This window comes from Paenibacillus sp. NPDC058367 (assembly GCF_042723305.1).
GTDB lineage: Bacteria > Bacillota > Bacilli > Paenibacillales > Paenibacillaceae > Paenibacillus_AQ.
In genome coordinates this window covers 519044-1289196 of sequence record NZ_JBHXIZ010000002.1, presented here as the reverse complement: position 1 = coordinate 1289196, position 770153 = coordinate 519044, and the positions used below count along the sequence as shown (strand labels likewise).

The window sequence follows — 770153 nt, the reverse complement described above, 5'->3', positions numbered from 1 at the left end:
TGAGCGGATTAATAACAATATAAATATAATGATGTTCCTCTAGGAACTGAACAACGGGACTTTGATAATGACCGGTTGCTTCTAGAATAAGCAAAGGACGTTGTTGAGATGCAAATTCAACTTCTGTTAAAACTTGAAGGAAATTTGCTAAACCATCTCGAGTGTGCTCGAAGTGGAATGTCCCTTGGAATGGCTTTCCGCGCTCTAGAAAGGCTTGTCCATGGCTTTCTTCTTTAGAAATATCTAGACCGATAACTGGATTCATTTTATCTCTCCCTATAAGTTTAGATTCACCGGCATCCCCTAAGGTTCTTCTTGTCGCTCCATAGCATCGCTTGTTATACGGGATCTTACGTCCCAACCAGCCTCAATCATGGTCATGACAAGTAGGGGTGAACATTATAGCTCTCGGGATCAAGTCCCACGGGCAGGTACGTTCGACCAGGCTACCTTAATCCTCTATGCAAATGAAAAAAGGATCAACCAGAAAGAACTGGTTGATCTCATAATACGAACGGGCAGGATAGTCACAATGAGACTTTGAGACTTGGTTTGATTCCGGATAAATAAAAGTTGCAAAAAGGAAAAATATTGCTATACTAAGTTTAAACGTTATTTTAAATGCTATTTAAAATGTTGTTTAAATCAGGGTAAATATACTTGGAGGTTGCCTATGGAGACAGACAAAAAGTTGGAAACAAAAGAGAAGATTATGCGTGCCACACTGGAGTTGACCAAACAAGAAGGCTTTGAAAGGATCACTATAAAAAAAATTGCAGAAGCCTCAAGCACGAATGTCGCTCTAGTTAACTATTACTTTGGGTCCAAAGAAAACTTGTTTAGCGAGTCCATCAAATTGATATTGAACAGCTTTCAGCATACCTTTGCCATACTTGACGATTTCTCTATATCCTCACGGGATAGATTGAGGCGATTTTTATTAGATTATTTGCAAGTGATCCGTCAATATCCCGAATTGCTCTCCAGAATCATCCTGATGGGCAATACCGTTTTCTCCTCCCAGCATGAATATGGATCATTTTTGAATCTATTGGGGTTTCCTAAGATACAAAATACTTTAAGAGAGTTAACCGATGAACAGCAGCCAGAGCACCTGATGACCATGACGATGCAGATTTTTGGAGCGCTTTTTCTACCAGCACTTATGAGTCCTATTCTAGAAACAGGAGCTTCCGTGAAGATTGCACCTATAGAGGAACAGATTGACTTGCTCTTTGCAAGATACTTTCATTAATAAACTCAGATTGAGGTGATTAAATGAATTTTTTGAGAAAATATTGGCAGGATATAGGACTATTCATTGGCATTGTTATATGCATTTATCTTCTAATGAACTGGGAAACAATACCGCGGATAAACAGCATATTATGGTTAAGCTTTGTGGCGATCCTTCTTCATCAGTTTGAGGAATACCGCTGGCCAGGGTACTTTCCAGGCATATTCAATATAGCCCTTTTTAAAAGTGAATCCCCTGACAACTATCCGTTAAATAAACAGTCGGCAATGATTATTAATGTGGTCATCGCCTATGTGTTCTACTTGCTCCCTGTATTCTTCCCGTCAGTAGTATGGCTGGGGATGGCACCTGTTTTAATGGGCTTTTTCCAAATCATTTTCCATGGAGTCGTCATTAATATAAGAGCAAAAAGCATGTATAATCCAGGATTAGTCTCCGCAATTATTGTACATTTTCCGGTGGGGATCTGGTACATCAACTACTTATATGAGCATCATTTAATAACCCTCTCAGACTGGATTTGGAGCGCAATTTATTTTGCCATAGCTGTTTATATTTTAATAGTGAAAGGAAATACATGGATGAAAAACAAAAACTCCATTCACAAATTTTCGCAAAAACAATTATGGTCTTTTCGTAAGTAGGTCCTCATAACCCACCAGAAGGTCCAGTTGTTATAACTCTTGATGTAAAATTAGACGGGGTTAATGTAACTAAAATTGAAGGATGATTATTTTCTCAACTAACGGGAAACGTTAGTTCAATAACACACAATGATGAGTAGGTGCTTCGTATCCTGCTCTTTTTTATTAAACTAACGGGCAGGATTGCGTGGTGGTAGACTGATACCTCCGCATGAATATTGAGCAGTAAAGAACGGTTTAAATTCAAACCAACCTTCCATTTATTAGGATTATATTGCATAATCATTAGCACAATAGAAGTTTGAACTGAAGGTGGGGGGAAGACAGATGAATACTTTTACATTAAGCGCTGCTAATGAATATGCTCTGGCCAATGATATTGAAACGTGGGTTCATCTTTTTTTAAATGGAGAAGGCGACAATATAGTCATGTCAGAAGACTTAAAAAAGAAAAAACGATATTGGCTAGGACCTATTGAAATTGACATAAAATATCTAGAAAGAGTAGTTGGACCAGAAGAACATTTGGAATATGTAGAGGAAATTAAATGGTGGAACTATAACATTGATCAAATTTGCAGTAGATTAGAATCTGGATGGGACATGCCTCCGTTGATTGCAGAAAATGGAAATGGGAGTTTTAGATTACATGACGGTAATCATCGACTCGGTGCATTACAGAAATTAAATAGGGAAAAATATTATCTTATTATTTGGGACGATCATTCATATGAAGACATAATAAATCATTTGAAAAATTGTGGTATTAATATGAAATGATAGACTTTATTTGAATGCTATTTGAAAAGTTACGAACTTCATTCACGCTTCGAAGCCTGACGACTCCTTTGTTCGCCCGAAGAGGTAGGAATTAAACTTACGAGACACTATAGTGGAAAAGCGGTTGCTTCGGCAGTCGTTTTTTATTTGTTCAACTAACGGGCAGATTAGCGCGAAGGCAAGCCAAACGAAATAGAGTATAATAGGATTAAAAATTGAGCCCAAAAGGTGTGTTCTCATGCCCGAATATTCTCAAATCCAAACTTATATAAAGTGTGATCATCTCAATTTCCAGGATGTTATCAGGCTCTTTTCAGAAGTAATAAACTCGCTAGAACTTGATTCTAAATACTTCAACGATGAGCTGGAATGGAAAGTCTCGGAAAATGGTTTCATGTACGTTGGTGGCGGCGCTGCGCCTCAATTGTATGACAATAACGGGTTCCAACTCCATTTACGGCCATTTGTAGTAGGTTTAACACCTGAAGTTATTGAGGAATTAAAAGAATCATATCTGGAAATTAGTATCTTGCTTTGGACGGAAGAGATAGAACTCGATTGGAGAACAGGACTATTACGAAGCCAGCATCAATCCTTGATTTGGAGGATTATGACAAAGTTCTCTGAGGAGTTTAAACAAACTGGAGTATTTTTCACAAATGAAGTTATGGATGGAGTTCCTTGGGAGGCAATAGTGTCAGGCAATAAAGAGGGACTTTGGGCATTTGATGCTGCTATTTTACCTGTGCACCTGTTTGATTTATATAAGGATTTTCCAGAAAATATTTTTATTTATAAGGATGAAAAGGTAATGTATGTTGCCAAAAAATCCGTATGGGGGACAGAACCTTGGCATATCCAACGATTGAACTAACGGGGGAACTATAGTTGAACGAAACAAGGAACAGTTTGCCTCGACAGTGTTCCTTGTTTTTATTAAGCTAAAGGGCAGGAAAGCATGGAGTTCCATTAAAAGAAAATATTTACAAATAGGAACAATTGTTCTATTGTGAAAGAGTGAACTTATTACATAGGGGGCTCATGGAAATGATAAATCGAATTTCAACGCCGTTTAGCTATTCGTCTGCTGTTGAGGCTGGAGATTATGTATTTCTAGGATTACATAGAGGTTTTGGAGTAACCTTTACCGAGCAGATTCACAATACTTTTTCACACTTAAAAGACACACTCAATCAACTCGATGTACCACTTGAAAACGTTGTGAAAGTTAATGTTTACCTCAAAAATATTAAGGACTTACCCGAAATGGAACAAGTTTTTTGCGAGTATTTTGAGAAGGACAAATTCCCTGCAAGAATGACATCCACAACAGAGTTCATTGATTCAGATTGTCTTATGATGATTGACGGAATAGCGTACAAAGGATTGAACTAACGGGGAACGTTAGTTCAATAAACTAGCGGCTGTCTAAATAGTTCCGGGATTCTGCCGTTTACAAGGAAGCATCGTTATTAGACGATAAAAGAGAGGGTGTATTCATGAATACACCCATCAGGGTGGTAACGCGAAATCAACTCCGTCCCTTAAGGGAGGAGTTTTTGCGTTCTTATAAATGATTTTAAGAAGGATTAATTATGTTCCAAAAAATCTATGCATTCGATCGAATTCTGAGCCAGAATATGTTTAATGCTGTAAGGACTTCTTGCCGAAAGAAGGGGTATTCAGGTGCACTGGTATTGGAGTTAAGTTTTCTTCTTTTTGGGAAGATTGCTTGTTGATATCAAGTTATCAAGTTTAATAGTATTTCACATATTTCATAAGCTCAGCGATCCCTAAAAACTGCTTCATTAATTGACTGTTTAATTTTTGTAACGCAAGCTCGAATGTCAATTCTACTTTTTTATAGTTTTGTGTCTCTATTTCATTCAGGAGTTGTTTCATGTTCTCGATATAATACACGGTTTTCCTTAAACTGCTGATCAGTATAATCTTTCTTAATTCCGTTATAGTATAGACCCTATAGCCGTTGTCTTTGTTTCTGTTAGAAGTAATAAGGCCTTCTTGTTCCCAAGTCGAATGGCTGAAGGCTTAACGCCTGCCATTTGTGCAACTTCACCAATAGTCATTGCATTTGTGACCTCTAAATCGTTGTATTTTGATAAATCTGCATTTCGGAACATGCGTAACACATCCTCTAACCTATGCTTTTCCGTTTGTGTATTATGCTGTTCCTGATTGATTGACCAAAGTGCATCCTCAATTTGCCGAGCTTTAATCTTTCTCATCACATCGTACACAACTGGAATCTCATATCCTTGTAAAAGTTCCCGAATCGTAATAAAAGCTTGGACATGAATGTCTGTATAACACCGGCGATTGCTAGGAGTCCTTGGGACTTCGGGAACTAAGCCTTGATCTTCATATCTTCTTAATGTAGTGGTACTTACATTTAATTTCTTAGCTATCATTGTTGGTGTATAATTATCTCTCATAATCGTCATCGCCCCAGAACATTAAAGTTAAACCTTCAAGTGCTACAACAACATTAAATCTAATTTAATTAGATATATCAAGGCTTAGTATGGGATAAACTGAAAGATTGCATGAATGTTATATGATATTTTTATAAAACAGTAAGGAGAGGATTGTTTGAAAAAAATCATACGATTAACCAACCATTCAGCAATAGAAGTAGGATTGACAGGAGGATCAGATCGTCCAACCATTATGTTACCTATCGCTAAAAAATCCGTGTACAATCAGGAGGCAGAAAATCTAAAGCTATGGGGCGTAGATCCTGAATTAGGTAAACATTTTGTTGAAGGTCTCGCGGATACGTTTCAAGTGCTTTATTTTGATTATGAAGGTCATCTCTTTCAACATCCAGTGGACAACTTAACCGTAGACCATATTGTGAAGGATCTGCTCCTCATTGCTGATGAAATGAACGTTAAGAGCTTTAGCTACTACGGTTATTCCTGGCTAGCTTTAATTGGACTACAATTGGCTATCAGAACAAATCGTCTGGAAAGCTTGGTCATGGGAGGTTTTCCGCCATATAATGGTCCCTATCAAGAGATGCTGAATGTAACTCAAAAAACACATACCCAAGCTTTGAATAATCAAAATGAGGTAGCTGAAAAAAGCTCCATTGAAACAGAGAATCCTAATCAGATAGACTGGGACAACATCAAAGTATCAATGGATACCCGTGTAACAGCTCAATTTGTTGCCTTATACGAGAGCCTCACTGCTTTTGATGATCGTAGTATTCACCAATTGCTTAGTCTTCCAAAATTAGCTTTTGCAGGAGAAAATGATACTATCGTATATGGTGAGAATTTTGGAAATGTTACCGTTGATATTGCTGGGATATTAAAGATGAATTCGACGAAGCTGTGTGATTTAGGCTGGGATGTTGAAGTGCTAACGGGAAGCCAAATGGATCATACAAAAGCTATGCAACCAGCCGTGGTAATACCATTAATTAAGCCCTGGTTTATAAAACAATTATGAATACAGACTGGACTGTAATTCGGGAGTAGTTGTACCCAGCTGTAAATGAAAGTGAGAGGGTTACAATTAACAAGCTTATTTTGCAAGTAGCATCATCGGTTTTAGCATTTAGTTTACTCGTTGCCTGTAACCATCAACAAATCAACTCATCTACTCAGGAACAAAAACCATCAGTGGTTAGCTTATTTCCAAAAAACGATCTCATGGATTCTATTGTAATTGACGCAGTAAATGAGGATAAGTCAATTCGGGCGGAACAGCAAACGGAAAAGGGAACATTATTGATGATAGCCAAAGGTAGAGAAGAACTTGGGCATTTGGTCGTATCGAGCACGATGGGACAAGAGGGTGATCAGACGTTTCAGAGTAATTACTCTATTATCTACAGACAGGGAGATCAGGACAAAGTCTTAATGGAACTACCCAATTACTTGTTTTTCCGACCATCCAGCAAAAAAATATCTTTTGAGAAGCTGAGTTTTAAAGAAGCTGAGGTTTACATCCTTACTCCTCAATATCAAACAGGTCATGGCGTGGAAGGATATATTTTCGCGATTGATAAGCAAAATGAAGATGTATTCCCATTAGAAATCGTAAAGAAGGATCAAGTCTCGAAAACACTTCTTTATTCAGAAGCTGAGCCTTTACCAAGTGTCGAAAATAATATCTTAGTAGTCCATCCACCAGTTGGAGCAGGTACACAAGAAGCAGATGCAAAAGATATCTTTTACAAATTGGATTTAAACAATAAACGGTTTGTGGCTGAATAGCATGATTTGAACAAAAAAAAGGTCAGTTCACGAAATCGCGGAGCGTCTATGCTTCTATCATGAAGCTGCAGCAATTCCTCTATAGTTTCTACTTTTAATATATTGGCCGGTGTTGCCCATTATAGGGTACACCGGCTTTTTTCATAGGAATCAAAAGGATAAGATCACACGTCATATTATTGGCATTGAATGTCGAAGCTTATGAAGACATAAAATGATTTCCCGCACTAGTACATAAGAAAAAAACTTTTTTGCAACCAAAACCCTTCTTTTCTTACTTTATAAGTGAGGCCTTAATCAAACTGAACGGAAGTGATGGAGTGGACGATAGTGAAATCATACAGCTGTACTTTGCCCGCAATGAAACAGCAATAGAAGAAACATCCAAAAAATATAGAAATTATTGTACCAAGATTGCTCATAACATTCTGTCTAATTTTGAAGATTCGGAAGAATGCGTGAACGATACCTTTCTAGGAGCGTGGGAAACGATACCGCCGAAGACGCCTGCTAAGCTCTCATCTTTTTTGGGGAGAATCACACGAAATATCGCGTTAAATAAACACGATTATTACATGGCCAAAAAGCGGAATAAAACATTCGATACGATTCTTGATGAATTAAATGATTGTTTATCCTCTCCAGACAATGTCGAAAGTCAATATGAGGAAGAACAAATCGCTGAATCCATAAGCAATTTCCTGCTGAAGATTAATGAAGATCATCGGAATATTTTTCTGAGACGTTACTGGTATTCCGATTCTTTGGCTGATATCGCAACTCGATTCTCAATAAGTGAAAGTAAAACGAAATCGATTCTTTTTAGAACACGAAAAAAACTCCAATTATACCTTATGAAAGAGGGCTATATCCTATGAATAATAAAGATCTATTTAAGACTATTGGTTATGTAGACGGCAATCTGGTGGAAAAGGCCAACACAGCGAGGCGTACTAATAAGAGAACATATGCGAAGTGGGGAACCATGGCTGCTTGTGCTGCACTTGTGTTAGGAGTGGCCATTTATACATCTCCTCTAAAGACATCATTAACGAATTCACCACAAATCTCGAAGCAAACGCCAGTTTCAGCTCCTACCGGAGTTCGGAAAATTTTAAATTACAACGGATTTCGTTATGCATTTGTAAGTGATGGTGCTCAGTTTAAGTTCACAGGAATGAAGCCTGAAAAATCACTTGGAACCATAGATTTTGATATTAACCAAGAGATCGGGAAGAACAATGGAGGAGAAGTTGTAGAAAAGGATTTCTCGTCTACGTTCGCTGTTGGAGGTAAGTTATATGAAATTCCGACGTACCCATCCCAATTCCGCATCGCTGTTAAAGTTGAGGAGCATTATTATTTGGCAGAAATCGTGGCGAAGACTAACGATTCTACGATGGCCGCTAAGGAATATCTGGATATGTCTAATCTAAAAGAGCATGCAAAAGATATCCATGTTCTTAATCATGTGGGAAATGACGTGTTAAAGAAAATGACAGATCATGCTTCTGTGGAGTCTATCATTGATGGGCTGTACAGCGCAAAAACAGCTGATTTAAGTAATAAAGAATACGAGGCTATTGCAGAGGCGCAATCCCAAGGAAAATCGTATCAGTTAAAGTTCAACCTCAAGGATGGAACCTATATGGGCATGTATATCATTCCTGAACTAAAAGTCGTATCTATGGGAGATGCTTACTATCATTTGCCTGACACCTTTTTTGAACAATCTGGAGAACTTTTTTCAGGGCTTAAACAAGAAGTGTTGCCGCTTTATTGAGTAAAAATGTAATGAGTTGAATTGACGTGGTAATTGAAAGGCAAGGACTAAGGTGATAAACCTTGTTCCTGCCTTTTTGTTTTAGAACTAGGAGTATGAACATGGTTCCTTCAATTACTAGTATATTTACATAGGATAAAACTGAGAATAAAAGGAAATGATATCAAAAACGAACTGGAGGATTGCTACATCATGATCGAAGCTTTTCAACTAATTAAGAAGCAGCTTTTTTCCTCAAGTGATATGAAGGAGGAAATCGTCCGAATTCAGGATATCGAGTTGGAGATCCTCTACTTGGACAGCGTTTGCGATGAAAAGAAAATTAAGGATGATCTGATCATCTCCATACTAAAATGCCCAGGAAAAGAGGAATTCAACGATTATCTTACTTCTCTTCTTGACATCAGCAAACCGGAGAAGGACGAAGACATTTTACAGAAGTTGATGATTGGTCATGCCTGTATTCAAATGGAAAATGAGCTTTTCTTGTTCAGTGCGAAAAAAGTGATCAATAATCAGCTTGGGGATGCAAGCTCGGAAACAGCGATATATGGCTCGCAACGTTCATTCAGCGATGTGATTGATACAAATCTCAATTTGATTCGGAATCGTTATCCCTCCCCAAATCTTGTTTATGAGAAAAGAGAGGTTAGTGGATTACTACAGACAGAAGTCGGTTTAATTTATGACAGTCTACTAGTTGATAAGGGAGTATTGAGCGAACTTCAAACGCAGCTAGCTTCGGTCAAACCAGATGTCATTCTTTCGGCGGCACACCTTCAAAGATTACTTACTAGTCGAAAATACTCGCTTTTTCCTATATTGATGATTACGGAAAGACCAGATCGCGTCGCGTTAAATCTGAAACAAGGCAAAATCGTTATACTTGTGGAAGGTAGCCCATTCGTTCTAATCGCTCCGGCTACTTTTTATGATTTCATTTCCTCAATGGATGATACTTTTGAGCAGTTATGGGTCGGTTTTAGTCTTGTGGTACTTCGTTATATCGGCATTTTCATTACTGTGTTACTTCCTGGCATTTATATTTCTCTGGTCTCTTTCAACCCTGAGTTGTTTCAAGCCCAGCTCGCTTTCTCTATTGCCGGTAGTCGTGCGGGTATCCCTTATCCGTCGTACATTGAAGTGCTCATTATGATGTTCTTAATCGATACCTTAATCGAAGCTAGTATACGGCTTCCCAAGTCGATCAGCGCAGCGGCAACGACAGTTGGTGGACTAATTCTAGGACAAGCTGCGCAGCAGGCAAATCTGGTTAGCAATATCATGATTATCGTAACTTCCGCCATTGGCATTGCCAATTTTGTCGTGCCGATCAATGCTATGAGTTTCGCATTACGGATTGTCAAATATCCTTTCATCTTGTTAGCTAGTTTATTTGGATATGTAGGTCTAATCGCAGGACTATTTTGTTTGATCCTTTACTTGAACGATTTAAAAAGCTTTGGGAAACCTTATTTAAAAGTGTTTATCGGAGAACAAGAAAAATTCGGGAAATTATAAAGGAAAGGAGGATATTTTTCCTTGAATCGATATGTTTTTTATGTTTTATGGTGTGATGGGATCACCATCACAGGTCTTTTATTATATACCCTTTTATTGAATGAACGGTTTAATGGAAGCATGCTGGCTATTGTGATAAGTGCGGTTAGCGGCATGATATTTCTTGTAACAATGACCAAGTCACTTGGTTATTTTCCAAGGAAGGGTTTGCCTGAAATCTTTCGGATGTTTTTGCCGGCAGGAGCAAGAATATCATTATTAATATTCTTTTCAATTATGACTATAACAAAAGGATGCATCATGATAGGGTACGCATCAACCTTTTTTAATTTATATCTAACAGATGTAAACACAATTACTATTATGGTATTTATTTTTCTTGCAGTATCTTGGGGAGCTACAAGGTCAAGCAAAACAATATTAAGTACGCTTGAGATCGTTCTTTTTATTTGCATTCCTTTAATATACTATGCATTTACAAAAGCCATCTTTAGTCAAGGAATAGAGTGGAATTCCATTAAAGCAATGGCAGATTATGCATTCATTTGGCCGAAATGGGGAACGATTACGGCTGCAAATAGTGTTTTCTCCGGATTTGTTGGCTTAATCGTATTTAATCGAGTTGTTCCCAGCAAAATCAAATGGAAATACACTCCCATTGTCCTTATTGTTAATTTGCATATATTAGTCACTGGTTTGATTATTTCCATTGGAATTCATGGCACATACGGGGTGGGGAATTATATAGCCCCCACGTATTCTGCATTAGATTCAATTGGTATGATGTCAGGGTTATTCTCACGTACGATTATGCCTTATTTTCTCATCGTCCTTTTTTTGCTCTTAGTGTATGCGTCTGTAACCATTCATGTTGGAATTGAGCTGTTGAAAGGATGCTTCTCTATGAAATTTCAAAATAATCTTCGAAAGGAACAACTATTATCTTGGGCAATTTGTTGCCTATTTACCATTGTTACAGTAATCTACTTCAGTACATTCACTTTAAAACAAACCATAAACCATACAGTCAATTGGCTAGAGTTGCGATTTTATACCGAATTTCTGATGGTCGCGCTTGTTGCGTTGTTTGCTGTAATGAAATGGAAGCGTAAAGTATGAGAAACATTATCCTATTGGTTCTCTGCTTTACAGTGGTTATACAATCGGGTTGTGCATTCAAGGATATCGACAAACGAATATTCGTAATCGCCATCGGAGTAGATCAATCAGATGATGTAAAAAATCCATATCGCGTGACATTGAAATTAGCTTTACCTGCTCAAAAATTTGATCCTTCTGTGAATAATATTCAAATTATAAGCGAAAATTCCGAAACGATATCAGGCGCGATCGGACGAATAAGGTCAAAATCATCGAAAGATCTTAATTTTGGTCTTTTAGAAATATGTATTTTGGGTGAATCATTAGCCCATGAGAGTATCAACGAGCCACTTAATTGGCTGTCAAGAAGATTCGATATTCCGATGGAGGGGATGGTGGCATTAGGGAAGCCCAACGCGGAGACTGTTCTTAAAATGAAACCAAAATCAGAAAATTTTTCAGGTAATGCATTGTTATTAAGTCTGTCCGAATCGGGATCAATCTCATCGTTCACGGTTCCCGAACACCTTTATGATTTCTATCGTCGAACGACGGAAAAGGGCATGGACCCCTACTTGCCTATTATCGAGACCGAAAAAGAGGTATACAAAATTGATATGGTTGCTCTTTTAGACAAACATAAAATAAAAACGATTTTGACAACAGATGAAACGCGCGTCTTTAAAGAACTTCTTCATAGCTATCCTCATTTCGAAATCACCACAAAAATGGTAAGTCAACCTTTTGTCTTGGCAATTGAACAGTTGAAGAGACGTTATACGATTGATACAAACAATAAGAATAAACCAGTTATTCGTGTATCTATTCAAATGCGTGGAGTTGTAGAAGAATTCGTAAATCAGGTGTATGAAGAAAATTGGACTAAATTTGAAAAGCATGTTGAACAGGAAGAAAAGACGAAGATATCAAGTTTGCTGAAAAAGCTGCAAAAAAACGGGATAGATCCGTTCGGTTTTGGATTACTCTATAGAGCTACCCGGCATGAAGGGGATAAGGAATGGGAGCAATGGCAGTCTATTTATCCCGAAGCTGTTTTTGATGTAAATGTTAAAGTTTCTATACAGGGAACGGGAGCAATAAAATAACAAGGCACCGATATTTACGCCTTATTCCATTGAAAGATCAAATATTAAAATTTTAAGGACCTTGACACGACACCATTTGGTGTCCTATAATCAATATGACACTAAATGGTGTCCAATTGGGTGCTGATGAAGTATAATCGGTTACACTACAGGTAATATTACGGAAAAGGTGGGGGTGGTTTTGAACGATAATAGTCAAGTGAGGGATGTATATGACGCTGTTGCAGATCCAACAAGGCGAAAATTACTTCAAATCCTGGCTGATGTTGATGAATTACCCCTACATGAAATCACGGTTCATTTTGATATGGGCCGTACAGCAGTATCTAAGCACTTGTCTATTCTTAAAGAGGCTGATCTTGTAGTTGCTCGAAAGGTTGGTAGAGAAACGAGGTATCGTTTGAATGCCAATCCATTGAAAGAAATTCGGGATTGGGTATCTTTTTACGAAGGCTTCTGGAAAGAAAGAATCGATAAACTAAAACTTTTATTGGAGGAAGAATAATGAAACCAGATGTATCCTTAGATTATCAATTTACAAGCTCCATCGAGAAGGTATGGAACGCTTTAACGGATTCAGATACACTAGCGAAATGGATTTGGAGCAATGACTTTAAACCAGTCGTAGGGCATAAATTTCAATTTCGTGCAGAGCCAAATGAATGGTGGGATGGTATTGTAGATTGCGAGGTTCTCATAGTAGATGAGCCACATACATTATCCTATACTTGGCATAGTGCCGGAGAAGGTACAACAGTTACTTGGACTTTGAGCAAAGAGGAAGATGGTAAGGTTCATCTGCATCTTGCTCAATCTGGATTTAGTGAGGAGACCAAAGCTCGCCAAGGCGCTATTGAAGGAGCTAAATATGCTTGGGCGAATATGGGCAGTCAGCTTGAAAAAGTATTAGCAGAACTGTAATTTCAAGAATAGGGCGCTTTTCTGAAAATGGAAAGTGCCCTTTTTAATGGAATAAATGATGGCAATACTAAATGAAGAGAATGGAGATGAGATGATACCACTATGAAAATCAACCGATTGATTGCGAACAATATTAATAAGTTAGATGCAGTACTTCCAGTTGACCAATCCCTAGGGATTGCTGGTTTATCCGGATCCGGTAAAACCACCTTTTGTCAAACCATCGGAGAAGAATCCAAGAAACGTCTCGTTTCTTTATTGCCAAAGGCAGAATATCAGTATTTATTCCCTAACATTATGGAGACTAATTTCAGTGCGATTCAGATGGAAGAAATGCCACTCGTACTTTTTCTAGGGAGATCATCTATTTCTTCCAATCCTCGTTCAACCATTGGCACACATACGGGCGTGTTCACAGAGATTCGAGTTGCGATTGCTGAACAATATAACCTATCGCCAGAGGTTTTTTCATTTAATAACGAATTAGGCTGGTGCCCAGATTGTAAAGGTCGCGGCACTACTAAAAATGTCGAATGTAAAAAGTGTAAGGGTAAGCGATATAATCACGAAGCTGAACAATACAAAATGGAGTTATTAGGTCAGGGCAAAAGTATCTCCGATATTAATGACTTAAGCATTGAAACCATTTTTTCTCTAGCAGAAGTTCTAAACATTAGTGAAGGTAAACAAAACATTCTAAAGAACATAATCCATATGAATATTGGTTATCTAACCTTAAATCGTATAATGGGTACCTTGTCAGGCGGAGAGTTAACACGACTTTACTTGGCAGAATTCATGGCAACCAGTGAAAATACAGTAATTATCATTGACGAAATCTCTGTGGGTCTGGATCACCAAACCCTTTTAAAAATATTAGAGCAGATAAAACAACTAGGATTTAAGAATCAAATTTGGCTTATTGATCATTCGGATACCGTATTAGACATAACGGACGAGCAATTGTTCTTTGGACCAGGAAGTGGTAAATATGGCGGGAAAATTGTTGAAGAATCGCCACGTCCGGCGCCCATCAATGGAGAAATAAATCAGACAGCTCCAACTGAATATTATCATTTTCATGATCTTTACTGTCGTAATATTCAAATCGCCGAAATTCAGATTCCCCGTAATAGACTTGTAACGTTCACTGGGGAATCTGGCTGCGGTAAATCTACATTGGTCAATGAGTGTATGTCCAAGGATTTTGTGAAGCGATATCCCAAGGATAAGCTGGTGATTGTGGGGCAGGATCGAAATCAATCGATTACCAGCCGGTCTACGGTTGCGACTTTTCTTGATATTAAGAGAAAGCTCACAAAATATAGCGAAGAGATTGAAGATATTTTTCAGCGCTCAATTGAAGATATTATTGATGAACTGCCAAATGAAGACATCGCTCATAAACGTTTAAGTTTATTAATCAAGCTTGGGCTGGGTTATTTAACGTTGGAAAGAAAAACACAGTCTTTATCCACAGGTGAATTTCAATGTGTTCATTTAGTCTCCGAGCTATTTTCAGGTTCAAGAAACCCCAAAACACTTTTCATTTTTGACGAGCCTTCCAAAGGGTTATCACAAAATATTCTAAATCAATTCATTGATAGCATCAGAGTCATTCTTCAGGACGAATCGGTCTCCATAATGATGATTGAACATAACTCGTATATGCTGGAAAACTCTGATTTTATCGTTGATTTTGGTAAAAGACAGCTTGAACCTGTTGAGTATCTAGATGTTGTCGGTCATCAAAATTATTATCTCGAGCAAAACAGTGAAGATCATGTCGCACCATTGCAGATTTCTTCAACACTGCGGCAACAAAATGGCATTAACTATTTAAAAGAAAATCAAATTGCCTACTTTAAAAATGCGGAAAACGTTTATAAAGGTGGCATCTTAAAAAGCTTATCCTCTATGGCGCGTTTGATATATGGTGAATATGAATCAGATACCATTGCACCTGTCATCGCCATTGATCTGGAAAGACACTTATATAGTCAATATACTTTTCTATATGAAATTGGTGGCTTGATCAACCAAATTGTAACTGCACATCCAACTAATAAAGATACAAATAGCTTCGATTTCTATAATCAAGACAATCATTGTCCATGCTGCAAGGGACGTCGAGTCATTGAAAAATTTGATTTTGAAGTTGTTCTTCAGGATAAAAATGTGCCATTTTGGGATGGCTTATTACATCCAGATGCAATGGATATTCTGAAATTCTATCAATTCCCCAAAATAAAATTCATCTTTGATGAGATTAAGAATGAACTCGGACAAGATATCAGTAAGAGCTATAATGAGATGACGGATGCAGAAAAGCATACATTTTGGTACGGATATTGGGAAAAGTCATTTTATGATAAAGCAAGCAAGGCAACGAGAACTTGGGAAGGCTTTAATTACATCATTGGGAACTACATGGTGATATCGAAAGCGATTATTAAAGAGCATATTAAACAATCCAAAATACTGATTACCTGTCCAATCTGTGAAGGAACCGTACTAAATCATCATAAGAAGCTAAAGTTTGGCGACACAGATATTCGTGAGATCATTGGACTACCTCTTGATCAAGTGATCAGTACCGTTGGCAAATTACCGGTGCTTGAAAAAATGAAAGCTATTGTCGGCGGTGATATGGTTCTAGCAGAGGATGTCTCTCTATTGCCTAGGAAAATACAAGTTGCTCTAAAAATGCTTGAACTTGAAGTAGCGAGCTTTGCGCACTATGAAATGGTATTACAAAATGCACTGCCATTCTGGGGCGATATTAGCGGCAGTATTGAATCTATTAGCTTGAATAATCAGATTACGATTTGTGATTTTGAGAATATCACCGAAACCAGAGAATACATCATTGATAAGTATTTCACGAATGGAAAATACAAAAAGCTGACTTATGTCTACGAAGCGTTTGGTTACAAAAAACTGGTCACTCTAATTAATAAGATAAAAGCTAGTCAGCCATGTCCATTCTGTAAAGGAAAGAAAGTCATATCCGAAGATGGACTTCATGATGGCGTTTATAAGTTAACGATTCCATGTGTTAGTTGTTACGCAAGTGGCATTAATGATGAAGGGCGTAAAGAAATTGTCGAAGGCATTGACGTCCAGACTTGGCTTACAGGTAACGTTAGTGATGTCGTGACTGAAAGCTCAAATATTGATGCTGTAGCAGATATTCCAATTTTCAATCGTATTCGGGAGTTAAATAAACAAGAAATGATGGCCGTTTATCAATACCTTGAAAATAATTAGTTAACCTAATGAAACCGCGCTATGCGCGGTTTTTTATTATGTGGACACACTTTTGGGATAGCAAACGATGTGATATAACTCACAATTTAGACACATCTTATTAATAGGGATAGCTACATTGAGCTATAGGCATGCAACTTCCTTTTCTTTACAATTAGGCAAATGATAGATTAGAGAATGAATTGCTGATAGGGGGTGAACAATGGTTATACGCAAAAGTTTCTGTCACCTCAGAGTAATGCTAATGATGTTCTTCAGCCTTTTCTTAATAATCACGGCCTACAGTGGGAGTGCCAGTGCAAATACTACTTCGAAAGCGATTCCACTCCAGCCGATTATTAATGCGGCCCAAATCGGAGATTCGATTACTTTAGCTCCAGGTACTTACCAGGGTCCGGTTCAAATTGATAAAAGGCTTACGATTAGCGGGGAAGGAAGGGCAACACTATTAAATTCATCTCCCGATGCTGAGGTTGCAGTTATGATTCAGGCTGATGGGGTAAAGCTTCAAGGACTTAATATACAGCAGCATAACGGGGGAGAAGCAGCAGCGATTCGGGTGGAAGCCGATCAGGTAACTTTGAAAGATTTAGTCATACATACATTTGGCTTTGGCATTATGCTACGTGAGGCTGATAGTGGAGTTATAGTAAACAATAAAATCCGTTGGTTTATACCTAAAGGTGCTGCTTCGGGAAAAAGAGGTAATGGCATCGATCTCTATAACTCTCATGGTTCAGATATTAGAGAAAATGAAATCTCTTATCTCCGAGATGGCATTTATTTAGAGAAGAGTCGCAATACAAAGGTTGATCACAATCGGCTCTATCATTTGCGATACGGTGTTCACTGTATGTATATCAATGGATCATATGTAACGAACAATATTGGAGAATACAACATTACTGGCGCGATGGTGATGGGAGTGAGCGACGTTATCGTATCAGGAAACTCTTTCCGTAAACAAAATCAGAATGTTCATTCTCAAGGAATCCTGCTCTTTGACGTTCGTACCTCTCAGATTGTAAATAACGTCGTGGAAGGAAATCGGGTAGGAATCTATATGCAACAATCCTCCGACAACACTCTCCAGAATAATATGGTGCTCCGAAATTATATCGGGATTCAATTTGAGGGCTCTGAAGGCAACCGCTTTCAGAAGAATGCTTTTATTGCAAATGTGATTGAAGCAGAGGCAACGGATTCCAAGAATAATAAGATGACGGGAAATTTTTGGGATTCATTCGAAGGGCTGGATGTATCGGGTGATGGCGTAAGTGATCTGCCATATGCTATTAATCCATTTTATCAGCAATTAGTTACAGAAAATGCTGCATATCAGCTCTTTTTTCAATCACCGGGCATGACATTTTTAAGCGATCTGTATACGAATGATAAAGAACAATGGTCCACTGATCCAGAGCCACTTATGCAATTGGATTCAGTTCATGCAAATGCTGGACAAGTAAGTGAGGGGCAAGGGTCAGTAATGGTAGTGGGTTGGCTGCTTTTGTTCTTCGCTGTGATCACAATACTATATATGGGGGTATTAAGGTTATGAAAAAATGGAGTTTAGTACTGATGATGATGATGGGTTTGTTAATTCTGGCGGCTTGTGGCCCCAAAAAGTTTGAACCTTTGGCGATAAATGAAAAAGTTGATATTTGCGCGATTTGCAATATGCAGGTTAAGGACGATGCTTTTGCTACACAACTAACAACAAAAGACGGGAAGAATTATAAGTTTGATGATATTGGTTGTATGAATGAATGGAAGAGCAAGAATGGAACCAAAAACATCGGAATGGACTATGTCCGGGACTATAACGACAAAGAATGGGTAGAATTCAGTAAGGCCAGCTTTGTATATGATGAGACTCTACGCACGCCTATGGCTTATGGAGTTATCAGCTTCAAAGACACTGCTTCAGCCGAAGCTTTTGTGAAGGAACAAGGTGTTGGCAGCGTTCTGTCAGCAAGTGATCTGTCCAAGCATGAATGGAAACAAAATACGGATATGATGCAAATGGACATGAATGGCGGAGAAGGACATATGGACGAGCATAAGTCAGAGGAAATGGAAGGTATGACATCGGATAAAGAGATGGATATGTAATGGTTGATATCCTGCAAGTCGCACGCAGAGAGATTAAAATGGGGTTTCGAAATCCATGGGCTTATTCTTTTTTGGCATTATTTTGTGCGTTTAGTCTTGGCTTACTGCTGATTAATGCACAAAATGAGATTCAACTCTACACCGCAGTTACAGGTTCCATGCTAAGTCTAATTTTGTATCAGCTGCCGCTTATGACATTATTTCTAGGCTCTTTTTCACTGACTTCAGAAAAGGAAGAGGGTAGCTGGCAGCTTTTATCTACTTATCCAATAGGAACGTTGTCATTTATTCTTGGCAAGTATGTGGGGCTGGCTGTCGTATTACTTACGGTTGTGGCTTTCGGCTATGGTTTAATGGGAATGATTAGTGGATTCTTGGGCATGGCCTATGATTCTACTACTTACTTTCTATTTTTGTTATTTTCCGCAGGACTTGTTTTACTATTCTTGACCATCGCCTTGTTTATCGGTTCATTATCAAGAAACCGCTGGCAGGCTCTGACTGTTTCTGTTGCTGTGTGGTTTTTCACAGTAATAGGGTGGCCGACCTTTTTGATCGCCTTTTTAGGTTTAATGCCGTATCTCTGGATTAAGCCCTTGCTGGTCGTATTCACAATACTCAACCCAGCAGAGCTTGTTCGGTTATTCGTTGTAATTAAGCTGGGCGGAGGTTCAGTGCTGGGACCTGAATATTACCAATGGGTAGAATGGATAAATGGTTCGAAGGGTAGCTTGTTGTTTATGGGAGTCTGTCTAGTTTGGATGTTGAGCTCGATCCTGTTTGTAAATTGGATATGGGAAAGGGGGCGCTCTCGTGGATAACCCCTTAGTGAATGTAAGAGGAATCTCTAAAGTTATTAAAAAGCAAACAATAGTTGAAGAGATTAGCTTTCAAATCCCCACTGGGAGCATACTTGCACTATGTGGCGGTAACGGGGCTGGCAAAAGTACCGTTTTGCGAATGGTTGCCGGTATTATTCAGCCTTCGGTGGGCGAAATCTCAGTGGGTGGTTTATACTGGCACAAATCACGCAAACAATTCTCGGAACAAATTGGTTATATGCCAGATGATTATCAATTCAATCAGGGGCTGTCGGCAGAGGAAGCTCTGACTTTTTGGGCCGCTCTCCGTAGGGTACCCAATCGCAAAGCGAGAGTAAACGAAGTCCTTGGCTTAGTAGGCCTACAGGATAAACGAAATCGTCTGGTCAACACCTTTTCAAAGGGAATGCGTCAGCGTATCTTATTTGCTCAGGCATTGTTGGCCAAGCCTTCGTTGCTAATTATGGACGAACCCACAAACGGTCTTGACCCTTTTTGGATGAATGAATTCGTAGATCTACTCCAAAGAATCAAGGAAGAAGGGCATACCGTTATTTTCTCCACACACCAGTTAGAAATCGCTGATAAAATCGCTGATCAGATTGTCTTTTTAAGTCATGGAAGAAATGTTGGTTCAGGTCCGACCAAAGAATTTCATGCGAAATTTGGTTCTCTGTATACAGCCTTTAATCATAGTCTGGGTCTGAAATGAGCATGCGTCGAATCATTGCTTTGCTAGTGATTATCGCAGCTGTCACGACTGTTGTATGGGTATTTAGCCATAATGAAACAAGAGATTCATCTGAGAGGATTGCAGTGGGCTCTATCGCTCCCGAATTTGAAGCTACTTCTATAGAAGGTAAAAAGGTTCGACTAAGCGATTTTCAGGGACAGATTGTGGTGCTTAACTTTTGGGCCTCCTGGTGCACGTCATGTGTGCGAGAAATGCCCCTTCTGAATGACATTCACAAATCCACTAGTTCTCAAATTGAAACCTTGTTTATTAATGTTGGTGAGTCTAAAGGGACTGTATCAGAATATCTTAAGAATCATAGTTTTTCTTTTCCAGTTGTCATCGATGTTACCGGAAAAATATCTACTTCATTCGGAGTTAGTGCGCTTCCTGCTACGTTTATTATAAACGGAAAGGGAAAGATCAAAGAGGCTATATTAGGCGAAATCACAGATTTCCCCTTAATGCAACTAATCAATTCATATACATATTCCGGTATACAGCTGGAGTGAGATTCTCGAACCGTTTGAATGTTTTAATAAAATAACCAGTATCACAAAATCCTAAATCATCGCTCACTTGATTAATAGGTGCGTCTGTGGTTTCCAGCAACTGCTTGGCCCATTCAATTTTGAGCCTGGCAACGAAGAGGGAGAAGTTCTCGCCTGTTTCTTTTGTAAATATGCGACTGAAATAACTGGGGCTGATATGACAAAGCTTGGCCATTTCTTTTAGGCTGAAATTTTCATTTTTGTGCGCATAGATGTAATCGAACGCAGGCTGAAGCACTGCATTTGAAGAGACGAACTTTTGTGCTCCATTTTTCAATTTGGTCTCAATAAGCGCTCCTGACAACTCTTGCTGCAGAGACTGAATTTTGCGATAAGTAAGGTCTGTCTCCTCGAAAGATTCTGCTGAAGCAGATATATCGATATCTGTGGTCAGTACTCTTTTGTACAAATCAACAGTAGTACGCTTTTGAATGGCTTCTTCCACGATGTAAGTACTTAACTGTAGAAGTAGGTCCACGCATTTGGTTACTTCATCGTAGGATAGGACAGGAAGTGCTTCGTAATCCTCTTTGAGCGCTTGAAACTTCATGTTCGACTCAACATTAGGTGGCCTAGATACTATCTGCTCCAGCTGCGACACATCAGGTTCACGAAGCTTAAGCTGTCCAGCCATAATTGCACCCAAATATTGATCGTCAATAATAATTGGAATCGCGATATCGATAATGTTGAAATGGCATAAATAAATATAAGGCTTGTTCTGGCGTACAGCTTCAATGCCGGCACGAGCATCACATTTTTGACAATAAGGAGAGAGATTAGAATCTTGGCGAACGCCTTGGCAGAAAGGCTGACAGAAGCTGTGCTTAGTCACGGGAACGCCTTTATAATCTACGGTAAGAATCGCCATTTTAGTCACGAGTGATAAAGAATCCTGCAGTTTCTCCCATTTCTTCAAATCAATTATTTCTTCTAAATTAAATCGAGATTTGGACATCACGATATTCTCCTAGGTAAGTTATAGAAACATATTGAACATTATAGCGAATTTTTGCGCAAAAGGACAAGATAATACAATTTCTTAATAAGAAGACAAAAAAACTCGATAAGAAAACGCTTTATTCTGATCTTATTGTTTCATGCATACCGAAATAGAGCAATCTATAATAATAACTATATACAACCTAGGAGGAATGAAAATGAGAAGAGCGTTTATCAGTCCGACGAAATATGTGCAAGGTGAGAATGAACTTTTGAATTTAGGCTATTTTGTAAAAACATTCGGTGATTCCGCACTGCTCATTGCACATCCAGATGATGTTACACGTGTGAAAGATAAATTGGAGTCAACTAAACAGAAATTTAATATAACGCTTGTTGAAAGTGGCTTCCATGGGGAATGCTCAAGACAAGAAGTCGCAAGATTACAGGCTCTGGCTAAGGAACATCAATGTGCATGTACGATTGGGTTGGGTGGAGGTAAGGCGATTGATACGGCAAAATGCGTAGCAGAAGGTGAAGCATTGATTATCGTTCCAACGATAGCAGCAACTGATGCACCAACAAGCCACTCCGCGGTACTCTATACCCCAGAAGGTGAGTTTGATGATTATGCTTATTTCAAGCAAAGCCCAAGTGTAGTTATGATCGATACAACAGTCATTGCCAAAGCGCCAACAAGATTTCTTGTTGCAGGGATGGGTGATGCACTCTCCACTTATTTCGAAGCAAGAGCTACAGCAAATTCTTATTCCAATGTGAATGCGGGATTGCCTTGCGGGGTTCGTGAAGGTGTTTGTGGGGAAGCTAAAGGAACGATAACCGCACTAGGTCTTGCCAAACTGTGTTATGACACTTTACTTGAAAATGGGTTCAAGGCGAAGCAGGCCTGCGATCTGAATATCGTAACTCCAGCCTTGGAGAATATCATTGAAACCAATATTTTGTTATCGGGACTAGGCTTTGAAAGTGGAGGTTTGGCTGCGATTCATGCGATCCATAATGGTTTAACAGCTTTAGAAGGAACACATCATTATTATCATGGTGAGAAGGTAGCCTTCAGTACAATTGCTCAATTGGTGCTTGAAAATGCAGACCGTACCGAATTAAGAGAAGTATTGGATTTCTGCCTGTCTATTGGGCTTCCGGTGTGCTTAGAAGATATCGGAGTCGAGCAAGTAACTTACGAAGAACTTCTTGAGGTTGCTAAAAAAGCTTGTATTGCTGAGGAATCGATTCATTCGATGCCGTTCCCAATTACAGAAGAAGCCGTAGCATCGGCGATTATGGCTGCTGACCAATTAGGCCGTCAATACAAATTAAGTAAGGAGCTTTAAGATGAAGAAAATTATGAATAAGCCGGAAACGCTAGTCCGGGAAATGTGTAATGGACTTGTCTTAGCGCATCCTGAGCTGGATTTCAACGATAAATTCAAAGTGATTTCTAAAAAAGAGATCAACACCAATAAAGTTACACTAATAAGCGGTGGCGGAAGTGGGCATGAACCAGCCCATGCCGGGTTTGTAGGCAGCGGTATGCTGGATGCAGCCGTGTGCGGTGATGTGTTCGCTTCTCCATCCCAGATTCAGGTCTACCAAGCGATCCGTAGCTCTGCAAGTAAAAAGGGAACGCTGCTTATTATTAAGAACTACAGCGGTGACATCATGAACTTTAAAAATGCGGCTCATCTTGCAAGTGAAGATGGCATACAAGTGGAATATGTCAAAGTAGACGATGACATTGCCGTTGAAGATAGTCTCTATACCGTAGGGAAACGAGGGGTGGCCGGAACTGTTCTCGTTCATAAAGTAGCCGGGGCTGCGGCAGAAGCCGGACTGTCCCTGACGGAAGTAAAAGAAGCGGCGCAACATGCAATTGACCATGTTCGCACCATCGGCTTCGCCTTTACATCTTGCACCGTTCCTGCCAAAGGAACCCCGACGTTTCATATCGAAGAGGATGAGATGGAATACGGTGTTGGAATTCACGGTGAACCTGGAATTCGCAGAGAAAAAGCCGTGTCAGCGGATGAACTCGCGCAGCGAATGGTTACGTCCTTGCTGAGCAACTTGCAAATGAACGATGAGTCGCAGCACGAAGTTGCTGTTTTGATCAATGGATTTGGTGGAACACCACTGCAAGAGCTTTATTTGTTGAATAATTCTGTGATCCGTGAATTGTCGGCGAAGAATAAGCAAGTATTTAAAGTATTTGTCGGCAATTATATGACCAGCATCGATATGGCTGGCGCATCAGTGTCGATTATGAAGCTGGATGAGACGCTGAAGAAATGGTTGTCTGCTCCGTGTGATACTCCGGCATTGTCGGTTAAAGGTTCATTTGAGCCTGTAAAATATACGGAAGTCATCAAAGAAGAGAAAGCAGACAGCACAGTATCCTTCAAGAATAATACGGATGCTGAAGCAGCGATAATTAAGAACAACCAGTTTTCCTTACAAAATATCGTATTTTTGATCGATCAAATGAGTGAGGTCATTATCGAGAATGAGGTACCGTTCTGCGAGCTAGACGCCCACGCCGGAGATGGTGATTTTGGGATGAGCGTAGCCAAGGGCTTTAAGCAGTTGAAAGTAGAATGGGAAGATATTCTAGCTAATCATCACAGCGATATCGGTGACTTCCTTGATGCTTGTTCATTGATCATTATGGAGCATTGTGGAGGAGCTTCCGGGCCGATCTGGGGATCGGGCTTCCGCGCTGCGAGCAAGACTGCGCTGCAGAAGCAGGAGTTATCCATTCAGGAATTTGCCAATATGATGCAAGCGGTCGTCAAAGGAATTCAAGATACGGGCGAAAGGTCTTTCGGAAGAGGTGCTGTCGTTGGAGACAAGACTTTAATTGATGCGCTTGTACCTTTTGCGGATGCCTGGACACAAAGCGCAGAACAAGGCGAAGATATAAAGCTGGCAGCTATCAAAGCTGCTGAGGCGGCAGTTCTCGGTGCCCGGAAGACTTCCGATATCGTCGCCCGTATGGGAAGAGCAGGCACGGTAGGTGAACGCAGCATTGGTTATCCGGATGCAGGAGCTTACGCGCTTGGAGTTATTTTCACAGAGCTAGCTAAATCGATGAGATAAGAGATAATATAAACTGAATCCGGATCTGAATAATGCTACGAAAGTTAAAAGCTGATTAACAGAAATCGACACCCCCTTATCCATTAGGATGAGGGGGTGTTTGTATTTGGAATCATACGCTAACACTCCTCATAAACTGTTCGTTGCAGTTTAGCTAATGTCTCGGATATAATGATCTAAATGATAATCGTTATCATTTAATACATGAATAAAGGTGATCTCCTCATGATAAAACACTACATTGGGGTTACAGCATACTACAGATCTGCTGAGGGTATGAATTAATGACAAGAAAATCAATTCATAACATCTATAACGGGTATTTCAATGCATTGTTTGAGACTCCGGCTATAAGGGACACCACAGAGCGAATGCATTTCTCACAACCTAGTGACCATGGATACGTCGATAGGGTTATCACATCTTCCGGGATCGAAATTGTAGATAGTGATTACCGTTTCACTGAGGATCGTTTAATCCGAGTTCAATCCGAAGCAGCTATGATTGAGCTAAGCTTTTGTCTACAGGGCAGCGGAGAAGTTCAGGTAACAGGCAATAGTCACGAGTTGGTGCCCGACAGTTGTTCATTGCAGCTCATGCGAGATTTCCAAGCCGAATTTCACTATCGCAGTGCTGAACCCATCCGTTTACTGTCCATTGGTGTACCGGTAACACTGTTCGATTCATGGATGGTAGAGCAAGGATCTCTACATACTTGCAGTTTATCCGGGCTGTTAGATACACAATCATTTCGTATGTTCCGTATGCCTATTCTTCCAGAAACCTCCCGAATATTGGTTCAATTGAGAGATTGCCCATATCATACCTCAATGCGCAGGTTATACGCAGAGGGTAAGGCATTAGAACTCCTTTCCGCATATTTGGGCGCTTTTCTTTTTGAGCAGAATCATACTAAACGTAGCTTGCATTTATCTCGCACTGACCGGGAAAGCATTCGGAGAGCCAGGGAAATCATACTCGAGAAAATGGCAAACCCTCCATCACTCATAGAGCTTTCCAAGCTGGCGGGTATTAACGAATACAAATTAAAAGTTGGTTTTAAGGAAGAGTATGGTACGACTGTATTTGCCTATTTACGGAACAAACGTTTAGAAAAAGCATGGGAAATCATACGTTCCGGGGAGAGTAGTGTTAGTCAAACAGCGACGATGGTAGGTTACAACAACTTTAGTCATTTTGCGGAGGCGTTTCGGAAGCAATATGGAATAAATCCTTCTGAAATAATAAAAAAACGTTAGACAACAAATAAATATCCGCTAAACCGTTATTCAATCCCTCTATCGGTAGTTCAGCCCTATCAGCAGAGTGTATGATCGGACTTGCTAGTAGTGAGAATGATTATCAATAGATTGGAGAGGGTTGGAAAAAATGTTCAGTTTAAAACGTATCTCTTATATTGGAATCGCCTTATTCATGATGGTGATGTTGTACGGATGTGGGAATTCAGGGCAGGAGGCTCAAGGGGAGAACTCCCCACCTGCGGTGAAATCTGAACCCGTCGCTACGAATTCCTCCGAAACACGTACCATTAAGGACGCCAAGGGAGATGTTGAAATACCGGTAAACCCGGTTAGAATTGCCGATGTATCTGGCTCAACTGAAGAACTTTTAGTGCTTGGATATAAACCTGTGATTACCGGGAATACAGACATGGCTAATTCACTGGAAATCACACCTATTCTAAAAAAAGAACTGCCTAATGTAACGCCCGTTGGATGGTTTCAAACGGAAGTTAACTTGGAAGCGATTAGTGCAGCAAGTCCTGATTTGATACTGGCAGGGCCTACGCAAGAGAAAATCTATGATCAACTAAATATGATTGCTCCAACAGTGAGGGTTCCTTATGGCTTTAATGCTTTTAGAGAGCGGTTTGCCTTTGTTGCAGAGGTACTTGATAAGAAAACAGAAATGGATGAGTGGCTGAAGGCCTATGATCAACGTGCTCAACAACTGCATGATCAAATCACAAAGATAACTAAAGAAGAAACGTTTGCGGTAATCGAAGCTACAGAGAAAGAAATCCGGATCTATTCCCGCACAGGTATTGCAGATATGATTTTTAATGATCTTGGATTACTCATCGCGCCAGGTACACCGGAACCAGACCCATGGGGAGGAAAAGTAACAAGTCTAGAAGCACTGTCTACCTTTAATCCAGACCACATCATTTTATTATCTGATAATGACCGGAATGTTCTAGACCAAAGTAAGGTCTGGAGCAGCCTAAAAGCTGTAAAATCGAAAAATATATATCGCATGACAAGCAGACAAAATTACAATGAAGCATTCTTTGCATTGGGGAAAGAGGCATTGCTGGAACAAATCGCTGAACAAATCAAGGAACATATCAACAAGTAAAGCTATTCTGTTTAAAATAAAATGTGTAGCTAAAAAACACTGATCCTAATCTGGATCAGTGTTTTTTTAGTTCGAGATTCTTCCAACTTTATGAATCTAATCAATACATTCAATTTTCCTATGTAGGTTTTTTCATGAAAATCAAAGAATTTGTATATGCTGCATGATTCGCTGTATGTCAGAACTTGGAATCTGATTGTCGTAAATTTGATTTTTGGTGTAATGTTGATTAATCTGATAGGTGCGCCTATCATGGCATTGATTACGAATACTTCCATTTGGGCTAGATTAACAAGTGTGGTGATCTTTCTTCCAGGTGATATCATTAAAGCGGTTATTGCAGCCATCATTGCGATATAGCTTAGAATAATCCCAGGTTTTACATAATTATAAATCAAGAGGAGATTTGATAGGATTATGAATGGTAATTATCTGGATAAGATATAAAAAACAGCACCAAGTAAACAACAATAAAATTTTGAAAAGAAGAGGGAAGTTTTATGCAAAGGATTCAAAATTCTAAAATGTACTTTATATTTATTCACATATTTTTGTTGATCTTATTATGTACCTCAATGTATGCCTATTCTCCATGGATTCGTACTAAAGTGAAGGAAATTCTCGAGCCTGCGGACAAAGTCTATACCATTGCTCATCGTGGCGCTTCGGGATATGCTCCTGAGAATACTATACCTGCATTCGAACTAGCCATTGATATGGATACCGATTATATCGAGTTAGACATTCAGTTAACTAAGGATCGTGTTCCTGTTGTTATTCACGATGAAACTATTAATCGTACGACAAATGGAACGGGGTATGTTAAGAATTATACTTTAGAGCAGCTTTCGAAATTAGACGCTGGCTCTTGGTTTAACGAACAATATCCCATGTTTGCTAGGGAACAATATGCTGGATTACGTATTCCGACGTTAGAAGAGGTATTTGAAAGGTTTGGAAAAGAAGTGGACTATATGATTGAGATTAAAGATCCTGCTTTGTATCCGAATATCGAAACCATATTAAACGAACAAATTGAAAAATATAATCTGTCTGATCATGTTTCCGTACATTCATTTAGTGAGGCGAGTTTACGTAAGCTTCATTCGATTAACCCAGAGATCCCGCTTTATCAAATTGTTTGGTATAATATTCCGGTTTACAAAGTACCAGAGTCTTTTATCAATCGGGTGAAAACTTATGCAGTTGGTATTAGCCCTAACTTTCAAAGAATAAATTCCTCCTATGTCGCACAGGTGAAAAATTCGGGTCTAAAGGTATTTCCGTACACAGTGAATTATCAAGTGAATATGGACAAAGCCGTGGTTTGGGGCGTAGACGGGGTACATACCAACTTTCCTGACCGTTTTAATGAAGTGATTAAGAATAATAAGAAGTGAGGAAGTACGGAAACGGGAATTCAACTATCGGAAATTCATATGCCGAATACATCGATTTCAGAGACAGGATACCATGTTTTTGAATTTACGTCTTTAAAAAACACTTGAATAGTATAGGTGCCTTTTGTATTAAACGAATAAGTAAATTCGTTAGTTTTGAACCAAAAGTTTTCTTCACTTTTCTTAATTTGTTGATTATCGATAGTTTCTGTTTTATCTGCGGGATCAGTGATCGTAAGTTTTATATCTGAAATTTCTGTTTTTAAATGATCTACTTGTAATAAGGTTGAAAAGGCAAACCGAGCAGGGCTTTTTACCTTACCGAAAATCTCTCCATTGTTATCAAGCAATACCATGTTCACATTTGGCTTGTAGATTCGAACCGTTTTACTTGTTTCATCTAAAGCGATTAAAGCAAACAAATTTTTAGAGAGCTGTTCAACAGGTAAGAGAATTTCCCCCTCGGATATTACTGCTGCCTGTTTTTGTACCACATTATTGAAATATAATGAAACTTCTGATTGGTTCGATGCGGCATAAATCATTGTTCCCGGTAGAATCATTATGCAAAGTGCTAATATAGTCAGTTTAATTATTTTTCTCAATGAAATCTCCTCCTATATTTTTGTTATGTTAATTATACCCATAAGATGGAAGATAGTTTCTTTTATGCAATTAATAAAATAAAAAAAGGTCAGTAGAGGGGATTACCCTTTCCTGACCTTTTTGATGTTAAAATTAAGGAGCGATAGCAAGTAGAAGACTGCTTCCTTTGTTCACCCTAACTAGAACCCTCTCACACTGCTTGGGGGTACTTTTCTATGTTTTTTGAAAGTCCGGCTGAAATAGTAGATATCACTGAAGCCAGTTGTGGTAGCGATTTCAGAAATCGTTAACTGGGTATGCCTTAGCAAATAATCTGCACGGTCTAAACGGACAGCATTTATATATTCCGATATCGTATGACCAGTTAATTCCTTGAAGAGACGACTGAAATGGAAGCGGCTTAGCCCTGTTAGAGCCGCAAGTTCGTCAACTTGAATGGGCTCCTGGTAATGGGTATCGATATAACGCAAAACAGGTGCGAAGCGTTCAACGGTTTGAATACGTCTTTCTTGCTCAGCCTGTGAGAGTACGGTGACGATATGTCTGCGCAATAGCAACGTTAGCAGGCGGTATAGCTCGGACTTCACGGCCAGCTCATATCCAAATTCGCGAAGTTCCAGTTCCCGAATAATCGCCAGCGCACAGTCTGTAATGTGCTGATCCCCCCGGATATGATTACGTAACAGCAGCTGGTTCTGCTGAATCGGGGCGATGAACTTGGTCTCGGCAGCGTCGCTTACCGCACTATGCAGCAAAGAAGTATCTGCAATGATCGCATAATACAATAAATCAGAAGAAGCGCTCACCCCATAATGCAGCTCGTTGCTGTTCACAGCAACTAAATCACCAGCCCGTACGTTGATCGGTGTTCGTCCGCATTCAAAAACAGCCTCACCGCTTTCGATAAACAGAAACTCAAGATGCTCATGCCAATGATGTGGGAACAACAAAACTCCCTCTTGGTTGAAGCGCTGGGTATGTACTTTAATCGGAAACTCGGGATCCGGCATGTCCATGGGTTCCTGTAGATGTTTATCATAGTCCAACATTTATTGACTGCACCTCCTATAGCACAATTGTACAAATGAAACCGCAAGGTTCTGCATGGTGTTTAGGGTTGAAATCATTATAATACGAATCATAACCTATGCAAAATAAAGGAGAGAGTATTTATGGATATGATCAAAATTGGCGTAATAGGAACCGGCTCTATCTCCAGCATGCACTTAAGTGCTTATCGGAATAATCCGCAGACAATCATATATGCGGTTTGTGACCTGAATGAAGAGCGTGCACGAGCTGTTGCTGCTGAGTATAACGTGGAGAACGTATACACGGATTATCGTGAATTGCTGGCTAATTCCGAAATAGATGCAGTCAGCATCTGCACATGGAACAACTCTCATGCTGAGATTAGCATCGCGGCACTTGAGGCAGGCAAACATGTACTTGTGGAAAAGCCCCTTTGCCGCACGGTTGAAGAAGCACTTCAGGTTCAGCAGGCAGTGGAAAAGAGAGGTAAAATTTTACAAGTAGGCTTTGTACGACGTTATGACTCTAATGCCCAGCTTCTTCAGACATTGGTGGAACAAGGAGAATTCGGTGAAATCTACTATGCGAAGGCAACGACGTTCCGGAGACTTGGTAATCCCGGCGGCTGGTTCAGTGATATTGAACGCTCCGGCGGCGGACCATTGATTGATATCGGCGTCCATGTGATCGATCTATGCTGGTATTTGATGGGCCGTCCGAATCCAGTATCAGTAAGTGCCAATACTTACCGGAAGCTCGGCAATCGTTCCAATATCAAGAACCTTTCTTTCTATAAAGCCGCTGATTACGACGCAGCGAACAATACGGTGGAAGATTTAGCAAATGCACTAATTCGTTTTGAGAATGGAGCTTCGCTGATGGTTGATGTTAGCTTTACATTGCATGCCAAAGAAGACGAGCGCTCGGTCCGCCTGTACGGTGACAAGGGTGGGTTTGAAATTGATCCTGAGATAGTCCTCGTCAAAGAACAGTCGGATACGATCGTCAATATCTATCCGCAGACCGATCATAAGGGGTTTGAGTTCAACAGTGCATTTCAAAATGAGATTAATCACTTTGCGAACAACATCAGCAACGGCTCTACACCGATTAGTCCTGTGCAGGACGGTGTTACAATCATGAAGATTCTCGGCGCGATCTATGAATCCGCTGCCAAAGGCGAAGAGGTGAAACTATGAAGCTAGGAATCAGTACCTACAGTTTGCATTCAGCTTTTTCAACGGGTGAGCTTACGCTTGAAGGAGTCATTGAGACGATCGCCGATCTGGGCGCGGAGCATGCGGAGATTGTACCCTTGGGCATCAATTTGGTTGAGAATCCTGAGCTAATTGATCAGATTGTACGTACGGCAGCAGGTCGTGGACTAGAGTTGTCTAATTATGCTATCGGGGCGAATTTTGCCGGTCTGGCGACAGCGGAAAGACAGCGTGAAGTCGAACGGGTAAAGCGGGAAGTAGACGTCTGCGCGGCATTAGGCATTCAGCGGATGCGGCATGATGTAGCCTCGTCAAATGATCTATCTATTGCGCACTTTCTGGAAGAGCTTCCACATTTAGCTGAAGCCTGTCGAGAAATTGCCGATTATGCCGCAGGTTTGGGCATCACGACCAGTGTGGAGAATCATGGATACTTTATTCAGCACAGCGATCGTGTACAGGCGTTGGTTCACGCAGTAGGAAGAGATAACTTCCGTACAACACTCGACATTGGTAACTTCCTGTGCGCAGATGAGAATCCGCTTATTGCTGTGACTAACAATATTAAGCTTGCTTCGATGGTACATTTCAAAGATTTCTATATTCGTCCGCAGGATCGCCAGCCTGGCGAAGGCTGGTTCCAGTCTACTGGTGGGAACTGGTTGAGGGGTGCCATCGTTGGTCAAGGAGACATCGATATGCCGAGTGTCATTCGAACCGTTAAGGAAAGTGGCTACGATGGATATATCTCTGTAGAATTTGAGGGAATGGAAGAGTGCCGTAAGGGGACAAGACTTGGGTTAGAATACATCAAGCGGGTTTGGAACCAAATCTAATTCATTTTAAAGGAGGATTATTACCATGGTTAAACCAATTATCACTAACAAAATCGGCGTTATCGTAGACAGTTTTCAGGTCGGAGTAAAAGAGGGGTTGCGCAAGGCAAAAGAAGCAGGGGCTGATGGAGTTCAGATTTATGCGGTACAAGGTGAATTTGATCCCGCTAACCTTTCTCCTTCAGCCCGCCGTGAATGGAAGGAATACATCGCTTCACTGGGCCTCGAAATCTCTGCCCTCGTTGGAGATTTAGGCGGACATGGATTTCAGGACCCTGCACAGAATCGTGCCAAAATCGAAAAGTCCAAACGCATTATGGAGCTGGCCAAGGAGCTAGGTACAGATATCGTAACTACACATATCGGTATTGTTCCCTCTGACCACACCAGTGAAATTTATGAAACCATGCACATCGCCTGTGAGGAACTAAGCAGATACGCGCATGAGATGAATTCTTACTTTGCGATTGAGACTGGGCCAGAACCCGCTGCGCGTCTGAAGACGTTCCTCGACGGTTTGGGTTCCAAAGGGGTTTCTGTTAATTTTGACCCGGCCAACATGGTGATGGTGACTGGTGATGATCCCGTGCAAGGTGTTCATACACTAAAAGACTACATTGTACACACCCATGCTAAAGATGGTCTCAAACTTGCCGATATCGATCCACGCGATGTTTACGGTCAATATGGTTATGAAGCACCCGCATTAGACCATGAGAAGATGGCTGAAATGGCCGAGACCGGCTCGGCGTTCCGTGAAGTTCCACTTGGAGCAGGTTCTGTCGACTGGAACAATTATCTGCAAGCGCTGAACGACATCGGTTATACAGGTTTCCTGACCATAGAACGGGAAGTTGGCACTAATCCAGAGGAAGATATCCGCCAGGCTGTGAATTTTTTAAAGGCTTTTCGGGTCTGAGCATGGTAGTAATAATGATTAAATAGTTCATCCAACCTTTGGGATAAAAGAGAAGCTGCCTTACAGGAGAACAGGCCTGTACGGTGGCTTTTTTTATTGCTACAAACAATTTTACATAGTTCAGGATAAGAATCTGATCCAATTGCTAATCTCATTTATTGCAACTTTATCCTCTATTTGGCGTTAAAGAAGAGAGAATACGAAGGGGGAGCCTATATGAAAAAGATAAATCTACTAGCCCTTTTAGCAGTCATTTCAGTAATCATTGTTGGATGTTTCAATACAGGGAATAAGGATAAAGTGAATGAAACCCTGATCGATCTGAGCTCTGTTAATTCCATAACAATCCAGAACGATAGCGGTGAATCCATGACCATAACGGACAATAATTTAATAGAACAATTCAATGAAGCCATACATACTGCTGAGTATGACAGCGCCAAGCTTGATATTGCAGCACCTGATTATGAAGCTACTGTTGAAATGAAGAATAATGAAAACGAAAAGTTCTCATTCTGGATTAAGGGCGAGAATAGTGGTCTTTTCACCAAATCAGGACAAAATGGACATTACAAGCTGCCGGAAACAAAAAAAGTAGTTTTACTTGATTTATTTCAACCCAATGAGCAACAAGTAGAAGCCGATAATCTAAAAATTGACGAGGAAATTAAGCGAATCACAGTAGCGAAATCTCTAGCACATGGTTCAGTGAATGCTAACATAAAGGCTGAATACATAGATCATGAAAGCATAGAAACTTTCGTCCGAGCCATCCGTACCGCTGTACAAATACCAGGAAATTTAAATACCGCAACGCCTAACTATGATATTGTTCTAATTTCAAATAATAATAAATATGCCTTTCATCTATGGATTAACGAAACAAGCGAGCAAGGCATGTTAATGAATGTGAACGAAACAAGCACAGGCTACACACTTACTAAGGAATCAACTATCGAGTTAAAAAAGCTTATATTCTTGGAAGCAAACTTTAAGGGGCTGGAGTTTAATGCAGTACGGAGCTCAAATGGAGAACTGGTGGCTAAACCAATTGGCATAACCGAAAATAACTATCTATTAAACGGTGGGGCAGTGGTTGAATTACAAGGAATCTTATATCATACCATTCATTTTTTCTATGGCGACCATAATGCAGTTAACGCTTTACTAGCCCATGATCCTGCTACGAATGAGGTGATGGTGAAATGGAGCGATGAGCTGATCGATACCGATAACCGTTGGAACAATGCATTTATGAACAACTATAATATGCTAATCAAGTTGGACGAGGATCATCTATTATTTCTGGAATCGGATCTGACGAAAGAAGCTGGGAAATATCATTTGTCCTCTTATAATGTTGTTACAGGAGATATTGAGCGACTTCGGGAAGACTTTTGGCCGCTTTCTGATGATTCTGACTACATCTATAAATTCCAGTGGAATGCGGATGAACAAATATTATTTATGCAAAGTTACCTCGGCAATGTATGGTTGTTTGATCTGAGGAAAGGAAAGGACGATGTGCATCTTCTAAAATATCCGGTAATCCCTCACTCGACGACCGGTGCGCCATCCCTGTTTCTTTCACCAACCTTTAAGAGATTTGTACATGATGATGAGAGCGGCCAATTAACCTTTTACGATAATAAAGGAGCTTCGCTACGCACTGTAGCTTTACCACAAGAGCAATATGTACCTTCTGAGAAAATAAAGTGGAACCCGGCGGGCACGATTGCCTGGATGGATACAGCAGAGATGAACCAAAACCGAATCCATGACATCGATATCGATTATTTGAAAATCGTTCCCCAAAAAATTGATTTTTATAATCAGGATGGGCTTCCCATCGGCTCCATTAAGACTGAAAGCGACCAAGAAGATGCAGCGGTTGAAGTTGTAGGATGGATGGACGCTAATGTAGCTGTGATAAAATCCTATTCCGTAGAACTTTTGTACAAGGATACTATAGGACTGAAGGTTAAGAATGTTTCTTATTATCTCTATGATGTAAAGAAGAAGCAGGAGGGGGCTAGCTTTTCGTCCATCCCCGCCAAAGCAACTGTAATTTTAGATCATCACCTGGATGATGCTGATAATGAAGGCAATATCACTGTGAGTTTTAAAGAAATTACCTATAAAAAAGGAAATTAAATGAGCCTCGGAAGTTCGCCGCAATGATCACATAAGATCATTGGGAAGCTTCCCGAGGCTTCTTTTTTATAATTTCAAGACAATGCTTAAGAATGCGTTATATTCATCGAGTTAGTCTGTACTTGAATTTTATAATTATCCTGCTGAAGTACGGACGGAAGTCTGTAGGTCTAGTTGGAAGCCCTGTACCAGGGTTTCCCCGTTCATAAGATCGGTCTCATACGCCCGTTTGAAGCCTAAGCGATAGTAGAGCTTGATTGCTGAAGCCATCATTTCTGAGGTATGCAGATTTAAAGTGGTGGCACCCAACTCGCTAGATCTCCTAGCAGCTTCATGAATTAGATGGGTTGCAACGCCGAGGCCGCGAGCGGATGGGGATACGGCAAGCAAGCGTAGGATAGGGGAGTGAATGCCTAGCTCTGGTTTACCGTAAGCCGTTTCCGAGGAGCTAAACAAGAGCGCGCTACCAATGATTTTCTTGTCGATTTCAGCGATGATCCGCACGATCGGGGCATCGCCATGGACAGATTTAAGAAGTGATTTCCGGTACGCTAGCCACAACGGCTCGGGCATGATTTCCGAATATTGGTGGTAAGCGTCCAGTATCACTTCAGCGATGGCATCACGGTCATTATTCTCAGCTTCACGGATAATAATCTTTTGTGACATAATCTCGCGATCCCCTTTCAGTTAATGTAGAGTTCATACGAATGAAGTCATTATAAACGATAATTCCGAGTTATATAAGGGGTATTTGATTATTTTGATAAATGAATAGAAAAGCTCTATATGAAATAAACACAACAGTCGATTATAAAGGGATTCACTATAGCTTCTGTAGTTTCGAATTTTAAATTATTTATCATTTATGAATGAAATTTTGTGGAAATCCGATTATTTTACACGGAATTTAAGTTGACAAAAAATAGGGGGGTGCATAAGATATAAACAAAATCTATAGGAAAGCATCGTTCTATTTCATTGTTTTTTCATCGGAATAGTAAAATTAATATTAGTTTAGGGGGAGTAGGGATGAACATTGAAAATATTGAGGCTTTTGTCTACATTAACCATTATGGAAGCTTCAATAAAGCGGCCGAAGTCCTATATATCTCTCAGCCGACAGTTACGGCACGGATTCAATCGCTCGAAAGGGAATTGGATTGCAGAGTGTTTGATCGGTTAGGTAAGCAGATTAGCCTAACGGATAAAGGTAAGCAATTTCTTCCCTATGCCCAGCAGATTCTCCAGATCTATCAGAACGGTAAATATCAGGTTCAGGCCAAGGGGCTTATTCCAAATGAACTGAGGATCGGCAGTACTGTCTCGGTATCCAATTATTTAATGCCGCATCTGATGCTTCATTTGAAGCGCAGGTATCCGCATATCACGATCAAGCTGACGACAGCTTCTACGGAAGTATTGATTGATAAGCTGAAATCGAAAGAGCTAGATCTGGCTTTTATCCGTAAGGTCGTAAATCCAGCCATTCAAGCCTTTCCTTTCTGCGAAGACCCCATTTCGCTGTATGTAGAGAAGGGGCATCGCTTAGCTAAGGCACAACGTACATCGCTGGAAGATATTCGCCAGGAGACGTTAGTCTTTTTTGAATGCGGGTCTTTGGATTGGATGCGACTGCACCGAGTATTTGAAAGCATGGAACAGCCGCCGAAAATTGAATATCAGGTGGATAACCTGGAGACAGCCAAGAAGTTGGTGTTGAAAAAAGCAGGTATCTGTTTCCTTCCGGCACTTAGTGTGCAAGAGGAAGTAGCGGCTGGGACGTTAGTACGGGTGGATATTGCGGAGACGGAAGGCATCTCCTTACGAACCAGCCTGATTTCACTAAATGGGGAGAACGCTGAATTCATAGAAACCCTGCTTGAACTCGGTATTGGTAAAACGGGAGATCGACTAATTGTATAGATGTATTAAAAAACTCTATTAGCGCATGGACACATGCAGTGATAAAGTTAATTGCATATAATGACGACTATTTCGATAGGAATTATAAATTTAATTTCGGAAGGATGGAGGGCTTGCGATGAGTGAGACATACAGACTGGCAGAACTGAAAGATGCGGAGATTTTGCTTGAGGTTACATATCGTGCGTATGAGCTGATTCGTGAGCTCGGGCTGCATTGGCCGGCGGCTACAGCTGACTTGGCACTTATTGAAGACAATATTGCTACGAATGAGTGTTATGTGCTTGAAGTTGATGGAACGATAGTTGCGACGATAACACTTTCAAAAGAAGAAGAGATTAAGAAGATTAGCCCACTGCCTTTTATTAAATGGTTTGCTGCTCATCCGGATTACAGTAACAGAGGTTATGGTGGAAAGCTTCTGGATTGGGTGGAAGAGCACATTATTGCTGGACAATTGGGTTCGGCTGCGGTCACGCTGGCAACGGCGAAGAAGCACCCATGGTTAGTTCAAATGTATGAACGCCGGGGGTATGAACGGTTTCTGGAACTGGATCAGCAGAATGGTGACGGCATTATGTATCTGATGAAAAAAACACTTTTAGATAAACCACAAATCATTCAAAGGGGATAGAACAATGAAAAAGTCCATTTCATTAGTAATTGCATCGTTATTGACACTGGCGATAGCAGGTTGCGGAAATAACAGCACGAACAGTAGTCAGAATGGAAATGCAGCCGAAGCTTCGGCAACGGTAAATGGTTCGACAAAGGTAACTAAGATCATCGTAGGCACGGGTACTGCTTTTCCGAAGGTCTGCTTCATAGATGAGAACGGCAAGCTTACAGGCTTCGATGTGGAACTGCTCAAAGAAATCGATAAGCAGCTGCCTGAATATGAATTTGAGTTTCAAACCATGGATTTCAGCAATTTACTGCTGAGTCTGGAAACTAAAAAAATCGACCTGGTTGCCCATGTCATGGAGAAAAATCCGGAGCGGGAGTTGAAATATTCTTTTAACAAAGAAGCCTATGCCCACTGGAGAAACCGCATCGTAGTGGCGAAGGATAATGATTCGATCCAATCACTGGATGATCTTAAAGGAAAAAAGGTATTAGTCGGTGCGACAAGCGCACAAGCGCAAATTCTGGAGAACTACAATAAAGAGCACGACAATGCGATTAATATCGTGTATCAGAACGGTGCAGCGAATGATACCGTCGCACAGATTAGTACTGGGCGTGTGGACGCTACGCTGGCTGCAGATTTTGTCCTGCCGATCATTGATCCGCAGAGTCAGCTAAAAGCTACGGGCGACGAGCTGTCCTCCGCGGACATTCTCTATGTTTTCCGTAAGGATGATGCCGATTCACAAAAGCTGTCAGATGCGATTGACAGTGCGATTAAAGAGCTGAAGACGGACGGAACACTGGGTAAGCTGAGCACGGAATGGCTGGGTGCGGATGTTACAGCGGATTCGGTTAAATGATTGAGCCGGTGAGCACGGGAAGGGAGGGAATATATGGGCGCACAGTTTGATATCAGTTTTGTATTTTCGTTTTTGCCTAAGTTACTAGGGACTTTAAGCACCACGCTTCTGATTGTCGCCTGTTCTCTACTGACAGGAATTATTGTCGGCTTTCTCGTAGCTCTGCCAAGACTTTATAAAGTGCCTGTGTTAAAGACCCTCTCCGAAATCTATATTTCTTTTTTTCGGGGAACTCCGATTCTTATCCAGCTCTTCTTGTTTTATTATGGTCTGCCTGAAATCATGAAGCTGGTCCATGTGGATATGACCCGAACTCCAGTACTTGTCTTTGTTATTCTAACCTACGGTCTGCATACGGGAGCATACATGTCTGAAATGATTAGGGCTTCTGTGATGGCGGTGGATAAGGGGCAGGTGGAGGCTGCATATGCTGCGGGGATGACGGGGTTTCAAGCTTTTACACGAATCGTGCTGCCCCAAGCGCTAGGTATAGCAGTTCCTGTATTCTCTAATCTAGTAATTGCACTACTGAAAGATACATCATTAGCTTTTACCCTCGGGGTGATGGAAATGTCAGGTAAAGCTCAGACGCTTGGCAGCTTAACACAGCATTTTATTGAAACCTATATCGCGCTTGCGCTTATCTATCTGGTTATCAGCTTTACGATTGAGAAGCTGCTGCTTGTAGCAGAACACCATCTGCTACGGCATGAAAGACGAAATACGCCTGAGAAAAAATTGTTTAAAATCAACAAAAGCTGGTCCTACCGACGCATCATTGCAGAACTGGGACCGGGCAAAGGAGGCACCGGATTATGAAACTGGACCCCTCGTTTATATGGACTGCTCTGGTACAAATTCTGAGTGCAATTCCTACGACCTTATATATTACAGTTGTCTCTGTATTGATTGGTTTTGTGATTGGAGTGGCTGTAGCCTTGATCCGGCTATACAGAGTTCCACTTCTGCATCCGCTGGCCGTCGGTTATGTTACGTTCATCCGCGGGACACCGATGCTGACGCATCTGCTGCTTATATATTTTGGGCTTCCTGAGCTGATTGATGGTCTGGCGGTGCATTTCGGCTGGAGCTTTAGGTCGGTTTCGATTCCGATGATCGGTTTTGCTTATATTTCGTTCTCGATTACTGCTGGAGCTTATATGTCCGAGGTCGTCCGTTCCGGTCTGCTCGCTGTGGATCGTGGTCAGCTAGAAGCGGCCCACTCTATCGGTATGACTACGCCCCAAGCACTAAAGCGGATTGTTTTTCCTCAAGCGCTGGCGGCAAGTCTGCCTAATCTTTCGAATTCAGTAATCGGTATGCTGCACGGATCTACCCTTGCTTTTACGGTTTCGGTGGTGGATATCAATGCTAAGGCACAGATTGTGGCTTCAACGAACTGGAAGTTTTTCGAGGCATATCTGGCGGCAGCACTGATCTTCTGGGCACTAACATTTCTGATCGAACGCGTGACATCGGTCATTGAGAAAAGGATTAATCTGTACAATCGAGGTGGAGTAGCATGATCAAACTTGCGCAAATTTCGAAGTCATTCGGTCGGAATCAGGTGTTAAACAATATAGATTTAACGGTGACGAAGGGAGAGGTTGTCGTCATTCTCGGCCCCAGTGGCTCCGGCAAAACGACTCTCTTACGTTGCGTGAATTATCTGGAGAAGCCAAGCAGCGGAGAGATCGCCATTGGCGATTTCAAAGTGAACTGCAAACATGCCCGCAAAAAGGAGATTCATCAGCTTAGGCAAAAAACGGCAATGGTATTTCAGCAGTACAATTTGTTCCGTCATAAAACCGCGCTGGAGAACGTGATGGAAGGCCTGTTAATTGTCAAAAAGCTTCCGAGGGACGAAGCGAGAAAGCGGAGCATAGCACTGCTTGAAAAGGTTGGTCTTGCCAGCAAGCTGGATGCTTACCCGAGTCAGCTGTCCGGAGGTCAGCAGCAGCGTGTAGGGATTGCCCGAGCCTTGGCGCTTGAGCCAGAGGTTATATTGTTCGACGAACCAACATCGGCGCTGGACCCTGAGCTAGTGGGTGAGGTGCTGGCTGTTATCCGAAAAATTGCCAAGGAAGGCATCACAATGATTGTAGTCACCCATGAAATGGGGTTTGCTCGTGATGTGGCGAATCATGTGGTTTTTATGGACGGAGGCGTCATTGTTGAAGAAGGAACGCCGACAGAGCTGTTTAATCATCCGCGCGAAGAAAGAACGAAGCAGTTCCTGAAGCGAATCACACCTGAATTTAACTATTCCATATAGGAGGAAAAACAATGGCTATTACAATCAGCGTACTTGATCAAAGTCCGATCTATCCGGGAGAAACGCCAGAGGAAGCATTCCAGCATACCATTAAGCTGGCACAACTGTCTGAAGAGCTTGGATTTCATCGATTCTGGGTTTCCGAGCATCATGACTCTGAGCAGGTAGCCGGTTCTTCTCCAGAAGTACTCATCTCACATCTGCTGGCCAAAACAGAGCGCATCCGCATTGGCTCCGGTGGCATCATGCTCCAGCATTACAGTCCGTACAAGGTGGCGGAGAACTTCAATGTGCTGTCTACACTGGCTCCTGGCCGAGTGGATCTCGGAGTGGGACGCGCTCCCGGTGGACTCCCGCGCAGCACACAAGCGCTTCAGCAGGAAAGAACCGAATCCCCTAGCTTAACGGACAAAATCATCGAGTTGGAGAAATATGTGCATAACCGGCTCGAAGAAAACCACCCGCTGGCTGGTTTGAAGGCAGGTCCCCTTCCTGGTATTCCGCCTGAGCTGTATGTGCTTGGCGCGAGTGTAGGCAGTGCAGAGATTGCTGCTGAACTTGGATTACCTTATGTGTTCTCCCTATTTATTAATAGCGATAAGACAGTAGCGCTAGATGCTATTCGTGCTTACCGAAGCGGTTTTGTTTCTTCACAGGGCAGACAACCGCAAGCAATTATCGCTTTAGCACTAGTGGTGGCTGAGACCGAAGAGGAAGCGAAAGAACTGGCGGGCGCACATAAGTTGATTCGGATTCAGCTGGCAAGCGGGAAGAAGCTAACCGTTGGAACCCGGGAACAGGCGGAGGAGTTTGCCCGCCAGAGCAATGAAGCATACACGATTGAAGAGTTGGAACCAGAGATTACCAAAGGAACAAAGAACTCTGTACGTGAACAGCTGTTGGCACTTTCAGAGGCATCCGGTGTTGAGGAGTTCATCATAACTACGAATGTGCAGCCTTTTGACAAAAGGTACCGCTCCTTTGAGCTCCTGAGCGAAGCAATCGCTGAAGTGCCGGCAGAGGCATAAGCGGGCGGATCAGGATCACACAACAAATCGTTTAAAGGAGGGTGACTGTATATGACTAGTAAAGCTAAAGAGCTGAGTGCGGAAGCGCTTGGAGAAGAATTAATCGGGATACGCCGTCATCTGCATCGGCACCCGGAACTGTCGAACGAAGAATATGAGACAACAAAATATATTATTTCCCTGCTGGAGGGGGCAGGAGTCAGGGTCGTAGATTACGGTCTGTCTACCGGAGTGATCGCAGAAATTGGGGGCAAGCAGCCCGGTCCGGTCATCGCGCTGCGCGCAGATATCGATGCCTTGCCAATCCAGGAGGAAACTGGAGCAGCTTATGCTTCGTTGTATCCCGGCAAAATGCATGCCTGCGGACATGATTTCCATACGGCTGCCTTGATCGGTGCCGCCTATCAATTGAAGCAGCGAGAGGGTCAGTTACTAGGAACGGTACGCCTGTTGTTTCAACCGGCTGAAGAGAAGGCGCAAGGGGCACAGCGGATCATTGCTAGCGGGGCGCTAGAAGAAGTCCGGGCAGTAATCGGGCTGCATAACAAGCCGGAACTGCCAGTCGGAACGATCGGTATTACGGCGGGCCCTTTAATGGCAGCGGCTGACGGGTTTGTGATTGAAGTTCAGGGTGGCAGTTCTCATGCTGCCGTTCCAGAAGCTGGGATAGACCCGATTGTAGCTGTTTCGCATATCGTGACTGCATTTCAATCCATTGTAAGTCGCAATGTCAGTCCCCTACAAAGTGCGGTGGTCAGTGTGACGCAGATTCACAGCGGAAATTCATGGAATATCATCCCCGAAAAAGCCGTGCTTGAGGGTACAATCCGTACCTTTGATGAAACGGTGCGCAGCAAAGTACTTGACCGCTTTCGGGAAGTGGCGACTGGTGTGGCAGCTGCTCTTGGAGCAAAAGCCACTGTCCGCTGGATCGAAGGGCCGCCTCCGGTTATCAACGACGCCGCCTTAGCGGCGTTAGGGGTAGAGTCGGCTGAAGCTCTTGGCTACCGAGCAGTCAAACCAGAGCTTTCACTGGCCGGAGAGGATTTTGCCTTCTATCAGCGCGTGGTACCGGGATTGTTCGTCTTTATAGGTACTGAAGGAAGCCAAGAATGGCATCATCCAGCCTTCAATCTGGATGAACAGGCACTGCCTGCGGCAGCACGTTTCCTTGCGGATGCGGCTGTACGTTCCCTTGAGTACTACGATTCCGGTGGAGGTGCAGAATTATAGCTGAACATAAGAGTTACGATGTAATTATCGTAGGCGCAGGCTCGATGGGCATGAGCGCTGGTTACAATCTTGCGAGGCGCGGAGTGAAGACGCTACTAGTGGATGCATTCGATCCTCCACATACACAGGGCAGCCATCACGGGGAATCCCGGCTGATCCGGCATGCTTACAGCGGTGACCCCGCCTACACTGATTTAGCTTTACGGGCAGATACACTATGGAAAGAAGCGGAACTGTTGAGCGGAACAGAACTCCTTGTCCGCTCAGGTGTCTTGAATCTCGCGGATAGCGCAGTGTATTCCTTCAACGGTCGTCTCGAAGAAGCGAAGAAACGGAAGGTGCAGGTCCATCATCTGGATGCCGAAGAGATCCGGCGGCGCTGGCCGGCATTGAACATACCAGAATCATTCGCGGCAATGTATGAACCAGATGCCGGATATTTGTACAGCGAACGCTGTATTTCCGCCTACCGTCAGCTTGCCCTTGGACATGGTGCGGAACTGTTGACGAACACTCCAGTAGTGAATGTCACCGCTCGCGAAGGCAGCGTTACGGTTCATACGACACATGGCGATTATCACGGAGCGGCAGCTATTCTTAGTGCCGGAGCTTGGTTTGGCAAATTGGCACCTTTTGTACATTTGCCGATTAAAGCAATCCGCAAAGTTGTGGGCTGGTTTGAGAGCTCCCCTGCTTTTACTGCTGGTAATTTCCCTGGCTTTACGTTAGGAGCAGAGGAAGGTGGCTATTACGGATTTCCCAGCATAGATGGAGCTGGCCTAAAGATCGGCCGGCATGATACAGGGCTGGAATGGAAGCCGGGTACACAGCTTGCCCCGTTCGGAAGTGAAGCCAGCGATGAGGGTGACCTCCGCAAGGTACTGGAGTCTTACATGCCCGGTGCAGCTGGTCGATTGCTAAAAGGTTCTGCATGTAAATATGAGCATACGCCTGATGAAGATTTCATTATAGACTGCCATCCGCTCCATTCCAATGTGCTGATAGCGGGAGGGTTTTCGGGGCATGGTTTTAAATTTTCTAGTGTTGTGGGTGAAATACTGGCTGACATAGCGATCGGTGGAGTTACAACTCATAACATCCAGCCTTTTTCGTTATCTCGTTTCGCACCACAGGATCATTCGCGAACAAGTCATATATTGGAGGGGATTTAATGAGCAGAGTTCAAATCAGTGATTATCTAAGGACGTATCATCAATTAGTAAAGTCGACCGCCGGGTTAACGGAGGAACAACTGAAATGGAAGGCAGAACCCGCCAGTTGGAGTGTGACTGAGGTACTGACTCATCTGGCTGATCACAGCATCGTAGTTTCGTTCCGCATTCGTGATATTCTCGCTGCTACGACTGCACAGCTTCCAGTCTTCAATCAGGATGCTTGGGTCAGCGGTCAGTACGCCAACAGCGGCAATGCTTCCGACAATCTGGAGCTGTTCCGCAGCCTGCTTTACTATAACAGCCTTTTGTTTGAACGGCTTAGCGAAGAAGATTGGGAGAAAAGCGGAATTAATTTCAAAGGGGAGACCGTGAAAATTTCCGATATCGTGCACGGCTTCACTGGACATGTGGAGAGACATCTTGGTCAGATCGAGCGAATCAAACAGGGCGCAGCTAATGCATCGTTTGTGCAATGATTGCTTCCGAAGTCAGTTTTGCATGAAGTGAAATCAAGGAAGCTTATGCTCACAAAACTTTTAGGAGGAATGAACATGACCAAACCAAGACAACTGAAGCTGGGTGCACTGCTGCATGGGGTAGGGGGCAGCACGTCGATGTGGCGCCATCCAGATGCCAAACCAGATGCCAGTGTAAACTTTGAATTATACAAAGAGTGGGTACAGAAGGCAGAAGAAGGCAAGTTGGATCTGATCTTCATCGCAGACGGTCTGTACATTAATGAAAAGTCCATTCCTCATTTCCTTAACCGGTTTGAGCCGCTGACTATTCTTAGCGCACTCGCAGCCGTCAGCACTAACATCGGTTTAGTTGGTACCTTGTCTACCTCGTACAGTGAACCATTTACCGTAGCGCGTCAATTCGGCTCACTGGATGTAATCAGCGGCGGCCGGGCCGGCTGGAATGTGGTGACTTCACCTCTGGAAGGTTCTGCGTCAAATTACAGCAAAAAAGAGCATCCTGACCATGGCAAGCGCTACCGCATTGCCACCGAATATTTGCAGGTGACACGCGGACTATGGGATTCTTGGGAGGATGATGCGTTTGTACGAGACAAGGAATCAGGTGTATTCTTTGATCCGCAAAAAATGCATACCCTGGACCATCAAGGAGAGTTCTTCTCTGTGAAGGGGCCGCTGAATATTGCTCGTTCGAAACAGGGGCAGCCAGTTGTATTTCAGGCAGGATCCTCGGAAGTCGGTAAGAATTACGCCTCCAAGGAAGCAGATGCTATCTTCACTGGACACGAAACGCTAGAAGATGCCCAAGCATTCTATAACGATGTTAAGACACGGGTAGCTTCGTTTGACCGGAATCCGGATGAAGTGCTGATCTTCCCTGGAATTGCTCCAATCATCGGTGACACGCCTGAGGAGGCAGAGCGCAAGTACCAGGAGGTTGCTGGCCTTGTAACGATTGAGAATGCACTGAACTACTTAGGCAGATTCTTCGAGCATCATGATTTCTCGCAATATCCACTGGATGAGCCGTTCCCTGAGCTTGGTGAGTTGGGGCGCAATAGCTTTCAGAGCGGCACGGATAAAATCAAAAAGGATGCGAAGGAGAAAGGCTTGACGCTTCGACAGGTTGCCTTACAATCGGCTACCCCACGCAGCAGCTTCATTGGCACACCGGAGCAAGTAGCTGATCAGATTCAATCTTGGTTTGAGAGTGGTGGGGCAGATGGATTTATGATCGCGGCTGCCGTCCCTAACGGACTAGAGGAATTCATCGATCGGGTGGTGCCGATTCTGCAGGAGCGGGGTTTGTTCCGCACTGAATACGAAAGTGACACGCTGCGTGGAAACCTCGGCATACCGTTGCCGGAGAACCGTTATTCCAAAGCTTCTCAACCAGCAGGGCAAATTTGACGGTTGATCCAGTATTCGCAATCCACCAAAACTCGAATATTGCGGAGATGATGCATTACGTCGGCCAGCTGCAGGATGAAATGATTGAATACCGTCGTGATTTGCATGCCCATCCGGAGCTACTGTATGATGTCGTCCGCACTTCTAATAAAGTAGCAGAATTGTTAGAGGAGTGGGGGATCACAGTACGGAGAAATGTCGGCAAACATTTCGGAATGGGAGTGGTCGGCCTCCTGCAAGGCTTAGCAGACAATGGCAATAGTGGGCCTACTCTTCTTCTAAGGGCTGATATGGATGCCCTGCCGATACAAGAGTGCAATGAGTTACCTTACAAGTCAGTCAATGACGGCATCATGCACGCCTGTGGCCATGATGCCCATACCGCTATGCTGTTGGGGGCTGCCCGAACCTTGGCAGCCTTCCGGGAACGATTGATGGGTACGATCATTTTCGTCTTCCAGCCAGCTGAGGAAGGCGCGGTCAAGAGTCCGCTTGATGGAAGATTACTCTCAGGCGGCCGCGATCTCATTGAGGATAACGTGCTGGAAGGTGTCGACTATGCCTACGCGCTACATGTCATGCCAGAGCTTCTGGTAGGAACGCTTGGTATTCACCCTCATGATGCCATGGCAGCGTCAAGCCATTTTAAGGTGGAATTTCAGGGAACATCCGGTCATCATAGTGCTCCGCACAGAGCTGTAGATGCGATCCAGATGGCGGCACGATATATAGGAGAGATTAACGGAATGATGGCTAATCGAATCGATCCGCAGGAGGCGGCGGTGTTGGCCTTCGGAACGTTGCAGGCTGGTACTGCTGTTAATGTGATCGCTGAACACAGTGAACTGACAGGAACATTCAGAGCGTTTACCAAGACGACGGTAGCTGCAATTACAAATGGTTTACAGCGCCATGCTGCAGCTATAGCTGAGTCTTACGGAGGGAAATACAAGCTGGAGCTGCGTGAAGGAATTGCAGTAGTGAACAACGCGGAAGCGGTTCAGCAGGTGCTTCACGCAGCCCGTGCAGTTCTAGGAGAGGACCAGGTAATACTGCTGGAGCAGCCAAGTCTGGCTGGTGAGGATTTTGGTTGGTATCTTGATAAAGTTCCTGGTGCCTTCGCCTTTATTGGTTGCGGTAATAAGGAGAAGGGAATAGTCCATGCTATCCATCAGCCACAGTTTAATATCGATGAAGCGATGCTAGGTCATGGTGCGAGGATACTGGTTAGACTCGCAATACAGCATAATGGATCGGCCAGCGGCAAACAAAAGTAAAAGGTACCCCAATGGGATACCTTTTACTTTTGTTTAGGCTTGTCAACTCACCAGAAATACGTTCCGAATGTGTAACCGTTTTTCCCAAAGAATGTTATCTCCCCGCTTGTCACGCCCTCAGGAATGTCAAAAAACATGCCTTGTTTACCCGAGATATCATAGGTGTGAGTTACTCTCTTATCATGAACTTTGTAACTTACCTCGAAATGACTGAATTGCTTCTTAAGACCTTGATCGAACATACCGACACTAACGAGTTGTCCGCTCCTCTTCACTTGGACGTCGTCTCCATCATCCCCCATGCCTAAATCCATACTCCAGTCCAAACTCCCGTTTTTTAAACGATCGACGTATTTCAACGTAAGCGATTCTACGCCATCTTCCTCTTCGATATGTAAGAGTACAGCTGTATATTTATCAATAATCCGAGAATCCAGAACTGGGAGTCCGCTCAAAATAGCAAATTCAGTTAACTCCTGCTCTGTTATTGCCTCTCCTGAGGGGTCATCCAGCTCGATAGGCTTCATTCCTAGCCAATCATCCCACTCCTCAGGAGATTCGAGTTCAGCACGAAAGTCATCATCTGTGGTAATGATCGCTGTTCTAGTTGCTACATCCCAATCAACAGAGATTCCGATTCGTTCGGCAATAGCGCGCAATGGAACCATAATATCACTGCCGGAGAGATAAGGTGTAGGACTCTTCCAATCGATCCAGACATCAGAATCCTCTATCTCTTCGTTGTAATCGCTAAACATATAATCACTTTTATCCGGATAAATAGAAAGTGCTCCATTAAAATGTGAAATAAACACATGTGGATAAGAGTTATCTATAAACTTCGTAATATCGGCTTGAATGTCGGGATGCTCAAAAATGTGGGTTGGAACGAAGGTTTTTCCCTCTATTAACGTAGGCAACTCATCTTGAAAGGAAAAGTTTATGCCATTAATTGTGACGGAGGGTTGGATTACAGAACGTTTGATAGAATCGGATAACTTCGGTACAACCGAAGCCGATGCAAAGATCGGAGTCGAATTGGAAGCCGATAAGAAAAGAATAAGTAATACGTTCATGAAGCGGCGGTTGTGCATGAATACAATTCTCCTTTTTTTGTTTATCACTTTAATAATCAAATCAATATCCTAAATATACCATGTGGAGATTAGTATAGGGGATTCTTAGCACAAGGCTTAAATCGAGTAGTTTTTTCTTAACAGGATCATTAGTTTGACATTATGCAAGCACTTCACTATACTTATTATAGTGACTTACTTAATTATATTTAATCGACAAATCATAAATGAATTCTTACTTCTTAAAGAAAAGAGGATAATCATGGAACAATATCGGATCAATGCAGACAACGGCTTAGAGTTTGGACTTTATACATTAGGTGATCATCTAGCGAACCCTGAAACTGGGAGCCGAATATCTGCCAAACAACGCATACGTGAAATTATTGACTTGGCTCAATTAGCGGAGCAAGCAGGAATTGATTTTTTTAGTGTAGGAGAGAGTCATCAAGAGTATTTTGCTACTCAGGCGCATACCGTTGTGCTGTCAGCTATTGCACAGGCTACTAAGAAAATGAAAATAGGTAGCTCATCTACGATTATAAGCACCTCTGATCCGGTTAGGGTGTACGAAGATTTCGCTACAATTGATTTGATCTCAAATGGTCGAGCTGAAATAATAGCTGGCCGTGCCTCTAGAGTGGGGTTATATGAACTATTGGGCTATGATCTTAATGATTATGAGGAATTATTTGAAGAAAAATTCGACTTGTTATTAAAGATAAATGAAACCAAAGTTATGAATTGGAAGGGAGAATTTCGTAACCCTCTCAAAAATGCAAGAATCCTCCCCCGTCCTGAAGAGGGAAACTTACCGATATGGAGAGCTGTAGGGGGGACTTCTGCCAGTGCGATCAAAGCAGGAATTGCAGGTGTTCCTATGTTTTTGGCCCATTTAGGGGGTCCCGCAGTCTTGTTTAAAAGATCCATTGATGCTTATCGTGAAGCTGCAAGTCAGAACGGATTCGATCCGTCGAAGCTGCCTGTAGCGACTGCTGGATTCTTTTACGCGGATGAAACGACACAGAAGGCACAAAGAGCCTATTATCCATATATAAACGAAGGAATGAAATTAACCAATGGACGTGGTTTTCCTAAACAGGCGTTTGCTCAAGGAGCCGATCCCCGCGATGTTATGAATATTGGTAGCCCACAGGAAATCATTGAAAAAATTCTATATCAACATGAACTTTTCGGCCATCAACGATATATCGCACAAATGGATTTTGGTGGCGTACCTTTTGGAAATTTAATGAAAAACATAGATTTAATTGGTTCTGAAATTCTACCAGCTATTAAAAAATATACGGCAAAAAAATAAACTCCAGGAGGTCAGAATTATGAAAATCGTAGCATTATCAGGGTCAAAGATAGGATCGAAAACCAGAATCGCTATGAATTACACAATAAATTCGTTTCATGAAAAATACAAAGATGCAGAAGTTACGCTTCTAGATCTGGCGGAGTATGATGTTCAATTCAGCGATGGTCGCAATTATCTGGAATACGAAGGGGACACCAAGTACGTAATTCAAACGATCATGGAAGCAGATGTTATCGTAATCGGAACGCCTATATTTCAAGCTTCCATCCCAGCAACACTAAAGAATATATTCGATTTAGCACCCGAAAAAGCATTTCAACACAAGGTTGTAAGTATGCTCGTCACGGCAGGTTCTGCACGTCACTATCTGGTAGCTGAGCAGCAATTGAAACCGATATTGGCCTATATGAAAGCACAAATTGTTCAAACGTATGTATTTATAGAAGAGAAGGATTTTTATCGAAAAGAAATAGTAAATGATGATGTGCTATTCCGTATAGACCGCTTAGTGGAAGATACCTATGTACTTTCTGAGACCTATGCCAAAATTCGAGAGGCTGAAGAAGCTAAATATGGTTTCTAAGAAAGATCGAAATAGGCTAACATTTCGCAAACTAGTTACTATTTTCCAAGTCACCCTTCATCCTTTAGGATGAGGGGTTATTTGTACAATTTCGTTCCAATAAGGCTCCCAGCTGTTCTGCTAATACTTGATAGGTTACTGGTCTTTCGTTCGTAAACCACCATTCAACTACACCTACATACGAAGAAGCTACAAATTGTACGACTAGATCCTTATTTAATCCTTCGTTTTTACCCTTTGTGATATCCACTTCGTCTTTGAACTCTTCTATAAGAAATTCCAGAAAACGACTCCGGAAGAAAGGGGCTCCTTTACTAGCCAACATCATAGAGAAAAAGGCATAGTTACTCTCAAAGTATTCCGTCCAAATCACGGACCCCGTTACAAAATCCAAATCAGAGGCTGCTTCACATCTTTCACGAAGTTCATTGATATGCTTCTCGATAAGCTTATCAAGAAGATCATATTTATCCATATAGTGAAGGTAAATAGTACCACGGCTTACGTTTGCTTTATCTGAGAGTTCCTGAATGGTTATATCATCAAAATTTTTCACAGTCATTAGTTCAATGACTGCTGTCTTCACGGCTTCCTGTGTTTTTAAGATTCTTCGATCGACTTTAGACAATTTGCTCACCGAACTTTCTTTATTCATCAACAAAAGAGTAAGAATTCATTATATAACATACTATAACGGGCTCATCAATGGGACATCTGTTTATAAATTTATATAAAAGAATCGCGAATACGCAGTAGGAAATAAACAATTTCGATGGTTTTGTTTATTAATGTACAAATCGCATCAAATTAACAATTGGCACCAAATTTAATCCGATTATAATAATAGACATGTGATCATTATTGTAATTATGCGTATTAAATATTGGTTACAACTACTCATGTGCTAAGTATTCCAGCAGCAAAATCGGAATAAGAAGTTTAGGAGGAGATGATTATGAACAATCGCACATGGCTTATCACCGGTGTGAGCAGTGGTTTTGGTTATGAGATGACGAAACAGCTTCTTCAGAAGGGCAATAAGGTTATCGGTACTGTTCGTAACAAAAGCAAGGTCGCTGACCTCATTGAGAAGTATCCCGAAACCTTCAGTTGCGAGATTCTAGATGTGACCGATTTTCCAGCCATTCGAAATCTTGTCGATAGATCTTTTGAAAAGTTTGGACGTATCGACGTTATCATAAGCAATGCTGGTTATGGCCTTTTTGGGGCTGCAGAAGAACTCTCTGACGACGAGGTTAATCATATCATTGCCACGAATTTAACGGGGTCCATCCAGCTTCTTCGTTCAGCTATCCCGCATTTGCGCACTCAGGGTGGTGGACGCATTATTCAGATCTCCTCCTATGGCGGGCAGGTCGCCTTCCCAGGAAATTCGATGTACCATGCGACCAAGTTTGGGATAGAGGGCTTTTGTGAGTCCGTTGCTCAGGAGGTTGAAGCTTTCAACATCGGTATTACATTGGTGGAGCCGGGAGGAGCCCGTACCGAGTTCCGTTATGGGAGCGCACAGGTAGCGAAACTCATGACAGAATACGAAGGCAACCCAGCACATAACTTTTTGAACATGCTGGACGCTTCTAAGAGTTTAGCTCCTGGAGATCCTGTGCGGATGGCTGCCCGAATCATAGAAAGTGTTGAATTAGAACCGGCACCGATACGAATGATACTTGGATCTCATGCACTGGCAAGCACGATTTCGACCCTCAAAGCTCGTGTTGCCGACTATGAGAAGCAGACTGAACTGGCAGCTTCTACTGATTTTCCAGCGGGAGAGTAAGAGGATCGCAGTGCACTAATAATCATTAACTATAGGAAGAAAGTAGGAATCAACGATGAAAAATGAACAACTTAGTAGCAGCACTATTTTTCCTTTAGGGGAAAAGGTTAAAGCAAACTTTACGGGTGACGCTTATTTGCAAATGGTGTTTACAGATCCGAAGCCGCTTAATACCGCAATTGGTAATGTAACCTTTGCTCCAGGCGCACGCAATAACTGGCATGCTCATAAGGTTGGACAAGTTCTGTTAGTCACTGGTGGAAATGGCTGGTATCAGGAAGAAGGAGAACCTGCTCAATTGCTCGAAATAGGTGATGTGGTCAACATTCCAGCTAATGTGAGACATTGGCATGGCGCGACAAAGGATAGTTGGTTCGTTCATTTGGCTATGACTCCAGGCGAAACAGAATGGTTTGAAGCTGTCGAGGATGAATGGTTTGAAGCACTGTAAGAACTAAAACTCTTTTAAACATAGAAATGGAGGCTTGCTTTATGGAATATATCAAATTTGGAAATACGGGAATGGACGTCTCTCGGATTTGCCTTGGTTGTATGAGCTTTGGAAAAGTGCTGCCTGGAGGGCACCAATGGGTGCTCGATGAGGAGAACAGTCGTCCTATCATTAAAAGAGCGCTTGAGCTTGGCATCAATTTTTTTGATACAGCTAATATTTACGCAAGTGGTTCCAGTGAAGAGATTATCGGACGTGCGCTTAAGGACTATGCGAATCGGGATGAAATTGTACTTGCCACGAAGGTCTGGGGCCAGATGCGTCCAGGTCCTAATGGTGGTGGGCTTTCTCGAAAAGCTATTATGAGCGAAATAGATAACAGTTTGAAGAGACTTGGGACCGATTATGTGGATCTCTATATCATTCACCGCTGGGATTATAACACACCCATTGAAGAAACCATGGAGGCCTTGTATGATGTAGTGAAGTCTGGAAAGGCTAGATATATCGGTGCGTCTGCTATGTATGCTTGGCAATTCCAAAAAGCATTACATGTGGCCGAGAAAAATAGCTGGACTCGCTTTGTATCCATGCAAAATCACCTTAATCTCATCTACCGAGAAGAGGAAAGGGAAATGATGCCGCTTTGTCAGGATCAAAAAATTGCAGTAACTCCTTATAGTCCTCTGGCATCAGGAAGATTGATTCGCGATTGGTCGGAAACAACACGCAGATCCGAAACCGATCTCATTCAAAAATCAAAGTATGATTCAACCGCTGATGTAGATCGATTAATTGTTGAGCGAGTAGCATCGTTAGCAGAGAAACGAGGCGTACCACGTACTCATATCGCACTTGCATGGCTGTTGCAAAAAGCTTCTGTAGCTGCTCCAATTGTGGGCGCGACGAAAATTGCTCAGCTCGAAGATTCAGTAGATGCTCTAGCGGTGAAATTATCACCTGAAGAAATTTCATTCCTTGAAGAGTTGTATGTTCCACATCCAATAGTTGGAGCTCAGTAATGAAGACTGGTTAAGCTTGTCACTTAAACGTAGACCTTTTCGCCGTCTTTGTGCATTCGAATATTAAAATAAAGCCGATGATCTAAACCAAAAGATCATCGGTTTTTTGTTTGCTTAATAAGATAACGGACCATGTATCTCTTAACGTAATTCACTTGGAGTCCGTTGTTTAATCTGTTTAAATACTCTGTTAAAGGTACGGATATTAGTGAAACCGCATTCCAGTGCGATATCTAAAATGGATTTGTCTGTGGTCAGCAGCAGCTGTTCTGCTTGGTTGACTCGGATGTTGCTAAGGTATGCAATATAGCTCATACCCGAAAGACTCTTGAAGAAGCGGGAGAAATAAAAGAGGCTCATATTGGCTTGCCTTGCGGCGTCAGCAAGTGTGATGGGATGCATGTAGTTGACGTCGAGGTATTCAAGAACCCCTTGCATAATCTTCATGTTAGTGATGCGCCTTTTATCTTTCTGTGGATTAATCTTATCCAAGGGAACATGCCGTAAAATGAGTCCGCTCCACTCGTGCAAAAGGCCAATGATTACCTGTTCATGATATTCCAGCTTCTGATTATATTCGTCCATAAGTTCCTGCAGGATCTGAGAAAGACGGTTGTTGATACGCACTTCTTCTTCTCGTATAGCTCGTTTCTCCATAAATGGGGAAGTCAGCCTCACATTCAAAGGCCATCCACCAGGAAAGCCGATTAATGAAGGATTGAATATTACCATCATTATCTTGGAGCTGCTGTCTTTACTGTCATAGTAGTGGATGTCTCCGCTGCTGCATATAGCCATATCTCCCGCTTTCAAGATCCTCGTTTCGGAGTTAATTCCCATCCGAATTGAACCTTCAAATACATAGACTATCTCAAGATCGTTATGCCAGTGGGCTAGAAAATCAATATCATTAGACATTATTACAGTGAAGGGGAAAGTCGAATGGTAAGTTCTATTTTCGTGAAAGGCTTTCATGAGATCTCCTGTTCATGTGGTTTGAATTTTAGGTTCACCTCTAAAACTTAGCAAAAAATGACCATTCCTACAAGTGAAATGGCGAGCACACCTCTCTGATCTGGATTACAATTTCATCAGATGGACGAAAGGTTGATTACATATATAAAGGAAAAGGAGATTGCAGGATGACGAAGAAAGCATTGATTGTAAAAGGTGGATGGGATGGGCATGAACCAAATGAAGTAGCCGCAATTTTTGCTGGTATTCTAGAGGCTGAAGGCTTTGAAGTTGAAGTGTCTGATACGCTGGATAGCTTCAACAGTGTAGATAAGCTTACGGATTTAAGCCTTATTGTACCAGTATGGACCATGGGAGAAATCAGTAATGATCAGGTATCCTCAGTTCTGAAGGCAGTAGCTTCTGGAGTAGGAATTGCCGGTTGTCATGGAGGGATGTGCGACTCTTTCCGTAACAATACAGAGTGGCAATTTTTGACCGGGTCACAATGGGTAGCACATCCATTTAACGATGGGGTAGAGTACGAAGTTAATATCGTACATTCTGGCTCCAGTCCCATTGTGGAGGGTATCCAAGACTTCAAGGTGAAATCGGAACAATATTATTTACATGTAGATCCTGCAGTGGATGTCTTGGCAACAACTACGTTTGTAATGAGTGAGGGTGAGCATTCAGCAAATGGTGTCATCACGATGCCCGTTGTATATACGAAGAAATGGGGAAAAGGGAAGGTTTTCTATAATTCACTTGGCCATCATGCAGACGTTTTCGATATACCGGAAGCCAAGGAACTGATGCGAAAAGGCTTTTTGTGGGCGGCTAACTAAAACTGAGATAAGGTGGGAATGATCTTGCGCAAAGTGAAGGTAGGTATAGTCGGCTGCGGAAACATCAGCAGCATTTATTTTGAAAATTTGAACGGGACTTTCGTTAATACTGAGGTTTATGCTTGTTCCGACTTGGATAAAGGTCGTGCAGAGCATGCGGCGGAGAAATATGGCGTTCCTCATGTATGGACGACAGAACAATTACTTGCTTCGGAAGAGATTGAAATAATCGTTAATCTAACAACGCCTAATTTTCATTTTGACGTGTGCAAGCAAGCCTTGCTAGCTGGCAAGCATGTGTATGTGGAGAAGCCCTTATCCCTTTCCCTTGAAAATGGCACTGAGCTAGTTCGTCTGGCGAAGGAAAAGAACCTGTTCCTTGGCTGCGCACCAGATACTTTCCTTGGAGGCGGTCTGCAAACCTGCAGTAAGCTGATTGCGGATGGTTATATCGGGGAGCCGGTGGCAGCAACTGCCTTTATGCTTTGTCATGGACATGAAAGCTGGCATCCTGATCCGGAATTTTATTATAAAGCCGGTGGAGGACCCATGTTTGACATGGGACCCTACTATCTAACTGCGTTAGTATCTTTGCTAGGCCCAGCTAAAACAGTATGCGGCATCACTAAAACCTCCTTTGCTCATAGAACGATCACGAGCGACAAAAAGTTTGGCAAAGTCATTGATGTAGAGGTGCCCACACATGTTGCTGGAACGATTGAGTTTGACAGTGGCGCTGTGGCAACCATGATTACCAGCTTTGATGTTTGGCACAGTACTTTACCGAGGATCGAAATCTACGGATCGCAAGGAACCTTGATCGTACCGGACCCTAACAACTTTGGAGGGCCGATCCTTTTACGCCCGGCACACAGCTCGGAATTCCAAGAGATCCCACTTATCTACAATTATGCAGATAATAGTAGAGGCATAGGAGTAGCAGATATGGCACACTGCATCGACACGGGGGAGACTCCTCGTGCAAACGGAGAACTCGCCAATCACGTACTTGAGATCATGCATGCATTCCATACAAGTTCCGACTCTAAGCAATATGCTCAACTGGTAACCAGCTGCGAGCAGCCCAAGCCATTGCCGCTGGGCTTAGTCAAAGGGTATTTAGAGTAGTAATTTCCCAGAACAAATACTAAATGTATGCTGCAGATAATCAGCTTTCAAAAAGGGTAGAAGACAGATCTTTAAGTCTTCTACCCTTTTTGGTTTGATGAATCGCAGCATACACCAAATCTTCACCATACACTTACCAGACAGGTCTTGATCTCATAGTAGATTTATCTTCATTTGCTTTATATACAAGTGTTGTTAAATCATCTTTGAGCATCTGCAGTCGTTCAGCACCTATGATTTCAATCCAACGTTGCTCAATCTCAGTTAGTATTTCTTCTTTTGCTTTCACTGCTAACCAACCTCGCTCAGTCAAAACAATGATTTTTCCTCTCTTGTCAGTGGGATGATTTTCGCGAATTACATAACCACTTTTCTCAAGATAATCTACCATTTTACTTACGGCTTGCTTCGTAATTCCTAAATATTCGGCTAATTCTATACCTGTTGCTCCGTTTGGAGCAATACACTTAAACATAAAACCATGTACAGGTCTAATATCTGCAAATCCTAATTCACGCAATCTATCATGTAGTTCATTAATTGATGTACTAAAGGATAATGATAAAAGTGTTGTCAGATCCAATTCACTAAAGACTTCCTGAGTCATACATAAAACCTCCTTAAATAAAGTCAACTTAAGTCAACTTAGTTGACTTTGTACGAAATACATTGTACTATGCGAAAAGTAGTCAATCAAGTTGACTATATTTTCTGTTGTGAAAGAAACAGGAATCACTGAAACAGAATTAATAAATTATGGAGGGTTCTCATGACTAATATTGTTAAAGTTAGAGCAAGTGTATTTATTCCAACACCGTGGACTGATCCTAGGAAGGATGAAGAAACAGGAAACGTAATCCATTTTGAAGGTGACTCACGTGAATTCACCCCCTATGCTGTCAACGCTATGCGCTCCAGAGTGGAACAAGAAGTAGTTGTAGATTTTTACAAAAAAGATATTTTCACATATGCAAATACTGGTATTACAACAGAAAGAGTCACTACTCCAGATGGTTCTGTTAATAAAAAAACAGGAAAAGCTACTACAGAAGGTATTTTGTGCACTGATATTGTGTGGGGCTCTGAAGACGTTAGGTTTCAAATGAGTGCAAGTGCTAGCAATCCATTAAATGCATTTGCACCTCCAGTTGACTATCTTTTAATAGTTCATATTCAAAAGGATGGTACTGTCAATATGCAAGGAGCACATGATGGATTTCCTTGTTTTGAATTTTATAAACAAGTGAACTTTGGAACGTTCGAACAAATTTATACACATGATTACAGAGTAACTGGTGATACACCAGAAGCTATGGCTGGAGAAATGGAGTATAGCTTCAAAAAAATATTATAAACAACATAAGAGTGCACATCAGGAGGAACAAGGAATGACAACCGTTTTATTTGTAAAAGCAAACAATCGACCAGCAGATCAGTCGGTAAGTGTTAGATTATTTGAGGCTTTTTTAGCGAGCTATAAAGAATCACATCCAAATGACACTGTAGTAGAACTGGATTTATACAATGAGGAATTGCCTTACGTAGGTGCAGATATGATTAACGGAACATTTAAGTCTAGTAGAGGATTAGATTTAACAGTAGAAGAAGCAAAAGCAGTAGCTGTTGCTGATAAGTATTTAGATCCATTCCTTGCAGCGGATAAAGTCGTATTTGGGTTCCCTTTATGGAATTTAACCATCCCAGCTGTACTACACACATATATTGATTACTTAAACCGTGCAGGCAAAACATATAAATATACGCCAGAAGGTCCAGTAGGGCTTATTGGAAATAAAAAAATAGTGTTATTAAACGCAAGTGGTGGTGTGTATTCTGAGGGACCAAAAGTTGATTTAGAGATGGCTGTTAAATATGTAACAAGTATGATGAACTTCTTTGGTGTGGAAAATATAGAGACTATTATCATTGAAGGGCACAGCCAATTCCCTGATAAGGCAGAAGAGATTATTGTCGCAGGGCTTGAAAAAGCTGTTAAAGTATCAAGGACGTTCTAAATAACCAAGCGTGTATCAGTCTATATAGGGCAGTACCAACACTTTTATAGCGGTGGTGCTGCTTTTTTATTCGCCTATTTCACTATTTTTGGAGATTACATAAAGTCGATAGAAAGAAGGATTACATTACAATGGAACGTTTATGGACAAAAAACTATATCATGCTGACCCTTACAGCTTTATTACTATTTAGTGGATTTTATTTACTAATGCCAACATTGCCTATGTTTATCAAACAACTAGGTGGAAGTGAATCTCAAGTTGGATCAATAATTGGAGTGTTTACAATATCGGCAGTAATTTTTCGTCCTATTATTGGAGGATTAATGGATCGGTTTGGTCGACGTGCATTTATAATAAGCGGATTACTATTTTTTGCTATAACCATGTATTTTTATGATTGGGTGACAGGCATTATATTTTTAGTAATATTACGTATCCTTCATGGAGTCAGCTGGGCAGTTGCTACAACTTCGATAGGAACGGCTGTGACTGATGTTATTCCACAATCTCGTCGTGGAGAAGGAATGGGATGGTATGGACTAGCAATGACATTAGGTATGGCGTTAGGACCAATCATTGGTCTTTGGGTAACAAAATCTTATTCATTTCATTACCTATTTCTTCTATGTACAGCATTAGCTTTGATTGCATTCATACTTGGATTTGGTGCAAAAATTCCAACAGTACAAAACACATCAAAAAAAACAATATCATTTTATGAAAAAACAGTTTTACCTATCGCTATCGTTACATTTTTCTTATCATTTACTTTTGGTGGTATTACAACTTTTTTACCACTGTTTGCGGCAAATATTGAAGTTAACACGGGTACTTTTTTCTTAGTGTATGCAGTCACACTTACAGTAATTAGACCACTTACAGGGAAGATATCCGATAAGTATGGGGAAGGGGTCATTATTGTACCTGCTCTTTTCATATTGATAGTCGCACTATTCGTCTTAACAATGACTAAAGGAATTGTTGGAGTGGTTATTACAGCTATTTTGTACGGAATTGGATTCGGATCAGCTCAACCAGCGCTTCAAGTAGCGATGATTCGATTAGCTCCACCAGCGAAAAGAGGTGTAGCGAACGCTACATTCTTTACTGCTTTTGATTTAGGAATTGGTTTGGGAGCTATACTACTTGGATTTGTTTCACAGCTTATGGGATATCAGATGGTATTTATTACTTGTGCTATATCTGGGTTTATTAGTCTGGTGCTTTTTATATTGATTGTAAAAAAGACACTAAAAACAACCTGAACCTTCGTTATCAATAAGACAGTAAACTTGATTTCATGGGTTTATATGATAGGATTTTGGATGAGGCAAGGCTCTATTAAGATTAAGAATAGGAGGTTGGGTATGCAAGAAAATACATTGATAGCCTCGGATTTCAGGTTTTCAATTAATCTCCCTGAAGACGCTATCGCTTCCTGGCATCAAGAACTTGAGGTAATGTACATCTTGCAGGGAACTGGGGTACTACAGTTGGATGACAATCAGTTTACCTATGAAGTTCAGCAGGATGACATTATTGTATTGAATAGCTACCAACTGCACGCTTTAAATATGAAAGGTTCGGGCAAGGCGCTATCGCTGTTTATCTCGCCGGCATTTTTGGCAGCTTTTTGTCCTGAGATTGAAAGTATAATTATAGAGTGTAAGTCTTTTCTATACCCTAAGGACGAACAAGTTCGCTTTAATGTAATCCGAAGTGAGTTCGCCAGTGTATTCCAGGCCTATTACAAAAACGAATCTCGTTTACCTATACTAATGCGTAGTCGTGTAGGTGTACTGCTGAACAGTCTAGTGCATACTTTTCTTGAGCAGAACAAACAGAAGGATCCCTCCAAATCCTCAAGTAAGGAAAGATTGCGCAAAGCAACCGACTATCTCCACCGACATTATCGTGAAAATATTACTCTGAGTGGACTAGCCTCTATTATCTATTTAAGTAGCTCCTACCTGTCACATTTATTTCAGAAACAGCTTGGCCTTACTTTTACTGCCTACCTTACAAATGTCAGACTGAGTCAGGCAGTGGCACTTCTTCGTAGTGAAAGAACGATCACGGACATCGCCTCAGAAGTTGGGTTTCCAAGTACCAACGCTTTGATCGACGCCTTCAAACGGCGCTTTGGTGTTACACCAGGGCAATACCGTCTAGTAAATGAGCATGATGCGACAGATCCACAGGAGAACAGAATGGTCACAGCGGGATTTTCGACCGATTTCACTTCACTAATGCGGCATTTGCATCACAACGAGCACTCCATTGTCCAACCTCAGGTCAATGAGGGATATGATCTTCATGTGGACACTGGCCGTAAGATTCGGACGCTGAGTCATAACTGGCGGACGTTGATTAATGCAGGTTACGCCAAGGATCTGTTGAATGGCGCGGTACAGGCGCAAATACGAAAGCTGCAAAAGGAGATTGGCTTTCGCTATATGCGCTGCAAAGGTCTGTTAGACGATGACATGATGCTGTATGTCAGGAAAATGTCTGGTAGCGCAGATTATAACTTTGTTTATGTAGATGAGGTACTGGACTTCATGCTTTCAGTGGAGTTAAAGCCTTATGTTGAATTTAGTTATATGCCTTCTGCATTAGCGAGGGAAGCCGTGTTTCCATTTAAGAGGCCAAGCATCCTTTCTATGCCTGAGCATCTTGACAAATGGCTCGACCTTGTGACTACCCTTGTTAGGCATTTCATTGATCGGTATGGGATTGAGTCCGTGCGGGAATGGAGGTTTGCTCCTTTCGTGAGTCCAGAGTTCTCAGGATATGGTGTGTTTACCATGGAAGAATACTGGGTGCTTTACCGTGAAACCAGCCACGCCATCCGTGCTATCGATCCGCAGCTACATATTGTTGGTCCAGGAAGCAACATTGATTCTAGTAATTTTATCAGCGAATTCCTAGTGTCTTGCAGTAAGGGGAATTGTTTGCCCGACTCTCTGGCTCTACGTGCTTATCACAGCATCTTACCGGGTCAGGAAGACACTGGTCTTCAGCTCATGGCAGAGGATGAAGCTTTTCCACTTGCGGTAAGCGGCGATGAACAGTTTATGAAACACGCGTTACATAAGGTCAAAAAGCTGTTGCGTCAACGTGGTTTCGCTAATCTGCCTGTGATTCTTGAAGAGTGGAGTAATAACATATGGCAGCGTGATTTGTGTAATGATACCTCCTACAAATCTGCTTTTCTTTTCAAAAATATTCTGGAGAATTACGACCACTTTGAGGCTATGGGATACTGGTCGCTCAGTGACCATATGGAGGAAATTGTTCCTTCGTCGGATCTTTTTCATGGCGGGTTTGGTTTATTCACTCGCGGAGGTTTGCCCAAAAGCTGTTATCGGGCGCTGCAATTGTTGCGTTATGCAGGAAGCGGTCTGATAGCTGAAGGTGATGGGTATTTTATAACTTCCTCGAAAGGTGAAATACAGATATTTCTATATAATTATTGTCATTATGATACTCTATATCGCTACCGTCATACCACTCACTTGACTCAAACCGAACGTTACAACGTGTTCAATATACGCAATACCCGTCAGTATCACATTCGTCTAGACGGCTTAACGCCGGGTGTTTATACAGAGCGAAGGTATTCAGTAGGTCCGGCTGGGGGAAGCGCCTTTGATGAATGGTTGAATATGGGGGCACCTAAGGACATGCGTCCAGAAGAATGGTCTTATCTTGAAGGTCGGTCCCTGCCGTTATTTCAAATACGTTCGCTGCAAGTGACAGCAAATTTTGTGGTAAATGCTGTTGTACAACCACATGAGGTACAAGTGATTAGATTAACACGTTAAATAGAGAATAGTATAACAAGGATGACTTTAGTGTTGTCCTTTTTTGTTTTTTATATTGTATTTTTGCTCTCGACATCATTTTTGAAATCGCTTTCAATAATAATGATAAAAGAAGGATATAACAAAAGAAATAATGCGATATTTTTTCTGCAAACCCAAACCTATAATTGAGTTATGGCAACCAATACAAATCGCCGCAAATCATTTTACCATACAACATTTGAAAAGGAGTAATCATCATGGAACGTAAATATTCGCAACAGCTTCTTACATCGATGCTAGAAAGGCAACATGTAATTAATGAAAATGGACTTGATATCCTGATTAAGCCTATTCCTGAAACCGATGAGCCTGGTGTGCTGGATCCTCGCTTTTATCAAAGTATGGAGTCAATCTTAAAAGGCTTCAAGGGAATGCTGGTTAAGATGATGTTGAAAGGCGGCCGAAAGAAAAATATCCAAAAAAGTGCAGCTCAAATGCGCAAGATGATGAATGGCGTGAACAGCATTCCGATTACTGAAGGTGTTGATGTGAGGCATGCTACCGTTCAAAACGGTGATGTTGCTGTCCCGGTGCGAATTTATACTTCGCAGAAGAAGAGTGGAGAGTTGCAGCCAGTGTTCTATTACATCCACGGAGGCGGTTTCGTAGCAGGAGGACCCGAAGTAGTAGAGGAGATGTGCAAGCTTGTGGTTGCAAATACGGGCTGTGTATCGATTCAGGTTGATTACCGCTTAGCTCCGGAGAACCCATACCCCGCTGGGCTCGACGACTGTTATACCGTGTTGAAATGGATATATGCTCACGCCGAAGAATTTAATGGTGATCCGAATCGCATCTGTATTTCCGGTGATTCTGCAGGTGGGAATCTAGCCACGGTATGCGCAATGAAAGATCGGGATGAAGGAACGCAGATGGTAAAGGCACAGGCACTACTATATCCAAGCGTGGACGCAGCAGGTATGCAGGAACATATGCAGCGCAGAGATGTTTATGAAATATCCCCTTCTCAGGAAAAAGAAATTAGATCTATATTGGATCTGTTGAGCGGTGGTTTAGGAACTGTCGGCTTAGGTGAATATCTGGGCGTGCCCGATGATACAATCCCTTATGTGAGCCCGCTGCGAGGAGATCTGAAAGGGATGCCGCCTGTCATTATTTTGTTTGGCGAATATGACTTTCTGCGGATTGAGGATGATGCATATGCCTTAAAGCTGAAGGAGTCGGGCGTCCAAGTGAAAACGGTACGGTACAAAGGACTTTCTCACGGCTTTGCCGATCAGGTGGGGGTCACACCGCAAGCGGAAGATAGTTTGATTGAAATTGGGAATTTCATGCTGGAGAATGTGTAATAAATAATATTTAAAAGCCGCTCATTGCGGCTTTTTTTATTGTTCTGAAATCACTATTAAATCTTGTCATCAGGCACATTCATGTTCCGGCTATATTGTAAGATTAGACCTGTCGTCATTCAAATGAGTGTTAACCACTCTACTGAATTATCTGGCTTAATATGCTAAGCTTTATATAGTAGAGCATTATACTGCTAGTGATCAGTGATTACCATAATAGGAGTGATATTTTGCAGACAAAGATCAACCTAGAAGGCGAATGGAAGTTGCAATTGGATGAGACAAAACAGGGACTAACCTTACCTTTTACAGATGTTATCACACTGCCGGGAACAACGTCATACGCACGTAAAGGACTAAAGAACGAGGAAGTTTTAGTAAGCGCTCTAACCGATGAATATTTGTTTGAAGGGCAAGTCTGGTTCGCAAGAGAGGTATTTATTCCGGATGAGCTGGCCGGTAAGGCCTGCTATCTATTTTTGGAACGGACGAGACTTACGACGCTTTGGCTGGACAATACGGAGATCGGTAGCCGTAACAGTCTGAACACCCCGCATATATATGAATTGCCGAAGCTACAAGCTGGAATTCATACAATCACCGTCCGTGTGGACAATACCGATTACCCAACCAAAGGCGGACATTTGACTTCACAGGATACCCAGACCAACTGGAATGGAATTACCGGTCGTATGGAGCTTCAGTTCTATGGGGAATCGCAGCTTACAAATATCCGACTGGAGTCGAATCTGGCTGCACGTACGGTTCGTATTACAGCAATTTTGGACAGCAACAGTGAAACTACGCTTGCGGTGTCTGCCCAAAGCTTCAATAGTGAAGAGACACACGGGGTGGACGAGCGTGAGTTTCCTGTTTCACCGGGGCTTTTTTCCGTCGATTATGTGCTAGGGCAAAACGCGTTGCTCTGGAGTGAAGGCGCTCCCAATCTTTATAATATAACCCTTGTTTTGAAAGACAGGGATGGACATATTACTGACCAACAGGAGCTCATCTTTGGTTTGAAGGAATTCCGAGCGGAGGGCGACAAGTTTACAATCAACGGAGAGAAAACCTTTCTCCGCGGCAAACATGACGGCCTGATCTTCCCGCTCACCGGCTATGCCCCTACTGATGTCGAGGAATGGGTAAGAATTCTTGGCATTTCCAAGTCCTACGGTATCAATCATTATCGCTTCCATACCTGCTGTCCACCGGAGGCTGCTTTTACCGCTGCGGATATGCTTGGGATCTATATGCAACCAGAACTTCCATTCTGGGGTACAATTACGGAAAAAACCGATGATGGCCATAATCAAGCAGAGCAGGATTATCTGATCAGTGAGGGTTATGCCATTCTCCAGGCCTTCGGCAATCATCCCTCCTTCGTGATGATGTCCCTTGGTAATGAGTTATGGGGCAGTAAAGCTAAAATTGATTCTTTCCTGAAGGACTATAAAGCGTTCGATAAACGGATTCTCTATACACAGGGCTCCAATAACCACCAATGGGTACCGGAAATTCTGGAACATGACGATTTCTTCAGTGGGGTACGCTTTTCCAGAGACCGACTGTTCAGAGGTTCTTATGCCATGTGTGATGCACCACTAGGACATGTACAGACTGCCTTGCCGAGTACATTGAAGGATTATGATGATCAGATCGTACCTTTGGATCTCTTGAATGGAGAGAAGATGGAAGATACAGCTGGCGGTGAGATCCAGATTCAGTATGGTACCGAAGCCAAGACCGTGAAAGCAGATGAGGCTTCCGGAGAATGGATACCGCACATTCCTGTTGTTTCGCATGAGATTGGACAATACGCAACCTATCCAAATTTTGAAGAGATCGAAAAATACAACGGACCACTCAAGGCCGAGAATTTCAAAATTTTCCGTGAACGCTTGGAAAGTAAGGGACTGGGGCATTTAGCCGCTAAATACTTTGAATGTTCAGGGCAGCTGGCCGTAGCCTGTTACAAAGAGGAACTCGAGGCGGCATTCCGCTCCCGGCGGCTTGCCGGCTTCCAGCTCCTCGATCTCCAGGATTTCAGCGGTCAGGGAACAGCATTAGTAGGTGTCCTCGACGCCTTTATGGATTCCAAAGGAATGATTAGCCCTGAGGAATGGCGAACCTTCTGTAATGATGCCGTTCTGCTGGCGAGATTTCCTAAGTATAACTATGTCTCCGGTGAACCGTTCGATGCTCATGTAGAGCTAAGCTGCTTCCGCAGCGGTTTGCCAGATACACTTGAATTACGTTGGGAACTGACTGTGGATAATGGTATTTTGGCAGAAGGTACAAGCGAGGTGAACGTTCCTGCAGGAACGAATTACATCGATATCTGCGATTTGGAAATAACGCTGCCTGTAGTTGACCGGATGAGTACAATCGTATTGTCTCTCTCGATACAGGGGACAGATATTCGTAAGAGCTACGATCTATGGATTTACCCAGAAAAGAGCGGCAATATGCTGGAAGGCATCCATGTATTCGACAAGCTGTCTAGTGATGCGCTTGCACTGCTGGAGCAAGGCGAGAACGTGTTGCTGATGCCGAAACCGGAAACTCTCCAAAATGCTGTCGAGGGTTATTACTGCACAGATTTCTGGTGTTACCCAATGTTCCGCTCTATCTCAGAGAGCATGAACCGGCCAGTTCCTGTGGGTACCATGGGGCTGTTAATTGATAACAGCCATCCTGTATTCCACGAGTTCCCTAGCGAGGAGTATTCAACCTATCCATGGTGGAATATCGTTCAGCACTCAAAATCCATTATCATGGATGAAGCTGATCGCAGTTGGAATCCCGTGGTGCAGACCATCGACAATTTTGAAAGAAATCATGAGCTTAGTTTCCTCGTGGAATGCAGCGTAGGAGCAGGCAACTTACTAGTGTGCGCTTTAGATGCAGACAAGGTAAGCGATACGCCTGAAGGAAGACAGTTCTTATCAAGCCTTGCGGGTTACATGAAATCCGCAGCGTTCAAACCACAATACAAAGCAACTGTTAACGAGCTTCTTGAGTTAATCAAGTAGGGGTTTGCTAAGGCTCTTCATTGTATTTCATATGGATGAACAGAACACAGGGACAGTGCTTCTTTATATACGATGGACCGTTTAACAGCAGAGCAGCGATTCTCTAAGTCACGAGAGAACCGCTGCTCTTTTTGTGCTAGTAAGGAGGCAGACTTCAACTTCAACAGTGTAATCATCCTCTAGCTTGTGAGAGTTTCGGACTCCAGTGAACCTATTGCTCAGAGAGAGGCTCATTTACAGAGTTTTTTATGCGAATAGCGACTATAGGGTCCGTTAGCATTCCAAAAGTGTAATAATACTGCGCTTAGGGTCATCTCAGTCCGATAGGTGCTACGTCGTTGCAGGAGTTCTTGAATCTCAAACCAAACAAAAGCAAAGGAGATCCCCAGTGGCCTTTCACAGCTTGAGGGAACTCCTTTTTCGCGTTCTACAAACGGCTTGGTTCTAGAATAGTTGTTTGTATTTATCTGCAACTGCGCAGATTAACAAACGATTTCACAGGGTTAGGGGCCTTCGGAAATGATAACCCGATGCTATCATTGGTAATGAAGCTGGATGAATAGAATTGTAAGCGCATTAACCGATGGCGCCAGAGCCGTTCTTAGTCATGAACAGCGCCAAATTAAGCAGGATTTGGGGGAACGGGAGAAGACATGAAACAAATTTTATTGAACGATCTAAAGTGGGAAGTCAAAGGGTACTGGCCTTGGGTGCCGTTAAAGGGCACCAGCATGGAGCTGGGGCAGGAATTGATGGGAGTTACAGACTGGATGCCAGCTACTGTGCCGGGTGGAGTTCATTATGATCTCTACAGACAGGGCTGGATTAGCAATCCTTATGAAGAGTTGAATAGCTTAAGCTGTGAATGGGTAGAGAACCGTTGGTGGGTTTACCGCACGACTTTGAAACATCCTGAGCTGAAGGCATCCCGAGTTGAACTGGTCTTTCAGGGGCTAGACTATGAAGCAGCTGTTTACGCCGACAATATCCTGTTGGGTGAACATAAGGGAATGTTCGAGCCGGCTGTATTCGATGTTACAGATCTCCTCTCGGAGCGGGAGGGTCTGGAAATCTCAGTCCTACTGAAGCAGGCACCGGATGAAATGGGGCAAATCGGCAAAACTTCGGCCACCTTTACGCAGAAGAGCCGTTTTAATTATAAATGGGATTTCTCCACCAGGTTAGTTAACGTCGGAATCTGGGATGATGTGGTACTGAGGGTTCACCGGGATTGCTCTTGGCAAGACGTGTCGATCACTACAGATGCGGAGCTTGGTGAAAATGACGGGCAGGTGTCTGGTCGAATTTCTATACAGGCAAGCATCAAACAGATGGCTGGTCCTGAACATACAGGGAGGCTGACAGCGAGCATTACTTGTTCTGATCCGAAGGGGAATCCGCTGCTGGTTCAGACGTACTCTGTTCTTGCGGGAGAAGTTGTGAACACGGAGCTCGAAATACCTGAACCTCAGCTATGGTATCCAAACGGTTACGGAGAACAACCGCTCTACAGCCTTGAGCTGAAGCTGCTGGACGAAGAGGATATGGTGCTGGATACCCGGAGGTTACAGACAGGTATCCGCAAACTTAATTATATCCTTAATGAAGGAAGCCCCGACAACGCGCTACCTTATACGGTTGTGATCAACGGGTGCAAGATTTATATAAAAGGGGTAAATATGACACCCTTGGATCATCTCTACGGAAATGTGACGGTCGAACAGTATCAGCAGATGATCCATCTGATGAAAGCGGCACATATCAACCTCGTTCGGGTATGGGGCGGTGGAATCATTGAGAAGAAAGCGTTTTACGACTTATGTGATGTAAACGGCATTATGGTCTGGCAGGAGTTCATCCAATCGAGTTCTGGCATTGATAATATTCCATCCAAGCAGCCAGAGTTCCTGGAACTGCTGCGTAAGACGGCTTGCACCGCACTCTGCGACAAACGCAATCATGTATCACTAACGGTATGGAGCGGTGGAAATGAATTAATGAGTGAACCAAACAAGCCTTCAGACCTCAGTGATTCCAATCTGGCGATGCTAAAGGGGCTGGTAGAGCAGCATGATCCGCAGCGGCTCTTTCTGCCGACCTCGGCATCTGGTCCGGTGGAGTATATTACGGAAGCCAAGGGCCAGGGGCATGATGTTCATGGCTACTGGAAGTATATGGGCAACCCCTATCACTACGAATTATATGGCAGTAACGATAATCTGCTGCATAGCGAATTTGGTGTGGACGGTCTGAGTTCTCTCAAAAGCCTAGAAAAATTTCTGAATGAAGCCAACCAGCAGCCTGTCTCGATGGAGAACAGCGCCGTATGGAGACATCACGGGGAGTGGTGGGATACGCTAAGCCGTGAAGAAGAAATGTTCGGTAGCATGAATGATTTGAAGCAGTTCTCTGCTTGCAGCCAATGGATGCAGGCAGAAGGAATCCGCTTCGTGCTTGAGGCTAACCGTCGCCGCAAATTCCGGAACAGCGGCAGCATTGTCTGGCAGTTCAACGAGCCATGGCCGAATGTGTCTTGCACCAATCTTGTAGATTATTATGGTGAAACTAAAATGGCCTACCACTGGGTGAAACAAGCCTTCCGTCCGCAGCATGCTTCGCTAGATTATCGCAGCCTACTTTTAACGCCTGGTACTAGATTTCATGGAAATGTATTCGTGCATGGTGTGGATGGAGGCAAGGTAAAGGTTGATGCAGAAGTGCTAGATGCAACGGGCAGAAGCCTATATCGGCAAACCTTCGAGGCAGAAGGAGACAAAGATCGTGCTGTCTGTGTTGGGGAGTTGAATTTCAGCGTGCCTGAGCCTGAGGATCTATTATATTTTGTCAGATTGTCATTCCGGAACATTGAAGAAGAATCGCAGCAAAATTTATATGTGTTCTCTACCGCTAACCAACATCTTTATGCCCCAGCACTTGATCTTACAGGTGGCAATCTTCAGGTGCGGCAGGAAAGCTTATGGCAACCTACTGGTGTAGGAAAGATAAGTCACCAAGCTCACTTCACTCTCCATAATACTGGTAGTGAAGTACTGTTACATGTACATGCAGAGGAGAAGGGGGACCGCTACTGGATGGAAGCAGAAGAACAGTTCCTCACCCTTTTTCCAGGAGAAAAAAGGACGGTGACGGTTACTTGCACACCAAAACTGTCGGGAGGATTTCTGGCTGGGGAGAATTACTGTAGTACCGACGGTCTGCCAGAAATTAAATTTTGCTCGTTTCTGACAGCACATGGCGATACGATACCAGATGAAGGAGAAGGAATTTATGAGTAAATCATTGTGTTTTGTACCGGGGAAATACGTTCCGCTAAGTCGTTTTATTCTGAGTGGTGGATCTGAACCCATTGCTCTACCCGTTACTAGGGCTGTGGCCGATTACTTAAAAATGCACGATGCAGAACTACTACTGGCCTGCTTGCGGAGCGGTGAAGTAACTTATCACAAAGCCGGTTGGTCAACCCTGCGAGAGGATACAGTCGAGGCTGAAAACGCGGAAGGAACCCAGAATTCAGAGGAAGGAGTGTTCGTATTGGTCAGTCCGTTACTGATCAATACGCTTCCAGTAGTGTCACACTGGGATAACAGTGCTGCTGAGGGGAAAGGCGGCTTCCGTTATGGTGGGACCGACGGCATCGGGAGCCTGCGGATGGACGAAGCTGGAGAGAAGGTTGTAGCTGAGCATGTACGGCTCTATAATAACGATCCAGATAGCCCTTATTTATACAATACCGAAGATTATCAGTTGTTCGGCAGTAACGAAGGGGATAAAGAACTTAAAATCCCGCAATTTGAACGCTATATTGGTGACCGCTACAGTCTCTATGCAGTAGATGATTTAGTTGCCATCTCCTTGAGCGACCGTATCCTGAAGACCTTCGGGTATCCGGTGGTCTACCGTAATGAATCCGCTGACGATGGGGCTCTTTTAAGCAATGCGCCTGTGTTTCAGCTCATCAGCGGCAGTCTGTTAGTTACGAAGAACGGTCAGCATAGCCTTGCGTCCTATATTTTGCCGCCCAATTGGAGTGCGAAAAGTGTTAAGGGCTATCCGCTGTTATTCAACGGTTATTATGATGCCAATGAAAATACCTTCAGCACTGTAGGTCCCTCATTTCTGGAAATCATCGGAAAGACTCTGGCCAGCACAGGCAAAGGTGTTGTTGGTGTTCTCTGGAACGGTGGAGGTTACATCGGCAGCCGCTCCTTGCAAAGTTCCATTTACGCCGGCATTGGGGCGGCAATTGCCAGAGGCCAAGATAGCTATGGTGGTGATGCGGAGCAGGTTGTGGCCGTGGGTGGGTCACGCGGTGGGCTGACCGCGTTGCTGGCGGGAGGCAATCCTCTAAGGCTGCCGTACCGGGTGCGGTACACATTGTGTTATGCACCTCCGCTAATTCTGAATGGGCTTACCCGTGAATTTGCGGAAGGGGCATGCCCGTTGATCTGGCACGTGGCAGAGGTGGACACCGGGTACCGGGATATCTGGAAGAAGGACTGGCGGCATCCTCAGACCAGAAGATCAGGTATCGAGACTCTGCTACAGACACTTACGGGAGCCGGTGACTCTGCAAGTCTGCGGGAAACGACCGGACTGGAATCCGATTTCTTCCTAGACGGCCTTAAAGCGAGCGGCACTAAGCTACTGATAAACCACGGCACGCATGATGCCTTTACCCTCAGCCGATTCAGCTTTACCTTCGCGGCCTTGGTCCGGAGTCGCGGTATTCCACTTCGCCATGAGATAGGCTACCGCTTCGGGCATAACAACTGCACGGACCTTTACGAGCAGGCTGCTCTGTGTCTAAGAGCTATACTACAGGAACAGGAGCTTGAATTCACGGGGACGGTGCATTATCGCAGAAGCAGTCCAGAAGCGGGCGAGTGGGAGCAGACGGAACGTTTTGTTCCGGTTCATCAGCCAGTTTTTCTGGAGGCACCGAAGTTCGTAGCGGTGGGTAGTCCAGTGGCTTGGACTCTTTATGGAGAGCCGGGAATGGAATACCGCCTAGAGCTGGGAATCCTAGATCAGCAGGCTTGGGAACAGAAGCAGCAGGTAGTCCGTAATGAGTGCATTACCCTCGCGTCCGGTGTTTTACCTGACAAACAGCATTCTCTTGAACTCTGCTCGTGGCAGGATGGGGTAAGTCAACTCGCTGACGGGCAGCATGCGGGTTATTATCTCTATGAGTTATCTTACAGGCTCAAGGGTGAACAGGACTGGAACGTAGTATCTCCATCCCGTGTGCCGCAGCCCGGCGTGGAGCCGCAGGCGGTACTCCGCATTTTGGAGGAGCAGCCCAATCCGGCGAGCGAAGCATTTCGAGCGGAAGCAGCCGTCCTATGCATTAGCTCAGGGCTAAGTGAGGCCTAAACAAAACGTCATACCATGAACATAAGCGGTGTACGACCATTCCGGTGCGTACATCGCTTTTTTTTTGAAATATAAGAAAGTATAAGGTTCATACCATACACAATCTTTTATATTTCTCGCATGATTGCTTGCCAGCAAAATAAGTAGCTTTACAAACGCTTTCGCAGGGTTACCGGATTTCGAGGTTTTGTAGGAAGCGCTATCATTTAAATATAACAACTATACAACGCCTGACCGGAGTGAATTCTTGGCTTCGGGAGGAAGGAAGGACAGGAGCATGATTGGAAAAACCACTGAACTAAATCCTTTAATGACTAAGAAAAAGAAAGGTTATCCTGTGCGGCGTCTATTTAGAGATTGGTCATCTTGGATATTAATTGTCCCTACGCTGTTTGCCTTTTTCTTTTTTTCCTGGCAGCCGCTGGTCAAGGGCATTGTGCTCTCATTTTTCAATACAGAGGGTTATAATGCCGTAAGCTTTGCCGGACTCCAGAATTACAAGGATGTGATACAGAACTCAGCATTTCAGCAGACACTGACCAACTCTTTCGTGTATGTGTTCTGGTCGCTGCTGATCGGTTTTGCTGTACCCATTATAGTCGCAGTTGTGATCAATGAGCTCAGGCATGGGAAATCGTTTTTCCGCTTTTCGGTCTTTTTTCCGAGCATGGTTCCCGGCATTGCTGCCTCGATGTTATGGATGTTTCTGTTTGAGCCTGGGAAGGGCGGCGTGCTGAATATTATGCTGAGCGCTCTGGGATTCCCGGTGCAGCAGTGGCTTCAGGACCCGGACATGACGATTATGCTGATTATTTTCACGATTACCTGGCGGAATTTCGGGGGAACGGTGCTGCTCTATCTAGCCAGTCTGCAAAGCATTAATCATGATCTGTACGAAGCGGCTTCCATCGACGGTGCGAATGTATGGCGGAGATTTAAAAGCATCACCATTCCGCAAATTTCCAGCATGATCGGATTGATGATGATTTTGCAGATCAGCGGTGTATTCCAGATTTTCAACGAGCCTCTGGTTATGACCGAAGGTGGGCCGAACAACGCCTCTATGACGTTAATGCTCCAAAGCTATTACTATGCGTTCCGGAGTTTTGAAGCAGGCCATTCCATGGCGCTGGGGGTTATTACTTTTCTTGTTCTGATGGTGCTAACTATTATTTATTTCCGGCTGGATAAGAAATTGAACAGGGAGTAGAAGCTATGAAAACAAAAGAAGCATTTGGTATTATCGGCAATATAGAATATAGATCACCTTGGGTGCGCGTGCTGTACTGGTGCATGTTCATTCTGATGATTGTGCTTGCCGCCGTCTGTATTCTGCCTCCGGTCTGGATTATGGTTTCGAGTCTTAAAGACATCAAAGAGTTCTATGCGATCCCGCCCACCCTGATCCCTCGCTCATTCAATGTTGGCAAGCTATGGGAGACCTGGCAGGAATTTAACTTCTTCAGTTATTATCTGAATACGGCTTACTTAGCCGTCGGTTCTGTACTGTTCTGTCTTACGTTTAACGGGCTGGCAGGATATTTTTTTTCCAAGCTGAAGCCTCGAGGGAGTGCACTGCTGTTTGCTCTGATCGTGTGGACCATGATGGTTCCGAATACAGTCGGTATGGTGCCGCTGTTCAAAAACCTGATTGATTTTCCACTGCTGCACTTGAATCTGACCAATACCTACTGGCCGATGTGGTTTATGGCTGCCGTGAATCCAGTGGTAATTCTGATCTTCAAGAACTTTTTTGATACCATCCCACTGGCGCTGCTGGAAGCGGCCAAAATTGACGGAGCGAGCACCATCGGCATTTTTATCAGGATAATCCTCCCGCTTAGCGGACCAGTTATGGCCACAATTACAATACTAACGATGAACAGTGTCTGGCAGGACTTCTTCTGGCCTTTTATGGTGCTGAAGGATAAATCGACCTGGTCGGTCATTGTGGCCATCTATAATCTGAAAGCGACTTTGCCGCAGGACATTCAGTTTATTGCGCTGACGTTTGCGATTCTGCCGCCGATTATTCTGTTTGTTTTTTTCCAAAAGTACATTATGAACGGACAATCCATGGGCGGCAGCATTAAAGGGTAACATCACCCGATCACAAACCATTTCACAGTTTTGCCCCGTAGGGTGCTGTAGAAGGTGCGTGGTAAGATGATTTCAGATTTAAAAGAAAGCGCTTTACATGTTGTGAAGAATGCTTTAACAATAAGACTAGGGGGAATTACATTGAGAATCGAACACACCAAAAAAATTACAGCTACACTGGCGCTAACGCTGCTTCTTACGGCCGGTCTGGCTGGCTGCGGAGGCTCCAAAGAAGAGAACGCCGGAGGGAATGCGGAGGAAGCGAGCAACAAACAGGTGACGATCAAGGTCAGCAACTGGCCGAAGCCGAATGAGGAAGCCAAAATTGCTCAGTATGAGCAGCTCATGGCGAAGATGAAAGCTAATTATCCAGATATCATTGTGGACAAGGATGAATGGGGTTATGATGTCAGCTCTTTCTTGCCTAAAGCGGCTAGCGGTCAGCTTCCTACGGTGTACGAAACCTTTTTTACAGAAACTAGCAAAATCATTAAGGCAAATTACGCGGCAGATATCACGGATACGATGAAAAAATATGGCTATGACAAAGCGATCAATCCAGATCTGCTGAAGATGGTGACCAAGGACGGCAAATATTACGGGATTCCGAAGGACGGCTACGTGATGGGGATGCTGTACAATATGAATCTCTTCAAGGAAGCTGGACTGCTGGACGATAAGGGCATACCAAAGTTCCCTAAAACATATGAAGAGCTGGCACAAACTGCGCAGATCATCAAGCAAAAGACCGGTAAGGCGGGAATATTCCTGCCAACCAAAAGCGGCCAGGGCGGCTGGATGTTCATGAACATTGCTTGGGCTTACGGCGCGGAATTCGAGAAACAGGTGGATGGAAAATGGCAAGCGGTGTTCAATTCTCCAGAGGCAGCGGCGGCCCTGCAATATGTGAAGGACTTGAAATGGAAATATGATGTCCTGCCGGACAATAATCTGGTGGATGTTACGAATGACATGTTCCGCATGTTCGGAACCGATCAAGTCGCTATGAGCTTCGGCATGAATGACTGGCCTCCAGTCATCCAGCAGCAGACCAAAATGTCTAAAGATAATGTAGCAATGTCCGCCCTTCCAGTTGGACCGATCGGGAAACCTGTAACTCTGCTCGGCGGTGGTCTATATATGTTCTCGCCTAATGTAACCCCTGAGCAGATTGATGCTGGATTCAAATGGCTAAAAACCTACGGCTTCACACCGGAGTCCTCAGAAGAGGCATTAACTGGTTGGGATATCGAGAAAAAGACACTGAGTGATCAGGGGCTGATCGTAGGCCCTTACGGCCTGCGGATTTGGACAGATGAGAAACGGATTGGTGAAGAACAGAAGATTCTCGACAAATACAACAATGTAAACTTGGATTTGTTCCGTGATTATATGGACAACGGCAGCAAAGGCATGCGGGCAGAAGAGCCGGTCAACGCTCAGGAATTGTACCAGAAGCTGGATATTGTACTGCAAACCGTCCTAACAGACAAAAACGCAGATCCACTGGAGATTTTGACTAAGGCTGCTGAAGAATTCCAACGTGATTATCTAGACAAGGTGAAATAAACACAGTCAAACGGCGGCGTCGTCCTTCTGAAGGGCGGCGATGCCGTTTCTGCGTAGATTGACAAATCTACTCTAAGGGATAAAGGAGAGGTGCATTATATGGCAGCAAAAGAATGGGGAGGCTGGAGCGCGCGATGGATCTGGCCTTTGGATGAGGAAGGGACAGAAAGTTGGGAGCAGCAACACGAGCGAGTGTATTTTCGCAAAATGTTTGAGCTGCCAGCTGGAGCCGGGAGGGCCTACAGTCTGAATTTGGCCATTACTGCTGACAGTCGCTACAGACTCTTTGTTAACGGGCAGCGTTTATGGGCCGGTCCTTGCAAGGGTCATGGTCATGTACACTATTATGAGGAGTTCAATTTGGACGACGTTTTGCAACCAGGTATAAATGTGATTGCTGTTATGGTAGTTCATTATGCAGGGACATCTCCCTTTGAGCTGGGGGAAGACGGACCTCTATCCATCTGGCGTTCGCAAAAAGGCGGCTTGCTTGTAGAATCGGAAGTTATGAACAATGGGCAGCTTGTGCAGGAACTGAATACAGATACCTCATGGAAAAGCATTAGGGACCACAGCTACCGGCTTCAGCCGTTTCCGATTATGCGCTGGATGGGCGGATTGGAAGAGGTGGAGGGGGACGTAGCGCTGCTGGATTGGACGCTGCCGGAATATGACGACAGCGCCTGGTTAGCCGCAAGGATTGTACAGCCGGTGCGGGATGATTATGGCCAATTGGCCCCATGGCAACTGGACAAACGTCCGATTCCGCTGCTGTATGAGCGGGAGCAGCTCTTCCTGAAGCTGATGCGGAGCAGCAGTGGTGAAGGAGATGCCCTATTTGAAAAAGGGCATTGTCTGGAGCTGCGGAATGAAGCTAGTGAGGTTGCCCTGCCATTAGCAGGAATACACGTGGAAGCGGGACAGCAACTCTGGCTGGAGTTGGATGCAGGTGAGCTAATCACAGCTTATCCGCAGCTTAAGCTTCTTGGGGGGGAAGGTAGCCGGATCACCCTCCTGTACGCCGAGTGCTACGAAGAAGAGACTGGGGATGACGAGATCCGCCGCAAAGCTGTCCGCGATGATATGCAGGAGCATGTGTTAAGAGGCGGTTATGACAGCTACTATCCAGCCGGTTATGGCACCTCGGTGCAGATGGAATGCTATGAGCCATTCTGGTTTCGTACTTTCCGGTATGTCCGGCTGGAGGTGAATACTGGAGCTGAGCCTTTGACGATATCCGGCTTCAGTTATCGGGAGACCGGATATCCTTTGCTGCCGGAAGGAAGCTTTCATTGCAACGATGAACGATATAACCAGCTCTGGGAGCTGAGTGTCCGAACACTACAACGCTGCATGCATGAGACCTACGAGGATACGCCGTATTATGAACAGTTGCAATATACCATGGATACCAAACTGATGATGGAATTTACGTACCTGTTATCAGGAGACGACCAATTGGCACGGAGGGCAATGGAAGATTATAGGGCTTCGCAGCTGCCAAACGGCATGTTGCAAAGCCGCTACCCCTCCGTGCTGCCACAGGTCATCCCCTCCTTCTCTTTATATTGGATCGGGATGATTCATGACCACTACAGATCCTTCGGAGATCTGGCTATCATAAATCGGTACCGACTGCCACTGTTATCCGTATTGGACTGGTTCGATCAGCGACTGACACCGCAAGGTCTGGTGGACAGAACGCCTCGCCAATATTGGAATTATTTTGACTGGGTAGAAGAATGGCCACTTGGTGCACCAGACTGTACGGATGATGCACCTGCAACCGTGCTTAGCTTGATGTATGCAGCCGCGTTGGAGCAAGCGGCTGAATTACTTGCCGCCAGCGGGTGGACGCAGATTGCATCTGAGTTGCGCCAGCGCAAAGCCGCGGTCAACGCTGTGGTACTGGATTGCTGTCGCCAATCGAACAGCTTGATGTTCCGCGACAGTCCGGCGGCAACAGCGGAAACGCAGCTTAGCCAGCATACGCAGGTCTGGGCGATTTTAGCTGGCACGGTGGACATTGTAGAGGGGGCAGCACTACTAGAGGCTACAATGGCTGACACATCACTGGCTAAACTTTCGCTGCCGATGAGCTATTATCTTTTTCGCGCGTTGGAACATTGCGGTTTGTATGACCGCTCCTTCGGACTATGGGCTCGTTGGATGAAACAGCTGGATTTGAACCTCACTACACTCCCAGAAATGGACTCTGTCGGAACCAGAAGTGACTGTCACGCCTGGAGCGCGCTGCCGATCACTGAGTTCACCAGAGGGATATTGGGTGTCCGGCAAGGGATAGAGGGAATAACCGTAAAGCCACATTGCGGAGAACTGCAACAGGCCAGTGGAACCGTAAGCACAAGTCTGGGTCCAATACATGTAAAATGGAAAATTCATTCAGAAGCGGGACATAAAAACTTCCATTTTGAAGCTAACTGGCCAGCCGGTTCGGCGATTACAATTATCCTGCCGAATACTGAAGTGCTTTTGACAGATGCAGGTTCTTTTTATAAGGAGATCGACATTAGTCACTTTAGCTGATAGTCTGATTTCAATTGATTTTCGTTTTTGTTGATTCATACACCGGAGGGGGATGGGGGAGTTATATGTTCAGATCATTCGGCCGCAACATCCGCCTTGTCCTGGTGCTGTTTATTACCGTTTACATTGCTGCTTCAAGTTTCATTTTGTACCGTACTATGGAGCATAGAAGCTTGGATATGTTGCGGCAGTTATCTGTTCAATACACTGGCCAGCAGCATAAGAATACTCTTTTGTTCATGAACTGGCTGGAGGAGACCTCCAAGCTTATCTCCAACAATCAGGTGGTACAGAATGCGTTGAAAAAACCAGCGTACGACGGAGCGATTTCTCCTATACTTGAGGGCATTCGCTCCTCTAGCAGTGACATTCTCGGCATTTATATTTGGGGTGAAGCAGGGGGGACGTACTCCTCGAGCAATGTATCCGGGCTTCTCCCCTTTACAGAGATCAAGAAAGTTCCGGGGATGGAACAATTTCTGGATAATCGGGAACAGGTTTTGCGCTGGACGGTGCTGAACCGGGAACATCTGATGAACGCGCCTTCTGATCTGCGCGACCGTCTGCTGCTTGAGGTAAAAATTCAGAATACGGAGGGGCAAATTTTAGGTCTGCTCTCGCTCGAAATTGAGATTGACAAGCTGTACAGCTTCTACCTGTCAGGCAAGAATACGATCTACGGCGAGAATGAAGTTTATCTGCTGACAAGTAACGGAAAGCTGCTGAATGCGGCGGATGTGCCCATGAAGCGACTGCAAGAAGTTAGAACAGCGCTGGCCACACCAGAGAAGGATAATCCAGCTATGCCGGAAGAACAAGATAGTTCAAGTAGCGGTTCTATGGATTTGTTGGAGCGTGAAACGGCCGACGGCTTGATTTTGCTCTATCCGCTGCCCGAATCGGATGAGCGGATTGTCACCTACATCTCTGCAGACGGGATGAATGCAGAGCTGCGGACATTTAAGTATTTAATGATCGTTTTAAACATCGTCGTTTTCATAGTGTTCTGGTTGCTGATCTCAATGCTTAGTGGCAGTATTGTTAATCCGCTGAAACAGTTGTACTTGAAAATTAACTCCACGATGAAAGACTAAGATTGGCATGCTGAATGGCAGACAGAATCTATGAAGCAGATTTCAGACTACCCGCTAAAATCTGCAAAAGGTCACTGGCTAGCAGTGCTTATATCTACTCAGACAAAGAGGTGTCCCCAAAAGCAATGAATTGGTTGCTTGTGCTTGGGACGTCTTTTGGTGTTTTTAATAGAGTAGAGAAGGCGATGCACAGACTAACCTATGCTTCACAACATATCTCGCTCTGGCAGATTAAACTGTGTGCCTTACAATTTGTGGCGATATAGCATTCTATCATTAGAATCAGATTATGGAATGATTTTCTGATATTCATGAATTGGAACAATGTGGTGAAATGTAATATTTGTGAGAAGAGTAATCAACAAAAATAGAGGATGGAACAAATATTTCATAGGTAACGACTTATACAGAAAACTTGGTGCATCCTTTCTAATTTCCGCTGGAGTAATCTATGTTATCGAACGTGTGGGCTCTTTGAAGGCTCGCAGCCATGAAATTGTAGCGTTATACAAAGCAAAAACGTTTGAGGCTCTACCTGAAACTCATATTACAGGCTTCTTCGATAATATCTTTGTGCCAATCCTTTCGTTCCTTGGTATGATACTTTTCGTATATGGGTTCCCAAAAAAAATAAAATGAGACTTTTTTGTTTTGCAGCTAGGGCAAAAAAACCAATTTCCATGATACTTAATTAATTGACAGAGGAGGTGCTTAAATGGCGGAAGGAAGATGTGGTATTGTCAAATGGTTCAAAGAAGATAAAGGTGGAAGGTAACCATGTTTTTGTTCACTTTAGCGAGATACTACCAGACCCTATTAAGTTACCGAAAGGCTTTCGGTCTTAAAAAGGGTCAAAAAGTTGCATTCGACCTATTCGAGTTCCCTAGTATAGCTGATTCTCAGAGCAGGAGAGCTAAGAATGTGCAAATTTTAGAGGATTGAAGGAATAGAGACGTACTTCATGAATGTATGGACTTTCGGGACTCATAATTAAGTTAACGGGGACTATAGTGGAATTGCGGTTGCTCCGGCAGCCGTTTTTATTTGCTTAACTAACGGGCAGGATAGTGGAATAAAGATTTGGGTTGTATAATCAAAAATAGTATAAGCATTCTTATAAAATGGATAAATAAGGAGAAAAATGAACATCGAAGATTACAAAGGTAATGATGATTTACAACTGTATGATTCAGTCATAAAGAAACTCATAATTGACCACCAAAACAAGACCGTTGAGTTTTACTTTCTTAAGGTAATTGAGCGAGTAGACAGAAGTGAGCACAGCTTCACCTATAAAGTAAGGGAAGCAAGGCTAAAATTTTCAGGTGTGGTATATGCGAAACTACCATATTGGATGGAATTTGATGAATGGAGTGAATTTTACCGCTCCGCAGTTATCAAAACTTCAAGTATTCTACAAAGAGTTCCCGAACGAGCACAAAAACACAAAGAACTCCAACATATCTATTTGGGTATAGACAATGGTAATGAATATGTAGAACAAGATATAATCTGCGAAAGCTTTGCCATGGAAATGGAACCAGAAGAGTACATTTTACATAATGATTTCGACTGGTTATATGAAGAATAATACTGATATGCATTCAACTAAAGGGAAACAATAGTTCAATAGCCAAACATGACCACTCCAACGATGGTGGGCTCAGCTTAGATATTGCTATAAAATAATAATTTATGAAATGCGCTTCAAATCCTTTAAATATATCTATGATTGTTTATAACTAACAAAACGAATTGTGTAGGCTTCTGCTGTACCTCTATTAGTAATAATATTTATGTTTTCGTAATTGTATTGCGCTCTGTTTGTCCTGTTGTACGAACCGTTAATTACAGTATTTATATCGATCACACAAAATTACTGAATAATGGTGGTCATGTTGGTTATGGAATACGTCTATCAGAAAGGCAAAAAGGGTACGGTACACGGCTATTGGCTCAATCCTTAGAAAAGCTGAAGGAATTGGGTACAAAAAAAGCACTTATTGTATGTGATGAAGGTATGATAGTGATTGTTCATTAAATCGTAATTAAACAAACCACTGTTATTAGATACATCACGGTGACTGGTACAGCGGAATGTAGAGTTGCCAATAGAAGCAGCAATGCTAAAAGTGACAGTAGGTACATAGATCACAGCGCTCCACATGTGTGGAGTGCTGTGTGTCGCTAGCTAGTTAGAAAGTATTATTTAGAGCCACATTTACCTACCTATTCTTAGCTCAGGCGGTAGTTGCGCTTGGGCTTTTTAATTATTAAGAGTCAGGACATCTCAATGCAACTTGCATCTGGTGATATTCACCTTAAAAGCTGACATACAACAAACTTGTTCCTTGGGAGCTTTTTCTGAATATTCCAGCACCAAAGAGTCATCTGGATAATGAGTCAGTGCCACCGTGTCAATGACATGAGCATTCAATTAGATGATGGCTCTCAGTCAATCAATTCAACTATTGTTTCCTAGTAACTTAATAAAATGTTAATTTTTTGTATCTCATAAAATATGATGTTTCCAATCATCTCTTCATTTGAACCGAGAAGGGTAAATTATTCTCATTAGTCTATTTTTAAGTCTGTTTTTTTTCTTCAGAATTTCAAATGGACGCATCATCTCGTAATCTTCATGTTCGAGCATGTGACAATGCCATACAAAAAGTCCAGCGAAAGGATCAAAACTACCGATAAAAGAGGTAACGTAACCAGAGGGAGCACGAATGGTATCTTTAAACCCTCTTTCGTTTGGTTCAGGAGGAGCCGCAGGTCCTGTAAATTTAAGTTTTCCTGTAGCTTGGAAATGAGCAACGTCAAAGGGCTGGCGCTCTAGAATTTGCATGTCAACGACATGTAGATGAATGGGGTGGTCATCCGCAGACAGATTAATTAACCGCCAGATCTCAACAGTTCCTAAGTCCATTTTCTCGGATATAGGATCATTCCACATTTTACTGTCAAGTAAATTTAATGATCTTCCATATTTATCCTCCACTCTGACGAGTGTGAGATCTCTAGTCCTTGTTGCCATCTCTCTAGATAGGAAATTAATTTTCGTCAAATGATCTGGTAGGGAACTGGTATCTTTACCTTTTAACGGTGTGGTTACTCTAAACTGTATCACATCAGTTGTCTCTGTGGAGGCACCCTTAAAGCCATTTTTAAGAATGATCGTCTTACCATAAGATCGAGAAAAATCGACGATCACATCCGCTCGCTCAGTTGTTAGAAGGAGGATCTCATTCATTTTCACTGGTTTCTCCAGCAATCCACGATCGACTCCAATTTGATAAAATGGCTGTCCAGAGTCCAGCTTGAGTGTAATAGCTCGACTATTACAGTAATTTAATATGCGAAATCGGTATTTTCTCGGTTCTACTTCAAGATAAGGGGAAACTTTGCCATTTACTAAAATGTAATCTGCGTCAAAAGGAGTAACAATCGAGGGATAAGGAAGACGAGGATTGTTTTTATCCGGTGTATCGGGGTAAAAGAGCGAGCCATCTGGGTTGAATGAACGATCCTGAATCATAAGAGGGATTTCATATGTTCCCGTCGGTAGATTCAGAGATTGTTCATGCTGATCACGAATGATATAAAAGCCTCCAAGTCCCGCATAATTGTTTAATCTCGTAATACCCATTGTGTGGTCATGATAAAATAACGTAGTGGCTTCAAGGTTTGGGTACTCAGATACTTTTCTTTTAAACATAGGTCCTGTTTGTTCAAAATTTTTCGTAAACCAAGCTTCAGGGTAGCCATCACTATGGTCAAGTTGTTTTCCTCCGTGTAAATGAACCACGGTTCTAACCTGTGGAAGTGTTTTTTCTGCACCATGAATGGTGGTATCGATGGGAAGAAAATGCTTTTTGGGCAGATCATTCATCCATTTGACATATGTCGTTTCATCCTTCATCACGTCGAAAGTCGGTCCCGGGTACATTCCGTTGTAGCCCCATAAGCGGGTAGGCCCTAAATCACGATGTAGTTTTTGGGTAAATTCCCTCATGGTCACTTCATAATACGAACCTTTCTTGTCTCGCTTGATCGGGGAAATGGTTTTGGGAATCGGCAGTTTATCGACGAATTTTTGAAGTTTTACTTTTGGGGGCATATAAGTGGAGACCTCCTCACGGTTAATACCTTATAAAAACATATGAACGAAAGATGTCCCATTATGTTTATTTGTGAACTTCTGTTGGAAGCTTTGGACTGTCAACACTAAATTAATCAATTTTTATAAGGCGCTAAATTTCTAAATGACGCCGCGTCCCATCTTTGATTATCCGGGGTATGTTGGCAGCTGTAAGCTGAAAGGGAAGGTCGCGATCATTACAGGGGGCGACAGCGGATTTGGACGTGCTATTGCAGCAGCATATGCCAAAGAAGGCGCTGATCTGGCAATTGTATATTTAAATGAGCATATCGATGCGGCAGAAACCAAAGAATATGTTGAGCAATTTGGCACTCGTTGTCTGCTCTTGCCTCGAGACCTTCGTGATCCCACCAGTTCGCCTGATATTATAGCTGAAACGCTCCGTTATTTTAATAGACTGGATATCTTAATTAATAACGCTGCCGTTCAACCTTTCACAGGCAGTATTATGGACATATCCAATGAACAGCTCGAAAATACGTTTCGAACCAATATATTTCCCATGTTTTATTTGACAAAAGCAGCTTTGCCTTATCTGGATAGAGGTAGCGCTATCATCAACACAACCTCACGGGTTGCCTACGAGGGAGACAAGAATGTCATTGATTACTCTACAACAAAGGGAGCTATTGTAAGCTTTACTCGCAGCATGGCGTTGTCTTTAGCTGAACAATGTATTAGGGTAAATGCGGTCGCGCCTGGACCGTCATGGACGCCTCTAAATGTTAGTACCTATTCCAAGGAGTATGTAGCTACTCTGGGAACCGATAGTCCGTTTGGACGTGCCGGACAACCGTTTGAGATTGCACCAGCCTACGTATACCTTGCATCTAGTGAATCTATGTATGTCACAGGCCAAGTGATCCATGTTAATGGAGGATTGATTCGTTACTCGTAATTTGTTTGTTTGATATTAGCTAGTGAAATAAGCTGGATACGGGAGAGCGTTTGCATCTCATGCAAGATGTCAGCGGTTCGATCCTGCTAATCTCCACCAAACTTATAGGGTTCTTAGCTCAGTTGGTAGAGTAGTTGACTCTTAATCATCTGGTCGAGGGTTCGAATCCCGCAGAACCCACGAGTTCTCACACACAAACGACAGTGATGTCGGCGTGGAGCACCGTAACCAGTGGGTGGCAACTGTGGGCGGTGTCCAATATTACAACAATTCAATCGGTTCCAGCCCCGCTCGCACCGTCGCCACACTTCACGCTCATGAGGGCCGAGTGTTGCGATCGCCGGCGGGCGAGATAAGAAAGTACCGTTCGACGAGATGGCTAGACTACTGCCTGATCATGTTAAAGAGTTGCTGTTGATTGGCGAAGCGGCAAGTCAAATCGAGACTGCGGCGCGTAGAGTGGCGGGCTGTCCGCCTATTATCTACTGCGAAGGCCTGGCCGAGGCAGTGGCGCAGGCGCACAAGCTAGCCTCACCGGGGGACACTGTGCTGCTGAGTCCTGTATGCACTGCGTTTGACCAGTACCGTAACTTTGAAGAGCGCGGGCGTCACTTTGTAGAACTGGTTGGGACGCTGCGTCGGTCGGAGGGGAAGGATTGAATAAGACAAGGGCATTTTCCGGGAAAACCTTATTACCCTTATGTGTGGCAAACGGGAAACGATAGTTAAACATAAAAGGTTCCACATATTAGTCATGTACAATATGTAGGACCTTTATTTTATCTGACTTTTTTATATTTAACTCTCGATAAACTGAGAAAATAAAGCACTAGACTGACGAGGATATTTAACTAACGGAAGTTTAGTGTCACAAGAGGAAATAGTAGGTTAATGTCGAATGAGTTTGTCTGGATAGTTAGAATATTAATATTTCGATGATATATATTAGGAGAGTGCTCTATAATGAAGACTCTGTTCCAATACAACTGGCAGGTTCGTAATGACTGGTTCTCTTGGTCTGAAGATGTACCTTAAGATGAATTGCTTAAAGCTCGAATTGGCGGTGTTGGAGGAATCTTAGAAACACTGTTTCACATCGTTTATTGGGAATATAGTTGGATTCACAGTGTATTGCAGGGAAAGGCAGAATTTGAACAAAAGCTCTTCGAGGCTTAATGAAGTCTGAAGCAGGTGCGAGATTTATCAATACAGTTTCATGCAGAAGTGGAGCAATTTGTTACGTCATGGACACTAGAGATGGAACGTAAAGAGCTGACACTTCTACGTGATAATGGTGAATGGATAACATATAAGCATGGAGAAATCATGTGGCACGTCATCGCTCACGAAATACATCACATTGGTCAGTTGTCTGTATGGGTGAGAGAAATTGGGCGAGAACCGATCATAGCGAATCTATTCGTAGGTGATTGTTCAGCTAAAGTAAAATTCCATGTCACTAACGGGACACGATAGCGGAACAGAATACCGTGGCAGCTGCTCCTTTTGTTATTCAACTATTGGGCAGGATAACGCTATGGTAAGATAATGCAATAGAACATATGGGGTGCAAAAATGAGAATGTATGCTCTTCTTACAGAACCAATAGGGGATATAAGTAAGGTAATGATTTATGAATCAAAGTATCGTGTTTATGTATTTCTATTTGAAACTCATGAAAATAAGGGTGCAAATGCTGACTATTGTTATGAAACATTAGGAGAAGCAATGGAGTTCTGCAATGAGGAACTAAACATAGTTGAGGAACAGTGGGTTGTTATTAACGATCCCAAAGAAGGGGAACAACACGATATTATTTACTAAACCAGTATCCACAGCATTAAGTTAACGGGATACGTTACTTAATGAAATAGCGACAGTCTGGACTTTATTTTATAGTCCTTTGATGTCGCTGTTTCAAGTTCTAGGGGCAGTCTAAAACTTATATTATAGATTCTGATGTATGCAATTAAATTAATAATGATGAATACGAATTTTTTAAAAAGAGGGATTACAATGGTTTCAATTGTTCAAATGATACTTTATGATTCTTATAAAATTCGTGACATCGATCGTTCGGAAACAATAGAATTGACGTACAAATTAAAGCACGGGGTACTTGAAGAAATAAGAACAGCACATGAAAGTCCCAGATGGACAGAAGATATCTATCTAGAGATAATATCTCGATATGAATATGAACTCACCAATGGTGGTATGGCTTTTGGAGCATTTAACGGAGATAAACTGGTCGGGTTTGGTGTCTTAGCTCATAAGTTCAGGGGTTATGATAATGATAGGCTTCAGATTGACCTTATGTATGTGACACGTGAATATCGAAGAAGAGGAATCGGTAGTCTTATTATGGAATCACTGAGTACAGCAGCAGTTGAAAAAGGGGCGAAGTACTTATATATTTCGTCTACCGAGACTGAATCTGCGGTGAAGTTTTATACTAGTCATGATTCAGCCATTACATCAGAGATTGATTTGGAATTATTTGAAAAAGAACCTAATGACATTCACATGCTAAAGAAATTATAATCACCAGAATAGAGTTGGATTTTAACTAAACGGGCAGGATAGTTGAATTAATCAAGGGCATAATATTCCCAAAAAATTTGGAGGAATCGCCCTTGTTTAAATGGATTATTTCATTGATTTTAATCTTTACGCTGTCTGCTGGAATCGCATCAGCTAAGCCTACGCTTGCTTTTTCAAATGTGGGGTTGGATAAGCTGAAGAAAATTGCGGAATTCAAACTACTAGTACCGTCTCACTCTTTTAAAGGTTATAAGTTAGAAATTAAGGAACCATATCCGCTTGTTCTTGGTCAATCAGTTTCAAAAGTTAGACTTCATTTTTTTGATGAATCAGGAAAGACATATTTATTTGGAATTGAAGAACATAAGGCGGTTGGTTATAAAATAAACCGAGTTGTCACTAATTTAGATGTTCGTAACCAAACATGTACAACAAGAACTATAGTCGAGGATTTTAAATTTAATGAACGTGGAGAGAAAATTAACATAAACGGAATCGAAGGGCGATTTGAACCATGGGCTAATCATACACCAGGAGGATACCTACGTTGGGTACAAGATGGTACTTTCATTGAATTCAACAGTGGAGATTTGACTAAAGTGGAAATGGTCGCGTTAGCAAAATCAATGAAATGATTAATTGGTTGAACTAACGGTTTATGATTTCTGAGGAGCTTGCCATGGCAATGCTCCTCTTTTATTTGTTGAAGTAATGAATGGACACCCTTCCTTAGGAGATGAATTAATCAGAGGGCTTAATTCACTTTGAGAAAAGACAGAATAACTATTTACACTACTCACACGATAAAAAAGAAATCGCTCTTTATGAGAAAAGTGGAAGTACCGCCTACCTCTCAAAAAGGAACGATTTCTTTGTAGTGTCCTCATTCATTAACAATCTTAGTTAATTGGGCAGCTCCTTCTTCAAGCTAATCGTAACCGTGGTGCCTTGCCCCGGAGTGCTGGAGATGCTTAGCCCATATTGAGGACCGTATTCCAGCTTGATCCGTTCGTCCACATTTCGCAACCCATATCCGCTCTGGAACAGCACATCTTCCTTAGCTTGGCTAAGTGTCGCGCCGTTGGCAAAGCCGACTCCATCATCCGTCACTGTAAAGCGAATCTCATCCTCCAGCAGCTCGCCTTTAATCCAGATTCTGCCCATGCCACGTTTCTCGCTGATGCCGTGCTTGATCGCATTCTCTGCGATTGGCTGAAGAATCAGCTTTAGAATGCGGACTTTGCGTAGCGATTCCTCAATATCGTATTCAATCTCGAATTTATTTGGGAAACGCATTTGCTCGACCGTCACAAAACTCTCCACCAAACGGATTTCTTCGTCGACAGTAACGAATTTATCGCCTTTATGCAGGCTAATCCGAAAAAAGGTCGCCAGAGAAGAAATCAGCCGCTCAATGTCGGGCTGCTTCTTCAGCCGGGCAATCCAGGCAATCGCATCCAACGTATTATAGAGAAAATGGGGATTGATCTGCGACTGCAACGCAGTCAGCTCCGCCTTGCGCTGCTTCTCTTTTTCCTCATCTTTTTCAAGCATTAATTGGCTGATCCGTTCTACCATCTGATAGTAGCTGTTCTCTAGCTGGAAAATCTCATCGACCTGTGCCCGCTGCTCATAGACAGCTGCTAGGTCTTTTTTGCCAAACAGACTCAGCTTCTTCTTCAAGTTCAGTAGTGGTCGGGTGATTTTGGCCGCCAGATAAAAGGAAAGAATCAGTAGCACAATGAAGGTAACACTGGCGAAAAGAAGGGCATTTCGGTTACCCTTGGCAATTCCCTCCAGCAACTTATGGCTAGAAATCACACTGGTGAACTCCCAGCTAACGCCAAGCGTTTCCAACCTAGGATTCAAAGGATAAGTAGCAATGATATAGGAATTCCCGTTATCTGACCAGGTGCGGTAGCCTTCTTTCTGACCCGGACGAAGAGGGGCGTTCTCCTCCAAAAAATTGCCCAAGAGCCGCTTGTCGGGGTGAGATATAATCCTGTCGCTGGAAGTCAGGAAGGAGTAGCCAATGCCAGTGAAACTGGAGGAATAAAGATCTGCCAAGGCAGCTTCTCTGACATAGATGATGACGACCCCGATATTTTGCCCCGTATTGAAGTTCCGGAATTGCTGTCCGAAGGGGATATAGGCATTACCGTCGCCATCTCGTTTGATTTCACCGACAACAGGCATGCTGCTCTCCTGTATACGTTTAATGAACAGGGCTTCGGGAACCTCGAGCATCTGTTCCTTGGACTGATAAGAGTAAAGCATATTATCATTGGTATTGATGATTACATTGCCCACCAGATCATTCTGTGCAAGCATACCGTCGATGATAGCTCCAATCCGTGATTCCTTGTCTGCTGCCGGCAGGGAATCGTTATTAATGATCTGGTAAATGTCGCTGTTCACCAGAAATCGCAGGAACAACATCTGAATGTCATCGACCATCAACTCAACACTGAGCCCAATTTGGCGCTGAGTCTGGACCACATGGCGATACAGATCCTTTTGCAGATAGGTATAGGAATAGAAGTTAAAAATAACTAGCATCAGCACCAGATGCAGAGACAATCCCACTAACAGGACAACAACAATCCGACTTTTGATCTTGAACCTCCGCATCCAAGAATCCATCCGGTTGGCCATCGTTAGCTTAACCATAGGTTTTTGCATATTCGCTCGGCGGGATGCCCGTCATCTTTTTGAAAATCTGGCTAAAGTATTTGGAGTCGGTGAAACCAACCTGATTGCCTACCTCATAGACCCGATACATCGGATTGCGCAGCATACGTTTGGCTTCTTCAATCCGATATTCCGTCAGACATTCATAGAAAGTCTTGTTCAAATCTTTGCGGAATAGATGCATTAAATGGGTTGGACTGACGAACACCGCAGCAGCAACCATCTCCACGGTAATGTTCCCAGCATAATGCTCCCGAATAAAAGCGAGGGCGTCTCTGATTTCACGCCGGCATCGAGCTCCGGCCTCTTCCTCAGCGTACAACACGCGTTCAATACCAGACAAGGCACGCTGCGCAGCAAGCACAGCCTGTTTGTATGAATCTACGATTCCGTTCCATTTTTCAGTTGGTTTGCCGATGCCAACGCTAAGAGCCTGGCCGAAGTGCTGCTGGCTCCATTCCGATAGCTGCTTACCTAATCTGCGGGCAGAATCACCGGCAAGCTCAGGTTCATCGGTTCGGAGAATCATAACCCACTCCAGATGACTATCGCGGAATAGACAGAGCTGTTCAAAAGAATACGCTTCCAGAATAACCGCTGCTTCGTCCTCCAACGCTTTGCCTACATCAGTTCCTTGAAGACCATTATCAGCAGGGAAGGCTATGGACAGCGGCAGCATAGCTTTTCCTGGTTCCAATTGCAGCTCCAGCAGCTTTATTTTGCTGGTAATGAATTCCTCACTATGCAGCTGGCCATGCAGTAAATCCTGCCAGAATTGTTTGGATATCGCGGCAATTTCCTCATTAAGCTGTGAATATCGCTTGGAGAGTTGCTTTTTCCCCAGGATTTCATCGCCAACGCTTCGTACTGTATCTGCGAGTTGTTCTATATTAATGGGCTTCAGCAAATAGGTGGAGGCACCATAACGTAATGCAGCCTGCGCATATTGAAATTCGTCATAACCGCTAAGTACGACAATGCCTACGAGCATGTCCTGCTCCCGTATTTTCTCGATAAGTTCAAGACCGTTCATATACGGCATACGGATATCGGTAATAATCACATCCGGGCGGTGCTGTAGTGCAAGCTCCAAACCCTCCTCGCCATTGCTGGCTTCTCCTATGATCTCGACGTTGTATTCTGCCCAGTCTATGGTTTGGGTGATGCCCATACGGACGAGATATTCATCATCTACTATAAGCGCTTTCAACATTGGCCTCACCTCGAAGTAGTTTCTAATATGTCTTACAGTCATTATAAACATGAAACCTCTTTTAGAGGAGCGGTAATTTCTCAGTTGTCAGGATCACAAACGATTTCGCAGTATGTTCACCGGTGGCTAAGTACAAAAATGTCCGCATAGCCGAAGTTCTAAACATTTCAACAGCTTAACAAACCGTTTCATAGGATTCCATCCTAACTTTTGCAAAATGTACTGTGATAGACTTTAACCGTAAAAGAGCGGTAAGCGCTTTTATAAATACATGACATCGAAATTGAACGCTGTAGGAGGAGTACCTTTGATACAAAATTCATTTATTCCATTCGGGTTTCAATATTACCGTTCCCCAACCCCATTCCGGGATCAATGGGAGAAAGACCTGAGCAATATTGCCGGGCAGGGCTTCAATTGTGTGAAGTATTGGGTGCAGTGGCGCGCCAGCGTGTCCAAAGAAGGGATATACCAGTTCGATGATATTCAGGAGCTGATGGATATTGCTCAACAGAATGGCTTAAAGGTCATTTTGAACGTGATTTTCGATGTGGCGCCAGCCTGGTTTTATAAAAAACATCCTGATTCCAAAATGATCACAGCAGACGGTTCCGTTCTGGAACCAAGGGCAATTAACTGCCGCCAGATTGGCGGAGCTCCTGGACCTTGTTATCACCATGCAGCTGCAGCCACGGAGAAGGCGAAATTTCTGGCGGAAACAGTGAAGACTTTCAAAGATCATCCTGCACTCTGGGTGTGGGATTTATGGAATGAGCCTGAGCTGACAACAGGGATTAAGCGCAAGCTGTCATTTGACAACCAGGTATGTTATTGCGAGCACTCAGTGCTGGCATTCCAAGAATGGCTGAAAAATAAATATATTACTCTGGAAGCTCTGAACGAATCATGGCAGCGGACTTACAGAAACTGGGAGGAAGTAGAGGCACCGCGTGGGCAAGGCGTATTCAATGATTTGGTGGACTGGCGGCTGTTCATGTCCGATACTTTGACAGTTGAGCTGCGGAACCGGGTAGATACTGTGAAGTCACTGGATCTGCTGCATCCTGTTATGGCACATACTGTGCCAGCTCCTATTTTTAATATGATTACAGCAGGATCAGACGACTTTAAGCTGGCTGAGCCCTGTGACCTGACAGGCAATAGCCTAGGGTCCTCAGCTTGGTCGGCTGATCTACTGATCTCTGCCGCCAAAGGCAAACCGATCATCAACTCAGAGATTCATGCGCTGCCTGGCAATACGGCGATGAAACCGCGCAGGCCGGAGCTGCGAGAAATGAAGCGGCATATTCTGACCCCGCTCGCCCGTGGCATCACGGGGTATCTGTTCTGGCAGTATAGACCAGAGGTATTAGGACAGGAGGCTCCGGCTTGGGGTAGTGTGTATTTGGACGGCAGTCCAACCCCATGGTACAAGGATATGGCCCAACTAAATAAGCTTGTGCAAGACAATAAGCATGAGCTTTTACAGGCAAAACGGCGTGGGGACGGGATTGCTATTCTATTCAGCCCACAGAACCAAATCGCAAACTTTGCTGCCCATGATCATTTGGACACCTATAACGATTCCCTTCAAGGCGTCCATAAACTGCTACATGATCTTAATTATAAAGTGGAATTTCTGCATGAGTCGGATGTTACGGAAAAGACATTGGAGCAATACCGCTGCCTGTGGATGCCTTATCCACTGTATCTGAACCGTAAACTGTGTGACCTCCTGCGTGAGTGGGTAGAAAAGGGAGGCATATTGATTTCGGAATGCTCCTTCGGCGCGCTTCAGGCAGAGAATGGCTGTCACAGCTATACAGTTCCTGGTTACGGATTTGATGAAGTCTTTGGGGTTCGGGAGACTTGGATTCATTCTGCCGAGAATCTGGATCATAGCTATCATCAGGTAGCATTCGAATCACGGACGGCGATCCCACTCCTTAATGTAATGGAGCACAGCAAGGAAGGGGAAGCAGCCGCAGATGATAAGGCACATGGCTCCTATTACAAATCAGATATTGCGCTGCAAAGTCATGTGAAGGTCCTAGCCGAATTTGCCGAGGACAACATGCCTGTGTTGACGGCCGCCGCTTATGGCAATGGGCGTGCTGTGTGGTTCGGTACCTTACTTGCGGCTGCCTACTGGCAGGATGGACATACCGGAACGCTCCAGTTGGTGCGCGATCTTTTACAGCAGGAATTGAAGCTACAGCCGAATGTGCAAGTAAGCGGAGGTGTCCGCGCTGATCTTTCCGAGTGGGAAGTTGAAGAAGACAGAGGTGCGTTCCTCTATGTGCATAATGAAGGGAAGACGTTGGCAGAAGCCAAAGTTACGCTGCCTGCCAATTATACTTCAGCAGAGCCATGGTTTGACGATGGGAATGCCAAAATTCAGCCAATAAATCCGTTTGAACCTTCAACAACTCACCTGTCTATACGGGTAGAAGCTGGAGATGTTCAAGTATTTCGATTATCTTAGCCGGCAGCAGTTAAGGTCGGAGATTATAGAGCTGGTGTAAGCCAGCCAAAGGAGTGTATCCATTTGGGTTTGTTAGATTATGTTAATCCATTACAGGGGACTAAGTCGGATTTCCGCTACTCACACGGCAATACGCTGCCGCTTACAGCGATGCCATTTGGCATGGCGGCTTGGAGCCCGCAAACCCACGAAGCAGGGGGGACCTGGTTCTTCCATCCGCACCATCGCCACCTGGAGGGCATACGACTAACTCACCAGCCCAGTCCTTGGATCGGAGATTATGGACATCTAACACTGTTGCCGCAGACTGGACCGTTATTGCTCAGTCCTGATTCGCGCTCATCTTCCTTTAAACCGGAAGAGATGCAAGTGTCCCCACACTACTTCGGTGTGTCTCTTCAACGATATCGTACCCGACTGGAGCTGACCCCTACAGAGCGCTGTGCGGTGATTAGAATAACATACGCTAAGGGGCAGCAGAACAGGCTCATAATAGCACCGCTTAAAGGCGAGTCTCAACTCACCTTTCAACCGGAGAAACGCAGGATCATCGGCTTTACAAGAGGCCATACCGCCGGGGTACCCGATAATTTCGCGATGTATTTCGTCTTCCAATTCGACACAGACATTCTCATGGAGGATTCGGGAATCTTTGACGGGGAGTACCAACCTTTAGGGACGTATGAAGGAACCGGCGATAAGCTGGGTGCATACGTAGAATTAAACATACCGGAATCCGGTGTAATAGAAGTGAAATGCGGCACTTCCTTTATTAGTGGGGAGCAAGCGCAATTGAATCTCAATCGGGAGGTTGGTGGGAACAGCTTCGGAGAGATCTTGAGCAAAGCAGAGGCAGGCTGGGAAGAACGGCTGAGCCGCATCGTTGTCGAAAGCGCGGATGAAGAGAACCTCAGTACCTTTTACAGCTGTATGTACCGGATCTGCCTGTTTCCTAGAACATGGCATGAATATAACGAGCAGGACGAGCAAATTCATTACAGTCCTTTTAACGGCAGCATTTGCCGGGGTCCAATGTATTCAGATATCGGACTGTGGGATGTATACCGGACTAGCTTCCCGTTATACAGTATCCTGTTTCCATCCTTGCTCGGTGAGATCATGCAGGCTTGGACATTAGCTTACGGTGAAAGCGGCTGGCTACCAAAATGGCTTTCACCAGGCGAACGCAGTGCCATGCCCGGCACACTTATCGATGCGGCAGCTGCGGATGCCGTGGTTAAGGGCATTGGCGGCTTCGACGTAGAGCTAATATATGAAGGTTTGCTGAAACATGCAGATCGTCCGGCTACAGACGAGAAGCTGGGTAGACGGGGGCTAGAATTGTATTTGCAGCACGGCTATCTGCCACATGATCGTTTTCATGAAAGTGTAAGTAACACGCTGGATTATATATACGGGGACTTCTGTATAGCCCAAATTGCTAAAGCACTCGGCAAAATGGATGATTATGAGCGTTTTATGTACCGGGCACAGAATTACAAACTGCTGTTTGATCCAGAGGTTGGTTTTATGAGAGGCCGTAACGAGGACGGTACTTGGCAGGAAGGATTTGATTCTTTGGCGTGGGGTGATCCGTTCTGTGAAGGTGGAGCTTGGCAAGGGAGCTGGGCGGTTCCCCATGACTTCCCGGGATTAGCCAGTCTGATGGGTGGCGAGGAAGCTTTTGTTCGGCGTCTGGACCAGTTGATGGCCGAGGAACCGATATTCAAAGTGGGATCTTATGGCTTGGAAATTCATGAAATGTCGGAAATGGCTGCGGCCGATCTAGGGCAGTTTGCCATCAGCAATCAGCCCAGCTTCCATATACCTTATATTTTCGCCCGACTCGGGGCGTTGTCCAAAACACAGTACTGGGTTCGCAAAACCATGGCTAAACTGTTCAACAGTGGAATGGAGGGGTTACCCGGCGACGAGGATAATGGCAGCATGGGTGCCTGGTATATTTGGAGCGCCATCGGACTGTATCCGTTAAGTCCCGGGATTCCCGAATATGTGCTAGGCAGCCCTCTATTTGATAAAGTAACGATCCAACTTGAAAATGGGCGGCAGTGGGTCATTGAAGCGCAAAACAACAGCCCTGCCAATGTGTACAGTAAATCAATTCACTGGAACCATACGCTTTGGGAGCACCACTCTTTGCCTCATGAAGAGATTATTAAAGGCGGCGTCCTGAACTTCAGTATGTGTCCGGGGGTAGTCCCGTCCTAAAAGCAATGCAAGGCAGTCCGGAATATTTCGGGCTGTTTTTGTTTTTTGGATGGAACGAAATTGCTCTTTTTGGTCAAATCGTGAAATGGCAAACCATTTCGCAGCATTCCCGCCTGTTTTTTCAAGGGTAACATGTCTAATATCGAAGAGAATGAAAGCGCTTAATAAGAATGCGGAGAGGAGGAAGCAACTTATGACTTTAAGGCTTTATTCCAAAAGAAATCGACTTATCACTATTCTATTCGCCCTGATTGCGGGAAGCCTGCTGCTGATTGGCGCGATGAATGTGCAGGCTCCACAAGCAGAAGCACCACTTCTGACCCTTAACGGACAGGAGGTCACTGCAGCGGAGTTCAACTGGCATCTTCAAATGAATCGGGCACTGACTGCTGATTACTTCAAACAGACCTACGATGCCAACTACTCAGAGAAATTCTGGTCTACCGACTATTCCGGCGAAAAACCAATCCACAGGTGGATAAAAGAATCCCAGACGCAGCTACTGACGAAGCGGATGGAGTTGCAGCTTGCTCAAGAAGCAGGTGTGATATCGGATATCAGCTATGAAGGTTTTCTAAAAGGAATGGGGCGTGAGAATCAACGGCGGAGTCAGGCGGTAGCGAATAAGGAAGTGGTGTATGGTCCTCTTCATCTGGAAGCGCAGGCCTATTACAGTTATTACATGAGCAACCTTGAGGATACCACGATTGAAGCAATGCGCAGCAACGGAGGCATCGTGATTTCAGATGAACAGGTAAGGCTGGAATATGAAGCAAAGCAAGCTGCTAAATATTCTCGGCCGGGAGCTATACATCTTGAATGGGCATCACTGCCCTTTGGTCCGGAAACAGAATACAAGGATCAGCAGGAGGCCATGGAGAAAATGGAATTGCTCCGGGCAGCAGCAACAGCAGAAATAAGATCAGACGCAGGCATCCATCAGCAGGCAAAAGAGCTGGGTATAAACGTGGGCGAAGTCAAAATAACAAGTGCTTCCCGGCGAACAGCAGCGCTGGAAAATCCTAAGGTATTGCTTGCTGCAGATCAGCTTGCACCTGGACAGATTAGTGGCTTGTTTGCTGAAAATGGGGCCATCCATCTACTTTACTGTCTATCGGTAGAGGATGCAGGAGTTATACCTTTCGATCAAGTGAAGGATGCTATCACACTTCATTTGGCGCAACAGAAGTTTAGATCCTTGGTGGACGATAAGCTATCCAAAGCTGTCCCAGAATGGAATTACCCAATGGCTGAAAGACTCGCAAACCAAGCCATTCAATAAATGTTCAAGGGGGAATAGCACAACAATGTTAAAAAAACTCGCAAAATCACTGCTAATGATGGTTCTGATCTTTACGACAGTGTTCCCAGTAATGGGTGCTTCTGCCCATGCTGAAGAGACGTATGCCGATGATTTCACTGCTTTGCCAGCAGCGGAGCTGAGTTCGGAGAATTGGTTGATTGACAGCAGCAATCCTCAATTCTTCGGCGGAGATGCTACGCGGTTGGTCAGGACATCCACGGATACCGGTTATGCCGTTTATTCATTAACAGGAATTCAGTCGTTTACGCTTCAAGCCTATTATTTCTCTGGCTCAACAGCCGTAATCAAGTTCTACGAATCGGGTGATGCGACAGCGTGGACGGAGCTTCCAGTCATTAATGACAGTCCCACAGCAACCGGTTCTGGTTGGTATGGAACAGTATACACGCCCGCCGGTGCACTTCCGAATGATGTCAATTATCTCAAAATCGAGATCAGCGGCGACCTCGACAGCTGGCTGATGCAGCTTGGACACCTTACGCTCTCCAATGTATCACTTGCACCCCAAACGATTAATGATGAGCTTGATGATGTTTCACAGCTGTATGCATTTAGTACAAATTGGTCTTTAGATACAAGCAATCCCACTTTTTTTGGTGGAGATCATTCTCGTGCAGTGAGAACAGCAGATTCGGCAGAATCACTTGTGTACCATTTGCATAATTTGCAGCATTTCATCGTCCGTCTGCATTCCTTTGCCGGGTCTAGCGGAAGCATAAAGTTCTATGGATCGGCGGATGCATCCACCTGGACAGAGATTTCAGCAATACATGAAGCTCCACAATCTACAGGAGATGCAGCTTGGACCGGGACGAATTATACCCCAGCACAAGGGATTCCTTCAGGCATTCATTATTTAAAAATCGAGCTCAGCGGCGATTCCGCCCCTTGGCTGATGCAGCTAGGATCGGTCTCCTTGTCCAATCGCTTGCCTGGAGATGGAGGGAACAGCGGTGGAGACGGAGATTATTACGTCGATTCATTTGCAGGCAGCGACAGCAATGATGGAAAAACACCTGAGACAGCCTGGAAGACCTTCTCTGTAGTGAACGAGACCACCTTTGAGGCTGGAGACCGAATTTTGTTAAAGAAGGGTGGAATCTGGAACGAACAATTATATCCTAAGGGTAGCGGAACAGACGATAAACCGATAACAATCACTGCCTATGGCAGCGGAAGTAAACCGACTATCAATGGTGGAGGCATGGCCGGAGCAGCTGTATACCTGCGCAACGCCTCAAACTGGAGCATCCGGGATCTGGAGGTCACAAACTATGTTTCCGAGAGAGGAACCATTTACCGGGAAGGCATAATGGTGGAGAACGCAAACGGAGGAACTTTAAGAAATATCCGCATCCAGGATAACTATATACATGATGTATCAAGCAGCTTCCGTTATCCGACAGTTTCCGGTGCAGAAGGGGGTCCACATGCGTTCGGTGGAATCTCCGTATATGTGGGTGGAACGACGGGAACGGACAAATTTGATGGGGTATGGATCGAAGGCAACACGGTCGAACGAATTGGACGGACAGGAATTGTGGTATGGGATCAGCGTTTCAACGGAGCCGACTATGCTACGGTCAATGTTACGATCCGCGGAAATTATGTCAAACAAGCAGACAGCGACGGCATCCTCACCTTCGGTGCGGACGGAGCGTTAATTGAGCATAACATAGCAGAAGAAGGTGGGAACTACTCCGAAGAAGGCGAGTTTAACGGCTCAGCCGCAATCTGGCCGACCCGGGGCAAGAATAATATCGTGCAGTTTAATGAGTCCTTTAACACAAATAAACCAGAGGGAGATGGACAGGGCTTCAATCTGGATATCGATACTAAGGACAGTGTAGTTCAATATAATTACAGCCATGGAAATAAGGGCGGATTCATGCTTTTTGTCGATGCCCGTTTAACTCCAGGAGTGCTTATCGGCTCCTCTAACAATGTAGTCAGATACAACATCAGCCAGAATGATCTGACGCATACGTTTAATTTTGCAGGCGGGGTTACGCCGGATACGCAAATCTATAACAATACGATCTATATCGGCACTGGGCAAAACACCAAAATAATCGACCATGAATGGGACGACGCGGGAAATATCAACGCTCCCTATACGTTCAGGAACAATCTGGTCTACAACCTTGGACAGGGAGGTTATAATCTGCCCGGGGAAAATGGCAGCTTCGACCACAACCTGTTGTATGGAAATCATCCAGTAAGCGAGCCGGAAAATACGAATTCCGTCACAGCGAATCCGCTCTTGGTTGCTCAGGGCAGCGGTGGAATTGGCTGGAATACAGTGGACGGTTACAAACTGAGAGAAGGTTCTCCTGCACTTGGTGCTGGTGCTATTATTGCAGATAATGGCGGTCGGGACTATTGGGGAAATGCTGTTTCAGCAGAAAATCCACCGAATATCGGAGCCTATAATGGACCCGGACTTGATCCTGCCACACTGCCTGAAGCACCTGTAGATGATCTGCGATTATATTTTCAAGGCTTAAAAATTGCTCCTCATATTACAGATGGTAGAAACGGAGGCATATCCCTTCAACTTCAGTTTACAAACAGTTCTGGAGTAGACCCTCTGAAAATTAACAAAATTTCCTGGAAAATAGGGGAAGGAAGTGGCCAACTCAGCGGTAGCGAGTCGCAACTAGCAGAAATCGCTCCGAATAACAAATTTACTTATCCAATACCCTTGCCGGGATTCTCTGAAGGTGTCAAATATCCTCTTGACTTGACCGTTGACCTTGAAGGCTATGAGACAATTCACCTCAAGCAAAACATAGATATTAACCGGATGAAGCATCAGTCAGACACAGGAACTCCCGCGCTGATTGATCTTGCAGACGGAACCCCTTTGTTGAGCGGGTATAACGGTGCGGATGATCTTAGCGGAACAGCACAACTACGCTGGGACAAGGATAACATTTATTTGACTGCCGACATCCGTGATGATGTATTCAGCCATAACGCTTCCGGGATTAATATTTGGCAAAATGACAGTATTCAATTCAGCCTCGCTCCCGGTGTACCGGGCGATAGCCAATCCTGGTATGAATACGGAATTTCACAGACGCCGGAGGGGCCGCAAATATACCGCTGGCTGTCCATGAAAGGTGCTGCTACTGGAGTGTTGACCAAAGGAACTCTAAGTGTAACCCGAGATGAAGCGACTAAGATTACCTCATATGCACTGGCACTACCTTGGAGTGAAGTAAGTCCAATTCGAGGAGCGGGAGGCAATGTCTTGAGCTTCTCGATGTTGGTTAACGATAATGATGGTGCGGGCCGAAAAGGGTATATTGAGTGGGGATCAGGCATAGGCGCTGCGAAGGATCCGGCACTTTTCCGCACCTTCCAGTTTATGAATGTCGAAGATGAGGAGGAGACACAACCGAGTGATAATGCTGATTTGAGCTTTTTGAGTATGGAGGGTACAGATATTCCCGGGTTTGACCGTAATACATTGACCTATACAATAAATGTACCCTTTTCTAAAACAGCCGTGACTGTTACAGGGATACCTTTAGATCCGAAAGCCAAATTAACAGTAACTGGCGGAAGTGAACTAAAAGTAGGAGAAAATAGCGTCAGCATCAAAGTTACCGCCGCAAATGGAACAACAACAAAGACCTACACTTTGAAAGTGGTACGGAGTGAAGACCGCGGGGGAACAGAAACGCCTGGCAGTTCGTCCGGCAGCAATAATGGCAGTAACAATAGTAACAGTGGAGGGAAAATAGTTAATCCAGTGAATATAATCTCAGCCGGCCGTATTCAGATTCAGGCTTCACCTGATGCTGAAGGAATGCGCCTTGCACAGCTTCCTACTGGAGAAATTCAAAAAGCGATGAAGAGTGTGCAAGATGGTGCATTGGCACTTGAGCTTACTAAATTAGATGCCACAGCTAAGGGAGTAACCTTTCAATTGCCCGTTACCGAACTGAAAGATAATGTTATCTCTCTTACAATAAAAGCAGGTGAAACCACCGTGACGTTCCCAATTGACAAGATGGGTAGCAATATTCCGGAAGGTTCCAAGCAGTTGGAGCTGTCCATTCATTTTGTTGATCCTTCAACCCTTTCTGTTTCATTAAAAGAGAAATGGAAAACGCATGCCGTGTACCGGATCTCCTTGATGGTAGACGGAAAGCAAATAGAAACATTAAGTCAAACTGCGGCAATGAAGGTATCGTTTGGATATAAATTGAATCCTAGTGAAGCGCCGAATCAAGCCATCGTCTATTCTATTACCCGCGAGGGGCTGGCGGAAGTGGTCAAGAACTCCAAATACGTTTCAGGTACAGAAAGCATCACCTTCACAACACGGAAGTTTGGATTATACGCTGCAGCGAATGGAGATATACACTTCTCTGATGTCAATTCGGTCTTCGGTGCTATCCTTGAAGCGTTGGCATCTCGTGATTTGGTTCACGGAACAGGCGATGGCAAATATGAGCCTGCCCGCCAAATCACCAGAGCAGAGTTTGTTCAACTGCTGGTATCGGCACTGGACCTTCAGCCTGAGAACAGCAGTACTTTCGAAGATGTGAGTCCAGACGCTTGGTATTACCAAGCTGTCTCAACAGCTCAGGCGCTAAAGATTGTTAACGGACGCAGCGAAGGCTTATTTGGCGCAAAAGAACCGATTACTCGCCAAGAAATGGCTGTTATTTTGTTTCGCGCTCGGAGTTTAGCAGCTCTTCAGCCGGATTACTCCAGCAAAACCGTAGTATTTGCTGATCAGAAGCAAATCGGAGCTTATGCCAGGGAAGCAGTTGAGTACCTGCAGCAGTCAGGGATAATCAATGGTTATTCCGACGGAACCTTCAGACCACTGAATCTGACCACCCGTGCGGAGGCTGCTGCTTTGATTTATAGAATTATGGGATTGTAATCATCACAAAAGAGCTGGAGCCAAGTGTATTTGGCTCCAGCTTTTTTTCTTGCAAGTATAATAAATTATTCCTTCAGGCTGGCCACACAACATATCTCATGTCCGCGACGTTCGCCTTGCCATTTGGCCAATAATGCCATTCGCTCTACAAATGGAGTATTCGGCCCATAGTGAGGATGTGCATCGATCAATACATCCGAAACAGAGACCAGCTGCCGCGTGAATATCGAAATGATCTCAAATCCAGCCTGATTGAGTAATTCACGCACATTAGCGTCCGTGTAATGATACAGGTGATCGGGTTCAATAAATAACGGTGACTCAGGTCCGTAGACTTCGTTGGTTAATGAATGGCTGTTGGGAATACTGAAATAAATTTTCCCTTGCGTTGTCAAAAGATTACGAATATCCTTCAAAAATGCAAATGGATCGGAAATATGCTCAAGCACATGCCAGAACACTACCGCATCATAACGAGGAAGATCAGGATTTTCAGCCGAGTCATCGTCTTGGGTGCTTTTCCATTCATCTTTAACCAGATCCACACCGTATTTATATTTGGCATAGGCTCGAGACATTTGTGAGGGTTCAATGCCAACCGCTCTCCAGCCGCCATTTCCAGCAGCATGTAAAAATTCACCTGTTCCAGAGCCAATCTCTAGCAATGCTCCTTTTTCTGGACTGAACATTTCCAGCAGCATTAAATTAAACAGAGCATGGTCGGAATAGGTAGCTTGAGCATATTTTTCACGCATTGCAATCCATTCTGTATTATAAATATCTGCGATTAAGCCGGTTGTATCAACCTCCGCAATATTCGCTCTAAAGATAAGTCCACAGTTGCTACACCGCATTAACGTAAACGAATGATACTCATGGAATACGGTGATAGCTGGGGCAGGGCCACACAAAATACATTGCATTTAAAATACACCTCCGTTATTCGTTTCACTTATTCCTTCCAGGTCACTAGCTGGGGTTAGAGCATCATAGTTCAGTTGAAGGGCTTGGAGTGGGTTTCATTTCTTTCATACTATTATCAATCTGGATAGAATATGCTCGTCTCACTGATCCTAAACAAGGTCAAACTTTAATAGATTTATAGTATAGCTTTCTAGGACTTTATATTAGGTGAAGCGGAAATTGGGAATCCTTCTGTTGTTGCATGATTATAAAGGATGAAGAAGCAAGCACATTGTTACAATCCATGATTACGCCAAAAGATTGTTGGCTTCGAAAATGCCTGTTAATATTGGAAATAGAATCATCTTTTAGATTGGAGAGTCAATGATATGAAGGTCATTATTTTTGGAGCTACAGGTATGGTTGGTCAAAGCGCGTTACGTGAATGTTTGATGGATGATAGAGTTCAAGAAATACTTACGATTGGGCGTAAAAAGACAGAGCAGCAACATACAAAACTAAGACAAATTCAACTTTCCAATGTAGCTGAATTATCAAGTATAGAACATGAAATCACAGGTTATGATGCATGCTTTTTCTGCCTTGGGGTTTCCTCTGCTGGTATGAAGGAAGAGGAATATAAAAGAGTAACATATGATATCGCGCTATCCGCCGGAACAACATTAGCAAGATTGAACCCTCAAATGACCTTTATATATGTTTCTGGAAGTGGGACGGATAGTTCGGAAAAGGACGCTCTATGTGGGCGAGAGTGAAAGGGAAGACAGAAAACGATCTGTTGAAGCTACCTTTTAAGGACGCATATATGTTCAGACCAGGTGTGATTCTACCCCTATATGGCGTACAATCCAAAACAAAAGTGTATCAGATTTTTTATGATGTGATGAAGCCACTTTATCCCTTGCTAAAGAAGTTAAACAGTGTCATTACATCGGAACAATTGGGACGAGCTATGATTCAGGTAACTATTAACGGTTATCCAAGACCCAGAATAGAAAGCAATGAGCTCAAATCCATGATCAGGAGATTAAATCAATGAACATTATCATTAGACAAGAAAAAGCTCAAGATATTAACAAACTCTACCATGTAGTCCAAAAATCATTTGAAAATGCGGAACATTCAGATCATGATGAGCACAATTTGGTAAATAGACTAAGGAGCTCGACAAAGTTTATTCCGGAGTTATCTCTTGTAGCTGAATATGAGAATAAGATCGTCGGTCATATCCTTTTTTCAGAAATTCTAGTGGGTGATCAAACTCTGGTTGCGCTTGCACCTGTTGCAGTACTACCAGAAATGCAAAGCAAGGGTATAGGGAAGCTACTGATTACTGAAGGCCACAAAATCGCAACACAGCTTGGATATAAAGGCTCTGTCGTTTTGGGTCATGATAAGTATTATCCGAAGTTTGGTTATAAAAAAGCTAGTCAATTTGGTATAGAAGCACCTTTCGAAGTTTCAGACGATAATTTTATGGCCGTTGAGCTTATAGATGACGGTCTCTCAGATGTCCATGGCGTTGTCGAATACGCTAAAGAATTTTTTGAAATTAGATAAACGTAAAAAAGTGGAGCAAATGCTACGGCAGTTGCTCCACTTTTTTATTTGTTTACAGAATCAATTAACACCTTTAAAAAAAGGATTGTGGAATATCGAGACTGAAAACGGCTTGACGAACGACACTATCCTGTATAAAATGAAGCAGTGATTTAGTAAATTAGTAAATGAGTAAATTAGTAAATAGGAGTGGTGCAATGAAAATACCAACAACGTTTAAACATAATCATGTTGTCATGTTGGAGAGTTTTGAGAAGGTGTAAAAAATAGTAAAGGATATGGGGAATTAAAATGTTTTCTAATCGTTATGTTCGAACAATTATCCTCTCCCGTGTGTTATTGCAGCTCGGAATATGGATCCGGAATTATGCCGTCCTTCTTTATGTATCTGAATTGACGAATAATAATCCGGTAGATGTATCTCTGATATCGGTTGCCGAATTTGCACCGATCTTTCTTTTTGGTCTTATTGGTGGGACCTTTGCCGACCGATGGCGGCCGAAGAGAACCATGGTATGGAGCGATTTGTTATCTGGCTTGTCCGTCGGGGTGGTGCTGATTGCGGTCATGAATGGCGAATGGATTGCGCTTCTTATCGGATCTTTTGTATCTGCCAGCTTATCTCAATTTTCTCAGCCTTCGGCGATGAAACTGTACAAGAGACATGTGCCAGCTGAACAGCTGCAAGGCGTTATGGCGATGTCCCAAACCCTTGTCGCTGTCTTTACGGTTTTGGGACCCGTTATTGGTACGTTTATTTTTATTAAGTTTGGAATTCACGTATCTCTGATCCTGACAGCCGTTATGTTTCTGGGCTCTTCGCTTATATTGTCTTCCCTTCCTCGGGATGAAGAAGAACCCAAGTCAGGTAAAGCCAGCGGCTTCATCAAAGAGTTAACGGCTGGCTTGCGATACATCGGATCGAGTAAACCCTTAAGAACACTTAGTTTAACTTTCTCGGCGGTGGGTTTGGCATCAGGACTAACTCAGCCGCTTCAGATTTTTCTTGTCATCGAGAACTTAGGTAAGGACAAACAATTTCTTCAGTGGCTTGTGATGGCTAGTGGGGCAGCCATGTTAGTAGGCGGAGCTGCAATAATCGGGATAGCCAAAAAAGTAAGGCCACAGCTATTGCTTTTGATAGGCTTACTCGTCAATGCCGTCTGTACGGTTGGAATGGGAGCTTCTAAGCAAATTTGGCTGACGATTATTTTCTTGGTGATCAGTGGTTTGTTTTACCCTTGCATTCAAGGAGGGATTCAGACACTTCTTGTGCGAAATACCGAAGGGGCCTTTATTGGCCGAGTTTCAGGAGCAATCATGCCTATTTTTATGGGAATGATGGTGGTTGGCATGTTCATTTCCGGCTACCTTAAGGATACGTTCTCCTTGATGGGCGTATTTATGGCGAGTGGTGTATTTGTGATTATCGGTGCGCTTTTTCTGCTTCCTATTGTGGTTAAGATAAGAAGTAATGTGGAGCTGGAATCGCTGGGAAAATGAAAATCCAACTACAATTTCCATGAATTTATTATCTAAGATAAGGAGAGAAAGATATGGATATGAATAAACGCAAAGAGCTGATCGAGGAGTACAAACAGATTAAGATTTATATGGGTGTTGCTCAAATCAAAAACCAAATCAACGGCAAAATATTTATCGACAGCTATCCTAATTTGAAAAACAAATGGCTTACCCTGCAAATGCAGTTGGATTCAGGGAGATTTGCAAATGCCCAGCTCCAGAAGGATTGGAAAGAATTCGGTACGGATGCGTTCACTTATGAGGTACTAGAACAGAAGGAGATAGATAAGGTAACTGATATGCGCTGGGAACGGAAGAAAATCTTAAAGCCATGGTTAGAGAAGTTACAGCCCTACGGAGATAAAGGTTATAACAAACCACGAATTGACTAACGATGAAATCCAAGATAAGATGAAACCGTCGTTTAGTAAATTAGTAAAATAGTAACTGGAAGGAAGAAAAAAAACATGAAAATACCTACAACTTTAAAACATAAGCCTGTTGTCGTATCGGAGAATTATGAGAAGGTTGACGGCCGAATGGCTGGAAACACAGATGCGAAAGGTCTTTCCTTAGGATTGGCGCAGTGGAATGATCGAGGAAAGGTCGATATTTCTGCTAAGGTATGGAGATATACCGGGGAAAAATGGTCCAGACAATCAGAAGAACTGCCTCTTCATCGCGTGCTTGATTTGTCCATTCTAATTTGCCGGTCGTTAGAACATTTCCGCGAAGCGTATCGATATGAGAATTTATATGACCCGGAGCAGCCCGTCATCGACAGAGTTGGCTTGCAAGGGGATGCGATGACTGTAGCGGTATGTACAGATAATGAGCGAATTAATGAAGATATTAAGCTATTTAATCAAGCTCTTAGCGATGACGATGAAATGATCGGTGAGCGTCTGAGCACGTTATCCAAAATATTAAAGGATATGGGATATTAAACAGTGAGTGGTAGTCAAACAGGGCAAAAGAAGCCTTCGTGACTGCCACTTTTTTTTATATAGTTTAAAACAATTCCGGCCCCCGTCCAGGAGTATCTATTGGCAAAGTATCTTGGATTTTGATTTCATTTCTTAATTTCCGGAAATCTTTAGGTGTTCTTGTTTGATGTTTTTTAAAGGACTGAATGAAGTTGTTAACATGATTAAAACCAACTCTATGGGCAATTTCAGTTACTGTATAATCAGTTGAAATTAATAGCTCCATACTTTTCTTAATCCGGTACTTTATTAAATATTCATACGGTGTGATATGAAGGGTCTTTTTGAAACTACGGGTACATTCTGAAACACTTAAATGAGCAGCATCAGAAATATCTTGCAAAGTTATATTAGTTGCGTAGTGCTGATGGATGAAAGAAAGCATGAGTTGAAGTCGTTCTTGCTGCCTTTTTACGTATTTAGCTGTGTCCTCAAAGGAGAGAGAAATATTAGATATCAAGGTTAACCAGAGTTGTACGGTTCTGATAGAAACCTCATATTCCCATCCCCATTTCTTTGGCATATCAAATCTATTCTTCAGCTCCAAAAGCATGTTTAGTACATCTCTTTGCCATTCAGCATCTCCTTTAATTACTAGAGACAGTAAGGAAGAGTTCGTATAAGGTGATACATAATTTTTTTCCATAGCACTATCTGCATAAAAGACCAACAGCTTTTCAGGAAAATTGAAACTCACATACTGACCGTCAGGAGTCAGGTGCGTCGTAACATGAAGGGCACCTTTATTGATGAAAATGGCTTGGCCATTTTTCAATTCATAATCAATACCATTCACTTGTATAACTAGTTTACCTTGAGTAACCAAAGTGATCTGAAGTTCTTCGTGCCAATGTAAGTCATTAAATCCTCGTCCTTCAGGGATAATTTTCCGAGAGTTAGCTGTGTACATAACGTATGGAAATGAAGCATCAGGAAAAAGAATGTTCTCGTGCAGCAGTTTTGACATCTAATGACGTCCCTTCTAAAATGATGATATTTATATATAATACAACGATATAATGACACAATTTAAACAATGATGATGATATTATTATATCCAATCTTGATTTTATCACTCTGTGCACAGGAAGTAGATAGAACATTTTGGAGGATTATATGTGAAATCAAATAAACCGTCATATCCGTACATTTTGCTTTTTATTAGTATTTTATCTATTTCGATCTCTTCCATCATGATAAAATTTTCAAATACTCCCACCTCTGTAGCCGGCATGTATAGATTGTTTGCTTCTGTAATTTTATTGCTTCCTTTTGTATCATGGAAAAAGCTTCGCTGTCTGGAGATGAGTAAAAAAGACTGGAGTATTGTTTTCTTAGCGGGTCTCTTTCTTGGATTACACTTCTTATTTTGGATGGAGTCTTTAGTTTATACTTCAGTTGCAAGCTCTATGGTGATATTATCATTGCAGCCTTTATTTGTAATGATTGGTTCATACTTCATCTTCAGAGAACAGGTAAATGTGGTAAACATTCTTTGTTTAGTGATTGCACTTCTGGGTTCAATAGTTATCGCTTGGGGAGACTTTGGAGTTTCTAAAGTGGCGTTAATAGGGGATGGCTTATCATTATTAGGAACCGTTTTTGTATCAGCGTATATGCTGGCAGGACAAAAAGTAAGTCATAAAATAGGAGCAAGTTTATACAGTGTTATTGTTTTTTTCCTTGGCGGAAGCGTCTTGTTAATCTACAATTTGTCAAACCATTTCTCTTTGATAGATTATAACTCTTCGGACTGGATCTATTTCTTTTTACTCGCATTAATCCCAACTATTTTGGGACAATCTATTATTAATATGTTATTGAAATCTTTAGGTGCAACTACTATTTCTGTAGGGATTATTGGTGAGCCTGTTCTCGCCATAATACTAGCTTATCTATTCTTGGGAGAAACAATCACTAGCTTTCAATTTATAGGAGGGATGATGACTCTACTCGGCATGGGGATGTATTTCTGGGTAAAAGCCTTCAATTACACTACTGTTAAATATCAGAATCAAAGTAGATAAGCAAATAAATTAAGAAAATATCATTTAAAGGGAGAATGCTATATGGCTATTATTGATGATTTTTTGAAATTGGATATTCGTGTTGGAACAATAATTAAATCTGAATTCTTCGCCGAAGCAAAAGTTCCTGCGATCAAGCTTGAGATTGATTTTGGAGATGAGATCGGAATAAAGAAATCTAGTGCACAAATTACTAGAAGATATGTGGCTGAAGATATCATGGGAGAACAAGTAATTGCGGTAGTCAATTTTCCTCCTCGACGAATTGCAGGCTTTAATTCAGAGGTATTAGTCCTTGGAGGTGTACCTGAAAAGGGTGACGTAATTCTATTGAAGCCAGATATGAAACTGCCTAATGGAACACCCATAGGATGATTTTCCAGAAATATAATTAAGTCTAATACTTAACTAGTTGGTCCCCTAAAAATGTCCCCTCTGTTCAATAATGCTCAGTTGCGGATAATTCAATTATAATTGTTTTTACTATCCAGTTTATCAATACTATCTGGTAAGCTGTACGTAAATTGATCGTATTAGGAAACGAAAGGCTAAGAAAATTTTGAAGTAGTCCTCAAAGGATACAGATCTGAGACTATTCGATTTATAGGAGTTGAAGCAATGGTGATGTATGAGAAACCGAAATTGGCCATAAGTGAAATTGAAAAAGTATTAGAAAATCATCTTGGGCCTGGTTCAACTGAGATTAAACCGCTTTCTGGCGGCAACATAAGTAATGTGTTTTCATTCAACCACGAAGGGAAGGGGTATGTTGTGAAATTCAGTGATCTGGAAGGAGCATATGAAACGGAACACTATGTATCCAATTTGCTCTCAGGTCAAAACATCCCTTTCCCCAAATGTTTGGCGTTAGGGAGAATTAACCAGTTAACCTATATAATCATGGAACGAATGGAAGGACGGAATCTATCCGATTTCACAGCAGAGGAACAAACTCATCAGTTGCCTGAGATTATTAGTATTTTGAAAAAAATGGCTGAAGCAGATATTGGGTCAACTAACGGCTATGGGTGGATCGCTGCTGACGGCAACGGATCCTATGTATCATGGAAAGACTTCGTCGTTGCCGTAAATGCAGAGGATCAAAGGGGAACATTCTGGGAGAACTGGCATGATCTCTTCCGTACTTCTTGCTTGGAGAGAGATGTATATGAAGAAATATACGGTCGGTTGATGGACTACGTACCCTATAATGAATCGTACAGAAGCTTTATACACGGAGATTTTCAACAGTGGAATATTTTGTCCGATGGAACACGAATTACCGGCATCATCGATGGGAATTGCATGTACGGTGATTCTCTCATAGACCTTGCGATTCTCGATCGGCATATGCCGTGGAGTGATGTCATTAAGACATATCAAATCAATCAAGAGAAAGCCAGCATAAAGATACCTTATTTTAAAGAGCGGCTAATGGGAGCTTATTATTTCAAGGGGCTCGACGGACTACGCTTCTATGCTAAAATGGGATGGAACGATGCTTATCAGAACACACGGCAATTTCTTTTAAATCTGAATGCTTAACGTCAGGATACATAACTTGAAATCCCAAACAAGTCCAGTATTGATTCTAAATGACATAAAAAGATTGAGAGCCCCCATTTGTTTAAATGAGGGCTCTTTTATTTATGGAGTGCTGTCTGATACTAGCTTCAGACTTACAATCTGTAATATTTGCACCTGGACTTGTCATTAATCCACTATCTAGAGCTTTGTCCAACTTGATAAAATGTAAGCGCAATCATAAAATAATCGATTGGAGGAGTACGGCATGAAAAAGATTGGTGCAGGTTTTATATTCTTATTTGTGATGTGCGTAGCATTATCCACTACTGCGTTCGCTAAACAGCCTTATTCATCCTACTGGTTTCCAGAGCAATTGCTTCAGTGGAGTCCTGCATCCGACCCGGATGCGGTATTCAACCGAAGTACAATTCCTCTGCAAGACCGCTTTGTGACAGATGGAGTCAATGCTCATGCGACAAAAGCGCCAAAAGTTATGGCTTTATCAGCACTGAACTCGGGAACAAGTGGTGTGCCATCACAGGGATCAGACAAATTTGGAGCTAATACGTTTACTTATTGGCAATATGTTGACAAGCTGGTCTATTGGGGCGGATCTGCCGGTGAAGGAATTATCGTACCACCAAGCGCTGATACGATCGACGCAGCACATAAAAATGGGGTACCGATCGTCGGAACGGTGTTCTTCCCGCCAACTGTTTATGGAGGGAAATATGAATGGGTGAAGCAAATGCTTCAGCAGAACAGCGACGGTTCCTTTCCTGCCGCAGATAAGCTGATCCAGGTTGCGAAGTATTACGGATTTGACGGCTGGTTTATTAACCAGGAGACTGAAGGTGGAACACCAGCTGATGCCCAGAAAATGAAAGCTTTCTTAAGTTATCTAGAATCGCACAAATCTGCAACTATGCAAATCGTATGGTACGACTCCATGACCAAGGAGGGCAGTATCAGTTGGCAAAATGCGCTAAATGACAAGAATGCAATGTTCCTGCAAGACAATAATAAGAAAATAACAGACAATATGTTCCTGAACTTCTGGTGGAAAGATCTTAAAAGCTCGGCAGAGAAGGCCAAAAGTTTAGATAGAAGTCCGTATGACCTGTATGCAGGGATAGATGTTGAAGCCAAGGGCTACGATACGAATGTGAACTGGAATCTGCTGTTTCCGGATGGTCAACCTGCCGTCACTTCCCTTGGTATCTACCGTCCAGACTGGTCTTTCAACAGCGCAGAAAGCATGGAGGATTTCTTCGCACGCGAGAACAAATTCTGGGTGGGGCCAAACGGGAATCCGGGTAACACCGTGAGCGATCAGGCCTGGAAAGGAATCGCGAACAATGTGGCAGAATCATCCCCTGTAAATAAGCTACCTTTCATCACCAATTTCAATACAGGAAGCGGGCAGAAATATTATGTCCGAGGGCAGCAGGTACGAGATAAGGGATGGAATAACCGGAGCCTGCAGGATATCCTGCCAACATGGCGCTGGATCGCAGACAGCAAAGGAACTTCACTTACTCCAGAGCTCGATTGGTCAGATGCGTATTACGGTGGCAGTTCGCTGAAGATTTCAGGTGATCTGAGCCATAACAATGCAACGCATCTGAAGCTATACAAGACAGACCTTAAAATCGAAGCAAGCACAAAGCTATCGGTTACTTATAAAACGCTGAACAAGCCTAGCTTGAAGGTAGGTCTTGCTTTTGCAGACCAACCAGACCAATTTATCTTTCTTAATGTGAAGGATAAGACAGCACCAGGCTGGACTACCGAAACTTTGAATTTGACCCCATACAAAGGGAAACGAATCGTAGCAGTATCACTTTATTTTGATTCCAAGGATACGATTAGTAATTATAGTATTCAAATTGGCCAGCTCTCCATCCAAAATGCCAACGACCCGATCAAAACGCTGCCGGCGGTTCGCGATCTGAAGGTTACTCAATCCGATTTCCGCGATGGAATTTATGGAGATGCTAGATTGGAGTGGAAAGCACTTGATCAGCAGGTGAAGCAATACGAAATCTATAGAGTACTTCCAGATGGTAGTGAGGTTTTATTGGGCGCAACGCCAAATCATGTGTTTTACGTTCCTGAGATGAGAAGAATAGACAAAGAAACACTAACAGCATTAAAGGTCGTTGCAATCAATGGAAGATACGAGCAAGGTCAGGCCTCCAGCGCGAAGATCAGCTGGCCAGCTTATCCGAAGCCGATTGCAGAGTTCAAGGCAGATCGGACCTTGGTAGCTCCAGGTGAGAGCGTAAACTTCACCGACCTGTCGACCGAAGTGACAGAAGAATGGTCATGGAGCTTCGAAAGCGGTAGCCCAGCTGTCAGCACATCGAAGAACCCGGTTGTAATGTTCAATCAGGAGGGCATATATAACGTATCACTAACTGCAACCAACAGTTCGGGCCAAGACACAATTATGAAAAAGGCGCTCATTACAGTGAGTAAGGAAGCTGGTGCGGTGAAGAATTTAGCACTTGGAAAACCTGCAACAGCCGATCATGCATGCGGAGACAAGGAAGGCGCGCCAAACGCAGTTGACGGTAAAGTGACGGATAATAGCAAGTGGTGTGCACTTGGAAATCTGCCTCATTGGCTACAAGTCGATCTAGGAGCCGAACATCAAATCAGCACTTTTATCATCAAGCATGCTCAGAGTGGAGGAGAATGGTCCGGGTTTAATACAAGCGATTATACCATTCAGGTGAGTAACGACGGAACGAACTGGACGGATGTTGTAAACGTGCAAGGAAACTCGGCAGCTGAGTCGACAGACGCGATTGCTTTGGTGAAAGCTCGCTATGTAAAATTAATAACTCTTAAGCCAACCCAAGGAGCCGATACAGCAGCACGAATTTATGAGTTTGAAGTCTATGGGTTGTAGTTCGGTTCGAACCATGGTTTTTGAATAACAAATAATAGCGGGAAACACAAAAAAAGAACCTGAATAGCTTTCAGGTTCTTTTATATTGCATATAAAAAGACACGATGATATAATCGGATCACGACTTTTAAAAATATAAAGGCATAGATAATGCATCTTATATTTATAATATACCATGCAGCTAAACTCTTGTCAAATTTTTTCTCATTTTAATGGTTAGGAGAGATTTTGTATGCATTCATTGGTTCTTGGTTTTCAGGAAATAGAAACCACACAGCTTTTGCTCGTGGGCGGAAAAGGGTTGAATTTAGGGCGATTATCAACTATCGAAGGAATAAAAGTACCAGAAGGATTTTGTGTTACAACAGTGGGCTACCAAAAAGCCATCGAAAAGAACGAAAAGTATCATATTTTATTGGATCAACTATCCATATTAAACGTAGACGATCGAGAGCAAATTGGTGAAATCAGTAAGAAGCTTCGACAACTCCTCATGGAAGTAGAAATTCCTTCCGATGTTGTGACAGCAGTTACTCACTATCTCTCACAACTTGGTGAAGAACAGGCTTATGCAGTACGCTCTAGTGCAACTGCTGAAGATTTACCACATGCCTCATTTGCCGGTCAACAGGACACCTATTTAAATATCATCGGAAGAGAAGCAATCATGCAGCACATCAGCAAATGCTGGGCATCTCTATTTACGGATCGCGCGGTAATCTACCGCATGCAAAATGGATTTAATCACAGACAGGTATATTTATCTGTTATCGTGCAAAAGATGGTTTCCCCTCAGGCTTCAGGGATTTTATTCACTGCTGATCCGATGACTTCTAATCGAAAGCTGCTATCTATTAATGCCAGTTTTGGGCTCGGCGAAGCTCTGGTCTCTGGCTTGGTATCTGCCGATTGTTATAAAGTACAGGAAGAGGAAATCGTCGATATGATGATAGCAACCAAAAAATTGGCTATCTATGGATTAAAAGAAGGTGGAACAGAGACCCTGAAAATCGATCTCGATCAGCAAAAGACTCAAACCCTTTCCGAACAACAAATTTTACAACTGGCACGTTTAGGTAGAGAGATTGAAGCTTATTTTGGTTGTCCACAAGATATCGAATGGTGTTTGGATCATGATACTTTTTATATTGTTCAGAGTCGGCCAATCACTACTTTATACCCGATCCCTGAAGTAAATGATCAAGAAAATCACGTTTACGTATCTGTCGGTCATCAACAAATGATGACGGATCCCATGAAACCACTAGGATTGTCTTTTTACCTGTTAATCACTCCTGCACCCATGCGTAAGGCCGGTGGAAGGTTGTTTGTTGATGTTACACATATGCTGGCTTCACCTGTCAGCAGAGAAAATTTCATAAATACCCTTGGGAAATCCGATCCGCTCATAAAAGACGCATTTATGACCCTAATAGAACGAGAATATATAAAATCGTTACCAGATGATAGAAAAGAACAGAGTCCCGTTAATAGCAGTAAAGATAGTTCGTCAGAAGGTTTTCAAGCATTAATCGAAAATGATCCGGCAATCGTTTCTGATTTGATTAAGAACAGTCAAACGTCGATAGAAGAATTAAGACAAAACATCCGAACGAAATCAGGAGCAGATCTATTTGATTTTATTCTTGAAGATCTCCAGGAATTAAAGAAGTTCTTATCTGACCCACAAAGTACAAAGGTTTTTATGACTGCTATGAACGCTTCGTCATGGATTAATGAAAAAATGTACGAGTGGTTAGGTGAAAAAAACGCAGCAGATATGCTTTCTCAATCTGTACCAAACAACATTACCTCAGAAATGGGTCTGGCGCTTTTGGATGTTGCAGATGTGATTCGTCCTTACCCGGAAATAGTTGATTATTTACAACATGTAAAAGATGATGTTTTTTTGGATAAACTGGTTAAGTTTGATGGTGGACAAGCAACTCAAGACGCATTCTATGCTTATCTCAACAAATTCGGAATGCGATGTGCCGGTGAAATCGATATTTCGAGAACTCGTTGGAGTGAAAAACCGATTACACTTGTCCCCATGATTCTCAGTAATATCAAAAACTTTGAGCCTAATGCTGGAAATCGAAAATTTGAGCAAGGCCGACAGGAGGCTTTAGAAAAAGAACAAGAGTTATTAGATCGATTGAAGCAATTACCGGATGGAGAACTAAAAGCTGAAGAGACAAAACGAGTAATCAGTTTTATCCGGAATTATATCGGTTACCGTGAATATCCAAAATACGGAATGATTAACCGCTACTTCATTTATAAGCAAGCTTTACTGAAAGAAGCCGAACAACTCGTAAAAGCTAGCGTTATTCATAAAAAAGAAGATATATTCTATCTCACTTTTGAAGAACTTCACGAAGTCGTACGCACAAATAAACTAGATGAACAGATCATCAGCAAACGAAAAGACGATTACAATTTTTTTGAAAAACTTACTCCGCCACGTGTAATCACATCTGATGGTGAAATTATTACAGGTGAATACAAACGAGAAAATCTGCCAGACAAAGCGATTATAGGTCTCCCTGTTTCTACCGGAGTAATAGAGGGACGAGCTCGTGTCATCTTAAACATGGAAGAGGCAGATCTGGAAGATGGCGATATATTAGTCACCGCCTTTACTGACCCTGGCTGGACATCATTGTTTGTATCTATTAAAGGCCTGGTCACCGAAGTTGGCGGACTGATGACCCATGGAGCCGTTATCGCTCGTGAATATGGCTTGCCAGCAGTTGTCGGAGTGGAAAATGCCACCAAGCTGATAAAAGACGGGCAACGAATTCGTGTGAATGGAACAGAAGGTTATATTGAAATATTGTAGAGGTATTTAAAAATAAAAATAATTATCGATGTTCTCTTTCGCTGGTCTGAAATTCGGTTTAATGTAGGAAAAGAAAGTAAATAATATGGGGATATGGACAACCTCCGGAAACAAAGCCAACTTATATTTGCAAAAGGGGAGTTCGAATTAATATTCCTTGACGTGAATATTCTTCATGAGGTATATTGTAAAAGCAATAAATTATCCCGACTAAGAAGGAGAGTATAACTTATGATTAATAAAATTGGACAAATTATGTTATATGTAAATAACCAAGAGGAATCCAAAAAATTCTGGACAGAAAAGCTAGGATTTGAGGTGATTTTAGACGAAACAAATGGCCCTATGAGATTTATCGAGCTTGCTCCGAAAGGTGCAGCGACTAGTATTGTTCTTCATAATAAAGAGTTGGTTGCCCAAATGAATCCTGAAATGAATCTCGGAACACCTTCTTTAATGTTCTTTTCGGATAATTTTGATCAATTGAATCGAGAGTTGAAGGACAAAAATGTTACGGTTGGAGATATTGTAGAAATTCCCGGTGGAAGAGTATTCAATTTCGCAGACGGTGAAAATAACTACTTTGCGGTAATGGAAAAAGGGCAATAAAATTGAGTGAACATGCAATAAGGGGATAGTTAAATAAATTACGTCAGCAGCTAATCAAAATGATTAGCTGCTTTTTTATTCCCATTATGACCGTTATAAACTTCAAAATCTTACTTGTTAAGTAAAGAATATCATGTTATTCTGCAAAAAGAGGAGATGATCAGATGTTTGAAAAGGGGTCGTTCCAACCCGTTCAAGCCACTAAGTTAGTGGACGATGTTGTTAATCAAATACAACAAAAAATTTCAACAGGAACAATCCTGCCAGGAGACAAATTACCTCCAGAACCTGAATTAATGAAATTATTTAATGTAGGGCGATCAACGATAAGAGAAGCAGTCCGTGTGTTAGTTCATGCTGGTCTATTGGAGAAAAAGCAGGGTTTTGGAACTTACTTAAAATCCAGTCCTATTATTCAAGAACCACTTACCCATCGTTTACTTCGTGCAGAATTGATTGAGGTCTTTGAAGCTCGAAAAATGATTGAATTAGAAATCGCAAGATTAGCAGCTCTACGGCATGATGACACTGACTTATTCAACATGCGAAAACATTTGGATACAAGAGATATGGCTCTAAAGCAGAATGATCGTGAACTGTATGCCAAATCGGATATTGAATTCCACATGGCTGTAGCAATGGCAAGTAAAAACGCTGTAATCATTGACTTATATAGAACGTTTACTCATATTTTGTCAGATGCAATGAGTAAATTAAACCGTAATTATAGTTCCCATGATCCTCAATCCGATTACCATGAACAAGTATATGAATCTATTAAAAATGGGGATTCAGATCAAGCAGTACAATCGACGCTCAAAATTTTAAATGGAACACTTTCTGAGCTTTAAGTTCAATATAGACATTCATGTAGAGGAGGAATTTGGGCATGATTATATCACTCAAAAATGTATCATGGCAACGTGATACAACAATGATCTTACGCGATATGAATTGGGAAGTGAAACAAGGGCAACACTGGTGTATCGTCGGACTAAACGGTTCAGGCAAGACGACGATGCTGAACGTAGTAAACGGCTATATATGGCCGACGACTGGGCAAGTCGAAGTGCTAGACCACCGCTTTGGCGATGTGGATCTTAGAGAGTTACGGAAGCGAATCGGTTGGGTCAGCACCTCGCTGCAACAGAAGCTATACGGCCATCAGACTGCGCTGACCATCGTCCTCAGCGGAAAATTCGCAACTATCGGTTTATATGACAAGACGAATGAAGAGGATCAAAAGCAAGCCGAGGAGCTGATGGAATTTCTAGACTGCTCTTCCTTAGCCGCTCGTACATACGATACCTTGTCGCAAGGTCAGCGTCAGAAGGTCCTCATTGCACGCGCACTTATGGCCAATCCAGATCTATTGATCCTTGATGAGCCTTGCACAGGACTCGATATTTTTGCCCGAGAACAGCTGTTACAAATGATTGAGAAGATTACGAAGCAACCGAACGGACCAACTTTGCTGTATGTAACGCATCATATCGAGGAGATAACATCATGCTTTACACATACTTTGCTGGTGAAGAACGGAGAAATCTACAAAGGGGATGAGACAGAAAACTGCTTGCAGTCGGATGTGTTGAGCGATTTCTTTGATACCCCCGTTGAAGTTCAGGAGCATCACAATCGCAAGTGGCTTACACTTGCCGGTGATAAGTAGGAAAAGCTGCCTAGCAATTGCTAGGCAGCTTTTGTTATCTTGAATGTTAGAAGCTAGTGTTCACTTCGAATAGAATTACTATATTGTCGGGGACTCATTCCTATCTTTTTTTTAAATATTTGGTGAAAAAATTTGAGATCAGCATATCCAACTGCAGCGGCAATTTCACTTACACTTCTATGACCTCCTGAAAGCATACGACATGCAGCATCCATTCGAATACTTTGCGTATAATCTGTAAAGCTCATTCCAGTCTGATGCTGAAAAAGGCGACTGAATTGCCGTTCGCTAAGGTTCGCTTTACTGGCGAGATCACTAAGTTTAAGCCCATTGGCATAGTTGTAATTTATAAATGCAATCGCATCATCCACTGCCATCCATTGCGGCTTATCCCCTGATGGCGCAACAATCTGCAATCGATGTCTAAACAAGCCTGTTAATATTTGTACGACTAGAGCATCGAGTACAGCTAGATATCCTGGCGGTTTTGCCGAGAATTCACGAAACAGTTCACGAAACATTATATGGTATGCGCCATTGACATCTTTCATAGAGTACCATAGCAATTGCATGTCTGTGAAAAATTCACAAATATCTGTAGCGTGAGGAAAGGTAGCCTGAAGTTCTGATAAATACTCTACTGGAAATAAACAGTTATAAACGATGAGCGGGCGGTCTTTCATCGGGGTCTTAGGTCGAAATACATGACTGCGTCCAATGGGGATAAAAAATAACGTACCGTGCTCGACAGGAACAGCCTCATCGTCAATGTAGTGAACGCCTGCTCCTTCACTGATATAAGTAATTTCGATAAACTCATGGGAATGCGCATTCAATTCGAACGTTTCGCAAGCCCTGTTCACATAAATTGGCACACCAGGCTCGAAAAAGCTATCTCCAGACATGACAAAAGTGCTGCGTCTGATACTCATAATCGTGGCCCCTTTCAAATTGCTAAGGCTAGACATATCGTACGAAACTAATGAATGAATGTCTAGATCCACCTATAAAAATGTCTGAAATACCCCCAATTCTAAATTCTCTCAACTCATACAATAGAAATAGCTGCCGGATCAAAGATCTATGAATACAGTTCAAAGTGTTCCGGCAGGTTACTGGATGAATATAGGAGGTTGATACAAATGTCCAATTTTGAAGTTACAAATCTTAAAGTGAACTATAGAAAGAATCCGTTGGGGATTGATGATTTACATCCGCGGCTTAGTTGGTGGATCAGCACAGAAATACGGGGATTTATCCAATCAGCCTATCAAGTTCAAGTCGCAAATGATCACAATTTCTTTTCAAAAATCATATGGGATTCTGAAAAGGTAGAGTCGGATAGCAATGTGCATATTGAATACGAAGGTCCCGCCTTACAATCCCGCACCCGGTATTACTTTAGGGTTCGAGCTTGGGACGATCATGGGATAGTTTCAGAATGGAGTGAACCTGCGCACTGGGAAACGGCATTGTTATCGGTAGATGAGTGGCAGGCAAAATGGATAGCAGCACCTCCGAATCACCAAGAGAATGGGGCTGATCCTTGCGACTATATTCGTACGGAATTTTCAATCCCTGATAATGTTGTATCAGCGCGTGTGTATGCAACGTCTCTTGGGATGTACCGCTTATATATAAACGGTAAACCAGCAGATAACACGTTATTTAACCCTGGCTGGACCAGTTATAATAAACGGCTTCAATATCAGACCTATGACGTGACTTCTTTGATTGCTGCTGGCAATAACGCTCTTAGTTGCATGGTGGGAAACGGGTGGTATAAAGGATATTTAGCTTGGGAAGGAAAGAAAGACATCTTTGGTGAGGATCGTGCTGTGCTTATCCAGCTACACGTCACATTATCTGATGGTTCGGAACAAATCTTTGTATCGGATGACAACTGGCGTACTTCTACAGGTCCACTCTTGATGTCAGAATTGTATCATGGCGAAACGTATGATGCGAGGCTCGAGGTAGAAGGTTGGTCTTCTCCCGGTTTTGAGGATGTAAAGTGGCAAAAGACTATTCTCAAGGACCGTCCAGAGACTTCATTGGTTGCTCAGGAAAACGAACCGACCAGGGTTATAGAAACCATCAAGCCTATTGCAGTCATTACTACACCTAAAGGCGAACACGTGCTGGATATGGGACAAAATATGGTTGGATGGGTAAGATTTACGGTTCATGCTGAAGCTGGAACAATAATTACTTTAGAACATGCTGAGGTGTTGGACCGCGAGGGGAATTTCTACATCGGAAATTTACGATCTGCAAAACAAACTGTTACTTATATATGCCATGGCGGGGAGGTAGAAACGTTTGAGCCCTATTTATCCTTCCAAGGATTCCGTTATGTAAAAGTGACTGGCATACCGCTAGATCAATTATTGGAACAATTCATCGGCTGCGTCATCCATACGGACTTGGAGCAAACGGGAAACTTCAACTGTTCAGATGTACTCTTGAATCAGCTTCAGCACAACATCTTATGGGGACAAAAGGGGAATTTTCTAGATATCCCGACAGATTGCCCTCAACGAGACGAAAGATTGGGATGGACGGGGGATGCTCAAGTTTTTATTCGCACATCTGCCTACAACATGAATGTAGTTCCGTTCTTTGAAAAGTGGCTAAAGGATTTGGCCGCAGATCAAGAAGAAGACGGAAGAGTTCCGCATGTTATTCCCGATGTGCCAACGGCAGGATACGGCTCTGCTGCTTGGGGAGACGCCGCGGTGATTTGTCCTTGGACGCTTTATCAATGTTATGGGGACATTCGTGTGCTGAAAACGCAATATCCAAGTATGAAAGCATGGGTCGAGTATATTCGGGCGCAAGGTGAAGACGAATATCTATGGAATACAGGTTTTCACTTCGGAGATTGGTTAGGTCTGGATGCCAAAGAAAACAGCTACGTCGGAGCAACACCAAAAGAGTTGATCGCTACCGCGTTCTATGCTTATTCAACGGAATTGCTAGCTAAGACAGCGGCTGTCATTGGAAAACCCGAAGATGCCTTAAAATATGAAGCATTGCATGAGAAGATTGTTCTGGCATTCCGTCAAGAGTTCGTAACGCCAAATGGTAGGGTGGCCTCACCGACACAAACTGCGTATACACTTGCCCTTATGTTTGACTTATTAGAGGAAAAGGATCGTCATCGGACGGCCAAGATGCTAGCCGACCATATCGAAGAAAATGGAGTGCACCTAACGACCGGCTTTGTGGGAACTCCCTATCTGTGTCTAGTCCTCTCTAGATTCGGTTATACGGATGTAGCCTACCAATTGGTACTGCAGAAAGAGTATCCTTCCTGGTTATATTCTGTAATCCAAGGGGCTACAACCATTTGGGAACATTGGGATGGAATAAAACAGGACGGTTCGTTCTGGAGCGATGATATGAACTCCTATAACCATTATGCTTACGGTGCTATTGGAGATTGGCTCTATCGCACTGCCGGTGGCATCGAACTATTAGAACCAGGCTATAAAAAAATACGGATCCAGCCGCAGATCGGGGAACATTTGACGTGGGTTGATGCTTCGCTTGAATCTGTCCATGGAACGATCAAGGTAACTTGGAAAAAACAGAACGAAGATTCAGTAGAAATGCAAGTGCTGATTCCATCCAATACAACAGCTGAGATTATTATTCCAACGATGAATCAGGACAGTATCTTGGAGTCTGGGACACCAATAGAACAAGTCATAGGTCTATCCAGTGTGGAACAAATGTCAGAAGGCCTTAAACTACTAGTTGGGTCTGGTGACTATTACTTCAAGTTTCCGATGACTTAAACGTTAATAAGGAATGATCCGCCAAAGAGAAAATAAGTTGAGCCAATTCATCGCTTGATATAATGAAATTTTCTAATATCCATTCCTGTATAATTGCTAAGCTTCCATTAACCAAATAAGCGTAAGTAAAACGCTTCATATTTTCGGGAACGTCAAGCTGAAGGAAAGTGTCAATATTCATCAGTACTTCATTAAGCAAACGTTTTGAAAACAACTCGTTATCATTTGATTTGAGTAGCATGATGGCAAATAAATCATCATTCTTTTTGATGTAGTCTAAGAAGGTCAATATATAAGTGATGCCATTGTCATTAGCTTCGATTTTTTCTAGATATGCATTTGTGTTATCAATAATCTCCTGCTCAACATGTTCAAGCAGATCGTATGCATTTGCATAATGCAAATAAAAGGTAGAGCGATTGATGCCTGCTGAAGCGCATAATTCTTTTACGCTGATTTGGCTTATATTTTTTTCTTTGAGCAGACGAATCAAGCTTTGCTTCAGCAGCAATTTGGTTAACCGTTCACGTTGATTCATTGTTGATTCACCCCCTATAAAAATTTTTTTAAACTAATCGACAGAATATCTTCGACTGTCTATATTACATCAGTTTGATAATCAACTGGTGGTTGTGAAATAGACACTGTGTCTGTATTCTGAAGGGAGACGAATGACTTGTCAATAATCTTATAATGCAGGTGAAGAATATGGTAAAGAAAAAACGAGTCATGATAACAGGTGCAGCGGGCAATATGGGTGGCGAAACATTGAAATTTCTTAGAAACGATTTAGCGAAATGCGAGCTGTTACTCTTTGATTTAGACAATTCAACCAGTCGCCAAAAGCTGAAAGAATATGAGAGACTAAGTGGTGTTAAAGTAGTCTATGGCGATTTACTAGACTGCGACCTTGTCTATGAATGTGTGAAAGATGCCGACATTGTGCTCCATATAGCAGCCTTTGTATCTCCTGCTGCAGATGAGTTTCCCGAACGAACGATGCAGATTAATTATGGTTCAGCGAAGAACATCGTCGAGTCCATCAAGAAAAGTGGTCGTGCCCATGTAACGCGTTTCGTAAATATCGGTACAATTGCGGAAACGGGTGACCGTATGCCGCCAATCCATTGGGGACGTGTGGGCGACCCTCTCAAACCAAGTGTTTATGACTACTATGCCGTTTCGAAAATTGCCGCCGAGCGTATGGTAATTGAATCAGGACTAAGCTATTGGGTGAGCCTCCGCCAAACAGGTATTATGGGGCCAGCGATGAGCAAGATAGAAGACCCTATTATGTTCCATAACTGCCTAGAAAATGTGCTTGAATACGTATCAGATCGGGATTCAGGACGTTTAATGCGAAACCTCTGCATCTCGGATATAGACGGAGAACTAAATGAAGGATTTTGGCAACATATTTACAACATTGGCGGGGGCGAGAGCTGTCGAGTCAGCACGCTTGAGATGTATCAGGTGCTTTATGGTAAGTTAGGTTTAACAAATCTTGATTATGTGATAGATCCTAAATGGTATGCAACACGGAATTTTCACGGACAATATTATCTGGACTCTGATAAGCTGGAGGACTATTTTCACTTTCGCCGAGATTCAATAGATTATTTCTATCAAAGCTACCTCGATAATCTAGGCGCACTTGTGCCTGTTGCGAAAGTCATCACTAAATTGCCCGGAGGTCAAAAATTGATGGGTGCGATGATTAAGCGGACGATGAAAAAGCAAGCAGTAAAAGAGCGAGGAACGATACGTTTTATCGAGGAAAATGACATTGAGAAAATAGACGCTTATTGGGGCAGCAAGAACAACTGGGAGGCGATTCCTGCAAAGGTGTCTGAAATGAAGAAATTCGCGGATTGGGATAAAGTCATCAAACTTGACCACGGGTATGATGAGAATAAGCCAACATCGCAATTAAATCTTGAAGATATCAAGGGTGCTGCGAAATTTCGTGGTGGTGAATGTCTTTCAACAGATATGGAAACGGGGAATTGGGCAGGCAAACTTGATTTCAAATGTGCGTTCGACCATACCTTTACGGCTAGCCCCAAGCTTATGCTAGAAGGTGGACATTTCTGCCCGCAGTGTGAGCTCGAAAGCTGGAATTACAAAGAACGTGCGAAGCGTGAACCGTTCTTTGCTCAGGTTTGGAACCCTATTCAAAGTAAGGCAGACGGACGCGAGTATATGAAATCGTATCAGAATTAGATGGTATTACCTCACTTCTGATATGTTAATACTTAATACAAAGGTTGATCTTTTTGAAGATCAGCTTTTTTGATTTCATAAAGAGGGAGAGAATAAAAGCGTATTTGTTGACAAATAGTCTAATTAGACTAATAATATAAACAGTCTAATTAGACTATTGAAGAGAGGATGAGAATAATGATCAAATCATTTCTAATGATTGGACAGTCAAATATGGCTGGACGAGGATTTATACATGAAGTACCCCCAATTTATAACGAGAGAATCCAAATGCTACGTAATGGCAGATGGCAAATGATGGCTGAACCTATTAATTATGACCGTCCTGTTTCTGGAATAAGTCTGGCAGGATCATTTTCGGATGCATGGTGTCGTGAAAATGAAGAAGACATCATTGGCTTAATTCCTTGTGCTGAGGGTGGGAGCACCATTGATGAATGGGCTGTAGATGGGGCACTTTTTAAACATGCATTACAAGAAACTAAATTTGCTATGCAAAATAGTGAATTATCGGGGATTTTATGGCATCAAGGAGAAAGTGATAGTAGTAATGGCAACTATAAAGTCTATTATCAGAAATTACTTATAATGGTTACGACGCTTAGAAAAGAGTTAGATGCTACAAATATTCCATTTATAATTGGTGGTTTAGGGGATTTTTTAGGCAAAGAAGGATTTGGGAAACATTGCACTGAATACGAGTTGATGAATCAAGAGTTACAAAAATTTGCTTTTGAACAAGATGATTGTTACTTTGTTACAGCTTCAGGTTTAACTTCTAATCCGGATGGTATTCATATCGATGCAATATCTCAAAGAAAATTTGGGTTGCGATATTTTGAAGCTTTTATTAATAAGCAACATGTACTTGAGCCGCTAATTAATGAACAGGAGTTGTTAAGTCTCCATAATGCAAGAACACACACTAAAGCGGAAAAAATGTATATATTGAGTATGGATTTTGCTTTAGGAAAAATATCATTTGACGAATTTCAAGCCAAGTTTATACAAATCAACAATGATTAAACCTAGTAGCATTTTGACGGAGGCGTTGAGTTGATAATATTACTGATTTTAGGATTATTAAAACAAAATCCAGGGGCTCACGGTTATGAATTGTTATCCTTAATGGAAGAAAAACACTATAAATATATAGTGAATTTCACCAAAGGGTCCTTTTATTATAATCTTGGGCAATTAGTAGAGAAAAAGTATATTGTAAAAGTTGACCAAAGAGACAGCACCAGAGAGACACATAATTATAACATCACGGAATTAGGGGAAAAAGAGTTTGAAAAGTTGATGTTCAAATATGGGTCTAAGACAGACTATATAAACCTATCTTTTTATGTAGCAATGTTATTTTCAGATGAATATAAAAAAGAAGAGCTAACTAAATTAATAGAAATACAAATCGAACAAACTAAAAATAAGATTTCTTTAATACAGCTATCTCTTGAGAACGATGAAAATATCACTGCTTATTTTAAAAAAATGTTAGAAAATTCACTTTCCCACCATATAGTAAATATTCAATGGTTTGAAGGTTTGCTTGAAGATATAAAAAAAGAAAACTGATCAAAGCTCAACGGTTATTCTAGTAACCTATTTGAACATACGTTTTTCTAGTTCATATAGATAAAGATCATGAATTTCTTTGTTTTCAATATCTTGACCTACAAAAAAAACTAAAGTTGGGTCACTCACGGGATATGCATAAGTAAGGTATGTTCTGTGCATAAAATCATAGTCCATCTTTTTTAACTTGAAGTCAATTTGATACTTATCTTCTAAATAGACTTCGAATTGTTTTTTATGAGTTATGGACTTCCATGGTAATCCGAAGAATAAAAAGTATATTCCTATAAGGAATATCAAAAAAATTATTAGAATGAGCGATTTTTTACTTAGAATAGGGTGTTTCATATATTAATACCCCTCCTTGTAAAATAAGACAAAAGCGAGCCTCTAAAATCACTTTTAGGCTCGTTTTGCGTTTCGTGAATTGTATTTACTTATTTTAGAATCCTGCCCACTACTAGTATATATTTTAAATAGTCGCCATAATTGCCTGCTGTAAACTCCGTTTTCTGCTGAAATACTTGATCTTTTATGAGGGCTGGACGAGGACGTAGTTGTTCTGTTGTTGGGTTAAGATCAGCTTCCATTTGAAAGGTATTATTAAATATAACAATAACATGTAGATCTTCTTTACCTTTAGGTATAGAAATTCCACTAATATTTTTTGCGCTTAAATTGATATTTCCCTGCTGAAGCTTATTTTCAATTAGTTCACTCAGCGTCAAATCAAAAGTGGTTGGTAAAATTCCATTCTGATTAGCAATTCTATCAGGAGGAATGTCCGATTCCTTAATAGACTTTACAATATTAAATCCGTTGATCGCTTCATCTTCCAAGTGCAAAATACCCGTTTGGCTATCGTGAGTTCCCCTTAAATTCATATTATCCAACAGTACACGAATAGGTAACATAAAAGATTGTTTGTATACTACTGGAACAGTATCCATTGTTTTCACTACACCATCTACTATTATCTTATTCGAATTCTCTGTTAAAATAATTTTCTTACCATTCTTTTCAATTATTGCTTGTTTTAATTCGGCATTATACGACACTGAAGCTCCTAGTAGTTCACTTACTGCACGAAGGGGAACTATTAATCTTTGTTTGCTATCAATATAAGGTTGCTTTGGATAAGTGTAGAGAATATTGTACTCATTGATTTGCAATAGAACTGGGGAGTTTATTGTAGTAGACGCTGCAAAAGATGGATACGAAGGACCAAATAATAGGGTACTCGCTAAAGTAACAGCTAAACTGAGCTGTAATAATTTCAATCAAGTCACCTCCAGATATTTTTAAAACAAACCCGAATAAGTGTTACTGTTATAAACACCAATTATAATAGCGTGCAAGCGAACTTACAGTAATTATATGATAAAAAATGTAATAAGGATGTAAGTAATTTTGTCCGCTACATTGTCCCGATAACAATTAACAACATACTAACGGTACCTGTAAAAAACATTTTGACATGTCTAACAGGTACCGTTATAATAAAAACCAACAGGTACCGTCAAAAAGATTAACAGGTACCATACAAACTTTATGGAGGATTCAATATGGACATGAATACTGAATTATACGAAAAACTCGCGAAACTGCAATGGCTGCTGCAACGACAACACTTAAAAACACACGCTGCTGTTGGCCCTATGGCCGACACATCCCGCGGGCAAGGAAGGATACTGGCATTTCTCCGGATGAAAGATGGTATCAGCACCAAAGATTTATCCTATATGCTGGACATCCGTGTATCATCCCTCAATGAATTGCTTGCAAAATTGGAAAAAGCCGAATATATCACCCGTAAGCCATCAGAAACAGACAAACGTATCATGTTGATTTACTTAACCCAAAAAGGACAAGAGGAAGAGGGGCATGAGATAGACAGCGTCAACATATTTTCTAGCCTATCTTCAGAAGAGCAGATTGCTTTCGGGGATTACTTAACCCGCGTTATTATGGCTTTAGAAGAAGAGCTTGGAACGGACGGAGAACGTGATGTAATGGCTATGTGGATGGAGGCTGCAAAGGAGCGTATGGGAACAGAGGAATTCGAAAAACTAATGGCCATGCGTGGACAAATGCAAAAAATGTGGGGGAATTCTAGGGACGAACGCTTTAGCGGAAGGTTCCCTGGTTTTGGCGGGGAAGGGCATCGTGATATGCGCGGATTCGGCTGGCCTTCCAGAGATGGAAGAAATTCGTCACCAGACCAGTCACATGATCCGGACGATAAGTAAGCAAAGTCTTTTCGTCAAACAGTAGCAGTGGCGTGCCTTTTACAAAGGAAAGCTGAACGGCAAAGGCGGCGCAATGACGTACTTTCTTGGAAACTGAAGAACAGTTAATTTCGCACACCAACCCCGTAAAGTCGATGTTACGGTACGGGGTTGGTTGTTGCTGCGTCATGGTTCATATTCAATAAATAGTTAGAATTCTAAGTAATTTGAATACTAAATAGATGAAGGAAGTGGTGACCCACATGGATGCAGAAAACCTCCATTACTTTGAAAAAGCACCCATCTCAAAAGCCGTAGCTCACTTCGGTATACCGATGATGTTAGGCATGTCAATGAGTGTCATATATTCCATCTTGAATGCCTATTTCCTTGGCACACTGGGCAATACGGCTATGTTAACCGCACTTGCACTAACCTTGCCGTTATTCGCGATCATTATGGCGCTAGGAAATTTGATTGGCATGGGCAGTGGTACATTCATCTCCCGCTTGCTAGGGGAGAAAAAATATGATGATGTTAAGCATGTATCTTCATTCGCTTTTTACAGCAGTTTAGTTATCGGTCTTATCGTGATGGCTGTTGGCCTCCCGTTGATTGATCCAATTGTTCATGGTCTGGGAGCGACGCCCGACTCCTTCGGATTTACTAAGGACTATGTAACGATTATGTTTATCGGCTCACCATTCGTTGTATTATGCTTCACATTGGAGAATATCGTGCGCTCGGAAGGTTCAGCAATCACATCGATGATCGGGATGATTCTAAGTGTTGTCGTGAATATTATTCTCGATGCGCTAGTTATCTTCGTCTTCCATTGGGACGTGATTGGCGTTGCGACTGCTACGGTCATCTCTAACTTGGTTGCGAGTGCATTCTACGCCTACCATTTGGGTTATAAAAGCCAATTCTTAACTGTCTCTTTTAAATGGTTCAAAGCTACCAAGGATATACTAAGCAATGTATTCAAAATTGGAATCCCTGTCTTTATTATGAGCATCTTCTTGGGTGCAATGTCACTCGTGTTGAACCATTTTCTTGTCGAATATGGAGATCAAGCCATAGCGGGGTTCGGAATTTCATCACGTTTATTACAATTACCTGAGTGTATTCTGATGGGATTATGCGAAGGTGTCGTGCCGCTCATTGCCTTCTCTTTTACAGCAAATAAATTACGCATGAAGCATACTATCGGATTCACGATCAAAGCGATAATAGCTTTAGCTGTCGTGTTCGGCGTTATCGTCTATCTGATTTCCGACCACTTAATTGGCTTATTTACGAATGACCCGCAATTAATTGAAATGGGCAGCTACATTCTGCATGTGACATTCTTATCCTTGTTCATTACAGGAATGACTTCGTTGTTTACCGGGATCTTCCAAGCTACAGCGCAAGGAACTGCTGCATTTATAATGTCAATTATTCAAGGAGTTACTCTGATTCCTGTGTTGTATATAGCCAATCGAATGAATGGTTTCCATGGTGTGGTCTGGTCGCTCGTCATTTCGGATGCCGTTGCGTTCCTTGTTGGTGCCATCATGCTGTATGTTCTGCGGAACAAGATGCAGCCGGATTTAAATGCTTTAGCACAGTAGAATACAGAGTCTTAAGTTGATATATTAAGTTCATCTTCTAATATAAATTTTACAGTATAAAGGTGGAGCCTAGAGTATGGTTGATTTTGAATGGTATAGAAGCTTTTGCACAATATATAAGTATCAATCGATTTCTGAAGCCGCAAAAATCCGCATGATGACGCAGCCAGCCATGAGTCAGCACTTAGCCGCCTTGGAGGCGGAGGTGGGAGAAACTTTATTTATTCGGTCGACTAGAAAAATCACCCCAACAGAGCGGGGAAAGGAGTTATATTCCCAGCTCGCTCCACTTATAGAATCATTAGAGAATACGACAATGAGCTTTAAATCGGCTTCTTTGCCTACTCTGAGTGTGATCAAGCTGGGAGCTGCGCATGAGTTTTTTAGTGAAAAAATACTGCCACAACTTACTGATTTTAATACTTGCACCATTTCGCATTTTGGAACCTCCGAGCAATTGCTAGAGCTCCTGAAGGAAGACAAGCTAGACATTCTCATTATGTCAAAAAGGTTCCAAACTCCCGGTATTGAGTATTTGAAATTAATGGATGAAGAGTTTGTTATAGTAGCTCCAAGCAATTATGAAATCCTTGAATTTGATAATCTGAAGCTTGAAGAGCAATGGCTCTCTGAACAGAAATGGATCAGCTATGGCTTGGAATTACCGATAATAAGAAGAATTTGGAGAGAACATTTTAAGAAACGTCCTGAAATTAGACCTATTCATATCATTCCTAATTTACACATGATCCTGAAGGCAGTTGAGCTCGGGGTGGGCTTGAGTGTCATACCTACATACCTCTTGCGAAACTCGTTAAAAGAAGGCAAATCAAAAGTTATTTTTAAGCATTTAAAAGTAAAAAACGAGTTATATATCGCTTATCAGTTAAAGAATAAGCATTTGCCTCTGATTCATGAGATCATATCTATCCTAAGAGAAAAGAAGATGGATTAGCTAGTATTATTTATAAAATAATTTATGAATAAATGGTTATTTCATAATTTGTTTTATTTATGTTTTGGAGCTTACAATAAAGAAGCAGCAAAATTAATAAATAATTGAGACTGGCACCACACTTTGTCGAATGGACAAGCATCAACAGCATAGATGAGGAGGAAATATTATTATGAAAGTGTTTATCACAGGAGCTTCAGGCTATATCGGCGGGTCGGTGGCTAAAGGTTTAATTGATGCCGGGCATACTGTCTTCGGTCTGATTCGCAATCCCGATAAGGTGGAAGCATTAAGGGATATTGGTATAGAGCCTATACTCGGCACGTTGGAAGATACGGATACGCTAACGAAATATGCTAAGCTCAGCGATGCAGTAATTCACACAGCCGATTCAGATCATTTGCTGGCAGTTGAAACTTTTATAGCTGCTCTACGTGGAAGTGGAAAACCATTTTTGCATACATCGGGTTCAAGTGTGGTAGGGGATGATGCCCGTGGCGAAACGGCGAGCGAACAAATTTTTGACGAGGAAACACCATTTGTGCCTATGGATATTAGAGAAAACCGCGTAGCGATCAACAACCTCGTACGCAAGGCTGGAATTGAGGATTGGGTGAGAAGTATCGTGATAGTCCCATCTATGATTTATGGTGATGCACTAGCGTTGCCTGTGGAAAGCGATCAATTGCCGCAAATTATTCGCAAGTCGAGAGAGCTACAGGCAGGCGTTCACGTAGGTAAAGGCGTAAATCGCTGGTCTAATGTCCACATCAAAGATTTGGTACAACTGTATGTATTGGCACTCGAAAAAGCACCGTCTGCATCGTATTTCTTTGCCGAAAATGGGGAGGAATCTTATGGGGACATCGCCAAATCTGTCAGCGAGGCGTTAGGCTTTGGGGGCAAGACCATAAGCTGGCCCGCAGACGAAGCGATAGCAGAACTTGGAGACTGGGCGCGTTTTGCTATCGCCTCGAACAGCCGTGTGCGTGCCACCCATGCAAGAAATCTACTTGCTTGGGCTCCGAAGGAAGAGTCGCTGCTTAGCTGGATAAAAAATAATTTGCAATAATAAACCACTGAAAAATGATTTCTCCATGTTTAAATTTGAAGATTACCATGAATAACATATACGCAAAAGAAGCCGCCTACTAGGTGGCTTCTTTTGCGAAAAACGTCATAAGCTAGCCTATCTTAAAAAGAACAATAGCTAAATTTTAACGCTGACTTCTCCATTTGAAAGATATTCCTCGTCACCATTTTCATATCTGACTTTCAGATGGCAATCGTTATCGATATCAATGGCTGTTGCCTTAAGCTGTTCATTATTCTTTATCACTGTTACGGGTTTACCAAGTGAAATTAACCGTTTTCTATATTCGGAAAGAAACAATCTGTCCGTTAATTGCTCATAATATCCCATGAAATTGTTCAGTACTTCTGCTACCAGTCGGTTGCGGAGATCACCATAAGAACTGTTTTCAGAAATTACAGTTGTTGCAATCTCAGTAAGGTCGTTAGGAAAGCCGTCGGAAGGTAGCGCTACATTGATACCAATACCAAGAGCGGCATAATCAAGCCAGCCGTTTTCCAGCGACACGGATGCTTCGGTAAGGATCCCGCATACCTTTTTTCCCTCCATAAAAACATCATTCACCCATTTAATCTGCGTTTCTTTACCGGATACGCTCTCGATGGAAAGGGCGACTGCAACAGCGGCGCAAGTAGTCAGCAGAGCGGAATCTGTTGCTGACAGCTTGGGACGCAGCAGGATACTCATATAGATACCCGTTCCTGGTGGAGAAAAGAATTTTCGGCCCATTCTCCCGCGTCCAGCGGTCTGTTCTTCGGAAAGGATCACCTTACCCTCAGCTTCTCCATTTGAGGCAAGACTTTTTACTGCTTCATTCGTTGAAGATAGTGTCTTAAAGACTTCTAAACGTAACTTTTGCCCCTGGGTATCCAGATATTTTGAAATTGCACTTGCAGATAGGATATCTGTTTGAGGTGACATGGAATATCCTTTATTAGTTACAGCTTGTATGGAATATCCGTCAGTCTGTAACGATTTTATGGCTTTCCAGACAGCGCTGCGCGTCACGGATAACTGAACGGCTATTTCCTCGCCAGAAAAGTATTCACCCTTATTACTGTCGAGCAAGGCAAGAATATGTTCTTTTACTGTCATGAACTTAAACCTCCAAAAGTATAACTCTCCGACCAAAACCCATTGAATATAATAACATCCAACGATTGCGACTGAATACTCTAATTCTATATAACAATTGGAAAAACTCAAGCTTGGTATTTCATTCTATTGTGAACTATAAATTAATTTTTGGTTTACAATCATGAATATCTCCATTATAATTCAGCTTACTGGACGTATTTACTAACCAGAATACAATTATTTATATCCAATGGAGGTCAATTTTTTGAAGACAAAAGAACTTATTTATGCTGCATTATTCGCAGCACTTATCGCGGTGCTGGGCATGATTCCACCCATCCCCCTCGGCTTCATCCCCGTTCCGATCACTGCCCAGACGCTTGGCGTCATGTTAGCTGGATGTTTTCTGGGGAAACGGATGGGCGCCCTCAGTCTAGTCATTTTCATCGTTCTGGTAGCCATTGGACTGCCTGTACTGACTGGTGGCCGCGGCGGAATCGCAGTGCTCATTGGTCCTTCTGCAGGATACATATTTAGCTTCCCTATCGCGGCCGGCCTTATCGGCTGGTATTCTGAAAAAATCTGGCCGAAGGTCCGAACTTGGAAGCTGATAGCGATCAACATAATCTTTGGTGTATTACTAGTGAGTCTGATTGGTGCACCAGTCATGGCATTAATAACCAATACGTCGATCTGGGCTGGACTTGTCGGAGCGTTAGCCTTTCTTCCGGGGGACATCATCAAAGCCGTTATAGCAGCCGTCATAACGATGCAGCTGAAAGCAATTAGCCCTATTGAAGAAAAAACACAAATATAAAGTGATTTAAAACTCGGGTAAATGAAACCCGAGTTTTTTTATTGAAAAATAATATGGTTATAGATGTGAATTTGTTTATACTATAAAAATTAAAATGAAATTGAAATAGGGTGGATAACAATGGATAAGGGATTTAATTTAGCTAGCCAACTATTAACGCTGCTTGATACAGAACAAAGATGGTTTACCTTAGCCGAAGTAGAAAAAAGTTTAGGGATCTCAGATAAGACAATACGGAAGATGGTGGAGGAAATCAGTAAGCAACTACCCTCTACTGTAACCATTGAAGTTTCTAGAGGTAAGGGAATCGTTCTTCTACGTGATGGGCAAAGTACGATAAGTGAAGTGATTTCTTCTATGTTCAGACAAACCATTTTTTATCGGCTGATGCATTTATTGTTTACGAATGCTGGTCAAATGTCTGTGGAGGAGCTTTCTGAAGCCATGTTTATGAGTACCTCGTCTTTGAAGAAGCTAATTGTAGAATTAAATAATAATGATCTAAAAGCGTATAAGTTACGCATTAGTTACTCTACACCTGTGATCAAAGGGAATGAAATGAATATTCGATATTTTTATTGGAATTTATATTGTGATGCGTATGAGTTTACAGGATGGCCCTTTGCGAATATCGATTTTGCTTATATAAATCAGTTGATCACAAATATAGAGATTGAGAATAACATTGTATATTTTATCAATTCCAAAAGGAAATTGTCCTTTTTGTTGGCAATTGTAATAGAAAGAGCTGGGAAAGGAAATTGTGTAACCATCGACGAAAATGCATACCCCTGGGAAAAGGGAATGTTTTATATACCAGTGAGAGCCATAGCAGAGCGTCTTGAAGAAAAGCTGTCCATCGAATTTCCAAAGAGTGAAATATTCTTTATGCAATCCATGGTTAGTCTCAGCCAATATCATTATTATGAAGGGTCAGAGATCACTCCGATTAAAGAAGTCGAATTACACAAGAATAAAGAAGAATATCAAATGGGGAATCTGCTTCTAATGTTGTTGGCAAAGGTATACCCGAACTTGGATATGCATGAACGATTTATCTTGGAGATTTACGGGTTCTTTGACAAGTTATTAATCGAAAATGCCATTCCGGAATGGATGATGATTTCGAAAAGTCATTTAACAACATATGTAGAGCAGGAGTGCCAGCAGATTTATCAAGAAATGCAAACCTGTATGCAAACGTGGAATAAAACTTACCCTTCCGTTCTCTTCAATAATTTTCATTTAACAAAACTAACCTTAATTGTCCGCTCGAGTTTACGTTATAAGAGTAAGAGGGCTTTCTTAGTGATCGGGGAGGAATTTTCAATTCGTCATTACATAGCAGATTTGATAAAGAAGGAAATAGGGGATCAGTTGATCCTTAATACCTCCATTATGAAAGGGCTAACCGACGAGATCATGCAGCAAAATAATATTGATCTTGTCATTAGTAATATCCCGGTTGCACTAAAGACCGTGCCTGTTGTTATTATTTCTACGATCCCTTCTAAAAGAGATTTGGACAATATCCGTAAAGAATTGCTTTTATAATTTGACCAATTATTTTCCGTTACCTACGTAAGTTTTTGGTCTAGTTTGTAATGTTAAAAAACCTTATGCTCAATCTAGTTTCGAAACTGATTTTACTTGAGGCCAAGTGGAAAGCGATTTCGGTAAACCTCAGTTTACTATTAAAAGTTGGAGGAAGAACTATGAGTAGGCATTTAGGTGCAAATAAGGGAGAAATAGCAGAGCGCGTTTTGCTCCCAGGAGATCCTTTACGTGCAAAATTTGTAGCAGAACACTTTTTAGAGGGGGCTAATTGTTATAACGAAGTAAGAGGGATGTATGGATACACTGGATTATATAAGGGTGTACCGGTGTCGGTTCAGGGGACAGGGATGGGAAATCCATCGATGAGTATCTATGCTACAGAATTGATCGTCGATTATGAAGTTAAGAAATTGATTCGCATTGGTACATGTGGTGCGATGCAAAGTGAAATTAATATCCGCGATATTATAATAGCCCAAGCGGTGTCTTCAGACAGTAATATGACGGAGAAGATCTTTCATGGTTGTAATTTTGCACCTACAGCAGATTTTTCATTGTTAATGAAAGCGTATCAACAAGCACAAGCTAAAAATGCAAATGTTTTTGTTGGTAACATTTATAATTCTGATGAATTTTATCGTGAAAATTTAGATCGACTTCACAAGTTTATGGATTTTGGTGTATTAGCAGTAGAAATGGAAAGTACAGCCCTATACACTTTAGCCGCTAAATATGGTGTAAAAGCGTTATCGATTTTAACAGTCGGCAGTCAATTGCTAAGACAGGAACACCTGACTCATAAAGAAAGTGAACAATCTTTTTATGAAATGGTCGAAATAGCCCTTAACACAGTCATTGATGGCTGATTTATGGATAAGAGCAGTGTTGTTAGAAAAGAGAGTGAGAAAGAAATGAAGGTAATACTGTCAGGATTGCAGTGGATGATTTTTATGATCGCTGGTGCAATTGCTGCACCCATTGCTATCGCAGATTTATATAACTTAACACCCATAGAGACTTCCGGGCTTATCCAGAGCACAATGATTACTTTAGGGATAGCTGGATTTTTACAAGACCTGATGGGTCATAAATTCCCTATCCATGAAGGTCCGGCAGGGTTATGGTGGAGCATTTTTACGATTTACGCAAGTTTAGTGGGGGGGCTTTATTCTTCTAACAATGGTGCTTTACAAGCTTTAAGTGGGGCAATGATCATTAGCGGTGTGTTATTTATCCTAATTTCAGCATTTAAGCTAATGGATAAAATCGCTCGTCTATTTACTCCCACCATCACTTTTATTTATTTACTTTTATTGATCTTTCAATTAAGTGGATCTTTTATGAAAGGGATGATGGGGATTACCATAGCCCACACCACGTTAGATGTTAAAGTATTCATCCTTAGTGTGATTGTGGTTTGCATTACCTTTTGGTTAGGAAAAAGTCGCTTTGTAGTACTCAGCCAGTTTTCAATCATTTTCAGTATATTGATAGGCTGCCTATTATTTATTATCTGCGGTAATATACCAGTGTTTTCTCATGCGGATACTCTATTTAAGCTTCCGAAAATATTCCCATTTGGCAGACCTCAATTCGATGCTGGGACAATCACTACTGCATTTTTATTAACGCTGTTATTAATAACCAATGCAGTTGCGTCGATCCGTTTGATGGAGACCGTTATGAAACAAAAGCAAGTGGATCATCATCGTTATTTGCGCGCCGGGTTTACTTCTGGAATTACGCATCTTATTAGTGGCGGTTTAGGAGCGGTCGGTTCTGTCCCTATCTCGGGAGCGGCGGGATATGTTGAACAAACAGGGATGAAGGAGCGCAGATCATTTTTAATTGGATGTTGCTTTGTGATCTCAATATCCTTATTTCCGCCAATGATGAATGTTATATCAGCGATTCCAGCTCCCATAGGCTATTCCGTTACCTTCGTCATTTTTGTGAAGATGGTCGGACTAGCGCTAAAGGAATTGAAGAAGGTCATTCATGAAGAACGAACATTTATCGTTAGTGGAATTTCCCTTTTAGTGGGTGTGGGATTAATGTTTATCCCTTCATCAGCTACGGCCCATTTATCTCCGATCGTGATAGCCATTTTAAATAATGGATTAATATGCGGAAGTCTGTTGGCGATTATTTTGGAACAAGGGTTAATGTGGAAAGATGCATTTCGATATGAGGATTCCAAGAAAATTAACCGATAATTTGGAGGGCTAAAAATGCATTATCTAATTTCTATTGCTGGTTTGGTTATTGTTCTATTACTGGCATGGCTAGGAAGTAACAATAAGAAAAAGATTAAATATCGACCAATCATTGTAATGATTGCTATTCAGATCGGTTTGGGATTAATTATACTAAAAACAAGTATAGGTGAATTCTTAATTAAAGGGTTTGCCGATAGTTTTGCAAAATTACTTGGATACGCCAATGAAGGGACTGACTTTGTTTTTGGTGGGATTGCAAATGAAGGGGCCCATACATTTTTCCTTTATGTTTTGATGCCAATAGTTTTTATGTCGGCATTAATTGGGATATTGCAGCATTACAAAATTCTCCCGTTCATTATCAAGTATATTGGTTTGGTACTAAGTAAAATTAATGGCATGGGCAAATTGGAGTCTTATAATGCAGTTGCAGCCGCAATTGTAGGACAAAATGAAGTGTTTATTTCGGTGAAAAACCAGCTTGGATTATTACCAAAACATCGCTTATATACATTATGTGCGTCTGCAATGTCGACGGTATCCATGTCAATTGTTGGTTCATATATGACGATGCTAGAACCTCGGTATGTTGTAGCTGCATTGATATTAAACCTATTTGGCGGATTCATCATTTCATCCATCATTAATCCGTATGAAGTTACACCTGAAGAAGATATTGTTGAAGTTCAGGTAGAAGAAAAACAAACGTTTTTTGAAATGCTAGGCGAATATATTATGGATGGCTTTAAAGTAGCCATAGTAGTTGGTGTAATGTTGGTTGGTTTCGTTGGGATCATTGCATTAATTAACGGGGTCTTCAGCGGAGTATTCGGTATCTCGTTTCAAGGAATTTTAGGGTATGTCTTTGCACCCATTGCCTTTCTTATCGGTGTCCCATGGCATGAAGCTGTTGATGCAGGCAGTATCATGGCGACAAAGCTTGTTGCGAATGAATTCGTTGCTATGCTTGACTTTGTTAAGATCCAAGATGGTTTAAGTGGGCGTACTACAGCCATTGTCTCGGTTTTTCTAATCTCATTTGCTAACTTTGGGTCCATTGGTACCATTGTGGGTGCAGTGAAAGGCTTAAATGAAAAACAAGGGAATATTGTGGCTCGATTTGGATTGAAACTGTTATTTGGCGCCACACTTGTAAGCGTTTTATCCGCTCTGATCATCGGTATCATTTTTTAGTTAAACTTAGCGGATTTTCGTCATCGTTATGAATTCTGCACAAGACATCTTTGTATATAAAAAGCCGCTTACTTAGCGGCTTTTTTTGTTGTGATTATAGAACAATTATTAAGATAGGAAATAGTAATAAGAATAATTGATTATCAAATGGGTTAATTAAAGAAGAACCGCCAGTGTTTATTCTTTTTCCGAGTCAGATAGCAAAAGTATTGACAACCTGTATATACAGGTTTAAACTGTGTGAAGTGTTTGAACTTGTATATACAGGTTTAATATTTGACATAAAGTAATTCTTTTGGAGGTGTTCAACTTGAGTCAGTCCCAGTATTCGGAGTGGTGGCGCCGGTCCACGGTGTATCAGGTGTACCCGAAGAGCTTTAAGGACACTACAGGCAACGGAACAGGAGATATTAAAGGACTTATTGAAAAATTAGATTATTTGCAGCAGCTTGGAATTGATATTGTCTGGTTACAGCCGGTCTATGTCTCGCCACAACATGATAACGGTTACGATGTTGCGGATTATGAAAATATCAACCCGGATTTTGGTACGATGGAGGATTTCGAAGAGTTAGTACAGGAACTGCACAGACGTGAAATGAAGCTAATGATCGATATCGTGGTTAACCATACTTCAACAGAACATGAGTGGTTCAAACAGTCCATTTCAAGCAGGAACAATTCCTATCGTGATTACTACATCTGGAAGGACCCGGCTCCGGACGGTGGCTTACCCAACAATTGGCAGTCGAAGTTCGGAGGTCCTGCCTGGCAGTTTGATGAAGCTTCGGGACAATATTTTCTTACTCTCTTCGATAAAACCCAGGCCGATCTGAATTGGGAGAACGAGAAGGTACGTAGAGCAGTGAATGATATGATGCTATTCTGGGCTAAAAAGGGTGTCGACGGCTTCCGCATGGATGTAATTAATTTAATCTCCAAGGATCAACGCTTCCCTAACGATGACGGGAGTGTTCCACCGGGGGATGGACGCAAGTTCTATACTGACGGTCCACGGGTTCATGAATACATCAAAGCGATGTACGAAGAGGTATTTGGTCCGTATGAGATGGTGACGGTCGGAGAGATGTCCTCAACTACATTGGAGCATTGCATCCGATACTCGAGTCCTAAAGAGCGAGAATTTTCTATGACTTTCAATTTTCATCATTTAAAAGTTGATTATCCGAATGGACAGAAGTGGGAGCTAATGCCCTATGATTTTGAGGCGATGAAAGGCTTGTTCACAGAGTGGCAGACCGGAATGCAGAAAGGTCGGGGCTGGAACGCATTATTTTTTAACAATCACGATCAACCGCGTGCCCTCTCCAGATTCACTGATGATAAGGTCTACCGTATAGAGAGTGCCAAGCTGCTTGCAACAACTCTGCATGGCCTTCAGGGAACACCTTATGTGTATCAGGGGGAAGAAATCGGGATGCCAAATCCGGTATGGAAGAGCATCGATGAGTTCCGTGACATTGAGTCACTGAATATGTACCGTATTTTGTGTGAACAAGGGAAAAGCCCTGAGACTGCCCTGAGTATTCTTCAGGAACGTTCACGGGACAATTCCCGTACGCCGATGCAGTGGGATGACAGCCGAAATGCCGGATTCACCACAGGTACTCCATGGCTGAAAGTTGATGAGCGGTATTCGGACATCAATGTGCAGAAGGAGCTAGCCAATCCCGATTCCATCTTCCATCATTACCGCAAGCTGATTGCACTACGCAAGGAGTATGGGATATTCATTGAAGGTGTATTCAAGAGACTCGATGATGGTCATCCTGAAGTGTTCGCTTACGCCAGAACAGGTGATGGAGAGGCGCTTGTAGTGGTCTCGAACTTCAGCAGTAAAGAGATTACCTTCCGCTTTGAAGATAGTCACTGGGCAGAGTTATCATCAAGTGGTAAAGACGAGCTTCTGATTGGAAATACAACAGAAACACCTGAATTAACACAAGAGCTTCAGCTTAGTCCTTATGCTTCCTACATGTGGTTAATCCGCTAACGAGGTGTACTTGAGAAGGAGCACAAATCAATTATGTAAGGAGTGAAAATATGGCTATAGACCGCAAAAATGTTGAGGATATTGTACGGGCAGTTGGGGGCAAGGAGAATATAGAGGTTGCGACACATTGTGTAACCCGGCTGAGATTCTCGCTGTATGATGAGAGCAAGGTGGATTCGGAAGCCTTGGACCGCAACGAACTAGTAAAGGGACAATTTTCTAGCCAGGGGCAGTTTCAGATCGTTATCGGACCGGGAACTGTAGATAAAGTATACGATGAAATGATTCAGATCACTGGCGGTTCTCGTTCTTCCAAAGATGAAGTGAAATCCGCTGCTGCCCGAAAACATAATCCGCTGCAGCGTGCGATCAAGACGCTGGCTGATATATTTATTCCTATTCTTCCGGCTATCGTAACCGCAGGTTTGCTGCTTGGGATCAATAATATTTTGACCGGGCCTGGTATCTTCTTTGATAATCAGTCGCTGGTGGATGTCTATCCCGCATGGAAAGACATTGCTGCGATTATTAATACGATTGCCAGCACAGCTTTTACCTTTTTACCAGCACTTATCGGTTGGGCAGCTGTTACACGTTTCGGCGGCAGTCCTCTGCTCGGGATCGTTTTGGGTCTCATTCTCGTGCACCCAGATCTATTAAGTGCCTATAACTATGCAAGTGCTTCCACTGAGGGTACTGTTCCAACCTGGAATTTGTTCGGCTGGCATTTGGAGAAGATCGGTTATCAGGGACAAGTATTGCCAGTGCTGGTTTCGGCCTACATTCTAGCGAGGCTGGAGAAGTTCCTCAACCGCCGGGTGCATGATTCCATTAAACTGCTGGTTGTTGCGCCAGTGACTCTACTGATTACCGGTTTTCTGGCCTTCACCATTATCGGTCCGGTTACGTTTGGCATTGCCAATGCCATCACCTCCGGCCTGATCTTTGTATTTGATCATTTTGCGCTTCTTGGTGGCTTGATTTACGGCGGATTCTATGCGCTTCTGGTCATCACCGGTATGCATCATACCTTCTTGGCGGTTGATGTGCAGCTCATCGGCAGCGAGGGCGGCACTTTCCTCTGGCCGATGTTAGCGTTATCCAATATTGCACAAGGTGCCGCGGCACTGGCAATGATGTTCGTAGTCAGAGAACAGAAGGCAAAAGGCTTGGCGGCTACATCTTCCGTCTCTGCATTCCTCGGTGTGACGGAGCCGGCGATCTTCGGAGTGAATATCCGCTATCGTTATCCTTTCATCTTCGGGATGATCGGCTCAGGGATTGCCGGTATGCTTCTTACCGTTAATCAGGTTCGCGCTTCTTCCATTGGCGTAGGCGGGATTCCCGGCTTCCTTTCGATATTCCCGAACCAGTGGGGCGTGTTCTTCATTGGTATGCTTATTGTTCTCATTGTGCCATTTGTCGCCACTGTACTCTACGGCCGTTCTGTGGTTGGGCGTTCCGAAAAGAACTCAGCTACAAATGCTACTAGTACTGTGAGCGAGACAGACAATTTGAACAGCCGCCCTACATTTCAAGAGTCACAGGACTCCGTGAATATTCTGGAGCTTATCTCTCCGCTCAGTGGAACTGCAGTATCTCTAGAACAGGTGCCTGATCCTGCCTTTGCAGAGAAGCAGATGGGCGAAGGCATTGCAATCGAACCTTCTGAGGGTAAAGTATATGCACCCTTTGATGCTACAGTAGCTCATGTGATCAAGAGCAAACATGCGCTTATATTGGAGCATGCCAGTGGTGTACAAGTACTCATCCACGTTGGGATTAATACGGTGTCGCTTAAAGGCAGTGGTTTTACCACCCATAAGAATATTGGCGACAAGGTGCAGGCAGGCGAGCTTCTGCTAGAATTTGATATGGAAGCTATCCGCGCAGCAGGTTACCCTTTGATTACTCCTATCATCATTCCTGCAGGTCAGGATATGGTGGAGAAGATTGAGGAGAAGACTGGACCAGCTGCAGCTAGACAATCTAGCATCTTGACTATTCATCTCAAGGGTTGATACAGGCTATATTGGCAAAGACTTTATATTACAGAAAGACAGCCCCTGGGGGCTGTTTTTCTGTAAATATAAGAATTCATATGTCCACGCTATAAATTTCCCTCCAATTGAATCGATGCTTCCATAGGCATGACGTGATACAATAAAGGGCGGTGATCAAAATTGAGAGAAAATAAATATTTGCAAATTTATAATGAGTACAGCAACCAAATTCTTTCTGGACAACTGCTGCCGGGAACCAAACTGCCCTCTGAAAGTGAACTTGCTGAAGCTTACAGCACTTCACGAGAGACCGTTCGCAAAGCGCTGAACCTGCTGTTCCGTGAAGGATACATTCACAAAATTAAGGGCAGAGGCTCCTTTGTGCTTGATATGACGAGAATGGATTTCCCCGTTACCGGTCTGATTTCATTTAAAGAGATGGCCGATACATTGGGTACTGCCTCGCGGACACTGGTAGAGCGGACGATAAGTGAGCCGGCAGGCTCCGCGCTCGCCAGACACCTACAGATTCCGCCTGAAACCCTGGTTTGGAAAGTTATTCGTGCCAGAGAGATTGAAGGCGATCGGATCATTTTGGATAAGGATTATTTCCGGGCGGATATTGTTCCATTCCTAAGCGAGGAAATCGCGGAAGGCTCACTCTATGATTATCTGGAGCAGGAGTTGGGTCTTAAAATTAGTTATGCGAAGAAGCTGATATCCGTTGAGCCTTCTACTGAGGAGGATCATAGACTGCTTGATTTGAAGAGTTACACGCATATTGTAGTAGTACGAAACTATGTTTATTTGGAGAACACGGTGCTTTTCCAATATACCGAGTCCAGGCATCGACTGGATAAATTTCAGTTCGTTGATTTTGCTCGAAGAGTGAAACGTTAAGCTAAGCTTAAAGAGGGGTGTCCCAGTTTGGGATACTCCTTTTTTTCGCGTCAGATGGTGTTATTGGTGTGAATTATTGAAATTTGAATAGTTGAGCGTGTCAAAGTTGACTGGAAATCTGTGCACTGCATTCCTTCAATATTTTACTTACCGCACGGTCTCTCTTTCGGTTCAATCGTGCAGCAGGGCCGGATATAGCCAATGCAGCGATCACTTTACTATTATAAAATATAGGTGCAGCAACGCAGCGTAAACCCACTTCTGTTTCTTCATCATCAATGGCGTATCCTTGTTGACGGATTACATTAAGATGCTCTTTTAATAAATGGTTGTCGTCAAAAGTTTGCTTTGTTGCTTTGTACTGGGTAAGATGTGTAAGCATTTCTTTTAGTTGTTCATCACTTAGATGCGCCAGGATTACTTTTCCAAAGGCACTGAGATGGGCATAAGCAGAATCACCTACGTGTGTATGGCTACGGATGGCATGATTGCTCTCCACCACTTGTACTGTCATGACTTTCATACCATCTAAAATCCCAATATATGCGGTTTCGCCAAGTTCATTCGCTAATTGATGCAGGGATGGAACAACTAACCAATTAAGTCGAGTGTTAGCAGATGATGAATGGTGCCCCTTTAATTCAGAAGCTTTGTACGTGTGACCTTCTTTTTGAATAAAACCTGTCAATTCCAGCGTATAAAGCAGACGAAAAGTTGTTGACTTATTAAGGTTAAACCGGTGCATAATCTCAGTCAATCTCATGGGTTCACCTTGCTGCAGAGCGTCTAGAATGAGTAGACCTTTTTTTAGGGTTGCAACCTCATATTGATCCATTGATTCACCTCAAAACTATAATTGAATTATTGGCATACAAATAAAAACATTTAATTCCATTTTAGCTTATATAAAGTAACATTATACTGGTTAGTTCTTTCGCCAGAGAACCTCAACGCATTTCAATGAATTAGTCTGTTCTACAAAGGGGTTATTTGGGAAACACAAAGATTACATCGAAAATGGCTCTTGATGAACTATTATGAATGAAAATGAGAGGGGTTGAGCTTTACGCCTAACCCTCTCATTTATATTAAAGTAGTTATGGTCATGACCATAACTATGACACTTATTCGCCTTTTAAAAACAGGTGAATGCCCTCAACTGCATAAGCATGATCTAACTCGCCGGTCAAACCCCCGACTGTTACGGACCCGACAACGCCAACACCTTTGACACGGATGGGAATAGAACCACCCACTGCTTGATACTCTGACGTGGAAAGCAGGGAGTGTTCTGTGTGAGAAGCACCACTTTGGATAAAGCGTTGCTCAATGTAGGCAGAACTTCGGTTATAATGATCAACGATCCGTTTTTTGCGAAATAACCATTCGTAGTTTTCTTCCGAAGTACCATCCATTAGATGCGTAAACACGGGAACTCGGTTACGTTCAATATGCACGGCTACCGCTACTTTGTTATCTTGGGCACACTGCACAATTCGGTTGCCAATAGCGAGTGCATCTTGATGGCTAAAACTTGTGAATTCCAATTCCTTCTCTAATAGGTCTAATGCTTTTAAATCCATTTATCCTCTCTCCTCAACATAAAGATTCTGTTTCTTATCCATTTTGTAGTTTATAGCTGCGAGTAAAAAAGCCAATCCAGCCATAATTGAACCGATCCAGGCCGTATCCATAATATACAAATGGTCTACTGCAAGCCCACCTAGTGTAGAACCAGCAGCTATCCCAATATTAAATGCAGAGATGTTTAATGCAGAGGCGACATCCTTAGCAGAAGGTACCAGCTTTTCTGCAAGCATTAGAATGTAAGCCTGTACGCCGGAAGACATCATAAAAGCGAAGAAGCCCATTAATATAAGGGATAAAATGGTGAACGTCTTGTTGGGTAGCAGCCATATTTGCAACAGCAGAGCAATGCCCTGAAACAGGAATACAAATCGGAGCGACTTTACAGGATGTCCATTTGCTAATTTCCCTCCAATAATATTCCCAAATGCCACAGCAACTCCGTAAACCAACAGCAGCCATGAAATAGACGAGGCTGAGTATCCGCTAATCTCTTTAAGGATAGGAGAGATATACGTAAATAAGGCGAAGGTTCCGCCGAAACCCAGTACTGTCATTAGCAGTGCAGCGATGATACGTGGGTTGGCAATCAGACTACCAACATCTCTAAGGCTCGGTGAGTGAATTGAACGCGGAATTTTTTCCACGGCAATAATAGTGACAAACAAAGCTATTAGTCCTAATACAGCAACCACCGCAAATGACATCCGCCATCCAAATTCCTGACCGATATATGTCCCAAGGGGAACACCTAGAATGGTAGCGACGGTTAACCCGGTGAACATGATGGAGATGGCGGTGCCTTTTTTGTTAGTAGGGACCATATCTGCGGCCACTGTAGCTGCAACAGCGAAAAACACACCATGTGCAACAGCTGTAATTATCCTTGCTAAGAGCAAAATGGAATAGGTAGAAGCTAATGCTGCCAGAGCGTTCCCTGCAGTGAATACGATCATGAGGAACAGTAGATATCCTTTTTTAGGAAATTTACCTGTAATAACAACGATAATCGGGGTTCCAATAGCAAGGGCAATTGCATACCCAGACACCAGAGTCCCAGCTTGTGTAACCGATATGCCAAGATCTGAAGCTACCTCTTGCAGAATACCAACAATAACAAATTCTGTTGTTCCAATGGCAAAAGCACTTAGTGCAAGTGACATTAGTGCTATTAGGATTTTTGAATTCATACTTTCACCTCCTTTATGTAGGTCAATATTAAGAGAGAACTTGAATAAGCTCAAATAAAGAGAGAAAGTTTCTATAAAAGAAACTTTCTCTCGGTGGATACAATGATATTACCAATTAGAGTATCGAATGGTGGTCTTTTTATTGAATGGAGCAATTATAAAAATGTCATCGACCTACAATGTCTAGAGTTATTTATGTGGTAAAATTAGGATAAGTGAATCTTGGGAGGCGAGTAAATTGAGTCTCGATCTTGTGATGATCATTTTTCTACTGTTCTTAAATATTCCAGTATATAAAGTATTGTTTCGCGTGTTCTTTGTGGATGATGATGATTATAACGAAACGATTAGACATACTTTTACACCTAACATCGTTTCATTATTCCGAGGAGAGTATTGGAAGGATAGAATGAATACGGCAAGACTTCAGTTTTTTATTATTCTTTGCGTTGGGATCATTGTTTTAGAATACCTTGTTTTGAATAAAGTATTTGAAATTCTTGCATAAGCACCGCTCTATTATGGAAAACTTCTGTAGTGCGAATAAACTGCATGATTCCATTTTGGGAGGATAGCATTATGACAAATCAGGATCCGCAGGAGCTTCTTAAGAGTAAACACAAGCTAGATGAGCAAAAAAGGCAGTTCACAAATTTTGCCCGAAGTGTTTCCGGTCATGGTGAAGTAGAAGCAGGCCAGGAATTCAGTAATGATCGAGTGCCTGACGATCAAAACCGCATGAAATCTGTTGAGAACAGACAAGATTGACGTTAAAAAAGCTATTAAATAAGCCGATCCTTTTCTGGATCGGCTTATTTAATAATTATTACGTTGTAAGGTGTTGTTTCAATAGGTATCGGATGCTAGAGTTTTCTTGCTTTAATTTCAGAAGTTACAGGAAGTATTTTTGTTTTTTTTGAAAAATCGCTTTTATCGTCCCGCGACTACATAAGTTATCATCAGATTGCTCAATCATTTGCTCAATGACAAATCCCACTTTAGTGAGTGCATTCACATAGGCTGATAATTTACTATCGGATCCGATTATGTTAGCGTACTTTCGTCAAGAGATACTGAATACCAAGATTCATCGAAATAACAATTTTTAAAAACTAGAATTTCATTTTCTGTATAGACACACAGGCTCCGTTAAACGCATTTATGTTTCCAATTTCAATAGCAATGATGTTTCTGTGATCAACGGAGTAACAGGTGCGGTGATAGTAGTCATCCCTGTAGGCGCGAATCCTCCGGGGTAGCCATAAACCCGTTAACCAATCGTATTTATGTTGCTAATTTGAACAGCAACAACGTATCCGTTATGGACGGAGCGGTCAATACCTCTACCAATGCTATCTATGTTGCCAACTTTAATGATAATACTGTTACTATCATTGACGGATTAACAAACACTGTGGTGACTACCATTATTCCCGCCGGCGGTTCTCCTTTTCCAACGGAGATAGGTGTGAATTCCTTAAACAATTCTATTTATGTAGCTGAATTCAACTCGGATATTGTTACCGTCATTGACGGGGTTACGAATATGGTTACCCAGGCTGTGATTAGTGTTATTCCTGTAGGTGCACGTCCGTTCTTAATCGGTGTAAATCCGTAGGAGGCAAGGACAAAGAATTTAGTACACTCTAAATTCTGTTCTTCATATTACCGCAGGGGGTGAATTATACGATGGAAATAACATCGGCAGAAGAAATCATGATCCTGTTGTCGAGCATGGGTCGTGATTGCTGATTATACACCTTATTCCTGGGATTGGGGTATGGTATACTTCAAGATCTCGATAGTGAACATTACCATTTTGTTAGCTGAATTAGGCATCTTCTTTTTACTTTTTAAGAAGCGTGAGAAGTTACCTTTGTATGTAATCGTGCGATGGTGGCATTACTAACTATGTGTATAGGGGGAGATAGGCTGTGAGCTTGTAGATTTTCAAGGTAGTGGGAATGGACTAGTGTATTCGATAATCTGAAAAAATGAGATACTTCCCATAAATCTCATAGGCGGCTGGTTCTTTCATCCGTCGCACCGCCAGTTTTAAGATCGACGGACAAGAACATAGTCCCTTTAAAAGTCGCTAAAACAGCAGCTTATTTTGCCTAACCGTATATACACAGTTTCTTCCTCCCGCTAAAATGTACTCCCCCCGTTCAATATGAACATTATTTCCTAGAACAGTTTTAAATAGATGTAACTCATTCTTGCATAACCCGGTACACACAGCAGCAGCTTCACAGATCGGGCAATGTTTCTCAATGAATAAAAGACTGCCATCATCCTGCTCCTTAACCTCGGCCATATAACCTTCATTTGTTCGAATCTCAGCCAGTTTCTCCAGTTTCTCTCTAACGTCTGTTGTATCACCAAGATGCTGAAGATATTGTTCTTGCATATTCTTATTTCGAACAGCCAGCAGCTTGTCCAGCCCCTCATTTCCGAAAGCTTCTTTCATGGAATTGATCAAACTGACGGATAAATCCGAATATCCGCTTGGAAAAAACCGATCGGCCGCGGGAGTTAAGATCCATAGCTTGGTGGGTCGACCCATGGGACGGGACTCTTCTTTGTTAGTTACCAACCCTTCTTCTTTCAGCGCATTCAAATGTTGACGAATAGCCATTCCAGATAGCGAAAACTGGGAGGAGAGTGCCATAACATCCATTCCCCCTTGCTGCTTTAACAGATCAATGATCGCTCTTCGGGTCTTGGTTGAGACATCCTTTTTGGTATGATTTCGGCTCAAGGTGCACCTCCTTTTGAAGCAACTAAATCTACATCACAGACTACATTTTAAACAAAAATGTTGACAAAGTCAAAGCTGAACTGTAGCTTAGACATTATAAACAAAAATGTTTACTAAGTGTCGGATACGATGTATACATACCAATTTTCTTGGAGGTCACATTTCATGCCTTCTAATCATCAAAGCATTTTCAGCCCACGTTATTTTGTACTATCCATAGGACGTATATCAAGATAGGAAAGGGTATCCAATCTTTAGGTTTGAAAAACAAATAACCGAAGGAGGAGTTTACAATGATCATCGAGGTCAGTGATAAGGCATCAGAAAAAATCGCCGAAATCTTATTAAGTGCGAATATCCGAAATCCATTCCTTAGAGTGGGTGTTGATGAAGGGGGATGCAGTGGATTATCCTACACCCTAGTCGTAGATGAACAGCAGGCAGAAGAGGACATTGTATTAAATAAAAAGGATTTTAGTATATTGGTTCACCCGAATAGTATCCCATATATTGACGGTCTTGAAATTGACTATGAAGAGAGTGGAATGGTAGGCGGATTCACTATGAATAACCCTAATGCAAAAGCTTCATGTGGATGCGGAGCCAGTTTCAGAATGGCCAATTATCGTGGCGAAATAAAAAAATGTGATTAAACAGCAGAAAGGAGAGAAGAGGAATGATATCATTTGCAGTATCCGAAAAAGCATTGGATTCATTTAAGAATGAATGGGATTTGGAAGAGGGCCAATATGTAAGAATTTATGCAAAATATTCCGGTGGAGGCTCAGATGCCTTCACTGTTGGAATTAATGCAAGTGCTACACCGATAGATCCAGCATGGGTTCAATCCATTGGTGGATTTAATTTCTTTGTTGAAAACACTGATGTTTGGATTTTACAGGATGAACTTCTTCAAATTGATTGTAATGAAGACGGCATATTTTCAACCAAAATCTCCTGAGCATCTTCTTGGGTGCAATGTACATTAGAATATCTACTACACTTCTAGCAATTTTGCACACTATTGTCTATACTATTTTAAATAAATATCAGAATTCGATCTGATTTTAAAAGAAGCATGGTGGTAGGAAGCAGGTGCAGAACATTGATAAATTTGGACAAATTAGCAAAGGCATTTACTAAAGGTGTCTATGATATAGAAGATAGAAGCAGATTAGTCATCCAGCCCAAAAGTTTATTAAGTGAATTTACCACCGTTAAGCATGGATTTCTGTTTATCATTCGCGGGGGAGCCAGAATACGTGTGAATGGAACGGTATATGAATTACGGCCAGGGTCAGTTTTTCATGCGGCTCCAGGCATGCAGATGGATTCGCAGGTTATAGGACAATCAGAGCTTGAGTATTACTCCCTTTTTTATAAATTGGATATGCCAGAAGAAATGAATTGTACTACCGAATTTGACTCTCATTTCAAGCTGGAGCCAGGAGCCAATCTAAAAATTATTGAATTACTAATCATGCTTCATCAGAATACTCATCCATCCGGAGAGATTGGAAAGCTGCGTATCAAAGAGCTGTTCTTAAGCCTAATGCATCAGGTTCTGATTGCTTGCAGTTACAGAGAGAACGACAGTTCACCGAATCAAAGGATGGTAGACGAAGCTCTTACATACATTAAACTCCATTATATGAATTCACTTACACTCGGTGAGTTAGCGGAACGGCATGCAATGAGTACGAACCGCTTCTCTTACTTCTTTCACAAATACACGGGGCTGCGCCCAATCGACTATGTCGTTAATTATCGTATGGAACGAGCTTGTGACTTACTCAAAGCAGGCAATTTTCCTATCCACGAGATTGCAGACCGTGTCGGTTATGACAATCCGCTGTATTTCAGCCGATTATTTAAAAAGAAATTCGGTGTTTCTCCCTCTACCTATAGATAATTAGATAATATACATATTGAGTTTCTTATACTTGAATTAAGTCTGCAGCTACTGGTGATGAACCAGAAGTGCAGACTTTTTTATTTAGATTAAATAATGATGCATGTAGAATTTAAGATTTGTACATTTGAATTCATTTAAATTTTTGATAAACTCACCCTTGTAACTGAGAATCATTATCAGTAAATTGATTATAAATGAAAGGCTGGTAGATATGACAGGAAACAGACAATTATGTATTGGGTTGTCCTTAAATGCAACCTGGATGAAAGGAGACGGCTGGCGGCACCCGGATAGCGGAGTCGAAAAGATGGGGTCTATCGAATATTATATTGATTTGGCAAAAATGGCGGAGAATTCTAAGCTCGATTTTCTATTCAGGGCTGATTATCTGTATGTTAGCCCGCAGATGTTAGGGGATTCCTCTAATTTCGGCAGCCCGGACCCTGCATTGTTTTTTGCAGCGATAGCCCGTGAAACCGAGCGGATCGGACTAGTGACGACGATTTCTACCACTTTTAATCCGCCTTATGTTGTAGCAAGACAGCTTCAGTCTTTACACTGGCTGAGCAATGGACGTGCTGGCTGGAATATTGTCACATCTATTGAAGGCGCCGATAATTTCAGCGATTCACCTATGCCTTCACCGGAAGAGAGATATGCCAAGGCAAAAGAGTTCACGGATGTTGTATGCAAGCTGTGGGAGAGTTTTCCGAATGAAGCGATTGTTATCGACCGTCAGTCGGGTATGTTCTCGGATAAGGATAAAGTAACTGCTATAAATCATTCCGGTGAATTTTTCAGTGTAAAAGGACCACTTACTTTGCCTGCTCACAGGTCAGGAACGCCTCCGCTATTTCAAGCAGGCGCTTCGGATATTGGGCGGAATTTCGCTTCTTCCGTTGCAGATGCTATTTTTGCAGCAATGCCGGATATCGAATCAGGAGTGGAGCTAAGGAATGATCTGAGAAAAAGAGCGGCAGAGCAGGGACGTGATCCGGATGCCATCAGAGTTTTGCCGGGCTTATATTTTTTCCTGGCTGATACGCGCGAAGAAGCGCTTGAATTACATAAGACCGCACATGCGAATTTAAGTCTTGAGCGCAGACATGCTTCGCTTAAATCGGTGTTAGGTCTTGATTTAACCGGTTATTCCATAGATAGGCGCGTAACTGCCGATATGTTACCCGATCCAAATCAGGCTGTCCGCAGTCGGACACATGCCGAACTATTGCGGCGGTATATTATCAAAAACCAGCCTACAGTGAAAGAGATCCTGGACAGGCCGGAGGTTGTCGGATCTGCTCATTGGGTATCTGTCGGGACAGTCGAGGATGTACTGAACGATATTATTGAGCGGTTTGAAGCGGGGGCTATGGATGGCTTCATCGCCTTGCCGGGCGGTTCAGAACAATCTATGGAACTGTTTTTTGAGAAGCTGGTACCGAAGCTGGTTGAGAGAGGCTTGTTTCGAAGTGAATATACGGGGTGCACTTTTCGTGAGCATCTAGGGATATAAAAAAAAGAGAGTTGAGGCGATTGAACGATGCATGAAGAGGAAATGTTTGATGTTACGATTATTGGCGGCGGTCCGGCCGGATTATTTGCAGCATTTTATAGTGGGCTCCGCGAAATGAAGACCAAAATCATTGAATTTCAGCCTGTACTTGGCGGTAAGGTGCATGTCTATCCGGAAAAGATGATATGGGATGTGGGAGGCTTACAACCTATTCTTGGCTCGCAGCTTATTGAACAAATGGTTGCGCAAGGGATGACGTTCCAGCCGGATGTTGCTTTTAATGAAAAGGTCACATCCATCTCGAAAGATGAAGCAGGTTACTTTATATTGCACACGGCCGCAAACCGGAAGCATTTCACTAGAACTGTAATATTGGCCATTGGAGGAGGCATTCTGAAGCCGATCAAGCTTGAAATCGAGGGTGCCGAAAGATTTGAAATCACAAATTTGCATTATACGGTGAAGTCACTTGCCTGCTTCAAAGAGAAGTCTATTCTAATATCGGGTGGCGGACATTCTGCTGTTGACTGGGCGAACGAACTGGCCCCGATTGCCAAAAAGGTGTATTTAACGTACCGGAAAGAGAACTTAAAGGGGCATGAAGCCGATATTTCACGCTTGGCGAACAATGGCGTAGTGTGCTTATTAAATACTTCAATCGAAAAATTGATTGCCACACCGGATCACGAAAGAATAGGGACAGTACTGCTAAAAAGCAATGACAACGGAGAAGCATTTGAGCTGTCCGTTGATGAGGTCATCATTAATCACGGCTATGAACGCGACAAGAAACTACTGGTGAACAGTGAAATTAAAATTGATCTGTGGGAACATCGGATTTCAGGATCAGCAATGAGCGGGACATCCGTGCCGGGCATTTATGCGGCAGGTGATGTTCTGCATCATGAAGGGAAGCTGCACCTGATAGCGGGAGCGTTCCAGGATTCTGCCAATGCAGTAAACCAGGCCAAACAATACATCACGCCAGAGGCAAATTCGACCGGGATGGTGTCTTCGCACAATGACCTGTTCATACAGAAAAACCGTGATTTAATGAAGCATTTATACAGATAGTAATGATAACAACTCAAGGGGGACCAAATGAATAGACTATTTGGATGGATTGCATCCTTAATTATAATAGCAGGAATACTGGCTGGATGTTCCGAAACTTCAGTCACAACTGCACCTGAAGTCGGCAAGATCGAGGAAACGGGATGGCCAAGAACAATTGCAGATGCCAGCGACAATGGAGTGGTGCTCAAGACACGACCTGAGCGGATAGCGGTTCTTCATCCTTTGTATTTAGATTACTTTTTTGCTCTAGATATGCCTCCAATCGCATCAACTAACGCAGCAGAAGCAATGAAAGATTTCGCTACTTTACAGCCTTATGCCGGAACTGCAGAGATTATTGATTTGGGCAATAGCAATGCGAATCTGGAAATGATCATGGATGCAAAGCCTGATGTGATTGTAACCTTCAAGGGTTCTGTTGATAGCAATTATGATGAGTTGAATAAGATTGCACCTGTCATCTTAATTGACTACACCGATACCTGGGAAAAAACGACAATGCTGTGTGCTCAGATTGTTGGAAAAGAGACGTTAGCAGAACAAGCCATTAAGGAAACACAAGAAATGATAGCCAATACGAAAAAAAAGTTAAATAGTCTTGAAGATAAGACCTTTGCCTTGCTACGGGTCGATGGAAAAGCCAATTTTAATGCTCAAGGCTCTAAAAACACGATGTACTATAATCAAACTGTGGGCTTTGGGTTGTTGCCACCAAATGGATATCCCGAAGAGGGTGGGGCGCTTTCTCTGGAGGGTCTATACAGCATGAATCCCGATTATATTATTATCCAGCATGATATGGATATCGCAAAGGCGGCCATCAAGGAGAAGGAAACTTCAAAAGCGTGGAACTCACTGGAAGCAGTAAAAAACAATCATGTTCTTATCTTTGATAATTCACTAAACAGCGCAAGTATCCTGGCTGTCCGTTTGGCTGCAGATCATTTCCTGCAATTGGCGGCTGAACAATAATTTATTATACAAAAATCCGATTGACGCTGCTGGGCGCAATCGGATTTTTGTTATTTAGATAAATATCTTGTCCTGTTGTTTGGTGAAAATAAAGTATTAGACTGCAGCTGTTGTCGTTCCAATAACGTTCCCCGTTAGCATAATCACCTTAAGTGACAAGGTCATCTTAGCGTCTGGTAAACGAGGCCTATGGCTCCAGAATCAAAGGTCTTGTTTTCGATTAGCTTAAGATTGATCTTCTCCTTGAGACCTTGGAATAACGGCAATCCCTTACCGATCAGAACGGGAGAAACCGTAATTTTATACTCATCAATTAAATCAAGCTGCATGAGGTGGTGTGCGAACCTAGGACTGCCGAGGATGACCATATCCTTGCCTGGCTGCTGTTTGAGGTTATTGATCTCTTTCTCGACATCTTCTTTCACGAGTCTGGAATTATTCCATTCGACTTTCTCCAGCGTCGTGGAAAAAACGATTTTGGCTGTCTTTTCGATCCACTCGGCATGATTCCGTTCATGCTGCGAAGCTGATGGGTTCGAAGGCACAGATGGCCAGTAACTATGCATCATCTGATAAGTCCCACGTCCCCAAAGGACAGTGTCGGCAGTACTCAGAATTTCTTTCGCATGTTTCTCCAAATCAGCATCGTAGGAAACCCAGCCAATGTCCATTTCACCATTAGGCCCTTCAACAAAACCGTCAAGCGATGTGTGAAGAAATAGAACGAGTTTTCTCATTTTCAGTTCTCCTTTGATCATGAGGGATATTTACATTATACATTAACTACATTTTAACAGTTTTCTTCAGTCTAGTCCTTTATTATCTTTAGACAACTGTTATTGATAATGGTTATCATTTATGATGATCATTAGACAGATAACGGAGGGGTAGTCATTATGCACATCAACAATCAAATATTTCTTTGGGATCAAGCGACCGTCAAGTTATTGGATGTACGCCAAATTGAAATGGTTCAAAGCGAAATTCTTCAAAAATATAAGATTCCTGCCAGTATATTTTTACTTTCGGTACATGGGAGCGCTCAAGTTCAGTTAGATCAGGCCGAATTTTCTTTTACAGGATTTCAAATCCTCCATAGCGGGAAAGGGGCGACCCTCAATATTGTTCCGACAAGCAAGAAATTTGTTTACTATATCATTTACTACCGTGCATGGATTCATGAAGAGGATCCCTTCCAAATACAATATTGTTTTTCCCCTAATGCACCTATTTTACTTTATAACAAATTTCAAATGATGCATCAAAAATGGAACAGGCAAGAAGAGAGACTCCATGTTAAATCACTGTTTTATCAATTCATTGATCAGGTTTTAAAAGAATTACATAAAAAAGAGAATGAGGTGAAACAAACAAGTGTTGCAGTTCAAGTAATCACCTATATCCAGGAATACTATGCGGAGCCAATTACATTAGATTCTCTTGCGGAAGTATTTAATTTCAGTGCTTATCATTTGTCATCATTGTTTAAAGAGTACACAGGTATGAGTCCGATTGATTACTTAATTCGTTTTCGGCTTGAACGTGCAACAGAGCTTTTAATGACAACAGAGGCTTCTGTCGGGGAAATTGCAGCAAGCGTTGGTTATAAAGACGTTTATTATTTCAGCCGAATTTTTAAGAAAAGAAAAGGTGTATCCCCTGCACATTTTAGAACAAGAGAGATACAGGCACATAAAGTTGCTGAAAGTCCATCAAACTTCCCCATATCCTCTATTTTTGAACACATCGTTCAACAGTATATTAATAATGATAATCATTATCACAATACGGAAAAAGGGGAATTACATATGTTTAAAATGACAAAATCTCAAACGACGGCAGCTTTGCTGCTTTGCGGTTCTCTATTATTAGGTGCTTGCTCAAGCGGGACGGGCACAGCTGCGAAGGAGCAGAGTACTGGGAATGGAACCGTTAATCAAACAGTATTAGAAGAAAGTTCGAAGACTCGAATAGTATCAACGCCAAAGGGAGATGTGGAAGTACCTGCAGAGCCGAAAAGAGTAGCGGCTGACCAATATATGGGGCATTTATTGAAATTAGGAATTGTTCCAATCGGTGCAAGAACATTTATGCTGGATGAAGGCTGGATGGAGAAGGCGGACATTCCGAAAGAAACGATCGAGAAAATTGAAGATCTGGGGGATTTTCCTTTAAACCTGGAAAAATTAACGATGCTAGATCCGGACTTAATTATCGGTTCAATCGATGAGAACATAGAACAATATGAGAAGATTGGAACGACTGTTTTTCTGCCTTATTGGGAGGGGTTATCAACCGCAGGGCCGCTTGATAAATTCAGGGGTGTAAGCAAGATATTCGGAAAAGAAAAAGAAGCAGAAGAATGGATTGCGCAATACGAACAGAAAGTAGCTGAAGCAAAGTCGAAACTCACCGGTGTTATCAAGGAAGGGGAAACCGTTTCGGTTGTTTCATTTTCAGAAAAAGCGGTATACGTCTTAGCTGCAAAGGGAGGAAACTATGGTTCTTCCACTATATACAATATGCTGCAGCTGCCTCCAACAGAAAGTGCAAAAAATATGGCGGAGGGTTTTGAATCGATTTCACTTGAAGTGCTCCCAGAATACTTAGGGGATTATGTTTTTGTTTATAATGGCGATGCTGATGCAACAAATAAAGCAATGGAAAGTAACATATGGAAAGGCATCCCTGCAGTGAAAAATGGCAAAGTTTATTTGTATGGTGATAACTATCATGATGAATTCGTAATGGAGGACCCTTTTTCATTAGAGCTTCAGCTGGATACGATTGTGAATTTATTACTTGGGACTACTAAATAATTTAATAGATATGGCACATCTGAGGTTGTCCGGTACCACATAAGGCTTTGTCCTATGAGCAAGTGCCTTGGTCGACATCATCCACATAATAATTCCAAGTGCAGCATTCAAAAGAGGATTTTATATCAATGGATATTAATGACATTGACATCTATAGGTTTTTCTAAAATAATAGAATGTAATTGAATACTGGTACCTTTAATTCAGTCCAGAGAGGCTGACAAGGACAGCGGATTTTTATAATCACGTGAGAAGCAGGGCATATTCCGTCAAGGGATGCTCTGTGTCTTAGCGCGGGTTATGATGAACAAAAGAGGCTACTTGTCAGTTTGATCTGACGAGTAGCCTCTTTTGTTTCTGCTTTTTTGGTATCAGGACACTTTATACTGGGGGTATTCTGATGAGTAAACAAGATCAAGAGTTTTCGTGGCAAGCGGTGCCGAAAACGCAGAGGAATCATTTTGGAAAGACGTTCTCCGTCATGTTAGCATTCACTTTCTTTTCCGCAAGCATGCTGGCAGGGGGAACGTTAGGAGTCAGCTTGACATTCATGGAGTTCATTGGAATCGTACTTGCCGGTAATCTGGCACTCGGCATCTATACCGGAGCTCTGGCACATATCGCTGCCAAAACAGGTCTTTCCACGCATTTGCTTGCAAAATATGCGTTCGGTGAAAAAGGCTCGTACCTTCCTTCTTTCCTGCTTGGCTTCACACAGGTCGGTTGGTTCGGTGTCGGTGTAGCCATGTTCGCGGTACCGGTCGCCAGAGCGATGGACTGGAATGTGTACCTTTTGATCTTCGTGTTTGGTCTCGCAATGACGGCATCAGCCATCTTCGGCATGAAGTCGCTCGTTATTCTGGGTTATATAGCAGTTCCGGCCATTGCTATTCTCGGTGGTTACTCCGTGTTCGAAGGAGTTAACACGCTGGGTGGTCTGCAAGGGTTGCTCGATTACTCACCAACAGAGTCGCTCACCGCAGCAGCAGCATTGACCATTTGTATCGGGTCATTCATTAGCGGCGGAACGTTGACGCCCGATTTTGCTCGGTTTGCCAGAACATCCCGACAGGCGGTTACTGCAACAGTCATTTCGTTCTTTCTAGGGAACTCACTTATGTTTCTCTTCGGTGCAGTCGGCGCAATGGCTTATAATTTGGCAGATATCTCGGAGGTCATGTTCTTGCAAGGATTGCTCATTCCTGCGATCATCGTACTGGGGCTGAACATCTGGACAACTAACGATAACGCACTTTACGCTTCCGGGCTGGGCTTTGCCAATATCACTAAAATTTCGAAAAAGTTTTTTGTTATCGTTAACGGCATCGTGGGTACCGTATTTGCCATGTGGATGTACAACAATTTCGTTGGTTTCCTGAATGTGCTGGGCGCGGCGATCCCGTCCATCGGCGCCATCATCATCGCAGACTATTTTATTGTGAAGCGCAGAAACTATAAACCATTTGCCGACATGACTTTCAAAAATGTAAACTGGATCGCGATGGTAGCTTGGGTTATCGGAGTGGCCTTCGCCCAGCTGGCTCCAGGAATAACACCACTTAATGCACTGATTGGAACAGCGGTTGTATACACTGTGATAATGCTGATCGTTGCTAAGAAAGAATCCAAAGAAAAGGGGAATAAAAATGATTATACAGAACGCAAAATTGCGGGGTAAAGAAGGTTTATGGAATATTGTTGTGAAAGATGGGAAGTTTGAGCTTATCACGCAGTCAATGGAACTAACTGCGAATGAGGAAGTAATTGATGTTAACGGCTCACTTGTGCTGCCGCCGTTCATTGAACCTCATATTCACTTGGATACAACGCTAACAGCAGGTGAGCCGGAATGGAATTTGAGCGGAACACTGTTTGAAGGCATCCAGCGTTGGTCAGAACGCAAGGCCTTCCTGACGCATGAAGACGTCAAAACGCGTTCCAAAACTGCATTGAAGTGGCAGATCGCGCAGGGTATCCAGCATGTACGAACACATGTAGACGTTACTGATCCAAGCTTGACCGCCGTAAAAGCGATGCTTGAAGTGAAAGAAGAAATGGCACCGTTCATTGACATCCAGCTTGTCGCTTTTCCACAGGAAGGTATTCACTCCTTCCCGAACGGCGTGGAATTACTAGAAGAGTCGCTGAAAATGGGTGTTGACGTGGTGGGTGGGATTCCACACTTCGAATTCACAAGAGAATATGGCGTTGATTCGATGAAGGTTGCGTTTGACCTCGCTGAAAAATACGACCGTCTGATCGATATCCATTGCGACGAAATCGATGACGAGCAATCCCGTTTCTTGGAAGTTGTAGCCAAAGAAGCTTACGAACGCGGGCTTGGCTCCCGTACGACAGCAAGCCACACGACGGCGATGGGGTCATACAATGATGCATATACGTACAAATTGTTTAGATTACTGAAGATGGCTGACCTAAATTTCGTCTCCAATCCTCTGGTTAACATCCATCTGCAGGGACGCTTTGACACTTATCCGAAAAGAAGAGGGTTAACTCGCGTCAAAGAACTGCTGGAAGCGGGACTTAATGTATGCTTCGGTCACGATGACATTTTTGATCCATGGTATCCGCTTGGCACAGGCAATATGCTTCAGGTGCTGCACATGGGTATTCATGCTTCTCAGTTGCTTGGATACGATCAAATCGTAAATTCAATCGATCTTATTACGAAAAATAGCGCAAGAACGTTGAATATCGAGGATATGTATGGCATTGAAGTAGGTAAACCTGCCAACTTCATCGTTCTTGAAGCAGAGAACGAGTATGAGACCATTCGTAAACAGGCCGGAGTACTTTATTCGTTCAGAGCCGGCCGCAAAATCGCGGAAACAAAGCCGCGGGACACTTCGATCATTCTTGAGAACGGTTCGGAGAAGATTACTTTCAATAAATAATTGAATGAAGTATGTGCTCCATCAAGCAGAACCTGCTTTTTAGCCAAAAATCCCCTCATGATAGTCAGGAATATATGAGATCACGTGAATGTGAACTCTTCCTGTATATATGGGGGATTTTTTTTGATTCTTGTGTTTGACCATTTTTCTATTGCAGGACGTTCCGGACCTAAACTCCAGTATCACTAAGACTTTTTTCATAGCTTATATCCAAGATTCGACCTTGTTTTCACCCACTGTATAGGCCGAAAGTATAAATTTACAACACTTTACAAAAATCTATGTTTTTCCTAATCCTTATGAGATAGCATATTAGACGAAAGCGGTGGACAATTATGGAAAAATCCACCGATCTATATCTTAAGGAGGAAGAATATGAAGGAGAAGCGTTCAGGTTTGAATAAGAAGCTGCTAAAAAGCATGCTGGTTGCATCTGTTGCCGTACCCCTGCATTTGTTCGCATTCGGAGCCGGCTCGGCGATATACGCTGAGGGGCCAAGCGACCCCGCCCCATTCATTGAAGCCAAAGTGGTCAACGAGCATGCAGGCCAGAAAATTCTGTTTGACAATACCCACGCGCAGACGGCCGGAGCGGCCGACTGGGTTATTGATGGCGCTTTTTCCGATTTTGGCAATGCGCTTGCGCAAGAAGGCTATTACGTTAAAGAGCTTCGTAAGACCACTCCGATTACGCTAGGCGATCTTTCCAGCTATGACGTCTTCGTCGTGGCCGAATCTAACATTCCATATAAATCCAGCGAGCAGGCAGCTATGGCGGAATACGTGGAGAATGGCGGCAGCATCTTCTTCATCGGCGATCATTACAATGCGGACCGCAATAAGAACCGCTGGGACGGCAATGAGGCATTCAACGGTTACCGCCGTGGAGCTTGGGACAACCCAGCCAAAGGCATGAGCACCGAAGAGGCCAGTTCCGCGGCAATGCAAGGCGTGGTCAGCTCCGATTGGCTGGCGGAAGAGTTCGGTGTCCGGTTCCGCTTCAATGCGCTAGGTGACATTAACGCGACCAACATCGTGGCTCCCGATCAGGCCTTCGGTATTACATCAGGAGTATCAAGTGTAGCCATGCATGCCGGCTCCACGCTGGCAATCCTCGACCCGACACGGGCGAAGGGCATCGTCTATCTACCGAAAACCAACAATGCTTGGGGCAACGCCGTGGACCAAGGTGTGTACAATGGCGGCGGCGTAGCGGAAGGTCCTTATGTGGCCGTGGCGAAAAAAGGTGCCGGCAAAGCCGCCTTTCTCGGCGACTCCTCCCCAGTCGAGGATGCCACACCGAAGTATTTGCGCGAGGATACCGGTGCCAAAAAAACGACTTACGATGGCTTCAAGGAGGCTGACGATGCTGAGCTCCTGGTGAACACCGTTAACTGGCTCGCCGAACAAGAGAGCTATACGGATTTCACCAAGGTAAGTGGCCTGACGCTGGATCAGCCGACGCAGCTGCTGCCGTTCGAAGAGCCGGCGCTTTCCACCGAGCCGCAGCCAGAGCCATGGGCCGCTCCGAATGCCGGCTACAAATGGTTTGACCGCACCAGCTACAAGGCGGGCTCTTACGGTGGACCGGCGGCTACTGCAAGTGCGGTGTACAATTTCACGCACCAAACGGTGCTACCGAACGCGCAGGATTTCCAGATTCGTGTCAGCGCAGATAATCTCCCTGCCAATACGAGCGTATCAGGATTCCAATTGGGTATCTACCAGGTGAGTAGCGGTGCCCAGATCGCCAAGATCCAGAACAGTGACGGCACTTGGCCGAGTAGCTATGCTTACAGCGCCAACTTTAGCCTGACTTCAGACTTGAACGGCCATGCCTACAAAGATCTGACCGTGCAGATCAAACCGGGCACCACGGCTGCATCCAATCTGCGTCTGCGCCAGAACGGAACGAACCTGAAGACCGAATCAGTAACGCTCGGTAACGTCCCAGCAGAACCGCTTCCGGACGAGGAAGATCCGATTCCAGCGACCGTTTCCATCGGCGAAGCCCGGACCAAGATTGTTGGATTCTTGGTGACGGTTGAGGGGATCGTAACGACTGAGCCGGGTATTTTCGGCGGGCAAACCTTTTATCTGCAGGATGAGACCGGCGGACTTTATGTCTACCAGAGCCAAAGTGGCTTCCATGCCGGCGACACGGTCAAGGTAACAGCGTCCACGGCGCTGTACAATTCGGAGCTAGAGTTGACCGAAGTTGTGCAGATCGAGAAGACCGGCACTGCGAAGCTGCCCGAGTCAGTTGACGTGCCGTCTGTGAACGATACCAATCAAGGTCAGCTGCTCAAGCTTAAAGACGTGAAAGTGACGAATATTATCACAGCCACTCCAAGCGGTTCTTTTGAATTTGACGCCATCGCCGATGACGGGACAAGCAATCACATCCGGGTGGATGCCCGGACGGGCATCACGAAAGACAGCTTCCCTTATGCGGAAGGACAGAAGCTCGATATTACGGGCGTAGCCGCGATCTTCAAAGACGTATACCAACTAAAACCTAGAAGTCTCGGAGACTTCAGCATTGTGGAAGAAGTGGGGGCTCCGGTAACGAGGGCAACCCTGTCGGTAAATCCGAACGCTGCCGGCTGGTTGAACCAGCCCACCGAAGTTACCCTGAAGGCCGACTCTGATACAGCTAAAGTTTATTACTCGCTGAACGGCGGTGCGGAAGCCGTATACAGCACTCCGTTGGCCGTAAGCAAAGATGGACGGCATACGCTGTCTTATCATGCGGTTTCGGGCAAGGGAAAGGTGGAAGAAACTAAGACACTGAGCCTTAATATCGACACGGTTTCACCGACAGCGGAGCTGACGGAGTCCGGTCATGCGGTTGGCGATGTGGAGGAGGAAGCCCAGCTTAAGTTTGTATTGGCTGCCGAAGATAATCTGTCTGGCGTCACCTCCAAGCAGCTTCTGCTGGATGGACAGCCCATAGCTGACGGACAGACCCTGAATGCTGCGGAGCTGGGTGCCGGGTCCCATACTGTAAACTACGTCGTGACCGACGCCGCAGGCAACACTGCCGAAAAGAGCTACACGTTCCAAATTACTGGCGGAGCGGCGCTTGCAACTGACAAACCTGGACAGCCAGTGTTGTCTTCGAACAGCGGCTACGGTTATGGACTCAGTGACGGTAACTTTACCGTCACCATGAACCTCTGGTGGGGCAATAACGCTACCAGCTACAAACTTTATGAGAATGGCACACTGATCGATTCCAAGTCTCTGAAGGATGTATCTCCTTCCGCGCAGACGGCAAGCACAGCGCTTTACGGTAAGCCGAATGGCACCTATATATACACAGTGGAGCTAACCAACAAATACGGCACAACCAAGAGCCAGCCGCTCACGGTGACGATCCGCGATGCCGCACCGGGCAAGCCGGTCCTGGCCCATGACAACTGGGACGGAGATGGCTCTTATAAAGTAACGATGAATCTGTGGTGGGGCACTAATGCCACAGAGTACCGCCTTTATGAGAACGGGCAACTGATCGACACGCAAGCGCTAAACGCCAACACGCCTTCGGCGCAGAGCGCTACGACTGACGTCACTGGTCGCGCTTCCGGCAATTATGAATACCGGGCGGAGCTGGTTAATGCAGCGGGAGAGACCATAAGTGATATCATCAAGGTAACCGTCAACAAATAATACGATGAGCGTTTAAATCTTGTAAGAAGTATTCCAAGGTGTTGCATACCTATTTGCTGTTGATCCAGGAGGTGCTTATATCTTTCAGATATAACGCCTCCTTTTTGACTTGTTCATATTCCGTTCATATTGTCGTCACGATGAGTACATCTTAGTTGATTACACTTTGAATATGTCGTCAAGGCGGCACTTCAGATACAGAGACAAGGAAGGGAAGAGATGAACGTGGCAAATAAGGTAGAAATAAAAACAACTGGGACTAAGAGCCACAAGAAACGGAACCTATGGTTAAAAATAATCGGAGGTATTGTAGGGGCGCTCGTGCTGTTCATGGGCATCGTTTTTATCGTTGATTCTATTAGCGATGGGGTAGAGAAAAAGAAAATCGAATCGTATGGCCAGTATGTCAATGTGGATGGGAAAAAAATGAATGTGCTTATTCAAGGCAGCGGAGAACAAACGGTTGTACTCCTACCGGGACAAGGAACCCCGACGCCTGCACTTGATTTCAAATTGCTGATCGATGAAATTACCCCTAATTATAAAGTCGTGGTGGTCGAGCCTTTCGGTTATGGTTTGAGCGATGAAACCGAGAAGGAGAGAACGACTGAGAATATAGTAAGTGAGGTTCACGAAGCAGTGCAGCAACTGGGTTTAGACCGTTACATTCTAATGGGACATTCCATCGCGGGACTTTACGGAGCGACCTATGTGAACACATATCCGGATGAAGTTCTTGCTTTTGTCGGCATCGATAGCAGCGTTCCCAATCAACCCGGAATGGATGTCAAATTACCTTTGAACGCCATGAAATTTCTTCAAAAATCAGGTCTAATGAGATTGGTCCAAAAAGTGAGCGGAGATCCCTATGAATCGCTTGCGTTCGATGAGCATACCAAAGAACAGATGCGTTTGATTTCGAATCAAGTCGCGACCAATCCAACGTTGATGAATGAACTGGGCCACCTCGGTTCCAATTTCAAAAATGGAGAAAAAATCACAATGCCAAATGACTTGCCGCTGCTTCTCTTCGTTCAATCGAATAACGAGCACAATAAACAGTGGATTCCGCTGCATGAGGAGCAAGTCAAACAATCCGCACAGGGCAAAATGATCCCAATGGAAGGTTCACATTATCTGCATCATACAAAATACAAAGAAATCGCTGAGGCATTCAAAGAATACATGAAACAAATTCAAATTCAATAGTAGGGTTGATAATTAAACTGCGGAGCCGAACTTGGTTCCGTGGTTTCTTTGTTTTTTCATTTATAAACACGATTTTTAAACCTTATTCCTGGGACATTGGAGTATGGTATACCTCAAGACAAATTTTGGTCATTTCGTCAATGGATTTTGCAAAGTCTGATTGTATCCATTTAAGGAGAACATTATAGAGGGCCCCCGCTTTAAAGTATATTCGGTACACATTCTCGTCGCTTTTGTCATGAGCAGTAGAAAGCATCATTTCATTCAAGCAATCCAGAATTACATCATCAAACTTTGCACTCTGAAGTGCTTTGTAGATGTTCCGCTGCTGAAAAATAACTTCAAAAAGCACTTTGATAAATTTTTGAGGTTCTTTAGCTTTGCCTGTTAATTCATTGGTGTAAGGTAAGAGTTTTTGATTAATTTCGAAAATAAGCGAATCGACCAAATCCACCAGGATCTCTTGCTTGGAGGAATAGTTGTTGTAATAGGCCGTTCGAGAGACCCCTGCACGCTTCACAATATCGGTGATGGTGATTTTGTTAAAAGGCTGTTCCTGGATCAAGTATACTAATGCCGTGCAGATGGCTTCTCTTGTCAAACGGTTGGTTTCTTTATTGGAACGATGCTGAGAGGTATTCGGACTGTATAATTCATGATTTGAGATGACATATCCCCTCCGTTTGTACATTCTGGTGTTCGTTTTATTGTTTTACATGAGTCTTTTCAATATGCTAAAACCATAAGGCATTACAAATGTAATGTCAAAATAGTAGTAGATAAAATGGGAGGGCGTCATGTTAGAAAACTTATATAGACGATTGTCAGCGGGGCTGCTTTTGATCCTAGCACTTTGTGCTACGGTATTCATTGGCAAAGAAACGGTAATCTCGATAGTGACCATTACCCTTTTGTTAGCGGAATTAGGCATCTCTTTTTTACTTTTAAAGAAGCGTGAAAAGTTACATGTGGTGTTAATTAGTGCGATGGTGGCAGAAGGGTTGTACTTACTGACAAGAGAATTTTGGCTGCTTGCGCTTTCTATCTTGCTGCTGATCGTAGCGGGCATATGGAGAGGACTCTTTGGACAAAAGGTGCGCAGTAGAGTCACTCCATTGATAGTGGTTCGTAAAGTGTTAATCAGCATTGCTGCTCTTATCGTTACTGCACTTTGGGGTATTGGAATCTATGCAAAACCTATTACAACACCTGTGGCATTACCAACTGATGCGGCTGTGACGATCGATGAACGTAAATTGGATTCTGCAGCAGTGATGCTGAAGGATATTGAAGTAATGAATTCTTTTGGAAGCCGTACAACTGGATCTGAGGGTCATAATCAATTTATTTCATGGCTGGAGCAACAGGTAACAGATATGGGGCTGAAAGTTTATCGTGATCACTATACTTTTGACCGATGGGAAGAAAAGAGCAGCTCTTTAATGATTGATCAGCAGTCAATTCATATCTCTTCAGCTTTTCCTTATTCCGGGGAAACTGACGAAAATGGGGTAACAGGGGAGCTGGTATATACGAAGCGTGGTGAGTATGACCAGGCCAGCGGAAAAATTGCTGTCATTGAAATTGAGAATTTCAGAAATTTCCCAAGTGGGATCGTTATGAACATGCGGGATTCCTCTCCAATGGAAAGCCAAATTGCCCCAAATGAAGGCGATCTAGTCCTCACTACAGCTTTAAAAGAAGCTAAATTGGAGCAAGCGAAGGAAATGGGTGTGAAAGCTGTTGTTGTTGTCTGGAAAGGGGTATCCGACGATAAGGTTGAAAAGCAGTATGTGCCTTTTACTACAGCTTATGCTGGAATTCCTGCGATCTGGGTCAATGAAACGGAAGGGAAAAAGGTGATCAGTGCAGCCCAGGAGCACAAAGAAGGTACGGTTATTTTAGAAGCGGAAATACAAAAAAATGCTCCAACAGAATCCTTTTATGTGAAAATTGACGGGAAAAATAAAGATGAAGCGATTATCATAAATACCCATACGGATGGGATAAATGTGGTGGAGGAAAATGGTGCTGTGGGCATGCTGTCCATGATTCGTTACTTACAGCAGGAGCAGCCGGAACGTACGATGATTTTCGCTTTTGTGACAGGCCATTTTAGATTACCTGATTTCAAAGGATCTTCTCAGGCGACTTCCACTTGGATGGAGGGGCATCGAGAGCTCTGGGATGGCAAGAAAGGCCATATAAAAGCTGTAGCTGGAATTACGGTTGAGCATTTAGGCAGTATGGAGTGGAAGGACGATGATACGGGTCACTATAGACCAACTGGAAAAATAAGTACAGAATATACCTATGCGGGCAATGAAATGATGGCGGCCATTTGGCTGAAGGCTATTGAAAACACCGACGGCACACGTACTGTATTATTACGTGGACATAACAAGTTTGAGTTTGGAGAGAGTCAGCCTTTATTTGAAGCAGGGATACCGGTGATTGGCTTCATTCCAATGCCCGACTATCTGCTCGTGGATAGTGAAGATAGAGAGATGGGCAAATTTGATGCAAAGCTCATGAATACACAAATTATATCGTTACTGAAGGCGGTCAAGATAGTGGACGGAACGGAGACGACTAAGCTTGGAAAGTCAGATGGGTATTCTTTTTTCTATGGCCGTACTAAATGATGAATTGGAGATTGGCTGATGATTAAGAACTTAGTACCAAAAGAAAAGGAGAAAAAAACTACATGTTGATCAAAAGTGTTAAGGATCTTGAATTACAAGAGTTTACAACTTGCTTTAACGAAGCCTTCTCCGATTATGTAATTCCATTTCATGTTTCTTCGGAGTATTTAGCTGATAAATTTGCAGGTGCGGGAGTAAATTATCAGATGTCGTTTGGTGCTTTTGATCAAGAGAAGCTGGTTGCATTTGTTATGCATGGCATCGGGGATCGTAACGGCGAAAGTACTGCATTTAATACTGGTACAGGAGTCGTTCCTTTATATAGAGGGAGACGGCTAGTCGAACAAATTTATCGTCATGCTCTTCCCATCCTTAAAGAAGCTCATATTCAAAAGTGTTTGCTTGAAGTGATTCAAACGAATGATAAAGCTATAAAAGCGTATACCGCCATAGGATTTCAAATTCATAGAGAATTGGCTTGTTTCAAGGGGCGTATTGATGTCACCCTTCCGGACGATCATAGACATACATTCATTACTATGGTTCGACTGGAAGAATTCGATTGGACATCGGTACATTCTTATTGGAATTTTGAACCTTCTTGGGAACAATCTGTTCATGCAATTTTACGAAATCCGCATTTATACGATGTGGTCACGATAAGGGAAGAGAATAAGATTTGTGGATACGCGGTAATAAAATCGGCCAACGGAGCAGTTGTACAGTTCGGTATTTTGCGAGAAGAAAGAAACCAGGGATTTGGGCGTTCCTTATTTCATTGGATGGGAGAGAGACATTCTATCATCACCGTCAATAATGTAGACAAAAGAGATACAAATTCTATACGTTTCCTTCAAAGTGTTGGTCTTGACGTATACATCGAGCAATATGAAATGGAGAAAGATTTGTCATGACGAAGATGACATTAGCTTTAATTCAAAAACACTGATGATTTGAGTCAGTGTTTTTTTTGTTGCAGAAGGGGGTATATATTAGAGGTTAAAATGAGGAAATATTGTTTTTTTCTAACATCGAAGTAGGAGGAGACTTGTGAAATCATATATACGCTATTGAATCAATAGCTCTTTTGGGTTCTTTTTATGTTATTCACTGAGTTGTCAGAAAGATTTGACCCTTTCTTGAACATTTAGGGATTAAGAGATATCTGTGATTGAATTACTTGCAATTTAAGATAAGATGATTTTAATCATTAGGTCACGTTATTAATTTGACTGCTCAGTATCAGGTAAATCAGGCTCGCCAACTCTTGCTTTGTGAAATTTTTCTCTTTTTACATAGCAAAGAACGAGGAACGTCATACTAAAACGAACAGGCAACGATGTCGCTGAGCCCTGCTAAACCTGATATTGAATGCAGCCCCAGAATTAGCCGGCCTAATCATAAGCATCAAGTTATGACGAAAAATGAACAGCGTTTGAAGGGAGCAGTAAAGAATGGCAATTGATACGGTGCTATGGAGCAGGCTGGTGACAGGCTTGACTCTCGGGTTCCACGTTATTTTTGCGACGATTGGCGTCGGTATACCGCTAATGATCGCTATTGCAGAGTTCATCGGGATCCGCAAAAAGGATCCCCATTATACACTTATGGCAAAGAGATGGTCTCGGGGATTTGTCATTTCTGTAGCGGTTGGTGTCGTGACCGGTACAGCCATATCACTACAATTAGCCCTGGTATGGCCGAATTTTATGAAACTGGCTGGGAATGTTATTGCACTTCCGTTATTCATGGAAGTGTTCGCGTTCTTTTTTGAGGCCATCTTCCTGGGCATTTATTTGTATACGTGGGATCGGTTTAAAAATCCGTATATCCATTGGCTGTTGACGATTCCGATTGTCGCCGGGGCAGGCATGTCTGCCGTTTTTATTACGACGGTGAACGGATTCATGAACCAGCCTGGAGGCTTTGTCATGGAAGCGGGCCAATTCACAGCGATTGACCCGGTGCAAGCGATGCTGAATACGGCGACCTTCTCCAAGGTGTTCCATGTATTAAGCTCGGCCTATTTGACAGGAGCTGCCTTGTTAGCCGGGATTGCAGCCTTTGCGATGCTGAGAAAAGGAGTGTCCGCATACCACAAAAAATCCTTGAATCTCATGATGGCGGTCGTTTTGCTGTTCAGCTTGCTGAACACATTAGCTGGTGATGTGTCCGCCAAGTTTTTGGCCGAGCATCAGCCAGAGAAGCTTGCAGCGGCAGAGTGGCATTTTGAGACGGGTAGCGGTGTGGACTTGGTTCTAATGGGATGGCTGAATGCAGAGCATGAAGTGATAGGGGCTCTTCATTTGCCGAAAGTGCTCAGCTTCCTGGCCTTTGGAGACTTTAATGCGGAGGTAACGGGGCTGGAGGAATTCCCCAAGGAAGAATGGCCACCGCTTCTTGTTCACTACCTGTTTGATTTAATGGCTGGAATCGGATTTGCTCTGCTCGCGATTTCGGTCCTGTACTTCCTGTTTGTGTTCTGGAAAAAACGCAATGTGCTTAACAAGTGGATGCTTGGCATCATCGCACTGATCGCACCGCTCGCTTTTCTAGCTGTAGAGCTGGGCTGGTTTTATGCAGAGGTTGGGCGACAGCCGTGGATTATCCGTGGATATATGCGTGTAGAGGAGGCTGCCACGACTTCACCGAATGTAAGAATTATATTCTTCGCCTTATTGCTCTTGTACATCGTACTCGGCAGTATGTGTGTAATCGTGCTAAGACGTTTGTTCAACAATAATCCGGCAGAAGTTGAGATGGAGAAATGGATGAAGGAACATCCTAATCAATCTGTGGAAAAGGGGGGCACTGAATGATGAGTTACGAAATAATTGGCATCTCGGTGCTCTGGCTGTTCTTGTACGGCTATTTAATTATAGCTTCCATTGATTTCGGAGCGGGATTCTTCGCCTTTTATGCCCGTTTGACGAAGCAGGATCATCTCATTAATCGTCTGATTTCCCGATATTTATCACCCGTATGGGAGATTACAAATGTATTTTTTATCTTTTTCTATATTGGCATCGTCGGATTTTTTCCGGACACAGCCTATTATTATGGCTCCGCGCTGCTTGTTCCGGGAAGTATTGCAGTTATTCTTCTTGCGATTCGCGGTTCGTTCTACGCTTTTGAAAATTATGGTTCCAAGAAAAACATAGTATATCTTTTTTTGTACGGAGCTACAGGTCTGCTTATTCCGGCTTCGTTGTCAGTGGCACTTACTTTGTCTGAAGGCGGCTTTATTGTGAAGCAGGCTGAGACGGTTTCTCTGGATTACTGGGCGCTGTTTACCAATCCGTTATCGTGGAGCATCGTTGGACTGGCAATCGTGTCCGTTTTGTTCATAAGCGGCTCATTTCTGACTTTTTACGCATCTCGTGCAGAGGATCATTCCGCGTTGAAGCTGATGCGGAACTACGCCCTGTTTTGGAGCACACCGACGATAATTCTCGCACTGACAGCATTTATCTATTTGGGTCAACACAATGAGCGGCATTTTCAAAATATGATGGATTTATGGTGGCTCTTGGCACTTTCCGTTGCTTTCTTCATGATCGCGATGTGGCTGTTATATAACGGACGCCGTTACGGATTAGCTTTCATATGCATCATGCTGCAATTTTTCTGTGCCTTTTTCGCTTATGGGATTGGGCAATACCCTTATATTCTCGATCCGTATATCACGATTCAGAGCAGTGCAACTTCACCAGCAATGGGCTTAGCGTTAGTTGTTGTGTTTATCGGCGGTCTGTGCCTGTTGATCCCATCCCTTATTCTGGTCTTCAAGCTCTTCCTGTTTGATGCGGATTATGTAAAAGGGAAAAAATAAAGCTAATTGATCCATTACGGCGTGTATGAGGTTTCTCTACAAGCCTATATATAAAGGAGGTGTGATCTGTGCCGAGGAAATCCAGTCTGATTTCTCAACAAATGTCTTCACAAAGAAAAAATATGGCCCTCCTCGCGATCCTTTCGCTCGCGCTTGGTACAGCTATTGTGAGTCAGGCTGGACTGCTTGCTGAAGCAGTCCAACGGATTTTTGTGGAGAGAGCTTCATTTTCATCGGTTATCCTGTTGCTCGGCATTCTTCTGGCTGTTATGGCTGTACGCACATTGTTGTCATATGGAAACGGTAAAGTTGGCTTGCGTATGGCTGCCACTGCCAAGACAAATATGCGCGCAGCCGTGCTGCAAAACTTGACCCATGCTTCCATGCCTTCCACCCTTCGTGGACAGACGGGAGGCAAGGTCAGTATTGCTCTTGATGCTGTGGATGAGGCTGATAGTTATTTCAGTCAGTACATGCCGCGTATGATGGAAGCTGCTATCATCCCGATTCTGATTTTGGTCGTTACATTTATCCAACATGCCAACACAGGTTTCATTCTATTATTTACAGCTCCATTCATCCCGCTATTCATGATTTTGGTAGGGCTGAAAACGAAGAACAAATCCGAAGAAAAATATGCGCAGCTGGCCGAGTTTTCAGGTACTTTTCTGGATTCTCTTCAAGGGCTGGTGACGTTAAAAATATTTGGACGGGCACACCGTCAGCAACAGAAAATTGAACACAGTAGCCTTAGTTACCGTGATGCCACAATGGGCATTTTGAAGATTGCGTTTACGAATACCTTCATGCTGGAATCGATCGTGATGCTAAGCATTGGCATTGTCGCTCTTGAGCTGGCCATCCAATTGCTTGTTTTCAAATCTATGACGTTCCACACCGCCTTTCTCGTGTTGTTGCTCGTTCCCGAGTTTTACAACCTTTTAAAGAATACGGGAACGGCCTTTCACAGTGGCCGGACAAGTATGGGTGCGGTTCGTAAGGTGGAACAGATGCTTGAAGAACCGGCAGGGGAGAGCAGGGACGCGAATAGCGTTGAAGAAGCATTAACAACCGATGGACTCGACGAGATCGACAGCATGGATAGAGTCGACAGGGGAAGCAAATTGGAAATTGCAAATTCCAATGATCTTTCAGTACCGCCATCCATGGAAATAAATCATCTTCAGTTTCAATATGCTCCAGATTCATTCAAGCTTGAGACGGGTCGGATCCAGTTTAAACCGGGAGAACATATTGCGATTGTAGGTAAAAGTGGTTCCGGTAAAACGACTTTGCTCCATCTCATTGCCGGTCTGCTAAAACCAGAATCTGGAACGCTTCTGGTGAATGGTAGTCCACTCTCGCAATACGATGAAACTGAATGGTTCGAACATGTTAGCTACATTACACAGCATCCGTATATTTTTGCAGGCACATTTTCTGAAAATATTGCGATTGGTGCTCGTGGGAGCATCTCCAGGGCAGAAATTGAGCGGGCGGGGGAGGAAGCAGGACTCACTGCGCTTACAGCCCAATTGGAGCATGGATTTGATACCTTTGTTGGTGAAGGAGGCAGGGGACTGTCTGGTGGGGAAAAGCAACGGCTTGCCTTAGCACGCGCTTTTTTGAAGCGTCCTGCTATCATTTTGTTTGATGAACCCACAGTTGGACTGGATTTGCACACCGAGCGGGTACTGCAACGCTCCATAGCCAAACTGGCAAAAACGGCTACGATGATTACGGTGGCTCACCGATTATATACGATTCAACAAGCCGACAAGATTTTGTTTATGGACAATGGAGTGTTGGTGGACTCCGGACGGCATGAAGAGCTTCTGGGGCGCCTGCCTCAATATGCCGAGATGATTGATGTAGAGCGGAAAGGGGGGATATCCTCATGAATGAACTGGCCGTTCTGTCAAAGGCGATGATTCAGGAGCGTAAGGATATCATTCTTTCGATTTTGGGTGGATTTATCGCCGGCATAGCCGGTGTGGCACTCTTTTCTGCGAGCGGGTATCTAATTTCGCAAACGGTATTTGCGCCGCCGCTTTATACTTTAATTGTACTCACCTCGATGGTCAAACTGCTTGGTCTGCTTCGGGCGGCGAGTCGTTATGGAGAACGCTTATATTCTCACCGGGCGACATTCTCCATGCTTAGCCGTTTACGTACATCCTTTTTTGCCAAGCTTATTCCTTTAACGCCTGGTATATTGAACAAAAATCGAAGCGGGGATCTGCTTGCGCGGATCGTTGGGGATGTCGAAAGTTTACAAAATTATTTCTTGCGAGTCGCTTATCCTCCGATCATGGTCGTCATGGTGTTTTTGGCTACGGTGCTGTTTACTTCTACCTATTCGATCTGGATTGCCGTTTTGTTTGTATTAGGTATGCTGATAACGGCATTCGTTGTACCGGGAATTGTGTTACTCGGGCAGCGGAGAATACATGGACGCGTTCGTGAGCAGAGGGCGCAGCTATCTACGGAAGTTACCGAAGTGTTGTACGGTTTCCGGGATTTGAAAGTATACGGTCAATTGGCACAACGGGAGGAACAGCTTCAGCACGCTTCCGCTGTATTGGCAACTGAACAGCAACGAGCAGCCGGGCACTTGTTGCGCGGGCAATCGATGCACACTTTTGTTACGTTTCTCGTTTCCTGGGGAGTGCTGACGCTCGGCGCCTATTTAATTATGGAAGGAGCGCTTGCAGGAGTATTTCTTGCCATGTTGGTCATGGCATCACAAACCGTATTTGAAGAAGCGACGGCTATGGCCACATTACCCGCCTATAAAGAGGATAGCGAACACGCAGCCAAACGACTGACGGAAACAGTTCAGACCTTTGATGAGCAGTCCTCGCAGCCAAGTGGCACATTGTCTGTTGATCATGCTGTTACGATGGAACTATCCGATGTTACGTTTCAATATGATGGGGAGTGGAGACCGGCGCTCAGGGATGTGTCCCTGCACATTTTACCTGGCTCCAAAACGGCGATTGTCGGGCCGAGTGGGTCAGGAAAATCAACAATTATCGAATTGCTGCTCAAACTGCGAACACCAACGGCTGGCGAGATACGATTAAACGGTATCTCGGTGAAGGAACTGGATGAGACGAGCATTTGGCAAACGGCTAATGTGGTATTTCAGCAAAGTCATTTTTTCCGGGGAACGATCCGGGACAACCTGCTGCTGAATGGAGAAGAATATACTGACGAACAATTGTTTGAGGTACTAGCTAAAATGCAGCTACCCGATAAATCGTTGACCGATATGGTGTATGAAAAAGGGGAGAATCTGTCAGACGGCGAGAAGCAGCGGCTGGCTCTAGCGCGAGTGATACTCCGCAAAGGACGGGTATGGCTTCTGGACGAACCCACTTCATCGCTGGATTATGTGACAGAGCATCACGTTTTGAAGCATCTCTACGCACAGGCGGCTAATGATACGCTTCTCCTGATTTGTCATCGGCTAACCGGATTGGAAGAGATGGACCGAATTGTGGTCATGGACCAAGGCAGGGTAGTCGAAACGGGGTCCTATTCGGAGTTGATGGGGCAAAAAGGCTATTTTTATGAGATGAAACAAATCGAACAGCAAATGATCGGAGAAGTTGGAGTGTGATGATTTGAAAAGTAGAAACAGTCTTGGACTGAATAGGAAAGTCCAAGACTGTTTCTGCATTTTTTCGCTTAACGTTTCGAGATAGATTTTCTGCCAGCAGCAGGCCGTACAACTCGAAGACCTTTAATAGGAGAGGTACTCCGGCCAACACTCTTCTTTTTACCAGGAACTGCTGTGTTGACATTTAAAAACTTAGATTGACTTTGAATATTACTAGATACAATATTAACTGTATAATTTCTGAAGTTACCAATACTGATTTTTCTCAATCCTAGCCTTCTACAAAGCGGAGCATCACAGTAACCTGCGCCACCACAAAGTTTGAAAGCATTTTGCGGTAGAGTAAGATAGTTAACACCTGACCATACAAGACTCCTATCTGTAGATTCAGCATAGTAATATATCTCTCGATTGTTGACTGCCCCACTCAATACCTCTACCGTTTGACCTGGATTTATTGTGTACCAACCTACCGCTTCATACCAGCTGGGCCAAGGTATCAAGGGGTTAGAGCCCTGATTACAGCTTGCAGAGGAGTAATATGCGAAAGCAACATATACAGTTAAACTCGTATTGTTACGAAAACTAAGTCCCATTGCATTCAGCTCCCTTCTTGTTAATAGAATAAAGTATGCAGTTTAATAGGAGAAGGAAATGGACATCAAGAGAAACAATTTCGAATCGATTGGGCTGCTCATGAGTAACTGACGATATGGATTTATGAAGTTCTAGCACTACTTATTACAGTTTTATTTCAACAATCGTACCTAGATGAATATCTAAAACAAAAGACTGATTAATTCACTTGCGGTGTCCAGAAAGCCAATTTATGGCTGTTTAGGGCACCTTTCGTTTTTTATATAAGATTTAGGTAAACACCAAAATCCGTTTTTTCTTTGAATCTACTACAGAAAATGTGATGATACATAGTCTTGATATTCCTAAGGTTTATGATGGCATACTCTTTGAAGTAATTAGCTATGGCTTAATCCATGAACAATTGCTGTCACATTTTGGGTCGAGCTCTTCGTTGTATAGAGTGAAAGGGGGGGAGACAGCTTGAATGATACGGAGTTAAGTCAGATCATTGCAGATGTGTTGGATGGGGACACAGAAAAATTCGAAAAAATCATGGAGGTTTATCAAAAACCGATTTTTCTCTACTGTTATCATATGCTGGGTAATTACGCCGAAGCCGAGGATAATGCACAGGAAGTATTTTTGAAGACATTCCGCACCTTGAAGAAATATACCCAATATCAAATAGATTTTGGCGCCTGGGTATACAAGATTGCCTACCATCAATGTATCGACATCATCCGTAAGCGAAAGTTGGTGAAATATTTGCCTTTCTTTTACCAGGATGAGAAAGAAAATAATGAAGTCGACTTGCATATTGAAGCCAATTATTTTGATGAATCCGTACATCAAGCCATGGCAAAATTATCGGCGGAAGAGCGTAATTTGTTAATCTTACGTTGTGTCGAGGATAAAAGCTACCAGGAGATCGGATTGATTCTCGGCAAAAACAGTGCCAGCCTTCGTAAAAAGTACGAACGTGCATCTGCAAAATTTCGAAAGTATTATGCTCAAGTGAAGGGAGTGGGAGTGTATGAATATGGACAGGGATCGGGATTTGAAAAGACTGTTTGATGACCCGCGCATTCCCGACGCCGACTTGACAGGAAAAGTAATGAGAATATTACATGCTAAGCCAAAAGAAAAGGAGAGGTTTTTTATGAAATATAAAGTTGTTTTGACTGCGTGTGTAGGGATGATGTTAATGGCCTCCACAGGTTATGCGGCAGTTCAATATCATTCTTTGACGAATAAGGATGGCGAAGTCGTATATGAGACTAAATCGACGAAAGATTACGGAAAAACAGAATCGAAAGATGAGATAGAGCGTTACAAGGCATTTTATGAACTTAAGGATAAGGTGCTAAAGAACGGGGAAGCTGGGCTGTTCTATATGGTTGCCAATAATCCGAATCATGAAACAATTCTTGGAACGAAGGTGACTATCTTCCAAGATCTTTCTCAATTGAGAGATAAGATTACGGATAAATCCATTAAGATCGCAGACAAAGTCAATGGAAATTATACATTCCAAAAGGCGGACGTAATCTTTAAAAATGCTCAGGAAGTGAATCCTCCTTCTTCGGAAGAAAAAAAGAAAATGGCAGAAAAGCTGAGAAAGCAGGCGGAAGAATCCAATCAGGGATATGCCATGATGCCGGTTGAAATGACAGATCAGTTTTTCCTTCTCTTTGCTACGTATCAAAATGGCGAAGATAAAATCGGGGTTAATATCACTAATCTGAGTGGAAAGAGCGATCCTACAATGTATATTGACGAGAAGGTTGAATTTAAGCAGGAGAAGGTTCAAGTGAAGGGAGTAGAAATGCTGCATACAGAATTTGCTCCTTCGCAGACGCACGAGCTGAAATGGGTATACGAGAGCCCAGACAAAAAGGTGAAATACGCCTATACTTTACGTGGAGACATAAATAAAGTAAGCAAAGAAACTTTGATGAAAATTGCAAAAGGCTATTTGGAATAATAAATATTAAAACAACGGGAATCTTCTCCAAATCTAGTTGGGGTTGATCATAGTCGGTTCTAAGCGCCCATTTTAATTCCGTTGAACAATTCAAAAGAACGGCCGCTGTTCGCATCGTTTGCGACAGGGCCGTTCTTTTGTTTTTCATAGGTTAGCTGTAAATTGCTATTCTTGCCAAACACTCATAGGGTCCCATGGCTTGATCTGATTGCCATATTTTCCAGCCAAAAAAGCTTTCATGTCTTCCAGCTTAGCAGGCACCTCGTTCCAAATTGGAAGGGGTGGTAACCCTCGTTTGCTTTTCAATAGGATGTCCACTGTAACATACAAGCGTTCTGGCTGAATCCAATGAAGGAAGCGGGAAATATCAATTTGCTTGGTCAGGGACAAGGCATCAATTTCGTCATTGTAATGCTTGTTGAACTCGCTGATCAAGTTCAGGAGGTAGTCTCTCTGCTCCTTCACGAAGTCCAGGCCGCAGATGGCGCCATGTCCTGGAATAACGATTTCGGGTTTAATTTCATCAATAATGCGGTCAAGCACTTTAACCCAATTGTGGGTTCCCTCTTCGCTGTATGCCGTACAACCGTTAAACACGACATCGCCGGCGAACAGCACTTTTTCTTTTGGCATCCACAGCAGCAAGTCACTGTCAGAGTGGGCCGGAGCTACGTTGTAAATCATAACTTCCGTATCGCCAAGACGGATGTTGATATCGTCCTTTATCTCAATACTCGGGAGCACCCATTCTACGCCTTCCAGGTCGAATCCTTCAAATTCTGCTGCAAAAAACCGCTCGCCCGAAGTCGATTCCGGAGAATCCTTTCCTCTTCTGATGACGTTATCCATCCAGGCGATATTTTCGGTGAGACGCTCTCTGGACGCTTCCTTGTGCATAATAATGCAAGCATCTTCAAACACTTTGTTTCCCCAGGCATGATCACTGTTATAGTGCGAGTTCACCACATATGCGGGAGAGCCACCGTTACTTACTTCCTTAAAAGCCTCCCGCATTTCCCGTGCATGGAACAAATCGAAGAACGTGTCATACACCAGCCCTTCACCCTTGTTGATGAACCCGGCATTGGCCCAACTGATCCCGCGATACGGCGAAATACCGGCAAAGACGCCATCTGCGACTTCAAAAAATTTAACGCGAGGTTTTTGGATAATACGTCCATACTTCATGAAAATTCTCCTTTGCGTATATGTTTTTGGGGTAAAGCATGCCTTTATTATAGAGAGTGGAAAACATAAATGCAAGCATGTACTTGCATGCATTTGCTCCATGTAATATGATGTAACAGAACAACATCACACTACATGTATGGAGGCGCTGCAACATGAAGCTAGTAACCTTTCAAACCAAAATATCCCAGGAACCTTTGTTTGGGCTTGTAATTAACGAGAAATTTGTCGTGTCTTTTGCCGCAATCATGAAAAAGCAGGGAACATTCGTTGACAGTCTTGAAAGTATGGACAGCTATCTTCATTATTTGCCGGCAAGTTATGATGCCGCTAAGGAAATGATGCAATATGCTGTCGAACAGTTGCATCAATTCAATGAAAATGAAATCAGCCCGATTGCAGCGGTAAACCTGCTACCGCCGGTTCCGAATCCGGCTGCGCTTATCGATTTCGGGCTGACGCCAAGACATCTGAGAAATGCTGGCGTAAATCTGCTGCAAAGAGAATATACAGGGCCGGAAAGAGAAGAGCTTACACGTAAAATTTCCGAAAAATTCCAGCAAGATCTGAATAAAGTAACTTTCAGTTATTATAAGTGTAACCATAATGCATTAATTGGCGATGGGGATACGATTCATTGGCCTTCGTACTCTTCCTACCTGGATATCGAGCCGGAGCTGGCCTTTGTTACAGGGAAGGGGAACTGCATTGCAGGTTATGTTATTTTTAACGACAGTACTGTCCGCGATGTGCAGTGGCCGGATTTCCAGGCGATGACCGGACCGACGCGCTGCAAAGATTTCGATCGAAGCAAAGGAATAGGACCATTTCTGGTAACGCCGGATGAAATCGACAACCCGCTGGCACTGGATGTGGATGTACGCATCGGGGAGAGACTGCACTGGAAGGGAAGCACATCCGAGTATTCTGCACACCCTGCAAAAGTGATGGAGGAGGTTCTCAAAGTTTTCACGCCACTCCCGGGCACAATTATAGGAATGGGGACGATACCGGATTGCTGCGCAATCGAGACCGAAGAATGGCTGTTGCCCTCTGACCGAATCCAGATTACATTTGATAAATTAGGCACGCTCACGCAATTGGTGCCTGATCATGTCAAGATTACGGAACCAAGCCGCTGGGAAAAAAGAAGCGATTTGCTTTAAATAAACATTTATGAAAATGATGAACCCCGACCCTGCTGCATATGCAAAACTTGTAGTAGAATAGGTTTAACATATGCAAAAGGAGAAATACAATGCAAACTTCAGACAGAATCATTGAAGCCGCGACACAGCTCATCAAAAAGAATGGCTATCGGGGAGTAAGCACCAAAGCCATTGCAACGGAAGCTAAAGTCAATGAATCTACGATTTTTCGGCAATTTGGAAGCAAGCAAGGCATATTGGAAGCCATCATTGAAAGACATTCGGATATCCCGCAATTTGAGAAGCTGTTAAAAGAGGACGCGACCGATAACCCGGAAATCGATTTGCTGAATGTAAGCCAGCAGTACCGTTTGTTTTTCCATAAAAATGCGGACATCATTTTGATTGGCATCCGCGACAAAGGAATGCTTCCCGAATTAGACAGAGTGCTGGCCGATCCGCCGGCGAAGCTTCACTCCTTGCTGGTTGAATATTTTCAACGCTTGCAGAATAAAAAAGTTATAGCCAGACAGGATGAGCGTCTTGTCGCAATGTCTTTTCTCTCAATGTGCTACGGATTTCAGATGAGCGAGCTGATTCACCGGCAATATCAATCCCAACTCGTCACCGAGGAAGAGTTCTACAAGCACAGTGTCTCATTGTTTGTTAAAGGAATTTTGGCTCAGTCATAAGCACTATTGATTTATTTAATGAGAAGTCTAAACTTACGAGAACGGGCTGAAGCTGGAAACTCGGTGTTACTATCCATTCATCTAATGGAAGAGCATGCAGCGACGGTTGATGATGTGATGATTATTAAGCATGGAACAATCGTTGCTGATGGAACATTGGAGAAGTAAAAGGTAATCCTTCCACGCTGGAGGAAGCCTTTTTTGCTCATGAATGTAGTTTTTAGTAATGGAAAATAAAATACGTGGATGCATTATATAAAAAACATGTCTCATTGAATTAAGCCCAATTTTTTCTAGGGCTTTTTTTGTTTGGGACCTCAGGATTGTATTTGGTCTATACTCAAACTTTCGAGTCAGAGTTATTGTACAGCTTTAAATCAAGACAATCATGCCTATTGTATTGGAATTATCCAAGGCTGTACTTACTTAAAATCTTATAAGAAATTCTTGAAATCACAGAAATTTATTCGGGTAGTGGGATGCTATTATACAAATATAAATAAAGACGAGGTGATGATATGCAAGCAAAATTGGCAGCGGACGCCATTCCCCTCACCAAAAAGCGAAATTCATGGATAAGAACGATAAAAAAGTATAAAGTGATGTACGCTCTCTTGTTCCCGGCATTACTTTACTTTGCCGTATTCAAATACGTTCCTATGGCGGGAATCATTATTGCTTTTAAAAACTATAACCTAGCATTGGGACTATGGGATAGTCCATGGGTGGGATTTAGAAATTTTACAGATTTTATGAACGGCGTTTATTTCTGGGACATCATGAGAAATACGATAATCATATCGCTGTATAAGCTATTGTTCGGTTTCTCAGCTCCTATCATACTTGCTTTGCTGCTCAATGAAGTTTATACCCAATGGTTTAAGAAAATCGTACAAACGATCACTTATTTACCCCACTTTCTATCATGGGTCATTGTTTATGGAATGATGGTGGCATTATTAGCCCCAGGGGATGGTCTTTTTAACATGATTTTGAAGGAAGCTGGAGTTGAACCCATCTCATTCCTAACGGAACCTGCCTGGGGCAGACTGCTGATCATCTTATCTGAAATATGGAAGGATATTGGATGGGGAGCGATATTGTACCTTGCAGCATTAGCAGGAATCGATCCAAGCTTATATGAAGCGGCTAGAATTGATGGCGCTTCCAAATGGAGACAGCTATGGCATGTAACACTTCCCGGCATTCGAGGCGTGATGATTCTGATGCTGATCCTTAAATTAAGCCATATTCTGGATGCTGGTTTTGACCAAATATTCATGTTTGCCAACAGCTTTAATCAGGAGAAGATCGACATTATCGACACATGGGTATACCGTGAAGGGCTCGAGCGACTTAAGATTGGCTTGGCTACTGCTGTGGGATTGTTTAAAGCGGTCATCGGATTTGTTTTAGTGTTGGCAGCGAATAAGCTCGCCAAAAAATTCGATGGGCAAATTTGGTGAGGTGGTTATCAATATGATCAATTTGACAATCGGAGAGAAAGTCTGGCAAGCCGTCGTTTATTTTATTCTTATTTTGCTAGCTCTACTTTGCTTACTACCCTTTCTATATGTAGTTGCTGTTTCAGTGACGCCAGAATCGGAAGTGTTAAGAAGAGGAATTGTTATTATACCAGAATCCTTTACCTTTCTAGCCTATAAAGAAGTATTCATTTCTCATGGTATCGGGCAGGCGTATAAAATTACATTGTTTCGAACAATAGTAGGCACTGCTCTCAATGTGTTCTTTACGGTAATTGCGGCATATCCGTTATCCAAAAAATATTTGCCGGGTCGAAGCCCATTTTTACTATTCATTGTCTTTACCATGATGTTTGGGGGAGGATTAATTCCGACTTATTTACTAGTCCGCTCTCTGGGATTGCTAAACAGTCCATGGGTATTGATTATTCCAAATCTCATTAGTGCATTTAATCTGGTGATCATTAAAGGCTTTTTCGAGCAATTGCCTGCTGAAATCGAGGAATCGGCGAGGGTAGACGGTGCAAGTGAGCTTCAGTCGTTATGGCGGATCATTTTACCCTTGTCCTTGCCCGTCCTTTCCACAATTTCCTTATTTTACGCAGTCGGGCATTGGAATAGTTATTTCGACGCTATTGTTTATATCAATGATTCCAACTTAATGCCGCTTCAAGTGATCTTGCGCAACATCCTGCTTAACGTCGCAACACAAAGTGCTGATTCGCTTGCCAATACCGGAGCTGTTAGTACGTTCGCTATACAAATGGCAGCAGTTGTCGTGACTACAGTTCCGATTTTGATCGTTTACCCATTTATGCAAAAGCATTTTACCAAAGGTGTACTCTTGGGATCTGTTAAAGGTTAAAAAGAAATTCCTACCTGAGTTGTTACGGGGAAACCGTGATAATATAGAAGCAAAGGAGAGGTCATTATGCAACGTAAAGCGATTACATTTGCTATTCTGACAGCAATGGTCGGTGTGGGAACGGTATTGTCAGGATGTGGGGACAAAAAAGAGGTTACATCGTCAGCTACGGGTAATTCACAAGGCCAGTCTAGTCCCTTTGAAAAAAAATTGAAAATTTCGATGTTTAACCAAGGCACTTTCAATGCTGCTGCTCCGATTCCTCCCCGTGAAGAAGATATCCAACGACAAATGTTGGAGAAAGCAGTAAATATCGACTTGGAAATGATGATTCCTCAATCAGGTCAAGCAACGACTAAATTAAATACGCTCATTGCTGGAGGAGATATTCCAGATTTGATTTTCTTGAAAAGCCGGGCTGATCTCGCGCAATATTATGACCAAGGCGTTCTTGCGGATTTGACACCGTATCTGGATCAATTTCCTGAATTACAGAAACGTTTTAGCAACGACTCCTGGGAGGCGATGTCCTATCAAGGAAAAACCATTGGGGTTCCAGGTTATGATAATGTAAATGGTATCAGTCGAAGTTTCTTCATTCGCAATGATTGGCTGAAAAAGTTGAATATGGAAGTGCCAACGACACCTGACGAGTTATTCCAAGTTATGAAAGCCTTTACAGAGAAAGACCCGGACGGTAATGGCAAAAACGATACTTACGGATTCATAGGCGGCATGAATAAAGAAGGGAATCTGCAAACCTACGGCTTCGATAGTTTAATGTGGATGTTTGGCGTCAATCCTCCATCAGCCATTGATGTGAAAGACAATGAACCGGTGTTCCTGTATACCGACCCAAAAATGAAAGAGGCGCTCACTTATATCAATAAAATGATGGAAGCCAAAGTTGTAGATCCAGACTGGGTGACGATGAATACTCCCGATTTGTTGGACCAAAAGTTATTTAAGGGTAAAGTTGGCTTCATGATAAGAGATGCACGCAGGCTGGAACCGGATTATCAGCAGAAAATGAAAGAAATCAGTGGAGAGGTACCGGAATGGATCGTCATTCCTCCAATGATAGGTCCTTATGGCGATCAAATTGTAGAGAGAAAATCGTTCCAAGGCAATTCATGGGCCATATCCAAAAAAGCGGATAAGGACAAAATCATTCGGATCTTGTCCATGCTGAATTATCTCTTTACGGACAAAGAAGCATATCCGAATTTTGCATACGGAATTAAAGGAATTCATTGGGATTTAGTGGACGGCAAGATCAAGAATAAAACCTCCGAATTATCAAAGGAAATGAAAGAAAAGTACCTATGGGTTGACCATTATAGAATGCCGCGTCGTGGTGATGATGCTGAGTACTTCAGCTTCCAGAATCCTAAGACGGCAGAAGCTTTTGAGAACAATCAGAAGTACGTGGCGCCTACTTTGCCCGGGAATTTATTGACTGAAGACCCGAACGATACATTGGCAGCTGACCGCCAACGTTTCATTAATGAAAGTTTGGTCAAATTTATGACCGGAAAAGATCCTCTTTCTAACTGGGAGAATTTCCTCAATACGTTGGATACCAAGTTTGACATGCAGAAATATAAGGACACAGTAATCAAGCAATTTAAAGAAGCGGGCTTAATTAAGTAAATCAAGTAGAAACGGCTTCGCCGTCCTTTTAAAGGACGGTACCGTTTCAGCGAGAAAGATAAGGAACATTTATGCGCGAAGCATATAAATTCTTATCTTTTAAACAAAGAGAGAGGCTATAAATAGCCCCTCTCTTTATTGAAATATAAGAAAGTATAAGTTTTACTTTATACTTTTTCCTTCTATTTTTCGAAGAAACGCTTATCGTCCTTAAAAAGGACGCCGAAGGCGTTTCTTCTTGTCATATGCTATTATTTGTTTAATACAGATTTAAAAGGAAGATGATAGATGCGAAGAAGAATAAGCTTGCCTTTAAAATTATTTTTTATCGTGTTTGCATTTGTATTAAGCTGCATAATCTTGATAAGTCAATTGTCTTATCACTATGTCCAAAAGGAAATAAGAAAAACTGACATTTATTACACTAACCAAATACTAGACAAGGTAGATCAGTATTTCACAGTTAATTTTTCCTCCTTCCAGACGATCCTGTTCTCGGTCGAAACATCGGTGAAAGCCAACATTGACAATACAGAAGTGATTAAAAAGCAATTAAGAGAGCTGTATGAACTCAACAGTAATTACGTCAGTAATATTTATTTGATCAAAAGCGATTTATCCATTCTAGGCGGGAGTACACCTACCCGAATATTCGATGAACCTTTAGCTGAAAGAGAACCTTTGTTTGATGCGGCTGACAAGAACAGAAGGACTACATTTGTCAGTGATCCTTACAAATCTAAATATTCCGGCTGGACAGTTACGATGGTTCGATATCTGAACAGTGCTCCGTTTCCTATGGCCATTGCGGTAGATTTGGATCTAAATGCCATTGAAGAAACCTTGTTCAAGATTAATAAAAAAGAACAAATGGATTTGGCTCTAATCACCGCATCGGGAAAAATCATTGCCGGATTTTCGGAAAATAAAGGACCCATGAATATTCAAGATCATACTTTTTCAATCGGTGAAACGACGGCGGAACAAATTCTGGATACTACAGAAACAAGCCTTCAACTACATACCAAGGATGGTATTCCAGTCTCCCTTTTGAAAAAACCGACTGAGAAATTCAACTGGACCATCATCTCGATCAACGATGAATCACGCTTGAAAGCTGCTTTGTCCAGATTGGAAACCTATTATATCGGGCTTCTAGCTGCAGGTCTTCTCTTAAGTCTGTTCATTTCCTTTTTTATTGCCAAATATATAAGGACCCCTCTCTATGCGCTCAAAACAAAAATGAAGCGGGTGGAGCAAGGCCTCCTCACAACTACAATATCGATTAACCGAAACGATGAGTTTGGAGATCTCTCCCGAGCATTCGATCGTATGCTTCAGCAAATTGTGGAACTGATACGGGGAGCAGAGCTACATAATGAACTTGAGCGGAAGCTGGAAATCCAAGTGCTTCAGTCTCAAATAAACCCTCATTTTCTGTATAACACGCTTGGTTCTATCAGCAATGTCATACGACTCGGACAAATAGAGAAAGTAGATGTGGTGATCGAGTCTCTCATTTCAATATTGGAATATGGGATAGCTGATGCTTCGGAGAAGGTTTCACTACGTCAGGAATTGCAAAATGTATCGGACTATATCGCGATCCAGAACATCCGCTATAACAGGAACTTCCACTTGATTGAAAATATCGAAGCAGATTTAATAGATTTCCCAGTTTTTCGAATGCTGCTGCAGCCCCTTGTGGAGAATAGTATCTTCCATGGTTATAACGGAGGGGGGATCGAAGGCCCTATTACTATTCATGCGTACAGGGAGGGCGGCATCGTCATCATAGAAGTAGTTGATCTAGGCGAGGGAATTCCAACTGATAAAATAAAGCATATTTTGATTTCAGAACCGAGTGATGTGGAATTGAAAAGGAAAAGAATCGGGTTAAATAATATTCACGACCGAATAAAACTTCACTACGGAGAACAATTCGGGCTTCAAATCATAAGCATACCTAAGGAAATAACCCGTGTTCAAGCCTTATTCCCAGCAGGCTCGTTTAAAGGAGATGCATGATGGTGAGAGACTACACCTGCTTCATTGTTGACGATGAAGATCTAATCATTCAGAGATTGGAATTGTTTTTTAACGAGCTCTCCCATAGGGATAAGCGATTTCATTTAGTGGGAAAAGCAAAAAATGGTCTGGAGGGGATAGAGGAGATCGTAAAGCTTAAGCCGGATATCGTGATATCTGATATCGTTATGCCTCGAATGGATGGAATTTCCATGATTGAGCAGCTAAAACCAAAGCTTCCCCATACCCAATACATTCTTTTGACCGCTTATTCATCCTTTGAATACGCCCAGAGAGCTATTCAAGCCAACGTCTTGGAGTACATTGTTAAGGTTCCGCTCAGGGAAAAGGATTTAGATCGCGCTTTAGATAAGGCAGCCGGGATTTTAAATGAGGTTAAGAAAAAAGAAGCGGAATTTCAATCGTTAAACGTATCCGTGCTTGAAAATAAATATAGAGTCCGAAAGCAATTTTTTAATGAGCTTATCAGAGGCGAAATTCCTTCTCATCGGGCATCGGATTTTGCCAATCGCATGCAATTCCATTTCTTTCAAGCCAACTATTGCTGCTTCATTGTTGAAATGAATCTGTATGAAAGTTTCCGAAACGATTATTCAGCGTCTGATCAAAACATCTTGAAATATGCGATTACGAATATAATCGAAGAAACTGTGGTGAACGGTGGCAGAGGTGTAGCTGCGGATCTATCCGATAATCGTTTTATTGGCTTTCTTTCCTGGGAAAATAATCGCAGCGATATGGACACGGAATATGCTTGCCATTCATTGGGTAGTCAGATCGTCTCCCATTTACATCAATATTTGAATCAAAGGGTATCCGTAGCTTTTGGAGGTCCGCACCGAGGCTGGGAATCCATCAAACAAGCTTACATGGAAGCTAATAACGTGAGTGAGGATTTCTACTATCATGAAGAGAAAGTAGTCAAAACACCCATGCATCGGTTCCATTACCGCAATGACAAAAAGGAGGACTTTCAGCTGAAACTGGCTGATTTTCTCACATGGGTACAAAGGAAAGTTTCCAAGGAAGCGCTGGAAAAAGAACTCTCTGCTTTAAACCAATTTGTGACGGATTATAAAATTCATAAGTCCATCATGACACCTATGCTTCAAGGCTTGTACAGAGACATAACTGCGAAATTTAAATCGGGGAACTCGTTGACCACGGATGCATCAGAGTTTCCCATAAAATTCATGACATTTCGGGAGCAGCTTGCCTATATTGGCGACTTCACCTTCGAATATGTACACGCTGGCCAGCTTTTACATCGTATAGAAATCATGAGTGCTATGCGGTTTATAGAGAAAAACCTGAAACAGAGATTAACGCTGGAGGCTATTGCTGAGGAAGTGAATTTAGCTCCATCGTATTTTAGCAGCTTGTTCAAAAAAACAATGAACGAGGGCGTTATCAGCTACATCAACCGCAAAAAAATTCACTTAGCTCTCGAGCTATTAAATGTTCAGGATTATTCTTTATTGGAATTGTGCGAAGAAGTAGGAATTGTGAATGAAGGTTATTTTTGCAAATTATTTAAAGAATATACGGGTGATACGCCTAAGCAATATCGGATAAAAATGACACGGTATGAATCCAAATAAGGTTGCAAAAAATGTATAAATTTCTCGCGAAATCATGTAAAAAAAAGGGCATCAAAAGGCTTACCATGATAGAAGGATCTAATCATGGAGGTTATCAAAATGGAGCTTATTAAAGCAGATGTAACCGTCGTAGGCGGAGGTATTGCTGGGATATGCGCTGCCATTGCTGCCGCACGCCAAGGGCTGCAGGTTTCACTTATTAATGATCGGCCGGTTCTTGGAGGAAATGCGAGCAGCGAGGTCCGGGTTCATATCAACGGGTCAGCATATCTCGGAAACAGTCCATCCTATTATGCACGCGAGGGCGGATTGGTGGAAGAACTCAAGTTGAAGATTTTTCACTATAATCCGTTATACAACAAGAAGCTTATGCTTTCGCTTTCGGATACGGTCTTGTTGGATATGGTTTATGCTGAGCCTAACATTTCTCTATTTCTGAATACATGCGTGCATGAAACGGGCATGGAGAACGGCAGAATTAAATGGGTTGAGGGCCTTCAATTGGCTTCCGAAAGAAAATTTCGTTTCGAAAGCCGAACCTACATTGATTGCTCCGGAGATGGAGTTGTCGGATATCAAGCAGGTGCTCTCTTCCGCTGGGGGAGAGAAGCGAAGCATGAATACATGGAAGAATTGGCTCCTGAAGTGGCGGACCATTACACCATGGGCGATACGATCCTGTTTCAAGCCCGTGACGTAGAATATTCCGTTCCATTCAAAAGGCCTGGCTTTGCGTATGATATTACGAAGTTGGCTTTTTTCGATAGTATCAGAAAAGGCTTAAACCATCGGGCTTTACCAAGAAAAATCAATGGGCTTGGCGGATTGTGGTGGCTGGAATATGGTGGACATATGGATATTATCAAGAATAATGAAGACATCGCATTGGAACTGCGGAAATTGGTGTACGGGATTTGGGATTATATCAAAAATAGCGGCGAATTTGATGATGTAGACAATCTCATCTTGGATTATGTATGCCCGATTCCTGGAAAGCGGGAGTCGAGGCGGTTCATAGGGGACCACATGTTGTCTCAGAACGATCTTACAGCAAAACCGCATTTCGAAGATGCTGTATCCGTCGGTGGATGGTATATGGATTTACATGCGAATAAGGGCATCTACGATGAGGGGCCAGCTACAGCATGGAATTTCGTGCCTGGATTGTACAATATCCCTTTCCGCAGTTTATATTCACGAAATATTCCTAATCTCATGTTCGCTGGTCGCAATATAAGTGCTACCCATGTGGCTTTCGGATCTACTAGGGTAATGGCAACCTGCGGTTGTATGGGGCAGGCGGTTGGAACGGCAGCTTCGTTATGCTTGAAATATGAGATAGACCCTGCGGCCATAGTCGAATCTCATATGGAGGAGCTGCAGGCGCTGCTGCTTCGAGATGGCCAAACGATTGTAGGGCTTCAAGAGGAATTGAATCCTTACTTCGCTGACGGATTAACTATTCGTGCCTCGTCTCAGCGCAGCTATGATAATCCTCATCCAACTGAGGAGATTCCCTTGGAGAAAGGGTTATGTTTGGTCTTGCCGATTCAGACATCCGTGGCTGAAAGTGTACGGATCAAAATTAAAAATAGGTCCGAGCATTCGGAAACTTTGCATGTAAAGCTGTTTGCCGGGGAACGGAAGGAAAACTACATTCCCACTAGCGAGTTGAAAGATTACCGCTTGGATATTGCAGCCGGTCATGACGACTGGATTACGCTAAACTTGGGCTGCGAAAAACCGATTGATGACAAAATCTACATCGTATTGGAAGGTACGGCGAGCCTTGCCGTCTACGGCAATGAAGAAAAAATAACAGGAGCGGTCAGCTTCCATTATAGGCCGGAAGAGCCGTCCAGGCTGAAGAAATTCAATAAGAGCATTTGCTTCAAGGATCTGTTACCGTCCCAGAGTATGTATAATCCCGAGAATGTCGTCAACGGCTTCTCCAGACCTTATGGTCTACCGAACGGCTGGATTTCTGAACGTACGGAAGAACAGGAATGGTTGGAATTCTGTTTTGCAAGCCCCAAAAATGTAGACGAAATCCATCTTGTTTTCAATTCACAGTTGGATTTGGAGCATTTCAACGACCCGATCGAGTCCCTTATCCAAGATTATGATATGACCTTGACCTTAGAAGACGGAACCGAGAGGACAATCATAACTCGTGGGAATTATCTCACGTTGAATAAACATAAGGTGGATGCGAAACATGTAACCCGAATCCGGATTAATTTCTGCGCAACGTATGGTTCGCCTTATTTTGAAGTGTTTGCAGTAAAATTGTTTGCTCCTAAAATTGATAAATGAGGTCAGGTGAAGTAACGATGAAGGAATTATTCCCACGTAATGGGCTCCCCAATATAATTCAGAAATTGGAAAATGGGGATACCGTAACAATCGTCTATTTCGGCGGCAGTAATACCCGTTCTGAAGGCTACAGGGTCATGACGGCGGATTGGCTTCGTGAGAAATATCCTAAGGCGGATATCCGCTCTGTGAATGCAGGCATTAATGGGACAGGATCGGATTTGGGTTGTGCCCGTTTGGAGACAGATGTACTGCGTCATCGGCCTGATCTAGTATTTGTTGAATTTGTCGGTAACGATGGCGGAGATCCCGAATCCAAGGCGCGGATCGAAGGGATTGTCCGTCAGATCCGCAAGCGGAGCCGGTTTACCGATATCCTGTTCGTTTATACGCTGAAGGAGCGGGATGTGGCCTTATTTCAGTCTGGGGAATACCAGAAGGGGGCTCTAATGCAAGAGGAAGTGGCCGACTATTATGGTATTCCTTCGATTCATCTGGGCGTAGCGGTCAGTCACTTGGTTTCGGAGGGAAAACTCGTTTTTACCTCAAGGGAAGACGTGTCCATTTCTGGAGCCGTTGTTTTTACGCATGATTCGATCCATCCGACTATTCCCGAAGGACACCAGATTTACACGGATACGATCACCCGGTCATTTGAGGCAATTATCGAACTCAGAGGTCAACAGGGAAGGTTAGTACATCACTTACCTCAGAATCCGTTGGTTCCGGCTAATCCTTGGGAGTATGCGACCATGCTGTCACTGGATAGTCTTACTACTTTTTCCGCAGGATGGTCTTACATGACGCCCGATGATTTTGCTTTAGTGCGCGAGTACAATTGGTTGTTCCCCGGCCTATGGCGAGCAGTCGATCCTGGAGAGGCTATCACGGTGCAGTTCGAGGGCACCCATATCGGGTTATTCGATATCGGTGGGCCTGATTCTGGCAGATTGAAGGTGTCGGTGGATGGTGGGGAACCCTTTATTATCGATCGATTCACACTACACAACGATCATAATCGAAATCAGTATGTATTCTTGCCGGAGCTTTCGAATGGAAAACATACGGTTCGCTTTGAAATCGATACCGAGAAGACAGACAAAGCGGCCGTGTTTGAAGCATGCGGCAATGAACGAAGTAGAGAGCATGTTCGGCAGCATCCAGATTGGTATGATCAAACGGTGATTCAGCTTGGAAAGTTGTTATTAGTGCAGCCGCCATTATAATTAATCATTAGGCTTTGTACAATTGGTAGACCTACATGATAACTGACTGCAGTTGAGCGGGCAGTTATCATGTAGGTCTCTTTTTTAAAGGACGACAAAGTCGTTTCTTCTTGCTTAAAATCTTATAAGAAATTCTTAAAATTAAAGAAATTTCACAGTTCTGTAACATGCTATGATAAAACCGACAGAGCGGGCTTAGTCAGAAGGATAAGGCTAATTGCTTCTATACGATCTTCGAACAAAGGAGGGCAACATTATTTTGAAAGCGTTATCAACAAAAGGGAGGCTGTGAGTTGTATGATAAAAAGGAAGCTGTTTTTCTTAATCGTTTTCATCGTGACGATATTAGTTCCTTTCAGCCTAGTCGGAATAAGGACCGCATACGCGGAGCCCTTACCGTATAAGACGATTATCATCGATGACGGGAGCATCACGATCAATGATGTTGTGACACCTGATGTGGGTAACGAGAACAACGGATATTCAGCTCCGAATTGGACCACAAGTACAGGGGTGAAGGGATATGATAACTCCAGTTCTAAATATACGAGTACAGCAGGCAGAGCGATATCCTGGAATCCACGATTGGAAGCGGGAACGGCGAAAATTTCGTTATACAAACTTAACTGGGAAGATAAAGCAGATAGCAATGTAAAAATTGAAATCGTCCACAATGGAACGACTGATGTTCTCTATATGGATTTGCGGCCTTCATTTGGTGCTCCTGCGGGATGGGTTGATTTGGGAGAGTACTATTTTTCCGGAGATGGTAAAGAATTCGTTAGATTAACTCGGTCTACCAGCACAACCAGCACGATAATTACGCGAGCTGATGCGGTCAAGTTCGAAGGGAATATTCAGCAAAAAGAGCCGCATAAGACGATCATCATTGATGATGGAAGCATCACGATTGATGATGTCGTCACCACTGATGTAGATAACGCAAATAACGGGTTCTCCGCTCCTTATTGGACTACAAGTACGGGAGTGAAGGGATATAATAATTCCAGTTCCAAATTTACCGATGCAGTAGGAAGAAGCATCACATGGAATCCGCGATTGGAAGCAGGAACGGCGAAAATTTCATTCAACAAGCTTGATTGGGCGGATAAAGCAGACAGTAATGTTAAAATTGAAATTGTTCACAATGGGATTACGGATGTCATGTTCATGGATCTGAGGCCCTCGTCGGGCCCATCGGCCGGATGGGTTGATTTGGGGTCCTATTATTTCAGTGGTGATGATAGCGAATTTGTCAGACTGACTCGAACGCAACCTACGACCGGAAAGATCATTACGCGGGCCGATGCGGTCAAGTTTGAAGGGAATATCCGGCAGCAAGCTCCGCCGTTGCCTCCGCTGCGCAGCCGTACATTGGCGAATCTCAGTTACACGGAAAAAGGCAGCATCGTGAATGCCAGCTACAAAGTAACCTTCTATGAAGCAGCTTGGGATGGTGGCAAATCCATCGTTCGTGATATGTTCTACAAGGACACGGATACGGGGAACTGGGTGCCTGTCAATAATGTGGCGGAAAGACTTGAAGAGCAATGGGTCTTAATGGATGGAAATGCGGGGAGTCTAACCAATTACTACGATACGATGAACAAACGCTGGATTACATTCGACGAGATTGATTTCCCTGACAGCCACACGGCGATATTAACCGATTCTTCACATGGAAGCGATTACGATTTACAAGTGAACTGGTCCATGTCAGGGGACAAACCTGATGTTTCCTTCGCTTTTACACCCCGCCGGGATGGCAATTACGTGATCGGCTATCAGTCTTTCACAACTGAGCAAATCTCTGGCATCAATGAAGTGTTAAATGGTTTCAGGTCACACGCCAAAATGGTAGGTTCGGTGGAATCAACAAGCTTAAGGGAGCTAAGCGCTCCAATGAGTCTGGTTGAAAAGAATGACGGTTCGGGGAATCCATTGACGTATGGGGTATTTGTACCTTCGGATGAGCTCCCGGTTGAATTTGAACCGACGGGAGGTGTTACGAAACAAAGGCTTGGCATGAGCCTTGTCAACAACGAAGGCAGCGTGCAGCCAATCTTGTATGCTCCTCAATTAGGGACTTATTCGCAAATGACCGCAGAAAGCACTTATCAATTTCATATGGGACTAATCGCTCAAAAAAGCAATTTGTATGAGTCCTACGCGGATATTCTTCGCAATGAGTATGGTTATTCCGCATACCGGGAAAATGTATCAGATCAGTCGCTTACTGACGCGATGTTCAATATGATCGATTTACTTAAGATAGAGCCGCAAGGGGATGACTCTGTTGATTATGTCCCGTCACCCAGCGGATGGTGGAGCCGTGCCAAGGGCTTTATTGACATCGAAAACGAGGATAGTGTTCGAACAAGCTCGAATGCGGTTCTTTTGGGGGCTTACTATTTGACTGGGGATGACCAGCTTTACGATACGAGAGCATTGCCGTCCGTCCAGTATGGCTTATCGCGAAATGGTATAGGCTGGTCGCCGACGCAGAAGCCAGTATACGGTGTGCCGTCGTTATGGAAAATGGCAACCTTGCCGTTTGATTTTTCAAGCGTAGCCGCTGTCAATCAGATGATGGGGACTACGGCAGGAATTGAAGCGCTGGCACAGGAAGAGTACCTCGTGCGTGATCCTGACCAGAAAGACCGGGGTCCTGTCATTCAGCCCCTGATGATGTATCGTATGACGGGAGATGCGCAGTATTTACAGGCTGCCAAGGATGCAGCCGACAGCTATATCATGCAGCATATTGATACGCCTGCATCCGTAAATGTGAGTAAAAATGAGTTCATTTATTATTATAGCAAGCTGTGGATGGAGATCTTGGAGCTTTACGAGGAAACTCAGGATATCAAATACTTGAATGCTGCTTATAAAGAAGCCAAACGGTATGCAACTATGTTCGTTGCTCGTCCGGTTCCTGAAGGTGCCGTTACGATTCCGCAGCCTGAGACGTATAATTACGCGGAGTCGTTCCATTGGCCGGAAAGTGGTAAATATCAATATCCTCGGATCAAGCTCCCCGAAGATGTAGCCGGAGGCGTACAAGCGGATAGTTTGCTTGTCTCTCCCAATGGATTGACGTTTGAAGCGGGAAGTACAACTGGTTATTATCGGATGAATGCTCAGGAAGCTCCATTCATGCTGAGATTGTCGCTCTATACAGGCGATAAATTGCTGCAGGATATTGCTCATAATGCAGTCATCGGACGATATTCGAGCTATCCAGGTTATTACTATAAGGGCTTCGCCGTTAGTCAACTTGAACCGGAGTTTCCTCTGGAAGGCCCAAGCGGGGCTACATCCATCTATTATCACCATATACCGGGACAGCTCGGGCAAACGATGGATTATTTGATCAGCGAGCAATCGTTGAAATCGAATGGAAGTATTACATTTCCTTCTGTATTTGAAACTAATTTTCTATGGTTCAAATATCACCTCTATGGAAATAAACCAGGTCATTTTTACGGTAATTCCAACGTTTGGCTCTGGATGCCTAAGGGGATAATTCAGACCAACCATCCTCAATTGAACTGGATAACGGGAGAGAGCGGGAATAAATTCTACATCGGGTTAAGCAACGAATCGGCAGCTGAAGTCCAGACTCCGATCGAATTGAATGCGCAAATCATTGGGTTCAACCCGGCACAAGATTATACCGTAACCATCATCCGCGACAATGGCACACCAGAGCAAGCGGTTATGAGTGGCGGAATCATTCAAGCCACGGTTTCAAGCAAGGGAATAACCGCTATCATTGTGGAAGGACTCAACATTGAAGTGCCGCTGCACCAGGTCAGAACTACTGATACATCGGATGCAAGCTATTTCTTCGATATCCACAGTCCAATAGATGCGGTTAAAGGCATGCTGATCGTCAAGCCCGACGAAACGGCCTACGATGCTTATGTGCAGGCAAAAACGACGAAACCAGCGACGATCCATTATTCCTTGGATGGCGGGGCTACGTATACAACCATTCCAGATAAGATCTATCCGATGGAATGGTCGATACGGGTAAACGATTTATCCCAAACCTTCACTTATTATGTGGAATCGGACGGGAAACAGACTCGCAAGCGGACACTCTATCTGCCTGATCAGGTAACCGAAACTCCAGTTCAACCGGATTGGCAGGAGGGTTCATCTATCATTGTGGATAATACGGAGGCAGAGACAGAAGGCGTCTGGATACGGGATACAACGGCTAACGACTATTATTATGATAACTATGTGTATGCCAAATCGACTGCCGGCACAGCGACAAGCAGAATTGTTTGGCGACCTGATCTGCCGGAAAGTGTTACTTACAGTGTGTACTATAAGCTTCCGCAAATAACCGCTGCTAGTGAAAATTGGGCAACGGATGCCTCATTTACCGTTTATTATAGCGGAGGCTCCGAGACGGTTACCGTAGATGAGACAGCGGCCAATGGTACTTGGGTTTACCTGGGTGCTTATCCTTTTGCAGCAGGCGATAGTGGGTACGTGGAATTAACCAATAAGGCCAATAAGTCACGGGTAGTCGCCGATGCGATGATGTGGGTGGACCCGAACAAGATACCGCAATTGGAGTCTGCGGTGATCCTGTCGGATCGGAACGAACTGCAGATGACTCAAACCGCACAACTAAGCGTAACCGGCTATTTGGATAATGGTCTGATTGGTGATCTATCACAGGCAAATGTGCAGTATTTCGTTGATCGAACCGATCTGGCTGAAGTGGACAGTAGCGGTTTGTTGACCCTTCTAAGTCTCGACGGGGAAAAGGATCACATTGAGGTATGGGCCACTGTAACGATTGACGGGGTGACCTTAACAACACCGCCTTTGAGAATTGCGATCAGGGAATTAACGGTTATTGTCGACAGCACGAATACGACTGGGTTGTACACGACAGAAGGGTCTTGGAGCCAAAGCAATTTAGCCGGATACAAAATTGGTGTGAAGTCCCGTTACTCTACCGTTCAAGGATCCTCAGCGACGTGGAAAGGCCAGTTTCCAGAGGGGAAATATACGGTCTCCATCTACAAGATCGTCCATACGACGGCAAATGACAATTATGTCAAAGTGGAAGTGAAGCATCAGTCGGTTACCGAGGTCACGTATATCGATGCAACCGTTGGCTCGTCGGGTTGGGTTAATCTAGGAACGTTCGACTTTACTGGAGACGGCAGCGAGTATGTTCGTTTAACAAGGGTTACTCCGACAACGGTAGATCCGCCAACTCTACCTGCCGATATGATTTATACCAGGGCTGATGCAGTCAAGTTCGAACGGCATTCCAGTAGTCTGCCGTTGCTTGCAAATGGGGTGCCAGGTAAACCGACACTATCGAATAATAGCGGTGTTGCGACAGGCTTACATGATGGCAATTATGAGGTTACGATGAATATGTGGTGGGGAAACAATGGCACACTGTATAAGCTGTACGAGAATGGCCAATTGATCCAAACGAAGTCACTCACCGATGTTTCGCCAGCTGCTCAGACTTCCATTATGCCTATTCAAGGAAAGCCTAATGGAACCTATGTGTATACATGTGAGTTATCGAATTTGTATGGAACGACTTCATGTGATCCACACACCGTCACCGTGACTGATGCGAAGCCCGGCAAACCTGTTTTGTCTAGTGACAACTGGGATCAAGATGGGGACTATAACATTACTGCTAATATGTGGTGGGGCACGAACGCAACACAGTATCGATTATATGAAAATGGCGAACTTATTGAAACGCAATCTTTATCTTCACAAACACCAAGTGCTCAATCGGCCACTACACAAATTTCAGGGAAATCGCCTGGCATCTATCAATATCGCTGTGAGTTTATGAATGGAAGTGGAACAACGGAAAGTGATACTATACAGATTATTGTAAAATAAACCTATGAGCTGAGTGGATGAGAACGATCCATTCGGCTTTTTTATTTCTTGGAATTTAGTATTGAACTATGCAAAATGCTAATCTTTCAAGGCTCACAACTGAGTGATATTTACATAATACTGCTCATGCTAGATCAGCAGGGTGTTTTCAACCAAACGTGGTATTTTGAACATGTCAAATTTGTTTTAATTCAGTCTAAATAAGCGCTTACATTAGAGGGCAGCTAAACTTACAATTATGTCTAACCATTTAAATTTGGGAACTTCTCCAGCAACGGCGATGAATTTCACTGTCATAGGCTTTCTTGCAAAGCTAGGTTGAATATTTGAAAGGGGGGGGGCGTCATGGGGATTACTAGACGAAAAGCAACCGTGATTATTTTGTTTACCACTCTGATTGTTCTTGCTTTACTCGTGTTGAGTTTAACTAACAAAAAGGCGGAGCTACCTGAAGATTGGATATTTACAGTAGATGGATACGCCGTAACAGAGGACGAATTTCAATTTTATATCAAGGAGCATAGAGCTATAACGGCAGACTATTTCTTCAGAACTTATGGGGTCCAAGTAGATGAGGGCTTCTGGACACGTCAATACGGAGAAAATCATGAAACCCCAACAGAATACGCCAAAAAATCTGCAATGACTGCATTGCTAAAGACCAAGCAGGAGCAATTTATTGCAGATGAGCGGGGGATCGCCCCTTACAAAAGCTTTGATGAGCTAAAATCCGACATGGAAGATGAAAATGTTAAGCGAGCTAAGATGGATGATTCAGAAGGGACTTACTATGGATTGCCTCAGTTTGATTTAAATCAATACATGCAATATTTAAGTGGCGCCCGTTGGCCGGATTTGGTAGAAACGCAGGTTAAAAAAACGAAAATGAGCGAAGCAGAGTTGCAAGTTGAGTATGCATCAAAAAGTGCGGAATATGTTCGTGTTGCAAATGAATTGACGGCTGCGTTAGCGACAGCGGGACAGGCCAAGGAAGAGAAAGTGCTAAACCGTTTGGATATATCCAAAGAAGAAACCGAGTCTCTTAAGTTCTGGGAGTCTTTAGCTGCTGCTTCTGTAGGTGAGACAGTAATCGGTAAATATATGGGCGAGGATGTCGTTGCCACATTAACCACAAAACCGGAAATCACCAAGCTTAAACTGGAAGAAGTGAAAGATTCCATTCTATACGGATCGGCGGAGTCTGACTTGCGAGCGTTAATTGCAAATACGAATAAGTTGAAGATCGTATATAACGGTAATCGATTCAGTGAATTAGTAGTGAACTAGAATAGTTATGTTTTTAAGTTTATAAAAATCTATGTCTATTGAGGCTTCCATAGATGCAGATTTTTTATAAAGTATTAATTTATTAATTTCAAAGGGAGGAAGTTTTTGGATGATACGATCGAAATGGATGCAAAAAGCTTTGTCGATGATTACGGCAACTTCGTTGGTGTTCCCTGGTCTGTTCGGCTTGGCGCCTTCATCTGAAGTGTCAGCTGCGGGAGGGGGCGAATCTTTTGACTCTGTTGTACTAGAATTGACACAAGCGGCAGGTCAGGCAGGCAGGGTGAATCTTACCTATAAAGGTTCGCCTTTAAGCAGTCTCGTGAAAGGACCGGTTATTGACGAGGTTAATTATGATTCCAGCAATGCGAATCTTTTAACTGTTAATAATCAGGGGAACATTACTTTAGCTAGCGGTTATACATTTGCGTTGCCAGGTGCTCCGGGCATCCCGGTGACAATCACGGCCGCGGCGAGTTATTACCATGACTCAGATGTATTATTCATGGAGGATTTCGAGAACAACAATGGTCCAATGACATCAACTGGCAAATTAGGTTCGTCATACACGCTTTCCGATGCTCAGTCCCGTTCTGGAATGAAAGCGATTACACCTTCAAGTGATACGAATAATGAAAATGTTGCCCAAGACGTGGCATTGCCGACAGGTAGCAATTATAAGATGACGGCATGGTATTTTGACCCGTATCCTGATGAGGAGAAGACAGCGACGGATAGAACTCAATTTGCTATTGTAGATGGCAAAAATGCCACCTTTGCCGGGACATTCTATCAAAGTTCAGAGGCTGATGTTATTCATAACCCGACTAGATATACTTGGGCATATGCACCATCGTCAGCGGGTACAGCAGGAAACCGTTGGAAAGATAGCGGGGCTTTACGTTCCACAGGCTGGCATAAATTCGAGTGGCTCATTACACCGAATGGTGCGACTTTACAAATAGACGGAACATTAATATCCGATTCAGCGCAAAGTAATATTTACAAAGCTATGAAGAGCGGTACAACCATTCAGCCTAAAATAGCAGGAGGATGGAACAACCAGTCAGGCAACAAAGCTTATATTAAAAATAAACATCTAATCGACGATTTTTATGTTGTTAAAGATGTAGCTACAACAACAGGAACCAGAACATTAACATTGAATTTGGTACCTCCCGGTGGATTGCCAAATTTAGAAATAATCACTCAGCCAACAGCGGCAGAAGTGAAACAAGGTGAGACGGCAACATTTAGCGTTGCGGCATCAGCCGCTGCTTCAGCATATCAATGGTATGTATCTGACGACGAGTCTGGCTTGAACGGGACAAAAGTCAGCGGAGCTGATAAGGCGCTATTAACGCTTCCCAATGTGGACGCAGCTTCACAACAAGGCAATTTCTATTATTGCGAAGTGTCTTCGGCAGACGGAATTGTGGTGAAATCCAATGCTGTACCGTTGTTGATAACCACCAATACACAGGTGAATGCGCCAATTAACCCGACGCTTGACTCGGACACGGGTATTTATAGTGGCGCTTCCAATTACGGTGACACCCTTGTAACGCTGTTCAAAGACGGTGGACCTGTTGGTTATTATTTATCGAAAAATGGAGGACCCGACCAGCCTAACAATCATGAAAGGCATCATGTTCTACCCTATGCAAGGGCACTGGGAGTGGGCAACTACACGGTTACAGCCATTGTCATTAATAATGCGGGGGACATCAGTGAAGAAGTTGCAGCATCCGGAATATTAAAGATCGAGAAATTGCCTGTACCGGTAAATGTCAGATGGAACGGCACATACGCTACATGGGACCGTGTCGCTAACGCATCTGCCTATTCGGTTCAACTCTTCAGTAATGGAGTGGCTAAAGGAAGCCCGATTGCAGCAACAAGCAATGATGCGGCTTTGTCCCCGACTTTAAATGATACATTTAAAATAAAAGCAAACGGCAATGCAACGTCACGATTCTTAGACTCTGATGAATCAGGAGAGAGTGCACAATATTCAGCCAACATTGCGCTAATTCGCCAGAGCGATACTTTACGGGCTGGAGATAGAACGCGGTTAATCGTTGATACTTCTGATGTGTTTGTTGCTGATAACATCAGCTTCAGCCCGGCAGATCAAGACAAGGATAAAATTGAAGTTGATGATGCCGGATTCGTGACGGTTAAGAAAGGTTATGTTCCAACAGGGAGCGAAGAGGTCACTGTTCAAGTGAGCGTTGATTACTTCAATAAGGCTGACACTATGTTTTACGATGGATTTGAAGGGGAGAAGAAATTTTCAAATGGTGCGAACGGATATGTTCACAGCGATGTGATGTCCCGTACCGGAGGAAAGGCCGCAACATCAAGCGGCGCCGGTCAGGTGGCTACTGTTCCGGGTACCTATAATTACACCCCCGCAACCGGTAAGACAACAATCGTTACTGCTTGGTACTATGATGATGGCAGAGCGGCTTCCAATGACCACGCTGTCTTTGGTTTAACCCCATCATCCAATGAACATATCGCAATAAATTATGGCAATGGAGATGGCGATTGGGCCGGAAATCTGACCAATTACGCAGTCAGACCCGGTTCATCCGGGAGATTCTATCCTGTAGATGTCAAGCGAAGCGAAGGCTGGCATAAATTCCAATGGTTCGTTACATCAACGGGAACGACCTATAAAATCGATGGACAAGATATTCAAAGGCAATCAACTGACGGCGGCAATTTTGATACCCTAGTTAAGAACAATATTTCCAAGATTGATGCATTGCAGCTTGCTACGAACTGGGGCAACAAGGCTGGAACGATTAAGGATATACAGAACAGGCACTTTATCGATGACGTATATGTTATCGATAGTGAAATAACAGCCCAAACCGGAACATCTTCTATTACGCTAAAGCTCATGCCCAAAGTGTATAGCCACTTGGAAGACAGCACATATGTTATTGGTCTGGACGACTATAATATCACCGTAAATCCTGATTTAGCAGATCTAGCTGGAGTAGAGATCGGCGCTGTAACACTGCAGCGGGATGTGGATTATACGGTTAGCGGTAATGTATTGAAAATTAACAAAGAATCATTCGCAAGAAATAATATCGTGCCAGGAAAATATACCGTTAGACTGGATCTGAATCCTGCCGAAATCACATTCGAGTTGAACATTCTACCACTTGAAGTCCGTGATTATTATTTCTCCAATAACGGTGACGATCATGCAGATGGACGCACACCGGCTACGGCATGGAAATCAATCTCCAAGATTAATGAATATGTATTTATGCCAGGTTCAACCATTTATCTGGATGCAAATAGCGTATGGAATGAACAAATCAGACTGCGCGGCAATGGTGAGGAAGGAAATCCGATTACGCTTACAAAATATAATACGACCGACCCTAACCAACGCCCGATAATTAATGGTGGAGGAACAGCGTCAAGCCCATCAGGCATTTCCTTAAACGGTACCATTGAGTTATATGACGTTAACTATTGGGTAGTCAGTGGAATTGAAGTAACGAACATCGGCAATAAAGCAGGTGACGGCCGTTCCGGTATCGCTGTAATGTCACGGATTTCCAAGCTGGGACAAGGTCAGTTTAATATTCAAGATTATGCTGATGCTCGTATGCAAGGAATCATCATTCGAGATAACTACGTTCATGATGTTAATGGGCTGCACCAAGCAAATGGAGCAAGTAAGGTATCCGGCGGCATCATTATTAATGGTTATGTAGATATATTGGTTGAAGGAAATAAAACCCTTCGCTGCGATAACGAAGGTATTCGTAACAATGCCTACGGACCAAGCAATCCTGGGACGAATAACACAGGCATTACTTGGAGTAACTCAAGCTATCCTTGGGCATCAAACGCTGTGTTTAGAAACAACTGGATTTCTAGTTCGGTTGGAGATGGCATTGTCATGTCCGGCGGGAACAACTCCCTTGTGGAACGAAATGTGGTCACAGACAGCGGATACAGCTATTTAAGCGATAAGAGCGGCAACCTGGTTACGAACTGGGGGCCAAATAATACAACGCCAACATATCTAGGTTCGCAAAACTATGCGGCAGCGTGGATTATGGCAAGTAAAGGCACGATCTTCCGCTATAATGAAGCCGTGGACAACCCTTATCATGCAAGTAATGACGGTATGGCATGGGACATTGACAACTATTGTCAGGACAATGTGTATGAATACAATTACAGCCGAAATAACTATGGCGGTTGGTACTTACAGATGAATGCTGCCAAGGGCAATATCGTTCGCTATAACATTAGCGTGAACGACGGTCGCAGCCCGGATTTTAACAAGAGCTTTAACAGTCTTATATTACTTGCGGGAGGTTCTTCAACGAGCGAGGAATTAAGCGGATTATACTATAACAATGTCATCGTCACACCATTGAAGAATAGCAGTTCGTTAGTATTTGATCCGACGGCCTCCAACTTGCATATTTATTTCCAAAATAATATTTTTGCCTACACTGGGGCAAACAACCAGGTTGGTCTGAAAGGCGGGGGAACATCTGCTTCATTTGCAGCCGGACGTTTTACGAACAACATTGTATATCCGGCTAATCTTTTTGGTAGCATGAACGCAGGCGGAGGCGGGTATCTAGGTGCAGGCGTAACAGCAACTGACAACCGCTATGTATCGGAAGAGGAACTTAACTCTATATTAAATGATTATAAATCTGCGCCGGAACATTGGATTACCAACAGCGGAACAGTTGATGCCAAGCTTGATTACAGTGCGATGAACGGGTTCCGTCTTGCTGACGGTAATAACCTGGCCTATGGTGCAGGTGCCGAGATTGTAAGCCCATATGTGGATCGCGCGAACGCTCTGCCTCATATGACGGAGAGAACAGACTTCTTCGGCAATCCACTTAGCGGCAGAACGCCTTCCATCGGCGCACACAACCCTTATGCGGTAACTTTTGATTCCAACGGTGGCAGCGAAGTGGTGATGAAGTTCGCAGATATGGGCGGGACAATTACCGAGCCAACAGCGCCGACAAAAGAAAACACTGTTTTCGGCGGTTGGTATCAAGATGCAGGATTAAACGATGTCTGGGATTTCGTTGCTGATCCTGTTTCAAGGGATATTGAATTATATGCGAAATGGGTTGAAGACGCAGGTACTGCGCCAATGATTACGACGAAATCACTTGCGGATGGCAAGGTAGGACAACCTTATTCGGCAGTTCTTACCACTGACAGCGATAAGCCGATCAAATGGGCTGTTGTAGATGGTCAATTGCCATCAGGATTGAGTTTGGAGGAAGATGCAGGTGTTATCTCGGGTACACCGGATCAATGGGGTCAATTTACATTTAAAGTTCAAGCTAACAATGAGACAGGCAGTGACTCGAAATCGTTCAATATAGTGATCACTGAAGATGTCTCAGTTGACACAGCTCCGGAGATTATCACTAAGACTTTGCCGAGTGGCAAAGTTGGACAACCGTATACGGTAACATTAGCGGTATACGGCAGCGAACCGATTACTTGGAAGGTCCAGGGAGGAGATTTGCCAGTAGATTTGAACCTAGATGAAGCAACAGGCGTTATCTCGGGTACGCCTCAAGAGGCAGGATATTACGAATTCACTGTTGGCGCAACGAATGATTTTGGTATAGATAAGCGAGTATTGAGCATCGAGATTAATGAGGATAAGCCAGTGGAAACAGCTCCGGAGATTATCACTAAGAATCTGCCAAGCGGCAAAGTTGGAGAACCTTATACGGTAACATTAGCGGTATACGGCGACGAACCGATTACCTGGACAGTGAGAGATAATTATTTACCTGCAGGGTTGAAATTAGAAGGAGCTACGGGTGTTATTTCAGGGGTGCCTAATGAAGCGGGAACATACAAATTCACTGTTACGGCTTCTAACCATGCTGGCATGGATACGATAGAGTTAACTATCGTAATTACTGCAAATAATAACGGCGGAGGATCAGGTGGCCAAATCAGCACGCCGACTCCTTCTCCAGAATCACCGGTAGCAGATCTTATTGATGCTACAATCAAAGAGCAGCTGATGAAAGGCAATTCCATTGCATTGACGATGTCAGCCGGAAAAGATGAGCTTGAGATTCAAAACGATACGATCGGTGCGATTATTAAAGCCAACAAACCGCTAACCGTTACGAATGACACCGTATCTGTTGAATTGTCCCCTGAATTGTTGAAGCAGTTGAATACAGGCAAGAGTATGAAGGTTGTCATTAAACCTGTAAATGATAGAGACGGAGTTATAGGGCGGGGATATGAGTTGAAGATCTTCGCAGATGGCCGGGAAGTAACGGATTATACAGGGCTTATACCCGTAACCTTCGATCTGACAAAAGAGAAGTTGTCGACTAACGATATTAGCATGTTATGCGGTGTCATGCTTCGATTGGACGGTAACATGGAACGCTTAGGCGGCAAATATGACCATAAGACAGGTAAATTTACCTTCACGGCAAAAGGACTAGGCTATATCTTTGTTACAACCAAGCCTGAACCTGTGAAATTAGAACTTACTCTAGGTAAGAAAGGGTATAAATTAAACGGAATCGAAATGAGTATGGACGTTGCATCAATGGTAGTTAAAGGCAGAACGTTAGTGCCACTGCGCTTCGTTGCTGAGAGCTTAGGAGCAAATGTAAGCTGGGATAACATTACGAAAACCGTAATGATTACCTTGGAAGGTCAGACTTTGTCCATTGTGATCGGTGAACTTACACCAGGAATGGATGTTGCAGCTGAACTTGTAAACGGACGTACTATGCTCCCATTACGCTTCATTGCTGAGTATTTTGGTGCAGATGTATTCTTCAATAATACTACGAAATCTATTAGTATCATGAAGTAGTATTCGTTAGTATTCGCTAACAATAGCAGCTACACACGAAACCCTCTAACATGCACTGCAGCGTCTCATAAAGATTCGTTTCGAGGACGTTGAAAAGGCAATCGCTGAATAATTATGAATATTTCATTTTCAGTTATCATCAAAAAATCTTGATGATAACTGAAGTGCACCCCTTAGAAAAGATATTGGATAAACCCCCTGGTTTGTCCGATGAAATTCTAGGGGGTGTATTTTTATGGCGATTAAAGGATAGAAGTCTAAGACATACTCAAATGAGATCAAAATAGAGGCCATTCGTTTACTAACGAACCCCGAGAAGTTACATTCTGCTCTTTTAGACAAACAAATCCTGACAGATTCATATCCGCCAGGATTTGTTCAATTAAGAGCTGTAAACCTCAAAATCGAATATCGAATATCCGTATACTGTCTCTCTAGTAGTACAGAGCACTCTGACGTAACGTCCGCTATTTGCGGTAAATGTAATATCGTCAATAGAACCATTACCGGTCGTTGTTACGTAAGTATCCGTCCATGTTGTTGCATCGTTAGACACCTGAACTTTGTAGCCTTTAGCGTAAGCGTCTTCCCAATTCAACTTGACGCGGTTTACGCTTTGGGTTGTGCCCAGATCGACGTAAATCCATTCATTGTTGCTTCCTTCGATGCTCGCCCAACGGGTAGTAGAGTTGCCGTCGGTTGCCTTGGAAGCTTCAAATCCTACACCTTCGATAGAACTGGCTACCGCTGTCTTGCCCAGCGCAAGGTTGATACCGGCAGCAGGAGTTGAACTTGTAGTTGCTGATGCGGTATTACTGTTAGCAGACAGGTTGCCTGCGGCATCGACAGCTTTTACCATATAGCTGTAAGCTGTCGATGCGGTAAGTCCGGTATCGCTGAAGGATGTGTCTGAAGGCGCTCCTACTTCCACTCCGTCACGGAATACCCGGTAGCCTGTTACACCGACATTATCGGTAGAAGCAGTCCAACTCAGATTAATTTGGCTGCTTGAAGCTGCTGTTGCGGTCAGATTCGTTGGATCCGAGGGAGCTTGAGTATCCGCTGCACTGTAGGTAGGCTTCCACCAGTTCCCCGAGATGAACAGTAGGTTCAGCATGTTAAAGGAGTCGCTGAAGTAACTTTCCTTTTTGTTCTTCATCCAGTCCCATCCTGCATTGACCCAAGCTTGATGCGTGCTGGTAGTCGTCGCTGCGGAGATAAAAGGCGCTACGAATACCGCTGTCGCATAAGTACCGCGATTCGAACCGTTCAGTTGGTAACCGTCCTTCACATTGTTCGGATTGTTGCCTGTTTTTCCTTTGATCCATACTACCATTTTATTAGCGATATCCTTACCACGGGTGTCTCCGTACAAAGCGTAATCCATTACGATACGAAGTGGTACACGGCTTGCATTGTAGTTGTATTCATTTGTTTCAGGGAACTCTTCCAAATAGTTTGGAGGGGCCGGCTTAGGCGGGTTGCCTACCACAAAGTCCGAAATCAGACCTGTGCTAGACGAATAAGCTGCTGTAAATTGGCTGTATACGTTATACAGATTGTTGATGACATTTAGCCAAATTGAATCTCCAGTAACTTCATTGAAAGCCCGTAGATGACTGAGCATCCAGTCGGAGGGACGCGTATTCAAGGCGCTCTTCGTATCCCAGTCACCAAGGTTCAGCCTGTTGTTAGTTGTCACATTGCTAAGCTTAATAGCGCCAATCATCTTTTTGGCTTCAGCCAAATAATTGATCGTTCCAGTCGAGCCCCATTGGCGATCAGCTAGAATAAGGGAGTAAGCGATATCGAGGTCCCCATCTGTTGCTGAACCGAAGTGCCCTTGAGCCCCAGTACTATCTGCTATTACCCATCCCATCAGGTTCGGATTATTAGAGCTCTTGAACGCTCTAGCCGTTTTGAACAAACCGTCATAGATTGTTCTGGAATTCGTATCGTATCCAGCCATTAGCACGGTAATAACCATACCGTATCCTTGGCCTTCCGATGTGCCGAGAGGATCGAAGCCGTCCGCTTCGCCAGTAATATCACCTTTTACATAGTACCCTCCGGGCAGCGAGGACAAGTTGTTTTTAAGATAAGTAGCCTTCCAATAGTCATAGTAGGAAGATACAGAACTGTTCATCGAGGATTGACTGACGTGGTTTGGTTTAATGATACCCGGATAGCTGACTTGTTGAGGAAACGGTTTCAATTCACCCGCTCCATGAGCTTTCCGTTGAAGCGGTGCAGGGGCGGCTAATGTCGCTAGAAGCATAACCGCCGAAAGCATGACAAGTAACATCACTTTCATTGTGCCTGAGGTCGATTTCAATGAGTACACAAAAATTCCTCCTTTAGTGATGGTTAGTTTAATTAACGTCAATGAATCCTCCTTCCCTTTAGACTGATCTCCAAAGTAAACCGCTTAATAATAAGTGCTATTCACACCTATAAAGTTTAAGCGCTTTAACTTTAGGGCGGAAGTGACATTTTACATATATGCTGAAGAGATTTGAAGGTACGCGCTTCAATAGGAAATCATCGCATCCTCAACGTCACTTTTCACCTACAGGTTACAAATCACTAGCCAAACAGCATTACTTTATTCACACAAATGTAACACAACTATTTTCGTCGTGTCTAGGTGCTTTAAAATAAATTAAAAAGTAATGTTCATAAAGTAAAAGCGTTTATACTAAAGAGATTATAGCAAACAACATGGTCATACTGGATTAGATGGCACGAGGAACATTCTGAAATCATCCAAAAAGAAAAAGAATTATTCATACGGTTTCATAGCATAGTCAGAAAAATGAGCATCAGTCCATCGGTGAACAGACTGGCGCTGGATACGATCAGGACATCAATAGAGGCTGTTAATCTCTTGGCATAAATGGCGGTAATTGAGAAGATAAAAGCCGCCACAATTTTAAATCCTTCACCCTTGAAGGAAAGGAATAACTCTAGCAGATTACTCTGGAATTTGAGCTGATTACATTGATAAAGCCGAGCAGGCAGCCGTTGAATTTATTTTTGCTCAACCTCATGCTGGCTCAGCGCTCCTTATCTGAATGACCGCATACAGTGAAATGGAGAATTCACAAAGATGTTCCAATTGTCTATTACATGTAGCCTAAGTTCGCGAAATAGCGTAGTGACAAAGGATTCACAAAAATGGTTGTTTTTACCTTGTTATACATTGTACAATGTGTAACGAGCCTGGTGTTCATTAAGGTGATCATTTATCAAACTAATAAAAAACCTGGCATTACCAATGCCTACAATAATGAGCCTTACTGGGACAAGGAAGAAAAGCAATCCCGTGCCAAGGTTGTTCAGTTAGCCATGGATATGGGATATCAGGAGGCGAATGCCGACGATACCATTCATATCAGCGAACAAAACGCGGTGACTATTAACGAGCGATTTGCCGAAAATTGCAATATATATGTTTGTGGGGTTTGCTTATGGTGAAGAGAATAAAACTTCGTACGCTGTTTATAGGAGGGTGCATTACCCTCTTTTTTCTTGTTTTACTCGGCAGAGTGTTCTGGATTCAGGTGCTGGATCGTGATTTCTGGCAAACCAAGGCCGCAAAGCAATGGGCCCATACTTCGGTGTTTAAAGCGGTGCGTGGCACGATCGAGGACCGCAACGGCAGGATGCTGGCTAGCGATGTGCCGGCCTACACGGTAGTGGTCAATCCGGAAGCGATTAACGCTCTCAGTATCGGGGGAGAAGTTATCACCGGCCTACATGAACTGCTCGGCAAGCCTGAGGATGAGCTTAAGGCGCTCGTGGAAGCCAAAGACGAGAACGGAAAGTATCTGAAGAACCGGGAGATCCGTAATGAAGGCTGGAAAATAGACCAGGAGCTGCGCGACAAGGTCAACGAGTTCATTGAGAAACTGAAGGATGAACATGACACTCTGGAGACTGGCGTTGGCCTGATTAGGGAGCAGAAGCGCTATTATCCGCAACAAACACTGGCCGCACATATTTTGGGTTATACGGACCGCGATGGCAACGCGGTGATGGGGTTCGAAAAGTATTTTGACAAGCAGCTTAAGGGTGCGGATGGTAAGCTATTCTACCAGAGCGACGCCAAAGGCATCAAGCTGCCTGACTCGGAGGACACTTACCAGCCGGAGGTCAATGGAAGTACTTTCAAGCTGACGATTGATAGCACAATCCAGTATTATATCGAGCAGGCAATGCAGAAGGCCTATGAAGAATATAAACCCAAGAGTATTACGGTAATTGCCGCGGATCCCAGCACCATGGAGATATTGGGGCTAGCGAATATGCCAACCTTTAACCCGAATGAGTTCTGGAAATATGCCTCTGATCCAGGGGTATTCTTCAACCATGCCATCAAAACAAGATTTGAACCAGGCTCCACGTTCAAAATTGTACCTCTTGCCGGAGCGGTGGAGGAGAATTTGTTCGATTCGGACGCAACCTTCATGTCCGGTTCTATCCGCATCAAGGGGTACGGCAAGCCGCTGTATGACCAGAAGAGAAGCGGTTATGGCGAAATCTCCTTCCTGGAAGGCGTGAAGCGGTCAAGTAACGTAGCCTTCGTCAAGCTTGGCTATGAAATGCTCGGTCCGGAAAGGCTGCTGCAATACGTGGATGATTTCGGATTTAACGATCTTACCGGTATTGACCTGCCGGGCGAAATCAGCGGAATCGTCAATCCGACTCCGAATAATGCTTCAGAGAACGCGACGATTGCATTCGGGCACGGCAAAGTGCTTGTTACTCCGATTCAGCAGCTTACCGCCATCTCGGCCATCGCCAACGGCGGAAAACTGATGGTGCCACACGTGGTCAAGGCGACCACCGATCCGAATACCGGCAAGACTACCGTAACCCAGCCCCAGGTGGTACGCCAGGTTATTTCCGAGGAAAGCGCCAGGGAAACCAGCAGCTATCTGGAGCAGGTCGTTGCAGACCTGGTCCATGGAACCGGCCGCCATGCATATATTGAAGGCTATAGTGTAGCAGGTAAGACCGGTACGGCGATTAAACCCGACGGTAAGGGAGGGTATGACCGCGATAAGGTGCACTCGTCCTTCCTCGGATACGCACCGGCTAATAATCCGAAGATTGTGGTCTATGTCGGCATTGACGAGCCTGCTAATGCTGCTGGCGGTGGTGCTGCGGCGGGGCCGGTGTTTAAAGAGATCGTATCCGAAGCATTGTCATATATGGGTGTGCCAAAAGTTAAATCGGGCGATGGAGGCAGTGTTTCCATATCCGTCAAGAATGCACCATCCGCGCAGCGCTCCGCACCCGATCTAACCGACAAAAATGATGCAGGCGGCCAGAAAATTGCTGATTGATTAGGGCTTTTATTTTGAAACGGTCGGAGGCTCAATATCTGGACTATGGATTGGTGTCGGTGAACAATAACATAGTCCCATTAGAATCCGCGCCTGGCGCGGTTTTTCTGTTTTATGAGATCAAGTTTTTGTCCATTGCTTAAGACAAGAACTTGATCTCATTGCCGATTTCATGAGCATCTAAACAAATATTTTTTAGATTGTGTTAATCTGTCTAATAGTGAATTCAATTTAGAGCGAGGGATGTTACTTGAAAAGAAACGTATTATACATTGAAGATAATGAGAAAATAGGCAGCTTTCTAAAAGAAGAATTGGAACAGCGGGGATTTTCAGTTCAGTGGCTGCTTTCTGGTGAAGGAGCTGAAAAAGAAGTAAATCAGCATGAAATCGTTATTTTGGATATCATGTTACCCGGTTTAGACGGATTTACTGTGGGGAAAAGATTAAAAAAGGCAGCTCCTGCTGTTCCTATTTTGCTGTTAACAGCTCGAACATCGATAGATGATAAGGTAGAAGGTTTACAATTTGCTGATGACTATTTAACGAAACCATTCCATACGGATGAATTAGTTGCAAGATTAGAAGTACTAATCCGTCGAAGTGGCGGAACACATTCCGAACGCATTTCATTAGGAAATTATATTGAAGTAGATTCAGAAGGCCAAATGGTATTTGACAAACGCACAGGAGAAGAAATTATATTAACAGCGAAGCAACATCATATTTTAATGTACTTCTTACGCCACCCTAATCAAGTTTTACCAAAAGAACAAATCTATGAAGCCATCTGGGAAGAAACATATATAACTGGCGATAAAACACTAATGGTACATATCCATCGACTGCGTCAAAAGTTGGAACGTCATCCAGATTCCCCAGAGATTATTGAAACGTTGAAGGGAATAGGCTATCGGGTGAAACTATGAAACAGACTAAATCATTATTTCGTCATTTTCTAAAAGGACATTTTCTATTTATCTTTTTGCCTCCAATTATACTTATTTTCTTATCTGCGTTCATTGAATCTCCTATTAATGGAGAAGAGCTGAATGCATTAAATCTATTTTACGTTGTACTACTTTTGTTTGGTTTTATTATTGTCGCATTTGTTGTAATATCTTGGATTTTCTTCTTAAGACTTCGTAAACGTCTCACCCGCTTACAGGAAGCCATGTCATTTTCAGCTAATCATAACTCATTTCCTAGACCAATATCTGTTCAAAGTGATCGTATGGATGAAATAGACCAGTTAGGCAATTCTTTTAATTGGATGATTCAGCAGCTTGAAGACAGCCGCAAGCGAGAACATGAAGAGGAATTGTTACGACATCGACTCATAGCGAATTTATCTCACGACTTACGAACGCCACTTACCATTTTGAGAGGACATGTCACCCGATTAAATAAAGAATCAATGAGTCTAGAAGGACAAAATTCATTAACAGAAATGAATCATACGATTACAAGAGTGGGGGATCTAATGGATGATTTACTTTCCTATACATTGCTTACATCAGGGAAACATCCTTTTAGGCCCACTTCAACAGATATTGGACGTTTAGTAAGAGCATCTGTTGCTGCGTGGTATCCTGTATTTGAAGAAATAGAAATCCAGATCGAGGTTGATTTACCGACAGAGGCAACTTTTTATTGGGAAGCAGATCCTAAATGGATGACACGGGTTCTGGATAATTTATTTCAGAATATTCTTCGTCATGCAGCAGAGGGGAAATATGTAAATATTGTGGTTGATGTAGAAAAAGAACAAATCATTGTTGCAGACAGAGGTCCAGGTATGGATAACTCTTCCTATGAGCGTGGGGCGGGGATTGGTTTATCGACTTCAAATTATATGTTGAAAAAAATGAAGCTGAAAGCTGATTTCACATCAAATGATAGTGGCACAAGAGTAGCTATCGGAAGATCTTAACCTAAAGTTAACCCAGAAGTAAACAGCATGATAACCGAGTTGTAACTTTGCTTCTTTATAATTAGAACCATAACAGAAAGGAAGTGTTATGGTTGCTTACAATTAATAACTTAGTCAAACATCGCGGAACTAGGGAAATCTTATCGGGTATCAGTTTTAAAGCTAGACCAGGTAGAGTAACTGGTTTTTTAGGTCCAAACGGGGCAGGTAAAAGTTCTACACTTCGCATCCTGCTTGGATTAGACCGCGCTACCTCAGGGAGCGCACTCATTAATGGAAAGCCATTCGCAGAATTACATAATCCTCTAGCAACAGTAGGTGCCGCACTTGATGGCTTTGGAGCTCATCGTATGCGAACAGGACGGGCACACTTGCGTTGGATTGCACGTGCTGCAGGATTGTCTAACTCACGTGTCGAGGAAGTTCTGGAAATAGTAGGTCTTACTAATGCCGCTGGGAAAAGAGTTGGGCAGTATTCTCTTGGTATGGGGAGAAGACTGGGAATAGCAGCTGCGCTACTTGGTGATCCAAAAATATTGATTTTAGATGAACCCGTAAATGGGCTCGACCCAGAAGGAATTCGGTGGATTCGGACATTTTTACGTGAACGTGCTGAATCTGGAAATACAGTGTTATTATCCAGTCATCTAATGGGAGAGCTTGCAGAGACGGTTGATGATGTGGTGATTATTAAGCATGGAACCATCGTTGCAGATGGAACATTGGATGAAGTAATAGGTAACCATTCCACGCTGGAGGAAGCCTTTTTTGCCCTGACATCTGAAAATACAGGTGATGTTGTATGAGAGCATTTAACGCGGAACTATCTAAATTGTTCTCCTTACCGGGTATTTGGCTTGCTTTTCTCATTGGAGCGTTTGCACCAGCGCTTATTGCTGCCTTGGACAGCATAGCACAAAAAGAGGAGATTATAGCTGGAGTTAGCACACGGCTATCAGAAGTTGGCTATATCGGGTTAGCTCTTGGTGTGCAAGGCGTTATTATTCTTGGTGTGCTTGCTGTCAGCAGTGAGTATTTGACAGAGAGCAGTGAATCTGGTGGAGGACAACAGATAACAACGAGTTTAACTGTTATTTCATCCCGGTTTCATTTTTTACTGGCAAAAGCAGGTGCTGTGACTGTGATCAGCATACTGCTTTGTATTGTTGCTATTATGACAACTGTGTCAGCAACGTATCTTATCCTTGGTGAATATGCCCCCGCATTTGAATGGTCCAGACTTATCGGTGTAGTTTGTTACTGGACATTCACTGCTCTTTTAGCACTTGGAATTACTTTTGTAACTAAGAATGGCATCCTCCCGCTTGCTGTGCTCATAATAAATTCATCCGTTGTATCATTTAGTGTCCTGTTGTATAGGGTTACAAAGTTGGCGTTTTACTTACCAGATAGGGCTGGCGCTGAAATGTTTATGTTTACGGACAACACGTCCACAGACACTTTATTCGATGGGTTTCACACCCCCTTCACAGGCGGTTTAGTCATGTTTGCCTGGGTAGTCGTTTTTTTCATTGTTGCAGCTGTTGTATTCAATAGGAGGGATGTTGCAGCATGAGTGTCTCATCTAGTAGAAAGTTAACACAAATCCTTGGTGCTGAACTGGATAAATTAGTTACATTACCATTGATATGGTTCACTCTTATGGGTACATTCATTCTAAATTTAGTTTTAGCCGCAGCTTTTACTTCTGTTGGTGTACAAGGGGCAACAGGTACGCAAAATATACTGAATATAGGACTTGCTTCTATGGGATATCTTCAAGCAGGGTTCATTATTCTTGGAATCTTAGCTACTTGTTCGGAGTATACTGGTGGACAGATTCGATCTACTTTAATTACGATACCTTGGCGTGGGTTTCAATTATCCACGAAGCATTTGGCATTGGCGATTATAACCATTCCTGTGGCGTTTATTATTGCTGCATCTGGTGTACTTTATACTTTTATTATGATGAGAGACTCAACAGTAGTGATAGAAATAGACACAATGATAACAACATTAATAGGTGCAACGGGCTATCTAACATTAACCACACTTCTCAGTTCAGCTGTAGGTGCTTTATTAAGACGAACCACTCCTGCTTTAGTGGTACTGCTTGGTTACTATTTCATTGTCAGTCCATTGACGAGAGTTTTTCTACCTAGTAATAAAAATTTTTTAAATTATTTTCCGGATACGGCAGGATCTTATATGTATATGCCGTCTTCCTCTGATGAAATAAGTGTCCTTACACCAATGCAAGGGACAGGTATTTCAATGTTATGGACACTGAGCTTTATTACAGTAGCTATTGTATTTTACCGTAAACGAGATGCCTAGTTTTTTAAATAATTATATCTTAGTCAACTAACGGGGCAGGATTGTCGAAGAAGTAAAGGAGGAGTTTCTGATAGAATTCAAAGTAAATAAAAATTATATTTGGGTATATTTCATAATATTTTACGCCCTATGGTGTATCAGAGAATTATGGTTGGTTCAATATTTAGATTTGATGGAACCCGTTCCAAGAGCTATAACATCAGCCACTATTAAAATAGTTATTTGGGTCATTCCTGTTATTTTATTAGTTATAATTATGGAGAAAAGTAAACCATTTTCCTATTTACAGTTACATCATAATTTTAGAAAAAGTCTAAAATGGACAGGTTGGGTATCCTTAGCCTTGATATTATTCTATTTTGTAATAAATCTTATCGTTTTAAATAATAATATCGATTTTCAAATAGGATTTAACGGATGGCTTAATACTATTCTATTGGTTGGTATTACTGAGGAAATTGTCTTTAGAGGTTTTTTATTAAGAAAGCTTATGGATTCTTTTAGATTCTGGATAGCAAATACAGTTACAGCTTTACTCTTTGTATCGATTCATTTTCCTATTTGGTTTTATAAAGGTCTGTTTGAATTCCCTTATATTCTAAGTTCCATATTAACAGTTTTTGTGTTGGGTATTATATTTGGGTTTGTATATAAGAAAAGTAATTCTCTTTGGTCAGTAATTATTATTCATTCTTTGTATAATTTATTAGTGTTACTCTTCTACTAGCGGGTGCTTTAGTTGAATAAGACTATACTACGACGACGATTAAACATAGATTCGGATTCAATTTTACAAACAAATCATTTAATAAGCGTTTAAGTGACTAAAATGTCACTTCAATGTCACTTTAATGTCATTTTGGGAAGATACACTAAACCCATCGATGAATTATTAAAGGAGATATTATGGAAGTGAAATTACGGAAACTCCTCTTTGTAGGAACAATTTTGTACACGCTGTTGATATTATATTTTATGTTTTTTGCTTTCAGTAGATTAGATCATTGGAACAGCGATTATGGATACACATTTATACTTGTTCCAGAAGGAGTTCCACTTCGATTTCCAGAACTAACTTTTTCATGGGTATACAACTTTGGAAACATTGCTGCCTTTATCCCTTTTGGAGTAGTAATTCCTCTGTTGTATCGTTCCAGTTTTGGGAAGTTCATATCCTTTTTTGTCTTGACGATTCTCGTTCTGGAAACGATGCAGGCTTTAACTCATCTTGGCAGCTTTGATGTAGATGATGTTATATCCAATACATTAGGTGCAGCGATAGGATTTATCGCCTATAAAGTTGGATGTTCTTCAAAAATTTCTTATAAAAAGCTTATTGCTTCAGCCCTATCTATCGGTGTTCTTCTTTTTGGAGTAATCGTGATCTCGGAAACCATCAATTATGTTGTAGCGAAAAGAGAAAGCCCAATTCAAGCATTACACGATGTGAAAGAAATGAATGGAACCATGCCTATGACTGAAAATCTTCCAAGTTTCACCGTGGCAGGCAAGAAAATAGAACCCAAAATGAACGTGTATTACAGTGAAGGAGATAAAAGAAAATCGTACACCTACATCTTGGGTAACAAAAAAGATGTGACGTTTTATTCTTATTTTGGCATTCCAGACAAGGGAGATTCCAAGGGAGAACTCACTATATTGGTAGATGGAAACCAAAGAGTTCATTATCAGTACAATGAACAATATAATAATGGAGCAGAACCTTTAAATATACCATTTTATGACAAGGTGAACGAAATTACGATTATCGTTTCCGGGAACGCTAAACTATGGGACGTTGGATTCAGTGAAATGAAGCATTGGTGGGAGTGAAGAACAAACACGCAACATATAGAAACCACGATAATCGCGGCAAGGCTGTCAAGAAAGTCTCGACAGCTTTTTTTTATATCATAATCATTTAATACAGTACCGCGTTAATGTTTCCGAATGATTGTCTAATACGTTTCGTTGCGTCCGCTCGTGATACGTCCCGGACCACCTAAGAGTATGAGAATACACCAAGCTGGACGCGATTCAGGGCTTAGGTATATTTTCGTTAAAATGTTGGCGGGTCCCCAGCTATACTACAAAATTGGCTTCAAGCAATATATGACCAGGGCAAGAAACATAATAATTAAAATGAACAAAGGGAGTTGTGAAAATGAAATCTTGCTAAAACATCTAAGGTCGGATGTCGTTTGGTTTACTTCTCCAAATAAAAAGGATCATGTTGTTGATACTTTTGTTTTAAGAACATTGAATGCTGTATATAAAAATAGCTCCAAAGATGTTTCTATGCATATTCGTGAGATGTGAGTGACTTTTTTAAGATTTGATGTTCATTCCAAAAATTGGAGATAAGAAGTTGGACTATTTGATGGCGATTTTAGCTTTTGACGATTTATCAAGGTTCCAACTTTTTATATAAAGGAGGGAGAGCGCACTCGACAAATGGGAGAACAGCCTGATACGCAATGTCCACAGAATATTGTCCGAAGGCTACCGATTGAAGGGAATCGTCAAATAGGGTTACACGCATGTTCCGTTACGGCCAATTCGTCGCAACCAGCCTCCAATTATGTCCCGGCCAATGTTGTGGACGGCGCCCCTGCGCCGCAGTGGTTTGAGGACAGTGGAGACACCCCCGACTGGGAAAGACAGGCTGTTTCCTTGGCGTCTGCCGCCGGAATCATTGAGGTGCGTCTGCCGCGGGACCATTTCATGCCAGACGATAAAGCTACGTGGCGGATGTGGTGACGGTACTGCTGAGAATGTTGAATCTTAGGGAGTTGAATCGATTATGAAAGCTTTAATTATTTCGGATATTCACAGCAACGTCAAAGCGCTGGAATCGATCCGCAAGGCAGAATCCGACTGTGACGTGATTTATTGCGCGGGAGATCTTGTAGACTACGGGCCTTTCCCGCGGGAAGTTATCGAATGGGTGCATAAGAACGATGCGAATTGTGTTCGCGGTAACCATGACGACATTATTATCGACCTGTACCGAAACGGCAATAGCGGTCACGATGTGGCGGAGGATGAGATCAAGTGGGCGCATTACAATGCAAGGCTGCTCGGCGAAGCGGAAATTTCCTTCCTCGAAAGCATACCGGTCTACCGCACATTCGAGATGGACGGCTATAGCTATACAATGCAACATCTGTACGAAAACTATTTGACGATTGATAGCTTGCCCAAGTACGATGCTTTCTGGGCGGAACGCAACGTCAGGACAATTGGGGCCAAAGAAGATCGCCGCATTATTTTCGGACATACACATCGCAGATGCATTCATTATTTGAGTGACGACAGTTTGTGGCTGAATCCAGGAAGCGTGTCCTACCGCCGTCGCGACGATCCATCGAAAGAAGCTCACTATTTCACGATTAGTGATGGCAAAATAGCGATGAAAAGTCTTGTCTATGACCGCACGCCTTTGCTCGAAGCGGCACAAAAGTTGCTGTTGAAAGAAGAAGAGATGAAGGTTGCGTACTTCTTTTTCGGGTAAGCGGGCGGCAGAGCAGGCAACAACAATGGGGACGTATCCACGATTTGGTGTCGGGATACGTCCTTTCTCATTTATTGTACACCGGCAGGTTGCGATTTACAGCTGGCAAGGCGGTAATTCCCGCTCATTTTGTGCCTCAGTTTACATTTTTATGATTGCTTCATTTTTTTACACTATGGCATGGGAAACATATCTTTCATAATAGAGGTTGTGAAGTTGCGGATATGATCCTGAAGAGGCTGCGGTTCATATCCGCCTATTCTATAGGAAGCAGGTGGGAAAATGACTACTATTTATTGGGTATCGAGTAGCGACGAATTGGCGGCAGCCATTGGCCGGGCAGAACCTGGTTCTTCGATCTTGTTGGCAGACGGCGTTTACGAACGGAATGAAGATTATATTATTGATGGCAAAGTAGGATCGGACACCGCAATATTAAGCATTCGCGCTGTAAATAAAGGAAAAGCGACGATCGCTGGAGAATCAAGTATACGCATCTTGAACTCTGCTTATGTAGAGGTATGGGGACTGCATTTCCAGGTCGGGCAGCGCGAATCTATCATTCTGGACGGTTCGCGGCATGTGAGGATTGCGCGGAATAGATTTGAGCCGCGACAGGTTGGGGCGGAGTATAGCCTGCTGTCAGTGCTGGGAAGCGGCAGCGGCTGGAACCGGATCGAACGCAACGAGTTCGGGCCAAAGGCCGACCTCGGACCGCTCGTTGTTTTTGATGGCGACGGTGAACAAATCTCGCAGCATGATGTCATTGAATATAATTATTTTCATCATATAGGCCCGCGTGTCGTCAATGGGCTTGAAGCGATCCGGCTCGGCCTGTCCGGCATCTCTCTCTCGAACGGCTATATTACCATTCAACACAACCTGTTTGAAAATTGCGACGGTGAGCCCGAGATTATTTCGGTAAAAAGCTGCTATAATACAGTCCGGTACAACACGTTCCTTAACTCCGCCGGCCAAGTGACAGCGCGTCACGGACATGGAAATCGCTTTCATAATAATGTATTTATCGGCGATGGCGTGAAGGAAGAAATGGGCGGATTTCGGATTTACGGCAACGACCATCACATTTTTGAAAACTATATGGAAAACTTGACGTTGGATGCGCTGCTCATTGACGGCGGTACATACGATGGCGGATCGGACGGCTATCCCGAGGCGCCGACGCAGGAGGAACTGAGGAAACATTGGCGCGTCTATCGAGCCAGCGTAGTGAATAATACGATTGTCAATTGTCGTCACGGCATTACGCTCGGCAAGCGGATTCCTTATGCGCCGGAGCAATGTGTAATCGCTTACAATCGAATATGCGGCAAAGAGCAGCCGGCCATCTATGAATACCGGCCGTCTCCGGCGGTTTGTATTAACAATCATAAAGCGGATGTCGCGGATATTCGTTGTCCGGCTATTCTGACAAGAATTGACGTCGGTCCCGACTCCAACTAAAACTAACATGGAGGAGAACCTATGGCCCAAACTCGAAACCGGTGGACAATCTATCTGAAGCAGCTCCGGCATAAAAATCGCAGTGTATACATGACCTGGATGCTTTCCTACGTCTCGGTGCTGCTCGTGCCCATTCTGATCAGCGGCGTTATATACGGCGCGACGCTGAACGTTGTAAAGGCTGAAATTAACCGTGCCAACCAATCTATTCTTCTTCAGATGGAGCAAGCCATAGATAGCCAGTTCAAAGGAATCGAGAATCTAAGCCTCGAGGTGAGCCTCAACAGGCGAATCGCAGCATTTATTTCGGCCGATACCAATCTGTCTGATTCGGACCACTACGATGTATACCAAATCGCTAATGATTTGCGCGTATACGAAATCGCTAACGATTTTCTTGAAGGTATTTATATTTACTACAAAAATAGCGATACGGTCATCGCCCGCAACAATCGTATGAACATAGAAGCGTTATACGACCATATTCGCCTTGAAGAGCATATGCCCTTCCAGTCGTTACGAGAATATTTTGACCAAGGGTACATTAAAGGCTACCACTCCGTTGTTGTGTCTGAAGAGAATGAGTGGCGGCCAACGGTCATGTATGCCCAAAATGTGAACTCAACAATCATGAATCAACCTGGAGCTGTCTTGCTGTTCATGATTGACCGCAGCAAGCTGCTAGAGCAAGCTTCGGCGCCTGAGAAAGGTACGATCTTTATTCTGGATAAAGACAACCGGTTCATTGCGTCTACGGGCGATTCGCTGTCGGAACCTGCTCTATTATACAGCGATATGTCGAAAGAATCGGGGCAACTTGAGATCGAGACTGACGGTCACCGGCTTGTTGCATCCTACACAACCTCATCCATTACGGGATGGAAATATGTGATGACGCTGCCGGCGAACGTATATCACCAGAAAATGAACGTGGTAGAGCAATTGACGATCGCCAGCATCTTGCTTTGCCTTATTGTTGGCGGTGGCGTGACGTATTGGCTACTCAAACGGAACTACCTGCCGATCCATGCGCTGATCCAGAGCTTGTCGTTCAAGGCGGGTTTTACCTTTGATCGCGGCTCCAATGAATACTCCTTTCTGGAGCAGGCGCTGAGCAGTACCTTCCATGAGAAGGAGGAGCTTCATTACAAGCTGAATCAGCATAACAATACACTCAGATCGCACTTTTTGCAGCGGCTGCTGAAGGGGCAACTCGACAGCCATATCCCGTTGCACGAATCGTTCTCAGCCTATGATCTGCGTTTCCCGCTGGGCGGATTTTCTGTTATTTTGCTGCGCATCGAGCACTTCGGCAAGTTCCATCGGAAGGATGAGGATCAGGTCCATAATAAGCGGTTGCTGCACTTCCTGATCGCCAACGTGGTCGAGGAGGTCGCACGAAAGTCAGTAAACGCCTATGCGGTAGAGCTAGACCAGGAGTTGCTAGCCTGCATCGTCAATCATCAGCTTGCATCGCCGACGGAACAGCGGGGGGAGCTGGGGCACATCGCGGAAGAAACGATGTCGTTCATCTCCAATCATGCTCATGTACAGTTGACCGCTGCCATCAGCGCGCAACAGGAGGGCGAATATGGCATCTTCCAGGCGTTCCAGGAAGCAATCGAGGCGATGGAATACCGAATCATTGTAGGTAGCGGGGGCATTATTCATTATGGGGACCTGAGCGGTAACGACAACCTAGGGGCTGCTCCAGGTGGTTATTTTTATCCGCTCAAGGTCGAGCAGCAATTGATCGTTATGGTTCGCGAAGGGCAGCTCGATAAGGCAAAAGCGTTCGTCGGGGAGATCATTCAGAAAAATGTGACGAAGGAGCCGTTTCCTTTTCATACTGCCAAATGTCTCATGTTTGATCTAATGGCTACGCTGCAAAAAGTAATCGGCGAAATCCGCATCGCGGGCAAGCCGGATATGCCTGACGGAGTGCGCGCCATCGAACGCCTGATGCAATGCCAGACGGTAGGGGAGATGCGCAGCCAGCTTTACGATATGCTAGAGCTTCTGTGCGGCTACGTTAATAATAACCGCGAATACTGCAGCAATCCGCTAATCGATAAGGTCATGAAATATGTCAACGAGTATTACCAGGACGAGAACCTGAACATTTCGATGATCGGGGAAGCCTTCTCCATGACGCCGTCGTATGTTTCCAAACTGTTCAAGGAACTTGCCGGCGAATCTCTGCTCGATTATATTAACAAGACGCGGCTGGTGCAGGCCAAATTGCTGCTTATCGGCGGGAAATATACGGTCAGCGAAATATCGCTGAAGGTTGGTTACAACGATGTGAATACCTTCCATCGTATATTCAAAAAATTTGAAGGGATAACGCCCGGGCGCTACAGGGAAGTCAAGTAGCTCTTGGGCTTTTCTTTTCAAGAAAAAGTGGCATACATGCGGTTTTGTTACCCTCATTTTTGAGAAATTGCAGTATATTTTAGGTTTTAACGATAGCTTGCGGCACCGGATTAACGATATGTTGAAAGCGTATTCACACCAATATATTCGAGACGAAAAGAACGGAGGGCACAATGGCGAAAAATCGCAACGTCAAGACTCATAAGAGGCTGCAGCTCACACTGGGGATCGCAATGGTACTTTCATTGTTGTTAACCGCATGCTCCAGTAATGGGGGCTCTGGAAACAAGGATAAGACAGAGCCGACTCAAAGCGCCGTCAGCAATAAGGGCGGCGATGGCGTAAGCAAAGGCAACGAGGGATCGGATATGCCGGTGTATCCGCTGGATACAAAAGATACTTTCTCATACTGGGCTCCAATCAACGGAAACCTGATTACATTTACAACGAATCTGGGGGAAGCGCCGATCGGGAAGGCGATTGCAGAAGCTACCGGCGTGAAAGTGAACTACATCCATCCGACCGAAAGTCAAGCTGAAGAGCAGTTTAATTTGTTGCTGGCTTCCAGCAAGCTGCCGGATGTGCTGGAGTACGACTGGAGTATTTATCCGGGTGGACCGGAAAAGGCGATTTCAGACGGGGTTATCGTACCGCTAAACGATTTGATCGACCAATATGCGCCTAACCTGAAGAAGATGCTGGAAGCTAATCCAGAGCTGGATAAAATGGTGAAGACCGACAGTGGCCAATATTACGTCTTCCCGATGGTGCGAAACGAGGAAGGATTAGTCTTCCGCGGACCAATGCTGCGCAAAGATTGGTTGGATGAGCTAGGGCTGCAATTGCCTGTAACGATAGACGATTGGCATAAGGTTCTGACGGCGTTCAAAGAGAAAAAAGGCGCCGTAGCACCGCTGACGGCGCTATACGCGAACAAAATGAATTTGCAGGACGCGTTCTTCGGCGCATACAAAACATCGCACGGCTTCTATATTGACGACCTAGGCAAAGTGAAATACGGTCCGTTAGATCCGCAATACAAGGATGTTATGACGCTGTTCCGCCAGTGGTATTCCGAAGGGCTGATTGATAAAGACTTCCCGATCGTCGAACGCGACACGCTGGATAAGCGGCTTCTGAACGGTGAGTCCGGCGCGACTGTTTTCCTGCTGGGCGGCGGCATGGGCAAATGGCTGGAGTCCGGTAAAGCCCAAAATCCGGCTTTTGATCTTGTAGCGGCTCCTTATCCGGTATTGAAAGCAGGCGAAAAACCGTTCACCGGACAGCGCGATTTCAAATATAACCCGAAAGCAAGCGCGGCAGTGACGACATCGGCGAAAGACCTGGAAACGATCGTAAAATGGCTGGACTTCGCATTTAGCGAGCAAGGAACCATGATGTACAACTTCGGCGTTGAAGGCGAAAGCTACACGATGGACAATGGCGTTCCGAACTTTACTGATATGATCGTAAAAAACGATAAGTACACTTCACAGCAGATGTTGGCGCAGTATACGGTTCCGAACGGTCCATTTCCGATGCATGAGCAAAAAACGACCAATACGTTCCCACAACAGGACGAGGCGGTCCAGATTTGGTCGGAGACCGATGCGGCGAAACATATTTTGCCCGCGTTCATTACGCCTACTGTAGATGAGAGCAAGAAGGTAGCGCAGACGATGACGGCAATCAACACGTATCTGGAAGAAATGTTCATCAAATTTGTAATGGGCAACGAGCCGCTCGACAAGTTCGACAGCTTTGTGAAGCAGCTGGAAGATATGGGGATTCGTGATGTAATCGACATCTATCAAGGCGCTTTGGATCGCTACAACAACAGATAACTCCATGTATCGTCCCACGGCTGGCTGCAGGCTGCCGTGGGGCAAGGGAATGGTGCAGCCAGCCCCTGCTGATAATTCTGGATTTGGATAGGAGGAGTAGGAGATGGCTCAATTGAAGCTGGGACGCATCAAAGTCACGCATGCCGGTCGTCTGCCGCTTAATATTGCGAAAGACATGGTTAAGAACAAGTATTTGTACATGATGCTTACTCCTGTTTTGTTATATTTCATTATTTTTCATTATTTCCCGATGTACGGTTCGATTATTGCGTTCAAGGATTTTAACCCCCGGCTTGGAATCGGGGGCAGCGCGTGGGTAGGACTTGAGCATTTCAAAGACTTTTTTGGCGGGATGTATTTTTGGCGGGTGTTAAAAAACACTCTGATGATTAGCTTGTACGATCTCATTTTCGGTTTTCCCGCTCCGCTTATTCTCGCCTTGTTGCTTAATGAGGTGAAAAATGCACTGTTCAAGCGTTCGGTTCAGACGATTACTTATTTGCCGCATTTTATTTCGCTTGTCATTATTTGCGGCATGATCAAAGATTTTACGAGCAGTGACGGCGTCATTAACGATATTATCGCATTTTTCGGTGGTGAGAGGGTTACGATGCTGCTGGAGCCGTCATTTTTCCGGACAATCTTCGTTTCGTCGAATATATGGCAGCATATAGGCTGGGGTACAATTATTTATTTGGCCGCGCTGTCTGCGATCGATCTCGAGCAATATGAAGCTTGCAAGATCGACGGGGGTGGACGCTGGAAGCAGATGCTTCATATTACCCTACCCGGTCTGCTTCCCGTTTTCGTTATATTGCTCATCCTGAACATTGGCCGAATTATGAGCGTTGGCTTCGAGAAAGTTATTCTGTTGTACAACCCGACCACTTATGTGACAGGGGATGTCATTTCCTCGTATGTGTACCGGATCGGGCTTCAAGATTTTCAATTCAGTTTCAGCTCCGCTGTCGGATTGTTCAACTCCGTGATTAACTTCGCGCTTGTTATCGGCTCCAACTGGATAAGCCGGAAGTTGAACAATACGGGTTTGTGGTAGAGGAGGGTTCGCATGCGAGTAAGCTTGGGTGAACATATATTCCGGGTTTGCAATACGCTGTTTTTGTCCGCGCTCATGATTGTAACAGTGTACCCAATTCTATACGTGGCATTTGCTTCATTCAGCGAACCAGCGCTGATGATGGCGCATAAGGGCATTCTTTGGAAGCCGCTGGGCTTCTCGCTTGAAACATATGAGGCGGTATTCAGCAACCCGATGATCCTGCTCGGCTACCGCAACACATTATTTATTGTCATTGTAGGCGTGGCTCTCAATTTGCTGCTTACTTCTTTTGCCGCATACGCCTTGTCCAGAAAAACATTGCAATATCGCAAGCAGCTTACGTTGTTTATCGTATTTACCATGTTTTTCAGCGGTGGATTAATTCCGTTCTACTTGCTGGTCAGAGGGTTGGGCATTACGGACACACTGTGGGCGCTGATCCTGCCTACCGCAATAAGCGCATTTAACCTCATTATCATGCGAACATCGTTCGAGGCAGTGCCGGATGCGCTAGAAGAGTCGGCCAAGATCGACGGCGCCAATGACTTTGGCATTCTGTTCCGCATCTTCCTGCCGCTATGCAAGCCCGTGCTTGCAGTGGTAGGCCTGTATTACGGAGTAAGCCACTGGAACTCCTGGTTTAACGCCATGATCTTCCTTCAGGATCGGTCGCTGTATCCGTTGCAGTTGATCCTGCGAGAAATTTTGATTATTGGCGAGGCAAACTCCATGGCGGAAGGAGCCTCCCAAGATGAGATCATCATATTGGGCGAGACATTGAAATACGCCACGATTATGGTAGCAACCCTTCCGATTTTTCTGGTCTATCCGCTATTGCAAAAATATTTCGTGAAAGGCGCCTTGATCGGTGCCATTAAAGGTTAGGAGAAGGGGTGGACTTCAGAGATGAGCAATGAAAATGTGAAACTGAAACCATCCGAGCTGACGGCTTGGTGGGATAAAGTGAAGATTAAAGTTGATCATATGATCGAAGCGGGCTGGACAGAAGCGCCACATGTTTCGGCGGCGGGCAAATATGACCAGATCAAAGTGGATCAGTGGATTTCAGGCTTCTGGCCGGGCATTCTGTGGATTCTGTACGATATGACCGGCGAGCAACGTTATCGGGAGGAGGCGGAGCCTTGGGACGAACGCATGGAGCAATGTTACTTGCGGGACAACCATTTCCACCACGATGTTGGCTTTCAGTTCCTGCCGACATCGGTTATCCGCTACAAGCTGACCGGCGACCCGGACGCTCGGCGGCGCGGCCTGTTCGCCGCCAACTATCTGGCGGGCAGGTACAACCCGGCAGGACAGTTCATTCGAGCCTGGCCCCGCAACCAGACGGGTTGGTCGATCATCGATTCGATGATGAATTTGCCGCTTCTGTTCTGGGCGAGTGAAGAAAGCGATGATCCGCGCTTCAAGCATATTGCGGTCGCCCATGCAGATATGGTGCTTCGCTCATTCATCCGAGGCGACGGCTCGGTGCATCATATCGTTATCTTCGATCCGGAGACGGGCGAAGTGGAGCGTTATGACGGCGGACAGGGCTTCGCGCCGCAATCGTCCTGGTCGCGGGGCCAAGCTTGGGCGCTCTACGGGATGAGCTGCGCTTACCGCTATACGGGAGAAGCACGTTACTTGAATGCGGCGAAGGGGGTGGCACATTATTTCATCAGCGCGTTGGCGGAAGACGATGTGCCGCATTGGGATTTCCGTGCGGCGACCGACTTGACGGACGAGCCGCGCGACACCTCAGCGGCGAGCTGCGCAGCATCTGGCTTGATCGATATCGCGTCGCAGGTGGCTCCTGAGGAAGCCGCTTTATATCAGCGCGCGGCCACGCGCATTCTTCGCTCGCTGTCGAACAACTACAGTGCGCTCGACAAGCCGGAGTATGAAGGCATCCTGCTCGGTGCAACCGGTCATAAGCCAGTCAATACCAACATCAACGTATCGCTGATTTACGGCGATTACTATTATATTGAAGCTTTGGCGAAGAGCAAAGGCTGGAGCCAGAATGTTTTTTAAGCGGGATCAAAGGCCGTAATCACGAAGCCGGGAGGACAGGAAGCTCCTCCCGGCTTTCGTATTCTTGAGAGGAGGTGCCGGACGGAACGAAGGGAATGATTCAATAACCATCATTTCATAATGGAAAGGATGAAAATGAATTATGGGAACCAAAAGTATGACGTTCATTATTTTGATCTGTATGCTGGTTGCGTTAATACCAGGAACGGCAAGTGCGGCTGATACGAAGTTCACAATTGGCAGCTCCGACGTGACGGCGAGCGGAGATGACGGCAACGTTCCAGCCAACACGGTGGACGGCGATTTCTTAACACGTTGGTCGGCGAATGGCGACATGCAATGGATCCAGTACGATTTGGGCGTAAATCGCAAATTGTCTTTCATCAAAATTGCATTTCTGAATGGGTCAAGCCGCACTTCTACTTTTGATATTTTGACGTCAATGGACGGTTCCACCTTTACGACCGTCAGCAGCGGAGTTGTGAGCAGCCTTGTGGAAGGTCTGCAAACGTTCGATTTTCCGGATGTCGATTCTACCCGCTATGTGAGGATCGTTGGGCACGGCAATTCCTCCAACCTGTGGAACAGTTATTCTGAAGTTGAACTCTACGGCACCGCGAACGGATCTCCGCCAGGCGCAAGCAAGTTGGCGATTACCGTGCCACAACTTATGGCCAGCGGAGATGACGGCAATATCGTCGCATATACAATCGACGGCGATCTTAACACACGCTGGTCAGCGAGTGGCGAAGGGGAGTGGGTCCAATACGACCTTGGATCGAGCAAGCGGGTGGAATACGTGAAGATCGCCTTCACCAACGGGGCGGAGCGAACTTTCGCTTTTGATATCCAGACTTCATATGATGGCTACAACTTCAGTACAGTGCTTTCGGGAGCGGTCAGCAGTCTGAGCAACAGCTTGCAGACATTTGATTTTGCCGATGTTGCCCCCGTCCGCTACGTTCGTATTGTTGGCCATGGCAACTCGGTGAACGCCTGGAACAGCTTTGCCGAGGTCGAAATTTATGGTAGCGATTCAAGCGGCAGCGGTAGCGAAGGGACGGTCGTCGAAGTTAGCACTTCCACGCAGTTGGCTGCCGAGCTTGCAACCGCTACGGCGGGTAAAACGATTGTGTTGGCAAACGGCACGTATTCGCGTACAAGCCCGTTTGCTGTTCAAAACAAAAACGGCACTGTCAACGCGCCAATCGTCATTAAAGCGAAAAACCGCGGTCAGGCTATCATCTCGGGAGCGTCAGGCTTCCGCATCGAGAACTCCTCGCATGTGGTGCTTGACGGATTAAAGTTTACGAACACAAGCAATGGCGCAGTGGTGTTGGAAGGCTCGCACCATGCGCGGCTGACCCGTAATACATTTGCGCTTCCCAGCTCGGGGAGCGGCTTGATGTGGCTGCAAGTGCGGGGCACGAACAGCCATCATAACCGCATAGACCGGAACGACTTCGGACTGAAGAGCGACACCGAACCGCTGATCGCTTACGAAGGACAGGATGGCTCAGGGCAAATTTCGCAATACGATATTATCGAATACAACTATTTCCATGATGTAGGCCCATGGGTAGCTAACGGCAAAGAGACAATTCGTCTCGGCTTGTCGGGTCTTACGCTCTCCCACGGCTATAATACGATACAATACAATGTATTTCAGAATTGCGATGGAGAGCCGGAAATCATATCGGTCAAGAGCAGCAGCAATTCGGTGCGCTTCAATACATTCCGCACGTCCAAGGGCAGCCTGACGCTGCGGCATGGCCATAACAACAGCGTATATGGTAACTTCTTCCTCGGGGACGGTGTGGAGTCGGATCAGGAAGGCATCCGGATGTTCGGCAATGACCATAAGATTTATAACAACTACTTTGAGAATTTGACTGGCGAAGCAATCTACTTGCCTAACGGAGACTTCGACGGCGGTACTGGAGGCTCACCTCCAAATCCGACGGTCGAACAATTGCGCAAACAATGGAAAGTTTACCGGGCGCTTATCGTCAACAATACGATTGTAAACAGCAAAACCGGTATCGTCATCGGCTCGGGTAAAACGTATGCTCCGCAGGATTCCATCGTGGCGAACAATATCGTATACAACAACACCGGCACGCTTTATTACGAGGCGGCGACAACAAATACGCTGTTCCAAGGTAACATCGGGTTTGGCAGCACTATTAGCAACATATCGCGCAGCTCGGAGCAGATCCGAAATATCAATCCTCTGCTGACTGCGGTGAACGGCATTCAGAAACTGTCCGCGAGCAGCCCGGCAATTGATGCGGCTGTGGGAACATACGCGTTCGTGCTGGCGGATATGGAAAGTCAAATGCGGGCGACAGTAGATGTGGGGGCAGACGAATATTCCGGCACGCCTCTACTGAATCGCCCGCTAGCGGCCGACGATGTGGGGCTGAATACGCCTTAGGATCGATATATGTGCAAGCATGCCGGCGGTTGGCTCGCTGGCATGACTTTGTCGATCCATTGATATATGGAGCAGTCCTGTTATTCACTTCATTTGGAAGGATGGGAGACCATGTTTCACAGCAATTATGGAGCAGCGGGAAAAAACGAGGTGACTGTACATGCATACTAGCACAATGTTGCCGGCTCCACGTGGCGGCGGCTTCCGTATGGAAGGTTATTGGGTATGGTGCGGTTCCGTCGTGAAGGGTGAGGACGGCAAATTCCATATGTTTGCCTCGCGCTGGCCGAAGACACTGCCGATGCATCCCGGCTGGATGACGGCTTCAGAGATTGTCAGGGCAGACTCGGATACCCCCGAGGGACCGTACCGATTCTGCGAGGTGGTGCTTCCGGCGAGGGGAGCGGAATATTGGGATGGACGCTGCACGCACAACCCCCATATCGTCAAGCACAACAACAAATATTTGCTTTATTATACGGGTTCGACCCATCCGCTAAGCGATCCAGAGCCGCCCGGGAATTTCGGGTTAACCGATCCTCAATGCATCGTGGCACGGGCGAACAAACGGGTAGGTTTGGCTATAGCGGACAGCGTTTTGGGCCCGTGGCGCAGAGCGGACGAACCGATATTGCCAACACGTCCCGGCCGATTCGATAGCTTTCTGACCTCCAATCCGGCTCCGTGTGTCAGGGAGGACGGTTCCGTGCTGCTGATCTACAAGGCACGTCACTACGAAGGCAACCTTCATGGCGGCATGACGATTGGAGTTGCGTATGCGGATCACTACGAGGGGCTGTACCGGGTGCTGAGTGACGTGCCGGTGTTTCCTCCAGAGTCGTTCCATATCGAAGACCCTTTCATCTGGCAAACAAACGAAGGATTCAATTTGATTGCCAAAGATATGGAAGGGCATCTATGCGGAGAAAAATACGGCGGCATCTACGCCAAGTCGCCGGACGGACTGAAATGGAGCTTGCATGGGCAGCCGCAAGGCTATTCCCGGACGGTGCGTTGGGATGACGGCACGGTGCAGACGCTGGGCAATCTGGAGCGGCCGTTCCTGTTGTTCCAGAACGGCAAGCCGACTCATTTGTTCGCGGCCGTCTCGGACGGCAGTGATGGTTTTAAGGACGCTTCTGATACGTGGAACATGGTTATACCTTTGAAGCAATGATTCACTGGAGCTGTGGCAAATTATTATCGGATACGGTGATCAAGACTGCAGCTACAAGCTTAAATGCCATTACGTTGGGAGCTTCCCTTGGTGATTGGTTTATCTCTCAATGGGGGATACATCAGCTCATATGAAGTGGAATCATATTCGCTTTGCTTGCTTTCATGTTGATTATGATAAAAATTAAAGTTTTTAGTTCAAGAGCCACATAAGACCCTTTTTTGAAGCCCAACAGGCGCTACTATATCGGCAGCCTGTTGGGCTAGATGTATTGTCAAGCCAAGTGCGGGAGCGGACCTCCTTGGAACGCTGTTTTATCGAGTTAGTGCAATACACTTGTGCAGAGTATCTGTTTTAAAAAACTATAAGTGATTCCTTTTTAAGGTTAATGTAAGGTTCCTTTAAAACTCGTGTAAAGTAAGAGCTTTATACTAGTCTTTGTACATACTCGAGAATCTACGATCATGATTAGGAACTTATCATTAGGAGGAGCAACATGAATAAACTTAAACATTGGAATACTAAACTACCGAAGTGCATGATTGCCGGCAGTCTTGTTGTCGCATTAAGTACAGGCCCTGTTTTCGGGACGGGGATAGCGATGGCGGCGAAACCAACGATTCAGAACGATTCGTTGCTAGAAGCCGATGCGGCTGTTCATCAGCTTGCGCGCTATCAAGTAGACGCAAGGCTTGATGAGAAGAAGATGACAATTCACGGTACAGAAACTGTGACCTATCGAAACAACACGAAGGATACACTGGACAATATTGTATTTCACACCTTTGCAGATGCAAACCGTTCAAAGGAAACACAGTCGGGTATGTTCGAAAATTCAAATGAACGAATGGCAAAGGAAAATCCGGATAAGAAACCTGAAGATTTCCTGGGCGGCATTGACATTAACAATGTGAAGTCGTTAGGTCAACCCTTGAAGTTCGATAATACGAATCAGGCACTTAAGGTTGTATTGGGACAAGCATTGCAGCCCGGGCAATCTATCACACTGGAACTTGAATTCGACGTAAAAATTCCTTATGGCTCACAGCGGTTGTCCCATTACAAGAATATCATCAATGGCGCTCATTGGTTCCCTGTGCTTTCGGTCTATAACCCTGCAGATCATACATGGGACAAAACTCCTTACAGCACTACATTTGAATCCGATTATTATGATTCTGCGGATTATCAGGTAACCATGAATGTACCCGCCGATTACCAGATTTCCATGCCTGGAACACTGACCGTACAGGATGCCGAAGCAGGCCGCAAGATGGTAACGGCCACTGCGAATAATACGAGAGAATTTGTCTTCTTCACGAGTCCCGATTTTAAAGTAGAAAGTGTTACACGAGATGGTCTGACCATACAATACTATTACTTTGATAATCAGAAAGACAAAAAACAGATTATCGATCAATATTTTGATCAAGCGTTTAAAGTCATTAACTTCTTCAGCGAAAAATATGGTAAATATCCTTATCCGGAGTTCAGAATTGTTGAATCGTACGTTGAAGGGATCGCTGTTGAATTTTCGCGAATGATTCAGATGGGCATGATCGAGGGTCAGCCAGATATTTCAAACCATTCAGCATTTGTCCATGAAATTGCGCATCAATGGTTCCACGCATTAATTGGAAATAATTCCGAGAAGGAATCATTTTTAGATGAAGGATTTGCCGATTTCTCTATGGTATATTTCTATGAGAAACAAGGAAATCCGTTAAATGGATTCAAGGTGATTCAATTCGATGAAGTATCGTTAGATAGTCCGCTTGATGCATCCAATGATAAGGTTGGCGATTCTCCCGACGCTATTTTTTATAAAAAAGGCCGTCAAGCCATCTATGAGTTGTATCGTACGCTTGGCGAAGAGAAGTTTGATAAGTTGATGCAGACATATTTTGACCAGTATGTATACAAAAATGCGACGATCGAAGGACTGCTTCAGGTTGTTGAGAACAAAGCGGGCAAAAAGGTCAGAGATGATTGGGAAGCGGATTTGCGTCAGCCCAATTATTCATTGAAGTCTGAATATCGTCTAACAGCGGACGAGGAAGCCGCTTATATGTACGAGCAATTTAAATCAATATACCATTCAGTGTTTGTGCAGTTTCCAGAGGTTCCGTCTGAAACGATGAGCCGAATTATCGATAAAACGTTGCAGGGCGAGCCGCTAACGATTATCTTGAGCGACCGTTTGACATCGGACAAAGCAACAAAACAACAGGATCAGCTGCTCAACCAGTTTCAAGGCTTCTTCCAAATAGCAGGAATAAAACCAACGATTATAACAGAACGTCAAGTATTAAAAAACAAGCTTAAGAAGGAGCTAGGGGACAGTAATATCATTGTCATCGGCAAACCGGATGCGAATGGGTTTGTACAAGCCTTGAAGTCCGGCATCATCAAGCGTGCTGATACAATCGGTTTTAAATGGCAGGAAATCATGAATAAGTCTAATCAATCCGGAGCCTACATTATCAAACATCCGTATAACCAGAATCGTCTCATGTTGCATTATTTTTGGACAGGGGACCAATTGAGTAATCAGACGGAAGATCCATTTATGGCTAAAGCATTGGAATCATTAAATTTTTCAAACCATTTCTATCAATATTATGTTCTAAATAACACAGGTAAGAGCAGCAGCGAACAAAAGATCGAAAATCCGTATGCGAAACTATTTGCAGAATAATAAATGACAGGGCAGTCTTAGTCCCAAGGGAGCTCCGTGGTCGTATTTTTTTGTTAACATAATAAGGATTCTCAGGAAAATTTAAAACCGCACAACAGGTGAAAATCTAAAAAACAAACGTTTGTACTGTTTTCGGGAATTAACTTTCAAAGATCATTTCGTGTGTTCCATGGTAGCCAAAACGTAGCGAACTTGGATAATTTCAAGAACACCGGTTAATTTGGGCTTGCTCAAAGTTAACCGGTGTTCTTTTTTATTTTTACGAGCTTTAAAAATGGAGAAAATTCTGTTTTTAATTGATACTAAACATAGAGGAATATGTTGAGCAAGAGAATGGACAAGAGGAGGCTATGTTTTCATGGACAAACGAAGGACAAGATGAGAATATAACTATTAACCTGCATTTGACTGGTTTATCAATTGATAATAGCTCGGCAAAACTTTATTTTTAGAATGAAACATAATGCAGGTTGACAAGATCAGACCACAATTGTACTATTTAAGTGTGACTACAGATGTAGTCATAACTTGATTTTGGAGGGTTTAGGCATGACAAAAATACCACCCATCACGGATGCGGAGCTCGAGGTGATGCGCGTATTGTGGGCCAGTCCGAATTGTCCTTCCAGCCAGGTCGTCAAGCAATTGGCGGAACAAGTGGGGTGGAGCCCGAATACGACAAGGACGCTCCTGAACCGTCTAGTGCAGAAAGAAGCGGCGGGAACAACACAGGAAGAGGGATCCAAACGGAACTTTTTGTTCTATCCACTCATCAGCGAACAAGAATATTTGAAGTCGGAGACTAAATCGTTCATGAAGAAACTGTATGGCGGCGCCTTGAAACCCATGCTCGCTAATTTTTTGCAGGATAAGAAGCTGAACGAGAAAGAAATTGATGACTTAAAAGCTTTGTTTGACGAAAATCGCAACAACGATGATCGATAAGAAAATTGATTAAAGGTAGAACCATTCAGCCTAACGTCGAACCGCCGCGTAAATCGCGGTTTTTTTATTAGTATAATTCCACAAAATTACCCAGCATACAATTGAGACGATGCAACACCCCCTAATTAAAAACCGATTTATGTAAAGACAGGCATCGCCGATTTAATCTTCCATGATCTAGGACTGCTTCCAACGCCAGATTTGCCGGAACCGGAACCTTGGGGTGGAAAAAAACAGCAATAACGAATCCATCGTACGATCAAACTGCTCTCCGGAGGAGTTTTTTTTATTTCATGGATACTCGAAAAGGGTCCGATAAAATAGTGTTGACAAAATATAACTACAACTGTAGTATTGAATTATAACTACACGTGTAGTTTTAAAACATGATCACAGAAAGGAGTTTTTCACATGAAAGCAGCATCAAAATTAGCCATCGCAACCCTCAGCAGTGTTCTACTATTGGGTTCATCGATGAACCTTGAGGTAGACGCGGCTTCTTCCAAGTCAGCCCAGAAGTCGACGGCTAAAAAAGCAGCCGTCCAAGCTCCAACGGCAGCGGAAAAAAAGGTGGTTGACGCAGAAATTAAGAGAGTGAAGGATTTGACCGCCAAGACTGGAGATACCTATGTCATGTACTATAAGTACAAGGCACTCAACAGCGGACTTGATCTTAACTACTGGGGGCTGACGAAGGAATACATTTCCTTTGATGAATATCTCCAGAAAGCATCAACCTTAAAAGGCGTTGTCTTGCAAAAGCCCTCCAACCTGCCAAAAGGTTACACTTTCTCCAAAGCGAGAATCGGAGGACCCTTGGGAGGCAAGTTCATCGATGATTTAAGAGCCGAAGGGAAGAAGAGCGGCAAACCGGTCTTCACGAAAAAAATGGACTGGAAAGAAGCCGACGATATTCGCCTGGAATACACGAACGGGGAAGATACGCTTGCGATTACGAAGTTTGTGGTGGATGCGAAGGAAGGGAAGAAGAAAGGTTATTTTGACGATAACCTTCCGGCAAACATTTTCCCAAAATACATTTATTGGCAAGATGGCGGCAAATTCGGATACAGCCTTTCAACTTCATCCGATATCACCCGAGAACAGAAGATTGAAATTCTAAAAGCAGCGGTCAAGAAGTGATAGGTTGCCTTGAGCATGCGCAGCAGTTCGCCCAACCTATGCATTCTGCGCAAGTTAGATTTGGAGGTTGTATATATGAACCGAATACCATCCATAACGGATGCAGAGCTCGAAATTTTGCGGGTATTGTGGCTAAATCCAGATTGCTATTCTAGTGAAGTTGTTCAACAAATGACGGATCGAATGGGCTGGAGCCCGAATACGACCCGAACGCTTCTTAGCCGACTGGTACAGAAGGAAGCGGCGGGCGTGAAGCTGGAGCAGAGTTCGAGGCGTATGCAATTATTTTATCCTCGGTTCAGCGAGCAAGAATATCAGCGTTCCGAGACTACTTCCTTCATGGAGAAGATGTATGGTGGTTCCATTATGCCGATGGTGGCTAATTTCCTCCAAGATGAGAAGCTGAATACGCAGGAAATTGAGGATTTGAAGACGTTATTCGACAATAGCGGCAGAATTGGGGAACTAGAAAAGAGAGAATCTAAATGAGTCCAAGCTTATACGAAACTGTTGTGTCATTCTTCGGCTGGGTGATCCAGGGATCGTTCATGGCAGGCATTCTGGTCATGCTGATCTTGATTCTGCAATTCTTATTCCAAAACAAACTGGAAGCCAGATGGAAATATTTGCTCTGGATACCCGTGGCGATCCGCTTACTGCTTCCTTGGGCACCAGAGTCTTCTCTTAGCCTTTATAATGTATTATCTCTGGAATCCTTCATGCCTGGCATTCACCAGCAAATGCAAGATCCATCGATAAGTGCAAGCGAGACAGGAGAACACGTAAAGGGTTCTGTTCCGGAGAAATATGGAATTGTAGTTGGGATAACGGAATTAACCGCATCCACGGATACATCGGGAAGCAAGCCGGAGAACCGTTTCTGGTGGAATGAAATTACATCGATGGGCTTTGTTCCAGTCTTGGTACTGATCTGGCTTACGGGTGTACTGCTTCTCGTCGCGAAAACCATATACGATCAGCTGCGATTGCAACATGCCCTGCGCGCTGGTAGCCGTATAGAAACGCCTTTGTTATTGGCCTTGTTCCATGATACACGGCAGCAGCTCGGCGTGAAGCGCAAAGTTGAATTTGTTTCCAGCGAGCGTATTCCCGGTCCGGCCGTCGTTGGGTTTTGTAAGCCGACAGTCGTCATCTCTCCAAGTCTAATGATGTCGCTGCATGAAGGACAGCTTCAGTATATCTTGGCGCATGAATTCGCTCATGTCCGTCGCAGGGATGTAGCCGTGAATTGGATCATGCACTTGGTTCTGATTCTCCATTGGTTCAACCCACTTGTATGGCTTGCAGTGAACAGAGCGCGACAAGATCAAGAGATGGCCTGTGATGCCTTCGTGCTGGATCGAATGAGACCACAGCAAAATAATGCGTATGGGCAGACGATCATCCAAGTGTTGGAACATTTCTCGGGAGACCATCGCCTGCCGGGACTTGCCGGCCTATCTGCGACACATAAACAAATGAAAAGGAGACTTATCATGATCAAACAATTCAATAAAAAATCATATCGCCTTTCTATCTTAGGGATGACAATCATTCTCGCGCTTGGCAGCGTGACGCTGGTCAATGCCAAAGAAAAAGATGATGGGAACGCAACGATAGCTGTTTCGGCACAATCAGAAGCTGGGGATCATCAATTAGATATCACCTATCCTGAGGAATTCAATGGATCTAAGGTAGACCGTGCGTTGTATAAGCAAGAAATGGATAAAATGAATAAACTAGCGGCGGATGCAGCTAAGGCACTTCCAGCAGAGGATAAAAAATATATCGACGATGAAATCAATCGCGTGAAGGAATTGGTTAAAGAGACGGGTGACACGTATGTTATCTATCATAAATATAAAGCGTTGAACAGCGGACTTGATCTTAGCTATTGGGGGCTGACGAAGGAATATGCTTCCTTCGATGAATATCTTCAGAAAGCAGCAACCTTAAAAGGCGCTGTCTTGCAAGAGCCTTCCAACCTGCCAGAAGGCTACACTTTCTCCAAAGCGAGAATCGGAGGACCCTTGGGAGGCAAGTTCATCGATGATTTGAGAGCTGAAGGGAAGAAGAGCGGCAAACCGGTCTTCACGAAAAAAATGGACTGGAAAGAAGCCGACGATATTCGACTGGAATACACGAACGGGAAAGATACGCTTGCGATTACGAAGTATACTGTGGACTCCGATGGAACTAAGAATAATGGATTTTTTGACGATGATTTACCGGCTAATGTTTTCCCAAAATACGTTTTTTGGCAAGATGGCGGTAAATTTGGATATAGCATTTCAACCTCATCGGATCTATCACGACAAGAGAAGATCGAAATTCTGAAAGCTGCAATTAAAAAATAACATCTCAAGGCAGGCGCCCATATCACCCTAGAACTAGGGTCGATATGGTTTTTTTATCTTGGAGCAATTGATATAAGTGAATGATTATCTTAGTAAATTGCTTATCATATAAAACAGGTGAGGCTTCTTCGTGAATATTAAGTGACATGACTGGGTTTATTATAGGTTCACAATGGTAGTATATATCGAACGTGAAAATATATTTTGTGAGAAGCGCAAATTTGAATTAGCAAAAAGCAAAGATTCTGAATTAGTTGATTCGAATAAAGCATTAGCTATGGAGAATGAATTGGTCTTGAAATATATGTCGATGTATGGTTGGCAAAAAGTAAGGGGAGGTTGTTATAATTTAATAAGTGAAGCGGTTACATATCAAACTTTGTGTATTTCTATATAATAGACATAAAGATGTCTTTATCGTCCGTTTCTCCTGTATTAACTGTGGTAAATTATGGAGAGTACTTATTTAAATGACTTAGAAGAAAATGACTAGGAGAGAAATATTTCGTGGAAACTCACTCATCCAAATATCAAATGAAAAAGAGCTATATAATATTATTGCTAGTTTTCATATTAGTTGTTTTAACCGGTTTTCGCATTTTATGGATGGAGACGTTTCAATATCCCAAACAGGCGTCAATTCATAATGGGCAATTCGATTTACGCAATTGGAATGCAGAAGATGGCAGCATTCACTTACTTGATGGGGAATGGGAGTTTTATCCCTCGCAATGGTTGATAGATGGTAATCGGCAACAATTGTTAGGCGATAATGCGCCAAGGCACATTCAGGTACCGGGAGGATGGAGTGAAGTTTTGCATGCTGACAAGCCATCTCCATACGGGTATGGCTCTTATCGTTTGCTTCTTTATGTAGACCCGGCGAAGCATCTTAATTATAGTATTCGTGTACCCAGTGTACGCACTGCATCAGAATTATATGTAAACGGTCGATTACTTACTAAATCCGGACAGGTGGCGACAACAAAGGATGAATATATTTCGAAGGACCTACCTTATTCTACAACCTTTACAGCAGATGACAACGGTGTAATCGAACTCGTGATTCAGGCTGCAAATTATGTGGATAGTCGAAGCGGGGGCATTGTCCGAACCATAAAATTCGGTTCAGAAGAAGCCATTGCCAAAGATATGAAGGCTTCCATTTTTATGCAGTTATTGGCAGCGATTATTTTTATTATGCACGCTGTCTATGCACTTATTTTGTATTTAATAGGAAATAAGGAAAAGAAGCTGCTTTATTTTAGTTTGCTTGCATTATGTGTAACGATCACGAGTGTCTTTAGTACGGATGAGAAGTTGTTCCATCAGTTATTTTACATTGGAATTGATTGGGATTTTAGGCTGACTAATATTGCTTTCGTTATTGCAGCCTATGCTTTGCTCCAGTGTACGAATCATCGCGAGCTTCCATATTGGCGTAGGATGTACCCTGTCTACAAAATAATGAATCTAGGGACTGCCGGCATCACGTTGTTTTTAAATCCAACTCAGGTGATCATGCTCTTCCCTATTTATTATGTATTAGGTGGTACTGCTGCAGTTATAACGCTGATTACGATGTTTAAAAAAGTAATTAAAGATTTAAAGAGCAATCTTTTACTGCTTATCTCTTTTCTTGCGTTGATGAACTATGCTCTTTGGTCGTTAATCTTGCTGGATAGCGGTTTGAGTCTTGTCTACTATCCGTTCGATATGATTATTGCGATAGCTTGTTTAGCCTCTGTATGGTTTAAAGATTATTTTATCATGCATGCGAACACGAAAGAGCTTGCGACAACATTGCAAAGGATGAATGACCATAAAGATCAATTCCTAGCAAATACTTCTCATGAATTTAAAAATCCGCTTCATAGTATTCTTAATATGTCACAATCCGTTTTAAAAAGGGAGCGGCATTTGTTGCAGGAAAGGAGTATCAAAGAGCTTGAAACGGTTTTATCTGTAGGACGTCGAATGACATTGATATTAGACGATTTGATTGATGTGATGAGTTTACGGGAAGGAAATCCGCGTATACACAAAAGAGTCATATTTATTCAGCCAATTGTGACCGGAGTACTTGATATGCTGCAATTAAATGCAGATGTGAAGTCTGTAAAAATTGCAAATCAAATTCCTGAAGATTTTCCGCCATTATATGCGGATGAGAACCGGGTTGTTCAAATCGTTTTCAATTTACTTCATAATGCTGTGAAATATACGAATGATGGGGTCATTTCGATTCAAGCTTTTGTAAAAGATGGACGAGCCTATATCGTTATTGCTGATACCGGGATCGGAATGGATGAGAACATGCTTAAGCGCCTATTCCGTCCGTACGAGCAAGCCAGCACGAATGAGACTATGATTGATGGTGGCTTTGGGTTGGGTTTAAGTATAAGCAAGCAACTGGTTGAGCTTCATGGAGGTACGTTAGTAGTGTCCTCTGTTTTAGGAGAGGGCTCAAAATTCACATTTTCATTAAGGCTAGCAGGTTTGGAAGTGGAGAAAGAGAATGATTTGACTAACTCATTTGAACCATTACAATCCATGCCGATTCAAGAAATAGCCTCCTCAGTGTATATGGAAAAAGTGAAGATTCCGCCAGCTACGAATCAAGCAACTTTAATAGAAATGAATCGTGAACGTCCGATTCTATTAGTTGTTGATGATGATCCTGTCAACCTTCAAGTACTTGAAGCCATACTACCACCAGACGAATATGATTTAACGATGGTAACGAGCGGTAAAGAGGCATTAGCTGTACTGGACACTAAGGAATGGGATCTGGTCATCTCCGATATCATGATGCCACAGATGTCCGGTTATGAGCTGACACGAATGATTCGTGAGCGGTTTACACTCACGGAGCTCCCTGTACTGCTCCTTACCGCAAGAAGCCAACCGAAAGATATTCAGAGCGGTTTTATAGCTGGGGCAAACGATTATGTGACGAAGCCAGTGGAAGCAATAGAAATAAAATCGCGGATTGAGGCGTTAGCTACGATTAAACAATCCGTTCGAGAACAACTGCGATTAGAAGCTGCATGGCTGCAAGCGCAAATCCAGCCTCATTTTATATTTAATGCGTTGAATGCTGTAACAGCTTTAAGTGATATTAATTTGGATAAGATGCGTAATTTGCTCGATGAATTCAGCAATTTTCTGAGGAATAAATTTGAATTTCAAAACATGGATAGGCTTGTTCCGATCGAAGAGGAGTTAAGTCTAGTACGTTCTTATCTATATATTGAAAAGGTTCGGTTTGAAGAAAGGTTACAGGTTATTTGGGAGACAGATGACCGTGGGGACATAAAAGTCCCATTTCTTACGATCCAGCCTCTCGTTGAAAATGCGATAAGACATGGCATAATGAAGCGCAATCGTGGAGGAACGATTCTTATTCGGATTTCTGTCTATGAGACGCATGCAGAGATAACCGTTGAAGATGATGGGGACGGAATAGATGGGGTCCAATTGCAACGAATATTTGAAAGGAAAGCAGATAGTCGTTCAGGCGTCGGATTGATTAATACTGATCTGCGATTAAAACGGCACTTTGGAACAGGACTCCATATCACAAGTACGTTAGGTACAGGGACAAAGGTAACTTTTCATGTACATAACAGGTTGAATAGCGGGGATAAAGCTAGGTGATATATAAGTGATTTAATGAGGAGCAACCTTGGCTGCTCTATGCTACAGGGAATTACGACGCTATTTACTAAGCAGGAGTGATCACGGGCGATTTTGTGGTAGCAGTGACTTTGGCAGAAACGGATATTGCGCCAGAAGTAGCCGATAAATGGATTGCAATTGGTGTAGAGCTGAAAATGTCGGCGGGTTGGAATTGTTACTGCTGGCTACTCGGAAATCGCAAGGATAGAGAATTTTCCGAAGGGAAAAAAACCGATATTTTGGATGCGATGAGCGAAGAAACATGTGGAAAGGCGGGAGACCATGAACGCACTACAGGAAGAAGCGCTGGAAGAGATGAAAGCGGCAATTTATGAGTGGTTTGAGGAACAAGAGAAACGAAAGGACGTGGAGGGCGCTGTCAAGCGTACCACGCTGCAAGTGGGCATTTTTAACGACATTGTGCTGGATTATCGACCGGGTAGGACTAGCGTTGGCAGTTCGGATTTTGGAAGGAATGCTTCAGGGCGCAAGTCGATGAAGGCGTCTCCTTTTACGCAGGAGGAGGTCTTGCATGAGGTGCAGCCCCGGTTGACGAGCATCGTAAGGGAGAAGCTGGACAAGTTGCATACGACGGCCCTTATCGACTACCGGTTTACCTTGAAGGGAAGATTCGCAACGGCAGACGGGCCCGTGAAATTAACGGTGTTTGACATCGTATATGAAGAGAAAAAGCGGCAGCTTCTGGAGCGGGTTGAGTCCTATATCGAGCAAAAACTGGTGAAGGGCGCTTACCCGACAAAGCCGCTAGAAACTTTCTTTTTGACACGCCATCTGTTGGACCCGTATTTGTTCAACGAACCGGACGTCGGACGGACGATTGCTATATTTGACCGGATTCAGGCATTGAATAAAGAACGGGTGCAAGCGCTGAGGGAGCATCGAAGCGATATCATTCGAGCTTTAACCCACTGGGCCGAGGAAGTATTCCTGCCACGTCACTATGATGTTACCCTTTCCAAATACAGAACCAATGAAAATGGAATCAAGCCGGATACGGATCTCAATCATATGGATGAGCCGAACCAGCCTATCGATCTGCTATTGTACGGCGCTGTGATGATTCTTCGTTACGAGCCAAGTTACAGTAAAGCCAAGGGCATGACTTTTCTGGAGCTTGCGAGGCAGCTGGGCAGCGGCAAAGCCGGACGCATGTTGAAGGAAGGTAGCGACACCTTCGCACGAGAAGACGTTCATCTGCGTGACGAGTTGACTGAATGCAAGGCTAACGATGTGTTTTCCATCATTACGGTCGTTATTCGTAAAGAAGAGGCTGGGGCGTACGAAAGGGCGATTTCATTTATTCTCTCCCTACTCCGGAAGGGTTTCCCAAAAAGCTACAAAATCAAGCTAAAATCCAGCGTGAGAGAGGCATTACCCATTAAAGGACTTGCCAAATCGGATACGCATCGTTTTTTCGCGAATGCACTGGCCTATTCCGAGCTGTATCCGTTATTGGAGGAATACGCTCGTGAGGCGATGGAAGAGTTTTTGTGGTATGAGGATACGGAAGGTGAGAAAAGCGTCATGCCAGGCAGTTATGCCGTATTCGGGCTGGGGCTCACGGACGAGCGTTATTTTCCGTTGGTAGAGACCTATATGGCCCTTGTAGACGAGGAGCATCAGCTGGTGCAGGACAAGTTCACGGCTGTTTTCGCCGAGACCCATGGCATAACCGAACGCTCGATGCCCGCCTTGGTCGCTTGCCTGCGTTGCTCTCATGATTCGCTGAAGCTGAGGATTCAGCCTGAACTGGAAAGTGAAGACAAGCTATCGCTATTGGTGCAGCATGTCGAGGCTTTACCGAATTACGAGGCCGAACGAGTGCTGTACCCGATTTTAGGCAAGGCGGAGAAGCTGGCTGCATTGGCTCGAAAGGCGCAGGAACCGCGTAAGGAGTTGTTGCTTCGATTGTTAAAGGCAGCGGAACAAGCTTGACGATAGGGAGGCTACCTGTGTGAAGATCATTTACAAATTTGCATACCACGTCACAAAACCTTGAGAAGATGATCGAAGCATTAAGATCGTTAAGCGAAGGAGCATGCCGCGGCAGCTCTTTTTACTTTTTTCGCCGCTAGCCCCGTTACGGGTGAACCGTATCATAAGTAGGGGAAAGTTTTTACAAATAGATCATTTAATATGGTCAGGGAACACACAGAGATACTATGATTTAATATGACTAGGTGGCATCTTACATTATGTACTCATTTCCTCCAAGAATAGATAAAGAAGCATTGCAACTTGAGGATTTTAACTCAATAGTCTTACTCGAAGCAAGTTAATAAAACAAAAATTTGGAGGGTAACAAAATGACTGTAGATGATCATGCTCACTTAAAGTCTGGTACGAGTTTCTGATGAAAGTCTTGATTGAAGAACATACGGAGGATTCCGGAAGAAAGGTTAGTGAGCTTACATCTGTATATATTTGTCAGGGGATAAGAACATAGTCCCATTAGAACCCGAGCCCCGCGCGGTTTTTGTATTTTAAGGGATCAAGTTCTTGTCCTTTACTCCAGACAGGAACTTGATCCTTTAGCCGTTAATGGACAGGAACATGGTCCTATTACCGATTTGGTATTAATAAAATGAGCTTGAAAATAATTACCTATTTCATTAAATGGATGTCTAATGAAAGGTTAAATACTTAATGTTGTGGCAACTTTCACTCCTTGGTTTCTTTGTCCTTACCGCCGATTTTAAGTCCTAACTTTCCATTATATTTGCCTACCTGTCCGGCAACTCCTAAGCCTGCTCCTTGGCCGCCGCCGAGTTGTGCCTTGGCCTGGGCTCCGAGACCATTTTCGCCGCCTAGCTGCAAATGGGTTTGGAGTCCCGCGCCTTGACTGAACCCCAAGTGTCCTTCGGCATCAGCACTCATACCGTACTCTCCTCCGACCTGCGCCCCCGTATGAAAACCTGCCTCTTGACCGCCACCTATTTGGCTTTTTGCCTGAGCCGCAATCCCGTAATTGCCGAAGGCCTGGGCTTCGGCATTGAGCCCTAGACCCTGGCTGCTGTCCAGATGAGTATTGCCTTGCGCATGGATTCCATATGAAGGAGTGCCCATATGGCCGCCCGCATACATACCCATGCTACCTAAGCCTAAATTCCCGCCAGCATTTAAACCAATGTCGTGTTTACCGCCTACTTCTATCCCGGTATTTAGCTTAATCCCCTGACCGCTGCATAAATTTTCGTTCATATAACCATTTATAAGTTCTTTTTTGGTGTTTTCGCTATCTGAGGGTATATCTGCCAGACTGCTTTCTGAACGGAAGAGATGGTAGTAATGAGAGTAAGGGAAAGGATTGTAACGGGTAAAGTAAGGGGATACGGATGGATCAGCCTGGCTGTTTGGATATTCGTTCCCAAAGGTCATCCGGGATACCTCCATTATTCAATTTATTACAACAGCCTATTCATGGATGACTTGAAATGATACCCTTCCTAAGTAAATCATATGAATTCAAGGTTCGCAGCCGATGCACAATGAGCCGGGCGAAGTATCACTTATTTTTAACGGGGAAATCAACAACTACCGGGAACTGCGTAAATTGGTACCGGCGGCGTGGCAAGATGCTATGCGCCGCAGATCTGGTTGCTTCGGACACGTAGGTGGGCGGAATGACCGAAGTCAGGGAGCAATCTCGTTAATTTTGTAAGAAAACATGGTTATTGATCAACTCATTTATATGGGTGGATTTTATATGCCGGAAAAAGTGGGGGAATCGGCAAAGGGACAAAGTTCTTGTCCTATAAGGGAATATGTTCTTGTCTTCCGATGTCCAAGGACACCAAAGTGCCTACATTTTGGGATTTTGACATAAAGTCACCTACATTGTAGCGGTGATTGTACTTACTGATACTTACAAAGTATCTAGAGAGACTTTATAGCCGGATTTCTAGTTCACAAGGTAAGTAGTTCTTTGACAGTCCACAGATTTGAACGGTTGTACGAGGAGTAAGTTTCTGATCGGGGGATTAGATACGAGATATGCGATGGGCAGAGCTACTAATCCCGGCATGGATTGGAAACAGTTTTTATTGACTGAACTACATTCAGTCAGTTATGATTGAATCATATTCAGTCGCGATAAAAATTACATTGGGAGATGGACAATGAAGAGAATATCAAAAGAACCTGATCTAAGACGCCAAGAATTAATGGATATTGGCTTTGAACTTTATATGAAAAATGGTATGGGAGGATTTAGCATAAAGGATGTCGTTAATCATGCGGGTGTTGCAACCGGCTTATTTTATTACTACTTTAAATCTAAAGAAGAGTTTGTTAATGAGATTTTGAATAATTTCATTGTGAAAAATGTAGAAAAAATTCAACAAGCACTTAATTCAAATGAATTGACCGTTATGCAAAAAATGAAAGATTCTCTAGAGATATTTTGGACATTTATTGAAAAACTAGCACCATATAAACATGTGAGTTCTTATCAGACAGAACAACACTTCCAACTCGAGAAGAAATTATACAAGCAAATACACCCGCTATTTCAACAGGTAATTGAAGATGGGATGAAAATAGGGATTTTCCACACTGCCAACGCATCGTTAACTTCTGGATATATTTTATATGGCCTTAGTAGTATTGCCCATTCGGAGATAGATTTAAATCTTGATATTAAGAAAGAGATCGTTAATCTAATATTAACCACACTACGATACGATCCAAAACATAAGAATACAGGAGAATTCATATGAAAATTTATATTAACGGAAACGATATTTCACAGGAACAACTTACAAAATGGAAAAGAGAACGTATAAAAAAGGTTTTAAATACATTAGGACATAATGAGCCTGAAATAAATGATACAGACGCCATGATAAAAAAGTTAGCTGAACTAAAGATGAGATATTCCTATAACGAAATGTACGATAAATTGAAATCTAAACTTAGATTGAGTGGAATGATTATGCGTGTCTGTGCTGCTTTATCTGGAGATAGACGGAAATTTTCAAAAACAGGTATCTATTTAGAGGGCATTTCGGCAGAAGAAGCTATAAAGGGAATTGATAGTTTAATGCTAGAGCAATCACGCGAGAATGATAAAGTAAATCTATCAGCTTGTCCTGATCATTATGTATTAAGACCTTTTGGAGAAAACGAACTGGAGGTCATTGAAACTACTGGTAATTCCCCGTTTCCTGTTCAATTCTTCATTGTCTTTGATGACGAAACAGGATTAAAAACACCTAGAGATAACACTTATCAGTACCAATCAGCAGGTGTTGCCCGTATGAAAGACGGTACTATTATAGGTGGGGTTCGTCATCAATTCAAAGATACCAATACTGGGATAGAAGTAAGTCTTGTTGTTGAGTTCCCAGCGCTTTGTCCTACTAGACTTATAGAATCGCATCAATTGCATTTAGCATGTGAGTTTTCTTATTGGTTACAATGGATCAAGGATCATAAAAATAGTAACGGATAAACATCCTTGAAATAAAGAAAACATGCAGTTTTTTTATAATTAAGACTAAAGTGTAGTGCTCATGCCTTACGAAGTTTTTGATGTAGGCAATGTCGCCGTTTTATATTTTTTGTTTGAGAAAGAGGTCATTTCAGTAGAATGTACTGAATTTTATCTAATAGAATGGGGGGTGAATTTCTATGTTTGCCATACTTTTAGCTATTAACACGATTTTGATGACAATTGGAACCAAACAGGGCCTTTTCCAACTCATATACATATGTACAAAATACGGGTTTTGTGAGTAAGTAGTATATAAATTAATGAAGCAAGCCAATTTAAACCATACTAAAGCCAATTAGCTGTCCATAATTGATATCTATACAATATTCAAAATTGTTCATAATAGCTTCCCTTTCATGAACAATCGAATCTCTTTTTAGAAATTGATATGTCTCTAACGAGTATTAAACTTTAAAGTGTATCAGAATCTCGGATTAAACTCTGTGTGGTTATATTTAATATGTTTATTGTTGATTGTTCTTTACGTACCTCTTAAATAAAAAATCTAATTATTACCATTAATTAACTTATATCAATATCTTCATACACGTCAGTCTTATAGCTTCAATTTTAAAACATTTCTTTAGCTATCCTTAATTGTCTTTCCCGTTCTTTAGTGGCAGCCTCAGCCACTGAGAAATTATTGGATATGTTTACCATTTTAACGGCGTAGTCACTGCTTACCATAGCGTGTCCTCTCATATGTCCAGTTGCAATGGCTTGTGCAAAAGAACGAGCAGCATACTTACTTGCTTCGGTTGTGGACTCTTTCGCTAATTCATTGACTATGAACCCAACTTTTCTTAAGTCAAAGGCTCTGATAACACCAGCTATACGTTTTTCTAGTGTTTCTATCCCTAAATCAATGCGCGGGTCATTTATAAGATGTTGATCCAGATGATCCAGGTGTTCAACAGCAACGCTCAAAGCCCATTTGGCCAGAAACTTCTGCGGTAATTTTTCAAGTGTCTCTTCAAGTTGATTTCTTAATTCATTATTGTCTACAATCTTTATCTTAGGAATACTGTAAGTAAACTCGTTAGTTGATTTTATTTGCTGCTCATGTTTATTCCACGCATATTCCTCAATGTTCAAACGATCTCTCCCCCATTACAGCACGGCACTCTTAATTGCTTCAGATCTTCTTTCATAAAAAGCGTGTACCACACTGAAAAAATGTAAATTAGCCAGATTCTACGCGAATAATCACCTTTATTACTCCGATGCTGGATAAACATTTCTTCGATGATATTCATATTGAATATTTCTTCAATACCACTATAGCGTATTTGCTCAAACATTATATCTGAAATCGGGGTCTTAAGCCAATCACGAATTGGTACGGGAAATCCTAATTTCGGGCGATTCACAATAGCATCAGGAACAATTCCTTCCATAGCTTTACGCAAAGCGAGTTTTGTTGTATTTTTGCCAATCCGATTGGAGACTGGAATTTTACTAGCCGTTTCGAAAACCTCTTTATCTAAAAACGGGACTCTTAATTCCAATGAATGTGCCATAGACAGCTTATCTGCTTTTGACAAAATATCGCCAGGCAACCAAAAATTCATATCAATAAACTGCATTCTTGTCGTAGGATCTAGGTGCACTGTCTTATCATAAAAAGGCTTAACGATATCCGTGGGATGTAAAAAGCTGTTTTGAGCGTGTACCGATTCGTGGAGCAAGTTCATCTTTCCGCTTTTGTTAAAGATATTAGCATTACCGAAAAAGCGTTCCTCTAAAGGTGTCAGCCCCCGAAGTAAATAGTTTTTCCCATAAAAATGATATGGATATATAGACAATGATTTTCGTAACGAATCCTTTATGAAATTGGGCATCCATGAAATGGGTCTTAATGCATCTGGCTCTCTATAGATCCGGTATCCTCCGAATAATTCATCAGCGCCTTCCCCTGATAGGACAACAGTGACATGATCTTTTGCAAGCTGATTTAGATGATAAAGAGCAATGGCGGAAGGATCCGCGACAGGCTCATCAAGATGCCATACCGTTTTCGGAATACTCTCAAAAAAGTCTTCTGTTGATAAAATGTGAAAATAATGATCCGTTCCCAGTTTAGCTGCCGTTTGATTTGCAATGATTGTTTCATTGTTTACCCCTTCAAATCCAATCGAAAAGGTCTTTGTGGATTCTTCTGCTTTCATCATTGCAGCTATAGCTGTGGAGTCAATTCCACTGGACAAAAAACACCCTCTATTCACATCACTTTGTAAATGAAGGTTTACAGACTCTTTCAATTTCCACTGAATTTCTTCCGCATAGTCAGCTAAAGATCGTTTTACCGGATGAAAATGGGGCTCCCAATATTTCTCGATCTTCATTTCACCTTCAGAGTTAACTAATACTCTCTCTGCAGGTCCTAATTTATGAATATGTTCAAACATCGTATCCGGTTGCGGCACATACTGAAAAGTTAAGTAGCTAAATAAACTTTGATACTGAAGCTTTCTTGGTACTCCGCGAACCGCAAGAATGCTTTTAATTTCCGAAGCAAATAAAAGATGATTCTCGTCTTTGTAATAATAAAAAGGCTTGATGCCAAAATGATCTCTTGCAGCAAAAAGGGTCTGTTCCTTAACATCCCAAATCGCAAAACTAAACATTCCTCGTAAATGATGGACACAGTCCTTACCGTATTCCTCATATAAATGCACAATGACTTCTGTATCTGATTGCGTTTGAAAGTGATGTCCCTTTAACTTAAGCTGATCTCGTAGTGTTTTATAATTATAGATTTCACCATTAAAAACAATCCAAAGGGAACGATCTTCATTCGTCATCGGTTGATTTCCATCACGTAAATCTATAACGGATAACCTACGAAAACCGAGCCCAATTTGAGAATCGAGCCATACACTTTCATGATTAGGACCTCGGTGATTCATTGCGCCTGTCATTTGTTTTAAGGTTTCTTCTTGCGGGGGTTGTCCATTACATTTTAAGATTCCTGCTATTCCGCACATGCTATTGTAGTCCTTCCTATAGTAAAGATTAGGATATAGAGTGCCCACAATTGCATTGATCAATCATTTTTTTTAGAATCACGCTGGTGAATCGTACTTTAATCCATAAAAAAACGTCAAATGATTCACTATATGAATCGTTCGACGTTTTCTCATTCACTCTTATTTTATTTCACTCATGAAGCTTCTGAAGTTCTCCACGATTTCTTTCGATCGGGTATGGTGTAAATAATGATCGCCTTCAAACATCATCATCTTCCCATGTAAGGAATCTTTGATCTGTTCTTCGTGTAAAGCTGCCCAACCCTCAACATCCGAATTATCTTTTACTAAGAAGAACATCACGGGAAGTTCTTTAGGGAACTTTAAGTTTTCTGCGGCTTTGAAGTTGCTTGAGAAATGATCTGCTTCGCTGATGATATTTGGATTCATCATGTTTTTAAGCGAAAGCATTCTATTTTGCTCTTTCGTTTCATCATCAACATCGGGTGCAATGATTTGATCAGGCGAGAGTTTAACCAGCAATCTGTAGAAACCTGATTGTTTAAGTGATTTTAAGGCTGCTGTTGGAAGTTCATCGCCGGCTCCTTGTGCCGGAACACTGCTGTCGATCCCTACGAATGCACTAACTTCGTTTTTGTATTTGTTTACATAGTCTAGAGCATAAATTCCGGATATGGAGTGTCCCATCAGAATATAACGGTCTATATTTAATTGTTGTAAACTCTCATGTAACTCACTCACTATATTTTCAGTACTTCGTTCTTTTTCCGTGATATCACTTAATCCATAGCCAAATGGCTCAATCACAACCACTTTGTAAAATGGAGATAACTCGTCTACAAGCGGCTTAAAATCAATACCCGGCGCTGCAGTTCCATATCCTGGTAATAATACTACCGTCTCTTCACCATTTCCTTGAATCGTGACGTTCATTTTTTTTCCATCTACAGGTACAAGCTGACCATAGGGTTCAATTTTTCCTTTCTCGATTTTGTTGCAGATCACATTAACAGTAAAAACAATGGCTAGAAAAAGCGCTATGGCTATGACTATAACTCCTATTGCTTTCAGTAAAAAGAAAAATGTCTTTTTCATCATGTAATTCCCGCTCCCCACATATTTATATCTTCTCTTCTGTCCATTTCATTCTAACAATCCAGTCTTAGATCCTGTGAAACACAAGTTTAAGTGAACCTTAACTTTCAGCATCAGCTAACGAAATCAAATTAAGCTTCCGTTAAGATAACTTTTATAAATATGATTCCACTTTCGTCCATTTGATATCATAAAAAAACACCTTTAGATATTCGCTGATTAGCCCATAAGACCATTCAACGATATTCTAAAGGTGTAAATTCACTTCATTAGCTAAATATTAGTTCAAAGTTTCTTTACGCGATAAACGAATTTTTTCAGGCGTAACATCATTTCCCTCAGGATCTACAATCGTTACTCCCGATAGACTGTTACGAACTTGTCCACGAATTTCACGCAGATAATCTTCACGCAAAGCGATCTGTTCCACCCATTCACTTTTTGTCAGACCTTCTTCACGTTCTTTCCTGGCTAGTTCATTAATACGAGTCAAACTGGTAATCATCTATGTTCCTCTTTTCTAAGTTTTGATTAGCTTGCTAATAAATTTACAACCATCTGTTTCATAAGCCTTCTTAATAATAAACGTTCTTCGGGTAAAATTCCTGTTAATAATTTATCCAATTGCTTATTCCATATACGTTCCACAGGTTCACAAAGATTACGTCCGGCTGGAGTTAGGTACACTCGGCTTACTCTGCCATCTTCAGGATCTCTTTTTCGAACAACAAACCCATGACTCTCAAGTGATTTCACCATATTCGTAATAGTTGGAGGCTCACAATTCAGACTTTCGCTTAACTGGATCTGTGTCATTCCATCTGATCTCCATAACCGGCATAATAACTGTTCTTGGCCCACATGAAGATTAAATTCTCTAAGCAATGCTGCATAATCTCTACGCATTTCCGCTGAAATTCTATCCAGTAGTTCTCTTATCTCATTTTCAATCACAGCTTTTTCCCCCGAACCACCTTGCAAATTAATTAGCATGCTAATTATATCATGTTTTTAAGAGGATTTCAAAGGTGGACGATTTTTAGATATCACCCACCAACGAATCCTCTTTAGGTTGGTACTTCATCATATAGAAATGGTCTTCAATTACTGTTTCTCGGGAGTCTCACTTCAAAGATTGTCCGCACCACACTGCTTTGCGCAGATACGGTTCCATTATGCTGCTCTACTATATTTTTAGTAATAAACAAGCCAAGTCCCGTACTTCCTGTTGGATGTGTTCGTGCACGATCACCCGTGTAAAACATATCAAAAATTCGTGGCAGCTCTTCCGGCTCAATACAATTCCCATAGTTAATTACTTCAACGACTACCTCGTTAGCGTCCAAGTAACCGTGAATATCAATAAATTGACCATCGTTTCCGTATCGGGCCGCATTCGTAAGAAGGTTCTCAAATACACGAGCTAACAATTCCCCGTCACCGTAAATCATCAGAGGTTGTGTCATATCCAATCTGGAGGTTAGGCCATTTTTCTCAAAGACTGGATATAATTCTTCATTTAATTGTAAGAGAAGCTCACTGAGATCAATCGAGGATTTCTCAAGCTTAAGCTTGCCATAATTCATTCTTGTAATTTCAAACAGCTCATCAATCAATTTTTCTAAACGTTGAGATTTGGTATAAGCAATCGTCGTGTAATGCCTGGTCTGTTCAGGGGTTAATTGATTGTCTTTCAAAATAAAATCCAAATAGCCGATAACCGAGGTTAGGGGTGTACGCAAATCATGCGCCAGGTTCAACACGAGTTGATCTTTACTGCTCTCGGCAATGTCTCCCCGCTCAATGGCTTCTTGCATATTCTCAATGGCTAGATTGAGATCATGACCAATCATTCCAAATTCATCTTTGGAGGGTATATCTACTCGTTCGGAGAAATCACCTGATGCTAGTTGATGAATCCCCTTTGATATTTCTTTGAAGTATTTTGCATAAGGCTTAGTGAATAAGAAGAAAAATAGAATGGCTAATGGTATAAAGATAATTAAAAATGTATTCACATCTCCAATATCTCTTATTACATAGCGAACTTTGGTTAGTGGATTCTCGAATTTCACCTCAGAGTGATAATATCGCTGGAGCGCCTTATAGATTAAAAAGGTTATCCCACCGGATACTAGCATACTGGCCATCAGCAGCATAATCATTTTTGTACGAAAACTATAAATCATTTTAGGCATTAGATGTATACCCTTCCCCTACAGTATTTATCTTTGTAGTGATAATGGTATATGAATTCAATCTAAATCTCAAATTATTAACATCAGAGATCCTTCTTCTCAAAAATCCGCAAAGAAATGAGATAAGAACAGCTGAGTAAAAACACGTAAGCGAGTCCTAGTATGATATAAGGAATAAAGTTAGACTTCACTCCAGAGCTATGCCAGTTCTCTAGGTCAGGAAACCATTGAAGCAAGCTGCCGATCACGTTCGGACCAACCATTATAATCATCATAAATACGAGATTAACCACTTGCGTTCCTTTAGCCCCTAACCAGTAATGAATCGGTAAATAAAGCATAGCGAGGAGTGGGAAAATAGATATCGCAATACCAACCTCTTGCCAAAAATGAGGGGTTACCTCTTTACCTGTCATGATAATCAGGAGATAGGTAAAAGCAGTTGCTGCCAGCCCAACAAGCGCATACGGAAGGATTGAGAAGTATTTGGCACGGACAAGCTCTTGTCTCCGCACAGGGAGATTAACGAGAAACCGTTGCGTCAGCTGCTGAGTATCCATAGAACAGGAGCTTATCAACAACAGCATGGGTGGCATTACCGTAAATAAACTGAAGCTATGATAGTTCGAGTAAGCGATAAAAATAAAGAAAGGGATAAGCAGCATCAGAAATTTACGCAAAAGAATGAAGTCTTTTTGAATAAGATAAAATGAATGATACACTATAAGTCCTCCTTAGCTTATAACTCTTCCCTGCTAAACAATCGTAGTGAAATCTTATATGAGAAGTACAAGATGAATAGATAAACAATCCCTATCAAACCTATCTGCACCAGATGATCTTGCAGCTTTAAATGGGTTATTTTTGAGAAAACTGATGAATGTGAGAGTGAAGATCCAGCGTTTATGGTGGTTATCGTTATAACTACATTAAAAAAGACATTGAAGTAATAGTTTTTGTATCCAAGCCAATAATGAATCGGCAGATAAATAGACGCAGTCAAAGGAATCATAAGTAACGTTAAAGATACCCCTATCCAATACTCTGGGCTAATGGAATATCCAAATGAAAAGGAAATTAGAAACAAAGCAAAAGAGCAAACCAAACCAATGAAACTATAAGGAATCAGTGATAAGTATTTAGCCAAAACAATCTCTTGCCGACTTACTGGCAGTCCTATAACAAACTTTGTGTTGTTATTCTGTGCATCCATTGAACAGGAGTATACGAGCAGTAGTAAAGATTGAAAGGTAGCAAACATACTGGAGCTATCCAATTGTACATATGCAACAAACAAAATACTCAAGAGAAATAAAGGGATGAAATTCCGCAGGAGAATAATGTCTTTCCGAATTAACAGCAAGAGATTAAACATACAAAGCATTTCCCTTTACCGTAAAATACATGATTTCTTCCAGCGTAGGTATTTCGCATATCGCTTGATCTCTTAAATACCGCGCCTCCTCAGAATTGTTGTTAAGAAGCGCCTCAAAACCAAGTGCTGTCTCTCTAATCCCAATGAAACACTTCCGCACATCCCGATCAAGCAACTCCTTGTTGCCTTTTACCAGCATATATTTATTAGGGAGAGATTCTTTCATCTCATTAAAAACTAACCTCCCCTCATTCACAAAAACAATATAATCCGCTATCCGGTCTAAATCAGTCGTGTTATGCGTGGAGAAAAGAATAGATTTCTTCTCATCCTGGATATGCTCACTAAGCAGATCAAGCAGTTCTCTTCGGAATATGGGATCAAGACCTGCAGTAGGTTCGTCCATGATGAGCAGGTCTGCACCGTGTGATAAAGCAATGGCGAGCGAATACTTCATTTTCATCCCTTTGGAGAGCTCCTTAATCTTTTTCCGCGGGGAAAGCTTAAACATCTCTATGTATTTCCTATAAGTCTCTTTATCCCACTGACTATAAAAGGGAGCAATCATCTTACTCATCTGATCGATGGTTAATTGCTCGTAAAAGTGATTCTCATCGGAAACATACCCAATTCGCTCTTTGTACTTTGCATTCTTTACGGTTGTTTCTTTGCCGAAAATCTCGATATTTCCTTGGTCGGGTTGTACCATACCCATCATCATTTTAATTAAAGTTGTTTTCCCTGCCCCATTGGGTCCAATTAGCCCCGTTATATACCCTTCCTTAATACCGAACGTAAGTTCGCATAGGCTAAAATGGCCATATTTTTTAGATATTTGATTCAATTGAATGACATCGTTCATTCTGTCTCCTCCTCATACAGCAGTTTCAACATCTCACTGAACTCAGCAAAATCAATCCCTAACATTTTACTCTCGTCGATAATCTCCTTCATCTTATTCTCCATGATCCGTAGCCGCTGCTCACGAATAAACTCCTGATCTGCACCAGAAACAAAGGAGCCTTTTCCCACAATGGAATTGATAAGGCCTTCTCTCTCCAGTTCTTCGTAAGCTCGTTTTGTTGTAATTACGCTAATCTGCAGCTCTTTGGCTAACAGTCGAATAGAAGGTAAAGGCGTACCTGAGACTAACTCTCCTTGCAGGATCATCTGGCGGATCTGACTTACAATCTGTGCATAGATGGGTTCACCGGAAGTGTTGGATATCAATATGTTCATGAACTCGTGCCCTCACTCCTAGTTTATGTGTATTCAATGTATATATGTAATATATACACTATACCCATTGTTGTCAATGATCTTTCAAATCCACACAAAACAAGCCGATTCCTATGAACTAAGGGTCAGCTTGCTTGGCATACAGCGTATCTAATCATCATCACATCAATCCAGCACTTCTTAAAAAGCGACTAACAATGTCTATCTGATAGCGAATACGAAGGTCACGATCAAGACTCCAGCAGGTTTCCACAGTAAATGCCTTCGCTCCTATGATACGGGAGACGGCTGCACGTGACGACCCGGGGCGCTCTCGTAAACGGATATTAAAATGATAAGAAGTATTAGCGATTGTACGATTAATGTCTTTTATGATAAGTCTTGCCGTAACCGTACCTTGGCTCCCCGGCTTAATAATAATAGACTGACCGAGGCGTTTCGGATTTCTTTGAGACAAACCGTTCGCTTCATGGAGATCAAGGTACCAGGTGGGGCGATAACGCCGTACTAATTGAAGCAAGGCTAAGGATAACGGATGTTTGGCAGTTCCATTCCGAGTACGCGGAAACGTTCGGTTCAAATCGGGCACGCCCCGAATTCGTTTGCGATAAGCTTTTTGATTCATAAGGGGAACAATAATAAGCGTACCACGGTAAATATATAGTTCTCCTTGTCTTAAGTGATTCACGATGTTTTTCGCCGCACGAATGCTTGCCGTTTCATTCCCGTGTATGCCGGACACCACCATAAACACAGGACCAGGTAGCCCACCTCTGATCACGTAATAAGGGGTGGCATGGGATGTGGACGATGCTAAAGTATAATTCTCAATGATCATCATGCTTCACCTCCGCATTTAGGTGTCCATATATTTGTATTCCGTAGGACCCCAGTTGTCCTAGACAGATATATGCAAAAAAAGCCTGATTTCTCAGGCTTTAGACTTTACGTAATTTGAATCTAATTTAACCACAATTGAAATAATCCTTCGCGAACCCCGAGGTTATACATATAATAAATCCCAAAAATGAAGCTAATAGATCCAGCTAGCTGAGTTAATGAGCGGTTCAACACTACATTCTTCTTACTGTAAACAAAAGGAATGCCAAGAATTGTCGTAAAGATAAGCATGCCACTAATCGTACCTAATCCAAATATCAAAATATACACGGCACATTCCCAAATTGAGGAGACCGTCGTGAGGGTAAGTAATACCATCGCCGCACTACCGGCTAATCCATGAATGAATCCGATGATGAATATCTTAATTAATGGAGATCTCTCATGGGTATGAGGTTCAATGTTTGACTTTTTTATAGACGCCATACTTTTAAACCCCAGATACACTAACATGATGCCAACGAGGAATTCTAAAGACATCGCCCATACTTCAGGTAATTCACCTTTTAACAGCACTAAAATCATTCCAACAATAAAAAGTGTACTTGTATGACCTATGCCCCAAAATACTCCAGTTAAAGTTGAACGCCATAATTTTTTATTTGTGCCTACCATAGTAGAAACCGCAATAATATGATCAGGTTCTATAGAATGCTTGATCCCTAGAATAAATCCGAAAAACAGCACAGACAATAAGCTAAATTCCAATTCAATTTCCTCCTACCATTCAAATGCAACTAGACTTTCGTACTTGATCGTAGACCCTTTTTAAAGGAATGCCATGCAAAAGGGCTATGCGCTTGCACTCCTCAAACTCAGGCGCCCACTGGACAACCTCACCTGCACATATCCCTTTTTTAATAGTCACGGTTCCCCACTCTGTTTCAACGGATTCAAACGTTCTTTCAAGACGGTGTACAATTAAGGGATAATATCGAATGCCTAGTGTTGTTGTTTCTTCAAATAAAATCTCCTTCATAACGCTTACATTTTCAGAAGAACAAAGGAGTTGTAGTAGTGTTCCTGGTCTGTTTTTCTTCATATAGATAGGTGTATAAAATACATCATTTGCCCCGTTCTCGAAGAGCAAGTCCATGACATAACCAAGCCATTCTCCGGGAATATCGTCTAGGTTCACTTCCATTTTCACCATGTCAGTATCTATATGTTCATGATCAGGAGGTCGTTGAGATTTCATGAACTTACTCCTTTCATATTTGTGCTAATCCCCAATAATAACTCTTAACGCATTGGGTTGATCCGAGAAAGTCTTAGTACCCGCTCCATATCCAATAGATTGAATGTTCATCGATGGAAGGGAACAAAACTCCTGAACGAGCACCGCAATTAAGGCAGCTCCAGTCGGTGTTGTTAGTTCTGCACTGATATTCGATTGCTCCAATGGAATGCCTTTAAGCATTTCAAGTGTTGCGGGCGCTGGAACCGGATAAATGCCATGATCAATGCGAATCTTCCCTTTGCCTACTGGAACTGGAGATGACTTGACGGTTTCAATCTCCATTTGATGAATCAGGATGGCCGCTCCAACAATATCAATAATAGAATCTACAGCACCCACTTCATGAAAATGCACCTGCTCTAGTGGGATTCCATGAATAAGCCCTTCGGCTTCTCCGATTTTCTTGAAAATTTTTAATGCTGTATTTTTCACCTGATCCGAAAAGCCAGCAGATTCAATTAACTTAACAATATCTTTATACGACCGGTGATCATGGTGGTGGTGCGTGTGGGTGTGACTATGTTCGTGACTGTGATCATGGTGTACGTGCATATGGCTATGGTCGTGCGAGTGATTTTCATCCGAATGGCTATGGTCGTGATCGTGCGAGTGATGCTCGTGTATGTGGGTATGATCGTGACTGTGATCATGATGATCATGCGTGTGTGCATGTTCGTGCTTATCTGTGTGGCTATGTTCATGTAAAAGTGCGGTTTTTTCACCACCAGAACTTATGTTCGCTTCACTCTGCAACAGCACATCAAACTTGGTACAAGTAATGCCATTTTTAACGATCTTACCCCACTTTAGTTCGTATTCAGCTTCGATATGCAGCTTGCTTAGCTCTTCTCTCAAATGGATGGGATCAGCTCCTGCATCGATAAGTGCTCCAATGAACATATCTCCGCTAATTCCGGAAAAGCAATCCAGATATAATGTTTTCATTATTTACAGCCCCTTTTGAATAAGCTTATGAATTAATGCGGCGTTGTACCCTCCACCGAACCCGTTATCAATATTTACAACACTTATACCTGAGGCACACGAATTCAGCATTGTTAGCAGCGCTGATAGACCATTAAAGCTAGCTCCATAGCCAATGCTCGTTGGGACAGCAATGACTGGATGAGCAACTAATCCACCAACCACGCTTGGAAGAGCCCCTTCCATACCAGCGACCACAACAGATACAACTGCATTCTGGATCTCTTCAGCATGATGCAACAGACGATGAATACCGGCGACTCCGACATCATAAATACGATGCACAGTACTTCCAAGCACCTCTGCAGTAACAGCAGCCTCTTCAGCTACCCTAATATCCGAAGTGCCTGCAGCAATAACGGCGATATAGCCTTTAGAGATATCCTCAGTACTTTCATTAGCTTTCCAATATAGAATTCTTGCAATTTCGTTATATATCAAATCTGGTATTACCTTTAAAATATCTTCAGCCTTATCCGAAGAAATTCTAGTGACGAGTACCTGAGTATTCCTCGTACGTAAGGACTGGACAATAGCAATGATTTGTTCGGAAGTTTTACCTTCACCATAGACAATCTCAGGGAATCCTTGACGTTTTTTTCGATGATGATCCACTTTCGCGAACCCCAACTCTTCGAAAGCAGCCAATCGTTCTTTTGCCTCTGGAACACTAAGCTTTCCAGCTTGAACTTGTTGTAAAATGTCCTCGAGCATTTCGTCACCTCTTTAGTTCAAATCTAGTCATCAGAATAATTCAGCTACGGTTTTTGCTACTTTTTCATAGTTACAATAAATTTCTTTATATCGCTTGCTGCTTTCCTGATTGGGGGTGACAGGCAGTCCCATCGGAATATTATCTTTGATTTCTTCAAAAGACTTCACGCGACCCGTGCCTACCAATGCCGTCCAAGCAGCGCCCCACGCAGCACTGTGATGATTCTCTGAAACATAAATCTCAGCTTCAAAAATATCAGCCATCATCTGCAGCCAAAGTGGAGATCTGGCCAAGCCGCCGTTCACATATATTTTTGAGGAGGTTCCGGCAATGTTATCTAGTGCCCTACCAATTTGATAGAGATTGAAAGTAATTCCTTCCAGCACAGCACGGATAAAATGCTCTTTCTTATGCGTAATCGCCAAACCATAGAAATTCCCTTTTGCCTGTTGATTCCACAGTGGTGCTCTTTCTCCATTTAAATAGGGTAGGAACAGCAGTCCCTCCGCACCAGGTTCAACACGCTCTGCTTCACTTAGAAATTCTTCGAAGCTTCCTTGATCTTGAATCAGATCCTTAAACCATTGAAGGACAATCCCACCATTGTTCGTAGGCCCTCCGATAATAAAAGTATCTTCGGTAAAAGAATAGCAGAACGTTTCTTGATTCTGACTAACCTTTGCGTGGCTTGTGAATTGTCTAATGGCTCCGCTAGTCCCTACTGAAACAGCAACTTCCCCTGGAAGTAGAGCGCCAATCCCTAAGTTAGCCAGCTGTCCGTCTGCTGCTCCGATCATAAAAGGAAGCTCTGCCTGAATTCCCATCTGTTCTGCTATTTCCGGATTAATCTTATTGAATTGAAAAGTTGGAGGAACAATCTTAGACAGCTGTTTATCAGATATGCCAACCAGCGTTAACAGATCCTGAACCCATGTGTGAGTTGCCGGGTTAAACAATCCGGTTGCAGAAGCCATCGAATAATCGATCATTCTTTCCCCAAACCAGCTGTAAATTAAATACTCCTTTATGGACATGAAGTAAGTAGCTTTTAGATAGGGTTCATAACCATTCTCCTTCATCCATAACAGCTTAATCAAAGGCGTCATCGGATGGACAGGAGTCCCAGTTTGCGCGTAAATCTGTTGTTTCATCGATTCTGACAGTTGATGGACCTGATCAGATCCTCTTCCATCCGCCCAAATGAGTGCAGGGGAGAGCGGGATGCCAGCTGCGTCTATTAGAACAAGAGAATGCATGGCCGCTGAGAATCCAATAGTAATCAATTCATTTTTACCGATCTTTGCTTTTCTAACAGCTTCTCTAATAGCCCTTACAGCAGAGCGTTCAATCTCGATTGCATCTTGTTCAACCCAGCCTTGCTGCGGATAATGGAAGCTATTCATTTCTTCAACCTCTGTGATTAATTTTCCATGAATCGTAAACACACAGGCTTTAACACTTGTCGTACCGATATCAAGTCCAATTACAAGCTCTCTAGACATGCCTAACCTTCCCTTCTTACGATATAGAAAGAGCTTTATTCATACTGCCGCTCCGATATCCTAACAGATCCAACGTAACGTATTTATAGCCGTAACTCTGAAGCTCTTGCACGATAAGATGATGATGTGCTAAAACAATCTCCATATCTAAGGGTTCCACTTCAATTCTTGCAATATCCTGATGGGTTCGAACTCGTACTTGACGTATTTTCAGCGATTTTAAATAAGCCTCGGCTTTTTCTACCTTCTGCAGTTTCTCATTCGTAATACGCTCCCCATAGGCGATTCTTGAAGACAGACAGGCGAACGATGGTTTTTCCCATGTAGGCAAATTAAATGATTTCGAAAGCTCTCTTATTTCTGTTTTAAACAGTTCAGCCTCAAGTAGAGGACCACGGATGCCTCTCTCTTTAGCGGCTTGCATCCCTGGACGATGTTCGTTCATATCATCTGCAATAACACCATAGATGATATTCTTAAAGCTCTTTTCCTCCAGTACAGGGATTAAGTGATCGAATAAGCTGCTTTTGCAAAAATAACAGCGGTTTTTATTGTTCTCTGCATACCCCGGAATTGCGAGTTCAGAGGTTTCAATTACCTGATGTGTAACACCTATAAGTGCAGCGAGCTCTTTTGCCTCCTCCAGTTCACTTGATGGATAGGTTTCTGAATCCGCGGTTATCGCGAGTACATGATCAGGACCCAAAGTATCAACAGCTACTTTTAATAAGAAGGTGCTATCAACCCCACCAGAGAATGCAACCACTACTGATTTCATTTCACGAAGGATGGATTGTAATTTGTTATATTTATCTGTAAGCACTTATGATCCCTCCCATTGATGAATCTATTTACAGGATGCTCTTTAAATCGTCATACTTCCAAATCCGCCATCTACACGAATTAATGTACCGGTAACGAAACTGGAGGCTTTCTCAGAGGCTAGCCATACCGCAGCACCTTGAAGTTCTTCTGGTGTTCCAAAACGCTGCATAGGCGTATGTTTCATAATGGAGTCTATTCGCTCTGGACTTAGAATTTTGCGATTCTGTTCAGCCGGGAAGAACCCAGGGATGATAGCGTTTACACGGATGCCATTTAATGCAAACTCACGCGCTAAGAACTGAGTAACACTGTTAAGCGCCGCTTTGGAAACCGAATAGGTGAACACTTTGGATAACGGTGTTGTTGAGGATACGGAAGAGATGTTAATGATGCTGCCTTTCCGATTCTGCTCAATCATTTTTTGGGCAAAGATTTGACAGGTCTGCACGATGCCTTTTAAATTCACATCCATAATATCGTCCCACTCTTCCATTTCTAGTTCGAAGAAAGGTGTGGAGCTATTTTTCCCTGGAGCGTTCAGCAGGATGTCCCATCCTCCAGCCCATTCCTCAATTTCAGAAGCTACCTGAAGCAGAGAGTCACGTGAACTAACATTAGCTTGAAATGCTTTTGCTGTACCACCATTCTTAGCAATGCTCTTTGCTACTTCTTCCGCTTTCTCTAGATTCCGTCCGACAATTGCAACTTGAGCGCCTTGTTCGGCCAATCCTGCCGCGATAGATGAGCCAAGTACGCTGTTCCCACCAATGGCTACTGCTATTTTTCCTGTTAGATCAAATAGATTAGTCATGTCTTCTCTCCCCAGTGTTAGTATTAAAGTAAGTTTCCATTGCTATCGAAAGTTAGGTCGTAGGCTTCAGAGATCAATTCCATTTGAGGATGCTGATTCACTACATCAATTAATGCCTCGGACACTTCCAACTCATTTAGCACCAATGTGTTTTTGATCCGAACCATTTTGACCTGAGTAAAATCTAAAATATTGCTGGTTTTGATAGCCGCTTGAATGGTTTCCCGGTCGTTAGGCAGCGTGGTTGCAATTTTTGTAGGTGCTACAACAGTAGAAGTCAATCCATTGGCATAGGTTACTTCCAGATCCATCTTGTCTACTAGCCTTTGCGTTGTAAAATCAGCGGTTCCAACACCGTTTGCATTACCTTCAGTCTGTGGCGTCAAATCAAGTACAACGATCTTATTAACCTCAGGACCTCCATAAGCGTATGGCGTTGGGTAACGACCTGTAATATTTGGATCCATACCGTCTCCGCTAATGTTTTTGCCAATTTGATCGATGATAAGTACCTCTAATTGATCAAAGAAAAGTTTTGGCAGCATTTCCTTTGCCTTCATTTGTAAAGCGGCTTCCTGTTCAACAATCTCTTCAGGAGTTAACGTCTCAATGCAAACTACTTTATCAAAAGCGTTTTCAATCGTTGCCACTCCAAATAGAATAGGTTTCTTCTCCATAATCATCTTGGCCATAGCGGGAACATTCTCGGCCATGTACTTGAAGCCCAACTGATGACAGGCCTCAGCACCTTTTTGCTTGCCTAAACCGATGCTAATCATCTTCATGATTCCGCTTTCGACAGGGCCTCTAAATGCGGTATGAGGTTTGATGCGATTAATCACTACAATCCCATCTGCACTTGCGGCATGTTTGTCTACATAAACGGGTAATCCATTAGGCAGCTCACCAAGCAGAACCACTTCCATCGATGAACGAATCTCGCAATTCACGCTTTCTTCTGTAACGCCCAGATGGGCCAAAACATCACGTTGTCCCTCAGCGGTGGCTCCGCCATGACTCCCCATGCTTGGAACGATAAAAGGCTTCGCTCCGGCATCTTGCAGAAACTTCACCGTAACGGCTGTAATTTCTACTAAACGGTCTAAACCTCTACTCCCAACAGCAATAGCGATTTCCATACCAGGTTGAATGGTGTTCCGAATCTCATCTCTTTGCAGCTTCTTATTCAATTCCTTCCCAAGGTCTTCAATATGCCCACTATCAAAATTCACTCTTACTTTGGCCATTTTCGGAACCGGAATATCTTTTAGAAGCTCTTGTAAAATCCCCATGATTTCCTCCACTCCAAGTACAAATTGTTATTCATTCATGCTTTCTAATCTGCTTAAAATAGCGTTCTGATAAACCACTTTAAATTAATTTGTTTACCATACAAACTAATTACCTGTATAATAACATCATGCCTTAGGTTCGTCAATCATTCAAGGAGGTGCTTTATGATTACCGGCGATTCTTCACATGTCAAACAAATTAATCGTGCTCTAATCTTAGGTGAAATTATAGGGCACGGCTCTATTTCAAGAACAGACCTGGCAAAGGTAACCGGGTTAAATAAGTCCACTCTATCCGTTCAGGCAGCTGATTTGTTAGCAGAGGTACTAATTATTGAGACCTATAAAGAGCATAACAATCCAGGCCGAAAACCGATCTTCCTCTCACTTAATGAAACTGCTGGGTATGCGCTAGGGATTGATTTGGACGGAAAAAAGATGACTTTTGTACTTACCAATTTACAAGGTGTTCCAGTCTCTTCTCAACTGATTGAGTTTGAAACCCATAACTATCACGAAATATTTAGATTACTAGTGGAACAGATCAGACACTATAAGAAGCGTTGTGAACTTGCTCCTCACGGCCTCATAGGCGTGGCCATAGGGGTACATGGGATTGTAGATAATTCTGAGTTGATTTGTTATCTCCCCTATCATCAATGGCACAACAGAGATTTAAAACAAGATCTTAAAGACGCAACTGGACTTAACATTTTTGTGGAGAACAACGCGAATTTAAGCGCCTTCTCAGAAATTGTCTTTATGCATCATCAGAGTGAGCATTTATTTTCATTAAGCTTCAATTCAGGAATAGGGCTGGGGATGATGGTTCATGGAGAGGTATTAAAAGGCTATAACGGCTTCGCCGGAGAGATAGGTCATATGATTATCATTCCTGACGGGAAAGTCTGCAGTTGCGGGAATACGGGGTGCTGGGAACAATATGCTTCTGAAGTAAGTTTAACGAGTTCGATAGCGCGTATGAAGAAAAAAGAAAAGGTAAGTCTTCAGGAAATTGAACATTGGATCCAAGTGTCTGACCCTGTAGCAATTGCTGCGCTAGAGAAATATATGAATTACATTGCGACTGGCCTCAATAATATTATAAATCTGTTCAATCCTGAAATTATGATTCTTAACAATCGCCTGCTAACAATCTATCCGAATGCCCTGCCTCTACTTCTATCAAAGCTAAGTTCGTCGATAAGTCAGCCTTGTAAGTTACTCCTTTCAGAATTAGGAGAGAAGGCCTGTGTTATGGGAGCTTGTGCATTAGTTATAAAAAACTTTCTTGGAGTCTCAAAGCTTAGCTTGAGTAATAACAGGAGCTAGATGGATTTTGTAATAAAAAAACGAATAAAGCCTATTTCAACGGCTTTATTCGTTAGATTAGATTACTAAATTTTAGAACCAGTTCTCATAACCCAACTGTTTCAGATAGCTTCCTGAAGTCTGTAGACAATCAAACGGATCTTTCCCATACGTATCGTCTTGCTCAATCAAGAAATACTGCACACCACTCTCGTGACCGGCTTCGATAATCGCCTGAATATCTAAGCTCCCTTCACCAAGCTCTGCAAACTCAATAATATTGGAGAACTTATACATAAACTTTGACATATCTTTAAAGTCATCTGCACTTAAATCCATGTGGCCGATTCTGTAATCCTTTAGATGCAGTAAGGATACACGTCCAGCAAAGCGTTTAATAACATTTACCGGATTCTCACCACCCCGCTGAATCCAATGAACATCCAATTCGAAACCGAGCTTCGAGGTGTTGTTCTTCATCATATCCAGAAGCGTTTCCCCGTCATATTTCTCAAATTCTACGTGGTGGTTGTGATAATAGAGCTCAATACCGTGCTTCTCCAAACGTATAGCCATTTCTTCTGCTTGATGAATATACTCCATGATTTTCTCTTTATTTCCCATAAGCGTTATTGGCATCATACCAATACGGACATAATTACAGTTCAATGTCCTGCAATCATTGACGATTTTATCGAAATCTGTGGTTAAGGATTCCCCTAGCATACCCGGCATCGTATTCAGAGGAGCAGAGACCGACACGATTTGGATATTAAAATCCTCGCTAGCTCGTTTAAGCTCGGACACATTCTCCTTAGTCATATCAATTTGAGTGACTTCAACGGCACTAAATCCTAGTTCTTTCACCGTTCGTAGTGTCTCATAAACTCCGTTTTCCACAATTTTATTTTTCAAGTTGAACATTTGCACACCAATTTTACCGTTACTCATCAAGATCACCCTCCAGTTGAATTTCTTGTTTTTGTGCCGAAGATTTGTGAATCGTATCTATCATTCTTATGGACTGAACAGCATCTCGGATATGAACATAATCGTGTGAATCGTTACGTATACAATCATAGAAATGATCGATTAGTGAAGCGTGGCTAGCTCCATAATAAAACTTCGTCCCTGGAAGCTTGGCATCTTCAACTAATACCTCTTTCTCCCCATGATCATCTTCTTTAATTAATAGGCTGTCTTTTATTGTGAATTTCACTTTCTCATACGTCACTTCAAGCTCAACGCTAGAATTACTCGCATTGGCAACGGTTGCAAAAAACAAGCCCTTAGCTCCGTTCTTAAACCGAATATACGCAGACACCGTATCCTCGACCTCAATACCGTAATTCATCAGTTGATCAACGGATCCTCGGATCGCCTCGATCGGCCCACCAAGCAATTGCATATGATCCAGCGTATGGATCGATTGATTAATCATCACCCCGCCACCGGATTCGCTTTTCCGTCCACGCCATGGTTTGATATCATAATAGACTTGCGGTCTATACCATGCTACCAAGCCCTTAATCCCAATCAAAGGGCCATAGTCATTATGACGAACGATATCCTGAAGCATCTCAAAAGTCTCGTTATAACGGTTCTGTAGACAGATGCAAACTTTGATCTGCTCATATTCTGCCTCAAGCTTCTCCATGGCTAACGCTTCTTCTATGTTTAAGGCTAACGGTTTTTCTTGAAGCACATGAACCCCATTCTCCATGCAGGCTTTGGTTACTGGATAGTGCAGATGATGTGGCAAGCAAATATGCACGCAGTCAAGGGACTCTTTTTGAAGCATGAGCAGATAATCTGTATAAAAGCTTATACCAGGTAGTGTGTTCCTTAGAGACTCATCAATATCACATACAGCCACTAACTCAATCCCTGGATTCGCCTGAATCGCTTGAATATGAATGTTGGAAATATCACCAAGTCCAATAACCGCTGCCTTTAACATATGGAAATCTCCTTTTCAAAACTAACCCATGGCTCATACCACGAGTTAGTTTTTTAAATATTAAGAAGTATCATTACTTGGTTAGAGGTTGCTTTTGCTCTTCTTCGATCTTCTTCTTGAGTTCGTTCAAATATAGCTCTTCATCAACAGGGAGCTCCACCTCTTTACCTAGCCAGCTAGATAAGTGAATGGCATTTGCAAGCGCCACGCCGTGAATACCATCACTTCCTGGTGCCAAAAGCGGCTCCCCATCTAAAATATGGGATGCGAAGTTCTTCATGACTGCAGTATGCTGAGCTCCCCAGACACTTTCAAAGGTAATAACTTCTTCATTGTAGATTTCATCCGAATTTCCACCCATGAATATTTTCATTACATCAACCATACTCATGGTATCGCTCATTTCGCGCTCAGGTTTGATCAGGCGTTTAACGGTTATCTTATTACTGTCATCAACTACGATTTTCCCTTTATCACCCAAAATCTCAAATCGGTCCGTTCCTACAACATCATGTGTGCAAGTGACGAATACGCCTGTTGCGCCGTTCCCATAGTCTAGTAGTACAGTAACCTCATCTTCTACTGCTATATTTCTTTGATAACCATATTTCACATTGGAGTAGACTTTCTTAGGCATTCCGCATATCCACTGTAATAAATCCAGCTGATGTGGAGCCTGATTGACCAGAACACCACCACCTTCGCCATCCCAAGTAGCTCTCCAAGCGCTTTGATCATAATAACCTTGAGGTCTCCACCAGGTGGTAATCATCCAATTCGTGCGACGAATCTCACCGATTTCTCCGTTATCAATAATTTCCTTCAGCTTTTGATATAGCGGGTTGGTTCGCTGATTAAACATGATTCCAAAAGCTAATTCGGGCTTAGCTGCTGCGAATTCATTTAGTTCTCTAACCTGCTTCGTGTATACTCCGGCTGGCTTTTCCACCAGGGCGTGAACGTTTCTCTTCAACGCTTCGATTCCCATTTCCGGATGCAAATAGTGAGGCACACAAGTGACTATTGCGTCTACTTCTCCACTTTCAATCATTTCGATGTAGTTGTCATAGAAAGGAACATCCGGATACTTTTCTGATGCCCACTGTTTCTTTGCAGGATCGATATCACAGATTGCCCCAAGCTGCATATTCTCCACTTTTTCTTCGGTCAAAAAATTTGCATATGCACTGCCTTGTGCACCAACACCGATAATTCCCATTCTTACTTTTGTCATTTCACTTTCTCCTCGCTTTCAATATGTTCAAGTATTTGAATAAGAGCTTCGTACTGTAGCTTGTAGCCCTCCGCCCCATTAAGACCTTTGTTGTCCTTAATAATTTCTTCTGCATTCTCCAGTTCTAAATCCTTTAAGGAGTCAAACTGAACCAGATGTGGTTCAAGCGTCAAGAAACCTTTATACCCACTGTGAATCACCTGAGACAATATCGACGGGATTTGCCCCTCCCCAGTCCCACAGACCACATTCTGATTATCCGACTTAACTGCATCCTTAATGTGTATATAAGCAATTTCATCTTTCAATAAATCGTAGCATGCTTGAGTATCCTCACCACATTGCACGAAGTTCGCAAAATCAAAAATAGCCTTAAAATACTTGGAATTAACCGCATTCAACATCTCACTACAGCGCCGAGCAATATCACCGTAGATATCTTTTTCATTCTCATGCAGTAGAATTACATCGTATTGTTCAGCGATCGTAGTAAATTCCTTGATCTTCTCAATCACTTCGTCCCGGTATTGATCGGGATCGTCACCCTTGGGAATATAGAAGCTGAATACACGAATATACTTGCACTGCAATAAATTGCTGAACTGACAGAGTCTGTGTAGCATTTCTTTTTGCTTCATAAAAGCGCCTTCATCTTTTACGAAAATTTTCCCGATTGGCGAACCGATGGAGGATACACGAATACCAGATTGTTCAAGTCTGGGCAGAACATTTGATTGAATCTCTTCCAGCGTATAGTCACCGATATTTTTACCGTCGATGCCGCGCAAGGATAAGTACTGCATTCCCAATTTCGAAACTACCTCAAGCTGCTGGTCAAACTCTGCAGAAATTTCATCAGAGAAGCCTGAGATGCTAAGGTTTTTATTTACCACAACCTCTTTTCCCTCCTCCTAGCGATTACCAGTTGAATGTGTAAGAATAACGTTACTATAAATGAAACCGATTTATTATTCTCGTAAAATCTTGTGTATAATAGTAAAATATAGAGCAGCTTGAGAAGAATAATGTTTACAAGGGGTGAGAATTTAGTGTTATCTGAGGAATGGGAACAACTACAAAAACTACTTAAATTCACATATAACTATGCGAGCATTGAGACTGTCTTTTTTCAATCAGGGGTACAGATCGTATGGGAGTCTGGGCATATACAAGTGCCAGAGCCATTAAAAGGTTACTTCGAAGATCTCAGAGCAATGCTTCAGCTTCAACATTCGAATGCCGCATCACATTTACTTATTCATTCCACATCCTATAAATTGAATTTCATCTCTTCCAACCTTTACAAAGGCACCAGTTACCTAGGGAGCGTAATTGTAGGTCCTTATCTACTGGAAGAGCCTTCTACACTTCTCATGCACGATATTATATTTGACAATAATTTGTCCATTTGGCTGCAGCCCATCTTAGAACAATATTATCTCTCTCTGCCTTTAATCAATGAACAAAAGGTCAATAACATCTCAGAATTTCTAGCGTATCTTTCAGAGAGTGCTCAACTTTCTAACCACTCGGTTTCAACTTTTGAGCATGTTAGCTATAACTTTCGAAGCCAGAATCTGTTACTTTCTGAAGCGGTCAAAAACAAAACAGATTTATCGCCAGCGATCATAGAAGAAAGATATCGGAAAGAAAATCAATTATTGTCTATTATAGAGCGAGGAAATCAACAACAGCTGCAACAATTCTTGAAGGATGGTGCATGGGGTAAGAACGATTTTCCTGACCGTTTCCCTACGGACCCCCTACGATCACGTAAAAATTTATCCTTTGTAAGCAACACTCTGCTGCGCAAGGCAGCAGAGAAAGGTGGCGTTCATCCAGTCTACATAGACAGTATCTCAGAGAAATTTTCTATTCAAATCGAAAGATCTGCTTCTGTACAACAGCTTTCTGAGCTTCAAATGAAAATGTATTCTGAATACTGCAAGCTTGTTAATGATTTGTCTCTGAAACCCTATAGTTCTCCCATAAGAAAAGCGATCGAATATATCCGCCTAAACCTGGATAAAGAATTGAGTCTTGATATAATAGCCCGTGCGATCTCGGCAAGCATGTACGAGCTTTCCAAACAGTTCAAACAAGAAACTAGCCAATCTATTATTGATTACATCAACTTGCTGAGAATTAAATCCGCTGTTGAAATGTTGGAGAACAATTATCTATCGATAACGGATATCGCTCAGATGGTTGGTTATAATGATGTGAACTATTTTATAAAGGTCTTTAAAAAAACTAACGGAATCACGCCAAATCAGTTCCGGAAAAATAGAAGAAGTATTCAGCAGAATTAACATCTGAAATCGCTACATTTTACAAGCTTCTATTCTCTCTTAAGTCAGTAGCAAGCTGGAGTGTACGTTTTTTGTTCAATGGATAAAGAAATACTAAGATTAGGAAAACTATGAACACCATAACGGCAGGTAATAAAGTTGCTAATGTATGCACTCCCTGAAGTGTATCCTGCGATTGCGCTTTAAGCTGAGCATTATATCCGACAGCACTAATGGCAAAACCACCAAGTCCACCAGCAATTGCTTGACCCACCTTACGGGCAAAGGAATACACAGAGTAAACTGTACCATCTTCCCGTAATCCCGTTAAGTATTCATGATAATCAATAACATCCGTAACAAATGCCCAGATCGTCATGTTAAAGAAAGCGGTACCAAATGAGGCTACAGTCATTACTCCAATGAATTGATTAACGCTCAAGTTCGGCATGAAATATAACAAAGCATATACTATAGCCGCTAGAAGCAGACCCGCTGAGGCGGTTTCTTTTTTTCCGAATCTTGCAACCAAAGGTTTTATTAATGGCATGGTAATGAATATCGTTGCCGTTTGAATCAAGCCCATCATACTTAATGCTTTTGCACTTCCGAAATAGTCTTTAAACAAATAGACATTCACAGCACCGGTAAGCATAAAGCAAGTCATGATGGCAAGCGAAGCGATTAGGATCCAGATCAGGGGTTTGTTCTTTTTAAATCCTTTTAGCGTTGCTCGAAAATTTGTTTTTACCTTTGAGTTATTCGACGAAGTAATACGTTCAGTGGAGAGACTATAGCAGGCCATATAACAGGAGAGTGAAAGAATGGCGAAGATAACAGCTGTCAAAAAAAATCGATTAGCATCTGCTTTGTTATCTACGAAAATAATCAAAGGACCAACCACATTTATAATCAGCCCTGCTAATGAAGCCCCTAAGCTCCGAAAGGTTGATAGCGAGGTTCGTTCCACTGGATCACTGGTGATCACTGAAGCCATTGAACCGTAAGGAATATTAACCGTACTGTATAATGTTCCCCATAGAATATAAGTTACAAAAGCGTAGGCCAGATAGAATCCATCAGACATTCCTGGAATATGAACGAACATTAACACACCAGTAACAACTAGCGGAAAAGACATTCTAAAGATCCATGGTTTGAATTTCCCCTTCGGCCCTGCTTTTCTAGTATCGATAAAACGTCCCCAAGTTACATCTGCGACTGCATCCCATAAGCGAGCAATGAGAAAAAGTCCGCCTACGGCTGCCGCACTGATTCCATACACATCTGTATAGAATACCATCAAGAAAGAGCTTGCAAGAATGAAGAAAAAATCATTGCCGAAATCACCGAACAAATAACCCATCTTATCTCTGAGGCCAAACCTTCTGTTGTTTACATTTGTTACTAAACCCTTTGAAGTTTCGAGACCGGCTTGTTGATTCATATTTATCCCCCCGTAACTTTTGAATAGCTACATTTAAGCGCATCCTTCAAAAGTAAGAATTGTAAGGATATTTAATTAGTTCATTAAACTAACAAAATATCTTTACCGTAGGATAACACCATCAACTTATACTCGTCAACAGAAATTGTAAGCGCTTCAAAATATTTTTTATGTGTATATTTTCACATCGTTTTTTCGCAAAAACCTCTCAGGAAGTTGAGTAATATCAAACATCTTTAAAGCAAAAATCAACAAAAAACCCCTATCAAACCTGGGGTTTCTGTTGAAAGATGACAAACGATATAACCTTAAGAATGACTTCTCTCTGCTATGTCTGCGGTAAGTTGAAGCGTGCGTTTTTTGTTCAAAGGATATAAGAATACAAGGATCAAAAATACTAGAGCTAAGATAATGGCAGGCATTAATGTTGCTAAGGTATGGAGTCCGTGAAGCGTAGCTGGTGTCTGTGATTTAAGGGTGGCATTATAACCTACTGCACTAATCGCAAACCCTCCAAGTCCTCCAGCAATCGCTTGCCCCACCTTACGAGCAAAGGAGTAAATAGAATACACCGTTCCATCTTCACGAAGGCCCGTTATGTATTCATGATAATCTATCACATCGGTCACAAACGCCCAGATCACCATATTAAAGAAAGCGTAACCAAAATTAGCGATAGACAATATTCCAATAAATTGATTAGTGCTCACATTAGGCAAAAAGTATAATAAAGCGTAAATGGCTGCAGCTAATAAAAGACCGGCGGAGGCTGTTTCCTTTTTACCGAATCTGGCAACTAGTGGTTTTACTAATGGCATAGCGATCAACATAGCTACGGTTTGAACAAAACCTACCATACTTAAAGCTGTTGTACTACCAAAATAGTCTTTGAACAAATAGATATTTACTGATCCGATAAGCATAAAACAAGTCATAAAAACGAGTGAAGCAACTAAGATCCAGATTAGAGGTTTGTTTTTGGAGAATCCTTTTAAAGTGGCGCCCAGATTACCTTTAACCTTATTGTTCTCTGGGGCAATAATCCGTTCAGTTGATAGCTTATAACAAGCCATGTAACAGGAAAGTGAAAGAATAGCAAAGATAACGGCAGCAAGCAAAAATCGGTTCGGATCAGCCTTGTTATCTACGAATATAATCAGGGGCCCTACTACATTAATAATTAACCCCGCTAATGAAGAGCCTAACGTTCGAAATGTTGATAGTGAGGTGCGTTCAACAGGATCACTTGTGATTACAGAAGCCATTGACCCGTAAGGAATATTCACAGTACTATAAAACGTTCCCCAGAGGATATAGGTTACATAGGCGTAGGCGAGATAGAATCCGTCAGACATCCCTGGAAGATGAATGAACATTAATACACCTGTAACCACTAGTGGAAACGACATTCTAAAAATCCATGGTTTGAATTTTCCGTTAGGGCTTGCTTTTCTAGTATCTATAAAACGCCCCCAGGTTACATCAGCGATTGCATCCCAAAGTCGGGCAATTAGGAAGAGCCCACCAACGGCAGCCGCATTAATTCCAAATACATCCGTGTAGAATACCATTAAGAAAGAGCTTACAAGAATAAAGAAAAAATCATTTCCGAAATCACCGAATAAATAACCCAGCTTATCCCTTAGACCAAACTTTCTGTTTGTTGCACTAGACACAAAACCCTTTGAAGTTTCCAGACCAGTTTGTGTATTCAACTTCATTCCCCCGTAACTCTTGGATGGTGTACACTTTTACTTCTTCACCTATCAAAAGTAATGATGTAAGGATAATTAATTTGTTTAATAAACTAATTAATTATCCTTACCGTAGAATACCATTTTCTGATGTGCTCGTCAATAACTTTTGTAAGCGCTATATTAACTATTTTATTAGTCTATTCTAACCATTTTGTATGAAATACGCCTTCTTTATCTACTCTCTGATAAGTATGGGCACCAAAATAATCTCGCTGTGCCTGTAGTAAGTTTGCAGGAAGTGTCTCCGCGCGATAACTGTCGTAGTAAGCAATCGCACTTGAAAATGAAGGTACAGGGATCCCGCATTTAATCGCAAGTGATAGAACGTCACGTAGAGCCGTCTGGTACTCTTCCACTATATCTTTAAAGTATGGATCTAGCAAAAGGTTAGCAAGCTCAGCATCTTGATCATAGGCATCTTTGATTTTTTGTAGGAATTGCGCACGAATAATACAACCGCCACGGAAGATCATGGCTATATCTCCGTAACGTAAATTCCATTCGTACTCCTCAGACGCTACACGCATCTGTGCAAAGCCTTGAGCATACGAGCAAATTTTACTCATATATAGTGCTTTCCGAACAGCTTCGATCAGCTCATCTTGATCACCATTGTAGCTCTTCTTCTCTGGTCCTTGAAGCAATTTACTAGCCTTTACCCGTTCCTCCTTCATGGCCGAGATAAAGCGTGCAAATACAGATTCTGTAATAATAGGCAGCGGAACGCCGAGATCTAGCGCATTTTGACTAGTCCACTTTCCTGTACCTTTTTGGCCAGCGGTATCTAGGATGACATCGACCATAGGCTTTCCGGTTTCTTCATCTGTTTTCGCAAAAATATCGGCAGTAATCTCAATCAAATAACTATCCAGCTCACCTTTATTCCACTCACTAAATACATCATGCAGCTCTGCAGCACTAAGATTCAGGACCTGCTTCAGAATAAAATAAGCCTCCGAAATCAATTGCATATCGCCATATTCTATGCCATTGTGAACCATCTTCACATAGTGTCCGGCACCGTCGGGTCCAATATAGGTACAGCAAGGATCGCCATCGACTTTGGCCGATATAGCCTCGAGAATGGGCTTTACAAGCTCATAAGCTTCTTTCTTCCCCCCAGGCATGATGGAAGGGCCCTTAAGAGCTCCTTCCTCCCCACCAGATACGCCAGTACCAATAAAATGAAAGCCGGCGGATTGTAGTTCCTTGTTTCTACGAATAGTATCTTGGAAGAAAGTATTTCCTCCATCTATCAAAATATCGCCTTCTTCAAGAAAAGGCTTTAACGATTCGATTGTCGCATCCGTAGCTGAACCCGCTTTAACCATCAGTAATATTTTTCGTGGTTTCTCGAGCGCATTTACAAACTCTTCAACCGTTTCTGAGCCTATAAAATTCTTGCCATACGCTTCATTGGTTAGGAACTCTTCTGTTTTATCATAAGAACGATTAAAGACTGCGACGGAATAACCTCTGCTTTCTATATTCAAAGCCAGGTTCTTCCCCATCACTGCAAGACCTACGACACCAATCTGCTGCTGTTTAGACATGCCTCTGCTCTCTCCCTCTATTCGTTATCCTGTTTGTAATGGAAGTCTGGAATTGCAGTCCACCGTTTACGTAATTCATGCGCTGCATACTTAGGCTTACGATCCCGAGTAAAGATCCCCTTCTTATTCCCTTGCACACGAATGATTCCCTGACTTGTAGCGAAATCTGCAAAATTCCAAACCTGCTCACCGATAAAATGAGGGAATTCATCAAATACTTCATGATTGGCTTTATAAAACTCCACTTGATATTCTTCAGTGAACATAACCGGTTCAACGTCATGGAAACCAGCCACAGTATCCGCCCCGTATTCGGTCATCATGATCGGTGTGTTAGGGCAACGTTTAAGCCAACCATTGAATTCTGCACGCAATTTCACTTTTGCAGATTCCAGGTCTCCCCCATCCACATACCAACCATAGTAACGATTCAAAGCTAGAACATCGATTAGTTCAGCAATTTTATCTCGATCTGGAGTAGAAGCTAGATGAGTAACGAGTGTAACTGGTCGTTTTTGCGGATCTAATTCTCTCATCAATTCTACAAGCGGCTTAAAGTATTCATAGGCCCCTTCTTCCTCGGACGCAGGTTCATTAGCCACATTCCACATCACAACAGACGGATGGTTTTTATCTCGTGCAATTAATTCCCGAATATCTTGCTCATGTTGCTCTTTGGTTTGGAGTTCCTCCCATGTATTTTTATGGGCTCTGCCTCCTGATAACATGACCATAAAGTTCACATGTAGTCCCACGGCGGGGATTTCATCAATTACAACAAAACCTTCACGGTCCGCAAGACGCATTAATTCTTCAGAGTATGGATAATGGGAAGTGCGGAAGGAGTTCGCTCCCATCCACTTCATCAGATTAAAGTCTATAATATTGGCCGCTTCATCAAAGCCTCTACCATGAATGGGTGAATCTTCGTGTTTACCAAAACCCTTAAAGTAAAATGGCTTATTGTTGATTAAGAACTTCCCATCTTTAACTTCCACAGTTCGCACGCCAAACGGCTGCTCATACACATCGACAGTAGTTCCATCCTGAACAAGCTCAATTTGTAGTGTGTACAGATAAGCGTTCAACGGTTGCCAAAGCTTAACATTTTCAAGTGAGATTGTGCCAGCCTCTCCCGCTTGCTCAGCAACGATGTCTCCTGCTTCGTCCAGAACTGTTACTTTAACTTCTGCATTATTTACGAATTTCACAGCGTAGTTAACCTTACCGTTCAGACCTTCTAAAGCGGTTACAATTTCAACATCTTGTACATAGGTGTGAGGTGTTGTATAGATCTTAACAGGACGCTGAAGACCAGCATAATTGAAAAAATCGAAATTGGGTTCATTTTTCAGTTTTTTTCCGATTCCTGGAATTTCTTTCTCAGAGTAAATCCCAACAGGCAATGTGGAATAATCAACAATATTGTTCAACGCAACAGTCAATCTGTTTTTGCCTGATTTCAAGATCTGATTTAACTCCGTTTCAAAAGGCAGAAAGCCACCTTTATGCTCAACAGCAAGCTCTCCATTAACATACACTTTAGCTTGATGTGTCGCAGAACCAAATCTCAAGACAGTACGCTCAGCCGAGAACACATCCGGCACTGTAAATTCTCTTTCATACCATACCCAGCCTACATGATCACGGATTTCTGCTTTTACCCCGATGTCGTTAAAGGATGCTGGAACAGCCATCGCTATCGTATCTGTTAATTTGGATTCAAACCATTTTTCTTGAAAGCCCACACCTGAATCTAGCTTAAAGTTCCATAATCCATTAAGATCAATAATACTGCGAGTTTCAGTAACGATTGGATATAACATAAATAAATCCTCCTTTTATTGTATTAACAATTTATCTTTGCAAGAAAAACTTATCCGCATTATGATAGCCGATGTTTCGAATCATCTGTTCCAGAAAATCCATATCATTAGGAATTAGACCTTGTTCCACCCAGTTTCCAACAATCTTACATAAAATACGCCGGAAATATTCATGACGAGCATAAGACAAAAAGCTTCGAGAATCGGTAAGCATTCCAATAAAATGGCTAATCAAACCAACGTTCGCTAAATCCTTCATTTGCTTTTCCATGCCATCAATATGGTCATTGAACCACCATCCGGAGCCAAACTGTACTTTGCCTGGGATACCCTCTTCATAGTAATTCCCCATCATCCCCGCAAGCACTGCATTATCCTTAGGATTGAGGTTAAATAGAACCGTTCTCGGCAGAGAGTCCTCTTGATCAAGAGCATCCAAGAATCTGGACAATCCTTGTGCAAAATTAGTTTCACCCACTGAATCAAAACCTGTGTCAGAGCCAATAAGCTTTTTCATTTTTGTATTATTATTGCGGATAGCGCCCATATGCAGTTGCATCACCCACTGTTTCTCTGCATACATTTTTCCTAATGCTTTGAGCAGATAAGAACGATAATCGGTGATCTCAGCTTCGCTAAGCGTCTCTTTATTCAATTTTTTGTTAAAAATAGCAGTAACCACTTCCTCGGAAACCTCCGAATAATCCAGCTTCTGAATATCATGGTCCGATGCGCGTCCGCCATGCTCATGGAAATAATTCACTCTTTGCTTCAAAGCATCCAGAAAATCCTCCAAAGAATCAATCGAACTTCCAGTGATGTTTTTCAATTGATCTAACCAGGATAAAAAGGAAGCGGATTCAATATTTAGAGCGCCATCCGGTCGGAACGTCGGTGCGATAAGCGTCTCAAAAGTTTCATCTTGATTTAAGAGATCGTGATATTCAAGTGTGGATAGCGGATCATCTGTCGTTCCAATAAATCTCACATTTGATTTTGCGATAAAACCTCTAGGTCTGTGCGTTGGCAGTAGCAGCTTCTCATTACATTCCGTCCAAATTTCATGTGCTGTTGATGGACTAAGAATTTTCTCTATCCCGAAGAACATCTTCAATTCCAGATGTGTCCAATGATATAGAGGATTTCCTATTAAATGGGGAACCGTCTCAGCCCAAGCTTTAAACTTCTCCCAGTCATCTGCATCTCCAGTGATAAACTTTTCGCTTATACCATTCATTCGCATGGTGCGCCATTTGTAATGATCCCCCCCAAGCCAGAGTTGAGTAATATTAGCATACGGCTTGTTTTCCCAAATTTCTTGGGGATTCAGATGACAGTGAAAGTCAAAAATAGGCAATTGATTCGCACCATTTTCGAACAGTCGTATAGCTGTATCTGAATTTAACAGAAAGTGATGATCCAGAAAACTTTTCATACATGATCTCCTTCCAAATTCATATTCAGGTAACTCTATTACGGGTTTAAATTATCCTTACAGTTAATTTGTTTAATAAACAAATTAACTGTAAGGATAATTTATCAATTCCCTTTCGTTTTGTCAAATGTATGTTACAGCAGTATAATAACTCTTGATAGGAAGAAAAAGAGCATCAGAATCACTGCTCAAATTGGAGGATAATAATGATTACCGGTGATGCTTCATACATAAAGAAGATTAATCGTTCTTTGATAATCAGAGAAATTGTTAAGAAAGGAATGATCTCCCGGGCAGATCTATCCAAAGCTGTAGCACTAACAAGAGCAACTATCTCTGTTCAAGTAGCTGATCTGTTAGAAGATGAATTGGTTGTAGAAACACAGCTTGAACATAATGCTGTTGGACGCAAGCCAATTATGCTCTCTTTAAATGCTGACGCGGGTTATGCCCTCGGTATTGATCTAGATTATGGGCAAATATCCTTTGCGCTTACAGATCTTCTAGGACGCCCTGTATTTTCTAACATCGTTAAGCTTGAAACCACTGACTATTCCGAGATTCTTGCACTGCTAATCAAACATATCATCACATACAAAAAAAATTACACAAATAGTCGATATGGCATTATTGGTATTGTGATCGCCATTCACGGCCTCGTCTCGAATCAAGAGGTGATTCATTATGTGCCTCGTTTGGGATGGAATGATGTAAATCTGAAAGCAGATCTAGAAAACGCACTTAACCTTGAAATTCATCTTGAGAATAACTCGAATCTCAGTTCTTTTGCCGAAAGAGTCTATGTCCATCATGATACGGATAATCTTTTATCAGCTACATTTCATTCAGGTATAGGCTTAGGAATGATTATTAACAACAAATTCTTTCGTGGACATGACGGATTTGCAGGAGAAATTGGACATATGATTGTGGTGCCGGGCGGAAGACCGTGTAAATGCGGAAATAAAGGGTGCTGGGAGAAATATGCCTCTGAATCTAATATTATGGAGGTTTTGTCCAAAAAAAAGAAAACCCCTAATATTACCTATGAACAAATTCAGGAGTGGATTGACCAAGGTGATGCGGAAGTCACTGAGATCATGGATGAATTTATCTACTATCTCTCCATTGGCTTAAATAATATGATCAATATTTATAATCCAGACGTTATCGTAATAGATAGTGAATTGTTACGGATCTATCCAGACTCTATTTATAAAATCAAACAAAATTTAAATTCACAAATTAGCCATTACCGTGAATTGTTAATCTCTACGCTTGGCAAAAACTCATCCATTCTAGGAGCTTGCGCTTTGGCCATTCAGTATTTCCTAGATGTACCTGTGCTAAATCTGCCAAACGCAATGGAAGCTTCAGAGTAAATTGCAGCATACTAATTTCTCTGAAGACTATACATCTATGGAGTGAATGGTAAATACGGTGAATATTTGGACTTCCGGCCGCTGTTGTCTCCAGATTTCTTAAATTATACCGCTGTGAGCGGATGAAATCCGGAGACAAAGGCGATCGCTATCGCGCCTACAGTTCCAAATCCCCCCTTCGCTACGCTCTCCTTTAATGTTTTTTAAATTCAAATAATGCAAGCCTTTTCGTAGAAGATCACTTAAATTAAAGAAGCCTAAATCAGTTTTCAGCTTCTTGTTAGAGCTACTCTTCTTATACTCTCTTTTGTCCAAGGAGGAGCTTGAGGATGATTCATTATTTCCTCGTAGGTCATCCAATGTACGGCTTCAACCTCATCAGGACTCTTGTTATATGCTGTACCACTGTCATATTCGCATAGGAAGACCATATTTATAACGTTGCATCCAGCATCTGTCATAAAGGAGGAACTGTATACAAAAGTAACAGCATCTTTTATCTCGATGCCAACTTCCTCATAAAGTTCTCGTTTTACAGTCCGTTCTATGATATCGACTGTGCTTCCTTCAACGTCTACTTTCCCTCCTACAAGAGACAGAGTACCACCTGCATGTTCTTCTTTGATACTTCGTGTAATAACAAGCCATTTGTCATCCCTACAGATTGCACTTTCTACGTTTACTATGAACACGCTTTCTTACTCCCTTCTAATTGAGCAACTAATTAACTATTCCACTCGTTTTAAATTATTGGACTACCCTTTTGTATTCGACACCCGCTAGCTTCAACCCTCCGCTGATCCTTATGGACCCAAATAACACTATAAGTACAATTATCGTCATTTGAGCATGGCTTCAAGGGTTAACTGGGTCCAATTGCGAGTGTTTTCGTTCGCGGAGCGTACATCGAAGCGCAAAGGTTGATCATGCTCACAAAAAGAAAAACTGTCCCAAGCAGCCATTTCGTGGCTTTTTGGGACAGTTCCATATTTATATATCTGCCATTTAGGTTTAGACCGAATTATTTATACGCGGGCAACCAATCTCCATGGGCTGTGATCAGCTCATCACACATATTCGTAATGTCATCCATTGACAGTTCGGCGGCAGTGTGCGGATCGAGCATAGCTGCGTGATAAATATGCTCTCTCTTATGAGTAATCGCTGCTTCGATTGTTAACAATTGTGTATTAATGTTCGTACGATTCAGTGCTGCACACTGCGGAGGCAGATCTCCCACAAAGGTTGGAGTGACGCCACTGCGGTCTACAAGGCATGGAACTTCAACACATGCTTCTTTCGGAAGATTGGTGATAAGACCTGTATTCATAACATTACCACCAATTTTGAAAGGTACATTCGTTTCGATGGCTTCCATAATGTAGGACGCATATTCATGCGAACGTTCATGTACAAGCTCTTTGTTATTTACTAATTCTTCACGCATCTTCTGCCACCGTTCAATTTGTTCTACACAGCGGCGTGGGTACTCGTCGAGTGGAATTTGAAAGCGTTCGATGAGCTCAGGATAATTACGTTTGATAAAATAAGGATGATACTCTGCGTTATGTTCTGAAGACTCCGTAATGTAGTATCCAAATTTAAGCATCATTTCATAACGAACCATGTCCCCGTGATGTTCTTTCTGCTTTTCTGCAGCGCGGCGTTTGATTTCTGGATATAAGTCCTCTCCGTCCTTCGTAACCTCGAGTAGCCAAGCCATATGGTTAATACCGGCAATCTTAGCCTGTACACCTGTCTGATCCATTCCCAGATGCTCGAATAAGCCTGGAATACAATGCTGTACGCTATGACATAATCCAACGGTCTTCACATCACCATAAGTGTTCATCACATTGGTCAATACTGCCATTGGATTCGTATAGTTCATGAACAGAGCATCTGGACAAACCTCTCTCACATCTGCCGCAAAATCAAGCATGACAGGAATCGTACGTAAGTTGCGGAAAATGCCACCGATACCAACCGTATCCGCAATCGTCTGACGTAAGCCATATTTCTTCGGAATTTCAAAGTCTGTAATGGTACAAGGATCATAACCCCCGACCTGAATCGCATTAATCACATATTTAGCTCCACGTAAAGCTTCCTTACGATCCGTATAGGATTTCACGATACAAGTACTGCCACTACTTGCTTTTATATTACTCAGCATATTCTCGGAATCTTTTAGGCGCTGAAGATCAATATCATATAGGGCAAGCTCAAAGCCTTGAAGAGCTGGAGTTCTCATGCAATCTCCTAAAACGTTCTTTGCAAATACAGTACTACCCGCTCCGATAAATGTAATTTTGGACATGTGAAATATTCCTCCTTAAATAGTGAGTTCTACGGTCACGACATCGCTAACGACTCAGAAAACCTCGATGAATTTTCCTTATAAACACTAGAATGTCAGAGGGTATCCGTCTCTCTCTTCACTATTCACTATAAATGAGAGCGGTCTCAATGAGTATGGATAAATACAATTCATATATGGATATTTGTTGCATTTAAGTGGCCTGTCCTATAATCTAAATGTAATTCAAATCACGTATAGGAGGTCATAAGCAAATGGCTTCAGAGCATTATCATTTCACAGCAGGGTTTAATCTTGCTCCTGATGAAATCGACCTAACTGTATTGTTCAGCGGAGAAGGTAAACCGGTCCCGGGACATAAGATGGGGCCTTCTGTTCACGATTACTACCTTATACATACCGTAATGGATGGAAAGGGTGTGTTTCAGAGTGGAAGTAACTCTCATATATGTGGTACGGGAGATACCTTTGTCATTTTCCCAGGGGCATTATTCAGCTATCAGGCAGACATGGAACAGCCTTGGACTTATGCATGGGTAGCCTTGCAAGGAGAAGCCGTTCAGCAGCTATTTAAAGAAGTGGGGATTACACCGAACAAGCCGTTAATACACTTAGATAACCTTATAGAGATACATAACTTGTATGAACATATTCGTTTTTCCTTTCAGCAATCTGCTTATCCAAGGTTGGAAAGTTTGGAGGCTTCTGGGTGGCTGCGCCTTCTGGTGCACAAATTCGGCCTTGCGAACATAGGTTCGCTCACCCCTAAATCCGCACAATTACCGGATGTTATCGACCGCCAGATCAATCAAGCGATCCGCTGGATCTCTCTCCAATTTCATCAACAGATCAGTATCGACCACATGGCATCCTCTCTTGGTTATCATAGGGCACACCTCTCTAAGGCCTTTAAGCAAAAGATCGGAATGTCACCAAAGCAATATTTGTTAAAGGTTCGCATGGATAAAGCAAAGGAACTGCTTGGAGGAACGCTCACCATCGACCAGGTATCCTCTTCGGTCGGTTTCAATGATGCGTTATATTTCTCCAAGCAATTCCGTAAGTGGAGCGGTATGTCCCCCAGTGAATATCGAAGCCATCTTCGATCTGACACATGATTGCTTATGGGTTATTTCATGGCTTTTGATAAAATCGAGGTGACAAACGCTGTCTTTCCTTCACAGTAAGCATCCATATCGTAGCGATGTTGTTCCGCCAAATGCTGTTTGACTTCTGCATATGCTTGGCGTGCTACCGCATTTGAACGGAGATAGTCTCTAAAAGCGATATGCTCCAAATACCCTTTTCCATCCTTAGGGCATACATACAGATGATATTGCATGAATTCGTCCGCTTGACGTCTTTTGAAGGCTTCCCTGCCCTCGATTCCCAAGTTCCCTTGATGTTCATAACCATACTGTTGTAAACGTTCTATGATTTGTGGGAGTAAATCGTAGCTATCCATTACAAGATCAAGATCTATGATGGGTTTAGCAGCGAGTCCTTCAATGGAAGTACTCCCCACATGCTCTATCGTAATAATGAGGTCGCCAACATAAGATAACAACTGTTCTTTTATTCTATCGAATTCTAACTTCCACTCTGGATCATAAGGGACAACTTCTACGACTTTCGTCTTCTGAGCGATGCTCATGCACCTCCTGCGATGAATGTCTTCTTCTCAATTCCTCTATAGACTATCCATATGCATATAGCGGCCACAATTAGCATTCCACCCATCAGACAGACGCCATTCCAGCCCCAATGCTGCCATGCAAAGCTTCCAAGTGTTGATCCAATAGCTCCACCTGTAAAAGTGCTAACCATAAACACCGTATTTATTCGGCTGCGCGCCGCTGGCTCAAGTGCATAGATCCGTGTTTGGTTACTAACCTGTGACCCTTGTACTCCAAGATCCAGGATAATAACACCGGCAATCAGGCTCCAAATTGTAAATCCAGCTAAACCGAAGAATCCATAAGCAATCAATGTCAGCAATAGTAGTATACCTACTATCTTTTTCGGTGCGATCCTATCAGCTAACCTACCGATAAATGGAGCACCCGCAGCACCTGCTACACCGATCAACCCAAACAAGCCTGTGATAGAGCTACTATAGTGGTAAGGTTCACCTTCTAGAAAGAAAGCCAGTGAAGTCCAGAACACGCTGAAGCCACCAAACATACAAGCACCAATCAATGACGCTTCACGAAGCGTCGAATATCTGCGAATCAAATTCCCCATTGATTTCAGTAGATCTGTATAGGATGAATTATTTTCTGGTTTCGTCTTTGGAATTAGTTGGTATAAGATAAGGGATAACAATAGCATTATAGCTGCGGCAATCCAGTACATGGCTCTCCAGCCGAACATATCTCCTATAATTCCGGATATTGTTCTTGCCAGCAAAATACCAAAAAATAGCCCGCTCATTACGGTTCCAATAACCTTACCTCTTTCTTCTGGCAAAGCGAGCTCCGCCGAGAGAGGAATGATAACCTGCGGCACGACCGTAGTAATGCCAATAGCAAAGCTGGCGATATACATCCAAATAAGGTTCTGAGCTGTAGCGAAACCAACAAGTGATAGTGATACAGCAATAAGAAGTCCGGATATTAGTGTTCTTCGTTCACGGATGTCGCCCAACGGAACAAAGAATAACATCCCAAGCGCATAACCGATCTGAGTAAGCATCGATACATATCCTACTGCGTTAGAGGATGCATGGAATGTTCGTCCTATATCGGCCAAAAGGGGCTGATTGTAATACATATTTGCGACGCTTAATCCTGATGCAATGGCTAAAATAAGTATGAATTGCTTAGTTAGGCCTCCTCCTACACGAACTGCAGCGGGTGTGATAGATTGTGTCATGAAATTCTGTGCCTCCGATTACGTATGCTGCATAAACAGCAAGCTTTATTTTCCTAATACATTATAGCAGTCACTGTCAAGCTGACGTATTTCTGCGATATAATAATTATCTTAAATACAATGATCTGCATAAGTGCAATTTATATTGAAATATATTGAGCGGGGAGTAAATAACATGCACCAGAATGACCGAATTATAACCAGATTGCGCAAAGAACCGTTAAAGAATGTCAGTTTATTAAAAATGCTAACCTCATTCCATGAAGTCATGGAGTCTCATCTTGTGGAGCAAGGAAATCAATGGGGTGTTTTATTGCTTCTTCCTGCTTCAGCGTACGCATATGATCATAGAGTATATCCTCAAGCGGATTACATCGTATTTATGGATTACAGCAGCCCAGATGTATTTCCGGCTCTGTTTCAATTCCTGCCTCCGCAAGCAAATTTTGTTTTTAAACTGCAAGACCTGAACTATAAAAAGGCATTATCATCACATTTTTCAATGGAGAAAGTCCGGGGGTTCTACTCATACAGTGCAGCTGAGGGGCAAATCTTTCCGATGGACGAAGATGTTGTTATCAGTCATGTGGTTGACGACAGTTTAATTCCGCTGTGGGCCGCTAATCATTACACGAAAGACGAAATAGTAGACTATTTTCAAAACGGGGCTTTTTCCGTGTCAATTTTCCTAGACGACAATCCGGTCAGTACCTGCTTAGCGTTCCGCAATGAAGAAACCATCTGGGAAATCGGCGCTGTACATACTTTAGAATCCTCTCAAAGAAACGGATATGCGAAAAAGGTGGTCCAAACCGCCATACAAGAAACGTTAGAACGAGGGTTTATTCCACGCTATCATGTGCTTGAAACAAATCAAGCTTCCATTAGACTAGCTGAATCTATTGGACTCGTTCCTTGTGTACAGCTTGAACACTGGATTAACTACAGCCAATAACACGTTTGATAGGAGGTGATATGCATGAGTTATGGGCCAAACGAGAATCAGAACTATTATCCTCCCCCGCCTCCACCAACACCGATGAATGGCAAGTCAATTGCTGGTTTCGTCTTAGGAGTGCTTTCCATAATTGTTCCTTATATCGGATTTTTGTTAGGGATTGTAGCGGTTATTCTGTCTGCCCTATCCCTTAAAGAAATACGGATTCGGTATGAGCAAGGAAGAGGCTTAGCAATTGCGGGTCTGGTATGCGGGATTGTCGGCACTCTACTTTACGCCATATTAATTTTATTTTTTATTATTTTTATATACGCAGCAGCAAGTTACACCCCCTACTGATCCACACAAAAAAAAGGATCTCTACAGCCAACCTAATGGCTGCAGAGATCCTTTTTCCTTTCCTATGAACAGAATTCAGTAGGTTCCGTTGTTAAGCTGCTGACGATACTCCGTAGGAGTTACGAGGAACCGCTTGCGGAACATCTGTGTAAAATGTCGCATGTCCTGATATCCAATACGTTCGGCGATTTCTGCCACCTTAAGCTTCGAGTTTACTAGCAGCAGCTTCGCTTGCTCCAATCGTAAGGATGTCACATATTCTTTATAGCCTTGACCCGTCTTCTGTTTAAATAATTGACTGAAGTAGACCGGATTCAGAAATACAACGGAAGCAATCTTTTCCAAAGTAAGGTCTTCGTAATAGTGTTCCTTTACATATTGCAATGCGATGTCGATTGCTTTTTCGCCACTACCTTTCGCTGGCGTTAAATCCAATGCTTGCGAATTCACCGCCTCTCTTAAGCTCGTTACGATCTGAGGGACAGTATTTATATCGTAGCTAAGTCCGGAATGGATCATTTGGAAAGGTGTTCTTAAATATTGCTTCAAATAGGTCCGCCCATCTTCCAGAAAAGATTCTAATTTTGCTTCTTCCCTTAAGGTGATTAATCCCAGCAGACTCTGTCGGTCATAACTGACCACAAACCCGCTCCCGTCCCGCTCTATCAGCTCAGTTAACACATTCTCTACAATAAAATGTTCTATCCGAATGTTTTTATCACCCGCATCCATTTGCAGCAAAATCAAATAGAAATATTGATGGTCTTCTATTAATTGGCTGATGTCTAAATTACCGAGATTAAAACCAGAAGCGAGCCTCTGAAATACACCTTCTCTTAAATATTTCAGACTTGACCTTAATCGGTCTTCATCTTTAATAAGCTTATGATCCTGCTCTATTTCTAGCGATAAGTTACTAATAATCTCAAGTAGCTTGCTTTTGCCGATCGGCTTAAGTAGATAATCTCTCGCTCCAAGACGAACGGCCTCCTGCGCATAGGCGAACTCACTGTGTGCAGAGATGACCACCCATTTGACATAAGGATACCGCCGCTTAGAAATCCTCATGAACTCTAGGCCATTCATACCGGGCATAAGAATATCTGTTAAGACGATATGGATGGACTGTTCCTCCATAATCTTGACAGCTTCTTCTGTCGACGCAGCAACATGTACACAATAATCTGGATAGATACTTCTTATTGTGCGCTTAATGCCTTCTCGGATCACCCGTTCATCATCAGCTATGAGAATGTTCACGACTATGCTCTCCTTCCTGCGGAATCGGCAGCATGATAGCAACCTCGGTTCCTTCTCCAGGTAAGCTTCGAATCACAAGACCATAGGATTCTCCGAACATATGCTGGAGCCGCCGATGCAGATTTTGAAGACCGATCCCCATTTTTCCATTTTCTTTCGTTGTAGGTCGATCCAAGGATTCCACCAGCGCATTCAGCTTCTCTGCATCCATACCTTTGCCATTATCTTGAACGACGATGTTCAGCACTCCAGTTTCTTCAAGTATACTCACCTTCAGAATACCTTGACGATCGAGCGATTCCAAGCCATGTTTTACAGCATTTTCAATGACCGGTTGTACAGTCATCTTGGGAAGGCGAACCTCAAGCCATCGTTCATCTATATTTATCTCAATCCGTAGACGACCTTCCAGCCGGATAGAAATAATATTTAGATAGTGCCCGATTTGTTCCAGTTCTTCTCTTAGCGTGACTTCTACATCAACTTCCCAATGACTGCTGTACCGGAACATCGAAGATAGCGAGAGAACAAGTTCACCTAGTTGCTCATTCCCTTCCTCATCCAGCATCCAATAAATCATATCCAGAGTATTGTATAGAAAATGTGGGTTCACTTGAGATTGCAAGGCATGAAGCTCAGCATTCTTCTCACTAACGGAAGATAGTTTTACCCGCTCGATTAGTTCTTCGATTCGGCGAACCATCCGATTAAACGAAGCAACAAGAATATTAATCTCTTGATAAGAAGAAACATTCACCATTCCCCGAAAATTACCGATCTCCACCTGCTTCATCTCTCGAATCACCTTTTTAAGCGGCAAAGAAATCGTTCGTGAAACAATAGAAGCTATCAAAGTAGAGACGAGAACAAGAATCGAAAATACAATGAACAGATAACGTTTCATCTCTACCAACTCTACATTTAGGTCGCGATTAGGAGTGATACTAAGCACCCACCAACCAGAGAAGGACAGTTTAGAAGCGACAAGCAGACGGTTGGCTGTCTGTTCGACCACAACATTCTGGGAGTTCTGTAAAGACGGGAGCTGAGTTAAATCAGGTTCCTGATCTTCGGCAGAGGATACGAATCGTCCATCCTGCGACATTAAATACACCTGGCTATGCTCACCCAGCTTCACATTATCCAGCGCATCCAGAACAGGCTTCGGATTCGTCTCGTACAGAACAATGCCAATCGGTTTGTGTTCATTGAGATCGTAAATCTGACGTCCGAAGGCAAACACAGGACTATCCTCCACTTGATCGATAAGAGAATGTTCATAGACGCCGAGCCAGACCATTTTACCGGAGGAAGCTTGCAGCTGATGGTACCAATCTTCCTTCATATATTCGGGATCAACCACATTCATATAGTTTCCGTAATTATAGATCTTACCTTTATCTGTAATGACATGAATACCTACGAGATCATCCCGAGAATAAAATATAGCTCCCAAAATATTGGTAATCGTCTGTTCATTGATGTATGCAACCGCGGGCTCAGTGCTTGTCTCATTAATCAAACGTATCAATTCAAAGTTATTGCTGAGTGATTTAGAGAGACTATCATACCCTTTGTACAGTAAGCTGAATAGATCCGCTGTCTGAGCGACATTCTTCTGCGACAAATCACTTATTTTCTCATGAAACTGTACGGTTGTCCGGTTGTAATAGAGCAGACTCACAATTAATAGAATGCTAGACATGCAAAAAAGAAACAGCAAAAACAATCGATGGTGGATGGAATGAAAGCTGTTTCTCAAAAAGGCTTCCCTCCTCAAACTCATCTGTCCTGCTGCTTCTTCATTATAATTCCATTATTGTAATTTGCAATATAGATTTATCCTTTTACTGCGCCCGCCACCATTCCTTTTGTAATCTGATTGGATAAGAAGAAATAGATTAAAATGACGGGTAACGCACCCATCACTAGAAATGCACCGATATTCCCATAGTTTACAGAATACTGACTAACGAATGTGTACACACCAAAGGGCAAGGTCTTCAATTTCTCGGAGGAAATGAAGGTGGCCGCTAAGATATACTCATTCCAAATGTTGATGAACGTTAGAATACATACAGTCATTACAGGTGGGACAGATACCGGAAGAATGATCGTGCGGAAGATCCGATATACGCTCGCCCCATCAATAAAGGCTGATTCTTCAATTTCATGCGGAATGCTCTTCATAAAGCCACTTAATATGAACACCGCTATTGGGGTTGAAAAAGCTACATAAGGCAATATGAGCGATAAGTGTGTATTCAGAATATGCATATTTTTGAAAATGATCATCAGCGGAAGCAAGGTGGCCTGCATGGGGATCATCATCCCCATTAAGAAGATCGTCATGACCAAGTTGCCGTAACGCCAACGGAACCGTGAGATCGCGTAAGCTACCATCGAGCTAAGCAGGATGACGAAGATCATTGTTACACCGGTAACCACTACACTGTTAGATAAATACTTTAAATAGCTACCGGACTTATAAGCCTCGCTATAGTTATGCCACTGAAATACTTTAGGAAATGAGAAAAAACTTCCGCCCAAAATCTCTTCATTGGTCTTCAAGGAATAGAGCATTAGCCATAGCAGAGGATATAGCTGGGTAACGACAGGAATCGCAAAGAGAAGATACACGAGTCCTTTCTTGACATTCCGCATGATCGCGCACTCCTTTGCTAACTGAATTTTTTCTCAAGCTTATTAAAGATAGTATTAATGCTAGCAGTAAACACAAGGCACAGTATGACCAAGAACGAAGCGATAGCACTACCATATCCATATTTAAAGGATAAGAATGAACTGTTGTACATATGTGTAGAAATAACATCTGTAGCGTGAGCAGGTCCACCGGCTGTCATGACCATAACGAGATCAAAAGCCTGCAAAGACCCTATAAAGGCGAGTACGATTGATATTTTGAAAATTGGAATAATCAGTGGAAAAGTAATATATCGATCGGCTTTAAATCCATCAGCCCCATCAATCTTTGCCGCTTCATACAGCTCATCCGGAATATTCTGAACACCGGTATATTGAATCAGCAAATGGTAGCCAAAATATTGCCAAAGAGATACTGCATAAAGCGCGAACATCGCAATTTTAGGTTCTGTGATCCAATTATGAGTCCAGCTATCCAGCCCAAGAGAGATCAGGACGCCATTCAACATCCCGCCCATGGAGACAGGGTCATAGATCGTTTTCCAGAGCTGCCCAATGATAACCACCGACAAAATAACCGGCGTAAAGTAAATAGAAACTAAAGTGTTTCCTTTTCTCACATACCGATTTAGCAGGATAGCCATCAACAAACAAAATGGAATTTCCACCATGGAAGCCACAGCATAGAGTAACGTTCTTTTTACAGATGGCCAAAACACTGGATCATGAAAAAACATCTCTTTGAAATTAGCAAGTCCAGCAAATGTTTTCGTAGTCGTAATTCCGTCCCATTGCAGCAATCCTGTATAAAAGGATACTAGGATAGGAGCAAACACCAAGCACACATACAAAAGCAGGCAAGGTAACACGAAGACGGCGATTGTGCGCGCTGGAACCTTTAGTACCTTCATTATTTCCGCCCCCTAGAATGTAAACACGATGCGAAGAAGCGTTTAAGCACCCTCGCATCGCGTTTTCAAAACCTTCTTATTTATTAGCTTCAAATGCGGTTTGATGTTCTTTAGCTACTTGAGCGGAATCCACTTTTTGAACAAAAAGATTTTGGATACTGCTTAGATGGACTTGTGCCGTAGCTGGGTTCATGGTGTTGTCAAAGGCCAAGTCGCCACCTTTAACCTGATTGAACAATCCTGAAATGTTGATCGCCAGATCAGAATATCCTGCGCCTTTCAGGTCTCCATCCACTTTTTGACCAATCCCTACAGCATTTTTAAGTTCAAATTGTTTTTTAGGAAGATTCAGTGTGAAGAAATTCAAGAAATCTTTCGTTTCTTGTAAATGCTCACTGTTCGCAGAAATCGCAAAGGCGCTACCTGGTGCGAGCATGAATTCATTTGGATCCCCTTTACCATTAACGCTTGGGAATTGGAAGGCTCCTGCTTTACCAGCGACTGAGGAAGCGTCAATTGCTCCTGTTTCCCATGAACCGATAACCCACATAGCGGCTTTACCGGATTTGAAGATATTACCACCTGCATTAGCATCGATGGAAGTTGCTCCATCTGGGAATGCACCTGCTTGCACGAGGTCTTGGAAACGATCTACAGCTTCTACGAAAGCAGGATCTTCAAATGTTTTTTTGCCATCAAGTACATCTTGAAGGAAACCAGGTCCTCCATTGGTGCGAAGCAGGATATTCATGAACAAGAATGAACCTGTCCAGGAATCTTTTTCACCGATCGCGATTGGCGTAATGCCTTTTGCTTTCAAGGTTTTTACATCTTGGAGTAGTTCATCGAATGTTTTAGGAGTGTCTGCGATGCCCGCTTGCTCGAAGAGTTCTTTATTATAGTAGACTACCTCGATGTTATTACCATCTGGCAGCGCATAAACATTACCATCGAAGCTGTAGTAATCAAGTAGACCGGATTGATAAGTGTCTTTCAGTCCATTTTGATCCAGCATGTCATTCAGAGGAGCAAACAGCTTTGCATCAACGAAAGGTTTCATTTGTGCAGCCGGGTTAACAATCGTAATATCAGGAATTTCTTTGGAAGCGGCTTGTGTTTTCAATTTAACCTTTTGCTGGTCCGTATTTAAAGTATCCAATTCGATGTGAATGTTAGGGTTTTCTTTTTCATATTGGTCAACTAATTCATGAAGCATCTTATAAGAAGGGGTTGCTGGATCCGGGTAAATATTTTGAAAAGTAATCGTGACCTTCTTACCGCTTTCGGTTTTTGTAGTTCCGGCATCTGGAGCATTCGTAGCTGTATTCCCTTTCGACTCTGTAGCGCCTTTACTCTCGTTGTTGTTTGAATTTCCACACGCTGCCATACTTAAAACCAAAGCTGCTGATAACGCAATTGTTGAAGTTGCCTTCATTTTTTTGCTGACCATTGTTTGACGCCCCCTATTTTCGTTATAGGCTTATTATTGTACTGTTAAGCGCTTTCAACAAGGTGTCAAATTTAAGATATATGGTTTGTTTTTTCTAGAAAAATACAATATATGTCCGAACATAACGAAACACCCGCTAATTCGGGTGCTTCGATTAACAATATTTTCGATATTCTGTCTGAAAATTCGTTCAATCAGATGTTGAACCAAAATCGGTAATCTTAAGCTTTAAATCAAAGGTCACTGGAATCCGAGTAAATTCCTCGTCCCAATGATCCTTAATCTGTTTCCAGACATGCGGCTTTTCAATGCTGTACCAATCACCGAATCCTGCTACCTCCACCTTGTAAGTGGACTGCATCTTATGGATAAGACTATTGATATGTTGGGTTAATTTCTCTTCGAATATCTTCTCTAGTTCTTTGAAGTAACCAACATTCGAGGAATGCTCTTTCACATCCCAATCCTCTATTAGTCGTCCAGTGGACTCAATTGCAACATGAAACGATATCTTCTTATCATCGGTTTCATTCAGTGTAATCTTGCTCTTAACGGATTTAATCTCATAAGTAATCGAGTCATTCGACTGATCATATGCTTTGATGCTCCCGCCTTTTATATCTCCCTTGATCCAGGCAATACTCTCCACATCATGTTGGTCAAGATTGCCGATCCAATGTCCTGTATCTCCCTTGATAATACCGGCTCCGGAAAATTCGACCTCACCGTGTGTCTCCACAACGTTCTGCAACACAAAGCTTTGCTTGGAGTACATCAGCGCATCTAGATTCGACAACGTTATGCCCTTCATAACTTTACTGGTTCTGAAGTTGTTATGGACCATCTCTGCCAGTCGAAAGGAAGGAATCTCCTCCGAGGTCGTCATAAGCGTATCGGACGCGCGACCTTGACTAAGAAATATGAGACAGCTGGGACGGATATCGTTATCTCGCAGTACAAAGTCCATCAACCGTCTGATCTTCTCCTTTTGCACTAGATCCTCTGATATGACTATAACCTTGAGATGGTGGCCTATAATTGGACGGTTCTGGCGAATGGAGAACTGCCGGAATACTTCAAGCAGAGAATCTCCTGTCTCTGAAATATTGTTAAAATGGGTTTTCGGTGTTTCGCCATCTTTGCCGGAGTTCCCGATTGTTCTTTCAGGCACAATTTGTACGGTTGCCGTAACTTTATTATGCTTTTGATAGCTTCCTCCACGTTCCTCGAATTCCCGTTCGAGCGTATTAGGTTCTCCCTTGTCTAGCGCCAAACCCGTATAAACACTAAGGTCTTCAATCTCTTTACTACTCCAACAGCCAGGCTGCGTAAACAAAACCATGAGTACTAATAATATGCGTAAAACTCTCTGCCTAAACATTCTGCTTGAGTCCTTTCTTCCTGATGAGTAATACAATCGACAATAACAGTGGCAACAACATAAAAATCAGCACACCCATATAGCCAATCGAATCACCAAGACTGAAGACATCATTGATGCGTTGAGGGATCATCGTGCAGATGAAGATTACGGGCATTAAGGCGAAAATTACCGGATGGATCTTCAGATTGAACACTTGCGAGATTCCAAGCGCCGCATTAAAGAAAAAGCTGCAAAAATTACAGAACATCTGCATCAGCCAGATGACTAGCAGCGGAAATTCAAATCGTTCAAAAAAGAAACCTGAAATTTCAAAGCTCCGTACCAAATCTATCGTTGGCCAGGTACTGGTGATTACAGAATTGATGGACAGACCGCCAATAACCATCACAACAGTAACCAGATATAGTACCAGCGGGATGCAGAATCCGACCACCATCCCCTTGACTGCTTCCTGCGGTTGCTCCATAAAAGCTGTCATTGTCATTACAACTTCACAACCAGTAAAGATGAGGATACTCGACTTCATGCCATGGATGACCGGCATCAGACCTTCACTCATAAAAGGACGCAAATGCTGGATATCAAAAATCCTGGTGCTTAAGATAAAACAAATGATCAGGATAAAAATACTGATCGGAAACACAATCTGAAACACACGGGCAATGGAATTAATCCCACCATACACCAAATAAGTACCAACCCAGATGAACGGCATCACAATCGCCCAAATTGGTGTCCCTTCCAGAAGAAAGAACAATGTTACTTCCGCCAGTACACGGATTTCGAATCCCGCAATCACAATAAAGTACAGAATCAACAGTGAACTCAGTACACCACCTGGAAGATTCCCAACAATTTTTTTAGAATACTGAAAGACAGTTTTACCCGGAAATTGCTGGCTAAGTTTCACCATAACCAGTATCACTATAAGCACAGCGATCCCACCTAGCACCACAGAAACCCAGGCATCTGGAGTCTTCACACTTTTGACAATATCTCTGGGCAAGGTCAGAATTCCAGCTCCTAGCATTGAATTCGTCAGTACTATGGTAGCCTGCGAGGTTGTGATCTTGTCATCCGTACGTTTGAACACTGTGGTCTCCCCTCTGCTCCTGCTAAGAATACATTCTCTAGGACCTGCGCTTTTTCTTTTGGGTCTTCAGCATCTCCGGTCTTCGCTTCATGATGGATAACGGTGCACGGACGAATAAATCCTTCCAGTCACTTACCCGGAAAGGTGAGATAGGGGTGATGTAAGGAACCCCGAAGCTTGAAAGCCGAGTCAGATGACTGCAAATCAGCAGAAAGAACAGGATGGTTCCGAACATGCCCAGGACTGCCGCAAATAACATGCCTGCGAATCGTAAGATTCGGAGGGTGATGCCGGCACTGTACATCGGTATGGAAAACGAAGAGATCGCTGTCACGGCAACGACAATGACTAGAAAGGGACTTACAATACCAGCCTGTACCGCGGCATCTCCAATGATCAGACCTCCAACAATTCCCATTGCCGGACCTATGGGCTTCGGCAGACGAATTCCAGCTTCACGTAATATTTCAATGGAAATCTCCAGAATCAACACTTCAATTAAAGCAGGAAAGGGTACGCCTTGGCGTGTTTCGATAATGGAAATCGCCAGCTGTGTAGGAATTAGCCCCGGATGAAAGGAAATAAAAGAAATATACAGCGCAGGGGCTAACAGAGCCAGAAATGATGCGCAAAACCGTAGCACCCGTAATAGTGTTCCTGGTAACCAGCGTTCATAGTAATCCTCGGGAGACTGCAAAAGCATACTGAACGTCACTGGAACAATAAGTGCAAACGGTGTGCCATCAAGTAAAATGGCAATTCTCCCCTCTAATAAGGAGGCAATCACACGATCGGGTCTTTCCGTGTTCTGTGTTTGCTGAAACGGACTTAAATAATCATCCTCGATTAACTGCTCCACATAGCCAGATTCCAGAATGAAATCCATATCAATTTTGGAGATCCGGTCCTTCACTTCCTGTAGCAGATCAGGATTTACAATGTTTTTCATATAAGCGATAACCAGATTCTTCTTGATTTCGCTGCCCACTTCAACCTTTTGCATTTCCAGATTCTTATTGAGTCCTTGGCGCCGTAGCATAGAGGTATTCTCGCTGAGCACTTCGGTAAAGCCAATCCGAGGTCCCCGCAGTAATGCTTCCGAGGTCGGCTCATTAATAGCGCGCACTGCTCCATGTGGAAAGCCAACCAGCAGCATCTCACGCATTCCTTCGACAATCAGTGCAGTGTAGCCAAACAGGACAGACTCCTGCAGATAGTCCAAATCTCTGGTTTCATTAAGCTGAAGCAGCGGGAGCATATTCTGTTTCATATAGGTGTATATTCCTTCCGAAGCCTGCATTTCACCAGCAAACATCAGATTTTGCAGCACCTGTTGATTGATCAGCTCTTCATCCTGCATTCCCTCTACATAAACCAACACGGCACGTGCCTGAATACTTTTTACTGAGAATTCACGGAAATGCACATCACTGTTATCCCCCAATGCCATTCTTATCGCTGTTAGGTTGGCATCATAGTCTTGAGTAAACGCTGTACACACAGGAGGCTGCTGATTTGCTTCATCGTTGTCTGCCTTCTTTAGTTCCGAATCCTGAGATTTAGCCCCTGATTCCTTGGAACGTCCGCTTCCAACATAAAAATACAAATGCTTGTAAAGATAATAAATCCCTATGGGAAAGAGCAGCGTGATCGCTGCTTGCATGAAAATTGTCCAATCCGGAATATAAGAGACTATTTTAGACCACATCGTAATCATCCTCTAATAGGAATCTTCTAGATACTATTCTCCGCCTGCCCTATTTTTATACAACTTTTGGAATAGAAGGAAAGTATAGATCGGTGCAAGGAGATAAATGTTGTTGTGCATCCAAACATAAAGAGACGCCCGCATAAGCGGGCGTCTCGATAAAAAATATTTAAGATAGTTACTGTGGTTGCCGCCATTGTTTTAGCACTTCAAGTAGCCCCGGAACATCTAATCCATCCAAAGAAAAAGCTTTGCGTAGCAGCTCATGCGGGATGAATTCGTCGTATTTCCCGAGATAAGGAGCTTCATCTGGAGATAATAAGGATAACGGATCTGTGGCAGCCATACTCTCAGCGATGATCTCCGCCTCCAGCGTTTCTGCATCTGATTTGCCTGCAACCACCATATAATAAGGTTCCATCGGCACGATAGAACGAAGTCCCTGTGAGCTCTTCAAATTGTTTTTAAGAAGGCGCTCCAGTGTGCGGAATTGCCGACTACCCGCCCAAGGCAGAATGAACATTGAATCTCCACCTGCTGGCATAACGGAGCGTTCAAGCATTCCACTCTCCTTCGCTAAACGGCGGGCTCTCTCAAGCCGCGCAGCGGCACTTGGAGCTAGATAGGGATACAGTGCAGTTGCGCCTAAGACTTCACGTATCTTGGTCATAATGCGTGTATGTACATCTCCACCCGCTCCAAGCCACAACGTATCCACTTTACCGCGTGAGGTTTTTACATAAACAGCTTTATGGCGATTATCGACCTCTTCTACCTTCCAGAGCTTCCCTGCCAGAGTAAAACAGTAACCCGGTGGTGGTACTGTTGTGATCGATCCAATTTCCTCTGTTCCATTATAGACAACATGCTCTTCATCGTCTTTAAAGACAGCGTAGAAGCGGAAGTTGTTCACGATTTTCTCCCCTGCCATCCCGATAATCAAGCCGCCTTCATCCATCTTCTCGATTTGTCCCATACCCAGCATATAAGTCATGAAGGTATCGTAGTCCGTAGGATCAATGCTATTGAAGGAAGGTAAACTTAATACTGCTTCCTTTAAATCCTCCGGCTCCGCCTCCCCCATACTCTTCAATATGCTCATCGTCTGATGGTATAACAGCCCCACTGGCAGCTGGCGCACCACCAGTGGTTCAACCCACTTCTCGCGCACATATAGCTCAATAACCGCTATCGCTCGAAGCAGCGTCCAAGGCATCCGTGCCGGAAGCTGCGCTTCCTCATCCTCTTCCTCGGGCGTGACAAAGATCATCTCGGATGCGGCGTCACCGCGCCTGCCCGAGCGGCCGAGTCGCTGCACAAAGCTTGCGCAGCTATAAGGAGCGCCGACCTGGAGCACCCGCTCCAGCTCTCCTAGATCAATGCCCAGCTCCAGCGTCAATGTCGCTGCCGCAACTGCAGGTCCGGAGCCTTGCCGCAGCGCGGCTTCCGTCTCTTCGCGGAGCATCGCGGAGATGCTGCCATGGTGAACGTGAAAAACATCCCGTTCACCACGCTTCGCGGCCGTTCTCCGCAGCTCAAGGGTTGCCGTCTCCGCATCCGAGCGGCTATTCGTGAAGATCAACGCTTTCTTAAGATGCGTATGATCGTAAATGAAATCGTAGTAAGACTGCTTCGCGCGTTCTAAATGCTCCGCCTGCACTTCATCCCGTGCATCCGGGAAAGAGAAATGCTCCACACTTAAACGGAGCTTACGCCCGCCCTGTGGAGCAGACACCTCTACGCTCTCCCGCGTCCCTGCCGCCAGCCACTCCGTCACCGAAACATAGTCACTAAGCGTAGCCGATAGACCGATTCTACGCGGATGACATCCCGCCATTCGTGAGATTCTCGCCAGCTGACTCAGAACCTGAATCCCCCGATCAGCACCCATAAAGGCATGCACTTCGTCAATGACAATATAACGGAGATCATGGAACAGCGCCGGAATAGCATTCGGGCGGTTCATCAGTAATCCCTCAAGGGATTCAGGGGTAATCTGTAGCACGCCGGAAGGATTCTGCACCAGTTTCGTCTTATCGGCTTGCGGAACATCCCCATGCCAGTGCCATACCGGAATATTGCCTTCACGGAGCAAATCGTTCAGCCGTGTAAATTGATCGTTAATCAATGCTTTCAGAGGAGCGATATACAGAATACCAACCGAACCGGAAGGACGTTCATACAGCTCAGTAAGCGCTGGGAAAAAAGCCGCCTCTGTCTTACCTGAAGCTGTACCCGAAGCAATCAGTAAGTGATGCGGTGTATTAAACAGCACACGACAGGCATCCACCTGTGCCTCACGCAAAGTCTCCCAACGGTTCTTATAGATAAACTCTTTAATAAAGGGAGCCAGCCTATAAAACGGATTATCACTCATAATTCAAACTCCGCGAGGAACCCATCTAACTCATTTTGTTCAGTATCAGCAGGTTTAGAGGTTCGTTCGCCCACTAGCTTCTCGAAAGAGATCTCCGGATGCTGGTGTAAGGTGTGAAGTAGATCCATGAAATCACGCACCACTTCACGCGGAGTCAGGAGCTCGTCTGCCCCTAATCTGCCCACAGCTTCTTCCATAAAATGAACCAATTGTTCCTGTGTTAACCGTGCTTCGTAACCATAATGAAGGGCATGGATATCTCTAAGCTTTTGCAAAAGGATCAGAATTTCTTCGTGTGAGAGCATGTCCAGTGCAATAATAGGCCCAGTATAATTGTTCAGACCTGCTGCGCCGTATCTTCCTGCAACTAATCTTGAACGCAACGCTTCATAACTAAATAATCCACGCCGTCCATCCTCCACAAATTGCGGAGTCCCCCCTATAAAAATTCCTAGGCTTTCTGCCTTGCCCTGCATCGTATCGTTGAACATCGTAAGCAGCTTTTCATAGTTACTCTGACGCGAGATACTGTTCGTGATTTTGTAGAGATTGACGCCTTCGTCTATGAACAGCAGCAGTCCCTTATAACCGATAGCAGAAGTGAATTCCGCCCACAGCTTCATATAATCATACCAATTATCATCATCAATAATCACGCCAACACCAAGTGCTTTTCGTGCTTCCGTTCGAGTAGCGAATTCACCTCTTAGCCAGCGAAGGGAATCCTGCTTCAATTCATCGTCAGCCAGCTTATGGGCATTCCAATAAGAAGCCAGCACCTTGGCAAAATCAAATCCATGCACCAAACCGCGCATTTCGGAGGCTACAGCATAGATTCGTTTCTCTACCTCTTCTCCAAGTTGGGGGTGATCAGGGCCGTATTCATTCTCCTGCATCACAGACTGCTGAAGCGTAATAATCCATTTTTGCAAAATAATCTCCAGAGCGCCTCCATCTGGACGCGTCCGGGTAGACAAATGACTCATCAGCTCTCGATATGTAGCAAGACCTTGTCCTTTCGTTCCCACTAATCTTCGTTCAGGGGATAGATCCGCATCGGCTACTACAAAATCCCGATCCATCGCATAATTACGGATCATCTGCAAAAGAAAGCTTTTGCCGCTACCGAATTTGCCGGTAATCAGCTTAAAAGCAGCTCCACCCTCCGCAATATTATCCATATCTCTCAATATCGCTTCAATCTCTGGCCGGCGGCCAACGGCTATATGCTCTAGTCCGATACGCGGAACCACACCGGCTGTCAGTGAATTGACTAGCGCTGTCGTCATACGTTTGGGTATTTTTAAACCATTCATCCAAAGTTCACCCCATTAAATATTAAGCAGATGAATTTTATATTCTTCTGCAATTTCTTCATCATCTATGATCAAATCACCTAGAATGTTCATTGCGATATCATTGATCTCATCAATCAAGAGTTCTGACATCGTGCCATTTGCAGCCGCTAGCTTCTGTATGGTTTGTGTTCCATCCTCGTTCATAAACGCAATCAAAGCTTCGTGTTGGAGTGGACTTAAAGCATTAGAGAACTGCTCCCATTCCGTATCTACGTTAGCAGATTGAATTTCTTTTATAGTTAATTCAGGCTCAGGAGACTGAAGCGGTACAATGATTTCATCTTCAATATCTTCAAATTCTTCTTTTTCTACTACTTCTTCAAGCTCGGATTCCTCATTAGTAATCTCAAAACCGCTATCCTCAAGTTCTTCCAGCTCGTTCATTTCCTCAACCGTAAGCATGGTTCGTACAATCTCGGAATCACTCTGCAGCCTTTCAAGCTTCTCACGATCAATAACTACTGCCGGCCCCTTATCTTCCTGTTTCTCTTTCTCAAATTCCCGCTTCAGAAAACGAGTGATAAGGTCATCCATATCCGCATCCACATTAACCCCTTTGAGCCGTCCTCGATACCCCAGCAGTTCCCGTAATTTATTCTCAGTCAAACGGAATAGCCTTGTAATCAAACTGCGAAGCGGTGGAGATTTACTGATACGCACAACCGGTATAAGCACTGAATAACCATATAGCGAAATATCATATACGGCGCTACGAAATAAATAACGCTCCCGCAATACTGAGGGGCCTGGTGGGAACATTTCAACCAAATTCGAACCATGTTTCTGACTGACATAAGCGTTGATTAATGCCACTACCTGTGGAATATATCGTTCAAGGGCTTCTTTACCTTCCCCCATATAAAACTTCGATTTACTAATATCGTAGTCCGACATTGCTGTTAATACCGTAAAGGTTAACTGCTCAGGAGCTACAGTAAGACATCTCTCTAACTCTAGCTCTGCCAAATCTCCGGCAAGACCGCGTGAACGAGCAACGATTAAAGATAGAGGCACATTCAAATGATGAACAAACGAGAAGTCCGCGATCCAACCACCCAAATATTGATCCAGACGTTTATAATTTTCACGATAAGCTTCCCAGATTTGACTGAGCTGCTTATAGCCATCATAAGGATCTTGCCAGCCTACACCATTAATAAGCTCATACACGTGCAGAAAAATATATGAAAGATCCGTTTTCGGATATCTACCCTGTCTAACTTCATTGCGCCAATAAAAATACCATCTACTTTGCGTGCCCGTCATATGACCATACGTTGGCCAGTAACTCTTAAAAGGAATAAATAGCGCCGAATCCTCGGTTCTATGTTCCAACTCCTTCGCTCTAGCTACAAACTGACCTTCGGTGGTTGTCACAGGCTCCGGCGTGTCGGTCTCCAGATCCCAAAGCTGAAGCTGTAAAGAAGGTTCAGACGACTCTTTAGGCTTCCCTACATTTGCAGTAGATAACTTTGGCAGCGCTGGTTCTGATGAATTTCGCGGGGGAATAGGAACATTTTGTTCCGTACTTTCCCAGACTAATTCCGTGAAATGAGGCTGATTCCTATCCTTACTCATGTTCGATCGCTCCGTTCTTATAAAAGAAGGACTAATGCAAGCATAACGCCTTCTTTGCGGGGGCCCTAAATGTATAGTAGTTTCTAATGTTAAAAAAAACGGCCCTGTTCACAACTGTGAAGGAACCGTTTTGTTCTTATTAAATTTTAGCATTGTTGGTAGATTAACATCAAGTATGTAATGAAGAATTATCCTCTACAGGAGCTCCGTTCCCTTTGTCTCTTTTCCTAGGAAGAGCACCGCTAACGCACCGATAATAATCGTTACAAAAAATAACATGAATATCGAGCCAATCGCTATAGATTTACCTACCAGCACCCCTACTAACAAAGGAGCGATGATGCCACCAATCCGTCCAAAGGAAGTCGCTAAACCAGCGCCTGTTGAACGAATAGTTGTTGGGTACAACTCTGGTGTATAAGCGTACATGCCACCCCATGCTCCGAGATTAAAGAATGATAAGCAGATTCCAGCAGCCATCAGCATTCCTTCTGTAGTTGCATTTCCGAACCATGCCGCACTAACGGCAGTGAACAGCATATAGATGACCAGGACAAACTTACGTCCGAACTTCTCGATGAAGTAAGCGGCAGTAAAGTAACCCGGCAGCTGAGCTAGCGTCATGATAAGCACGTATTCGAAGCTTTTAACCAAGCTGAAGCCTTTAAGTACCATAACTGTAGGCAGCCATAGAAACATCCCATAATACGAAAACACTACAGTAAACCATAAAATCCACAGCATAATCGTAGAACGACGATACTCTGGTGACCATACTGTTGTGATACGTTTTTTCAAGGACACAGGCGCCTTCTTGATCTCAGCAAACTTCGGTGAATCGTCTATAGCGCGTCTTAAGTATAGAGCGTATAGAGCAGGAACAGCACCAATACCGAATGCTACACGCCAGCCATAATCAGGAATAACAAAGAATGCAATTAAAGCAGAAGCGATCCATCCAACCGCCCAAAAGCTCTCCAGCAGCACAACCGCACGGCCTCTCTCACGGGCAGGCATACTTTCAGACACTAATGTTGAGGCGACGGGCAGCTCCCCACCTAGTCCAAAGCCAGCGATAAATCTAAGTACACAGAGTATTCCGAAGCCTGTTGCAAAAGCCGATAACCCACTCGCAGCCGAGAAAATTAGGAGTGTCCATAAAAGTATCGGTTTACGTCCAAAACGATCGGCTAATATCCCTGCTGCCGCAGCACCCACAGCCATGCCCACGGAGTTAATACTTGTCAATATACCTATCTGCTCCGGTCCCAGATTCCAATCCTTGGCTAAAGCCGCTACAACAAAAGAAATCATCCCGACGTCCATCGCGTCGAACATCCAGCTTAAGCCTGCACTGAAGAGTAATTTCCTTTGCTTCGGATTCCGCAGCAGTGTCATTTGATTCACTTCTAAGCCCCCTTATATCCAACATATATCTTATGAAACTTACTTTTGATTGTTTCACTTATACATATTAAAATTGAAGCGTTCAAAAATCAAGAAATAAAGCTGCATTAAAGTATTGTCTGGCAAGCGATTGAAAATAACAGGTCTGAACAGCTATCGTGGCTATCAGAAGTATGTTGCGGACAGACTCTCTCTGAGATCTCGTAAGATGCGTCAGCCGATTGATCACACGATCTGTGGAACTTCTAAGCAGGGAATCTTCTTTCCAGGAGAACTCCTTGTGTAAAAGTTGATCTACTTTACATTGGGTTTGTATAGTTGGATTGCTCTTGATCTCTTCAAACAGCCCAGCATATGCGTAATACAACTTCGCCGGTTCTATAAGATCATCATCGTCTCGATCTGGCTTTAAGAACATTAATCGGAATAGCTGACGAATACTTTCGAAATTTAGGGCCGATTTGAGATCATCGATCATAAACAGAAGTGCTGCCTGATTAACTGAATACTTCTTTCCTTCTCTTGGAGAACCGAGATACTCCTTAAAATCACGCTTCACCCAATTTTGCATAGTAGTCACAGTCAAAGTGGAATACTCTATTAGATGGCCTAATGAAGCAATTTCACCGAGTGAAAAGCCTTTTACATCATGCCCCTTAATGATCTTTTGAAAAATGGGTGGAACATCTGTAGATAAAAAAGCGGGTAACGAAGTCCCCTTTTGTACTTCATCAAGATGAAATTTAGTCCATGCCTCTTGGAGGATATTCAGCGGTTTCCGGTCTGATAATCCGGTCAATGAGAGCAGAAGACTGGACATCTCCACACGAGTCAATGCAAATGATTCCATATCTGTTTCCCTCCACCATTTGATATTTCTCTGAAAAGTTCGTAGAATAGTTCATAAGAACTCATAATATGAGTATAACCTATTTTAGGAACGAAAGGGATGGTAAAGATTATATGGGTATAGGACTTAGTTTGACGTTGGTGGCTATTTTGATCATTTTAACCGCTTTTTTTGTAGCAACGGAATTTGCATTGGTGAGACTTAGAGGTAGTCAGATCAGTCAAATGGTGATCGAGGGAAAGAAGAACGCGCTTGCTGTACAACGAGTGTCTGCTAATCTTGACGGGTACTTATCCGCTTGTCAGCTCGGGATTACAATCACTGCACTGGGTATTGGTGCTCTGGCAGAGCCAGCGTTTGAGCAGTTGCTCCTTCCGGTATTCGACTGGGCTAATATTAGTCCAAGTGTGAGTCACCCTCTTGCGTTCTTATTCGCATTCGTCATTGCAACATTCCTACACGTCGTTGTCGGGGAACTTGCTCCGAAGACAGTAGCTATAAACATTCCGGAAAAAATCGGTCAAATTACTTCACCGCTGATTATTTGGTTCTACAGAATTTTGTACCCACTCATTTGGTTTATGAATGGTTCCGCAAATCTGCTTGTTCGCCTTTTTGGGATGAAGCCTGCCAGTGAGCATGGAGACGCTCATAGTGAAGATGAGATTCGTTTGATCTTATCCGAAAGCTATGAAAGTGGAAAAATCAATAAAGCTGAATATGGCTATGTCAACCGTATCTTTACTTTTGACGAGATGTTGGCCAAAGAAATCATGGTTCCACGAACGGATATGGTATGTCTTTTCACCAATCATTCATTGAAAGAAAATTTCGAGATTATTCGTAAGGAACAATATACTCGCTTCCCGGTTGCAGAAGGTAGCAAGGATAACATCATCGGAATGATTAATACGAAACAGCTTTATTTGCAATATGACAATAACCCTGATTTTGATTTCAAAGGCTTGATTCAGCCAGTCCTAACCGTCTCTGAGGTAACACCTGTTAAGAACCTTTTAACACGTATGCAGTTGGAGCGGGTGCATATCGCCCTGCTGCTTGATGAATATGGCGGAACGTCTGGACTCATCACGATTGAAGATATTTTGGAAGAAATCGTTGGTGAAATTCGAGATGAGTTTGACGGTGATGAGCGCAGAGAAGTTGAGAAACTAAGCGATACAAATTATCTGTTCGATGGTAAGGTATCTTTAATTGAGGTCAAGGAGCTTACCGGTCTTGATTTCGAACATGAGGAAGTGACAACGATTGGAGGCTGGTTATATAGTCATATCCCAGATCCGGCCGTTGGCAAAAGCATTGTACATGACAACGTAACCTTAATCATCCGTGAAATGAACAGATACCGTGTACGCAAGGTTGAGGTCATCATTGAGACCACTGGTGACACTGAATCGTCAGAGCTTGAGAATTCATAAGCTTTTAATCATAAAAAAAAGGATAGAGTTATCAGATTAAATCTGATCCTCTATCCTTTTTTCTTTTATCAAAATCTTACTCATGTAATATTCATCCACCCATTGACCATCGATCACAAGTGATTTTCTCTTTGTCCCTTCGATCTCAAACCCATTTTTGATATATAGCGACATCGCTAGCTCATTATGGGTCATAACTGTTAACTCTAACCGGACAATTTCAGTATTCTTAGCCCATACATCCAGTTCTTTGAATAGCCCCGTACCAATCCCCTGACCTTGATGCTGTCTTAGAACTCCAATGACTATGTACGCACTATGGCGATTGCGTCTAACATTTCCACCTCTAACCGACATAAAACCTATCAAATGGTTATCAACCTCAGCACCAATAAGGATTGAAGTATTTGCTAAAGCGAAGCTTTCGATCATCTCTTTGACCTGATTTAGACTGGATTGTCGTTCATCCGGCTCTAATAACATAAATTTGGATTCCTGATCCAACTGATGCTGTAATCGAAGTAATTCTTCTGCATCCTCTGGTATAAGCACTTTAAGTGTAACCATCATATCATCACTTCCAATCATAAATAGCTATAAGTACTTTTTGAACAGCTTACTGGAGCTGCTATTGTATCCAAGATGCTCGTAAAATTGATGTGCATCCTCTCTTCTGACCGCACTCGATAGCATGATCTTAAGGGCGCCCCTAGAATTGGCTACGTGCTCAGCGTATCTCATTAGTTTCGCTCCGTAACCTTTCCCTCTCACCTCTTGTGATATGATGACTCTTTCAATGACAGCAAAGGGTCGATCGTCACATAAAGCATCCATACATAAATGAAGATGAAGCGTCCCAACAATAGCCCCTTCTTCTTCGTACACATAAAGAAAACTATCCGTATTGTCAGCTATCCGCTTCAGTCGGTCCGGTGACACTTGTATAGCTGTCTGCTCAGGCAATAACATTCGATATAAATTTTCAATATACAATGCGTCTTCAGAAACAGCCTCTCTTATCATTTGTTTATTCCTTTCTTAAACGTTCTTAACAACGGCAGACCATGATAACATTACCATTCGGATCTTTAAAATTAAACCAATGATCATGCTCGATATCCGTAAGAATCTCTCCGCCATTTGCTTTCACATAATCGTAAGCAGCATCAATATCCTCGGTATTTAGATGAAAAGAGGGGATATTAAGAACGGACTCAGAAGTGTAAATTTTGCTGTCTAATACGATTTCTGGTCCTTGCATGGGGATCACGTATAGATGCCCGAATAATACTTCACCATCCAAAGGCAAACCAAGCAATTGGCAATACCATTCTTTGGATTTCTCAATATCCTTTACCGGAATAAAAACTGCACCAATCTGATTCAGAATCGGACTTACCACCATTAAGAAAGCCTCCTCTTTAAAGTTGCAGAATAGGGTGTTATTCTAGAATAATTCGATAAAATATGTCAATTACCTCCCTCCACTTAGGGAAGGTCTGGCAAGTTATGTTATAATTTTGTGTGCACTACTCTAATTTCACGTATGACAGGAGAATTGAATTGGCTAATCTGAACTTCGGTGGATTGAAATTAACTCCACCAAAAGTCTTATCACTAGGATTTGTAATACTTATCACTGCCGGAACTTTTTTACTTAGTTTGCCGGTCGCCTCAGTAGAAGGGCATATTTCTTTTATTGATGCATTATTCATGGCTACATCGGCAACCTGTGTTACAGGTCTGGCAGTCATTGATACGGGCACACAGTTGACTACTTTTGGACAAGTTGTTCTACTCGTATTATTTCAATTTGGGGGATTGGGTTTTATTACGATGGCCACCTTGATTACTTTGGTCCTTAATAAACGAATTTCCTTTAAAGAGCGAATTCTTATGCAAGAATCTATGAACCAGAATTCCATGCAAGGTATTGTCCAGTTGATCCGCAGAGTTCTGATCTATTCCCTTGTTATTCAGCTCACAGGTGCCATCGTGTTTGCCGGTAGGTTTATGATGGATATGCCTTTCGGGAAAGCTGTATATTATGGAATTTTTCACAGCATATCTATTTTTAATAATGCAGGCTTTGATTTATTCGGTGACATTCATGGGCCCTTTAGTGGACTTACACGTTTTGTAAATGATCCTATAGTGAATTTCACCTCAATGATCCTCATCTTTCTTGGAGGGGTCGGTTTTATCGTTCTATCTGATGTTTTTGACTTTCCAAAACGTAAAAAGCTTACTCTACATTCTAAGGTTGTTCTTTCGACCTCGATGATATTGATTGTCATTGGGGCTGCTCTATTTTTCTTACTAGAATTTAATTCTACGCTGAAGCCCTTGAGTGCAGGTGGAAAGATGATGGCTACATTTTTACAAGCGATAACACCACGTTCAGGTGGCGTCACTACGATTGAAATTCCACTGATGCGGGAATCTACACAATTTCTAATGATTCTGCTAATGTTCATAGGGGCTGCGCCTGGATCTACTGGTGGGGGAATTAAGATTACTACGTTCGCTGTTCTAGTGGCTGCGGTTTCTGCAAGGCTAAGGGGTAAAGAGGATATTGTAATGTTTCGTCATCGGATCGCCAAAGAAAATGTCTATAGAGCCGTGACGATGACATTAATGTCTCTAATGTTAGTGGTCATCGCTACGATGTTGTTATCCGTGACAGAAAAGGCTGACTTTCTTGCTGTACTCTTTGAATCCGTATCTGCATTCGGGACTTCTGGTCTCTCCATGGGACTTACTCCAGAATTGACTACGGCGGGTAAAGTGCTCATTATTTTTCTAATGTTTCTGGGTCGGACAGGTCCGCTTACTTTAGCTTATGCACTCAAACCTAAGGGTAGTAAGGAACTTTACAGATATCCTGAAGGTAAGATTACAATCGGATAAGGCGAGATGTAACCAGCGGCAATGAATATTGCCGCTGGTATCAATCAACACTTATATATTTTACTCTTCAACGATCTCTTGTTTATCTAGTGCGGCATCAAGCAATTGATTGTATACATCGTCATCATTTTCAAGTAGCGCGTCAGTTTCTAAGAACTGCTCTTCACTTCCAGGCTCACCAGCAAAGCTTAGGCTGTAATCCCATTCCGTTCCTCTTGTACTGAAAAAAGTGATCTCATATGGAGACTTATGGTTTTCGAGAGTAAATATCGTCCTCCCTACATAGCTTTTATCCTCTTTACGGCTCATTTCAGCACTTACGATCTCTAAATTCATCCGTTAATCTTCCTTCCATTCATCAAATCATTTCCCCTCTCAGTATAGCATTGAAATGAATGTAATTCCTCAATTTACACTGTAAATTCCATGTAATTGACTTTTTTCATCCGGCGGTTAATAATTTAGTACAATACTTGTAAAGTACCAAACTATTAGTAATTGGAGGAAATATCGATGACTGATTTCGAGGCAAAGCTTAGTAAATATGCAGATTTAGCTGTGCAAATTGGGGTTAACGTTCAACCAGGGCAAATTCTGGTGGTGAATGCACCGATTCTTGCAGCTGATTTCGTTCGTATGATTACCGCCAAGGCATATGCGATTGGAGCAAGCTTGGTGAAGGTGAACTGGAGTGATGCAAGCATTACACGCCAGCAGTTTGAACATGCTGCACCAGAAGTGTTCACTGAGCCTCCTACTTGGTACGCAGGTGAAATGACCGAACTCGCCGAGAAGGGTGCAGCTATTCTTAACGTGATCGCGGAAGATCCTGATGCACTTAAAGGTATTGATCCTGTACGCATTTCAAATTATCAAAAAGTACGGGGAGCCGCACTCACCAAATATCGTGAAATGCAAATGTCCGACAAAGTTAGCTGGAGTATTGTTGCCGTACCTTGTCAGGCTTGGGCGGATAAAGTATTCCCGGATGTTCCAGCTGAAGAACGTGTAAGTAAGCTATGGGAAGCTATTTTCCACACCGTACGTCTTGATCGTGAAGATCCAGTAGCTGCATGGCAAGAACATCTCGACACCTTAGATCAAAAAGCAAATGTACTCAACGCAAAAAAATATAAGAAACTGCATTACATAGCACCTGGTACGGACCTAAGCATTGAACTTCCAGAAGGCCATATTTGGGCACAAGGAGACAGTATTAATGCTAAGGGTCATTCTTTTGTAGCCAATATGCCTACCGAGGAAGTATTTACCGCTCCTCTAAAGACTGGTGTAAATGGCACCGTACGAAGCACCAAACCTCTTAGCCATGGCGGCAACATTATCGATGGATTCTCTATTACTTTTGAGAACGGACGAATTGTTAGTGTTAGTGCAGAGCAAGGACAAGAAGCACTAGAGCACCTCATTAGTATGGATGAAGGAGCAAAATACCTAGGTGAAGTTGCATTAGTTCCACATAAGTCCCCTATCTCAGAGTCCAATATTCTTTATTACAATACCTTGTTTGATGAGAATGCATCCAATCATCTAGCTATAGGTATGGCTTATGCTTTCTGTTTAGAAGGCGGTAAAGATATGACTCCGGATGAACTGATTGCACATGGATTGAATAATAGCGTTACCCATGTGGATTTCATGATCGGTTCTGCGGAGATGAATATTTACGGGATTGCTGCTGATGGAACAGAAGAACCTGTATTCCTGAATGGAAACTGGGCGTTCTAATTATTGCAAATATGAAATAAAAGACTAGAGATATTGGGAGGAGTTGAAACTATGTTAGATTTCAAGCAAAAACTGGAGAACTATGCGTTGCTGGCAGTGAAGATTGGGGTTAATATCCAACCTGGGCAGACCCTTGTTGTAAATGCCGACATCGTTTCGGCAGAACTAGTGCGTCTTGTCGTACGCAAAGCCTATGAAGCGGGTGCGAAGCTCGTCAAGGTTAATTATAGCGACGAGGTTGTTACACGTACACGTTATGACCTCGCTCCATCCGATTCCTTCTTGGAACCGCCACAATGGCAAGCAGATGAATTAGAAGATCTGGCTAAAAAAGGTGCAGCATTTCTATCGATAACTTCAACGAATCCAGATCTGTTGAACGGTGTTGAATCAGGAAGAATTGCAGATAATCAGCGGATCTCTGGACAAACGTTAGCTCCATATCGTGAATTGTTAATGGGGAATCACGTAAGCTGGAGTATTGTAGCCTTCCCATCATCATCATGGGCGGCAAAAGTATTCCCTGAAGCATCACCTGATCAGCAGATTGATTTGCTATGGGATGCTATCTTTAAAGCAACACGTGCGGATCAGGCTGATCCTATTCAAGCATGGAGTCAACATTTAGATGGTCTAAAAGCACGTTGTACTAACTTGAATGATAATAAGTTCCGCAAGCTGCACTATACAGCACCAGGGACCGATTTGACGATTGAACTACCAGAAGGCCATATCTGGTGTCAAGCCGGAGCTGTCAATGGCAAAGGTGTCCCTTTCCTAGCCAATATCCCTACAGAAGAAGTATTTACTGCCCCACTGAAGTCTGGTGTGAATGGTAAGGTAAGCAGCACTAAGCCGCTTAGCTATGGGGGGAATCTTATTGATAATTTCACTCTTACCTTTGAGAACGGCAAAGTAACGGATTTCACCGCTGAAAAAGGTTCAGAAACGCTTGCTTCCCTTATCGCGTTAGATGAAGGCTCTGCTTATCTTGGAGAAGTCGCTTTGGTGCCTTTCCACTCCCCGATCTCCGAGAGCGGAATTCTATATTACACCACATTGTTTGATGAGAATGCCTCCTGCCATTTGGCGTTAGGTGCAGCATATGCCTTTACCCTTCAAGAGGGTACGACAATGACCAAAGAACAATTGCAGGAAAAAGGAATGAACCAAAGCCATACACATGTTGATTTTATGATGGGTTCACCTGAAATGAGCATTGATGGTATTAAGGATGATGGAACAACCGTACCTATCTTCCGTGATGGAGATTGGGCTTAAATTGTTCGCTTAAACTATTGAATAAATAAAATGCCAAACAACCTGCTTGGTTCCTCTTCCGAGGACAAAAGCAGGTTGTTTTTTATTTCATACTAGATATCCAGAAAATAAATAGCCCAAATTTGAATAAAAGTTCAATATTTGTTCACACTATTGTTGATTTCCGTTCACAAATATGTCACAATACAGTTAAGGATCTAATTTCCAAGGAGGGGATTATCATGTTGAGAGACCCAATATCCAATGAAATTGACAGCGTTGAAGAAGAACAGCTCGAAATTCAAGCACCGGTGGATTCAAGAATTGTTGCATCTAATGCAATCAAATATACCGCCTATGTTATGCTGTTTTTCGGATTCTTGTATTTCCTGATTGCTTACTTGGCACCTATGTTGGAACAATAATGTGATGGATATGATTTTATTAGAAAACGCTTACGGTTAATCACTCTCATGGGAGTAGTGGTTAACCGTTTTTATTTCCATGAAAATGCTTTGTTCGTCCAGGCTATTGCTGAAGGCGACCATATGCCATTCATTTTGGAATGTAGCCAAGCTATCGCCTCTTCTCTATCGCCTTCAAATGAGGAAAGACCGTTATCTTCCATCCAGTGGCTTACAGTCTCAAACGAGGTACTGCTCCAGCCATTTTTCTCACCTTCTGCATTTTGGCGTTCTTTTACACCTGAAATAACGATGTCCAGCGATGCCTGAAGCTCCGTAACCGCATTATCATAAGCCGTCTTCTTTTCTTTAGCCTTCATATCAGCTTCAACACGAAGTATACGCGTATCAATCCCTTGATGTTCACGGATAATTTGCAGTAAAGTCATTGCTTCTCTGCTGGCCAATCCGTCATTATAACGTTGTTCTATAGATTTAGTACTTCCTACAGCTGACACAAATGCTGGAAACCACTCCCTCGAGACCAAGATAGCTTTCTTCTTAACAAATTTACCGTATCCAGCCAGGCCTTCAGAAGGAAACCTTACACGCCATGACCATGGATCTAGCTCTGAACCCGTATGCCAATTCTCCGCTTTCGTTAATCTATTTAAAGATGGGTGCTCAGGAATCAGAGTGGCAAGCGGCAAAATCCCAATCTTGGTAACGATTTCTGCAGTTTCCTCAAAGGTGATAACACTTTCCTCTTCATATCCCTTATACATCACAACATCATCTCCTATGTACTCCATTATTTAGACTTCATATTTCCGATCCCAGCAATATAAGTACTGATGAGCCGAGATAGGCTTACATTCGTATCAAGCGCCATTCCAAAACCGCCCTTTTGTTCCAAAGAGGCAAAGCCATGCAGAATGCTTCGTAACCCGCGTACTGCATGAATTTCTCCTTCCTCACCCAATTGATAATCCTTCATCACATGAATGATAAGCTTCAAAATATGACCACTTGCCGCTTCCAGCTCCGTATTTGCCTGTTCAGGGGCTCGCAACGTTGTCTCGTATAATCCAGGTCGGCTTCTAGCAAAGTCCACATACGCTCGCCCCATCGCCTGTACAGCAGCGTCTCCACTTAAGCCTTTAGCTGCGTTGTTCATTGCATTGGAAAGCTCCCCTAGCCCATAAATTGCAAGTTGTGTGCGCAATTCCTGTAGCCCGTTAATGTGATTGTATAAAGACGGAGAACGAACACCTAATTTGTTAGCCAATGCGGCTAAGGTTACGGCCTCTATCCCTTCATGATCGGCGATTTCTGCTGCTGCAATAACTAGCGTACGACGATCTAATCCTGCTCTAGGTGACATTTTAATTACTCCTATCTTGAATCATTTGTGCTTTATGAATAGCTTTCTCCATGGTTTGTACTGGGTCTCTAAGTAAGTCTCCATGTCCAGTAGCCAGTATAGTCGGGGAAGCCTCTAGAAGCTTAATTGCACTTTTTAATGCTTGATCTTTACTCCAGGTTGCCAGAGCCGGAAACGGAAACCAAGGAATTACGGTTCCTGAAACTGCGGTTCCCCGGAAGGTTTGAAAAGCATCTCCAACGATAACAGCGCCGCTTCGTGAATCAATGAAAGACATAGATCCAGGGGTATGACCAGGAGTTAGAATTGCTGTTAATGAACCAATGGTATCTCCATCATAGAGCAATACATCTGGTCTCGTTGTTACCTTCTTGGGCACGCCTCCCTTTATAGGAGTCTGAGGTTCTCCCTCACGAAGTGAACGATCTCCACTAAGCAATGCTGCATCCCTTTCTGAAATGTACACCTGAGCCTCTGGAAGCTGTCTCTTTAGCTCATCCAGTGCACCTATATGATCATCATGAGCATGCGTCAATATAATACGAGTGATCTTTTTATCAAGCTTCGCTGCGGTATCTATAATTCCTTTTACACTGAACGGCATTGCCGCATCTATCAAAGTCAACTCATTCTCTTCCTCAATGATGTAACAATTCACAGGAAACACTCTTGGCATCCAAGTTAGCTGTAATAAATGACCTTCACGCGTTACTCTCATCATTACCCCTCCATAAAACTAATGGTATTAGCTTAAATATAAACTAATCACATTAGTTTTACAAGAGTGAATTTTTCACCCAACTAACCCTCTAGACTTTTGTCCGCATTTTTATTAGATCTTTTAATAATGAACCACTGAATCCATGTTATCCCAACGAAAAATATAACGGAACCCACAAGGGTGCTCATGATACTTTTAGCAATATCCAACTCCCCGGCTTCTCTAAAATCAGATAGGAACATTAAAGCGGCCCATATTAACGTACTGACAGCTCCCCCAATTAAATTGATTTTCTTATACCGTCTTACATCGCCTTCGCCTTCTTTACTCGGTAGCAGATATATTCCATTTTTGACGGAACGAACAGTTATATACAAACACCCTGCCATCACAATCACAAACGTATCAAACCAATACTTAATGTCCCATTGCAGAATAAACACTTTTACCAAAAGACTAACCATAAAGCCCACGAACACAATCATAAAACCATGCGTACTAAACTTCTGAATTTCGCTGATAATCCGCTCATCCTTAATCCTTGTCCTGCTCACCCTTATTCCTCCCAAAAAATATCGTTTAAAGATCGATCCAATGCCTTGCAGATAGCTATGCACAACTTAAGCGTTGGGTTATAGTTCCCGGCTTCAATCAGACCAATCGTCTGTCTTGTAACCCCTACAACTTCCGCTAACTGTTCTTGGGAAAGATCTTTTTGTATACGGGCCAGTTTCATCTTGATGTTCTTGTTCTCCCCCACGCTTTTCCCTCCTTATTTAAATTCATCCACTTAACCAAATTGTAATCAATATCATTCATTATGTACATTATATATTGCTATAAACATTTATCGCGATATTTCTATCAACCATACGACATTATGAGCTTAAACTTACAACAAAAAAGCACCCCTTCGGATGCTTCGGATATATATTCTTTTAATATTCATTATTCAAATACCGTAAAACCTTCTGCTTATTCCACTACATCATTCTCTGGATAGCTATCAATGATCTTCAGCAGTTCAGAAGCATCAGTGCGTGGACGGCTGTCTGGCACAGTCTCCGGGTATCCGGCATGGATCATAGCTATGATCTTCTCTCCTGGCTTCACACCAATTTTGTTACGGAATTCAGGATTATTGATATAAGGATCTGTCTTCCAAATCGTTCCCACACCTTGCTCCCAAGCTGCTAGCTGGAAGTTCTGCACAAGTGCTGACGCTGCTGCAAAATCCTCATCCCACTCTCTCTGCCGAGGATCCTCAGGCATCACCACAATTAACGTTAAAGGAATATTTGAGATATATTCTTTTCGCTTAGCAGCCACTTCAGGATCAGAAAAAGCACGTTTCACGAAAGCAAATGCCGCTTCAGCCAAGAACTTTGTACCATCACCTTGAAAAGCAATAAATCTCCACGGCTCACGCACCCCATGGTTCGGCGCCCATACAGCTACATTTAACAATTCCTCTAAGAGACCTTGTGGCAGTGGATCTTTTTTAAAAAGCTTAATAGAGCGTCTTTCTCTTATTACTTCAGCTACGCTATTCTTTTGAGTCGGTTGAGTTTGTGTCATGAGATCCACTCCCTATAGTAATAATGATAATCATTATCATTAATGATACAGTATCTATCTGCGATTTGCAAATAATTGAAACAAAAAACACCGTTCCCTAAGGAACGATGTTGAAAGGCTTCAGCCGAAACGACCCATGATATATTCTTGTGTCATTTGATTCTCTGGATTAGTAAAGACCTTATCCGTCTTATCGTATTCTATAAGGGATCCCAGATAGAAGTAAGCCGTATAATCAGAAATCCGTGCAGCTTGCTGCATGTTGTGTGTCACGATTACTATGCGTAGCTCTTCTTTTAACTCCTTGATGAGCTCCTCTACTTTACCAGTGGAAACCGGATCTAGTGCGGATGCTGGTTCGTCCAAGAGTAGAATTTGTGGGTTAACTGACAACGCTCTTGCAATACAAAGGCGCTGCTGTTGTCCACCGGACAAAGCTAATGCTGAATCTTTTAACCGGTCCTTCACTTCATCCCACAACGCTGCTTTACGAAGGCTGCTCTCTACAATCTCATCGAGTGCTTTTTTTCCTTTCACCCCATGGTATTTCGGTCCAAAGGCGATGTTATCATAAATGGATTTATAGAACGGATTGGGTTTTTGCCAAACCATACCGATCTTCTGACGCAGTTTGATAACGTCTGTGCCAGGAGCATTAATATCAACGCCATCAATCCAGATGCTTCCTTTGGTTGTTGATCCGGAGATTTCGTCATTCATACGGTTCAGTGAACGAAGAAAGGTTGATTTACCGCAGCCGGATGGGCCGATCAGTGCAGTAACCGTATTTTCAGCAAAAGGAAGACTAATCCCCTTAACTGCCTCATATGTTCCATAAAAAATACTCAGGTCCTCGGTTTGAAAAGATTCACGCACTGCTGTTGCCGACGTTCCCATCGATTACTCCTCCTACATCTCTACTTTAGTTTTTAGGAATTAGTTCATTCTTTTTGAAGCTGTAAGCTTACGATAAATAAATCTACCGAAATAACGTGCTGCCAAGTTGAAGATCAACACCATAATTACAAGTACTGCTGAAGCTCCCGCAGCAATTTGCGCGGCATCAGGAGCAAGGCCTTCACTATTTACCTTCCAGATATGAACAGCCAGTGTTTCAGCTGGACGGAAAGGATTCAGTGGTGAGTTCGGACTAAGTGGATTCCAGTTAGTGAAATCTAGTCTTGGGCTACTCATTCCTGCAGTGAACATCAACGCGGCTGCTTCCCCAAAGACACGGCCAGCGGACAAAATAGTACCCGTAATAATCGTTGGTAATGCTACTGGGAACAACACGGAGGTTACGATTTTCCACTTGGACAATCCTAGTGCAAAACCAGCCTCTTTTTGTTGCTTAGGAACACTACGGAAAGCTTGCTCCGTAATCCGAACCATCAGCGGTAGATTAAAGACCGTCAATGCCAGTGCTCCAGAGATTAAGGAAAAGCCAAGATTAAAATAGTTAACAATCAGCAATAGACCAAACAAGCCGACTACGATTGAAGGGAACGAAGATAATACCTCAACAATTAAGCGAATAAAGCCGGTGATTTTTCCCGGACGAGCATATTCAGCCATGTAAATACCGGCACCCAGTCCTAGAGGTACTGTAATTATTAGCGTGAGTACCAAAAGGAATAAGGAGTTGAATAGCTGAGGGCCAATTCCTCCACCTGCTCGAATTTTTTGCGGTGCAGAGAATAGAAAATCCCAACTAATGTGACTAAGACCTCGAAAGAGGATATATCCTAATAGACCAACCAGAATAGCTACGATGAGCAATGCGAAAAACACAATAAGGCTTGTGGCAATTTTATTTACGGTTCTCGGCTTCAAATTTTATTTCTCCTTTCAAGCAGTCTCACAAAGAAGACAAATACAAAGGTCATCAGCATAAGAACCAGTGCCATACTCCACAGAGCATTATTGTGCGCAGAGCCCATGGTTGTGTTCCCCATTCCAAGCGTGATTACACTCGTCAGGGTAGAAGCTGATTCAAAGAGTGATTTTGGTACGAATGGCGCATTCCCGATAACCATCTGTACAGCAAGGGCTTCACCGAATGCACGTGCCATCCCCAGTACAATACCAGTCATAATAGCAGGAAACGTTGTCGGAATAATCACTCGAGAGATCGTCTGCCACCGGGTGGCACCAAGCGCATAGGAGGATTCCTTTAAATTTTGCGGCAATGAAGCCAGCGCGTCTGCAGCCACGCTTGTAATCGTCGGAAGAATCATGACCGAGAGCACAAGCGCGCCTGCAGCTACCCCGATGCCTTGACCAGGCAGGTTGTTGCGTAGAAACGGTACAATAACACTTAATCCGATGAAACCATAAACAACTGAAGGGATACCTGCCAACAGCTCGATTACGGGCTGAAGCAATTTTTTGCCCCATCCTGGGACAATCTCAGTCATGAACAGCGCAGCGCAAAGGCTAAGTGGACTAGCAATCAATGCTGCAAGTAGAGTAACTAAGAAGGATCCAGTAATAAACGGAAAAGCACCAAAGGATGGCGTATCTGCTTCAGGTGACCACTTTGTTCCGAATAGAAAATCAGTAACGCTAACATCACCGCTTGTGAAAGTTGAAATACCTTTAGACGCCACAAAATATACCATCGATACAATGATTGTTATCAATAGCAGTACACAGAAGGACATATATGTACGTCCCACAAAATCTTCAATATGATGTTTCTCGATGCGTGAGTTCTTTAGTTTCACCCTCAATTGCTCCCTCTTTCTAAAGTGAAAAGAGAGGCAGATGTATCCGCCTCTAATCACTTGAGATTCTAATCCTTACAAATTACTTAGAAGTGAATTACTTAGCTGTAACATTTCCTGCAACGTCACGAGTAACTTGCATTTTTACTGCTGGAATGTATCCAAGCTCAACGACTTCACCTGTTTGTACTTCGTCTGTCAAGAAAAAGTCAAGGAATGCTTTTACTGTTTCATTTGGTTCGCCGTTTGTGTACATGTGCTCGTAAGCCCATACTGGATATTTACCAGAAATAACATTGTCTACAGATGCTTCTACACCATCAAGGCTAAGTGTTTTGATTGAATCGTCAAGGTATGAAAGAGCCAGATAACCGATAGCCCCTGGAGTTTCTCCGATCATTTTCTTAACAGTACCGGAAGAATCTTCTTGAATCGATCCTGGGATATCTTCAGTTTTAGTTCCAAGTGCAAAGCTTTCAAAGGTTGCGCGAGTGCCGGAGCTGCCTGGACGGTTGATGATTTGGATTTTTTGATCCGCTCCGCCAACTTCTTTAAAGTTTGTAATTTTTCCTGTGAAAATATCGATAAGCTGTTGCTTAGTCAAGCTGTCCAGACCAGCATCCGGATGAGTTACTGCTGCGATCGCTACTACTGCTACTTGATGATCTACAAGAGCTGCTGCTTTTTCTGCATCTGCATCTTTTAGTTTTTCTTCTGCGAATACGTCAGAGTTACCGATATCTACTTGTTTCTCAGCTACTTGAGTAAGACCAGTACCACTACCGCCGCCTTGAACCTGAATGTCCACACCAGCATTTTTATCCATGAAATTCTCGGCTACCAGCTCAACCAATGGTTGTAGTGCTGTTGAACCTGAAGCTAGAATCGAACCACTTATTTTAGCGCCGCTACCTTCATTTGTAGCTACAGCGTTTCCTCCCGTGTTGTTTGCCCCACCATTACCGCAAGCTGAAAGTGCCAGTACGCTTGTTAAAGCCAAAGTCATAACCCAAGATTTTTTGAATTGCATTGTTTTGTCTCCTCCTAAATGTTTTGTTAGCACGGCTTCCTCATACAGTTCATACGGAACTGGCTTGGAAAGCTTTAACATGGTGTTGTGGAGCTTTGGCCCCCATATGCTTGTTTACTGTAAAAGTGCATTGTACGCATATGTTATTGTTGTTGTCCGGAGCTTCTTGGCCCCTCTGACTCTTCTTATTCTAGAGCTCGTTCGTTAGAGAAACTTCTTAACTTTGTAAAGCCAACGATAAAAATACCAATAGAAACTATATATATGTATAGATTTAATCTATAATAGAGATATAATTTGTTATCCAACTTATCATTGTACGGAGGAAAATCATGAATATTATGAAGTTAAAGATCGTTATCCTACTTGAAAAATATAAGAAAGTAACCGATGTAGCTGCTGAATTAGGCCTTAAACAACCCACAGTATCTTTTCATATGAAGAATCTAGAGAATGAATTTGGAACGCCTTTATTCCAATATCGAAGTGGAAGAGTACTGCTCACAGATGCGGGTCGTGCCCTTTATCAATATGCGCTCAAGATTGTCTCACTTACAGCCGAAGCTGAACGTACTGTTAAACAGTTTTCTTCACCAACACAAGGTACTTTAAAGCTGGAAGCAAGTTATATACCTGCAACTTATATTTTACCTAAAGCGCTAATCCAATTCATGAAACAATATCCTGGGATTAATAATTCAATGACGATCCAAAGTGATACTTTGTTAAAGGAACGACTCCGAAGCCGGGAAATTCAAATGGCTATTTTACACACTTCTGATTGGCATGATGAATCCTTTAACTTTCAGCTGGTTGTCCGCGACGAGCCTGTGCTCATTTTTGCCCCTAGTCACCCTTTTGCAACTATAGAGAAGTTAACACCAGAACAGATCGCGCTTGAGCCTTGGATTCAGTATGAGGGTGGTTCTTGTTTACGGGGATTTGCGGATCAATGGGCAGAAATAAATCATATTCGCTTGTGGAACCGATCCGAGTTGAATTCACCTGAAACTCTAAAGATGTTAGTTAGCGAGGGAGATGGAGTAGGCATTTGTTCTAGAGTTAGCATTGAAGCAGAACTTGCGTTAGGTCGTCTTTGTTATGCTCCTCTACCGGGAGTTTTGCCTGAGAGCGGTGGTTTTGTACTGGCTTGGCGAAAAGATCATATATTAACGCCATTGCAGCAATCTTTTGCCGATATATTAAACAACGTATAGGTCCTTCTATTTTATAAAAGGGAGCGCCCAAAGCCAAAATGGTTTTGAGCGCTCTTATTTGCTTATTCTATAAAGGGAAACATTAGCTTTTCATTCTCACTTGTGTACATATTTTCCTTCGTGATGAATTCGGAGCCTGTATCCATAACAGGAGCTACTTTGTGACCTGAAACGACTTCAAGTGCAGTTTTCACAGCCAAGTACCCCATAGTAAAAGGTTTTTGAATCACCGTTCCCAGCATCGTTTCGTTCTCCAGCAACTGAACCTCACTACTGGAATTGTCGAACCCAACCAGCTTCACTTTTGATTTTAAGCCCATATCCATAATCGCCAGTCCCGCACCTAATGTAGAGGGCTCATTTAAGCCAATGATTCCCTTTAGTTGTGGCTGATTCTTTAGAAGATCAACAGTTAATTGATATGCCTTCTTCGAAGATCCGTTACTGTAAAGAGTATCCTGCACAAGATTAACTCCATTCTGAGATAAAGCATCCCGAACCCCTTTCTCCCTTTCGATAGCTGTAGCGGAGCCTTGTACAAAATTCATAATGGCGACTTGATCGTCGCTTTGAATATTTTCAATCAACTTCTGCGCTGCTTTACGGCCTGCTTCATAATTATCTGTAGCTATAAAACTCTCCGATACACCGCCGTTCAGTCCCGAATCCACCGTAATAAGAGTGATACCAGCCGCCTTAATCTGCTCTGCAACCGGAACGAGACGATAATAGTCGGTAGCAGCCAAAATAATGGCATCAGGCTTCTCCTCAATCGCCTGTTCCAGTAATTGAATCTGCTTATCTACATCTAGCTCGGTATCTGTTCCTACCGTATGGACATCTGCTCTGAATTCCTTGGCAGCAGTCGCCACCCCTTGTTTCATTACCTCCCAGAATTCAATACTGGTATCGATAGTCTTAGGAACGTAGATAATGGTTCTGACCTTTGGATCAAGATCGTTCATAAACATACGATAACCTACACACCCGAGCGCTACAATGAAGAATAACAGTAGAGCAGACAAGCCTATTTTCGACCATAGTGAGCTCATGGACTCTCCTCCTCATAGAGCGCAGGAATTCTTAAAGTGACCGTCGTCCCTTCTTCCATTTCACTCGTAAAAGACAACCCGTAATGGTCCCCGAAATATAGCTGAATGCGATGGTTCACATTTGCGACGCCAACCCCACTGCCAATCCTGTAATCTGCCTTTTGAAGCAATAACTTGTTCATCTGCTCTGGATTCATACCAACACCATTATCAATAACCTGAATGGTAATATCGTTTTGCTCTCTTTTACCTCTAATTAGGATGTGCCCTTGCTCAGGATTATGCTTTATCCCATGATAAATCGCATTTTCAACTAAGGGTTGAAGGACTAATTTTAATATACTGCATTCAAGAATGTCTTCATCCACTTCTATCGAATATGTGAATTTATGGCGATAGCGCATATTCTGAATCGTTAGATAGTGTCGAATATGTTCTAATTCTCTTACGATCGGAATCAATTCCTCGCCCTCACCAATCGTAGAACGCAGCAGCTTCGATAATGATGAGGTCATTTCGACCACCTCCTCCATCTTACCGGTCTCTGCCATCCAGATGATCGAGTCTAGCGTATTGTACAAAAAGTGGGGCTTAATCTGTGCTTGTAATGCCTTCAACTCACTCACACGCTTCATCTCTTGCTCCATCACAATCTGGCTCATTAACTCTTTAATCTTCATGATCATCAGATTAAATGTTCGGGCAAGCTTGCCAATTTCGTTCGTGCTCTCAATTTCCACACGAATGTCGAACTCGCCGCGTTCAGCCTTTTTCATGTTTATTTCAAGATTCTTGAGTGGCTTAGTTAGTGCGTACGAAAGAAGCACAGATATAGCCATGGCAAAGATGAGACTTACTGCTCCCCACAAGGCAGCTGTACCTTGCATCTGCTGTTTGTTAGCAACCAGATCATCCGGATAGGTCACCCCCACAATCTTCCAACCAAAGCTGGTTGTATCCACCGTGTACAGCTTCTGCTCGTTCCCTGTGTTCACTGTAACCGACCCGCTTTTAATCCCTAGAACGGTTTCCAATTGCTCGAACTTGAGCTGCGAGTAGATCAGCTGCTGTTGAGGATGATAGACTAGGCTCCCTGACGGATCTACGATGAATACATAACCGCGTTTTCCCAGTTCGATTTGTTTGCACAAATTGTTAATAACGCTGTAATTAAGATCTACAAGTAGCACACCTTGTCGATCTGCTTCCATTTCTGAAAAGGTATCTGATAGCTTTCTACTGATCGATACTACCCAACGATATTCATCCTGAAATAAGTGCTGCACATGTGAAGAGGAGACAGCCACTCCCGTCTGGTTCAAAGCTTGCAGATACCACTCTTGAGCAATCAACTCAGGAAGCGGTTTCAAAACTGCGTCCAGTCGATCCGAAACCGTTATCCCCTCTGAGCTTGCATACACTATAGAAGAAATGTCGGTGCGGGATTGGACGACAGATCGAAGATATTGGCTGGCTAACTGCTTATCTTTGACTTTCCCATCTTGTCCCGAACTCGAACCTTTTACATATCTCTCAAGATCACTACTAGTTAATACCAAAGCAGCAATACTCTCCATGTTACTAATATAATTCTCGATGTTCAGTTTTACTTGTTCTATTAATTGTGAAGTATAGGCTACGGAATTCCCCATGACGGCAGCTGAGGAGAGTCGGTATGAAGTATAGCTCAGAACTATAGTTGTGCAGAGAATAAGAAGGGAAAAAGAAATAGCGATATTATTATGAATACTTCGACTTCGGAAGAAGCGATGAGGTTTCATAGAAGGAGATTCTCCTTCTGTCGCTGTCGATATTCCTTCGGTGTGATCCCAACATTACGTTTGAAAATCACACTAAAGTACTGAGGATCAGCATAGCCAACTCTAGCAGCGATGTCATAAGTCTTCAACTGTGTGACGGTAAGGAGCTCTTTAGCTTTTTCCAAACGGAGACGAGTCAAATACTCAATAAAAGTCTCTCCAGTATGCTGTTTAAAAGTCGCACTGAAATAACTGATGCTCATAAAAATATGGCTGCAGAGCTCATTAAGTGAAAAGCTGTCATTACAATAATTCTCCCGAATATAAGCTTCTGCTGCTTTCATCTGAGAGGTTCTGACGGTTGTTCTTTGTTCCGATAGCTTGAGTATCAACTCATGGCAAGTTCTCTCCAAATAATTCCTAGCTTCATCTAAAGTCTTAAGGGCTGCAACCTCAGCAAACATATTATGCGAAACAAGCTCTGTATTTGGGAATCCGATATCGACCACATAGTTCATTAGAGAAACGAGCATTTGGTAGATGCTACTGCGGCAGTCTTCTATAGAAGAGCTATTGCTCTTTAGCTCCTGAAACCATTTTGAGAGGACCTCTGAGATCGCTGATGCTTTACCTGTCTTCAACGCGGATATGAATTGCTTTTCCCATGAAGAGAAATGTGCTTGATCCAATCCTTTGCCGAACTCAAGATCCTGTATGGAGATAACCTTATCTATGCCTAAAAGATATCGATATTCTATGGATGAAATCGCTTCCTGGAATGATTGTGGAATTTGCTGTAAATCAGCGTATTTTCTACCGATGCCGATGGTTGCCGTCAGCTTCAAGTACTTGTTCAGGCTGGTTTGTACTTGATCTGCAAGAAGTTGTGTTATGACTTCGATCTCTTCGGAACCCCCTGATAATATCGCAGCGAATTTCCCATCTCTCGTCTGAAATACGACACCGCCCTGCTCCTTCTCAAGTTGCTCCTGCACAATGTTAAAAGCAGCAAAGCGCAGTAGCTCAGCATCAGAAGCAATATCCAGGCTACGATTGTCCATTTCTATATCGATTACGATTGCAAGGTTAGCTTCACCCTGCAGCTGTATATGAAAATAATTCATTTTATTCTCGATCTCGTCGTTTTTCATACGAGTAGTAACAAGCTTCTCCAGAAAACGTTCGCGAAGCAAAGGAAAGCTCTGATTTAATTGCATACGAAGCTTAGCGATATTGGCCTTTTGTAAATGCTCTTCATCCAAATCCTGCTTCATCTTGCTTAGATATTCGGCAAACTCACGAGCATTAATTGGTTTTAACAAATATTCCGTCACCTTCAAGGTTATAGCCTGTTTAGCGTATTCGAAGTCTTCATAACCAGTTACGATAATGACCTTCATGTCCCGGTATCGTTCCATTACAGCTTTAGCCAATCCTAGTCCATCCATAAAGGGCATGCAAATATCTGTAATAATCACATCCGGTCGATACTGTTCGACTGCATCAAGGGCATCTCTGCCGTTATCGAAATCTCCAACAAGTTCAAAACCATGATTATTCCATGCTATCTTCTGTTTAATCCCCTCACGAACCTCGTCTTCATCATCAACAAGAATAATCTTATACATCCAACACCTCCTCAGCTATTGACTCATCGAGTACATGTAATGTAAATGTTTACCTTTTGGGATAAGCATAATAGAGGTTGCCTTCTTGAGGCAACCTCTATTATTAATCTCTTCTATTCGTACAGCAGAGGTTTGATCTCATCGGAATCTATATTGTTCTTATCGTACCAGTGAAACCCGGTATCAATATTCTTTTCTACGGTTTCCCCTTTAATCGCCTGCACAGCTGCCTTCACCGCTTGATACCCAATACCAATGGGGTCCTGTGTAACAGCGCCAGCTACAACACCACTACGAATAGCATCCATTAACTGTTTACCGGAGTCAAAGCCGATAACTACAATCTTACCACCCATCTGTAATTCATTTACTGCATTAGCTACTCCTACTGCAGATCCTTCGTTTGAGCCATAGATTCCATTAAGGTCCGGATTGGCTTGCATCATCGCTTTTGCAAGATCCGTGGACTTCAACTGATCTCCACCGCCATATTGCGGCTCTAACACTTCAATATCTGGATATTTCGCTTTCATTTGTTCTAAGAAGCCATCACGACGCTGTTGACCTGTACTGCTTGTTTGGTCATGTACAACTAAACCTACTTTACCCTTTTTGCCGATCAACTCAGCCATTTTATCAGCTGCCAAAGCTGCTGCCGCTTTATTGTCAGTCGCTGCGGTTGCTACAGGAATATCGCTATCTACACCAGAGTCAAAGCCAATGATTGGAATATTGTTTTCCTTTGCCTTTTCCAGATATGGAATCGCTGCTTTGCTATCGAGAGCTGCTAACGCGATTGCTGCTGGCTTCTTATCTAGCGCCGTCTGCAGCATTTCAATTTGTTTATCTACCTGACTCTCGTTTTCAGGTCCTTCAAACGTAATCTCGACATTAAACTCCTTGGCAGCCTTCTCGGCTCCTTGCTTCACCGCTTGCCAGAATTGATGCTGGAAGCCTTTTGAAATGACAGGGATATATGGTTTGTCTGAACCGGATGCACTCTTCTTACTATCACTATTGTTACAAGCACCAAGTAAGGTAGTAGCCAGTAACAAACTGGCAAGCATGATAATCCCTCTTCGACGTTGTTTCATTTAAATCTTCCCCCTCGTCATTTGCTTTGTATATCACTCCGTATGGAGATAATACCTCGTTCATTGCTTCCGTCTGCGAAGAATATCAGCATACACTGCTATGATGATGACAACACCAACAATGACTGTCCGCCATTCCTGAGCAACGGACATAATCTGTAAGCCATTCGTCAGTACACTCATAATCAGTGCACCAATAATTGTACCTAGAATAGAACCTACGCCCCCGCTTAAAGATGTGCCTCCAATGACGACAGCCGCTATAGCTTCAAGTTCATAACCAGTACCAAGTGATGGCTGGGCTGAATTTAGACGTGATGCCATCAGGATACCAGCGATTCCGCTGAAAATCCCTGTGATGGTATAGATCACAATCTTCCATTTGACCGTATTCACACCTGATAAGCGAGTTGCTTCTTCATTGCTGCCAAGTGCAAAGTTATAGCGTCCAATAATGGTCTTCGATAAGATGATGCTTGCGATAACACCGAGCAATAGGAAGATTACGATGGTGTTAGGAATGCCTGGGATCATCTTGCCCATTGCAATCTTGGCAAAAATCGGATCATCATTGAAATAAATCGGCTTGGCACCCGTTATGACAAGTGATAATCCTTTAGTGACCATCATGATCGCCAGAGTAGCAATGAAAGGAGGAATATTCATTTTCGCCACCATTAAACCACTTATAAAGCCGCAAAGTGCACCAGCTAGAATCCCGCCTACAATTCCGAGTGGAACAGGTAGACCCCAGAATGTAATGATGACGCCAACCATCACCGAGGAGAAGGTCATCACAGTACCCAAAGCAAGGTCGATCCCACCCGTAATAATTACAAAGGTTGCGCCCAGCGCTAATACTCCAATTACAGCTGTGGAGACGAGGATTCCAACTAGGTTAGAAAACTGAAAAAAGTTACTTGATGCTACGGAAAATACGATGACCAGAATGATCAAACTTGCGAATGCTAGTAATTTTTGTTTAAACCCTGATTGCGCCCCGGTTTGCTTCGAGCTGATAGGCTGGCTAATCCCTTTATCTGCGATCTTCATGACCTTGACACCTCCGATAAACTCTTGAACGATTATGAACGCATCGTCGCATATTTCATTATCGCTTCTTGCGATGCTTCTTCTGCGAGTAGTTCACCAGTTATACGTCCTTCACACATGACAATAATGCGATGGCTCATTCTTAGAATCTCTGGGAGATCTGAAGAGACTATAATGATCGCTTTTCCCTCACCTGCTAGCTGATCAAGCAACTTATAGATCTCACTTTTCGCTCCTACATCAATACCACGTGTGGGCTCGTCGAAGATTAACACATCGCAATCTCTCGTTAACCATTTCCCGATAACTACTTTTTGCTGATTCCCACCGGATAAGAATTTGACTTTTTGACTTACACTTGGAGTCTTGGTTGCTAGTGCTTCCGCATGCTGCTCCGCGGACTTTCGCATCTCCCGATCCCTCATCCATCCGAATGCATTACGGAATTTATAGAAGGAAGCAATCGCATTATTCATGCTAATGTCCATATCTACAAGCAGCCCGTAGCGTTTGCGATCTTCGGACAAATAGCCAATTCCATGCTGCACGGCTTGGTGAGGCTGTTTTATACGAACCGTATTTCCATGCAGCTTAATCTCGCCCTTATCGATAGGATCAGCCCCAAATACGGCACGAACAACCTCAGTACGTCCAGCGCCCATTAATCCAGCGAAGCCCAGAATCTCACCTTTATTCAAATGAAAGCTGATATCCTTCAACATTTGCCCACTGGATAAGTTTCGAACCTCTAGTACGACTTGCTCTGTCTGTAACGAAAGCGTTGGCTTCGACGTTTGATACAGTTCACGACCAACCATCATGCTAATTATCTGATCAATGGTTATTGAATCCGTCCGAACAGTATCCACGTAACAACCATCCCGCATGACTGTAATGCGGTCTGTGATCCGTTTCAACTCATCCATGCGGTGAGAGATGTATATAATACCTACACCTTTTTCTCGTAATTGCTCGATCATACGGAATAACTCGTTAATTTCCGTATCTGTCAACGCTGCAGTTGGCTCATCCATGATCAGTACCTCCGCATTGAAGGACAAAGCTTTGGCGATTTCAACCATTTGCTGATTAGCAACAGTCAGATCTGAGACCAAAGTCTTCGGATCTAGTTTTAGATTCATCTGATCAAACAGTTCCTGCACCTTACGATTTAGCTCCAGATCATCAACGAACCATTTCAGTGCCTTTCGCGGCTCACGACCAATAAATATATTTTGGGCCACTGTAAGATGCGGCATTAGATTCAGTTCCTGATGAATGATACTAATCCCGAGTTCCTGCGCAGCGCGAGTATTGGCAATCTCCACCTCAGATCCCTTGTACCACATCTGACCCGCATCCTTGGAATAGACTCCTGTTGCAATCTTCATTAAGGTAGACTTTCCTGCGCCATTTTCACCGACTAAGGCATGCACTTCCCCACGCTTCAGCTCAAATTGACATTGATTCAATGCATGAACACCAGGAAAAAATTTATCAATCCCCGCCATTCGTAGTAATACTTCGTCCATTTCATATCCACCTCAAATCCTTTATGAATGCCTTTTTGTAAAGTAATCGCTTTCAAATGTTGAATGTAAAATTATTGTATTACCTATAAGTTTCCAATGTAATGGAATATTCTCCGTAAAAAAGTTTAAAATTTTATGTTTTGAAGCAAGCAAAAAAGACTACACCGTCCTTTTACGGACAAAGTAGCCTTTAGATTAGCTCATATGTGTATAACAGTTGTAATCCTTACATTCGAATAGCCTACAGGTTCTGACCCTTTCCAGCCACCAAGGTGAATGTCTTTGGTATTCCTTTATCATAAACATCCGAGGATAGATTGGGTTCTTCGATCAATTGGCGGATCACAAGCCCGGAACTGGCAGCAGCTGTTACAATTTCTCCAAGCGTCCAGCGGCGCCAATATACAACGCTATGTTCCTGTTCGTCTATTGGTTTGCCTGTGGAAGGCAAATACTTAGAGTACGAGACCTTTTTTTCTTCCAATGTCGTATCGAAATAGTCCCCGCTAACTTTGTGCTTACGAACCTTCGCTGTAGAACCCTTAGAGGATATAAGCTTAGTTGTCACAGGATGGAAATCACGTAGAACAAAAATCCCACCAGGAGAAAGTAAATGGCGGACGGTTTCCATAAACGGTGCTAGGTCGGTAAAGTAGTGTACAATTCCTAATTCAGCAAATACGATATCATATGAACCATCGAGCACGTGATCTGGCAGCTTAAGAACATCCGATACGATATAGTTAAGCTGAACACCTGCTTCTTGTGCGAGATCAGCTGCATAACGCGCATTAGCTTCTGAGAAGTCAGCAACAGTAACGTCCGCTCCAAGTAATGACAGCGCGACTGCCTTCATTCCGTTTGATCCCATGAGATTCATCATCTTTTTACCCTGTACATCTCCAAAATAAGAAGAGAGCGGGTACAGCTTTGCACTTGGTTCCTTGATTAACTTGGCTGCAGCCTCAGACGGTGTACCAAATCGAGCAACCCAAGCTGTGTACGTGTCTTCGTTCCATAGTTCCTCACTCGTTGGCGCAGTACCTTTTCCAGGATGTAGTTCTAAATTTTGATCTTGTTCTTCCATACCTTGCGACCCCTTTATGATTAAAATATCTGTTATGAAGCATTCTGAATGGCATCTGCCACCTGAATCGTTTTCTTTCTTCCAGCGTACAAATATACGCCCAGTCCAAACATAACCAAAAGTCCCCCTGCCCATTGTAGCGCAGTTAATTGTTCACCTAATAGCAGATAAGCAAGGATACTAGCCCCCACTGGTTCTCCTAAGATGTTCATAGATACCGTAGTTGCGGATACATACTGAAGCAGCCAATTAAATAAAATATGGCCAAACACCGTAGGAACCACTGCTAGCAATAGGAAAATCCCCCACTCTTTCGCAGGATAATTGAAAAAGGAAATCCCCATAATCAGATTGTATATGGCAAACACAACAGCCGCTGATAAGAAAACTATCAAGCTGTACAGGTATGAGGGCATGCGCACTACAAGCTTTTGACCGATAAGCATATGCACAGCTACCGCTACTGTTCCTCCAACCGATAACAAATCACCTTTAAGATTATCTGCAGAGATACCAATATCGCCCCAACCGATAAACACTACTCCGCCAATAGCAATACTCAGCCCCAGAATAGCAGACACAGCCGTTTTTTCCTTATACAAAAAATAAACGCCCAGCATAATAAACACTGGCTCCAGCGCCATGATCATCGTTGAACTAGCTACCGAAGTATACTTCAAAGAGCCCATCCAAAGCAAAAAATGTAGAGCTAGCATAGTGCCTGAGAGCACTAGCATGATCCAGTCTTTTTTACGAAGAGCGAACGCTGCTCCGCTATATGGTCTTGCAAAAGGCAACATCAGCAGCGAGGTGAACAACAGCCGATACATTCCTTGTATAGATGCTGGCGCTGCAGACCACTTAATAAAAATGGCGGAAAAAGAGATGGCCACAATCCCAATCAACATTAAAATCGGAATAGGAAGTGGCGGTTTTTTAAGCTTCACATGGTACGCGTCCTTTCACTATCTTAAGTCACTTATGTTAATTTAACGCAGACCGTGAAAAAATGCATCTATTTTCATTAGATTTCACTAAAAAAAGCATAAGCAATGTCATTTCTGACGAGAGCTCATGCTTCTTAAAGGCTAAGGTTTCAGAACCACCTTGATACAATCCTCTTTTTTCTCACTAAAAATGTCATAGCCATGCTCCGCTTTGCTGATAGGCAAGCGATGTGTAATGATATCTGTGGGATCAAATTTATTCTCTTTAATCATCTTATAGAGCAAAGGCATATAGTGAATCACTGGAGCCTGTCCCATTTTTAAAGTAATGTTGCGTTCAAATAGATGACCCAAAGGGAACATATTGTAATTAAGCCCATAAACTCCTACAAGCTGAATAGTTCCGAATTTACGTACGATATCCGAGGCCATTCTAAATGCACTGAGTGAGCCTCCCTGTAGCTTCAGAGTGGTTTCCACTTTCTCCAATGCAGATATTTTGGCATCCAAACCTACACAGTCAATAACTACATCTGCGCCCCCATGTGTTATCTCCTTCAAATGAGCTTCAATATCTTTAATCTCTTCAAAGTTGTAAATTTCGACATTATTGGTCAGCTTCGCATGCTGCAGACGGTAGCCGATATGATCAACCGCAATGACTCTTGAGGCGCCTTTGATCCAGGCAAATTTCTGAGTAAGCAGTCCAACAGGCCCGCAGCCGAGAACAATGACTGTATCCCCTGGCTTCACTCCGCCGCTTTCGACTCCCCACCAAGCAGTAGGTACAATATCAGATAAGAAAAGAATTTTTTCATCTTCCATTTCTGCATCCTCAGGAACGACAAAAGGGCCGAAATTACCATAAGGAACCCGCAGTAATTCGGCTTGCCCTCCTGCAAAGCCCCCATAAGTATCGGAATAACCCAGATATCCGCCTGTATCCTTGGCGTCATTAGCATTGTCGCATTGACTCTCCATCTCATGCTGGCAGAAGTAGCACTGACCACAGGCTACATTAAAGGGAATAATGATCCGGTCGCCTTTCTTGACTTTAGTTACGTCTGGACCGGTCTCCTCAACAATCCCCATGGGCTCATGACCAATAATATAGTCATCATTCATACCTGGAATTTCACCGTTAAAAATGTGCAGATCTGAGCCACAAATCGCTGTAGTGGTAATTCGAACGATAATGTCATCCTTTTTCTCAATCTTCGGATCAGCTACCTCTTTAACTTTCACTTTCTTCTTCCCTTGGTAGGTTAATGCTTTCATGCTGTTAATCCGCTCCTTTGGAAATGGTATAGAGATATAAGGATCACACCTTTCTATGTTATATCCCTATGCCTATCCTCTTATCCATGAAGAAGCGGAGAATACATCATAAGCGCATAGTTATCGGTTACAGCTTCATCTCCAACTAGGTCGCCGGTACGTGTGAATATTTTTCGACTGATCTTATTGCTACGAATATATCCACCCCATGGTTCTAGGCTTATCCGATGATCACTTTCGTACACTTCATATTTATAAAGGGACTGCTCATCGCATCTCCATTCCCCATGCAAATGGCTGTCATCCAGCCAGAGCTTTAATTGATACGTTTGATTCGTGTTATTCTTCATTTGAAGATCCAAATAATTATAAGAACAGGTGGCCCCGCTTCCAAATGGCTGTGTACGCTGTTCATCTGGAAATACATCATAGCTGTGCCGATGCCGTTCTGTAACCGTAAGAGGTGTATGCAGTGTCATCCAGTAGATCAGATTGGACAACTGGCACAGTCCCCCGCCAACTCCAGAATGGAAGCCACCATAATGCAGCACCATCCCCTCTAGATACCCTTTTCGCTTACTGGGCTTACCGATGCTTCTCCAATAGGAAAAAGTCTCACCCGGACGCACCAAGAGCCCATCCAGCTTCGCTATCGCCAGACGTAAATTGGTTATTTTATTGTATTGAAGCACCATATCTACATTCCGTAGACTTCTTAATAACGGTGTAGCATGAGTCATCACTTCATTAGATAAAATTTCACTAGTGCGCTGCTTCGCCACCTTGCTGCGGCTAGTGCACCATTTCAAATATCTTTTCCAAATAAAATATCGCTTTCCGGCAAATAGTCTAAGTCGAGAACGCTGAATAGGTTTCATGGCAGCCTGAGGTGTATTCATCTAGAACTGAACCTCGCTTTCAGCTCGTAACTGGGCGAATCTCCCTCCGATTACCGCATTATGATGCTTAACGATCTCACTACTATTCAGAACCCCATTATCAAAGGTGCTATGAGCATCTTGGACGAGAACACTCTTATACCCCATACTGTATGCGCGTCTTATTGTCGTATCTAGGCAGAACTCACTTTGCATCCCACAAATCACCAGATTCGTGATCCCCAGCTTCTGTAGCTCCTCTTGCAGTTCGGTTCGGTGAAAAGCATCCCAAGTAGGCTTCTCCACAATAACTTCGCCTTCCTGCGGTGTGATGCGGTGACTGATCTGCCATGTGGGCGTACCTTTTGTATATTCCTCATCTTCGGTGTGTTGAATATAAACTATTGGAGTACCTGCAACCCTAGCTTTGTTCTGAAGGGAAATAATTCTCTCCATTACACCCTCTTCATCGTACAGCTTTTGATCAGGATAGGAGAACATAGCTTCTTGAACATCGATAATTAATAGTGCAGTTGAATTTCCCATTTAGTACCTCCTACAATTTTTATGAAAATCATACCAGATTATGGGACATTCTATCTACCTATTTAAAGGCTTAAATCAATAAAAAAAGGGCATCTGCTGAGCAGACACCCGTTACATTTAAATACTTTTTACTTGCCACGCTTATTGTGCCAGATCAATGCATGCAGCTGTGGAAGGACACGTACTCTATTCATATCAGCGTCTACGATTACTTTATTAAACAACCATTCCAGCCTTCCCAAAAGTCGAGCAGAAATGTCGCCTTCTTCAGTGACATCATCATTCCCAGGCTGCAGAAAGAGCTGCACATTGGGATATCGCTGGTGAATGTCTTTTGCATAATCAAAATCCTTATCGTCAAACACTACGACCTTCAAGCTATGCATAGAACGACCCAGTTTCTCCATTTTACTCATGATGTTATCTAGAATTTCCCAATTCGTCGTCATTCCTGAGCTTGGGGGTTTAGGGCTAATTGTCAGCACATCCACGTCATTGAACCAATCCTGCCATTTACTCCCCTGAGTTTCTATTGCAGCTTGTATCCCTCGCTCATGTAGCAGGTTAATAAAAGAGCCCAGCCCATCACCAATCAAAGCAGGATTTCCGCCTGAAATCGTAACACAGTCGAAATTATCTCCAGCTATAGCTAAAAGTTCATTCATAATTTCATCCGAGGTCATCATTCGAACCTTATCCTTAGCAGTACCATCCCAAGTAAAAGCAGAATCACACCAGCCACAGCGATAATCGCAGCCATAGGTGCGGACAAACATCGTCTTCACTCCAATTACCGCGCCTTCGCCTTGAATAGTTGGACCGAACATTTCAATTACAGGAATCTTACTCACAGTCACAGCCTCCATATAAACGGTAGGATGGCCCTTCATCCGGAACATCTTCAGCCAGCACCTCTGCCCAGGAGGTTGGAGTCTCCCATAGCTTTACCGAGTACAAAGGCAACCCTGCTTGCTTAAGCTTGTAGGCAATATATGAAGACATATTTTCAACTGTGGTGCGGAAAGACAACAAAGCTACTTTGGAACCCGTATTCGTTAACGTCTCTAACACAGGTTCGTTTCCCATAGCGAGAAAAGCGTGATCTAGACGGTCTACAAGGCTTTGTTGCACAGTCGTCTTGATATCACTGAAGTCAATAACAAACCCTTCGTCTGAATGGCCTTCCGTAGCCTCTGGTTTGCCCTTAAGCACTACTTCGAGCTTATAAGTATGTCCATGCAGATTGCTACATTTCCCTTTGTGACCAATTAATTGATGCGCCGCATCAAACGTAAATATTTTGCAGACTGAAACCTCGTTAAGCATTAAGATCCGGCCTCCATTCTCTCCGCCTCATATTGCTCAAGACCACGCTGACGCAACAGACAGGCTGGACAAGTACCGCAGCCACTGCCAATAATACCGTTGTAACAGGTCAATGTGTGTTCGCGAACATAATCAAAATAACCCAGTTCATCGGCCATTTTCCACGTTTCTTTTTTATCCAGCCACATCAATGGAGTGTGTATCGCAAACTCATAGTCCATAGATAAATTCAGCGTAACATTCAATGATTTCACAAATACATCACGGCAGTCCGGATACCCGCTAAAGTCCGTTTGGCAAACCCCAGTGACGATATGGGAATATCCCAATTGTTTAGCTAATATTGCAGAAAAGGATAAAAATAACAGATTCCGTCCATCAACAAATGTACTAGGAAGCTCATCACCTTCGCCAGCAACGATATCAATATCTTGGCGGGTTAGTGCATTTGGAGCCAGCTGATTAAGCAGCCCAAGATCAAGGATATGCTGTTTTACATTAAACTTAGCTGCTATTTCTGTAGCAACTTCGATTTCAGCCGCATGACGCTGATTATAATTAAAGGTAACTACCTGCACTTCCTCAAACTGCTTCAATGCCCAAACCAGGCAAGTGGTGCTATCTTGTCCGCCGCTAAATACGACGAGTGCTTTTTTGTTCATCTTAATCTCTCCTTATCAACTTGTTGGGATTAGCGGTTATCCACTTTTTCCGGATAGAGGTCGTGATTCATTAAGCGGTGCTCCGCCATCGCCTCATACTTCGTACCCGGTCTTCCATAGTTGCAATAAGGATCAATAGATATGCCTCCACGCGGAGTGAACTTGCCCCATACCTCAATGTATCGTGGGTCCATCAGTGAGATCAGATCATTCATAATAATGTTGACGCAGTCCTCATGAAAGTCACCGTGGTTACGGAAGCTAAACAGATACAGCTTTAATGATTTAGATTCCACCATTTTCTGTTCAGGAATATACGAAATATACAGTGTGGCAAAATCCGGCTGACCTGTAACAGGACATAAGCTAGTAAACTCAGGGCAGTTGAATTTAACAAAATAATCACGCCTTGGATGCTTGTTATCAAATACCTCAAGAATAGCTGGATCATAACCAAACTTGTACTGCGTTCCCTGATTACCAAGTAAAGTGACTTCTTGCATTTCCTCTTTCAATCTTCCTTCTGACACGACAAAAAACCCCTCTCTTTTCCTTCGGCCTTGGCCGGTAATGGAAAGAAGAACGAGATTTCGAAAACTTTGCTCCACTAAGAAGAAACGGAAGCAACGTCCGGGTTAAGGACTGCATCCGCTTATAAGATTTAATATACTCTTAGTTTTTTATAGAGGGAGTTCGCGAACCTCTCCTGCACAATCCGTGCAGACTTCTTCTTCATGCATATTGCGTCTTGAACTATACCATGGTAATTTGCTTCTGACAAGTTCTACGCTTTGCCCGTCTTCCAAATCCAGAGCGAAAGCACCACAATCCACAAGAGCAAAAGCAGGCTTTCTAGGAGCAATACTCCTTCTCCATTTAGAATACTGTTCAAATTCTGGACGATTTCAATACTTGGCAGAATAACAAAGATCGGATAGGTCCATTCTGGAAGAGCGACGTACACAGAAGCTACTAAGAAAAAAACGACCATAAATGCGGAGCTGATGGCTGAACCATTTTTGGAGGAACTTACCTTTAAACCAATGATAATTCCAACTTGCACAAAGATAATTCCACCCAATAACATATACAATAAGGAAGGGAGTAAATCCATTGTCAAACCTTGATTTAGTACATAAACAATCAGCTGTGATAACAAAGAAAAAACAAGAACAGATCCAGCTTTCGCTGTAATAATCTGGCCTCTGCTTAGCGGAGTAATCAACAGCGCATCATAAGTCTTACTCTCCCTCTCCTCAATTAATCCTGGGCCGGTAATCATGATCCCAACCATCACTTGCGCAAATAATATCCATGTAGAAAGAAGTATGAAGTCCAAACCGCTCTTGTCCACTACAGTGATGATGATTTTAGCCATAAATATAGGCAAAATTATTAGAATTACAGTCGCTGGATTACGCAGTATATCCTTACTTTCATGTTTAAACAGCTTCCATATCTGATAACTCAACTTAGCTCACTTCCCGTCAGGGCAGCGAATACATCTGCCAGCGAAGCTTCTTTACTGTGCATACTTAGAATTTGATTCGTAGACATTAACTGATAGATATGATCTTTAGTAACTTCTTCTGCAATCGGCCAGGATTTCATAACCACTTTCCCATCCTGCTGATATTTAACTTCAATTTCTGGTTTACCATAAATGGTCTTAAGTCTATGCGGTTCATCGAGTGCCACCAAAGCACCAGCGTGCATGATGCCCACTCTATCGCTTAATGCATCGGCTTCGTGCATATCATGCGTCGTTAAGACAATGGTTGTGCCTTCTTCTTGAATTCTCTTGACGTGATTACGTATGAGTGAAGCTGAATTTGGATCTAACCCACTTGTAGGCTCATCTAAAAACAACACTTGAGGCTTATGTAATAATGCTCTGGCGATTAGAACACGCTGCTTCCAGCCTTTGGATAAGCTGCTTACTTTAGCTTTTTCCTTATCTAACAGCTGGAGGGTTTCCATGACTTCATTCACTCGATTTCCTGCTACCCTATACAGATCAGCAAACAGCTCCAGATTATTTCGAATAGAACTACGCATGTATAGGTTCGGAAGCTCGAAAACAACACCAATTTGAGCATGGATTTCTTTTTTATGACGTGAAATATTCATGCCATTAATTAAAATTTCTCCGCTTGTAGACTGAAGAAGCCCTGTCATCATGCGCATCGTTGTAGTCTTCCCTGCACCATTGGGACCTAGAAATCCAAAGACCTCACCTTTCTCCACCGTGAAAGTAATTCGATCAACTGCACACCTCTCCTGATAATATTTTGAGACATCAGTTAGCTGAATCAATAACACTCCCCCTTTTTAGAATAGTTAACTTTCTTCTATCCTTATTCTGGTTGTAGAGGATTATCTCTGTTGTTGCTATTCTGTAACATTCGCTATTCCTTAGTACCTTCCTTTGTTCAAATCCGCTCAGATGTGGCAAAAATAAGGATTCAAATCCTAAGAAAAGGGTAACTTAAACATAATAATCTTCGAGGTAAGGGTGGGATCATCTAATGGAACAAAGTATACAGAAACTTATGGACTGGATTAACAGTCATGTGAATGAAACTATTGTAATTGAAAAGAAGGAGCTTCGTGATCTGGATAAAATTCATTTTAATCTAGAGGCTGTTGAGTTTCGGAGTGCGGAGGATGTTATCGATGATTATCTTGGGAGTGCATTAATATTAAAAGGATTTGGCAGCACTTTAAACGCCGATGGTGAGCTAGTATCGCTACCACACTCCACCTATGACTTAGCTATTGACGGGCTTCGGATTGAGGACATAAGTGATCGCAAGGCGGAAATAACTACTGAAAGAGCTAAATATACCCTTTCAGTGGATTAAGCCATATGTAATGACAGTAAAAGAGCCCACAGTAATCTGTGGGCTCTTTCTAATTAATAGTTACTCTTCTCCAATGATCTCCACTTCAGTTTCAAGCTCCACTCCGAATTTATCCTTCACAGTCGCTCTTACATGGTGAATTAGCCCAATGTAATCGCTGGCTGTTGCATTATCTGCATTTACAATAAACCCTGCATGCTTCTTGGATACCTCAGCACCACCGATTCTTGTTCCCTGTAAGCCACTCTCTTGAATTAACTGACCTGCAAACCGACCTGGAGGACGTTTAAAGACACTCCCACAGGAGGGATACTCAAGCGGCTGCTTGGATTCACGCAAGTAAGTAAGTTCATCCATTTTCGCCTTGATGGCTAATGCATCACCAGAAGTCATAGCAAAATTGGCCTCAAGTACGATGTATTCACCGCTTGCGAACACGCTTTTTCTATAACCCCATTGCAGCTCATCCCCTTGAAGAGTCACTAATTGTCCGCTCTTAGTTATAGCCAGTGCACTATGCAGTACATCTTTAATTTCTCCGCCGTAAGCGCCTGCGTTCATGTATAACGCTCCACCAACCGTTCCTGGAATACCACAGGCGAACTCAAGACCCATAAGCTCCATATCCAATGCATATCGTGACACATCTATAATCTTGGCGCCGCACTCCGCATATAAGAGATTGTCTCGAATCCCCATTCCGGTTAGTCCTGCCGTTTGCAGAACGATTCCACGCACACCTCCATCACGGATAATCACATTGGAGCCGTTCCCAAGTACCGTAAGGTTTATCCCATTCTGTTCCGCATATGTAACGATCTTTTGAATTTCCTCATAAGTAGCTGGTGCTGCCAAAATATCAGCTTTACCGCCCATTTTGGTATACACGTGATCTTTTAAGTTCTCATGACTCTTCACAATCCCTGCAGTCATTAGCTGCTCTAGGTCATTTTGAATTTTGTCAATATTCATGTTTCATGCTCCTTTAACCATGTATAAATGATGGTCCTTGATCTATTTTTAGTAGTGGTATCATGGATTTGTAGGCAACCACAACTGTAACAACGAACAGGCTCCCTTGTCAATGACGGGAGCCTGTTCGTTGTATGATTTTCAATTATGATTACACAGCTTTGTAGGCCGCAAGCTCGTAAGGAAGGCACAGCGGCACACCGGTGCGTGGATCTGGAACAATATCTGCCTCAATTCCAAACACTTCCCGCAGTACATCTGGTGTCATAACTTCAGTAGGTGAGCCTTCACTAACCACAGTACCGGATTTAATAGCTACCATATGCTGTGCATAGCGAGTAGCATGATTCAAATCATGCACGACCATGATAATGGTACGGCCTTCTTCTTCATTCAGCTTTTGCAGAAGCTGTAGAACTTCAAGCTGGTGAGCCATATCTAGAAATGTTGTTGGTTCGTCCAGGAATAGAATGTCAGTTTCTTGCGCCAATGCCATAGCGATCCAAGCACGCTGACGTTGTCCTCCAGATAAGCGGTCAATCGGACGGTCATGGAAAGGCTCCATACCTGTAACAGTGATTGCGTTGGAGATAATGCTGCGATCCTCTGCTGTCATTGTGCCAAATCCTTTTTGATGCGGGAAGCGACCATAGCTGACAAGTTCAGAGACCGTTAGACCGTCTGGAGCCGTTGGGTTTTGCGGTAAGATCGCAAGCTGACGAGCTACCTCTTTCGTTGAAAAGTTATGGATCGATTTACCGTCCAGCATTACACTGCCGCTCTTAGGCTTCATGATCCGGGCCATTGTTTTAAGAATTGTAGATTTACCAGAACCGTTAGCGCCCACTAGTGCGGTTATTTTTCCCGTAGGGATAGTTAAGTTCAACCCTTTAACAATTGTAGCCTCTGCATACCCAATACTTAACTCTTCTGTGTTCAAACGTTCTGACATGTTAACAACTCCTTAAAAGTTTAATGGAGCGATGCTCCTAGAATGAACTACATAGTAAAACTCGCTTCGTACGCATTATGCTTTTGATTTGGCGAGTAAATATAAAAAGTAAGGTGCACCAATGATCGCAACCACGATGCCTGTTGGAACTTCTGCAGGCTGTAACACCCATCTGCCGATAGTATCAGCAGTAATCATAAGAAGCGCCCCTGTCAACGCACTAGCGGGCAATAATACCTGATGACGGGGTCCCACAAGCTTGCGGGCAAGATGTGGTGCAATTAGGCCGACAAAGCCAATTCCTCCACTTACAGCAACGCAGGAGCCGGCAAGCGCAACTGCAGTCACTAGAAGAAGAATACGCTCCTTCTCCACTCGCATTCCAAGTCCTACAGAAGTATGGTCCCCTAGATTCAATACATTAAGAATACGGGCTTTATAGAAGGCGAACGGTAACAGAATCGCTATCCAAGGTAGCAGAGCAAGGACGAATCTCCAATCGCCACCCCATATTTTCCCGGCGATCCAAGTCGCTACAAACTGATAATTATTGGGATCAAGCCGAAGTGCCAACACCAGCTGGCAAGCGTTAATTCCGGCAGCGACTGCAATCCCGATAAGGATCAACCTTGTTGGAGATAGACCATCTGCTTTTCTATAAGCAAGAATATAGATTAAAGCGGCGGTTAAGCTAGCCCCTCCAAGCGCTAAGAGCGGCAAGACAAATACCGGAGCTGCTGTTGTAGCCGGAAAAAACGAGATAAAAATGATTACCGCAAAACCAGCACCCGCACTTATGCCCAGCGTAGCCGGTTCGGCAAGTGCATTTCTTGCGAGACTTTGTAAAATACAGCCTGACACTGCAAAGCCCGCTCCAACCAACAATGAAATTACGATGCGAGGTAATCTGAAATCAAATAAAATAAGCTTTTGCTGATGAGTTCCATCACCCAGCAGTGTATGTAATACCTCCCGTGGGGATAGACGCATAAATCCTGTATTCATACTGACAATAAAAACAACAACGATCAATATGGCAAGGACCGCTAACACTGTAATAGCACGTGTACGGCGTTCATTTTCATTGGGAGAAAGGGTTGTTCTGTGCATTACAGCTCCCCCTTCCGCTTACTCGCTAAGTAAATAAAGAAAGGTACACCGATGATGGCAATTAATGCGCCTAGCGGCGTCTCATAAGGGGCATTTATCATTCTAGCGGCGATATCCGCAAAGATGATCAATAAGCTCCCAAGAACTGCCGAGCAAGGAATGATCCAGCGATAATCTACTCCAACGAAATAACGTGCTACATGTGGAATAATTAGTCCTATAAAAGCAATCGGGCCAACCATTGAGACTGCACTTCCGGCAAGAACTACTACAACAATCATACATGCCAACTGTACTAATCTTGTCCGCTGCCCCAGACCAACTGCAACTTCTCTTCCTAAGCTGAGCAAGGTGACAGACCGCGATAACATCATCGCTGCGATTAATGCCACGAACACCCAAGGGAAAATAATCTTGATCTGAGTCCAGCTTGCCCCGCCCATTCCGCCAGCCAACCAGAAGGCTATATCTTGGGATAAGTTAAAAAGAATAGCTATGCCCTGACTAACAGCAACCAGTAGTGCACTTACCGCGGAACCTGCCAGCGTCAAACGTAAAGGTGTAAGGCCATTAAAAGATAGCGACCCGATTCCAAATACGATAAAAGAAGCTATAGCAGCACCTATAAAACAAAACAACATAAGTGAAGTGAATGAGATCGAAGGTGCAAAAGCAAAAACTATGGCCAGCGCTACACCTGCTCCCGCATTCAAGCCTAACAGACCTGAATCCGCAAGAGGGTTCCTTGTCATCCCCTGCATGATTGCCCCTGCTACTGCGAAGCAAGCACCGACCAAAGCACCTGCTATCGCGCGTGGAAATCGCAGTTCTCTTATCACCTGATGTTTTTGTACATCTGGATTGAAATGAAATATTGCTTCCCATACCGTAGCTAGCTTGATATCTGCCGCACCCACTGAGACCGAAAGTGCCAGTCCAAAGGCAATGGCAGCGAGTCCAATCACTAGAATACCCATTGCAGCTGCCGGTCGGGTATGTATAGCTTTTTGTGTATCATTTTTATTACGATGTGCGAAATCTGAGGGTGAAACCATGAGTCGTCTCCTTAATCGATAGTTACAATGTTCTATATGATAACAACAATCATTCTCATTATCGCAAAAAAAAATTAGGTTGTACAATTGTAGGAGTTATTTTTCAGTAATACAGGAATGGTTTATAAAAAAATGGTGCAGATCTAAGCATCTTAAGATACTTGATCTGCACGCCCTTCCCCACCCAAATGATCAGTCTCATTCATGGTGAATTACGACTTTTTATTTCACAAAACTTTTTAACACATCATCAATAATTTTGCCACCAGCGTTCGCACCACTGTATAGCCAACTGCTTGTTGAGCTCATTTCATGCACATTGCCAGTTTTTACAGCCGGGATGCCTTTCCAAATTGCACTGTCCAGAATCTCCGAACCCTCAGTCTTATCACTATTTACAAGGATAATATGATCTGCTGTCAGCTCAGAAAGCTTCTCTAGCGAAATTGGATTCCAAGTAGCTCTTGTACCAACAGGAATTTCTGTTACTAAGTTAGGCAGCTTTACACCAAGGTCTGTATATAATACAGCACCACTGCTGCGAGTTTCGTCTACAATATAGAAGTTCTTTTGTACCAACCATAAAATCGCCACGGACTCTTCTCCAATAGCTCCTTTAAGCTTTTCTTTCGCTGCAGCCGCCTTGTCTTCATAATCTTTAATGGCTTTCTCTGCTTCAGGGGTCTTGTTCAGAATTTCACCAATCTTGAGTAGCGATTTACGCCAATCTTGATTTAGCTTATCCCCAATCACATAAGTCGGTGCAATCTTATTCAGTTGGTCATAGATACCATTCTGTACAGATGACTCCGATGGGATGAGGATAAGATCCGGAGCGAAGCTGGTTACTGCCTCGAGCGGAAGATCGTAGCTGATCGTAGGAACATCCTTCAATTCAGTGGACAGATAATCTTGAATACCATTAGTCACTGACCATTGCGCTACTGGAGTCACACCTAGAGTTACCAAAGCATCCTCCAAATAAGAACCCAGTACACGCCCAGGATTAGCTGGAATCGTTACTTCATGTCCCATTGCATCCGTTAACGTCTTAGGGGCTGCAGGAGCTTCTGTAGCTTCAGCAGTAGGTGCCGTCGCTTTGTCTGTTCCTGCGTTTGAAGCGTTACCGGGATTATTATTACCGCAAGCGGATAAGAATAGCACCATCACCATTAATCCGACCATCGTTAATTTCATGCTTCCAAATCTTTTTCTGTTAAACAAAAACATTAAATACCCTCCTAGTGTGTGCATCCTATGTTATTCAAAGGTATTGACTACCTCAGTCTCACTTTTAAATGATATTGATTCTCATTCTCTATGTCAACATATAAATTTTAAATTTTGTGGATTTGCAATAATTTCCTTCTTAAAAATACAAAAAAAGGCTATATTCCGAACGTTCCGGATATAGCCTCTCCTCAATGATCCATTATTTATTCAAATGATATGGGACAGTCGCAACTACAACATCTTTTGAATTCATTAGATACGAACGGATTAAAAAGCTGGTCTGATTATGAAGTACAGCTTGCCACCAATGCTTAGTTATAAACTGTGGAATCAGAATCGTGATATGATCCGTCGCTGCGGTCTTCCACTCCACTGTATCAATAAATTTCACTAACGGACGAATAATACTGCGATATCTGGAACGAAGTACAATCAGGCGTACACCCGGATTCCATTCCTCCCACCGTTGCTCCATTTTTTGAATGTCCTCTTCATCAAAGCCAACATACACGGCTACAACATTATCCGTTAGAGACTTGGCATAGCTGATGGAATGTAGTACAGCACGTGTTACACCCGCAACAGGAACAACAACTGTACTGCCCTTAATCAAAGGTTTATCTGTACTCGGGCATATACGAAGCTGATCTGCAGTGTTCAAATAGTGCTTGTGAATCCGGTGGAACACGAACATTACAGCAGGTAAGAAAATGAAAGCCATCCATACGCTTGAGAATTTAGTGATGATAAAAATAAGCGTAATCGTCAATGTAGTCAGCATACCGATGGTATTTACAACAAATCTTTTTTTCCATCCCGCTGGTTTTGTTTTAAACCAATGAACCATCATTCCTAGCTGTGACAATGTGAAAGGAATGAATACACCAACCGCATAAAGTGGAATCAAGCTTTCTGTATTTCCGTGGAATGCAGCTACAAGCACAGCAGACAGAACACCTAGAAAAATAATACCATTAGAGAAACCTAGACGGTCTCCACGAACCATAAAAGCATGTGGCATATATTTATCTTTTGCAAACATAAATGCGAGCAGCGGGAACGCTGAGTAAGCTGTATTAGCTGCCAAGAACAAAATTACTGCTGTGATACCTTGAATGAAAAAATATAAGGTTCCGCGGCCAAAGGTCGATTCAGCGATCTGTGAAACAACCGTTGCCTTTTCATCAGGCACTATGCCGTACCAATACGCCAATAGTGTGATACCTGTAAACATAAATCCAAGTATAACCCCCATAACCATTAAGGTCTTGGCTGCGTTCTTTTCAGCTGGTGCTTTAAAGTTTGGAATGGCATTAGATACAGCCTCTACACCCGTAAGTGCCGAACAGCCAGAACTGAAGGCTTTTAATAGTAGAAACAAACTAACATTAGAAACAGCAGAGCCAATTTCAGGGACATTCGCATGTACGCCACCTGCTGCATATTTAATAATACCGGAGATAATCAACACTACAATCGACACTACAAACAAATACACTGGGATTGCGATGAATGAAGCTGATTCTGTAACTCCGCGAAGATTAATCAAAGTAAGTAAAATAATAACTGATACTGCAATAAGAACGGTGTGATTATGAAGACTTGGAAAAGCCGATGTGATCGCATCCGTCCCTGCCGACGCACTAACAGCTACGGTCAGAATGTAATCCACTAACAAAGACCCTCCTGCTAAGAGCCCTGTCGGAACACCAAGATTACTCTTGGCAACGATGTAAGCTCCGCCTCCCTGAGGATAAGCGTAAATCGTCTGCCGATAGGATAAAATCAGGATGGCCAGCAGGCCCAATACGGCTAATGCAATTGGCAGGGAATACCAGATGGCAGTAAACCCCGCAGCCACCAGTACAATCAAAATTTGTTCCGTTCCGTAGGCTACAGACGAGAGCGCATCAGAAGACAGGACAGCCAGTGCTTTAACCTTGGATAACTTTTCATGATCGAGTTCGTTCGACTTCATCGGACGCCCGATCAATAGTCGTTTTACCTTGCTTACCATGGTGGATACAGTTCCTTTCTTTGGGAGCTGAAACGGAATTTCCGCGCGCTGTTTTCATTGGTGGATTTCATAAATGCAGACACTAAAAATAGCATACGGAAATGATCCGCATGCTATGCATGGTCATTATCCCACCATTGCTTACGAGGTTAGCTGGCGGATTCGGGCTGTGGTTTAGCCCTACGGTATAAGTCTAATCGACCCATTCCGATTCACCCCATTGGCACATATGCCAAGTTTGGTTCCCCCGTTTTTCCTAAGAAAATTCAGCGCATATTCAACTTCTCACAAGGTCTAATATTAGTCTACAAAGTGTATACAGTAAAGCGTTGAAAAAAATGAAAAAAGAATGAAAAAACATCCAGTAAGCGCAAATACAGCGTCTTATTGGATGCTCTCTTTCATTCTCTTCAATTATCCCTCTGGATCGTGTTTTTAATCACTTTTCACATTTTTTCTGATCCTTTAAAATTAAAAAATCAAAATCCTAAACTTTCCTCTGTATCTAACTCCATCACTTCTTCTTCCTTGCGTCCGTACCAAAGTAAGATGCTAATTAAAGCAAAAGCGATTAATGCAAGGAAAGGAATCGTAATGAATCCAAAAAAGTTCAAGTAATCCTTATTACAAGGAACACCAATTGTACAAGGAAGCACTTTACTTAACGCAGGAATCTTCTGCTCCGCATAATGATAGATCGAGATACTGCCACCAATCAAGCTTAGTGGAAGTACATATGGGATAATCCTTTTATCCCCTCGAAAGGTTGCAATTCCCAAGAGGAATAACTGAGGATACATAAAAATTCGCTGGAACCAGCAAAGCTTACAAGGTTCATATTTCAATACTTCGCTCAGATACAAGCTACCAGCAACAGCAACTAAAGAGACGAACCAGGCCAGATACAGGCAGTTACGCTTGCAAAAAGATAGGAACTTTGTCACTTTGCCTCCACAGCTTTTGCGGCGTCGTTAATCTCAGTTGAAATCGCTTCAATGTTAAATGGATCCGCAGTCATTACTCCATTGATATAAAGGGATGGTGTAGTCGTCACCCCAGCTTCACTAGCTAACTGCATACCCTTATTCAGCTCATCTGCATACGTACGATCCTTAATATCTTTACGCAGCAGTTCGTAATCGATAGCTAACTTCTCTTTCTCCGCAAGGCTTACTAAGAAATCTTCAGTCGCCCATTCTTCGCTCTCATCACCTTGCTGAGCATATACAGCATCATAGAACTTCCAGAATTCATCATGATTCTGATGGTAAACAGATAATGCAGCAAGTGAGGCAGTTTCAGAGTCTGGACCAACGAAAGCCATATTTACAAAGTAGAGCGCTGCTTTTCCCTCGTTGACAAAATCTTGAACAATTTTCGGTTTAACTGAAGTTGCAAATTGGGAACACGCTGGACATTTTAAGTCTCCAAATTCAACAATTTTAACAGGTGCATCCTCTTTACCGACTCTAGGTAGCTCACTGTAATTGAATGCTACTGGTTCTCCCGAAGTGGCATTTTTTGCGGCATCTTTCGAAGCTAACATAAACAATCCAACAAAAATGATGACTACTAAAGCTATTGAACTAATAATTAAAATTCTCGTCTTCTGCTTTTGCTGCTCCTGTTCTACCCGCCGTTTCTCTTGTTTGCTGAGCTGGGGAACGCTTGTACTTTTATTAGGTTTACTCAAGGAGAGTTCCTTTCTGTCCTCTGTGGACTAATGTAGTTTTTATCATATACATTTAAAATTATATAATTTTTAATCTCTTTTTGGCAAACAATACTGTAAAAACACTGTAAAAAAGACACAGCGCTATAGCACTGTGTCCTAATATTACTAATAAGTTCGTTATGCACCAGCTTCTTCAGTCAATAGCTGTAACTTCAGCAGCTTAATTCGAGAAATCCGCTTATTATCCGTTTCTTCCACAATAAACAGATGATCATCAAATTCTACAGACTGTCCTTTTTGAGGTGGATTAACCTCCAATTTAGAATACAGCCAACCGCCTATCGTATCATAATCCTCAGTATCCATATGGAGCCCCAAAAGATCATTGATCTCTTCAATAAGCATCAAGCCGTCGATGGAGTGTTCATCCTCCCCCAGCTTCTCAACACCAGGACGTTCCTCATCGAACTCATCCTGAATTTCTCCTACAATTTCCTCCATGATATCTTCCAGCGTAACCATTCCTGATGTTCCACCGTACTCATCAATCAGAATGGCGATTTGTGTCTTTGCGCGCTGCATGACTTTCAGCAGAGCACTAATCTGTATAGATTCTGGTACGGTTAGTATAGGACGAATCAATTTATTATAGCTTTGTTCACGATCCCTAATTAAGTCCTTGATATGAATGAAGCCTAGGATATGATCCTTATCACCATCACAGACTGGATAACGCGTCCTCATTCCATCAAAAGCAATCTCAAGGTTCTCTTCCGTTGAAAGATGATTATTCAGGCAGATCATTTCTGTTCGAGGAATCATGATCTCACGGGCCATTGTGTCCACAAATTCAAAAATATTGTCAACCAGCGCCATTTCGGTATTATCAATAAAGCCGCTTTTATTACTTTCTTGCATGATAATACGGATTTCTTCTTCCGTATGCGCCGTTCCCAGCTCTGAAGCAGGGGATAAACGGAAGATCCGTAATAAACCACGTGCCAGCCCATTTACGATCCAAATCACTGGATACATGATCTTGTAAAACACATTCATCGGCCCAGATGTTAGCAAAAGGACAGATTCAGCCTTGTTAACTGCAATAGTCTTAGGTGCAAGTTCTCCTAGTACGATATGCAAGATAGTGATAAACATTAGAGCAATAATCAAAGATACAACATTAACAGCGGTTACTCCAAAACCTATACTTCCTAATAAGGGCCCAACAAGGTTAGCTATAGCGGGTTGCCCCAACCATCCTAGCGCAAGTGAAGCCAATGTAATACCAAGCTGACAGGCGGATAGATAACCTTCCAAGTTGCGTACGATGCTTCTCGCTTTTAAAGCTTTTTTACTACCTTCTTCAATAAGGGTATCAATTCTACCGCTTCGTACTTTCACCATTGCGTATTCAACTGAAACAAAAAATCCATTTAATAATACCAACAGAATAATAAGACCTACGTGTAATATACCGGGTAAAGGGTCGCTCAATTTATAATCCTATCCATCATTCTCCGTACGGATGGATAGGCCCACCTCCTTCGTTTTTTCAGAGTATCAGCAAGAAGCTTGCCAGTTGTTCCTTTCAGTATCAATTTCCCAATGGTTTCATCTCCAGTCTGGAATCACGTTTTTGAATATATACTTTATTATATTATTACATAGCCCATCAAAACAGGTCAAAACCAGTGTAAAAATATGATCTATTTTTGCCGCTGATGGACACATACCCCTTAATAGTAGAAACAGGTACAAACTAATAAAAAGAGATTATGTGATTTTTCCGTGATTTTATCAGATGATTTTCTTTTGTTCTAATTTCATATAAATGTGTTCCTTCTATTATATATGTTAAGTCTTTAGAACCCGTCCCGTCAACCGGAGCACCTCCAGCTTACGTTGAAGTTCCAATTGCTACTCATGATCATTCGTAACGCTTGCCAGTCTAGACTGATTTTCGAACATCAGTCAGTCACAACATCAACGCCATGACCAAAATGTGACCATTTACTATTGCACTCTCAAGACAGCAAAAAAACCTTACAAAGTAAGGGTTTTTGATAAGTGGGCCCTGAGGGACTCGAACCCCCGACCAATCGGTTATGAGCCGACCGCTCTAACCAACTGAGCTTGGGGAAAGGTTAAAATGAACTTAACTGCGTTTCTTTTTCTTCTATTATAGAGGTTTTTCTATTGATGCATTTAACTCTATATCAGCTACTTCGTTTACAATTTGGTTAGCAATTAAATTATCTGAGATAAGTCCTTTCTACATCAAAACGATCTCCCGATAAAAAACATCCGATCAAAAAAAGTTATTTTTTAAACATAATCACTTAACAATAAATTTTGATCAGGAAATTTAAGAATTGCTTCTTTCTTATTATGAAGAAGAAATAGTAAATGTAAAACCGCATTAACGCCATTGAGTATTTTTTCTTCCTGTATACCATCCGGTAAATCACCAGTTACATGAACTATTTTATTTCTCCACTTAACAACTTGTTTTATTAGATCAATGTCAATTTTTTCTAAATCCTTTTTATTAATAGTCATGGTTAATAAGCCGGATAATCTGGAGTAAAGACTAAATTCTGGCGCCAAGAATTCATCAATTTGAGCTTTAGAGATTCCTTTTCGATGAGTAAGAAATGCTCGCATAAAACTTGACATTACAATTTCGAGACCAATCACAGCCTCCAGAACAGCTAGTCTGAAATTTTTCGCATGCCAATTTTCCCTAGCATTTACTGCCAACTCCAATTCTGCAGCTGGAATTTTCTGTTCGATAATAGCTGTCATTACTTTTTCCCAAGATATTGTATGTATATAAATCGCACTATTATATGAAGCAGTAATAAATTTATTGAAAATTTCTATTTTCTTTGTAAAAGAATGTATTGCAGCTATTTTATACAAATTACTATCTAATTTACTTTCAACTATATAAGTCCAATTCTCTCCATCAATCGAAAACTGAGGCTTTAATGATTCTAAAATATAATTTTTCTTATCTTCAAATATAATAATTTCATGCAAATTTTCAATTGTTCCATGGACTCGAAAGGATTTAATCACTTGATTTGTTAACTGAACAATTTTTTTTATAAGTTTATCCTCATTTTTACAGAGAGATTCAATTTTATGATTTGACGATGCTGGATTTTCTTCTAAGGTAAACCGAATGCCTCTTAACTCCGCCACACAAAATTGATCTCCTTGATCTCCTTCTTTTACATATCTAAAGGGCTCAAAAATAAACTCAATTCTCCATTCCATTCCATTCACTTTCAATTGTATTGGGCGTATTTCACAAGGATTTTCACCAACTAATGTCATTTCTATCGGTAGTATCCACTCTAAAAGCATCAGTGCCTTCCTCCCATATGTACCCATAATTAGTTTAGCTTATATAGCCCATTATCTAGTATAGCTCATTCTAAAGCTATATCCACTAGTATTGGGATCCCTATTTTTCTCTACGAGTGCCCACATATATGTTGTTCTATAGGGTTCAATAGGGTTTAAAATAGCACAGCTTCTCAGCATTACTCATCTATAGAGTTTTTTAAAGACTTAGATAACGGTAGTAAAATATGACAAATTCTGATAGACTACTCCCAGAATCATACATTGGGGGTATTTATTTTTTATGAAAAGAATTATTGTTCCAATCTTCATGTCACTTGTTTTATTGTTGATGCCTGTACTTGCTGAGGCACATCCAGGACGCACAGATTCAAAGGGCGGTCATTATTGCCGCACAAATTGCGCAAAGTGGGGACTGAAAGACGGAGAGTACCATTACCACAATGGTGGAAGTTCAGATTCAAAACCAGCCGCCACTGCTAAACCAGCTATTAAACCTACCGCGAAACCAACAGCAAAGCCTACAGCTACACCAGCTCCAACTTTGCCTTTACCAAAGAAACAAAATGTTGGCACTCTTCAGGTTTACTTTTTCGATGTTGGACAAGGTGACTCTACCCTAATACGAACTCCGAGCAATCAATATGTCCTCATTGACGGAGGTAATAACGATCAGGGTAAGAATGTAGTGAAGTACCTGAATGCTCTTGGTGTAAAAACACTTGATGCCCTCGTTGCTACTCATCCTGACGCAGATCACATTGGTGGGTTAGACGATGTTCTAAAAGCCTTGGACGTTAAATCTGTCTACGCTCCAAAGGTATCACATACCACTGAGACATACAAAGATTTTTTGACCGCTGTAAAGAATGAGGGACGTACCATCAAAGCAGTGACTAAAGGCGTTACTATTCCTTTAACTGGTGTTGAGGCGAAGTTCCTGGCTCCTATTAGAACGTATGGGGATAATCTTAACGACTGGAGTGCTGTTTTAAAGGTCACCTATAAGAACAAGTCCTTCCTCTTTACCGGTGATGCTGAAAAAGCTTCTGAAAACGATATGTTAGCCGATGGTATGAATTTAAAAGCAGATGTGTTAAAAGTCGGACATCACGGCTCCAGTAGTTCAACCAGCAAAGCATTCATCGACGCCGTTAAACCACAGTACGCAATAATAAGCGTCGGTAAAAACAATTATGGCCATCCGGATTCCGGGATTCTTACAAGATTAAAAAATGCGAATACTTCAGTGTTACGAACTGACCAAAAAGGTACAATTACTGCAATAAGTGATGGCAATAAAATCACCTTTACATCGACTAAGGGGGCAAAGTAAATGCAGAAAGGGATCATTGATCGCTTTGAGGGTGAGTATGCCGTCATTGAATTTGATGGTAGAACCGAAGATGTCCTTAGATCAGAACTACCGGCGGAGGTTAAGCCTGGAGACACGCTTATTTTCGAAGAAGGCAAGGTCATAATTGATACTGAGGGTACAGCCTCGCGGAAAGAAGAAATCTATAGTTTAATGGATGAGTTATTCGAGGAATAATAGATATGCCCTGGCGAAAGTGTCCGGGGCATTTTTTATATTGTGACCTGAATCACATCGTCAATATTAATCCAGTCATAATCATTTTCCATTTGCAGCTTGATTCGTCGTAACTGCCTGTCTATGGCCAACACAATTCCCCGTATCTTGATATCTTGAACCGGTTCAAACTGAGTGATAGTGATCTGCTCCAGATACCGTTTCGAGTAAGCGAGCAACTGATCAATCAATTCCCACTCCTGCGTGTCAAGCACCGGCTTTTTACGGTCCCTCCACTGCTGTCCTCGCTCATCACTGATAATCCGAATCTTATGCTCCGGTAGCATCATTCTACTGCAATCCCAAATACTCTCCAGTTTCTTAACCATGATGTCTGCCCTCCTAGTAATCTGTCCAGTAGTCTATATGACCGCCGTCCAAGCTCCATGAAACTAATGTTGATCGATCCTCAGTTCACTCCCATCCCTCAACGACAACTGCACTCTCTGGCGGTTTGCCAAACTCCCATAAGATGTAGTTATCCTCCGCCAATTCCTGCAGCCCGGCTCGAATCTTTTCTAGTGTCCGCCCGCTCTTTGTCTCCAGTACCTCTAGCGTAGGCATGTATCCGTGATGCACCGAGCAATGCCGCATGATCATCAGAAGCTTGCGGGCCGTATCACTAAGCATGGCGTTTCTCCTGTATGGGTTGCCATGACAGGATACTAGTTTCTAGGAATACACGGGGCGAGTTGGTGGTCAGGCACGTAGCCCGGATACAACCGTCACGAATGCCACAGACCTCGATCTTGCGTTGCGTAATCTTGCACGCTTTATCCAAAAAAATAAGAACGTTTGTTTGTATTATAACCATAATATTTATTCAATGGCAAATGAAGAAGTAAGAGCAGCGAGGTTATCCCCCTGCTCCTATCGTGACGGTTGGTTCAATAACCAGCCGCCAATACCCTTTCTGCTCATGGTTGAACTGGTAATGCACTTGCCCAGCATCCAGGATTGTGCTGGTTTCAGTGCTTAGATCCAGAACGATATCCCATACCGGAACCGAGTAACCACTCGTCATCCTCTGTATAGTGAAGACGACGAACAATTCCATTCACTATGGCATAGCCCGCTCTACGCTATAACAAGTATAGATAGCCCCGTATCCATGGTCCTGAGTATTTCAACAAATTACAATTGATGAGAAAAATCGACATTATTTAATGAAAAACGCAAACATTAATTACAAATTAATCCAATACTTTAGTACCATTGGAAATTTTTGTGGTTGTAGTAAGATAGATATATATCACAAGAAGGGAGATTTTGTTAAAAATGAAAAAAATGATCACAAGTCTTTTCCTCGTATCTACTATTTTTACTAGCTCCATTTTCACATCAATTTCCTCAGCAGACAGCACGAGTAATAATGAGTCTTCAAAGGTAGGGAAAATTAACTTCCAGTTGGTGAACGATAATTTAAACAACTATGAGTACACCTACGAAGAAGACGGGGTTTTCTATCGAATTGTCGAGAATATCGATTTAGAAAAGAACGATGTTTCAAGTGATATATACGTAAAGGAAAATGGTCAATATGTATTAGATTCTGAAGTTTCTTCAAAATTGTTGGAAGATAATAGTTTGCTTATATCTACAACAAAAGATGGTATTATCACAAACGAAACGATACCTACTTCTACTATTATTTCAGAAGATCCTCAAACTGGAATTAATAAAGTAGAAGGATTAAACAATCCTATTGAGAATAGGATTTCAGCAGCTAGCAGCGATTTGACTGACTGGACGTTTCATTCTATTACTAGAGGATCTAGTCTTTCTGAGAGACTTACCGTTGGTGCAATAACAATCGTTATTAGTGCACTTACTCCACTTGCAGCAGTAAAGATCGTCACACAAATTGCAAACCTTTATTATCAGTTGAATAAAACAAATATATATTGGCAAAAGCAATGGTACTATAGACATACCTTGACAAATCCTCCATTACCTCGGGCTGAACGTATTTTCACCTATTTCTATACCGATTCAAGTTACAATAATTATATTTATGACTCTCCTGTAATGGAAGAATCATATACTCCAGGCTGGGGACCATGAGTTAAATACTCAGTAGTACAAAAGTATTGTCGCGAAAAATAAAAACTGACACCCATTATTCCAGTGGGTGTCAGTTTTTATTTTTCGGCTCTTGTTTGCTTTCTCCTACATTATCTATCCGATAAAGGCAGCCTATTTATCGATGTATCTCCTTTGTTTGTTCATCTAAATATTAAAAACAAAACTATTGATACTGAAGAAATAATCAGATATGTTATTATGTTTTTTTTAGTAGGTTTACGGATTATCTCAACCATTATCCAAATAACTATTATCAAAGCTGCCAACCAAAAATTTATTATCGAATGATAAAATGTAGTTAAAATAAAAAGAATTATAGTAATTACGAAAGTTGTTATATTCTCTTTCATAAATTCCCCTTTCACTACTCTTTTATCCAATATCCCATTATCTAATTTCACTTAGCATTCTAATTATATCTCTAAACTTTGTTCTAAAGAAAATTCTGTTGTTTGCTACGCTTTGTTTTAAATGTGTTATTAAATTGTCAGAAATATTATACATTAAAACCCTTTTTCTTGCACGTTTATTATTTGTATAGAGAATACGATGAATAAGAACGTCACTTTTCCTTAACCGAACGGTTACCTCACTTCTCACTATTAAACGAATATACACGTACAAAGATAATCATGGCGGGTATGAATCGGACTTTAAATTAAGTTCTACAGTCGCTTTTTTGGTGTATTAATTTGAGTAAGCAAATGCCTTTTCAATTATTTTACGATAGTGACTTTCAGATGTTTGATCCACCCAATGCCACTTAGTTTGACACCGCCGTATTCAGTTCTTACGGGGTCAACAACTGCAGTACCAGTTACAATTTTATTATAAAGCAAAAACACGTTGAGGTCACAAGGCCTTGCGTGTCAAAATACGATATTCTGAAGAATAAGTTAATTATTCTTATCGTGCACATGTAATCGATATCCTCGGTAAGGGTATGTTTCCTGAAAGCAAACATACCCAGCGGACCACTTAAGGTAGACGGGGTATTTGTTATACACACTTATGCCAAAATCATTCTAAATTCAAATTCACTTCTCATGTAATAAGAATCCGCGACTTTAACACTAACAGGACTCCACTTTTGGACTGGACCCTCACAATCAATTACACAGCCTGCCAGATCACCGCGACGTTCAAGAATATCCACTTGAGACTGCTTTAAGGCAGCCATTAGAAATTCAGAGTCTGTCTTTAGGACTTTGTATATATTACTCAACATGATCACTCCTAAAAAGAGAAGGTAAACAGCGCTATTCCTAAAACAACAACTCCCACGATTAAAATCACTATGCCTTTTCTGTTTTTCAAATATCGATATCCCCCAATAGATATGAGCGCTCCACAAATCATTATCATCAAAGATTGTAGTCCCTCATCTGCACCGTGATGATCATCGATTAATAACGACATGCCTAGAAGAATAGTTGCCGCACAAAAATGGACACCAAATTCTTTAAAGATTTTCTTCATTACAGCACTCCTATGTATCAAAACACCTGGCCTCATTTTCTCTGATTTATGTATTTCTTAATCAAATAAACAAAACAAATCCTAACAATACCAAGCCAAGTATGGTGATTCATAGAATAACTGGATTCCCCACAAAAAAGTAAGTATCTCTATACTGAAAGTTTTCATTATCCATACGTATAGATTAATTCATTTGGAACATTATGTATATGACCTCTATATTACTGATAAGGTAAATTTGCCTGAACGCAAAGAAATACCCCACCATTATTAGCAGGGTACGGTGCTTCCGTATAGTCATAACCTGAGCGATAAAAGATACAATATTGTCTTATTTGAGTACAGTAATAATGATTTGGTTATTTAAAAGAATAAAATCATTTATGCGAGGAGTCCTTACAGTGAATCTTTCGCTGGTATTTCATGCAATTGAAACTGAAATACAACTACAAATACATCTAGTCAGTGGAGAGACATATGTTGGTTTTTGTCAGGAAAGTGACTCTCCAGGTTACTTCATAATAAGAACTGGGAGTGGTTTGTTTTCTTTTCCTTCTTGGGCTATCAAACGTATAAAAGAAGTGATATCCGATTAAAAAAACTAAAGGGAGCCGTACGGGTTATGTATGTATCCTCTAAATTGTTATCTTAACCGAGCTCCAGCCATCTTAATGGAATTCGGTGTATAACCCTCTACGATTCTAAAGAATCCATCTAAATTCATTGTTAAAAAAGAGAGCCCGCAAGAAAATGCAGGCTCTCTTTTTTTCTAAGCTTCGACTGTTTCTGGCCGCTTAATTTGTAAAGGTGGGGGAACAAGCCATCCTTTTTCTTTAGTTATTTCAAGTATTTTAACCCCTAATGCTGCCTTCGTTAAATGATACTTAGCAAATAAGGCTCCAATATCCACTCTAATGGATTGACCCATTACTTGGCTACAAGCCACTAAGCCTGCGGCAATATCAGCAGCAATATGTGCTGCTATTTCAGGATCTGAAAATCTTGCACCGACTGGGATATCCTCAAGCTTTGCATCCGGTCGTTTTGGCATTATGGGTGCTGGAATGATGCCATTATCAGTAAGCAGTGTATCACATTCCTTAATTTCTAATTCTGCTTGATCGATTAGGCTGTTAAGAACCTTTTTCAAATCCTTATCACCCGCATGGTTTAAAAATGCTTGGTAACAAGACACCGCACCTCTTGCCATCACGGAAGTTTGCCAAACACTAAAAACCTCACCAAAGTGCATAGGCTCATCTTTTGCATTACCATTAAGAATACCTGACATCGGATTATCCACTCCTTTATTTATCTTCAGAATTTATAGTATCCACAAATTCTTTTTTCATGTAAAAACCTTTTTAACCATCGGAATTTGCGGGTAAAGCAAGAATACCCCGCCTACCACTTAAGGTTGACAGGGTACGTCTTTGACTATGTATGATGAAAAAAATCCGCCAGCATGAGTACTGGCGGATTTAATAAGGTGCAGCCATATTGGGAGGTTTGAAACTTAAATCATGAAAGTTTTAGAGATGATGACCAGCAAGATAAACAGAACCAGAATTGCGGTGGTAGAAGTAAAGCCACCAAATTCGCCCATCTTAATTCCTCCTTTGTAATTGAATACAACTTAGAATAAACAGGCTTTTGTAATGATAACCAACAGGATAAAGAGTACCAAGATTGCACCTGTGGATGTAAAGGCTCCACCAACAAAGCGTTCAGGTTCACGTTCACGTTCACGTTCACGTTCACCAACGCCGCAACAACGTTCTCCACGTACTTCGCCCATTTGTCAATTCCTCCTTTTTAATTGGATACAAAACTAAGATATGCGGGATTTGTATCGGTGCTTGGGTAAAGAAGAACCAAAATAGTAGGCTTGTTTTGGGATCCGGCATTTCGTAAAAAACAAAAAAATACCCACCAGCTGAAGCCAGTGGGCATAATTCTAAACTTTTGTATTAATCAGAAACCAGAATAGCATCAAAGCTTTCTGGACCTACACGAACTGTTCCCAGCAAGTTAGATGAAACAAAAGCTGTATACGTCAATTGCGGTGTTACTGGAGGATTAAAATCATCAGCAGAGAAAGCAATTACTTGTGGAGCAAGAATACTTAAACCAAAAGTTGAAGTGGCTGAGTAAACTAATGGATCTGTAGGCAAGGTTCCTCTTACAATCGTAATTGTAATACCCACTAAAGCTAGAGGAAGCGTAACAGATATCGTTCCTTTAAGCAGCACACGAGGATTAGTAGTAACTCCTTGCGATATAAGCCCTACTTGTCCGAATAACTGAGGAGTGTTTAGAAATGTAATTGGAATTGCAATAGAATTTGCATAACTCGCATTCTGCGACGTTCTTCCATCAAGATAAGTTCCCAAATGAATAACCTCCTTTCGATAAGTTATAGTATTGTATGTCCTAAGAGGTTATACAGCTTGGACATTTCATCTGGAAACAACGTTTGATTTCAACCATTTATTTGTCGAAGAAGAATTAAACCCCGCTGACCACTTCAATTTGACTACAGACTTTTCCTTCTATTTTATTAAATTAAGTAATTTTAGAATAAGGTTATTTGAACAATCTATCCCAGATAAAATGCATAAACTACTATAGGAGGATTTATTCAGAACGAGGTGAGAAAAGATGGATATGATTTTAATAGATATTTTCTGCCCAATATGCAAACAAGTAAAGGCAAAAGACTATTCGACAAGGGACCTGCAACATCTACTATTGAATAATCCAACGTATCCTATGTTAATTTGTAGCGATTGTGAAGAACGAATTTTAAAAAGCCTTAAAAACCATATTGAAAAAACAAATAATTTGTAGCTTAAAAAAGCCCACTAGCCGAAGCCAGTGGGTGAATTGATTTACTCTTTTGTAGTCCCATCTCGTTTACTAAATACCAACTCAAACAACCCAGTAGCAGACAATCCCGCAAGACCACCTGCCCATAATCGAAGAACAAGTCCCAACTCAGTAAACGGTTGAGCAGCTGCACCAATCAACAAACCGATCACTAAACCAATCATGGGCAATATATTTTTAGGTACATTAACGGTAGCCTTCACAAATTGTACTCCTGCAAACACAAATGCTGCTAAAACAGATGCAAAAGCTAGAACATTATTCAGTGCTTCATTATTCATAGTTAATCCCCCCTTATTCTGTTGGCATCCCAGCAGCACGTCTCAGATGATTGGCCGCACTTTTAAAATAATCCATTCCAGACTTGTCTCCCTTACGATGAGCAGTGAACCATCCTGGAGAGAGAAATCTAAAAATTAGCTCCTGAGCATTACTTTTATACAACTGTTTAAAAGGTTCTGCTGATCCAAGTTGCAACGGGATACATGATGCCAATCTCAGGTTATCAGCTAGGTTGTGCAAATGAGTTGTTTCCACTTGATTACCTGCTTGTCGAGCTACAAACCAAGCTGGAGATACATAATCATCAATTAGGCGCTGAGCTACACCGGCTGGCATCTGTACAGCAATAGGCGGTACAACGGTTACTGGTTGTTCCTTAATTTCTGCCACCACGTCATAAAGTAGATCCTTAAGTGTTTTACCAACTGTAGCCAACGCCTGATCAATATCACTTTTACGCGCAGGATCTAGCTGCTTATGACTCGGAATATGTGTCAGTGGATTTAGACCCCACTTGTCACAGCAATAAGCCATATACCATACAAAGCGCTTGTATGCTTCAATGGTATTTATCTTGCCGCCATAACATAGCTCCACACCTAGAGCAATATCATTAGCATCATCTCCATAAAGCTTATTGTCTGTTGTAACACTGTAGAGGACATGCCAAGCCTTTTCTGCTGGATCGGACCCAGTACCTGCTGGGATGATCTCTAAGATTTTTTTATCGTCAATGAATGTCTGAGCTGAGGCTGAGCGGTCCTTGAGGTTTTGAAAATAAGTAAAATGGTTATCCGCGGTTGCTCCCGGATTACCTGTATCATGAGCAACTAAAAAGCCCGGCGTTCCCGATGTTAAACGGGTGCCGGGCCGAACATTTTGGCGTTTGTTGATATAACGCCGTTCGATCGTGTATTTATCTCTAATCAACTTAGTTTCCTCCCATTCTGATCGCCACGACAATGGCCCCTATAATAACTGTAATGATTGCCCCTCCAACTGTTCGCCAAAGCCAACGTTGTGCATCCTCGATGCGATCCAGCCTGTGGTGCGCTGATTTAGTAGATTGTATTGCCTCCCGCGCAAGGTCGCGTGTAGCCTCGATTGTTGAGGCTAGTGCCGGTACTGCTTCTAGGGTTTTCTCGATTCTAGCTAACTGTATTTGAATTTCTACTAATTTATCCTCCGTCCCCATAACTCCGCCTCCTCCCGACATCATTACTCCCCCCTTTCTACATCTGTGATATAAAGAGCCCCCAGGGATCCGAAGGCAAAATAAAAACGCCTACTATGGCGTAATAGATTGGAATATTTTGTTTTGTTTTGTCGAATAACACTAAATCATTTAAACCCAAAAGCGTGCCAAGTAAATATGGTATTGATGACAAGAGTAAGAGGCCATCCAGTCGATCTAATCGTAAACGACGTATTGTCGGTCCATATCCCCCTAGATCTAGTTGAACCAGTTCCTAGTGGATTCGAAGATGAGTTTGTAGACTTCCAATACATATCAGCTTCGAAAGCCCCGCCGCTAGGGTTGAAAAAATAACTTTGCCCTGTAAACGTTAAATTATCACCCTGTCCATTAACTGCGCTTGCCGTTAGATACACCATAAGAGGCTTAAAGCCTACTTGCGTAGTTAGCTCCCCACCACTCAGTGCATTAAGAGTCCCCGTTGTGTAATTTGTAGTAGCTACAGAAGCAGTGCCAACTAGACGTTTACCTTGGCTGTATGCTATCGCCCCTGCTTTGATATCTGCAGCGGTTGCGGTAGCGTCTGAGGTAGCAGTACCGTCTAGTCCTAGCATTTCGAAGCCCATGATAATGTTCTTAGCGGAACAATGAAGGGCATCTACATAAGTAAATTGTGAACCACCATTTACGGCTAGGTACTTATCATCACCTGTCTGCGGTATTGATACTGATAAATAGCCCTCTTGCAAATAGGCGCTACTCGCAAGTATTTCTTTGTCACCCATGTTCGGCATAGTACCGACCCCTCCGTAGATAGGGCCGGCATTGAATTTATTTCCCGCAAGTACTTGTGATGCCTTGGCATTCCCGGGCGTATATATAATAGCCATTGTAACACCTCCATCTGTTATTAGCAGTCAATAATCGAGCCTGACGCATAGACTGCGTTTGCTGCACTACACTTAATCAAAATGCTTATTGGGCTATCTGAAGTAGCAGCGAAGAAAGCAACGGGTAGAGAGTAGCTTCCTATAGGGAATACATCGTCTACGATTACCGTGCTCTGTACTGTAGAGGCATGATCTTTGTAAGTAGCTGTTACCTTTACACTAGAGGCAGCAGTCAGTCGTAAGTACACTCTCGCCTCGAAGTTACCACTTTCCGCAGGCGTACGTGCCAGAAAGGCAAACTCAGAAGTAGTCGTAACGAAGTAATTTGTCGCACTAGCTTTTCCATATTGCGGAGTCAATGCTGGTGTTACAGCATTGAAGATACCTGTTTCAGAGGTAATCAAACCCATCTGCCAGCCTTTCTCCCAGCCTGTTATAGTGCCAAAAGCGCCCGTAAATTCAGATACCTCTATATGTGTAATACCCCATACAGTAGTGAGGCTTCCTAATAGAATGCAGTTGTTCGTACCATCATGAGCTAAACGAACTCGATCAAATGGAACTCTACCATTTAACACAGCACTGACGTTAGCCCAAGCAGGAGTAGTAGAGTAGTTGTAGCCACCTAGAATCAATTCCCAAGCACCTTTGCCTAGGGTATAATCATACCCTTTTATTTTGATACTCATCATGGTATTGCTCCATGTTTTAGGTAGTGTGATTTTAATAGTCCCTGTAGCAGTACCAGTAGCATTATACCCCACTAAGTTACGATAGCTATAGAAAGAACCATCATAGTTCCTAACATGAGCAGCAACCATAGTTCCCCCAGTACTACTGATACTAGTTGCCCAGGGTGTCCAAGTATTAGACCCTGTTCTGATTCTGGTCTGTGCTACCCCTGTTGTGACATCAACTGCTTCTTGCTTTATAAAAGGACTGCTCCCATCAGTTCTTGATACACTGACTATTCCATGCAATATAGTAGGCGGTGCATTCAATAAACCTGTCGCAGCGCTCATGGCATAAATGCCATTGTTTGTAAGCGTATTGAAGTCGGTGTTGTTTGCTATCGGTGTTCTAGTCATGAACAACGGAGCATCATTATACCCTGTCCACATTGGAACCCAAGCCGACCAAGCACCATTGTTCACTTTACGACGCACATACGTGTTACCCAAGGTTCCATAGAACATCTGCCATATCCAGTTAGTACTTGAGTCGTGCGTTTCACCAGAACTCAAGTGGATTAGCACCTGTCCATATTCGGTAGGTGATGGGCTTCCTGGAATCCCTGTTGATACGCTATAAGTGCCCGCTGTAAAGGCTGAATCTAAGTTAGAAATTCCGCCTGTTGCACCTAGAGAACTGTACGTGTTAACTCTCGGTAGCTTGGCATTAGTGTCCAGGCCCCCGTAACCGCTAGCTTTGTTCTTCTTACTGGTAGTCTCAATTTCTTCCCATGCTCCCCAAGCACCCTGATACACGTTCCGTGTATAGATAAACATCTCCCCTGTGCCGGGAATTCCAAAAGTAATGAACCACTGGTTTACGCCGTTGTGCCGCGACACCCGTAGGTAGAATGCAGCCGATGCGGGTTTATTCGCAATAGTAGCCGCTATAGATGATGTTCCTTGGTAATACTCCCCTTCGGAAGTGTACGTGTTCAGGTCTGCACTAGCAGGAATCTCTACAGCCTTACGTGCTATGTTAGAAGGAATCTGAGTATCAGGAACTTTAACATTTGCATCTAGTCCAGCAACACCGTTGGCAGCTCCTTTGTCTGATTTAGGAATAGACGCATTCTTTGCGTTTGTTTCAGCAGCATTCCACGCAGTACGCTCTGCTGCGGTGAGATGTACTACGGTGTTATCTACGTGAACCTTGGTTGCTGCTAACGTAATGTCAGGTGCGTCGAATGGATTAGCTTTACCTGTGATGGCTTTGAAGTACTTGGTAATCCAAGAGAACCACTGAGTGATCGAACCTACTAAACCATATGCTGTTGTAGTATTAGGATCCGCAGTACGATTACCTATCGTTGTATCTGTAGCCGATCCCGCAGCACCAGCTCCAGGAATGAGCCCGGCCAACTTCGCCTTCTCTGCAGAAGAATAATCCTCTGTTGAAAGTTGTTTGCCTGATACCTTGTCCACTTTTCCCGAGAGCTGATTGGTGACTGTGGCCGCAAAGTTTGGATCATTATTCAGTGCATCTCCGATTTCCTTTAGTGTATCCAGAGCATCCGGCGCGGCCCCGACCACAGCTTGAATACGCTGGTCAGTCTCCGTTTTGCTGTAAGTAGATGACTTATCTGCCTTTGCAAGTAGCGCGGTATCTGCATAGGTTTTGGCAGCTGATAGAGCAGCATCTGCTTTAGTCTGAGCACCTGCAGGTGTCTCCTTGGCTTTCCATTCCGCTCTTTCAGCAGCCGTTATGTGCTTAACCGTATCTTTTTTATGTGTATCAATATCCGCAGCGTTTTGATCTGCCAGTTCATGGACGGTCTCAATACCATCTTCTATGTGATTCAAACGCTGAGATGTAAGACGTGTACCTTCTTGGACCAGTTCGTACAAAGGCCGCCCGGTTTGCGGGTCAGTCTTTTGCTTTCCCGAGGAATCCTTTATCGGCTTGGTCAAGTCGGGAATCTCGTCCTTCCACTGCTGTTTGTTATACACCACCAGCATTCGCCTCCAATCTCAAAACAAATTCAAAGGTAATCAAAAACCCCTTATCGTTTTTAGTTACGAGAAGGGGTTGTTCTGCCAGTATGTTGCCTTCAGCATCCAGCAAGGCTGCGCCTAAAAGTTGTTTGCCGATGGCTTGCGTCTCCATTATATAAATGTACTTTCGAACAGACATACCAGACACAATTGTGTTGTAAATAGGATACGTCGTCTGAACGCCTCCTATATTCACCCGCGCGCTGACGATGTGGCCATTCAAATTCGAAATCAACTTCTCCAGAAGCAACTGCTTAATAACGTCTGCCATTCTACCCTCCCCCAAACGGCACTTCAAACCCACAAATTGGGAAGTCTACTCCATGCGAGTACCCAGTACCTTTTATATTAATGACCTGCGTCGGAACTGCTGAACTCAATACTGCTCGACGAATATGAACCGGACGCACGTATTCAAAATCAGCCTGTAGACCTGCCATGTTAAACGGTTGAACTAAGGAAAATTCAAAATGGATCTCTTTTGCTAAAAAATCCTCTGAAACACTTATCAACTTACCATGCTGATTCCCCAGTTCTCGCAGCAGAGGAAGCTTAAAAGGACGATCGCCCCAGCGCTTTCGGCGTATCGCCTCTCTACGCTCATCATCACTTCCCTCTTGAGTCTTCCGGAAGTACATCCATTCCCAGATCCACAACGCCCAGGTTGATCTCCTGAGGATAAACTGATTACTCAGATCGTCTATCGTCTGCAGGCGATCATCCATTTCTTTCTCAAAAACTGAAAAATGCCGGTCTGCCATATCGATCTCATACCAATACGGCGGCAGCATTTCCCGATATCTAAGCGGGATCATAACAAAACCACTTCCACTCTCAAAACAGATGACAACGGAAGAACAATATCCTCTACATCACCATTAAGGGTTAGATTCTCGTAATCCTCTACGCCAGGTAGCAGTAGTAAGGCAGCCACATAATTGTATATTAGTTTGGACCGTCCGCTTGCGTAATCCAATACACGTTGCTGAATGGTTGCTGCCAGCACAGTAAGATCTGTACCGCTAGACGTTAGCAAACGTGTCTCTAAACGTACATTAAAGACCGGAGCCGGATGTACCAATAAGTCATGCCCAGCGATCCGCCGCTCCTCCCACATCCATGCTTTGACCGTCTCAGCAAATTCCTCAGTAATTGGCTGTCCGTCCAGGTCGGTCAAGTAAAGATCAACGGAATTGTCATGCCGTTCTTTTTCACGGGCAATGGCTCCACCCACACCTGCCATCTCAGTGGCCCAGGTTTCATAATCTTTGCGACGTCCGCTCCCAATTTCGGTAGCAGCACGTTCAAGCATACGCAAGCGAAATGTATCATCACTCTCACCTTCCTTGCGCGTAAGACCTGCAGCCCATCCGTGACCATCGAGATACTCAGAGTCCGCCCAGATGGGAAAGCCCTGAAGGAATCCATAAGTCCATAGCATTTGCTGTTCGGCAAGCTCTAACGCAAGAGGGTACCACAAATCATAAAAGTACTCCCCTTCTCCTGTTGGCGGCGGTGGTAACCCTCGTTCAAGCGCCAGGGCAATGGCACGGTTCACCCAACGTTGATAGATTTCCTCTGGCTCTTCTTCTAGGATAGGCATGTAGGGGAGTGACGGTAAATCACTCAGTTTAATGGTCATACACTAATCGCCTCCTCCAGTTCCACTTGACCCGCTAAGCCAGTTATCAATATTCTAAGATGCATCTCCTGTCCTTCTCGCATCATCGATCGCACCTCAGCATGCACAATCTCGGTATGAGCAGTCAAAGCTTCCTCCATATCTCGTTTGATCTCTACATCTTCCCAAGTGGACCACTCGGATCTCTCCACGCCAACTTCTTCCCCATACAAGACATAACGAAAGCGTTCTGTATTAAGGATTTTGAGTGCTGTCTGAACTAAGTACTCAGCATAAGAACCTGTCTTCTTCGGGTGGCCATCTTCAGTGAGTACGGCACGCCGGTTACGGTAATCGATCATGTAAGTCCATTTTGTAGCCGATACAACCGATTCTGTAAGCTCAACTTCTCCAATGTCTGATATGTCCAATTCAGGAAACAAACTATCCGCCACTGCTTCCCACATCCTTTCCGAGCACATAATACCGCTGGCTCGTCATGCGAGAAACAATAAGCTGATCTCCAACCTTCAGGGGGCTGGGAATCGTTAGGACACCAGTTAACTTTGAAACCTCAAGTTGCTCAACCTCAAAAACTGCATCGATACGACGTTCCTGCAGATATTCTGCAAAGACCAGTTTATATGCAGGATAAGGTTCTGGATCACCCTCTACCTGAATTTTCGGATTAGCTGGCCAACTCAATAATGTCGCTCGTTCGGTATCTCGAGCGTCTATATGACCTTTCGTCTTTTCCTTCAACAAATTCAATGCGTCATTCAGCAACGTTACTCCCTCCTTTCCAGCTCAAGCTTCACAGTGTACAACCCATCTTTAAAACTGCTCTCAGCGGACTCTACAATCCACTTGGAGGTATGGTCCGTTTTGATCAACACCATCCAGCCAGCCCGAAGCCCTGTCAGCGTGTGGTCTTCATGCTTTACAGTAATTTTCTTAATCTGCTTAGCCTGCGACAAAGCCTTCAGGCGCTGCGTTGCGATCGTGGCCGGGTCCTCATCTTCCTCAACCTCGATGATCTCTTCCATTCGACCCATGGCTTGAACTGCACCGGCTGCCATCTTCGTTACTGATGAAGCAAGCTTATCGTCCTTATACTTCTGTGCGGTGACGACCGTATAAGTCTCCTCAATGCTATAACCAACGGTGCTGGCTTCCATCTGTTCTGGAATAAAGACCGGAACAAGAGTGTTCGTTCCTTCCCGAACCACCTGCAGGTAGAAACTAGTATCTGTCCGGACTACATCTACATGATAACGGTAGCCGCTCCGCTCATATGCCTTTTGCAACACATCCAAGATAACTTCTGAATGGAACATCGTGCCATAGCGTTCATCCAGGTTAAACCCTAACGAAGGACAACGAAAATCAATTCCAGTAGTCTTGATATAACGCTGAAGTTCTGCACCGGCCTCGCCCTTCAGGTATGGTCGTGTGCCTTTGTTCTTCGCTAAATACCAGCTCATCTCCCGAGCTTCAACCTCCCATTCATCTGTGAACTCATTTTGTTCATACTTGATGATGGGTCCATGGAAGAACTGATTCTTGTGATGAAGCACTCCCATTCCTTTCAGCCGCGATGAAAAGCACATCAGCATACCGGCTACCTTTAGATCAGCAGCGTTACGAAGTCGAACAGTTGCGCTACGTGCGATTTCATCTCGTGCTGAAGACCAGGACAATTCAACTGTCGCATCCGTCAACAGCTGTCGATTACTCTCCTTTCCGTAAAGAATCGCAAAGTTGTCCATTTTAATCCCACCCTTTATTTAACACTAGAGTTCTTGTCCAGAATTCGTTCCTTTTGAGCCAAATAATCAAAGTTTCCCTTTTTATTGTTGGCGGCTGTTTTTGCTTCGGCTTTCTTCTGCTTATCGCTCTTCTTAGTTTTATTTTTACTATCTGTTTTCCCCGTAGTATTAGGTCGACTTTTGGATGACTTGGTTATGATTACACCAGGCTTTAAGAGTTGCTTTGTATTGGAGTACGACACGATTTTAACTGGGTTAAACTCGACAAAACTAAATGTGATATGCAGATTCGCCTGGCCATCCTTATAAGTGGCCTCGAAACTCTCAAACCACATGGTTTGCGAAAAGAGCGATTCAAAGTTAATAACAACCGGCTTGAGCTTCCATTCCTCCATCAGCTTCCAAGCCTGTTCAGGAGACTGGTAAGCGACCGTCTCTTTTCCAGTCTCCCAAAGCTCTTCCCAAGCTCGTGGGAAGATCACAGAAAAAGAGACCCTCTTCAGCTTCGAAGTGAGTCTCTTACTTGTCTTCTCTTCACCCGTGATTACTACAAAGGAATCTATCTCATTGCTGCTAGTGATCTGAATCTCTGCCGGTGTAATTGGAAATGTGAAGCGATTCTTATCACGTATCATGGTCAGCATGATTTATCCCCCACTTTCCAGAGCATTGTACAACTCTTCGCCGAAAACCTTACGGAACAATGCTCTACCCTGAGGACTGGTCAGCATCTTCGCAAATTCTGCAAAGTTGGTAATCCCCTTCGCCAGTTCGCCAAAATCGATGTTGATGTTCTCGATCACGATGTCGCGGATTGCTGCAGGCGCCTGCGCTAGTGTCTTCGCTACCGGGATGCTGGACGATCTCATACCTACCGCGCCACCATCTGCATAGGGTCTAACACCAAGAAGGCTACCTGCTTGCTCCCATAATGCCCTCCCTCGTTTACTCCGCTGCCTCGAAAGTGGGATGATCATTTCCGGTCCAGCTTCACCGACCAGTCCCATATGTGGAGCGCTAATCAACCCACCATCGGCATACTTCTTCTTGCGCTTTTTCCGACGGCCAAAAAATCCAGAAATGCCATCATACATTTTCGTGGCCAGCTTCTCACCGCCGATTGTTCCTAACAGCCCCCCGATTGCACCGCCGACGGCGGTACCGACACCAGGCATCAAGAAAGTCCCAAGCATTGCACCCGTTGCAGCACCACCTAATATCCCTCCACCAATTCCACCGGCTACTTTAGCAGTCTGTCGCCCGCGATTTCCTTTGCCAGCAAAGAGAATATCCCAAGCATCCATGGCGTAGCCAACAGGTCGAACCACTTTGCCAAGTAGTTTCGTACTTCTGGCAAAGGTCTTCATCTTGGCAGCCTGCCTGCGCAGCTGATGACCAGTTGCTCGTATCTTATAAGCATCTGTGAGACTACTGGCTTTACTCATCGCCTTGGTGTAACGCTTCAGACCTTGCCTTTTCACCATCTCAAGAGATCCGTGAATCCCTTCGGCATATCCAGCTCCGTAACCTATATTATCGTTGTTATCATCAATGTAGGCTTTAGCCTTGTAAGCTTGAGTTCGGAAAGGCTGCGCACCAACAATCCCTCCGTTTGCGTAAGCCCGAACGCCCAACATTGCTCCCGCACGTTCCCACAGTTCCACCCCGCGTTGCCGGCGCCCTGCAGAGAGAGGAATAATGGCCTCCGGTCCAGCTTCACCAACCAACCCGATATGAGGTCGAGTAATAATATCGCCGTTCGCATAAGCGGCACCACCACTGGAATTGGGAAGACTCGAGGTAACAAAAGATTTCGCCGCACCTGCTCCAGTCAGGGTGTTCAGAATACCCATAGCACCGATTGCTGTCGACTTAAGTTCAGGGAATTTACTCTGCATCCCCTTGGAAATCCTCGTAATAATGGTACTGCCCCAGCTTTCACTCTGACTCGTAACTGTTTGTATCGATAGCAGCTGCTGCTTCGTCTCATCCGTCGCCGTCTTTACTGCGGTCCCGATTCCGAGCATACTCGCTCCCGCTGCACTAGCACCCTGAACAATTCCAGCTGTGCTGGTCTTCGTTGTTACACCCAACTGTTGAGTCTGTCCAGCTGTTTTCTGTGCAGCTGCTCCAACAGCCTGCACATTTTGCTGAGCATTGCCCGATTCTGTGCTTTTCCACGCGCCAACAAATGTATTCTTAATCTTATCGACCGTTTCTTTTACACCGCTCTCGTTAACAGCACTGGTCAATGCGGTCTTTAATCCATCCTTGGCGACATTAGCCCGGAAAGCGTTGAAGGTCTCCTGTAATCGTTTTTCTCGTTCCGGTGTCAAGTTACCAAAGGTGACCTTAGCTTCAGGCGCTACTTTAGCGGTAACTGCAGGCTCTTCCTTCTTCTTTCCTTTACCTGTAATCCAATCACCGATCGAATAGATACCATCTACTGCCTTTTTCGTCCATCCAGCATTATCAGCCAACGAACCGAGCTTTTCTCCAACCCAGCCACCAGCTGCAGCACCAGCAGCGGTACCGAATGGACCAGCTAACGAACCAACAACACCGCCCAGGATTCCCCCTGCTGTACCTCCGACCAATGATCCACCTTTAGATGATACTCCAGCTTTAAACCCGTCGTCTCTTGATGCTTGATACAGGTCATAGCCTGTCATGCCAATACCCGCCACAGTACCTGCAATCCCTAATGCTTTTACGGCTTTGGTCCCACCTTTAGCGAATCCCTTTAACAGCCCTCGTCTCGCAGGTATATCCGAGACATCCGAGATGATATCCGGAACAGCAGACGTCCCCCGAAGCCGAGCAGTATTACGATAGGTAACTCGTCCTCTTCTTGCAGAAACGTCTGGAATTGAATCAACATCAGGAATATTAGTAGTTCGAGTGCCTCGACGCGCTCTGATTGAGCCACCTGTACCGCTGCCGCCTGTCGTTATTCGGGAGGTCGAACCCGCAGCGCCCGCGCGCCCGCGCCGGGTTAACCTACCTCCTGTTCGACTGCCCTGCCCACCAATAGAGCTTCCTAAACCTCCAGCTTCACTTAGGTAGACCACACTGGCATTAACAGTCATGCAAGATAAAGAGCTCAGACCACCACCTAAACCGCCGGTTGATCCAGTAGTACCACGTCTGAGTGTAAATCGTTTTCGTGAAGAGCTACCGACTTCTTCTATTGGTAATGAGTCAGAACTGGTTGATCTTCTTCCAAAAAGCCCACGTATGTCAGAGGCTACATCTTTACTTTTTTGGTATCCCTTATAAACCTTATTGGCAGCAATGGTTCCTATCAGCAATCCAATACCGACATTGATTTCATCAAAGAACTTTCCGTACAAGTCAGTCGCAGTTGTAACCACTTTTACAATCCCGGAACCAAATGTTTGGATTTGATCTTTGTTTTCCGTGATCAGAGTATTAAATTCTTTGAGTGCTGGAAGAACTGCTGTTGAAAGATTTGCTCCCAGCTCCTGCAGTTGCTGATCGATCTGCGCGCGCGTTTGAATGATATCCTGCATTGGATTAGCGTCCTGTTGAGCTTGAACCATTCTTTCCGTTGTTCCCGCAATCCCAGAAGGTGCAGGTTGAAACGGTATCTTGAAGGTTTTAAGCACAGCGTTTCCGTTATCTTCAGCTGTTGCCGATCCAAGAGATACTAGAGAAGCCTTCAACTCACTCTGTGACTGACTTGCCAAATCAGCAACTAGGGCCATCAGTGCTCCCTTTGCACGTTGCTCTTCGCCAGAGTTAATGTCACTAGTAAATGAGGCAGCTTGCTTTGCTGCGTCGTTCTTACCAGCTCCGCGCAGAGTGAAATACTTCTCCATGTCCCCCGCATCGAGAGCCTTCACGCCGAATGTCTCTTTGATAAAATCGGCAGGCTTATCGAAATTGAAGGCTCCCTCCTTCACGCTCTGTGTCAAGAAGTTGGCCATTTGACCAGAGTTTGCACCGGTGTTTTTGAAATAACCGCTGTACTCCCAAAATGTGTCGAACAGATCTTTCTGTCGATCTCCCACTTTTTCATAGGCATATATCATGCTGTCAGTTACAGAAGCATAAGTTTCACCGAACGTGTCAGCTGACTGCGCCAGTGCGCGATTGATCTCTTCGAACCCTGCATCTGGCAGGAGATATTTCATCATTGCTGAAGCTCTCAGAAACTCGCTAGTTTGCGATTTATCCCGGACTAGTGGGCCAATATCTGCTAATTGTCTGGCCCCTTCCGTCTGAGAAGAGATAATACCCTGAGCATTTAGATCTTTCACAGTCTGAAGACCTTGATCACGTGCAGCTGTAGGCAATAAGGCCGCGCTTCGGGAAGCTTCAGAATAGTAATCCATGACATTCCCGAATAATGCGTCCTTGATTCCACCACCTAGCACTAGAGCACCTGCAGTTGTCGCAATCGTTGTAATCTTGGAAGATATACCATCAAGGACTGGGCTCAATTCATCTTGAGCACGTATATGCACACGAGAATCACTCATTCCGCGAATCTCTGAATCTGCACGAGATGCCGATCTGCGCAGATCGTCAGCACCGGAGCGAGCTCTCCTGAAAATATCATCAATGTTCGCTCGTCCTAATCGCCTAGTTTCGTCTGCAGCATCATTGATCCGACTACCTAAATCATCCGCTGCGCTTCGGGATCGTCGAAGATCAGATACAAGGTTTTCCCCCATCTGTCCAGATGCTCTACGAAAATCTAGTAAATCATTATTCGCCCCAAGAATGGCCTTTCGCATATTCTGGACAGCACCGGAAATAAGATCCCGTGCTTCGAACGGGACCGTCACTTTTGTTGTTGCTGCTATGGTTGTTCACCCCCATCCTGCCTATTTCTTATTAGCCAGGCGTTTGGCTTCTTCTTCAGCAATCATCCCCGCGGCAAGACAGAAATAATACTGCCGCTGTTTATCCACCTCATAAGGTAGGATTTCAGCCGGCAGCCGCTTCTGGTTAATCCAAAAGGATGCTACCCAGCTTGCTTCTCCGTCTTGCTTGATGAGTTTTTTGCTTCTTTCATAAGTTCGTCCTTTGTTTCTTGGAAATTACGCACAGCTTTGCTAAGCTCCGAATAATCAGCAGGATTGTCTAGAATACGCGGTGGCAGCTCATATTTACTGGTGCAATTGAAGGCGAGTAGTAAATCTTTATTGTTCCAATCAAATTCATGTTCGGTTGCCTTAACGATCATGACGTCGATCTCGTTATAGGAATCTTTCGGATCACCATTTTCCTCATAGGCCAGTTCATAGGCTCGGCGTACCTCAATAGTGGTCAGGCGGCGCACAAACCATTCTTCTCCGTCTGCCTGCACAGTAATGGTATCGTCTTTACGACCTGATTTGCCTTTGGATAGGTATTTTACTAATTTATCGCTCATAGTGATTTTTCCTCCAATTTTTTTATCGATATGAAATAAAGAAAAAGAGACGGTTACCCGTCCCTATGCCATATAATCCGGAAACTGTTCAATAAAATCAAAATCATTCGCCGTACCAGAAAGCGTGATATCGATGCCATTGTTGTCGTCAATCTTGGCAACCAGCAAATCCATTTCATCATGAATATGCACACCGCTGATCATTACCCGTTCTACGTTGCCAGTCTGCATGTCCTCAAGAGAGCCTGTGATCCGGTCTAGGAACATCGTCTTACCTGACTTGAAATCAGCCAAGAGCCTGTAACGAAGAGAGGACTCCAGTTTTGACATAACCAGCTTTACGGTGATCTCATACCCGACAATCTGTTTCGTCTTAGACATCTTCCGCGCACGGATAATATCCAATGTCTCTGGCTTCAGAATAACCTCTACTTCTTTAATGGTCTGAATTGAGTCGCCATTGTCATCCTGCACGGATAAATTACGGCCAATAAGTTCGCGTTCCATCTATTACGCCACCTCCCAATCAATATTAAAGATTTCAATTGCATCGAGCGGTTTTGCCGACAAAGAGAAGTAAGCATAATCCATATCACTTTTCTTCGTTGGATGCTCAGTAAATGTAAACTCTGAGTCAATCGCCTTCTGTCCAGCACGAGTCTTCAGATAACTAACGACTGCTGCGATAAACAACCCCCGACCATCCTTATCATTGTCCAGCTTAGCCTTGTTTGCTTTACCAGCAGAGTAGATGTCGTTCAAAATTTGGTCAATCGTCATAGAAACCCGAATCTTGCCGAAGTCCTCTCGTTCCCCGGCACCAAGCGTGGTCAATGTGTTCACTGCCGACTCAATAATATAGTCGTAACCATCCCGGGTAGCCATCAGTGTGCCTTCGGCTAACCCCTTCAAAACTTCGCTATGACTCCAGTCCACCTTTGCCTCCGTCATTGGCACCTTAACACCCGTAAAGGATTTATTCGCAGGTGTTCCAGCGGCTAAACCAGCTACCCATGCCGCCCACTGCAGAGAAGTATAAGTCTTTCCGTTAGAATGTTCGCCAGCCAAAGAGCAATTGATGATAAAACGAGCATTAGCAGCGCGGCTACGCGTGTTATGAGCTTCAATATCATCATCAGACCCCGATGCTCCTGCAATGACCAGTTGTGCCAGCTTGCGAGCCTTGCTACGCCGATCTAGCAGCCATTGCTTTGCCGCTGCCTGCACTCCAGCTTCTGAGGATGGCAAGTACACGACATCAAATACCAGGCCATCAATCCGATTAAATATACCGCTCCAATTGGCTGCCGTAATCGCTGCAGTACCAGTAACTCCGCCAGCCAACTTTGTATAGGCAACATCAGCCAAAGCCGTTGAACCTGTGTCCTTGAAGCGCACCATGTTGGACTTTTTCAGAGCATTGATAGCTTCAGTTTTATCAGCAACCAAGAACGTCTCAGTATCATAGATACCTAGAGTATCCCGAATGACAATCTCTTTCTTTGTTGCATCTACCAGACTCGCCCGAATTAAGTACTCAAAATCATTTCCACGAGTACCTGGATAACGGGCCTCAATTGTGTAGCTGCTGGCCACTGCAACCGAAGCAGCTACCTCATTCCCATTCGTAACCCTATAACCCACTACCGTCGCGCCATTCTCTGCAGCCAGTTCCAACTCATCTACTCGTAGACCAGATTCCTTGAAGCGCTCGGACTGATCCGCCATATCCACTGCTTTATTCGGCAGTCCCCACTCCGCTTGATACGGTACCAAAACGCGGCCAGATACCGATAGGACACGAGACTTCGCAACCGCCTGCAGCTCCACATACGCACCTGGTCTATTCCGTTGTATCGACATTCACTGTTTCCTCCTTTTTTGTCAGTCCCAAATAGGCCTGCATCTTTTGAATAACTTCCTGCTGAGACAGCAGGGTATCTTCCTCACAATCAAAAAGAGCGCCGGCAATTTCAAAGCGTTCCCGCTTCAAAACCACTGCGCTCTCAATCCATTCCTGCTTTGTTCGCTTGTTCAGGATATCTGGAACAACATTAGTAGGCTGGTGAATCTGTTTTTTTAAGTTCATGATTCAGTAACTCCTCCCTTTTTCTGACCAAAAGAAATACCGCCTCTCCTTGGGCGGTAATTTCTAAGTACTATCAACCTTCATAAGGTAATGAACAGAGAAAGGTACAAAAGAAATACTATTGAACCTGATTGACTAAATCTATTAGGTCGGATTCATCTAGTTTATAAGTACCTAACTGGTCAAGATTTCCGTTGATATAATACGAAAATCTAGCCAAAAAACCATTCTCACTTTCCCACCAAATGGATTGTGTGGTCTCGTCCTCATCGTAATAGGCTTGTTTTCCATTTTTAAGTTCAATAGGTTCCTTGCCTTGTTCAGATACTTTCTCTGGTTTTTCAATATCCTTGCTCAATATGAACCTTATTTCTTGAGTGGTCTGTTTGTTTTTATAATGAAAAATAAATTGTTGGAGTACTTCTGGATTATCAATAGCTATCTCCGTATAAACCTCATTTACTTCAAATGGAAATCTAAACGGTTCATTAAAATTATAAAGTATTGATTTACTTCTTTCTTCGGTTTGATTTCCGACACTACATCCAGTAATTAGAATTAACAATATTAGAAAAACCAAAGAAATTCTCCTCATTCTCTCACCCCTTCTTTACATATTAACGAAAAAGGAAGAATTTCGTTACACATAATTTCCAGTTAGCTTAACAAAAATCAAACGTTAAGGTCAACTTGGTTCAATAAAAAAGTCATTAATCTTAGCCACTGGACTGCCGTTACTGTTCAAAAGCAACTTCGGCACGTGTAGAAGGTATGAATAACGGAAGGTAACCTCCATCCGGTCATTCATTGGCCGTGTACGCGGAGCCTCAACCACCATCATGATTCCAAAGCGCTGCGAAGCCACACAAAACCGCCGCTGGCGGAGGTAAAGGAAGAAGGGTGATAAATCTAGGGGAATAGGCTCCCCGTCTTCCTCTACCACACTACGGTCGATGTCGTAATGAAAGACTAACCCTACATCCTCAATGATTCGGTCTGCCCGCGGCGTGTGTGCTTTATCGGATACCAGATCCGTCTCGATAAACACGCTTGGAAGATCAAACTGCCCTGCCAGCCAAAGGGAACGATCTCGAAGAATCGGCAGCTCCGGGTATATCCGCTGCACGAGTTCTGCCCAGGCTTTTAATCCGACATCCATCATGACAGCATCCTCCCCAGCTCCTTCTCCAGACGCTTCATAATTAATGCATTCATGCCACCTTCCAGCTGTTGAACAGCAATATCAAAGTAATGTCGACCAATGAACGATCGTGGCTTAGCCATAAATCCACCCTTTGCCCTGGGATCATAGACAAATGTACCATTCGTTGCCCAATAACCTGGGACAAAGTGAGCCTTGTGGATGGTGTAACCATCATTAAGATGGCGCGCATAAGGAAGATTAGAACCGACTTCGATTGTAATAGAATTGCGGTCAACATCCCATTCCCAAATGTTATTGTCCTCTCCACGAGTAAAGGAGTTCCACATCAATCCAGTGTCAATCAGATCCTGTTTATCAATCTCATCGATGACCAGGTTCAAAAGTGTTTCGCCCACAGCCTCAGCAATGTGCTTAAGGACCTGACTAACCCCTTCGTCACTCAGCCTCTTAAATTTCTTCGCGAGTCCGTCAAAATCATGTATGTTCACTGCCTTTCACCTCGCATGTCACCAATAACTCACGCCAGTAACGGCGTGAGTTAGAGTCTATTACCAGATACTTACGTCCGAATAGTGACACTTCGTCGCTGATACGGACGTCTGCTGTCTTCGGAACCCCGATTGTCTTTTTCACAATGTATATGACAGGAGTGGAATCTGCCTTAGCATCAGTCTGCGTCTTAACAACGAAACAGTTCAGATCTGCGACCTTACCCGCCTTCCGATCACTGAACAGATTATCGGCATCCTGCTGGCGACCGACCCGGTATACCGCCAGCGGAGTATTCATGCGGTGATTCATAGCAAATAGACCGTGATGTTCCCATCATCCGGCCCGGACTGCTGCTTCTTGACCCACAGGAAGAGAATAGAGTCCACATCAGCATTTCCTGTGGTCTTCCCTTCCACTGCCTGCCGGGTATATGTCCAGGCACCATCACTCTCAGCTGAGTAGCCACGAGCGACGGAAGCAAGATATTCCTCACTGTCTTGTAGAGCCAGCGACTCCGCAAGCTTCACCCAGGCCAACATGAGCTGCTTGTCGACAACCTCAGGAAAAGCAACAGGCAAATATAGTTCAATTCGGGTCTGTGCATCATCAATGTATTGCTCCAGTAGAACATCTGCTGCCTCCTGTACTGCACTGACGCGGCTGCGGTTCTTAAGGAGTGTCGCTGTTAGCATCCGGCGCATCGCCGCCTTCCAGCGCCTTCAGGGCAGTGATCAGCTCCGGCTTCTTCAGGTCCGCAAAACCTTCAACGCCTGCTTTCTTCGCCTTGTCCTTCAGTTGGGGAACTGTCAGATCTTCCAGTGGGATGATCTTCTCCTCATTGACCTCAAAATCAGGATCATCCCGTAAGTGCTCCAGCACAGACTCATTTTCCACCAGCACCGGCACAGCAGGCACAAACCGAATGCTGTAAAACCGAAGTGAGGCGTTCTTGCCTCTGTAGGTCACGTATGGCATTAAAACTCCACCCCTTCCACGTAGGCCAGAGCTTGCGGCTCTTCAAAGATGGCATCAAAGTCGGAATGAATCGCATAGAAACGCTTATCAGTCCAGATTGCCTCCTTGCCTTCAGTCGTTTTCCGAATCTGCATGTCATAAGTATGGACCATTGTAAAGTTCGGCTGATATGTGAAGAGAATCGCTCCTTCCGGCATACTCCAAACCTCTTCAACATCGTAAGCGTTGACTTTCTTCGTGCCCCCCAAGATCTGCAATTGAATAGATGCGCTGGTGTCCTTCTCAGCCAACATTTGAAGTCGCTCGCTGAAGGTATTTGGATGCATGAAATATTTAAATACCCCACCAGCACGATAACGGGTTGGTATCGCACGTTCGACCTCAAACAAAATCCCTGTTTTCTCTTTAGCCGAAAGTGTCTTCCAATCTAAGTAATGACCAGTGGTGCGTGCCTTCTTCAACCAACCGTCATTTATGCTCAAAAACTCATAATCCGGGTCAGTGTTCAGAGTTGCCGTATCACCATTAAAGCCGATGTCCTGCATATTCTCACCGTAGTTGTTAGCCATAGCCCGCATGATGATATCCTCTGCGTTTTGGCCACGCACCCGCTGAGTCTGGCGAATAAATTCCTCAGTAATATCAAATGGAACAATTACTGGCTCCACTGAATATGGAATCTGTGGAAAGGTCAGACCAGGCGTGTTGGAAGCCATAATATTCTCTTTTTTACTACGCATATTCCGGCCACGTACACCGACTTTATCAATTGTTCCCTTTGAGCTTTTACGGTTCTCATGCCGAATGCCTTTCAAGAAACCGTTCGCCTCATACGCCATATCCGTGAAAGCTTCAACTTCCTCATAGTTCAAGGCATTTTGGTCCATTGGTGTAACGATGGTTGATTTACGAATGCTCGTACTAGCGATGTTACCGTTTGTTCTCATGATTTGCATTCCTCCTTCGAATTACAGGAAGCGTCCGAAACTAACGGCGCCTTCTGATTTGCTGATTTCTTCTTCATCACCTTGCGCGGAAGCACCGCGGCTATTCTTTACCAACTGCACGTCAGCTGCCAGCGTCTGCATCTGCTGACTCAGCGGTGCAAGAGCCTTGGCAATGGCGTCGGTAATTGCAGCCTCTTCTGTAGTCGCAGCCGGAGCAACACCGCCTGCAGGTTGGTCACCTTCGACGCTTTCTTCTTTCTTAAGCTCCGCAATCTCTGACGTCAGGCCTTCCACCTGCTTTGCGATCGGAGCCAGTGCGGCCGTTACAGCCTTGGCAATATCTTCAGCTTTCAAATCGTCATCCTCCTCGGACTCCTCTTCTACGGGAGCCGTTTTATTTTTCAATTCATTAAGCGCAGCAATCGCATCGTCCACATGTTTCAGGTTACCGGCAGAAATCTTCTTGCCAGCTTTCGCAATGGATTCAGGCGGCGCGCCGATAGCTTTCACGATATCCTCCTTGGTCAACACGTCCTCAGCAATGTCCACAAAATCCTGCAACGCCTCCCGAATGGTCTCCGCATCGGTTTCCATCCCGCTGTTATAACTGTCCCAATTAAAAAGAACCGAGTTGAGGGCATCTTGTGCAGCCCAAAATTCTCGGTTCTTCCGGTTCTTATGGTATTTGTCAGCGACCGCGCCCTTCTCGATCAAGCCCAGCGCTTTGGCTATTCGACTCAAGATTCCCTTGGATACCTCCGCTTCCTCCTCGATCTCTTCCCGCTTACCTACACCCCACATTGAAAATCCGGTTATCTCACCTTTCTTGATGTCTTCCCAAGTGTCGTCGTCAGTGACTTTCACAGCTGCCACCCAGGAGCCCTTCGAGATCTGCTGCTCACCAAGCGTCATGTCACAAGGAGCAATGTACGACTCAATGACAAAACCCTTATCGACTTCGAGATCATGCTGCTTGTCGATGTTATAGGTGTGCTGCTTCTCCATGAAAAGATGGGCTGCCTTCTCGATTTCAACTTCGTCCATTTGATCGTCATGAGCGTCCGCCACATCCGGCTGGTACACAACGCCTTTAACAATACGCTTATCGTCGTCAATCTTGGCAATCTGGACTTGCTTCTGGATGGAATTCTTCCCGGCATCCTTGATGATGGCAAACGGCACTCCGTTGGCCCCTTTATCTACCAGGGAGATATGCGTGATCTTAGCGTCTTTCAGTTTAAAGGTCATTTCTATTCTCACCTCCTTTCATCTGAGTTTTCATGGCGTCAAACATCGTAAAATAAATAATAGACTGACCCTAGAAATTGAAACAGCGACAGCAAAGGACGAGAAAATAATGTCCTAGACTGTCGCTGTTTCATTGAACTAACGTTCCCAGTTAGTTCAATATCATTTCAGAAAATAATCACAATTTACTAAACAAAATCACTGACAATATGAATCTATTTTATTTTTTTCATTATCACCCAAAATTTAAGACGAACAAAAAACGCTACTTGATTCACATTTTTTTAAATTATAGGAAACTTTGGAATAAACGAAACTGCCCGTTTGAGCTTAATATGATAGCTTATAAATGCGGTCTGTATCGGTATCAATGACAAAATCAACCCTAACATCATCTGAATATGGTTGTTTAGCCAAGGGGGAAACTTACCAATTATTCACCTCTTTTTCTTAATAATATTTTTTAGTCTAGCTAAAACAGGCTATAGTCCATCCCTAAAATAGACTACTCACGTACAATGAACCATCACTTTAGGGAGGTGTCATTATTGAGTTGTCCAGACGATAAAAAGTGTCATAAGAAAAAAGTCGCCACTGTATTTCCTTCGAAAAGAAAAAGAAAAGAACATCGTCGAAAAGTTATTAAGAAGATTGTAAAAGTCACCTGTCCTCCACCAGAAGTGAATGTTACTACTCCGACAGTCGTTGGTGCTACAGGACCGCAAGGGCTGCAAGGAGCACAAGGACTCCAAGGAATACAAGGGGCCCAAGGCGTTCCCGGAGCTCAAGGAGCACGAGGACTCCAAGGAGCTGAAGGACCTCAAGGACCTGCCGGTGGACCCGCAGGACCCCAAGGACCTCAAGGTCAACCTGGACCAGCGGGAGCAATGGGCTCACAGGGTATAGCGGGACCCGTTGGTCCTCAGGGTGCGCAAGGAGTGCCGGGTGCACAAGGAGCCGTAGGTCCTCAGGGACCGCAAGGTTTACCTGGTCCTGCAGGAGCAATAGGACCACAAGGTTTTGTAGGTGCAACCGGGGCGACTGGAGCACCTGGAGCTGGAGGAGCAACAGGAGCTGCAGGTGCAACAGGAGCTGGAGGAGCTGCAGGTGCAACAGGAGCTGCAGGTGCAACAGGTGCAACAGGAGCAACAGGAGCTGCAGGTGCAACAGGTGCAACAGGAGCTGGAGGAGCTGCAGGTGCAACAGGAGCAACAGGAGCTGGAGGAGCTGCAGGTGCAACAGGAGCAACAGGAGCAACAGGAGCAACAGGAGCTGGAGGATTAATTCCATTTTCAACGGGGATCATCCTTAGTGGTGCTACTGTAGTATCAGCTGCTCCAATTTTAATGGGTTTTGGTAATCACACGGTTGAAGTTATTGACGGTTCTGGAGAATCAACCATGCCACCCGAAGCAGGTGGTTTTGCTTTCCCAATTCCCTTTGCGGGTACCGTTCAAAATTTACAGATAAGTGTAGATCTATTGGTTGCTTCCGTGGTTTCTATAAATACTCTCGGTCTTCAATATGATTTTACAGTATTCCGCGCACCGTCAGTTCCTAATAATGGGATTGATCATAGTTCTTCACCTTACGTGACAACTCCGCTAACTAGTTCGGTTAGATTCGGATTTCCGAATAATATCATTACAGCCGGTACTTTCCGAACCGCAACGAATATAAATGTTGGGGGATCATTAGTAGTTGCTGCGGGTGATCGTATTGGCATTCGTGTACGGACGCTTTTGTCGACGGATCCCTCAGCAGCTGATATCACCCAACTCTCATTTAACGCCAGTCTATCCTATACTCCTTCTTAATATGCCTCCAGTATTGTAATTAGCCATTTGTTTCATGGGTAGTTACCAGAAAACATTTCTCGTCTATTAAACCCAATTACCGCCCTTAATAAAGACGAGGAGCAGCCGCTATGGCAACTGCTCCTCTTTCTGTTGAACTGATGGAGTACTGGCACTTTCCTAGCCAGTGCTATTCCGTGCTCACTTCTTTGTTAGGTATCAATTGAACAAATCTGCCCGTTAGCTTAAATGATCATCATCAGTCTATCACTCTATTTACTCAGTCTTCTATTCCTCATTCAAAATAATCCCTCCATTTTTTTGTAATTCATATTAACTAAAAGAAGATTAGTTGGGGAATTACCTTTTTCATTCCATTACAGATTGCATCGTACACCGGCAGCGGATAATTTCCTCGGCACGTCCAGATGGATCTCCGGGGAACATCAGCTTGCTTTTACCGACTTCAAAAGGCTTATCCAACGGTTGCACCTGGCCGTTTGCTTTACGGTGTGTCTTACGGGTCCTATCGCCCTTGGATGACCTCCACTTCTTACCAGTGACCACCTCAGATTGCTTCCAACCCTCCATCTTACCGCCGTTAGCCGCTGCCGTGCTCATAGTGCGAGAAATGGTAATGGCCCTTTCCATATTGAATGGACCAGCAGCACCTTTAGCGGCTACCGAACTGATCTCACGAACCAGCAGCGCCCGCTCGGAAGGTGTCTTCCCCTCCTTGATGGCTTTCTGGAAAGACCGGGTCATAACATCCGCACTGGTACCATTCATATCCGGAACAAGTTTCTGCAGGTTCTTGGCAAACCGTGATGCCGCCTTATGCTTCGTAGACCAGATCTTTTCAGTGTTCAGCACCGTCAGCTCCGATTCGCCAGCCAAATGGTACAGCGGAGTGAAAGCATCATACACCGCTTGCTCGAACTGGACTGTAAAGAGATCACCGCTTTGAACAGACAGCAGAACCTTCCCAAGCTCACCGATATCAATCAGCAACTCCTCGCTGAGTTCCAGAATCGCGTCATGCAATGCCTTCCCTTGCAGCTCAAGGATTTCAACTATTCGGGTTTCACCCTGCTTGTACAACTCTTCCAACACTTTACGCTCAGCATGTGTCAGCTCCAGGCTATCTAAGAACTCTGTATCGTCTGCTTTTGCGATCCGCTCCCAGCATTCCTTACACATGACCGACTACCTCGTCATGGCTCTGACGCAGCAGACGCTTAGCAATTGTGGATACCTGCTCCTGCAGATCGTTCACATCGGAGTCAGGTTTTGGCACAGTTAATGCAGGCTGACTATTAATTAGTTGAGCAATCGGTGTATCCAAATATTCATCAGTGTATTTTGACTCATCGACCGTTGTATCAAGCACCTCTTCAGCGATCGGGATTAAATCCCGGACCAGCATAATACCTTTATCTGCGATGAAGTCCAGCAGCGCCTTGCGGTCTTCCGGATCTATAATACGCGGTCCACGTAAAGTCGCCCGTACGCGAAAGATGCCCATGGCAGGGAATAAGCGTTTATTAAAGATCTCGTCCATGATCCACTTGCGGTACGGTTCAAAGACCTGTTCCTCTGCAAATCGCAGTGCAGCTTGCGCCGTTGCACGGTTGTAATCGGAACTCTGACCAACCAGGATTGGGGGCAATCGGAACGAGGATAGGATATCAGCTTTCTTGTCCTTCCCGTATTCCAAGAACAAAGCATCCTGTTGCAGCAGATCATTCAGTTTGTCCAGCTTAATAGATACCTTCTCGACTTTCTCATCTAGTGGTCCACCAGTCTCTTCCCCGATGGCTTCCAGATAAAGAATGCCTCCTTGGGACTGCGAACCTTTTACATTCTTCAGCAGCTCCATGGATTGCTTAGTCAGTCGACCGTTGGTCACCGTTAGCAGCATGGAGAGCATTCGACCATTGCTGAAATAAGAAACGTTGAGTTCCTCTGCTTCACGACTACCCACCACTCCTGGTGCATTCCCGAACCAGCGCGGCTCGCCGTAGGGTCCATCATTACCAAGTTTTAAGGGAATGATTTGATTTCCTTGACCCTCGGTTCCAAATGGACGAAACCACACCACGGACTGCCCTCTCTTCATGGCATACTTCCGGGCATAGATATCTTGGGAGAATTCCTCTACCTTCTTCGATGACCGGATCAGCCGCTTACGCTTGAACGTCACCTTATCCGTCTCCCGGGTACATCGAACGAATTTCGGATTGATTCGGTAGAGTGTCGGGAACTCACTGCCGGCAGGCCAGGCGACCTCCACATTTGCATTCCCGCTGCTCTCGATGTCCTCAATCAAGGAGCCGATAATTTCATCTGGCGTATCCTCTAGGTTACAAGTCTCAAAAAACTTGTCTGCCTTGTTCCACTCTTCCTGCGCGGTCTGATCACTCTCACCAGGGAGGTACTCCAAAGCAATACCATATCCAGCAATGTTTCGCTTGTATGCCTCGATGCACTGCGGAATGATGTTACTGTTCTTAACCAGAAGTTTGCAGGAGGCAGGGTCATTCCCTGGCGGGAATGGCAGCAGCCCGTGCTGATCATATAAGTTTTCAAAGCTATCCGGTAGCTGTGCACTCGATGGAATATGCCTGTCCTCTGCTTTTGATATTTGGAACCACTGTGCCTCGCCACTCATGCCTTACACCCACCCCACGTCATGATCAGATCGCTCCTCTCTCTCTTTTTTACGCTGCTTTACACGCTGCAACAGATAATCCGTATGGATACCATACCTGCGCGCGTCACAGGTATGGTCATTTTGTTTAATAGGCTTATCCTCACCGCGCTCGGCGGCTTTTTCATCCCATACGTAAGACACCAACTCCTGAAGGGAATTGTTGTTATCAGCACAGATATAAAGTTCATTATTCTGAAATCGGTTAGATACCGTCTGAATACCATCTAGTACAGTATTCACCGCAGCACGGATATTGTTGATCCCCCGCTTCTTCAGTTCAATAATAAAAGCCTTTGCTGATGGGTCGATGAAGATCGAATACTCATCGCCATCAAGAAAGGCTTCCAGATCATCCGCATATTCACCATTCGTTTTCTCACCCTTATGGCGGATATTGTGATAATACTCATCCAGCTCATAATAGACGTTCCCTCGGACCCCGTATTTTAGGAATGCTGTCGGGTTGTTAGCCCCATAGTCGATACAAATGAATTTACGATCAAACTTGGTCGGGAACCAGTCTCTGGCTTTCTTATGAACTGCATCATTAAACTTGGAGAAAATCACTCCCTCCGCCATAACCCAAAGCCCTAAGATGTACCGCTGATAGAAGATCCCGCTGTACATGCGACGGTACCGCTCCCGTACACGCTCAGAAAGTGAGAGATTATCCTCCATTGTGAAGTGTAGGTGCAGCGCGTGCTTCTTCTGTAGCTGGTCCACCCATTCCTTTTTGAACCAATGATACGGTCCTGCAGGGTTACAGTTGAACCAGAGCTTGGCACCATCTACAGAACAACGAGCAGTCGCTTGGTCAACGAAGGACTTCGGCATGAGCGCCACTTCATCAAAGAACATCCCGGCTAGCGTGATCCCTGCGATTAAATCCTGTGAGCTTTCATCTCGTCCACCAAATAAAAAGAACCGGTTGCTTATTAAGCCCCGGGTCACAGTCAAAACATTTTCAGATCGATTGTCATGAACGTGGTACCCACGGCTGGCCAGCATGCGTTTCAGTGGACCGACCACGTTACGTCGTAGCGCACCAATGGTCTTCCCTGACATGCCGAACTGTTCACCTCGGAAGGTGTCCATCCCCCAGGCGATAAAGGAGAATGACATGCAGACCGTCTTGCCGGCCCGGACGGAACCATCACAGATGATTGCGTCTTTATCGTGGTGTGGGCTTTCAGGTGTCCACCATGTCAGCACTTTAAGCTGCTTATTCGAGAAAGGGGACCACTTGAACGCCGCTGGTTTGAGTTTAAGCTTCGCCATCGTCGCTCCACACCCCCGCTGCCATGCCTTTCAGCGCATCGATAAAACCATCATCCTCAAAGGCTTCCTTACCTCCACCACCTCGCAACATTTGCAGCTCATACTCCATGGTTTCGATGCGGATACGCTTTTCGTCGTCGGTCAATCGATTTTTGAGTTCAATGGCCCGAATCTTCTTATCCTGGATGCGGGTCAAGGCCTCTTCCAGCTTTACGATGTCGTCTATCTTGCGGAAAACCTTCTCCTCGATCTTCGATTCCATCATTTCATTTCGACTGTGCGGGATCTTCTTTGTAATGCCGGTCTTCTCATCATGGATCTCCGCGACTTCCTTGATGGCCTTCATCTCATAGAGCACACTGCGCTCGGTCTCGGATAACCCATCCATCAGGGATTTGATCCGGTGCATCATGCGGCGCTCACGGATCGTTAAAAGGTAAAGAGATTCATTCGCTTGGATGATCGGGTCAGTGTCCACCTGATCGATGAGCTGCTGCTCGGTCTCGGTTAACGCATCAAACCAAATGGTTTCATGCTCGCCTGTGGTGACTGCCTTCTTGTTGCCAAGCGGCCCACCGGCACCACCGCTGTTTCCCTTAGCATTTTTATTACCAGGGGGAGCACCGCCTCGATTACCGACTGCGTTTCTGTTCCCTTTGGGAGCACCGCGATGTGGAACGTTCCCTTTCATTTCAATTGGAACGCTCCCTTTAGATACAGGTGGAACGCTCCCTTTGAGCTCATCTTCCCAGTTGTCCATCGTCTTCCATTTTCGCACTTTACTATCTGGAATAGAAAGAGCAGCGGCGATGTCCTTCAGCTTCATCGTCCCGCTGCTCACCAACCACATTTTTTTTGCCTTGTCCCGCTCAGGACTGCGTTCCCTAGCCATCCTACATGTCACCACCTCCGATTCACTTGAAAAAATAACCAAATTATGGTACAATGTTTTTATTGTTCGTTTTACTCGATTCCCGACTTCCTTGATTGCCAAGGAAGAGTCAATGGTGGCGTCTTAGCCAAAAAGTATTGGGGGGGGATGTTTATGAGAAATATCAAAAGCATCAGATTTAAAGGATTTGATCTTAGACTTCCGTTCTTTACTACAAAATTTGAAATGGATCGTTCAAATGCTAAGACATCGGGTAAAGCGAATAATCAACGTCACTCATATGAGTGACGTTTTTTATATCTCATCCTTCTGCAGCTCGATATCTATCTCAATCAGCTTCTTCAGATCATCAACCGTTTTAATCTCAATCCGACCGTCCTGGAAGTCCTTGACCCACTTTGCTATGCCGGCTTTAACAATTTTACGATACTGTGCCTTGCTTTCCAGGATTCCGGCCATGACTTCGAGCTCATGCTGCAATAAAATTTCATCTTGTGTTCCCATTTACGTACCCCTCGACTTTCCGTTATGATGGAATGCGAGACAGCGGATGACTGTGAATGCCACGCGTGGCGCGCCGCTGTCTCAGCCGGGGGATACCCTGGTTGTATGAGGGGGACGTTAGCGCGTCCTCCTTTTATTTTGGGCAAAAGAAAAACCACCTAGTATAAAGAGGTGGTTAGAAAGCAATTGCAGCAGTTATCAAATTCCAAATAACTCTTTCAGCATCTGACTCAGCTTTTTAAAATAAGCTTGATAGTGATCTTCTTTTGTTGTATTTGTAACATCAACTGATGATGTCACTGTTTTTTGTAAAGGACCCGAAACACCCATCGCCAAATGGCGATTTGCCAATGTATAGGCGATATTTAAAACTAGATCCAATCTTGAAAACCATACACTTGTTCCATACTTAGGTCCATCAGGATACCCAGCGATTAAAGGTGCTAACGAAAAACTCCCTGTTTCAGTAAAGGCATTGCAGGTAATGCAGCCGCCATACATAACCATTTTGAGAAGATTTTATTATTTCTGTTCTCACTCAATAACTTTTGAGAAGCGGAAGCAAGAGTAAAACATCCTAATGAATGTGTAACAGCAAAACCAAGAGCAGTAGGTACTTCTTGTTTAATTCTCTTTAGGAAAGGAAAAATATAATCACCCGTCAATGAAGCGCGCCTTTCCAATTCTCTCCAAAACACACCGAGAACTAAAGGTTCCAAATCTCCTCCTGGTATCATTCCTAATAATAATTCGATAGCTGCTCGAATTATTGAATCACTTTCATCAGTTAACTCTGTATCGTAACTTACAAGATAAATATCATGATCTGCATATCGACTATCGCTAAATACATCAACATGATCTTCAAAGTCCCTATAAAAAGAATAGGCGTCGTCAAGCGAAGCATTATAACCCATTCCATGAACCAAAATGCTTGGATACTTATTCTTTGGGAAGACATGGCTTTCAATATCAATTTTTTTTGCTCCTACTGAGGACTTGGGATTAGGCAAATGATAAATAGCTGGTTCTGGAGATCTTCTAATATCATTCTTGACCATATGCCAAACTGTTTCGATTATTTCTTGCTCGACGTAGTTACTCCTTATTAACACCCTTAAAGCAGCGGTGTGATACTCGATTGTTCGTTCCATAACCCGAATCCTTATTTTATCTAAAGAAGCTAAGCACTGGCTAATATTACCTAAAGAATCAGTTATATCACCTATCGTATTCTTATAAAACTGATCCGCCATTTGCCCAGCGTCTCTTACAGCACCTTTAGCTTCGTTTGACCACTTCCCTAGTGATCCACCAATTTTCATTCATTAACCCTCCTTAATAAATTTCACTGTGGTTAATGTTTAACTGATGAAATTAAAATATTCATTCAAATGCCTTTGAATTAAAAATCTTACTTTATCTGTTTAACCATTGAACTATTAATTCCTTAGCAATCCTCTTCATCATCAATGGTGGTACACTCATGCCACATACATATTGCACATTAGCATCCATAAAATTATAGTCGGTCGGAAAAGTCTGCATACGAATAGCATCCATATCGCTGATGTGTCGCGGTTGATCCGTCCGTAAAAACACAGATGAACTGGCTAGAGTGTTTGCTACCTTCTGATCTTTAAGTAGGATCGTATTGAAGTTGCTCATTTTCCCTTCTTCTCGTTCAGTCACATCACCCATATTCAAATCTGGTGGACGTCGCTTGTGCCAGCGAGTATATGTCTTGCTGTCTGGATTTATCGGAGAACCGTTCCCACTACGAATATCTCCATATAATATAGGCGGCTCGTTGAATTCTAATTGGAGCAATGGAAAGTTTTGATCATCCCGAGAAGCGATAAAGAAAAGGCGTTCCCTTTTTTGAGGAACGCCCATAGTAGCCGAATTTAGTAGAAAGAGCTGCGGTCTATACCCGAGCTCTCGGAAGCGAGACAAGACCAGACTAACGAACCCACGAGCCTTACCAACCATCATTCCGCGAACGTTCTCAGCGACAATTACTCTAGGTCGAAGTTTCTCTGCAACGTCCAAAAAATCGAAGAAAAGGTCATCCAGTCGCTGCACTGCCTGTCCTTCGCGGAAAGCGTACTCTCCACCCCACTTGTCCTCTCTAACTCCTGCCATAGAAAACACGCTACAGGGTGGAGATCCGTCTAAGATATCTAGGTCAAACAACTCAGGTGGAAGCTCTGAATTAGGTAGCTCCTTGAAATCCTGAATGGGCATGAGAAAGGGATACTTCGGCTTATGATTCTGCCGATAGATCCGCATCATCTGTGGATCGATTTCTACATTACCCAGCACCGTGTATCCAGCCAGCCTATATCCCATCGTGGAGCCACCACCACAGGAGAAGCAAGAGAATACCGTTCTCCCATTCTTCGGCACGTTGGAAAGATCTGATAGTCGCCAATCCCATGCTGGACGACTCATGATGCGTCCTCTTTATCAAAGACGAATCCGCAACGAGGACATTTACAGTCAAAGCGTGACTCATCGAATTCACTCACATCTAACTCACGGTTTTGAAAGTATCCTAGCTGATCAGCAGCCGGCTCAGTGAAATCAGCAATTAACCTCTCGGCTTCTCCTACATCAAATCCGGACAGCGCCAGATCTGATCCGCTTTCCTGCAGTTCACTCAACAGTTGCGCCAAGGCTTCATCATCCCAACGTCCGGACACCTTATTTAGCGCCAGATTCAACAACCGCTCCCGCTCTGGGTCCAGATTGACTACACTGACGGCCAGCTCCGTGCAGCCCTGCTCATTTACCAGTACCTTATACCGCTGATGGCCACCGACCATATTGCCGGTATCTTCATTCCATACAATCGGGTCCACGTAGCCGAATTCATCCAGGCTGCGCTTCAGCTTATCATACTCCGGATCGCCTGGCTGAAGGTCGACTCTCGGATTATAGGTGGCTGCATTGAGTTGCTCAATCGGTATGATTCTAATGTCCATGCTAACACCTCACGAAATATATTAATAAAAAGAACTAACGTTCCAATTACTTAATCACCTAAATTCTAGTAAAATGTCACAGGGGGTGCTTCTATGGAACTAGATCCAATAGAAATAATGGAGATTTTAAAAGAAAAAGGGATTACACATTTGTATCACGCTAATACTGTTCAAACAGCATCTTCCTTTATCAAAGCAGGAGGGCTCTTTTCCAGAGGTGCAATGGAAGATGCTGAATACCTTCAAACTCCACAAAGCTCGGATGAATTAGATAAACAATTTAATGTATGGTACGACATATTCTTAGATAGCTCAGATTTACATAGCCTATTCAACAGGCAAAATCATTATGGACCTGTACTCTTCAAATTTGATGTTGAAATACTTTCTCAAGAAGGATTACCCCCTCTCTGGGTGACTACTACTAATCCAATTTATTGGGATGAAAACTCTAAAGAGGAAGAAAGATACTTCCAATCAACCCAAGAGGTTAACGAAGGTTATACAGATACCTCATATAGACAAATGATTACATTAAGAAATACTTCATCTCCTCTTTTGTTTGAACCCTACCTTGAAGAAATAATTCTTGACAACCCTGGTGTAAGAATAGGAGATGTGATTTTAAAAAAGAAGGCTTCTGAAGCTTTAGCTGAGGTTATCGCCGAAAATGATTACATTCTTAAAAACGTCAAGAAAAGAATGAGAAAATGCTCCAATTGTTGGTGTAAAGAAAATTATTTGAGACAACGTACAGCCAGTGAACTAAAACTGGCATTTTATCCATGAATTAATACTAACTCAACTATTATTTGTGTTGAGTTGGTTTTTTATCTTCGGGTATACGAAAATTCAGCAGAAGACGAAGAGAATCGGCACGCCCTACTCTTTTCCGTTCTTCACCACACAAACATATATCTCTGTATTCGGGGCCTGAAAACGGCTCACAGAAGGCCATATATAGGCATGAAAAAAGCACCCGAGGGTGCTCTTAAATTTTCCCATAAAAGACGTCGATTTTCGGAATGTTATTTTCAAATTGTTTTATTAACTCTGTATATTTTTTGAAAAATTGCACTACCTCTCCGATAGGGGTATCAGAAGCATTCAAATAAGCCTCTACATCTTCATCGCTAAGTACATCCTCACGCTCTTTTGTTAATTTGAATGGCGCTCCGATTCCGCTTATTTCTGCTTCGAACTCCATTTTAATCCATTCCCCGTCTTTAATCGCAATAGTTTGATCCAAGTCTCTATCTCCAGCTCCACCGTTAATTGCATGCGAAGAAAGAGTCCTACTCATAAATACCACTGCTTTTATTCCGGGATAATCTCCATAAATGGGTTTTTCGAGTACGTCATAATTCTCCAAAGTCAATTTTTTTATATCTCGTATTAATTTTAATGCGTACATTTGAATTCCTCCCTTCGACATCATATTTCGACGTTCAGGAACTTTTTCCCTTCTGACAAACCGGCCTGCCACAAAACTGTGCTGATTGCTCCCAACGCCCCCATATACACCCTTTGCACTTTTTCGGCTGCTTGGGTGGGTCTTTATGCTGAGTTCGATTCTTCTTCATAGCTACTACAGCTCCTTTCGGAAAAATAAAAAAAGTCGCTAGATTTCAGCGACTTCCCCATATCCCACTTAAATATGTAATTGCTCCTAATACGAAGATGACTAAGAATAACGGTATTATTGAAACAAGGATATTCTTTAACATACCTCTTTCCATTCGATTAACAATTATCGCAAGAATTACTCCTACAACAAGCAAAATGATAATCGTTACAATCAGCGGACCTGCTGTCTCCCATATGTTTACGCCTGATAATATATCCATCAAATCTCCCTCCTGACTCATTTCTTCGCCAAAAGGAATTAAATTCCTGCAATTAAAAAGACGGCGTCGGCTTCGCACCCGCAGCAAATGCGCTACGCTCTTTGCTTAAAATCTTTACGGACTTTGTTACAAAGGAGGACAAGACCATTTTACTGAGCTCATTAAACGAGAGTCAAAAGGACTAGAAACGATTTCTGACCATTCCTGGTGCACGGACTCTCGAATCCTTAAAATCTCTTACTCTTTCATATCCACCTGCCAATCAGTGGATTATACTGTTAAAAAGAATCTGAGGAGGAATCAAAAACATTGCGAGAAGTGATGAAGAAAGCATTGATCCGTATAGTTATTGTTGTTTCAATAGGATGGATCGGCGGGATAATAGTAGATCACTATTCTAAATAGGAAAAGCGAGAGGATGTACGCCCCGGTTAAGTGCCGTAAATACGGCCGTGCGTGTCACTCTCGCCTGATTTCTACAATCTCATAGTAGCACGGAAAAATCGTCAATTGGTGTTCAATTTAGAATCAAGTTACCTTCAGATCATGCTCAAATTTTATATTTATTCCCCCTCCAATAAGACCTCTCATGTTTCCAATTTCCACGATTTATCTGATTACCTTGTCCAAACACAATGAACCTCAATTCATATACTTATAGCAAACCAATAAAAGAGGGTGAAGCTCATGGCAAACACAACAGGTATTATTACGAATACAGGGACTACCCCAGCATCCAACGTGATCATTAACATCGACAATGACAACCTTAGTTTTTCATCTAACGTAGTCTATCACATTTACGTATGGAATACCTTTGTTGGTAAGGCTTTAGTCTACTCCAGCTCATTGAATATTAATGCTAACACCAACCAGACTCTCAGTTTTAATATCGCAGGCAATTCAGCTTATGAAGTCCAATTTCTCGTAACTGGAAATGCACCCGCAGACACGATTATTACGGTATTCGGAACGGATTCGTCAGGCAACGTCATCCCTCATCAAAGAGTGCTCAAATCCGAACTTACTTTCATAGCTCAGCTGAACCCATAAGTACCGAAAACTCTATTACGAAGGAAGTTTTTCATGGTTAATATTCAAGTTTCGCCGAGTACAAGCACTCAGTTCGAGCCCACAATCGCGGTTAATTAAAAGGGCGTTAAGTTAGTATATCCACATGCAATAAAGGATGCCGAGCAAATATGGGGCATCCTTTATTGCCTCTTATCAAAATTCAGCATTATCCTGTTCAAAAAAACCCATCAATTTCAGCGTATTGGCCATGCTTTCAGTTCCATCAAAAATCTTACGACGGATGGTGCTGTCGCTCAGGCTGCGCCTGAAAAAAAGTAGCGTCTCTTTGTATGAATACCCCTGAATGTACCTATAATCGATCGCCTTCTTCTCGTCGTCATCTTGGATGAGCGCCCAAGATCTCCGCAGTTGCTGGGTATAAAACTGATACTGCTGATATACCCACCGTTGCTTCTCGATCAGGATCGTGGCATTGGCTGTTTTATCCGCATGCAGATCGTCCTGGTCGATCTGACGAGCTGCTTCCCCGTCGATTGCTACTTGCTTGAGATCCTCTTCGTATTTTTCAAAATCCTGCATCAAAGCAATCATCTTTGTATATTTACCAAGCAGGAATTTTGTGCGCTGGATCTCCATTTCATTAGCCGTTGGAAAAAGCTCACCTTGTCCCCATGCCATCGCCATCCCCCTACTCCCCTTTATGCTATAATGTCAAGAGGATGGCTTAACTAAAGGACCCCCGCCCCGGCCAAGGATATGGGGGTCTTTGTATGTCTTAGTATTTTTCAAACTGCTTAAGCCTCTTCCGCAACTCCACATTCTCCAGCTGTAACCTCCAATTTTGCTCCCTTAAGTCTTCCTGTGACTGTTGCGAATCGCTAATTATCTGCCCAACCACTCGTAACGTCCGGACTTCATTATCTGTCTTCACTAAGTACCCTTTATCTACTAATTGCTTTACTAATGAATGCGCAGTAGAGCGCGACTTTATCTTCAGGAGAGCCGCCATCTCAGTAACTGAAGGTGCATAACCTCTTTGATTGATGAATCCCTTTATAAGTTCAAGTGTCTCTGTCTGACGATTCGTTAATGCTCTGATTGTCATAACTCCCTCCTTCTCCCTTATTTATTAACAACTTATCCCAGCAGGTATTACATAATGGTGGTTCAATAGGCAAGCCCCTGCATCCGCACTCCCGTCCATCGCAACAGTATTCAGGCTCATATTCGATGGGTTTTCCGCATTCCATACACTTATCTGCGCTGTATATCTGTCTTCTCCCCCTTCCCTTTTTCTCAGGGTCACCCGGACCTCGCCAAAAGCTCTCTACTTCAACCTAGGTTGCGTTTTGATATTTTTCTTTTCCGTTTTAACCACTCTTTTTTTCATATCCAAACATATTATTTTATATAACAAAAAGAAGGAGGAACAGAAATGCTTAGTGTTATCAACTTTAATAGTTCGCTGCTTACGAATTTGGACGACACTGGAATCTCTCTTACTACCGTACCGGGGTTATTACTCGAATTTGGTATATTCGTAGCAACACCAATAAACGTTCTAAACATTCTTTCGTGTATTGGTTCCGATCCACCCACTAATTCAGTTGTTGCAACTTTTGAAGTCTACCTTGATGGTGTGCTTACGGGACAAACGATGATTGAGGCCGTGAACGAATCCCAACAGATTACTTTTTCAACGATAGTGTCGAATGTAACTCCAGGCCACCATGTTATCCAAGTATTCGGTTACGCGGATACAGCTAATGAATTTATTGTAGGTGGTCCTATTAACGCTACTGCAACAGTGTATGGGTAATGGTTTGATCGGCCTCATTCATCTTAATGAGGCTGACTTTCATGTCCCTCCCAATTCCAGTCTTACTGCAGGTGCATTTCAATAAGTTCAGCACCTTTAACCATCCAAAATGCTCTCCTTCCGGTTAACGTTTGCTTCGCTTTCTTTCACCGATTTTCTTAATAATGTCAGCCAAAATAATACCGCTCCGGGTGAGCTCCGCATCCTTTTGGATAAGTCCTCTTTTATTCATGATGGCCAGCTGCCCGCGGGAAACCATGATCAAGTTATCCGGATCGAAGTTCCGCCTATCTCCATCCCCGAAAATGACTGCATGCCCCTTCGGAACCGAGCGGCCGCAGTGCTGCTCCCAAACGATTAGATGCTTCCCGCGCCACATATTCGGATCAGCAATCTTTATGTCTACATAATCATCCCCGTTAACCCTCTCAGAGCCTACAGGAACATAATTATGCGGCTTATGGCCCTTCTTGAATTGAGTATCCTCGCCGCCGGTCCATAACTTCTTCTTTCCCTTATTGGGTGGAACGTTACCTGCTTTGATCCTGGCATCGATTCCGCTCTTCAACCCGTTATTTTTGATGAAGGCTCTCATTTGCGAAGGCTGGATTTCCACGTCGAACTTCTCATTAAACATTGAAGTCAATTCCAGAACATATCGTCCATGAATGTTGGTGCTGATAAATTCCTTGTGCTCCAAACTGTATCGGAACATTGATTATCCCTCCAGCATCTTGGGGATAGCCGTATTAGCATTAATCCTGTCATCAGAAAGCTTTATTGCATCTAGCACAAGGGAACCATTTGCAATAATTTGAGAAGCTACATTTGTTACAGCCTTTGCTCTGCCGATCTCATCCGCCAATTTTTCTCCGGTTAATTCCTCGTCACTTAGCCGCTCTAATTGAGCAAACAAATGATTATTCAAATCCCCCAATGTATTCCGCATATTCATCCTCCCTTTTTTAATCTATTTAACTCCGTCGAATATTTATAGAAGACCTCTTTATCTCGCTCATCCAGTGCTTGATCGATCAGTGTCCGAAGCTCTGCAATTTGATGTTTCCGTACTGCCGTTTCCCAAACCACTTCGATATATTTATCAATTGCCAGTGCATAAACCGCAAAAATCAAGGTTGCACCTCCCTAAGTAAGAGAAAAGCAGCTTACGCTGCTCCTCCGCCATTCTTCATTTTCTTTGCTGCCAGCTTGCGATATGCCGTCCATCTGGTCGATAGTTGCCCACTGGTCATGCCATTTTCATTAGCAATTTCGCGCCATGTCTTATCTTCCTTGATGCGTTTCTCCAGAAGAACAGGGAACGGGATTGGCTGTCCATCATATTCGACTTCAGGAAAAATCGGGCGTTCAGCAAGGATAAAAGCGTCCAGTTCTTCCTTACTTGTCTCATCTGCAGCAGCTTCACCAAGATCAGAGCTTTCACCTTTCTCGACTTGTTCCCCTGATTCATTAGGATCACACTCGTTATCTTGGTCGTCTGTTCCAGTTCCTTCATTCAGCCAATCCGGTTCAAGGTCAGCACCATCTGTCTGTAGATCAGAACCGTCTTCATGCTGGCCATCATCTGATTGTGTACCAACAGCGTCTTCTCCCGTTTCCGATTCAACAATCTCAAAATCATCAGTCTTCTGTTCTCCTTCCGAAACACCCTCTTGCTGTTCAAAAAGGTTAGCTTGGTTCGGATCTTCTTCACCAAGCTTCTCTGTGCTCATCACGATACCGGAAGCATCAGTTGTGACACGACGGCCAGTGACTTCCCGGTATATATCTCCGTCCTCTTCATCGAAATCAAAAGCAGCCTGCGGATCTCCCATGAAGACATTGATCTTTTCCCCTTGATTGCTGCTGAGGAACAAGAAATTTTCTTGCATAACCTTCAGTGGCACAAGCAATTTAACTTCAACGTCGGCATCTCCAACTTTAATTCCTTTAGCAATAGTTGCACTGAATTTTGCATAATCCTTCATCATTCGAATCATTCCCCTTCGATTTTTATTGGAGTTGCTTGATCTTCACTTCAATGCGTGGTCGTGCGCTGTACCGTTTCCTTACGAATGCGTCCACAACCTGGCTATCGTCCTTCCAGATGATGCCCTTCAGCGCATCCTTAACACCCTTCAGATAGTTGTCCGCATCAGGCTTTGTCACTGGAAGAATATTACCACGCTCTGCAGCCGCTGCTTTTTTCTGACTAAAACTCTTAGGTGTAGAGCGGAAGGCAGTAACCGCAATTCCGAGAGGTCCTTCCAACAGCGCTGCTGGCGCATACTCACTGGCAGCCAAACGGACATAATCCTTATAATCTCTTGATTTGGCGGGATCATAGGCTCTCGGAAATCCACCGGCAGTGCTAAATTTAGGCCTGCCCTGGGCGACCGGTTCTCCGTAAACCGTAAACTGAATCATTGCGTTTCCCTCCTCGATGCTTAACCGGCATCATCGCTGTATCAAGCACATATACCATACCTGCCATTGCTCCCGTTTCATCCATAACCGCGAAGTAGTTTTGTTGCTGGAAGAACGGATCAATTGGCTTGCGCTTCTTTGCAACCATTAAGATCTACTCCCCTCATTCGGATACCAATCGCTAGCTCGAACTCAGCAATACCCTCATCCACTTCTGCTGGATCCATCTCAGAAAATTCAGCTAACAGATCCGCTCGTTGCTGGGTAACTCCTGTATCTAGATAATGACGACGCATCTGGTTATACACGTGCCAGTAATTCCTCCTACCCATCATTAGGCCCCCTTACTGATCGTCTTCGGTTTGCCAGATTTTCGATGAATCAACACAAGCTGTGTCGGCGTTTCCCGTTCCACCAACCAATTCTCCAGCACCAGACCCTTCGCTGCTGCAATCATGATTTTCTGTTTCTTCGTTGGCCGCTTCCCCTGCTTCATGCCGTTGCCTCCTTATGCAATCTGCTGTGTCTCTTTCTTGAAATTGAGTTTTACCATTCCTGTTGGACCGTTCCGCTGCTTGGCCAGATTAACCTCCATGATTCCCGGATCAGGTGTATCTTGGTTGTAGTACTCATCCCGATACAACATGATAATGTCATCAGCCACCGCGCTTATCGCTGCACTTCCAGACAAGTCGGAGATGAACGGCCTCTTGTTCTGCCGTGTATCCACTTCTTGTTTGACTTGGGATAATCCAACCATCACACAGTCACAATCCTTTGCTGCCTTACGAAGCTTCTGACAGACCCGGTGAAGACCAGATCCACTGTTGTCATTTGCCGCAGCTTCCTCAAGAACTTCCTGCAGGTAATCCACGATTACTAAATCCAGACCTTCCTGTCTCTTTAACCGACGCATCTCCGAACAGATATAATCTGCTGTCACGCCACGGCTGTCATCGATGTGAATCCGTCGAACCAAATCCATGTGTCGAGAAATCATCTCCAAGTGACCTGGGGTCAAATTACCTGAACGAATCGCCTGCATTGATATTCCTGATAAATTCGATAGAGCCCGGTTGTACTTCTGTCCTTTGGACATTTCGAGTGAAAAGCTCGCCACCTTAAACCCTCGTTTGGTCACTCTGAGCTCGATTTCATTAGCAAATGCCGATTTACCGATACTCGTCCTAGCACCTACTACGATCAGATTTGTGCGCTGGAAGCCAAGAGTCAGGCGATCAATAGCATCCCAACCTGTCATTATGCCAAGAGCACGACCTGGATCTTGAGTTTTAAGAACCAATTCCTCGTACCAATCGATGATGTCATCCATCCTGGTGTCCTGCTGAAGCGCCTTTGGTCGAATATCCAACGAACGCTGTTCAAACTCATCGAGAATGTTCTCGAAGCTTCCGGCGGAAAAATCAGAAAATTTGTCTTTATACTCTTCAACTAGCGCCATTGCTTTTCTGCGCGCATCCGCTTCGATTAGTTCACGAACATTGTTCTCAATTCGTCCAGCAGTTACAGCCGAATGGGTTAATTTTGTCAGATAATCAAATCCACCTACTCTTTCGAGGTGCTTCCCAAACATTGTTGCGAAAGTGGTAAAGGACAATTCCTTCCCCTGTCGGTGAAGCTCTTGAATCATCTTGATCAAATTACGATGCCAAGGCTGAGTGAATACAGAGGGTTGGATGGACATTGCAACTTCGGAAACAAGGGACGGATCAAGGAAAAAAGAACCTAAGATTTCAATTTCAAGCAGTTCCGTATTGAGCAAGTCGTTGTTCATCTGCCTTTCGTATCCGGTCCATGATCGGATCATTTTCAGGAATGGTTGTAATTGCAGGCGAATCACGTCCCCCACTAGTCACAGCCTCAGGTCCTCCACGTTTTCGGTAACCCTTTAAAATCCCCCCGACATAAGCAAGGGTCAAGACCTTATGCCTGCTGGCCTCCCTCATTGCCTTCAGCATCCACTCTCCGCCATAATCATCGAAGAGTACTCCAAATTCTTCAGTTTCAAAAGGAGTAACCTTACCATCTTCCGTGAAGTTTTTTTCATAGGCTTGGTACAGGTATCCGAAGGAATAATTAGGGCTGCTGTTGACGGTTTTTGGCTCTGTATCTATTTCAGATAAAATACGCTTATTACTACTGCTTCTTTTAATAATTGCTTTAATACTTTCTTTAGAGACGCTGAAAGCCTTGATATGACTGGGATAGTGGCGCCTCACGGTTCCCGAATTGGGAACCGGAAAGTTCCTTTTTTGGGAACCGCAAAGTTCCCTTTTTAGGAACTCGGTTCCCGAATGTGTAACTGAGTTCCCTTTTTGGGAACCAATTTTCGGTTCCTTATTTGGGAACTGAGTTCCCTTTTTAGGAACCATTTTTGTGAGATTTGGTGAATGATTTTCGATATTTAAGTTGATTAATTCTTTCATTTTTTTGAGATCAAAACTCTCTATAGGATCAACACTCCACTGGTCATAGTGCTTGTTAATTTGGAAAATATTCAAACTTTTCTCCCATAGAATCACCTTTTTTTCACACAAAGCTATGAGTTCAGCTCGAATATGATTTTTACGAATACCACATAATTCAAAATGCTTCAGCTGCGGTATAATCGCCGATGGCTTCCCGCATCCCCAGCTCAACGTTAAAATGAAATCAATGATGTCGCGCTGTCGCTGAGTGAACTTCCGCCGGATCAGCTCTCTATGAATTTCGTGGTTGATTCGTATATGGGCATCCGTGGGTTGGGGGTTCACGTTGGAATCCACCGGCACCGCCTCCTTATTTAATGGCCGGGTCTATCATCTTGAAGATAAATAATCGGATATTTCACCCGCTTCACCGTCCAGCCTGGACAAGCTCGAGTGAAGTATTCTCGAGTTTCCCGTTTAAACTCCTCTTGATCTACCTTCATCAGCTTCCAGATCCGCTCCCCCATCATGCTCTGCATCATAGGTTTATCGTTGATCATCGATCTGCCACCCTAACAAGAGCTCCGGTAGTCTCCTGAATCTCTCGTTTGAAGCGTTCGGCGTCACTGTTACCATCAGATAGATGCAGTAGCCAAATCTCCTCAACATTACGGGTATCATTGGCTTTCAAGAATTCTTTCACATTTTCCAATCCGAAGTGAGAACGAAGCAGTCGTTTCTTTTGAGCAGGATGCAATTGACCCGCAGCCACCCGCTTGTTAACGATATCTAAGGAATAATTGCACTCCACCATGATGTGAGTAAGTTCTTTGAAGCGATGCCGGCAATAGTAGGTATCAGTCAGGAAGACTAGTTTATCTCCCTCTGTATTGGCTAGCAGGAAGCCTAGCGGCTCTTCCACATCATGCTGAATATCAAACGGTAGAATTGTCCAAGTATCAATTGTGAACTGCTCCAACGCCTTTATGACCTTCAGACGATGTCCTGACAACCCTCTAGCAGTTGCCGTACCTGCGCTGGTGTAAATGTTTATACCTGCTCTCATAATGTCAGGAGCAGCCTTGCTATGATCTAGGTGCTCATGAGTAATAAGGCAACCTGCAATGTCAGACATTCTAAAATTAAGCGCCCGCTGTATCGACTTATAAGGAAAACCGGCTTCCAGCAGAAGCACGGTATGCCCGTCAGATATGCGATAGGCGTTACCGGCGCTGCTAGAGCCGAGACATTGGATGTCAATCATTAGAAATCCAGTTCTTGTTCCATCGAAGGAACATCACCAGAGAAATTTGCGCTGTCTTTAGATTCTTCCGGCTGACTATCTGGCTTATTGCCTGGTGGATCAGTAGGAGTGATATCGATAATCGATCCGTTCGCATTCGCCCGAATCTCCTCGTCAACCTCAGCCTCTGCAAAATCACTCTCCATCTGTTTTAAACGAAGATAATCATCATCGATCTTTTGGGAGTCGATAGTTATGTCGCCATAGGCGGCGCGGTAAATAGTCTTCCAGGCCATCTTGTCATACCAGCCTTCAACTGTTTCCGTGCCAACCTTTTTGTTATTTTCCCATTTGTCCTTTTCTCCGCCCCAGAATTCTGCAGAAGCATGATCAGGCTTTCTCTTTTCGATATCTTTTTTTGTCATGACGACAAGTTTGTTTTTTTCCGGGATCTTGGAAAAACTATGATAATAAAAGCCCCCAATGATATTTCCACGGTCAAAGGCATTGACGATCTCGAACTCATAGCCTTCATACTGGTTCTTTGAATCCTTCTTGATCGGTCTGAACTTATCGGTTGAGTAAACCAGTTCAACGGTCACATGATCCGGAACGTCTAGACCATATTTAGTAGCTTTCAGTTCAATGCCTCGGTACCCTTCGATAAAGGTGATATCGTATTTTCCGGAATGTTTGTTCTTATAAGGTATTGGGTTGATGTGGTTAGGCTGCGAAGGGTCAAATCCAACCCTTGCCATAGCCACCACATCACGAGCAAGCTTCTCCATGTTTACATGTTGCCAAGTTACCGGCACAGCATCACGAAACTTCTCAGACTTCTTCAACCGCTTTTCTTCAGTTGTCTTAAGAATGGCATCCAGAGCGACAAAGTAATTCTGAGCGAGACGTTTCTGAAAGTTGGTAAGGGCTACTTCTCCAACGCTGGAACCAAACTCAGAAATGACTTTGGTCATAAAGCGTTCTGATTGTGTCGGTTCTTTCTTTTCAATCTCTGCAGGTGTCATATGTTGCTTTGTTTGATCAGAGGTACTCATTAAATCGCCTCCTGTATAGCTGCCGTTTCTATGCGAAGCTTCTTATCCTTCTCGCTAACTACCAGCCGAATGACCTGGGCATCTGTATCAATCAACCTCGTCACTGCCTCGGCATTATCTACGAAGATCGGAGCCGAGAATCCGTAATGTTCACCTAGCGTATTGATGATGTCCAAACCGACATTGATACGAGCCGCATTGTTGAGCCCACCATCATAAGGAACACCTCTATAAAGCGTGTCGCAGACTTCCTTGATCCCGCCGTTGATTTGATCCTCAAATAGTCGAAACCGTGCGAGCTTGAATTTGCTGTTGATCTTGGTATCCAGCATGCTGACCTTGGTCTTAGTGAACTCCTCGCAGAGGAACAATTCATGCTGCAGGCGTTCGTACTCTGATGCAAGTTCCCGCTCTTGTTTCTCTAGCTCCATCACCCGCATTTGCGCCCGGCGGACACTATCGAATTTGACTAGATCGCGTTCCATTTCTTCGATCTCAGCACGTTGCCGGAGAATTTCGGAACGAGCTATTGCAGCAGCATCCTCACCTGAAGTTCTCAATACTTCAATCTGCTGTTTAACTTGAGTAGCTTCAGCCTGCTTGCTCGCATATTCCGGATCTGAGGCAGGATCTTTTACACCTGCTCGAAGGACGGTTAGCTGATCATCAGCGGATGTGACCTCAGCCTGCAAGGTTTTCAGGGTACTGGTTAAACCTTCAATTTCTTCCCGTAGCCGAATGATTTCCTCCTCGAATTTCTGAGCTTCTGCCACCGCTGCTTTACCGGAATTATTGATACGCTCCTTACGCTCTGCTAGCCGACGATTAAATTCAGCCTCTGCTTTGTCGTGGGCTGCCTTAATTTGGTCTTCTGGGAGTGACTGACCGCAGGCTGGGCAATTTGCATCATGACCTTCAGGATGTTCGAAGGTAAGACTCTTCAGCTCAGCAAATTCTGTTCTCAAGCGATCTGCTTCTTGCCGACGATCAGAAACTAAGCGCTCATTCTGCTTGATACGTTGCTCTTTGTCCTCTACTGTACGGCGGTACTTATCCAGCTCGTTATGCATCCGGTTCACTTCATCACGTTTGAGAGCCAACTTATCCAACACATTGGACTGCATCCGACTCTTGATATCGATAAGCTCGCCTTCAATTTCACGAAGCCGCTTCTCCTGAACTGCCACTTCCCCGCCAGAAAGGATGCGGGACAATTCTGCCTCGCTGGATTCAACCCGGCGGCGAAGCATTGCGATATCTTCCTTGAGGAGCTCTTCATCCAGCTCCGCAACATCCGGCATTTGGCGCTGCACTTCACTGATCCGCACCGGCAGTTCCTTGATCTCCTTGTTAATCACAGCGCATCGGGAAGAAATAACCTTTTTATGTGACTCAAGGTCGCGATCTCCCAGGATACCTGGTAATGAAGCAAGTTCCTTGTTACCGTGAATGACCTCGGCGTCCGTAAGATCACCGCATACCTCCAGTAACGTCTTTCGGCGCTCTTCTTTCTTTAGCTGTTCATTGAAGTAAGAAGGTGAAGTCAATAGTTTGAATAAATCCTCTTTGATGATGGAATCAACTTCAGTGGTGTACTCTCCTTTTTTCACAGGAACACCATCAATGAAGTAATTCGTTTCATGTCCTTCGAACGCATCCGTCGCGGAACCACGTTTCTTAGTCCACTTTTCAGTAAATACTCGGCGGAAAGTACGACGGCGGCCATCGATCAAGAAAACTCCCTCCACCTCGTGCTCCAACTTGTGCTGAAGAACCTTTCCCACTCCATCCAAACCTTTAATCTCGAAGTCAGCCTTGTTCTGGCTGTCCTTACCGAACAAGAGCCAGACAAAGCCGTCGAACATAGTGGTCTTCCCAGTAGCATTGTCACCATAGACATCAGCATCCCCGCCATTAGCGGCGAGGACAAGTTCTTTAATACCTTTGAAATTACGGAGCGTTAGGCGCTCCAAAACGATACGTTTCAAGCGATTCCCTCCTCGATGGCTGCAATGCATTCATCGTGCAGCAGTAATTGTTGATCAGGTGTTTCTGGATAGCGGATACCATCCAAATAAGTCCGGATTTTGTATTCCAGCTCAGCCAATTGCTCATTGCTAAAATGATGCTGAATGGATTCCCCGCCTTGCTGGATATTTAGAACCGGAGGATTAAAGTAGGTCTCCGCATCGATGATGAAGTCAACGATTCCCTCATGTAAGAGAAATGTATGCGTTCCACGCATGGATGAACTCCCCCTCTTGTGTAGTGCGCCCCCAGCATGATATAGTGGGGGCAAGAAAATTTGATTTTCAATGAACTGAGATAGCCCATGCCAGTGGGCTATTTTTCGTTGTCGTGTTCAGCAATTTCCTTGTAATCCACGATTACAGGAGCGTTCTCGACACTGGCTATCATGTGGCCATCTTCGTCCAGAACGACATACTCAGAATGAACATGGTCCTCATACTCAGAACCAACCTGTTTAATCTCAATTACTTCATGGCTATCAATCTCGGTTCCAACTTCAAATACTCGTGTAGGATTACTAACCACTGTTAACTTTTGAATGATTTGCATAAGCTGCCTCCTTTCTATGTATTTGCAAGGTGAGCGAGGGAGTAACTGCACCAATAAAGACGGCCTTTTCAGCTCCCTTGACCTATGTGATCCGCCACCACCTTGGATGCGTCAGCCGCATCTTGGAATCCCGGACGGAGGAAAGGTTATTTCTAAGGTCCGACATCCCAAGACAGGGGCCGAAGCCCGTGCCCGTCCTTCTTAAATCTTTGCTGCTGCTGCCATTTTTTGAATAACTGAACGGCTGTACAGTTTCCCTTCAAACGGTACCAAATCTTCCTGGCTACCAGTGATCGCACAGCCAGGCGCATACTTGCGGAAGATGATCTTGTCGTCGTCAACGAAGATCTCTACAGGGTCTTTGATCTCCAAATTCATAGTGCGACGTAATTCAATAGGGATAACGATCCGTCCAAGCTCGTCCAATTTACGTACAATTCCAGTTGATTTCATATTATTAGCCTCCGTAAGATTATTTTTTAGAGTTTATTAATGCATTTGAATCTCAAAGGGTAACCTTGTGCTTTTCACGCTTCGGGTTTAGAATGGACATCAAGAGATTCTCTAACCGAGATTTCAAACCAAGTGACTGCCCTGCCAGGCGGTCATTTTTCATTTCTACTTCAGCGATGCGGATCATATTATTCAGATAGTCTTCAACATCCTCAATCCTTCCTGGTAGAATCACATCCGGATTCTTCCGGATCATCTGCAGGTTATGAGCTGCATGCTTACCCGCTTTTCTTGCCTCAGCAACCAATTGTTCTCTTTCCAAAGCGCTCCCTCATTTCAAATATTTTTTAACTTTTAGCTCAGCTCGATGCTCCTTCCAAGTTCCCAACCAACTAAAGGAATACTCTTTACATAGCACTGCAGCCAGATGAGTCAGGGCCGTGATAGCTTCCACCGTTTCCATAAGCAGTCGTTTTATTTGATGTCGCTCTTCATCCGTTATTTGTTCATTAGTTTTGCTGATTGGTGCTTGTCCCGATGCCACAAGTACTTCCCTCATCTCCTCGACGGTTTTTATTAGGACGCTTGCTCTATGCAGATCCACATTATCCAGCCAAGGTGAGAAGGCTCCCCCAGAAACATCTGCTACTGCTGCCAAGAAAAGCTGTCCATCATCGTAGTGCTCAACCGCTGCCTTCATGACTGGCCTAGAAGCTTTACGTGTTCCTTTAACGATTTTCCCGATTTGAGAAGCATCGACATTAGCTACTTTTCCAGCAATATGCCGGTTATCACCGGTACGTTTCAAGACGTCTTGTAGTGCGGCTCCAAATTGTCCGATTGCCAACTAGATTTCAACTCCTTTGTCCGTTTTATGGGATGCTATCGGACAGAGGCCTGATGTATGATGTTGTTAAGCGATTCCCCTTACCGCAATCCCTGCCCGCCGCTGCCGATAAAGCTCGGCGGGTTTTCTTTATCCGATTGCATGTCTGCGTTTAGCTTTGAAATCTTCACCAGCGTTATTATCGATCCACTCGGTGTGTTCATCGATCCACCGAAGTAATAAAGCTGACGGTATCCGTGGATTACCAAACTCACGATTCACTGGAAAGTCTGGACGTTTCATAACCTCAGTGGCTGTTGGTCTGCTAATGTCCAGAAGTTCCATGAACTGCTTAATGCTAAGCACTGGTGGTAGTGAAGTCGGGACTTGTACTGCGTAAACTTCAATTGCTCGAGATACAACTTTTTCAAGCAACCGTTCTAAGTCATCGCTGTCCATCACAACTATGGACATTAAGATCACCTCCTTGATTCAAATATGTTCCTTTAAGGAACTTTCGTCTTCAAAAAAATTTTCCCATGGAAATTTAAGAACACTAGCAATAGCTTTTGCAGCGGGAACAGCAGGAGTTTTAGTACCGACTTCAATATTTGTATAGTAACTCCGCGATATACCTGCTTCATCAGCTACCTGCTCATGAGTTTTACCTAATGTCTCACGAAGTTCTTTCAACCAACTCCTCATCCAGCATCACCTCCATTGTTCCTTTAAGTAACTTTATAGCTTGATTATATGTTACTTTAAGAAACATGTCAAACATAAAAGTTTCTTTTAAGAACATTTATATCAAGTTTCTTTTAGGAACATTATAATAGTCTTATCTTGTATAGTTGGGGTTGTGTACATGGAAATAGTAGGGAAACGAATAAAAGGTGAACGAGAGGCCTTAAAGAAACAGGATCAAAAATGGACTCAAGAATTTGTTGCAGATCTTATTGGTGTTGCTAGGGTAACCTACACTGCTTATGAAAATGGAACAAAATTACCACCAGTAGATACATTGAATAAAATAGCTGACACATTTGATTGTGACACTGATTTCTTAAGTGGAAGATCAAATATACGCAAGAAGCCTGAGAGCAACCTTACTTTCTACGGTGGGCCAAATGACTGGACAGAAGAGGAATTTAAAGCGGCTGATGATTTTATAAAGGAAATCAGAGAGGCACGACAAAGAGCTTTAGATAAAGCAAATAAAGAGCAGAAATAAAGAGGTTTTCCACATAGCCAGCAATGGCTTTTCTTTTACATACAAAATAGAACATATGTACGCTAATTGGAGGATTTAACATGAACTTATCCAAATACTTCAAAACCCCGTTGGAACAAACTATTGAAAATCACTACCTCTCCAGGGCTATATTGGTGCCAAACGATTTGACTATAGAACGAATTTCTGAAGCCTTTAATGTGGAGGTGCATTTCAAAAGCGTTAAATCGTTTTCTGATAATGAATTATGTGTAATTGTTATCAACCAACAGGATGAACGTGATGTACAGCATAAAACATTTTTCCACGAGCTTGGACACGTGCTCCGCCATGTTGGGGATCAGCGTCAGATTTCGGAGCTTTTCCAGCAAATGCAAGAAGCTGATGCCGAACGATTCAGTCTTTACGCAGCCATCCCCTTTTTCATGCTTGAAAAATTACAGCTCCCTGCTTTCGAAGAAGAAGCGGCAGGTATAGTTGCAACCGTATTTCAGGTTCCTCCAGAATTCGCACTGTTGCGTCTGAAACAGATTCGCGAGCGTATTGCTAGCGCTGAATTCATGACGGCTTTTACATATACTGCTGTGTCCAAGGAAAACACTTTACCATACACGACAACTCCTGAGCCAATCATACGAGGTGTTTACGGGCTTGACGATTTATCTAGACCCCACACGCTTATCATTGAACAACGTGGAGGTTTTAAGTGGGATCAGCCACTCTACATCGAGGTTAATGGAACCTTTAAAAGCGTGGATGTCCATCCAAACTCTAATCGGAATAGCGCTGTTGTTCGTTCAAGTGATCTATTAATCCCTCCGAGCCGTTCTGGATACGTAATGATCGACATGGAGCGAATTGCTTCTCGACATGGACAAAACGCAAACAAATTGTTTCTAACCATAGAAGCTTTAGAAGATGCTATTAATTTTTAATTTAGGAGGACCTACTCATGGCCAGTGTATTTAAAGTACCTGCAAAGAACAAACAAGGCTACAAGTGGAAGTGTGTCATGGAGGGTCCTCCTGATCCGGTCACAGGCAAGCGCCAACAGGTACCGAGGGTACGTGATACACAGAAGGAAGCCATCGCCGCAGCTCAGGCAGTTGTGGATCGTATGAAGGGTGGAACCGATACAAAGCGAGCCAAAAAAATGAAATTCAATGAGGCTGCTCAAGAATGGCTACAAGATTATATTATTACTAGCGGAGTTAAAGGAAAAACTGTGGAAGCTCATGTGTCCGACATTAATTTACTGAACAAATATTATGGTGGCGCTAATATCGATAAAATAACACATAACCAACATCAAAAAATGCTCAACAATTTGTTTTCAGAAGGATATGAGATAAACTCCATCTATCGTTATCACTCAACAGCAAATTTAATATTCAAATGGATCATCAAAGAAAATTTACGCATTGATAACCCTTGTCAAAACATAAAAATGCCTAAAAAACAACGGACAGTTTTAGAAGCTAAAAACAATGCACTGGAAGAAAAATTTCTGGAAAGAAGTGAAATTGAAGAATTTCTGGAAGTACTACAAAATCACGGTTTAGGTGATGATCTAGAGACGTTTTATTTTTTGCTGTTTAGCGGAGTGCGACCAGGAGAATTTTGTGCTTTAGAGTGGCCTGATTTCAACTTCGAAACTCATGACGTTCATATTTATAAAACACTTCACTTTCCACAGGGTGGAAGTGGCGCGTACCAATTAACACCTCCAAAGACTACCGGATCCGTCCGCACCTTTGATGTGGATGATTTCATCGTTGAGATGTTTAAGCGGTTAAAGGTAAAACAGTACGCTCGACATAAAAGATACAAGGAGCTCCACGATGATTTTGTAGAGACTCAGTTTATTTTGACCAATAACAACGGAACACCATTTACAAACTGGAAGTTAGTTAATCGTATGGCTCGTCTAATGAAATTAACAAGCATCAAGAAGCACGCAACTCCTCATATATTTCGACACACGCACATCACGATGCTAATCGAAGCAAGTATAGCCTCTGGCTCTCAGATTGATCTCAAAACGATTATGAAGCGTGTAGGTCACGATGATGCAAAAACCACACTCAAGATTTATACCCATGTGACAGAACGAATGATGCAGAGCAGTAGTGACAAACTAAAAATCCACTTCCAAAACATATTAACTCCCAAGGATCTGCCGGAAATGTGATTTTTCTGTGATTTCAAGATAAAAAAAAGACTCAAAATCCCTTGTAAACACTGATATATCAAGGTTTTTTGAGTCTTATACAATTTATTATATTAATATATTGGGGCAAACCGCAAGCATGCGTGTCCTTTCGAAAAAAAATGGGTCTTTATTCCCCTTATTATTCCAAAGTATCAGTATATATAAAGAAAACCCCCTCACCGTTAAGTGTTGGGGTTCATCCAGAAATATAAGGACTTGATTAGCGACAGTTTCTTGTTGTTGGAGGATTGCCGATCACTCCAGGGTACTGGTAAGTAAGGGGCTCATCAAATGTAGCATAATCAAAATAAATCATAAGTAATACAGTACGTTGACCAGTTACTGGGTCACTAATAATAATGTGGTCACGACCCGCAGCTTCCAGCACACCCTTGTAAACTTTGGCATTCCACTCTTTGTTATTTTCGTAAGTAAAATAAAATGTACCTACTTTGCCTAAATTCAGTCTGAAAATATTTTCGATATACGATTGTTCAAACTGTTGAGGTGGGTTTTGAACTACAACCCCTCCTGGTGTCATTGGACTTCCACTGCTAACTTGTGGCGGCATGCTACCCATGCCTTGCATCCCTTGCATTCCTGTAGACATTGGCATTTGCATACCTGAAGAAGAAACACTACCAATAGTATAAGTGACGGGACGGTATGGTTGAACGATCATTTAATGAAACCTCCTAAATGTTTATCGGAGCAGTTGCTCCCTTTGGACACAAAAGAACCTTTGCACTAGCTTACTGAGAGAATTACTCATAATAATGAGTAATTCTCTTTAACACAGTTACCCTGTTAATTACCAATAAATACAGACGGACAATCTTCTCCAGTCGGAGTAAAGAAGCAATGAGCTTTAAAGCGGCCTGTGTTTTGTTGGTTATACCAGGTTGGAGGGCAATCTCCTACAGGACGGAAGAACCATAAAGCATTGGTCGCTGGCCATGTTCTTTCACCTGCAATTGCACGTTTAGCAAGACGAATGTCTGCTTCTCTTGCTCGTTGATAGAAGTAGCTTTTCTGCGGGGCTTCGAATCCTCCTGGACTTTGATAGACCATGTCATTCACATTACGAATGTTCAAAAAATCAAGGCAATTGCCAAGAATCCGGTTGACACCAACATTGCCGACCATAAGCATACCGAGATCTCCATCTTCCTCAGCTTCCGCTCTCATCAACCGCGCTAGCACCTTCACATCTTCCGAGTTCGTTTTGATGACGGCCACGCTGTCTCCTCCTTGGGGTTGCTTCGTAAACAACCTCGTTCTTAACTGCATGGTGTATTGTATGTGCATTAGCCCAAGAGGTGACAGTTCCAACCTAATTTTAAAGCCATTTGCTTTCCGTTAGGTTCTTAATAGTCCGCAAATAAAAACCATTCTCTCTGCTCCGTTGAATGGAACAGAAGAATGGTTTAAGAATGAATGTATAGCTAATGACTACTCCGCTGTGGAGTATTGTGGTTGTCGCTCAAATCCGTGATATCTGGTTCCTTGATAGGTAAGCATGCCTTTATCGCCTTCTGCACTCATTCCATATTCATGGCCATCTACTTTAAATTCAATTCGACTGCCCCCATTCAATTCGTACGTTAAGTAGTAGGTTGTACTCGTACGACTTGAACCATTATCTTCTTGAACCTGCTGCTGTCTTATTTCACTCCGCTTGCTGACGATACGGGCAGGGATGGTTAGCATGGGTGAGCTATTGTTCCGGCTCCATTGAAGCAAACCCCTGCCTGCTGATACTGCAAGAATACCAACCATTACAATGAGAAATATTGGCATCACTGTTCCAGAGAAATCAAACATCCATGAAAGATCCGGGCCCATTCCCATGACATTTTCCCCCTTCATACCCATTAATTCAACCCTTAACTTAACTTCAGGCACTTCTTCTGTACATGTATATGCCTCTTCTAGTCCAGAAAGCATTAAATTAGTGAGACTTCATGCAAAAAGACCACTTCGTTTTCTTAGAAATCAAGAAATCGAGTGGTCTTTAATCATAATTTTGAGTGATCAGATTAAGCATGAACGAGGTCTAGCAATTGCTTCGTTTCGTCAGTCTCAACATCTAACATACCATTGTCTGCCCAGCATGCTCTGCATTGTTCTTCCGTTTCACACAGGTGAGCGTCATCACAGTTGTAGCAAAGTTGCAGCAGGTTTCTTGTCATATAATCTGTTTCAAAAGTTTTCATTGTAATCTCTCCTATTCGAAAGTTAAGTTTGTGAAAATTTGAACTTGTTCTATGTGTTAAATATATCACACGATCATTTAAATGTCATGTGATTTTTTTCACATCTATAAAGAAAATTTTAATTAAGTTTTTTCCTTATATTCAATCAATCAAAAACATAATGATTTAGAAGTTCATTCTTATTCAAAAAAAGCTGTTTCAAAAGTATTATCCTCTACTTTTGAAACAGCTTCACTTCACTTTACATCACACGCCAACTAATCCCACCATTTGTAGTTTGCAAGAGGAGCGAGCGTTTTTGTTCTTTTTTCTCAAGTAAAAGCCATCCCACCTCTGTGGAAATAAACTGCATCTTAATCGTCTCAGGATATTCCTCAAGCTTAGACTGCAGAACACTGCTCTCCTTTAGAGGGAGCCAAGTTTTCCCTTGGTTAGCGGTATGGTAAAGAGTATCACCAATAATGGCCCAACCAACTTGCGAATTCAGAAACGTCGGAGCGCTCTGATGATTCCCTCCGGTTGGACTCTTTAATTCAAACGGTGTGAATTTCCAGTTATCTCCACCATTAGCGGTAAAGTAACCGTGGTAAGTAATCGTCTTATCTTTATCATTTTGGCAGCCCACAGACATCCAACCATTAGTCTTACTAGCATCGAAGAACTCTGGTTTGCCAGTAATGACTCTGTCACAGCTTTCCAGTTGTTCATTTACCAGAAAAGACTGTCCTGGATTCCAACTCTGACCACCGTCCTTAGTTATAAAGATCTTAGGAAGGGCACCGGTCTGCAAAGTCACAAATCCTTCTACACGACTCTTGAAGATCATTCCAGTACTTACACCTGTGAACGGGATCGAATGATTGGGAAGGTTCGGATTATACTGTTCATTCTGCATCACTTCTTCCCATGTGGCCCCACCGTCTGACGTTGAATAAATCGCCTTGCTTTCCTTATTAGGAGTAGCGTTCGCAGAGGTCATTAACCATCCCTGTGTTGGTGAATTGAAATAAACGGAAGATACATTATTATCATCACCTAATGAAGAGATTTTCCAGCTTTTCCCTCCATCAGTGGTTCGTAGCACTATATTCTCTGTCGTACCAAAAGCACTTCTTATAATCCAACCATGGTTAGAGTCAGTAAAAAAGATGCCTTTTCCATAGACAGGTGTGGACAGGAACTGCACATTGGGTGCAGGAGAAATATTAGCCCAGGTCGCCCCGTTATTATGGGTAACGTACAAACGAAGTTCATTTTTTGTTACACCCCATACCATGCCCTCTGTCTCACTAAGCAGATGAAAACCCGTAATTCGAGTTTGAACCTGATATTTCGGGCCACTCTCTTTGTTAGTATTGTTATTTGGTGGTGTAATCAGAGTAATCGTCTGTCCTTCTTCCGGTGCTTCTGTAGGCTGTGGCTGTGGAGAAGGCTCCGGTGGTGGTGAAGAACATGCTGAGACTATCCACGCTAAAAAAAATAGCATCATAAACATTCTTAGAGTTTTCAATCCAGCGGTTCTAGATGTCAATGCCCTCTCTCCTCTCAATTGGAATCTTATTTATGATTTAACTTACTATTACGATAGCCGTATAGAAAATAGATCAGAAGTCCAAGACTCGTCCAAATCAGAAACCCAATCCATGTCTCACTTCCTAGATTATACATCAAATATCCGCATGTTGCCGCACTTAGCAATGGAATGAAGGGTACCCAGGGTACTCTGAACCCTCTTTTCATATTGGGATGAATAACCCGCAGGGCAATTACCCCCAAAGAAACGACAAAGAAGGCAAACAGTGTTCCAATGCTTGTTAAGTTAGCCAATCGATCCAAAGGAATAAAGCCCGTTAATACAGCTATAATGATCCCAACCATCCACGTACTACGAATAGGTGTCTGTGTTTTAGCATTGATCTTAGACAATCCTCGTGGTAAAAGACCATCACGTGAGATTGCGAATAACAGTCGGGTTTGACCGAACAGCATTACGAGCAGTACGGTGGTCATTCCCGCAATAGCTCCAACAGAGATTAGACCCGCTATCATATCTTGATTTACAACACGAAGCGCATAAGATACGGGATCACTAACATTGAGATCCGTATAAGGTATAATACCTGTTAATACAAGTGAAACTAGGATATACAATACAGAACATATAGCAAGAGATGAAATAATCCCTATAGGCAAATCGCGCTGTGGCTGTTTTACTTCTTCTGCAGCAGTCGATAACGCATCAAAACCTATGTAGGCAAAGAAGACAGTTGCCGCACCGTTTACAACACCTTGATAGCCAAAGGGTAGAAATGGAGTCCAGTTCTCTGGTTTAACATAGAAAAATCCAGTTACGATAAACAAAAGCACTACAGCTATTTTGATAACGACCATAATCGCATTAAAACGAGCAGTCTCTTTAGTTCCCCGTGTTAGTAAATAGGAAATTAGTAAAATGATTATTACTGCTGGTAAATTAATAATGGTACCTGCTTCCGCATTATACGCCCCGGATAGTGCTGTAGGAATATGGATACCAAAGCCCTCTAAAAGTCCCTGCAAATAGCCTGACCATCCACTGCTTACTGCAGCTGCTGCAACGCCATACTCTAACACAAGATCCCAGCCCAAAATCCAAGCAAGTAATTCTCCAAAAGCTACATAACTATAAGCATAGGCACTTCCGGAGACCGGGATGGTCGATGCAAACTCTGAATAACAAAGGGCTGACAGCACGCAGGCAAACGCGGCTAACAGGAATGAAATGACAAGGCCAGGACCAGCGTGTTCTGCTGCCGCTACTCCTGTCATTACAAAAATACCAGTACCAATAATCGCTCCTACACCTAACATGGTTAGATCCAGCGCACCAAGTGTTTTGTTCAACTTGGTTGCACCCGAGTTTGAAGGTGCGATTAGCGGTTTTTTGCGAAATAAATCCATTCTTACATTCTCTCCTGTCTAGTCTTGTTGTCAAATTGATTAGAGAATTTCTATTAAGTATGCCCAAAATGGGGTAATGCATTAAATAAGACCTGCTTGAAAACAATATCGTTAGCGATTATGATGGACAAGATTAAAAGCTAAAAATTTTAATTACTGAGGAGATGGAATCATGGCCCCCCCGAAACCCAATCGTGTCGTAGTCATTGGTACTGGAGCAGTTGGTACAACAACAGCCTATACATTACTGCTACGGAGACGTATGCCTGAGCTCGTACTTATTGACGTTAATCAAAAGAAAGCCCTTGGAGAAGCATTGGATATGAATCACGGCATGCCCTTTGTTGGTGGTGTGAAGCTATGGGCTGGTACATATGAAGATTGCCGGGAGGCGGATATCATCATTGTAACTGCCGGTGCATCACAAAAACCGGGTGAAACCCGGATAGATCTTCTCCGCAAAAACATTTCAATTTTCAAAGATATCGTTCAAAAAATCACCAAATATAATCAACATGCGATACTACTTATTGCTACTAATCCTGTAGATATTTTGTCATATGCCACTTTGAAAATAAGCGGTTTTGATCGCAGAAGAGTCATCGGTTCCGGAACGGTGCTGGATAGTGCACGTTTTCGCTACCTGATTGGACGCCACAAAGAAATTGATCCACGCAGTATTCATGGTCAGATTATCGGGGAACATGGAGACTCGGAACTTCCTGTTTGGAGTCTAGCGAATGTTGCCGGGATTGATCTCGGTTTTGACGAAGCAGAACAAGATGAAATATTCCAAGATACTAAGAATGCCGCTTATGAAATTATTGATGCCAAAGGCTCAACCTCTTACGCAATAGCATTAGCACTAGATCGTATTGTGGTATCCATTCTTCATAATGAAGGCTCTGTATTGAACGTATCTACTTTATTGAATAATTATAACGGAGTTTCGGATGTCTACCTTGGCGCCCCTTGCGTCGTAGATCGGTCCGGTGTACGAGAAGTACTAGATCTTCCATTAAATGAGACAGAACGAGCTCTATTCCAGAAATCTGCCGAGAAGCTTAAAGCTGAGATAGCTAAGCTAGAACTATAAGCAAATGAATACATGGGGCTCTCCCTGTTGTCATGATACATGGCCGGGGATAGCCCCTTTTTCATGAAAGATTTGCACTTAGAATTCTATCAAATCTGGACTTGCAATTTCGACATGGCTTCTTCCTTCTCACGGCTCGTGATATGCGTGTAAACCGTTGTTGTCTGAATGGAAGAGTGCCCCAGCAGCTCCTGAACCGTCCTCAGATCCGCACCTTTTCGTAGCAGCATGGTAGCGAAGGAATGTCGTAGCTTATGGCTGGAATAGGGTCGACGTTGTGCAGCAGGCACATCCCTTTGGAAACGATCGAAGGTGTCCGCAGCGATTTGCTGAATGCCACGTATGGACAGCCTGCGTCCTTTCTGTGAAATGAACATAGCTTCCTCTTTACTGCGCCAAGGATTTAATCGTTCTTCAATCGCCAGATCGAGAAAAGGTACCACATCCTCTGGAATCGGTACATTACGCCATTTACGACCCTTACCGAACACTCGAAGGGAATGTCTTTCTACATTATAATCACTTAAATTAAGCGTGTGGACTTCCCCCACCCGAAGCCCCATATAGGACATGAGTAAAAAGACTGCTAAATTACGACCTTTGTATTTCCCATCTATAGAAGACAAAAATCGCCCCAGATCACCTTCATCTAAGTAGACCGGTTCGCGATTGATCTCAGTTTTAGATTTCTTAATCCCAGCTGCAGGATTGGTAAGAAGCAATTCCAGCTCAATTAATGCCTTAAAAAAACAGTTAATTGAGGCATGCTTCCGGTTACGGGTAGCATCACTTACTCCACGTTCACGCACTGACGTAAGAAAAGAAATAACATGTAGCTTCTTTACGGACTCTAGCTTTTTACCATTCAGACTTTCTAAAAACTGTTTTACATCCACTAAATAGGATTTCTGCGTATAGGGAGTGTAACCGGCATCCTTCATCCAGATTAAAAAAGCCTCAAGCCCCTCTTCGTAGTCTTCACTCCACTCATTCATGGCTTCGAGCCTCCCTTGATTTCGACAATCTATTGTACCATAGAATAGCTACAAGAATTAAACTTAGCTGCTCCATTTTTCAGCATGCTTTTGCACAGCTTTTAAAAACTCTGTTAGAACAGGAGATTTCCATTTCTTATGATGATAGGCAATTTGAGTAGCCACACGCTGCGATTCATCATTCCAACTCAGCCTAGCTAACTTCCCTTCCGCTAATTCGTTGCTCACTGTAATCATTGGAATAAAAGCAATGCCTAGACCCGCCATAACACATTGCTTGATCGCCTCAATACTCCAAAACTCTAACGTAGGGTCCGGAAATACCCCGTGTCTGTTTAAATGATGTTCAAATAAAGTACGGTAGCTACAACCAGTTTCCGTATGCAATATCGTTTCTCCCTTAAGATGAACCGGTTCTACCACTGGAAGACTCAATAAGGGATGATCCGGCGGAGCGATCAGGGTCATTTGTTCATGCACCAGTGTTTCTATATTCAGATCTTTATCTTCCGTCTCTGGTTGCAGTAGGAAGGCCAAATCCAACTCACCGGATCGAACTAAATCCGTTAGCTCCCAGCAGGCCCCAGGCTTCAGAAGAATTTGGACCTTTGGATATTTCACGCGAAACTCCTTGATAATGCCTGGTAAACGAAAAGCAGCCAGGGATTCAGGTGCGCCAATTCGTAAAGACCCTGTTAGCTCACTCTCGGAGCGAAGAGCATCTTGCGCTAGAGAGTGCATTCTGGAGATCTCTTGAGCGAATGGGAGCAGACGGCGGCCTGCATCGGTTAGGATGATTTTTTTACTGATCCGATCAAATAAAGGCTGACCTATTTCAGTCTCTAACGCTTGGATCTGTGCGGTAATACTGGATTGTGCATAATCAAGCTTCTGTGCAGCGCGTGTGAAGCTACCCGTCTCCACTACGACTATAAAGGTAAAAAGATGACGTGATTCCATACGTGCCCCCTGAATAATAGTTACCCATCGGAATTTCGAATGGATACTATTCAAAAAATCTGTTTTTCCAATGGATCTATTATCTGCTACTCTATAACAAAAGACAATGAAAGCAGGATTAAAAATCATGAAAGATTCAAGTTCAACCACTTTACGAAGAAACATCGGCATGCCGCAAGCCATAGCTCTTTATATCGGCGCTGTATTGGGCTCGGGAGTCTTAATCGTTCCCGGACTGGCTGCAGAAATGGCAGGTCCCGCTTCATTGCTGGCATGGGGATTTATGACGCTGTTGATTTTGCCAATGGCCTTATCGATGGGCCTGCTCTCTGCCAAATTTCCTAACGCAGGAGGCGTGTCCCACTTCGTCACCCTTGCTTTCGGACCTAAAGCCGGATCTTTAGTGGGCTGGTTCTTCCTAATGTCCGTTCCGATTGGTGCGCCTGTCGCTGCGCTGACCGGAGCTGGTTATATGACAGCCGCAATGGGCTGGGATGAACCTGCGAGAATTACTATCGCTGCGGTGATGTTGGCCATTGGGCTATTTACAAACTGGATTGGTATGCAAGTGGCGGGAAAGGTACAAATTGCTGTAGTGATTGCGATTGTAGCTGTTCTCGTCTTCTCGTTTGCTACTGCGCTTCCTCGAATGGAGGTTGAACACTTCACTCCCTTTGCCCCACACGGATGGATGAGCATTGGACAGGCTGCAGCAATCCTATTTTGGTGTTTTATTGGTTGGGAAGCTGTCTCACATCTCTCTGAGGAGTTCAAAGATCCACAACGTGCTGCAGTTAAAGGTGTGACCATCGCTGCTATTATTGTAGGTGTTCTATATTTCTTATCCGCTTTAGCAACGGTTGGCACACAAAGCTACCTTAAAGGTGGATCGAGCACTTCACTTGTCTGGATCATCAGCCAGCCCCTTGGACGCTGGGGTGGATTTATCGCAGGACTTACAGGTCTCTTCATCTGTACCGCCACCATTATCGCTTATGCCGGTGCTGCCTCGCGTGTGGCTTATGCGTTATCACGTCAGGGCTATGCACCGCAATGGATGGGAAGACTATCCAAACCATATCATACCCCTATCGGTGGGATAGCTTTCCTGCTCCTTTGTTTTGTAACGGTCATGTCACTGTACAGCAGCGGATTGATATCTATCACTACTTTGATCCAGTTTCCAAATGCGACTTTTATCCTGACTTATATCGGAGGTTGTGCTGCGGGGATACGCCTACTTAAGGGAAGTAGATTAGGCGTAACGATTAGCTGGATCTCTTTTCTAGCTACCGCTGCTGTGTTTCCTTTTACAGGATGGGCAATAGGCTATCCGTTACTTATTACTTTGATGTTTATTTTGATCTTCCGTATCAAACATAAACAAGCGGTTGCCGGAATAAGGGATTTAAAAAGTGGAATTCGTGAGGATCAACAAAAAGCATTGTAAGACTCATATCGTTTCAGCATTCGTTTAGATGGTTATGGAATGAAGAGGGTAAACTATACTATGACCAGACAAAGGAGACGATACATCATGCCAAATCAACCAAAGATTATTCTTGAGCCAGCAGCACAGAAATTTGCCGATGATAATTCCAAACCTCCGTTCCTTCCTGATCTTGGACCAGAAAAAGGCCGTGAAACGGTAGATACTGTACAATCCAGTGAGATATATAAACCTGAAGTCGAAATTGAAGATCTTATGGTGCCAGGAGGACCTAATGGTAATGTTTCCATAAGAATTGTCCGGCCTCCTAGCTCCTCTTCCGCGTCGTTGCCAGTGATCCTTTACATTCATGGTGCTGGCTGGGTGTTTGGTAATGCACATACCCATGACCGCTTGATCCGTGAATTAGCTGTCGGAGCGGAGGCTGCCATTGTTTTTCCAAATTACAGCCTCTCTCCAGAAGCTAAATATCCTACAGCAATTGAAGAAATCTATGCTGTTCTGAAATGGATCGCTGCACAGGGTAGTGAACATGCACTTGATGCTAGCAAGCTATCCATAGGCGGTGATAGTGTCGGTGGAAATATGGCAGCCGCCATTACGCTTATGGCTAAAGAACGCAGTGGCCCGAAGATAGGGAAACAACTTTTGTTCTACCCGGTAACGGATGCCTCCTTTGATACAGAATCCTATCATGAGTTCGCCGAAGGATATTTCTTGCAGCGTGATGGAATGAAATGGTTCTGGGATCAATATACAACTGACCCTGAGGAGCGGAAGCAGATCACAGCCTCCCCGCTTCGAGCTAGTGTAGATCAGTTACGCGATCTACCCGAAGCACTAGTCATAACGGGTGAAGCAGATGTTCTACGTGATGAAGGTGAAGCTTATGCCGCCAAATTACGTGAAGCTGGAGTCACAGTCACGGCAGTTCGTTTTCAAGGGATCATACATGATTTCGTGATGCTTAATCCTTTAGCTGAAACCAATGCCAAAAAAGCCGCCATCAAGCTGGCGACTACATGGCTTCGCGAAGGTTTCTAAATAAATATGTTCGTTCACCAAATTAGAGAAAGCCTGCAAATGTGCAGGCTTTCTCTAACTATAAGTTTAATGCTATTTCTATAGCAGAATACCTTTGATGGCCCTCCTTTTCGTAGCTCGAAGCTCCCTTATTTGTGATAAGTACTTTCTTATAGGACAGTACCTTAAATTAGTTTACATAATAATGATTATGTAAACTAATTTATTTTTATAAAATAAGTATCAACAAATATGCCAAATTACCCCTCATCTTCTGAAGCTATTTCCCGCTTGAACTCACTGGTTCGACTCTCCAGACGAACTGAGCTACCATTTCCAATCTGAAAGGTCGTTCCAGAGCCAATCGATAAGATCCTAATATATTGCATGTTAATCGTTGATTCCTTGGAATCATTCAAAATCTCAACTTCATCTTCATTCACTTGCTTCGGCCATGCCATGGGTGGGATCTCTAAGGGTGAAGCCTCTCTATTATTGCTATTAATATCTTTTATGTTATATAGGTAATTTTCTTTACTACCCACAAATTTAGACTGAATCCGCTCTACAGATCCACATATGAAAATCGAACTGTCAGACAGATTATTGATATACACATCTAGTATACGTGAGGTGTGCATTTATTAACTGCCTTTTTGGACTTGATCTGGAGCACTCGGAGCATATTCTATCACGCAGTCAAACGCCGAAGAACAGTTAATCGTCTGCGTATCCCCTACTAAAAATACCGAAGAACCTGATATCGAAACCACTTTTACTGCGATTACATTTATGTCTCTGTTAATCACGGTTACTTTCATGCGGCTCCCGCCTTCCAGTTATGTTTATTTCCAAATGCCGTTCTACCGCCGTAACAATATCTCGTTTGATTTGTTCAACAATAGAAGCACTTTCCTCTTCTGTGTATCCACGCCCTTCTTCTGCGGCAGGAAGCTGGCTTACATACTCGTTAATCCGGCCATCCATCTGATTCAGCAGATCCTGAGTTACCATTTGGATATACTGCTCATCAATACTTAAGTTCTGTTCTTTTTCTAAGCGTGAAAATTGAGAAGGAACTTCCTCTTGCACATACTTCAGAATCTCTGGACGAATTTTATCCGATATTGCAGTTGGTGTCCCTCCCTCTTGCTCCCCAATAGGCTTACCATTGATCATCGCTTCATCCAGATTATTTCCCTCATTTGGTGTAATGCCTATATTTAAAGTGCCTTCCAGCTTCTCGATTTTCAATTGTTCAAAATGATAATTTATAGGACCTATACTTGCAATGTTATTGTTCTTTATGCTGACTACTTCACACTGTAAATCTTGGAGCTGTTTTTCTAGAAGTCGAATCTTTTCAGTTTGTATTCTTAGTGCATTAAAGACTTGCTGAACATAATACGGGTGCATACAACCCCCTCCTATGGTTTATTGTATGCGAAGGATGAGAGCCTAATTCTAGCGTGTATATAGTTCAGTTGGTGGAGGCAAGGGTACAAGAGGTGAATCACTTACCGCTGGTGATGGCGCAGGAGGAGATTCTGGAACGTCACTAGACTGATAACTATGAGACAAGGTATTAATTCGGCCGGAAGTACCGATCTGCAGTACCGATGAATTTGAGATCGTACCAATTTTCAGATGATTGACCGATATGCACTGATACACCGTAATATTCATGTAAACCCACCTTTAAGGAGGCGATACTTGATCCACCACATCTGAATCCATCGTGTTCGTACTGCTGGCTGCATTATTCGTAATGTTCGTACCTATGGAGTCACCTATGGAGAAGGAGTTGGCACCGGCATAGATTTTGGAGTTACTGCTCAAGATAACAGATGCCGTATTTCCTACTAAGACTGTGGAACTGGGGCCTACGCTGTTGATTTTAATATTGCCGATGATTGAAACCACCAAACCACTCCTCCCTTCGGAATGATAACCTATTCTATGTAGATATCCGCCCAGATGTCACTGAATAAGTCATACGCCCATACAATGGATAAAAAAATGAAGGAGGTTCAGCATTCATGAGCCCCAATAAATCGAACCCTTTAGATTGGATGAACGAAGATCCCTTTTTTAAGAAAAAGTTATCCTTAAAGTCGCTTGAAGAGCAATGGAAGCTGGATCCAAGCCAGATCGATGGCTATATTGAAAAAATAATCAGAGAAGCTACCGCGGCCACCTCTTCCTCATTGACGGACGAAACCTCAAGTCTGCAATTTGAGCATCTGGACACACATAATTATTTGATCACGAAAATTCGTATTCCAAGTGGAATTCACCCCGAAAGTATTTGGGCACAAATCAACCGAACACAAATCAAATTAAACGGTCTCGGAAAAGATCATAGCGAGATCATCCCACTCCCCGTTCCAGTCAATCCGGATCAGAGCAGAGGCACTTATAAACAAGGATCATTGCAATTCAGAATGCCGAAAATGTCAGTAGGAAAATTTAGAAATATCGACATCCGTTATTTATAAAAAAATCCTTAAAATCCCATCTATTTGCTCGTCCTAGTGGCGATCTTTCCTCAAAAAAACGTCTTACAACTAAAACAGCGTATAATTTAAGTTATGCGCTGTTTTTTTAGGGCGTTTTTTTGCCCTTTTTATCCTTAATTTTGTCTGCAATCACAAAGGAATTTATAAGCTTCATTCTCCGAACTTTAAGGTTCCCTCGCTCATAAGATAGGGTATCAATCGCAAAGGTGGGCTATTTATGTCCAAAAACAAGCGCGGCAAAGCACTCTGGCGTATGTCATCCCGAAGCAGAGGAACATGTCTGATCTGCGGCAGCACTCGTATTAAGCTTTTGTACATCGGAAAAGGAATTTCAGGCGAAAAAGTTAACGTATGTAAGAAATGCGAGGGTAAACAAGTAACTAACAGTAACTGAACAAAATTGTTCAGAGGGTTTCCAGTCATCATTTATTACAAGGCGAACGGATTACTAAAAAAGTGCAATCCTGTCATCGAACCTCGATGAAACTGAATCACACTTTGCTTAGTAATCCTCCACTTCAAAAACTATATGAGTTCTATACGATACCGTCTTTCCTCACTCGATAAACTGAATCCGACAGATTCATAAAGATGCAATGCAGAATCATTATCTGTTAACACCATTAAATAGGCTTCTTCAAGTCCATGTGTTCTGAAATAGTTTAACGCTTGAGAAAGCATGTACCTAGCAATCCCAAATCTTCTCCACGGCTCTAGTACAAAAACATTTTCAATATACCCACTTTTCTCTTCCTGCCATACCATCAAGCTGCCTACAACCCTCTCCCCTTCTCGAACAACCATAGAGTTCCAAAGCGGATTTTGCTTAAACTGAGATAGCCGTTCTTTCCCGAGTGGGGTTTCTGGCCAAACCTCTGCTTCCAATTCTAAATAAAGATCTTCTTCTTGCGGCGTCTCTATCATCCAAGTTGCAAATTCAAATTCCTTTTTCAGTTCAGGTACGGTATAGGAATGATCAAGAGTATGATTCATTTTAAATAAGCTATTGTATTGACAGAAGCCCTTTTCTTTTTCAAAAAATTGCGTATTTGCGATCTCAGATGCGTTATTCCCGACACAGAGCGTCGTTTTGTACGCTGTTGATAAAGTTTCCTTCAATTCAAGTGCTCTCAGGAGGAGCGTTTGATACATGCTCTCTAATAAATCGTAGTCTTCTTCTCGTTCAGGTATTGTTTTCAAATTCAAATAGATCGAATGTCTGCTTTCCTTTGAACGCCCAGGTGGCACAATATTTATGATCTCTACTTGACCTTTGGCAACCATTTTTCCATTTTCAAAGGCGCAGTACACATTCTCCCAGTTTTCCTCATCACCAACCCACCAAAAAACAACATTTCCCCGCGAAGTAACCGAGTTATATAACTCACCCAGTAATGGCATGTCCCCTTGTTCAAAATGACGAATCGTTATTCCTTCTGATGAAAGAATCGTAGATTTTGTCAAAACAAAACCCCTTTTCATATAAATTTTGGCATACATTAAGGGTAGCACAACTCTTCCAATTTCACTTGTTAATGAATAGTTATAATTAATTCTTATATACCGTAACATTTATCGAATGAACCCTGTCTTACTTACATAGGGGGACTAAATGATGAAGAGACGATTTTTTATAGGTATTGCTATATTTTCATTAGGTATTGTGATAGCTTTCGGGATCGGTACGATATCAAATATCCTAACTCCATTTAAGAATTTCTTACTCACTGTTGATAATCAGTCGGATGATGAAATTAGCTCTATTGAAATAGGTTTAATCCATATGGATTCTAAGGAATTATTTACAGATCCCATCAAGAAAGGTGAAACAAAAAAGTTCAAACCTACATTGAGCTTAAGTGGTGAAGGTTCTATATACCTTAAGTATACTAACGCAAAAGGACAATCCACCCAAGAAACTGTATGCGGTTATACAGAGTATCTATCTGGTTATTCAACTGTCACGATTACTAATGAGGGCACAACTATAGTTCAGCAATGTAATTAAATCCTTTCTTCTAAGGGGCTGTCCCAAAAGCCATGAAACGGATGCTTAGGAGATCCCTTCTTTTTGGAGTCGGATAGACGGTTGCGCTCCATAAGGACGCTCCGCGAACGGTCCGTTGTTCCAATCGCTGTTGTGTCCAGATTTTTTTCAATTTTCCTTAGCGGATAAAATCCGGAAACAAAGGCGACCGCTATCGCTTTTCCACAATCAGTCCGTTCTCTCCGCTGTGTAGGCGGGAAATGGACTACAATATTTATAAAAACGCAAAAAAAACCTCTCTTTTGGTAAAATGGAGTTACCACACAACTATTTCAAAGAAGAGGTTTCTTTTGAACATTCAGTATACCAAGCTCAGGAAATCCTGCGAAGCGAGGAAGACCATGCTTTGTCCGTACGTCGAATGATAGAACTAGAGAGTATGTTTGGACAACTAAAGAACAATCGGAGCTTCCGGCGATTTCTGCTTCGCGGCATATGATCGAAGAAAATAAATTAGTAGACTGAGTAACGTCCCTTTAAATGGCTACCGGCGAACACATTCTTGTCGTCGGCATACCGATCGCGGCCCGTCCCGTTGCATCCGAAAGAACCATAAGCACGAGTTGCAGGCGCGCTGCTCAGCCGTTTGCTAATCGCCATGCCAGTCTACAACTTTATTTTTCGAGTCGACACATACCCTCTAAGCATGTCCACATATAACGAAAGATGGATTTAAATCTCTTTATAGCAAAAGAACGAGAAAAAATCCAATGTAACCTCACGTGAAAATAAGCCCACTACGCCTATTCGGGCATTGTGGGCTTCGCTGCTTAATCTTACTTGTAAATTGAAGTATCTAGCGGAATAATGAACCCGCCGTCAACAGCTTGTGTCACATTTATTGCGATGGTCTTTACTCCAGAAATATCTACCTCAATCGTCTGGAGATCACTATTAGGTGAAATCTTCTCTACTTTTTTAAGGAGCACATTCTTGTCATTATCTCTAATTTCAAGAGATTCCACTTCCTTGCCGACTGAAGCGAATTGTAGAACAAGCTTCTGATATTTGCCGTTAGGGCTGAGCGCGGTATATTTAATATTTGAATTAGGTGCGCTATACAGAACTTCCTTATAATTTTTGCCGCCGTATTTGGTCAGTGCAGGGTCCTTGGTATACAGACTCGTGTTAAAATCCTCCTGCTTCACGGGAACGCCTGCCTGCTGTTCGCCAATAATCACCTCTTTGGCTGTCCCGTCATAATTCACCGGAACATCCAGAAGCTCAGAAACAGATCGTACCGGAAGATAAGTAGTTCCTTTATAAGTAATTGGAAGTACCGCTTTGCCATTGCCATCTTTGAGAGGGGTAATCTCCCCGTTCACTCTGATTTTTAAATCTCCGTTTAACAACGCTTTAATTTCTTGGAGCTGTGTGCTCGCGAAAGCACCTGTGCCCATGCCCACTAAAAGTATCATGGTACCGCATAAAGTCGTAACAACCTTCTTCTTCATTTCTGTTTTCCTCCTCTTGGGATTTCTTCAAATCCAGGTATTCCGCAAACAACGGTTATTTGAGAGATAATCTCTCTGAAAGATGACGCTACATGTGGGATAGTCTCTGTAGAGTTGAATATTTTACCATATTATATCACAAAGCCCAATGCTTCATTTCCAATTCTCCCTTCTTCCAAGCTACTGATTAACCCAGCCCTTTCTAAAAGCATATAACTCTTCTTCTGTGTATTATCATCAAAACACGAAAAAAAGCGCTCCCGGCAGTAGTCCAGAAGCGCCTGCTTCATTCCCATAGCAGTACCAACTACTCGCCAAATCCGCGGGCTGACTCTTTCAATTTTTGAATTAACTGACTCACTCGTCCCTGGGATACACCGATTAGCTCGACCAACCTTCTTTGTGATGTAGCCGTTTACTCTTTTAAGACCTCAACTAGTCGGACGAGCGTATCCTTGCTACGGTTCTGTTTGAGAATATAATCTCACCCGGCTGTCCACCCCAATGCATCCAAAAGAATCAGGAGCTCGAGCTACAGCCTCGCTGCTCAGCCGTTTGCTAATCGCCATGCCAGTCTACAATTTTATTTTTCGAGTCTAATACTTTATTTTCTTTTGACAGCATGGAAAAAATGACGCTTGAGGTCGGTTGACTTTCACTTGCTATGACCATAAACAAAGAGCAGTAATTCTCCAGTGACGGGAGAATTGCTGCTCTTTTGACCTTTTTGCGGATTAAAAATGGAGAGTGGGCTATCAACTTTAATCGTAGAAAACCTACTTTTCCACTTGGAAAGTATGTCGGGTCAAACCCTAAAAGATTTGACCGCGCAACACTTCAATCGTTATGCATTCCCCGAAAAATTTAATTGCCAAGTCACGCCAAATCTATCCGCTACCCAGCCAAATTTCGGACTAAACGGATAGCTTCCAAGAGGCATTAGGACCTGTCCACCTTGCGCTAATGATTCGTAGACCCGATCAATTTCAGCTTCACTCTCACAATTTACATATAAGGATATCGCTGGAGTAAAGGTAAACCCGTGCTGAACATAACTATCTATACACATAAATACTTGTCCATGCATAGAAAAGGAAGCTTGCATTACACTCCCTTCAGGTCCTGCTTCATTCGCTCCATATCGCTTAATGCTAATAACTTCGGAATCATCAAACAAGGACGTATAGAAATTCATAGCTTCTTCTGCCTTACCTTCGAACATTAGAAAAGTCATGATCTTTTGATTCGTTTCCATCATAATTGTCCAGCTCCTTATTGTGATTTAAAGTAGATCATTTCATATCATTAACGCTTTCGTATACTTTCAAACGGGCATACACGGTTTCGAGAACCGGATACGCGCCTTGACCCGGAACAGCCATAGCCAGAAGTGCCCCATGCAGATGGTCCGCTTCTACAGGTAGTTGCTTATGCATATCCCGATGCATGGATGAAGTAAATTCAGGTAACACAGAAAGCATCTTTTGCATCGTGGAAGCTATATTTTCCGGTCCCACAGGCATTCCAGCATTTTGAGCCAAGCTAACAATCTCTTGAAGAAGCTGCTCATAGATTGCACGTGCTTTTGGGGAAGCAAAAATAGGCCCAACAGAGCTGTCCATTAAAGTGGTAATCCCACTTAGACTAGCTACAAATATATATTTCTGCCACACTTCGCGCTGAATGTCAGAACTTAATGTCACTGTGAATCCAGCATGATCCAAATGACTCAGAAGCAACTGTGTTCGTTCTGACTCACCACCTGCCCATTCACCCAACACAATACTATGGAACGAACTGCTTTGAACGATAGTACCTGCTGAATCTAGAGTTGTTTCTATATAACAAAGACCACCCAGTACATGTTCTGGGCCAAAACGCTTCTGCAAAATGCTAAATTGATCGTAACCATTGAGGAGCGGGAGGATCAGTGTATGTTCACCAACGTAGGGTTCAATGTCATTCATCACCTGAGGCAAATGGTATGCCTTGACCGCTATAATAATGCAGTCGAAGGGCTCTACTGCTTCCCTATTAGAAATCGTTCGTACAGAAGTCTGAAAATCCCCATGAACACTTTTTACAATCAAACCGTCCGCTTCTAACTGAATCTGTTTGGCATTTCGGACGAGAAAAGTAACATCTTCTCCTTTTTGAACTAGACGTCCCCCGAAATATCCACCTATAGCTCCTGCACCCACGATAAGAAAACGCATAATAATCTCCTCTTCTTTTCCCTTAATTTAAACAAACAAAAAGACCTTTTAGCTATCTGCTAAACAGGTCCGAAAGGCAAAAAAAGAGTCAAGTATCGACCGTTCTTTTGTCTCGGTCCTTACGGATCTGAGCAAAATCCAACGAGTTCACCTCCATGGCTACAAGTTAATTACTATTCATTTATTAAAACCTATTAGAGCACCATTCGATGATTTATCGATACAGCCTCCCTGGAAAGTATAGCAAAAGAAAACATTCCTGTACAAGCATATTTAGGTAACTCTCCTTAAAGACTAATAGTTTTGATCCACAGTTTTGAGATATCCAGAAATCCGAATGAACTGGTGTGAAGTCCAAACAAGCTTTGATTTAGCTGCGCTTTTTTATTCATATGACAACCATATAACACCCAATAGTTGTCCCTAAGCACACCTTCTGCCTGATCCAGCAACTTTATTCTTTCTTCCTTTGGGGATTGCGTGAAATCGGTAAGTACATCTGAGAATAACAAGATCTGTTCATCTCTCAGCAGAGAAAAAAGATAATTAAGTTTATTATTAAAGTAGTTAACCATTCCCCACTGCCAATCATCTTCAAGAACCTCTTCAGCAAGGAGGATTTCGGAGGTGTTCTTTATATCTGCTGAGTTAAACTCGTTGAATAAATACAGCTCAATATGCAGTCCTACTGAAGCAGCTCGTGCTTGAAGCCACAGGGCTTCTTCTCGCTCTTCTTTTTTATCTTTTGTAGCTAATCTTAAGGTCTCCCCCTGGTAGCCACTTGCCACTAGAAGCTCTCTCGCATGTTCCAGAGTAGGCTCAATAATACTTCTCTTACTGCTCTCCCAAGGTAAAAAGCTATCAGCAGGGGTACTACGGTTCCCTCCTAACTCCTTAATTAAGGCTTCTCGGCTGTAAAGGATTCGTATAGCCTGCCGGAATAGTTGCTGTTGATGAATTCCGTCTTTATGGAAATTGAACAAGAGATATCGGCATCCCAAGGCAGGGTAGTCAATACTGTGGTTACAGATGATATTAGGTAATAAACCTTCCTGAGCAGATTCAGGAAGTTCATACAATCGTTCATTTGAAGCTTGTTCTGGCAAATACCAGATTTCCACACGATCTAGTAGCGGGCGTATACCGTAATAATAGTCAAATGCCGCGAGGACTAGCACATCTTCATTAAGATCTAGTAAACGATAGGGCCCTGTTCCACTTACTTCATTTACAAGATCTACATCATGAGGAAGAATCGACATATGAATACAACTGAACATATGGAGAAAAAAGAGATTCGGACGAGACAGCTCAAACCTGATCCTGTGATCTCCTTCAAGCTCTACTCGTTCAATATCTTTGTACAAGCTCAATGCCGGACTGTTCAAGTCTATAAGTCGTTGAAATGTCTCTTTTACGTCTCTAGAGGTCATAGTCCTGCCGTGATGAAATCGCACACCTTTCCGTAGATAAAAAATATAACTAGTACAATCTTCATTGGCTTCCCACATATGCGCCAATCCGGGAAGAAAGGTATCACTTGCCGCATCATAGGTAACTAATGTGCTATAAATTTGTCCGAGTAAATAGGATTCAAACGCGGTATATACATAAGCTGGATCCAGCACTTCCATATGCCGGTTTCGTGTAATTCGCAAGACATCCAATCCTGATGTCGACTCCGTTTCACTACGGAAGCCCATCTGCTTATTTAACACCATTAATAACCGTTCCTTTAATGTGTCGCTAACCTGACCACGACTTAATAACTCTATAGCTTCCTTAATCTTCCCTTTATTAATCAGTTCCTGAAAGTTGTCCTCAAGCACCTCTTCAATCGTTCGAAGAAAAGTTAGCTGCGAGATATTTCCACGTCCTCTTCCAGGCTGCCAGTGTATAAAACCCTGCTCTTCAAGTTTTCGCAGAATAAACTTTACGTTACGCGGAGTGCAGCACAGAATCGAAGCTAGTCTATCTATCGTCACAGGATTAGCTTCCCCTATATCTATTGAGGATGGGATGGCTATTGCTAAACATAAAAAATGATTACTAATATGGTCCACGATCGTTCACTCCTTTAAAGGTGAAACACTGTAAGTAATTCTTACACTTTTACTTCCCCCTTTTATCATTATAATTATACATATATCGTTAATGAATATGCAGTACTAAATTATAGCTATCAGATTAGGAGACCTTTTCAATTATGAACCAGCATCTTAGGCATATTCACCCACTAGCTTGGACCATCATCGTCGGTACGATGTTCGGACGTTTGGTAACTTCAATGAGCATTCCGTTCTTATCCATCTATTTAACCCAAGTCCTTGGAGCCACCCCCACACAAACGGGGATTACGGTAGCCGTCAGCTCTCTGGCAGGCGTAATGGCCAGCTTCTACGGAGGATATATCTCGGATATTGTAGGCCGCAAAATTGTCATGTTAATCTCCGTATTTGGCTGGGCGGCAGTATTCTTCGGATTCTCTGTGGCACAACATCTGTGGGTGTTCTTCTTGGTCAACACCCTGAACGGTTTATGCAGATCCGTGTTTGAGCCCACATCACGGGCACTTTTATCCGACATTACCCCTGCTGAAAGTAAGCTGCTTGTATTCAATCTTAGATACGCTGCGATTAATCTTGGTGTTGTCTTTGGTCCGATTATTGGAGTACAGCTCGGTTCTGCCGAATCTACGTTTCCTTTTATGATCGCTGGTATTGTATATGTTGCATATGGACTTGTACTATTCATCCAATTTAAATTGCATCGTTCAACCATGCAGAGTCATACGCAAGCTGAACCACCACGTTTACTTGAAGCCTTGGCAACAACCGGTAGAGACCGTGTATTCTTGCCAGTTCTACTTGGTACAATTTTTTGTGTACTTGGATACGGACATTTTGGTTCAACTATGGCGCAATATTTAGCAATGAACAACCATTTCACAAATGGTGGGCAATTATTCTCCTATATGTTGTCACTCAATGCCATTACAGTGCTCGTGGTACAGTATCCTATCGTACGTACTGCAAGCAAATTCTCACCGATTGTTCCATTGATTCTCGGAAATATCTGCGTTGCTATTAGTCTTCTCTTAGTAGGTTTAGCTGAAGGTGTAGCCCTTCTAATGTTTAGTGTCGTAATATTTACGATAGGGGAAGTACTGCTCTTTACGATGATGGATATGTTAATTGATCGGATCGCGAAGCCAGAAATGAAGGGTACGTACTTTGGAACGATTGGCTTTAACAATTTGGGGAGTGTAATCGCGCCTATCTTCGGCGGAGTGCTGCTGGATCATTATGGAGCTCAGAATGGCCTTACGATCTTCCTGCCACTCGCTTTAACCACGGCTATAGGTCTTCCTTTTCTAATCGTAGCGCACAAGAGGCTTACTGCTAGAGAGAAGTTATCTCTTGGCGTAGACGCTAGCACATAAAAGGCTAAATTTTTTAAATCTAAAGGTTATTATGGGGCAATCCCAAATTAGTTAACATATTAATTATTATGTAAACTTATTGAATGAATAAAGCCTATTCACAAATGAGCGGGACCGTTTCATTGCAGAACATGCATTCGAAACGGTCCCTTTTTCACAAAAAATCATGCTAATTGTAAACCTCCTGTAGCAAATTCGCCTGTACTTTCACATATTGTCTCAGTTCCAAAGGTTCCACAATCTCGCCTTGTCCAAGTATTCCCCAAATATTCGTACATGCACTATCATAGCTATACATATTTACACTAAGGGTTATTTGATCTCCTTCCTCTACTCTATTCATAATCTCCACCCCGTGTAGCGAGGCCTCTCTCCTCTTATCCGTTCTGATCAATACTGGGTAGATCTCTTCCTCTTTACAAGCTTGCTTGAATCCCCTCTCCTGCTGCTTCCAGTGCCTTTCTAATGAAAAGTCCTGAGGGATAGCATACTCTTCATCTATAAGCTGTATAGAGGCGATTCGCTCACATTTAAACGTGCGGATTTGTTCGATTTCTTCACAGTAGGCTATAAGATACCACTCTTCTTTTTTCACAACTAGACCATAGGGCTGTAATTTCCTGCTCGAGATGACTCCGTTAATCTTGTGGTACTCAATCTGTAGTTTCTGAGATCTCCAAACAGCAGTTCGAATCGATTCCAGACATGGAATCTCTAAGCGTTCTGTCCACCAAGGTGTATCATCAAAATAAAAACGTCTTTGTGCCTTCTGGATATCATTTTGATAGGAAGCGGGTAATGATTTTTCTAATTTCAAGAGGGTTGTCTTTAGCTTTAATCCGGAATCTGTATGTCCGCCAGTATGAATCCCCATTCCTGTTAAAAATAGATTGATTACATCTTCCCCATGAAGCTGATTTAGGTTAACAGTATACCCCTCCATCAAGGAGATGCCACCATTCGGTCCCGGCGTGGATAACAGTGGTATTCCTGCTTCAGCTAATACATCAATGTCTCTATAGATAGAACGTACGGAGGTTTCCAAGGCTTCAGCTAAGTCATTGGCCTTCATCTTCCCTCTTGATTCCACTAATAATAAAATTGCAATCAAACGATGCAAGCGCATGGGGAGCCTCCAAATCTTTCTTTTTTTATAGTATACATCATAATTCTTGCCAAGCTGTTGTCAACAATAGAAGGTTATGATTAGTTCATTACATTAAAGGAGCTGATACACATGAATATAGGCGTATTGGGAACTGGATTCGGAGCTTATCATGCGAAGTTATGGACGACAATGGAACGAGTAGACAAAGTAATTATCTTTGGTCGGAACGAAGCTAAGCTGCAGGAGCTAAAACAATCTTTAGGCGTTGAGATAACTACTAATATTGACGATATTATGCTTGATTCCACCATAAATGTGATTGATATCTGTTTGCCCTCTTTTTTACATAGGCAGTATGCAGTCGATGCGCTTAAGCATGGGAAACATGTATTATGTGAGACACCCGTTTGCTACAACTTAGAAGATGCTCTTGCGATGAAGGAAGCTGAACAACTGTATGATTCGCGAATTCTCGTCAACCAGTTTATTAAATTCGATCCTGCGTACAAATATCTTTGCGAAGCGAATCATAATGAGAAATACGGAAAACTCTTATCTCTTACCTTAAAAAGAGAGACACCTCCTTTGTGGGGTGACCTCGGTCTACACGCTATCGCTACAAATCTGATGATTCACGAATTGGATTTTGTGACCTGGATGCTGGGGTCTATGGAGCCGCACTCGGTTTGGGGATCCGATGGTGGTAAAAGTAATCAAGCCTTAGTCCGTGCAATTTTTCAGCAACCTCATGTATCCGCAGAGATCGTTGTTTCTTCACAAATGCCGGCTTCGTATCCTTTTACCGTAGGCTATGAGGCTTATTTTGAACAAGGCAAGCTTGTCTATCAAGAGAGTGACAACATGAATGGAGCTGTTGAAAGCTCATTAATTGAATATACCGCTGTAGGTAAACAAGATCTTTTGTTAGAACCAGCTAATCCCTATGAAAAAAGTTTGGAGTATGCACTCCAATGTCTAGTGGAGGGTAGTTCATCAATAATTGAGTTAGACCATGCGATACAAGCTATAGAACTAGGTATTTGCATTGAAAAAAAGCTTGTATAAATGGATCAAGGGATGTTATATCCTTTTTCATGGGTTTTGTTTGTGAGGTGAGGTGAATTGTTTATTGATGTGTAGTGTCTAGGGTGAGACAGTAGTGGATTTTGACTTTTCTATTGTGAATTATTCATATGATGAATTAGCGGAAAATAATAGCGATAAAATCAAAAATCAATACTTTTTATAAGCCCCCCTTCTCCTAACTAATGATAATTGGTATCTGAAATAATAATTAGTTAACATAATAATGATTATGTTAACTAATTTAGGAAATCGATTTTCCACACTCGTTCACCGCTTCTTTAGCGCAAGTGCAAACCGTTCTATCGTCTCTTTGGATAATCCATTTACACTCTTATTCTTCCCTTTTACCACTCGCAGAACCACTCGATCTAATGCAGTCATCTTCTCTTCGTAAATCTCATCACCGAACACTTCTTTTGTAATTGATTGGTTATACAGCTTCTCTGGAAATGAAGATTTCAATTCTTGTATGGCTTGCTCCCCCTTCGCTCCTGCACAAATAAACAATCCAACGCGCTTATTAGCTAGTTCATTTTGATATTTTGAAGTAAACTCCGTCATTTGTTTTTGTATTTTCCCAAAATAAATAGACCCACCTAAGATTACAGTATCGTACCGTTCTAATGTAGGCTCTTTAGCATGCATTAAATTAACTACTTCAGTCTCATCATCCAATTGATTTTTCAATAAATAGGCAGCTTTCTCCGTACATCCATATTTAGAAGTATAAATAATAATCGTCTTCATTCTGATTCTTCCCTCCACCCTCTGATCATCCTACTATGTTAAAGGCTCACGTATCTCCCTGGTTGCTATTGAAACCATAGAATCCAAATAACAAGATATCAGTGCTTCAACCTGATCTTCTGGCAAATCCTTTTCCACAATCAAACGCATAATTAATCCGAACGCAGCACTCCACATCACTTGAGCAGTGAGCTCTATCGAAGATTCCATATGTTGTTCTTTCGATTCGAACCTAGATAGACATTGACAGAGCATACCTATCGCTTTACGCTCCTGACCAGCTCCCTTGAATAGAACTGCTGTGTAACTAAGAACAGCCGGTGTATCATTTAGCATAACATTACGGTACTCAACACTTGTGGTAAGGGTCATCCTGATCCATTGCTCAAGCGATTGTCTCAAAAGCGTCTCTGGTGGCAGTTCATGCTCCACCTTCCGCTGTACGGACTGAAGCCCGGCAACCATATCTGTATATTTCTGTTGCAAATATCTCACCACAATTTCATCTTTACCCTGAAAGTAATGATAAATAATACCCGGAGAATACTCGATTTTCTCTGCAATTTTGCGAATAGAAAGCTTTTCAATCCCCTCCTCTGCAATCAACAAGGCCGCAGCCTCTAAAATTCTTTTCTTCATTTCCTCACGCTCACGCATTTGCCGTTGTTCTTTAGTCATCATGACGTCTCCTTATAATTTGAACATCGTTTAGTCATTGAACACTGTTAAATATATATAATTTATAACGTTCTTTTCTATATAGTAAGTCACAGGCAAACCACCCAACCCTTATTGTCATATCCAAACATGAAAAATCCGCCAGTCCTTATAGACTGGCGGAACCAAACTTCATGATGTTAAAGGATTACAGACAAAGAGTTTTAGTGATGATAACCAACAGGATAAACAGAACCAGAATCGCTCCTGTGGAAGTAAATCCACCATATCCTCCTGCGAATTCGCCCATTTTAACTCCTCCTTTGTAATTGAGTACACCATAAGATATGCTAAATCCCACTCTGTGCTTGGGTGAAATGAACAAAAATAACCCAACATTCCTGTTAAGGCTGTTGGGTTATTCATTGTTAGTTTACATAATAATTATTATGTAAACTATTTCCGCGTTTATCTTAATTATCGTGAGATAACCATTAATTTTTCATGACTACATCATCGCTGTTACCTTTACAATCATTAACCTTATTATTAGTTAATGTGTTGAAGTATTGACTCGGATTTCCTTGAGGCGGATTAAAACGCTCTTTAAATTCTCCATTTGTGTACTCTCCAATCACTCTATGCCAGAAACTACGGGCAGGCGTATTCGCACGTACCTGTGACACCTTCCAGTCGCCTGGATACATATCAAACAATTTATGCGCGGCCCAGGTCCCCACACCGCTCCGGCGATATTTTTGCATCACAAAAAACTCAGTCATGTAAAATTGCCCTTCGGGATCATACAACAACCGTTCTACCAAAGCAAATCCGGCAATATTCCCGTCTACTTTAAACAAATACGCAAATTTATTGTTGCCACTACTCCAAAATGATTCTAATCCCGGATAAGCTGGATATACTCCATCTTGATCTACATCAAGCTCCAGATAACGGGTGAAATCATATAAATAGTACTGCATTAGTTTGCTTATCGTCTGTTTCCGCTCTTTGGGAACCAGCTCCATTCCAAGTTCCATTTCGTGCACCTCTGCCATTTATGTTTACTACACATCATATAACTTAGTTACTTCAGGAGCAAGTTCATCACTAGTAAATAGCTTTGATCAAAGCCATGGGACAAGAAGAACCGGCTTTACCGTCCTTATTGGGACGGTTTCCGTTTCTGCGAGAAATATAAGGCATAAAGTATGGTGTGAAACTTATACTTTCTTATATTTGGACAAAACATGATAAGATAGAAAGAAGAAATGATATGCAAACTATGGAAAAGGTGAATCACATGAGCGTTCAAAAGAACGATGACCGTAAAAAACTGGATCTAAAGCTACCTCTCATGCCTTGGTTCGTTCAGCAGTTTATTGATTATAAGCGTCCTGATCTATCCCCATCCACCCTGCTGGAGTATATTCGGGACTATGAGTCCTTTTTTGGATGGCTGCGTGCAGAAGGCCTCTCACAGGCCAACTCCAATACAGAGATCACTCTGCTGGAATTAGAAACCCTGCATATGGATAGTATTGTTGGATACCGCCTACACCTCACTACCCGAGCTGAGGGAACCAATACACGAGTAACCGTGTCCCGTAAGCTGTCCGCATTACGCTCTTTATTTCATTATTTAAGTCAAATCGCTGAGGACGAGAACTTCTATCCATTGCTTAAGCGAAACATTATGGCTAAGGTTGAAGTTAAACGAACGCATAAACCTAAGGATACTGCTGCTAAATTAAAGGGCAAGATTCTAGAGGATGAGGAACTGCTGGAATTTGTGGGGTACATTTTCGAAGGATATGGACGAGATGTTGAAGGAAACAAGCAGGCCTATTACTCCTTTCAATTAAATCGTGAACGCGATGCCTGTATTGCCAGCTTAATTCTGAATTCTGGTCTTCGTGTATCCGAAGTAGTCAATCTAAACGTAGATGATCTGGATGTTAACAACAAGCTGATCTATGTCACCCGAAAAGGGAACAATGATGAAACCTTCAAAACCCCTGTTTATTTTCGAGAACAAGCTAAAGAGGATTTAGCTCTTTATTTAAGCCTACGTCAATCCCGTTATAAAACGCCGAAGAGGGAAAAAGCTTTATTTATCGCTTTGCCCAATGGACGGCAAGAAGGCAAACGCATGACCAAAAGAGCCATTCAAGAAATGATTATTAAATATGCAAAACGCTTTGGTAAGCCCTATCTAACGGTACATAAGCTTCGTCACTCTTTTGCAACAGACTATTATCTGCAAAACGATATTTATAAAACGAAAGAACAGCTCGGGCATGCTTCGACAGAAACAACCGAAATCTATGCTCATCTCACGGACAAAACGATGTCTGAGGCGATTGAACGCCGTTTGGATAGTTAATTTTTTGCGAAAAGCCGGCCATACCCTATCCGATTTTTATGGAAAAGGTGTGGCCGGCTCTCTTTTTACATGGTTTAGAAAGACTGATCAGATTAGCATTATGTTGAAATATCGGCTTTTCTATTGTGAATTTTTCATATATTGAAATGTTATAAATAATATCGTTGGCATATTAGATAATTAGCTATTTCCGTCCTATTGTTAATGTCAAAAAGCATTTTACCTTTATCCTATCCCCGTATTTCTCCCGGAAGCTTGATAATAGTCACTTTAGCACCCGCAGATAAGCCTCGATCCCCTGGTGGAACAACAATCAGACAATCGCTATCCTTGATCGTGACCATCACGGAAGATTCGTCTATCGCTGCTGGAATGGCATAAAGGCTGCCTTCACGGATCTCTAATCGCGCTCTAACAAATCGGGTAAAGTCATTCACTCTGTTATAATCTGCACCGAGTGTGGCGCTCCATTCTGGTAAGAACGGCTGTGACGCACACTGCATTAATCTGATAACCGGACGTGCGAACAATTGAAAACCAACGAAACAAGCACCTGGATTACCTGATAGGGCTAACAGCAGCTTACCACCTCTAACAGCAGCAGTGGTTACACTCCCCGGACGCATCGTCACTTTATTAAATAACATATCTCCACTCTGTTCACGAACCAAATCGCCCATAATATCATAATCTCCTACCGATACTCCACCCGTAGTGATTACAAAATCATAGGTTTCCAGCGCCATCTGTACTTTACTTCGAGCCAGCTCCAGATCATCCACAATAGATCCCAGCATCACGGGCTCCCCACCTGCCTCTTTGACTAAAGCTTCGAGCATGGGTGAGTTGCTGTTTCGAATTTTGCCAGGCTGTAGTGGTTCATGTACCTCTAGCAGCTCTGTGCCTGTCGCAAAGATAGCTACCTTAGGCCGACGATAGACTTTCACTGTATGTATGCCAAACGCTGCCAGAACAGCTATATCCCCGGCAGAGATTAATCGCCCCGCTGGCAGCACTAGCTCACCAGAGCTTAACTCCAGCCCCATCGGTGTGATATTAGACTTCGCTTCCTGCTTCTTTCGAATACCTACGTAAGTCTTTCCTTCCTCCTCACGTGTCTCCGTTACTTCTAGCATAACTACAGTATCTGCCCCTAACGGCACTTGTGCTCCAGTCATTATCCTTGCGGCTGTTCCCGAAGTTATATCTACCGATGCCACAGCGCCACATGGAATATTGTCCACCATTTCTAACCATACGACTTGTCCATTTACACAGTGACTTGTATCTGCTGCAATAATTGCATATCCATCCATGCTAGAACGGTTAAACGCGGGAAAAGGATGTGGCGCAATCACTTCCTTAGCCAAATAACGTCCACAGACCTCATTCAATGAGACCTCCTGTGACTCTAGCGGATTAGCAAATTTGATTATTTTGGCCTGTGCCTCTTTTACTTGAAGCGCGCTGCGCTGAAATTTATGATCCTTCATAACATACCTCCGCTCTAAATCGTCCGTTTTTTGTAGTACAATAGGTACTATTTTAACATGAGCTATCCTGAAGTAAAATGAATGGTGGAAACGACATTAATCCTTTACCGATTTCAGCTACGTAATTACAAAAAAAAGATGCGATCTCAAGATCACATCTCTTACGATTCATGTCTAGGATGCTCTAATTACCTTCACATCACCAGGAATTACTTTCTCCCCTTCATACAGCATGAACCGTCCATGTTGCCATTCTACACGCAGAAGCCGAGAATCATCTGACTGATACTGCCATACATGCTGCTCTCCACCATTCATAAAAGGGGTTTGGCCTAGGGCAGCAACATATCCTTCATACTCTTCCTCCAGAAAAAATGTATAATCATCCAGTTCAAGTGTTGTTGGAACCTCAGCAGGATTATCTAAGCGCCCATCAATAGGTTTATATAAACCATATTGCAGCTGTTCCCGCTCCTCAATATGCAAATAGGCAATTTGACTACCATCTCTTAATGTCAGCACTACCGCATTTCGTCCACGATTATGGGTCCTGCCGGTAACCTCGTAGGTAACGAGCGATACTTCACAGATGTCTCCGGGAGACAAATTAAGCATACTTTTCTGAACTTCCTGTGCCGCTGGTTTGGAGAAAAGATTACCTATACGTTTCCATATACTCAACTTGACCGTTCCCCCTACATAAATGCAGAAATAATTAAAGCTCCCGTAATTTGCAGTGAGCCTGATAATAAGCCGTACCCGATTTTGCCAAGCTGTGTACCATGATCCAGATCCAGATTCCCCCATTTAGCCAAGAGGAGACGAACCGTTCTTTCCAATATAAGCAAAAGAAAAAAAGATACAATCGAGATCAGCAAAGCATCTGGCAGGCTGTTAGAAGCAGCTATCGATGATGATAAAATGAATGCCTGTGCCAATAGCTTCATTACAAAACGTGTAGTAACTGCCATATTTCCAGCCTTTAACTCTTCTAAATCATTGTATCGAGTGAAGAGTGAATCTACGAACATCAGCACAAACAGCAACACCGCGCCGCTCACTGTCCACACGACCATGGACACCAGGATATGGAAATCCATTCTAATAGCCCCCGCTTATTCATTTTGCATGCTGTCATAAGCATAGATAAAGCGAAGAGGAAACGATATTCCTGTCTCCCCTTCGCCTGTGAACATCAGCCGTGAAACGGCTAAGATCAAATGTTATTGCTTCTCGTATTGTTTCATCAGAGCAGCCAATTCATCTTCTACTGCTTGATCTTTGTTCAACTTCTCGAACTCATCATCAAGTGATTTGTTGCCCGAGCTCATCTCGTTGCTAGCTTCGGCTTGAGCTTCTGCTTGCAGCATTTTTTCTTCCATACGTTTCAGGCCAGCAGATGCGGAATCAGAGCTGAAACCACTCATCGCTTTATTAATTTCGGTTTGAGCTTTAGCAGCATTATAACGAGCAACCAAGGTTTCACGTTTGTTCTTCATTTGAGTGAGCTGCTTACGCATTTCGTCAAGCTTCCCACGAAGATTATCCGCAGATGCTTTGTTCTGATCGAAGCTAGCTTTGTATTCTACCAGTTTAGCTTCAGCAGCCTTCTTCTCTTCCAGAGCTCGGCGAGCAAGGTCAACATTACCAGCTTGAGCTGCAGCATGTGCCTGTTGCGTACGTTTGTTAACAAGCGCTTCCTGCTCTTCATAAAGCTGCTTGAACTTTTTCTCAATAGCGATTTGAGCCGCTACAGCTTTTTCTGCATCTTCCAAATCTTCGGTCATATCACGAATGTACTGATCGGTCATCTTAATCGGGTCTTCTGCTTTGTCGATAATCGCATTCACGTTAGACATTGTTAAATCGCGCAATCTTTTAAATATAGACATGGTTTCATTCCTCCAAAAGATAATTTAAATACTCACTTGATATCTTTTACGCAGAATTGCCAATCCCGTTTCACATTTGTTGCGCTAAATATTGAATTACTTTATTATTTACGATCTCAACGACCTCTTTAATACCTTCTTTCGTGAGATCGTCGTAATGAATGCCCATAACTACTGTGACCGTCTTGTTTAAAGCCTCAGCTACCCTAATGGCAATATCTTCGCTTATCGTATTCTCTTTATGATGAGGAACGGCAGAGGTCTGCACTTCCACCCGCTCTCCATTTAAATACGCAGTACTTGCCGCTCCAATATGACGAACGCCCCCACTAATTACGAGTAAAAGATCACGTCCGACAGGCATCGCCGTCAGCTCAATATCCTCGGGGTTAATCTTGTTAGAAGTCAATAGTATCTCCTCACTACTCCACTTTATATAATGCCACGTATTTCATCCAAGGATTGAATATTCTCTTGAACCATGAATTGCTCAAGCTCTTCAACAAGCTGACTACCTGCTCTCAAATTCATGAAATTGTAGGTTCCTACTTGGATTACCGAAGCACCTGCCATAATAAATTCAATAATATCAGTAGCTGTGGTGATGCCCCCCATTCCGATTACTGGAATAGATATGTTCTGTGCGACTTGATGCACCATGCGCAAAGCAACTGGCTTAATCGCTGGTCCGGACAGTCCGGCATACAAGTTATTAAATACACTACTTCTCCGTCGCACATCAATTTTCATCCCGGAAATGGTGTTGATCAGCGAGACAGCATCTGCTCCCTCTGCCTCACACATTTGCGCCATCTCAACGATATTCTCAGCACCTGGAGACAGCTTTACCGCAAGTGGTAGCCTAGTGGCACGTCTAACAGCTTGTACTACTTTTTGCGCTTCTGAAGTCTTGATTCCAAATGCAATTCCACCCTCTTTTACATTTGGACAGGAAATATTCAACTCAATCATATCAACAGCTGGTTTACCTACGCTTAATCGAAAATCTGCATCACGCTGGATTATTTCTGCTCCAAGTACGTAATCCTCAAGCGTCCCGCCCCCAAGATTCACCAAACGGGCTGTATCGAGTGTCTCCCAATAAGGGCATTCTTTTTCCAAGAACGCAGCTACACCGGGATTCTCCAATCCTACACTATTCAGCATGCCAGAGGCTGTCTCATAAACTCGAGTGCCAGGGTTACCTGCTTTTGGATGGAGGGTGAGCCCTTTCCCTGAGATTCCACCTAGCAAAGATACATCATACAGCTTTCCATATTCACGACCAAAGCCGAATGTTCCTGAAGCCATTACAATCGGATTCTTAAAATGAACGCCTGCAATAGTTGTACTCATCTTAGTCATGAAAAATCACCTCCTCAGAAAGGAACACGGGTCCGTCTGCACAGGCTTTTCGCTGACCATCACGACAAGAAACACTACAAACAAGACAGGCACCAATGCCGCAAGCCATTCGATTCTCTAGAGAGAGATAAACTTTTGTATTGCTACCCGCCTCTTCGGCCGCTACGCCTTTAAGCTGTGCAGCTTTAAGCATAGGATGTGGGCCGCAAACGAAAACATGATCATACTGACTAAAATCCACACGATCCAAAATAAATCCGCCTACATCTACTGTAAGCTCGGCTGCTAATGGACGAAAAGCTTCTGTCCGGTAAGCTTCCCGACTAAAACCTAGAAAGATATCACAACCAGGCAGCTGCTTTGCACAATAATATAGCGGCGCTATTCCAATTCCACCACCAATAAGTGCAACCTTGCCTTCGACCTGTGGGAATCCCGTGCCAAAAGGCCCTTCAAGCTCCACTGAGTCACCAGGAGTCAACCGTGAAAATATCTCAGTGCCTTCCCCCACTACGTGATATAAAAATTCGACACTATCCTCTTTTACTTCATGTATACTTAACGGTCTGGAAAGGATCGGATAAGCATCCCATGCCCGTAACATGTAGAATTGACCCATTTCACCGCCGCTATTCGTTTCAACTTTAAGGTGGTACACTCCGTCAGTTAGCCGATCGTTACTTAAAACCATCCCCACGTTATCAAGCTCCTTCAAATTTTATCTTTATTAAGATTGCCTTAGAAGGAGTATAAAATCTGTGACAAACTTCACATTCAAAGCGCGCTATCCCTTTTTCCAGATCCCGCGTTCATAAGGTTTGGGGACATTACGTACGCTTCCAAGCGCCTCTTCCGCATGTAAAGACCAATAGGGATCGCTCAACATCCCACGGCCAACGGCTATCAGCTCTGCCCGTTCTTCCGCGACAATGGACTGTGCCTCAGTAAAGGATTCAAGCCGCCCCACTGCAATTACAGGCACCTGTAATTCACTACGGATAAACTCTGCCAGATCCACTTGATAAGCAGGGCCTGCACCCGGCCCTCCATTTGAACCTATAGGACCTTCTCCTCCAGAAGAAACATGGAACAGATCCACTCCAGCATTCTTATACCGTCGGCAAATATCCAGAGCGTATGCAGCATCATATCCACCCTCTACATATTCCTTCGCAGATATTCTCATAATCAATGGCATGTCTACAGGAACCACTTCTCGGACTGCTTTAACTACCTGTTCTCCGAACAACGCAGGATCTTGTCCATATTCATCATCTCTGGTATTCGTCAATGGAGAATGAAACTGATGAATTAAATAACCATGTGCACCATGAATTTCGACCGTATCAAATCCTGCCTCTATAGCTCTGCGCGCCCCTTCACGGAAGGCCTCAATTAATTCTGAAATTCCTTTTTTAGAAAGGGCCTGTGGCGTTTTGAAATTAGCATCAAAAGGAATTGCTGATGGAGCCACTGGCGGCTCTGCATCCACAGCTTTTCGTCCAGCATGTCCTAATTGAACAGCGATTTTTGATCCATACGCATGTACACCATCCGTGATTCTACGATAAGCTTCAATTTGCGAATCACTCCAGATTCCTGTATCTCGATTAGTGATTCTACCATCTGGATGTACGCCAGTCATTTCCACGATAATAAATCCTGTACCGCCAATAGCACGGCTTACATAATGAACATAATGCCAATCATTAGGGATGCCATCCTCTTTATCCACCGAATACTGGCACATAGGTGGCATGACAATACGATTCTTCAGCGATAACCCCTTCAATTCATACGGTGCAAACAAATCAGACATTCATGTCTCCATCCTTCCGTAATCTATAATTGACTCGGGAATTCCCCGTTCTATTAGTATACACGCATTGGTTCCTTCAAGAAATCTTAACCAATACTGTATTGTTATCAGCATAAATCTACCCATCTATGGAGATAACAATTAAGAATATGACGGTGATCAGGTAGTAAAGGAGGCAGATGGGGATGTATTTTCAACGGAGAGGTCAGAAACTGCTTATAGTATTAGGAACAATCATAACTATGCTATTCCCAACCTATTCTTCAGAGGTTGCGTCAGCGCCTGTACAGAGTCAGAAGACTCCGCAAGAACAAACACAAAGTGTACCCGCTTCAGACGAAGATACGGCAATTTCAGCAGGTAGCGCTGCTACAAATAGTTCGACACTTAACAGCAATAAAAACACTAAAGGTCTGACATTAAGTCAGCTGTTACACAAATACCCAGAGACTTTTAAGACTAGTGGACCTCGGAATAAAGTCATAGCACTTACTTTTGATGATGTTCCTGATCCAAGATTTACCCCCCAATTGCTTAACATCCTGAAAAAATACAATGTCAAAGCAACCTTCTTTGTGGTGGGAAGCAGAGCAAAAAAACATCCAGCTTTGGTGAAAAGAATGATTAGAGAAGGACATGCGATTGGAAATCACTCGTATAACCACCCTCAGTTTGTGAAGCTTGCGATGAATGATTTTCAATCACAAATCATAAAGACCGAGGATATTATACAAACCTTGGCCGGATATAAACCACGACTAATTCGCCCACCCTATGGGGATATCAGTGAACAGCAGCTAAAATGGGCAAAAAGCCATGGCTACACGCTCGTGAATTGGAATGTGGACTCATTGGACTGGAAAGGACTTTCCAAAAACCAAGTCAGAAATAATATTCTAGCCCATATTGGGAGAGGAGCGATTATTCTTCAGCACGGTGGAGGCGGTCCAGGTAGTCATCTACAGGGAACGATTCAGGCTTTACCTGAAGTAATCACTATTATGCGCAAGCGGGGCTATACTTTCGTTACCGTTCCTCAATTACTACAAGTGTCCAAAAGTAAATAAATTACCCCCAAATATATATTTTATAATACGTAAAAAAAAAAAAAAAACGGAGGCAGCCGCTAAGGACTCCCTCCGTTTCCTGTGTAACCTTATTTTAGAACTTTTCATATCTCATAGGTATTCTCTCTATTTTTATCTATCTATTTAACAATGTATAATTGTACATATTGATAACCGAATGATGATACAAAGCTTTGGCTACCAGGGATAAAGATATCGATACGATTGCCTTTTATAGCACCGCCCACATCCGTTGCCGTTGCTAAGAATGCATCTTTAGGCAATCCATCATGTGAATGGCCTGTCACCAATACTTTGGTACCGAGAGGAATCACATTTGGATCAACAGCAATAGTTCCAAGTTTGAGAGGATTTCCGAAATAATCTACTGCACCCCATCCGCCGTTCTCACTGCTTGCAGAAGAATAAGCTGAAGCTTTGACTTGAATCGATTTGTCATAATTAAAGGACTTACCCCATGCTTCAACTGTTTTGGACTCTGAGTTTACATTCAGACTTGGTGTAATCACTGGTGATTTGTCAGTTGTAGTTACGGACTCAGCCTGCATCTTACTAGGGATAGTAATTTCAAGACCTTCGTAAATGTTAAGTGCTGCAACGTTTGGGTTTGCTTTCATTAATTCATTCACACCTACATTATATTGCTTGGATAAAGTATAAAAAGTGTTGCCATCCTTAGCGATATGAACGCTGTCTGCATGAGCTGGGACGGCATGCAGTAATGCACTGATTCCCATAATTGCAGCAAGGGTTTTAATTGTTCTAAATCTGTTCTTCATAATTGCCTCCTCATTAGATGGGCGTGAACGGTATCACTTCCGTATACGCTCGTGTACATTTTAAGTACTTATGTACAACCCGTGTGTGATTTCTTGATGTGTTGCAGTCTTTTGTAAAACTGACAGGACTTAATATATCACAATTTTGTAACCTGTGCTTATGTAATTGTTACCATTGTGAAAAATCAAGTTTCAATATTGTCATTTTTTCGGATTGTGGTTAACATATTTTTCATTATGTAAACTACATTAAAAGATACATGCACCATTTTTTTAAAATTATCATATAAAATTCCCGAAGATTTTACATAGCGTTAACATTTCATGCTTTATCCAATAGTAGAATGATAGAATATGATAAATAGAATAGATATAGACAACGAATCATATTTGGAGGTCCCATGAATACAGAAGAGAATAAAAACAACCAAAGCAGCCCAGCCACTGCTTACCTCAATAGAGATTTGAGCTGGATCGAATTTAACCGACGCGTGCTGAAAGAAGCTCAAGACCCTGATAATCCGCTAATGGAGCGGGCTAGATTTCTGGCTATCGTCTCAAGCAATCTTGATGAATTCATAAGCGTTCGAGTGGCAGGAATTCAAGATCAAATCCGGGCAGGCTATACTAAAAAAGATTTCACTGGCTACACCCCTTCCGGGCTATACAAACGTCTCATCAAGCGAGTTACCAAAATTGTTGCCGACCAATACCGGATTTTCCGTGATATTTCACGGAGCTTGCATAAAGAAGGTATCGTTTTTGTTGATTATGAGGATCTCACTCATGCACAAGAACAGTCCATAGAACAATATTACCGGGATATCATTTATCCTGTACTTACGCCAATGGCTGTAGATCAGAGTCGACCGTTTCCACTCGTTCATAGCCAATTTATCTATTTAGCAGTAGTTCTTACTCGTAAGAATGGCCTTGAAGAAGAGCCTTTTTTTGCTATTCTGCAAATTCCATCTAATCTGCCAAGATGTATCCCGCTACCACACCGGTCTAACAGTAAGAAACGGCAGTTCGTATTTATAGAGGATGTCATCCGTCATCACATTCAAACTTTATTTAGTGGTTATGAGCCCGTTGCCGTTAGTGAATTTCGTTTGACCCGCAACTCTGATCTCACGATCGACGAAGAAGGGGCCGAGGATCTTCTAGAAGAGATTGAAAAGGAGCTGCGCAAGCGTCGCCGCGGTGTTCCAGCAAGACTTGAAGTACAAAAAGGAATTCATCCATATGCCTTGGAACAGCTGCAAGCTGAGTTTGAAATTGAAGATTTCGTATTCGAAATTGAAGGTCCGCTAGATCTAAGTTTCCTTCGTAATTTCGCCGGCAGTATTAAGGGCTTTAGTTACTTAAACTATCCAAGCATTGAACCCGTCTACCCTGCTGAATTTGAAGAGAACGAGGATTTCTTCGAGGTATTACGTGAGCGAGATGTCCTGGTCTATCACCCTTACGAATCCTTTGATGCGATGACGGACTTTATCATTCAAGCCTCAGAGGACGAACAAGTGATGGCCATTAAGATGACTTTATACCGCGTGAGCGGAAACTCTCCTCTGATCACTGCACTCGCTAATGCTGCTGAATCCGGAAAACAGGTAACAGTCGTTGTTGAGTTAAAAGCCAGATTTGATGAGGAACGTAACATTGCTTGGGCCCGCCAACTTGAAAAATCCGGATGTCATGTCGTTTATGGTCTTGTTGGTCTAAAAACGCATGCCAAAGTTACCTTGATTGTCCGTCAGGAAGGCCATGAATTACGTCGTTACGTGCATGTAGGCACAGGAAACTACAATGACAGTACAGCCAAAGTCTATACGGATCTCAGTCTATTTACTGCTCAAAGCGATATCGGACTTGATGCTTCCGAGCTGTTTAATCAAATGACTGGCTATTCCGCTGATTTTGACTGGAATTCCTTCATTGTAGCTCCAACGGACATGAGCCTTTCCTTACAAAAGCTGATGAAGCGTGAAGCGGAGCATGCTGCAGCTGGAAGACCTGCACGTATCATTGCCAAAATGAACTCACTCTCTAATCAACAAGTCATCGACGATTTATATGGTGCCGCACAGGCCGGTGTATCTATCGATTTAATCGTTCGGGGGGTTTGTTGTCTTCGTCCGGGGATTGAAGGCTTGAGCGAAAACATTACGGTTCGCAGTATTGTCGACCGCTTTCTGGAGCATTCAAGAATTTACTATTTTGAAAATGGCGGGAAGCCTGAGGTGTATTTATCCAGTGCAGACTGGATGACTAGAAACCTAACCCGACGGATCGAGCTGATGTGTCCGGTAAGAGACAGCAATATTCGTAAACAAATCGTTAAGATTCTTGAACTATCCCTTAAAGATAATGTGAAGGCCAGCTTCTTACAGCCTAATGGGTATTACGAGCAGCCAGACGACAAAAAGGCCCCTTTCCGGAGCCAGTTCGCAGCAATGGATGTTACACGTTGGAAGGAAAATCGAGTTTTACCTTCACCGCCCAAGCATTCTTAAATGCTTTTAAGGCGTTCTCAATGTCCTCTAGACCAATCAGAAGCGCTGAAGCGCCCTCAAGATCCAGATTAAGAGTATTGCCGTGGAGATTAGCCTTCAGGCCGCTTACAATCCCGATCTCGGTGCTGTCTAGTGCAATGCTTAGCTGCACAAGCGATCCGAGCTTATGAATCCACTCTTCGTCGGAAGGCAGTAAAATGTCCTTATACATCTGGGACAATTTCTGCTTCCGGCTTTTTGTGCTATACGAGGCAATCATCGCGCACAGGATAAGCTGACGGTGTGTCAGTCCACGAATCGGTGAATTCATCAGCCAATACAGGGTGTGTCGTTTAGATTGATAATAGTTAATGTTAGACCCTGTCCGATGTAGCATGATGGATACATAAATTAACATCTCATGTTCAGCTTTATTCTCCTCATCCTTGAATGCGTCAAACAGACTTAGAGCAAGCTTGTTAATATGATCTAAATACCGTTTAGAAGTACGAATATCAAACCGAATAATCGTATTTAAACTGTATTCAAGCGCACTGTCTCGCACCGGTTGCTCCGGCTTCAGTAGATCATGTAGCATACCTTCCCTGAGCCCCTCCCCGCTGATTACAGCCTGGCTAGCCCCAATATACTGATATACCGTATGGAAAATAATCAACCCAGATACGATGATATCTGCTCGACTCTTAGACAACCCATCTAAGTCTTTACGCTTATCATAAGGCATTGAAGGTAATGTGTTCATAAAATGCTCAATCGTCTCACTGGCCATGGTGTAACCGTGAGAGTTAGGTAATGAGTATGCTCTAGTCTTTTGATCCAGCTTACCTAGAGAACGAACCGTACCTCCCAGACCAAACAGTGGAAGACCTGCTGTTGAGTTAAGCCAATCATGCTCTACCAATCTCCCCAGAACATAGGTCTCGAGCTTCTGAATCTGCTCTCCATTCCAGTTCCCACCTTGACCAAACATAAGATTGGTATTCACCGCTCCGAACGGAAAGGAAATACTATGTTGATAACGCCGCCCGCGAAAAAGTGTGATTTCAGTACTCCCGCCACCAATATCGATGACATAACCATCTTCAACATTAAATGCATTTATGACACCTAAGAAGCCAAAATAAGCTTCCTGATGACCACTGATAACCTCAATGGGTATGGTTGAAGCTTCTGATAAAAAGGCAATAATTTCACTGGAGTTAGCAGCATTTCTGATTGCCGCTGTAGCGCCCGCACGAATGGTTTCTACATCAAAAGCATTGCAGATCTCCTTAAACTGGCGCAAGACTGGGATGATCGTCTCCATATCCTTCTGCTCCAGTCGACCTTCCTTCGTAATCTTCTCACTAAGACGCGCAGAGTACTTACACTCCTTGATGATCTTATAGCCTCCCTCCGGCGTTGTATCATAGATTACAAGACGTATGGAGTTAGAACCAATATCGATAATGCCTATCCGGCGCAGATCATCTCTCATTATGTATGTACTCCTTTTCAAGTTGTTTGACCATCTATTATACATGGTTTACATAAATAAATGAACTCAGTCCATTATATCCTCAAATTACGCAACTGTTAAAAAAATAAAGCGGCACCCGGATAACTTGCCCGAGCGCCGCTACAATTTGACTTACTTATAACACTTTACTTAAAAAATCCTGTGTACGTACATGCTGAGGATTTCCGAATACTTGTGCAGGTGTACCTTGCTCTACAATCACGCCGCCATCCATAAATAGAATACGGTCGCCCACTTCGCGTGCAAAGCCCATCTCATGCGTAACTATGACCATTGTCATCCCATCTTCTGCAAGCTTCTTCATAACCTCCAGCACCTCACCGACCATCTCTGGGTCAAGGGCTGAGGTTGGCTCGTCAAAGAGCATCACATGAGGCTGCATCGCCAGCGCCCGGGCAATCGCGATTCGCTGCTTCTGTCCTCCTGACAGTTGAGCAGGATAAGCATCCTTTTTATCTTCTAGGCCTACAGTCTTGAGCAGCTCCATTGCGAATTTATCAGCTTCGGACTGCTGCTGTTTTTTCACCTTAATCGGTGCTAGTGTAATGTTCTGCAGAACTGTTTTGTGAGGAAAGAGGTTAAACTGCTGAAATACCATTCCCATCTTCTCACGTGTGACATTAATATCGTGCTTTTTGGAGGTAATAGATTCACCTTCAAAAGTAATTTCGCCACCAGTTGGCTGCTCCAGGAGATTCAAACAGCGCAGAAAGGTACTTTTACCCGATCCACTCGGTCCGATAACGACGACGACCTCACCTTTATGAATCTCCAAGTCAATTCCCTTGAGAATTTCCAGCTTCCCGTAATTTTTTTGCAAGTTCTTAACGGCGATCATCGGTATTCAGCCTCCTTTCCAGTCTACCTAGGATCTTCGATAGCGTAAATGTCAGCACAAAGTACATAAATGCGATAATTACAAGTGGTGTCATACCATCGTAAGAAATCGTTGTAACCGTACGTGCTTGAAACATCAAATCCGTAACGCCGATAAAAGAAATAATCGATGATTCCTTGATAATGGTGATAAATTCATTTCCGATTGCCGGAAGAACACTCTTGAGTGCCTGCGGGAGTATGATATGGCGCATAGTCATCCCTTGCTTCATTCCAAGTGAACGGGCTGCCTCCATTTGTCCACGATCTACCCCTTGTATCCCAGCACGGAAAATCTCTGCAAGGTAAGCAGAACTGTTAATGGATAAGGTGATTGCCCCCGACTGAATCGGTGTAAATTCAATCCCGAATGTAGCCAATCCATAATGGATCAGAAACAGTTGTACAAGCATAGGTGTACCACGAAGGAATTCTACCCAGGCTGTTGCCAAGAAGCGAAGCACACTCCATTTGGACATACGTAGCAAGGAAATAATAATCCCTAGAATAAAACCAAAGAAGACGCCTAGAACAGCAAGCAGCAAGGTATACTGCAAACCGGTTAGGAAAAAATCACGATAATCATAAGCCATTTTAAATAAAGTAATGTCCATAACCTTTCCTCCCATCTCCAAAAAAATAGAAAATAGCTTATTGTCGCTATTTTCTGTATACACATACAATTTACTTTAGCAGACTTTAAAAATATCCGTTGTATCTTTACTTCGTGCTATCTGCAAGCTCACTAGCTGCCGTTACGTACTCATCAATTTTACCTTCTGAGTTTAAACGTGTCAGTGTGCTGTTTACTTGATCCAGTAGCTCTTTATTTCCTTTTTTAATACCAATAGCATAACCGTCATCTTCAACTTCTGGCTTAGCATCAGTAATTACAAGACCAGGAACATTCTTAACGAATGATTTTGCGACGGGCCCTTCAATGATAGCAGTATCTACACGATTGGATTGCAATTGTAGAACAATTTCGGAGATTTTACCAAGCGAAGTGATTTTCGCTCCCTCGATCCCTTTAGCAATTTCTTCTTGAATGGATCCAGTCTGCACACCAATTTTAGTACCTTTTACAGCATCCATAGTGGCGTATTTATCTTTGTCCGCTTCGCGCACAACAATCGCTTGCTCAGCCTTGTAATAAATGTCTGAAAGATCAACAGCTTTTTTACGTTCTTCCGTCGGGCTAAGTCCAGAAATTACAATATCTACTCTTCCGCTGGACAATTCGTTCAATAGTGAGTCGAATGGCAAGTCCTTAATTACAAGTTCAGCACCCATATCAGCAGCAATTTCCTTAGCGATATCGATATCGAAGCCCACGATAGTATCTTTACCGTCTACAACTTTATGGAATTCGTACGGAGGAAAATCTGCACTTGTGCCCATAGTAAGCTTCTTAGTAGCCCCACCGTTAGTTGCATTTCCACTTGCAGCGGTATCACTATCATTTTTATTTTGACCGCAGCCTGACAACAGGCCTACTGCTAATAACATACCTAAACTAAGTTTACCCCATTTGTTCATTTCTATATCTCCCCTATTCGTATGAAAAAAATCCAAGTTGACTCTTTGACCGACTTATTATAAATCAGAACGCATGAATATGCAAAGGCATAATTGTGACAATAACTTCCTTTTAATGGGTTTCAAAGCAAAGAATTCATTCTTCTGAAACATATTATTCAACATTTATTCAAATTTTATATAATTTTATACATTTTTACTATTCCCTAACTTAACCAAATCATGCGGCAAATCACCCCTAATTTTCATCAAAAAAAGGAGTGCACTAAAGTATGAGTTATACTTCAGTGCACTCCCTTATTAACCTATTACGGAATCTAATGAATCCTTATTCCGTAATTTCATTATAAATATCAATGTACTGTTGCGCCGATACATTCCAGCTATAATCGCCAGCGAATGCGTTTTTCGTAATCTTTTTCCAGTGTTCAGGCTGCTTGTATAATGAGATCGACCGGCGAAGCGTAAACATCATATCGTGGGCGTTGTAGTTACTGAACGTAAAGCCGTTTCCTTCACCGGATTCTTCATTATAAGCTTGAACAGTGTCATTCAGGCCACCAGTTTCCCGCACAACTGGTATGCTACCATAGCGTAAAGCGAGAAGTTGACTGATCCCGCAAGGTTCAAACTTGGAAGGCATAAGAAAGATATCACTAGCAGCATATATTTTGCGTGAGAGTGCATCATTAAAGAGGATTTGTGAAGATAGCTTTGCCGGATAACGCCAAGCCGCTTCCTTAAACCACCGCTCATAGGACTCATCCCCCGTTCCAAGCAGAACAAATTGAATGTCATCCTTATACAATAGCTCATCCAATACACGCGTAAGCAAATCTAAACCTTTGGAATCCACAAGACGAGTAACCATAGCCACCATCGGAATATTAGCATCCACAGGTAGTCCTAATTCCTCCTGCAAGGCTAATTTGTTCTCCGTTTTCTTCGCCAGATTAGAACGATAACGGGTAGCAAGACTTGTATCTGTTGCAGGATTATAACTTTTTGTATCTATTCCATTCACAATACCGCTCAAAACATCCGCTCGCGCATTCAACAATCCATCCAGTCCGTAACCATAATAAGGTGTTCGAATTTCTTCCGAGTAGGTTGGACTTACTGTGGTGACACGGTCGCTGTATACAATGCCACCTTTTAAGAAATTCACATTCCCGTAATACTCCACACCTCCAAAATAACTGCTGTCAAGACCCAATAGCTCCCCAAGCACCTCATATGGAAACACACCCTGATACAACAGGTTATGTATGGTAAATACACTTCGCATTTCGCTGTAAAATGGATTGTGTCGATAATGACCCTGAAGCAGCATTGGGATTACAGCCGCATGCCAATCATGGCAATGCAAGACGTCCGGCTGAAAATCAATAGCTGGCAGACACTCCAGCACCGCACGATTATAGAACGCGAAGCGTTCCCCATCGTCCATATATCCGTAGATTCCGTCCCGTCCAAAATAATATTCATTGTCGATAAAGTAAACGGGAATACCGTCATAAACCATATGTTCGATCCCGCAGTATTGATTACGCCAACCGATTGGCACATACACTTCTGTTAAATGCTCCATTTTTGAAGTGAACTTTTCTGGAATCCCACGATATTTAGGCAAAATCACTCGTACATCTACCCCGGCACCCTTCAGCGCTTTAGGTAATGCCCCAATGACATCGGCCAGACCACCCGTTTTGATAAATGGATGAGCTTCAGCTGCGGCAAATAAAACTTTCATGATTATTTCCCCCTTTAAAGTGTACGGATTCTCTATTCGTTCTTTAATCTATGACTCATTTGCCTCTTTACTCTTACCCACTCGTGACGTTTTCTTAAACACCAGGAAGCTAAGAGGCGGTAATGTTAGCTCTATACTGTTCACCTGATTATGCCATTCTAACTTTTTGCTCTTCTGAGGCAAGTTGTGTATACCCGAACCTCCGAACGCTACATCTTCCGAGCTAAAAAGTTCTTCATAGGTCCCTGGGCGTGGAACCCCTATACGATACTGTTGACGCTGGACAGGTTGAAAATTGATGATAAACAGCAACGTATCTCCAGGCTTCTTGCCTTTTCGCAGATATGAAATTACGCTTTGTTCATTGTCATCTGCATCAATCCATTGATAACCCTCTTGGGAATGATCAAGCTCCCACAGGGCTTTCTCCGAGCGATACAGTTTATTAAGTGCAGCTGTGTAAGCTAGCATGCCGCGATGGCTGTCATAGTCCAGCAGTAGCCAATCCAGCTGCTCCTGATCCTTCCACTCAATAAATTGACCAAATTCTCCACCCATGAACAGGAGTTTCTTTCCGGGATGAGATATTTGATAACCAAGCAGCTGTCTAAGTCCTGCGAACTTTTGTTCATAAGAACCGGGCATTTTGTCCAGTAACGACTTTTTGCCATGTACAACCTCATCATGTGATAACGGTAATGCATAATTTTCGGCATAAGCATAACATATTGGAAATGTTAATAAATTATGATGATGAGGACGCCCCCAAAAATCATGTTCTATGTAGCCCAATGTGTCATTCATCCATCCCATATTCCATTTGTAGTTAAAACCGAGGCCACCTTCATGAGCTGGTGCTGTAACTCCCGGCCAAGCACTAGATTCTTCTGCCATCATTAATGCCTTAGGAAAATACTGAAATATCGCCTTATTCAGGTTCTGAATAAATTTGATGGCCTCTAGATTCTCCAGACCACCATTCACATTGCGTCGATATTGATGAGCTTGTTTTTCAAAATCGAGACGAAGCATGCTGGTAACCGCATCTACACGCATCCCATCAATATGATAATACTCAAACCAAAAGAGTGCATTAGAAATGAGGAACGAAGAAATCTCAGGCTTGCTGAAGTCGAACGATAGGGTTCCCCAGCCTGGTTTTTCCGCTAACATTGGATCTGCATATTCATAAAGTGGCGAGCCATCAAACATTCTTAAACCGTGTGCATCCTTTGCAAAATGGGCCGGAACCCAATCCAGAATGACACCAATTCCAGCTTGATGCAAATGATCGATTAAATACATCAACTCATGGGGTTCACCATATCGGCTCGTAGCCGCAAAATACCCCGTACCTTGATAGCCCCATGACAAATCGTATGGATGCTCAGCAAGCGGCATAAACTCAACATGGGTATAACCCATTTCCACCAAATATGGAATTAATAATTCACTCATTTCCTGATAGCTGTAAAATTCCCCATCTTCTTTTTGACGCCAAGTTCCAAAATGCATCTCATAAATGTTCATCGGTTGATGATATGGAGCTTTACTCTTTCTCCGCCATGCAGCATCTCCCCAACGATAACCACTGAGATCCGTAACAACGGATGCAGTCGCCGGTCGAACCTCAGCTTTGAAGGCAAAAGGATCCGCTTTTAGGAAGCTGGAGCCATCACTGGCAACAATCCTGTATTTGTAAAAAGTTCCCGGCTGTATTCCCGGAAAAACACGACTCCAAAATCCTGAATCGGGTATCTTATATAACGAGTCCATGTCCTGCGTTCCATCCCAGCCATTATGATCACCAGCTAGTCCTACATATGTCGCATGAGGAGCCCACACGGTAAAGCGCACGCCCGTAACGCCTTCTTCAGCGGCAGTGTGCGCACCCAGCATAGAATAGCTGCGATAATTGGTGCCCTCATGGAACAAATAAATATCAGATGCTGACGGAAGGGTATCGATTGTTGCTTTTTCAGCCAATTCTACACCACCTTTTTTGAATGCTTGTACCTATTACATTACCCGAATATTACCATTTTGAAAATGATTTGATGTGAAAACAAAAGATTTTCTGATAAAGAAATATTAATTGTAATTTTTCTTTTTACACAGCAATATACTTCACCTATGTCGTTTCAAGTGCTTGTCGTGAGTTTATATATCAAGCATTGACAAAATAAATGGGAGGGATAACAAATGAATAACAAAAAAGATTGTATCGCCATGCTCTTGGCAGGAGGGGAAGGCCGCAGATTGGCTCCCTTGACTTCCAGTATGGCTAAGCCTGCAGTCCCTTTCGGTGGACAGTATAAAATTATTGATTTCCCACTAAGTAATTGTGTAAATTCTAAAATTGATACAGTAGGTGTCCTGACGCAATATGAAGCTGAATCCTTACATGAACACATCGGTGAAGGTGAACCTTGGGGTTTACATAGTCAAAAGGATAAAGGTGTAACCCTGCTTCCTTCCGGTGTTGAAGGCAGAGACAGCTATACAGGAACTGCTGATGCGATTTATAAGAATATTGAGTATATCGATAGCCGTAATCCAGAACATGTTCTCATTCTATCCGGTGATCATATTTACCATATGAATTACCGGAAAATGTTGGATTACCATGTAGAGAAGGCTGCAAAAGCCACCATCTCCGTAATGGAGGTGCCTTGGGATGAAGCTAGTCGTTTTGGAGTGATGAACGTAAATGATGAACTAAAAATCTCTGAGTTTGCGGAAAAACCAAAAGTACCTAAAAGTAATTTAGCTTCTATGGGTATATATCTGTTTGAGTGGGCTTATCTGAAGGAGCACTTGTTGCGGGATGCAGCTAATCCTAATTCCAGTCATGACTTTGGTAAAGACGTTATACCAACGATGCTTGATCAGAATGATGATTTATTCGCTTACCGCTTCAAAGGATACTGGAGAGATGTAGGTACTGTGGGTAGTCTCTGGGAAGCACATATGGATCTTCTGCAAAAAAACAATGGCATGAAGCTCGACAAAGCTCATTGGCCGATGTATAGCCGGAGTCGCCGGACTAAGCTTGCTGTTCACAAACCACGTGTTCAGATTCCATCAACGGACTCTCTCGTGAATGAATTCTGCACGCAAGAAGGCAGCTTGCAACGTTCTGTAATCTTCAATGGTGTGGAAATTGGCAAAATGAGCCAAATTAAACAAAGCGTTATTATGCCTGGCGTTCGAATCGGACGTGGAGTACAGATCGAAAATGCCATTATTGGCGAAGGTGCCATTATTAAGGATGGTGCTGTCGTCAAGGGAAGTATTAACAATATCGTAGTTGTTGGGCCCAATGAGACCGTAGCTCCTAAGCCAGCGGTTCGAAATCAACCCTCCCGTCTGTTTCAGGATGTTTATGAGAAGACAGGACGTCTACGGGAAGTTCTCCCTTCATAAAACCATTATATATATAAATACTTTATATAAAAAGGGGCTGTTGTCCTGGTCAACATGACCAGAGCAACAGCCCCTTCGGTTGTTAGAAGTTAACCTTTATGATTCATGGAGCGCTAACCATTCTCGATCTAAAATACTCATTTCCACACAATCTACATATTGCTCCCCAAACAGCGCTGATTCGCGCTCTACACCCTCCCGCTTAAAGCCCAATGCTTCATAGGTTTTCAGGGCAACAGTGTTGAAAGCAAAAGCTCCCAGAGAAATACGATGCAGATCCAAACTCTCAAATCCGATCCGGAGCATTTCATTCATCATCCTTGTTCCAAAGCCTCTGCCCTGATAATCAGGATCTACTACTACTCTGCCAATACATGCAGATCGATTCGCCCGGTCTATGGCTGAAAAACTGATGTGTCCCACGACCTGCTGAGTAGCTTCATGCACCGCACAGAAGATAAGGCGATCAGAATTCGCTGGATGATTAGCCCCATCTAAATACTTAGTAAGCTGGTCATCGTCAAGAGGAAAAGTTAATGAAGGTCCAGCCCATTGCTTCAGATACTCAGGTGAGACACTCCATCGTTTCAGGTGCTCAAAGTCCGATTCAGAAATAAATCTAAGAATCAGACGATCGGAATCAGGTTGTTCCTCAAAATGCTCATACAGGTTCACTAAACGACCATTTCCCATATCGTTAGTACCCATGTAATGAAAACCCATGCTCTGATAATAACGATTGAGTTTAATGTTATGTGCGACGGTATCAAATCTGAGTCCTCTGCAGCCAAGTTCTTTGGCACGGGCCGCAGCATATTTAAGCATATGCTGACCAAGTCCCTGACTGCGGTGTGAACCCGCTACAGCTAATCTATGCAAATATGCATAAGACTCATCGTTTTTGCTTCCCCAGTATTGAGGATCACTGAATTGTAATGTGAACATTCCAACTACTGCTTCATCTTCAATCGCAAGATAAACATGCCTATCCGTGAAATAGCCTGTGATATCATTCTCGTTAAATTGGCCGGGGGTCCATTGCTTAATCCCATTTCGTTCCATCCAATTTGCTGCTTCCTGCAGCAGCCTCAAGATATCACCAGTCCGATCAGGTTCTCCACGAACGATCCTAATCGAATTCCCCCATACTTCCATTTCCATACCTCCTAGACATCTGATTCAGGTAAGGTAGCTGTTATTTGTGCTACATGATCTGAATTGACTTCAGGCAGCTTCTCAGTAAGTGGCAAGATTACGGTAACTTCAGTTCCACTACCTAGCTCACTTTCCATTTCAAGCTTCCCGTGGTGAAGTTCCACGATTTGTTGTGAGATGGCTAGACCTAAGCCCGTTCCCCCGTTCAACGCATCCACTTGAAAGAAACGGTCTTTCACTCTGGAGATATGTGCTTCACTAATCCCAATCCCACTATCACGAACCATGATAGCAGTCTCTGTAGCCGAAATTCTCTTCGCAGACAATTCTATACTGGACTCCTCATGTGAAAACTTCACGGCATTGTCTACCAGATTCAAGAATACTTGTTTTAGACGATTGGCATCCCCTTTAACATAGATCCCGTCTTCACATTCAAGAAGCAGGTGAATCCGTTTCTTCTCCGCCTTGGCCCAAATATTAAGTATAGTCTCCTGAAGTAACACTTTCACGTCAACAATCCCAATGGACAGCTTCATTTGGTTCTGCTGCAGCTTTGAAAAGTCTAGAATCTCCTCTACTAGACCAATCAAGCGTTCACTTTCTTTGGAAATGATGCTGACTCCAAGCTTCGTCTCCTCCGGATCATAGCCACCAGAGACCAAGGTTTCACTCCAGCCCTTGATACTAGTAAGGGGTGTCCGAAGCTCATGTGAAATGGACGAGATGAAATCATCCTTAATCTGATTACTGCGCACAATTTCCTGAGCCATATAATTCAGCGTTGAAGCCAAGTCACCAATCTCAAATTTGTAATTCCCCTTAATCCGCACATTAAATCTACCCTTAGCCATTTGGGCTGATACCGCCGTAATGTTATTGAGCGGCTTTACGATTGAATTGGCAAGTCCGAAGCTGAACACGATAACAACAGCCATAACAGCTGCACCTATTCCAATTGACAGTAACGTAAGATTAAGCAAATCGTTGTTGATACCTTCAAGTGAAGTAAGATATCTTAGAATATACGTATCACGTCCGTGAACCTGCAGCATCTTGGACACAGCCATAACACTCTCGTTAGTACCACTCTGGCGTCCTACCCAGCGGCCAATACTGCCCCCTACCGCTTCAGGGACGTCACTAGTTGTAATCGTACGATCAGGCTGAAAACCGGTTGAACTGGTAATCATGTCACCATTCATGGTCAATACTTCTAGCTCTGTATTGGGCAGCTCAAATCTATCCAGCAGTACTTGCAGCTGATTCGAGTTGTTATCGCCATCTAGCTCGTATTTATGAAAAAACGACTCTGCCGTGGTAATGTGATTTTTCATCTTGCTATATACACTGTCATAATAATACGTTCTGATGGCAAGCAGGAAGATAACTTCTACGAGGAGAAGCGCCAAAAAAACTACAAGAATGTAGTGTAGAACAATTTGTCTGCGCATCCCCTTCTTAATCATTGTACTTGGCCTTTCCATCTATATCCGTGTCCCCATACCGTTTGCAAAAATTCTGGCTCTGACGGATTATTCTCTATTTTTTGACGCAGACGACGAATATTCACATCCACAATTTTGGGATCACCCATATACTCCTTGCCCCACACATGATCCAGCAGAAGATCGCGGCTGAGCGGTGTATTTTCTTTTTCGAGGAAGAATTGAATCAACGAAAATTCCGTTGGCGTCAGTTCAATCGCTTCATTATCACGTTTAAAATGTTTGGAAATAAGATCCAAGGTAAATGGCCCTGAAACGAATGAAACTTTCGCTGACTGTTCACGATGAACGTTCACTCGGCGCAGCAAAGATTGAATTCGAGCAATCAGTTCTGTCGGGCTGAATGGCTTGCTAACATGGTCATCCGCTCCTACAGACAATGCATACACTTTATCTTGCTCTTGAACCTTGGCTGTCAGAAAAATAATACCCAAACGCTCATTGGTTTCTCTGACCCGTCTACATACTTCAAATCCATCAATACCCGGAACCATTACATCCAACAGAGCGATATCAATATCAGGGATCGTGGTTAACTTGTGAAGAGCTTCATGCCCATCCGCAGCCTCTATCACTTCGAACCCATTACGCTTCAAGTTAATGACAATAAAACTACGAATGGACTCCTCATCTTCCAGTATCAGTACTTTACTCATCTATTCCCTTCCTTTCTATAGGGGAAGCAATTTTATTGCTTCCTTCCTTTGTTGTACTTTGTTCTAACTTACCGCGGTAGGCGATGACCTTGTCTGCATCACGTGCAAGCAAATCCCAACCGTCATTTTTTACGCGATCCCATTCTGAAGGAGAAAAGAAGGAAACCTCAGCAACCGTCTCACCGGTATCTGACATGATAAACTTAAGGTTCTTATCCAGAACCGATTTCGTATCAACTGTCACCTTTCCATGCCATTCCGGAGAAAAATTAATATTGAATCGATCCGATGGATCATGATATAGCTGGGTTGCGAAGGTCAGACCTTCTTTCCCATCCCATTTATAATAGGAGGTAAAGTATGGAATTTCAGCTGGATCGAAATACTCCCATCCTTTAGGCGCCTCAAGCAATCCAATTTCAATAATGCCATCATGATCAATATCTTCACTTGCAATCCGACGATCTTTATAAGTCCGCGCATCACCTGGTAATACCACACGCAGCTTGTTATTCTCCATAACGACAATAGAGGTATAGGCAGATTGGGAATCCACCGCAGCATCCAATACGATTCCTTCTTTATTCTCTGAGATTTTTCCTGCAACAATATTGTAATAATTATTAAAATAAGGATCGATATTATCAAGCTTATCGAGTACCTTAAAGCCATCATTGTACTGATAGACCGAAATGGTTGCAAATTCATTTCTTTTAAAGTAAACAACGGTTATGTCTTCAATTCCATCCCCATTAAGATCATCAATCATATATTTAGTATAAGGATGTGAAAGCACTTCTTCTAATGTTCCGCTGGAATAGCTATAGACGACAAGACCCTTTTCTTCACCTTGTGAATAGCCGGTAACAATTTCAAGCTTCCCATCACCCGTCATATCCTTCAAATCAACCGACTCCAGCACAGACCCGTCGCCATCGAATACAAGTTTCTTGACCCAAGTGTCGCCCTGTTTCTCCAGTATCATCCCGTGAATCTGTACGGCTTCACCTGGAGTCCTATAGAACACTAGCGTCTCCATAACTCCATCCTTATTGAGATCCTCAGTAAAGATGGTACTATCATCGTCATTGGTCGGACGAATCAACGTGGAACCTGCTGGCTTAAGTGAATTAATAGCAGCCATAAGTGTTGCTTTGTCAGCAGACAATTGTGGGGATTTCATCTTAGAAACAGGATCACTGATGAAAGTACAACCCGACAGTACGGATAACGTCAGCGTTGCGGCTACAAAGCACCTAAGACTTCTCATATTCAACTTCATCACTCTTTTCCTTATCCGTGTCCTATATTTAAAGATTTGCACGTTCTTGGAACGTTAATCTACGCCCCTTTATATCATGCTTAATTCTGCCATCTTCTAGTACCCATAGACGCGTAGCAAAACGTTCCGCTAATTCAATCGGTAACACCGTTACAACCGTAAGACCGGTTTCTTTACACAGCTTCCGCAATGTTTCCAAGACACTCTCCGCGGATTTAGGATCTAATCCCGTAACCGGTTCATCCGCTAAAATCACTTTAGCACCGTGAGTCAACGCTCTAGCAATCGCTACACGCTGCCTTTCTCCGCCACTAAGTTGACTTGTCTTCATCTTCGCTTTATCCAGGAGGCCAAGGGCGTCCAGTTCATCCATTGCACCCATATAATCATCTGAACGTACCATCCCAGTGACCATTCGCCATAACGGCGTTTGTGAAGACTGGCCGATCAGTACATTTTTCAATGCAGTACGGTTAGGATTGAGCTCTGCATTCTGCTCCAGGTATGCCCACTCGCGGCGGATTTTTCTTTTACCTGTAAAGGCACTCGCCATTATATCTGTACCGTCCACTCTAAAATTCCCTCTATCCCACTTCTCACGCAGCGCTAAACAGCGCAGTAAAGTGGTCTTACCGCTACCGCTAGCTCCAAGTATTGCTACGAACTCACCCGGTTCTAATTGAAACCCTATATCCTGTAGAACTGGATTCTTATCTTCCCCAACTGCCTTGGCTAAGTGTTCAACTGTGATCATAGTTCAGCCTCTCCCTGTCTTTATCTATAATCTATAGTGTACTCTGAAAGCCAGATGAATTTCCATGCGAGCACTCGTTCTTATCTTACCTCAAATTTTTTGCCGTGGCGAGAAAAATAACCCAAGCAATCCGAAGGCGATATATAAAGCGCCCATCAAGCCGAAAATCCCCCCGCCCCAGCCGACTTGCATGAGCAAACCGCCGATACCTGGACCTATAATACTGCCTATACTAAAATGAAAAGAAGCAACCACATTTGCAGCAGGCAGTAAATGTCGTGGTAAAATGTCCGCAGCCAGACTAAGCCCTAACGAGAAAAAGGAGCCTACAAGTCCACCAGCAATCATCAACAGCACCATAGTCACTTTGAAATGGTCACCTGCTAATGGCAGTAATGCGAAGGCAATCCCGCCTCCAATCCCAGTAAGAATCAATACCTTCTTTCGACCAAAACGGTCGCTCCACAGTCCTAGCGGGAATTGTAACAACAGTCCTCCAATGCCCGCAAAAGGCAATAAGGCTGCAATTTGATCCGTGCTGTATCCGATCCGGAGGCCATACACTGGAAAATTACTATTTAAGCTTGCTTCCATGAAACCGTATAGGAGTGCAGGAATTAAAGCGAACCACGCTAGACTGTAACAACGTCCAAAACGGCGTACCTGACTTTCTCCACTCTCAACTTTATCTGGACGTGAATCCGGAAGTAATGTAACGGCTAGTATTAGGACCAGCAAAAAAAGAAAAGCTAGAACAATAAAGGGTGTTGCCTGACCAAAGCGCAGCAGACTAATTCCAAGTGGCCCCAAGCTAAAGCCCAGGCCATAGGACATCCCATACAGGGAAAGATTTCGTCCACGATGCTCGGCAGGCGTCATTAGCAGCACCCATAGCTGGGCGGCATAATTGATAGCTGCATCACCAACACCTACAAGAAGACGTAACACAAACCATATTTTGATTCCAGGAAAAAAGGGGAATAAGAGCAAGCTTACTAAGACTAAGCTTATCCCGCCAGCAATCAATTTTTTGAATCCAATCGCTCCGAGAACTCTTTCAGCAATCAAGGTCATTCCGAATGATCCTATGTATAAAGCAGCTGCATTAAGTCCATTAAGCGAAGAGGAAACTCCTTTCTGCTCCAATAGAATGGATAATACGGGAAGCAGCATTCCTTGGCTGAGTCCAGCCGCTATAGTAGCGGTGATAAGAATCATGAAATTCATTTTGCTGTTACTTCGAATAGATAATTTTGGCCGGTCTGACACAGATGATATCCCCCTATAATTAATAACGCTAATTTGTTCTAACGCCAATTGGCAAACACCGAACATTATAGTGGACAACCCTCTTCAAAACAAGAGATAATATGAAGATGTTACGGATTTCCTGGGGGTGCATGAGACATGGAGTACGAATTAAAGATCGACGTATCGCCGGTTTATGAACTGCTGGACAGTTTTATGTTATATGTAACTAGAAAATGGATCTCCAATTTGGACATTGGTCCCCACTGGATAAGTGATGTGGAAGATCGCATTTCTCCTCATAAGGTAACAGCTTTAATGCAAGCCGCCGAGTGGCCTTTTACGGATTATGATGTGCTATATGCCTGGGTTTACATTCGAGGACCCGCAACTTCAGTGCAGCATTTCCTAGATGATCTGGATTCAGCCTCCATAGAAGAATGTTATCAGCAGATCGCTCCGCTCATTCAGGAGTTTACGATTGAAGATGCTTTTCGGATTCGGAGCAGCTATAGTCCACTTTTGCGTCTCTGGTACGAGCAATACTTCCGCCATGTGGAGCACAAAATATTACCGCTATTAATTGAAGATGCTTCTGAGAAAAAAATGCTTGAAAGCAAAATGGACCCCATTTCTCTAATTGAATACGCATCTGGCGGTGTAGTTTTCGAGGAGATCACGGATCTAAAGACGATTGTATTACTACCAACTGTTCATAATCGTCCGATTAACACCTACTGCTTCTACAAAACCATGGTGATCGTACAATATCCTGTAGATGTACCTTTAGAAGACGAAAATGAACCACCTATGGTGCTTTTGCGCATGACCAAGGCACTTTCCGACCCCACAAGACTTCGATTGCTTCGCTATGTCGCACATGAACCCAAGTCGTTGTGGGAGATGCAATCTGATCTGAATCAATCCAGAGAAATGCTGATGCATCACCTTATGATTCTACGAGTAGCCGGCCTACTCCGCATCCATCTTAGAGGTGAACAAGATGAACGTTTCAGTATTCGCCCTGACGGCGCATCAGAGCTGCAAATGTTCCTAGAGTCTTATATTTATCTATAGAACACTATACAGATACAGATCCAAGGAGTGAGAGATATGAAATACATGACACAACAGGTGATTTTCGATCTAGATGATACACTAGTCCACTGCAACAAATATTTCGATCTGATTTTAGGGCAATATTTTGAGCTAATGACTGATTGGTTTAACGAATTTGGCCCAAGCACCAGTGAACTACGTGATAAACAAATAGAAATTGACGTGCACACGGTTAACACAAGTGGTCTTGCCAGCGATAATTTCCCTAAATCCCTAATCGCTACCTACCGCTATTTCTGCGCCAAATATAATCGTCCGACGGACCGTTTTCAAGAACAACAGTTACACAAGCTTGGACTAAGCGTCTATGATCAAGAAATCGAAGCTTACCCTGGCATGGTTGAAACGCTTGATACTCTGAAGCAGGATGGTCACCATTTATTCCTGTATACAGGTGGAGACGATACGATCCAACAACGTAAAATTGAGCAAATGAAGCTAGATGCTTACTTTGATGACCGGATCTATATTCGTCAACATAAAAATGTTGAGGCACTTGAAAATATTTTGACTACGCAAGGCTTTGACCGCAAACGCACCTGGATGATTGGTAACTCTTTACGTACAGATGTACTTCCGGCAGTAACCGCAGGCATTAACAGTATCTATCTGAAGCAACAGAATGAATGGAGCTATAACCTTATTGAACTGGAGCAAGAAATGCAACAAGCAGTGAAGACCATTTCCTCCATCCATGAGGTGCCTCCTGTTATTCGTACTGCTACCCTGCAGAAACTCTAGGTGCAAAGTAACCTCAGACATTGTTACAAATGACATATCTACTCTACCTCTGGGATGATTATACTATTTTTGTATAATTCCTAAATGAGGTAGGAGATGAGATATGAACAAGAAAGTGAAGTCCAACCATTCTCGAACTAACAAACAAATGCTTCCCATGCTCTTAGGTATAGTTGTTGTAATCCTTGTCGCTGTTATTGTCTTCATTCTAAATGACAAGACGGACAGTACAGAGGGTTTACCGAACTACACTGATGTGAAGGGTAGCATTGTTGTTGATGGGCTGAAATATGAAAAGCAACCTCATCTTGGTAGTCCTGATGCCAAAATCAAAGTCATCGAATTTGCAGATTTCAAATGTCCTGCCTGCAAAAACTGGACGGAGAAATATCTGGATACGTTTGTTAAGGACTATGTGGATACCGGAAAAGTTGAGCTTTTCTTCATGAACTTTGCCTTCCTGGATCGAGATTCCTATCTTGCTGCAAGTGCAGGTGAAGCCATTTATAAGCAAAGCAACGAGAAATTCTGGGAATATCTCCATAAGCTGTACGCCAATCAAGGCGATGAAAGCAAAATATGGGCCACACAGAAGTTCATTCTAAATTTCGTCAAAGATAACATTGAAGGTATTGATTTCGCTCAATTCGAAACAGATCTCAAGAATCATACCTATATGTTCGACGTCAAAGAAGACTTCAAGATCGCGGGATCGTACGGGGTTAATGGTACACCTAAATTTATGGTAAACGGAACCCTGCTTCCTGACTCCTCCTATGAAGGGTTAACTGCAGCGATTGAAGCGCAGCTGGCTAAATCCGCTGAATAATTATAAGGCATGATTAAAAAGGTGTCTCTGCCATGTATCCATCATGGCTAGAGACACCTTTTTACCGTACACACATTCTTTTTGATCGACTATGATTCAATTGCTAATTCGCCCGTATCCATATTTTGAAGCACTAGCTTGCCTTCCAGAGGTGTACCGTCTTCGCTGGTAAGCTTTAGCTTGCCCGTCCGACCTTTCTCAATCAACGCCTTCACTTGTGCATCCGTGAGTGTACGACCATGATTCTCTTTCCAAATCACGAATTTACAGCCTTCCTTGTAATGAGAGCAGCCGTAGCCTTTTTTACCCATAAAAATCATTCCACCGCAGCCGGGACGCGGACAGTTTCCAATGACCTTAGGTCCTGAATTGGCAGATTCCTCTTCACTACTTGCCTTGCGCTTTCGCGGCGCCGCAGGTTTGTCGCTCGTTTTACGGGTTGTGCTTGCTCCGCCTCGGCCTTTAGCACCTGTATTGACAGAAGGCGTCTCCCCTTCAAAAGAGGTTTTGGACGCTCGAGATTGTACGCGTACTTTATCCACGATCATACAGGCGAATCTTTTTACATTTTCCATAAACTGCCCGTCTGACGCCGTTCCTCTAGATATTTCGTTCAAACGACGTTCCCATTGGCCGGTCATTTCCGGTGAAGTCAACAGCTCTATCCCAGCGCCGCGTATCAATTCTATAGCTGTTCGTCCTTTTTGTGTGATGGCAATTTTTTTGCCCTGCATTTCGATGTATCCGACATTCTTCAGCCGTTCTATCGTTGCTGCACGGGTAGCCGGAGTTCCAAGCCCTGAATCCTTCATAGCATCGCGAAGCTCTTCATCCTCAATCTGCTTTCCGGCACTTTCCATCGCTCGAAGCAGCGTACCTTCTGTGTAATGCTTGGGTGGTTGAGTATCTTTCTCTTTAACAATAGCCTCACTACAAACCACTTCTTCTGCCGGAGCAATAGAAAATGGTTCGTTCACTTCGATCTCTTCGTCCTCTTCATCATCCTTGTTCTTACCCTTGGAAGTCTTCGCTTTATCCTTCTTCTGGTCCGCGTAAATGACCTTCCAGCCGAGGCTTAATAATTCCTTGACTGTGGTTTTGAACTTTTCCTCTTCTACCTCGGTCATCACCGTATGCACTTTATACTCCGCTGCCGGATAGAACTGAGACAAAAAACGCCGCACAATCAAATCATACAGCTTTCCTTCATCTGCACTAAGTCCTGATGCTTTACGATATGTAGGCAAAATCGCGTGGTGATCCTCAACCTTCGAGGGGTTGCAGATGAATTTATTCCCTTTATGAACGAGATTGCGATTCGCACCCTTCACCCACTCATCATACGCCGTCCCTTGCAGCGCGGATAACGTCTTATGCATCTCAGGAATATTCTGTTCTGTAACATAGTTGGAGTTCGTCCGCGGATAAGAGATCACCTTATGTTTTTCATATAACGCTTGAGCAATATCAAGCGTCTTTTTTGCGGAAAAAGCGTACTTTCCATTCGCCTCACGCTGCAGCAGCGTCAAATCGTACAGCTTATTCGGATACTCTTTTGTTTCCTTAACCTCGTAAGACTCAATCCGGCCCGGTTTTCCTTTGACCTTGGCAGCTAGCGCCTCCGCCTTATCCCCGTCAGTCAGCCGATCCCCCTGCCACATGCCTTTATAGGTCATTTCATTCTGAGTAAAATGTCCCTCCACCTCAAAAAACTTTAGGGAAGAGAACGCCTCAATCGTCTTCTGACGGTCGTAAATCAGCGCGAGTACGGGAGTTTGAACCCTACCCACGGACAGCAGCACATTATGCTTTGTAGTAAAAGCACGTGATCCGTTCATGCCGATGAGCCAATCCGCTTCACTGCGAGCTTTTGCTGCTTTCGTTAGATTCTCGTACTCCGATCCATCCTTCAGCTCCTGGAATCCTTTGCGAATGGTCTCTGGCGTCAGATCCGAGATCCACAACCGCTTCACAGGATGCTCCAGCTTCAAATGTCGTTGAATGAGTGAAAAGATATGCTGCCCTTCTCGCCCGGCATCGCATGAATTCACTAGAAGATCGCTACGTTTCGCAAGATCTCCAATTACCTTGAGCTGGTCGATTGTCCGCGCATTAGGAACCAGTTTGAACTGGTCTGGAATAATGGGCAGATCATTAATATTCCACTTTTTGTATTTAACATCATAAGCATCCGGCTCGGCCAAACCGATTAGATGCCCTATTGCCCAAGTAATAATGTACTGCTCCCCTTCAAGATAGGAACGGTAATTTTTGGCCTTCGGTTCTATTGCGGCGGCGATATTCCGCCCCATATCCGGTTTCTCCGCAATAATGAGTGTCTTCAAAAACAATCGCTCCTTACCTTTTCGTTCTTAAGTCCAAAATGCGTCCAGTATTCTATTATACCATTAACCTCGGTTTTTTTTAATGGATTGGTTAGTAGGCCTAGGTAAAATTCAGACTTCCCTTTGTCTTTTCTATGAATTAGAATAGTTTGGTAAACGAGGTTTATATATCGGAGGAATCAAAACGTGTCTGAAAATCACAAATTTACAGAACCTTATAAGGACAAAAACGGTCACTATTTAAAAGCAGAATGTGAGAGATGCTTCGGTTTGTGCTGTTCCGCACTACCTTTTTCAGCTTCAGTGGATTTTGCTATGGATAAAGCAGCTGGCCAGCCGTGCCATAACCTACAATCAGACTTTCGCTGTGGTGTACATACAGATTTAAGAGCGCTTGGATTTCGTGGTTGTACTGTATATGACTGTTTTGGAGCTGGACAAAAGCTTTCTCAGGTTACTTATACCGGTGAGGACTGGCGGAAGAATCCAAAAACTGCAAAGCAAATGTTCGAGGTATTTACGGCCATGTGGCATTTGCACGAATTGCTATGGTACTTAAATGAATCAATGAACTTAGATATAACCCATTCAATACATGTTGAGCTGCAAACAGCACTCGATGAGACGGAACAACTCACTTTACTTAACCCTGATTCTCTACAGAAGGTGAATGTTGACGCTCATCGAGCAAAGATTAATCTGTTACTGCTGCAAGTCAGTGAACTTGTGCGTACTGAGGCTCGTCGTAAACTTAAAAAAGCATCGAGAACATTCAGCCGTGGTGCTGACCTTGTCGGAGCAAATCTTAAAAATGCAGATCTCAGGGGTGCCAACCTGAGGGGAGCCTATTTGATTGCCGCTGACCTTAAAGGCGCTAATCTTAGAGGTGCAGATCTTATTGGTGCAGATTTCCGTGACACTGATCTTAGGGGCGCTGATCTATCAGAGAGCATTTTTCTAACTCAGGGTCAGATTAATGCGGCAATAGGTGATGATCTCACAAAGTTACCGCCAGCACTTTCCCGCCCTGAACAATGGCTTTCAGTTTGAGTTATAGAAATTTAATTCAGCTGCGAAAAGAATTCTTGGATACGAGAAACTGCTTCTAACTTTTCTAAGACTTCTTTACCCGTAGTGGCTCTTTCTAGATACTCCACCCTACCTTGTGCAGCTTCCTTACCGACTACTAGCGTTACGGGTATACCAATCAAACTTGAATCCTTAAATTTAACGCCAGCACGTTCATCCCTATCATCTAGAAGCGTCTCAAAACCGAGCTTAGTAAGTTGATTATAAAGCTCCTCTGCAACTGCCAGTTGCTCCGAGTCCTTTATGGACATCATCAAAATATGAACCTGATAAGGTGCTAATGCAACTGGCCACATTATTCCTTGATCATCATGATTCTGTTCTACAATTGCGGACAATAGACGCGAGATTCCAATTCCGTAACAACCCATGATCATAGGCTGACTTTTGCCTGAACGATCTAAAAAGGAAGCTCCAAGCTTCTCACTGTATTTGGTACCTAATTTAAAGACATGTCCGATTTCAATGCCTTGATGAAAATGAAGAACGCCATCCTCGCAATGTGAACAAGCTTCTCCTTCCGCTACATTGCGAAAATCCCCCACATGCTCAAGCCCAAAATCTCTACCAGGTACAACATTACGGAAGTGATAATCTTTTTCTCCTGCTCCCGTCGTACCTTCCGTCATCTCAGCAACTGCGGCATCAACTAGTACAGTTAATTGAAGTCCCACAGGCCCCACAAACCCAATCTCTACACCCGTTAAGGATTTCACAGCTTCATAGTCAGCAAGACCGATCTCCATCGCTCCGATATATTTACTCACTTTTATCTCATTAACTTCATGATCTCCTCGAACCACTACAGCAAAGAATTGTCCGCTACCTTCGTAGATCAATGTTTTCATAATCTGCTCTGGTTGGATCTCCAACTCCTGCTCTAATTGATCAATTGTACGTAAATTTGGTGTATGGAATTTCTCTATCGCTGGTACTTCGAAATTCATTTCCTTCTTAACAGGACGTACAGCTTCTGCCTGTTCCAGATTGGCTGCGTAATCGCAAGAGGAACATACCACAATCGTATCTTCCCCGATATCAGCCAGTGCCATAAATTCATGGCTGCCCCCTTCTCCGCCAATTGCACCAGAATCTGCATGAACAGCTCTGAACTTCAATCCACATCGCTTAAATATCCGGTGATAAGCATCGAACATTTGGTGATATGATTTATCAAGTCCTTCTGAGCTTATGTCAAAAGAGTACGCATCCTTCATCAAGAACTCTCTTCCTCTTAGCAATCCAGAACGTGGTCGCCGTTCATCTCGAAACTTAGTCTGAATTTGATACACGGTAACAGGAAGCTTACGATAGGAGCTGATCTCATTCCGCACAAGTGTGGTTACTACTTCTTCATGCGTTGGACCAAGAATGAATTCCCGCTCATGACGATCCTCAAAAGTCATCAACTCCTTACCATAAACATCATAGCGTTCTGATTCCTTCCAAAGTTCCGCAGGCTGCATGGATGGCATTAAAATCTCCTGCGTTCCGGAATGATCCATCTCTTCTCTCACAATCGCTTCTATCTTTCGCAGAACCCGCCGTCCAAGTGGTAAATAGGTATACACTCCAGCAGCTAATTGACGGATATACCCCGCACGCAGCAGTAGCTGATGACTGTTTGACTCCGCTTCCGAAGGAACCTCACGCAGTGTTGTTAATAATAAATTGCTTTGTCGCATCTTAAATACCCTCCCCAGAAATTATCTCTCTAAATGCAAAAAGACACATTCGTCAGGGACGAATGTGTCGTGATACCACCCTTATTCAACTGCCAGCTCAACATACAATCCATTCTGATTTGGCAATCCTCAAATCGGATAACGGTCGATTCCGGTAGCGGGTTAGTAGATACTATCGCTACAGCTACCAAGGCAGGATACCACTCACACGTGTTTGAGGAACCTTTCACCCGGTGGGTTCCCTCTCTGTTCTAACGCTTCTTGAATCGTAGATCCTTGGTCAATGCTTTTATCATGTGAATAATGTATTTAATTTATATGATACTGATATCTACGTCAAGCATCGCTTTATATAAAAAACCGTTTCTCCAGCAGGTAAACTGCTTTTGAAACGGCTTATTAGACAATTATTATCTTAACGATTTAAACAAGAACGGTTGAACCCATCAGGTATTTATCCACTTCACGCGCAGCTTCGCGTCCTTCGTTGATGGCCCATACAACCAAGCTTTGACCACGTCTCATATCGCCAGCAGCAAACACTTTATCCACGTTCGTATTGAATTTACCATAACGTGCTTTCACATTGGAACGACGATCTGTCTCAAGATCAAGCTCTTGAATAATATCTTGTTCTGGCCCATCAAAACCGATGGCTATCAAAGCTAATTGAGCAGGATATACAGCTTCGGTGCCTGGAACAGGTTGATAGATCTTACGACCTGTCTCATCCACGATCCGGCGGATCTGTACAGTATGCAGTTCTTTCAAGTTACCTTCATCATCACCTACGAATTTAGTAGTCATAATAGAGAACTCACGCGGGTCATCCCCAAATATGGCTTTAGCTTCTTCTTGCGCGTAGTCTAGGCTATATACATTCGGGAATTGTGGCCAAGGGTTAGCAATCGGATCACGCTGAAGAGGTGCTTTTTCATGTGTACCAAATTGAGTGATACTGCTGCAGCCATGACGAAGTGCTGTAGCAACACAGTCTGATCCAGTATCACCGCCACCCAAGACGATCACGTCTTTACCTTCAGCAGATACATAGTTGCCATCTTCAAGATTGGAATTCAAATAGCTCTTAATCGTACCATTTAAATAGTCCATGGCGTACATAACACCCTTAAGCTCACTGCCTTCAACGTTAAAACGACGCGCCTTTGTAGCTCCACCACACAGAACAACCGCATCATATTCATCCACTAGCTGTTGAGCAGGAATATCCTTGCCAATCTCTGTATTCACTACAAAATTAATACCTTCTGCAGCTAATAAATCTACACGACGTTGAACAACTCTCTTATCGAGTTTCATAGTAGGAATGCCATATGTCAGCAGTCCGCCGATGCGGTCACTGCGTTCAAATACAGTTACTGTATGTCCAGCCTTATTAAGTTGAGCTGCTGCTGCGAGTCCAGCAGGTCCAGAGCCTACGATTGCAATCTTTTTGCCTGTACGTTTCTCTGGAGGATTAGGTACAACCCAGCCTTCTTCAAAGCCCTTATCAATAATAGCTAACTCAATGGTCTTAATGGTCACCGGCTGTCCAATTAGACCCACTGTGCAAGAGCCTTCGCAAGGAGCAGGACAAATGCTTCCAGTAAACTCAGGGAAATTATTCGTCTTATGCAGACGTTCCAGGGCTTCTTTCCAGAGTCCGCGGTACACCAAATTATTCCACTCTGGAATTAGATTATGAACTGGACAACCCGAGGTTCCTCCAGCCATATCAATTCCTGTATGACAATACGGCGTTCCGCAATCCATGCAGCGCGCTCCTTGTGTCTGAAGCTCGTCCTCGGATAAATGATGGTGGAACTCCTCCCAGTCTTTTACCCGCTGCTCAGGATCCCGATCACCTGGGAGCTGCCGTTTATACTCCATAAAACCTGTAGGTGTAGACATGTTTACGTTTCCCCCATCCGTTCTCTTCGTGTTGAAGTATAGTACATTGTAGCATATTGCGGCTTCCTATGGTCGTGAGCAGCGCAATGAAGTACCTGCACATTCTATACCTGTAGATTATCATTTCTAATTTTAATTATAGTAGCACTCATTACTTTTGCACAGTAATGGATTAATCTACTGATTTTTTGTACTATTTCACATGTTATGTCAGAGAAAACGTTTTATTGCTATTCCGTACGTTCATAAACAAGAAAACGGTAATCATACGGATTCTTTTCATCACGAATTCCCTTCTTATTGGAAACCTCTTTCCATACACTCCAGTCAATATCAGGAAACCGGGTATTTCCTTCAAAATCCTGTTCAATTTGCGTTAACATCAACTTGTCAGCATACGGCAACATCAGCTTATAAATTTCCGCACCGCCGATCACCATCAGCTCATCGTCTTTTCTACCCTCGCTGAGAGCTTCCTCAAGCGTGTGTACAACCTCTGCACCTTCAGGAGCATAATCAGTATCTCTAGTCATAATTAAGCTTGTTCTGCCCTTTAGAGGCTTCCCTCCGAGCGAATCCCACGTTTTGCGGCCCATAAGCATTCTCTTTCCCAGTGTTTCCGCTTTGAAATAAGCGAAATCAAGCGGTAAATGCCAAGGCATATCATTATCTTTTCCAATAACATGATTGGTGCCCATTGCCCATATTAAGCTAATACTCATGATACACGCTCCTTCCTACCTATATAGATCAAAAAATCTTGATAACCATTAATTTATACTGCGATCGGAGCTTTTATCGAAGGATGCGGATTGTACCCTTCAATGATAAGGTCTTCCAGCTCGATATTAAAAAGTGATTTCTTATTTGAATTAATAACCAAGGTAGGCAATGGTCTTAAGTCTCTTGATAATTGCTCTTTTACTTGATCAACATGGTTTGAATAGATATGTGCATCACTAATGCTATATACAAACTCGCCTACTTCTAGACCACACTCATGTGCAATTAAATGTGTAAGTAAGGAGTAAGACGGGATATTGAAGTTAGCTCCAAGAAAAGAGTCAGCGCTGCGCTGCAGCAAGTGACAGCTTAATTTACCATTTGCAACATAGAACTGGAACATAACGTGGCAAGGTGGTAACGCTGCTTTACTCCCTTTTGCCCCAGCATTTATAACATCTTCCGGGTTCCATGCGCTTACAATTAAACGACGAGAATCAGGATTTGTTTTGATCTGATGAATTACATCTTGTAATTGGTCAATGGATTCACCCGTAGAAGATGTCCAATTTCGCCATTGCTTACCATAAACATTCCCTAGGTCACCATGCTTCGCTGCGAACGCATCATCTTCTAAGACACGATCACAAAATGCTTTCATCTCTGCTTGATAAACTTGATTGAAGTCTTCATCAATTAAACAACGATTCCCGAAATCAGTCATATCTGGACCTGTATATTCGTCTGATTCAACCCATCTTTTGAAAGCCCATTCATCCCAAATATGATTATTATTTTTCAATAAATAACGAATGTTTGTGTCGCCTTTAATAAACCATAATAATTCACTTGCGATTAAACGGAACGGTGTCCGTTTTGTTGTAAATAATGGGAAGCCTTTTGATAAATCAAATCGCATTTGATAACCAAATACACTAATAGTACCCGTTCCGGTACGATCTTCTTTTTTTACACCATTATCTAAAATATATTGTAAAAAATTCAAATAGGTTTGTTCTAACTCATTATTCAATTTAATGCACCTCCGTAATATTTCACCTCATATATTATATCTGAAAAATCCGAATTTTGTAGAAGGTAAGATATTTTTTAAATTTATTTAATAATCCGAGGAGTTCACTACTCTGATATTCTTAACTCTACTCTAACCCCATAAGCACGAAGTGAGGCTTGTCCACCTACAGGGAAAGTAATCATTGGGGAGGTATGTCCAAAGTCCACGTCTGCAATGACAGGAATGTCTGATAGCTCTTCTTTTGAAGTTATGATTTTGATCAACAGTTCTTTAGTCATACGTGATCCTTGTTGGAATCTGCCAATAACCAATCCTTTAACATGCTGAAAATCTGGTTGATGAATCAGCGATTGTAAATCCCGATCAAAGGTTGCAGGCGATGACTCATAATCATCCTCAAGAAATAATATCGAATTTTTTAAACTTGGCATATACTCCGTTCCCTGCAAAAGATTTAATGTACACAGGTTCCCACCGATAATTGTCCCTTTCGCTTCTCCATCATTGATAATGAACGGACCTTCATTTCTGATAAATACACGGTTCTCCTGGTCCAGATACCACTCATCATCACTCCAATGCTTCGAAGGCCTCACCACTATTTCTTTGTTGTCCATCATCAGCTTACGGAAATATTCGGTGGTATATTCATTGTCGTGAAGCATTGCGAAGCTAGAAAAATGTGGTCCGGAATATGTAACTAATCCTGTTTTAGCATAGATTGCATTACTTAAAGCAGTAATATCCGAATACCCGCATAATCGTTTAGGATGCTCTGCAATGATGGAATAGTCGATATAACGTAGCAGTTGATTGCTATTAAAGCCTCCAATGGTCGTAAGAATCCCTTTAACATTCGGATCTAAAAAAGCTTCGTGCAAATCCTCTATTCTAGAATCGATCGATGAGGAAACAAAATCATCCTTCTCAAAAGAATTTACGGAAAATGATATCCGAAAGCCTAATTTTTGCAGCTGTTCTTTGGCAATTTTCCTTTGTTCAGCAGCGATTAACGACAGACTTCTGGCAGGTGAGATGATTCGCAACTCATCACCAGGCTTTAACTTATTGGGTTTCATCATTTGTCCTCCCTATATAAGTTTTTAAAATACGGATGAATGATTTTATAGTGTATTCGCTCAAATTGTTTCATCTCCTCCCATTATATCTTTTTTCAAAAAAGTGGAAAACTCAAAAAGGCGAAACGCAAATGCGTTCCGCCTTTCAGTGCCTGCTAGAGCAATTGGGTAGAGAAATTATTTCATTACGTGAATAGGGTGACCTTCAACCAGTTCAGCAGCTTCCATGACGATTTCGCCAAGGGTTGGATGCGCATGAATAGTCAAAGCGATATCTTCAAGTGTTGCGCCCATTTCAATTGCCAAACCAAGTTCAGCGATCAAGTTAGAAGCTTCGATACCAACGATTTGTGCACCAAGCACAAGATTGTTTTCGGAGTTAGCAACAATTTTGATGAAACCTTCTGGGCTGTTCAAAGATACGGCGCGGCCATTCCCTGCAAATGGGAACTTACCAGCTTTCACTTTGTAGCCTTTGTCTTTCGCTTCTTTCTCAGTCAAACCAACGCTTGAGCATTCAGGATCTGTAAACACAACTGCTGGGATGACTTTGTAGTCAACAACAGATGTAAGTCCTGCAATCGCTTCTGCGGCAATCTTACCTTCGTAAGAAGCTTTGTGAGCCAACGCCAGACCTGGAACAACGTCGCCGATAGCGAAGATGTTAGGAATGCTTGTGCGACCTTGGTGATCGACTTTGATCAATCCACGCTCGTCGAGCTCAAGACCGATCAGGTCTAGACCAAGTTCACCATCAGTGTTAGGACGACGGCCTACAGTTACAAGCAAGTAATCCGCAGTAACTTCTTTGGATTCGCCACCAACAGAATATTTCACGGTAACTTCCTTGTCGTTCTGTACAGCACTTTCAGCTTTAGCGTTAGTTACGATTTCGATGCCAGTTTTAGCCATGTTTTTCGCAACAAGACGAGTCATATCTTTATCAAAGCCTGGAAGTACAGTATCCAAACCTTCGATGATTGTTACTTTAGTACCGAATTTGGAGTACATTTGGCCAAGCTCAGCGCCGATGTAACCACCACCGATTACGATCATGCTCTTCGGAATTTCTGGAAGCTCAAGAGCTTCAGTCGAAGACAGAATGCGTCCACCGAATGGGAAAGGTTTCAGTTCAATCGGACGGGAACCTGTTGCAATGATACAGTGTTTGAAGCGGTAACGTGGGGATTCATGATCATTGAACACACGTGCTTCTGTGTCGCTGATAAACATGCATTCGCCGTTAAATACTTCAATTTTGTTGCCTTTCATCAAGCTAGTCACACCGCTAGTCATTTTCTTAACTACGCCGTTTTTGAACTCTTGAGTTTTGGCAAAATCCACTTTAACGTTCTCAGCAGTAACACCGAAAACTTCACCATGCTTAGCAGATTCGAACTGATGTGCAGCAGCAATCAGTGCTTTAGAAGGAATACATCCACGGTTCAAACATACACCGCCGAGTTCCGATTTATCCACGATGAGGACTTTTTGGCCGAGCTGGGCGGCACGAATTGCCGCCACATACCCACCAGGACCTGCACCAATGACCAATGTGTCAATATCTAGAGAAGCGTCTCCTACTACCATAATTATACCTCCATAACCAGCAGCTCAGGATTATTGAGCAGCGATTTAATGTAGTTCATAAAGTTTTGAGCAGTCGCACCATCGATAATACGGTGGTCAAAGCTGAGTGACAACGCCATTACAGGAGCAACTACGATTTCACCATTCTTAACTACTGCTTTTTCACTGATACGGCCAGTTCCGAGGATAGCCACTTCAGGGAAGTTAATGATTGGAGTAAAGAACATACCGCCAGCAGAACCAATATTACTGATGGAGATCGTGCTGCCCTTCATTTCGTTAGCAGACAATTTACCGTCACGACCACGAACTGCAAGGTCAGTGATGCTGCTAGCGATCATCCAGATGCTCTTACGGTCAGCATCTTTGATAACTGGAACGATCAAGCCGTTTGGTGTATCAGTAGCGATACCGATGTTGTAGTATTTCTTGTAAACAATCTCGCCTGCTTCTTCATCAATCATAGCGTTAAGCGCTGGGAATTGACGGGAAGCTGCAACCAATGCTTTAACAATGAACGGAAGGTAAGTAACCTTAACGCCTTTTTTCTCAGCGATTGGTTTCATACGTGTACGGAATGCTACCAGTTCAGTAACATCTACTTCGTCCATAATTGTAACGTGAGGTGCAGTGTAAGCCGATTTAACCATTGCATTGGCGATCGCTTTACGAATGCCCTTGTAAGGTACACGTTCTTCTTCAAGACTAACATTACCGCTCGCTGCTGCAGATGTTGCTTTAGCTTCAGTTTTAGCAGCCTTAGGAGCTTCAGAAGCTGCCGCTGCAGGTGTTGCCGCTGCCGCAGGTGCTGAACCACCTTTCAAGAATGCTTCAACGTCTTCACGAGTGATTTTGCCGCCTTTTCCAGTTCCGTTCACTTTAGAGATATCCACTTTTTGCTCACGAGCAAATTTACGAACGCTTGGTGTAGCCAACACATCACGGTCAGGCGCAGGTGCTGCACTAACAGATCCACCTTGTTTAACATCAGATGGGCTAGTTGCTGCAGGGGAAGAAGTGGTATTTGCACTTCCTTTTGCTGCATCTGCTTCTGCGGAAGCATGACCTGCTTGTTCAGGAACGTCACCTTCTGCAGCAATGATAGCTACAACATCGCCAACACGGCATACTTGACCATCTTTAGTCAGAACTTCCAACACAGTACCGTTCACTGGACAAGGAACTTCAACTACTGCCTTGTCATTTTGAACTTCCATGATGATATCATCATCGGTTACTTTGTCACCGGCTTTGATATGCATTTTGATGATTTCACCTTCATGCAGACCTTCACCCAGTTCTGGGAACCGATATTCAAAGTTCGCTGATTTAGCATTCGTAGGAGCTGGTGCAGCAGGTGCAGGTGCAGGTGCAGCTTCTTCAGCAGCATGACCTTCTTGCTCAGGCACGTCGCCCTCAGCTTCGATAATAGCTACAACTTCGCCAACACGGCAAACTTGGCCATCTTTAGTCAAAACTTCCAACACGGTACCGTTCACTGGACAAGGCACCTCAACTACCGCCTTATCATTTTGAACTTCCATTACGATATCATCATCCGTTACCTTGTCACCGGCTTTGATATGCATTTTGATGATTTCACCTTCATGCAAACCTTCACCTAGTTCAGGGAATCGGTATTCAAACTTTGCCACTTTGAAAACCTCCTTGTGAAATTGGGACTGACCTTATGGTTAGAATTCAGAAGAAGAAACGACGTTGTCATCCATAAAGGATGACAACCGTTTCTCATAGAAAAAATATTTTAGAAATCCAAAACTTTCTTCACGCCTGCAATAATACGCGCAGGGTTTGGAAGCCATGTATCTTCAATTTGTGCGAATGGATATACTGTGTCCGGACCTGCGATCCGAAGAACAGGTGCTTCCAAGTGCAGCAATGCTTTTTCGTTAATTTGTGCAATAACCTCAGCAGCAACACCGGAGCTCTTTTGAGCTTCTTGTACTACGATAGCACGGTTAGTCTTCTTCACAGACGCTACAATAGTGTCGATGTCGATTGGACTTACAGTACGAAGGTCAATAATTTCAACGTTAATGCCTTCTTTTTCGAGTTGCTCGGCTGCTTTGGTAGCTGTATGTACCATCAGCCCGTAAGTAATGATAGATACATCAGCACCTTCACGTACTACGTTAGCTTTGCCAAGTTCAACAGTGTATTCACCTTCTGGCACTTCAGCACGGAATGCATGGTAAAGGTTCAAATGCTCCATGAAGAATACAGGGTCATTGTCGCGGATAGACGCGATAAGAAGTCCCTTAGCATCATATGGGTTTGAAGGAATTACTACTTTAATACCCGGGCTTTGTGCAATCAAACCTTCGAGTGAATCTGTATGAAGCTCAGCAGCCTTAACTCCGCCACCAAAAGGAGTACGGAATACGATTGGAGCATTATATTTACCGCCAGAACGCCAGCGCAGACGTGCCGCTTGAACAACGATCTGATCAAGTGCTTCAAAGATAAAACCAACGAATTGAATTTCTGCAATTGGGCGGAAGCCTTGTACACCAAGACCAAATGCCAGACCACCGATAGCGGACTCAGCTAGTGGAGTATCAAAAATACGATCTTCGCCAAATTCCTTTTGCAGCCCTTCCGTTACACGGAAAACGCCACCTACATTACCAACATCCTCTCCGAAGATAAGAACGTTAGGGTCACGATTCAGTTCAACGCGCATCGCGTCGCGGATCGCTTCTTTCATATTCATTTGTGCCATTGCCTGATATCCCCCTTATTCAAAATCGGCTTTTTGCTCTTCCAGATGTTTAGGTGTTACTTCGAACATGCTGTCGATCAAGCCAGGTATAGTCATTTTTTCGGTTTGTTCAGCTTTTTTAATCTGCTCGTTAACAGTAGCTTTCGCTTCGTCTTTCACGCGCAGCGTATCTTCTTCAGTCCAAAGACCTTTCTTCTCCAAATACTTGGCAAGACGGTTGATTGGATCCTTTTCGCTCCATTGTCCTTCTTCTTCTTTCGAACGATATTTACTTGCATCGTCAGAAAGGGAGTGTGGACGGAAACGGTAAGTTACAGCTTCGATCAATGTAGCACCTTCGCCATTACGTGCACGCTCAGCAGCGTCACGAACAGCACTGATTACTGCAAAGATGTCCATGCCGTCAACTTTAATTCCCGGGATACCAGCTGCAACCGCTTTGTGAGCGATCGATTTGGAAGCTGTTTGTTTTGCGAATGGAGTCGTAATCGCGTAACCGTTGTTTTGAACAAAGAAGATAACAGGCAGTTTAAAGCGACCAGCAAAGTTCAAGCCTTCATAGAAGTCGCCTTCAGAAGAACCGCCATCACCAGTGTAAGTAATTGCAACACTCTTTTGTTTCTTCAATTTAAAGCCCATTGCAATTCCTGTAGCGTGCAGGATTTGCGCGCCGATGATAATTTGTGGCATCAATACATTAACGCCATCAGGAATAGCTCCACCATGCTGGTGTCCACGGGAATATAAGAATGCTTGGTACAATGGAAGTCCGTGCCATACTAGCTGCGGAATATCACGGTAGCCTGGGCATAAGAAGTCTTCTTTCTCCAAAGCGTACTCGCTACCAATCATAGTAGCTTCTTGACCGGATACCGGTGCGTAGAAACCAAGACGGCCTTGACGACCAAGATTTACTGCACGATCATCCCAAGTACGGGTAAATACCATACGATACATAATTTCTTTCAGTTGATCGTCGGTTAAATCAGGCATTTTATCCTTGTTGATAATTTCTCCATCCGGGGAAAGTACCGTTAGAGCCTCGACGTCCTCTGTATACACTTCATAAGGAACTTTACTCATTATCTTCACCTCAATAAAAAAATTTGAATATCAGCTGCCTCTGTTATAATATTATTATACACCTGTTTGGTTACTTTCGTCAAAGAAATACTTATAAAATTTATATTCCTTTAAATTTTGTATGTATAACAGGTGATTTATTTTTATATAACAGTTTAAAGCTTTTGGAACAAGTAAATGATTAATCACACAGTTACTCAGCTATTCATTTTAGAGCAAACCGTTGTGTATTGCAAAATTCGACAAGAAAGGTGACGTGGCAACTATGAGCGATTCTGTTTTTCTGAAACGCACAATTGTAAAAGAAACGCTTTGGAGTAAACATCTGCAGGAGGAACGTAAATTACGCATCTATCTCCCTCCCGGCTACAACGAAGTCTTGAGCTACCCAGTGGTGTACTGCCAAGACGGCGAAGAGTTCTTTAACTTTGGCCGCATCGCTACACTCGCTGGACGTCTTATTATAGAAGAAGACGTGGAGCCCTTCATCATTGTTGGTGTCGAAGTAGACGTCGCTGTTCGGACTCAAGAATACGCTCCTTTTGGAAGCAGATTCAAGCAGTACTTATCTTGCTTTTCCGAAGAGATTATTCCCTTCATTGAACAAAAATATCCTGTGCGCCGTACTCCGGACGAACGAATCTTAGCAGGCGACTCCCTTGGGGGCAGTGTTTCGCTCCACCTTGCACTTGCTTATCCTGCGATCTTCACACGTATCATCAGCCTTTCCGGTGCATTCTATCCTGAATCCCGCGACATGCTGGCTAAAGAAGAGGATCTCTCCTGGCTCAACATTAATATGGTCGTTGGTCTGCAGGAAACAGAATACAAAACGGATACTGGCATTTATGATTTTGTTCAGATGAATCGAGAAACAAAAACATTGCTTGAATCACGCGGAGCAACCGTATCCTACCGAGAGAAAGACGGACTTCATCTCTGGGGCTTCTGGCAGAAAGAGCTACCAGAATCTCTACTCTATTTCTTAAACGCATAATGACCTATTGATAGTAGTAAATAGTGAACATCTAAAGAACAGTATGTAGATTACTTGATTGCGCTTACAGTTAAATCCAGCAATTTCCCTCGATTTACCATATGAATCATACAGAGAGAGCTGTAATCCGAATGGGTTACAGCTTTTCTCTTATCATTCTTTCCAGCAATATGTCACAGCCCGCGTTGATCAAATCATATACCTGTTCAAAATTACCTGTAAAATACGGATCCGGCACTTCGCGCAGCTCCTCCTCAGGCAATAAGTCCATGAAGAACATTAGCTCGGCGTCTTTCCCGCCAGGAATCTTTCGAACATTCTCTCCATTAGACTTGTCCATGCAGACGATATAGTCAAATTTTTGAAAATCTTCACTGTCGACTAGCCGTGCTAACATGTTCTCATAGCTAATGTCGTTCTGATCAAGGATACGTCTTGTTCCTTCATGCGGCTCTTTTCCTATATGCCAATCTCCAGTTCCCGCTGAATCTACAAGAATCTTATCAGATAGTTCTCGTTCATTAATCTTATGCCGCAGAACAGCCTCCGCCATTGGTGATCGACAAATATTACCCAGACATACAAACAGTACGCTTACGATTTCGTTCACCTCCCAGTTGTTAAACCTAAATATATGTGAATTTATACTCAAAAGATCGCACACTCTCATTTTAGCGTTGTCGAGGTCAATTGTGCAACCTTTCGATCTGCATTATACTGGACAGGATACTCAACAAGAGGTTTAAGAGGAGGAATGGATGTTATGTCATCCAAACGAGTCGTAATTTTTGCAGGTGGAGAACTGTCTCCAGAATATTTCAACCTATTAGATGAAGATGATTTTATTATCGGTGCGGATCAGGGAGCGCTATTTCTCATTTCTCACGGATATACACCAGATATAGCAGTAGGTGATTTTGATTCCGTTTCGCCTGAAGCACTTCAAGATATTGAAAACAAAAGTAAGAAGACTATCACCTGTGATGCCGTGAATAAAGATTTGACAGATAGCGAGATGGCGCTAGATATTGCAATGGATCAGCAACCCGATTCTATTCTACTATTAGGTGTTACGGGTACTCGAATTGACCACTCCCTGGCTAGCATTCAAATGATGACAAGAGCCCTACAACGTCAAATCAACTGCTACGTCATGGACACGCATAACTATATAACCCTTACAGGATCCCAGGCTGTTATCAACGATTTAGGCTATACCTACGTGTCTTTACTGCCTTTAACCCCAGAAGTATCGGGTATTACCTTAGAAGGATTTCAATATCCATTGACGGACGCTACACTAAAGCTTGGACAATCACTTGGTGTGAGTAACAAACTGGTTTCATCCTCAGGGACGGTTACCATTCGAAGTGGATTGTTGCTGATCATTCAGAGTAAAGACTAGATACATAGAGATCATGTTTAACGTAAAATGCTACTTTTTTTATAGTTTAGAAACATCATTGTAACTTTTATCTCAAATTCGAAAAAGCCGTGAAAACTCTTTTGTACCAAGGGTTTTCCGGCTTTTTTAAGATTCTATTACATCAAATTATTAATTTTTTGTAACTTTTAATGAATTTTTAATAAAACGCTTACAACCCATACCCGGCCTCACTTTATTGCACCTCTTCCAATTTTTATGTCATAGATAACCTGCTATACTACGAATCAGGCAAGCAAGACAGACAAACACAACAACAAAGACTAACACCTTGGAGGTAATACAACATGAATAAACAACAATGGATTAAAAAAGCGATTGTTATAGGAATGGTTACTACAATGGGCTTGGGTACAATGATGGCAACAGGCGTAGGCGCAACGAAAGTTGAAGCAGCTTCCGTATCTAAAGGTCAAAGCGTAGTTAATCTCGGGAAGAAATATATGGGAGTGCCTTACAAATTCGGTGCATCCACTTCTACTACTAAAGTTTTTGACTGCTCTTCTTTTACAAAATACATCTTTAAACAATATAATGTAACATTGCCTCGTACATCCGTAGATCAATCTAAAGTAGGGAAAGCAGTATCGAAAGCTGACCTTCGTGTAGGTGATCTAGTATTTTTCTCGAGCGGTAGCAGAGCAAACGGTAAAAATGTAACTCACGTTGCTGTTTATGCTGGCAATGGCAAAATTCTGCACACTTACGGTAAACCAGGTGTTACGATTTCCGATCTTAACTCCGGTAATTGGAAAAAAACATATTTAAAGGCTCGCCGCGTACTGTAAACAACGACTCTGTAGAGTTCTAACTATAATAGAGAAATAGTCTCAGGATGTGGTGCCGCCTTCGGGCGCCCTCATTACATATCCTGTTCCGCGAACGGTGTGAATCAACTTGTTCCGGTGACCTTTATCCATTTTCAAACGGATATGTCTGATGTAAACATCTACAACATTGGTATCTGCGTGAAATTGGTAACCCCATACTTCCTTAAGTATCTCGATGCGAGAGCATATCATTCCTTGGTTCGCAGCGAGATAATACAATAGATCAAATTCTTTGGGTGTCATTTTTAACTCGATCCCGTCGCGACTTACAAACCTGCGGCTGGGATCGAGCATTAAACCATCGACTCTCAGTATTTGATTTAAATTTCGACGCCGTCCAGTAAGGGTTAACAAATTTAGAATCCTGTGCTTGAATTCACCGGTATGTAAAGGCTTTGTCATATATTCATTACCCCCGGCTGAGAACGCCGAAACTGCCCCAGTTCCAGATTCAGATTTTTTACCGGAAATCACCATTACCGGTAGTATCATCCCCTCAGCTCTTACAGCGGAAATTATGTCCCAGCCTTCCCAAGTCCCCACCTCGCATAACTCAGCAAGCAGCAGTACCGGTTCTACTTTTGATATGGATAAGCGGAGATCCTCGGGATCTTCGCTTTTTGTTGCTTCAAGTCCAATATCTTGTAGCACACTTTCTATAACGGTTCGATCTTCTTCTCTACTACTGCTATCAGCCATATACCATATTATTTGCTCAATCACAAAGTTCCCCCATATTCATATGACTTGCACCAGCATCACTGCGGTACGTATAGAATTCCCGGAAAACAAAAAGACCATTCCTAAGAAATGGCCTGAACACCTATTTACAGCTTCTTTATCCAAAATATCGATGATAAAAGCTCCGAGCAGCAGCAATATCTTTTGTTCCATGAATCAACGCTCTACCATCAGCAAAAATTACTAACCGATAAGGCCCTTCTATAAAAGAAACCAGATAAGCGTTGCTGTCCACGCTTCCGCTTCCTAAACGAGACAAACGGTCCGCAGTTTCCTGCAAGTTAAGCTTCTGTGGTCTCGCAGGTCGAATTTGTACTGTATCCCTTCCACAAAGAACATCGCCTCGTTCGGTATTCGCTGCCATTAGATAGGGATAGATCGGATGACTCCCACAAGAAGGGCAGTTTTTCTTTTTGGCAGCTTTCACTCCAATTTCATGGTATTCATTCCGCCACAAATCAAACGTTAACAGTTTGTTTCTTAATTGTTCTTTACGCTTACCTAGTAGTTTCAGCGCCTCTGCCGTTGCATTTGCCGTAACTAGTTGTACTGCTTGCGGAAGTATACCTGCGGTATCACAGGTATCACCTCCTAGCGGTACTGTACCTAGAAGACAATGGAGACATGGAGTTTCTCCTGGCAAAATCGTATAGGTTATTCCATAACTCCCTACACATGCACCATAGATCCAAGGAATACCGTGCTTTTGCGCCATATCATTAATAATGAGCCGAGTATCAAAATTGTCTGTACCATCCATGATCAGATCAACCCCTGAAACAAGCCCTTCCAACTCTTCGGCACGAACATCTATAACATAGGCTTCAATAACGACCTCAGAATTAATCTGTTGAAGTCTGCGCTGCGCAGCAGCAGCCTTAGGCATACGTTCAATAGCATCTACCTCAGTATAGAGCTGTTGCCTCTGAAGGTTACTCCACTCTACATAATCACGGTCAGCTAAAATAATTTTGCCTACCCCGCAGCGTACCAGCGTCTCTGCAATCCCTGTACCAAGCGCACCTGCTCCCACTACTAAAACACTAGACTGCGCGAGCCTTTCTTGTCCCTCTGCTCCAAATGGCGCAAATCGCACCTGACGAGAATAACGATCTTCACGACCATCTGTATGAATCATTCGGTTTCCCTCCCCGTATCCAAAAACCGGAGAACAGCAGATCGTCTGCTATTCCCCGGGAGTATGAAGATTCTATACTTGTACTGCTGACCACTGTTCAACATCCCAAATTTTCGTAACCCAGTCTTCATAGAAATCAGGTTCATGGGAGACGAGCAGGACTGTGCCTTTATATTCTTGTAATGCCCGCTTCAGCTCTGCCTTGGCAATAACATCAAGGTGATTGGTAGGTTCATCGAACAGAACCCAGTTGCTCTCACGCATCAACAGCTTACATAGACGGACCTTAGCTTGTTCGCCACCACTCAGCATGCTAAGCGGTCTGGTAATATGCTCATTTTTCAGACCACATCGAGCTAGATGTCCACGCACTTCATTCTGAGTTAGACTAGAAAATTCATTCCAGACATCCTCAATAGGTGTAAGATTAGCTGCTTTCACTTCTTGTTGGAAATACGCTGAGTTCAGATAATCTCCTAGATAGGTTTTACCGCTATACGTAGGAATCACGCCAAGAATAGTCTTCAGTAGCGTCGATTTACCGACACCATTGCAACCAGTTATAGCGATCTTCTCTCCACGTTCAATGGTCATGTTCAGCATAGGAAGCAACGGACGGTCGTAACCAATCTCGAAATCAATGCCTTCGAAGACTGTTTTCCCGCTGGCCCGACTTTCTTTAAACTTAAAGGTAGGTTTTGCAGCTTCTTCTGGTCGATCAATTCGATCCATACGATCCAGCTGTTTCTCACGGCTCTTCGCCCGGCCAGATGTGGAGGCACGAGCTTTGTTACGCTGAATGAAATCCTCTTGTTTCTTAATAAAATCCTGTTGTTTCTCATAAGCATCTATGTGTTGGATCTTATTCATCTCGGCCATATTCAGGAATTTCTCGTAGTTCGCAGTGTATCGAGTAAGTTTACCGAACTCCAGGTGATAGACCACATTTACGACTTTATTCATGAATTCCGTATCATGAGAGATCAATATAAATGCATATGGATATTGCTTCAAATAGTTAGTTAACCAGTCGATATGCTCAACATCCAAATAGTTGGTAGGCTCATCCAGCAATAGCACATTCGGTTTCTCAAGCAGAAGCTTCGCGAGCAGAACCTTTGTGCGCTGACCCCCACTTAGTGAAGCGACATCACGGTCAAGTCCAATAACGGAAAGACCAAGACCATTTGCCATTTCCTCCACTTTTACATCAATAAGATAAAAATCTCCGATGTCCAGCTGTTCCTGAATGTCCCCCATTTGCTCGAGTAACATCTCTAACTCTTCAGGAGAAGCGTCGCCCATCTTTTCAGTTATAGTTAGCATTTCCTGTTCCAGCTCTAAAAGTGGCAAGAAAGCGTCCTTCAATACATCACGGATGGTTTTCCCTGGCGTTAAGATCGTATGCTGATCCAAGTAACCGTAACGGACGCGAGGCGTCCACTCTACTTTTCCACTATCCTTCAACAGTTTTCCAGTCAAAATATTCATAAGCGTCGATTTTCCTACGCCATTTGCTCCTACGATTCCTACATGCTCACCCGGTAACAACCGGAAAGAAACATTTTTAAACAACGTCCGATCCCCAAAATTGTGGGAAACGTCTTCTACACTAAGTAAACTCATAAATTCTCCGCAAGCTCCTGTCTATACTTAAATAATGCGTAATAAGAAGAAACGACGTTGTCATCTTTTAAAGACGACAACCGTTTCTCGTAAAAATATAAGGATAAAGTATAGTGTGAAGCTTATACTTTCTTATATTTCAAGCAGAAACGTCTTCAGCGTCCCTATAAGACGGTAAGCGTTCATGCAAGAAATATAAAGGTAAAGTATAGTGTAAAACTTATACTTTCTTATATTTTTCAAAACACGTATAAATATATATTTTAACACACTTTAATGCAACACTGAACTAAAAGTTAGTTGAGTGAAAAGAGGAAGCATAGAGAACCGCTTTATTCAGCCTTTCTTTTGAAAAAAACTACGGCTTTTCCCCTTACTGGGTACATCTAATACTCCCTCAAACATTTCATTGATCTCTTCTACCAACTTCCCCTTAGGCTTGAATGGATCTTGCTGAAAAGGTAGTCCATAAATCTTATCTGTACCTATAGCCGTCTGCAACAGTTGTACAGTTGAGCGTTCTGCGAGTGGTAACCCCACCCTCCAATTCGTTTCAGGCTGTAACCTTTTACGCCTAAGCCACACTAGTAAATCTTCAAGTCGCCAATCTGCACCAGAAGTAATTAGAATCGGCATATCGCTATATTTGAACTCATCAAGCGCCCCTTCATATTCCCCAACGCCAAGATCCAACACTACAAATTGATAATCCCCTCTCAGCAAATCAGCCATTTTTCCGTGAATAGGACGTTTCCAATAATGCACCCCTTTCCATGAAAAAGCAGATATCTCATCCTTGGATGCAACAGTTGTAATCTGTGTATGTAACATGCTGCGAATGCGTTCATAAACCGATGAATCAGGAGAAAAATCAACCCATGCAGTTGCCCCCTTCTGTGCAAGTAAGCTACTCACTGCGAATGAAGTATGTGTTGTTCCAAGACCTGAAGCAACTCCAAGTATGGCAATGACCATCGCTTTTCTCTTTTCTAGAGAATGTGGGACTGAAATAGTAAAATCATTTACTCTAACCATTTCGGACTCCATACGAATTAGCATCTGTAGAACTGCTTCCGCATTCTGATAACGCTCTTCCGGGTGATGTCGTAATAAGCGTCTTATGATTGGAATAATGCCAGCTGGCATATGGTTATATAGCCGATCCTCCATCCCAGACTCCCATTGACTACATTGCCCTCCAGTTGCCATATAGAGAATTAATGCTCCTAGTCCATATAAATCGGATACCGGCTGACTCTGCCCACTTCCATATTGCTCAGGTGCCGCGAAGCCAACCGTACCAAGCTTAACCGTATCTTCAGAGATACCGTGTTTGTAGCTTCGTGCGATCCCAAAGTCAATTAACATCAGCTCTTTTTGCAGTGTCAACATGATATTTGAAGGCTTTAGATCACGATAGATAATCGGTGGTTGATGACTATGCAAATATTGAAGGACTTCTAAAAGCTGTTTAGCCGCCTGAATGATGAAGTCACTTGGCAAAGGTCCGGGATTATCCTTCATTAGCTGACTCAAGCTCACACCTTCAATATAGTCCATGATTAAATAGGAATACCCTTCTCGATCTGGAAGATAGAAATCGACAATACGCGGCAATCGTGGGTGGTCTAGTGTAATTAACATATCGGCTTCCGCTTGGATGTCAGAATGCAGCTCATCTAAGCATAAGCTTTCTTTTACAGCCCATCGTTTACCCTTTAGACGCAAATCTTCCGCAAGATAAACATTACTCATCCCACCTGAACCAATATGGCCCGTAATTCTGTATCTGTCATCAATAACCTGTCCAATCTTAAGTTTCGTCTCAAAATACAAACTTACTCCCCCTTTTCGCAAAAAAAAGAGAAAGCTTCCGCCATTAACGTTCTTACCGCAAAATACGGTCACGTTAATAACGGGATGCTTTCCCTTAGAAATTTAAAATTTGTTTGTTTAGTATTTAATCATATAAAGTGTAATTTCATCACGATTATGGAATAGCTGCTTTGCACGCTGAATCTGCATGCGCTCCCCTTCAAACATCGCAATAATTTCTTTGATCATCGCAAGTGGTTTCTTATGCATTAGTTTTACGGTCACAATGGCTGTTCCACCCGGTGACAGACTGTGGAGTAACCCAGTTACTAGCTTCGCCATCAGCTTAGGACTCCAGCTCATATCGCACACGAGCAGATCAAATTCATTGTCCCGGAATTTTACTTCTCCTGCGTTTTTACGAAGGATTTTCAAGCCCGGATAATTACGAAGGGACTCATGCATTAACGCAGGGTCAACCGCAGTAACCTTCATTCCACGTTCCAGTAAGAAAGAAGTCCACCCACCTGGAGAAGCACCAATATCTAACGCATTACGGAAGCTGTAAAAAGGAATATCAAACTCCTTCTCGGCTTCCATTAGTTTGAACTTAGCACGTGAGATTTGTCCATCTTCCTTACGAAAGCGGATGGCACCGCCATTCCAGCTAGATAAATTAGCTTCTGGTCTGGACACACCTGCATATAAGGCATTCCCGTCTGCGTAGACTGAAATAACCCAGGCTGGTTCTTGCACAGTAAATTCTGCGCCTAAGCTCTGCAATTGCTCTTGGAGCCATTCACGAAGTTCTCCTGGACTGTCCTGCCAGAAGGAAGGATCACCTTTACGAACATTTAGGGATACCTTTTCACCCTCAAGCTCAGTGTGGCGACTTAAATACACCGCTAAACGCTGTAGAGCTTCCATGGTTCCTTCATCCTGAAACTGAACAGGCTGTATATGACGCAGGAAAATGGGAAGATTCTGTGTGAGTAGGCGCGTTACTTCCTCTGGTTCAGATTGCAATGTAGCCAGAAAGATTTCTCCTGGTAGTAACAAGGTACTCTTCACAGCACCGAATAAACGGCGAAGCTCTTCTTGCGCATATGGCGCAAATCCGTGATTAGCTGTACAAATATATCGGGAATACACTTCTTCTTCCGGAGCAATGTTCTGCTCTTCGGTATCTTGTCTTAAATCGTTCAAATCGTTTTGCCTCCAGGTCTAATTTTAATCCAGGGACGACCGCTATCCCATTCAACATCAACAGGAATATCATAAGTGGCCAAGATCATTTCTTTCGTTAATACTTCTTCTTTCGGTCCAGATCCAGCTAGCTTACCCTCACGGATTAATGCAACATGCGTGAAAAGCGGGACAATTTCTTCCACATGGTGAGTAACGTATACTACAGAAACATTACGCTGTCTCAGCTTGTCTATTTCAGCCAGCATTTTTTCCCTTTCATATAGATCAAGGCCGGCACATGGCTCGTCCATAATTAATAGCTTAGGGTCAGCCATAAGACATCTTGCCAGCATAGCCTTTTTACGTTCCCCCTGTGACAAGGTCCCAAAAGGATGAAATGCCATATTGCCTAGATTCATATCTTCCAGCATGCTGATTGCTTTCTCTTTTACTTCGGAGGGGATCGTCTCGTAGAAACGCAAATAAGCGTAAGCACCTGTTGCTACGACCTCCCACACCGGATCTTCTAACGACATCTTTTCCATCAAGGAAGGCCCGATATAGCCAATTTCTTTACGAACCTCACGTATATCACATTGTCCATATTTATAACCCAGCACTTCTACAGTCCCTTTGCTAGGAAACAAATAACCAGTCATCATCTCTAAAATTGTGGTTTTACCGGAGCCATTCCGTCCCAAAATGACCCAGTTCTCACCTTCTTTAACTTCTAGCGACACATCGTCCAAGATTAAGCTTTCTTCCCTGCGGAGAGATAAATGTTGTAATGAAATGATTATGATATAACACTCCTTATGTATTCCAGCACTCGCTCAACTGAAACCATGGAATAATAAACTTTCGGATCATTTTCCCGTTCTGCAGAAGCTACAAGTAGTGCAGGAACGCTCGTAATACGATATTGTTGTACCAAATTCGGCAGCATGTTCACATTGCCTACAACCATTTGAAGTTCAGCAGGCAATAGATGAGCCGCCACCTCTAACATCCGTTCAGCAGCCTTACAAGTACCGCACAGTGGAGTGTGTAAGAATACTACAAGCGGTTCTCCTGAACTCTTGAGCGCCTCCAGTAATTCCACTTCATTCATTACCTTCATTTCAAGTCCGTCTCCTCGGCGATATCGCGAAGCTTATCAGAACTCAGGGGACCATTTACCAAAAGCATCCCCTCAGGTTTAGCAGTATATAAGATCTCATACATTTCTTTTCGCCCCCACAGACTGGAAGTGTGCAAATAGATTTCTCGGGGGAACAGTCCTTCCAGTACGATCCGTCTGGCAACTTCTCCACCCGAATAATCACCCGGTTCCATATCGTAATCCAGTGATAAAATATCCACCTCGCACTCACGCAGCATTAGAAGACATTCTTCCGTCGAACGAGCCAGAGCGAACCCTTTAGGTACCTTTCGAAGATCATCCATATAGATATGAATCACAATTACGCCTCCGCTTCAAACCAACCACGCACAGTAGCAATTTCTTTTCGGTGACTGCCATCCGCACCCTTCTCCGTTTCCATGACAACAGCTGAGCTTCGTAAAAGCTTGGAGGACAATAAGCTTTTCAGCCCCTGCTCTCCAATATGTCCTTGTCCGATTCCAGCATGTCTGTCGCGTCTTGAGTCGAAAGGAAACTTAGAATCATTTAAATGAACAGCAACAAGATGTGGCCAAAATCCAAGTCGCTCTCCTCGTTCAAGGAAGTCTTCCGTTCGCTCAGGGTTCCAGATACCAGCTGCGTAAGCGTGACAGGTGTCCAAACAAAATCCTATTTTCTCCGAAAATTGGCTAAGCTCTCGAACTTTCACGAGTTCTTCAAGTGTAATTCCTTCATTTCCATGGTTGCCCGCTTGATTCTCTATAAGCAGCTTAGTACGTCCATCCCAGGACTGAAGCACCTCATTCATACATTGTATAATATTTTGATAGCCTTGTAACGGCTCCATTCCACCAAAATGTCCAAAATGAACAACGATGCCTAATGAACCACAAGCTTCTGCAATCTCCAGATCATTTAAGAGAGAGGCTACATAAACCTTTCGCGGAGTAACATCATCTACACCAGCCGCCATGTTAATCCCATAGGGTGTGTGAGCAATCGAAGCAATCCCTTTGTCTTGGCAAAAGAGCGCACAATCCCTCGTATCTCTTACATCTACCTGTTTAAGTTTCAAACTACGCGGATTTTTAGGAAAATATTGAAAACATGTTGCACCGCTCTCCCAAGCGAATCGGGCAGCTCTCCCATAACCACCGCGAATGCTAACATGTGCCCCTATTTTGGAGCTATTCGTCATGCTGACAGTTTGGGCAATAAAACACTTTGCGTCCAGACTGCTCTGTTTTGATAATCGTTCCCCCATCACGAAGACAAGACTCGCCTTCACGATCATACACTTTACATTGATTATTATATGAACCTGTAACAGTATCCCCAGTCATAAACGGCATTTCCATGTACCCACCAATTTCAGTCGCCTCAGTCAGTACTTTTTGGATGCTCTCATAAAGACGGGCTATAGATTCAGTTGTTAAATTTTGTACTAGTGCAGAAGGTAAAAGCCTAGCTTCAAAGGCAATCTCATCAGCATAGCAATTCCCGACTCCAGCCATCACATGCTGATTTACTAACAGGCTTTTGAGCGCACCTCTCCGTCCCTTTAATAATGCAGTGAATCTTTCCAGCGTCATCCGACGATCCAGCAGCTCAGGTCCAAGCTTACCCATTGTGGCTTCGCTTTCCTTCACCGACAGCAAATGTATATAACCTAAGCGAAGTCCAATAAAGTAAAGGATATGATCTCCAAATGCGATTTCGACTTGTGTGTTACGATCCGGCCGTTCTTCCTCCGTGCCATAAAAAAGTATTCCACCAAGCATTAAATGTAAAAGTAGTCTTCGTCCATCATGAAGATGAAACAAAATATACTTGGCACGCCGCTCAACAAAAACAACACGCGCACCGATCAATGCATTTCTAAAAGCTTCTGTTTCCATATTAATTGATTTTTCTCTGTTCACGATTACATCAGATATTGGCACATTTATAATATGCTGACTAAGCAGCTTTCTATAATTCTCCATTTCCGGCAATTCCGGCATAGCTCATCGTCCCTTCTAGGTTGGTGAAGTAATAAGATCCTAGCTATTATACACCGAGAAACGTTTTAAGTTCAGTTAAATCGGCACAAATTTCATCCGGTGAGATTCCGGTAAGGTTTTTATAGTGGTCAAGATTTTCTGCATTGGTTAATCCGGTAAATACAAGAACTGTACGACAGCCCGCATTTACTCCAGCTGCTATATCTGTACGCATATTATCACCGACAACCACTGCATGTTCAGGCTCTATACCAAGAAGATCTGTCGCAAATTTGATTAAATGGGATTCCGGCTTGCCAATCACTACCGGACTCACTCCACTAGCAGCCTCGATGGCTGCTCCGATCGTACCTGCGCCAGGCATAATGCCATCATCTGATGGCAGCATTAAGTCTGGGTTAGTGAGTACAAACTTTGCTCCTCCCAGAATCCAGCATGAAGCTTGCGAGAGCGACGTATAGTTGAAGGAGCGATCGATGCCTTGCAGTACATAATCGGGTGAGTCTGTGACAATGCGGAGCCCAGCTTCGGTACAAGCCACATGCAAACCCTCTTCTCCAAGTATCGCCACTGCAGCCCCAGGTGATTCCTCAGCTATGTAACGTGCGGCCGCCATTGATGAGGTACATACCTCCTCAGCTTTCGCATCGATTCCCATTCCACATAAATGTGCAGCCACATTAGCAGCTGTACGGGATGAATTGTTGGTAACAAATAAAAAAGGAATGCCCACTTCACGCAGACCTTTAATCAGTAAATCAGCACCAGGAATCATTTTATGCCCATGGTATAACGTACCATCTAAGTCAATCAATAATCCTTTAATCTGTCCCATTATAGATCCCTCTATTTCCATAAAAAATTAATTAATGTGATAAATTAATAATGGTATTAATAAACATTCAACCTAAGCCCAGCTTGGATTTAGAATGATTAATAATACTTTTTGTTTGGTGGTATTGTCCGTTTATTTTCGGCAAGATTTCCAGCCATTCGTACCTCTTTCACGCTGTAATTACTTTAAATCTAACACACTTCGTCGAATGAAATCGAACGAGAGACTCTTCCAGCATTTTTTAGCATAGCACTGTCATTTCCTGCGCTTTCCCGGAAAATAATCATTTCCCCAATTGCCCGTTTTGTCTTCGATAAATTGGATATGTGCCGAATTCCTCCGCTAATAATGTCTCTGGAAAAATGAGTTCAGCTTCTTCCAGCAAAGGAATTAACTCTTCAGACGAACTGTAACGAGAGCTGAAATGAGTCAACAATAGTTGGCCTGCATTGGCTTCCTTTGCTAGCTCTGCAGCTTGACGTGCGGTACTGTGATGGTATTGATACGCCATTTCTGCCAGATCATGAGCAAAGGTTGCTTCATGAACGATAAGGTCTGCATGAAGTGAGAGTTCTAAAGCTCCTGAACAAGGTCTTGTGTCTCCCAAGATCGTAACAATACGCCCTCTTTTAGGTTCTCTAACAACTTCAGCAGCGCAGATACGAACACCGTCATCCGTTATAACATCTTCACCTTTTTTTAATTTTCCATATAACGGTCCAGGCTTTAAGCCATAACTCTTTAGTAATTCCGTATTGAGGCTCCCAGGACTATCCTTTTCCGTTACCCGGTAACCATAGCTATCAATACGATGCTCTAATAATGCTGCCTCCACTTTAAAACCATCATCCTCAAATACCGTTCCTCCTGTATGCTCGACAATCTCAATCTTGTATGGAATTCGGGATTGGCTCACAGCTAAGGATATATCTAAGTATGCCTTCAATCCAGGTGGACCATAAACCGTTAAAGGAGAAGTCCCTCCCTGATAACCACGACTAGATAATAAACCTGGAAGACCAAATAGATGATCTCCGTGTAAGTGTGTAATAAATAGCTTTTCCAGCTTCCCTAGGCGAATCGGTGAGCGAAGAACCTGATGCTGAGTCCCTTCCCCGCAATCGAACATCCAAATGCTACGGCGTTCTTCCAGAAGTCTTAATGCAATCGACGTTACATTGCGTTGTATAGTTGGTACCCCTGCATTCGTACCTAAAAAATATAATTCCATCCTTTGTCCTCCCTTCATCTTAACGGCTGAACAATCTCTTATCTATTCTAAACGTCCTTCTTCCAGCAAAAAACCCCCCAGTTACGGGAGGTTCCGCTGAAAGGGATACAATCCCCCTACAGACCGGGTGTATAAATGAAAGAATTACAGCTTCTCTACATTAAAATACTGTGCTTCTGGATGAGCGAATACCATCGCCGAAACGGAAGCCTCAGGCTCCATCATAAAGCCTTCTGTAAGGTGAACACCGATATCCTCTGGGGATAATAGTTTAAATAGTGGTCCCTGATCTTCCAGATCTGGGCATGCAGGATAACCAAAGGATACACGAATCCCTTGATATCTTGCCCCATGTCTTTGTTTCATGGTCATATCTGCAGGATCTGGGAAGCCCCATGTATCACGCATCATGTGATGAACACGCTCCGCTAATCCTTCTGCTACTTCCAGCGCTACAGATTGTAACGCATGTGAGCGTAAATAATCGCCATTATCCTTAAGGGCTGTAGAGAGCTCACGAACACCGTGTCCCGCTGTTACCACGAGGAATCCAACATAGTCCATCATTCCACTGTCGACCGACTTCAAAAAGTCCGCTAGACAGAGATAAGGCTCAACACCTTGTCTTGGGAAAGTAAAGGTATGCAGAATCTCGGCTGTATTCTGTGGATTATACACGATAATATCGTTACCACTTGATTGTGCCGGAAAGAATTGATACATCGCATGAGGAGTAATCGTACCTTCCAGCATCGCTTGATGTAGAATGTCATCGACAGTACCTTTCAACTCCACAGTCCGCTTATCACCAGCAACTAATTGCGCCTCTACAGAACCTCGTAGCCCCAGATGGTGACCGAGCAGCATTTGCATGTTCACATAAGGGATAATATGCCCCAATGGATAATTACGAATGACATGGCGCTCTAAATCGGGTGGAACAAATACAGGTGCATCTGGAGAAATTTTGGAGCGTACAGCTCTAGTCAGCGTAGGAAGCTCTTGCTTAGGAGCAACTGCCACTGCGGATTCTGCTTCCACTCGAATTTCCTCGGCAATTTTCTCCCGTTCAACAGGATTCATAAGCCGATTAGCAATATCGAGTCCATCCATAGCATCCTTAGCATATAATACCAGTCCATCATATTCCGGCCGGATACGTGTTTTGGTGAACTTTCGGGTCAAGGCAGCACCACCTACCATAATAGGCACATCAATCCCAGCCGTGCGTAGGTCTTGCGCAGTCAGCACCATCTGCTGTGCCGATTTTACAAGTAGTCCAGACAATCCGATCGCATCGGCTTTTTCACGACGAAACGCTTCGATAATGGTCTCAGGTGGTACTTTTATACCCAAATTAATGATCTGATAACCATTATTGGATAAGATGATCTCCACCAGATTCTTACCTATATCATGCACGTCCCCTTTTACAGTTGCCAGCATGATCTTACCTTTTACCGATGTCTCATCCTTCTTCATAAACTGCTCTAAATGACCAACAGAAGCCTTCATTACTTCAGCGCTTTGCAGCACCTCAGCAACAATCAACTCATTGTTATTAAACAGCCGTCCAACCTCTGACATTCCGGCCATTAGCGGGCCATTGATAATCTCCAAAGGTCCTGATTTGGTAAGCGCCTCATTAAGGTCTGGAATAAGTCCTTCTTTGGTGCCTTCAACTACATATGAAGCCAGACGCTCTTCTAGTGACAGGTTAGAAATTTTCTCTTTTTTCTCAACCTTTTTCCCTCGGAAGGCGGCTACAAAAGCAGCAAGCGTGTCGTCATTCGTATTATAAATTAATTCCTCCGCAAGACGACGGTCTTCAGCAGGAATAGACGCATAACGCTCTACCTTCTCGGTATTTACGATCGCATAATCCAATCCAGCTTTAGTGCACTCATAGAGGAATACTGAATTCAGCACTTCACGTCCTGCTTCCGGTAATCCAAAGGAAACGTTGCTGATCCCCAAGATCGTATGAACACCTGGAAGTGCTTCTTTGATTAAACGAATCCCATCAATAGTTTCTTTAGCAGAGCCAATATATTGTTCATCCCCGGTTCCTACAGGGAACACAAGCGTGTCGAAAATAAGGTCTTCTCCAGCTAATCCGTATTTGTTCACTAGTAAGTCGTAGGAGCGTTTGGCAACTTCCAGTTTGTCCGTAGCCTTAATTGCTTGTCCTGTCTCATCAATCGTACCCACTACGATAGCTGCACCATACTTATGAATCAATGGAGTGACCAGCTCAAATTTTTCTTCACCATCTTCAAGGTTAATGGAGTTAATTATCGCCTTACCTTGACAGTACTGTAATGCCAGATCAATAACCTTCGGATCGGTAGTATCGATCATCAAAGGAACTTTAACCTTTTTTACAACTAATTCTAGAAACAGCTTAATATCTTCAATCTCATCACGGTCTGGATCTTGCACGCAGACGTCGATAACTTGAGCACCACTCTTCACCTGTGCACGGGCAATTTCTGAGGCTTCCTCATATTTACCTTCGACGATAAGACGTTTAAACTTACGCGACCCTAATACATTCGTACGTTCACCAACCATGTATGGACGGTTGTCGTTCTCAATATAAATAGGTTCAATCCCTGAAAGTGCCGGTGGATGATTTCCTGCAAGCGGACGTGGAGGGAATTGTGAAAGTGCCTCCGACATAGCACGGATATGTTCCGGTGTCGTTCCGCAACAACCTCCCGCAATGTTAAGCCATCCCTTTTCTGCAAACGCAGCAATTTTACGCGCAAGAGAATCAGGAGATTCATGATAATGCCCATTCTCATCTGGCAGTCCAGCGTTCGGATAACAACTCACAGCCGCTGAAGAGATTGCAGAAAGTGAACGAATATGATCACGCATGAACTCTGGACCCGTCGCACAGTTCAGACCTATTGAGATAGGCTTCAGATGTTCTAAAGAAATATAGAATGCTTCAATGTTCTGACCAGCAAGTGTGGTACCCATCGGCTCTATTGTTCCCGAAATCATCACTGGCAATTTGATACCCGTCTTCTCAAATGCATTTCGAATACCTATACTTCCAGCTTTCACGTTCAGCGTATCCTGAGAGGTCTCTAGCAATAACGCATCTACTTGACCATCAATCAATGCCACTGCCTGTTCCTCGTAGCTATCAACGAGCTCTTGGAAAGTGACGCCTCCTGTAACAGAGAGTGTCTTTGTTGTAGGACCCATCGCACCTACGACATAGCGGGGACGATCTGGTGTATCATATTTATCAACGGCATTGCGAGCTAGCTTTGCTGCAACCAGATTAATTTCACGAGCCCGCTGCGGAATATCATATTCAGCAAGTACAACAGACGTTGCACCAAATGTATTCGTTTCAATGAGATCAGCACCTGCTTCAAGATACTGCTCATGAATCGTCTGAATTACTTCTGGACGAGTTAATACTAGCATTTCATTACAGCCGTCCAATTCTTCCCCACCAAAATCCTCACCTGTCAGAGGCACCTGTTGGATCATTGTGCCCATTGCACCATCTAGAATTAATATTCTTTGTTGTAAGCTTTCCTCAAGTGTATATTTAGCCAACGTATAGTCCCCCCAGTAAAACATTAGAGTAAGTTTAGCAGAATAAAGGAATTTCGAAAAGCCTTCCTTTCCACTCTGCATTATCTGTAATCATAGGAATTGCTATTCTTTTAATTATGGTTTTACAGAGAGTTCTTTATTAGGCATAGAATGCTGAGTTCTAGCAGTTACGTGTGATGTAACAATATATTGTCCTTCTTTCGTTAGTGTTCCCTCTGCTTGATAGATTCCATCACTGACTAGCTTCCCTTTAAATTCAATTTTCTGTTCACTATCATCTTTACTCACAATTTCGAACAGAACCTCTTTCGCATCATCTACTGCCAAGTTGTCTTGCGTCACCACTGCTTCAAAGGTCACCTTCTGATTTACAACAACCTCTTCAGGATTCCAATGTAACTCGACCTTGATAGGTTCCATAGACATGTCCATGTTCATATTCATATTATGTACGCCAGAATGTTTAGTTTGGTCTGATGAACATCCTCCCAATACTAAAAGTGTTGCACCTAATAATAAAGGAACTATTGTTCTTGAAATCTTCATTTAGATTCCTCCCAGTCGAATTGATTACTAAGAATCTACCAATTCATGTTATACATTCTCCATCTATTATACACATTATTATTGGTTTTTCAGTATTTCGCATCAATTCAGCTAAACTCTTGTGACTTAAATCATATACTAGTAAATCTCATCTATCATATTAAATATGATGTAGATATAAAAAAGACAGCAAGTCTCCTAGATACCTAGGAACTCACTGCCTTCTTTAAGCTTAAATGAATGAAATTTTATAAAGATTGGACTAATGAAAGAAGCTCTCCAAGATGTTTGATTTCATAATCCGGCTGAATTTCCGGATCTGGCTGTTTGCCTTTTCTATTAATCCAAACTGTAGTCAAACCTGTTGCCAGCCCACCACGAATATCCGTTGTAAGCTTATCTCCGACCATAACTCCTTGCTCAGGTGCAATATCTAAAAGTTCTAGGGCATGCAGAAAAATTTCCTTATCCGGCTTTCCTTTTCCGAAGCTTCCAGAAATCACGATGTGATCAAAGAAAGGAACGATTTCAGGTACGCCATCTAGTTTCTCTTGTTGCAATGCAGGGCATCCATTAGTCAGAAGCAATAGCTTCACTTTCCCCTTCAGTTCTTCAAGCACCTGAATCGTTTCTTCATAGATGTAAGGTCGATTTCTACGCTCTGCTGCGAATTTGGCTGCTAATGTCTCAGCAAGAGCTTCGTCCTCTACACCAAGTACTGCAAGACCACGACGCCATGCCTCTTTACGATACCCCGGTGCAAGCTGCTGCAATTGACGGAATTCCGGCTGTTCACCTGCAGTAAAGTTCCCCCAAAGTGCTTCAAACGGATTAATCCCAATCATCTTTGTAAACGGGTTCGTTTCGTAGGATTCATATAGTCCAATGGCTTCTTTACGCACCGCAAGTTCCAGTTCTTGTGGATCAATCGTATCCCCAGCGGCTTCACATGCAGAACGAAATGCTTCATTAACGCTCCGATCATCCCAGAGCAGTGTATCATCAAGGTCAAATAGTACGGCGGAAATTGGCATTACAGGTCTCCCTCTCCCATGGCTGGTTAATTTCTATTCGTGAACTACTTCAATTTGGTGAGCTTTTGCGAATGCTTCCAGTCGAGTCCCCATCGCATGTGTATCATAACGATTCATAAGTCTGGTAAAAATCCATTTCGTGCGTTTGCCTTTATGCTTAATTACAACAGCTCCACGCGAAAGGATGATTTTCTCAATATCAGAAGCTGGCAGATACCGTTCGCGGTTGAATTTTATAGTAGATAGTCTAGCATTCTCTACCTTCAAGTACGGACGTCGGAAGAACAAAAGTGCCGCTAGTAAGTAGTACAAAACGACTCCTAGCCAATTCATAAGCATACCATTACCTTTGGCCTGGTCCACTGAACCAATCATCCAAAACATAGTACCAAGCACTAATAACACTACTGGAAATGCAATGTTACGGCCTTTAAAGGTTTCGCTGTTCTTACCAGGAGATTTAGATTTAGATGCGTAAATCGTTTCCTTCCCCTGTTTCTTTCTTTGCTTATTAATTTGCTGCGTGTTGCGTTGAACCATTCTTTCCCAAGAACGGGCCATATGCGTTCCCCCTAGTCATCCAGTAATATCTATGAAAAGGAACAGGGTGTTAATGCTTACGCCCCTTGTTACCTTGTTCATGCTCATCATTATCGACCAATTCAATCGTATTCAATTGTGCTCGGAAGTTATTGCGAATATTCCCCAAATAAATTTCACGAAGCTTGGCGCGTTCCGCCGTTTCCTCTTGATTAAGGCCTACGCTCTTCTGTTTGCGTGCCAATTCGTTAATACGCGCGACCAACTCATCAATATTCAAAACTTTCCCTCCCCTTATAAATTAATTCTAACTCTGCCATGAGAAAAAGAGCTTGTCAAGGTTTACTCCCTGCAAGCTCTTCATGTCCTCTTATTATGTTCTTAGAATATTAATATATAGGTAAAGTGAGAATATCTCCAGCATTAATCTGACTACCTTTAATGCCATTGAATTTTTTAATTCCTTCTATATATACAGCCGTTTTCATATCAGAAGGTTTATTCTCAAGAGCAATACTCCAAAGTGTATCTCCACGTTCAACCACTACGCGCTTCTCATCCTTCATTAAAGTAGTAGATCCTGCAAATACATTACCTACTACTGTAAGTCCTGATAGTACGAGCACAATGATCAATGTCAGTTTAATAACAAAATCTCTTCGGAACAAACGCATCAAGCCTTCAAGCAAAAGCTCTGTTATCTCTTTAATCTGAGCTGAATAACGGGTAATAGGATTATGTCCTAAAGATTCAACCACTGGGGCTTTATCGTAGATGCTACGGTATGTACTGTATTTTAACATGAATATCATCCTCCAAACACTTGTTCTTACTTTTGAAATTATAATAACACGAACATGTGTTTTGTTCAATACTATTTTAGAACAATTGTTCTCTTTTTTTCAGAGGTTAATATTTACCATATTCTTCATATAAAGAATCACTCTTATCGTTTAGTTGAAGGAAACGCAATCAATACAAGACTACCATTTATTAACTCTTTCGAATTAATATTTATAATAGTTAGAACTTATGTTTGTGCGAACGGTAGTTCTATGTTATAATTTTCCCAAACATTACTATATGGGGTTGATTCCAATGTCAAAGATTTCAAGTCGCCAGCTGGCGATCCTGGAATTTATACGTAGCGAAGTCCGCAGCAAGGGTTATCCTCCTTCCGTCCGGGAGATTGGAGAAGCTGTTGGTCTTGCTTCCAGCTCCACAGTTCACGGTCATTTAGATCGGCTAGAGAAGAAGGGACTTATCCGTCGAGATCCAACGAAGCCTCGTGCGATAGAATTGCTTGGCCAAGAGGATTCCGAGAATGTCCATCATTTCGCGCAAACCGTCGCTCGCATTCCTGTCGTAGGTAAGGTTACCGCCGGGGTTCCTATCACTGCTACTGAGAATATTGAAGACTACTTCCCGCTTCCAACTCACTATGTTGGAGATAACAAAGTATTTATGTTATCGGTTCAAGGTGACAGTATGGTCGAAGCTGGGATTATGAATGGCGACTATGTTATTGTTCGTCAACAACAAACGGCTGATAACGGAGATATCGTTGTAGCTATGACCGAAGAAGATGAAGCAACCGTTAAGACTTTTTATAAAGAACGTGATCATATACGTCTTCAGCCGGAGAATCCGGCGTACGAGCCTCTTCGCCTTAATCGCGTGACCATTCTCGGCAGAGTTATCGGATTATTTCGAGATATCCACTAAGTATGCACTCCTACCAAGCGAAAACGGATACCGCCCTTTAAAGGACGGTATCCGTTTCTACGAGAAGTATAAGGATAGGGTATATCGTAAAAATATATACTTTCTTTTATTTTTTTAAAAGCTGTTCTGCAAATGCAGAACAGCTTTTTTATTGTTATCAAACTCCATTTATCAATCACAGAACATTTGTTCCCATAAGCTAAAATGACCATTTTTAATGAATAACCGTTTAGGCATCCTCCTCATATCTTAATTAGAAAGGAGTGTTACACAATGCCAAATTACCGGATTATAGTTGATCTGACGCAGCGTATGCTTTATCTTCTTGATAACGACATTGTGATCAGGGGTTTCCCAGTCGGAATCGGTAAAATGTTAACTCAATCACCACTCGGTGAATTCACAATCATTAACAAACAACCCGATCCAGGTGGTCCATTTGGGGTCTTTTGGATGGGTCTATCTAAGCCTCACTATGGGATACATGGAAATAATGATCCCTCATCCATAGGGCACGAAGTATCCCACGGTTGTATTCGTATGTACAATGAAGATGTGTTAGCACTAGCTGCGATTGTTCCGATTGGAACACGAGTAACGATCAGGAATTAAATCTATCTCTAAAGATAAACACGCCTCACTCATGGTTCAATGGAGGGGGCGTGTTTGTATTTATGTATTTTTGATGACCTAATAGGAATTATGTGGTTATATGTCGAATAATGTTAACAGGATTTCAAATTGAAAGGAAGTGTCTCGTTTTGAACAACTCAAAAATTAGAACCCTCGTCGATTTTAAAGTCGATGCACTTGTTAAACTCTCTGGCTTATTGTTAAACAACGATCAAGCGAGTGGAAAAAAAGTAAATTTACTCACCTCATTCGGCAGTATTCAAGGGACCATCTCCCCTTCCACCTCCAATAAAGAGGATGTTTTTGACTTAAAATCTCTAATGGATGATGTCATTGTAGATGAATACATATCTTATTTAGGTGCGGAACATCCCGATAAAAATTTCAGCTATAACTTTGTAGTCCTTAATGATGTTTCTGTAAGACCCTATACTCACTATGAATCTCCGATCGAATACAAACAGCTAATTGTTTATACCGATCAAATCACAGCCTTCAATTTCTTATGATTTTGACATATTTATTTTAAAAAGCTCTCAACAAAGCACTCCAGCAGTTGCCCCAATTTTGCACTCAGCTCGCAAAATCGGCAGATCTCTGGGTGCTTTCTCTTTTTCTAATCAGTAGTCGTTTCTAAATTCCCACGATTTTCGCTCTTAACAGATACTAGTAGAGAGAATTCAGGCATATCTTTCAATAAGCAATAAATCTTGCTCTACTGAAATCTTTGGAGGTGTGATTACATGCTGATTTTCTTGATGTATATGTTTGCCATTGTAGGAGGAGTCTTAATTCTAAGTGCCGTTATTATAGAATTAAAAAAACTATCTACTTCTTCTGAACTTTCTAAGCTGTTAAACGCAACCTCATCTTTTAATATTATATTCACCAAAACATTCATTCCGCCCAATCAATCGCACTTGATCGCCCTTAATGAACCTTATAAAAAAATAGCAATAGGTACCAGCAATCCGAAAACAAGCAAAAAAGCAATAGCAAAGCTATACTCGTTCGACAATATAATGGGATCAGAGATTGTTGTTAACGCACTAACCCTTTCAAAAGTATCTAAACGACAACAAAACAGCAAATCAACTGCTTCGAGTGCGGATATTAATGTGCTTAATAACGTTGACGAAGAGGCTGATGTTATCGAGGAACTTACGCTTAAAATATACATGAACAGCAATGAAATACCTGTGTATAGTATCTCCTTCTTGCCAGGTTTATTGCCCATTCAACAATCCGACAATCAGTACAAAGAAGCCTACTCCCAAGTCCAACAATTGCATGCATTCTTCAGGTCGATCGTATCCGAATAAATGCCCCCCTTCCACCTCTGATTACTTCACTTTACTTTACCTAATTAGAAATTTTGAAAACCTTAAGGAAAGACAAAAAACGGTCCTTTTAGGGGGCCGTTTTCGCTGCATCCAACATTCATTTTAAAATTGCACACTAAATCCGTTAAATTGGTGAATGCCCGTACCATGAGCAACAAGATCCCGTTCACGTAATTCACGAACTGCCTTCATTACCTCTTGCAAAATATCTGGATCTAGACCCAAAGTATTATGAGAGCCGAATACTTGAGATACATTTGGAATTTGCGCAATCTTTTCTAAAGAAGCCACTAAATCTGCCGGACTAGTAGAGGGATAAAAAGCATAAATTGGCGTAACATCATACAATAAATCCCCTGTAAACAGATACCCGTTCGCATGATCAAAGATGCTGACATGGCCTGGTGAATGACCCGGCGTGTGGTAAATCTCTAATCTACGCCCGCCTATGTCAAGTACATCTCCCTCTCGCAATAGAGCTGTTGGTTTCCCTTGATAAGGCGTATACGTATTAGGATCAAATGTCTCAGGAACAGGAAGAGTAATATCTCGGCTCATATCTTTTCTGATCTGGGCAAGGGACAAACCTCGTATTCCATTAATCAGCCAATCCTCATCCTCTTTATGAACATAGATCGTCTCAAATTGTCCATGACTGCCTATATGGTCTGCATGCACATGCGTAGTGATGACAGCGATAGGTAAATCCGTTAACTGATCCGTTATTCTTTTTATATTATCGATGCCTAATCCCGTATCAATCAACACCGCTTGTTCTTTCCCTAACAACAAAAAAGAGTGCACCTTTTCCCAATGTCCATATTCACTGATTGCATAAGTAATTGGATCAATTTTCGTGACTGTGAACCATCGATCTTGAATCAAGTGTGATCCTCCATTCCGTTCCATTTCTCCCTTACCTGCTCTTCTCCTTTATAATAGTCCGCTTGTTGATCTGCCTGATAAATTTCTTGATAGGGGAGAATGTTGATTTTACCTGAGTCCGGATATTCGCAAACATCTATGCCCTGGTTCGTTCGGAGATCAAGATACTTGCAAGGGGCATCCGTATGATTATAAAGTTGATGCGCTCCTTCAGGTCCTATTTCAAAAAATAGTACATCACCTTCAGAAACCTCACTAAAACCCTCGGGAGTTCTTAACATCGCTTTTCCCGTCAAAATCACAAATATTTCTTCAGCGTTTCTATGAAAATGATAAGGAAAGGAATACTTATCTGGATCAAGCGATCTTATGTCGAAGACAAGATGTTTAGAATTAGCGATTTCAGCTAACCTCTCACTCGTATGCCAAGCAAACTCAGGGATCGGAGATAACTTTTGTTTAAATGAAACTGTATTTTCATTAAAAATCTTCGCCAAATATAACACCCCTCATCCATTACGCTTTTCTTTCAATATAATCGGTTTGGTACTTTATGTAAATGCAGATTATCAGGTTTAACAATAAAAAAAGCCCCGCCAGCATTGGCGAGACTCTTATATGTGAGATATCCTATTTATTTTGAAGAACGATTTTGATTTCTCCATCTGAACTAAAACTTAAAACCGTAAAATCAGTATTGATTTCAAGTTCTTTCCAATCCTTAGGAAGCTGGTAAGCTAGTTTGCCACGAATTTTCTTTCCCGCAGCTAAAGCGCCGTCCATTGTTCCTACTTGACTATCCAAAGTATGAGCCAAGAGATCTTCATTTATGGAGAAGCTGTCTTGGTATGCATTGAACATTAGCATAGAGCTTACCATATAATCTTTACTGGAAATGTTCTCAAGTATAATTCCGATTTCTACAAATTCATTACCCTCTGATGGTTGTACATAATCATTTCCCTTAGGCTTTTCCAGAGACTCAACTGTAAGCTTAAAATTCTTAGTTGTGATGGTTTGTCCAACTTCAGTTATCATCGTTTCCTTTGGCTCTTCAGTAGGCTTGCTGGTAGGCTTTTCCGTTTCGACCGGTTTCTCTGTTGCTGCAGTATCATCTACCTTTGCCACTGCTGGTTCTGATTTTGATACTGTAGGTTCACTATCATTCCCCTGTGATCCAATCACCCCTATTACAACAAAAACAATAATAAGCCAAAACCACCATTTTTTAAAAAAAGGTTTCTTTGTTTTCAATATTCTACTTCCTCTCAGATAATATCCATTTCCAACTTTTGATAGGAAAATATACCCATATTATCCTATGAAAGATATACCTTTGCAAGAAAAATATAAAATAATGTCAGATGATAAGAATAATTGTGACTGTTATAATAAATTCCATTTTACTAGAACTATAAATATAAAAAACCTCAACGGCAAAGACATCAAGGGTCTAAAGGTTCGTGTAAAAAGTCATGTATTGCACTCTTTACCACTCTTGAATTTGAGTGAGGTAAATATCACAACAAATATACTAGTCCAGCTATAGCCAAGGAAAGAACCCCTCCTAAAGCAGACCAATTCGCTACTTTGTTTTTAATTTTACGGTCTTCTTTGGATTCCGAATAAAAATTCCCTCTTTGCTGAGCTCCAGTCGTAAATCCGCCAACACATATACCAGAGATCACAAAAAAAGCCAGTCCCATATATATGAATATGCGCATATTATTACTCCTCCCAGGAAAGTATTGGATATCTATATATAAGATATTCTAACATTATTCTCCACTACTATTGGAAAAATTAAAATGTTGTATGACGAGAATACACATAATCGAGGAATCATGGGTATGAGCTCAGGTGCTATTTTTGTGGCGATTGGTATTGCGGCCCTTCTGGTGTCTACTTAGTTTCTCAACTAACGGAGAAAGTCCTCTTCTTCGAGTTTTGGACTCAGTTGACGTTATTTACATAATAATCGTCTTTTGTGCATGGTTTCGGACTCCAGTAACCTTATTGCTTCTTTAGAGCATAATTGGGTACTTTTCAGGCCAATAACTGCATCGCGGTCCGATAGCAAGCCAAAAACAGAATAAAGCTACAAATAAGATTTGCTGAGTCCGCTAGCAACCTTGTATGCGAACCTATAAGCCAATCAGACGACTAAATTAATGCAGTTTGTCGTTATTGCTCAAGAATATCCTCAAAAAGAAGGGAGTGCCTCAACAGCCATCGCTGACAGGGCACTCCCTTCTTAAATAAACATGCAACCATGCGCACCCCTTTTTAACGCTCTCCTTCAACAGGTTTTTTAATAGTCTTTTAAATCCTTTATCAAAAATCCTTGTCAACAGTTCATCATAAACTTTGTTCTTTGTCTGGATGCTCATTTCCTTACTCAGCAGATAACCGGCTCTCTGATCAACGAGCTTTCGCAAGAATCCGTGAACGATCTTATTATTAGCGAGGTTTGTAGCTTCTACCAGCGCCCCATCTGCTCCAATGGACATTCGCTTACGTTTTAGTTATCAGCCTTATTCCGGTAGTAGCATTCACCAGCAAGCTTTTCCTTACGTTCCTGGGATGATAACCATTCATTTATATCTTACTTAACAATCTCCTCCCTTTGACTTGATATAAATCTATTCGACATTAGGAAGTATTTACTTGCCGTTCCACCATATACTTTCCTACGCCTCACCTCTGCATCTTTGGGGGTTATGAAGCGCTTGGAGATGTCATTCTTTAAATAATTCTAGTACGATTTACCTACTGATAATGTTAAACTAGTAGGACCTATGTCTTTTTATTATTTTACATAAAAGGGAGTTATCTTTTCTATGAAATTTAGAAATGTTTTGTTTATCATTTTAACTACTTCATCACTAATTTCAGTAACCGCATGTTCTCCACTACAAACATTTCATCAAAAAAGTCTTCAAGTGGTAGCTGATATAAAAGGAGTAGAATTACCAGCACAAGTCGAGAATGCCTCGGATTTGACTTTTACACTTGATCTATCTTCAAAATATGATAGATACGTTAGTAAAGACTTGCTTAAAGTTTCAACAGAAATTGTAAAAGAGTTTGATGAAAAATTTAAAAACAAACAATTCTTTACTGAAAGTGAAATAACGAGTTTAAAATCCTTACTTGAACCTTATGATTATTTAGCTGAAGATGTTTTTGATTCTCAATTTAGTGACGAAAAATCAGATTTAAATGATGATACATTATATGGATATATTAATGATTGTTTTTCTGACTTAGAAAAACAACACTACAGCGAATATCTTGAAGATTTAGCGCATGTAAAGCAACTAATTGGGCAACCAATGACTTTTGAACACGATTTAAAGAGTTTAGAAAATGCAGTAATACTTGAATTTGGTTTTACAAGTGGATCAGTTACAGATCCAAGAAATGTTTCTGAAGAAAGATTAAAAGAGATAAGAGATAAATATCAAATAAAACTAATCAGCACTAAAGCTAGCAAGGATGATCCAACTTTAATTAAAGTCAACCTTGAATACTTAGATATTGTTGATAACCTTACAGCAACAAAAACAGAAGTGTATAATTTACTTATTTTACCTGAAGAGAACTGGAGTTATAAATACAATTCATATCCTTTTGAAGAATAATAAACGGTATGCCCTTACAACCTAGAAAATAAGTAGTGACATACCGTATGGGCAATCCATATACCGCGATAATGGGATTCGGGTCACATTTACGTTAAACAGTTGCTATAGAGGAACCTTATGTAATAGGTTCCTCCTATATATAGGTGGCAGGCGTACGGCAAGGCTAGACACATTGGAGAAATAAACTCATTCCCTTGTTAATCTCTACTTTGGTTGTAGCTCGATCCAGATAAAGATTGAACCGTGCTTTTTTTGGTGTCTAGTTCTTGAGAAATCTGTTTTAATGACATTCTGCAACCGTGATGTAGAACGAAGCATTGCCTTTCTCTCTCAGATAAATCATGCATAGCATCCTCAATAGCGTATTGTTCATGAGGTTGCAAACATCGTCCTTCCTATTCTTCCTATTGAAACTCTACTTCATAGGCTGTCAGATATTCCATCCATGCTGGGGGCTTGCAGTAAAAATAAATTGTCTATGCCCATCAGCCAATGCTTTTTGAGTTTCCTTGTATTTCATTCCACTGACCCCTTAATAACGAATGGTCTCTCTACTGCTTTCCCTGTTGGGCGTCGATACTTTAGATCTAACCCTGCCTTTTCCTCTGGAGACAATTGCGAGTTTTTAATGACTCCTTGCCTACCGCCTGATGTTTCTTTCTCTTTGCTTTTAATTCCTAAGTACCAATCGCTCATTAGGTATGACTTCCAGTTATAAAATCAATTGATGGTAAGTATTTATTTAATTTATAATCAAGTTGGATGATGAGGGCTGTGCCTAATCTTTCTTTCTTGGCCTCTTCCCTACACTAAAAATTGGGAAAGGTTTTTTATTCGAATTAAGAGGTGAATTTTATGAACGGCAAGAAAGTTATCATTATTCTTTTGTCCATCTCTTTGCTGGGTGTGATTGCTTACTTCGGAATAGCTTATGGATTACTATGGTATATCATTAATGGGTAAGAACTGAAGATTATCCGGCCCCCGTTTTACTGGGATTACTCAGTCTGACTCGATGGCCAGACGGCCTGTAGTGCCACTTAAATTAATTCGTACTCAACTTGATCTAACCCATCACTCACATCGTAGAAAGGGCTGTACCCATATGGCCCCAATCATCCCAATAGATATCTTTCAAAGCTCGAAACTTGATCGGTTTGCTCATATCCTCTCCTCCCCCTTATACCTAAATGTGTGGGGTCTCAGCCCCCTAACCTTTATATCTCCCATAAGCTATATCAATGTTCACTTTGCTTCTCCGTTTATCATGTTGCTTCTGGATCGTGGCATGTAGCTCGTTGCATTACGGACAAAACTCAAACCAAGAGACTGTTGTGGCACACTCTTTGCAAATAGGCGTTATCACATGTTTCGTGGTATCTTCCTATCATCCGTCCCCGTTCATCTTTAGCAGAAGTCCATGAGTAACCGACTACAAAGTCACACAATTGAGTAGCTTCGTTCTTTCGGCAGAAGGTGCAGGGGTATTTCGGCATTACCGCGACCTTGCCCATTATCTCAGCCCCCTTATAGTTCAGTACAGCCAAACTATCTCTTATATCCTCCTTGTGGGAAAGGAGGGCTATTAACCCTCTCTGTCTATGTATCTTCGTAATGTGCATCAAATCTCGGTAAACTTGTAAATATTAACATTAAATTATAAAATCAAACAAAGGTGGTGTTAACAATGAACTTAGTACAATTCATGTTGGTTGGAGTAGGAGCCATTTTCTATTTCTCATTAGGAATCATCATTGTCAAGATATTACTTACAAGAAAATTACCAAGTAATAATTACACTCCATTTGACTACATCACGGCCTATTCTCATATTGAGTTTCACGATGAGAAAAAAGAGATAGAAGAAAATGCGGACCATGGTGATGATAAGGACAAAAACATCATTTCGTTATCAAAACGAACTTCTCTTCCCTGATTCGCAATATGTGGGAGAGGAGTGCTGTAACCTCCTCTATCCCTTAATGTCATGTATCTTCATACTGCGCAGTAAATAACTTCAAATAAGTTCTTTTTTTAGTTTGTTATAATAAAACAATAACTATTAATGAGGTGTTATCTTGCAATATATTTTTTTAATACCATTGGCATTTGTTTGGGCAATTCCCTTGGTTTTACTGTTAAAAAAAGATTATCTAACTAAAAACAAGGTTTCAGATAAAAATGCTAGCATAGAGAAAAAATTAGACAGAATAATAGAATTGCTTGAAAAAGATAAGGGTGCATAATCACTTTTATCTTTTTTTATGTCGCAGTATGCGTCTACTGTGCCTTTGGGAGAGGAGGGATACTCCTACTCCCTTAATGATCTGGTGCGGCCCTCGTGTTGCTGGGTTTATGCTGTCGGACGATGGCCAAACAGCTGTAAAATTATCATTTTTGTTGTAGATTTGCTAATGCTACTGAGATACGTAAATCCTCTCTGCGGATCGTTAATGCCGTAACCGGTCCGTAGCAGCCTACATCCTCTGTCCGGTACTCTACTGGTCCGCTGCAGACGATGTGTCCGATATATGTAGGGAGCCTTACCTCTACTTGGTCACCTACTTTGACAGGAGATTCATTCCTATCAATTAATTCATTTGTCATCGGCTACTCCTTTTTCCTTTAACCTTTCTATTCCTTCCAAAGATAAATACTTAACTAGATCAGGTATTGTATCACACAAGAATGGATTACATTCGTTGTATCCTGCTATCCTCCGTCTGAATAACTGTATTGAAGCCTTATAATGCAATGCTCTTGTAGCTTAACTTTTTTAGACTTTTTCATTTAGCGAATCCCCCGATCTACTCTTTGACACTACTAAGCGTGATATATGCTGCCTATGCCCTCTCTCGGGGGCAAATGTTTGTCTTATCCTTTACCTGTGTCATGCCTTGTTGCTCCCTTCCTCCAACAATTCACGTGCTTTACTTCCTCTGTCGCTCGTAACCTTTGAATGACCTCTACCGAAGCTTGGCAGTTCCCAATTTACTTGATTTGCATAGAACTCCAGTACCTCCCGTTGTCGGGCTATGGTCTGCTGCACCTCCTTAAGTGCTATCCGATCCTATCTATGTTTTCTAGACTGTTACTAATTGAGCGTTCATAAGTTTTGTTCAGTTGTTGTGACTCTTCTAGAGCAGCCAGCGCATCCATTAACTCAACTTCTTCTCTGCTCAATGTTCCTTTTCGGGCTTGTCGTTCGGAAAGCTGCGCGTTTCAAACTTCTTCTCCCTGAGAGCTATGAGCGTTGCCCATGGCTGAATGATGGTTATGGCTTTCATACTTCCCCTCCTATCTACTCTAAAAAAAGGCTCACAAGACTTGTTGGACAACATACTCTATAAATAAAAAAGGAGTGAGTCTCATGACAACACGAGCTCTTGATATGCGGATTTCGGAACATATGTCTGGGTTAGGGAGTGCAATTGAGTACGTATACGTCAACCCAATTTTGATTGGAGATTTGGGAATTCAAACATCTTCAATTGTAGGAACGCCAGATGCAAACAAGGTACGTATATGGTTGTCTGGTTCAGTAACTTTCTATAAAGCTTTCGATACACCAGATGAAACCTCAGTAACAGTCGTAATAGAAAGAAACGGAAACGGAATCCTTGGTTCTGGCACACTAATCTATGAATCGCAAGTCCGTCCAGGTCCTATAGAGAGTACAGCATCCACAATCTCAATAACCGCAGGAGATTTCCCCGATATTCCTACTGTTTCAAATGGTCAAATTCGCTATTCACTTTTTATTTACTCAGACTTAGAAGTTGGGAGAAACGGAATATGGATGGTAAATGCTGCGTTTAATGGAATAGCATTTGCAGGATGAAGGAAATATGTCAGAAAGAATTATTGTCTGATCAATTAGAAATTTCGAACTGCCAGAACCATGTCTTATTATCCGTCATTGGGGCTTATGCCCCTTATTTTTGTGTCACAGCTCAGCCTTGGCATTTATCTCAGATGCTCCTGCCTTAATTACCTGATTCATTCCTTTTATGGTGAGCACTATGGCTCTTTGTTGATTCCTCCTCCAGGACAGGAGCTTTTTGTTCTCCAAGTGCTTAATAAAACCGTGAGTTGTCGATATTGACTGGTGCCCCATGGCTACTGCAATTTCGCGTATGCTGGGCGGATAATGAAATTCAAATGAGAATTTTTCAATAAAGTCGATTATTGCTTGCTGCTTTTTCGAAATGAATTCCATCTTCAACCTTCCCTCATAAATAACTTTAATTCGTTGTTATAAGAGATTTATAATCTTCAAATCGGTCATTTGGATGATAAGAACCCTGAGCAGCATAGCCATTAAGAGCATCAGTAAACATTGCAGTGAAGGTTTCTAGATCCTTGGTTTCTAATGATTCCAAAAATCTAATTTCCTTTGCTCGGAGATCCCTGCCAGCAGCCGTTATGATTAGATCTGCTATAGGTTCAATCTGCTGCAGTCGTTCTTCTTTTGCCTTTTCTAACTCCAACTGCTTAGTATCCTCGAATGAAACTACATTTTCAGGGGGCATTACGGGGGCGCTCATTAACCTTCCACAAAACCTCCAAACCTTACCCACACAGAAAAAAACCCTTAACGCTTAGAGCGCCAAGGGCTGATTTATTCTAGTAAAGAGTCATGTACTGCGCTCTTTCCCACTCATGAACCTGAGTACGGTAGATATCCCATTCGATTTCTTTTAGCTCGTAGAAGTGAGCCAAAGCATGTTCGCCGAGAGCTTCGGTGATAACATGACTGCGGATCATTTCACTAAGTGCTTCTTTCAAATCGGATGGCAAGCTTGGGATGCCTTCTTCGATGCGCTCTTCTTCAGACATCACATAGATGTTACGGTCAATCGGAGCTGGAAGATCAAGCTTACGTTTAATTCCGTCAAGACCTGCTTTCAACATAACAGCAAGTGCGAGGTAAGGGTTAGCTGCTGGGTCCGGGTTACGAACCTCAACACGTGTGCTAAGACCTCTAGAAGCCGGAATACGAATCATTGGGCTACGGTTACTTGCAGACCAAGCTACGTAGCAAGGTGCTTCATAACCAGGAACAAGGCGTTTGTATGAGTTAACTGTTGGGTTAGTAATCGCTGCAAAAGCACGAGCGTGCTTCAAAATACCAGCCATGTAGTAACGTGCAGTTTTGCTCAGACCCAGCTTGTCGCTTTCGTCGTAGAACATGTTTTCTTTGCCTTTAAACAAGGATTGGTGAGCGTGCATACCAGATCCGTTGATACCGAACAATGGTTTAGGCATAAAAGTTGCATGCAGGCCGTGTTGACGGGCTACCGTTTTCACGACGAGCTTAAAGGTTTGAATTTGGTCAGCAGCAGTAATCGCGTCAGCATATTTAAAGTCAATTTCATGCTGGCCCGAAGCTACTTCATGGTGGGAAGCTTCGATTTCAAAGCCCATTTCTTCAAGGGTCAGTACGATTTCACGACGACAGTTTTCCCCTAAATCCGTTGGCGCTAAGTCAAAGTATCCACCTTGGTCGTTCAATTCCGTAGTAGGATTGCCTCTTTCGTCTGTCTTGAAAAGGAAGAATTCAGGTTCTGGTCCAACGTTCATAGCTGTGAAACCCATTTCTTCTGCTTCCTTCAGACAACGTTTGAGGATACCACGTGGGTCTCCAGCAAAAGGTGTACCATCTGGCATGTAGACGTCACAAATCAGACGAGCTACACGACTATCAGTCACCCAAGGGAAGATTACCCATGTATCTAGGTCAGGGAAGAGATACATATCAGATTCTTCAATCCGTACATAACCTTCGATGGAAGAACCATCAAACATCATTTTATTATCAAGCGCTTTTTCCAATTGGCTAACTGGAATCTCTACATTCTTGATAGTACCTAATAGATCCGTAAATTGCAGACGAATAAAACGAACATTCTCTTCCTTGGCAATGCGTAAAATATCCTCTTTAGAAAAGCTCATGTGATCCTCTCCCTTTCGAACTTCTATATATTATTATTTATTAAAAAACCGGGATAACTCACCTTGAATCAGAGACACTTGTCCCGGTCTTTTACCGGAAACTAGTTCTTGCTTCAGCATTCGGTGAAGCTGGGAATCGGATAACTCTCTACGTCTTACCTCTGTATCAGGGGTAATAACAGTAGCTTCCTCGGATTCCTTAGAGACAGGATTCATTACTTGCTTAATGCCAGCAATATTAACACCCTTCTCGATCAGAGCTTTAATTTCTAATAGGCGCTCAACATCATTAAAAGAGAACAAACGCTGATTCCCCGACGTACGTGCTGGTACGATCAGACTGTGCTGCTCATAATAACGAATTTGTCTCGCGGACAAATCAGTCAGCTTCATTACAATTCCAATAGGAAATAGTGCCATATTTCTGCGGATTTCATCACCCATGACTCATCCAACCTTCCAATGATCTTTTTCTGATCTCATTGTACATTTCCTAATACAGCGTGTCAATGGTATGTGAGATATTCTTACAGCAATTTTCTTTCACGCATACTTTGAAGTGCCATCAAAACGCCATATTTAACATGTGAATAGGTTAACCCGCCTTGCATATAGCCAATATAAGGAGCTCGTATAGGCGCATCTGCAGATAACTCCAAGCTTCCACCTTGTATAAACGTACCTGCAGCCATAATAACAGGATGTTCATAACCTGGCATATCCCAAGGCTCTGGTACCACATGGCTGTCCACAGCTGCAGCGCGTTGTATGCCCTGAACAAAGGCAATTAAGTGTTCTGGTCCATCAAAGGAAACCGCCTGAATCAAATCTGTACGAGGCTCGTTCCACGCTGGCTTTGTCTCAAACCCGCATCGCTGAAATACGGATGCAGCAAAAATACTTCCTTTTAAAGCTTGTCCGACCGTGTGCGGTGCCATAAACAACCCTTGGTAAAGCCCACGTGTTGTTCCTAACATAGCCCCCACTTCACCACCTATGCCAGGAGCGGTTAATCGATAAGCTGCCAATTCTACAAGATCCTGTCGGCCACAAATATAACCGCCTGTCTCAGCAATACCGCCACCCGGATTCTTAATTAACGATCCTGCTACTAGATCCACACCAACCTGTGGAGGCTCAAGCTCTTCGGTAAACTCACCATAACAATTGTCTACGAAGACAATCACTTCCGGTTTCAACACCTTTACCCTCGAAGTCATTTCACCAATTTCAGCCACTGTGAAAGAAGCACGCCAATCATATCCTCGTGACCTTTGGATTCCAATCACTTTAGTATTTTCGTTAATAGCGAGAGCTACCTCATCCCAATCGATCTTGCCATCTGCAGTAAGAGCAACCTCCCGGTAAGTAATTCCGAAATCTGCGAGTGAACCTGTCCCATCCCCTGTGTGACCAATTACCTTATGTAAGGTATCGTACGGACGTCCTGTGATGTATAGCAGCTCATCTCCTGGACGCAGTACACCAAATAGGGCTGTTGATATGGTGTGTGTTCCTGAAGCGAAATGCGGGCGAACCAGAGCAGATTCCGCACCAAAAACGTCAGAATAGACAAGATCCAACACTTCACGGCCACGGTCATTATACGCATACCCCGTTGAACCGGCAAAGTGAAAATCACTGACTTGATGACGCTGGAACGCTTCTATAACCTTCCACTGATTCTTATCTACAATACGATCAAGGGCTTTGACAGCGCCTTCTATTTCAACTTCTGCGGCCTCTGCCGCGCTCAAAATATCCTCTGCAAAAACTACCATTCGTTCTTATTCGCTCCTTACATTTACTTGCCATCATAATGACAGAAAGCGGCAGTAAACTGACGCTTTCTAGATTAGCTATTATTTTATACCTATAAACGAAGCATTTCCACCTTAGGAATGACTGACAAGATTACTGCTGGTCCACAAAATCAGCAAGCATGTAACCCCATTTGTCATAATCCTCTTTATTAAGACGAACGTTATAGAGCACATCGTTCTCATCATATGTCGTTTCCAGAACCTCTCCCACCCTGTAGAGCAAGGAAGAAATGTCACCTCGGTCTCCGGGAATGCGGAAGTTGAGTGTGTCGCCAGCCAGTTCATCGGCGATCATTTCGGTAATCCGAGTTAAATCTTCAGGATTAAATGCACTGATCTTCAAGTACCCTGTACCTGTAGGCAACATTTCCAGTTGCTCAGGCTGACATAGATCAATTTTATTAAAAAGTACGATTTGCGGTGTACCAGATGCACCTAGATCCTGCAAGATGGATTGGACAATCTCCATCTGCTCCTCACGCATTGGTGAAGAGGCATCCACCACATGTAGCACCAAATTGGCCTCATTCACTTCCTCCAGCGTTGCACGGAAAGATGCGACAAGATCATGCGGAAGATTCTGAATGAAGCCTACAGTATCCGTCAGCACAACCTCTTTACCACCTGCTAGCTCAAGTACACGTGAAGTAGGGTCCAGTGTGGCAAACAACTGGTTTTCAATATAGACATCCGCATCGGTTAGTTGCTTAAGCAGCGTTGATTTCCCTGCATTCGTATACCCAACAAGTGCGACTTGCACTGCTCCCGCCTTGCGGCGACGCTCCCGATGTAGCTCACGAGTCTTAACAACCTCATCCAGCTGGCGTTTCAGCTCCGTAATCCGATCACGAATATGTCGGCGATCAGTTTCCAGCTTACTTTCACCCGGACCTCTGGTACCAATTCCGCCACCTAGTCTGGATAGGTTCTTCCCTTGGCCGGAAAGCCGGGGTAACAGATAGGACAATTGTGCCAGCTCTACCTGAATAATTCCTTCTCGCGTCTTCGCACGCCCCGCAAATATATCCAGAATAAGCTGCGTCCGGTCAATAATCTTAAGATCCAGAGCCTCCTCAAGGTTCCGTACTTGGGCTCCTGACAATTCTTGATCAAAGATAGCTGTATTAGCCCCGAGAGCATCAGCAGCCATCCGTAGCTCTTCTACTTTACCTTTACCAATAAACCATCTAGAATCAGGTGTTTCCTTGTTTTGACGCAGCACATCCAGAACTTCAACACCAGCCGTTTCGGCTAATTGCACTAATTCCTGTAGTGAAAGCTCTGGATCAATTCCGGTTCTTTTAATTTTATCTGTGACGAGACTTACCAATATCGCTCGATCTTGTACATCTGTTTCCGTATCATGCGTAGTTATTGCCATGTATGTCATGCTCCTTATGACGGTGATAGTATCCTGTAATTCATAATTTGAAATCCTCAGTTCGAAGCGTCATTAATTCCTGCTTGCCTGGGCTGGTACTTTCATACTGGTTTAACAGTCTGACAGCCTGACCCCGAACCGCTTTCTCAATGGCGTTGCGAACATACCTCGCATTACTGAAAGCATGAAGACTCTCCGTCTTCTCTACTAACAAATGCTGCTTTAACTTGAGTATCGCCTGTGGCATCAAAATATAGTCGCGATCTTTTGCCATCAGTTCAGCGATTTGCAGCAGTTGATCGATCGTATAATCAGGAAATTCCACCTGTATCGGAAACCGTGAAGGCAATCCGGGATTGCTCATCAAAAAATACTCCATCTCTCCAGAGTACCCCGCTAAGATAAGTATAAATTGACTGCGATGATCCTCCATGGCCTTGACGAGCGTATCAATCGCTTCTTTCCCAAAATCCTTTTCTCCACCCCGAGCAAGGCTATAAGCCTCATCGATAAACAAAATACCGCCCAAAGCCTTTTTTACCAGGTCGCGAGTCTTCTGTGCAGTATGACCGATGTATTCTCCTACAAGGTCGGCTCTCTCCACCTCAATAAGATGTCCTTTGGTCAGTACACCCATACGCTGGAACAGCTTAGCCACGATTCTAGCCACGGTTGTCTTGCCAGTTCCGGGATTCCCTTTAAAAACCATGTGATAAGCTTGCCCGCCGCTTGCAAGTCCTGCCTCAGTTCGCATCTGAGCAATTTGTAACAAGGCGTAGATTTCAAAGACTAGCTCTTTGATATTGTCCAGACCCACTAAACCTTCCAATTCTTGCGTTAACTCTTGGAATAGGCTAGTGTGGCCGTGATTTTTTGGAGGTACCGGCCGACTCTCTCCAGAAGGGTTAGTTATAGCCGGAGGCTCTTGACTCCGCAATACAATATTGATTTGTCGAGACGGTCTTTCTTCCTCCCGTCCACTGGCCGCTGCTACGCGTCCGCTCATCGGTATCACCTCATTATCCAGGGCTGACTTCTCTAATCAAGTCTATTCCAGTAAATGAAGTGTTATTAGAAGATTCGGGATTTTTTGGACAAATCACAGGAATAGCTGCTGAAGCTTCCATTTCGTATAGGCTAGAGTCTCACGTGTTTTATGTCTTGTCATCGATAGAACGGTGGATTCTGTAAGTCCCAGCTCAGGATTCACATATCCAAGCTCGCCAGCAATTTCATGAGCCCGCCACCCATGATAAGTATGCGTAATGATTATTGTTGAGGACAAACCTTCTCGTGCCATAATCTCTTTACTAAACAAAAGATTCTCGTAAGTGCTAGTAGCTTCATTCTCTACGTAAATGGCGCTATCTGGCACTCCTTTAGCAACCAAATAATTACGCATTCCTTGAGCTTCTGTGTATTGTAAATCAGGTTTATCTAAACCACCAGATACAATAAGATGTGGGAACATCCCTTTTTGATAAAGCTTCAGTCCGTAATCCAGCCGTTCCTTAAGTCCTGGGCTAGGCTCATCCCCCCACATCGACATGCCAAGAATGATCCCAACATCCGCCTTTTGCATAGGATCTGTGGTGGCAGCTTTATTAATATTGTTTAACGCATAAGCACACCACAACAATCCAGCAATCACAATTATCGATAAAGCGATAAGCAACGTTCGTTTCGTCCAGAATCTGCGTTTTTTGGAAACAATCCGAATCGGGGAAGACCCTCTTCCGTAGACATACCATTCCATTTCTTTATTTCCTCCTGAATTCTCCATGATGAAATAATTCGGCACGATGCTTCAAAGATAGTGAGAAATAAGGGAAAGCATGAGCATCGATGCCGCGTAAAATAGTATTGGCTGTCTCCCAGGCGAGTTTATAATCACTCTCGGAAATATCTTCCCTCTCCAGCGCTTCCTCTAATTCATCCTCATCAAGCAAGAAAACCTCGCCGTTCCAAAGCACAACCACATCCAGATACAAATCATCAAACCATGGAACGCCTTGGTCTGTGACGCCCTGCACCTTGCAGGTGTCTATGTACCATTGAATGATATTTTGCCGTTCGTCGAACATAGCCGTCACAATATAGTGACTGTCTTTTGGGAAATATTGCAGCCAGGAATAACCTTTATCCGCAATACGATATGTATGCCGTCCATAGCTCTTCCACAGTGGTTCTTTCAGCCCGTAGATGGTATAAAGCGTAATATATCCGCTGAATTCCCGGCTCTCCACATAGCGGCAGGCAAAATGGCGACGCGTAATCCGGCGCCAGTTGGCCCGGTCTCCGAATTTACGTTTCATAGAAATTACCCTCTCCAGTATGGTTTCTTCAGCTTACCACATTTAGAGGATACACTCAAAACATCCCGCAAAATACAGCAAATTTTTATCACAGATTCGATTAGAAAAATATGGAGTTATAAAAGAAAGAAGCTGTCCCATAAGTAGCATTCACTACTTTTGAGACAGCCTCAGGAAAAGAAAAGCTAACTTCATAAATTCAAAGCATCACTATTGAACAGAAGAATCACCATTCATATTACTAGCCTCTTGATCAGGGCTTTGTGTTGCATTACCACTGTCATTCCCCGAACTTCCGCCTCCAGAAGGTACATCTGGCGGAGCAGTAGGTATCGGTGTTGCTGACGGTGGAGGCGTAGTGAATTCAGGCAAGGTTCCTGTTCCACCATTATTCCCGCTTCCATCGTTGCCACCACCATTATTACCACCGTTGCCATTATCCCAGCCATTGTCTCCACCATTCTCAGGGGTTGGTGTCGGGAGATTAGGATCAATGGTCGGCTCAGGTGTTGGCATCTCATCCTGCACAGAGACAGTAACCACATTCGATGGTTCACTTTCTACTTGGGTTGCAGGATCGTAGGAAGTAACATAATACTCGTAAACCAGACCAGGCATTGCACTAAAGTCTCCTGCACTAGTCGTGACCGTATTTAACAGTAAACCGAAATCAGCCTCGGATGTCTCTCTACGATAAATACGATATTCTACACCCGCAACAGGAACTGCCTGCCAGCCCAGATTTACTGTCATCGTAGATGGATCATAAGCTGCAGTAAGTCCACTAACATTCTTAGCTGGTTCAGGTGTTTCTGTAGGTGCAGGAGCGATTTCATTATCTAGCTGTGGGAAGGACTTCTTAGGAACATCCCTTAACGCTTCCTCCATCACTTTACCCCAGAATGCTGCGGCAAGCCCACTGCTATTCTTAAGCAGATGTTTCTTGCTTGGCTTGTCATAACCCATCCAAACAGCAGCTGTCCATTCAGGTGTATATCCCACAAACCAAACATCACGGTTCGAGCTGATTCCAGAATATCCACTTTGAGTCGTACCGGTCTTACCAGCAACTGGACGATCAATCCTTGCTTTTCTACCCGTACCACTCTCTACAACCTTTTGCATCATCTCGGTCATTTGATAAGCCGTTTGCTTACTCATAACACGCTCAGGCGTTGTATTAGCCTTGAAGACGGTCTCTCCACTACTATCAGTGATCGATTTAATGGAATATGATTCTCGAAGTTCACCGCCATTTGCAAAAGCACTGTAAGCTTGTGCCATTTCCAGTGTATTCGTTCCTTTGCTCATACCTCCGAGAGCCAGTGAGAGGTTCTTGTCCTCGTCTTCCAGTCCAATCCCCAATTTCTTGGCAAACTTAAATCCGGTATTCACTCCAATTTCATTAAGCAACCAGACCGAAGGAATATTCTCTGATTTCTGTATAGCATCACTCATACTAATACTCTTGGAATATCCGTGAAGGTTAGTTGGGCAATAGTTGGAAAAACACTGCTTCTCGTTGCTTAACGTAGAATACTTGTCGTACTTTCCAGTTTCCAGTGCTGGAGCATAAGCAACGATTGGTTTAAAGGCTGAACCAGGAGAACGTCGGCTGCCATTTACACGGCTATAGCCTTTTTTCTCATAATTCCGTCCACCTAGAAGTGCGACAATGCCGCCATTCTCTTGATTCACGATGGTCATAGAACCTTGTACCAGTTCGTCGTCTACACTCTTCTCGAAGTTATCACTGTCTGCAAAAGCATCTTCTACGGTTTCTTGAGCGTGCTTATCCATCGTGGTGTATATCTTGTAACCACCAATATTCAGATCATCTTCGGATAGTCCAAACTTCTCTTCTGCTTCTTCCACTGCGAAGTCAATAAAAGCTTGATAACGCTGTTTCTTTTCAGGTGGCTTATAATTATAATCCACGGCTTGTGCTTCGTCTCTCTCTTGCTCCGTAATATAACCTTGTTCGTACATGAGCTGAAGTACTACTGCACGACGTTCCTTTGAAAGATCCGGGTTACGCAGAGGGTTGTAACGAGACGGTCCCTTAGGCATCGCAGCCAGTGTCGCAATTTCCCAAACTTTCAGATCATTCAGATCACTCTTACCAAAATATCTTTCAGATGCTGCTTTAATTCCGTAGATCGTACCCCCAAAGTTTATTCGGTTCAGGTACATCGTAATGATCTCTTCTTTAGATTTCTGGTTCTCCAATGCTACAGCAATGGATACCTCAGTCGCTTTACGGAAAAATGTTTTATCCCGTGTCAAAAAGATGTTTTTGGCCAGCTGCTGAGTAATGGTACTACCACCTTCTACCATGCTGCGTGCAGCAATATCTTTTACCGCTGCCCGGCCGATTGACCATAAATCCACACCAGAATGCTCAAAGAAGCGTTTATCTTCTGTGGCCACAAAGGCATTGATCAATAACGGTGGAATCTTCTCATACTCTACAGGATCGCTTTTCTCAAGCGATAATTCGCCGATTAAATTAGCATTGCGGTCATATACTTTTGTAGTTTCATTTACGGTCAGTTTGTCTTGGTTCTCTAGGAGAAGTTTTTGCCCATTCAGCATAATGAACAGATAACCGCCAAGCGCACAGAAAATGGCCAACGCTGTAGCAAAGAACAAGCTCCACAGCACACGCTTTTTAGTCAAAAACTTCTTTTTCTTCTTACTTTTCGGTTTTGGTTTTGAATTGGTACTGGACGATCCTCTATTTCTATTGTTGTTCGTCCTTGATGTATCATCTCTAGACATGATGCCTCCTGACTCCCTTCCTTGAATAAATCATGTATGGACTTCTCTGAATGAAAAGAACAACCTTCTCAGGTTGCTCTCTCACACTCTATTCAAACGATTTATTAACAAGAAAGGTTTCACTTCAATTTTGTTAATGTTATTCTTCGTTACTATTGTCCTGCATAAGTGACACACTGCGCTGTGGTGTAAAAGTGGAAATCGCGTGCTTATACACCATTTGCTGGCGTCCATCACTGTCAATAACGATTGTAAAATTGTCGAATGCTTTAATAATTCCCCGGATTTGAAAACCGTTGGTCAAATATACTGTAGCAGGGATATTTTCTTTGCGTAGTTGGTTCAAGAATGTATCTTGGATGTTAATGGACTTGTTCATATGACGTACCCCCAATGGTTCAATTATATTGTTCAGAAGTATATTCAAGACCTGAGAGAAACTTTCCTGCTATTATAGCACGTATTTTCGAGAAATTCTCAGAAAAGTTTTGCTCACCTTCGACATCGATCCACTCGATTTCCTTCATGTGGCGAAACCATGACAACTGTCTTTTGGCGAATCGGCGAGTATCGCGTTTAAGCAGTATCACAGCTTCCTCAAGCGTCAGTTCCCCTGCGAGGTAAGCGGCAATTTCCTTGTAGCCCAGTCCCTGCATGGACACAAGGCTTCTGCTGTAGCCGTTTTCCAGCAGTCCCTTCACCTCAGCAACAAGACCATCCCCAAGCATGCTATCAATTCGGTCCTCAATACGTTTATATAGTATTTTCCGGTCCATTGTCAAACCGATAAGACATAAGTCATAGGGCGACTCCTTCTTTTGAGCTGCATGAGAAGCGGAAAGTGTGGTGTTTGTCTGGTGATGAATTTCCAGTGCCCGAATAATTCTACGGCGGTCATTCGGATGCAATTTCGCTGCACTGACCGGATCAACGGCTTCAAGTCTGGCATGCAGTGCAAGCGCTCCATGTTCTTCTGCAAATTGATCCTGTTCTTTACGGAAAGCTTCGTCAGCCACAGCTTCAGAGAATTGAAAACCGTAACATAGGGACTCAATATAGAGACCTGTTCCCCCAACAATAAATGGAAGTTTCCCACGACTGCTTATCTCTTCGATAAGTCTGCTACCTTGTTCCTGAAATTCAGCAGCAGAATATGGGTCCTGCGGATCATGAATGTCGATTAAATGGTGAGGAATTCCCATCATCTCAGCTGGAGTAATCTTAGCTGTCCCAATATCCATACCACGATAAACCTGCATCGAATCTCCAGAAATAATCTCTGCGTTATATGCAGCCGCAAGCTCCAAACTTAACCTGGTTTTACCTACGGCTGTTGGTCCTAGTAAGACTAGAACCTTATGTCTCTCTTTAGTTGTCAATGTGTATCACCCCGTACGATGTTTTGGAGTTGCTCCGGAGCAGCTCTGTAAAGCCAAGCCTTTCGAATTCGCCGCTCAGAGCCTTTTCTTTCAAAAGAACAGTTTTACGTGCAACTCTTACCGCCTCAGCCACACTCTCTAGTGATAGTGCTGCACGATTAGCAAACTGCCGCAGCGGGGAAATCGAAGCAGAACCGGTCAGCGGCACTCGGAACATAGGATCGAAGTACACAATATCTACACTGCGATCCGGTAGAGCACGTAAGTAGTCCAAGTGTTCACTATGGACGACATTAATTCTACGCAAGGCCTCATTAACCCTTACTTGCCCAGAGGTATAGTGCCGCATCCCTTCATAGAGCAGTGCATACAGCGGCAATGAGCTCTCCAGAGCGGTAATCTCTGAGGACTCGCCACCATGCACAGCAAATAGCAAGGAATCAGCACCTAGACCCGCTGTGCAATCTAGTACGCTATCTCCGGGAAGCATTCGAGCAGCGACAAGCATCGGTTCTATATCACCCTTTAGAATCCGTTTCGCACGAACGAAACCCATGCTTGGGTGAAACTCCATGGGCTCCATCCCTAATCGGTGTAAACGAACGGCTTCTTGAGAAAGGATTAGTATATCCTCATCTCCATAGTGTTCCACCATCTTGGGTATAGAGAATTTCTCGCGTGGAGCGTATTTAGAGCCCGTTCTCTCTGCGAGATTCTGAGCTCGCTCTACAATATCCATTATCGGGCTATAACCCGTAGTTATAATCATGTTGCCTCCAGTCTTGCTATAAACAAATTTCTAATCGTACAATTACATCACCCGTTTGAACAATTTCTCTAAATCATAGGATGAAAAAGAAATCACAATCGGACGCCCATGTGGACAAGTATACGGCTGTCTACATGCTGCCAGACGAGACAACAAGGCCTCGACTTCCTGTTCTGTTAGTTTCTGGTTGGCTTTGATGGAGGCTTTACACGAGCATAGAATAGACGATTTCTCTCGTAGCTTTGCTAGGTCAATCAATCGTTCACTCAAGACCCACTCCGCCATTTCTTCAACGATCGCCTTCTCCTCACCTTCAGGAAACCAATAAGGCAAAGATCGAATCAGAAAAGTCTGTCCTCCAAAATGTTCAAGGTACACTCCAGCCTGCTGAAACCAATGTAAACGTTCACTAAGTTGACGACTTTCCGAAGGCGTGAACTCAAGTGTAATTGGCAAAAGCAGATCCTGAGAAGCGTCTTCAGGACGACCGAACTTCTCATAAAAAAACTCGTAATTTATGCGTTCGTGTGCCGCATGTTGATCAATGAGATACAGTCCGCCGTCATTTTGAGCGATAATATAAGTCCCATGATGCTGTCCAATATAATTTAGTTCCGGGAAGGCAGGAAGCCCAGGTTCTTCATCGACTGGCGGTGCCCATAACGCTTGGGCAGAAGGAATCTGCTTCTGCAGGGATGAAGCTTCTTGCGGGCGATACCCATTAGCATAGTTGTTGCTCACATTATTTTGACGTCCTTGTGAAGAGGAAGACTGGTATCCTGACCCGTAGGATGGAGCCGTTTCACGGGTCATCGGAGTATCAATCTGCCCCTCTTTTCTGAACTCACTGGCGCTCTGCTCAACATTTGATGGTTGTTGTCTACTAAAGGAACTACCAGATCCCTGAGGAACTGAATCCTTGCCCACCTCAGACGGTGGGGGTGCCGGAACTGACCCTTTAGAAAAAGCAAACTGCTCCTGTATAAATGAACTGCTGCCCTTTGGCCCAATGGTTTCTTTACCTGGACGCGGTATCAAACTTTGCCCTAACAACACTTTACGAATTTCTTGTTCAACAAACGTGTAAAGCTCATTCTCCTTACTAAACCGAACCTCCAGCTTAGCTGGATGTACATTGACGTCCACAAGTGAAGGATGCATGTCCAGTTCGAGCACCAGCAGTGGATAGCGGTTAATCGGAAGTAAAGTATGATAAGCACGCATGATCGCTGCGTTCAGACCATTGCTGCGAATATATCGTCCTCCCACAATGGTAGTCACTGCGTTTCGATTTGAGCGTGTCCATTCCGGACGACTTATATAACCAGAAATACGATAATCCAAATCCTCTGCCGTAATCGGCAACATAGCCTTGGCTGCGGAGGTTCCGTACACCGCTGCGATCACTTGCAGCAGATCACCATTACCAAGCGTGTGCAGCAGCTGATTGCCATTATGATGCAAGGTAAAAGAGATTCCCGGATGGGCTAACGCCATTCGATACATGGCATCCGATATATGACCAAGCTCCGTCTGGATACTCTTCATGTATTTCAGCCGTGCCGGTGTGTTAAAAAATAATTCACGCACCGCTAGATCGCTCCCACGGCCCGAAGGGGAATCTTCATTCCGAATTAAATTACCACCCTCAATATCAATCAGGCGTCCTTTGCCGTCATCGGCAGTAGCCGTTAGAAGAGAGACTTTGGATACCGCAGCAATACTGGGGAGCGCCTCACCACGGAACCCTAAGCTAGTGATCTGGAATAGATCACGCCCATTAGCGATTTTACTTGTGGCATGACGATAAAAGGCGGTCTCGCAATCCTCAGGCTCGATCCCCGAGCCGTTATCTTTTACTCGGATGCTCTGTAAACCGCCTTCCTCCACCGAAACCTCAATCCTTGTGCTTCCTGCGTCAATAGCATTCTCAACTAGCTCCTTCACAACAGAAGCTGGTCGCTCTACAACTTCACCCGCAGCAATCTGGTTGGCAATATGCTCGTCCAATATATGAATTTTGGCCAATTTCATTCACCTCTTATTTAGGCAATCAATAATTAAAGATCCTTTGCTTTCATCTTCAGGTCGTTCAGCAGACTCATAGCCTGAAGCGGAGTCATATTCATAAGATCTGCGTTACGCACAGAAGTGATGAATTCTTTTATCGCAGGATTCTCTTGTACTTCAGTTACTACAGCCGACTGATTTGCACTACCCTTCCGATTCTTACGTGGTTCTTCCTCGCCAAAGATAGACAGTTGAACTACTTCATCTGCTATTGATGAATAGGAGTCTGCAGGAATCCCCGAAGTTTCAGCGATGACACTATCGGGTTGTTGGATAGATGTAGTTGCGACCTCTTTTGCAGCGGCCTGACTTTCTAGTCCACCCCCATAATGAATAGAGGAACCACCTGGATGAGCCGCCTGCTCGATACTCTGAAGCAGACCGTAAGCACGATCAATGATCCCTTCAGGAAGCCCAGCTAGGCGTGCACAATAAATCCCATAGCTACTGTCTGCCGCTCCCGGAACAAGCTTACGCAGGAAGTTAACTTTATCCCCGCTCTCCTGTACGGCCATAGAGTAATTCTTAAGCCCTTTAAGACTTTCTTCTAAGTGAGCCAATTCATGAAAATGCGTCGAAACTAAAGCTTTGCAAGAAATGGTATCGTGCACATACTCAATTACCGCTTGTGCAATCGCCATGCCCTCACTCGTCGATGTTCCTCTACCAAGCTCATCTATGATAATTAAACTCCGGGCTGTTGCTTTTTCTGTCATGACCTGTATGTCGGCCATTTCTACCATAAATGTACTCTGACCTCCGATCAAATCATCAGCTGCCCCAATACGAGTAAAGATTCGATCAATTAGCGGAACTTCTGCACTGGTGGCTGGAACGAAACAGCCAATTTGAGCCATAATACAAATGAGTGCAACCTGCCGCATATAGGTACTTTTCCCAGCCATATTAGGACCAGTGATCAAAAGAATATTTCCATCTTCTTTACTTAGCGTACTTCCGTTTGCTATAAATGCCGAATCCTTTAACACAGCCTCCACGACAGGATGACGACCACCTTCAAGTCGAAGATCGTACCCATCTGATAGAACAGGTTTTACGAAGCGATGCTCGGCACTGACGGCTGCCAGACATTGATACACATCAATCTCAGCTACCTTTTCCGCAAGATTCTGCAGTCGCGGAATTTGGCCGCTGATTCGATCACGCAGTTCAGTAAACAGGCTGTATTCCAAATCTGTCATTTTATCTTGCGCTTCAAGAATCAGTGCCTCTTTCTCTTTAAGCTCAGGTGTAACAAATCGCTCTGCATTTGCAAGCGTCTGCTTACGTTCATAACGCCCTTCCGGCAACGAAGCCAGATTGGATTTGGTGATCTCTATGAAATAACCGAAGATTTTGTTATATCCGATCTTCAGTGATTTGATGCCTGTGGCTTGCCGTTCTTTCGCTTCCAGTTCGGCGATCCAACGTTTACCATTACTACTAGCTTCCCGCAGCTCGTCCAACCTGGCATGATAACCAGAACGGATAATCCCTCCGTCTCGCACGGACACCGGCGCATCTTCAACAATTGCTCGATCTATATCCTCCCGTATCTCGGCACATTCATCCATGCTAGCACCGATCTCGCGTAGGGTTGCAGATCCCGAAGTCATACATAATTCCTTCAAAGCAGGGATTTGTGCCAATGATAGCTTTAAGGCATTCATGTCACGACCATTCGCACTACCAAAGGCAATACGACCTACCAGCCGCTCTAAGTCATAAATTTCCTTCAACGCTAAACGCAGGTCCTCTCGAACAATAAACTGGTTGTACAAATAATCAACTGCTTCTAGGCGACGTTCGATCGGAGCGCGCTGCAACAGCGGCTTATCTATTCTACGACGTAACAATCGCGCACCCATGGATGTTTCGGTACGGTCTAGTAGCCATAGAAGAGATCCTTTTTTAGAACGTTCTCGGACCGTCTCTGTTAGCTCCAGATTTCGGCGTGTGAACGGATCAAGAATCATATAATTACCTGGTTCATAAGGAGAAATTTGACTAAGTTGTCCCATTGAACGCCGTTGCGTCTCGTTTAGATAGGAGATTAGCAGCGCTAGACATTGTCCACGTTCTTTCTCCAGACGAACCCATGCGGCTTCACCGAATTGTCGACGTGCCAGCTCCTCCTCACGTTTCTCCCAAGGTGTGTACACAACAGGTTTCGCCAACAGAGGCGTTTCACTACGTAAAAGCTCCAATAACGTCGGGTCTCCGATGATCTCAGCCGGTTCATAAATGCCAATCTCATCGCGCAGCCACTCTGCACCAGATAAAACTGAAGTAACATACAATTCACCTGTAGTTAAATCACATGCAGCTAATGCCATCATCCCATCACTTTCGGTTACACAAACAAGATAATTGTTGCTTTTGTCGGCAATGATTTTTCCATCCATAACTGTTCCAGGTGTCACGACACGTACGATATCCCGTTTCACCATTCCCTTTGTGACAGAAGCATCCTCTAATTGCTCACAAATAGCGACTTTATATCCTTTTTCAATCAGGCGTTGAATATAACCCTCGGCGGCGTGATAAGGTACTCCACACATCGGGATCTTCTCTGCGCCCCCGCCTTCGCGACCTGTCAACGTAATTTCAAGCTCCTTGGAAGCCAAAATGGCATCTTCAAAGAACATTTCATAGAAATCGCCCAGTCTAAAAAATAGGAAGGCATCCTTTGCCCCTTCCTTCACTTTTAAATATTGCTCAATCATCGGCGTATATTGTGCCATGGTCAACCTCCATGCCTATTTATTGCTGTCCTCCATTATAACAGAAAATTTGCGTACAAAGTCACCCTGCAACCGCATAGAAGTTCATTCTTCTCGATCCTCAGACAAAAAATCACGAAATCCGACACTATTACTGAAGCTCAATGGGTAGTACCTTTTGTTTATATTTCAAGCATCCATCGTTCATTAGAAAGAGGTGTATTCTTCTGCATTTTAATATTGTAAAATCTTAACACAGAGCGTTAGATCATAAGAAAATTAAAGGAGAATATCAAATGATACGAAGACTTATGGAGGATGATCGGGAACTTCTAATGGCATTGCTACAGAAAGAGCCTGCTCTTAATTTGTTCATCATTGGAGATGTAGAGAATTTCGGGTTTGAACAGGATTTTATGGCATTGTGGGGAGAGATAGATCCATCTGACGGCCTTATAAAAGCCGTTCTATTACGTTTCTATAGAAGCTATCTTCCTTACGCGGATGGGCCGTTTGATGTGGAAGGATTCGCTACAATCATGCGACAAGATAACGAAATTCATATGATTTCTGGTGTAACCGAAGTGGTAAAAGCTTTTGACGGAGTAATTAACTTTAAAGAAGAAAAGCAATTGTACTTTGCTGAGCTTAAGGAAATGAATACCAAAATTAAACAGTACTCTTCTTCCGTTGATAACATTAATAAAGCAACCATCCAGGATGTGGAAGCGATTTGTTCGCTTACGGATACAATAGAAGAGTTTGAAAGCAGTCGGGATGGATCGAGAACTAGCCTACGTAAAACATTGGCGACTGGCACTGGCCGTACGTATTATATGAAACGTGAAGATCAGGTGATTACAACGGCCTCAACATCAGCGGAAAATTCCATGTCAGCTATGATCGTAGGGGTTGCCACTCATCAAGCATTCAGAGAGCAAGGATTAGCTACAAGCGTAGTTGCACAGCTATGCACAGACTTACTCTCTGAAGGGAAATCTTTATGCCTCTTTTATGACAACCCTCATGCTGGGGTCATTTACAAACGACTTGGATTTCAAGATATCGGCTCTTGGAGCATCATGTACATGTAGACAAGCATAAACGCCTTCGGCGTCCTTATTAGGACGGTAAGCGTTTATGCGAGAAATATTAGATATAAGGGATATGTGAAAAACTAATACTTTCTAATATTTTGAAATATAAGCTCAAGCTTTAACTTTGCTGCACCACAGCTCACGGATATCGCGAGATTCATCCCACGTTCGTTTAGAGGCGATATACTGAAATAAAGGCTCTATGTATTGGGCGGCCTTCTCGTAGCCGCCTAGAGAGCGTAGCTGCGCCAGCAGAGGGGGTACTGCGTCGCGCAGCGAGGATTTATCGCCGCCGTAGTAGGCGATATGCAGGTCTTCCCGGTCAAGCGGGCGCAGCGTCAGGTCTTCATAATGGCTCACGATAAGGTGAGCCAGATAGACCGCGCCTTTAGCGATGACCGGGGATACCAGGAAGCTCGGCAAAGTCCGGTACTCAAAGCCGCCATGCGGCTGAATCCGGAAATCGCCGAGCACGCCGTAACGAGGACGACGCGCTCCCGCGCGGACGTCCTCAAGCAAAAGCATCGGCAGCGCGAGATAGTTGTCGAGCGCGCGCAAGAGCGGCGCCGTCAGCGTCACGCCGCTGAAGTGCAAATGGCCGCCGAGGGCCCAGCCCGTCAGCGGCATACCTCCCGCCCGCCAGCGCAGCGTGCGGTCGGCGATGAGCCGGTCCGCCGTAGCCGCGGCGGACATCAGCTGCGCCAGCAGCGCGCGTGGTTCCCCGCGCGGCTGGGGGCGCAGCTCGGCGACCGGGAACGCGCCGCGCGTTCCCGGAGGTCCGGCGTCGCAGCCTGCGACGCCGTCCGTGGGCAGGTACCGCGACGCAGGCACGACGCGGCCCGTGGACTCTCGGAGGATGATAAACTCCGGGTCCATACCCATGAGCAGGCCGCTGCGGCCTGGCTGCTCCAGAGCAAGGCTCCGTTCCAGCGCTAATGCTGCGGAACGATAAGGCTCTGGCAATGATTTGCCGGAACTCTGTAGTAGTGGAGTGACTCCCTCCACGACATACCTCCGGTTCCCCATTGCCCTCAGGAGGACCTCACCGCTATCCAGCCCCAAGCTGTACAAAGTCCGAACAGCAATACGCTGAAGTAATTTCATTACTCCACGCCATACTCCTGGTGCAGCCCCCATTGATTCACTGCTATCGACTCTATCCATTCGCACAGCCCCGGCTAGCAAATCGGAGGCTGCGCGCATACCTGGGCCTGCTCCTAGTGGAGTGATCTGCAGAACGCTCAAATTATACACGAGTATGTTATAGCACTGTTTATGGGCCTTATCGGAAGGCAGAGTATCATATGTATCTTCTAAGCGATTGCTTTCACCAGAGGTCTGGTTTCTCCGCAGAGATGCTTCTGAGCCCTTCATTCGCAACAGTTCCTGCTTACTAGACGAAGTAAGCGTCGATTCAATCCCGCTCCGAAATAATCTGGACTCTCTTTGTGCTGATGACAATCCCGAATACACCTTAAACCCCTCATTCATTCTCCTGCCCCTCCATCCATCGCAGCCCAAGATTGAAAGCCCTGCAGTAGCACTTCTTGCCCATTCATACAAACCAGGTTGTTCTTAATCCACTCAGGTTCCATTTTTAATTCTAAAAATAAATAAAAAAAAGGAGGGCATTCGCCCTCTACGCCGCCGCCCTCCCTACATATAATGGACCATAACCCATCAGTACTCAGTTAACGGCGGCGTATCCTTCCTTACAGTTCATCATCCAGATTGTCAGGGTCTAGATCATCGTAATCGAAGCTATCACCTTCAAAATCATAATCCTTGTCTTCTGGATCATCGCTTTGCTCAGTGACATACACACGGACTTTGGTCTCAGCCACCAACTCCACTTCGAATTCGCGCTCTACGCGAAGTGTCACACTGCCTCCGCCTGGCGATACGCCCGCTTCTACACAGTTGGGTTCCTGCGTTGCCTCCGCAGAGACCTCAACGGTAGAAGTGCGGTGTCTCGTGTCCAGGTAGGAAAGCGGAATGAGCTCCACATAGGAGACCGTTTCTTTAGCTACCTCGGTCTGCTTGTTCTTGTCGTACGAGTACCAGATGTTTACATCGTAAGTACCAATTACTTCGATTCCGTTCCCGGCGGCAACCGCTTCGTACTGGTGGTTGATAATCCAAGCCCCCAGAATACTAGTCGGGTGATGTGGCGGAGTCACGGTATGGGTTGCTGTAGAGAACTTACGACCTTTGCCGCAAATTGCCTTCGTAATGATCTCCCTTGTTTGACGTTTATGGCTTAATGACATCTTTAAACCTCCTCCATACAATCATTCACTATCAAGTGTATGCAGGTTCTAGGCATTTGTTGATTGTTAGTCTATAAATAAATTTGAGTAAGCCCTCCAGAGGGTCTTATCAGAAGACTTATAGTTCATTTTATTTCAAAATTTGTACAGATATGAGTAGATTATAAAAATGGTCCAGCCTGATACATATCCATTCTAAACGTTAAAAAAACCTTATAAAGCCCGCTATTGCGGGATTACGCGCATAATACCAATAGATCTATGTTTGCTCAGGTCAATAAAATCGTCATCAATATTCACGAGGGGACGCAGTGGATCAGTAGCAAGAATCATAATGATTTTTCCTGTCCGTCCATCTGTCAATTCCACTTCATTCCCTATCATTGACTGCATTAACTTATTAATAAAGACTCTACAAATATAAGGGTCAAGCTTGCCAAATACGTTTTCCTCCATCTGCAGCAACACTTCATAAAGAGGTGAAGCTTTACGATAAAACCGGTCGGATGTCATCGCATGGAACACGTCTGCTACTGCAACAATTTTACTGAAATCAGTGATGCGATTCCCAAGTACGCCGAATGGATAACCACTGCCGTCCATTCTTTCATGATGCTGCAGGGCGACGAGCGCTTGCAAATGATTGGTTCCAATAGTGTCCCGGATCATCTCGTAACCATAGGTCGTATGCTTTTTCATAAGCTGATACTCCTCTGCGGTCAACGGGCCCGGCCGGGTTAATAATTCATCCGGAATCCTCATTTTTCCGATATCATGAAGGGTCGCTGCGATCGTCAGCATACTCAAATCCTCAGGCTTTAATTTTAGCCATTTCCCTAGCAATGTAGATAAAATACCAACCGCTACATTATGTCTGTATGTATAATCATCCTTGGACTGCAATGCAGCCAATACGCCGTAGAAGTCATTCTTTTCACTTACCTGCTGAATAAACGGAATGACTTCATTTCTAACTTCAAGCATAGGAATTCGTTTGTTTTTGTTATGACGAAGCTGTTCAAAAATATTTTCTATCGCAGCTGTGCAATCATCGATTGCAAGTTGGAAAAATTCCGCGCTATCCAGCTGTACGACGTCATGAGACTCTAGGGTGATCTTATGTTGATTGATTAATCGTATATGCTCAGCACTTAATAAAGTCAATGCGGGTAAAACAAATACTCCTTTGTCATTAAAAAGGTTAGCTATAAGCTGTTTTCCTATAAATGATTCCATAACTTTGTCCATACGCCTCACCTGCCAATGCGGAAAATTCGACTACCGAACTTCCTGCTATTATTTGAACTCACCATAAAATCGTTAATCATATCCTGTGATCAACTTTTAGCTCATACATATCTTATCGTGATTTTGACAGAGATAGTTAATACTTCAGTTTATTAAAGCCTCAATTTAAGCCTTATTTCGAATCTTCAAACGTTTCTCCGGCTTGTAACTGACCGGGATTTTATGCCGCTTAGCGATCTTTAAATAAAGTGCCAGTTCCCTGCATAACTGAAGAATAGCTGAGCGCACTTCAAATTCCTCACGTGTCTCTGGCAGATCCATTTCTTCAAATTCTCTTGTTAGCTCGTCCAGTAAATGTTCAGTTCGTCCAGTATATTCTTCCGCAAGCACATCCCCGCTAAGCTGGTCAAATAACTCAGCAACCATCTCCCCATGCGGTAAATGGCGATACACTTGAGAAAGCAGCTGCATCATACTTTGAATCGATTCCAGTTGCTCCTTCCGCATGTAGAAATAAACATTCCATGCTTCATCAGGATGAATAACATGATTCTCCATCTCACGCGTAGCTGCCGTTAATCCCCGCTGCACTGTATTATCTGCGTCAATTAATTCTTTGCCGTCCCAAATATAAGCAGGATCTCGAAGCGTTCGGGCCATCTGGGTAAAAATAACCGAAAAATAGCGATCCACTTCCTTACGGATTCCATAAATGACCCCACCAGTCTGAGGCATGTAAATCAAGTTTACCAGCCCTGCTGAACCGAGCCCAATAGCCAGAAGCTCTATTTGCTGCAACAGGACATGGAGCGATAGTTCAGCTTGTCCAAACACGCGAAACACGATAACCGAGCTGGTGACAATTCCTTCTTTGTAGCCAGACTTTACAATCATCGGAAAGCCCACGAGTACATACAGCCCGAGCACCCAGTAATGGAACCCTAGAAGCCAGAATAGGATGCAGCCAAAAAAGAGTCCCACGAGCGAGGCTAAAAAACGAGCCGTTATCGTTCGGAAACTCCTTTTCAAAGTAACCTCTACACCCAAAATTGCCAGCAAGCCTGCACTCTGCGCATTAGGTATACCCACTGCAGACGCAACTAGTACGGATAATAACGTAGCTGCTGCTGTTTTTATCACACGAAATCCCATAGCCTTATCTCTCCTTACAAGCACTAACCCAATAAATAGGTAAAGATATAGACATGTTACAAGATTTTGTGTACGGACACAATATTACATAAGGTTCATCGCCGGGATAACAGCCGCTTCTCAAGATATACCACTAATTGATACATTGCTGTAGCCACGGCCGCGATAATCAAAAGACTGGACATCACTAACGTGAAATTAAAGACCTGGAAACCATAAATAATCAGATAACCCAGACCCGATTTAGCGACCAGGAACTCCCCTACGATAACTCCTACCCATGACATCCCCACATTCACCTTTAAGGTGGAGACCACCGTCGGGAACGAGGCTGGAAGAATTACTTTAAAGAACACCTGAACTCTGGAAGCTCCGAAGGAACGAACCACCTTGACCAGATTCGGATCCACACTGCAAAAACTATTGTACACAACAAGCGTCGTTATAATCACCGTTATAGATAAAGTAGTAACAACGATAGCAGTGAATCCGGCTCCGAACATGACGATAAAAATCGGCCCCAGCGCCACCTTCGGCATACTGTTAAATACGACCATATACGGATCAAGCACTGCTGATAAAAAAGGAGACCACCAAATGATCACAGCAAGAAGTGTCCCTAATAGCGTTCCTAGTACAAAGCCTACCGCAGTCTCACCTACCGTCATCCCCAGATGCGGCCACAAGCTTCCACTGACCATATCTCCCCAGATCTGCCGGAAGATTTTTGTGGGATAGCTGAATAATAACTCATCAATCCAGCCCATTCTTGCGCCAGCTTCCCAGAGAACAAAAAACAGCAGTAACAGGCTGCTCCTTACAACAATCACCTGATTGCGCCAGCGGTGCTTCGTTTTTTTATAATCGCCATGCAATTGTTGTAGCCACTGTTCACGGGAAGCTAATAACCCCGATTGCTCCGTATGCTTCATTAGCTTTCCCTCCCTGCAATCTCCATCTCTTTCCATATTTCATGAAAAAGCTCCGAAAAGCCTGGCTGATCACGTGCAAATAGCGGAGGTGCTGACCGGATTTGCTCTGGCACTGAAAATACTTTTCGGATCTTCCCTGGATTTCGTTGTAGAAGAATAACACTACTGCTTACCGCAATGGCCTCAGATAGATCATGAGTAACTAATATCGCAGTTGTCCCCCTGCTGCGTAAGGTCTCAGAGACCAAATCTTCCAGTTGTAATTTGATCTGGTAATCAAGTGCCGAGAACGGCTCGTCTAGTAGAAGGAGTCCAGGATTCGTTGCCAAGGTGCGTACCAGAGCCACTCTCTGCCGCATCCCACCTGATAACTGAGTAGGAAGGGCGTGCTCTTTGCCTTCTAAGCCCATCTCTCGAAGTAGCTCCAACGTCCGCTTTTTGCTCTCCTCGTTCAAGTTTCCAGTCAGCTCTAGTCCTAGAATGGCATTGTCCAGAATACTCCGCCAAGGAAAAAGATAATCCTGCTGCAGCATATACCCAACCTCTGGTGAGGGTCCCATAATGGGCTCTCCATTTACGAACACTTCGCCTTGAGATGGCTGCAGCAGTCCTGCAATAATCGATAGGAGAGTCGTCTTACCGCAACCACTTGGTCCGACTAAGCTAACGAACTCCCCTTGCTCGACATTAAGGTTCAGGTCCTCAACGGCCAGTGAAGCTTCACGGTCGCCAAGATAGGCATGCGTTACTCCCTTTAATTGCACTACTGGAAGCATTGTCAGCCCCTCCTTCAATTTTACACATCTAATTTAGGATCTTTGGTTCTCTCTTATTTTGAAGTGCTGCTCTTTATGCTTTTCTCAGCTTTCTCAGCAAAACTGTTATTCACTATTTTGTCAGCGGGAACGCGTTCTTTAAGCTCACCAGCATTATCAATGACATCGAGCAAATTGTTCCATTCTTCTTGATCTATAATTGGATTAACCGCATAGGTATCCTGTTCCTTATAACGTTTGACTGCAGAAACGACGATATCTTTATCTGTCTTATCAAAATAAGTCATTATCGCATCCGCAATTTCTTCAGGGCTATGTTCCTTCACCCAAAGCTGAGCACGCTGGATCGCATTTGTGAACTTCTGTACCGTATCTCCATTTTTACTAATATAGCTGTTCTTAGACATAAACACGGTGTACGGTAAATAGCCGCTTTCCACACCAAACGAAGCCACTACTGCCCCTCGGTTCTCACGTTCAAAGATTGAAGCCTGTGGTTCAAACAGCTGCACATAATCGCCTGTACCTGAAGCAAAAGCACCTGCAATATTAGCAAAGTCAATATTTTGGATCAAGGTAATGTCTTTGGTAGGATCTATTCCTTTTTTAGATAAAGTAAACGCACCTGCCATCTGTGGCATTCCGCCTTTTCTTTGGGGTAAGATATATTTAGAAATACCGAAATAAAAAAATGAAGACCACCTGTAATGGTGGCCTTCGTTATTTATAATGCCTTGTGTTTTTTTCCTGTTACCGCCCACATTATACGAGCATGTAGATTATTTCTTTCCTTCTGATTTAATTTAGTGAATGCCTCTTCCATGCTATTGAAAACTATCTTGCCTTCCTCGTCCACAAAGCTCATAGTAACAGTCAATTGTTTTTCACCTTTTTCTTTTTTCAATAGCATCACCTTCCTATTTAAAGGTTATGCTCAATGGAATGTCCATCTTTACAGTAAATCAACATCTATATCAAACCCCTTCATCTTCAATTTCCTTTTCCACAATTAAATTCAAATGCAAGGCCAATTTATAGAACGCCTTCCAGCGAAGCTTACTGTATGTTCCTGAACTGATCGGTGGCGCGAATTCGAGAGAATAAACCCTCTCATTAGTTATATAATCGTGATCATTACTCATATATTTCGTCTCGATCAGAAATTTTTCCATTCTGGGTAATCGGCACACCACACGCTCGATTTTTTCACAGAAATCTTTCCGAGCTACCAAACTATCCACGTTATGGATAGCGATGCCTGCCGTTTGATCTGGGGTAGTACCCGTCTCACTTCGGGGAGTATCTGACCACGTTGCTGTTGTTGCTGCTTCGCGTTCTTCAAAAGTAAGAAACTTGCAAATGCGGTACCGTTCGAACGCATCCTCAACAGCAGCTTGTGTCGCCTCCCGATCAATCTCTGGTAAAAAGCTCTGTTGCACTGGGCTATCACCCCTTTGTAAAAACTCCCCCGACCGAAGCCGGGGCGTACCCCATCTTAGAACGATTGATTATCGTCACCTTCAGGCATTGGCGGACCGTTTTCTTCATCCAACTCTTGTTGTTCTTGTTGTTCAGTGTCTTCTTTCTCGCCGTCCAGATCTTCGTCTTCATGCTGTTCTTCCTGATCGTCAGCTTCCTTTTCAACGTCCTCTTTCTGATCGTCTTCTCTTTCTTCGTTCTCGTCTTCCTCTTCAGCCACCGTAGCAGCCTCTTCTATTGTCATCTGACCGGAGTCAACGCTAACCGATCCATCTTTATCAATCGTTCCGCGAACACCTTGATGAGTATGTGTTGGTTTATAATCGTCTAGATCAGCCTGCGAACTGCTGAAGCTTACGAATGCTACACCAGTATTTTTAATGTTGCGTAGTATGGACACTTGCTCGTCTGTGATATTGCCGTCAATCGTTAAGGTAATTACGTCCTCTTTAGCACCGAATTTAATATCCTTGATCTTTGTGGTTACGCTAGTTTTCATAATATAATTGCTCCTCTCAAATTTGGGTTTAATGGTGTCGCCATATCTTCGGAATATTCATTAAAAATCATCTTCGTCTAACTCTTCAGCCAATCTACGATTTTCTTCTATAAATCGGTCATATATTTCTTTGGTTAAGCCTTTATTTTCAGTTGTAATAGCACAAGGACACGCTTTTTCCCAACACAAATGATAGTACCCACAGCCGTGTTCAGCTTCAACATCATCAAATCTCTCTTGGCTAATCATCCATTTTCCCACCTTCTATTACATCGTCGGTTGCGTCAATCCGGTCCCCAAACCTTGTCTTTGCCGCAACGCAGACAATAGCTGTGCCAATTGCCTTTTTTATTAACAACCTTGTGACTGATCAATTTACAGATAAGCTTTTTCATACCTAAGACCACCCCTTTGACATGCTCATTTGCCCCATACCTCCTTATGACATTCCTTGCAAACTTCGAGTTCTTTACCGTTGAACTTATTTTTCATGACCAGTTCAGAATGATGCTCATTACAGAGTTGGCAGAGTGGACGACCACATCCTGGACATTTCTTGAGTTCAGTCATGAGTGCGATCCTTCCCAATTCCAGAGACCTTGTTGCCCCTTTGCTGGGATGGGAGTCGGCAGTTTCCGAAGTGTGCTCAATTTCCAAGCAAACCGCCCCTCCTCATACCAACCAAAAGCGTACTCGTCACCTTCAAAAACTTCATCGATCAACCCTTGCTCATTAATGGATGTAGCAAGACGCATGTGTTCAGCATGATGATTTATGAGATAAATATCTTCCAAGTTGCACGTTGCTAACACTGCTCCGGTAGGTAGGTTATCAGCTGTGTAGCCGTGCCGGACGAGCGCTGCCCTGATTTCCGGCTGATCACAGGCATCCTTGTCTATCTTCTTGCCAGCGTGGATTGCCAACTCACCTCTATGCTTTGTAGCCCAGCTGCGAGTCTCAAAGTGTTTCTCACCGAGGGCAATCAGTGTTGCCCAAGGCTGTACGATGGTAATGGCTTTCATACCTTTGCCACCTCTCCCCGAATAGGTTTGAACTCTCCGATATCCTCACCGTAAACGCCTTTGTAAGCCTCACGATCATGGTCCCAACAATGACGGCACATCCTTTTTCCAAAGGCCATGTCAAACAAATGAGGGTGACTCAATTCCTGAGCAGGATTACCACACCAGTCGCAAGATGCCAACTCAGGCAACATCGACACCCAGACAGATATTTCAGTAGCTAGTTGCTCGTTGTCGGTAGCCTCTGCGTAAGCCATCAGTGCTGCACGTGCCGCTGGGTCGTTCGTTGGTTTAAGAACAAAGTAGTCACCCTCTGCTTCTTTGCCCGTATCGCGATTTGTGATTTGGTATTTGTTATAGAGTCCTTTGGTTTGGTCACTCATACTGGTTATGCCTCCCTCTGATTCCAAGAAGCAACCATTTGCAACCCTTTGTATTCGGATTCCTGAACTTCAGTAACCGTTAAATCAAAAAGCTGCTTTTTTTGTGCCTCGATAATATCAGGACTGTTCGATTGGAATAATCCGGCGAGTTCTCCATTTTTTTCGACTTTAAAATATTGAATTTGACCAATAGGTTGCATACTTATCGTCTCCTTTATAGGAAAGAGGGTGGTTAACCCTCTACCTTCTTCAGATATTCAGTCGCAAAACCGCCGTTAAAACCTTCCAGCAACACTACCTCTGATCCGCACAAGTCCCACGGCTCCGATTTCACCGTCCATACCTTATCCTTATTTACTTCCTTCCTAGCTTCGTAGCATGTATGCATGATTACTTTGTCTTCCGGTTTCAGTCCTGATTTCTTGAGCTTTGGTTGTTTCACCATTTCGTTTATCTCTCCTTATGGGCTATGCCCGATTGATTGAGTCATTAATCGCCTTGATTGCAGCCATCACCGGATATATCTGCAATGGATCTACAGCATTACCGAGAGCCTTCAGCCGACCAGTACGTTCCCTTACTCCTGTAGCTACCCGGGGCGGTTCCCAGTTGTATTGATCCATTCCGAGTGGTGCTGGCTGCGGATAATTTGCGATATACTCTCCAAATGCATCCAATGGATTTACTCCACTTCCGTCCATCCAAGAGGAAAGTTCATTAGGGCTTCCACCCAATAAGGATTGAGTTGTCCGCTCTGTTCCGAAACACACATTGAGAGATTCACTTGTTTTCCGTTCTCCACACGTTTTTGAATCGATGGGTTGGATAAGTTTCCTCTGTCCCTGTCGTCCGAAGCTTGAGGTGTCGGCCACATCTTCACAGCTGAATGAAGATCCTGTGTCCTGCGTTCCCTTTCCGAAGGACAATCCCCCCGAAGGCTCGCTGTTGGTGTTGGCCACATTTTGACTGTCGTTGCTAAATCCATGCTGTGAGAGTTCCCGTTTTTGCATGATCTCCTGCCAGTTTCCGTAAGTTCTACATTCGCCCTGCCCGTTGTCTCTGAAGCTGTCGGGGTTGGCCAGAGACTCGGAATTCTCACCAAATCTTGCAAGTCGATCGTCCACCCTTGCATCTGTTTCCTCTTTATTCGCTCTGACCCCTCGCTGCATCCGTTCCTCGCGTTTCCTGCTATTGGCGTAGGCCACAATAAAGACTCGCTCTCTGAGGTGCTTCGCCCCGACAGCCGCAGCCGGTACAACAAACGGTTGGACTTCATAGCCAATGTCTTCGAGATCTTTACAGATGTTTCCGAAGAGCATAATTTCTTGTTGTGTAAATACCGCCTCGTAAAAGTCTTCTTCCTCCCCAGACTGTACGGTTCGGCTTTCCACTTGAGCTGCCCCATCTGGCTCTGCCATACTGAGGATTCCAGCAACATTCTCGCCAACAAACCAAGTGGGCTGGACCTCTTGTAATATCCTGACAACTTCCGGCCAGAGATAGCGCTCATCGTCAGTGCCTCCCCGTTTTCCTGCTGCTGAGAAGGGCTGACAGGGGAATCCAGCTGAAATAATGTCAATTGTTCTGGTTCTTGAAAGGATGCCATCGCGCTGAAGTACCTCCTTAGTTAATGTGCAAACATCATCATATATTGGTACATCTGGCCAATGTTTTCGTAATACCTTCTGCGGGAATGGTTCACGCTCACAGAAGGCTACAGAACGAATCCCAGCCCACTCCGCTGCAAGATCAACTCCTGCAACTCCAGTGAAAAGGCTCAAATGGTTCATGTCTTGCTGTCGTACATCTACCCTCATATCCATAAGAGCAGCAGCCCGAGCAATGCCAGCGCCACGCTGAACCTCACCAGTAATTGGGTCGGACTTGGGAGCTTCTCCTCCCGAACAGTTCCGACGATATACCCGTTATCGTCCCGCAATCTAATGACTGTTTTCATTAGGTCAGTTCCCCCTTCTCGCTAATCTGCGATAATATTTGCGTATCTGTTCTTTGCGGCGAACCCTTTCTTTCGCAATCAGCCTGCTGAATTCAGTCTCTATCTCTTCCACCTGATAATCAGGAGTACTATGCGGATATTCGCCATCCCACTCACCAACTTGAAGCGAGGTATAGCCGTACGACCAGTTCCTTAGATAATTACAATCCCGACACCGTCTATCGGTTTCTACACAACCTAATTCTTCTGACCAGCTCCGTTCTCTGATCTTCGCCCCGCAGCAAGGACATTTATTGTCGTTCACTTCGTTTTCACCGATGTATTCCCACCGATCATATTTATCCGAGATTAGCTTGCTGATCTGCCTCCATCTGGTATTAATTTGGGATACCCCCTTAAAATAAGAACTGTTGTTCCTTTGAATGGGTGTGACTCTCCGCCGCCGCAGGCTTCCCTGGGCGTTTACGCTTCTTGGCTCTTTGTTTTTCTTTGTCATATTCCTTGTAGGCTTCAGGATCGATAAAAGACCAAATAACTTCATGTTGGTATAGTGGATATGAATTCATTGCCCTCCCGTTGCGGACCATATACAGGGCCTCGCATATCTTCGCTATGATAAACGCGTCCACAACATCATCACTGGGATGTTTGTAATTGAAGTGTTTCAGGGCAGCTACAGCCATTGCATCTTTTTTGGCTTTTTCATACTCCTTACTTTTCAAGCTCTTATCAATAGTTCTGAAATCGACATCAACAAACTTTTTCACAGCTAAAGGTGCGACTTCTTCAAAGGTCAATTTTCTTCTCGTGATCATGTCCTCAAATCCACCGTGAATTTTAGCTGTCGTTATAATCATCTTATTTCCGTTAGCTATAGCTTCCTTAAGAACCACATCACCAGGCTGCAGCAAATTGTAAAGTTGGTTGAAAAGGGACATGCGCTGTTCTGGAGAAATACCGCCTTTAACGTCCTTGCCTTTGCCTCGGAAGGTCTTCTCTACCACAGGTATTCCATTTTTATCTAGAGCTACAAAGCCTGTTTGAGTGGCGGGGTCAATCCCTACAAAACGCATCCGCACCGCCTCCGATACTTCACGTATCTCATTTCAACGGACCGAACAACAGCACCAATCCTTGACCTAGTAACTCCTAATTCCTTTGCAATATCTGTCTTTCTGTATCCAATTAACATAAGCTCGATTACTCGTCGTTGTTGCTTGGGAAGGATCTCAAGGAATTGTTCGACCTCCATACCACTTTGATCATCCTCGGTGAAGAACATTTCCAAAAATTCCAACTCACGGCCGCCGCCTAACTTTATCGTTTCATTGATTGATACTGAAATCCCATGTTGAACGCGCCAGAGTGCTCGTTGAGCTGCATCATAAGTAGTATCAAAAAAAGCAGCTATCTCTTCTGGACCACAATCTTGCATCTTGTTCTTGATGATTTTTCCTGAAAGCTCATATGATCTCTTTGGCGGTCTAACTAGCGGTAGCTTATCGCGGATATATTTAATCATTTCATTTCGAATCCAATAATAAGCAAATGTAGATATAGCCCCCTTTAAGGGATCAAAGAATTGATAAGCTTTGATTAGTCCGATGTAACCTTCTTGCCGTAAATCGTCAAGTTCGACAGGTAGCTTTGTTTTAGTTAAGCACTTAAATGCAACATCAAAAACCATACCTTTGTTTTCTATAATAAATTCCGTTAAATCCCCTAAATTGGGATTATACGGTTCACGGCCAGATAACCGACTACTGGATTCAAGTTGGCTATCCTCGGTATTCATTCCTTATTGCTCCAAGGAATCAGCGGTGCTATCTGCAGATAAATCTCCCGTCCCTGATACGTAATCCGCTTTTTGTAGTATTTCAGTGCTTCCGCTCTTATCTCTTCCTGGTGCAGTTCACATACTGAAACTAATGCCCAGGTGTGGTCAGCAACCGCTTTGCAGTTTGGAATCGCGCAAATCCCCATCCCCCGAACCTCCCCAGCTATTCAAAATTTTGTATTTTTACTCCAGCAGCTTCATATACCTTGCGGAGCTCGGGATATAAAAGCACCATCTGTCCGCGATTGTATTCGTGGATTCGCTGTTCCCAAAAATCATATTTCTGTTGCAGTTCCTTTCTCTGCGCTGGGGAAAGGGTCAACGGGTCCAGAAGTAGCTTCGATTGTTTCACCATCCACTTAAGGGTTTTCTCATAACCCTCATCATCGCGGATTTGCCGCTCGCCACTCATGTTGCAAGCCCCTTTTCCTTCCGCGCTTCTTTGATCTCCTTGGTGATGTTAATGAGTTGTTGGCATGCCTTATCAAACACCATACTTACTGTACCTGTGCCAACATTCCGACCCTTAGCCACGATCAAATCCATTAATCCTTTGCGATCACTGTCCGCGTTATAGTAATCGTCACGGTACAGGAAGATGACCACATCAGCATCACTCTCGATGTTTCCACAATCTCGAATGTCGGACATAACCGGACGTTTGTCATTGCGTTCATCCACCTTGCGGCTCAGTGCAGCCAAACAAATAACCGGAACATCAAACTTACGTCCAATTTGCTTTAACTCGTAACTGATATATTTATACATTTCGCGCTCACTACCGAATGATTTCTCGCTACGAAGGTGTTGCAGATAATCAACGTAAAGTGTAAGTTTCGGGAACTTACGAATCAGCTTTGAGACATTCCGTCGGATAGCTTCAACTGTCGGAGCTGAAGTATCATCGATGAAAATATTTCTTCCCTCGATAGTTTCAGCGCCATAACCGTATCGCTCCCAATCCCTCTCTGTCATCCGCCCTGATTTCATATGTGCCAATTCTATACGACTAGAAGCTGCAATCATCCGTTCAAGAATGTTCATATTTCCGTCTTCCCCTGATATAAGCAGAGCTGCTGATCCGTCCGCCGTAGAAGCAAGTATGTCGTTGCAGATGAAGGCTGTCTTTCCTACAGATGGCCGTGCACCTACTACGATGAAATCCTGTTCTTGATGGCCCTTGGTCAGATTATTCAGGTCATTTGAGCAGCTTTTCCGGCCTGTGATGCCACCAGGATTCTGCGAACGTTTAATAAGGAGTGACGTATGCCTTTTAATCAGATCGGATACCCGTACTACATCTCCACCATCGGATGTCTTAGCCTGTATAGCTTCTATTCGGGCTATTTCGCTTTTCATATCCTCCAGAGATCCACGAGAATATTGTTCGCGTGCCACCCTCTCTATTTCTCGTTGGACATGTGCTTCGTTGACTATTCCCATGTAGTGCTTAAACATAGCTGCTGATGTCTCAGGAACACTCCTTGATATATCTATCAACGCTACCCCGCCGCCAACCTTTGCGAGTTTGTCTCCCCAATGATTAATCAAGTCCGGGATATAAAACGGATCTTCTCTTTCGGAAAATTGATCATAGGCATATCGTAAAACCTGAAGGATCAGCCCGTTATCCCATTCTGGATTGAAACTGTCTTTACTAAGGACACAAACCTCCATAAGAGACTTATTCTTCATGATTGATCCAAGAACGTTTATTTCAGCTTCATACAGGTAGTTGTAGTCATTCAAGGTTGTCGTCACCACCTATCGACCGCTTTTTCGCTAATCGCTCCAGCAGTTCATGGATATGGTTTGGCATAGGAACAACCTCGTTTTTCTCATGGTACTCCAGCAGCGCAAGTTGCTCCTGCTTTTGCTCCAGCGCCTGAATGTCGTAAATGGATGGCTTAGGCTTGTTGTAGAAATTGCCCACAATATCCGATGGCTTTGGAGGAAATGGACTTGTGCGTAAGTGAGTCATTAAGTTCCTCCTCGCCTCTTCTACAGGAACTTCCTTAACCACCTCATACCAAACATTAAATGTCGATTGATCCTTGACCGATGGCCCGTGTACCTTCTCGCTGATAGCCAGGAGTAACGTCAGTTCTTCCCCCGTCACCATGCATCCCCCCTAATTTCTGTTCAAGGAACGAAGGTTCTTTTTTGGCTAAAGCTGTTCTGGCATCTCCGTATGTCTCACCATTCCAAGTCCAGTCATCTTGCCAGACCTCATGATTAACTGCTGTATCTCCACTTTTTAACGCCCTGCCTGACTTCTGGCAGTAATCCACATAGCAAGACGTACCTTTTATTATTTCGTCCATAGATACATTGCCTTTTTTTAATTCGGGTTCTACATGATTGTTCCAATGGACTGACGCTTTTGCTTTGCCCTTCTTATTCGGATATGAAGACCAGAATTTAACGAACGATTCTGTGTACTTCCGCATGTCCTGTTCCTCCTCTAAAGGTTTAAAACATTCTTCTTTACTACCTTCTTCTTTAATACCTTCTTCTTTCTGTGGTCGCTCTGCTGGTCGTTCTGCTGGTCGCTTGGAAAAATCCTGCTGGTCGCTATCACCCTCAAAGCCTTGCGGGGCAAGGGGTTCTGCTGGTCGCTCAGTAAAATCCTGCTGGTCGTTGTGCTGGTCATTCTGCTGGTCGCTTTTTATGGTTAAGGAAAGGGCATATTCAAAGGAGTAGACTGTGAATTTACTGTGTTTTGCAACTTGTTTTATGAACCCTTCCTCAACCATTTTTTTGATAAACGTTCGTAACCTTCGTTCTGAAATATCCAACCGGTTACTCCAAGCAGTTCGACCAAATATGAACTCTTTATGATGGACCGTAACTTCAATGCCCTCGATGACTCTTTTTTCAGGTTTATCTGAATACCGAGCGATAAAATACATTTCACAGAACACATTCCAGTAATCCTTATCGCGCCTTACCCAATGATTTTGTAACTCCCTCCCTATCTGGATGAAGCCACTCATTGCCTCACCTGCTTTACTTTAGAAGGTCCTATCGGCTAACATCAGTGTTCAATTCTCCTAAAGTTGCTACTGTGTAATCGTTGACCAGAGCAGTGAGAATCAGTTGCCCACCATCCTGCTGCTCGATAAATCTTTTGATTACTCTCAGCGAATCAAGTACAACCAAACCGCAGTCTCTAAATAGTTGGTCGATAACGTTTAAGTTAGTGATAATAGAGATGCCTTTTAAACCGGCTGCTCTGCATTCATTGAGGGCAGCTGCTACATCCAAAGGTAGCTCGACTTTTGTGTCAATACTTTGCTCGATCTGCTGTAGCAATAACACCCTATCTTCATTTGCAGTATCAAGATTAGCCTGTAGGGCAGACACTGCATCATTTGCACTGTCCAGCAATTTATGAAGATCCCGATTTCGCTTTTCTACTTCGTTAATCCGTCGAGCAAGGCGAGTCAGATCCTCAAGCATCCTATTCTTTTCAGCAAGCATACGAGCGTTAGAAGGTATATCAGACACTTTGATAAATTTCATAGAAGGGATGATTGCTCCGGTATGTGCTCCGGTGATAATCTGAGCAGCAAGAGTTGAGCCAGGGAATAGAAGGAATTTCTTTTTCTTTGTTGGGAGTAAACGAGCCTCATACTTACCTGCTCGAACACCTCTATGGGATTTCAAGACCTGAATTTCAATAGCCAATTGAACCGCCCCTTTTCTTAATTTTTCTTTGCCGTGATTTCCGATCTCTTCCTGTAGTTAGAGCTTCATAACAGCGTGGGCAGACACGCATTCTTCCTATATACTCCTCACGGTCGGGGTTGATCTCACTACCGCAGACCTGACAATCCAGTAGCAAAAGGAATATTTCAACTTGTACAGTAGGCTCAATTCTCATAGAGCTGATCCCGATAATCTATCGCCCACCGCTTACCTTCTTTGCTGTAATCAATCCAGTTATGACATGTTCCGGTATTAACACTAGGTCCGCAGAGCATTGCTACATCCCTCACAGTCGTTTTACCGTTGATTTTCCAGCGCCTAATTAAATGAGCACATTGTAATCCCTCTTTACTCCCACAGCGTTCGCACCGTCCACCTGATCGTTCCATAGCTTCGTTGTAGACTTCATTGCTGATTGCTCCCCGTTGTTTAGCGGTTAGTGTTTGACGACGATTATAAAGTTGTTGCTCTTTACTGTACGGATTCGCCATGATTGTCACCAACATCAGTTGCTTCGACATCAGTAGCTTCGTCCTCATGTACTCCAGACCAGTCAGTTACATCAATTACCTCACTCATGTCATCTGCAACTTCACGTTTAATTGTTCCGTCAGAAGACACAGCCCGTTGAAGATTAACTGATTCTTGAGTAGTGCTCTTTGGTAGCTTTTTATCACACAACGCCAGCAGGACTGTCTTTAGAGCCATTGAATCAAAATCATCCTTCCAAGGCCCATACATTTCCTTGTTCTTTTGCGATTTCGAAAATTTCAAAGCATGTTTAATGACCGTCTCCTTACTCATTACCGTGCAGACAAAACCTCCGCCTTTCATTACTGCATAAGCATAGTAGGCATATGCCTCACCGCGATCACCTTTGAAATTTGGAATGTGCTTAAATGTACCGTTGTTTCCTTTCTCATAGATGACCGTGTCGTTCTCACAAATAACATCGAACTCAAGCTCGGATACCAAACCACTGTTCCAAACCAGTTTTGCTATCCCACGATACCCTGGCTGGAACTGCGCTTCTTCTACCCAAACAACCTGCCCATCGATTATCCGTTTGTTTCTATAAGGGATGATGTGGGCTTCTTTAAGAGGGGTGTTTGGTTCCAAACCGAGTTGCGCGGATTGCATAAGCGCAGCCACAATGCTCATACCCTCACATTGCATCAGTTTCTGATTGGTTCTCACGACGGTAATTGCAACACGTACAAACCTTTCAACCCCAACATGTTCAGGCAGCGCACGCTTAAATTCTCCCTCCATTGATTGGATTAAATCGAACACTGTTTTTTTCTTTTCTGCAGGAGCTGCCGCCCCTGCTTTATTGGCTAGTGCTGCGCTAATACTGGACTGATCTATTTTTTTATCCGCCATCATTCTTCGCCTCCTATAACTTTAAAAGAACGAATACCTTTTTTATTTGCCTTCCATGTGAAACGAAGATCGCCTTGGAAATATGACTTTTCCGCATCTTTCATCATGCCTTTTATCTGATTTTTAGCAGTTTCTTCCTGCATAACAGCCGCAGCTTTTACCTTTCGAGCTTCAATCAAATTCTGAATCACTTCCCATGCTGATTCAGGTAAGTCGATATTCAGGTCTGGAGAGGTCTCTTTGTATGTTTCTTTGAGGTATTCCGTGTCCTGATGGCTAAACGATGGTGGCAGTTGCGCTAATACATTACCGTGCCAGAATTCTCGCTCAATCGTTATGAGATTATTAATTAGTTCATCATCACGTTCTACAACCCGCCATTGAAAGTCCCATCCACCTATAAGCACTGCTATATACCATCGCTCAGCACCAGTTACAGCCATATAGTGATTTGCCTGTAAAATATATTCTGTTGGTGCTGTTGCACCTTCCCAGTCAGTTCGACAATATTCCGCAGTATTCTTACATTCCAACCCAGCATTTTGTTTAGGCAGCCAACGATCAATGTTTGCTAACATATGGGGTTGATCAGGGTGTTGAAAAATTGCGTTCTGTTTAGTTGCCTTAATGCCAGTTTCTTCAGAGAACCAATCCGCTACAATGGGTTCGAGAATTCGCCCTGCTTTCATCTTGGGGTTATCTTCTAGCGGTGGAATTTCACCAAGTTTATCCAGATAAACTGCCATCGGAGACTTATAACGACTCAACCCGCAAATAGCTGCTACGTCACTACCCCCGATGCCCTTACGCCGCCAATCTAACCAATCGTCATGTGTCATATCTAAGGTGCTCACCAATCGTTTTGATCTCAAGGAGCTCAACGACATCTTTACACCATCCTAATATTCGTGATATATTGACCGTGAAATTTTTGTTTTAATGCTTGACTAACGTCCTTGGTTGCAGCCGAGGGCGTTATTTGTTTGTGTGGGATTTGTCTCCCATGGGTCCAAGGTGCGAACCAATACTTGGAGTGGAACATCAACTGCTTCTAACATGCAGCTCAAGCAGTGAGGTTGCCGGTTATCGTAAACTGCGTATATTGCGTCAGCTCCACAGCCACATTTGAGGGTCATTGTAATCACTCCCTGAATCATTTATGGCTGTAGAACTTGATGAACGGCTCCCCTGTACGTTTCGCCTTGGCTTTACGAATAGACCGAGTTAGCACGCCACCATATTCCTTAATGATTGCTGCAGTGACAACAGAGGGACCAAGTGATCCGGGGCTATAGGTGACCTTTTTAGATGCTTCGTGTTTGTATTTACGGCGGTATTTAGCTATTGCAAAATCTTTAGCAGCGCCACTTTGTAATGCAGCAACAAGAGCGTGACGTTTATTAGTGATGCGGAATTTTGGTTTCATGGATAATTCCTCCGATATGATTTATTTGCTGAAATTCAAGTGTTTTAGGGCTCAGAACCCCGATTTTGGCAAAAAAATAATAGGCCTTACTCGTTTTCGCAGTTTTCACAGCACCGCATATATCCAGTTTTATAACCGTCGATCACGTCTCTACATGCCTGACAGCGGAGACCTTCCACAACTTCTTCGATTTCTTTTTGACTTTGGGTTTCAGGTATTGGCATTTTCTTGTTCACCTCCTTCACATTGAATTAAATAGATACTCCCAAACTGACCATAAGCGCTTGATCCACCAGACTCATATCCTCCTCGTTGAGTTGCCCACTCCGGCTAATAAGTCTTGATTTATCGAGTGTCCGCAATTGCTCCAGCATAACCACCGACGTTTCTTTGGGCAGTCCATACGCCTTTGTATTAAGTACAACATGTATGGGTAAGTCTGGACGTTTTGTGCGTCCGATTATTGCAACAATGACAGTAGGGCTAAACCGATTACCGATATCATTTTGAATAATTAGCATCGGACGTTCACCGCCTTGCTCGCTCCCTTTGTTGCCAATTAGGTTTGCCCACCATATTTCTCCGCGTATTGGGTTAATACTCATACACTCACCGCCAAACGCTCAGCAGGTGTTGCCCAGATAGCAAGTAAAGCATCTCGATGTTTACGGTATTCTTGGTTTGCTTGCTGCTCCTTATTTTTGTCTAGTCGTTTCTTTGCTGCTTTCTGAGCCTTGAGCCAAAAGACCATTTTTTTCCGGTGGTACCGGACAGCATCTTTTGTTTCGATCATGTAAACTGCGCCTCCAGTTCTTCAAGCTTTTCACAAAAGTGCTGAACCAAATCCATATTCCCCGTGCACTGCGCTGCGTAGGATGCCTCCTTTATTCCATCTATCTCCTGAACGAGATTAAGGTTATCTAACAACAACGGCATGATCAGTTTTAATTCAGGTACACCTAGGATCAATTCTCCCTTTTTGTTGATGTTTAAGAATGCAATGGCGGCGAGTTGACGGTGTGACTGGTGTATCACAATTCCCATTTGTATAACCTCCGTTATTAAATTTTGAATTTACTGGCTGTTTACTGGATCAGATCTTCATGAGCATCATCTTTCAGAACTTTAATCAGCAGATCACGGAGAACAACTGCGCTTTCCCGTTCCATCACCGTAAATGACTTTGCAGGTGAGAGCACCGCTCCATCTTCTCCGGTGGTTTCTTCTTGCATTAGCGTAATTTGCACTGACTGACCCCGTTTAACTGTCAATGCTATCTGGGAGTCATTCAATGCTGCGGCATCTCTTAGCATAAATCAAACCTCCTAAAAGGAATTTTTACCCAGGACTATTGACTAAACATACGGTAAAGCCGTATAATCACATTACATCATATTCTCTGTTTCAGAGAGTGTTACTCAAAAAAAATTGCCGGACTAACCTTTAAGCCTCGATCACAAATCTTTTCCAGATCATGTGTAGACAATCTACATGTACCATCGAGTAGCTTATAAAGCTTCTTTTCACCAATGTCAGACTTATGCGCTACTTCCCTTATTACATATTTGTTAGAGATGATGTACTCCCTAAGCCGCTTACGGGCAACACTATCCACTTCTTTGTTTTCCAATTTCCTCCCCCCTTCTTCAGTGTTGTCATTTCTCTCTGTTTCGGAGAAATTTGGTAATCCAAATATAATTCTTCGTTTCGTATCTGTCAACAACAAAAATATTTGTTTCAGAGAATAATTTCTCTGATACGGCGAATCATGATAATATATGTGGAAAGAGGTGATGACAAAATGTTGCCAATCTACGCTGAACGTTTAAAAATGATGCGGCAGGAATTAAATCTTACTCAAATTCAAGTCCAGACCAAAACAGGCATTAATAACAAGACTCTTAGCGGTTATGAAGCAGGTCGTAATCAACCGGATTTCGATACACTGAAGGAACTCTGTGACTTTTACAATGTGACTACGGACTGGGTGCTAGGGCATACAAACAATAGGAAAATGACATTGACTAATGATCAAAGGGTCCTTGTAAACAAGGTCGATCTGGGGGATTCATCATTCATGGAATCACTGATTAGTTTCAATGGACGGGAACTTACTGCGGAGGAAAAAAAGAAAATACAAGCTATGGCTCAATTGTTGCTGCACAAAGATCAATAATTAGTTGCTCTATAAGAGCTTTGTTTTCTGGTGTATCTTTTGCAATGGCCTTAAGAAACTCAGCTACATCTACACTTTTAGTTTTAGTCGCTAACATATGTATGACCCCCAATTATTTTTTGAGTTATACGTGAACTATCGTTCTGATAAAAACAAAAATTCCATAGCGGAGGACAGATATGGCACTTTCCCGCGGGAAGTGTCTGTTGCGTTACATTCGTCAGTCCAGCGGTCTCACTCAGGAACTACTTTCGCAAGTTGTCCTTGAAAAGACTGGTTTATCCATCTCCACGGTCATGCTCTCACAATTCGAGAACACTAAGCGTCTCATGTCACCCGAACAAATGAGAGCCTTATGTATCGTGCTGAACTGCTCTGAGGTCGATCTGTATGAATGGCCTATGTAACGCAACGGGCTTGAGTAGGAATTTCTACTCCCCGACGGCAGAGTCCTAACAATATCGTTAATGTCAATATTGTCAAGAATTTTCGACCGGATGAATTACCTTTATTTAATATCATATCCCACCATTTGTAAATTTCATTTCATCCCGATGAATTTTATTGTACTAACACCGGAATTCGACAGCTTATTACAAGGGAGTTGTGGTAAACTTTTTCCGAAAAAAAAGAAGCCACACAAGTGGCTCCTAAATCATTAATTAATGACTAACATTTTTATGTCAGAAAGTGCACACTTTTCTTTAACCTTATTAAAATTGACTTTTGTAAAAGTGCAACGCTTTGAGGTTTTAGTTATACAATTTGTGAAGTAAGCGACACGATAAACTTCATCCATTATGACTATTTTATCTAAATTAACGACGTTTGTGCGATCAACGGTAGCAAAGTTATATCCGCTGCTATCTAGGGCGTTTTGCCAATATTTCAGTGTACCTCTCATATAGAATATTTCATCAATCGTATGAACGACAACTCTATCAATTTGACGAGCATATCCCAAAAAGGCGATGTTTCTTATTGGTAGATTTTCAATCCCCGTAGTAGCATCAATTTCCCTGCTTACAGTTATATAATCCACTTATACCATCTCCAATTTATTTCAATAGTTCTTCCGGTGCGTCAGCGCCATAAATCCAAAAAACGCTCGCTGGAGCTACTGTAATACCTGCGACAAATGCCAAAGCCGACGATATGAAGTTCCATTTCTTCATGTCTTTTTTCCACCCCCTTTCATGCGCGGAAATAATAGAAGCGCCTGGGCGAAGAAAGCAACGGCAACATATGAAGATGCTATCCAAAAGTTTATAGAAATCATCAAAACTGATAGTAACTTCAAAACAGGATAATATTTCTTTGGAATACGAGATTGTTTTTGGATATCGGTAGGGGCGAATAGGATAGCGAGGATCAAGCTCGTGATGTTAATAATCAATGTGGTTTTTTCACTAAAACCCATCATCGACAGACCTACGATTAATAGTGTCGAGACAACTACGCACAAAGTACCTGATTTTAGGTGTAATCCGCCCGAGACCATCCGCAATAATGCGAAGGAACTCATAACGATTATCGTTTCTTTGAGGCGGTCGTTTAGGATTGCTATGCCTAAAGTCAAAACAATAATAGATATAGTATTAATCAGGATTGCTAGGGAATGTTTTAATACTGCGACTGATGCCGGATGGTCAGGGGCTCTACGCTTTATACCTTCTGCCATACGACCAGCTAACAATTCAATCACATTTCACGCTCCTTTTGTATGGCATACCTCAAAAAGAACATAAGCGATACAGTGAGTAAGATAATCACGCTCCATACCTCATTAAGATAGAGTACAGTTGTGACGATAATTAAAAATGCTAGAATAGAAGAAATGACGATTAAGCGTTCATATTTTAAGCGAAACCTCTCAAAGTCATAGGAGAATCCATATCCGAATTTATAAAGTAAAGCTCCTAAAGGAATTACGATAATCGCTGATACTAACTGGACTAGATAACCATCTTCTGTAGAAGATTTCGCTACATCCATAGAACCAAACAATATAGCAGTGATCAACCATTGTATTAAAGCGAAAGCAGCCATCCCAACAGCAGATATAGTCAAAGAACCAATAAAAGAAACTCGAACTATTGTAGTAAACAAAAAGGCGATAAACAGAATATTAATCAGCGGGACAAGGTACGATAGTGAAAGTTCATTCCTCAAAATAAAGCTCTGCAAGTTCATGAATAGCGTAACGAGAAGAATTTGATACACATAATCGGAAGTTTTAAATCTGAATATCGCCATACATAATGAAACCCATGCGAAGGCTTCAATTGTCGAAAATAGCATAAACGACAATGCTTCAGTTATCACAATCATCACCCCCCCCCGAAACACATATTCATCTTTATTTCTTTGAACGCCATTCTTCGATTTTGTCTTGATACACTTGGATTGTAGTCTTAAACCAGAAAGGACGCTTCCCAACTTCTATATCTGGAGGTGGAAAGAATTTAGTTCTGCGAGTATGGTGCATGTTCTTGGGGTCAATCCCGAGTATTCCGGCAACTTCTGTGCTACCAAGTAAGGGAGGGATCTTCTTTCCTTTAGCAATGTTACGAGCCTCTTCCAACTCATTAAGTATTTCATGTACTTTGCTTCCAATCTCTCCACCCACTTCGTCAGCCCATTTCCGGTACTGATTCAGGGTCAATGTATCGCACCTCCATTGGTATATAAGGAATTTATTTCCTGAATTAAATATACGATATTACCGTACAAAACACAAGTGTTTATCGTATAAAAAAATACGATTATTTCTTAATAAAAGGCTATGTTATATTCTAATGTTGTTTTTGACGATAAGAAAAACCGCCTTGGTGAAAGGCGGTTTATTGAGATATCGTATCCGTTTGTTTAACTTTTGTATCACATCAAATAGTGAGTAAAGAAGATTTTTTTTCAATCTCTGCTTTTATTGTTGAAACACTTTGTTCGATTGATTGATTTGTAGTATCAATAATATTTGATTCATAGCGACCCAAATTGTTAAATTGCTCCCACATTTTTTCTACCAACTCAATGTTGGCATCTTCGTCCAATTTGGAACGATTGATTGCTCGTTTCATTGTTCCTTCTTTAGTCGCTCTTAAGATAATGTAATGTACTTCATAATTATCTTGTACGGCTTTTAACCACGGCTCTAAGAACCAGGGACCAACAATTCCATCAATAATCACATCGAACCCACCACGTGCAAATCGTTTTGCAGCTTCCAAAAAGGCTTCAATAACAATTAAGTTTTGTTCTTGTGATTCCGGTAAAAATGGAGGTATTCCCCCCTTATGAATATAGTGATAGAAATCATCAGTGTGCATATGTACCGACTTTGATAAATTAGACTCTTTAGCAACAATTGATGCCGTTGTACTTTTACCAGTCCCTGGTGAACCAGTAATTATAATAATTCTGCCTTGTTTCATAACTATTCTCCTTAATTAAAATGTAGGCTTAAAACAACACCCTTCAACTAACCAGCCCGTACCGCCACTCCTTTAGTTCGTGATTGCAAAAAGTAGATAAGCTCGTGATATTACCCTTGCCCTAATTATAGAACTTAGTTCGTATATATCAAATATCAACAACAAAATTTAACATAGCCTAATAAAAAAAAGAACTCTACAGTGAGAGTTCAAAGAGATAATTATTTTTTATTTGTCACCATCCCCGCCATACCTGCCACATTGGTCTGAAATACTCTATATGATCTTGTTCCAATAGCGTACTTACCCACTCCACTAATCCAGAGATACGGAAATATCTTTTTGTCTGGTCGCTGCCACTCCTCGTTGTGCCATTCGTTGCTTAAAAAGTAATGGTCATAACGAGTCAGTTTCTCCTTCATCTGCCTATCACTGTAGCTGCTACGTTGGATCTCAATATGCCACGGCATCCCCTTCCAGATCATAAAAGCATCAGGCTCCGGCATCCCTTTACTATACTTTGGCTCCACTAAAAACACGCGTGGTTTTTCAATCTGAGCTATCTGTTTATAGAAGTCTGCAATCATTAGGAAGTGTGGAATCTTCGTGGAGTCTCTTTTAATTGCCCCTTCTGCTGGAAAGTAAATGTACTGTCTGCGGTCATCAGAACAGGAGATATATTTGTCCCTCCGCAATCTTTTGAGAACGTAATTAGCAGCTGTAACTTTGTTTTTTACATCCTGAAAATGAAGGTCTGCAATTAAGTCTCTACTGAGCACTCGGAAACGTTGAATATCCTCAACGATGGCTTTATCACGCGCATTCATCACAACACACCCAGTTCAATAATATCGTCCTGCATCTCTTGTGAGGCTCTTTGTGGCTGTCTAATTTCCAATGGAGACTTACACCCCTTTAGCAATTCTTTGGCTTCTGACAACCCCAGATTTGGTCCTTGAACATACTTTAATCCATCCAGTTTTAACACCATACGGCCTTTCTCGCTGTCCTTTATATTTGCTGCGTCTACACTGTCAATTGTTATACGGGAGTTGATCCCATCAGCGTGCTTCAGCGCCATTCTGACCGTCAGATTTTGCTTCAGCTTACCATCTAATACTTGAGCATCTGGACGCTGCATGGAGAGTACAAGGAACACACCAAGCGCTCTCCCAATAGTACTGATCTCCTCAATTCCTTGCATGATGTCCTTTTCTTTTTTGAGCAAAGCCACCTCATCAACTGCTAAGATAATGTAATTTATCGGTTCCTCTAAGTCATCTATGTGTGCTACTCCTGCGGCTTCTAAGATGTCACCACGGCGTTTCATTTCGAGGCGTAGCATTATTACAAGCGCAAGGACTTCGTGGGTCTCATATACCACAGCTTGTGCAATGCCCTTGAATAAGTGAAACTCTGATCTCTTAAGGTCAGCACAATACAAATCAAGGTTATCTACGTTCCTTATTAACGTTGTGAGGATTGATCTTAGAGCCGCACTCTTGCCACTTCCCGTTTCTCCAGCAACTAATAAATGTGGATGTTCTACCATGTCATAAACTACATCCCCATGTCGGTCCTTACCAACATATACGGGCAGCCTGTTCATACCTAAGCTCTGGTCTATTTCCTCGGCGTTATATACAAATGATTGTATGGAGGTCGTGTAAATCGACATCATTATAGTGCGAGCGTCAATCAGACTTAACTCTGCCTCAAGTCCAAAGACCTGCTGAAAGATCCATGACTTTTTGAATACCTCTTGAGGGTCACTGCCTACAGGCAACATAAATGTTGCTTCTCTCCGATCCAGATACATCCTTGCAGACTTCACCACAGGCTGTACACGGTACGCCCTTCCCTTGTACCCTGTTAGATTACTGTGAAAGTCATTGGTCCTTAAAAGCGCTCCTAACTTACGTCTCATGACCTTCTCTGGAAATGACTGGTGCACCACTATAGCCCCAGCCACACACGCCCCGGCAGAAATTAAAGAGGAAGAAATAAAAATAATAACAACCTCCCTATTGTTTCAGAATTGAAAATAGCATAAGAACGCCAATCAGACCTGTACAACCGAAGTAGTAAAACTTATGTTGATACCTTTGCAATTACCAAGGCAGATAAAACCCGAACATGCCCCCAAGAACCCTGAAAAAATGACGCCATTCTACTGCTGCAATAAGACCGCAAACTACATAAGTACCAATCTTGACGTACAAGACAGCTCCAGGACGGCCGGATCGCTCCAAGTGTCTCTCTAGTGCATGTCCCGCCACGCCTACAATGCCTAGCTTTACGAATGGTTCAATCATCTCCATCCATCCTTTGGTTTGAACATTTCACTGACGCATTGATCACAAATACGAACAGAGGATAACGGCTTACCGCACTTCGTACATGCTGCTTGCGGCTTAACTTCTTTCATGGTTGATCACTCCTTTTTGGGTTAGACAAAACTTTCAACCTCAAATTCAAAATTGTCCTCCATTAGCTTCCTTGGGATGCTGGTCTGAGCTGACATAATTGCTGGAGCTATCCCTGTCATGTCCCTGTCAATCAGGCGTTTGATGTAACCGGATGAATTTGTCTTCCTGTAGGCATGTTCATAAGCCCGTTTCTGTTCCGGGTCCAGCACATTAAAGGTGACCTGTATCGCTTTAATCTCCACATTTCTAGGCATATAACTTCCTCGCAATCAGATAAAATGCCCTTGCGTTTGCACTAGACGGATCGCCTGGTATTAGCTTCACAGCAGGAAAGTATGGCAATAAATACTGAAGCAACTCCTCAGCTCCACCACCACAGAGATAAACTACATCCCCAGCTTTCCACCCTGCAGCAAGGGCTCGTAAAGCAATCTGCCGCCCAAACGCTGAGGGGTGAACGTTGCGATTAGTTTCCATCCCCATTCCTAAAGTAAAGCTCCCCTTATCGCTAAACCTCCGATCTATAAGAGTTCCAAAATTAACCGTACCGCTGCCTATGTCGATGATCCGAACCGTGCCACCTCCAGGTATTAATAAGCCTGCAGTAACCCCTTCAGCAGCTACCTCACATTGTTGTATAACTATCAACCTTCTATTGCCGTTGACCGTCAATTCGTGCCGCCCTTGCATCATTTTCTTGATAGCCAACTTTTCATCTGGGGTATGTGTGCTGATCGGTTGCCCCACCAATATCTTGTGCTCGGTTTGCTTGGAAAATTGATGTAATGCCAACAGGATTCGAAGCCTTGCATCCGGATGTGCCTTGGTTTCTCCTTTCTGACTTTCCGCACACTCGCTTTCGTATTGTGCAAGAGTTCCCGCAAAACCTCTTTGTCCTTCATACTCCCATTCATAGTCTGATTGCCCGTGTTGCTGCCTAATATTGCGCTCCCGATACTCACCAATCATTGATGGAAACTGTTTGAATTCCTGCCCATCGTAGTACATCGTTTTGTAGTTCCCGGCATCAATGGCTGATATCATATGCACCACTCCTTAGATGTCTAGTTACGTAAACATTTAGCCCCAGAGCTTGCTGTTACGTATCTACTTCAATATGTATCTCGTATTGCTTGGTCAATATAACCCGCTGTTTGTATAAATTTTCATAGATTTGTCCATCCTAGTTTTAAAGGGGTGGCGTTTATGGGAGTATTTGATTTCAAGAGAAGAACTAAACTAGGTAAGTGGATGGATCGGAATAGGGTTAGTCAAGAATGGATGATTAAAAATATCCCGTTAAACAGGAAAACCATATATAACCTTTGTAATGATATAGACCACGAACCTATAGAAACCACACAATTGAAAATCATTAGTAAACTTAGAAGAGTAGGCTATGACGTTAAAATTGATGATTTTTGGGATTAAGCAAACAACAGATTCATATGATATCTTCAAGACCCTGCTAATCTATTATTTGGGTGGAGGAGATGAATACAGATGTGGGCTGCTATAGGTGCTTTTAGCATAGTAATGATGATTGTTTTAATTGTAGTTGGGGTTATTTCGGCTGTAAGGAAGAAGAAAGCAATGAGGTTTTTTGGCGGAGCTACACTATTTTTTGTGTTGATGATTATAGCGGTCGTTAACACTCCAGTTCAATCAGACGAACCAGGAATCACGATAAGCGCTGCTGATCCGGTAGTCGAGGCGTTGGCCGATGAACCATCACCAACTATCAAACCAACACCAACCGCAACGGAGGCACCCAAAGAAACGGCAGCTCCTGTCGTTACATCAATAGATGTTGCGCGAAATGCCGTTCATAAAGCATTTGGTGAAACGAACTCTTTTGATAATTCAGACAGCATTAAAGAAATCACTCTCGATCAGGGCAAGACGCTTATAATAAAGGTTGTAGGTCAGGATAATCTGACTGATAAGATGATCCTTTTTATGATGCATTCGAACATAAAGGATATACTACAGGCGCTGCATAAAAACAAAGATATCGGTACAATAGCTTTTTCAATCTTATTCCCGATGCAAGACAAATTCGGGCAACAGTCCATGAGGGTTGTTATGAAGACAGAATTCAGTCCTGAAACAAGAGAAAAAATCGTTTGGGATAATTTTGTTTCGGATGACATCCCTGCTATTGCCGATGCTTATTGGCACAATGATTCCTTCGACTAAGTAACAGCTCAAAAAAATAGCCCTGCTGACCACTTAAGGTTGGGCGGGACTTTTTTCATAATCCAGGAATTTACTATGTATCCACACCTACAACATCCTCTATTATAATCCAATCCAATTACTTGAATAAATTTTCAATAAAGTCAACTATTTGTTTCCAAAATGAAAAGAGAAGTACAAACCCTGTTATTAAAGAGATAATAACTGAAAGAATTATTGGATGTCTTTGAGTGAAAGACCTTTTCTTTGGTGGCTTCTTGTTATTCAAATTGTTATTAGAGTTATTCCGATGCCCAACTGAAGTGTTTTTAAATTTATTATTATTTCCGATTTTTATATCGTTCATTCTTTACCTCCAAACCATTTCCCTAGTTTTGATCGTTGCAATTTATTTTTATCTCCAATTTCAATAGATCCTTCGTAAATAATTTGTTCTATGTTATATATTACCTGTTCTTTTTTCGAACTATTTTCATCTATTTGCAGTCTTATATCTAAATCATCTAATTTCACAAACTGTTTTTCAAGTTCCAAAATAACCTCAACCAATTTAGACTTCACATGAGAGACAATACCATCAAGTTGATTAGACGGAATCATTACATTCATTCCAGCAATTTGAAGATCGTTAACTGAGATACTATGACATAATGCAGTTGAGATTTGTTTTGCATATCTGTCTCTGTTTTCTCCATCTAATATAGTTTGAAGTGTTGCAATACTGTCAAGCACATCCAAAGTTATTATCGAATCAATTTCTTCTCTAGAAAGCAATGATTCCAGAGGTACTTGCGAATCGGTATATTTAAATCTTTGATTAACAATAAATGTTCCTATTGGACTACCTTTAAGTATTCTATACTTCGGAACTGTACCCTTTTCTTTGTAACCAGCTAACTCTCCATTAACCCAGCCCATAATCATTTCATTCTCTAGATCGTTCAGAATAATCTTCAATCTTAGAAGAATATTTTCGATACTTGTGTTACCGCCTACCAAATCTTTCAAAAGTTGACTTCTACTCATATAGATCAATCCTCTATAGTATATTATTCCTATTAATACATTATAGTAACAGGATTATTTTACCACAGTATAATAGTAACAACATTGGTTAAACAAAATAATTTTTAACTGAACAATGTAATTAACTACAACATAATATTCACTATTGAATTATGTATATTAACTCTATAACACTTGTAAGGTAAACTTTTCTGGACACGAACAAATACCCCGCTAACCACTTAAGGTTGACGGGGCTTTTCGTAAATACAAAGCTTGTGGGAATCTATAATGTATTCGCACCTATAACATCTTCTATTTCAATCCATTCCCAGTCATCATCACTTGTACGTAGCTTTAACTGCTGCCGATCTACACGCATCACAATTCCGCGTAGTTCCTTATCTTCAACTGGGTCAAATAATGTGAGGTTAATTGGGCTATGATCCTCCATTGATTGTACAAGTACCTGTGATATCTCAGTCAAAGCTTGAGGGTCTAAATCAGGTTTGTTACGTACTTCCTCATTATGAATATCGTCCAGCATCCTATTTTTATGCTCTGGCATAATCATTCGACTACTTTCCCACAATCCATTACCTTCGAGTTTCTTACGTGCCATACTTTTTCCTCCTAATAATACATCCAATAGTCCGTGTTACTCTCCTCAGTTTTATCTTTTATAACCTCTTTAGGATCTCTGTGAGATGGATTATCCCTTTCCCAACCTGAGATGATACAAGCCATCTCGGGTGGCGTATGCGGATTCCATTCGATATAGTTTTCCTCCGCCAGCTCTTTCAATCCATTTCGGATATCAACTGGCATTCGTCCACTCAATCGTTCTAACTCAGACAATGACGGCATCCGTCCAAAATGTCGTGAATAATGGGTTATGATCAATAAGAGCTTGCGCGATGTATCGCTTAACATAAATAAGGCCTCCAAAAATAAGAACATTTGTTTGTATTATATGCGCTTAATGGATTATTTAGCAATGGAAAAAAAGGTAAGATCATTTACACGTGGAATAATGTTATTAGACCATGAGGGGGAATTTTTTTGAAGATTCTAATCACAAGCAGTTATTTTACGGATGATCAAAAACAAGGAGTGGAAGATCATTTAAGAGGTTTGTTTAAGCAATTGGAGAACTCAATTGATTTAAGGAGCCTTGAATATTTCATTGTCCCAGATGACTTTAAACAAGAGGTGGAAGAGTTTCAAAGTTTGAAAGGTAAGAATATTGGTTTCACCAAAAATGAACACGGGACAGCTATGGCAAAAGTAATAGACTATGTTACTGAGAAAGGTTTTTTCTCGTCAGTGTTTGTTCACTATGCATTAATAGCGGGACTATACCATTCAGAAACTGCTCAGTTCTCATTGCATACTATTCATCATGAATTGTGTCATGTACATGATAATTTTATTGTGTATAACTCTTTTGGCTCTAAAGACCTCCACGAATGCTTCAAAGGTGTGAACAAGCCTGCTGACATCTTATCTTTTACATTTGCAGAAATTATTTGGTCTGAGTATATAGCTACTAGATTATCAGCTTCTTCAAGTCATATTGATAACGATTTTAGAGTAGGAGATCTTCTTAGTTCTGTTCCACTTGTTTATCATAATTGTAGGAACGCTATCTCTGAATATTACATGGATGAAGATATATCAAAGTTAAATTCAGTCATTCAGGACGAAACTGGCACGCTAGCAAAACTAATGGGCTATTTTTATGGAGACTTACATGGAGTTATACAATCTGATGATCTTCCGAAGGAGTTACAACAATTAATTGAGGATAATCAGTATTTAAATGGGGTATTTTTAGATGTAGGGACCGAATTGCATATCCTATTTAAAGAATACGGTGATTGGGTGGATCATACAGTATTTCAAAATTTGTCTAACTTACAAGTAAGGCTATGGAATCAAATAGGGATTTCTTATGAAAACAGAAATGATGAATTATATCTAAAAGTTCTCTAAACGAAATAGTACCCCCGCAAGCGCATAAGGTTGTCGGGGTATTATTATGCCCAATACTTCCCTGCCCTTTCCTCTTCCATTGGCATTTATAATTATGGAGAGGTGAAACTATGTTTATATCCCCAATGCTGCTGCAAACGGCTCCCAGGCCATTTTCGCACAGCAATTATATATTTGAACCAAAGATAGATGGGCATCGGCTAATTTACTCTCAAGAGTCCGGTAAGGTCCGGTTATATACCAGACACGATAACGAATGTACTTTGCAATATCCTGAACTTCATCTACCCTTTACGGACGATGTAATCCTAGATGGTGAAATTGCCTGTGTTGATCCAGAGACTGGGGTATCTGATTTTGAATCTGTAATGAGCCGTTTTCAGACAAGACGAGCAGAGAAGATACTACAACTCACCGGAACACTCCCGGCGTATTATGCCATCTTTGATATCTTGATGTACAAAGGTCAGGATGTGCGTGGGTTGTCCCTGATGAGCCGTAAGGAGATACTGGCGGGATTAACTCTACCGTCTAATAGCTTTGGAGTAGTGCCGCACGTGGAAGGTGCTGGAGAGGCATTATTTGAGCAGATCGAAACTCGGGGTATGGAAGGCGTAGTAGGTAAGCGTAAAAATAGCATATATGAGACTGGTCGCCGCTCTCATGCATGGCAAAAGGTCATCAATTGGACCTATGTAGATGTTTTCATAACCGGATATCGTAAACAGGAATTTGGTTGGCTTGCTTCAGTACCTTCCGGTACATCTAGAAAACTACGTCCAGCCGGAATCATTGAACTCGGCGTGTCACCGATCCATAAACAAGCATTTAGAGGCGTAGCACAGCAACTTGTAAAAAGTGAGGATAAGGAGTTTGTACATCTTGAACCAAGATTACGAGCAAAGGTAAGAATGAGGAACTGGACCAATTCTGGAATGCTACGGAGTCCAGTATTTACGGAATTTGTAGTATAAGCAAAATCACCCCACCGACCAATTGAGGTTGATGGGGTGATTTTTTATTAACGTTAGGCCAAAACCATCCTAAATTCAAATTCGGTTCTCATGTAGTAAGCATCCGCGACTTTAACACTAACAGGACTCCATTTCTGGACTGGACCATCACAATCAATTATGCAGCCAGCTAGATCACCACGGCGTTCAAGTATATCTACCTGTGACTGTGATAAAGCAGCCGTTAGAAAATCAGAATCTGTCTTCAGAACTTTGTATACATTGCTCATTACGATCACTCCTATGTATTGTATCCGATGGTTTATGTTTGAAGATATTTTCGTAATACATTTCCCTTAGATTACATATAGATCATGAATAAATCCATTTCCCACTTTTCAAGATTTTTTAATATATACCCTGCTTCCTCTGGTGTCATAATATCCATGTAATTTGCAGCATCAATCTTTTTCAAGCCCTCTATTCTTCTTAGAACAGCATACAAATCGAATGTATCAGAAATTCTTTGTTCATTATATTTAATTATTTCAAATTTTATATGATCATAATCATTATACTTGAAATTATGATCAAATCTGTAATTCCTTACTGGTCCACGATTTTTAATTTCTTTCATACATTCGAAAAAGGCAGGGTTAATTCTCCGCAGATTGAAGCTTATTTCATCATGGAGGAATCTTTCAACTATTTTTATCCCGATATCTCTTTTCTCTTGTTCTTCTTTGATTCTTTGGTCTTCATTTTCTTTTTGTACGACTTCTATTCGCTGTTGTTCTTGCTTCATTTGTTCCAAAACCATGCGTCCTTGCGAATTTGCAATGATGATTGCAATTAACGCTCCAACTAAGCCACCTGCATAATTCGCAAAGAAACCAACCCAAGTTTCTCCATTACCAACAGCCAAGTCTAATTTTATTTTCGCTAAAAAATTTATTATTATTGGGACTGCCAATATTAATAAAACATACCACCATTTAATTTTAATTTTAAATTGGTTATCTTGCATAAAACCACTCTCCCCTAATGACTATAAAATAGTCCTGCAGCCGAGGCCAACAGGACTATTTGTTGATGTTTTCGGACTACACGCTCAGTGCTTCCGATTAGTGTAAGAACACATTAACATGATTGGTACAATCTGTAAACGACAAAAAAGCCCACAAGCCGAAGCCAGTGAGCAAAATCAAAATCGATTTATTTTACTTTATGATATTAACCGCCTTACTTGCTGCCAGGTATTTTCTAAATCAAAATAAAACAGAATTATTTCACACTTTTGATATCAACTCGAAGATTTGCTTTATCCCAAGTCACCTCTGCCCCTAGCGCCTCGGCTACGGCTCGCGATGGTGTATAGGTAACGCCGTTATCAAGAACCCCATCACCGACCTTTTTACCATCTACATAAACACTTACTTTAACATCTTTATTCACTGTCTGCGCCTCCTTGTATCGTTCCATTACAGCAATTGCTTTTGCCATCGCTGTTTCAGATGGCTCTGTTCCAGCTCGCAGTTGTGTAAGTGTTAAGCCAAAAGTCATTTGGAAATGAGGATAATCTTTAAATGTAGTCCAGTCACCGCCCCATTCAAAACCGAGCTTTTTAGCCTCCTGAACAACCTCCTGCCAATCCGTAACTTTGTCTCCATCACCATCACGCTTCATATCCCAGGATACAGTCTTTCCGTCTGGAAGCAATAGAGCGAAGTCAATAGCCAACCCGTAATTGTGATAACTATAACCGCCTTTTGCATTGGTTACGATGCTTCCTGGCTTAGTTCTACCTTGTGCATACAGAGCATCCTGCTCTGCTATCGTGCGTAACCCTTGGGTTATAATAATCGGCACTCCCAGAGTGTAACAACGCTCAATCAATGCTGTAGCAGCAGATAAAACGATAGGATGTAAACCTATCAACCGCGCAGAGGATTTGCTCTTTAATTGATCCAGTGTAAATGCCATTACTCTCCAGCCCCCTTACGAGTCTGCTTGACCAATTGATTGCCGTACACAGCTACTGCACTACATAAGATTGCCTGCAGCACACTGTCTACGTTCAATCCAGTAGTCAGTACGACAATGATAATTGCAACCAAAGTAACAGCGTAAATGATGGTCCAATCTGGCACTCGCGGCGTTTGCTTAAGGATATAGCCGATCACCCAGCACACAACAACGATAAGCAATAATTCTGGTTTGATGAAGTTTGCAATTGCGCTCCATTCCATCTTAATTCCCGCCTCCCATGGTAAATTTAATAACTGCCAAAATCACGGCTCCTACTATAGTTGTCCCTAACCAAAAGATTGTTTTGTCGATTTTATCTAATCTGTGGTGAGCTGATTTTGCAGATGATAACGCCTCGACAGCTGTCTCTTTTGCATTTATCGCATTGTCTATCTTATCCTCAATACCATCTAGTTTCGTCTCTACTCTTGTGAGTCGCTGTAAGGTCTCCAATTGCGGATCTGACATACTTCTTCCCCCTCGTCTCCCCCAATATAAATAGCCCCCGTAACAGCTACGAGGGCAAAATAAAAACGCCTACTATGCGGCGTTATCTGTAATCTCTATTTATCTTCAGCCAGAAACTCCAGACCACTGTCAGTCAGAATCTCCAGCACTCCAGCTTTGAGCGTAGACGGCACCTCTGCATACTTGGTCTTACCCAAGATTACGCGCTGTGCAAAAAACATAGCTACCATGATATCACCTCCCCTACAAGCCAACAGCCAATAGAGCAACCGCAGGATCATTTATACAAATCAGTAGCCAGTTCGGATATGACATCCTCAATAAAGTCAGAGCGCTCAGATTGAGCTTTAACTTGTGCCTTAAGTAGTGTATTTTCATTGATCAACTGGTCTATTAATACGGGTGGTCTAGCCACATATTCATAGTAAAGTGTGTTATCGTTCAGATTGATTTTTAGAACCGGATCGAGTCCGTTCTGCTCCGCCGTGGGTATCTTCTCAAAGGCCATTCCCTGCACGTCGTCCAGATATTGCATGTCGTGATAGATCGCGTAAACCGTGTTGCTGCTGTTGTATGTGCAGAAGTACACTATTATTCTCCTCCTTCTAGTTCCATGTTGCTGCCCCTCTTGCGGATGCTGTAGAGTAACCTCCACCTAGCGACGCTACTACAACATGGATCATTGCCACTGGTCCATCTAGGTTAAACGGTTTTGTAAATGAGCCATCCGCTGCAATGTCCCCGGTACTCCCAAAATCTGTCATGTATATAGTATTATAGAAGGTGATTCTTCGTGAACCCTTGTCTATCACCATACCAGTGGCTAGATGCGTTAGATTCATATAGCTGCCGTTTATAACGTGGCGCAGTATCAATAACTGGTTGCCCTGATTGTCCTGTAATACTAGAGAATGATCTTGGTAGCTATTGTTATTCGAAGTACCGAAAAGGAGAGACCCCGCAAAGGTGGCATAGGTGAAGCCGGCTGGAAATCTGAACATCTCTTCTGTAATCCCATTCGCTCCTGCCTGTGTTGCAAAGTTTACAGAAATAAGTCCACCGAACCAGGGCTTTAAATTACCCTGTAGGCCATACATCCAAACACCATTACGAATATTCCCCGCTTGGATGTTAGTGTCTGCTCTAGCCTGCGCAGGACTTACTATTATTTCAGGATACCCAGTAGTTGATGGGTTAACATAAGCCCCATTAGGTATCCGTACATATAGGTTATTGCCATCCCATGCTGTGTTTATGGACGATGTATGAGTACCCAAAATAGGCACTGTTCCTTTAGTTCCTGCTATTGTTGTATCATTCAGAACCTTTGCAGGGTTAAAAGTAACTGCTGCAACAACACCTAATCCATTGTGATAACCCAACAATATAGTTTGTGCTAATGCACTCGGGGTAATGGTCACGGCTCCTCTGTTGGGCATAGTTCCCGGGGTTCCCGCAACCGTGCTACCTGTGAGGAGTTTGTCGGCTGGCACTGATACCGCAGCAATGGTGATTTGTTCGTCATATATCCCAGCTGCCTTTACAATGGCTGATGCTCCTGGTGTAACCGCCCCACCTGTCCGTACTGGTAGTGATCCGATAACAGGTCCTATATCCGTTTCCGCTGTCTTACCTGCTCGTATGTCTCCAGATACAGCGTCGCCCTCACCTCCTTCACCCTGTAACATAAAAACCGAACCGTTATACACCAAAGTGTATACCGATCCGGCTTTTAGATTAGTTACATTACTAGTGTTTGCCTTTTTAATGGCCTTTGCTCCCAAACCATTGTAGTTAAGTGTCGCCGCTCCGGTGCTGTTAGCATTGATTTTCACCATCACGCGTAGGCCCTCTACCAATGCAGTTGCGCCACCTACAATGGTCACCGAATAGGCATTCCCATCATTCTTGGTTGGCCCGTAGCCATCACGATTTGCCGTCATTTCTTCCAGGGATATACCCCTTGATGTATACACGTTTCCAGCCTTGGTGATCGGATGTATTTCATCGTATCCTTTACTGGCAGCAGGATTTGGTTTTTTAATCAATACATTTTTAGCCATTCTTTTCGCCTCCTATAGAACGAGGTATTCCTTGTATTGTTATAATGCTCGCCAACCTGTCTTTGCACCGTCTGTTTCTTTCAGATAAAATATTGATCCTGTTGAACCGGATTTATTAATCGCAATTGTACCTTTATTGGCAGTTACTATACCTTCAGGATTCGCAAAAACATATACCATACTCCCAAGTATAGAACTGCTCAATGTTTTAAGTGCCATATCTGCGGTGGATGGATCTAAAGCTCCCAAGAACAGGAATATTGGAATTTCTCCCTCCACGGTCCCCACTTTGACAATGTTCATTATTGCGCTGCTATCTGATGCTAGGACGCTTAATAATTTGGTGTTACGCGTATCTTTTATTTTGATGTTTTCAAAAATAAATGAAGCATTTGAAACTGTGGTTCCCGTAGATAAGTGGATTAAATACGTTGTGCAGGAATCATTTACTTCAAAATAATTTACTTTAATGATGTTGGTGGATACGGTGTCCGTTGCGATTGCACTGTTTTTAAGGGCATTGATGATGTAGTTTCCAACAATGAAATCACAACGATTAACCATTACACCTAAGCTGTCTGGGCAATTTACTTTAAACGTGTCTATTTTTACAATAGGGTAGTCTTTTTCATTGCCCAAATCCATCATTCCAATATATGACCCTGCATACCCCCCATAAATTTCCGCATTGTTAATATTGATTCGTGTAGCATGTTGGCATTTGAAAGCACTGGCAGCGTTTGTGTACACTCCACCACCTAGATTGGTGATGGTGTTCGCTAAAAACGCTTTGAAATGATTGATGTTCAACGTAACTGCATACGCAAAGATAGCAGATTTTTCACCATGACTGTTGAGTGTGTCATTGGTTGGTAAGTCTAACACATGGCATTCTAAGCTGTTTATGTTAATGGTGCAACCTTCAGCATTGACCACTGTAGTACCCGCAGTGAAGTCATTCCCCGTTCCTCTGGTAACGACTCTGCCTAAGTTCGTAGTGAATTTTTTATTTTCTCCGGTGTAATTGAATGGTTCCACGTCTAAGGAGTTACCACCTAACCCACCTGTTCCGCCTGTCGTGTTGTCGAGATCCGCAAACAGGATGGATAGGTTATTGACGTGTTCAATGACAAGGTTCTTCCTACCGGCTCTAAAACACCGCACATTGTTAATCGTGACATTCTCACTATAAGCAGTTCCAATATCACTATCCCCGGAGATACTTACGTTATCGCCATAGCAATCATGAGCATACACTTTGTCCACGGATATGTTTTTGGAGTTATAGATAAACAGTCCATGCATGTGTTCATTGCCACTGAGTATTGAATTCATGTTTCCATCAATTTCTAATAGTCCGGTGATATTCACATTTTCCACTCCACTAATCTGAAAGCATCGTGTCCAAGCTGGTGAGTTAGCTACAAGCTTCATTTTTGCCCCAGTATAAAAATGTATCTCTGAGTTAGAAGGGATCTGAAGACCTGCTACTGTATATGTTTTAGGCGGGACTAGAACCCGTAATTTATTCGCTACCGCATAATCTAATGCAGCTTTAAAAGCGACTGTGGTATTTGTTCCGTCCGTCTTTACGCCAAAACGTTTGTCCAAAATAGAAATAGAAGCAATGTTTACCAATTGATTATTTACAGTATCAAGTTCAGCAGGTAGTCCTTGTACCAGTTCAATTTTTGTCACTGGGTAAATAATATCTACTGTGTTCTCGTTAAAGTTATTGAATTTAATCTGAACATTTTTTTCAGCCATAAGAGCCCCTCCTAAATCTCTTCGAAGAAAACCATAGTTGTGTTATCTAGACTCGCGTTTGCGATTATCAGCCCGTCTCCAATATCGTAAGAGTCACCCATATCTTGATACCACCACGTATTAGCAGCAGGGTTCACAGGAGCAGTGGGCGATAAGATTAATTTAATAGAATTACTTACAGCCAAATTCAAATCATCTGTAGACGCATAAATCCCGCTTGAAATATTGGCAGAAATACTTGACGCATTCGCTGTTAACGTAATGATGTCGATGCTCTTTTCTATGAGGTCTGTTCCACCAGCTGCCGAGATATATTCAGCACCTGTTCCACTGTTAGCATAGCAATATAATATTTCGCCATTATCAGGGTCCTGTGCAAAAATGCCGATCTCCCGAAAGAAAAACCCCGCTGTTACATCTTGATTACTCAAGACACCTCCGACAATCGCTTTGCCGCCTTGCTGTACCTGCAGTTTGGAGATGGGTAATGACATCTTTTCAGATATCAATGCATTCATTGCGGTGATCGGTAGACTCCCTAAACTCCCTGCGCCGATTCCGATGCGATTAAAGACCAGTGCTGTACCTGTTTGTATCTTAGCCTGTAGCGCTAATCCTTTAGTTGTGAGGACCAAACCTCCGAATGCACTCATTACGTCACCTGCTTTAAAGTCAATTTGTCTGTCATTCGCAAAACCACCCCAGTATATATGTCCATATTATCTGTTGACTGTATGATGATCGTTTCCAGCCACGCACTCAGCCGTTTCACCGAATTAATCGCCTTGGCAAAACGTTCAGCTTGTTCGCTTGTCGCAGCGGTATTAGTGGTAACCACTCGAAAGTATCCCGGTTCGCCACCGTAATCAAACCATTCCTCTACTCGCCCGTCACCAAAATAGATTTCAATCACTCGCCGCACTGCTTCTGGAGTTCCACGTATGCGAGCGAGATATAACACATCCTTGATGGCCTTTCTCTTTATTTCAATTTCAGCGTTTGAATCGTACCAGTCCGCCCCGAATTGCCAAGCTAATATATCCAAAACTTCACTCGGCTGCTTATCAATCTGGCTATAAATCAATACGTTAATGATTTCAGCTGCAATTTCTTGAAATTGATAGGATAAAGCGGAAGACATACCTTGAACGTCGTCATTACCACTCATAAACTTGCTTTGTAGCTTTAATAAGTCCACCGTTTGGAGTTCCACCTAGATCAGCCCCCCATACGTCAGCTTACGTACTCCGATGCGCTTGGCGACCTGACTGTCTGTAATTTCTGTATATTGAGGCGATATGGTAACAACCCTATATGCTCCTGCTCTGTAAATTCTGGCAATAAGGTCGTCAGGTGTAATAGCACGGCCTAACTTACTTCGCTGCCACACTTCGTATTGATCCGCCGCTCCGCCGACCCCCTCAACGTCAGACCGTATGACAGCCTCCTCATAAGAGCGATCTGCCGAGATATAATAAGTGAGATCGATTGAGTAATCTACCACTGTCGGGGCTAATACTTTCACACGATCCGTTAAAGGTCGCCTAGTCGCACCCGAAACCTCATTCATTACCTGCTGTAAAGTATCCGCTCCCGGAAGTGTCCCGCCTTTCATGAGAGGATAAATTTCAACCTCGCACGGTGCCGGAGTGATTACCTCCACATCGATAATATCCACATCTGCTGATTTGGCAAAAAACACATAAGCATCCTTAGGCCCCGCAACAGAAAAAGATGCCGGGGCAAGTCGTTGACGGTCTCTGTATGCGTCATCCGTTTCTTCGTCTGACCCTCCTGAGCTGATATCTATATTGCGCACACTCGCTACATACGAGATTGGGTCAACCAGGAGATTAATTTGACCTGGTAAAAATCCATTGTTCTTAGCACCACCAACCGTAGAGACTGCTGTAACTGTGCCGTTGGTTTCCCCTGCATTTATGGTTAGTGCAGTTGTTGTTGCAAAATATATTTCACCGTCTGGTGTTACCCTAGTCCCTTTAGGGATCATGACAGGGTTCAAGTTGATGATGGATAACTCGAACATCATATTCACTTTCGATGGTTCTGACTGCAATCTGCCTACATCAAAACGATCTCCCAACGCGTCCAACACTTCTCCATAAGCAAACGGCAATAAGTTGGCATTACCTGTGTAATTTATATCATTTCTTATTGCCACCAGTACTGGAAGTATTTGCATTAAAAATATACGCCGTGGGTCTCCAGGGTACAAAGCCTGCCCCGTTTTTAATTGGTAAGCCGTGATCAATTCTTGTTCGATACTCTGCGCATCAGTATCGACAAACTTGATTGGCGTGAAATCGTTCATACATCTATCACCACCTCGAAAATTAAACTTCCGTCTTCTGATTTTCCTTGATAAGTAACTTCTTCCACCGTTGCCCGAGGCTCTGCTGCATCAATTAAGTCGTAGATTTGTGCAATGACAACAGGAATAGCCTCTGTATCTGGCATATCTATAAACTTACCTTGCATCCCCAGTGTTCTGTCATAAGCCACCTCATAAGTAAAAGTATTGAGCAGCGTAAAAACATTCTGGACAATCTCATCGCTACCTGTGGCAGACCAATCAATCACTGGGGAGTCTGAAGTATTGATTGCGACTAGCATTATTACACCCCCATGGAATTGAGCTTGGCTTCTACAGCGTTCCTTCTTGCTGTAGCTGCATTTGGATTCACCCGCTTTGTCTCAACTTTATCTATATAAGACATTGGAACGAGATTGAGATTCACTTGGGCAGTATTGGATTTCTTCGACTTTGCTGATGTTTTTTTGGTTGAAGCTGAAGCTGCTGCTTTTTGCGCTGACCCCGCTCGCACATACTCCTCAAAACCGAGCTTGATTCTGGCCGCGATAAGTCGACCCTTGCCATCGATTTGCGTTTCAGTAATTGCTACCGATTTCAACAACCATTTATTTTTACCTAGTGGCTTTGTACCCAACACAAAAAAAGCAGGTGAAGCCTTCTCCCGAAGTGCCTCCCATGCTTCTATTTCTTTGCGGACATCTACTTTCAACTCTGCTCGTAATGGTACATCAAAACTCATAGTATCTAATCCTTGACCTTTAACATAGGTACTCGGCTTACTCTTTAACTTCTCTTGGGATTCTGTGTTTAAGGAGCCGGACCACTCAAGACCATCAATCGTATAAACTTTGGTTGGACTAACTGAAAACGTCTTTCCCTGATAAGATGCGATTGGCATACTACACCTCCCTGCGAACCGCAATAATTAAAGCATCTACTAATACAGCCGAAAATAAAGCTACAGTAGCCTCATCATTGATTTGCGGAGAAACACTATCGGCATAGGGAATCTCAGCAGATACAACGTTATCCATATCATTAAATGATACCCTTGCTCGTCTATGGGTTGAATCTATAGAGGTCACTGTACCTTTCCTGATCATTAATATCCCTCCAGCGGCTTCCGTAATGTCAATTTAGTCTGATTGTTTATTTCGTCATGAGTAAGGTGATCAATGATATACACACCGTCAAATAGACCGATGTCTACAACTTGAACAGTTGTGCCAGCGGCATAATTTGTGTTGAGGTTTATGACGAGTGTTGCAGTTATCATGTGCTTGTTAAAGCTTCTTAAAATACCCTTAGCCCAGCGGTTAGCCTCAGCTTGATTTGATGCATACAGATTTCGCTTAAGTGTTGGACCATTAACACCAATTGCTGTATATTGTCCCTCGATGTACCCTTTAAGGGTTTGGCTTCGGACAATACACTTACCATAAATGTCAGTTGATTTGTTAGTGAATACATATGCACCCGCGATATCCGACTCTCGGATGATTGACAACTCAGGGTTAGGTGCATTTTTTTCCTGCATAGCCTCATCGTAAATAACGATAGATTCGTTATTTATCTTTAGTGCGTACCCTTCAAGCGAGCAGCGTTCAGCGAGAAAAACAAAATCCGCTGTCTCTACCTGATCCACACGATCATATAAATGGTTTATGACCCCATAAGTTTTAATCCCGAAACCATAACGAGCCGCAATCTGAGTCGCAAACTCCATAAAGCGGACGCTCTCCCAACCTTGGGATCGTGCTGTTTTGCTTATCTGAGGGATAGACAATGCCTGTAATCCGAAACTTCCTGCAGACTGTGATATCTGGTCAATGTACATTAGTCCACTATCAAAACCACTCTCAACAATCTGCAATGTATCATTTTTAGCCGGATTCCACTTACTCCACACTCCCTCTGGGTCCGCAAAAACGAGATCCACCCTATCCGGTTTACCTCCAGAATTGTCCATGTTTAAAACTTTCGTTGGCTGAACTTCTGAAGTTATATCGACTCCATTATAGATAATTTGCATTTACTCACCCCTGTTTCCATGGCGGTAAAGATGATACAGTTTTATCCTCAATTATTGGAATCAAAAGGCTCTCCCCACCCGAGAAGATGATTGTTTTCCGATATTTGAGGTTGGCCTGAATGATCTCCGAGGAGTAATGTTCATCGTCATAAAAATCTAGTGAAATACTATCAAAAGTATCGCCAGCCATGGTTTCATAAATAAACCCATTAGCCAAAACTTTCCCTCCTCTTCGACTCCCACCAACGATCTGCCTGTTCAAAGAAATCATCTGCTGCAGATTTTAGTGTTGTCATCACTCCCGCTGTATCCCCTCCAGATATCACTGGCGAGAAAATAAACTGCGGACTACCTCCGCTACCTCCACTCACTCCTAAAGCTGCTGCTGTTTTATTCAACAAACTCAAACTTCGCGGAGTGCGTTTCAGAGGAATTGCTGCTTCTGGTCCAGCTTCACCAAATATGGAGGGTTGATTAGTAAAGCCGCCCTTTGCAAATGTAGGTATTGTGGGAATATTAATACCAAATTCTTCTCCACCCGCCCATTTAGGTAGCTTGAAATGAATTTTATTTATGCCCCCGATTAATTTATTGATCCCATCAATAGCACCATTTAAAAATCCATTAAATGTTCCTTTTATTCCATCCCATAAACCACTAAACCATGAACTTACCCCTGACCATGCAGTTTTTAAACCATCAACCATACTTGTCCATTGAGCAGTAAACCATTCGCCTATGCTTTGGAATACAGGCTGGATATAGTTCTGCCACATATCAACAATCCAAGCCCATACCTGATCCCAGTTTTTCCACAGAAGATATAAGGCTGCTCCTATAGCTGCGACTGCCAGTATCACCAACCCAATTGGCGATGTAAGAAACGCAATAGCTGCTCCAAACGCTGTTGTGACTGCCGCGCCAATCCCGGCAATAATGTTCCACGTTGTTCCTGCAGCTACCATTGCCCAGGTTGCAGCTGTATTCGCAGCTCTTACAATCGTGTCTTTAGCATAAAGCCCTTTGAGATATAACGTGATCGCTGCATCTTTTATTTTTGATGGACGGAGCAGGTCATACGCCACCTTAAGCCCGTTTATTAATAAGGTCCCTGTTTTAACCACAGCATTATAGGCAGTTATTGTACCCATCGCCAATTTCCATGCCGCCATTGCTCCAACAATGCCATATATGATAGGAGCGAGCGTTGACCAGTTACTTGATATATACTGATAGATTTCTACTGCCTTGTTGTAAACAACACCAATAATGTCACCAAAGTCTTTTACATACCCGATCATAATCGGTATAAGTTCAACAGTTTTATCTGCAACATTTGATATTGCATTTTGCAATTTTTGGATCTTATCTGGACTATTCATAAAGGTTGAGATAAGCTCATTTGCCTTTTTATAAATGGTTGTCATTGCTGGTATAGCTGCGCTCATAATCGTTCCTGATAGCTGTTTAAAACTTTCTTTCGCTAATCTTTGTTGGTTAGCAAGGTTATCCTGCGTCCGTGTAAAGTCTCCTTGAGCATCCGCGCTTCTTTCTAGAAGGTAGTTATACCGCAGCATGACTTGATCAGCTTGACTCATATCTGAGAAAGCTGCCTTTATGCCTTTTGATAGTGCGAAAGCTTCCAGATTAGCCACACTCATATTTATACCTAGCGCCTTCAGTGGTTCGGTTTCTCCAGATATCCCCGACTTAATCTTCTCGAAAGCCGCCGCAGGATCAAGGTTGTAAAATGATGCAAAGTCACCAGAGAGTGCAGTTAGATTCTCAGACATAGTAACAAGACTTTTACTCGATACGCCGGAACTTTTCATCAACGCACCTAAAGTACTACTGTATTGTTTGGCAGACAATTCGCTTAGTCCATACGCAGACAATGCACTTTTTGCCCATGCATCGATCTGTGTAGAACTTTCTCCGAAAGTAACATCTACAACGTTTTGGACTTCAGTTAGATCAGAGGCAAGATCAAGCCCCTGTTTGGCGATGTATAATAGTCCGGCTCCTATAGCAGCTGCACCTGTGACGGCTGCTGTCGTCGCCAGTTTGAAAGACTTACTTATCAGGTTACTCATTTTACTTGATGTGTTCCCTACGTCTCCCATACGCCGTTGTGCGTCTAGCAACGCTCTACGTAGTGAAGGATCTAGGTTCCCCGCTAAACGGATAATAGTCTCTAGTTCGCGTCTACTTGCCATGTGCTCGCTCTGCCTCCTTTCGTTATCGTTCTGCTTCGTCGGCTAATGATTCGTAAAACTCAAATAAGTCCGGGATGCTCATTTCAAAGCATTCCGAACGCGTGGCGAAATGGTTATAAACTAATTGAGTAATGCATCCTGTGAGGTATTCATCGCTGATGATTCCTCCGAAATTATGAAGAAAAAATCCCGCACCAGCGCCTCCGCTTTCACTGAATCTCTAGCACTCATCCGTAGAACGTCCTCAGCTTCAATGGATGAATCTACTTTCTTTACTGCTGCAGAGAATAAGTACAGGTGATAGTCAGAATCTAATTCTTGAACCATGACCATATTTCCCGCTTTTTTATAGGCTTTAGTAGCATTAGCTTTGTCTTGTGCTGTCATATCCTCCAAATTGTAGGACAACTCTGTTACTGTCTCACCATTAATATTAATAGGCTTACTTAGTTGAAATTTTGGCATTATATACCCTCCTCATAATGTGAAAAACAGCCCTCCTATTGGAGAGCTGTTCGAATCTCAGACATATAGTCGATACCATTTATGACATATTTGGAATAAAGTTTATCGATCAGTAGAACTTCTTTTCCGTCAACGACTTTGCGCAAATAGGTTATCTCAAATTCACTTGATCCATCTGCTCCAGCATTTGCTTCGCGCTTACCCATGTCGTATTTTTTGCTAAGTCCTGACATAAACACTTTCTCTTGCCGTATGCCAATTTTCGAGTTGTTCACATCGAAAACATCAACAACGCTTACCACTTCAAATTTAATCAAACCGGGACGTGAGAGCATTGCGTATTGAGGGTTGTCAGCTTTGTTATTTATTGTAAAAGTCATAGAGCCAATCTGCCCGAAAGATGGAAAGTCAATTTCCCCCATGATACCCGCGCCTTTAAGGGTATCAGTTAATTTTTCAATGCTCGGCAGTTGCAAATCGGAGCTATCATCAATTAATTCAAGGACTCCAGCACCATTAGATGCCTTGAGCCTGTAATCAACAGTTTTGTTTGAAAATTTCATCAGCTTTCACCCCCACCGAATAACGCGGACAGTCCAGCAGTAGTATACCGCACCTTAAACGTCAGCGACTTAGCAACCGGAGTAGTAGTAGTCAAGATATCGAATACAAAATCCCCTTCCACGATGGAACTGGTAGGGTTGCTAGTCTCATTAAAACTGATTGAAGCTGAAAGCAGTTTGCCATCTGCAATTAATCCGCTGAGCCACACGCCACAGTCGTTAAGGATCGTATCCACCTTGCTGCGATTAAGAGGGTCATCAACATCTTTACCATAACGGCTCTGGAACGAGTTCGTAAGGTATCTCAGCATTCGAATAGAGGAATCAAATACATTTTCAGGATCAATATCTGTTCCATATTCGTAATTGGCATTGTGCGGCCCCCAGAGTACCCACATACCATCTCTGAAGTTAAAGGTTGTAATACCTTTTGCATTGAGCTCGTTAGCTTGAACCTCATCAAATTGGATTTTCGCGCCACTACCGAGTACGGTGGATGTTATATCAACACGTTTATTAGATGGCGACTCATAAGGCACATTGTCATTAGCGTAATCTGTCTGTTGCATCCGCACACCCATGATTGTAGATGCCCAGAATTGGTGACCAGAAACCTCCGCTTTGGGCCAGCCTACTTTTAATGGTACATCTGAGTAATCATTTGTAGATTTCCATGCAATTGCTTCCGTGATTGTATCAGCGGTAGAGTCAACGTTCAAATCAGCCAAAACAACTGCGTCCCAGTGACCATTAATCTTATGCGCACGTGTAATTAATGCCTCTTTTATAAGCTTATGATGTGACCAACCTGGAGCGGCGAGGATCGTCGGCACTTGGTTTAGAGTCTGATAGATCAAGTCTGCGACTGCGATACCCGTTCTGATACCGCCTAAGTTACCTCCAATAATGTCAGCATCAGTTACTACTGTCGCATCCATCTTATTGTAAGTCGCAGAGGTTGGATTAACTAAGGTTTGTCCGGTTAATGAGGTAAGCTTGACCCTTCCATCAGGCAAATACTCAGCCTTATAGTCTGTTCCCTTCACTTTCCCAGTTATAGCGATGGTGCTAAGTATCGCCTGGTCAGTGATATAACCAACACCATTAGTGATAGCGACAGAACTTGTTCCCACGCTAGAATGTACAGTCGGGTCCATGATATTGATTACAATAATTGGACCGATAGGCTGGACTTTGTTTTTAAAATGCGCGTATACAACCTCGCATAGTGTAAATGTTTTCCAATCATCGGAGTAACCTATCTTCGCAGCGGCATCATCAAAATTGTTTATCACAATTGGCACATTGACTGCTGCTGCAGGATTAGCCAGTTGTTGTACTGGAGCAGTGCCGATATAGACTGGCAATGTTCCAACTCCTGCAGGTGGTAAAGTGTCTGTACTCGGCTCTATTGAACCAAATACACCGTGTTTATATACCAAATATTTCACACCCCTTCGTTAATCTAAATAGTTCGGCGGCATCATATATGGCAAGCTCACTGAAGCCGCCCTGAACGTCATCCACCCCACCCAATATCCTACTGGTTGTTGCAAGTACATCCCCCACCGAAAAGGCTTCTGAGCCGCTGATTTACCGCCTTCAATAAGGTAATTTGCTGACAACTCCATACGGCAAATCGTAATTAGGTTCAGCAGGTCTTGATATCCCTTGAAATTCGGGATAATCACTCCCGGCTCTGGGTACAGTCCCGGATTATAGACCACGAAAGATAACCTGATGTTGAGACCTGCATCATTGCCGTCATCATCTCCATCATCCATGCCGACTACTATCGCTGGGATTGCAGTTTTTACTCCATCCGGTATCTGTAAGGCCACATCCTCCAGTTGATTCGGCGGCGGTATCCATCCAATAAATACATTTGGGTGTATGAGATCATATTTACTAACATCATCTTCGTTCGGCACCATGAGTTTGATTTTTATACTGACATGAGTCCGCAAAAACTCCTGAATCGCCTCCAAAATGGTGTTATCAATCATCGTATGGTCCTCCTAAGTCTTCGCTCAATCTCATGCTCCATCCGGCGGGACAACATTGTCGCCGCTGCGGTCTGGATAGAAGCTTGAACATCCTCGTTTTCGACCATTTGAGCCGTTGCTATCGTTCGCATTACATCGACGGGATATCTTCTCCGCCCTTCTCGACGCATAACCTGAGCTCTGCCAGTGACCTTTTGGACAAACGCTTTAGGCTCGCCGCCTACTCGTTGATATCCAGCAGATTTTTTAATTTTCACCTTTGCAACCTTGGAAGTTGAGTTTAGTCCACCAGGAAGAAAGCGCCCGAGCGTGAACCTCTTACCCCGAAACCGCACAAAAGCATTAATCCTTCCAAGAGAAGCCCTTTGCTTGTACATCGTTTCTTTTACTTCTTTATTCTTTATGTTGTAACGCTTAGTTACCTCTTGAGCTGATTTAGTAAAGACGTGATCTATTGTTCGATTCAAGGCACTTAATACGGCTGCGGGAACTTCACTTTCGAAGCCCCGCATCCCTCTCATGACCCTGTTCAGTGCTGAAGTATCAATTGTTATCCTATTGCTCAAACTACTCACCTCGGTTTTGATTGATCAGGATCTCATAAACTCCGTCATTATCAGAAACTGAGTCGATATAGTGAAGCTTTTTGTTAAAAATCTGCGTGTTACCCACCTTCGGAATTCCAGGGTACTTAGCAACCGGAATAAAGTAGAGAACTAAGCCAGTCGTAATGCCGCCATACTCATCGTTAGCCCGTTTTATTAGACGCTCACTATCGATTTGAACAGTGCAATCATGATCATCAATAATCACATCGTCGCTAAACTCCTCCCGATTAAAAAAGACATGGGAGATATCTAGTGCGGCCTGCTCCTTAAAGTTCATCATGTTGCCTTTTCTTTTTCTCAGGTACTGGTTCTACTGCGACAATGATACCTTTTCGCAGCTCCTCTTTGACGGTTTCCGGTTCGGCATCAAATGAAGAACCCTTCTGATGGAGGGCTCCTTCAACTTCTGCGTATCCGCGAATAACGCTATACTTCATGTACAGCCTCCTTATCTGCTTGGGTCGTACCAGCCCTTATACTGCTTCAATTGATCAGCAGCTGTTTCGGCAGGAGTTAAGCCGATATGCTCCAAGTATCCAATCCTTTTGGCATCATCTTTGATGGCTTTGAATTCCTCAGGAGTAAGGTAAACCTCTTCTTCGCTATGATCGTCCTCTCCTTCAATTACTCCCAAGCTAAGAAGCCTTTCAGCCTCGCTTTCTCGCAGATCCTGAATTTCTTCACCGACTCCGTATTTCTTACCATTGTGATACACGCGGCCTAATGTTTTATATGGCATTCATTTATCCCCCTTTAAATTAAATTACTTTTGCAACAACCCAACCCGCTACGTTTGGCGGTACTGGTAGTGGACGAGATAACAATTGCAACCAGCGCTGGGCTGGTTCAACTGTAACCCAAGATTGAGGTGTAATTTCGGCCGTAACAAGCTCAAACTCTTCAGTCTTTGGATTCATAATAATATTGGCCCCATAGCTGAAGGTGAACTTTTCACGGGAAGACAGCACAGCCATTGTGCCAGTTGGAACAAATGGCACAGACTCTCCATTATCGTTTGTATATTGGCCCGTGTAACTGTATACATCCATTCCAATGTCCCGAAGACGCCCGTGAAATGTAACCCCGTTAGGTAACAAAGTTGTATCAATAACCCCAACATCAACACCATCATTCTTTGCCAGTTCCAGGATTTTCGGGTGTCTCATGAGGGCGGTAGCAGCGGCGTAATCGCCTAAAATAACGTCAGGGGTAGGTGCATTGGCAAGGAAAATATCTTGCCGCACACCAGCAAAGAATGCGATAGGGTCAGATGCAGGATTGCTAAACAGATCAGTACCGGAAAGAGTAATTACATTATCAAAATCGTAGTCAATTACTTGACTTACTCCCTCACCGACCTGAGTCACTTTTCCCGTGAACATTAATTCTGCTGCTTGCTGGATTTTGCGGCGAACAATAGTGTCCTTGAGCTCAATGAGATCCTTGGCAAGTAACTTACGTGCACGCACATCGGGCTTCTCTGGAGCGATCAGAGACTCCCCAGCCGTACGAACCTTGAGATCGATAGAAGTTATCGGCCGTGCAGGTTTAATCAATGCTGGCTTGTATTGTTTGGCTGTAAATCCGGTGCGAAGGATTACTTTACCAGGCTGCAACTCCGACACATAAGGAGCAATCGGCTTATTACCCTTCAAAGTTTGAATCTCTACCCATTCCGTATCGAAAGCTTCACCTTCCTCGAAAAATGTGTCCAGGATATAAGTAACTGGAGATGGTATCTGTCCGACTACCTTGAGTAAAGTCGGAATTGCGTACATATCTTTGACTGCCATTGACTATTCCCCCGTTCTTACAACTCGTTTTGTGTAAAGCTTTGTATTATTCAGAGCTGCCTCATGTGTTGTGATAGTGTCAGCCCCGCCGAACTTGAGTGCGTTGCGGTTGAATTCTCCTGAAGTATAAGCAGTGGCTCTCTGTTGAGTAATAGTGGCATCAACCTCAACATCAGAAAGGACAGCGACAGGAACTTTTTCTGATGCTGGCGTAGCTGCGGAATTAACAATCTTGCAAATCCATGTACCGTCTGTTGCAAACCCCGTCCGGGCCAGAACTGTGCCGCGTGTGTATATAGCGCCAGCCGCTTGTTCGATAATGACGGACTGAGTAACAAACTTTTCGACCATTCCGGCAATCAAATTATCATAAGGAATGCTATCGTATGCAGGCATTATCGTTTTCCCCCTCTCATGTTTTTCATTTCTTCTGCCAACGCTGCAGCTTCAGCATCGTAAGCAGCTTGAGGATTAGGTTTATCACCTGGTGCTTCATCAGCAGGCACGGAAGCTGCGTTACTGTTAGTCGAGTCTGTCGCTCGTCGCTGCCCCTCTACAGACAGTCTTTCAGTGGATGCCTTTACAATCTCGATAGCGGCAGATGCTGCTGTGCCTCCTTCTTTGATTGCATTCGCCACAATCTCCGCAGCTCCAGGAGCTCCGGCTAAAGCATTAAGGTCGCTAATGCGCTGACGTTCAGCTGCAACGCCTTCCGTTTTCCCAGCATTCACAACCTCGTTGTAAAGATCAGGATACTGCGCCTTCAAATCTTCTAATTTCATCGGTTTATCATTCCTTTCATTTGTCTGTATAACTTGATTGAGGGGCTCAATATTGGCTTGAGCGTCGTAAACCGACCCATTTTTAAGAACGCTATTCAGTAACTCATTTTTGAGTTTGTCGATTACTTCTTGCGGAAGTTCGCTTCCTAAACTAAAACTATTACTGGCATCTACTTCTTCATCAAATAAAACCCCGTTCGCAAAACCTAACTGGACAGCTTTTTCAGCATTCATCCACGTTGTTTTTTGCATTAAGTCTAGTATTTCGTTGTCTGCGAGTTTCGTTTTTGATTTGTAGACTTTAGCAATAGCTTTGTCTACGCCTTCCAACAATTCTAAATTAGAAGCGTGGGCTATTTTATCTCCATCTGTCCCAGTTGCAGCATTATGAATCATCAGTTGTCCTAGTGGAGAAACATAAACTTCGTCAGAAGCAAGAACAAAAAAAGTTGCCGCCGAAGCTGCAACCCCAGTAACTTTAGATTTAATTTTCCCTCTATATTCCTTTAATGCTGTGTAAATTTCACTCCCTGCAAAAACAGATCCACCGCCACTATTGATATACAACTCAACATCATCGCCACCAGCCTTTTCAAGCTCGCTTATAACTCGTTTTGGCGAAATTGTTTCCATGCCTAGCCAATCGTAAATCCATGAGTTCCCGCCGCTTACAACAGGACCATTAAGTTTGATCTTCTTCGTCATTTTCTTCATCACCCCCCTTCGGAGAGGATTTCGCTACAGTTACAGGGGCGGAACTCGTCAGCCCGTATTCAACAAGTATTTTTTCTTCATAGGCGAGTTGGCGAACATTGCTTTCATATTCAGTACCCGTCAACTCCGCAGCTTCACGTTGTCGAGTGCTCAGTTTCTCATTTATCCTAGTAACTGCAGCATTCACTTCTTTGACTGGATCCAGTTGACCCTGAGAAGGTCCATTCCATTCCGCCTTTGTATAAGCTTTGAACAGCAATGGATCGTCGAAAATTCCCGGCGCATCTATACGACCTTTAATAACCGCCTCTGCAAACCATTCCTCATAGATCGGCTGACAAAAATCTGCCGACATCCACGCCCTCCGCATGCGAAACATTTTCCAAGCTTCAAGCAGCGCCGCTCTGGATGCTGAATAGGATGAGGTGAAATGTTTCAATAGTAATTCATAGGGGATTTCAAGTGACGCCCCTACCTGCCTCAGTATCGCTGTGACGAATGGGTCAAACCCAGCATTAGGACGCCCTGGATTTGCGATGCTTGCTTTTTCTCCCGGCTCTAAAAACTGAACAGCTCCAGCTCCAAGACGAAGATCCCCGTTATCTGAATTTAGTAACGGTTCTCCTGTTGTATTGTCCACTGCATCCTCATTACCTAATCCAAACTTGTCCGTTTCATCTGGTTCTGGGGTCTCAATGAACACGGTGAACATACCACTAATCACTGCAGCCATTAGCTCAGCCTCAGTATAACGGTCCAACTGTTTCAGTGATTCAATGACAGGCGCTAATAAAGGGACACCCCGCCGTTGTTCCGGTCGCTCAGCCTCCATTAAGTGAAGAAGGTTCTGTCTCCCGCTTTCGGTTCCTCGCACTTCAACACGTGTCCATTTTGTGGATACCAGCCTCGCAGATCCTGGGTGCTTGTCTGAAAAATGATAAGCAACCACCATCCCTTGACTATCCACCTCAACCCCACTACTGATCCTATCGTTTAGTCCCTCGCCCAACGGATTACTACAACGGTCAGCCTCAATCAAACGAATACGGAGGTCGTAAACCGCATGCTTCCGTGGCATCAATGGCAATAGAACAAATGCATCTCCCGACATCATCCAAGATAGGAACGCTAACTGTTGTAACTCGTAAAAATTATGCAGCCCCGAGGCGTCACAATTCTTTGAATCTGCCCACAGCGCAAACTCTCTCTCGATCTGTCGTCGAAGTTGGCGGGCTTGACAATCAGATAGACGCAAAAAATCGGCATCGAAGGATGGTTTAACCCGAAGCCCCGTACCGATTATACTTGTTCTCATCGTTTTAATTGCACCATTCGCAAGCGAGCCACCCATGTAAAGATCACGGGCGCGTGATCGGAGGGCATCTAGATTCTCATGGATATCTTCTTCTGCATCACCAGCAACAGGATTCCAAGCGGTTAACGCCTTTTTACGCCGACTTGCGCCATGATCTCCATAACCTTGATTCAACACCTCTTGCACTGCCCGTTGTCGGACAATATCAGTACGGGCCTTCTCACGTTTCACAGCGTACTCCGGGGCTACTGCTTCAACTACTCTGCCCCACCAACTCATAGATCAGTCGGAACATACCTCCGAACTCTGCTACGAGCTCTCAAGCCTGCTGACGATCTATTACAGTCATCAACCTGCTTCTGCCAATATTTAATTTGAGTCATTACATCTGGCAGATTCACTCGGGTCAAAGAGCGCGTCCCGATGCTGTACGACTGTCCAGTTGATAGAGCGAGTTCTGCTGCGAGCCAAGAATCAAGATGTGCTTGTGCAATCTCAAGTTTGTACAATGGCATTTCCTTTTTCACCTCCTCTCATGCAGTCTATATACTACTTGAAACTCCTTGCTTCCGCCGCTTTTTACCCGCCACTACCCCTCCGGGGGATACCTTTGGCCCATTGGGTTGACGTTCAATCGGAAGTGAAAGATTTGGACGAAGAATTTCTATAACGGCTCGATTGTATACAGCTAGGTCAAAAGGTTCGTTTCGATCCCTGATCTTCTTCCAAGTTTTGTACTTGATGCCGCCGATAGTTTGGTATACAGGAGCTTCTGCAGTAAGCCCGAGGAAATATTCCTCAGTGTATCCTTTATCCTCATGCGGGAAGTGGCAGTAAAGAGGACCTGGCTCTTTCACATTAATACTGTCGAATACTTTGACCTTGCCATCGTCAACACCGAGGACCCACAGCACCGCACCTTCCAGTTGTGTTTTTGACTTCTTATGGATGAAAGGAACTTGTTGGGCTGTTTTCGGATTAATACCTTGCCCTTTTATGGCGTATATATGGCGGTAGTTTCTGCTACGAGTGAACTCGTAAACCTCTTTAGTGTAGTGACCCCCAGAGTCCATACAGGCCCCAATGATCCTGTATTCCCTTCCGTTCTCCCCCAGCCATGAGCGACAAAGAAATTCGTCCAGCTCCCTCCATATTTTCGTTTCGTCGAGGTTTCCGTAAATCCGATGATACTCAATGCCCCAAGACTCTTTACCAGCACCCCAGCCTTTAATTTCAATTTCAAACCGATCATCCTGCGTATCTATCGCTGCGGTAATGACCTTTACAGCTGCTGGAACATCGTAGGAATATGTCTCACGACGAGCTGCCAGTGTCTTTTCATTGGCGCCCTTTTGTTTGGTCTCCCACGGTTCGCCTAAAACTGTATTGATAAATACCTTCAACTTATCGACACCATCGCGCTTGGCAACCAAAAAAGCTTTCGCAACCTCGCGCCAATCTGACCACGGGCTGGAAAGCTGATTGATGTGAAAGCCGCGGCGAATTGAATGCTCTTTTCGAGCTATCCAAGCTCCTTCTCCACGCTTCCATTCCTTTTCTGATCCAAGCATCCCGCAATACACACAGCGATGTTCGGCCTTAGTGACTACGACTTCACCACTTTCAGAGATGTAGTGATCATAGACAATACCACCTTTAAATCTTAGAGGTTGCAACTCCTCACAATGTGGACAAGGAAGGCACCATTGTTCCATCGTGCTATCCTCATAAAGCTGATTAATCCGAGATGTTTCTTTATCCACTGGAGTTGATACAAAAAGATGCCGCCTTTTGTGTCGAAATGTCTTTGTTCGTGCTGTTGCAAGCGCGATTGGATCTCCCTCTTTGCCTGCAGAAACAGGGAACCTATCCACCTCGTCACACAATACGATTTGCACTGGTCTAGATGACAATCCAGATGGGGCATTAGCCCCTACAATTGTCACGTATCCGCCAGGGAATGATTTTTCCTCTATCGTATTATTGCTATCGCGTGTCTTTGAAACGCCTACTTTCTTCAAAAGCACTTCGCTATTGTTTATCATAGGAGTGAGACGCTTTTTAGAATAAGCTTGGATCAGATCCTCATTTGGCAGAACATGCATGATCGGACACGGCTCTTGGTCAATATATGAGCCCGTTACATTAAGCAGGAATTCCGTCTTTCCCACCTGAGCCGAACACATACACACGACTTCTTCCCACTTCTCTACAGAGTCCATCATTTCCCGCTGGAATTCAGCTCTGGATGTACGCCAAGGCCCAGCCTCCGCACTACTTTCTGTAGTCAAGACACGGTTATGGTCTGCCCACTCCGAAACACTTAATCGCTTCTTAGGCTCCCACTGCTTATTTGCCTCTGAAAATAACTCAACTGTCTTTTGGGCTACCATTGTTTACATCGCCCCCAATCTGATCCGGGGTATATTTTGCCAAAGCAGACAGTGCAGTTTCAATCTCTCGGCGGACAACTGACTCAACAACATCAGCAGGCTCTTTATCACACTCAGTCGCAATTCTACTTGGTACTCCAAGCACTCGGGACTTTGTTGTTAGGATCAAATCAGACAGTAGTCGGCTTACATCAGAAGCTGCATGAAGGTTTCCTTTCATTTCTTCCAGCTCCAGCGCAGCTTTTTCTGCCTTTATTCGTTCATGCTCAGTCTTATGATCGGTATATGTGGGCTTGCCATCGTCTTTAGCCCCACCAGAAATGTGTAAGATATACGCTTGAACCGCTTCAGCGAGAATATATTTCCCCCGTCCAGATTGTTTCAGGACTTTTTCAGTGGTTAATTGCCTGATCCATCGAGAGGTTTTACCCACGATGGCGGCCAAATCGCTCGTTGAAACTTCTACTTCTGTTAAACCTGCTTTTCCCTTTTTGGCTTCCGCCATCGTAGAACCCCCTAGCTTCCGTTTTGAGGCAATATAATTCAGACCCTAATCACAGATCATATAATGAAGTAAAATCCAACCAAGAGGAGCACAGACTCCTAAAAAGCGGAAACGGAAGTAAATTTTCAAATATAAAACTGAATGGATTTCGGGCTCGCCAGCACCCGCATTTATTTTTTCAGTCTTAGGAGGACCCAAGTGCTAGAACACGCTTGATTTCAGCAAATTTTCCCACTCCCAATTTTATTTATTAGTCAGACCAATAATATAAACAAGCAGCAGATGGATATCAAAGCAAAATCCTAGACTGCTACTATTTCGTTTTCCATAAATTAAATATAGTAATTAACCTGTGTGAACTGGGGGCTCTTCTAACCCAAAGATGTTTTGCGAAATTAGAAGATGTTAGCTTACGCAAAAAAAGCCGCTATTACGCGGCCTTTCATCAGTAGATATTCACATTCTGATAATTAAAGCTTATATGCTGGTGCCGTAGATAAAACAAATTTAAGTGATCTAAATAAATGAAGTATGCTATGAAAATCCACTTATTCAGCAACCATAATATTGACCGCAAAGAGAGCATCCCAACAAGGGTAGAATTGAAGCCCAAAGCGAACTCCTGGATACTCACGAAGAAATCTCTCTTCAATAGTTTCCTTTGAATTAGAAATTATGAAAGACAAATAATTAATAGCAGATTGAGCATTTTCGATTAACGGATGCTTTTCATCTACGTACCATCCATCGTCCCAATAAACCATCCCCTCCCCTTCTAAACCAGCAAGACTGGTATTCACGCCTTGATCTCCAGTAAAAGGCGTATTTTTGTTTGAATAATAAAGGACGCTCGTAGTAACTCTACTCAAAGGTCGCAAATTTTCTTTAACTTGGTGAACTGAATCCAAGAATCTCTCCCATTCATCCATATTGGCATCGTCCATTACTCTAACTTCTTCAGCATCCTTCATTCTCCGAAGCTTTGTATTCTCCTCTCTAAGTTTGGTTAGCTCATCCTCCACTTCTTCATACGCTTCTTCAGCTGCCTTCTTTTCCGCGCGTAATTGTTTAACCAGAGCAGGAGTAACGATTTCTCGTTTTTTCATTTCTTCGATAAACGGCTTTAACTTATCCTCACCAAATACGTCAACACGTTTTAAAAACCTAGTCATATTTGTTCCTGTTCCAATTCCTCTTTCAGTAAAAGCGTCAAATAGGCGGGTAAGTCCTTCTTTTGAATCAAGCGAAATCGTCTGCACCACCGCTCTATAGGGTGTCGCGTCTAAAGCTTTATAAGTAAGCGGCGGTACAATTAACGGAATAAGGTTTGCAGCGTTAACCCATGCCGCGCCAAGCTCACAAATACAAAATGCGCTTTCCAAATAACTAGGTGTGATTATAGGCATTACTAAGTCAGTCTCGTGCATACCTGTCCGTATTTGCTCAACCCAATTCCCTCCTGGGGTAAGTTGCTCGTCAGAGGTATTAAAGAAGTTATCGCGCGTTAGATTAAACTGTGTTTGAAATAAATCCATTAATGCATTTACCATCATAGAATCCGCGGACGCATGGCTTATGAATATCTTCGTCAACTGTAATCAGCTCCATCAATAATTTACCTTCTGTCTATTTATATCATATTTTAATGCTAAAAAACTTCTAACTTACTACGTCCAGGATATATGAATGCTATTGGTGAAGTATTCTCCCTCAATAGCATTCATCATGTATGTATACGGTGAATAAGTATTCAGAATCAAAGCATAGAAAAAGCTACACGCAGAAGATAGCAACAAAGCAAGGTTATGTATTTTTCAACTTAGCAAGTCTTCTTATATCCTCTAGAACTTGATCCCGGATAATATTTAACCTTTCACTCGCATTATCGACACACATTACAATTTGATCTCTAAAAATAACCATTTGAACTTGATTGTTTGACTGAGAAAGATTCTGTACTCCAAGTTCTTCTAGTTCCTTCACTATATCCTCGATAATTTTGTATATCCGAGAATCAGTTTCCATAGCTAATGGTATCTTCTTTCTAAGATCCATTCCTAAATTGAAAGTATCCCGAAATAACCCACTATAATCAGCATTTTGTAACTGTACCTCGTACCACCCGTTTTTTAATACCTCCTCAACCTCTTCACAAAGCTCATAAATCTTCCTAGAACTTGATGGTTTATCTGCTTCTCGTTGTTTTTTTATTTGATAGATAGCCACACCGTATGCACCTAACACCCCGATAATACCGCCAAAAAATCCACCTAAATCAAAAGCCATATATCTCACCTCCCACTACATAATTCGGTATGTGGAAAATTAATCCTTCTTTATTCGATCAAATCCTCCAATAGCTGCAGTTTCCAAAACTCCAACAAGCCGATCAGCTCAAACTTATTCATATCGCTATAGCACATCATTGCTTCGCCTTTGCTGTTAGTAAAGATATACGCTACTTGCTCAACGTCCCCCGCCTCTAGTGAAGCCGACAACTCCTCAATGATTACTCTTGGTGTATCCTCGCCAGCTTTACGCGCTCTAAATTCACGTATATCTATGGGTCTAGGCTTCATCAAATCACCTTTCCTCAATCTGGATACAAGCAGCCCCACACTAGCCCTCTTTCCTTAGCGTGAGGATTCTCATGTGCTGTTGCTTCGGTTATGCCCCCGCAGAAAGGGCATTTTAAATCTTTCATCTTTGTTTTATCCATGTTAACCAGGAATGATCCATAACAGTCATCGGATAGGCATTCATACTTTTCTAGTAATGGTTGCTCCAATGTACACCCCTCAAAAATTTTTAAGCGGAGAAGCGGATTCGAACCGCCACTTTCGACCGTTACCAGCCGAGGTGCTACCGTTACACTAACCCCACATAGATGCCCTAACAGACCGCACGAAGTCCTCTCGTACAGCCTGTACTCATAGGGCGATGGTTTACCTTCCTTTGTATGAAAAGACGCTGAACGCCCCCTCAGAAGGTCTTACGTTATGAAGCACAGAAAACAAAAAGAACAGCTATCCCGCATTGTTACCCTTGCGACTCTATGTAGGGTTTAAGCTCTTGGCTACCTACCGCCGTCAAACAGGTACTGGTTTGTGTCGGGTGCTGCTCTTTCTTGATTTCCTATGCTATAAATATATCAGTTCAAAAACCTAATGACTGATAAGTTCTTGTTATTATTTTGGAATTATTTTGCTAATTTTTTCTAGGTAATGATATATACCAATATTCAATATATTTACATAAGGTTGTACCGGTGTTACCTTAATTAGCATAAGTAGTGAAAGGTAGGTATACCGTATGAAGAAAATTGCATTGTATATTCGCGTCAGTACTGATGAACAAGCTCTAAAGGGAAATTCACTTAATGAGCAAGAAGAACGACTCCGAGCTTATTGTCATGCAATGGAATTAGAAGGACAAATCGAAACCTTTGTAGACGATGGTTATTCTGCCGGAAGCATGAAAAGGCCTGCATTAACCCGAATGTTAAAGATGGCTCAAAATAAAGAGTTGAATATGGTTGTGATTACAAAGATTGACCGACTTTGCCGGAACCTCAAAGATCTTCTCACCCTAGTGGATGAACTAGATGAAATACAGTGCGGCTTTGCTTCTGCTGGAGAACGATTTGACACCTCAACCGCAGCAGGCCGGATGGTATTACAAATTCTTGGCGCATTTGCTGAATTTGAACGAGGAAGAAATAGGGAACGAGTTCGTGAAAACCTAATGTCCATTGTTACAAATACTGATAAAGCTGTCAGTCGTCCTTGTTTTGGATACAACGTTGTAGATTCAAGATTTGTAATTAATGAGGAAGAGGCTGAAATTGTTCGTAAAATGGTGAATTGGATGCTCCAAGGAGAGGGAGCGCATCGAGTCATGAGAAGACTTAATGATATGGGCGTGAAAACTAAAGATGGAAAGTCCTTTACTCAACTATCGGTAGGTAAACTAATGCGAAGAGAAACGATCGCTGGTATGTTTGTTTATAATCGTGGGTATACACTTCGCGGAAAGAGTCTTATTCGACCTGAAGAGGAATGGATTGTGATTGAAAACCATCATGAACCCATAATCGACAAAGAAACATTTAAGAGGCTACAAATAGCAATAACAGCAAGAAAAACAAGCGGAAAGCAAGCCGATAATGAGCGGTGGCTCCTCACTGGTGTTGTTAATTGTACTCATTGCGGACGACCAATGTTTGGTCGCTACAGAAAGAAACCAAGTGGAAAAGAGTATTTTCACTATGTTTGTTCTAGTTACATGAAGAGAGCGGAATGTTTTCATCATTTTATAGACAGAGATTTGCTTGAAAATACAGTCATCGATCATCTATTGAATGCTGATAAGTTTAATGCTAAGAGTGAAGAAATTAACTCAAACGAGCCTCAAATTGAAATCAACATTTCTAATTTAAAAGCCAGTCTAAAAAAGTTAGATATCAAAATGCAGAGACAGATTGAGTTATTTGAAGATGCAGAAATTAATAAAGAAGATTTCAGGGTAGCAAGAGATCGTATTCAAGATCAACGTCAGAAATTAGAAGACCAAATAAAATTTGTTGAAAAAGATACACAAGTAGCCTTAGAAAAGGAATTTGTTAATCGTGTAGGATTAATGAAAAACGTCCTAAAATCTAAGAACCGTAGTGAACAGAAAAACGCTCTTAGACAACTCGTACAAACAGTAGAAGTAACTAATTCATCCTCTATCCATATAAAAGTTCGCCTTTAATGCCGCAGTAAATAAGGTATTTCTAATATAACCTTAGGCTGCCCCAGGAAGGTAGAACCCTTCACTTTATCCCAGTTAAACGCTCCGTCAGCTTTACGGGCAAACAGGAACGTTCCATCCCTCTGAGTAAGCTGTGCAAAATTAATAACCGGATCATCTGAACCCTGTTGATACACATAAATGGAGGTTTCAGAACCTACCAATGCAACATCGATGGCACCTGAGAGGAGTGCAGTCATGGTTTTATCTCCACCGGGGATCGTCTGTAGCTCTACGTCAAGTCCTTCGTCTTTAAAGAAATTTTGTGATAAGGCAACATATTCGGGTGCATAAAAGACAGAACGGGTGACTTCACCAATCTTCACCTTTACCAACTCTGACTTTCCGCCGCAACCGGCAAGCACTGAAAAGCATAAAGTAATGATCATGAGCGACAATGACAGCTTTTTCCTAATCTTCATTCTTCATTCTCCTTTCTTACCGGGTCCTTCGCCCTTGCTTAAAGCATATGCAGATGCCTATGAAAAGGTTAAAACCTCCAATAACCTAGGGAAATCCAAGAATAACCATGATACTAGCGACTTTTATTGGAGGAATGGATAAATATCGTTTAATTTGCTGTTTTTGTATCTGTGCAAACGTTTTACCAATGGGGATGCATTCGAGTACTATAGGAAATAAAGCGCTTTCCATTTCTTGAAATCAGAAAATTTGCAATAGAAGGAGTTATTACATATGTATAAAGGTGTTACATTCAAAACCAAAAAAATCACAATATGCTCTCTGGTGGGCATCAGTCTAACGACATTACTGCTGTCCGGTTGTTCTGGTAATCAAAGCAACAAAACATCCATTGCCACGCCCTCCCCTAAAGCAGACTCCATTCAGAGCACCGCTACACCTCAAGCATTGATAAATAAGACGGATGAACAACCTTCCGCTGTTTATTATGAATTATTTGTTCGTTCCTTCTATGATTCAGACGGCGATGGCATTGGAGATCTAAAAGGGATCACCCAAAAGCTGGATTACTTAAATGATGGGAATCCTGAAACCACGACTGATTTGGGGATTGGCGGGATTTGGCTCATGCCCATCAACCCATCACCAAGCTATCATGGATATGATGTAACCGATTATCGTGCGATTAATCCTGATTATGGGACGATTGAGGATATGCAGGAGCTAATTAAAGAAGCGCATAAACGAGGAATAAAAATAATTATGGATTTGGTTGTGAATCATACCTCCAAAGAACACCCATGGTTCGTAGACTCGGCTAAAAACAGTGACAGCAAATATCGCGATTGGTACGTCTGGGCTGAAGATCAAGGTCGTCCCGCAAATGGAGCCAGCGCTGCTGGCGGTGGCAGTGCGTGGCATTCTATCCTTGGCAGTCATTATCTGGGCGGATTTTGGGAAGGCATGCCTGATCTGAATTTCGATAATACAGAAGTTCGTACTGAAATGAAGGACATCGGAAAGTTTTGGCTGGAGCAAGGTGTGGATGGCTTCCGGCTAGATGCTGCGAAGCATATCTACGAAGATCTTTTGAGTGATAAAAGTGAGGCTACTACCGCTAAAAATGTATCCTGGTGGCAGGAGTTCCGCAAGGCTATGAATGAAGTAAATCCAGAGGCATATATAGTTGGCGAGGTCTGGGAGAATTCTGCTGTAACTGTCGGAGCTTATTTAGATCAAGCTTTTAACTCAAGCTTTAACTTTGGCTTAGCAGAAACACTGGTGAACTCTGTAAAAACTGAAAAAGACAGTGGGACGGCCTTTACGCTGGAACGAACCTATAAATTGTATTCCAAAATATCCAATAACCAATTTACCGATGCTACTTTCTTGACGAATCATGATCAAAACAGAGTCATGAGTCAATTAGACAATAACCCGAATCATGCAAAAATGGCAGCAGCCCTACTGTTAACTTTGCCTGGGAATCCTTTTATCTATTATGGTGAAGAAATTGGAATGCGCGGTGTGAAGCCAGATGAAGGACTTCGAGAGCCTATGAGATGGAGTGCAGCCGATCAAGGAGAGGGGCAGACTACTTGGGAGGCCGGACGTAATAATGCGGGTGCGATTAACGTTGATGTTGAGAGCCAGCTGAATGACAGTGATTCAATGCTAGAAAGATATCGCGAGCTTATTGCGCTAAGAAATGAGATTCCTGCGCTCCGGGATGGCGGAATCCGTGACTTTGCTTCTGGCAATCCCGGGGTTATGGCTTACGAACGACTAACAACACAGGATCAGGTGCTCGTCGTTCATAACCTTACTGGCGAAGAACAAGCCATTGTACTACAACCCAATGTCGAGGGTTTCTCTTACTCCAAGATCCTAAAGACGCTTGCTGTCAAATCGATCTTGAATTCAGATCAACTTACCCTCCCTCCTTATTCAACTGCTATTGTGGAGTGAGAAATGCGGAAGAATGTAACACCCACTTTGTTACTGACCCACATAATTGAGCTTTTGTAATCGGGAGGGCTATAAGCCAGTCTTTGGATGGATCACTGCTCATTCGTAACAACCAGCCACTGGAATGATCGCCTAAGAAGCGTGCTTTCTGGAAGCTCCATCCACTGTCACTGGACGTACAGAGTCGTAATTCTCCTTCCGCCATGAAGCACTTCATTACCCGTGCTAGTTGGATGGAATGTACATCATCCCCTGTCTCTGCTGCTAAACAATCTGAGAGCATTTGCAGCGTGGATGAGCATGAGCTTTTTTTCAGCTCCTCAAATTTTCTTTTTGACATTAGTAATGCCGGAATCCCGTGATTAAAGAGCTCCTTCATGTTCTCACATTCGAACAGCTGAAGACAAAAGCTCTCCGTTTCACTTTTATCCTTTAATTCATAGGGCAGGGTTTCCGGGTTACTATTGCAGATTACTAGTATCCGGTCTTTATGTATTTGCAGACACAGATCCTTCATTTCCTCCTTCTCTTTATATTTCAATCTACAGATCCGTTCTGCGTTTAAACCTGTATGTAACTGATCCAGAACCGCTTGCCCCATTACTTCATCTGGAAATAAAAAATGCGTTAAATCGGCCAATCCATTGTCATTCACATCATTGTATCCTTCCTGTATTTCATATATATGTATATTAATCTAACAATCTTTATGTTATCATAAGCTAATTTTAAGGTAAAATTAAGAAACAAAGGGTATTATCATTAACATGAAATACTTTTAGCGAGGTGTCTTCAAAATGAGAATGCTCATCACATTTCAGAACAAACTTGTACCTGTGTATTTCACAACAGAAAATAAACAGCCCACTCAAAAAGTACTTAGATTACTTAACAGTACGTTGGAGCTCAAAATTCAAAAGGGCAAGAATGCTATCCAGAAATGCCTGAATTCATTAATTAGTATCGAAATTAAAGGCTCTGAGGCTATATTGCACAGTTATAGTGAGAATGATTCATTGGCGCTATCCCTCTATTAATAGAGGGGTAGTTTTTTTGTAAAGTTTCTTTTATCCTTTGGCAGACAAAACAGCAAGTCTCTGAAAGAGACTTGCTGTTTTTAAGTTTTGCAGCTTTAGTAATGAATGATTACACCAGTATGGGACAATATCAGCTAATCTTATAGTTCTTATTCTCTGCTTTTTCAGCTTTCTGTATTCGAAGTTTAAAGAGTCTCACTAAATTTTGGCGTGTATGCTCTTCGTGACAGCTATCCAATTTCTTAATGATAAACCGATCAATGGACATGTCCATCGCTCCTTTTAATTCATTCAGATCCTTATGAATATAGGGAATATTTTCCTGTTTCCTTGTAAGTTTATTAACCGGGATTTCTATTATTCAAACTCTTGTTCCTTTATAAAATACTCTTTTCCCCCCAAAAAAATCACAAAAAAATAATTTACAAACAAAAAAATACATGCTATATTATTTATAGTTAATATTAAATACACACATCCAAGGGAGCAATCATAATGTCTAATGTTTTATTTATCAAAGCAAACAACCGTCCAGCAGAACAATCCGTAAGTGTTAAGCTTTACAATGAATTTTTGGAGAACTACAAACTTAACAATCCAGAAGATGAAATCACTGAACTTGATTTGTTCGCAGAGCAACTTCCTTACTACGACAATACCCTGATCACTGGTATGTACAAAGCTGCTCAAGGTTACGAACTAACAGCTGAAGAAGCAGCAGGTGCTGCTGTAGTTAATAAATATCTGGAACAGTTTATCGCTGCTGATAAAGTAGTATTCGGTTTCCCACTGTGGAACATGACTGTACCAGCTGTATTGCATACTTATGTCGATTACCTTTGCCAAGCTGGCAAAACATTCTCTTACACTGCTGAAGGTCCAGTTGGTCTTTTGACAGGTAAAAAAGCAATCGTACTGAACGCTAGAGGTGGCATTTATTCCGAAGGTCCTGCAGCAAGTGCTGAAATGGCTGTAAACTTCATCGTTGGTAACCTTAACCTTTGGGGTATCAAAGATATTACTCAAGTAATCATCGAAGGTCACAACCAACTTCCTGCACAATCCGCTGAAATCATTGAGAACGGATTACAATTGGCTAAGGAAACTGCAGCTTCGTTCTAATACAAGCTATAAGAGAATTTAATAAAAAAGGGTGACCCTGAGCTCAGGGTCACCCTTTTTTGACTTTCTAGCCTATTGGAACACTACTCTTGGCTCCGTCGCTGTCTATAAAGTTCTTCTAATACTCATCAAGTTCTTTACGCCAACCGTACCCTCTAGTCCTTGTCGAATGAACTTTAGAAGAAGCTGTGGTTTTTCTCTTGAGCTTCACCTCTTTGGTGCTTTGGTACAGCAGTTCCCGCTGTGTCTTTCGGTAGTTCAGCAGTCTCTTCTCTTCGAGCTCACCGTTATGAACCGCTTCAAGTACCGCACAGCCCTCCTCACGTTCATGTTTACAGTTACTAAACCGACATGCAGCAGCTAAGCTGCTAATATCACTGAACGCCAGATCTAATCCACCCTCATCTTCCCACAGCTGCAGCTCACGCATCCCTGGTGTGTCTACTATGATTCCTCCGTCCGGCATAATAAACAGTTCACGGTGGGTAGTAGTATGGCGTCCTCGGCTATCGCCTTCTCTTACATCCTGTGTAAGCTGAAGATTCTTTCCACATAACCAGTTGACCATCGTAGATTTGCCGCAGCCTGATGAGCCCGTTAGAGCTACTGTCTGTCCACTCCCAATGTAAGGCAGCAACTTCTCACGGCCATTATCTTGCAGTGCACTAACCGCATGAACAGGCACACCTGGAGCGGCGCTTTCCATTTCGGCAATTTTACTCTCTGCATCTAGGCAAAGATCTGCTTTGGTCAGTAGAATGACTGGATTGGCCCCGCTGTTCCAAGCCATGATTAAGTATCTCTCCATCCGCCGAACATTAAAGTCATCATTCAAAGCACTGACCAGAAATAAAGTGTCTACATTCGAGGCAACAATCTGCTCCTCTTGAGTGTTACCAGCTACCTTGCGTGAGATGACACTATGCCGAGGCAATATCCCATGTAAAATCGCATGCTCGCCGCCATCCTGCATTGAAAGAGCCACCCAGTCGCCGATCGCTGGAAAATCACCTGAAGCGACAAACGTATGTCTCAACTTGCCTGATAGCTCCCCCCATGTCTCTCCCAAATCAGTCATCACCCTATACTTACTGCCAAAATCGCCTACAATTCTTCCGGGAACAAGCCGTTTATCCTCCGTCTCCTTCCACTTTTCATCCCATTTTGAACTCCAATTTTCATTCCAACCATATTGCTGTATGTTAGTCATTTGAATCCTCCTAAAGATCTGTTTAAGTTTTTATTTTTATTTACCATGTACTGCTAGCATTTTCCGAGAACACAAAAAGCCGTCGGAATTTAAGACTCCGGCGGCGGTCACACTTCATGAACTCTTCTAGGACGAAAAGGACAAAAAGTGCACACATAATCAGAAAAATGTCTCATCCAAAAGACAAGGATAAATTCATTTTCCCGTGCGATATATAGAGAAATAGACAATTAACTACAATTCCTATCGATTCTATATACGCAAAAAAGCCGCCGGACCCAATACGGTTCCCGCGGCTCTAATAAGCGTAATAGAGCTTACCTGCTAAACTGCACGAATAACTTATTCGGCAGCCGCTGTTCCCGGAAGACACGTATCCACAACAGTTGAGTTCATTACATTTAAAACTGTCATAAAACATCGTCTCCTTCCGAAATAAGATGTTGTTATCATAAACGGCGCTGCCGTATAATGTCAACTATAAATTTTGATAAAATTACAAAATGGACTTAAGCTCATTCAACTCGTAGATTATCTTCCAAGGTTGTATGTCCAATTGCTCGTCCCAGGCATGTTTTCTTTGCAGCCAAATGCCTTGTAGCCCTGCTTTCCCTGCACCCCAGATATCATTCACCGGGTGATCTCCAATAAACAATGTCTGATCCGCAGTAACTCCCAATCTGTCTAATGCAAGTTGATAAATCTTAGGATCAGGCTTAGCGATTTCTACTTCTCCAGAAATGACAATAGCCTTGAAGTACTCTCGCAGGGCAAGGGTATCAATTTTGGTGTTCTGGATATCTACTTTGCCGTTGGTAACCAGACCAAGTATATAACCACGCTCTTTGCAGTACTTCAGAACGTCCACAGCATCCTTCATCGTAGCACCATGATTGATATAACTTGCATCATAATATGCACGAATATGTTCAGCCGTAACTGGTGTTTCCCAAGGCAGTACCTCGCTTAGCTCTACGAAGAATCCGTCCTTATCACGGTAACCATCAGCATCTCTGTGAATCATATCTTCTACTACCTTCTGCGCTTCTTCAGCTTCCAAATGTCCTAGAAAATCCTGAACAAACTGAGTACTAAAACTGCGAAATGTATGATCACGATCCATTAAAGTATTATCCAAATCAAATAATACGGCTTGTACTTCTTTCATCAAGCGATTCCCCTTATATGCTGTTGATTTTCAGAATTGAACTTTCAGTAATCTATTGTACTATGCCTTTGGAAACAATGAAAAGACCATTCTGTAAAAAGGAACAGCTGTCTCCCCTTCTACCGAACAGTCTTTATAGGCTTTATATTTGATTTATTCATTTACTCAAAATGCTCCGCTCGATGTGTCAGCATCATTTCCTCTTCCGTGATATACAGTGGGAAAGGAGGGGTCTCTTTGAGATAGCTTTCTGTGGCTAGCAATCGATAATGGACTTCAGGTAACCAAGCATCTTCAACAAGTGGCAGCTGACCTGTATCACTGATGTAATTGTCGACAGCGGACTGAACCATATCAAGGTAATACGGAACTAGCTTATCTTGTTCCTCGAAAACTTCATACGTCTCACGTGACATATAGAAATTCTGGTCTGGAACTCCACCTAAATATCGTTGTAGTCGGCTCAAATCTATTCTTTTGTCTTCAAGGATTAAGGCTGTTCTATTAATTAGCGCAGGCATATCTTCTTCAAACTGTCTGATCGCCTGCTTGACTTGATTTAAGGTAACGGTGACGTGATCGGATTGTGATTGTTTTTTTGCGCGTTTGAAAAACATAAGACAAGTCTCCTTTCGAAAAACTATCTTTGTTAACGCTTACAATTCTATTATATTCGAATTCCTCCTTCTTAATCAACATATTTCCAATCGACACAAATTGTTAACAGCTTTATGATCATTTATTTGACATCTTCCCACCGTGTCCAAATTTCTTGGGGATTAAGTTCATATTTATCATTCTCACGATACATAAACTGATGCATAATAAATTCACGCCGAATGGTAGCAAAATCTTCATGGAACTGCTTTATAAACTCGTTAATTTCCTTCTCACTATAAACTACCCCTGGCTCTAGCTTCTCAACCATGTACTGAAGTGCGATCAGTTTCTTCTTATATTGTGCCGGGATTTGCCGAAGCCGCCCATCCTTAGAAAAAAAGTTACGCAGCACAGACTCCTTTAGACTATTTTCAGGTGATTTCTCTTCCATATTTCTCGCTCCTTTCGAAAAAATAAACTGAAGTGAAGCCTCAGCGCCACTACTAATGAATTCTGGATTCAACTTAAAATAAACTGTATTTTTGTCACGTCGTTCCTTTATTAGAGCTGCTTCACGCAATTTCGCTGCATGATGAGTTACCGTTGGTTGTGATAAATTCAATTTCTCAGCCAGCGCTTGTCCGTGCATTTCTCCTTGTGACAGAAGCAACAATAAACGAAGACGTGTTGGGTCAGCCAAAGCTTTATGATAGTTCACTATTTTTTCTAACTGCATTGGAATCACACTCCTTCACCTTCATAAGCTAGATTCACATTAGATATATATCTAATTATATAACAATCAACATTATGCTTGCAATGGTTATTGTGTTTAATCTTATGCTTATGGCAAAATGAATGAATTTAGGGTAGGATTTAAAGAAAAGATAGTAACAATCAGGAGGTAACCCACTGTATGAAAGATGTAATTATTATCGGTGCAGGTCCTTGCGGCCTCTCGGCAGCTATCGAATGCCAGCGCCAAGGACTGTCCAGTCTCATTATTGAAAAAAGCTTTATCGTACACTCCATTTATTTGTATCCAACAAATATGCAATTCTTCAGTACCGCTGAGTTATTAGAAATCGGAGACGTTCCTTTCACCTCGACCAATGATAAACCATACCGCCATGAAGCTCTTGTCTATTACCGCCGGGCTGCGAAGCAGTATGGTCTAGATATCGCCGCTTACGAAGAAGCGTTATCCATTGAGCCTCTGGAAGATGGAACCTATGCTGTACATACGTCCAATATGCGTGGTGAGCATCACACACGAATCACTGCAAATGTCGTTATCGCTACAGGTTATTTTGATCAACCGAATATGATCGGTATTCCAGGGGAAGAACTTCCTAAAGTTACCCACTATTTCGGTGAAGCCCATCCGTATACAGGGATGAAAGTTACTGTCATTGGTGGCAGTAATTCAGCGGTAGATGCAGCACTGGAGCTTATGCGTGTTGGAGCTACAGTCGATATGGTCTATCGTGGTGAGAGCATTTCCTCGAATATTAAGCCTTGGGTTCGGCCAATCTTTGAAGGGATGGTACAAAAGGGTAAAATCACTCTACATCTGGAATCACGTGTTACTGAAATTACGGCTAGTTCGGTTATAGTTACGAGTCATAATGGAGACAAAAAATCCATAGATAATGATTTCGTCCTTGCTTTAACTGGCTTCCGGCCTAGCCGGGTGCTTCTCACTTCTGCCGGTGTAGTTATGGATGACGATATGGATAAGCCAGCTTTTAATCCTTCAACTATGGAAAGTAATGTTCCAGGTCTTTATGTTGCAGGAGTAATCGCTTCAGGCCGCAATGCGAATGAAGTATTTATTGAGACAGGACGTGGGCATGGTAAACTTATCGCAGATCACATTCTTGCGAAGCGCAGTTCTCACAATAAGGAGTTGAACGTTTAAGATGGACATGACCTCTTTGCTTTTGCTTGGTCTTGCTGCGCTCGGTATTATAAGCAGTAATTCCCCTGTAACAATAGCAATGGTCGTCCTACTACTGCTAAGAGTTCTTGGCCTGCAGCAGACCTTCCCTTGGCTTGAGAAATATGGTTTAACTATCGGGATTATCATTCTTACGATCGGGGTCATGACGCCTTTGGCCAGCGGAAAAATATCGCTGCAGATGGTCGGTCAGTCCTTCCTCCACTGGAAGTCTCTTCTTGCGATTGCGATCGGCATTCTCGTCGCTTATCTTGGTGGGCGCGGAGCCATCCTTATGACCAACCAGCCCACAGTTGTTGCGGGTCTCCTGATCGGAACAGTGATTGGCGTTGCATTGTTCAAGGGTGTCCCTGTAGGACCGCTTATCGCAGCCGGTATTTTGTCGCTCTTGATTGGCAAAATGTAAAAGGTGGAGCAACCATTCAACACAAAAATAGAGCAGCAATTCTCCACTATCGAGAGAATCGCTGCTCTATTTTATTTTTATTCAGCCTGAGAAATGGATTGTGGAATCTCCTGAGACGATCGTTTTTCTACAAACAATAGATCACCAACCCCATGCTCTGTTTGAATTTTTTCCAGTTGGGCCAAAGCTTCTGCTTCTGTATTAAAATACCCAGCTTCCACTAGGAATAATCCCTTCTGATCCTTTAATACGCGCACGTTCTCTAACCCGTATAACATCTCTTCAGCCATACCTTGACTCTCGCCGGAAGGCTCTGAGCTTGTTCTAAGTGAATAGATAGAAGTTCCTTCTTCCACGTCACCCTTCTTATCCTTCAATGTAATCGCCACCTGTGCCGGATCCTTATATTCCTTTACCTCATAAGCAACTGGCTCTTTGAAGGTTACATTGAAACGTATCATCGAGTCATCCAATGTAATTAAAGGATAAGCATCTTGAACATACTTGCTTTCTTTTAATGTCTCAAGATCTTTAACAGCTGAGAAGTTCCTTGCCCCACTCACGGTTACGGTCATTGTATAAGGATTGTCAGTGAATTTTACGTTATAAGAGCTTGCAAGGTCTTGTGTATTGTCCGAATTTGCAAAGTTTAAAATCATTTGATCACTGTTCTTCTGATGTTTCAACGAAATGAAATCGACATCTACTCCATCCTGAATCGTGCCGCCGCCTGCACTTCCATCCGTAAATTTCAATACACTTACCAGCTTACCTAAAACGGGCACTTGATTCATACTATCCGCGAAGGCGGGTACCGTATTTACACCCACTGTAAAAGAAATGATAACTGCTGCTGCAACTGATCCTGTCCATTTTAATCCGCTCATTTTTATTCCTCTTTTCTGTTGTTTATAGCGTTTTCCTCTTTCAATACCTTTTCGAGAAGCTTGTGATAGTTCTTCGGGGATTTCAATATCGTTGTATGCTTTCTGTAAACGTTCAAGTTGATTATCCAAAGTACTCACTCCCCTTCATATTAATTTTTAATTTCCCTAATCCCCGATAGATGACGGTTTTCACTGTACTCTCTGGCATGTCCAATACCCCGGCAATTTCCTTTATGGGCAAGTCTTCAAAATACCTCATCACAATGATCATTCTTGATCTTTTATCAAGAACTCTTAGCGCCTCCTGAAGATCAATGACATCCTCTATGGGTTCTGAAGCGTAGCTGCCTTCGGGATCTTTCTCCATATACACGATTTTTTTAGATTTTCGGATAAAGTCCAAGGCACAATTGACGGCTATTTTTGTGAGCCAAGTTTTAAAATATTGGGGTTGCTGCAGTTTATGAATTGAGATGAACGCTTTATAGACGGTCTCCTGTACAATCTCCAGCGCATCATCCTTATTCCTCACATAGGAGTACGCCATACGGTAAAGACGTTCTTGCATCCCGTCTATCAATGCAGTAAAGCTGTCTTCATCACCCGCTATCGCCTTTTCCTCCAGCTCTGTTGTATTCAAGTTCTCACTACCTTTCATGTTGCTTATATTTTTTTAGACGCACGTGATATTCAAAAAGACTCAAATGGATTTAAAAAAATGGCCCTCTCTCCCGAGAAGACCACCTAAGTAATTTATTATAATGTTAGATCTTATCATGTATCCAAATGCTGTACGTTAAACAATCTCGCATAACTTCCGTCCAGTCCCATTAGTTCCTCATGTGTACCACGTTCTGTGATTTCACCGTTCTCAAGCACCACGATCTGATCAGCATGTGTAATGGTAGACAGTCTATGCGCAACAATGAGTGTAGTTCGTTCCGACGAGAGGGATTGCAGAGCTTGTTGAATTAAATGCTCTGATTCCAGATCCAGCGCTGACGTAGCTTCGTCTAATATAAGAACCTTTGGGTCTTTAAGAAACACCCTTGCTATGGCTACCCGTTGCTTTTGCCCACCGGACAGCTTCACTCCACGTTCTCCCACTTCTGTATCATAGCCTAGCGGCAGCTGCTCAATAAAATCATGCGCATTGGCAGCTCTCGCCGCCGAGAGGACTTGCTCCTCTGTAGCATTAGGATTGCCGAACAAGATATTATCTCGTACAGACCCACTAAATAAGAAATTATCTTGAAGCACCATCCCAACAGCTCTTCGCAAACTCTCCTGCGTCAAACCCTGTATATCCTGACCATCCATCTGGAGGCTACCTTTGCTTATGTCATAGAATCGCGGGATCAAGCTTATGAGAGAAGACTTCCCGCCACCACTCATTCCAACAAAAGCGACCGTCTGACCAGGTTTGATACTTAAATTAATATCCTTCAGTACCCAATCATTCTCTTCGTTGTATTTGAACCAAACATTATGAAAATCAATTTCACCACGTGCATTCGTCAGAGGTCTTGCTCCCGGTTTATCCACGATATCATAAGGCTCGTCCAGCAGCTCAAGCACCCGTTCAAGGGAAGCCGAGGCTTGCGTGAGCACTGTCGAGGAATTAATCAATCGACGCAGCGGCGCATACATCCGGTCCAGATAGCCGAAGAAAGCAACAAAGGTTCCCACAGTCAAATTACCATGAATCACTTGATAACCACCGTATCCGATGACTAGCAGTGGTGCAATATCCGTTAGTGTGTTAATAATCGCGAAGGTAATCGCATTCCAACGAGTTTGAGCCATCGCTTTTTTGAGAAAGTTACCGTTGATATCTTCGAACTGCTTCTGATCCACTTTTTCCATGGTGAAGCTGCGGATGATCGAAATGCCTTGAATCCGTTCATGAAGATAGCCTTGAATGCCAGCCAGAGCCTGTGAACGGTCTTTCGTTAACACTTTAAGTCGTTTATATAGTTTACTTACCGCAAAGGCGTAGAATGGAAGTACAGCGATAGATACTAGCGCCAGCACTGGATTCAAATAAAACATAAAACCAAGCGCAAACACTAGCGTAAATAAATCCAGCCATACATTCATCATTCCGACTTCTACTAAATTTTTAGTCTGTTCCACATCATTTATAAATCTCGAAATCGCTTCGCCCACTTTTGTATTCTGATAATACCGCAGCGATAACCGCTGTAAGTGACTGTATAGCTTATTCCGCATATCGAACAATATCTTACTTGTGATCAGCTGGGCAAAATACTGCCGGTAATACTCCACCGGTCCCCTTACAATTACGAATAAAACAAAAGCGCCTCCGAGGATGAGCATCAATTGCGATACCCGCTCCTGGGCACTCATGGCAGGGTTCATCAGCAGATCATCGACTACGTATTTCAGAATCATAGGCAGTGTCAACGGGATGCTGAACTTGATCATACCTATAAAGAGCGTAAACACAATCCATTTCATGTAAGGCCGTACAAAAGTAAAATATGATTTCCATTGCTTCACAGGGATATTCTTTCCTTTCTCTTTACTGAGTTGCTAAGTACAGTTGACTTTTGCGCTCTACAGTGTTTTTATATTTTTAAGTCCATAAGTACGATAGCAGTACCCGAACTTCAGGAGGATAAAGATGTCTAGACAATTTGTGACGGAAGCCGTCATGATGGCGATTTACGGCCAGCTTCTCATATCGAGCAGCCCTGTAGAATATATAGTGCCTTATACGACCGTGATGGAATTATACGAACTGCGGGACAGTGATGATCCGTTAATGAACCGTCCAGATGATGACAAGCATGTCAAACTCAAGATTGGTGAGCTCATTGCCTATTTTGAAGAGCCACTTAATGCTAAAAAAATCAACCGCTGTCTGGCCGTTCCTTGGGCAAAAAGCTCTGGTATTCTACTAGGCGGACAATCAAAGATTACCATCATTAACAGCATGGATACCGCTGTCTACGGCGAAACGTTCGATCCTATCGAAACGGAGCTTCTATTGTCCTCACAACGTGAGAAGGTGCCTATTCTTACAGATCAATTCGAGCTGATTCAACGCATTATTGAAGGTGGAGTCCCTGTTCAAGTATACGACATTGACGATTTCGATTTTGCTATGGAGGAAGAAACGTTTCGCAATTCGCACTGATTATATCAACACTAGAAAAAGCCCTGCCTTTTGGCAAGGGCTTTTCACATTAGTAAAAAAATCAAAATTAAGACATTTAAACCTGTACTCCGCCAGGCACCGATTTGGCTTCATACTTATATTCAATGTCATCGTCTGCCTCAGAATACACAATAGTTAAGCCGTAACCTTCCATATACCATAAGTCCTGCTCTTCCATGTAGAACACAATACCGTCTTGTTCAACTTGTATTGCCGGACGTCCTGGTGCCTCCGTCCCGATACCCAGTGAGAAACCAGGGTGAAGTCCACCTCCCGAGCTATAGCGGGGAAATAAACGAATATAGTCTCCATTCTTAAGATCCAGTTCTCTTTTAAACCAAGCTGCTGCTGCTTGACTAATTTCCATGTTCATCTCTCTCAGCTCCTTTGTATAGTCTAATCATACTGAAAATGAATCGATATTCAAATACCTTTATACAATTAATGTTTTCCCAAGCTCCTCAAAAATTAGTTTGACAACTTTGCGAAGCGAGTGATAAACTCTGAACATAACTAACGGTCTACTAGTTATTACCAAAAGTTATTATTAAATCAATGAAAGGGGTGAGCGCGGTGTTTACGAAGTTACAGCCATATCAAATAACTATTGTTGGAATTTCCAATCAACCGAATACCGAAGCAGCCCAAGTGGTGAAACCATCCTGAAGTTCCCTGCGAGTGTAATTGATCGTATAACTTTAGTTCTTGAAGGTCTCTCACATGCCTGGTGCTGTATAGCACCGTGCGCATGATAGCTGTAAATTACAGGCATATCGTCCGTTTTCGGATGATATGCCTTTTTTGTCGGTTGTCATCTTTGAAGGACGACAACGTCGTTTTTTCTTGGCTGTTGAGATAACCACTTGCGCTTTTTTCCAACATCACAGCTAGTACTTTAACTCGAAAGGAAGGGATTTACTTGTTCTCCGTTCTCCGTAATCTCGGCTGGTTCTTTCGCCGAGAAAAAAGGCGTTACCTGATTGGCCTTATCTTACTTATTGGTGTAGGTGTTCTTGAATTATTCCCCCCACGTCTGCTAGGCAATGCCATTGACGACATAGTACGCGGTTCTATTACTACAGCATCGTTAGCCAAGTACATCGGTATGATCCTCATTTTGCTGCTAGTCATTTATTGGATTACCTACATATGGATGCACAAATTATTCGGAGGCTCCAACCTCGTAGAGCGCCTGCTGCGCTCGAGATTTATGAATCATTTGATGACCATGACCCCGTCGTTTTTCGAACGCAATAGAACCGGCGACCTGATGGCTCGGGCAACCAATGATATCAGAGCTGTCTCAGCTACCGTTGGATTCGGGATGCTCACCCTGGTGGATTCTACAATTTACCTCACTGTCGTACTATTCGCAATGGGTTTTCTTGTCAGCTGGAAGCTGACACTTGCAGCAGTCTTACCATTACCACTAATTGCAATAGCTATGATTTTTTATGGTAAAGCGATCCATGATCGTTACAGCTTAGCACAAGATGCGTTCGGAGATATGAATGATCAGGTTCTCGAGTCTGTCTCAGGTGTGCGAGTTATCCGTGCTTATGTACAAGAGAGACTTGATGAGAAACGATTCTCGGATATTACAGAAGATGTATACAACAAGAACATGGCCGTCGCCCGTGTCGATGCCTTCTTCGAACCGACGATTCGGTTCTGCGTAGGGCTCAGCTACATTATCGGTCTTACCTATGGGATATATCTTGTGTTCCGTAATCAGATCACCCTAGGGGATCTTGTCTCCTTTAACATGTACCTCGGAATGATCGTTTGGCCGATGTTCGCTATTGGAGAGCTTATTAACATCATGCAACGTGGTGGTGCTTCTCTCGAACGTATTGATGAGACGCTAAACTCCAAAGCGGATGTTCAAAGTACGGCCAATCCGGTTCAAGTTGCTAATCCTACCCGAATTGAACTTAACGATGTGACCTTCCGTTATCCCTCATCGACGATTGACAATCTAAGCAATGTCAGTCTGACCTTAAACCAAGGGCAAACACTAGGTGTAGTCGGTCGTACGGGAAGCGGTAAATCAACGCTCCTCAAACAGCTGCTTCGTGAATATCCGACAGGTAATGGTGAAATTCTCATCTCTGGAGTTCCGATTCAACAGATTTCATTGGATCAGCTACACAGCTGGATGGGTTATGTTCCTCAAGAGCAGATCCTTTTCTCCAAATCAGTACGTCAGAATATTCAATTTGGTCTAGACAACGCGGATGACGATACGATCATGAAAGCTATCACAGCTGCCGCCTTCCAAAATGACTTAGGAACATTATCCGATGGTTTAGATACGTTGGTTGGTGAACGTGGAGTATCCTTATCCGGTGGACAAAAACAACGTGTATCCTTATCCAGAGCCTTTATCGCAAATCCAGATGTACTGATTCTGGACGATGCCTTATCCGCTGTTGATGCTCGTACTGAAGCTCAGATCATTGAGAATATTCGCCAAGAGCGTGCGGGAAAGACTACATTGATCTCTACGCACCGCCTCTCTGCTGTTCAACATGCTGACATGATCGTCGTACTTGATAACGGACATATCGTTGAACGTGGTACGCATCAAGAGCTGCTGGATATGAATGGCTGGTACCGCGAGCAGTATGACCGGCAGCAAGTAGAGAATAATTTATCGAATGATTAAAAGACATACTAGCTATGACTAAGCAAAACTTTTAGGAGGTGTCACCGTTGACAAAGAGTACAGGCAAACGCCTGCTTGAATACGCATTGACCGCAAAAAAAACCTTTATCGCAGCCCTTCTACTTCTCTCCATCGGGGTAGCGGCTGAACTGGCAGGTCCATTTATTGCCAAAAGCATGATTGACAATCATATGTTGGCCATCGAAAAGCCTTATTTTAGTACCGCATCACCTGATGAGGCAGTTCAGTATAACAACGCTTATTACAAACGCGGAGACCGTTTTGAACCCGGGGAAGCTAAGGGTCAAGAAATTCGCATTCTTCAATCGGGACGAAGTTTCTACTTTATCAATGAAGCCGTAACACAGTCCGATGGTGAGAGAAAGTTCAGTAATGGTGAAATGCATATCACGCGCGGCCAGGACGAAGTCATCTATCCTGCGGTTAAACTTTCAGCGGATGAACTGTTTGATTTTTACAAACCTGAGCTCCCTGGTATTTATCAGCTGGTCGGTTTGTACGCTATCTTCCTGGTCATCTCGATCTTTGCCGAATTCGGTAAAACCTATTGGCTGCAATCTTCGGCGAATCAGGTAATCCGAAAACTACGAACAGATGTGTATGCGCATATCCAGCGACTTCCGGTTTACTTTTTTGACAACTTGCCAGCAGGTAAGGTAGTGTCACGTGTAACTAATGATACTGAGGCGATAAAGGATCTATTTATTGCCGTTCTCTCTAATTTCAGTACTGGTATTATTAATATTACTGGTGTATACATCGCCTTGTTCTTGCTCGATGTTCGGCTAGGTCTGATCAGCTTGTTCATCATCCCGATTCTTATTCTTTGGATCGTGCTCTACCGCAAAATCGCTACAAAATACAATACGATCATCCGCTCACGTCTGAGTGAGATCAACGCTATCATTAATGAATCGATTCAAGGAATGTCCATTGTTCGTATATTCCGCCGTCAGAAGCAGCTTGGTGAAGAATTTGAGCATCTGAACGATGACTACTTGAAATATCAGAATAAAATGCTGAATCTGAATGCCTTCACCTCCCACAACCTGGTGAACTCTCTACGCAGTCTCTCTTTTGTGATGGTGCTTTGGTATTTCGGACATGGCAGTATTACGGGTTCTACATTTGTATCTTTAGGTGTTCTATACGCCTTCGTCGATGTGCTTGGACGTTTGTTCCAACCGATTACAGGTATGGTGAATCAGCTTGCAAATCTCGACACTTCTATGGTGTCTGCGGGTCGTGTGTTTACTCTTATGGATGAGCCTGGGGAGAATGTTACCGATGGTTCCATGCCGCGCTATAAAGGAAAAGTGGAGTTTAAGAACGTCTCTTTTGCTTATAAAAAAGACTTCGTCCTTCGCGATATTTCCTTTGAAGCACGCCCAGGCGAAACTGTTGCTCTAGTAGGTCACACCGGTTCCGGAAAAAGCTCGATAATCAACTTATTATTCCGGTTCTATGATCCACAGAAAGGTGAAATCACGATTGATGGCCAGAAGGTTACAGATATTCCGAAGCAATGGCTACGCAATCACATGGGGATTGTTCTTCAAGACCCTTACCTCTTCACTGGCACTATTGCTTCCAATGTCAGCCTGGGGGATGAACGAATCTCACGCGAACGGGTTGAACGGGCTTTACGGGAAGTCGGAGCAGATAAATTGCTGGCCCACCTTCCTCAAGGTTTTGATGAACCGGTTATTGAAAAAGGGAGCACCCTTTCTGCAGGTCAGCGGCAATTGATTTCGTTTGCCAGAGCGCTCTCCTTCGACCCAGCTATTCTGATTCTTGATGAAGCTACCTCCAATATCGACACGGAGACAGAAAGCGTCATTCAAGATGCATTAGAAGTCCTCAAAAAAGGACGCACCACATTCATCATCGCACACCGTCTTTCCACGATTCGCAGTGCAGATCAGATTCTTGTTCTGCATCATGGTGAGATTGTAGAGCGCGGTAGCCACGATGAGCTGATGGCACTCGGCGGTAGATACTTCCGGATGTACCAGCTACAAGTAGGTGCTGGTTCTAACAGCATAGATAATAACAATGGTGCACCCTCCCGACCTTCGTTAGGCAGCTTGCAACCATCGTTAGAGAAAATGTAATCGATCCCCTGAGTCACATCCTGTGATTCAGGGTTTTTCTATACTTGATATTAGAACGTTTGTTCTGTAAAATGAAAAATAATACATATAGGTGAAGGAGGCATTTGATGCGTACATACACTATAACTAAGAAGCAAGCTCGACTTTTTCTCCTGGCTCACCAAAAGTTAACTAGGAGCGCTCTACCTGCAGGTAAACTTAGTATTTATGATTATGTTCGTCACGTAGGCTGTATCCAATATGATCCACTTAACATCGCAGGCCATAACCATGAGCTTGTCCTCCAAGCACGAGTTCCCGGTTTCACACCTGAGCAAGCCCAAGAGCTACTGTATCAAGACCGACTTCTAATAGATGGCTGGGACAAGAACATGTCCATTTATTGTACAGAGGACTGGCCTTATTTTAAACGCAGAAGAGAGGCATCAGCCACACACCATCGGGCCAATGAGCCAGTAATGGCTACAGTAGAACAGGTTCGTGGAGAGCTATTAAAGCGCGGCCCCCTCTCCTCTCTGGATCTAGATGGTAAGGATAAGGTGGATTGGGCTTGGGCTCCGGCTAGATTAACCCGGGCCGCTTTGGAAAGTATGTACTTTTGGGGGGAAGTAGTCGTTCATCATCGTGTTCATACCCGTCGGTATTACGATTTCACTGAACGCCTGCTTCCTCATAATCTTTTAAACACTGAAGACCCTAACCCCACTGATGAACAATTTCATGATTGGTATGTGCTGCGTAGAATAGGTAGCATCGGACTGTTATGGAATAAATCTGGCGACGGATGGCTTGGAATTTCTGGTCTAAAGAGCAAGGAACGTACTGAAGCGATTCAAAGACTGTTAATGGCAGACAGTCTCAGAGAAGTTCTAGTGGAGGGTATTAAGCTTCCACTCTACATCCGTAGCATGGACGCTCTAACTTTAGAAGCTGTAATACAGCAGGAGTCTGAAGATGCTGAGAGTCATTCAAGTTATTCGTTTGCGGCTGTCTTAGCTCCACTCGATAACTTGATATGGGATCGAGAGCTGATCCGACAATTATTTGGATTTCATTACCGCTGGGAAGTCTATAAACCAGCCTTGGAACGGGAGTATGGTTATTATGTACTGCCTATATTATATAATGATCGTTTTATTGCGAGATTTGAACCGGTGATGGATAAGAAGAGCCAAACATTGAACATTATGAATTGGTGGTGGGAACCCGGTGAACACCTAACGCCAGAGATGCTTCCGGCATTAGGCGAAGCTCTATCTGCACTGTCACGCTGCGTTAGAGCTTCTAAGATTCATTTTAGACCGGAGGTTGTAGAGGAGTGCGGATTAGAAGGGTTATTAGTGCAAAGTTTCCTCTTCTAACCCCAGTTTCGTGAACATTTCTGTACAATAGCTTTGTAATTTGATCTCTAGCCTTCTTGCCTTATTTTTGAATCGTTTTAACTCCTCAATCATTTTCGCCCTTCCAGCGGGGGTGAACGTTTCTTGTATCCGTTCCTTGAAATAATCATGAACGATATGGTTACGCTGCTTCCACACTTCTTCTAGCTGAGCGGTTTCTTGCTCTGAGAAAGGAAAGTGATGCTGAATTTCTTTGATGAGTTGACCGAGAGAATTGCTGAGTTTTCGCTGATACAAATCAGTCAGATCTGCTTCAGTGGGCGTCTTCCCTTGTGATAATTTGGTGAGCAATAACAAATTGGTCAACTGCTGTTCTAGAGCTTGACCATAATAAACTGCTAGTCCAAAATACGCAAATAACTCCTTGGATTGTTCACTCTCTGGTACTTGTGTATGCTTCATCTTTCCCCTCCACTTCTGTTCGGCCTGCCAGAGCTATAATAAACTGATATCATCCAGGTGAATCGGAGAAGTTTATGTTCGCTTCATATCTACTGTTAATTCTCCAGTTCCCTACATATTTCCTCTTCTAGAAACGAAATTTAATCTAGCCTTGTGCTAAAAAGAAAAACAGACCATGCTGTACATCCACAGCAATGGTCTGGTCATTTGCTTATTATATAGTTAGGTTGGGTATACAACCTTACGCGTATACTTCAACCGCATCGCTAATCAAACGGCATGCCTCAGCACATCTACGGCAGGCATCAATACATTCCTGACAATGTGTATGTATATGCTTGCTGCTTTCATCTGCACAGGCTTCACAAATTTCGGCACACAGACGGAGAATTCCGGCTACAAACGGACTTTGGCGAGTCATCGCTTGTACGGCATATGAACAAATATCCGCACATTCACGATCTAGCCGCATGCTTTCACGCAGAGAAGCAAGATCATATTCTTTTAGGCTTGAGACATAGCTATAATTACAGGCATTCATACTTTCTAAACAAGCGTCAATGCACTCCTGATATTGAATTCGGGTCATAGCCTTAAACCTCCTGTATTTTTATAGGGTATGCGATACTATTAACCTACAAGATTAGGAATGAACCATTACAACTTCTGACAAGGAGATCTGATTATAGACTTCTCTTAACTGTACTAGGACGAACGAAGGTACGTCCCTCCATCTCCAGTAATCTAGTGCGCAGTTCATTTGATGAGAAATGTTCGCCGATAAATACGGCAACGTCAGGCACTTCGCCTTGTGGTGTGATTTTCATAAAATCAGCTTCACGATAGGCATATTGGAAAAGAAACCGGCTGGAGGTGTCATTAAAGGTCACAATACCTTTAGCTCTATAAACATCACGCGGCAATTCCTTAACGAACTGTTCGAATTCTTCACTGTTTACTGGACGTTTAAAATAATGTGTGTACGCCATCACATGATCGTGGCTAGTATGTGTGCCACCAGTAGTGTGTTCATCTTCATCATGCAAGAAGCTTTCGCTCGCGTCCTCAACCTCTTCCAGCTGTTTATCCGTAAGAACTCCACCTGCATCACGCAGCAGTTCCTCCGGTTCCACCTCACAACGCACAGTTGGCAGAATGGGTGCATAAGCGTTCCATTTCCGCAGTACAACGTTAACCTCCTCCGCCTCTTCAGCGGTTACACGGTCAATTTTATTCAATAGCAAGACAGAAGCGCAGCGAATCTGCTCCTGCATCAAACGATAAGTTGCCCCCTGCTGTGCGCGATACAGTTCAAGAAGATGCGCGGCGTCAACGACGGTGATCAAGCTTTTCAGTTCTACTTTTTGATACAACGAAATCTCGGTTACGCCATCCACAATTTCCAGCGGATTGGCAGCGCCTGTTGCCTCGATCACTACAACATCCGGAGTCTCTTTCTTGATCAGTGTTGCAAGTTCTGTACTAAGATCACTTCGGATAGAACAGCATATGCATCCACCAAGTAGTTCTGCCATAGGGACAGTTTGCTCAACTAGCAATCCATCTAAATTCACTTCACCCAGCTCATTCATCACTACTGCTGGGCGTAAACCCTGATTTTTCCAATGATCAAGTAGGCGCTGCAGCAGTGTTGTTTTGCCGCTCCCCAGAAATCCTGACAATATATACACAGGTACGACCTGTTCCATGTTTCATCGCTCCCCAGCAAATTACAGTTATGTGTAGCGAGTGTACTACATGCGCGCGAAGCACGCAAGCGGCACCCCAAATTCCTGCTGAATTTTGTGAGTACAAGTAAGCTTGTCTTTACTTCTGCCATACCCTATCATGATAACATCTCTAATCTAGGAGTTGAGCCATTTGTCATCTGTTGAAGAACATCGGAAAGAAGCGCCTCAAACCGTTTCCTGCTATATCATTACTGTCTCGGACACCAGAACTATTGAAACAGATACCGGAGGAGCTTTGATTAAATCTATGCTCGAAGAAGCCGGGTATGAAGTGATAGGCAGCACCATTACGAAAGATAATTATCAGGATATTCGTGAGCTATTGTATAAATGTGTTGACCACGCCGGAATAGAAGCTGTACTCATGACAGGTGGAACAGGGATTTCTCCACGGGATACGACGTATGAAGCTGTTGCCTCTTTGCTAGATAAAACATTACCCGGCTTCGGTGAAATTTTTCGGATGCTAAGCTTCACAGAGGACATCGGTTCGGCAGCTATTCTTAGTCGAGCCATTGCAGGCACCATGGGAAAGACCGCTATCTTTTCTATGCCTGGCTCTACTGGAGCCGTAAAACTGGCTATGGAACGGTTAATTATCCCGGAACTTCGCCATGTTATGCGTGAAATTTACAAGCGTTAAGCAAATACCCATTTTTAAATACAATAGACAAACAACCAAGCAGGCTTTTGTTCTGTGCGTATAATACGGTAAGTCCACACACAAAAGGAGCTGAAGGAAATGTCTGAATGTCCAAAATGCCCGGCCCAAACGGTTACTGACCCACCTAAAGTGGTTTATCAAGATCACTTCCACCCACAAGTAGTAAATGTGATTCATCCAGTTGAAATCGTAAGACGTCACCACTGTGTACCCGTACCTCGCCATTGCTACACTTATTCTGTTAAAGATGTATTTGTTGATAACTCCATGATGCCTAGAGGCGGAAGATAACTCTACTTCACAACACTATTAAAAGTCCCCTATAAATGAGAGACAGACCCGTGCAAAATGCATTGGGTCTTCTCTCGCTTTTTTCTGTAGAAAACATTTGACTGCTTGTGTATTATTCTATTTTCATAGATTCGCTGCTCTGTGTATTTAGATTATATTCCCAGAGGCTGTCGGACCCAGTTGACATTATTCGCTAGTTTTCAGCCTTTTTAGAAGAGTTTCGGACTTCAGAGTCCCTATTTCTTCGAAAAGGGCTCTTTTTTGTTGTTTTTCATGCTAATAGCTGCACTGGAGTCCGTTAACATTTGAAATGTGTGAAAAAGCTGCGTTTAAGATCAACTGTGTCCGATTTTGACTTTTCACGCGTAAATATCCCTTCATAAGTCGTAGTTTAGTGAATAACCTCCATTTTTATATGATCAAGGGATCTGTGGATTAAATGTTTTCAACCGATCAAACTCATATATCTTCCGCAGATAGTAGGGTTCCTTCTCATTCTCTCTTTCAAACACACCCATGTATCCAACCTCATTAAAAAAAACGTATTCCAATGTAACCCGCTGATCTGGGCGGTTAGATTGCCAATAATAATGTAATTCTAACGGAGCCTCATACCATAACCAATCTAAATCCTTAATTGCTACATCTCTATGCTGGAGAACCCATATACTGAAGGCTACATGAGGATCCTCTACAGGTATTTCTGACTTTGGATTATTATCTTTTAATTGATTGGCTGACGTCCGAAGTACATCGTTAATATCTGATTCGACGGAAAATTGTGAAACGGATTTAATCTGATTAAATTGCTCTGTATATTTATTAGCCTTCGTTAGCTCATGGATTTCATTCAAACTAATCTTAGGACCATAGAAAATAACACAGACACTAATCAACCCAAAAATAAGTGCTTTTGAAAAAAGAAACTGCTTCTTTTTTTTCATAATAATCAATCCAATGATAAAACCTACAGGAATCAGTAACCCAGAGAAATTGACGTAGAACTCACAAAGTAAAAAAGCCCCAATAATTAACGCCCAATCCTTTAATCTCAATGTTTTTCGCTGATCCCAATAGGAAACTAGTAAAGAAACAATAAAACAAATCCAAAAGATCCAGCTCATTAAAATCAGTCCTCCTCTCTCCTACATTCTCCATATAATACCACATCCAAGGTGGCACCAAGAGGACTCCCAGCATGTCTTACAACTCCAAATGATTACTCAGCCCTTAAAAAAGAATCTGGATAATTGGCTACAAATTGAATCATGACATCAGAGATCTCCCATCTAAAAAAGGACGCTTTGTGAATTCTGTTCATAAGCATTCCGATCTTCCGAACCCTTGAACCCCCCTGAATCTCCTGTACAGCATCCACATACGAAGTATTAGCGATAATTTTGACGTATTTAATGTCAATGACAAATCTGTTCTATAAAGTTAATTAAAAAATAACCCGACAGACTAATCTGCCGGGTTATGAATCATTATATTTTACAAATCAGGATGCTCATGTTTCGCTTTCAGACGATTCCAGCGACGCTCCACTTCTGCCTCGAAGCTGCGTAAAGCCGGCTCATTCTCAGGCTTCAGTAAATGACGGGTTTTGCCCATTGTCTTCAACCAAGCGGAGAGCTCAACGCGTTTGCCCTTATCCTCTGGATTGTACGTAATATTCGTAGAACCGTGCTCCACTTCATATAGAGGGAAAAAGCAAGATTCAACAGCCAGCGAAACGATGTTGGTACCCTCTTTATCCTCAGACATCCAGTTCAGTGGGCATGCGATCAGGATTTTACCGTACACAAGTCCTTCGTTCTGAGCGTACCATTGTGCTTTTGCCGCTTTCTTCACAAGATCCTGCGGGTAAGCTTCGGAACCTGTGAAGACATATGGAATGTTAGTAGCTGCCATGATTTGCGCAGTATCCTTATGCTGTGTAACTTTACCTTGCTGATTCTTACCAATGCTTGATGTAGATGTACGGTGACCCAGTGGTGTGGAATAGGACTGCTGTGCACCTGTGTTCATGTAACCTTCGTTATCGTACTCTACGATAATCATTTTGTGACCGCGTAGTGCAGCCCCAATCGCAGGTCCCATTCCGATGTCCATACCGCCATCACCAGTTACCATTACAAATGTGAAGTCGTCTTGAAGCCCAAGTCCGTCCAATTCACCACGGCGTTTGCGTTCCCAGAACATTTCTACGACACCGGATAAGGTAGCTGCACCATTTTGGAACAGGTTATGAATAAACGTAGATTTATGAGAAGAATATGGATAACCCGTAGTTGTTACCATCGCACAACCCGTGTGATAAAGCGCTACGATATCCCCTTCGATGCCTTTGAAGAACGTCTCCAGTCCTGAGAAAATCCCACAGCCTGGACAAGCGCCATGACCTGGTGCAAGCCGTTTAGGTTTCTTCGTCAAGCTGCGCAGTGGGGGTATCCGCACACTTAATTTCCCTGTTGCTTCATCCTGTTTAACCGTAATTAATCCTGTCTTCAGCGAATCAAAGTCCATCGGCTTCAATAGACGCTGTGGCGCTTTGTCCGGTGCACCTGGATTGTGACCATAGTAGTCAAATGGAACTTCAACACGGTCTGCAGCAACGGCATCCAATGCTAATTGGAAGAATGCATGACCATCTTCTGCGTAGAAGTCCTTACCGCCCAACCCGTAAATACGGCTAATTACCTTTGTAGTAGTGTTACCATAGGTGAACAAGGCTGCCTTGATCTCATTTACCATATTACCGCCGTGACCACCAACCGAATCCGCACGGTCGCCTACGGTGATTGCCTTAACATTTTTCAGCGCTTCAGCCATTTGCTTCTGCGGGAAAGGACGAATCATATTCGGCGAAATTGCACCTGCTTTGATCCCTTGCAAACGAAGCTGATCCACAACATCTTTAATAATCTCTGAGGCAGAGTTCATCAAGAATACGGCTACTTCCGCATCTTCCATCCGATACTCTTCGATCATTGGATAGTGGCGTCCAGTCAATTCAGCGAATTCCTTAGCAATTTCTTCGAAGACTTCACCCGCATTATACATCGCTACCGACTGCTGATAACGGTTGTTGATATAATCAGGTTCGTTCATGTAAGGACCTACGGTAACTGGATTATTGCGGTCTAGTGTATCTGTGAAGCCTACCGGTGGTTGTGGGCCAACGAATTTATGAACATCCTCACGGTGAGTAAATGCCTGTACTCGACGTTTCTGGTGAGAAGTAAAATACCCATCTGATGCTACCATTACTGGAAGACGCACTTTTGCGTGCTCAGCAAGCTTAAGTGCCATCAGATTCATATCATAAACGGATTGTGGATCACGGCACATCAGAATCGGCCAGCCCGTATTTAGCGCAAAATACAAATCAGAATGGTCACCATGAATATTAAGCGGACCGGATATCGAGCGGCAGATCAAATTCATTACCATAGGCATCCGTGTACCAGCTTGTACCGGCAATTGCTCTAGCATGAACATATAACCTTGAGCACTGGTAGCATTAAATACACGTCCGCCAGCCGTCGAAGCTCCATAACAGATTCCTGCAGAACTGTGTTCGCCATCTGATGGAATAAGCATAATATCATGCTGACCGTTCGCTTTCATGGTATCTAGAAATTGAGCGACTTCTGTCGATGGGGAGATCGGAAAATAACCCATGACATGATAATTTATCTGATGGGCAGCATAAGCCGCCATTTCATTACCGGATTCATATAGGAATTTCTGCTCTACCTTCGTAGAGCCTACTTCTTTTTCATAATCAATAGCCACGTGTGTTCCACCTTTCCTCCGTTAATTAAGCCTCAGTAACAAGATCAAAAATATGCCGGACTGTATGGCTCTCAGCGTAGCCATCTTCCTCGCGTTCGCCAGACAAAGCTGTTGTAGGACAAGCTTCTACGCATTTTAAACAGCCTTTGCAGTATTGATAATCAATGCCTTGCAGGAACATTTGCGGACGTCCCTTCTTATCAGGCTGCTCATCCCAAACAAAACATAAATCAGGACATACCGTATCGCACTGCGCACAATGAATACAATCCTCTAATTTAAAATGAGGCAATAAACCGGATCTTGAAATGCTAAGATTCTTTAAAAAGCTGCTGCCAGGATTCGTAATGGTACCACCAATAGGCTGAGTTTCATAACCTAAGGCCGAAATATCAGACCGAACGAACTCAGGCATAATCGCACCTTCAGGCAAAGGGAAATGCATGAAAGTAACTTCATTAAATCCACGTTCGAAAGTAGTTAGTGCGGATTGAACAGCCTGCGGATATTTTTTGCCAAGTGATTTCTCGATAACACCCTTCATAATTTCAGGATCCAAGAAATCACACATCCGGAACAACGCACCTAACATTGCCATGTTTACGCGGTTCTTCTCATCTAATGCGATTGATGTAGCATCAACTACTGCTATAGTTCCTGCCATCATGTTCAGGGAGGACTTCAATTCTTCTGGCGACTTAGCCGAGTTCACTAGCACCGTGCTATGATCATAAATTCCGCTAGTCACGTTGACGGTCTTTGCCAACGCTTCATGGAATATGCCTACGACGTGAGGTCGTTCTACCGGCGAAGTGTCACGAATATGTGTGTTCAAATCACAAAAACGGATATGTGCCTTTACCGCTGATCCCTTTTTCTCAGAACCATAGGATGAAAAGCTCACTCCATTCATTCCAGCACCGACAACGCCTGCTTCTGCAAGCATTTTACCAGCTAAGTTCGCGCCTAGCCCTCCAATTGATTCCAGACGAATCTCAAAAAATCCGAGTTCGTTCACTTTTGGTAACTGTACCACCGACATAGCCCCTTTCAGAATGTCATCCGTATAATATCCTTTTGACTTTTTCAACGATTGTATCTTGATTTTGCAAGTCGCGAAGTGACAAATCTTGCATTTTCCATGTGTTACCTAAGCTTATTTAGCTACTTTTATTTAGCAATAAAATTAAAAATTAAGATGTTAAATTCATCACATTCTTCATGATAAATATCACACTCCAGTGAAAAGTCATGTCTCTTCATAAAAATGTGTGTTATTTTTACTTTTCAACTAGTCCGTTTCAGGATAAACTGATGCTTGGTGTAATTTTTCGAAGACAGCTTAGGAGGCATTAATTGTGAAGTCAAACGAAGCATCATTACAGAAGAAATTGCTTCCTCGGCATATCAGCTTTATGGCGATGGGCGGAGTAATCGGTACGGGGATTTTTAAAGGAAGTTCTGAGACCATAAGCATTGCCGGACCTGCGGTTATTCTTACTTATGTATTAGCAGGCCTGCTACTCTTAGTGGTCATGGGGGCAATAGCCGAAATGGCTACGGTGTACCCGAATAGGAATATGAAGGACTTCATCCGTGAGGCTTTTGGAGAACGACTCTCCTTTATCGTGGGCTGGTTATATTGCTTCATGTGGTTGACCGTTTGTGTAATTGAAGTGCTGGCAGCGGGCAGCTTCTTGCAATACTGGTTACCGGATGTTCCTTTATGGCTGCTTAGTCTTGCAAGTGGAGCTCTAATTATCGGCATCAACATGATGAGTGTAGGTGGTTATGGAGAAACGGAGTTTTGGTTAGCCGGGATCAAAATCGCAATGATCATCATCTTCATTATCTTAGGAAGCTCATTAATTTTTGGACTGTTGCCTATGTCTGAGGCTACGCCTTACTTACACAACTTTACAGACTATGGTGGATTTCTCCCGAGAGGCTGGGCCCCCATTTTCTCTGCCCTTCTTGTCGTCATGTTCTCCTACGGTGGGTCAGAGTTGATTGGGCTAACCTTGACGGAGACACAGGATGCAGAGAAGGTCTTACCTAAGGTTGTCAAAAGCTTCATTCTGCGCGTTATTCTGTTCTATACCTTACCGATCCTAATCATCTGTGGATTAATACCCTGGAATCAACTGAATGAGCATACAAGCCCGTTTGTTCAGGTATTAGCCGCAACAGGACTTAAGGGTGCCGATCACATCATGAACTTTATTCTGATTACAGCGGTGCTCTCTGCTGCCAATTCTGGTATTTATGGCGCCACTCGGATGCTGCATTCTATGGCGTCACAGGGCGAAGCACCACGCAGCTTGGCAAAAACCTCTGCAAAAGGTGTACCCATCAACAGTCTGAAGCTCTGTGCCGTTGTTCTTGTTATTGGTTCCTTGTTAGCGTACTTCGCCCAGGATGGATTGTTCCGTTTGCTAATGGCTGTTCCAGGCTTTGTGGTTATTCTCGTATGGATCAGCATTTGTATGTCACAACTTAAACTGAGAAAATCCTATCCGAAAGAACCAACCTTTAAGGTATGGGGATTTCCTTATATAACCGTTGTTACACTGGTTTGTTTAACTGTTATCGCGGTTTCTTTTCTCTTCGATGTTCAGAACCGTATCAGTATAGGAACATGCCTAGCAGTTCTGTTGATGCTTACGATTTGGTCGTTCTTAAAATTCAAGAAAAAGAATTAAAGGTTCTAGCTCGGACCCATGTATCAAAAAGAGGTGTATCCCTTGTTCTTCACATTCGTGAAGAGAGGGATACGCCTCTTTTAATTGTTGCCGTTCAAAACGTGCTCGCAGCCACCACCATGAGCGGCCAACTTCTTCGCCGTCTTTGGTTATGAATCCATCGGACTTTTTCGTTTTGACAAAAAACAAAAAAACGCAGGAACATCACTCTCCCGCGCTTTTTTTTGTATATTCGTTTATCTAACACTAATCATGACTCCTTTACATACAATGTCTCGTGACAAATGACTATTTTAATTAATAATGGAGGGAACAGAATGTCTATGTATAATAATTCTACTATGATTTATCCCAATAGGATGAGGAATACAACTGTTGACGATAGAGAAATGGTGATGCCTCATCCTGTCGTAGTGGAGGCAAGACAAATTGCTTTGAATCAAATTTTAGTTACTTACGATCAACCTGCGGATTTAGCATCTGCAACAAATATTTCGAATTATTGGATAAGAAGTAATATGCCAAATCCAAATGACATAGCTAGTGTGGGAATGGGAGAGGCCCTTACTAGAGAGAATACAATTCGTGCTGATAAGGGTATGATAGCTGCAATTGATAATTCAAAAATGAGATTTGTTATGACCTTCAATACAAATGCTACTATGGGTGTTCTGTATATCTTGCTCCCTTGTTTTGTTAATTTAGAGGGGAGATCAGGGTACACAGGGGCAAACTGGGGGCCGTTTAGTAGAAATATGTTTATCGGACTGTAGTTATAATAATGGGATGTGTAATTTTGCAGGCACCAAGAAGTCGATCTTTGGAAATCGAGAATCTCTTTTTAAATTTCAAGCTTTAGATGTTTAAATAATTGAGATACAAGATCTTCCAGTGTGTATTAATAATACTTAATAAAAAGAGGTGTATCCCTTGTTCTTCACATTAGCGAAGAGAGGAACACGCCTCTTTTTAATTATTGCCACTCAAAACCGATTGTCTTTATCGTGGAAGATTAATTACCATAGCGGGACGGACGCCGTCACGGGCTACACTGACATTCGCATAGCTGCGAATACTGTAACTCGGTCCGACAAAAAACGCACGTGAAGGTTTGTTTCCCTGTGTTCGCAGCCACCACCAAGAGCAGCCAACTTCTTCGCCGTCTTTGATTATATAGTTATCTTTATCCGTTTTATCATATACGTATAAGCTGCATCCATCATACTTTTTCATTTTAGCAAATTCCGTGCCAACCGCACGCCGTAGTTCTTTGCCGTGTACCTCTGAGAATGCCTTTATTTCATCAACGCTAAGCAAAAAAACATTGTCCTCTGTATCTGGGGTACCCTCTCCGTTATCTGAGCAACGGGTCGTCTTTATTAATTCCTTCTCGGCAGCATTGAATGCACTGTTATAGAATTCATCGTTCAGCCACTCACGCAAATCACAGTCGTGCCACGTAATATCCACGCAATCACGCCATTTAATATCTGCGCTCTTGCCGTGATACCTCTTGCATTCCAAAATGTCCTCGCTCAAAACGAACAGTTCGCTACCTGAGTTATGGAGAACACGCCATTCAATCGGCAGCGCTTTACCATCCTTCGATTGTGAATACGTGCCGAAAGTAATGATTTCACCTGGCTTAACGTTCCTGTTCGGCGCTAAAGCAAGCTTCCCCTTTTCCATTAAGTTCTCCTCCTTATTTACAAGCCTCCGAAAAAACAAAAAAACGCGGGTATATCACTCTCCCGCGTTAACAATGTTGACAGAATTAATCCTGCAAAATCTATTCAATATCCGGTCGTATATGCTCAGCGATTAACTGCTGCTTGCTAGTCCAGACCTTTTCACTTAAATTCACCCGATATACTTCGGGATTCAGCTTACGTTGATACTCCGGCCAGAATAGGTCCTTTTGCTCCCGATGATAACGGCGAACCTCATTCAAATCCGGCAAAGTATACACTTGAAATCCGTTAACGTATATCGGTTCTAGCATAGGCAATGCCTCATAACGCTCGACATACTTATGCATGTATGGATGCAGCGGATTAAACAGCTTCAACCGCGCACCGTTACGTGGAGCTTCCTCTTCTGGAAAGCAGATATAATCCGCAAGCGCTTTGCCATTTTTACCGATGATCCGGAATACGTCCTTCTTGCCAGGCGTGGATACTTTTTCAGGATTGGAGGAAATCTTGATCGTCGGGATCATTTCTCCAGTAGCGGATTCAATTTCCACCAGCTTGTAGACGCCACCCAGAGAGGGTTGGTCAGAGGCGGTGATTAGTTGTGTACCCACACCCCAAGTATCAATTGCTGCGCCTTGCAGCTTCAGATCCATGATCGTGTTCTCATCCAAATCGTTGGAAGCGACTATCTTCACATAATCCAGGCCAGCATCATCCAACATCTTACGCGCTTGACGAGATAGATAAGCCAAGTCACCGCTATCCAAACGGATACCGACCATTTTTTTACCTTGTGCCTCAAGCTTCTTGGCTGTATTGATTGCATTAGGCACCCCACTACGGAGTGTATCAAAGGTGTCGACCAATAGCGTAACTTCGTCCGGCATCACCTTAGCATAGGCATCAAAAGCCTCCTGCTCGCTGCCAAAGCTCTGAACCCAGGAATGTGCATGTGTTCCCTTGGTCGGAATACTAAACATTTTGCCTGCGAGCATGTTAGAAGTAGCATCAAAGCCGCCAATATACGCTGCTCTAGCCCCCCACACCGCTGCATCTGCTTCTTGCGCACGCCGGGTACCAAACTCCAGCAAGATGTCATTCGGAGCCACCTGCTTAATTCGTGAAGCCTTAGTAGCGATCAACGTCTGGTAGTTCATGAAGTTCAGAATGGCTGTCTCCACTAGCTGAGCCTCCATAATTGTCCCTTCCACACGGATTAATGGCTCATCTGGAAAAATCAAAGCGCCTTCTTTCATCGAATGAACGGTTCCCTGAAAATGAAACTGCAACAGTTCCTCCAAAAAAGCGGGAGCATAGTTTTCTTCTTGCTCAGACAAATAACGGATATCATCTTCGGTAAACCGTAAACCGCCGATATAACCAACAATACGCTCTAAACCTGCGAACACAGCATAGCCGTTACCGAAAGGTAGCTTACGGAAATAAGCCTCAAATACAGCCTTCCGTTTATGAGTTCCATTCACCCAGTGAGCGTACATCATATTAATCTGATATTTATCAGTATGTAGCGCAAGTTCTCTTCTCAAGTCCTCATCTCCTAATATCTACGCTGCTATATGTGTATGTTCTGTTCTAGTAATATGCCTTAACAACGTCTGCTCCTAAACTTTCCCGGAAATGTTCTAACGCCCAAGTATGTCCCTTTGGATTAAAGCTGGCAACTGCATCTTCGTGCACAATAATTGCAAACCCTTTGTTATATGCATCCACTGCTGTGTGCAGTACACAAATATCTGTGCAGACCCCAATTAAATGAAGTTCAGTAATGCCACGCTCCCGCAGCTTGATTTCCAGATCAGTTCCACTAAAAGCGCTATAACGCGTTTTGTCCATCCAATAGATGGAATCGCGGTTGTGTTCATACACAGACTTCAAACCTCCGAACAACTCACGTCCTTCACTCCCGCTTATATTATGAGGAGGAAAAAGTTTGCTCTCCGGATGGTAAGGGTCATTCTCTTCATGTAAATCCACGGCCATAACGACATAATCGCCACTTTGGACAAACTCCGACGTTAATTGGCTGATTCTAGGCTCGATATCTACGGCTGACTGACCAACCGGCAGATTTCCGTTAACAAAATCATTCGTAAAGTCGATCACTATTAGTGCTTTCATGAGATTAATCCCCTCTCCTGATTTAAGCCATTACGTGTAGATGGATAACAAAGGCTCATGATCTGTGAACATATAGAGCTGTGCGGGACGCTGGGAGTATTGATTTGAACTAAGCGCATTTCCCTCTTCATCTCTTACTTCTTTTAATATACCCTGACGACTACGTGTTGAAGTGATTTTACGAATAAAATTCGGTTCCTTAAATTCCGGCACTACCGTTTGAATGACTTGATAGAGCTCACTAAGGGTAAAATGTCTAGGTAAAAACTGTCTTGCGATCGTAGTCTGAAGCATTTGTTGTTGAATACGCAAGTATGCATCCTTGATGATATCATGGTGGTCAAAAGCGAGCTCCAGCTCTTCAAGTGCTTCCTGCAATGTAAATAATCCTACCTCGCCAGCATCATCCGAAGCTTGTCTTTGCTCCAACATCCATTCTTCTACAAGGGCAAAAAAAGCATGACTGATAATCCATCCGCGAGGGTCGCGGCCTGGTGTACTGTAAACGCCCAGATATTCCAAATGACCACCATCTACACCAGTCTCTTCTTTGAGTTCACGTGTAGCCGCAGCATAAATGGACTCATCCTCCTGACAGAATCCGCCTGGGAGAGCCCACATTCCAGCACATGGCCATTTCTTTCGTCTAATTAACATTACCTTAAGCTCACGTAAGGGAAGCGTCTTCGTGACCGTCTTACGTTCGCGTTTGGTCAGTGTAAACATTACGATGTCGGCCGGAACTCCGTCCGGTGTACGATATTTTTTGGCGTTATAGGTTTGTTCCCCATTTTCGCTCATATTTGCCCCATCCTTTTCCGAAGCTATAATTTTACTAATTCGTATCTTTAAATGTACCAAACCTTAACTTCTAAAATCAACAACTGGACATAGAAAGATTAGGATTATGTATAGTGTGAAACTTAAAGGGGCGGATCTGCATCCGCCCCCTAAACTGAGTGTGGGTTATCCGCATGTGGTCGGAGGCGCCTCGGTGCCGGCTTCCACATTTATTTTTTCCGAAACGGTATCTCTAATCACGGAAATGACAAGCTGGAGTAGATAATTGATGTCACTCTGGCTCTGCTGAAATTCGTTCACGACTGGAATGCCGTCAATTTCATCCTGCAACACTTCAATTTCACGCTCGATCTTGGCTACCATATCTTTATTTTTAAAGCTTTCGAAGGCAACAATCTCCTTCTGCTTTTTCTTAATCGTTGCAATCAGGCCTTGTACACGCTCGTGGTTCAGGATTTTTTGCTCAGCCTGCTGAAAATGCTTTACTTCTTCACTTGTCGAGATCAATGTAGCCAGTTCTTTGGCTTTACCCATAATATCCTCGCGTACGATCAAGTCACGGGTATTATAAGTCTTCATTCCATATTTATTCAAACGTTGTTCCTCTGTACTCACAAGCCATCTCCCCATTCGTATGTGATGATTAATGAACAGCAGCAGCTTCTGCCACAATATCCCCTTTGATGTACCATGTTTTGGTATCTGTAATTCTCACTTTTACAAATGTGCCAATAAGCTCCTTCGACCCTTCAAAATGGACCAGCTTGTTCGCACGGGAACGGCCAGAAAGGACTTCCGAGTTATTCTTACTCTCGCCTTCTACCAGTACCTCGACGACTTCACCTAGCATACGGTCATTAATGATCCGACTATTCTCTTTAATGAGATCATTGAGTCTTTGCAGACGTTCGCTCTTCACTGACATCGGTACATTGTCCTCCATAGCAGCTGCAGGGGTACCTTCACGAGGTGAATAAATGAACGTATATGCCATATCATACCCAACCTCGCGCACTAGCGAAAGAGTATCTTCGAATTGCTCATCCGTCTCACCAGGGAAACCAACGATAATATCGGTACTTAATACCGCATTAGGCACACTTATCTTGATCTTACGAACTAACTCCAGATAAGCTTCACGAGTATATTTGCGACTCATTTTCTTAAGTACGGCAGTACTTCCCGATTGAACCGGTAGATGGATATGCTCCACCAGGTTGCCGCCTTTGCCGAGTACTTCAATCAATTTATCGTCAAAATCACGTGGATGCGATGTCATAAAGCGGATGCGCGGAATATCAATTAAACGCATATCATCCATTAGGTCACCAAAGGTGTAATCGATGTCTGTAAAATCCTTACCGTATGCGTTTACGTTCTGCCCCAGCAAAGTCACTTCCTTGAATCCTTGACGCGCGAGCTCTCTTACTTCAGCAATAACGTCCTCCGGACGGCGGCTGCGTTCTTTTCCTCGTGTAAAAGGTACGATACAGTACGTACAGAACTTATCACAGCCATACATAATGTTTACCCAAGCCCGCATGCCTTCACGTTTTTTCGGTAAGTTCTCAATAATATCGCCCTCTTTAGACCATACCTCCACCACAAGCTCTTTACTGAATACAGCTTCTTTAATGAGGTGTGGCAGACGGTGAATATTATGCGTACCGAAGATCATATCCACGAATCCATGCTTAGACATAATTCGATTAACTACGCCTTCCTCCTGCGACATGCAGCCACACACGCCCAGCAAAAGACCTGGCTTCTCAATCTTCAAGTTCTTAAGGTGACCAAGCTCTCCAAACACCTTATCCTCGGCATTCTCGCGAATCGCACAAGTATTGAGCAGAATGAGATCCGCATGATTCCGATCATCGACGCTTTTGTAGCCCATTTGTTCCAACAGGCCCTTCATCGTTTCCGTGTCATGCTCATTCATTTGGCAGCCATAAGTCGTTATATGATAATATTTGTCTACTCCGAAATTCTGCATCTCTTCAGGAATCTCGAAATCATAATGCACTTCTATTTCTTCCTTGCCACGCCGTTTTCCTTCTTTATAATCAGGCTGGCTATTAATTTGAACGTTTCTTCCTTTAATCCGATAAGTAATCTTACCTTCTTCTTCACTAATTACCTTCGCATCGCTAAAATCAAAATATTTCGAATAATCTTTCGAACCCTTGCCGGATTTTAAGTCCGGTGAGTTATGGTTCCCCTTAGTCATGCTGTTTTCACGTCCTCTATCTCAAATGTAGCTTATTGATGTTTTAACCTAATATAAAATTATAGCACATTCTATAACATTACATCCATCTTAGATGTCCATCCCAATATGCAGTGATTTAGGTTTATCAAGTAAAAACTTAACTTGCGTATTTTTTTAAAAAATCAGGTCTATTTTACCACAGCGTGAGAGCAGAGCATACTCTCAAAGAAAATTTTAATAGGTCAGGATAATAGCGCTTCTAAAGACTTCCATAAAAAAAATACCCTGCCGACGAGCGACAGGGCCAAAATATATTCTATAAAGGGGGGTATGATATTTATATACGCCACAAAAACTGTAATGAATCACAGTTCTTGTCTGAATATCACTTTTTATGAAACTTGTAATAGGACGACTCTTGTTATATCCCTTTTGTCCCAAGTTTTTTTGCTAATTCAGTAAGATCTTGTCCTTTTAGTGCACCTTCTACTAACTGTGGCAGCAGTGCAGGTGTACACGCAAAACAGGGCGTTCCATCGCGAGTCAAAGATCTCGCCACATGCTCATCATAGAAAGGTTTGCCTTCATCAGATAAAGCCAGCAAGCACATCGTTCTAACTCCAGATTCCTTCAGATGACGCATACGACGGATTAAGCCTGCCTGGTTCCCACCTTCATAAAGATCCGAAATAACGATAAATAATGTCTTCTTCGGTTGATCGATAAACTGTTCGCAATAAGCAACAGACTTTTGTATATCTGTACCGCCACCTAACTGAATCCCGAATAACATGTCAACAGGATCGTTCGCACATTGCTCTGTCAGATCAACGACCTCTGTATCAAATACAACTACTCGGGTACTTAGCGATGGGATGCTTGCAAAAATAGAACCAACTACTGAAGCCCAAATAATTGATTCTGCCATAGAACCACTCTGATCGATATCCACAATGACTGTCCATTCCTTACTTCGTCTTGCCCGATCATAAAAGTAGAATCTCTCAGGGATAATCTGTTGTCGCTCTGCATCATAATGCTTCAGATTGCGTTTTATCGTCCGTGTCCAGTCTATACCACTAAGTGACGGTAATGGAGAATGCTCTCTGCGATTCAGTGCACCCGTCACCGCCCGACGCAGATCTTCCTCCATACGCTTTACAAGATCATCCACAACCGCCTTCACTAACAGGCGAGCCGTATCTTTTGTCTTCTCAGGAATTTTCCCTTTTAGCGAAAGTAGTGTACCTACTAGCTGTATATCAGGCTTCACTGTTGCCAGAACTTCCGGCTCAAACAATAATTGCTTCCAGCCCTTCCGCTCCATCGCATCATGTTGAATAACCGATACGATATCCTCTGGGAAGAAATTGCGAACATCTCCTAACCATTTTGCCAACCGGGGTGCAGATTTACCTGATCCCGCTCCTCTTTGTCCTGTAGCCGAAGAGTTAGCAGCACCACTATTTACGATATCGCTCGTCTCATCATAGATAGCAGCCAGTGCTTGGTCCATGATGAGTTCATCTTCAGACAGGTGAATACTTGCGTTTCCGCTAGAAACCGTCAATTGCTCTTCTGCAGACTGACCAAGAATAAGGCGCCACCGAGCTACAACACTTGAATCCACGGATGTACTCATCGTCATATATCTCCAAAGTCAAATTCATTCAAATCCTCAATCATCTTCGCTTCGGCCTCCTTCAGCTCACCCGTCAGAATCTCAGCAGCCTGCTCGGTATTCACGCCCCACAACTCCCCTAGAAGTTCGGCAATCATCGTCTTTTCTCTTCGTTCAAAGGTGCTGAAAGCACGCCGTAAAAATACTAATGCACGTACAAATTCTTCATCATCTAATGAATTAATATACTCATTCAATTGTTCCCACAGACTTAATCGAGACAACAGTACATATCGATTACGCATAGACATCCCTTCGAACCAGCCTGCTCCAAGTTCTGCGGGTATACCTGGCGACAGGCGCCTCGATACTTCTTCTGAACATTGCTGTGCAGTCATCGCATTACGCTCCAATAAAATGGAACACGCCACTCCAGATAAACGCGGATTGCAGTCATCCCTCTCTGACAAGTGTTTCAGCTCTTGTATCCACAACAGCTCATCTAATTCCTCACTATGCGCAATAGCTGCCTGATTCAGTATGTTCATAGCTTTAAGCATCTCACCTGAAGCCTCATCGTTACATTGGCTCGCATCCAGCAAGAACAGACAGGCTCGTCTGAACAGTTGTTCAAGCAAAGGAATGAGCGGCTTGGTATCAATCCGTCGAACATCGCCATATTGAATCAGAAGAGATAACTCATGAATGGAAGCAGCAATCTGCACCACATCTCGAGTATCAACAGCTAGACGCTGAAGCGTCTGCCGTCCCGCTTCCATCTGGTGTATCATTCCACACTCATAAGCCGTTCGAATAAGTGCTGACGCTTCCGCAATGGTACTGCTGCCATCTAATTTTTGTTGCAATACATAAGCTGAAGCAATCTCAATTGTTTCCCCAAGTAGCGTAGATTCAACGACCTGGATCTCAACTTCAGGAGACCACTTCATTACCCAATGCTCTGCCCATGTTGCGCCAGTCTGACCACTTGCTCTTATGTTCACTAGATCGATCCCAAGTAATCTGAGCCTATGAAAAAGAAAGGAACGATTTAAGTCTAAATAAGCTGCTTCCTCAGAAGACACTCTTCGGTTCTCTCTGAGATCTAGTTCAAGATCATTTGCCACTGGGGTTTTATATTTCTCAAGCTTCAAGCGCTTTAATTGCCGATTCAGATCATCTTGAATCGGCGTCTGACTAATCCCCTCTGCCAACTCACCAATAGCAGTACCGATATCTGTACGAGCAATCGCTTCTGCGATCACACTTAGCTCTCCACGCCCCAGTAAAGTCAGCGCAGCATCTCTTAGATCTCTTAACGTCGGAGCACTTCCACCGTGAAGGGCAGCTAATGATTCAGCTAAGCGAACGGCTTCGATAATTTCCGCTGTGGAACGGTGTGTCCCTGTATTACGCAAGTATCTGGCTACGGTAGACAGATAATGATTCGGCAAGTCTTCAAGTGAGCCATTCATCATACGTTCCCACATCATTTGATAATAATGAGGAGCGAGGTTACCTGCTCCGTAGCCAGACAAAGAAGATAACTTATAGTACGTGTAGGGCATAAGTGTTAGCTTCGAATTTAGAGAAGGAAGAGCATCTATTTCCTCATCCGACATACCAGATGCCAGATCAACAAGCGCCGCTGCATGGTATGCTCCACATACAACAACGATCTTATTTGGTTGATGGCCAGCAGCGATTGTATCCTGAATCTGACGACGCATATAAGCTTCACGTATCGTATTGTGTGCATATTCTACTATGTTGTTATGTCTCTCATTTTCTTCAGAAATCTGACGCATTTGGGATGAGAAAGAAATAATTGCTTCCTGATATGCACCTTTGTTAGTGTTGTGTTCGAAATTGCGCTCCCAATACATATCATAATCAAGCTCACCAGCCAGCTCAGCTACTCTATCATATAGAGATGCTTCTTCAGCAGCCTTCTCAACCGTATTGTTAACTTCAGATTCATCGCTCTGTTCAACAGAATCTCTACTTTTGGTTCGTATATCCTGTAACGCGATGACCACTGATGAAGGTAAATCTATAAAAGCTGTATATGCCCCTTGCTGCTCCGCCCATCTCATCGCTTGATATTCGGGGGAATATAGCGCAAGCGGCCAAAGGGCTGTACGCACAGGAACTTCCTCCGTAAAAGCTAGAATGGCAATAGGAGGTTTGGTTGTCATGTTGATGACATGGCGAATCTCAGGTGTGGCATCCGATGGACCCTCAATTAACACAGCTGTGGGCTCTATTTCATGAAGGAAGCTCAATAGATGCTGCGCACCACCAGGAGACAAATGCCGCACCCCAAAAATATGTACGCCAGCTCCAGTAGTTTCGCTCTCCACTAGTTCATCTCCTTACAAGCCGTATATAACCCCCGCCAATCTGCGCCACGTTTTTTCATAATATTGTCGAGATACTCTCTCCAGACAAGTTGATCCTTATCATCATCTTTCACAATGGCACCTTGCAGCCCTGCGGCCAGATCTTCGTCCGTCAGTTCTCCATTACCGAAGCTTGCAGCCAGCGCCATACTATTCGTTAAGAGCGAGATCGCTTCAGCTGTGGAAATCACACCTGCTGGAGACTTCACCTTCTCCTTCTTATCCAATGTCATCCCGCTACGCAACTCACGGAAGATGGTCACGACCTTATGTAAAGCTTCGTCTGCAGGGAGCGCCGCTTGCAAATCGTAGGAAGAGGCAATTTCACGAACTCGTTTCTTCACAATCTCAACTTCAGTATACAAATCCGCAGGGGCTGGAAGGACGATAATATTAAACCGTCGCTTCAAGGCAGTTGACATGTCATTTACACCACGGTCTCTCGTATTAGCTGTTGCAATGATCGAGAAGCCTTTGCGCGCACTCATCTCCTTACCTAGCTCAGGAACGGATATCGTCTTCTCCGATAAGATGGATATCAACGCATCCTGTACCTCAGATGCACAACGAGATATTTCCTCAAAACGTGCAATGCCCCCATCCTCCATCGCTCGCATAATGGGGCTCTTCACTAGCGCTTCCGGCGTAGGGCCTTGTGCAAGCAGCATTGCGTAGTTCCACGAATAGCGCACCTGCTCTTCACTCGTACCTGCAGTACCTTGTACGACAAGTCCTGATTGTCCATATATAGCAGCTGATAAATTCTCAGATAACCATGACTTTGCTGTACCCGGCTCACCGATTAATAGCAGTGCACGATCAGTTACCAGCGTGGCTATCGCCATCTCTATTAATCGTTTGTTACCAATGTACTTAGGTGTAATCTCGGTACTCCCTGCTTTACCGCCAACGATAAACTTCAGTACTGATTGGGGCGACATCTGCCATCCTGCTGGAACCTTACCAGTGTCCGCTTTACGAAGCGCTTCCAACTCATGCTCATACAGTCTTTCTGCTGGAAGCCTCATAATATCTTGTAATAGTTCTTGACTCATCGTTAGCTACACCTCTTCATTTGGGTTTGATGGTCCTTGCATGAGACGAATGACATACTCAAGTTGTTCTTCTGCAACCTCACTAAATCGAGGTAGAACAGTTATTATTCGACTCGCAAAACTCGCTGGAAGCTGACATAGCTGTTCAAATGTATACGGTTCAATTAATCGACATTCTGTATTTCTATCATCTTCCAAAGCCACTAGGAGAGCTTCTTGCAAATGTTGTTTATTTATCCCTGTACGTGCTAAGCCCATCAAGAGAATATTGGAAAACCGATGGCGGAATTCAGGATTATCGGTCAATTTACGAAGCAAATACTGCATTGCTTCGGCATGTCCCGGCCTTGCAAAGGCACTTACCAGTTCGTATTGATCCAGTTCTATAAAAGCGTCAAGCCACCGTGAATCCCATTGAACAGCCAGTACCTCGGGCGGCTGCATTACGACCTTATACATATATTGAATCTGGTCTACAGGTGAATTCCAAACTGCATCATAAGTTCCATGATATCGTTGAACTACAACTTCAGATATGGTGCGCAGCAGTTGCTGCGCCATTGAAGAAGCATGGCTAGTTGAAGATGGCGCATAATGCTTTAGAACTTCAACATATTGTTCATACACACGCTCTGGTGACAAGTAGAGATACGCATCTTTAAAAACATCATTCACATATCTTCTATTGTTTCTATAGTAGACAAGATCACGCTCAAGTGTTTGCTGTAATATACGTCTCGCTTCGATAGAATCTATCTGTCTAAAATAGGAGTTTGCTTCCTCGATCAATGAATTCCACTTTAGCTGATTCATATATAATGGATACTGCTCGAGAACATTAAAATATAGTTTCTCTAGTTCAGGACTGCGTTTGTAAGATAAAACCCGAAGATACTGGACTACCTTATTCCATAATCCGTCTTTCTTCTTCGTATCGCCCATAATCTCTGAGACAGTTTGAAGCATATCTGATAACTCTACAACAAGTCGTTTTGTGAGCTCTTGGGCTTGACATTGTCTCAATGCAGGAACTACAAGTTCACTATCTTTTCCCGTAAATGCCTCATGCAGCCGGTTCACCGCATTTACCGAGTCGCTCTTAGCCAGCGCATTATAGGCAGCTTCGCGAATCTTTTTCTTCTTATCTGTACTCCAAGCCAGTAATTCGATTTCATATTGTCCCTGACCTGCGAGCAGAGAAATAGCCATGGCTCGAACATCTTCTGATCCTGAATCTGCAGCTTGATAGATCAGATCCTGAACGCTATCACCACCTAATACTGCGATCACGTACAGCTTTCTCGTCTCTACTATTCCTCCAGCAGGATCAAATTGATCGATAAGGATCGGAATAATCTGAGGCCCATAAGCTGGCAGGATCTGCTTCATTACAAGCTCGGCGATCTCAACATATGGATCTTGGAGGGCTGCTAACGCGGGATGAATCATTCGAAGATCTTGAAACAGTCCTGTCTCAAAAGCTTCCTTGATAATCTCATATCGTCCTCCCCCGCGAGTCTTTAATGCCGTCTGTACCGCTGACAGCTTACGATATGAAAACTGAGTAGGCAATCTCACCGGATGGACTTCCACCTCAAGCAGTTCACCATCAGGCGAGGTCGCTCCCTGTGTATATAGCACCGAGCTAAGCAGCACACTGAGCTCCTGTAGGTTCTGAGCAGAGGAAGATCCCTCGGAATGATCTGGTTCAATGACCGCAACGATTCCCTCTCCTAACCTTTTGAATATGGGAGCACGTTCACCTAACTGTTGAAACTGTGGCAATAGCCGCTTTAAGCGGAAATCCTCAGCAGCGAGCTCACTTCCAGCTATATACAGCCGGTTTACTTCTTGATGAAGCTCTTGTAGTAAAGCTGTACTCATGGATATTCCTCCCAAAGTTTATGTGAAACTTATGCTTTCTTAATTTTTTTAATATAAGAGACGGATCATCTCCATCCCTTTGATAAGGGTTAACGGTTGTGCTTTCAATCGTCCTGTATCGAGTTGATGTTCAAACATAAGCAGCATCGTAGTATCCGATAATTCTTCGAGTGTAAAGTATTGTAACAGTGCAAGTGTATCCTGCTCGAGTGCTACTATTTGGTCTAACACCAAATGCTGGCCCGATTCGTCCGTAATGACGAACTGATCTTGCTGAGATTTGCTAATCTTATTCACATGCAGCAGCAACACAGGATTCTTGTCCGCTAGCGGATTCTTCAACTGATTTTTTATCTGCTTGAAGCTGTCGGAATAAGAATGAACTGCCTTAGAAACGATCCACTCTACATCCTGATTAGTCAGAGGCCGTGTTGACATATTCTCGAAACGAACTCTCCGGTTCCGGTCACCAGGATAACGATAGAAGGAAGGAATAAGTGCAACATCAGTGAAGCTATCTTCTTCATGAATATACTTAGCTGCTTTATAAGGACGATATTGGAGCGTACGATGTATATCACCTGTAGATTTTTCTATCCAGTAGCCGAGGTCTACATATTCCTGTCTGGCTTCATCATCATAGCTGAGGAATGAAAGCTGGATCAGCTCTACATCTGAGCTCATCAGACCGCATTCCTTAAGCTCCGTTAGCTGCCAAGCATGACCAAGCCATTCTTCAATCGTAGATTCATGATTCAAAGACATATCCGGATCTTCCAGCTTCATAGTTAAATGAGCGCGCCCTTTCTTAATGAACGCATGAATTCGGGTTAGCTGCTCTATTGCTAATGAATAAGTTTTCTCACGATTGTCAGAAGAAGAGAGCAATAAAGCTAATCGTCTTAATTCAATTTGTGCACCAGTTAAGTAATAATTGCCCATCATCTTCACGTGCACCTGAATATCCTTTACACCTTTGGCGTCTATTGTTCCAAGTCCTGCACGTATAAGCGATTGGGTCAATTTCTCCAGTACAGCCAAGCCCTCCAGTTGAGCTCCAATCTTTTTCTTAAGTGCGGACTTGTTCACTTTCTTGGGCTTAACATTAGCCCCTTCCGCAGCAAGCTCAGATTTTCGTTCTTCACGCTTACTCATCTTTTCTCGTTTAACAGCAAGATCTTCAGGAATCGTTGCAGATACGAAAGTCTCCTTGCCTACATAGGCATATAGCAATCCGAGGACATGCTTACAAGGAATCTGCCTACTTGGACAAGTACAACGCATCACCGGTTTGTCAGAAACAACAAAATCAGCAGAAGGATAATAGTTGCTGCTACCGCTACCACCACATTCACCAAACAGAACCACGCCGTCTTCCGACTGATTCAATTGGACGAATCGTCTCTTCTTAACTAGTCCTTGCCCGTTCTTAATTGCTGCACTGTTCGGTGCTAGAGTATCTATGAAGACTTCTGTGATATCTATCAACCCATATCCTCCTTACCTATTACGCTTTTTAATATCTATGATAATATTAGCCCTTAATGAAAATTATTCTAAAAACAGAGCTGTCCATAACCCGCTGTTCTTTCCCTTTAGTATAGAGTTTTTGTCGATTCAGCTGTGAATGGAATGATCTCGTCTATTGCTCCACTTTGAACTTTGGCAGGCCAAGCCGGATCGCTTATTAATGCTCTGCCAACAGCAACCAAATCAAATTCCTCACGGTCCATTCTTTCTAGTAATTCATTAATGTTATCTTCTGTCTTCTGAGCTGAGTCTTCTGCAAAAAAATCACTGTGAAGACCGATAGAACCCACCGTAATTGATGGTTTCCCCGTGATTTTCTTGGTCCACCCTGCGAGATTAAGCTCAGATCCCTCAAATTCAGGTTGGCTGAAGCGACGAGTGGAGCAGTGGAAAATATCAACGCCAGCATCGCTAAGTGGAGTAAGGAATCTTTCGAGCTCATCTGCATTTTTTGCCAGCTTCTCATCATAGGCACCCAATTTCCATTGAGAGAAGCGTAGCACGATCGGAAAATCTGGCCCAACCGCTTTACGGCACGCTTCAATAACCTCTACTGCAAATGTAGTTCTACCAACCAAATCGCCACCGTAACGATCGGTACGTTTGTTCGTTCCTTCCCAGAAGAACTGGTCTATCAGATAACCATGTGCACCATGAATCTCGATACCATCAAAACCCACTTTTTTCGCGTTCGCTGCTGCTTGAGCAAATACTGAGACTAAGCTTTCAACTTCAGCTGTAGTAAGTGGCTCTGTCACAGGTTCTCCTGCTAAATTCAGACCAGAAGGGCCAATAGGAAGGGCTTCAACATTTGGACCTTCCCCTATAGTTCGCGCCATTCCCACATGCCATAATTGGGGTATGATCTTACCTCCAGCTGCGTGAACTTCTTCTACTACCTGCTTCCAGCCCTCTAAAGCTGCTTCTTCATGTATATTGGGAATATTGGCGTGGCTGACTGCCGAAGGATGATTAATAGCTGTACCCTCGGTAACGATCAATCCTACTCCACCTTCTGCCCGTCTACGGTAATATGCGGCAACATTACTTCCTGGTACACCATCCGGTGAGTATACCCGAGTCATCGGCGCCATGACGATTCGGTTTGACAGCGAAAGATTCCCCACTTGAATAGGTGAAAATAATAGCTCAGTGTTCATACATATTACCTCCAATTGATTATTTGATTACTTTAAGTAAGGCTAATTATCTCCCCAGAAGATGGAAAATGCAAATTTTTAAGTTCTTTGTGTAAGAAAAAATCATAAAAAAAACCGGACCTCGCAAAATCTGCGAACGCCCGGTTTTCATCCCATTACGAACTTTTTAAACCTCAAGAATACCAGCTTTTGGAGTTACTCCAAACGCCTTAGCTAAATCCCACAGTTGCTGATCCGTGATCTTTTGCTTAATTTCTCTTCCGCCAATCAAGTTGTAGATCGTAGCAGCCTTTTCTACAGTCTCAACTAGACCAAAGGTGGCATCCATAGTGGAGCCAGTGCCAAAAATCCCGTGCTGCGGCCAGATGACCAGGCGGTGATCCTTCATTTTCTTCGCGGTTTCACGGCCGATTTCACTGCTGCCAGGAACAATCCATGGAATGACACTAACGCCATCCGGGAAAACAACAAGGCACTCTGTGCACATTTCCCAAAGCGTCTTCGTAAACTTCAATTCATCTAAATCATGCGTGAAGGTCATCGCGATAACATTCGTAGCATGTGTATGCAGTACGATACGGTGCGTAGGGTCCACCTTCAGTCGCTCAATATGGCTCATGAAATGGGAAGCCAATTCACTAGTAGGTACAGCGCCGTTCCGTAATCCCCATAACACTTCCACGCTTTCACCATTCGCACTTACACGAAGCACACCGAGATTGGCTTCCGGGTCTTTGATCACATTTCTAAAATACTTGCCAGAACCTGTCACGATGAAGTATTTACCGGCTAATTCTTTTACAGGGAAGGTAAGTTTAATGGTGCGTAGTGGTTCTAGAACGTTAATATATTTAGCAACCTCATTCTCATCCAGCAGATAGCTGACATTACCGCCATTCAGCTCATCCCAGCCAAGCTCCCACATATGACGGGTAATCTCTGACATTTCCTGAATAAATGGAGCCTCACTACTGGCAATATAACCTTTGGATTCTAATACAGATGTACTCATTGTCAATCTCTCCTTTGTATATCTTGCTCTCCACGTCCACTCAAGCACTCTATCTTGCAGACAGAACTTCCTGTTCATAACGCTTCACTTCAGCCAGCCATTGCTCCCGAACGGGTGTATCTTGTGATGCACAATAATAATCCCACACGGCTCCAAACGGATACGATTTGAATTCTTCCACCAACGCTAGTCGTGAAGTGTAATCACCAAGCCGCTCGATTCGCTTCAATTCTTCCACCGGTTCGAGCATTGCGCGAAGTAACGCCTTAATGGTATTACGTGTACCAATCACCCAAGCAGCGATATGATTAATACTGCCATCAAAGAAATCAAGTCCGACATTCGTTCGGGAGAGTAAATCCCCACGTACCAATTCACGGGCGATTTCTAGCAGCTCGTCATCCATAGTTACAACGTGGTCACTGTCCCAACGGACGGGTCTGCTTACATGCAGCAGCAGCTGCTCACTAAACATAAGAATCGAAGATAGCTTATTTGAGATCATCTCAGTAGGATGGAAATGTCCGGCATCCAAACAGATGGCTTTGCCGCGAGTTAAACCATAGCCCATATAGAACTCATGTGAACCAACCACATAACTCTCAGAACCGATTCCGAACAATTTACTTTCTACAGCATCAATATTATAGAGAGGATTTATTTCCACACTAAAAATCTCATCCAGTGACTCCTTTAACCGCACTCTTGGACCTAAACGATCGACTGGTGTATCTTTATATCCGTCTGGTACCCAAAAGTTAGTCACGCACGGTTGACCCAGTTCTTTACCAAAATGCTCGGCAATCGTCCGAGAAGCCTTACAATGCTTAATCCAGAAGTTACGAATCTCATCGTCCGAGTGACTTAGCGTAAAACCGTCTGCAGCTTTAGGATGTGAGAAGCAAGTAGGATTAAAATCAAGACCCAGCCCCTGCTCCTTCGCCCAGTCTACCCAAGATTGGAAATGGCGTGGCTCCAATTCATCTAAATCAACTTTTTCATCTGTATCTGCATAGATCGCATGTAAATTTACTTTATGCTTGCCTGGAATGAGGGATAGTGCCTTTTCTAAATCTTGGCGCAATTGATCTGGCGTGCCAGCTCGACCGGGATAACTTCCTGTTACTGCTATTCCCCCGCTTAGTTCTTTATCTTTAAAAAGAAACCCTTGTACATCATCGCCCTGCCAGCAATGGATGGAAATCTTAATTTGCGCGAGCCGCTCCAGCACTTTCTCCACATCAATCCCATGGGCTGCGTATAATTTTTTGGCTTCATTATAGCTAGTGATAATACTCTGATCCATGCTGTAGTTCCTCCTAAAATCATATAGCGTAAGTTTAATTAGATTTGATGTTGTATTTTGGACAACTGAAGCTCTTTCCAGCGAATTAGAATGTCTTCAAGATGGGCGGTCGGGCGCGGTGTATACGCCTTTATCTCAAATGATTCGGCGATAATATCTCTTGCTTCATTAATATCAGTTATGCTTCCCGTGCTAATCATCTGCACCACTATATTACCAAGTGCTGTGGATTCCGTTGGGCCAGCCTTAACTTCTCTGCCTATAACATCAGCAGTCAGTTGGCATAACAGGCTGTTGTTAGCACCTCCACCCACAATTTGCAGAACCTCGATTCGGCTTTCTAATAGTTCTTCTAGTTCTTCCAAGTAAGTAAGGTACGATAATGCTAAGCTGTCAAAAATACAGCGAGCCAACTGACCTGGCGTCTCAGGAACAGGCTGCCCGCTCTCTGCGCAGGCATTACGAATCTCTTCTATCATATTTGAAGGATTGAGAAATCTTGGATCATTACAGGAGATCAGGCTCCGGAAGCCTTCTTCTCCATGTGCAAGCTCGGCTAGCTCCGCAAAGCTATATCGTTCGTTCATCAACCTGCGAACCTCTTGGATGAGCCATAGGCCCATAATATTTTTGAGGAATCTGTAGGTTCCGTATGCGCCCCACTCATTGGTATAGTTGGCCTCCATGGCTTTCATAGAATTAAGAGGCTGAGTTCGTTCCACACCGAGTAAAGACCATGTTCCGCTGCTAATATACGCTGAGTTCTTTTGGAGAGGAGCACCCAGCACTGCAGAAGCTGTATCATGTGTGGCTACACAGATCAGTTGGCAATCCGGAAGATCATATTCCTGAATTAGTGCTTCATCGAGGGGGCCAATAATTACTCCCGGTTCAGTCAATGTAGCGAACTGCTCTCTTTTAATATCCAGAAAATCCAACAGGTCATGGTCGAAATCTCGACTCTCTAGATTCAATAGCTGAGTAGAAGATGCGTTAGTAACCTCATTGATTTTGCGACCCGTTAATCTGTAATACAGATAATCAGGCACGAGTAAGATTTGATCCGCTTTGGCTATTTCTTCTTCACAGTGAACATAAATCTGATACAACGTATTAAAAGATAACTGTTGAATACCAGTCTTTTCATATATGGTTTGAGGTGAAATGTGCTTTGCTACCTTATCCATAGCCAGATCGGTTCTACGATCACGATAAGCGTAAACCTCTTGAATACGGGTTCCCTCTGCATCCACAAGAACATAATCTACAGCCCATGTATCTATACCCAGCGTACACGCTGTAATGCCTTGCCCCTTGGCTTTCTGAAGCCCTATAATAATCTGCTCGAATAAATAATCTATGTCCCAGAAACAAGAATCCTCTTGTTCTATAAAACGATTGCTAAACCGATGAAGCTCCTCTAAGGTGAGGACGCCCTCTTGCAGTATTCCGCGTACTAACCGCCCACTAGAGGCACCAATATCAACGGCGATATGATTATTCATAAAGAATCTCCTAAAGAAAGGGATGAGTTATAGCATTTTTTTGAATAGAGTAATAACTTCTTCCTTCGTTGGAATAAAAGGGTTACCCGGTGCACAAGCATCCTTCATGGAGTTCTCTGCTAAAAGATCAAGATCGACCTCATCTACTCCAAGCTCAGATAGTTTAGATGGAATGCCTACTTCTTTAGACAACGCCTTGATCGACTCAATTACGAAGTCCGCGCATTCCTTATCAGTTTGACTCTCAACGTTTAACCCCATCGCTTTAGCAATAGCCCTGAATTTCTCAGGCACATATTTGGCATTCTCTTCTTCCACATATGGGAGTAGCATTGCGTTACATACGCCATGTGGCAGATCATATACACCGCCAAGCTGATGCGCCATCGCGTGCACATAACCAAGCCCTGCATTATTGAAGGCAAGTCCGCCTAGGAAAATCGCATACACCATTTGCTCACGAGCCTCAATATCATGGCCATTCTTCACGGTACGGGCCAAGTTAGCGAAAATAATCTCCACTGCGGCTAGTGCCGTAGCGTCAGTTACCGGATATGCTCCTGGCGTTACTAGTGCCTCAATTGCATGCGTCAAAGCGTCCATTCCTGTTGCTGCCGTAAGTGCAGCGGGTTTATCTACCATAAGCTCTGGATCGTTAACTGAGATTGTAGCAATACTGTTCTTATCCACCATTACCATCTTCACTTTGCGTTCTTCGTCTGTGATTACATAGTTAATAGTGACCTCAGCTGAAGTCCCTGCGGTGGTATTCACAGCAACGATCGGCAGCGATTTATGTTTCGACTTGTGTACGCCCTCATATTCTTTGATGTGACCGCCATTTGTGGCAAGGATACCAATGGCTTTAGCAGTATCCTGTGGCGACCCACCGCCGATGGAAATCAGAGAATCACAATTCTGCGCTTTGAGATAATCTACGCCATCGTGGACATTTTTACAGGTCGGATTGGGCTTCACTTCATCATAAATGGCATATTCAATTCCCGCATCGTCCAATACCGCCAACAATTTACCAGCAATACCGCTCTTCATAAGAAATTTGTCTGTAACGACAAGTGCCTTCTTCAAATTAAGTTCTTGAATGTAAGGACCAATCTCCTGTAAGCATCCCTTGCCCATAATATTGATCGATGGAACGTAATACACATGCGTGCTCATTGCTTGACCAGCCTCCTAATGAGTTCAATAAACGTTGTATTTCGTCTGCAGCGCCTCAGGCTGGCCTCTGAATAGCAGCTGAGCCGGCTTTGCATCACACTAACTCGATTAATCTCTAAGGGAATTATTTCCTTCTTCATCGTATGCTCCTAAATCTTTGTTGTCAACATTTTAAATATTAATTATGTTGTTTTTGTTTGTTTTATATCTGTTTTGTGAATATTATTGGAAAGTACAGATGTTTTTAAGTTGTTTTTATTGCAAAACACAGATATTAAGCGCTATGATTGTAAAATATAGCTTTGGAAAGGTGATTCCTATGCTTGCAGCCGAAAGACGCAAAAAAATTATAGATCTCGTCCATCAAGATAAACGCGTTCTAGTCTCCGATCTAAGTAAAATGTTTGAGGTCACTGAAGAAACGATACGCAGAGATTTGGAGAAGCTAGAGAAGGATGGCATCCTTAGTCGTACCTATGGCGGTGCTATGCTGAATCGCCATACGAATGAGGATCTGCCTTTTGTTACACGTAATGCCTTGAATACAGATATTAAACGGGGAATCGCTTTGAAGGCGCTCGATTTAATCAATGATGGAGATACATTAATGGTAGATCCAAGCTCTACAGCCTTTGAGTTTCTAAAATTGCTGGGAAACAAAAACAATCTAACCATCATCACAAATTCTATTAATATTTTGCATGAGTTCTCGAATTCAGGGATGGATATCATCTCTACTGGCGGTTCACTTCGTTACCGATCGTTGTCGCTGGTGGGACCGGTAGCCCATGACACCATTCAAAGATACAATGTGGATACAGCGGTAATCAGTTGCAAAGGAATGGATATGGAACGAGGCATCACAGATTCCAACGAACCAGAGTGTGAGCTCAAGAAGTACATGCTACGACAAGCCAATAAGGTCATACTCCTGGCGGATCACACCAAATTCGATAAAACTGCTTTTACAAAGCTGGTTGAGCTTGCCCATATTGATTTCTTGATTACTGACCGTAAGCCTTCTGAAGCTTGGCTAAAACGTCTGAACGAGGACAATATTGAAGTTCTTTATTAACAGAGGGTATGAACATACTAAGCCGAATTTAAAAAATGCCGTTCCCCAGTGAGCTATGGGTGACGGCATTTGTTGTATTTTTCATCCTCATCTTTCCGTAGAAACCTGCGAAATTGATATTACATCTAATGAAGAATGAATATGATCTGCCTGCTTTACTTGTGTAAAAGCCTTCTTCCTACAAATATAAACAAGCGCTGGCGGGAAGTTTAACAGCACCCATTTAGCACTCACAATATCAAAATGCTGCATTAATTCCTTCTTCATTTGAGGAAAATATTCAAAAGTGATGAACCACCCGCCCTCTTTTAAAGAAGATATAATTTGTTCAATGTAAAGCGTCCGATCTGAGGCTGAGAAATTCCTAAAAGACAAGCTGCTCACGATGCAGTCTAACTTCTCCAACCTTCTATTATGAAGCGCAAGCCGTAGCCGCAAACAATCGTTATAAAAAATACGGTCAGGGAAATTAAGTCTTAGTTGATGACGAAAATCAGGATCCTTCTCAAACAGGAGCACATTCATCTCGGTCTCTTCCCCGCTTGGAATAAAGCTTGTGATGGCTCCAGTACCCGCACCCAGTTCAGCTATATTATGCATTTGTTGCCACGGAATGATGTCGAGCATCGTTTTTGCCAGCCAGCGCGAACTGGGAGTCACGCTTCCTAATTGTCGGGGCGCATGCAGAAATTTATACAGAAAATGAAGTCTTTCTCGAATTCCGCTTCGCATGTCAACTCCCCCTTATCGTAATTTCCCCATCTAACTCTAAAATATGTTAAAAAGATTAAAGTCGTACTCGATCTATTCTCTTCATTTATTAATTTTAGCAAAACAAAAGCCCAAATTTCACCGCAGAATGAATTGCGAGGAAATTCGGGCTAATGATTAACATTAATTACTTCGTTTCAACGGCATGTCCACCAAATTCATTACGAAGTGCAGCCACTACTTTACCAGTGAAGGTATCGGTCTCAAGCGAACGGTAGCGCATTAATAACGCCATCGCGATGACCGGTGTTGCTGCTTGCAGATCAAATGCAGTTTCGAGCGTCCATCTGCCTTCTCCGGAGGAGTGCATAATCCCTTTGATCTCATCCAATTTAGCATCTTTCGAGAACGCACGTTCAACCAGTTCCATCAGCCAAGAACGGATGACAGAACCATGATTCCACACCCGGGCGACTTCCTCAAAGTTATAATCAAACTCACTCTTTTCCAGCACCTCAAAGCCTTCACCGATGGCAGCCATCATGCCGTATTCGATACCGTTATGAACCATTTTTAGAAAATGGCCACTACCAGCTTTGCCGGCATATAAAAAGCCGCTTTCCACAGCCGTATCACGGAAGATGGGCTCCACAACCTCCCAAGCTTCAGGATCTCCACCAACCATGTAACAAGCGCCGTTACGCGCTCCTTCCATCCCACCGGACGTACCTGCGTCCATGAAGCAGATTCCATGTTCCTTCAATTGCTCATATCTGCGAATCGATTCCTTATAGTGCGAATTCCCCGCTTCAATGACGATATCTCCTTTTGATAACAAAGGTGTGATCTCAGCAATGACAGAGTCCACAACCTGATGTGGAACCATAATCCAAATGATTCTAGGCGTTTCCAATTGTTGTACCAACTCAGGGAGCGTTACTGCTCCACTGGCACCTTTAGCTTTCATTTCCTCTACAGCAGGTGCATTCAAATCAAATGCAACAACCTCATGTCCATGATCCAGCAAATTCTGGCCCAAATTGAAGCCCATTTTTCCTAATCCAACTAATCCTACTTTCATGTAATTCCCCTCCGATATATAGATTCTTATGATGTAATTTCTCCAAAATTGGTAAAAAAAACAGGCAGGGGCTTACGCCCCTGGCCGTATAGATTCCTGCGTTGCTGCAACTTCTGCCTGAGCAGAGAGAACTTCTGCCTCCTGATCTGCCTCATCGAACCACCAGCGATCCTCACCCAATAGCTCCATAGCCGCATCTGGACCATATAAACCTGAAGCATAAGTGTGAAGTGGCATAAGCCCCTCTTCCATCGCTTCCTGAATAGGTGTAACCCACTGCCATGACAGTTCTACTTCTCTCCAGTGAGCGAAGAAGGTAGCATCTCCACGAAGTGCATCGAAGATTAGATTCTCGTAGGCTTCCGGAACATCTGAGGTACCCGCTTCATAAGTAGCGCGGACAGGCTCAAGCTTTCCTTTTTGCAGCTGATCTTTCGTGTTAAGTTGTAGAGTTATGGCTTCATTCGGTCCAATCTCGATAATCAGTAAATTCGGTACATCATTTCCTTTATTCAAGTTATTACTATCATTAAACGGTTCTTTAAACTCAATAACAATACGTGTGGATTTCTCCTTCATTCTCTTACCTGTACGAACATAGAAAGGCACATCATTCCAGAGCGGATCATCTATAAATAAACGCGCTGCGATAAACGTCTCATTTTGCGAGGATTGGTTAATTCCTGGCTCATTCAAATAACCTGGAACAGGGTTCCCTTTGATTTCACCTTCCGTATATTGTCCACGGACAACATGTTTATTAACCTCATCTTTGCTAATTGGAATGAGATGCTCCATGACGTATATTTTCTTCCCACGGATTTCTTCAGGTGTACTGCCTTTAGGAAGCTGCATCGCCATCATCATCATCAACTGCAGCATATGGTTCTGGAACATATCACGAAGTGCGCCAGCTTTATCATAATAGCCTGCCCGCTCTTCAACGCCGACAGTCTCACTCGCCGTAATTTGAACATTCGCGATATATCTATTTTTCCACAGCGCTCTTAGCACTGGATTAGAATACTTCAGAACTTCCAAATTCTGCACCATCGGTTTACCTAGGAAGTGGTCAATCCGGAAGATTTCTTCTTCAGTAAATACGGCATTCAAGCTATCATTCAGCGCTCTTGCAGATTTCAAATCTGTGCCAAAAGGCTTCTCAATAATCAGACGCTTCCAGCCTTTCGTGGAACCCAGACCGCTTGAGTGAATATTAGCTGCGATTTCCTTGAAGAACTCAGGACCCACAGACAAATAGAACATCCGATTCTCCGGAATATTGAACAACTGCTCGCGACGTTTAACATGCTCCAGAAGCTTGGAGTAATCTTCGGTATTCCCTACGTCTAGTACGCTATATTCAAAAGCCTCCAAGAACACCTGCAATTGCGGTGAGTCAATGGCTGGTTGTCTAGAAAAAGTCTGTAAGGATTGCAGTACTTGCTTACGGAAGGCTTCGTTCGAAACTTCTCTTCTTCCTAATCCAATCACAGAAAGAGGACCTGAAATTTGACCATCTAAAAAGAGGTTATATAGTGCAGGATAGATTTTACGTTTTGCCAAATCTCCTGTAGCGCCGAATAGCACAAATGTTGATGATTCCACTTTCATTCCTCCTGTTGTTATACATTATTTATATACTTACTTTTAATTACTAACATACTCAGTAGAATCAATCATACGACTGATATTTTCATACGTCAACCTCATTTCGACATTTACGAAAAGTTATTATTTTCACAAAGCTATGAATTGGTAATTATGATTAATGTCACAAAGAAAATAGTATTGGATCATTCGCATTAAATTACTCGGATATTCACGTTGATTAAAGAAAAATCTCAATCCCAGTGCGGCTTTAGCCAATTTCGATCCACCCCCTCCGATTAGAAAATCATCACACCAGCCACTTTGTAACAAGAATAAAATTTCCAGTCGCCACCTTTACTCGCGCTCCCTCGTATCTTCAAACTAACTTTAAGTAATTGATCATTTTGAAATGGACGACGTCCATAAAATATTACAAATCGATCTTGCTTTTAATCTCAACTTAGATTTTTAAGCATAAAAAAGGTCATCTTCGAGGAAGATTATCAGAGTACGCTTCGGAGAGATGATAAGAGCTATTACAGTCCGATTTCTCTCAAAAATGCGCCAACTAAACAAATAGCTGCAATGCAGTCCTTTACGTCAACTCGCGCTGATCTCCTTGGTTGATTCGGACTCAGAAGTCCTTAATTCTTTGGTTGCTACCAACTCATGTTGGACGGTTACCTCCTTGTTCACCCTGCCTCTTGTTTAAGGCCAGTATTTTAAGTGTTATAATTAAAGAACGCATGAATTTCCATTCAGTTTACGAAAGGAAGGAGATTTTTTCATGAATATGAAGCAATGGGATCGAATTCGGACGGGACAGGGATTTATAGCTGCCTTGGACCAAAGTGGTGGAAGTACACCTAAAGCGCTGCTGCAATATGGCATTAAAGAGGACAGCTACTCCAATGAAGATCAAATGTATGCAATGGTTCACGAGATGCGAACGCGCATTATCAAAAGCCCTGCATTTGATTCGAAGAATATACTGGGTGCAATCTTATTTGAGAACACAATGGACCGTCTCATCGACGGAAAATATACTGCTGATTATCTGTGGGAGGAAAAAGGCATTGTCCCATTTCTGAAAATCGATAAAGGACTTGCCGAGCCAGAAAACGGGGTACAGCTCATGAAGCCAATTCCCGGCTTAAGTGATCTTCTGAAGCGGGCCAACGAACGGAATATCTTTGGAACGAAAATGCGCTCGGTGATTAAAGAAGCCAATCCTTCCGGCATCAAAAAAGTAGTTGAACAGCAGTTTGAAGTCGGCAAGCAAATTTTAGAAGCGGGACTGGTTCCGATTATCGAGCCTGAGGTTGATATCCATTCTGCTGATAAAACAGCGTCGGAAAAGCTGTTAAAAGAAGAACTTTCAGCTCAATTGTCTAAGCTGGGCCAAGACGTAAAGGTCATGCTTAAGCTCTCAATACCCACGGAGAATAACTTCTACCGCGAGTTAATGGACGATCCTCACGTTTTAAGAATTGTCGCTTTGTCCGGCGGTTACACTCAAGCTGAGGCCAACGATAAACTCGCCCATAATCAAGGATTAATCGCCAGCTTCTCACGTGCTTTATCGCAAGGATTAAGTTCAGGGCAGTCAGACGAAGAGTTTAACGCACTCCTCTCCAAATCCGTAGAAGCGATTTATGCTGCCTCTATTCAATAAGCAGCTCTTCCCCTCGTGAAGACGTAAGACATAAAAAGGCTGTTTCCCTGACAGGTAATTACCTGCTGGGAAACAGCCCTTTTTTTTAATTTGGATTAACTTTTTTTAAGGGTATTGCTCGCAAACAGTTAGTTGCCGCTTCTGCTTAAGTCACAGGAAAATAAGTCGAAACTACTAGTATTAAAGCGATGAAAGCTGGAAGGCCTTGCATAAACAAAATAGATTTTTTCACCGTCAGTGCACCATAAATCGCCGCCACTATAACAGTGCAGAGGAAAAAGATTACAACTTGGTGGCCGAAATTCACATTCGGATGAACCAGTCCCCAAATTAAACCAGCAGCTAAAAATCCATTATACAACCCTTGATTCGCTGCTAGAGTTTTAGAAGCATCCGCAACTTCCTGCGTCATTCCAAAAACTCGAAGCCCTTTGGGCTTTGACCAAGCGAACATTTCCAAATAGACAATATAAATATGTATTAACGCAACAAGACCGACCATGATATTACCTGCTATGATCATTTGATTAACTCCCCTTAATTTAAATTGTGTACAATTTAATTGTATCACACATTAATTGAAAGTTGTACATTCCATCATCATTTTCATATTAAAGCCACTCAAATCCCCTTCTTAGTAATCAACAAAAGAATGCGGAAATCAAGCTACTGATTTATGAAGTTTTAAAGTCCTATTCGTCTGGTCAACTAATAGAATCTTAACTATAATTAAATGTACGAGACGAAGAACGTCCCGATTCATTCCTTTTTGAATGGATCGGGACGTTCTTTTGTTGAATTCGAAGTGCTCGATTGGCGGGGTCAATCCTATTTCTGTGACTTTGCATACATCACTCGGTATGTGAAGCTAGTCATCGAAATCAAAGGTTTTGGTCCACATGTCAGTTAGTCTGGAGAGTGTGGCGGAACGGGAAATCATCCGACTTGCCTATACGCTTGCTCGCCCATTACGCCCAATTGATGTAGAGATTCATTTAAATATCAATCATCTGTTGTAAAGTATGAACTCCAGCCCAACGCGATGAACCGCTTGTAGAAATCCTGCAATTTTACATCTTTTAAGTCCTATATTCATCCACGGAGGAGTTTTCCTGCATAAATACAGTTTTTCACTAATTTTAAGATAACCAAGCTTAATTTAGAGTCATATTCGTGTATATTTGCAGCAATATCCTTAACCAACACCTAATGAACTGATAAAAACTGCACTTTTGCAGTTTTCAAGTCGAGTTCAGCTTTAAGCTTTTGAATTCTGGATTCTGGGCTTCTGTTTATGTAATCTAACATGGCGGCCTGTCTCCCGATAGAATTGCTCATTTCATTTTTATTGTATCGCTTTCATAACCCTTAAAGTTATAATGGAATAAAAAAATGTTTGTATTTTGTCATCTTGGAGGGCCTATGAAGCAGCTATTCGAAGCCGTTGTTTTTGAAGAACATAAGACCTTAGTTTGGGATTACAAAATATATACAGATGACTATTACAAAGGTTATTATCACTGGCATCAATGCTGTGAAATCATGTTCGTGCATGGCGGTCAGGGAAATGTTGTTGTCAATCAGCAGATGTACGATATCCGCAGGGGGATGTTATTCTTTTTCCAGCCCTATCAGCTGCACCGGATCTATTCTGAGGTCTCTCCCGCTTGTCCTTTTGAAAGATCCATCTTCTATATTGATCCACATGTTGCGGAGAACCTGCTAGTGGGCTTTTCGAAAAGAAAAGCTTTATTCACAACACTTTGGCGAGGGGAAAATACGTATTGCGCCATTGATCTTGAAAATCGTGTTGAAATTGTGGAGTGGATTCTGGAGCAATATGATCACAATAAAAAAAGAAATCCAAGCGAAAATACCGAAGACATTTCGATGTTAATCCTTCAATTATTGAGCAGTATCAAGACAGGAGATCAGCAGATATTCCAATCAGGAGAACGGCGGACCTTGCGCTATTCTGAAAAAATCATGAGCTTTATCGAAGAGCATTATCATGAGGAGGTTAATCTGGATCAGCTGGCTGAGGAAATTCATTTGTCCAAATCCTATATCTCTAGAATCTTTCATCAAGAGACCGGCGGACGGCTCGTGGATTATTTGACAGCCCGGAGAATCAAACAAGCCTGCCGCTTGTTAGGAACGACAGACCTGCCTGTGGAGCAAATCGGAATCATTGTCGGTTTCCCGAACGCCTCCTATTTCAATCACTTGTTCAAAAAAGTCCTCGGAACAACGCCATTAAAATATAGAAAGAATAATTAACGCCAACATTTTCACCATCCTCCAACCCTCCATCATGACAATATTCGAACATTTCATTGTAGCAAAACAAAACTTTTCAGCCACTAGGAAAGCTATACTCATAATATCTTAACCACCACACTGGAGGCAGTAATTATGACATCATCCTATTGGCAAGAGCTTATATGCAGACTCGACACAAAAGTAGAACAGATGGTAAAGCAGATTGGTGACAAATGCCCACATTTTGCAGGGAAAAATGGAAAATTTGATGATATTGGTTCAGACTGGTGGACCACTGGCTTCTGGCCTGGGCTACTCTGGATCATGCATGATATGACTGGAAAAGACTTATACAAGAAAGCCGCTTGGCATTGGGACGGAACCTTGGAGGAATGGTTTATCAAACCAACGGTTGAGATGCATCACGATGTAGGATTTCAATTCCTTCCGACAGCTGTAATCAAACATACGATTACGGGTGACGAAGATGCCCTGCGTAGGGGGATTGAAGCGGCGAATTTCCTCGCTGCCCGCTATAATCCTGTAGGCAAATTCATCCGCGCATGGAATGAAGATAAATATGGCTGGGTAATTATCGACTGCATGTTGAATATCTCTCTACTGTTCTGGGCCAGCAAAGTAACTGGTGATCCACGGTATAAGCATATTGCTATTAGCCATGCAGAGACGACGATGCAATATGGTATTCGCGAGGATGGATCAACCAAACATATTCTATCTTTCGATGCGGAGACTGGGGCATATATTGAGAATTTTGGCGGTCAAGGTTTTTCAGCTGAATCCTCATGGAGCCGTGGAACGGCTTGGGGGCTGTACGGCTTCATCAATACCTATCGCCACAGTGGAAATGAACGGTTCTTGAACACCGCAAAGCGGATTGCCCATTATTTCATCTCGGCTTTACCTGAGGATCAAGTTCCTTATTGGGATTTCCGTCTAGCGGATGACGAACGGATGTTCAAAGATAGCTCTGCGGCATCTATCGCCGCTTCAGGTTTGTTAGAGCTTGCAGCGATCGTACCTGTAGGCGAAAAAAGCCTCTACGCTAATGCAGCGGAGCGAATTCTCCGCTCACTGACCGAAAATTACGCGACTTGGGAGCAGCCAGAGCATGAAGCGATTTTATTGCATGGAACGGGCAGCGGCACTTCCTTTATCGATGTATCGCTGATCTATGGAGACTACTATTATATTGAAGCTGTCGCTAAATTGAATGGTTGGAAACATCGGATTTTCTAACAGATAAACGATTAATTTATAATAACAAAAAAGAAGCTTCTCTACATTAAATGGAAGATCACTGCACCATTTAAAATGAGAAGCTTCTTTATACGCCTTTAAGCTATTCCCTCATGAGTACAGCGGCCCCTTCCAGCAACATCAAGCCACTGAGTTGAATGCTCAGTTGAACCGGAAGCTCCGGTTTCAATTCCCACGATGGACTACAAAGACCCGGCTGTTTATCGAGACCTTTTTCCCACAACGCCGAGCATTGGCCATGATTACCTCACGAATCCTGCTAGCCTCAGGAACCTCTCCACAAAGTTGAACCAGATAACGAATCAGAATACCCTTGAACAATCCAGTATCATCGATGCCTTCATCAGGCAACATCATATTCATCGGATCGCATAGACGATCAATACATGTATTAGCAGTTCGATTCGCATCTTCTAAGTAATGGACATCCCCCGTATTCTTATACAGCTCTAAGCCCGCACCTAGAAACACTCCCTGACAATAAGTAAATTCCCAATCGAAATCAATCTGGCCATCCCCGAGTCTGTTCATTCCATCCCACACAAAACCAGTCGCAGGATCCACTAAATATGTTTTGTTCCATTCATAGATACGGAGTGCCCACTCCAGATCCTCCTGCTTTTGAAAAAGTTCATATAACCTAGCTGCTAGAATGACGGCTGGTGCATTGGCAGGTGTGTTTTTATAATCGAGCTGATCCTTCTTCCAGGCCAAACCGCCTCCAAAATGTTCATTCCAAGCTGATTTTATATCCTCCCATAGATCTAGCACAGCACCTAAGTAGGATTCATATCCAGTTGCCCGATAAGCTCGTAGCAGCGCCAATGCTGTCCATTCCATATCATCATAGTAATTATGCCTGAAAGTCCCACCGTTATAAGCTTGGAGATGTTCACTCAATTCCTTGATTCTCAGTGAATATGCAGGATCTCCGCTACGCTCGTAGCCATCCACTAGAATATCAATGACATGAGCCTGCCACCAGTAATAAAAATTCTCACCTGCAACGTTATACTCTCTGGGATACCATTGATTCATGATCCCCGTCTCCGCATTATAATAATTACGTTCTAGACATTGTTGGAACCACTCCGACCTTTCCTGCCAGTTAAGCGCTTTTAGGGCTTCTTTTGCTTGTGTCATTAAAAGTTCACCTCAAATCTGATCCTTAGTTAATTCAGCCATCTTCTCCAATAACTTCGTTGCACTAAGCTGGGAGCTGAGCTGAATTACACCAGTAGATGACAAAGTCCAATCCGTGCCAAACAAAGCTGCGTCCTCTGACTTTCCTTGCTCCCAGAGAGATTCAGCATTCCTACGCAGAAAATCGACAGCTTCAACAGCTGCGGCATCAGCTTTGACCCATTCTGCCGTATACCGAATCAGGATTCCTTTGAACAATCCAGCATCTCCATTTCCTTCGTCTGGAAGTACACCCGCCTTAGCCTCAGCAAGCTCATGAGCAGCAGCGGAAAAAGTTAATCGGGCATCCTCCAAATAGGATGGGTCCTTAGTGATACGATAGAGTTCTACAGCTGCGCCAATATAGATACCTTGGTTATAGGAGTATCTCCAATCCTTATCGATCTGGCCATTGCCCGTGCGATTCATGCCATCCCATACAAAACCCGTCGTCGGGTCTACCAGATGCTTTTTTTGCCATCTATAAATTTTTAGCGCCCATTCTAGATTCTCAGCTTCACCGAAGGCTTGATACAAACGAGCCGCCAGTATAGCTGCTGGGGCATTGGCAGGTGTATTTTTATAATCCAACTGTGACTTCTGCCAAGCGATCCCACCACCCATATGCTCGTTCCAGCCTGTCTGAATGTCTTCCCATAAAAGAAGGGCTGTATCTTTATAAACTTCCTCTCCTGTTGCTTGATAGGCACGGAGCCACGCGAGAGCCATCCATTCCATATCATCATACAACTCGTTGGGCCACACTCCCCCATTTCGTCGCAAAAGACCTTCATGAAGCGCGGAAAGCCGTTCGGCATACCATTCCTCTCTAGTTCGCTGTAATCCATCTACCAATACATCCACAGCATGAGCCATCCACCAATAATGAAAAATGGTATTACATTCTCCGTTTGGACAAGGTGTTTCTATATTGTACATTTTGATCGCGTCATTCCAGAATAATGAATCCAGCGCAGCTTGTGCTTGATTCGCCCGTTCCTCCCAAATCCCGATCTCCAATTGGTTCATATAAACTCTCTCCCTGATTCGATTTTTATAGAATTAACCTTTTATGCCACTGAATGCAATCCCCTGCACAAAATAACGCTGAAGTGCCAGAAAGAGCACCAATATCGGCAGAATCGCAACAAGCGCACCAGCCATCATTGGACCGTAATCTGTTTGGAAATTATAGGAGAAGGCTTGAAGTCCCATCTGAATCGTTGCTTTATCCGGGTCATTCAGTACAATCATGGGCCATAGGAAGCTGTTCCAGCCCGCTTGAAAAGTAAAGATGCTTAAAGTCGCCAGCGCTGGTTTGGTCAGCGGCAAATAAATGCGCCAAAATATCTTAAACTCTCCACAGCCTTCGATCCGGGCCATTTCCATCATGTCACTAGGTAGGGTAAGAAAGAATTGCCGCATAAAGAACACAGCAAAAGTTCCTGAAGCCCCCGGAAGAATAATCCCCCAGAAGGAGTTCATCAACCCGTTCCCCCCACTGCCAAAAATATCGTTACCTCCGAAAAATGGAATATGACGCATGACATAAACTGTAGGGATCATCGTCACTATGCCCGGTATCATCATCGCCGCTAGCAGCACGCGGAATATTGGCTTATTGAGCTTAAAATTCAACTTTGCGAATGCGTAGCCACTGATCGACCCAAAAAACAGATTCGCCAGTACACCTGCTACAGCAAGCACAAGTGAATTCCAGAAAAAGAGGGCAAATGGAACCGTTGTAAACGCCTTACGATAGTGCTCTAAGGTCAAATGTGAAGGAAACCACCGAATGGGCATGGCGAATATCTCTTCGTCAGGCTTCAAAGATGTAAGAACACTCCAATAGAAAGGTAGAAACATTACGATTGCAATAACAATGCACACTATATAATAAATAGATTTACTTAAGCGTCTTTTTAATAACGAACTTCCACTAGTATCCATACCTCTATCCCCTTTCTGCATGACAAGCCCGCTTATACAATGGACTCCTCCGCCTTTGTGATCCGCATGTTTATAAGTGAGAATATGAGAATCGCCACAGCAAGCACAAAAGCTTGTGCAGACGCATACCCCATTTGTAATTGATTAAAGCCCTGTTGATAGATCAGATAAACCGGAGTTTTCGTCATATTCGCTGGACCACCCTGCGTCAGCACAAAAGCTTGGTCGAACAACTGTAACGCACCAATGATTGCCATCGTGCTGACTAGAAAGGTCGTAGGACGTAGTTGCGGCCAAGTAATATACCGGAAACAATCCAGTTTATTGGCACCGTCCAGCCTTGCGGATTCATACAAATAGTCAGGCACACCTTGCAGACCTGCCAAGTAGATAATCATATTAGAACCTACCGACTGCCAGAGAGTAAGCATAATAATGGACAACATCGCTGTTCGGGTCTCGGATAACCAAGCTGGACCTGTAATCCCAACATAGGACAACAATCCGTTAACCAAACCAAATTCAGGATGCAAAAGCCAGATCCAAACGGTAGCAGCAGCAACGGCGGATGTAAGAGTTGGCAGATAATTCAGAGTGCGGAACAGCTTCACCCCACGCCAGCTTCGACTAAGTAGAATCGCGAGGAGCAGCGAAATCAGGATATTTAGCGGAACGAAAATGATCGAATAAAAAAATACATTTCGGAATGTTTTCCATAACAAACTGTCTTCTATCAAACGGCGATAGTTATCAAAACCGATCCAATCATTTCTACTAAGTACATCGTAATTGGTAAAGCTTAAATACAACGCCATTACCACGGGGATGACCGTGAATACTGTAAATAGCAACACCGTTGGTGTAATAAACAAATAAGCTGTCCGCGCCTGATGTTTCTCTAGCTTTCTGATGGAAGCCATTTCAGCTACCCCCTCCTAAGCAAAAGGGAGGCAAGACCTCCCCCTTACTTCAAATGTCTTACTTATTACTTCACTACCTCATTATCCTTTAGCATTTTGTCGCCTTCTTCTTGTGATTTCTTCAAGGTTTCGTCAATACTCAGCTTGTTCTGCTGGTTTAGCTGCAAATTGGGTGCCAACGCGTCGGTTTCCATCACGGAATAACCAGGGTGGTTTGGACGAACCTTAGCGAACTCCAGTGTTTCTAGAAACGGCTGCCACTTGGGATCATCTTTGAAGAATGGATCTTCCATAGACGGCTTATAGCCAGGCAGATTCAGACTGGTCTTGGCCCAGAGCAATGCGTTATCCTTGTTCGCTGTCCACCATTTAATGAACTCCCACGCCTCTTCCTTATGTTTGGAGCCTTCTGGAATCACCAGACCAAATCCGCCCATAACACTGCCTTTATCCCCGTTTGGTCCAGCTGGAGGGGGAACGATTCCATAATCTAGATCTTTACCGTATTTGTTATAAGTGCTGAGCATCCACGGACCGGAATACAACATAGCAACTTTGCCTGTGACAAAAGCATCTTGCCCTTCCCCAAGTCCAAGCTCAAACCCTACTTTATACACCTTATCTTTGTTCATCAGGCGATCCCAGAACTCTAGCACCTGTTTTCCTTTATCATTATTAAAATTGGTCTTTCCATCCTCCGTAAGCATGGTGCCGCCAGCCTGTTGAAGATACATATTAAAAAGCCCCAAATCCCCCATTGAAAAACCTGCAATTTCCAATTTATTGCCGTTCCATTTGGTGAGCTTCGTAGCAGCCGTCTCTAGCTCATCCCATGTTGTTGGAGGCTGAAGTCCTGCATCTGCGAGCAGCTTCTTATTATAGAAAAGAGCACGAGCATCTACGGTAAGCGGCAGCCCATATAATTTGTCATCGTATGAAAGCTCACGAAGGGATTCGCTGTAGAAGTCATCTTCGGAAATACCGTCACGCGTTAAGTATTCGTCAACCGGATGCAGGACGTTTTTTGGAGCATACAATGAAGTTCTCCAGCGATCCCAAAACAGCACATCAGGAGTGCCGCCATTGGTTGCGGAAGTCAGGAACTTCGTGATCATATCCTGCTGCAGCACATACTTTACATGAATCTTATCCTGCGATTTATTAAAGGCATCAACCATGGTCTCAAATTGCTTCTGCCCCTCACCGCCCCAATCCCCCCAGAAGGTAAGCTCCGTCTTTTTTCCATCACTGCTCCCTGATTTACTTGCAGTTCCGGACTCTTTACCGGTGGACCCATTACTGCCACCGCAGCCCGTAGCAAGTGAAGCTGTCATAACCAAAGCAAGTGTGGTAACCAGCCATTTTTTCATGTTCTCTATCCCCTTTAGAGTCGATTGAAAAACTTGTAGACATTAACCCCGCTTAACTTGTAACCCGCAGTGCATAAGCACCAGCTCGCAGAACATCATATTTGCCCATGAGAACCATGGACGTGTAAATTCGTCGGGATTATCCACATCAAACCCTTCATGCATAAATCCGGTGCCCGCATCCGTCTTCTCCAGCAGATTAAGCAAGGATTCCTGTTCCTCATCGCTGGTAGATGTCATTCCCTGAATCGCTAAAGCTATAGGCCAGATATAACGACTAGGCGTATGTGGACTTCCAATACCAGAAGCCTCCTTTCCTGCGAAGAAATAAGGATTATTGCTACTTAAAATAAGCTTTCGGGTATTTTGGTAGATAGGATCCTCGGCACTCACATAACCCAAATAAGGGATAGAGAGCAGACTTGGCACATTTGCATCATCCATCAAATTCACCAGTCCACGGCCATCTACTTCATATGCATAGACTGACCCAAACTCTGGGTGGTCTACGATTCCATACTGGCGTATTCCCTCATTAATCTGTTCAGAAAGTTTTCTAGCTTTCAATTCCAGTTCCTGATCCCTTAGGATCTCTCGGGCAATTTCACACACATACTCTAAAACAACCACAGCGAACATATTAGCAGGAACCAAATACCCGTATTCACAGGCATCATCGCTAGGACGAAATCCGGACCATGTCATTCCGGTATAAGCTGTCAACGTTCCTTTACCTTCACGCACTAATGTATCCGTAGGTGGACAGTTCATCCGTTGAAAAAGATAATTGGAATCGCTCTCATGTTTCTGTTCAGTAGTCCATAATGCAATAATTCTTTCTACACCCTTAACAAATGAATCATTAAACTGACTAGTTCGGTCCGAATTCTTCCAGAGCAGATAACCCAGTTGGATCGGATAGCATAATGAATCAATCTCATATTTTCTTTCCCATACTCCTGGGCTCATCTCTGTAAGATCCTCCTGATGGCCATTCCCATTTTCTTCTTCATTGAACGCGTTCGCATAAGAGTCAAGCTGAATACATGCGAATTGTCTTAGTACAAGTCCCTCAATCATGTCCGCAATTTCTTCATCCTCGGAGGCAAGGATCAGAAAGGGTCTAACCTGAGCGGCCGAGTCCCGCAGCCACATCGCTGGAATATCTCCGGTAATGACAAAAGTGGTGCCATTCGCCATTCTTTTTAAGGTTGTATTCCAGGTGTTATCCATACATTTCTCGAACATTTCGGCTAATTTTGGACGATCCCTCAGCTGCGCTTTTACATTAGATGCCAGTTTCTTCATCGACTCAGGGATTTCTCTGGTTGCTTTCAGTTATAATACCCCCTTTTTCTTTCTCCTTTGAAGCGCTTTCACAAATTAGTATATTGTCATGTAATTAGTATGTCAATATGTTTATTTATTGATAATGATATATCAATACTTCTATAATGATAAACATCTATCTAAAACAAACAAAAAAACCCATCCAAAAAGATAGGTTTTTATAACAACTAATTTATGGATAATCGCATAAAATTAATTAGAATTAGATGGTTTAGCAGGTCCCGTAGATTCACCAGAAATCAACTCAGCTTCCAGCATTATCTTATTCGATACAGTCTGGCCATTCATAATTTGCAGTACATTCTCAACTGCCAGTCGCCCCATTTCTTCTTCATTCTGCCGCAAATGAGTGAACGCATAACCCGAGCCGAGTGGAGTTGGTGGACTATCAAAGCAAATGATTGAAACATCCTCTGGAATCCGCAGCCCAAGACGTTCAACCGCAGTTCTAGCCAGCAGGGCAATATTATATTCCACGGCAAAAAGCGCCGTTATTGTTGGATTCTCTTGTAAATGAGAAACTAGCCGTGAGATATCGTGTTCAATATTCTCATCATTAAAGGAATTTGGTAATGTTGAGGTTAAATCACTAACCCACAACCCCTTATCTACAGCTATCCCCCGCTCCGCATGTGCTTGTATAAATCCCTCCACCCGCTCCTCAAGAGCCGTCGTATCCGCTGGAGGTGGAGAGAGGAAAGAGATATGAGTATGCCCAAGATCAAATAAGTACTCTGTCCCTTTAAGTGCAGCCTTTATGTTATCCGTGCCGATCGAAGCAGCCGCTACTCCTTTCAGATGGCGATCTACCAGAACTAAAGGGAAACGGCCGATCACCAATTTTAGAATCTCAGCATTAAAAAATTCGCCTTGAGCCGGAAAAACAATCAGACCATCTACACCCAAGCTAAGCAACTTCTGAATAGACTGTTCTTCGTTCTCTGGTACGCCAAATGTTCTTCGTAGAACGAGGAAGCAATCATTATCACGGGAAGCCTGTTCCATCCCATAAATCAAGCCTGTTCCATAACTGTTGCCAAAGTCGGTAATAATCAGACCAATTGTCTTTTCCTCATGGTTAAAGGAATTAAAAACCGTCCCGTCGGAGGTCGTCTCAGGAGACATAACTGAATCTATGTAGTCAACTGCCGGATCAGCCACAAACGAACCTCTTCCCGGTTTTCTCACAATTAAATGCTCGGCCGCTAGCATTTCCAGAGCTTTTTTACTCGTAATCCGACTTACATTATAGGTTTCGGCCAGTTCTTTTTCTGAAGGAACTCGCTCCCCTTGTCCATAGGATTTATTTACAATAAGCTGCTTCACTTCATCAAATATTTTTTCATACATCGGTTTGGATGACGTTGTCTCATTCATAACTTTCGTTATCTCCTGACTCTAATTTTTTAATCTTTATACATAATAATATATCATGATATATTAAGTTTGTCGACATTTGTACTGAAGCAGTTAAAAAAAGAGGGAGGAAGGGTTCAGAGTGTAAAGCGAAAAAATTCGTATAGAAACAGAGATAAACCGTATTCTGAGAATACGGTTTAAGAGAGGCTAAGTAACAAAGCTCTGAATAGACTCCTTTAATTCTCGAGCTCCCATTCCGGATTCCATGCGACTTCCCACAAATGCCCATCGGGGTCCATAAAGTGACCGGAATACCCTCCCCAAAAGGTATCATGTAAAGGGTCAACGATCTTCGCACCAGCCTTTTGAGCTAGCTCCATAACCTGATCTGCTTCCTTTTTACTTCCTACATTGTGGCCAATCGTTATTTCTGTTGAACTGGCTGGGGATAATGGAACCTTTGCCTCATAGGCCATATCTTTCCGATTCCAAAGTGCCAGCTTCAAGCCTGCCTGCAAATCAAAAAAGGCAACCGCTCCATGTTCAAATTCTTTGCCAATGATCCCTTCGGTCGGAAATCCTAATCCATCCCTGTAAAAAACCAAAGCTCTCTCCAAATCATCCACGCCTAGTGTTATTACTGTAATTCGGGGTTTCATCTATATCAAGCCTCCTATTTTCGCTTCGTTAAATTGTACGAGTGCGCTCATTAATTGTGTTCAGTACTTCTTCCCAATGCATCTTCATCTGCTCTCGCATAACTGGATGGACCATTTTTTCTTGATAAGATCTACTATATTCATAGATAATATCAAACCATATTCCACTTAACAAGTTTTTACACTTTTGTACATTTGTTCTTTTTTCGACCATAAAAAGCTTACACAGGTCTATCGTAAATGGCTGTTCAGATTATATAATAGAGACTATCTGGTATAGAAAGGAAGTTGATTTTTTTATGAAATTTGATGATTACCGCTATGAGCGACCGGATGTAGAGAAATTCAAGCAAGACTTTAACGCCCTGCTGAAAGATCTCAACGACACATCACCACTAGAGGTGCAAAAAGCTTCCGTCACTGCCATTAACAAGCTTCGCAATGAGTTTGACACGATGCAGACATTGGTTAGCGTTCGTCATTCTATCAACACGACAGATGAATTTTACAAAGCCGAACAAGAATTCATGGACGAAATCGGGCCTGTCGTTCAGGAATACATAACTAACTACTACAAAGCACTCGTACATTCCAAATATAGAGCCGAGTTTGAAAAGGAATGGGGTGCGCAGTTACTCCAGCTTGCTGAAGTATCGCTGCGGACGTTTAGTCCGGAAATCATTGAAGATTTACAATTGGAGAACAAACTATCAACTGAATACTCCCAGCTTATCGCATCTGCCAAGATTCTTTTTGAAGGTGAAGAGCGTACACTGCCTCAACTCGCACCTTTCGAATTGTCTACAGACCGTGATATGCGTAAAAGCGCTTCTGAAGCTCGGTTTGGTTTTATGTCCGAACACGAGGCTGAATTTGACCGCATCTATGACGAGCTCGTCAAGGTCCGTGACGGCATAGCTAAAAAGCTTGGGTACAGCAACTTTGTTCAGCTAGGTTATGACCGTATGATGCGTACCGACTATAATGCTGAAATGGTTGCTAATTTCCGCAAACAAGTTCTTGAATATATCGTACCTGTCTCCCAGCAGTTAAAGAAACGTCAGACTGAACGACTGGGTCTAGATGAATTGAAATATTACGACGAGAACTTTAGCTTTAAGACCGGGAACGCTACCCCTAAAGGAGATTCAGACTGGATTGTAGCTAACGGTAAGAAGATGTACAAAGAGCTCTCCCCTGAAACGGATGAATTTTTCACCTTCATGCTGGACAATAATCTGGTGGATTTAGTAAGCAAAAAAGGAAAACAAGGCGGCGGATATTGCACCTATTTCAGCCAATACCAAGCCCCTTTTATTTTCTCAAATTTCAACGGCACCTCTGGGGATATTGATGTCTTAACTCACGAAGTGGGTCATGCGTTCCAGGTTTATGAAAGCCGCAATATTAATGTGCCAGAATATGCTTTTCCAACCTATGAAGCATGTGAGATTCATTCCATGAGTATGGAATTTTTCGCTTGGCCTTGGATGAATTTGTTCTTTGAAGAAGATGCAGATAAATACCGCTTTAATCACTTATCTGACAGCCTTCAGTTTATTCCTTACGGGGTATCTGTCGATGAATTCCAACATTTTGTTTATAGCAACCCTGAAGCAACTCCTGCTGAACGCAAGCAAGCTTGGAGAGACATCGAGAAGAAATACTTACCACATCGTAATTATGAAGGTAACACTTATCTGGAACAAGGGGGCTTCTGGCATAAACAAGGCCACATCTTTGCCTCACCGTTCTACTACATTGACTACACACTAGCACAGCTATGTGCCTTCCAATTCTGGAAACGTTCGAACGAAGATTTCAAATCTGCTTGGAGCGATTATTTGGAGCTATGCCAAGCTGGTGGAAGCAAGTCCTTTATTAAACTGGTTGAACTAGCGGGTCTGACTTCACCATTTGAAGATGGCTGCATTAGCTCCGTTATTGGGGATATTGAAGGTTGGCTGAACAGCATTAATGATAAAGAGCTTTAATCCATTCTCTGATAAGCTCATCACAAAAAAAGCAATCCTTGCCTTATGGCTTGGATTGCTTTTTAAAATTGAATGATCCAACTTCACCCATGTATGTTATCGATAACGAATCAATATATCTATTGGGTATCGACCCGCATTGCGACCATATAAGGCTAAGCCTCCGCCCTCTGCTTGAAGCTCCAAACGGAAAGTACGATTGCGATCTAGTTTAGCTGCTAACTGCCCCGGTACACTTACTTTACACAGATAGCCGTAAGAGCCCGCCTCATCTAACTTATTCGCTAATGGCTGATAATGCCAAGATAATACACCTCGGCTGTCGGCCGGATCATCTGGCAAATAGAAGGAGCCAATCCGTTGACCTTCTATCAGAACATTCACACGTGAAGGATGACGTTCTTCGTCGGTCATATAATACGTATTCGGATTATACTCCACCCTAGCATCTGCACCATGCATGAGATCAAGTCCCATTTCATTTTGCTTTGCGCCTTCAACATTTCGAGCCAATACTCGCTTTGCGCTGGCTTCGAACATGATTTCGATCTCGCCAATCATCTTTTTCTCCATACCATCTGGAAGAGTTACATCATATGCATAATGGCCTTGCCCAGCCCCATTGATTTTTGAGCACTGAATAGCTTCCCATTGTTGTTCAAAGTTGTGTTCTTTATACGCATCCACCGGGATATTAATACAATCTCCATCCCCTTCAAACCTTACACTCTGATTACCGCTTCTAACATCAAACGTAATGAAGTTGCGTGTGATTACCTCTTCCCTATTATTTATCAAGGAAACTGCCAGCACTGCAACTGCGTCCTGATCAGGCATAAGGACATAAAGAGGAGATAAATCTGATACTCCATATCCGTCCCACTTCACTGACATATGCTCACTTTGTGTAACAACTCGTGTTCCCAAATTGTCGTACCAAAGTTCCCACTTCACCTGTAAATGCTGTCCATGATATTTATCTGAGAAGCTGGAACGAAGAAGCGGAACTTTAACTTCATCCTTTGCGTTTACTGTCTGGCATGGCGGTGCATCGATCACGATGAAGTCCGGAGAATGCAGATCAGAAATCGTCATCCCTGGAACAAAGTCATCATAACCAAAATCTTTATCGCTGCCGTCTAACCGATAATAACCATTGAACTCGTTCGTAACATCGCGAAATTCGGTAAATACAAAACCACATAGCTTATCATGCCGCCGGAATTCATTCATCATATAGCGGTAATGCCATGCCAAATCACTATCCCCTGCCCCGCCTTCGATACCCCATACGTTTCCACATTCACTGTTCATCAGCGGGGCATCAGATTGTACATTACCTCCGATACAGTTAAAGTCTGAACCTGGGAAAGTTTTGTCTACAACCTCATTCAAATGTGATCTAAGCTGATCATAACCATTAATGTAGAAATGCCAAGTATTGATATCAGATTCCACATGATCATAGTTACAAGGTGAGTTATCTTCAACGATTCTAGATGGATCTAGTCGTTTTGCCCAGCGATATTGTTCCCGAACCCATTCCTGTGTTTCTTTGAGATAACTAGTCTGCTGCTGTAAATCACTCGTCAGACTAGTGTCCTGAGCGTTCGTCTTCAAGCCCCAAGTCTCGTTAAACATTACCCATGAGAAAATGGATGGATGATTATAGTCTCGTTCAATAACCTCGAGTGCTTCACGTTCATACGCGTTACGTGCTTTTTCATCGGGATTTCCCCAAAAGCAAGGCATGTCTTCCATCACCAAAATACCCAGTTTATCCGCCCAATATAGTTTTCGTGGTTCTTCTGGCTTGATATGAATACGCACAAAGTTCAGTCCCAAACGTTTCATTAGATAGATTTCATCCCGCATATCTTCATCAGACGGATAAGTGAAATATCCCGTTTTGTGATAAGACTGGTCAAGGGTACCGTTTAAATAAATCGGCTTGCCATTGAGGGTAATCCAGCGATAACCACGCTCATCAAAACGCACAGTTTGGATTTCTCGAACTCCGAAATAGGTACTGACTGTGTCTGTGCCAAAAGATCCGCTAAGTTGTAGTTCGCCTTCGTACAAATAAGGTGTATCTGGACTCCACAATTTTGGATCTGTTATATGGAAAGAGAGCTTAAATTCATTCTCCCCTGCGATAAGATCTATTTTCTCAGTATGCAATATAGAATTCTCTGCGAATTTCAGCGTGAAATTTGCCGATCCATTTTCTTGTGCAAAGATTCTTGTCGTCACGTTCACTTGCCCATCAATAGTGGTCACAAACTTAGCATCTTTCATATAAGTCTGAGGCCGAGATTCTAGCCATACGGGCTGCCAGATTCCGCGAATTTCTCCATAACCTTGTTTGCCACGCGTTTGGTAATCATGATCGAAGTCCTCTACTCTAACGACAATTGTATTGTCTAAGTCTTCAACCCAGTACTGAGTAACTTCGAACTCAAATGAACCATATCCACCTTGGTGTGAACCAACATGCACTCCGTTAATCCAAACGTCACATGAATAATCCACTGCCCCGAATCGCAAAAATAGTCGTGTCTGTGAGTCGGTAGTCTGCCATTTCAAAGTCCGCCGATACCATCCTATCCCTTTATGATCACTGCCAATACCTGATAATGGACTTACCCAAGAAAAAGGAACAGTAATCATCGAACTGTAAGCGATTTCGGAATTGGAATACCAATGTTCGCTAATTCCTTCATTGCTCGGATCAAAGCTAAATGACCATTCCCCATTCAAATTCATCCATTCGTTGCGCTGCCAATGTGGATGCGGATGTTCGGGACGAGGAATCGGAAGACTCTCAACATTCAGTACGGAAGTTGTCATGATATGAGCACAGCCTTTCAAAATAAGAAGTTGAGCTCATTTTAGCACCAGTATATAAAATTCGCAATGTATATTATAATTTTACAATATATAATCTTCAGTGTACAATATCCTCAACCAATCCTAACGAAAAGGAATACAACCAATGAATGATATTTCGCAAGAAACGATACGGTACCCCGCATCACGCATCTTAGATGTTGCTAAAGCACTTTCTGGAGATGTCAGAGTCCGTATTCTTGAAGCCCTTGGTGACAAGCCCATGAGTGTCAGTCAATTGGCCGAGACACTTGGCGTAGCTCAACCAACAATTTCAATCAATGTACAGACCCTTGAGCAAGTTAACTTAATCTCATCTACACAGGGTGCAAATCGCGAGAAAATATGTGCGGTCACCTGCCGATCCATCCATCTCGATCTTCCTTCGAAGCTAGGCGATGGTCTGCATCAAACGGAAGAAATACATATGCCCATCGGGATGTTCTCCCACTGTTCTATTCAACCCTCTTGTGGTATGGCTGGAAAAGACGGCGGAGTCATCGGTTCTCAGGATGATCCACGGGTATTCTACATGCCGGAACGAGTTGATGCATCTCTCTTATGGTTCGCTGACTCTGGCTATGTCGAATACTATTTTGCCAATCCACTACCCCCTGGTGTCGAGCTTGATGAGATTCGGATTTCGGCTGAGGTTTGTTCTGAAGCACCTGCATTTCGGGAAGATTGGGCAAGTGACATCACATTAACTATAAATGACCTACATGTCGGTACTTGGACTTGTCCATCAGATTTCGGTAACCGGAAAGGAAAGTTAACACCCGAACGATGGAAGGGTGGTACAGAATATGGAATGCTGACAGAGTGGAGTATCTCAGAACAGGGTAGCAAAATAAATGGAACTGCTTCTTCCCCTACTACAATTAGCTCACTGAAGCTGGCATTTAATGAGCCCATTCGAGTACGATTTGAGATTCGCGAGGATGCCCTCAATAGACGAGGACTTAATCTATTCGGAAGTGGTTTCGGAGACTACTCACAGGATATTATCCTGTCGTTTGTGCGTCGTTCAGTATCGGGTACATGATAACACGTAAGAATTGCACACCTGAAACCAGAGTAGATCGAAAGCTTCAGATGTGCCAGTGGACAATGTTTTCTTTACACACCAATTACTTACGCTTATCTTCAGCTTTTTTGATATTCTCAGCCACTCTAAATTTCACGATCTTACTAATTAATTCATAGGGCATCGGCTGATTAAGAGGGAATTGAATGGATCCTTTTGCTCCTTTATAGACTGATAATTCTTCTTTGAAAGCGTCAATACCATTAGGCGTTGGATAAAATCCAATATGGTTTTTGAAAGCCGCAAAATGCACCAGATTTCCGTGCAGTGTAAAAGTAGGCATCTGATAGCTAATCTTTTCAATCGCATCAGGTGCCGTTTCTTTTATTACTTTTCTTATTGTACTAAGGATTTCCTGAATCTCAGATGGAAACTTGGAAATATAGTCATCGATCGATTCATACGTGATTTTAGCCTCCACAATAAGTCCCCTCTCTGTTTCAAGTTCACATTTAACTTTGATGAAATGCTGCCAATGCCTCGTCTTCTGTACTCTTGAACAATATTTTATTCCCCTGATTACATTCGTAAATAAAATCATTCAGACTTTTACTATTATAGCCAGTAAATTCTCCCACAATAGCAACTCGCATCTGATAGTTTGTATACTTTTGAAGAATCTCTCCAGCAAGGCCCGTCTTTAACTCAAAAAAATCATCTGTGATTTGCTCTTTTCTTAGAATCATTTTATCGCATTCTTGATATCTAACGTTTGCCATTAGATCCAATGCATCATTCACATTATTAATTACAATACCCTCGCTGGAAATCAAAGCTACTGTTGAATTGTCTTTACGGTTTAATGTGATTTGCATTCTAAATTGCTCCTTTTTCAATAAGAAATTCTTTAACATTGTGGTTTCCTTGTTGGATAGCTATAGCTAATACTGATTCACCACCTTCAATTTTAGCATGGATGTCAGCTCCGTGTTCGATTAACAAGCGTATCAGCTCCACATTATCCGAATGAAAAGCTGCAGAATGCAAGGCAGTGTGCCCATCGCTATCAAAAATATGTGTCTGAGCACCCTTGTTCAATAGCAGTTGGATAACACCCATATTCCGCTCCCCAGCAATTGCAGCATGAAGTGCAGTATTAGAAGGAATGAAATTTATCTTGGAATGAGATACTGCATCAACCTCAGCACCATGGTCTATCAATACCTGCACCGCTGCTTCTTTACCGAAATGTGCTGCATATCCCAAAGGTGTAAGGCCCTCGTCATTTTCCGTATTTGCAAGAGCCGGATGGAATTCTAAAATTTCTGTTAGCCGTGCAGCATCGCCATGTTGTGCCGACTGAAAAACTTCATTAATACTTTGCCGTAGTTCCATTAGATTTCGCCTCTTTTCAATTGATGAAGAAATGATTTAGCTTATTTTTTCTGGATAGTTAAGCCATTCTCCTGCTAACAAGAAGAAAAGACGTTGTAGTCTTTTAAAGACGATAACCATTTCTCGTAAAATAACAAACATAAAAAACAATACAAATTTATTGTAAATCAATAAATTAAATGCTAAAATCATGAAGTCATTAAATAAGTGAGGTGTTTTAAATGAATGTTAAACGAGGTTCAACCACTTTCTTAAAAGTAATTATTTTTCTGGTTGGAATTGCAGTGCTTGCTTTGTGTATCTGGTTGCCTGAGATAGCGGTAAGAGATGCAAGAGTACATCCAGATACGGCTTACTTCCTGATTCCCTTTTTAGTTTGTGCTTACGGATTTTGTATTGCGTTTTCTGTTGCGCTGTACCAAGCATATAAACTATTAAACAACATCGAAAAGAACAATGCTTTCTCTGAATTATCCCTTAACTCTTTGAAGATTATAAAGAAATGTGCTTTTGCAGTCATTTTCCTCATTTTGTTAGGACTAGTAAGCTTAAGGGTGCTTGCTAAAGTTACAGATAGTGATGATCCAGCGGGTCCTACATCATTATGTCTAATGGGTCTTTTAGCAACAAGTATCATCGCAGCCATTGTGGACGCACTTCAAAAGCCATTAAAAAATGCCCCAGATATAAAGCCAAAAAATGTATGATTAACAGTCAAATATCAACATTAGAATTTAATATAGCCAAAAGAAAAGAGTATTCATTCGAAGGTTATCGAATGAATACTCTTTCTTTTCAATGTATATAGTGAGCCAATTTTTAAATTAAATCAGACTTTTGAAGAAGCCGCTTAACGATCGCTGCAACCTCAGCTCTGGTCATATCATCCTTGGGAGCAAGTACATTGCTGCTTCGTCCCATGATTACGCCTGCCTGCAAGCAGTCAGCAATTGCGCTAATCGCCCAGTCAGATGCTTTGCCGGCATCGGTATATGGGTTCAAGAATCCTTCAGCGGATTGATTAGGAAGGTTAGCCTTTAGCGCTGTAATTTTCATCGCTTTGGCGATAATTAGCATCGCTTGTTCACGGGTAATTTGGTCATCAGGGCGGAACATGCCATCTTCAAAACCATTGATTAATTGATATGCATATGCAGTATTGATCGCACTGTTATACCAATCCGTAGTTTTAACATCCGAAAATGGTGTTGCTGTTTGACTCAATCCTAGTCCGAGACCGCGAACGACAATCGCCGCAAACTCTGCGCGGGTAATCGCTTGATCAGGTGTAAATTGACCATTACCAGTCCCTTCGATAACTAAACGGGAACCCATATCATTCACTGCATCTTTTGCCCAGTGATTAGCAACATCACTGAATTCAAGCGGATGCCAGATTACAGAGTAAGTGCCGCCACTAAGGCTGTTGATTGTAGCAAAATATTTTCCTTCAATGACTATCACTTTAGTAGGTACATGACGCACTGAGCCATCAGCATCAATATACACACCAGTTGTAATCTTATTCGGGTCCATCCCATCCGGAATAGCAATCGTACGTTTCACATACGTATTGAATTGGGATAGTTCAATACTCTTATCTCCGTAAATACCTCTAGCTGTAAAGTTTACTGGTGCGCCGACTAATGAAAATGATCCGTTTTGCGCAGCAGCTCCTAATGCTTTAACTTGATCGGCAGTTGGTGCGCTGATTTCAATCTGTATTTTAATATCTTGTAAAGCTACAGACTTGCCAATCTGCGCGGATAAGGCGTCAATATCAATCTGCCCAGAAGGCAGTGTAAATGTCGCATTTCCCGTTCTGATTTCAAGTATTGCTTGATTTCCCTGCATATTTTTAACCATTTGTCCGTTTAGTTCGCCAACGATAACATCAGATTTACTAATGGCAGTGATAGAAACCACAGCACCTTTACCTTCAGCGGCGAGCTTGTCTTCCAGCTTCTTCTGGTCTAAAGCAATGGTGGTTAGCGTTTGATCATTCCGTTTACCATTCGTCGCAGTTCCCACGGTTTCCGCTTTACCATTGATTAAAATGGAAGCATCATTTGCTACAGGTGCCGGCGTTGCTGATGGAGTTGGTTGAGAAGGAACATCAACACTGGATGGAGCGCTCGGGATGACTGTATTGGATTCAGCAGATGATTCGCTAAAGCCAGCCTTATTGATGGCCTGTACCGTGAAGATGTAGCTTGTACCATTCGTCAGACCACTGATTGTAAGCGGACTTCCATTACCCGTAACCGTCAGCCCTCCCGGATGAGCCGTTACAATATATCCTGTGATTTCACTTCCACCATCGTTTACCGGCGGTGTAAAGGTGATGATCGCTTGACCATTTTCTGCAGTTGCAGTTACGGATGTTGGAATACCCGGTGCTGTAATTGGCTTAGCAGGAGCCTTCACAGTAACGGTTGTTGAAGCTTTATAACTTCCATCTTTCGTTGTAACTGTAATAATGGCTGTTCCCTCACCAACTGGAGTAACCACTCCATTCACGACTTTTGCGATAGTTTCATCGCTGGAGCTCCAGATCAGGTCCTTAATGGTCGCATCAGCAGGCGCTACTGTTGCTGTTAACGTCTCCCCATCTTCACCCACGGTTAAATTAAGTGCTGTCTTGTCTAACGTTACTCCCGTTACGATAACGGTAGGTGGCGTTGCTGCTTTCACATTCACTGTCGTTGAAGCGGTATAACTGCCATCTTTAGTCGTAACCGTAATGGTGGCTGTTCCAACACCAACCGGGGTTACTACTCCGTAAACAACCTTAGCTACTGTTTCATCACTGGAGCTCCAGATTACCCCCTTATTGGTTGCATCGGCAGGTGCGACTGTCGCTTGTAGCGTTTTATCACCTTCTCCAACTGTTAAATCAAGTGTTGGCTGGTCTAAGGTTACTCCGGTTACTATGACAATTGGTGGCTTAGGTGCTGCCACATTCACAGTTGTTGAAGCCTTAAAACTTCCATCCTTAGTCGTTACAGTAATAATTGCTATACCCTCACCAACTGGTGTTACCACTCCATCCACGACTGTTGCAACAGTTTCATCGCTGGAACTCCAGATCACATCTGTATCTGTCGCATTTGCAGGTTCTATTGTCACCTTTAGTAAGGCATCTGCTTCACCAGCAGTTAAGTCGAGCGTCTCCTGATCAAGCTTCACTCCGGTTACGTTCACAACTGGAGCACTCACAGTTACGGTGGATGTCGCAGTATAACTTCCGTCCGTTGTTGTTGCTGTGATCGTTGCTGTTCCAACGCCAACTGGTGTTACCACTCCATTAACAACTGTCGCGACAGTTTCATCACTGGAGCTCCAAGTTACTGTTTTGTTCGTCGCATTAGCAGGTTCTATTGCAGCATTTAGTGTATCTCCTGCTTCTCCCTCTGTTAAACTAAGTGATGTTTTATTCAAAGTCACTCCAGTTACGAGGACATCTCCCACATCGTTTACCTGCACATTGAAGGTGTATAAACTACTTATAGTTCCATCATTTACAGTAACAGTAATCACACTGTTTCCGTAGGCATTCTTCGCTGGTGTTATTTCTAACGTCCGCGCATCCCCACTTCCACTTACTTTCAGTCCATTATTCGGAATTAGGGAAGTATTAGAAGATGTAGCTGATACATTAAGGTCATCCCCATCCACATCAATAACCTTAAAGGAGCGTGATACAGATTTATTTTTTTCCGTTGTAGTACTTCCCATGAAGCCTGTGTCCTGCTTCCAGCTGGCACCAGTGATTGAACCGTTCTTAGCTGAACCAGCCGGTGTATTGACAGCGATAATACCATCATTGCTATTCGAAAATTTATAGTTCAAAGCCAGATTAGGCTCTGATCCATTCAAATCGACGTTCATTTCGCGAACAATTTCGCTCTGGGTTTTAGCTTTACTCCAAAACCTTACGTCTCTCATCCCACCGCTGTAATCTCCGTCCTGTCTCCAGGTGCTTTTACCAAGCCAGTTGTTCGGACGTGCCATATTTCCAACTGTACTTAAATCCATAGCCCCTTCTGCCTTAAGAACACCATCCCAATAAATTCGTCCCTTTTTCTGACTGTGATCATAAACAATTGCGACATGAACCCATTTAGAAGTCGGGAAATCTTCAGTGACGTTAATCTCACCTTTATTGGTATACGCTATGAAGCTCATTTTTTTTCCGTTAAAACCCACAAAAATATTGTGGTTTGCCTCACCGATTGAAGACTCGAAGAATCTCATCCAGGTATTAAAACCATTGACTTTTAAATTACCTTCAATTGTAAAAGAATTCTTGTATAACAGTTGATCTGGGAACGTCACATAATCCCCATTGCCGTCAAAACTAAGATAGTCCCCACCATTCAGTTCTGTCAGATAAGGTGCATCGTTCACTGGATTTACAGTAATTGTAGCAGTGCCTAGATCTGGGTTGAATGCTGCAGAAACAGTGGTATTCGCATTTTTTTGATAATTTTGATACCCTGTTGCTGTAGTGTCCCATAGCTTAAAGTCAATGGAAGCTGTTCCGTTCCAGTCTTTAGCGGGGACAAAACGAATTTTCTCCGATTTCAGCAGCAGAAAAGCTTTAGTGTCAGACACTGGCTCGATATTATACCAGATGTTTCCCAATGTGTTGTAATATTGCCAGGCCCCATTGGTATTATCAAATGACACCACAGCAATCCCTGTTGTCGCTGGATCGGTTACCTTTCCTGACAAAAGACTGGAAACAACAACGCCCGCGTTGGAAGTATCGTCTTCATTAATGGACGGTATCACAGCTGGGCTATTCACGATCCAACCAAAGTCCGATTTTGCACTCACTATTTGAGTGTGGATCGGTCCCACACCTTGCACCACAACTCCAGTGGCTAACGAAATACTAATGCCTATTTTCATAAATGATGGCTTCAAACTCTTTTTCCCCCTCTAGCTTAAATCATGTCATCATTTCGACAATAATCGAGAGTATTATACAAAATTATGATAAACGAAAAATAAACAAAAAAAAGAACCTTCGAAATCCAATCGATTCGTCGGTTCTCTTTTACTATATATTAGTTCATAATCTTCATAATCAACGCTTTAAGCTTAGGATCAGGTGAAGTTCCAAGCTCCTGTTGAAGGGTCTCTTCCAATTGCCCATATCGCCGATAAGCTTCATTCATACGCCCTAGTTCAATATACAAATGAATGATTTCCTGATGGATATCTTCTCTCAAGGGATCCAATTTCAAGATTCTCTCAAAGTAGTGCAGCGATTGTTGACGCTCGTTCTGCTCCATATGAAATCTAGCAGCTAGTTCCAGCAGTCCAATAAAATCCTGTTCAAGTCGGCGTGTCTTCCCACTAGCCCAATCGTATGCTTTACCTTTGAGAAAGGACCCCGTATATAATGTTTCTACTTGATTGAACCATTCAGAATCTTTTTTCGAGACCTGCCTAATTTGCTTCAGCTGTCGCTTAAACTCATACAAATCACAATAAATACTGCGTTCCTCTATACTTATTTCGGTTCTGCTGGCTTTAATAAAGCTAGTTCCGATTGCTTTTCGAATATAGTACAGGGTTGAGTTCAGATTCTTCAACGCTTTATCAGGTTCCAGCCCACTCCATAAGGTATCGATAATTTCATCTCGGCTAACCGTCCCTTTACTAATCAAAAAGGCAAACAATTCTTCGGTTTTTGGGCTCCTTAGCTTGATGGGCTCTCTGTCTTGCGTACGGCGGTATATCTTTAGTCCATTAAATAAGAGAACTTCTATGACGGGCTGAACCGTCACACCTCTATTCATTTTTTTGATCTTATCCAAAGTTTTAGTTAAACGCTGTGCAGTTACAGGCTTCAGCAAATAATCCACAGCACTCAGTTCGAAGGCTTGCAGTGCGTATTCGTCATACCCTGTAACAAAAACCACATTAATCGATTCATCTAGTTCATGCAAAAGGGTGGAAAGCTTCATTCCATTTGTGTCAGGCATAGAAATGTCCAAAAAAGCTACATCAATCGAATTCCCCTTCACAAATTCATAGGCTTCCGTCGGATCCAGAAAAGTATCGTATACTTCAATCTCTCCACTCTGAGATAATATCCTTTTTAAGCGCTTTACTGATAATTCTTCATCATCCACGATAATGGCTCGCAGCATACTTCAACCTCCTATCCGCTTCATGTGTTGTTTGGGGATATCAAAAGAAACCCGTGTGCCTTTTCCTTCAACACTTTGAATACGAATGTTCTTTCCATAGAGAAGTTTGATGCGTTGACTAATATTCCAAAGCCCTACGCCTCTTTTATCTACATCTGATTTCATGATTTCCTCCAGCTTGTGCTCACTCATTCCGCGTCCATTATCTTCTACAACAAAGCTGACTACGGAAGGATCCGACTCTTTCACAGATATAGTTACCTTTCCTCCCCGTAAATTGGACATCAGTCCATGTCTTATAGCATTTTCTACTAATGGTTGTAGGATAAGTGGGGGAATCCGGCTATCCGTATTTGCGGTTATATCATATTCCACTTGTAATCTAGCACCAAAGCGCACTTTTTCAATATTAATATATGCTTTAACTAGCTCTAGCTCACCCTCCAAGGTAGTTAACGAATCCAACTGTTTGAAGTCAAAGCTGCTTCTCAAATACTGTGACAGCTCCAGCGTTAATTCTTCCGCCTGCTCAGGTTCTTCCACACATAATGCAGCAATTGAATTCAGGGCATTGTACAAGAAATGCGGTTTGATCTGAGAACGTAAAAAGGCAATTTCGGCATCTTTAGCTTTCTTTACAGAAGCTCTCAATCGGGTCAGACTTTTCACACGCGCCATTAATTCTTCCGCTTCAAACGGCTTCCCTACATAATCATTTGCCCCATTATCCATGGACATTTTCATATCGCTAACTCTATTCTTTGCCGTTAGCATTAACACAGGCAGCTCAAAGGGTGTGAATCTCTCTCTAATCTTTTGCAGAACCTCATAGCCAGAAATATCCGGCATTGTAATGTCCAGTACAACGAGAAAGAAGTCTGAATTCTTCGATAACTCATCAAGTGCCAGCTGCCCCCGGTTCACAACAACAATGGAATATCCCTCAAGCTTGAACAAGTTGATCATAGATTGCAGGTTGGCAAAATCATCGTCCACGACCAAAATCGGCTCATTGATTTTACCTTTGATATATATAGGATACTCCTGGCGCGGAAAGAAAACTTCTCTATAAGGAAGAGTCTTATCCACGATTGGACCCGTGACTTGATTAGATGTTAGATCCCATCGTGGAAGAGTAAATATAAAGACCGATCCTGTACCAGCAACAGAGTCCACTCTAATGTTCCCGCCATGTAACTCAACCAGCTTCTTGGTAATGCTTAGTCCGAGACCTGTTCCACCATGACTATGAATTTCAGCTTCGTCCACTTGCTCAAAGGCCATAAAAATACGTTTCTGCATATCCGGTGCAATTCCGATTCCCGAGTCTGTCACACGGACCTCAACCCATTCATGTGTAAATCTGGCACTAATATTTATTTCACCCTGCTCCGTGAATTTAATCGCATTATCTACCAAGTTGTGCAAAATCTGAATCAAACGGTTGCCATCTGCATGTACAGGTGGAAATTCTGAAGCAACATTGTTTACGAGTAAGATCGACTTTTCTCCGAGCAGAAACGAATGTATACCGATAACAGAATCTACAACAGCTTTCAGATCTAGGGTGCTTTTATATAAGGTGATATCTCCATGCTTCATTTTGGAATAATCGAGCAATTCGTTTACCATATAAGTTAATCTTCTTCCACTTCCCATTACGATCGCTAGATTCTGCGCTTGCCTTTCGGTAACTGGACCTTCAACCCCATTAAGTAGTGTAGCAGTAATGTTGACTATGGCATTCAGTGGTGTCTTCAGCTCATGAGAGGTATTGGAGAGAAACTCGTCCTTAATTTTGTCCAGACTGATCAGCTGGTTTTTCATTTCATCTATCGTATGATAAGCCTCGAAAAAACGGAGAACAATCAGAACGATCATAATGATATTAAAGGCTACAATGTAAAACTGTCCTAGCCAAAGGTTTTCTTTCATCGAAAGAGCAAACAGAATGATGTCTATCGAGTACAGATTGATAGCAAGAATCGCCAAGAACAGCAGCAACGATTTGATCCGATTTACTTCAGGGCTCCTGATGTACAAGATAGCCACTCTAAACAACATCCAAATTAACATCAATTCATATACAATGATCACATAGGTAGAGAAAAGAGTGTAAGTACGAATAGGCAGGATTGCTACCAATATTATAAAGCTGCCTAGTATAATCGTTACGACTTGCGTAAGTTTTAAAGAGATTATGCTTTTGTGCATTTGGTAGAAAAATATAGCCAGAACAATAAAACACGATATGGAGCTAATATCCTTCACTTTGTATAACACAATGAACGAAAGGTTTGGGAAAAACAGTAACAGCGAACGTTCTCCAATCAAGCCATGATAGATCGCAAGCAGTAAACAAATAATAGCAAATACAAGTAAGGAGTAATCCTTCTTACGGTATAAAGCAGCCGCCACAAAGCAGATGACAAAAATAAGTGATAATGTTCCCAATATTGCAACTGTACTAAATTCACGAGCCGTACTCTTCTGCTGGTTCTCCAGCATAGCGGCTTCCTCGCCAAACGTAAGAGATACCGGAATACCTGCATTTACATATTCATAGTTAGAAACTTGAATGATAATCTCTACATCACCTTTTTCAGACGAAAAAAGCCCAATCTGCGGAATATTCCCCGACTGGTAATCGGCAGTACTCATAGTGGGGTTTCCATCCTTAATGAGTAAATGCCCATTCACATAAATCGCACTCGAAAAGCGGATATTCGTTTTTTTCAAAGCGAATACACCGTTTACAGGTAAGTTTTTCAACACCATCCGATAAGTAGCAGAACCGAATGCAGGTAAAGGTTGTCCATCAACCACTTTGCCATTCCATCGTGAAGGGACCTCCATTAATGCTGTAGGAGCAGGTTTGTCTGTGCTTGATTCTTTAAAATGCTCAGGCATTAGCAGCTGATTCCAATAAAATTCCCACTCACCATCTAACTTGATGACCTTTTGTTGCCCATAATCCCAAGTTGAAAGATCCATGCTCCCCTTCTGAACTTGCAGATAATTCTCATGTTGATCATTGTCTATAAAAATGGATAGTGGGATTGTTGCTAACGAGATGAAAGCAATTAAATAAATAAGTAACGTCCTTTTGAGCATCGTAGGCCCCTTTTCTATGGTGATGTTAAGCTGCGCAAACGCTTGGGGCATCGTGCAACACTTGGATTAAATAGGATAGATAACGATAGATAATTCTATAAAATTTTCTGTTTTCCTTCATGTTTCGACAAATTAATGGAATGGTGATTAGTGATTACATGAAACTGAGATCCACGCTTGACCTTAGGTCAGACCTAAGGTTTATAGTTAAATCAACAAATACCAATATAGTTAGGGGCACCTCCATTGAATCATTACATTACGATTGGTGAACTTTCAAAACTTATGAATGTATCCGTACATCAAATCCGATATTTTGAAGAGAAAGAGATTTTATTTCCAGCCTATACCGATAGCAATCAATACCGGATGTACGGAATTAATGAGATTTATCAGTTGGCCCAGATCCTATTACTCCGCAAATTGAACGTGCCTGTCAGTACGATTAACAAAAGCATGAATAACTTCACCAAAAATGACTACCATCAACTTTTGGAGCAGTCTCTAAGTAAAATAAACTCTGAAATAAACCAGCTAATGTTGTTGCAGCAGTTTTTACAAAAGGTACTTAAAGAATACGAGCACTCTGACATTCTAGAAGACAAATATCACATTAAACAATTGGATACTCGTCATTTAAAAAAATGGATGGAAATAGAGCAAGATGAGCCACTCACCGCTCGAAGTCTGTATGAAAAAAAGCCGCAACCAGCTCATTTATTTGAAACAGATCTGCATTATTTATACGATACTGAACAAGTAACCTTATGTTTTGAAAGCACTCACTTACCAGACATCATCCTAGAAAAAGGCAGCTACTTATATAAAGCATTTTTCGTGACGGATAACCAGGATATTGAACGTGAGATTGCTCAATTGGAACACTATTTAACACAACATCACTATACAATTCAGGGACCATTGATCCTTTTGGAAAAATCATATCTATCCCTATTCAACAATGACAAGCTTCATTATGAAATCCAAATTAATATCAAGCATGACCCTGACGGTGTAGCATGATAAGTCCGAACAAGATAACAATCGCTCACTACCAAGAACAAGATCATAGAGCAGTCTGCAGTCTTTTAGTGGATGCGTTCCACGGTAAATTCCACTCCCTCATCTCACTAGAGGACGATGATATTGCTGAACTACTTTTTGGGCTCTGGGAGCATGATCAACCGTCCGCATCATCACAACAAATCGTAGCTAAAGAAAATGGAGAGGTTGTCGGTACGCTCAGCATTAAGTGGAAGGACAGCCGAGCCTCAGACAGAAGTAAATTTATATCACCTCACCATAGTTCCTTTTCACAATTATTTAAGAAATTTGGATATTTAAATGTATGTAAGTTAATGGTTGGGTTACATTTTTTGAATTATCAGCCTCGCGCAAAAGAATGTTATGTCGATCATTTGGCCGTTCGATCTAGCCACCGTAATAAAGGAATCGGTAAGCAGTTGCTTAGTTGGGCAATAGATTCTGTAAACAGTCACTCCGAAGTGGACAAATTAACGCTACATGTTGCTAAAAATAATAAACGAGCTATTCATATGTACCAACAGATGGACTTTGCTATCGATCAATCAAACTATAGCGGGATTAGACACCTTCTTTTTAAAGAGGCTAATTGGCATTACATGACGAGGCGTTTACCACTACATCCTAGGAGCTCAATAAATGAAAAAAAATATTAAATTAACCGCATGCTTGATCATTGGCTTAATGGCAGCTTCAGTCTTATTCGTATTAAATCAGCATTCATATGCAATGAATGAGCAAAAGATAGAAATCGAAACCCCTCAGGGTAAACTAACAGGAACTTTAATTCTACCCCAGCACTATTCTGGAAACGTAGGGCTAATAGTTTTTGTTCATGGTGATGGTCCCATAAATGACACATACGATGACGGATATAAACCTTTATGGGAGAAATTCGCATCTGCCGGATATGCTTCTTTGTCTCTTAACAAGCCTGGTATTGGTGGTTCCTCTGGTAACTGGTTGGAGCAAAGCATGGAAGATCGTGCTCAGGAAACGATATCTGCGATTAACTGGGCGAAGAACTTACCAATGATTGATAAGAAGTCTATTGGTTTGTGGGGAGCAAGTCAGGCCGGTTGGGTGATTCCCAAGGTATTTAGAGAAGTTCCAGACCTTGCGTTCAGCATTCTTGTATCGCCTGCGGTGAACTGGATCTCTCAAGGTAAATACAATACCCGAACAGAAATGAAACAAGATCGTTTCTCGGAACACGAGATCAAAGTAAAGGAGAATTATAACGCGCATGTCTTACAATTACTTAACGAACGAGCATCTTATGAAGATTACTTGCGTATTGCACAATCCGAGGACTTGATTTCTAAGGAACGCTGGGGTTTTATCGCCAAAAACTATCAGTCTGATGCCACCGAAGAACTTAGTTACTTCAATGCTCCTGTCCATTTAGTACTCGGCGGTCAAGATATCAATGTAGATATTGAGGAAACCGAACGTATTTACCGTGAAAAAATACCTGCCAACTTGCTCTCTGTCTCTTATTTTCCCAACGCTGACCACTCTATGCTGTCAAAGAAGAATGCCGCATCCCTCTTAAGGACTTATTTAACCGCTGTTTTCTTTCCACGACAATTGGTGGAAGATCAATATTTAGATGATCTAAGCCGATTTGTAAAGACACAACCGTAAACCTATTTCCAGATAAGAAATCTGACTATTGACTTTACCCTTAGGGGAAGGTGCATAGTGGAATTGAACAAACCATCGAAAATTCAAAGTCTATATATCATTAAATATCGAAGAAATGGAGATGAGATTGTTGCTGTCCATAGGAGAATTCTCGAAGATATGCGAAGTGTCAACCAAAACGCTGCGGTATTATGATGAAATTGGATTAATTCATCCCGATGAGACTAATCCCGAGAACGGTTACAGGTATTATTCCATCAAACAACTAACAAAAATGCTTTTTATCAATCGTTTGAAATCTTATCATTTCTCACTAGAAGAAATCAAAGATATTCTGGAATGGGAGCAGGATCATTTTGAAGAGAAGCTTAGTACAGCCCTAAATCTCAAAAAAAGAAAACTACAAGAGAAACTACGAACTTACGAATATACGTTAAAGCAAATTAATAGTGATGTTCTAAATTTAGAGAAAGGAATATCTATGATGTCCTACCTAAATAAGATAGAAGTGCAACTTGTTCAAACCAAACCAATGCATATTCTTTTTACGCGTCAAATGTTGAGCAGTGATGATTATGCGCTTGGATATGGTAAGTATTTTAGCAAACTGTATGAAACTATTGCCACTGAAAAGCTGACCTTGCTGGGCATGCCAATAACAATTTATCACAGTGAGGAATATAATCCTGCCGGGAATGATACAGAGTTTGCCCTACCTATTGAGGAGATCGTAAACGGAACGAGGGAATTACTTGAAGGGCTGTGTGCGAAGTCTGTTTATAAGGGCCCTTATTCAGAATTAACATCGGTTTATGCGAAGCTCACAGAATGGATAGAAAATGAAGGTTATGAAATGGTGAACTCACCCTATGAAAAATATATAACAGATCCCACGCAAACTACTGATCCTCAGGATCTTGTTACTGAGGTGTATTTTCCAGTTAAGAAAAGATCGTAGCCACACTCATATTCACACCAAAATTTGATTAAAGGAGTTATCGATATGCACAGAAACTACTGGCCTACAAAAGACTGGCAAACTACAGATCCGGCTACCTTAGGAATGGATGCTGGACAACTTTCAGAACTAGAAGCTAAGATTAAATCCGACTATAGCAATGTAAACGGAATTGTAGTAGTGAGAAATGGATATATTGCCTATGAACAATACTTCAATGGCTATGGTCCGGATGATCTGCATCATGTTGCTTCTGTAACGAAAAGCATCTTATCCGCCCTCATTGGTATTGCCATTGATGCCGGATTTATCAAGCATGTTGATCAGGAGGTGCTGGATTTTTTCCCCGACTATGTTCCCGACGATGCTGCTGCCAATCTACAAAAACGAGAAATCACAATACGCCATTTGCTCACCATGACAGCTCCCTATGCTTTTGAAGACTGGCACGAGCCACTGGAGCAAATGTGTATGCAGCCTGACTGGGTAAAATATACACTGGATATGCTAGGCCAACAAGGAACAATTGGGAATTTTAAATATTCTACCGCTGGAGCACATCTGCTTTCTGCCATCATCACGCGCAGCACTGGACAAAGTGCCCGTGAGTTTGCTAACGATAGATTATTCAAACCTATCGGCATGAAGGAAATCCCGGATTATATGATGAAATCATTTGGATTTGATGATTTATTTGGGGTAAATGTGAAGGGGTGGGTGGAAGACCCCAATCGTATCACCACAGGAGGATGGGGACTTACGTTGTCTCCACGTGATATGGCGCGTTTTGGTTTATTATATTTGAACCGTGGAAAATGGGAGAATAATCAGATCATTTCGGAGACATGGATTGAGGAATCAACAGCGATGAACCCTAATCATTACAGTTATATGTGGTGGTTACGCGAAGAAGACGGGGTTTACACCTATTCAGCGTTAGGGGATGGTGGTAATGTCATTTGCTGCATTCCAGAAAAAAAACTTGTCGTAGCTATCGCCTCAGAATTCACACTTCAGCCTCGTGACCGGTGGCCTCTGATTAAGGATTGTATTATTCCGTCTGTAGTAGAGTAAAGAAGATAGAAAACATGCTGGTTGCCACTACTTCATTAACAACTAGGAGAGCAACCAGCTGTCTACAATCTAAATCATTTTGCTTCAAGGAAAAATAATATCGCCTTCGTTGCTGCTTACATCAAAAAATCCTACTTTGTGTTTTATAGCCAACTCCCGCATCGCCGTATAAGCTTCCTCAGCTACAGAATAAGCGAAAGCTGCATAGATGACGGATGAGCCAAGCGAGTAGTCAGTCAACCGGTTATCCGTTCCTGCTTCCTCCATCGCCTCAAAAATCTCATCCTCTACATTCATATTAGGAAATTGCTCGGACAACTCACTATAAAAGCGTTGCAGCGCCTCCGATAAAACTGATGGATCATTATAGGCATGGTCTTCCGACCACTGCACTTGCTGTTCATACCACTCCATAAACGCTGCTCTCTCTTGCGGTGCTTTAGACGTCTCGAACGCCATCAAATCATAACTCATTTAAAATCCTCCTCTAAACCACCCTAATCGTGCATTTTCAGTTCCTATAAATTGTTGGGCTGTTTTGATTATATATTAAAAATCATCAGACCCATATTATAGAATCATGATACTTACTCACCCATTAAATATTTAAATATCATGTGAGCTCAGGTGTATCTACAAAAGTAACCACTGGCTCCATTACGCCATGTAATTCAAACAAGATTAGTTCGTTCCCGCCTTGACGCAAAAGCGGTGCCGGTATGTAAAGCGTTTTTGTCGGACCCTCCTCCCAGTAACGACCTAGATTAAAGCCGTTTATAAAAACTTGACCTTTACTCCATCCGTCCAGCCGCAAAAAAGTATCCTCAGGCTTACTGACTTGAAAGCTCCCCCGGTAGAAAGTGGGCCGCTGACGTTCTTCGCAATCTATCGATGTGAATGATAATCCTTTAAGATCTGTTAATGGCAAAGAACGAATGGTCCAATCATGCAAAAATTGATAGCCGAGTCTAACGCCACAGGTTATGCCCTTCGGATCACGAAGCAGAGGGCCATAATTTACGCGTCCCATGTTCTCCACAAGAATGTCGATTTGCAGTCCCTCAATCGGGATCTCTAATGAAATTCCTCGCGGATCCCAGCGTTCAACTGTACCGACAAAGGCCCCATTCGCGAATACAAGCGCACGATCGCGAACTTCTTGAAGAACGAGCTCCGTACTGCTGCGGGGTCCACTGATCTTCGTTGAATACAAGATAAATCCATAATCTTGACCCAGTTTCTCCATTGGCTCGGGACATGCTCTACGTTCTGGACGAGACAAAACGTCTAACTGAGTGAACAGTGGTGCTGCTTCTGTCATCAACACTTTACCATAAGCTTGTGACTTTATTAACGGCGGTAATTCCAGTGGCGGCAACGTTACGTATTTCTCAATAATTTTTCGAGCTTCATAAAATTTTGCAGTTGGCTTACCCGATTCGTCCAGCAGTGTATCATAATCGTAGCTGGTTACGATGGGCTCATATTTGTCAAAAAGATTTGCCCCATTCATAAATCCAAAATTCGTCCCCCCATGAAACATGTAGAAGTTAACAGAGGCTCCTAGAGCCAGCATTTCATCCAAAGTCTCCGCTACTTCGGATTCGGGGCGGGTATTATGCGGTTTCATCCAGTGGTCAAACCATCCATTCCAGAATTCCATGCACATCAACGGTCCCGTAGGCTGATATTCACGTAATTTAGCAAAGGCTTCCTTTGCCCGTGAACCGAAATTTACGGTGGCGAACACTCCGTCGATCATACCGCCTTGAAGCATATGATCTTCAGCTCCATCTGAAGTAAACAGCAGAACGTCCATGCCGCGGGCGATCATTCCTGCTTTTAGATCATGCAGGTAAGTCTTATCACTCCCAAAGCTTCCATATTCGTTCTCTACCTGAAGGGCAAGCACAGGCCCACCGTTAGTGCTTAACAAAGGCCGCAGACGTGGAAGCAACTCATCGAAATAGGCATCCAACTTAGATAAATAAACGTTATCATTACAACGCAGCTGGATGTTATCGTCCGCAAGTAACCAAGCTGGCAATCCACCGAATTCCCATTCCGCACAAATATAAGGACTTGGCCGCAAAATCACGTGCAAACCAAGCGCTCCGGCAAGTCTAACGAAAGCCTCGATATCAGCAAAGCCGGCAAAATTGAAGCTACCCTCCTCAGGTTCATGTAAGTTCCAAGGAATATAGGTTTCAACAGTATTTAATCCGCAAGCCTTCAGCTTCAGCAAACGATCCTGCCAATATTCCGGAACGATCCGGAAATAATGAAGCGCACCAGAAAGTAACCGGATGGGTTGTTCGTCTAATATAAAATGATCCCCTGAAATGGATAACTTCCGCATATAATTTCTCCTCCAACATTGAGATAGACTATTCAATTATAGGTAATAAAAATATCAACCCATATGGACAATTCTAATGAAATATATGGAGAATTCATTGGTTGCTAGAGGCTTTTGTGATGCTATACACTATATTCATAGGAGGTTTTACGGATGTCAAAAAGAACTCATATTTGGTTAATAACCACAGATCAAATGCGTGCGGATGCACTAGGTATCGAGAACGCTTCCGTACTAACACCTGAGCTTGACAAGCTTGCTTCGGAAGGCACGCTCTTCACTGGAGCTTACTGCGCTAGTCCCGTTTGCACGCCCTCACGCTCCTCCATCTTTACTGGAAGGTACCCGCCTGTTCATGGTGCTTGGAACATCGGTACTGCGCTTAGAGAAGACGAACTTACCTTATGCGATCATTTAAAGACAGCGGATTATAAAACCATCGGTATAGGAAAGATGCACTTCCGTCCACAAATGAAGGGGGACTTTTCACAAGAATATGAAGATCCTGCTTATCGAGATCGCGGAAGAGCTTCCGATGGAACGTACTACGGATTTGATGAGCATCATATTACTGAAGACAATTGTATCGGAGAATATATGGAGTGGCTTAAGGAACGCAACCCGGAAGTAGCAGAACGATTCAGTAAAGACCGTTTCAGAGCCTCCGATGCTCAACACGATGTGTGGGAGAGCGAAATTCCTCCGGAGCTGCATCAGACTTACTGGATTGCTGAACGGAGTATCGATGCTATCCTCGCCCACAAAACCGAGCAACCGTTATTCTTATGGTCCAGTTTCGTTGATCCGCATCATCCCTTTGACCCTCCAGAAGTTTATACGGATATGTACGCGGACATTGACATTCCGTCTCCAACCAGAGAAGCTGACGACGTTCATCTTCGTCCTCCACATTTGCTGCGTCAGAGTCAGGGAGGATATTGGCCTGGTGGCGGTGAGGAGCATTCTCTTGATGAAGCGCATATGAAACGGCTCACTCGAAATTATTATGCGATGATTACCTTCATTGATGAGCAGATCGGACGTATTATAAAAGCTTGGCGTCAAAAAGAAATGTACGATGATGTTGTCATCCTCTTTACCAGCGATCATGGAGAACTGCTCGGTGACCATGGACTAATTTACAAGGGACCGTGGTTTTATGAAGGGTTAACACGGATCCCGATGATCGTACGTGGTCCTGGGATTGCTTCCGGGCAACGGGTCTCTGCTTTGATGGAACATGTTGATATTGTCCCCACACTGCTTGAAGCCGCAGGTCTCAAATTCCCCTACGGAATTCAAGGCGTGTCACAGATGGAAGTGCTAGCTGGCAGGGAGTCCCATGTACGTAATTCTGCCCTAACCGCTTATATTGCTCATGATCGAGGCATAAACGCTAAGTGTTTGCGAACTACACGTTATAAGCTAGTTATCTTTGCAGGAGAGACCTACGGTGAATTATATGATCTGAAAGAGGATCCTCATGAAAACTACAATCGTTTTGAAGATCCCGATTATAGTGAAATTCGCAGTTCGATGGTAGAATTGCTCGTCCATCGAATGATTCAAGATCAGGACCCATTGCCTCAGCGCCGGAGTAGCTGGTAAATCAAAACACATGCTAAACTCCTTAATCTTTCCGTAACAGACGAAGGACAACCTGAATGTTCAGGTTGTCCTTCGTTAAGATCATTTCCCCAATTCGGATGCCTTTAGAATATTAGAAATTGGACGTCCGGCAATCAATTCGCCGTTGTTTACAAACCCTTCCTCTCGTCCCTCCAGCTCGTGAATAAGACGCTCTCTCCATTCACGTATACGCTCTAAATTATCGGTATATCCGATTGCATTAACCTTCTCTAAGGGATCGGTCACTAGGTTAAAGTACTGCTCTTCGCCTGTCTGAGAATACCATATGAATTTCTCTCTTCCATCCGTTAAAAAGTGGTGAGACTTTTCTCCATAGGCTTGCTCCCCATGAATATAAGACCGCCACACTATCTGATCTCCCTTACACAGCGGCAACACACTTTGCCCTTCTACTGTAACTGGTATTTGGACGCCAGCAGCTTCAAGAAACGTCGGCATAATATCGCGAAGCTCTACAATGGAATCAAGCCGGGAGCCTGCAAGAAGTCCAAGCGTTTCTCCCGGATCAAACACTATGAAAGGAATCTTAGCACTTCCTTCATAAGGAAGAGATTTGCGGAAGTAATGATGATCCCCCATCATTTCACCATGATCAGAAGTAAATAGAATCAAAGTTTCATTTAAAACTCCATATTCCTGCAGCCCATTGATCAACCTCCCAATTTGGTCGTCAAGATGCGTTATTAGTGCATAATATGCGGCACGGGCACGATCCAATCTGCGCTTTGGCAAATGAGTGAACGAAGATGTTGGATCCTTAGCACTGTTTAAAGCTGCATTCTCGTCCACCCAATCTCCGACTGGAGGATCAGGAATTTCCCAATCCATGTACATATCTAGATAACATTGCGGCGGATCCAAGGGGGAATGTGGGCGAACGAAGGAGGACCATAGGAAAAATGGTTTTCCAGGGTCTCTTCTTCGTAAGAAGTCTAGCGATTCGGTTACGCACCAATTCGTTGGATGCATCGATTCCGGCAAATGCCAGGGGCGGGCAACCGTTGAGGCATTGCAATCAAGTCCTAAGTCAGTGATATCCGAATTGGCATTGGTTTGTCTTCGCAGCCACTGTAAATAATCATCTACTTGATCATAGTGTTCATCATATATGGCTTCGCTCTTGTCCCGATTGTAGTGAAGATATCCATCATGAAGCACTACATTATGAAATCCACATAGATTACGTGCAGGATACACATGCATCTTGCCAACACACTGCGTATGATAACCAGCTTGAGCAAGCTCTCCGGCAATCGTATGGGCGTAATTCCATTCAACCTTATCCTGATACCCCACCCGCCCATGTGATCGTTGGCCCATTCCTGTCATGATAGCAGCCCTCGCGGGAATACAACTCGGGGTAGCTGAGTAAGCATGTTCAAATAATATCCCTCTTGATGCAAGAGAATCCAGGTTGGGTGTCTCAACGACGGGATGTCCCATGATGCTCAGGCAATCAAAACGCATCTGATCCACTGTGATAAGCATAAGGTTGGGCCGCTTTGAGCCATTTTGATGGTCCAGATTAGTGTCAATCATAACCTCACTCCCTTCTTATACTCCTGCGATGACGGACGGTGTTGCGATCGTGTGCCACAAATTCGCACTTATCGCCCTTGGACCGTCATCGTCAACGAGACCGTCGAACGTAAGTAGCTCCTCTTCTAATTCAGCTATCTGTTCCACTTTCCCTTCGACATAACTATTGATTCGATGAATAGCCGTCCTAATCCTCTGAAGCATACCTCCCATACGAAGATCAAAAACATCAAGACCAAACACCTTATTTTCCAGCTCCCATTGCACCCGATAGTCATCCATAAATCGAACGGCTAAATCTGATAGTTCTGGCAAAGTCACCTTGGCAAAATGAGCCAATTCCTCAACATTCCCTCGATGATAAGCATCACGTATGGAAATCCCGATTTCGCTCTTTATCGCAAGCAAGCGACACAAGCTGGCTTGTACAGAGAATAAGGATTGCCAAGGCGAATTCCGAGTAATCGCCTGTTCAAGCATTTTCGCACTTTGCTGATAATGCTTCGAATACACGCTAGGAATAACATGTCGATCGAACAAACCACACAAAATATCTTGATAAAGCAAGTATTTAGCCGGATTGATGGAACATCCCCCCGGTGCCGAATTACCTGGAACCAGGTTAGCCGCATCGAGTGCCATAAAGTCATCATAATGGCCTTTCACGCAGCTACTGAATCTTTCTTTGACATGACTCTCCACGAAACATCCCGTGTAGCACAGCTCCGCCCAAAGTTGAAGGGTAGGAAGAACCGAGAAGACGGAAGCTTCAGCACCATTATCTCCCCATGCGGTAATCAGCACTTCTTGAATTCCATGCTTAACACAGCTATCATGAGCCAGCAGACTGACTTTGCGGCTGAATTCATTGTTTGGAGCGAAGCCCATCCATTTCCAAGCACCACCTGCAAATCCAATATGATCATTCAGCTGCTTATGTTTGCGTAACATTCCGTCGTATTTCTCCTGCGTTTCCGAATAGTAATCCCAATAGATCAAGGTAACATCTTCAGGAATCAGCTTAACAATATCGGGGCTGATTGGACTTTCAGCATCGTAATATTCTCCGGAACTGGCCAGACGGAAAAACATGTCACTCCACATCATCGTACGGAAACCATATTTCCTGGCGATTTCCATAACAGTACTAAAGTGTTTTAACATCAAGGAGGATCGATCTTGATACCCATGCTTGTCTAGATATTTACCAAGTCCCATCATATGCGCTTCGTCCATCCCAATATTTATACGGCGACTGCTTACATGGGTCGCCATGAAAGCGAACATTCGATCAATTAACTCGTAAGTTCTCGGATCATCAATGAGGAGAATGTCTTGGAAATCCACTAGCGGTGCATGTGCTTGCCATTTCAATGCTTGGCCCAGATGAGCCAGCGTCTGGATACAAGGAACTAATTCTATACCAAATAACGCTGCATACTGGTCCATCTCCCGAATTTGCTCCCCTGTATATCGACCTCTTAAATAACCGAAATAAGGATACCCCTCAAGTTCGTAGGTGTCTTCCGTATACAGTTGAACCGTTGAATATCCCATAAGCGCTAAGCGCCGAATCAATTCCTTATATCCTTCATGGTTAAGAACAGCATTTCTTGAGCAGTCTACCATGAAACCTAGCTGTTCATAAACCGGCATTTCATTAATTTCAACTCTCTCACCACGACGTAAATTCTCTAGCAATCGGCTGAGTGCCCGGATCAACTGATGTTCCTGTTCATACTCAATAGTGGCCTGAATCTCATCGTAAGATATTCGAATGCCCTTCCCTTGTTTCTTACAATTTACTGGAATCCCTGACCGTTCTATTCGAATACTCAATATTCCCGCTACTTCTGAAACAGCTGCTAACTGTTTCTCGGTTAACCCTGTCAAGTGAATGCTATGTATCATAGACTTTCCCCTCCTAATCTTATTATAAGTATGCGATCAGTAGCGCCGCACATTCTTGGTTCTTCTTCAAATCATTAAACGGAAGATCCGGGCTGCTTCAGCCCGGATCTTCTCTATCCATCAATTATTCAATACCTTGTTCTTTGGCCTTCGCATTTACTTCTTCTATCATTTTATCAAGACCTTTAGCTTTATAATCGTTCACAATGTTATTCCAGTAACTCTCAACGGGTTCTTTGGAAAGCATGATCTTAAGCAGATCATCATGGTCCAGCACAGTAAATTTATCCTTTGTTGGGGTGGACAAATACGTTAACCGAATGTCATATTCTGGAACCTTCGTATTGTTCTGAATCCAATCGATATAATCGACAGCTTCTTTGCGGATCCCTTCGTTAGCGATCGTCGGGTTATCCATGTTATAGCTATCGGAAGTTTCATAAGCCACCAAATTTTTTAGAAATCTACTAGCTGGATACTTCTCATTTAATGAACCCTTTTCAATGACAACCTTCTGCCCATTTTCGATCTTGTAATCGACACCTTCAATGCCATAAGTCAACAGGTCCTTGCCTTCAGGAGACAACACATAATCATAGAGTGCCATGATGCGATCCATCTTTTTATCGTCAACCTTATTGCTGAAATAACTTTCCGACCAGTACGTTTTAAAAATAGCATGTGAGCGTTCACCATCAGGTCCAATAAGTGGCTTGAGTGCCTTTACGCTCTCCATGATATCCTTATCCGGATAAGCTGTTTTCCAGCGTTTTTCATACATATCGCTATTTAAATTTATAAAACCGCCACCGCTTAGAAGAGCAGCTGCTTTACCTGCTACGAAATTATCATAAGACTCTGCAGGCTTTACAAGCGCGATGTCTGGATCGATCAAACCTTTTTCGTACATATTCTTCATGTTTTGTAACGCCGGAAGCGCATTTTTCGAAAATACAGCAGGTATAAACTTACCGTCCTCTTTGATCCATTTAAAGTCACTGCCGCTTCCATCACTCGTGGCGACCGGGTTACCGTACAACCAGAAGAATCCGCCCAGCATCTTGGTAGTTGTCGTCGTAAGACCGGTAATATGCTTCCCTTCCGGATCCGACTTCACGATTGCATCAAGCATAGCTTCAAACTCTTCCCAGGTCTCGGGTTCTTTTGTGATTCCAGCTTTTTGAGCAAGATCCCATCGATAGAACACCATACGATCCAGTGCGCTCCAATCGACACTCGGGAACATCCGGCGAGGAACGGTATAATACTTTCCGTCTACACCTAAACCTTTAATGTCCGGCGATTCGAAGTATTTTGCAAGGTTAGGATACTTAGAAAGATCCGGAAGTGCTTTGACAACACCTTGTTCAACCCATTTACGCTGATATTGCGTACCGACAGCGTCGATCGCAAAAATATCAGGCAATTGACCGGAAGCAGCCCACATTTGAATCTTCTGGGTATAGTCATCCCAGGTCATATTGACAGGTTTTAATGTAATGTTGAATTTTTCTAATACTTGTTTGGCGATCGGGTCTTTTTCGATGTTAGCAATTTCAGCATCCGCGTCCCAGAAACCAAGAGAAATGGTCATTGGATCCTTGTAAGGGTTGTCCGTGGAATTAGAAGAATCCGGAGATACTTCACCGTTTGATGCCGTCTGCCCTTTGTCGTTATTGCCTCCACCGCAAGCCGTGAGCACCGAAGCCAATAAAGTTATGCATAATGCCAGTGTCATCATTTTCTTTCTAAGCATGCTTGAAACCTCCCTTTATACTATTTTAGGATAGAATCAATCTATTTAAAATCTTTCTTATCCTTTTATCGAACCAACCATAATGCCTTTATTAAAATGCTTCTGCAGGAACGGATAAACAACAATAATCGGAATGCTCGAAACTACAATTGCTGCCATTTGAAGTGCAGGTGTGTAGACCTTCCCCGTCTGCTCCTGCTCGGCCATCGTCTGTGCCATTTGACTTAGCAAGGAATTCGAAGTAATGAGTGTCTCACGTAAATAAATCTGAAGCGGGGCCTTTGAAGCGTCACTGATAAAGATCAACGCGTACCACCATTCATTCCATCTTTCCACGGCATAGAACAAAGCAAAGGTCGCCATGAATGGGGCAGAGATCGGAATAATGATTTTGTAAAGGATGTACAGATCATTTGCCCCATCCAGCTTAGCTGACTCTTCCAGACTTTCTGGGATCGTGTTGAAATAGTTTTTCATAATGATCAGGTAAAACGTATTGAGACCCGCGGGTATGATCATGACGAGTATATTGTTTACGAATCCTAGATCTTTAACGACTAGATAAAAGGGAATTAAACCGCCATTGAAAAACATAGTGAACAAGATCAAACTAAGCATTATGTTTCTTCCCGGCATGCCCCGCTTGGATAATGCGTATGCTCCCGCTACAGAGATTGTCATGCTGAACAACACGCCAACCGCCGTTACGATGACAGAATTTAAAATCGAAGTCCAAAACTTCATATCCTGAAGCAACAGCTTGTATGCCGACAGGTCAAACGAAAGCGGAAAAATATAAAAGTCACTTTTACTAATCGCTTCGAACTTTGCAACTGAGATAATAAGAACATTATAGAAGGGAAAAAATGTTACTAGTGCTAGAAGCCCCAGAACCACGAATGCGACGATATCGAAGACACTCCATTTTTTTCTCTTTTTAACCGTTGTGTCGGTCACTTGCTTCACCCCTTTTCCTGCAAATTAATACAGTCCTTCCTCACCCATTTTCTTAGCGAACGAATTGGCCGCCCATAAAAGGATTAGGCTGATAATGGACTTGACGACACCCACGGCGGTCATATATCCAAAGTCGCCCCCAATCGTGAATGAAGTCCGATAAATGTATGTATCGATCGTGTCGGCAACCGAATATACCGGTGAACTATACAGATTGAATATTTGCTCGAAGCTCGAACCTTGCGTCAATAATTGTCCAACTTGAAGAATTAACAAAACTGCGACGGTACTCTTCAAGCCCGGCCATGCGATGTTTAACAGACGGCGAAACCGGTTCGCTCCGTCCACTTCCGCCGCTTCAAACAGCTCAGGATTGATCCCTGCAAGCGCCGCTAAGTAAATGATTGAATCCCAACCGATCTCTCGCCACACATGAGTGATATATAGAACAGGTCTGAATGCACTTTCATCTACAAGCGGAGAATTTGGATCCCCGCCAAACAACATGATGATCTGGTTATAAATCCCGTCCTTGCTTAAAATATTGATGATAATCCCTGACAGCACAACCCACGAAATAAAATGTGGAAACGTCAGGATCGTCTGAAAAAACCGCTTCATTTTTGTCCTGGAAAACTCATATAAAACAATCGCCAGGATAATGGGCATCGGAAAATGAGTGATCAGCTTCATCAAGCTGATAATGACCGTATTCCAAAATGCCCTACGAAAATCGGGGTCGGTCAACAGCGTTTGAAAATTCTCTAAGCCAATCCAGGGACTTCCCAGGATCCCCTTACTGTAATCAAATGATTTGAATGCTAACGTTACACCGTACATGGGAGCATAGCTGAAGAGGGCGTACCAGATTAACACCGGTAGAACCATGAGGTAAAAATACTTGTACTGTAAAATCGTTTTCCCTAAGCTTTGCTTAGGAGCACGAGTCTTTAAGCTTCGCTTAGGCGTACGAGCGGTTACAGAATCAGCCAATCTTCTCCCCACCTTTCTGTATGAGATTGTTTATGCTTGTAAGCGATTTATATGGTAAATTATATCGGGAGTGTAAATTATCTTGTATAGAGGATACAACTCCGGTCATGTGGATTTTTCACACCTTTGTGGGTGACCTTCCTGTGACACGTAATATCGGACATAGTGAGCGTAAGATAGTCCATACCCCCCTTGATCCACAATCGCTAGGATAAATCTAAGAGCTCCATATAGAAAGGGGGATTCACTTATGCGTTCAGTGATTATTGCAGATGATGAGAAGTGGATTGTAGAGGGAATTAAAGCAGGAGTAAATTGGAAGAAATACGGCTTTGAAGTGATCGACGATGCCGAAAACGGGCAAGAAGCCCTGCAATTAATTCAATCGCTTCGCCCCACCCTTGTTCTAACAGATATTAAAATGCCTGTAATGAATGGGCTAGAGCTCATTCAACGTGGTAAAGCCATCGCACCTGATACAATTTTCATCGTACTCAGCGGACATGCAGAGTTCGCTTATGCACAAAAAGCGATGAATTATGGTACGTTCGGATACTGCCTGAAACCATTTGAAATCGAAGAAATCGAAGGAATGCTTAACCGAATAGCCCAGCAACACGAATCGAAGGTGGTTAAAGAAATCCCTGTCCATGACTTCGAACTATATGAAGCGGTTTGTTCCGGAGATCTTGAACGAATTAGCTTATGGTTGGACGAGAAGCGAATCCCCTTGTCGGAAGATCGCCCTCATATCCCCATTGTTATCCAAGGGTTAAGTTCGCCCGCAGATGTCGGGCAATTCTCTTCCTTGGTCTTCCCGATGAGCCGCCGACGTTATGGTTACTTATTGGAAGAGTGCCAATACGAAGTCTTCCTTCGGGGTCTTGAACATACAGAGGTTGTACAAGAATGCGGGGTCGGGATCGGTCCTCCTATTTCGGATATACATCAACTGGATGCGGCTTTAGAATCCGCTTCTCATGCTGCTTTCAGTATGTTCGCAACGGGGATGCCTGGATGTTATCCGGTGAATCCACAACAGGAAATACCGATCGACGAGAAGCTCAAAGAGATCTCCCGGATTCTTCATAATAAAGACCGGCTCGGTTTTATAGCAGCCATGGAATCGATAAAGAAATTATTCAAAGAGGGAACGTTCACCATTAAAGAAGCCTATTTGCTCTACACATCGATCCTCTACTTATTTCCTCGGGAAGGGACTCGGGTTAACAGCCGTTTTTTTGAAGGATATGAACAGCTCTATTATCGATACGGTACGGCTGAAGCTATGATCGATGATTTGATTCTTATGACGCTTGATATTTTTATGAACAGAAACGAAACTGATATTTCACGAATTTCAAACCACAAAGTCAAAGAAATCATGTTGTACATCCGCAACCACTTCAATCAAGAAATCTCGATTCAACATTTAGCCAATCAGTTTTTCTTAAGTCCAAATTACTTATGCCAATTATTCAAGAAAGAAGTCGGCGAGACCATCATCGAACATATCAGTCGATTAAGAATTGAATACGCTTGTAAAATGCTGGTCGAGACCGACCTTTCCATTTACCAAATCGGTGAGAAATGCGGTTTTCAGGATTATTTCTACTTCACACGAATTTTTAAACGGCATCTCAAAATGACACCTACGCAATATAGGGAACAAAGCAATGAAGACATTTAAGAGATTATCCATCCGTACTCAGGTTCTGTTATTTGGTTTATTTATTGTTGCCATTATCCCAATCATCGTTTCACGAGTCTACCAACTATCAAGCGAGACCATCATTAATCAAAATACGCAATACAATACGGAGCTGGTCTCCCTTCTCAAGCAACGGATTTCTAACAACTATGCCAACGTTTCTTCCATGATGATGAATGTAGGATACGATTCGACTGTCCAAAAGTTCCTAGTCGAGAATGATAAGCTTCGAGGCTACGACCTATCCCAAAAGGTAGAGGGACTATTGAGTATCGCGCGAAATATGAATACGGACATTTTAGATATTATTGTTATCGGCAGCTCTAACACACGTATTTCCTTAGCGGGAAGAACCAAATATGCCGTCGATCTTATGAAGACGGCTGGGGATGATGGAATCGTTCATTATCGCGGATACAGTCCTCCAGACAAGGTCATCGACAAGAGAAAATTACTGTTCGGGATGAACATCTTTGCTTCAGGTGACACGTCCCTATATGGCGAAAAAATTGGCTACATCGCAGTTATTGTGGATATGAAGGCTATTCAAACTGAAATTTCAGAGTACCCTCGATTAGTCGGAACCAGCTTTTTTATGATGGATGATAAAGGGCTGATCTACTCAAATAGTGATGAGCCGGAGGACATGCTCCAGCAGTTTCAAACTCGGGCAACTGGAAGGGATGGAGAGTCAATCGTCGAAACAGTTAACGGAAAGAAATATGCAATTCAGTCCTTTATCTTACCGGAGATCTCTGGAAAAATTATAACCGCTGTTCCTGTCCATAATTTAATGAAAGAACTGGAGAAATTAAAGAAGGTCAGCTATGCTCTTCTAGCATTAATCTTATTGGTCGTCTCTATTCCCTACTCTGTACTCATGATGAATCTCTTAAGACCGTTGTCTAGGCTTATGCGCTATATGAATCAATTAAAAGGCGGAAGTCTAGGAATATTGAACAACAAGGTCGATTTAAAAGGCTATGCTGAAATTGAAATCATCTCTCGACAGTTCAATGATATGACAACGCGGATTCACGATTTGACGGACCAATTAATCGATGCAAACACCCAGCTTTACCAGACAGATCTGGAAAAGCAACGTGCCGAATACTCGTATTTGCAAAGTCAAATTAATCCCCATTTCTTAAGCAATACTTTAGATACAATCAAAGGCGTTGCGATCGTAAAAGGAAATCGGGAAATCTACGAAATGACTACCGCCTTAAGCACAATGCTCAAGTACAGCATCAAAGGCAAGGAGGAGGTAACTCTTGGGGAAGAGCTGAAAATCGCAGAATCTTGTGTGAGGATTTACCAAGGCCGTTTCCCTGACAAATTCAGTTACAAGCTGTTTTGTCCACAGGAATGGTTACACATTCCCGTACCTAAAATGATCCTTCAACCTATTGTCGAAAATGCGCTTGGTCATGGACTTGAGGCTCAAGGTCAGGGAGTCTTGCTGATCACAGTAGAGAAAAGCGAAGCGGGACTGCTTGAAATCGCTGTAGAAGATAATGGCGTAGGCATCGTTGCTGCGAGACTGGAACAGCTAACCGAGCTGCTGGCTGGTAAGAACATAGAATCCGGTGATCATATCGGGCTCCTAAACGTAAACAACCGTCTAAATCTTAAGTACGGTGATCCCTGCGGCGTTCTGCTGTACAGTAAGGAAGGTAGCGGGACGAAAACCGTTTTGAGGCTTCCCGGGGCTTTAATTGATCAGCAAGAAGCCAGAAAATAAAAAAGGAGGTTGCCCTTTCAGGGGCAGCCTCCTTCTCAGTTGTCTTTCTTTCCTCATTCAAAAGGACAACGCTAAGCATCCTGTGAGGATGAGCTCGCATACTCTTTCGCATGATAGGGTCCACCTTCCATAAGTACCGTCCATAATGGATCGATATCACAGTCCATGGAGCTCATCATGTTGTCATGCCATTCATTCAACAGATAGACAGCCTTCATACAAATGTCTTTACGCACTTCGGCGAGATTATGTTGTTCGTAAGGATCATGCTTCAAATCAAACAACATTTCTTTCGGAAATCCATGGTGTCCGTCATGATAGGTGCGTATATATAACCAATCCTCAAATCGGATGCTGCGTTGACACACATGTGCGCATTGTGAGATTACGAGATACTCACGCCCTCCTGATTGTCCCTCCAGAATGGTATCAGCATAACTTTCACCATCCCAAGAAGGAGCCCCTTTCAAATTCAGAAGGCTTGCTAATGTCGGTCCGAGATCAAGGTGATAATGTAGCCCATCCTCCACTATTCCCTTCTTGCCGCCTGGCCAGCGAATAATCATCGGAATGTGGCAAGTCGCCTCGTCTGCCGTGCCGTGCTCGGAGTAAATCCCTAGCTCGCCCAGGCTCTCTCCGTGATCCGCTGAGATCAAGATAGCCGTATCTTCCATCACGCCAAGTTCTCTGAGCTTAGAAAATACTTTCCCGAGATGCTCGTCCAGATACTTAACTCCAGCATCATAGTTGTCAAAGATAACTCGCAGGTCATCACGATTCTCTATCTCCAGATGATGCCTAAAATGCTGATGATAATGCGATTTCGCGAGTGCATTCATATCTTCAATACTATGCTGTCCCTTTTTACTCCGGTGAAGCTCAAACACGTCTTCCGTAATCCAATCGGGTAAAAGCTCCTTCTCGAACGGATTACCGTAGCTCTCGGGTGTACGATAAGGCGTATGAGGATCCCAGAAATTCAGGTGCAGAAACCAATTTTCGGACTCCCCATTATCCTCAAGCCATTTAAGTGCCACAGGAAGCACCTGCTCTGCCGCCTCATGCCCCCTTCCACCAACATTGAACACTTCTTGAAAACCGGCATTAAAGGTCCAGGCCGAGTGCCGTTCGGCGAAGGTGCTAATCGACGCGGTTTTCATGGCAGCTTGCCTTAATATAGCGGGAAGACTCTCCATTCCCAGCCGGTCATTAAATTCGCGTTGCGCCCCTTCTCTACGCATATCAGCAGCGGTCCCGCCATGTCCTACAATCCCATTATGAATGCCAAATCGTCCCGACATTAAAGCAGAACGGGACGGTAGACACGGCGCATCTGAACAATAGTAGTTGGTAAAGGTGACACCTTCTTTAGCGATTGAATCGATATTCGGGGAGGTATTCCGATGATAGCCATAACATCCCAGATGGTCCGGGCGAAGCGAATCCAAATCCAAATACAAGATTCTCATGAGTTATACCCTGCCTTTCCTTTTAATCGAAATGGTTACGCATCGATTCGGGCAGTTCAGAATGATCTGCTCATGCTTATAGAGTAAATGAATATGGAAAGCTCCGCTATGGAGTAGCGATGTTTGTTTTTGTATATTCGATACTTTTTCGGTACTCTGCCGGACCCCTGCCGTATTCGCCACGAAATACCTTACTGAAATGCGAAGCATCATAATAACCACAGCTCTGGGAGATATGCTCGATGGTATAATCCGTATACTCCAACATTTGTTTAGCTTGCTGCAGCCGTAATTTTCGTAGCATTTGCATAGGTGTCAATTTATATATTTTCTGAAACGCCCGGCTAAAATAAACAGGATTCATATGATATAGCTTGGAAAGCTCCTCTCTACTAATCTCCTGATCAAGTCTCTCCTCCATATATTTCAATGCCTCGTTAAAGCGGTCCGTGACATAGGGATCTCGTGATGAGCGGCGCCCGCCAAGCTTGGTGCTCTCCATAATTTCATAAAGGAGAAGAAATGCCAATGAACCGACCTGAACATTTCTGAAATCATCCTCCTCCTGCAACCACAGGCTTCGCAGCTCGTCAAACCTTCGCTCATATTCGCTTTGATCCCGAATCCGAATCACCTTGCCTAGCGGGAATAACTTGAAGAAGTCATCTCCGTCTCGCACCTTTGCGTTAATATTAAACAGATAATGTACGCCTTCCATTTTGGAGATCACATTAAAAGGCTCGTTAGGACGGTGGATCATCACGTCTCCGGCAGAAGCAACATATTCTCCCTCGGAGGATGTCGTCAATACCTCACCTTTTTGGATATAAGAGACGGTATAACAAGACTGGACGTAATCGAATAAGACCCGCTTCTGATATTGAATTTTTATGACGTCCAGCACGGTGATATCAAACTGACTATGAATGATAGAGGACAAAGAAGTTCCTCCTTCTAATGTAGTAGTCTTTATGTATTCTCAACCGGTATAATCAGCCGCACATCGAAAGCCAATATTTCCTGCAGAGCTGTCTGGTGTATTTTTGCTCCTGGCCGCCACCCGATAACGGTTACAATAAGATTTATGGCACAAATACGATCCTCCGCGCATCGACCTTGCTACACCACTAACCGGGCCTCTCGGATTCACGGATTCGGAAGATATATGATAGTCCTTAGTAAACCAATCCTCGCACCATTCCCACACGTTTCCTGACATATTATAAAGACCATAGCCGTTAGGCAGATAGGACCTTACAGGTGCGGTACCTGCAAAACCATCGCTGGCATGATTTTTATCGGGAAACTTTCCCTGCCAAATATTGCAGCGATGCTCTCCGCCTGGTTTTAATTCGTCTCCCCAAGGATACCGTTTCTGAACCAGACCTCCTCGTGCGGCATACTCCCACTCCGCTTCCGTAGGCAGACGTTTGCCGGCCCAGCTGCAATATGCATCAGCATCATGCCAAGATATGTGGATCACCGGATGATCAAGGCGTTCGTCTATTTGAGAATCCTGACCTTCCGGATGACACCAATTTGCTCCCTCTACCACCCACCACCAGGGAGTTTGAGTAGCTACTTGGGTCACCTTTTTCCCTGTCTCCATGGAAACAAAAGAATGAAACACATAAGACCAACCGAAACGCTCCGCATCTGTAACGTAGTTTGTTTCCTTGATAAAAGCAGCAAACTGCTTATTCGTAACTGCCGTTGCATCAATCAAAAAGGGAGATAAGGTAACATTCCTAGCAGGCCCTTCTCCGTCTGCGGGAAACCCTTCTTTGTCATCCGTCCCCATAAGAAAAGTGCCTCCAGGAATAAGGATCATGCCAGAGAAATCTTTATCCCCTTCTGATCTTTGGATAGTTGTGTTCTCCTTACAAACATCGATGGAACCTTGTTTCTCGACTTGATTTCGACTAGCTGAACAGCAAGCCCGTATATTCTCTGACATGTACTTACCTCCAATCTGGGATTGTCCCGGCTCTGTCTAAAAAAAGGCTACACCAAGAATGCCAGAGGCAACGATAATGGTGAGCGGATGCAGCTTATATTTCATTAAACCATAAAGTGCAGCGAATACAATGATCAATGTGCCAATGGTCTGCCAACTAATGAAAGCGTGTTCCATGCTATTTAATCCAAACCGAATCGCAGCATAGGCAATCAAGCCTGTAATCACTGGTCGCAACCCATAAAATAACGTTTTAATCCATTGACTGTCCCTCACCCGATAAAAAAAGATGGAAATAACAATGATGATAATTAATGAAGGCAGAACCATACCTAATGTCGACACAATCGCTCCTTCAATTCCAGCTACACGATATCCAATCAAGGTTGCACTGTTCGTTGCAACAGGGCCCGGTGACATCCCTGCGATGGAAACTACCTCTTGAAATTCCCTTTCAGATAACCAGCCACCAGCCATAGCTTCATGCTGAATCATCGGAATGATGGCGTACCCTCCTCCAAAGGAGAGCAGTCCAATTTTTATAAAGATAAAAAATAAATTCCAAATCACATCGCTTCCCCCTAGATGTAATACTCCGGATAATTCGATTCTTCATCAGAAGCTTTCAAGGAATCCTTCTCTGTCCGAACTTGGAGCCCTAAGAGCTGTTTGATTGGCATATATACAAAACCGATAATCAATCCAACTGCGATCACATATATGGGATTGATTCCGGAAACTAATAAAACAATCGGTATAAGCAACGCCGTAACAGCCGTAGTCTTGTCAAATATAGCGTTCTTGGCCATTCGATATGCTGCTACTAGGATCAAGGCAATAACAGCACCATGAATCCCCTTCATGGCGGCAATAACTTTTGGTTGGTCGGCCAGTTGTGAGTAAACGGCGCTAAGCAAACAAACAATGATAAAGGTTGGAATCGTAATCCCAGCGATTGCAGCAATCGCACCCTTCACTCCAGCAAGACGATAACCAATGAATGCCGCCGCATTTACACCTACCCCACCTGGTGCTGCGCCAGCTAAAGATAGAATTTCATCCATCTCCTCTTCAGCCAGCCATTTCCGTTTAGTGGAAATTTCCCGTTCGATCATAGGGATCATCGCATAACCTCCCCCGAAAGTTACGGGACCGATTCGAACAAATACCCAAAACAACTGGAACAATAGACTTATCCTTAGGTCTGTATTCGTCGTCGCATTTGTTTTCATAGTTGTTCTCATGGATTCCACCCTTATATTTTCTGTCGTAATTTCATTATATCACTTTTTCCCAAAATGGAATTAAGTTTTTGAACGGTAAAATACAATCTATGGTTTATGCGTTATACTATATTAATGATAATAAATACAAACTTTATAAAAAACGATCTTTCTAGTTCATCCTATATATAGCTTGGAGGTATATCGTGGAAAAGCGCTCGACACACATTCCATCCCCAAAGAAACTCCTATACGACCGAATCGCCGAACAAGGCACAGTTTCCAAGTTAGATCTTCTACAAACATTTTCACTTACCAAAAGCACAATGACCCGAATATTAGATGAAATGACGGAAGAAGGCTTGCTGATAGAATGCGGATTCGGGGAATCAAGCGGAGGCAGAAGACCTATTTTATACCAGATCAACCCTTCCTACGGCTACATCATCGGTTTAGAGATTTCCAGGCTGTATTCTTCCCTTGGTTTATTTGATATGCAAATGAACCCAAAATCAATTGTTCACTGGCGAATGGATCAGGCATTCACACCTGAAAGATTTATGGATCACATAAGTAATCAAATACGCGCCTTCCTTAGAGACCATCAGCTGAAGGACAGTCAAATTATTGGGATAGGAATAGGAGCCGTGGGACCGCTTGACCGGGAAAATGGTTTAATCTTAAAGCCGCTACATTTCCCTGCTTCAGGCTGGAACAATCTCCCGATTTGCACTCTGGTGGAGGAACGGACAGGCTTCAAAGCTTGGTTGGACAACGGAGCAAATTCCGCACTGCTTGGGGAACGCTGGTCCATCCGTCACGCTAACATTCAACATATGCTCTATGTACATGCTGGAGCAGGGATCCGCTATGCGATGATGTCGCATGGAAGTATTGTTCATGGGACGATGGATATGGAAGATGCCATTGGTCAAATGATCATCCATACAGACGGACCCCGATTAAATAATGATGGGAACTACGGTGCTCTGGAAGCATTCGTATCTGTGCAGGCGCTAGAACAAAGTGCACGCTCAGAGGCAAAAAATGACAACGACCTGATCCTCCAAAGATATAAAGTCTCGCCTGAGAAGCTAACTTATGATGTACTCGTGCAAGCCTTTAGAGATGGTAATCCACACGCGCGTGAATTATTTACTCAAGCCGCCATTCACTTCGGGATTGGCCTCGCCAACGTTATCAACCTGTTACATCCTGAGACTATCATTTTAGGTGGTGCGCTCATCCACTCTCACGAGTTGTTCTTCCAAACGGCGGTTGAAGTGGCACAGCGTAACACTTACCGTTATCCTGAATACCAACCTCACTTCACTCTAGGTACTTTAAAAGAAGAAGCTGTGGTGACTGGTGCGGCTATTATGGTGAGAAATCAAATGGTTCTTTAACATAATAAAAAGGTTGTCCCAAAACCATTTGCATGATTGTTGGGACAGCCTTTTTTTAATCTGAGCTATAGTGGTTGACAGCAACTCTTAAATTTTTTCCCGCTTCCGCAGAGACATGGATCATTTCTACCTGGAAGTGGTTTGGCACTTTTCCTGAACTCCAGCATCTGCTCCGATTTAAGTCGGTTTGCTAGCAGTATCATCCGTTCATAGGCATATGAGTAGAACATTTTATAGCTACGGCAGAAATAATCAACCTCAGTACGATCATGAACATCAAGCCAATTTCGGTTGCGCGGGCATCCCCCATTACAAAAGCTAAGATACTCACACTTATAGCATGATTCATTCATATTGGGTTTCATTAACAAAAAGTCATCATATATGGGGCTGGTAAGCAATGCTTCAAGGTCGGTATGGCCAATATTTCCTAACCTGTGCTCTTCATCAATAAAGAAATCGCAAGGATAGGCATCCCCGTTCGTTTCAAGCACCATCATCTTCGGGCAGCATGAGTTGTGGACGCATAACTCCGCCTCACGATGCATGAATACTAGAAGCATATTCTCAAAAATACGAATGGGAAGCTCCGGATACCCCTCGTTGTACCACAGATCAAATGTACGGCATAGAAACGCTCCGTATTGTTCAGGTGTAATTCGAAAGCGGCCAGGCATATCACTCTTCTGTGAGACAAAATCCATGCAAGGGATAAACTGAATATAAGTAAATTGTTGTTCCTGGTAGAATGTCATCAATTCGTCTGGTTTCATCACATTATCTTCATGAATCACCGTCAGAATACTATAGTCCACACCCTCGTTCTGTAGATGGCGAATCCCACGCATAACTAGATCATAACTACCTTTCCCCGAACCCGTTATACGATGTGCATCATGAATGGTCTCAGGACCGTCCACACTAATCCCAACCAAAAAGTTGTACCGTTTAAAAAATTTCGCCCAATTCTCATGAATTAACGTTCCGTTGGTCTGCAGCGCATTACTGATCATCGTATGAGGTGGAGCGTACTTAGCTTGGAGTGAAATCACGCGTTCAAAATATGGAAGTCCGGCTAATAGCGGCTCCCCTCCCTGCCAAGAGAAAGTCGCTATACCAAATGATCGTTTCATGTACTGAGCGATAAACCGCTCCAGAAGATCCGCATCCATCACTCGGATCGGATGATGAGGATGTCCCCCTGCTGTGCTGTAATAGCAATAATCACAGGTTAAATTACAATCCTCCGAGACGGTTTTCCACATGACATGAAGAGTCTCAGGCCTCGAGGTCTGTATGCAAGTTGTCATACGATTCTGCCCCTCCTATATAAATACATCCTTTATGAAACCTATTTCCTATTTCTTCAATTAAATCATAGGTATGTGCATCAACGATGAGTAAAACATCATAGGTAATCGAATATCTAGAGATAAAAAAATACACTCCCCATTGTCTTTCGAGACAATGGGGAGTGTATTTTCTTTGAAGATAAATAGAGCATTACCAGACACTGTTTCTTTAATTACGGACGTATTCCTTATTCGCTGTTTCCAACATTGATTTCCAATCCGTAAATTTAGTCTCTCTAACTACATGACGATCAAAAAGTTCATCAGGTATGTCAGCAACATCTTCTTCTGTCTTTACTTGAAAGTTTCCTTTGGTTACAAACTCATCGAAACTTTTGTAATTGGAATACTTACTCATAAACGCTTCATTAAACAATTTCTCGAAAGAGATGTGATTGGGATCTTCTTGATACGTTTTCTGTCCTTGTAACTCATTCATCAATTCTTCCATGGTCATTGGTTTTTGTCTTCTCAAATTACCACTCCTAATTTTCTGTTATAGTTGTAGAATATCATGTTAATCCATAAATCACACGAATCCTAAGCTTACCATAATTTTCGCTATTTCACCTTTCAAATTTCACTTAATATGCAAATGATCCGCCTCTATACTTAAAATACAACAAAAAACCTCCCTTATTCATAAGGAAGGCTCTTTTTATTAGGACAATTTCACCAAACTGTAGTTTTTCTTACCCTTACGGATAATGATAAACCGGCCCCCGATAGCTTCGCTAGCTGTAACATCCAGAGCTACGTCGCTAACTTTCTCACCATTCATGGAGATTGCTCCTTTGGTGATATCCTCACGTGCTTGACGCTTGGACGGCTCGATACCGAGATCAACCAACCACTCTACGATATTTTTAGATTCCAGTGTAGTTTCGTAGGTCGGCATTTCCTTGAAGCCTTGCTCGATCTCATCAGCAGTTAGGGATTTGATATCTCCACTGAACAGAGCAGCAGTAATACGTTTAGCCTGCTCCAGCAATTCTTCACCATGCACGAATCTGGTCATTTCTTCAGCAAGTGTTTTTTGTGCTTCGCGTTTATGCGGTTCAGTCTGTACTTTTTCCGCAAGTGCATCAATTTGCTCTTTAGATAGGAATGTAAAGTACTTCAAGTATTTCACAACATCACGGTCATCAGTGTTCGCCCAGAACTGGTAGAACTCAAACGCAGTCGTTTTGTTTGGATCGAGCCAGATTGCCCCTCCAGCTGATTTACCGAATTTTGTTCCATCAGCTTTCAACATAAGCGGGATCGTTAGACCGAATGCTTTTGCTTCAGGTCCTTCTTTTCTACGGATCAGATCCAGACCGCTTGTAATGTTGCCCCATTGATCGGAGCCACCAATTTGGAGCTGCACATCTTCATGCTGGTACAGATGCAGGTAATCTAGGGATTGCAGGATTTGGTAGGAGAATTCAGTAAAGGAAATTCCGCTGTCCAATCTGCTCGCTACAACATCTTTGGCAAGCATCGAATTGATGCTGAAGTTCTTACCATAGTCACGCAAAAATTCGATCACATTGATTTTATGCGTCCAATCGTAGTTGTTCACCATACGAATTTGATTGTCGCCATCAGTAACGAACAGCTTTTTCATTTGTGCGGTAAGCGCATCTACGTTAGCTTGGATTTGCTCCAGTGTCTGCAATGAACGCTCGGATTGTCGTCCACTTGGATCACCTATCGTACCTGTAGCACCGCCAATTAGCATAACCGGACGATGTCCTGCAAGCTGGAATCTTTTGAGTACCATGAACGGAATCAAGTGACCAATATGCATACTGTCACCCGTCGGGTCTACACCGCAGTACACCGAAACGGATTTCTGGTTGGTCAATTCTCTAAGCCCTTCGGCATCGGTTTGTTGATTGATGGCATCGCGCCATTCTAGTTCATCGATAATATTCATTGCCTAACACCCCTTAAATTAGTAGATATCCTATAACGAATCATCAGTCCGCCAAGCGAATATAAGGATAGTTGATGAAGAGAAACTTATAAATCCTTATATTTAAAAACAAAAAAATCGTCCCCTTGTCTATTGTAGACATAGGGACGATTGAATAACCGTGTTACCACCCAGATTGCACCAATGAAACGCTAATGCTAAAACACAGCATTGATGCCACTCGTGACGAGATATCGTTCGCCATTCCGCTCGGTGTTAGCCGAGATACTCCAAAGTGTAATTCGTACTCTTAGTGTGTACCGGGTTTCATCAACCCCCGGCTTTCTGAAACAGGGACTAAGCTACTACTGGGCTTCTTCAACGTATATCGTATATAAGATTACAGCCAGTATAGTGAAATAATTCTTCAATGTCAACATCTTAAGCTGAGAATGCCGAGACACACTCCTGCTGTGACGCACTACTAGAGGGCTAAGGTATTACTTCATTTTCAACGTAGATCAGTAATACTCCTTGTTGCCCGTGTTACAATCCGCTTCGTTTCCTTGGAATCCGAAGAAATTAACCACTTCTCACTAAGCTGTTGCACCCAGTCTGGATTGCTTTTACTCGCATCGTTCAACCAATTACTTACAGAATCCTGAACGTATTTTGCCGGATCTGACTTAAGTGGTTCTAATAATGGAAGTGCTATTGCTGGGTTTTCTTTTAGCGCAGTAATATGCTTCGCCCATACCCCATGTGGCCGCGTCAATTCGATTGCATATCTCCTTATGTTCGTATCTTGATCATGAACCCAGCTCTCTAAGAACTTAATGGATTCATCCAATTCTGCAATGACCGATTCCCTTAAAGCCATCCATGAAATCTCACGTACCCCAAAATGATCATCCGCTGCAAAGGGACGGATATCCATTAGCTTTTGCGATAGACTTAAAGATTGATTTAGACCGATCATATAGGCAGCCCAACAGCGGACACTATCGGAACGATGCTGTGCTAATGCTGAGAATACTCGGACTTGTTCCACCTCTGATTTGCACTCCAATACCTGTTGCCACTCCCGCGCGATAGCCGGTATGAGCTTCATGATTTTCTTTTCCGATGAATCGCGAAGCCTTTGTAAAATTGGTTCGGATTCCTGTCCAAAACCTAGCTCGTCCAGTACATTTTCTATCATGACCATATGGTCCACAGCAAGCCATTCCGTTAGATTTACAGTCTGTAATTGTCCTTTATGCAATAGTCCAACAACATCAGCAGGAATATCGCTAACTTTTCGAGCTCCCTTCCTATGCTCCATATAAATCTTCCCTTCACCTATGATTTTAAAGGCTTGGATATCCTTCTTCTTATATCTAGGATACGGGTATTTCTAACCATAAAGATGTAATCTCATTTACAGCTCATAATCTTTATAAATTTCTTTCCAAAATCTTATCATGATGGATACGTATAGTTTTGAACCCAGTCTGAAGCACCTCAGCCTTTACCAATTCTTGCAATGCCACAGTAACCGCTTCTCTGCTCGCACCAATCAAATTGGCGATTTCTTGATGCGATAGTGGAACATTGATTTTATAATAATTATCCTCACTTTTAACGCCTAGTTGATCCGATAGCTTTAAAAGAACACACAATATTTTATCATGCAGATTTCCGATGGCTAGGTTTTGAGTTAACTGACTCATACTTTTTATACGATCGCTCAATACTTGCATTAACGACATCAAAAATCTAGGTCGAGTAGCTACGAAATCTTCAAATCTTACAGGATCAATTGTACAGATATGACACTCTTCCATGGCTTCAATGTAATGATCTTTGGTTCCAAACGAAATCACGTTCATTTCACCAAAAACATTACCCTCACTCAGAATATCCGAAGTAAACTGCTTCCCATCCGCATTCAATCGGTATAAACGCACCTTTCCTTTTTTCACAAAAAATAATCCTTCAGAGAAGGTTGTCGGTGTCTGGATATATGTATTTTTCGGGACTACTGTTATTCGAGTTAACTCTTCCATTTCCATTAGATCTTCCAGCGCTAACGATTGAAGCAAATTGAATTGAGATAAATAATGAATAGTCTCCATTGCTCCTCCCTTATATAACGTTATTCGTTATTTTAGTATACCGCACAAAAAAAGCCACGTCCTAAGGACGCAGCTTATTCGTTAAAGATTACTTGCTTCCCAGCGTGCTACTTCTTCACGAACACGAGGAGCTACTTCTGTTCCCAGCAGTCTAATCGCCTGCATAACATCATCATGAGGCATTGTACCGTGGGGCATATGTAAAAAGAATCGCGTAATTCCAACATGCTTGCGAAGATGAATGATTTTGTTCGCAACGGTTTCTGGATCACCTACATACAAAGCGCCATCAAAGCTGCATGCTGCATCATAATCGGAACGATGGTATGGGGGTGTCCCTTTTTCCTTCGCCCGCACATTGGTCCGAGCATGCGTTGAAGGGAAAAATTTCTCCAGTGCTAACTCATTAGTCTCAGCAATAAACCCGTGTGAGTGTGAGGCAATAGGCAGGCTTGAAAGATCATATCCGGCTTCAGCCGCTGCTTTTTTGTAGAGCTGCACATGCTTCGCATAATCAAGCGGTTGAACATTTCCAATAATAGCTAATACAAAGGGTAAACCTAATGCTCCAGTGCGGATCGCAGATTCTGGACTACCTGCACTCCCAATCCAAATCGGTAACGGATCTTGAACCGGACGCGGGTAAATCCCCAGATTGTTTATGGCCGCTCGGTGTTTGCCACTCCAGGTTACTTTTTCTGACTTTTGGATGGCTAATAACAATTCCAGCTTCTCATTAAAGAGTTCTTCATAATCTTTCAGATCATAGCCGAATAAAGGAAAAGACTCTGTAAACGAACCGCGGCCGATCATAATTTCTGCACGTCCATTCGAAATGCCATCTAGCGTTGCAAAATCTTGAAATACACGTACGGGATCTGCTGAAGACAGGATCATCACGGCACTGGTCAACCGAATCTTCGTAGTCAACGATGCAGCTGCCGCTAACACAACCGCAGGTGATGAAGCCGCATAATCATTACGATGATGCTCGCCCACTCCGTATACATCTAGTCCCACCTCTTCGGCAAGTACAATTTCCTCCACTACTTCACGTAGTCGTTCTGCATGACTTATTGTCTCACCCGTTTGGACATCGGGCGTTGTCTCGACAAAGGTACTTATTCCAAGTTCCACTCTCGTTTCCTCCTAAAGTTCTGCACGATGCATTATTCTCTGGATGTAAATGTTTGAATATTCATAATTACATTTAATCAAGAAACCCATTATAATAGGATTCACCGATAATTCCAACTATTTCAGATCCCCTCGATTATTGATCGGTCTGAGGAGCCCTTATTTTAATGGTTTTGGCCATTTTGCGAGATTATCGGACTCAGATGCTGCTTTTTGCTCAAAACCAATACCAAAATGTGTGTTTTTATGGAAATAAGAACTATACGGTCCGAAACTAGTGCGATGTAAGAGCCAAGACAATATTAAAAGACCACTAATCACCTGAAAAACGGAAGTTTAGTGGTCTATTTTTTAACTAGTTCATGTTCCCTATACTCGAGCTTATGGGCTTATCCAGCGGTTTCGGGGGTTTTCTCTGATTGATTCCAATCCCGACTCGACCGAACACAAAGGCTCCGCCTGGAATACGATTCGCTATGTTCATGATAATCGCCGATCCTACCACACATCCGACAAATTGGAGAAGCACACTGAATAGTCCAAGGTTTTGCAACCCGAACGAAGAAGGAAGTTTGACGAATAAAGCCAACAACAACGGGTGAAGCAAATATATGCCGAAGGAGTATCTACTGCTCCACTCCAGCACACGCGGCACTTTTTTCAATGAGGAAGCCACTGTGAAGAGTAGTAGAATCATGCTCATGGCGAAAAGTAACATATCAATTCTCTTGGAACTATGTGCCGTTATCCAGCCTTGCTCATTCACGAATAGCACAAACGCGCCTGTTACAACTGGAAGCACGTAGACAGCTAAACGGAACTGTTTTAATTTTTCCCGGAACCAAGCCTCATTTCGCCCCAAGTAATAAGCCACAGTAAAGTAGAAAATCCACCCCGGAGAGAAAACCCAATACAATTTATCCCAAATATATTGAGCAGCTACCGTATCTACGGGTTTGGTGAAATTGAAAAAACCTAAGTAAGCCACATTAATAACGAATGACGCAATCAGTATAGAGCGTGGAGTGAATTTTTTGGCATGCTTTTGAAATAAGAGAAACAAGGCATAAAACTGAAAGATAATTAGGATAAAGTAGCCATGAAAATCGCCAAGTAACCAATGACGCCAGAGAAAGTACCAAAAAGCTTGAAGAAGCGGAATCCCCTCACTGCCCGCCATATCCAATCCTTTTAACCCTGCGTACAAAGCTCCGAAAAAAAAGTAAGGAAGCAAAATATACTTGATCCGTTTCTCCCAAAATTTCGCGGGAATTCCGTCCGGGTATGCAAAAGACAATACGAATTGCGAGATAAATACGAATACCGGTGTGCCAAATGTAAGCAGTAGACCCACTGACTCTACCCAAGGCGTGTTCCCATCGTCATAGACTCGATATAAAGCATGTAACAGCGCTATACTTAAGCAGGCTATACTTCGTAGAACAAACATTTCCGAATTTAATTTTCGTTCCATGGGGATAACCCCTTTCGATATTTGCGATTAATGGTCCACAGCACTGCCTACAGTCAATCGGGCTGCAATCGTCTTCTTGAGTCCCTGGTGAAGATCATGGTGAGGAGACCAGGACATCAACTCGTTTGCTTTACTATTGTTTAAGTAGCTGTGAAGAATATCTCCCGGTCGAGCCTGTTCATAGGTTGTCTGGGATTCCCGACCTGTAATACCGCCTATCATCTCTACAATCGTATTAATGGAGGTCGCCACCCCGCAGCTAATATTTATGATCTGATTATCCGCATTCTCATCTGTACAAGCCGCATTTACAAACGCCTGTGCAACATCCTCAACATAGACAAAATCCCTGGTCTGTTCTCCATCCCCATAAATCACAAGCTCCTTGCCTTGCTTTATGCGATCCAGAAAAATCGAAACGACACCAGCTTCACCATGCGAGCTTTGTCGAGGTCCATATACATTCGCAAGACGAAGAATGGTGTACTTCAGTCCATGCATGCTGGCAAACATCCGAATATAAGACTCAGGAACACTTTTTGATACCCCATAACAAGATTCAGGATTTAAGGGATGTTTCTCGTCAATGCTCAAATATTCAGGATTACCGTATACAGCGGCCGACGAGGCGTACACGATCTTTTCAACCTGATGCGCCTCACACATCCGCAGGACGTTAAGTGTGCCAACAATATTCACATTCGCATCAAACAATGGATTGCGCTGAGATTCTCTTACGTCAATCTGTGCAGCCAGATGAATAACCACATCCGGTTTCTCACGGATAAAGACTTCACCCAGTGTCTCGTCCCGAATGTCGTACGGATATAAAAGAGCGGAAGGATTTCTATAGAATGAGCCGGAAGCACCCGATAAATTATCTACAATTACAGTTTCGATCCCCTCTCTTATAAGCCGGTCAACAACATGTGACCCAATAAAACCAAGCCCCCCAGTTACTAATACCTTCAAATAAAAAACTCCTTTCGTCCTGTAAAGTGCTCTTTGTACCGTGCATCTGTAGAAAAGTTCACATAAAATACTTAAGAAGAAACGATGTTGTCATCCTTTATGGACGACAACCGTTACTCGTAGAAATATAAGGATGATTTATAACGTGAAACTTAGCCTTATATTTCAAATCAAAAAAAATAAAGGAGTGAAGTATATGGCAACTGCACCTATTCCAGATAATTCTGTAACAACGTCCGTTATTGCGGACGGAGCAGTCACTTCTATTAAATTAGATCCTGAAACTAACGGTTACGTGAATGTTCGATCTTATGGAGCTACAGGGAATGGTACCAAAGATGACACCGTCGCGATTCAAAATGCAATTAATGCTGGAAATGCCAAACGCAAGGTTGTTATTTTTCCGCCTGGTGTATATAAAGTCTCTTCCGGCCACATGCGTAACCCTTCAGTCCTAGATTGGTGGTGTCTTCGTATTCCAACCGGAACTAACCTAAGCTTTGAAGCCGGCTCAAAATTGGTGCTTGCCCCTAACCCACCTTCGGATACTCGAGTTCTTGTTATGTTAAATGCCGCAAACATCACGATATCCGGCAGCCTCGAAATAGACGGAAGTGCTTCGACTGTTAAAACAGCCGTCAACGATCAACTTCATGGCTTGTTCATTTCTTCTTCGCAAAATATAACGATCGAATCGGTGTACTCTCATGATTGCTATGGTGATAATATTTTCATTGGAGGGACAGAAGATATCCCATCCGTTAATGTGCATATCGGATATGCTTATTGTGAAACGGCTGGTCGAAAGAACTTTGTAGTTCATTTTGTAGACCAGCTCCATGTCAACAGAGCGGTATTAAATAACAGTCGCGGTGGTGCACCTGGGTTTAATGGCGCCAATTCACTCGATGTAGAACCAGACATCTTCAAGGGAACGCGTAGCTTTTATCAGCGATTCGACTCTTTGACAACAACTGGTTTCGGCAATGATATGACAACTGGGCTTTCAGATGAGATAACGAGACTCTGGACTCTCGACATCGGTTCACTAGATATGCGTGTAAGTGGATCAGTAAGTCCAGCATTGCTGTCCTATGGATTGACGCTAAAAATCAACCATTTATCTATTCGCTCGACGGATCATAAAGCTAATTACGGTCTACAAACGATCTATTCACAATTTATTGATATCGGAAGCGCAAAGTTCGATGGAATCGGCGGCCCTGCGATCTACGCTGCGTTTAATGCTGCTGGAGGAAAACCAAGATTGCATATCGGCTCGTTAGGGATGTACGGCTCGGGTTCCACCTTAGCAAGCGGAGTCCGAATCGACGGAGGAGATCTTTATGTGGGGACGATAGATGCACAGGACTTAACGGGCAGTACCTTACAATTATTCACAACAGAGTCTGACGCGATGGTTACTGTTGACAATATGATTGTCCGTAACAGCGGGACCAATCAAGTCGTGCTAGCGTCATCTTATGGTGCAGCTAAACCCTTCCTGCACCTGAACAATGTAGCAGTGTTTGATACCCGTTCTGTAAAGGTAAAACGCATTCTAGAATTCGAAACATTGGTTGCCATGCAGGGTACTTCTCTTGGTACCTTGTATAATCCGTATGCTTTAACTGAATGGTTCTCTACCTATGGCAACTTCAAACGGGCAGTCCGACTCGTTGGTGGAACATTACTTCCTGCAGTATTTATCGTGGAAGGATCGCCTGAGGGAACGATTACCGCTCCGATTGGCAGTCTGGCTATGCGAACAGATGGTGTAGCGAAAGCCACTTTTTATGTGAAGGAAAGCGGCACTGGTGCTAACGGATGGATTGCTAAGTAATTTTTCAGCGGTTCTGAATACAAGACTCTATCGCATCCATTACGCGTACCAGATCATCATCCGATAAAGAGCTACCAGAAGGTAGACATACACCTTTTGTGAACAATTGATCAGATACACTATGTCCCTCCATGTATGGATAATAGAAGGCGTTCTCGAACAGAGGTTGCAAATGTAGTGGTTTCCATACAGGTCTAGCTTCTATATTGTTGAATTCCAGGCACTTTAAGAGTTGATTAGCGGAGAAGCCTGCGATTTCTTCATCAATCGTTAGCGCACTTAACCAGCGTGTACTGCGACAATTTGGCGCTTCCGGCATGAAATGAAGACCCGGAATGGATCCCAATCGATCTGAGTACACTTGAGAAATATATCTACGTCGTTCGACCTTTTCCTCAAGTAGCTCCAGTTGCCCTCGTCCTATGGCTGCCAACAGGTTACTTAGCCGGTAGTTATAACCCATTTCGGAATGCTGATAGTGTGGAGCAGTGTCACGTGCTTGGGTAGACCAGAAACGGGCTTGATCTAATGCATCGGTATCATCCGATACAAGCATACCTCCACCTGAGGTTGTAATAATTTTATTCCCGTTGAAAGAATAGATTCCGAAGCGGCCCCAAGTACCACTGGCCTTTCCGTGATAAAAGGCACCGAGGGATTCCGCAGCATCTTCTATTAAAACAATACCGTAATGATTCGCGATTTCTACAATTGGCTCCATGTCTGCGCTCTGCCCGTACAAATTGACAATAACAGCTGCTTTAGGCAGTATCCCTCTATCATTCAAATCCTGGCAGGCCCGCTGAAAGGCTAGTGGACACATATTCCATGTTTCTGGTTCTGAGTCTACGAATACAGGTGTAGCCCCCAAATATAAAATAGGATTGGCACTAGCTACGAACGTAAGCGTCGAACAAATCACGTAATCTCCTTGAGAAACGCCAGCTAGACGTAGTGCAAGATGAATTGCTGCTGTTCCAGAGCTTAATGCAAGTGCACCCTTTGAACCTGTATAGTCGGCCATCTCCCGCTCGAAAGCATCGACTTGTGGTCCGATGGGAGCGATCCAGCCAGAATGAATTGCATCCTCCAAATAAGCCTGTTCACGTCCACTTACATGCGGTGGGGATAACAAGATTCGTGGTAGAATGCGTGGTTGACGAATACTCATGCCTTGCTCCTTTCTCCATTTGGATGCTTTAATCCAAATGGAATACATATCTTATTGACTTACTTCAGAGCGTGGTCCATGATATTTTGATTCAAAAGAGATGGATGCCGGTAGAGCGGAAAGTAATTCCCCGCAACTCCAGTGTCACAGAGTACAATCATTCGTTCATACACCTCGGGGAAAAATATTCGCTTACCTAAGTAATAGTCTAGTGGTTCTAGTTGAGTAGCGAATCTTAGCTTGAACTGAAACAACTCGTCATTCCCCTTATATCCCCCACCGAGATGGAATTTTTCATATCCATTCTCCATCCCCCATACAGCTGCTGCGTGGATGAGAAATTTGGTAGGTGACCACTGCAGATAAGCTCGGTCCCAACCGCATAAGTGATAATGCATCCATGGTCGATCAAGAAGTATAATACTTGCCCCTACACTCCTCTCCCCATCCATCGCCTCAAACAGCACTACCCGTCCGTCTGGCAAAAGGCTTGTATCTTCTATAAATTTTCGAGGGAAATAATAAAAGGGATCTGCTTGTAAATCATTTAACGTCCCGTAATATAACTCGATGAAAGGCTCGATCCGATCCTTAAGATCCGACTTTCGAATGGTGAATGGAGCTGACTTTAATTTACGGATATTTCTTTTATGATTGCTGCCATAGTTCTGAATTAGCACTGACTCTGAGCCAACTGTCAAATCCATGTAAGCTGTATTCCGATTGAGCTCCGTAGTAAGCCCTTTTTGGTATTCAGTGGCATTGCCTATAAAAGGATGGAATCTTACAAACTCGGTCATGATCTTTTTCTCTCTGCAGTAATCTGTGAACGTTTCACTGAATTTTCGGTACAACTCTGTTCGTTCCGCTCCTATTGGCACATTAGATATCGGCCCCCCGTATCCATAAGGTGTGCTGATGTCATACCATTCTCCTTCAAGTCCCAGCTGGATGACTGCTGGAAGATGGCTAATGGAGCGAAGTAAGTAAGGATAAATGATGAGCTTCTCACCCTGCTTAAAAACAAACAGTTCTGCCTGTTGATGATCATCATCCTCAAACAGCCGAAAAAAATCTGCAGAAAAATAGATATCCTTACAATCCATCTGATTCAAATAAGCATCCCATTCTTCAGAATGCGCGCTATTAAGCACAATGAAATCACTCATACGTCACCACCTAAAAGTTATGTTAACGACGCTTCCTTGAGGTACTTCGACAAAACTTACTTCGGAAGCATTCGCTGCTAATCCAATATCTTGATCATACGTATACTTTCAGTGCTTAAGCTTAGCGCTTGGTCTCTCTCTCGTAAGAATGCATCGGATGAAAGCAATAACAGCTTTCTCTCCCGGTCAAGGTCGAGTAACACATCGGTTAGTGGATACCCACCGTCCCACTCTCCACTTTGCAGTTGGATGCGAAAATACTGCTCGCCGAGCCGACCCACAACTGAAGTCTTCTGCTTCGTTCTAATCCTAAATGAAGAAAATCCGTATTTTAGATGATGTGCCTCTGCCATTGGGTAATCATCAATAATGTAATTCACTTCTTCATCATCTATATCCGCTCCAGCAGCAATAACATCTGCGCTAGCCGTTAATGAACGATCCAGATCCCTCACATACCAATAAGTACGTCCTTCTTCTACAAAGCCAAGGCGAAGGTACCAAGCATGAGCCTGTTCATTCCATGAGAACACATCCAGTACCAACTTCTTAATATCGTCCCTCTTGGCTAATTTCTCTCCATATGCCATGAGCATTCCGCCAATACCGTCCTTGCGAAACGCCGCATCCACGTTTAAATTATTCAGAACCAATATTTGTTCCATTCTTCGCCATTCCGCGAATCCAATGAGCACTTCTCCAATATAGGCTCCAATCAACAATGTGGCCGAATGACCTCCACACTTACAAGCCGCTTGTAGATATGCTGGATAACCCGTACAAGCAAATATCGTTTGATTGTACACATGCTCCGGTAAGTTGCTCTTCAAGAGCCGGCATGCATGATGTATATCGTCTTCATGCAGCGGTCTAAACTGCACACTCATGCCTGGCCCTCCTTTTTATTCAGCCTATACTCATCCAGAGGCAGGCTATGCCGACCTGGATTGGCTACAACATCATCTTGGCGAATCACCTTCAAGACGGTCTTGCATAATATCAGCGCATCAAGTCTGAAACTTAAACTCTCGACATAGGTGACATCATACGAAAGCCGGTCTTTCCACGACGAAGTATTGCGTCCTGAAACCTGTGCTAATCCCGTAATTCCTGGTCTTACTGAGAAACGCAACCTCTCCTGTTCGGAATAGTATGGGCTATAACGCATGAGTAAGGGTCTTGGACCAATCAGACTCATTTCTCCCTTCACAACATTCACCAATTGTGGTAGTTCATCCAGACTTAGCTTCCGGATGATTCCGCCAAATTTGATATATCGTCGCTCATCTGGTAACGGCTGACCCTGCGTGTCATACAGTTCAGCCATGGTCCGAAATTTGTAGATAAAGAAGGGTTTCTCTCCCCGCCCTGGTCGTTGCTGCTTGAACAAGATTGGGCTTCCAAGCTTCATTCGAATCAACAACGCCACCACAGCCATGACTGGACTAAATATACACAACATAACGATCGCTCCCACAAGATCGAAGCCTCGTTTCATATGGCGATACATGTTAGTACTCCTCCCGCCTTTCTCTTAATCCGTAAAAAGACGTTCCTTCAGTGAGTTCACCTGTTTTAAATCAGCACTCCAGTAGTACACCTTAGTTCTGACTAGCGGATCAGAACCAAAACTGTTGTTGCCTGGAATCTGCTCGTACTTAAAGTCCTCGGAAGTTATTCCCTTGAATAACCAAGCTAAGCTGAGCAAATCACTGTCACTGAAGCTTGTATCGATAATGTCTTTCTTTTCATGGAGCAATAATCCCGCCAGATCCGGAAGATGCTCAGGGCTCAACAGCTTATTCGCCACAGCTCTAACGATATTGAATTGCTCCTCTTGACGACTAAAGTCACCGTTCGGAGTAGAGTAACGCGCCCTAGCAAGGTAGAGAGCATGCACACCATCCAAATGCTGTTCGCCTTTTTTGATGGTAATCTCTGGGGTTATTGTGACATCCTGATCGATTACCATGTCGATCCCACCGATTGAATCGATGAAATCACGCACTCCAGAGAAATTCGTCTTGATGTAATGATGAATGGGAATATTCATAAAGTCGCTCACCGCTTGAATGAGCGTCAACGTTCCTTGCTCATTCCCACCTTTGGACTCACCAACAATATGAGCATGATTAATTTTGGTGTATCCAACATTTTGTACATACACCCTTGTATCGCGCGGTACAGAGACGATGTTCACCTTCCGCTGTTCCGGCATTACATGCACAACCATGATCGTGTCTGCACGCGAGATTTCCCCACCCCACGTATCTGTTCCAATTAATACAACATTAAAGGATGAAGTTTTTTTATCAGTTGCTTCTGGCGATGCTGCTGGTTCAGTCGATGGTAGTACCACGCCATCCGAATTTGCTGGACTTTTCGTAGTCCCATCCGACTGCGCCTTCCCCACAGGTACTGCAGAAATTTTAGAGTTAGGTATCGTCAATGGATTAAGGACAGCCTTTTGAAATCGCTGCTCAGCATTTAATACCCCTCTAATCCAAATGCCACCAATTACAATCACAATCAGAAAACCAATCAGGGCGAATCTTCCAATTCGCCGCATGACTATTTGCTTTCTTGTGAATTTCTTGTCACTCTTGCCACGCAAACGCAATTTCTTGTTCCATCTACTCATAAACGACTTCATCACTTAGATCCCCGCATGAACTTCGGATTTGATCCGTTCAAGCTCATGAGTAGCCACCTGTGGTTCTTCCTGAAAGCCCGAATAGCTTGGAATAAGCTGCTTTAATAATTTCTTAATCTGATAACTGCTTGGCACAAATTCGTACCGTTTGCACAAATTCTCCAGCACACCAAGGACCAAATTCAATTCGGATCTGGAAACACTTTGAGGCCGACTGATCATGATGCGATAGTTATTGGTGACCATCAATCCTTCCTCTTCTGTCAGGAGTTCCTCAAATAATTTCTCTCCAGGACGAATGCCCGTGACCACGATAGGGATATCTTTATCGGGTTCTAAGCCCGACAGACGTATTAAATCTCTTGCTAGATCGTATATCCGAACCGGCTTACCCATATCAAGCACGAACACCTCGCCACCTTGTGCCAGTACGCTCGCCTGGATAACCAATTGCACTGCTTCCGGGATCGTCATGAAATACCGCACCATATCCATATGGGTAACCGTAACCGGGCCACCACTCTCGATCTGTCTTTTGAATAACGGAATAACACTCCCCCGACTACCGAGAACATTACCGAAACGGACAGCAGCAAAAACCGTCTTGCTAGATGAATTCTGATCATTAATAATCATTTCTGCCGCTCGCTTCGTAGCTCCCATGACACTTGTTGGATTAACCGCTTTGTCCGAAGAGATCAGAATGAACCGCTTAGCACCATATTTGGCACTCGCTTCCGCTACATTCCTTGTTCCGATAACGTTGTTCTTTACCGCCTCCACCGGATTCATCTCCATAAGGGGCACATGTTTATGCGCAGCGGCGTGATACACAATCGTAGGTCGGAAATTCTGAAAAACACTATCGATCCGCGACACATCCTGAATATCAGCTATGATCGGTTGAATCTTCTGATCGGGATATAACTGGCGTAGCTCTTGTTCAATCAGGTAAATGCTGTTCTCACCATGACCAAGCAGCAACATTTCCTTCGGACGATACGCAGCTAGCTGACGGCACAGTTCTGAGCCAATGGAGCCTCCTGCACCCGTGATGAGAATACACTCACTCCCTAAATTCTCACGAATCTCTTCAGTATTAATCTCAACAGGAGTTCTACCCAGCAAATCATTTACGGACACTTCACGAATTCGATTGACTGCCATTTTCCCGTCCAAAATTTCTGTCATACTAGGCATTAGCTTAATCTGTGCTTTTGTTGATTTGCAGATCTCAATAATCTCCATTAAGTCGTTATGTGGCGCTGTCGGGAGGGCAATAATAATGAACGCAATGTCCAGCTGTTTCACGGCCTCGGGAATGAAATTTCGGTTACCCACAATCGGCAGCCCCATTACTTCCAGCTTTTGTTTGGATGCATCATCATCAATGAAAGCGACCGGATGCATAAATTTGAACCTTGAATGCTTGATATCTTTCGTAACGAGGATTCCTGCTTTACCAGCCCCAACGATTAGAAGATTACCTTCGAAGGCATCCTTCACACCCGTTGTCTCAAATCCATCATTTAGAAGACGTTTAACCATTCGTAATCCAACTATGCCCAGAAACACATAACCCGCTGCAAAATAGATAGAAATCGGTAGTCGATAGGAAGGAATTACTGCATGGGTGGATAGGTTGACAGCAATCACTCCAACGAGGGTGAATACACTCACTTTTAGAAGCTGCAGTAACTCTCTCATTCCGGTGTATCGCCAGATATTGTTATACACTTTGAATCCAAATGAGAAGGCCGCATACACCGCAATGTGAATCAATATTGCCCACGGAAGCATCCACACGTACATCTCAGGGATTTGAAAATCAAACCGAAGTAAAAACACAAGCCACACTGAAGCCGCAATAATCCCTGCATCCAACATGACCAAACGGACGATCCGCATTTTCATCACTTCTTTCTCCCTAATTAACTAAAAATTCATTTACTCGCCTTTTAAGTGAGAGTGAATATTCAATCCCCCGATAGGCTGGCATGCATTTCAGACGGAACCCGCTTTCTTTCCTCCTTGTTTAGCGCTTCTATATAGATCGAGTCCATTTCACGGAGCACCGCAGGCAACCCGTAACGAATGATCCTCTCCTTGTTTGCTTCTCCCATTGCCGTAGTTAATGCTGGATCATCACGTAATTGAGTAAAAGCCTTAGCGGTAGCGGTAATATCACCAACAGGAACCAACATGCCTGTTGACTCATGTTCGATCAAATCATGAATCCCCCGAATATGCGTACCTATAACGGGTTTCCCTATTGCCATCGCCTCCATAATCGCCCGAGGTAGCCCCTCGCGATAAGACACAAGTGCAGCAACATCACATGCTCTGAGTAGATCCGGAATATCTCTACGGTACCCAAGCATATGCACCTGATCGCTGACACCCAGCCGATTAGCAAGTTCCAATAGAGTCAGCTCGAACGGTCCTGTACCCGCAAAAGCCAGATGGATGTTGCCTGCTTGAGACCCCAACTGACCCAGCGCTTCGATCAACTGCTTCTGGTTCTTGTTGGCGTTCAATTCAGCAACGCATAGGATGACGAAGGGAGGTTCATCATGCTCACGCTTCGGCAGATCAAACAGTTGGCGTCGCCTATCTGCCTTCTCCGACGCAGTTTCAGGCTGATCCTGTTCACTGCCGTAAACCTGGAGATCAAGTCCTACACCACTCACATAAGTCACCTTTTTCCGTATAGAAAATTTCTGGGCGCGTTCATAATCTTCTCTATTTATGGTGATTAGCACATCTGTCCAGCGGGCCATTAACCTCTCGAGCGGATAATAAAGCATCCAGTTCAGAAGAGGAGCTCCCTTGAAAAAATGAAAACCATGCGCTGTATACAATGTGCAAGGTACACCTGCTTTATGGGCCGCAATCCGTCCGAGAATCGAAGCGACTGGCGTATGTACATGGATGAACTGGAACCCCTCCTCCTTGAAGCTTTCCGTTAATATCCCTAGCGCTGCCCAGTTCTGCATCTGTAAAGGGCTACGCTGAATGGGCACATCATGACACACGATCCCCTTCTCTTCTAACCGTAATCTCGCTTTCCCGGGCTGCGCGTAAGCATGCACTTCACAACCTTTTTGCTGCAATAACGCCATGTAAGGTAGATGGAAACTCTCAAAATGCCCAAAAATGGAGGCTACAAAAGCAACTCTTACCGGCCCACAGTCTTCAGCAGGTATGCTCCCTAACCTCTTGTTATTGCGCTTGTTGCGCTTGTTCTGTTTGTTGTCGTAGGTTACGACCCGTTGACTTTTCAGTGCCTTTGGTTCGATATCGCTTCACTCCTTTCCATCCCGTATTCGTTAATCGGATGCAAGCTGCGTTCATAGCCATCATGAACCACCAATACCGCTGGAATAAGGCTTCAATACCCATCGAAAGTCCAATCATCGCTGCGTGAGACAGCAGTAATGCCATAATGATCGGTCTGTTCACCCTATCTGCCGCACGATAAGAACGGATCCCAACGATGAAGAACCAGATCATGAATCCGCCGTACACAATTAAGCCCAACAAGCCAAATTCTGTCATAAACCAGATCGGAGTATTATGGATAATAATCCGCAGTTCATAGTTATAGCTACCGAGTCCAATCCCTAATAATGGACTTTGAGCGATCCACTCCACAGCCTTCCCAATGATGTCTAGACGCGACTGAATCTGCGAGGGTCTGCTGGCCATATTCCCAAGCACATCCAGATAAGCTGTACCTTTATACAACAGCAATGCTCCAAACGCGACGCTAAACCCCATGCCGATCTTGAGAAGTCGAGAAGGATTAGTCAGCAGTAATGTAAGCAGAACAAGGAACAAACCTATCCATGACGAACGCGAAAAAGTCATTATTATGCCCCCGGCTAAGGTGATCGTCGCTAGCGTACTCACCCATCCCCTTAGCAGCTTCACCCCGTCTCCACTCGTCATGATATGAATGGCAAAAGCCGTAACTAGTAATCCGCCGTATGCATTCGGATCAATTAGCATCCCGGAGAGGCGACCGTCTTGCACCATAAACGGAACCTTCACTCCACTAAAAAAATCGAACAAAGCGACGCCATTGAAGATCAGCACACTGATCAAAAAAGCTCGTAGCATTTTATATAACCGATCCCAGCTGTCTACAGCCTGAACAAGCATGATGTAAGTCAGCAGTAGGAGTATAAACCCAAAATCTTTTTGCAATAGAGCGTATTGCGTAATGAATCCATTGCGCCATATGGATACAAATGAAGCGAGGACGAAAATAAACAACATCCCCCAATGCCATGAACTGAACTGCCTCGGGTCCAATTTGAGGTGTAAACCTGCTGCAAACAAACCAAGCATTAAGAAAAGGTCAGAGGGTGCGATTCGAAATGCGCCACCGAAATCAATTTGAGCCGGAAGGCAGATGATGTAACCCATAACCGCAAACAGAAATAAATTACGCATGGTGTAGGGTTTCCCTACAACGAGTACAGATGTCATACAAGCCCCTACTTTCCTATGAGAAATTGTCTCTATGCGGCCAATTCCCGTTGTACCTGTTTCCTTGCCTGACGGATTACCAAGAAAAGTACAATCACACTACCTATCATCTGAACGAATAAGGCCAAGCTAGCCCCCACCGCAGCACCTATCACCCCGAAAATAGGCACGAATATTAGACAAGAAAGCCCATTAGTGATCACGGAACACAGAAACAAGGGAATCTGCGCTTTGTACTTCCCGGTAGCCGTTATGGCATACCACAGGTAAGACGTTACAAATACCAATAGGGTAGAAACGAGCAACCAATGAAATAAACCTATCTCAGCAGCCACATCTGGACTGAATAGAAGAGTTAGTAGCTGATGACCAAAGATCCACCCGATCAAACAAGCGATCGCACTAATTCCTATACCCATTGCAATCATTCGACTGAGTAAAGAGATGTACTCCTTATGTCGTCCGCTAGCGTGCCAACGGGCAAGACGTGGTGTTATCGCTTCACCGAGTGCAGTCACAACAACATTGCAGGCAACGATCATGTATGAGAGCGTAGCGTATATGCCTAAGTCATGTTCTCCTTTAAAATATGAAATCGCGTATAGTGGGATATTTGTATTTAGTGACATCAACGCCAGCACCACGCCAAGGGGTGAGCTTACGAGCAGCAAGCCCCATAATCGTCTTTTGTTAAAAAGTGGTCTGAGCGACGTATGCACTCTCGCTTTGCGAGCATCATATCCAATGGTTATTGCTAACCATCCGATAATCATGACTAATAACGCTAGAATGAGACTCTGAGTAGGGATAAATACGAGGGCGAAGACAAGTATGGAGAACAATCCTTTAGCAGCTCTCGAGAAAGAGATTTGATCTAGCCTTTCCTGCTTCTGAACGATACCCAATAAAATATCGCTGACCGACTCAACAATTCTATACAATCCTATGAAAAATATGACTAAAGCTGTATTCCAATCAGCACCACTAAGGACGCAACAACCTGCTGTAACCGTGAATGCAACTGCGGTTGTCACGAGACGAAGGCCAAAAAAATCTCCAAAAAGATATTTTCCAGATGTATCAACGATCAAGACCGAACGCAGATGCAGATGCGACAGCATGAAGATGGGAGCAGTCACCGCAAGCCCTAACGAATATTGCCCAACGATTTCGGATGAGCCAAATTTATTAAGCAAAATTACAATCACGAATTGAGCGCCTGCGTATGTGATATTTCCGAATAAATAACGAAGAGAAGCAAGTGTCATAATGCGTTAGACCAACCCTGAAGTTGAGGCCCAATCGGCAAAATCTTCACCGCGAATCTTGTAACGTTTGCTACTTTTTCGATAATTCAAAACCGCCCCCAAAATATGTGCTCCTTGCTGCTCAAGAATCTGTTTTGCAGAGTTGGTATGCTTCAAGAGCACTTTCCCGGATTTTACGACTAACAGTACCCCCTCGGTCATCTTTGCCAAGATAAGGGCATCCGAAAAAGGCATTAACACCGAAGAAGAGTCGATGACAATCGTATCAAATCTCTCACTAAGCTCTGCAAATAACCTTTTCATTCCTGTTGATCCTAGTAAGTCAGCTGGATTGGGGGAGATCGGACCCGATGTCATTACAGAAAGTCCTTCTGATCCCTCAATAGGGAAAATACAATCATCCACACGGGTTTGATCCACTAGGATACTACTTAATCCGATCCAATTGGGTAGATCAAATGCCTTATGCACCGTTGGTGTACGCAAATCCCCATCGATCAGCAGCACAGTTCTTCCCGTTTCTGCCATCGCTATGGCCAAGTTCATCGCCACTGTTGATTTACCTTCATTCGGAAGTGAGCTTGTAACTAATAAAGATCGAATTTCTCCACCAACTCGGGTATAACGAATATTAGATCGTATCGTTCGGAATTGGTCACCATTAGATGATTTCGGTTGTTCCAGGCAATACAATCTTGGCGTTTTCTTCTTCATGTCTGCTGGCTCCTTCTACTGAATTGGATTTCGTCTTCTCCCGCCGTTTCCGCGGCTTCAATTTTCCCACCGTTCCCAGAAGAGGAAGCTGCAAATCCAACTGAATATTCTTGGCGCTTTTCACAGGTTTCTCCGCCAATTCCCGTAGAATGGAAAATGCGATCCCAGCAATCAATGCAAGTCCGAAAACAACGACCATATTGAATACTGGCTTGGGTGAGATCGCCTCGAAAGGAACCTTGGCTCGGTCAAGAAGCACAACATTCTCTACCCCCATAATCGCTTGGATGTTCTCATTAAAGGCCTCACCAAAGCCATTCGCGATATTCGTTGCCCGCTGAGCATTAGAATCCGATACAATTACCGTCGTCACGAGTGACTCGCTACTTGTTCTTGTTTTCACTTTTTCTAATAGTTTTTCAGGGGTCATGTTTAATTGCAGTCTTCTAACGACCTCTTCAGCGATTCTACTGCTTCGGATAATTTCTCCGTAAGTGGTTACTAGTTTTTGTCCAGCCATAATGTCATTGATTGCTTTCTGTTGCCTATCCCCTTGAATAAGAATAGAAGCCGTCGCCTCGTATTTCGGTTTCAAGACATAGTAGCTAACGAAGCTAGCAATTCCGACCGCAACAATACATAATACAATGATGAACAGCAGCCTACGTTTCACTAGTTTCAAAATGCTGCCTAGTTCGAATTCCATCGTTCATTTCTCCTAACCGTTAATGTATTTTCCTCTTCTTCAACAAGTGTTTTATTGTATAGTTATATTCTCGTTAGCCCAATATATGTCCAAAAAAAGTTGGGAATTTATAAGTCTTCTTTTAAAAAAATCCACCCGACTCTCTATTAAATCCCAACAGAAATAGGCCGTTTACTAGTAAGATTCTACTGGTAGACAGCCTTATATATTCACTTTTTACTACTACCTAATAATACGTCGTGCTAGTTGGCGCGCTTATGTAGGGCGTTTATGTAGCACTTTGTTGATAACCTTTCTATAATCCAATTATATGGTTTATCTTCGTATTGAATCTTAATGAAATCTTAACGGATAAATGAGATCTATGCATTCAAATCCGCCATTGCTGGAATATGAATTTCTTTGACACAGGAAGCGCTAGAGAGGTTAACGATACATTTCACAATGGAGACAATGTCCTGAACAGGAATTCTTGTGCCGCTATATTCTGCAATCGCTTTTTCCGCGCCATCCTCATAAGGAATTTCTGCTGCCAGCTCACCCGGATTCACACAAGTTACTGCAATGCCATCCTTACGTACATGCTCACGCAATGCATGTGTAATACCACGCAGACCGAACTTGGAAGCTACAAATGATACCTGGGCGTTATTGGTATGATCCAGTCCTGCTGTGGAGCCAATTAGAATAATTTTTCCTGCTTCCGATTGACGAAGATTAGGTAATACAGCCTGTATGCAGGTAATTGTTGAAGTTATATTCACATTTATAATGTTGGCAATGTCACTCGTCTTATCCTTGTCAAAAGTATAGTGATCCTCAAAACCTTCTTTCTCCCAAATACCCACGTTATAAACTAGAACATCAATCTTCTCCGTTTGAATTCCCTTTGATAAGACTTGTGCGGCATCTGGCCCCGATAGATCTACTGCAATCCATACCCGCTTTATGCCATCATTAAGATCCAGACTGCCCGGTCTGCTTCTGGAGACAATCCACACTCGATCACCATACTCAGGTAAACCTTTCACAAATGCATCTCCCAAACCTTTACTTGCCCCCAAAATTAGATAGTTTCTCATACTGTCGCCCTTTCTATATGCATCATTCTATTTTTATATCATAGTACCATCGAAGGACATGAAGAAGTAGGGTTAAAATTCAGAGTTAGGTAATTAACTTTTAAAAAGCCGCTATCATGGAGTAATCCATAGATAACGGCTCTTTATTTTACATCATCGAAGCAAAATATTGACCAATTAATGTCGCGTACGGAGCATACGTCCTACAAAATAAAGCATTTGTTTACGTGTGAAAAAACGTGACAGTTGAGCTGAAATATAGTTTGTAAATCCTGGGACAGCAAATACTTTTCTAGCTTGAAGCGACCGAAGAGCGACTTGAACCACATTTTCTGGAGTATCTCGTTTCCCTACTGAAGCTTCATCGGCTCCCACAACATTAAAAAATTCTGTTTCCGTAGACCCCGGACATAACGCAAGAAATTGTACTCCCCGTTTCCGATTTTCCTCCCATAGTGCTTGTGTAAATGATAATACAAAAGCTTTTGTCGCTCCATATACAGCCATATTAGGGAGAGGTTGAAATGCTGCTGTTGATGCAACGTTTATAATCACTCCGCTTTTTCTTCTTAACATCTCTGGCAAAAATAAATGGGTCAGATCTACTACCGCCAAAACATTTAGCATCACCTCTTCATGTTGTCTTGGACCAGACAGTTGTTCAAAAAGCCCATACGTAGCAAAACCTGCATTATTAATAAGAATATCAACGTTCAGACCACGTTCCATACATTGTTGATAGAGCCTGCTAGGAGAACCTTCTTGCGATAAATCAGCAACGATAACCTCCGCTTGAATATGAAATTCTCTTTGTAATTTTTCCGCTAAAGCAATCAATTTATCTTCGGAACGGGCGACTAATATCAAATGACTTCCTTTGGCCGCAAGATCATGAGCAAACGCTTCACCTATCCCTGAAGAAGCCCCTGTAATCAACGTCCATTTATTTTGAATTGTAATCATTGCTATCATCTCTCCCTTTAATGACCATCTAGAAACATCGTTTCAATATGAATCATTGTATCCAAGTGAGGTTGCGTTGTCAAATAAAATTCTACATTTAATTATTGGCTATTTCTCTTCTACATCAGTAAAATAAGGTTTAGAAATAACGGCTATTTGAAAAATAGCTAAAGTAAAGTTCTAAGGAAGTGAAACTACATGCAAAAATCGTCCAAAATATCTTCTATAGATGCTCAATCCGTTACAACCTACCCAAAAGCAAAACTACAGCATGCAGAAATATTAAGACTGAATATTATCGAAGCCGCTGCGGCCATTATGCATGAATCCGGACCTGAAGGTGTAACCATTCGCAAGGTTGCTGAAAAAATGGAATGTCCCACAAAAATCATTTATAACTTGTTTGGAAACAAGGAAGGTTTAGCGAAGGAGCTTTTTCTGCAAGGGTGTAAATTGTTGGCCGCTGCCTTTCAAGCGGTTCCAAAACAAGACAATCTAAATTTATATCTTCGCGATCTTGGACAAGCTTATTGGGATTTCTCACGGAATCATACCAGCTATTATATGGTTATGTTCGGAGGGGCTTTTAGCGAATTCAAACCGGAGGAGGAAAGTTTACATGCTATCTTTACGGCACTACAACAAGTGATAGCCCTTATTACAGAAGCCATCGAACAAGGGTTTATTAACGAGAAAGACCCCCTCCTTGTTGTAAACCTGGTGTGGGCGTCATTGCATGGCGTCATTCATCTGCATTTGGGGGGACATATTCAAAATGAAGAAACTGCTAAAACATTGTATGATAGATCAGTATCCAATTTAATTCATACATTCTTTAGAAGCGATAATTAAAAAAAGAGGATTTTTGCGGCTAATACAAAAAAAACGGCATTTCTGCCGTTTTTTCATTTCATATTTATGTCCGACGCATATAAGCACGTACCGTAATAGGTGCAAATATTGCGACGATGACAGCTGCTCCGATCAAAGAGATAGTGAAATCCCAACCTACGGTTCCAAAGTTAGTAAGTTGTCGTACGGCAGAAACGAGATGTGAGATTGGATTGACTTTAACAAACCATTGTAACCAGTTAGGCAGCGTATCGACAGGCGCGAAGGCATTAGATAGAAACGTAAGTGGGAACAACACAATCATTGATATCCCCTGCACACTAGAAGCAGTCCGTGCAATCACACCGAAGAAAGCGAAAATCCAGCTAATCGACCAAGCACAAACAATAACAAGAAGCGCAGCGAATGCGACATGTTCCAGACCACCATCAGGACGGTAACCCATTATGTAGCCCATGGTAAATGTAAGAACAGTAGCAATCGTGTATCTAATCGTGTCCGCCAACAAAGCCCCCGCTAACGGAGCTATACGAGCAATTGGCAGAGACTTGAATCGGTCGAACACGCCTTTATCCATGTCCTCACGTAATTGGACGCCAGTAACGATGGAGGTAGTGATTACAGTCTGCACAAGAATACCGGGGATAATAACAGGCAAATAACTTACCACGTCACCAGATATAGCCCCTCCAAAGATATAGGTAAACATCAGCGTGAAAATAATTGGCTGAAGTGTAACGTCGAACAATTGCTCAGGGGTACGTCGAATTTTCAGTATCCCACGATAAGCCATCGTTAACGAGTTGCGCACAGATTGCCGAAAACTCGTATGGTTTTTCAATGGGCGGTTAACACCCGAATTTATTGTAGTGGTTCTCATACTCTTGCTGCCTCCTTAACATTTGACTCTTGGGACGCTGTTGACGTTTCATCTGTAGCACCATGACCTGTAATCGTTAGGAATACTTCATCAAGCGTCGGTTTCTGTACACTCATCTCAGCCAAGTGAATCCCTTCCTCACGAAGCGCAATAAGTAGGTCTGTAACTAAATCAGCGTCCGCCATCGGTGCCGTTATTTTCCCAGTTTCGTACGATACCACGGACTGAATTTTAAGCACATGTTCCACACGCTGACGGGCTTGTTCAATATCTTTTAGATGTTGAACCTTCAGGTGTAGCGATGTGGTACCCACAGACGCTTTCAAATCATCCGCCGTTCCCTCTGCAACGACTTGCCCACGATCGATAACTGCGATCCGATCAGCCAGTTGATCTGCTTCTTCAAGGTACTGTGTAGTCAGAAGAACTGTTGATCCCGTATTCACCAATCGACGAATGGTATCCCACATCTGTGAACGAGTGCGAGGATCAAGCCCTGTAGTGGGTTCATCCAGGAAAATTAAAGGTGGTTGTGCAATAAGGCTAGCTGCCAAATCCAGACGGCGACGCATACCGCCAGAGAAATTTCGAAGAGGCCGTTTAGCCGCCTCAGTCAGACCAAACTCTTCCAGTAATTCTGTTGCTTTTTTCCGCGACTCTGCGCGCCCAAGCCCTAATAGCCGAGAGAAGATAATAAGATTCTCTGTAGCACTTAATGACTCATCGACTGAGGCATATTGTCCTGTCACACCAATTAATTGCCTAACAATCTGCGACTCCTTCACCACATCATGCCCGAAGATTCGCCCAGTACCTGCATCGGGACGAAGTAAGGTTGCCAGCATCCGAATGACGGTAGTCTTTCCTGCCCCATTCGGACCAAGTACGCCATAGATCGTACCTGCTTTCACGTTCAAATTCACGCCATCCACCGCGCGATTGTCACCAAAGGTTTTGACCAGTCCACGCGCCTCGACGGCCCACTCATGATCGTCTGGTGAAATGATCTTGTTCTGTACATGCACCATTGTAATTCCTCCAACGTTTCAGATTATATTGTGATGATAAACGCCATTTATAAACTGAATTTAAACGAAGGTTTATACTGAGTTAAACTTATCCATTTAATTATTTTCTATGAAAACAAACAAAAAACCACGTTCAATGAACATGGCTAATCCAACTCATTATAATTGCTGACTGACTAAATAATAATACAGACCTTTTGCCTGAAAAAGTTCTTCATGGGTTCCGCTTTCCACAATTACGCCTTAATCTAGCGCGATGATTAACGTGGTTCTATTTTTAATAATAAGTTCCCTATTATTCTGAATTTTCCGTTCTGACTCCGTATCTAATGCGCTCGTTGCTTCATCAAACACCAATATCGGAGGATTACCAAGCAGCGCTCGTGCAATCGCGATTCGTTGAGCTTGCCCACCAGATAATCTAATTCCACTTTCACCGATCATCGTATCATAACGAAGTGGAAGTTCTTTAATTCGTCTAAGGTTCGTCCAAAGAATACTGACTTGCAAAAGTATAAAAATCCCCGCCTTCTTCTATACAATACATTAACTCCCGAATCTCCCCATATTCCTTCATGATAATCTGCGAAATCAAGGCAATGTCGAGGGATAATCGCTGCTCGTAGTAATACTTTTCCACTTGATCTCTGCATACGATATCCATCAGCTTGGATTCAATTAGCTTCTCATGAATGCATTCACCTAAATCATCAAGCGTCATTCGGTTGCGCTGAAGCCATTCCGTAGCTGCGGCTACATGTAAATGACCCTGAGGTGATTGTAATCAGTGCTTAAATTCATGAGATAAAACTAACCATTAAAGAGATTGTTCTTCCATTTTTGATAGCACTTGGTGACGTAGTTTTCAATTGATCTCTATTCCCACCTAATCCACCAGAGACTTCCTTCATCTCTGCATCACTAAGAGGTTTGACTTCTTCCTGTAATTCTTCCAGACGCAGCTTTTCTTCAGGTTGAGTGCCTTCATGATGAACGTTTTCTGACATTCAATTCAATCCCAATAATTACCTTTTAGGATAAAGGAAATTCAGAGTTTTAACAAGCAACTTTAGTTGTGTTGCGTCATTTATACAACTAACAGGAAGCCCACCATTCGTATGATATGTATTTTTGTACTATGCATCAAAAAAACCGAGAAGCGCGATCTCACGCCTCTCGGTTTATCATTCCTTGTTATGATCTGCTTCAACATATTCTTTAAGCGCAAACAGTTTATTAGCCCAGTATTGTTCAAAAAAGGTAAGCCAATCTTGAAGCTCCAGTAGAGGCTCTGGCTGAAGCTTGTACCGAGTCTCCCGACCGACTTTCTGACTGCTAACAAGCTGCGCATCGGACAATACTTGTAAATGCTTGTTAACAGCGGTTCGGCTGATCGGGTAGCAGTCCGAGATGGACGCTATGGACATTTCCTTATTAGCAAGCAGCTTTAGCAGACTGCGGCGGGTAGGATCTGCTATCGCTTGAAATACATCATGTCCAGATTCAGCGACTGGCATCTTAAGCCTCGATATAAGCAGGAAGTTTTTCTTGGACGATTTTCTCCCAGCCGCCGTTCATAAAGCCACGAACGATTGGATGCGGTTGACCAAATTCAGTTACCTTTTCAGGGTCCCATCCAGAATGAATCACGGTGAACTCCGTTTTCCCATTAATCTCTTTCAATTCAAAAGCAAGATGCCAATCCTTCCCCCAATTAAAACCGACAGAATTCGGTTCATCAATCTCTGTAACTTTACATGGGGAATCCCCGAATTGTCCAGCATGTAGAATGAACTCATGACCTACCACTGGATCGAATGTACTTGGCATCCACCAGGCAGCTATTCCTTCAGCAGTGGAAACAGCTTTCCATACTTTTTCAATTGGCGCATTGAGTGTAATTGTTTGACGAATATCTTGTAGTGGTCCTTGAGTTTGCATAAATTTCCTCCAAAATTCATTTTAATGTAACACCTTCTGGTTTCGTTTTTATTATAACACCATTTGGTGTTATGTCAATTTGCAGAAACCTTAAGGGAATAGCGGAGGAAAGCCTTAGCTAGATCCAAGTATCATTAGCTGCTGTTAATTCGGGCTCAGTACCGCCTATGTTTACTACGCTTCTAGGCTCCACTAACATGATATGGCATTCCTTTTCGGCGGAAGGCTTCATCTCGACTCCCTTTGGGAGAATAAACATCTCACCCTTGGAGATTTTAACCTGACCATCACGAAAATCAATGATCATCTCCCCTTCGAGCGTGAAAAATACCTTATCGGTATCTTGATGAACATGCCATTCAAAATCCCCAGTGATCTTAATAAGTTTAAATTGATAGTCATTCATTTCACCAATGACTTTCGGAGACCAAAGGTCGTTAAATTTAGATAACTTATCTTTCAGATTAATAGCTTGATAATGGATAGTAATCACTCCTTATTTTCCTCAACTTATTAGCGCTTAAGCAAGGCGGATAATATATTTTGTAAAGCGTAATTAATAGCTAATGGTCCACCAGTAATAGCGGAATTATCCATTAAATAGACATTGCCTTTCTTTACGGCATTCATAGCATTCCACACATTACTTTGTTTTAAGTTATTCATTAATTCCTCCTTTTTTGTAATGTCACCTATAAGGAAAATATGGTCTGCTTGAACAGTTGATATTCCTTCAAACGAAGTAAACTCATTATTATTTCCTGTATATGTATCATCCGGTGTAAGCCCCAGTCTCTTTTCTTTATCAAACGCAAGTTTATAGACAGGATTCCCTTCACCTAGAACATTAAAAGTTTTTCCATCCCAAGACAATATAAGCGATACTGTCTCTCTTTCCATCGACTTTAATGTTTCACGCCCATTTGTAATATCTTTCATCATTTTATCAATTACTTTTTCCGCTTCGTCTTCTTTGCCAATAATCATGGCTACTGTACGGAGTCCATATTGCCAATCTTCATAGATGTCCTTGTATTTTAATGTAATGACTGGTGCAATTTTATCTAGTGAATCATACACTGCTTCATGATGCTCTGTTGCTAAAATATAATCAGGATTAATAGATAGAATTTTCTCAATGCTAGGAGACACTTTATCTCCTAGTTCTTCAGCTGAATCCAGCTTTTCTTTTAAATAAGATAAAGAAGATAGATACTCTTTTTCTGTAGATGCAACAGGTGGCTCTCCTAATGCAACTAATATTTCAGGATAAAAATACCATAACGAGGCTATTTTTTCTGGTTTTTTCTCGATAACAATTTCTTTACCTGAGGCATCCTTAAATGTTCTTGGCCAATCAGCTGCATCTACATTAACTGCTGTTGAAGATACGCCTTCTTTAGTTGATTCTTTATTTTCAGCAGGTGTTTCAGTACAACCCGCTAGTATACCTGCTAATAATAGTATTGCGACTAGCAGTCCTCTAATCTTTTTCATACGAAATTCCTCCAACATAATGGTTTCTTTGCTTAACCATTATTATAGTAGAGTACTTTTTAGATAAGAATGGATGCAGGTTGAATTCACCATGGATTATTGATGAACTTCTCTCGATATTCGGTAGGTGAAATGCCACATTGTTTTTTGAACACTCTACTAAAATAAAAGGGGTCAGCCATTCCAACGGTTTGCGCAATTTGTTGTACAGGCGCATCACTTGTAAATAGCATTTCTTGCGCTATATTTATACGATATTTTAATAAATATTCTGCTGGTCCCATACCGGCATGTGTTCTAAATACGTAAGAAAGTCGATTTCGATTAACGTTATTTTGTTCTGCAAGCGAAGCTATTGTAAAACTTTGATAATAGTTTTGATGAATATAATTAGATACCCGCTCGAATAAAGTATGTGATTCACAGCTATCTACCCTATTAATAACGCATAATAAGGCCTCATTCAGCACTTCGCGAAACAGCATTTCAGTCTGAAACATCGAAATGCCTCCACGCTGATTATACACATGCCAAAGACGCATAATTAATTCAATAAGACGAGGAGATTGACCTGTTAATAATTCAAAATGCTGATGAGAAAAGCTTGACTCTTTTAGTTCTGAGTTACATATCCGATATTGAACAAGAATATATTCCCAATTGGTTCTACCTAACATTTTTTGATCTAGTTTCATTTTTGCACCCCCATGCACAACTTTTCCAGGCGAAAAGATATAAGGTGTGCCATTAAATTTAAATTTAATCTTTCCTGTAAGTGGAAACACAAATCCAGGAAAAGAATCTGTATAGTCAGCGTACGGCACACCTGGATTTTCAGCATATCGATATACTCCTTCTACTTGGAAAGGAGTGTGTGCAAAATGCTCTGCTAATTGATTAACATCTATTTTCACCATGCATACCTCATTTCAATAGTAGTCTCTTCTATGGATAATCATCAACAAAACTCAATCATAGTGCACCAGCTCAGAGGCATTGGCGTCGGTAAGGTGAGCATAAGGATTCACGCCTGTTTACACATTAATAATAATGATTATCATTGTCAATCAATATAGATAATAAAAATGTCGCAACTGGTTAATGCTCAAGCCATCAGGTATCCATAAAAAAAACGCTTGGAATCCCAAGCGTGTCAGTTTGTAAGCCAATTTAAAAGTCAATCCAATGCTCTAAACCTCAAAAGGTTTGGATCGCAATTTGAATAACATACTTATCCGGATCCCCTACAGCTAAATAACTAAGCAATTCATACTCATAAGCGTTTCCGGTTATGTGTAAATCCTTTTCAGCAATATAAGACTTTAGCTTCTCATAGGACGCAGGTAAGGTTTCATAAGATCCCTTGTGATTCATGATCAAATATTTACCCTTTGGCTTGATATAAAGTAATTCACCGTTATGCTTTTCATTGATTTTATTACAATAATAATCCGGGTCATAGTCGCCTTCTTCCAAACTGCTTTTACAAATAATCGAACCTATCGGAAAGTCATATTCAAGATGATGTTCATCGCAATAATCGAAGATTCGATATACTTTTCGAACATGATCCTTCTCACCCTTCTCCTTCGAGAGTCTAACCGCAATAAAATACTCTTCATCACATTCCTCGACCCAGGGTTCTCCACAATTAACGTAGAGCGCACGATTCGTATTATCTATAGCCCCTTGTAAAAGCCTCTGCATTCGCTCTAACTTTTTTTGTTCGTCAACCAACTGCAGCTGTTTTTGCTTAAGCATGGATAAAAAATGCAATGTGTTTTGATCTTGTATATATTCTTTGATCTCATTCAACGGCGTTCCTGTCCCTTTTAGTACGGCAATAATATCGAAGGTATAAAACTGCTTATAGGAATAATAACGATATCCGTTTTCCTTCACGATCTCCGGTTTTAATATACCAATGTCATCATAATGGAATAACGTATGCTTTGTTACCCCACATACCTTTGCGAACTCGCTCGTCGTAAAGTATTGATCATAATCAATAGACATTCAAATCACTCCTCTTGACTATCGGGTTACCCTATACCTCAAAGTACAATAACGGAACACCATTACCTTGTCAAGGTAACGTTATTAGCTACTATCATCTTAGGAGGATTTCCTATGTTTTCATCAAATCTATCTAAATTTCAACGCTGGATCGTGCTGGCGATTGTGTCCAGCGCACTCTTTATGATCGTCATCGACATGACCGTACTTTATTCGGTTCTACCACGACTTACTCATGATCTTGCTGCTTCTGCATCGGAAAAACTATGGATCGTAAATATTTATCCACTTGTAATGGCAGGATTATTACTCGGTCTTGGCACACTAGGCGATCGTCTTGGGCATAAAAAACTCTTCGTTATGGGACTTACTATCTTTGGGTTGGCTTCATTAATCGCCGCCTACGCGCCGACACCTCTCGTGCTTATTGCTGCGCGTACCCTACTAGCTATTGGTGCAGCCATGATGATGCCCGCAACACTCTCCATTATTCGAACTACCTTTTCGGATGAGCGTGAGCGTTCACTAGCCGTAGGTATTTGGGCATCTGTCACCTCTGTGGGAGCAGGAATGGGTCCACTCGTTGGTGGTTTTTTACTGGAGCATTTCTGGTGGGGATCGGTGTTCCTCATCAATATTCCTATAGTTATTCTTGCACTGATCTTGGCCATCTTACTAATCCCAAATCTTAATGGGAATAAGAATAAGAAATGGGATTTCATTGGTTCCGTTCAAATTATGATTGGTCTGGTTGCCCTTGTTTATGCAGTTAAGGAGATCAGCAGACGTGAAGGTTCAATTTCCATCGCTGTGTTATCTGCCGTGATTGGTGTCGTAGCTATGATCATATTTATGCGCCATCAACGTAAGAGCCAGAATCCATTAATAGATTTTGCACTATTTAGAGACTCCCACTTTACTACTGGAGTGGCTACAGCTCTATTGTCTTGTTTTGCACTTATTGGAATGGAATTGATCGTGACTCAACGGCTCCAGCTTGTTCTTGGATATACACCGTTGGAAGCAGGCTTGTACGTTGTATTCACTTCGATAGCGTCCTTCATCTCAGGGATACTCATCGGACTTGTGTTGCATCGAGTGGACAAAGTAAAAGTACAGTGGGTCTGTCTGTTAGTGTCAGGTATAGGAATGGGCACCCTTCTACTCTTCCATGACGGAAATATATTGTTACAATTCGCAGCCTTAATGATTCTGGGTGCAGGTCTTGGGGGAGCCATGACTGCCGCCTCAAATTCAATCATGCTAAATGTCTCCGTCGAAAAAGCTGGCATGGCCGCATCTATAGAGGAAGTATCGTTCGAACTCGGCAGCGCCCTAAGTATTACACTTCTGGGCAGTCTTTCGTCATTCATCTATACAGCATCATTAGTTCTCCCTGATGAACTAACAGTCCCGCCGATCGTTCGCGACAGCCTTGACGAGGCTCTTCTAGCCGCAGAAAATATGCCTACTGCTGCTGGATCCGCGCTCGTTGAAGCCGCACAATCAGCTTTTGATAAGTCTTTTATTGTTGTCCTTGCCACTGCCACAATCCTTCTGTTAGCTTCTGCGTTTATTATCCGTGCTGCGTCAAAACGTAAATCCTCAATCATAGAACACTAATATTAGAAAAGATGAAGCTATTGCTTCACCAAACAAGGGTGTCTCAACAGCTATGCGATAGCTGCTGGGACACCCTCGTTTATACCAAGCCTATATTATGTTCCTTTTCGTTTCCTTGATGAATACTTCCTCACCCACACTGCCAATTCTAACCTGTGCGTATACACAAGGATCACAAAACTTCCAAACCATACCCACAAGATAGGAGCAGACCATTTACTAATGTACAAAAAAACGGAAAGAAGCAGCATTCCGCTAACCACTTGCACACCATCCGATACAGGTGAATTTCCTCTGCTTTTGAACCAACTGCTGAGCATTTTCAGCACTGCTAAAATGACTGCTAGCGCTAAAGAAGCTTTGAATCCTGTCAATGCACTCCATACCCCAAAGGTTACTGCAATTGCCTTCCCACCTTTTCCTTTAAGAAAGGGAGAGAAGGCATGACCCGCAATGGGAGCTAAGGCTAACGGAATAATGAAATACCCCTGACTATAATGACTTCCCATTACCCATAGAAGAGGTAGATACCCTTTTAAAAAATCCAATATAATCCCCAAAATGCCGAATTTATAGCCTGACGACTTCCATAGATTCAAAGCCCCCGGATTACCGTCGCCAATGTTTTTCAGGTTCTTTTTACGCGCTAGACCAAGCCAATAGGAAAACATAAGAGATCCCGACAAAAATAAACCCGCGACCCACAATATGATCATTAGTCCCTATGGCCTCCCACCTGGATATGCCTTCCTTTCCAGCTTACATGCCTCAGAAAAACAACCTGATAAATCGAATACAGCATGATCAAGATAAAGAAAACAGTTGCTACCACGTGAAATACAGGAATAACGATGCCAAATACACCTACATATTTTATAAAATAAAAGAGCTGGAACATATAAAGGAGATAACCGATCAATAAAGGCATAAACCATGAAGTATTCGCAAAAATAAACACGGTTTCTGAGATGATGAGTCCGATCACCCAAAGCGCGATTGGAATAATTGTCCGCGGACTTATCGTTGAAGTGCTTAAGACAGCCCCTTTACTGAACCCTTCAATTTCACTTTTGATTCCCTTCGGATACATGCGAAACGATACTAAGCCATACCCGATATAATTGGTGATCGGAACACCTGCCGCAATAAATTTTTCTCCTAAAGACAAATCATCCAGCACTTCAGATCTAATGCTTTGATGGCCATTAACTTTTTCATAATCCTGCCTTAATGCTAGAATACACGAGCCGTACAGCCCTTTTTTGGCGTTATTCCTTTCAAAAACTGAGGTGAACGTGAAGATCCCCAGCATATTCATGATTAGGGCGAGCCTCTCAAACAGCTTTTCTGTATGATGAAAAGGAACTACCGAAATGACGCCTTTCGATAGCTCCCTTGCTTTTAATAATGAAGCCAAGGCGTTAGGCTTTAATCGGATATCCGCATCCAAAAAAGCAAAAATATCACCCGAGGCCTGTAAATATCCATTCCATACTGCCCAGCTCTTACCCGTCCACCCCTCAGGGAGACTGCTGTTCACAATAACCTTAACCCCATAGCTTTCGGCAATTTCTTTGGTCCGATCCTCTGAGAAGTCATCCACCACAATAATTTCATAGGGTGTAAGGGTCTGAGACTGAAGTGAATCGAGCAGATAACGCAAATTATATTCTTCATTCCTTGCAGGAATGATAATGGACAATTTCTCCGGTCCTTGATTAGGCTCGTGATAAGTGCTCAAGGTATTTTTTCTGAACAAAATAAAACCGGAGAGACATCCAACGCCTATAACCATTAACAACCACATTACGGTTCCCCCCCTTCTACATCTATATATATGAGGGGTTAGTCCGTAATATATTCATTTCAAATTTAACCTACATTTACTTTAGCTGAGTATTTATTAAGCTTTTCTGTACATAAAAGCATGACGATAGCGAAAAAAACGATCATCGCAGGAAAAATACCCAATGTAAAATTCGAGGCCAGTAAACCGATAAATGGCGGTACCAGCGTGGTACCAGTATAAGCTGTTGCCATCTGAAAGCCCATAATTGACTGAGCATGCTTCTTCCCGAATCGTACAGGGGTTTCATGTAGCATACATGGGAAAATAGGGGCTAAACCCAGACCGATAATCATAAACCCTACCAGCGAAACTATCGTTGGAAGCGGTAATACTAAGAGCACTGTACCGATTAAAGCAATGAGCTGGCCATATCGTATTAGCTGTTTATTACTCATTCTAAACGTAATGAAGCCCGTCACCATTCTGCCAAAGGTAATCCCTAGATAAAATACCGATACCCATGTCGCTGCAGTGGATGCAGGGATGTCTTTGATATTTACTAGAAAGCTGCTCCCCCATAACCCCATACTCGTTTCGATGGCAGAATAAAATAAGAAGGTTAACATCGCAAGCTTAACCCCTCTTAGCTTCCAAGGTTTTGTGTTCTCAGCAGCTTGCTCTAGCTCCGGATGATTGAGCTCATGTTCGCTATCAGCGTTCAGGTTGCTATTGTTTCCAGCCACTCTATCCCATAAAGGCAGCGTAACGAAGAGAATTACAACTAAGCTCAATTGAATATAAGCAACCGTAAGATAACCTTCTCGCCAAAGACCTTCACCAGAGATAAAAGAACCCATAATAATCGGACCCAGCGTCGCGCCCACTCCCCAGAAACAATGTAACCAGCTCATATGATGGGCTTTATAGTGCGTAGCAACATAACTGTTTAATCCGGCATCTACAGATCCCGCACCTAAACCGAGTGGAATCGCAGCAACAATTAGCCATACTAACGAAGGTGACCATGCAAAACCAAATAAAGCTACAGCCGTCATAATACAGCTTACAAGGGTCACTTTCCCCGTACCAAAACGTTTAAGGATTGTACCACTCATCAAACTGGAGACAATTGTGCCTACTGCAATAACCATCGAAAGGATACCAGCAGTACCTAATGAGGCATTTAGATCTAATCTCATTACCGGCCATGCGGATCCAAGCAATGAATCTGGTAGTCCTAAACTAATAAATGCTAAATAAATAATAATAAGAAAAAAAGTAGCCATCGTTATCTCCTTAAGGGTTCTAATCTATTTGTTGTGAAACTAATAAACCTAATCCAAGACTTTGTAATCCATTCAGATAATCACGCTTCAAGTCACTTACCGCTAATTCCGGAAGATGTTCCTTAGGAACGTATGTAGCAGTTCGATCGGCGATTTGATTAAGCATAGCTGGAGCTAATTCATCCTCACAAAAAATAATATAATGCGGATTCAAAATAGAGGTCATAGTAGCCACTAACCGACTAATCGCATCTACTTTATGATCCGGCTGCATGCTTGATCCACCCTGATCTCCAGTTAATGCTTCTATGAAATTTCTATTGTCATACTGGGGCATGTATTGAACTTCCCCTGAAAAAAACGTCTTTCCCCGAACAATTTCACCATTAACGGCTATCCCAGCTCCCGGTCCGTTTTTCCCTAAATACAGATACATCAGAGAAATATTCTCCTTCAAATTTCTTTGCGCCATATAACCGATTACAGCGGCATTCATATCATTTTCCACGATTGTCGGGATAGAGAGCTGATCTTCTATACATCTTTTCAAATCTAGATTCTGATATTTCGCATAACCTGGGATCAGAAAAATCTTCCCCTGTTTCACCGCGCCTGGAACACCAATCGCTACAGATTGAATCTTAGGATTAGCCTTTTTTTCACCTTCGATAAGCGAGACCAGTGTACTAACGTCTTCCTCAAGAATACTAGGTAAATTCCCTTCTTTTACAACATTTCCAATGCAATTATAGATCGTATAGTTTGTTTCATTTTTTTCCAAAAAAATAGCCATCCCTAATCGGTAATTCGGATTATAGGCGTATCTTATTGCCCTTCTTCCGCCACTAGACTCATCAAGGCCAATGATCGTTACTTCCCCAGTCTCTTCCATCTGCATTAGAAATTTACTGATCGTTGGAAAACTGTATTGTAATCTTTGACTTAACTCCGCCTTCGTAGCCCTTCCTAATTCTAATAATGCTGTTCGAATATTTCGAATAATTTCAGATTTGAGTTGCTGTGAAGGAAGTCTTTTATCACTTGCCATGGCTCTCCCACCTATAGTCATACTGACTTATTAAATGCATTTAATAAGTCAGTATGACTATAGCAGGAATACTTCTTAACGACAACATAATTTTTGGATGCGGCCCCTTCTGAAGCTCCAACATGAATAAAGGGGCATGAAGCCCCCCTAATTATCAACAAATTCAAAGCCTTTGCAGGATTCGTTCCCATCTTCCAGGATGGCTTTCATCCAAGTACACAGGCTGAAATCCTAATTTCAAATAAATGCGGATGGCGGGCAGTCTGAAATCATCAGTTTCTAAACATGCCGCCGTTCCCCCTGAATCTCTTATTTTGTGCAAGACAGCTAGACTCACAGCATAGCCGAGACCTTTACCAGAATATTCTGGAAGCACTCCAACCATGTGCAAGTACCAGTTCTTATTGTCATCACTACCCGACTCCCAGGCCGTAGCAGTAGCTACAGGTTGATCCCCGCGGCAAATGAACAACAAGCGATCCGAATACAAGGGTACATGATCACTGATTTTATGAGCAAATTTAACTTCCCTTGTAAAAGAATGGCGTATAAGCTCTTCCCAGTTCCGTTCATCATCCGGCTCGAAATGACGAATTAGATACCCGGTAGGACAGTGAAAAACAGGCAAGTCGGACAGCATTTCTTTTTTCATCACAAGTTTGGAAAGGGTCTGATCCACCGTCAATTCCTCACTCTCGTTCTAAAATCGGGAAAGGCTATTGCTTTTCCACCATTCTCTACAGATTCCATAGACAATGTAAACACAGAGCTCCAAGTAACGGCATCATATACGTCCACCGAAGGGGTTCGATCCTCCTGAATAGCAGAAATAAATTCTTCAAGCACCATAAAATCGCCTCCGCCATGTTTCGTCCCAGCGGCATATTCGCCCCATTTCATCCATGTCGGGTGATCATAGAGTGGTTGATAACTGCTTAAAGGCTCCCACATTTCCTCTCCATCCGCTATATTTTTGGGCGAGAGATTCTTGAACCAGATCAAATCCTCTTCGTACTGATGGCGGCCCGTAATATACGCTCCCTCAGTTCCTTGCAGTAAATAATGAGTTTTATTATGCGGTCTAACGGAGGACCAGTCTACACGCAGTTCAATCAGTACACCCTTTTCCGTTTGAATGACCGCAACCGCGCTATCCCCTTGCCGCCAGAATCCCTCACGTGCTGCTGGGTGATCTTTTCCATAATGCTCTCCGAAATAATATTGTAAGGATCTAGATTTGGAAACAAAAGACGAGACGCTTTTTAATCGATCACCCTCAGGCTTATTGAGGTTAATCCATTGCGCAACTGGACCAATAGAATGTGTCGGATAATTGATCCCGTTATACTGCTGATGTAATTGCCCCCGCCAAGTCAGAGAACCATCCGGATGATGAGTCAAATGACGCAAATCATGGATATATCCGCCTTCCAGATAAGTAATTTCACCGAACATGCCTTGATCCGCCATATGTTTAATCGTCAGGTTTGATCGTGAGAAGCAGTAATTTTCAGACATCATATATTTAAGTCCAGTTTGTTCAACAGTTTCGATAAGCTCCCAAGCTTCCTCTAAGGATTGGATCGAAATCACTTCGCTTAGGACATGCTTACCCGCTTTTAAAGCATCAATAGATTGTCTGGCATGCAAATGCATGGGGCTTAAGATAAACACTGCATCTATCGCCGAATCTTTTAACATTTCATGATAATCCCGATACGTTCGGATTTCCGGGAATTTCTCTTTCCATTGGTTAAGCACCCACTCATTCAAGTCACAAGTGGCGGTCAGATTTATCCGATCCGATAGAGAGTACAGTGCATTCATAAAACTGGCTCCGCGATTTCCACCTACGATCGCTAATCTTACTGGCTGACGATTCATTGCTGGTCCACCTGCTTTCTATCCATTTGAAGTCGATTGATGATTAGCTCCTGATCTCTTGTCTCCCCTTCAGCCTGCGGATATTTTTCATAATCAAAAATGCTGAAGGTAAATAATGAAGACCATTTACTCAATTGCTCGCTTGCCAGATTCACCATTTCTAACCTGATTTCATCTTCAAGCACAGTAAGGATTCGAGCAGCAGGAATATCCAGGATGGAGGCTGTTTGAATGAAATGCCAGTTTTCTTTTCTGACGATAGAATGCACATGATTATGCCCGTTGAAATAGAAACCCACACCTTGCCATTGCTTCAATATCGGCCAAATATCTAAGCTGGGATCCAGTGACATCATTGGCTCAGTTGATCTAGCCGTCGTATTATACAAGGGATGATGACCGAAGACGAATAAAGGCTTCTCCGATTTCCGCTTCATTTGTGCTTCGAGCCAAGTCAGCTGTTCATCATCAAGTGTTCCGCTCCAATCGTCACGATTTTCCCGTGCGGTATCCAGCAAAATAATGATTGCATTCGTCTCTTCAATTACACTGTATCGCTGCTGCCGGGTGACGGAAAGGATTTCTTCCTTAGGATAAGTGTACGTATCATGATTACCAAGAACATGTAGAAAACGTCTAGAATGCTTGCTGTCCTTAATCTTACCCATGATATAATTAAATTCGCTAAATTCTCCTGCATGCACCATATCTCCCACGGAAATATGATAATCGGCTGGGATGGACAAAAATAGATTCATAAATTGCTCGTAAAAAGCATCTCGTGCCTCTTTAATCAAAACCTTGTTGTTTAACAATTCGTCCGGGTAATGTAAGTCCCCAATAATCGCCAGCCTCATAAATGCCTCCTCCTAACCTTTAATGCCAGAGCTCATAAAACTACCTATCACTTGCCGCTGGAACAATAAAAATCCAATCATTAAAGGTGCAGACACAATCAATGTAGCCGCACAAACATCGGACCATTGTGCACCAGATTCCGTGGCTTTTGCGAACATCGCCAAGCCTACAGTTAATAAGCGATTCTCCTCCGAATTGGTTACAATAAGGGGCCACAAGAAATCATTCCAATGAAAGCTGACCGACACGATCGCAAAGGACACATAAATCGGGCGTGACAGTGGGACATAGATTCTTGAAAGAATATGCAGGCGTGATGCGCCCTCCACCCGAGCAGCTTCATCCAGCTCATAGGGTAATTGCTTGAAGGACTGCCTTAACAGAAACACTCCAAAGGAGGAGGCAAAGTAAGGTAGCATAATCCCCAGCTTGGTATCCAGCAGCCCCATTTCGTTCAACACCTGATAGTTGGAAAAGATAAGTACATCTGGCGGCACCATAATTTGCACCAAAAATAACATGAATAACAGATCTTTCAAGGCGAATCGTACCCGTGCGAACGCATAAGCAGCCATCGTCATTGTAACGAGTTGCACAGCAAGCACAACACCGCACACAAGCAATGTATTCATAAAAAATCGTCCAAAAGGCGCTCCATTCCAGACATGAATCAAATTCACAAACGTGAAGTCCCAAGACCATCCCGCATCGATAGCGACGTCTTTGGGTAGAAAAGCCGTTCTGACCACCCATAGGAAGGGAATGATCCAAGCCGCGGCAAACGTAAATCCAACCGCATGCCACAGTATCTGCCCGATTCGGCGCTTCGTTCTTTCGGAGTTCAGCATGCGCTCCTCTTCTAAAGCTTTGCGTGTATTCTGCCTTAATACTAAGGGCAGCTTTAGTGGATTATCCTCCATGGATTCCACCTCCTATTCATAATGGATTTTCCGATCCCAGCCAAAAAACTGTAAAGAGGAAATCAGGAGCAGCAGCACGATCATGACCACCGTCATCGATGCGGCCATCCCTTGATCGTAGAAATTAAAGGTGGACTCGTAGATATAATAAAGCAGCAGATTACTTGCATTATTCGGACCGCCCTTTGTCATAATCCAGAGATGGTCTACCAGCTTAAAAGAATTGGTTATCGCCACAACAGCCACGAACAACGTAGTCGGCATCGTGAGCGGAATTGTGATTCTGCGGATGGAAGTGAATGTACCGACTCCGCTTACTGCAGCCGCTTCATATAAATCCTTGGGAATCTGCTGCATTCCTGCTAAATAAAAAATCATAAAATATCCGGCTTCTTTCCAAATCATCATGATGACTAATGCGCCCATCACCGTATCAGGTGTTCCCAGCAAATTCACAGGCTGATCCGCGATCCATGAAGCCAGTCTGGCAAAGAGCCCAAAATGAGGGGTATACAGAAACAACCAGATGTTCGCCACAGCGATCATCGGGATCATATTCGGATAGAAAAATGAAAGACGTGCCAGTCCCCGCCCTTTTATCGCCTTGTCGGCAAACAGTGCCATCAAGAAAGCCAAAGCTAATGAAGTGGGTACTGTGCCAATGGCGAACCATATATTGTTACTGAACACCTTCATAAAGACATTGTCGTGCAATAGATTAGCGTAATTGTCAAAACCGACGAACAGAGGCTCAGGAGTCGCCAAATTTTTCTCATAAAAGCTAAGCCAGAACGATTTAAACATAGGGTAATAAGTAAACAAGCAAAGAAAGAGCAGCGAAGGCAACACTAGTCCCCAGCCGAATCCGTTTCGTCTAAGCCTCTCACTCCATCCGGCATTCATACCATTCAATCCTTCCATGATTAAGGTTTCTACGATTAATGAATAAAGTAATGACGCCAGAACAAGCTATCGAGCCGTCCTGGCGTATTCCATACCTCAAAGCTTACTTATTGAAGGGAGCAAGTGCCTGATCTGCTTCTGCTTGAGCCTTTTTAAGTGCACCTGCTGCATCAATCTCTCCTGCCAATGCCGCTTGAATCTGGTTCGTAATTGCCGTCGATACTTTACCATGATTATGAGTGGACAATTCCCGGAACGCATATTCCAATTGATCTCTCGCTACCAATGCTTGCGGGAAATCCGCTGTATACTTCTTCATAGCATCTGTATCGTATGCAGATTTTCTTACGCCAACATAACCGGATGAGCTGCTAAAGAGGGCAGCTTGTTCTGAAGCCGTCATATATTTGGCAAATTCCCAAGCTGCAGCTTGTTTTTCAGGAGATGTGTCCTTGAAAATATACAGGTTACCTCCTCCAGTAGGTGATCCAAATTGGTTTTGTGCGGGTGGGAACGCTACGCCGAATTCGAACTTCGCGTTATTTTTTACGTTGGTTAAGTTGCCGCTTGTATGCATCATCATGGCTGTTTTGCCTTGAATGAAATCTGTCGGAACGGTTGCCCAATCAATAACACCTTCCGGCATCGCCTTGTATTTATGGGACAAATCTAACCAGAATTGCAATGCCTCCACATTCTCCGGCGTATCGAACATCGCTTTTTTGCCATCGGAGGACATTATGTTTTGCTTCGGATCGGAAGCATTTTGCCGTGCAAGCATTTGAAACATCCAATACGAATCATCATTGCCCGGAATTTCCAGCCCCACGTGACCGTCTTTGTTCAGCTTCTTAGCATAGGTTACAAGCTCATCCCATGTAGTGGGTGGTTTCTCTGGATCAAGTCCTGCGGCTTTGAACATTTCTTTGTTGTAGTACATAACAATCGTGCTTCGCTGAAAAGGCAGGCTGTACGTTTTACCTTCAGACTGTGTATCCTCTACAAAGGCGGGATAAAAATCAGCCATCTGTATATCCGTGTCCTTTGCAATAAAATCATCCAGCGGAATGATTGCATTCATATCGAGCATACTGTACAGCTCTGTTGACATCATGACCGCGACATCCGGTGGCTGTTTGGCCTGCACACCTGCTTGAATTTTCACGGTATTGTCACCGTAATTACCTGTGTACACGGGATTAACCTTAATTTCCGGGTGCTGCTCCATGAATGCACTAGCCATCCCATCGATTACTTTTGTAAGGGGACCACCAACATTAACCGGATAATAAAATGTAATCTCCACCGGCTTAGCGGCTGGAGTCTCTGTGGATTCCGGAGTTGCAGCGATTGCTGTGGGTTGAGCGGTATTTTCTTTGGCTTCAGCCGTACTGTTATTAGATTGTCCGCAGCCCGCTACTGCCAGCATTGAGACGGATAGCAGTGTTAGAATAGTTTTGGTTTGCTTTAGCATTTCTGTTAGCCCCTTTTTTCGCTTGGATTTGAATTAAAATGCATAATGGCGAAAGTTCACACTAATGCGATTCGAGCCTACATCAAGAATATGGAGCTGTGCACCATCAGCGGTAGGCAATACAGCAATTCCTTGGGCTTCAGTACCACTAGGCAGATTGCGATCAAAGGCAACAGATACGTTTCCAGTCTCCGGATCAATCTGATAAACCGTTTGGGTTGCGTTATCCGTAGAAGCATACAGAACACCGTTATACACTTCGGCACCTTGAATTCGATCGATACTTTGGGAGAGTGGAACGGTAGTGATCACATGCATATCGTCAAGACTTAGTACATTCAAGACGCTAGCATTACTCCACTGAGCTGTGTAGACCTGACCGCGAGCGGCATCAACGGCTACCCAAGGCACACCGCCAATATGCAGATTCAACGGTAAAGCATAGGATGTACCCGTATATTTCAATGTGTTCACATCATAGAGGGCGATGTAAGGATGCTGATAGTTTTTGCCGTCTTCAATAGGAGCGTATATTTTACCGTTATAGTAGGAAATATCACCGATATGGTCTCCACCTTGGGAGGCAATCTCCAGTGGAATAGCCAATTCATTCCGTGCTTTTACGGATTTTCCATCAAGTCCAGTCCGTAAGAGCCCATACGAGGAATTAAAGATCCATGAATTCCCGTCTGTAGCCACCCCTTGTCCCCGTTCCAGGGCATCAAGTAACCAGAAGGTTTGCTTAGATACTTCATGCCAAGTTCCAGCAGTTGTAGCTGAAGTTGAAGTTGACTCTGCACTGATTTCTACCTCGGTGTTTACTAGGTTATCCGGTCCGACTGGTGTGGCAGATGCTACTAAAGATAAAGAACTGGTCGTAAGTACCCCCGCGCAAATCAGACTGAATAATCTCTTTAATCTCATGTTTTCTCTCCTCCTAATAAGGTTGTAGTTCGGCATTTGTGCGCCTTACTTCAACCTTATTATAGGAGCTGGCAACAGCTCTCTAATTGAACAAAACACTTCTTTCCTTGAACAAAACTCTCATTTGCAAGAATAAAATCAATAAATCATATGATTAGGTTTGGAGGAGCTTTGATTCGCATATAACTTTGGGGTTAGGCCGGTTTCTCGTTTAAATAATCTAGTAAAATGACCTTGATCGGCAAAACCAACCTGAGATGCAATTTCCTTCAAACCAATTTTTCCGGAACGAATAAGAAATTTAGAACGTTCGATTCTCAGGCGAATTAAATAATTATGGGGTGTATATCCTGTCTGTTGTTTAAAAATCCGAATAAAATGCGACTGGCTCATATTAGCCATGCCAGCGAGATCAGTCAGTTGAATCTCATCTTCTAAACGCTCACGCATAAATTGAATGACCTGAAATATTTCTTGATTGGCTGGCGTTTTTCGGTTTGAATGCTGGGGAATCACTGAAGAATAGTGTTGTAACAAGTGAATAATTAACATATTGGATAAGGATTCGCTATATATTTTTCCTTTGGCACCGCCATTCTGTAATTCCTCCAGCATCCAAAGCCCTAATTGCAGTAGCTTGGAATCCTTGACATGAAATTTGCGGTCCAACTGGATATGACCTTCCTTTAGATAACCAGATTCACGAGCAATCTCTTCGAGTACCGCTGGCGTAATTTCTATTTTCAAAAAATAGAGCGAGGTTCTGCCCCAAGGGCAAAGAAGGCTCTCATTACAGGGGGTAATATGAATGGTGTAGTAATTTTCGTAGTAGGCTGTGCAGTGAATTCCTATTAAATATTTAGACTCCGAGGATGGGGTGAATGCTTGCTGCGGGCTATACCATTGCGAAACCTGAAGCTTATCCCAACCAAAAGTATCACTTGCAAGGACAGGCTGAGCAGCTGCAAAGGACGACTCTTCCATTTCTTTCATATTCATCCCCCTTTTCCCTTCAATATAGCAAGCCAGTATACGCTCCGCGTTAATGAGCTGTAAAAGCTATATTAATTTCCCCTTAGTATTCAAAAGGTTATTTACGTCAGAACAGCAAAAAAGAGGGGTTACTCCCCCTCTTTAATATTTTACATATTCTATTTCTGTAACTCTAAGTCTGAACATCTATTCCAATTTAAACTGATTTACTAAAGCACGCATTTCATTTGAACCCTCTTGAAGCTTGCGAGCAGATGCGGCAATTTCCTCCATAGATGCAAGCTGCTCCAGAGTGGCAGCAGATACAGTCTGTGCAGCAGAAGCTGAGTGCAATGAAACCTGCTCGACCTCCATCACCGCAGCAGATATTTGTTCGGAGCCCGTGTACATCTGTTGTGCAGCGGTCGAGGATTGCTCCACCTGATCTACGATGGTCCGGGTGGCCTGCAAAATGCGTTCAAATGCTTTACCCGTATCATCAATCGCTTGAACCCCTGCTGCGACTTCATTTTGGCCTTTACTCATCGAATGATGGGCATGACCTATACGCGTAATAATTTCTTCAACCATGACTGAAACCCTTTCAGCTGCTTCACTTGTTTGTCCTGCCAGCTTACGGACTTCACTAGCTACCACTGCAAATCCCCTGCCTTGTTCTCCTGATCGAGCAGCTTCAATTGCCGCATTAAGCGCTAATAGATTCGTTTGCTCAGATATTCCTTTAATAGTACTGACGATGGTGCCTATTTGTTGAGACTGGTCATTTAAACTAGTAACGGTGATCCCTAAATCATCAACAGTATTACTTACTGCGTTCATTTGCTCGGAAGAGTTAATGATAAGGCTGTTTCCTTTATCAGCCTCTTCCAGTGTTTGCATCGACAGCTGATAGGCATGTGTAGAGGCTTCAGCTACTCGCTGAATCTCTTTTACCATCTCCTCCATCGATTGGGAAGTCTCCTGCGTTGAGGAAGCTTGTTTCTCACTATTGTTTGCCACTTCAGTCATTGAGGATGAAGTCTGAACAAGTGCCGCTGTGGTTTCACCTAACGTTGAAGACAACTGTTTGGAGGAAGAAGCTAATAACTCCGAGCTTATGGTTAAATTCCCAACCAATTGCCGAATATTACCCGATAATTGATTAAAGCTGATTCCGAGCTGTCCGATCTCATCCCGATTGCGCACAGTCAATGCTTTACCGCTTAGATCCCCTTGAGCGATCCGTTCAGCTTCACGGGCAATGCGTACAATCGGTCTTGAAATATGTTGTGCAAATATGTATATTACAGCGATTCCGATGACAACGCATACAATCAATGTAGTAATAATTCCCTTTAGAATGGTTTGTTGCCCGGTATTATAGTCTTGCATATAAGAACCTGCAGCTACGACCCAGCCCCAAGAGGGCGATAGTTTAGCATAAGATATTTTCAACGCTTCTTCTCCTACAGCGTTTCCAGTACCATCCGATTTAGGTAGCGGCCATTTATAGTAAGTAGCTCCACCACCGTTCTGTGCTGCTTTAATCAAATCCTGTATGTAAAAAGTACCGTTTGAGGTTTGTTTATCCCAAATATTATCTCCCTCTAGTTTGGGATGAGCAAGCAGTTCCCCCTTGTTATCTAATATAAAGAAGTAGCCGTTTGGACCCAAATCAATTGATTGATTAATAGGCCGAGTACCATCCTCATTTTTGTTTCCAAGTAGTAAGGTCCGTACTTGTTCTTGGGCTTCCACTTCAGTCAACTGCCCCGATTGAACGGAATTTTCCAAATTCTCAATTAAGGCGACAGCCAGGTTTACGCTTGAACTCAGTTTACTCTCAATGAGCTGATTCGTTTCTTTGACTGAAATCTGATAAATAACTGCTCCTAATATTCCGATGGGAAGAATTAGTAGTGTGAGTGACATCACGAGCAGTTTTTTCCGAATTGTTAGTCGCAACCTTGTACGTGTAACTTTTACCATATACACCGCTCCGCATCCTATTAGAATTAATTACAAATTAATACTATAGTACTAGTTTTGGGAATATAAATCAAAAAAAGAAATTCATAATTTAACAAAAAAAAGCAAACGCCCCCCCTAATAAGAGGTCCGTTTGCCATTTATTCAATGAAACTCCAAATTCCTACTTCTCATCCAACCACAATATCGCTGTTACTCCACGAGGATAATATTTACTGCCTGTAATCTCCCCGGAAATAATTTGATCACTCCAGCTGAAGATCGATAATTCTGGATGGGTAAGCCATGCCACATGAGCGCGATCTGCTGCCGCTCCTCGTTCATCCCATTCCAGTCCCAGAATGTTGCGGGCGATGAACTGCGAGAGATAGATTTTGCTAAGCCAGCTGTTATTGCTAGTGGATGAGATTTTCCAACCGCCGTCATCAAATAAGCAAACGCCCGGCTTCAACACCGCATGAAGATGCTTGTCGAGTGCGCCGATATATGCGGCGAACCGTCCATTGCGATCAAGAGCTTCCTTACAACCCGTATAGTATGGGAATACAAGACCCTCGATAGCCGGAATGATCTTGGAGTCGTTACCTTCTCCAATCACAGCCGGGATATATCCATCTGCTGTAACGCTTGCCACCATCGTTGCGGCGCATTTCTCTGCCCCTGCCCCTGCTGTTTTGGACAGCTCCGCACGCTCATACTCTGCAAATATTTTCTCCATAGCTAAGTAAGCCGCCCAGCATTTTCCTGCCAAGTAAATATTGTTGCGAGCCTGACCTAAAGAGACATCCAGACTATCATAGGTAGTAATCTCTGCTCCACCCATCGTACGTGAGCTATCTAGCGCCATAACACCGTTTCTTTGCTCAGGATCTGGATGATCCCGATTTAACATACTATCCAAGCACTTTTCCAAGATACTCAGATTACGTTCCATCCAGCTCCGATCACCTGTGTGTTCAAGATAAGTTGCCGCACTCAGCACCCAGTTTACCAATTGTTCATGTGTCATATGAGAGAAGCAACCATCAATGCCATATAACTCATAGGAGGAATAGCCCGGACGTGAAACTACGTTGGCTACACCCATATCATGTGTGAAGCTAATTCCACCTGGATACTCTGTATCATCCCCAGGGAAACGTACCGTATCTTCATAGCTGAATCTTTCTACGAACATATCCAGCTCATTGCGAACCGTCCAAGGATTCAGACGCAGCTCGTAGAATAACTGATCGACGGTCAGATCAAAGGTATTCATCATCCGGTATTCGCCTTCGTTGACGATCCAGAACGGCTTATTTTTATTATCCAGTAATTGTGTGGAACCATAATAACTACGAATCGCATGCGCTAGCATAAAGGTTTGATCTTCGGATAGTTTTGCATGATTAAACATCTCGTTACCTTTCTCCGCTGCTTGTTTAAGAACATCGAATTTAGCTAATGCATATTCGGCTACTGCCTCAACATTGTTGAAATAGCGATTATAGTAATAGGAAGCATCCATACCAGAGGTAACATAACCCGAACGGTGAAAACAAATCGCAAACCGGTACGTTTCTTTTACTCCGGCTGGAACATCCATGATTAAAGCACCCACGCGACCTAGTCCAAAGGTCCAATTTTCCTGAAGCTCTTCACTTAGAATATCCTCCATCGTGAAATGAAGTGCGGACTTTGTAGTGCCTTTCTCGGCAGCAATCGCAATAAATCTTCCTTGTCCAACGCCTGTAATTTCAGATGAAACATCATCCAGTCTTCTCATTCCGCTATACACATCTGTTCCCTGAAAACCAAAGAACGCGCGACGTGAGGTAGCTGATGAGGTGTTATCCACTTCGAGCTCAACCAGTACTGCTGGCAGCAACACTTCCTTCATTTCTTCCACAGACGCAGTTTCAGGATCTGGTACTGATCGAACTGGCGAGAGAATCCGGAAGGTCAGATCCCCCGCACTCCAGCTGTCTGTAGCTACTTGAAAATCTCTAGAAATCTCACGATCTTGAAAAGGGAACAGAATATTCTCCTTGTCTGGATTGGGGTCTGGATTCTCGATGTCATAGCGTTTGCTCTCGTCATCTCCGCCAATCTCGTGAAATGGTAGTGTGTCATAACCTTTCCCATCAGTGCGTTCTAATCCTATGAATATATTCTGTCTAGGAGGTTTGGCCATCTCCAAATCGAAACCACCACTAGCTCCTTTAAATCCTAAGGTAAAACTCGCAAATGCACCGATCGGTGAATGATGAGCATTAAAAAATTTATTATGTAACATAAATAAATGCACTCCCTCCAACATGATCCCGGATACCTCCGGGCTATATATCCATGTTATCGATATTTCTGGAAGTGCAACAGGGCTAAAGCCTTCTATTATTTGGGCAAATCAAACATCGATAACAACCTATGCTATAATTAAGCCAAATTTTATTGTAAAAGAGGATTGAAATGATCTCGAATGATCCCGCCTTCCATAATTCTATTGACGGTCAGATGTCACCAGACATTCAAGCAGCCTTTCATATCTTCGCCGCACATTGGAGAAAAGTAAATTCGGATTGGCAATATCCTGTACACACTCATCCGATGTTTGAGATTAATATTGTCCTTCAAGGTGAGCAACAAATGACGGTAGGCAATAAGTCTTTTATACAGAAAAGCGGCGATATTTTATTCATTCGTCCCGGTGTTGAGCATAGTAGTATGGGTTCAAATGCTGACTGTGACATGACTTATTACTGCCTGCATTTTGATATCGATGATCTGATTTTGCGGCGTGCCTTACTTACAGCAGATGCTGTTAGTCTCAGCGGGAACACCCCCGAACTGCTGGCCATCCGTTCCGCGCTAGATGTAATCATTAACTCTTCCATCTTGTCAGAGTCTAAAGACACACATAGAAATCGCTTGATCACACTGCATGCTTCACTGCAGCTTCTGACCGCGCTCAGCGGTTGGGTGCTTTCGGAAATGCCTCTCCCAACAGATACAGAAGCTACAGAAAATACAGTTGCCCTGGCTAACGCTATTGAAGGACTATTGCAGGAATCCGTCTCCACCGCTGCCAGCACAGGCGAAAGAGGTGGCGGTATTGAGGACATTGCTGCCAAGCTCGGATATAGCACTACTCACTGTAATCGTGCTTTTCATCAAATCTATGGGATGTCACCAAGGCAATATTTATCCCGCTTAATCATTCGACACGCCAAACTGCTGCTGATGGATAATAGTCTATCTGTCGAATCGGTTGCTCAACGACTGGGGTACCGTGATGTGTCCCATTTCAGCAAACAATTCAAACGCTGGACTGGTCTGCCGCCAATGGGCTACCGCCGTTTAACTGCGAATCCAAGCACACTTTAAAGATCTTTACGCCTACGAAAAAAGGGGTGTATTCCGCTGTCCACTAAGTGGTTACAGGATACATCCCTCTTATGAATTACCCCTTCGTCGCTCCCGACGCAATCCCCTTCACAAAATACTTCTGCAAAGCGATAAACACAATCAACACAGGCACCACCGACATCGCTGTTCCCGCAAAAATCATATCCCAACGTGAAGAGAATTCTCCGATATAACGGTAAATTTCCACAACCATCGTCTTGGCCTGTCCTGAAGGTAATACCAGCATCGGCATCAAGAAATCATTCCAGATTCCAAGTCCGTTCAAGACAACCATGCTTGCCGTAACAGGCCCTAATAGCGGGAAAACAATTCTCCAAAATATCCCGTACCGAGAACAGCCATCAATCTCTGCCGCTTCTTCAATTTCTCTAGGTATTCCTTTGACAAAACTGGTATACAGCAGACATCCGAAACCTACCGCACCGGCTACATAAATAAGAATGGGTCCCGCAAGGCTACCGTACAATCCTAGCATTCTAAGCTCTTTGAACAAAGGAATCATATACGCCTGAAAAGGAATCATCATTCCGGCCAAAAAATATACGAACATAAATCGAGTCCATCTAGTATTTCTACGTTCAATGGCATACCCTGCCATGGGAATGATCAAGACCTGCGCGGCGATAGACACCGCCGTCAGAATCAGACTGTTCAGAATCGCTCGTGGAAACTCTGTTTCTGTTAACAGGTATTTAAAGCTGTCCAGATAAAGGGTTTTCGGAAAAGCAATGGCATCCTTCATGATCTCTGCATTACTCTTAAAGGCCGACATCAAATTGAAGAAGATAGGGAAGAAAAATAGAATAGCCACTACTAAGGTAACCATAAAAAGTGCGATTTGCCCAACTCTTCTGCGTGTCTGCATCGTCATTTAGAGCTGCACCTCCCGCTTCTGGAGAACCTTCACTTGAAAGACTGTAATGATCAGTATGATTAAGAACAAGACCATGGCCAGCGCCGTACCAAAGCCTTGTCTTAATTCACCAAACCCAACTTTATAAATAATATAAGTTAACGTCTCCGTCTCAAAGCCCGGACCACCATCGGTCATGACAGCAATCTGATCAAAAATCTTCAAGGCGCTGATCATCGATAGTACCATACATACAGTCATTGACCCCGCAAGCAGCGGAAAGGTGATATGCCGGAATTGTTGCCAGCCCCCTGCTCCATCAATGCTTGCCGCTTCATTCAATTCCTGCGGAATACCTTGCAATCCAGCGAGATAAATGATCATATAATAACCCGCGCCTTTCCAAACGGTAGACAAAATTATTGACAGCATCGCATATTTAGGATTGCCCAACCAATCTACAATCCAGCTTCCGAGACGGACAGACTCCAGAATCTGATTAAATACACCAAAGTTGTAATTCAGAATCATCGCCCACACAAAGCCCATTACGATCCCACTCAGCAGTGTAGGGAAATAAAACACACTTCTGAATAAATTACGGAACCAGCGTACCTTATCGACCATCATAGCCATTGCAATAGCTGCAATATTCTCTAGAACAACTAGTGAAAGGGTCATGATCATCGTATTTTTCAGCGCATTATGCACCCTTGGACTATTCCAAATTTCCACGAAGTTAGCAAACCCGATATAGCGGACGTCATCGCTGATACCATCCCATGAAGTAAAGCTTAAATAGACACTTCCTACCGTTGGGACGATAACGAACATGGTGTATAGAATAAATGAGGGTAATATGAACAATAGAGCGTAAGACTGCCATTTTTTCTTTTTCTTTTTGAGCTTTAACGTGGCAATCAATGACTTGTCAGCATTTACTGCAGATGTAGCCATGGCTACTCTCCCTCCCTTAAGGCAGGCTTGTAAAAAAGAGAACCTCTGCAGCAGCAGAGGTTGCTCTAACAGGCGCTGCACTTACATCTGATTAGCTTTCACTTGGTTGTCATATTCTTTATCAGCATCTTGCATATATTTAGTTACGTCTCCATCTTTCACAACAAGATCCTGCAGCAGTTTGTAATACCAGTTGCGGAACTGTGGAGGAATCAAGTTATCACCCCACCAGTTGTTGATCGCTAAGGACTTCACTACATTCGTGTCAGCAATAAGATCTAAAGCCACTTGCATTTGTTCACTGGTATCATACGTTACTTTTTCTTTAGTCGAAGGAATTGCGTTTATCGTCGCTAAATAATTCGAATATTGCTCCGGGGCGAAGAAGAAGCGGATAAAATCTTTAATGGCTTCTGTCTTCTCTGCGTCCTTAGCAGCTTCTGTGGATAAGGACCAGCCTGCTGGAGACGGAAGACCAATCACATTGATATTCCCTTCACGGTCAGGAAGACCATAGAAGCCAAATTCAAAGTTCGGGTCCGCTTCTGCAATTTGTGTAAACATCCATGTACCGGAGTACAATTGCGCGGCTTTGCCTGAGACAAGAATCGAAGCGGTTTGATTGTCGCCCGTGCTGAGCCAGCCTTTATCGACATAATTCTGGAACAGCTCTTTGAAATCAGTAATGCCTTGAACAACATTAGCATCTGTGAAGCTGACAGTTTTAGCTGTACGTTTGGAGTTCCAATCTGGATCTTTCGAGTAGACATCATCGATCAGGAATTTGTTTACCCAGAAGCCCATGTGGAAAATGTCTTTTCCGCCCACTACAATCGGAGTAATGCCTGATGTTTTCAATTTTTCTTGAATAGCTATGAATTCGTCATAGGTTTTGGGAAGCTCGGTGATCCCTGCATCTGCATATGCTTTTTTGCTGTAGATAATTCCTTGAGGTGCGTTGACTTGCAGTGGTGCATTCCACACCTTGCCATCCACTTGAGGAGGGGCTTCGAACAAATCTAGTAGATCGGAAGGCAGCTCTACAATTTTACCTGCGTCGGCAAAGACTTCAGTATCACGCATTTCCACCAGGTCCGGGAATTCCCCCACTGCATCTTTTGTTTTGAGCCAGTCAAGATAGGCAGCGGATGAAGTTTCACTCAAATCTTTGATGGTGACGTTCGGATTAGCTTCTGTAAATTTTTTGACCGTATCTGCGATAGCTTTTTTGGTCGCCGGATCACCGGATGCGTAGCCTATCGTAAAGCTAACTTCTTTCTTCGTCTCTTGCGGTGCATTTGCAGGTGCTTCGGATGTTGGTGTATTGCCTGCACTATTGCCGGCACTATTATTATTGCCACCACAAGCCGTCAAAGCTGTCGTTGTGGCGAGTAACAATACGGATAATTTCATCATTGTTTTTGTGAGCATACCTTAGTAGCCTCCCCTTTTGTATTCACTGTGGAAACTGAAGCAAGATGTGCGCATCATCTCTCGAAAGCGTTTCCGTTGCTATAAGAATAGCATTCATTATTAGTTGCTTGAATGAACTTTTTTAAGCGGGATGTGTGGTGAATTTAAGATGTGTTCAAGTACGATTTCAAAAAAAGAACGAAAGACCGCAGTCTTTCGCTCATCGCCTAACCCTTGATATTCATTCTCCATCTGCGACTGTATAGGGATTCTCTACAATTGGAAACGACAAAAGAATCGATGTTCCAATATGCTCTCTACTACTTAAGGACAGCCCGTATTCTTTACCATATACTGTACGAATCCGCTCATGAACATTTTTTAAGCCGACATTTTTACTGGGCGAACTAGGCTGTTCCAAGATTTCACTCAACAGCAGTACCTTTTCTTTGCTCATTCCAATTCCATCATCATAGATTGTAACCAGCAACTTATCCTCTTGCTTCTCGACGGTTAGCGCTACTGTACCTCTCCCTTGACCGCGTAGTCCATGCTGAATAGCATTTTCAACAATCGGCTGAAGAGACAATTTCAGAATGTACCAGTTCAAATCCACTTCCGGCGAGACATCCACGACAAGCTCAAATTTATTCTCGTACCGTACAGAAATGATATAGAAATAATCCCGCAGATGATCCAGTTCCTCTCGGATGCTTACTTTATCCTCCCCATAATCAATCACATATTTTAACTGGTTGGATAACGATAAAATCATATCTGCAACCTCATCATTATCTTTATCCACGGCATTCATTCGAATAACTTCCAGGGTATTGTATAAATAATGTGGCCGAATCTGGCTTTTTAAAGCATTTAACTCAGTTTGCTTCTGCTTGATCTGGGCAACGTAAGCTTCATCGATATAAGCCTGTAGACGCTCAACCATTCGATTAAAACCATGGCTAAGTCTACCCATTTCATCATTGCTGTTCACTACCATCTGGGTATCAAGATTACCGGATTCTACAATTGCCATTTGCTTAATTAAGTTTCGTATCGGAGCAGCTAATCTTCTAGAGAACCAGACTCCCATAAGAATCATCACAATCGCACAAATAAACATCGCTATAAACACGGTCGTACGGGCTGAAAAAAGCTGATCGAATAAATTCGCTCGATGAATTCTTGCAGTCACCTTGCCGTTAAGAAAAGGAATATCCTCACTGAGGACGATCATTTTCTCATCTTTCCGTGCATGTAGTACCTCATCATTCTCTGCTGCGTTCTCATTTGTGAAATATATATTTCCATCGCCATCTAATAAAAACAGATCATCCTGTTCTCCGAGATTTAGCTCTCTAAAAAACTGATTGAATATGGATGCATCAACGTCCATAAATAAAGTCCCTACAACCTTTGGCTCCTTGGTAACACGCCCAGAAATATCAATCAATGTACGTCCAATTGTGAATACACTTCGCTTAGAGCCTATGAAGTATTCCTCGGAATGAGTAGGAAAAATAGCCACATGAGATGGATCCGGAGCCATTTCCGTCGACCACTCTTTATAAGGCAGCAGATCAAAGTTGATCCCTTTGTTTTCTTTTTCCTGATAATATAGCTTATCGTCTAACTCCCTATGAAAATAAACACTAGTGATATAAGAGTCGCTGTATAGAACTGTTTTTAGAAAAGATTCAATGGGAATCGTGTTGATTTGTTCTAGCTCATTTACATTATAGGTTTGATTCTGCGAATAACTCTCGATAAAGCCTTCATAACGCCCCGTGTACATCAGTTTGGAAATCTCATTGTACTGATTAAAGGCAGAATTTAAGTTATAGCTCATATATAGCACCATTTGCTGCAAGTTACTTGTTGTGTAACGCTCGACATATCCAGAGAAAGTCTGAACAGAGATATAGCTAAGCGCAAACAACGGAATCAGACCGACTAGTAAAAAAGAAGCGGAGAACTTAACAAATAGGCTTTTGGATCTTCGGCCCCAGATAAACATGAATGAAGGCATCCCCTTTGCTATCCATCTGACGATTGGCTTTTGAAAGATTGCTTATACTCTTGTGGCAGTTTGCCGTATTTCTTCTTAAACATGTCGCTAAAATGCCGAGCATTGTTGTATCCTACACTGTCAGCAATCTCATAAACCATCATATCGCTTTGCAGCAATAGGCGGAGTGCGTGATTCATTCTTACCTCTGTTACATAGTTCTTAAAGTTCTGACCGGTATGCTTTTTAAAAAAGCTGCTGAAATAATAGGAGTTCATAAACATCATCCCTGCTATAGACTCCAGCGTTATGTTTTCTGGATAATGCTCATCTATATAAGCCTTCACTTGTGACAGTAGCTTTAGCTCCTTGTTGCCCATTCGATTGCTGATTTGCTCAGACATCTTACCCAGAATCAATCGAAACTCTTCCTCAACTTCTTGAAACGTAGTAAGACTAGCCATTCGCTGAAGCATAGGACTAGTATCCTGAACGGAAGGACCTGCCTCCACACCAAATTGCATAAGCTCCTGTTCAAGTTGGAGGATCGCATTATAAACGATAGACACCGCTTGATTTCTATTCCCATCAGCCATGATCCGAATCATCTGAAGTAATCGCGAGCTCTCATATGTTATTTGCTCTTTGTTTTGAGATTTTAAGGCGATGCTTAGGGTGGATTGTATTTCATGCAAAGGAGTTATGATTAACGATTCATTTTCCAAAGGATTCTTTCTATAAGATAAGACACGATTTAGCCCTGCGAAATATTTACAGTGTAGCGCTTTCAAAGCGTTGCGGTAAGAATTATCAGCTTCGTCCATTCCGTCTACGGTGTTGCCCACGCCAATGGATACCTTCAATTTGAGAAAATTATTAATCTTCCCATGCAGATCCTCTGCCAATCTCTCTGGTTCCTCCGCATGCTCATGTTGAAGTAGAATGCAAAAACGTTCACCTTTGCGGAACATATAACTATTCTCTCTTTGCTCTACAGTTTCCTTAATAATGTTAGAGAGCGCAAAATCAATCAGCTTACGTTCACGCTCCTCCCATCTGGATGGCTGACCTGAGGATTCATCCGTCTCCACTATACAAATACTAACGTACCGACTGAGTGCAATAATCCCCATATCTTGTAGGGTATCCGCCGTCCCCTTGTTACCGTCCGTCAGCTTATCGAGCAATTCTTCGATGGTTAATCTGTGGTTTCTCTGTTCATAATGGTTCAGCTTTTCTTTGTTGCGTTCTCCTTCAGTTTCTTGACGAATAAGCAAAACAGCTTTACTAACGACCTGCTCCAGCTGGTTCTTATTCACTGGCTTCACCAAGTAATCCAGCGCACCATATTGCAGTGCCTGACGGGCATATGTAAACTCCTGATAAGCGCTAATAAAAATAACCTTTACCGACCTGCCAGCTTCATGAATTTCGCGGATAATATCTATTCCTGTATAGCCAGGCATGCTTATATCACTAATGATCAAATCGGGATTATGTTCTTCGATCTGTTGTTTCAATTCAAGACCGTCATTGGCTTCTCCAACGATGCTGAGTCCGAGGTTTTCCCAAGAAATTAGTTTTTTTAGACCTCGCAAAATCACCGGTTCATCATCGGCGAGCAGTACCCGAATTCCCTTCATTCTACAGTCCCCCTACCTTAGAAAAATCATCTCACAGTAGCCTAATAAACTTATTCTAATGATAACAGACAAACAATCTTTGGTGCATTGTGTGGGAATGAACTTTTTTAAGGAGAAACTGCAGTTATTTAAGAATGTTTTAAAAGAAAATATTATACGTTGGCGGTCGTAACTGCAGGGAACGTTTGGACTTCCGGCCGCTGTTGTCCCCAGTAATTTAACCGTGATTACGGTTGAAATCCGGAGACAGCTTATGCTTACGATGCGAGCTTTCCTACGGAAAGCTTTCGGGCGGTCGCTATCGCTCCTACAGTTCCAAACTTCCCCTCCGTTACTGCTCACCTGTTATTCTTTTTAATGTCTGAAGTTAAAAAAGTCTTACACTGCCTCAAATATAAAACCAGCGGCAGTATTGGACTTAAAAATAAAGTCTTAGACTGCCGCCGGTTTAATGAGATATCGTTCCCCTTTAGTTTACTTGTCTTTTAAGCTTTATGTTCACCTCTAAAACAAGCAATTAATGAAACTATTAAACCTACAAATGAAACACCAAGTCCAAATGCTGTTGCTGAACCACTTGATGTTAATATAAGTGCTATTCCAAAAAGTGATATTGAAATACCTAAAAGTGATAAAAGCATAATTAATTACCCCCAAAATTTCAAATTTCCACAAGAAAACTATACCATTTTCTTTTCAACTAAACTGCCAGTTAGTTGA

At 42.9% G+C, this 770153-nt stretch carries 740 protein-coding genes, 3 tRNA genes, 11 pseudogenes, 2 riboswitches and 1 other annotated feature; of the genes and pseudogenes, 266 read left to right on the top strand and 488 right to left on the bottom strand.

From position 1 onward, the window contains the following. The coding region (locus ACFWMP_RS16825; RefSeq protein ID WP_379424297.1) for an IS110 family transposase at window positions 1-265 on the bottom strand (265 nt) is incomplete at its 3' end. 408 nt (window positions 266-673) lie between these two features. On the opposite strand from ACFWMP_RS16825, the gene ACFWMP_RS16820 reads away from it, so the two are divergent. The 5 genes from ACFWMP_RS16820 to ACFWMP_RS16800 all read left to right on the top strand — a co-directional run bounded on the left by ACFWMP_RS16820 (window position 674) and on the right by ACFWMP_RS16800 (window position 4077). Further along, window positions 674-1255: a TetR/AcrR family transcriptional regulator gene (locus ACFWMP_RS16820; RefSeq protein WP_379424296.1), complete on the top strand. Its 582-nt coding sequence runs from the start codon at window positions 674-676 to the stop codon at window positions 1253-1255. A gap of 23 nt (window positions 1256-1278) precedes the next feature. Then, entirely contained in the window at window positions 1279-1902 is a 624-nt protein-coding gene (locus ACFWMP_RS16815; RefSeq protein ID WP_379424295.1) for an HXXEE domain-containing protein, read from the top strand. A 327-nt stretch (window positions 1903-2229) separates the two neighbouring features. Continuing rightward, entirely contained in the window at window positions 2230-2682 is a 453-nt protein-coding gene (locus tag ACFWMP_RS16810) for a hypothetical protein (RefSeq protein ID WP_379424294.1), read from the top strand. Window positions 2683-2920: 238 nt separating this feature from the next. Next, window positions 2921-3556 (top strand): hypothetical protein, encoded by a 636-nt coding sequence (locus ACFWMP_RS16805; protein WP_339796531.1) that lies wholly within the window; start codon window positions 2921-2923, stop codon window positions 3554-3556. Window positions 3557-3729: 173 nt separating this feature from the next. Further along, complete coding sequence (locus ACFWMP_RS16800) at window positions 3730-4077, top strand: RidA family protein (RefSeq protein WP_379424293.1); 348 nt, start codon at window positions 3730-3732, stop codon at window positions 4075-4077. Between the two features lie 360 nt (window positions 4078-4437). On the opposite strand, the gene ACFWMP_RS16795 is transcribed toward ACFWMP_RS16800, so the two are convergent. Then, window positions 4438-4695 carry a MerR family transcriptional regulator gene (locus ACFWMP_RS16795; protein WP_379424318.1) on the bottom strand — a complete coding sequence of 86 codons (258 nt, stop codon included), beginning with the start codon at window positions 4693-4695 and terminating at the stop codon, window positions 4438-4440. Continuing rightward, window positions 4647-5135, bottom strand: coding sequence for a MerR family DNA-binding transcriptional regulator (locus ACFWMP_RS16790; RefSeq protein WP_379424292.1), 489 nt, complete (start codon window positions 5133-5135; stop codon window positions 4647-4649). Before ACFWMP_RS16790 ends, ACFWMP_RS16795 begins: the two co-directional genes overlap by 49 nt. A gap of 157 nt (window positions 5136-5292) precedes the next feature. On the opposite strand from ACFWMP_RS16790, the gene ACFWMP_RS16785 reads away from it, so the two are divergent. The 15 genes from ACFWMP_RS16785 (at window position 5293) to ACFWMP_RS16715 (ending at window position 20812) form a co-directional block, all read left to right on the top strand. Beyond that, window positions 5293-6159 carry an alpha/beta fold hydrolase gene (locus tag ACFWMP_RS16785; protein ID WP_379424291.1) on the top strand — a complete coding sequence of 289 codons (867 nt, stop codon included), beginning with the start codon at window positions 5293-5295 and terminating at the stop codon, window positions 6157-6159. A gap of 29 nt (window positions 6160-6188) precedes the next feature. Beyond that, window positions 6189-6929 carry a hypothetical protein gene (locus ACFWMP_RS16780; protein ID WP_156113111.1) on the top strand — a complete coding sequence of 247 codons (741 nt, stop codon included), beginning with the start codon at window positions 6189-6191 and terminating at the stop codon, window positions 6927-6929. Window positions 6930-7180: 251 nt separating this feature from the next. Beyond that, window positions 7181-7807 carry an RNA polymerase sigma factor gene (locus tag ACFWMP_RS16775; RefSeq protein ID WP_379424290.1) on the top strand — a complete coding sequence of 209 codons (627 nt, stop codon included), beginning with the start codon at window positions 7181-7183 and terminating at the stop codon, window positions 7805-7807. Then, window positions 7804-8712 carry a hypothetical protein gene (locus ACFWMP_RS16770; protein ID WP_341128209.1) on the top strand — a complete coding sequence of 303 codons (909 nt, stop codon included), beginning with the start codon at window positions 7804-7806 and terminating at the stop codon, window positions 8710-8712. The genes ACFWMP_RS16775 and ACFWMP_RS16770 overlap by 4 nt, the downstream gene beginning before the upstream one ends. Window positions 8713-8904: 192 nt before the next feature. After that, a complete protein-coding gene (locus ACFWMP_RS16765) occupies window positions 8905-10233 on the top strand; it encodes a spore germination protein (RefSeq protein ID WP_379424289.1) in 1329 nt (442 codons plus the stop codon). A gap of 21 nt (window positions 10234-10254) precedes the next feature. Next, a complete protein-coding gene (locus tag ACFWMP_RS16760) occupies window positions 10255-11352 on the top strand; it encodes a hypothetical protein (RefSeq protein WP_379424288.1) in 1098 nt (365 codons plus the stop codon). Then, a complete protein-coding gene (locus ACFWMP_RS16755; protein WP_339248262.1) occupies window positions 11349-12440 on the top strand; it encodes a Ger(x)C family spore germination protein in 1092 nt (363 codons plus the stop codon). Before ACFWMP_RS16760 ends, ACFWMP_RS16755 begins: the two co-directional genes overlap by 4 nt. A gap of 175 nt (window positions 12441-12615) precedes the next feature. Beyond that, complete coding sequence (locus ACFWMP_RS16750) at window positions 12616-12945, top strand: ArsR/SmtB family transcription factor (protein WP_081951121.1); 330 nt, start codon at window positions 12616-12618, stop codon at window positions 12943-12945. Beyond that, the gene (locus ACFWMP_RS16745; protein ID WP_042188254.1) at window positions 12945-13361 is read left to right on the top strand and encodes an SRPBCC family protein; all 417 of its coding nucleotides are present in this window, start codon (window positions 12945-12947) and stop codon (window positions 13359-13361) included. The genes ACFWMP_RS16750 and ACFWMP_RS16745 overlap by 1 nt, the downstream gene beginning before the upstream one ends. A gap of 102 nt (window positions 13362-13463) precedes the next feature. After that, entirely contained in the window at window positions 13464-16631 is a 3168-nt protein-coding gene (locus tag ACFWMP_RS16740) for an ATP-binding cassette domain-containing protein (protein ID WP_379424287.1), read from the top strand. Window positions 16632-16833: 202 nt separating this feature from the next. Continuing rightward, window positions 16834-18192 (top strand): right-handed parallel beta-helix repeat-containing protein, encoded by a 1359-nt coding sequence (locus ACFWMP_RS16735; RefSeq protein WP_379424286.1) that lies wholly within the window; start codon window positions 16834-16836, stop codon window positions 18190-18192. Continuing rightward, on the top strand, window positions 18189-18746 hold the full coding sequence (locus ACFWMP_RS16730) for a nitrous oxide reductase accessory protein NosL (protein WP_379424285.1): 558 nt from the start codon (window positions 18189-18191) through the stop codon (window positions 18744-18746). The genes ACFWMP_RS16735 and ACFWMP_RS16730 overlap by 4 nt, the downstream gene beginning before the upstream one ends. Beyond that, window positions 18746-19567: an ABC transporter permease gene (locus ACFWMP_RS16725; protein WP_379424284.1), complete on the top strand. Its 822-nt coding sequence runs from the start codon at window positions 18746-18748 to the stop codon at window positions 19565-19567. The genes ACFWMP_RS16730 and ACFWMP_RS16725 overlap by 1 nt, the downstream gene beginning before the upstream one ends. After that, window positions 19560-20279, top strand: a complete 720-nt coding sequence (locus ACFWMP_RS16720; RefSeq protein WP_052404291.1) for an ABC transporter ATP-binding protein — start codon at window positions 19560-19562, stop codon at window positions 20277-20279. The genes ACFWMP_RS16725 and ACFWMP_RS16720 overlap by 8 nt, the downstream gene beginning before the upstream one ends. 2 nt (window positions 20280-20281) lie before the next feature. Continuing rightward, window positions 20282-20812: a redoxin domain-containing protein gene (locus tag ACFWMP_RS16715; RefSeq protein WP_379424283.1), complete on the top strand. Its 531-nt coding sequence runs from the start codon at window positions 20282-20284 to the stop codon at window positions 20810-20812. Here the strand turns inward: ACFWMP_RS16715 and ACFWMP_RS16710 are convergent. Further along, on the bottom strand, window positions 20775-21809 hold the full coding sequence (locus ACFWMP_RS16710) for a PocR ligand-binding domain-containing protein (RefSeq protein ID WP_076286791.1): 1035 nt from the start codon (window positions 21807-21809) through the stop codon (window positions 20775-20777). The genes ACFWMP_RS16715 and ACFWMP_RS16710 overlap by 38 nt on opposite strands. A gap of 202 nt (window positions 21810-22011) precedes the next feature. Between ACFWMP_RS16710 and ACFWMP_RS16705 the strand changes: the two genes are divergently transcribed. The 6 genes from ACFWMP_RS16705 (at window position 22012) to ACFWMP_RS16680 (ending at window position 28689) form a co-directional block, all read left to right on the top strand. Continuing rightward, entirely contained in the window at window positions 22012-23148 is a 1137-nt protein-coding gene (locus ACFWMP_RS16705; RefSeq protein WP_379424282.1) for a glycerol dehydrogenase, read from the top strand. Window position 23149: 1 nt separating this feature from the next. Continuing rightward, entirely contained in the window at window positions 23150-24910 is a 1761-nt protein-coding gene (dhaK, locus tag ACFWMP_RS16700; RefSeq protein ID WP_076286790.1) for a dihydroxyacetone kinase subunit DhaK, read from the top strand. Between the two features lie 284 nt (window positions 24911-25194). After that, on the top strand, window positions 25195-26169 hold the full coding sequence (locus ACFWMP_RS16695) for a helix-turn-helix domain-containing protein (protein ID WP_379424281.1): 975 nt from the start codon (window positions 25195-25197) through the stop codon (window positions 26167-26169). A gap of 130 nt (window positions 26170-26299) precedes the next feature. Beyond that, window positions 26300-27289, top strand: a complete 990-nt coding sequence (locus ACFWMP_RS16690) for an ABC transporter substrate-binding protein (protein ID WP_379424280.1) — start codon at window positions 26300-26302, stop codon at window positions 27287-27289. Between the two features lie 156 nt (window positions 27290-27445). Beyond that, on the top strand, window positions 27446-27649 hold the full coding sequence (locus ACFWMP_RS16685) for a biotin transporter BioY (protein WP_379424279.1): 204 nt from the start codon (window positions 27446-27448) through the stop codon (window positions 27647-27649). 194 nt (window positions 27650-27843) lie between these two features. Then, on the top strand, window positions 27844-28689 hold the full coding sequence (locus ACFWMP_RS16680; RefSeq protein WP_379424278.1) for a glycerophosphodiester phosphodiesterase: 846 nt from the start codon (window positions 27844-27846) through the stop codon (window positions 28687-28689). Window positions 28690-28724: 35 nt separating this feature from the next. Here the strand turns inward: ACFWMP_RS16680 and ACFWMP_RS16675 are convergent, their stop codons facing one another. Beyond that, window positions 28725-29294, bottom strand: a complete 570-nt coding sequence (locus tag ACFWMP_RS16675; RefSeq protein ID WP_341128221.1) for a hypothetical protein — start codon at window positions 29292-29294, stop codon at window positions 28725-28727. A gap of 180 nt (window positions 29295-29474) precedes the next feature. Continuing rightward, entirely contained in the window at window positions 29475-30344 is an 870-nt protein-coding gene (locus tag ACFWMP_RS16670) for a helix-turn-helix domain-containing protein (protein ID WP_042188277.1), read from the bottom strand. Between the two features lie 123 nt (window positions 30345-30467). Between ACFWMP_RS16670 and ACFWMP_RS16665 the strand changes: the two genes are divergently transcribed. The 4 genes from ACFWMP_RS16665 (at window position 30468) to ACFWMP_RS16650 (ending at window position 35453) form a co-directional block, all read left to right on the top strand. Further along, window positions 30468-31526 (top strand): Gfo/Idh/MocA family protein, encoded by a 1059-nt coding sequence (locus tag ACFWMP_RS16665; RefSeq protein ID WP_379424277.1) that lies wholly within the window; start codon window positions 30468-30470, stop codon window positions 31524-31526. Further along, window positions 31523-32380 (top strand): sugar phosphate isomerase/epimerase family protein, encoded by an 858-nt coding sequence (locus ACFWMP_RS16660; protein ID WP_379424276.1) that lies wholly within the window; start codon window positions 31523-31525, stop codon window positions 32378-32380. The genes ACFWMP_RS16665 and ACFWMP_RS16660 overlap by 4 nt, the downstream gene beginning before the upstream one ends. 25 nt (window positions 32381-32405) lie before the next feature. Continuing rightward, window positions 32406-33299, top strand: a complete 894-nt coding sequence (locus ACFWMP_RS16655) for a sugar phosphate isomerase/epimerase family protein (RefSeq protein WP_076286784.1) — start codon at window positions 32406-32408, stop codon at window positions 33297-33299. Window positions 33300-33515: 216 nt separating this feature from the next. Then, window positions 33516-35453 carry a YhfM domain-containing protein gene (locus ACFWMP_RS16650; protein WP_379424275.1) on the top strand — a complete coding sequence of 646 codons (1938 nt, stop codon included), beginning with the start codon at window positions 33516-33518 and terminating at the stop codon, window positions 35451-35453. 135 nt (window positions 35454-35588) lie between these two features. On the opposite strand, the gene ACFWMP_RS16645 is transcribed toward ACFWMP_RS16650, so the two are convergent. Continuing rightward, window positions 35589-36122, bottom strand: coding sequence for a GNAT family N-acetyltransferase (locus ACFWMP_RS16645; RefSeq protein ID WP_379424274.1), 534 nt, complete (start codon window positions 36120-36122; stop codon window positions 35589-35591). Between the two features lie 363 nt (window positions 36123-36485). On the opposite strand from ACFWMP_RS16645, the gene ACFWMP_RS16640 reads away from it, so the two are divergent. The 12 genes from ACFWMP_RS16640 (at window position 36486) to ACFWMP_RS16585 (ending at window position 47746) form a co-directional block, all read left to right on the top strand. Then, window positions 36486-37379, top strand: coding sequence for a LysR family transcriptional regulator (locus ACFWMP_RS16640; protein WP_042188290.1), 894 nt, complete (start codon window positions 36486-36488; stop codon window positions 37377-37379). A gap of 118 nt (window positions 37380-37497) precedes the next feature. Continuing rightward, window positions 37498-38013 (top strand): GNAT family N-acetyltransferase, encoded by a 516-nt coding sequence (locus ACFWMP_RS16635; RefSeq protein ID WP_076286782.1) that lies wholly within the window; start codon window positions 37498-37500, stop codon window positions 38011-38013. A 4-nt stretch (window positions 38014-38017) separates the two neighbouring features. Next, window positions 38018-38869: a transporter substrate-binding domain-containing protein gene (locus ACFWMP_RS16630; protein WP_076286781.1), complete on the top strand. Its 852-nt coding sequence runs from the start codon at window positions 38018-38020 to the stop codon at window positions 38867-38869. Window positions 38870-38902: 33 nt separating this feature from the next. Then, window positions 38903-39688 carry an amino acid ABC transporter permease gene (locus tag ACFWMP_RS16625; protein ID WP_042188294.1) on the top strand — a complete coding sequence of 262 codons (786 nt, stop codon included), beginning with the start codon at window positions 38903-38905 and terminating at the stop codon, window positions 39686-39688. Continuing rightward, window positions 39685-40395, top strand: a complete 711-nt coding sequence (locus tag ACFWMP_RS16620; RefSeq protein ID WP_379424273.1) for an amino acid ABC transporter permease — start codon at window positions 39685-39687, stop codon at window positions 40393-40395. The genes ACFWMP_RS16625 and ACFWMP_RS16620 overlap by 4 nt, the downstream gene beginning before the upstream one ends. After that, window positions 40392-41144: an amino acid ABC transporter ATP-binding protein gene (locus ACFWMP_RS16615; protein WP_379424272.1), complete on the top strand. Its 753-nt coding sequence runs from the start codon at window positions 40392-40394 to the stop codon at window positions 41142-41144. The genes ACFWMP_RS16620 and ACFWMP_RS16615 overlap by 4 nt, the downstream gene beginning before the upstream one ends. Before the next feature lie 11 nt (window positions 41145-41155). After that, window positions 41156-42172: an LLM class flavin-dependent oxidoreductase gene (locus ACFWMP_RS16610; protein WP_339248314.1), complete on the top strand. Its 1017-nt coding sequence runs from the start codon at window positions 41156-41158 to the stop codon at window positions 42170-42172. 51 nt (window positions 42173-42223) lie between these two features. Further along, window positions 42224-43405 carry an amidohydrolase gene (locus ACFWMP_RS16605; RefSeq protein WP_379424271.1) on the top strand — a complete coding sequence of 394 codons (1182 nt, stop codon included), beginning with the start codon at window positions 42224-42226 and terminating at the stop codon, window positions 43403-43405. Then, the gene (solA, locus tag ACFWMP_RS16600; protein ID WP_339248579.1) at window positions 43402-44577 is read left to right on the top strand and encodes an N-methyl-L-tryptophan oxidase; all 1176 of its coding nucleotides are present in this window, start codon (window positions 43402-43404) and stop codon (window positions 44575-44577) included. Before ACFWMP_RS16605 ends, solA begins: the two co-directional genes overlap by 4 nt. Beyond that, on the top strand, window positions 44577-45056 hold the full coding sequence (locus ACFWMP_RS16595; RefSeq protein ID WP_042188306.1) for a DinB family protein: 480 nt from the start codon (window positions 44577-44579) through the stop codon (window positions 45054-45056). Before solA ends, ACFWMP_RS16595 begins: the two co-directional genes overlap by 1 nt. A 75-nt stretch (window positions 45057-45131) precedes the next feature. After that, window positions 45132-46469 carry an LLM class flavin-dependent oxidoreductase gene (locus ACFWMP_RS16590; protein ID WP_042188307.1) on the top strand — a complete coding sequence of 446 codons (1338 nt, stop codon included), beginning with the start codon at window positions 45132-45134 and terminating at the stop codon, window positions 46467-46469. After that, the gene (locus ACFWMP_RS16585) at window positions 46466-47746 is read left to right on the top strand and encodes a M20 metallopeptidase family protein (RefSeq protein WP_339248321.1); all 1281 of its coding nucleotides are present in this window, start codon (window positions 46466-46468) and stop codon (window positions 47744-47746) included. The genes ACFWMP_RS16590 and ACFWMP_RS16585 overlap by 4 nt, the downstream gene beginning before the upstream one ends. Before the next feature lie 47 nt (window positions 47747-47793). On the opposite strand, the gene ACFWMP_RS16580 is transcribed toward ACFWMP_RS16585, so the two are convergent. After that, a complete protein-coding gene (locus tag ACFWMP_RS16580) occupies window positions 47794-48840 on the bottom strand; it encodes a stalk domain-containing protein (protein ID WP_379424270.1) in 1047 nt (348 codons plus the stop codon). Between the two features lie 244 nt (window positions 48841-49084). On the opposite strand from ACFWMP_RS16580, the gene ACFWMP_RS16575 reads away from it, so the two are divergent. Both ACFWMP_RS16575 and ACFWMP_RS16570 read left to right on the top strand, forming a co-directional pair. Further along, window positions 49085-50143 (top strand): LLM class flavin-dependent oxidoreductase, encoded by a 1059-nt coding sequence (locus ACFWMP_RS16575; protein ID WP_379424269.1) that lies wholly within the window; start codon window positions 49085-49087, stop codon window positions 50141-50143. A gap of 19 nt (window positions 50144-50162) precedes the next feature. After that, entirely contained in the window at window positions 50163-50729 is a 567-nt protein-coding gene (locus tag ACFWMP_RS16570; protein WP_042188313.1) for an NADPH-dependent FMN reductase, read from the top strand. A 64-nt stretch (window positions 50730-50793) separates the two neighbouring features. On the opposite strand, the gene ACFWMP_RS16565 is transcribed toward ACFWMP_RS16570, so the two are convergent. Continuing rightward, window positions 50794-51357: a TetR/AcrR family transcriptional regulator gene (locus ACFWMP_RS16565; protein ID WP_379424317.1), complete on the bottom strand. Its 564-nt coding sequence runs from the start codon at window positions 51355-51357 to the stop codon at window positions 50794-50796. Window positions 51358-51684: 327 nt separating this feature from the next. Between ACFWMP_RS16565 and ACFWMP_RS16560 the strand changes: the two genes are divergently transcribed. Genes ACFWMP_RS16560 through ACFWMP_RS16550 form a run of 3 tightly spaced genes read left to right on the top strand, consistent with a single transcriptional unit; the run spans window position 51685 to window position 54000 of the window. Then, a complete protein-coding gene (locus ACFWMP_RS16560; protein ID WP_339248328.1) occupies window positions 51685-52527 on the top strand; it encodes an SDR family oxidoreductase in 843 nt (280 codons plus the stop codon). Window positions 52528-52582: 55 nt separating this feature from the next. Then, window positions 52583-52978: a cupin domain-containing protein gene (locus tag ACFWMP_RS16555; RefSeq protein WP_379424268.1), complete on the top strand. Its 396-nt coding sequence runs from the start codon at window positions 52583-52585 to the stop codon at window positions 52976-52978. A 41-nt stretch (window positions 52979-53019) separates the two neighbouring features. Further along, a complete protein-coding gene (locus ACFWMP_RS16550; protein WP_379424267.1) occupies window positions 53020-54000 on the top strand; it encodes an aldo/keto reductase in 981 nt (326 codons plus the stop codon). Window positions 54001-54141: 141 nt separating this feature from the next. On the opposite strand, the gene ACFWMP_RS16545 is transcribed toward ACFWMP_RS16550, so the two are convergent. Next, on the bottom strand, window positions 54142-54918 hold the full coding sequence (locus ACFWMP_RS16545; RefSeq protein WP_339302308.1) for an AraC family transcriptional regulator: 777 nt from the start codon (window positions 54916-54918) through the stop codon (window positions 54142-54144). A gap of 224 nt (window positions 54919-55142) precedes the next feature. Here ACFWMP_RS16545 and ACFWMP_RS16540 point away from each other — a divergent pair, with 224 nt between their 5' ends. Beyond that, window positions 55143-55802 (top strand): ThuA domain-containing protein, encoded by a 660-nt coding sequence (locus ACFWMP_RS16540; RefSeq protein ID WP_379424266.1) that lies wholly within the window; start codon window positions 55143-55145, stop codon window positions 55800-55802. A gap of 24 nt (window positions 55803-55826) precedes the next feature. After that, entirely contained in the window at window positions 55827-56930 is a 1104-nt protein-coding gene (locus tag ACFWMP_RS16535) for a Gfo/Idh/MocA family protein (RefSeq protein ID WP_379424265.1), read from the top strand. Between the two features lie 133 nt (window positions 56931-57063). Here ACFWMP_RS16535 and ACFWMP_RS16530 read toward each other — a convergent pair whose 3' ends face one another. After that, entirely contained in the window at window positions 57064-57537 is a 474-nt protein-coding gene (locus ACFWMP_RS16530; RefSeq protein ID WP_339248339.1) for a MarR family winged helix-turn-helix transcriptional regulator, read from the bottom strand. A gap of 162 nt (window positions 57538-57699) precedes the next feature. On the opposite strand from ACFWMP_RS16530, the gene ACFWMP_RS16525 reads away from it, so the two are divergent. The 15 genes from ACFWMP_RS16525 to ACFWMP_RS16455 all read left to right on the top strand — a co-directional run bounded on the left by ACFWMP_RS16525 (window position 57700) and on the right by ACFWMP_RS16455 (window position 81457). Further along, the gene (locus tag ACFWMP_RS16525; RefSeq protein ID WP_042188329.1) at window positions 57700-58284 is read left to right on the top strand and encodes a DUF3238 domain-containing protein; all 585 of its coding nucleotides are present in this window, start codon (window positions 57700-57702) and stop codon (window positions 58282-58284) included. A 34-nt stretch (window positions 58285-58318) separates the two neighbouring features. Further along, on the top strand, window positions 58319-58945 hold the full coding sequence (locus tag ACFWMP_RS16520) for an FMN-dependent NADH-azoreductase (protein WP_379424264.1): 627 nt from the start codon (window positions 58319-58321) through the stop codon (window positions 58943-58945). A 131-nt stretch (window positions 58946-59076) separates the two neighbouring features. After that, the gene (locus tag ACFWMP_RS16515; protein ID WP_379424263.1) at window positions 59077-60213 is read left to right on the top strand and encodes an MFS transporter; all 1137 of its coding nucleotides are present in this window, start codon (window positions 59077-59079) and stop codon (window positions 60211-60213) included. Window positions 60214-60315: 102 nt separating this feature from the next. Next, window positions 60316-62775, top strand: coding sequence for a GH39 family glycosyl hydrolase (locus ACFWMP_RS16510; RefSeq protein ID WP_379424262.1), 2460 nt, complete (start codon window positions 60316-60318; stop codon window positions 62773-62775). A 239-nt stretch (window positions 62776-63014) separates the two neighbouring features. Beyond that, window positions 63015-64127 carry an alpha/beta hydrolase gene (locus ACFWMP_RS16505; protein ID WP_379424261.1) on the top strand — a complete coding sequence of 371 codons (1113 nt, stop codon included), beginning with the start codon at window positions 63015-63017 and terminating at the stop codon, window positions 64125-64127. Window positions 64128-64357: 230 nt separating this feature from the next. Continuing rightward, window positions 64358-67162 carry a glycoside hydrolase family 2 TIM barrel-domain containing protein gene (locus tag ACFWMP_RS16500; protein WP_379424260.1) on the top strand — a complete coding sequence of 935 codons (2805 nt, stop codon included), beginning with the start codon at window positions 64358-64360 and terminating at the stop codon, window positions 67160-67162. Window positions 67163-67815: 653 nt separating this feature from the next. Further along, window positions 67816-70458: a glycoside hydrolase family 2 protein gene (locus ACFWMP_RS16495; RefSeq protein ID WP_379424259.1), complete on the top strand. Its 2643-nt coding sequence runs from the start codon at window positions 67816-67818 to the stop codon at window positions 70456-70458. After that, the gene (locus ACFWMP_RS16490; RefSeq protein WP_379424258.1) at window positions 70451-72556 is read left to right on the top strand and encodes a dienelactone hydrolase family protein; all 2106 of its coding nucleotides are present in this window, start codon (window positions 70451-70453) and stop codon (window positions 72554-72556) included. The genes ACFWMP_RS16495 and ACFWMP_RS16490 overlap by 8 nt, the downstream gene beginning before the upstream one ends. Before the next feature lie 277 nt (window positions 72557-72833). After that, window positions 72834-73766 carry a carbohydrate ABC transporter permease gene (locus ACFWMP_RS16485; protein WP_218640913.1) on the top strand — a complete coding sequence of 311 codons (933 nt, stop codon included), beginning with the start codon at window positions 72834-72836 and terminating at the stop codon, window positions 73764-73766. Window positions 73767-73771: 5 nt separating this feature from the next. Next, complete coding sequence (locus tag ACFWMP_RS16480; protein ID WP_339240981.1) at window positions 73772-74656, top strand: carbohydrate ABC transporter permease; 885 nt, start codon at window positions 73772-73774, stop codon at window positions 74654-74656. A 141-nt stretch (window positions 74657-74797) separates the two neighbouring features. Beyond that, window positions 74798-76225 (top strand): ABC transporter substrate-binding protein, encoded by a 1428-nt coding sequence (locus tag ACFWMP_RS16475; RefSeq protein ID WP_379424257.1) that lies wholly within the window; start codon window positions 74798-74800, stop codon window positions 76223-76225. A 99-nt stretch (window positions 76226-76324) separates the two neighbouring features. After that, window positions 76325-78772 carry an alpha-L-rhamnosidase-related protein gene (locus ACFWMP_RS16470; RefSeq protein WP_379424256.1) on the top strand — a complete coding sequence of 816 codons (2448 nt, stop codon included), beginning with the start codon at window positions 76325-76327 and terminating at the stop codon, window positions 78770-78772. A gap of 65 nt (window positions 78773-78837) precedes the next feature. Beyond that, entirely contained in the window at window positions 78838-79866 is a 1029-nt protein-coding gene (locus ACFWMP_RS16465; RefSeq protein ID WP_379424255.1) for a cache domain-containing protein, read from the top strand. Between the two features lie 14 nt (window positions 79867-79880). After that, complete coding sequence (locus ACFWMP_RS16460) at window positions 79881-80132, top strand: hypothetical protein (RefSeq protein ID WP_339240987.1); 252 nt, start codon at window positions 79881-79883, stop codon at window positions 80130-80132. Window positions 80133-81007: 875 nt separating this feature from the next. After that, window positions 81008-81457, top strand: coding sequence for a hypothetical protein (locus ACFWMP_RS16455; RefSeq protein WP_339240988.1), 450 nt, complete (start codon window positions 81008-81010; stop codon window positions 81455-81457). A gap of 135 nt (window positions 81458-81592) precedes the next feature. Here the strand turns inward: ACFWMP_RS16455 and ACFWMP_RS16450 are convergent, their stop codons facing one another. After that, entirely contained in the window at window positions 81593-81736 is a 144-nt protein-coding gene (locus ACFWMP_RS16450; protein WP_379424254.1) for a phospholipase D-like domain-containing protein, read from the bottom strand. Window positions 81737-81742: 6 nt separating this feature from the next. Between ACFWMP_RS16450 and ACFWMP_RS16445 the strand changes: the two are divergent. Further along, window positions 81743-81883, top strand: a pseudogene (locus tag ACFWMP_RS16445) (GNAT family N-acetyltransferase); the annotation flags it as partial. A gap of 525 nt (window positions 81884-82408) precedes the next feature. Here the strand turns inward: ACFWMP_RS16445 and ACFWMP_RS16440 are convergent. After that, window positions 82409-83989 (bottom strand): multicopper oxidase family protein, encoded by a 1581-nt coding sequence (locus ACFWMP_RS16440; protein WP_379424253.1) that lies wholly within the window; start codon window positions 83987-83989, stop codon window positions 82409-82411. 145 nt (window positions 83990-84134) lie between these two features. Between ACFWMP_RS16440 and ACFWMP_RS16435 the strand changes: the two genes are divergently transcribed. The 7 genes and pseudogenes from ACFWMP_RS16435 (at window position 84135) to ACFWMP_RS16405 (ending at window position 88108) form a co-directional block, all read left to right on the top strand. Further along, complete coding sequence (locus ACFWMP_RS16435; protein ID WP_379424252.1) at window positions 84135-84929, top strand: SDR family oxidoreductase; 795 nt, start codon at window positions 84135-84137, stop codon at window positions 84927-84929. Between the two features lie 107 nt (window positions 84930-85036). Continuing rightward, window positions 85037-85109 (top strand) — tRNA-Lys (locus ACFWMP_RS16430). Between the two features lie 195 nt (window positions 85110-85304). Next, window positions 85305-85589 carry a hypothetical protein gene (locus tag ACFWMP_RS16425; protein ID WP_339240995.1) on the top strand — a complete coding sequence of 95 codons (285 nt, stop codon included), beginning with the start codon at window positions 85305-85307 and terminating at the stop codon, window positions 85587-85589. A gap of 303 nt (window positions 85590-85892) precedes the next feature. Then, window positions 85893-86405: pseudogene (locus ACFWMP_RS16420) on the top strand (DinB family protein). A 99-nt stretch (window positions 86406-86504) separates the two neighbouring features. Next, window positions 86505-86753, top strand: coding sequence for a hypothetical protein (locus tag ACFWMP_RS16415; RefSeq protein WP_339240997.1), 249 nt, complete (start codon window positions 86505-86507; stop codon window positions 86751-86753). 135 nt (window positions 86754-86888) lie between these two features. Further along, window positions 86889-87473, top strand: coding sequence for a GNAT family N-acetyltransferase (locus tag ACFWMP_RS16410; protein ID WP_379424251.1), 585 nt, complete (start codon window positions 86889-86891; stop codon window positions 87471-87473). A gap of 92 nt (window positions 87474-87565) precedes the next feature. Then, complete coding sequence (locus tag ACFWMP_RS16405) at window positions 87566-88108, top strand: hypothetical protein (protein WP_379424250.1); 543 nt, start codon at window positions 87566-87568, stop codon at window positions 88106-88108. Between the two features lie 268 nt (window positions 88109-88376). On the opposite strand, the gene ACFWMP_RS16400 is transcribed toward ACFWMP_RS16405, so the two are convergent. Next, a complete protein-coding gene (locus ACFWMP_RS16400) occupies window positions 88377-90155 on the bottom strand; it encodes a cache domain-containing sensor histidine kinase (RefSeq protein WP_379424249.1) in 1779 nt (592 codons plus the stop codon). Continuing rightward, complete coding sequence (locus ACFWMP_RS16395; protein ID WP_379424248.1) at window positions 90136-91377, bottom strand: response regulator; 1242 nt, start codon at window positions 91375-91377, stop codon at window positions 90136-90138. The genes ACFWMP_RS16400 and ACFWMP_RS16395 overlap by 20 nt, the downstream gene beginning before the upstream one ends. A 307-nt stretch (window positions 91378-91684) precedes the next feature. On the opposite strand from ACFWMP_RS16395, the gene ACFWMP_RS16390 reads away from it, so the two are divergent. The 4 genes from ACFWMP_RS16390 (at window position 91685) to ACFWMP_RS16375 (ending at window position 102321) form a co-directional block, all read left to right on the top strand. Next, window positions 91685-93862 (top strand): beta-galactosidase, encoded by a 2178-nt coding sequence (locus ACFWMP_RS16390; protein ID WP_379424247.1) that lies wholly within the window; start codon window positions 91685-91687, stop codon window positions 93860-93862. Window positions 93863-93919: 57 nt separating this feature from the next. Then, entirely contained in the window at window positions 93920-96091 is a 2172-nt protein-coding gene (locus ACFWMP_RS16385; protein ID WP_379424316.1) for a GH92 family glycosyl hydrolase, read from the top strand. 193 nt (window positions 96092-96284) lie between these two features. Further along, window positions 96285-97373 (top strand): peptidylprolyl isomerase, encoded by a 1089-nt coding sequence (locus tag ACFWMP_RS16380; RefSeq protein ID WP_379424246.1) that lies wholly within the window; start codon window positions 96285-96287, stop codon window positions 97371-97373. Between the two features lie 25 nt (window positions 97374-97398). Further along, a complete protein-coding gene (locus tag ACFWMP_RS16375; protein WP_379424245.1) occupies window positions 97399-102321 on the top strand; it encodes an S-layer homology domain-containing protein in 4923 nt (1640 codons plus the stop codon). A gap of 65 nt (window positions 102322-102386) precedes the next feature. On the opposite strand, the gene ACFWMP_RS16370 is transcribed toward ACFWMP_RS16375, so the two are convergent. Then, entirely contained in the window at window positions 102387-103244 is an 858-nt protein-coding gene (locus ACFWMP_RS16370) for a class I SAM-dependent methyltransferase (RefSeq protein WP_379424244.1), read from the bottom strand. A gap of 369 nt (window positions 103245-103613) precedes the next feature. Here ACFWMP_RS16370 and ACFWMP_RS16365 point away from each other — a divergent pair, with 369 nt between their 5' ends. From ACFWMP_RS16365 to ACFWMP_RS16340, 6 genes are all read left to right on the top strand, one after another. Continuing rightward, on the top strand, window positions 103614-104000 hold the full coding sequence (locus ACFWMP_RS16365) for an NAD-dependent epimerase/dehydratase family protein (protein ID WP_379424243.1): 387 nt from the start codon (window positions 103614-103616) through the stop codon (window positions 103998-104000). Next, window positions 103997-104284 carry a Rossmann-fold NAD(P)-binding domain-containing protein gene (locus tag ACFWMP_RS16360; protein ID WP_379424242.1) on the top strand — a complete coding sequence of 96 codons (288 nt, stop codon included), beginning with the start codon at window positions 103997-103999 and terminating at the stop codon, window positions 104282-104284. Before ACFWMP_RS16365 ends, ACFWMP_RS16360 begins: the two co-directional genes overlap by 4 nt. Continuing rightward, a complete protein-coding gene (locus ACFWMP_RS16355) occupies window positions 104281-104805 on the top strand; it encodes a GNAT family N-acetyltransferase (protein WP_379424241.1) in 525 nt (174 codons plus the stop codon). The genes ACFWMP_RS16360 and ACFWMP_RS16355 overlap by 4 nt, the downstream gene beginning before the upstream one ends. A gap of 291 nt (window positions 104806-105096) precedes the next feature. Continuing rightward, complete coding sequence (locus ACFWMP_RS16350; protein WP_341145328.1) at window positions 105097-106308, top strand: MFS transporter; 1212 nt, start codon at window positions 105097-105099, stop codon at window positions 106306-106308. A 53-nt stretch (window positions 106309-106361) separates the two neighbouring features. Beyond that, window positions 106362-106721, top strand: a complete 360-nt coding sequence (locus tag ACFWMP_RS16345; protein ID WP_379424240.1) for a GIY-YIG nuclease family protein — start codon at window positions 106362-106364, stop codon at window positions 106719-106721. Window positions 106722-106796: 75 nt separating this feature from the next. After that, a complete protein-coding gene (locus tag ACFWMP_RS16340; RefSeq protein WP_042188373.1) occupies window positions 106797-107276 on the top strand; it encodes a DUF6530 family protein in 480 nt (159 codons plus the stop codon). 64 nt (window positions 107277-107340) lie between these two features. Here ACFWMP_RS16340 and ACFWMP_RS16335 read toward each other — a convergent pair whose 3' ends face one another. Beyond that, window positions 107341-108282, bottom strand: a complete 942-nt coding sequence (locus ACFWMP_RS16335; protein ID WP_379424239.1) for an AraC family transcriptional regulator — start codon at window positions 108280-108282, stop codon at window positions 107341-107343. Between the two features lie 151 nt (window positions 108283-108433). Between ACFWMP_RS16335 and ACFWMP_RS16330 the strand changes: the two genes are divergently transcribed. The 8 genes from ACFWMP_RS16330 (at window position 108434) to ACFWMP_RS16295 (ending at window position 118912) form a co-directional block, all read left to right on the top strand. Beyond that, window positions 108434-109342, top strand: a complete 909-nt coding sequence (locus ACFWMP_RS16330) for a DMT family transporter (protein WP_379424238.1) — start codon at window positions 108434-108436, stop codon at window positions 109340-109342. A gap of 42 nt (window positions 109343-109384) precedes the next feature. Next, window positions 109385-109717 carry a chaperone CsaA gene (csaA, locus tag ACFWMP_RS16325; RefSeq protein WP_076283759.1) on the top strand — a complete coding sequence of 111 codons (333 nt, stop codon included), beginning with the start codon at window positions 109385-109387 and terminating at the stop codon, window positions 109715-109717. A 243-nt stretch (window positions 109718-109960) separates the two neighbouring features. Continuing rightward, a complete protein-coding gene (locus ACFWMP_RS16320) occupies window positions 109961-110887 on the top strand; it encodes an aminoglycoside phosphotransferase family protein (RefSeq protein WP_379424237.1) in 927 nt (308 codons plus the stop codon). Between the two features lie 247 nt (window positions 110888-111134). Continuing rightward, a complete protein-coding gene (locus tag ACFWMP_RS16315; protein WP_379424236.1) occupies window positions 111135-113786 on the top strand; it encodes an endo-beta-N-acetylglucosaminidase in 2652 nt (883 codons plus the stop codon). Between the two features lie 232 nt (window positions 113787-114018). Further along, entirely contained in the window at window positions 114019-116631 is a 2613-nt protein-coding gene (gene ppsA / locus ACFWMP_RS16310; protein WP_379424235.1) for a phosphoenolpyruvate synthase, read from the top strand. Between the two features lie 231 nt (window positions 116632-116862). Then, entirely contained in the window at window positions 116863-117240 is a 378-nt protein-coding gene (locus ACFWMP_RS16305) for a VOC family protein (RefSeq protein ID WP_042188380.1), read from the top strand. A 164-nt stretch (window positions 117241-117404) separates the two neighbouring features. Continuing rightward, on the top strand, window positions 117405-118091 hold the full coding sequence (locus ACFWMP_RS16300; protein ID WP_042188382.1) for a FadR/GntR family transcriptional regulator: 687 nt from the start codon (window positions 117405-117407) through the stop codon (window positions 118089-118091). A gap of 38 nt (window positions 118092-118129) precedes the next feature. Continuing rightward, entirely contained in the window at window positions 118130-118912 is a 783-nt protein-coding gene (locus tag ACFWMP_RS16295) for an ABC transporter ATP-binding protein (protein WP_042188384.1), read from the top strand. Window positions 118913-118965: 53 nt separating this feature from the next. On the opposite strand, the gene ACFWMP_RS16290 is transcribed toward ACFWMP_RS16295, so the two are convergent. After that, window positions 118966-119844: an AraC family transcriptional regulator gene (locus ACFWMP_RS16290; protein ID WP_339241042.1), complete on the bottom strand. Its 879-nt coding sequence runs from the start codon at window positions 119842-119844 to the stop codon at window positions 118966-118968. A 210-nt stretch (window positions 119845-120054) separates the two neighbouring features. On the opposite strand from ACFWMP_RS16290, the gene ACFWMP_RS16285 reads away from it, so the two are divergent. After that, window positions 120055-122715: a family 78 glycoside hydrolase catalytic domain gene (locus tag ACFWMP_RS16285; protein ID WP_379424234.1), complete on the top strand. Its 2661-nt coding sequence runs from the start codon at window positions 120055-120057 to the stop codon at window positions 122713-122715. Here the strand turns inward: ACFWMP_RS16285 and ACFWMP_RS16280 are convergent. After that, window positions 122696-123253, bottom strand: coding sequence for a TetR/AcrR family transcriptional regulator (locus ACFWMP_RS16280; protein WP_042188388.1), 558 nt, complete (start codon window positions 123251-123253; stop codon window positions 122696-122698). The two genes, ACFWMP_RS16285 and ACFWMP_RS16280, sit on opposite strands and share 20 nt — an antisense overlap. 170 nt (window positions 123254-123423) lie before the next feature. Here ACFWMP_RS16280 and ACFWMP_RS16275 point away from each other — a divergent pair, with 170 nt between their 5' ends. The 3 genes from ACFWMP_RS16275 to ACFWMP_RS16265 all read left to right on the top strand — a co-directional run bounded on the left by ACFWMP_RS16275 (window position 123424) and on the right by ACFWMP_RS16265 (window position 126516). After that, window positions 123424-124938 carry an NAD-dependent epimerase/dehydratase family protein gene (locus ACFWMP_RS16275; RefSeq protein WP_379424233.1) on the top strand — a complete coding sequence of 505 codons (1515 nt, stop codon included), beginning with the start codon at window positions 123424-123426 and terminating at the stop codon, window positions 124936-124938. A gap of 177 nt (window positions 124939-125115) precedes the next feature. Next, complete coding sequence (locus ACFWMP_RS16270; protein ID WP_042188390.1) at window positions 125116-125964, top strand: sialate O-acetylesterase; 849 nt, start codon at window positions 125116-125118, stop codon at window positions 125962-125964. A 30-nt stretch (window positions 125965-125994) separates the two neighbouring features. After that, window positions 125995-126516: a PadR family transcriptional regulator gene (locus ACFWMP_RS16265; RefSeq protein ID WP_042188392.1), complete on the top strand. Its 522-nt coding sequence runs from the start codon at window positions 125995-125997 to the stop codon at window positions 126514-126516. A gap of 27 nt (window positions 126517-126543) precedes the next feature. Here the strand turns inward: ACFWMP_RS16265 and ACFWMP_RS31490 are convergent, their stop codons facing one another. Beyond that, window positions 126544-126864 carry a YfjL-like protein gene (locus ACFWMP_RS31490; RefSeq protein ID WP_042188394.1) on the bottom strand — a complete coding sequence of 107 codons (321 nt, stop codon included), beginning with the start codon at window positions 126862-126864 and terminating at the stop codon, window positions 126544-126546. Between the two features lie 89 nt (window positions 126865-126953). After that, the gene (locus tag ACFWMP_RS16260) at window positions 126954-127796 is read right to left on the bottom strand and encodes a copper amine oxidase N-terminal domain-containing protein (RefSeq protein ID WP_042188395.1); all 843 of its coding nucleotides are present in this window, start codon (window positions 127794-127796) and stop codon (window positions 126954-126956) included. A 285-nt stretch (window positions 127797-128081) separates the two neighbouring features. Between ACFWMP_RS16260 and ACFWMP_RS16255 the strand changes: the two genes are divergently transcribed. From ACFWMP_RS16255 to ACFWMP_RS16240, 4 genes are all read left to right on the top strand, one after another. Further along, the gene (locus ACFWMP_RS16255) at window positions 128082-128765 is read left to right on the top strand and encodes a MarR family winged helix-turn-helix transcriptional regulator (protein WP_052404298.1); all 684 of its coding nucleotides are present in this window, start codon (window positions 128082-128084) and stop codon (window positions 128763-128765) included. Window positions 128766-129007: 242 nt separating this feature from the next. Continuing rightward, the gene (locus ACFWMP_RS16250; RefSeq protein WP_042188396.1) at window positions 129008-130360 is read left to right on the top strand and encodes an MATE family efflux transporter; all 1353 of its coding nucleotides are present in this window, start codon (window positions 129008-129010) and stop codon (window positions 130358-130360) included. A gap of 76 nt (window positions 130361-130436) precedes the next feature. Continuing rightward, window positions 130437-131315 carry a LysR family transcriptional regulator gene (locus tag ACFWMP_RS16245; RefSeq protein ID WP_042188397.1) on the top strand — a complete coding sequence of 293 codons (879 nt, stop codon included), beginning with the start codon at window positions 130437-130439 and terminating at the stop codon, window positions 131313-131315. 172 nt (window positions 131316-131487) lie between these two features. Beyond that, window positions 131488-132387, top strand: a complete 900-nt coding sequence (locus tag ACFWMP_RS16240) for an NAD-dependent epimerase/dehydratase family protein (protein ID WP_042188398.1) — start codon at window positions 131488-131490, stop codon at window positions 132385-132387. 138 nt (window positions 132388-132525) lie between these two features. Here ACFWMP_RS16240 and ACFWMP_RS16235 read toward each other — a convergent pair whose 3' ends face one another. Continuing rightward, window positions 132526-133503 (bottom strand): biotin--[acetyl-CoA-carboxylase] ligase, encoded by a 978-nt coding sequence (locus ACFWMP_RS16235; protein ID WP_042188399.1) that lies wholly within the window; start codon window positions 133501-133503, stop codon window positions 132526-132528. 247 nt (window positions 133504-133750) lie between these two features. On the opposite strand from ACFWMP_RS16235, the gene ACFWMP_RS16230 reads away from it, so the two are divergent. From ACFWMP_RS16230 to treR, 8 genes are all read left to right on the top strand, one after another. Next, window positions 133751-134302: a biotin transporter BioY gene (locus ACFWMP_RS16230; RefSeq protein ID WP_042188400.1), complete on the top strand. Its 552-nt coding sequence runs from the start codon at window positions 133751-133753 to the stop codon at window positions 134300-134302. A 120-nt stretch (window positions 134303-134422) separates the two neighbouring features. Further along, window positions 134423-135856 (top strand): AcpB/EbpR/MafR family transcriptional regulator, encoded by a 1434-nt coding sequence (locus ACFWMP_RS16225; protein WP_042188401.1) that lies wholly within the window; start codon window positions 134423-134425, stop codon window positions 135854-135856. A 161-nt stretch (window positions 135857-136017) separates the two neighbouring features. Beyond that, window positions 136018-136725 (top strand): purine-nucleoside phosphorylase, encoded by a 708-nt coding sequence (gene deoD / locus ACFWMP_RS16220; protein ID WP_042188402.1) that lies wholly within the window; start codon window positions 136018-136020, stop codon window positions 136723-136725. 3 nt (window positions 136726-136728) lie between these two features. Then, a complete protein-coding gene (locus ACFWMP_RS16215; RefSeq protein ID WP_231573270.1) occupies window positions 136729-138075 on the top strand; it encodes a purine/pyrimidine permease in 1347 nt (448 codons plus the stop codon). 15 nt (window positions 138076-138090) lie between these two features. After that, a complete protein-coding gene (locus ACFWMP_RS16210; RefSeq protein WP_042188403.1) occupies window positions 138091-139272 on the top strand; it encodes a NupC/NupG family nucleoside CNT transporter in 1182 nt (393 codons plus the stop codon). 310 nt (window positions 139273-139582) lie between these two features. Next, a complete protein-coding gene (treC, locus tag ACFWMP_RS16205) occupies window positions 139583-141286 on the top strand; it encodes an alpha,alpha-phosphotrehalase (protein WP_042188404.1) in 1704 nt (567 codons plus the stop codon). A gap of 50 nt (window positions 141287-141336) precedes the next feature. Then, window positions 141337-143307: a PTS system trehalose-specific EIIBC component gene (treP, locus tag ACFWMP_RS16200; protein WP_042188405.1), complete on the top strand. Its 1971-nt coding sequence runs from the start codon at window positions 141337-141339 to the stop codon at window positions 143305-143307. 162 nt (window positions 143308-143469) lie between these two features. Next, complete coding sequence (gene treR / locus ACFWMP_RS16195; RefSeq protein ID WP_042188406.1) at window positions 143470-144189, top strand: trehalose operon repressor; 720 nt, start codon at window positions 143470-143472, stop codon at window positions 144187-144189. Between the two features lie 100 nt (window positions 144190-144289). On the opposite strand, the gene ACFWMP_RS16190 is transcribed toward treR, so the two are convergent. The 3 genes from ACFWMP_RS16190 to ACFWMP_RS16180 form a co-directional block, all read right to left on the bottom strand. Continuing rightward, window positions 144290-145024, bottom strand: a complete 735-nt coding sequence (locus tag ACFWMP_RS16190; protein WP_042188407.1) for an IclR family transcriptional regulator — start codon at window positions 145022-145024, stop codon at window positions 144290-144292. A gap of 289 nt (window positions 145025-145313) precedes the next feature. Next, window positions 145314-145772: a heme-binding protein gene (locus ACFWMP_RS16185; protein ID WP_042188408.1), complete on the bottom strand. Its 459-nt coding sequence runs from the start codon at window positions 145770-145772 to the stop codon at window positions 145314-145316. Then, window positions 145773-146966, bottom strand: coding sequence for an MFS transporter (locus ACFWMP_RS16180; protein ID WP_379424232.1), 1194 nt, complete (start codon window positions 146964-146966; stop codon window positions 145773-145775). A 238-nt stretch (window positions 146967-147204) separates the two neighbouring features. On the opposite strand from ACFWMP_RS16180, the gene ACFWMP_RS16175 reads away from it, so the two are divergent. From ACFWMP_RS16175 to ACFWMP_RS16160, 4 genes are all read left to right on the top strand, one after another. After that, window positions 147205-147474: a hypothetical protein gene (locus ACFWMP_RS16175; RefSeq protein WP_379424231.1), complete on the top strand. Its 270-nt coding sequence runs from the start codon at window positions 147205-147207 to the stop codon at window positions 147472-147474. A gap of 71 nt (window positions 147475-147545) precedes the next feature. Continuing rightward, a complete protein-coding gene (locus ACFWMP_RS16170; protein WP_339264768.1) occupies window positions 147546-147734 on the top strand; it encodes a hypothetical protein in 189 nt (62 codons plus the stop codon). A 425-nt stretch (window positions 147735-148159) separates the two neighbouring features. Then, on the top strand, window positions 148160-148225 hold the full coding sequence (locus ACFWMP_RS16165) for a hypothetical protein (protein ID WP_379424315.1): 66 nt from the start codon (window positions 148160-148162) through the stop codon (window positions 148223-148225). 38 nt (window positions 148226-148263) lie between these two features. Continuing rightward, the gene (locus ACFWMP_RS16160) at window positions 148264-148584 is read left to right on the top strand and encodes a YncE family protein (RefSeq protein WP_379424230.1); all 321 of its coding nucleotides are present in this window, start codon (window positions 148264-148266) and stop codon (window positions 148582-148584) included. Window positions 148585-149061: 477 nt separating this feature from the next. Here the strand turns inward: ACFWMP_RS16160 and ACFWMP_RS16155 are convergent, their stop codons facing one another. Continuing rightward, a complete protein-coding gene (locus ACFWMP_RS16155) occupies window positions 149062-149727 on the bottom strand; it encodes a helix-turn-helix transcriptional regulator (protein ID WP_379424229.1) in 666 nt (221 codons plus the stop codon). 293 nt (window positions 149728-150020) lie between these two features. Between ACFWMP_RS16155 and ACFWMP_RS16150 the strand changes: the two genes are divergently transcribed. The 6 genes from ACFWMP_RS16150 (at window position 150021) to ACFWMP_RS16125 (ending at window position 155207) form a co-directional block, all read left to right on the top strand. Next, a complete protein-coding gene (locus ACFWMP_RS16150; protein WP_370510539.1) occupies window positions 150021-150380 on the top strand; it encodes a HesB/IscA family protein in 360 nt (119 codons plus the stop codon). Window positions 150381-150403: 23 nt separating this feature from the next. After that, window positions 150404-150688, top strand: coding sequence for a HesB/YadR/YfhF family protein (locus tag ACFWMP_RS16145; RefSeq protein ID WP_341125105.1), 285 nt, complete (start codon window positions 150404-150406; stop codon window positions 150686-150688). Between the two features lie 144 nt (window positions 150689-150832). Then, on the top strand, window positions 150833-151639 hold the full coding sequence (locus ACFWMP_RS16140) for a helix-turn-helix domain-containing protein (protein ID WP_339241103.1): 807 nt from the start codon (window positions 150833-150835) through the stop codon (window positions 151637-151639). A 214-nt stretch (window positions 151640-151853) separates the two neighbouring features. Further along, the gene (locus ACFWMP_RS16135; protein WP_379424228.1) at window positions 151854-153158 is read left to right on the top strand and encodes an NtaA/DmoA family FMN-dependent monooxygenase; all 1305 of its coding nucleotides are present in this window, start codon (window positions 151854-151856) and stop codon (window positions 153156-153158) included. 27 nt (window positions 153159-153185) lie between these two features. Beyond that, window positions 153186-154232, top strand: coding sequence for an NAD(P)/FAD-dependent oxidoreductase (locus ACFWMP_RS16130; RefSeq protein WP_379424227.1), 1047 nt, complete (start codon window positions 153186-153188; stop codon window positions 154230-154232). Window positions 154233-154259: 27 nt separating this feature from the next. Further along, the gene (locus ACFWMP_RS16125) at window positions 154260-155207 is read left to right on the top strand and encodes an ABC transporter substrate-binding protein (RefSeq protein ID WP_379424226.1); all 948 of its coding nucleotides are present in this window, start codon (window positions 154260-154262) and stop codon (window positions 155205-155207) included. Window positions 155208-155368: 161 nt separating this feature from the next. Here ACFWMP_RS16125 and ACFWMP_RS16120 read toward each other — a convergent pair whose 3' ends face one another. Continuing rightward, a complete protein-coding gene (locus tag ACFWMP_RS16120; RefSeq protein WP_042188417.1) occupies window positions 155369-155944 on the bottom strand; it encodes a dihydrofolate reductase family protein in 576 nt (191 codons plus the stop codon). A gap of 159 nt (window positions 155945-156103) precedes the next feature. On the opposite strand from ACFWMP_RS16120, the gene ACFWMP_RS16115 reads away from it, so the two are divergent. The 5 genes from ACFWMP_RS16115 (at window position 156104) to ACFWMP_RS16095 (ending at window position 165822) form a co-directional block, all read left to right on the top strand. Beyond that, window positions 156104-158026, top strand: a complete 1923-nt coding sequence (locus ACFWMP_RS16115; RefSeq protein WP_379424225.1) for an AraC family transcriptional regulator — start codon at window positions 156104-156106, stop codon at window positions 158024-158026. Window positions 158027-158426: 400 nt separating this feature from the next. Next, complete coding sequence (gene codB / locus ACFWMP_RS16110; RefSeq protein ID WP_379424224.1) at window positions 158427-159704, top strand: cytosine permease; 1278 nt, start codon at window positions 158427-158429, stop codon at window positions 159702-159704. Next, window positions 159673-160941, top strand: coding sequence for a cytosine deaminase (locus tag ACFWMP_RS16105; RefSeq protein ID WP_042188420.1), 1269 nt, complete (start codon window positions 159673-159675; stop codon window positions 160939-160941). Before codB ends, ACFWMP_RS16105 begins: the two co-directional genes overlap by 32 nt. Before the next feature lie 375 nt (window positions 160942-161316). After that, complete coding sequence (locus ACFWMP_RS16100; RefSeq protein WP_379424223.1) at window positions 161317-164613, top strand: chitinase N-terminal domain-containing protein; 3297 nt, start codon at window positions 161317-161319, stop codon at window positions 164611-164613. A 219-nt stretch (window positions 164614-164832) separates the two neighbouring features. Beyond that, the gene (locus ACFWMP_RS16095) at window positions 164833-165822 is read left to right on the top strand and encodes an alpha/beta fold hydrolase (protein WP_379424222.1); all 990 of its coding nucleotides are present in this window, start codon (window positions 164833-164835) and stop codon (window positions 165820-165822) included. A gap of 82 nt (window positions 165823-165904) precedes the next feature. On the opposite strand, the gene ACFWMP_RS16090 is transcribed toward ACFWMP_RS16095, so the two are convergent. Further along, window positions 165905-166513 carry a TetR/AcrR family transcriptional regulator gene (locus ACFWMP_RS16090; RefSeq protein WP_379424221.1) on the bottom strand — a complete coding sequence of 203 codons (609 nt, stop codon included), beginning with the start codon at window positions 166511-166513 and terminating at the stop codon, window positions 165905-165907. Window positions 166514-166619: 106 nt separating this feature from the next. On the opposite strand from ACFWMP_RS16090, the gene ACFWMP_RS16085 reads away from it, so the two are divergent. The 6 genes from ACFWMP_RS16085 to cydC all read left to right on the top strand — a co-directional run bounded on the left by ACFWMP_RS16085 (window position 166620) and on the right by cydC (window position 175924). Then, window positions 166620-168467 carry a hypothetical protein gene (locus ACFWMP_RS16085; protein ID WP_379424220.1) on the top strand — a complete coding sequence of 616 codons (1848 nt, stop codon included), beginning with the start codon at window positions 166620-166622 and terminating at the stop codon, window positions 168465-168467. 62 nt (window positions 168468-168529) lie between these two features. Beyond that, on the top strand, window positions 168530-169381 hold the full coding sequence (locus ACFWMP_RS16080) for a GNAT family N-acetyltransferase (RefSeq protein WP_076283694.1): 852 nt from the start codon (window positions 168530-168532) through the stop codon (window positions 169379-169381). Between the two features lie 540 nt (window positions 169382-169921). Beyond that, complete coding sequence (locus tag ACFWMP_RS16075; RefSeq protein ID WP_076283693.1) at window positions 169922-171286, top strand: cytochrome ubiquinol oxidase subunit I; 1365 nt, start codon at window positions 169922-169924, stop codon at window positions 171284-171286. After that, a complete protein-coding gene (locus ACFWMP_RS16070) occupies window positions 171283-172299 on the top strand; it encodes a cytochrome d ubiquinol oxidase subunit II (RefSeq protein ID WP_042188427.1) in 1017 nt (338 codons plus the stop codon). Before ACFWMP_RS16075 ends, ACFWMP_RS16070 begins: the two co-directional genes overlap by 4 nt. Window positions 172300-172400: 101 nt before the next feature. Continuing rightward, window positions 172401-174200, top strand: coding sequence for a thiol reductant ABC exporter subunit CydD (gene cydD, locus ACFWMP_RS16065; protein WP_371915718.1), 1800 nt, complete (start codon window positions 172401-172403; stop codon window positions 174198-174200). Continuing rightward, window positions 174197-175924, top strand: coding sequence for a thiol reductant ABC exporter subunit CydC (gene cydC / locus ACFWMP_RS16060; RefSeq protein WP_379424219.1), 1728 nt, complete (start codon window positions 174197-174199; stop codon window positions 175922-175924). Before cydD ends, cydC begins: the two co-directional genes overlap by 4 nt. A 68-nt stretch (window positions 175925-175992) precedes the next feature. Here cydC and ACFWMP_RS16055 read toward each other — a convergent pair whose 3' ends face one another. Further along, on the bottom strand, window positions 175993-176520 hold the full coding sequence (locus ACFWMP_RS16055; RefSeq protein ID WP_379424218.1) for a DUF1036 domain-containing protein: 528 nt from the start codon (window positions 176518-176520) through the stop codon (window positions 175993-175995). A gap of 463 nt (window positions 176521-176983) precedes the next feature. On the opposite strand from ACFWMP_RS16055, the gene ACFWMP_RS16050 reads away from it, so the two are divergent. Both ACFWMP_RS16050 and ACFWMP_RS16045 read left to right on the top strand, forming a co-directional pair. Next, the gene (locus ACFWMP_RS16050; protein WP_042188431.1) at window positions 176984-177577 is read left to right on the top strand and encodes an RNA polymerase sigma factor; all 594 of its coding nucleotides are present in this window, start codon (window positions 176984-176986) and stop codon (window positions 177575-177577) included. 85 nt (window positions 177578-177662) lie between these two features. Next, complete coding sequence (locus tag ACFWMP_RS16045) at window positions 177663-178487, top strand: hypothetical protein (protein ID WP_339241155.1); 825 nt, start codon at window positions 177663-177665, stop codon at window positions 178485-178487. 165 nt (window positions 178488-178652) lie between these two features. Here ACFWMP_RS16045 and ACFWMP_RS16040 read toward each other — a convergent pair whose 3' ends face one another. Further along, window positions 178653-179675, bottom strand: coding sequence for an MBL fold metallo-hydrolase (locus tag ACFWMP_RS16040; protein WP_379424217.1), 1023 nt, complete (start codon window positions 179673-179675; stop codon window positions 178653-178655). A 155-nt stretch (window positions 179676-179830) separates the two neighbouring features. Here ACFWMP_RS16040 and ACFWMP_RS16035 point away from each other — a divergent pair, with 155 nt between their 5' ends. From ACFWMP_RS16035 to ACFWMP_RS15975, 13 genes are all read left to right on the top strand, one after another. Next, window positions 179831-180841 carry a fumarylacetoacetate hydrolase family protein gene (locus ACFWMP_RS16035; RefSeq protein ID WP_379424216.1) on the top strand — a complete coding sequence of 337 codons (1011 nt, stop codon included), beginning with the start codon at window positions 179831-179833 and terminating at the stop codon, window positions 180839-180841. A gap of 92 nt (window positions 180842-180933) precedes the next feature. Then, window positions 180934-181515 carry a TetR/AcrR family transcriptional regulator gene (locus ACFWMP_RS16030; protein WP_379424215.1) on the top strand — a complete coding sequence of 194 codons (582 nt, stop codon included), beginning with the start codon at window positions 180934-180936 and terminating at the stop codon, window positions 181513-181515. 18 nt (window positions 181516-181533) lie between these two features. Beyond that, entirely contained in the window at window positions 181534-181683 is a 150-nt protein-coding gene (locus ACFWMP_RS16025) for a hypothetical protein (protein WP_231573272.1), read from the top strand. A gap of 350 nt (window positions 181684-182033) precedes the next feature. Continuing rightward, a complete protein-coding gene (locus ACFWMP_RS16020; RefSeq protein ID WP_042188436.1) occupies window positions 182034-182981 on the top strand; it encodes an ABC transporter permease in 948 nt (315 codons plus the stop codon). Window positions 182982-182994: 13 nt separating this feature from the next. Continuing rightward, window positions 182995-183864 carry a carbohydrate ABC transporter permease gene (locus ACFWMP_RS16015; protein WP_042188438.1) on the top strand — a complete coding sequence of 290 codons (870 nt, stop codon included), beginning with the start codon at window positions 182995-182997 and terminating at the stop codon, window positions 183862-183864. 66 nt (window positions 183865-183930) lie between these two features. Then, window positions 183931-185517, top strand: coding sequence for an extracellular solute-binding protein (locus ACFWMP_RS16010; protein WP_042188440.1), 1587 nt, complete (start codon window positions 183931-183933; stop codon window positions 185515-185517). 288 nt (window positions 185518-185805) lie between these two features. Next, window positions 185806-187545: a sensor histidine kinase gene (locus tag ACFWMP_RS16005; RefSeq protein ID WP_076283684.1), complete on the top strand. Its 1740-nt coding sequence runs from the start codon at window positions 185806-185808 to the stop codon at window positions 187543-187545. After that, window positions 187542-189167, top strand: a complete 1626-nt coding sequence (locus tag ACFWMP_RS16000) for a response regulator transcription factor (RefSeq protein WP_379424214.1) — start codon at window positions 187542-187544, stop codon at window positions 189165-189167. Before ACFWMP_RS16005 ends, ACFWMP_RS16000 begins: the two co-directional genes overlap by 4 nt. Before the next feature lie 99 nt (window positions 189168-189266). After that, the gene (locus tag ACFWMP_RS15995; RefSeq protein WP_379424213.1) at window positions 189267-191483 is read left to right on the top strand and encodes an FAD-dependent oxidoreductase; all 2217 of its coding nucleotides are present in this window, start codon (window positions 189267-189269) and stop codon (window positions 191481-191483) included. 17 nt (window positions 191484-191500) lie between these two features. Then, on the top strand, window positions 191501-192709 hold the full coding sequence (locus tag ACFWMP_RS15990) for an SGNH/GDSL hydrolase family protein (protein ID WP_379424212.1): 1209 nt from the start codon (window positions 191501-191503) through the stop codon (window positions 192707-192709). Window positions 192710-193006: 297 nt separating this feature from the next. Continuing rightward, window positions 193007-198613 (top strand): golvesin C-terminal-like domain-containing protein, encoded by a 5607-nt coding sequence (locus ACFWMP_RS15985; protein ID WP_379424211.1) that lies wholly within the window; start codon window positions 193007-193009, stop codon window positions 198611-198613. 345 nt (window positions 198614-198958) lie between these two features. Then, window positions 198959-199900 carry a hypothetical protein gene (locus tag ACFWMP_RS15980; RefSeq protein ID WP_379424210.1) on the top strand — a complete coding sequence of 314 codons (942 nt, stop codon included), beginning with the start codon at window positions 198959-198961 and terminating at the stop codon, window positions 199898-199900. 109 nt (window positions 199901-200009) lie between these two features. After that, window positions 200010-206783 (top strand): stalk domain-containing protein, encoded by a 6774-nt coding sequence (locus tag ACFWMP_RS15975; protein WP_379424209.1) that lies wholly within the window; start codon window positions 200010-200012, stop codon window positions 206781-206783. A 382-nt stretch (window positions 206784-207165) separates the two neighbouring features. Here the strand turns inward: ACFWMP_RS15975 and ACFWMP_RS15970 are convergent, their stop codons facing one another. From ACFWMP_RS15970 to ACFWMP_RS15960, 3 genes and pseudogenes are all read right to left on the bottom strand, one after another. Further along, window positions 207166-207882 (bottom strand): galactose-binding domain-containing protein, encoded by a 717-nt coding sequence (locus ACFWMP_RS15970; protein ID WP_379424314.1) that lies wholly within the window; start codon window positions 207880-207882, stop codon window positions 207166-207168. Further along, window positions 207859-209007, bottom strand: a pseudogene (locus ACFWMP_RS15965) (family 8 glycosyl hydrolase); the annotation flags it as partial. The pseudogene ACFWMP_RS15965 and the gene ACFWMP_RS15970, both read right to left, overlap by 24 nt. Window positions 209008-209579: 572 nt before the next feature. After that, window positions 209580-209711 (bottom strand): hypothetical protein, encoded by a 132-nt coding sequence (locus ACFWMP_RS15960; RefSeq protein ID WP_256716327.1) that lies wholly within the window; start codon window positions 209709-209711, stop codon window positions 209580-209582. 309 nt (window positions 209712-210020) lie between these two features. Between ACFWMP_RS15960 and ACFWMP_RS15955 the strand changes: the two genes are divergently transcribed. The 27 genes and pseudogenes from ACFWMP_RS15955 to ACFWMP_RS15825 all read left to right on the top strand — a co-directional run bounded on the left by ACFWMP_RS15955 (window position 210021) and on the right by ACFWMP_RS15825 (window position 245095). After that, window positions 210021-210260 carry a hypothetical protein gene (locus tag ACFWMP_RS15955; protein WP_339241201.1) on the top strand — a complete coding sequence of 80 codons (240 nt, stop codon included), beginning with the start codon at window positions 210021-210023 and terminating at the stop codon, window positions 210258-210260. Continuing rightward, window positions 210254-212134 carry a peptidoglycan D,D-transpeptidase FtsI family protein gene (locus ACFWMP_RS15950; RefSeq protein ID WP_379424208.1) on the top strand — a complete coding sequence of 627 codons (1881 nt, stop codon included), beginning with the start codon at window positions 210254-210256 and terminating at the stop codon, window positions 212132-212134. Before ACFWMP_RS15955 ends, ACFWMP_RS15950 begins: the two co-directional genes overlap by 7 nt. Before the next feature lie 250 nt (window positions 212135-212384). After that, entirely contained in the window at window positions 212385-213062 is a 678-nt protein-coding gene (locus ACFWMP_RS15945) for a response regulator transcription factor (protein ID WP_042188454.1), read from the top strand. Beyond that, the gene (locus ACFWMP_RS15940) at window positions 213059-214066 is read left to right on the top strand and encodes a sensor histidine kinase (protein WP_379424207.1); all 1008 of its coding nucleotides are present in this window, start codon (window positions 213059-213061) and stop codon (window positions 214064-214066) included. Before ACFWMP_RS15945 ends, ACFWMP_RS15940 begins: the two co-directional genes overlap by 4 nt. Window positions 214067-214158: 92 nt before the next feature. Further along, window positions 214159-214872, top strand: a complete 714-nt coding sequence (locus ACFWMP_RS15935; RefSeq protein WP_339241209.1) for an ABC transporter ATP-binding protein — start codon at window positions 214159-214161, stop codon at window positions 214870-214872. Beyond that, window positions 214869-215642, top strand: coding sequence for an ABC transporter permease (locus tag ACFWMP_RS15930; RefSeq protein ID WP_379424206.1), 774 nt, complete (start codon window positions 214869-214871; stop codon window positions 215640-215642). The genes ACFWMP_RS15935 and ACFWMP_RS15930 overlap by 4 nt, the downstream gene beginning before the upstream one ends. Then, a complete protein-coding gene (locus tag ACFWMP_RS15925; RefSeq protein ID WP_379424205.1) occupies window positions 215639-216406 on the top strand; it encodes an ABC transporter permease in 768 nt (255 codons plus the stop codon). Before ACFWMP_RS15930 ends, ACFWMP_RS15925 begins: the two co-directional genes overlap by 4 nt. 256 nt (window positions 216407-216662) lie before the next feature. Then, window positions 216663-217133, top strand: a complete 471-nt coding sequence (locus tag ACFWMP_RS15920) for a CPBP family intramembrane glutamic endopeptidase (RefSeq protein WP_379424204.1) — start codon at window positions 216663-216665, stop codon at window positions 217131-217133. A gap of 179 nt (window positions 217134-217312) precedes the next feature. Next, window positions 217313-218239: a VanZ family protein gene (locus tag ACFWMP_RS15915; RefSeq protein ID WP_379424203.1), complete on the top strand. Its 927-nt coding sequence runs from the start codon at window positions 217313-217315 to the stop codon at window positions 218237-218239. 970 nt (window positions 218240-219209) lie between these two features. Beyond that, on the top strand, window positions 219210-219920 hold the full coding sequence (locus tag ACFWMP_RS15910; RefSeq protein ID WP_042188466.1) for a metallophosphoesterase family protein: 711 nt from the start codon (window positions 219210-219212) through the stop codon (window positions 219918-219920). 282 nt (window positions 219921-220202) lie between these two features. Beyond that, window positions 220203-221384, top strand: a complete 1182-nt coding sequence (locus tag ACFWMP_RS15905) for a polysaccharide lyase 6 family protein (protein WP_379424202.1) — start codon at window positions 220203-220205, stop codon at window positions 221382-221384. Between the two features lie 21 nt (window positions 221385-221405). Further along, window positions 221406-223760, top strand: a complete 2355-nt coding sequence (locus tag ACFWMP_RS15900; RefSeq protein ID WP_379424201.1) for an AraC family transcriptional regulator — start codon at window positions 221406-221408, stop codon at window positions 223758-223760. A 173-nt stretch (window positions 223761-223933) separates the two neighbouring features. After that, on the top strand, window positions 223934-225604 hold the full coding sequence (locus tag ACFWMP_RS15895; RefSeq protein WP_379424200.1) for a type 2 periplasmic-binding domain-containing protein: 1671 nt from the start codon (window positions 223934-223936) through the stop codon (window positions 225602-225604). Between the two features lie 103 nt (window positions 225605-225707). Beyond that, window positions 225708-226661 carry an ABC transporter permease gene (locus ACFWMP_RS15890; protein WP_379424199.1) on the top strand — a complete coding sequence of 318 codons (954 nt, stop codon included), beginning with the start codon at window positions 225708-225710 and terminating at the stop codon, window positions 226659-226661. Between the two features lie 12 nt (window positions 226662-226673). Beyond that, on the top strand, window positions 226674-227549 hold the full coding sequence (locus tag ACFWMP_RS15885; RefSeq protein ID WP_042188472.1) for a carbohydrate ABC transporter permease: 876 nt from the start codon (window positions 226674-226676) through the stop codon (window positions 227547-227549). Window positions 227550-227570: 21 nt separating this feature from the next. Further along, window positions 227571-228701 carry a glycoside hydrolase family 88 protein gene (locus ACFWMP_RS15880; RefSeq protein ID WP_052404305.1) on the top strand — a complete coding sequence of 377 codons (1131 nt, stop codon included), beginning with the start codon at window positions 227571-227573 and terminating at the stop codon, window positions 228699-228701. Window positions 228702-228843: 142 nt separating this feature from the next. Then, entirely contained in the window at window positions 228844-231138 is a 2295-nt protein-coding gene (locus ACFWMP_RS15875; protein WP_379424198.1) for a chondroitinase-B domain-containing protein, read from the top strand. A gap of 208 nt (window positions 231139-231346) precedes the next feature. Beyond that, the gene (locus tag ACFWMP_RS15870; protein ID WP_379424197.1) at window positions 231347-232315 is read left to right on the top strand and encodes a glycoside hydrolase family protein; all 969 of its coding nucleotides are present in this window, start codon (window positions 231347-231349) and stop codon (window positions 232313-232315) included. A 68-nt stretch (window positions 232316-232383) separates the two neighbouring features. Then, window positions 232384-232527: pseudogene (locus ACFWMP_RS15865) on the top strand (MFS transporter); the annotation flags it as partial. Window positions 232528-232811: 284 nt separating this feature from the next. Beyond that, the gene (locus ACFWMP_RS15860) at window positions 232812-235013 is read left to right on the top strand and encodes a M1 family metallopeptidase (protein WP_379424196.1); all 2202 of its coding nucleotides are present in this window, start codon (window positions 232812-232814) and stop codon (window positions 235011-235013) included. Between the two features lie 549 nt (window positions 235014-235562). Further along, window positions 235563-235958 (top strand): BlaI/MecI/CopY family transcriptional regulator, encoded by a 396-nt coding sequence (locus ACFWMP_RS15855; RefSeq protein WP_042188476.1) that lies wholly within the window; start codon window positions 235563-235565, stop codon window positions 235956-235958. A 411-nt stretch (window positions 235959-236369) separates the two neighbouring features. Next, window positions 236370-237101 (top strand): hypothetical protein, encoded by a 732-nt coding sequence (locus tag ACFWMP_RS15850; protein ID WP_341125049.1) that lies wholly within the window; start codon window positions 236370-236372, stop codon window positions 237099-237101. 75 nt (window positions 237102-237176) lie between these two features. Next, on the top strand, window positions 237177-237590 hold the full coding sequence (locus tag ACFWMP_RS15845) for a BlaI/MecI/CopY family transcriptional regulator (RefSeq protein WP_042188480.1): 414 nt from the start codon (window positions 237177-237179) through the stop codon (window positions 237588-237590). Then, on the top strand, window positions 237587-239458 hold the full coding sequence (locus tag ACFWMP_RS15840; protein WP_379424195.1) for a M56 family metallopeptidase: 1872 nt from the start codon (window positions 237587-237589) through the stop codon (window positions 239456-239458). The genes ACFWMP_RS15845 and ACFWMP_RS15840 overlap by 4 nt, the downstream gene beginning before the upstream one ends. Before the next feature lie 534 nt (window positions 239459-239992). Continuing rightward, a complete protein-coding gene (locus tag ACFWMP_RS15835; protein ID WP_379424194.1) occupies window positions 239993-243118 on the top strand; it encodes a hybrid sensor histidine kinase/response regulator in 3126 nt (1041 codons plus the stop codon). An 89-nt stretch (window positions 243119-243207) separates the two neighbouring features. Beyond that, window positions 243208-243396 (top strand): annotated as a pseudogene (locus ACFWMP_RS15830) (DNA alkylation repair protein); the annotation flags it as partial. Between the two features lie 25 nt (window positions 243397-243421). Continuing rightward, window positions 243422-245095 carry a DUF6138 family protein gene (locus ACFWMP_RS15825; RefSeq protein WP_379424193.1) on the top strand — a complete coding sequence of 558 codons (1674 nt, stop codon included), beginning with the start codon at window positions 243422-243424 and terminating at the stop codon, window positions 245093-245095. Window positions 245096-245821: 726 nt separating this feature from the next. On the opposite strand, the gene ACFWMP_RS15820 is transcribed toward ACFWMP_RS15825, so the two are convergent. Beyond that, on the bottom strand, window positions 245822-246538 hold the full coding sequence (locus tag ACFWMP_RS15820) for a hypothetical protein (RefSeq protein WP_379424192.1): 717 nt from the start codon (window positions 246536-246538) through the stop codon (window positions 245822-245824). Window positions 246539-246623: 85 nt separating this feature from the next. On the opposite strand from ACFWMP_RS15820, the gene ACFWMP_RS15815 reads away from it, so the two are divergent. The 3 genes from ACFWMP_RS15815 (at window position 246624) to ACFWMP_RS15805 (ending at window position 248612) form a co-directional block, all read left to right on the top strand. Then, complete coding sequence (locus ACFWMP_RS15815; RefSeq protein WP_379424313.1) at window positions 246624-246821, top strand: hypothetical protein; 198 nt, start codon at window positions 246624-246626, stop codon at window positions 246819-246821. A gap of 457 nt (window positions 246822-247278) precedes the next feature. Further along, complete coding sequence (locus ACFWMP_RS15810; RefSeq protein ID WP_379424191.1) at window positions 247279-247878, top strand: TetR/AcrR family transcriptional regulator; 600 nt, start codon at window positions 247279-247281, stop codon at window positions 247876-247878. Continuing rightward, a complete protein-coding gene (locus tag ACFWMP_RS15805; protein WP_379424190.1) occupies window positions 247875-248612 on the top strand; it encodes a hypothetical protein in 738 nt (245 codons plus the stop codon). Before ACFWMP_RS15810 ends, ACFWMP_RS15805 begins: the two co-directional genes overlap by 4 nt. Window positions 248613-249224: 612 nt before the next feature. Here the strand turns inward: ACFWMP_RS15805 and ACFWMP_RS15800 are convergent. From ACFWMP_RS15800 to ACFWMP_RS15715, 18 genes and pseudogenes are all read right to left on the bottom strand, one after another. Next, entirely contained in the window at window positions 249225-249749 is a 525-nt protein-coding gene (locus ACFWMP_RS15800; protein WP_379424189.1) for a putative immunity protein, read from the bottom strand. Continuing rightward, the gene (gene asnB, locus ACFWMP_RS15795) at window positions 249746-251641 is read right to left on the bottom strand and encodes an asparagine synthase (glutamine-hydrolyzing) (RefSeq protein ID WP_379424188.1); all 1896 of its coding nucleotides are present in this window, start codon (window positions 251639-251641) and stop codon (window positions 249746-249748) included. The genes ACFWMP_RS15800 and asnB overlap by 4 nt, the downstream gene beginning before the upstream one ends. 162 nt (window positions 251642-251803) lie before the next feature. Continuing rightward, window positions 251804-252742, bottom strand: a complete 939-nt coding sequence (locus tag ACFWMP_RS15790) for an alpha/beta fold hydrolase (protein ID WP_379424187.1) — start codon at window positions 252740-252742, stop codon at window positions 251804-251806. 277 nt (window positions 252743-253019) lie between these two features. Further along, the gene (locus ACFWMP_RS15785) at window positions 253020-253244 is read right to left on the bottom strand and encodes a DUF896 domain-containing protein (protein ID WP_042188496.1); all 225 of its coding nucleotides are present in this window, start codon (window positions 253242-253244) and stop codon (window positions 253020-253022) included. A gap of 26 nt (window positions 253245-253270) precedes the next feature. Continuing rightward, window positions 253271-253732 (bottom strand): MarR family winged helix-turn-helix transcriptional regulator, encoded by a 462-nt coding sequence (locus tag ACFWMP_RS15780; RefSeq protein ID WP_379424186.1) that lies wholly within the window; start codon window positions 253730-253732, stop codon window positions 253271-253273. A gap of 107 nt (window positions 253733-253839) precedes the next feature. Continuing rightward, on the bottom strand, window positions 253840-254937 hold the full coding sequence (locus ACFWMP_RS15775; RefSeq protein ID WP_042188498.1) for a HAMP domain-containing sensor histidine kinase: 1098 nt from the start codon (window positions 254935-254937) through the stop codon (window positions 253840-253842). Window positions 254938-255020: 83 nt separating this feature from the next. Then, window positions 255021-255659: an ABC-2 transporter permease gene (locus tag ACFWMP_RS15770; RefSeq protein ID WP_042188500.1), complete on the bottom strand. Its 639-nt coding sequence runs from the start codon at window positions 255657-255659 to the stop codon at window positions 255021-255023. A gap of 17 nt (window positions 255660-255676) precedes the next feature. Further along, the gene (locus tag ACFWMP_RS15765) at window positions 255677-256312 is read right to left on the bottom strand and encodes an ABC-2 transporter permease (protein ID WP_379424185.1); all 636 of its coding nucleotides are present in this window, start codon (window positions 256310-256312) and stop codon (window positions 255677-255679) included. Then, on the bottom strand, window positions 256305-257174 hold the full coding sequence (locus ACFWMP_RS15760; RefSeq protein ID WP_379424184.1) for an ABC transporter ATP-binding protein: 870 nt from the start codon (window positions 257172-257174) through the stop codon (window positions 256305-256307). The genes ACFWMP_RS15765 and ACFWMP_RS15760 overlap by 8 nt, the downstream gene beginning before the upstream one ends. Then, on the bottom strand, window positions 257171-257551 hold the full coding sequence (locus ACFWMP_RS15755; RefSeq protein WP_042188506.1) for a GntR family transcriptional regulator: 381 nt from the start codon (window positions 257549-257551) through the stop codon (window positions 257171-257173). The genes ACFWMP_RS15760 and ACFWMP_RS15755 overlap by 4 nt, the downstream gene beginning before the upstream one ends. Before the next feature lie 160 nt (window positions 257552-257711). Further along, on the bottom strand, window positions 257712-258389 hold the full coding sequence (locus tag ACFWMP_RS15750; protein ID WP_379424312.1) for a M14 family metallopeptidase: 678 nt from the start codon (window positions 258387-258389) through the stop codon (window positions 257712-257714). A gap of 122 nt (window positions 258390-258511) precedes the next feature. Continuing rightward, a complete protein-coding gene (locus ACFWMP_RS15745; protein WP_042188508.1) occupies window positions 258512-259159 on the bottom strand; it encodes a HupE/UreJ family protein in 648 nt (215 codons plus the stop codon). A 19-nt stretch (window positions 259160-259178) separates the two neighbouring features. Further along, window positions 259179-260591, bottom strand: a pseudogene (larC, locus tag ACFWMP_RS15740) (nickel pincer cofactor biosynthesis protein LarC). A 48-nt stretch (window positions 260592-260639) separates the two neighbouring features. Further along, window positions 260640-261389: a nickel pincer cofactor biosynthesis protein LarB gene (larB, locus tag ACFWMP_RS15735; protein ID WP_379424183.1), complete on the bottom strand. Its 750-nt coding sequence runs from the start codon at window positions 261387-261389 to the stop codon at window positions 260640-260642. A gap of 30 nt (window positions 261390-261419) precedes the next feature. Beyond that, window positions 261420-262892: a gluconokinase gene (locus ACFWMP_RS15730; protein WP_379424182.1), complete on the bottom strand. Its 1473-nt coding sequence runs from the start codon at window positions 262890-262892 to the stop codon at window positions 261420-261422. Window positions 262893-262908: 16 nt separating this feature from the next. Then, window positions 262909-263715, bottom strand: a complete 807-nt coding sequence (gene larE / locus ACFWMP_RS15725) for an ATP-dependent sacrificial sulfur transferase LarE (RefSeq protein WP_379424181.1) — start codon at window positions 263713-263715, stop codon at window positions 262909-262911. A 42-nt stretch (window positions 263716-263757) separates the two neighbouring features. After that, window positions 263758-264528 (bottom strand): SDR family oxidoreductase, encoded by a 771-nt coding sequence (locus tag ACFWMP_RS15720; RefSeq protein ID WP_379424180.1) that lies wholly within the window; start codon window positions 264526-264528, stop codon window positions 263758-263760. Between the two features lie 23 nt (window positions 264529-264551). Continuing rightward, window positions 264552-265820 carry a nickel pincer cofactor-dependent isomerase, group 22 gene (locus ACFWMP_RS15715; protein ID WP_379424179.1) on the bottom strand — a complete coding sequence of 423 codons (1269 nt, stop codon included), beginning with the start codon at window positions 265818-265820 and terminating at the stop codon, window positions 264552-264554. A 165-nt stretch (window positions 265821-265985) separates the two neighbouring features. Between ACFWMP_RS15715 and ACFWMP_RS15710 the strand changes: the two genes are divergently transcribed. Further along, window positions 265986-267152: an ROK family protein gene (locus ACFWMP_RS15710; RefSeq protein ID WP_379424178.1), complete on the top strand. Its 1167-nt coding sequence runs from the start codon at window positions 265986-265988 to the stop codon at window positions 267150-267152. A gap of 72 nt (window positions 267153-267224) precedes the next feature. On the opposite strand, the gene ACFWMP_RS15705 is transcribed toward ACFWMP_RS15710, so the two are convergent. The 4 genes from ACFWMP_RS15705 to ACFWMP_RS15690 form a co-directional block, all read right to left on the bottom strand. After that, window positions 267225-268082, bottom strand: a complete 858-nt coding sequence (locus ACFWMP_RS15705) for a sugar phosphate isomerase/epimerase family protein (RefSeq protein WP_379424177.1) — start codon at window positions 268080-268082, stop codon at window positions 267225-267227. After that, window positions 268075-269091 (bottom strand): Gfo/Idh/MocA family protein, encoded by a 1017-nt coding sequence (locus tag ACFWMP_RS15700; protein WP_379424176.1) that lies wholly within the window; start codon window positions 269089-269091, stop codon window positions 268075-268077. The genes ACFWMP_RS15705 and ACFWMP_RS15700 overlap by 8 nt, the downstream gene beginning before the upstream one ends. A gap of 73 nt (window positions 269092-269164) precedes the next feature. Further along, the gene (locus ACFWMP_RS15695; RefSeq protein WP_379424175.1) at window positions 269165-270325 is read right to left on the bottom strand and encodes a Gfo/Idh/MocA family protein; all 1161 of its coding nucleotides are present in this window, start codon (window positions 270323-270325) and stop codon (window positions 269165-269167) included. Further along, window positions 270322-271218 carry a sugar phosphate isomerase/epimerase family protein gene (locus ACFWMP_RS15690; protein ID WP_379424174.1) on the bottom strand — a complete coding sequence of 299 codons (897 nt, stop codon included), beginning with the start codon at window positions 271216-271218 and terminating at the stop codon, window positions 270322-270324. The genes ACFWMP_RS15695 and ACFWMP_RS15690 overlap by 4 nt, the downstream gene beginning before the upstream one ends. Window positions 271219-271374: 156 nt before the next feature. Here ACFWMP_RS15690 and ACFWMP_RS15685 point away from each other — a divergent pair, with 156 nt between their 5' ends. Beyond that, window positions 271375-272637 carry a helix-turn-helix domain-containing protein gene (locus ACFWMP_RS15685; protein WP_379424173.1) on the top strand — a complete coding sequence of 421 codons (1263 nt, stop codon included), beginning with the start codon at window positions 271375-271377 and terminating at the stop codon, window positions 272635-272637. Between the two features lie 19 nt (window positions 272638-272656). Here the strand turns inward: ACFWMP_RS15685 and ACFWMP_RS15680 are convergent, their stop codons facing one another. From ACFWMP_RS15680 to uxaC, 5 genes are all read right to left on the bottom strand, one after another. After that, window positions 272657-274063: an MFS transporter gene (locus ACFWMP_RS15680; protein WP_379424172.1), complete on the bottom strand. Its 1407-nt coding sequence runs from the start codon at window positions 274061-274063 to the stop codon at window positions 272657-272659. Window positions 274064-274371: 308 nt separating this feature from the next. Further along, the gene (locus tag ACFWMP_RS15675) at window positions 274372-275778 is read right to left on the bottom strand and encodes an MFS transporter (protein WP_042193972.1); all 1407 of its coding nucleotides are present in this window, start codon (window positions 275776-275778) and stop codon (window positions 274372-274374) included. Between the two features lie 179 nt (window positions 275779-275957). Further along, window positions 275958-277373, bottom strand: coding sequence for an NADP-dependent phosphogluconate dehydrogenase (gene gndA / locus ACFWMP_RS15670; RefSeq protein WP_042188538.1), 1416 nt, complete (start codon window positions 277371-277373; stop codon window positions 275958-275960). A 17-nt stretch (window positions 277374-277390) separates the two neighbouring features. Beyond that, complete coding sequence (gene uidA / locus ACFWMP_RS15665; RefSeq protein ID WP_379424171.1) at window positions 277391-279199, bottom strand: beta-glucuronidase; 1809 nt, start codon at window positions 279197-279199, stop codon at window positions 277391-277393. Window positions 279200-279230: 31 nt separating this feature from the next. Then, entirely contained in the window at window positions 279231-280634 is a 1404-nt protein-coding gene (gene uxaC, locus ACFWMP_RS15660; protein WP_379424170.1) for a glucuronate isomerase, read from the bottom strand. Window positions 280635-280840: 206 nt separating this feature from the next. On the opposite strand from uxaC, the gene ACFWMP_RS15655 reads away from it, so the two are divergent. Next, window positions 280841-282016, top strand: coding sequence for an ROK family transcriptional regulator (locus ACFWMP_RS15655; protein WP_379424169.1), 1176 nt, complete (start codon window positions 280841-280843; stop codon window positions 282014-282016). Window positions 282017-282285: 269 nt separating this feature from the next. Here ACFWMP_RS15655 and ACFWMP_RS15650 read toward each other — a convergent pair whose 3' ends face one another. Then, window positions 282286-282708: an NUDIX hydrolase gene (locus tag ACFWMP_RS15650; protein ID WP_379424168.1), complete on the bottom strand. Its 423-nt coding sequence runs from the start codon at window positions 282706-282708 to the stop codon at window positions 282286-282288. Between the two features lie 329 nt (window positions 282709-283037). Beyond that, entirely contained in the window at window positions 283038-284336 is a 1299-nt protein-coding gene (gene melA, locus ACFWMP_RS15645; RefSeq protein WP_042188548.1) for an alpha-glucosidase/alpha-galactosidase, read from the bottom strand. Between the two features lie 254 nt (window positions 284337-284590). Between melA and ACFWMP_RS15640 the strand changes: the two genes are divergently transcribed. Further along, the gene (locus tag ACFWMP_RS15640) at window positions 284591-285454 is read left to right on the top strand and encodes an AraC family transcriptional regulator (protein WP_379424167.1); all 864 of its coding nucleotides are present in this window, start codon (window positions 284591-284593) and stop codon (window positions 285452-285454) included. Window positions 285455-285465: 11 nt separating this feature from the next. On the opposite strand, the gene ACFWMP_RS15635 is transcribed toward ACFWMP_RS15640, so the two are convergent. Then, the gene (locus ACFWMP_RS15635) at window positions 285466-285990 is read right to left on the bottom strand and encodes a GrpB family protein (RefSeq protein WP_379424166.1); all 525 of its coding nucleotides are present in this window, start codon (window positions 285988-285990) and stop codon (window positions 285466-285468) included. Next, window positions 285987-287210 carry an MFS transporter gene (locus ACFWMP_RS15630; RefSeq protein ID WP_042188554.1) on the bottom strand — a complete coding sequence of 408 codons (1224 nt, stop codon included), beginning with the start codon at window positions 287208-287210 and terminating at the stop codon, window positions 285987-285989. The genes ACFWMP_RS15635 and ACFWMP_RS15630 overlap by 4 nt, the downstream gene beginning before the upstream one ends. A gap of 175 nt (window positions 287211-287385) precedes the next feature. Here ACFWMP_RS15630 and ACFWMP_RS15625 point away from each other — a divergent pair, with 175 nt between their 5' ends. Together ACFWMP_RS15625 and ACFWMP_RS15620 are read left to right on the top strand one after the other, a co-directional pair. After that, the gene (locus ACFWMP_RS15625; RefSeq protein WP_379424165.1) at window positions 287386-288165 is read left to right on the top strand and encodes a GNAT family N-acetyltransferase; all 780 of its coding nucleotides are present in this window, start codon (window positions 287386-287388) and stop codon (window positions 288163-288165) included. A gap of 24 nt (window positions 288166-288189) precedes the next feature. After that, window positions 288190-288507, top strand: a complete 318-nt coding sequence (locus tag ACFWMP_RS15620) for a DUF4190 domain-containing protein (protein WP_042188558.1) — start codon at window positions 288190-288192, stop codon at window positions 288505-288507. 75 nt (window positions 288508-288582) lie between these two features. Here ACFWMP_RS15620 and ACFWMP_RS15615 read toward each other — a convergent pair whose 3' ends face one another. From ACFWMP_RS15615 to ACFWMP_RS15555, 13 genes are all read right to left on the bottom strand, one after another. Beyond that, on the bottom strand, window positions 288583-289767 hold the full coding sequence (locus tag ACFWMP_RS15615) for a response regulator (RefSeq protein WP_042188560.1): 1185 nt from the start codon (window positions 289765-289767) through the stop codon (window positions 288583-288585). Beyond that, a complete protein-coding gene (locus ACFWMP_RS15610; RefSeq protein WP_339241375.1) occupies window positions 289748-291529 on the bottom strand; it encodes a cache domain-containing sensor histidine kinase in 1782 nt (593 codons plus the stop codon). The genes ACFWMP_RS15615 and ACFWMP_RS15610 overlap by 20 nt, the downstream gene beginning before the upstream one ends. A 77-nt stretch (window positions 291530-291606) precedes the next feature. Then, complete coding sequence (locus tag ACFWMP_RS15605) at window positions 291607-292431, bottom strand: carbohydrate ABC transporter permease (RefSeq protein WP_042188564.1); 825 nt, start codon at window positions 292429-292431, stop codon at window positions 291607-291609. A gap of 17 nt (window positions 292432-292448) precedes the next feature. After that, complete coding sequence (locus ACFWMP_RS15600; RefSeq protein WP_042188566.1) at window positions 292449-293342, bottom strand: carbohydrate ABC transporter permease; 894 nt, start codon at window positions 293340-293342, stop codon at window positions 292449-292451. Window positions 293343-293418: 76 nt separating this feature from the next. Beyond that, entirely contained in the window at window positions 293419-294792 is a 1374-nt protein-coding gene (locus ACFWMP_RS15595; RefSeq protein ID WP_042188568.1) for a sugar ABC transporter substrate-binding protein, read from the bottom strand. Window positions 294793-294982: 190 nt separating this feature from the next. Next, entirely contained in the window at window positions 294983-296173 is a 1191-nt protein-coding gene (locus ACFWMP_RS15590) for a Ger(x)C family spore germination protein (protein WP_379424164.1), read from the bottom strand. Then, window positions 296166-297269: a GerAB/ArcD/ProY family transporter gene (locus tag ACFWMP_RS15585; protein ID WP_339241383.1), complete on the bottom strand. Its 1104-nt coding sequence runs from the start codon at window positions 297267-297269 to the stop codon at window positions 296166-296168. The genes ACFWMP_RS15590 and ACFWMP_RS15585 overlap by 8 nt, the downstream gene beginning before the upstream one ends. A 37-nt stretch (window positions 297270-297306) precedes the next feature. Beyond that, window positions 297307-298977: a spore germination protein gene (locus ACFWMP_RS15580; protein WP_379424163.1), complete on the bottom strand. Its 1671-nt coding sequence runs from the start codon at window positions 298975-298977 to the stop codon at window positions 297307-297309. 178 nt (window positions 298978-299155) lie between these two features. Further along, a complete protein-coding gene (locus ACFWMP_RS15575) occupies window positions 299156-301354 on the bottom strand; it encodes a DEAD/DEAH box helicase (RefSeq protein ID WP_379424162.1) in 2199 nt (732 codons plus the stop codon). Then, entirely contained in the window at window positions 301351-302670 is a 1320-nt protein-coding gene (locus ACFWMP_RS15570) for an ATP-binding protein (RefSeq protein WP_339241388.1), read from the bottom strand. Before ACFWMP_RS15570 ends, ACFWMP_RS15575 begins: the two co-directional genes overlap by 4 nt. A gap of 15 nt (window positions 302671-302685) precedes the next feature. Further along, window positions 302686-304290, bottom strand: coding sequence for a TerB N-terminal domain-containing protein (locus tag ACFWMP_RS15565; protein WP_339241391.1), 1605 nt, complete (start codon window positions 304288-304290; stop codon window positions 302686-302688). Between the two features lie 195 nt (window positions 304291-304485). After that, window positions 304486-305688, bottom strand: a complete 1203-nt coding sequence (locus ACFWMP_RS15560; RefSeq protein ID WP_042193977.1) for an MFS transporter — start codon at window positions 305686-305688, stop codon at window positions 304486-304488. Between the two features lie 91 nt (window positions 305689-305779). Then, window positions 305780-306547: a DUF1836 domain-containing protein gene (locus tag ACFWMP_RS15555; protein ID WP_339264938.1), complete on the bottom strand. Its 768-nt coding sequence runs from the start codon at window positions 306545-306547 to the stop codon at window positions 305780-305782. Between the two features lie 113 nt (window positions 306548-306660). On the opposite strand from ACFWMP_RS15555, the gene ACFWMP_RS15550 reads away from it, so the two are divergent. Beyond that, a complete protein-coding gene (locus ACFWMP_RS15550; protein ID WP_340969830.1) occupies window positions 306661-307986 on the top strand; it encodes a hemolysin family protein in 1326 nt (441 codons plus the stop codon). Between the two features lie 36 nt (window positions 307987-308022). On the opposite strand, the gene ACFWMP_RS15545 is transcribed toward ACFWMP_RS15550, so the two are convergent. The 3 genes from ACFWMP_RS15545 to ACFWMP_RS15535 are packed head-to-tail and all read right to left on the bottom strand — an operon-like array spanning window position 308023 to window position 309388. After that, window positions 308023-308574 carry a GNAT family N-acetyltransferase gene (locus ACFWMP_RS15545; protein WP_379424161.1) on the bottom strand — a complete coding sequence of 184 codons (552 nt, stop codon included), beginning with the start codon at window positions 308572-308574 and terminating at the stop codon, window positions 308023-308025. 6 nt (window positions 308575-308580) lie between these two features. Then, entirely contained in the window at window positions 308581-309009 is a 429-nt protein-coding gene (locus ACFWMP_RS15540) for a GNAT family N-acetyltransferase (RefSeq protein ID WP_379424160.1), read from the bottom strand. 25 nt (window positions 309010-309034) lie between these two features. Next, window positions 309035-309388, bottom strand: a complete 354-nt coding sequence (locus tag ACFWMP_RS15535) for a VOC family protein (RefSeq protein WP_042193979.1) — start codon at window positions 309386-309388, stop codon at window positions 309035-309037. A 161-nt stretch (window positions 309389-309549) separates the two neighbouring features. On the opposite strand from ACFWMP_RS15535, the gene ACFWMP_RS15530 reads away from it, so the two are divergent. Then, entirely contained in the window at window positions 309550-310896 is a 1347-nt protein-coding gene (locus ACFWMP_RS15530) for a TrkH family potassium uptake protein (RefSeq protein WP_081393020.1), read from the top strand. A 60-nt stretch (window positions 310897-310956) separates the two neighbouring features. Here ACFWMP_RS15530 and ACFWMP_RS15525 read toward each other — a convergent pair whose 3' ends face one another. Then, window positions 310957-311232: a hypothetical protein gene (locus ACFWMP_RS15525; protein ID WP_379424159.1), complete on the bottom strand. Its 276-nt coding sequence runs from the start codon at window positions 311230-311232 to the stop codon at window positions 310957-310959. A 177-nt stretch (window positions 311233-311409) separates the two neighbouring features. Between ACFWMP_RS15525 and ACFWMP_RS15520 the strand changes: the two genes are divergently transcribed. From ACFWMP_RS15520 to ACFWMP_RS15510, 3 genes are all read left to right on the top strand, one after another. After that, complete coding sequence (locus tag ACFWMP_RS15520) at window positions 311410-312642, top strand: aminopeptidase (protein ID WP_379424158.1); 1233 nt, start codon at window positions 311410-311412, stop codon at window positions 312640-312642. 51 nt (window positions 312643-312693) lie between these two features. Further along, complete coding sequence (locus ACFWMP_RS15515) at window positions 312694-313923, top strand: aminopeptidase (protein ID WP_379424157.1); 1230 nt, start codon at window positions 312694-312696, stop codon at window positions 313921-313923. 221 nt (window positions 313924-314144) lie between these two features. Next, window positions 314145-314327, top strand: coding sequence for a hypothetical protein (locus tag ACFWMP_RS15510; protein ID WP_042128123.1), 183 nt, complete (start codon window positions 314145-314147; stop codon window positions 314325-314327). A gap of 71 nt (window positions 314328-314398) precedes the next feature. On the opposite strand, the gene ACFWMP_RS15505 is transcribed toward ACFWMP_RS15510, so the two are convergent. From ACFWMP_RS15505 to ACFWMP_RS15460, 10 genes are all read right to left on the bottom strand, one after another. Next, window positions 314399-315091: an AlkZ-related protein gene (locus ACFWMP_RS15505; RefSeq protein WP_379424311.1), complete on the bottom strand. Its 693-nt coding sequence runs from the start codon at window positions 315089-315091 to the stop codon at window positions 314399-314401. A gap of 26 nt (window positions 315092-315117) precedes the next feature. After that, complete coding sequence (locus tag ACFWMP_RS15500; protein ID WP_379424156.1) at window positions 315118-315690, bottom strand: TetR/AcrR family transcriptional regulator; 573 nt, start codon at window positions 315688-315690, stop codon at window positions 315118-315120. A 1-nt stretch (window position 315691) separates the two neighbouring features. Then, window positions 315692-316408: an MBL fold metallo-hydrolase gene (locus ACFWMP_RS15495; protein WP_379424310.1), complete on the bottom strand. Its 717-nt coding sequence runs from the start codon at window positions 316406-316408 to the stop codon at window positions 315692-315694. An 83-nt stretch (window positions 316409-316491) separates the two neighbouring features. Beyond that, complete coding sequence (locus ACFWMP_RS15490; RefSeq protein ID WP_379424155.1) at window positions 316492-316965, bottom strand: DUF6773 family protein; 474 nt, start codon at window positions 316963-316965, stop codon at window positions 316492-316494. Between the two features lie 2 nt (window positions 316966-316967). Continuing rightward, window positions 316968-317147 carry a helix-turn-helix transcriptional regulator gene (locus ACFWMP_RS15485; RefSeq protein ID WP_042132222.1) on the bottom strand — a complete coding sequence of 60 codons (180 nt, stop codon included), beginning with the start codon at window positions 317145-317147 and terminating at the stop codon, window positions 316968-316970. A 239-nt stretch (window positions 317148-317386) separates the two neighbouring features. Further along, window positions 317387-317989, bottom strand: coding sequence for a nitroreductase family protein (locus ACFWMP_RS15480; RefSeq protein ID WP_076283615.1), 603 nt, complete (start codon window positions 317987-317989; stop codon window positions 317387-317389). A gap of 120 nt (window positions 317990-318109) precedes the next feature. Further along, entirely contained in the window at window positions 318110-318886 is a 777-nt protein-coding gene (pstB, locus tag ACFWMP_RS15475) for a phosphate ABC transporter ATP-binding protein PstB (RefSeq protein ID WP_042188599.1), read from the bottom strand. Between the two features lie 39 nt (window positions 318887-318925). Then, window positions 318926-319822: a phosphate ABC transporter permease PstA gene (gene pstA / locus ACFWMP_RS15470; protein WP_042128135.1), complete on the bottom strand. Its 897-nt coding sequence runs from the start codon at window positions 319820-319822 to the stop codon at window positions 318926-318928. After that, on the bottom strand, window positions 319819-320721 hold the full coding sequence (pstC, locus tag ACFWMP_RS15465) for a phosphate ABC transporter permease subunit PstC (protein ID WP_042128137.1): 903 nt from the start codon (window positions 320719-320721) through the stop codon (window positions 319819-319821). The genes pstA and pstC overlap by 4 nt, the downstream gene beginning before the upstream one ends. Window positions 320722-320812: 91 nt before the next feature. Then, entirely contained in the window at window positions 320813-321745 is a 933-nt protein-coding gene (locus ACFWMP_RS15460) for a phosphate ABC transporter substrate-binding protein (RefSeq protein WP_379424154.1), read from the bottom strand. A gap of 332 nt (window positions 321746-322077) precedes the next feature. On the opposite strand from ACFWMP_RS15460, the gene ACFWMP_RS15455 reads away from it, so the two are divergent. Beyond that, complete coding sequence (locus tag ACFWMP_RS15455; RefSeq protein WP_379424153.1) at window positions 322078-322962, top strand: LysR family transcriptional regulator; 885 nt, start codon at window positions 322078-322080, stop codon at window positions 322960-322962. Window positions 322963-323024: 62 nt separating this feature from the next. Here ACFWMP_RS15455 and ACFWMP_RS15450 read toward each other — a convergent pair whose 3' ends face one another. The 17 genes from ACFWMP_RS15450 to ACFWMP_RS15370 all read right to left on the bottom strand — a co-directional run bounded on the left by ACFWMP_RS15450 (window position 323025) and on the right by ACFWMP_RS15370 (window position 340121). Next, window positions 323025-324014, bottom strand: coding sequence for a substrate-binding domain-containing protein (locus ACFWMP_RS15450; protein ID WP_379424152.1), 990 nt, complete (start codon window positions 324012-324014; stop codon window positions 323025-323027). After that, entirely contained in the window at window positions 324011-325795 is a 1785-nt protein-coding gene (locus ACFWMP_RS15445; RefSeq protein WP_379424151.1) for a cache domain-containing sensor histidine kinase, read from the bottom strand. Before ACFWMP_RS15445 ends, ACFWMP_RS15450 begins: the two co-directional genes overlap by 4 nt. Next, on the bottom strand, window positions 325792-327402 hold the full coding sequence (locus tag ACFWMP_RS15440; protein ID WP_379424150.1) for a response regulator: 1611 nt from the start codon (window positions 327400-327402) through the stop codon (window positions 325792-325794). The genes ACFWMP_RS15445 and ACFWMP_RS15440 overlap by 4 nt, the downstream gene beginning before the upstream one ends. Before the next feature lie 113 nt (window positions 327403-327515). Further along, window positions 327516-328496, bottom strand: coding sequence for an ABC transporter substrate-binding protein (locus ACFWMP_RS15435; protein WP_042188607.1), 981 nt, complete (start codon window positions 328494-328496; stop codon window positions 327516-327518). Between the two features lie 60 nt (window positions 328497-328556). Next, window positions 328557-329549, bottom strand: a complete 993-nt coding sequence (locus tag ACFWMP_RS15430) for an ABC transporter permease (protein ID WP_076283610.1) — start codon at window positions 329547-329549, stop codon at window positions 328557-328559. A 32-nt stretch (window positions 329550-329581) separates the two neighbouring features. Beyond that, window positions 329582-331081, bottom strand: coding sequence for a sugar ABC transporter ATP-binding protein (locus ACFWMP_RS15425; protein ID WP_341055193.1), 1500 nt, complete (start codon window positions 331079-331081; stop codon window positions 329582-329584). Between the two features lie 241 nt (window positions 331082-331322). Further along, window positions 331323-332168 carry a class I SAM-dependent methyltransferase gene (locus ACFWMP_RS15420; RefSeq protein WP_340969865.1) on the bottom strand — a complete coding sequence of 282 codons (846 nt, stop codon included), beginning with the start codon at window positions 332166-332168 and terminating at the stop codon, window positions 331323-331325. A gap of 32 nt (window positions 332169-332200) precedes the next feature. Next, window positions 332201-333115, bottom strand: coding sequence for a DMT family transporter (locus tag ACFWMP_RS15415; RefSeq protein WP_379424149.1), 915 nt, complete (start codon window positions 333113-333115; stop codon window positions 332201-332203). 141 nt (window positions 333116-333256) lie between these two features. Beyond that, entirely contained in the window at window positions 333257-334393 is a 1137-nt protein-coding gene (locus ACFWMP_RS15410) for a zinc-dependent alcohol dehydrogenase (RefSeq protein WP_379424148.1), read from the bottom strand. Between the two features lie 80 nt (window positions 334394-334473). Continuing rightward, window positions 334474-335292: a VanW family protein gene (locus ACFWMP_RS15405; protein ID WP_042188614.1), complete on the bottom strand. Its 819-nt coding sequence runs from the start codon at window positions 335290-335292 to the stop codon at window positions 334474-334476. After that, complete coding sequence (locus ACFWMP_RS15400; RefSeq protein WP_042188616.1) at window positions 335293-335817, bottom strand: cysteine hydrolase family protein; 525 nt, start codon at window positions 335815-335817, stop codon at window positions 335293-335295. It lies immediately after the preceding gene. A gap of 128 nt (window positions 335818-335945) precedes the next feature. Next, complete coding sequence (queE, locus tag ACFWMP_RS15395) at window positions 335946-336668, bottom strand: 7-carboxy-7-deazaguanine synthase QueE (RefSeq protein WP_339241435.1); 723 nt, start codon at window positions 336666-336668, stop codon at window positions 335946-335948. Further along, window positions 336661-337143: a 6-pyruvoyl trahydropterin synthase family protein gene (locus ACFWMP_RS15390; protein WP_076298716.1), complete on the bottom strand. Its 483-nt coding sequence runs from the start codon at window positions 337141-337143 to the stop codon at window positions 336661-336663. The genes queE and ACFWMP_RS15390 overlap by 8 nt, the downstream gene beginning before the upstream one ends. Then, the gene (gene queC / locus ACFWMP_RS15385) at window positions 337143-337805 is read right to left on the bottom strand and encodes a 7-cyano-7-deazaguanine synthase QueC (protein WP_042188622.1); all 663 of its coding nucleotides are present in this window, start codon (window positions 337803-337805) and stop codon (window positions 337143-337145) included. Before queC ends, ACFWMP_RS15390 begins: the two co-directional genes overlap by 1 nt. A gap of 29 nt (window positions 337806-337834) precedes the next feature. Then, a complete protein-coding gene (gene queF / locus ACFWMP_RS15380) occupies window positions 337835-338308 on the bottom strand; it encodes a preQ(1) synthase (RefSeq protein ID WP_379424309.1) in 474 nt (157 codons plus the stop codon). A gap of 163 nt (window positions 338309-338471) precedes the next feature. Continuing rightward, window positions 338472-338515, bottom strand: a riboswitch (PreQ1 riboswitch). Window positions 338516-338589: 74 nt separating this feature from the next. Continuing rightward, the gene (locus tag ACFWMP_RS15375) at window positions 338590-339276 is read right to left on the bottom strand and encodes an ABC transporter permease (RefSeq protein ID WP_379424147.1); all 687 of its coding nucleotides are present in this window, start codon (window positions 339274-339276) and stop codon (window positions 338590-338592) included. Then, window positions 339273-340121, bottom strand: coding sequence for an ABC transporter ATP-binding protein (locus tag ACFWMP_RS15370; RefSeq protein ID WP_379424146.1), 849 nt, complete (start codon window positions 340119-340121; stop codon window positions 339273-339275). The genes ACFWMP_RS15375 and ACFWMP_RS15370 overlap by 4 nt, the downstream gene beginning before the upstream one ends. Window positions 340122-340333: 212 nt before the next feature. Here ACFWMP_RS15370 and ymzB point away from each other — a divergent pair, with 212 nt between their 5' ends. Then, entirely contained in the window at window positions 340334-340669 is a 336-nt protein-coding gene (gene ymzB / locus ACFWMP_RS15365) for a protein YmzB (protein ID WP_042188628.1), read from the top strand. 60 nt (window positions 340670-340729) lie between these two features. Here ymzB and murB read toward each other — a convergent pair whose 3' ends face one another. The 11 genes from murB to ACFWMP_RS15310 form a co-directional block, all read right to left on the bottom strand. Then, window positions 340730-341641, bottom strand: a complete 912-nt coding sequence (gene murB, locus ACFWMP_RS15360; protein WP_379424145.1) for a UDP-N-acetylmuramate dehydrogenase — start codon at window positions 341639-341641, stop codon at window positions 340730-340732. 151 nt (window positions 341642-341792) lie between these two features. Next, window positions 341793-342593, bottom strand: coding sequence for an ABC transporter ATP-binding protein (locus tag ACFWMP_RS15355; protein ID WP_042188632.1), 801 nt, complete (start codon window positions 342591-342593; stop codon window positions 341793-341795). Between the two features lie 75 nt (window positions 342594-342668). Beyond that, window positions 342669-343703: a FecCD family ABC transporter permease gene (locus ACFWMP_RS15350; protein WP_042188634.1), complete on the bottom strand. Its 1035-nt coding sequence runs from the start codon at window positions 343701-343703 to the stop codon at window positions 342669-342671. Continuing rightward, complete coding sequence (locus ACFWMP_RS15345; RefSeq protein WP_042188636.1) at window positions 343703-344758, bottom strand: FecCD family ABC transporter permease; 1056 nt, start codon at window positions 344756-344758, stop codon at window positions 343703-343705. The genes ACFWMP_RS15350 and ACFWMP_RS15345 overlap by 1 nt, the downstream gene beginning before the upstream one ends. A gap of 222 nt (window positions 344759-344980) precedes the next feature. Next, window positions 344981-345988, bottom strand: a complete 1008-nt coding sequence (locus ACFWMP_RS15340; RefSeq protein ID WP_379424144.1) for an ABC transporter substrate-binding protein — start codon at window positions 345986-345988, stop codon at window positions 344981-344983. Between the two features lie 202 nt (window positions 345989-346190). Beyond that, on the bottom strand, window positions 346191-348008 hold the full coding sequence (locus ACFWMP_RS15335) for an APC family permease (protein ID WP_076298722.1): 1818 nt from the start codon (window positions 348006-348008) through the stop codon (window positions 346191-346193). A 123-nt stretch (window positions 348009-348131) separates the two neighbouring features. Continuing rightward, a riboswitch (cyclic di-AMP (ydaO/yuaA leader) is annotated at window positions 348132-348290 on the bottom strand. 197 nt (window positions 348291-348487) lie between these two features. After that, window positions 348488-348952, bottom strand: coding sequence for a disulfide oxidoreductase (locus tag ACFWMP_RS15330; protein ID WP_042128176.1), 465 nt, complete (start codon window positions 348950-348952; stop codon window positions 348488-348490). After that, window positions 348949-349701: a DsbA family protein gene (locus ACFWMP_RS15325; protein WP_042188642.1), complete on the bottom strand. Its 753-nt coding sequence runs from the start codon at window positions 349699-349701 to the stop codon at window positions 348949-348951. The genes ACFWMP_RS15330 and ACFWMP_RS15325 overlap by 4 nt, the downstream gene beginning before the upstream one ends. A 159-nt stretch (window positions 349702-349860) precedes the next feature. Next, a complete protein-coding gene (locus tag ACFWMP_RS15320) occupies window positions 349861-351177 on the bottom strand; it encodes a hemolysin family protein (protein WP_042188644.1) in 1317 nt (438 codons plus the stop codon). 574 nt (window positions 351178-351751) lie between these two features. Continuing rightward, window positions 351752-351817: transfer RNA gene (locus tag ACFWMP_RS15315), tRNA-Met, on the bottom strand. A 191-nt stretch (window positions 351818-352008) separates the two neighbouring features. Further along, window positions 352009-353055, bottom strand: a complete 1047-nt coding sequence (locus tag ACFWMP_RS15310) for a hypothetical protein (RefSeq protein WP_379424143.1) — start codon at window positions 353053-353055, stop codon at window positions 352009-352011. Between the two features lie 283 nt (window positions 353056-353338). Between ACFWMP_RS15310 and ACFWMP_RS15305 the strand changes: the two genes are divergently transcribed. Beyond that, a complete protein-coding gene (locus tag ACFWMP_RS15305; RefSeq protein ID WP_379424142.1) occupies window positions 353339-354391 on the top strand; it encodes an MBL fold metallo-hydrolase in 1053 nt (350 codons plus the stop codon). Continuing rightward, entirely contained in the window at window positions 354392-354607 is a 216-nt protein-coding gene (locus ACFWMP_RS15300; protein ID WP_379424141.1) for a DUF3006 domain-containing protein, read from the top strand. It begins immediately after the preceding gene. 35 nt (window positions 354608-354642) lie between these two features. Here the strand turns inward: ACFWMP_RS15300 and ACFWMP_RS15295 are convergent, their stop codons facing one another. From ACFWMP_RS15295 to ACFWMP_RS15285, 3 genes are all read right to left on the bottom strand, one after another. Continuing rightward, on the bottom strand, window positions 354643-354975 hold the full coding sequence (locus ACFWMP_RS15295) for a YolD-like family protein (protein ID WP_379424140.1): 333 nt from the start codon (window positions 354973-354975) through the stop codon (window positions 354643-354645). Between the two features lie 85 nt (window positions 354976-355060). After that, window positions 355061-355276, bottom strand: a complete 216-nt coding sequence (locus ACFWMP_RS15290; RefSeq protein ID WP_379424139.1) for a helix-turn-helix domain-containing protein — start codon at window positions 355274-355276, stop codon at window positions 355061-355063. Window positions 355277-355502: 226 nt separating this feature from the next. Continuing rightward, entirely contained in the window at window positions 355503-355703 is a 201-nt protein-coding gene (locus ACFWMP_RS15285; protein WP_379424138.1) for a hypothetical protein, read from the bottom strand. Between the two features lie 221 nt (window positions 355704-355924). On the opposite strand from ACFWMP_RS15285, the gene ACFWMP_RS15280 reads away from it, so the two are divergent. Continuing rightward, window positions 355925-356710, top strand: a complete 786-nt coding sequence (locus tag ACFWMP_RS15280; protein WP_379424137.1) for a hypothetical protein — start codon at window positions 355925-355927, stop codon at window positions 356708-356710. 1030 nt (window positions 356711-357740) lie between these two features. Here ACFWMP_RS15280 and ACFWMP_RS15275 read toward each other — a convergent pair. The 31 genes from ACFWMP_RS15275 to ACFWMP_RS15125 all read right to left on the bottom strand — a co-directional run bounded on the left by ACFWMP_RS15275 (window position 357741) and on the right by ACFWMP_RS15125 (window position 381902). Next, on the bottom strand, window positions 357741-357959 hold the full coding sequence (locus ACFWMP_RS15275; protein WP_379424136.1) for a hypothetical protein: 219 nt from the start codon (window positions 357957-357959) through the stop codon (window positions 357741-357743). Between the two features lie 8 nt (window positions 357960-357967). After that, a complete protein-coding gene (locus tag ACFWMP_RS15270) occupies window positions 357968-358210 on the bottom strand; it encodes a hypothetical protein (RefSeq protein ID WP_379424135.1) in 243 nt (80 codons plus the stop codon). A gap of 769 nt (window positions 358211-358979) precedes the next feature. Further along, complete coding sequence (locus ACFWMP_RS15265) at window positions 358980-359501, bottom strand: DUF3231 family protein (protein ID WP_379424134.1); 522 nt, start codon at window positions 359499-359501, stop codon at window positions 358980-358982. A 225-nt stretch (window positions 359502-359726) separates the two neighbouring features. Continuing rightward, window positions 359727-359816 (bottom strand): YjcZ family sporulation protein, encoded by a 90-nt coding sequence (locus ACFWMP_RS15260; protein WP_379424133.1) that lies wholly within the window; start codon window positions 359814-359816, stop codon window positions 359727-359729. A gap of 30 nt (window positions 359817-359846) precedes the next feature. After that, complete coding sequence (locus ACFWMP_RS15255; protein WP_379424132.1) at window positions 359847-360008, bottom strand: hypothetical protein; 162 nt, start codon at window positions 360006-360008, stop codon at window positions 359847-359849. A 172-nt stretch (window positions 360009-360180) separates the two neighbouring features. Then, entirely contained in the window at window positions 360181-360603 is a 423-nt protein-coding gene (locus ACFWMP_RS15250; RefSeq protein ID WP_379424131.1) for a hypothetical protein, read from the bottom strand. A gap of 498 nt (window positions 360604-361101) precedes the next feature. Then, the gene (locus ACFWMP_RS15245) at window positions 361102-361380 is read right to left on the bottom strand and encodes a holin (RefSeq protein ID WP_379424130.1); all 279 of its coding nucleotides are present in this window, start codon (window positions 361378-361380) and stop codon (window positions 361102-361104) included. A 13-nt stretch (window positions 361381-361393) separates the two neighbouring features. Further along, window positions 361394-362311, bottom strand: a complete 918-nt coding sequence (locus tag ACFWMP_RS15240) for a peptidoglycan recognition protein family protein (protein WP_379424129.1) — start codon at window positions 362309-362311, stop codon at window positions 361394-361396. 1 nt (window position 362312) lies between these two features. After that, window positions 362313-362600: a hemolysin XhlA family protein gene (locus ACFWMP_RS15235; protein WP_379424128.1), complete on the bottom strand. Its 288-nt coding sequence runs from the start codon at window positions 362598-362600 to the stop codon at window positions 362313-362315. 122 nt (window positions 362601-362722) lie between these two features. Then, window positions 362723-363466 (bottom strand): hypothetical protein, encoded by a 744-nt coding sequence (locus tag ACFWMP_RS15230; RefSeq protein ID WP_379424127.1) that lies wholly within the window; start codon window positions 363464-363466, stop codon window positions 362723-362725. A 20-nt stretch (window positions 363467-363486) separates the two neighbouring features. Then, window positions 363487-366150 carry a pyocin knob domain-containing protein gene (locus ACFWMP_RS15225; protein WP_379424126.1) on the bottom strand — a complete coding sequence of 888 codons (2664 nt, stop codon included), beginning with the start codon at window positions 366148-366150 and terminating at the stop codon, window positions 363487-363489. After that, window positions 366140-366463, bottom strand: a complete 324-nt coding sequence (locus ACFWMP_RS15220; protein ID WP_379424125.1) for a hypothetical protein — start codon at window positions 366461-366463, stop codon at window positions 366140-366142. Before ACFWMP_RS15220 ends, ACFWMP_RS15225 begins: the two co-directional genes overlap by 11 nt. 1 nt (window position 366464) lies before the next feature. Next, window positions 366465-367007 (bottom strand): hypothetical protein, encoded by a 543-nt coding sequence (locus tag ACFWMP_RS15215; RefSeq protein WP_379424124.1) that lies wholly within the window; start codon window positions 367005-367007, stop codon window positions 366465-366467. Further along, the gene (locus ACFWMP_RS15210) at window positions 367004-367834 is read right to left on the bottom strand and encodes a baseplate J/gp47 family protein (RefSeq protein ID WP_379424123.1); all 831 of its coding nucleotides are present in this window, start codon (window positions 367832-367834) and stop codon (window positions 367004-367006) included. Before ACFWMP_RS15210 ends, ACFWMP_RS15215 begins: the two co-directional genes overlap by 4 nt. Then, the gene (locus ACFWMP_RS15205; protein ID WP_379424122.1) at window positions 367831-368268 is read right to left on the bottom strand and encodes a contractile injection system sheath initiator; all 438 of its coding nucleotides are present in this window, start codon (window positions 368266-368268) and stop codon (window positions 367831-367833) included. Before ACFWMP_RS15205 ends, ACFWMP_RS15210 begins: the two co-directional genes overlap by 4 nt. After that, window positions 368258-368599: a hypothetical protein gene (locus ACFWMP_RS15200; protein ID WP_379424121.1), complete on the bottom strand. Its 342-nt coding sequence runs from the start codon at window positions 368597-368599 to the stop codon at window positions 368258-368260. Before ACFWMP_RS15200 ends, ACFWMP_RS15205 begins: the two co-directional genes overlap by 11 nt. Window positions 368600-368601: 2 nt before the next feature. Further along, on the bottom strand, window positions 368602-369582 hold the full coding sequence (locus ACFWMP_RS15195) for an XkdQ/YqbQ family protein (protein ID WP_379424120.1): 981 nt from the start codon (window positions 369580-369582) through the stop codon (window positions 368602-368604). A 14-nt stretch (window positions 369583-369596) separates the two neighbouring features. Continuing rightward, complete coding sequence (locus ACFWMP_RS15190; RefSeq protein WP_379424119.1) at window positions 369597-370226, bottom strand: hypothetical protein; 630 nt, start codon at window positions 370224-370226, stop codon at window positions 369597-369599. Window positions 370227-370229: 3 nt separating this feature from the next. Then, on the bottom strand, window positions 370230-374396 hold the full coding sequence (locus ACFWMP_RS15185) for a lysozyme family protein (protein ID WP_379424118.1): 4167 nt from the start codon (window positions 374394-374396) through the stop codon (window positions 370230-370232). Between the two features lie 179 nt (window positions 374397-374575). Then, the gene (locus ACFWMP_RS15180; protein WP_379424117.1) at window positions 374576-374986 is read right to left on the bottom strand and encodes a hypothetical protein; all 411 of its coding nucleotides are present in this window, start codon (window positions 374984-374986) and stop codon (window positions 374576-374578) included. Window positions 374987-375049: 63 nt separating this feature from the next. Further along, window positions 375050-375493, bottom strand: a complete 444-nt coding sequence (locus ACFWMP_RS15175; protein WP_379424116.1) for a phage tail tube protein — start codon at window positions 375491-375493, stop codon at window positions 375050-375052. 3 nt (window positions 375494-375496) lie between these two features. Next, window positions 375497-376849, bottom strand: a complete 1353-nt coding sequence (locus ACFWMP_RS15170; RefSeq protein WP_379424115.1) for a phage tail sheath subtilisin-like domain-containing protein — start codon at window positions 376847-376849, stop codon at window positions 375497-375499. Beyond that, window positions 376830-377075 carry a hypothetical protein gene (locus ACFWMP_RS15165; protein ID WP_379424114.1) on the bottom strand — a complete coding sequence of 82 codons (246 nt, stop codon included), beginning with the start codon at window positions 377073-377075 and terminating at the stop codon, window positions 376830-376832. The genes ACFWMP_RS15170 and ACFWMP_RS15165 overlap by 20 nt, the downstream gene beginning before the upstream one ends. A gap of 118 nt (window positions 377076-377193) precedes the next feature. Continuing rightward, the gene (locus tag ACFWMP_RS15160) at window positions 377194-377670 is read right to left on the bottom strand and encodes a hypothetical protein (protein ID WP_379424113.1); all 477 of its coding nucleotides are present in this window, start codon (window positions 377668-377670) and stop codon (window positions 377194-377196) included. A 90-nt stretch (window positions 377671-377760) separates the two neighbouring features. Next, on the bottom strand, window positions 377761-378237 hold the full coding sequence (locus ACFWMP_RS15155) for a hypothetical protein (protein ID WP_379424112.1): 477 nt from the start codon (window positions 378235-378237) through the stop codon (window positions 377761-377763). Further along, entirely contained in the window at window positions 378234-378728 is a 495-nt protein-coding gene (locus ACFWMP_RS15150) for an HK97 gp10 family phage protein (RefSeq protein WP_379424111.1), read from the bottom strand. The genes ACFWMP_RS15155 and ACFWMP_RS15150 overlap by 4 nt, the downstream gene beginning before the upstream one ends. Beyond that, window positions 378715-379041 carry a hypothetical protein gene (locus tag ACFWMP_RS15145; RefSeq protein WP_379424110.1) on the bottom strand — a complete coding sequence of 109 codons (327 nt, stop codon included), beginning with the start codon at window positions 379039-379041 and terminating at the stop codon, window positions 378715-378717. Before ACFWMP_RS15145 ends, ACFWMP_RS15150 begins: the two co-directional genes overlap by 14 nt. Beyond that, window positions 379038-379424 (bottom strand): DUF3199 family protein, encoded by a 387-nt coding sequence (locus ACFWMP_RS15140; protein ID WP_379424109.1) that lies wholly within the window; start codon window positions 379422-379424, stop codon window positions 379038-379040. Before ACFWMP_RS15140 ends, ACFWMP_RS15145 begins: the two co-directional genes overlap by 4 nt. Then, entirely contained in the window at window positions 379402-379707 is a 306-nt protein-coding gene (locus ACFWMP_RS15135) for a Rho termination factor N-terminal domain-containing protein (RefSeq protein WP_379424108.1), read from the bottom strand. Before ACFWMP_RS15135 ends, ACFWMP_RS15140 begins: the two co-directional genes overlap by 23 nt. Next, window positions 379707-380654, bottom strand: a complete 948-nt coding sequence (locus ACFWMP_RS15130; protein ID WP_379424107.1) for a major capsid protein — start codon at window positions 380652-380654, stop codon at window positions 379707-379709. Before ACFWMP_RS15130 ends, ACFWMP_RS15135 begins: the two co-directional genes overlap by 1 nt. 21 nt (window positions 380655-380675) lie before the next feature. Beyond that, complete coding sequence (locus tag ACFWMP_RS15125) at window positions 380676-381902, bottom strand: XkdF-like putative serine protease domain-containing protein (RefSeq protein ID WP_379424106.1); 1227 nt, start codon at window positions 381900-381902, stop codon at window positions 380676-380678. A 548-nt stretch (window positions 381903-382450) separates the two neighbouring features. Here ACFWMP_RS15125 and ACFWMP_RS15120 point away from each other — a divergent pair. Then, window positions 382451-383719 carry a collagen-like protein gene (locus ACFWMP_RS15120; RefSeq protein ID WP_379424105.1) on the top strand — a complete coding sequence of 423 codons (1269 nt, stop codon included), beginning with the start codon at window positions 382451-382453 and terminating at the stop codon, window positions 383717-383719. A 348-nt stretch (window positions 383720-384067) separates the two neighbouring features. Here ACFWMP_RS15120 and ACFWMP_RS15115 read toward each other — a convergent pair whose 3' ends face one another. From ACFWMP_RS15115 to terS, 4 genes are read right to left on the bottom strand one after another with little or no spacing between them, the layout of a single operon-like run. Continuing rightward, a complete protein-coding gene (locus tag ACFWMP_RS15115) occupies window positions 384068-384898 on the bottom strand; it encodes a phage minor head protein (RefSeq protein ID WP_379424104.1) in 831 nt (276 codons plus the stop codon). Then, on the bottom strand, window positions 384891-386369 hold the full coding sequence (locus ACFWMP_RS15110; RefSeq protein ID WP_379424103.1) for a phage portal protein: 1479 nt from the start codon (window positions 386367-386369) through the stop codon (window positions 384891-384893). The genes ACFWMP_RS15115 and ACFWMP_RS15110 overlap by 8 nt, the downstream gene beginning before the upstream one ends. 3 nt (window positions 386370-386372) lie before the next feature. After that, entirely contained in the window at window positions 386373-387689 is a 1317-nt protein-coding gene (locus tag ACFWMP_RS15105) for a PBSX family phage terminase large subunit (RefSeq protein ID WP_379424102.1), read from the bottom strand. Then, window positions 387676-388581: a phage terminase small subunit gene (terS, locus tag ACFWMP_RS15100; protein WP_379424101.1), complete on the bottom strand. Its 906-nt coding sequence runs from the start codon at window positions 388579-388581 to the stop codon at window positions 387676-387678. Before terS ends, ACFWMP_RS15105 begins: the two co-directional genes overlap by 14 nt. A 153-nt stretch (window positions 388582-388734) precedes the next feature. On the opposite strand from terS, the gene ACFWMP_RS15095 reads away from it, so the two are divergent. Next, the gene (locus ACFWMP_RS15095; RefSeq protein WP_379424100.1) at window positions 388735-388869 is read left to right on the top strand and encodes a hypothetical protein; all 135 of its coding nucleotides are present in this window, start codon (window positions 388735-388737) and stop codon (window positions 388867-388869) included. A gap of 6 nt (window positions 388870-388875) precedes the next feature. On the opposite strand, the gene ACFWMP_RS15090 is transcribed toward ACFWMP_RS15095, so the two are convergent. From ACFWMP_RS15090 to ACFWMP_RS15070, 5 genes are all read right to left on the bottom strand, one after another. Further along, window positions 388876-389085 (bottom strand): hypothetical protein, encoded by a 210-nt coding sequence (locus ACFWMP_RS15090; protein WP_076219672.1) that lies wholly within the window; start codon window positions 389083-389085, stop codon window positions 388876-388878. A gap of 198 nt (window positions 389086-389283) precedes the next feature. Beyond that, window positions 389284-389436, bottom strand: a complete 153-nt coding sequence (locus tag ACFWMP_RS15085) for a hypothetical protein (protein ID WP_379424099.1) — start codon at window positions 389434-389436, stop codon at window positions 389284-389286. Window positions 389437-389528: 92 nt separating this feature from the next. After that, window positions 389529-390410 carry a hypothetical protein gene (locus ACFWMP_RS15080; RefSeq protein ID WP_379424098.1) on the bottom strand — a complete coding sequence of 294 codons (882 nt, stop codon included), beginning with the start codon at window positions 390408-390410 and terminating at the stop codon, window positions 389529-389531. A gap of 94 nt (window positions 390411-390504) precedes the next feature. Then, window positions 390505-391539, bottom strand: a complete 1035-nt coding sequence (locus ACFWMP_RS15075; protein WP_379424097.1) for a DNA cytosine methyltransferase — start codon at window positions 391537-391539, stop codon at window positions 390505-390507. Continuing rightward, window positions 391536-392072 carry a ParB N-terminal domain-containing protein gene (locus ACFWMP_RS15070; RefSeq protein ID WP_379424096.1) on the bottom strand — a complete coding sequence of 179 codons (537 nt, stop codon included), beginning with the start codon at window positions 392070-392072 and terminating at the stop codon, window positions 391536-391538. The genes ACFWMP_RS15075 and ACFWMP_RS15070 overlap by 4 nt, the downstream gene beginning before the upstream one ends. A gap of 93 nt (window positions 392073-392165) precedes the next feature. Between ACFWMP_RS15070 and ACFWMP_RS15065 the strand changes: the two genes are divergently transcribed. Next, window positions 392166-392861 (top strand): hypothetical protein, encoded by a 696-nt coding sequence (locus tag ACFWMP_RS15065; RefSeq protein ID WP_379424095.1) that lies wholly within the window; start codon window positions 392166-392168, stop codon window positions 392859-392861. Window positions 392862-393063: 202 nt separating this feature from the next. On the opposite strand, the gene ACFWMP_RS15060 is transcribed toward ACFWMP_RS15065, so the two are convergent. Continuing rightward, complete coding sequence (locus ACFWMP_RS15060) at window positions 393064-393486, bottom strand: hypothetical protein (protein ID WP_379424094.1); 423 nt, start codon at window positions 393484-393486, stop codon at window positions 393064-393066. Window positions 393487-393700: 214 nt separating this feature from the next. Next, complete coding sequence (locus ACFWMP_RS15055) at window positions 393701-393919, bottom strand: hypothetical protein (RefSeq protein ID WP_379424093.1); 219 nt, start codon at window positions 393917-393919, stop codon at window positions 393701-393703. A gap of 687 nt (window positions 393920-394606) precedes the next feature. On the opposite strand from ACFWMP_RS15055, the gene ACFWMP_RS15050 reads away from it, so the two are divergent. Next, window positions 394607-394972, top strand: coding sequence for a hypothetical protein (locus ACFWMP_RS15050; RefSeq protein WP_379424092.1), 366 nt, complete (start codon window positions 394607-394609; stop codon window positions 394970-394972). Window positions 394973-395146: 174 nt separating this feature from the next. Here the strand turns inward: ACFWMP_RS15050 and ACFWMP_RS15045 are convergent, their stop codons facing one another. Further along, window positions 395147-395638 (bottom strand): hypothetical protein, encoded by a 492-nt coding sequence (locus ACFWMP_RS15045; protein WP_379424091.1) that lies wholly within the window; start codon window positions 395636-395638, stop codon window positions 395147-395149. Window positions 395639-395729: 91 nt separating this feature from the next. Continuing rightward, window positions 395730-396059, bottom strand: a complete 330-nt coding sequence (locus tag ACFWMP_RS15040; protein WP_379424090.1) for a LexA family protein — start codon at window positions 396057-396059, stop codon at window positions 395730-395732. Window positions 396060-396389: 330 nt separating this feature from the next. On the opposite strand from ACFWMP_RS15040, the gene ACFWMP_RS15035 reads away from it, so the two are divergent. Continuing rightward, the gene (locus ACFWMP_RS15035; protein ID WP_340972134.1) at window positions 396390-396773 is read left to right on the top strand and encodes a hypothetical protein; all 384 of its coding nucleotides are present in this window, start codon (window positions 396390-396392) and stop codon (window positions 396771-396773) included. Window positions 396774-396897: 124 nt separating this feature from the next. On the opposite strand, the gene ACFWMP_RS15030 is transcribed toward ACFWMP_RS15035, so the two are convergent. From ACFWMP_RS15030 to ACFWMP_RS14930, 21 genes are all read right to left on the bottom strand, one after another. Then, window positions 396898-397488: an HNH endonuclease signature motif containing protein gene (locus tag ACFWMP_RS15030; RefSeq protein WP_379424089.1), complete on the bottom strand. Its 591-nt coding sequence runs from the start codon at window positions 397486-397488 to the stop codon at window positions 396898-396900. A gap of 3 nt (window positions 397489-397491) precedes the next feature. Beyond that, window positions 397492-397722 carry a hypothetical protein gene (locus tag ACFWMP_RS15025; protein WP_379424088.1) on the bottom strand — a complete coding sequence of 77 codons (231 nt, stop codon included), beginning with the start codon at window positions 397720-397722 and terminating at the stop codon, window positions 397492-397494. A 2-nt stretch (window positions 397723-397724) separates the two neighbouring features. Continuing rightward, the gene (locus tag ACFWMP_RS15020) at window positions 397725-397907 is read right to left on the bottom strand and encodes an IDEAL domain-containing protein (protein ID WP_379424087.1); all 183 of its coding nucleotides are present in this window, start codon (window positions 397905-397907) and stop codon (window positions 397725-397727) included. A 32-nt stretch (window positions 397908-397939) separates the two neighbouring features. Continuing rightward, on the bottom strand, window positions 397940-398764 hold the full coding sequence (locus ACFWMP_RS15015; RefSeq protein ID WP_379424086.1) for a hypothetical protein: 825 nt from the start codon (window positions 398762-398764) through the stop codon (window positions 397940-397942). A 22-nt stretch (window positions 398765-398786) separates the two neighbouring features. Continuing rightward, the gene (locus tag ACFWMP_RS15010) at window positions 398787-399200 is read right to left on the bottom strand and encodes a RusA family crossover junction endodeoxyribonuclease (RefSeq protein ID WP_379424085.1); all 414 of its coding nucleotides are present in this window, start codon (window positions 399198-399200) and stop codon (window positions 398787-398789) included. Beyond that, window positions 399151-399348: a hypothetical protein gene (locus ACFWMP_RS15005; RefSeq protein WP_379424084.1), complete on the bottom strand. Its 198-nt coding sequence runs from the start codon at window positions 399346-399348 to the stop codon at window positions 399151-399153. Before ACFWMP_RS15005 ends, ACFWMP_RS15010 begins: the two co-directional genes overlap by 50 nt. After that, window positions 399320-399508 carry a hypothetical protein gene (locus ACFWMP_RS15000; RefSeq protein ID WP_379424083.1) on the bottom strand — a complete coding sequence of 63 codons (189 nt, stop codon included), beginning with the start codon at window positions 399506-399508 and terminating at the stop codon, window positions 399320-399322. Before ACFWMP_RS15000 ends, ACFWMP_RS15005 begins: the two co-directional genes overlap by 29 nt. Window positions 399509-399534: 26 nt before the next feature. Then, window positions 399535-399696 (bottom strand): DUF6906 family protein, encoded by a 162-nt coding sequence (locus ACFWMP_RS14995; protein ID WP_341145484.1) that lies wholly within the window; start codon window positions 399694-399696, stop codon window positions 399535-399537. Between the two features lie 12 nt (window positions 399697-399708). Then, a complete protein-coding gene (locus ACFWMP_RS14990; protein WP_379424082.1) occupies window positions 399709-400995 on the bottom strand; it encodes a replicative DNA helicase in 1287 nt (428 codons plus the stop codon). Continuing rightward, window positions 400961-401986 carry a replication protein gene (locus ACFWMP_RS14985; protein ID WP_379424081.1) on the bottom strand — a complete coding sequence of 342 codons (1026 nt, stop codon included), beginning with the start codon at window positions 401984-401986 and terminating at the stop codon, window positions 400961-400963. Before ACFWMP_RS14985 ends, ACFWMP_RS14990 begins: the two co-directional genes overlap by 35 nt. Before the next feature lie 17 nt (window positions 401987-402003). Beyond that, the gene (locus tag ACFWMP_RS14980) at window positions 402004-402189 is read right to left on the bottom strand and encodes a hypothetical protein (RefSeq protein ID WP_379424080.1); all 186 of its coding nucleotides are present in this window, start codon (window positions 402187-402189) and stop codon (window positions 402004-402006) included. Then, window positions 402186-402893, bottom strand: coding sequence for an MBL fold metallo-hydrolase (locus ACFWMP_RS14975; RefSeq protein WP_379424079.1), 708 nt, complete (start codon window positions 402891-402893; stop codon window positions 402186-402188). Before ACFWMP_RS14975 ends, ACFWMP_RS14980 begins: the two co-directional genes overlap by 4 nt. Then, the gene (locus ACFWMP_RS14970; protein WP_379424078.1) at window positions 402893-403927 is read right to left on the bottom strand and encodes a recombinase family protein; all 1035 of its coding nucleotides are present in this window, start codon (window positions 403925-403927) and stop codon (window positions 402893-402895) included. The genes ACFWMP_RS14975 and ACFWMP_RS14970 overlap by 1 nt, the downstream gene beginning before the upstream one ends. Then, window positions 403927-405915 (bottom strand): hypothetical protein, encoded by a 1989-nt coding sequence (locus ACFWMP_RS14965; RefSeq protein WP_379424077.1) that lies wholly within the window; start codon window positions 405913-405915, stop codon window positions 403927-403929. Before ACFWMP_RS14965 ends, ACFWMP_RS14970 begins: the two co-directional genes overlap by 1 nt. Beyond that, window positions 405912-406172, bottom strand: coding sequence for a hypothetical protein (locus tag ACFWMP_RS14960; RefSeq protein WP_340970048.1), 261 nt, complete (start codon window positions 406170-406172; stop codon window positions 405912-405914). The genes ACFWMP_RS14965 and ACFWMP_RS14960 overlap by 4 nt, the downstream gene beginning before the upstream one ends. Before the next feature lie 98 nt (window positions 406173-406270). Then, a complete protein-coding gene (locus ACFWMP_RS14955; RefSeq protein WP_341145492.1) occupies window positions 406271-406507 on the bottom strand; it encodes a hypothetical protein in 237 nt (78 codons plus the stop codon). A 201-nt stretch (window positions 406508-406708) separates the two neighbouring features. Next, window positions 406709-406960 (bottom strand): AbrB/MazE/SpoVT family DNA-binding domain-containing protein, encoded by a 252-nt coding sequence (locus ACFWMP_RS14950; RefSeq protein ID WP_060622079.1) that lies wholly within the window; start codon window positions 406958-406960, stop codon window positions 406709-406711. A gap of 52 nt (window positions 406961-407012) precedes the next feature. Continuing rightward, window positions 407013-407282: a hypothetical protein gene (locus tag ACFWMP_RS14945; RefSeq protein ID WP_341145493.1), complete on the bottom strand. Its 270-nt coding sequence runs from the start codon at window positions 407280-407282 to the stop codon at window positions 407013-407015. Between the two features lie 9 nt (window positions 407283-407291). Continuing rightward, entirely contained in the window at window positions 407292-407807 is a 516-nt protein-coding gene (locus ACFWMP_RS14940) for an XRE family transcriptional regulator (protein WP_379424076.1), read from the bottom strand. Window positions 407808-407936: 129 nt separating this feature from the next. Then, window positions 407937-408260, bottom strand: coding sequence for a hypothetical protein (locus ACFWMP_RS14935; protein ID WP_081383892.1), 324 nt, complete (start codon window positions 408258-408260; stop codon window positions 407937-407939). 18 nt (window positions 408261-408278) lie between these two features. Next, window positions 408279-408491, bottom strand: a complete 213-nt coding sequence (locus ACFWMP_RS14930; RefSeq protein WP_076310590.1) for a helix-turn-helix transcriptional regulator — start codon at window positions 408489-408491, stop codon at window positions 408279-408281. Window positions 408492-408651: 160 nt separating this feature from the next. On the opposite strand from ACFWMP_RS14930, the gene ACFWMP_RS14925 reads away from it, so the two are divergent. The 3 genes from ACFWMP_RS14925 to ACFWMP_RS14915 all read left to right on the top strand — a co-directional run bounded on the left by ACFWMP_RS14925 (window position 408652) and on the right by ACFWMP_RS14915 (window position 411208). Next, window positions 408652-409017 (top strand): helix-turn-helix domain-containing protein, encoded by a 366-nt coding sequence (locus ACFWMP_RS14925; RefSeq protein WP_076220787.1) that lies wholly within the window; start codon window positions 408652-408654, stop codon window positions 409015-409017. 80 nt (window positions 409018-409097) lie between these two features. Beyond that, window positions 409098-409952, top strand: a complete 855-nt coding sequence (locus ACFWMP_RS14920; RefSeq protein ID WP_379424075.1) for an ImmA/IrrE family metallo-endopeptidase — start codon at window positions 409098-409100, stop codon at window positions 409950-409952. Window positions 409953-409969: 17 nt separating this feature from the next. Next, window positions 409970-411208 (top strand): tyrosine-type recombinase/integrase, encoded by a 1239-nt coding sequence (locus ACFWMP_RS14915; protein ID WP_379424074.1) that lies wholly within the window; start codon window positions 409970-409972, stop codon window positions 411206-411208. A 241-nt stretch (window positions 411209-411449) separates the two neighbouring features. Here the strand turns inward: ACFWMP_RS14915 and gerQ are convergent, their stop codons facing one another. From gerQ to bcaP, 6 genes are all read right to left on the bottom strand, one after another. Next, window positions 411450-411911 (bottom strand): spore coat protein GerQ, encoded by a 462-nt coding sequence (gerQ, locus tag ACFWMP_RS14910; RefSeq protein WP_076283593.1) that lies wholly within the window; start codon window positions 411909-411911, stop codon window positions 411450-411452. Window positions 411912-412036: 125 nt separating this feature from the next. Beyond that, window positions 412037-412468, bottom strand: coding sequence for a cell wall hydrolase (locus tag ACFWMP_RS14905; protein WP_042188711.1), 432 nt, complete (start codon window positions 412466-412468; stop codon window positions 412037-412039). 213 nt (window positions 412469-412681) lie between these two features. Further along, entirely contained in the window at window positions 412682-413176 is a 495-nt protein-coding gene (locus ACFWMP_RS14900; protein ID WP_379424073.1) for a DUF2500 domain-containing protein, read from the bottom strand. A 92-nt stretch (window positions 413177-413268) separates the two neighbouring features. Next, complete coding sequence (locus tag ACFWMP_RS14895; protein ID WP_179085723.1) at window positions 413269-413445, bottom strand: hypothetical protein; 177 nt, start codon at window positions 413443-413445, stop codon at window positions 413269-413271. 241 nt (window positions 413446-413686) lie between these two features. Further along, on the bottom strand, window positions 413687-414976 hold the full coding sequence (locus ACFWMP_RS14890; protein ID WP_052404314.1) for a WD40/YVTN/BNR-like repeat-containing protein: 1290 nt from the start codon (window positions 414974-414976) through the stop codon (window positions 413687-413689). A 26-nt stretch (window positions 414977-415002) separates the two neighbouring features. After that, complete coding sequence (gene bcaP / locus ACFWMP_RS14885; protein ID WP_076283591.1) at window positions 415003-416385, bottom strand: branched-chain amino acid transporter BcaP; 1383 nt, start codon at window positions 416383-416385, stop codon at window positions 415003-415005. A gap of 172 nt (window positions 416386-416557) precedes the next feature. Between bcaP and ACFWMP_RS14880 the strand changes: the two genes are divergently transcribed. Next, a complete protein-coding gene (locus ACFWMP_RS14880; RefSeq protein ID WP_042188714.1) occupies window positions 416558-417481 on the top strand; it encodes an L-lactate dehydrogenase in 924 nt (307 codons plus the stop codon). A gap of 89 nt (window positions 417482-417570) precedes the next feature. Here the strand turns inward: ACFWMP_RS14880 and ACFWMP_RS14875 are convergent, their stop codons facing one another. Both ACFWMP_RS14875 and ACFWMP_RS14870 read right to left on the bottom strand, forming a co-directional pair. Continuing rightward, window positions 417571-418476: a tyrosine-type recombinase/integrase gene (locus ACFWMP_RS14875; protein ID WP_076283590.1), complete on the bottom strand. Its 906-nt coding sequence runs from the start codon at window positions 418474-418476 to the stop codon at window positions 417571-417573. Window positions 418477-418539: 63 nt separating this feature from the next. Continuing rightward, a complete protein-coding gene (locus ACFWMP_RS14870; protein WP_339241497.1) occupies window positions 418540-419436 on the bottom strand; it encodes a LysR family transcriptional regulator in 897 nt (298 codons plus the stop codon). A 127-nt stretch (window positions 419437-419563) separates the two neighbouring features. Here ACFWMP_RS14870 and ACFWMP_RS14865 point away from each other — a divergent pair, with 127 nt between their 5' ends. Together ACFWMP_RS14865 and ACFWMP_RS14860 are read left to right on the top strand one after the other, a co-directional pair. Then, window positions 419564-420886 carry an APC family permease gene (locus tag ACFWMP_RS14865; protein ID WP_379424072.1) on the top strand — a complete coding sequence of 441 codons (1323 nt, stop codon included), beginning with the start codon at window positions 419564-419566 and terminating at the stop codon, window positions 420884-420886. Window positions 420887-420973: 87 nt separating this feature from the next. Next, entirely contained in the window at window positions 420974-421930 is a 957-nt protein-coding gene (locus ACFWMP_RS14860; RefSeq protein WP_042188722.1) for an alpha/beta hydrolase, read from the top strand. A 239-nt stretch (window positions 421931-422169) separates the two neighbouring features. Here ACFWMP_RS14860 and ACFWMP_RS14855 read toward each other — a convergent pair whose 3' ends face one another. From ACFWMP_RS14855 to ACFWMP_RS14835, 5 genes are all read right to left on the bottom strand, one after another. Next, window positions 422170-422370, bottom strand: a complete 201-nt coding sequence (locus tag ACFWMP_RS14855) for a hypothetical protein (protein WP_379424071.1) — start codon at window positions 422368-422370, stop codon at window positions 422170-422172. Window positions 422371-422553: 183 nt separating this feature from the next. Then, window positions 422554-422730 carry a spore gernimation protein GerPD gene (locus tag ACFWMP_RS14850; protein WP_379424070.1) on the bottom strand — a complete coding sequence of 59 codons (177 nt, stop codon included), beginning with the start codon at window positions 422728-422730 and terminating at the stop codon, window positions 422554-422556. Further along, entirely contained in the window at window positions 422711-423325 is a 615-nt protein-coding gene (gerPC, locus tag ACFWMP_RS14845) for a spore germination protein GerPC (RefSeq protein WP_379424069.1), read from the bottom strand. Before gerPC ends, ACFWMP_RS14850 begins: the two co-directional genes overlap by 20 nt. 48 nt (window positions 423326-423373) lie before the next feature. Further along, window positions 423374-423595: a spore germination protein GerPB gene (locus ACFWMP_RS14840; RefSeq protein ID WP_379424068.1), complete on the bottom strand. Its 222-nt coding sequence runs from the start codon at window positions 423593-423595 to the stop codon at window positions 423374-423376. Window positions 423596-423607: 12 nt separating this feature from the next. After that, window positions 423608-423832, bottom strand: a complete 225-nt coding sequence (locus ACFWMP_RS14835; protein ID WP_036687577.1) for a spore germination protein — start codon at window positions 423830-423832, stop codon at window positions 423608-423610. A gap of 116 nt (window positions 423833-423948) precedes the next feature. On the opposite strand from ACFWMP_RS14835, the gene ACFWMP_RS14830 reads away from it, so the two are divergent. Next, a complete protein-coding gene (locus ACFWMP_RS14830) occupies window positions 423949-424407 on the top strand; it encodes an Hsp20/alpha crystallin family protein (RefSeq protein ID WP_379424067.1) in 459 nt (152 codons plus the stop codon). Between the two features lie 238 nt (window positions 424408-424645). Next, window positions 424646-424822, top strand: a complete 177-nt coding sequence (locus tag ACFWMP_RS14825) for a hypothetical protein (RefSeq protein WP_379424066.1) — start codon at window positions 424646-424648, stop codon at window positions 424820-424822. Window positions 424823-424953: 131 nt separating this feature from the next. Here ACFWMP_RS14825 and ACFWMP_RS14820 read toward each other — a convergent pair whose 3' ends face one another. Then, entirely contained in the window at window positions 424954-425892 is a 939-nt protein-coding gene (locus ACFWMP_RS14820) for a GNAT family N-acetyltransferase (RefSeq protein WP_379424065.1), read from the bottom strand. A 148-nt stretch (window positions 425893-426040) separates the two neighbouring features. Here ACFWMP_RS14820 and ACFWMP_RS14815 point away from each other — a divergent pair, with 148 nt between their 5' ends. Both ACFWMP_RS14815 and ACFWMP_RS14810 read left to right on the top strand, forming a co-directional pair. Continuing rightward, window positions 426041-426436 (top strand): hypothetical protein, encoded by a 396-nt coding sequence (locus ACFWMP_RS14815; protein WP_339265003.1) that lies wholly within the window; start codon window positions 426041-426043, stop codon window positions 426434-426436. Window positions 426437-426725: 289 nt separating this feature from the next. Continuing rightward, a pseudogene (locus tag ACFWMP_RS14810) lies at window positions 426726-426911 on the top strand (transposase); the annotation flags it as partial. Window positions 426912-427251: 340 nt separating this feature from the next. On the opposite strand, the gene ACFWMP_RS14805 reads toward ACFWMP_RS14810, so the two are convergent. The 4 genes from ACFWMP_RS14805 to ACFWMP_RS14790 all read right to left on the bottom strand — a co-directional run bounded on the left by ACFWMP_RS14805 (window position 427252) and on the right by ACFWMP_RS14790 (window position 432208). Next, window positions 427252-427929 carry a stalk domain-containing protein gene (locus ACFWMP_RS14805; protein WP_339796079.1) on the bottom strand — a complete coding sequence of 226 codons (678 nt, stop codon included), beginning with the start codon at window positions 427927-427929 and terminating at the stop codon, window positions 427252-427254. Window positions 427930-428773: 844 nt separating this feature from the next. Further along, on the bottom strand, window positions 428774-429187 hold the full coding sequence (locus ACFWMP_RS14800; RefSeq protein WP_339796083.1) for a VOC family protein: 414 nt from the start codon (window positions 429185-429187) through the stop codon (window positions 428774-428776). A gap of 34 nt (window positions 429188-429221) precedes the next feature. Then, window positions 429222-430145: a ketopantoate reductase family protein gene (locus ACFWMP_RS14795; RefSeq protein ID WP_379424064.1), complete on the bottom strand. Its 924-nt coding sequence runs from the start codon at window positions 430143-430145 to the stop codon at window positions 429222-429224. 287 nt (window positions 430146-430432) lie between these two features. Continuing rightward, window positions 430433-432208: an ABC transporter substrate-binding protein gene (locus ACFWMP_RS14790; protein ID WP_379424063.1), complete on the bottom strand. Its 1776-nt coding sequence runs from the start codon at window positions 432206-432208 to the stop codon at window positions 430433-430435. A 143-nt stretch (window positions 432209-432351) separates the two neighbouring features. Here ACFWMP_RS14790 and ACFWMP_RS14785 point away from each other — a divergent pair, with 143 nt between their 5' ends. After that, window positions 432352-433587, top strand: a complete 1236-nt coding sequence (locus ACFWMP_RS14785; RefSeq protein ID WP_379424062.1) for an MDR family MFS transporter — start codon at window positions 432352-432354, stop codon at window positions 433585-433587. Window positions 433588-433756: 169 nt separating this feature from the next. On the opposite strand, the gene ACFWMP_RS14780 is transcribed toward ACFWMP_RS14785, so the two are convergent. Next, complete coding sequence (locus ACFWMP_RS14780; RefSeq protein WP_379424061.1) at window positions 433757-434713, bottom strand: helix-turn-helix transcriptional regulator; 957 nt, start codon at window positions 434711-434713, stop codon at window positions 433757-433759. Window positions 434714-434824: 111 nt separating this feature from the next. Here ACFWMP_RS14780 and ACFWMP_RS14775 point away from each other — a divergent pair, with 111 nt between their 5' ends. Beyond that, window positions 434825-435760, top strand: a complete 936-nt coding sequence (locus tag ACFWMP_RS14775) for a Gfo/Idh/MocA family protein (RefSeq protein WP_042188742.1) — start codon at window positions 434825-434827, stop codon at window positions 435758-435760. Between the two features lie 288 nt (window positions 435761-436048). Here ACFWMP_RS14775 and ACFWMP_RS14770 read toward each other — a convergent pair whose 3' ends face one another. The 4 genes from ACFWMP_RS14770 to ACFWMP_RS14755 all read right to left on the bottom strand — a co-directional run bounded on the left by ACFWMP_RS14770 (window position 436049) and on the right by ACFWMP_RS14755 (window position 438225). Next, window positions 436049-436528: a flavodoxin domain-containing protein gene (locus tag ACFWMP_RS14770; protein ID WP_042188746.1), complete on the bottom strand. Its 480-nt coding sequence runs from the start codon at window positions 436526-436528 to the stop codon at window positions 436049-436051. Window positions 436529-436561: 33 nt separating this feature from the next. Continuing rightward, a complete protein-coding gene (locus ACFWMP_RS14765; protein WP_042188748.1) occupies window positions 436562-437209 on the bottom strand; it encodes a TetR/AcrR family transcriptional regulator in 648 nt (215 codons plus the stop codon). A 184-nt stretch (window positions 437210-437393) separates the two neighbouring features. Then, window positions 437394-437495, bottom strand: coding sequence for a sporulation protein YjcZ (locus tag ACFWMP_RS14760; RefSeq protein WP_197069683.1), 102 nt, complete (start codon window positions 437493-437495; stop codon window positions 437394-437396). Between the two features lie 184 nt (window positions 437496-437679). Continuing rightward, complete coding sequence (locus tag ACFWMP_RS14755; protein ID WP_052404316.1) at window positions 437680-438225, bottom strand: GNAT family N-acetyltransferase; 546 nt, start codon at window positions 438223-438225, stop codon at window positions 437680-437682. A gap of 263 nt (window positions 438226-438488) precedes the next feature. On the opposite strand from ACFWMP_RS14755, the gene xerS reads away from it, so the two are divergent. After that, window positions 438489-439571, top strand: a complete 1083-nt coding sequence (gene xerS, locus ACFWMP_RS14750; protein ID WP_339796103.1) for a tyrosine recombinase XerS — start codon at window positions 438489-438491, stop codon at window positions 439569-439571. A 230-nt stretch (window positions 439572-439801) separates the two neighbouring features. On the opposite strand, the gene ACFWMP_RS14745 is transcribed toward xerS, so the two are convergent. The 8 genes from ACFWMP_RS14745 to ACFWMP_RS14710 form a co-directional block, all read right to left on the bottom strand. Next, window positions 439802-441064: a molybdopterin molybdotransferase MoeA gene (locus tag ACFWMP_RS14745; RefSeq protein WP_379424060.1), complete on the bottom strand. Its 1263-nt coding sequence runs from the start codon at window positions 441062-441064 to the stop codon at window positions 439802-439804. Window positions 441065-441238: 174 nt separating this feature from the next. Beyond that, complete coding sequence (locus tag ACFWMP_RS14740) at window positions 441239-441745, bottom strand: DUF4178 domain-containing protein (protein WP_042188751.1); 507 nt, start codon at window positions 441743-441745, stop codon at window positions 441239-441241. Between the two features lie 14 nt (window positions 441746-441759). After that, complete coding sequence (locus ACFWMP_RS14735) at window positions 441760-442164, bottom strand: DUF350 domain-containing protein (RefSeq protein WP_094869154.1); 405 nt, start codon at window positions 442162-442164, stop codon at window positions 441760-441762. Window positions 442165-442287: 123 nt separating this feature from the next. Beyond that, window positions 442288-442956: a PspA/IM30 family protein gene (locus ACFWMP_RS14730; protein WP_042188756.1), complete on the bottom strand. Its 669-nt coding sequence runs from the start codon at window positions 442954-442956 to the stop codon at window positions 442288-442290. Between the two features lie 70 nt (window positions 442957-443026). Next, a complete protein-coding gene (gene lpdD, locus ACFWMP_RS14725) occupies window positions 443027-443365 on the bottom strand; it encodes a prenylated flavin chaperone LpdD (RefSeq protein WP_379424059.1) in 339 nt (112 codons plus the stop codon). A gap of 23 nt (window positions 443366-443388) precedes the next feature. Beyond that, the gene (locus ACFWMP_RS14720; protein WP_379424058.1) at window positions 443389-444321 is read right to left on the bottom strand and encodes a dihydroorotate dehydrogenase; all 933 of its coding nucleotides are present in this window, start codon (window positions 444319-444321) and stop codon (window positions 443389-443391) included. Next, the gene (locus ACFWMP_RS14715; protein WP_379424057.1) at window positions 444314-445018 is read right to left on the bottom strand and encodes a dihydroorotate dehydrogenase electron transfer subunit; all 705 of its coding nucleotides are present in this window, start codon (window positions 445016-445018) and stop codon (window positions 444314-444316) included. The genes ACFWMP_RS14720 and ACFWMP_RS14715 overlap by 8 nt, the downstream gene beginning before the upstream one ends. Window positions 445019-445105: 87 nt before the next feature. Further along, window positions 445106-446140, bottom strand: a complete 1035-nt coding sequence (locus ACFWMP_RS14710; RefSeq protein WP_379424056.1) for an NADH:flavin oxidoreductase/NADH oxidase — start codon at window positions 446138-446140, stop codon at window positions 445106-445108. 185 nt (window positions 446141-446325) lie between these two features. Between ACFWMP_RS14710 and ACFWMP_RS14705 the strand changes: the two genes are divergently transcribed. Further along, a complete protein-coding gene (locus tag ACFWMP_RS14705; RefSeq protein WP_379424055.1) occupies window positions 446326-447207 on the top strand; it encodes a polysaccharide deacetylase family protein in 882 nt (293 codons plus the stop codon). Between the two features lie 140 nt (window positions 447208-447347). Here the strand turns inward: ACFWMP_RS14705 and ACFWMP_RS14700 are convergent, their stop codons facing one another. Continuing rightward, window positions 447348-448007 (bottom strand): 3D domain-containing protein, encoded by a 660-nt coding sequence (locus ACFWMP_RS14700; RefSeq protein ID WP_149647339.1) that lies wholly within the window; start codon window positions 448005-448007, stop codon window positions 447348-447350. 401 nt (window positions 448008-448408) lie between these two features. On the opposite strand from ACFWMP_RS14700, the gene ppk1 reads away from it, so the two are divergent. Next, the gene (ppk1, locus tag ACFWMP_RS14695) at window positions 448409-450523 is read left to right on the top strand and encodes a polyphosphate kinase 1 (protein WP_339265039.1); all 2115 of its coding nucleotides are present in this window, start codon (window positions 448409-448411) and stop codon (window positions 450521-450523) included. Here the strand turns inward: ppk1 and ACFWMP_RS14690 are convergent. The 6 genes from ACFWMP_RS14690 to glgB all read right to left on the bottom strand — a co-directional run bounded on the left by ACFWMP_RS14690 (window position 450471) and on the right by glgB (window position 458196). Continuing rightward, on the bottom strand, window positions 450471-452000 hold the full coding sequence (locus tag ACFWMP_RS14690) for a Ppx/GppA phosphatase family protein (protein WP_042188766.1): 1530 nt from the start codon (window positions 451998-452000) through the stop codon (window positions 450471-450473). The two genes, ppk1 and ACFWMP_RS14690, sit on opposite strands and share 53 nt — an antisense overlap. A 157-nt stretch (window positions 452001-452157) precedes the next feature. Continuing rightward, window positions 452158-452880, bottom strand: a complete 723-nt coding sequence (locus ACFWMP_RS14685; RefSeq protein ID WP_042188767.1) for an amino acid ABC transporter ATP-binding protein — start codon at window positions 452878-452880, stop codon at window positions 452158-452160. Continuing rightward, window positions 452867-453532, bottom strand: coding sequence for an amino acid ABC transporter permease (locus tag ACFWMP_RS14680; RefSeq protein WP_234535415.1), 666 nt, complete (start codon window positions 453530-453532; stop codon window positions 452867-452869). The genes ACFWMP_RS14685 and ACFWMP_RS14680 overlap by 14 nt, the downstream gene beginning before the upstream one ends. Window positions 453533-453638: 106 nt before the next feature. Then, the gene (locus ACFWMP_RS14675) at window positions 453639-454457 is read right to left on the bottom strand and encodes a transporter substrate-binding domain-containing protein (RefSeq protein WP_042188769.1); all 819 of its coding nucleotides are present in this window, start codon (window positions 454455-454457) and stop codon (window positions 453639-453641) included. A gap of 328 nt (window positions 454458-454785) precedes the next feature. Next, the gene (glgA, locus tag ACFWMP_RS14670; protein WP_379424054.1) at window positions 454786-456210 is read right to left on the bottom strand and encodes a glycogen synthase GlgA; all 1425 of its coding nucleotides are present in this window, start codon (window positions 456208-456210) and stop codon (window positions 454786-454788) included. A 48-nt stretch (window positions 456211-456258) separates the two neighbouring features. Then, the gene (gene glgB / locus ACFWMP_RS14665) at window positions 456259-458196 is read right to left on the bottom strand and encodes a 1,4-alpha-glucan branching protein GlgB (RefSeq protein ID WP_379424053.1); all 1938 of its coding nucleotides are present in this window, start codon (window positions 458194-458196) and stop codon (window positions 456259-456261) included. Between the two features lie 216 nt (window positions 458197-458412). Here glgB and ACFWMP_RS14660 point away from each other — a divergent pair, with 216 nt between their 5' ends. Continuing rightward, window positions 458413-459636: a glucose-1-phosphate adenylyltransferase gene (locus ACFWMP_RS14660; RefSeq protein ID WP_339241566.1), complete on the top strand. Its 1224-nt coding sequence runs from the start codon at window positions 458413-458415 to the stop codon at window positions 459634-459636. Between the two features lie 96 nt (window positions 459637-459732). Here the strand turns inward: ACFWMP_RS14660 and ACFWMP_RS14655 are convergent, their stop codons facing one another. The 6 genes from ACFWMP_RS14655 to ACFWMP_RS14630 all read right to left on the bottom strand — a co-directional run bounded on the left by ACFWMP_RS14655 (window position 459733) and on the right by ACFWMP_RS14630 (window position 466236). Next, window positions 459733-460791 carry a GNAT family N-acetyltransferase gene (locus ACFWMP_RS14655; protein ID WP_379424052.1) on the bottom strand — a complete coding sequence of 353 codons (1059 nt, stop codon included), beginning with the start codon at window positions 460789-460791 and terminating at the stop codon, window positions 459733-459735. A gap of 11 nt (window positions 460792-460802) precedes the next feature. After that, the gene (locus ACFWMP_RS14650; RefSeq protein ID WP_042188776.1) at window positions 460803-462260 is read right to left on the bottom strand and encodes a sensor histidine kinase; all 1458 of its coding nucleotides are present in this window, start codon (window positions 462258-462260) and stop codon (window positions 460803-460805) included. Continuing rightward, a complete protein-coding gene (locus ACFWMP_RS14645) occupies window positions 462257-462955 on the bottom strand; it encodes a response regulator transcription factor (RefSeq protein ID WP_042128265.1) in 699 nt (232 codons plus the stop codon). The genes ACFWMP_RS14650 and ACFWMP_RS14645 overlap by 4 nt, the downstream gene beginning before the upstream one ends. Next, window positions 462948-464225 (bottom strand): hypothetical protein, encoded by a 1278-nt coding sequence (locus ACFWMP_RS14640; protein WP_042194029.1) that lies wholly within the window; start codon window positions 464223-464225, stop codon window positions 462948-462950. The genes ACFWMP_RS14645 and ACFWMP_RS14640 overlap by 8 nt, the downstream gene beginning before the upstream one ends. 40 nt (window positions 464226-464265) lie before the next feature. Beyond that, a complete protein-coding gene (locus ACFWMP_RS14635; protein ID WP_076283562.1) occupies window positions 464266-464991 on the bottom strand; it encodes a phosphonate ABC transporter ATP-binding protein in 726 nt (241 codons plus the stop codon). A gap of 90 nt (window positions 464992-465081) precedes the next feature. Further along, window positions 465082-466236 (bottom strand): MFS transporter, encoded by a 1155-nt coding sequence (locus ACFWMP_RS14630; protein ID WP_042194031.1) that lies wholly within the window; start codon window positions 466234-466236, stop codon window positions 465082-465084. Between the two features lie 162 nt (window positions 466237-466398). Here ACFWMP_RS14630 and ACFWMP_RS14625 point away from each other — a divergent pair, with 162 nt between their 5' ends. From ACFWMP_RS14625 to ACFWMP_RS14615, 3 genes are all read left to right on the top strand, one after another. Then, on the top strand, window positions 466399-467316 hold the full coding sequence (locus ACFWMP_RS14625; protein WP_076283561.1) for an ArsR/SmtB family transcription factor: 918 nt from the start codon (window positions 466399-466401) through the stop codon (window positions 467314-467316). A 36-nt stretch (window positions 467317-467352) separates the two neighbouring features. Next, the gene (locus tag ACFWMP_RS14620) at window positions 467353-468099 is read left to right on the top strand and encodes an HAD family hydrolase (RefSeq protein ID WP_042188784.1); all 747 of its coding nucleotides are present in this window, start codon (window positions 467353-467355) and stop codon (window positions 468097-468099) included. 103 nt (window positions 468100-468202) lie between these two features. Then, entirely contained in the window at window positions 468203-468928 is a 726-nt protein-coding gene (locus ACFWMP_RS14615) for a DsbA family protein (RefSeq protein WP_341060997.1), read from the top strand. A gap of 89 nt (window positions 468929-469017) precedes the next feature. Here the strand turns inward: ACFWMP_RS14615 and ACFWMP_RS14610 are convergent, their stop codons facing one another. Then, entirely contained in the window at window positions 469018-471273 is a 2256-nt protein-coding gene (locus ACFWMP_RS14610; RefSeq protein WP_379424051.1) for a type IA DNA topoisomerase, read from the bottom strand. 186 nt (window positions 471274-471459) lie between these two features. Between ACFWMP_RS14610 and ACFWMP_RS14605 the strand changes: the two genes are divergently transcribed. Beyond that, window positions 471460-472323: a pentapeptide repeat-containing protein gene (locus tag ACFWMP_RS14605; protein WP_379424050.1), complete on the top strand. Its 864-nt coding sequence runs from the start codon at window positions 471460-471462 to the stop codon at window positions 472321-472323. 11 nt (window positions 472324-472334) lie between these two features. Here the strand turns inward: ACFWMP_RS14605 and ACFWMP_RS14600 are convergent, their stop codons facing one another. The 9 genes from ACFWMP_RS14600 to pdhA form a co-directional block, all read right to left on the bottom strand. Continuing rightward, window positions 472335-474047 carry a proline--tRNA ligase gene (locus ACFWMP_RS14600; protein ID WP_379424049.1) on the bottom strand — a complete coding sequence of 571 codons (1713 nt, stop codon included), beginning with the start codon at window positions 474045-474047 and terminating at the stop codon, window positions 472335-472337. A gap of 423 nt (window positions 474048-474470) precedes the next feature. Continuing rightward, window positions 474471-475958, bottom strand: coding sequence for a glutamate synthase subunit beta (locus ACFWMP_RS14595; protein WP_042188798.1), 1488 nt, complete (start codon window positions 475956-475958; stop codon window positions 474471-474473). 230 nt (window positions 475959-476188) lie between these two features. After that, entirely contained in the window at window positions 476189-476680 is a 492-nt protein-coding gene (locus ACFWMP_RS14590; protein WP_149647325.1) for a dihydrofolate reductase, read from the bottom strand. Between the two features lie 53 nt (window positions 476681-476733). After that, the gene (locus tag ACFWMP_RS14585) at window positions 476734-477714 is read right to left on the bottom strand and encodes a thymidylate synthase (protein ID WP_379424048.1); all 981 of its coding nucleotides are present in this window, start codon (window positions 477712-477714) and stop codon (window positions 476734-476736) included. A 107-nt stretch (window positions 477715-477821) separates the two neighbouring features. Continuing rightward, a complete protein-coding gene (locus ACFWMP_RS14580) occupies window positions 477822-478796 on the bottom strand; it encodes a S66 family peptidase (protein WP_042188804.1) in 975 nt (324 codons plus the stop codon). A 177-nt stretch (window positions 478797-478973) separates the two neighbouring features. Further along, entirely contained in the window at window positions 478974-480386 is a 1413-nt protein-coding gene (gene lpdA, locus ACFWMP_RS14575) for a dihydrolipoyl dehydrogenase (RefSeq protein ID WP_042188806.1), read from the bottom strand. 2 nt (window positions 480387-480388) lie between these two features. Next, window positions 480389-482041 carry a 2-oxo acid dehydrogenase subunit E2 gene (locus ACFWMP_RS14570; protein WP_379424047.1) on the bottom strand — a complete coding sequence of 551 codons (1653 nt, stop codon included), beginning with the start codon at window positions 482039-482041 and terminating at the stop codon, window positions 480389-480391. A gap of 110 nt (window positions 482042-482151) precedes the next feature. Beyond that, window positions 482152-483129 (bottom strand): alpha-ketoacid dehydrogenase subunit beta, encoded by a 978-nt coding sequence (locus ACFWMP_RS14565; RefSeq protein ID WP_042188810.1) that lies wholly within the window; start codon window positions 483127-483129, stop codon window positions 482152-482154. A 15-nt stretch (window positions 483130-483144) separates the two neighbouring features. Continuing rightward, entirely contained in the window at window positions 483145-484212 is a 1068-nt protein-coding gene (gene pdhA, locus ACFWMP_RS14560) for a pyruvate dehydrogenase (acetyl-transferring) E1 component subunit alpha (RefSeq protein WP_042188812.1), read from the bottom strand. Window positions 484213-484477: 265 nt separating this feature from the next. On the opposite strand from pdhA, the gene ACFWMP_RS14555 reads away from it, so the two are divergent. Then, window positions 484478-485209, top strand: a complete 732-nt coding sequence (locus ACFWMP_RS14555) for an alpha/beta hydrolase (protein WP_042188815.1) — start codon at window positions 484478-484480, stop codon at window positions 485207-485209. A 136-nt stretch (window positions 485210-485345) separates the two neighbouring features. Here ACFWMP_RS14555 and ACFWMP_RS14550 read toward each other — a convergent pair whose 3' ends face one another. Beyond that, window positions 485346-485810: a low molecular weight protein-tyrosine-phosphatase gene (locus ACFWMP_RS14550; protein ID WP_042194033.1), complete on the bottom strand. Its 465-nt coding sequence runs from the start codon at window positions 485808-485810 to the stop codon at window positions 485346-485348. Between the two features lie 162 nt (window positions 485811-485972). On the opposite strand from ACFWMP_RS14550, the gene ACFWMP_RS14545 reads away from it, so the two are divergent. Both ACFWMP_RS14545 and ACFWMP_RS14540 read left to right on the top strand, forming a co-directional pair. Further along, window positions 485973-486614, top strand: coding sequence for a thiamine diphosphokinase (locus ACFWMP_RS14545; protein ID WP_379424046.1), 642 nt, complete (start codon window positions 485973-485975; stop codon window positions 486612-486614). Between the two features lie 326 nt (window positions 486615-486940). Continuing rightward, window positions 486941-487441, top strand: coding sequence for a C40 family peptidase (locus ACFWMP_RS14540; protein WP_339241593.1), 501 nt, complete (start codon window positions 486941-486943; stop codon window positions 487439-487441). Between the two features lie 42 nt (window positions 487442-487483). Here ACFWMP_RS14540 and ACFWMP_RS14535 read toward each other — a convergent pair whose 3' ends face one another. From ACFWMP_RS14535 to ACFWMP_RS14450, 18 genes are all read right to left on the bottom strand, one after another. After that, a complete protein-coding gene (locus tag ACFWMP_RS14535) occupies window positions 487484-488206 on the bottom strand; it encodes a response regulator transcription factor (RefSeq protein ID WP_379424045.1) in 723 nt (240 codons plus the stop codon). Window positions 488207-488321: 115 nt separating this feature from the next. Continuing rightward, window positions 488322-489362, bottom strand: a complete 1041-nt coding sequence (locus tag ACFWMP_RS14530; RefSeq protein ID WP_379424044.1) for a ThiF family adenylyltransferase — start codon at window positions 489360-489362, stop codon at window positions 488322-488324. 72 nt (window positions 489363-489434) lie between these two features. Further along, window positions 489435-490988 (bottom strand): ABC-F family ATP-binding cassette domain-containing protein, encoded by a 1554-nt coding sequence (locus tag ACFWMP_RS14525; protein WP_042188823.1) that lies wholly within the window; start codon window positions 490986-490988, stop codon window positions 489435-489437. Between the two features lie 336 nt (window positions 490989-491324). Further along, window positions 491325-492824 carry a serine/threonine protein kinase gene (locus tag ACFWMP_RS14520; RefSeq protein ID WP_379424043.1) on the bottom strand — a complete coding sequence of 500 codons (1500 nt, stop codon included), beginning with the start codon at window positions 492822-492824 and terminating at the stop codon, window positions 491325-491327. A gap of 117 nt (window positions 492825-492941) precedes the next feature. Next, window positions 492942-494009 carry an SAM-dependent methyltransferase gene (locus ACFWMP_RS14515; RefSeq protein WP_339241603.1) on the bottom strand — a complete coding sequence of 356 codons (1068 nt, stop codon included), beginning with the start codon at window positions 494007-494009 and terminating at the stop codon, window positions 492942-492944. After that, window positions 494006-494788, bottom strand: coding sequence for an ABC transporter ATP-binding protein (locus tag ACFWMP_RS14510; protein ID WP_379424308.1), 783 nt, complete (start codon window positions 494786-494788; stop codon window positions 494006-494008). The genes ACFWMP_RS14515 and ACFWMP_RS14510 overlap by 4 nt, the downstream gene beginning before the upstream one ends. Next, window positions 494788-495111, bottom strand: coding sequence for a thioredoxin family protein (locus tag ACFWMP_RS14505; RefSeq protein ID WP_339241605.1), 324 nt, complete (start codon window positions 495109-495111; stop codon window positions 494788-494790). Before ACFWMP_RS14505 ends, ACFWMP_RS14510 begins: the two co-directional genes overlap by 1 nt. Continuing rightward, window positions 495108-495452: a cyclic-phosphate processing receiver domain-containing protein gene (locus tag ACFWMP_RS14500; protein ID WP_339241608.1), complete on the bottom strand. Its 345-nt coding sequence runs from the start codon at window positions 495450-495452 to the stop codon at window positions 495108-495110. The genes ACFWMP_RS14505 and ACFWMP_RS14500 overlap by 4 nt, the downstream gene beginning before the upstream one ends. Before the next feature lie 2 nt (window positions 495453-495454). Then, entirely contained in the window at window positions 495455-496312 is an 858-nt protein-coding gene (locus ACFWMP_RS14495) for a deoxyribonuclease IV (RefSeq protein WP_042188832.1), read from the bottom strand. Then, a complete protein-coding gene (locus ACFWMP_RS14490) occupies window positions 496302-497117 on the bottom strand; it encodes an Fpg/Nei family DNA glycosylase (RefSeq protein ID WP_042188834.1) in 816 nt (271 codons plus the stop codon). Before ACFWMP_RS14490 ends, ACFWMP_RS14495 begins: the two co-directional genes overlap by 11 nt. 46 nt (window positions 497118-497163) lie before the next feature. Continuing rightward, complete coding sequence (locus ACFWMP_RS14485) at window positions 497164-497952, bottom strand: HAD-IIA family hydrolase (RefSeq protein ID WP_379424042.1); 789 nt, start codon at window positions 497950-497952, stop codon at window positions 497164-497166. Between the two features lie 283 nt (window positions 497953-498235). Continuing rightward, window positions 498236-499183, bottom strand: coding sequence for a ribonuclease Z (gene rnz, locus ACFWMP_RS14480; RefSeq protein ID WP_379424041.1), 948 nt, complete (start codon window positions 499181-499183; stop codon window positions 498236-498238). A 144-nt stretch (window positions 499184-499327) separates the two neighbouring features. Continuing rightward, a complete protein-coding gene (gene metH / locus ACFWMP_RS14475; protein WP_379424307.1) occupies window positions 499328-502705 on the bottom strand; it encodes a methionine synthase in 3378 nt (1125 codons plus the stop codon). A 174-nt stretch (window positions 502706-502879) separates the two neighbouring features. Then, on the bottom strand, window positions 502880-503311 hold the full coding sequence (locus ACFWMP_RS14470) for a FixH family protein (RefSeq protein WP_052404319.1): 432 nt from the start codon (window positions 503309-503311) through the stop codon (window positions 502880-502882). Window positions 503312-503559: 248 nt separating this feature from the next. After that, a complete protein-coding gene (locus ACFWMP_RS14465; RefSeq protein WP_379424040.1) occupies window positions 503560-504345 on the bottom strand; it encodes an HAD family hydrolase in 786 nt (261 codons plus the stop codon). Between the two features lie 33 nt (window positions 504346-504378). Further along, window positions 504379-504906 carry a hypothetical protein gene (locus tag ACFWMP_RS14460; protein WP_339241616.1) on the bottom strand — a complete coding sequence of 176 codons (528 nt, stop codon included), beginning with the start codon at window positions 504904-504906 and terminating at the stop codon, window positions 504379-504381. Window positions 504907-504955: 49 nt separating this feature from the next. Beyond that, window positions 504956-505165 (bottom strand): DUF896 domain-containing protein, encoded by a 210-nt coding sequence (locus ACFWMP_RS14455; RefSeq protein WP_042188845.1) that lies wholly within the window; start codon window positions 505163-505165, stop codon window positions 504956-504958. A gap of 109 nt (window positions 505166-505274) precedes the next feature. Next, window positions 505275-505688 (bottom strand): LysM peptidoglycan-binding domain-containing protein, encoded by a 414-nt coding sequence (locus ACFWMP_RS14450; RefSeq protein WP_339241620.1) that lies wholly within the window; start codon window positions 505686-505688, stop codon window positions 505275-505277. A gap of 295 nt (window positions 505689-505983) precedes the next feature. Between ACFWMP_RS14450 and lexA the strand changes: the two genes are divergently transcribed. The 4 genes from lexA to ACFWMP_RS14430 all read left to right on the top strand — a co-directional run bounded on the left by lexA (window position 505984) and on the right by ACFWMP_RS14430 (window position 508565). Then, the gene (gene lexA / locus ACFWMP_RS14445; RefSeq protein WP_042188849.1) at window positions 505984-506610 is read left to right on the top strand and encodes a transcriptional repressor LexA; all 627 of its coding nucleotides are present in this window, start codon (window positions 505984-505986) and stop codon (window positions 506608-506610) included. A gap of 273 nt (window positions 506611-506883) precedes the next feature. After that, on the top strand, window positions 506884-507222 hold the full coding sequence (locus ACFWMP_RS14440) for a L,D-transpeptidase (protein WP_042188851.1): 339 nt from the start codon (window positions 506884-506886) through the stop codon (window positions 507220-507222). A gap of 149 nt (window positions 507223-507371) precedes the next feature. Next, window positions 507372-507752, top strand: a complete 381-nt coding sequence (locus ACFWMP_RS14435; protein WP_042188853.1) for a hypothetical protein — start codon at window positions 507372-507374, stop codon at window positions 507750-507752. 234 nt (window positions 507753-507986) lie between these two features. After that, window positions 507987-508565 carry a hypothetical protein gene (locus tag ACFWMP_RS14430; RefSeq protein ID WP_339241622.1) on the top strand — a complete coding sequence of 193 codons (579 nt, stop codon included), beginning with the start codon at window positions 507987-507989 and terminating at the stop codon, window positions 508563-508565. A gap of 123 nt (window positions 508566-508688) precedes the next feature. Here ACFWMP_RS14430 and ACFWMP_RS14425 read toward each other — a convergent pair whose 3' ends face one another. The 5 genes from ACFWMP_RS14425 to ACFWMP_RS14405 form a co-directional block, all read right to left on the bottom strand. Continuing rightward, window positions 508689-509495, bottom strand: coding sequence for an MBL fold metallo-hydrolase (locus tag ACFWMP_RS14425; RefSeq protein WP_379424039.1), 807 nt, complete (start codon window positions 509493-509495; stop codon window positions 508689-508691). Beyond that, a complete protein-coding gene (locus ACFWMP_RS14420; RefSeq protein WP_052404320.1) occupies window positions 509468-509968 on the bottom strand; it encodes a cupin domain-containing protein in 501 nt (166 codons plus the stop codon). Before ACFWMP_RS14420 ends, ACFWMP_RS14425 begins: the two co-directional genes overlap by 28 nt. A gap of 133 nt (window positions 509969-510101) precedes the next feature. Continuing rightward, the gene (locus ACFWMP_RS14415) at window positions 510102-510725 is read right to left on the bottom strand and encodes a DUF4352 domain-containing protein (RefSeq protein WP_339265098.1); all 624 of its coding nucleotides are present in this window, start codon (window positions 510723-510725) and stop codon (window positions 510102-510104) included. A gap of 266 nt (window positions 510726-510991) precedes the next feature. Further along, the gene (locus ACFWMP_RS14410) at window positions 510992-511195 is read right to left on the bottom strand and encodes a DUF5316 family protein (protein WP_379424038.1); all 204 of its coding nucleotides are present in this window, start codon (window positions 511193-511195) and stop codon (window positions 510992-510994) included. Window positions 511196-511693: 498 nt separating this feature from the next. Then, window positions 511694-511981 (bottom strand): phage portal protein, encoded by a 288-nt coding sequence (locus tag ACFWMP_RS14405; RefSeq protein ID WP_379424037.1) that lies wholly within the window; start codon window positions 511979-511981, stop codon window positions 511694-511696. Between the two features lie 330 nt (window positions 511982-512311). Between ACFWMP_RS14405 and ACFWMP_RS14400 the strand changes: the two genes are divergently transcribed. After that, entirely contained in the window at window positions 512312-513115 is an 804-nt protein-coding gene (locus ACFWMP_RS14400) for a hypothetical protein (protein ID WP_379424036.1), read from the top strand. Window positions 513116-513315: 200 nt separating this feature from the next. Here the strand turns inward: ACFWMP_RS14400 and ACFWMP_RS14395 are convergent, their stop codons facing one another. The 3 genes from ACFWMP_RS14395 to ACFWMP_RS14385 form a co-directional block, all read right to left on the bottom strand. After that, a complete protein-coding gene (locus tag ACFWMP_RS14395; RefSeq protein ID WP_076283525.1) occupies window positions 513316-513501 on the bottom strand; it encodes a sigma factor-like helix-turn-helix DNA-binding protein in 186 nt (61 codons plus the stop codon). Window positions 513502-513634: 133 nt separating this feature from the next. Beyond that, on the bottom strand, window positions 513635-513814 hold the full coding sequence (locus ACFWMP_RS14390) for a hypothetical protein (RefSeq protein WP_076283524.1): 180 nt from the start codon (window positions 513812-513814) through the stop codon (window positions 513635-513637). 620 nt (window positions 513815-514434) lie between these two features. Next, window positions 514435-514632 carry a hypothetical protein gene (locus ACFWMP_RS14385; RefSeq protein ID WP_379424035.1) on the bottom strand — a complete coding sequence of 66 codons (198 nt, stop codon included), beginning with the start codon at window positions 514630-514632 and terminating at the stop codon, window positions 514435-514437. 173 nt (window positions 514633-514805) lie between these two features. On the opposite strand from ACFWMP_RS14385, the gene ACFWMP_RS14380 reads away from it, so the two are divergent. Together ACFWMP_RS14380 and ACFWMP_RS14375 are read left to right on the top strand one after the other, a co-directional pair. Next, a complete protein-coding gene (locus ACFWMP_RS14380; protein WP_339241636.1) occupies window positions 514806-515054 on the top strand; it encodes a DUF3951 domain-containing protein in 249 nt (82 codons plus the stop codon). A gap of 142 nt (window positions 515055-515196) precedes the next feature. Further along, window positions 515197-515364, top strand: a complete 168-nt coding sequence (locus tag ACFWMP_RS14375) for a DUF4083 family protein (protein ID WP_339241639.1) — start codon at window positions 515197-515199, stop codon at window positions 515362-515364. A gap of 145 nt (window positions 515365-515509) precedes the next feature. Here ACFWMP_RS14375 and ACFWMP_RS14370 read toward each other — a convergent pair whose 3' ends face one another. Both ACFWMP_RS14370 and ACFWMP_RS14365 read right to left on the bottom strand, forming a co-directional pair. Further along, window positions 515510-515725, bottom strand: a complete 216-nt coding sequence (locus tag ACFWMP_RS14370) for a hypothetical protein (RefSeq protein WP_340970202.1) — start codon at window positions 515723-515725, stop codon at window positions 515510-515512. 602 nt (window positions 515726-516327) lie between these two features. Next, window positions 516328-516405: pseudogene (locus ACFWMP_RS14365) on the bottom strand (ASCH domain-containing protein); the annotation flags it as partial. Window positions 516406-516488: 83 nt separating this feature from the next. Between ACFWMP_RS14365 and ACFWMP_RS14360 the strand changes: the two are divergent. Beyond that, the gene (locus ACFWMP_RS14360; protein ID WP_042188882.1) at window positions 516489-516959 is read left to right on the top strand and encodes a hypothetical protein; all 471 of its coding nucleotides are present in this window, start codon (window positions 516489-516491) and stop codon (window positions 516957-516959) included. 105 nt (window positions 516960-517064) lie between these two features. Here ACFWMP_RS14360 and ACFWMP_RS14355 read toward each other — a convergent pair whose 3' ends face one another. The 15 genes from ACFWMP_RS14355 to mutS form a co-directional block, all read right to left on the bottom strand. Then, window positions 517065-517337: a LexA family protein gene (locus tag ACFWMP_RS14355; protein WP_379424034.1), complete on the bottom strand. Its 273-nt coding sequence runs from the start codon at window positions 517335-517337 to the stop codon at window positions 517065-517067. A 25-nt stretch (window positions 517338-517362) separates the two neighbouring features. Next, window positions 517363-517650 (bottom strand): hypothetical protein, encoded by a 288-nt coding sequence (locus tag ACFWMP_RS14350; RefSeq protein WP_379424033.1) that lies wholly within the window; start codon window positions 517648-517650, stop codon window positions 517363-517365. A gap of 94 nt (window positions 517651-517744) precedes the next feature. After that, window positions 517745-519073 carry a type I glutamate--ammonia ligase gene (gene glnA / locus ACFWMP_RS14345; RefSeq protein ID WP_042128352.1) on the bottom strand — a complete coding sequence of 443 codons (1329 nt, stop codon included), beginning with the start codon at window positions 519071-519073 and terminating at the stop codon, window positions 517745-517747. A gap of 33 nt (window positions 519074-519106) precedes the next feature. Next, entirely contained in the window at window positions 519107-519517 is a 411-nt protein-coding gene (locus ACFWMP_RS14340) for a MerR family transcriptional regulator (RefSeq protein ID WP_042128355.1), read from the bottom strand. Window positions 519518-519600: 83 nt separating this feature from the next. Beyond that, window positions 519601-520854 carry a methionine gamma-lyase family protein gene (locus ACFWMP_RS14335; protein WP_379424032.1) on the bottom strand — a complete coding sequence of 418 codons (1254 nt, stop codon included), beginning with the start codon at window positions 520852-520854 and terminating at the stop codon, window positions 519601-519603. Window positions 520855-520987: 133 nt separating this feature from the next. Continuing rightward, window positions 520988-522277 (bottom strand): GTPase HflX, encoded by a 1290-nt coding sequence (hflX, locus tag ACFWMP_RS14330; RefSeq protein ID WP_042188885.1) that lies wholly within the window; start codon window positions 522275-522277, stop codon window positions 520988-520990. A gap of 40 nt (window positions 522278-522317) precedes the next feature. Then, window positions 522318-523283: an AAA family ATPase gene (locus ACFWMP_RS14325; protein ID WP_042188887.1), complete on the bottom strand. Its 966-nt coding sequence runs from the start codon at window positions 523281-523283 to the stop codon at window positions 522318-522320. 93 nt (window positions 523284-523376) lie between these two features. Beyond that, window positions 523377-524033 carry a YdcF family protein gene (locus ACFWMP_RS14320; RefSeq protein WP_379424031.1) on the bottom strand — a complete coding sequence of 219 codons (657 nt, stop codon included), beginning with the start codon at window positions 524031-524033 and terminating at the stop codon, window positions 523377-523379. Between the two features lie 4 nt (window positions 524034-524037). Then, window positions 524038-524592, bottom strand: coding sequence for a ribonuclease FAU-1 family protein (locus ACFWMP_RS14315; RefSeq protein ID WP_042128364.1), 555 nt, complete (start codon window positions 524590-524592; stop codon window positions 524038-524040). A 210-nt stretch (window positions 524593-524802) separates the two neighbouring features. Further along, a complete protein-coding gene (locus tag ACFWMP_RS14310; RefSeq protein ID WP_042188891.1) occupies window positions 524803-527373 on the bottom strand; it encodes a transglycosylase domain-containing protein in 2571 nt (856 codons plus the stop codon). 139 nt (window positions 527374-527512) lie between these two features. Next, window positions 527513-527752: an RNA chaperone Hfq gene (gene hfq, locus ACFWMP_RS14305; protein WP_042128368.1), complete on the bottom strand. Its 240-nt coding sequence runs from the start codon at window positions 527750-527752 to the stop codon at window positions 527513-527515. A gap of 19 nt (window positions 527753-527771) precedes the next feature. Next, a complete protein-coding gene (miaA, locus tag ACFWMP_RS14300; protein ID WP_379424030.1) occupies window positions 527772-528752 on the bottom strand; it encodes a tRNA (adenosine(37)-N6)-dimethylallyltransferase MiaA in 981 nt (326 codons plus the stop codon). Next, a complete protein-coding gene (locus ACFWMP_RS14295; RefSeq protein WP_379424029.1) occupies window positions 528742-529521 on the bottom strand; it encodes a class I SAM-dependent methyltransferase in 780 nt (259 codons plus the stop codon). The genes miaA and ACFWMP_RS14295 overlap by 11 nt, the downstream gene beginning before the upstream one ends. A 42-nt stretch (window positions 529522-529563) precedes the next feature. Then, window positions 529564-531549 (bottom strand): DNA mismatch repair endonuclease MutL, encoded by a 1986-nt coding sequence (gene mutL, locus ACFWMP_RS14290; RefSeq protein WP_081382783.1) that lies wholly within the window; start codon window positions 531547-531549, stop codon window positions 529564-529566. A gap of 32 nt (window positions 531550-531581) precedes the next feature. Continuing rightward, window positions 531582-534335, bottom strand: coding sequence for a DNA mismatch repair protein MutS (gene mutS / locus ACFWMP_RS14285; RefSeq protein WP_379424028.1), 2754 nt, complete (start codon window positions 534333-534335; stop codon window positions 531582-531584). 275 nt (window positions 534336-534610) lie between these two features. On the opposite strand from mutS, the gene ACFWMP_RS14280 reads away from it, so the two are divergent. Beyond that, window positions 534611-535408 carry a GNAT family N-acetyltransferase gene (locus tag ACFWMP_RS14280; protein ID WP_379424027.1) on the top strand — a complete coding sequence of 266 codons (798 nt, stop codon included), beginning with the start codon at window positions 534611-534613 and terminating at the stop codon, window positions 535406-535408. 114 nt (window positions 535409-535522) lie between these two features. Here ACFWMP_RS14280 and ACFWMP_RS14275 read toward each other — a convergent pair whose 3' ends face one another. From ACFWMP_RS14275 to ACFWMP_RS14105, 35 genes and pseudogenes are all read right to left on the bottom strand, one after another. Next, complete coding sequence (locus ACFWMP_RS14275; RefSeq protein WP_379424026.1) at window positions 535523-536416, bottom strand: putative amidoligase domain-containing protein; 894 nt, start codon at window positions 536414-536416, stop codon at window positions 535523-535525. Between the two features lie 707 nt (window positions 536417-537123). Further along, a complete protein-coding gene (locus ACFWMP_RS14270; RefSeq protein WP_036687755.1) occupies window positions 537124-537681 on the bottom strand; it encodes an outer spore coat protein CotE in 558 nt (185 codons plus the stop codon). A gap of 225 nt (window positions 537682-537906) precedes the next feature. Further along, window positions 537907-538929 carry an HD-GYP domain-containing protein gene (locus ACFWMP_RS14265; protein WP_052404322.1) on the bottom strand — a complete coding sequence of 341 codons (1023 nt, stop codon included), beginning with the start codon at window positions 538927-538929 and terminating at the stop codon, window positions 537907-537909. A 165-nt stretch (window positions 538930-539094) separates the two neighbouring features. Next, window positions 539095-540081 (bottom strand): aromatic acid exporter family protein, encoded by a 987-nt coding sequence (locus ACFWMP_RS14260; RefSeq protein WP_042188904.1) that lies wholly within the window; start codon window positions 540079-540081, stop codon window positions 539095-539097. Window positions 540082-540176: 95 nt separating this feature from the next. Beyond that, window positions 540177-541013 (bottom strand): ABC transporter permease, encoded by an 837-nt coding sequence (locus ACFWMP_RS14255; protein ID WP_042188906.1) that lies wholly within the window; start codon window positions 541011-541013, stop codon window positions 540177-540179. After that, window positions 541013-541789 carry an ABC transporter ATP-binding protein gene (locus tag ACFWMP_RS14250; protein WP_379424025.1) on the bottom strand — a complete coding sequence of 259 codons (777 nt, stop codon included), beginning with the start codon at window positions 541787-541789 and terminating at the stop codon, window positions 541013-541015. Before ACFWMP_RS14250 ends, ACFWMP_RS14255 begins: the two co-directional genes overlap by 1 nt. A gap of 53 nt (window positions 541790-541842) precedes the next feature. Further along, a pseudogene (locus ACFWMP_RS14245) lies at window positions 541843-542451 on the bottom strand (ABC transporter substrate-binding protein); the annotation flags it as partial. Window positions 542452-542513: 62 nt separating this feature from the next. Then, window positions 542514-542693 (bottom strand): hypothetical protein, encoded by a 180-nt coding sequence (locus ACFWMP_RS14240; RefSeq protein ID WP_379424024.1) that lies wholly within the window; start codon window positions 542691-542693, stop codon window positions 542514-542516. 70 nt (window positions 542694-542763) lie between these two features. Further along, on the bottom strand, window positions 542764-543228 hold the full coding sequence (locus tag ACFWMP_RS14235; RefSeq protein ID WP_379424023.1) for an ArpU family phage packaging/lysis transcriptional regulator: 465 nt from the start codon (window positions 543226-543228) through the stop codon (window positions 542764-542766). A 56-nt stretch (window positions 543229-543284) separates the two neighbouring features. After that, window positions 543285-543767, bottom strand: coding sequence for a hypothetical protein (locus tag ACFWMP_RS14230; RefSeq protein WP_379424022.1), 483 nt, complete (start codon window positions 543765-543767; stop codon window positions 543285-543287). Between the two features lie 60 nt (window positions 543768-543827). Beyond that, window positions 543828-544016 carry a hypothetical protein gene (locus ACFWMP_RS14225; protein ID WP_379424021.1) on the bottom strand — a complete coding sequence of 63 codons (189 nt, stop codon included), beginning with the start codon at window positions 544014-544016 and terminating at the stop codon, window positions 543828-543830. 317 nt (window positions 544017-544333) lie between these two features. After that, window positions 544334-544789: an ASCH domain-containing protein gene (locus ACFWMP_RS14220; protein ID WP_379424020.1), complete on the bottom strand. Its 456-nt coding sequence runs from the start codon at window positions 544787-544789 to the stop codon at window positions 544334-544336. Next, window positions 544786-545172 (bottom strand): hypothetical protein, encoded by a 387-nt coding sequence (locus ACFWMP_RS14215; protein WP_379424019.1) that lies wholly within the window; start codon window positions 545170-545172, stop codon window positions 544786-544788. Before ACFWMP_RS14215 ends, ACFWMP_RS14220 begins: the two co-directional genes overlap by 4 nt. 5 nt (window positions 545173-545177) lie before the next feature. After that, window positions 545178-545372 (bottom strand): hypothetical protein, encoded by a 195-nt coding sequence (locus ACFWMP_RS14210; protein WP_379424018.1) that lies wholly within the window; start codon window positions 545370-545372, stop codon window positions 545178-545180. 32 nt (window positions 545373-545404) lie between these two features. Then, the gene (locus ACFWMP_RS14205) at window positions 545405-545617 is read right to left on the bottom strand and encodes a hypothetical protein (RefSeq protein ID WP_379424017.1); all 213 of its coding nucleotides are present in this window, start codon (window positions 545615-545617) and stop codon (window positions 545405-545407) included. Window positions 545618-545639: 22 nt separating this feature from the next. Then, window positions 545640-546989, bottom strand: a complete 1350-nt coding sequence (locus tag ACFWMP_RS14200; RefSeq protein ID WP_379424016.1) for a DNA cytosine methyltransferase — start codon at window positions 546987-546989, stop codon at window positions 545640-545642. Then, a complete protein-coding gene (locus ACFWMP_RS14195) occupies window positions 546986-547129 on the bottom strand; it encodes a hypothetical protein (RefSeq protein WP_379424015.1) in 144 nt (47 codons plus the stop codon). The genes ACFWMP_RS14200 and ACFWMP_RS14195 overlap by 4 nt, the downstream gene beginning before the upstream one ends. A gap of 4 nt (window positions 547130-547133) precedes the next feature. Beyond that, the gene (locus ACFWMP_RS14190; protein WP_379424014.1) at window positions 547134-547433 is read right to left on the bottom strand and encodes a hypothetical protein; all 300 of its coding nucleotides are present in this window, start codon (window positions 547431-547433) and stop codon (window positions 547134-547136) included. A gap of 91 nt (window positions 547434-547524) precedes the next feature. Then, window positions 547525-548202 carry a hypothetical protein gene (locus ACFWMP_RS14185; protein ID WP_379424013.1) on the bottom strand — a complete coding sequence of 226 codons (678 nt, stop codon included), beginning with the start codon at window positions 548200-548202 and terminating at the stop codon, window positions 547525-547527. Further along, window positions 548190-548924 (bottom strand): sigma-70 family RNA polymerase sigma factor, encoded by a 735-nt coding sequence (locus tag ACFWMP_RS14180; RefSeq protein ID WP_379424012.1) that lies wholly within the window; start codon window positions 548922-548924, stop codon window positions 548190-548192. Before ACFWMP_RS14180 ends, ACFWMP_RS14185 begins: the two co-directional genes overlap by 13 nt. Further along, window positions 548921-549112 (bottom strand): hypothetical protein, encoded by a 192-nt coding sequence (locus ACFWMP_RS14175; RefSeq protein ID WP_340970261.1) that lies wholly within the window; start codon window positions 549110-549112, stop codon window positions 548921-548923. The genes ACFWMP_RS14180 and ACFWMP_RS14175 overlap by 4 nt, the downstream gene beginning before the upstream one ends. Window positions 549113-549129: 17 nt before the next feature. Next, window positions 549130-549378 (bottom strand): hypothetical protein, encoded by a 249-nt coding sequence (locus ACFWMP_RS14170; protein WP_379424011.1) that lies wholly within the window; start codon window positions 549376-549378, stop codon window positions 549130-549132. Continuing rightward, window positions 549375-550715, bottom strand: a complete 1341-nt coding sequence (locus tag ACFWMP_RS14165; protein ID WP_379424010.1) for a replicative DNA helicase — start codon at window positions 550713-550715, stop codon at window positions 549375-549377. The genes ACFWMP_RS14170 and ACFWMP_RS14165 overlap by 4 nt, the downstream gene beginning before the upstream one ends. Beyond that, a complete protein-coding gene (locus ACFWMP_RS14160; protein ID WP_379424009.1) occupies window positions 550708-550947 on the bottom strand; it encodes a hypothetical protein in 240 nt (79 codons plus the stop codon). Before ACFWMP_RS14160 ends, ACFWMP_RS14165 begins: the two co-directional genes overlap by 8 nt. Window positions 550948-551002: 55 nt before the next feature. After that, a complete protein-coding gene (locus tag ACFWMP_RS14155) occupies window positions 551003-551962 on the bottom strand; it encodes a hypothetical protein (RefSeq protein ID WP_379424008.1) in 960 nt (319 codons plus the stop codon). 28 nt (window positions 551963-551990) lie between these two features. Continuing rightward, the gene (locus ACFWMP_RS14150; RefSeq protein WP_379424007.1) at window positions 551991-552656 is read right to left on the bottom strand and encodes a hypothetical protein; all 666 of its coding nucleotides are present in this window, start codon (window positions 552654-552656) and stop codon (window positions 551991-551993) included. 185 nt (window positions 552657-552841) lie between these two features. Next, window positions 552842-553198 (bottom strand): hypothetical protein, encoded by a 357-nt coding sequence (locus tag ACFWMP_RS14145; RefSeq protein WP_379424006.1) that lies wholly within the window; start codon window positions 553196-553198, stop codon window positions 552842-552844. Next, window positions 553149-554063 carry a recombinase RecT gene (locus tag ACFWMP_RS14140; RefSeq protein ID WP_379424005.1) on the bottom strand — a complete coding sequence of 305 codons (915 nt, stop codon included), beginning with the start codon at window positions 554061-554063 and terminating at the stop codon, window positions 553149-553151. The genes ACFWMP_RS14145 and ACFWMP_RS14140 overlap by 50 nt, the downstream gene beginning before the upstream one ends. Beyond that, window positions 554060-554947, bottom strand: a complete 888-nt coding sequence (locus ACFWMP_RS14135; protein WP_379424004.1) for a YqaJ viral recombinase family nuclease — start codon at window positions 554945-554947, stop codon at window positions 554060-554062. The genes ACFWMP_RS14140 and ACFWMP_RS14135 overlap by 4 nt, the downstream gene beginning before the upstream one ends. A gap of 266 nt (window positions 554948-555213) precedes the next feature. After that, window positions 555214-555486, bottom strand: coding sequence for a hypothetical protein (locus ACFWMP_RS14130; protein ID WP_379424003.1), 273 nt, complete (start codon window positions 555484-555486; stop codon window positions 555214-555216). A gap of 251 nt (window positions 555487-555737) precedes the next feature. Next, entirely contained in the window at window positions 555738-556091 is a 354-nt protein-coding gene (locus ACFWMP_RS14125; protein WP_379424002.1) for a type II toxin-antitoxin system PemK/MazF family toxin, read from the bottom strand. Further along, complete coding sequence (locus ACFWMP_RS14120) at window positions 556088-556279, bottom strand: hypothetical protein (protein WP_379424001.1); 192 nt, start codon at window positions 556277-556279, stop codon at window positions 556088-556090. Before ACFWMP_RS14120 ends, ACFWMP_RS14125 begins: the two co-directional genes overlap by 4 nt. Next, complete coding sequence (locus ACFWMP_RS14115; RefSeq protein ID WP_379424000.1) at window positions 556276-556530, bottom strand: DUF7667 family protein; 255 nt, start codon at window positions 556528-556530, stop codon at window positions 556276-556278. The genes ACFWMP_RS14120 and ACFWMP_RS14115 overlap by 4 nt, the downstream gene beginning before the upstream one ends. A 41-nt stretch (window positions 556531-556571) precedes the next feature. Further along, entirely contained in the window at window positions 556572-556799 is a 228-nt protein-coding gene (locus ACFWMP_RS14110) for a hypothetical protein (protein ID WP_340970280.1), read from the bottom strand. A 101-nt stretch (window positions 556800-556900) separates the two neighbouring features. Then, on the bottom strand, window positions 556901-557116 hold the full coding sequence (locus ACFWMP_RS14105; protein ID WP_340970282.1) for a helix-turn-helix domain-containing protein: 216 nt from the start codon (window positions 557114-557116) through the stop codon (window positions 556901-556903). Window positions 557117-557287: 171 nt separating this feature from the next. Between ACFWMP_RS14105 and ACFWMP_RS14100 the strand changes: the two genes are divergently transcribed. Next, window positions 557288-557662 (top strand): helix-turn-helix domain-containing protein, encoded by a 375-nt coding sequence (locus ACFWMP_RS14100; RefSeq protein ID WP_340970284.1) that lies wholly within the window; start codon window positions 557288-557290, stop codon window positions 557660-557662. Here ACFWMP_RS14100 and ACFWMP_RS14095 read toward each other — a convergent pair. Next, window positions 557628-557759 carry a hypothetical protein gene (locus ACFWMP_RS14095; RefSeq protein ID WP_340970286.1) on the bottom strand — a complete coding sequence of 44 codons (132 nt, stop codon included), beginning with the start codon at window positions 557757-557759 and terminating at the stop codon, window positions 557628-557630. The genes ACFWMP_RS14100 and ACFWMP_RS14095 overlap by 35 nt on opposite strands. 82 nt (window positions 557760-557841) lie before the next feature. Between ACFWMP_RS14095 and ACFWMP_RS14090 the strand changes: the two genes are divergently transcribed. Beyond that, window positions 557842-558069, top strand: coding sequence for a helix-turn-helix domain-containing protein (locus tag ACFWMP_RS14090; protein WP_379423999.1), 228 nt, complete (start codon window positions 557842-557844; stop codon window positions 558067-558069). Between the two features lie 251 nt (window positions 558070-558320). On the opposite strand, the gene ACFWMP_RS14085 is transcribed toward ACFWMP_RS14090, so the two are convergent. From ACFWMP_RS14085 to ACFWMP_RS14035, 11 genes are all read right to left on the bottom strand, one after another. Further along, window positions 558321-558704 carry a LytTR family transcriptional regulator DNA-binding domain-containing protein gene (locus ACFWMP_RS14085; protein WP_379423998.1) on the bottom strand — a complete coding sequence of 128 codons (384 nt, stop codon included), beginning with the start codon at window positions 558702-558704 and terminating at the stop codon, window positions 558321-558323. 16 nt (window positions 558705-558720) lie between these two features. Next, window positions 558721-558837, bottom strand: a complete 117-nt coding sequence (locus tag ACFWMP_RS14080; protein ID WP_379423997.1) for an AgrD family cyclic lactone autoinducer peptide — start codon at window positions 558835-558837, stop codon at window positions 558721-558723. After that, entirely contained in the window at window positions 558834-559367 is a 534-nt protein-coding gene (locus ACFWMP_RS14075) for an accessory gene regulator ArgB-like protein (RefSeq protein WP_379423996.1), read from the bottom strand. The genes ACFWMP_RS14080 and ACFWMP_RS14075 overlap by 4 nt, the downstream gene beginning before the upstream one ends. Beyond that, on the bottom strand, window positions 559364-559987 hold the full coding sequence (locus tag ACFWMP_RS14070; RefSeq protein ID WP_379423995.1) for a hypothetical protein: 624 nt from the start codon (window positions 559985-559987) through the stop codon (window positions 559364-559366). The genes ACFWMP_RS14075 and ACFWMP_RS14070 overlap by 4 nt, the downstream gene beginning before the upstream one ends. Window positions 559988-560021: 34 nt before the next feature. Then, entirely contained in the window at window positions 560022-560327 is a 306-nt protein-coding gene (locus tag ACFWMP_RS14065) for a hypothetical protein (protein WP_379423994.1), read from the bottom strand. Window positions 560328-560547: 220 nt separating this feature from the next. Continuing rightward, window positions 560548-561096, bottom strand: a complete 549-nt coding sequence (locus ACFWMP_RS14060) for a P-loop nucleotide/nucleoside kinase family protein (protein ID WP_379423993.1) — start codon at window positions 561094-561096, stop codon at window positions 560548-560550. A gap of 221 nt (window positions 561097-561317) precedes the next feature. Continuing rightward, window positions 561318-561923, bottom strand: coding sequence for a replication-relaxation family protein (locus tag ACFWMP_RS14055; RefSeq protein ID WP_379423992.1), 606 nt, complete (start codon window positions 561921-561923; stop codon window positions 561318-561320). Further along, entirely contained in the window at window positions 561923-563023 is a 1101-nt protein-coding gene (locus ACFWMP_RS14050) for an FtsK/SpoIIIE domain-containing protein (protein ID WP_379423991.1), read from the bottom strand. The genes ACFWMP_RS14055 and ACFWMP_RS14050 overlap by 1 nt, the downstream gene beginning before the upstream one ends. Window positions 563024-563207: 184 nt before the next feature. Further along, window positions 563208-563411, bottom strand: coding sequence for a hypothetical protein (locus ACFWMP_RS14045; RefSeq protein ID WP_340970306.1), 204 nt, complete (start codon window positions 563409-563411; stop codon window positions 563208-563210). A 134-nt stretch (window positions 563412-563545) separates the two neighbouring features. Next, complete coding sequence (locus ACFWMP_RS14040; protein ID WP_379423990.1) at window positions 563546-563779, bottom strand: hypothetical protein; 234 nt, start codon at window positions 563777-563779, stop codon at window positions 563546-563548. Then, on the bottom strand, window positions 563772-564569 hold the full coding sequence (locus ACFWMP_RS14035; RefSeq protein WP_340970309.1) for a ParM/StbA family protein: 798 nt from the start codon (window positions 564567-564569) through the stop codon (window positions 563772-563774). The genes ACFWMP_RS14040 and ACFWMP_RS14035 overlap by 8 nt, the downstream gene beginning before the upstream one ends. Window positions 564570-564731: 162 nt before the next feature. Between ACFWMP_RS14035 and ACFWMP_RS14030 the strand changes: the two genes are divergently transcribed. Together ACFWMP_RS14030 and ACFWMP_RS14025 are read left to right on the top strand one after the other, a co-directional pair. Beyond that, window positions 564732-564956 (top strand): XRE family transcriptional regulator, encoded by a 225-nt coding sequence (locus ACFWMP_RS14030; protein WP_379423989.1) that lies wholly within the window; start codon window positions 564732-564734, stop codon window positions 564954-564956. A gap of 72 nt (window positions 564957-565028) precedes the next feature. Next, window positions 565029-565724, top strand: coding sequence for a hypothetical protein (locus ACFWMP_RS14025; RefSeq protein WP_379423988.1), 696 nt, complete (start codon window positions 565029-565031; stop codon window positions 565722-565724). A gap of 342 nt (window positions 565725-566066) precedes the next feature. Here the strand turns inward: ACFWMP_RS14025 and ACFWMP_RS14020 are convergent, their stop codons facing one another. The 3 genes from ACFWMP_RS14020 to ACFWMP_RS14010 all read right to left on the bottom strand — a co-directional run bounded on the left by ACFWMP_RS14020 (window position 566067) and on the right by ACFWMP_RS14010 (window position 567662). After that, window positions 566067-566750: an AbiTii domain-containing protein gene (locus ACFWMP_RS14020; protein WP_379423987.1), complete on the bottom strand. Its 684-nt coding sequence runs from the start codon at window positions 566748-566750 to the stop codon at window positions 566067-566069. A 265-nt stretch (window positions 566751-567015) separates the two neighbouring features. Next, the gene (locus ACFWMP_RS14015; RefSeq protein ID WP_379423986.1) at window positions 567016-567351 is read right to left on the bottom strand and encodes a YolD-like family protein; all 336 of its coding nucleotides are present in this window, start codon (window positions 567349-567351) and stop codon (window positions 567016-567018) included. Window positions 567352-567362: 11 nt separating this feature from the next. After that, window positions 567363-567662: a LexA family transcriptional regulator gene (locus ACFWMP_RS14010; RefSeq protein WP_379423985.1), complete on the bottom strand. Its 300-nt coding sequence runs from the start codon at window positions 567660-567662 to the stop codon at window positions 567363-567365. Between the two features lie 129 nt (window positions 567663-567791). Here ACFWMP_RS14010 and ACFWMP_RS14005 point away from each other — a divergent pair, with 129 nt between their 5' ends. After that, complete coding sequence (locus tag ACFWMP_RS14005; protein ID WP_379423984.1) at window positions 567792-568724, top strand: hypothetical protein; 933 nt, start codon at window positions 567792-567794, stop codon at window positions 568722-568724. A 110-nt stretch (window positions 568725-568834) separates the two neighbouring features. Then, window positions 568835-569698 (top strand): ATP-dependent DNA ligase, encoded by an 864-nt coding sequence (locus ACFWMP_RS14000; protein ID WP_379423983.1) that lies wholly within the window; start codon window positions 568835-568837, stop codon window positions 569696-569698. Between the two features lie 53 nt (window positions 569699-569751). On the opposite strand, the gene ACFWMP_RS13995 is transcribed toward ACFWMP_RS14000, so the two are convergent. The 37 genes from ACFWMP_RS13995 to ACFWMP_RS13815 form a co-directional block, all read right to left on the bottom strand. Further along, window positions 569752-569967 (bottom strand): hypothetical protein, encoded by a 216-nt coding sequence (locus tag ACFWMP_RS13995; RefSeq protein WP_379423982.1) that lies wholly within the window; start codon window positions 569965-569967, stop codon window positions 569752-569754. A 71-nt stretch (window positions 569968-570038) separates the two neighbouring features. Next, window positions 570039-570704: a hypothetical protein gene (locus ACFWMP_RS13990; RefSeq protein ID WP_379423981.1), complete on the bottom strand. Its 666-nt coding sequence runs from the start codon at window positions 570702-570704 to the stop codon at window positions 570039-570041. A 257-nt stretch (window positions 570705-570961) separates the two neighbouring features. Beyond that, complete coding sequence (locus ACFWMP_RS13985) at window positions 570962-571660, bottom strand: M15 family metallopeptidase (RefSeq protein WP_379423980.1); 699 nt, start codon at window positions 571658-571660, stop codon at window positions 570962-570964. Then, the gene (locus ACFWMP_RS13980) at window positions 571660-571926 is read right to left on the bottom strand and encodes a phage holin family protein (protein ID WP_379423979.1); all 267 of its coding nucleotides are present in this window, start codon (window positions 571924-571926) and stop codon (window positions 571660-571662) included. Before ACFWMP_RS13980 ends, ACFWMP_RS13985 begins: the two co-directional genes overlap by 1 nt. Window position 571927: 1 nt before the next feature. Then, complete coding sequence (locus tag ACFWMP_RS13975; protein ID WP_340970333.1) at window positions 571928-572173, bottom strand: hemolysin XhlA family protein; 246 nt, start codon at window positions 572171-572173, stop codon at window positions 571928-571930. Between the two features lie 95 nt (window positions 572174-572268). Continuing rightward, window positions 572269-572403, bottom strand: a complete 135-nt coding sequence (locus ACFWMP_RS13970; protein WP_379423978.1) for a hypothetical protein — start codon at window positions 572401-572403, stop codon at window positions 572269-572271. Window positions 572404-572450: 47 nt separating this feature from the next. After that, window positions 572451-572762 (bottom strand): hypothetical protein, encoded by a 312-nt coding sequence (locus ACFWMP_RS13965; protein WP_379423977.1) that lies wholly within the window; start codon window positions 572760-572762, stop codon window positions 572451-572453. Between the two features lie 16 nt (window positions 572763-572778). Beyond that, a complete protein-coding gene (locus ACFWMP_RS13960) occupies window positions 572779-574236 on the bottom strand; it encodes a hypothetical protein (RefSeq protein WP_379423976.1) in 1458 nt (485 codons plus the stop codon). A gap of 39 nt (window positions 574237-574275) precedes the next feature. Next, on the bottom strand, window positions 574276-576003 hold the full coding sequence (locus tag ACFWMP_RS13955; RefSeq protein WP_379423975.1) for a glycoside hydrolase family protein: 1728 nt from the start codon (window positions 576001-576003) through the stop codon (window positions 574276-574278). 11 nt (window positions 576004-576014) lie between these two features. Beyond that, entirely contained in the window at window positions 576015-576656 is a 642-nt protein-coding gene (locus tag ACFWMP_RS13950; RefSeq protein WP_379423974.1) for a phage tail-collar fiber domain-containing protein, read from the bottom strand. Continuing rightward, entirely contained in the window at window positions 576656-577171 is a 516-nt protein-coding gene (locus ACFWMP_RS13945; protein WP_379423973.1) for a phage tail protein I, read from the bottom strand. The genes ACFWMP_RS13950 and ACFWMP_RS13945 overlap by 1 nt, the downstream gene beginning before the upstream one ends. Window positions 577172-577216: 45 nt before the next feature. Next, window positions 577217-578335 carry a baseplate assembly protein gene (locus tag ACFWMP_RS13940; RefSeq protein ID WP_379423972.1) on the bottom strand — a complete coding sequence of 373 codons (1119 nt, stop codon included), beginning with the start codon at window positions 578333-578335 and terminating at the stop codon, window positions 577217-577219. Next, entirely contained in the window at window positions 578332-578637 is a 306-nt protein-coding gene (locus ACFWMP_RS13935) for a hypothetical protein (RefSeq protein WP_379423971.1), read from the bottom strand. Before ACFWMP_RS13935 ends, ACFWMP_RS13940 begins: the two co-directional genes overlap by 4 nt. A gap of 2 nt (window positions 578638-578639) precedes the next feature. After that, window positions 578640-579236, bottom strand: coding sequence for a phage tail protein (locus ACFWMP_RS13930; RefSeq protein ID WP_379423970.1), 597 nt, complete (start codon window positions 579234-579236; stop codon window positions 578640-578642). A 1-nt stretch (window position 579237) separates the two neighbouring features. Next, window positions 579238-579441: a hypothetical protein gene (locus tag ACFWMP_RS13925; protein ID WP_379423969.1), complete on the bottom strand. Its 204-nt coding sequence runs from the start codon at window positions 579439-579441 to the stop codon at window positions 579238-579240. Continuing rightward, complete coding sequence (locus ACFWMP_RS13920; RefSeq protein ID WP_379423968.1) at window positions 579441-580370, bottom strand: phage late control D family protein; 930 nt, start codon at window positions 580368-580370, stop codon at window positions 579441-579443. The genes ACFWMP_RS13925 and ACFWMP_RS13920 overlap by 1 nt, the downstream gene beginning before the upstream one ends. Before the next feature lie 4 nt (window positions 580371-580374). Continuing rightward, window positions 580375-580587 carry a tail protein X gene (locus ACFWMP_RS13915; protein ID WP_379423967.1) on the bottom strand — a complete coding sequence of 71 codons (213 nt, stop codon included), beginning with the start codon at window positions 580585-580587 and terminating at the stop codon, window positions 580375-580377. Beyond that, window positions 580580-582586, bottom strand: coding sequence for a phage tail tape measure protein (locus ACFWMP_RS13910; protein WP_379423966.1), 2007 nt, complete (start codon window positions 582584-582586; stop codon window positions 580580-580582). Before ACFWMP_RS13910 ends, ACFWMP_RS13915 begins: the two co-directional genes overlap by 8 nt. Before the next feature lie 120 nt (window positions 582587-582706). Beyond that, complete coding sequence (locus tag ACFWMP_RS13905; RefSeq protein WP_379423965.1) at window positions 582707-583051, bottom strand: phage tail assembly protein; 345 nt, start codon at window positions 583049-583051, stop codon at window positions 582707-582709. Between the two features lie 35 nt (window positions 583052-583086). Continuing rightward, window positions 583087-583614 (bottom strand): phage major tail tube protein, encoded by a 528-nt coding sequence (locus ACFWMP_RS13900; RefSeq protein WP_379423964.1) that lies wholly within the window; start codon window positions 583612-583614, stop codon window positions 583087-583089. Then, entirely contained in the window at window positions 583614-585056 is a 1443-nt protein-coding gene (locus tag ACFWMP_RS13895; protein ID WP_379423963.1) for a phage tail sheath family protein, read from the bottom strand. The genes ACFWMP_RS13900 and ACFWMP_RS13895 overlap by 1 nt, the downstream gene beginning before the upstream one ends. A gap of 18 nt (window positions 585057-585074) precedes the next feature. Then, window positions 585075-585620, bottom strand: a complete 546-nt coding sequence (locus ACFWMP_RS13890; RefSeq protein WP_379423962.1) for a hypothetical protein — start codon at window positions 585618-585620, stop codon at window positions 585075-585077. Next, window positions 585617-586186: a phage tail protein gene (locus tag ACFWMP_RS13885; protein WP_379423961.1), complete on the bottom strand. Its 570-nt coding sequence runs from the start codon at window positions 586184-586186 to the stop codon at window positions 585617-585619. Before ACFWMP_RS13885 ends, ACFWMP_RS13890 begins: the two co-directional genes overlap by 4 nt. 1 nt (window position 586187) lies before the next feature. Continuing rightward, window positions 586188-586508: a hypothetical protein gene (locus ACFWMP_RS13880; protein ID WP_379423960.1), complete on the bottom strand. Its 321-nt coding sequence runs from the start codon at window positions 586506-586508 to the stop codon at window positions 586188-586190. Continuing rightward, entirely contained in the window at window positions 586495-586665 is a 171-nt protein-coding gene (locus tag ACFWMP_RS13875) for a hypothetical protein (protein ID WP_379423959.1), read from the bottom strand. The genes ACFWMP_RS13880 and ACFWMP_RS13875 overlap by 14 nt, the downstream gene beginning before the upstream one ends. Window positions 586666-586676: 11 nt before the next feature. Further along, entirely contained in the window at window positions 586677-586967 is a 291-nt protein-coding gene (locus ACFWMP_RS13870) for a DUF7210 family protein (RefSeq protein ID WP_379423958.1), read from the bottom strand. Between the two features lie 19 nt (window positions 586968-586986). Beyond that, window positions 586987-588021, bottom strand: a complete 1035-nt coding sequence (locus ACFWMP_RS13865) for a major capsid protein (protein ID WP_379423957.1) — start codon at window positions 588019-588021, stop codon at window positions 586987-586989. Window positions 588022-588024: 3 nt separating this feature from the next. Next, window positions 588025-588417, bottom strand: coding sequence for a head decoration protein (locus ACFWMP_RS13860; RefSeq protein WP_379423956.1), 393 nt, complete (start codon window positions 588415-588417; stop codon window positions 588025-588027). Next, window positions 588417-589508 carry a head maturation protease, ClpP-related gene (locus tag ACFWMP_RS13855; protein WP_379423955.1) on the bottom strand — a complete coding sequence of 364 codons (1092 nt, stop codon included), beginning with the start codon at window positions 589506-589508 and terminating at the stop codon, window positions 588417-588419. The genes ACFWMP_RS13860 and ACFWMP_RS13855 overlap by 1 nt, the downstream gene beginning before the upstream one ends. Beyond that, on the bottom strand, window positions 589486-591111 hold the full coding sequence (locus tag ACFWMP_RS13850) for a phage portal protein (RefSeq protein ID WP_379423954.1): 1626 nt from the start codon (window positions 591109-591111) through the stop codon (window positions 589486-589488). The genes ACFWMP_RS13855 and ACFWMP_RS13850 overlap by 23 nt, the downstream gene beginning before the upstream one ends. Further along, window positions 591108-591347: a DUF6148 family protein gene (locus ACFWMP_RS13845; protein ID WP_379423953.1), complete on the bottom strand. Its 240-nt coding sequence runs from the start codon at window positions 591345-591347 to the stop codon at window positions 591108-591110. The genes ACFWMP_RS13850 and ACFWMP_RS13845 overlap by 4 nt, the downstream gene beginning before the upstream one ends. 27 nt (window positions 591348-591374) lie before the next feature. Then, entirely contained in the window at window positions 591375-593225 is a 1851-nt protein-coding gene (locus tag ACFWMP_RS13840) for a phage terminase large subunit family protein (protein WP_379423952.1), read from the bottom strand. Further along, entirely contained in the window at window positions 593203-593730 is a 528-nt protein-coding gene (locus tag ACFWMP_RS13835) for a hypothetical protein (protein WP_379423951.1), read from the bottom strand. Before ACFWMP_RS13835 ends, ACFWMP_RS13840 begins: the two co-directional genes overlap by 23 nt. A 548-nt stretch (window positions 593731-594278) precedes the next feature. After that, window positions 594279-595322 carry a toll/interleukin-1 receptor domain-containing protein gene (locus ACFWMP_RS13830; RefSeq protein ID WP_379423950.1) on the bottom strand — a complete coding sequence of 348 codons (1044 nt, stop codon included), beginning with the start codon at window positions 595320-595322 and terminating at the stop codon, window positions 594279-594281. Between the two features lie 211 nt (window positions 595323-595533). Continuing rightward, a complete protein-coding gene (locus tag ACFWMP_RS13825) occupies window positions 595534-596016 on the bottom strand; it encodes a hypothetical protein (protein ID WP_379423949.1) in 483 nt (160 codons plus the stop codon). Window positions 596017-596066: 50 nt separating this feature from the next. Further along, a complete protein-coding gene (locus ACFWMP_RS13820) occupies window positions 596067-596309 on the bottom strand; it encodes a hypothetical protein (RefSeq protein ID WP_379423948.1) in 243 nt (80 codons plus the stop codon). A gap of 232 nt (window positions 596310-596541) precedes the next feature. Then, window positions 596542-596613, bottom strand: a tRNA-Thr gene (locus tag ACFWMP_RS13815). A 429-nt stretch (window positions 596614-597042) separates the two neighbouring features. Here ACFWMP_RS13815 and ACFWMP_RS13810 point away from each other — a divergent pair. After that, the gene (locus ACFWMP_RS13810; protein WP_379423947.1) at window positions 597043-598485 is read left to right on the top strand and encodes a recombinase family protein; all 1443 of its coding nucleotides are present in this window, start codon (window positions 597043-597045) and stop codon (window positions 598483-598485) included. A 32-nt stretch (window positions 598486-598517) separates the two neighbouring features. Here the strand turns inward: ACFWMP_RS13810 and ACFWMP_RS13805 are convergent. Beyond that, a pseudogene (locus ACFWMP_RS13805) lies at window positions 598518-598946 on the bottom strand (ABC transporter substrate-binding protein); the annotation flags it as partial. A gap of 274 nt (window positions 598947-599220) precedes the next feature. Between ACFWMP_RS13805 and ACFWMP_RS13800 the strand changes: the two are divergent. After that, the gene (locus ACFWMP_RS13800; protein WP_379423946.1) at window positions 599221-600915 is read left to right on the top strand and encodes an alpha-amylase family glycosyl hydrolase; all 1695 of its coding nucleotides are present in this window, start codon (window positions 599221-599223) and stop codon (window positions 600913-600915) included. Here the strand turns inward: ACFWMP_RS13800 and ACFWMP_RS13795 are convergent. After that, entirely contained in the window at window positions 600902-601570 is a 669-nt protein-coding gene (locus tag ACFWMP_RS13795) for a hypothetical protein (protein WP_379423945.1), read from the bottom strand. The two genes, ACFWMP_RS13800 and ACFWMP_RS13795, sit on opposite strands and share 14 nt — an antisense overlap. 142 nt (window positions 601571-601712) lie before the next feature. Here ACFWMP_RS13795 and ACFWMP_RS13790 point away from each other — a divergent pair, with 142 nt between their 5' ends. Then, window positions 601713-601952, top strand: a complete 240-nt coding sequence (locus ACFWMP_RS13790) for a hypothetical protein (RefSeq protein WP_042128392.1) — start codon at window positions 601713-601715, stop codon at window positions 601950-601952. 495 nt (window positions 601953-602447) lie between these two features. Further along, the gene (locus ACFWMP_RS13785) at window positions 602448-603074 is read left to right on the top strand and encodes an FMN-dependent NADH-azoreductase (RefSeq protein WP_042188917.1); all 627 of its coding nucleotides are present in this window, start codon (window positions 602448-602450) and stop codon (window positions 603072-603074) included. A gap of 118 nt (window positions 603075-603192) precedes the next feature. Here the strand turns inward: ACFWMP_RS13785 and rsgA are convergent, their stop codons facing one another. The 4 genes from rsgA to ACFWMP_RS13765 form a co-directional block, all read right to left on the bottom strand. After that, a complete protein-coding gene (rsgA, locus tag ACFWMP_RS13780) occupies window positions 603193-604284 on the bottom strand; it encodes a ribosome small subunit-dependent GTPase A (RefSeq protein ID WP_341055368.1) in 1092 nt (363 codons plus the stop codon). Between the two features lie 496 nt (window positions 604285-604780). Next, the gene (locus tag ACFWMP_RS13775; RefSeq protein ID WP_379423944.1) at window positions 604781-605452 is read right to left on the bottom strand and encodes an HAD family hydrolase; all 672 of its coding nucleotides are present in this window, start codon (window positions 605450-605452) and stop codon (window positions 604781-604783) included. Between the two features lie 161 nt (window positions 605453-605613). Next, complete coding sequence (locus ACFWMP_RS13770) at window positions 605614-606069, bottom strand: DUF3939 domain-containing protein (RefSeq protein WP_042188923.1); 456 nt, start codon at window positions 606067-606069, stop codon at window positions 605614-605616. Window positions 606070-606191: 122 nt separating this feature from the next. Beyond that, a complete protein-coding gene (locus tag ACFWMP_RS13765; RefSeq protein WP_076283498.1) occupies window positions 606192-606788 on the bottom strand; it encodes a DUF2087 domain-containing protein in 597 nt (198 codons plus the stop codon). A 180-nt stretch (window positions 606789-606968) separates the two neighbouring features. On the opposite strand from ACFWMP_RS13765, the gene ACFWMP_RS13760 reads away from it, so the two are divergent. Next, window positions 606969-607973: a YpdA family putative bacillithiol disulfide reductase gene (locus tag ACFWMP_RS13760; protein WP_042188927.1), complete on the top strand. Its 1005-nt coding sequence runs from the start codon at window positions 606969-606971 to the stop codon at window positions 607971-607973. 1 nt (window position 607974) lies between these two features. Further along, the gene (locus ACFWMP_RS13755; protein WP_042188929.1) at window positions 607975-608418 is read left to right on the top strand and encodes a DUF441 domain-containing protein; all 444 of its coding nucleotides are present in this window, start codon (window positions 607975-607977) and stop codon (window positions 608416-608418) included. Between the two features lie 77 nt (window positions 608419-608495). Here the strand turns inward: ACFWMP_RS13755 and ACFWMP_RS13750 are convergent, their stop codons facing one another. The 3 genes from ACFWMP_RS13750 to ACFWMP_RS13740 all read right to left on the bottom strand — a co-directional run bounded on the left by ACFWMP_RS13750 (window position 608496) and on the right by ACFWMP_RS13740 (window position 611828). After that, window positions 608496-609434, bottom strand: a complete 939-nt coding sequence (locus ACFWMP_RS13750; protein WP_379423943.1) for a DUF4179 domain-containing protein — start codon at window positions 609432-609434, stop codon at window positions 608496-608498. Then, complete coding sequence (locus ACFWMP_RS13745; protein WP_042194048.1) at window positions 609427-609945, bottom strand: sigma-70 family RNA polymerase sigma factor; 519 nt, start codon at window positions 609943-609945, stop codon at window positions 609427-609429. Before ACFWMP_RS13745 ends, ACFWMP_RS13750 begins: the two co-directional genes overlap by 8 nt. A gap of 134 nt (window positions 609946-610079) precedes the next feature. After that, on the bottom strand, window positions 610080-611828 hold the full coding sequence (locus ACFWMP_RS13740) for an ABC transporter ATP-binding protein (RefSeq protein ID WP_042188932.1): 1749 nt from the start codon (window positions 611826-611828) through the stop codon (window positions 610080-610082). A gap of 124 nt (window positions 611829-611952) precedes the next feature. On the opposite strand from ACFWMP_RS13740, the gene ACFWMP_RS13735 reads away from it, so the two are divergent. Then, window positions 611953-612468, top strand: coding sequence for a hypothetical protein (locus tag ACFWMP_RS13735; protein WP_042128412.1), 516 nt, complete (start codon window positions 611953-611955; stop codon window positions 612466-612468). A 76-nt stretch (window positions 612469-612544) separates the two neighbouring features. Here ACFWMP_RS13735 and ACFWMP_RS13730 read toward each other — a convergent pair whose 3' ends face one another. Continuing rightward, the gene (locus ACFWMP_RS13730; protein ID WP_042188934.1) at window positions 612545-612862 is read right to left on the bottom strand and encodes a HesB/YadR/YfhF family protein; all 318 of its coding nucleotides are present in this window, start codon (window positions 612860-612862) and stop codon (window positions 612545-612547) included. Window positions 612863-613408: 546 nt separating this feature from the next. Here ACFWMP_RS13730 and ACFWMP_RS13725 point away from each other — a divergent pair. The 3 genes from ACFWMP_RS13725 (at window position 613409) to ACFWMP_RS13715 (ending at window position 618653) form a co-directional block, all read left to right on the top strand. Continuing rightward, window positions 613409-615157, top strand: a complete 1749-nt coding sequence (locus ACFWMP_RS13725; protein WP_379423942.1) for an ABC transporter ATP-binding protein — start codon at window positions 613409-613411, stop codon at window positions 615155-615157. Window positions 615158-615204: 47 nt separating this feature from the next. Continuing rightward, window positions 615205-617292, top strand: coding sequence for an ABC transporter ATP-binding protein (locus ACFWMP_RS13720; RefSeq protein ID WP_042188937.1), 2088 nt, complete (start codon window positions 615205-615207; stop codon window positions 617290-617292). Window positions 617293-617399: 107 nt separating this feature from the next. Next, window positions 617400-618653, top strand: coding sequence for a winged helix-turn-helix domain-containing protein (locus ACFWMP_RS13715; RefSeq protein WP_379423941.1), 1254 nt, complete (start codon window positions 617400-617402; stop codon window positions 618651-618653). Here ACFWMP_RS13715 and ACFWMP_RS13710 read toward each other — a convergent pair. The 3 genes from ACFWMP_RS13710 to ACFWMP_RS13700 form a co-directional block, all read right to left on the bottom strand. Further along, the gene (locus ACFWMP_RS13710) at window positions 618630-619094 is read right to left on the bottom strand and encodes a hypothetical protein (protein WP_379423940.1); all 465 of its coding nucleotides are present in this window, start codon (window positions 619092-619094) and stop codon (window positions 618630-618632) included. The genes ACFWMP_RS13715 and ACFWMP_RS13710 overlap by 24 nt on opposite strands. Window positions 619095-619335: 241 nt before the next feature. Next, the gene (locus tag ACFWMP_RS13705; protein ID WP_042128424.1) at window positions 619336-619683 is read right to left on the bottom strand and encodes a four-helix bundle copper-binding protein; all 348 of its coding nucleotides are present in this window, start codon (window positions 619681-619683) and stop codon (window positions 619336-619338) included. A 94-nt stretch (window positions 619684-619777) separates the two neighbouring features. Then, entirely contained in the window at window positions 619778-620803 is a 1026-nt protein-coding gene (locus tag ACFWMP_RS13700; protein ID WP_379423939.1) for a CobW family GTP-binding protein, read from the bottom strand. A 172-nt stretch (window positions 620804-620975) separates the two neighbouring features. On the opposite strand from ACFWMP_RS13700, the gene ACFWMP_RS13695 reads away from it, so the two are divergent. Next, on the top strand, window positions 620976-621488 hold the full coding sequence (locus ACFWMP_RS13695; protein ID WP_379423938.1) for a MogA/MoaB family molybdenum cofactor biosynthesis protein: 513 nt from the start codon (window positions 620976-620978) through the stop codon (window positions 621486-621488). Between the two features lie 99 nt (window positions 621489-621587). Beyond that, complete coding sequence (locus tag ACFWMP_RS13690) at window positions 621588-621800, top strand: hypothetical protein (RefSeq protein WP_081951146.1); 213 nt, start codon at window positions 621588-621590, stop codon at window positions 621798-621800. Window positions 621801-622219: 419 nt separating this feature from the next. On the opposite strand, the gene ACFWMP_RS13685 is transcribed toward ACFWMP_RS13690, so the two are convergent. The 3 genes from ACFWMP_RS13685 to ACFWMP_RS13675 all read right to left on the bottom strand — a co-directional run bounded on the left by ACFWMP_RS13685 (window position 622220) and on the right by ACFWMP_RS13675 (window position 626637). Then, window positions 622220-622924 carry a hypothetical protein gene (locus ACFWMP_RS13685; protein ID WP_379423937.1) on the bottom strand — a complete coding sequence of 235 codons (705 nt, stop codon included), beginning with the start codon at window positions 622922-622924 and terminating at the stop codon, window positions 622220-622222. 370 nt (window positions 622925-623294) lie between these two features. Beyond that, window positions 623295-625601 carry a thiamine pyrophosphate-dependent enzyme gene (locus ACFWMP_RS13680; RefSeq protein ID WP_339265161.1) on the bottom strand — a complete coding sequence of 769 codons (2307 nt, stop codon included), beginning with the start codon at window positions 625599-625601 and terminating at the stop codon, window positions 623295-623297. 25 nt (window positions 625602-625626) lie between these two features. After that, a complete protein-coding gene (locus tag ACFWMP_RS13675) occupies window positions 625627-626637 on the bottom strand; it encodes a 2-oxoacid:acceptor oxidoreductase family protein (RefSeq protein WP_076283479.1) in 1011 nt (336 codons plus the stop codon). A gap of 322 nt (window positions 626638-626959) precedes the next feature. Here ACFWMP_RS13675 and ACFWMP_RS13670 point away from each other — a divergent pair, with 322 nt between their 5' ends. Both ACFWMP_RS13670 and ACFWMP_RS13665 read left to right on the top strand, forming a co-directional pair. Further along, window positions 626960-628303, top strand: coding sequence for an amino acid permease (locus ACFWMP_RS13670; RefSeq protein WP_042188951.1), 1344 nt, complete (start codon window positions 626960-626962; stop codon window positions 628301-628303). Between the two features lie 317 nt (window positions 628304-628620). Continuing rightward, the gene (locus tag ACFWMP_RS13665; protein ID WP_331281383.1) at window positions 628621-629076 is read left to right on the top strand and encodes a hypothetical protein; all 456 of its coding nucleotides are present in this window, start codon (window positions 628621-628623) and stop codon (window positions 629074-629076) included. Between the two features lie 226 nt (window positions 629077-629302). Here the strand turns inward: ACFWMP_RS13665 and ACFWMP_RS13660 are convergent, their stop codons facing one another. The 16 genes from ACFWMP_RS13660 to ACFWMP_RS13585 all read right to left on the bottom strand — a co-directional run bounded on the left by ACFWMP_RS13660 (window position 629303) and on the right by ACFWMP_RS13585 (window position 649803). Beyond that, complete coding sequence (locus ACFWMP_RS13660) at window positions 629303-629992, bottom strand: DUF6273 domain-containing protein (protein ID WP_339241721.1); 690 nt, start codon at window positions 629990-629992, stop codon at window positions 629303-629305. 100 nt (window positions 629993-630092) lie between these two features. Beyond that, entirely contained in the window at window positions 630093-631544 is a 1452-nt protein-coding gene (locus tag ACFWMP_RS13655; protein ID WP_076283476.1) for a nicotinate phosphoribosyltransferase, read from the bottom strand. Window positions 631545-631590: 46 nt separating this feature from the next. After that, on the bottom strand, window positions 631591-632136 hold the full coding sequence (locus tag ACFWMP_RS13650) for a cysteine hydrolase family protein (protein WP_339241723.1): 546 nt from the start codon (window positions 632134-632136) through the stop codon (window positions 631591-631593). A 30-nt stretch (window positions 632137-632166) separates the two neighbouring features. Next, a complete protein-coding gene (locus ACFWMP_RS13645; RefSeq protein ID WP_042128449.1) occupies window positions 632167-632937 on the bottom strand; it encodes an NUDIX domain-containing protein in 771 nt (256 codons plus the stop codon). 165 nt (window positions 632938-633102) lie between these two features. Beyond that, window positions 633103-633552 (bottom strand): YlbF/YmcA family competence regulator, encoded by a 450-nt coding sequence (locus ACFWMP_RS13640; protein WP_042188957.1) that lies wholly within the window; start codon window positions 633550-633552, stop codon window positions 633103-633105. A gap of 28 nt (window positions 633553-633580) precedes the next feature. Continuing rightward, window positions 633581-635167, bottom strand: coding sequence for a tRNA (N6-isopentenyl adenosine(37)-C2)-methylthiotransferase MiaB (gene miaB, locus ACFWMP_RS13635; RefSeq protein ID WP_042188958.1), 1587 nt, complete (start codon window positions 635165-635167; stop codon window positions 633581-633583). Between the two features lie 403 nt (window positions 635168-635570). After that, on the bottom strand, window positions 635571-636791 hold the full coding sequence (locus ACFWMP_RS13630; protein WP_076283474.1) for a VWA domain-containing protein: 1221 nt from the start codon (window positions 636789-636791) through the stop codon (window positions 635571-635573). Window positions 636792-636793: 2 nt separating this feature from the next. After that, window positions 636794-639133, bottom strand: a complete 2340-nt coding sequence (locus ACFWMP_RS13625; protein ID WP_379423936.1) for a DUF5682 family protein — start codon at window positions 639131-639133, stop codon at window positions 636794-636796. Continuing rightward, window positions 639133-640227, bottom strand: a complete 1095-nt coding sequence (locus ACFWMP_RS13620; RefSeq protein ID WP_076298824.1) for an ATP-binding protein — start codon at window positions 640225-640227, stop codon at window positions 639133-639135. Before ACFWMP_RS13620 ends, ACFWMP_RS13625 begins: the two co-directional genes overlap by 1 nt. Before the next feature lie 6 nt (window positions 640228-640233). Beyond that, window positions 640234-642111 (bottom strand): HEAT repeat domain-containing protein, encoded by a 1878-nt coding sequence (locus ACFWMP_RS13615; protein ID WP_379423935.1) that lies wholly within the window; start codon window positions 642109-642111, stop codon window positions 640234-640236. A 48-nt stretch (window positions 642112-642159) separates the two neighbouring features. Further along, window positions 642160-643599, bottom strand: a complete 1440-nt coding sequence (locus tag ACFWMP_RS13610) for an SWIM zinc finger family protein (protein WP_042188969.1) — start codon at window positions 643597-643599, stop codon at window positions 642160-642162. A 107-nt stretch (window positions 643600-643706) separates the two neighbouring features. Next, on the bottom strand, window positions 643707-644801 hold the full coding sequence (locus tag ACFWMP_RS13605) for an NADH:flavin oxidoreductase (protein WP_379423934.1): 1095 nt from the start codon (window positions 644799-644801) through the stop codon (window positions 643707-643709). Window positions 644802-644967: 166 nt separating this feature from the next. After that, the gene (gene rhaD, locus ACFWMP_RS13600; RefSeq protein WP_042128469.1) at window positions 644968-645813 is read right to left on the bottom strand and encodes a rhamnulose-1-phosphate aldolase; all 846 of its coding nucleotides are present in this window, start codon (window positions 645811-645813) and stop codon (window positions 644968-644970) included. Window positions 645814-645862: 49 nt separating this feature from the next. Further along, complete coding sequence (gene rhaA, locus ACFWMP_RS13595) at window positions 645863-647119, bottom strand: L-rhamnose isomerase (protein ID WP_341124920.1); 1257 nt, start codon at window positions 647117-647119, stop codon at window positions 645863-645865. 38 nt (window positions 647120-647157) lie between these two features. Then, window positions 647158-648624 carry a rhamnulokinase gene (gene rhaB / locus ACFWMP_RS13590; protein ID WP_379423933.1) on the bottom strand — a complete coding sequence of 489 codons (1467 nt, stop codon included), beginning with the start codon at window positions 648622-648624 and terminating at the stop codon, window positions 647158-647160. Window positions 648625-648651: 27 nt separating this feature from the next. Further along, the gene (locus tag ACFWMP_RS13585; protein ID WP_339241741.1) at window positions 648652-649803 is read right to left on the bottom strand and encodes an iron-containing alcohol dehydrogenase; all 1152 of its coding nucleotides are present in this window, start codon (window positions 649801-649803) and stop codon (window positions 648652-648654) included. Window positions 649804-650122: 319 nt separating this feature from the next. Between ACFWMP_RS13585 and ACFWMP_RS13580 the strand changes: the two genes are divergently transcribed. After that, a complete protein-coding gene (locus tag ACFWMP_RS13580) occupies window positions 650123-650878 on the top strand; it encodes a DeoR/GlpR family DNA-binding transcription regulator (RefSeq protein ID WP_076283464.1) in 756 nt (251 codons plus the stop codon). A gap of 87 nt (window positions 650879-650965) precedes the next feature. Here the strand turns inward: ACFWMP_RS13580 and ACFWMP_RS13575 are convergent, their stop codons facing one another. The 3 genes from ACFWMP_RS13575 to zwf all read right to left on the bottom strand — a co-directional run bounded on the left by ACFWMP_RS13575 (window position 650966) and on the right by zwf (window position 654278). After that, window positions 650966-651610, bottom strand: a complete 645-nt coding sequence (locus ACFWMP_RS13575) for a class I SAM-dependent methyltransferase (protein WP_379423932.1) — start codon at window positions 651608-651610, stop codon at window positions 650966-650968. A gap of 166 nt (window positions 651611-651776) precedes the next feature. Next, entirely contained in the window at window positions 651777-652670 is an 894-nt protein-coding gene (gnd, locus tag ACFWMP_RS13570; protein WP_379423931.1) for a phosphogluconate dehydrogenase (NAD(+)-dependent, decarboxylating), read from the bottom strand. A gap of 72 nt (window positions 652671-652742) precedes the next feature. Then, complete coding sequence (zwf, locus tag ACFWMP_RS13565; RefSeq protein WP_379423930.1) at window positions 652743-654278, bottom strand: glucose-6-phosphate dehydrogenase; 1536 nt, start codon at window positions 654276-654278, stop codon at window positions 652743-652745. A gap of 772 nt (window positions 654279-655050) precedes the next feature. On the opposite strand from zwf, the gene ACFWMP_RS13560 reads away from it, so the two are divergent. Further along, window positions 655051-655938 (top strand): fructose bisphosphate aldolase, encoded by an 888-nt coding sequence (locus ACFWMP_RS13560; RefSeq protein WP_341055445.1) that lies wholly within the window; start codon window positions 655051-655053, stop codon window positions 655936-655938. A gap of 145 nt (window positions 655939-656083) precedes the next feature. Here ACFWMP_RS13560 and ACFWMP_RS13555 read toward each other — a convergent pair whose 3' ends face one another. Beyond that, complete coding sequence (locus ACFWMP_RS13555; RefSeq protein WP_042188986.1) at window positions 656084-656461, bottom strand: DUF1304 domain-containing protein; 378 nt, start codon at window positions 656459-656461, stop codon at window positions 656084-656086. A 246-nt stretch (window positions 656462-656707) separates the two neighbouring features. On the opposite strand from ACFWMP_RS13555, the gene ACFWMP_RS13550 reads away from it, so the two are divergent. The 3 genes from ACFWMP_RS13550 (at window position 656708) to ACFWMP_RS13540 (ending at window position 659460) form a co-directional block, all read left to right on the top strand. Next, the gene (locus ACFWMP_RS13550) at window positions 656708-656848 is read left to right on the top strand and encodes a hypothetical protein (RefSeq protein WP_379423929.1); all 141 of its coding nucleotides are present in this window, start codon (window positions 656708-656710) and stop codon (window positions 656846-656848) included. 512 nt (window positions 656849-657360) lie between these two features. Further along, complete coding sequence (locus ACFWMP_RS13545) at window positions 657361-658218, top strand: helix-turn-helix domain-containing protein (protein WP_339241749.1); 858 nt, start codon at window positions 657361-657363, stop codon at window positions 658216-658218. Between the two features lie 135 nt (window positions 658219-658353). Continuing rightward, window positions 658354-659460 carry a glycoside hydrolase family 88 protein gene (locus ACFWMP_RS13540; RefSeq protein ID WP_339241751.1) on the top strand — a complete coding sequence of 369 codons (1107 nt, stop codon included), beginning with the start codon at window positions 658354-658356 and terminating at the stop codon, window positions 659458-659460. Between the two features lie 186 nt (window positions 659461-659646). Here ACFWMP_RS13540 and ACFWMP_RS13535 read toward each other — a convergent pair whose 3' ends face one another. The 8 genes from ACFWMP_RS13535 to ACFWMP_RS13500 form a co-directional block, all read right to left on the bottom strand. Next, window positions 659647-660624 (bottom strand): glycoside hydrolase family 76 protein, encoded by a 978-nt coding sequence (locus ACFWMP_RS13535; RefSeq protein ID WP_379423928.1) that lies wholly within the window; start codon window positions 660622-660624, stop codon window positions 659647-659649. A 12-nt stretch (window positions 660625-660636) separates the two neighbouring features. Continuing rightward, entirely contained in the window at window positions 660637-661692 is a 1056-nt protein-coding gene (locus tag ACFWMP_RS13530; RefSeq protein WP_042188994.1) for a glycoside hydrolase family 76 protein, read from the bottom strand. A 33-nt stretch (window positions 661693-661725) separates the two neighbouring features. Continuing rightward, window positions 661726-662613, bottom strand: a complete 888-nt coding sequence (locus ACFWMP_RS13525; protein WP_340970470.1) for a carbohydrate ABC transporter permease — start codon at window positions 662611-662613, stop codon at window positions 661726-661728. Between the two features lie 32 nt (window positions 662614-662645). Further along, window positions 662646-663533: a carbohydrate ABC transporter permease gene (locus ACFWMP_RS13520; RefSeq protein WP_042188999.1), complete on the bottom strand. Its 888-nt coding sequence runs from the start codon at window positions 663531-663533 to the stop codon at window positions 662646-662648. Between the two features lie 65 nt (window positions 663534-663598). Then, on the bottom strand, window positions 663599-664903 hold the full coding sequence (locus tag ACFWMP_RS13515) for an ABC transporter substrate-binding protein (protein WP_339241759.1): 1305 nt from the start codon (window positions 664901-664903) through the stop codon (window positions 663599-663601). A gap of 42 nt (window positions 664904-664945) precedes the next feature. Next, the gene (locus ACFWMP_RS13510; protein WP_379423927.1) at window positions 664946-666211 is read right to left on the bottom strand and encodes a glycoside hydrolase family 125 protein; all 1266 of its coding nucleotides are present in this window, start codon (window positions 666209-666211) and stop codon (window positions 664946-664948) included. Window positions 666212-666445: 234 nt separating this feature from the next. Next, on the bottom strand, window positions 666446-667630 hold the full coding sequence (locus ACFWMP_RS13505) for a GntR family transcriptional regulator (protein WP_339241763.1): 1185 nt from the start codon (window positions 667628-667630) through the stop codon (window positions 666446-666448). A 218-nt stretch (window positions 667631-667848) separates the two neighbouring features. Then, window positions 667849-668271: a VOC family protein gene (locus ACFWMP_RS13500; RefSeq protein ID WP_076298804.1), complete on the bottom strand. Its 423-nt coding sequence runs from the start codon at window positions 668269-668271 to the stop codon at window positions 667849-667851. Between the two features lie 299 nt (window positions 668272-668570). Here ACFWMP_RS13500 and ACFWMP_RS13495 point away from each other — a divergent pair, with 299 nt between their 5' ends. Beyond that, on the top strand, window positions 668571-670265 hold the full coding sequence (locus tag ACFWMP_RS13495) for a M3 family oligoendopeptidase (RefSeq protein ID WP_042189010.1): 1695 nt from the start codon (window positions 668571-668573) through the stop codon (window positions 670263-670265). A gap of 96 nt (window positions 670266-670361) precedes the next feature. Here the strand turns inward: ACFWMP_RS13495 and ACFWMP_RS13490 are convergent, their stop codons facing one another. Further along, window positions 670362-673115, bottom strand: a complete 2754-nt coding sequence (locus ACFWMP_RS13490; RefSeq protein WP_339241768.1) for a glycoside hydrolase family 2 protein — start codon at window positions 673113-673115, stop codon at window positions 670362-670364. A gap of 145 nt (window positions 673116-673260) precedes the next feature. On the opposite strand from ACFWMP_RS13490, the gene ACFWMP_RS13485 reads away from it, so the two are divergent. Then, window positions 673261-674199, top strand: coding sequence for an ArsR/SmtB family transcription factor (locus tag ACFWMP_RS13485; RefSeq protein ID WP_042189014.1), 939 nt, complete (start codon window positions 673261-673263; stop codon window positions 674197-674199). An 85-nt stretch (window positions 674200-674284) separates the two neighbouring features. Here ACFWMP_RS13485 and ACFWMP_RS13480 read toward each other — a convergent pair whose 3' ends face one another. From ACFWMP_RS13480 to ACFWMP_RS13470, 3 genes are read right to left on the bottom strand one after another with little or no spacing between them, the layout of a single operon-like run. Next, window positions 674285-674665, bottom strand: a complete 381-nt coding sequence (locus tag ACFWMP_RS13480) for an iron chaperone (RefSeq protein WP_042194061.1) — start codon at window positions 674663-674665, stop codon at window positions 674285-674287. A gap of 28 nt (window positions 674666-674693) precedes the next feature. Further along, a complete protein-coding gene (locus ACFWMP_RS13475; RefSeq protein ID WP_339241771.1) occupies window positions 674694-675056 on the bottom strand; it encodes a DUF4180 domain-containing protein in 363 nt (120 codons plus the stop codon). Window position 675057: 1 nt separating this feature from the next. Continuing rightward, window positions 675058-675576 carry an ankyrin repeat domain-containing protein gene (locus tag ACFWMP_RS13470; RefSeq protein ID WP_042189016.1) on the bottom strand — a complete coding sequence of 173 codons (519 nt, stop codon included), beginning with the start codon at window positions 675574-675576 and terminating at the stop codon, window positions 675058-675060. Between the two features lie 221 nt (window positions 675577-675797). On the opposite strand from ACFWMP_RS13470, the gene ACFWMP_RS13465 reads away from it, so the two are divergent. Then, entirely contained in the window at window positions 675798-676283 is a 486-nt protein-coding gene (locus tag ACFWMP_RS13465) for a DUF2975 domain-containing protein (protein ID WP_042189017.1), read from the top strand. 112 nt (window positions 676284-676395) lie between these two features. On the opposite strand, the gene ACFWMP_RS13460 is transcribed toward ACFWMP_RS13465, so the two are convergent. The 3 genes from ACFWMP_RS13460 to ACFWMP_RS13450 all read right to left on the bottom strand — a co-directional run bounded on the left by ACFWMP_RS13460 (window position 676396) and on the right by ACFWMP_RS13450 (window position 684908). Next, on the bottom strand, window positions 676396-680508 hold the full coding sequence (locus tag ACFWMP_RS13460) for an S-layer homology domain-containing protein (protein WP_379423926.1): 4113 nt from the start codon (window positions 680506-680508) through the stop codon (window positions 676396-676398). 143 nt (window positions 680509-680651) lie between these two features. Beyond that, window positions 680652-681743: a response regulator gene (locus tag ACFWMP_RS13455; protein ID WP_339241777.1), complete on the bottom strand. Its 1092-nt coding sequence runs from the start codon at window positions 681741-681743 to the stop codon at window positions 680652-680654. A 3-nt stretch (window positions 681744-681746) separates the two neighbouring features. Continuing rightward, on the bottom strand, window positions 681747-684908 hold the full coding sequence (locus ACFWMP_RS13450; protein ID WP_379423925.1) for a hybrid sensor histidine kinase/response regulator: 3162 nt from the start codon (window positions 684906-684908) through the stop codon (window positions 681747-681749). A 195-nt stretch (window positions 684909-685103) separates the two neighbouring features. Between ACFWMP_RS13450 and ACFWMP_RS13445 the strand changes: the two genes are divergently transcribed. From ACFWMP_RS13445 to ACFWMP_RS13425, 5 genes are all read left to right on the top strand, one after another. Then, window positions 685104-685880, top strand: a complete 777-nt coding sequence (locus ACFWMP_RS13445) for a helix-turn-helix domain-containing protein (protein ID WP_081951150.1) — start codon at window positions 685104-685106, stop codon at window positions 685878-685880. 68 nt (window positions 685881-685948) lie between these two features. Further along, window positions 685949-686557 (top strand): GNAT family N-acetyltransferase, encoded by a 609-nt coding sequence (locus ACFWMP_RS13440; protein ID WP_379423924.1) that lies wholly within the window; start codon window positions 685949-685951, stop codon window positions 686555-686557. Next, complete coding sequence (locus ACFWMP_RS13435) at window positions 686541-687548, top strand: alpha/beta hydrolase family protein (protein WP_379423923.1); 1008 nt, start codon at window positions 686541-686543, stop codon at window positions 687546-687548. The genes ACFWMP_RS13440 and ACFWMP_RS13435 overlap by 17 nt, the downstream gene beginning before the upstream one ends. Window positions 687549-687678: 130 nt before the next feature. Next, complete coding sequence (locus tag ACFWMP_RS13430; RefSeq protein ID WP_379423922.1) at window positions 687679-688506, top strand: MerR family transcriptional regulator; 828 nt, start codon at window positions 687679-687681, stop codon at window positions 688504-688506. 45 nt (window positions 688507-688551) lie between these two features. Continuing rightward, a complete protein-coding gene (locus tag ACFWMP_RS13425) occupies window positions 688552-689580 on the top strand; it encodes a serine hydrolase domain-containing protein (RefSeq protein WP_379423921.1) in 1029 nt (342 codons plus the stop codon). An 84-nt stretch (window positions 689581-689664) separates the two neighbouring features. On the opposite strand, the gene ACFWMP_RS13420 is transcribed toward ACFWMP_RS13425, so the two are convergent. Together ACFWMP_RS13420 and ACFWMP_RS13415 are read right to left on the bottom strand one after the other, a co-directional pair. Beyond that, on the bottom strand, window positions 689665-690054 hold the full coding sequence (locus ACFWMP_RS13420) for a hypothetical protein (RefSeq protein WP_076133856.1): 390 nt from the start codon (window positions 690052-690054) through the stop codon (window positions 689665-689667). Between the two features lie 139 nt (window positions 690055-690193). Further along, entirely contained in the window at window positions 690194-691939 is a 1746-nt protein-coding gene (locus tag ACFWMP_RS13415; RefSeq protein WP_379423920.1) for a glycoside hydrolase family 35 protein, read from the bottom strand. Between the two features lie 153 nt (window positions 691940-692092). On the opposite strand from ACFWMP_RS13415, the gene ACFWMP_RS13410 reads away from it, so the two are divergent. Then, window positions 692093-693547, top strand: a complete 1455-nt coding sequence (locus tag ACFWMP_RS13410) for a sulfatase family protein (protein WP_379423919.1) — start codon at window positions 692093-692095, stop codon at window positions 693545-693547. A gap of 81 nt (window positions 693548-693628) precedes the next feature. Here the strand turns inward: ACFWMP_RS13410 and ACFWMP_RS13405 are convergent, their stop codons facing one another. The 5 genes from ACFWMP_RS13405 to ACFWMP_RS13385 all read right to left on the bottom strand — a co-directional run bounded on the left by ACFWMP_RS13405 (window position 693629) and on the right by ACFWMP_RS13385 (window position 700745). After that, window positions 693629-695128 (bottom strand): arylsulfatase, encoded by a 1500-nt coding sequence (locus ACFWMP_RS13405; protein WP_379423918.1) that lies wholly within the window; start codon window positions 695126-695128, stop codon window positions 693629-693631. Window positions 695129-695143: 15 nt separating this feature from the next. After that, window positions 695144-697039 carry a family 20 glycosylhydrolase gene (locus ACFWMP_RS13400; RefSeq protein WP_042189034.1) on the bottom strand — a complete coding sequence of 632 codons (1896 nt, stop codon included), beginning with the start codon at window positions 697037-697039 and terminating at the stop codon, window positions 695144-695146. Window positions 697040-697163: 124 nt separating this feature from the next. Continuing rightward, window positions 697164-698795, bottom strand: a complete 1632-nt coding sequence (locus tag ACFWMP_RS13395) for an extracellular solute-binding protein (protein ID WP_339241794.1) — start codon at window positions 698793-698795, stop codon at window positions 697164-697166. Window positions 698796-698852: 57 nt separating this feature from the next. Beyond that, window positions 698853-699752 (bottom strand): carbohydrate ABC transporter permease, encoded by a 900-nt coding sequence (locus ACFWMP_RS13390; RefSeq protein WP_052404326.1) that lies wholly within the window; start codon window positions 699750-699752, stop codon window positions 698853-698855. 24 nt (window positions 699753-699776) lie between these two features. After that, window positions 699777-700745, bottom strand: a complete 969-nt coding sequence (locus ACFWMP_RS13385; RefSeq protein WP_339241797.1) for an ABC transporter permease — start codon at window positions 700743-700745, stop codon at window positions 699777-699779. 250 nt (window positions 700746-700995) lie between these two features. On the opposite strand from ACFWMP_RS13385, the gene ACFWMP_RS13380 reads away from it, so the two are divergent. Together ACFWMP_RS13380 and ACFWMP_RS13375 are read left to right on the top strand one after the other, a co-directional pair. After that, window positions 700996-702435, top strand: a complete 1440-nt coding sequence (locus tag ACFWMP_RS13380; protein ID WP_379423917.1) for a response regulator — start codon at window positions 700996-700998, stop codon at window positions 702433-702435. Then, window positions 702422-704200, top strand: coding sequence for a cache domain-containing sensor histidine kinase (locus ACFWMP_RS13375; RefSeq protein ID WP_076298786.1), 1779 nt, complete (start codon window positions 702422-702424; stop codon window positions 704198-704200). The genes ACFWMP_RS13380 and ACFWMP_RS13375 overlap by 14 nt, the downstream gene beginning before the upstream one ends. Window positions 704201-704271: 71 nt before the next feature. Here the strand turns inward: ACFWMP_RS13375 and ACFWMP_RS13370 are convergent, their stop codons facing one another. The 5 genes from ACFWMP_RS13370 to ACFWMP_RS13350 form a co-directional block, all read right to left on the bottom strand. Next, a complete protein-coding gene (locus tag ACFWMP_RS13370; RefSeq protein WP_379423916.1) occupies window positions 704272-705669 on the bottom strand; it encodes a sulfatase family protein in 1398 nt (465 codons plus the stop codon). 106 nt (window positions 705670-705775) lie between these two features. Continuing rightward, on the bottom strand, window positions 705776-706609 hold the full coding sequence (locus tag ACFWMP_RS13365) for a helix-turn-helix domain-containing protein (protein WP_379423915.1): 834 nt from the start codon (window positions 706607-706609) through the stop codon (window positions 705776-705778). Window positions 706610-706648: 39 nt separating this feature from the next. Beyond that, window positions 706649-707626, bottom strand: a complete 978-nt coding sequence (locus ACFWMP_RS13360) for a formylglycine-generating enzyme family protein (RefSeq protein ID WP_379423914.1) — start codon at window positions 707624-707626, stop codon at window positions 706649-706651. A gap of 36 nt (window positions 707627-707662) precedes the next feature. Next, on the bottom strand, window positions 707663-708196 hold the full coding sequence (locus ACFWMP_RS13355) for a chromate transporter (protein ID WP_076283424.1): 534 nt from the start codon (window positions 708194-708196) through the stop codon (window positions 707663-707665). A gap of 11 nt (window positions 708197-708207) precedes the next feature. Beyond that, window positions 708208-708870 carry a chromate transporter gene (locus tag ACFWMP_RS13350; protein ID WP_379423913.1) on the bottom strand — a complete coding sequence of 221 codons (663 nt, stop codon included), beginning with the start codon at window positions 708868-708870 and terminating at the stop codon, window positions 708208-708210. Window positions 708871-709055: 185 nt separating this feature from the next. Between ACFWMP_RS13350 and ACFWMP_RS13345 the strand changes: the two genes are divergently transcribed. Continuing rightward, on the top strand, window positions 709056-710255 hold the full coding sequence (locus tag ACFWMP_RS13345; RefSeq protein WP_379423912.1) for an ROK family protein: 1200 nt from the start codon (window positions 709056-709058) through the stop codon (window positions 710253-710255). 65 nt (window positions 710256-710320) lie between these two features. Here ACFWMP_RS13345 and ACFWMP_RS13340 read toward each other — a convergent pair whose 3' ends face one another. The 8 genes from ACFWMP_RS13340 to ACFWMP_RS13305 form a co-directional block, all read right to left on the bottom strand. Further along, complete coding sequence (locus tag ACFWMP_RS13340; protein WP_379423911.1) at window positions 710321-711565, bottom strand: anaerobic sulfatase maturase; 1245 nt, start codon at window positions 711563-711565, stop codon at window positions 710321-710323. A gap of 211 nt (window positions 711566-711776) precedes the next feature. Next, complete coding sequence (locus ACFWMP_RS13335; protein WP_339248610.1) at window positions 711777-712064, bottom strand: hypothetical protein; 288 nt, start codon at window positions 712062-712064, stop codon at window positions 711777-711779. Window positions 712065-712268: 204 nt separating this feature from the next. After that, the gene (gene tyrS / locus ACFWMP_RS13330; RefSeq protein ID WP_042189064.1) at window positions 712269-713528 is read right to left on the bottom strand and encodes a tyrosine--tRNA ligase; all 1260 of its coding nucleotides are present in this window, start codon (window positions 713526-713528) and stop codon (window positions 712269-712271) included. 139 nt (window positions 713529-713667) lie between these two features. Beyond that, window positions 713668-713898, bottom strand: a binding site (T-box leader). 120 nt (window positions 713899-714018) lie between these two features. Then, the gene (locus tag ACFWMP_RS13325) at window positions 714019-714831 is read right to left on the bottom strand and encodes a DNA alkylation repair protein (RefSeq protein WP_379423910.1); all 813 of its coding nucleotides are present in this window, start codon (window positions 714829-714831) and stop codon (window positions 714019-714021) included. A 112-nt stretch (window positions 714832-714943) separates the two neighbouring features. Further along, window positions 714944-715624, bottom strand: a complete 681-nt coding sequence (locus tag ACFWMP_RS13320; protein WP_339241818.1) for a Crp/Fnr family transcriptional regulator — start codon at window positions 715622-715624, stop codon at window positions 714944-714946. An 81-nt stretch (window positions 715625-715705) separates the two neighbouring features. Then, window positions 715706-716761: an LLM class flavin-dependent oxidoreductase gene (locus tag ACFWMP_RS13315; protein WP_042189070.1), complete on the bottom strand. Its 1056-nt coding sequence runs from the start codon at window positions 716759-716761 to the stop codon at window positions 715706-715708. A gap of 355 nt (window positions 716762-717116) precedes the next feature. Continuing rightward, a complete protein-coding gene (locus ACFWMP_RS13310) occupies window positions 717117-718235 on the bottom strand; it encodes an acyltransferase family protein (protein WP_379423909.1) in 1119 nt (372 codons plus the stop codon). Window positions 718236-718262: 27 nt separating this feature from the next. Further along, window positions 718263-719207 (bottom strand): NAD-dependent epimerase/dehydratase family protein, encoded by a 945-nt coding sequence (locus ACFWMP_RS13305; protein WP_042189073.1) that lies wholly within the window; start codon window positions 719205-719207, stop codon window positions 718263-718265. Window positions 719208-719403: 196 nt separating this feature from the next. On the opposite strand from ACFWMP_RS13305, the gene ACFWMP_RS13300 reads away from it, so the two are divergent. Next, entirely contained in the window at window positions 719404-721050 is a 1647-nt protein-coding gene (locus tag ACFWMP_RS13300) for a glycosyl hydrolase family 28-related protein (RefSeq protein ID WP_042189076.1), read from the top strand. Window positions 721051-721054: 4 nt separating this feature from the next. Here the strand turns inward: ACFWMP_RS13300 and ACFWMP_RS13295 are convergent, their stop codons facing one another. From ACFWMP_RS13295 to ACFWMP_RS13235, 13 genes are all read right to left on the bottom strand, one after another. Continuing rightward, window positions 721055-722221, bottom strand: a complete 1167-nt coding sequence (locus ACFWMP_RS13295) for an aminotransferase class I/II-fold pyridoxal phosphate-dependent enzyme (RefSeq protein ID WP_379423908.1) — start codon at window positions 722219-722221, stop codon at window positions 721055-721057. 59 nt (window positions 722222-722280) lie between these two features. Next, window positions 722281-723390 (bottom strand): GNAT family N-acetyltransferase, encoded by a 1110-nt coding sequence (locus ACFWMP_RS13290; RefSeq protein ID WP_339241829.1) that lies wholly within the window; start codon window positions 723388-723390, stop codon window positions 722281-722283. 77 nt (window positions 723391-723467) lie between these two features. After that, the gene (locus ACFWMP_RS13285; RefSeq protein ID WP_379423907.1) at window positions 723468-724277 is read right to left on the bottom strand and encodes a GNAT family N-acetyltransferase; all 810 of its coding nucleotides are present in this window, start codon (window positions 724275-724277) and stop codon (window positions 723468-723470) included. Then, on the bottom strand, window positions 724274-724900 hold the full coding sequence (locus ACFWMP_RS13280) for a sugar transferase (RefSeq protein WP_156113132.1): 627 nt from the start codon (window positions 724898-724900) through the stop codon (window positions 724274-724276). The genes ACFWMP_RS13285 and ACFWMP_RS13280 overlap by 4 nt, the downstream gene beginning before the upstream one ends. Window positions 724901-724924: 24 nt before the next feature. Further along, window positions 724925-726043 carry an LCP family protein gene (locus ACFWMP_RS13275; RefSeq protein ID WP_379423906.1) on the bottom strand — a complete coding sequence of 373 codons (1119 nt, stop codon included), beginning with the start codon at window positions 726041-726043 and terminating at the stop codon, window positions 724925-724927. A gap of 3 nt (window positions 726044-726046) precedes the next feature. Continuing rightward, complete coding sequence (locus ACFWMP_RS13270) at window positions 726047-727957, bottom strand: polysaccharide biosynthesis protein (RefSeq protein WP_339241836.1); 1911 nt, start codon at window positions 727955-727957, stop codon at window positions 726047-726049. 62 nt (window positions 727958-728019) lie between these two features. Continuing rightward, on the bottom strand, window positions 728020-729201 hold the full coding sequence (locus ACFWMP_RS13265; protein WP_379424306.1) for a glycosyltransferase family 4 protein: 1182 nt from the start codon (window positions 729199-729201) through the stop codon (window positions 728020-728022). Window positions 729202-729265: 64 nt separating this feature from the next. Further along, window positions 729266-730537: an O-antigen ligase family protein gene (locus ACFWMP_RS13260; RefSeq protein WP_076286729.1), complete on the bottom strand. Its 1272-nt coding sequence runs from the start codon at window positions 730535-730537 to the stop codon at window positions 729266-729268. Window positions 730538-730569: 32 nt separating this feature from the next. Beyond that, a complete protein-coding gene (locus ACFWMP_RS13255) occupies window positions 730570-731805 on the bottom strand; it encodes an oligosaccharide flippase family protein (protein ID WP_379423905.1) in 1236 nt (411 codons plus the stop codon). A 6-nt stretch (window positions 731806-731811) separates the two neighbouring features. Then, window positions 731812-732519, bottom strand: a complete 708-nt coding sequence (locus ACFWMP_RS13250) for a CpsD/CapB family tyrosine-protein kinase (RefSeq protein ID WP_042189094.1) — start codon at window positions 732517-732519, stop codon at window positions 731812-731814. Further along, complete coding sequence (locus ACFWMP_RS13245) at window positions 732467-733225, bottom strand: YveK family protein (protein WP_379423904.1); 759 nt, start codon at window positions 733223-733225, stop codon at window positions 732467-732469. Before ACFWMP_RS13245 ends, ACFWMP_RS13250 begins: the two co-directional genes overlap by 53 nt. A gap of 362 nt (window positions 733226-733587) precedes the next feature. After that, a complete protein-coding gene (locus tag ACFWMP_RS13240) occupies window positions 733588-734307 on the bottom strand; it encodes an SDR family NAD(P)-dependent oxidoreductase (protein WP_379423903.1) in 720 nt (239 codons plus the stop codon). A gap of 177 nt (window positions 734308-734484) precedes the next feature. After that, window positions 734485-735270 carry an SDR family NAD(P)-dependent oxidoreductase gene (locus ACFWMP_RS13235; RefSeq protein WP_379423902.1) on the bottom strand — a complete coding sequence of 262 codons (786 nt, stop codon included), beginning with the start codon at window positions 735268-735270 and terminating at the stop codon, window positions 734485-734487. Window positions 735271-735468: 198 nt separating this feature from the next. On the opposite strand from ACFWMP_RS13235, the gene ACFWMP_RS13230 reads away from it, so the two are divergent. Further along, on the top strand, window positions 735469-736122 hold the full coding sequence (locus ACFWMP_RS13230) for a TetR/AcrR family transcriptional regulator (protein WP_339241846.1): 654 nt from the start codon (window positions 735469-735471) through the stop codon (window positions 736120-736122). A 64-nt stretch (window positions 736123-736186) separates the two neighbouring features. Here the strand turns inward: ACFWMP_RS13230 and ACFWMP_RS13225 are convergent, their stop codons facing one another. The 11 genes and pseudogenes from ACFWMP_RS13225 to ACFWMP_RS13175 form a co-directional block, all read right to left on the bottom strand. Next, complete coding sequence (locus ACFWMP_RS13225) at window positions 736187-737002, bottom strand: ABC transporter permease (RefSeq protein WP_379423901.1); 816 nt, start codon at window positions 737000-737002, stop codon at window positions 736187-736189. Continuing rightward, the gene (locus tag ACFWMP_RS13220; RefSeq protein WP_042189107.1) at window positions 736999-738030 is read right to left on the bottom strand and encodes a daunorubicin resistance protein DrrA family ABC transporter ATP-binding protein; all 1032 of its coding nucleotides are present in this window, start codon (window positions 738028-738030) and stop codon (window positions 736999-737001) included. The genes ACFWMP_RS13225 and ACFWMP_RS13220 overlap by 4 nt, the downstream gene beginning before the upstream one ends. A 159-nt stretch (window positions 738031-738189) precedes the next feature. Continuing rightward, window positions 738190-738504: pseudogene (locus ACFWMP_RS13215) on the bottom strand (ATP-binding cassette domain-containing protein); the annotation flags it as partial. Between the two features lie 4 nt (window positions 738505-738508). After that, the gene (locus tag ACFWMP_RS13210; RefSeq protein WP_379423900.1) at window positions 738509-738751 is read right to left on the bottom strand and encodes a hypothetical protein; all 243 of its coding nucleotides are present in this window, start codon (window positions 738749-738751) and stop codon (window positions 738509-738511) included. Window positions 738752-738827: 76 nt separating this feature from the next. Then, window positions 738828-739037, bottom strand: a complete 210-nt coding sequence (locus tag ACFWMP_RS13205) for a hypothetical protein (protein ID WP_379423899.1) — start codon at window positions 739035-739037, stop codon at window positions 738828-738830. A 177-nt stretch (window positions 739038-739214) separates the two neighbouring features. Further along, the gene (locus ACFWMP_RS13200) at window positions 739215-739547 is read right to left on the bottom strand and encodes an ArsR/SmtB family transcription factor (protein ID WP_339241856.1); all 333 of its coding nucleotides are present in this window, start codon (window positions 739545-739547) and stop codon (window positions 739215-739217) included. Between the two features lies 1 nt (window position 739548). Further along, entirely contained in the window at window positions 739549-739971 is a 423-nt protein-coding gene (locus tag ACFWMP_RS13195) for an SRPBCC family protein (protein ID WP_379423898.1), read from the bottom strand. 118 nt (window positions 739972-740089) lie between these two features. After that, on the bottom strand, window positions 740090-740455 hold the full coding sequence (locus tag ACFWMP_RS13190) for a cupin domain-containing protein (RefSeq protein ID WP_379424305.1): 366 nt from the start codon (window positions 740453-740455) through the stop codon (window positions 740090-740092). Between the two features lie 29 nt (window positions 740456-740484). Beyond that, the gene (locus tag ACFWMP_RS13185; RefSeq protein ID WP_379423897.1) at window positions 740485-741468 is read right to left on the bottom strand and encodes an iron-siderophore ABC transporter substrate-binding protein; all 984 of its coding nucleotides are present in this window, start codon (window positions 741466-741468) and stop codon (window positions 740485-740487) included. An 86-nt stretch (window positions 741469-741554) separates the two neighbouring features. Beyond that, window positions 741555-742382 carry a helix-turn-helix transcriptional regulator gene (locus tag ACFWMP_RS13180; RefSeq protein ID WP_379424304.1) on the bottom strand — a complete coding sequence of 276 codons (828 nt, stop codon included), beginning with the start codon at window positions 742380-742382 and terminating at the stop codon, window positions 741555-741557. 283 nt (window positions 742383-742665) lie between these two features. Then, entirely contained in the window at window positions 742666-743484 is an 819-nt protein-coding gene (locus ACFWMP_RS13175) for a MerR family transcriptional regulator (protein WP_379423896.1), read from the bottom strand. A 114-nt stretch (window positions 743485-743598) separates the two neighbouring features. Here ACFWMP_RS13175 and ACFWMP_RS13170 point away from each other — a divergent pair, with 114 nt between their 5' ends. Next, a complete protein-coding gene (locus ACFWMP_RS13170) occupies window positions 743599-745107 on the top strand; it encodes an MFS transporter (protein ID WP_379423895.1) in 1509 nt (502 codons plus the stop codon). Between the two features lie 95 nt (window positions 745108-745202). On the opposite strand, the gene ACFWMP_RS13165 is transcribed toward ACFWMP_RS13170, so the two are convergent. The 14 genes from ACFWMP_RS13165 to ACFWMP_RS13100 form a co-directional block, all read right to left on the bottom strand. After that, a complete protein-coding gene (locus tag ACFWMP_RS13165; protein ID WP_341124864.1) occupies window positions 745203-745823 on the bottom strand; it encodes a glycerol-3-phosphate acyltransferase in 621 nt (206 codons plus the stop codon). After that, window positions 745823-746914, bottom strand: coding sequence for a glycosyltransferase family 2 protein (locus ACFWMP_RS13160; RefSeq protein WP_042189132.1), 1092 nt, complete (start codon window positions 746912-746914; stop codon window positions 745823-745825). Before ACFWMP_RS13160 ends, ACFWMP_RS13165 begins: the two co-directional genes overlap by 1 nt. A 65-nt stretch (window positions 746915-746979) precedes the next feature. Further along, window positions 746980-748182 carry an MFS transporter gene (locus ACFWMP_RS13155; protein WP_042189135.1) on the bottom strand — a complete coding sequence of 401 codons (1203 nt, stop codon included), beginning with the start codon at window positions 748180-748182 and terminating at the stop codon, window positions 746980-746982. 19 nt (window positions 748183-748201) lie between these two features. After that, window positions 748202-749230: an ROK family transcriptional regulator gene (locus ACFWMP_RS13150; protein ID WP_379423894.1), complete on the bottom strand. Its 1029-nt coding sequence runs from the start codon at window positions 749228-749230 to the stop codon at window positions 748202-748204. Window positions 749231-749393: 163 nt separating this feature from the next. After that, window positions 749394-749909 (bottom strand): GNAT family N-acetyltransferase, encoded by a 516-nt coding sequence (locus ACFWMP_RS13145; RefSeq protein WP_379423893.1) that lies wholly within the window; start codon window positions 749907-749909, stop codon window positions 749394-749396. Window positions 749910-749911: 2 nt separating this feature from the next. Continuing rightward, a complete protein-coding gene (locus ACFWMP_RS13140) occupies window positions 749912-751114 on the bottom strand; it encodes a Gfo/Idh/MocA family protein (protein WP_379423892.1) in 1203 nt (400 codons plus the stop codon). Then, entirely contained in the window at window positions 751111-751971 is an 861-nt protein-coding gene (locus ACFWMP_RS13135) for a metallophosphoesterase family protein (protein ID WP_339286959.1), read from the bottom strand. The genes ACFWMP_RS13140 and ACFWMP_RS13135 overlap by 4 nt, the downstream gene beginning before the upstream one ends. Window positions 751972-751983: 12 nt before the next feature. Beyond that, window positions 751984-752820, bottom strand: a complete 837-nt coding sequence (locus tag ACFWMP_RS13130; protein WP_081383077.1) for a carbohydrate ABC transporter permease — start codon at window positions 752818-752820, stop codon at window positions 751984-751986. 84 nt (window positions 752821-752904) lie between these two features. Next, window positions 752905-753813, bottom strand: coding sequence for a carbohydrate ABC transporter permease (locus ACFWMP_RS13125; RefSeq protein WP_379423891.1), 909 nt, complete (start codon window positions 753811-753813; stop codon window positions 752905-752907). 85 nt (window positions 753814-753898) lie between these two features. Next, entirely contained in the window at window positions 753899-755269 is a 1371-nt protein-coding gene (locus ACFWMP_RS13120; RefSeq protein ID WP_379423890.1) for an ABC transporter substrate-binding protein, read from the bottom strand. A gap of 33 nt (window positions 755270-755302) precedes the next feature. Next, window positions 755303-756193, bottom strand: coding sequence for a DUF6923 family protein (locus ACFWMP_RS13115; RefSeq protein ID WP_076286709.1), 891 nt, complete (start codon window positions 756191-756193; stop codon window positions 755303-755305). A gap of 138 nt (window positions 756194-756331) precedes the next feature. Continuing rightward, complete coding sequence (locus ACFWMP_RS13110; protein WP_379423889.1) at window positions 756332-757186, bottom strand: AraC family transcriptional regulator; 855 nt, start codon at window positions 757184-757186, stop codon at window positions 756332-756334. 186 nt (window positions 757187-757372) lie between these two features. Then, the gene (locus tag ACFWMP_RS13105) at window positions 757373-759154 is read right to left on the bottom strand and encodes a methyl-accepting chemotaxis protein (RefSeq protein WP_379423888.1); all 1782 of its coding nucleotides are present in this window, start codon (window positions 759152-759154) and stop codon (window positions 757373-757375) included. 163 nt (window positions 759155-759317) lie between these two features. Then, on the bottom strand, window positions 759318-761429 hold the full coding sequence (locus ACFWMP_RS13100; RefSeq protein WP_379423887.1) for a glycoside hydrolase family 52 protein: 2112 nt from the start codon (window positions 761427-761429) through the stop codon (window positions 759318-759320). Between the two features lie 173 nt (window positions 761430-761602). Between ACFWMP_RS13100 and ACFWMP_RS13095 the strand changes: the two genes are divergently transcribed. Beyond that, a complete protein-coding gene (locus ACFWMP_RS13095; protein ID WP_379423886.1) occupies window positions 761603-762517 on the top strand; it encodes an AraC family transcriptional regulator in 915 nt (304 codons plus the stop codon). A gap of 76 nt (window positions 762518-762593) precedes the next feature. Here ACFWMP_RS13095 and ACFWMP_RS13090 read toward each other — a convergent pair whose 3' ends face one another. From ACFWMP_RS13090 to ACFWMP_RS13065, 6 genes are all read right to left on the bottom strand, one after another. Then, window positions 762594-763430 carry a carbohydrate ABC transporter permease gene (locus ACFWMP_RS13090; RefSeq protein ID WP_379423885.1) on the bottom strand — a complete coding sequence of 279 codons (837 nt, stop codon included), beginning with the start codon at window positions 763428-763430 and terminating at the stop codon, window positions 762594-762596. After that, complete coding sequence (locus ACFWMP_RS13085; RefSeq protein ID WP_379423884.1) at window positions 763431-764369, bottom strand: carbohydrate ABC transporter permease; 939 nt, start codon at window positions 764367-764369, stop codon at window positions 763431-763433. 81 nt (window positions 764370-764450) lie between these two features. Beyond that, entirely contained in the window at window positions 764451-765800 is a 1350-nt protein-coding gene (locus tag ACFWMP_RS13080) for an ABC transporter substrate-binding protein (RefSeq protein ID WP_379423883.1), read from the bottom strand. Window positions 765801-766023: 223 nt separating this feature from the next. Beyond that, on the bottom strand, window positions 766024-767799 hold the full coding sequence (locus tag ACFWMP_RS13075; RefSeq protein WP_379423882.1) for a cache domain-containing sensor histidine kinase: 1776 nt from the start codon (window positions 767797-767799) through the stop codon (window positions 766024-766026). 20 nt (window positions 767800-767819) lie between these two features. Then, window positions 767820-769433, bottom strand: coding sequence for a response regulator (locus ACFWMP_RS13070; protein ID WP_379423881.1), 1614 nt, complete (start codon window positions 769431-769433; stop codon window positions 767820-767822). 485 nt (window positions 769434-769918) lie between these two features. Continuing rightward, window positions 769919-770074 (bottom strand): hypothetical protein, encoded by a 156-nt coding sequence (locus ACFWMP_RS13065; protein WP_156113135.1) that lies wholly within the window; start codon window positions 770072-770074, stop codon window positions 769919-769921. Between the last annotated feature and the right edge of the window lie 79 nt (window positions 770075-770153).

Coding starts and splice junctions, on each gene's coding strand:
- ACFWMP_RS13925 (WP_379423969.1), bottom strand. CDS start 579,441: ATGATCAGGAAAGGTACAGTGACCTCTATAGATTCAACCCATAGACGA.
- ACFWMP_RS13700 (WP_379423939.1), bottom strand. CDS start 620,803: ATGGAACAGGTCGTACCTGTGTATATATTGTCAGGATTTCTGGGGAGC.
- ACFWMP_RS13790 (WP_042128392.1), top strand. CDS start 601,713: ATGAGAATGCTCATCACATTTCAGAACAAACTTGTACCTGTGTATTTC.
- ACFWMP_RS14200 (WP_379424016.1), bottom strand. CDS start 546,989: ATGAGGGTAGATGTACGACAGCAAGACATGAACCATTTGAGCCTTTTC.
- ACFWMP_RS14680 (WP_234535415.1), bottom strand. CDS start 453,532: ATGGACATTACTTTATTTAAAATGGCTTATGATTATCGTGATTTTTTC.
- ACFWMP_RS16340 (WP_042188373.1), top strand. CDS start 106,797: ATGAAAATACCTACAACTTTAAAACATAAGCCTGTTGTCGTATCGGAG.
- ACFWMP_RS16020 (WP_042188436.1), top strand. CDS start 182,034: ATGCAAGCAAAATTGGCAGCGGACGCCATTCCCCTCACCAAAAAGCGA.
- ACFWMP_RS13455 (WP_339241777.1), bottom strand. CDS start 681,743: ATGCTGCGAGCCATTATCGTGGATGATGAAGAATTATCAGTAAAGCGC.
- ACFWMP_RS13715 (WP_379423941.1), top strand. CDS start 617,400: ATGCGTACATACACTATAACTAAGAAGCAAGCTCGACTTTTTCTCCTG.
- ACFWMP_RS13860 (WP_379423956.1), bottom strand. CDS start 588,417: ATGCCTGCATACGATAGCATTCCTTATGATAATTTGATTGCCGGAATG.
- ACFWMP_RS15780 (WP_379424186.1), bottom strand. CDS start 253,732: ATGCTAATTAATTTGCAAGGTGGTTCGGGGGAAAAAGCTGTGATTGAA.
- ACFWMP_RS13575 (WP_379423932.1), bottom strand. CDS start 651,610: ATGCGAAGCGGAATTCGAGAAAGACTTCATTTTCTGTATAAATTTCTG.
- ACFWMP_RS13225 (WP_379423901.1), bottom strand. CDS start 737,002: ATGAGAACCACTACAATAAATTCGGGTGTTAACCGCCCATTGAAAAAC.
- ACFWMP_RS14410 (WP_379424038.1), bottom strand. CDS start 511,195: ATGCGCATATTCATATATATGGGACTGGCTTTTTTTGTGATCTCTGGT.
- ACFWMP_RS31490 (WP_042188394.1), bottom strand. CDS start 126,864: ATGAAACACCCTATTCTAAGTAAAAAATCGCTCATTCTAATAATTTTT.
- gerQ (WP_076283593.1), bottom strand. CDS start 411,911: ATGATCGTTCAACCATACCGTCCCGTCACTTATACTATTGGTAGTGTT.
- ACFWMP_RS15625 (WP_379424165.1), top strand. CDS start 287,386: ATGCACCAGAATGACCGAATTATAACCAGATTGCGCAAAGAACCGTTA.
- ACFWMP_RS14400 (WP_379424036.1), top strand. CDS start 512,312: ATGAAATTTAGAAATGTTTTGTTTATCATTTTAACTACTTCATCACTA.
- ACFWMP_RS13425 (WP_379423921.1), top strand. CDS start 688,552: ATGCACAGAAACTACTGGCCTACAAAAGACTGGCAAACTACAGATCCG.
- ACFWMP_RS15895 (WP_379424200.1), top strand. CDS start 223,934: ATGGCGAAAAATCGCAACGTCAAGACTCATAAGAGGCTGCAGCTCACA.
- ACFWMP_RS15910 (WP_042188466.1), top strand. CDS start 219,210: ATGAAAGCTTTAATTATTTCGGATATTCACAGCAACGTCAAAGCGCTG.
- ACFWMP_RS15125 (WP_379424106.1), bottom strand. CDS start 381,902: ATGACCTTTAAACTGAAAGACGCTAAGATCACGCATATCTCCCTGGTA.
- ACFWMP_RS16120 (WP_042188417.1), bottom strand. CDS start 155,944: ATGAGAAAACTCGTTCTATTTCTTCACACATCGCTTGACGGTTTTGTT.
- murB (WP_379424145.1), bottom strand. CDS start 341,641: ATGAATATTGACAAAATTCAAAATGACCTAGAGCAGCTAATGACTGCA.
- ACFWMP_RS15540 (WP_379424160.1), bottom strand. CDS start 309,009: ATGATAAGAGAGGCTGTTTCTGAAGACGCATTGTATATTGAAAATTTA.
- ACFWMP_RS13765 (WP_076283498.1), bottom strand. CDS start 606,788: ATGCAGTTAGAAAAAATAGTGAACTATCATAAAGCTTTGGCTGACCCA.
- ACFWMP_RS15005 (WP_379424084.1), bottom strand. CDS start 399,348: ATGGTTGCAAAGAAGCGCAAGCCAATTGATCCGTTCTTCCAGCAACAA.
- ACFWMP_RS16520 (WP_379424264.1), top strand. CDS start 58,319: ATGACAACCGTTTTATTTGTAAAAGCAAACAATCGACCAGCAGATCAG.
- ACFWMP_RS14050 (WP_379423991.1), bottom strand. CDS start 563,023: ATGAGACGTAAGTTAGGAGCGCTTTTAAGGACCAATGACTTTCACAGT.
- ACFWMP_RS16595 (WP_042188306.1), top strand. CDS start 44,577: ATGAGCAGAGTTCAAATCAGTGATTATCTAAGGACGTATCATCAATTA.
- ACFWMP_RS15575 (WP_379424162.1), bottom strand. CDS start 301,354: ATGAGTGATAATCCGTTTTATAGGCTGGCTCCCTTTATTAAAGAGTTT.
- ACFWMP_RS16235 (WP_042188399.1), bottom strand. CDS start 133,503: ATGACAGTAAAAGAACATATTCTTGCCTTGCTCGACAGTAATAAGGGT.
- ACFWMP_RS14045 (WP_340970306.1), bottom strand. CDS start 563,411: ATGATTGAACCATTCGTAAAGCTAGGCATTGTAGGCGTGGCGGGACAT.
- ACFWMP_RS16025 (WP_231573272.1), top strand. CDS start 181,534: ATGAGAAGTCTAAACTTACGAGAACGGGCTGAAGCTGGAAACTCGGTG.
- ACFWMP_RS16525 (WP_042188329.1), top strand. CDS start 57,700: ATGACTAATATTGTTAAAGTTAGAGCAAGTGTATTTATTCCAACACCG.
- ACFWMP_RS15510 (WP_042128123.1), top strand. CDS start 314,145: ATGTTGAGAGACCCAATATCCAATGAAATTGACAGCGTTGAAGAAGAA.
- ACFWMP_RS16210 (WP_042188403.1), top strand. CDS start 138,091: ATGCATTATCTAATTTCTATTGCTGGTTTGGTTATTGTTCTATTACTG.
- ACFWMP_RS14555 (WP_042188815.1), top strand. CDS start 484,478: ATGAGCGATTCTGTTTTTCTGAAACGCACAATTGTAAAAGAAACGCTT.
- ACFWMP_RS15425 (WP_341055193.1), bottom strand. CDS start 331,081: ATGGACGAAGTATTACTACGAATGGCGGGGATTGATAAATTTTTTCCT.
- ACFWMP_RS13620 (WP_076298824.1), bottom strand. CDS start 640,227: ATGAGTCAAGAACTATTACAAGATATTATGAGGCTTCCAGCAGAAAGA.
- ACFWMP_RS16740 (WP_379424287.1), top strand. CDS start 13,464: ATGAAAATCAACCGATTGATTGCGAACAATATTAATAAGTTAGATGCA.
- ACFWMP_RS13475 (WP_339241771.1), bottom strand. CDS start 675,056: ATGCAAATCACATTAAACCGTAAAGACAATTCAACAGTAGCTTTGATT.
- ACFWMP_RS13960 (WP_379423976.1), bottom strand. CDS start 574,236: ATGGCTAAAAATGTATTGATTAAAAAACCAAATCCTGCTGCCAGTAAA.
- tyrS (WP_042189064.1), bottom strand. CDS start 713,528: ATGAATATTATCGATGAACTAGAATGGCGCGATGCCATCAATCAACAA.
- ACFWMP_RS13290 (WP_339241829.1), bottom strand. CDS start 723,390: ATGAGTGATTTCATTGTGCTTAATAGCGCGCATTCTGAAGAATGGGAT.
- ACFWMP_RS16380 (WP_379424246.1), top strand. CDS start 96,285: ATGACTTTAAGGCTTTATTCCAAAAGAAATCGACTTATCACTATTCTA.
- ACFWMP_RS15500 (WP_379424156.1), bottom strand. CDS start 315,690: ATGTCACCTAGAGCAGGATTAGATCGTCGTACGCTAGTTATTGCAGCA.
- ACFWMP_RS15060 (WP_379424094.1), bottom strand. CDS start 393,486: ATGTACGCATTAAAATTAATACGAGATATAAAAAAATTGACTTTGGAG.
- ACFWMP_RS15515 (WP_379424157.1), top strand. CDS start 312,694: ATGTTAGATTTCAAGCAAAAACTGGAGAACTATGCGTTGCTGGCAGTG.
- ACFWMP_RS14870 (WP_339241497.1), bottom strand. CDS start 419,436: ATGGAATCACGTCATCTTTTTACCTTTATAGTCGTAGTGGAGACGGGT.
- ACFWMP_RS13185 (WP_379423897.1), bottom strand. CDS start 741,468: ATGAAAAAGATTAGAGGACTGCTAGTCGCAATACTATTATTAGCAGGT.
- ACFWMP_RS15750 (WP_379424312.1), bottom strand. CDS start 258,389: ATGATCATTGAGAATTATACTTTAGCATCGTCCACATCCCATGCCACC.
- ACFWMP_RS16470 (WP_379424256.1), top strand. CDS start 76,325: ATGGCAGCAAAAGAATGGGGAGGCTGGAGCGCGCGATGGATCTGGCCT.
- ACFWMP_RS16355 (WP_379424241.1), top strand. CDS start 104,281: ATGAACATTATCATTAGACAAGAAAAAGCTCAAGATATTAACAAACTC.
- gerPC (WP_379424069.1), bottom strand. CDS start 423,325: ATGCACCCGTATTATGTTCAGCAAGTCTTTAATGCACTAAGAATACAA.
- ACFWMP_RS13235 (WP_379423902.1), bottom strand. CDS start 735,270: ATGATTACAATTCAAAATAAATGGACGTTGATTACAGGGGCTTCTTCA.
- ACFWMP_RS15885 (WP_042188472.1), top strand. CDS start 226,674: ATGCGAGTAAGCTTGGGTGAACATATATTCCGGGTTTGCAATACGCTG.
- ACFWMP_RS16410 (WP_379424251.1), top strand. CDS start 86,889: ATGTATGCAATTAAATTAATAATGATGAATACGAATTTTTTAAAAAGA.
- ACFWMP_RS16645 (WP_379424274.1), bottom strand. CDS start 36,122: ATGTCACAAAAGATTATTATCCGTGAAGCTGAGAATAATGACCGTGAT.
- ACFWMP_RS14355 (WP_379424034.1), bottom strand. CDS start 517,337: ATGGAATTCATTTCGAAAAAGCAGCAAGCAATAATCGACTTTATTGAA.
- ACFWMP_RS14860 (WP_042188722.1), top strand. CDS start 420,974: ATGCCAAATCAACCAAAGATTATTCTTGAGCCAGCAGCACAGAAATTT.
- ACFWMP_RS16185 (WP_042188408.1), bottom strand. CDS start 145,772: ATGGATTTAAAAGCATTAGACCTATTAGAGAAGGAATTGGAATTCACA.
- ACFWMP_RS13270 (WP_339241836.1), bottom strand. CDS start 727,957: ATGAAAATGCGGATCGTCCGTTTGGTCATGTTGGATGCAGGGATTATT.
- ACFWMP_RS13865 (WP_379423957.1), bottom strand. CDS start 588,021: ATGGCAGTCAAAGATATGTACGCAATTCCGACTTTACTCAAGGTAGTC.
- ACFWMP_RS16540 (WP_379424266.1), top strand. CDS start 55,143: ATGACGAAGAAAGCATTGATTGTAAAAGGTGGATGGGATGGGCATGAA.
- ACFWMP_RS16010 (WP_042188440.1), top strand. CDS start 183,931: ATGCAACGTAAAGCGATTACATTTGCTATTCTGACAGCAATGGTCGGT.
- ACFWMP_RS15155 (WP_379424112.1), bottom strand. CDS start 378,237: ATGATGGATGTCGGATTAAAAGCCTGGGCAGAACTCGTGCAGCGGATA.
- ACFWMP_RS14265 (WP_052404322.1), bottom strand. CDS start 538,929: ATGGACAAAGTTATGGAATCATTTATAGGAAAACAGCTTATAGCTAAC.
- ACFWMP_RS13730 (WP_042188934.1), bottom strand. CDS start 612,862: ATGAACATGGAAATTAGTCAAGCAGCAGCAGCTTGGTTTAAAAGAGAA.
- ACFWMP_RS15595 (WP_042188568.1), bottom strand. CDS start 294,792: ATGGTCAGCAAAAAAATGAAGGCAACTTCAACAATTGCGTTATCAGCA.
- ACFWMP_RS15600 (WP_042188566.1), bottom strand. CDS start 293,342: ATGAAGGTACTAAAGGTTCCAGCGCGCACAATCGCCGTCTTCGTGTTA.
- ACFWMP_RS15295 (WP_379424140.1), bottom strand. CDS start 354,975: ATGGTTAAGAAACTGGAGAGTATTTGGGATTGCAGTAGAATGATGCTA.
- ACFWMP_RS15035 (WP_340972134.1), top strand. CDS start 396,390: ATGCTTAGTGTTATCAACTTTAATAGTTCGCTGCTTACGAATTTGGAC.
- ACFWMP_RS14220 (WP_379424020.1), bottom strand. CDS start 544,789: ATGAAAGCCATTACCATCGTACAGCCTTGGGCAACACTGATTGCCCTC.
- ACFWMP_RS14280 (WP_379424027.1), top strand. CDS start 534,611: ATGATACGAAGACTTATGGAGGATGATCGGGAACTTCTAATGGCATTG.
- ACFWMP_RS15265 (WP_379424134.1), bottom strand. CDS start 359,501: ATGTCAGGTATTCTTAATGGTAATGCAAAAGATGAGCCTATGCACTTT.
- ACFWMP_RS15440 (WP_379424150.1), bottom strand. CDS start 327,402: ATGTATAAGATTATTCTTGTTGATGATGAAGACGAGGTTCGTGAGGGG.
- ACFWMP_RS14995 (WP_341145484.1), bottom strand. CDS start 399,696: ATGAAGCAGGGGAAGCGGCCAACGAAGAAACAGAAAATCATGATTGCA.
- ACFWMP_RS14565 (WP_042188810.1), bottom strand. CDS start 483,129: ATGGCACAAATGAATATGAAAGAAGCGATCCGCGACGCGATGCGCGTT.
- ACFWMP_RS14765 (WP_042188748.1), bottom strand. CDS start 437,209: ATGATGACTAAAGAACAACGGCAAATGCGTGAGCGTGAGGAAATGAAG.
- ACFWMP_RS15790 (WP_379424187.1), bottom strand. CDS start 252,742: ATGATGAAAAAGACATTTTTCTTTTTACTGAAAGCAATAGGAGTTATA.
- ACFWMP_RS14595 (WP_042188798.1), bottom strand. CDS start 475,958: ATGTCTACACCTACAGGTTTTATGGAGTATAAACGGCAGCTCCCAGGT.
- ACFWMP_RS16485 (WP_218640913.1), top strand. CDS start 72,834: ATGATTGGAAAAACCACTGAACTAAATCCTTTAATGACTAAGAAAAAG.
- ACFWMP_RS16510 (WP_379424262.1), top strand. CDS start 60,316: ATGCAAGAAAATACATTGATAGCCTCGGATTTCAGGTTTTCAATTAAT.
- ACFWMP_RS15260 (WP_379424133.1), bottom strand. CDS start 359,816: ATGGGCGAATTTGGTGGCTTTACTTCTACCACCGCAATTCTGGTTCTG.
- ACFWMP_RS13410 (WP_379423919.1), top strand. CDS start 692,093: ATGTCAAAAAGAACTCATATTTGGTTAATAACCACAGATCAAATGCGT.
- ACFWMP_RS13845 (WP_379423953.1), bottom strand. CDS start 591,347: ATGCCATTGTACAAACTTGAGATTGCACAAGCACATCTTGATTCTTGG.
- ACFWMP_RS15900 (WP_379424201.1), top strand. CDS start 221,406: ATGGCCCAAACTCGAAACCGGTGGACAATCTATCTGAAGCAGCTCCGG.
- ACFWMP_RS14360 (WP_042188882.1), top strand. CDS start 516,489: ATGACAACACGAGCTCTTGATATGCGGATTTCGGAACATATGTCTGGG.
- ACFWMP_RS15525 (WP_379424159.1), bottom strand. CDS start 311,232: ATGAATTTAGAGATCGTAAGTGCTGAAATGAGCCGTAAAGAGGATAAA.
- ACFWMP_RS15245 (WP_379424130.1), bottom strand. CDS start 361,380: ATGAATAATGAAGCACTGAATAATGTTCTAGCTTTTGCATCTGTTTTA.
- ACFWMP_RS14950 (WP_060622079.1), bottom strand. CDS start 406,960: ATGAAATCAACTGGAATTGTACGTAAATTGGACGAGCTTGGACGGATC.
- ACFWMP_RS16145 (WP_341125105.1), top strand. CDS start 150,404: ATGATATCATTTGCAGTATCCGAAAAAGCATTGGATTCATTTAAGAAT.
- cydD (WP_371915718.1), top strand. CDS start 172,401: ATGTCTTCACAAAGAAAAAATATGGCCCTCCTCGCGATCCTTTCGCTC.
- ACFWMP_RS16755 (WP_339248262.1), top strand. CDS start 11,349: ATGAGAAACATTATCCTATTGGTTCTCTGCTTTACAGTGGTTATACAA.
- deoD (WP_042188402.1), top strand. CDS start 136,018: ATGAGTAGGCATTTAGGTGCAAATAAGGGAGAAATAGCAGAGCGCGTT.
- ACFWMP_RS14755 (WP_052404316.1), bottom strand. CDS start 438,225: ATGGAACTTGGAATGGAGCTGGTTCCCAAAGAGCGGAAACAGACGATA.
- ACFWMP_RS15640 (WP_379424167.1), top strand. CDS start 284,591: ATGGCTTCAGAGCATTATCATTTCACAGCAGGGTTTAATCTTGCTCCT.
- ACFWMP_RS13250 (WP_042189094.1), bottom strand. CDS start 732,519: ATGAAGAAGAAAACGCCAAGATTGTATTGCCTGGAACAACCGAAATCA.
- ACFWMP_RS16570 (WP_042188313.1), top strand. CDS start 50,163: ATGAAAATCGTAGCATTATCAGGGTCAAAGATAGGATCGAAAACCAGA.
- ACFWMP_RS15805 (WP_379424190.1), top strand. CDS start 247,875: ATGAAAATTTATATTAACGGAAACGATATTTCACAGGAACAACTTACA.
- ACFWMP_RS16625 (WP_042188294.1), top strand. CDS start 38,903: ATGGGCGCACAGTTTGATATCAGTTTTGTATTTTCGTTTTTGCCTAAG.
- ACFWMP_RS13940 (WP_379423972.1), bottom strand. CDS start 578,335: ATGAACGATTTCACGCCAATCAAGTTTGTCGATACTGATGCGCAGAGT.
- ACFWMP_RS14155 (WP_379424008.1), bottom strand. CDS start 551,962: ATGAGTGGCTTCATCCAGATAGGGAGGGAGTTACAAAATCATTGGGTA.
- ACFWMP_RS15310 (WP_379424143.1), bottom strand. CDS start 353,055: ATGCTTTTAGAGTGGATACTACCGATAGAAATGACATTAGTTGGTGAA.
- ACFWMP_RS15710 (WP_379424178.1), top strand. CDS start 265,986: ATGATTACCGGCGATTCTTCACATGTCAAACAAATTAATCGTGCTCTA.
- hflX (WP_042188885.1), bottom strand. CDS start 522,277: ATGGCAATAACTACGCATGATACGGAAACAGATGTACAAGATCGAGCG.
- ACFWMP_RS15430 (WP_076283610.1), bottom strand. CDS start 329,549: ATGAAGATCGCAGATAAAGGGATTAGCCAGCCTATCAGCTCGAAGCAA.
- ACFWMP_RS16490 (WP_379424258.1), top strand. CDS start 70,451: ATGAGTAAATCATTGTGTTTTGTACCGGGGAAATACGTTCCGCTAAGT.
- ACFWMP_RS16245 (WP_042188397.1), top strand. CDS start 130,437: ATGGTTGATTTTGAATGGTATAGAAGCTTTTGCACAATATATAAGTAT.
- ACFWMP_RS14620 (WP_042188784.1), top strand. CDS start 467,353: ATGAAATACATGACACAACAGGTGATTTTCGATCTAGATGATACACTA.
- ACFWMP_RS14815 (WP_339265003.1), top strand. CDS start 426,041: ATGATGAAGAGACGATTTTTTATAGGTATTGCTATATTTTCATTAGGT.
- ACFWMP_RS13245 (WP_379423904.1), bottom strand. CDS start 733,225: ATGGAATTCGAACTAGGCAGCATTTTGAAACTAGTGAAACGTAGGCTG.
- ACFWMP_RS13065 (WP_156113135.1), bottom strand. CDS start 770,074: ATGCTTTTATCACTTTTAGGTATTTCAATATCACTTTTTGGAATAGCA.
- cydC (WP_379424219.1), top strand. CDS start 174,197: ATGAATGAACTGGCCGTTCTGTCAAAGGCGATGATTCAGGAGCGTAAG.
- ACFWMP_RS16650 (WP_379424275.1), top strand. CDS start 33,516: ATGAAAAAGATAAATCTACTAGCCCTTTTAGCAGTCATTTCAGTAATC.
- ACFWMP_RS13080 (WP_379423883.1), bottom strand. CDS start 765,800: ATGCTCACAAAAACAATGATGAAATTATCCGTATTGTTACTCGCCACA.
- ACFWMP_RS14135 (WP_379424004.1), bottom strand. CDS start 554,947: ATGTCGTTGAGCTCCTTGAGATCAAAACGATTGGTGAGCACCTTAGAT.
- ACFWMP_RS16580 (WP_379424270.1), bottom strand. CDS start 48,840: ATGCACAACCGCCGCTTCATGAACGTATTACTTATTCTTTTCTTATCG.
- ACFWMP_RS15420 (WP_340969865.1), bottom strand. CDS start 332,168: ATGGAAGAACAAGATCAAAATTTAGAACTACATCCTGGAAAAGGTACT.
- treP (WP_042188405.1), top strand. CDS start 141,337: ATGGCTATAGACCGCAAAAATGTTGAGGATATTGTACGGGCAGTTGGG.
- xerS (WP_339796103.1), top strand. CDS start 438,489: ATGAGCGTTCAAAAGAACGATGACCGTAAAAAACTGGATCTAAAGCTA.
- ACFWMP_RS13120 (WP_379423890.1), bottom strand. CDS start 755,269: ATGCTAAAGCAAACCAAAACTATTCTAACACTGCTATCCGTCTCAATG.
- ACFWMP_RS15850 (WP_341125049.1), top strand. CDS start 236,370: ATGAAAGCAGCATCAAAATTAGCCATCGCAACCCTCAGCAGTGTTCTA.
- ACFWMP_RS13220 (WP_042189107.1), bottom strand. CDS start 738,030: ATGGTGCATGTACAGAACAAGATCATTTCACCAGACGATCATGAGTGG.
- ACFWMP_RS15580 (WP_379424163.1), bottom strand. CDS start 298,977: ATGTGGTCTAAAATAGTCTCTTATATTCCGGATTGGACAATTTTCATG.
- ACFWMP_RS16545 (WP_339302308.1), bottom strand. CDS start 54,918: ATGTCTAATGATATTGATTTTCTAGCCCACTGGCATAACGATCTTGAG.
- ACFWMP_RS14600 (WP_379424049.1), bottom strand. CDS start 474,047: ATGCGACAAAGCAATTTATTATTAACAACACTGCGTGAGGTTCCTTCG.
- ACFWMP_RS13115 (WP_076286709.1), bottom strand. CDS start 756,193: ATGAGATTAAAGAGATTATTCAGTCTGATTTGCGCGGGGGTACTTACG.
- ACFWMP_RS16125 (WP_379424226.1), top strand. CDS start 154,260: ATGAATAGACTATTTGGATGGATTGCATCCTTAATTATAATAGCAGGA.
- ACFWMP_RS13075 (WP_379423882.1), bottom strand. CDS start 767,799: ATGTTTATCTGGGGCCGAAGATCCAAAAGCCTATTTGTTAAGTTCTCC.
- ACFWMP_RS14270 (WP_036687755.1), bottom strand. CDS start 537,681: ATGTCATTAAGCCATAAACGTCAAACAAGGGAGATCATTACGAAGGCA.
- ACFWMP_RS14760 (WP_197069683.1), bottom strand. CDS start 437,495: ATGGGCGAATTCGCAGGAGGATATGGTGGATTTACTTCCACAGGAGCG.
- ACFWMP_RS14110 (WP_340970280.1), bottom strand. CDS start 556,799: ATGCTAAGAGATGCCGCAGCATTGAATGACTCCCAGATAGCATTGACA.
- ACFWMP_RS14540 (WP_339241593.1), top strand. CDS start 486,941: ATGAATAAACAACAATGGATTAAAAAAGCGATTGTTATAGGAATGGTT.
- ACFWMP_RS13320 (WP_339241818.1), bottom strand. CDS start 715,624: ATGGAGACTATTCATTATTTATCTCAATTCAATTTGCTTCAATCGTTA.
- ACFWMP_RS16375 (WP_379424245.1), top strand. CDS start 97,399: ATGTTAAAAAAACTCGCAAAATCACTGCTAATGATGGTTCTGATCTTT.
- ACFWMP_RS13350 (WP_379423913.1), bottom strand. CDS start 708,870: ATGAGAACAACTATGAAAACAAATGCGACGACGAATACAGACCTAAGG.
- ACFWMP_RS15305 (WP_379424142.1), top strand. CDS start 353,339: ATGAAAAGAATTATTGTTCCAATCTTCATGTCACTTGTTTTATTGTTG.
- ACFWMP_RS15730 (WP_379424182.1), bottom strand. CDS start 262,892: ATGTCTAGAGAGCTTGTAATTGGACTTGATATCGGTACGACAAGTGTT.
- ACFWMP_RS13285 (WP_379423907.1), bottom strand. CDS start 724,277: ATGAGTGTGCAGTTTAGACCGCTGCATGAAGACGATATACATCATGCA.
- ACFWMP_RS16135 (WP_379424228.1), top strand. CDS start 151,854: ATGACAGGAAACAGACAATTATGTATTGGGTTGTCCTTAAATGCAACC.
- ACFWMP_RS16560 (WP_339248328.1), top strand. CDS start 51,685: ATGAACAATCGCACATGGCTTATCACCGGTGTGAGCAGTGGTTTTGGT.
- ACFWMP_RS16075 (WP_076283693.1), top strand. CDS start 169,922: ATGGCAATTGATACGGTGCTATGGAGCAGGCTGGTGACAGGCTTGACT.
- ACFWMP_RS13490 (WP_339241768.1), bottom strand. CDS start 673,115: ATGACAACTTCCGTACTGAATGTTGAGAGTCTTCCGATTCCTCGTCCC.
- ACFWMP_RS13545 (WP_339241749.1), top strand. CDS start 657,361: ATGAAGCAGCTATTCGAAGCCGTTGTTTTTGAAGAACATAAGACCTTA.
- ACFWMP_RS15480 (WP_076283615.1), bottom strand. CDS start 317,989: ATGACACAAACTCAACCGACTCAAAAGAATAGCGTAGCTGAAGTAATA.
- ACFWMP_RS16030 (WP_379424215.1), top strand. CDS start 180,934: ATGCAAACTTCAGACAGAATCATTGAAGCCGCGACACAGCTCATCAAA.
- ACFWMP_RS16615 (WP_379424272.1), top strand. CDS start 40,392: ATGATCAAACTTGCGCAAATTTCGAAGTCATTCGGTCGGAATCAGGTG.
- ACFWMP_RS13230 (WP_339241846.1), top strand. CDS start 735,469: ATGCAAAAATCGTCCAAAATATCTTCTATAGATGCTCAATCCGTTACA.
- ACFWMP_RS13100 (WP_379423887.1), bottom strand. CDS start 761,429: ATGTTACATAATAAATTTTTTAATGCTCATCATTCACCGATCGGTGCA.
- ACFWMP_RS16745 (WP_042188254.1), top strand. CDS start 12,945: ATGAAACCAGATGTATCCTTAGATTATCAATTTACAAGCTCCATCGAG.
- ACFWMP_RS15630 (WP_042188554.1), bottom strand. CDS start 287,210: ATGACACAATCTATCACACCCGCTGCAGTTCGTGTAGGAGGAGGCCTA.
- ACFWMP_RS16630 (WP_076286781.1), top strand. CDS start 38,018: ATGAAAAAGTCCATTTCATTAGTAATTGCATCGTTATTGACACTGGCG.
- lexA (WP_042188849.1), top strand. CDS start 505,984: ATGTCAAAGATTTCAAGTCGCCAGCTGGCGATCCTGGAATTTATACGT.
- ACFWMP_RS13175 (WP_379423896.1), bottom strand. CDS start 743,484: ATGTCTATTGATTATGATCAATACTTTACGACGAGCGAGTTCGCAAAG.
- codB (WP_379424224.1), top strand. CDS start 158,427: ATGAGTAAACAAGATCAAGAGTTTTCGTGGCAAGCGGTGCCGAAAACG.
- ACFWMP_RS14350 (WP_379424033.1), bottom strand. CDS start 517,650: ATGCCCCCTGAAAATGTAGTTTCATTCGAGGATACTAAGCAGTTGGAG.
- ACFWMP_RS16000 (WP_379424214.1), top strand. CDS start 187,542: ATGATGGTGAGAGACTACACCTGCTTCATTGTTGACGATGAAGATCTA.
- ACFWMP_RS15835 (WP_379424194.1), top strand. CDS start 239,993: ATGAAAAAGAGCTATATAATATTATTGCTAGTTTTCATATTAGTTGTT.
- ACFWMP_RS13775 (WP_379423944.1), bottom strand. CDS start 605,452: ATGAAAGAAGTACAAGCCGTATTATTTGATTTGGATAATACTTTAATG.
- ACFWMP_RS13500 (WP_076298804.1), bottom strand. CDS start 668,271: ATGAAACCCCGAATTACAGTAATAACACTAGGCGTGGATGATTTGGAG.
- ACFWMP_RS14915 (WP_379424074.1), top strand. CDS start 409,970: ATGGCCAGTGTATTTAAAGTACCTGCAAAGAACAAACAAGGCTACAAG.
- ACFWMP_RS13135 (WP_339286959.1), bottom strand. CDS start 751,971: ATGAGGCTGGCGATTATTGGGGACTTACATTACCCGGACGAATTGTTA.
- ACFWMP_RS14385 (WP_379424035.1), bottom strand. CDS start 514,632: ATGGGCAAGGTCGCGGTAATGCCGAAATACCCCTGCACCTTCTGCCGA.
- ACFWMP_RS15340 (WP_379424144.1), bottom strand. CDS start 345,988: ATGTTTTTGTTTAACAGAAAAAGATTTGGAAGCATGAAATTAACGATG.
- ACFWMP_RS15140 (WP_379424109.1), bottom strand. CDS start 379,424: ATGCTAACAGCGACACTCCTTAAGAACCGCAGCCGCGTCAGTGCAGTA.
- ACFWMP_RS13505 (WP_339241763.1), bottom strand. CDS start 667,630: ATGAATGAGACAACGTCATCCAAACCGATGTATGAAAAAATATTTGAT.
- ACFWMP_RS15985 (WP_379424211.1), top strand. CDS start 193,007: ATGATAAAAAGGAAGCTGTTTTTCTTAATCGTTTTCATCGTGACGATA.
- ACFWMP_RS13905 (WP_379423965.1), bottom strand. CDS start 583,051: ATGCCAAAATTTCAACTAAGTAAGCCTATTAATATTAATGGTGAGACA.
- ACFWMP_RS14310 (WP_042188891.1), bottom strand. CDS start 527,373: ATGTCTAGAGATGATACATCAAGGACGAACAACAATAGAAATAGAGGA.
- ACFWMP_RS13810 (WP_379423947.1), top strand. CDS start 597,043: ATGAAGAAAATTGCATTGTATATTCGCGTCAGTACTGATGAACAAGCT.
- ACFWMP_RS15230 (WP_379424127.1), bottom strand. CDS start 363,466: ATGGCTATTATATATACGCCCGGGAATGCCAAGGCATCACAAGTACTT.
- ACFWMP_RS15300 (WP_379424141.1), top strand. CDS start 354,392: ATGCAGAAAGGGATCATTGATCGCTTTGAGGGTGAGTATGCCGTCATT.
- ACFWMP_RS15915 (WP_379424203.1), top strand. CDS start 217,313: ATGGAAGTGAAATTACGGAAACTCCTCTTTGTAGGAACAATTTTGTAC.
- ACFWMP_RS15855 (WP_042188476.1), top strand. CDS start 235,563: ATGACAAAAATACCACCCATCACGGATGCGGAGCTCGAGGTGATGCGC.
- rsgA (WP_341055368.1), bottom strand. CDS start 604,284: ATGACTAACATACAGCAATATGGTTGGAATGAAAATTGGAGTTCAAAA.
- ACFWMP_RS13095 (WP_379423886.1), top strand. CDS start 761,603: ATGATCTCGAATGATCCCGCCTTCCATAATTCTATTGACGGTCAGATG.
- ACFWMP_RS15090 (WP_076219672.1), bottom strand. CDS start 389,085: ATGGGAACACAAGATGAAATTTTATTGCAGCATGAGCTCGAAGTCATG.
- ACFWMP_RS13870 (WP_379423958.1), bottom strand. CDS start 586,967: ATGCCATATAAAACATTAGGCCGCGTGTATCACAATGGTAAGAAATAC.
- ACFWMP_RS16550 (WP_379424267.1), top strand. CDS start 53,020: ATGGAATATATCAAATTTGGAAATACGGGAATGGACGTCTCTCGGATT.
- ACFWMP_RS13105 (WP_379423888.1), bottom strand. CDS start 759,154: ATGGTAAAAGTTACACGTACAAGGTTGCGACTAACAATTCGGAAAAAA.
- ACFWMP_RS14580 (WP_042188804.1), bottom strand. CDS start 478,796: ATGAAACCCAATAAGTTAAAGCCTGGTGATGAGTTGCGAATCATCTCA.
- ppk1 (WP_339265039.1), top strand. CDS start 448,409: ATGAATACAGAAGAGAATAAAAACAACCAAAGCAGCCCAGCCACTGCT.
- ACFWMP_RS13240 (WP_379423903.1), bottom strand. CDS start 734,307: ATGAGAAACTATCTAATTTTGGGGGCAAGTAAAGGTTTGGGAGATGCA.
- ppsA (WP_379424235.1), top strand. CDS start 114,019: ATGCATTCATTGGTTCTTGGTTTTCAGGAAATAGAAACCACACAGCTT.
- ACFWMP_RS15170 (WP_379424115.1), bottom strand. CDS start 376,849: ATGTCGATACAACGGAATAGACCAGGTGCGTATGTGGAGCTGCAGGCG.
- ACFWMP_RS13275 (WP_379423906.1), bottom strand. CDS start 726,043: ATGAAGTCGTTTATGAGTAGATGGAACAAGAAATTGCGTTTGCGTGGC.
- ACFWMP_RS14115 (WP_379424000.1), bottom strand. CDS start 556,530: ATGGGAATTGTGATACACCAGTCACACCGTCAACTCGCCGCCATTGCA.
- ACFWMP_RS13070 (WP_379423881.1), bottom strand. CDS start 769,433: ATGAAGGGAATTCGGGTACTGCTCGCCGATGATGAACCGGTGATTTTG.
- ACFWMP_RS15040 (WP_379424090.1), bottom strand. CDS start 396,059: ATGACAATCAGAGCATTAACGAATCGTCAGACAGAGACACTTGAACTT.
- ACFWMP_RS16555 (WP_379424268.1), top strand. CDS start 52,583: ATGAAAAATGAACAACTTAGTAGCAGCACTATTTTTCCTTTAGGGGAA.
- ACFWMP_RS13920 (WP_379423968.1), bottom strand. CDS start 580,370: ATGCAAATTATCTATAATGGAGTCGATATAACTTCAGAAGTTCAGCCA.
- ACFWMP_RS13405 (WP_379423918.1), bottom strand. CDS start 695,128: ATGATTGACACTAATCTGGACCATCAAAATGGCTCAAAGCGGCCCAAC.
- ACFWMP_RS15115 (WP_379424104.1), bottom strand. CDS start 384,898: ATGTGTAAGGAATGCTGGGAGCGGATCGCAAAAGCAGACGATACAGAG.
- ACFWMP_RS16590 (WP_042188307.1), top strand. CDS start 45,132: ATGACCAAACCAAGACAACTGAAGCTGGGTGCACTGCTGCATGGGGTA.
- ACFWMP_RS13255 (WP_379423905.1), bottom strand. CDS start 731,805: ATGACACTTGCTTCTCTTCGTTATTTATTCGGAAATATCACATACGCA.
- ymzB (WP_042188628.1), top strand. CDS start 340,334: ATGGAACAAAGTATACAGAAACTTATGGACTGGATTAACAGTCATGTG.
- ACFWMP_RS15590 (WP_379424164.1), bottom strand. CDS start 296,173: ATGTTTAGGCAGAGAGTTTTACGCATATTATTAGTACTCATGGTTTTG.
- ACFWMP_RS16105 (WP_042188420.1), top strand. CDS start 159,673: ATGATTATACAGAACGCAAAATTGCGGGGTAAAGAAGGTTTATGGAAT.
- ACFWMP_RS15495 (WP_379424310.1), bottom strand. CDS start 316,408: ATGAGAGTAACGCGTGAAGGTCATTTATTACAGCTAACTTGGATGCCA.
- ACFWMP_RS15840 (WP_379424195.1), top strand. CDS start 237,587: ATGAGTCCAAGCTTATACGAAACTGTTGTGTCATTCTTCGGCTGGGTG.
- ACFWMP_RS15565 (WP_339241391.1), bottom strand. CDS start 304,290: ATGAGTAAGGATAGGAATCAGCCTCATTTCACGGAATTAGTCTGGGAA.
- ACFWMP_RS14230 (WP_379424022.1), bottom strand. CDS start 543,767: ATGAAAACTAGCGTAACCACAAAGATCAAGGATATTAAATTCGGTGCT.
- ACFWMP_RS13930 (WP_379423970.1), bottom strand. CDS start 579,236: ATGCCAATCGCATCTTATCAGGGAAAGACGTTTTCAGTTAGTCCAACC.
- ACFWMP_RS13850 (WP_379423954.1), bottom strand. CDS start 591,111: ATGAGTTGGTGGGGCAGAGTAGTTGAAGCAGTAGCCCCGGAGTACGCT.
- ACFWMP_RS16005 (WP_076283684.1), top strand. CDS start 185,806: ATGCGAAGAAGAATAAGCTTGCCTTTAAAATTATTTTTTATCGTGTTT.
- ACFWMP_RS15015 (WP_379424086.1), bottom strand. CDS start 398,764: ATGATGAAGGATTATGCAAAATTCAGTGCAACTATTGCTAAAGGAATT.
- ACFWMP_RS15270 (WP_379424135.1), bottom strand. CDS start 358,210: ATGAAGAAAATCTTTAAAGAATTTGGTGTCCATTTTTGTGCGGCAACT.
- ACFWMP_RS16335 (WP_379424239.1), bottom strand. CDS start 108,282: ATGTCAAAACTGCTGCACGAGAACATTCTTTTTCCTGATGCTTCATTT.
- ACFWMP_RS15845 (WP_042188480.1), top strand. CDS start 237,177: ATGAACCGAATACCATCCATAACGGATGCAGAGCTCGAAATTTTGCGG.
- ACFWMP_RS14960 (WP_340970048.1), bottom strand. CDS start 406,172: ATGCGTGGAACGCATACATTTCTCTTACATGAGGGAATCGTTGACTTC.
- dhaK (WP_076286790.1), top strand. CDS start 23,150: ATGAAGAAAATTATGAATAAGCCGGAAACGCTAGTCCGGGAAATGTGT.
- ACFWMP_RS15655 (WP_379424169.1), top strand. CDS start 280,841: ATGATTACCGGTGATGCTTCATACATAAAGAAGATTAATCGTTCTTTG.
- ACFWMP_RS16640 (WP_042188290.1), top strand. CDS start 36,486: ATGAACATTGAAAATATTGAGGCTTTTGTCTACATTAACCATTATGGA.
- ACFWMP_RS13380 (WP_379423917.1), top strand. CDS start 700,996: ATGCGTTCAGTGATTATTGCAGATGATGAGAAGTGGATTGTAGAGGGA.
- ACFWMP_RS13630 (WP_076283474.1), bottom strand. CDS start 636,791: ATGAGTACATCCGTGGATTCAAGTGTTGTAGCTCGGTGGCGCCTTATT.
- ACFWMP_RS16440 (WP_379424253.1), bottom strand. CDS start 83,989: ATGCCCCCAAAAGTAAAACTTCAAAAATTCGTCGATAAACTGCCGATT.
- ACFWMP_RS15220 (WP_379424125.1), bottom strand. CDS start 366,463: ATGGCAGACGTTATTAAGCAGTTGCTTCTGGAGAAGTTGATTTCGAAT.
- ACFWMP_RS14745 (WP_379424060.1), bottom strand. CDS start 441,064: ATGAAGGATCATAAATTTCAGCGCAGCGCGCTTCAAGTAAAAGAGGCA.
- ACFWMP_RS13900 (WP_379423964.1), bottom strand. CDS start 583,614: ATGAAATTTTCAAACAAAACTGTTGATTACAGGCTCAAGGCATCTAAT.
- ACFWMP_RS16320 (WP_379424237.1), top strand. CDS start 109,961: ATGGTGATGTATGAGAAACCGAAATTGGCCATAAGTGAAATTGAAAAA.
- ACFWMP_RS13615 (WP_379423935.1), bottom strand. CDS start 642,111: ATGAGTACAGCTTTACTACAAGAGCTTCATCAAGAAGTAAACCGGCTG.
- ACFWMP_RS16090 (WP_379424221.1), bottom strand. CDS start 166,513: ATGTACAAACGGAGGGGATATGTCATCTCAAATCATGAATTATACAGT.
- ACFWMP_RS15285 (WP_379424138.1), bottom strand. CDS start 355,703: ATGGAATTGTTCGTCGTCTTCACTATACAGAGGATGACGAGTGGTTAC.
- ACFWMP_RS14025 (WP_379423988.1), top strand. CDS start 565,029: ATGTGGGCTGCTATAGGTGCTTTTAGCATAGTAATGATGATTGTTTTA.
- rhaB (WP_379423933.1), bottom strand. CDS start 648,624: ATGAATAATCATATCGCCGTTGATATTGGTGCCTCTAGTGGGCGGTTA.
- ACFWMP_RS15190 (WP_379424119.1), bottom strand. CDS start 370,226: ATGCTGACCATGATACGTGATAAGAATCGCTTCACATTTCCAATTACA.
- metH (WP_379424307.1), bottom strand. CDS start 502,705: ATGGGCACAATGATCCAACAGGTGCCTCTGACAGGTGAGGATTTTGGT.
- ACFWMP_RS16610 (WP_339248314.1), top strand. CDS start 41,156: ATGGCTATTACAATCAGCGTACTTGATCAAAGTCCGATCTATCCGGGA.
- ACFWMP_RS14650 (WP_042188776.1), bottom strand. CDS start 462,260: ATGATTAAGAAGGGGATGCGCAGACAAATTGTTCTACACTACATTCTT.
- ACFWMP_RS14185 (WP_379424013.1), bottom strand. CDS start 548,202: ATGCGTTTTGTAGGGATTGACCCCGCCACTCAAACAGGCTTTGTAGCT.
- ACFWMP_RS15045 (WP_379424091.1), bottom strand. CDS start 395,638: ATGGCGATGGCATGGGGACAAGGTGAGCTTTTTCCAACGGCTAATGAA.
- ACFWMP_RS14850 (WP_379424070.1), bottom strand. CDS start 422,730: ATGAAAGTAACCGTGATTAACAGAGACATAAATGTAATCGCAGTAAAA.
- ACFWMP_RS16080 (WP_076283694.1), top strand. CDS start 168,530: ATGTTGATCAAAAGTGTTAAGGATCTTGAATTACAAGAGTTTACAACT.
- ACFWMP_RS13515 (WP_339241759.1), bottom strand. CDS start 664,903: ATGAAAAAATGGCTGGTTACCACACTTGCTTTGGTTATGACAGCTTCA.
- ACFWMP_RS13335 (WP_339248610.1), bottom strand. CDS start 712,064: ATGACCATGGAAGAATTGATGAATGAGTTACAAGGACAGAAAACGTAT.
- ACFWMP_RS14875 (WP_076283590.1), bottom strand. CDS start 418,476: ATGAATGAGTGGAGTGAAGACTACGAAGAGGGGCTTGAGGCTTTTTTA.
- ACFWMP_RS14735 (WP_094869154.1), bottom strand. CDS start 442,164: ATGGATTTCCATATCCTGGTGTCCATGGTCGTGTGGACAGTGAGCGGC.
- ACFWMP_RS13710 (WP_379423940.1), bottom strand. CDS start 619,094: ATGAAGCATACACAAGTACCAGAGAGTGAACAATCCAAGGAGTTATTT.
- ACFWMP_RS14020 (WP_379423987.1), bottom strand. CDS start 566,750: ATGAGTAGAAGTCAACTTTTGAAAGATTTGGTAGGCGGTAACACAAGT.
- ACFWMP_RS16095 (WP_379424222.1), top strand. CDS start 164,833: ATGAACGTGGCAAATAAGGTAGAAATAAAAACAACTGGGACTAAGAGC.
- ACFWMP_RS15925 (WP_379424205.1), top strand. CDS start 215,639: ATGAGTGTCTCATCTAGTAGAAAGTTAACACAAATCCTTGGTGCTGAA.
- ACFWMP_RS14685 (WP_042188767.1), bottom strand. CDS start 452,880: ATGATCGCCGTTAAGAACTTGCAAAAAAATTACGGGAAGCTGGAAATT.
- ACFWMP_RS15110 (WP_379424103.1), bottom strand. CDS start 386,369: ATGAGTGGCGAGGCACAGTGGTTCCAAATATCAAAAGCAGAGGACAGG.
- ACFWMP_RS14225 (WP_379424021.1), bottom strand. CDS start 544,016: ATGATTAGCCAAGAGAGATTTGATGATGTTGAAGCTGAACACGGCTGT.
- ACFWMP_RS14530 (WP_379424044.1), bottom strand. CDS start 489,362: ATGATTCATACAGATGGTCGTGAAGATCGTTATTCTCGTCAGGTGCGA.
- ACFWMP_RS13685 (WP_379423937.1), bottom strand. CDS start 622,924: ATGAGCTGGATCTTTTGGATTTGTTTTATTGTTTCTTTACTAGTTTCC.
- ACFWMP_RS16465 (WP_379424255.1), top strand. CDS start 78,838: ATGTTCAGATCATTCGGCCGCAACATCCGCCTTGTCCTGGTGCTGTTT.
- ACFWMP_RS13465 (WP_042189017.1), top strand. CDS start 675,798: ATGAATGTTAAACGAGGTTCAACCACTTTCTTAAAAGTAATTATTTTT.
- ACFWMP_RS15105 (WP_379424102.1), bottom strand. CDS start 387,689: ATGGCGAAGCTTAAACTCAAACCAGCGGCGTTCAAGTGGTCCCCTTTC.
- ACFWMP_RS13370 (WP_379423916.1), bottom strand. CDS start 705,669: ATGAGAATCTTGTATTTGGATTTGGATTCGCTTCGCCCGGACCATCTG.
- ACFWMP_RS15455 (WP_379424153.1), top strand. CDS start 322,078: ATGAATATTATGAAGTTAAAGATCGTTATCCTACTTGAAAAATATAAG.
- ACFWMP_RS13945 (WP_379423973.1), bottom strand. CDS start 577,171: ATGAGTGGTAATGACGACGTTCAAGGTATGTCTTCCGCTTTATCCTAT.
- ACFWMP_RS16305 (WP_042188380.1), top strand. CDS start 116,863: ATGATTAATAAAATTGGACAAATTATGTTATATGTAAATAACCAAGAG.
- ACFWMP_RS15280 (WP_379424137.1), top strand. CDS start 355,925: ATGAAAAAAATGATCACAAGTCTTTTCCTCGTATCTACTATTTTTACT.
- ACFWMP_RS15550 (WP_340969830.1), top strand. CDS start 306,661: ATGGGTATAGGACTTAGTTTGACGTTGGTGGCTATTTTGATCATTTTA.
- ACFWMP_RS16605 (WP_379424271.1), top strand. CDS start 42,224: ATGACTAGTAAAGCTAAAGAGCTGAGTGCGGAAGCGCTTGGAGAAGAA.
- uxaC (WP_379424170.1), bottom strand. CDS start 280,634: ATGAAAAGTTTTCTGGATCATCACTTTCTGTTAAATTCAGATACAGCT.
- ACFWMP_RS14505 (WP_339241605.1), bottom strand. CDS start 495,111: ATGAAGGTAATGAATGAAGTGGAATTACTGGAGGCGCTCAAGAGTTCA.
- terS (WP_379424101.1), bottom strand. CDS start 388,581: ATGGCTAGGGAACGCAGTCCTGAGCGGGACAAGGCAAAAAAAATGTGG.
- ACFWMP_RS14335 (WP_379424032.1), bottom strand. CDS start 520,854: ATGGTAGTTTTTGCAGAGGATATTTTGAGCGCGGCAGAGGCCGCAGAA.
- ACFWMP_RS14625 (WP_076283561.1), top strand. CDS start 466,399: ATGGAGTACGAATTAAAGATCGACGTATCGCCGGTTTATGAACTGCTG.
- ACFWMP_RS16190 (WP_042188407.1), bottom strand. CDS start 145,024: ATGGATCAATATGAGGTTGCAACCCTAAAAAAAGGTCTACTCATTCTA.
- ACFWMP_RS16130 (WP_379424227.1), top strand. CDS start 153,186: ATGCATGAAGAGGAAATGTTTGATGTTACGATTATTGGCGGCGGTCCG.
- ACFWMP_RS13645 (WP_042128449.1), bottom strand. CDS start 632,937: ATGAGCGAAAATGGGGAACAAACCTATAACGCCAAAAAATATCGTACA.
- ACFWMP_RS13300 (WP_042189076.1), top strand. CDS start 719,404: ATGGCAACTGCACCTATTCCAGATAATTCTGTAACAACGTCCGTTATT.
- ACFWMP_RS16295 (WP_042188384.1), top strand. CDS start 118,130: ATGATTATATCACTCAAAAATGTATCATGGCAACGTGATACAACAATG.
- larB (WP_379424183.1), bottom strand. CDS start 261,389: ATGCTCGAGGACATTTTACAACAAGTTCAAGCTGGAAAGCTTAGTGTT.
- ACFWMP_RS13880 (WP_379423960.1), bottom strand. CDS start 586,508: ATGATGAACTTTAAGGAGCAGGCCGCACTAGATATCTCCCATGTCTTT.
- ACFWMP_RS13770 (WP_042188923.1), bottom strand. CDS start 606,069: ATGTTTTTCAAACGCGCAAAAAAACAATCACAATCCGATCACGTCACC.
- ACFWMP_RS15720 (WP_379424180.1), bottom strand. CDS start 264,528: ATGACTAATCTATTTGATCTAACAGGAAAAATAGCAGTAGCCATTGGT.
- ACFWMP_RS14315 (WP_042128364.1), bottom strand. CDS start 524,592: ATGAAACGTAAATTCGGAGACCGGGCCAACTGGCGCCGGATTACGCGT.
- ACFWMP_RS13755 (WP_042188929.1), top strand. CDS start 607,975: ATGGACATGACCTCTTTGCTTTTGCTTGGTCTTGCTGCGCTCGGTATT.
- ACFWMP_RS15810 (WP_379424191.1), top strand. CDS start 247,279: ATGAAGAGAATATCAAAAGAACCTGATCTAAGACGCCAAGAATTAATG.
- ACFWMP_RS14645 (WP_042128265.1), bottom strand. CDS start 462,955: ATGAGTAAAGTACTGATACTGGAAGATGAGGAGTCCATTCGTAGTTTT.
- ACFWMP_RS16225 (WP_042188401.1), top strand. CDS start 134,423: ATGGATAAGGGATTTAATTTAGCTAGCCAACTATTAACGCTGCTTGAT.
- ACFWMP_RS13800 (WP_379423946.1), top strand. CDS start 599,221: ATGTATAAAGGTGTTACATTCAAAACCAAAAAAATCACAATATGCTCT.
- ACFWMP_RS14465 (WP_379424040.1), bottom strand. CDS start 504,345: ATGCCAATTTCCGCCGTACTATTTGACCTTGATGATACACTGCTCTGG.
- ACFWMP_RS15255 (WP_379424132.1), bottom strand. CDS start 360,008: ATGGGCGAAGTACGTGGAGAACGTTGTTGCGGCGTTGGTGAACGTGAA.
- ACFWMP_RS15695 (WP_379424175.1), bottom strand. CDS start 270,325: ATGACAAAAGTAAGAATGGGAATTATCGGTGTTGGTGCACAAGGCAGT.
- ACFWMP_RS13835 (WP_379423951.1), bottom strand. CDS start 593,730: ATGGCGGAAGCCAAAAAGGGAAAAGCAGGTTTAACAGAAGTAGAAGTT.
- ACFWMP_RS15545 (WP_379424161.1), bottom strand. CDS start 308,574: ATGATTGGAAGTGATGATATGATGGTTACACTTAAAGTGCTTATACCA.
- ACFWMP_RS13450 (WP_379423925.1), bottom strand. CDS start 684,908: ATGCCCCAAGCGTTTGCGCAGCTTAACATCACCATAGAAAAGGGGCCT.
- ACFWMP_RS14425 (WP_379424039.1), bottom strand. CDS start 509,495: ATGGAACGGAATGGAGGATCACACTTGATTCAAGATCGATGGTTCACA.
- ACFWMP_RS13325 (WP_379423910.1), bottom strand. CDS start 714,831: ATGGAGCATAGGAAGGGAGCTCGAAAAGTTAGCGATATTCCTGCTGAT.
- ACFWMP_RS13205 (WP_379423899.1), bottom strand. CDS start 739,037: ATGTCAGAAAACGTTCATCATGAAGGCACTCAACCTGAAGAAAAGCTG.
- ACFWMP_RS14180 (WP_379424012.1), bottom strand. CDS start 548,924: ATGAATACCGAGGATAGCCAACTTGAATCCAGTAGTCGGTTATCTGGC.
- ACFWMP_RS16735 (WP_379424286.1), top strand. CDS start 16,834: ATGGTTATACGCAAAAGTTTCTGTCACCTCAGAGTAATGCTAATGATG.
- ACFWMP_RS16670 (WP_042188277.1), bottom strand. CDS start 30,344: ATGTTGGACTATGATAAACATCTACAGGAACCCATGGACATGCCGGAT.
- ACFWMP_RS14980 (WP_379424080.1), bottom strand. CDS start 402,189: ATGATCAACGATAAACCTATGATGCAGAGCATGATGGGGGAGCGGATC.
- ACFWMP_RS13855 (WP_379423955.1), bottom strand. CDS start 589,508: ATGACGAAGAAGATCAAACTTAATGGTCCTGTTGTAAGCGGCGGGAAC.
- ACFWMP_RS14370 (WP_340970202.1), bottom strand. CDS start 515,725: ATGACAAATGAATTAATTGATAGGAATGAATCTCCTGTCAAAGTAGGT.
- ACFWMP_RS14925 (WP_076220787.1), top strand. CDS start 408,652: ATGGAAATAGTAGGGAAACGAATAAAAGGTGAACGAGAGGCCTTAAAG.
- ACFWMP_RS14635 (WP_076283562.1), bottom strand. CDS start 464,991: ATGATCACAGTTGAACACTTAGCCAAGGCAGTTGGGGAAGATAAGAAT.
- ACFWMP_RS14380 (WP_339241636.1), top strand. CDS start 514,806: ATGAACTTAGTACAATTCATGTTGGTTGGAGTAGGAGCCATTTTCTAT.
- ACFWMP_RS13890 (WP_379423962.1), bottom strand. CDS start 585,620: ATGATTGATAACACCATTTTGGAGGCGATTCAGGAGTTTTTGCGGACT.
- ACFWMP_RS14470 (WP_052404319.1), bottom strand. CDS start 503,311: ATGAAGATTTCAAGAACAATAGTTCCTTTATTATTAGGTGCAACACTT.
- ACFWMP_RS13295 (WP_379423908.1), bottom strand. CDS start 722,221: ATGAGTATTCGTCAACCACGCATTCTACCACGAATCTTGTTATCCCCA.
- ACFWMP_RS15135 (WP_379424108.1), bottom strand. CDS start 379,707: ATGCCATACGTGACCTACAGAGGCAAGAACGCCTCACTTCGGTTTTAC.
- ACFWMP_RS15635 (WP_379424166.1), bottom strand. CDS start 285,990: ATGAGCATCGCTCAGAAGACGAAAGTCGTAGAAGTTGTCCCTTATGAT.
- ACFWMP_RS16180 (WP_379424232.1), bottom strand. CDS start 146,966: ATGAATTCAAAAATCCTAATAGCACTAATGTCACTTGCACTAAGTGCT.
- rhaA (WP_341124920.1), bottom strand. CDS start 647,119: ATGGATCAGAGTATTATCACTAGCTATAATGAAGCCAAAAAATTATAC.
- ACFWMP_RS16695 (WP_379424281.1), top strand. CDS start 25,195: ATGACAAGAAAATCAATTCATAACATCTATAACGGGTATTTCAATGCA.
- ACFWMP_RS14525 (WP_042188823.1), bottom strand. CDS start 490,988: ATGAGTTTACTTAGTGTAGAAGACGTTTCCCACAATTTTGGGGATCGG.
- ACFWMP_RS13360 (WP_379423914.1), bottom strand. CDS start 707,626: ATGTCAGAGAATATACGGGCTTGCTGTTCAGCTAGTCGAAATCAAGTC.
- ACFWMP_RS14195 (WP_379424015.1), bottom strand. CDS start 547,129: ATGAAAACAGTCATTAGATTGCGGGACGATAACGGGTATATCGTCGGA.
- ACFWMP_RS14795 (WP_379424064.1), bottom strand. CDS start 430,145: ATGCGTTTTCTTATCGTGGGTGCAGGAGCTATAGGTGGATATTTCGGG.
- pdhA (WP_042188812.1), bottom strand. CDS start 484,212: ATGAGTAAAGTTCCTTATGAAGTGTATACAGAGGACGTCGAGGCTCTA.
- ACFWMP_RS15410 (WP_379424148.1), bottom strand. CDS start 334,393: ATGAAAGCATTAACCTACCAAGGGAAGAAGAAAGTGAAAGTTAAAGAG.
- ACFWMP_RS13705 (WP_042128424.1), bottom strand. CDS start 619,683: ATGACCCGAATTCAATATCAGGAGTGCATTGACGCTTGTTTAGAAAGT.
- ACFWMP_RS13510 (WP_379423927.1), bottom strand. CDS start 666,211: ATGAAGAAACTGGCATCTAATGTAAAAGCGCAGCTGAGGGATCGTCCA.
- ACFWMP_RS14805 (WP_339796079.1), bottom strand. CDS start 427,929: ATGAAGAAGAAGGTTGTTACGACTTTATGCGGTACCATGATACTTTTA.
- ACFWMP_RS15405 (WP_042188614.1), bottom strand. CDS start 335,292: ATGAATACACCTCAGGCTGCCATGAAACCTATTCAGCGTTCTCGACTT.
- ACFWMP_RS14055 (WP_379423992.1), bottom strand. CDS start 561,923: ATGAATGCGCGTGATAAAGCCATCGTTGAGGATATTCAACGTTTCCGA.
- ACFWMP_RS16805 (WP_339796531.1), top strand. CDS start 2,921: ATGCCCGAATATTCTCAAATCCAAACTTATATAAAGTGTGATCATCTC.
- ACFWMP_RS16040 (WP_379424217.1), bottom strand. CDS start 179,675: ATGAAGTATGGACGTATTATCCAAAAACCTCGCGTTAAATTTTTTGAA.
- ACFWMP_RS15700 (WP_379424176.1), bottom strand. CDS start 269,091: ATGTTAAAGGCAGCGGTTATTGGACTTGGTGATATTTCCAACATTCAT.
- ACFWMP_RS13825 (WP_379423949.1), bottom strand. CDS start 596,016: ATGGCTTTTGATTTAGGTGGATTTTTTGGCGGTATTATCGGGGTGTTA.
- ACFWMP_RS15345 (WP_042188636.1), bottom strand. CDS start 344,758: ATGGTTTCACCCTCAGATTTCGCACATCGTAATAAAAATGATACACAA.
- ACFWMP_RS14340 (WP_042128355.1), bottom strand. CDS start 519,517: ATGGGTGATGAAATCCGCAGAAATATGGCACTATTTCCTATTGGAATT.
- ACFWMP_RS14405 (WP_379424037.1), bottom strand. CDS start 511,981: ATGTCCATTGGAGCAGATGGGGCGCTGGTAGAAGCTACAAACCTCGCT.
- ACFWMP_RS14210 (WP_379424018.1), bottom strand. CDS start 545,372: ATGCAACCTATTGGTCAAATTCAATATTTTAAAGTCGAAAAAAATGGA.
- ACFWMP_RS13495 (WP_042189010.1), top strand. CDS start 668,571: ATGAAATTTGATGATTACCGCTATGAGCGACCGGATGTAGAGAAATTC.
- ACFWMP_RS16810 (WP_379424294.1), top strand. CDS start 2,230: ATGAATACTTTTACATTAAGCGCTGCTAATGAATATGCTCTGGCCAAT.
- ACFWMP_RS15435 (WP_042188607.1), bottom strand. CDS start 328,496: ATGAAACAACGTCGAAGAGGGATTATCATGCTTGCCAGTTTGTTACTG.
- ACFWMP_RS13200 (WP_339241856.1), bottom strand. CDS start 739,547: ATGCCAGTCGCTGAATCTGGACATGATGTATTTCAAGCGATAGCAGAT.
- ACFWMP_RS13415 (WP_379423920.1), bottom strand. CDS start 691,939: ATGCGGAAGTTATCCATTTCAGGGGATCATTTTATATTAGACGAACAA.
- ACFWMP_RS15975 (WP_379424209.1), top strand. CDS start 200,010: ATGATACGATCGAAATGGATGCAAAAAGCTTTGTCGATGATTACGGCA.
- ACFWMP_RS14710 (WP_379424056.1), bottom strand. CDS start 446,140: ATGTCTGATTTGTTTGCACCGTATGAATTGAAGGGGTTATCGCTGAAG.
- ACFWMP_RS14780 (WP_379424061.1), bottom strand. CDS start 434,713: ATGCGCTTGCATCGTTTGATTGCAATTTTATTATTAGTGGAATCAAGA.
- ACFWMP_RS15065 (WP_379424095.1), top strand. CDS start 392,166: ATGGAACTAGATCCAATAGAAATAATGGAGATTTTAAAAGAAAAAGGG.
- ACFWMP_RS14460 (WP_339241616.1), bottom strand. CDS start 504,906: ATGGCCCGTTCTTGGGAAAGAATGGTTCAACGCAACACGCAGCAAATT.
- ACFWMP_RS13310 (WP_379423909.1), bottom strand. CDS start 718,235: ATGGAACGAAAATTAAATTCGGAAATGTTTGTTCTACGAAGTATAGCC.
- ACFWMP_RS15210 (WP_379424123.1), bottom strand. CDS start 367,834: ATGACCATTAAACTGAGTGATTTACCGTCACTCCCCTACATGCCTATC.
- ACFWMP_RS15025 (WP_379424088.1), bottom strand. CDS start 397,722: ATGCGGAATACATTGGGGGATTTGAATAATCATTTGTTTGCTCAATTA.
- ACFWMP_RS14205 (WP_379424017.1), bottom strand. CDS start 545,617: ATGGTGAAACAACCAAAGCTCAAGAAATCAGGACTGAAACCGGAAGAC.
- ACFWMP_RS15825 (WP_379424193.1), top strand. CDS start 243,422: ATGAACGCACTACAGGAAGAAGCGCTGGAAGAGATGAAAGCGGCAATT.
- ACFWMP_RS14010 (WP_379423985.1), bottom strand. CDS start 567,662: ATGTTAAGCGATACATCGCGCAAGCTCTTATTGATCATAACCCATTAT.
- ACFWMP_RS14095 (WP_340970286.1), bottom strand. CDS start 557,759: ATGTTAGCGACTAAAACTAAAAGTGTAGATGTAGCTGAGTTTCTTAAG.
- ACFWMP_RS13435 (WP_379423923.1), top strand. CDS start 686,541: ATGAAAAAAAATATTAAATTAACCGCATGCTTGATCATTGGCTTAATG.
- ACFWMP_RS13735 (WP_042128412.1), top strand. CDS start 611,953: ATGTCTAGACAATTTGTGACGGAAGCCGTCATGATGGCGATTTACGGC.
- ACFWMP_RS15505 (WP_379424311.1), bottom strand. CDS start 315,091: ATGTATAAGGGATATGAAGAGGAAAGTGTTATCACCTTTGAGGAAACT.
- ACFWMP_RS15050 (WP_379424092.1), top strand. CDS start 394,607: ATGGCAAACACAACAGGTATTATTACGAATACAGGGACTACCCCAGCA.
- ACFWMP_RS13395 (WP_339241794.1), bottom strand. CDS start 698,795: ATGCTTAGAAAGAAAATGATGACACTGGCATTATGCATAACTTTATTG.
- ACFWMP_RS16400 (WP_379424249.1), bottom strand. CDS start 90,155: ATGCAAAAACCTATGGTTAAGCTAACGATGGCCAACCGGATGGATTCT.
- ACFWMP_RS13760 (WP_042188927.1), top strand. CDS start 606,969: ATGAAAGATGTAATTATTATCGGTGCAGGTCCTTGCGGCCTCTCGGCA.
- pstB (WP_042188599.1), bottom strand. CDS start 318,886: ATGGGAACGTCGGCAACAGCAGTGCGTGAATCTTTTCAAACCGAGGAC.
- ACFWMP_RS16515 (WP_379424263.1), top strand. CDS start 59,077: ATGGAACGTTTATGGACAAAAAACTATATCATGCTGACCCTTACAGCT.
- ACFWMP_RS14690 (WP_042188766.1), bottom strand. CDS start 452,000: ATGAGAGATGATCTGCGCCGGATAGGCATTATCGATATTGGTTCTAAC.
- ACFWMP_RS13840 (WP_379423952.1), bottom strand. CDS start 593,225: ATGGTAGCCCAAAAGACAGTTGAGTTATTTTCAGAGGCAAATAAGCAG.
- ACFWMP_RS13585 (WP_339241741.1), bottom strand. CDS start 649,803: ATGAGCACGCATGTGTATTACGTTCCATCGATCAATATTATGGGCAAG.
- ACFWMP_RS16495 (WP_379424259.1), top strand. CDS start 67,816: ATGAAACAAATTTTATTGAACGATCTAAAGTGGGAAGTCAAAGGGTAC.
- ACFWMP_RS13140 (WP_379423892.1), bottom strand. CDS start 751,114: ATGAATCGTCAGCCAGTAAGATTAGCGATCGTAGGTGGAAATCGCGGA.
- ACFWMP_RS16655 (WP_076286784.1), top strand. CDS start 32,406: ATGGTTAAACCAATTATCACTAACAAAATCGGCGTTATCGTAGACAGT.
- ACFWMP_RS15995 (WP_379424213.1), top strand. CDS start 189,267: ATGGAGCTTATTAAAGCAGATGTAACCGTCGTAGGCGGAGGTATTGCT.
- ACFWMP_RS15560 (WP_042193977.1), bottom strand. CDS start 305,688: ATGACACTGCTGCGGAATCCGAAGCAAAGGAAATTACTCTTCAGTGCA.
- ACFWMP_RS16255 (WP_052404298.1), top strand. CDS start 128,082: ATGGACATGAATACTGAATTATACGAAAAACTCGCGAAACTGCAATGG.
- ACFWMP_RS13280 (WP_156113132.1), bottom strand. CDS start 724,900: ATGTATCGCCATATGAAACGAGGCTTCGATCTTGTGGGAGCGATCGTT.
- ACFWMP_RS14675 (WP_042188769.1), bottom strand. CDS start 454,457: ATGAACAAATGGGGTAAACTTAGTTTAGGTATGTTATTAGCAGTAGGC.
- ACFWMP_RS16365 (WP_379424243.1), top strand. CDS start 103,614: ATGAAGGTCATTATTTTTGGAGCTACAGGTATGGTTGGTCAAAGCGCG.
- ACFWMP_RS16290 (WP_339241042.1), bottom strand. CDS start 119,844: ATGAGTATCAGACGCAGCACTTTTGTCATGTCTGGAGATAGCTTTTTC.
- ACFWMP_RS13690 (WP_081951146.1), top strand. CDS start 621,588: ATGTCTGAATGTCCAAAATGCCCGGCCCAAACGGTTACTGACCCACCT.
- ACFWMP_RS15755 (WP_042188506.1), bottom strand. CDS start 257,551: ATGAACATATTGATATCCAACACTTCCGGTGAACCCATCTATGCACAG.
- ACFWMP_RS15215 (WP_379424124.1), bottom strand. CDS start 367,007: ATGATCCCGCTTAGATATCGGGAAATGCTGCCGCCGTATTGGTATGAG.
- ACFWMP_RS16790 (WP_379424292.1), bottom strand. CDS start 5,135: ATGAGAGATAATTATACACCAACAATGATAGCTAAGAAATTAAATGTA.
- ACFWMP_RS16150 (WP_370510539.1), top strand. CDS start 150,021: ATGATCATCGAGGTCAGTGATAAGGCATCAGAAAAAATCGCCGAAATC.
- ACFWMP_RS16215 (WP_231573270.1), top strand. CDS start 136,729: ATGGATAAGAGCAGTGTTGTTAGAAAAGAGAGTGAGAAAGAAATGAAG.
- ACFWMP_RS14935 (WP_081383892.1), bottom strand. CDS start 408,260: ATGTCCATAGTTGTGATGGACAGCGATGACTTAGAACGGTTGCTTGAA.
- ACFWMP_RS15775 (WP_042188498.1), bottom strand. CDS start 254,937: ATGCCTAAAATGATTTATAGTTTTCGTACAAAAATGATTATGCTGCTG.
- ACFWMP_RS16820 (WP_379424296.1), top strand. CDS start 674: ATGGAGACAGACAAAAAGTTGGAAACAAAAGAGAAGATTATGCGTGCC.
- ACFWMP_RS16665 (WP_379424277.1), top strand. CDS start 30,468: ATGGATATGATCAAAATTGGCGTAATAGGAACCGGCTCTATCTCCAGC.
- ACFWMP_RS14955 (WP_341145492.1), bottom strand. CDS start 406,507: ATGCAAATCATTCAAAAGTTAACAGTGGTTAGTAATCCTACACGAGTA.
- ACFWMP_RS16285 (WP_379424234.1), top strand. CDS start 120,055: ATGTCCAATTTTGAAGTTACAAATCTTAAAGTGAACTATAGAAAGAAT.
- ACFWMP_RS13400 (WP_042189034.1), bottom strand. CDS start 697,039: ATGATACATAGCATTCACTTGACAGGGTTAACCGAGAAACAGTTAGCA.
- ACFWMP_RS16705 (WP_379424282.1), top strand. CDS start 22,012: ATGAGAAGAGCGTTTATCAGTCCGACGAAATATGTGCAAGGTGAGAAT.
- ACFWMP_RS15570 (WP_339241388.1), bottom strand. CDS start 302,670: ATGAATGGTTTAAAAATACCCAAACGTATGACGACAGCGCTAGTCAAT.
- ACFWMP_RS16415 (WP_339240997.1), top strand. CDS start 86,505: ATGAGAATGTATGCTCTTCTTACAGAACCAATAGGGGATATAAGTAAG.
- ACFWMP_RS15485 (WP_042132222.1), bottom strand. CDS start 317,147: ATGAAACTGGCCCGTATACAAAAAGATCTTTCCCAAGAACAGTTAGCG.
- ACFWMP_RS16815 (WP_379424295.1), top strand. CDS start 1,279: ATGAATTTTTTGAGAAAATATTGGCAGGATATAGGACTATTCATTGGC.
- ACFWMP_RS15620 (WP_042188558.1), top strand. CDS start 288,190: ATGAGTTATGGGCCAAACGAGAATCAGAACTATTATCCTCCCCCGCCT.
- ACFWMP_RS13935 (WP_379423971.1), bottom strand. CDS start 578,637: ATGCTAGTCGCAATCAATACTTCAGACTCCCCAGTGATTGATTGGTCT.
- ACFWMP_RS15930 (WP_379424206.1), top strand. CDS start 214,869: ATGAGAGCATTTAACGCGGAACTATCTAAATTGTTCTCCTTACCGGGT.
- ACFWMP_RS15010 (WP_379424085.1), bottom strand. CDS start 399,200: ATGATTCAGTTTACGGTTTACGGAGAACCGGTCGCCCAGGGCAGGCCT.
- ACFWMP_RS14390 (WP_076283524.1), bottom strand. CDS start 513,814: ATGAGCGATTGGTACTTAGGAATTAAAAGCAAAGAGAAAGAAACATCA.
- ACFWMP_RS13650 (WP_339241723.1), bottom strand. CDS start 632,136: ATGAAAGCACTAATAGTGATCGACTTTACGAATGATTTTGTTAACGGA.
- ACFWMP_RS14090 (WP_379423999.1), top strand. CDS start 557,842: ATGGCACTTTCCCGCGGGAAGTGTCTGTTGCGTTACATTCGTCAGTCC.
- ACFWMP_RS15520 (WP_379424158.1), top strand. CDS start 311,410: ATGACTGATTTCGAGGCAAAGCTTAGTAAATATGCAGATTTAGCTGTG.
- ACFWMP_RS14450 (WP_339241620.1), bottom strand. CDS start 505,688: ATGTTAAAATACAGTACATACCGTAGCATCTACGATAAAGCCCCAGTG.
- ACFWMP_RS15095 (WP_379424100.1), top strand. CDS start 388,735: ATGAGAAATATCAAAAGCATCAGATTTAAAGGATTTGATCTTAGACTT.
- ACFWMP_RS14895 (WP_179085723.1), bottom strand. CDS start 413,445: ATGAAAACTTTTGAAACAGATTATATGACAAGAAACCTGCTGCAACTT.
- ACFWMP_RS14260 (WP_042188904.1), bottom strand. CDS start 540,081: ATGGGATTTCGTGTGATAAAAACAGCAGCAGCTACGTTATTATCCGTA.
- ACFWMP_RS14120 (WP_379424001.1), bottom strand. CDS start 556,279: ATGATCGAAACAAAAGATGCTGTCCGGTACCACCGGAAAAAAATGGTC.
- ACFWMP_RS14295 (WP_379424029.1), bottom strand. CDS start 529,521: ATGATTATAACTACGGGTTATAGCCCGATAATGGATATTGTAGAGCGA.
- ACFWMP_RS14970 (WP_379424078.1), bottom strand. CDS start 403,927: ATGAGTACCTCTGATCAAACAAAGCAACATATGACACCTGCAGAGATT.
- ACFWMP_RS13470 (WP_042189016.1), bottom strand. CDS start 675,576: ATGGAACTACGGCAAAGTATTAATGAAGTTTTTCAGTCGGCACAACAT.
- ACFWMP_RS13950 (WP_379423974.1), bottom strand. CDS start 576,656: ATGAGTGCATTCGGAGGTTTGGTCCTCACAACTAAAGGATTAGCGCTA.
- rnz (WP_379424041.1), bottom strand. CDS start 499,183: ATGGAATTATATTTTTTAGGTACGAATGCAGGGGTACCAACTATACAA.
- ACFWMP_RS15335 (WP_076298722.1), bottom strand. CDS start 348,008: ATGGTAAGCAAGGTAAAACGACTATTGATCGGGCGTCCGATGAAGTCG.
- ACFWMP_RS14660 (WP_339241566.1), top strand. CDS start 458,413: ATGAATAACAAAAAAGATTGTATCGCCATGCTCTTGGCAGGAGGGGAA.
- ACFWMP_RS13125 (WP_379423891.1), bottom strand. CDS start 753,813: ATGGAAGGATTGAATGGTATGAATGCCGGATGGAGTGAGAGGCTTAGA.
- gnd (WP_379423931.1), bottom strand. CDS start 652,670: ATGAAAGTAGGATTAGTTGGATTAGGAAAAATGGGCTTCAATTTGGGC.
- ACFWMP_RS16635 (WP_076286782.1), top strand. CDS start 37,498: ATGAGTGAGACATACAGACTGGCAGAACTGAAAGATGCGGAGATTTTG.
- ACFWMP_RS14215 (WP_379424019.1), bottom strand. CDS start 545,172: ATGAGTGACCAAACCAAAGGACTCTATAACAAATACCAAATCACAAAT.
- ACFWMP_RS13910 (WP_379423966.1), bottom strand. CDS start 582,586: ATGGCAAGTAGACGCGAACTAGAGACTATTATCCGTTTAGCGGGGAAC.
- ACFWMP_RS15760 (WP_379424184.1), bottom strand. CDS start 257,174: ATGAACGATGTCATTCAATTGAATCAAATATCTAAAAAATATGGCCAT.
- ACFWMP_RS14640 (WP_042194029.1), bottom strand. CDS start 464,225: ATGAGAAGTCTTAGGTGCTTTGTAGCCGCAACGCTGACGTTATCCGTA.
- bcaP (WP_076283591.1), bottom strand. CDS start 416,385: ATGGATTTATTTCGCAAAAAACCGCTAATCGCACCTTCAAACTCGGGT.
- ACFWMP_RS15880 (WP_052404305.1), top strand. CDS start 227,571: ATGAGCAATGAAAATGTGAAACTGAAACCATCCGAGCTGACGGCTTGG.
- ACFWMP_RS16425 (WP_339240995.1), top strand. CDS start 85,305: ATGGCTAGACTACTGCCTGATCATGTTAAAGAGTTGCTGTTGATTGGC.
- ACFWMP_RS15785 (WP_042188496.1), bottom strand. CDS start 253,244: ATGATTACCAGTTTGACTCGTATTAATGAACTAGCCAGGAAAGAACGT.
- ACFWMP_RS14130 (WP_379424003.1), bottom strand. CDS start 555,486: ATGAAACCAAAATTCCGCATCACTAATAAACGTCACGCTCTTGTTGCT.
- ACFWMP_RS13375 (WP_076298786.1), top strand. CDS start 702,422: ATGAAGACATTTAAGAGATTATCCATCCGTACTCAGGTTCTGTTATTT.
- glnA (WP_042128352.1), bottom strand. CDS start 519,073: ATGAGCTTTTCTAAAGAGGATATTTTACGCATTGCCAAGGAAGAGAAT.
- ACFWMP_RS15605 (WP_042188564.1), bottom strand. CDS start 292,431: ATGCGGAATGTCAAGAAAGGACTCGTGTATCTTCTCTTTGCGATTCCT.
- ACFWMP_RS13990 (WP_379423981.1), bottom strand. CDS start 570,704: ATGCAAGATAACCAATTTAAAATTAAAATTAAATGGTGGTATGTTTTA.
- asnB (WP_379424188.1), bottom strand. CDS start 251,641: ATGTGCGGAATAGCAGGAATCTTAAAATGTAATGGACAACCCCCGCAA.
- glgA (WP_379424054.1), bottom strand. CDS start 456,210: ATGAAAGTTTTATTTGCCGCAGCTGAAGCTCATCCATTTATCAAAACG.
- ACFWMP_RS15130 (WP_379424107.1), bottom strand. CDS start 380,654: ATGAGAACAAACGGTAACATCGCTAGTACGAGCATTCGTAAATCAACC.
- ACFWMP_RS16505 (WP_379424261.1), top strand. CDS start 63,015: ATGGAACGTAAATATTCGCAACAGCTTCTTACATCGATGCTAGAAAGG.
- ACFWMP_RS15390 (WP_076298716.1), bottom strand. CDS start 337,143: ATGCTTAACGAGGTTTCAGTCTGCAAAATATTTACGTTTGATGCGGCG.
- ACFWMP_RS13210 (WP_379423900.1), bottom strand. CDS start 738,751: ATGACGCTTGATGATTTAGGTGAATGCATTCATGAGAAGCTAATTGAA.
- ACFWMP_RS15890 (WP_379424199.1), top strand. CDS start 225,708: ATGGCTCAATTGAAGCTGGGACGCATCAAAGTCACGCATGCCGGTCGT.
- ACFWMP_RS16270 (WP_042188390.1), top strand. CDS start 125,116: ATGATCAAATCATTTCTAATGATTGGACAGTCAAATATGGCTGGACGA.
- ACFWMP_RS13535 (WP_379423928.1), bottom strand. CDS start 660,624: ATGACACAAGCAAAAGAAGCCCTAAAAGCGCTTAACTGGCAGGAAAGG.
- ACFWMP_RS14700 (WP_149647339.1), bottom strand. CDS start 448,007: ATGAAGAACAGATTTAGAACAATTAAAACCCTTGCTGCAATTATGGGA.
- ACFWMP_RS15165 (WP_379424114.1), bottom strand. CDS start 377,075: ATGAACTTAAAAAAACAGATTCACCAGCCTACTAATGTTGTTCCAGAT.
- rhaD (WP_042128469.1), bottom strand. CDS start 645,813: ATGAGTACATCTGTATTAGAATCCAAAGGTTATATTGCCAGTAGTGAG.
- ACFWMP_RS15905 (WP_379424202.1), top strand. CDS start 220,203: ATGACTACTATTTATTGGGTATCGAGTAGCGACGAATTGGCGGCAGCC.
- ACFWMP_RS15175 (WP_379424116.1), bottom strand. CDS start 375,493: ATGGAACGCGAACTTATTGGCCGTAATTTATCCGTGCAGGATGACAAT.
- ACFWMP_RS15075 (WP_379424097.1), bottom strand. CDS start 391,539: ATGAGTCGTCCAGCATGGGATTGGCGACTATCAGATCTTTCCAACGTG.
- ACFWMP_RS16045 (WP_339241155.1), top strand. CDS start 177,663: ATGAAATATAAAGTTGTTTTGACTGCGTGTGTAGGGATGATGTTAATG.
- ACFWMP_RS16575 (WP_379424269.1), top strand. CDS start 49,085: ATGGAACAATATCGGATCAATGCAGACAACGGCTTAGAGTTTGGACTT.
- ACFWMP_RS15870 (WP_379424197.1), top strand. CDS start 231,347: ATGGAAGGTTATTGGGTATGGTGCGGTTCCGTCGTGAAGGGTGAGGAC.
- ACFWMP_RS16765 (WP_379424289.1), top strand. CDS start 8,905: ATGATCGAAGCTTTTCAACTAATTAAGAAGCAGCTTTTTTCCTCAAGT.
- ACFWMP_RS15350 (WP_042188634.1), bottom strand. CDS start 343,703: ATGCACAGAACAACCCTTTCTCCCAATGAAAATGAACGCCGTACACGT.
- ACFWMP_RS13660 (WP_339241721.1), bottom strand. CDS start 629,992: ATGGAAAAGGGGAAGCTTGCTTTAGCGCCGAACAGGAACGTTAAGCCA.
- ACFWMP_RS16115 (WP_379424225.1), top strand. CDS start 156,104: ATGCACATCAACAATCAAATATTTCTTTGGGATCAAGCGACCGTCAAG.
- ACFWMP_RS14440 (WP_042188851.1), top strand. CDS start 506,884: ATGCCAAATTACCGGATTATAGTTGATCTGACGCAGCGTATGCTTTAT.
- ACFWMP_RS16315 (WP_379424236.1), top strand. CDS start 111,135: ATGAAAAAGATTGGTGCAGGTTTTATATTCTTATTTGTGATGTGCGTA.
- ACFWMP_RS14490 (WP_042188834.1), bottom strand. CDS start 497,117: ATGCCGGAATTGCCGGAAATGGAGAATTATAGAAAGCTGCTTAGTCAG.
- ACFWMP_RS15070 (WP_379424096.1), bottom strand. CDS start 392,072: ATGGACATTAGAATCATACCGATTGAGCAACTCAATGCAGCCACCTAT.
- ACFWMP_RS16085 (WP_379424220.1), top strand. CDS start 166,620: ATGTTAGAAAACTTATATAGACGATTGTCAGCGGGGCTGCTTTTGATC.
- ACFWMP_RS16055 (WP_379424218.1), bottom strand. CDS start 176,520: ATGGGACTTAGTTTTCGTAACAATACGAGTTTAACTGTATATGTTGCT.
- lpdA (WP_042188806.1), bottom strand. CDS start 480,386: ATGGTAGTAGGAGACGCTTCTCTAGATATTGACACATTGGTCATTGGT.
- ACFWMP_RS13560 (WP_341055445.1), top strand. CDS start 655,051: ATGAATATGAAGCAATGGGATCGAATTCGGACGGGACAGGGATTTATA.
- ACFWMP_RS14920 (WP_379424075.1), top strand. CDS start 409,098: ATGAACTTATCCAAATACTTCAAAACCCCGTTGGAACAAACTATTGAA.
- ACFWMP_RS15990 (WP_379424212.1), top strand. CDS start 191,501: ATGAAGGAATTATTCCCACGTAATGGGCTCCCCAATATAATTCAGAAA.
- ACFWMP_RS13195 (WP_379423898.1), bottom strand. CDS start 739,971: ATGCAAACTCAAGGACCACTACAAGATATTCGTCAAACAATTACACTC.
- mutS (WP_379424028.1), bottom strand. CDS start 534,335: ATGGCACAATATACGCCGATGATTGAGCAATATTTAAAAGTGAAGGAA.
- ACFWMP_RS13605 (WP_379423934.1), bottom strand. CDS start 644,801: ATGAACACTGAGCTATTATTTTCACCTATTCAAGTGGGGAATCTTTCG.
- ACFWMP_RS14545 (WP_379424046.1), top strand. CDS start 485,973: ATGTCATCCAAACGAGTCGTAATTTTTGCAGGTGGAGAACTGTCTCCA.
- ACFWMP_RS14825 (WP_379424066.1), top strand. CDS start 424,646: ATGTCCAAAAACAAGCGCGGCAAAGCACTCTGGCGTATGTCATCCCGA.
- ACFWMP_RS14485 (WP_379424042.1), bottom strand. CDS start 497,952: ATGGGACAGATTAAAGGATTATTGATTGACTTAGATGGTACGTTATAC.
- ACFWMP_RS13555 (WP_042188986.1), bottom strand. CDS start 656,461: ATGATCATAGCAGGTAATATCATGGTCGGTCTTGTTGCGTTAATACAT.
- ACFWMP_RS13340 (WP_379423911.1), bottom strand. CDS start 711,565: ATGACAACTTGCATACAGACCTCGAGGCCTGAGACTCTTCATGTCATG.
- ACFWMP_RS16480 (WP_339240981.1), top strand. CDS start 73,772: ATGAAAACAAAAGAAGCATTTGGTATTATCGGCAATATAGAATATAGA.
- ACFWMP_RS13260 (WP_076286729.1), bottom strand. CDS start 730,537: ATGACATCTGTACTCGTTGTAGGGAAACCCTACACCATGCGTAATTTA.
- queF (WP_379424309.1), bottom strand. CDS start 338,308: ATGCAAGAAGTCACTTTACTTGGTAATCAGGGAACGCAGTACAAGTTT.
- csaA (WP_076283759.1), top strand. CDS start 109,385: ATGGCTATTATTGATGATTTTTTGAAATTGGATATTCGTGTTGGAACA.
- ACFWMP_RS13170 (WP_379423895.1), top strand. CDS start 743,599: ATGTTTTCATCAAATCTATCTAAATTTCAACGCTGGATCGTGCTGGCG.
- ACFWMP_RS16435 (WP_379424252.1), top strand. CDS start 84,135: ATGACGCCGCGTCCCATCTTTGATTATCCGGGGTATGTTGGCAGCTGT.
- ACFWMP_RS16280 (WP_042188388.1), bottom strand. CDS start 123,253: ATGAATCAACGTGAACGGTTAACCAAATTGCTGCTGAAGCAAAGCTTG.
- ACFWMP_RS14250 (WP_379424025.1), bottom strand. CDS start 541,789: ATGCTTCCAGTAGTGCAATTAAAGGGAGTAACGCATGCCTATCTTGGC.
- ACFWMP_RS14855 (WP_379424071.1), bottom strand. CDS start 422,370: ATGGCATGGCCGAAGCAAGTGAATGAAGATGAAGTTGAGATTTTGAAT.
- ACFWMP_RS14840 (WP_379424068.1), bottom strand. CDS start 423,595: ATGAATATTACGGTGTATCAGTGCATATCGGTCAATCATCTGAAAATT.
- ACFWMP_RS13820 (WP_379423948.1), bottom strand. CDS start 596,309: ATGAAGCCTAGACCCATAGATATACGTGAATTTAGAGCGCGTAAAGCT.
- ACFWMP_RS16070 (WP_042188427.1), top strand. CDS start 171,283: ATGATGAGTTACGAAATAATTGGCATCTCGGTGCTCTGGCTGTTCTTG.
- ACFWMP_RS14140 (WP_379424005.1), bottom strand. CDS start 554,063: ATGATGGCGGATAAAAAAATAGATCAGTCCAGTATTAGCGCAGCACTA.
- ACFWMP_RS15145 (WP_379424110.1), bottom strand. CDS start 379,041: ATGAATCACCGCATGAATACTCCGCTGGCGGTATACCGGGTCGGTCGC.
- ACFWMP_RS16530 (WP_339248339.1), bottom strand. CDS start 57,537: ATGACTCAGGAAGTCTTTAGTGAATTGGATCTGACAACACTTTTATCA.
- ACFWMP_RS16660 (WP_379424276.1), top strand. CDS start 31,523: ATGAAGCTAGGAATCAGTACCTACAGTTTGCATTCAGCTTTTTCAACG.
- ACFWMP_RS15180 (WP_379424117.1), bottom strand. CDS start 374,986: ATGAGCGATAAATTAGTAAAATACCTATCCAAAGGCAAATCAGGTCGT.
- ACFWMP_RS13525 (WP_340970470.1), bottom strand. CDS start 662,613: ATGGATACTAGTGGAAGTTCGTTATTAAAAAGACGCTTAAGTAAATCT.
- ACFWMP_RS14785 (WP_379424062.1), top strand. CDS start 432,352: ATGAACCAGCATCTTAGGCATATTCACCCACTAGCTTGGACCATCATC.
- ACFWMP_RS13155 (WP_042189135.1), bottom strand. CDS start 748,182: ATGGCTACTTTTTTTCTTATTATTATTTATTTAGCATTTATTAGTTTA.
- ACFWMP_RS16395 (WP_379424248.1), bottom strand. CDS start 91,377: ATGTTGAAAGCGCTTATAGTAGATGATGAATATCTCGTCCGTATGGGC.
- ACFWMP_RS14590 (WP_149647325.1), bottom strand. CDS start 476,680: ATGAGTATTAGCTTAATATGGGCAATGGGCACCAATCATGTTATTGGA.
- ACFWMP_RS15355 (WP_042188632.1), bottom strand. CDS start 342,593: ATGTCAGAACGTTTGAACACAGAAGAGTTAAGTATTGGGTATGCAGAG.
- ACFWMP_RS14040 (WP_379423990.1), bottom strand. CDS start 563,779: ATGCCTAGAAATGTGGAGATTAAAGCGATACAGGTCACCTTTAATGTG.
- ACFWMP_RS13530 (WP_042188994.1), bottom strand. CDS start 661,692: ATGAACCAATTGGAGATCGGGATTTGGGAGGAACGGGCGAATCAAGCA.
- ACFWMP_RS16240 (WP_042188398.1), top strand. CDS start 131,488: ATGAAAGTGTTTATCACAGGAGCTTCAGGCTATATCGGCGGGTCGGTG.
- miaB (WP_042188958.1), bottom strand. CDS start 635,167: ATGACTAAGGGGAACCATAACTCACCGGACTTAAAATCCGGCAAGGGT.
- ACFWMP_RS14800 (WP_339796083.1), bottom strand. CDS start 429,187: ATGATGGAAACGAATCAAAAGATCATGACTTTTCTAATGTTCGAAGGT.
- ACFWMP_RS13150 (WP_379423894.1), bottom strand. CDS start 749,230: ATGGCAAGTGATAAAAGACTTCCTTCACAGCAACTCAAATCTGAAATT.
- ACFWMP_RS16350 (WP_341145328.1), top strand. CDS start 105,097: ATGTTTTCTAATCGTTATGTTCGAACAATTATCCTCTCCCGTGTGTTA.
- ACFWMP_RS16100 (WP_379424223.1), top strand. CDS start 161,317: ATGAAGGAGAAGCGTTCAGGTTTGAATAAGAAGCTGCTAAAAAGCATG.
- ACFWMP_RS16725 (WP_379424284.1), top strand. CDS start 18,746: ATGGTTGATATCCTGCAAGTCGCACGCAGAGAGATTAAAATGGGGTTT.
- ACFWMP_RS16300 (WP_042188382.1), top strand. CDS start 117,405: ATGTTTGAAAAGGGGTCGTTCCAACCCGTTCAAGCCACTAAGTTAGTG.
- gndA (WP_042188538.1), bottom strand. CDS start 277,373: ATGTCTAAACAGCAGCAGATTGGTGTCGTAGGTCTTGCAGTGATGGGG.
- ACFWMP_RS13975 (WP_340970333.1), bottom strand. CDS start 572,173: ATGTCAGATCCGCAATTGGAGACCTTACAGCGACTCACAAGAGTAGAG.
- ACFWMP_RS13520 (WP_042188999.1), bottom strand. CDS start 663,533: ATGGCTTCCATCAGAAAGCTAGAGAAACATCAGGCGCGGACAGCTTAT.
- ACFWMP_RS16275 (WP_379424233.1), top strand. CDS start 123,424: ATGGTAAAGAAAAAACGAGTCATGATAACAGGTGCAGCGGGCAATATG.
- ACFWMP_RS14255 (WP_042188906.1), bottom strand. CDS start 541,013: ATGAAGCATACGGAGCAATCGGGGTTATTAGCTTCCCGTGAACAGTGG.
- ACFWMP_RS16620 (WP_379424273.1), top strand. CDS start 39,685: ATGAAACTGGACCCCTCGTTTATATGGACTGCTCTGGTACAAATTCTG.
- ACFWMP_RS15055 (WP_379424093.1), bottom strand. CDS start 393,919: ATGGATATATTATCAGGCGTAAACATATGGGAGACAGCAGGTCCGCTG.
- ACFWMP_RS14325 (WP_042188887.1), bottom strand. CDS start 523,283: ATGAGCGGACGCGTAGCAGCGGCCAGTGGACGGGAGGAAGAAAGACCG.
- ACFWMP_RS14775 (WP_042188742.1), top strand. CDS start 434,825: ATGAATATAGGCGTATTGGGAACTGGATTCGGAGCTTATCATGCGAAG.
- ACFWMP_RS14015 (WP_379423986.1), bottom strand. CDS start 567,351: ATGGCACGTAAGAAACTCGAAGGTAATGGATTGTGGGAAAGTAGTCGA.
- ACFWMP_RS14080 (WP_379423997.1), bottom strand. CDS start 558,837: ATGAAGAAATGGAACTTCATATCGTCGGCTTTGGCATTTGTCGCAGGT.
- ACFWMP_RS13085 (WP_379423884.1), bottom strand. CDS start 764,369: ATGGCTACATCTGCAGTAAATGCTGACAAGTCATTGATTGCCACGTTA.
- ACFWMP_RS15160 (WP_379424113.1), bottom strand. CDS start 377,670: ATGAGGAGAATTTCTTTGGTTTTTCTAATATTGTTAATTCTAATTACT.
- ACFWMP_RS15940 (WP_379424207.1), top strand. CDS start 213,059: ATGAAACAGACTAAATCATTATTTCGTCATTTTCTAAAAGGACATTTT.
- ACFWMP_RS14175 (WP_340970261.1), bottom strand. CDS start 549,112: ATGGGGATTTGCGCGATTCCAAACTGCAAAGCGGTTGCTGACCACACC.
- ACFWMP_RS14930 (WP_076310590.1), bottom strand. CDS start 408,491: ATGAGGAGTTGGTTGAAAGAACTTCGTGAGACATTAGGTAAAACTCAT.
- ACFWMP_RS15860 (WP_379424196.1), top strand. CDS start 232,812: ATGAATAAACTTAAACATTGGAATACTAAACTACCGAAGTGCATGATT.
- ACFWMP_RS13995 (WP_379423982.1), bottom strand. CDS start 569,967: ATGAGCAATGTATACAAAGTTCTGAAGACAGATTCTGATTTTCTAACG.
- ACFWMP_RS14720 (WP_379424058.1), bottom strand. CDS start 444,321: ATGACTAAGATGAGTACAACTATTGCAGGCGTTCATTTTAAGAATCCG.
- ACFWMP_RS14990 (WP_379424082.1), bottom strand. CDS start 400,995: ATGAACAACGACTTGCTCAATACGGAACTGCTTGAAATTGAAATCTTA.
- ACFWMP_RS13540 (WP_339241751.1), top strand. CDS start 658,354: ATGACATCATCCTATTGGCAAGAGCTTATATGCAGACTCGACACAAAA.
- ACFWMP_RS16690 (WP_379424280.1), top strand. CDS start 26,300: ATGTTCAGTTTAAAACGTATCTCTTATATTGGAATCGCCTTATTCATG.
- ACFWMP_RS15080 (WP_379424098.1), bottom strand. CDS start 390,410: ATGAAAATTGGTGGATCACTAGGGAAGTGGTCAAACGAAGCTAAAGGT.
- ACFWMP_RS16710 (WP_076286791.1), bottom strand. CDS start 21,809: ATGTCCAAATCTCGATTTAATTTAGAAGAAATAATTGATTTGAAGAAA.
- ACFWMP_RS13955 (WP_379423975.1), bottom strand. CDS start 576,003: ATGGCTGAAAAAAATGTTCAGATTAAATTCAATAACTTTAACGAGAAC.
- ACFWMP_RS13875 (WP_379423959.1), bottom strand. CDS start 586,665: ATGAAGTATAGCGTTATTCGCGGATACGCAGAAGTTGAAGGAGCCCTC.
- ACFWMP_RS14030 (WP_379423989.1), top strand. CDS start 564,732: ATGGGAGTATTTGATTTCAAGAGAAGAACTAAACTAGGTAAGTGGATG.
- ACFWMP_RS14975 (WP_379424079.1), bottom strand. CDS start 402,893: ATGATTGACATCCAATGTCTCGGCTCTAGCAGCGCCGGTAACGCCTAT.
- ACFWMP_RS14865 (WP_379424072.1), top strand. CDS start 419,564: ATGAAAGATTCAAGTTCAACCACTTTACGAAGAAACATCGGCATGCCG.
- ACFWMP_RS14060 (WP_379423993.1), bottom strand. CDS start 561,096: ATGAAACAAGGCAGAATTATTATAATTACTGGTTCACCAGGGACTGGT.
- ACFWMP_RS14000 (WP_379423983.1), top strand. CDS start 568,835: ATGTTTATATCCCCAATGCTGCTGCAAACGGCTCCCAGGCCATTTTCG.
- ACFWMP_RS14900 (WP_379424073.1), bottom strand. CDS start 413,176: ATGCTTTCTGGACTAGAAGAGGCATATACATGTACAGAAGAAGTGCCT.
- ACFWMP_RS15275 (WP_379424136.1), bottom strand. CDS start 357,959: ATGTTGAGTAATATATACAAAGTCCTAAAGACAGACTCTGAATTTCTA.
- ACFWMP_RS15950 (WP_379424208.1), top strand. CDS start 210,254: ATGGTGAAGAGAATAAAACTTCGTACGCTGTTTATAGGAGGGTGCATT.
- ACFWMP_RS15715 (WP_379424179.1), bottom strand. CDS start 265,820: ATGGGGATTTTACAAGAGCTTCTAAAAGATATTCCGGTTCCGAAAATG.
- ACFWMP_RS14705 (WP_379424055.1), top strand. CDS start 446,326: ATGTATTTTCAACGGAGAGGTCAGAAACTGCTTATAGTATTAGGAACA.
- ACFWMP_RS15555 (WP_339264938.1), bottom strand. CDS start 306,547: ATGGAATCATTTGCATTGACTCGTGTGGAGATGTCCAGTCTTCTGCTC.
- ACFWMP_RS16730 (WP_379424285.1), top strand. CDS start 18,189: ATGAAAAAATGGAGTTTAGTACTGATGATGATGATGGGTTTGTTAATT.
- ACFWMP_RS15400 (WP_042188616.1), bottom strand. CDS start 335,817: ATGGGAAATTCAACTGCACTATTAATTATCGATGTTCAAGAAGCTATG.
- ACFWMP_RS15875 (WP_379424198.1), top strand. CDS start 228,844: ATGGGAACCAAAAGTATGACGTTCATTATTTTGATCTGTATGCTGGTT.
- ACFWMP_RS14830 (WP_379424067.1), top strand. CDS start 423,949: ATGAGCCCCAATAAATCGAACCCTTTAGATTGGATGAACGAAGATCCC.
- ACFWMP_RS16015 (WP_042188438.1), top strand. CDS start 182,995: ATGATCAATTTGACAATCGGAGAGAAAGTCTGGCAAGCCGTCGTTTAT.
- ACFWMP_RS13090 (WP_379423885.1), bottom strand. CDS start 763,430: ATGACGATGCAGACACGCAGAAGAGTTGGGCAAATCGCACTTTTTATG.
- ACFWMP_RS14100 (WP_340970284.1), top strand. CDS start 557,288: ATGTTGCCAATCTACGCTGAACGTTTAAAAATGATGCGGCAGGAATTA.
- ACFWMP_RS14320 (WP_379424031.1), bottom strand. CDS start 524,033: ATGGAATGGTATGTCTACGGAAGAGGGTCTTCCCCGATTCGGATTGTT.
- ACFWMP_RS14655 (WP_379424052.1), bottom strand. CDS start 460,791: ATGGAAGTATGGGGGAATTCGATTAGGATCGTTCGTGGAGAACCTGAT.
- ACFWMP_RS13580 (WP_076283464.1), top strand. CDS start 650,123: ATGCTTGCAGCCGAAAGACGCAAAAAAATTATAGATCTCGTCCATCAA.
- ACFWMP_RS16800 (WP_379424293.1), top strand. CDS start 3,730: ATGATAAATCGAATTTCAACGCCGTTTAGCTATTCGTCTGCTGTTGAG.
- ACFWMP_RS13165 (WP_341124864.1), bottom strand. CDS start 745,823: ATGATCATATTGTGGGTCGCGGGTTTATTTTTGTCGGGATCTCTTATG.
- ACFWMP_RS14615 (WP_341060997.1), top strand. CDS start 468,203: ATGAACAAGAAAGTGAAGTCCAACCATTCTCGAACTAACAAACAAATG.
- ACFWMP_RS14770 (WP_042188746.1), bottom strand. CDS start 436,528: ATGAAGACGATTATTATTTATACTTCTAAATATGGATGTACGGAGAAA.
- ACFWMP_RS13985 (WP_379423980.1), bottom strand. CDS start 571,660: ATGGCATTTACACTGGATCAATTAAAGAGCAAATCCTCTGCGCGGTTG.
- ACFWMP_RS16770 (WP_341128209.1), top strand. CDS start 7,804: ATGAATAATAAAGATCTATTTAAGACTATTGGTTATGTAGACGGCAAT.
- ACFWMP_RS16715 (WP_379424283.1), top strand. CDS start 20,282: ATGCGTCGAATCATTGCTTTGCTAGTGATTATCGCAGCTGTCACGACT.
- ACFWMP_RS13785 (WP_042188917.1), top strand. CDS start 602,448: ATGTCTAATGTTTTATTTATCAAAGCAAACAACCGTCCAGCAGAACAA.
- ACFWMP_RS14145 (WP_379424006.1), bottom strand. CDS start 553,198: ATGTCGAAGCAACTGATGTTGGTGACAATCATGGCGAATCCGTACAGT.
- ACFWMP_RS15680 (WP_379424172.1), bottom strand. CDS start 274,063: ATGAATCAACAAGCCGGTCTCGAAACTTCAAAGGGTTTAGTAACAAAT.
- ACFWMP_RS16455 (WP_339240988.1), top strand. CDS start 81,008: ATGAACATCGAAGATTACAAAGGTAATGATGATTTACAACTGTATGAT.
- melA (WP_042188548.1), bottom strand. CDS start 284,336: ATGTCCAAAATTACATTTATCGGAGCGGGTAGTACTGTATTTGCAAAG.
- ACFWMP_RS15765 (WP_379424185.1), bottom strand. CDS start 256,312: ATGTTTAATCTCTTGCTGTTAATTCGGAAAGACATTATTCTCCTGCGG.
- ACFWMP_RS13485 (WP_042189014.1), top strand. CDS start 673,261: ATGAATGATATTTCGCAAGAAACGATACGGTACCCCGCATCACGCATC.
- hfq (WP_042128368.1), bottom strand. CDS start 527,752: ATGAACAAGTCCATTAACATCCAAGATACATTCTTGAACCAACTACGC.
- ACFWMP_RS13980 (WP_379423979.1), bottom strand. CDS start 571,926: ATGGAATGGAGCGCAATTGCAAACTTCATCAAACCAGAATTATTGCTT.
- ACFWMP_RS15820 (WP_379424192.1), bottom strand. CDS start 246,538: ATGACCTTTGGGAACGAATATCCAAACAGCCAGGCTGATCCATCCGTA.
- ACFWMP_RS16460 (WP_339240987.1), top strand. CDS start 79,881: ATGGCAGACAGAATCTATGAAGCAGATTTCAGACTACCCGCTAAAATC.
- ACFWMP_RS14125 (WP_379424002.1), bottom strand. CDS start 556,091: ATGAGTATTAACCCAATACGCGGAGAAATATGGTGGGCAAACCTAATT.
- ACFWMP_RS14495 (WP_042188832.1), bottom strand. CDS start 496,312: ATGACGAATAGCTCCAAAATAGGGGCACATGTTAGCATTCGCGGTGGT.
- ACFWMP_RS16170 (WP_339264768.1), top strand. CDS start 147,546: ATGACAAATCAGGATCCGCAGGAGCTTCTTAAGAGTAAACACAAGCTA.
- ACFWMP_RS15235 (WP_379424128.1), bottom strand. CDS start 362,600: ATGATGTCGGGAGGAGGCGGAGTTATGGGGACGGAGGATAAATTAGTA.
- ACFWMP_RS14430 (WP_339241622.1), top strand. CDS start 507,987: ATGCTGATTTTCTTGATGTATATGTTTGCCATTGTAGGAGGAGTCTTA.
- queC (WP_042188622.1), bottom strand. CDS start 337,805: ATGAACAAAAAAGCACTCGTCGTATTTAGCGGCGGACAAGATAGCACC.
- ACFWMP_RS13420 (WP_076133856.1), bottom strand. CDS start 690,054: ATGAGTTATGATTTGATGGCGTTCGAGACGTCTAAAGCACCGCAAGAG.
- ACFWMP_RS16250 (WP_042188396.1), top strand. CDS start 129,008: ATGGATGCAGAAAACCTCCATTACTTTGAAAAAGCACCCATCTCAAAA.
- ACFWMP_RS15030 (WP_379424089.1), bottom strand. CDS start 397,488: ATGTTCCGATACAGTTTGGAGCACAAGGAATTTATCAGCACCAACATT.
- ACFWMP_RS14035 (WP_340970309.1), bottom strand. CDS start 564,569: ATGATATCAGCCATTGATGCCGGGAACTACAAAACGATGTACTACGAT.
- ACFWMP_RS16345 (WP_379424240.1), top strand. CDS start 106,362: ATGGATATGAATAAACGCAAAGAGCTGATCGAGGAGTACAAACAGATT.
- ACFWMP_RS15195 (WP_379424120.1), bottom strand. CDS start 369,582: ATGGACAACTTTGCGATTCTTTACGGAAAGGAGAGTAATCGACAGCTG.
- ACFWMP_RS15980 (WP_379424210.1), top strand. CDS start 198,959: ATGGGGATTACTAGACGAAAAGCAACCGTGATTATTTTGTTTACCACT.
- ACFWMP_RS15705 (WP_379424177.1), bottom strand. CDS start 268,082: ATGAGTAACGGTAAAATTGGTGTGCAAATGTTCAACTTGAAAAATAAA.
- ACFWMP_RS14160 (WP_379424009.1), bottom strand. CDS start 550,947: ATGACTCACTTACGCACAAGTCCATTTCCTCCAAAGCCATCGGATATT.
- ACFWMP_RS13160 (WP_042189132.1), bottom strand. CDS start 746,914: ATGTGGTTGTTAATGGTTATAGGCGTTGGATGTCTCTCCGGTTTTATT.
- ACFWMP_RS13110 (WP_379423889.1), bottom strand. CDS start 757,186: ATGAAAGAAATGGAAGAGTCGTCCTTTGCAGCTGCTCAGCCTGTCCTT.
- ACFWMP_RS16685 (WP_379424279.1), top strand. CDS start 27,446: ATGCTGCATGATTCGCTGTATGTCAGAACTTGGAATCTGATTGTCGTA.
- uidA (WP_379424171.1), bottom strand. CDS start 279,199: ATGTTATATCCAATCGTTACTGAAACTCGCAGTATTATTGATCTTAAT.
- ACFWMP_RS16370 (WP_379424244.1), bottom strand. CDS start 103,244: ATGCAATGTATTTTGTGTGGCCCTGCCCCAGCTATCACCGTATTCCAT.
- ACFWMP_RS15460 (WP_379424154.1), bottom strand. CDS start 321,745: ATGCAATTCAAAAAATCTTGGGTTATGACTTTGGCTTTAACAAGCGTA.
- ACFWMP_RS13665 (WP_331281383.1), top strand. CDS start 628,621: ATGTCTATGTATAATAATTCTACTATGATTTATCCCAATAGGATGAGG.
- ACFWMP_RS15445 (WP_379424151.1), bottom strand. CDS start 325,795: ATGAAACCTCATCGCTTCTTCCGAAGTCGAAGTATTCATAATAATATC.
- ACFWMP_RS15450 (WP_379424152.1), bottom strand. CDS start 324,014: ATGAGCTCACTATGGTCGAAAATAGGCTTGTCTGCTCTACTGTTATTC.
- ACFWMP_RS14730 (WP_042188756.1), bottom strand. CDS start 442,956: ATGTCTATATTTAAAAGATTGCGCGATTTAACAATGTCTAACGTGAAT.
- ACFWMP_RS15290 (WP_379424139.1), bottom strand. CDS start 355,276: ATGCTTAGTGATACGGCCCGCAAGCTTCTGATGATCATGCGGCATTGC.
- ACFWMP_RS13130 (WP_081383077.1), bottom strand. CDS start 752,820: ATGCTGAACTCCGAAAGAACGAAGCGCCGAATCGGGCAGATACTGTGG.
- ACFWMP_RS15920 (WP_379424204.1), top strand. CDS start 216,663: ATGGAGAAAAGTAAACCATTTTCCTATTTACAGTTACATCATAATTTT.
- ACFWMP_RS13970 (WP_379423978.1), bottom strand. CDS start 572,403: ATGGTAGCTATGTTTTTTGCACAGCGCGTAATCTTGGGTAAGACCAAG.
- ACFWMP_RS14170 (WP_379424011.1), bottom strand. CDS start 549,378: ATGAGTGGCGAGCGGCAAATCCGCGATGATGAGGGTTATGAGAAAACC.
- ACFWMP_RS14880 (WP_042188714.1), top strand. CDS start 416,558: ATGGCCCCCCCGAAACCCAATCGTGTCGTAGTCATTGGTACTGGAGCA.
- ACFWMP_RS16035 (WP_379424216.1), top strand. CDS start 179,831: ATGAAGCTAGTAACCTTTCAAACCAAAATATCCCAGGAACCTTTGTTT.